This is a genomic window from Enterobacter sp. E12 (assembly GCF_014596715.2).
Taxonomy (GTDB): Bacteria; Pseudomonadota; Gammaproteobacteria; order Enterobacterales; family Enterobacteriaceae; genus Enterobacter; species Enterobacter bugandensis.
The window spans coordinates 1,148,669-2,071,414 of sequence record NZ_CP115601.1; the positions used below are offsets into that span (position 1 = coordinate 1,148,669).

Annotated in this window: 866 protein-coding genes, 19 tRNA genes, 2 other RNA genes, 9 pseudogenes, 2 riboswitches and 1 other annotated feature (1 of these 899 running past the window's edge); of the genes and pseudogenes, 481 read left to right on the plus strand and 415 right to left on the minus strand. The window is 56.4% G+C overall.

The genetic code is table 11. The annotated features are described in order from the left end of the window. Window positions 1-70 precede the first annotated feature (70 nt). Both fetA and fetB read left to right on the plus strand, forming a co-directional pair. Window positions 71-742: an iron efflux ABC transporter ATP-binding subunit FetA gene (fetA, locus tag IB212_RS05420; protein ID WP_041911047.1), complete on the plus strand. Its 672-nt coding sequence runs from the start codon at window positions 71-73 to the stop codon at window positions 740-742. Next, a complete protein-coding gene (gene fetB, locus IB212_RS05425) occupies window positions 735-1,517 on the plus strand; it encodes an iron efflux ABC transporter permease subunit FetB (protein ID WP_041911046.1) in 783 nt (260 codons plus the stop codon). Before fetA ends, fetB begins: the two co-directional genes overlap by 8 nt. A gap of 51 nt (window positions 1,518-1,568) precedes the next feature. Here fetB and IB212_RS05430 read toward each other — a convergent pair whose 3' ends face one another. Genes IB212_RS05430 through tesA form a run of 3 tightly spaced genes read right to left on the minus strand, consistent with a single transcriptional unit; the run spans window position 1,569 to window position 3,904 of the window. Continuing rightward, complete coding sequence (locus IB212_RS05430) at window positions 1,569-2,423, minus strand: co-chaperone YbbN (protein ID WP_041911045.1); 855 nt, start codon at window positions 2,421-2,423, stop codon at window positions 1,569-1,571. 58 nt (window positions 2,424-2,481) lie between these two features. Further along, complete coding sequence (locus tag IB212_RS05435) at window positions 2,482-3,291, minus strand: SDR family oxidoreductase (RefSeq protein WP_102863616.1); 810 nt, start codon at window positions 3,289-3,291, stop codon at window positions 2,482-2,484. Then, window positions 3,281-3,904, minus strand: coding sequence for a multifunctional acyl-CoA thioesterase I/protease I/lysophospholipase L1 (gene tesA, locus IB212_RS05440; protein ID WP_041911043.1), 624 nt, complete (start codon window positions 3,902-3,904; stop codon window positions 3,281-3,283). The genes IB212_RS05435 and tesA overlap by 11 nt, the downstream gene beginning before the upstream one ends. Here tesA and ybbA point away from each other — a divergent pair. The 3 genes from ybbA (at window position 3,875) to IB212_RS05455 (ending at window position 8,300) form a co-directional block, all read left to right on the plus strand. Continuing rightward, window positions 3,875-4,561 carry a putative ABC transporter ATP-binding protein YbbA gene (ybbA, locus tag IB212_RS05445; RefSeq protein WP_041912055.1) on the plus strand — a complete coding sequence of 229 codons (687 nt, stop codon included), beginning with the start codon at window positions 3,875-3,877 and terminating at the stop codon, window positions 4,559-4,561. The two genes, tesA and ybbA, sit on opposite strands and share 30 nt — an antisense overlap. After that, the gene (ybbP, locus tag IB212_RS05450) at window positions 4,558-6,972 is read left to right on the plus strand and encodes a putative ABC transporter permease subunit YbbP (RefSeq protein ID WP_041911042.1); all 2,415 of its coding nucleotides are present in this window, start codon (window positions 4,558-4,560) and stop codon (window positions 6,970-6,972) included. The genes ybbA and ybbP overlap by 4 nt, the downstream gene beginning before the upstream one ends. 182 nt (window positions 6,973-7,154) lie before the next feature. Next, entirely contained in the window at window positions 7,155-8,300 is a 1,146-nt protein-coding gene (locus tag IB212_RS05455; protein ID WP_041911041.1) for a porin, read from the plus strand. Between the two features lie 122 nt (window positions 8,301-8,422). Here IB212_RS05455 and mnmH read toward each other — a convergent pair whose 3' ends face one another. From mnmH to ppiB, 5 genes are all read right to left on the minus strand, one after another. Then, window positions 8,423-9,493: a tRNA 2-selenouridine(34) synthase MnmH gene (gene mnmH, locus IB212_RS05460; RefSeq protein WP_041911040.1), complete on the minus strand. Its 1,071-nt coding sequence runs from the start codon at window positions 9,491-9,493 to the stop codon at window positions 8,423-8,425. Window positions 9,494-9,577: 84 nt separating this feature from the next. Next, complete coding sequence (purK, locus tag IB212_RS05465; RefSeq protein WP_041911039.1) at window positions 9,578-10,645, minus strand: 5-(carboxyamino)imidazole ribonucleotide synthase; 1,068 nt, start codon at window positions 10,643-10,645, stop codon at window positions 9,578-9,580. Further along, window positions 10,642-11,151 carry a 5-(carboxyamino)imidazole ribonucleotide mutase gene (gene purE, locus IB212_RS05470; RefSeq protein WP_006809824.1) on the minus strand — a complete coding sequence of 170 codons (510 nt, stop codon included), beginning with the start codon at window positions 11,149-11,151 and terminating at the stop codon, window positions 10,642-10,644. The genes purK and purE overlap by 4 nt, the downstream gene beginning before the upstream one ends. A 119-nt stretch (window positions 11,152-11,270) precedes the next feature. Further along, window positions 11,271-11,993 carry a UDP-2,3-diacylglucosamine diphosphatase gene (gene lpxH / locus IB212_RS05475; protein WP_041911038.1) on the minus strand — a complete coding sequence of 241 codons (723 nt, stop codon included), beginning with the start codon at window positions 11,991-11,993 and terminating at the stop codon, window positions 11,271-11,273. A gap of 3 nt (window positions 11,994-11,996) precedes the next feature. After that, a complete protein-coding gene (ppiB, locus tag IB212_RS05480) occupies window positions 11,997-12,491 on the minus strand; it encodes a peptidylprolyl isomerase B (protein ID WP_000256009.1) in 495 nt (164 codons plus the stop codon). A 175-nt stretch (window positions 12,492-12,666) separates the two neighbouring features. On the opposite strand from ppiB, the gene cysS reads away from it, so the two are divergent. Further along, window positions 12,667-14,052, plus strand: a complete 1,386-nt coding sequence (gene cysS / locus IB212_RS05485; protein ID WP_041911037.1) for a cysteine--tRNA ligase — start codon at window positions 12,667-12,669, stop codon at window positions 14,050-14,052. Between the two features lie 85 nt (window positions 14,053-14,137). On the opposite strand, the gene IB212_RS05490 is transcribed toward cysS, so the two are convergent. From IB212_RS05490 to folD, 5 genes are all read right to left on the minus strand, one after another. Beyond that, a complete protein-coding gene (locus tag IB212_RS05490; RefSeq protein ID WP_041911036.1) occupies window positions 14,138-14,659 on the minus strand; it encodes a metal-dependent hydrolase in 522 nt (173 codons plus the stop codon). Window positions 14,660-14,732: 73 nt separating this feature from the next. Then, window positions 14,733-15,749, minus strand: coding sequence for a Mal regulon transcriptional regulator MalI (gene malI / locus IB212_RS05495; protein ID WP_041911035.1), 1,017 nt, complete (start codon window positions 15,747-15,749; stop codon window positions 14,733-14,735). Between the two features lie 83 nt (window positions 15,750-15,832). Continuing rightward, entirely contained in the window at window positions 15,833-17,332 is a 1,500-nt protein-coding gene (locus IB212_RS05500; RefSeq protein WP_028012223.1) for a PTS transporter subunit EIIC, read from the minus strand. Between the two features lie 282 nt (window positions 17,333-17,614). Next, entirely contained in the window at window positions 17,615-17,827 is a 213-nt protein-coding gene (ybcJ, locus tag IB212_RS05505; RefSeq protein ID WP_028012224.1) for a ribosome-associated protein YbcJ, read from the minus strand. Between the two features lies 1 nt (window position 17,828). Then, window positions 17,829-18,695: a bifunctional methylenetetrahydrofolate dehydrogenase/methenyltetrahydrofolate cyclohydrolase FolD gene (gene folD, locus IB212_RS05510; RefSeq protein ID WP_028012225.1), complete on the minus strand. Its 867-nt coding sequence runs from the start codon at window positions 18,693-18,695 to the stop codon at window positions 17,829-17,831. 309 nt (window positions 18,696-19,004) lie between these two features. Here folD and fimA point away from each other — a divergent pair, with 309 nt between their 5' ends. From fimA to sfmF, 6 genes are all read left to right on the plus strand, one after another. Continuing rightward, entirely contained in the window at window positions 19,005-19,568 is a 564-nt protein-coding gene (fimA, locus tag IB212_RS05515) for a type 1 fimbrial major subunit FimA (RefSeq protein ID WP_028012226.1), read from the plus strand. A 68-nt stretch (window positions 19,569-19,636) separates the two neighbouring features. Next, window positions 19,637-20,182, plus strand: coding sequence for a type 1 fimbrial protein subunit FimI (gene fimI, locus IB212_RS05520; RefSeq protein ID WP_028012227.1), 546 nt, complete (start codon window positions 19,637-19,639; stop codon window positions 20,180-20,182). Between the two features lie 34 nt (window positions 20,183-20,216). Continuing rightward, window positions 20,217-20,909, plus strand: coding sequence for a type 1 fimbria chaperone FimC (fimC, locus tag IB212_RS05525; protein ID WP_028012228.1), 693 nt, complete (start codon window positions 20,217-20,219; stop codon window positions 20,907-20,909). Window positions 20,910-20,923: 14 nt separating this feature from the next. Further along, a complete protein-coding gene (locus IB212_RS05530; RefSeq protein ID WP_041911034.1) occupies window positions 20,924-23,485 on the plus strand; it encodes a fimbrial biogenesis usher protein in 2,562 nt (853 codons plus the stop codon). Beyond that, the gene (gene fimH / locus IB212_RS05535; protein WP_041911033.1) at window positions 23,478-24,485 is read left to right on the plus strand and encodes a type 1 fimbria D-mannose specific adhesin FimH; all 1,008 of its coding nucleotides are present in this window, start codon (window positions 23,478-23,480) and stop codon (window positions 24,483-24,485) included. The genes IB212_RS05530 and fimH overlap by 8 nt, the downstream gene beginning before the upstream one ends. A 9-nt stretch (window positions 24,486-24,494) precedes the next feature. Then, entirely contained in the window at window positions 24,495-25,016 is a 522-nt protein-coding gene (sfmF, locus tag IB212_RS05540; RefSeq protein WP_041911032.1) for a fimbria assembly protein, read from the plus strand. Window positions 25,017-25,067: 51 nt separating this feature from the next. Here the strand turns inward: sfmF and fimZ are convergent, their stop codons facing one another. The 3 genes from fimZ to IB212_RS05555 all read right to left on the minus strand — a co-directional run bounded on the left by fimZ (window position 25,068) and on the right by IB212_RS05555 (window position 27,952). Next, window positions 25,068-25,700, minus strand: a complete 633-nt coding sequence (gene fimZ / locus IB212_RS05545; protein ID WP_028012232.1) for a fimbria biosynthesis transcriptional regulator FimZ — start codon at window positions 25,698-25,700, stop codon at window positions 25,068-25,070. Window positions 25,701-26,512: 812 nt separating this feature from the next. Beyond that, entirely contained in the window at window positions 26,513-27,229 is a 717-nt protein-coding gene (locus tag IB212_RS05550) for a response regulator transcription factor (protein WP_041911031.1), read from the minus strand. Between the two features lie 24 nt (window positions 27,230-27,253). Beyond that, window positions 27,254-27,952: an EAL domain-containing protein gene (locus IB212_RS05555; RefSeq protein ID WP_041911030.1), complete on the minus strand. Its 699-nt coding sequence runs from the start codon at window positions 27,950-27,952 to the stop codon at window positions 27,254-27,256. A 278-nt stretch (window positions 27,953-28,230) separates the two neighbouring features. On the opposite strand from IB212_RS05555, the gene IB212_RS05560 reads away from it, so the two are divergent. After that, window positions 28,231-28,307 (plus strand) — tRNA-Arg (locus IB212_RS05560). A gap of 247 nt (window positions 28,308-28,554) precedes the next feature. Then, a protein-coding gene (locus tag IB212_RS05565; protein WP_155963358.1) for an IS3 family transposase occupies window positions 28,555-29,675 on the plus strand; the annotation gives its coding sequence in 2 pieces (ribosomal slippage) (window positions 28,555-28,813 and window positions 28,813-29,675; 1,122 coding nt in all). 121 nt (window positions 29,676-29,796) lie between these two features. Here the strand turns inward: IB212_RS05565 and IB212_RS05570 are convergent. Further along, complete coding sequence (locus IB212_RS05570) at window positions 29,797-30,279, minus strand: FidL-like protein (RefSeq protein WP_041911027.1); 483 nt, start codon at window positions 30,277-30,279, stop codon at window positions 29,797-29,799. After that, window positions 30,260-31,183 (minus strand): transcriptional regulator, encoded by a 924-nt coding sequence (locus IB212_RS05575; RefSeq protein ID WP_409033782.1) that lies wholly within the window; start codon window positions 31,181-31,183, stop codon window positions 30,260-30,262. The genes IB212_RS05570 and IB212_RS05575 overlap by 20 nt, the downstream gene beginning before the upstream one ends. 497 nt (window positions 31,184-31,680) lie before the next feature. On the opposite strand from IB212_RS05575, the gene IB212_RS05580 reads away from it, so the two are divergent. The 20 genes and pseudogenes from IB212_RS05580 to IB212_RS05675 form a co-directional block, all read left to right on the plus strand. Further along, a complete protein-coding gene (locus IB212_RS05580; protein ID WP_041911025.1) occupies window positions 31,681-32,229 on the plus strand; it encodes a fimbrial protein in 549 nt (182 codons plus the stop codon). A gap of 80 nt (window positions 32,230-32,309) precedes the next feature. Next, a complete protein-coding gene (locus IB212_RS05585; RefSeq protein ID WP_041911024.1) occupies window positions 32,310-32,855 on the plus strand; it encodes a fimbrial protein in 546 nt (181 codons plus the stop codon). 64 nt (window positions 32,856-32,919) lie between these two features. Further along, on the plus strand, window positions 32,920-35,610 hold the full coding sequence (locus tag IB212_RS05590) for an outer membrane usher protein (protein WP_081752981.1): 2,691 nt from the start codon (window positions 32,920-32,922) through the stop codon (window positions 35,608-35,610). Window positions 35,611-35,689: 79 nt separating this feature from the next. Continuing rightward, window positions 35,690-36,412, plus strand: a complete 723-nt coding sequence (locus IB212_RS05595; protein WP_223239745.1) for a fimbria/pilus periplasmic chaperone — start codon at window positions 35,690-35,692, stop codon at window positions 36,410-36,412. A gap of 63 nt (window positions 36,413-36,475) precedes the next feature. Next, window positions 36,476-37,135, plus strand: coding sequence for a fimbrial protein (locus tag IB212_RS05600; protein WP_041911023.1), 660 nt, complete (start codon window positions 36,476-36,478; stop codon window positions 37,133-37,135). Between the two features lie 10 nt (window positions 37,136-37,145). Next, entirely contained in the window at window positions 37,146-37,649 is a 504-nt protein-coding gene (locus tag IB212_RS05605; protein WP_051486219.1) for a fimbrial protein, read from the plus strand. 13 nt (window positions 37,650-37,662) lie between these two features. Then, window positions 37,663-38,163, plus strand: a complete 501-nt coding sequence (locus IB212_RS05610; protein WP_081752979.1) for a fimbrial protein — start codon at window positions 37,663-37,665, stop codon at window positions 38,161-38,163. 10 nt (window positions 38,164-38,173) lie between these two features. Further along, complete coding sequence (locus tag IB212_RS05615; RefSeq protein ID WP_051486132.1) at window positions 38,174-38,746, plus strand: fimbrial protein; 573 nt, start codon at window positions 38,174-38,176, stop codon at window positions 38,744-38,746. Beyond that, entirely contained in the window at window positions 38,739-39,761 is a 1,023-nt protein-coding gene (locus IB212_RS05620; RefSeq protein ID WP_051486131.1) for an RNA-directed DNA polymerase, read from the plus strand. The genes IB212_RS05615 and IB212_RS05620 overlap by 8 nt, the downstream gene beginning before the upstream one ends. A gap of 2,006 nt (window positions 39,762-41,767) precedes the next feature. Continuing rightward, window positions 41,768-41,995 carry a LuxR C-terminal-related transcriptional regulator gene (locus tag IB212_RS05625; protein ID WP_223239746.1) on the plus strand — a complete coding sequence of 76 codons (228 nt, stop codon included), beginning with the start codon at window positions 41,768-41,770 and terminating at the stop codon, window positions 41,993-41,995. Between the two features lie 228 nt (window positions 41,996-42,223). Then, window positions 42,224-42,496: a hypothetical protein gene (locus IB212_RS05630; protein ID WP_041911020.1), complete on the plus strand. Its 273-nt coding sequence runs from the start codon at window positions 42,224-42,226 to the stop codon at window positions 42,494-42,496. Window positions 42,497-42,646: 150 nt separating this feature from the next. Continuing rightward, window positions 42,647-43,249, plus strand: coding sequence for a hypothetical protein (locus IB212_RS05635; RefSeq protein ID WP_041911019.1), 603 nt, complete (start codon window positions 42,647-42,649; stop codon window positions 43,247-43,249). Window positions 43,250-43,595: 346 nt separating this feature from the next. Then, complete coding sequence (locus tag IB212_RS05640; RefSeq protein ID WP_041911018.1) at window positions 43,596-44,111, plus strand: fimbria/pilus periplasmic chaperone; 516 nt, start codon at window positions 43,596-43,598, stop codon at window positions 44,109-44,111. 79 nt (window positions 44,112-44,190) lie between these two features. Continuing rightward, window positions 44,191-45,315, plus strand: a complete 1,125-nt coding sequence (locus tag IB212_RS05645; RefSeq protein ID WP_041911017.1) for a P1 family peptidase — start codon at window positions 44,191-44,193, stop codon at window positions 45,313-45,315. Between the two features lie 250 nt (window positions 45,316-45,565). Next, window positions 45,566-46,712, plus strand: a pseudogene (locus tag IB212_RS05650) (IS3 family transposase). A gap of 16 nt (window positions 46,713-46,728) precedes the next feature. Beyond that, a pseudogene (locus tag IB212_RS05655) lies at window positions 46,729-46,824 on the plus strand (DUF1471 domain-containing protein); the annotation flags it as partial. A gap of 216 nt (window positions 46,825-47,040) precedes the next feature. Continuing rightward, window positions 47,041-49,224 carry a TonB-dependent siderophore receptor gene (locus IB212_RS05660; RefSeq protein WP_041911014.1) on the plus strand — a complete coding sequence of 728 codons (2,184 nt, stop codon included), beginning with the start codon at window positions 47,041-47,043 and terminating at the stop codon, window positions 49,222-49,224. Window positions 49,225-49,352: 128 nt separating this feature from the next. Further along, window positions 49,353-51,326 (plus strand): PhoX family phosphatase, encoded by a 1,974-nt coding sequence (locus IB212_RS05665; protein WP_028012236.1) that lies wholly within the window; start codon window positions 49,353-49,355, stop codon window positions 51,324-51,326. A 102-nt stretch (window positions 51,327-51,428) separates the two neighbouring features. Next, window positions 51,429-52,817: a phenylalanine transporter gene (pheP, locus tag IB212_RS05670; RefSeq protein ID WP_041911013.1), complete on the plus strand. Its 1,389-nt coding sequence runs from the start codon at window positions 51,429-51,431 to the stop codon at window positions 52,815-52,817. 158 nt (window positions 52,818-52,975) lie between these two features. Further along, window positions 52,976-53,707: pseudogene (locus IB212_RS05675) on the plus strand (DDE-type integrase/transposase/recombinase); the annotation flags it as partial. 435 nt (window positions 53,708-54,142) lie between these two features. Here the strand turns inward: IB212_RS05675 and IB212_RS05680 are convergent. Then, window positions 54,143-54,367 carry a hypothetical protein gene (locus IB212_RS05680; protein ID WP_051486129.1) on the minus strand — a complete coding sequence of 75 codons (225 nt, stop codon included), beginning with the start codon at window positions 54,365-54,367 and terminating at the stop codon, window positions 54,143-54,145. Then, window positions 54,355-54,549, minus strand: coding sequence for a hypothetical protein (locus tag IB212_RS05685; protein WP_051486127.1), 195 nt, complete (start codon window positions 54,547-54,549; stop codon window positions 54,355-54,357). Before IB212_RS05685 ends, IB212_RS05680 begins: the two co-directional genes overlap by 13 nt. On the opposite strand from IB212_RS05685, the pseudogene IB212_RS05690 reads away from it, so the two are divergent. After that, window positions 54,524-54,709 (plus strand): annotated as a pseudogene (locus IB212_RS05690) (serine hydrolase); the annotation flags it as partial. The gene IB212_RS05685 and the pseudogene IB212_RS05690 sit on opposite strands and share 26 nt — an antisense overlap. 89 nt (window positions 54,710-54,798) lie before the next feature. Here IB212_RS05690 and IB212_RS05695 read toward each other — a convergent pair. The 5 genes and pseudogenes from IB212_RS05695 to IB212_RS05715 all read right to left on the minus strand — a co-directional run bounded on the left by IB212_RS05695 (window position 54,799) and on the right by IB212_RS05715 (window position 57,542). Then, window positions 54,799-55,278: a type VI secretion system tube protein TssD gene (locus IB212_RS05695; protein ID WP_051486125.1), complete on the minus strand. Its 480-nt coding sequence runs from the start codon at window positions 55,276-55,278 to the stop codon at window positions 54,799-54,801. Between the two features lie 203 nt (window positions 55,279-55,481). Next, a complete protein-coding gene (locus tag IB212_RS05700; protein WP_041911011.1) occupies window positions 55,482-56,189 on the minus strand; it encodes a hypothetical protein in 708 nt (235 codons plus the stop codon). 179 nt (window positions 56,190-56,368) lie between these two features. Continuing rightward, window positions 56,369-56,554, minus strand: a pseudogene (locus IB212_RS05705) (hypothetical protein); the annotation flags it as partial. A gap of 217 nt (window positions 56,555-56,771) precedes the next feature. After that, on the minus strand, window positions 56,772-57,074 hold the full coding sequence (locus tag IB212_RS05710; RefSeq protein ID WP_041911009.1) for a hypothetical protein: 303 nt from the start codon (window positions 57,072-57,074) through the stop codon (window positions 56,772-56,774). Between the two features lie 9 nt (window positions 57,075-57,083). Continuing rightward, entirely contained in the window at window positions 57,084-57,542 is a 459-nt protein-coding gene (locus IB212_RS05715) for an Arm DNA-binding domain-containing protein (RefSeq protein ID WP_071993735.1), read from the minus strand. 555 nt (window positions 57,543-58,097) lie between these two features. On the opposite strand from IB212_RS05715, the gene IB212_RS05720 reads away from it, so the two are divergent. The 4 genes from IB212_RS05720 to IB212_RS05735 all read left to right on the plus strand — a co-directional run bounded on the left by IB212_RS05720 (window position 58,098) and on the right by IB212_RS05735 (window position 62,556). Further along, entirely contained in the window at window positions 58,098-59,333 is a 1,236-nt protein-coding gene (locus tag IB212_RS05720; RefSeq protein WP_041912046.1) for an MFS transporter, read from the plus strand. 15 nt (window positions 59,334-59,348) lie between these two features. Continuing rightward, on the plus strand, window positions 59,349-60,374 hold the full coding sequence (locus IB212_RS05725; protein ID WP_041911008.1) for a sugar phosphate isomerase/epimerase: 1,026 nt from the start codon (window positions 59,349-59,351) through the stop codon (window positions 60,372-60,374). Continuing rightward, window positions 60,367-61,509 carry a Gfo/Idh/MocA family protein gene (locus IB212_RS05730; RefSeq protein ID WP_041911007.1) on the plus strand — a complete coding sequence of 381 codons (1,143 nt, stop codon included), beginning with the start codon at window positions 60,367-60,369 and terminating at the stop codon, window positions 61,507-61,509. The genes IB212_RS05725 and IB212_RS05730 overlap by 8 nt, the downstream gene beginning before the upstream one ends. A 75-nt stretch (window positions 61,510-61,584) precedes the next feature. Continuing rightward, complete coding sequence (locus IB212_RS05735; RefSeq protein WP_041911006.1) at window positions 61,585-62,556, plus strand: LacI family DNA-binding transcriptional regulator; 972 nt, start codon at window positions 61,585-61,587, stop codon at window positions 62,554-62,556. Here the strand turns inward: IB212_RS05735 and IB212_RS05740 are convergent, their stop codons facing one another. Further along, entirely contained in the window at window positions 62,557-63,801 is a 1,245-nt protein-coding gene (locus tag IB212_RS05740; protein WP_041911005.1) for a mechanosensitive ion channel family protein, read from the minus strand. A 65-nt stretch (window positions 63,802-63,866) separates the two neighbouring features. Continuing rightward, window positions 63,867-65,303 carry an MFS transporter gene (locus IB212_RS05745; protein WP_041911004.1) on the minus strand — a complete coding sequence of 479 codons (1,437 nt, stop codon included), beginning with the start codon at window positions 65,301-65,303 and terminating at the stop codon, window positions 63,867-63,869. 107 nt (window positions 65,304-65,410) lie between these two features. On the opposite strand from IB212_RS05745, the gene IB212_RS05750 reads away from it, so the two are divergent. The 4 genes from IB212_RS05750 to IB212_RS05765 all read left to right on the plus strand — a co-directional run bounded on the left by IB212_RS05750 (window position 65,411) and on the right by IB212_RS05765 (window position 67,698). Then, window positions 65,411-66,280, plus strand: coding sequence for a helix-turn-helix transcriptional regulator (locus IB212_RS05750; protein WP_041911003.1), 870 nt, complete (start codon window positions 65,411-65,413; stop codon window positions 66,278-66,280). A 139-nt stretch (window positions 66,281-66,419) separates the two neighbouring features. Then, window positions 66,420-66,749: a type II toxin-antitoxin system RelE/ParE family toxin gene (locus IB212_RS05755; RefSeq protein WP_028012246.1), complete on the plus strand. Its 330-nt coding sequence runs from the start codon at window positions 66,420-66,422 to the stop codon at window positions 66,747-66,749. Beyond that, window positions 66,730-67,017 (plus strand): helix-turn-helix domain-containing protein, encoded by a 288-nt coding sequence (locus tag IB212_RS05760; protein WP_028012247.1) that lies wholly within the window; start codon window positions 66,730-66,732, stop codon window positions 67,015-67,017. The genes IB212_RS05755 and IB212_RS05760 overlap by 20 nt, the downstream gene beginning before the upstream one ends. A 78-nt stretch (window positions 67,018-67,095) precedes the next feature. Beyond that, the gene (locus tag IB212_RS05765; RefSeq protein ID WP_041911002.1) at window positions 67,096-67,698 is read left to right on the plus strand and encodes a hypothetical protein; all 603 of its coding nucleotides are present in this window, start codon (window positions 67,096-67,098) and stop codon (window positions 67,696-67,698) included. Window positions 67,699-67,725: 27 nt separating this feature from the next. On the opposite strand, the gene nfsB is transcribed toward IB212_RS05765, so the two are convergent. From nfsB to IB212_RS05780, 3 genes are all read right to left on the minus strand, one after another. After that, window positions 67,726-68,379, minus strand: a complete 654-nt coding sequence (gene nfsB / locus IB212_RS05770; RefSeq protein ID WP_041911001.1) for an oxygen-insensitive NAD(P)H nitroreductase — start codon at window positions 68,377-68,379, stop codon at window positions 67,726-67,728. Between the two features lie 120 nt (window positions 68,380-68,499). Beyond that, a complete protein-coding gene (locus IB212_RS05775) occupies window positions 68,500-68,868 on the minus strand; it encodes an MmcQ/YjbR family DNA-binding protein (protein ID WP_041911000.1) in 369 nt (122 codons plus the stop codon). Then, a complete protein-coding gene (locus tag IB212_RS05780; protein ID WP_028012251.1) occupies window positions 68,858-69,448 on the minus strand; it encodes a TetR/AcrR family transcriptional regulator in 591 nt (196 codons plus the stop codon). Before IB212_RS05780 ends, IB212_RS05775 begins: the two co-directional genes overlap by 11 nt. Window positions 69,449-69,637: 189 nt before the next feature. On the opposite strand from IB212_RS05780, the gene IB212_RS05785 reads away from it, so the two are divergent. Together IB212_RS05785 and IB212_RS05790 are read left to right on the plus strand one after the other, a co-directional pair. Then, on the plus strand, window positions 69,638-70,741 hold the full coding sequence (locus IB212_RS05785; protein ID WP_041910999.1) for a RomA family MBL fold metallo-hydrolase: 1,104 nt from the start codon (window positions 69,638-69,640) through the stop codon (window positions 70,739-70,741). Window positions 70,742-70,773: 32 nt separating this feature from the next. Next, the gene (locus IB212_RS05790; RefSeq protein WP_028012253.1) at window positions 70,774-71,115 is read left to right on the plus strand and encodes a RamA family antibiotic efflux transcriptional regulator; all 342 of its coding nucleotides are present in this window, start codon (window positions 70,774-70,776) and stop codon (window positions 71,113-71,115) included. A gap of 56 nt (window positions 71,116-71,171) precedes the next feature. Here IB212_RS05790 and IB212_RS05795 read toward each other — a convergent pair whose 3' ends face one another. After that, window positions 71,172-71,420 carry a DUF1158 domain-containing protein gene (locus IB212_RS05795; protein WP_041910998.1) on the minus strand — a complete coding sequence of 83 codons (249 nt, stop codon included), beginning with the start codon at window positions 71,418-71,420 and terminating at the stop codon, window positions 71,172-71,174. A 488-nt stretch (window positions 71,421-71,908) separates the two neighbouring features. Between IB212_RS05795 and IB212_RS05800 the strand changes: the two genes are divergently transcribed. The 3 genes from IB212_RS05800 to IB212_RS05810 all read left to right on the plus strand — a co-directional run bounded on the left by IB212_RS05800 (window position 71,909) and on the right by IB212_RS05810 (window position 78,930). Beyond that, entirely contained in the window at window positions 71,909-74,617 is a 2,709-nt protein-coding gene (locus IB212_RS05800) for a cation-transporting P-type ATPase (RefSeq protein WP_041910997.1), read from the plus strand. An 83-nt stretch (window positions 74,618-74,700) separates the two neighbouring features. After that, window positions 74,701-75,765: an efflux RND transporter periplasmic adaptor subunit gene (locus tag IB212_RS05805; protein ID WP_041910996.1), complete on the plus strand. Its 1,065-nt coding sequence runs from the start codon at window positions 74,701-74,703 to the stop codon at window positions 75,763-75,765. Window positions 75,766-75,774: 9 nt separating this feature from the next. Further along, the gene (locus IB212_RS05810; protein ID WP_041910995.1) at window positions 75,775-78,930 is read left to right on the plus strand and encodes an efflux RND transporter permease subunit; all 3,156 of its coding nucleotides are present in this window, start codon (window positions 75,775-75,777) and stop codon (window positions 78,928-78,930) included. Here IB212_RS05810 and IB212_RS05815 read toward each other — a convergent pair. Next, the gene (locus IB212_RS05815) at window positions 78,860-79,981 is read right to left on the minus strand and encodes a YbdK family carboxylate-amine ligase (protein WP_041910994.1); all 1,122 of its coding nucleotides are present in this window, start codon (window positions 79,979-79,981) and stop codon (window positions 78,860-78,862) included. The genes IB212_RS05810 and IB212_RS05815 overlap by 71 nt on opposite strands. A gap of 104 nt (window positions 79,982-80,085) precedes the next feature. On the opposite strand from IB212_RS05815, the gene IB212_RS05820 reads away from it, so the two are divergent. The 5 genes from IB212_RS05820 (at window position 80,086) to IB212_RS05840 (ending at window position 86,695) form a co-directional block, all read left to right on the plus strand. Next, the gene (locus tag IB212_RS05820) at window positions 80,086-80,976 is read left to right on the plus strand and encodes an oxidoreductase (RefSeq protein ID WP_188245966.1); all 891 of its coding nucleotides are present in this window, start codon (window positions 80,086-80,088) and stop codon (window positions 80,974-80,976) included. A gap of 117 nt (window positions 80,977-81,093) precedes the next feature. Beyond that, window positions 81,094-81,531, plus strand: coding sequence for a DcrB-related protein (locus tag IB212_RS05825; RefSeq protein WP_041910992.1), 438 nt, complete (start codon window positions 81,094-81,096; stop codon window positions 81,529-81,531). A 17-nt stretch (window positions 81,532-81,548) separates the two neighbouring features. Next, window positions 81,549-85,760, plus strand: coding sequence for an RHS repeat-associated core domain-containing protein (locus IB212_RS05830; protein ID WP_041910991.1), 4,212 nt, complete (start codon window positions 81,549-81,551; stop codon window positions 85,758-85,760). After that, the gene (locus IB212_RS05835) at window positions 85,753-86,085 is read left to right on the plus strand and encodes a hypothetical protein (RefSeq protein ID WP_041910990.1); all 333 of its coding nucleotides are present in this window, start codon (window positions 85,753-85,755) and stop codon (window positions 86,083-86,085) included. The genes IB212_RS05830 and IB212_RS05835 overlap by 8 nt, the downstream gene beginning before the upstream one ends. Before the next feature lie 223 nt (window positions 86,086-86,308). Continuing rightward, window positions 86,309-86,695 carry a hypothetical protein gene (locus IB212_RS05840; protein WP_041910989.1) on the plus strand — a complete coding sequence of 129 codons (387 nt, stop codon included), beginning with the start codon at window positions 86,309-86,311 and terminating at the stop codon, window positions 86,693-86,695. 653 nt (window positions 86,696-87,348) lie between these two features. On the opposite strand, the gene IB212_RS05845 is transcribed toward IB212_RS05840, so the two are convergent. Next, window positions 87,349-87,618, minus strand: coding sequence for a hypothetical protein (locus IB212_RS05845; protein WP_041910988.1), 270 nt, complete (start codon window positions 87,616-87,618; stop codon window positions 87,349-87,351). A 233-nt stretch (window positions 87,619-87,851) separates the two neighbouring features. Here IB212_RS05845 and IB212_RS05850 point away from each other — a divergent pair, with 233 nt between their 5' ends. Next, entirely contained in the window at window positions 87,852-88,910 is a 1,059-nt protein-coding gene (locus IB212_RS05850) for an HNH endonuclease (protein ID WP_071993734.1), read from the plus strand. A 126-nt stretch (window positions 88,911-89,036) separates the two neighbouring features. On the opposite strand, the gene IB212_RS05855 is transcribed toward IB212_RS05850, so the two are convergent. The 4 genes from IB212_RS05855 to IB212_RS05870 form a co-directional block, all read right to left on the minus strand. After that, on the minus strand, window positions 89,037-90,014 hold the full coding sequence (locus IB212_RS05855; protein WP_041910987.1) for an HNH endonuclease: 978 nt from the start codon (window positions 90,012-90,014) through the stop codon (window positions 89,037-89,039). Between the two features lie 224 nt (window positions 90,015-90,238). Next, entirely contained in the window at window positions 90,239-90,694 is a 456-nt protein-coding gene (locus tag IB212_RS05860) for a hypothetical protein (protein WP_041910986.1), read from the minus strand. A gap of 26 nt (window positions 90,695-90,720) precedes the next feature. Then, window positions 90,721-90,786, minus strand: coding sequence for a hypothetical protein (locus IB212_RS05865; protein WP_230122858.1), 66 nt, complete (start codon window positions 90,784-90,786; stop codon window positions 90,721-90,723). A 285-nt stretch (window positions 90,787-91,071) separates the two neighbouring features. After that, entirely contained in the window at window positions 91,072-91,953 is an 882-nt protein-coding gene (locus tag IB212_RS05870) for a LysR family transcriptional regulator (RefSeq protein WP_041910985.1), read from the minus strand. A 105-nt stretch (window positions 91,954-92,058) separates the two neighbouring features. Between IB212_RS05870 and budA the strand changes: the two genes are divergently transcribed. The 4 genes from budA (at window position 92,059) to IB212_RS05890 (ending at window position 95,927) form a co-directional block, all read left to right on the plus strand. Next, complete coding sequence (gene budA, locus IB212_RS05875; RefSeq protein ID WP_107534869.1) at window positions 92,059-92,838, plus strand: acetolactate decarboxylase; 780 nt, start codon at window positions 92,059-92,061, stop codon at window positions 92,836-92,838. A gap of 58 nt (window positions 92,839-92,896) precedes the next feature. Next, window positions 92,897-94,531: an acetolactate synthase AlsS gene (gene alsS / locus IB212_RS05880; protein ID WP_409033785.1), complete on the plus strand. Its 1,635-nt coding sequence runs from the start codon at window positions 92,897-92,899 to the stop codon at window positions 94,529-94,531. Between the two features lie 20 nt (window positions 94,532-94,551). Further along, complete coding sequence (locus tag IB212_RS05885) at window positions 94,552-95,322, plus strand: (S)-acetoin forming diacetyl reductase (RefSeq protein ID WP_041910982.1); 771 nt, start codon at window positions 94,552-94,554, stop codon at window positions 95,320-95,322. A 131-nt stretch (window positions 95,323-95,453) separates the two neighbouring features. Continuing rightward, window positions 95,454-95,927: a cold-shock protein gene (locus IB212_RS05890; protein WP_041910981.1), complete on the plus strand. Its 474-nt coding sequence runs from the start codon at window positions 95,454-95,456 to the stop codon at window positions 95,925-95,927. A gap of 108 nt (window positions 95,928-96,035) precedes the next feature. Here the strand turns inward: IB212_RS05890 and IB212_RS05895 are convergent, their stop codons facing one another. The 5 genes from IB212_RS05895 to IB212_RS05915 all read right to left on the minus strand — a co-directional run bounded on the left by IB212_RS05895 (window position 96,036) and on the right by IB212_RS05915 (window position 101,069). Continuing rightward, a complete protein-coding gene (locus tag IB212_RS05895) occupies window positions 96,036-96,740 on the minus strand; it encodes an ABC transporter ATP-binding protein (protein WP_041910980.1) in 705 nt (234 codons plus the stop codon). A 13-nt stretch (window positions 96,741-96,753) separates the two neighbouring features. Continuing rightward, window positions 96,754-97,563: an ABC transporter ATP-binding protein gene (locus IB212_RS05900; protein WP_041910979.1), complete on the minus strand. Its 810-nt coding sequence runs from the start codon at window positions 97,561-97,563 to the stop codon at window positions 96,754-96,756. After that, window positions 97,556-98,389 carry an ABC transporter permease gene (locus IB212_RS05905; RefSeq protein ID WP_041910978.1) on the minus strand — a complete coding sequence of 278 codons (834 nt, stop codon included), beginning with the start codon at window positions 98,387-98,389 and terminating at the stop codon, window positions 97,556-97,558. The genes IB212_RS05900 and IB212_RS05905 overlap by 8 nt, the downstream gene beginning before the upstream one ends. Continuing rightward, window positions 98,389-99,402, minus strand: a complete 1,014-nt coding sequence (locus tag IB212_RS05910; protein WP_041910977.1) for an ABC transporter permease — start codon at window positions 99,400-99,402, stop codon at window positions 98,389-98,391. The genes IB212_RS05905 and IB212_RS05910 overlap by 1 nt, the downstream gene beginning before the upstream one ends. 98 nt (window positions 99,403-99,500) lie before the next feature. Continuing rightward, on the minus strand, window positions 99,501-101,069 hold the full coding sequence (locus tag IB212_RS05915) for an ABC transporter substrate-binding protein (RefSeq protein WP_041910976.1): 1,569 nt from the start codon (window positions 101,067-101,069) through the stop codon (window positions 99,501-99,503). A 158-nt stretch (window positions 101,070-101,227) separates the two neighbouring features. Between IB212_RS05915 and IB212_RS05920 the strand changes: the two genes are divergently transcribed. Further along, window positions 101,228-101,926, plus strand: coding sequence for a GNAT family N-acetyltransferase (locus tag IB212_RS05920; RefSeq protein ID WP_041910975.1), 699 nt, complete (start codon window positions 101,228-101,230; stop codon window positions 101,924-101,926). A 33-nt stretch (window positions 101,927-101,959) separates the two neighbouring features. Here IB212_RS05920 and IB212_RS05925 read toward each other — a convergent pair whose 3' ends face one another. The 5 genes and pseudogenes from IB212_RS05925 to IB212_RS05945 all read right to left on the minus strand — a co-directional run bounded on the left by IB212_RS05925 (window position 101,960) and on the right by IB212_RS05945 (window position 106,500). Further along, on the minus strand, window positions 101,960-103,654 hold the full coding sequence (locus IB212_RS05925; RefSeq protein ID WP_041910974.1) for a thiamine pyrophosphate-binding protein: 1,695 nt from the start codon (window positions 103,652-103,654) through the stop codon (window positions 101,960-101,962). A gap of 33 nt (window positions 103,655-103,687) precedes the next feature. After that, window positions 103,688-104,420, minus strand: a pseudogene (locus IB212_RS05930) (SDR family oxidoreductase). Window positions 104,421-104,694: 274 nt separating this feature from the next. Then, window positions 104,695-105,342, minus strand: a complete 648-nt coding sequence (locus tag IB212_RS05935; protein WP_041910972.1) for an anti-sigma factor domain-containing protein — start codon at window positions 105,340-105,342, stop codon at window positions 104,695-104,697. Beyond that, window positions 105,339-105,893, minus strand: a complete 555-nt coding sequence (locus tag IB212_RS05940) for an RNA polymerase sigma factor (protein ID WP_041910971.1) — start codon at window positions 105,891-105,893, stop codon at window positions 105,339-105,341. Before IB212_RS05940 ends, IB212_RS05935 begins: the two co-directional genes overlap by 4 nt. A 43-nt stretch (window positions 105,894-105,936) precedes the next feature. Further along, window positions 105,937-106,500 (minus strand): fasciclin domain-containing protein, encoded by a 564-nt coding sequence (locus IB212_RS05945; RefSeq protein ID WP_041910970.1) that lies wholly within the window; start codon window positions 106,498-106,500, stop codon window positions 105,937-105,939. A gap of 198 nt (window positions 106,501-106,698) precedes the next feature. Here IB212_RS05945 and IB212_RS05950 point away from each other — a divergent pair, with 198 nt between their 5' ends. Together IB212_RS05950 and IB212_RS05955 are read left to right on the plus strand one after the other, a co-directional pair. Next, window positions 106,699-108,228, plus strand: coding sequence for a triacylglycerol lipase (locus IB212_RS05950; RefSeq protein WP_041910969.1), 1,530 nt, complete (start codon window positions 106,699-106,701; stop codon window positions 108,226-108,228). A gap of 122 nt (window positions 108,229-108,350) precedes the next feature. Continuing rightward, window positions 108,351-109,283: pseudogene (locus IB212_RS05955) on the plus strand (T6SS immunity protein Tli4 family protein); the annotation flags it as partial. Between the two features lie 154 nt (window positions 109,284-109,437). Here the strand turns inward: IB212_RS05955 and betA are convergent. The 3 genes from betA to betI are packed head-to-tail and all read right to left on the minus strand — an operon-like array spanning window position 109,438 to window position 113,189. Then, window positions 109,438-111,102 (minus strand): choline dehydrogenase, encoded by a 1,665-nt coding sequence (betA, locus tag IB212_RS05960; protein WP_041910968.1) that lies wholly within the window; start codon window positions 111,100-111,102, stop codon window positions 109,438-109,440. Between the two features lie 13 nt (window positions 111,103-111,115). Beyond that, window positions 111,116-112,588 carry a betaine-aldehyde dehydrogenase gene (gene betB / locus IB212_RS05965; protein WP_041910967.1) on the minus strand — a complete coding sequence of 491 codons (1,473 nt, stop codon included), beginning with the start codon at window positions 112,586-112,588 and terminating at the stop codon, window positions 111,116-111,118. A gap of 13 nt (window positions 112,589-112,601) precedes the next feature. Continuing rightward, window positions 112,602-113,189, minus strand: a complete 588-nt coding sequence (betI, locus tag IB212_RS05970; protein WP_041910966.1) for a transcriptional regulator BetI — start codon at window positions 113,187-113,189, stop codon at window positions 112,602-112,604. A 128-nt stretch (window positions 113,190-113,317) separates the two neighbouring features. On the opposite strand from betI, the gene betT reads away from it, so the two are divergent. The 7 genes from betT (at window position 113,318) to IB212_RS06005 (ending at window position 119,768) form a co-directional block, all read left to right on the plus strand. Beyond that, the gene (gene betT, locus IB212_RS05975; protein ID WP_041910965.1) at window positions 113,318-115,351 is read left to right on the plus strand and encodes a choline BCCT transporter BetT; all 2,034 of its coding nucleotides are present in this window, start codon (window positions 113,318-113,320) and stop codon (window positions 115,349-115,351) included. A gap of 138 nt (window positions 115,352-115,489) precedes the next feature. After that, window positions 115,490-115,876 carry a type II toxin-antitoxin system RelE/ParE family toxin gene (locus tag IB212_RS05980; RefSeq protein ID WP_041912044.1) on the plus strand — a complete coding sequence of 129 codons (387 nt, stop codon included), beginning with the start codon at window positions 115,490-115,492 and terminating at the stop codon, window positions 115,874-115,876. 2 nt (window positions 115,877-115,878) lie between these two features. After that, complete coding sequence (gene nadS, locus IB212_RS05985; RefSeq protein WP_041910964.1) at window positions 115,879-116,163, plus strand: NadS family protein; 285 nt, start codon at window positions 115,879-115,881, stop codon at window positions 116,161-116,163. A gap of 203 nt (window positions 116,164-116,366) precedes the next feature. Beyond that, on the plus strand, window positions 116,367-117,278 hold the full coding sequence (locus tag IB212_RS05990; protein ID WP_041910963.1) for a metal ABC transporter substrate-binding protein: 912 nt from the start codon (window positions 116,367-116,369) through the stop codon (window positions 117,276-117,278). 2 nt (window positions 117,279-117,280) lie between these two features. Next, complete coding sequence (sitB, locus tag IB212_RS05995; RefSeq protein WP_047362701.1) at window positions 117,281-118,087, plus strand: iron/manganese ABC transporter ATP-binding protein SitB; 807 nt, start codon at window positions 117,281-117,283, stop codon at window positions 118,085-118,087. Beyond that, window positions 118,084-118,932, plus strand: a complete 849-nt coding sequence (sitC, locus tag IB212_RS06000) for an iron/manganese ABC transporter permease subunit SitC (protein WP_188245967.1) — start codon at window positions 118,084-118,086, stop codon at window positions 118,930-118,932. The genes sitB and sitC overlap by 4 nt, the downstream gene beginning before the upstream one ends. Beyond that, window positions 118,929-119,768, plus strand: a complete 840-nt coding sequence (locus tag IB212_RS06005) for a metal ABC transporter permease (RefSeq protein ID WP_188245968.1) — start codon at window positions 118,929-118,931, stop codon at window positions 119,766-119,768. Before sitC ends, IB212_RS06005 begins: the two co-directional genes overlap by 4 nt. Here IB212_RS06005 and entD read toward each other — a convergent pair. Together entD and IB212_RS06015 are read right to left on the minus strand one after the other, a co-directional pair. Next, window positions 119,704-120,396, minus strand: a complete 693-nt coding sequence (entD, locus tag IB212_RS06010; protein ID WP_188245969.1) for an enterobactin synthase subunit EntD — start codon at window positions 120,394-120,396, stop codon at window positions 119,704-119,706. The two genes, IB212_RS06005 and entD, sit on opposite strands and share 65 nt — an antisense overlap. Before the next feature lie 81 nt (window positions 120,397-120,477). Beyond that, the gene (locus IB212_RS06015; protein WP_060573696.1) at window positions 120,478-122,718 is read right to left on the minus strand and encodes a TonB-dependent siderophore receptor; all 2,241 of its coding nucleotides are present in this window, start codon (window positions 122,716-122,718) and stop codon (window positions 120,478-120,480) included. 145 nt (window positions 122,719-122,863) lie between these two features. Between IB212_RS06015 and fes the strand changes: the two genes are divergently transcribed. The 3 genes from fes to entF are packed head-to-tail and all read left to right on the plus strand — an operon-like array spanning window position 122,864 to window position 128,140. After that, on the plus strand, window positions 122,864-124,063 hold the full coding sequence (gene fes / locus IB212_RS06020; RefSeq protein WP_188245970.1) for an enterochelin esterase: 1,200 nt from the start codon (window positions 122,864-122,866) through the stop codon (window positions 124,061-124,063). A gap of 10 nt (window positions 124,064-124,073) precedes the next feature. Further along, complete coding sequence (locus IB212_RS06025; RefSeq protein ID WP_047362706.1) at window positions 124,074-124,286, plus strand: MbtH family NRPS accessory protein; 213 nt, start codon at window positions 124,074-124,076, stop codon at window positions 124,284-124,286. Further along, a complete protein-coding gene (gene entF, locus IB212_RS06030) occupies window positions 124,283-128,140 on the plus strand; it encodes an enterobactin non-ribosomal peptide synthetase EntF (protein WP_188245971.1) in 3,858 nt (1,285 codons plus the stop codon). Before IB212_RS06025 ends, entF begins: the two co-directional genes overlap by 4 nt. An 82-nt stretch (window positions 128,141-128,222) precedes the next feature. Here entF and fepC read toward each other — a convergent pair whose 3' ends face one another. From fepC to fepD, 3 genes are read right to left on the minus strand one after another with little or no spacing between them, the layout of a single operon-like run. Further along, complete coding sequence (gene fepC / locus IB212_RS06035; protein ID WP_163333351.1) at window positions 128,223-129,017, minus strand: iron-enterobactin ABC transporter ATP-binding protein; 795 nt, start codon at window positions 129,015-129,017, stop codon at window positions 128,223-128,225. Further along, window positions 129,014-130,006 carry an iron-enterobactin ABC transporter permease gene (gene fepG / locus IB212_RS06040; protein ID WP_374208901.1) on the minus strand — a complete coding sequence of 331 codons (993 nt, stop codon included), beginning with the start codon at window positions 130,004-130,006 and terminating at the stop codon, window positions 129,014-129,016. Before fepG ends, fepC begins: the two co-directional genes overlap by 4 nt. Beyond that, a complete protein-coding gene (gene fepD / locus IB212_RS06045) occupies window positions 130,003-131,007 on the minus strand; it encodes a Fe(3+)-siderophore ABC transporter permease (protein ID WP_059357481.1) in 1,005 nt (334 codons plus the stop codon). Before fepD ends, fepG begins: the two co-directional genes overlap by 4 nt. A gap of 108 nt (window positions 131,008-131,115) precedes the next feature. Here fepD and entS point away from each other — a divergent pair, with 108 nt between their 5' ends. Beyond that, window positions 131,116-132,363 carry an enterobactin transporter EntS gene (gene entS / locus IB212_RS06050; protein WP_188245972.1) on the plus strand — a complete coding sequence of 416 codons (1,248 nt, stop codon included), beginning with the start codon at window positions 131,116-131,118 and terminating at the stop codon, window positions 132,361-132,363. A 46-nt stretch (window positions 132,364-132,409) separates the two neighbouring features. Here the strand turns inward: entS and fepB are convergent, their stop codons facing one another. Continuing rightward, window positions 132,410-133,369, minus strand: a complete 960-nt coding sequence (gene fepB, locus IB212_RS06055) for a Fe2+-enterobactin ABC transporter substrate-binding protein (RefSeq protein WP_041910948.1) — start codon at window positions 133,367-133,369, stop codon at window positions 132,410-132,412. Window positions 133,370-133,557: 188 nt separating this feature from the next. Here fepB and entC point away from each other — a divergent pair, with 188 nt between their 5' ends. From entC to IB212_RS06090, 7 genes are all read left to right on the plus strand, one after another. Next, window positions 133,558-134,733: an isochorismate synthase EntC gene (entC, locus tag IB212_RS06060; protein ID WP_041910947.1), complete on the plus strand. Its 1,176-nt coding sequence runs from the start codon at window positions 133,558-133,560 to the stop codon at window positions 134,731-134,733. Between the two features lie 9 nt (window positions 134,734-134,742). After that, a complete protein-coding gene (gene entE, locus IB212_RS06065; RefSeq protein ID WP_041910946.1) occupies window positions 134,743-136,353 on the plus strand; it encodes a (2,3-dihydroxybenzoyl)adenylate synthase EntE in 1,611 nt (536 codons plus the stop codon). 10 nt (window positions 136,354-136,363) lie between these two features. Next, window positions 136,364-137,218 carry an isochorismatase gene (locus tag IB212_RS06070; RefSeq protein ID WP_041910945.1) on the plus strand — a complete coding sequence of 285 codons (855 nt, stop codon included), beginning with the start codon at window positions 136,364-136,366 and terminating at the stop codon, window positions 137,216-137,218. Next, on the plus strand, window positions 137,218-137,973 hold the full coding sequence (entA, locus tag IB212_RS06075; RefSeq protein ID WP_041910944.1) for a 2,3-dihydro-2,3-dihydroxybenzoate dehydrogenase EntA: 756 nt from the start codon (window positions 137,218-137,220) through the stop codon (window positions 137,971-137,973). The genes IB212_RS06070 and entA overlap by 1 nt, the downstream gene beginning before the upstream one ends. Then, complete coding sequence (gene entH / locus IB212_RS06080) at window positions 137,973-138,386, plus strand: proofreading thioesterase EntH (protein ID WP_028012300.1); 414 nt, start codon at window positions 137,973-137,975, stop codon at window positions 138,384-138,386. The genes entA and entH overlap by 1 nt, the downstream gene beginning before the upstream one ends. Before the next feature lie 149 nt (window positions 138,387-138,535). Beyond that, the gene (cstA, locus tag IB212_RS06085; protein WP_017694336.1) at window positions 138,536-140,641 is read left to right on the plus strand and encodes a pyruvate/proton symporter CstA; all 2,106 of its coding nucleotides are present in this window, start codon (window positions 138,536-138,538) and stop codon (window positions 140,639-140,641) included. Between the two features lie 59 nt (window positions 140,642-140,700). Further along, complete coding sequence (locus IB212_RS06090; RefSeq protein WP_006809671.1) at window positions 140,701-140,898, plus strand: YbdD/YjiX family protein; 198 nt, start codon at window positions 140,701-140,703, stop codon at window positions 140,896-140,898. Here IB212_RS06090 and IB212_RS06095 read toward each other — a convergent pair. From IB212_RS06095 to IB212_RS06110, 4 genes are all read right to left on the minus strand, one after another. Next, entirely contained in the window at window positions 140,895-141,299 is a 405-nt protein-coding gene (locus IB212_RS06095) for a helix-turn-helix domain-containing protein (protein WP_041910943.1), read from the minus strand. The two genes, IB212_RS06090 and IB212_RS06095, sit on opposite strands and share 4 nt — an antisense overlap. Then, entirely contained in the window at window positions 141,280-141,576 is a 297-nt protein-coding gene (locus tag IB212_RS06100) for a type II toxin-antitoxin system RelE/ParE family toxin (RefSeq protein WP_023303272.1), read from the minus strand. Before IB212_RS06100 ends, IB212_RS06095 begins: the two co-directional genes overlap by 20 nt. 183 nt (window positions 141,577-141,759) lie before the next feature. Then, the gene (locus IB212_RS06105) at window positions 141,760-142,503 is read right to left on the minus strand and encodes an SDR family NAD(P)-dependent oxidoreductase (RefSeq protein ID WP_028012303.1); all 744 of its coding nucleotides are present in this window, start codon (window positions 142,501-142,503) and stop codon (window positions 141,760-141,762) included. Window positions 142,504-142,560: 57 nt separating this feature from the next. Beyond that, complete coding sequence (locus tag IB212_RS06110) at window positions 142,561-143,649, minus strand: oxidoreductase (protein ID WP_041910942.1); 1,089 nt, start codon at window positions 143,647-143,649, stop codon at window positions 142,561-142,563. A 159-nt stretch (window positions 143,650-143,808) separates the two neighbouring features. On the opposite strand from IB212_RS06110, the gene IB212_RS06115 reads away from it, so the two are divergent. Genes IB212_RS06115 through IB212_RS06130 form a run of 4 tightly spaced genes read left to right on the plus strand, consistent with a single transcriptional unit; the run spans window position 143,809 to window position 148,625 of the window. Further along, window positions 143,809-145,311, plus strand: coding sequence for a sugar ABC transporter ATP-binding protein (locus IB212_RS06115; RefSeq protein WP_041910941.1), 1,503 nt, complete (start codon window positions 143,809-143,811; stop codon window positions 145,309-145,311). Then, entirely contained in the window at window positions 145,308-146,303 is a 996-nt protein-coding gene (locus IB212_RS06120) for an ABC transporter permease (protein WP_041910940.1), read from the plus strand. Before IB212_RS06115 ends, IB212_RS06120 begins: the two co-directional genes overlap by 4 nt. A 19-nt stretch (window positions 146,304-146,322) precedes the next feature. Then, complete coding sequence (locus tag IB212_RS06125) at window positions 146,323-147,387, plus strand: sugar ABC transporter substrate-binding protein (protein WP_041910939.1); 1,065 nt, start codon at window positions 146,323-146,325, stop codon at window positions 147,385-147,387. Then, the gene (locus IB212_RS06130; protein ID WP_041910938.1) at window positions 147,384-148,625 is read left to right on the plus strand and encodes an LVIVD repeat-containing protein; all 1,242 of its coding nucleotides are present in this window, start codon (window positions 147,384-147,386) and stop codon (window positions 148,623-148,625) included. Before IB212_RS06125 ends, IB212_RS06130 begins: the two co-directional genes overlap by 4 nt. A gap of 40 nt (window positions 148,626-148,665) precedes the next feature. Here IB212_RS06130 and mtnK read toward each other — a convergent pair whose 3' ends face one another. After that, a complete protein-coding gene (gene mtnK / locus IB212_RS06135) occupies window positions 148,666-149,865 on the minus strand; it encodes an S-methyl-5-thioribose kinase (RefSeq protein WP_041910937.1) in 1,200 nt (399 codons plus the stop codon). Window positions 149,866-149,969: 104 nt separating this feature from the next. Between mtnK and mtnA the strand changes: the two genes are divergently transcribed. Further along, complete coding sequence (mtnA, locus tag IB212_RS06140) at window positions 149,970-150,986, plus strand: S-methyl-5-thioribose-1-phosphate isomerase (RefSeq protein WP_041910936.1); 1,017 nt, start codon at window positions 149,970-149,972, stop codon at window positions 150,984-150,986. A 42-nt stretch (window positions 150,987-151,028) separates the two neighbouring features. Further along, window positions 151,029-151,499: an SRPBCC family protein gene (locus IB212_RS06145; protein WP_041910935.1), complete on the plus strand. Its 471-nt coding sequence runs from the start codon at window positions 151,029-151,031 to the stop codon at window positions 151,497-151,499. A 53-nt stretch (window positions 151,500-151,552) separates the two neighbouring features. Here IB212_RS06145 and IB212_RS06150 read toward each other — a convergent pair whose 3' ends face one another. The 3 genes from IB212_RS06150 to IB212_RS06160 are packed head-to-tail and all read right to left on the minus strand — an operon-like array spanning window position 151,553 to window position 153,392. Beyond that, window positions 151,553-152,095: an acireductone dioxygenase gene (locus IB212_RS06150; RefSeq protein ID WP_047363753.1), complete on the minus strand. Its 543-nt coding sequence runs from the start codon at window positions 152,093-152,095 to the stop codon at window positions 151,553-151,555. Further along, window positions 152,092-152,781 (minus strand): acireductone synthase, encoded by a 690-nt coding sequence (mtnC, locus tag IB212_RS06155; RefSeq protein WP_024906997.1) that lies wholly within the window; start codon window positions 152,779-152,781, stop codon window positions 152,092-152,094. Before mtnC ends, IB212_RS06150 begins: the two co-directional genes overlap by 4 nt. Then, window positions 152,778-153,392, minus strand: coding sequence for a methylthioribulose 1-phosphate dehydratase (locus IB212_RS06160; protein ID WP_047363749.1), 615 nt, complete (start codon window positions 153,390-153,392; stop codon window positions 152,778-152,780). The genes mtnC and IB212_RS06160 overlap by 4 nt, the downstream gene beginning before the upstream one ends. 121 nt (window positions 153,393-153,513) lie before the next feature. On the opposite strand from IB212_RS06160, the gene IB212_RS06165 reads away from it, so the two are divergent. Continuing rightward, window positions 153,514-154,674 (plus strand): pyridoxal phosphate-dependent aminotransferase, encoded by a 1,161-nt coding sequence (locus tag IB212_RS06165; RefSeq protein ID WP_188245973.1) that lies wholly within the window; start codon window positions 153,514-153,516, stop codon window positions 154,672-154,674. On the opposite strand, the gene IB212_RS06170 is transcribed toward IB212_RS06165, so the two are convergent. The 3 genes from IB212_RS06170 to citR form a co-directional block, all read right to left on the minus strand. Next, window positions 154,675-155,301: a ParB/RepB/Spo0J family partition protein gene (locus IB212_RS06170; protein ID WP_041910931.1), complete on the minus strand. Its 627-nt coding sequence runs from the start codon at window positions 155,299-155,301 to the stop codon at window positions 154,675-154,677. Continuing rightward, a complete protein-coding gene (locus tag IB212_RS06175) occupies window positions 155,286-156,509 on the minus strand; it encodes a phosphoadenosine phosphosulfate reductase (protein WP_188245974.1) in 1,224 nt (407 codons plus the stop codon). Before IB212_RS06175 ends, IB212_RS06170 begins: the two co-directional genes overlap by 16 nt. A gap of 173 nt (window positions 156,510-156,682) precedes the next feature. Beyond that, a complete protein-coding gene (citR, locus tag IB212_RS06180; RefSeq protein WP_047363743.1) occupies window positions 156,683-157,582 on the minus strand; it encodes a DNA-binding transcriptional repressor CitR in 900 nt (299 codons plus the stop codon). Window positions 157,583-158,223: 641 nt separating this feature from the next. On the opposite strand from citR, the gene ahpC reads away from it, so the two are divergent. From ahpC to IB212_RS06210, 6 genes are all read left to right on the plus strand, one after another. Continuing rightward, entirely contained in the window at window positions 158,224-158,787 is a 564-nt protein-coding gene (gene ahpC / locus IB212_RS06185) for an alkyl hydroperoxide reductase subunit C (RefSeq protein ID WP_008501015.1), read from the plus strand. A gap of 126 nt (window positions 158,788-158,913) precedes the next feature. Beyond that, window positions 158,914-160,479, plus strand: a complete 1,566-nt coding sequence (ahpF, locus tag IB212_RS06190) for an alkyl hydroperoxide reductase subunit F (RefSeq protein WP_028012318.1) — start codon at window positions 158,914-158,916, stop codon at window positions 160,477-160,479. 258 nt (window positions 160,480-160,737) lie between these two features. Then, window positions 160,738-161,244 carry a molecular chaperone gene (locus IB212_RS06195; protein WP_188245975.1) on the plus strand — a complete coding sequence of 169 codons (507 nt, stop codon included), beginning with the start codon at window positions 160,738-160,740 and terminating at the stop codon, window positions 161,242-161,244. Next, window positions 161,241-163,517 carry a molybdopterin-dependent oxidoreductase gene (locus tag IB212_RS06200; protein ID WP_048956869.1) on the plus strand — a complete coding sequence of 759 codons (2,277 nt, stop codon included), beginning with the start codon at window positions 161,241-161,243 and terminating at the stop codon, window positions 163,515-163,517. The genes IB212_RS06195 and IB212_RS06200 overlap by 4 nt, the downstream gene beginning before the upstream one ends. Beyond that, window positions 163,514-164,071 (plus strand): 4Fe-4S dicluster domain-containing protein, encoded by a 558-nt coding sequence (locus tag IB212_RS06205; protein WP_041910927.1) that lies wholly within the window; start codon window positions 163,514-163,516, stop codon window positions 164,069-164,071. Before IB212_RS06200 ends, IB212_RS06205 begins: the two co-directional genes overlap by 4 nt. Beyond that, the gene (locus IB212_RS06210) at window positions 164,071-164,838 is read left to right on the plus strand and encodes a DmsC/YnfH family molybdoenzyme membrane anchor subunit (protein ID WP_041910926.1); all 768 of its coding nucleotides are present in this window, start codon (window positions 164,071-164,073) and stop codon (window positions 164,836-164,838) included. The genes IB212_RS06205 and IB212_RS06210 overlap by 1 nt, the downstream gene beginning before the upstream one ends. 39 nt (window positions 164,839-164,877) lie before the next feature. On the opposite strand, the gene uspG is transcribed toward IB212_RS06210, so the two are convergent. Then, a complete protein-coding gene (gene uspG / locus IB212_RS06215) occupies window positions 164,878-165,306 on the minus strand; it encodes a universal stress protein UspG (RefSeq protein WP_028012323.1) in 429 nt (142 codons plus the stop codon). A gap of 181 nt (window positions 165,307-165,487) precedes the next feature. Here uspG and IB212_RS06220 point away from each other — a divergent pair, with 181 nt between their 5' ends. Further along, a complete protein-coding gene (locus IB212_RS06220; RefSeq protein WP_041910925.1) occupies window positions 165,488-166,726 on the plus strand; it encodes a zinc-dependent alcohol dehydrogenase in 1,239 nt (412 codons plus the stop codon). A 123-nt stretch (window positions 166,727-166,849) separates the two neighbouring features. Here IB212_RS06220 and rnk read toward each other — a convergent pair whose 3' ends face one another. After that, a complete protein-coding gene (rnk, locus tag IB212_RS06225) occupies window positions 166,850-167,260 on the minus strand; it encodes a nucleoside diphosphate kinase regulator (RefSeq protein WP_028012325.1) in 411 nt (136 codons plus the stop codon). Between the two features lie 270 nt (window positions 167,261-167,530). Between rnk and IB212_RS06230 the strand changes: the two genes are divergently transcribed. Next, the gene (locus tag IB212_RS06230) at window positions 167,531-168,151 is read left to right on the plus strand and encodes a flavin reductase family protein (RefSeq protein WP_041910924.1); all 621 of its coding nucleotides are present in this window, start codon (window positions 167,531-167,533) and stop codon (window positions 168,149-168,151) included. On the opposite strand, the gene rna is transcribed toward IB212_RS06230, so the two are convergent. Beyond that, on the minus strand, window positions 168,145-168,954 hold the full coding sequence (gene rna, locus IB212_RS06235; protein WP_041910923.1) for a ribonuclease I: 810 nt from the start codon (window positions 168,952-168,954) through the stop codon (window positions 168,145-168,147). The genes IB212_RS06230 and rna overlap by 7 nt on opposite strands. A 94-nt stretch (window positions 168,955-169,048) precedes the next feature. Continuing rightward, window positions 169,049-170,416 carry an anaerobic C4-dicarboxylate transporter DcuC gene (gene dcuC / locus IB212_RS06240; RefSeq protein WP_028012328.1) on the minus strand — a complete coding sequence of 456 codons (1,368 nt, stop codon included), beginning with the start codon at window positions 170,414-170,416 and terminating at the stop codon, window positions 169,049-169,051. A 393-nt stretch (window positions 170,417-170,809) separates the two neighbouring features. On the opposite strand from dcuC, the gene pagP reads away from it, so the two are divergent. Beyond that, window positions 170,810-171,427, plus strand: a complete 618-nt coding sequence (pagP, locus tag IB212_RS06245; protein ID WP_080339189.1) for a lipid IV(A) palmitoyltransferase PagP — start codon at window positions 170,810-170,812, stop codon at window positions 171,425-171,427. Window positions 171,428-171,617: 190 nt separating this feature from the next. Next, a complete protein-coding gene (gene cspE / locus IB212_RS06250) occupies window positions 171,618-171,827 on the plus strand; it encodes a transcription antiterminator/RNA stability regulator CspE (RefSeq protein WP_002439184.1) in 210 nt (69 codons plus the stop codon). Window positions 171,828-172,045: 218 nt separating this feature from the next. Here the strand turns inward: cspE and crcB are convergent, their stop codons facing one another. Continuing rightward, on the minus strand, window positions 172,046-172,429 hold the full coding sequence (crcB, locus tag IB212_RS06255) for a fluoride efflux transporter CrcB (protein WP_041910922.1): 384 nt from the start codon (window positions 172,427-172,429) through the stop codon (window positions 172,046-172,048). 67 nt (window positions 172,430-172,496) lie between these two features. Here crcB and IB212_RS06260 point away from each other — a divergent pair, with 67 nt between their 5' ends. Both IB212_RS06260 and tatE read left to right on the plus strand, forming a co-directional pair. Beyond that, window positions 172,497-173,285 (plus strand): deaminated glutathione amidase, encoded by a 789-nt coding sequence (locus IB212_RS06260; RefSeq protein ID WP_041910921.1) that lies wholly within the window; start codon window positions 172,497-172,499, stop codon window positions 173,283-173,285. A 125-nt stretch (window positions 173,286-173,410) separates the two neighbouring features. Beyond that, complete coding sequence (gene tatE, locus IB212_RS06265; protein WP_028012332.1) at window positions 173,411-173,611, plus strand: twin-arginine translocase subunit TatE; 201 nt, start codon at window positions 173,411-173,413, stop codon at window positions 173,609-173,611. Between the two features lie 81 nt (window positions 173,612-173,692). On the opposite strand, the gene lipA is transcribed toward tatE, so the two are convergent. The 14 genes from lipA to leuS form a co-directional block, all read right to left on the minus strand. Then, entirely contained in the window at window positions 173,693-174,658 is a 966-nt protein-coding gene (gene lipA, locus IB212_RS06270) for a lipoyl synthase (RefSeq protein WP_028012333.1), read from the minus strand. 207 nt (window positions 174,659-174,865) lie between these two features. Beyond that, window positions 174,866-175,819, minus strand: coding sequence for a YbeF family transcriptional regulator (locus IB212_RS06275; RefSeq protein ID WP_041910920.1), 954 nt, complete (start codon window positions 175,817-175,819; stop codon window positions 174,866-174,868). Window positions 175,820-176,110: 291 nt separating this feature from the next. After that, window positions 176,111-176,752: a lipoyl(octanoyl) transferase LipB gene (lipB, locus tag IB212_RS06280; RefSeq protein WP_028012335.1), complete on the minus strand. Its 642-nt coding sequence runs from the start codon at window positions 176,750-176,752 to the stop codon at window positions 176,111-176,113. Window positions 176,753-176,846: 94 nt separating this feature from the next. Then, complete coding sequence (gene ybeD, locus IB212_RS06285) at window positions 176,847-177,110, minus strand: DUF493 family protein YbeD (protein WP_003858718.1); 264 nt, start codon at window positions 177,108-177,110, stop codon at window positions 176,847-176,849. Between the two features lie 105 nt (window positions 177,111-177,215). Then, window positions 177,216-178,427: a D-alanyl-D-alanine carboxypeptidase DacA gene (gene dacA, locus IB212_RS06290; RefSeq protein ID WP_028012336.1), complete on the minus strand. Its 1,212-nt coding sequence runs from the start codon at window positions 178,425-178,427 to the stop codon at window positions 177,216-177,218. Window positions 178,428-178,566: 139 nt separating this feature from the next. Further along, entirely contained in the window at window positions 178,567-179,676 is a 1,110-nt protein-coding gene (gene rlpA, locus IB212_RS06295) for an endolytic peptidoglycan transglycosylase RlpA (protein ID WP_041910800.1), read from the minus strand. Window positions 179,677-179,692: 16 nt separating this feature from the next. Continuing rightward, entirely contained in the window at window positions 179,693-180,805 is a 1,113-nt protein-coding gene (gene mrdB / locus IB212_RS06300) for a peptidoglycan glycosyltransferase MrdB (protein ID WP_013097590.1), read from the minus strand. A 2-nt stretch (window positions 180,806-180,807) separates the two neighbouring features. Continuing rightward, the gene (gene mrdA / locus IB212_RS06305) at window positions 180,808-182,709 is read right to left on the minus strand and encodes a peptidoglycan DD-transpeptidase MrdA (RefSeq protein ID WP_028012338.1); all 1,902 of its coding nucleotides are present in this window, start codon (window positions 182,707-182,709) and stop codon (window positions 180,808-180,810) included. Between the two features lie 28 nt (window positions 182,710-182,737). Next, window positions 182,738-183,205, minus strand: a complete 468-nt coding sequence (gene rlmH, locus IB212_RS06310; protein ID WP_003858701.1) for a 23S rRNA (pseudouridine(1915)-N(3))-methyltransferase RlmH — start codon at window positions 183,203-183,205, stop codon at window positions 182,738-182,740. A gap of 3 nt (window positions 183,206-183,208) precedes the next feature. Further along, window positions 183,209-183,526: a ribosome silencing factor gene (gene rsfS / locus IB212_RS06315; protein WP_003858696.1), complete on the minus strand. Its 318-nt coding sequence runs from the start codon at window positions 183,524-183,526 to the stop codon at window positions 183,209-183,211. Window positions 183,527-183,794: 268 nt separating this feature from the next. Further along, window positions 183,795-184,460 (minus strand): nicotinate-nucleotide adenylyltransferase, encoded by a 666-nt coding sequence (gene nadD / locus IB212_RS06320; protein WP_041910798.1) that lies wholly within the window; start codon window positions 184,458-184,460, stop codon window positions 183,795-183,797. Next, window positions 184,453-185,484, minus strand: a complete 1,032-nt coding sequence (gene holA, locus IB212_RS06325) for a DNA polymerase III subunit delta (protein WP_028012340.1) — start codon at window positions 185,482-185,484, stop codon at window positions 184,453-184,455. The genes nadD and holA overlap by 8 nt, the downstream gene beginning before the upstream one ends. Then, the gene (gene lptE / locus IB212_RS06330; RefSeq protein ID WP_041910796.1) at window positions 185,484-186,053 is read right to left on the minus strand and encodes an LPS assembly lipoprotein LptE; all 570 of its coding nucleotides are present in this window, start codon (window positions 186,051-186,053) and stop codon (window positions 185,484-185,486) included. Before lptE ends, holA begins: the two co-directional genes overlap by 1 nt. A gap of 14 nt (window positions 186,054-186,067) precedes the next feature. Next, window positions 186,068-188,650 (minus strand): leucine--tRNA ligase, encoded by a 2,583-nt coding sequence (leuS, locus tag IB212_RS06335; RefSeq protein ID WP_045630866.1) that lies wholly within the window; start codon window positions 188,648-188,650, stop codon window positions 186,068-186,070. A gap of 216 nt (window positions 188,651-188,866) precedes the next feature. Here leuS and IB212_RS06340 point away from each other — a divergent pair, with 216 nt between their 5' ends. Next, window positions 188,867-189,349 (plus strand): zinc ribbon-containing protein, encoded by a 483-nt coding sequence (locus IB212_RS06340; protein WP_041912041.1) that lies wholly within the window; start codon window positions 188,867-188,869, stop codon window positions 189,347-189,349. 54 nt (window positions 189,350-189,403) lie between these two features. On the opposite strand, the gene rihA is transcribed toward IB212_RS06340, so the two are convergent. From rihA to miaB, 10 genes are all read right to left on the minus strand, one after another. Beyond that, entirely contained in the window at window positions 189,404-190,345 is a 942-nt protein-coding gene (rihA, locus tag IB212_RS06345; RefSeq protein WP_041910792.1) for a pyrimidine-specific ribonucleoside hydrolase RihA, read from the minus strand. 120 nt (window positions 190,346-190,465) lie between these two features. Next, a complete protein-coding gene (locus IB212_RS06350) occupies window positions 190,466-191,191 on the minus strand; it encodes an amino acid ABC transporter ATP-binding protein (RefSeq protein ID WP_014883001.1) in 726 nt (241 codons plus the stop codon). After that, a complete protein-coding gene (gene gltK, locus IB212_RS06355) occupies window positions 191,191-191,865 on the minus strand; it encodes a glutamate/aspartate ABC transporter permease GltK (protein WP_028012346.1) in 675 nt (224 codons plus the stop codon). The genes IB212_RS06350 and gltK overlap by 1 nt, the downstream gene beginning before the upstream one ends. After that, a complete protein-coding gene (locus tag IB212_RS06360) occupies window positions 191,865-192,605 on the minus strand; it encodes an amino acid ABC transporter permease (protein WP_028012347.1) in 741 nt (246 codons plus the stop codon). Before IB212_RS06360 ends, gltK begins: the two co-directional genes overlap by 1 nt. A gap of 156 nt (window positions 192,606-192,761) precedes the next feature. Further along, the gene (locus IB212_RS06365; protein WP_014831086.1) at window positions 192,762-193,667 is read right to left on the minus strand and encodes an amino acid ABC transporter substrate-binding protein; all 906 of its coding nucleotides are present in this window, start codon (window positions 193,665-193,667) and stop codon (window positions 192,762-192,764) included. Window positions 193,668-194,022: 355 nt separating this feature from the next. After that, entirely contained in the window at window positions 194,023-195,561 is a 1,539-nt protein-coding gene (gene lnt / locus IB212_RS06370; RefSeq protein ID WP_188245976.1) for an apolipoprotein N-acyltransferase, read from the minus strand. 5 nt (window positions 195,562-195,566) lie between these two features. Next, window positions 195,567-196,445 carry a CNNM family magnesium/cobalt transport protein CorC gene (gene corC / locus IB212_RS06375; protein WP_021242574.1) on the minus strand — a complete coding sequence of 293 codons (879 nt, stop codon included), beginning with the start codon at window positions 196,443-196,445 and terminating at the stop codon, window positions 195,567-195,569. 84 nt (window positions 196,446-196,529) lie between these two features. Then, window positions 196,530-196,997 (minus strand): rRNA maturation RNase YbeY, encoded by a 468-nt coding sequence (gene ybeY / locus IB212_RS06380; protein WP_041910787.1) that lies wholly within the window; start codon window positions 196,995-196,997, stop codon window positions 196,530-196,532. After that, window positions 196,994-198,040 carry a PhoH family protein gene (locus IB212_RS06385; protein WP_028012349.1) on the minus strand — a complete coding sequence of 349 codons (1,047 nt, stop codon included), beginning with the start codon at window positions 198,038-198,040 and terminating at the stop codon, window positions 196,994-196,996. The genes ybeY and IB212_RS06385 overlap by 4 nt, the downstream gene beginning before the upstream one ends. A 163-nt stretch (window positions 198,041-198,203) precedes the next feature. Next, on the minus strand, window positions 198,204-199,628 hold the full coding sequence (gene miaB, locus IB212_RS06390; RefSeq protein WP_028012350.1) for a tRNA (N6-isopentenyl adenosine(37)-C2)-methylthiotransferase MiaB: 1,425 nt from the start codon (window positions 199,626-199,628) through the stop codon (window positions 198,204-198,206). Between the two features lie 135 nt (window positions 199,629-199,763). On the opposite strand from miaB, the gene ubiF reads away from it, so the two are divergent. Next, window positions 199,764-200,939 (plus strand): 3-demethoxyubiquinol 3-hydroxylase, encoded by a 1,176-nt coding sequence (gene ubiF, locus IB212_RS06395; RefSeq protein ID WP_041910785.1) that lies wholly within the window; start codon window positions 199,764-199,766, stop codon window positions 200,937-200,939. Window positions 200,940-201,040: 101 nt separating this feature from the next. Beyond that, window positions 201,041-202,195: an IS481 family transposase gene (locus tag IB212_RS06400; protein ID WP_081752978.1), complete on the plus strand. Its 1,155-nt coding sequence runs from the start codon at window positions 201,041-201,043 to the stop codon at window positions 202,193-202,195. A gap of 140 nt (window positions 202,196-202,335) precedes the next feature. Here IB212_RS06400 and IB212_RS06405 read toward each other — a convergent pair. From IB212_RS06405 to nagB, 12 genes are all read right to left on the minus strand, one after another. Further along, window positions 202,336-202,410 (minus strand) — tRNA-Gln (locus tag IB212_RS06405). Window positions 202,411-202,445: 35 nt separating this feature from the next. Continuing rightward, a tRNA-Gln gene (locus tag IB212_RS06410) sits at window positions 202,446-202,520 on the minus strand. A gap of 39 nt (window positions 202,521-202,559) precedes the next feature. Beyond that, window positions 202,560-202,636: transfer RNA gene (locus tag IB212_RS06415), tRNA-Met, on the minus strand. Window positions 202,637-202,653: 17 nt separating this feature from the next. Continuing rightward, a tRNA-Gln gene (locus IB212_RS06420) sits at window positions 202,654-202,728 on the minus strand. Window positions 202,729-202,760: 32 nt separating this feature from the next. After that, window positions 202,761-202,835 (minus strand) — tRNA-Gln (locus IB212_RS06425). A gap of 23 nt (window positions 202,836-202,858) precedes the next feature. After that, window positions 202,859-202,943, minus strand: a tRNA-Leu gene (locus tag IB212_RS06430). Window positions 202,944-202,950: 7 nt separating this feature from the next. Continuing rightward, window positions 202,951-203,027: transfer RNA gene (locus IB212_RS06435), tRNA-Met, on the minus strand. Window positions 203,028-203,254: 227 nt separating this feature from the next. Further along, window positions 203,255-204,919, minus strand: coding sequence for an asparagine synthase B (asnB, locus tag IB212_RS06440; protein ID WP_041910781.1), 1,665 nt, complete (start codon window positions 204,917-204,919; stop codon window positions 203,255-203,257). A gap of 250 nt (window positions 204,920-205,169) precedes the next feature. Beyond that, a complete protein-coding gene (gene nagD / locus IB212_RS06445; protein WP_028012353.1) occupies window positions 205,170-205,922 on the minus strand; it encodes a ribonucleotide monophosphatase NagD in 753 nt (250 codons plus the stop codon). Window positions 205,923-205,967: 45 nt separating this feature from the next. After that, window positions 205,968-207,188 carry an N-acetylglucosamine repressor gene (locus IB212_RS06450; protein ID WP_028012354.1) on the minus strand — a complete coding sequence of 407 codons (1,221 nt, stop codon included), beginning with the start codon at window positions 207,186-207,188 and terminating at the stop codon, window positions 205,968-205,970. A gap of 8 nt (window positions 207,189-207,196) precedes the next feature. Further along, window positions 207,197-208,345 (minus strand): N-acetylglucosamine-6-phosphate deacetylase, encoded by a 1,149-nt coding sequence (gene nagA / locus IB212_RS06455; protein ID WP_028012355.1) that lies wholly within the window; start codon window positions 208,343-208,345, stop codon window positions 207,197-207,199. A gap of 55 nt (window positions 208,346-208,400) precedes the next feature. Then, a complete protein-coding gene (nagB, locus tag IB212_RS06460) occupies window positions 208,401-209,201 on the minus strand; it encodes a glucosamine-6-phosphate deaminase (RefSeq protein WP_028012356.1) in 801 nt (266 codons plus the stop codon). A gap of 328 nt (window positions 209,202-209,529) precedes the next feature. Here nagB and nagE point away from each other — a divergent pair, with 328 nt between their 5' ends. The 4 genes from nagE (at window position 209,530) to chiQ (ending at window position 215,548) form a co-directional block, all read left to right on the plus strand. Continuing rightward, complete coding sequence (gene nagE / locus IB212_RS06465; protein ID WP_041910780.1) at window positions 209,530-211,482, plus strand: PTS N-acetyl glucosamine transporter subunit IIABC; 1,953 nt, start codon at window positions 209,530-209,532, stop codon at window positions 211,480-211,482. Between the two features lie 179 nt (window positions 211,483-211,661). Beyond that, a complete protein-coding gene (glnS, locus tag IB212_RS06470; RefSeq protein WP_041910779.1) occupies window positions 211,662-213,329 on the plus strand; it encodes a glutamine--tRNA ligase in 1,668 nt (555 codons plus the stop codon). A 447-nt stretch (window positions 213,330-213,776) separates the two neighbouring features. Continuing rightward, a complete protein-coding gene (gene chiP, locus IB212_RS06475; RefSeq protein ID WP_041910778.1) occupies window positions 213,777-215,174 on the plus strand; it encodes a chitoporin ChiP in 1,398 nt (465 codons plus the stop codon). Window positions 215,175-215,221: 47 nt separating this feature from the next. Continuing rightward, window positions 215,222-215,548: a ChiQ/YbfN family lipoprotein gene (gene chiQ / locus IB212_RS06480; protein ID WP_041912040.1), complete on the plus strand. Its 327-nt coding sequence runs from the start codon at window positions 215,222-215,224 to the stop codon at window positions 215,546-215,548. A 91-nt stretch (window positions 215,549-215,639) separates the two neighbouring features. On the opposite strand, the gene fur is transcribed toward chiQ, so the two are convergent. From fur to ybfF, 4 genes are all read right to left on the minus strand, one after another. Beyond that, window positions 215,640-216,086, minus strand: a complete 447-nt coding sequence (gene fur, locus IB212_RS06485) for a ferric iron uptake transcriptional regulator (RefSeq protein ID WP_028012361.1) — start codon at window positions 216,084-216,086, stop codon at window positions 215,640-215,642. A 288-nt stretch (window positions 216,087-216,374) separates the two neighbouring features. Continuing rightward, the gene (fldA, locus tag IB212_RS06490) at window positions 216,375-216,905 is read right to left on the minus strand and encodes a flavodoxin FldA (protein ID WP_008501067.1); all 531 of its coding nucleotides are present in this window, start codon (window positions 216,903-216,905) and stop codon (window positions 216,375-216,377) included. A 155-nt stretch (window positions 216,906-217,060) separates the two neighbouring features. Beyond that, window positions 217,061-217,348 (minus strand): LexA regulated protein, encoded by a 288-nt coding sequence (gene ybfE / locus IB212_RS06495; RefSeq protein ID WP_014883017.1) that lies wholly within the window; start codon window positions 217,346-217,348, stop codon window positions 217,061-217,063. 128 nt (window positions 217,349-217,476) lie between these two features. Then, the gene (ybfF, locus tag IB212_RS06500) at window positions 217,477-218,250 is read right to left on the minus strand and encodes an esterase (RefSeq protein WP_041910776.1); all 774 of its coding nucleotides are present in this window, start codon (window positions 218,248-218,250) and stop codon (window positions 217,477-217,479) included. A gap of 183 nt (window positions 218,251-218,433) precedes the next feature. Here ybfF and seqA point away from each other — a divergent pair, with 183 nt between their 5' ends. Together seqA and pgm are read left to right on the plus strand one after the other, a co-directional pair. Then, the gene (gene seqA / locus IB212_RS06505; RefSeq protein WP_041910775.1) at window positions 218,434-218,982 is read left to right on the plus strand and encodes a replication initiation negative regulator SeqA; all 549 of its coding nucleotides are present in this window, start codon (window positions 218,434-218,436) and stop codon (window positions 218,980-218,982) included. A 24-nt stretch (window positions 218,983-219,006) separates the two neighbouring features. Continuing rightward, window positions 219,007-220,647: a phosphoglucomutase (alpha-D-glucose-1,6-bisphosphate-dependent) gene (gene pgm, locus IB212_RS06510; protein WP_028012364.1), complete on the plus strand. Its 1,641-nt coding sequence runs from the start codon at window positions 219,007-219,009 to the stop codon at window positions 220,645-220,647. Window positions 220,648-220,751: 104 nt separating this feature from the next. Here pgm and potE read toward each other — a convergent pair whose 3' ends face one another. The 9 genes from potE to kdpF form a co-directional block, all read right to left on the minus strand. Continuing rightward, the gene (gene potE, locus IB212_RS06515) at window positions 220,752-222,065 is read right to left on the minus strand and encodes a putrescine-ornithine antiporter (protein WP_041910774.1); all 1,314 of its coding nucleotides are present in this window, start codon (window positions 222,063-222,065) and stop codon (window positions 220,752-220,754) included. Then, window positions 222,062-224,260 (minus strand): ornithine decarboxylase SpeF, encoded by a 2,199-nt coding sequence (gene speF, locus IB212_RS06520; RefSeq protein WP_041910773.1) that lies wholly within the window; start codon window positions 224,258-224,260, stop codon window positions 222,062-222,064. Before speF ends, potE begins: the two co-directional genes overlap by 4 nt. A 254-nt stretch (window positions 224,261-224,514) precedes the next feature. Continuing rightward, window positions 224,515-224,619 carry a leader peptide SpeFL gene (gene speFL / locus IB212_RS06525; RefSeq protein ID WP_003858645.1) on the minus strand — a complete coding sequence of 35 codons (105 nt, stop codon included), beginning with the start codon at window positions 224,617-224,619 and terminating at the stop codon, window positions 224,515-224,517. A gap of 279 nt (window positions 224,620-224,898) precedes the next feature. Continuing rightward, window positions 224,899-225,576, minus strand: a complete 678-nt coding sequence (gene kdpE / locus IB212_RS06530; RefSeq protein ID WP_008501074.1) for a two-component system response regulator KdpE — start codon at window positions 225,574-225,576, stop codon at window positions 224,899-224,901. Further along, a complete protein-coding gene (gene kdpD / locus IB212_RS06535) occupies window positions 225,573-228,260 on the minus strand; it encodes a two-component system sensor histidine kinase KdpD (RefSeq protein WP_041910772.1) in 2,688 nt (895 codons plus the stop codon). The genes kdpE and kdpD overlap by 4 nt, the downstream gene beginning before the upstream one ends. After that, the gene (gene kdpC, locus IB212_RS06540) at window positions 228,261-228,836 is read right to left on the minus strand and encodes a potassium-transporting ATPase subunit KdpC (RefSeq protein WP_041910771.1); all 576 of its coding nucleotides are present in this window, start codon (window positions 228,834-228,836) and stop codon (window positions 228,261-228,263) included. Between the two features lie 12 nt (window positions 228,837-228,848). Then, entirely contained in the window at window positions 228,849-230,897 is a 2,049-nt protein-coding gene (gene kdpB / locus IB212_RS06545; RefSeq protein WP_041910770.1) for a potassium-transporting ATPase subunit KdpB, read from the minus strand. 18 nt (window positions 230,898-230,915) lie between these two features. Continuing rightward, a complete protein-coding gene (gene kdpA / locus IB212_RS06550) occupies window positions 230,916-232,595 on the minus strand; it encodes a potassium-transporting ATPase subunit KdpA (protein ID WP_041910769.1) in 1,680 nt (559 codons plus the stop codon). Then, the gene (gene kdpF, locus IB212_RS06555) at window positions 232,595-232,684 is read right to left on the minus strand and encodes a K(+)-transporting ATPase subunit F (protein WP_014069365.1); all 90 of its coding nucleotides are present in this window, start codon (window positions 232,682-232,684) and stop codon (window positions 232,595-232,597) included. The genes kdpA and kdpF overlap by 1 nt, the downstream gene beginning before the upstream one ends. A 309-nt stretch (window positions 232,685-232,993) precedes the next feature. Between kdpF and IB212_RS06560 the strand changes: the two genes are divergently transcribed. Continuing rightward, window positions 232,994-233,200, plus strand: a complete 207-nt coding sequence (locus IB212_RS06560) for a YbfA family protein (RefSeq protein WP_014069366.1) — start codon at window positions 232,994-232,996, stop codon at window positions 233,198-233,200. A 60-nt stretch (window positions 233,201-233,260) separates the two neighbouring features. Here the strand turns inward: IB212_RS06560 and IB212_RS06565 are convergent, their stop codons facing one another. Continuing rightward, window positions 233,261-234,589 carry an IS4 family transposase gene (locus tag IB212_RS06565; RefSeq protein ID WP_409033779.1) on the minus strand — a complete coding sequence of 443 codons (1,329 nt, stop codon included), beginning with the start codon at window positions 234,587-234,589 and terminating at the stop codon, window positions 233,261-233,263. Between the two features lie 650 nt (window positions 234,590-235,239). On the opposite strand from IB212_RS06565, the gene phrB reads away from it, so the two are divergent. From phrB to nei, 6 genes are read left to right on the plus strand one after another with little or no spacing between them, the layout of a single operon-like run. Further along, the gene (gene phrB, locus IB212_RS06570) at window positions 235,240-236,652 is read left to right on the plus strand and encodes a deoxyribodipyrimidine photo-lyase (protein WP_041910768.1); all 1,413 of its coding nucleotides are present in this window, start codon (window positions 235,240-235,242) and stop codon (window positions 236,650-236,652) included. Between the two features lie 10 nt (window positions 236,653-236,662). Beyond that, the gene (locus IB212_RS06575) at window positions 236,663-237,406 is read left to right on the plus strand and encodes a type 2 GTP cyclohydrolase I (protein ID WP_028012373.1); all 744 of its coding nucleotides are present in this window, start codon (window positions 236,663-236,665) and stop codon (window positions 237,404-237,406) included. Window positions 237,407-237,420: 14 nt separating this feature from the next. After that, window positions 237,421-238,077: a 5-oxoprolinase subunit PxpB gene (gene pxpB, locus IB212_RS06580; protein ID WP_041910767.1), complete on the plus strand. Its 657-nt coding sequence runs from the start codon at window positions 237,421-237,423 to the stop codon at window positions 238,075-238,077. Next, window positions 238,071-239,003 (plus strand): 5-oxoprolinase subunit PxpC, encoded by a 933-nt coding sequence (pxpC, locus tag IB212_RS06585; RefSeq protein WP_028012375.1) that lies wholly within the window; start codon window positions 238,071-238,073, stop codon window positions 239,001-239,003. Before pxpB ends, pxpC begins: the two co-directional genes overlap by 7 nt. Continuing rightward, window positions 238,990-239,730 carry a 5-oxoprolinase subunit PxpA gene (gene pxpA, locus IB212_RS06590; RefSeq protein WP_041910766.1) on the plus strand — a complete coding sequence of 247 codons (741 nt, stop codon included), beginning with the start codon at window positions 238,990-238,992 and terminating at the stop codon, window positions 239,728-239,730. Before pxpC ends, pxpA begins: the two co-directional genes overlap by 14 nt. Before the next feature lie 18 nt (window positions 239,731-239,748). Then, entirely contained in the window at window positions 239,749-240,540 is a 792-nt protein-coding gene (nei, locus tag IB212_RS06595) for an endonuclease VIII (protein WP_041910765.1), read from the plus strand. Window positions 240,541-240,639: 99 nt separating this feature from the next. On the opposite strand, the gene IB212_RS06600 is transcribed toward nei, so the two are convergent. Next, window positions 240,640-241,923 (minus strand): citrate synthase, encoded by a 1,284-nt coding sequence (locus IB212_RS06600; RefSeq protein ID WP_028012378.1) that lies wholly within the window; start codon window positions 241,921-241,923, stop codon window positions 240,640-240,642. A 638-nt stretch (window positions 241,924-242,561) separates the two neighbouring features. Here IB212_RS06600 and sdhC point away from each other — a divergent pair. The 8 genes from sdhC to sucD all read left to right on the plus strand — a co-directional run bounded on the left by sdhC (window position 242,562) and on the right by sucD (window position 252,203). Next, window positions 242,562-242,966 (plus strand): succinate dehydrogenase cytochrome b556 subunit, encoded by a 405-nt coding sequence (gene sdhC, locus IB212_RS06605; protein WP_026080740.1) that lies wholly within the window; start codon window positions 242,562-242,564, stop codon window positions 242,964-242,966. Further along, complete coding sequence (gene sdhD / locus IB212_RS06610; protein ID WP_003858621.1) at window positions 242,960-243,307, plus strand: succinate dehydrogenase membrane anchor subunit; 348 nt, start codon at window positions 242,960-242,962, stop codon at window positions 243,305-243,307. The genes sdhC and sdhD overlap by 7 nt, the downstream gene beginning before the upstream one ends. Beyond that, on the plus strand, window positions 243,307-245,073 hold the full coding sequence (gene sdhA, locus IB212_RS06615) for a succinate dehydrogenase flavoprotein subunit (RefSeq protein ID WP_041910764.1): 1,767 nt from the start codon (window positions 243,307-243,309) through the stop codon (window positions 245,071-245,073). The genes sdhD and sdhA overlap by 1 nt, the downstream gene beginning before the upstream one ends. Window positions 245,074-245,088: 15 nt before the next feature. After that, window positions 245,089-245,805 carry a succinate dehydrogenase iron-sulfur subunit SdhB gene (gene sdhB, locus IB212_RS06620; RefSeq protein ID WP_008501090.1) on the plus strand — a complete coding sequence of 239 codons (717 nt, stop codon included), beginning with the start codon at window positions 245,089-245,091 and terminating at the stop codon, window positions 245,803-245,805. 223 nt (window positions 245,806-246,028) lie between these two features. Continuing rightward, window positions 246,029-248,836 carry a 2-oxoglutarate dehydrogenase E1 component gene (sucA, locus tag IB212_RS06625; RefSeq protein WP_041910763.1) on the plus strand — a complete coding sequence of 936 codons (2,808 nt, stop codon included), beginning with the start codon at window positions 246,029-246,031 and terminating at the stop codon, window positions 248,834-248,836. 14 nt (window positions 248,837-248,850) lie between these two features. Further along, window positions 248,851-250,071 (plus strand): 2-oxoglutarate dehydrogenase complex dihydrolipoyllysine-residue succinyltransferase, encoded by a 1,221-nt coding sequence (gene odhB, locus IB212_RS06630; protein WP_041910762.1) that lies wholly within the window; start codon window positions 248,851-248,853, stop codon window positions 250,069-250,071. Window positions 250,072-250,167: 96 nt separating this feature from the next. Next, the gene (gene sucC, locus IB212_RS06635) at window positions 250,168-251,334 is read left to right on the plus strand and encodes an ADP-forming succinate--CoA ligase subunit beta (protein ID WP_006809579.1); all 1,167 of its coding nucleotides are present in this window, start codon (window positions 250,168-250,170) and stop codon (window positions 251,332-251,334) included. After that, the gene (gene sucD, locus IB212_RS06640) at window positions 251,334-252,203 is read left to right on the plus strand and encodes a succinate--CoA ligase subunit alpha (protein WP_008501094.1); all 870 of its coding nucleotides are present in this window, start codon (window positions 251,334-251,336) and stop codon (window positions 252,201-252,203) included. Before sucC ends, sucD begins: the two co-directional genes overlap by 1 nt. 83 nt (window positions 252,204-252,286) lie before the next feature. On the opposite strand, the gene IB212_RS06645 is transcribed toward sucD, so the two are convergent. Next, entirely contained in the window at window positions 252,287-253,006 is a 720-nt protein-coding gene (locus IB212_RS06645) for a GntR family transcriptional regulator (protein ID WP_028012382.1), read from the minus strand. 171 nt (window positions 253,007-253,177) lie between these two features. On the opposite strand from IB212_RS06645, the gene mngA reads away from it, so the two are divergent. The 21 genes from mngA to pnuC all read left to right on the plus strand — a co-directional run bounded on the left by mngA (window position 253,178) and on the right by pnuC (window position 270,191). Beyond that, entirely contained in the window at window positions 253,178-255,094 is a 1,917-nt protein-coding gene (gene mngA, locus IB212_RS06650) for a PTS 2-O-a-mannosyl-D-glycerate transporter subunit IIABC (protein WP_041910761.1), read from the plus strand. A gap of 24 nt (window positions 255,095-255,118) precedes the next feature. Beyond that, window positions 255,119-257,749, plus strand: coding sequence for a mannosylglycerate hydrolase (mngB, locus tag IB212_RS06655; RefSeq protein ID WP_041910760.1), 2,631 nt, complete (start codon window positions 255,119-255,121; stop codon window positions 257,747-257,749). 680 nt (window positions 257,750-258,429) lie between these two features. Further along, complete coding sequence (cydA, locus tag IB212_RS06660) at window positions 258,430-259,998, plus strand: cytochrome ubiquinol oxidase subunit I (protein ID WP_028012385.1); 1,569 nt, start codon at window positions 258,430-258,432, stop codon at window positions 259,996-259,998. A gap of 15 nt (window positions 259,999-260,013) precedes the next feature. Further along, window positions 260,014-261,153 carry a cytochrome d ubiquinol oxidase subunit II gene (cydB, locus tag IB212_RS06665; protein ID WP_028012386.1) on the plus strand — a complete coding sequence of 380 codons (1,140 nt, stop codon included), beginning with the start codon at window positions 260,014-260,016 and terminating at the stop codon, window positions 261,151-261,153. Between the two features lie 14 nt (window positions 261,154-261,167). After that, window positions 261,168-261,281 (plus strand): cytochrome bd-I oxidase subunit CydX, encoded by a 114-nt coding sequence (cydX, locus tag IB212_RS06670; protein WP_003858598.1) that lies wholly within the window; start codon window positions 261,168-261,170, stop codon window positions 261,279-261,281. After that, window positions 261,281-261,571 (plus strand): cyd operon protein YbgE, encoded by a 291-nt coding sequence (gene ybgE / locus IB212_RS06675; protein WP_008501100.1) that lies wholly within the window; start codon window positions 261,281-261,283, stop codon window positions 261,569-261,571. The genes cydX and ybgE overlap by 1 nt, the downstream gene beginning before the upstream one ends. Before the next feature lie 148 nt (window positions 261,572-261,719). Then, window positions 261,720-262,124, plus strand: coding sequence for a tol-pal system-associated acyl-CoA thioesterase (gene ybgC / locus IB212_RS06680; protein WP_003858593.1), 405 nt, complete (start codon window positions 261,720-261,722; stop codon window positions 262,122-262,124). Next, the gene (gene tolQ / locus IB212_RS06685; protein WP_008501101.1) at window positions 262,121-262,813 is read left to right on the plus strand and encodes a Tol-Pal system protein TolQ; all 693 of its coding nucleotides are present in this window, start codon (window positions 262,121-262,123) and stop codon (window positions 262,811-262,813) included. Before ybgC ends, tolQ begins: the two co-directional genes overlap by 4 nt. A 3-nt stretch (window positions 262,814-262,816) precedes the next feature. Then, a complete protein-coding gene (gene tolR, locus IB212_RS06690) occupies window positions 262,817-263,245 on the plus strand; it encodes a colicin uptake protein TolR (protein WP_003858589.1) in 429 nt (142 codons plus the stop codon). Between the two features lie 28 nt (window positions 263,246-263,273). Beyond that, complete coding sequence (tolA, locus tag IB212_RS06695) at window positions 263,274-264,527, plus strand: cell envelope integrity protein TolA (protein WP_028012388.1); 1,254 nt, start codon at window positions 263,274-263,276, stop codon at window positions 264,525-264,527. A gap of 134 nt (window positions 264,528-264,661) precedes the next feature. Continuing rightward, window positions 264,662-265,954 (plus strand): Tol-Pal system beta propeller repeat protein TolB, encoded by a 1,293-nt coding sequence (gene tolB / locus IB212_RS06700; RefSeq protein ID WP_013097529.1) that lies wholly within the window; start codon window positions 264,662-264,664, stop codon window positions 265,952-265,954. Window positions 265,955-265,989: 35 nt separating this feature from the next. Next, window positions 265,990-266,511 carry a peptidoglycan-associated lipoprotein Pal gene (gene pal, locus IB212_RS06705; protein WP_003858578.1) on the plus strand — a complete coding sequence of 174 codons (522 nt, stop codon included), beginning with the start codon at window positions 265,990-265,992 and terminating at the stop codon, window positions 266,509-266,511. A gap of 9 nt (window positions 266,512-266,520) precedes the next feature. Then, window positions 266,521-267,315 (plus strand): cell division protein CpoB, encoded by a 795-nt coding sequence (gene cpoB / locus IB212_RS06710; RefSeq protein WP_028012389.1) that lies wholly within the window; start codon window positions 266,521-266,523, stop codon window positions 267,313-267,315. 161 nt (window positions 267,316-267,476) lie between these two features. Beyond that, window positions 267,477-267,552, plus strand: a tRNA-Lys gene (locus IB212_RS06715). A 127-nt stretch (window positions 267,553-267,679) separates the two neighbouring features. Further along, window positions 267,680-267,755: transfer RNA gene (locus IB212_RS06720), tRNA-Val, on the plus strand. Between the two features lie 3 nt (window positions 267,756-267,758). Continuing rightward, a tRNA-Lys gene (locus IB212_RS06725) sits at window positions 267,759-267,834 on the plus strand. A gap of 41 nt (window positions 267,835-267,875) precedes the next feature. Then, window positions 267,876-267,951 (plus strand) — tRNA-Lys (locus tag IB212_RS06730). 31 nt (window positions 267,952-267,982) lie between these two features. Then, a tRNA-Lys gene (locus IB212_RS06735) sits at window positions 267,983-268,058 on the plus strand. Window positions 268,059-268,084: 26 nt separating this feature from the next. Next, window positions 268,085-268,213: non-coding RNA, RtT sRNA (locus tag IB212_RS06740), on the plus strand. Between the two features lie 191 nt (window positions 268,214-268,404). Further along, entirely contained in the window at window positions 268,405-269,448 is a 1,044-nt protein-coding gene (gene nadA / locus IB212_RS06745) for a quinolinate synthase NadA (RefSeq protein ID WP_041910759.1), read from the plus strand. 23 nt (window positions 269,449-269,471) lie between these two features. Continuing rightward, window positions 269,472-270,191, plus strand: coding sequence for a nicotinamide riboside transporter PnuC (gene pnuC / locus IB212_RS06750; protein WP_028012391.1), 720 nt, complete (start codon window positions 269,472-269,474; stop codon window positions 270,189-270,191). Here the strand turns inward: pnuC and zitB are convergent. Together zitB and IB212_RS06760 are read right to left on the minus strand one after the other, a co-directional pair. Next, window positions 270,188-271,123 carry a CDF family zinc transporter ZitB gene (gene zitB, locus IB212_RS06755; RefSeq protein WP_188245780.1) on the minus strand — a complete coding sequence of 312 codons (936 nt, stop codon included), beginning with the start codon at window positions 271,121-271,123 and terminating at the stop codon, window positions 270,188-270,190. The two genes, pnuC and zitB, sit on opposite strands and share 4 nt — an antisense overlap. 105 nt (window positions 271,124-271,228) lie before the next feature. Next, on the minus strand, window positions 271,229-271,609 hold the full coding sequence (locus tag IB212_RS06760) for a protein YbgS (protein WP_041910758.1): 381 nt from the start codon (window positions 271,607-271,609) through the stop codon (window positions 271,229-271,231). 303 nt (window positions 271,610-271,912) lie between these two features. Between IB212_RS06760 and aroG the strand changes: the two genes are divergently transcribed. Further along, complete coding sequence (gene aroG, locus IB212_RS06765) at window positions 271,913-272,965, plus strand: 3-deoxy-7-phosphoheptulonate synthase AroG (RefSeq protein WP_028012394.1); 1,053 nt, start codon at window positions 271,913-271,915, stop codon at window positions 272,963-272,965. A gap of 61 nt (window positions 272,966-273,026) precedes the next feature. On the opposite strand, the gene gpmA is transcribed toward aroG, so the two are convergent. The 7 genes from gpmA to modE all read right to left on the minus strand — a co-directional run bounded on the left by gpmA (window position 273,027) and on the right by modE (window position 280,772). Continuing rightward, window positions 273,027-273,779, minus strand: a complete 753-nt coding sequence (gpmA, locus tag IB212_RS06770; RefSeq protein ID WP_008501111.1) for a 2,3-diphosphoglycerate-dependent phosphoglycerate mutase — start codon at window positions 273,777-273,779, stop codon at window positions 273,027-273,029. 206 nt (window positions 273,780-273,985) lie between these two features. Beyond that, a complete protein-coding gene (gene galM, locus IB212_RS06775; RefSeq protein ID WP_188245779.1) occupies window positions 273,986-275,026 on the minus strand; it encodes a galactose-1-epimerase in 1,041 nt (346 codons plus the stop codon). Further along, window positions 275,020-276,168 carry a galactokinase gene (gene galK / locus IB212_RS06780; RefSeq protein ID WP_060573578.1) on the minus strand — a complete coding sequence of 383 codons (1,149 nt, stop codon included), beginning with the start codon at window positions 276,166-276,168 and terminating at the stop codon, window positions 275,020-275,022. The genes galM and galK overlap by 7 nt, the downstream gene beginning before the upstream one ends. Before the next feature lie 2 nt (window positions 276,169-276,170). After that, complete coding sequence (gene galT, locus IB212_RS06785; RefSeq protein WP_041910755.1) at window positions 276,171-277,217, minus strand: galactose-1-phosphate uridylyltransferase; 1,047 nt, start codon at window positions 277,215-277,217, stop codon at window positions 276,171-276,173. Between the two features lie 9 nt (window positions 277,218-277,226). Beyond that, the gene (galE, locus tag IB212_RS06790) at window positions 277,227-278,243 is read right to left on the minus strand and encodes a UDP-glucose 4-epimerase GalE (protein ID WP_041910754.1); all 1,017 of its coding nucleotides are present in this window, start codon (window positions 278,241-278,243) and stop codon (window positions 277,227-277,229) included. A 200-nt stretch (window positions 278,244-278,443) separates the two neighbouring features. After that, window positions 278,444-279,916, minus strand: coding sequence for a molybdate ABC transporter ATP-binding protein ModF (gene modF / locus IB212_RS06795; RefSeq protein ID WP_188245778.1), 1,473 nt, complete (start codon window positions 279,914-279,916; stop codon window positions 278,444-278,446). Between the two features lie 67 nt (window positions 279,917-279,983). Next, complete coding sequence (gene modE / locus IB212_RS06800; protein WP_153656201.1) at window positions 279,984-280,772, minus strand: molybdenum-dependent transcriptional regulator; 789 nt, start codon at window positions 280,770-280,772, stop codon at window positions 279,984-279,986. A gap of 127 nt (window positions 280,773-280,899) precedes the next feature. Here modE and IB212_RS06805 point away from each other — a divergent pair, with 127 nt between their 5' ends. The 4 genes from IB212_RS06805 to modC all read left to right on the plus strand — a co-directional run bounded on the left by IB212_RS06805 (window position 280,900) and on the right by modC (window position 283,751). Then, window positions 280,900-281,049 carry an AcrZ family multidrug efflux pump-associated protein gene (locus IB212_RS06805; protein ID WP_013097516.1) on the plus strand — a complete coding sequence of 50 codons (150 nt, stop codon included), beginning with the start codon at window positions 280,900-280,902 and terminating at the stop codon, window positions 281,047-281,049. A 178-nt stretch (window positions 281,050-281,227) separates the two neighbouring features. Then, on the plus strand, window positions 281,228-282,001 hold the full coding sequence (modA, locus tag IB212_RS06810; protein ID WP_188245777.1) for a molybdate ABC transporter substrate-binding protein: 774 nt from the start codon (window positions 281,228-281,230) through the stop codon (window positions 281,999-282,001). Continuing rightward, complete coding sequence (gene modB / locus IB212_RS06815; RefSeq protein ID WP_041910749.1) at window positions 282,001-282,690, plus strand: molybdate ABC transporter permease subunit; 690 nt, start codon at window positions 282,001-282,003, stop codon at window positions 282,688-282,690. Before modA ends, modB begins: the two co-directional genes overlap by 1 nt. A 2-nt stretch (window positions 282,691-282,692) precedes the next feature. Further along, complete coding sequence (gene modC, locus IB212_RS06820) at window positions 282,693-283,751, plus strand: molybdenum ABC transporter ATP-binding protein ModC (RefSeq protein WP_060573568.1); 1,059 nt, start codon at window positions 282,693-282,695, stop codon at window positions 283,749-283,751. Here the strand turns inward: modC and IB212_RS06825 are convergent, their stop codons facing one another. Further along, window positions 283,752-284,570 (minus strand): pyridoxal phosphatase, encoded by an 819-nt coding sequence (locus IB212_RS06825; protein WP_045259940.1) that lies wholly within the window; start codon window positions 284,568-284,570, stop codon window positions 283,752-283,754. A 140-nt stretch (window positions 284,571-284,710) separates the two neighbouring features. On the opposite strand from IB212_RS06825, the gene pgl reads away from it, so the two are divergent. Further along, complete coding sequence (gene pgl / locus IB212_RS06830; RefSeq protein WP_188245776.1) at window positions 284,711-285,706, plus strand: 6-phosphogluconolactonase; 996 nt, start codon at window positions 284,711-284,713, stop codon at window positions 285,704-285,706. Window positions 285,707-286,149: 443 nt separating this feature from the next. Beyond that, window positions 286,150-286,239 (plus strand): type I toxin-antitoxin system toxin TisB, encoded by a 90-nt coding sequence (gene tisB / locus IB212_RS06835; RefSeq protein WP_023332440.1) that lies wholly within the window; start codon window positions 286,150-286,152, stop codon window positions 286,237-286,239. Window positions 286,240-286,294: 55 nt separating this feature from the next. On the opposite strand, the gene IB212_RS06840 is transcribed toward tisB, so the two are convergent. Then, window positions 286,295-287,578, minus strand: coding sequence for a putative acyl-CoA thioester hydrolase (locus tag IB212_RS06840; protein WP_188245775.1), 1,284 nt, complete (start codon window positions 287,576-287,578; stop codon window positions 286,295-286,297). 224 nt (window positions 287,579-287,802) lie between these two features. Between IB212_RS06840 and hutI the strand changes: the two genes are divergently transcribed. The 5 genes from hutI (at window position 287,803) to hutH (ending at window position 294,044) form a co-directional block, all read left to right on the plus strand. After that, the gene (gene hutI, locus IB212_RS06845; RefSeq protein ID WP_045630838.1) at window positions 287,803-289,023 is read left to right on the plus strand and encodes an imidazolonepropionase; all 1,221 of its coding nucleotides are present in this window, start codon (window positions 287,803-287,805) and stop codon (window positions 289,021-289,023) included. Continuing rightward, window positions 289,020-289,958: a formimidoylglutamase gene (gene hutG, locus IB212_RS06850; RefSeq protein ID WP_045630837.1), complete on the plus strand. Its 939-nt coding sequence runs from the start codon at window positions 289,020-289,022 to the stop codon at window positions 289,956-289,958. Before hutI ends, hutG begins: the two co-directional genes overlap by 4 nt. Before the next feature lie 19 nt (window positions 289,959-289,977). Beyond that, window positions 289,978-290,712, plus strand: a complete 735-nt coding sequence (locus tag IB212_RS06855) for a histidine utilization repressor (protein ID WP_041910742.1) — start codon at window positions 289,978-289,980, stop codon at window positions 290,710-290,712. Between the two features lie 126 nt (window positions 290,713-290,838). After that, the gene (hutU, locus tag IB212_RS06860; RefSeq protein ID WP_045630836.1) at window positions 290,839-292,527 is read left to right on the plus strand and encodes a urocanate hydratase; all 1,689 of its coding nucleotides are present in this window, start codon (window positions 290,839-290,841) and stop codon (window positions 292,525-292,527) included. Then, window positions 292,524-294,044: a histidine ammonia-lyase gene (gene hutH, locus IB212_RS06865; RefSeq protein WP_188245773.1), complete on the plus strand. Its 1,521-nt coding sequence runs from the start codon at window positions 292,524-292,526 to the stop codon at window positions 294,042-294,044. Before hutU ends, hutH begins: the two co-directional genes overlap by 4 nt. Window positions 294,045-294,129: 85 nt before the next feature. Here hutH and IB212_RS06870 read toward each other — a convergent pair whose 3' ends face one another. Together IB212_RS06870 and bioA are read right to left on the minus strand one after the other, a co-directional pair. Beyond that, entirely contained in the window at window positions 294,130-294,606 is a 477-nt protein-coding gene (locus IB212_RS06870; RefSeq protein WP_047363793.1) for a kinase inhibitor, read from the minus strand. Window positions 294,607-294,654: 48 nt separating this feature from the next. Further along, on the minus strand, window positions 294,655-295,944 hold the full coding sequence (bioA, locus tag IB212_RS06875; protein WP_409033783.1) for an adenosylmethionine--8-amino-7-oxononanoate transaminase: 1,290 nt from the start codon (window positions 295,942-295,944) through the stop codon (window positions 294,655-294,657). Between the two features lie 86 nt (window positions 295,945-296,030). On the opposite strand from bioA, the gene bioB reads away from it, so the two are divergent. The 4 genes from bioB to bioD are packed head-to-tail and all read left to right on the plus strand — an operon-like array spanning window position 296,031 to window position 299,658. Next, window positions 296,031-297,071 carry a biotin synthase BioB gene (gene bioB, locus IB212_RS06880; protein ID WP_045259947.1) on the plus strand — a complete coding sequence of 347 codons (1,041 nt, stop codon included), beginning with the start codon at window positions 296,031-296,033 and terminating at the stop codon, window positions 297,069-297,071. After that, the gene (bioF, locus tag IB212_RS06885; RefSeq protein WP_047363790.1) at window positions 297,068-298,225 is read left to right on the plus strand and encodes an 8-amino-7-oxononanoate synthase; all 1,158 of its coding nucleotides are present in this window, start codon (window positions 297,068-297,070) and stop codon (window positions 298,223-298,225) included. Before bioB ends, bioF begins: the two co-directional genes overlap by 4 nt. After that, window positions 298,209-298,964 carry a malonyl-ACP O-methyltransferase BioC gene (gene bioC, locus IB212_RS06890; protein ID WP_188245771.1) on the plus strand — a complete coding sequence of 252 codons (756 nt, stop codon included), beginning with the start codon at window positions 298,209-298,211 and terminating at the stop codon, window positions 298,962-298,964. Before bioF ends, bioC begins: the two co-directional genes overlap by 17 nt. Then, window positions 298,957-299,658: a dethiobiotin synthase gene (gene bioD, locus IB212_RS06895; protein WP_060573558.1), complete on the plus strand. Its 702-nt coding sequence runs from the start codon at window positions 298,957-298,959 to the stop codon at window positions 299,656-299,658. The genes bioC and bioD overlap by 8 nt, the downstream gene beginning before the upstream one ends. Here bioD and IB212_RS06900 read toward each other — a convergent pair. Next, a complete protein-coding gene (locus IB212_RS06900; RefSeq protein ID WP_188245770.1) occupies window positions 299,621-300,343 on the minus strand; it encodes an ABC transporter ATP-binding protein in 723 nt (240 codons plus the stop codon). The genes bioD and IB212_RS06900 overlap by 38 nt on opposite strands. A gap of 750 nt (window positions 300,344-301,093) precedes the next feature. On the opposite strand from IB212_RS06900, the gene uvrB reads away from it, so the two are divergent. After that, window positions 301,094-303,109: an excinuclease ABC subunit UvrB gene (gene uvrB, locus IB212_RS06905; RefSeq protein ID WP_028012419.1), complete on the plus strand. Its 2,016-nt coding sequence runs from the start codon at window positions 301,094-301,096 to the stop codon at window positions 303,107-303,109. Between the two features lie 74 nt (window positions 303,110-303,183). Here uvrB and yvcK read toward each other — a convergent pair whose 3' ends face one another. Beyond that, a complete protein-coding gene (gene yvcK / locus IB212_RS06910) occupies window positions 303,184-304,092 on the minus strand; it encodes a uridine diphosphate-N-acetylglucosamine-binding protein YvcK (protein ID WP_028012420.1) in 909 nt (302 codons plus the stop codon). A gap of 225 nt (window positions 304,093-304,317) precedes the next feature. Next, a riboswitch (molybdenum cofactor riboswitch) is annotated at window positions 304,318-304,451 on the plus strand. On the opposite strand from yvcK, the gene moaA reads away from it, so the two are divergent. The 6 genes from moaA to IB212_RS06940 all read left to right on the plus strand — a co-directional run bounded on the left by moaA (window position 304,439) and on the right by IB212_RS06940 (window position 307,918). Continuing rightward, window positions 304,439-305,428, plus strand: coding sequence for a GTP 3',8-cyclase MoaA (gene moaA / locus IB212_RS06915; protein WP_041910732.1), 990 nt, complete (start codon window positions 304,439-304,441; stop codon window positions 305,426-305,428). (Overlaps the previous riboswitch by 13 nt.) A gap of 24 nt (window positions 305,429-305,452) precedes the next feature. Continuing rightward, window positions 305,453-305,965, plus strand: coding sequence for a molybdenum cofactor biosynthesis protein B (moaB, locus tag IB212_RS06920; RefSeq protein WP_028012422.1), 513 nt, complete (start codon window positions 305,453-305,455; stop codon window positions 305,963-305,965). Window positions 305,966-305,968: 3 nt separating this feature from the next. Continuing rightward, window positions 305,969-306,454: a cyclic pyranopterin monophosphate synthase MoaC gene (gene moaC, locus IB212_RS06925; protein WP_008501142.1), complete on the plus strand. Its 486-nt coding sequence runs from the start codon at window positions 305,969-305,971 to the stop codon at window positions 306,452-306,454. Then, complete coding sequence (gene moaD, locus IB212_RS06930; RefSeq protein ID WP_045259953.1) at window positions 306,447-306,692, plus strand: molybdopterin synthase sulfur carrier subunit; 246 nt, start codon at window positions 306,447-306,449, stop codon at window positions 306,690-306,692. Before moaC ends, moaD begins: the two co-directional genes overlap by 8 nt. A 1-nt stretch (window position 306,693) precedes the next feature. Next, the gene (gene moaE, locus IB212_RS06935; protein WP_041910729.1) at window positions 306,694-307,146 is read left to right on the plus strand and encodes a molybdopterin synthase catalytic subunit MoaE; all 453 of its coding nucleotides are present in this window, start codon (window positions 306,694-306,696) and stop codon (window positions 307,144-307,146) included. 64 nt (window positions 307,147-307,210) lie between these two features. Then, window positions 307,211-307,918 carry a Bax inhibitor-1/YccA family protein gene (locus IB212_RS06940; RefSeq protein ID WP_010428846.1) on the plus strand — a complete coding sequence of 236 codons (708 nt, stop codon included), beginning with the start codon at window positions 307,211-307,213 and terminating at the stop codon, window positions 307,916-307,918. Window positions 307,919-308,023: 105 nt separating this feature from the next. Here the strand turns inward: IB212_RS06940 and IB212_RS06945 are convergent, their stop codons facing one another. The 3 genes from IB212_RS06945 to IB212_RS06955 are packed head-to-tail and all read right to left on the minus strand — an operon-like array spanning window position 308,024 to window position 310,982. Next, a complete protein-coding gene (locus IB212_RS06945; protein ID WP_188245769.1) occupies window positions 308,024-308,986 on the minus strand; it encodes a YbhN family protein in 963 nt (320 codons plus the stop codon). Further along, window positions 308,986-310,224: a cardiolipin synthase ClsB gene (gene clsB / locus IB212_RS06950; RefSeq protein ID WP_045259955.1), complete on the minus strand. Its 1,239-nt coding sequence runs from the start codon at window positions 310,222-310,224 to the stop codon at window positions 308,986-308,988. Before clsB ends, IB212_RS06945 begins: the two co-directional genes overlap by 1 nt. After that, entirely contained in the window at window positions 310,221-310,982 is a 762-nt protein-coding gene (locus IB212_RS06955) for an endonuclease/exonuclease/phosphatase family protein (RefSeq protein ID WP_041910727.1), read from the minus strand. The genes clsB and IB212_RS06955 overlap by 4 nt, the downstream gene beginning before the upstream one ends. Window positions 310,983-311,115: 133 nt before the next feature. Here IB212_RS06955 and IB212_RS06960 point away from each other — a divergent pair, with 133 nt between their 5' ends. Next, window positions 311,116-311,526, plus strand: coding sequence for a YbhQ family protein (locus IB212_RS06960; protein WP_028012428.1), 411 nt, complete (start codon window positions 311,116-311,118; stop codon window positions 311,524-311,526). Here IB212_RS06960 and IB212_RS06965 read toward each other — a convergent pair. Genes IB212_RS06965 through cecR form a run of 5 tightly spaced genes read right to left on the minus strand, consistent with a single transcriptional unit; the run spans window position 311,488 to window position 317,128 of the window. Continuing rightward, window positions 311,488-312,594: an ABC transporter permease gene (locus IB212_RS06965; protein ID WP_041910726.1), complete on the minus strand. Its 1,107-nt coding sequence runs from the start codon at window positions 312,592-312,594 to the stop codon at window positions 311,488-311,490. The genes IB212_RS06960 and IB212_RS06965 overlap by 39 nt on opposite strands. Before the next feature lie 9 nt (window positions 312,595-312,603). Continuing rightward, window positions 312,604-313,737 (minus strand): ABC transporter permease, encoded by a 1,134-nt coding sequence (locus IB212_RS06970; protein ID WP_188245768.1) that lies wholly within the window; start codon window positions 313,735-313,737, stop codon window positions 312,604-312,606. Then, window positions 313,727-315,466 (minus strand): ATP-binding cassette domain-containing protein, encoded by a 1,740-nt coding sequence (locus IB212_RS06975; protein ID WP_041910725.1) that lies wholly within the window; start codon window positions 315,464-315,466, stop codon window positions 313,727-313,729. The genes IB212_RS06970 and IB212_RS06975 overlap by 11 nt, the downstream gene beginning before the upstream one ends. Continuing rightward, window positions 315,459-316,454, minus strand: a complete 996-nt coding sequence (hlyD, locus tag IB212_RS06980) for a secretion protein HlyD (RefSeq protein ID WP_188245782.1) — start codon at window positions 316,452-316,454, stop codon at window positions 315,459-315,461. The genes IB212_RS06975 and hlyD overlap by 8 nt, the downstream gene beginning before the upstream one ends. After that, on the minus strand, window positions 316,454-317,128 hold the full coding sequence (gene cecR, locus IB212_RS06985; protein ID WP_060572562.1) for a transcriptional regulator CecR: 675 nt from the start codon (window positions 317,126-317,128) through the stop codon (window positions 316,454-316,456). The genes hlyD and cecR overlap by 1 nt, the downstream gene beginning before the upstream one ends. 205 nt (window positions 317,129-317,333) lie before the next feature. Here cecR and rhlE point away from each other — a divergent pair, with 205 nt between their 5' ends. Further along, the gene (gene rhlE / locus IB212_RS06990) at window positions 317,334-318,716 is read left to right on the plus strand and encodes an ATP-dependent RNA helicase RhlE (protein ID WP_028012434.1); all 1,383 of its coding nucleotides are present in this window, start codon (window positions 317,334-317,336) and stop codon (window positions 318,714-318,716) included. Between the two features lie 97 nt (window positions 318,717-318,813). Next, a complete protein-coding gene (gene dinG / locus IB212_RS06995) occupies window positions 318,814-320,991 on the plus strand; it encodes an ATP-dependent DNA helicase DinG (protein WP_188245767.1) in 2,178 nt (725 codons plus the stop codon). Here dinG and IB212_RS07000 read toward each other — a convergent pair. From IB212_RS07000 to IB212_RS07020, 5 genes are all read right to left on the minus strand, one after another. Next, window positions 320,978-321,481: a fimbrial protein gene (locus IB212_RS07000; protein ID WP_188245766.1), complete on the minus strand. Its 504-nt coding sequence runs from the start codon at window positions 321,479-321,481 to the stop codon at window positions 320,978-320,980. The two genes, dinG and IB212_RS07000, sit on opposite strands and share 14 nt — an antisense overlap. Before the next feature lie 5 nt (window positions 321,482-321,486). After that, window positions 321,487-322,476 carry a fimbrial protein gene (locus IB212_RS07005; protein WP_188245765.1) on the minus strand — a complete coding sequence of 330 codons (990 nt, stop codon included), beginning with the start codon at window positions 322,474-322,476 and terminating at the stop codon, window positions 321,487-321,489. Between the two features lie 22 nt (window positions 322,477-322,498). Then, window positions 322,499-325,042 (minus strand): fimbria/pilus outer membrane usher protein, encoded by a 2,544-nt coding sequence (locus IB212_RS07010; RefSeq protein ID WP_188245764.1) that lies wholly within the window; start codon window positions 325,040-325,042, stop codon window positions 322,499-322,501. A 24-nt stretch (window positions 325,043-325,066) separates the two neighbouring features. After that, a complete protein-coding gene (locus tag IB212_RS07015) occupies window positions 325,067-325,741 on the minus strand; it encodes a molecular chaperone (protein WP_041910720.1) in 675 nt (224 codons plus the stop codon). Window positions 325,742-325,810: 69 nt separating this feature from the next. Next, window positions 325,811-326,347, minus strand: a complete 537-nt coding sequence (locus IB212_RS07020; RefSeq protein ID WP_028012440.1) for a fimbrial protein — start codon at window positions 326,345-326,347, stop codon at window positions 325,811-325,813. A 255-nt stretch (window positions 326,348-326,602) separates the two neighbouring features. On the opposite strand from IB212_RS07020, the gene ybiB reads away from it, so the two are divergent. Beyond that, window positions 326,603-327,565 (plus strand): DNA-binding protein YbiB, encoded by a 963-nt coding sequence (ybiB, locus tag IB212_RS07025; RefSeq protein ID WP_047368145.1) that lies wholly within the window; start codon window positions 326,603-326,605, stop codon window positions 327,563-327,565. Window positions 327,566-327,684: 119 nt separating this feature from the next. On the opposite strand, the gene ybiJ is transcribed toward ybiB, so the two are convergent. The 3 genes from ybiJ to mcbA form a co-directional block, all read right to left on the minus strand. Next, a complete protein-coding gene (gene ybiJ / locus IB212_RS07030; protein ID WP_014883102.1) occupies window positions 327,685-327,945 on the minus strand; it encodes a DUF1471 family protein YbiJ in 261 nt (86 codons plus the stop codon). Between the two features lie 286 nt (window positions 327,946-328,231). Continuing rightward, a complete protein-coding gene (locus IB212_RS07035; RefSeq protein WP_028012442.1) occupies window positions 328,232-328,498 on the minus strand; it encodes a DksA/TraR family C4-type zinc finger protein in 267 nt (88 codons plus the stop codon). Between the two features lie 124 nt (window positions 328,499-328,622). After that, a complete protein-coding gene (gene mcbA, locus IB212_RS07040) occupies window positions 328,623-328,889 on the minus strand; it encodes a DUF1471 family periplasmic protein McbA (protein WP_028012443.1) in 267 nt (88 codons plus the stop codon). Window positions 328,890-329,132: 243 nt separating this feature from the next. Between mcbA and rlmF the strand changes: the two genes are divergently transcribed. Next, on the plus strand, window positions 329,133-330,044 hold the full coding sequence (rlmF, locus tag IB212_RS07045) for a 23S rRNA (adenine(1618)-N(6))-methyltransferase RlmF (RefSeq protein ID WP_041910718.1): 912 nt from the start codon (window positions 329,133-329,135) through the stop codon (window positions 330,042-330,044). Between the two features lie 45 nt (window positions 330,045-330,089). On the opposite strand, the gene ybiO is transcribed toward rlmF, so the two are convergent. The 6 genes from ybiO to rhtA form a co-directional block, all read right to left on the minus strand. Next, a complete protein-coding gene (gene ybiO / locus IB212_RS07050; RefSeq protein WP_188245781.1) occupies window positions 330,090-332,303 on the minus strand; it encodes a mechanosensitive channel protein in 2,214 nt (737 codons plus the stop codon). A gap of 124 nt (window positions 332,304-332,427) precedes the next feature. Then, window positions 332,428-333,150 (minus strand): glutamine ABC transporter ATP-binding protein GlnQ, encoded by a 723-nt coding sequence (gene glnQ, locus IB212_RS07055; protein WP_028012446.1) that lies wholly within the window; start codon window positions 333,148-333,150, stop codon window positions 332,428-332,430. Beyond that, window positions 333,147-333,806, minus strand: coding sequence for a glutamine ABC transporter permease GlnP (gene glnP, locus IB212_RS07060; RefSeq protein ID WP_003858462.1), 660 nt, complete (start codon window positions 333,804-333,806; stop codon window positions 333,147-333,149). Before glnP ends, glnQ begins: the two co-directional genes overlap by 4 nt. A 93-nt stretch (window positions 333,807-333,899) precedes the next feature. Next, a complete protein-coding gene (glnH, locus tag IB212_RS07065) occupies window positions 333,900-334,643 on the minus strand; it encodes a glutamine ABC transporter substrate-binding protein GlnH (RefSeq protein ID WP_014831177.1) in 744 nt (247 codons plus the stop codon). Between the two features lie 361 nt (window positions 334,644-335,004). Continuing rightward, on the minus strand, window positions 335,005-335,508 hold the full coding sequence (gene dps, locus IB212_RS07070; RefSeq protein ID WP_008501171.1) for a DNA starvation/stationary phase protection protein Dps: 504 nt from the start codon (window positions 335,506-335,508) through the stop codon (window positions 335,005-335,007). A gap of 299 nt (window positions 335,509-335,807) precedes the next feature. Then, a complete protein-coding gene (rhtA, locus tag IB212_RS07075) occupies window positions 335,808-336,695 on the minus strand; it encodes a threonine/homoserine exporter RhtA (RefSeq protein WP_041910716.1) in 888 nt (295 codons plus the stop codon). Window positions 336,696-337,050: 355 nt separating this feature from the next. Here rhtA and ompX point away from each other — a divergent pair, with 355 nt between their 5' ends. Continuing rightward, window positions 337,051-337,569, plus strand: a complete 519-nt coding sequence (ompX, locus tag IB212_RS07080; RefSeq protein ID WP_028012448.1) for an outer membrane protein OmpX — start codon at window positions 337,051-337,053, stop codon at window positions 337,567-337,569. Between the two features lie 118 nt (window positions 337,570-337,687). Here the strand turns inward: ompX and IB212_RS07085 are convergent, their stop codons facing one another. Beyond that, window positions 337,688-339,271: a phosphoethanolamine transferase gene (locus IB212_RS07085; protein ID WP_041910715.1), complete on the minus strand. Its 1,584-nt coding sequence runs from the start codon at window positions 339,269-339,271 to the stop codon at window positions 337,688-337,690. Window positions 339,272-339,540: 269 nt separating this feature from the next. Next, complete coding sequence (gene mntS / locus IB212_RS07090; protein ID WP_014831181.1) at window positions 339,541-339,669, minus strand: manganase accumulation protein MntS; 129 nt, start codon at window positions 339,667-339,669, stop codon at window positions 339,541-339,543. Between the two features lie 183 nt (window positions 339,670-339,852). Here mntS and mntR point away from each other — a divergent pair, with 183 nt between their 5' ends. The 7 genes from mntR to iroN all read left to right on the plus strand — a co-directional run bounded on the left by mntR (window position 339,853) and on the right by iroN (window position 349,383). Further along, window positions 339,853-340,326: a manganese-binding transcriptional regulator MntR gene (gene mntR, locus IB212_RS07095; RefSeq protein ID WP_008501176.1), complete on the plus strand. Its 474-nt coding sequence runs from the start codon at window positions 339,853-339,855 to the stop codon at window positions 340,324-340,326. Then, window positions 340,323-341,432 (plus strand): anion transporter, encoded by a 1,110-nt coding sequence (locus tag IB212_RS07100; protein WP_028012451.1) that lies wholly within the window; start codon window positions 340,323-340,325, stop codon window positions 341,430-341,432. The genes mntR and IB212_RS07100 overlap by 4 nt, the downstream gene beginning before the upstream one ends. Window positions 341,433-341,533: 101 nt before the next feature. Then, a complete protein-coding gene (locus tag IB212_RS07105; RefSeq protein ID WP_041910714.1) occupies window positions 341,534-342,628 on the plus strand; it encodes an HlyD family secretion protein in 1,095 nt (364 codons plus the stop codon). Then, window positions 342,625-344,196 carry a DHA2 family efflux MFS transporter permease subunit gene (locus IB212_RS07110; protein ID WP_028012453.1) on the plus strand — a complete coding sequence of 524 codons (1,572 nt, stop codon included), beginning with the start codon at window positions 342,625-342,627 and terminating at the stop codon, window positions 344,194-344,196. Before IB212_RS07105 ends, IB212_RS07110 begins: the two co-directional genes overlap by 4 nt. Next, on the plus strand, window positions 344,196-345,719 hold the full coding sequence (locus IB212_RS07115; protein WP_041910713.1) for an efflux transporter outer membrane subunit: 1,524 nt from the start codon (window positions 344,196-344,198) through the stop codon (window positions 345,717-345,719). Before IB212_RS07110 ends, IB212_RS07115 begins: the two co-directional genes overlap by 1 nt. 102 nt (window positions 345,720-345,821) lie before the next feature. Then, a complete protein-coding gene (locus IB212_RS07120) occupies window positions 345,822-346,862 on the plus strand; it encodes an aldo/keto reductase (protein ID WP_041910712.1) in 1,041 nt (346 codons plus the stop codon). Between the two features lie 346 nt (window positions 346,863-347,208). Then, complete coding sequence (iroN, locus tag IB212_RS07125) at window positions 347,209-349,383, plus strand: siderophore salmochelin receptor IroN (protein WP_120787296.1); 2,175 nt, start codon at window positions 347,209-347,211, stop codon at window positions 349,381-349,383. 44 nt (window positions 349,384-349,427) lie between these two features. Here the strand turns inward: iroN and IB212_RS07130 are convergent, their stop codons facing one another. The 4 genes from IB212_RS07130 to iroB form a co-directional block, all read right to left on the minus strand. Then, window positions 349,428-350,384 (minus strand): alpha/beta hydrolase, encoded by a 957-nt coding sequence (locus IB212_RS07130; protein WP_032647796.1) that lies wholly within the window; start codon window positions 350,382-350,384, stop codon window positions 349,428-349,430. Between the two features lie 83 nt (window positions 350,385-350,467). Next, window positions 350,468-351,697, minus strand: coding sequence for an esterase family protein (locus IB212_RS07135; RefSeq protein WP_032102662.1), 1,230 nt, complete (start codon window positions 351,695-351,697; stop codon window positions 350,468-350,470). Between the two features lie 101 nt (window positions 351,698-351,798). Beyond that, window positions 351,799-355,458: a salmochelin/enterobactin export ABC transporter IroC gene (gene iroC, locus IB212_RS07140; RefSeq protein ID WP_051486110.1), complete on the minus strand. Its 3,660-nt coding sequence runs from the start codon at window positions 355,456-355,458 to the stop codon at window positions 351,799-351,801. Between the two features lie 141 nt (window positions 355,459-355,599). After that, complete coding sequence (gene iroB, locus IB212_RS07145; protein WP_017384908.1) at window positions 355,600-356,715, minus strand: salmochelin biosynthesis C-glycosyltransferase IroB; 1,116 nt, start codon at window positions 356,713-356,715, stop codon at window positions 355,600-355,602. A gap of 670 nt (window positions 356,716-357,385) precedes the next feature. Between iroB and IB212_RS07150 the strand changes: the two genes are divergently transcribed. The 6 genes from IB212_RS07150 (at window position 357,386) to IB212_RS07175 (ending at window position 365,551) form a co-directional block, all read left to right on the plus strand. Further along, entirely contained in the window at window positions 357,386-358,573 is a 1,188-nt protein-coding gene (locus IB212_RS07150) for an efflux RND transporter periplasmic adaptor subunit (protein ID WP_023303343.1), read from the plus strand. Further along, a complete protein-coding gene (locus tag IB212_RS07155) occupies window positions 358,570-360,510 on the plus strand; it encodes a MacB family efflux pump subunit (RefSeq protein ID WP_023296167.1) in 1,941 nt (646 codons plus the stop codon). The genes IB212_RS07150 and IB212_RS07155 overlap by 4 nt, the downstream gene beginning before the upstream one ends. 3 nt (window positions 360,511-360,513) lie before the next feature. Then, window positions 360,514-361,884: a TolC family protein gene (locus IB212_RS07160; protein ID WP_041910708.1), complete on the plus strand. Its 1,371-nt coding sequence runs from the start codon at window positions 360,514-360,516 to the stop codon at window positions 361,882-361,884. 184 nt (window positions 361,885-362,068) lie between these two features. Continuing rightward, window positions 362,069-363,445: a glycoside hydrolase family 1 protein gene (locus IB212_RS07165; RefSeq protein ID WP_041910707.1), complete on the plus strand. Its 1,377-nt coding sequence runs from the start codon at window positions 362,069-362,071 to the stop codon at window positions 363,443-363,445. Between the two features lie 51 nt (window positions 363,446-363,496). Continuing rightward, window positions 363,497-364,819, plus strand: a complete 1,323-nt coding sequence (locus IB212_RS07170) for a PTS sugar transporter subunit IIC (RefSeq protein ID WP_188245763.1) — start codon at window positions 363,497-363,499, stop codon at window positions 364,817-364,819. 15 nt (window positions 364,820-364,834) lie between these two features. Next, the gene (locus IB212_RS07175; RefSeq protein WP_025912880.1) at window positions 364,835-365,551 is read left to right on the plus strand and encodes a GntR family transcriptional regulator; all 717 of its coding nucleotides are present in this window, start codon (window positions 364,835-364,837) and stop codon (window positions 365,549-365,551) included. A gap of 41 nt (window positions 365,552-365,592) precedes the next feature. Here the strand turns inward: IB212_RS07175 and ldtB are convergent, their stop codons facing one another. After that, window positions 365,593-366,513, minus strand: a complete 921-nt coding sequence (gene ldtB, locus IB212_RS07180; protein ID WP_008501186.1) for a L,D-transpeptidase — start codon at window positions 366,511-366,513, stop codon at window positions 365,593-365,595. A gap of 222 nt (window positions 366,514-366,735) precedes the next feature. On the opposite strand from ldtB, the gene IB212_RS07185 reads away from it, so the two are divergent. After that, window positions 366,736-368,331 (plus strand): ABC-F family ATPase, encoded by a 1,596-nt coding sequence (locus tag IB212_RS07185; RefSeq protein WP_041910703.1) that lies wholly within the window; start codon window positions 366,736-366,738, stop codon window positions 368,329-368,331. A 187-nt stretch (window positions 368,332-368,518) separates the two neighbouring features. Here the strand turns inward: IB212_RS07185 and IB212_RS07190 are convergent, their stop codons facing one another. Together IB212_RS07190 and IB212_RS07195 are read right to left on the minus strand one after the other, a co-directional pair. Continuing rightward, complete coding sequence (locus IB212_RS07190) at window positions 368,519-370,882, minus strand: TIM-barrel domain-containing protein (RefSeq protein ID WP_188245762.1); 2,364 nt, start codon at window positions 370,880-370,882, stop codon at window positions 368,519-368,521. A gap of 17 nt (window positions 370,883-370,899) precedes the next feature. Continuing rightward, complete coding sequence (locus IB212_RS07195; RefSeq protein WP_059357997.1) at window positions 370,900-372,201, minus strand: MFS transporter; 1,302 nt, start codon at window positions 372,199-372,201, stop codon at window positions 370,900-370,902. Between the two features lie 288 nt (window positions 372,202-372,489). On the opposite strand from IB212_RS07195, the gene IB212_RS07200 reads away from it, so the two are divergent. Then, on the plus strand, window positions 372,490-373,563 hold the full coding sequence (locus IB212_RS07200; RefSeq protein WP_060572581.1) for a LacI family DNA-binding transcriptional regulator: 1,074 nt from the start codon (window positions 372,490-372,492) through the stop codon (window positions 373,561-373,563). On the opposite strand, the gene IB212_RS07205 is transcribed toward IB212_RS07200, so the two are convergent. From IB212_RS07205 to IB212_RS07220, 4 genes are all read right to left on the minus strand, one after another. Beyond that, on the minus strand, window positions 373,560-374,816 hold the full coding sequence (locus IB212_RS07205) for a DUF1479 domain-containing protein (RefSeq protein ID WP_188245761.1): 1,257 nt from the start codon (window positions 374,814-374,816) through the stop codon (window positions 373,560-373,562). The two genes, IB212_RS07200 and IB212_RS07205, sit on opposite strands and share 4 nt — an antisense overlap. A gap of 149 nt (window positions 374,817-374,965) precedes the next feature. Beyond that, on the minus strand, window positions 374,966-375,781 hold the full coding sequence (locus IB212_RS07210; protein WP_041910699.1) for a Cof-type HAD-IIB family hydrolase: 816 nt from the start codon (window positions 375,779-375,781) through the stop codon (window positions 374,966-374,968). A gap of 166 nt (window positions 375,782-375,947) precedes the next feature. After that, window positions 375,948-378,380 (minus strand): formate C-acetyltransferase/glycerol dehydratase family glycyl radical enzyme, encoded by a 2,433-nt coding sequence (locus IB212_RS07215; protein ID WP_188245760.1) that lies wholly within the window; start codon window positions 378,378-378,380, stop codon window positions 375,948-375,950. A 4-nt stretch (window positions 378,381-378,384) separates the two neighbouring features. Continuing rightward, on the minus strand, window positions 378,385-379,284 hold the full coding sequence (locus IB212_RS07220; protein WP_047368162.1) for a glycyl-radical enzyme activating protein: 900 nt from the start codon (window positions 379,282-379,284) through the stop codon (window positions 378,385-378,387). Between the two features lie 128 nt (window positions 379,285-379,412). Between IB212_RS07220 and fsa the strand changes: the two genes are divergently transcribed. Continuing rightward, window positions 379,413-380,075, plus strand: a complete 663-nt coding sequence (gene fsa / locus IB212_RS07225; RefSeq protein WP_188245759.1) for a fructose-6-phosphate aldolase — start codon at window positions 379,413-379,415, stop codon at window positions 380,073-380,075. An 89-nt stretch (window positions 380,076-380,164) separates the two neighbouring features. Here the strand turns inward: fsa and moeB are convergent, their stop codons facing one another. Both moeB and moeA read right to left on the minus strand, forming a co-directional pair. Continuing rightward, window positions 380,165-380,917, minus strand: a complete 753-nt coding sequence (moeB, locus tag IB212_RS07230) for a molybdopterin-synthase adenylyltransferase MoeB (RefSeq protein WP_188245758.1) — start codon at window positions 380,915-380,917, stop codon at window positions 380,165-380,167. Window position 380,918: 1 nt separating this feature from the next. Next, the gene (moeA, locus tag IB212_RS07235; RefSeq protein ID WP_045630940.1) at window positions 380,919-382,151 is read right to left on the minus strand and encodes a molybdopterin molybdotransferase MoeA; all 1,233 of its coding nucleotides are present in this window, start codon (window positions 382,149-382,151) and stop codon (window positions 380,919-380,921) included. A gap of 188 nt (window positions 382,152-382,339) precedes the next feature. Between moeA and iaaA the strand changes: the two genes are divergently transcribed. From iaaA to gsiD, 5 genes are read left to right on the plus strand one after another with little or no spacing between them, the layout of a single operon-like run. Beyond that, entirely contained in the window at window positions 382,340-383,278 is a 939-nt protein-coding gene (gene iaaA, locus IB212_RS07240) for a beta-aspartyl-peptidase (protein ID WP_188245757.1), read from the plus strand. Window positions 383,279-383,289: 11 nt separating this feature from the next. Then, window positions 383,290-385,161, plus strand: a complete 1,872-nt coding sequence (gsiA, locus tag IB212_RS07245; RefSeq protein WP_041910692.1) for a glutathione ABC transporter ATP-binding protein GsiA — start codon at window positions 383,290-383,292, stop codon at window positions 385,159-385,161. 23 nt (window positions 385,162-385,184) lie between these two features. Then, window positions 385,185-386,723, plus strand: a complete 1,539-nt coding sequence (gene gsiB, locus IB212_RS07250; RefSeq protein ID WP_047362754.1) for a glutathione ABC transporter substrate-binding protein GsiB — start codon at window positions 385,185-385,187, stop codon at window positions 386,721-386,723. 5 nt (window positions 386,724-386,728) lie between these two features. Then, complete coding sequence (gene gsiC, locus IB212_RS07255; RefSeq protein WP_041910690.1) at window positions 386,729-387,649, plus strand: glutathione ABC transporter permease GsiC; 921 nt, start codon at window positions 386,729-386,731, stop codon at window positions 387,647-387,649. Window position 387,650: 1 nt separating this feature from the next. Continuing rightward, on the plus strand, window positions 387,651-388,562 hold the full coding sequence (gene gsiD, locus IB212_RS07260) for a glutathione ABC transporter permease GsiD (RefSeq protein WP_188245756.1): 912 nt from the start codon (window positions 387,651-387,653) through the stop codon (window positions 388,560-388,562). A gap of 63 nt (window positions 388,563-388,625) precedes the next feature. Here gsiD and rimO read toward each other — a convergent pair whose 3' ends face one another. Next, window positions 388,626-389,951 (minus strand): 30S ribosomal protein S12 methylthiotransferase RimO, encoded by a 1,326-nt coding sequence (gene rimO, locus IB212_RS07265; protein ID WP_041910688.1) that lies wholly within the window; start codon window positions 389,949-389,951, stop codon window positions 388,626-388,628. A gap of 216 nt (window positions 389,952-390,167) precedes the next feature. Here rimO and bssR point away from each other — a divergent pair, with 216 nt between their 5' ends. Beyond that, complete coding sequence (gene bssR, locus IB212_RS07270) at window positions 390,168-390,551, plus strand: biofilm formation regulator BssR (RefSeq protein WP_163332973.1); 384 nt, start codon at window positions 390,168-390,170, stop codon at window positions 390,549-390,551. A gap of 107 nt (window positions 390,552-390,658) precedes the next feature. Then, on the plus strand, window positions 390,659-391,777 hold the full coding sequence (locus IB212_RS07275; protein WP_048957049.1) for a PQQ-dependent sugar dehydrogenase: 1,119 nt from the start codon (window positions 390,659-390,661) through the stop codon (window positions 391,775-391,777). On the opposite strand, the gene IB212_RS07280 is transcribed toward IB212_RS07275, so the two are convergent. Then, a complete protein-coding gene (locus tag IB212_RS07280) occupies window positions 391,778-392,404 on the minus strand; it encodes a glutathione S-transferase family protein (protein ID WP_028012484.1) in 627 nt (208 codons plus the stop codon). A 240-nt stretch (window positions 392,405-392,644) separates the two neighbouring features. Between IB212_RS07280 and dacC the strand changes: the two genes are divergently transcribed. After that, window positions 392,645-393,850, plus strand: coding sequence for a serine-type D-Ala-D-Ala carboxypeptidase (dacC, locus tag IB212_RS07285; RefSeq protein ID WP_032644979.1), 1,206 nt, complete (start codon window positions 392,645-392,647; stop codon window positions 393,848-393,850). 39 nt (window positions 393,851-393,889) lie between these two features. Here the strand turns inward: dacC and deoR are convergent, their stop codons facing one another. The 3 genes from deoR to IB212_RS07300 form a co-directional block, all read right to left on the minus strand. Next, on the minus strand, window positions 393,890-394,648 hold the full coding sequence (gene deoR, locus IB212_RS07290) for a DNA-binding transcriptional repressor DeoR (RefSeq protein ID WP_047368171.1): 759 nt from the start codon (window positions 394,646-394,648) through the stop codon (window positions 393,890-393,892). A 66-nt stretch (window positions 394,649-394,714) separates the two neighbouring features. Continuing rightward, window positions 394,715-395,323 (minus strand): undecaprenyl-diphosphate phosphatase, encoded by a 609-nt coding sequence (gene ybjG / locus IB212_RS07295; RefSeq protein ID WP_188245755.1) that lies wholly within the window; start codon window positions 395,321-395,323, stop codon window positions 394,715-394,717. A gap of 7 nt (window positions 395,324-395,330) precedes the next feature. Then, the gene (locus IB212_RS07300; protein ID WP_188245754.1) at window positions 395,331-396,059 is read right to left on the minus strand and encodes a phosphatase PAP2 family protein; all 729 of its coding nucleotides are present in this window, start codon (window positions 396,057-396,059) and stop codon (window positions 395,331-395,333) included. Window positions 396,060-396,227: 168 nt separating this feature from the next. Between IB212_RS07300 and IB212_RS07305 the strand changes: the two genes are divergently transcribed. Next, window positions 396,228-397,460: an MFS transporter gene (locus IB212_RS07305; protein WP_048960865.1), complete on the plus strand. Its 1,233-nt coding sequence runs from the start codon at window positions 396,228-396,230 to the stop codon at window positions 397,458-397,460. 68 nt (window positions 397,461-397,528) lie between these two features. On the opposite strand, the gene IB212_RS07310 is transcribed toward IB212_RS07305, so the two are convergent. Beyond that, entirely contained in the window at window positions 397,529-398,341 is an 813-nt protein-coding gene (locus IB212_RS07310; protein WP_059355492.1) for a Cof-type HAD-IIB family hydrolase, read from the minus strand. Then, the gene (locus IB212_RS07315) at window positions 398,331-399,545 is read right to left on the minus strand and encodes an MFS transporter (protein ID WP_041910681.1); all 1,215 of its coding nucleotides are present in this window, start codon (window positions 399,543-399,545) and stop codon (window positions 398,331-398,333) included. The genes IB212_RS07310 and IB212_RS07315 overlap by 11 nt, the downstream gene beginning before the upstream one ends. Before the next feature lie 81 nt (window positions 399,546-399,626). On the opposite strand from IB212_RS07315, the gene IB212_RS07320 reads away from it, so the two are divergent. Beyond that, window positions 399,627-400,178: a TetR/AcrR family transcriptional regulator gene (locus IB212_RS07320; RefSeq protein ID WP_028012492.1), complete on the plus strand. Its 552-nt coding sequence runs from the start codon at window positions 399,627-399,629 to the stop codon at window positions 400,176-400,178. Between the two features lie 21 nt (window positions 400,179-400,199). Here the strand turns inward: IB212_RS07320 and arsC are convergent, their stop codons facing one another. The 4 genes from arsC to IB212_RS07340 form a co-directional block, all read right to left on the minus strand. After that, window positions 400,200-400,631 carry a glutaredoxin-dependent arsenate reductase gene (arsC, locus tag IB212_RS07325; RefSeq protein ID WP_041910680.1) on the minus strand — a complete coding sequence of 144 codons (432 nt, stop codon included), beginning with the start codon at window positions 400,629-400,631 and terminating at the stop codon, window positions 400,200-400,202. 12 nt (window positions 400,632-400,643) lie between these two features. Further along, entirely contained in the window at window positions 400,644-401,933 is a 1,290-nt protein-coding gene (locus tag IB212_RS07330; RefSeq protein WP_163332975.1) for an arsenic transporter, read from the minus strand. Between the two features lie 40 nt (window positions 401,934-401,973). Further along, window positions 401,974-402,294: a metalloregulator ArsR/SmtB family transcription factor gene (locus tag IB212_RS07335; protein ID WP_041910678.1), complete on the minus strand. Its 321-nt coding sequence runs from the start codon at window positions 402,292-402,294 to the stop codon at window positions 401,974-401,976. Window positions 402,295-402,547: 253 nt separating this feature from the next. Next, the gene (locus IB212_RS07340; protein WP_014169303.1) at window positions 402,548-404,233 is read right to left on the minus strand and encodes an aspartate:alanine antiporter; all 1,686 of its coding nucleotides are present in this window, start codon (window positions 404,231-404,233) and stop codon (window positions 402,548-402,550) included. A 279-nt stretch (window positions 404,234-404,512) separates the two neighbouring features. On the opposite strand from IB212_RS07340, the gene IB212_RS07345 reads away from it, so the two are divergent. Next, window positions 404,513-404,881, plus strand: a complete 369-nt coding sequence (locus tag IB212_RS07345; protein ID WP_080339193.1) for an inner membrane protein YbjM — start codon at window positions 404,513-404,515, stop codon at window positions 404,879-404,881. 30 nt (window positions 404,882-404,911) lie between these two features. Here the strand turns inward: IB212_RS07345 and IB212_RS07350 are convergent, their stop codons facing one another. Then, entirely contained in the window at window positions 404,912-405,181 is a 270-nt protein-coding gene (locus IB212_RS07350; RefSeq protein ID WP_028012502.1) for a GrxA family glutaredoxin, read from the minus strand. Window positions 405,182-405,366: 185 nt separating this feature from the next. On the opposite strand from IB212_RS07350, the gene nfsA reads away from it, so the two are divergent. The 11 genes from nfsA (at window position 405,367) to IB212_RS07405 (ending at window position 416,047) form a co-directional block, all read left to right on the plus strand. Next, window positions 405,367-406,089 carry a nitroreductase NfsA gene (nfsA, locus tag IB212_RS07355; protein ID WP_028012503.1) on the plus strand — a complete coding sequence of 241 codons (723 nt, stop codon included), beginning with the start codon at window positions 405,367-405,369 and terminating at the stop codon, window positions 406,087-406,089. Window positions 406,090-406,158: 69 nt separating this feature from the next. Continuing rightward, on the plus strand, window positions 406,159-407,061 hold the full coding sequence (rimK, locus tag IB212_RS07360; protein ID WP_028012504.1) for a 30S ribosomal protein S6--L-glutamate ligase: 903 nt from the start codon (window positions 406,159-406,161) through the stop codon (window positions 407,059-407,061). A 63-nt stretch (window positions 407,062-407,124) separates the two neighbouring features. Beyond that, window positions 407,125-407,601: a YbjN domain-containing protein gene (locus IB212_RS07365; protein ID WP_003858385.1), complete on the plus strand. Its 477-nt coding sequence runs from the start codon at window positions 407,125-407,127 to the stop codon at window positions 407,599-407,601. A 351-nt stretch (window positions 407,602-407,952) separates the two neighbouring features. Then, window positions 407,953-409,065, plus strand: coding sequence for a spermidine/putrescine ABC transporter substrate-binding protein PotF (potF, locus tag IB212_RS07370; RefSeq protein ID WP_041910676.1), 1,113 nt, complete (start codon window positions 407,953-407,955; stop codon window positions 409,063-409,065). 103 nt (window positions 409,066-409,168) lie between these two features. Next, on the plus strand, window positions 409,169-410,302 hold the full coding sequence (potG, locus tag IB212_RS07375) for a putrescine ABC transporter ATP-binding subunit PotG (protein WP_045630953.1): 1,134 nt from the start codon (window positions 409,169-409,171) through the stop codon (window positions 410,300-410,302). Window positions 410,303-410,311: 9 nt separating this feature from the next. Beyond that, complete coding sequence (potH, locus tag IB212_RS07380; protein WP_041910674.1) at window positions 410,312-411,265, plus strand: putrescine ABC transporter permease PotH; 954 nt, start codon at window positions 410,312-410,314, stop codon at window positions 411,263-411,265. Then, window positions 411,262-412,107: a putrescine ABC transporter permease PotI gene (potI, locus tag IB212_RS07385; protein WP_028012508.1), complete on the plus strand. Its 846-nt coding sequence runs from the start codon at window positions 411,262-411,264 to the stop codon at window positions 412,105-412,107. Before potH ends, potI begins: the two co-directional genes overlap by 4 nt. A 65-nt stretch (window positions 412,108-412,172) precedes the next feature. Further along, the gene (locus IB212_RS07390; protein ID WP_028012509.1) at window positions 412,173-412,646 is read left to right on the plus strand and encodes a YbjO family protein; all 474 of its coding nucleotides are present in this window, start codon (window positions 412,173-412,175) and stop codon (window positions 412,644-412,646) included. A 40-nt stretch (window positions 412,647-412,686) separates the two neighbouring features. Further along, on the plus strand, window positions 412,687-413,814 hold the full coding sequence (gene rlmC, locus IB212_RS07395; RefSeq protein WP_041910673.1) for a 23S rRNA (uracil(747)-C(5))-methyltransferase RlmC: 1,128 nt from the start codon (window positions 412,687-412,689) through the stop codon (window positions 413,812-413,814). Between the two features lie 72 nt (window positions 413,815-413,886). After that, window positions 413,887-414,594 (plus strand): response regulator transcription factor, encoded by a 708-nt coding sequence (locus IB212_RS07400; RefSeq protein ID WP_041912037.1) that lies wholly within the window; start codon window positions 413,887-413,889, stop codon window positions 414,592-414,594. Then, complete coding sequence (locus tag IB212_RS07405) at window positions 414,578-416,047, plus strand: ATP-binding protein (protein WP_188245753.1); 1,470 nt, start codon at window positions 414,578-414,580, stop codon at window positions 416,045-416,047. Before IB212_RS07400 ends, IB212_RS07405 begins: the two co-directional genes overlap by 17 nt. A gap of 75 nt (window positions 416,048-416,122) precedes the next feature. On the opposite strand, the gene artJ is transcribed toward IB212_RS07405, so the two are convergent. From artJ to IB212_RS07435, 6 genes are all read right to left on the minus strand, one after another. Beyond that, entirely contained in the window at window positions 416,123-416,854 is a 732-nt protein-coding gene (gene artJ / locus IB212_RS07410; RefSeq protein WP_015571008.1) for an arginine ABC transporter substrate-binding protein ArtJ, read from the minus strand. Between the two features lie 179 nt (window positions 416,855-417,033). Further along, on the minus strand, window positions 417,034-417,702 hold the full coding sequence (gene artM / locus IB212_RS07415) for an arginine ABC transporter permease ArtM (protein WP_028012513.1): 669 nt from the start codon (window positions 417,700-417,702) through the stop codon (window positions 417,034-417,036). Continuing rightward, window positions 417,702-418,418, minus strand: a complete 717-nt coding sequence (gene artQ, locus IB212_RS07420) for an arginine ABC transporter permease ArtQ (protein WP_119934913.1) — start codon at window positions 418,416-418,418, stop codon at window positions 417,702-417,704. The genes artM and artQ overlap by 1 nt, the downstream gene beginning before the upstream one ends. A 6-nt stretch (window positions 418,419-418,424) precedes the next feature. After that, window positions 418,425-419,156: an arginine ABC transporter substrate-binding protein ArtI gene (gene artI / locus IB212_RS07425; RefSeq protein ID WP_008500032.1), complete on the minus strand. Its 732-nt coding sequence runs from the start codon at window positions 419,154-419,156 to the stop codon at window positions 418,425-418,427. Between the two features lie 19 nt (window positions 419,157-419,175). Then, a complete protein-coding gene (artP, locus tag IB212_RS07430) occupies window positions 419,176-419,904 on the minus strand; it encodes an arginine ABC transporter ATP-binding protein ArtP (RefSeq protein WP_008500030.1) in 729 nt (242 codons plus the stop codon). A gap of 226 nt (window positions 419,905-420,130) precedes the next feature. Continuing rightward, a complete protein-coding gene (locus IB212_RS07435) occupies window positions 420,131-420,649 on the minus strand; it encodes a lipoprotein (RefSeq protein ID WP_028012515.1) in 519 nt (172 codons plus the stop codon). A gap of 97 nt (window positions 420,650-420,746) precedes the next feature. On the opposite strand from IB212_RS07435, the gene IB212_RS07440 reads away from it, so the two are divergent. The 3 genes from IB212_RS07440 to IB212_RS07450 all read left to right on the plus strand — a co-directional run bounded on the left by IB212_RS07440 (window position 420,747) and on the right by IB212_RS07450 (window position 422,793). Continuing rightward, window positions 420,747-421,070: a heavy metal-binding domain-containing protein gene (locus IB212_RS07440; protein ID WP_028012516.1), complete on the plus strand. Its 324-nt coding sequence runs from the start codon at window positions 420,747-420,749 to the stop codon at window positions 421,068-421,070. Next, on the plus strand, window positions 421,067-421,897 hold the full coding sequence (locus IB212_RS07445; RefSeq protein ID WP_045630959.1) for an N-acetylmuramoyl-L-alanine amidase: 831 nt from the start codon (window positions 421,067-421,069) through the stop codon (window positions 421,895-421,897). Before IB212_RS07440 ends, IB212_RS07445 begins: the two co-directional genes overlap by 4 nt. A gap of 272 nt (window positions 421,898-422,169) precedes the next feature. Continuing rightward, entirely contained in the window at window positions 422,170-422,793 is a 624-nt protein-coding gene (locus IB212_RS07450) for a helix-turn-helix domain-containing protein (RefSeq protein ID WP_028012518.1), read from the plus strand. Here the strand turns inward: IB212_RS07450 and IB212_RS07455 are convergent, their stop codons facing one another. Further along, entirely contained in the window at window positions 422,794-423,432 is a 639-nt protein-coding gene (locus IB212_RS07455) for a hypothetical protein (RefSeq protein WP_188245752.1), read from the minus strand. Then, on the minus strand, window positions 423,432-424,997 hold the full coding sequence (locus IB212_RS07460; RefSeq protein ID WP_188245751.1) for an ExeA family protein: 1,566 nt from the start codon (window positions 424,995-424,997) through the stop codon (window positions 423,432-423,434). Before IB212_RS07460 ends, IB212_RS07455 begins: the two co-directional genes overlap by 1 nt. A 301-nt stretch (window positions 424,998-425,298) precedes the next feature. On the opposite strand from IB212_RS07460, the gene gspC reads away from it, so the two are divergent. From gspC to IB212_RS07535, 15 genes are all read left to right on the plus strand, one after another. Then, window positions 425,299-426,030 (plus strand): type II secretion system protein GspC, encoded by a 732-nt coding sequence (gene gspC, locus IB212_RS07465; RefSeq protein WP_041910664.1) that lies wholly within the window; start codon window positions 425,299-425,301, stop codon window positions 426,028-426,030. Between the two features lie 13 nt (window positions 426,031-426,043). After that, the gene (gspD, locus tag IB212_RS07470) at window positions 426,044-427,978 is read left to right on the plus strand and encodes a type II secretion system secretin GspD (protein WP_041910663.1); all 1,935 of its coding nucleotides are present in this window, start codon (window positions 426,044-426,046) and stop codon (window positions 427,976-427,978) included. Between the two features lie 14 nt (window positions 427,979-427,992). Further along, window positions 427,993-429,471 carry a type II secretion system ATPase GspE gene (gene gspE / locus IB212_RS07475; protein ID WP_006809432.1) on the plus strand — a complete coding sequence of 493 codons (1,479 nt, stop codon included), beginning with the start codon at window positions 427,993-427,995 and terminating at the stop codon, window positions 429,469-429,471. Further along, entirely contained in the window at window positions 429,471-430,679 is a 1,209-nt protein-coding gene (gspF, locus tag IB212_RS07480) for a type II secretion system inner membrane protein GspF (protein ID WP_041910662.1), read from the plus strand. Before gspE ends, gspF begins: the two co-directional genes overlap by 1 nt. A 3-nt stretch (window positions 430,680-430,682) precedes the next feature. Continuing rightward, window positions 430,683-431,132 (plus strand): type II secretion system major pseudopilin GspG, encoded by a 450-nt coding sequence (gene gspG, locus IB212_RS07485; RefSeq protein ID WP_028012525.1) that lies wholly within the window; start codon window positions 430,683-430,685, stop codon window positions 431,130-431,132. Beyond that, a complete protein-coding gene (gene gspH / locus IB212_RS07490) occupies window positions 431,132-431,617 on the plus strand; it encodes a type II secretion system minor pseudopilin GspH (RefSeq protein WP_028012526.1) in 486 nt (161 codons plus the stop codon). The genes gspG and gspH overlap by 1 nt, the downstream gene beginning before the upstream one ends. Next, window positions 431,610-431,987: a type II secretion system minor pseudopilin GspI gene (gspI, locus tag IB212_RS07495; RefSeq protein ID WP_041910661.1), complete on the plus strand. Its 378-nt coding sequence runs from the start codon at window positions 431,610-431,612 to the stop codon at window positions 431,985-431,987. Before gspH ends, gspI begins: the two co-directional genes overlap by 8 nt. Further along, window positions 431,984-432,619 (plus strand): type II secretion system minor pseudopilin GspJ, encoded by a 636-nt coding sequence (gene gspJ, locus IB212_RS07500; RefSeq protein WP_041910660.1) that lies wholly within the window; start codon window positions 431,984-431,986, stop codon window positions 432,617-432,619. The genes gspI and gspJ overlap by 4 nt, the downstream gene beginning before the upstream one ends. Next, window positions 432,616-433,626 carry a type II secretion system minor pseudopilin GspK gene (gene gspK, locus IB212_RS07505; RefSeq protein WP_041910659.1) on the plus strand — a complete coding sequence of 337 codons (1,011 nt, stop codon included), beginning with the start codon at window positions 432,616-432,618 and terminating at the stop codon, window positions 433,624-433,626. Before gspJ ends, gspK begins: the two co-directional genes overlap by 4 nt. A gap of 15 nt (window positions 433,627-433,641) precedes the next feature. Continuing rightward, window positions 433,642-434,775 carry a type II secretion system protein GspL gene (gene gspL / locus IB212_RS07510; protein ID WP_041910658.1) on the plus strand — a complete coding sequence of 378 codons (1,134 nt, stop codon included), beginning with the start codon at window positions 433,642-433,644 and terminating at the stop codon, window positions 434,773-434,775. Next, on the plus strand, window positions 434,772-435,257 hold the full coding sequence (gene gspM, locus IB212_RS07515) for a type II secretion system protein GspM (RefSeq protein ID WP_041910657.1): 486 nt from the start codon (window positions 434,772-434,774) through the stop codon (window positions 435,255-435,257). Before gspL ends, gspM begins: the two co-directional genes overlap by 4 nt. Further along, entirely contained in the window at window positions 435,254-436,051 is a 798-nt protein-coding gene (locus IB212_RS07520) for an A24 family peptidase (protein WP_041910656.1), read from the plus strand. Before gspM ends, IB212_RS07520 begins: the two co-directional genes overlap by 4 nt. Window positions 436,052-436,304: 253 nt before the next feature. Then, window positions 436,305-439,016 carry a glycosyl hydrolase family 18 protein gene (locus IB212_RS07525; RefSeq protein ID WP_041910654.1) on the plus strand — a complete coding sequence of 904 codons (2,712 nt, stop codon included), beginning with the start codon at window positions 436,305-436,307 and terminating at the stop codon, window positions 439,014-439,016. 107 nt (window positions 439,017-439,123) lie between these two features. After that, on the plus strand, window positions 439,124-439,564 hold the full coding sequence (gene iagB / locus IB212_RS07530) for a type III secretion system invasion protein IagB (RefSeq protein ID WP_041910653.1): 441 nt from the start codon (window positions 439,124-439,126) through the stop codon (window positions 439,562-439,564). Window positions 439,565-439,695: 131 nt separating this feature from the next. Then, window positions 439,696-441,528 (plus strand): chitinase, encoded by a 1,833-nt coding sequence (locus IB212_RS07535; RefSeq protein WP_041910652.1) that lies wholly within the window; start codon window positions 439,696-439,698, stop codon window positions 441,526-441,528. Between the two features lie 144 nt (window positions 441,529-441,672). Here IB212_RS07535 and IB212_RS07540 read toward each other — a convergent pair whose 3' ends face one another. From IB212_RS07540 to poxB, 4 genes are all read right to left on the minus strand, one after another. Further along, the gene (locus IB212_RS07540; RefSeq protein WP_051486215.1) at window positions 441,673-442,686 is read right to left on the minus strand and encodes an NAD(P)-dependent oxidoreductase; all 1,014 of its coding nucleotides are present in this window, start codon (window positions 442,684-442,686) and stop codon (window positions 441,673-441,675) included. Between the two features lie 91 nt (window positions 442,687-442,777). Further along, the gene (locus IB212_RS07545; protein WP_041910650.1) at window positions 442,778-444,214 is read right to left on the minus strand and encodes an SDR family oxidoreductase; all 1,437 of its coding nucleotides are present in this window, start codon (window positions 444,212-444,214) and stop codon (window positions 442,778-442,780) included. Between the two features lie 10 nt (window positions 444,215-444,224). Next, the gene (ltaE, locus tag IB212_RS07550) at window positions 444,225-445,226 is read right to left on the minus strand and encodes a low-specificity L-threonine aldolase (protein WP_041910649.1); all 1,002 of its coding nucleotides are present in this window, start codon (window positions 445,224-445,226) and stop codon (window positions 444,225-444,227) included. A gap of 38 nt (window positions 445,227-445,264) precedes the next feature. After that, window positions 445,265-446,983: a ubiquinone-dependent pyruvate dehydrogenase gene (poxB, locus tag IB212_RS07555; protein ID WP_041910648.1), complete on the minus strand. Its 1,719-nt coding sequence runs from the start codon at window positions 446,981-446,983 to the stop codon at window positions 445,265-445,267. Between the two features lie 151 nt (window positions 446,984-447,134). Between poxB and IB212_RS07560 the strand changes: the two genes are divergently transcribed. After that, complete coding sequence (locus IB212_RS07560; protein ID WP_041910647.1) at window positions 447,135-447,569, plus strand: DoxX family protein; 435 nt, start codon at window positions 447,135-447,137, stop codon at window positions 447,567-447,569. A 115-nt stretch (window positions 447,570-447,684) separates the two neighbouring features. Here the strand turns inward: IB212_RS07560 and hcr are convergent, their stop codons facing one another. The 4 genes from hcr to aqpZ all read right to left on the minus strand — a co-directional run bounded on the left by hcr (window position 447,685) and on the right by aqpZ (window position 452,232). Then, on the minus strand, window positions 447,685-448,653 hold the full coding sequence (gene hcr, locus IB212_RS07565; RefSeq protein ID WP_041910646.1) for an NADH oxidoreductase: 969 nt from the start codon (window positions 448,651-448,653) through the stop codon (window positions 447,685-447,687). Window positions 448,654-448,663: 10 nt separating this feature from the next. Next, window positions 448,664-450,316 (minus strand): hydroxylamine reductase, encoded by a 1,653-nt coding sequence (gene hcp, locus IB212_RS07570; protein WP_041910645.1) that lies wholly within the window; start codon window positions 450,314-450,316, stop codon window positions 448,664-448,666. Between the two features lie 144 nt (window positions 450,317-450,460). Further along, window positions 450,461-451,360: a lysine exporter LysO family protein gene (locus tag IB212_RS07575; protein WP_041910644.1), complete on the minus strand. Its 900-nt coding sequence runs from the start codon at window positions 451,358-451,360 to the stop codon at window positions 450,461-450,463. 176 nt (window positions 451,361-451,536) lie between these two features. Beyond that, window positions 451,537-452,232, minus strand: coding sequence for an aquaporin Z (gene aqpZ / locus IB212_RS07580; protein WP_041912036.1), 696 nt, complete (start codon window positions 452,230-452,232; stop codon window positions 451,537-451,539). A gap of 291 nt (window positions 452,233-452,523) precedes the next feature. Here aqpZ and IB212_RS07585 point away from each other — a divergent pair, with 291 nt between their 5' ends. Then, window positions 452,524-454,182 carry an ATP-dependent endonuclease gene (locus IB212_RS07585; protein WP_041910643.1) on the plus strand — a complete coding sequence of 553 codons (1,659 nt, stop codon included), beginning with the start codon at window positions 452,524-452,526 and terminating at the stop codon, window positions 454,180-454,182. Here the strand turns inward: IB212_RS07585 and IB212_RS07590 are convergent. Next, entirely contained in the window at window positions 454,179-455,135 is a 957-nt protein-coding gene (locus IB212_RS07590) for a VirK/YbjX family protein (protein WP_041910642.1), read from the minus strand. The genes IB212_RS07585 and IB212_RS07590 overlap by 4 nt on opposite strands. Window positions 455,136-455,294: 159 nt before the next feature. Between IB212_RS07590 and macA the strand changes: the two genes are divergently transcribed. Together macA and macB are read left to right on the plus strand one after the other, a co-directional pair. After that, window positions 455,295-456,410, plus strand: coding sequence for a macrolide transporter subunit MacA (macA, locus tag IB212_RS07595; RefSeq protein ID WP_041910641.1), 1,116 nt, complete (start codon window positions 455,295-455,297; stop codon window positions 456,408-456,410). Beyond that, the gene (macB, locus tag IB212_RS07600; RefSeq protein ID WP_041910640.1) at window positions 456,407-458,347 is read left to right on the plus strand and encodes a macrolide ABC transporter ATP-binding protein/permease MacB; all 1,941 of its coding nucleotides are present in this window, start codon (window positions 456,407-456,409) and stop codon (window positions 458,345-458,347) included. The genes macA and macB overlap by 4 nt, the downstream gene beginning before the upstream one ends. 70 nt (window positions 458,348-458,417) lie before the next feature. Here the strand turns inward: macB and cspD are convergent, their stop codons facing one another. Then, a complete protein-coding gene (cspD, locus tag IB212_RS07605) occupies window positions 458,418-458,639 on the minus strand; it encodes a cold shock-like protein CspD (protein ID WP_006809408.1) in 222 nt (73 codons plus the stop codon). A gap of 267 nt (window positions 458,640-458,906) precedes the next feature. Between cspD and clpS the strand changes: the two genes are divergently transcribed. After that, a complete protein-coding gene (clpS, locus tag IB212_RS07610; protein ID WP_006174393.1) occupies window positions 458,907-459,227 on the plus strand; it encodes an ATP-dependent Clp protease adapter ClpS in 321 nt (106 codons plus the stop codon). 27 nt (window positions 459,228-459,254) lie between these two features. Next, window positions 459,255-461,534 (plus strand): ATP-dependent Clp protease ATP-binding subunit ClpA, encoded by a 2,280-nt coding sequence (gene clpA / locus IB212_RS07615; RefSeq protein WP_041910639.1) that lies wholly within the window; start codon window positions 459,255-459,257, stop codon window positions 461,532-461,534. Window positions 461,535-462,077: 543 nt separating this feature from the next. On the opposite strand, the gene IB212_RS07620 is transcribed toward clpA, so the two are convergent. Next, the gene (locus IB212_RS07620; protein WP_409033784.1) at window positions 462,078-463,229 is read right to left on the minus strand and encodes an IS481 family transposase; all 1,152 of its coding nucleotides are present in this window, start codon (window positions 463,227-463,229) and stop codon (window positions 462,078-462,080) included. Between the two features lie 484 nt (window positions 463,230-463,713). On the opposite strand from IB212_RS07620, the gene IB212_RS07625 reads away from it, so the two are divergent. Then, window positions 463,714-464,163: a hypothetical protein gene (locus tag IB212_RS07625; protein ID WP_041910637.1), complete on the plus strand. Its 450-nt coding sequence runs from the start codon at window positions 463,714-463,716 to the stop codon at window positions 464,161-464,163. A gap of 70 nt (window positions 464,164-464,233) precedes the next feature. Here the strand turns inward: IB212_RS07625 and infA are convergent, their stop codons facing one another. The 5 genes from infA to trxB all read right to left on the minus strand — a co-directional run bounded on the left by infA (window position 464,234) and on the right by trxB (window position 470,057). Continuing rightward, window positions 464,234-464,452, minus strand: a complete 219-nt coding sequence (gene infA, locus IB212_RS07630; RefSeq protein ID WP_002211347.1) for a translation initiation factor IF-1 — start codon at window positions 464,450-464,452, stop codon at window positions 464,234-464,236. A 284-nt stretch (window positions 464,453-464,736) separates the two neighbouring features. Next, entirely contained in the window at window positions 464,737-465,441 is a 705-nt protein-coding gene (gene aat, locus IB212_RS07635; RefSeq protein ID WP_041910636.1) for a leucyl/phenylalanyl-tRNA--protein transferase, read from the minus strand. Between the two features lie 45 nt (window positions 465,442-465,486). Then, window positions 465,487-467,208: a heme ABC transporter ATP-binding protein/permease CydC gene (cydC, locus tag IB212_RS07640; RefSeq protein ID WP_041910635.1), complete on the minus strand. Its 1,722-nt coding sequence runs from the start codon at window positions 467,206-467,208 to the stop codon at window positions 465,487-465,489. After that, window positions 467,208-468,974 (minus strand): heme ABC transporter permease/ATP-binding protein CydD, encoded by a 1,767-nt coding sequence (gene cydD / locus IB212_RS07645; protein ID WP_041910634.1) that lies wholly within the window; start codon window positions 468,972-468,974, stop codon window positions 467,208-467,210. Before cydD ends, cydC begins: the two co-directional genes overlap by 1 nt. A gap of 114 nt (window positions 468,975-469,088) precedes the next feature. Beyond that, on the minus strand, window positions 469,089-470,057 hold the full coding sequence (trxB, locus tag IB212_RS07650; RefSeq protein ID WP_041910633.1) for a thioredoxin-disulfide reductase: 969 nt from the start codon (window positions 470,055-470,057) through the stop codon (window positions 469,089-469,091). 544 nt (window positions 470,058-470,601) lie between these two features. Here trxB and lrp point away from each other — a divergent pair. The 10 genes from lrp to IB212_RS07700 all read left to right on the plus strand — a co-directional run bounded on the left by lrp (window position 470,602) and on the right by IB212_RS07700 (window position 484,628). Then, window positions 470,602-471,096 (plus strand): leucine-responsive transcriptional regulator Lrp, encoded by a 495-nt coding sequence (lrp, locus tag IB212_RS07655; RefSeq protein WP_000228469.1) that lies wholly within the window; start codon window positions 470,602-470,604, stop codon window positions 471,094-471,096. Window positions 471,097-471,231: 135 nt separating this feature from the next. After that, on the plus strand, window positions 471,232-474,921 hold the full coding sequence (locus tag IB212_RS07660; protein ID WP_041910632.1) for a DNA translocase FtsK 4TM domain-containing protein: 3,690 nt from the start codon (window positions 471,232-471,234) through the stop codon (window positions 474,919-474,921). 128 nt (window positions 474,922-475,049) lie between these two features. Then, window positions 475,050-475,664: an outer membrane lipoprotein chaperone LolA gene (gene lolA, locus IB212_RS07665; protein WP_028012557.1), complete on the plus strand. Its 615-nt coding sequence runs from the start codon at window positions 475,050-475,052 to the stop codon at window positions 475,662-475,664. Window positions 475,665-475,673: 9 nt separating this feature from the next. Next, window positions 475,674-477,017: a replication-associated recombination protein RarA gene (rarA, locus tag IB212_RS07670; protein ID WP_041910631.1), complete on the plus strand. Its 1,344-nt coding sequence runs from the start codon at window positions 475,674-475,676 to the stop codon at window positions 477,015-477,017. Window positions 477,018-477,109: 92 nt separating this feature from the next. Then, complete coding sequence (serS, locus tag IB212_RS07675; protein ID WP_008499983.1) at window positions 477,110-478,402, plus strand: serine--tRNA ligase; 1,293 nt, start codon at window positions 477,110-477,112, stop codon at window positions 478,400-478,402. Between the two features lie 211 nt (window positions 478,403-478,613). Next, on the plus strand, window positions 478,614-481,058 hold the full coding sequence (dmsA, locus tag IB212_RS07680) for a dimethylsulfoxide reductase subunit A (protein WP_188245784.1): 2,445 nt from the start codon (window positions 478,614-478,616) through the stop codon (window positions 481,056-481,058). Window positions 481,059-481,068: 10 nt separating this feature from the next. Next, entirely contained in the window at window positions 481,069-481,686 is a 618-nt protein-coding gene (locus tag IB212_RS07685) for a DMSO/selenate family reductase complex B subunit (protein WP_014883208.1), read from the plus strand. Between the two features lies 1 nt (window position 481,687). Continuing rightward, window positions 481,688-482,551, plus strand: a complete 864-nt coding sequence (locus IB212_RS07690) for a dimethyl sulfoxide reductase anchor subunit family protein (protein ID WP_028012560.1) — start codon at window positions 481,688-481,690, stop codon at window positions 482,549-482,551. A gap of 275 nt (window positions 482,552-482,826) precedes the next feature. Next, the gene (locus tag IB212_RS07695; RefSeq protein WP_060572718.1) at window positions 482,827-483,975 is read left to right on the plus strand and encodes an MFS transporter; all 1,149 of its coding nucleotides are present in this window, start codon (window positions 482,827-482,829) and stop codon (window positions 483,973-483,975) included. Window positions 483,976-484,097: 122 nt separating this feature from the next. After that, entirely contained in the window at window positions 484,098-484,628 is a 531-nt protein-coding gene (locus IB212_RS07700) for an anti-virulence regulator CigR family protein (protein WP_047368209.1), read from the plus strand. Between the two features lie 36 nt (window positions 484,629-484,664). Here the strand turns inward: IB212_RS07700 and pflA are convergent, their stop codons facing one another. The 4 genes from pflA to ycaO all read right to left on the minus strand — a co-directional run bounded on the left by pflA (window position 484,665) and on the right by ycaO (window position 490,967). After that, window positions 484,665-485,405 (minus strand): pyruvate formate lyase 1-activating protein, encoded by a 741-nt coding sequence (gene pflA, locus IB212_RS07705; RefSeq protein ID WP_028012563.1) that lies wholly within the window; start codon window positions 485,403-485,405, stop codon window positions 484,665-484,667. A 203-nt stretch (window positions 485,406-485,608) separates the two neighbouring features. Continuing rightward, window positions 485,609-487,891, minus strand: coding sequence for a formate C-acetyltransferase (pflB, locus tag IB212_RS07710; RefSeq protein ID WP_023338210.1), 2,283 nt, complete (start codon window positions 487,889-487,891; stop codon window positions 485,609-485,611). A gap of 51 nt (window positions 487,892-487,942) precedes the next feature. Beyond that, a complete protein-coding gene (gene focA, locus IB212_RS07715) occupies window positions 487,943-488,800 on the minus strand; it encodes a formate transporter FocA (RefSeq protein ID WP_028012564.1) in 858 nt (285 codons plus the stop codon). A gap of 406 nt (window positions 488,801-489,206) precedes the next feature. Then, window positions 489,207-490,967 (minus strand): 30S ribosomal protein S12 methylthiotransferase accessory factor YcaO, encoded by a 1,761-nt coding sequence (gene ycaO / locus IB212_RS07720; RefSeq protein WP_032644855.1) that lies wholly within the window; start codon window positions 490,965-490,967, stop codon window positions 489,207-489,209. Between the two features lie 127 nt (window positions 490,968-491,094). Here ycaO and IB212_RS07725 point away from each other — a divergent pair, with 127 nt between their 5' ends. From IB212_RS07725 to IB212_RS07785, 13 genes are all read left to right on the plus strand, one after another. Further along, the gene (locus IB212_RS07725) at window positions 491,095-491,787 is read left to right on the plus strand and encodes a DUF421 domain-containing protein (RefSeq protein ID WP_028012566.1); all 693 of its coding nucleotides are present in this window, start codon (window positions 491,095-491,097) and stop codon (window positions 491,785-491,787) included. A 162-nt stretch (window positions 491,788-491,949) separates the two neighbouring features. Then, window positions 491,950-493,038: a 3-phosphoserine/phosphohydroxythreonine transaminase gene (gene serC, locus IB212_RS07730; protein ID WP_041910627.1), complete on the plus strand. Its 1,089-nt coding sequence runs from the start codon at window positions 491,950-491,952 to the stop codon at window positions 493,036-493,038. Between the two features lie 69 nt (window positions 493,039-493,107). Further along, the gene (gene aroA, locus IB212_RS07735; protein ID WP_041910626.1) at window positions 493,108-494,391 is read left to right on the plus strand and encodes a 3-phosphoshikimate 1-carboxyvinyltransferase; all 1,284 of its coding nucleotides are present in this window, start codon (window positions 493,108-493,110) and stop codon (window positions 494,389-494,391) included. 185 nt (window positions 494,392-494,576) lie between these two features. After that, window positions 494,577-495,260, plus strand: a complete 684-nt coding sequence (gene cmk, locus IB212_RS07740) for a (d)CMP kinase (protein ID WP_045327246.1) — start codon at window positions 494,577-494,579, stop codon at window positions 495,258-495,260. A 111-nt stretch (window positions 495,261-495,371) separates the two neighbouring features. Further along, window positions 495,372-497,045, plus strand: coding sequence for a 30S ribosomal protein S1 (gene rpsA, locus IB212_RS07745; protein ID WP_008499966.1), 1,674 nt, complete (start codon window positions 495,372-495,374; stop codon window positions 497,043-497,045). Between the two features lie 170 nt (window positions 497,046-497,215). Further along, window positions 497,216-497,503, plus strand: coding sequence for an integration host factor subunit beta (gene ihfB, locus IB212_RS07750; RefSeq protein ID WP_008499965.1), 288 nt, complete (start codon window positions 497,216-497,218; stop codon window positions 497,501-497,503). 214 nt (window positions 497,504-497,717) lie between these two features. Continuing rightward, a complete protein-coding gene (locus tag IB212_RS07755; protein WP_041910624.1) occupies window positions 497,718-499,982 on the plus strand; it encodes a ComEC family protein in 2,265 nt (754 codons plus the stop codon). 36 nt (window positions 499,983-500,018) lie between these two features. Continuing rightward, window positions 500,019-501,767: a lipid A ABC transporter ATP-binding protein/permease MsbA gene (gene msbA / locus IB212_RS07760; RefSeq protein ID WP_028012570.1), complete on the plus strand. Its 1,749-nt coding sequence runs from the start codon at window positions 500,019-500,021 to the stop codon at window positions 501,765-501,767. After that, on the plus strand, window positions 501,764-502,741 hold the full coding sequence (lpxK, locus tag IB212_RS07765) for a tetraacyldisaccharide 4'-kinase (protein WP_041910623.1): 978 nt from the start codon (window positions 501,764-501,766) through the stop codon (window positions 502,739-502,741). Before msbA ends, lpxK begins: the two co-directional genes overlap by 4 nt. 44 nt (window positions 502,742-502,785) lie before the next feature. After that, on the plus strand, window positions 502,786-504,015 hold the full coding sequence (locus IB212_RS07770) for a winged helix-turn-helix domain-containing protein (RefSeq protein ID WP_041910622.1): 1,230 nt from the start codon (window positions 502,786-502,788) through the stop codon (window positions 504,013-504,015). Between the two features lie 45 nt (window positions 504,016-504,060). Next, complete coding sequence (gene ycaR / locus IB212_RS07775; protein ID WP_006174474.1) at window positions 504,061-504,243, plus strand: protein YcaR; 183 nt, start codon at window positions 504,061-504,063, stop codon at window positions 504,241-504,243. Further along, complete coding sequence (gene kdsB, locus IB212_RS07780) at window positions 504,240-504,986, plus strand: 3-deoxy-manno-octulosonate cytidylyltransferase (RefSeq protein ID WP_028012573.1); 747 nt, start codon at window positions 504,240-504,242, stop codon at window positions 504,984-504,986. The genes ycaR and kdsB overlap by 4 nt, the downstream gene beginning before the upstream one ends. Before the next feature lie 141 nt (window positions 504,987-505,127). Then, a complete protein-coding gene (locus tag IB212_RS07785; protein ID WP_028012574.1) occupies window positions 505,128-506,021 on the plus strand; it encodes a YcbJ family phosphotransferase in 894 nt (297 codons plus the stop codon). Here the strand turns inward: IB212_RS07785 and elyC are convergent. Then, on the minus strand, window positions 505,998-506,777 hold the full coding sequence (elyC, locus tag IB212_RS07790; protein WP_028012575.1) for an envelope biogenesis factor ElyC: 780 nt from the start codon (window positions 506,775-506,777) through the stop codon (window positions 505,998-506,000). The two genes, IB212_RS07785 and elyC, sit on opposite strands and share 24 nt — an antisense overlap. A 124-nt stretch (window positions 506,778-506,901) precedes the next feature. On the opposite strand from elyC, the gene cmoM reads away from it, so the two are divergent. The 7 genes from cmoM (at window position 506,902) to IB212_RS07825 (ending at window position 517,539) form a co-directional block, all read left to right on the plus strand. Further along, a complete protein-coding gene (gene cmoM / locus IB212_RS07795; RefSeq protein WP_028012576.1) occupies window positions 506,902-507,681 on the plus strand; it encodes a tRNA uridine 5-oxyacetic acid(34) methyltransferase CmoM in 780 nt (259 codons plus the stop codon). Window positions 507,682-507,684: 3 nt separating this feature from the next. Then, the gene (gene mukF, locus IB212_RS07800) at window positions 507,685-509,007 is read left to right on the plus strand and encodes a chromosome partition protein MukF (RefSeq protein WP_041910621.1); all 1,323 of its coding nucleotides are present in this window, start codon (window positions 507,685-507,687) and stop codon (window positions 509,005-509,007) included. Continuing rightward, window positions 508,988-509,692 carry a chromosome partition protein MukE gene (gene mukE, locus IB212_RS07805; protein ID WP_008499954.1) on the plus strand — a complete coding sequence of 235 codons (705 nt, stop codon included), beginning with the start codon at window positions 508,988-508,990 and terminating at the stop codon, window positions 509,690-509,692. Before mukF ends, mukE begins: the two co-directional genes overlap by 20 nt. Further along, complete coding sequence (mukB, locus tag IB212_RS07810; protein WP_041910620.1) at window positions 509,692-514,143, plus strand: chromosome partition protein MukB; 4,452 nt, start codon at window positions 509,692-509,694, stop codon at window positions 514,141-514,143. Before mukE ends, mukB begins: the two co-directional genes overlap by 1 nt. Window positions 514,144-514,321: 178 nt before the next feature. Further along, on the plus strand, window positions 514,322-516,145 hold the full coding sequence (gene ldtD / locus IB212_RS07815) for a L,D-transpeptidase (protein WP_041910619.1): 1,824 nt from the start codon (window positions 514,322-514,324) through the stop codon (window positions 516,143-516,145). A 174-nt stretch (window positions 516,146-516,319) separates the two neighbouring features. Then, entirely contained in the window at window positions 516,320-516,871 is a 552-nt protein-coding gene (locus IB212_RS07820) for a YcbK family protein (protein ID WP_028012580.1), read from the plus strand. Between the two features lie 20 nt (window positions 516,872-516,891). Beyond that, window positions 516,892-517,539: an MBL fold metallo-hydrolase gene (locus IB212_RS07825; protein ID WP_041910618.1), complete on the plus strand. Its 648-nt coding sequence runs from the start codon at window positions 516,892-516,894 to the stop codon at window positions 517,537-517,539. A 47-nt stretch (window positions 517,540-517,586) separates the two neighbouring features. Here the strand turns inward: IB212_RS07825 and aspC are convergent, their stop codons facing one another. From aspC to pncB, 4 genes are all read right to left on the minus strand, one after another. After that, window positions 517,587-518,777, minus strand: a complete 1,191-nt coding sequence (gene aspC / locus IB212_RS07830) for an aspartate transaminase (protein WP_041910617.1) — start codon at window positions 518,775-518,777, stop codon at window positions 517,587-517,589. Between the two features lie 184 nt (window positions 518,778-518,961). Beyond that, a complete protein-coding gene (locus tag IB212_RS07835; protein ID WP_041910616.1) occupies window positions 518,962-520,068 on the minus strand; it encodes a porin in 1,107 nt (368 codons plus the stop codon). A gap of 606 nt (window positions 520,069-520,674) precedes the next feature. Then, on the minus strand, window positions 520,675-522,075 hold the full coding sequence (gene asnS, locus IB212_RS07840; protein ID WP_028012584.1) for an asparagine--tRNA ligase: 1,401 nt from the start codon (window positions 522,073-522,075) through the stop codon (window positions 520,675-520,677). Window positions 522,076-522,242: 167 nt separating this feature from the next. Then, window positions 522,243-523,445 (minus strand): nicotinate phosphoribosyltransferase, encoded by a 1,203-nt coding sequence (gene pncB, locus IB212_RS07845; RefSeq protein ID WP_045630030.1) that lies wholly within the window; start codon window positions 523,443-523,445, stop codon window positions 522,243-522,245. A gap of 254 nt (window positions 523,446-523,699) precedes the next feature. Here pncB and pepN point away from each other — a divergent pair, with 254 nt between their 5' ends. Then, window positions 523,700-526,312: an aminopeptidase N gene (gene pepN / locus IB212_RS07850; protein ID WP_188245785.1), complete on the plus strand. Its 2,613-nt coding sequence runs from the start codon at window positions 523,700-523,702 to the stop codon at window positions 526,310-526,312. Window positions 526,313-526,400: 88 nt separating this feature from the next. On the opposite strand, the gene ssuB is transcribed toward pepN, so the two are convergent. From ssuB to ssuE, 5 genes are read right to left on the minus strand one after another with little or no spacing between them, the layout of a single operon-like run. Then, the gene (gene ssuB / locus IB212_RS07855) at window positions 526,401-527,171 is read right to left on the minus strand and encodes an aliphatic sulfonates ABC transporter ATP-binding protein (RefSeq protein WP_188245786.1); all 771 of its coding nucleotides are present in this window, start codon (window positions 527,169-527,171) and stop codon (window positions 526,401-526,403) included. Next, window positions 527,168-527,959 (minus strand): aliphatic sulfonate ABC transporter permease SsuC, encoded by a 792-nt coding sequence (gene ssuC, locus IB212_RS07860; protein ID WP_028012588.1) that lies wholly within the window; start codon window positions 527,957-527,959, stop codon window positions 527,168-527,170. Before ssuC ends, ssuB begins: the two co-directional genes overlap by 4 nt. Window positions 527,960-527,968: 9 nt before the next feature. Further along, on the minus strand, window positions 527,969-529,114 hold the full coding sequence (ssuD, locus tag IB212_RS07865; RefSeq protein WP_028012589.1) for an FMNH2-dependent alkanesulfonate monooxygenase: 1,146 nt from the start codon (window positions 529,112-529,114) through the stop codon (window positions 527,969-527,971). Further along, the gene (locus IB212_RS07870) at window positions 529,111-530,073 is read right to left on the minus strand and encodes a sulfonate ABC transporter substrate-binding protein (RefSeq protein WP_188245787.1); all 963 of its coding nucleotides are present in this window, start codon (window positions 530,071-530,073) and stop codon (window positions 529,111-529,113) included. The genes ssuD and IB212_RS07870 overlap by 4 nt, the downstream gene beginning before the upstream one ends. Beyond that, a complete protein-coding gene (gene ssuE / locus IB212_RS07875) occupies window positions 530,066-530,641 on the minus strand; it encodes an NADPH-dependent FMN reductase (protein WP_028012591.1) in 576 nt (191 codons plus the stop codon). Before ssuE ends, IB212_RS07870 begins: the two co-directional genes overlap by 8 nt. A 248-nt stretch (window positions 530,642-530,889) precedes the next feature. On the opposite strand from ssuE, the gene pyrD reads away from it, so the two are divergent. Continuing rightward, a complete protein-coding gene (pyrD, locus tag IB212_RS07880; protein WP_045261711.1) occupies window positions 530,890-531,900 on the plus strand; it encodes a quinone-dependent dihydroorotate dehydrogenase in 1,011 nt (336 codons plus the stop codon). A gap of 165 nt (window positions 531,901-532,065) precedes the next feature. Further along, a complete protein-coding gene (zapC, locus tag IB212_RS07885) occupies window positions 532,066-532,608 on the plus strand; it encodes a cell division protein ZapC (RefSeq protein WP_028012593.1) in 543 nt (180 codons plus the stop codon). Here the strand turns inward: zapC and IB212_RS07890 are convergent. After that, a complete protein-coding gene (locus IB212_RS07890) occupies window positions 532,605-533,714 on the minus strand; it encodes a YcbX family protein (protein ID WP_047364230.1) in 1,110 nt (369 codons plus the stop codon). The two genes, zapC and IB212_RS07890, sit on opposite strands and share 4 nt — an antisense overlap. A gap of 98 nt (window positions 533,715-533,812) precedes the next feature. Here IB212_RS07890 and rlmKL point away from each other — a divergent pair, with 98 nt between their 5' ends. From rlmKL to rmf, 6 genes are all read left to right on the plus strand, one after another. Next, on the plus strand, window positions 533,813-535,921 hold the full coding sequence (gene rlmKL, locus IB212_RS07895; protein WP_188245788.1) for a bifunctional 23S rRNA (guanine(2069)-N(7))-methyltransferase RlmK/23S rRNA (guanine(2445)-N(2))-methyltransferase RlmL: 2,109 nt from the start codon (window positions 533,813-533,815) through the stop codon (window positions 535,919-535,921). A 12-nt stretch (window positions 535,922-535,933) separates the two neighbouring features. Continuing rightward, the gene (locus tag IB212_RS07900) at window positions 535,934-537,841 is read left to right on the plus strand and encodes an ABC transporter ATP-binding protein (protein WP_028012596.1); all 1,908 of its coding nucleotides are present in this window, start codon (window positions 535,934-535,936) and stop codon (window positions 537,839-537,841) included. 12 nt (window positions 537,842-537,853) lie between these two features. Further along, window positions 537,854-539,107, plus strand: a complete 1,254-nt coding sequence (gene pqiA / locus IB212_RS07905; RefSeq protein ID WP_045630037.1) for a membrane integrity-associated transporter subunit PqiA — start codon at window positions 537,854-537,856, stop codon at window positions 539,105-539,107. A gap of 4 nt (window positions 539,108-539,111) precedes the next feature. Next, a complete protein-coding gene (pqiB, locus tag IB212_RS07910; protein ID WP_047364232.1) occupies window positions 539,112-540,752 on the plus strand; it encodes an intermembrane transport protein PqiB in 1,641 nt (546 codons plus the stop codon). After that, window positions 540,749-541,315 carry a membrane integrity-associated transporter subunit PqiC gene (gene pqiC / locus IB212_RS07915; protein ID WP_028012599.1) on the plus strand — a complete coding sequence of 189 codons (567 nt, stop codon included), beginning with the start codon at window positions 540,749-540,751 and terminating at the stop codon, window positions 541,313-541,315. Before pqiB ends, pqiC begins: the two co-directional genes overlap by 4 nt. A gap of 256 nt (window positions 541,316-541,571) precedes the next feature. Then, complete coding sequence (gene rmf, locus IB212_RS07920) at window positions 541,572-541,739, plus strand: ribosome modulation factor (RefSeq protein ID WP_013097261.1); 168 nt, start codon at window positions 541,572-541,574, stop codon at window positions 541,737-541,739. A gap of 71 nt (window positions 541,740-541,810) precedes the next feature. Here the strand turns inward: rmf and fabA are convergent, their stop codons facing one another. Together fabA and IB212_RS07930 are read right to left on the minus strand one after the other, a co-directional pair. Then, entirely contained in the window at window positions 541,811-542,329 is a 519-nt protein-coding gene (gene fabA / locus IB212_RS07925) for a bifunctional 3-hydroxydecanoyl-ACP dehydratase/trans-2-decenoyl-ACP isomerase (RefSeq protein WP_000227926.1), read from the minus strand. A gap of 68 nt (window positions 542,330-542,397) precedes the next feature. Next, entirely contained in the window at window positions 542,398-544,158 is a 1,761-nt protein-coding gene (locus tag IB212_RS07930; RefSeq protein WP_188245789.1) for a Lon protease family protein, read from the minus strand. Between the two features lie 185 nt (window positions 544,159-544,343). Here IB212_RS07930 and matP point away from each other — a divergent pair, with 185 nt between their 5' ends. After that, window positions 544,344-544,796 (plus strand): macrodomain Ter protein MatP, encoded by a 453-nt coding sequence (gene matP, locus IB212_RS07935; protein WP_023332611.1) that lies wholly within the window; start codon window positions 544,344-544,346, stop codon window positions 544,794-544,796. A 63-nt stretch (window positions 544,797-544,859) separates the two neighbouring features. On the opposite strand, the gene ompA is transcribed toward matP, so the two are convergent. Together ompA and sulA are read right to left on the minus strand one after the other, a co-directional pair. Then, the gene (gene ompA / locus IB212_RS07940; RefSeq protein ID WP_108780329.1) at window positions 544,860-545,915 is read right to left on the minus strand and encodes a porin OmpA; all 1,056 of its coding nucleotides are present in this window, start codon (window positions 545,913-545,915) and stop codon (window positions 544,860-544,862) included. A 354-nt stretch (window positions 545,916-546,269) separates the two neighbouring features. Then, window positions 546,270-546,779 (minus strand): SOS-induced cell division inhibitor SulA, encoded by a 510-nt coding sequence (gene sulA / locus IB212_RS07945; protein WP_041910604.1) that lies wholly within the window; start codon window positions 546,777-546,779, stop codon window positions 546,270-546,272. A 217-nt stretch (window positions 546,780-546,996) separates the two neighbouring features. Here sulA and IB212_RS07950 point away from each other — a divergent pair, with 217 nt between their 5' ends. Then, window positions 546,997-547,623 (plus strand): TfoX/Sxy family DNA transformation protein, encoded by a 627-nt coding sequence (locus IB212_RS07950; RefSeq protein ID WP_188245790.1) that lies wholly within the window; start codon window positions 546,997-546,999, stop codon window positions 547,621-547,623. Here IB212_RS07950 and yccS read toward each other — a convergent pair. Then, complete coding sequence (gene yccS, locus IB212_RS07955) at window positions 547,580-549,742, minus strand: YccS family putative transporter (protein ID WP_041910602.1); 2,163 nt, start codon at window positions 549,740-549,742, stop codon at window positions 547,580-547,582. The genes IB212_RS07950 and yccS overlap by 44 nt on opposite strands. A gap of 19 nt (window positions 549,743-549,761) precedes the next feature. After that, complete coding sequence (locus IB212_RS07960; protein ID WP_188245791.1) at window positions 549,762-550,208, minus strand: YccF domain-containing protein; 447 nt, start codon at window positions 550,206-550,208, stop codon at window positions 549,762-549,764. 123 nt (window positions 550,209-550,331) lie between these two features. On the opposite strand from IB212_RS07960, the gene helD reads away from it, so the two are divergent. After that, window positions 550,332-552,386: a DNA helicase IV gene (gene helD / locus IB212_RS07965; protein ID WP_045261704.1), complete on the plus strand. Its 2,055-nt coding sequence runs from the start codon at window positions 550,332-550,334 to the stop codon at window positions 552,384-552,386. Window positions 552,387-552,442: 56 nt separating this feature from the next. Here the strand turns inward: helD and mgsA are convergent, their stop codons facing one another. Both mgsA and csgI read right to left on the minus strand, forming a co-directional pair. Continuing rightward, window positions 552,443-552,901, minus strand: coding sequence for a methylglyoxal synthase (gene mgsA, locus IB212_RS07970; protein WP_041912035.1), 459 nt, complete (start codon window positions 552,899-552,901; stop codon window positions 552,443-552,445). An 80-nt stretch (window positions 552,902-552,981) separates the two neighbouring features. Further along, entirely contained in the window at window positions 552,982-553,644 is a 663-nt protein-coding gene (gene csgI / locus IB212_RS07975; protein WP_041910599.1) for a curli synthesis inhibitor, read from the minus strand. Between the two features lie 173 nt (window positions 553,645-553,817). Here csgI and IB212_RS07980 point away from each other — a divergent pair, with 173 nt between their 5' ends. Continuing rightward, window positions 553,818-554,231, plus strand: a complete 414-nt coding sequence (locus IB212_RS07980) for a CoA-binding protein (RefSeq protein ID WP_028012609.1) — start codon at window positions 553,818-553,820, stop codon at window positions 554,229-554,231. A 37-nt stretch (window positions 554,232-554,268) separates the two neighbouring features. Here IB212_RS07980 and hspQ read toward each other — a convergent pair whose 3' ends face one another. Together hspQ and rlmI are read right to left on the minus strand one after the other, a co-directional pair. Beyond that, on the minus strand, window positions 554,269-554,586 hold the full coding sequence (gene hspQ, locus IB212_RS07985) for a heat shock protein HspQ (protein ID WP_008499919.1): 318 nt from the start codon (window positions 554,584-554,586) through the stop codon (window positions 554,269-554,271). 60 nt (window positions 554,587-554,646) lie between these two features. Beyond that, window positions 554,647-555,837 (minus strand): 23S rRNA (cytosine(1962)-C(5))-methyltransferase RlmI, encoded by a 1,191-nt coding sequence (rlmI, locus tag IB212_RS07990; RefSeq protein WP_047364236.1) that lies wholly within the window; start codon window positions 555,835-555,837, stop codon window positions 554,647-554,649. A 92-nt stretch (window positions 555,838-555,929) separates the two neighbouring features. On the opposite strand from rlmI, the gene yccX reads away from it, so the two are divergent. Then, window positions 555,930-556,211 (plus strand): acylphosphatase, encoded by a 282-nt coding sequence (gene yccX / locus IB212_RS07995; RefSeq protein ID WP_048999181.1) that lies wholly within the window; start codon window positions 555,930-555,932, stop codon window positions 556,209-556,211. Here the strand turns inward: yccX and tusE are convergent. Next, window positions 556,208-556,537, minus strand: a complete 330-nt coding sequence (gene tusE / locus IB212_RS08000; RefSeq protein ID WP_028012611.1) for a sulfurtransferase TusE — start codon at window positions 556,535-556,537, stop codon at window positions 556,208-556,210. The genes yccX and tusE overlap by 4 nt on opposite strands. A gap of 69 nt (window positions 556,538-556,606) precedes the next feature. Next, window positions 556,607-556,750: a LuxR C-terminal-related transcriptional regulator gene (locus IB212_RS08005; protein WP_223239634.1), complete on the minus strand. Its 144-nt coding sequence runs from the start codon at window positions 556,748-556,750 to the stop codon at window positions 556,607-556,609. 24 nt (window positions 556,751-556,774) lie between these two features. Here IB212_RS08005 and IB212_RS08010 point away from each other — a divergent pair, with 24 nt between their 5' ends. Then, on the plus strand, window positions 556,775-556,954 hold the full coding sequence (locus tag IB212_RS08010; protein ID WP_041910596.1) for a hypothetical protein: 180 nt from the start codon (window positions 556,775-556,777) through the stop codon (window positions 556,952-556,954). 49 nt (window positions 556,955-557,003) lie between these two features. Here the strand turns inward: IB212_RS08010 and yccA are convergent, their stop codons facing one another. After that, complete coding sequence (yccA, locus tag IB212_RS08015; protein ID WP_013097244.1) at window positions 557,004-557,663, minus strand: FtsH protease modulator YccA; 660 nt, start codon at window positions 557,661-557,663, stop codon at window positions 557,004-557,006. Window positions 557,664-557,932: 269 nt separating this feature from the next. Here yccA and IB212_RS08020 point away from each other — a divergent pair, with 269 nt between their 5' ends. Both IB212_RS08020 and IB212_RS08025 read left to right on the plus strand, forming a co-directional pair. After that, window positions 557,933-559,561 (plus strand): ABC transporter substrate-binding protein, encoded by a 1,629-nt coding sequence (locus tag IB212_RS08020; protein WP_028012619.1) that lies wholly within the window; start codon window positions 557,933-557,935, stop codon window positions 559,559-559,561. Window positions 559,562-559,705: 144 nt separating this feature from the next. Then, window positions 559,706-559,793 (plus strand) — tRNA-Ser (locus IB212_RS08025). A gap of 66 nt (window positions 559,794-559,859) precedes the next feature. On the opposite strand, the gene IB212_RS08030 is transcribed toward IB212_RS08025, so the two are convergent. From IB212_RS08030 to IB212_RS08050, 5 genes are all read right to left on the minus strand, one after another. Then, a complete protein-coding gene (locus IB212_RS08030; protein WP_041910594.1) occupies window positions 559,860-560,696 on the minus strand; it encodes an alpha/beta fold hydrolase in 837 nt (278 codons plus the stop codon). Window positions 560,697-560,921: 225 nt separating this feature from the next. Beyond that, on the minus strand, window positions 560,922-561,140 hold the full coding sequence (locus IB212_RS08035) for an acyl carrier protein (RefSeq protein WP_028012621.1): 219 nt from the start codon (window positions 561,138-561,140) through the stop codon (window positions 560,922-560,924). Window positions 561,141-561,157: 17 nt separating this feature from the next. Next, window positions 561,158-562,591: an AMP-binding protein gene (locus IB212_RS08040; RefSeq protein ID WP_188245792.1), complete on the minus strand. Its 1,434-nt coding sequence runs from the start codon at window positions 562,589-562,591 to the stop codon at window positions 561,158-561,160. Then, window positions 562,588-563,706, minus strand: a complete 1,119-nt coding sequence (locus IB212_RS08045; RefSeq protein ID WP_163333287.1) for an MBOAT family O-acyltransferase — start codon at window positions 563,704-563,706, stop codon at window positions 562,588-562,590. The genes IB212_RS08040 and IB212_RS08045 overlap by 4 nt, the downstream gene beginning before the upstream one ends. 128 nt (window positions 563,707-563,834) lie before the next feature. Beyond that, window positions 563,835-564,971 carry a D-alanyl-lipoteichoic acid biosynthesis protein DltD gene (locus tag IB212_RS08050; protein ID WP_188245811.1) on the minus strand — a complete coding sequence of 379 codons (1,137 nt, stop codon included), beginning with the start codon at window positions 564,969-564,971 and terminating at the stop codon, window positions 563,835-563,837. 279 nt (window positions 564,972-565,250) lie between these two features. Between IB212_RS08050 and IB212_RS08055 the strand changes: the two genes are divergently transcribed. After that, window positions 565,251-565,338: transfer RNA gene (locus IB212_RS08055), tRNA-Ser, on the plus strand. A 44-nt stretch (window positions 565,339-565,382) separates the two neighbouring features. Here the strand turns inward: IB212_RS08055 and IB212_RS08060 are convergent. From IB212_RS08060 to hpxO, 3 genes are read right to left on the minus strand one after another with little or no spacing between them, the layout of a single operon-like run. Next, on the minus strand, window positions 565,383-566,318 hold the full coding sequence (locus IB212_RS08060; RefSeq protein WP_047364239.1) for a PDR/VanB family oxidoreductase: 936 nt from the start codon (window positions 566,316-566,318) through the stop codon (window positions 565,383-565,385). An 11-nt stretch (window positions 566,319-566,329) separates the two neighbouring features. Next, entirely contained in the window at window positions 566,330-567,364 is a 1,035-nt protein-coding gene (gene hpxD, locus IB212_RS08065; protein ID WP_041910590.1) for a molybdenum cofactor-independent xanthine hydroxylase subunit HpxD, read from the minus strand. Window positions 567,365-567,379: 15 nt separating this feature from the next. Beyond that, window positions 567,380-568,534 (minus strand): FAD-dependent urate hydroxylase HpxO, encoded by a 1,155-nt coding sequence (gene hpxO / locus IB212_RS08070; protein WP_188245793.1) that lies wholly within the window; start codon window positions 568,532-568,534, stop codon window positions 567,380-567,382. A gap of 239 nt (window positions 568,535-568,773) precedes the next feature. Between hpxO and uraD the strand changes: the two genes are divergently transcribed. Continuing rightward, window positions 568,774-569,274, plus strand: a complete 501-nt coding sequence (gene uraD / locus IB212_RS08075) for a 2-oxo-4-hydroxy-4-carboxy-5-ureidoimidazoline decarboxylase (RefSeq protein ID WP_188245794.1) — start codon at window positions 568,774-568,776, stop codon at window positions 569,272-569,274. Beyond that, complete coding sequence (uraH, locus tag IB212_RS08080; protein ID WP_041910587.1) at window positions 569,271-569,594, plus strand: hydroxyisourate hydrolase; 324 nt, start codon at window positions 569,271-569,273, stop codon at window positions 569,592-569,594. Before uraD ends, uraH begins: the two co-directional genes overlap by 4 nt. Here uraH and guaD read toward each other — a convergent pair. Both guaD and IB212_RS08090 read right to left on the minus strand, forming a co-directional pair. After that, window positions 569,574-570,890, minus strand: coding sequence for a guanine deaminase (gene guaD, locus IB212_RS08085; protein ID WP_188245795.1), 1,317 nt, complete (start codon window positions 570,888-570,890; stop codon window positions 569,574-569,576). The two genes, uraH and guaD, sit on opposite strands and share 21 nt — an antisense overlap. Window positions 570,891-570,993: 103 nt before the next feature. After that, on the minus strand, window positions 570,994-572,490 hold the full coding sequence (locus IB212_RS08090; protein WP_188245796.1) for an NCS1 family nucleobase:cation symporter-1: 1,497 nt from the start codon (window positions 572,488-572,490) through the stop codon (window positions 570,994-570,996). Between the two features lie 144 nt (window positions 572,491-572,634). Between IB212_RS08090 and IB212_RS08095 the strand changes: the two genes are divergently transcribed. From IB212_RS08095 to puuE, 3 genes and pseudogenes are all read left to right on the plus strand, one after another. Beyond that, window positions 572,635-573,351 carry a GntR family transcriptional regulator gene (locus IB212_RS08095; protein WP_188245797.1) on the plus strand — a complete coding sequence of 239 codons (717 nt, stop codon included), beginning with the start codon at window positions 572,635-572,637 and terminating at the stop codon, window positions 573,349-573,351. Further along, window positions 573,351-574,221, plus strand: a pseudogene (gene hpxA, locus IB212_RS08100) (allantoin racemase). The gene IB212_RS08095 and the pseudogene hpxA overlap by 1 nt, the downstream one beginning before the upstream one ends. Beyond that, entirely contained in the window at window positions 574,139-575,038 is a 900-nt protein-coding gene (gene puuE / locus IB212_RS08105; protein ID WP_369797292.1) for an allantoinase PuuE, read from the plus strand. Before hpxA ends, puuE begins: the two are co-directional and overlap by 83 nt. A 48-nt stretch (window positions 575,039-575,086) precedes the next feature. Here puuE and hpxZ read toward each other — a convergent pair whose 3' ends face one another. From hpxZ to hpxW, 4 genes are read right to left on the minus strand one after another with little or no spacing between them, the layout of a single operon-like run. Beyond that, window positions 575,087-575,473: an oxalurate catabolism protein HpxZ gene (gene hpxZ / locus IB212_RS08110; RefSeq protein WP_041910581.1), complete on the minus strand. Its 387-nt coding sequence runs from the start codon at window positions 575,471-575,473 to the stop codon at window positions 575,087-575,089. After that, window positions 575,470-576,867: an AtzE family amidohydrolase gene (locus tag IB212_RS08115; protein WP_188245798.1), complete on the minus strand. Its 1,398-nt coding sequence runs from the start codon at window positions 576,865-576,867 to the stop codon at window positions 575,470-575,472. The genes hpxZ and IB212_RS08115 overlap by 4 nt, the downstream gene beginning before the upstream one ends. Beyond that, a complete protein-coding gene (hpxX, locus tag IB212_RS08120; protein WP_028012637.1) occupies window positions 576,864-577,052 on the minus strand; it encodes an oxalurate catabolism protein HpxX in 189 nt (62 codons plus the stop codon). The genes IB212_RS08115 and hpxX overlap by 4 nt, the downstream gene beginning before the upstream one ends. 10 nt (window positions 577,053-577,062) lie before the next feature. Next, window positions 577,063-578,646, minus strand: a complete 1,584-nt coding sequence (gene hpxW, locus IB212_RS08125; protein ID WP_041910579.1) for an oxamate amidohydrolase — start codon at window positions 578,644-578,646, stop codon at window positions 577,063-577,065. A gap of 143 nt (window positions 578,647-578,789) precedes the next feature. Here hpxW and hpxU point away from each other — a divergent pair, with 143 nt between their 5' ends. The 7 genes from hpxU (at window position 578,790) to hpxK (ending at window position 585,125) form a co-directional block, all read left to right on the plus strand. Further along, entirely contained in the window at window positions 578,790-579,629 is an 840-nt protein-coding gene (hpxU, locus tag IB212_RS08130; RefSeq protein WP_041910578.1) for a MurR/RpiR family transcriptional regulator HpxU, read from the plus strand. Between the two features lie 191 nt (window positions 579,630-579,820). Further along, window positions 579,821-580,603, plus strand: a complete 783-nt coding sequence (locus IB212_RS08135; protein ID WP_041910577.1) for a transporter substrate-binding domain-containing protein — start codon at window positions 579,821-579,823, stop codon at window positions 580,601-580,603. Between the two features lie 4 nt (window positions 580,604-580,607). Next, entirely contained in the window at window positions 580,608-581,273 is a 666-nt protein-coding gene (locus IB212_RS08140; protein ID WP_041912033.1) for an amino acid ABC transporter permease, read from the plus strand. Then, on the plus strand, window positions 581,273-581,929 hold the full coding sequence (locus IB212_RS08145) for an amino acid ABC transporter permease (RefSeq protein WP_014883296.1): 657 nt from the start codon (window positions 581,273-581,275) through the stop codon (window positions 581,927-581,929). Before IB212_RS08140 ends, IB212_RS08145 begins: the two co-directional genes overlap by 1 nt. Next, window positions 581,910-582,647 carry an amino acid ABC transporter ATP-binding protein gene (locus tag IB212_RS08150; RefSeq protein ID WP_008499843.1) on the plus strand — a complete coding sequence of 246 codons (738 nt, stop codon included), beginning with the start codon at window positions 581,910-581,912 and terminating at the stop codon, window positions 582,645-582,647. The genes IB212_RS08145 and IB212_RS08150 overlap by 20 nt, the downstream gene beginning before the upstream one ends. Before the next feature lie 13 nt (window positions 582,648-582,660). Continuing rightward, a complete protein-coding gene (locus tag IB212_RS08155; protein ID WP_041910576.1) occupies window positions 582,661-583,902 on the plus strand; it encodes an alanine--glyoxylate aminotransferase family protein in 1,242 nt (413 codons plus the stop codon). After that, a complete protein-coding gene (gene hpxK, locus IB212_RS08160) occupies window positions 583,899-585,125 on the plus strand; it encodes an allantoate amidohydrolase (RefSeq protein ID WP_041910575.1) in 1,227 nt (408 codons plus the stop codon). Before IB212_RS08155 ends, hpxK begins: the two co-directional genes overlap by 4 nt. Here hpxK and IB212_RS08165 read toward each other — a convergent pair. Further along, entirely contained in the window at window positions 585,122-586,237 is a 1,116-nt protein-coding gene (locus IB212_RS08165; protein ID WP_041910574.1) for an ABC transporter ATP-binding protein, read from the minus strand. The genes hpxK and IB212_RS08165 overlap by 4 nt on opposite strands. Before the next feature lie 321 nt (window positions 586,238-586,558). Here IB212_RS08165 and IB212_RS08170 point away from each other — a divergent pair, with 321 nt between their 5' ends. From IB212_RS08170 to IB212_RS08195, 6 genes are all read left to right on the plus strand, one after another. After that, window positions 586,559-587,773 carry an extracellular solute-binding protein gene (locus tag IB212_RS08170; protein WP_041910573.1) on the plus strand — a complete coding sequence of 405 codons (1,215 nt, stop codon included), beginning with the start codon at window positions 586,559-586,561 and terminating at the stop codon, window positions 587,771-587,773. Between the two features lie 57 nt (window positions 587,774-587,830). Next, on the plus strand, window positions 587,831-589,135 hold the full coding sequence (locus IB212_RS08175; protein WP_041910572.1) for a carbohydrate ABC transporter permease: 1,305 nt from the start codon (window positions 587,831-587,833) through the stop codon (window positions 589,133-589,135). Between the two features lie 11 nt (window positions 589,136-589,146). Continuing rightward, a complete protein-coding gene (locus IB212_RS08180) occupies window positions 589,147-589,998 on the plus strand; it encodes a sugar ABC transporter permease (RefSeq protein WP_042715482.1) in 852 nt (283 codons plus the stop codon). 2 nt (window positions 589,999-590,000) lie between these two features. Further along, window positions 590,001-591,203: an arabinogalactan endo-beta-1,4-galactanase gene (locus tag IB212_RS08185; protein ID WP_188245799.1), complete on the plus strand. Its 1,203-nt coding sequence runs from the start codon at window positions 590,001-590,003 to the stop codon at window positions 591,201-591,203. 29 nt (window positions 591,204-591,232) lie between these two features. After that, the gene (locus IB212_RS08190; protein WP_041910569.1) at window positions 591,233-593,290 is read left to right on the plus strand and encodes a beta-galactosidase; all 2,058 of its coding nucleotides are present in this window, start codon (window positions 591,233-591,235) and stop codon (window positions 593,288-593,290) included. Window positions 593,291-593,421: 131 nt separating this feature from the next. Next, window positions 593,422-593,664: a glucose PTS transporter subunit EIIB gene (locus IB212_RS08195; RefSeq protein ID WP_072250618.1), complete on the plus strand. Its 243-nt coding sequence runs from the start codon at window positions 593,422-593,424 to the stop codon at window positions 593,662-593,664. A gap of 104 nt (window positions 593,665-593,768) precedes the next feature. On the opposite strand, the gene IB212_RS08200 is transcribed toward IB212_RS08195, so the two are convergent. After that, window positions 593,769-595,034 carry a maltoporin gene (locus tag IB212_RS08200; RefSeq protein WP_041910568.1) on the minus strand — a complete coding sequence of 422 codons (1,266 nt, stop codon included), beginning with the start codon at window positions 595,032-595,034 and terminating at the stop codon, window positions 593,769-593,771. Between the two features lie 269 nt (window positions 595,035-595,303). Here IB212_RS08200 and IB212_RS08205 point away from each other — a divergent pair, with 269 nt between their 5' ends. Beyond that, on the plus strand, window positions 595,304-596,380 hold the full coding sequence (locus tag IB212_RS08205) for a LacI family DNA-binding transcriptional regulator (RefSeq protein WP_041910567.1): 1,077 nt from the start codon (window positions 595,304-595,306) through the stop codon (window positions 596,378-596,380). 42 nt (window positions 596,381-596,422) lie between these two features. Here the strand turns inward: IB212_RS08205 and IB212_RS08210 are convergent, their stop codons facing one another. Further along, a complete protein-coding gene (locus IB212_RS08210) occupies window positions 596,423-597,424 on the minus strand; it encodes a magnesium transporter (RefSeq protein WP_041910566.1) in 1,002 nt (333 codons plus the stop codon). A gap of 60 nt (window positions 597,425-597,484) precedes the next feature. Further along, window positions 597,485-597,654: riboswitch (M-box (ykoK) riboswitch) on the minus strand. Window positions 597,655-597,792: 138 nt separating this feature from the next. After that, window positions 597,793-599,250, minus strand: a complete 1,458-nt coding sequence (locus tag IB212_RS08215; RefSeq protein WP_041910565.1) for a UbiD family decarboxylase — start codon at window positions 599,248-599,250, stop codon at window positions 597,793-597,795. 130 nt (window positions 599,251-599,380) lie between these two features. On the opposite strand from IB212_RS08215, the gene IB212_RS08220 reads away from it, so the two are divergent. Continuing rightward, window positions 599,381-599,854, plus strand: coding sequence for a MarR family winged helix-turn-helix transcriptional regulator (locus IB212_RS08220; protein ID WP_041910564.1), 474 nt, complete (start codon window positions 599,381-599,383; stop codon window positions 599,852-599,854). Further along, window positions 599,845-600,858 carry a GlxA family transcriptional regulator gene (locus IB212_RS08225; RefSeq protein ID WP_041910563.1) on the plus strand — a complete coding sequence of 338 codons (1,014 nt, stop codon included), beginning with the start codon at window positions 599,845-599,847 and terminating at the stop codon, window positions 600,856-600,858. Before IB212_RS08220 ends, IB212_RS08225 begins: the two co-directional genes overlap by 10 nt. Before the next feature lie 45 nt (window positions 600,859-600,903). On the opposite strand, the gene IB212_RS08230 is transcribed toward IB212_RS08225, so the two are convergent. Next, window positions 600,904-602,289 (minus strand): MFS transporter, encoded by a 1,386-nt coding sequence (locus IB212_RS08230; RefSeq protein ID WP_041910562.1) that lies wholly within the window; start codon window positions 602,287-602,289, stop codon window positions 600,904-600,906. Between the two features lie 217 nt (window positions 602,290-602,506). Continuing rightward, complete coding sequence (gene yddG / locus IB212_RS08235) at window positions 602,507-603,424, minus strand: aromatic amino acid DMT transporter YddG (protein WP_041910561.1); 918 nt, start codon at window positions 603,422-603,424, stop codon at window positions 602,507-602,509. A 383-nt stretch (window positions 603,425-603,807) separates the two neighbouring features. Here yddG and IB212_RS08240 point away from each other — a divergent pair, with 383 nt between their 5' ends. From IB212_RS08240 to IB212_RS08265, 6 genes are all read left to right on the plus strand, one after another. After that, window positions 603,808-604,710, plus strand: coding sequence for a dihydrodipicolinate synthase family protein (locus IB212_RS08240; RefSeq protein ID WP_041910560.1), 903 nt, complete (start codon window positions 603,808-603,810; stop codon window positions 604,708-604,710). A gap of 9 nt (window positions 604,711-604,719) precedes the next feature. Then, window positions 604,720-606,219 carry an aldehyde dehydrogenase gene (locus IB212_RS08245; protein ID WP_041910559.1) on the plus strand — a complete coding sequence of 500 codons (1,500 nt, stop codon included), beginning with the start codon at window positions 604,720-604,722 and terminating at the stop codon, window positions 606,217-606,219. Further along, window positions 606,197-606,502, plus strand: a complete 306-nt coding sequence (locus IB212_RS08250; RefSeq protein WP_071993726.1) for a hypothetical protein — start codon at window positions 606,197-606,199, stop codon at window positions 606,500-606,502. Before IB212_RS08245 ends, IB212_RS08250 begins: the two co-directional genes overlap by 23 nt. Before the next feature lie 83 nt (window positions 606,503-606,585). After that, a complete protein-coding gene (locus IB212_RS08255) occupies window positions 606,586-607,275 on the plus strand; it encodes a GntR family transcriptional regulator (RefSeq protein WP_041910558.1) in 690 nt (229 codons plus the stop codon). A gap of 248 nt (window positions 607,276-607,523) precedes the next feature. Further along, a complete protein-coding gene (locus IB212_RS08260; RefSeq protein WP_041910557.1) occupies window positions 607,524-608,843 on the plus strand; it encodes an FAD-binding oxidoreductase in 1,320 nt (439 codons plus the stop codon). 72 nt (window positions 608,844-608,915) lie between these two features. Further along, window positions 608,916-609,419, plus strand: a complete 504-nt coding sequence (locus tag IB212_RS08265; protein WP_188245800.1) for a DedA family protein — start codon at window positions 608,916-608,918, stop codon at window positions 609,417-609,419. A gap of 1 nt (window position 609,420) precedes the next feature. Here IB212_RS08265 and IB212_RS08270 read toward each other — a convergent pair whose 3' ends face one another. Then, complete coding sequence (locus IB212_RS08270) at window positions 609,421-610,170, minus strand: SDR family oxidoreductase (protein ID WP_188245801.1); 750 nt, start codon at window positions 610,168-610,170, stop codon at window positions 609,421-609,423. Window positions 610,171-610,270: 100 nt separating this feature from the next. Between IB212_RS08270 and IB212_RS08275 the strand changes: the two genes are divergently transcribed. After that, window positions 610,271-610,630 carry a helix-turn-helix domain-containing protein gene (locus IB212_RS08275; protein WP_188245802.1) on the plus strand — a complete coding sequence of 120 codons (360 nt, stop codon included), beginning with the start codon at window positions 610,271-610,273 and terminating at the stop codon, window positions 610,628-610,630. 1 nt (window position 610,631) lies between these two features. On the opposite strand, the gene IB212_RS08280 is transcribed toward IB212_RS08275, so the two are convergent. After that, window positions 610,632-611,426, minus strand: a complete 795-nt coding sequence (locus IB212_RS08280; protein WP_028012646.1) for an SDR family oxidoreductase — start codon at window positions 611,424-611,426, stop codon at window positions 610,632-610,634. 125 nt (window positions 611,427-611,551) lie between these two features. Then, complete coding sequence (locus tag IB212_RS08285; protein WP_028012647.1) at window positions 611,552-611,995, minus strand: helix-turn-helix domain-containing protein; 444 nt, start codon at window positions 611,993-611,995, stop codon at window positions 611,552-611,554. Between the two features lie 152 nt (window positions 611,996-612,147). Here IB212_RS08285 and agp point away from each other — a divergent pair, with 152 nt between their 5' ends. Then, window positions 612,148-613,389, plus strand: coding sequence for a bifunctional glucose-1-phosphatase/inositol phosphatase (agp, locus tag IB212_RS08290; protein WP_047364258.1), 1,242 nt, complete (start codon window positions 612,148-612,150; stop codon window positions 613,387-613,389). Between the two features lie 32 nt (window positions 613,390-613,421). Here the strand turns inward: agp and IB212_RS08295 are convergent, their stop codons facing one another. Both IB212_RS08295 and wrbA read right to left on the minus strand, forming a co-directional pair. Further along, window positions 613,422-613,649: a YccJ family protein gene (locus tag IB212_RS08295; protein ID WP_048958427.1), complete on the minus strand. Its 228-nt coding sequence runs from the start codon at window positions 613,647-613,649 to the stop codon at window positions 613,422-613,424. Between the two features lie 18 nt (window positions 613,650-613,667). After that, the gene (gene wrbA / locus IB212_RS08300; protein WP_041910554.1) at window positions 613,668-614,264 is read right to left on the minus strand and encodes an NAD(P)H:quinone oxidoreductase; all 597 of its coding nucleotides are present in this window, start codon (window positions 614,262-614,264) and stop codon (window positions 613,668-613,670) included. Window positions 614,265-614,654: 390 nt separating this feature from the next. Between wrbA and IB212_RS08305 the strand changes: the two genes are divergently transcribed. Continuing rightward, the gene (locus IB212_RS08305) at window positions 614,655-614,825 is read left to right on the plus strand and encodes a general stress protein (protein WP_001273664.1); all 171 of its coding nucleotides are present in this window, start codon (window positions 614,655-614,657) and stop codon (window positions 614,823-614,825) included. Between the two features lie 116 nt (window positions 614,826-614,941). Continuing rightward, entirely contained in the window at window positions 614,942-615,862 is a 921-nt protein-coding gene (locus IB212_RS08310) for a DMT family transporter (RefSeq protein WP_041910553.1), read from the plus strand. Window positions 615,863-615,971: 109 nt separating this feature from the next. Here the strand turns inward: IB212_RS08310 and rutG are convergent, their stop codons facing one another. Genes rutG through rutA form a run of 7 tightly spaced genes read right to left on the minus strand, consistent with a single transcriptional unit; the run spans window position 615,972 to window position 621,406 of the window. Beyond that, window positions 615,972-617,294, minus strand: a complete 1,323-nt coding sequence (rutG, locus tag IB212_RS08315) for a pyrimidine utilization transport protein G (RefSeq protein ID WP_041910552.1) — start codon at window positions 617,292-617,294, stop codon at window positions 615,972-615,974. Between the two features lie 21 nt (window positions 617,295-617,315). Beyond that, on the minus strand, window positions 617,316-617,807 hold the full coding sequence (rutF, locus tag IB212_RS08320) for an NADH-dependent FMN reductase RutF (RefSeq protein ID WP_032644856.1): 492 nt from the start codon (window positions 617,805-617,807) through the stop codon (window positions 617,316-617,318). A 12-nt stretch (window positions 617,808-617,819) separates the two neighbouring features. Then, window positions 617,820-618,410, minus strand: coding sequence for a malonic semialdehyde reductase (locus IB212_RS08325; RefSeq protein WP_041910551.1), 591 nt, complete (start codon window positions 618,408-618,410; stop codon window positions 617,820-617,822). A 9-nt stretch (window positions 618,411-618,419) separates the two neighbouring features. Beyond that, on the minus strand, window positions 618,420-619,220 hold the full coding sequence (gene rutD, locus IB212_RS08330) for a pyrimidine utilization protein D (protein WP_028012656.1): 801 nt from the start codon (window positions 619,218-619,220) through the stop codon (window positions 618,420-618,422). A gap of 7 nt (window positions 619,221-619,227) precedes the next feature. After that, entirely contained in the window at window positions 619,228-619,614 is a 387-nt protein-coding gene (gene rutC, locus IB212_RS08335) for a pyrimidine utilization protein C (protein WP_041910550.1), read from the minus strand. An 11-nt stretch (window positions 619,615-619,625) separates the two neighbouring features. Continuing rightward, window positions 619,626-620,315: a pyrimidine utilization protein B gene (gene rutB / locus IB212_RS08340; RefSeq protein WP_028012657.1), complete on the minus strand. Its 690-nt coding sequence runs from the start codon at window positions 620,313-620,315 to the stop codon at window positions 619,626-619,628. Further along, entirely contained in the window at window positions 620,315-621,406 is a 1,092-nt protein-coding gene (rutA, locus tag IB212_RS08345) for a pyrimidine utilization protein A (protein ID WP_041910549.1), read from the minus strand. The genes rutB and rutA overlap by 1 nt, the downstream gene beginning before the upstream one ends. Window positions 621,407-621,651: 245 nt before the next feature. Between rutA and rutR the strand changes: the two genes are divergently transcribed. Next, window positions 621,652-622,290 carry an HTH-type transcriptional regulator RutR gene (gene rutR, locus IB212_RS08350; RefSeq protein ID WP_028012659.1) on the plus strand — a complete coding sequence of 213 codons (639 nt, stop codon included), beginning with the start codon at window positions 621,652-621,654 and terminating at the stop codon, window positions 622,288-622,290. On the opposite strand, the gene IB212_RS08355 is transcribed toward rutR, so the two are convergent. Then, window positions 622,287-622,682 (minus strand): lysozyme inhibitor LprI family protein, encoded by a 396-nt coding sequence (locus IB212_RS08355; protein WP_041910548.1) that lies wholly within the window; start codon window positions 622,680-622,682, stop codon window positions 622,287-622,289. The genes rutR and IB212_RS08355 overlap by 4 nt on opposite strands. A gap of 51 nt (window positions 622,683-622,733) precedes the next feature. Further along, entirely contained in the window at window positions 622,734-626,696 is a 3,963-nt protein-coding gene (putA, locus tag IB212_RS08360) for a trifunctional transcriptional regulator/proline dehydrogenase/L-glutamate gamma-semialdehyde dehydrogenase (protein ID WP_041910547.1), read from the minus strand. Between the two features lie 422 nt (window positions 626,697-627,118). Here putA and putP point away from each other — a divergent pair, with 422 nt between their 5' ends. Both putP and IB212_RS08370 read left to right on the plus strand, forming a co-directional pair. Then, window positions 627,119-628,627, plus strand: a complete 1,509-nt coding sequence (gene putP, locus IB212_RS08365) for a sodium/proline symporter PutP (RefSeq protein ID WP_041910546.1) — start codon at window positions 627,119-627,121, stop codon at window positions 628,625-628,627. 115 nt (window positions 628,628-628,742) lie between these two features. After that, window positions 628,743-629,162 (plus strand): DUF3574 domain-containing protein, encoded by a 420-nt coding sequence (locus IB212_RS08370; protein ID WP_041910545.1) that lies wholly within the window; start codon window positions 628,743-628,745, stop codon window positions 629,160-629,162. 48 nt (window positions 629,163-629,210) lie between these two features. Here IB212_RS08370 and IB212_RS08375 read toward each other — a convergent pair whose 3' ends face one another. Continuing rightward, window positions 629,211-630,395 carry a NupC/NupG family nucleoside CNT transporter gene (locus tag IB212_RS08375; protein WP_041910544.1) on the minus strand — a complete coding sequence of 395 codons (1,185 nt, stop codon included), beginning with the start codon at window positions 630,393-630,395 and terminating at the stop codon, window positions 629,211-629,213. A 251-nt stretch (window positions 630,396-630,646) separates the two neighbouring features. On the opposite strand from IB212_RS08375, the gene efeU reads away from it, so the two are divergent. The 4 genes from efeU to phoH all read left to right on the plus strand — a co-directional run bounded on the left by efeU (window position 630,647) and on the right by phoH (window position 635,225). After that, on the plus strand, window positions 630,647-631,480 hold the full coding sequence (efeU, locus tag IB212_RS08380) for an iron uptake transporter permease EfeU (RefSeq protein WP_028012665.1): 834 nt from the start codon (window positions 630,647-630,649) through the stop codon (window positions 631,478-631,480). A 40-nt stretch (window positions 631,481-631,520) separates the two neighbouring features. After that, window positions 631,521-632,648: an iron uptake system protein EfeO gene (gene efeO / locus IB212_RS08385; protein ID WP_028012666.1), complete on the plus strand. Its 1,128-nt coding sequence runs from the start codon at window positions 631,521-631,523 to the stop codon at window positions 632,646-632,648. A gap of 5 nt (window positions 632,649-632,653) precedes the next feature. Beyond that, complete coding sequence (efeB, locus tag IB212_RS08390) at window positions 632,654-633,937, plus strand: iron uptake transporter deferrochelatase/peroxidase subunit (RefSeq protein WP_188245803.1); 1,284 nt, start codon at window positions 632,654-632,656, stop codon at window positions 633,935-633,937. A 499-nt stretch (window positions 633,938-634,436) separates the two neighbouring features. Next, window positions 634,437-635,225 carry a phosphate starvation-inducible protein PhoH gene (phoH, locus tag IB212_RS08395; protein WP_024908976.1) on the plus strand — a complete coding sequence of 263 codons (789 nt, stop codon included), beginning with the start codon at window positions 634,437-634,439 and terminating at the stop codon, window positions 635,223-635,225. A gap of 723 nt (window positions 635,226-635,948) precedes the next feature. Here the strand turns inward: phoH and IB212_RS08400 are convergent. The 3 genes from IB212_RS08400 to IB212_RS08410 form a co-directional block, all read right to left on the minus strand. Beyond that, window positions 635,949-636,036: transfer RNA gene (locus IB212_RS08400), tRNA-Ser, on the minus strand. Between the two features lie 137 nt (window positions 636,037-636,173). Beyond that, a complete protein-coding gene (locus IB212_RS08405; RefSeq protein WP_025755865.1) occupies window positions 636,174-636,851 on the minus strand; it encodes an isochorismatase family protein in 678 nt (225 codons plus the stop codon). A 20-nt stretch (window positions 636,852-636,871) separates the two neighbouring features. Beyond that, window positions 636,872-637,732, minus strand: coding sequence for a pirin family protein (locus IB212_RS08410; protein ID WP_041910542.1), 861 nt, complete (start codon window positions 637,730-637,732; stop codon window positions 636,872-636,874). A 109-nt stretch (window positions 637,733-637,841) separates the two neighbouring features. Here IB212_RS08410 and IB212_RS08415 point away from each other — a divergent pair, with 109 nt between their 5' ends. Next, window positions 637,842-638,747 carry a LysR family transcriptional regulator gene (locus IB212_RS08415; RefSeq protein ID WP_028012669.1) on the plus strand — a complete coding sequence of 302 codons (906 nt, stop codon included), beginning with the start codon at window positions 637,842-637,844 and terminating at the stop codon, window positions 638,745-638,747. Between the two features lie 243 nt (window positions 638,748-638,990). On the opposite strand, the gene IB212_RS08420 is transcribed toward IB212_RS08415, so the two are convergent. Then, window positions 638,991-639,078, minus strand: a tRNA-Ser gene (locus IB212_RS08420). Between the two features lie 232 nt (window positions 639,079-639,310). On the opposite strand from IB212_RS08420, the gene ghrA reads away from it, so the two are divergent. The 4 genes from ghrA to IB212_RS08440 all read left to right on the plus strand — a co-directional run bounded on the left by ghrA (window position 639,311) and on the right by IB212_RS08440 (window position 642,225). Beyond that, the gene (gene ghrA / locus IB212_RS08425) at window positions 639,311-640,249 is read left to right on the plus strand and encodes a glyoxylate/hydroxypyruvate reductase GhrA (protein ID WP_041910541.1); all 939 of its coding nucleotides are present in this window, start codon (window positions 639,311-639,313) and stop codon (window positions 640,247-640,249) included. An 84-nt stretch (window positions 640,250-640,333) separates the two neighbouring features. Beyond that, window positions 640,334-641,071 (plus strand): phosphatase, encoded by a 738-nt coding sequence (locus IB212_RS08430; RefSeq protein ID WP_028012671.1) that lies wholly within the window; start codon window positions 640,334-640,336, stop codon window positions 641,069-641,071. A gap of 20 nt (window positions 641,072-641,091) precedes the next feature. Further along, on the plus strand, window positions 641,092-641,646 hold the full coding sequence (locus IB212_RS08435; RefSeq protein WP_028012672.1) for a molecular chaperone: 555 nt from the start codon (window positions 641,092-641,094) through the stop codon (window positions 641,644-641,646). A 96-nt stretch (window positions 641,647-641,742) separates the two neighbouring features. After that, a complete protein-coding gene (locus IB212_RS08440) occupies window positions 641,743-642,225 on the plus strand; it encodes a DUF1097 domain-containing protein (protein WP_136486151.1) in 483 nt (160 codons plus the stop codon). A gap of 45 nt (window positions 642,226-642,270) precedes the next feature. On the opposite strand, the gene csgG is transcribed toward IB212_RS08440, so the two are convergent. The 4 genes from csgG to csgD are packed head-to-tail and all read right to left on the minus strand — an operon-like array spanning window position 642,271 to window position 644,612. Continuing rightward, window positions 642,271-643,104 carry a curli production assembly/transport protein CsgG gene (gene csgG / locus IB212_RS08445; RefSeq protein ID WP_028012674.1) on the minus strand — a complete coding sequence of 278 codons (834 nt, stop codon included), beginning with the start codon at window positions 643,102-643,104 and terminating at the stop codon, window positions 642,271-642,273. A 26-nt stretch (window positions 643,105-643,130) separates the two neighbouring features. Next, on the minus strand, window positions 643,131-643,544 hold the full coding sequence (gene csgF / locus IB212_RS08450; RefSeq protein ID WP_028012675.1) for a curli production assembly/transport protein CsgF: 414 nt from the start codon (window positions 643,542-643,544) through the stop codon (window positions 643,131-643,133). A 23-nt stretch (window positions 643,545-643,567) separates the two neighbouring features. Then, window positions 643,568-643,957: a curli production assembly/transport protein CsgE gene (gene csgE / locus IB212_RS08455; RefSeq protein WP_028012676.1), complete on the minus strand. Its 390-nt coding sequence runs from the start codon at window positions 643,955-643,957 to the stop codon at window positions 643,568-643,570. 4 nt (window positions 643,958-643,961) lie between these two features. Continuing rightward, window positions 643,962-644,612, minus strand: a complete 651-nt coding sequence (csgD, locus tag IB212_RS08460; RefSeq protein WP_041910539.1) for a biofilm master transcriptional regulator CsgD — start codon at window positions 644,610-644,612, stop codon at window positions 643,962-643,964. Between the two features lie 754 nt (window positions 644,613-645,366). Here csgD and csgB point away from each other — a divergent pair. The 5 genes from csgB (at window position 645,367) to ymdB (ending at window position 647,833) form a co-directional block, all read left to right on the plus strand. Then, window positions 645,367-645,822 carry a curli minor subunit CsgB gene (csgB, locus tag IB212_RS08465; RefSeq protein ID WP_028012679.1) on the plus strand — a complete coding sequence of 152 codons (456 nt, stop codon included), beginning with the start codon at window positions 645,367-645,369 and terminating at the stop codon, window positions 645,820-645,822. 41 nt (window positions 645,823-645,863) lie between these two features. After that, window positions 645,864-646,322, plus strand: a complete 459-nt coding sequence (gene csgA, locus IB212_RS08470; RefSeq protein WP_041910537.1) for a curli major subunit CsgA — start codon at window positions 645,864-645,866, stop codon at window positions 646,320-646,322. A gap of 61 nt (window positions 646,323-646,383) precedes the next feature. Next, window positions 646,384-646,716, plus strand: coding sequence for a curli assembly chaperone CsgC (gene csgC, locus IB212_RS08475; RefSeq protein WP_041910536.1), 333 nt, complete (start codon window positions 646,384-646,386; stop codon window positions 646,714-646,716). 150 nt (window positions 646,717-646,866) lie between these two features. Beyond that, entirely contained in the window at window positions 646,867-647,187 is a 321-nt protein-coding gene (locus IB212_RS08480; protein WP_028012682.1) for a type 1 fimbrial protein, read from the plus strand. A gap of 103 nt (window positions 647,188-647,290) precedes the next feature. Then, on the plus strand, window positions 647,291-647,833 hold the full coding sequence (gene ymdB, locus IB212_RS08485; RefSeq protein ID WP_041910535.1) for an O-acetyl-ADP-ribose deacetylase: 543 nt from the start codon (window positions 647,291-647,293) through the stop codon (window positions 647,831-647,833). A 35-nt stretch (window positions 647,834-647,868) separates the two neighbouring features. Here ymdB and mdoC read toward each other — a convergent pair whose 3' ends face one another. Beyond that, complete coding sequence (gene mdoC, locus IB212_RS08490; RefSeq protein WP_041910534.1) at window positions 647,869-649,008, minus strand: glucans biosynthesis protein MdoC; 1,140 nt, start codon at window positions 649,006-649,008, stop codon at window positions 647,869-647,871. Window positions 649,009-649,262: 254 nt separating this feature from the next. On the opposite strand from mdoC, the gene mdoG reads away from it, so the two are divergent. From mdoG to IB212_RS08505, 3 genes are all read left to right on the plus strand, one after another. Beyond that, window positions 649,263-650,816, plus strand: coding sequence for a glucans biosynthesis protein MdoG (gene mdoG, locus IB212_RS08495; RefSeq protein ID WP_028012685.1), 1,554 nt, complete (start codon window positions 649,263-649,265; stop codon window positions 650,814-650,816). Continuing rightward, complete coding sequence (gene mdoH / locus IB212_RS08500) at window positions 650,809-653,337, plus strand: glucans biosynthesis glucosyltransferase MdoH (protein ID WP_041910533.1); 2,529 nt, start codon at window positions 650,809-650,811, stop codon at window positions 653,335-653,337. Before mdoG ends, mdoH begins: the two co-directional genes overlap by 8 nt. Window positions 653,338-653,421: 84 nt before the next feature. Continuing rightward, window positions 653,422-653,649 (plus strand): YceK/YidQ family lipoprotein, encoded by a 228-nt coding sequence (locus IB212_RS08505; protein ID WP_013097162.1) that lies wholly within the window; start codon window positions 653,422-653,424, stop codon window positions 653,647-653,649. Between the two features lie 6 nt (window positions 653,650-653,655). On the opposite strand, the gene IB212_RS08510 is transcribed toward IB212_RS08505, so the two are convergent. From IB212_RS08510 to IB212_RS08520, 3 genes are all read right to left on the minus strand, one after another. Continuing rightward, window positions 653,656-654,030, minus strand: a complete 375-nt coding sequence (locus tag IB212_RS08510) for a MysB family protein (RefSeq protein ID WP_028012687.1) — start codon at window positions 654,028-654,030, stop codon at window positions 653,656-653,658. Between the two features lie 97 nt (window positions 654,031-654,127). Next, complete coding sequence (gene mdtG / locus IB212_RS08515; RefSeq protein ID WP_041910532.1) at window positions 654,128-655,345, minus strand: multidrug efflux MFS transporter MdtG; 1,218 nt, start codon at window positions 655,343-655,345, stop codon at window positions 654,128-654,130. 140 nt (window positions 655,346-655,485) lie between these two features. Next, a complete protein-coding gene (locus IB212_RS08520) occupies window positions 655,486-656,412 on the minus strand; it encodes a Kdo(2)-lipid IV(A) acyltransferase (RefSeq protein WP_028012689.1) in 927 nt (308 codons plus the stop codon). A gap of 221 nt (window positions 656,413-656,633) precedes the next feature. Between IB212_RS08520 and IB212_RS08525 the strand changes: the two genes are divergently transcribed. After that, a complete protein-coding gene (locus IB212_RS08525) occupies window positions 656,634-657,683 on the plus strand; it encodes a rhodanese-related sulfurtransferase (protein WP_028012690.1) in 1,050 nt (349 codons plus the stop codon). Between the two features lie 41 nt (window positions 657,684-657,724). On the opposite strand, the gene IB212_RS08530 is transcribed toward IB212_RS08525, so the two are convergent. From IB212_RS08530 to mdtH, 9 genes are all read right to left on the minus strand, one after another. After that, window positions 657,725-658,303 (minus strand): YceI family protein, encoded by a 579-nt coding sequence (locus IB212_RS08530; RefSeq protein WP_028012691.1) that lies wholly within the window; start codon window positions 658,301-658,303, stop codon window positions 657,725-657,727. Window position 658,304: 1 nt separating this feature from the next. Then, window positions 658,305-658,871, minus strand: coding sequence for a cytochrome b (locus IB212_RS08535; RefSeq protein ID WP_041910531.1), 567 nt, complete (start codon window positions 658,869-658,871; stop codon window positions 658,305-658,307). Window positions 658,872-659,089: 218 nt separating this feature from the next. Then, window positions 659,090-659,203 carry a YceO family protein gene (locus tag IB212_RS08540; RefSeq protein ID WP_032644857.1) on the minus strand — a complete coding sequence of 38 codons (114 nt, stop codon included), beginning with the start codon at window positions 659,201-659,203 and terminating at the stop codon, window positions 659,090-659,092. A gap of 60 nt (window positions 659,204-659,263) precedes the next feature. Continuing rightward, window positions 659,264-660,382 carry an N-methyl-L-tryptophan oxidase gene (solA, locus tag IB212_RS08545; protein ID WP_041910530.1) on the minus strand — a complete coding sequence of 373 codons (1,119 nt, stop codon included), beginning with the start codon at window positions 660,380-660,382 and terminating at the stop codon, window positions 659,264-659,266. Window positions 660,383-660,498: 116 nt separating this feature from the next. Further along, window positions 660,499-660,753 carry a biofilm formation regulator BssS gene (gene bssS, locus IB212_RS08550; protein WP_023299782.1) on the minus strand — a complete coding sequence of 85 codons (255 nt, stop codon included), beginning with the start codon at window positions 660,751-660,753 and terminating at the stop codon, window positions 660,499-660,501. Between the two features lie 272 nt (window positions 660,754-661,025). Continuing rightward, window positions 661,026-661,271, minus strand: a complete 246-nt coding sequence (gene dinI / locus IB212_RS08555; RefSeq protein WP_028012694.1) for a DNA damage-inducible protein I — start codon at window positions 661,269-661,271, stop codon at window positions 661,026-661,028. 74 nt (window positions 661,272-661,345) lie between these two features. After that, window positions 661,346-662,392: a dihydroorotase gene (gene pyrC, locus IB212_RS08560; RefSeq protein ID WP_028012695.1), complete on the minus strand. Its 1,047-nt coding sequence runs from the start codon at window positions 662,390-662,392 to the stop codon at window positions 661,346-661,348. Window positions 662,393-662,518: 126 nt separating this feature from the next. Further along, complete coding sequence (locus tag IB212_RS08565) at window positions 662,519-663,079, minus strand: lipoprotein (protein WP_028012696.1); 561 nt, start codon at window positions 663,077-663,079, stop codon at window positions 662,519-662,521. A 123-nt stretch (window positions 663,080-663,202) separates the two neighbouring features. Beyond that, window positions 663,203-664,411: a multidrug efflux MFS transporter MdtH gene (gene mdtH, locus IB212_RS08570; protein ID WP_047364272.1), complete on the minus strand. Its 1,209-nt coding sequence runs from the start codon at window positions 664,409-664,411 to the stop codon at window positions 663,203-663,205. A gap of 236 nt (window positions 664,412-664,647) precedes the next feature. Between mdtH and rimJ the strand changes: the two genes are divergently transcribed. The 4 genes from rimJ to murJ all read left to right on the plus strand — a co-directional run bounded on the left by rimJ (window position 664,648) and on the right by murJ (window position 668,480). Continuing rightward, window positions 664,648-665,232 carry a ribosomal protein S5-alanine N-acetyltransferase gene (gene rimJ, locus IB212_RS08575; protein WP_013097146.1) on the plus strand — a complete coding sequence of 195 codons (585 nt, stop codon included), beginning with the start codon at window positions 664,648-664,650 and terminating at the stop codon, window positions 665,230-665,232. A gap of 9 nt (window positions 665,233-665,241) precedes the next feature. Next, entirely contained in the window at window positions 665,242-665,889 is a 648-nt protein-coding gene (locus IB212_RS08580) for a YceH family protein (protein ID WP_041910528.1), read from the plus strand. Window positions 665,890-665,891: 2 nt separating this feature from the next. Further along, complete coding sequence (locus IB212_RS08585) at window positions 665,892-666,815, plus strand: Gfo/Idh/MocA family protein (protein ID WP_041910527.1); 924 nt, start codon at window positions 665,892-665,894, stop codon at window positions 666,813-666,815. Window positions 666,816-666,944: 129 nt separating this feature from the next. After that, window positions 666,945-668,480, plus strand: coding sequence for a murein biosynthesis integral membrane protein MurJ (murJ, locus tag IB212_RS08590; RefSeq protein ID WP_028012700.1), 1,536 nt, complete (start codon window positions 666,945-666,947; stop codon window positions 668,478-668,480). 59 nt (window positions 668,481-668,539) lie between these two features. Here murJ and flgN read toward each other — a convergent pair whose 3' ends face one another. The 3 genes from flgN to flgA all read right to left on the minus strand — a co-directional run bounded on the left by flgN (window position 668,540) and on the right by flgA (window position 670,016). Then, entirely contained in the window at window positions 668,540-668,965 is a 426-nt protein-coding gene (flgN, locus tag IB212_RS08595; RefSeq protein WP_028012701.1) for a flagella biosynthesis chaperone FlgN, read from the minus strand. A gap of 4 nt (window positions 668,966-668,969) precedes the next feature. Then, on the minus strand, window positions 668,970-669,263 hold the full coding sequence (flgM, locus tag IB212_RS08600; RefSeq protein WP_014883360.1) for a flagellar biosynthesis anti-sigma factor FlgM: 294 nt from the start codon (window positions 669,261-669,263) through the stop codon (window positions 668,970-668,972). Window positions 669,264-669,356: 93 nt separating this feature from the next. Then, window positions 669,357-670,016 (minus strand): flagellar basal body P-ring formation chaperone FlgA, encoded by a 660-nt coding sequence (gene flgA / locus IB212_RS08605; protein ID WP_041910526.1) that lies wholly within the window; start codon window positions 670,014-670,016, stop codon window positions 669,357-669,359. Between the two features lie 157 nt (window positions 670,017-670,173). Between flgA and flgB the strand changes: the two genes are divergently transcribed. The 11 genes from flgB (at window position 670,174) to flgL (ending at window position 680,022) form a co-directional block, all read left to right on the plus strand. Continuing rightward, a complete protein-coding gene (gene flgB / locus IB212_RS08610) occupies window positions 670,174-670,590 on the plus strand; it encodes a flagellar basal body rod protein FlgB (RefSeq protein WP_041910525.1) in 417 nt (138 codons plus the stop codon). 3 nt (window positions 670,591-670,593) lie between these two features. Further along, window positions 670,594-670,998, plus strand: a complete 405-nt coding sequence (flgC, locus tag IB212_RS08615) for a flagellar basal body rod protein FlgC (RefSeq protein ID WP_013097138.1) — start codon at window positions 670,594-670,596, stop codon at window positions 670,996-670,998. An 11-nt stretch (window positions 670,999-671,009) separates the two neighbouring features. Then, on the plus strand, window positions 671,010-671,720 hold the full coding sequence (gene flgD / locus IB212_RS08620; protein ID WP_041910524.1) for a flagellar hook assembly protein FlgD: 711 nt from the start codon (window positions 671,010-671,012) through the stop codon (window positions 671,718-671,720). A gap of 26 nt (window positions 671,721-671,746) precedes the next feature. Further along, on the plus strand, window positions 671,747-672,955 hold the full coding sequence (flgE, locus tag IB212_RS08625; RefSeq protein WP_041910523.1) for a flagellar hook protein FlgE: 1,209 nt from the start codon (window positions 671,747-671,749) through the stop codon (window positions 672,953-672,955). A gap of 20 nt (window positions 672,956-672,975) precedes the next feature. Continuing rightward, window positions 672,976-673,731 (plus strand): flagellar basal body rod protein FlgF, encoded by a 756-nt coding sequence (locus tag IB212_RS08630; protein ID WP_028012705.1) that lies wholly within the window; start codon window positions 672,976-672,978, stop codon window positions 673,729-673,731. 11 nt (window positions 673,732-673,742) lie between these two features. Continuing rightward, window positions 673,743-674,525 carry a flagellar basal-body rod protein FlgG gene (gene flgG / locus IB212_RS08635; protein WP_000625853.1) on the plus strand — a complete coding sequence of 261 codons (783 nt, stop codon included), beginning with the start codon at window positions 673,743-673,745 and terminating at the stop codon, window positions 674,523-674,525. Window positions 674,526-674,582: 57 nt separating this feature from the next. Then, window positions 674,583-675,281, plus strand: coding sequence for a flagellar basal body L-ring protein FlgH (gene flgH / locus IB212_RS08640; protein ID WP_023311139.1), 699 nt, complete (start codon window positions 674,583-674,585; stop codon window positions 675,279-675,281). Window positions 675,282-675,293: 12 nt separating this feature from the next. Next, the gene (locus tag IB212_RS08645) at window positions 675,294-676,385 is read left to right on the plus strand and encodes a flagellar basal body P-ring protein FlgI (protein WP_028012706.1); all 1,092 of its coding nucleotides are present in this window, start codon (window positions 675,294-675,296) and stop codon (window positions 676,383-676,385) included. Beyond that, the gene (flgJ, locus tag IB212_RS08650) at window positions 676,385-677,338 is read left to right on the plus strand and encodes a flagellar assembly peptidoglycan hydrolase FlgJ (RefSeq protein ID WP_041910522.1); all 954 of its coding nucleotides are present in this window, start codon (window positions 676,385-676,387) and stop codon (window positions 677,336-677,338) included. Before IB212_RS08645 ends, flgJ begins: the two co-directional genes overlap by 1 nt. Before the next feature lie 75 nt (window positions 677,339-677,413). Further along, complete coding sequence (gene flgK, locus IB212_RS08655; RefSeq protein ID WP_041910521.1) at window positions 677,414-679,054, plus strand: flagellar hook-associated protein FlgK; 1,641 nt, start codon at window positions 677,414-677,416, stop codon at window positions 679,052-679,054. 14 nt (window positions 679,055-679,068) lie between these two features. Then, window positions 679,069-680,022: a flagellar hook-associated protein FlgL gene (flgL, locus tag IB212_RS08660; RefSeq protein ID WP_041910520.1), complete on the plus strand. Its 954-nt coding sequence runs from the start codon at window positions 679,069-679,071 to the stop codon at window positions 680,020-680,022. Window positions 680,023-680,097: 75 nt separating this feature from the next. Here the strand turns inward: flgL and IB212_RS08665 are convergent, their stop codons facing one another. Then, complete coding sequence (locus IB212_RS08665; RefSeq protein WP_041910519.1) at window positions 680,098-681,312, minus strand: MFS transporter; 1,215 nt, start codon at window positions 681,310-681,312, stop codon at window positions 680,098-680,100. Window positions 681,313-681,421: 109 nt separating this feature from the next. Here IB212_RS08665 and IB212_RS08670 point away from each other — a divergent pair, with 109 nt between their 5' ends. Continuing rightward, window positions 681,422-682,360 (plus strand): LysR family transcriptional regulator, encoded by a 939-nt coding sequence (locus IB212_RS08670; RefSeq protein WP_028012711.1) that lies wholly within the window; start codon window positions 681,422-681,424, stop codon window positions 682,358-682,360. Window positions 682,361-682,401: 41 nt separating this feature from the next. Here the strand turns inward: IB212_RS08670 and rne are convergent, their stop codons facing one another. After that, window positions 682,402-685,509, minus strand: a complete 3,108-nt coding sequence (rne, locus tag IB212_RS08675) for a ribonuclease E (RefSeq protein WP_041910517.1) — start codon at window positions 685,507-685,509, stop codon at window positions 682,402-682,404. Window positions 685,510-686,081: 572 nt separating this feature from the next. Here rne and rluC point away from each other — a divergent pair. Then, the gene (gene rluC / locus IB212_RS08680; RefSeq protein ID WP_028012713.1) at window positions 686,082-687,029 is read left to right on the plus strand and encodes a 23S rRNA pseudouridine(955/2504/2580) synthase RluC; all 948 of its coding nucleotides are present in this window, start codon (window positions 686,082-686,084) and stop codon (window positions 687,027-687,029) included. A gap of 79 nt (window positions 687,030-687,108) precedes the next feature. Here the strand turns inward: rluC and IB212_RS08685 are convergent, their stop codons facing one another. Further along, a complete protein-coding gene (locus IB212_RS08685; RefSeq protein ID WP_041910516.1) occupies window positions 687,109-687,693 on the minus strand; it encodes a nucleoside triphosphate pyrophosphatase in 585 nt (194 codons plus the stop codon). 140 nt (window positions 687,694-687,833) lie between these two features. On the opposite strand from IB212_RS08685, the gene yceD reads away from it, so the two are divergent. The 14 genes from yceD (at window position 687,834) to ptsG (ending at window position 700,160) form a co-directional block, all read left to right on the plus strand. Continuing rightward, window positions 687,834-688,355: a 23S rRNA accumulation protein YceD gene (yceD, locus tag IB212_RS08690; protein WP_021240759.1), complete on the plus strand. Its 522-nt coding sequence runs from the start codon at window positions 687,834-687,836 to the stop codon at window positions 688,353-688,355. 16 nt (window positions 688,356-688,371) lie between these two features. After that, window positions 688,372-688,545 (plus strand): 50S ribosomal protein L32, encoded by a 174-nt coding sequence (gene rpmF / locus IB212_RS08695; protein WP_003857964.1) that lies wholly within the window; start codon window positions 688,372-688,374, stop codon window positions 688,543-688,545. Between the two features lie 80 nt (window positions 688,546-688,625). After that, the gene (plsX, locus tag IB212_RS08700; RefSeq protein WP_028012715.1) at window positions 688,626-689,660 is read left to right on the plus strand and encodes a phosphate acyltransferase PlsX; all 1,035 of its coding nucleotides are present in this window, start codon (window positions 688,626-688,628) and stop codon (window positions 689,658-689,660) included. A 6-nt stretch (window positions 689,661-689,666) separates the two neighbouring features. Next, window positions 689,667-690,620, plus strand: coding sequence for a beta-ketoacyl-ACP synthase III (locus IB212_RS08705; RefSeq protein ID WP_041910515.1), 954 nt, complete (start codon window positions 689,667-689,669; stop codon window positions 690,618-690,620). A gap of 15 nt (window positions 690,621-690,635) precedes the next feature. Then, window positions 690,636-691,565, plus strand: coding sequence for an ACP S-malonyltransferase (gene fabD, locus IB212_RS08710; RefSeq protein ID WP_028012717.1), 930 nt, complete (start codon window positions 690,636-690,638; stop codon window positions 691,563-691,565). 12 nt (window positions 691,566-691,577) lie between these two features. Further along, window positions 691,578-692,312, plus strand: coding sequence for a 3-oxoacyl-ACP reductase FabG (gene fabG / locus IB212_RS08715; RefSeq protein WP_188245804.1), 735 nt, complete (start codon window positions 691,578-691,580; stop codon window positions 692,310-692,312). A gap of 154 nt (window positions 692,313-692,466) precedes the next feature. Continuing rightward, window positions 692,467-692,703: an acyl carrier protein gene (acpP, locus tag IB212_RS08720; RefSeq protein ID WP_003857954.1), complete on the plus strand. Its 237-nt coding sequence runs from the start codon at window positions 692,467-692,469 to the stop codon at window positions 692,701-692,703. Window positions 692,704-692,794: 91 nt separating this feature from the next. Continuing rightward, on the plus strand, window positions 692,795-694,036 hold the full coding sequence (gene fabF / locus IB212_RS08725) for a beta-ketoacyl-ACP synthase II (RefSeq protein ID WP_051486106.1): 1,242 nt from the start codon (window positions 692,795-692,797) through the stop codon (window positions 694,034-694,036). Window positions 694,037-694,157: 121 nt separating this feature from the next. After that, the gene (pabC, locus tag IB212_RS08730) at window positions 694,158-694,973 is read left to right on the plus strand and encodes an aminodeoxychorismate lyase (protein ID WP_041910513.1); all 816 of its coding nucleotides are present in this window, start codon (window positions 694,158-694,160) and stop codon (window positions 694,971-694,973) included. Continuing rightward, the gene (yceG, locus tag IB212_RS08735; RefSeq protein WP_041910512.1) at window positions 694,970-695,992 is read left to right on the plus strand and encodes a cell division protein YceG; all 1,023 of its coding nucleotides are present in this window, start codon (window positions 694,970-694,972) and stop codon (window positions 695,990-695,992) included. The genes pabC and yceG overlap by 4 nt, the downstream gene beginning before the upstream one ends. Next, the gene (gene tmk / locus IB212_RS08740; RefSeq protein ID WP_041910511.1) at window positions 695,982-696,623 is read left to right on the plus strand and encodes a dTMP kinase; all 642 of its coding nucleotides are present in this window, start codon (window positions 695,982-695,984) and stop codon (window positions 696,621-696,623) included. The genes yceG and tmk overlap by 11 nt, the downstream gene beginning before the upstream one ends. Further along, window positions 696,620-697,624: a DNA polymerase III subunit delta' gene (holB, locus tag IB212_RS08745; RefSeq protein WP_041910510.1), complete on the plus strand. Its 1,005-nt coding sequence runs from the start codon at window positions 696,620-696,622 to the stop codon at window positions 697,622-697,624. Before tmk ends, holB begins: the two co-directional genes overlap by 4 nt. 10 nt (window positions 697,625-697,634) lie before the next feature. Next, on the plus strand, window positions 697,635-698,429 hold the full coding sequence (locus tag IB212_RS08750) for a metal-dependent hydrolase (protein WP_028012723.1): 795 nt from the start codon (window positions 697,635-697,637) through the stop codon (window positions 698,427-698,429). A 297-nt stretch (window positions 698,430-698,726) separates the two neighbouring features. Next, window positions 698,727-700,160, plus strand: a complete 1,434-nt coding sequence (ptsG, locus tag IB212_RS08755) for a PTS glucose transporter subunit IIBC (protein WP_028012724.1) — start codon at window positions 698,727-698,729, stop codon at window positions 700,158-700,160. A 71-nt stretch (window positions 700,161-700,231) separates the two neighbouring features. Here ptsG and fhuE read toward each other — a convergent pair whose 3' ends face one another. After that, a complete protein-coding gene (gene fhuE / locus IB212_RS08760; RefSeq protein ID WP_041910508.1) occupies window positions 700,232-702,421 on the minus strand; it encodes a ferric-rhodotorulic acid/ferric-coprogen receptor FhuE in 2,190 nt (729 codons plus the stop codon). 340 nt (window positions 702,422-702,761) lie between these two features. Here fhuE and hinT point away from each other — a divergent pair, with 340 nt between their 5' ends. The 8 genes from hinT to IB212_RS08800 all read left to right on the plus strand — a co-directional run bounded on the left by hinT (window position 702,762) and on the right by IB212_RS08800 (window position 708,849). Further along, window positions 702,762-703,121 carry a purine nucleoside phosphoramidase gene (gene hinT / locus IB212_RS08765; protein ID WP_006809243.1) on the plus strand — a complete coding sequence of 120 codons (360 nt, stop codon included), beginning with the start codon at window positions 702,762-702,764 and terminating at the stop codon, window positions 703,119-703,121. A 1-nt stretch (window position 703,122) separates the two neighbouring features. After that, window positions 703,123-703,497 (plus strand): YcfL family protein, encoded by a 375-nt coding sequence (locus tag IB212_RS08770; protein WP_041910507.1) that lies wholly within the window; start codon window positions 703,123-703,125, stop codon window positions 703,495-703,497. A gap of 13 nt (window positions 703,498-703,510) precedes the next feature. After that, window positions 703,511-704,155: a penicillin-binding protein activator LpoB gene (gene lpoB / locus IB212_RS08775; protein WP_088205017.1), complete on the plus strand. Its 645-nt coding sequence runs from the start codon at window positions 703,511-703,513 to the stop codon at window positions 704,153-704,155. Then, window positions 704,136-704,960: a thiamine kinase gene (thiK, locus tag IB212_RS08780; protein ID WP_041910506.1), complete on the plus strand. Its 825-nt coding sequence runs from the start codon at window positions 704,136-704,138 to the stop codon at window positions 704,958-704,960. Before lpoB ends, thiK begins: the two co-directional genes overlap by 20 nt. Before the next feature lie 11 nt (window positions 704,961-704,971). Continuing rightward, a complete protein-coding gene (gene nagZ / locus IB212_RS08785) occupies window positions 704,972-705,997 on the plus strand; it encodes a beta-N-acetylhexosaminidase (RefSeq protein ID WP_041912030.1) in 1,026 nt (341 codons plus the stop codon). A gap of 34 nt (window positions 705,998-706,031) precedes the next feature. Then, window positions 706,032-706,574, plus strand: a complete 543-nt coding sequence (gene ycfP, locus IB212_RS08790) for an alpha/beta hydrolase YcfP (RefSeq protein ID WP_008500781.1) — start codon at window positions 706,032-706,034, stop codon at window positions 706,572-706,574. 237 nt (window positions 706,575-706,811) lie between these two features. Continuing rightward, a complete protein-coding gene (locus tag IB212_RS08795; protein ID WP_041910505.1) occupies window positions 706,812-708,116 on the plus strand; it encodes an NAD(P)/FAD-dependent oxidoreductase in 1,305 nt (434 codons plus the stop codon). Between the two features lie 193 nt (window positions 708,117-708,309). Further along, the gene (locus tag IB212_RS08800; RefSeq protein ID WP_028012731.1) at window positions 708,310-708,849 is read left to right on the plus strand and encodes a glycine zipper 2TM domain-containing protein; all 540 of its coding nucleotides are present in this window, start codon (window positions 708,310-708,312) and stop codon (window positions 708,847-708,849) included. Window positions 708,850-708,908: 59 nt separating this feature from the next. Here the strand turns inward: IB212_RS08800 and comR are convergent, their stop codons facing one another. Continuing rightward, window positions 708,909-709,544, minus strand: a complete 636-nt coding sequence (gene comR, locus IB212_RS08805; protein ID WP_028012732.1) for a TetR family copper-responsive transcriptional repressor ComR — start codon at window positions 709,542-709,544, stop codon at window positions 708,909-708,911. A 244-nt stretch (window positions 709,545-709,788) separates the two neighbouring features. Between comR and bhsA the strand changes: the two genes are divergently transcribed. Further along, window positions 709,789-710,046, plus strand: a complete 258-nt coding sequence (bhsA, locus tag IB212_RS08810; RefSeq protein ID WP_023332711.1) for a multiple stress resistance protein BhsA — start codon at window positions 709,789-709,791, stop codon at window positions 710,044-710,046. Window positions 710,047-710,119: 73 nt separating this feature from the next. Here the strand turns inward: bhsA and IB212_RS08815 are convergent, their stop codons facing one another. From IB212_RS08815 to IB212_RS08825, 3 genes are all read right to left on the minus strand, one after another. Then, on the minus strand, window positions 710,120-711,085 hold the full coding sequence (locus IB212_RS08815) for a L,D-transpeptidase family protein (RefSeq protein ID WP_041910504.1): 966 nt from the start codon (window positions 711,083-711,085) through the stop codon (window positions 710,120-710,122). 150 nt (window positions 711,086-711,235) lie between these two features. Further along, window positions 711,236-714,682, minus strand: a complete 3,447-nt coding sequence (gene mfd / locus IB212_RS08820) for a transcription-repair coupling factor (protein ID WP_041910503.1) — start codon at window positions 714,680-714,682, stop codon at window positions 711,236-711,238. A 149-nt stretch (window positions 714,683-714,831) separates the two neighbouring features. Further along, window positions 714,832-715,905 carry an acyltransferase family protein gene (locus IB212_RS08825; RefSeq protein WP_041910502.1) on the minus strand — a complete coding sequence of 358 codons (1,074 nt, stop codon included), beginning with the start codon at window positions 715,903-715,905 and terminating at the stop codon, window positions 714,832-714,834. A 257-nt stretch (window positions 715,906-716,162) separates the two neighbouring features. Between IB212_RS08825 and lolC the strand changes: the two genes are divergently transcribed. Genes lolC through cobB form a run of 5 tightly spaced genes read left to right on the plus strand, consistent with a single transcriptional unit; the run spans window position 716,163 to window position 721,101 of the window. After that, a complete protein-coding gene (gene lolC / locus IB212_RS08830) occupies window positions 716,163-717,362 on the plus strand; it encodes a lipoprotein-releasing ABC transporter permease subunit LolC (protein ID WP_028012739.1) in 1,200 nt (399 codons plus the stop codon). Then, on the plus strand, window positions 717,355-718,056 hold the full coding sequence (lolD, locus tag IB212_RS08835; protein ID WP_188245805.1) for a lipoprotein-releasing ABC transporter ATP-binding protein LolD: 702 nt from the start codon (window positions 717,355-717,357) through the stop codon (window positions 718,054-718,056). Before lolC ends, lolD begins: the two co-directional genes overlap by 8 nt. Then, window positions 718,056-719,300 carry a lipoprotein-releasing ABC transporter permease subunit LolE gene (lolE, locus tag IB212_RS08840; RefSeq protein WP_188245806.1) on the plus strand — a complete coding sequence of 415 codons (1,245 nt, stop codon included), beginning with the start codon at window positions 718,056-718,058 and terminating at the stop codon, window positions 719,298-719,300. Before lolD ends, lolE begins: the two co-directional genes overlap by 1 nt. 53 nt (window positions 719,301-719,353) lie before the next feature. Further along, window positions 719,354-720,265 carry an N-acetylglucosamine kinase gene (gene nagK / locus IB212_RS08845; protein ID WP_028012741.1) on the plus strand — a complete coding sequence of 304 codons (912 nt, stop codon included), beginning with the start codon at window positions 719,354-719,356 and terminating at the stop codon, window positions 720,263-720,265. 14 nt (window positions 720,266-720,279) lie between these two features. Beyond that, window positions 720,280-721,101: a Sir2 family NAD+-dependent deacetylase gene (gene cobB, locus IB212_RS08850; RefSeq protein ID WP_041910499.1), complete on the plus strand. Its 822-nt coding sequence runs from the start codon at window positions 720,280-720,282 to the stop codon at window positions 721,099-721,101. Window positions 721,102-721,140: 39 nt separating this feature from the next. On the opposite strand, the gene potD is transcribed toward cobB, so the two are convergent. The 4 genes from potD to potA are packed head-to-tail and all read right to left on the minus strand — an operon-like array spanning window position 721,141 to window position 724,949. Further along, the gene (gene potD, locus IB212_RS08855) at window positions 721,141-722,175 is read right to left on the minus strand and encodes a spermidine/putrescine ABC transporter substrate-binding protein PotD (protein ID WP_028012743.1); all 1,035 of its coding nucleotides are present in this window, start codon (window positions 722,173-722,175) and stop codon (window positions 721,141-721,143) included. Then, window positions 722,172-722,963, minus strand: coding sequence for a spermidine/putrescine ABC transporter permease PotC (gene potC / locus IB212_RS08860; RefSeq protein ID WP_041910498.1), 792 nt, complete (start codon window positions 722,961-722,963; stop codon window positions 722,172-722,174). Before potC ends, potD begins: the two co-directional genes overlap by 4 nt. Continuing rightward, a complete protein-coding gene (gene potB / locus IB212_RS08865; protein ID WP_188245807.1) occupies window positions 722,960-723,817 on the minus strand; it encodes a spermidine/putrescine ABC transporter permease PotB in 858 nt (285 codons plus the stop codon). The genes potC and potB overlap by 4 nt, the downstream gene beginning before the upstream one ends. Next, window positions 723,801-724,949 (minus strand): spermidine/putrescine ABC transporter ATP-binding protein PotA, encoded by a 1,149-nt coding sequence (gene potA, locus IB212_RS08870; RefSeq protein ID WP_167401640.1) that lies wholly within the window; start codon window positions 724,947-724,949, stop codon window positions 723,801-723,803. The genes potB and potA overlap by 17 nt, the downstream gene beginning before the upstream one ends. Window positions 724,950-725,186: 237 nt before the next feature. Here potA and pepT point away from each other — a divergent pair, with 237 nt between their 5' ends. After that, window positions 725,187-726,410, plus strand: coding sequence for a peptidase T (gene pepT / locus IB212_RS08875; RefSeq protein WP_188245808.1), 1,224 nt, complete (start codon window positions 725,187-725,189; stop codon window positions 726,408-726,410). Between the two features lie 42 nt (window positions 726,411-726,452). Here the strand turns inward: pepT and IB212_RS08880 are convergent, their stop codons facing one another. The 4 genes from IB212_RS08880 to IB212_RS08895 form a co-directional block, all read right to left on the minus strand. Then, a complete protein-coding gene (locus IB212_RS08880) occupies window positions 726,453-727,574 on the minus strand; it encodes a cupin domain-containing protein (RefSeq protein WP_188245809.1) in 1,122 nt (373 codons plus the stop codon). A 90-nt stretch (window positions 727,575-727,664) separates the two neighbouring features. Continuing rightward, window positions 727,665-729,128, minus strand: a complete 1,464-nt coding sequence (gene phoQ, locus IB212_RS08885) for a two-component system sensor histidine kinase PhoQ (RefSeq protein WP_041910493.1) — start codon at window positions 729,126-729,128, stop codon at window positions 727,665-727,667. After that, complete coding sequence (gene phoP / locus IB212_RS08890; RefSeq protein ID WP_025911763.1) at window positions 729,129-729,800, minus strand: two-component system response regulator PhoP; 672 nt, start codon at window positions 729,798-729,800, stop codon at window positions 729,129-729,131. 73 nt (window positions 729,801-729,873) lie between these two features. Then, window positions 729,874-731,160 carry a site-specific integrase gene (locus tag IB212_RS08895; protein WP_041910492.1) on the minus strand — a complete coding sequence of 429 codons (1,287 nt, stop codon included), beginning with the start codon at window positions 731,158-731,160 and terminating at the stop codon, window positions 729,874-729,876. A gap of 77 nt (window positions 731,161-731,237) precedes the next feature. Here IB212_RS08895 and IB212_RS08900 point away from each other — a divergent pair. The 4 genes and pseudogenes from IB212_RS08900 to IB212_RS08915 all read left to right on the plus strand — a co-directional run. Further along, a pseudogene (locus tag IB212_RS08900) lies at window positions 731,238-732,089 on the plus strand (baseplate J/gp47 family protein); the annotation flags it as partial. Continuing rightward, complete coding sequence (locus tag IB212_RS08905) at window positions 732,089-732,676, plus strand: YmfQ family protein (RefSeq protein WP_041910491.1); 588 nt, start codon at window positions 732,089-732,091, stop codon at window positions 732,674-732,676. The pseudogene IB212_RS08900 and the gene IB212_RS08905, both read left to right, overlap by 1 nt. Beyond that, complete coding sequence (locus tag IB212_RS08910) at window positions 732,663-733,976, plus strand: hypothetical protein (RefSeq protein WP_051486103.1); 1,314 nt, start codon at window positions 732,663-732,665, stop codon at window positions 733,974-733,976. Before IB212_RS08905 ends, IB212_RS08910 begins: the two co-directional genes overlap by 14 nt. After that, entirely contained in the window at window positions 733,976-734,587 is a 612-nt protein-coding gene (locus IB212_RS08915; RefSeq protein ID WP_051486102.1) for a tail fiber assembly protein, read from the plus strand. Before IB212_RS08910 ends, IB212_RS08915 begins: the two co-directional genes overlap by 1 nt. Before the next feature lie 49 nt (window positions 734,588-734,636). On the opposite strand, the gene IB212_RS08920 is transcribed toward IB212_RS08915, so the two are convergent. From IB212_RS08920 to rluE, 8 genes are all read right to left on the minus strand, one after another. Continuing rightward, window positions 734,637-735,389: a glycosyltransferase family 25 protein gene (locus tag IB212_RS08920; RefSeq protein ID WP_041910490.1), complete on the minus strand. Its 753-nt coding sequence runs from the start codon at window positions 735,387-735,389 to the stop codon at window positions 734,637-734,639. Continuing rightward, window positions 735,389-736,639, minus strand: coding sequence for an O-antigen ligase (locus tag IB212_RS08925; protein WP_051486100.1), 1,251 nt, complete (start codon window positions 736,637-736,639; stop codon window positions 735,389-735,391). Before IB212_RS08925 ends, IB212_RS08920 begins: the two co-directional genes overlap by 1 nt. 138 nt (window positions 736,640-736,777) lie before the next feature. Then, entirely contained in the window at window positions 736,778-737,359 is a 582-nt protein-coding gene (locus IB212_RS08930; RefSeq protein WP_081752972.1) for a BRO family protein, read from the minus strand. 574 nt (window positions 737,360-737,933) lie between these two features. After that, complete coding sequence (purB, locus tag IB212_RS08935; RefSeq protein WP_041910489.1) at window positions 737,934-739,304, minus strand: adenylosuccinate lyase; 1,371 nt, start codon at window positions 739,302-739,304, stop codon at window positions 737,934-737,936. A 19-nt stretch (window positions 739,305-739,323) separates the two neighbouring features. Continuing rightward, the gene (hflD, locus tag IB212_RS08940; protein ID WP_013097081.1) at window positions 739,324-739,953 is read right to left on the minus strand and encodes a high frequency lysogenization protein HflD; all 630 of its coding nucleotides are present in this window, start codon (window positions 739,951-739,953) and stop codon (window positions 739,324-739,326) included. Window positions 739,954-739,979: 26 nt separating this feature from the next. Then, complete coding sequence (gene mnmA, locus IB212_RS08945; protein ID WP_028012751.1) at window positions 739,980-741,092, minus strand: tRNA 2-thiouridine(34) synthase MnmA; 1,113 nt, start codon at window positions 741,090-741,092, stop codon at window positions 739,980-739,982. A gap of 40 nt (window positions 741,093-741,132) precedes the next feature. Beyond that, on the minus strand, window positions 741,133-741,606 hold the full coding sequence (locus IB212_RS08950) for an NUDIX hydrolase (protein ID WP_041910488.1): 474 nt from the start codon (window positions 741,604-741,606) through the stop codon (window positions 741,133-741,135). Window positions 741,607-741,615: 9 nt separating this feature from the next. Further along, complete coding sequence (rluE, locus tag IB212_RS08955; protein ID WP_041910487.1) at window positions 741,616-742,269, minus strand: 23S rRNA pseudouridine(2457) synthase RluE; 654 nt, start codon at window positions 742,267-742,269, stop codon at window positions 741,616-741,618. Between the two features lie 117 nt (window positions 742,270-742,386). On the opposite strand from rluE, the gene icd reads away from it, so the two are divergent. The 3 genes from icd (at window position 742,387) to IB212_RS08970 (ending at window position 744,377) form a co-directional block, all read left to right on the plus strand. After that, window positions 742,387-743,637, plus strand: coding sequence for an NADP-dependent isocitrate dehydrogenase (icd, locus tag IB212_RS08960; RefSeq protein ID WP_003857898.1), 1,251 nt, complete (start codon window positions 742,387-742,389; stop codon window positions 743,635-743,637). A 77-nt stretch (window positions 743,638-743,714) separates the two neighbouring features. Next, window positions 743,715-744,062: a DUF1304 domain-containing protein gene (locus IB212_RS08965; protein WP_163333106.1), complete on the plus strand. Its 348-nt coding sequence runs from the start codon at window positions 743,715-743,717 to the stop codon at window positions 744,060-744,062. Between the two features lie 69 nt (window positions 744,063-744,131). Then, complete coding sequence (locus IB212_RS08970) at window positions 744,132-744,377, plus strand: DUF2543 family protein (RefSeq protein WP_028012755.1); 246 nt, start codon at window positions 744,132-744,134, stop codon at window positions 744,375-744,377. A gap of 1 nt (window position 744,378) precedes the next feature. On the opposite strand, the gene IB212_RS08975 is transcribed toward IB212_RS08970, so the two are convergent. Continuing rightward, window positions 744,379-745,878, minus strand: a complete 1,500-nt coding sequence (locus tag IB212_RS08975; RefSeq protein WP_188245810.1) for an EAL domain-containing protein — start codon at window positions 745,876-745,878, stop codon at window positions 744,379-744,381. Window positions 745,879-746,050: 172 nt separating this feature from the next. Between IB212_RS08975 and IB212_RS08980 the strand changes: the two genes are divergently transcribed. Together IB212_RS08980 and IB212_RS08985 are read left to right on the plus strand one after the other, a co-directional pair. Beyond that, the gene (locus IB212_RS08980; protein WP_239689087.1) at window positions 746,051-747,535 is read left to right on the plus strand and encodes a sensor domain-containing diguanylate cyclase; all 1,485 of its coding nucleotides are present in this window, start codon (window positions 746,051-746,053) and stop codon (window positions 747,533-747,535) included. A 278-nt stretch (window positions 747,536-747,813) separates the two neighbouring features. Next, window positions 747,814-748,062: a GlsB/YeaQ/YmgE family stress response membrane protein gene (locus IB212_RS08985; RefSeq protein ID WP_028012758.1), complete on the plus strand. Its 249-nt coding sequence runs from the start codon at window positions 747,814-747,816 to the stop codon at window positions 748,060-748,062. Between the two features lie 45 nt (window positions 748,063-748,107). Here the strand turns inward: IB212_RS08985 and IB212_RS08990 are convergent, their stop codons facing one another. The 3 genes from IB212_RS08990 to IB212_RS09000 form a co-directional block, all read right to left on the minus strand. Then, a complete protein-coding gene (locus tag IB212_RS08990; protein ID WP_409033779.1) occupies window positions 748,108-749,436 on the minus strand; it encodes an IS4 family transposase in 1,329 nt (442 codons plus the stop codon). 190 nt (window positions 749,437-749,626) lie between these two features. Next, window positions 749,627-749,725, minus strand: coding sequence for a YoaK family small membrane protein (locus IB212_RS08995; RefSeq protein WP_049003319.1), 99 nt, complete (start codon window positions 749,723-749,725; stop codon window positions 749,627-749,629). Between the two features lie 45 nt (window positions 749,726-749,770). Continuing rightward, entirely contained in the window at window positions 749,771-750,790 is a 1,020-nt protein-coding gene (locus tag IB212_RS09000; RefSeq protein WP_059355539.1) for a sensor domain-containing diguanylate cyclase, read from the minus strand. A gap of 308 nt (window positions 750,791-751,098) precedes the next feature. On the opposite strand from IB212_RS09000, the gene IB212_RS09005 reads away from it, so the two are divergent. Both IB212_RS09005 and IB212_RS09010 read left to right on the plus strand, forming a co-directional pair. Further along, window positions 751,099-751,353, plus strand: a complete 255-nt coding sequence (locus IB212_RS09005; RefSeq protein ID WP_041910485.1) for a DUF333 domain-containing protein — start codon at window positions 751,099-751,101, stop codon at window positions 751,351-751,353. 80 nt (window positions 751,354-751,433) lie between these two features. After that, window positions 751,434-751,739: a hypothetical protein gene (locus tag IB212_RS09010; RefSeq protein ID WP_028012761.1), complete on the plus strand. Its 306-nt coding sequence runs from the start codon at window positions 751,434-751,436 to the stop codon at window positions 751,737-751,739. On the opposite strand, the gene IB212_RS09015 is transcribed toward IB212_RS09010, so the two are convergent. Further along, the gene (locus IB212_RS09015; protein WP_041910484.1) at window positions 751,740-752,084 is read right to left on the minus strand and encodes a DUF488 domain-containing protein; all 345 of its coding nucleotides are present in this window, start codon (window positions 752,082-752,084) and stop codon (window positions 751,740-751,742) included. Between the two features lie 101 nt (window positions 752,085-752,185). Between IB212_RS09015 and IB212_RS09020 the strand changes: the two genes are divergently transcribed. Further along, the gene (locus IB212_RS09020; RefSeq protein WP_028012763.1) at window positions 752,186-752,893 is read left to right on the plus strand and encodes a CTP synthase; all 708 of its coding nucleotides are present in this window, start codon (window positions 752,186-752,188) and stop codon (window positions 752,891-752,893) included. Window positions 752,894-752,924: 31 nt separating this feature from the next. On the opposite strand, the gene IB212_RS09025 is transcribed toward IB212_RS09020, so the two are convergent. Then, window positions 752,925-754,112, minus strand: a complete 1,188-nt coding sequence (locus tag IB212_RS09025; RefSeq protein ID WP_047364330.1) for a CynX/NimT family MFS transporter — start codon at window positions 754,110-754,112, stop codon at window positions 752,925-752,927. A gap of 99 nt (window positions 754,113-754,211) precedes the next feature. Between IB212_RS09025 and IB212_RS09030 the strand changes: the two genes are divergently transcribed. Continuing rightward, the gene (locus tag IB212_RS09030) at window positions 754,212-755,003 is read left to right on the plus strand and encodes a helix-turn-helix transcriptional regulator (RefSeq protein WP_041910482.1); all 792 of its coding nucleotides are present in this window, start codon (window positions 754,212-754,214) and stop codon (window positions 755,001-755,003) included. On the opposite strand, the gene IB212_RS09035 is transcribed toward IB212_RS09030, so the two are convergent. Further along, window positions 754,987-755,433: a DUF441 domain-containing protein gene (locus IB212_RS09035; protein ID WP_041910481.1), complete on the minus strand. Its 447-nt coding sequence runs from the start codon at window positions 755,431-755,433 to the stop codon at window positions 754,987-754,989. The genes IB212_RS09030 and IB212_RS09035 overlap by 17 nt on opposite strands. Window positions 755,434-755,577: 144 nt before the next feature. Between IB212_RS09035 and yoaI the strand changes: the two genes are divergently transcribed. Then, on the plus strand, window positions 755,578-755,682 hold the full coding sequence (yoaI, locus tag IB212_RS09040) for a small membrane protein YoaI (protein WP_088205013.1): 105 nt from the start codon (window positions 755,578-755,580) through the stop codon (window positions 755,680-755,682). Between the two features lie 5 nt (window positions 755,683-755,687). Here yoaI and IB212_RS09045 read toward each other — a convergent pair whose 3' ends face one another. The 3 genes from IB212_RS09045 to yeaG all read right to left on the minus strand — a co-directional run bounded on the left by IB212_RS09045 (window position 755,688) and on the right by yeaG (window position 759,586). Continuing rightward, window positions 755,688-756,194, minus strand: coding sequence for a YbaK/prolyl-tRNA synthetase associated domain-containing protein (locus tag IB212_RS09045; RefSeq protein WP_028012766.1), 507 nt, complete (start codon window positions 756,192-756,194; stop codon window positions 755,688-755,690). Between the two features lie 99 nt (window positions 756,195-756,293). Beyond that, window positions 756,294-757,577, minus strand: coding sequence for a YeaH/YhbH family protein (locus tag IB212_RS09050; protein WP_028012767.1), 1,284 nt, complete (start codon window positions 757,575-757,577; stop codon window positions 756,294-756,296). Window positions 757,578-757,651: 74 nt separating this feature from the next. Beyond that, window positions 757,652-759,586, minus strand: coding sequence for a protein kinase YeaG (yeaG, locus tag IB212_RS09055; protein WP_014883443.1), 1,935 nt, complete (start codon window positions 759,584-759,586; stop codon window positions 757,652-757,654). A gap of 430 nt (window positions 759,587-760,016) precedes the next feature. Here yeaG and IB212_RS09060 point away from each other — a divergent pair, with 430 nt between their 5' ends. Continuing rightward, complete coding sequence (locus IB212_RS09060) at window positions 760,017-760,763, plus strand: MipA/OmpV family protein (RefSeq protein WP_041910477.1); 747 nt, start codon at window positions 760,017-760,019, stop codon at window positions 760,761-760,763. Between the two features lie 78 nt (window positions 760,764-760,841). On the opposite strand, the gene IB212_RS09065 is transcribed toward IB212_RS09060, so the two are convergent. Continuing rightward, window positions 760,842-761,726 (minus strand): D-hexose-6-phosphate mutarotase, encoded by an 885-nt coding sequence (locus tag IB212_RS09065; RefSeq protein ID WP_041910476.1) that lies wholly within the window; start codon window positions 761,724-761,726, stop codon window positions 760,842-760,844. A gap of 75 nt (window positions 761,727-761,801) precedes the next feature. After that, entirely contained in the window at window positions 761,802-762,797 is a 996-nt protein-coding gene (gapA, locus tag IB212_RS09070) for a glyceraldehyde-3-phosphate dehydrogenase (protein ID WP_006809136.1), read from the minus strand. Between the two features lie 341 nt (window positions 762,798-763,138). Here gapA and msrB point away from each other — a divergent pair, with 341 nt between their 5' ends. Together msrB and IB212_RS09080 are read left to right on the plus strand one after the other, a co-directional pair. Next, on the plus strand, window positions 763,139-763,552 hold the full coding sequence (gene msrB / locus IB212_RS09075) for a peptide-methionine (R)-S-oxide reductase MsrB (RefSeq protein WP_028012770.1): 414 nt from the start codon (window positions 763,139-763,141) through the stop codon (window positions 763,550-763,552). A 41-nt stretch (window positions 763,553-763,593) separates the two neighbouring features. Continuing rightward, window positions 763,594-763,872: a YeaC family protein gene (locus tag IB212_RS09080; RefSeq protein WP_028012771.1), complete on the plus strand. Its 279-nt coding sequence runs from the start codon at window positions 763,594-763,596 to the stop codon at window positions 763,870-763,872. 59 nt (window positions 763,873-763,931) lie between these two features. Here IB212_RS09080 and IB212_RS09085 read toward each other — a convergent pair whose 3' ends face one another. From IB212_RS09085 to sppA, 4 genes are all read right to left on the minus strand, one after another. Next, on the minus strand, window positions 763,932-765,188 hold the full coding sequence (locus tag IB212_RS09085) for a glycoside hydrolase family 18 protein (RefSeq protein ID WP_041910475.1): 1,257 nt from the start codon (window positions 765,186-765,188) through the stop codon (window positions 763,932-763,934). Between the two features lie 217 nt (window positions 765,189-765,405). Next, window positions 765,406-766,047 (minus strand): bifunctional nicotinamidase/pyrazinamidase, encoded by a 642-nt coding sequence (pncA, locus tag IB212_RS09090; RefSeq protein WP_041910474.1) that lies wholly within the window; start codon window positions 766,045-766,047, stop codon window positions 765,406-765,408. A 9-nt stretch (window positions 766,048-766,056) separates the two neighbouring features. Beyond that, window positions 766,057-767,073 carry an asparaginase gene (ansA, locus tag IB212_RS09095; RefSeq protein ID WP_028012774.1) on the minus strand — a complete coding sequence of 339 codons (1,017 nt, stop codon included), beginning with the start codon at window positions 767,071-767,073 and terminating at the stop codon, window positions 766,057-766,059. 63 nt (window positions 767,074-767,136) lie between these two features. Continuing rightward, window positions 767,137-768,993 (minus strand): signal peptide peptidase SppA, encoded by a 1,857-nt coding sequence (gene sppA, locus IB212_RS09100; RefSeq protein ID WP_028012775.1) that lies wholly within the window; start codon window positions 768,991-768,993, stop codon window positions 767,137-767,139. Window positions 768,994-769,160: 167 nt separating this feature from the next. On the opposite strand from sppA, the gene IB212_RS09105 reads away from it, so the two are divergent. The 3 genes from IB212_RS09105 (at window position 769,161) to IB212_RS09115 (ending at window position 772,784) form a co-directional block, all read left to right on the plus strand. Continuing rightward, on the plus strand, window positions 769,161-769,712 hold the full coding sequence (locus tag IB212_RS09105) for an NAD(P)H nitroreductase (RefSeq protein WP_041910473.1): 552 nt from the start codon (window positions 769,161-769,163) through the stop codon (window positions 769,710-769,712). Window positions 769,713-769,828: 116 nt separating this feature from the next. Continuing rightward, window positions 769,829-770,872, plus strand: a complete 1,044-nt coding sequence (gene selD / locus IB212_RS09110) for a selenide, water dikinase SelD (RefSeq protein WP_028012777.1) — start codon at window positions 769,829-769,831, stop codon at window positions 770,870-770,872. A 4-nt stretch (window positions 770,873-770,876) separates the two neighbouring features. Then, window positions 770,877-772,784 (plus strand): DNA topoisomerase III, encoded by a 1,908-nt coding sequence (locus IB212_RS09115; RefSeq protein ID WP_188245665.1) that lies wholly within the window; start codon window positions 770,877-770,879, stop codon window positions 772,782-772,784. Window positions 772,785-772,843: 59 nt separating this feature from the next. Here IB212_RS09115 and gdhA read toward each other — a convergent pair whose 3' ends face one another. Further along, window positions 772,844-774,187, minus strand: coding sequence for an NADP-specific glutamate dehydrogenase (gene gdhA, locus IB212_RS09120; protein ID WP_028012779.1), 1,344 nt, complete (start codon window positions 774,185-774,187; stop codon window positions 772,844-772,846). 227 nt (window positions 774,188-774,414) lie between these two features. On the opposite strand from gdhA, the gene IB212_RS09125 reads away from it, so the two are divergent. Continuing rightward, on the plus strand, window positions 774,415-774,687 hold the full coding sequence (locus tag IB212_RS09125) for a YnjH family protein (RefSeq protein ID WP_028012780.1): 273 nt from the start codon (window positions 774,415-774,417) through the stop codon (window positions 774,685-774,687). Here IB212_RS09125 and IB212_RS09130 read toward each other — a convergent pair. Beyond that, complete coding sequence (locus tag IB212_RS09130; protein ID WP_041910471.1) at window positions 774,647-775,063, minus strand: pyrimidine (deoxy)nucleoside triphosphate diphosphatase; 417 nt, start codon at window positions 775,061-775,063, stop codon at window positions 774,647-774,649. The genes IB212_RS09125 and IB212_RS09130 overlap by 41 nt on opposite strands. A gap of 75 nt (window positions 775,064-775,138) precedes the next feature. Between IB212_RS09130 and IB212_RS09135 the strand changes: the two genes are divergently transcribed. Both IB212_RS09135 and IB212_RS09140 read left to right on the plus strand, forming a co-directional pair. Beyond that, window positions 775,139-775,708 (plus strand): carboxymuconolactone decarboxylase family protein, encoded by a 570-nt coding sequence (locus IB212_RS09135; RefSeq protein ID WP_041910470.1) that lies wholly within the window; start codon window positions 775,139-775,141, stop codon window positions 775,706-775,708. Further along, window positions 775,701-776,318 carry a CDP-alcohol phosphatidyltransferase family protein gene (locus IB212_RS09140; RefSeq protein WP_041910469.1) on the plus strand — a complete coding sequence of 206 codons (618 nt, stop codon included), beginning with the start codon at window positions 775,701-775,703 and terminating at the stop codon, window positions 776,316-776,318. Before IB212_RS09135 ends, IB212_RS09140 begins: the two co-directional genes overlap by 8 nt. Here the strand turns inward: IB212_RS09140 and IB212_RS09145 are convergent. The 6 genes from IB212_RS09145 to xthA form a co-directional block, all read right to left on the minus strand. Then, entirely contained in the window at window positions 776,315-777,622 is a 1,308-nt protein-coding gene (locus IB212_RS09145) for a sulfurtransferase (RefSeq protein ID WP_041910468.1), read from the minus strand. The genes IB212_RS09140 and IB212_RS09145 overlap by 4 nt on opposite strands. A 73-nt stretch (window positions 777,623-777,695) precedes the next feature. After that, complete coding sequence (locus IB212_RS09150) at window positions 777,696-778,316, minus strand: ATP-binding cassette domain-containing protein (protein WP_041910467.1); 621 nt, start codon at window positions 778,314-778,316, stop codon at window positions 777,696-777,698. Next, window positions 778,316-779,845, minus strand: a complete 1,530-nt coding sequence (locus tag IB212_RS09155) for a thiamine ABC transporter permease (RefSeq protein ID WP_041910466.1) — start codon at window positions 779,843-779,845, stop codon at window positions 778,316-778,318. The genes IB212_RS09150 and IB212_RS09155 overlap by 1 nt, the downstream gene beginning before the upstream one ends. Beyond that, window positions 779,818-780,978, minus strand: a complete 1,161-nt coding sequence (locus IB212_RS09160; RefSeq protein WP_409033786.1) for an ABC transporter substrate-binding protein — start codon at window positions 780,976-780,978, stop codon at window positions 779,818-779,820. The genes IB212_RS09155 and IB212_RS09160 overlap by 28 nt, the downstream gene beginning before the upstream one ends. A 15-nt stretch (window positions 780,979-780,993) precedes the next feature. Further along, window positions 780,994-781,677 carry a TVP38/TMEM64 family protein gene (locus tag IB212_RS09165; RefSeq protein ID WP_041910464.1) on the minus strand — a complete coding sequence of 228 codons (684 nt, stop codon included), beginning with the start codon at window positions 781,675-781,677 and terminating at the stop codon, window positions 780,994-780,996. Window positions 781,678-781,683: 6 nt separating this feature from the next. Beyond that, a complete protein-coding gene (xthA, locus tag IB212_RS09170; RefSeq protein ID WP_032644863.1) occupies window positions 781,684-782,490 on the minus strand; it encodes an exodeoxyribonuclease III in 807 nt (268 codons plus the stop codon). 433 nt (window positions 782,491-782,923) lie between these two features. On the opposite strand from xthA, the gene IB212_RS09175 reads away from it, so the two are divergent. From IB212_RS09175 to ves, 7 genes are all read left to right on the plus strand, one after another. Then, window positions 782,924-784,144 (plus strand): aspartate aminotransferase family protein, encoded by a 1,221-nt coding sequence (locus IB212_RS09175; protein WP_028012790.1) that lies wholly within the window; start codon window positions 782,924-782,926, stop codon window positions 784,142-784,144. After that, entirely contained in the window at window positions 784,141-785,175 is a 1,035-nt protein-coding gene (gene astA / locus IB212_RS09180; protein ID WP_041910463.1) for an arginine N-succinyltransferase, read from the plus strand. Before IB212_RS09175 ends, astA begins: the two co-directional genes overlap by 4 nt. Continuing rightward, the gene (gene astD, locus IB212_RS09185) at window positions 785,172-786,659 is read left to right on the plus strand and encodes a succinylglutamate-semialdehyde dehydrogenase (protein ID WP_041910462.1); all 1,488 of its coding nucleotides are present in this window, start codon (window positions 785,172-785,174) and stop codon (window positions 786,657-786,659) included. The genes astA and astD overlap by 4 nt, the downstream gene beginning before the upstream one ends. Beyond that, window positions 786,646-787,971 carry an N-succinylarginine dihydrolase gene (astB, locus tag IB212_RS09190; protein ID WP_041910461.1) on the plus strand — a complete coding sequence of 442 codons (1,326 nt, stop codon included), beginning with the start codon at window positions 786,646-786,648 and terminating at the stop codon, window positions 787,969-787,971. Before astD ends, astB begins: the two co-directional genes overlap by 14 nt. 10 nt (window positions 787,972-787,981) lie before the next feature. Beyond that, window positions 787,982-788,947: a succinylglutamate desuccinylase gene (gene astE, locus IB212_RS09195; protein ID WP_041910460.1), complete on the plus strand. Its 966-nt coding sequence runs from the start codon at window positions 787,982-787,984 to the stop codon at window positions 788,945-788,947. A gap of 337 nt (window positions 788,948-789,284) precedes the next feature. Further along, a complete protein-coding gene (gene spy, locus IB212_RS09200; protein WP_028012795.1) occupies window positions 789,285-789,779 on the plus strand; it encodes an ATP-independent periplasmic protein-refolding chaperone Spy in 495 nt (164 codons plus the stop codon). Between the two features lie 297 nt (window positions 789,780-790,076). Next, window positions 790,077-790,634 carry an environmental stress-induced protein Ves gene (gene ves / locus IB212_RS09205; protein WP_041910459.1) on the plus strand — a complete coding sequence of 186 codons (558 nt, stop codon included), beginning with the start codon at window positions 790,077-790,079 and terminating at the stop codon, window positions 790,632-790,634. Here the strand turns inward: ves and cho are convergent. Beyond that, a complete protein-coding gene (gene cho, locus IB212_RS09210; protein WP_032644984.1) occupies window positions 790,612-791,490 on the minus strand; it encodes an excinuclease Cho in 879 nt (292 codons plus the stop codon). The genes ves and cho overlap by 23 nt on opposite strands. A 180-nt stretch (window positions 791,491-791,670) precedes the next feature. Beyond that, the gene (gene nadE / locus IB212_RS09215) at window positions 791,671-792,495 is read right to left on the minus strand and encodes an ammonia-dependent NAD(+) synthetase (protein ID WP_028012798.1); all 825 of its coding nucleotides are present in this window, start codon (window positions 792,493-792,495) and stop codon (window positions 791,671-791,673) included. Between the two features lie 232 nt (window positions 792,496-792,727). Between nadE and osmE the strand changes: the two genes are divergently transcribed. The 7 genes from osmE to chbG all read left to right on the plus strand — a co-directional run bounded on the left by osmE (window position 792,728) and on the right by chbG (window position 798,579). Further along, window positions 792,728-793,072: an osmotically-inducible lipoprotein OsmE gene (gene osmE / locus IB212_RS09220; protein ID WP_003857836.1), complete on the plus strand. Its 345-nt coding sequence runs from the start codon at window positions 792,728-792,730 to the stop codon at window positions 793,070-793,072. Window positions 793,073-793,353: 281 nt separating this feature from the next. Continuing rightward, window positions 793,354-793,671, plus strand: a complete 318-nt coding sequence (gene chbB / locus IB212_RS09225; protein ID WP_014883474.1) for a PTS N,N'-diacetylchitobiose transporter subunit IIB — start codon at window positions 793,354-793,356, stop codon at window positions 793,669-793,671. A gap of 80 nt (window positions 793,672-793,751) precedes the next feature. Continuing rightward, window positions 793,752-795,110 (plus strand): PTS N,N'-diacetylchitobiose transporter subunit IIC, encoded by a 1,359-nt coding sequence (gene chbC, locus IB212_RS09230; protein WP_028012799.1) that lies wholly within the window; start codon window positions 793,752-793,754, stop codon window positions 795,108-795,110. A gap of 47 nt (window positions 795,111-795,157) precedes the next feature. Further along, entirely contained in the window at window positions 795,158-795,505 is a 348-nt protein-coding gene (chbA, locus tag IB212_RS09235) for a PTS N,N'-diacetylchitobiose transporter subunit IIA (RefSeq protein ID WP_028012800.1), read from the plus strand. A gap of 29 nt (window positions 795,506-795,534) precedes the next feature. Beyond that, the gene (gene chbR, locus IB212_RS09240; RefSeq protein ID WP_032644864.1) at window positions 795,535-796,353 is read left to right on the plus strand and encodes a transcriptional regulator ChbR; all 819 of its coding nucleotides are present in this window, start codon (window positions 795,535-795,537) and stop codon (window positions 796,351-796,353) included. Window positions 796,354-796,462: 109 nt separating this feature from the next. Next, on the plus strand, window positions 796,463-797,818 hold the full coding sequence (locus tag IB212_RS09245; protein ID WP_028012802.1) for a 6-phospho-beta-glucosidase: 1,356 nt from the start codon (window positions 796,463-796,465) through the stop codon (window positions 797,816-797,818). A gap of 11 nt (window positions 797,819-797,829) precedes the next feature. Then, window positions 797,830-798,579, plus strand: coding sequence for a chitin disaccharide deacetylase (gene chbG, locus IB212_RS09250; protein ID WP_188245663.1), 750 nt, complete (start codon window positions 797,830-797,832; stop codon window positions 798,577-798,579). 122 nt (window positions 798,580-798,701) lie between these two features. Here the strand turns inward: chbG and katE are convergent, their stop codons facing one another. Continuing rightward, window positions 798,702-800,951: a catalase HPII gene (gene katE, locus IB212_RS09255; protein WP_063153856.1), complete on the minus strand. Its 2,250-nt coding sequence runs from the start codon at window positions 800,949-800,951 to the stop codon at window positions 798,702-798,704. Between the two features lie 203 nt (window positions 800,952-801,154). Here katE and cedA point away from each other — a divergent pair, with 203 nt between their 5' ends. After that, window positions 801,155-801,394, plus strand: coding sequence for a cell division activator CedA (gene cedA, locus IB212_RS09260; protein ID WP_028012805.1), 240 nt, complete (start codon window positions 801,155-801,157; stop codon window positions 801,392-801,394). A 48-nt stretch (window positions 801,395-801,442) separates the two neighbouring features. Here the strand turns inward: cedA and tcyP are convergent, their stop codons facing one another. The 4 genes from tcyP to hxpB form a co-directional block, all read right to left on the minus strand. After that, window positions 801,443-802,834 (minus strand): cystine/sulfocysteine:cation symporter, encoded by a 1,392-nt coding sequence (tcyP, locus tag IB212_RS09265; protein ID WP_041910456.1) that lies wholly within the window; start codon window positions 802,832-802,834, stop codon window positions 801,443-801,445. Window positions 802,835-802,963: 129 nt separating this feature from the next. Then, window positions 802,964-803,554 carry a metal-dependent hydrolase gene (locus IB212_RS09270; RefSeq protein WP_032644865.1) on the minus strand — a complete coding sequence of 197 codons (591 nt, stop codon included), beginning with the start codon at window positions 803,552-803,554 and terminating at the stop codon, window positions 802,964-802,966. Window positions 803,555-803,648: 94 nt separating this feature from the next. Further along, a complete protein-coding gene (gene kduD / locus IB212_RS09275; RefSeq protein WP_041910455.1) occupies window positions 803,649-804,410 on the minus strand; it encodes a 2-dehydro-3-deoxy-D-gluconate 5-dehydrogenase KduD in 762 nt (253 codons plus the stop codon). A gap of 125 nt (window positions 804,411-804,535) precedes the next feature. After that, window positions 804,536-805,207 carry a hexitol phosphatase HxpB gene (gene hxpB, locus IB212_RS09280; protein WP_028012808.1) on the minus strand — a complete coding sequence of 224 codons (672 nt, stop codon included), beginning with the start codon at window positions 805,205-805,207 and terminating at the stop codon, window positions 804,536-804,538. A gap of 147 nt (window positions 805,208-805,354) precedes the next feature. Here hxpB and IB212_RS09285 point away from each other — a divergent pair, with 147 nt between their 5' ends. After that, window positions 805,355-805,891, plus strand: coding sequence for a YniB family protein (locus tag IB212_RS09285; protein ID WP_045261585.1), 537 nt, complete (start codon window positions 805,355-805,357; stop codon window positions 805,889-805,891). 36 nt (window positions 805,892-805,927) lie between these two features. Here IB212_RS09285 and IB212_RS09290 read toward each other — a convergent pair whose 3' ends face one another. The 3 genes from IB212_RS09290 to pfkB all read right to left on the minus strand — a co-directional run bounded on the left by IB212_RS09290 (window position 805,928) and on the right by pfkB (window position 808,221). After that, window positions 805,928-806,788 carry a fructosamine kinase family protein gene (locus tag IB212_RS09290; RefSeq protein ID WP_188245662.1) on the minus strand — a complete coding sequence of 287 codons (861 nt, stop codon included), beginning with the start codon at window positions 806,786-806,788 and terminating at the stop codon, window positions 805,928-805,930. 105 nt (window positions 806,789-806,893) lie between these two features. Next, window positions 806,894-807,184 carry a type V toxin-antitoxin system endoribonuclease antitoxin GhoS gene (ghoS, locus tag IB212_RS09295; protein WP_028012811.1) on the minus strand — a complete coding sequence of 97 codons (291 nt, stop codon included), beginning with the start codon at window positions 807,182-807,184 and terminating at the stop codon, window positions 806,894-806,896. Between the two features lie 104 nt (window positions 807,185-807,288). After that, a complete protein-coding gene (gene pfkB, locus IB212_RS09300; protein WP_041910452.1) occupies window positions 807,289-808,221 on the minus strand; it encodes a 6-phosphofructokinase II in 933 nt (310 codons plus the stop codon). A 296-nt stretch (window positions 808,222-808,517) separates the two neighbouring features. Here pfkB and IB212_RS09305 point away from each other — a divergent pair, with 296 nt between their 5' ends. Beyond that, on the plus strand, window positions 808,518-809,276 hold the full coding sequence (locus tag IB212_RS09305) for a YdiY family protein (protein WP_028012813.1): 759 nt from the start codon (window positions 808,518-808,520) through the stop codon (window positions 809,274-809,276). A 101-nt stretch (window positions 809,277-809,377) separates the two neighbouring features. Here the strand turns inward: IB212_RS09305 and yniD are convergent, their stop codons facing one another. Both yniD and yncL read right to left on the minus strand, forming a co-directional pair. Further along, the gene (yniD, locus tag IB212_RS09310) at window positions 809,378-809,485 is read right to left on the minus strand and encodes a small membrane protein YniD (RefSeq protein WP_088205299.1); all 108 of its coding nucleotides are present in this window, start codon (window positions 809,483-809,485) and stop codon (window positions 809,378-809,380) included. Between the two features lie 97 nt (window positions 809,486-809,582). Beyond that, a complete protein-coding gene (yncL, locus tag IB212_RS09315; RefSeq protein WP_071787459.1) occupies window positions 809,583-809,675 on the minus strand; it encodes a stress response membrane protein YncL in 93 nt (30 codons plus the stop codon). 322 nt (window positions 809,676-809,997) lie between these two features. Between yncL and thrS the strand changes: the two genes are divergently transcribed. The 14 genes from thrS (at window position 809,998) to selO (ending at window position 822,632) form a co-directional block, all read left to right on the plus strand. Then, window positions 809,998-811,926 carry a threonine--tRNA ligase gene (gene thrS / locus IB212_RS09320; protein ID WP_028012814.1) on the plus strand — a complete coding sequence of 643 codons (1,929 nt, stop codon included), beginning with the start codon at window positions 809,998-810,000 and terminating at the stop codon, window positions 811,924-811,926. A gap of 3 nt (window positions 811,927-811,929) precedes the next feature. Continuing rightward, on the plus strand, window positions 811,930-812,472 hold the full coding sequence (gene infC, locus IB212_RS09325; RefSeq protein ID WP_023616141.1) for a translation initiation factor IF-3: 543 nt from the start codon (window positions 811,930-811,932) through the stop codon (window positions 812,470-812,472). Window positions 812,473-812,569: 97 nt separating this feature from the next. After that, window positions 812,570-812,767 (plus strand): 50S ribosomal protein L35, encoded by a 198-nt coding sequence (rpmI, locus tag IB212_RS09330; protein WP_003030583.1) that lies wholly within the window; start codon window positions 812,570-812,572, stop codon window positions 812,765-812,767. Between the two features lie 50 nt (window positions 812,768-812,817). After that, window positions 812,818-813,174 (plus strand): 50S ribosomal protein L20, encoded by a 357-nt coding sequence (gene rplT / locus IB212_RS09335; protein ID WP_000124850.1) that lies wholly within the window; start codon window positions 812,818-812,820, stop codon window positions 813,172-813,174. Window positions 813,175-813,291: 117 nt separating this feature from the next. Further along, window positions 813,292-813,416 (plus strand) — a sequence feature (Phe leader region). Beyond that, window positions 813,297-813,341, plus strand: a complete 45-nt coding sequence (pheM, locus tag IB212_RS09340) for a pheST operon leader peptide PheM (RefSeq protein WP_001386830.1) — start codon at window positions 813,297-813,299, stop codon at window positions 813,339-813,341. Its footprint overlaps the feature before it by 45 nt. A 62-nt stretch (window positions 813,417-813,478) precedes the next feature. Beyond that, window positions 813,479-814,462: a phenylalanine--tRNA ligase subunit alpha gene (gene pheS, locus IB212_RS09345; protein ID WP_010426091.1), complete on the plus strand. Its 984-nt coding sequence runs from the start codon at window positions 813,479-813,481 to the stop codon at window positions 814,460-814,462. Window positions 814,463-814,477: 15 nt separating this feature from the next. Next, window positions 814,478-816,865: a phenylalanine--tRNA ligase subunit beta gene (gene pheT, locus IB212_RS09350; RefSeq protein WP_041910449.1), complete on the plus strand. Its 2,388-nt coding sequence runs from the start codon at window positions 814,478-814,480 to the stop codon at window positions 816,863-816,865. A gap of 4 nt (window positions 816,866-816,869) precedes the next feature. Beyond that, window positions 816,870-817,169 carry an integration host factor subunit alpha gene (gene ihfA, locus IB212_RS09355; RefSeq protein WP_003857805.1) on the plus strand — a complete coding sequence of 100 codons (300 nt, stop codon included), beginning with the start codon at window positions 816,870-816,872 and terminating at the stop codon, window positions 817,167-817,169. Between the two features lie 102 nt (window positions 817,170-817,271). After that, on the plus strand, window positions 817,272-818,252 hold the full coding sequence (btuC, locus tag IB212_RS09360; protein WP_041910447.1) for a vitamin B12 ABC transporter permease BtuC: 981 nt from the start codon (window positions 817,272-817,274) through the stop codon (window positions 818,250-818,252). 22 nt (window positions 818,253-818,274) lie between these two features. Beyond that, window positions 818,275-818,826 (plus strand): glutathione peroxidase, encoded by a 552-nt coding sequence (locus IB212_RS09365; protein ID WP_041910445.1) that lies wholly within the window; start codon window positions 818,275-818,277, stop codon window positions 818,824-818,826. Continuing rightward, complete coding sequence (gene btuD, locus IB212_RS09370; protein WP_041910443.1) at window positions 818,826-819,581, plus strand: vitamin B12 ABC transporter ATP-binding protein BtuD; 756 nt, start codon at window positions 818,826-818,828, stop codon at window positions 819,579-819,581. Before IB212_RS09365 ends, btuD begins: the two co-directional genes overlap by 1 nt. 74 nt (window positions 819,582-819,655) lie before the next feature. Next, window positions 819,656-820,120, plus strand: a complete 465-nt coding sequence (locus IB212_RS09375) for a C40 family peptidase (protein ID WP_028012820.1) — start codon at window positions 819,656-819,658, stop codon at window positions 820,118-820,120. 291 nt (window positions 820,121-820,411) lie between these two features. Then, window positions 820,412-821,128 (plus strand): EAL domain-containing protein, encoded by a 717-nt coding sequence (locus IB212_RS09380; protein WP_041910441.1) that lies wholly within the window; start codon window positions 820,412-820,414, stop codon window positions 821,126-821,128. 61 nt (window positions 821,129-821,189) lie between these two features. Then, window positions 821,190-822,632 (plus strand): protein adenylyltransferase SelO, encoded by a 1,443-nt coding sequence (gene selO, locus IB212_RS09385; RefSeq protein WP_041910440.1) that lies wholly within the window; start codon window positions 821,190-821,192, stop codon window positions 822,630-822,632. Between the two features lie 43 nt (window positions 822,633-822,675). On the opposite strand, the gene IB212_RS09390 is transcribed toward selO, so the two are convergent. Genes IB212_RS09390 through IB212_RS09410 form a run of 5 tightly spaced genes read right to left on the minus strand, consistent with a single transcriptional unit; the run spans window position 822,676 to window position 827,450 of the window. Next, a complete protein-coding gene (locus tag IB212_RS09390) occupies window positions 822,676-823,446 on the minus strand; it encodes a 3-hydroxybutyrate dehydrogenase (protein ID WP_041910438.1) in 771 nt (256 codons plus the stop codon). Between the two features lie 10 nt (window positions 823,447-823,456). Then, window positions 823,457-824,851 (minus strand): GntP family permease, encoded by a 1,395-nt coding sequence (locus IB212_RS09395; protein WP_202815537.1) that lies wholly within the window; start codon window positions 824,849-824,851, stop codon window positions 823,457-823,459. Between the two features lie 41 nt (window positions 824,852-824,892). Further along, window positions 824,893-826,074 (minus strand): acetyl-CoA C-acetyltransferase, encoded by a 1,182-nt coding sequence (locus IB212_RS09400; protein WP_041910434.1) that lies wholly within the window; start codon window positions 826,072-826,074, stop codon window positions 824,893-824,895. Window positions 826,075-826,083: 9 nt separating this feature from the next. Then, window positions 826,084-826,740, minus strand: a complete 657-nt coding sequence (locus tag IB212_RS09405) for a CoA transferase subunit B (RefSeq protein ID WP_041910432.1) — start codon at window positions 826,738-826,740, stop codon at window positions 826,084-826,086. A gap of 2 nt (window positions 826,741-826,742) precedes the next feature. Beyond that, window positions 826,743-827,450, minus strand: coding sequence for a CoA transferase subunit A (locus IB212_RS09410; RefSeq protein WP_028012827.1), 708 nt, complete (start codon window positions 827,448-827,450; stop codon window positions 826,743-826,745). A gap of 140 nt (window positions 827,451-827,590) precedes the next feature. Here IB212_RS09410 and IB212_RS09415 point away from each other — a divergent pair, with 140 nt between their 5' ends. Then, complete coding sequence (locus tag IB212_RS09415; RefSeq protein WP_041910429.1) at window positions 827,591-828,514, plus strand: LysR family transcriptional regulator; 924 nt, start codon at window positions 827,591-827,593, stop codon at window positions 828,512-828,514. Here the strand turns inward: IB212_RS09415 and IB212_RS09420 are convergent. From IB212_RS09420 to IB212_RS09455, 8 genes are all read right to left on the minus strand, one after another. After that, window positions 828,481-829,260 (minus strand): heme ABC transporter ATP-binding protein, encoded by a 780-nt coding sequence (locus IB212_RS09420; protein WP_041910427.1) that lies wholly within the window; start codon window positions 829,258-829,260, stop codon window positions 828,481-828,483. The genes IB212_RS09415 and IB212_RS09420 overlap by 34 nt on opposite strands. Beyond that, window positions 829,253-830,245, minus strand: a complete 993-nt coding sequence (locus IB212_RS09425) for an iron ABC transporter permease (protein WP_041910425.1) — start codon at window positions 830,243-830,245, stop codon at window positions 829,253-829,255. Before IB212_RS09425 ends, IB212_RS09420 begins: the two co-directional genes overlap by 8 nt. After that, window positions 830,245-831,066, minus strand: a complete 822-nt coding sequence (locus IB212_RS09430) for a hemin ABC transporter substrate-binding protein (RefSeq protein WP_041910423.1) — start codon at window positions 831,064-831,066, stop codon at window positions 830,245-830,247. The genes IB212_RS09425 and IB212_RS09430 overlap by 1 nt, the downstream gene beginning before the upstream one ends. Beyond that, window positions 831,063-832,091, minus strand: a complete 1,029-nt coding sequence (gene chuS, locus IB212_RS09435; protein ID WP_041910420.1) for a hematinate-forming heme oxygenase ChuS — start codon at window positions 832,089-832,091, stop codon at window positions 831,063-831,065. The genes IB212_RS09430 and chuS overlap by 4 nt, the downstream gene beginning before the upstream one ends. 35 nt (window positions 832,092-832,126) lie before the next feature. Further along, window positions 832,127-834,109, minus strand: a complete 1,983-nt coding sequence (locus IB212_RS09440; protein ID WP_041910419.1) for a TonB-dependent hemoglobin/transferrin/lactoferrin family receptor — start codon at window positions 834,107-834,109, stop codon at window positions 832,127-832,129. Window positions 834,110-834,181: 72 nt separating this feature from the next. After that, window positions 834,182-834,370 carry a hemin uptake protein HemP gene (gene hemP / locus IB212_RS09445; protein ID WP_041910417.1) on the minus strand — a complete coding sequence of 63 codons (189 nt, stop codon included), beginning with the start codon at window positions 834,368-834,370 and terminating at the stop codon, window positions 834,182-834,184. 212 nt (window positions 834,371-834,582) lie between these two features. Continuing rightward, window positions 834,583-835,629, minus strand: coding sequence for a 3-deoxy-7-phosphoheptulonate synthase AroH (gene aroH, locus IB212_RS09450; protein ID WP_041910415.1), 1,047 nt, complete (start codon window positions 835,627-835,629; stop codon window positions 834,583-834,585). A gap of 152 nt (window positions 835,630-835,781) precedes the next feature. Further along, window positions 835,782-836,615: a pyruvate, water dikinase regulatory protein gene (locus tag IB212_RS09455; protein ID WP_028012835.1), complete on the minus strand. Its 834-nt coding sequence runs from the start codon at window positions 836,613-836,615 to the stop codon at window positions 835,782-835,784. Window positions 836,616-836,949: 334 nt separating this feature from the next. On the opposite strand from IB212_RS09455, the gene ppsA reads away from it, so the two are divergent. The 3 genes from ppsA to IB212_RS09470 all read left to right on the plus strand — a co-directional run bounded on the left by ppsA (window position 836,950) and on the right by IB212_RS09470 (window position 843,342). Next, on the plus strand, window positions 836,950-839,328 hold the full coding sequence (gene ppsA, locus IB212_RS09460; protein WP_041910413.1) for a phosphoenolpyruvate synthase: 2,379 nt from the start codon (window positions 836,950-836,952) through the stop codon (window positions 839,326-839,328). A 234-nt stretch (window positions 839,329-839,562) separates the two neighbouring features. Continuing rightward, on the plus strand, window positions 839,563-840,963 hold the full coding sequence (locus IB212_RS09465; RefSeq protein WP_188245661.1) for an MFS transporter: 1,401 nt from the start codon (window positions 839,563-839,565) through the stop codon (window positions 840,961-840,963). Between the two features lie 3 nt (window positions 840,964-840,966). Continuing rightward, window positions 840,967-843,342, plus strand: coding sequence for a glycoside hydrolase family 3 N-terminal domain-containing protein (locus tag IB212_RS09470; protein WP_041910409.1), 2,376 nt, complete (start codon window positions 840,967-840,969; stop codon window positions 843,340-843,342). Window positions 843,343-843,347: 5 nt separating this feature from the next. Here the strand turns inward: IB212_RS09470 and rprA are convergent. Together rprA and ydiK are read right to left on the minus strand one after the other, a co-directional pair. Further along, window positions 843,348-843,455: antisense sRNA RprA (gene rprA, locus IB212_RS09475), an RNA gene on the minus strand. 209 nt (window positions 843,456-843,664) lie between these two features. After that, window positions 843,665-844,780 (minus strand): AI-2E family transporter YdiK, encoded by a 1,116-nt coding sequence (ydiK, locus tag IB212_RS09480; protein ID WP_041910407.1) that lies wholly within the window; start codon window positions 844,778-844,780, stop codon window positions 843,665-843,667. Window positions 844,781-844,978: 198 nt separating this feature from the next. Here ydiK and IB212_RS09485 point away from each other — a divergent pair, with 198 nt between their 5' ends. From IB212_RS09485 to IB212_RS09495, 3 genes are all read left to right on the plus strand, one after another. Continuing rightward, on the plus strand, window positions 844,979-848,035 hold the full coding sequence (locus tag IB212_RS09485) for an FAD-binding and (Fe-S)-binding domain-containing protein (protein WP_041910405.1): 3,057 nt from the start codon (window positions 844,979-844,981) through the stop codon (window positions 848,033-848,035). Then, window positions 848,032-848,442 (plus strand): 1,4-dihydroxy-2-naphthoyl-CoA hydrolase, encoded by a 411-nt coding sequence (gene menI, locus IB212_RS09490; protein WP_028012841.1) that lies wholly within the window; start codon window positions 848,032-848,034, stop codon window positions 848,440-848,442. The genes IB212_RS09485 and menI overlap by 4 nt, the downstream gene beginning before the upstream one ends. An 85-nt stretch (window positions 848,443-848,527) precedes the next feature. Next, window positions 848,528-848,722 carry a YdiH family protein gene (locus IB212_RS09495; protein WP_003857766.1) on the plus strand — a complete coding sequence of 65 codons (195 nt, stop codon included), beginning with the start codon at window positions 848,528-848,530 and terminating at the stop codon, window positions 848,720-848,722. Between the two features lie 50 nt (window positions 848,723-848,772). On the opposite strand, the gene IB212_RS09500 is transcribed toward IB212_RS09495, so the two are convergent. Together IB212_RS09500 and IB212_RS09505 are read right to left on the minus strand one after the other, a co-directional pair. Beyond that, on the minus strand, window positions 848,773-849,402 hold the full coding sequence (locus IB212_RS09500) for a helix-turn-helix domain-containing protein (protein WP_041910401.1): 630 nt from the start codon (window positions 849,400-849,402) through the stop codon (window positions 848,773-848,775). Window positions 849,403-849,471: 69 nt separating this feature from the next. Next, window positions 849,472-850,131 (minus strand): helix-turn-helix domain-containing protein, encoded by a 660-nt coding sequence (locus IB212_RS09505; RefSeq protein ID WP_041910400.1) that lies wholly within the window; start codon window positions 850,129-850,131, stop codon window positions 849,472-849,474. Window positions 850,132-850,550: 419 nt separating this feature from the next. Here IB212_RS09505 and IB212_RS09510 point away from each other — a divergent pair, with 419 nt between their 5' ends. The 7 genes from IB212_RS09510 to fliB all read left to right on the plus strand — a co-directional run bounded on the left by IB212_RS09510 (window position 850,551) and on the right by fliB (window position 857,911). Then, the gene (locus IB212_RS09510) at window positions 850,551-851,081 is read left to right on the plus strand and encodes a fimbrial protein (protein WP_041912021.1); all 531 of its coding nucleotides are present in this window, start codon (window positions 850,551-850,553) and stop codon (window positions 851,079-851,081) included. A gap of 79 nt (window positions 851,082-851,160) precedes the next feature. Further along, window positions 851,161-851,838, plus strand: a complete 678-nt coding sequence (locus tag IB212_RS09515) for a molecular chaperone (RefSeq protein WP_041910399.1) — start codon at window positions 851,161-851,163, stop codon at window positions 851,836-851,838. 46 nt (window positions 851,839-851,884) lie between these two features. Beyond that, window positions 851,885-854,413 (plus strand): fimbria/pilus outer membrane usher protein, encoded by a 2,529-nt coding sequence (locus IB212_RS09520; RefSeq protein WP_188245668.1) that lies wholly within the window; start codon window positions 851,885-851,887, stop codon window positions 854,411-854,413. 10 nt (window positions 854,414-854,423) lie between these two features. Beyond that, complete coding sequence (locus IB212_RS09525; protein WP_041910398.1) at window positions 854,424-855,371, plus strand: fimbrial protein; 948 nt, start codon at window positions 854,424-854,426, stop codon at window positions 855,369-855,371. A gap of 10 nt (window positions 855,372-855,381) precedes the next feature. Beyond that, a complete protein-coding gene (locus IB212_RS09530) occupies window positions 855,382-855,894 on the plus strand; it encodes a fimbrial protein (RefSeq protein ID WP_075202918.1) in 513 nt (170 codons plus the stop codon). 1 nt (window position 855,895) lies between these two features. Then, window positions 855,896-856,537 (plus strand): LuxR C-terminal-related transcriptional regulator, encoded by a 642-nt coding sequence (locus IB212_RS09535; RefSeq protein WP_041910396.1) that lies wholly within the window; start codon window positions 855,896-855,898, stop codon window positions 856,535-856,537. Window positions 856,538-856,693: 156 nt separating this feature from the next. Next, window positions 856,694-857,911 (plus strand): flagellin lysine-N-methylase, encoded by a 1,218-nt coding sequence (gene fliB, locus IB212_RS09540; protein ID WP_041910394.1) that lies wholly within the window; start codon window positions 856,694-856,696, stop codon window positions 857,909-857,911. A 54-nt stretch (window positions 857,912-857,965) separates the two neighbouring features. Here the strand turns inward: fliB and fdhF are convergent, their stop codons facing one another. From fdhF to ycgZ, 4 genes are all read right to left on the minus strand, one after another. Then, window positions 857,966-860,116, minus strand: a complete 2,151-nt coding sequence (gene fdhF, locus IB212_RS09545) for a formate dehydrogenase subunit alpha (RefSeq protein WP_188245660.1) — start codon at window positions 860,114-860,116, stop codon at window positions 857,966-857,968. A gap of 183 nt (window positions 860,117-860,299) precedes the next feature. Continuing rightward, complete coding sequence (locus tag IB212_RS09550; protein WP_028012859.1) at window positions 860,300-860,578, minus strand: biofilm/acid-resistance regulator YmgB/AriR; 279 nt, start codon at window positions 860,576-860,578, stop codon at window positions 860,300-860,302. Between the two features lie 29 nt (window positions 860,579-860,607). After that, window positions 860,608-860,928, minus strand: coding sequence for a hypothetical protein (locus IB212_RS09555; protein WP_047365422.1), 321 nt, complete (start codon window positions 860,926-860,928; stop codon window positions 860,608-860,610). A gap of 4 nt (window positions 860,929-860,932) precedes the next feature. Beyond that, complete coding sequence (gene ycgZ, locus IB212_RS09560) at window positions 860,933-861,172, minus strand: regulatory protein YcgZ (RefSeq protein ID WP_028012861.1); 240 nt, start codon at window positions 861,170-861,172, stop codon at window positions 860,933-860,935. Between the two features lie 340 nt (window positions 861,173-861,512). Here ycgZ and IB212_RS09565 point away from each other — a divergent pair, with 340 nt between their 5' ends. The 9 genes from IB212_RS09565 (at window position 861,513) to IB212_RS09605 (ending at window position 870,591) form a co-directional block, all read left to right on the plus strand. Next, window positions 861,513-862,733, plus strand: coding sequence for a diguanylate phosphodiesterase (locus tag IB212_RS09565; protein WP_041910390.1), 1,221 nt, complete (start codon window positions 861,513-861,515; stop codon window positions 862,731-862,733). A 188-nt stretch (window positions 862,734-862,921) separates the two neighbouring features. After that, a complete protein-coding gene (locus tag IB212_RS09570; protein ID WP_041910388.1) occupies window positions 862,922-863,650 on the plus strand; it encodes a MerR family transcriptional regulator in 729 nt (242 codons plus the stop codon). 313 nt (window positions 863,651-863,963) lie between these two features. Further along, the gene (gene sufA / locus IB212_RS09575) at window positions 863,964-864,332 is read left to right on the plus strand and encodes a Fe-S cluster assembly scaffold SufA (RefSeq protein WP_041910386.1); all 369 of its coding nucleotides are present in this window, start codon (window positions 863,964-863,966) and stop codon (window positions 864,330-864,332) included. Between the two features lie 8 nt (window positions 864,333-864,340). Continuing rightward, window positions 864,341-865,831, plus strand: a complete 1,491-nt coding sequence (gene sufB, locus IB212_RS09580; RefSeq protein ID WP_028012865.1) for a Fe-S cluster assembly protein SufB — start codon at window positions 864,341-864,343, stop codon at window positions 865,829-865,831. 9 nt (window positions 865,832-865,840) lie between these two features. After that, a complete protein-coding gene (gene sufC / locus IB212_RS09585; RefSeq protein ID WP_041910384.1) occupies window positions 865,841-866,587 on the plus strand; it encodes a Fe-S cluster assembly ATPase SufC in 747 nt (248 codons plus the stop codon). After that, on the plus strand, window positions 866,562-867,833 hold the full coding sequence (sufD, locus tag IB212_RS09590) for a Fe-S cluster assembly protein SufD (RefSeq protein WP_041910382.1): 1,272 nt from the start codon (window positions 866,562-866,564) through the stop codon (window positions 867,831-867,833). The genes sufC and sufD overlap by 26 nt, the downstream gene beginning before the upstream one ends. Further along, on the plus strand, window positions 867,830-869,050 hold the full coding sequence (gene sufS / locus IB212_RS09595) for a cysteine desulfurase SufS (RefSeq protein WP_045630164.1): 1,221 nt from the start codon (window positions 867,830-867,832) through the stop codon (window positions 869,048-869,050). Before sufD ends, sufS begins: the two co-directional genes overlap by 4 nt. Window positions 869,051-869,063: 13 nt before the next feature. Next, window positions 869,064-869,480: a cysteine desulfuration protein SufE gene (gene sufE / locus IB212_RS09600; protein ID WP_041910378.1), complete on the plus strand. Its 417-nt coding sequence runs from the start codon at window positions 869,064-869,066 to the stop codon at window positions 869,478-869,480. 97 nt (window positions 869,481-869,577) lie between these two features. Next, window positions 869,578-870,591 (plus strand): L,D-transpeptidase family protein, encoded by a 1,014-nt coding sequence (locus IB212_RS09605; RefSeq protein WP_028012870.1) that lies wholly within the window; start codon window positions 869,578-869,580, stop codon window positions 870,589-870,591. A gap of 60 nt (window positions 870,592-870,651) precedes the next feature. Here the strand turns inward: IB212_RS09605 and lpp are convergent, their stop codons facing one another. The 4 genes from lpp to IB212_RS09625 form a co-directional block, all read right to left on the minus strand. After that, on the minus strand, window positions 870,652-870,888 hold the full coding sequence (gene lpp / locus IB212_RS09610; RefSeq protein WP_001082307.1) for a murein lipoprotein Lpp: 237 nt from the start codon (window positions 870,886-870,888) through the stop codon (window positions 870,652-870,654). 309 nt (window positions 870,889-871,197) lie between these two features. Then, window positions 871,198-872,610, minus strand: coding sequence for a pyruvate kinase PykF (gene pykF, locus IB212_RS09615; RefSeq protein WP_014883536.1), 1,413 nt, complete (start codon window positions 872,608-872,610; stop codon window positions 871,198-871,200). Between the two features lie 377 nt (window positions 872,611-872,987). Beyond that, window positions 872,988-874,133 (minus strand): PLP-dependent aspartate aminotransferase family protein, encoded by a 1,146-nt coding sequence (locus IB212_RS09620; RefSeq protein WP_041910375.1) that lies wholly within the window; start codon window positions 874,131-874,133, stop codon window positions 872,988-872,990. Between the two features lie 11 nt (window positions 874,134-874,144). Then, window positions 874,145-875,515 (minus strand): cystathionine beta-synthase, encoded by a 1,371-nt coding sequence (locus IB212_RS09625; protein WP_041910373.1) that lies wholly within the window; start codon window positions 875,513-875,515, stop codon window positions 874,145-874,147. Window positions 875,516-875,914: 399 nt separating this feature from the next. Here IB212_RS09625 and IB212_RS09630 point away from each other — a divergent pair, with 399 nt between their 5' ends. The 4 genes from IB212_RS09630 to fumD all read left to right on the plus strand — a co-directional run bounded on the left by IB212_RS09630 (window position 875,915) and on the right by fumD (window position 878,754). After that, on the plus strand, window positions 875,915-876,937 hold the full coding sequence (locus tag IB212_RS09630; protein WP_188245659.1) for a methionine ABC transporter ATP-binding protein: 1,023 nt from the start codon (window positions 875,915-875,917) through the stop codon (window positions 876,935-876,937). Next, complete coding sequence (locus tag IB212_RS09635; protein ID WP_028012874.1) at window positions 876,930-877,598, plus strand: methionine ABC transporter permease; 669 nt, start codon at window positions 876,930-876,932, stop codon at window positions 877,596-877,598. The genes IB212_RS09630 and IB212_RS09635 overlap by 8 nt, the downstream gene beginning before the upstream one ends. Before the next feature lie 23 nt (window positions 877,599-877,621). Next, window positions 877,622-878,434, plus strand: coding sequence for a MetQ/NlpA family ABC transporter substrate-binding protein (locus IB212_RS09640; RefSeq protein WP_028012875.1), 813 nt, complete (start codon window positions 877,622-877,624; stop codon window positions 878,432-878,434). A gap of 110 nt (window positions 878,435-878,544) precedes the next feature. After that, window positions 878,545-878,754 carry a fumarate hydratase FumD gene (gene fumD / locus IB212_RS09645; protein ID WP_028012876.1) on the plus strand — a complete coding sequence of 70 codons (210 nt, stop codon included), beginning with the start codon at window positions 878,545-878,547 and terminating at the stop codon, window positions 878,752-878,754. Here fumD and IB212_RS09650 read toward each other — a convergent pair. Genes IB212_RS09650 through IB212_RS09665 form a run of 4 tightly spaced genes read right to left on the minus strand, consistent with a single transcriptional unit; the run spans window position 878,735 to window position 881,799 of the window. Next, window positions 878,735-879,421: an amino acid ABC transporter permease gene (locus tag IB212_RS09650; protein WP_041910365.1), complete on the minus strand. Its 687-nt coding sequence runs from the start codon at window positions 879,419-879,421 to the stop codon at window positions 878,735-878,737. The two genes, fumD and IB212_RS09650, sit on opposite strands and share 20 nt — an antisense overlap. Further along, window positions 879,405-880,151 (minus strand): amino acid ABC transporter permease, encoded by a 747-nt coding sequence (locus IB212_RS09655; RefSeq protein WP_041910363.1) that lies wholly within the window; start codon window positions 880,149-880,151, stop codon window positions 879,405-879,407. The genes IB212_RS09650 and IB212_RS09655 overlap by 17 nt, the downstream gene beginning before the upstream one ends. Further along, a complete protein-coding gene (locus tag IB212_RS09660; RefSeq protein ID WP_041910361.1) occupies window positions 880,151-880,966 on the minus strand; it encodes an amino acid ABC transporter ATP-binding protein in 816 nt (271 codons plus the stop codon). The genes IB212_RS09655 and IB212_RS09660 overlap by 1 nt, the downstream gene beginning before the upstream one ends. 2 nt (window positions 880,967-880,968) lie before the next feature. Further along, window positions 880,969-881,799 (minus strand): ABC transporter substrate-binding protein, encoded by an 831-nt coding sequence (locus IB212_RS09665; RefSeq protein WP_071993779.1) that lies wholly within the window; start codon window positions 881,797-881,799, stop codon window positions 880,969-880,971. A gap of 241 nt (window positions 881,800-882,040) precedes the next feature. Between IB212_RS09665 and IB212_RS09670 the strand changes: the two genes are divergently transcribed. The 3 genes from IB212_RS09670 (at window position 882,041) to IB212_RS09680 (ending at window position 883,954) form a co-directional block, all read left to right on the plus strand. Continuing rightward, window positions 882,041-882,208 (plus strand): hypothetical protein, encoded by a 168-nt coding sequence (locus IB212_RS09670; RefSeq protein WP_032644868.1) that lies wholly within the window; start codon window positions 882,041-882,043, stop codon window positions 882,206-882,208. 144 nt (window positions 882,209-882,352) lie between these two features. Then, entirely contained in the window at window positions 882,353-883,759 is a 1,407-nt protein-coding gene (locus tag IB212_RS09675) for a DUF1996 domain-containing protein (RefSeq protein ID WP_041910359.1), read from the plus strand. A gap of 117 nt (window positions 883,760-883,876) precedes the next feature. Beyond that, the gene (locus IB212_RS09680) at window positions 883,877-883,954 is read left to right on the plus strand and encodes a hypothetical protein (RefSeq protein WP_232927035.1); all 78 of its coding nucleotides are present in this window, start codon (window positions 883,877-883,879) and stop codon (window positions 883,952-883,954) included. 35 nt (window positions 883,955-883,989) lie between these two features. Here the strand turns inward: IB212_RS09680 and IB212_RS09685 are convergent, their stop codons facing one another. Continuing rightward, the gene (locus tag IB212_RS09685; RefSeq protein WP_003857665.1) at window positions 883,990-884,130 is read right to left on the minus strand and encodes a hypothetical protein; all 141 of its coding nucleotides are present in this window, start codon (window positions 884,128-884,130) and stop codon (window positions 883,990-883,992) included. A gap of 125 nt (window positions 884,131-884,255) precedes the next feature. On the opposite strand from IB212_RS09685, the gene IB212_RS09690 reads away from it, so the two are divergent. Together IB212_RS09690 and IB212_RS09695 are read left to right on the plus strand one after the other, a co-directional pair. Beyond that, entirely contained in the window at window positions 884,256-885,038 is a 783-nt protein-coding gene (locus IB212_RS09690) for an MBL fold metallo-hydrolase (RefSeq protein WP_041910357.1), read from the plus strand. A 72-nt stretch (window positions 885,039-885,110) separates the two neighbouring features. Next, window positions 885,111-885,746, plus strand: a complete 636-nt coding sequence (locus tag IB212_RS09695) for a carbonic anhydrase (protein ID WP_028012884.1) — start codon at window positions 885,111-885,113, stop codon at window positions 885,744-885,746. 28 nt (window positions 885,747-885,774) lie between these two features. On the opposite strand, the gene IB212_RS09700 is transcribed toward IB212_RS09695, so the two are convergent. From IB212_RS09700 to mdtK, 4 genes are all read right to left on the minus strand, one after another. Beyond that, the gene (locus IB212_RS09700) at window positions 885,775-887,370 is read right to left on the minus strand and encodes an FAD-NAD(P)-binding protein (RefSeq protein WP_041910356.1); all 1,596 of its coding nucleotides are present in this window, start codon (window positions 887,368-887,370) and stop codon (window positions 885,775-885,777) included. A 118-nt stretch (window positions 887,371-887,488) separates the two neighbouring features. After that, a tRNA-Val gene (locus IB212_RS09705) sits at window positions 887,489-887,565 on the minus strand. A 4-nt stretch (window positions 887,566-887,569) separates the two neighbouring features. Continuing rightward, window positions 887,570-887,646: transfer RNA gene (locus tag IB212_RS09710), tRNA-Val, on the minus strand. 153 nt (window positions 887,647-887,799) lie between these two features. Beyond that, window positions 887,800-889,173: an MdtK family multidrug efflux MATE transporter gene (gene mdtK, locus IB212_RS09715; protein ID WP_041910354.1), complete on the minus strand. Its 1,374-nt coding sequence runs from the start codon at window positions 889,171-889,173 to the stop codon at window positions 887,800-887,802. 225 nt (window positions 889,174-889,398) lie between these two features. Here mdtK and IB212_RS09720 point away from each other — a divergent pair, with 225 nt between their 5' ends. Beyond that, a complete protein-coding gene (locus tag IB212_RS09720) occupies window positions 889,399-890,040 on the plus strand; it encodes a riboflavin synthase (RefSeq protein ID WP_041910352.1) in 642 nt (213 codons plus the stop codon). A 31-nt stretch (window positions 890,041-890,071) separates the two neighbouring features. On the opposite strand, the gene cfa is transcribed toward IB212_RS09720, so the two are convergent. Further along, window positions 890,072-891,220 (minus strand): cyclopropane fatty acyl phospholipid synthase, encoded by a 1,149-nt coding sequence (gene cfa, locus IB212_RS09725; protein WP_028012888.1) that lies wholly within the window; start codon window positions 891,218-891,220, stop codon window positions 890,072-890,074. 297 nt (window positions 891,221-891,517) lie between these two features. Further along, window positions 891,518-892,708 carry a purine nucleoside transporter PunC gene (punC, locus tag IB212_RS09730; RefSeq protein WP_041910350.1) on the minus strand — a complete coding sequence of 397 codons (1,191 nt, stop codon included), beginning with the start codon at window positions 892,706-892,708 and terminating at the stop codon, window positions 891,518-891,520. Window positions 892,709-892,822: 114 nt separating this feature from the next. On the opposite strand from punC, the gene punR reads away from it, so the two are divergent. Continuing rightward, the gene (gene punR, locus IB212_RS09735) at window positions 892,823-893,734 is read left to right on the plus strand and encodes a DNA-binding transcriptional activator PunR (RefSeq protein WP_041910348.1); all 912 of its coding nucleotides are present in this window, start codon (window positions 892,823-892,825) and stop codon (window positions 893,732-893,734) included. Between the two features lie 17 nt (window positions 893,735-893,751). Here the strand turns inward: punR and purR are convergent, their stop codons facing one another. Beyond that, window positions 893,752-894,777, minus strand: coding sequence for an HTH-type transcriptional repressor PurR (gene purR / locus IB212_RS09740; protein WP_008500597.1), 1,026 nt, complete (start codon window positions 894,775-894,777; stop codon window positions 893,752-893,754). 297 nt (window positions 894,778-895,074) lie between these two features. On the opposite strand from purR, the gene IB212_RS09745 reads away from it, so the two are divergent. Both IB212_RS09745 and IB212_RS09750 read left to right on the plus strand, forming a co-directional pair. Beyond that, window positions 895,075-895,164 carry a YnhF family membrane protein gene (locus tag IB212_RS09745; protein WP_020688313.1) on the plus strand — a complete coding sequence of 30 codons (90 nt, stop codon included), beginning with the start codon at window positions 895,075-895,077 and terminating at the stop codon, window positions 895,162-895,164. 163 nt (window positions 895,165-895,327) lie between these two features. Then, entirely contained in the window at window positions 895,328-896,494 is a 1,167-nt protein-coding gene (locus IB212_RS09750) for an MFS transporter (RefSeq protein ID WP_041910346.1), read from the plus strand. A gap of 37 nt (window positions 896,495-896,531) precedes the next feature. On the opposite strand, the gene sodB is transcribed toward IB212_RS09750, so the two are convergent. Together sodB and IB212_RS09760 are read right to left on the minus strand one after the other, a co-directional pair. Then, window positions 896,532-897,113 (minus strand): superoxide dismutase [Fe], encoded by a 582-nt coding sequence (gene sodB, locus IB212_RS09755; protein WP_028012892.1) that lies wholly within the window; start codon window positions 897,111-897,113, stop codon window positions 896,532-896,534. Window positions 897,114-897,235: 122 nt separating this feature from the next. Beyond that, a complete protein-coding gene (locus IB212_RS09760; protein ID WP_028012893.1) occupies window positions 897,236-898,009 on the minus strand; it encodes a C40 family peptidase in 774 nt (257 codons plus the stop codon). 338 nt (window positions 898,010-898,347) lie between these two features. On the opposite strand from IB212_RS09760, the gene grxD reads away from it, so the two are divergent. After that, a complete protein-coding gene (gene grxD, locus IB212_RS09765; RefSeq protein WP_003832760.1) occupies window positions 898,348-898,695 on the plus strand; it encodes a monothiol glutaredoxin 4 in 348 nt (115 codons plus the stop codon). Between the two features lie 44 nt (window positions 898,696-898,739). Here the strand turns inward: grxD and rnt are convergent, their stop codons facing one another. The 5 genes from rnt to eptA form a co-directional block, all read right to left on the minus strand. Next, window positions 898,740-899,390: a ribonuclease T gene (gene rnt, locus IB212_RS09770; protein WP_028012894.1), complete on the minus strand. Its 651-nt coding sequence runs from the start codon at window positions 899,388-899,390 to the stop codon at window positions 898,740-898,742. A gap of 95 nt (window positions 899,391-899,485) precedes the next feature. Further along, window positions 899,486-899,893, minus strand: coding sequence for a lactoylglutathione lyase (gene gloA, locus IB212_RS09775; RefSeq protein WP_013096923.1), 408 nt, complete (start codon window positions 899,891-899,893; stop codon window positions 899,486-899,488). Window positions 899,894-899,993: 100 nt separating this feature from the next. Next, complete coding sequence (locus IB212_RS09780) at window positions 899,994-901,091, minus strand: alkene reductase (RefSeq protein WP_028012895.1); 1,098 nt, start codon at window positions 901,089-901,091, stop codon at window positions 899,994-899,996. A 53-nt stretch (window positions 901,092-901,144) separates the two neighbouring features. Beyond that, a complete protein-coding gene (locus IB212_RS09785) occupies window positions 901,145-901,744 on the minus strand; it encodes a TetR/AcrR family transcriptional regulator (RefSeq protein WP_041910343.1) in 600 nt (199 codons plus the stop codon). 41 nt (window positions 901,745-901,785) lie between these two features. Then, a complete protein-coding gene (gene eptA, locus IB212_RS09790) occupies window positions 901,786-903,411 on the minus strand; it encodes a phosphoethanolamine transferase EptA (RefSeq protein WP_041910341.1) in 1,626 nt (541 codons plus the stop codon). A gap of 149 nt (window positions 903,412-903,560) precedes the next feature. On the opposite strand from eptA, the gene IB212_RS09795 reads away from it, so the two are divergent. From IB212_RS09795 to sodC, 3 genes are all read left to right on the plus strand, one after another. Next, window positions 903,561-903,800: a DUF1289 domain-containing protein gene (locus IB212_RS09795; RefSeq protein WP_041910339.1), complete on the plus strand. Its 240-nt coding sequence runs from the start codon at window positions 903,561-903,563 to the stop codon at window positions 903,798-903,800. 48 nt (window positions 903,801-903,848) lie between these two features. After that, complete coding sequence (locus IB212_RS09800) at window positions 903,849-904,745, plus strand: aldo/keto reductase family oxidoreductase (protein ID WP_028012899.1); 897 nt, start codon at window positions 903,849-903,851, stop codon at window positions 904,743-904,745. An 80-nt stretch (window positions 904,746-904,825) separates the two neighbouring features. Beyond that, window positions 904,826-905,344, plus strand: a complete 519-nt coding sequence (gene sodC, locus IB212_RS09805; protein ID WP_028012900.1) for a superoxide dismutase [Cu-Zn] SodC — start codon at window positions 904,826-904,828, stop codon at window positions 905,342-905,344. Here sodC and IB212_RS09810 read toward each other — a convergent pair. From IB212_RS09810 to IB212_RS09820, 3 genes are read right to left on the minus strand one after another with little or no spacing between them, the layout of a single operon-like run. Continuing rightward, window positions 905,323-907,356, minus strand: coding sequence for an FUSC family protein (locus tag IB212_RS09810; RefSeq protein ID WP_041910337.1), 2,034 nt, complete (start codon window positions 907,354-907,356; stop codon window positions 905,323-905,325). The genes sodC and IB212_RS09810 overlap by 22 nt on opposite strands. Continuing rightward, window positions 907,356-908,216, minus strand: a complete 861-nt coding sequence (locus IB212_RS09815) for an HlyD family secretion protein (RefSeq protein ID WP_041910335.1) — start codon at window positions 908,214-908,216, stop codon at window positions 907,356-907,358. Before IB212_RS09815 ends, IB212_RS09810 begins: the two co-directional genes overlap by 1 nt. A 2-nt stretch (window positions 908,217-908,218) precedes the next feature. Beyond that, a complete protein-coding gene (locus IB212_RS09820; protein ID WP_041910333.1) occupies window positions 908,219-908,455 on the minus strand; it encodes a DUF1656 domain-containing protein in 237 nt (78 codons plus the stop codon). 186 nt (window positions 908,456-908,641) lie between these two features. On the opposite strand from IB212_RS09820, the gene slyA reads away from it, so the two are divergent. Further along, window positions 908,642-909,082 carry a transcriptional regulator SlyA gene (gene slyA, locus IB212_RS09825; protein ID WP_028012904.1) on the plus strand — a complete coding sequence of 147 codons (441 nt, stop codon included), beginning with the start codon at window positions 908,642-908,644 and terminating at the stop codon, window positions 909,080-909,082. Window positions 909,083-909,119: 37 nt separating this feature from the next. Here the strand turns inward: slyA and IB212_RS09830 are convergent, their stop codons facing one another. Further along, entirely contained in the window at window positions 909,120-910,481 is a 1,362-nt protein-coding gene (locus IB212_RS09830; protein WP_188245658.1) for a GGDEF domain-containing protein, read from the minus strand. A gap of 196 nt (window positions 910,482-910,677) precedes the next feature. Then, window positions 910,678-911,145 (minus strand): outer membrane lipoprotein SlyB, encoded by a 468-nt coding sequence (slyB, locus tag IB212_RS09835; RefSeq protein ID WP_028012906.1) that lies wholly within the window; start codon window positions 911,143-911,145, stop codon window positions 910,678-910,680. A 255-nt stretch (window positions 911,146-911,400) separates the two neighbouring features. Here slyB and anmK point away from each other — a divergent pair, with 255 nt between their 5' ends. The 5 genes from anmK to pdxY all read left to right on the plus strand — a co-directional run bounded on the left by anmK (window position 911,401) and on the right by pdxY (window position 915,983). Beyond that, window positions 911,401-912,525, plus strand: a complete 1,125-nt coding sequence (gene anmK, locus IB212_RS09840) for an anhydro-N-acetylmuramic acid kinase (RefSeq protein WP_041910329.1) — start codon at window positions 911,401-911,403, stop codon at window positions 912,523-912,525. A 93-nt stretch (window positions 912,526-912,618) separates the two neighbouring features. Beyond that, on the plus strand, window positions 912,619-912,942 hold the full coding sequence (mliC, locus tag IB212_RS09845) for a C-type lysozyme inhibitor (RefSeq protein WP_028012908.1): 324 nt from the start codon (window positions 912,619-912,621) through the stop codon (window positions 912,940-912,942). Window positions 912,943-912,999: 57 nt separating this feature from the next. Next, entirely contained in the window at window positions 913,000-913,656 is a 657-nt protein-coding gene (gene pdxH, locus IB212_RS09850; RefSeq protein WP_028012909.1) for a pyridoxamine 5'-phosphate oxidase, read from the plus strand. A gap of 125 nt (window positions 913,657-913,781) precedes the next feature. Continuing rightward, window positions 913,782-915,056: a tyrosine--tRNA ligase gene (tyrS, locus tag IB212_RS09855; RefSeq protein WP_028012910.1), complete on the plus strand. Its 1,275-nt coding sequence runs from the start codon at window positions 913,782-913,784 to the stop codon at window positions 915,054-915,056. A 66-nt stretch (window positions 915,057-915,122) separates the two neighbouring features. Beyond that, complete coding sequence (gene pdxY, locus IB212_RS09860) at window positions 915,123-915,983, plus strand: pyridoxal kinase PdxY (protein WP_041910326.1); 861 nt, start codon at window positions 915,123-915,125, stop codon at window positions 915,981-915,983. Between the two features lie 60 nt (window positions 915,984-916,043). On the opposite strand, the gene gstA is transcribed toward pdxY, so the two are convergent. The 7 genes from gstA to rsxC form a co-directional block, all read right to left on the minus strand. Continuing rightward, window positions 916,044-916,649, minus strand: a complete 606-nt coding sequence (gene gstA / locus IB212_RS09865) for a glutathione transferase GstA (RefSeq protein WP_028012912.1) — start codon at window positions 916,647-916,649, stop codon at window positions 916,044-916,046. 105 nt (window positions 916,650-916,754) lie between these two features. Continuing rightward, window positions 916,755-918,263 carry a dipeptide/tripeptide permease DtpA gene (dtpA, locus tag IB212_RS09870; protein ID WP_041910324.1) on the minus strand — a complete coding sequence of 503 codons (1,509 nt, stop codon included), beginning with the start codon at window positions 918,261-918,263 and terminating at the stop codon, window positions 916,755-916,757. A gap of 592 nt (window positions 918,264-918,855) precedes the next feature. Continuing rightward, on the minus strand, window positions 918,856-919,491 hold the full coding sequence (gene nth, locus IB212_RS09875; RefSeq protein WP_028012914.1) for an endonuclease III: 636 nt from the start codon (window positions 919,489-919,491) through the stop codon (window positions 918,856-918,858). After that, the gene (locus IB212_RS09880) at window positions 919,488-920,174 is read right to left on the minus strand and encodes an electron transport complex subunit E (RefSeq protein ID WP_023617347.1); all 687 of its coding nucleotides are present in this window, start codon (window positions 920,172-920,174) and stop codon (window positions 919,488-919,490) included. Before IB212_RS09880 ends, nth begins: the two co-directional genes overlap by 4 nt. 2 nt (window positions 920,175-920,176) lie before the next feature. Then, window positions 920,177-920,797: an electron transport complex subunit RsxG gene (gene rsxG / locus IB212_RS09885; protein WP_041910323.1), complete on the minus strand. Its 621-nt coding sequence runs from the start codon at window positions 920,795-920,797 to the stop codon at window positions 920,177-920,179. A 10-nt stretch (window positions 920,798-920,807) separates the two neighbouring features. After that, the gene (gene rsxD / locus IB212_RS09890; RefSeq protein ID WP_028012916.1) at window positions 920,808-921,860 is read right to left on the minus strand and encodes an electron transport complex subunit RsxD; all 1,053 of its coding nucleotides are present in this window, start codon (window positions 921,858-921,860) and stop codon (window positions 920,808-920,810) included. Next, window positions 921,861-922,746: the final stretch of an electron transport complex subunit RsxC gene (gene rsxC, locus IB212_RS09895; protein WP_337282679.1), read on the minus strand. 1,232 nt of this gene lie beyond the right edge of the window; only the last 886 of its 2,118 coding nucleotides appear in the window; its start codon lies beyond the right edge, outside the window — the gene reads right to left on this strand; it ends in the stop codon at window positions 921,861-921,863.

Genomic DNA, 922,746 nt, shown 5'->3' on the forward strand with positions numbered 1-922,746 from the left:
GCTAAAACGCGTTGTGACGAACGTGCGGCACGGATTATGCTAATAACGCTCAGGAGTTACTGGAAAAAATATGAACAACGAAAATGCAGTTTTGCAGATAAAGGACGTCGGCTTTCGTGTCGCAAATAACACGATCCTTCAGCATGTCGGGTTTAACCTTTCCCCCGGTGAGTTCAAGCTGATAACGGGGCCGTCAGGCTGCGGTAAAAGCACCTTACTGAAGATCGTGGCCTCATTGCTGAGCCCAACGGAGGGAACCATTCTGTTTGAAGGGCAGGATATTGCGTCACTTTCCCCGGAAAGCTATCGCCAGCAGGTCTCCTATTGCGTACAAACGCCCGTGCTTTTTGGCGACACGGTTTTTGATAACCTGATTTTTCCGTGGCAAATCCGCAATAAAACGCCGGAGCCGGAAAAATTCATCGACGATCTGGCCCGTTTTGGCCTGGCGAAGGAGACGCTGACCAAATCCATCGGTGAGCTCTCGGGCGGCGAAAAGCAGCGCGTCTCGCTGATCCGTAATCTGCAGTTCTTACCGAAGGTATTGCTGCTGGATGAGATCACCAGCGCGCTCGATGATGCCAACAAACGCAACGTCAACGAGATTATTCATCGTTACGCCCGCGAGCAGAATATTGCCGTGCTGTGGGTTACGCACGACTCAAACGAAATTACCCATGCCGATGACGTGATTACGCTCCAGCCGCACGGCGGGAAAATGCAGGAGGCCAATCGTGGGTGAGCATAACATTACCAATGAATCTCTGGCGTTTTCGATGGTGCTGGTGCTGATTGCTATCGTCGTCAGCTACCGGGAAAAGCTGGGCCTGGAAAAAGATATTGTCTGGAGTATCTGCCGCGCGGTGGTTCAGCTCATCATCGTCGGCTATGTGCTGAAGTATATTTTCAACGTCAACCACGCGGTGCTGACGCTGCTGATGGTGCTCTTCATCTGCTTTAACGCGGCGTGGAACGCGCAGAAACGCAGTAAATATATTGATAAGGCGTTTATCTCGTCATTTATCGCGATTACCACCGGGACGGCGCTCACCCTGGCGGTGCTGGTACTCTCTGGCTCGATTGAGTTTACGCCGATGCAGGTGATACCTATCTCCGGGATGATTGCGGGAAACGCCATGGTGGCCGTTGGCCTGTGCTACAACAACCTTGGCCAGCGTTTCAGCAGTGAACAGCAGCAGCTGCAGGAGAAGTTAAGCCTGGGGGCGACGCCAAAAGTGGCTTCAGCGCGGCTGATTCGTGAGAGCATTCGCTCATCGCTGATCCCGACCGTGGATTCTGCCAAAACGGTGGGGCTTGTGAGCCTGCCGGGCATGATGTCGGGGCTGATCTTTGCCGGTATCGATCCGGTAAAAGCGATTAAGTATCAGATCATGGTGACGTTTATGCTGCTTTCCACGGCGAGCCTGTCAACCATCATTGCTTGCTATCTGACCTATCGGAAGTTCTATAACCCGCGCCACCAGCTGGTGGTGACGCCGTTGAAAAAGACGGGGTAATATCGGTTTTTTGTAGGCCCGGTAAGCGTTAGCGCCACCGGGCATTTTTTGTTAGTAGAGCAGCGCGTACAACTGACGACGATACTTCGACGCCAGCGCGTCTCCGGTGCCCAGCGCGGCCAGGATCTCCTGGAACATCTTGCGCGCCTGACCGTCTGCGGCAGCCAGATCTTTCTGCAGGTGGCTGAACAGCAGCTCCAGCGCCTCTTCGTTACGTCCCACCTGATGCAGCTGGAGCGCCAGCTGGCTTGCCAGCGCGGCATCCGCCGGGTTGTCGGCCACCTGCTGCTGCAGCTGCTGAATTTCCGGAGTGTCCGCCGCCTGCTTTAGCAGCTCAATCTGCGCCACCAGCCCCTGATAGCGAGTATCCTGATCCTGCATTGGTACCGTCTTGAGCACGGCTTCCGCGTCTTCTGAACGGTGCAGGGCGATCTGCGTTTCCGCCAGCAGCAGGCCGATCTGGCTGTCCTGGTTCGACAGCTGCCACGCCTCTTTCAGCAGCGGCAGCGCCTCGTCGTATTTGCCTTCCTGCATCAACACCATCGCTTCCTGCGCTTTCAGCTCTTCTTCGCGCGGCAGCACTTTATCCAGCAGGGCGCGAATCGCCTCTTCCGGCTGGGGGCCCTGGAAGCCATCGACAGGCTGGCCGTTCTGGAACAGATAAACGGTTGGAATGGCGCGCAGACCAAACTGCGACGCCACCATCGGCTCGGCGTCACAGTCCAGTTTCGCCAGAATGAACTGACCGTTGTACTGCGCGGCAAGGCTTTCCAGCACCGGCGTCAGCTGCAGACAGTGCTGGCTGCGCTCAGACCAGAAGTAGAACAGCACCGGTTTAGCCATCGACTGTTCGAGGACCTGTTGCAGGTTTGCTTCTGTAATATTGACGATATTCTGTACGGACATGCGGCTTTCTCTTTTGTCGGTTTACTCTTTACATGGGGATGAGCGTCGTCGCTTCAACTCAGCCGTGCAAAATTTTGTCCATTATCCTGCCCGGCAGCAGGCGCTTTAACCAGCCGACGGCATGGGTGACCAGCGTCACCGGATAGCGCATTTTGGGATGCTCGCTCTCAAAAGCATGGCGCACTTTGGCAACCACCGCCTCTGGCCCGAGGGTAAAACGTGCGGCGATGCCGGGGTTTTCGACCGGCTTGTCCGCCTGGGTCTGGTTCACGTTTTCGGTAAAGCGGGTGCGGATCGGGCCGGGTTCAATCAGGCTGACCTTGATGCCGCTGTGGCGCAGCTCCATGCGCAGGGCGTCGGACCAGGCTTCCAGCGCATATTTGCTGGCGGCGTAGGCGCCGCGGCCCGGGGTGGAAATCAGCCCCATCACTGACGATGTCATCACGATGCGCCCTTCGCCGTGCGGCAGCATGGCCGGGAGCAGACGCATGGTGAGCTGATGGACGCCAAAGAAATTGGTTGAAAACTGCTTCTCCAGCGTTTCGCGCGAGAGCGTATCCAGCGGGCCATACACGCCGTAACCGGCATTATTAAAGAGACCGTACAGACGGCCTTCGGTCAGGGCTATCACCTCGTCGGCGGCGCGTTCAACGCTCTCCGGCGAGTCCATATCCAGCTGTATGCCGGTAAAGCCCAGCCCGTTCATGCGCTCGACATCGTCAGGCTTGCGGCACGCTGCCAGCACCCTAAATCCCTGGCGCTTTAGTTCAAGCGCGCTTTCAAGGCCGATTCCGCTGGAACATCCTGTAATTAAGACCGATTTTTGCATAACTTTACCTGTCAGGAACTCCGCTGAATTACGAGTCATGTTTAACTAAAGGAGCCAGCCGCGTTGCCATCCAGTCGGCAATAAACGGCTGCGCATCGCGATTGGGGTGGATACCGTCGTCCTGCATCCACTGAGGTTTGAGATAGACCTCTTCCATGAAAAATGGCAGGAGCGGAATATCAAACTCTTTGGCAAGCTTAGGGTAGATCGCGCTAAAGGCCTCATTATACCGACGACCGTAGTTGGCGGGCAGGCGAATTTGCATCAGCAGCGGCTGGGCGTTTGCCGCCTTGATGTCCTGCAAAATGGTGCGCAGCGTTTGCTCGGTTTGCTGCGGCTGGAAGCCACGCAGGCCGTCATTACCGCCAAGCTCAACCAGCACCCAGCGCGGTTGATGCTGCTTAAGCAGCGCAGGCAGGCGCGACAGACCCTGCTGCGAGGTATCGCCGCTGATGCTGCCGTTGATAACGGTCGTCTTGCTTTGCCATTTGTCATTGAGCAGAGCCGGCCAGGCCGCGCTGGCCGCCATGCGGTAGCCCGCGCTCAGGCTGTCGCCAAGAATCAGTAACGTGTCCGCTGCCGCCGCGCGGAAGGTCATCAGCATCAAAAACAGGAAGGGCAAATGCCAGCGGAAAACAGTGTTGAAGTTCATCGTCTTAAGAAGTCCGTCGGTCAGGGGGAGCAGGAGCTTTCAATCCTTACCGGAGTTGAACTCGTTGTCAAACGCGCCGAAACCATCGCGCTGATTGGCGAATCCGGTTCCGGCAAGTCTACGCTGCTGGCGATTCTGGCCGGTCTGGACGACGGCAGCAGCGGCGAAGTCCACCTGGTCGGGCAACCGCTGCACCAGCTTGATGAAGAGGCGCGAGCCGCGCTGCGCGCGCGGCATATCGGTTTTGTCTTTCAGTCTTTTATGCTGATCCCGACCCTGAACGCGCTGGAAAACGTCGAGCTCCCGGCGCTGCTGCGCGGCGAAAAGAGTCGCGAAAGCCGCACGCATGCGAAGGCGCTGCTGGAACAGCTCGGCCTGGGCAAGCGCCTCGACCATCTTCCGGCACAGCTTTCCGGCGGCGAGCAGCAGCGCGTGGCGCTGGCGCGGGCGTTTAATGGCCGCCCGGAAGTGCTGTTTGCCGATGAACCCACCGGCAACCTTGACCGTAAAACCGGCGACAAAATTGCTGATCTGCTGTTTTCGCTTAACCGCGAACATGGCACCACGCTGATCCTCGTGACCCACGATCCGCAGCTGGCCGCCCGCTGCGACCGCCGCCTGCGGCTGGTGAACGGTATTCTTCAGGAGGAAGCATGATCGCCCGCTGGTTCTGGCGCGAATGGCGCTCGCCCTCGCTGCTGATTGTCTGGCTGGCGTTAAGCCTGGCGGTGGCCTGCGTGCTGGCGCTCGGCAGCGTCAGCGACCGTATGGAAAAAGGGCTCAGCCAGCAGAGCCGCGAATTTATGGCCGGGGACCGGACGCTGCAAAGCTCGCGTCCTGTGCCGCCTGGCTGGATTGAGGAAGCGCGCAAGGAAGGGCTAAAGGTGGGGGAGCAGCTCACCTTCCAGACCATGACCTTCGCGGGGGACACCCCGCAGCTCGCCAGCGTGAAGGCCGTGGATGACATCTACCCGATGTACGGGGAATTACAAACCAGCCCGCCGGGGCTAAAGCCGACGCCCGGCACGGTGCTGCTGGCATCGCGCCTGATGGCACTTCTCAACCTGAAACCCGGCGACAGTATTGACGTTGGCGATGCCACTCTGAAAATCGCCGGGGAAGTGGTGCAGGAGCCCGACTCCGGCTTTAACCCGTTCCAGCTCGCGCCGCGCCTGCTGATGAACACCGCCGATGTCGCGAAAACCAACGCCGTCCAGCCGGGAAGTCGCGTCACCTGGCGCTACAAGTTTGGCGGCACGCCCGCGCAGCTGGAGGCGTATGAAAAATGGCTTCTGCCGCAGCTCAAGCCGGAACATCGCTGGTACGGGCTGGAGCAGGACGAAGGAGCGCTCGGCAAATCCCTCGAACGTTCCCAACAGTTCCTGCTGCTGTCGGCGATGTTAACCCTGCTGCTGGCGGTGGCGGCGGTTGCCGTGGCGATGGGGCACTACTGCCGCAGCCGCTACGACCTGGTGGCGATCCTTAAAACCCTCGGCGCGGGGCGGGCGCAGCTGCGCAAGCTGATCGTCGGTCAGTGGCTGATGCTGCTGGCCCTCTCTGCGCTCACCGGCGGAATAATAGGCCTGCTGTTTGAAAAACTGCTGATGGTGATGCTGAAACCGGTGCTGCCGGCCGCTTTGCCCCCGGCAAGCCTCTGGCCGTGGCTGTGGGCGATGGGCGCGATGACGGTGATCTCGGTGCTGGTGGGGCTGCGCCCGTACCGCCTGCTGCTCGCGACGCAGCCGCTGCGGGTGTTGCGCAATGATGTGGTGGCGAACGTCTGGCCGCTGAAGTTCTATCTTCCGGCGATTATTGCTGTTGCGGTCGGGCTGCTGGCCTGGCTGATGGGCGGCAGCACCCTGCTGTGGGCCGTGCTGGCTGGCGCGGTGGTACTGGCGCTGCTGTGCGGCGTGCTGGGCTGGATACTGCTCAACGTCCTGAAAAGGCTGACGGTAAAATCCCTGCCTGTGCGGCTGGCGGTCAACCGCCTGCTGCATCAGCCCTGGTCAACGCTCAGCCAGCTGTCGGCCTTTTCGCTGTCGTTTATGCTGCTGGCGCTGCTTCTCGTGCTTCGCGGGGATCTGCTGGATCGCTGGCAGCAGCAGCTTCCGCCGGAAAGCCCGAACTATTTCCTGATCAACATCGCACCGGAACAGGTGACGCCGCTGAAGGGCTTCCTGTCGGAGCATCACATTATTCCCGAGTCGTTCTATCCCATCGTCCGCGCGCGTCTGACGCAGATCAACGGCCAGTCAACCGAGGGGAACAAGGATGAGTCGCTTAACCGCGAACTCAACCTGACCTGGCAGGAGAAACGTCCCGACCATAACCCGATTACCGCCGGTAGCTGGCCGCCGAAAGCGGGAGAGGTGTCGATGGAAGAGGGACTGGCGACGCGCCTGAACGTGAAGCTCGGGGACAGCGTGACCTTCACCGGAGATACCCAGGATTTTACCGCCAAAGTCACCAGCCTCCGTAAAGTGGACTGGGAAAGCCTGCGGCCAAACTTCTTCTTCATCTTCCCGCCGGGCGCGCTGGACGGGCAGCCGCAGAGCTGGCTGACCAGCTTCCGCTGGGAAAACGGCAACGGCATGCTGACGCAGCTTAACCGGGAGTTCCCGACGGTGAGCCTGCTGGATATTGGCGCGATCCTCAAACAGGTCGGGCAGGTGCTGGAGCAGGTGAGCCGCGCGCTGGAGGTGATGGTGGTGCTGGTGACAATCTGCGGCATATTGCTGCTGCTGGCTCAGGTGCAGGTGGGCATGCGCCAGCGTCATCAGGAACTGATAGTCTACCGCACGCTCGGCGCGGGTAAGCGGCTGCTGCGGGCGACGCTCTGGAGCGAGTTTGCGCTGCTTGGGCTGGTGGCGGGTCTGGTCGCGGCGATTGGCGCGGAGACGGCGCTGGCGGTGCTGCAGACAAAGGTCTTCGACTTCCCGTGGGAGCCTGACTGGCGTCTCTGGCTAGTACTCCCTCTCTGCGGCGCGGTGCTGCTCTCCCTCTGCGGGGGCTGGCTCGGGGCGCGATTGTTAAAGGGCAAGGCCCTGTTCCGGCAGTTTGTGAATTGATTTGGCATGGTAATCATTACGCACCGGTTTTTATGCCGGTGCGTAATGCTTAAATAGCACAAAGTGATAATGCCAACGCATTTAGTAGCACAAAACATTAAAAACCCGCCCACACAGCCCGAAAATTTCCGGTTAATATTCACCAGCTAAATATTTAGCAGCGTGTCTATTAAGGAAAAATAATGACTATAAATAAATCAGCGCTGGCGGCAACGATCGGCGCGGCAGTGGCATTGACTACTTTTGCATCTCAGGCAGAAATCACCGTACTTAAGCAGGATCCTCAGGCGGGTAACCCGCTGAGCCGCCTGAACTTCACCGTTGGCGGCAGCATTCGTCCGCAATTCCAGAACATGACCGGCGATGACGGCAAAAACGGCTACAAGCGTAACGGCTTTGACGGCGGTACCCGCTTCCGTTTCGCGGCAGACTACTACCTGTTCGATGACATCAGCTGGATCAGCTACTACGAGCTTGGTGTGAACATTCCGGCGCAGTTTAACTGGGATAACCACTACGCCGACGGCGCGCACGACACCTCACGCCGTATGCTCTACACCGGCCTGAAGAGCGATACCTGGGGTACGCTGACCTTCGGCCAGCAGAACAGCGTGTACTACGATGTGGTGGGCGCGAAAACCGATATCTGGGACTACGACATGATCGGCCAGGCGCCGGGTAACGGGATCAACGGCGACTACGACGGCTCTTACCGTTCACGCCAGATGCTGAAATATAAGAAAACCGTGGGCGATGCGGACATCTATGCATCCTACCTGTTTGAAGACAGCGAATACCTGCCGGGCAACGGCCTGCGCTACAAGCGTAAAGGCGGCGGCTCACTGGGTATCGATTACCACCTGACCACCGATCTGACCTGGGGCGCTGCGTGGAACTACACCCGCGCGGATATGCGTAACCCGGACAACGGCGACAGCAAATCCTACGACCAGAATATTGTCGGTACTGCGCTGAGCTGGACGCCGGACAACTGGACCTTCTCCGCTGGCGGCGGCTGGTACCAGAACTTCCTGACCACCAAAAAAGTGTCTGTTAACGACTACTTTGCGGGCGACGCGTGGGGTATTGAATACTTCGCAGGGTACAAATTCCCAATCGGTCAGTACGCGGTGAAATCCATCCAGCCTTACTTCATGGGTGACCGCATCGAGTACGTGAACGGCCGTAACTACCAGCGCATCGACAACGGCGTGGGTATCAGCTTCCAGCTGGATTACGGTTTCCGCGTGGATTACGAACACGTGTTCACCTCCAGCACCGACAACCTGGGCGACATGAACCTGGTGCGTCTGCGTTACGACTTCTAAGCGGTCTTGTAGGTTGCGGGCTGATGCCCTCACCCTGACCCTCTCCCACCGGGAGAGGGAACAAACATTAAAAACGGCAACCAGGTTGCCGTTTTGCTTTTACCTCGCCACCCGGCTTTCTTTTAGCGGTTAAGCCAGTCAGCGACCTCGCCGTACGTCCCGCGATAGACAATCTTCTCCGCCTTTTTCTCCAGCTGATAGCCGTACATCGGGTCGTAATAGTCCTTCAGCAGCGGTACAAGCCAGCTGAAGTGCGCGTCGGTGCTGCCCGTTCGCTGTTGTTCGGCAAGGGCCGCGTCCAGCAGCGCCGTAAATTCTGCAAAACGCTGTAGCCCAAGCCGACGGCGAATGGCAAACAGGCCGTGGTGCAGGTACTCGCTGTACTCCTTCCAGCCCGCCTCCTCACCGTACGCGGCAGTAAAATCCGCCCACATGTGGTCAAAATACTCTTCGCGCAGGCGCTCAAGACGGGTTTCAAACGGGTCTTCGACGACAACGATAGGGGCGTCAACCATGCGGTCGCGCAGGCACTCCGGCAGGTGGTTGGAGCCAATCATCCGGCCCTCGTCCTCCAGCACCCAGCGCGCGGCGTCTTTTTTCAAAAGCTCAACCGCAAGGTGATTCTCAAAGCTCGCCTGGGAAAGCTGCGGCGTAAGCGTGCGGCCAAACGACGAGCCGCGATGGTGCGCCAGCCCTTCCAGATCGATGCCCTGCGCGTGCTGCTTCACCAGCAGCGTTTTACCGTTGCCGGTACAGCCGCCAATAAGCACCATCGGCTTTTGCGACTGCTCAATGGTGACCTGAATTGCCGTCTGGCGCAGGGCCTTATAGCCGCCGCGGATCAGCGGGTAGTCGATGCCAGCCTCTTTCAGCCAGGCCTGAGAGATATGCGAGCGCTGACCGCCGCGCGCGCAGCAGAGATAGCCCTCGGGGTGCGCAAGGCTGGCTTCACGCCAGGCGTTAATGCGCGACTCCCGCGTCTCGCCGCTCACCAGGCTATGGCCGAGCGCCAGCGCGGCGTCGGGTCCCTGGCGCTTATAGCAGGTACCGACGGCGGCACGCTCGTCATCGTTCATTAAGGGCAGGTTGAGTGCGGCGGGCATCGCACCCTGGGCAAATTCGATCGGCGCGCGAACGTCGATTAAAGGGGTATCAGACGCGAGGATCGCGCGATAGTCCGTTCCATCGTTCATGGTGATTCCAGAAGAAAACTCAGCAGCAATGGGCGGGGATTGTACGCCGGGGAAGGGGAAGGTCAACTCCCCGGCGCAGATGTCTTACTTGAGCTTTGACTGTGCCCAGACAATTCCGCTCGCGTATTCTGGCGGCAGGAGAGGAACGATCGCCTCCAGGGTGGCGCTCAGGCGGTCGGTATCGCTGTCGTTCAGGTTGAGATGACCCACTTTACGACCCGCGCGAACCTCTTTGTCATACCAGTGCAGATGCACCAGCGGCAGCTTCAGCCAGTCGTAGTTCAGATCGGTCCCGATCAGGTTGATCATCACCGACGGGCTGTTAACGACGGGCTGTGGCAGCGGCAGGTCGGTGATGGCACGCAGGTGCAGTTCGAACTGGCTGATGGAGGCGCCGTTTTGCGTCCAGTGGCCGCTGTTGTGCACGCGCGGCGCCAGCTCGTTGATCAGCAGGCCCGACGGCGTGACGAAGCACTCCATCGCCATCACGCCCACGTAGTCCAGCTCGTGCATGATGGCAGAAAGCATCTCTTCCGCCTGCGCCTGCTGGTCGGCATTGGCGTGCGGGAAGGCGACGCTGGTGCGCAGAATGCCGTCCTGGTGCAGGTTATGCGTCAGCGGGTAAAACACCGTGCGGCCATCGTGCCCGCGTGCGCCAACCAGCGACACTTCGCCGCTGAAGTTGATGCCCTGCTCAACGATGCACTCGCCGTAGCAGTCGTCCGGCAGCTCGGCGGTGTCGCCTGCGCGCAGGCGCCACTGGCCGCGGCCGTCGTAGCCACCCACGCGGCGCTTCACGATCGCCAGTTCGCCCAGCATGGCGAAGACGTCATTCCACTCGCTTTTATCAGACAACAGCTGCCACGGGGCGGTTGCGAGGCCCAGCTTGTCGAACAGCTGCTTCTGCGTCAGACGGTCGGCAATTATCGGGAACACGTCGCGGTTCACAAAGGCGTTATGGCGCGCCAGCTCGCGGGTCAGGGCGGTTTCCGGCCAGCGTTCAATTTCGGCGGTGATTACGCTCTGATGGAACGGCACCGCTTCCGGCTCGGCGTCCAGCCCGACGGGCCAGACGGCAATCCCCAACGGTTCGCCAGCCTGACGCAGCATGCGGCCCAGCTGGCCGTTGCCGAGGACGCAAACCTGCTTCATGCCGCACCCCGCGGGTCCGGATTATCCAGCACCTCGTCGGTCTGGGCTTTACGCCACTCCGCCAGGCGTTGGTGTAAATCTTTGTCGTGCGTTGCAAGAATTTGCGCGGCCAGCAGGGCGGCGTTCGCCGCGCCCGCTTTGCCAATTGCCAGCGTACCGACAGGAATACCGCGCGGCATCTGGACGATGGAGTAGAGGCTATCGACACCGCTTAACGCGGCGCTTTGAACAGGGACGCCCAGAACCGGCACCAGCGTTTTGGCGGCAATCATGCCCGGCAGATGTGCTGCGCCGCCCGCACCGGCAATAATCACCTCATACCCGTTCTCTTCGGCGCTTTCGGCGAAGCTGAACAGTTTGTCCGGCGTACGGTGTGCGGAAACCACTTCAACGTGGTGCGGAACATTCAGGATTTCAAAGATTTCGGCGGCGAACTGCATGGTAGCCCAGTCGCTTTTGGACCCCATCACGATGGCGACACGCGCCGGATTATTGCGGGAAGACATGCGTCTTAAAACTCCTGTGGTGCGAAACACACTGCTTTCGAGGGCACAGAGAATAGCATGTTATACGGGCAAGGAAAACGGTTGCGTGGCTGAGAAACAAGCGAAACGACGAGAAAACGTTAAAACGGAAAAGCGATCAGTTCGACACCGTCGGGAGTGACTTTGACCATCGAACCCTCAGTATGCCATGCGCCCAATACCACGCGATGGGCCGGTTCACCGTTGGCGCTCAGAGAATGCACGTCAGGGCGATGGGTATGACCGTGGATCAGCCACTGAACGCCATGCTTTTCCATCACGCTCACCACTGCTTGCGGGTTGACGTCCATGATGGTCAGGGATTTGCTGCTGTTGGCGGCTTTGCTGCCCGCACGCATTCTGGCGGCGATGCGGTTGCGGATAAACAGCGGCAGGGCAAGGAACACCTTCTGGATCCACGGGGTGTGGACCTTAGCGCGAAACGCCAGGTAGCCGGTATCGTCGGTGCAGAGTGTGTCGCCGTGCATGATCAGTACCTTGCGGCCATAGAGATCGAGCACCTGTTCTTCCGGCAGCAGCGTCATACCGCTTTCGCGGGCGTAGCGCTTGCCGAGCAAGAAATCACGGTTGCCGTGAATGAAGTAGCAGGGGACGCCGGAATCTACCAGCGTTTTAATGGCGGCAGCCATTTCACGATGCAGCGGGTTAGGATCGTCGTCGCCAATCCAGGCTTCAAACAGATCGCCCAGGATGTACAGCGCATCGGCGCTTTTCGCTTCACCGCGTAAAAAACGCAGAAAACCGGCGGTTATCGCCGGTTCTTCTGTTTGCAGATGCAGATCCGCAATAAAGAGTGTCGCCACGAATTACTCGCTGACGGTCACGCTTGTAATCACAACGTCTTCTTTAGGAACATCCTGGTGCATGCCGCTGCGGCCGGTAGAGACGGCTTTGATCTTATCGACCACGTCCATACCTTCAACCACTTCTGCGAACACGCAGTAGCCCCAGCCCTGCAGGCTTTCGCCGGAGAAGTTCAGGAAGTCGTTGTCCGCTACGTTGATGAAGAACTGCGCGGTGGCAGAGTGTGGTGCCTGAGTACGGGCCATTGCCAGCGTACCGCGGGTGTTTTTCAGGCCGTTGTTCGCTTCGTTTTTGATCGCCTCTTTGGTCTCTTTCTGGCGCATGCCAGGCTCGAAACCGCCGCCCTGGATCATAAAGCCGTTGATCACGCGGTGGAAAATAGTGTTGTTGTAGAAACCTTCGCGGCAGTAGTCCAGGAAGTTTTTAACTGTTTCAGGCGCTTTGTCATCAAAGGTCTTGATTACGATATCGCCATGATTAGTGTGGAAAGTAACCATTTTTGCATCCTGTTCCGTTATTGTGGTACGTCGACCCGCCTTCGGGTCATATATAGGGGCTTGTTATAGCATAACCACAGGACGCGATCACCTTGCATTGTGTGCTGATCCTATTCCGAATTATGGGTATTATATGGAACAAACAACTCACACACGTGTTTACATGGAATCTTCGATGTTAAAAATCTTTAATACAATGACGCGCCAGAAAGAGGAATTTAAACCTATCCATGCCGGGGAAGTCGGCATGTACGTGTGTGGTATTACGGTTTACGATCTCTGTCATATCGGCCATGGCCGCACCTTTGTCGCGTTCGACGTGGTCTCTCGCTACCTGCGCTTCCTGGGCTATAACCTGAAGTACGTGCGTAACATCACCGACATCGACGACAAAATCATCAAGCGCGCTAATGAAAACGGCGAAAGCTTTGTTGCGCTGGTGGATCGCATGATTGTTGAGATGCACAAAGATTTTGACGCCTTAAATATTCTGCGTCCGGACAGCGAGCCGCGTGCGACCCACCATATCCACGAAATTATCGAGATCACCGAAAAGCTGATCGAACGCGGTCATGCGTACGTAGCGGAAAACGGCGACGTGATGTTCTCCGTGCCGACGGACCCAACCTACGGCGCGCTTTCCCGTCAGGATCTGGACCAGCTGCAGGCCGGCGCGCGCGTGGACGTGGTGGACGTGAAGCGTAACCCGATGGACTTCGTGCTATGGAAGATGTCCAAAGAGGGTGAACCAAGCTGGCCATCCCCGTGGGGCGAAGGCCGTCCGGGCTGGCACATTGAATGTTCCGCGATGAACTGCAAGCAGCTGGGCAATCACTTCGACATTCACGGCGGCGGTTCGGATCTGATGTTCCCGCACCACGAAAACGAAATTGCGCAGTCCACCTGCGCCCACGGCGGCGAGTACGTTAACTACTGGATGCACTCCGGGATGGTGATGGTTGACCGCGAGAAGATGTCGAAATCGCTGGGCAACTTCTTCACCGTGCGCGACGTGCTGAAGTATTACGATGCGGAAACCGTGCGCTACTTCCTGATGTCTGGCCACTATCGTAGCCAGCTGAACTACAGCGAAGAGAACCTGAAGCAGGCGCGCTCGGCGCTGGAGCGTCTGTACACCGCGCTGCGTGGCACCGATAAATCTGTGCCTGCGGCGGGCGGCGAAGCGTTCGAAGCGCGCTTCGTTGAGGTGATGAACGATGACTTCAACACCCCGGAAGCCTACTCCGTACTGTTCGACATGGCGCGCGAAGTGAACCGCCTGAAGTCAGAGGACATGGCGGCGGCGAATGCGCTGGCATCTCATCTGCGTAAGCTCTCTTCCGTGCTCGGCCTGCTGGAGCAGGAGCCGGACGCGTTCCTGCAGAGCGGTGCGCAGGCGGACGACGGTGAAGTGGCGGAGATTGAAGCGCTGATTAAAGCGCGTCTGGAAGCGCGTCAGGCCAAAGACTGGGCGGCGGCGGATGCGGCGCGTAACCGTCTGACCGAGATGGGCATCATTCTAGAAGACGGCCCGCAGGGGACGACCTGGCGTCGTAAGTAAGTCTGTAACGCCCGGTGGCGCTAACGCTTACCGGGCCTACGGGTAAAAGTAGGCCGGGTAAGGCGCAGCCGCCACCCGGCTTTTTTTACCTTCTTTTCCACCACAACATCCCCATCAGCACCACCCCCGGCAGCCACACCCACAGCAGTTCCGAGGTAATGACCTCATGCCCGTACGGCGTGGCGTAGCGCGACAGCGCAAACGGCGCGACCTTAATCACCTGCCACGGCGCAAAGAAGCGCTCGTCTGACCACGGCCACAGCCAGCCGACGCCTTTTCCGCCGGTGGTAACGGAATCCAGCAGGCTGTGCGACAGCAGTGAAACGGTTAAGAACAGCCAGCAGCGCGTCAGGCTGGCCCGGAACCATCGTCGGCCAATCAGCACGCAGAGTATCGGTACCGCAAAGGCAAACAGCAGCGAATGGGTAAAGCCGCGGTGGCCGAAAATATTCCCGTAGGCGACGCCGAATTTGAACGCCAGCACGTCGGCGTCCGGCAGCATGGCGAGCACGATCCCGGCAAACAGAAGGCGGGGAGGGATGACTTTCGTTCCCAGACCTAAGCCCAGGCAAAGGGGAACAGCAGCGTGAGTGATAACGGTAGGCATTGCAATTATCCATGGCAAATCACAGCAATATAGCAGCGAATCCGCTGCAGCAAACCTGTGTCAAATTCTGATTTTACGCCGACTCGCGGGCGATAAGCTGCCCGGACAGCGTAATGCGCTGGGTTTGCAGATCCGGCTCCTTCAGCTTGCGGATAATCAGCCCCGCCGCCTGTCGTCCGGTTTCATCGCTGGCCGAGGAGACGTAGGTGAAGGAAGGGGAGGTGAGGTTGACGTGAAGCATATCTTCAAAACCGATCAGCGCCACCTGCTGGGTCAGGAACACGTCTTTCCCCACGGTGCGGCCCACCTGATGAATGCCGGAAATGGAGCCGATCATCGCATCCGGGGAGTGGCAAAGCAGGGCGGTGATGGAGCTGTTTTTCTCCAGCAGCTGGCGCGTTGCCATCGCGGCGGCCTGGGTGTCGTCGCTGCAGGCCGGTGAATAATCATCGCGCCAGACCAGCCCGTTTTGCGTCATCGCGCTGAGAAAGCCGAGCAGGCGCTGCTCGCGGATAAGACAGCCCTCGCGCCCGCCAATGTAGGCGATCGTGCGGTGTCCACGTTCGATAAGATAGCGTGCGGCCAGGTTCGCCGCCTGGCGATTATCGCGCATGACCAGATTGCATTTTTCGTCCAGCAGAGACTGCGAGACCGCCACCAGCGGCAGCGGGCACTGGCGGATCTGCTCCGGTAAAGCGGCGCTACGGGTGTCAGACGCCAGATAAATAACGCCCGCGACGCCCTGCTGCTTAAACGACAGCAGGGTCCGTTCCAGATGTTCCTGGTCGTTCAGCGGCTGGCCGAGAAACACCATATAACCCTGCTTCCCCAGCTCCTGAACGATGCTCGCCATCACCTTGATGGAAAAGCTGTCGCTGAAGTCGCGCAGGATCAGGCCGATAAGATTGGAGGTGTTGGCGCGGAGGTTGGCAGCGGCAACGTTATGAACATAGCCCAGCGTCGTGATGGCGGCATTGACCTTCTCGATCGTCGCCTCTGAGATTTTCCCTTTCTGACGTAGCACCAGCGACACGGTAGAGACCGAGACGCCCGCGTGCTTTGCGACATCAATGATGCTGACTTTCTTCAAAACCGCTCCCTGAAATTTACCGATTATCAGCCGGATAAGACACGTCTCCCAGCGTACAGGAGACGTGTCGTTCAGGCATCTTATTATTTGCCGATCATGGTGGACATGGTCTGGGCGATAAACTGTGCTCTGGCACCGAAAATCACCTGGATCCCGTTGTCGCCGACGAAGACCACGCCGCGCGCGCCAAGCCCGTTCAGTCCGTCCCTGTCCACCGCATCGCTCTTCGCGACTTCCAGACGCAGGCGGGTGATGCAGGAGCCGACGGAGTCAATGTTCTGCGCGCCGCCCAGCAGGCCGATGATTTCGGTGGCAAGTTCGGAATCGGACTTGTCATTCGCGCTGGCGGTCACCTCCGTACGGCCCGGCGTTTTCACGTCGAAGCGACGGATCACGAAGCGGAACGTGAAGTAGTAAATCAGCGCCATCGGAATGCCGATGATAATGGCACTCAGGAAGTTGGTCTGATAGCCGTTAAACGACGGCAGGATCCCGAACGACAGGTAGTCGATAAAGCCCGCCGAGAACGATTTGGCGATATGCGCGTGCAGCAGGTACATAGTCATGTACGCCAGGCCCGCCATGATGGCGTTGAAGACGTACAGAATCGGCGCCACGAAGATAAAGGTGAACTCTACCGGCTCGGTGATCCCCGTCAGGAAGCAGGTGAGGGCTGCGGAGAAGAGAATACCGGCCGCGATTTTCTTATTCTTCGTATGCGCTTCGTGATACATCGCCAGGCATGCCGCAGGCAGCGCGAACAGCATCAGCGGGAACTCGCCCTGCATGAACTTACCGGCGTTCTGGTAGGTGTCGCTGCTGAAGGATTTCACCCCCTCTTCGAGCATTTTGAACCAGATGGTCTGGTCACCGTGGATCACCTGGCCCGCCTGGGTGGTGTAATCCCCGAACGAATACCAGAAGGACGGATACCAGATGTGGTGCAGGCCGAGCGGGATCAGCGCGCGCTCCACCAGCCCGAAGATAAAGGTTGATGCCGCCTGGTTATCACCGTTTACGATCACGGAGAGCGCGTCGATACCGGCCTGAATATGCTGCCAGACGTACGGTAGCAGCAGCCCCATCAGGAAAGAGAGGAACGCCGTGGCGATCGCCACAAAGCGCTTCCCGGAGAAGAAGCCGAGGAACTCCGGCAGCTGCATGGTGTGGAAGCGGTTGTAGCACCAGGCTGCGAGAATGCCGCAGATAAGCCCGCCGAAGACGCCCATCTGCAGCGTCGGGATGCCGACCACCATGGCATATTTTCCGCCCTGAGAGGCCATTTCCGGCGTAATGCTTAATACGGTACTGATGGTGATGTTGGTGACAAACACCGACACCGCCGCCGAGAGTGCTGCAATGCCGGATTCCGAGGCCAGACCGACAGCAGAGCCGATGGCAAACAGCATCGGCAGGTTATCAAAGATAACCCCGCCGGCGTTCATCATCAGCGGCAGGTGGAACTTATCGCCGAAGGCCAGCAGGAGGCCCGCAGCGGGAAGCAGTGAAATTGGCAGCATTAAGGCGCGACCAATCATCGATAACTTAGACAGCGATTTAACAAATCCTGATATCAGACTCATGCTGATTTCCCCCGAGTAGCGCTTTTTAAGCGCTGTTATTGTAAGTAGAACGTTTTAGTAGAACGTTCTACTTATCGTGGGGAAAGAGTGAAAAACGCGCAACTGAAATCTCACCTTTCAACAGATGAAATAGTGATTATTTGAAGTTGATCGATAAATAACCGTGATGGGTGTGAGGGGATAGAGATAGAAATTGCCGGGTGGCGGCTTCGCCTTACCCGGCCTACAAACGGAGACAGTACGTAGGCCCGGTAAGCGCAGCGCCACCGGGCAACAAACGGCTTACGCCGTCACGGTCACGCTCTGCCCTTCAAAACTCACGGTCTGGCCGGCGACAATCTTGCAGCGCTTGCGGGTTTCCACCACGCCGTCTACTTTCACCTGCCCGTCGGCGATAACGATTTTCGCCTGCGCGCCGCTTTCGCTCCAGCCTTCGAGCTTGAGCAGATCGCACAACTCAACGTGCGGGTGTTTGCCTAATGAAAATGTGGCCATCTTATGCTTCCTCTACATCGTGGTACTCTTCGCATGCCTGCAAAGTATTCTGAATCAGCGTTGCTACAGTCATCGGGCCAACGCCGCCCGGCACTGGCGTAATGTAAGAGGCGCGAGCCGCCGCATCTTCGTACACCACGTCGCCGACCACTTTGCCATTTTCCAGACGGTTAATCCCGACGTCCACGACAATCGCGCCCTCTTTGATCCACTCGCCCGGAATAAAGCCCGGCTTGCCGACCGCGACGATCAGCAGATCGGCGTTTTCAACGTGGTGACGCAGGTTTTTGGTAAAGCGGTGGGTCACGGTGGTGGTGCAGCCGGCCAGCAGCAGCTCCATGCTCATCGGACGGCCCACGATATTGGACGCGCCGATGACCACGGCGTTCAGGCCGTAGGTGTCGATGTTATAACGCTCCAGCAGCGTCACGATGCCGCGCGGGGTGCACGGGCGCAGACGCGGCGCGCGCTGGCACAGGCGGCCCACGTTGTACGGATGGAAACCGTCGACGTCTTTATCTGGCGCGATACGCTCCAGCACCTTCACGTTGTCGATGCCCGCAGGCAGCGGCAGCTGAACCAGAATGCCGTCGATCTCTTTATCGGCATTCAGGGTGTCAATAAGTTCCAGCAGTTCCGCTTCGCTGGTGGTTTCCGGCAAATCGTAAGAGCGGGAGACGAACCCCACCTCTTCACACGCTTTGCGTTTGCTGCCGACATAAATCTGCGATGCCGGGTTGCTGCCAACCAGCACAACGGCCAGCCCGGGAGCGCGTTTTCCGGCGGCTTTACGCGCCTTCACTTTTTCCGCGACCTCAGAGCGCACCTGCTGCGCAATCGTTTTACCGTCAATAATCTTTGCTGCCATCAGAGAGAAGATTCCGTCTGTAACGTTTGAAGGGGGGATTGCCTGTATTTTGTCAGAAGCGAGCGCCGCTGTCAGTCACCCTTTACGAGTTTTCATCCGTGAGGCGTAAAAACCCTTCTTAAGGGATGGTCAATTTCTTAGACGGGATTAGGATGTGACCTGGCGAAATGGCAGTGTTTTGACATATTTAAAAATTACATCCTGAGCTACTTTGTCTCCTCCGAAATAAGTTTTCAATTATGCAATTGAACGTATTTCTTATTCCCGATTTTTCGCGGGAAGGGTTATTTACATTTTAAAGGAATAGACATGAAACTCAGCAACATTGCTTCTTCTGTTATTGCAACACTGGCCCTGGTCGCGGGTGCCGCTAATGCAGCCGATCCCGTTACGCCGGTTACCGTAAATGGCGGTACCGTGCATTTTAAAGGTGAACTGGTTAATGCTGCTTGTTCAGTAAATACCGATTCTTCCGAGCAGACGGTTAATCTCGGTCAGTATCGTACCGCGAAATTCACCAAAGTGGGCGACACCACCTCTAATATTCCGTTCAACATTGAACTGAATGACTGCGATCCGCTGGTTGCGAAAACCGCTGCCGTTGCTTTCACCGGCCAGATCGACGCGACCGACAAAACCCTGCTGGCCGTAACGTCCGGTAACAACGACAACACCGCGAAAGGCGTGGGTATCGAGATCCTCGACAGCAAATCCAGCGTGCTGACCCCGGACGGTGCCACCTTCTCTGCCGCGAAAGACCTGATTAAAGGGACTAACACCCTGCAATTCACCGCGCGCTACAAATCAACGGCTGCAACCACCGAGCCAGGCCAGGCGAACGCTGACGCCACCTTCGTAATGAAATACGAATAATACCCTCGCACAGGGATGTTCAGGCCTCAGGGACGAGGCCCGTCATACGCTACTGCCAGGAACGAAGGATGACAAGGACTGGAACACTACTGCTGTTAACCCTTGCGATGGCCTGCCCGGCATCGGCGCATACCGTGGTGATCGAAGGCGGCAAGGTGCATCTTCGTGGGGAGCTGGTAAACGGCGGCTGCGCCGTGGCGCCCGACAGCCAGAATATGCGCATCGACATGGGGCAGTACCGAACCAATTCATTTTCCGGTGTGGGCAGCTTTTCAACGGTTAATGTGCCGTTCACCGTGCGGCTGCTGGACTGCAGCGTGGATGTCTCCCGCATCGTGGGGATCCAGTTTCAGGGCGTGACGCCCGCGGAAGATCCGCAGGTTTTTCTGGCGACATCGCGGCCAGGTGAAACGCCTGTCAGCAGCGGCGTGGGGCTGGCGCTTTTTGATGAGCAGCAGCGTCAGATTATCCCGAATGCGACGGCCGTCAGCTGGTTGCCCGTGAATACCAGCGAGCTCGCATTTCATTTTAGCGCCCGCTATCGCGCTATTTCCGAACACCTCGTGCCAGGCAATATTCAGTCGGATGTCTGGTTTACGTTGATTTATCCATAACACCTGCGAACACATTATTAAAGGTACGGTTTTGATGAATATGCTAATTAAACCAGGACTGCTTTTATCGTTTATTTTAATGATGGTTTCTGCTTGCGCGAATGCTTCCGGCGGTATTGCGCTGGGGGCCACGCGCGTTATTTATCCGGCGGATGCGAAGCAAACGTCGCTGGCGATCACCAACAGCAATAAACAAGAACGCTACTTAATTAACGCGTGGATCGAAAATGCCAGCGGGCAAAAGGAAAAAACCTTTGCCGTCACGCCGCCGCTGTTCGTTAGCGAGCCGGACAGCGAAAACACGCTGCGTATTATTTACGCCGGGCCAGCGCTGCCCGCCGATCGCGAATCGCTCTTTTACATGAACGTGAAGGCGATCCCGTCAGTGAACAAAGCGAAAACGGAAAATAATAACGTGCTGCAGCTGGCGATCCTTTCGCGCATCAAGCTGTTTGTGCGCCCGAATAACCTGGCGATGCAGCCGGATGAGGCGCTTTCCCAACTGCGCTTTGAGCGCGTGGGGAACCATCTCAAAGTCAGCAACGCCTCGCCCTATTACATCACTCTGGTCAACCTGAAGCTGGGCGGTCAGACGCTGGAAAACCTGATGGTCGCGCCGAAAAACTCGGCTCAGCAGGTGCTGCCCGCCGGGGCCGGCGGTACGCTCTCCTGGCAGAGCGTGAATGACTACGGCGCCATTACACCGGCGCGCAGCGTCAACCTGTGAGCAGAGTCAGGGCGATGAAAAACCACCAGGGACGTTACTGCCCGGTTGCACTGGCGCTGATGGCCGCGCTCTGGCCGCAGGCTGGCTGGAGCGAAAGCTACTTCAACCCGGCCTTCTTATCCGACGACACCGCCAGCGTGGCGGATTTGTCGCGTTTTGAACAGGGGCACCAGCAGGCACCCGGCATCTATCGCGTGGATATCTGGCGTAACGATGAGTTTATCGGCACCCAGGACGTGCGTTTTGAACAGGCCGAGAACACGCCGCCGGTGGCGGGCGGCCTGTCGCCGTGCATTACGCGCGCGATGCTCGATCGCTTTGGCGTCAACGTTGCCGCATTTCCCGAGCTGGCGAAGGTGCAGGGTGAAACGTGCGTTCCATTGACCACGGCCATTCCCGGCAGCGAAACGGTATTTAACTTTGCTTCACAGCGCCTGAACGTCAGCCTGCCGCAGGTGGCAATGCAAAACAGCGCGCGCGGCTATATTCCGCCTGAACAGTGGGATGAAGGCATTCCCGCCGCGCTGGTGAACTACAGCTTTACGGGCAACCGGGGAAGCGAAGACGACAGCTATTACCTGAACCTGCAGAGCGGGCTGAACTATGGCGCCTGGCGTTTACGCAACAACGGCGCATGGCGCTACACGCAAAATAACGGGAAGCGGCGCAGCGAGTGGCAGAATATTGGCACCTGGGCGCAGCGCACCGTTATCCCACTGAAAAGTGAGCTGGTGCTGGGCGACAGCAACACCGGGAATGACGTTTTCGACAGCGTCGGTTTTCGCGGCGGGCGGCTCTATTCGTCTGACAGCATGTACCCCGACAGCCTGCAGGGTTACGCGCCGACCGTGCGCGGTATTGCCCGTACGCCTGCCAAAGTGGTGGTTCGCCAGAACGGCTACGTTATCTATCAAAGCTACGTCCAGCCCGGCGCGTTCGCCATTACCGATCTTAACCCGACCTCCTCCAGCGGTGACCTTGACGTCACGGTGGAAGAGAAAGACGGCAGCCAGCAGCGCTACACCGTGCCGTACTCCACCGTGCCGCTCCTGCAGCGTGAAGGGCGCTGGAAATATGACCTCGTGGCGGGGGATTACCGCAGCGGTAACAGCGACCAGGATACACCGTTCTTCGCCCAGGGCACCCTGATTACCGGCCTTGCTAACGGCTTTACGCTCTATGGCGGTACCCAGCTGGCGTCACGCTATACCGCAGTGGCCGTCGGTGCCGGGAAAAACCTCGGTGACTGGGGCGCAGTTTCCGTCGATATCACCCACGCCCGCAGCCAACTCGCGGACGACAGCAAACATGAAGGTCAGTCCCTGCGTTTTCTGTATGCAAAATCGCTGAACGGGTTTGGCACCAACTTCCAGCTGCTGGGCTACCGCTACTCAACGAAGGGGTTTTACACCCTGGACGACGTGGCCTGGCGCTCAATGGAGGGCTACCAGTATGCCGATAGCCAGGACGATAACGATGTGCCGGACGTGCAGAGCTATCACAACCTGACGTGGAATAAAAAAGGCCGCTTCCAGCTCAATATTTCCCAGTCGCTGGGGGATTACGGCTCGGTCTATATCTCCGGGAGTGAGCAAACCTACTGGGGGACGGACGAAACGAACCTCTGGTATCAGCTGGGCTACGCGGGGGGCGTTAAGGGGATCAACTACTCCCTGTCATGGTCGTGGAACAAATCCGTCGGGATCGACGGTACCGACCGGATCGCGTCGTTTAACGTCTCCGTGCCGTTTAGCCTCTTTACCCGCCAGGGCTATCGCCGGGACAGCGCGATCGATCGCGCCTATGCCACCGCATCCGCCAGCCGAAACAGCGATGGCGACACGAGCTGGCAAACCGGCGTCAGCGGCACGCTGCTTGAGGACCGCAACCTGAACTACAGCGTGACCCAGGGACACGCCAGCACCAACGGCTCAAGCGGAAGCGCCAGCGCCAACTGGCAGGCAACCTACGGCACGCTGGGCGTGGGCTACAACTATTCCCGCGATCAGCACGATCTCAACTGGCAGCTCTCCGGTGGGGTAGTTGGCCATTCAGACGGCGTGACCTTCAGCCAGCCGCTGGGCGATACCAACGTGCTGATTAAGGCGCCGGGGGCATCAGGCGTCAGCGTGGAAAACCAGACCGGCGTGAAGACCGACTGGCGAGGCTACGCGGTCATGCCGTATGCCACCGTCTACCGCTACAACCGCGTGGCGCTGGATACCAATACCATGAGCAACAACACCGACATCGAAAACAACGTGAGCAGCGTGGTGCCGACCAAAGGCGCGCTGGTCCGCGCCAGCTTTGATACCCGCATTGGCGTGCGCGCCCTGCTGACGGTAACGCGCGGCAACCAGCCGGTGCCGTTCGGCGCCGTGGTGCGCGAAACCCAGAGCGGCGTGACCAGCATGGTGGGGGATGACGGGCAAATTTACCTGAGTGGGCTGCCGCTGGAAGGCGAACTGCTGGTCCAGTGGGGTAACGGGGCGCAGTCCCAGTGCCGTGCGCCTTACAGCTTGCCTGAAAAGAGCCTGCAACAGGCGATCACACTTAAGGGGATCCGCTGTGATTAAAATCCATATCTTTGCCTTGTCGCTTCTGGCACTCCTGCCCGCGACAAACGCGTTAGCCACCGTGTGCGTCAATGAAAAGGGCGTGCCGACGGAGGTGCATTACGACCTGACGGATAAATTCAACAGCTCGAATAACCAGGTTGGGCAGGTTGTCACCCTCAGCGAGAAATCGCAGTGGGTGGGGGTAAACGCCGTCTGCCCGAAGGGCACCGTCGGGAATACCACCAAGCGCAGCTACGTGACGGATTACCCGATCACCGGGACCAGCGATGGCTATCAGTATCTGAAGCTTAACGACTATCTGGACGGGGCGATGAAAATCACGGACAGCTATGCTGGCGCGTTTTATCCACCCAAAAACTATATCCAGATGGGGAGCCATCCGAACGTTTCAAAAAACAAACCGTTTGGCGTGCAGGATTCCAGCCTTATTTTCCGTCTTAAGGTGACCCGACGCTTTATCAATATGGTGGTGATCCCGCGTGCCACCATGTTCCGCGTTTACGTCACCACCACCTCCTCCGATCCGTTGACCACGCCGGTCTACACCATCAGCTACAGCGGAACCATTCAGGTGCCGCAGAGCTGCGCCATCAACGCCGGCAATGTGGTTGAATTTGATTTCGGCGACATTGGCGCCTCCCTGTTCAGCAAGGCGGGCGTGGGTAACAAGCCGGAGGGCGTCTCATCGCAAAGTAAAACCATCGCGATTAAATGCACCAACGTGGAGGCAAACGCCATGCTGACGATGCGCGTCGAGGCTGAAAAGGTCTCCAATAATGTGGTGGTGTCGGATAACCCGGATGTGGGGTTTATCATTGCCAACGAGAGCGGTGCGCCGCTCACGCCTAACAACCTGACGAGCAAAATTCCGTTCCGCCTGGACGACAGCGCGCAGGCGCAGGTGGGGATCCGGGTCTGGCCGGTGAGCGTGACGGGCAACAAGCCAGCGGAAGGACGCTTTACCTCGCGCGGATATTTGCGTGTGGATTACGACTAAGGAGCAGACATGCGAAACGGGATCCGTTTTATCACCGTGGCGCTCTTTGCGCTTTGCACCCAGGCTCAGGCGGAAACCGCATTGGGCGAAATTAATATTCGGCTCTACGGCAATATCGTCGATTTTACCTGCGTGGCAGAGGGTAACGATAGCGACAAAACGGTCACGCTGGGCACCTGGCCCACGAAGCAGCTCAACACCACGGGGAGCCGCACGCAGCCTATGCCCTTCACGCTGAAGCTGACCGGCTGTCCGCCCGGGGCGGCGTCCATTACGTTCTCGGGTAAGGCAGACGGGAGCAATAGCGGGTTGCTGGCGCTGAATGATGCCAGTACAGCGAGCAACGTCGCCGTCGAGATCAGGGATGCGGATAAAACGCGTCTGGCGCTTCAGCAGGCCAGCCAGCCGGTCACGGTTGATGCACAGGGGAATGCGACCCTATCATTTTATGCCAATTATATTGCCACGGCCGATAACCCTCAGCCCGGACGGGCTGATGCGGATGCTACCTTCATGATTAATTATAATTAGCGCTGACCGCACTCCCTGCAGCTCGGATAAACTGCAGGGAGTGAATTCAGGTTATAGCAGCTCGTGCGCTTTGGCGTAATCTATTAATTCCACGATGCTTTGTACGCCAAGCTTGGAATAAATATTGGATTTGTGCGCACTGATGGTCTTATTGCTCAACAGTAACTGTTCAGCAATCTCCTTATTGGATAATCCATTCGCCAGATAACGTAATACCGTGACCTCGCGATTCGATAATGGCATATCCGCTGCCATCCCTTTTCCCGAACCCATATGGTTTATAAAATTCAGCGTTTCCGACGGGAAAAAAGAATAACCCATCAGAATCATCTCTACGGCGTTGTAGATCTCACCCAAATCTTTTCGTTTACTGACGAAGCCGTTGGCCCCGGCGCGAATCGCACGACCCGCGTAAAATAACTCTGATTTAGAGGAGAGGAACAGAATCTTGATGTCTTTGTTTAAGTTTCTGATTCTCTTCAGTAAAGCGAAGGCGTCTGTGCCCGTAAGTTCGATGTCAAGGATCACCAAATCGATAGGATGATTACGAATACAGTCAAGAACTTCATGGCTATCGCCAGACTTAAGCTTGACTGTGATATTTTTATTTTTCTGTAGCAGGACCTCTATCGACATTCTGACGATAGGATGTTCGTCCATAATGATAACGGATGCCGGTTTCATTTTTAATGCCTCAGATTGTTAAAAGCGTTATGCAGAGTTTTGTAAAACTCTCGAAATGCCGGAAGGATATAAAGTGCAGATCCCTATACCGTAGTATTTCCCTGGAAAGAGCGAAAGCATCCTTGTTTACGTAATGAAAAGAACAGTGCCTCAGCGCGGTCATCTCATTTGGCTGGTGTTGGCAAAAAGATTTTTCTTATTCAGATTTGGTACGCATCTTATTATACAGAGTAAGTTTTTTCCGAAAACCCTGTAAATTAGTCTCCGCTTATTGGTTTGTATTATCTTCTGGATCTTAATGGCTATGTTTTTAAATTTAGCGGAAATATCCTGTTATCCCATTTACCGCATCTTTTCATCTTTATGTAATAACAAAAAATAACAGATGTCTCTTTATGTTGCGTAATTGTTAATAAAAAAGACCGTCGATTCGGCGGGCGACCCAGGGTCAAAGAGGCGAAAAAGTGCCCTCGCAAGGTGTCAAACCTTCATCTGAAAGTGCTTAAGGCGCATCAACGTCACGCCATCATCGCGCAGGAGAACATGCTATTCACTTTGCTTTCCGCTCCTGGAGAGTGAAGCGAAGCTGCTTGTTTTTACATCATTATCATCTTATTAACGCCTTCTGCATTCACTTAACGGATGGAGGAAAGTGCTGCCTTTGGTTCATTCTGTGACATTTCACATGGTTCCGAACCATAAATTAGGAATAGTTATAAAATCGAATACATTGTTAAAATTTAACCGTTTCATAACATGCGTGGTAAGTAAATTCCTAAAGCGCTTTAGGAAATAAGAAGTTAGTGCGTAAGTTAAAACGTGCAGTCAGAGAGGTTATTAAGAAGGTGTAACAATTCCTGGCGATGGCTCAGCCCCAGCTTAAGCAGGATGCAGCTGAGACGATAGATAATGCGGCTATAGGGGCGATTCTGCAGAAGGGCAATCTGACGCAGCGTCTTACCGCGGGCAAGCTCCTGCAAAATGGGCCATTCATTGCGGGAAAACCAGTCTTTATCGGACCCCTGCGGTGGGCGGGCATCCATCAGGCTGTGTTGAAGCCCTGCCGCGTTCATCTGACGTTCCAGCACGTGAAAAGGCCCCGCCGCTTTGCAGAAGAGGCGGGTATCATAATTATCTGCCCGGACCAGTAGCCACGGCGTCAGGAAGGGGGGATACAGGCTATGCCTTCTTAACTGATCCAGTTGATCAATCAGCCCGGTGGAACGGCTTTCTACATCCACCACCAGACGCGCTGAAGGCCATTGTGCCTGAGCGCCGAGCGCATCATCCAGCGAGATATAGTCGCAACAGCTGCTCAGGGGAAACTGTCCATTGAGAAAACCGGTGCGCAGAAAATGATCCTCCGTGACCAGAATGATAAACGGAGCGTCGGTTTTTCGGGGCTGGCTGATGGACTGGCTCAAAAACTCGAGCCGGTCGAAAAAGGGGGGAGCAAAAGGTGAGTGCGTAAATCCCAGTGCATCACTTCCTGTACGCCGCCGCCGGTAACGGCGCACTGTCATTCGCATGGTCTCCCTCCTGGAAATGGCTCTTTAATCCTCCGGCCATGTCCAGGACGGCCAGTAATATCCCTGGCCGAGATCTGCGCCTGCCTGCAGTGCCCAGGTGCGATCGCGTTCAGTCTCAATACCTTCGATGAGCACGCTCCCGGCCAGCTGAAAGCAACGTGAAACCAGCTGCCTCAGCGCGGGTGTAGCGCGTAAACGCCAGAATGCGCCCTTATCAATTTTGATGCCGTTCAACGGTAATCGACAAAATAAAAACGGCTGAATGACCGTTTCGTCGATGTCATCCAGCCAGATGCGGTGACCCTTCATGGTGAGCTGCTTCAGGCGCTGGGCGACGCCTTGCCGCTGTGTATCGGAGAGTGTGAAAAAGTCGACAGGGTCGACAATCTCTATATTCAGCGGCGGGCTTCGCAGTTGCAGCAGGCGCTGAAAAAGTTCTGGCACCATGAGTACGGTTATCGGCAGATTGATGAAAATATTGTTACAGGCGAGCGCATTTTTTAGCACACCGAGCTGCACTTCCAGCAGCATAAGCGACTGCTCTGCCGATTGTTCGCGGAAAAAATCTTCACTTTGCAGCGCGGGTGACAGAATGCTGAGCACCTCTACGCCGATCCTGTGCGAAGAGGCGAGGGCAACAATGGGCTCAAGTTTGATGCCGGTGATATCATGAGAAATATGCTTTAGCCGGGGAGGCGTATAGGTCAGGTTTTGCGCTGTCACTCCATTGTCCTGTTGTCTGTCAGCCTCCAGGCGGCCGGGATACCTTGCACCAGTGTGACGAGGTGGCCTACAGGAAAACAGCAGGCGTTACTTAAAAGCAGCTAAGCTTTTTCGCAGCGATAAATTCTACGTGGGATGTATTGAAAATGTTGAAAAAATAGCCGTATTTACAATCGGCTAGCCGTTATCGATTCTGATCGGGGAAAAGGCATTGACTCACCTGCCATTGACCGTATAATTCCACGCGTTTCACCACCGCGAAGTTCACGTTTCTCCGTGCGCCCTTAGCTCAGTTGGATAGAGCAACGGCCTTCTAAGCCGTAGGTCGTAGGTTCGAATCCTACAGGGCGTGCCATTTTGAAGTCAACTCGCCTCTACTGAATTCGCTTTTTATCCCTTATACTCCCTGAAATTACTGAATTTTTCTGTTACGAGTTCTACCGAGGTCAACTCAGTTATACCCAAATCAAGTGGTTGGGGGCCTTTGAGGGGGCTCATCTCGTTCAATGGAAATTAGGGGCCCCTTTATGCTGACCTGCTCCCCGTTGATTAATACACCGCAATGTTAGTAATGTCTTCATAAGCCACATGAGGACATCCCCATGAAGAAGCGTTTTTCCGACGAACAGATCATCAGTATCCTCCGCGAAGCTGAAGCCGGGGTTTCTGCCCGTGAGCTCTGCCGCAAGCACGCCATTTCCGACGCCACCTTTTATACCTGGCGTAAGAAGTATGCTGGTATGGAGGTGCCCGAGGTTAAGCGCCTGAAGTCGCTTGAGGAAGAGAACGCCAGGCTCAAGAAGCTGCTTGCCGAAGCCATGCTGGATAAGGAGGCACTCCAGGTGGCTCTGGGGCGAAAGTACTGACGACAGACCAGAAGCGGGAAGCCGTTGAGTTTATGTGTGATGCGACCGGTCTGTCGCAACGTCGTGCCTGCAGGCTTACAGGTTTGTCCCTGTCGACCTGCCGCTATGAGGCTCAGCGTCCGGCGGCTGATGCGCATTTATCAGGGCGCATCACTGAGCTGGCACTGGAGCGCAGGCGTTTTGGCTACCGCCGCATCTGGCAGTTACTGCGCCGTGAAGGCCTTCATGTTAATCACAAGCGCGTGTACCGCCTTTATCATCTGAGAGGGCTGGGCGTAAAACGCAGACGACGTCGTAAAGGGCTGGCAACAGAACGTCTGCCGCTGCTCCGCCCGGCGGCGCCCAACCTGACCTGGTCGATGGATTTTGTCATGGACGCGCTCGCCACCGGTCGCAGGATCAAGTGCCTGACCTGTGTGGACGACTTCACGAAGGAATGCCTGACGGTCACTGTTGCCTTTGGGATTTCAGGCGTGCAGGTGACACACATTCTGGACAGCATTGCGCTGTTTCGGGGCTATCCGGCGACGATAAGAACTGACCAGGGGCCGGAGTTCACCTGCCGCGCACTGGATCAATGGGCTTTTGAGCATGGTGTTGAGTTGCGCTTAATCCAGCCGGGCAAGCCAACGCAGAACGGATTTATTGAGAGCTTTAACGGACGATTTCGCGATGAATGTCTGAATGAGCACTGGTTCAGCGATATCGTTCACGCCAGGAAAGTCATTAATGACTGGCGGCAGGATTATAACGAGTGTCGTCCACATTCAGCACTGAATTATCAGACGCCATCAGAGTTTGCAGCACGGTGGCGGAATGGAAAATGTGAAGGTAAACAAACCGACATTACTAACTGATGGCTGTATCTAATAATGGGGGCAGGTCAATTTATTTTAGATATCATATAATTAGCTAAGACGGCAGACCACTAGGTACGGTCTGCTGTCAAGATAACCTGCTGTGAATTTACGGAGGTATTTAATACCGATAGCAAAGCGCTATGGGTTGAGATATTCCGTTAATCAAGTAGGTATTTCCCTTGATTTTGTTAATTCGGATATGGCTGTTGGAACCATCAAATTGTGAGCTCATCAAAAGATGGCTGATGTCTTTAGGTGTATTATCACTGGGATGTATTTGTTCTAAGGTGTATCTTATATTGTAGATATCCTTGCTATCAGAAAGATCGAGCATGAAATGTAGTGTTCTCAGATAGCGATATCTGTTGTTATTGTGGATGACATACCCGGTCATGTTAACCACACTCTCCTTTTGAGCATTAAATATGTAATTCATTCTCATTTCATAGGAAAGCATATCCCTGTCATTTAGCATATCAGTAACGATAGTATCTACCTGGCAGCGTACAGCTTCATCCGCACTGTTAGATTGCTTATATATGATAATGGATAATATCAGAATTAATATTACCAACGCTGCTCTAATTATTTTCTTTGCCATTATTGTCTGTCCGGGTTTTACAATATGTCTGCTTGCCTTTTTCATTTTTCAAACAGATGCCTAAGAACGAAAAAAGGGAGTTTTCCTTGTTAAGTAACATCTTGGCAAAGTAAAGGTCATAAGAGGTGTTATTACAGTTGATTTTTTCCTTTTCTATCTCATTCAATGCGAGTTTAATAGTTCTTTCTTTAGGATAGATATCGTAATCTTCAATGGTGAAGATATTACACTTTTTGATACGGAACAAAGGTTCAATATCGGCTGGTTGGACATTGATGGCAAGATTCTGCTGTTGCTTCACTAATGCGATAATACAACCTATTAAGAGCAGGGCAATCAGAACACTATCAATTGCGTTGATATAACGCCTCTTTTTTCCTTTGTCTATTGACTTCAGAGCGCTTTGCGAAAGAACTACCTCATTAGCCTCATTAGCCTCATTAGCCTCATTAGCCTCATTAGCCTCATTAGCCTCATTAGCCTCATTAGCCTCATTAGCCTCATTAGCCTCATTAACTTCACCTGCTGGCACCCACTCCGAAAGTGCTGAAGCACAGGCTAATGGCGGTTGCTTTACTAGCGTTTCTATATTTGCTTCGAGTTTTACCCCTTGCTTGGGAATCGTGATGATAATTTTTTCACTGTACCCAAGTTGAATGAATGCCTTTCTTATTTCGCTGATATAAGAGTTGAGATTGCTGTTAGAGCCGGAAAAGCCATAGTCTTCCCAGACGTTTTTCAACAGTGCTTCTCTGGTCACTGTTGTTCCTTTGTACTTTATTAGTTCCAACAAAAGGCGTGTCGCAGGCGCAGACAGAGAAATCTCAATTTCCTTATTGTTAAGTATTGATAGAGATCTTTCCGCAGGGAGAAAGACCATGCTGAAATTAAATATATATTTCATGTTCAACAACGCTCCTCAATAGCTGTGTAAATTATTACATGTGATTAGGATGTTGTAAAATTTTTATGGATTTACGATTCACTGTATGAAATTTCTTTGCTTACTCCCGTCATTTTTTACTTTTCTGCGTTTTGTTAAAAAATAAAAACCTTTGGTATCGGTGTGTTTTTAGCTCGTTTTGGTATAAAAAACATAAATAGAAAATTTTTTGGAGTAAAAATCTATATTTTATGCTTTGTGTAGCATGTTTTGCTGGTGTGGTTTTGGGGGTGTATCATTGGTCTCGTTGTCGCAGTGATGCGTTCCGTTATTGTCTCTCGAGAACCTAAAGAGCGATATGCGAATGTAGATGATGAGTCAACGTGACCACAAACCCGGGCACGTACATGAAAGAATTATGAAAGCCATCATTATCCAGCTTTCACTTTCGTACTGTCTAATCAAATTATTAATAGTCTTTAACCTGTAGTTTGAAGCACTAGATAAGGAAATTTTGAATGAAACTAAACAAAGTAATGATGGCAACTGTGCTGGCACTTGGTGTTTCTTCCACTGCATTTGCTGCAGAACAAGGGCACGGTAAAGTAACCTTCACGGGTTCTATCATCGATGCACCATGCTCTATTAATCCTGAGTCTGCGGATCAAACCGTTGAGCTGGGTCAGATTTCTAATGTTGCTCTGAAAAATGGCGGAAAATCGAACCCGCGCCAATTCTCTATCGATCTGGAAAACTGCTCTTTTGAAGCTGATGATAAAGGCGTTCTGCAAAAAAATAAAGTGACTGCTACTTTTACCGGTATGGAGTCCTCTGTAGTTAATGGCGCACTCTCGATCAACGGCACTGCACAAGGAGCAGGAGTAGTCATTGCCGAAGCTGACGGTAATGCTGTTAAGCTTGGTCAACCTACTAAGGCACAGGTGTTGCAGGATAATAATAACAGCCTGAACTTCTCTGCCTACCTGCAGGGCGCTAGCGCATCAGACACCGCTATCGTACCGGGTGATTTCAAGGCTGTAGCAGATTTTACTCTGGCTTATAACTAAGAGCCATTCTCTTTGTGGAATTAATTGCATGCGGGTATCCGCATGCAATTTTCACTAAGTCTTATTTTCGGGTGAGTCTTATGTGGGTAAGTAAACATTATTTTGTGTTTTCTTTCATATTTATCCTAGCGTACTTTCCGCTGCAAGCAATGGCTACTGTGTCGTCACAGGGATGGGGTAGGGTAAATATGCAAGGCGCCATTATTGATACCGCCTGCGCTATCGCTATTGAGAGCCGTGACCAGACTATTGATATGGAGGTGGTGCCGCTGGCGGATATTATTCGCGATGGACAGGGGCGCAGTAAACCTTTTTCCATTGAACTGGTCAACTGTACTCTTGAACGCCCGGACCCCACATTACCCGACTGGAAGCAATTTCAGGTGACGTTCGACGGGGATAGTGAGGGGGAATTATTTGGTGTGCGGGGTGATGCGTCTGGGGTGGCGCTGCGTATTACCGACGAGAATGGGAATATTGCCACGCCGGGTGTGCCACTGCTGGCTCAGGACATTATTACCGGTACCATGCATCTTAATTATCACCTGCGGCTGGTCGCCAATCAACATGCGCTGAAGGCCGGTGATTATTTTTCAGCGATACGTTTCAAGCTGGATTATTTCTGAATGGCGTCAGCCGTAATTATCACGGTCGCCTGCAACGTAAATATAACGAGAAAGGGTTAGGGATATGAGAGTGTCATCTGCTGGGAAGCTGATGCGCCTCCAGACTTTGGGGCTCTGCATTTCGCTGGCGCTGGGCGTGCTGTCGGCGGCGGTATTTGCCGCAGGCGATATTCAGTTCAACACGGATGTGCTGGATGTGCACGACCGTGAAAACATCGATCTGAGCCAGTTCTCTCGTGGCGGTTACATTATGCCGGGCACCTACGGCATGGTAGTGCACGTCAATAAAAATGATTTGCCGGAGCAGCAGGTGCCGTTTTATGCGCCTGAGGATGACCCGAACGGCAGCCGGGCCTGCGTCACGCAGGCGTTGATCGGGCAACTGGGGCTGAAAGAGGATGCCCTGAAAGGGGTGACCTGGTGGCACCAGGGTGAATGCCTGGATGAGGCCAGCATACCTGGCATGGAGGTGCGTGGCGACCTTGCGACCTCGGCGCTGTATCTGAGTATTCCTCAAGCGTTTCTGGAGTACACCGCAGAGAACTGGGACCCGCCCTCCCGTTGGGACGAAGGGATTCCGGGGCTGCTGTTTGATTACAACGTCAACGCCCGCACTCAGAAACAGCATCAGGTCAACGGCAGTAGTTACAGCCTGAGCGGCAACGGTACTACCGGCCTCAATCTCGGCGCCTGGCGCCTGCGTGCGGACTGGCAGGGCAATGTCGATCACACTGCCGGATCGGGCCAGTCTACCACGCAAAAGCTGGACTGGAGTCGTTATTACGCTTATCGCGCCATTCCGGCGCTGCGCTCGAAGCTAACTGTCGGGGAGAACTACCTGGACTCCGGCATGTTCGACAGCTTCCGCTTTACCGGGGCGAGCCTGATGTCGGACGACAACATGTTGCCGCCTAACCTGCGTGGTTACGCGCCGGAAGTGGTTGGGATAGCGAAGACTAATGCCAAGGTGGTCATTAGCCAGCAGGGGCGAGTGTTGTACGAGACCCAGGTAGCAGCGGGGCCGTTTCGCATTCAGGACATCAACGATGCGGTCAGCGGTGAGATGAACGTACGGGTGGAAGAGCAAGACGGCAGCGTGCAGGAGTTCACGATGAATACGGCTACCATCCCGTACCTGACGCGCCCCGGGTTGGTGCGTTTCAAGCTGGCGAGCGGCAAACCCTCCGATTTTCAGCACCACTCCCGCGGGCCGGTGTTTGGTACCGGCGAGTTTTCCTGGGGGGTCAGCAACGGTTGGTCACTGTACGGCGGCGCCCTGGTGGGTGGTGACTACAACGCATTGTCGTTGGGGCTTGGCCGTGACCTGATGGCGCTCGGGGCGTTGTCTTTTGACGCCACCGAGTCGCGGGCGCGGTTGCCGCAGGCAGACGGCACGCTGAGCGGCGGCTCGTACCGCCTGAGTTATTCGAAGAACTTTGATGAGTACGACAGCCAGGTGACCTTCGCCGGCTACCGTTTCTCGCAAGAAGACTTCATGAGCATGAGCGAGTACCTGGATGCGCGCTATTACGGCACACGCACCGGCAACGGCAAGGAGATGTACACCGTTACCTTCAACAAGCACTTCCGTGACTGGGGACTGAGTACCTACCTCAACTACAGCCACGAGACGTTCTGGGACCGGCCGGCGAACGACCGCTACAACCTGACGTTGTCGCGCTATTTCGATGTTGGTTCATTCCGCAACGTGAGCTTGTCACTATTAGCGTACCGGAACCAATACAACGGCGTAAATGATGACGGCGGATATCTGTCGCTCTCGTTGCCGTGGGGCAACAGCGGTTCAGTGGGTTACAGCGCCACGGTCAACCGCAGCGATGTAACGCACCAGGCAAACTATTACGACCGTCTGGATGAACACAATAACTACAGCATGAGCGCCGGCAGTTCGCGCAGCGGCGCCAGCTTAAGTGGTTACTACAACCACGAAGGTGATATGGCGCGTATGAGCGCCAACGCCAGCTATCAGGAAGGGCGCCACAGTGCGATGGGGTTGTCGCTGCAGGGCGGGGCGACGCTGACGATGGAAGGCGGTGCGCTGCACCGCGCCGGGATGCCGGGCGGCACTCGCATGCTGATTGATACCAACGGTGTGGCGGATGTGCCGGTGCGTGGCTACGGCCGCACCAGCAACACCAACGCCTGGGGTAAGGCGGTGATAGGCGATGTGAACAGCTATTACCGCAACAAGGCGAGCATCGATCTGAACAAGCTCGGCGACAACGCCGAAGCCACCACATCGGTGGTGCAGGCAACGCTGACGGAAGGTGCCATCGGCTATCGCCAGTTCGATGTGATTGCCGGCGAGAAGGCGATGGCGGTCATCAAGCTGGCGGACGGCAGCCAGCCGCCGTTCGGTGCCACGATTATGAACGCCCGCAAACAGGAGACCGGCATCGTCAACGACGGCGGCAGTGTCTATCTGAGCGGCATCAATGCCGGCGATACCATGACGGTGCACTGGGCAGGCAGCGCGCAGTGTGAAGTTCGGATGCCAACGCCGCTGCCGGCGGAGATGCTGATGAATAACCTGTTGTTGCCGTGCCACCCATTGCGTGCACAGGCGCCGACCCATGACGGCCAGACAACAGCCGAGGATGCACCAGGAGCGGTGACGTCGACAGTGCCAGGGCGGACAGTGCAACCGCCATCTCTGAGCGATGAAAACCGCGAAGTTGTTTTAACCACCAGTTTGAGAGGCCGCGAGGGCCGGGAAGAGAAAGATGATGCGTAAGAATACAGTGATGATGTGGCGCCGGCATGATGGCCGAGTGGCCGCGTGGATGAAGAACAACACTCTGAGCTCGGTGGCGATGGCCGTTGCCCTGCTGAGTGCACTGGCGGCCCAGCAGGCTCAGGCGGCGATTGCCCTGGACCGCACGCGGGTGATTTTTGACGGCGACCAGAAATCGGTCAGCCTGAGCGTCACCAACCAAAACAAGCAGCTGCCGTACCTGGCGCAGGGCTGGATTGAGGATGAGCAGGGTAACAAAATCCAGAGTCCGCTGACCGTGCTGCCGCCGGTGCAGCGTATCGAGCCGGGCAAGCCGAGCCAGGTGAAAATCCAGGCGTTGCCGGCGGCAAAATTGCTCAAGCAAGACCGTGAGACGGTCTACTACTTCAACCTGCGGGAAATTCCGCCGAAGAGCAGCAAACCAAATACCCTGCAGATTGCGCTGCAGACGCGTATCAAACTGTTCTACCGCCCAGCCGCCGTCGCAATGGACAAGAACGCGCCGCCGCCGCAGGAGCAGTTGACCCTGACGAAACAGGGCAACAGCTACATAGTGAACAACCCGACGCCGTACTACGTGACCATCGTGGATGCGGCTACTAAAAAAGGAGTTGAAGGGGTGAAAGGGTTCGAACCGGTGATGGTGCCGCCGATGGATAAGCTACCGCTGACGGTCAACGCGTCGAGCCTGGGCAACAGCCCGGTGTTGACCTACGTCAATGACTACGGCGGCCGTCCATCGCTGAGCTTCAGCTGCAACGGCACCGCCTGCAGCGTGGTGCCGGACAAGAAGGCAGGCTGACGGGCGGCATGCCGTCCGCCGGGATGAGCGACGGGATTTTGGCGCTGCGGCGCGGAGGGGTATATGGCAGGGAAATACGACATCAATACGGCGCGTGCCTGCTGGTTAAGCGAGCTGCGCTATTACGGCGCGTTGGGTGGGCTGGCGCTGATGGTGCCGCTGACGCTGGGCACGATGCTGTGGCTGTTGCCTGATGCCCAAGCGAAGGTGGACAACTGGGATGTTGAGGGGACAAACGGCACGTTGTATGTGCACGGCGCGTTGACCGAGAGTGCCTGCCGGCTGGAGATGGAAAGTGCTCGTCAGGATATCGCGCTGGGTGACATCGGCACGGGGCGACTGCAGAGCATTGGTGCGCGTGGTGAGCCTGTACGGTTCGAATTGCGGCTGGCCGACTGCCTGCGTAGTCCGGGGGGGCACCGCGACAGTCGTACCGGCAACCTGACCTGGGCGGACATGCAGCCGGCGGTGACGGTGAGTTTCCGGGCAAACCGAGATGCGGACAACCCGCAGTTGGTAAAGGCGCAGGGCGTCTCCGGGTTGGGGCTGCGTCTGGAAGATGGCCGGGGCGAGGACGTGCGCCTGGGCAGTAGTGGCAAAGCATTGCTGCTGACGCCGGGGCAGAACACCTTGAGCTACACGGTGACGCCGGAGCGTACGCCGGCCAGCCTGGTGGCAGGCAGCTATCGGGCCGTGGTGAATTTCCATCTGAGCTATGACTGAGGCGGTGGGTATGGATAACGAAAATTACCGCCTGCGCCATCCTGCCCGTGTACTGGTTGCGTTGCTGGCGGCGGTGCCGTTGATGGCCCTTGCCTCAAATATGGCCACCGTGACCGTGAAGGTGACCGTCGTCAAGCCGCCGCCGTGCACCATCAATGACGATCGGCCGATAGAGGTGGATTTTGGTGATGTGATGACGACCCGAGTTGACGGCAATAACTATAAGATGCCGGTGAATTACGCCTTGTCGTGTTCCGATGCTTCGTCCAATGCGATGAAACTGCAGGTGAACGGTAACGGTGCAAGCTTTGACGGTACGGTGTTGCAAACCAATAAAACCGGATTGGGTATTGAGCTGCGTCAGGGAGATAACAAACTGGCGGTGAACAGCTGGTTGAACTTTACCTACCCGCAGAAGCCGGAGCTTTGGGCTGTTCCTGTGAAGCAAAGTGGTACCACCCTGACGGGAGGTGAGTTTACGGCGGGGGCCACCATGAAAGTGGCCTATCAGTAACGGGGAGCAGCGGATGACAACGCAGACGATGATGAACACTCTACTGCTGGCCGTAGTATGGGGGGCGGCAGGTGTTGCGCTGGCGGACGGGGATGTCGATATGACGTTCCGCGGCACGCTGATAGAACCGCCACCGTGCACTATCAATGACGGCAACCGTGTGGATGTCAATTTCGGTGAGCGGGTGGGCATTAACAAGGTGGATGGCGTGAATTATCGACAGATGATGAACTATCAAATCACCTGTGATAACGCCGGCAGTGGCAGTTGGGCACTGACGCTGAGTTTAACCGGCGCAGCGGCGGGGTTTGATGAACAGGCATTGCAGACTAACAAGACGGACCTGGGGATCCGGGTTTATCAAAACGATAAACCGTTCACGCCGGGCAGTACGCTGGCCATTGATATAAGCAATCCACCACGGCTGGAAGCGGTGCCGGTCAAGCGGGAAGGGGCAATCCTGACCGAAGGGGCATTCGAGTCCTTGGCGACACTGCGTGCCGATTACCAATAAGGAGTCCGTGATGAAACGCAAATCAGGAAAGCGAGTCTATCAGGGGCTGTGGCGTAAAAAAGTAGCTGGCCTGTTACTGACGCAGGCACTGATTACGTTTGCTGTGCCGCCGGTGACGGCAGCCGACAACGTGCACCTGTATGGCGCGCTGGTCGCAGAGCCCTGCGTCATTCCTCCGGGTGACGAAGAAATCCAGCTGGATTTTGGCACCATCGTCGACAAGTACCTGTACCAGAACACCCGTACACTGGGGCAGCCGTTCGAGATACGGCTGGCGGAGTGTGACATTAGCCTGGGCAAGACGGTGAGGGTGACCATTACGGGCATGGAAAATACGGCGTTACCCGGCCTGCTGGCCATCGATGCCGGCAGTGGGGCGAAAGGCATTGCCATCGGGCTTGAGACGCTGGAGGGCAAACCGTTGCCGTTTAACAAATCGAGCGACGATTATGTGTTGCAGGCGGGCAACAATATGATTGCGCTAAAGGCCTATGTGCAGGGGGAGCCGCAGGCGATTGCCAATCGAACCATCGGTTACGGCCCGTTCAACGCGGTGGCGACGTTCAGCCTGGAATATGAGTAAGCGCCCTTGCCAGGCACTGAACAGGCAGCAAAACACGCAAATTATCGAGAACTGGGAGCGGGCTTACCATTGGTTATGCCGGCGGCGCCGGCATGCACCGGTCAATGCGGATATATGGGACCTGCGGTTCTGGTGGTTCTGTGAAAAGCGGGCGTTGCTGACCCGGGTGCTGTCTGGCGACTATCGGCTGTCGCCGATGCAGGCATATCACCGGCAGGGCAAAAGCTGGGTGCAATGGCCGGCACAGGATGCCCTGGTCCTTAAATGGGTCGCGCTGCAGGTTGAACCTCTACTGCCCCGCCACACGCGTTGCCATCACCTGAAAGGGCACGGTGGTGTCAGTGGGTCAGTAAAAGCGGTCAGTGCCGCATGGCGCAGCGGAAACTGGCGTTATGTCTATCGGACGGACATTCGCGGTTTTTACCGCCATATATTGAAGCATCAGGTTGAAAGCCAACTGCACAGATATATAGATGATGAAGTCTGCAGAGGTTTATGCCTGCAATGGCTCAATTACAGCGTCGACGATGGCGGTGATATTTACACGCCGGAAAAAGGAATATGCCGCGGCAGTGCGCTCAGTCCGTTAATTGGTGGCAGTCTGTTGCGACATATAGACGGTTATTTTGCATCGCGAGAGGAATTATTTTATGCCAGGTATATGGATGACTTTATTGTGTTCACCCGGACACGCTGGCATTTACGCAAGGCAATTAAATCACTGCATGAGTTTTTTGATTTGGGCGGGTTTGAAACTCACCCGGATAAAACGCAACTTGGCAATATTGAAAGAGGCTTTGACTGGCTGGGCATATGGTACTCCCCGCTGGGGCCCCAAATAGCGCCGAGAGCATTAGAGAACCACCGGGAACGTTGCGCGCGGCTTTATGAGCAAGCCAGGTATCGGAGACTGCCGAAGGCAGAAACTGAGGCGTTGGTGCGTGGGTATGAAGCCCGGTGGAGTGTGTGGGCAATCCGTCAATTAGCTCTTGCGCGGGTGAGGATTGCTCGTTAGTAAAAAAAAGGTTACGTATGAGACTACGCTATCTACTGATCATGGGGGGCCTCATTAGTTGGAGCGCCATGGGAGTACAATACCCGCATATGACAAGCGTTCGAGTTACGTCGTGCGGGAACAGCACCTGCGAATACCGTGTAACGTTCGAAAGTGGTGGGACCCTGAAGACCAACATCGAACCAAGGACGGTCCGCCCAAATCCGTATATGGGTACTGAATTAATACCAGTGGGGACCAACTGCCAGTATGGTGACCGGTCGGCCGGCATCCCGTATAAGAACTGTCAGTGGGACAGTCGATATGCTCCACCGATGACGGGAAGGTGCCACCTGCGGAATAGTGGGACTTGGGAGGTGAACGAGACTGATACTTGCTCAACGGCTATGTCCTGGACCTTACAGAACGTGAAACCTGAGGGACTATGTATCGTATTCGCCCAGCGTCACCCCACCGACCCCCAAACGTACAAGCTGTGGACACCGTGGGGCGAGCTGTCTGCTGAAGTGGCCGCAAACTCTGGGGGGGAGTACTGTATTAAACCGCTGCCTCCGACGGTCCAGTGCAAGATGAACCTACCCCCATCTGTCGATCATGGCGTCGTGGCGCCAGGCACGTCGTCAGAAGTAGCCGCGTACGGTGACATAGATTGCGGCGGGAGTCCGAAGCTCGATGTCATGGGGGCTGGGATTGTGCAACGGGATGGCGTTGAATATACAGTCGTACCTACCTTAGAGTCCATCAACCGGGTGCGGATAGCTACCTCGGTAAAGGTCGGACAGAACACGAGCGGGGGGGGCTATGAGACCTCTTTCGTGATCGTCGCTGCTCCTTATTGACCACTGCCCTGACCAGGTGGCCCTAGGTGCGAAGTACCATTTGGATACCAGCTGGGATGAGCAGTGGGCCAGTGTATCGTCGCCGAGCGAATGGATCCGGCGTCGCCGCTGTATTAAATGACATCCTGACTCAACACCGGGCGTCGACCGTGGTGGTGATATATCCGTCGGAAAAAATACCTCGATGCGGGCGCTCAGTCCGTTATTGCGGATATATGCTGCGACACATAGATGGTTATTTTGATCTACGCCCTAGGGAAAAAGTCGGTACGTGAGAGTGTTATGTACCACACCGAAGGTACTTGGGTCTAGGAGTGATACACGGTGTCACCACGGGGGGCAGCCCGGGTCTGAGTGTGCGGAGTATATGTATCCGGGGAACCCATGGTAATGCCCTCTGGGATCCCTCCCGTTTCGGTACTGCTGTTGAATGCCTGACACGGTGCATCGTCGCGCGCTGCGGGGACTCATCGCAAAGAGACGAATATGATCAGAATTGTGGTCGTATACCTAAAACCGAAGTGCTCGTGAACGGGGACCACGACGTGGGAGTGGGATATCCGCAGCCGTGCTCGTAGTGAACCCGTCGACTGTACGTAAACTTTTAGAAGTGAGGGGGAGCAGGAGTGGCGATCCGGGAGAACTTTCCACCCGATCGTGTCCGTAGCGAGCCTGTATAACTGCGCCAACACATCACCGATGAAGCCTGCCGTTGTGCAATGGGCATCGATCTTTTTAGTGGCGTAATCAATGCTGGAGGTAAGCGGGGTGATAGGCGATCTGGCAACACGTGGTGAGATCTCGTGGGCCTATGGGAAGCTGTATATAGTCGACCGAGACCAGTACTGGGTCCAGGGGGTGCTCAAGGCGGTGTCACACTACCAGGACACGACTTATCGGTGGCGGCGTGGGACCAAAGCATTCCCTGCAGATGTGACTGGGGTCACGATCATGGCCTCGGACAGATTGTTCAAAATGCAGCATGGTAGCCGCCTTGGCAACGTACTGTGGCTTCCTGTCCGGGATAAAGGCAGGAATGGGACGACAGTCCAGCCCCTCGGTGGGTGTAATACCCGTACGATTTATAGGTGTGACCGTGTGGATACCGTTATTGAAAAGCTGGTGATAGCGTCTCGGGACCGTGAACATGGGATAGAAGGGCGAGAAATGTACCGACCACCCCAACACACTGCGTTTACCTCACAGGAACAGTGTGTCATTCGCCTAATTGGCTGTGGCCTCGCTCCTAAGGCGATCGCCCGTGCTTTGGGCATCCATCCGAAAACCGTCAGCGCCCATAAATGTAACGTGATGCGTAAATTGGGCCTGCGCAGGACTCAGGATGTATATCGCTGGCTGCAGCTTAGCGGCTTAGTGGGACTAACGAGTAAATAACATGATTAAACCATTGCCCGTTGCCGTTCATGGTCTGTTGTTGCTGGCGCTGGCCGAGTCAGAAACAGTGGTTAACCTGGTGCGTGATAAAACAGGGGTTGCGCAGCAATAGTTGGGCGAGAAATTCATGTCTGCTTTCAAGCAAAACAGGGTTTAGCTCAGTCTGCACCCGGCTTCTGGTATCAAATTAATTATGCCGGCGACGATCCCATCGCCGCCGACGCCGTTGTGGCGTTGGTGGTAACGGAATCGCTGGCGGACGGTATGGTGATCCACGACATGGATAGCGTGGGCAATGTGCTTTCCCTGCTGCTCAGTACTTATCCGCCACTGTTTAGAGCGGCGCTGGGGCATTTTCGTAACCACGGGACGCTGACCATGGTGGTGCCGGCTGAACTGGCTTACGGCGAAGCGGGATACCTGCCAAAATCCCGCCCTATGCCACTACGGTATATGAACTCTGTGTGGTTGATATCAAGCTGTAAACATGTTGATTTATGACTGGCGTAATTTAACCTCCTGCAGGTTTTAAATAATTAATGAGGGAACGATTTATTATAAATGGGGGGTAATGGTGGCAGGAGTGGATGAGTGTGGGAAATAGCATGGTTTGTTATTTATTTAAATAAATAAAAGCGAAAGGGATATCTGATGAAGCAGATTTTATGGCGCCTGTATGGAATATTTATGTGTGTATCTATTGCCCATGCCTCCCCTCCATTATCAGAATTTTCTGTCAAGGGTGAATTTAAATCATCGCAGTGCACTATACAGCCTCCTAAGAATGGAGATTACGATATGGGGAAAGTGTCAGACAAGGCTAATCTAGATGGCCGAAATTTGTCTGGCATGAAGCAAACCTGGCGTGTCATTTGTGAAGCAGACATGATGATGCATGTCACTCCGAAAGATAATCGTGTGGGAAAAGGCCGTGGCGCAAACCCAGAGCGGTTTGGATTATGGACGGGAGACGGCATCGGCACTGTGGGGTTTTACTATCTGGAGTTTACGGACGCCAGTGTGGATAGTGCTCCAGCGAAAATGCAAATGGCGGATAGTACGATGTGGCGTGCGCAGACTGGCAGAAGCCTGACCTGGATAAAAGAGAATGGTGAACCGGCAAATGGAAAGATGTTTTCTGTAAATATTACTGTTCTTCCACAAATATCAGGCTTTAATGTGATGAAAGAGGAACGTACCGAGAAAGTCAATTTTGGCGACTCGGTAACGCTAAGTTTTAACTATGGGGTTTGAATGTGTGAGGTAACAAGGTAGTAAAGGTGATGATATTGGGTTCGGAGTGGATGTTATAACGGAAAAAACGCACAGAGTTTTCGAACAATCTTCAGACGACCACCCCGTATAGCTGGGTGAGCGGTGGGCTAACGCAAAATAGCCAGGGGGCCGTTCGTTTAGCCTTGGATCATTCGGTGTGCTGGCCTATGCGAATGGAGCGGCAGTGATGTCGCCAGTACATGCTGGGGAAACGTTTGGAGTGTTACATACGATGGGCGCATAGGCATGCAACTATACGCGCCCGGTAGCTGGATCATTACCACGGATTTTCAGGGGAATGCATTGCATCACTCATAGCCAGAGTATGAACAGACCAACGTTCTGGTTAATATCCAGGCTTTTACCACTCAAGCGTATATTGATCTATCCCCCGATTACCCGTATCGATGCCGGGCAAAGCCAGCAGGTCAATTTTGTCTTAAGAAAAGGTAAGCCGCTAACGCATGAAGTGATGCTGAAAGCATCCTTCGAGGGAATCATGCAGACGACAGAAAATAGTACACAGATGCCTGTAAGGCAAAGCATCGGCTTTATCGTGCAGCCGGCCGCTGTGGCGGTGAGTAAAACGCCTTGGGATGCACTGACTTTTCAGATGGAAAGTGGGGAGCTGGTGATGCGCAATACAGGACAAAGGGTTGTCCGAATGGTACCGACTTTGCAATTGAACCCAACCAATACGCAGCTTGCTCAGGATGAATACTACCTGATGGCGGGTGAGACGCGCAGATTTAAGGTTGCGAACGCGCCAATTTCGGTCACTTTTACACCGCTAAGCAGATATGGTTTTAAGCTTGATGATGTCACTATACTGGTGAAGTAAATCCGAATAGCCATATAGCAGAAAAGTTGCGGCCCTGATAAAAGAGCACTGTCATTTTACATGAAGAAGGAACATCACTATGCCGCGTGTGCAAGATTTAGGAATCACTATTGGACTTGGCGAACGAGGCCCGCTTAATGCCATCACCGATGTACCGGGTGTGCGTGTCGGCCATGCCACGATTAATGCAAATTTAGCTGACGGCCGTGGGGTGCATACCGGCGTGACGGTGATCGAACCTCGACCAGGGCTGGCCCGCCAATCCCCTTGTTTTGCCGGGGTGCACGTGCTGAATGGCAACGGCGATGCAACGGGATTGGAGTGGATCCGCGAAGCAGGGCTGTTAACCAGCCCCATCGCTTTTACCAATACCCATAGCGTTGGCGTGGTGCGTGACAGCCTAATCGCACTGGAGCGAGAAATGCTGCCGCCGGACGATAAGGCCGTTTACTGGAGTATGCCAGTGGTACTGGAAACATTCGACGGCTTATTGAATGATATTAATGGGTTTCATGTAAAACCCGAACATGTGCGGCAAGCTCTGCTTGCTGCCAGTTCAGGTTTGCCGCAAGAAGGGGCTGTCGGCGGCGGTTGCGGCATGATTTGTCATGAGTTCAAGGGCGGCATTGGCACGGCATCGCGCCGCTTGCCAGTCGAACAGGGAGGCTGGACCGTCGGCACTATCGTACAGGCTAACCACGGCAAACGTGATGCCCTGTTGGTCGGCGGATATCCTGTGGGGCGGAAGCTGACGGACGAGCATTCGCCTTTTAACACCATGTTGCCCTATCCTGGTATGGGCTCCATCGCCGTAGCGCTGGCAACCGACGCGCCATTGTTGCCGCATCAGTGCGCGCGGTTGGCTCAGCGTGCTGGTATTGGCATTGCGCGTACGGGAGGGGGAACGGAAGATTCCAGCGGTGACATTTTTATCGCTTTCTCTACCGGCAACGAAGGTCTGCCTCCGGCAGATTACGGCAGCAAAGGTAGCCTGACCACACCAGTGGAAATGGTTAACAATAGTGCTATCTCTGAATTATTTGTGGCTGCGGCAGAGGCTGTTGAGGAAGCTATCATCAACGCTTTGCTCGCTGCGGAGTCGATGGTCGGCAATCGGGGCTATCATGCTGAGGGGCTAAGTGCGGAAACATTACTGGCGGCGCTTAAGGCTAGCGGCTGGCAAGGCACTGCGGCAAACACATAACTGCTGAGTATCTGGTCATCGATTGGAGTGCGCCACAGACGTAGACGTGCTCACTTGGTGGCAACTTAGGGCTCTGCGTATAATCGTGTGTGCCTCCCCAACCCTATAGACAGATAGACAGGTTGAGAACGTCTGGTTGGGGGGACCGTCGGGCTGGTGCGTCTATCTGGGCGAAGGCATTCCATGTTGAATCGCCACGGGTTTAATAGACACCCCGGAGTCATTTAAGATGGCTTAAAGAGAGGTGCCCATGAGCGGTAAGCGTTATCCCGAAGAATTTAAAATTGAAGCAGTCAAACAGGCTGTTGATCGTGGTCATTCTGTTTCCAGCGTTGCAACACGTCTCGATATCACCACCCACAGCCTTTACGCCTGGATAAAGAAGTACGGTCCGGAATCTTCCACTAATAAAGAACAGTCAGATACTCTGGCCGAGATCCGCCGTCTCCAGAAAGAGCTGAAGCGGGTTACCGACGAACGGGACATATTAAAAAAAGCCGCGGCGTACTTCGCAAAGCTGTCCGACTGAGGTACGCCTTTATCCGTGACAACACCTGTTGCTGGCCTGTTCGCCTGCTCTGTCGGGTGCTGGATGTTCATCCCAGTGGCTTTTACTCCTGGCTTCAGCAGCCGCATTCACAACGCCATCAGGCAGACCTGAGACTGACAGGACAGATCAAACAGTTCTGGCTTGAGTCTGGCTGCGTTTATGGTTATCGCAAGATCCATCTGGACCTGCGGGATAGCGGGCAACGGTGCGGAGTGAACAGAGTCTGGCGACTGATGAAGCGTGCCGGGATAAAGGCTCAAGTCGGATACCGGAGGCCGCGGGCACGCAAAGGCGAGGCCAGTATCGTGTCGCCCAACAGGCTCCAGCGACAGTTCAATCCGGATGCTCCGGATGAGCGTTGGGTAACGGACATAACCTACATCAGGACCTACGAAGGCTGGCTGTATCTTGCCGTGGTTGTTGATCTGTTCTCACGCAAAATTATCGGCTGGTCCATGCAATCCCGGATGACAAAGGACATTGTCCTGAACGCACTGCTGATGGCTGTATGGCGGCGTAATCCCCAAAAACAAGTGCTGGTTCACTCGGATCAGGGCAGTCAGTACACAAGTCATGAGTGGCAGTCGTTCCTGAAATCACACGGCCTGGAGGGCAGCATGAGCCGTCGCGGTAACTGCCACGATAATGCGGTTGCAGAAAGTTTTTCCAGTTATTGAAACGCGAGCGGATAAAGAAAAAGATCTACGTAACGCGGGAAAAAGCCCGCAGCGATATTTTTGATTACATCGAAATGTTTTATAACAGTAAGCGTCGGCATGGTTCTAGCGATCAGATGTCACCGACAGAATATGAAAACCAATATTATCAACGGCTCAGAAGTGTCTAGATTATCCGTGGCGATTCAAGCAGACAAACAAGGCGTTGATGTGCTGGTACTGACTTCCGGTAATACCAACAACAAAATTCACGGCACAGTCGATATCTACAAGAAAAAATAATGTTATTGCAGCCACCCCTAATGCGGGGTGGCTGTTCTCGTCCTGCTCCTCGCCATCTTCCTCCCATTCTGATTAACCTCTTTTCGCGACCAGAAATGTGCGGTTACACTTGATAACGCATGTATAATGCGTATAGTTCTCATTTGCATTGCATTTAACACCATTCTAAGGCCCGTCCACGGGCTATTTTTGCGCGCACTTTCAAACGAGTTAACGATGAACAACACCAAAATGCACAAAACGCTGCTGGCGCTCGCCATTGGCGCGGTTACACATTCCGCCTGGGCGGCAGAGGATAAAAAAGAAGACACCATCGTTGTGCAGTCTGCACCTGCCGGCGACTTTAAACCCGGTGGCGACCAGCTGGTGCCGGCCTTCCTTGACGGACAGGTGGCGAACGGCGGGCGAATGGGGATGCTCGGGCAGCAGAACGCCATGGACGTGCCGTTCAATATCATCAGCTACACCTCAAAACTGGTGGAAGATCAGCAGGCGAAAACCATTGCTGACGTGGTCGCCAACGACGCGGGCGTTCAGTTTGTGCAGGGTTACGGCAACAGCGCGGAAACCTTCCGCATTCGCGGCCTGAAGTTTGACGGCGACGACATGACCTTCGGTGGCCTCTCCGGCGTGCTGCCGCGTCAGGTGGTGGATGCCCAGATGGTTGACCGCATTGAGATCTTCAAAGGGGCCAACTCCCTGATGAACGGCGCGGCAAGCTCGGGCGTGGGCGGGATGATTAACCTTGAGCCAAAGCATGCCGGGGAAACGCCGCAGGCGAAAGTGGGCGTGGACTACACCTCGGATTCCCAGATTGGCACCACGCTGGATGCGGGGCGTCGCTTTGGCGATAACGACCAGTTCGGCGCGCGCGTGAACCTCGTGCATCGTGAAGGCGAAACCGGCGTACCGAACGACCGCCGCCGCACCACGCTGCTCTCCACCGGCCTGGACTACAAAGGCGACCGCTTCCGCACCTCGCTGGATCTGGGCTATCAGAAGAAAACCTTCCACGGCAGCCCGACCAGCGTCAACATCTCGGCGGTGGACTTCGTGCCTGAACCGCCGAAGAACGATCGTAACTTCTCGCAGAAGTGGGCCTACAGCGATATCGAAAACGAGTTCGGGATGTGGCGCAGCGAGTACGACATCACCGACAGCTGGACCGCCTATACCGGCCTCGGCGCGCAGCACGCGCACGAAGAGGGGATCTACAGCGCGCCGAAGCTGGTGGACAAGAGCGGTAACGCAACGGTCAGCCGTCTGGATACCAACCGCATCAGCGATTCCGTCAGCGGGATGGCGGGCATTCGCGGCAACTTCAACACCGGCTTCGTCTCGCACAAGGTCAACGTCGGGTACTCCGCAATGACCAAAAACGAAAAAATCGCGTGGAAAATGTCGGCGGCGAAGGATAACCCGACCACCAACATCTACCACAACACCGGCGTGGATATGCCGGACAGCACCAACTTCAACGGCTCCGGCGGTAAATACAGCGATCCGCTGACCAGCGGGCGCACCCGCACCCAGGGCTGGCTGCTGAGCGATACCCTGGGCGTGCTTGATGACAAGCTGCTGTTCACCGCAGGCGCGCGCCATCAGAAAGTGGTCGTTCGCGGGTATAACAAAATTACCGGCGCAGAGAACGACGCGGACGGCTTCGACGGCAGCCGCTGGATGCCAACCTACGGCGTGGTTTACAAACCGTGGGAAGAAATTTCCCTCTACGCCAACCACACCGAAGCGCTGCAGCCGGGCAAAACCGCACCTAACACCGCCACCAACTACGGCCAGAGCACCGGCATCGTTCACTCTAAGCAGAACGAAGTGGGCGTGAAGGCGGACTTCGGGCGCGTGGGCGGTTCTCTGGCGCTGTTTGAGATTAAAATGCCCTCGGCGATCCTCGATGCTAACAACCACTACGGCCTGGATGCGGAGCAGCGTAACCGTGGCGTGGAGCTGAACGTCTTCGGCGAGCCGATGCTCGGGATGCGTCTGAACGCCAGCGCCACCTGGCTGCAGGCGGAGCTAACCAAAACCAAAAACGGCGTGAACCAGGGCGTCGATGCGATCGGTATTCCGAACTTCTACGCCGTGCTGGGCGCGGAGTACGACATCAAGCCGGTTGACGGCCTGACAGCGACCGCGCGCGTGAACCACTCCGGCACGCAGTATGCCGATCTCGCGAACAACAAAAAGCTGGATAGCTACACCACGCTGGATCTGGGCATGCGCTATCGCTTCGCGGTGAACCACAACGCAAACCAGATGACCGTGCGCGCGGGCATCGACAACGTGACCAATGAGAACTACTGGGCCAGCGTGGACGATTCCGGTACCTACATCACTCAGGGCGAACCGCGAACCTTTAAGGTCTCGGTGGGCTACGAGTTCTAAGCGTTCCAACTCGTTATCCGGGGCACGGATGCCCCCATCCTTCCGTCATCGTGTTATAAAATTGTAATAAAAGCTTCTTACACTGGTCGCCAACTCTTTTACCTCTTGGCCAATGACAGGAAGCCGCTATGGGCAGACCCCTCAAATCCGTTTTTAAAAAAGAACATCGCGACGACATCGCTAACCGCAGCGCAAACCCGGTATTCTCCGAGGTGGCAGAGGTGTTTCTCTCCCGCCGCCGTTTTCTCCAGATGGGGGCCGTTGCGGGGGCCGCCGTATCATTCCCGTTTCTGATCAAACCTGAGAACGCCATTGCCGCGGTATCGAAGCCTTCCGCGCTGGCAAAAGCGGTTTCCCTGGGCTTTACCAGCATCGACGTCTCCACCGAAGATACGGTCAGGGTGCCGGAAGGCTATATTGCCCGCCCGTTCTATCGCTGGGGTGACCCGACGGGGATCAAAAACAACATGCCGGCCTTTAAGCCGGACGCCAGCAACACCACGGACGAACAGGCCGTGCAGGCGGGCATGCACCACGACGGCATGGCGTGGTTTAGCCTGCCGCAGGGAGAGCAAAACCCGGAGCATGGCCTGCTGGCGATGAACCATGAATACATCGACAACGGGATGCTGTTTACCGACGGTACGGCGAACTGGAGCCTCGACAAGGCCCGCAAGGGGCAGAACGCGATGGGCGTCTCGGTGGTGGAAGTGAAAAAAGCGGGCAGCGACTGGCAGGTGGTACGCCCGTCTTCATATGCCCGCCGCATCACCGTCAATACGCCGATGCAGCTTACCGGCCCGGCGCGGCATCAGGACTTAATGAAAACCGCCGCCGACCCGCAGGGGGAGCGCGTGCTGGGCACCATGCAAAACTGCGCCAACGGCCACACGCCGTGGGGCACCTATCTCACCTGCGAGGAAAACTGGTCGGATATTTTTGTCAAAAAAGCCGATCTCAATCCGCTGGAAAAACGCTACGGCATCAGCGACAGCGATGAATCCTACCGCTGGAACGAGGTGGACGAGCGGTTCAGCGTCGATAAAACTCCTAACGAACCCAACCGTTTCGGCTGGGTCGTGGAGATCGATCCCTACAACCCCACCTCCACACCGCGCAAGCACACCGCGCTCGGTCGCTTCAAGCATGAGGGGGCAGCCGTCACGCTCGCCGCCGATAACCGCGTGGTGGTCTACATGGGGGACGATCAGAAGTTTGAGTACATCTATAAGTTTGTCTCGGACAAAAAATACGATCCCGCGAACCGTGAAGCCAATATGCAGCTGCTGACCTCCGGCACGCTGTACGTCGCCAGGTTCAACGAGGACGGGAGCGGAGACTGGCTGCCGCTGATCTTCGGGCAAAATGGCCTGGATAAGAGTAAAGGGTTTGAAAGCCAGGGCGATCTGCTGATTAAAACTCGCCTGGCGGCCGACGCGGTGGGGGCGACCAAAATGGATCGCCCCGAATGGATAGCCGTCGATCCGCACGCCAGCGGCAGCGTCTACTGTACGCTCACCAACAACAGCGATCGCGGGAAAGAGGGGAAAGCGCCGGTGGATGCCGCCAACCCGCGCGCCAACAACGTGTTTGGGCATATCATGCACTGGCACGAAGACGGCGCGGACCCTGCTGCCGCACGCTTTAAGTGGGATATTCTGGTCATGGCCGGACGCACCGACGGCGACGATCCGAAGGCCAAAGGCTCCATGCAGGGCGCGGCATTCGGCAGTCCGGACGGACTCTCTTTCGATCATCAGGGCGTCCTGTGGATCCAGACCGACGTCTCCTCCAGCACCATCAATAAGAAAGCGTACGAGGGGATGGGCAATAACCAGATGGTGGCGACCATTCCGGGCACCAACGAGTATCGCCGTTTCCTGACCGGGCCGCGCGGGTGTGAGATCACCGGCATTGCGTTTACGCCGGACAACCGCACGCTGTTTATCAACATTCAGCACCCAGGGGAGGGCGGGGATGATATTACCGATCCGGCCAATCCGCGCGCCGTCTCCAACTGGCCGGACGCCAGTCCGAACGGACGCCCGCGATCGTCCACGGTGGTGATCGTGAAAGCGGACGGCGGAATTATCGGGTCGTGACGTTTATCCGCCGGGCGCACGCGCTGGCCCGGCGTTAAGCTTGCTACCACCAGCATGAAGTGTTAAAACGTGCCCCTTCTAAAAAAGAGACAGGGGTAGGGCGTGAAAGACGCGTCATCCGCTTCAGGCCATGGTCGCGCTGAAGCCTCGTCGGATCAGAATCCGACGCTGCAACGTGGTTTGCAAAATCGACATATTCAGTTAATTGCCCTCGGTGGCGCAATCGGTACTGGGCTGTTTCTCGGCATCGGCCCCGCCATTCAGATGGCCGGTCCGGCGGTTCTGCTGGGTTACGCTATCGCCGGGATTATCGCCTTCCTGATCATGCGCCAGCTCGGCGAGATGGTCGTTGAAGAGCCGGTGTCAGGCTCCTTCGCGCACTTTGCCTATAAATACTGGGGCCCGTTCGCAGGCTTCCTCTCCGGCTGGAACTACTGGGTGATGTTCGTGCTGGTGGGGATGGCGGAGCTGACCGCTGCAGGCATCTACATGCAGTACTGGCTGCCGGACGTGCCCACATGGATCTGGGCGGCGGCCTTCTTCATCATCATTAACGCCGTTAACCTCGTCAACGTGCGCCTGTATGGTGAAACCGAGTTCTGGTTTGCGCTGATTAAGGTGCTGGCGATTATCGGCATGATCGGCTTTGGCCTGTGGCTGCTGTTCTCCGGCCACGGCGGCGAGCGGGCCACTATCGACAACCTTTGGCAGCACGGCGGCTTCCTGGCGACTGGCTGGAAAGGGCTTATCCTCTCGTTGGCGGTGATTATGTTCTCCTTCGGCGGTCTGGAGCTGATTGGCATTACCGCGGCCGAAGCGCGCGACCCGCACAAAAGCATTCCGAAAGCGGTCAACCAGGTGGTGTACCGTATTCTGCTGTTCTATATCGGCTCGCTGGTGGTGCTGCTGGCGCTTTACCCGTGGGTGGAAGTGAAGTCCGACAGCAGCCCGTTCGTGATGATTTTCCACGATCTCAACAGCAACGTGGTGGCTTCGGCACTGAACTTTGTCATTCTGGTGGCCTCTTTGTCGGTGTACAACAGCGGGGTCTACTCCAACAGCCGTATGCTGTTTGGCCTCTCCGTACAGGGCAACGCACCGAAGTTCCTTACCCGCGTCAGCCGCCGCGGCGTGCCGGTGAATTCGCTGTTCCTTTCCGGCGCGATTACGTCTCTGGTAGTGCTAATTAACTACCTGCTGCCGAAACAGGCCTTCGGCCTGCTGATGGCGCTGGTTGTCGCCACGCTGCTGCTGAACTGGATCATGATCTGCCTGGCGCACCTGCGCTTTCGCGCGGCGATGCGCCGCAAAGGGCGCGAAACGCAGTTTAAGGCGCTGCTCTACCCGGCGGGGAACTACCTCTGTATCGCCTTCCTTGGGCTGATTCTGATGCTGATGTGCACCATGGATGAGATGCGACTTTCAGCAATGCTGCTGCCGGTATGGGTGGTGTTCCTGTTTATCGCGTTTAAGCTTTCACGCAAAAAGTAGCGCGGTTTTCTCCCTCTCCCTGTGTGCTGAGGGATCCCCAGTAAATAATGCCAGCACGGACGACCCCCTCTCCCTTGAGGGGGTACGGTCCGGGGACATAGTGAACACTTGTTCGGGGACATGGTAGACACTTACAACTAAGGCATAAGAACCCGTTTATGGAGTCGCTTATGCCCTGGGATGAGAGAGATACCATGTCATTACGTACCGAGTTTGTACTGTTCGCCTCGCAGGACGGGGCGAACATCCGTTTCCTCTGCCGTCAGTTCGGCATTTCTCCTGCCACCGGCTACAAGTGGCTTCAGCGCTGGGCTGAGGAAGGTGCCTCCGGTCTTCAGGACCGCTCCCGCGCACCTCATCATTCCCCGAACCGCTCATCTGACGACATCACGGCCCTGCTGCGCATGGCGCATGACCGTCATCAACGCTGGGGCGCCCGCAAGATTAAGCGCTGGCTCGAAGACCAGGGGCACCGTATGCCCGCCTTCAGCACCGTCCATAATCTGATGGCCCGTCACGGTCTGCTGCCGGGCGCATCACCGGGCGTTCCGGCTACGGGACGCTTCGAACATGACGCGCCGAACCGGCTCTGGCAGATGGATTTTAAGGGCCACTTTCCCTTTGGCGGTGGCCGCTGCCATCCGCTCACCCTGCTGGACGACCACTCCCGTTTTTCCCTGTGCCTGGCGCACTGTACCGATGAACGGCGCGAGACCGTGCAGCAGCAGCTGGTCAGCGTGTTTGAACGCTACGGCCTGCCGGACAGGATGACGATGGACAACGGCTCACCGTGGGGCGACACCACCGGCACCTGGACGGCGCTGGAGCTGTGGCTGATGCGCCACGGTATCCGGGTGGGGCACTCCCGGCCTTATCATCCGCAGACGCAGAGATTAACCCGCCCCTCTCCCACTGGTCGCGAAAAGGTATCTTTTCTGACCCGATATCAGGCAACCGGATTTTTTCCTCTATAGGCCCTCTCAAAGGGTTGTCTCAGTTGTCTCAAAAAGCATCTTTGCATTTTAAATCAGCCTGTTACGGGAACTTTCTGAGACAACACAGCCCGGTTTTGAGACAACACGTTAACATTTCTGAGACAGCTGCGGTGTGGGGGACCTTGTTGCTTAAAAAAAAAGCCAGCCAGAAACAGAAAAACGGAAAACAGATTTTTATGTTGGTTCAGAATAGCCCTTTGTTGTCTCAAAAACACCTGATGTTGTCTCAGTGTTGTCTCAATAAAAAAGATAAATAATTAATAATAAGGAATTATTTATTTTATCTCTTCTCTGAACCAACATAAAAACGGGGCTGCTAATGTGAATGCGCTATTCTGGCTTGCTGTCATCCACCAGCAGCACGGCATAGGCCCGTAGCTGTCGGTTGTTCATATGCTGGATGCGGGGCGTACGGCTCTGCCAGCTTCTGCCGCTGGCGGGCATTTTGAGCATCCCGGCTTCATACAGCACACGGGCGGCCTGGTTCACGTCAAACCCGTTCGCCAGTTCATCCTTAAACGGCGCGGGGAGCACGTAGAACGTTACAGGCTCCACGGTCTGGCGCCCTTGTCCTTATATCCGGCAAGGCTGTGAACGTTAAGCTGGCTCAGTTCGTCAAAATCAACGGGAATAAAGCGGCTGATGCTGTTTACCATCAAAAAGGCGGTGGCCTGTTCAATAATCTGTTCATGCTCCTTGTTGCCTGTGCCAAATGCATCCACGACACCGACATTCAATGTCTTAGCCAGCAAAGAAACGTATGGGCACACAGGATGGACAGGAACGCTAACGGCTATCGATCCTGTAAATCATATGGCTATCGTTATTCTTGGCAATAGACCGCATTCCCCGGTAGCTGACCCCACAAAAAATCCTAATGTATTTGTAAGTGGATGATTATCCGCAGCCACATACGGCTGGATAGTTGATCAGATATACGGCGCACTGAAGTAAATAAGAAAAGGGACTCTAATGAGTCCCTTATTTTATGCTATAGCCCGTTCATTCCATGAATCTTTAAACATTATATTCCCATCACAATATTTCCATTCGATAGATTCATAGCGAATCTCAACTTCTTCCATATGTTTACCTGCTACACCAAGTGGAAATAATACTGGAGAAATCCTTGTTATCTTTACATTTTCCAATATTATATTAAAATATTCTACCTCTATTCCTGCCTCATTAATCTTGTACATTTTAATCAGGGCTGACTTAAATATTCTACCCTGGCATACTCCTCTGAATAAGTAGGGGGTGAGTCGGTCAATTTCTTTTTCAAAAGTAATCGGGACATGTAGACGTGTTCCTGTAAGTTTTCCAGTGTTATGATCTGTGGGAATCCATATAGAATGATTGAAAGATTTGAGTTCTGTGGAACCCAATCGTGTAGGCATTAAACATTCACCGATTAAAGGTGAATCATTTTCATCGGTAAGCCAAATATGTGCTGGTATAGACATTTATTTTTTTCTCTCATAAAAAAATGAAAAATATAGGACAATAACAATTATAATCCCGACTACGGAAGTTGTAATAGCAGGATTATCAATATACTTTACAGGAATATATGATAATAAAATTATAACTAAAATAGTTAAGTACGTTTTCAATTGGAGGGTTAAATCATCAAAGATAAGCCTAAATATTTCTTTTAATATCTTTTTCATAGGCCAGCCATTCGTTTTAATGCATTAATTATATCAGCATTAGATGCTGTGCTTATATTTAAATAACCAACATCTAAAACTACTGGCTCTATTAGAAAGTACATCATTTCAAGGTTTTCCGAGTAAAGAGCATTATAGTACAGTGGCAGAAAATATTTTAAATTGTGTGCACTATCAGCAGCATGTTGAACCGTACCGTATGTACTTAATGCTATTAATCCCCCTGATGTAAGGCCTCCAATTTTTTTCATCATTGCACTTTGTATAACTCCATTGATTTTACTCCCGTAGCAAATGTATTTAACAACTGAATAGACTAGTGCAAACCTTGAAGCTTGCATAACTGAATAGTGTGTTGTAGGCGGCACAACTTTTCTAAGAATAATGTCTTTTTCACTTTCATTTTTACTTTTAAGCAACGTTTGCACATAAATTAATATCATCCTAAAAATTATATTTCTATGCTTAACAAGTTCATACAAACCTAGTAAAAAACGCTTATCCTCATTTCCAAGCTGTTTACAAACATCTTTATAATTTTCTGTAAAGCAGGAAGTGTAATAAAGTGCTCTTGTTGCACCATCACCGAGATTATTTACATATTCGATAAAACCATCTTTCACACCAGCCATAGCCTTATCTAATCTCACGGCTAATTCTTTGTTGGTTCCTATTTTGTTTATAATATCTTCACTGTAATACATAGTATGCCCCTTGGATTCGATACGTTGATCATCTTATACATAACGCATTGCTTATAGTGATCACGATCTCAATTCCAGGATGTATATAAAAAAAGCCACCTTTATATTGCCAGGGTAAATAGGTGGCTTGAAATAATTAACCTGATGAATGTAATGCTTAATTAATTGTTGTTCATTATCTATTTTAGCTTATATTCCCATTTCACAAGAGCTTCCAACTTTTCTTCACTATAATCATATCTATCATAATGGACTGATGATACGTCATGTAAAGCATGATGCTGTATTCTATCACGAATCTCTTTTGTAATTTTAATTTGCCCGGCCAAAGTTTTGAACGTCCTTCTAAAATCGCGGGGACTGAATCCATCAATATTATTATTTATACAGTATCGCTTAATGTTATCTAACAGCAAGTCACTGGACATAAACATTGTATATCCGTTTGAAAACTTACCCTGTTTTCCAAGAGTTACTTTCCTCTCCAGGTTAGCTAATTTCTTTTCATGGTTATGATTGGGGAAAATATACTCATGTTCTGGATAACGTGAAATCATTATATCGAGTAACTTAATTGCCGTATCACAAAGGATAAAATGATACCATTTTTTGTTTTGGAAAATGAAGGTGGAATAGATAAAACCATGTTTGTTTTGTCGTGATATTTATTCGGTAAAGCCATAATCTCATACGGGCGCTGGCCTCCACAGAAAAAATTAACTGTATGAGAACAGTAATATCGGGATTAAAGAAATCAACCTGTGTTTGTTTAAGCAACAAAGAAAGTTCATCAAAGCTAAGGAATATTTCACCGATATATGATTCATCTTCTGAAACTTCGAGCACTGGTATAGCAGAAACCGGATTGAAGGGAATATCAAACATAACGTTCGGTTAATCCAGTAAATGTAATTTTCCGCACTTCACTCCCCATGAAAAGAGAGTGTGCATGTAAGAACGAATCTGGTTTACCCAGGGACGCTTTTGAGTGCGTTTATGAACGTAATTTAGGATCGCGCGTATATCATTTGTTGTGATTTTCTTTGCAATAGTGGTCTCCGGTAGCATTCCGCTGTCAGAAATCACAGATCGCAGGGTTTCATAGTGATGATAGCTACGTTTGCCTGAAGCAATAAAATCTGTTTTATGCGCTTCGAAGAGATCAGCAAGCGTCCCGTATTTTGAAGAGACTTTGATAACGTCCTGACATGAAGAAAGGCTTTCGAACTTCTCAACAGCGCTACTGATTGACATAGCCGGGTAGTCACCCAGTGTCTGAAATTTTGCTGCTTTGCCCACAAAATGACGGTACACGAAAGTCTTGCGTCCAGAAGGGTAAACACGTACATCCACACGACCCGTCCCGCGCTCGCCGCTTGCTTGATAAGCTATGTAAGCGGCGGCTTTTGGGGGAAGGCTATCAAGAGCTTTAGCAGTAAAGTTTATTTGCTTTATTCATATCCTTTGCATAATGAGCGCATACATATTCGCAGTTCAAGCTCATAAACTAGTGCAAAATAAACTGTTTCTTAAACTATGCGGTAATAAGCAAGGCTACCTCAAGCTACGGATAAAAAATCAATAAAATCAATGTATTTTAACTTGAATTACCACGCTTTTTTATCAATTATTTTGACATTTTTTTATGTGAGAGAGGGCCGAGGTGAGGGCACCAGACCGCACCCGCCTTCACGCCCGGTGGCGCTGCGCTTACCGGGCCTACATGTTCGGGGCCGTTATTATTTCGCAGGTCGGGTAAGGCGCAGCCGTCACCCGGCACCTCCCCTTCACCTTTATCGTGACTCCCCTCCCAATTCTGTTTCGATCCACAGGATCTTTTATTTGTAATCGATTACTTTTCATTTGAACTTTTTTGTAATCGATTACTTTTTCCGGGTGAGGCTTATCATGGTGTCAACTGAAAGTAGTGAAAAGGCGATAACACAGCACCGGCTACTGGTGCCGCGGCTGTCGCTGATGATGTTTCTGCAATTTTTTATCTGGGGTAGCTGGTCGGTCACGCTTGGCCTGGTGATGACCCAGCACAACATGTCTCTGCTGATTGGCGATGCGTTCTCCGCCGGGCCAATCGCCTCGATTCTCTCGCCGTTCGTGCTCGGGATGCTGGTGGACCGCTTCTTCGCCTCGCAGAAGGTGATGGCGGTGATGCACCTCGCGGGCGCGGCGATCCTCTGGTTCGTGCCGGGGGCGCTGATTGCCGAGAACGGCGCGCTGCTGATTGGCCTGCTGTTTGGCTACACGCTCTGCTACATGCCGACGCTGGCGCTGACCAACAACATCGCGTTCCATAGCCTGGCGAACGTGGATAAAACCTTCCCGGTGGTGCGCGTGTTCGGCACCATCGGCTGGATCGTGGCGGGCATTTTCATCGGCGTCACCGGCGTGGCGTCCAGCGTTACCATCTTTCAGGTGGCGGCGGCCAGCTCCGTGCTGCTGGCGCTTTACAGCCTGACGCTGCCGCACACTCCAGCCCCGGCGAAAGGCCTGCCGGTTAAGGTGCGGGATCTCTTCTGCGCGGATGCGTTTGCGCTGCTCAAAACTCGCCACTTTTTCGTCTTCTCCGTCTGCGCGATGCTGATCTCCGTCCCGCTCGGCACCTATTACGCCTACACCGCCTCGTATCTGGCGGATGCAGGAATTGCCGACGTCAGCACCGCCATGTCCTTCGGGCAGATGTCCGAGATCTTCTTCATGCTGGTCATTCCGCTGCTGTTCCGCCGCACGGGGGTGAAAATCATGCTGCTGATCGGCATGCTGGCGTGGTTTGTGCGCTACGCCATGTTCGCGCTGGGCGTCAGCGAGGAGGGGCGCATTCTGCTGTATCTCGGCATTCTGCTCCACGGCGTCTGCTACGATTTCTTCTTTGTCGTCGGCTTTATCTACACCGACCAGGTGGCAGGCGAAAAGGTCAAAGGCCAGGCCCAGAGCATGATCGTGATGTTCACCTACGGCATCGGCATGCTCCTCGGCTCGCAGATTTCCGGCGCGCTCTATAACCGCCTGGTGGCAGGGCAGACCGTGCCGCAGGCGTGGGTGACATTCTGGTGGATCCCGGCGGTGGCGGCCGCGGCGATCGCGCTGATTTTCCTTCTCACGTTTAAGTATGACGATGACAAGGCGTAACGTTCAGGAGGTGGTATGAGGACGATGAAAGGACCCGGCATTTTTCTGTCGCAGTTTATTGGCGCAGAAGCGCCGTTTAATTCGCTCGACGGGCTGGCTGAATGGGCGGCAGGTAAAGGTTATAAGGCGGTGCAGATCCCCTGCAACCATCCGCACATCTTTGACGTCGAGAAAGCCGCAGAGAGCCAGGCCTACTGCGATGACATCGCCGCTACGCTGGCCGCGCACGGGCTGGTTATCAGCGAGCTGTCTACCCATCTGGAAGGGCAGCTCGTGGCGGTGAACCCCGCCTACAGCGACGCGTTTGACCACTTCGCGCCCGCATCAGTGCGCGGTAACGATGCTGCCCGTCGGGCGTGGGCCACGGAGAAGCTGAAGCAGGCGGCGGTCGCCTCGGCAAGATTAGGTCTGAAAGCGCACGCCACCTTCTCCGGCTCGCTGGCGTGGCCGTTTTTCTATCCGTGGCCGCCGCATAACGAGCAGCGTTTTCAGGAAGCGTTCGAGGAGCTGGCAACCCGCTGGCGGCCAATTCTGGATACCTTTGGCGAGCAGGGGGTGGACGTCTGCTTTGAACTGCATCCCGGGGAAGATCTGCACGACGGCGTGACCTTCGAGCGTTTTCTGGCGCTCGTGGATAATCATCCGCGCTGCAACATCCTCTTTGATCCGAGCCATATGCTGCTCCAGCAGATGGACTATCTGGCCTTTATCGACATCTTCCATGCGCGTATTAAAGCGTTCCACGTGAAGGATGCCGAGTTTCGCCCCGGCGGGCGCAGCGGCGTGTACGGCGGCTACCAGCCGTGGATCAACCGCGCCGGTCGCTTCCGTTCGCCCGGTGACGGGCAGATCGACTTTAAGGGCATTTTCAGCAAGCTGACCCAGTACGACTATGACGGCTGGGCTGTGCTGGAGTGGGAGTGCTGCCTGAAGGATGGCGATACCGGGGCGAGTGAAGGCAGCGAATTTATTCGCCGCCATATCATTCCCGTTTCCGGACGGGCGTTTGACGATTTCGCCGCAGGGGGCAGCCATGATTAACGTCGGGATCGTCGGCAGCGGGTTTATTGGCCCGGCACATATCGAGGCGCTCAGGCGCCTCGGGTTTGTTCAGGTGGTCGCGCTGTGCGACGGCTCGCTCGTTAAGGCGCAGGAAAAGGCGCGCCTGCTAAACGTACCGCACGCGTACGGCAGCGTTGAGGAGCTTCTCGCGCACCCTGATTTGCACGTGGTGCACAACTGCACGCCGAACCACCTGCACGCACAGATTAACCGCCAGATCCTGCGCGCGGGCAAACACGTGTTTTCCGAAAAGCCGTTGTGCATGACGCCTGAGGAGGCGCGCGAGCTGGTGGCGCTGGCGGAGCAGGCGGGCGTGGTGCATGGCGTGAGCTTCGTCTATCGCCAGTTTGCGATGGTGCGTCAGGCGGCGAGCATGCTGCGCGCAAGCAGCCTCGGGCGGATTTTTGCCTCACACGGCAGCTACCTACAGGACTGGATGCTGCTGGAAACCGACTACAACTGGCGGGTGGATGCCGCGCTCGGCGGCGCATCGCGCGCGGTGGCGGATATCGGCTCCCACTGGTGCGACACGGTGCAGTTCGTCACCGGGCGGCGCATTACCGAGGTGATGGCTGATTTATCCATCGTCTGGCCGACGCGCAGGGCCAGCAAGGGCGGGAATCAAACCTTCTCCCATGACGAACAGGCGGAGTATGAAGACAAACCAGTCACGACCGAAGACTTTGGCTCGGTGCTGTTCCGCTTTGACGACGGCAGCAAAGGCAGCTTTAGCGTCTCGCAGGTAAGCGCCGGGCGAAAAAACCGTCTGACCTTTGAGATCAACGGCAGCGAGCGGTCGGTGGCATGGGATCAGGAGATCCCGCAGCAGCTGTGGATCGGCCATCGCGCGCAGGCCAACCAGACGCTCACTGACGATCCGGGGCTGATGAACCCTGACGTGGCCGACAGCGCCCATTTCCCTGGCGGGCATATTGAAGGCTGGCCGGATGCCTTCAAAAATATGATGGCGCAGTTCTACCGCGCCGTGCAGGCGGGCGCAATGCCAGAGACGCCGCAGTTTGCGACGTTTCACGATGGCGCAAACGTGATGTATATCATTGATGCCATAGTGAAAAGCCATCAGCAGCAGCGCTGGGTGCGCGTGGAATGCTGACGCATTGCCCGGTTCGCCGGGCAACAAATTTATGGTAGCCTGCACAAAACGCTAACCGCAGGATGTATCGTCGCTATGTCAATTCAGAAAATCGCTCAGCTGGCCGGGGTTTCCGTGGCGACGGTCTCCCGCGTGCTGAATAACAGCGACACCGTGAAGGCGAAAAACCGCGAGCGCGTTCTGCAGGCGATTCAGGAGAGCAACTACCAGCCAAACCTGCTCGCCCGTCAGCTGCGCACCGCCCGCAGCTATATGATCCTGGTGATGGTGTCCAACATCGCCAACCCGTTCTGCGCCGAAGTGGTGAAGGGCATCGAAGCCGAGGCGGAGAAAAACGGCTACCGCATTCTGCTGTGCAACTCCGGCTCGGACATCGAGCGCTCCCGCTCGGGCTTGAGCCTGCTCTCCGGCAAAATCGTCGACGGCATTATCACCATGGACGCCTTCTCGAAGCTGCCGGAACTTGCCGCGCTGATTGGTTCTGCACCGTGGGTGCAGTGCGCCGAATATGCCGATGCGGGCGCGGTCTCCTGCGTCGGCATCAATGATGTGGACGCTTCACAGCATGCCGTCAGCCAGCTGGCCGACGGCGGCCGCAAGCGTATCGCGATGATCAACCACGATCTCAGCTACAAATATGCCCGCCTGCGCGAACGCGGCTACAAGAGCGTGATCCACCTGCGGGATCTGGACTATCAGGTGGTGGAGTATGCCAGCGATCTCAGCTCCGGGGCGGGCATGGCGGCGATGCAAAACCTGTTAAAAGATAATCCGCCGGATGCGGTATTTGCCGTTTCCGATACGCTGGCGGCGGGCGCGTTGCGCGCCATTCAACAGGCAGGTCTGCGGGTACCAGAGGATATTGCCGTGGTCGGCTTTGACGGTACGGAGCTGGCGGACATGATTTCACTCACCACCATCGAACAGCCGTCGCGGGATATCGGGCGCAAGGCGGTCAATCTTCTCTTAAACAAAATCGACAACCCGGATGCGCCCACGGAAAGGGTGATGATGGACTGGCGCTTTATTTCCCGCGCCAGCACCTGATTATCTGGCAATAACGCCTGCCAGGGAGCGAATATCGTTCCCGGTCGGCGACTGGTGAATACGCAGGCCAAACTCATCCACTACCGCGAAAATATGGTCGAAGATATCGGCCTGAATATCTTCGTATTCCGCCCAGATTACCGTATTGGTAAAGGCATATATTTCAATCGGCAGCCCGTTGGCATCCGGCGCCAGCTGACGCACCATCAGCGTCATATCTTTACGAATACGCGGATGGTTACGCAGATATTCATTCAGGTAGGCGCGGAAGGTGCCGATATTGGTCATCTTGCGCAGGTTTAATACCGATTCCCCTTCGCCGTTCTGCTGATTCCACAGGCTGATTTCCTCATGGCGCGCGGCCAGATAAGGCTTCAGCAGTTTTGCCTGAATTAGCTTCTGCTGCTCCTGCTCGTCGAGAAAATGAATGCTGGTGGTATCGATATTCAGGCTGCGCTTGATGCGTCGCCCGCCGGAGGCGGACATCCCGCTCCAGTTGATAAAGGCGTCGGAGACCAGCGCCCACGTCGGAATGGTGGTGATGGTGTTATCGAAGTTGCGTACTTTAACGGTCGTCAGGCCGATGTCCGTCACCGTACCATTAGCGCCGTACTTCGGCATCTCCAGCCAGTCGCCGAGCTTGAGCATGTCGTTGGCGGAAAGCTGAATACCCGCCACAAGGCCGAGTATCGGGTCTTTAAACACCAGCATCAGGACGGCGGCCATCGCACCCAGACCGCTGATCAGAATCGCCGGGGACTGGCCGATCAGCAGGGAGATAATCAATATCCCCACCAGGATAGCGCTCACCAGCTTGATGCCCTGGAAGATCCCCTTCAGCGGCAGCTGCGAGGCGGTCGCCATCTTTTGCGACAGATTAAATATCACGTCCAGCAGCGAGAAGAAGGAGAGCAGGGCATACACCATCACCCACAGCTTCGCGCAGGTGGTGAGTATTTCCGCCGCTTCGCTGCCTTTTTGCAGCCACAGTACCGCCTGAACGTTGACGATTATCCCCTGCAGGGTAAAGGCCAGACGGTGAAATAATTTATTCTGGGTAATGATTTGCAGCCATAAATGGCTACTGGCCTGCGCGCGTTTCTCGAATGCGCGCAGCACCAGTTTGTGCAAAATAAAATGAACAATGATGGCGGTGAGAAAAATAATACCAAAGATAATCACTAAAGAGGTGGTGTGATTAATTTCAATCCCTAACTCTTCAACCTGAGCAATTAATTCCTGCATAACGTCTCCTGTATTGTTGCAGCCCCATAATGGCGGCTGCGGATCTATTATGCAAATTCACAGGGTTATTTGGCGGCCTCACAGACCTTCACTACCGGCAGGCAGAGACGATGACGCATGCGCAGCGTCGCCAGCGCCAGGATAACCATCAGGCCGGTTTCCACCGCCAGGAAAAGGTTAATCGCCTGCGCGTAATCCCCGTAGTAATGCTGCAGCCCGTGCAGCAAAATCGCCCCGAAAATGGCCGGTCCCAGACCCAGCGCGGCCTGCTGCAGCGTGCTGAGAATGGCGCTTGCGGCCCCTGCGTCGTCAGGCTGGATGTCGCGCATCCCGATGCGGTAGAAGCTGTTTACAATCAGCGCCTGACCGTAGCCCACCAGCCCGGTGGCAGGGGCCAGCGTCAGCGCGGTATTGTTCACGCCCCAAAGCCGGAACGTCGCGATGAGCGCCAGCAGGCCGATTATCTGAATTGCCAGACCCGTCAGCAGAATCGTGCTGGTACTGTAGCGGGCAATTAACCGTGGCGCGAACCAGGCAGAGATAAAATAGGTCACGCCCAGGGCGATAAAGCTGTTCCCGGACTGCCACGGCGCCATCCCCAGACCGGTCTGCATGGTCAGCGCCATACAGAACATAAACCCGGACCAGACGCTGAAAAAGAGCAGCGCAATCACGATGCCAAAGCGAACGCTGCGAAGCTGAAGCAGGCGTGGCGGGATCAGCGGATGGGCATTCTCTCGCTCCTTTTTGCGTGCGTTCTGCGCCATCAGCCAGGCCAGCGGAATAATGGCAAGAAGCATAACCTTCAGCGACCACGGCCAGTGCCACTGCGGACCGAGCGCCATCGGGAACAGCAGGCAGCAAAGAATGAGGGCCAGCAGCACGGTGCCTGTCCAGTCGATGCGCGACGGCGTTTCACGTCGGGTTTCCGGCACGTAGCGGCGGCTTAACGCCAGCACCACCAGACAAATCGGCACGTTGATAAAGAAGGCGTTACGCCAGCCCAGCCCGGCGATATCCGCCGACACCAGCCAGCCGCCGCCCATCTGCCCGACGATAAACGCAATCCCGCCAATGCCGCCAAACAGGCTAATGGCTTTCGCGTGGGCGCTCTCTTTTAGCGTGACGTGCAGCGTGGCGAGGATCTGCGGCATGATGAGCGCTGCCCCCGCGCCCTGAACGATGCGTGCGGCCAGCAGTAGTTCAATATTTCCCGCCATCCCGCACAGCAGCGAGGCCAGCCCAAAAACTGCCACGCCCCACATAAACAGGCGACGGCGGCCACGGTTATCCCCCAGCTTGCTGCCGAGCGCAAGGCAGACGGCAAAGGCCACGCCGTAGAGAGCGACAATGAGCTCCAGCTCGGTGGCGGTGGCGTGCAGCGAGTGGGTGATGGCGTCCAGCGCCACGTTGGTGATTGAGGTATCAATCATCGGCAGCATCTGGCCGGTTAACAGCAATATCAGGCCTGCGCGACCCGGTGAAACAACTGACGTATTCATGGTAACTCCATTGCGTCATTCATCAGATGGTCGTAGCATCAACCATCTGATAAACGGGTACCAGTTCTTGCTTATACTGGTACTGGCACTACCATGCAGGGGGATTTATGGCCTTGATGTCTGAACCCGTCACCTCACTTCAGGATGACACCCGAAAACAGCTGGGGGCATTTTTACGCGCCCGGCGGGAAAGCCTCGATCCCCAGCGTCTCGGCCTGCCGCGCAGCGGTCGGCGGCGCACGCCGGGCCTGCGCCGGGAAGAGGTGGCGATGCTCGCTGACGTGGGCGTGACCTGGTACACCTGGCTTGAGCAGGGCAGGGACGTCAACCCCTCCAGCGCAGTGATGGCCGCCATCGCAAAAGCGCTGCAATGCACCCCGACCGAGGCCCGGCATCTTTTCGTGCTCGCCGGCTTGCCGCCGGGTGAAGCCCCGCAGGCGGTCTGCTGCGAGGGCATCAGCGAAGGCACGCGCCGACTGCTCGATACCCTGATGCCTAAACCCGCCAGCATTCAGAAGCCCAACTTCGACATCGTCGCGTGGAATGACAGCTTCGGGCATCTCATGGGCGTCGATTTCAACGCCATACCGCCGGAAGACCGCAACTGTATTTACCTGTTCCTTACCCATCCGGCGTGGCGTGCGCGTCTCGGCAGACGCGACGACGTGCTGCCGATTTTCGTCTCCTATTTCCGCGCGGCGATGGCCGAGCACCGGGGCGACCCGCGGTGGGAAGCCAAACTGGCGCGCTTCTTCGCGGTGTCCGAAGAGTTCAAAACCCTGTGGCACCAGCGCAACGACGTGCGCGGCGTAGAGAACCAGCTCAAGCTGTTTACCCATCCAGAACTGGGAGATTTTACGATGCAGCAGATGTACTGGTACTCCGCGCCGCGAAACGGATCGCGGCTACTGGTGTATCTCCCGGTGGATGAGGCGGGGGAAAGGGCGATGGAATGGCTGGCGGCGCAGGGGAAGTAAGTTTTTTGCGAGGCGCTTTCAGGTAATCAAAGCGGCTCCGGTTCTTCCTGTTAAAAATGGGTAAGGTGGGACACGAAAAGCTAAATTAGCCTTTAATGCAAATTGCCTTATATGCTAATATCATCAGGGATGAAATATCGTGTTCAGACTTATCGTTCATGAGGCGGTAAGGGAAGAGATTCTCTTACTACCTGCTGGGGTGAAGGCGAAGCTGATTCGCCAGCTTGATAAATTGCGTTTAAACCCGACGGCTCTTCGGGAACCTGACAGCAAACCATTGCCGCATGGCCTGTTTGAAATAAGGACCGTTGGGCTGATCCATACCCGAGGTATCTATGTTTACCAGCGGGAAAAGACGATTTTTCTTTTGCGCGTGTTTGTTAAGAAGACGCAAAAAACGCCCTCTGCTGAACTTCGTCTGGCACTGAAGCGACAACAGGAGATGTTGGATGAGCAAGAAGATTATTGACTGGGATGAACTCAGGGCTGAACTGTTAAGCGATTCAGAGGTTCAGGCTTCCTTTGATGCAGAAGAGCGCAAGGAGCGTTTGCGGGAGATGCTGGCGCAATGGCGCAATCATGCTGGCCTGACGCGCGCCCAGGTGGCGGAGCGGATGGGCGTCAGCGCACCAACGGTATCAAGAATGGAAGCGAATATTACCCGGGCGAGTCTCGATACATTAACGCGTTATGCGCTGGTGTGCGGGATAAAGCATCCGCAGATTACGCTCTATTGACGCTTAATCAACTTACTGAATTTACGCGATTTCTATTGGAAGTTAAGTTGACTATACTTATGCGATGAGAAACAACTAATGTCGCCACTGATGATTGATTCCGCAGACTTCAGCCAAAAACTCGGCCTTATCTCCCGAAACGTCGAACACACCGAAGCTTTCCTGGCACGAGGTACGGCGGATTTTCATCTGCCGGGGTTTCTGCTGCCTGTGGGATACCGGCTCCTGAAATCGCGTTATGGTGATGAATATCGTCTTGTGACCACCGATGACGGCAAACCTTATACGGCGTATGCCGTAAAGCTTACATTTCATAAAGAAATTACCTTTCCCCACGGTGCCGCCACGCAGGTGATGGTGTGGCGTACACCGCGTGCCGTTCATCAACGCGTGATAAGCGGGTTGCCACAACTCTTTTTTCAGTGGGTGCTCAGCGAAGACGACATCGTTGTCTCTGACAGCGAACAAACAGGAGACGCGCAACGGTTCTGGCTGCGCATGATCGACTGGGCGTTTACCATGAACTATCGCATTAGCGTGGCGGACGGTACAGTGGGAGAAGAATGGACGTTAACGCCCGTAAACTCTTACGCCGAGCTGGAAGAGCGCTGGATTGCCTTTGCCTGGGGAAGCGATCGCGATGTACATCCACACCGCAGGCTGGTCATCAGTAAAACGTAACGGGCCGCGTGCAGCGACCCGTTTGAATCAGCACTCAGTCACAATCGTGCTCAGCGGCAGACGAGACTTCGGCAGCGTGGCGTTAAAATCTTCCACGCTGTGATGCCCGACCGGGACCACCACCAGGCTGGTGAAGCCTTTCTCTTTCAGACCAAACTCTTCATCCAGAATCGCCGCGTCAAAGCCTTCAATCGGCACCGCGTCCAGACCCATCGCGGCCACGCCCAGCAGGAAGTTACCGACGTTCAGGTAAACCTGTTTCGCCATCCACTGGTCGTCATCTTTCAGATCCACGCGGTGCATATCGGCGAAGTAGGTGCGGCCCTTATGGTTCGCGGCTTTAGCTTCCGGCGTGTTGAAACGGCCATCGGCCTCTTCCTGGTCGACAACGCGTTCCAGCCAGGCGTCGTCCATCGCGGTTTTCGCGCAGAACACCACCACGTGAGAGGCGTCCAGCATTTTGCGTTCGTTGAACACGTAAGTGCCCGCCGCGGATTTCGCCACGCGGGCTTTACCTTCCTCGGTGCTGGCCACAATGAAGTGCCACGGCTGGGAGTTGGTGCTGGACGGGCTGTACTGCAGCAGGGTTTTGATTTTCTCTGCTTCTTCAGCGGTCAGTTTTTTGGTTGGGTCGAACGCCTTGGTAGAGTGGCGTTTCAGGGCGACAGAAATGATATCCATAACTACTCCTGGTAATGAAATTCGCCCGTGCGCGGGCGCGAAAGGAGAGCAGATTACCGCGCGAAGCGGCAAAAGATAAGTGCGATTCGAGCGGTTATACTGTTCGGCGCAGACGAACAATCAGGCAGGGCGTATCCATTTCTGGTCTTTTTTCGGCAGCTTATCGACGACCAGGTTCCACGAATCCGCGATCAGGTCGGCGACCAGTTCTGGCGTGATGTCCTCGGTGCCGTAGAGCGAAATCCAGTGTTTTTTATTGAGGTGGTAACCCGGCTCAACGCCACGGTAAATCTGCTGATTTAACAAGGATTTTTCCGGGTCGGATTTCAGGCTAACGTGGGGGCGTCCGTGCGCGGTGGCCATCAGCATAAAAATTTTCCCGCCCACCTTAAACACGTCGTATTCGGGGCCAAACGGCCAGCAGTGTTCGGTGAAAGGCATCTCCAGCGCGACGCGTTGTGCGTGCGCCTGCAGGGATTTACTGTCCATCGTTATCCTCCTGAGCCAGCCCGCGCCACATGGCTTCGAAACCCAGCGCTTTAAAATCGGTGGCGCGGGACGGATCGCGGGTGGCAAACTCCATGGTGGTTTCCGCCAGCGATAAGAAAAGCGCATCGCCAAACGTTTTGAATTCATCGGACATAAACACCGGGCGCACCGAACGACGGCATAGCTCGTGAAGTTCCGGAAACATCTCTTTCACCGCCTGTTCCGTTTCAGCGCTTAGCTTTTCACTCACGCCAATCTGGCGGATCGCCGCATGCGCCACGGGGTTACGAATCCCCCAGTCCACGTAGCTGTTCCAGATATTGCGGGTATGCTCTTTAGGAAGCGTGAGGGTGCGATCGAGGTTCGCCAGCATGGTCTGGCAGAGATCCTGCTTGAGGTGCAGGTAAAGGGCATTCAGCAGATCGTCTTTTGTAGCAAAGTAGCGAAACAGCGTGCCTTCAGCGACGCCCGCATTACGGGCAATTAACGCCGTTGAGGCGGCAATACCTGACTGTGCAAATGCCACCGTCGCGGCTTCCAGTAAGGCCTGTTTTTTATCTTCACTCTTCGGACGTGCCACTAAATTTTTCCCCCTTTCAATTATAAAAACCCTGATTGAAACACGTGCTTTGACACGCTGCAACGCGGAATGTCAAAGATCGAAAACGTCTTGACGACTTTATCATCATATCTATAATGAGTGCTTACTCACTCATAATCAAGTTTCCCCGCGTAAACCATCGGATGGCGCGCGTTTTCGGGTCAGGATATGAAAAAGCCTCTCTTCATCTGCGTGGTGTTCCTCATGATTATTGCTTCAGCTGCGAGTTTACCGTTTGTTCTGAATGCCGGATTTGGCCAGCCGCCGCAGGGTGCGCAGCTTACGGAAGTGGAGGCTTCTCCGCACTATCGCGACGGGAAGTTCCACAACGCGCTCCCGACGCCTGGCTTTACCGGGCAGCAAAACATGCTGGTGGCGTGGTGGCAGTTCCTGACCCGTAAAACCGAAAACGCTCGTCCGGCGCAGCCGCTGCCGCTGGTGAAAACCGATCTGGCGAGCCTGCCTCTGGAGCAGGATACGCTGGTGTGGCTCGGCCACTCCTCGTGGTATATGCAACTGGCGGGAAAACGCATTCTGATCGACCCGGTCCTCGGCAACTACGCCGCGCCGTTCTCGTTCCTCAATAAAGCGTTTGCGGGAGAGTATCCGTGGCGCGCGGAGAGCATGCCGGAAATCGACCTGCTGATTATCTCGCACGATCACTACGACCATCTGGACTACGCCACCATCCGGGCGCTACTGCCGAAGGTGAAGCGCGTCGTCACGCCGCTCGGCGTGGGATCCCACCTGCGCTACTGGGGAATGAAGCCTGAGATTATCGACGAACGGGACTGGAACCAGTCGGTGCACATCAGCGATGCGCTGACGGTTCACGTCCTGCCCGCGCGCCACTTCTCGGGGCGCGGCATTAAGCGTGACCAGACCCTGTGGGGCAGCTTCATGTTTGTCACGCGAGAGCAGAAGGTCTACTACAGCGGCGATTCCGGTTATGGCCCGCACTTTAAGGCCATCGGCGAGCAGTTTGGCGAAGTGGATTTAGCCATCATGGAAAACGGCCAGTACGACCAGGACTGGAAGTACATCCACATGCTGCCGGTTGAAACGGCGCAGGCCTCGGCGGACCTCAATGCGAAAGCGGTGGTGCCGGGGCATAACGGACGCTTCGTGCTGGCGAAACACACCTGGAACGATCCGCTGATCCAGCTGGCGCGGGCCAGCAAGGACAAAAATTATCGGCTGCTGACGCCGGAGCTGGGTGAGCCGGTCCGGGTGAGCGATAGCACGCAACAATTTCGTGAGTGGTGGGAATAATGTTGAACCAAGAAACAGAGGGGGAGAGCAGCATGACGATTTCCGCTCAGGTCATTGATACGATTGTCGAATGGATCGATGACAACCTACACCAGCCGCTACGCATCGAAGAGATCGCCCGCCACGCGGGTTACTCCAAGTGGCATTTACAGCGGCTGTTTATGCAGTACAAAGGCGAAAGCCTGGGGCGCTACATCCGCGAGCGCAAGCTGCTGCTGGCGGCGCGGGATCTGCGTGAATCTGACGAGCGCGTGTACGAAATCTGCCTGCGCTACGGCTTTGAATCGCAGCAGACCTTTACACGCATCTTTACCCGCACCTTCCATCAGCCGCCCGGGGCTTACCGCAAAGAGAACCATAGTCGGGCGCATTGAAATTGACGAAACAAAGGCCGGGTAAGGCATCGCTGCTACCCGGCTTTTTTATTGGCCTACGACGCCAGTGAAAACCAGCGGCGCCAGACGAAACGCAGGATGAAGAATTCGATAGCGCCGAGCAGTAAAAACCATACGCAGAACAAAATGGTGTAGAGCTGGTTCAGATCGACCATATGAAAGGTTTGAACCAGCTTCTGCGCCAGCACCAGACCCAGCGACGGCGCGGGTAGCAGTAAGCAAGAGATCAGGGCCATCAATAAAATGCCCCCCGCAGTCAGCAGCGATTCCAACGGGTGTTTCATCGTAATGTTAATCGTCAGTTAAAAATGTCATTGTCCGGCATCCTTTAACGTAAAGCAATATCAACCCGTCGGCCCTTTTTAAATTAAATAATTCCTTCCCCCGAAGAATAATGCGCGGAAGGAGAATAATTTAATCCTGATGATTAAATTAATATCGCGCTATGTAAATAAATGTCTGCATCACGAAAATAATTTTACAAACATATAGGTGCTATATCCAATTAACGTCGCAATAACAATGGCTGCGACAATGTATAACGCCAGGCGCCGTCCGCGATAAATACCAAACATGGTTCCCCCTCGTTTAGGATTGGTTTAGAAATATTTTGTAAAAATCAGCTCATCGAAATAATTTTAATCAATTCTGAATAACCCAGTGGTAAATATATTGCGGTAGATCAATTTTACCCGCAAGACTTTAAAATCAATTTATTTAAGCCAGAAAGGAATTCAGGCTTCTGTTCACCGGAAATTGAAGGAAAAATATGATGACTGAAAAAAAATACTCCCCAAACGTGCCGCCTTCCGGCGGGCTGGCATACCAGCAGACCGCAGAGCAGGTGCTTACCCACGTGCAGAGCCAGGCCAGCGGTCTGGATCGTGCAGAGGCGCAGGCGCGTCTGCAAAAAACAGGGCCGAACGCGCTGCCGGAGAAAAAAGGTAAACCCGCCTGGCTGCGTTTTTTGGCCCATTTTAACGATGTGCTGATTTACGTTCTGCTGGCCGCCGCGGTATTAACGGCGGTAATGGGTCACTGGGTCGATACGCTGGTAATTTTGGGCGTGGCGGTCATCAATGCGCTAATTGGCCATATTCAGGAAAGCAACGCAGAAAAATCGCTGAAGAGTATTCGCAATATGCTTTCCAGTGAGGCGCGCGTTATTCGCAACGGCAACCATGAAACCATACCAACGACGGAAATAGTTCCGGGCGATATTATTGTATTGCGCGCGGGGGATCGTATTCCGGCGGATATGCGTTTAATCGAAGCGCATAATTTACGCGTGGAGGAGGCGATTCTGACCGGTGAGTCCACCGTGGTGGATAAACACACGAATTCGCTGAGCGGCGAATTACCGCTGGGCGACCGCACCAATATGGTCTTCTCAGGAACGACCGTGAGCGCGGGCGGCGGCGTCGGCGTGGTCACCGCGACCGGTAAGGATACGGAACTCGGCCACATCAACCAGATGATGGCGGGCATTGAAAAGCACCGTACCCCGCTGCTGGTGCAGATGGACAAGCTCGGTAAAGCCATCTTCGTCATTATTCTGGCGATGATGGCCGCGCTGTTCGTCTTCAGCCTGATGTTCCGCGAGATCCCGATGGGCGAGCTGCTGCTCTCCCTGATCAGCCTGGCGGTCGCCTCCGTACCGGAAGGTCTGCCGGCGATTATCTCCATCATCCTCTCCCTGGGCGTACAGGCGATGGCACGCAAGCGGGCGATTATCCGCAAGCTGCCGACGGTTGAAACGCTGGGCGCGATGACCGTGGTCTGCTCGGATAAAACCGGGACCCTGACCATGAACGAGATGACGGTAAAAGCCATCATCACCGCCGACGTCTGCTACCGCGTGGACGGTAACAGCTACGAGCCGGTAGGCAATATCTACCTGGAAGGCAGCGACGAGCCGGTGCAGATCCAGCCGGGCACTGTCCTGGAGCAGTACCTGCGCACCGTTGACCTGTGCAACGACAGCCAGCTGATTCAGGACGAGCGCGGCCTGTGGGGCATTACCGGTGGGCCGACCGAGGGCGCGCTGAAGGTGCTGGCGGCGAAGGCCAGCCTTGAGCCGGTGGCGACCACGCTGGTTAACAAGATCCCGTTCGATTCTCAGTACAAGTACATGAGCACCCACTACCAGATTGGTGGTGAGGAGCAGATTTTGATTACCGGCGCGCCGGACGTCATTTTCGCCCTGTGCAACCAGCAGCAGACGCGCAACGGTGCGGAAGCCTTCAACCGCGCGTACTGGGAAACGGAGATGGAGCGCTATGCGCGTCAGGGGCTGCGCATGGTTGCCGCGGCGTTCAAGCCGGCGAACGGCGAGCAGGCGTTAACGCACGACGACCTGAGCCACGGCCTGATTTTCCTCGGCATTGCCGGAATGATGGATCCGCCGCGCCCGGAAGCGATTGATGCGATTAACGCCTGCCAGCAGGCGGGGATCCGCGTCAAGATGATCACCGGCGATCACCCGCAGACGGCGATGAGCATCGGCCAGATGCTGGGGATCAGCAACAGCGAGCAGGCGGTCACCGGCTATCAGCTGGAGAAAATGGACGACGCCGAGCTGGCGGAAGCGGCGGTGAAGTATGACATCTTCGCCCGTACCAGCCCGGAGCATAAGCTGCGCCTGGTGAAAGCGCTACAGGACAAAGGTGAAATCGTCGGCATGACCGGTGACGGCGTAAACGATGCCCCGGCGCTGCGCCAGGCGGACGTCGGCATCGCGATGGGCATTAAGGGCACGGAAGTCACCAAAGAGGCGGCGGACATGGTCCTGACGGATGATAACTTCGCCACCATCGCCAGCGCGGTGAAAGAGGGGCGTCGCGTTTACGACAACCTGAAGAAAACCATCCTGTTCATCATGCCGACCAACCTGGCGCAGGGGCTGCTGATTGTGATTGCGCTGCTGGCGGGGAACATCATTCCGCTAACGCCAGTGCTGATTCTGTGGATGAACATGGCGACCTCCGCCACGCTCTCCTTCGGCCTGGCCTTTGAGGCCGCCGAGCGCAACATCATGCGCCGCCCGCCGCGCCAGACCGGGCAGCACGTGATGGATGCCTACGCCGTATGGCGCGTGGCCTTCGTCGGCACCATGATTGCCATCGCCGCCTTTGCGCTTGAAGCCTGGCTGGCCCCGCGCGGGCACAGCGCGGAGTTCATCCGCACCGTGCTGCTGCAGATGCTGGTCTGCGCCCAGTGGGTGTACATGATTAACTGCCGCAACACCGAAGGGTTCTCCCTCAACCGCGGCCTGCTGGCGAACAAAGGGATCTGGCTGGTGACGGGCGTACTGTTCCTGCTCCAGGCGGCCATTATCTACCTGCCGTTTATGCAGATGCTGTTCGGCACCGAAGCGCTGCCGCTGCGCTACTGGTTCGTGACGCTGGCGGTGGCTGGGGTGATGTTCTTCGTCGTCGAAATCGAGAAGCGACTGACCCGCAGGTTCCGTAAGGCTGCATAACGAAAATCTTACCCCTCACCCTAACCCTCGCCCCTTTGGGGAGAGGGCCGGGGTGAGGGGAGAAACAACGCTGAGGTACTCCCATGAAACTTCCACTCCTGTTCGCCCTTCTTGTCAGTACCCTGCAACCCGTCTTCGCCGCCGCGATCCCCGTTCGCGTCGCCACCGTGGAGCAGACCGCCCATGCCGCCGAGCGCCAGATCCCGGGCCGCATCGAAGCCATTCACACCGTCGAGCTGCGCGCGCGTACGGAAGGCGTGATAACGAAAATCAACTTCCGCGACGGGCAATACGTGAAAAAAGGCGACGTGCTGTTCGAGCTGGACGACGCCGAGCCGCGCGCTGCCCTGCGTCTGGCGCAGGCTGAAGTGAGAAGCGCTGAAGCCACGCTGCGTCAGGCGCAGCAGCAGCTTTCCCGCTTCGAAAGCCTGGGCAGCAGCAACGCCATCAGCCGTCACGACGTGGATAATGCCCGCATGCAGCGCGATGTGGCGAGCGCCGCGCTGGAGCAGGCGAAAGCCCGGCTCGACACCCGCAGCGTCACCCTGAACTACACCCGCATCACCTCGCCGATTGCCGGTCGCGTGGGCCACAGCCAGTTCCACGTGGGCAGCCTGGTGAATCCTGCCAGCGGCGTGCTGGTGGAGGTGGTGCAGCTCGATCCCATCCGCATCGCCTTTGCGCTGGAAGAGGGGGCGTTTGCCACCAAAGTCGGACAGCACGCGGATATCAGCGCCATGAAGCAGGCCTGGCAGGCGCTGATCGACAGCAACGGCCAGCGCGTCGGCGGGGAACTTACCTCCGTGGACAACCGGATCGACCCGCGCACCGCCAGCGTGATGCTGCGCGCCGAGTTTGCTAACCCGCGCCACCAGCTGCTGCCCGGCGGCAACGTGAATGTCTATTTGCGTCCGGCGAGCGAGCAGCCGGTGCTGACGCTGCCTGCCGCCGCGGTCCAGCAGAACGGCGACGGGTTCTTCGCCTGGGTGGTTAACGCCGACGGCAAAGCCGAAAGGCGCCCGCTAAACGTGGCCGGCCAGATCGGCCAGCAGTTTCAGATTGCCTCCGGCGTGAAGCCCGGTGAGCGAGCGATTACCGACGGCGCGCAGCGCGTGCAGCCCGGCGCTGCCGTCCAGATACTCAATTAAGGAGCCATCATGCTGACGTTTTTCATCAAACGCCCGCGCTTCGCGATGGTGATTGCGCTGGTCATCACCCTGCTGGGGGCCATCGCGCTGAGGATCATTCCGGTGGAGCAGTACCCGCAGATCACCCCGCCGGTGGTGAATGTGTCTGCCAGCTGGCCGGGCGCCAGCTCGGCTGACGTGGCGGAGGCCATCGCCACGCCGCTGGAGACCCAGCTGAACGGCGTGGATCACATGCTCTATATGGAGTCCACCAGTTCGGACGAAGGCACCTACAGCCTGAACATCACCTTTGCGGCGGGCACCGATCCGGATCTCGCCGCCATCGACGTGCAGAACCGCGTGGCGCAGGCCGTGGCGCAGCTGCCCACCGAGGCGCAGCAAAACGGCGTGCAGGTGCACAAGCGCGCCACCAACCTGATGATGGGGGTAAGTCTTTACTCACCGAATAACAGCCACACGCCACTGTTCGTCAGCAACTACGCCAGCACTCAGGTGCGCGAGGCGCTGTCGCGTCTGCCGGGCGTTGGGCAGGTGCAGATGTTCGGCGCGCGCGACTACAGCATGCGCATCTGGCTGCGTCCGGACCGCATGAACGCCCTGAACGTCACCACCGATGACGTGGCGCAGGCGCTGCGCGAGCAGAACGTACAGGGCGCGGCGGGTCAGGTGGGCACGCCGCCGGTGTTTAACGGCCAGCAGCAGACCCTGACCATCAACGGGCTGGGGCGCTTAAGCCAGGCCGAAGAGTTTGCCGACATTATCATCCGCGCGGGTGAGATGGGCCAGCTGGTGCGCCTGAAGGACGTCGCCACCATCGAGCTCGGTTCGCGCAGCTACAGCTCGGGCGCCCAGCTGAACGGGCATGACTCTGCTTACCTTGGCATCTACCCAACGCCGTCCGCCAACGCCCTGCGCGTGGCCGACGCGGTGCGCGCGGAGCTGGAGCGTCTCTCGACGCGCTTCCCGGACGACCTGGTCTACGAGGTAAAATTCGACACCACTACCTTCGTTGCCGCCACCATTAAAGAGATTGGCGTCTCGCTGGCGCTGACCATGCTGGCGGTTGTGGTGGTCGTTTCCCTGTTCCTGCAAAGCTGGCGCGCGACGCTGATTGTCGCCCTCGCCATTCCGGTGTCGTTGGTGGGCACCTTTGCGATGCTCTACGCGCTCGGCTACTCCGCCAACACGCTGAGCCTGTTCGCCCTTATTCTGGCGCTGACCATGGTGGTGGATGATGCCATCGTGGTGGTGGAAAGCGTCGAAACCCTGATGGCGGAAGGGCAGAGCCGCACGGCGGCGACCGCGCTGGCGCTGCGCCAGATTGCCGGGCCGGTGATTGCTACCACGCTGGTGCTGCTGGCGGTGTTTGTGCCGGTGGCGCTCCTGCCGGGAATTGTGGGCGAGCTGTACCGCCAGTTCGCGGTGACGCTTTCGACCGCCGTCACGCTCTCAAGCCTGGTGGCGCTGACCCTGACGCCCGCGCTCTGTGCCATGCTGCTGCGCCCGCGTCCGGCGAAGCCTGCCGCCATTTTCCGTGGGTTCAACCGTGGGCTGGACGCCACGCGCACGCTTTACACCCGGATAGTGAGCGTGTTCAACCGACGTCCGTGGCTGGCGCTGCTGGCCACCGCAGGCGCGGCGGCGGTGGTGGCGTTCAGCTTTATGTCGATGCCAAAGGGCTTCCTGCCCCAGGAAGATCAGGGCTACTTCTTCGCCAGCGTCCAGCTGCCGGAGGCGGCCTCGCTGGAGCGCACCGAAGCGGTAATGACCACAGCGCGCGCGCTGATCGCTAAAAACCCGGCGGTGGAAGACGTCATTCAGGTCTCCGGGTTTAACATCCTCAACGGCACCAGCGCCTCCAACGGCGGGTTTATCTCCATCATGCTGAAGGACTGGAGCGAGCGCCCGCCGCTGGACGAGGTGATGGGCACCCTTCAGCGCCAGCTGCTGGCCCTGCCGGAAGCGACCATCATGACCTTCGCGCCGCCGACGCTGCCGGGGCTGGGCAACGCCTCTGGCTTCGACCTGCGCATTCAGGCGCAGGCGGGGCAGAGCCCGGCGGAGCTGGAGCGCGTCACGCGTGAGGTGCTGGCGAAAGCCAACCAGCATCCGCAGCTGAGCCGCGTGTTCACCACCTGGAGCAGCAACGTGCCGCAGCTGACGCTGACCGTTGACCGCGAGCGTGCGGCCCGGCTCGACGTGCCGGTGTCGCGCATCTTCAGCAGCCTGCAAACCGCCTTCGGCGGCACGCGCGCCGGGGATTTCAGCGTCAACAACCGCGTTTACCACGTGGTGATGCAGAACGAGATGCAGTGGCGCGAGCGCGCGGAGCAAATCAGCGAGCTGTTCGTGCGCAGCAACAGCGGCGAACGGGTGCGTCTGAGCAACCTCGTCACCATCACGCCGACCGTCGGCGCGCCATTTATTCAGCAGTACAACCAGTTCCCGTCGGTATCGGTAAGCGGTTCGGCAGCGGAAGGGGTAAGCAGCAGCACCGCGATGGCGGCGATGGGCGAAATTCTGGCGCAGAGCCTGCCTGCCGGGTACGACTACGCCTGGAGCGGCATGTCGTATCAGGAGCAGCAGACCGGCAACCAGGCGGTATGGATTGTGCTGGCGGCGGTGGTGATGGCGTGGCTGTTCCTCGTCGCCCAGTACGAGAGCTGGACGCTCCCGGCGAGCGTGATGCTCTCGGTGCTGTTCGCCATCGGCGGGGCGCTGGTGTGGCTATGGCTGGCGGGCTACGCCAACGACGTGTACGTGCAGATCGGTCTGGTCTTGCTGATCGCGTTAGCGGCGAAAAACGCGATTCTTATCGTGGAGTTCGCCCGCGCGCGGCGGATGGACGGGATGGCGATTGTCGATGCCGCGCGGGAAGGGGCATCGCGCCGCTTCCGCGCGGTGATGATGACCGCCGTGTCGTTCATCATCGGCGTCCTGCCGATGATGCTGGCGACCGGGGCGGGTGCTCAGAGCCGCCGCATCATTGGCACCACGGTGTTCAGCGGCATGCTGGTGGCAACCGTGGTAGGGATTGTGTTTATCCCCGCGCTGTTCGTGCTGTTCCAGCGCCTGCGCGAGTGGGGCCACGGCCTTACGGACTCGTCGCCCACAGCTCGCAGTGCTTCTGAACCAGAGAAATCAGCGAGCCGCCGTCGGCGATGAAGTCCCGCATGCGCTGCGCCTCGCTCTTGCCCTGCTTTAACAGCAGGGCAATTTCCTTGATGGCGCTCGTTGCGCCGAGCTTCTCGGCCGACGGCGCCACCTGCTCCAGCAGCCAGGCGATATCCTCCGCCACGGTTTTGTGCTCGCCGGTATGCACGTCCGTCAGAACCCCCTCCAGCCCGTAGCGACACGCCTGAAAACGGTTAAAGCGGTACAGCAGAAAATCCCGCTCCTGATGCTTATACGGCCGCGTGGTCAGCAGCCAGTGCGACGTCGCCTGAATCAGTCCGGCGATGTTAATCGCGTGGCCGAGCGTCAGCGGGGTATCCATCACCCGTACCTCGACGGTACCAAAGTGCGGGCTGGGGCGGATGTCCCAGTGCAGATCTTTAATGCTGTCGATCATGCTGGTAGCGCTCAGGCGGCGAAACAGCCCTTCGAACTCCTGCCAGCTGTTAACCCACGGCATCTGGCCGTTATCCGGGAACCCGGAGAAGATGTTGAGCCGCGACGAGGAGAACTTCGTATCGGTGCCCTGCATGTACGGCGAGGCGGCCGCCAGGGCGATAAAGTGCGGCACGAAGCGCGACAGGCCATGCAGGAGGTAAATGGCGTCATCCCCGGTCCGGCAGCCGACGTGCACGTGCTGTCCGAACACCGTTGCCTGCAAAATCAGGTAGCCAAAGCGCTCCAGCGTGACGTTATAGCGCTCGTCGTCGCACACCTCCTGACGCTGCCACTTCTGGAACGGGTGCGTCCCGCCGCCGCAGATCTGGATGTGCTGCTCCGCCGCCGCGCGCAGGATGCTCTGCTGCATCACCGAGAACTGCGCCGCCGCCTGGTCAATGTTCTGGCACACGCCGGTGGCGATTTCGAGCATGCTTTCGGTGATGTCGTGTTTGACTTCGCCGCCTTTGATGTCGTCTTTGACGGCGGCGATGAGGGCAGAGGAGTCCTGGCTCAGATCGTAGCCCGGCGGGTTAACCACCTGCAGTTCGAGTTCGATGCCGAGGGTGAACGGTTCAGAGGATTTGAAATCAGGTAAAGGCATGGCGCACTCCGTTGTCTGTTAATGTTGAGTATAGACAACGGGTGTGGCGCGCTCGTCTCAGGGTGGTATAACTGATAGCAGGCTTAGCAAAAGGGGAGTGACTCATGTCTGACCATCCAACCATTGCGCTGATTGGTCCCGGTGCGATAGGGACCACTATTGCCGCGGTGTTGCATGACGCGGGCCGCACGCCGCTGCTCTGCGGACGCACCGCGCATCCGGAATTACGCCTGCGTTACGACGAGGGGGAAACGGTTGTGCCTGGTCCGGTATTAACCGACCCGACGGCCATCACGCGCCCCGTTGACCTCGTGTTTATCGCGGTAAAAACGACGCAAAATGCCGACAGCGCCGGGTGGCTGCGCGCGCTGTGCGATGAAAAGACCGTGGTCTGCGCGCTGCAAAACGGCGTAGAGCAGAAGGCGCAGCTTGAGCCATTGGTCAGTGGCGCAACGGTGCTGCCGTCGGTGGTCTGGTTCCCGGCGCAGCGCGAGCCGGATGCCTCCGTCTGGCTCCGGGCGAAGCCGCGCCTGACGCTGCCGGACCTGCCCCAGGCGCAGCGGGTGGTCGAAGCGCTTCGTGATACGCGCTGCGCGGTTGAGCTCTCGGAAGATTTCGCCACCGTCGCCTGGCGCAAGCTGCTGCAAAACGCGGTCGCCGGGCTGATGGTGCTGGCCAACCGCCGCGCCGGGATGTTCAGGCGCGAGGATGTCAGCGAGCTGGCGCTGGCCTACCTGCGCGAAGGGCTGACCGTCGCCCGCGCTGAAGGGGCGAAGCTGAACGATGACGTGGCGCAGGAGATCCTGGCGAACTTCCAGCAAGCGCCTGAGAACCTGGGTACGTCGATTCTCGCTGACCGTCAGGCGGATCGCCCGATGGAGTGGGATATCCGCAACGGCGTTATCCAGCGCTACGGCCGCAGGCACGGGATTGCGGTGCCCATCAGCGACGTGGTGGTGCCGCTGCTGGCGACGGGGAGCGAGGGGCCGGGCTAACGGCCGCTGTTTTTCCGTTCGGCGAGGGTGTCCGCGGAGCAATAATCTGGGGATAGTCAGCCTTAAACACATATGCGAAACTTACCGCTTCTGAAAAAATGTGGTGGGACCCGCTCAATGTCAGAACCAACTTCGCAGTGCCTTTTCAGTGAAGGACTGATCGCTTTTCCTGAAGGTTATCAGGATCGTACCGTCAACGTATTCGCGCCGCCCGCTGCGGATGCGCCAGCGTTCAATATCTCCCGCGATGCCCTCAACCCCGGCGAAGCGCTTGCCGCGTATATCGATCGCCAGCTCGCCCTGATGGCAAAACACATCAAGGGCTGGAAGCAGGATGAGCGCAGCGCCGCGACGCTGGGCGACGGCCTTTTGCAGGGTGAAACCGTCCATGCAAGCTACCTGCGCGACGGGAAACGCATCTGGCAGCAGCAGGCCGTATTTAACGTCAAGAACGATAAAATTCTGGTGTTCACCATGACCTGCACTCGCGCGCCGGGCGATGCCGACGGCGCGCTGTTTGGCGATCTTCTCAGGAGCTTCCGCTTCCACCATTAACACCAGGGACCGTTGTTATGTTTGAAGCTGCACGCGTAGGTGATGATATCGGCCACTCCGGTGCGCTGGCCGGGATGATTGCCGGAACGATTGTCGGTGGCCTGATTGCCGCCGCCGGGGGCATTCTGGCGGGGGCCATGTTTATTGCCGGACTCGGCGCATCCTGCCTTGGCGTGGGCGTCCTGCTCGTCGGCGCCAGCCTGGCCGTGGGGTACTACACCGGGGAGCTGGCGACCGCCGCCCGGGACAGCATCGCGGACGCCGGGGCATCCAGCATGACGAAGAAAGGCGTCATCACCTCCGGCTCGCCCAATGTGTTTATCAACGGTAAACCCGCCGCCATGGCCACGGACAGCGCGGTAAAGTGCTCTGACGACGGCTCGCAGCAGATGGCCGAAGGCTCCTCGCGTGTTTCCATTAACGGCCTGCCTGCGGCCCGCATCGGGGATCGCACCACCTGCGACGCCAAGGTGATGACCGGTTCGGACAACGTCATTATCGGCGGCGATCCGCAGCAAACCCTGCCCATTCAGTCTGAAGTCCCCGAGTGGCTGTATAAAGTCTCCGATCTTACCCTGCTGTTCGCCGGGCTGATTGGCGGGTGGGGCGGTGCCGCCGGCAAAGTCGGGGCGCTCTCTAAGCTGCTGGGGAAAATTCCCGGGATCAACAAGCTGGCCCGTATCGCCTGCCGCGCCGGCACGCTGATGACCGGCGTGGCCGCCGCGGGGATCATCGCCCGCCCGGTGGATATCGTCAGCGGACAGAAGTTTCTCAGCGGGGATGATGAGCTGGACTTCATCCTGCCTTCCCGTCTTCCTGTGCGCTGGCAGCGCTACTGGCGCAGCGGCAACCCCGGCGACAGCGTGCTGGGCCGCGGATGGAGCCTGTTCTGGGAAAGCCGCCTGGAGCCTTATCAGGACGGCCTGGTGTGGCGCGCGCCGTCCGGCGATTACGTCGCCTTCCCGAAGGTCCCGAAAGGGATGCGCACCTACTGTGAAAGCGAAAAGAACTGGCTTGAACACCACCAGGACGACAGCTGGTCGGTGTATGACGTCAGCGGCGAGCGCTGGCACTATGCGCCGCTGCGGGATGATGCTCCGTCGCTGCTTCAGCGCATCTCTGAACCCTGCGGCAACGCTATCCTCTTCGAGTGGAATGCGGATAATACCCTGCATGCCCTGACCGACAGCGCGGGCCAGCGCGTGGTCTGCCGCTACGACCGCGACAGGCTCGTCGGCGCCTGGCTGGATGACGAGATCTGCCTGGTCAGTTACGCTTATGATGAACAGCGCCAGCTGGTCAGTGTGACCGGCCGGGGCGGTAGCGTGCGCCGACGCTTCCGCTGGCAGGACGGGCTGATGAGTGCCCATGAGGATGCCAACGGCCTGCTGAGCGAATACCGCTGGCGGGAGATTGACGGCCTGCCGCGCGTGGTCGGCTTCCGCCACAGCGGCGGCGAACAGCTGACGTTCGAATACGATTTTGATAACGGCACCCGCCGTGCGACCCGCGAAGACGGCGCGCAGGCGCACTGGCTGGTGGATGACGATGACAACGTCGCGCGCTTCACGGATTACGACGGTCGCCAGACGACCTTTGTCTACCGCGACGGCGAGCTCTGCGACGTCATCCTGCCCGGCGGGGCGATGCGCCGCAGCACGTGGGACAAATACGGCCGCATGACCAGCGAGACGGACCCGGCGGGCCGTCGCACGGAGTATCACTGGTATCGTCTGACCGACCGCATCACCCGCACGGTGTACCCGGACGGCACCTCATCGCAGGCCAGGTACGACCTTCGCGGTCGCCTGCTCTCGGAGACGGATCCGGCCGGTAGCGCCACCGCGTATCGCTATCCCGATGATGAAGAAAACCTGCCGGAGAGCATCACCGACGCCACGGGCGGCGTGGTGCGCCTGGTCTGGAACCACCAGGGGCTGCTGACGCAGCGCACCGACTGCTCCGGCAGCGTGACCCGCTTCACCTACGACCGCTTCGGGCAGCTGATTACCAGCGAGGATGCGGAAGGGAACATCACGCGCCGGGAGTGGAACAACGCCGGGCTGCTGAGCGCCGTGATCCACCCGGACGGCAGCCGCGAGTCGCTGGTGTGGAACGAACGCGGCCAGCTCACGGGCTGGCGCGACCCGCTGGAAAGCGAGGTGAGCTGGACCTATAACGCGCTCGGCCTCCCGGTCAGCCTTACTGACCGTATTGGCCGCGTGCGCCAGTGGCGCTACGACCCGCGCGGTAACCTTCTGCGACTCGATAACGGCAACGGGGCGGAATACCGCTTCACCTACGACGCCGTGGGCCGCCCGCTCAGCGAAACGCGCCCGGACGAGACCGTGCGCCATATGGAATGGGACGCGCGAGGGTTCCTCTGCGCGCTCGAAGAAAACGGCAGGCCTGCCGCCGACGGCGGTATCGCCCGTCGCGTCCAGCAGTTCAGCTATGACGACAGCGGGCTGCTGATCGGGCGCACTCAGCGCCACGCGGAGTACCGCTACTTCCGCGACCTGAGCGGCCAGATCATCCGCATCCGCCGCACGCCAACCGCTGAAGGCGTTGCCCTGGGTATCGAAAGCGATGAGATCGCTTACCGCCACGACGCCGCCGGGCGCGTGCTGAGCGAGTCCGGTATTAACGGTGAGGTAAGCTATGAATGGGATGCCCTGAGCAACCTGACCGGCCTGACGCTGCCCGGCGAGCAAAAGCTGGCCTGGCTGCACTACGGCTCCGGCCACGTCAGCGCCATCCGCTTCGGGCAGCAGCTGGTGACCGAGTTCACCCGCGACCGCCTGCACCGGGAAGTGCGCCGCACCCAGGGCGCGCGCGAGCAGCTCCGCCAGTATGACAGCCTCGGCAGACGCACCCTTCAGCGCAGCGAGCTGAGCACGGACGTGATCCTGCCGGAGCAGGCGATACTTGAACGCCTGTATCGCTACACCGCGCGCGGTGAGCTTTCCGGCGTCAGCGACACCCTGCGCGGTGAAGTTGACTACGGCTACGACGCCGAGGGGCGCCTGCTGAAGCACTACGAGGCCCGACAGGGGCACAGCCGCGCGCAGTTCAGCTACGACGCCGCGGATAACCTCGCCGCCAGTGACGATGCGGTAGCGGTCACGGATAACCGCCTGCACCACTGGCAGGCGCTGTTTATGAAATACGACCACTGGGGCAACCTGGTCAGCCGCCGCAACGGGCTGTATGAACAGCATTATGCCTATGACGCCGAGAACCGTCTGGTGTCCGCCCGGGGAACCGGACCGGAAGGGAGGTTTGAGGCGCGCTATCACTACGACGCGCTGGGCCGCCGCACGCGCAAAATCGTTACCACGACGCACGGCACCACCGACACCCGCTTCCTGTGGCAGGGCTACCGCCTGTTGCAGGAGCAGCAGGAGACCGGGTTGTGCAGCACCTATGTATATGACCCGAATGAAGCCTGGAGCCCGCTGGCGCGGGTGGATCATCTTCGTGATCAGAGCAGCGGTGAGATTTACTGGTTCAACACCGATCTGAACGGTGCGCCGCTTGAAGTGACCGACGAGCGCGGCGCGGTGCGCTGGAGCGGCCAGTACGGCAGCTTTGGCGAGGTGCGCCATCAGAGCGAAGGGTTCTCACGGGTTGTGAATCGCACGGCGATGGCACACCAGCCGCTTCGCTATGCCGGGCAGTACGCTGACGGTGAAACGGGGCTGCATTATAACCTGTTACGCTACTACGACCCGCAGGTCGGGCGGTTTATTGTGCAGGATCCGATTGGGCTGAATGGTGGGTGGAACCTTTATCAGTATGCGCCGAATCCGCTATCTTGGATCGATCCTTGGGGCTTAAGCGGGGAAGATGTATTTATCCATTATACGGATAAGGCTGGCTTAGATCGCATCATGAATACCGGAGTTATTGAACCTAACTCAAAAGGTAAGGTTTATGTTACTGATATATTAATGTCACCTCAGGATGCAATGAGAGATATTTTCATTAACGATCCATTACATGCAGGACGTGGCGACTATTCAATTATATTCAAAGCTGATAATTCCCAAATGGGTAACATTATCCAGAGTTCCGAATTAGAATACATTCATTCAGGCCGGTTGAAATTAGGTGAGGTACTTCATGCAGGTAAAAATCCTTATGATATTGTATCCCATTTACCTTATGAGCAACGACTGAAGATGAATCAGGAACAAATAAAGTCTAGAGGAGGTAGATGTGGCTGATAACCGAGAAAAAAAATTGACTTTAAGTCAAAGTGAAGTAGTCGCCTTAAAAAAAGCGATAATGTATTTAAAATTTTCATGTGAGGAAACCGAGTCTGTAATGTATGCAGGTAGTCCTCTGATTAACTCTATTTTTTCTAAACTAATAGAGATTGATGATTTAGGGCAGCAATCTATTGATTTTTATAATAAAGGTCATGCTGAGAACGAAAGGTTTGTTTTGGCTAAATTAGATAAATTAGAACTTGAAAATGGTCGAGAATTTCAAAGTGAAGTGAAGGAAGCTTCTTTTAGGGAATGTCTTTTCCCGTTCTCAAGAAAGTAACTTATGTATTGTAAATGGTCGGTTGGGAAATAATCCTTACCGGCTCTTTTTTTATCCCCTGATGGTTAATGTTTCATTAGAGAAAAAATTACTGTACTTCGTTGTGTCTTTCTCGCATTGAGGTTCTATAGGTCAATTTGAAAATATCACGGGGTTAAGTACGAGTCTTTTGAAACTAAGAAAACAGCCAACTCATTGAGTTGCAAATAAAATAGGGGGCGCAATGTCACTTGAACTGGATTTTTATGAAGACGATGAAGGTATTTCAGTAGATTTAGTATTATCGGTATTTGGTCCTTCTCTCGTCCAGTGCATAAACCTTGAATCTGATTCGGTCGATGAAAAAATGAAAAAAGACATCGATTTTCTTATTAAGAAACAGAAAGATTTTTTCGAGAAAATCGCAACTGAAACCCAAGCATATAGCAAGCGTATTTATGGTGCGGATGCAAAAGACTTGATTTTGCTGAAAGTTTATCTATCCCCAGATGAGGACAATGAATTTGGGTTCATGTTCTCGACCAACTTAGATGAGGAACATGGGATTGGCATCAAATTTAAAGGGCTTGAAGTGAAGAAAATTGGTAGTGGCGAAACAGCATTTTTATAAAATTTAATTATGTCTATCCGATCGGTTAGACCCATTCCTGTGGCAGGATTACCGCCTGCTGCAGGATGCTGGCCTATGTCGTACTTACATTTACGACCTGAATGAAACCTGGATCCCGCTGGCGCAGGGGAACATCTTGGTGACCAGAACAGCTGTAACATTTACTGGTTCAACACCGACCTGAACTGTGCGCCGCGGTAGGTGACCGACAAGCACGTTGCATTACCGTAAGGTTATAGCCGCTATATATTTATCCTCGTTACTACTCTGATAATGTAGGCGAGCCATTTCGAGCAGATGGCGCAAATGTTGAGCCAACGTTTAACGTCAAATAGGATGGCTGCGTCACTTTTTTCTTAATACCTAGTAGAATTCCATCCAAATCAATTCCCCATAAATGCACCCACCGGCACGCCAAAACGCTTCGCCAGCGCGCGCATATGATCCAGCGTTAGCGTGCGCTTTCCGTTAAGGACCCGACTTACCAGAGACTTCTTGCCTTGACCTGCTCCGCGTTGATTCACACAGAACGCTGTTAGTAGTGTCCGCAGATCGCTCAGAGCGGACCTCCAACCCAGTTACCCTGTCCGCTCCGTGCCAGGAGCGGACAGGGCCAATACCACTGGATATTAATCAATGGGGGCAGGCCTGCATTACAAACCAAGAATCTGGGATAGCGCTGTTGCAGCCGCAGACAATGCCGCAAATGAATTGTACTTAGATTGAAGCCGCGCAGTGGCGAAGAAATCATGGAGGTTTACATTAAGTTCGGGCTCTTCATATGTGACCATGACAATTTTTTTGCCTAGCTCTACTTTTGCTGTGGCAGATTTAATCCATAAAATTGCAGATAAGACTCCAAAAGTTAATGACACCACATGATGATCCTTAATCCAGCTCATCACAAAAAGTATATCTTCCACTCATCACCTCCCTGATAAAGAACAATAGCATTACTGACAAACAAGAAATCTCTTGTCGCGAGTACCTCGTCGATTTAAACCACTACACTAGTGATTGGCTATTCGAACAGGATACAGCGGCAAGACTGCGAACTTCCGCTTATCGCTCATAAAAGCCTGATGAATTATGGCGCATTTTATGCCAGAGTTGCATATCACTCATCTCAGGATAAGCTCGTTGACGGAGAATACTTATGAATCTGCGCAAAGATGGATATCCACAAGGGCCGTTGGTACGGGCTGTATGGGAGTGTTGTGATGAACTTTATGATAAACTAGGCCGAGCCCCCTCCCGACAGGAATTTAATGACGAAATTGGTAAACGCGAACCACATCGTATAGGTATTAGTACACATTCTCGCCAATGGGGAGAGTGGATGCGTCATCATAATTTCTCAACATATGTTGCTAGTGAGCCAGGTATCATCCCTGAAGAAATGCATTATCCACAATACCTACGTGTATGGTATGCCGTTACACAACTCGGTTCCGCCTCTGCTGCAAATATTGTTAAGTGGATCCGTAACAGCAACGCCACCCTGAAAGAAAGCGAGATTCGCATACAACTGGATGCATTAACTGTTAATAGCAATTCACGGTATCGATATCTTGGTAGCCGTAAAAGCGCTCGTACTGACCAGGGCAACCCATACGACGTGTTGTTTCGTACAGGAAACCTACGAAATACACGGTATGAACTGTATGTTCAAGAACTGCACGGTATATGGGATATTGGCGACGATGGGAGAACGCCAGTTCAAATTGCTATCCCAAGGCCATATGATCGGTTAGTACTTGAAGCAAGGGATGAATTATTCACGGAATCCCCGGAGGATGGAGGTGACATCCGTCTAAAAGCTCTACGTGAAGTTATTGTTCGGGAAGGGCAACCCGTATTTAGACGAAAACTCATCGAAGCTTATGACGGCAGATGTGCGGTAACAGGTTGTTCTATCCAGGTGTTACTAGAGGCTGCTCATATAATACCTTATGCCGGTTCCTGGCATACCCGCGCCCAGCATGGTTTACTATTGAAAACAGATATTCATACTTTATTTGATCGTGGTTTGCTCTGGATTGATGTCGAACTGAAAATAAGGATATCTGAACAGCTAGCTGGGACAGAATATGCAGAGTTAGATGGTAGAAACCTAAGGTTACCAAAAAATAAGAAAGATTGGCCGTTAATCACTCATTTGCTAAATCATCGGCAATATTGGAGTGATAAACATGATGACGGTTCATGCACTTAATTCACCTACCTCCCTTCCTCGCTCCTAGCGGAATTGATAAAATTAAATCACGTCCACTCTTGGTTAAGAGTGGACTATAAACATGTTAATCGCTAAATTAATTCTAAGCTTTATTGAGAGTATTGATTAACTATGCATGATAAGATTTAGCGAGTTAACTTCATCCAAATTATATTTTTTAGTAAACCTTTTCCATCTTTCGACAAGTGCACCGTGGTTAACTTTATACGTTACATGCAGCTTTTTACCATGATATCTTACGTACTCTTTGTCTTTGATCTGTGGAGAGAAGTAAATTATCAATGAATCCGGTTCGATTGCAAATAGGTCTAGATCGTAAAGGGTATGCATATCACAACGCAATAAAACTCCATTGCTTATATGATTATGTGTATCGTTTTTGTATGCAGTGATATGTGCCGCTTCGAGGATATCAATGATTTCACAGCCACTAACTGCACATTTAGCTTCTTGAGATAACAAAGTGTCACGGAAAGTTTTTTGCCCACGCCTTTGCTTAATTTGCCGTAAAACCGCCTTACGCTGATCATCTGCATCGAGAGGAGTATGATCAATGTCAGCTTCAGAAGGCTTCAGCTGATGGTGGCTAATAAATAGGCTACTTGCCCATTCAAAATCAATTTCTTGAATTGAACTTTGAACGTTGTAACGCGGGGTATGAGATATTAGATCCATCATGGAGATAGAGTTAATGGGTATATAGTTTTGCTTATACTCAGCTTTAAATTTGAGTGCCGGCACGTTTTCTACTTTGGGCTGCTCAAATTCATGATTATTGCTACATCGCCACTTTGGGTTTCTTGATTTTCGAAGGGTCAATTTTGCTGGTGTGCAATTCTCATATGGGCATCGGTTACGAGCTTTTAAATATGGGGAAGATGATAAATTATCTATAACTGATATACCCAGAACGTTATTCCTATCAGTTATTATGACAATATCTCCTTTTTTGACTTGCTTATGGTTTGGTACAAAATTGTCATATTGGTAAAAACTAGTTGAGTCATCGTGATAACCATTATTCCCAAAGTAACGGAGATCATCATTACCTACTGCTTTAAAAGACCATGCTTTCTGATTCATCCGTTTGATTCCATCATAAAAAATTACAATTGATCATAAAGCAATAATGGGATGTTGAGAACAAAGTGTACAATTTATGATCTTCTGTAGCACTTCGACTATAGATGATAGCTTCTAATGTCTGCTCCTCGCTCCTAATGAACATTCAACAAACACCGTTGCATTTTGCATAAGGCCGAAATCCCGCTTTTTATCCAGCAGAACCCCGGCCCCAATCACCCGCCTCAGTGCGCCGTTATATACGGCTCCTTCACATACTCCGCTAACAGCCAAACCATATCATGCAGTAGCCCGACGAGTTCTTTCGCCACGCTCGCAGGCAGTGTCCCGTCCATCACCGCCAGCGTTAACGCCACGGCATAGTCCACTTGCAGCGTCGTCTCCTGCCAGCAGTCCGGCACGCAGGAGGTAATCTTTTCCCCTGCGATCAATTGTTCAACCAGATACGAAGGCAGTTCGGCATCGCAGCACTCACGCAGCCGCTTCAGCACAGCCAGCAATCGCTTGCAGAGCGTGGCAAACGTCACCGCGTCGTCAGTTTCCACCAGCACGCTAACATACGCGGTGCAGGCATCGGCCAGCTCGAAGAGATCCGCAGAATCGGGAAGTTGCAGGTGGAGAAGGTGATAAACAGCGCTTTCTTCAGTAAGCGCGTAAGTAAATCCAGGGATAGTAGCCATAAGGCATCCTCTTTATGCAAAAAATATTAACCGCCCGATGAGTTCCTACGCTCAGAGGGGGTAGCGCTGACGGAGGTAGGAATACCGTGCATAAAGAAAAACGGCCAGCCTTTCGACTGCTCCGTCAGCGCCACCGTGATTCTAACGGGATATGCGCTGTCGCGACAAAAAATATCGCTTTATGCTAACGGGTTCCTACGCCCGGTTACGGATGTGCCGCAACGCAGGCACTTTACGTCCGCGAAGAAGGGATGAAAAGAGATAACCCTGGATTACATAAGGTTGCTTGCAGGTTTGCGAGGCGGCTTCCAGAACGGCATTGCCGGGTGGCGGCTACGCCTTACCCGGCCTACAAAAACCACCAACCAAACTGGCCGCTACCCCTCGCTCATCATTGCCAGAAACCGCTTCACCGTCCGCGAACGTTCAAAGCGCCGCCAGCAGAGCGCGATATCGGTATAGAGCGCCGGTGAACTCAGCGCGTGGTAGGTCACATTCGGCGGAGAAATGGCCGCCATCGATTTCGGCACCAGCGCGAAGCCACCGCCCGCGGAAACCATGCTCAGGGAGGATGAAAGCTGCGACGACTGTAGCGCGCGCTGCACGTCAATCCCGGCCCGCTCGCAGCAGCCGTAAACGCGATCAAACAGGCCCGGCGCGACCTCCTGCGGGAACAGCACCACCGGCGTATCCCGCAGTTGTTCTAACGCCAGCGAATCGCACGCCGCCAGCGGATGATCGCGATGCAGCGCCACCACCATCGGCTCCCGGTCAAGGATTTTTAACTCAAACACCTTGCTGCTCTCGCACGGCAGGCGCACGAAGGCAATATCCAGTTCACCCTCCGCCAGCATCGTCGTCAGCGACGACATATTGGCTTCCACCTGGTGAACCTGCACCGCCATGTTCTGCACCTGAAACTGGCGGATCAGCGCGAAAATTTTGGGATGAAAAGCATCGGAGCTGGTGATGCCAATCGACAGATTGCCGTTCAGCCCGCGCGCAATACCGCGGGCTTTCTCCAGCGCGGCGTCGCTCAGCGCCAGGATCTTGCAGGCATCCTCATAGAACGCTTCTCCCGCCTCGGTCAGCTCCACGCCCCGCGTCAGGCGTCTGAACAGCGGCGTGCCCACTTCCTCCTCAAGCCGTTTGATCTGCTGGCTCAGAGGAGGCTGTGAAATACCCAGCGCGTTGGCCGCCCTGGTGAAGTGTCGCTCGCGTGCTACCGCGACAAAATAGCGCAGATAACGAAGTTCCATATCAAAAACGTCTCAAACCAGCATGGTTTCTATATTGGAACTCTCTGCTGAATCGGGTCAACATTTATTTAACCTTTATAAATAAAGTTGAAGAGGACGAGCATGATGATGCATTCATCTGCATGCGACTGTGAGGCGAGTTTATGCGAGACCCTGCGCGGGTTCTCGGCTCAACATCCTGACAGCGTGATCTATCAGACATCGCTAATGAGCGCCCTGCTAAGCGGCGTCTACGAAGGGGAGACCACCATCGCCGACCTGCTGGCACACGGCGATTTTGGCCTCGGCACCTTTAACGAGCTGGACGGCGAAATGATTGCCTTCAGCAGCCAGGTGTACCAGCTGCGCGCCGACGGCAGCGCCCGCGCCGCGAAGCCGGAGCAAAAGACGCCGTTCGCGGTGATGACCTGGTTCCAGCCGCAGTACCGCAAAACCTTCGACGAGCCGGTCAGCCGTCAGCAGATCCACGACGTGATCGACCAGCAAATCCCCTCCGACAACCTGTTCTGCGCGCTGCGCATCGACGGCAATTTCCGCCACGCGCACACCCGCACCGTACCGCGCCAGACGCCGCCGTACCGGGCGATGACCGACGTGCTGGACGACCAGCCGGTGTTCCGCTTTAACCAGCGCGAGGGCGTGCTGGTCGGGTTCCGCACCCCGCAGCACATGCAGGGTATCAACGTGGCGGGCTATCACGAGCATTTCATCACCGACGACCGACAGGGCGGCGGCCATCTGCTCGATTACCAACTGGAGAGCGGCGTGCTCACCTTCGGTGAAATTCACAAGCTGATGATCGACCTGCCCGCCGACAGCGCATTTTTACAGGCCAACCTTCATCCCAGCAACCTTGATGCGGCTATCCGCGCCGTCGAAAACTAACAGGAGAACTACCGTGAACAGTGAGAAACAGTCACGTCAGTGGGCGCACGGCGCAGATATGGTTGTCGGCCAGCTGGAAGCGCAGGGCGTTAAGCAGGTGTTCGGGATCCCGGGCGCAAAAATCGACAAGGTCTTTGACTCCCTGCTGGACTCCTCCATTGAGATCATTCCCGTACGCCACGAGGCCAACGCGGCGTTTATGGCGGCGGCAGTGGGGCGTCTGACCGGCAAAGCCGGGGTGGCGCTGGTCACCTCCGGACCGGGCTGTTCAAACCTGATCACCGGTATTGCCACCGCCAACAGCGAAGGCGACCCGGTGGTAGCGCTGGGTGGGGCGGTGAAGCGGGCAGACAAAGCGAAGCTGGTGCATCAGAGCATGGACACCGTCGCGATGTTCAGCCCGGTGACGAAATACGCCGTGGAAGTGAACTCCCCGGACGCGATTGCCGAGGTGGTGTCCAACGCGTTTCGCGCCGCCGAGCACGGCAGGCCGGGGGGCGCGTTCGTCAGCCTGCCGCAGGATATTGTCGACCAGCCCGCGACGGGCGCCATTTTGCCTGCCAGCGGTCCCGCGCTGATGGGGCCGGCACCGGAATCCGCCATTAAAGACGTGGCGAAGCTTATCGAAAAGGCCAAAAACCCGGTCATCCTGCTGGGGCTGATGGCGAGCCAGCCGGCCAACAGCGACGCGCTGCGCAAGCTGCTGGAGAAAAGCCGCATTCCGGTCACCAGCACCTATCAGGCCGCCGGGGCGGTGAACCAGGAACACTTCACCCGCTTCGCCGGGCGCGTCGGCCTGTTCAATAACCAGGCGGGTGACCGGCTGCTCCATCTGGCGGATCTGATTATCTGCATCGGCTACAGCCCGGTGGAATACGAGCCGTCCATGTGGAACAGCGGCGACGCCACGCTGGTGCACATTGATGTGCTGCCCGCCTATGAAGAGCGTAACTACGTGCCGGATCTGGAGCTGGTGGGGGACATCGCCGAAACGCTGAACCTGCTCGCTAACCGTATCGACCACAAGCTTGAGCTAAGCCAGCGGGCCTCCGAAATTCTGGTCGATCGCCAGCATCAGCGGGACCTTCTCGACCGCCGCGGCGCATCGCTTAACCAGTTTGCCCTGCATCCGCTGCGCATCGTGCGCGCCATGCAGGACATCGTGAATAACGACGTGACGCTTACCGTCGATATGGGCAGCTTCCACATCTGGATCGCCCGCTACCTCTACAGCTTCCGCGCGCGTCAGGTGATGATCTCCAACGGTCAGCAGACCATGGGCGTGGCGCTGCCGTGGGCGATTGGCGCGTGGCTGGTCAACCCGGGCCGCAAAGTGGTGTCGGTCTCCGGGGACGGGGGCTTTTTGCAGTCGAGCATGGAGCTGGAAACCGCCGTGCGCCTCAACGCCAACGTGCTGCATATCATCTGGGTGGATAACGCCTACAACATGGTTGCCATTCAGGAAGAGAAAAAATACCAGCGTCTTTCCGGCGTCGAGTTCGGCCCGGTCGATTTCAAAGCCTATGCCGACGCGTTCGGCGCTAAGGGCTTCGCCGTCGAGAGCGCCGACGCGCTCGAACCGACGCTGCGTGCCGCAATGGATGTCGATGGCCCGGCCGTGGTGGCCATTCCCGTCGACTACAGCGATAACCCGCTGCTGATGGGCCAGCTCCATCTCAGCCAGATTTTGTGAATCAATATAAGGACAGAGAAATGCAAAAAGTGGCTCTCGTAACCGGCTCAGGCCAGGGGATTGGCAAAGCGATCGCGCTTCGTCTGGTGAAGGATGGTTTTGCCGTCGCTATCGCCGATTACAACGAAGAGACGGCGAAAGCGGTTGCCGATGAAATCATCCGCAGCGGCGGGAAGGCCGTCGCCGTCAAGGTGGACGTCTCTGACCGCGAGCAGGTGTTTGCGGCTGTGGAGAAAGCCCGCACCGAACTGGGCGGCTTCAACGTTATCGTCAATAACGCCGGGGTGGCGCCGTCCACGCCGATCGAATCCATCACGCCGGAGATTGTCGACAAGGTCTACAACATCAATGTGAAAGGGGTGATCTGGGGGATCCAGGCCGCGATTGACGCGTTCCGCAAAGAGGGGCACGGCGGCAAGATCATCAACGCCTGCTCCCAGGCGGGCCACACCGGCAACCCGGAGCTGGCGGTCTACAGTTCCAGCAAGTTCGCGGTTCGCGGCTTAACCCAGACCGCCGCGCGGGATCTTGCGCCGCTGGGGATCACCGTTAACGCCTACTGCCCGGGCATCGTCAAAACGCCGATGTGGGCGGAGATCGACCGTCAGGTCTCCGAGGCGGCGGGTAAACCGCTCGGCTACGGCACCGAGACCTTTGCCAAACGCATTACGCTTGGCCGCCTGTCCGAACCGGAAGATGTTGCCGCCTGCGTTTCATATCTTGCGGGGCCAGACTCTGACTATATGACCGGACAGTCTCTCCTCATCGATGGTGGGATGGTGTTCAACTAAATTCTAATAAGCTCTGACATGAGTTTTCCCCTGCCCCCGTGCAGGGGCTTTTTTTTGTCTCCTCCGCCATTGTGCATTACACTGCGCGCTGCAAAACTTTAGTCATTACGATCTGACAGGCGGTAACAGCGATGAACGGTACAATCACAACGTGGTTTAAAGATAAAGGCTTTGGATTTATCAAAGATGAAAACGGCGACAACCGCTATTTTCATGTGATTAAGGTCGCCAACCCCGATCTGATTAAGAAAGATGCCGCGGTGACCTTCGAGCCAACCACCAACAGCAAAGGCCTTTCCGCGTACGCGGTGAAGGTGATCCCCGAAAGCAAACATCTCTATATCGCAGGCGAGCGCGTAAAGCTCACCTCGATCAAATCCTTCGTTGTGTTCAGCGAAGACGAGCCCGTTGAGACCAAAATCGATAAAGAGAACGCGGTGCTGTCGGTAGGGCTGCTGATGAACAGCATCAAGCCGAAATCCGAGAAAAAGCCGGGCGAAATGCGCACGGTGAAGAAGCTGGCGATCACCACCTTCCAGAACACGACGCTGATCTTCACCGAAGATGAAATCGACATCGATGCCACGGTGAAGCTGCTGAAGTAATTGTTTGCCGGGTGGCGGCGATGCCTTACCCGGCCTACGAAAAACACTCAACGCGATACGAAACGTAGGCCCGGTAAGCGCAGCGCCACCGGGAACCGCCGCGCGCACTTAACCCATCCTGTGCTCGCCCCGCAACATCGCCTCCCGGTCAAACACCCGCTGGATCTCCCCGTGCGCCATAAACGCTGCCCGGTCGGACATATGGGCAATCACGTCCGCATCATGGCTCACCAGCAGATAGGTCATGCCGTGCTCGGCTTTCAGGCGGTTCAAAAGATTGAGAATTTCCGCCTGCACCGACATATCCAGCGCCGAAGTCGGCTCGTCCAGCAGCAGAAGCTGAGGCCGCAGCAGCAGCGCGCGGGCAATGGCCACACGCTGGCGCTGGCCGCCGGAAAGCTGGTGCGGATAACGTTTACCCGCGTCGGCTGAAAGCCCTACCTGCTGTAGCGCATCCGCCACCTTTTCGGCAACCTGGGTTTCGCCGCGAATGTTTAACGGCTCCGACAGGGTGCGCGCAATGGTGTGGTTTGGGTGCAGCGACGCCCACGGATCCTGAAACACCATCTGCACGTTGCGGCGAAGCTCGCCTTCAAAACGCCGTCCTGGCCGTAGCGCGTCTCCCAGGATCGAAATGCGGCCGTTCCACTCGCGCTGCAGCCCCGCCAGCACGCGCAGAATAGTCGATTTCCCGCAGCCGGATTCACCGATCAGGCTGAAGGTTTCGCCTTTTTCGATGGCAAAGCTGGCGGCGGACACCGCCGTTTTCTCCCCGAAGCTCACCTGGAGATCCTTAACTTCAACGAGCGTCATTATCGGTCTCCTTCTAAGGCTGCGAGCGGTCAAGCGTCGGCAGCAACTGGCCATAGGTACTGGCATTCGGACGGCAGGTCCACAGGGTTCGCGTGTACGGATGCGTCGCCTGCGGGAGCCGGTTCGCCGCCATCTCATCGACCTTTTCGCCCTGATACATCACCAGCACGCGGTCGCAGTGTTCCGCGACGAGCGGCAAATCGTGGCTGATTAACAGCATCGCCATCTGGCGTTCTTCGCTCTGCTGCACCAGCAGCTCAAGGATCTGGTTACGCAGGCGGGCGTCCAGCGCGGAGGTCGGTTCGTCGGCAATCAGCACCTGCGGGTTGTTGATCAGCGCAATGGCGATCATCACCCGCTGGCCCATGCCTCCGGAGAGTTCGCCGGGATAGCGTGACAGCACGTTCTCGCCCAGCCCGACGGCGCGGATGATGTCGTGAATGCGCGCCAGGCGTTCAGCGCGGGGCAGGCGCTGATGCAGGGTCAGCGCCTCATCAAGCTGAGCGGCGACGTTTTTCGCCGGATTCAGCGCGTAGCGCGGGTCCTGCAGGACCATCGCAATTCCGTTGCCGCGCAGCGCCTGCCAGCGTCGGCTGTTCAGGGTCAGCAGGTCGTTGCCGAGCACGTTAAGCCGGTTCGCGCTTACGATGCCGGGCTTGCGCACCAGCCCCATAAGCGCGCGGGCGGACATCGACTTGCCCGAGCCGGATTCCCCCACCAGCGCCAGCCGCTCGTTGCCAAGCGAGAAGCTCAGGTTGTTGACCACGCGCGCGGCGGGGTAGTCGATATTCAGCGCATCGACGATAACGCGTTGTTCAGTCATGCTGTGGCTCCAGTACGTCGCGCAGGCCGTCGCCCAGCAGGTTAAAGGCCAGGCTGGCAAACAGAATCGCTCCGCCCGGAATGGCGGCAATCCACCACTGGTCGAAAATGACCTGCATACCGTCGGCGATCATTGCGCCCCATTCGGCCATCGGCGGACGCGCGCCAAGACCGAGGAAGCCCAGCCCGGCGGCCGCCAGAATAATCCCCGCCAGATCCAGCGCCAGCCGCACAATCGCGGACGGCAGGCACAGGGGCAGAATATGGCCGACCAGCAGGCGCAGCCCGCGAATGCCCATCATCTCGGCGGCGGCGAGATAGTCGCTGTGGCGCAGACGCTGAATTTCACTCCGCGCCTGACGCGCGTAGGCAGGCCAGGTGGTTAAGGCCAGCGCCAGCGCGCCGTTGACCAGCCCGGGGCCGAGCATCGCCACAAACGCGAAGGCGAGGATCAGGCGCGGCATCGACATCACCACGTCGGTAAAACGCATCAGGATGCGCTCCATCCAGCCGCCGTAGTAGCCGGACAAAATCCCCACCAGCAGCCCGGCGGGCAGGGTGATAACGGTGACTAACGCCACCAGCCCGAGCGCCGGACGCGTGCCGTAAATCAGGCGCGAAAGCAGGTCGCGCCCGTAGCTGTCGGTACCCAGCCAGTGCTGGATATTGGGTGCCTGTAAGCGCGCGGCGGCGTCCTGCCAGTTCGGGTCAAGCGGCGCAAGCCACGGCGCGAACAGGGCGATAACGACCAGCAGCGCGATGGCAACCAGCCCGCAAAATGCGGCAGGAGAGCGGCGCAGTCGGTGTAAGAAAAGATAAAACGGCATCAGCGCACCCTGGGATCGGTCGCCCGCACAAGCAGGTCGGTAAGGTTATTGATCAGTACAAAGCTCACGCCAATCAGCAGCGTGCCGCCCATGATGGCGGTAGTGTCTCCGGCGAACAGGGCGGTGGTGAGGTAGCGCCCGATCCCCGGCCAGGAGAAGACGGTTTCGGTCAGTACCGCGCCTTCCAGCATGCTGGTGTAGGCGAGGGCAATCACCGTCAGCAGGGTGCCGCGAATGTTCGGCAGCACGTGGCGCAGCAGAATGGCCATCTCCCCGGCACCCTTGGCGCGGGCAAGCAGGATGTACTCCTTGTTCATTTCGCTGAGGCAGGCGGAGCGGGTCAGGCGGGTTATGCTCGCCAGCGAGTAATAGGCCAGCAGCACCACCGGCAGCACCAGGTGGCTGATGGCGTTGCGGAATGCCTCGCGATCGCCGGAAAGCCAGGTATCTATCAGCGCAAAGCCGGTGCGCGGCTCGACGGTGAACTGCCAGATGTCATCCAGCCTGCCGGGGCCCGCGCTCCACTGCAGCTTCGCGTAGAACAGGGCCAGCATCAGCAGGCCAAGCCAGAAAATCGGCACCGAGTTGCCGAGCAGGGTAAGCGTTCTGATCGCTAAATCGAGCGGCGAACCGGCGTAGCGGGCGCACAGCACCCCGGCCGTCATGCCGAGCACGGACCCGATGATTAACGCCAGGGTCGCCAGCTCCAGCGTGGCGGGGAAGGCGTGCAGCAGATCCTGCAGCACCGGCTGTCCCGTGGCGCTGGCGGTGCCTAAATCACCGTGGGCGAGGCTCAGCAGATAGTGCCAGAACTGCACGGGCAGCGGTCGATCCAGCCCGAGCTGGTGGCGAACCTGATCGTAGGTGGACTGGCTGGCGTGATCGCCGACGATCTGCAGCACGCGATCGACCGGTGAAAACGCCGAGAGCGCAAACGTGACGAGAAGCAGCCCGAAAAGCGTCAGCAGCAGGGTCAGCAGACCCTGAAGCACGCGGGTGGAAAGATGTGGCATGGAAAATCTCTTCATGCCGGGTGGCGGCTTCGCCTTACCCGGCCTACAAAAACCGAGAACACAGGCCGGGTAAGCGCAGCGCCACCCGGCAACAAGGGCTACTTCGTGACGCGATCGTACCAGACCATATCCGCGTTCAGCCCCTGCTGATACCCCTTCACGTTATCGCGCACCACGATCTGGGTTTTGCCCTGATCGACGAACACGTACGGCGAGCTCTGCTGCAGCTGTTCCTGCATCTTCTTGTACAGATCCAGACGTTTCGCCGCATCCGGTTCGGCAACCGCCGCCAGCGTGGCCTTGTTCAGCTCCGGGATTTTCCAGCCGTTCAGACCGGCTACGGTGCTGGACTTCCCGTCGTTCCACGCGAAGGCGCTGGCGTTGGAGTGCGCGTCGAAGTAGTCCGGGATCCACAGACGAATCGCCGCCTGATGCTGCTTCGCGCGCACGCGGGCATAGACCTGGCTCCCGGCGGCAGGCAGCAGATCCACCTTCACGCCACCCTGCGCAAAGCTCGCCTGCATCGACTGGGCGATAGTGATAAACGGCGGCTTGTTCTCCACGTCCAGCGTGAAGTGCGCGTCCTTAATGCCCGCTTTGGCGAGAATGGCTTTCGCTTTTGCCGGGTCAAATTTAAACGGATTATCTTCCAGCGCGCCCGGCAGGCCGACCGGCAGGAAGCTCTGGTGAACAAAATACTGGCCTTTCAGCAGGTCTTTGGTGATGCCGTCATAATCGACCAGCCAGCGTGAGGCTTCCCAGAACGCCGGGTTGTTCAGCAGCGGGTTAGCGCTGTTGCCGGTGTTAAACACCAGGTAATTCTGCTCGGCGGACGGAATGCTCAGCACCTTCACGCCCGGCTTGCCGTCCAGGGCGCTAATCTGGTCTGCGCCCAGATCGCGCGCCACGTCCGCATCCCCCTGCTGGATCAGCAGGCGGCGTGAAGCGGGGTCGGGAACGTTTTTAATGATGATGCTTTTGAGCTTCGGCGCGCCGCCGGGCGCGGCGTCGTTAGCTTCCAGCACGATGGCCTGATGCGGCTGGTAGACGCGCATTTTGAACGCGCCGCTGCCCGCCGAGTGCATTTTCAGCCAGGCGTTACCGAAGTCATTATCCTTGACGTTCGCGGCGACCTCTTTTTCATCGACGATAGAGGCAATCGGCGTGGAGAGAATATTCAACGCCACCGACGGGCTGACGTCCGCCGTCCAGTGAAGCTGGAGGGTATGATCGTCCACCTTTTTCAGCTGGCTGGCGATGTTGCTCGCGTCCCAGCCCAGCACGTTGAGGATAAAGGCCGGGGATTTATTCAGCGTCACGGCGCGGGTATAAGAGAAAATCACGTCTTCCGGGCGCAGCGGGTTGCCGGAGGCGAATTTCGCATCCGGCTTAAGTTTAATCGTCAGGGTTTTTGCTGCCGCGTCGGCCTCCCAGCTTTCCGCCAGAATCGGGGTGATTTTTTCCGGGTTATCGCGGTCCGGCTGTACCAGACGCTGGTACAGGCTCGGCACGGTCTGGATGCTGGAAAGCTCGTTGGCTTCGGCCGGGTCAAGGCTCACGATATCATCAAGACCCTGGGCGACAACCAGCGTGTTGGGCGGAGTAGCAGCGTGGGCAACGCTTGAGAGCGCAGCCAGCACCAGTAACGGCAGCAGTTTTTTAGTCATAGCGATCCCTGAAAAAATATATTGTGATTGTTATATGCTTCGTTACGTTAGGCTGACTGAGGATTTCCTCAAAGTCGAAATTCTGCTTTGCTTATACCATCCGGATATAACGCATACAGGCTGGTTATTAGGCGCTTATCTTCCTGGGAGTCACCGTCGTGCCCGAAATCAATCAACATGGTCAAACCGTTAACGATATCGTCCCGGACTGGAAATGCGCCCGGGTCTTAACCCGCACGCCGCTGTTCGGCCAGTACTGCCGTCTGGAGCCGCTGGATGCTGACCGCCATTCGGCTGATTTGTTTGAAGCCTATGCGCTGGGTGACGACAGCGACTGGACGTGGCTTGCCAGTACTCAGCCCATGAGCGTTGAGGCCACGGCGCACTGGGTGCTCGGAAAGGTGCTGGATGACGACCTGGTGCCCTTTGCCGTCATCGATCTGCGTACCGAAAAGGCGGTCGGGCTGGTGAGTTATATGGCGATTGAACGTTTTCAGGGCTCGGTGGAAATTGGTCACGTCACCTGGTCGCGTAAAATGAAAGGCACTCGTTTGGGTACCGAAGCGGTGTGGCTGTTGCTGAAAAATGCCTTTGAGCATAAGTACCGTCGACTGGAATGGAAATGCGATTCGATGAACACCGCCTCACGAAATGCGGCGGAGCGGCTGGGGTTTATCTGGGAGGGACGCCTACGCCAGAAGCTGGTGCGCAAAGGGCGTAACCGCGACAGCGATATGCTTTCTATTATTGACGGCGAGTGGCCGCAAAGAGACGCGGAGCTGCGCGCCTGGCTGGCGGCAGAGAATTTTGACGAGGAAGGGCGGCAGATAAAGCGGCTTGAGGCGTTTCGGTTATAAGTTTTTTATGTAGGGTACAGCGTAAACGCGCGGTTAATCCGCGGAAATCGCGATTTCAATCAGGTTGGTTTTTCCTGACTGCAGGCCGCGCGTTACCGCTTCGGCGATATCCGCAGCCTCGGTCACCCGGCAGCAGTGGACGCCCATGGCGGTGGCCAGCGACTGAAAATCGATATGCGGGTTCACCAGGTCCATCCCGATAAAACGCCCCAGCCGCGTTGAGCTGTAGTCAGCCTGGCTCTTCATAAAGTTTTTCAGGATGTTGTACTCCCTGTTATTCATGACGATAAAGGTGACCGGCAGATTTTCGTGTGCCGCCGTCCAGAGCGCCTGCGGCGAGTAGAAGGAGGCTCCGTCTCCAACTAAACACACTACCGGCTCGCGGCCCAGCCCCAGCGAGTGACCTACTGCTGCGGGCATCCCCCAGCCCAGTCCGCCGCCGCGCATAAAGTAGTAGCGCTGGTGCTGCTGGTCAGAGATGAACCGGCGGACATGCCTGGCGGTCGCTATCGCCTCATCAACGATGGTGGTACCCGCCGGAATGGATCGGATGACTTCCCAGGCTGCGACCATCGGCGAAAGGGCCGGGCGTAGCCGCTCGGCGGCGAGACGTTCTTCCTGCTGCTGCCACTCCTTCTCTCGTTCGTCGCGGGCCGTAACCAGCAGCCGCTTGTGGACCAGCCTGCTGGCGATCAGGCGCTGATCAAGCTTCGGCAACAGTTCGTGCAGGGAGAGCTTGATATCCCCCATCACCGAAAGGCGAGTGGCATAGGTGCGGCCAAGCTCGTGCATATCCGCCGAGAGCTGATACACCGCGCAGGTCGCCGGAATAGCCTCCCCCTCGCTGTACAAAATGGTGATCAGGCTTCTGCCGCCGATGATAAATACGGCATCGTAGGCATTGATGACGCTGGCGATTTCGCTGGCGGTGGTGGGCATATTGCCCCGCCAGAGCGCGTGCTGAGTGGGAAAAGGCAAATTCAGCGGCCAGGAGGAGCCGTAGACGTGGGCGCTGAGCGCTTCCGCCAGCTCGACAATCTCCTGCGTCGAGCCGCTGGAGTGCACCTCATCGCCCGCCACAATCATGATCCTGCCCGGCGCGATCTCGCTGAGCGCCTCCGCCAGCTCGTCCAGCGAGCCCGCCACGGTGTGGTAGTTCACTCTCGACGCCGTCTGTATCCCGGCATCGCTCAGCTCTTCCATCACGTTCATCGGCAGGGAGAGCAGCACCGGACCGGCCGGAGGATAGCTGGCAGCGTGAAACGCGCGGCGCACCAGCACCGGGAGCTGGTCGGCGCTGGTAACCTCCTGCGCCCACTTCATGACCGGAGAGCCGATGGACACAATATCGTCATACAGCAGCGGGTCGCGGACGTAGTGTCGCGTATCCTGCTGTCCAACGGTCACCACCAGCGGGGTTTTCATGATCCGCGAATTAATCAGATTCCCCATGCCGTGCCCCAGGCCGCTCGCGGTATGCAAATTGATAAAGCCCGTTTTGCCGGAGGCTTTCGCGTAGCCGTCGGCAATCGCCACCACGGTGCTCTCCTGAAGCGCCAGAATATAGTGAATATTTTCATGGCGAAGCAGGGCATCAATCAGAGGAAGCTCGGTGGTACCGGGGTTGCCAAAAATATATTCCACGCCTTCACTCTCTAGCACTTCAAGAAGAATATCGGCACCCGTTCGCATATTGAGATCTGATAAGGACGTTAATGATTTAATCATACTGACACCTCATTCAGTATTATTTAACCCAGGCTAAAATTCTTCCTGCGTTGGACGCACAACAATTTCATTAATATCAACGTCGCCAGGCTGTTCAATAGCAAATAAAACCGCGCGGGCAATTGCGTCAGCCGGAATAGCCTGCTTATAAAACTCATGGAGAAATTTTTTGCTCTCTTCGTCAGAGCTACCGAATTGCAGCTCGCTTTCGACGGCACCGGGCGAAATAAGCGTCGTGCGGAGGGTTTTACCCGCCTCCTGACGTAAGCCTTCACTCAGCGCGCGGACGGCGAATTTTGTGGCGCTGTACACCACGCCGCCAGGTGCCAGCACCTTGATGCCCGCGACGGAGGCAACGTTAATAAAATGCCCGCTGCCCTGACGCTGGAACACCGGCCACGCGGCCGTACAGCACCCCTTTCAGATTGGTGTCAATCATCTTGTCCCATTCGTCGGTTTTCAGCTCGCTCAAGGGAGCGATAGCCATAAAGCCCGCGTTGTTGATTAGCACATCCACGCGCTGGTAGGCGGCAACGGCAGCGTCAATGGCGCGCTGAATCTCTTCCTGACGAGTCACGTCGGCCTTCACGGCTATCGCCTTGCCGCCTTGCTGAATAATCTGATCCACCAGGGCATTAATTCTGTCCAGACGGCGCGCCACCAGCACCAGCGAAAACGCGTTATTCGCTAAATGGAGGGCAATCGCCTGACCAATACCGCTGCTGGCACCGGTAATGACAACAACCTTGTTTGCACTATTATTCATGATCTTATCTCGCTATTGAGTGATGCAAAAAATAAAAGGCAGAGAAGCATTAATGAATAATGACAAATTCATTAATGCGGTTTTTTGATATATTGTGTATCGGAAATAAAATGATGTTCGTTTAAAACTTAATGGAGTACGCAAGAGTCTGTCAATGTCGTTTTCTAATAATTAAATTATTTACAGGCTTAATATTTAATTCTTATAGGTAACCGAGAATAGTATATAAATGAAATGGGGTCACGATAGCGGCCCTGCGAACAGGGCCTGAGAATTACAATTTGCCACTGTAAAGCACCGGGCCTGTGGGGAGTCCAGTGGGCGATCCGCCCTCTGGTTCAAGGCTTATGGCTATCGTGGCGTCAGGAGGGAGCGTTGTGTTCCTGAGGGTGACGCGTGTCGGTATGTCGTTATGCAGCAGCCCCATGGAGACTGGCGCCTGCCCGCCAGGGATCAGCCAAAGCTGGAGGCTGTGTTGCGCCGCGACGGCCGTCGGCCGAAGAGGGGCAATGCTCAGGTGCTGGCGGCTGGCATCCGCGCTGACGACCCATTCCCCGTGCTGTTGGGCATCGTTGAGGACCATCAGCGGAACGAGTTCCGGTGTACGGGTGGCATACCAGGCAACGACCGACAGGGCGGCGAGGGAGGCCGCAACCATCCAGCCGACATAAGGCCGACTTTTGCGTAAAGGCTTTTTGGGCGGCAGGTCGAGGGCGATTCTTTTCCACACCGTCTCGGGTGGAGGGACGGGCACAAGATGACTATCCAGCGTGCTGAACATGTCCTGCCAGTACGCCACGCGGGCGGCCAGAGCCGGTTCACGGAGGACCCTTTTCTGGAACTGAAGCCGTGCTCCTCCCCGCAGCGTGCCGAGGGCATACTCTGCTGCCAGCATGTCGTCGCGTTTTTCTGCGTCATTCATAGCCCCACGCACTCCCGAAGATGATCCATTGCCCGACGTATCCAGCTTTTCACCGAGCCTACAGGCTGCTGGAGCCAGTCGGCAATGTCGCTGTGAGACATTCCCTGATAGTAGGCGAGCGTAATGCTCTGGCGCTGCTCGCTGCTCAAATGTTCGAGACAATGCCTGAGCCGCTCAGCCTGCGCATCGTCGTGCCAGTTATTCTGCTCATCGCTTTCGCTCAGCAGAATATCTTCCGAATACGCCTCTTCACGGGCTGCAGCCCGGGTTTGCCCGCTGCGCAGCCAGTCAATACAGCGGTTGCGAACAATATGCGTAAGCCAGGTCATCGGGGAGCTCAGGGTAGCGTTATAGGTTTCGGCTTTACTCCAGACGGTGACAAAACAGTCGTGAAGGATCTCTTCTGCCCAGGCGCGGTCGCGCAGCATGCGCAGCGCAACGGCAAACAGGTGAGGCGATGTGAGTCGGTAAAGTTGTTCAAATGCGCGGCGATCGCCGTTTGCGACCGCCTGCATTAATTTCATTTGCTGTTCAGCCAGCGCGTTATCCATGTTTTTCCCGGAAGGCAACGTCACACTTCCGAAGTATAGACAACTACTTAGGCATCAGGACGGTATCAATCACATCGATCACACCGTTTTTTTGATGAACATCATAGGTGCTAATGTTCGCCACATTGCCTTTACCGTCCTTAAGCTGAATATTGTGCGGGCCGTTGCTCATGATCCACAGCGGCTGACCGTTAACGGTCTTCAGCTCCGCGTGGCCGCCGCCCTGTTTAATTTTCTGCTCCAACGCTTTCATATCGTAATTACCGGCGACCACGTGATAGGTCAGGATGCTGGTGAGCGTGGCTTTGTTTTCGGGTTTGACCAGGTTCTCGACCGTGTCGGCAGGCAATTTCGCAAACGCCGCATTGGTTGGGGCAAACACGGTGAATGGCCCTTTGCTCTGGAGCGTATCCACCAGCCCGGCCGCTTTGACGGCGGCCACCAGCGTAGTGTGATCTTTCGAGTTCACGGCGTTTTCAACAATATTTTTGCTCGGGAACATCGCCGCTCCGCCCACCATCACGGTGTCTGACGTCATGGCTGCTGATGCGCCTGCACAGAAGAGTATCGCGCTGGATACGAATGCAACACGGGTTAGCTTTTTCATCATCTTTCCTCGGATTGGGGAGCAAAGGGGTTGCTCACAGACTGATATACGAGGGGCGGGTGGAAACTGGATGCAGGAGGATGAAAATATTTTTGGAAGGGGGGGAAGTGAATTTGAAAGTTGATTTTGGTTAAGTTCTGTTCGCGGGTTTTATGCGCTAATGCCCTTCTGGATCTCCAATATCAGGAACTTAAACTCATGGATGACTCTGAAAATCGTGCTTATCATCGGCCCATCTGGGACGACAATGGACGGTTTCATTATGAATTGATCTCCCAGCCAAAAGAAAATAATTACGTGGCGGTTTGCCTTATGCCGCCGCATAAAATCATTCCGGTTATTTTTATTCCTGGAGTCATGGGGTCAAATTTAAAAAATAAAGACAACAAAGTCTGGCAGTTCAGCGTCGAATCGCTTAAAAAATGGCCGTTAGCAGGCCCGGAGAAAAGAAAACAGCTTCTGGACCCAAAAACCACATCCGTTGATGACAGCGGGAATATCTTCAATGAAGGGGCAGATGGCAAAAAATTCCCGTCCCGCCGTGCACGGGGGTGGGGAAGTGCGTTTTATATGAGCTACGGCGAGGCGCTTGACCGGTTGCAGTACCTACTCAGTGACGACGATATCCTGTTAAATAATTATTTCCGTGAAGCGCAATTACAAACGGCGCGGCAGCGTTTTACCGGTGTAAGGATCGGTGACGAACCTGCAGAGCAAGTGCTGACGGAAGAAGAAACTGCGCACGGCCACCACTTTTTATACCCGCTTCACGTTTTTGGCTATAACTGGCTACAGTCGAATGCTGATTCGGCGGCGTTGCTTGGCCAATATATCAGCAAGGTTCTGGGGTTATATCACGGTCGTCTCGCGGTGGATAAAGTCATTCTGGTTACCCATTCGATGGGAGGCCTGGTTGCCCGGCATTATTCAGAAAACATGAACGGTCAGGGCAATATTCTGGGGATTGTCCACGGGGTGATGCCGGACCTTGGCTCGCCAGCGGCTTATCGACGTATGAAAACCGGCGAACGGGGAATTACCGGGATAATTATCGGGGACAGTGCCGAGAAATTGGTGCCTGTCCTGGCCCAGTCTCCCGGTCCGTTACAGTTGCTGCCGGGCAAGGCTTACGGTCCTGGCTGGCTGAAAATCGAGAGCGGTGGTACGCAACAATCTCTGCCAAAAAGCGATCCATACACGGAAATATACCTGAACAAAACTGACTGGTGGCGGCTGTGTGAGAAGGATTTGCTGCTGGGGGATACGAATAGTGAGTGGCAAGATTTTGTTTACCGGATAAAGAATCCAGTTAAAGAATTCATTGAAAAACTGAATGGAAAATACCACCCGCAGACCTGGCTGTTTTATGGCGCGAGTGCAGACAATAAGTCTGATGCTTTTCTGACGTGGAAAGAACGGCCTGTTCTGCGGCCTGTACCGGTGATGGGCTATCCAGAGCCATCGTCACCGACATATCGGTATGATGCAGGAACAACCTTTGAGTTGATTTCCGCAGGAACGCCCGGCGATGGCACGGTGCCAGTAAAGGCGATCCGGACCAGGTCCCCCAGAATTCTTGGGGTGCTGGCGACCAATGTTGACCATGAAGGGGCCTATGCCGTTGATCCTGTAGATCGCTCCCGTTCAGTTTACAGCGATCTGTCCGACGCCCTGATGTTCACAGTCCGCTCGGTGGTAAAAATCGTGCAGCAGGTGCCGGCACCATGAAAAAATTCCCGTTTCCCCTGCTTATTCCGCTGGCGATGCTGTTGCTGGCGGCAGGATTCTATATTCACAACTTTGTGACGTTTGTTCATACGCCACCAGAATTGACTGCTAAGGAAAAACGTATGGTTGATACCCTGTTTGCCTCCACAAAAGCCCAGTGCGTGGGGCGCTATGTGTTTGAGGTTCCAACCTCTTTTGAAAACACCCGGACCGAAGATGCCAAAATCAATGAGATCAGCATCAGCAGCAAGCGACTTTATCGCCCGGCATTTGAACAACGTATCCGGCTACGAGAGCAGGAGTTGCTGAACGGGCATACAGTGAGGACAGTGGATCAGCCTTTCTTAAAGCAGGTGTACCGGATCAATGAGAATGCGGTGATATTTGACCGGAATAGAAATGGGAGTGAAGGAGGATATGGCCGCACTCTGGAAGGGCACCTGTATATAGATGGGGTAGCGTTTATCCTCAGTCAGGATATTATCGATTTATCAGATCCTAAATATCAACAAGATAAGGAGGATTTTATCAATGCTGGTGTTAGTCCTGGCCATATTAATAACAAACCTCAGAAACTAGCAGAGCTACAGGACTTAATGTCCCGTCTGAGCGGGCGAAAAGATGATGAAATCCCGACACACCCGGGCACCTGTATTTCAGAAGGGTTTATCCGTGACGGGAACGGAAAACCAAAGGAAGACATCACCTTTATTTATCCGCACAGTTCGGCATTTTCTTTTATCGTCTGGAGCAATAATGCTCTGAAAGAAAGCACAACCATGCTGGAGCGAACCGGGGAAATTCAGTCTTATATCAACAGCATTAATGGACGCACGCTGCGTAGGGGGGAAACGCAGATTGCCGATTTCACGGCCAGTGAATGGCTGATTACGGCCCCGCCGACAAGCTTATCCGATAATCCCTCAGCACAACTCATGTTTACCGCCGTAGCGAATGAGACAAATGCAGACTTCATGCATCCCAGTCTTGATCTGACGTTAAGCAACGAAATCCCACCCGAAGGCAGCGACACTGCTCCCCCATCAGCCTATAGCGACGCTGAGCTTGTGGCGATTTGGGATCGCATTACCCGTTCTTTTCATCTCAGGGACAATGCGTTTTGATTGGTACAAATCCCCGGTGGCGACGTCCGGGGAATTTAATCTATGAAACTGAGTTCCTAACCATTGTTGAAAGTAGTCAGGCAACTCAGCGCCTGACCGGTGCCCCGTTCGCCACATAATACGCCGCCGTGCTCTTCGCCAGCGGCTCGCGCCCGCGAATCGCATCAGCAATTTTCTCACCGATCATAATCGTGGTGGCGTTCAGGTTGCCGGTAATAATCTGCGGCATGATCGACGCATCCACCACGCGTAATCCTTCCAGCCCGTGAACGCGGCCTTCACCGTCAACCACCGCCATCTCGTCATAGCCCATTTTGCAGGTGCCGCACGGATGGAACGCGGTTTCGGCGTGGTTACGCACGAACTCGTCCAGCTGTTCGTCGGTCTGGCATTCGACGCCCGGGCTGATTTCACGACCGCGGTATTTGTCCAGCGCCGGCTGGTGCATGATCTCGCGGGTGATGCGGATCGCGTCGCGGAACTCCTGCCAGTCCTGCTCGTGAGACATATAGTTGAACAGGATCGCCGGATGCTGGTGCGGATCGCGCGACTGAATGCGCACGTGTCCACGGCTCGGGGAGCGCATGGAGCCGACGTGGCACTGGAAGCCGTGTTCCTTCACCGCGTTTGAGCCGTTGTAGTTAATCGCTACCGGCAGGAAGTGGTACTGAATGTTCGGCCACTCGAACTCCTCGCGGCTGCGGATAAATCCGCCCGCTTCGAAGTGGTTGCTCGCACCCACGCCGGTGCCGCCAAACAGCCACTCCGCGCCAATCTTCGGCTGGTTCCACCACTGCAGGGCAGGGTAGAGGGAAACCGGCTCTTTGCATTCGTACTGGAGGTACATCTCCAGGTGATCCTGCAGGTTTTCGCCCACGCCGGGTAAATCATGCACCAGCGGGATATCGAACTGCTTCAGCAGCTCAGCGTTGCCTACGCCGGAACGCTGGAGGATCTGCGGTGACGCAATGGCGCCTGCGCACAGGAGGACTTCTTTATTCGCCGTCGCTTTTGACGGAATGGTGCTTTCGCCTTCCAACCACTCAACGCCCGCCGCGCGCTTGCCGTCAAAAATAATGCGATCGGTCATGGCGTGGGTGCGGATGGTCAGGTTAGGACGCGGTTTTGCCTGGTCCAGATAGCCGCGCGCGGTGCTGGCGCGTCGGCCCTGCGGCGTAACCGTGCGGTCCATCGGGCCGAAGCCTTCCTGCTGGTAGCCGTTGAGATCGTCGGTGCGCGGATAGCCCGCCTGCACGCCCGCCTCCACCATTGCCTCAAACAGCGGGTTCACGCCCGGCTTAGAGGTGGTGACGCTCACCGGACCGTCGCCGCCGTGGTAGTCGTTCGGCCCCACGTCGCGGGTCTCTGCCTTGCGGTAGTAGGGCAGGCAGTTGAGGTAGCTCCAGTGCTCCAGACCCGGTTCTTTCGCCCAGTTGTCCAGATCCATCGCGTTGCCGCGCACGTAGCACATGCCGTTGATCAGCGACGAGCCGCCCAGCCCTTTGCCGCGTCCGCACTCCATGCGGCGGTTGTTCATGAAGGGCTCTGGCTCGGTTTCATACGCCCAGTTGTAGCGCTTGCCCTGGAGCGGGAAGGCCAGCGCGGCAGGCATCTGGGTGCGGAAATCAAAACGGTAGTCCGGCCCGCCCGCCTCAAGCAGCAGGACGGTGGTGTTCGGATCTTCAGTCAGTCGTGTAGCCAGTACGTTGCCGGCAGAGCCGGCCCCGATAATGATGTAGTCAAATTGCAAATAAACCTCCCGGTTAAAATATGGACTGGAATTTACCCATCTCAACCTGGATGGACTTCACCTGGGTGTAGCTCTGCAGCGTCATCACGCCGTTCTCGCGGCCAATGCCGGAGTGCTTGTAGCCGCCAACCGGCATCTCCGCAGCGGATTCACCCCAGGTGTTGATCCAGCAGATGCCCGCTTCAAGCTGATGAATGGCGCCGTGGGCGCGGTTCAGATCGGCGGTGACGATGCCCGCCGCCAGACCGTAGTCGGTGTCGTTGGCGCGGCGAATGGCTTCTTCATCGCTTTCATAGGTGAGGATGGACATCACCGGGCCGAAGATCTCTTCGCGCACGATGGTCATCTCGTCGGTGCAGTCGGTGAACACGGTCGGGGCCACCCACGCGCCGTTATCAAACCCGTCGCCCTTCAGCACGTCGCCGCCGCACAGCACCCGCGCGCCTTCTTCTTTGCCTTTGGCGATGTAGCGCATCACGCTGTCGCGGTGCGGGAAGCTGACCATCGGGCCAAAGTTGGTGCGTTCATCGAACAGATCGCCCGCGCGGATGCGGCCCACGCGCTCGACGATTTTCTGCTCAAACGCGGTTTTAAATTTCGCGGGTACGAACACGCGGGTGCCGTTGGTGCACACCTGGCCGGAGCTGAAGAAGTTCGCCATCATCGCGATGTCCGCCGCGAGATCGAGATCCGCATCGTCAAACACAATCAGCGGCGATTTGCCGCCCAGCTCCATCGTCACCTCTTTCAGGGACGAGGCCGCCGAGTTGGCCATCACTTTTTTGCCGCTGGCGACGCCGCCGGTAAAGGAGACTTTCGCGATGCCCGGGTGCTCGGTCAGGTACTGGCCGGTCTCCGCGCCTACGCCCGGCAGGACGTTAAACACGCCGTCCGGAACGCCCGCTTCGGTGTAGATCTCCGCAAGCTTCAGGGCGGTAAGCGGCGTGACTTCGCTCGGCTTGAAGATCATCGCGTTGCCCGCCGCCAGCGCCGGGGCCGATTTCCACAGGGCTATCTGGATCGGGTAGTTCCACGCGCCGATACCCGCCACAACCCCCAGCGGCTCGCGGCGGGTGTAGACGAACGAGGTATCGCGCAGCGGGATCTGGCTGCCTTCCAGCGCCGGGATCAGCCCCGCGTAGTACTCCAGCACGTCCGCGCCGGTGACGATGTCGACGGTTGAGGTTTCGGAATACGCTTTACCGGTGTCGAGGGTTTCAAGCTTCGCGAGCTCGTCGTTGCGCTCGCGCAGGATGTCGACGGCACGACGCAGGATGCGCGAGCGCTCCATGGCGGTCATCGCCGCCCAGATTTTTTGCCCGCGCGTTGCGCTTTCCACGGCGCGATTGACGTCTTCGCGCCCGGCGGCCTGCACGCTCGCCAGGACTTCACCGTTGGCCGGGTTGATGGTCTCGAAGGTGCGACCGCTGGTGGCCGATGTATAACCACCATTGATATAAAGCTGCTGTTCTGCCATTCGGGACATAAATTCTCCTCGGTTAGTCGGTCGGTAAATGCTGGCTGATAAAGTGGCTGGTGAGCGACTGGGCCAGGGTTTTATCCAGCGGTTTGCCGCTCAGCGCAGCGCGTAGCCACAGCCCGTCAATCAGCGCGGCGAGCCCGTAGCCCGCCTCCTGCGCCTGTTCGCGCGGCAACACACGGCGGAACTCGTACACCAGGTTCGACAGCAGGCGGCGGCTGCTCACCTGCTGTAAACGGTAGAGCATCGGCTGGTGCATGCTGCTCGCCCAGAAGGCCAGCCAGGCCTTCATCGCCGCGCTGCTGATTTGCGTTTCATCAAAGTTGCCGCCGACAATCGCCTGCAAACGCTGCTCTGCGCTGCCGTCCGGCAGGGCGTGCAGGCGGCTTAATACCGCATCGCGCAGCTGGCCGGTGATGTCGCGCATGGTCGCTTCCAGCAGACCGTTTTTGTCTTTGAAATAGTGGCTGATGATCCCCGTGGACACACCCGCCCGACGGGCGATCTGCGCGATGGTCGCGTCATGCATTCCCACTTCATTTATTGCTTCCAGCGTGGCGTCGATTAGCTGCCTGCGCCGGATCGGCTGCATCCCCACTTTGGGCATTGTTGCCACTCCATTCATCAGCGTTGGTTATACATTAAAGCGGTTTTTGATTGGACGTTCAATATAAAATGTGTCTTAATTGTTGCGGATTTGGATTTTAATAGTTACAAAAACAGTGGGGATACTGGATGACAGACCTTTCACAGGACAGAGAAAAAGACAAAATCAACCCGGTCGTTTTTTATACGTCCGCCGGGCTGATTTTGTTGTTTTCCCTGACGACCATCTTCTTTCGTGATTTTTCTGCCGAGTGGATTGGCCGCACCCTGAACTGGGTATCGAAGACCTTCGGCTGGTACTACCTGCTGGCGGCGACACTCTATATCGTCTTCGTGGTCTGCATTGCCTGCTCGCGCTTCGGCTCCGTGAAGCTCGGTCCCGAGCAGTCGAAGCCCGAGTTCAGCCTGCTGAGCTGGGCCGCGATGTTGTTTGCCGCGGGCATCGGCATCGACCTGATGTTCTTCTCCGTGGCGGAACCGGTCACGCAGTATATGCAGCCGCCGGAAGGGACAGGGCAGACGATGGAGGCCGCGCGCCAGGCGATGGTCTGGACGCTGTTCCACTACGGGCTGACGGGCTGGTCAATGTACGCCCTGATGGGCATGGCGCTCGGATACTTTAGCTATCGTTATAATTTGCCCCTCACCATTCGCTCCGCGCTGTATCCGATTTTCGGTAAAAAAATTAACGGACCGATTGGCCACAGCGTCGACATTGCGGCGGTAATCGGCACCATCTTTGGTATCGCGACAACGCTCGGGATTGGCGTGGTGCAGCTCAACTACGGGCTGAGCGTGCTGTTTGATATTCCGGATTCAATGGCGGCGAAAGCGGCGCTGATTGCGCTCTCCGTCATTATCGCCACCATTTCGGTGACGTCGGGCGTCGATAAAGGCATCCGCGTGCTCTCCGAGCTTAACGTCGCGCTGGCGCTGGGGCTGATCCTGTTCGTGCTGTTTATGGGCGACACCTCGTTCCTGCTCAATGCCTTAGTGCTGAACGTGGGTGATTACGTGAATCGCTTTATGGGCATGACGCTGAACAGCTTCGCCTTTGACCGTCCGACAGAGTGGATGAACAACTGGACGCTGTTCTTCTGGGCGTGGTGGGTGGCGTGGTCGCCGTTTGTCGGCCTGTTCCTGGCGCGTATTTCACGTGGCCGCACCATTCGTCAGTTTGTGATGGGCACCCTGATCATCCCGTTTACCTTTACCCTGCTGTGGCTGTCGATTTTCGGCAACAGCGCGCTGCATGAGATCATCCACGGCAATGCGACCTTCGCGCAGGAAGCGATGGCGCATCCGGAGCGCGGCTTCTACAGCCTGCTGGCGCAGTACCCGGCGTTTACCTTTAGCGCCTCGGTAGCGACTATTACCGGCCTGCTGTTCTACGTCACCTCGGCGGATTCCGGCGCGCTGGTGCTGGGGAACTTCACCTCGAAGCTGAAAGACATCAACAGCGACGCGCCGAACTGGCTGCGCATCTTCTGGTCCGTCGCCATCGGCCTGCTGACGCTCGGCATGCTGATGACCAACGGCATTTCGGCGCTGCAGAACACCACGGTGATCATGGGCCTGCCGTTCAGCTTTGTGATCTTCTTCGTGATGGCCGGGCTGTATAAATCGCTCAAAGTGGAAGACTACCGCCGCGTCAGCGCCAGCCGCGACACCGCGCCGCGGCCAATGGGCGCTCAGGACAGGCTGAGCTGGAAGAAACGCCTGTCGCGCCTGATGAACTACCCGGGCACGCGCTACACTAAACAGATGATGGAGACGATCTGCTACCCGGCGATGGAAGAGGTGGCGCAGGAGCTGAGGCTGCGCGGCGCCTACGTGGAGCTGAAAAACCTGCCGCCGGAAGAGGGCGAAAATCTGGGACATCTGGATCTGCTGGTGCACATGGGCGACGAGCAGAACTTTGTTTACCAGATCTGGCCGCAGCAGTATTCGGTACCTGGCTTTACCTACCGGGCGCGCAGCGGGAAATCAACCTACTACCGGCTGGAGACGTTCCTGCTGGAAGGTAGCCAGGGGAATGACCTGATGGATTACAGCAAGGAGCAGGTGATTACGGATATTCTGGACCAGTATGAACGGCACCTGAACTTTATCCATCTGCACAGGGAAGCGCCGGGGAATAGCGTGATGTTCCCGGATGTCTAAACGGATTCTTAAAATACCTTTAAGCTGTATATAAATACAGTTATTTGGCGCAGCATTACTCAAGGAAGAGTAACCATGCAGCATGAGCCTGGTGTTGAAGCATTCGGGCTTTTGCTGCGTTTAGGGAAGGAACTATGGATGAGTCATGCGATAGAGTTTATCGAAACATCACTCTTTACCCGACAGATTAAAAGCATTGCTACGGATGATGAATTAAAGGATCTGCAAAAGGAACTTATTGCGTGGCCTGATAAAGGTGACCTGATCCAGCAGACGGGTGGTTTACGTAAAATAAGGATGGCGGCAGCCTCAAAGGGAAAGAGAGGGGGTATCAGAGTGATTTACTTTCTGGCCACGGAGGAGGTGATCTATTTCATTATGGCCTATCCAAAATGCATAAAGGACAGCCTGACAGAGGCAGAGAAAGCAGAACTTAAAAAGCTGACTTCCATTCTGAAAAATACTGCTTCCAGTGCCGTAAATGAGAGGTGTACTATGTACCCTAATCAGGCAGGTGGAGGCTAATAATGAGTATTTTTAATGAATTAAAATCTTCGCTTGAAGAGGCCGTTGAGATCCATAACGGAAGAAAAGCCGCTTCCCGAGTAACCCGCTATGAAGTTGCTGATGTGCGTGCCATCAGAGAGCAGCTCAATATCACGCAAAGCGAAATGGCGAAGGCGCTTGGCACGAGCGTCGATACGATAAAGAGCTGGGAGTCCAAACGCCGCAATCCAACCGGGCTGGCGGCGAAGGTACTAAATGTGATTCGGGAGAATCCTGCATTTTACAAGGCACTTGCCGGGCTGTGAGTCGCCCTTATGCCGGGTGGCGCTGCGCTTACCCGGCCTTCAAAACTGCTTTTCCGTAGGCCTGATAAGCGAAGCGCCGTCAGGCCCACCCTTCATTGACATAACTTTAATGATAACCATTTTCATTTAAATATAGCCTGTGCTATACCTTATAGCACGGGCTAATTTTGCTTTGAATTTCACCACCTCAGGAGACTTCTGCGATGCACCCACTGCAAGGATTAAAGCGTCTGTTGCTCGGCGCGCTGCTCACGGCTACGACCAGCACGGGCGCGCTGGCGGCTGAAAAGTTCCAGGTCATCACCACCTTTACCGTCATCGCGGATATGGCGAAAAACGTGGCGGGGGATGCCGCAGAAGTCACCTCCATCACCAAACCGGGCGCTGAAATCCACGAGTACCAGCCAACGCCGGGCGATATCAAGCGCGCGCAAAAGGCGCAGCTGATCCTTGCGAACGGCATGAACCTGGAGCTGTGGTTCCTGCGTTTTTATCAGCACCTGAACGGCGTGCCGGAGGTGATTGTCACCCAGGGCATCACCCCGATGGGCATCAGCGAGGGGCCGTACGACGGCAAGCCTAACCCGCACGCGTGGATGTCGCCGGACAACGCGCTGATTTACGTTGATAACATCCGCGACGCGCTGGTGAAGTACGACCCGGCCAACGCGCAGGTCTACCAACGCAACGCTGACGCCTACAAGCAGAAGATCGTCGCGACCCTCGAACCGCTGCGCAAGCAGGTGGCGGCCATCCCGGAAGACAAACGCTGGATGGTGACCAGCGAGGGCGCCTTCTCCTATCTTGCGCGGGATCTGGGCATGAAGGAACTTTACCTGTGGCCGATCAACGCCGATCGGCAGGGGACGCCGCAGCAGGTGCGCAAGGTGATCGATCTGGTGAAGAAACATCGCATCCCGGCGGTATTCAGCGAAAGCACGGTCTCCGATAAGCCGGCGCGTCAGGTGGCGCGCGAAACCGGCGCCCACTACGGCGGCGTGCTGTACGTTGACTCCCTGAGCGCGGAAAACGGCCCGGTGCCGACCTATATCGACCTGCTGAACGTCACCACCCGCACGCTGGTGCAGGGCATTCGCGACGGCATGAAGGAGTGACCATGCAAAAGGGGATTGTCGTCACGGACGTGACCGTGACCTACCGCAACGGCCACACGGCGCTGCGCAATGCGTCGTTCAGCGTGCCCGGCGGATCGATTGCTGCGCTGGTGGGGGTGAACGGCTCCGGCAAGTCCACGCTGTTTAAGGCGGTGATGGGCTTTGTGCGGGCGGCGAGCGGCACTATCACCCTCCATGGGCTGCCGCCTCACCGGGCGCTGCGCCAGAACCTGGTCGCCTACGTGCCGCAGTCGGAAGAGGTCGACTGGTCGTTTCCGGTGCTGGTCGAGGACGTGGTGATGATGGGCCGCTACGGGCATATGGGATTTCTGCGGCGGCCTAAAGCGCAGGATCGGCAGATCGTGACCGACGCCCTGAAGCGCGTGGATATGCTCGAGCTGCGCCATCGGCAGATTGGCGAGCTGTCCGGCGGGCAAAAGAAGCGCGTCTTCCTGGCGCGGGCGATTGCCCAGCAGGGCGAGGTGATCCTGCTCGACGAGCCGTTTACCGGCGTGGACGTTAAAACCGAAGCCAGAATCATCAGCCTGCTGCGCGAGTTGCGCGACGAGGGCAAAACCATGCTGGTCTCGACCCACAATTTGGGCTCGGTCACGGAGTTTTGCGATTACACGGTGATGGTCAAAGGCACCGTGCTGGCGAGCGGTCCGACGGAAACCACTTTCACCGCTGAGAATCTCGAGCGCGCCTTCAGCGGCGTGCTGCGCCACGTGGTGCTCAGCGGTTCTGAAGAGCGCATTATCACCGACGACGAGCGGCCCTTCGTGACGCACCGGCAGGAGGCCAAATGAACGCGCTTCTCGAACCCTTCAGCTATGAGTACATGCTTAACGCGATGTGGGTCTCGGCGATGGTGGGTGGGCTCTGCGCGTTTCTCTCCTGCTACCTGATGCTCAAAGGCTGGTCGCTGATCGGCGATGCGCTCTCGCACTCCATCGTGCCGGGCGTGGCGGGGGCTTACATGCTCGGGCTGCCGTTCTCGCTGGGGGCGTTTTTATCGGGCGGGCTGGCGGCGGGTAGTATGCTGTTTCTCAACCAGCGCAGCCGCCTGAAGGAGGACGCCATCATCGGGCTGATCTTCTCCTCCTTTTTCGGGCTGGGGCTGTTTATGGTCTCGCTCAACCCAACCTCGGTGAATATTCAGACCATCGTGCTCGGCAATATTCTGGCTATCGCCCCGGAGGATATCGTCCAGCTGGCGATTATCGGCGTGGTGTCGATGGTTATCCTGCTGTTCAAATGGAAAGATCTGATGGTGACCTTTTTTGATGAGAACCACGCCCGCGCCATCGGCCTGCGCCCTGAGCGCCTGAAGGTACTGTTCTTCACGCTGCTGGCGGTCTCCACCGTGGCGGCGCTGCAAACCGTCGGCGCGTTTCTGGTGATTTGCCTGGTGGTTACGCCCGGCGCAACCGCGTGGCTGCTCACCGACCGCTTCCCGCGTCTGCTGATGATTGCCGTCGCCATTGGCAGCCTCACCAGCTTCCTCGGCGCGTGGGCCAGCTATTATCTGGACGGCGCCACCGGCGGCATTATTGTTGTCGCCCAGACGCTGCTGTTCCTGCTGGCGTTCGTCTTTGCGCCGAAGTACGGGCTGCTCGCCAGCCGTCGTCGCGCGAAGGAGGCACACCCATGATGGCGCTGCTCCTTGAACCCTTTCAGTTTGCGTTCATGAACAACGCGCTGCTGATTTCACTTCTGGTAGCCGTGCCCTGCGCGCTGCTGTCGGTTTTTCTGGTGCTCAAAGGCTGGGCACTGATGGGCGACGCCATGAGCCACGCGGTGTTTCCCGGCGTGGTGCTGGCGTGGGTGATGGGCCTGCCGCTGGCGGTGGGCGCATTCGTTGCCGGTCTGTTTTGCGCGGTCGCCACCGGCTACCTCAAGGACAACAGCCGGATCAAGCAGGATACGGTGATGGGGATCGTCTTTTCCGGGATGTTCGGCGCGGGGCTGATCCTCTATATCGCCGTCAAACCTGAGGTGCATCTCGACCACATTCTGTTCGGCGATATGCTGGGCATTAACGGGATGGACATTCTGCAAAGCGGTCTCGTCGCGGGGCTGATTGCGCTGGTGATTGGCCTGAAATGGCGCGATTTCCTGCTGTTCTGCTTTGACTATCAGCAGGCGCAGGCGAGCGGCCTGCGCGCCCGCTGGCTGCACTATGGCTTACTGTGCATGGTGTCGCTGACCATCGTGGCGACGCTGAAGGCGGTGGGGATTATTCTGTCGATTTCGCTGCTGATTGCCCCCGGCGCGGTGGCGGTGCTGATCGCCCGACGCTTCCACATGGCGCTGCTCGTGGCAGTGGCGGTATCAGTGCTGGTGTCGGTCAGCGGCGTGTATGCCTCGTTTTATCTCGACAGCGCGCCCGCGCCGACCATAGTGGTCCTGTTCGCGGTGGTGTTTATCGTGACGTTTTTGATGACCAGCGTGAAGGCGCGTCGGCAGGAACGTGTGACAGCAGGGTGATCGCCTGCTCGCCGTGCTGCTGCCAGTGCAGGGCGAAGGCGGTGCCTTCGTTAAAGCCTGACAGTTGACGGGTCAACGCCAGCGTAAGCGTCTTATCGTCGAGCAGGGTGACGCGCGCGCTGTCAAACCCCATGTAAGCCTGCACCTTCGGAAAGAGGGCCTTAAACAGGCTCTCTTTGGCGCTGAAAACCAGCGTCAGGGCGAGGGCGAACGGGTAACCCGAGTGGGAAAGCACGCGCTCTTCCTGGGCATCAATAATGCCGTCCTTAATTTCTCTGGCTTCATTTTCGGGCAGGATAGTTTCGCAGTCGATGCCGATAAGCGCGTGTCGATCGCGAACCACTACCGCCATGGCATGGGTACCGCTGTGGGTGATGCTGCCGGAAATTCCGTCCGGCCAGAGCGGTTCCCCGCTGGGGCCGATGGCGGGAACGGTGTGGTCAGGTAAGGCGTGCGCGGCGGCGATGCGTCCTGCCAGATGGTCAGCCTTGCGTTTACGTCCGGCGTCAACAAGCTGGGCGTGATGGGGGAGCCAGAGGAGATCGGCGTCGGTGAAGGTGGCGGGGGCGAAGGTGATGCGGTGGAGGGTGAGGCCGGCGAGAGAAAATGTGCTGTGGGTGGTGTGCATGGTTTTTCCCTCTGAATTGTGCGGACTGATGCCCTCACCCCAACCCTCTCCCACAGGGAGAGGGGGAATTCACTGCCTGTATCAGAATCTTGTGTTTACGCTCATGTACCAGGTGCGACCCGGTTCATTATACGTATACGCACCCGCACCGTACATATACGCGCCGGTTGTCGCGTTCCCCGTGGTCTGGGCATTACCCGCGCGCCACTGGCGCTTGTCGAAGACGTTGTCCACGCCGCCGGTCAGGCTGACGTTTTTCGTCACGTCCCAGGTGGCGCTCAGGCCAACGATGCTGTACGGGCTGACCTCGTCTTTTTCAGACCCGGTCACCGGCTGGCCTTTGTAGTTGTACTTCTTCGGCTGCTGCTTGCCGTACCAGGTGAAGGTCGACTGCAATGACACATCCTGGTGCACCTGCCAGCTCAGGGTTGAGTTCAGCGTGTACTCCGGGATGATCGACAGACGGTCGCCGGTCTCCTTGTTCTTGCTCTGCAGCATATAGGTGATGTTGTTGGTCCAGTTGATCGTGTCGCTGACCGGCACGTTCAGGGAGCCTTCCAGACCTTCCACCACCGCCTTCGGCACGTTTTCCCACTGGTAGATATCGGTGGTGACTTTACCGGTGGAGGTCTGGCCAATCGGCGCGTAGCCCGCCTCAATCTTGTTGCGGTAGTCGTTGCGGAACCAGGTCACGCCCGCCAGCCAGCCGTCGCGTTTCCACTCGAGGCCAATCTCTTTGTTGATGCTGGTTTCCGCTTTCAGATCGTCATTACCCATCATGTAGCAGCCCACGCCGTCGGAACTGGCGTAGCAGCCCTGGCCTTTACTGTACAACAGGTAGTTCGGGTTAGTCTGGTACAGGCTTGGCGCTTTGTAGGCACGCGCGATGCCCATCTTCAGGGTGAAGTCATCCCCCAGACCCTGCGACAGGTTCAGGGACGGGCTCCAGTTATTGCCCACGATGGTGTGGTGGTCGAAGCGCAGGGCAGGGGTCAGCATGGTGCTGTCGGTCAGCTCCATGTTGTTCTCAGCGAACAGGGAGAAGATCTCCGCTGACGTGTACGGGCTACGGTCTTCGCTCATGCCCGGGATGGTGCCACCCTGTTGGGTTTGCGAGAAGGAGGTCGAATCCTTCATCCGCTGCTGGTTCCACTCGGTGCCGAGCGTCAGGTTCTGGTTCACAATGAAATCAATCGGCAGGTTGATTTCGCTGTGCAGCATCACGTCGGCCAGGTCGGTATCGGTGAATTTATTGCTGTTGAACAGGCCTTCCAGACCGCCCGCCAGGCCTTCGCCCAGACGCGAGTTGCGGGTGTGCTCGTACTGCGCCCAGTTGCTGGTGGTAATGCCGTTATCCCAGCCGCCGTTCCAGGTCACGGCGAAGTTCTGACGATAGATACGGTTAGTCTCTTTACCGTAGTTCTTCTTCACCAGCGCGTTGTCGTTGTTGGTGTTTTGCGTGTCACCCGCATAGAGGTTGTTCTGGCGGCTGTAGCCCGCTTCAAACTCCAGCGACTGCATCGGCGCGAAGTCCCAGCGCACCACGCCGTTGATGTCTTTGTTCTCTACACCCTCGCGGCCCGCGGGCAGGGTGTTGGCGTAGGCTCCGGTACGCTCAGACTGGTGGCCCTGGTTGATGTCCCACGCGTCGGCCTGAGTCTTATCCAGGTTACCAAACATGCGGAAGCTGAAGTCGCCGCCCAGCGGGCCGCTCAGGCTGAAGTTGGTGCGTTTGGTGGAACCTTCATCCTTGTGTTCAGGCGCATTCAGGTAGGTGTTCCAGGAACCGTGCCACTGGTCGTCGAATTTTTTGGTGATGATGTTCACCACGCCGCCCGCCGCGCCGTTACCGTAGCGTGCGGCGGCCGGGCCTCGAATGACCTCGATGCGCTCGATCATCTCCGGCGGTACCCAGCCGGTATCGCCGCGGGTGTCACGCTCGCCGCGCCAGCCCAGGCGGATGGAGTTGCGGCTGGTGACGGGTTTGCCGTCGATCAGGATCAGGGTGTTTTCCGGGCCCATGCCGCGAATGTCGATCTGACGGTTGTTCCCGCGCTGGCCGCTGGTGGAGTTCCCGGTCAGGTTAACGCCCGGCATGGTGCGGATGATTTCCGCCACGTCCCGCGCGGGCGGGTTTTTGCGGATCTCATCGGCGGTGATGGTCGACACGCCTGGCGCCTGCAAATTCTGCTCGGCGGCGGTGATCACCATGGTGTCTTCGTGCTGCGCAGAGGCGGCGTTGTCGTCTGCCATGGCGGGCAGCGCGACGCCATAAATCCCTAAATTGACCAGCAAGGCCAGAGAGTGAATCTTCTTATTCATTGTACGTCCCGCTTTTATGGTTATTTATGAACGCGCTTCCCACAGCGCGGGCAATACGCTATTGCAAATGCAAATAGTTATCAATAATATTATCAATAAAATTTGCTCTGAAACAAAAAATATTGTTAAACATGGGGTTATAAGGGTGACGGCGTTAACAACCGGAAGTGAAGCGTGGTGGCAGTCGAAAAACGGGCCGGAATGGCAACGTCATGAGGAAAACTATCGCGTCACATTCTGGTGGCGGGACTCGGCAGGAACCCAGCAGACCTCAACGGTTAAACGCGTCTGGCTCTACGTTACCGGCGTGACCGACCACCATCAGAATGCCCGCCCGCAATCGCTTGAACGCATTCCCGATACCGACGTCTGGCAGTGGCAGGGGGAGTTCAGCCCCGAATGGCGCGGCAGCTACTGTTTTATCCCCTCCGATAACGAAAACGATTTTGCCGATGCAGTATTTGAAGGCGAGCAGCCGGACCGCATGGCGCTGCGCGAAGGCTGGCGCAAGCTGCTGCCGCACGCGGTTTCAGACCCGCTGAATGCGCAGAGCTGGCGCGGCGGGCGCGGGCACGCCATCTCGGCGCTGGAAATGCCGGAGGCGCCCGTACAGCCGGGCTGGAACCATCCTGATACGCCTTACAAAAAGCCCGTCTGCATTACGTGGGACAGCGCGCGCATGAAGAACCGTCGCCGCGTGTGGATTTTTACTACCGGGGATGAAAGCCCCGAGCGCCCGCTGGCGGTGCTGCTTGACGGGCAGTTCTGGGCCGAAAGCATGCCCGTCTGGCCTGCGCTGGCGTCGCTCACCGCCGGGCGCAACCTGCCGCCTGCGGTCTACGTCTTAATCGATGTTATCGATATGGAGCATCGCAATCGCGAGCTGCCGTGCAATCCCGGCTTCTGGCTGGCGGTGCAGGAAGAACTTCTCCCCCTTGTCCAACAACGCGCGCCGTTCAGCGACCGTGCCGATCGTACGGTGGTCGCAGGGCAAAGCTTTGGCGGTCTCTCTTCCCTTTATGCCGCACTGCACTGGCCGCAGCGTTTTGGCTGCGTGCTCAGCCAGTCCGGCTCCTACTGGTGGCCGCACCGCGGCGGGCAGCAGGACGGGCTGTTAATCGAACAACTTAAAACCGGCGAAATATCCCCTCGCGGGCTACGCATCCTTCTTGAAGCCGGGCGCAACGAGCCGCTTATCTTGCGCGCAAACCAGGCGATCCTCGCCGAACTACACACTCAGCAACCGGTTATCTGGCGTCAGGTTGACGGCGGACACGATGCGCTTTGCTGGCGCGGTGGGCTGACGCAGGGGCTGATGACCCTCTGGCAGCCGCTCATTCACTAACGGAGTCTGTATGGAATTCAGCAATCCTTTCGATAATCCGCAGGGACAGTTCGCCATTTTGCAAAATGACCAGGGGCAGTACAGCCTGTGGCCGCAGCAGTGCGAATTGCCTGCGGGCTGGCGCGTGGTCTGCGAGCCGCACTCTCAGGAGGCGTGCCAGCAGTGGCTGGCGCAACGCTGGCAGACGCTTGAGCCGTCCTCTTTTACGGGGGAGCGCGCATGAACCGTCTTCCTCTCGTCGCCGCCCAACCGGGTATCTGGATGGCAGAGCAGCTTTCCTCGCTGCCAAACGCCTGGAGCGTGGCCCATTACACCGAGCTGAAAGGGAATATCGACGCGCCGTTGTTGGCTAAAGCCATCGCTGAGGGCATGATGCAGGCCGATACCCTGCGCACGCGTTTCGCTGAAGATAACGGCGAGGTCTGGCAGTGGGTCGATGAGACCCTGATCCTGCCGGAGCCGTCCATCGTTCGCGTTGATTCTCACGACGCTGCCGTGGCGCTGATGGAGGCCGATCTCAGCCAGGATCTGCGCGTGGACAGCGGTCAGCCGCTCGCTTTCCATCAGCTGATTCAGGTCGGTGACAACCGCTGGTACTGGTATCAGCGCTATCACCATCTGGTGGTGGATGGCTTCAGTTTCCCGGCGATTACCCGCCAGATCGCCGCAATTTACGCTGCCTGGAAGAAAGGGGAACCCACCCCAGCCTCACCGTTTACCCCATTCGCTGATGTCGTTGACGAGTATCAGCGCTATCGCGACAGCGAGGCGTATCAGCGCGACGGTGCCTTCTGGGAGGAGGAGCGCAAACAGCTTCCTCCTCCGGTCTCGCTCTCCTCCGCGCCGCTGCCGGGACGCGCCGCCACTACCGACATCCTGCGCCTGAAAATTGCAATGGAGGCTCGCGCCTTTAGCCAGCTGGCGCAGGCAGCCGGGCAGGCACAGCGCACCGATCTGGCGCTTGCGCTGGTGGCGCTGTGGCTGGGCCGCCTCACCGGACGGCTGGACTACGCCGCCGGGTTTATCTTTATGCGCCGCATGGGGTCCGCCGCGCTGACCGCAACCGGCCCGGTGCTTAACGTCCTGCCGCTGGCGGTGAATATTAATCCGCTTGAGAGCCTGCCGGAGTTGGCGCTGCGCCTGGCGAACCAGCTGAAAAAGATGCGACGCCATCAGCGCTACGACGCCGAGCAGATCGTGCGCGACAGCGGGCGGGCCGCAGGGGACGAACCCTTGTTTGGGCCGGTGCTGAACGTGAAGGTGTTTGATTATCAGCTGGATATCGACGGCGTGGAGGCCATCACCCACACGCTGGCGACCGGCCCGGTGAACGATCTCGAGCTGGCGCTGTTCCCGGACGAGCAGGGCGGATTAAGCATTGAGATCCTCGCCAACAGGCAGCGTTACGACGACGCGACGCTGAAGCGCCACGTTTCGCGCCTGAACGCGATGCTGGCGCAGTTTGCCGCGAACCCGGACCTGCGCTGTGGCGACGTGGAAACCGTATCCGAGCAGGAATACGCCCGGCTGGCGCGCATCAACGATACCGGCCTGGCGCTGCCCTCCACCACGCTGGCGGATCTGGTGGCGGAGCAGGCGAGCAAAACGCCGGACGCCCCCGCGCTGGCGGATGCCCATATTGAGCTGAACTACCGCCAGATGCGCGAGCAGGTGGTCGCGCTGGCAACCCTGCTGCGCGCGCGCGGCGTGAAGCCGGGCGACAGCGTGGCGGTGGCGCTTCCGCGCTCAGTGTTCCTGACCCTGGCGCTGCACGGGATTGTTGAAGCCGGCGCCGCCTGGCTGCCGCTGGACACCGGCTACCCGGACGATCGTCTGCGGATGATGCTGGAGGACGCGAAACCGTCGCTCCTCATTACCACCGACGCGCAGCTTCCGCGCTTTAACGATCTGCCGATACCTTCAATTAGTTACAACATGCTATTGCCAACCACTGGCGCTGAACCTCTGCGTCTGGCGAAGCCGGAGCAGACCGCGTACATCATCTTTACCTCGGGTTCAACGGGACGCCCGAAAGGGGTGATGGTAGGCCATACCGCCATCGTTAACCGCCTGAAGTGGATGCAGGATCATTATCCACTGGCGGCGCATGACGTCGTGGCGCAGAAAACGCCGTGCAGCTTTGACGTGTCGGTGTGGGAGTTCTGGTGGCCGTTTATCGCCGGGGCAAAGCTGGTGATGGCCGAGCCGGACGCGCACCGCGATCCGCAGGCGATGCAGAGCTTCTTCGCAGAATATGGCGTAACCACCACCCACTTCGTGCCCTCGATGTTGGCGGCATTTGTTGCCTCGCTGACGCCGGAAAACGTCGACTGTTGCAGGACGCTGAAGCAGGTGTTCTGTAGCGGCGAGGCGCTGCCAACGGCACTGTGCCGCGAGTGGGAGCAGCTCACTCATGTACCGCTGCACAACCTCTACGGCCCAACCGAAGCGGCGGTGGACGTGAGCTGGTATCCGGCGTACGGCCCGGAGCTGGCGGCGGTGGAGGGCAACAGCGTGCCGATCGGCTTCCCGGTGTGGAATACGGGGCTGCGCATTCTGGACGCGATGATGCGCCCGGTGCCGTTCGGTGTGGCGGGCGATCTGTATCTCACCGGCATTCAGCTGGCACAGGGGTATCTGGGACGTCCCGACCTCACCGCCAGCCGCTTTATTGCCGATCCGTTTGCCCCAGGCGAGCGGATGTATCGCACCGGAGACGTCGCCCGCTGGCTGGACAACGGGGCGGTGGAATATCTGGGCCGCAGCGACGATCAGCTGAAAATTCGTGGCCAGCGCATCGAGCTGGGCGAGATCGACCGGGCGATGCTGTCGCTGCCGGACGTAGCCCAGGCCGTGGCACATGCCTGCGTATTCAACCAGGCGGCGGCAACGGGCGGTGATGCTCGCCAGCTGGTGGGGTATGTGGTTTCCGAATCCGGCTTACCGCTGGATCGCGATGCGCTGCTTGCATCACTCAAAGCCCAGCTGCCGCCGCATATGGTGCCGGTAGTGCTGCTGCAAATCAGCGCGCTGCCGTTAAGCGCGAACGGCAAGCTGGATCGCAAGGCGCTGCCACTGCCGGAGCTGACCAGCAAAACCTCCGGTCGCGCACCCGAGACGCAAACCGAAGCCGCCGTGGCGCAGGCGTTTTCTGCGCTGCTGGGCTGCGAAGTGAACGATATCGACGCCGACTTCTTTGCCCTCGGCGGCCATTCACTGCTGGCGATGCGCCTCGCGGCTCAGCTCGGCCGTGCGTTCAGCCGCAAGGTCACGCCGGGGCAGATTATGGTCGCCTCGACGGTCGGCAAGCTCAGCGCGCTGCTGGACTCGCAGATGAGCGACGAACAGGCGCAGCGTCTGGGGTATGAAACCCTTTTGCCGCTGCGTGAAAGCAACGGCCCGACGCTGTTCTGCTTCCATCCGGCGTCCGGCTTTGCCTGGCAGTTCAGCGTCCTGGCGCGCTACCTCAGCCCGCGCTGGTCCATCATCGGCATTCAGTCGCCGCGGCCAAACGGCCCGATGCAGCAGTGCGCGGATCTCGATGGGGTGATCGAACATCACCTTAAAACGCTGCGTAAGCAGCAGCCGCACGGGCCGTATTACCTGTTCGGCTATTCGCTCGGCGGCACGCTGGCGCAGGGTATTGCGGCCCGCCTGCGCGAGCAGGGTGAAGAGGTGGCCTTCCTCGGCCTGCTGGATACCTGGCCGCCGGAAACGCAAAACTGGGCGGAGAAAGAGGCAAACGGCCTTGACCCGGAAGTGCTGGCGGAGATCGAGCGCGAGCGTCAGGCGTTTATCGCCGCCCAGCAGGGGCAGGGCTCCAGCGAGTTATTTAACGCCATTGAAGGCAACTATGCGGACGCGGTGCGGCTGCTCACCACGGCACATAGCGCGCGGTTTGACGGTAAAGCGACGCTGTTTGTTGCCGAACGCACGCGAACGATGGATCCGCATACGGCCTGGGCGCCGTGGGTGGGCGAGCTGGAGGTCTACAGCCAGGACTGCGCCCACGTGGATATCATTTCACCGCAGGCGTTTGAAAAGATTGGGCCGGTACTGAAGGAAATTTTAGGATAGTGCAAATGCCCGGTGGCGCTGTGCTTACCGGGCCTACGGGAGCTGAATGTAGGCCGGGTAAGGCGTAGCCGCCACCCGGCAATTACCGCCGACCTAACGGCACCACCAGCGGCGTACCCGCCACCGGATCGTCAATAATCATGCAGCGCATGCCGTAGATCCGCGCGATCAGATCCGGCGTCACAATCTCTTTCGGCGCGCCCTGCGCCACAATCTCACCGTCTCGTAAGGCAATCAGGTGCGTGGCGTAGCGGCAGGCCTGATTTAAATCATGCAGCACCGCCGCCAGGGTGTACCCTTGCGTGCGGTTCAGCTCGCTCAGCAGCTCCAGCAGGTCAATCTGATGGCTGATATCCAGCCAGGTTGTCGGCTCGTCCAGCAGCATAATGGACGTTTCCTGCGCCAGCACCATCGCAATCCACGCCCGCTGGCGCTGTCCGCCGGAAAGGGTATCGACGCTTTGCTGGGCCAGATCGGTGATGCCCGTTGCCTGCATCGCGCGCTTCACGGCCTCGTCGTCCTCTTTGCGCCAGCGGGTAAACAGCGGCTGGTGTGGGTAGCGTCCGCGCGAGACCAGCTCCTGCACCGTGATATCTCCCGGCGTGGTGGCGTTTTGCGCCAGCAGCCCGATGCGCCTGGCCACCTCTTTGCTGGCGAAGCGCTGGATCTGCTCTCCATCGAGGAATACGCTGCCCTCTGTCGGCGACATCAGGCGGCTCAGGGTGCGCAGCAGGGTTGATTTGCCGCAGCCGTTCGGACCGATAATCGCGGTGAAGTGGCCGTCCGGAATGGCGACGGTTAAATCACGGGCAATGATTTTTTTGCCATAGCCGAGGGTCAAGTTTTCGCCGCGCAAGCGGGTTGTTGAATCTGTCATTTCTTGCGTGACTCCTGAACGAGCAAGACGATGAGGTAAATCCCGCCGAGGCTGACGGTCACCACGCCCACCGGAAGTTGATAAGGCATAAACAGCCGCTGGGCGCAGAGATCGGCGGCCAGCAGCAGCATCGCACCGCACAGGGCAGCCTGGGTCAAGCCCCAGCGCGCGGTGCCGCTAAGACGCCGCGCGATGTGCGGCGCGACAAGGGCAATAAACGAGATCGGCCCGGCAATCGCGGTGGACGCAGCGGTCAGCAATACCGCCACCAGCATCAGCATCAGGCGCGAGCGCTCAACGCTCACGCCCAGCGCGCAGGCGCTGTCGTCGCCCATCTCCAGCAGGCGCATCCGGCGTACCAGCAGCAGGGCGCCGATAAACATCAGCAAAATCAGCGGCGCGGCGGGCCAGGTTTTGCCCCACGTCAGGCCGTTAAGTGAGCCGGCGTACCACAGCCCGGCGGAGAGCGCGGTTTCCAGTGACGCCTGCAACAAAAGCCAGGTGTTAAAGGCCATCAGCATCGCGCGGATGCCGATCCCGATAATGATCAGCCGGAAGGTGTCAATGCCATTGCGCCAGGCCAGGGCCCAGATAAGCAGCGAGGTCAGAATGCCGCCCGCCATCGCCGTAAAGGTAATGGCCGTCAGATGCTGCCCGAACAGCACCATCGCCACCAGCACGCCGCTCCACGCGCCGGTATTCAGGCCCATCACGTCCGGGCTGCCGAGGGGGTTACGCATCAGCGACTGGAAAATCGCGCCGCTGACGCCGAGCGCCGCGCCCACCAGGATCGCCATCGCCACGCGCGGCAGTCGCCATTCGGTGACCACCATGGTGATGTTACGCGGCGCGCTGCCGGTGAGGGCGTGAAAGACCTGCGCGAAATCAAGCGTTACGGCACCGCTTTGCAGGCTCCAGACCGCCAGCAGAGTAATGGCGATAGCCAGCAGGAAGACGCTGGTGAGTAAACGACGGGAAGGATCCATCATGCGCCACCTCCGCGTCTGCGACGTACCAGGAAGATCAGCACCGGCGCGCCGATAAACGCGCTCACCACCGAGACGCGCAGCTCGCCGGGCACCAGCAGGCGGCCCAGCACGTCGGCAAACAGCAGCAGGGCAGGGGTCGCCAGCAGCGTGACCGGCAGCGACCAGCGGTGGTCCGACCCCACCAGCCAGCGCGCCATGTGCGGCATCATCAGGCCGATAAAGGCGATCGGACCGACCACGGCGGTTGCGCTGCCGCTTAGCACGGTGATAGCGAGCAGGCCAGTCAGCTGCGTGCGCGCGACGCGGTTGCCGAGGGCGGTCGCGGTGTCGCTGCCGAGACTCAGGCTGTTCAGCGACCGGCTTAAACACAGCGCCACGACGGCGGCGATAATGACCGGGATTGCCACCACGTTTAAGGTTTCAAGGGTGCGGATATCCAGCGAGCCGGCCTGCCAGAAGCGCAGCTGGTCATACACGTCCGGGTTGAGCAGGGCGATGCCGCTGGACATGCCTTCCAGCACCGCCGCGAGCGCTACGCCCGCAAGCGTCAGGCGAACCGGGCTCAGTTGCCCGCCGCCCTGGCTGCCGGTAAACGCGACCACCAGCGAGGCGGCCAGCGCGCCGCAGAAAGCCATCGCCAACTGTTCAGAGGGTGACGTCAACCCGAACAGCGCCGCGCCGAGCACGATGGCAAAGCTGGCCCCGGAGTTGACGCCAAGAATGCCGGGGTCCGCCAGCGGGTTACGGGTAAGGGTTTGCATCAGGGCACCCGCAAGGCCGAGCGCGCCACCGGCCAGCAGTCCGGCAAGAGTGCGGGGAAGGCGGGCGTCGAGCACGATGGTGCAGTCCGCGCTCTGACAGGTTCCGGAGAGCGCATCAACGATAACGTAGGCGGGTAGCGGCTTCGCGCCGACCAGCAGGCTGAGTGCAATCGCAAGGATTAGCAGTAGCAATAATACGGGCACGGCAATGGCGCGCACCGCAGAAGAGGAAAACGACATAGCAACATCCATGATTTGATAATGATAGTGATTATCGTTATCTATCTTATTTGGCTATGTTAGCATGTGCGCCCATGGAATGGGTAGAAATAGACTCAAGGCTTTGTCATGAATCAAAAATCCTGGCTGCTTAACCTCAGCCTGTTGAAAACGCACCCGGCGTATCGCGCCGTTTTTATCGCTCGCTTTATCTCCATTTTGTCCCTCGGCCTGCTCGGCGTCGCCGTACCGGTACAGATCCAGACCATGACGCACTCCAGCTGGCTGGTGGGGTTATCCGTCACCTTAACCGGCGGGGCGATGTTTATCGGCCTGATGGTCGGCGGCGTGCTGGCGGACCGCTACGAGCGTAAGAAGCTGATCCTGCTGGCGCGCGGCACCTGCGGCGTGGGCTTTATCGGGCTGTGTCTGAACGCCATGCTGCCGGAACCGTCGCTGATCGCCATTTATGCGCTGGGGCTGTGGGACGGCTTTTTTGCTTCGTTAGGCGTGACGGCGCTGCTGGCGGCGACGCCCGCGCTGGTGGGGCGCGAGAACCTGATGCAGGCGGGGGCGATCACCATGCTCACCGTTCGCCTGGGCTCGGTGATTTCGCCGATGGTCGGCGGCCTGCTGCTGACTACCGGCAGCGTGGCGTGGAACTACGGCCTTGCCGCGGCGGGCACCTTTATCACCACCCTGACGTTACTGCGTCTGCCGCTCCTGCCCCCGCCGCCGCAGCCGCGCGAGCACCCGCTGAAGTCCCTGATGGCCGCGATTCGTTTTCTGTTCAGCAACCCGCTGATTGGCGGCATTGCGCTGCTCGGCGGCCTGCTGACGATGGCGAGCGCCGTGCGCGTGCTTTACCCGGCGCTGGCGGGCGAGTGGCAGATGAGCGCCTCAGAGATTGGCGTGCTGTACGCCGCCATTCCGCTCGGTGCGGCCTGCGGGGCGCTGACCAGCGGTAACCTGGCCCAAAGCGCGCGTCCGGGCTTGATTATGCTGGTGGCGACGCTGGCCTCGTTTATTGCCATCGGCTTCTTCAGCCTGATGCCGGTGTGGGCGCTCGGAGTGATGTGTCTGGTGATCTTCGGCTGGCTGAGCGCCATCAGTTCGCTGTTGCAGTACACCCTGATCCAGACCCAGACGCCGGAAGGCATGCTCGGGCGCATTAACGGCCTGTGGACCGCGCAGAACGTCACGGGCGATGCCATCGGCGCGGCGATCCTCGGCGGGCTGGGGGCGATAATGAGCCCGGTGGCGTCGGCGAGCAGCAGCGGGTTTGTGTTAGCGATGGTTGGCGCGATCTTACTGGTGGCGCTGGTGGAATTGCGGCGATTCAGGCAGGAGGTCGTGTTGAACGACGGTGCGGCCTGATGCCCTCACCCCGGCCCTCTCCCACGGGGAGAGGGAGGGAAAATGCCTACTTAAACAACGCATTCAATCTCTTTAACACCAACATCGCGCTGTAATAATCCAGGCGGAACGTCTCGGTTCCCAACGCCCACACGCGCTTGTTTTTCACCGACGTCAGGTGCGCCAGCAGCGGGTTGGCGTAAATCGCATTCACGTCTTTCTCGTCACCGGCAAACACGAACAGCCCTTCGCCGTTCAGCCCCGTCGCCAGATTTTCTCCACCCAGCTGAATAATATCGTGACGCTTGCCCTGGCTTTTTGAGGTGTGCAGCCCATCGGGTAACGCCGCCAGCGTAAAGCCCAACTGGTGTAACAGCTTGCCCTGCGCCGATTCTGTCGTCCACAGGTTCGCCGTGTGCGCGGCGGCGGTGTAGACGATGGCATTCACCGGCTGCGGCGGCAGTTTCATCTGCTGTTTCACCTGCGCGAGCTGTTTATCGAACGCGGCGATGCGTTCAGCGGCCTGTTTCTCGTGCCCGGTCATCGTGCCCAGCTGGGTCAGCAGTTCCTGCCAGCTTTTGTCGTCGTAATTGATGATAAGCGTCGGGGCGATGGCGGAGAGCTGATCGTACAGCGCCAGCGCGGAATCCCCGCCGGTGGCGCTGATCAAAATCAGGTCCGGCATCTGGGCGGCCACCGCTTCGGCGCTTGGCTCGCCGATGTACAGCCGTGCAACCTTACGCTGTTTTGCAATATCCCCCCACTGACGCAGGAAACCCTGCGCGTCCGCCACGCGGTTGTTCGGCGTGGTTGCGCCGCTGGCAATGACCGGCGCGTCAATCGCCAGCAGGGAGCCGGTTAAGGTCACGCTGGTGGAGACTATGCGCGTCGGTTTGCTCTCAAGCGTATGCACGCCGCGGCTGTCGTTGACCTGGCGCGGCCAGTCGGCGGCGGTGGCTGAGGTTAGTCCTAAAACAAAAAGTCCTGTCAGAAGAAGGGCATTGCGGCAAACGGCAGCGATTTTCACAGAGCGGCATCCTGTTTTTATTGAAGATAATGCTTCTCATTTTCATGGTTGCCGGGAAGGGATGCAAGCGTTTGTCGCAGAAGTTAATGGCCCGACGGTTGACAGCGGGGCGCTGTGGGATTAGGTTAGCCGACGAAAATATAAATGATAATCATTATTGCTTCTTTTATCATTTTAAGGAGGATGATATGGACACGTCCCTGGCTGAGGAAGTTCAGCACACCGCGACCACGCTGCAATCAGACAGCTTTTTCTTTATGTCGCCTTACCGCAGTTTTACCACCTCAGGCTGTTTTGCCCGATTCTCTGAACCTGCCGTCGGCGGCGACGATCCGGCGGGGCAGTTCCAGCAGAAATTAGCCCAGGCTTTCCGGGATGCGAAAGCCAGCGGCATCGCCCATCCCGTCATGGTAGGGGCCATCCCGTTCGATACCCGCAAGCCGTCTTCGCTGTTTATTCCGCAACGCTGGGAGACGTTTTCCCGTCCCGCGCGTCAGCAGTCCGCACGCTATTTCTCCGGCGCGCAGGCGCTGAAGGTGGAACAGCGCACCGAGATCCCCGCTCAGCCCGTTTTTGAAGAGATGGTCGCGCGCGCCGCGTCGCTCACCGCCACGCCGCAGGTGAATAAGGTAGTGCTGTCGCGCCTGATTGATATCGCCACCGACAAAAAAATGGACAGCGGCGCGCTGATGGAGCGTCTGATCGCTCAGAACCCGGCGAGCTTCAACTTCCACGTGCCGCTGGAAGACGGCGGCGTGCTGCTCGGCGCCAGCCCGGAACTGCTGCTGCGCAAAGAGGGCAGGCACTTTAGCTCGCTGCCGCTGGCAGGCTCCGCGCGCCGCCAGCCGGACGATGTGCTGGATCGCGAGGCGGGCAATAAGCTGCTGGCCTCCGAAAAGGACCGCCACGAACACGACCTGGTGACCCAGGCGATGAAGGCCATTCTGGAACCGCGCAGCCATCACCTGAGCATGCCGTCTTCCCCGCAGCTCATCACCACGCCGACGCTGTGGCATCTGGCGACGCCGGTTGAAGGTGACGCGCGCGAGAACGAAAACGCCCTGACGCTGGCCTGCCTGCTGCACCCGACCCCGGCCCTGAGCGGCTTCCCGCATGAGGCGGCTAAAGAACTGATTGCAGAGCTGGAGCCGTTCGACCGCGAGCTGTTCGGCGGCATCGTCGGCTGGTGCGACAGCGAAGGCAACGGCGAGTGGGTGGTGACCATCCGCTGCGCGCGTCTTCGCGAAAATACCGTTCGCCTGTTTGCCGGCGCGGGCATTGTGCCTGCTTCCTCCCCGGTGGGCGAGTGGCGCGAGACGGGTGTGAAGCTCTCCACCATGCTTAACGTGTTTGGTTTGCACTAAGGAATACCCATGACCATCCCTTTTACCCGCTGGCCTGAGGATTTTGCCCGCCGCTACCGTGAAAAAGGCTACTGGCAGGATCTGCCGCTGACCCACATCCTGACGGACCATGCGCAAAGCGATGCGGTCGCGATTATTGACGGCGATCGCCACATCACCTACCGCGCGTTTCATCAGGCGGTGACGAATCTGGCGTCTGCCCTCCAGGCGCAGGGGCTGCACCGCGGCGAGACCGCGCTGGTGCAGCTCGGCAACGTGGCCGAGTTTTACATCACCTTTTTCGCGCTGCTGCAGATCGGCGTCGCGCCGGTTAACGCGCTCTTTAGCCATCAGCGCAGCGAGCTGAACGCCTACGCCGCCCAGATCAAACCCGCCGTGCTGATCGCCGATCGCCAACATGCCCTGTTCGCGGGGGATGATTTTCTCAATACCTTTGTGGATGAACACCGCTCGGTTCGCGCCGTGCTGCTGCGCGGCGATAAGGGTGAACATGCGCTGGAAGCGGCGATTGCGCGCCCGGCGGACAACTTCATCCCGAACCCGACGCCCGCAGACGAGGTGGCGTTCTTCCAGCTCTCCGGCGGCAGCACCGGCACGCCGAAGCTGATCCCGCGTACGCACAACGACTACGACTACAGCATCCGCCGCAGCAACGAAATCTGCGGTATCACTGCGCACACCCGCTATCTGAACGCGCTTCCCGCGGCGCATAACTACGCCATGAGCTCGCCGGGATCGTTAGGCGTGTTCACGGCGGGCGGCTGCGTGGTGCTGGCGAACGATCCGAGCGCCACGCTCTGCTTCCCGCTGATTGAGCAGCATCAGATCAACGTGACGTCGCTGGTCCCTCCGGCGGTGAGCCTCTGGCTGCAGGCGATTGCCGACGGCGCGGGGAACGCGCAGCTGAAATCCCTCAAGCTGCTCCAGGTGGGCGGCGCACGCCTCTCCGCCACGCTCGCGGCGCGTATCCCGGCGGAAATCGGCTGCCAGCTGCAACAGGTGTTTGGCATGGCGGAAGGGCTGGTGAACTACACCGCCCTCGACGACGCACCGGAACGCATCATCAACACTCAGGGCCGTCCAATGTGCCCTGATGACGAGGTGTGGGTGGCGGACGAGGACGGCAATCCGCTCCCGCGCGGGGAAGTCGGACGCCTGATGACGCGCGGCCCGTACACCTTCCGCGGCTATTTCAACAGCCCGGAGCACAACGCCAGCGCCTTTGATGCCAACGGTTTCTACTGCTCCGGCGATCTGATCGCCATCGATGAGCAGGGCTACATCACCGTGCAGGGGCGCGAGAAAGATCAGATCAACCGCGGTGGCGAAAAGATTGCCGCCGAAGAGATCGAAAACCTGCTGCTGCGCCACGAAGCGGTGATCCACGCCGCGCTGGTGAGCATGGAGGACAGCCTGCTGGGCGAAAAAAGCTGTGCGTATCTGGTGGTGAAACAGCCCCTGCGCGCGGTTGAGGTGCGTCGCTTCCTGCGCGAGCAGGGCGTTGCCGAATTTAAGCTGCCGGACCGCGTGGAGAGCGTAGATGCGCTTCCGCTCACGCCGGTCGGCAAAGTTGATAAGAAACAGTTGCGCCTGTGGCTTGCTGAACGCGCCCGGGGCTGAGGAACAGAGTATGGCCATTCCAAAATTAACCGCTTACGCGCTGCCAACCGCCGCAGAGCTGCCGACCAACAAGGTCAACTGGGCGTTTGAGCCAGAGCGCGCCGCGCTGCTGATCCACGATATGCAGGAGTATTTCCTGAACTTCTGGGGCGAAAATAGCGACATGATGCAGCAGGTGGTGGCGAACATCGCTAAACTGCGCGCGTACTGCAAAGAACACAATATCCCGGTGTACTACACCGCGCAGCCGAAAGAGCAGAGCGATGAAGACCGCGCCCTGCTGAACGACATGTGGGGGCCGGGCCTGACCCGCTCGCCGGAGCAGCAGCGTATCGTGGCTGAACTGGCACCGGACGAAGCGGACACCGTGTTGGTGAAGTGGCGCTACAGCGCGTTTCACCGCTCGCCGCTGGAGCAGATGCTGAAAGAGACGGGCCGAAACCAGCTGCTGATTACCGGCGTTTATGCCCATATCGGCTGCATGACCACCGCCACAGATGCCTTTATGCGCGACATCAAGCCGTTCTTTATCGCAGATGCGCTGGCGGACTTCACCCGCGACGAGCACCTGATGTCGCTGAAATACGTGGCAGGACGTTCTGGCCGCGTGGTGATGACCGATGAGCTGCTGCCGTCCGTTCCGGCAACGAAAGCCGCGCTGCGCGCGCTGATCCTGCCGCTGCTGGACGAGTCCGACGAGCCGATGGATGACGAAAACCTGATCGACTACGGTCTGGACTCGGTGCGCATGATGGCGCTGGCCGCCCGCTGGCGGAAGGTGCACGGCGACATCGACTTCGTGATGCTGGCGAAAAATCCGACCCTTGACGCCTGGTGGGCGCTGCTCTCCCGTGAGGTGAAGTGATGGCGGAGCTCGATTTTACCGGTAAAACGGTTTGGGTAACGGGCGCGGGTAAAGGTATTGGCTATGCGACCGCGCTGGCCTTTGTGGAGGCGGGCGCGCGGGTGACCGGGTTCGATCTGGCCTTCCCGCAGGACGATTATCCGTTTGCCACCGAAACGCTGGACGTGGCGGACGCGGCGCAGGTGGGCGACGTCTGCGGGCGTTTACTCGGCACCCTTGAGCGCCTCGACGTGCTGGTTAACGCGGCGGGCATTCTGCGCATGGGCGCGACGGACGAGCTTTCGCAGGAGGACTGGCAGCAAACCTTTACGGTTAACGTCGGCGGCGCGTTCAACCTGTTCCAGCAGACGATGGGCCAGTTCCGCCGTCAGCAGGGCGGGGCGATAGTGACCGTAGCTTCCGACGCGGCGCATACCCCGCGCATCGGGATGAGCGCCTACGGCGCGTCGAAGGCGGCGCTGAAAAGCCTGGCGCTGACCGTCGGGCTGGAGCTGGCGGGCAGCGGCGTGCGCTGTAACCTGGTGTCGCCGGGCTCAACGGACACCGACATGCAGCGCACCCTGTGGAAAAGCGACGATGCGGAGCAGCAGCGCATTCGCGGCTTTGGCGAGCAGTTCAAGCTCGGCATTCCGCTCGGCAAAATTGCCCGTCCGCGGGAAATTGCCGCCACCGTGCTGTTCCTTGCGTCCGATGCCGCCAGCCATATTACCCTGCAGGATATCGTGGTGGACGGCGGCTCCACGCTGGGGGCGTAATGATCTGGAAACGTCATTTATCGCTTGAAGAATTGAACGCCACCAGCGTGAACACCCTGGTGGCGCATCTGGGCATCGTCTATACCCGCCTCGGGGACGACACGCTGGAAGCGGAGATGCCGGTGGATGCCCGTACCCATCAGCCGTTTGGCCTGCTGCACGGCGGCGCCTCGGCGGCGCTGGCGGAAACGCTGGGCTCAATGGCCGGTTTTCTGATGACCCGCGACGGGCAGAGCGTGGTCGGCACTGAGCTGAACGCCACGCACCACCGCGCGGTCTCTCACGGTAAGGTGCGCGGCGTGTGTCAGCCGCTGCATCTGGGGCGTTCGAGCCAGAGCTGGGAGATCGTGGTATTCGACGAGCAGGGGCGGCGGTGCTGTACCTGTCGGTTGAGCACGATGGTGCTGGGGTAGGCCATTCAGCTGAAAGTGATCGGCTTAACACTGTGGTGTAAATCTCTGGTTTGACCACGCATTATTGCGTTTCAAAGTTGTTAAATTTTATCCGTTGTTCTAGAAACAAAATGTAACATCTCACTGTTTCACAACAACGGACAACAACTATGAACAACTCAGGGAAATACCTTACGTGGGCGGTGCTCTCCGTTGTGGGAGCCTTTGCCCTGGGCTATATCGCCCTCAACCGGGGGGAGCAGATCAATGCGCTCTGGATCGTCGTCGCCTCCGTCTGCATTTATCTCATTGCGTACCGTTTTTATGGCCGCTATATCGCAAAGACGGTACTGGGCGTAGACGGCACACGCATGACGCCTGCCGTGCGCCACAACGACGGGCTGGACTACGTGCCGACCGACAAAAAAGTGCTGTTCGGTCACCATTTCGCGGCGATTGCCGGTGCAGGCCCGCTGGTGGGGCCGGTGCTGGCGGCGCAGATGGGCTACCTGCCGGGGATGATCTGGATCCTCGCGGGGGTGGTGCTGGCAGGCGCGGTGCAGGACTTTATGGTGCTGTTCGTCTCCACCCGTCGCGACGGCCGTTCTCTGGGTGAGCTGGTGAAAGAGGAGATGGGGGCAACCGCCGGGGTGATTGCGCTGGTGGCGACCTTTATGATCATGGTGATCATCCTCGCGGTGCTTGCGATGATCGTGGTGAAAGCGCTGACCCACAGCCCGTGGGGGACGTATACCGTTGCCTTTACCATTCCGCTGGCGCTGTTTATGGGGATTTACATTCGCTACCTGCGCCCGGGGCGCATCGGTGAAGTGTCGGTGATTGGCCTGGTGTTTCTGGTGTTCGCGATTATCTCCGGCGGCTGGGTGGCGGAAAGCCCGACCTGGGCACCATTCTTCGACTTTACCGGCGTGCAGCTGACCTGGATGCTGGTGGGCTACGGCTTTGTGGCGGCGGTGCTGCCGGTGTGGCTCCTGCTGGCCCCGCGCGATTATCTCTCAACCTTCCTGAAAATCGGCACCATCGTCGGGCTGGCCATCGGCATTCTGATTATGCGCCCAACGCTGACCATGCCTGCGCTGACCAAATTCATCGACGGTACCGGCCCGGTCTGGACTGGTAACCTGTTCCCGTTCCTGTTTATTACCATCGCCTGCGGTGCGGTGTCGGGCTTCCACGCGCTGATTGCCTCCGGGACCACGCCGAAGATGCTGGCCAACGAGAATCAGGCCTGCCTGATTGGCTACGGCGGCATGCTGATGGAGTCCTTCGTGGCGATTATGGCGCTGGTCTCCGCCTGCATTATCGACCCGGGCGTTTACTTTGCGATGAACAGCCCGATGGCGGTACTGGCCCCGGCTGGCACCGTTGACGTGGTAGCGTCCGCCGCGCAGGTGGTGAGCGGCTGGGGTTTTGCCATTACCCCGGAAACGCTGACGCATATCGCTAATGAGGTGGGCGAGCAGTCAATTATCTCCCGCGCGGGCGGGGCGCCGACGCTGGCGGTGGGCATGGCCTACATTCTCCACGGCGCGCTGGGCGGGCTGATGGACGTGTCGTTCTGGTATCACTTCGCCATCCTGTTCGAGGCGCTGTTTATTTTGACGGCGGTGGATGCGGGAACCCGTGCGGCGCGCTTTATGCTGCAGGATCTGCTGGGGGTGATCTCCCCGAACCTGAAGCGGACCGATTCGCTCCCGGCTAACCTGCTGGCGACGGCGCTATGCGTGCTGGCGTGGGGCTACTTCCTGCATCAGGGCGTGGTCGATCCGCTGGGCGGGATCAACACCTTGTGGCCGCTGTTCGGTATCGCCAACCAGATGCTGGCGGGCATGGCGCTGATGCTCTGCGCGGTGGTGCTCTTCAAGATGAAGCGCCAGCGTTACGCGTGGGTGGCGCTGGTGCCAACCGCCTGGCTGCTAATCTGTACCCTGACGGCGGGCTGGCAAAAAGCCTTCAGCCCGGACAATAAGGTGGGCTTCCTGGCGATCGCCAACAAGTTCCAGGCGATGATCGACAGCGGCAAGATCCCGGCGCAGTACACCGAATCGCAGTTGTCTCAGTTGGTGTTCAACAACCGTCTGGATGCCGGACTGACCATCTTCTTTATGGTGGTGGTTGTGGTGCTGGCGTTGTATTCTCTGAAAACCGCGCTGGCGGCGCTGAAGGTCGACACGCCGACGGCGAAAGAGACGCCGTACGAGCCGATGCCTGAAAACCTGGACGAGATTGTGACCCAGGCGAAAGGGGCGCATTAACCTGTGTGCCGGGTGGCGCTAGCGCTTACCCGGCCTACATTTCCAGTGAGACCAGAATGATGTTCGACACCCTCTCCAAAGCAGGTAAGTACCTGGGCCAGGCCGCCAAAATGATGATTGGCGTGCCGGATTACGATAACTACGTCGAGCATATGCGCGTCAACCACCCGGACCAGACGCCGATGACCTACGAAGAGTTTTTCCGCGACCGCCAGGACGCCCGTTACGGCGGCAAGGGCGGGGCGAAGTGCTGTTAACCCTCTTTCGGTAAATAGAGGCTGATTTGCTCCTGCTTGCAGCCATAAATTGCCGCCAGCTTTTCGCGGGTGCGCTTTTGCGGACGGGAGTCCAGCGCTTCCAGCTGTGATACGGCGGACTGGCTGATGCCGAGTTTTTCCGCCACCTCCTGCTGGGATAGCCCGCGCAGGATACGCCACGCGGCCTGCAGGCTGACATTCTCGCTATGCATGATGTCGCACACTTCACCAGGTAATCCTACGTCATCATAACAATCGTGTTCGACTTCAATATCCTCTAGATCATCATCGTTTTCGTCGTCAATTTCTGCCATCTGTAAGCACATACGAAAGTATTCATCATAGGGAATAACGACGTACTGCGCTTTTCCCTCATCGTCCTTAATTAGCTGAACAGCCATAGGGGGCTTTCTCCTCGTGAAGGTAGGTCGTTGATGTTCTGCGCTTGACGGCCAAAACATAACAATGGTTATCGGGATCGTCCCGAAGTGTAATCAGAATGCGGTAATCGCCAACGCGTAGCCGAAAATGATTTTCTGTTGCCGATATTTTTTTGATATCGGGCCGGGGAGCTGAGCGATCGTCCAGCTCAGCAAGTTTTGCTTTGATTCTTCGCTGATATCGGCCATCGATTTTGGAAAACTCTTTCTTTGCATTCTTTGACCAGACAATCTTCATCCGTACCTCCACTGTACGCCCACACAAATTATAAGGAAATAATAAGACTATTAGATAAATTCCGAATTTCTTATGGGGTACTGTAAAGCGGAAAAAAAGCGCAGGTAAGAGGCAAAACGCAAACCGTCGAGGCGGCTCGAAAAGGCCTCTGCCCGGCGACAGAGGCTTGCAGGAATATTGCGATCAGGCGTTCAAACCGCCGTCCACGTCCAGACCGGTACCTGAGATCTGCCCGGCTGCCGGGCTGGCGAGGAAGGTGACCGCCGCCGCGACGTCTTCCGGCTGGCCGTAATGGCCCAGGGCAATAAGCTGACGCTGTGAGTCAGCCTGTTCACCGTCCTCCGGGTTCATATCGCTGTTGGTCGGGCCGGGGTGCACCAGGTTAACGGTAATACCGCGCGGGCCAAGATCGCGGGCCAGACCACGGGTGAGGGAGTTCAGTGCAGATTTGGTCATTGAGTAGACGGCAATCCCCGGCTGTGCCACGCGGTTCGCCAGGCAGCTGCCGATGTTGATAATGCGCCCGCCGTCGGACATGTGTACCAGCGCTTCCTGAATGGCGATCACCACGCCGCGGATGTTGACGTTGATCAGTGCGTCGATGTCCGCCAGCGTCATGGACTCCAGCGGGCCGCCGCGCGCGATACCGGCGTTATTGACCAGGATGTCCAGCCCACCGAGAGAGCGTGCCGCATGGGTGACGGCATCCTGAATCGCCTGCGCGCTGGCGCTGTCGGCCTGAATGGCCTCGCCGTGCCGCCCCAGCGCCTTAATTTCATCGGCGACCGCCTGGGCTTTATCGGCGGATTTTTCATAGGTGATGACCACATCGGCACCGGCGCGCGCCAGCGACAGGGCAATCGCACGACCCAGCCCGCGGCTGGCGCCGGTAACCAGCGCCTTTTTACCTGTTAAATCGATCTGCATGATGACCTCGTTACGAGAGTGGTGAGAACCATCATTAGGTATAGCCCGTCGGCGCAATTAACGGCGGAAGGATTCTACTTTCTCAAACGCGGCGCGCAGAGCCTCAGGCGTTAACGTCACCGGCAGATAGTGAATCGACTCCACCGGGCGCAGCGTGTGGGCGATGACCTTGTCGAGATCGTCGCGGTTATTGATGTCGACGTCCAGCTCGCGAAGCGTGGTCGGCAGATTAAAGCGCCGGTATGCCGCCACCAGCTGCGCCAGCACGTCGTCCTGGCCGAGCAGGGCGCTCTGCACCAGAATGCCGTAGGCCACCTTGGTGCCGTGCAGGTATTTTTCCGTCTGCGGCAGCACGGTTAAGCCGTTGTGCACCGCATGCGCCGCCGCCACGCGCGTATAGCGTTCGCCCAGGCCGCCGACCATCCCGCCACCGGCGATAATCGCATCCACCACGTCCCGGAACGCCTGGGTCTGTTCGCCGCGCTGCTGGTCGGCCAGCGCTTCCTCACTGTGTTCCAGCAGCACGTCGCGGATCGCCAGCGCGCCGTTAATGCCCAGCCGCACGGTCAGCGGCAGGGTTTCCGGCTCAGGTGCCAGCACCACCGCTTCGTACCACTTCGCCAGCGTATCGCCGATGCCCGCCAGCAGATACTCCGCCGGGGCGTTAAGAATGATTTGTGGCTCCACCAGCACCAGGAAGTTGGCGTCATCGAAGATCTCAAAATGCAGCGCCTGACCGGCGTCGTTGTACCAGACGGAGAGCGGGGTCCACGCCGCGCAGGTGGCGGCAATGGTGGGGACGCCCACGAACGGAACGCCTAAGCGGCGCGCCACGGCCTTGACGGTATCCATCACCGCGCCGCCGCCGACGCCAATCACCACGCTGGCATCGCTGCCGGATTCGTTCACCAGACGGGTGACGTCGCGCTCGCTGCAGTGGCCCTTAAACAGCAGATGTTTTGCCCCCGTCGCATTAAAACTCTCCGGCAGGAACGGGCGTGCGCCCTCTATTGCGCGCTCGCCGTAAATCCATACCGCATGGGAAAGCTGTTCCGGGGTAAAGAAATCATCCAGGCGCGCAAGGCTTCCGGAATGGGAGAAGTAGTTCGCCGGGCCGGGCACGACGCGGATGTCGGTGTTGCTCATGGTGTTGTCCTTTTTTCGCAAGCGCTAACCCGATGTTATGTCTGGACATCCGGATGGCTAATAATATTTCGCTTTATCTTATGCCTTTTCCGTCGTTGTCAGTCAACCGGAGCTGTGAAAAATTCGCTAAATCAGAAGAGTAATGAAGGATTTACGCGGATGGTTTCCAGTCGTCTTGAAATGCGCGGTATCAGCCTGGCCTTTTCCGGCTTTCAGGCGCTGACGCGCGTGGACTTCACGCTGAACGGCGGGTCGGTGCATGCGCTGACCGGGGCCAACGGCGCGGGGAAATCAACGCTGATGGCGGTGCTGTGCGGGACGCACGACCACTATGAAGGCGAAATCTCCATTAACAACCAGCCGGTAAACATTCGCGAGCCGTTGGACGCCAAACGGCTGGGCATCCACCTCGTGCAGCAGGAGGTGGACGTGGCGCTGATCCCGGGGTTAAGCATTGCTGAAAACATCATGCTCGACCAGTTGGCGCAGCCGGGGCATCGCTACCGCTGGCGCACCGTTCGTCAGCAGGCGCGGCAGGCGCTGGCGCAGCTCGACGTTACGCTGGACGTTCGCCGCTCCATCGACGGCTGCACGCTTGCCGAAAAGCAGCAGATTTTGCTGGCACGCGCTTTGTCCCACCACTGCCGTTTTTTGATTCTTGACGAGCCCACCGCGCCGCTGGACGCGCACGAGAGCGAGCGTCTGTTTGCGGTGGTAAGACGTCTGCAACAGCAGGGCATCGGCGTGGTGTTTATCTCCCACCGCATTCACGAGCTGAAGGCCATCTGCGACACCCTGACGGTGCTTCGCGACGGCAAGCTGATCGAGTCCGGCCCGATGGCCGATCTTAGCGGCGAAGCGATCGTCGAGAAGATGCTCGGCCACGTGCTGAGCGATATCTATCCGCCCGCGCGGCCGCCGCACGGCGAAGAGACGCTGCTGCGGGTGGAAGGGCTGCACGACGACGCGCTGCTGAAAGATATCTCCCTGCACCTGCGCAAAGGCGAAATTCTCGGGATTGCCGGGCTGGCGGGCGCGGGGAAAACCGAACTCTGCAAGGCGCTGTTTGGCGCTACCAAAAGCCGCGTGGCAAACGGCGAGTTGAATCATCAATCCTGGCAGCCGCGCGACCCGGCCGACTCGGTGCTGCGCGGCCTGGCGCTGGTGCCGGAAGAGCGGCGTAAAGAGGGCATTTTTATCGACGAGCCGGTGAGCATGAATCTAGCCGTGTGCGCCGATAACAGCTTCTCGCGCTGGAGCCTGTTTGGCCATCGTCAGGCGTGGCGCTGGGCGGAAGAGGTGATTGCTCGCGTCGGCGTGCGCGCCCGAGGGCCGGGGCAGGTGCTGCGCCGCTTATCCGGCGGCAACCAGCAGAAGATCGCCATCGGTAAATGGCTGCGTAATGACGCCAGCGTGCTGATTTTCGACGAGCCGACCAAAGGCGTGGACGTGAAGGCCAAAACCGATCTGTTCCAGTTGATTGACGGCCTGGCTCGCGAGGGCAAAGGGGTGATCTACGCCTCCGGCGAGTTTGCCGAGCTGGTGGGACTGTGCGACCGCATCTGCGTCCTGTGGGACGGGCGCATCGTGGCAGAAATCGCCGGGGCCGAGGCCCGTGAAGAGACACTACTTTATTATTCAACCGGAGGAACGGCGTCGTGAGCAAGGCCCTTTCAGTAAACGCGACGGCGTCTGGCCGTCAGCAACTTTTTGATTTTCTCTACAAGTGGGGCATGTTGCTGACCGTCGTCGCGCTGGTGGCCGTCTTTGGCCTGGCGTCGGACAGCTTCCTCGACCCGAACAACATCATTAACATTCTGCGCTCGATTGCCATCGTGACGGTGATTGCCGTTGGCGTGTCGATTTCGCTGACCGTCGGCGGGTTCGATCTCTCCGTGGGCTCCACGGCGTCGCTGGCGAACGCGCTGGTCATTTCGCTTTTCGTCTGGCACGGCTTCGGCACCACCGAGTCGATTGTAATCACTCTCGCGCTCTGCACGCTGGTCGGCCTGTTTAACGCTTTCCTGATCGTCATCCTGCGTATTCCGGACATGCTCGCCACCCTCGCCAGCTTGTTTGTCATCCAGGGCGTGGCGATGACCTACAGCTACGGCGGGTCGATTACCGAGAACATGGTGCTGCCGAGCGGCGACATGGCGGAAGGGACCATTCCGGCGGCGTTCAGCCTGCTGGGGCAGGTGCCGACCATCGTCATCATCATGCTGTCGGTGACCCTTCTGGCGCAGCTGGGGCTGTCGCTGACCACTCACGGACGCCGGATGTATGCCATTGGCGGCAACCCGGAAGCGGCGCGCCTCTCGGGCATTCGCACCACGCGCTACAAGGTGGCGGCCTACGTGATTGCCTCGCTGCTGGCGGGGCTGGGCGGTATTCTGCTGGCCTCCCGCATCGGATCGTCGCAGGTCAATGCGGGCGGCGGTTATCTGATGGATGCGGTGGCCGCGGCGTGGATTGGCTTCTCGCTGGCCGGGTCCGGCAAGCCGAACGCGCTGGGCACGCTGGTGGGGGCGGTGATCCTCGGCGTGCTGTCGAACGGGCTGGTGATGCTCTCCGTGCCGTATTACGCCATGGACATAATAAAAGGGCTGGTGCTCGCGGTAGCACTGGCGATTACCTACATACAAAAACGCTGACAACACAACGGGATAAAAAATGAAAAAGATTGCGCTCTCTTTGGTGGCACTGGGGTTACTCACTTCTCTGCCGGGATTCGCGGCCACGCCCGCGCCGGTTCCGGCCGCCATTGCGAACCACGACGGACCGATCCGCATCGCGGTGATCCGTAACCTCGGCTCGGACGACAACACCACGCAGTTTGTTGCCGGGGCCATTCAGGAAGGGAAAAAGCTCGGCTTTAAGGTCAGCACCTTTTTGAGCAACGGGGATGACGCTAAATTCCAGGACTTCGTTAACCAGGCCATCAGCCAGAAATATGACGGGATCATCCTGTCGCAGGGCCGCGATCCGTACTCCACCGCGCTGGTGAAGAAGGCGGTGGATGCCGGGATCAAGGTCGCCGTTTTTGATACCGCCGTTAACGGCGAGATCCCGGGCGTGACCGTCACCCAGCAGGACGACGCCTCCCTGACGAATCTCTCCTTCGGCCAACTGGCGAAAGATTTCAATGGCAAGGCCAACATCGTCAAGCTGTGGGTGGCGGGCTTCCCGCCGATGGAGCGCCGTCAGGCAGCCTATAAAGAATTGCAAAAGCAGTACCCGGAGATTAAAGAGCTGGAGTCCATCGGCGCGGTCTCTTCTGACGTGCAGGGCGACACCGCCAACAAGGTGGGCGCGATCCTGGCGAAATACCCGAAAGGCAAAATCGACGCCATCTGGGGGACCTGGGACGCCTTCAGCCAGGGGGCGTATAAAGCGCTGAAGGAGAATGGACGCACCGAGATCAAGCTCTATAGCATTGACATCTCCAACCAGGATCTGCAGCTGATGCGCGAGCCGGGCAGCCCGTGGAAGGTGAGCGTGGCGGTGGATCCGAAGCTAATTGGGGCGACCAACGTGCGTCTGGTCGCCAACAAGATTGCCGGAGAAGCCACGCCTGCCACCTACGACTTCAAAGCCGCTGCGATCCCGCAGGCGCTGCTGACCGCGCAGCCGGGGGCGGTGAACGTAGCGTCGCTGGGCAAAATCATTCCGGGCTGGGGCCAGACGGAAGATTTTATCGCGCCGTGGTTTGCGACGCTGGAAGCGAAAAATAAATGAGTATCCTCCCTACGCCAGAATACAGCCGCAATATGCGGCTGATCGGCCATAGCGATCAGGGCGGTCGCCCGGACGGCGTGCAGCTGATGGTGCACCGCGGTTTCGCCTATATCGGCCATATGGTGTCGCAGGGCTTTTCGATAGTAGACGTGCGCGACCCGAAAAACCCGAAACCCGCGGGCTATTTTCCTGCGCCGCCGGGCACCTGGAACGTGCACCTCCAGGCGCATGACGACCTGCTGCTGGTGATCAACGCCCGGGATCTGTTTGCCGATGCCCGCTTCGCCGACGAGAAGGTCTACTACACCCGTCAGGTAGGAGAGACCGTCAGCGACGTGCAGGACAGGGGCTGGAGCGCCGGGCTTCGCGTTTTTGATATCTCCACGCCGGACGCGCCGCGCGAAATCAGCTTTCTCTCGCTGAGCGGCATCGGCATTCACCGCATCTGGTACGTCGGTGGCCGCTGGGCGTACGTGTCGGCGCTGATCGACGGTTTTACCGACTACATCTTTCTGACGATCGACCTGGCCGACCCGCGTAAGCCTGAGGTGGCAGGGCGCTGGTGGCTGCCGGGCATGAACCAGGCCGAAGGCGAACAGCCGAACTGGCCGGAGGGAAAGCGCTACGCGCTGCATCACGCGATTATTGCCGGCGATACGGCGTACGGCAGTTGGCGCGACGGCGGCTTAACGCTGCTTGACGTGAAGGACCGCAGTCAGCCGACGCTGATTAGCCACCGTAACTGGAGCCCGCCGTTTGGCGGCGGGACGCACACCGCGCTGCCGCTGCCGGACCGGGATCTGCTGGTGGTGCTGGACGAAGCGGTGCTCGATAACCAGCAGGACGGCGAGAAGCTGATCTGGCTGTTTGATATTCGCGAGCCGTCGAACCCGGTGAGCATCTCGACCTTCCCGCAGCCGAATGAAACCGACTACGTGGCAAAAGGGGCGCATTTCGGCCCGCACAATCTGCACGAGAACCGTCCCGAAAGCTTCGTCAGCTCGACGCTGATTTTCGCGACGTATCAGAACGCGGGCGTGCGCGCGTATGACATTTCTAATCCGTATCGCCCAGTGGAAACCGGCGCGCTGGTGCCCGCGGCACCGGAGAGGATGATGGACACGCGGCCGAATCGCCCGCAGGTGATCCAGTCCTGTGACGTGTTTGTGGATGCGCAGGGAATTATCTACAGCACGGACTATAACGCCGGGCTGTCGGTGATTGAGTATCTGGGGTAAGTGCGGTTTGATGCCCTCTCCGACAGGGAGAGGGAGAAAATCAACTGTATTGCCGCACCCGCGCCACCAGATCTTCCGCGCTGTCGATGCGGTCGGCAATCAGAATCAGCGCTTTGCCGAGCGCGATCGCGTGGCGCAGGCATTCGTGGCGCATGGCCTCGTCCTGGATGCTGTCGATATCCGCGACGTGGGAAAGCCCGACGCTGCGGCGAATGAGTTCGGTGCCGCAGAACCCGATGGCATCATGCCAGACCTTTTTCAGAAAGGCGGAGGCATAGCCCGGCGCACTGAGCGCGGCGTCGCGCGTTTTCTCGTGTGCCAGCGCCTGGAAGCGCTCCGCGAAGGTGTTCCACAGCTCCAGAATATCGGTCAGGCGCTGCTCGCGCGCGGCGGCGGCATCACGAATGCCCAGATGCCCCGGCAGGCCGCAGAAGTTGAGCAGCAGGTTGCCGATGGCGGTGCCGACGTCAAAGCCAATCGGCCCGAAATAGCCGAACTCGGCGTCGATGGCCTTCAGGCTGCCGTCGGCCACAAAAATCGAGCCGCTGTGAATATCCCCGTGCAGCAGCGCTTCGGCATGCGAGAAGAAGCGGTGCTTCAGGGAGGCCACGGCAATTTTTAGCGGGGCGTCGTCGCGCAGGGCGGCGACGTCATTTTCCAGCTCGGCAGGGTAGTTATTGCGCTCATGAACCTGGTACGGATCGTTGAAGAACAGATCTTCGGTGATCTCGCACATCTCCGGGTTGATGAATTTCGCCACCTGCGCTTTTTTCTCGTGCGGGTGCAGGTAGAAATCGCTGGTGTGGAACAGCGCCTGCGCGAGGTATTCACCCAGCTGGCGCGCCGCCTGCGAGTAGTAAATGTTTTTGATCAGCTCGCCGCGCCAGATGCGATGGCTGGAGAGATCTTCCATCACCATCACCGCCAGTTCCGGGTCAAAGTGGTGGATTTTCACGGTGTGCTGCGGGCTGTGCTGGTAATGCTCGACCAGGGTTTGCGCCTCGAGGCGGGCGCGATCCAGCGTCAGCGGCCAGGACTCGCCGACGCAGCGCACGTAGGGCAGTGCCTGTTTGACGATGATGCGGCTGACGCCCGCGCTGTCGTAAATTTTAAAAACCAGATTGAGGTTGCCGTCGCCCACTTCCTGCGCCTCTACCAGCGATGACGGATCGTCAAGCCCACCAAACTGCCTGGCATACTCCACGGCGTCCTGAGCGGTAAAGGTACGGTATTGCGACATGGCCTGTTCCTCACGAGTTAACTAATTAAGACATGTAGACGTCTATACATCTGGATTTCATCCTGACACAATGTGCCACAACAACGCAACAGGGAATTAACGACATGCAGACATTACAGACGACCAGCCTGCGGGTGGCGAATAATCAGCTCTTTATTCTCGACCAGCAGGCGCTTCCGCAGGAGAAACGCTGGCTGGATGCCTCAACGGTGGAGGCGCTGGTTGGGCATATCCACGCTCTGCGCGTGCGTGGCGCGCCGTTGATTGGTCTCTCTGCAAGCCTGCTGCTGGCGCTGCTGGCGGAAAACGGCAAAAGCCGCGATGAGCTGGCGGTGGCGCTGGAAACGCTTCGCGCATCCCGCCCGACGGCGGTAAACCTGATGAACAACCTCGACCGCATGAAGCTTGCGCTGTGGGAAGAGGATTTCGTTCCGGCGCTGGTGGCTGAGGCGCTGCGCCTGATTGACGAAGACAAACGGCTTTGCGACGCGATTGCAAAAGCGGGCAGCGCGCTGGTGAAGCCCGGCAGCCGTCTGCTGACCCACTGCAACACCGGCGGGCTGGCAACCGCGGGCGTCGGTACGGCGCTGGGCGTGATTGCACGGGCGCATCAGGAAGGCAACGTCAGCAACGTCTGGGTGGATGAGACTCGCCCGCTGCTGCAGGGCGGTAGATTGACCGCGTGGGAGCTTGGCGAGCTGGGCGTGCCGTATCAGCTGATTACCGATTCCATGGCCGCCAGCCTGATGGCGAAAGGGCAGGTGGACGCCGTGTGGGTGGGGGCCGATCGCATCGCCGCTAACGGTGATGTGGCGAACAAGATCGGCACTTATTCGCTGGCGGTGCTGGCGAAATTCCACGGTATTCCATTTTACGTCGCCGCCCCACAAACGACGCTCGACCCGGCCTGCCCGAACGGGGATGCGATCCCCATCGAGCAGCGCGCCGCCAGCGAAGTGACGGGCGTTGCCGGAAGCTTTGGCGCGGTGCAGTGGGCGCCGGAAAACGCGGTGGTCTATAACCCGGCATTCGACGTCACGCCTGCCTCGCTGATTAGCGGCTGGGTGCTGGATACGGGTGTGGTCACGCCGGATGAGGTGGCGGAAGGGAAATTTGCCTGAGTCCGGCTATCCTTTAAGGGGGTTCCCTGAGAGGACAACATCGTGACGCTCGATCCTGAAACAGACTTAAAACTGGAGCGCGTGGTGGACGCACCGCGCGACCTGCTCTGGCTCTGCTGGACCACGCCCGAGCACATCAAAAACTTCTTCATTCCTGCTCCGCACAAGGTGACCGAATGCGACCTCGACCTGCGCGTGGGCGGGCGGTTCAACACCGTGTTTGAGGTGGACGGGCAGCGGATGGATAACCGGGGTGTCTTCCTGGAAATCGACCCGGGGAAAAAGCTGGTGTTTACCGACGGCTATACCGAAGGCTGGAAACCGGCCGAGAAGCCGTTTATGACGGCAATTTTGTTGCTGGAAGACGTCGGGGAGGGGAAAACCCGCTATACGGCGATAGCGCGCCATCCGACGAAGGAAATCCGCGAGCAGCATGAACAGATGGGCTTCCACGAAGGGTGGGGGATAGTGCTGGATCAGCTGGTGGAGTATGTGAAAGGGCTTAACGCTTAGTGCGCGCTGGTGCCCTCACCCCGCCCCTCTCCCACAGGGAGAGGGAGAAAAGATCAGGCCAGGCGTGGATACGCATCCGCGATTGCATCGCCCGTAAACTGGGCAACCCAGCCTTCCGGATTGTCGAAAATACGAATGGCGGTAAAGTTCGGCTCTGAGCCCATATCAAACCAGTGCGGTGTGCCTGCGGGTACGGAGATCAGGTCGTTTTTCTCGCAGAGCACCTGATACACCTCATCGCCAATGTGCAGGCAGAACAAGCCCGCGCCTTCCACGAAAAAGCGTACTTCGTCCTCGCCGTGGGTGTGTTCGTTGAGGAACTTCGCGCGCAGCGCCTCTTTCTGCGGATTGTCGGCGCGCAGGCTGATGACATCCCAGCTCTGATAGCCTTTCTCTGCCACCAGCTTGTCGATCGCATGTTGATACGCCGCGATCACGGCTTCGGGCGCAGGATCCTGCCCTAAATCACGGTCTGCCGCCCAGCGCTCAAAGCGCACGCCTTTAGCGTTGAGCTGTTGAGCGATCTCGGCGGCGTCGGTGCTGTGCCACTGATGCTTACTGGCGTCTTTATCGGAATAAATGGTCAATGCGCTCATGAAGGGATCTGCTCCGGATTTATCTCGTCAAACTGGTGGACCTGATGGTGATGGCTTGCGCCGTCATCATCACCGCGAATCAGCTGCAGGGTGCGAAAACCTGCCTGTTCAGCCGCGTCCAGCTCCTGATGGATATCGGAGAGGAACAGGATCTGCGACGGGGCGATGCCCGTTTGCGCCGCGATGTTCTGATAAGACTGAACCTCGCGCTTGGCGCCGATGTGGGTATCAAAATAGCCGCTGAACAGATGAGTAATATCACCTTCATCGCTGTAGCCAAATAACAGTTTCTGCGCGGCGACAGAGCCCGAGGAATAAACATAGAGATCAATCCCTTGCGCTTTCCATTTTTCCAGCGCAGGCAGTACGTCCGGGTAGAGGTGACCGGTAAAGTCGCCGTTGACGTAGCCGTCGTGCCAGATGATCCCCTGCAGCGCTTTGAGCGCAGTGGACTTGCGGTCTTCATCCATAAAGGCAAACAGGGCGTCGATAAGCTCGCTGACGCTGGCGTGCGGGTTACCGATTTCATCACGCAGGTTGTCCAGAATGGATGTGACCGGCTCGGCGTACTGCTGCGCGGTCACGAAGGCCGCCAGCCGCTCGCGCGCGTAGGGGAACAAAACATCATGGACAAAACGAATATCGCTGGTGGTGCCTTCAATATCCGTCACAATTGCGCGAATCATACTCTCTCCAGTTGTCGTAAACGCATTTCACATTCAAACAGGAATTCCAGTCCTTCCAGATGACGGCGGGCTTCGGCCACGTCGCGTCCCCAGCAGGTTAAGCCATGACCGCGCAGAAGAAAACCATAATTAAGCGGGCGTTCCTGCGCGTAATGGGCGATGCGCGAGGCGAGGGCGTCGATGTCCTGGTCGTTATCAAATACCGGGATGGAAACCGTATCCAGATGCGTGGACTGTCCGGCGAGGGATTTTTGCATCTCAAAGCCGCTAATATTCAGTTCAGCCTCTTTCACCAGGCGCGACAGCACCGTGGCGTTAACGGTGTGAACGTGCAGGACGGCGTTAGCCTCCGGGAACAGGCGATAAATAAGGGTGTGTAGCCCGGTCTCCGCCGACGGTTTTCGACAGGACGGCACCCGGTTGGTGGCGATCTCCACCTGTAGAAAATCGTCGGTGGTCAGGCTGCCTTTGTCCTTGCCGGATTCGCTGAGCCAGCAGAGGTGCTCGTCCTGACGCACCGACATATTACCGCCGGTGGCGGGTGCCCAGCCTTTGGCGCCTATCCAGCGGCAGGCGTCGACCAGGTGTGTGAGCAGCAGGTTGTCTGTCATTTCCTTTTACCCCTCGGCCAGGAATATTGATATGGTTTAGACGTCTAAGCGTCTTGATTGCCAAAGACTAACATCGTGTTATAGTGGCAGCAACATAAGTATTACAAGCAGGCACGACAACATGAGCAATAACGTATTGATCCCGCAGAGTAAACTTCCTGATCTCGGTACCACCATCTTTACGCAGATGAGCGCCCTGGCGCAGCAGCACAATGCCATTAACCTCTCGCAGGGGTTCCCCGATTTTGACGGTCCGAAATATTTGCAGGAACGTCTGGCGCACCACGTGGCGCAGGGTGCGAATCAGTATGCGCCGATGACCGGCGTGCAGGCGCTGCGGGAAGTCATTGCCGACAAAACGGCGGCGCTGTATGGCCATAAGCCCGATGCGAACAGCGATATCACGGTGACGGCAGGAGCGACCGAAGCGCTGTATGCTGCCATCACCGCGCTGGTGCGCGCGGGGGATGAAGTCATCTGCTTTGACCCGAGCTACGACAGCTATGCGCCTGCGGTTGAACTTTCCGGCGGCGTGGTGAAACGCGTGGCGCTGCAGCCGCCGCATTTCCGTCCTGACTGGCAGGCATTCGCGGCACTGTTGAGTGATAAAACCCGCCTGGTGATCCTGAATACGCCGCACAATCCATCCGCAACGGTGTGGCAGAAAGCCGATTTCGCGGCGCTGTGGCAGGCGATTGCAGAACGTGAGATCTACGTGCTGAGTGATGAAGTGTACGAGCACATCTGTTTTGCAGAAGAAGGACACGCCAGCGTGCTGGCCCATCCGCAGCTGCGCGAGCGCGCCGTCGCCGTCTCGTCGTTCGGCAAGACCTATCATATGACCGGCTGGAAAGTGGGCTACTGCGTGGCACCGGCCGCCATCAGCGCCGAGCTGCGTAAAGTGCACCAGTATCTGACCTTTGCGGTGAACACGCCCGCCCAGCTGGCGCTGGCGGATATGCTGCGCGCCGAGCCGGAGCACTACCGCGAGCTGCCGGACTTTTACCGCGCGCGCCGGGATCTGTTTGTGAATGCGCTCAGCGAAAGCCGTCTGGAGATTTTACCGTGCGAAGGAACGTATTTTCTGCTGGCCGACTACAGCGCAATCTCCGATCTGGATGACGTCAGTTTCTGCCAGTGGCTGACCAAAGAGGCAGGCGTGGCCGCCATACCGCTGTCGGTCTTCTGTGCCGATCCCTTCCCGCATAAACTGATCCGTCTCTGTTTTGCGAAGCAAGAATCGACACTGCTGTTGGCGGCCGAACGCCTGAATGCGCTCTGATTATTTCACCGTCCAGGCTTCTGAATAACGACGGTCTGCGAACAGTTCCAGCAGGCCGTTGATTTGCTTGAGGCGCAATACCTCATCGCTGTCCATACCGAGCTCTTTGCCAATTTTTTGCTCGTTCCAGCCAAGCTGCGCCAGTTCACGGACGATTTCTGCCATCGCGTTGATCTGGTGTCGTCCACGCGCCCGGTTGTGGCGAATGGTTGCGGCCATTCGATCGTGTTTATCCTGGCGCTCGCGGCGCAGGCAGGTGACGGGGAGATACCCTTTCAGCTGTCGCTTTAGCGCTGCCCGCGTGCTGCCGATTTCATGACGATGAAAGCCGTCCACGATTTCGTAGTGCTGAGGGGTATTTTCAGTCACAACGATAGGTTGAGTGAATCCATCCAGTTCCAGCGACTTCGTGAGTAGCCGCTTTTCCGGTGGGGCAACGTTATTGGGATTGTAATCATTGGCCGTAAGACGATCCTGTTTAACCCAGAGCACGCAGTCGACAGGCTGCTCGCGAAAAGGGCTGTGCTGATGTATGACCTGGCGAAACGCATTGATGGCGTTAATGCGATCCTCTTCAGGAAGGGACTGAAGGTACGTTTCGATCTCTGAGATTATTCTTTGTCGCATAAAATTCCCCACTCCTTGCGTTTTGCCTTCACTCTTTCGCTGTAGCGTTGATAGTGTTTGGGTTTGTTAGGGCTGAAAGAGAGCGCCCGGCACCAGTAGTCGTTATTGAGTAAAACCTTACAAATTCGGCGCCAGGAGGGGATATCTTTTGAGCCAATGTCCCCTTCCTGCGTATCGGGAATATCGTCCATGCCCCGCTTTTGATACCAGTGCAAATACACCGCGATTTTGTTGCGGTAATGCTCTGCCGTCGTTTGCGGCATGCTGTCGAGCAGCAGCATGGCATACGCGTACCAGCTCAGGTGGTCGGGTTTCAGGATCTTCCTGTGGCCGTAGAAATGGTTATCGTGCCCGGCGTAAATTCCGCCGCTGCTCGCACCGCTGACGCGTTCACACATAACGGCCCAGCGTTCAGGCTCGACAACGTGATACAACCACAAACCCTGGCGTTGTTCTGGGCCAAAGGGCTCGCAGATGCGCATATAGCGTGGCGGGACCCCAGCCTGAAACATGAGATTGTACAGCGGGTTATAGCATTCTCCCGTTTTGGCGAACCACGTCCAGATATCCGCGGTTTTCCAGTCGTAAAGCGGGTAGATGTACCACGCGTGCCCGCCCGGGGCGATGGTTGTCCAGGGTTTATCATCGGCGAAACGTTGCTTGCGGGCGTTGGCGATGGTTAAAAAGCGGTTGTAGGATTCATCGGCGCGTATGCCCACCAGCATCGCGGCAGGGCGATGCTGTGCAAACCAGTCAGAAAACGCACGGACAAAGGCTTCAAACGTCATGCCCGGCTGGTAGAAATCGAAGTAATCAGGGGCGGTTATCGCCTCTTCGGGCGGCTGGCGAACCCACGGTTTGCCCGGCTCCCAGCATTGCCATTCGGGCTGGTATTGCGACAGGGCGTTTTGCGTCGTGAGTGGCAGGGCGACCCACCAGTATTTTTCAATCACATCGCCATACTGCTGGAGCATTCTATTCACGTGATCAATGGTGTAAGTGAACTGCGCTTCCCAGTCGATAAAGAGCAGATGAATTTTCTTGCCCATTTTTCGGGCTTGTTGAGCCGTCAAATGTAGCATGATGGTCGAATCTTTCCCGCCTGAAAATGAAACACAAACCATCGGGAGATTCTCAAGCGTCCATGCGATACGGTCTACCGCGGCCTCAAGGACATTTTGGTTTAGTGGATACTTATACATTGACAAGGTAAATGCCTCCCTGCAAATAAATACTGGATGGGTGTCAATAATCAAGAGAGAGTAATATTAGGTAAAAAAAGTGGCAGGTAAATGAAAAAGAAAAATGTTTTTCTAAATTATAAATGAGGTTTATGTATTACAAGGATGTAAAGGGCTGTGATAAGCGCAGCCCTTTACCGTTAATTCTCGATGATTTGTTCAACAAACGTTGAGAACACCGCGCTGTTCAACGCCGAGCGGTTATAAAGCATGAAAATATCGAGAGGGGGAAGCGTGAACGGCGCATCTAATTTTTTGAGCCGTAGCACATCTTTATATTTATCAAATAAAGGTTCTGGTACATATCCCAGGAGATGGGATGCGCTGATCATAGTAATGATGGTGAACACGGAGTCACAGCGAAACGCGATGGTTTTATCCGCATGAACTTTCTGCACCAGGGATTGATAGTTTTTGACGCCTATATCATCGCTGAGAAAGAAGGTGAATTTCTCTTCCTGAAGCGCCTCCAGGGTGACGGCCTCTTTCATTCGCGGATGGTCCTGGCTGCACACCAGTATCATGGGGTAACTTGCGTAGGATACGCAGACGATTGAGCGGTTATTGACGGGCGCCATGGAAAAAATGAGGTCCGCTTTACGGTACGCCAACAGGTCTTCTGCGGAATCAGCTGCCAGCAGCATATCGTGAAGCTCTATTTCATAATTGTGATTTCTCATCAAGAACTTAAGCGGGTTGAGCAAATTTTCAGTCGTCAGGATCTGGGGGCAGTAAACAATAAAATTCTTTTTCAGCACGGAGCCATGCATGATGTTTATCGTCTGCTCAAGCTGATTAAGATTTTGCTCAAGATGATGGTGGAGATTGATGCCCACCGTGGTTGGCGTGATCCCCTTACCGGAACGAATGAACAGCGGATCGTTGAGTTGGTTACGCAGGCGCTGGAGTGACTGACTGACCGCCGAGGGGGTAATGTAGAGTGTTTCTGCTGCCTTGCTGATGCTCAAGTGTTGAAAGATACATTCAAAAATGACCAGCAGGTTAAGGTCGAATTTTTTTAGATCGTAGAGGTTTGCCATGTTTCATCCTGATTACGTTGTGTTTGCGTTATCACATAACTGATAACTATAGGAGTAAGTTAACCATTTATCATCCATGAGAATAACTTACTTAATTAACGATTTATTTTCGCTTAATATATCACGAAGGTAGATTAATGAAATAGATCTTCAATGAGTATTAAGATACTTTTATCTTTAAAAGTGCGATTCCTTTCGTTGAAATAGTTTTCATTTATATATAGAAAACAATCATCATTCTTATCTATTTCTCCCTGCTTGGGTACCAAAGGAAATAAACGACAGCATTTATTCGTTAAAACCTATCACAGCCATAGATAGGATTGCCGCTCAGGTGCATTGCTCTTACGCTGGACGGGTGTTGTAATCATTCGGCTGTTATTGCCTTGATATAAGGTTGTAGAGCGCAACGCAACGCAACGCCAGCTTCGGCTGGCACTGAATGTACCTGCGGGGAGTTCAGGTATCAGGGCCGCCCGTTGAGGCGGCCTTTATACTTTCTGGGGTACCGCAGCAGGTTCACCTTGCTGTCTTGTTGACGTTGTAAGGTTTGGCTGATTGATTTGATAAAGCATACGCATTAGCCCCGATGAGCAAAGTTGGTTACCTTACATCTCAACGAAAACACGGAGGAAGTACAGATGTCTTTGATTAACACTAAAATTAAACCTTTCAAAAACCAGGCGTTCAAAAACGGTGAGTTCATTGAAGTAACCGAGAAAGATACCGAAGGTCGCTGGAGCGTCTTCTTCTTCTATCCGGCTGACTTCACCTTCGTTTGCCCGACCGAACTGGGCGACGTGGCTGACCATTACGACGAACTGCAGAAGCTGGGCGTAGACGTTTACTCTGTGTCTACCGATACCCACTTCACCCACAAAGCGTGGCACAGCAGCTCTGAAACCATCGCGAAAATCAAATATGCGATGATCGGCGACCCGACTGGCGCCCTGACCCGTAACTTCGACAACATGCGTGAAGATGAAGGCCTGGCCGACCGTGCAACCTTCGTGGTTGACCCGCAGGGCATTATCCAGGCTATCGAAGTTACCGCTGAAGGTATCGGCCGTGATGCTTCTGACCTGCTGCGTAAAGTGAAAGCGGCTCAGTACGTGGCTTCTCACCCAGGTGAAGTGTGCCCGGCTAAATGGAAAGAAGGCGAAGCGACCCTGGCTCCATCCCTGGACCTGGTCGGTAAAATCTAAGTTTTCACCATCCGGCAATCAATGGGCGCCCCCGCGCCCATTTCATTCCAGCACCATGATGCAAGTTGCATTCAGGCCGCCCGCAAAGGCAGCTTGCATGATGACGTCTTAAGAGAGGGAAGAACTATGCTCGACACCAATATGAAAACCCAGCTCAAGGCCTACCTTGAGAAACTGACTAAACCCGTTGAGCTGATTGCCACGCTGGACGACAGCGCGAAATCGGCAGAAATCAAAGAGCTGCTGGCAGAGATCGCTGAACTGTCGCCGAAAGTGACCTTCAAAGAAGACAATTCGCTTGCGGTTCGTAAACCCTCTTTCCTGATTACTAACCCGGGCTCGGACAAGGGACCGCGTTTTGCCGGCTCTCCGCTGGGGCATGAATTTACCTCACTGGTGCTGGCGCTGCTGTGGACCGGCGGTCATCCGTCAAAAGAAGCGCAGGCGCTGCTGGAGCAGATCCGCGATATCGACGGTGATTTTGAGTTTGAAACCTATTATTCGCTCTCCTGCCACAACTGCCCGGACGTGGTGCAGGCGCTGAACCTGATGTCGGTTCTGAACCCGCGCATCAAGCATACGGCGATTGACGGCGGTACGTTCCAGAATGAGATCACCGATCGCAACGTGATGGGTGTTCCGGCGGTGTATCTGAACGGTCAGGAGTTCGGCCAGGGCCGCATGACGCTGACGGAAATCGTTGCCAAAGTGGATACCGGCGCGGAAAAACGCGCGGCGGAAGAACTGAACAAACGCGATGCGTACGATGTGCTGATTGTCGGTTCCGGCCCTGCGGGCGCGGCGGCAGCGGTTTACTCTGCACGTAAAGGTATTCGTACCGGTCTTATGGGCGAACGCTTTGGCGGACAGGTGCTGGATACCGTGGACATTGAAAACTACATTTCCGTACCAAAAACCGAAGGTCAGAAGCTGGCCGGTGCGCTGAAGGCTCATGTCAGCGATTACGAGGTAGATGTAATCGACAGCCAGAGCGCCAGCAAGCTGATTCCGGCGGCGGTGGAAGGGGGCTTACACCAGATTGAAACCGCCTCTGGCGCGGTGCTGAAAGCTCGCAGCGTGATCGTTGCCACCGGGGCAAAATGGCGCAACATGAATGTGCCGGGCGAAGATCAATACCGTACCAAAGGCGTGACCTATTGCCCGCACTGTGACGGCCCGCTGTTTAAAGGCAAACGGGTGGCGGTGATCGGCGGCGGTAACTCCGGCGTGGAAGCGGCTATCGACCTGGCGGGGATTGTTGAACACGTGACGCTGCTGGAGTTCGCGCCAGAAATGAAGGCCGACCAGGTGCTGCAGGATAAAGTTCGCAGCCTGAAAAACGTCGACATCGTGCTGAACGCGCAGACCACGGAAGTGAAGGGCGACGGCAGCAAAGTGACCGGTCTGGAGTACCGTGACCGCGTAAGCGGCGACGTTCATAGCGTTCAGCTTTCGGGGATCTTCGTACAAATTGGCCTGCTGCCGAACACCACCTGGCTGGAAGGCGCGATTGAGCGCAACCGCATGGGCGAGATTATCATCGATGCGAAATGTGAAACCAGCGTGAAGGGCGTGTTTGCCGCGGGCGACTGCACCACCGTGCCGTACAAGCAGATCATCATCGCGACTGGCGAAGGTGCAAAAGCGTCCCTGAGCGCGTTTGACTACCTGATCCGCACCAAAACCGCATAATAAAAGAAAGTAAGACATACCTGCAGTAGCCACCTCTTTATGAGGTGGCTTTTTTTTAGATTTTTTTACCCTCAATTATCCTCGTTATTAACCCCTTCATGCGTTAATTACCTGCTTCGATCAAAGAAAATAATAAGCCTGCTGATAATATCTTGTCGTTTTTTATAGCGGTAAATATTTATATTTAATATGAATGACAAAGATACATCCACTTCTTCAATATATGAGACGTTAACCCCCTTTGAAATAAAGGGATTGATGTTTCGTGATTTCTTTAACGCGGCGGACATGACATCGCGATGCGCTTCGTTACATCCTTTATTCCCGGAAAGTGAAACCTGGCAGCAGGATGAGGCGTTAAAGGTTGAGTATGATTTCAACGCCCTGTTTGTCGGCCCTGCAACGCTATTGGCGCCGCCTTATGCCTCGGTGTATCTGGACGAAGAGCCTCTGCTGATGGGCGCTACAACGCTGAGCGTACGCGAATTCCTGCGCAGCATCGGGCTTTTTGTAACCGGGGAAAATAGCGTTCCCGACGATCACGTCAGCTATGAAATGGAGCTGGTGGTGATGCTCTCCGCACATGCCAGACATTCGCCGCAATATCATGACGCACTCGCCCGCTTTGTGCAGGGGCATCTTGAATTATGGCTCCCCGCATTTATCGCAAAAATAAAGGATTGCGCGAAAACAACCGCAATTAAATGTCTCGCGTTGCAGATGACTAATTGGTTTGATGAATTAAAGACGAGAGTAATATTATGAGTATTGATAAAGGGCAGCTAAACCGGCGCTCCTTTTTAAAAGGACTGATTGCGCTGGGTACCGTTGCCGCATTACCCGGCGGACTATTATCATCCCGATGTGCCATGGCACAGCCCCCCATTCCGTTTAACCCAAAAACCTACAAAATTTTCCGTAACGCTTGCCCGCGTAACTGCTACGACACCTGCAGCTTAAAAACCTGGGTCAAAGATGACGTCATCACCTTCGTTGATGGGGCAAGCGAGTCCACGTTTACACACGGTGCCCCGTGTGTGAAAGGGCTGACCTACCCGCGCCGGGTCTACTCCCCGGACCGTATTAAATACCCGATGATCCAGGATGGGCGCGGCAGCGGTAAATGGCGTCGCATCTCCTGGGATGAGGCCATGCAGCGCATTGCCAGCAAAATGCTGGAGATTAAAAAGAAAGACGGGTCTATGCTCGGCCTGGCGCTGTCGAAATACTCCGGCAACCTGGGCGTGATGAGTTATGCCGTGGAGGGGATGATGTCTTCTCTCGGTTACACCACGCGGTTCGCCGGTACGCCATGCTGGCCAGCAGGGATCGATGCCCAGCACTATGACATGGGCGACATGTGGTGTAACGACCCGGAAGATCTGGTGAAAGCCAAATACATCATTATCTGGGGCGCAAACCCGGCCTGGTGCTCCATGCATACCATGAAGTACATCTATCAGGCGCGTGAGAAAGGGGCGAAAGTGGTGGTCATTGATCCGCTGTTCTCGCAAACCGCCGCGAAAGCCGATTTGTATCTGCGCGTGCGCCCGGGATCGGACGGCGCATTGGCGCTGGGAATGGCGCGGCACCTGCTGGATACTGGCCGCGTCGACCAGGAGTTTGTGAACAACTTCGCGCACGGCTTCCCGGAATTTGAACAGTATCTGCGCAGCAATATCACCGTGGAGTGGGCATCTGAAATCTGTGGCCTGTCGGCAGAGGTGATTCGCCAGCTGGCGGAAGAGTTCACCGCGGTAAAACCTGCCACCGTCTGGATCGGCTATGGGATGCAGCGCCACGTCAACGGTGGGGCGAACGTGCGCGCCATTGACGCTTTTGTTGCCATGACAGGCAACATCGGTGTGGAAGGCGGCGGTGCCCGCTACGGCCATCTGCAGACCTGGGGCTACAACTATCATGCGATGACGCAGAAGCCACCGGTCGGATCTGTTGGCATGGTGGGGAAAAGCGGCCCGGTAGGGGAGTTCGTCAGCGACAGCGGCGAAAAGAGCCACTATTCCGACCGCGCGCTGAACCTGAACCAGACCGCGCAGAGCATTCTTGATGCCAACGATCCGCCCATTCGTATGCTGTGGGTGGCGTGCAAGAACCCGTTCGCGCAGGACTTTGACCGCAACAAAATGGAAAAAGCCTTCAGCAAGCTGGAGATGGTGGTCTGCGTCGATCAGTTCTTCAACGAGACGGTGCAGCATGCCGATATTGTGCTGCCGGTGACCACCACCTTTGAGCACTGGAACCTGTCGTCGTCTTACTGGCATTACTGGCTTTCGGTGAATGAACCAGCCATTAAACCGATGTACGAGTGCAAGAGCGATTTGGATATTGCCGTGCTGCTCTCGCGTACCATCAACAAAATGGAGCCGGGCTCCTGTACCTTCCCGCAGGACATTGACCAGAAAAAATGGCTCGACCTTGAGTTCAATGAGGGCATGGCGAAGCAGTTCGGTATCCGCTCCTGGGACGATCTGCTGGATGGGCCGGTGAAAGCCAAAATGGTCAGCTCGGCGGCCTGGCACGACCGCAAGTTTAAAACGCCATCGGGCAAGTATGAGTTCCTCTCCGAGCTGTGTGAAAAGAACGGCCATAAAGCGCTGCCGGAGTATCTGCCTGCCGCGGAGGGCAAGCTGCCGTTCCATCTGTTTACTCCGCATTTGCAGTACGGCCTTCACTCTCAGTTCGTCAACCTCGACTGGATGCAGGTCTTCTGGCCGGAGCCGTTTGTCTATATCCACCCAGCCGCCGCGCACAAGAAGGGTATTCGCGAGCTGGCGAAAGTCCGCGTGTTTAACGACGTTGGCGAAGTGGAGCTGCGGGCGAAGATCACCACCAACGTGCCGGAAGATTTCCTGGTGATGTATGAGTCCTGGTTTAACAAGCTTAAGTACAACGTGCAGAACGTCGTGAAAGATACGCCAGCCGATATGGGCAAGATGGCAACCGGCGCGCCTGGCGCGGCGATCCACAGCCAGTTTGTCGACATTGCCCTTATCGCGAATGAAGGAGCAGACGCATGAGACGCGCATTTTTAGTGAACAGTGATAAATGTATTGGCTGCCGCGGATGCGCCATGGCCTGCAAGAGCTTTAACCAGCTTGAGCCGGATCGCTTCTGGCGCTATGTCTATCCGCTGGATAAAGAAATTTATCCGCATGAGGAGCGTGCGTTTTTCTCGCTGGCCTGTAACCACTGTGAAAACCCGGCCTGTCTGGCGGCGTGCCCGGTGGAAGCCTACACCAAACGTGATGACGGCGTGGTGGTCCATAACCCTGAACGCTGTATCGGCTGTAAAAACTGCATCCGTAACTGCCCGTACGGCGCGCCGCGCTTCAATGAAGAGACGCAAAAGGCGGAGAAGTGCAGCATGTGCTATGAACGTCTGGATATCGGTATGGCCCCGGCCTGCGTGAACGCGTGTCCGGTCGGTGCCCTGTCGATTATCGATCTGGATGCCGATCCGCTGCCGAACAATGCCGTGCAGTATCCGCCGGGCTTCGCGAAGATGCCTCAGCTTAATCCGGGTACGCGCTTCATTCTGGCCCGTCAGCCAAAACAGCCGGGGGATAAATAATGGAAAAGTACGAACTGCCGTTGGTGATTTTTACCGTGCTGAGCCAGATGTCCGTCGGGATGACGCTGCTCCTGACCTGGCGCACGCTCCGTGGTGAAGTGCATGGCACCCGCCTTCACTGGCTGATTACCGGGCTGATTCTGGGCGTAGCCTCCATTGCCGCGGTGCTGCATCTGGCGCACCCGGAACACGCATACAACGCGTTGATTAACCTGAAACATGCCTGGCTGAGCCGCGAAATTCTGGGCGCGACCCTGTACGGCGCCATGATTGGGCTGGCCTTCCTGAGTAAGGGAAACAAAGGCGCAGCGCTGCTGGCGTCCCTGTTCGGGATCCTGCTGGTGGTGGTGCAGGGAATGACCTACGCGGCACCGGCGATGCAGGCCATTGCCAACGGCATCACCATGATGCTGTTCTTTGCGACGGTCTGGGTGATGGGCTGTGCCGCAACGCCGCTGCTCGGGCTGAAAGGATCAAACGCCGCGCTGCGCCAGGGGATTATCGCACTGATGGCGCTGCTGATTGCCGCGCCGGTGATGTGGCTCAGCGGCGGTACCATCATGAAAATGACCGCTCACGCCTGGTTAAGCTCGCCGCTCTATCTGGGCAGCCTGCTGTGCTGCGTTGTGGGTGGCGCGTTATCGCTGAAGCGCCAGCCGATGCAGAAAGCGGTGTTTGCGCTCCTGCTGGTGGGCGTGGTGCTCAGCCGCCTGACCTTCTTCGGCGATACCGTCAGCACCATCGTCAATATTGGTCACCTGTACTGATAAACAAAACCCCGCGAAAGCGGGGTTTTTTGTTGGTATTTACCGGACCACCATCACCGGAATATGGGTGTGGCGGATCACGCTGGAGGCGTTCGACCCCAGCAGGTGAGTGGTAATGGAAGGATTACGTGAACCGATCACCACCACGTCAGCATTCAGCTCCGCGGCCAGTTCATTGACGGCATCGCGCACGCTACCGAACCGGACGTGGGTTTTGATGCGGGAAGGGTCGATGCTGAAATGCCCGACCATGGTCTGCAGCCGCGTTTCGGCTTCGTGCTGTAAGTGCTCCTCAAAGCGACGCACGTCGGCGGCAAAGCGGTGCAGGCTCAGGCTGGCAGAGCCCGGTAAAACGTGTAAAAGATGAATAATTCCGTCCTGCTGCGCGAGGAATTCCGCGTGGCGAACAGCTTTGTCGCTCAGTTCCATTTCGAAAACATCAACCGGCATAATGATTGTCTTATACATAACCGTTTCTCCTTGTTTATAAACGCTAGATACATTCAACCACAAAACATGAATGGTTTCTGTAAGCGCTTCGGCACTTTTCCTCTCTCGCCAGGATAAATCTCAAAAGGCGCGTATTTCCCGGCAGACTTTCAGGGATAGCTACCCTTTATAAACTTACCTGAAACCTTTCGGAGGTCGCATGAAAGCACTCACGTACCACGGTCCGCACCATGTTCGCGTTGAGAATGTCCCCGATCCCATCATTGAACAGCCCGACGATATCATCCTGCGCGTCACGGCCACGGCGATTTGCGGCTCCGACCTGCATCTCTATCGTGGAAAGATCCCAAAGGTGCAGCACGGCGACATTTTTGGACATGAATTTATGGGCGAGATCGTCGAGTGCGGTCGAGAGGTGAAGGACCTGCAAAAAGGCGATCGCGTGGTGATCCCCTTTGTCATCGCCTGCGGTGACTGCTTCTTTTGCCGTCTGCAGCAGTACGCTGCCTGTGAGAAGTCCAATGCCGGGCAGGGCGCTGCGTTGAACAAAAAGCAAATTCCCGCGCCGGCAGCGCTGTTTGGCTATAGCCATCTCTACGGCGGCGTGCCGGGAGGACAGGCGGAATATGTACGCGTGCCGAAAGGCAACGTCGGACCGTTTAAGGTGCCGCAGATGCTCTCCGATGATAAGGCCCTGTTTCTGTCTGATATTTTACCCACCGCCTGGCAGGCGGCAAAAAATGCGCAGATTGAAAAAGGCTCCAGCGTCGCCGTTTTCGGTGCCGGTCCGGTGGGGTTGTTGACGATTGCCTGCGCACGGCTGTTAGGGGCTGAGCAGATTTTTGTTATCGACCATCACCCCTATCGGCTGCGGTTTGCCGAGGCGCGCTACGGTGCTATCCCCATCAATTTTGATGATGATAACGACGCGGCGGAAAAGATAATCGAGCAAACCGCCGGGCAGCGGGGAGTCGATGCCGTCATTGATGCCGTCGGGTTCGAAGCCAAGGGCAGCACCACAGAGACGATCCTCAGCAACCTTAAAATTGAGGGCAGCAGCGGCAAAGCGCTGCGTCAGTGTATCGCTGCCGTCCGGCGCGGCGGGGTGGTCAGCGTACCCGGTGTGTATGCCGGGTTTATTCATGGCTTCCTGTTTGGGGATGCCTTCGATAAAGGGCTGACGTTTAAGATGGGCCAGACGCACGTCCACGCCTGGCTGGGCGAACTGTTACCGCTGATCGAAAAAGGGCTGCTGACGCCGGAAGAGATTGTGACGCATTATCTCCCCCTGACGGATGCGGAACGTGCCTATAAGATTTTCGAAAAACGGGAGGAGGAGTGCCGGAAGGTGATTCTGGTGCCCGGCGCGGAAACGCCTGAGGCCGCTGAGCAAAAAGTGAAGGGCCTGGTAAATGCGTTCCCGGGCGGCGTGGTGTGAGATCACTCGCCGGTGGCGCTCAAGGTACTGTCCTGCGATGTAACGCAATCGGGTGAAGATGTTCGGAAAGAGGATGCAGGCGCATCCTCTGTGCAACGCGGGTCGCGTTTGTTCAGAATGACATTAACGCAGGTAATCGCCCGCGGCTTCTGGCTGGTAGAGCAGCTCCAGCACTTCCAGATGGGTGGAGGCACCGCCCGGCAAGTCCCAGTGGATGGTATCTCCTGTGCGCAGCCCCAGCAGTGCGGCCCCCACCGGCGCAAGAACCGAAAGTTGCGCACTGCTGTCGGTCATCTGAGCCGGGTAAACCAGCGTGCGTGTCAGCTCTTCACCGGTGGTCAGGTTGCGGAATTTCACCTGGCTGTTCATGGTGACCACGTTATGCGGCATCGTCTCAGGCGTGCACATCTGCGCCCGGTCGAGTTCCTCATTCAGGGCATCGGCCACCGGAAGTGAGGCGAATTCTGCTTTTTCCAGCAGCCTGTCGATACGTTCTGCGTCGAGCTCGTTGATGATGATTGTAGGTCTGGACATTTTTTACTCCATGTCGTTAATGCTGCGTCTAACGCAGAAACCATTCCAAAAGAAAACCCTCGCCGTCTGGCAGCGAGGGTTTAACTCTCCCGATGATACTGGCTGAACGCGCAAGTTTGAAGTGATGAAGGTCACATTCATGTGCCATATGAATTTTCACTGAAATTTATTCAATCTTCATTCCTGGCGGATTGCGTTACGCTGTATGTTCTGAACCCGGGCGTTGCGCGAAACATCATTCGCAGCAGCCCTTACCAACGAGAGAGCGCTATGTACTTCTACCAACCGTCTCAGGGGCATGGCCTGCCGCATGACCCGCTGAACGCCATTGTCGGCCCCCGTCCGATTGGCTGGATCTCCTCTTGCGACCAGGCCGGTCAGCTCAACCTTGCGCCGTATAGCTTCTTCAACTGCTTTAACTATCGCCCGCCGATCATTGGCTTTTCCAGCAACGGCTGGAAGGACAGCGTGCGTAATATTGTTGAAACAAAGGAGTTTGTCTGGAATCTGGCAACGCGCGATCTTGCGGAAGCGATGAATCAGACCTCTGCCACGCTGCCTCACGACCAGGACGAATTTACCTTTTCCGGATTAACGCCTGCGGCAAGCAAGCTGGTGAGCGCCCCTCGCGTGGCGGAAAGCCCGGTCAACTTTGAGTGCCGCCTGTCTCAGTGTATTCAGCTTACCGGCGCCGACGGTACGCCGGTGGATACCTGGCTGGTGCTGGGAGAAGTGGTCGGGATCCATATTGCCGAAACGCTGCTGGAAGAGGGGATATACCAGACGGCGAAAGCGCAGCCCATCCTGCGTGCGGGTGGGCCGACGGCTTACTATGGCATCAGTGACGAACACCGGTTTGACATGGTGCGACCGGTGGTGGGCGATCAGTAACCGGCCTTATCAATGACAAATTGTTTTCCGCAGTTGCCTGGATGCGGCTGCGGAGCAAAGGATGTCGCAGAAAGCGGGGCGTTAATGGTGTCTGCTTTGAGTGAAATTTGCATTTCGGTCAGATACGCCGGATTACCGTTGCAGGTCAGCTTGAAGGCTTTGATATTTTCCTTGCCCCAGCTTTTGGTAACGGCGTTGTCAAAATCACTCCGGCTGACGGTTTTACCGTAATTTTCCGCAAGGAAATGACCGACGGCGCTGTTTTTCATTTCCTGATTCATTCTCACCATGGTGCCGAAATAGGCATCGGGATCAAAACCAAAGCAGACGCCATGTTTGGCATATTCGTAACGTTCCAGACAGGAGTTTCCACCCGCGCCCGGCATGACCTCGTTCAGCTTAGCCGCGCCGGAAAGCGACAGCCCGGTTTCGGCTGCTGCGCATTTGCGGCTGGCCTTCACTTCCGGCATGTTCGGGATAGGGCGCGTGGCGCAGCCAAACCGCATCCATCGACGTTCATCCACGCCGCGTGCGGCAATGGATTTCGGCAGGCCGGGCCATAGCCCGTGAACGGTCAGAAAATCGGTTTTATTGTCGCGCTCTTTTTGCAGACGACATTCATCCGGTTCATTGCGGTTACGCTCGACCATGCTTTGACAAAATCCCGTTTGCCAGGATAAAGCCAGCACATAGCGATCGAAATCGCCGTACTGCGTGGCCTTGAGGGGTTCGGCCTGTGCTGAGAAGAGACTGAGTGCAAGCGCTACTGCGCCAGACGGGATAACGATATCCTTCCTGAACATGTGATTTCCTGATTGGTTGTGCGCAATTCATTTTTGTGGGTTATTAAAGCACAAAAAGCGCCCGCAGGCGCTTTTAGGTAATCAGGAATTTCACTTAGGCGGCGCCGGGAACCAGCACTTCGGTAGCAATAATGACGATGATCAGCCCAACCAGCACCGGCACTGACGTGCGTTTCACCACTTCAAACGGCGAGATTTTGGCCATCCCGGCAACCGCCACCACCACACCTGAGACAGGCGAGATGGTACGACCCAGGTTTGAGGCCTGGAGCATGGGAATGGAAAGATAAGCCGGGTTGATACCGGACGAGTGAGCCAGCTTAGGGATCATCTCAACGAAGGCGTAAAATGGCGCATTCCCGGAACCGGTGGTCATTGCCGCCAGCATGGTCAGTACCACCAGGACCAGCATCAGGATAATACTGGCCGAGCCAAACGAGGTGGCGATGGAGATCAGGCTCTGGATAAAGCCGATCGTGCTCAGACCCTGGGCAAAGACACCTGCTGCAACCAACAGCATCACCACGCCAGCAAACGCATCTGCCATACCGCGATACGCGACCTCAAGGCCGGAGAAGACTTTTTGGGTGTTGAAACCGCGCACGAACTCCAGCACAGCGGCTAACAGCATACAGATAACCAGAATAGTAATAATGTGCAGCTGCGGGCCCCATTTCCCGTCAAAAATGAGCACGCCGATAATCGGCGTGAACGGCAAAATGGCATAGAACGCCGGCGCGGTGGTGGTGATTTCGCTTACATCCATCATTTCATGGCTGATGTTCTCTTTCTTATCGAGATAGCGCTGCCAGAAGAAATGCGCGATACCCATTCCCACAATGGCGACAATCGAGATCGGCAGCGTGGTTTTAAAGGCGAAGTCGATAAGCGACATTTCGGCTGCTTTCGCCGCCAGCACAACGTCACCTGACGTCGGGGAGAGAATAATGGCCGCCGGGGAGGCGCAAATTGCCGCCGCTGCCCCACGGCTGATGCCCACGTTCACCATCACCGGGAACAGCGTGGCCATTAACAGTACGCCAAGCCCGGTTGCCGATGAAACGGCCAGCGACATCAGGCAGGCGAGGAAATAGGCGGCAACCATCAACAGATACGGCGAGTTAATGTACTGCAGGGGTTTCGAGGCAAGCTTCACAACCATGTCGTTCGCGCCGATATGGGTCATATAGGCTGCAAAACCGCACAGCATCATGATCATCATACCCAGATCGCCACCGCGGCTCATGAGCAGGATTTTAATATATTCAACAATATCCGTAGCGGTGTAGCCCGTGCTGGCTGCGCTGGCAGGTAAAACCTGATGACCCATTACTGCACTGATTATCAGCAGCGTTAGACCACCGACAAATAAAACGCCCGTGGCTGAGTATCCTTTAATGATGTAGCGAGCTACACCCACAATGACGACGACCCCAATTAGGAGTTCGATAAACGTAAGCATGATTTCCCCTGTGTCTTTCTGCCCTGAGATATAAAAATTAATATAAAAAAAGAAGGATGAAAATGTGCCGAATTAATGGCCCGCCCTTGCTGATTAAAATCAATAAACAGACGACTAACGAACAGCATAACAGCGTTTTTGCCATGGCTAAGGCATTTATGTCATAAGGATCTTGACCGGCAAAGACAGCGTAACATGTCTATGTAATGATAACAAAATGTTAAACTTTTGTGTGGTCTGGCCTGTTAGTACTGGAGACCGTTAACAGACATTAGGCGTACATGATGTGGGTTTATTCGGGATAAGCAGAACGCCGCTTTAAGAATATTCCCGAAAAGCGGCCTGATATTTAAGAGTAGGGGTGATGCCGTTAAGGCTTGGTTCAATTATTCTATGTTAAACTTTGCCTCGAATATCAAGAATGGTAATTGCATTGTGATTGTACGTAATACTTTTTTCTCTATTTTATTGTTTATTATTGGCCAGTTAACGTTTTCTTCTGTTGCACAGGCAGAGAACAACGCGACGGATAAAGGTTGGTTCTCTACTTTTACGGATAATGTTTCGCAGACCTGGTCAGCGCCTGAACATTATGATCTCTATGTCCCGGCAATAACGTGGCATGCGCGCTTTGCTTACGACAAAGAGAAAACGGATAAATACAACGAGCGTCCCTGGGGAGCGGGTTTTGGTCAGTCGCGCTGGGATGATAAAGGAAACTGGCATGGCATCTATCTGATGGCCTTCAAAGACTCCTTTAACAAGTGGGAACCGATTGGCGGGTACGGCTGGGAAAAGACCTGGCGCCCGCTGGCGGATGAGAACTTCCACGTTGGTCTGGGCTATACCGCCGGGGTGACCGCGCGCGACAACTGGAAGTACATTCCGATCCCCGTATTGCTGCCTCTGGCCTCTGTTGGATACGGCCCTGCAACGTTCCAGATGACCTACATTCCGGGAACGTATAACAACGGTAACGTTTACTTCGCCTGGATGCGTTTTCAGTTTTAACTGACAAAACATTACCTGGTGGTGAAAAAACGTGCAGCCGTTGATTCGTAAGCGATAAAAATCTGTCAGTGAAAATTAACGCGACTTTAGTCACTTTTTGTCAAAGATCCGCTGGACAAAAGGTCCCACAATTGTTGTACTGGTAACCGACACAGCATTTGTGTCGTTTTTTAATGTAAAGGTAATTTTGATGTCTAAGATTAAAGGTAACGTTAAGTGGTTTAATGAGTCCAAAGGATTCGGTTTCATTACTCCTGAAGATGGCAGCAAAGACGTGTTCGTACACTTCTCTGCAATCCAGTCTAATGGTTTCAAAACTCTGGCTGAAGGTCAGCGTGTAGAGTTCGAAATCACTAACGGTGCCAAAGGCCCTTCTGCTGCTAACGTAATCGCTCTGTAATTCAGACGCGTCAGCAAGAATTTCAAAACCCGCTCATTGAGCGGGTTTTTTTCGTTATGAATCAGCCAAGCAGGTAAATTTTCAGGAAGCTGGCCACGATCAGTACGCTCAACAACACCATGCCTGCGCTCATCAGACTCTGTTTCATTTGTCACCCTCGTTCAGTATTGCCTTCAGAGTGACAGAGAAAAATTAAGCCAACATTAACGCTCCGGCAGTTAATGCGTGCTTACAGAGGAAAAAAGCCAAAATGCGATCCCCGTCATCGCGAAAGATCCGATCATGTTGATCGCGATATTCACCAGCGCCCAGCCGATACGTCCTTCCTGAAAGAGAAAAACCGTTTCCGCGGAAAAGGTTGAAAAGGTGGTCAAACCGCCGCAGAAGCCGGTGGTAATCAAGACTTTCCACATGGGATCGATGTGCGTCATCCGGTTAAACCAGGCCAGCCCCATACCAATAATAAAAGCACCAATCAGGTTGGCGGCCAGCGTTCCTAATGGAATCGCCTGGTGCAGGGGATTAAACCGCATACTCAGTAACCACCTCGCAACGCTCCCCGTGCCTCCACCAATAAAAACAGCTAAAAGGAGTTGTAACACGCTAAATACCTGCTATTTGATGTGTAAGAGTAGCGAGTTTAACGCTGTTTATAATGAGGGGACAAATATGTATGTTGCGGTAGGGCAGTTTGCGGTCACGCCTGACTGGCGGGTTAACGCAGTGCAGTGCGTTAACCTGATGATACAGGCCCGACAGAAAGGCGCGTCGCTGCTGGTGCTTCCTGAGGCGTTGCTGGCAAGGGATGATAACGACCCGGATTTGTCCGTGAAGTCTGCACAGGCCCTTGACGGCGAATTTTTACAACAGCTGCTCGCCCAGAGCGTAGGCAGTACGATGACCACCGTCTTAACCGTGCACGTTCCCTCAACGCCGGGTCGCGCAATGAATACGCTGGTGGCTATCCGTGACGGTGCCATTGTTGCGCGCTACGCCAAGCTTCATCTCTATGATGCGTTCAGCATCCAGGAGTCGCGACGCGTTGATCCGGGAGATGTCGTCCCACCGCTCATTGATATCGACGGGTTTAAGGTGGGGTTGATGACCTGCTATGACCTGCGTTTCCCGGAGCTGGCGGTGCATCTGGCGCTGCAGGGGGCGGAGGTGCTGGTATTGCCTGCCGCATGGGTTAAGGGGCCGCTAAAAGAGCAACACTGGGCTACGCTGCTTGCTGCACGCGCGCTGGACACGACCTGTTATGTTGTTGCCGCCGGGGAGTGCGGCAATAAAAACATCGGGCAGAGCAGGGTGGTTGATCCCCTGGGAGTGACGATTGCCGCCGCAGCGGAAGCGCCGGTTCTGCTGATGGCGGAGATAATTTTAGAAAGAGTTGCGCTTGCGCGTCAGCAATTACCTGTTCTTCGCAACCGTCGCTTTGCGCCACCGCAATTATTGTGATGTTTTTTTCAACAATGCTTGATTCACCTTGTTACAGATTGCTATTGTGTGCACGCGCCAAATGACCGTTAATACGATCGGGTTTTGGCGCTGAATGCAGCCTGTTTTAAGTAAAGAAGGTATCTATGGGTGAGATTAGTATTACCAAACTGCTGGTGGTTGCCGCACTGGTCGTCCTGCTGTTTGGTACCAAGAAGTTACGCACGCTGGGTGGTGACCTGGGGGCTGCCATCAAAGGCTTCAAGAAAGCGATGAACGACGATGACGCAGCCGCGAAGAAAAGCGCTGACGACATCCCGGCAGAGAAGCTTTCCCACAAAGAGTAACGGCAATGCCTGAGGGCTTGCGAAAAAAAACCGGCTCATGAGGCCGGTTTTTTTGCATTACTGTAAATGAATATTACGGTGTTATTTGACTTCTTCGCCTTTCGCCTGCATATCCGCATGGTAAGAAGAACGAACAAACGGACCACAAGCCGCGTGGGTAAAGCCCATCGCCAGCGCTTCGGCTTTCATCTCGTCAAATTCATCCGGGCTCACGTAGCGCTGTACCGGCAGGTGGTGACGGCTTGGCTGCAGATACTGGCCGAGCGTCAACATGGTCACACCGTGGCGGCGCAGATCGCGCATGACGTCGATGATTTCGTCATTGGTTTCACCCAGACCAACCATCAGACCTGACTTGGTCGGGATATGCGGATGTGCTTCTTTAAAGCGCTCCAGCAGCTTCAGAGACCAGTTATAGTCGGCTCCCGGACGCACCTGACGGTAAAGACGCGGAACGTTCTCCAGGTTGTGGTTAAACACATCTGGCGGCGTCGCGGTCAGGATATCCAGCGCGCGGTCCATACGGCCGCGGAAGTCAGGAACCAGCGTTTCGATTTTGATGTTCGGGCTTTTTTCGCGAATGGCAGTAATGCAGTCAGCGAAGTGCTGAGCCCCGCCATCACGCAGATCGTCGCGGTCAACGGAGGTGATAACCACATAACGCAGCGCCATGTCGGCGATGGTTTGCGCCAGTTTTTGCGGCTCGTTGGCATCGGGGGCCACCGGGCGGCCATGCGCCACGTCGCAGAATGGGCAGCGGCGGGTACAGATGGCACCCAGAATCATAAACGTCGCGGTGCCGTGATTGAAACATTCAGCAAGGTTCGGGCAAGAGGCTTCTTCACAAACAGAGTGAAGGCCATTCTTACGCATCGCCGCTTTGATCCCCTGGATACGCGAAGAGTCTGCCGGAAGTTTGATTTTCATCCATTCCGGTTTTCTTAACAGCGCCTCGCGCTCTGTAGCCACGTTTTTAACCGGGATAAGGGCCATTTTATCGGCATCGCGGTATTTAACACCGCGTTCCATCACAATGGGTTTACTCATAGCGTGCGTGTTCCAGTTGCGAATATCGAAGGAAAGCGTTTCAATTCAAGGGAATGTTGTATTTATCAACTATTTTTGAACGAACGACAGGCAGTATATCATTTATAGGGGCGTTAAAGCAGCCTGCCAGGTCGCCAATTTGTAAAATAGTTGTTGTTTTGTGCCTTTTGCCCTGCGAGCGGCAGGGACGTGCACGGGTACGCTCTGTCAGAAGGCCTGACGGATAATGCGGATGACGTTTTCCAGTACCGGATCGCGCAAGCTGAGCTTGTTGTAATGCAGTGAAATCTCGATAGATTCTGCATTGAGCTGGCTTAGCGGAATACTCTCCAGCGGCCAGCATTTCCGCAGCAGGTTATACAGGCGTGAAGGCATGATGCACAGCATATCGCTGCTGCCAATCAGGGATGCGGTGGTGAACATATTGTAACTGCTGAAACTGATCTGACGTTCCGGGAAAATTTCGTCAATACGCTGACGCAGAGCGTGATTAGATTGCCCTTCGGTCATGAAAGACGAGTGGTCGTAGTTGCGCAGGTTTTCAATGGATAACGGCTCGCTGAGGACGGGGTGCTGCTTGCGGCAAACCAGCACCAGGTTATCGGCGTAAAGCACATTTTGCCCCAGCGCTCGGGCGCTAAAGCTGCCGCTTTCGATGACCAGGTCCGTCTGGAACTGAGCAAGCTGAACGTCAGGTTCGTTAAGAGGCACATTGCGAAGCAGAAGCTGAGGCGCATGCTCTTTCACTGCCTGAAAGATCGCGGGCATCACCAGCACGCCGACAGAAGGGGAGCAGCCGATGGTGATGGTTCTCTGTTTGTCATAGCTTCCGGTTAAATCCAGCGCACCCAGAATCGACTCCAGCCCCTGGCTGATGTATTCGTGGAGATGTGTCGCATAGGCCGTTGGCGTGACGCCCTGGCCCTTACGGATAAATAAGGGGTCGGGAAATATAGCCCGTAGCTTTTGAATTGACTGACTTATTGCCGATGGCGTGAGATTAAGAATTTTCGCAGCATTAACGATACCCTTATGGACATATACTGCCTCAAAAATAGTCAGTAAATTGAGATCAATATTACGTAAAGTCCGAAAAATTTGCGGCTTATCTTCGCCACCAGGGTCATTCAGGCGTTTGGCTGGTAAATTATTATACTCCACGCTTTCACTCCGTATACATTCACAACATGAATGATAGTTCAATTTATTTATTATGCTTGTAGAGATTCGTAAAGTGTTGCTTTTGTTCCACTTGTTTATCAAAAACAAACAGTTGTGTGATTATCACTCAAGTTACTTAGCCTGTGTATGCCGTGCTGTCCGGAGGCTAAATAATATGTAAGGGCAATATTCGGGCGCTTCGAAAATATAGAATCTGCGGATTATTGTAAAGCGTAAAAGCGGTAAATAAACAGTGGCCCGTCAAATTATCGAGCCATTCTGGATGATATATTAAGCAGGGATATATTCGTGCGGGGGATTGTTAAGTAGTGCTAACACATTCTTCAGAAGCACGGGACGTATATTTTCTGGCGTAGCGGTATCGACCCACTGGCGCATTTGCGTCATTTCCATGCCGGCGTAGCCGCAGGGGTTTATGCGCTGGAAAGGCGTAAGATCCATATTAATATTCAATGCCAGACCGTGGAAGGAACAACCTTTACGAATACGTAGCCCCAGAGAGCAGATCTTCATTTCGCCAACGTAGACGCCCGGCGCATCGGCACGCGGATGCGCGTCAATCCCATACTCCGCCAGCGTGTTGACGACGGTCTGTTCCAGTAACGTCACCAGTTCACGTACGCCAAGCTTTCTGCGCTTCAGATTAAGCAGGACGTACATGACCTGCTGACCCGGACCGTGGTAAGTCACCTGTCCGCCACGATCGCTCTGGATCACCGGGATATCGCCCGTCATTAATAAGTGTTCCGCTTTTCCCGCCTGGCCCTGCGTAAATACCGGCAGATGTTCGACCAGCCAAATCTCATCAGGGGTTGTGTCATCGCGTGAATCGGTGAACTCGTGCATAGCCTGAGAGACAGGCTCATAAGGTTGCAGCCCGAGATGACGGACCAGAATTTTATCCTGATACAAAACGCGTCTCCGAAGACGAGAAACAAAAGATGAGGGGGAGTATATCACAGCGGGGAAGAGGGGTTACCCGGTAAACCGGGTAACCGCAAAGGGACTACAGCACCATACGAACGATTTCGATATTGCCGAGCTCTTCGTACAGCGTCTCAACCTGCTCGATATGTGTGGCAGTGATGGTAATAGAAACCGAGTGGTAGTTGCCCTTGCTGCTTGGTTTTACTGACGGAGAGTAGTCACCCGGCGCATGGCGCTGTACCACTTCAACCACCTGATCAACCAGCTCAGGTTTCGCCAGACCCATTACTTTGTAGGTAAACGGGGTAGGGAATTCAAGCAGTTCGTTAAGTTTGGTTTTCATGTCAGCTCCGGCGTAACGTCAAAATGAATAACTCCCACGTCAGGTGGGAGTTATCAGGATACTTAGTATATGGGGATCAAAATCACACTTTCAAGTGTTCGATTTTTAGCCAAACCAGTGATGGAACATCAGTTTAATGTAATCAATGATTTTGCCGAAGAAATTGCCTTCAGGAATTTCTTCCAATACCACGAGTGGACGCTGGTCGATCGTTTTACCGTCCAGCTGGAAGTTGATGGTACCCACCACCTGGTTTTTATGCAGCGGGGCATGCAGTTCGGTGGTGTTGAGCACATAGCTTGCTTTCAGATCCTTCATACGACCGCGTGGAATGGTCAGGTAGAGGTCTTTATCCACGCCCAGAGAAGCACGATCGTTATCGCCGAACCAGACGGGTTCAGAAGCAAATTCTTTGCCTGCTTTCAGCGGGTTCACGGTTTCGAAGAAACGGAAGCCCCAGGTCAGCAGCTTCTTACTCTCGGTTTCGCGACCTTTAAAGGTGCGACCACCCATCACGGCAGAGATCAGGCGCATCTGGCCTTCAGTGGCAGAGGCCACCAGGTTGTAACCGGCTTTGTCGGTGTGGCCGGTTTTGATGCCGTCAACGTTCAGGCTGTTATCCCACAGCAGGCCGTTACGGTTGGTCTGACGAATGCCGTTGAAGGTGAACTCTTTCTCTTTGTAGATAGAGTACTCGTTAGGTACGTCGCGGATCAGCGCCTGACCAATCAGCGCCATATCACGTGCGGAGCTGTACTGACCGTCTGCATCGAGACCGTGTACGGTCTGGAAATGGCTGTTCTTCAGACCCAGGGCATTTACGTAGCTGTTCATCAGGCCCACGAACGCATCCTGACTACCGGCGGCGAAATCGGCCATGGCCACGCAGGCATCGTTACCGGACTGCAGGTTAATGCCACGAATTAACTGAGAAACCGGAACCTGCATTCCCGGTTTCAGGAACATCAGCGAGGAACCTTTGAAAACAGGGTTCCCGGTAGCCCACGCATCGTTGCCGATGGTGACCAGATCCGTCTCTTTGAACTTACCGGCTTTCATTGCCTGGCCGATGACGTAGCTGGTCATCATTTTGGTCAGGCTGGCCGGGTCACGGCGGGCATCGGCATTCTGTTCTGCCAGCACTTTGCCAGAGTTGTAATCGATCAGGATGTAGGATTCCGCGTCGATTTGCGGAACGCCAGGGATCATGGTCTTGATATTCAGGTCATCAGCATGAGCTGCAGAGAGTGCAGCCGCGCAAAGGGCCGTGGTCAGCGCCATGCGCTGCACAAAACGAGCAGAAAAAGTGGTCTTCATGGTCAGAACTACGACATCCGTGATGGAATTAAAAAAAGTGCCTTACTATAGCAAATGCTATTCAGGCAGGCATCCGACTTTAAGCATGAGTTTGTGAATGTGTTTTACACAAACTGACATTTCGGATACCGCCGATTAATTACTTCGTAACAGCGATAAAGGACTGCAGCTGTGCCTCGCTCTGCAAACGCTGCTGCAGGGATGCCGCCTGCGACTTGCTGGCAAACGGCCCCATCTGAATACGCCAGACCGCGCCGTTTTGCTCAACGCGTCCTGGCACGCCAAACTGCTGGCTCAGACGCTGCTGATACTGCTGGGCACGGGCCCGATCGCTCACTGCGCCCACCTGGACGACAAAGCCGCCGCTGGCTGCTGCGGGAGCGGCAACGGCTGCGCTCTGGGTCGTGACCGGAGCCGTTACCGGGGCAGGCTGCTGCACGACGGGGGCGGCAACAGGGGCTGGCGTCGGCTCACTGCCCTCCAGCACGCCCGAGGCTAAGTTCGTTGGTGCGCCAAGGAAGCCGCTGCTTTTTACCGGTGCGCCAGTGGCATCATCGCTTTGCAGGGTGTCATTGCTGATTGGGCGTATTTCTCCCGCCGGCTGAGAAGGCTCTGCCGGCGAGGAGACGCTTCCCATGCCGCCGTCCAGATTTGGTCGGTCGGGGAGGGCATAGGTCTGTTTCGCCACCGTGGTACACGCGGTTCCCGGCCCGGAGAGCGAACCATCCTGCGCCACGATAATTGGGTCAATGCGAACTTTGGTGTTGTTCGAGGTATTCAGGCGATCGGCAGACGCGCGGGACAGGGAAATCACCCGGTCATTACCGTACGGGCCGCGGTCGTTAATACGAACGACGATCATACGGCCGTTAGCCAGATTGGTGATACGGGCGTAGCTAGGGATAGGTAGCGTCGGGTGCGCCGCAGTCAACTGCATTGGGTCAAATGTTTCACCCGATGCCGTCAGGTTACTGCCCGGCTCAGCATCATAAATGGCGGCAAAGCCAGCCTGGCTAAAGCGGGACGGATCCTGCACAATTTTGTAGCTTTTGCCGTCGCGCTCGTAATCCTGATTCGCGCTGGCATTCAGCGGTTCATAAACGGGATCGGCACCGCTGATTTCAACGATTGGGCCATTACACACCGCAGGCTGCGGCGGCGCGACGGTTGCCTGTTGCTGACCATCATCACTTGTACAGGCCGCAAGTAAACTTGCCGCAATGCAGATACCCAGCCACTGCTTACGCATTCCGATCCCCTTATTTTTATACGCTTTTTGACAACATTTTTCTGTGGGTGTGGATCGACATCACGATACCAAACCCGGCCATCAACACGATCAGTGCCGAGCCTCCGTAACTCACCAGCGGCAGCGGTACGCCTACCACCGGCAGAATACCACTCACCATACCAATATTTACGAAGACATAAACGAATAAAATCAACATCAGTCCGCCTGCCATGACGCGGCCGAAGGTGGTCTGCGCGCGGGCCGCAATCCACAAACCTCGCATGATGAGCAGCACGTAGAGCGCCAGCAGGATCAGGATGCCAACCAGTCCCAGCTCTTCCGCCAGTACCGCAAAGATAAAGTCGGTGTGGCGCTCGGGTAAAAACTCCAGCTGCGACTGGGTACCGTGCAGCCAGCCTTTACCGCGCAGGCCGCCGGAGCCAATCGCAATCTTGGACTGAATAATATGATAGCCCGCACCGAGCGGATCGGTTTCCGGATCGAGAAGCATCATGACGCGCTGGCGCTGGTAGTCATGCATCAGGAAGAACCACAGGATAGGGATAAACGCTGCAACCAGCACTACCGCGATACCAATCAGACGCCAGCTTAAGCCCGACAGGAACAGGACAAACAGGCCGGAGAGGGCGATAAGTATCGAGGTGCCGAGGTCAGGCTGCGCCGCAACCAGCAGTGTCGGCAGGAATATCAGCACCAGGGCGATAGCGGTATTTTTCAGCGACGGCGGACAGACGTCGCGGTTGATAAAGCGCGCCACCATCAGCGGGACTGCGATTTTGGCAATCTCCGAGGGCTGGAAACGGACTACGCCCAGATCCAGCCAGCGCTGTGCCCCTTTTGAGATGGCACCGAACGCATCTACCGCCACCAGCAAAATAATACAGAAAATGTAGAGATACGGCGCCCAGCCTTCATAGACGCGCGGCGGGATCTGCGCCATCACCACCATAATGACCAGACCCATCGCGATCTGGCCGATCTTGCGTTCCATCATGCCGATGTCCTGGCCGCTGGCGCTCCAGATAACCAGGGCGCTGTAAACCAGCAGGGCCAGCAGGATCAGCAGCATGGCTGGGTCGATGTGAATTTTATCCCACAGCGATTTTTTATTTGGATTATCCGTCATGATTATTGGTCCTCCGCCGCAGCGGCGGCCGGATTTTCAGCCGGCAGTTCGGTGTTGTTATCACCCAGCATAATGTGGTCCAGGATCTGGCGCATGATGGTCCCTACCGCCGGGCCAGCGCCGCCGTTCTCCAGAATCATTGCCACCGCCACCTGCGGGTTATCATAAGGGGCAAACGCCGTCATCAGCTTATGGTCACGCAGACGTTCGGCAATGCGGTGTGCGTTATAGGTTTCATTGGCTTTCAGGCCAAAGACCTGCGCCGTACCGGATTTCGCGGCCACTTTATATGGCGTACCGGCGAAATACTTGTGCGCGGTTCCGTTTGGACGGTTTGCCACACCGTACATACCGTCTTTCGCTATTTCCCAGAAGCCGGAATGGATGTCGCCTACCGGCGCTTCATGGGGCTGCACCCACGGCACTTTTTTGCCATCTTCAACGGTGCTTTGCAGCAGATGCGGAACTTTCACCACGCCGTCGTTAATGAGGATCATCATCGCTTTGTTCATCTGAAGCGGGGTGGCCGTCCAGTAGCCCTGACCGATACCCACCGGTATGGTGTCACCCTGATACCACGGCTTCTTGAAGCGCTTTAGTTTCCACTCGCGGGTTGGCATGTTGCCTGACCGTTCCTCAGCCAGATCCACGCCGGTGTAGTGTCCGTAGCCGAATTTGCTCATCCACTCAGACAGGCGGTCAATGCCCATGTCATACGCCACCTGGTAGAAGAAGGTATCCGCAGATTCTTCCAGAGATTTCGTAACGTTCAGATGGCCGTGGCCCCATTTCTTCCAGTCGCGATAGCGTTTTTCAGAGCCCGGTAGCTGCCACCAGCCCGGGTCAAACAGGCTGGTATTGCGGTTGATGACGCCCGCGCTCAGCGCCGAGACCGCCACGTACGGTTTAACCGTTGATGCCGGCGGGTAAACGCCTTGCGTGGCGCGGTTCACCAGCGGGGTGTTAGGGTCATTCAGCAGGCCGGAGTAGTCTTTGCTGGAGATGCCGTCAACAAAGAGGTTCGGGTCATAGCTTGGCATAGAAACCATCGCCAGAATGCCGCCGGTGCGCGGGTCGGTGACCACCACGGCGGCGCGGCTACCCGCCAGCAGGGTTTCAATATACTGCTGCAGTTTGAGATCGAGCGTCAGATAGACGTCGTGCCCCGCCTGAGGCGGCACTTCCTTAAGCTGGCGGATGACGCGGCCACGGTTGTTAACCTCAACTTCTTCATAGCCGGTCTGCCCGTGCAGGACATCTTCGTAGTAGCGTTCAATCCCCAGCTTGCCGATATCGTGCGTCGCGGCGTAGTTCGCCAGCTTGCCGTCTTTATCGAGGCGCTCGACGTCTTTATCGTTAATCTTGGAAACGTAGCCAATCACATGCGTCAGCGCGGATCCGTAAGGATAGTAGCGACGCTTGTAACCCTTCACTTCCACACCGGGGAAGCGGTACTGGTTCACCGCAAAACGGGCGACCTGGACTTCCGTCAGATTGGTTTTAACCGGAATGGAGGTGAAACGGTGAGAGCGGGCGCGCTCTTTTTTGAAGGCCGCGATATCATCATCGTTAAGATCGACAACGCTCCTTAGGGCTTCCAGCGTATTCTGCACGTTATCGACCTTCTCCGGCATCATCTCGACTTGATAGATGGTGCGGTTTAACGCCAGAGGGGTGCCGTTACGGTCGTAGATAATGCCGCGGCTGGGTGCGATAGGCACCAGCTTAATGCGGTTTTCGTTAGAACGCGTCTGGTAATCGGTAAAGCGGACAATTTGCAGATTATAAAGGTTGGCGATCAGCACGCCGGTAAGCAGCAAAATCCCCGTAAAGGCGACCAGCGCCCGGCGCACAAACAGCGCGGACTCAGCCGTATAGTCGCGAAAAGAATTCTGTAGTTTCATCCGCTGCTTAATCTACCCTGGTCAGTCATTACTCGCGGTGATAGGGGTGGTTGGTAGTAATGCTCCACGCGCGATACAAGCTTTCCGCCACCAGGACCCGCACGAGCGGGTGGGGCAGCGTCAGCGCAGAGAGAGACCAACTTTGTTCTGCTGCCGCTTTGCAGGCGGGGGATAACCCTTCAGGTCCGCCAATCAACAGACTGACGTCGCGGCCATCCTGCTTCCAGCGCTCCAGTTCATGCGCCAGCTGCGGCGTATCCCAGGGTTTACCTGGAATATCAAGGGTGACGATGCGGTTCTTGCCTGCGGCAGCAAGCATCAGTTCACCCTCTTTGTCGAGAATACGTTTGATATCCGCGTTCTTACCGCGCTTCCCGGCGGGGATCTCCACCAGTTCGAACGGCATGTCTTTGGGAAAACGACGCAGATATTCAGTAAAACCGGTTTGTACCCAGTCCGGCATTTTGGTGCCGACGGCGACCAGCTGCAACTTCACGCATTAACCCCAGAGTTTTTCCAGCTCATACAGGCGACGGCTCTCTTCCTGCATGACGTGGACAATCACATCGCCGAGGTCAACAACCACCCAGTCAGCGGTCGCTTCACCTTCAACGCCAAGCGGTAAGAGTCCTGCTGCGCGCGATTCCTGAACCACATGGTCGGCAATCGAAACAACATGACGCGTAGAGGTACCGGTGCAGATAATCATGCAGTCGGTAATACTGGATTTACCCTTAACGTCGATAGCGATGATGTCCTGACCTTTCAGGTCATCAATTTTGTCGATAACAAAATCCTGGAGTGCTTTACCCTGCAAGTTTTCCCCCTGGGTGAATGAGATTGTACAACTATGAATTCGTGGCCAGACAGTATACCTGAACTGACGCCCCTGTCGGGACAAATGTCACCGTCCGGGCTTTTGAAGGCGGGTATCATCCCACCCTCCGCCTGAGATTGCATCGCCATTTTTGTAAAACAATTTCTGTAAAGCAACGATCGGCGGGAAAGTCTGGCAGCGGAGGATAACAGTATGGCTTAACCTGTCAAGGCAGGATAATCAATATGCTGCTTTTTATGCCCTCCGGCTATTTATCTGCGGTTTTCTGATACAACCCGTGCGTATGAATATACGCCAGCACCGGGGCAGGCAGCAGATCGTCACAGGCTAAACCCTGCTGTAAACGTTCGCGAATAACGGTCGCAGAGATGTCGAACCACGGCGTCTCCGCCAGATAAATCTTCCCGGCGGGCTGGTTGTGAAGATGTTCAACATTATCGGTGAGATGGTCTTCAAGCCACTGCTGATATTGCGCTTCGCGCATGGTCAGCGGGTAGCCCGGACGGCGGCAGACGAGCAGGTGGCTGTTTCCCAGAATGGTTTCATACTTGTGCCACGTGGGGAAGTTGAGCAGGGAGTCCTGACCGATGATAAAGGCGAGCGGCTGGTCAGGCCCTTGCTCGGCCCGCCACTCCTGCAGCGTTTGCGACGTCCATGAGGGGGTGTCGCGACGCAATTCCCGTTCATCCAGCCTGAAGAGCGGCTTATCCGCGATAGCCAGAGCGAGCATCTCTTTGCGCTGCTCGCTGGTTGCTTCAGGCTGGGGGCGGTGCGGCGGAACATTATTGGGCATGATGGTAACGCGCTGCAGGCCGATCAGATTTGCCAGAATTTCTACCGGCTTCAGATGCCCGTAGTGTACCGGGTCAAAGGTGCCGCCATACAGGGCCTGTAAAGAGTGCATACTATCCATCAATAAATACGTCAGCCAGTGCCTTGTGGCAGAGCAGCAGGGAAAGGCTTTCCAGCTCCGCCCACACCGACTGGCCGTAATCTTGTTTTAGGGTAAGCTCGGCGCGCATCAGAAGCTGCACCGCCTGGCGCAGCTGTTCATGGCTCAGGCGGTTGATGGCCTCGGTGGTCATTGCCCGCCGGTTTTGCCACACCCGGTGTTTATCAAACAGGGAGCGTAACGGCGTATGGGCCGACTGGCGCTTGAGCGTTATCAGCAGCAACAGTTCGCGCTGCAGCGTGCGCAGCAGGATGACGGGTTCACTGCCCTCCAGGCGCAGCTGCTGGAGAATATGCAGGGCGCGTTTGCTTTTCGCCGACAACAGAGCATCCACCCAGTGGAACGGCGTGAAGTGTGCGGCATCGTTAACGGCCTGCTCAACGCGCGGTAAGGTCAGCTTGCCGTCCGGCCAGAGCAGGGAGAGCCTGTCCAGCGCCTGTGCCAGGGCCAGCAGGTTGCCTTCATAGCAGTAGCAGAGCAGTTGGTTCGCCGCATCGTCCAGTTGAAGGTTGTGCTGCTTCGCTCTCGCGGCGACCCATTTAGGCAGGTGCGCCTGCTCAGGCGTCTGGCACGTGACCAGCACCGCGTGGGTCGCGAGCTGGGTGAACCATGCCGCGTTTTCCTGCGCTTTGGTGAGCTTGCTGCCGCGCACAATTAACAGCAGATCGCTGTGTAACAGGCTGACCAGCGTGGCGAGTTGCTCATTGATGGCAGCGTTAGGGCCGTTCTCCGGCAGCAGGATCTGGATTGTCTGGCGCGACGCAAAAAGGCTCATCGCCTGACAGAGTGAGAAGAGGGCGTTCCAGTCGGTGGCGTTATCCACCTGAACGGTATGGTGTTCATCAAAGCCCTGAGCCGCGGCCGCATGACGCACAGCATCCAGGCTTTCCTGAAGTAGTAACGGGTCGTTTCCGAGCAGCAGATACGCCGCGCGCAGCCCTTCATTGAGCTGCGCGCGGAGTTGTTCAGGATACAGCCTGATCATCATTTACCCAGAGAGGTAGAAACAGGAGGCGTACTGGCATCCGGTTTTTCAATAATGTCAGAGCCTTCTCGGTTAGACGCTGCAATACCCGGCAGTTTGCGGATCAGCTGTTCCGCCGCCTTGTCGTACATTTCGTTGATGATAATCTGCTGTTCGGCATCTTTTGCCAGCGCGGTTTGCGGGTTATCAAAGAACGAACGATACACTTTTGCGCTGATCGGATAGATGTCTTTACCCGGGATCAGTACAGCCGCGTTGACCGACAGCACCATCTGATATTCAGCCGTGCGGCCGTCCTGGAAGATGGACGCCGTATCCTGGCCCAGCGTCATTCCCAGTACGCGCAGAGACGGTACATCCTGGCGCAGCGTACCTTTCTCAACAAGCTCAACGCCGTTCAGGCGCAGCTGATTACGAATGGCCCGGCTGAGCGGTCCGTTTGGATCCCCGGAATCAAAGATCATTGTTTTCATCTCAGCAGGCACCGCCGTGGTGTTGCGCAGATGCCAGCCACAGCCAGCGGTGACAAGCACCGCCAAAGATAAGAGTATTGTTGCCAGTTGTCGCACGTTTCCTCCCGCGCTTAGCCAACGACCAGATTGAGCAGTTTACCCGGTACGTAGATCGCTTTACGTAAGGTAACGCCCTCAAGATATTTCGCAACCAGAGGTTCCTGGCCCGCGCGCTCGCGAACCTGATCTTCAGTTGCATCGACCGCCACGGTAATTTTACCACGGACTTTGCCGTTGACCTGGACCACCACCAGCGTGGTGTTTTCCACCATCGCTGCTTCGTCAGCCACCGGCCACGGCGCGTTGTCGATATCGCCTTCGCCTTTCAGCTCCTGCCACAGGGTGAAGCTGACGTGTGGCGTGAACGGGTTAAGCATGCGAACCACGGCCAGCAGCGCTTCACGCATGATGGCACGATCCTGCTCGCCGTCCTGCGGGGCTTTCGCCAGCTTGTTCATCAGTTCCATAATAGCCGCAATTGCGGTATTGAAGGTCTGACGACGACCAATATCATCGGTCACTTTCGCGATCGTTTTATGAACATCACGACGCAGCGCCTGCTGGTCTTCGCTCAGCGCATCGGCGTTCAGTGCCGGAGCATCACCCTGTGCGGTATGTTCGTACACCAGCTTCCAGACGCGTTTCAGGAAGCGGTTCGCGCCTTCTACGCCGGATTCCTGCCACTCAAGGGTCATATCAGCCGGAGAAGCAAACATCATGAACAGACGTACGGTGTCCGCGCCGTAACGCTCAACCATCACCTGCGGGTCGATACCATTGTTTTTAGACTTGGACATCTTGCTCATGCCGGTATAAACCAGTTCATGGCCTTCAGCGTCTGTCGCCTTCACGATACGGCCTTTCTCGTCGCGCTCAACGATCGCATCAACCGGAGAAACCCAGTTACGCTCTCCGTTCGCGCCAACGTAGTAGAAGGCGTCTGCCAGCACCATACCCTGGCACAGCAGCTGTTTAGCGGGCTCGTCAGAGTTCACCATGCCGGCATCGCGCATCAGCTTATGGAAAAAGCGGAAGTAGAGCAGGTGCATGATGGCGTGTTCGATACCACCAATATAGATATCTACCGGCAGCCAGTAGTTGGCGGCGTCAGAATCCAGCATGCCTTCTTTGTACTGCGGGCAGGTGTAGCGCGCGTAGTACCAGGAGGACTCCATAAAGGTATCGAAGGTGTCGGTTTCACGCAGCGCAGGCTGGCCGTTGACGGTGGTTTTAGCCCACTCAGGATCGGCTTTGATCGGGCTGGTGATGCCGTCCATAACCACGTCTTCCGGCAGGATCACGGGCAGCTGATCTTCAGGCGTTGGCATGACGGTGCCGTCTTCCAGGGTCACCATTGGAATTGGCGCACCCCAGTAACGCTGACGGGAGACGCCCCAGTCGCGCAGACGGAAGTTCACTTTACGCTCGCCCACGCCCAGTGAGGCCAGCTTATCGGCGATGGCGTTGAAGCCCTCTTCGAAGCTGAGGCCGCTGAACTCACCGGAGTTGAAGAGGGTGCCTTTTTCGGTCAACGCCTGCTCGGACAGGTCAGGTTCAGAACCATCGGCGGCCAGAATAACGGCTTTAATCGGCAGGTTGTATTTGGTGGCAAACTCGTAGTCGCGCTGATCGTGGCCCGGAACGGCCATGACTGCACCTGTACCGTACTCCATCAGAACGAAGTTTGCAGCCCAGACCGGGATCGCTTCGCCCGTCAGCGGGTGCTTAGCATAGAAGCCCGTCGCAACGCCTTTTTTCTCCATCGTCGCCATGTCGGCTTCGGCCACTTTCGTGTTGCGGCATTCGTCGATGAAGGTCGCCAGTTCCGGGTTGTTCTCTGCTGCTTTCTGCGCCAGCGGGTGACCTGCGGCCACGGCCAGATAGGTCGCACCCATGAAGGTATCCGGACGGGTGGTGTAGACGGTCAGGGTCTGGTCGTAGTTCTCAACGTTGAAGGTAATTTCCACGCCTTCAGAACGGCCGATCCAGTTGCGCTGCATGGTCTTAACGGTGTCAGGCCAGTGATCCAGCGTATCCAGATCGTTCAGCAGTTCGTCAGCGTAAGCGGTGATTTTGATAAACCACTGCGGGATCTCTTTACGCTCAACTTTGGTGTCGCAGCGCCAGCAGCAGCCGTCGATAACCTGCTCGTTCGCCAGAACGGTCTGGTCATTCGGGCACCAGTTAACGGCAGAGGTCTTCTTATACACCAGGCCTTTTTTGTACAGCTCGGTGAAGAACTTCTGCTCCCAGCGGTAGTATTCCGGGGTACAGGTCGCCAGCTCGCGGCTCCAGTCATAGCCGAAGCCCAGCATTTTGAGCTGGTTTTTCATGTACGCGATGTTGTCGTACGTCCACGGTGCCGGAGCGGTATTGTTTTTCACCGCTGCGCCTTCTGCAGGCAGGCCGAACGCATCCCAGCCGATTGGCTGCAGAACGTTTTTGCCCAGCATGCGCTGGTAACGGGCGATCACATCACCGATGGTGTAGTTACGCACGTGGCCCATGTGTAGTCGACCAGAAGGATAGGGAAGCATCGACAGGCAGTAATACTTCTCTTTGCTCTCGTCTTCGGTTACTTCAAAGGTGCGCTTCTCGTCCCAGTGTTGCTGGACTTTTGATTCTATCTCTTCCGGGCGGTATTGCTCTTGCATGGCAGCCAGTGGTCCTGTGTTCAATACAGCTACAAAAATGTAGCCAATGGATGTGGTAATTCAGATCCGCATAGCATAGCCCAAACGCCCGCGTCAAAACAGCCTTTCGCGCAATTGCACTTTGCAGGAATTTACCGGGTCTGTGCTTCACCTGACAAAGCGGCGGCGAAATAAGGTCTATTATTAGAAATAGTTACTTACCCGGGAGGCAAAATGATGAACAAGGTTGCTCAATTTTACCGCGAACTGGTGGCGATACTGACGGAACGGCTGCGTAACGGCGAGCGCGATATTGACGCGCTGGTCGAACAGGCGCGTGAACGGGTGACGCAAACGGGTGAGTTAACGCGAACCGAAGTGGAAGAGGTGACGCGCGCCGTACGCCGCGATCTGGAAGAGTTCGCGCGCAGCTACGAAGAGAACCAGGATGAGATCGCCGACAGCGTCTTTATGCGGGTGATCAAAGAGAGCCTGTGGCAGGAGCTGGCGGATATTACCGATAAAACCCAGCTGGAGTGGCGCGAGGTGTTCCAGGATTTAAATCATCACGGCGTGTACCAGAGCGGTGAAGTGGTGGGGCTGGGGAATCTGGTGTGCGAGAAGTGCCATCACCATATTGCGGTATATACGCCGGATGTGTTGCCGCTGTGCCCGAAGTGCGGGCACGATCAGTTCCAGCGTCGCCCGTTTGAGCCATAGGTAAAAGCGCAGTTTAGTTCCCTCTCCCCGTGGGAGAGGGCCAGGGTGAGGGCGTCAGGCCGCACAATAGTAAGCAAGTCTTTCCGCCAGCAAATCCACAAACGCCTCCCGGTCGATATCCACCATCAGCGTCGTATTCGGTTTATTTCCCGTCAGCGAATAGTAATCCACCACCGTCATCCCCTGGGTATATTTCCCCTGCGTCTCCACGCCAACCCATCTGTCCACCGAGGTAAACATTTCAGGCTTCAGCAGCCAGGCGATGGTGCACGGGTCATGCAGCGGCGCGCCGTGAAAGCCCCATTTCTCGGCTTTGTGATACTCCATAAAGAAGTCGAGCAGCTCGGCTACGGTTGTCGCAACCGGGTTGCCCACGGCGCGGAAGCGCTCAATATCGTCTGCCATAATCTGTGCCCGATGCGTCACGTCCAGCCCCGCCATCACAATCGGCAGGCCCGACTGGAAGACGATCTCCGCCGCTTCCGGATCAACAAAGATGTTGAATTCGGCCGCAGGCGTCCAGTTCCCCAGCCCCATTGATCCGCCCATGATGACGATACGGGCGATGTTGCTGTGCAGTTCAGGATGGCTGTTCAGCAGGAGCGCAACGTTAGTCTGGGGGCCGGTCGCCACCAGGGTGACGGGTTCTGCACTTTCACGTAGCACCTTCGCCATCAGCTCCACCGCGGTGCAGTTTTGCGGTGTGAAACCTGGCTCCGGCAGCGCCGGGCCATCCAGCCCGCTTTCACCGTGAACGTTGTCGGCAATGATCAGCTCGCGCATCAGCGGCTTAACGGCGCCGCCTGCGACAGGAATATCGGTGCGTTTCAGCAGCGTCAGCATTCGTAAAACGTTGCGCAGGGTTTTGTCCGGCGTCTGATTTCCCGCGGACGAGGTGACCGCTTTCACGTCCAGTTCAGGGGAGGCAAGCGCGAGGACGAGCGCGATCGCGTCATCATGACCCGGATCGCAGTCGAGAATTATAGGGTGTGCCATAGCGTTCTCCATTCTTAGCATTATTTTGTGACAAGGTTAACGCTGCGATGTGACGCCGAATAGAAAAAGAGATCTAAAGCGTGAAGCAGTGCGCAATCCGCAGATTGCGCACCGAGAAGATTAGTGCAGAATTTTCGCGAGGAAATCTTTGGCGCGTTCGGATTTCGGGTTGGCGAAGAACTCTTCTTTCGGTGAGTCTTCGACAATTTTCCCTTCGTCCATGAAGATCACGCGGTTGGCCACTTTACGGGCGAAGCCCATTTCGTGCGTCACCACCATCATGGTCATCCCTTCGTGCGCCAGCTCGACCATCACGTCCAGCACTTCGTTGATCATTTCTGGATCGAGCGCTGACGTGGGCTCATCGAACAGCATCGCCACCGGATCCATGCACAGTGCGCGCGCAATCGCCACACGCTGCTGCTGGCCGCCGGAAAGCTGTGCCGGGAACTTATCGGCATGTGCAGAAAGCCCCACGCGCTCCAGAAGCTTGAGCCCCTTTTCGCGCGACGCTTTTTTATCACGCTTGAGCACTTTGACCTGAGCCAGCGTCAGGTTCTCAATTATGGACAGATGAGGGAACAGCTCAAAATGCTGGAACACCATGCCGACGTGAGAGCGAAGCTGGGCCAGGTTGGTTTTCTTGTCGTTCACTTTCGTGCCGTTAACAACAATTTCGCCCTGCTGCACAGGCTCCAGACCATTAACCGTTTTGATCAGCGTAGACTTACCGGAACCGGACGGCCCGCACACCACCACCACATCGCCTTTTTTGACTTCGGTGGAGCAGTCGGTCAGCACCTGAAAGTGCCCATACCATTTAGAAACATTTTTCAGGGAAATCATTATACCGTCCTTTTCTTCAGCCAGCTGACCAACAGCGACGCGCTTAAACTAATCACAAAATAGACCGCACCCGCGAAGAGCACCATCTCGACCTGCGTACCATCACGTTCACCTATGGTCGACGCGGTACGGAAGAAGTCCGCCAGACTCAGAACGTAAACCAGAGAGGTATCCTGGAACAGCACGATACCCTGGGTCAGCAGGAGCGGAACCATGGCGCGAAACGCCTGAGGCAGAATGATGAGCTGCATGGACTGCCAGTGCGTCATTCCCAGCGCCAGCGCGGCGCTGGACTGCCCACGGGAGATACTCTGGATACCCGCACGGATAATCTCTGAATAGTAAGCGGCCTCAAACATCGAGAACGCCACCATCGCAGAGATCAGGCGGATGTCGGTTTTCGGCGACAGTCCCAGCACATTCTGTAAGAAGCCTGGAACAATCAGGTAAAACCACAGCAGCACCATCACCAGCGGGATGGAGCGGAAGACGTTAACGTAGGCAGTCGCAAACCAGGCGAGCGGCTTAAAGCTCGACAGGCGCATGACGGCCAGCAGGGTGCCCCAGACGATACCCACGACGATAGCGATCGCGGTGATCTTTAGGGTAATCACCAGGCCATCGAGCAGGTAAGGCATGGATGGAACAATAGAACTCCAGTCAAATTCGTACATTATTTGCCTCCCAGATTGCCCGGCAGGCGTACTTTGCGTTCAACCAGGTTCATCACCAGCATGATGAAAGCGTTAATCAGAACATACGCGAGCGTGATCGCGGTGAAGGATTCCCACGCGTGAGCGGAGTAATCCAGCAGCTTGCCCGCCTGTGCAGCCATATCCACCAGGCCGATGGTTGAGGCGATGGCCGAGTTTTTCACCAGGTTCATCATCTCAGAGGTCATCGGTGGAACGATAACGCGGTAGGCGTTAGGCAGCAGCACGTAGCGGTAGGTTTGTGGCAGGGTCAGGCCCATCGCCAGGCCCGCATTTTTTTGTCCGCGTGGCAATGACTGAATGGCGGCTCGCACCTGCTCGCAAACGCGCGCAGCGGTAAACAGCCCCAGACACATCATGGAGGAGACAAAGAACTGCACGTTCGGATCCAGCTCCGACTTGAACCACATGCCAATATTTTCCGGCAGCAGTTCCGGGATGACCAGATACCAGGTAAAGAACTGCACGATGAGCGGAACGTTACGGAACAGTTCCACATACAGTGTGCCAATTGTTGAAAGAAAACGGTTAGGGACGGTTCGCAGAATACCGAACAGCGAACCGACAAGAAACGCGATGATCCACGCCGTTATCGATAATGCCACGGTAACCTGAAAGCCGCTCCACAGCCAGCCAAGATAGGTGGTGTTGCCGAACGGGGCTTGTTGCAGGAAGATGCCCCAGTTCCAGTCTATTGACATAATAAACTCCAGAAAAAAGAGGGTAGCAGCGCTACCCTCGAAGATTGGTGAGAAGCTCTTTTTTCGCGCTGAGTGGGGAACGACCACTCAGCGTATATGTCTGTCCATGCTTCCCGACAATCGAGAGGGCAGGAGATCCCGCCCCTGTTGTTCTAATTAGTTAAGAGCCTTGTCATTTGGAGATTTGAACAGCGCTTTCATATCGTCAGACAGTTCAAAGTTCATATTGAGATTTTTTGGTGGAATCGGGTTCTTAAACCACTTGTCGAACCATTTTTCCGCTTCGCCGGAGGTCTGCACCTGGGCGATAGTGTCATCGATCAGCTTTTTGAACTGCGGATCGTCTTTACGCAGCATGCAGCCGTAGGCTTCTTTGGACTGCGCGGTACCGACGATATCCCAGTTGTCTGGTTTCTTCGCCTTCGCACGTTCGCCCGCCAGCAGGGCGTCATCCATCATAAACGCGACGGCACGACCGCTTTCAAGCGTACGGAAGGAGTCGCCATGGTCTTTCGCGCTGATGATGCGCATATCCATTTTCTTCTCGTCGTTCAGCTTGTGCAGCAGGACTTCAGAAGTGGTACCGGAGGTCACAACGACCGCCTTGCCTTTCAGGTCCGCAAAATCTTTGATTGCTCCGCCCTTCTTGGTCAGCAGACGGGTGCCCACGACAAAGATGGTGTCAGAGAAGGCCGCCTGTTTTTGACGCTCGAGGTTGTTAGTGGTGGAACCACACTCGAAGTCAAAGGTGCCGTTTTGCAGCAGTGGAATACGGTTCTGTGAAGTGATTGGGATCAGCTTCACCTGCAGGTCAGGTTTGTTCAGCTTTTTCTTCACAGCTTCAACGATAGCGTTGGAGTAATCCTGTGAATAGCCCACGACTTTTTGAGTGTTGTCGTAGTAAGAGAACGGGACGGAAGATTCACGGTGGCCGACCACGATGACGCCGTTTTTGGCAATCTTGTCGAGAGTGCTGCCTGCTGCCGGAGCGTCTTCAGCGTGAACCACGCCTGCGGACATTCCCATAACCAGCATTGCTGTGGCCAGTTTACGTAATTGCATACCCAACTCCTTTCTTATCAGCGCCAGTGACGCATAGATACCCATTGTGATGTTGTTATATCTCGCGCAATGCGAGTGCAGTGTTATGCAAGCTTGTTAACATTTAGTCTGGCTTAATGTAAAGATTTTGCTGCGTTATTGTTTATTTTTGCGAAGCGCGCCGCACCATGCAGAGGCAATAATCTCCCGTTGCACCGTTTCGGTGCTAGCGACGATCTACACTGGTGCGACAAGGTTGCACGTTAAGCCAGACAGCGTTTACGTGAATAAATAAAGCAACAGGCGTGCCAGAATTGAAGATTGGGAGGAAATTGCCGGGTAAGGCGCAGCCGCCACCCGGCATCAGAAGGCAAGATTATTTATGACGCTGACGCAGGCTCATCAGCACGGCGCCAAAGCCGAACAGCGCGGTCAGGATCCACAGCGGCCAGTTGCCGGTGCGGGCGTACGGCGTCAGGCCCGTGGTTGGCGTGACTTTGGTTGTCAGCACTTCACGGGTGAACTGCGGGATCATGGCCTGGATTTCGCCCTTCGGGCCAATCACGGCGGTGATGCCGTTATTGGTGCTACGCAGCAGCGGACGCGCCAGCTCCAGAGAACGCATGCGCGCCATCTGGAAGTGCTGCCACGGGCCGATTGATTTACCGAACCACGCATCGTTGGAGATGGTCAGCAGATAGTCGGTGTCCGGGCGGAAGTTATCGCGTACCTGCTCGCCGAGGATGATTTCGTAGCAGATGGCGGCCGTCAGGGCCAGACCGTGCGCGTGGAGCTGGGGCTGAACGTACGGACCGCGGCTGAAGGAGGACATCGGCAGGTCAAAGAACGGTGCCAGCGGACGCAAAATAGACTCCAGCGGCACAAATTCACCGAACGGCACGAGGTGGTTCTTGTTGTACCGGTCGGTGGAGTGGTAGCTATATTCGCTGTCTTTGCCGAGCGTAATAATGGTGTTGTAGGTGTCGTAGCGGTTCTGCTGATTCAGGCGCGCATCAACAATGCCGGTAATCAGGGTGCTGCCGCGCGCCACCAGCAGATCGTTCATCATGTTGAGGAACGGCTGCTGGTTAATTTCCAGATCGGGAATAGCGGATTCTGGCCAGATAATCAGCTGTGATTTGCCCATCACCTCTTCGGTGGCGTTGGCGTAGATCTTCAGCGTGTTCAGCAGCTCTTTTTCGTCCCACTTCATGGACTGCGGGATATTCCCCTGCACCATGGAAACCTGCATGGCGCGTTCGGGCTCGGGCGTGAACCACTGGATATAGCGCAGCGGGAAGGGCAGGGCGAACAGCACCAGGGCCACAGCCAGCGGCTTCCAGCCGCGCGTGACCAGCGCCAGTACCAGCAGGCCGCTCACCACCATCAGCAGGAAGTTAATGGCTTCAACGCCCATTACCGGTGCCAGACCTTTCAGCGGGCCGTCAATCTGGCTGTAGCCGAACTGCAGCCACGGGAAGCCGGTCAGCACCCAGCCGCGCAGGAACTCGGTAATCTGCCAGACCACTGGCGCGGCAATGGCGACACGCAGCCAGGTGGTTTTAGGCCACAGGCGAGAGAGAATTCCGGCGAACAGACCGGTATAGAGCGAGAGATAGGCGGCTAGCAGGACGACCAGGAAGACGTTAACCGGCCCCGGCATCCCGCCAAACTGTGCGATGCTGACGTAGACCCAGTTAATGCCGGAGCCAAATAGCCCCAGCCCCCAGAAGTAGCCGATCGCAGCGGCCTGTACCGGACGACGATTCAGGGTTAACCCCTGAAGCCCCATCAGGGAGAGAATGGCCGCGGGCCAGATATCGTAAGGAGAAAAAGCCAGCGTACCGCTGGCTCCGAGTAACGGCGCCAGCAGCAAACGGACGCGCTGGCGTTCAAGCAATGGGGCAAATGCCATTTACATTAATCTTCCAGTTTTGGCACCGGTGAATCGTCCGGCGTTCTGACGTGAACCTGTATAATACGTCGGCTGTCGGCCATTGCCACTTTGAACTGGTAACCGTCGATGTCAACGGTCTCACCGCGCGCCGGAAGATGGCCAAAGGCCTGCATCACCAGCCCGCCAATGGTATCGACCTCTTCATCGCTGAAGTGGGTACCGAAGGCGTCGTTGAAATCTTCAATCGAGGCCAGCGCGCGCACGGTCCAGGTGTGGCGACTAAGCTGACGGAAGTCGATATCTTCTTCTTCGTCGTACTCGTCTTCGATTTCGCCCACGATCAGCTCAAGAATATCTTCGATCGTGACAAGACCTGAGACACCGCCGAATTCATCAATAACAATCGCCATGTGGTAACGCTGAGAGCGAAACTCTTTCAGCATCCGATCCACACGTTTACTTTCCGGCACGACCACGGCCTGGCGTAACACTTTTTCCATGCTGAAGGCTTCGGCATCGCTGCGCATAAACGGCAGCAGATCTTTGGCCATCAAAATCCCTTCGATGTGATCTTTATCTTCGCTGATGACCGGGAAACGCGAGTGGGCGGATTCGATGATCACATCGAGGCACTCGTCCAGCGTCTGGTTACGTTTCAGGGTGATCATCTGCGAGCGGGGGATCATGATGTCGCGGACGCGCTGGTCGGCAATGTCCATGACCCCTTCGAGCATTTCGCGCGTATCTTCGTCGATAAGGTCGTTCTGCCCGGAATCACGAATCAGCTCCAGCAGTTCATCACGGTTTTTCGGCTCGCCGTGGAAAAGCTGGTTCAGAATGAGGGAGAAAAATCCCTTTTTACTGGTTGTCGTGTCGCTACTGTGTGAATTGTCGTCGCTCATGGCGTTTGTTAAGGGTTCTCTTGTTAGTTCAATGTTAACCGCCGCGCTATGTCCCTGCGCGGCGGCATGGTAGTCAGTAACTGACTATTCTTTCTCGGCAATGTACGGATCCTCATAGCCCAGAGCAAGCATTATCTCTGTCTCGAGGGATTCCATCTCTTCCGCTTCGTCATCTTCAATATGGTCGTAACCCAGAAGATGCAGGCTACCGTGCACCACCATATGTGCCCAGTGCGCTTCCAGCGGCTTTTGCTGCTCTTTGGCCTCCTGCTCAACCACCTGACGGCAGATGATCAGATCCCCCAGCAGCGGCATCTCAATGCCAGGAGGGGCTTCGAACGGGAAAGAGAGCACGTTGGTTGGCTTATCTTTCCCGCGGTAGGTCAGGTTGAGCTCATGGCTTTCTGCTTCATCCACCAGGCGAATCGTGACCTCTGATTCTTCCTGAAACTGGGGGATAACGGCATCCAGCCATTTATGAAACTGTGCCTCTTCTGGCATGCCGGAATTATCTTCACAGGCCAGCTGTAAATCGAGGATCACCTGACTCATTTCTGTTCTTGCTCCTGCGCTTCGCGCTTACGTTCTGCGGCCTGTTCGGCCCTGCGTTTTTGATCCGCCTCTTCCCAGGCTTCATAGGCGTTAACGATGCGCGCGACCACCGGGTGGCGAACGACGTCTTCACTGTGGAAGAAGTTAAAGCTAATTTCGTCTACCTCTGACAGCACCTCAATGGCGTGGCGCAGGCCTGATTTAGTGCTGCGCGGCAGGTCGATCTGGGTAACGTCACCGGTGATCACCGCTTTCGAGTTGAAGCCGATACGCGTCAGGAACATTTTCATCTGTTCGATGGTGGTGTTCTGGCTTTCATCGAGAATGATGAACGCGTCGTTGAGCGTGCGGCCGCGCATGTAGGCGAGCGGGGCCACTTCGATCACGTTACGTTCGATCAGCTTCTCCACTTTCTCGAAGCCGAGCATTTCAAACAGCGCGTCGTACAGCGGGCGCAAATAGGGGTCCACTTTCTGACTCAAATCGCCCGGCAGGAAGCCGAGTTTTTCACCCGCTTCAACGGCAGGACGGGTCAGCAGGATGCGACGGATCTCCTGACGCTCCAGCGCATCCACCGCAGCGGCAACCGCCAGATAGGTTTTACCCGTCCCCGCCGGACCCACGCCGAAGGTGATGTCATGGTCAAGAATGTTGGCGATGTACTGTGCCTGGTTAGGCGTACGCGGCTTGATGACGCCACGCTTGGTCTTGATATTGATTGCCTTGCCGTAGTCCGGCACGCTTTCCGCGCTCTGCTCAAGCACGCGCGCCTCTTTAATGGCGAGGTGGATCTGTTCCGGCTCGATATCCTGAATTTCGCCGCGCATCGGGGCGGTATCGACATACAGGCTGCGCAGAATATCTGCTGCCGCGTTGACGCAGATAGGGCGTCCGGTGAGTTTGAAATGGTTATCGCGACGATTGATTTCGATACCCAGACGTCGCTCCAGTTGTTTGATGTTGTCATCAAACGGCCCGCACAGGCTCAGCAGGCGAGCGTTGTCTGCGGGCTCAAGGCTAATTTCACGCGTATCTATGTTCAAACTGTTCCTCTTTAAATGGTTAACTGACCCGCTGCCATACGGCGCAATAGAACGGTCATTACCGAAATTATTCACGCCACAGAATAAAGGCGCAAGCGTTGCGGTAGATATTGGGGGTGATGAGAGGAAATACAAGGCCTGCCGAAGAGGCAGGCCTGAAGGATCAAGGCTGGTAAATCCCAACGCCAGAATCGTTTTCTTTGCGGGTACGAGAAATAACGGATTCCGGTGACTCGGCAATACGCAGGCCCATTTCGTCCTCGGTGCGTACCACCTTCGCGCGCAGCGAGTTGGTCAGCACTTCGACAATTTCGACATCCACAAATTTACCGATCATGTCCGGGGTGCCTTCGAAGTTCACAACGCGGTTGTTCTCGGTACGACCGGACAGCTCCATGATGCTCTTGCGGGAGGTGCCTTCCACCAGAATGCGCTGGACGGTGCCGAGCATGCGGCGGCTCCAGGCGTTGGCCTGCTGGTTGATGCGTTCCTGAAGAATATACAGACGCTGCTTTTTCTCTTCTTCCGGCACGTCGTCAACCATGTCGGCCGCAGGCGTGCCAGGACGCGCTGAGAAGATGAAACTGTAGCTGACGTCAAAGTTCACTTCACCGATGAGCTTCATGGTGCGCTCGAAGTCATCAGCGGTTTCGCCTGGGAAGCCGACGATAAAGTCAGAGCTAATCTGGATATCCGGGCGCGCTTCGCGCAGCTTGCGGATGGTGGATTTGTACTCCAGCACCGTATGCGGGCGGCCCATCAGGTTCAGCACGCGGTCAGAGCCGCACTGAATCGGCAGGTGCAGGAAGCTCACCAGCTCTGGCGTATCGCGATAGACGTCAATAATGTCGTCGGTAAACTCCATCGGATGGCTGGTGGTAAAGCGAATACGGTCAATGCCGTCAATCGCGGCTACCAGGCGCAGCAGTTCGGCAAAGCTGCCGGTGGTGCCGTCGTAGTTCTCGCCGCGCCAGGCGTTAACGTTCTGGCCCAGCAGGTTCACTTCGCGAACGCCCTGTGCGGCAAGCTGCGCAATTTCAAACAGAATGTCGTCCGCAGGGCGGCTGACCTCTTCACCGCGGGTGTAAGGCACCACGCAGTAGGTACAGTATTTGTTGCAGCCTTCCATGATCGAGACGAAGGCGGTCGGGCCATCGGCGCGCGGCTCTGGCAGACGGTCAAATTTCTCGATCTCCGGGAAGCTGACGTCAACGACAGGGCTACGGTTGCCGCGAACCTGATTGATCATCTCCGGCAGGCGGTGCAGGGTCTGAGGACCAAAGACGATATCCACATACGGGGCTCTCTGGCGGATCAGCTTACCTTCCTGCGACGCGACGCAGCCACCGACGCCAATGATCAGGTCCGGATTTTTCCGTTTGAGAAGCTTCCAGCGGCCTAACACATGAAAGACTTTTTCCTGTGCTTTTTCACGAATTGAACAGGTGTTCAGCAGCAGCACATCGGCTTCTTTCGCATTTTCAGTCAGCTGGTATCCGTGGGTGGTATCCAGCAGATCGGCCATCTTGGATGAATCGTATTCGTTCATCTGACAGCCCCAGGTTTTTATATGGAGTTTTTTAGTCATCGACTTGCTCAGCTCAGGATTGCAAGCCGCGTATTGTAATGCTTTGGTGGGGTTGTGACCAGTATGAAGGTTGTGTGTCTCAGGACCGCAAAAATCCGGTAAACTTAAGGGATTCTCCAATAAGGAAAATTGACCATGACACTCCAACACACCGAAGTTGCCGTTGTCGGCGGCGGTATGGTCGGCGGCGCGCTGGCGCTGGGGCTTGCGCAGCAGGGATTTGATGTAACCGTTATTGAACAGGCGGCTCCCCCGGCATTCGTTCCCGCCAGCAAACCGGACGTGCGCATTTCCGCCATCAGCGCGGCGTCCGTCGATCTGCTGCGTGGCCTGGGCGTCTGGGAGGCGGTGCAGGCGATGCGCGCGCACCCTTACAGCCGCCTTGAAACCTGGGAGTGGGAAAATGCCCACGTGTCGTTTGACGCCGCCGAGCTGAAGCTGCCGCGCCTGGGCTATATGGTGGAAAATAACGTGCTCCAGCTGGCGCTCTGGCAGGCGCTGGAGGCACATCCGAAGGTGACGCTGCGTATGCCTGCGTCACTTAAGGCACTGCATCCTCATGAAAGCGGCTATTTGCTGACGCTCGACAGCGGCGATGAACTGGCCGTGAAGCTGGTCGTCGGGGCCGATGGCGCTAACTCGCAGGTCAGGGAGATGGCGGGTATTGGGGTTCATGCCTGGCAATATCAGCAATCCTGCATGTTAATCACCGTTCAGTGTGAGAATGCGCCGGGCGAAAGCACCTGGCAGCACTTTACTCCGAACGGCCCGCATGCATTCTTGCCGCTGTTTGATAACTGGGCTTCTCTGGTGTGGTACGACAAACCGGCGCGCATTCGCCAGCTGCAGGGGCTGTCGATGGAGCAGTTGCAGCGCGAGATCCTGCTTCACTTCCCGAGCCGCCTTGGCAACGTGACGCCAGTCACCGCAGGTGCATTCCCGCTCACGCGCCGTCATGCTTTACAGTATGCCCGAGAAGGGCTGGCGCTGGTGGGCGATGCGGCACACACCATCCACCCGCTGGCGGGGCAGGGAGTCAACCTTGGATACCGTGACGTCGATGCGTTACTGGACGTGCTGGGCAACGCACGCGCTCACGCGGAAGCCTGGGCCAGCCATCAGGTACTGAAGCGCTACCAGACGCGCCGTATGGCGGATAACTTCATCATGCAGTCAGGGATGGATCTGTTCTATGCCGGTTTCAGCAATGACCTGGCCCCGGTGCGCATTCTGCGTAACATTGGCTTAATGGCGGCAGAGCGTGCCGGTGGGCTGAAGCGTCAGGCCCTGAAATACGCCCTCGGACTCTAATCTTAATTCCCTCTCCCGTGGGAGTGTACGGTCCGGGGACATAGTGAACACTTGTTCGGGGACATGGTAGACACTTACAACTGAGGCATAAGAACCCGTTTATGGAGTCGCTTATGCCCTGGGATGCGAGAGATACCATGTCATTACGTACCGAGTTTGTGCTGTTCGCCTCGCAGGACGGGGCGAACATCCGTTTCCTCTGCCGTCAGTTCGGCATTTCTCCTGCCACCGGCTACAAGTGGCTTCAGCGCTGGGCTGAGGAAGGTGCCTCCGGTCTTCGGGACCGCTCCCGCGCACCTCATCATTCCCCGAACCGCTCATCTGACGACATCACCGCCCTGCTGCGCATGGCCCATGAGCGCCATGAACGCTGGGGCGCACGCAAGATTAAGCGCTGGCTCGAAGACCAGGGGCACCGTATGCCCGCCTTCAGCACCGTCCATAATCTGATGGCCCGTCACGGTCTGCTGCCGGGCGCATCACCGGGCGTTCCGGCTACGGGACGGTTCGAACACGACGCGCCGAATCGCCTCTGGCAGATGGATTTTAAGGGCCACTTTCCCTTTGGCGGTGGCCGCTGCCATCCGCTCACCCTGCTGGATGACCACTCCCGTTTTTCCCTGTGCCTGGCGCACTGTACCGATGAACGGCGCGAGACCGTGCAGCAGCAGCTGGTCAGCGTGTTTGAACGCTACGGCCTGCCGGACAGGATGACGATGGACAACGGCTCACCGTGGGGCGACACCACCGGCACCTGGACGGCGCTGGAGCTGTGGCTGATGCGCCACGGTATCCGGGTGGGGCACTCCCGGCCTTATCATCCGCAGACGCAGGGCAAGCTGGAGCGTTTTCACCGCAGCCTGAAGGCGGAAATGCTGCAGGGAAAATGGTTCGCGGACAGCGGAGAGCTGCAGCGCGCTTTCGATCACTGGCGCACGGTGTACAACCTTGAACGCCCGCACGAGGCGCTGGATATGGCGGTACCGGCCTCGCGTTATCAGCCGTCTGCCCGGCAGTACAGCGGCAGCGTAACGCCACCTGAATACGATGAAGGGGTGAAGGTCAGGAAAGTGGATGTCAGCGGAAAGCTGAGCATACAGGGTGTCAGTCTGAGCGCAGGCAAGGCGTTCAGAGGAGAACGGGTCGGGCTGAGGGAGACGCAGGATGACGGCTGCTATGAAGTGTGGTGGTACAGCACGAAAGTGGGGGTGATCGACCTGAAGAAAAAGTCGATCACCATGGGTAAAGGATGTTAAAAAGTGTTCACCATGTCCCCGAACACCTGTCTACCATGTCCCCGGACTGTACAGGAGAGGGGTAGGGTGAGAGCATCAGGCCGCGCTATTCTGAGCAACAAAAACAAAAAAGCCCGCAGAGCGGGCTTGTTTGTTTTAAGTGGCTGGGGTGCAGGGATTCGAACCCCGGAATGCTGGTATCAGAAACCAGAGCCTTACCGCTTGGCGACACCCCAATTGCGTTAAACAGACTGCTTAACGACTTTTAAATTGGCTGGGGTACGAGGATTCGAACCTCGGAATGCCGGAATCAGAATCCGGTGCCTTACCGCTTGGCGATACCCCAACAATTTTTTATTACCGAAACAAATCGATAATCTTAATTTGGTGGCTACGACGGGATTCGAACCTGTGACCCCATCATTATGAGTGATGTGCTCTAACCAACTGAGCTACGTAGCCAGTACTGCAGTCTTCGATGGCTGGGGTACCTGGATTCGAACCAGGGAATGCCGGTATCAAAAACCGGTGCCTTACCGCTTGGCGATACCCCAATACCGCGGAGAACCGCAAAATCGAAGAAATATGGCTGGGGTACCTGGATTCGAACCAGGGAATGCCGGTATCAAAAACCGGTGCCTTACCGCTTGGCGATACCCCATCCGTGCAACGCTTACCCGGGAATGGTGCGGGAGGCGAGACTTGAACTCGCACACCTTGCGGCGCCAGAACCTAAATCTGGTGCGTCTACCAATTTCGCCACTCCCGCAAAAAGATGGTGGCTACGACGGGATTCGAACCTGTGACCCCATCATTATGAGTGATGTGCTCTAACCAACTGAGCTACGTAGCCATCTTTTTTTCGCGTTACCTTATCGGCGTTGCGGGGCGCATTATGCGTATAGACCCTTGCAGCGTCAACACCTTTTTCAACGAAAATAGCCGGAATGTGACTGTTTGGTTAGGTTGCGAACAGCGTGACCGAATATTCGGCAATTATTGGTTATTAATCGATTTTTGGTGGTGAAATGTGAGGCAAAAAAAACAGGCCCCTTAGGAGCCTGTTTGAAATCGTTGTGATTATTTGTAGGCGGACTGGTGAACGCCTACCGCACGCCCCGATGGATCGTTCATCGCCTTGAAAGATTCATCCCATTCAATGGCTTTCGCGGATGAACAGGCCACTGACGGACCGCCAGGAACACACTCGGCAGCGCTCGGCACCGGGAACAGTTCTTCAAAGATCTCACGGTAGAGGTACGCTTCTTTCGAGCCCGGCGTGTTGTACGGGAAGCGGAAGCTTGCGGTTTCCAGTTGCTGGTCAGAAATCTGCTTCGCCGCCACCTCTTTCAGGGTGTCGATCCAGCTGTAGCCAACGCCATCAGAGAACTGCTCTTTCTGACGCCATGCCACGCTCGCCGGCAGGTAAGATTCAAAACATTCACGCAGGATATGTTTTTCCATTTTGCCGTTGCCGCACATTTTATCCTGCGGGTTGATGCGCATCGCCACGTCGAGGAATTTCTTATCCAGGAACGGCACGCGCGCTTCCACGCCCCAGGCCGACATCGCTTTGTTGGCACGGGCACAGTCGAACATATGCAGCGCCTGCAGCTTACGCACGGTCTCTTCATGCAGCTCTTTGGCGTTTGGCGCTTTATGGAAGTACAGGTAGCCGCCAAACACTTCGTCAGAACCTTCGCCGGAGAGCACCATCTTGATGCCCATCGCCTTGATCTTACGCGACATCAGGTACATCGGCGTGGAGGCGCGAATGGTGGTCACGTCATAGGTTTCAATGTGATAGATCACATCGCGGATCGCATCCAGACCTTCCTGCACGGTGAAGTGAATTTCATGGTGCACGGTGCCGAGGTGGTTTGCCACTTCCTGCGCGGCTTTCAGATCCGGTGCCCCTTCCAGGCCCACTGCAAAGGAGTGCAGCTGCGGCCACCAGGCCTCGGAGCGCTCCTGATCTTCCACGCGACGAGCCGCGAATTTCTTGGTGATCGCGGAGATCACGGAGGAGTCCAGACCGCCGGAGAGCAGTACGCCGTAAGGCACGTCTGACATCAGGTGGCTTTTCACGGAATCTTCCAGCGCCTGACGCAGCTCGGCTTTATCCGTCACGTTGTCTTTCACCGCGTCATAGTCAAACCAGTCGCGCTGGTAGTACGAACGGATTTCACCGTCTTTACTCCACAGATAGCTGCCCGCCGGGAACTCTTTGATGGTGCGGCAGACCGGTACCAGGGCTTTCATTTCGGACGCGACATAGAAGTTGCCGTGTTCATCGTGACCCATGTACAGCGGGATAATACCGATATGGTCACGGCCAATCAGGTAAGCGTCTTTTTCGCTGTCGTACAGCGCGAAGGCAAACATGCCCTGCAGGTCGTCGAGAAACTCGGGACCTTTCTCCTGATACAGCGCCAGGATCACTTCACAGTCAGAGCCGGTCTGGAAGGCGTAGCGGTCGCCGTACTCGGCGCGCAGCGCCTGATGGTTATAAATTTCACCGTTGACAGCCAGCGCGTGCGTTTTTTTCTCGTTATACAGCGGCTGTGCACCGGCGTTGACGTCAACAATAGACAGGCGTTCGTGAGCCAGAATCGCTTTGTCGCTGGCGTAAACGCCTGACCAGTCCGGGCCTCGATGGCGCATCAGGCGGGACAATTCGAGTGCTTTTTTACGCAGTTCGCCCGCGTCAGTTTTAATATCCAGTACGCCAAAAATTGAACACATAACCTTCTCCGTTAACCCTGTTGCATTGTGATGTTGCTTGCTTATGAAAATGCCGCAAAAGGGGGGAGGGGCGCAAGGGTTTTACGGGCCAAAACGGAAAAAGTGCAATAGTGATTGCTGAATAGTGAAAAAAGAGTACGTCAAACATCCTTTTATTGATGATTATGCAATGAAAATGGTTTTTTGTTAGATGGTGTTTTGTTTGTATAAGCTGAAAATGAAAAACCACGCCCTGGGACGTGGTTCAGAATCAAATAACGTCGATTTCGTCGACAGAGGGGTAAATCCAGCTTGGTCGGAAGGGCATCGTATCGATGTCATCAAGCTGCGAGACGCCAGAAAGTACCAGGATGGTTTCAAGCCCTGCCTGGAAGCCAGCCAGAATATCGGTGCGCAGGTTGTCGCCAACAATGACGGTTTCTTCTGAGTGTGCCTGCATCGTATTCAACGCGGCGCGGATGATCCACGGGCTCGGTTTGCCGACAACAAAAGGCTTACGGCCCGAGATTTTTTCAATACCGGCGCACAGCGCGCCGCAGGCCGGATAGAAACCACGGCCGTGCGTATCCGGGTTGGTGGCAATAAAACGCGCACCATTGGCGACAAAGTAGGCTGCTTTATGCATCATCTCCCAGTTAAAGGAGCGCGTTTCTCCCACGATCACAAAGTCCGGGTTCACATCGGTAATGGTAAAGCCTGCTTTATACAGCTCGTGGATCAGCGCGCCTTCACCGACCACGTAGGCTTTTTTTCCTTCCTGACGCTTCAGGAAATCCGCCGTTGCCATTGCGGAGGTATAAAACACGCTGTCCGGCACGTCGACGCCTGCGGTGGCAAAGCGATTCGCCAGATCCTGACCGGTTTGGGAAGGGTAGTTCGTGAGTAGAACCAGTGGCATTCCTTTGTCGATGATGCGGTGAAGAAACTCCGCAGCACCCGGCACGGCAACGTTGTCGTGCATCAGCACGCCGTCGATATCACAAATTACATTCTTAATGGTCATGGACATTCCGACATCAAAAAAAGAAGGCGTTACTATAAGGTCCGATCAGGATTCCAGCAAATGCTGGAGCAGGATACCGTTGAGCATGGCGCGCTTGACCAGCGCAAACGCGCCAATCGCCGAGCGATGGTCAAGCTTCGAACGAACCACCGGGAGGTTCTGTCGGAATGCTTTTAGCGCCTGGGTGTTGATACAGCCTTCGATGGCGGGCAGCAGCACCTTTTCCGCTTCAACAATCTCTCCGGCGATCACCACTTTCTGCGGGTTAAACAGGTTAATGGCGATGGCGATGGTTTTCCCCAGATGGCGACCTACCTGCTCGATCACCTCACAGGCCAGCGCGTCGCCTTTATTGGCAGCTTTGCAGATGGTGCCTATCTTGCAATCGTCCAGCGTGACGCGGCTTTGATAACCCTGCTCAAGCAGGTGGCGAACGCGCTGCTCGATGGCCGTGTTGGCGGCGATGGTTTCAAGGCAGCCGAAGTTGCCGCAGTGGCAGCGTTCGCCGAGCGGTTCAACCTGGATGTGGCCGATCTCGCCAACGTTACCGTTACGACCAATAAAAATACGGCCATTGGAGATAATGCCTGCGCCCGTACCGCGGTGTACGCGCACCAGAATAGAGTCTTCACAGTCCTGACTCGCACCAAAGTAGTGCTCAGCCAGCGCTAAAGATCGAATATCATGACCGACAAAGCAGGTCACCTTAAAGCGTTTTTCCAGCGCGTCGACCAGCGCCCAGTTCTCAACCTGAATATGCGGCATGTATCGGATCACACCGCTTTCCGGGTCGACCAGGCCAGGCAGAATGACGGAGATGGCGATCAGTTCGCGGATCTTGCGCTGACAGCTTTCAATAAAGTGCGCGATAGTATTCAGCAGCGCGTGTTCCAGCGTCTCCTGGGTGCGCTCGGGCAGTGGGTAGTGCTCTTCCGCAATGGCTTTGCTGCTCAAATCGTACAGCGTGAGCGTGGTGTCATGACGACCAAGCCGGACGCCAATGGCCTGAAAGTTGCGGGTTTCGGTAATGATGGAGATGGCGCGGCGGCCCCCGGTGGAGGCCTGCTGATCGACTTCTTTGATCAAACCGCGCTCAATGAGCTGGCGGGTAATTTTTGTCACGCTGGCGGGAGCAAGCTGGCTTTGTTCGGCTATCTGGATCCGCGAGATTGGACCATGTTGGTCAATCAGGCGATAAACCGCCGCACTGTTAAGTTGTTTAACGAGATCGACATTACCGATTTGAGCTTGTCCGCCTGGTGTCATACTTTTACTTACTCAGTGACGACCTCGTTACCATTAACGATGGTCTTAATAATTTTATAATCGTGTGTGAATGCCGTCAGGTTTGCAACCATACCTGGTGCAATTCCGCCGAGCTGTTTATCCACGCCGATGGCGCGAGCCGGATAAAGGGTGGCCATACGCAGGACTTCATCAAGCGCAATCCCACAATGCTCCACCAGATTACGCACCCCTTCAATCATGGTCAAAGAGGAGCCACTCAGCGTACCGTTTTCATCCACACACAGTCCATTGCGGTAGTATATTGTTTTACCAGCAAAAATGAACTGCTCAATATTTGCACCTGCTGGCGCGGTGGCATCGGTGACCAGGCAGAGCTTGTCACCTTTCAGCCGTTTGGCGTTGCGAATGTTGGTGTAATCAACGTGCATGCCATCAGCGATAATGCCGCAGTAGACGTCTGGTTCGTCGAGAATCGCCCCGACCAGACCCGGTTCACGGCCGGTAATATACGGCATGGCGTTGTAAAGGTGGGTCGCAAAGGTAATACCGGCACGGAAGCCTGCTTTGGCTTCTTTCAGTGTGGCGTTTGAGTGGCCTGCTGAAACCACAATCCCGGCGGCAGCCAGTTTGCTGATGACCTCAGTACCGGTCATTTCAGGCGCCAGCGTCACTTTAGCGATCACATCAGCATTGGCACACATGTAGTCGACCAGTTCAGCATCCGGCTTGCGCACGTAATCCGGGTTATGCGTGCCTTTTTTCACTATGTTCAGCCATGGCCCTTCCAGATGCAGACCCAGCGCCTGGTTCGGGTGTTTGGCCAGGTATTCGCGCATCACGCGGATACCCTGTTTCATCAGGTCATCACTGCTGGTGATGAGCGTCGGCAGATAGCTGGTGCAGCCTGATTTCTCGTTAGCTTTCTGCATGATTTCCAGCGTTTCAACCGTCACCGCCTCGGCGGTGTCATTGAACTGCACACCGCCGCAGCCGTTAAGCTGTACGTCGATGAAACCGGGGGAGATTACTGCTCCATTGAGTGAGCGCTGTTCTATCTCCGGCGGCAGTTCTGCCAGCGGGCAAACACGTTCAATCAGGCCATTGGCGATAACAATCGCATGGTCATCCAGAATTTCATGGCCGGTATAAATCCGACCGTGGGTTAAAGCGTACATATCGACCCCCGGTTAAAAAAAGCGACCGCCTCTGACAGAAGAGGCGGTTATTCAATTACAGACCTTTGATGTTCTCAGCTTCTAACTCGTTGAAGTATTTCAGCGTTTTCACCTTCAGCTCCATCGTGGACGGTTCGTCGCAGACGATGACTGATTTTGGATGCAGCTGCAGGCAGCTGATGGTCCACATGTGGTTAACGTTGCCTTCAACGGCTGCCTGGAGCGCCTGCGCTTTCACGCCGCCCAGTACCAGAATCATCACCTCTTCGGCATCCAGCAGGGTGCCTACGCCAACGGTCAGGGCGTATTTTGGAACCTGGTTCACGTCACCGTCAAAGAAGCGGGAGTTTGCCACGCGAGTGTCATGGGTCAGCGTTTTAATACGGGTACGGGAAGCCAGAGAAGAGGCTGGTTCGTTAAACGCGATATGACCATCGTTGCCCACGCCACCCATGAACAGGTGGATTTTACCGTAAGAACGGATTTTTTCTTCGTACTGACGGCATTCTGCGTCAATATCAGGCGCATTTCCATTCAGCAGGTTAATATTTTCAGCTGGGATATCAACGTGATCAAAGAAATTGCGGTGCATGAAGCTATGGTAGCTTTCAGGATGCTCCTTTGGCAGGCCGACATATTCGTCCATGTTGAAGGTCACAACGTGTTTAAAGCTAACCTGGCCCGCTTTATGCATTTCAACCAGCGCTTTGTACGCGGTCAGTGGGGTACCACCGGTTGGAAGGCCAAGAACGAAAGGACGATCGGCAGTAGGCTTGAAGGCATTAATACGGTTAACGATATGGCGAGCGGCCCATTTACCGACTTGTTCAGCAGTTGCCAGGGGAATCAGTCTCATTGTTCACCTCAAAGTTTAAGTAGAAGAGTGGGCGGATGGGTATCGGAACCTGATGCTTAAGCGTAACCTGGAACCTTTCAGGCCGGATCAATCCGTCTTGATTTTTTGAATGATAAAATAAGTTTTGGCTGTTAGCCAGTGAAAGGGAGGAGGGAATACGATATTTGGTGACAATAATCACAAAAAATAGGTGTTTAATTTGCGATACGAATTAATTTTTCACACACTCAGACTGCCAGTGAATCATCAACTGTATCTATCGTTCGTGACACAATAAAAACATAGTTTATGCGCGAGTCTTAATAATGGGTCTCGTAGGGGGAATAGGATGAATATTTTAGGTTTTTTCCAGCGCCTCGGTAGGGCTTTGCAGCTCCCTATCGCCGTGCTACCGGTTGCAGCGTTGCTGCTGCGATTCGGGCAACCCGATCTTCTTAACGTGCCGTTTATTGCCCAGGCAGGCGGCGCCATTTTTGACAACCTTGCGCTGATCTTCGCCATCGGCGTGGCGTCAAGCTGGTCAAAAGACAGCGCCGGTGCTGCGGCACTGGCAGGGGCGGTAGGTTACTTCATCCTCACGAAAGCGATGGTAACCATCAACCCGGAAATCAACATGGGTGTACTGGCGGGTATCATTACCGGTCTGGTCGGTGGTGCCGTGTACAACCGCTGGGCGGGTATCAAACTGCCTGACTTCCTGAGCTTCTTCGGCGGTAAACGTTTTGTGCCAATTGCGACGGGCTTTTTCTGTCTGATCCTGGCAGCTATCTTTGGCTACGTCTGGCCGCCGGTGCAGCATGCTATTCATGCGGGCGGCGAGTGGATTGTTTCAGCAGGTGCTGTGGGCTCAGGTATCTTTGGCTTTATCAACCGTCTGCTGATCCCAACCGGTCTGCATCAGGTGCTGAACACCATCGCCTGGTTCCAGATTGGTGAGTTCACCAATGCTGCGGGCACCGTATTCCACGGCGACATCAACCGCTTCTACGCGGGCGACGGCACCGCGGGTATGTTCATGTCTGGCTTCTTCCCAATCATGATGTTTGGTCTGCCGGGCGCTGCACTGGCAATGTACCTGGCTGCGCCAAAAGCGCGTCGCCCAATGGTTGGCGGCATGCTGCTGTCCGTTGCGATTACCGCGTTCCTGACCGGTGTAACCGAGCCGCTGGAATTCCTGTTCATGTTCCTGGCGCCAGTGCTGTACCTCATGCATGCGGTGCTTACCGGTATCAGCCTGTTTGTGGCGACCCTGCTGGGCATCCATGCTGGCTTCTCCTTCTCTGCAGGCGCGATCGACTACGTGTTGATGTACAACCTGCCGGCGGCAAGCAAGAACGTCTGGATGCTGGTGGTAATGGGTCTGGTCTTCTTCGTCATCTACTTCGTGCTGTTCACTGCGGTTATTCGTATGTTTAACCTCAAAACACCAGGCCGCGAAGATACCAAAGACGAAGTGGTCACCAACGAAGCCAACAGCAATACCGAAGAGGGTCTGACTCAGCTGGCGACCAGCTATATCGCTGCCGTCGGTGGGACTGACAACCTGAAAGCGATTGATGCCTGTATCACCCGTCTGCGTCTGACGGTGGGTGACTCGGGGCGCGTAAGCGACGCAATGTGTAAACGCCTTGGTGCATCGGGCGTGGTTAAACTGAACAAACAAACTATCCAGGTTATCGTAGGCGCCAAAGCGGAATCCATTGGCGACGAAATGAAGAAAGTGGTTGCCCGTGGCCCGGTCGCGGCGGCATCAGCCGACAGCGCACCTGCGTCGACGGCTGCGCCGGTTGCGAAGCCGCAGGCCGTGCCGAACGCCGTGACGGTGGCCGCGCTGGTCTCTCCGGTAACGGGTGACGTGGTTGACCTTGAGCAGGTGCCTGATGAAGCCTTCGCCAGCAAAGCGGTTGGTGACGGTGTGGCGGTGAAACCAACGGATAAAACCGTTGTGTCTCCGGCGGCAGGCACCATCGTGAAAATCTTCAACACCAACCACGCGTTCTGCCTCGAAACCGAAAAAGGCGCGGAGATCGTTGTCCATATGGGGATCGATACCGTAGCGCTGAACGGTCAGGGCTTTACTCGCCTGGTGGAAGAGGGGGCTGAAGTGGTGGCAGGTCAGCCGATTCTGGAAATGGATCTGGACTTCCTGAACGCCAACGCGCGCTCGATGATTAGTCCGGTCGTGTGCAGCAACATCGACGACTTTAGCGGTCTGGTACTCCAGGCGAAAGGTCAGGTGGTTGCGGGTCAGACACCGCTGTATGAGATTAAAGGCAAGTAATCGCTCCTGAGTAGAGTCATGCCTTAAGCGGCGGGGGATATCCTCCGCCGCTTTTTTTTGCAGCAAACGCCCCCATTATTTTCATCTGATACGTATTTTCCGTAACTAAGGGTTGTCACTACGTCCGGCTTATAAGATCATACGCCGTTATACGTTGTTTACGCTTTGAGGAATCCACGATGAGTGAGGCAGAAGCCCGCCCGAGTAACTTTATTCGTCAGATCATCGATGAAGATCTGGCCAGTGGTAAGCACACCACGGTACATACGCGTTTCCCGCCGGAGCCGAACGGCTACCTGCACATTGGTCACGCGAAATCGATCTGCCTGAACTTTGGCATTGCGCAAGACTACCAGGGGCAGTGCAACCTGCGTTTCGATGACACCAACCCAGTAAAAGAAGACATCGAATACGTTGAGTCCATTAAAAACGACGTGCAATGGCTGGGCTTCAACTGGTCTGGCGATATCTGCTACTCCTCTGACTATTTTGATCAGCTGTATGCCTACGCGGTGGAGCTGATCAACAAAGGTCTGGCATACGTTGACGAGCTGTCTGCGGACGAAATCCGCGAGTATCGCGGTACGCTGACTGCACCAGGCAAAAACAGCCCGTTCCGCGATCGCAGCGTGGAAGAGAACCTGGCGCTGTTTGAAAAAATGCGTGCCGGTGGCTTCGAAGAAGGTAAAGCTTGCCTGCGTGCCAAAATCGATATGGCGTCGCCGTTTATCGTGATGCGCGATCCGGTGCTGTACCGCATTAAGTTCGCAGAACACCACCAGACCGGCAACAAGTGGTGCATCTACCCGATGTACGACTTTACCCATTGCATCAGCGATGCGCTGGAAGGCATTACCCACTCGCTGTGTACGCTGGAGTTCCAGGATAACCGTCGTCTGTACGACTGGGTGCTGGATAACATCACTATTCCTGTGCATCCGCGTCAGTACGAGTTCTCTCGTCTGAATCTGGAATACACCGTGATGTCCAAGCGTAAGCTGAACCTGCTGGTGACCGACAAGCACGTTGAAGGCTGGGACGACCCGCGCATGCCGACCATCTCCGGCCTGCGTCGTCGTGGTTACACTGCCGCTTCTATTCGTGAGTTCTGCAAACGTATCGGCGTGACCAAGCAGGACAACACCATCGAAATGGCGTCTCTGGAATCCTGCATTCGTGAAGATCTTAACGAAAACGCCCCGCGCGCGATGGCTGTTATCGATCCGGTGAAACTGGTTATTGAAAATTACCCGCAGGGTGGAAGCGAGCTGGTCTCTATGCCTAACCATCCGAATAAACCGGAAATGGGAAGCCGCGACGTGCCGTTCAGCGGTGAGATCTGGATCGACCGTGCTGACTTCCGTGAAGAAGCCAATAAGCAGTACAAGCGTCTGGTGTTGGGTAAAGAAGTTCGTCTGCGTAACGCCTACGTCATCAAAGCCGAGCGCGTAGAGAAAGATGCTGAAGGTAACATTACCACCATCTTCTGTTCGTACGATGCTGAGACGCTGAGCAAAGATCCGGCAGACGGCCGCAAGGTGAAAGGCGTGATCCACTGGGTGAGCGCTTCCCACGCGCTGCCGGTAGAAATTCGTCTGTACGATCGTCTGTTTAGCGTGCCTAACCCGGGTGCGGCTGAAGACTTCCTGGCGACCATCAACCCGGAATCTCTGGTGATCAAGCAAGGTTATGCGGAGCCATCGCTGAAAGCCGCTGAAGCGGGCAAAGCGTTCCAATTCGAGCGTGAAGGTTACTTCTGCCTGGACAGCCGTTATAGCACGGCAGAAAAACCGGTATTTAACCGTACCGTAGGTCTGCGTGATACCTGGACCAAGATCGGCGAATAATAACGCTGCACTGGTCAATGAGAAACAAACGCCGCTTATAGCGGCGTTTTTTTATTTAATGATCATATCGTTAAAGTAGGCCCGTAATTAGGCCAGCTAAAATTTTTGGTCAATGCGGTGCTACTTATTTTTCTAAAAAAAGTTTGTCTGTTTCAGATAAAAGAGAATTAAGACAAATACGGGTTTTATTACGATCTAATACGCCGAAATTACCTGCTCTACTCCCGCCACACCTCGCATTCGGCCAAATGTTACAAAGCACTACCAATTATGTGCACTTCGTCATAATCCTGACTTTTGCCCACTGAAAAGCATTGATAATTCGCGTCGCGAAAAATAACCTAAAGACGGTAGTTAATTCGAGGGTATTTATAACTACCCCTGGCCTTTTGGTCTTTTATATTTTCGCCGTTTAAGGCGTTTTAATTCGTCAAAGAGGAATAATCTATGCGTACGTTCAGTGGCAAACGTAGTGCGCTGGCGCTGGCTATTGCCGGTGTGACAGCAATGTCGGGCCTGGTGGTGACACCAGAGGCAAAAGCAGCAGGTTTCATCGAAGATTCTACCCTCACTGGCGGTATTTATTACTGGCAGCGTGAACGTGACCGTAAAGATGTCACAGAAGATAAATACAAAACCAACCTCTCTCACTCCACCTGGAACGCCAACCTGGACTTCCAGTCAGGCTACGCCGCCGATATGTTCGGTCTGGATATTGCCGCGTTTACGGCGATTGAAATGGCTGAAAATGGCGACAGCGGCCACCCGAACGAAATTGCCTTCTCCTCCAGCAATAAAGCCTATGACGAAGACTGGTCAGGGGATAAAAGCGGTATCAGCCTTTATAAGGCCGCAGCGAAATTCAAATACGGCCCGGTATGGGCGCGTGGGGGCTATATTCAGCCAACCGGCCAGACGCTGTTAGCGCCGCACTGGAGCTTTATGCCTGGTACCTATCAGGGGGCAGAAGCCGGGGCTAATTTTGACTACGGTGATGCAGGTGCGTTGAGCTTCTCCTATATGTGGACCAACGAGTACAAAGCGCCGTGGCACATTGAGATGGACAAGTTCTACCAGAACGATAAGAAAACCAAAGTCGATTACCTCCACTCGCTGGGCGCGAAGTACGATTTTAAAAACGATCTGGTTCTGGAAGCTACATTTGGTCAGGCGGAAGGCTATATCGATCAGTATTTTGCTAAAGCCAGCTACAAATTTGATATCGCCGGTAGTCCGCTGAGCACCAGCTACCAGTTCTACGGTACGCGCGATAAGGTCAGCGATGGCAGCGTAAATGACATTTATAACGGTACCGCGTGGCTGCAGGCGTTAACCTTCGGCTACAAGGTTGGCCAGGTTGATTTGCGCCTGGAAGGGACATGGGTGAAGGCGGAAGGGCAGCAGGGCTACTTCCTGCAGCGTATGACGCCGACCTATGCCTCATCCAACGGTCGTCTGGATATCTGGTGGGATAACCGCTCAGACTTCAACGCCGACGGCGAGAAAGCGGTCTTCTTCGGCGCCATGTATGACCTGAAAAACTGGAACCTGCCGGGCTGGGCGGTGGGCGCTTCTTACGCTTACGCCTGGGATGCAAAACCAGCAGACATGGCGACGCCGGATGCGTACTACGATCCAAACTATCGCCTGAAAGAGTCCTCCTACAGCCTGGATGCTATCTACACCCTGCAGGATGGCCGCGCGAAAGGCACGATGTTTAAGCTGCACTTCACGCAGTATGACAATCACTCCGATATCCCAAGCTATGCGGGCGGTTACGGCAACATCTTCCAGGATGAACGTGACGTCAAATTCATGGTTATCGCCCCATTCACCATCTTCTGATGAGCACACCGGCGGGCTGAGTCCCGCCAGTCTGGAGACTGCATATGATGAAAAAAATCGTAATCGTCGCGCTGATGGCATCAGGGCTGGTGGCGTGTGTTCAGACTCAGGCACCGAAAGAGGACGCCCGTCTGAAGGAGGCGTATAGCGCCTGCATTAATACTGCGGAAGGATCGCCGGAGAAAATTGAAGCCTGTCAGAGCGTGCTGAACGTGCTGAAGAAAGAGAAAGCGCACGAGCAGTTCGCGACGCAGGAGAACGTCCGCGTGATGGATTACCAGGCCTGTATCCAGGCGCGTAAAACCGGTAACGATCAGGAAGTGGCGAAGCGTTGCGATAAGATCTGGAACGAGATACGCAATAACAATAAGTAAGTTGCTTTACGCCCGGTAGCACAGCGCCACCGGGCTTTTTTCTGGCAAAAAAAAGCCAACCTTACGGCTGGCTCAGAGTATAAACGCTAACTTATTTTGTGTCGTGAGCGTGTTCATTCTCGCGGCAATCCCCTTCAGCGCAGTGACCGTAAAGGTACAGGCTGTGGTTGGTCAGGCGAATGCCATGACGAGCTGCGATTTCACGCTGACGCGCTTCGATGGAATCATCGCTAAATTCAATGACCTTGCCGCAATCGAGGCAGATCAGGTGATCGTGGTGATGCTGCTGGGTCAGTTCGAATACAGATTTACCGCCTTCGAAATTATGACGGGTAACAATGCCCGCGTCATCAAACTGGTTCAGCACGCGATATACGGTGGCCAGCCCAATCTCTTCACCCATGTCGATAAGACGTTTATAAAGGTCTTCCGCACTGACATGGTGATTGTCTGGACCCTGAAGCACTTCCAGGATTTTTAACCGAGGAAGCGTTACTTTCAGGCCAGCCTTCTTTAATGCGGTATTGTTGTCAGTCATGCGGAATCTGTCCTGTTGCTAAACGATTCACTTCTCTGGGAAGTGACAGAAAATGCACCTGGGATAATGCGTCTCATTATAGAACTGCCATGCCTAAATGAAAACTGCAAGTCTCAGGCAAAGTATGCTTATAAAAACGTGGTATCACCTACAAACTTGCTCAATGGAAACCACATTTTGCCAGGGAGACATTGTACAGGTCTGGGCGAAAAAGTTAAAAGTTTGTAGCAATTAATTTAATCGGTTTTACCTGGAAAAGGGGCGCAACCCGCGTTGCGCCGTAAAAAATCAGGCGTTGAGAATATCGTCCAGATGCAGTTCTTCGCGGATCTGCTTAACCCACTTCTCTACACGCTCTGCGGTCAGTTCTGGCTGACGGTCTTCGTCAATGGCAAGTCCGACAAAATGATCGTCATCGGCCAGGCCTTTAGAGGCTTCGAAGTGGTAACCGGCAGTCGGCCAGTGGCCCACAATAACCGCGCCATTAGGCTCAATGATGTCGCGAATCGTCCCCAGCGCATCACAGAAGTACTCGGCGTAATCTTCCTGATCGCCACAACCGAACAGGGCAACCAGCTTGCCGTTGAAGTCCACCTCTTCCAGCGTCGGGAAGAAATCGTCCCAGTCGCACTGGGCTTCACCATAGTACCAGGTTGGAATACCCAGCAGCAGAATGTCATAGCCCTCGAGATCTTCTTTGCTGCTCTTGGCGATGTCATGCACATCAGCAACGTCTTTACCGAGCTGTTTCTGAATGTTTTTTGCGATATTTTCGGTATTGCCGGTATCACTGCCGAAGAAAATGCCGATGATTGCCATGAGTAAAATAACCTCTTGAAACTTAATGGTATGGTGGCGCAATTCGGCCACGGATAAGGGCAATAATAGCAGAACTGGCAACCCTGCGGAAACCGCTATCGCGCAGGACTGCACTCTGTGCTACATGAAAAGGGCGATAAAGGGGTTTTTCAGACTTATGCCTGGCTGCGCAGCGTCTCAAGTTGGGCGATGAGCATCTCTTCAATAAGCTCGCTGCGGCTGATATTACGCGCCTCTGCCAGCTCGTTAAGCGCATCGACCGCGTCGGCGTTGAGCTTCAGTTCGACACGCTTAAGCCCACGATTTTTATCGCGTTTAAGCTGATTGCGTTTATTGATACGCAGCTGTTCATCGCGCGAAAGCGGATTCGTTTTCGGTCGTCCCGGTCGACGCTCATTCGCGAACAGATCTAGTGTCGTACGGTCCGTTTGTTCTTTGGCCATGATTATGAGACTTCGGGGGAAACACGCCGCCCTGCTAAAGCCCGGGCGATAAGCGCGCCATCATACATCACCAAAAACGGCACGCCAACGACTGGAAGCCCGTCATCTTCCAGTCGCTCTCTTTTTAATCAATTTGCAGTATCAGCGAGATAGCGGCGAATGGCGCGCAGTACAGCATCCGGTTTTTCCGCATGCACCCAGTGTCCGGCACCGGCAATGACGTGGGCGCGCGCCTGCGGGAATTGTGCCAGCAGCGTGTCCCGGTACGCGTCGGTAATATAAGGAGAGTTACCGCCGCGAATAAAGAGGGCAGGGTGCGGCCAGGCGGGAACGGTTTCCCAGCCCACGATGTGGTTGTACTGGTCCCACAGCACCGGCACGTTAAAACGCCACTGCCCGTCAACAAACGACTTCAAAAGGAACTGCACCACGCCTTCTTCATCAAGATGCTCACGCATAACCGCTGCCGCCTGATGACGAGTGGAAACGCCAGCTTCGGTTACGGCATTGATCGCCGCGAAAATCTCATCGTGACGGCGAACGTCGTAATCCACAGGCGCAACGTCAATCACGACAAGCCCGGAAATTCGCTCTGGCGCCAGCGCGGTGAGCGCCATAACCGCTTTACCGCCCATTGAATGCCCGATGAGGGTCACCTTCTGCAGGTTGTGCGCGTCCAGCGTATCCAGCAGATCCTGCGCCATTGCCGCATAAGTCATTTCGTCTGAGCGGCCGGAAAGCCCGTGGTTGCGCATATCGACCTGCAAAATATCGTGATCGGTAACCAAATCGCGGGCCAGCACGCCCAGGTTATCCAGGCTGCCAAAAAGTCCATGAACCAGCACGATGGGGGAATTATTGTTCGGCGATTGTGCAGTTTGCGCTCGGGTATTCAATTTCATGGCAAAGTTCTTTTTTTACGTATGTCAGGTTAGGGTATCATGTTGACCATTCTGCCGCCCGGCTGCAAGGTTCCAGTTTAATCTGACTTTTGCCGCCAACCTGGTTTGACGCTATCCGCTGTTGGGATTTGACCTTATAATCCCAATGACTTGTATTCAGATAAGATATCGCACTGGATTAAGATGAAAACAATCGAAGTTGATGACGAACTCTATCAGTATATTGCCAGCCAGACGCGGCATATCGGGGAGAGCGCGTCCGACATTTTACGGCGCATGCTTAAAATTTCCGCCGCTTCACAGCCTGCCACCCCAGTTACCAAAGATGTCGTGTCTCAGCCGAGCGTTGCTGTACAAGCAAAACCTGCCGTGACGCCGGTAAAAGATAAAGTGCGCGCGATGCGCGAACTGCTGCTCTCCGACGAATATGCGGAGCAGAAAAAGGCGGTTAACCGTTTTATGCTGGTGCTGTCTACACTTTACTCCCTGGATAACAAAGCGTTTGCTGAAGCGACCGAGTCGCTGCACGGCCGTACCCGCGTCTATTTCGCGGGCGACGAGCAGACGCTGCTGCAAAATGGCAATCAAACCAAACCTAAACATGTCCCTGGCACTCCGTACTGGGTGATCACCAATACCAATACGGGCCGCAAGTGCAGCATGATTGAACACATCATGCAGTCCATGCAGTTCCCGGCGGAATTGATTGAAAAGGTTTGCGGTACAATTTAACCCTTGCATCATAAGGACCCGGTAATGGCAAATCACAGCCGTGCAGGCCAACCTGCACAACAAAGCGATTTGATTAACGTCGCTCAGCTGACCGCGCAGTATTACGTGCTGAAACCGGTCGTGGGCAACGCAGAACACGCAGTGAAGTTTGGTACATCTGGTCACCGCGGCAGCGCGGCGCGCCACAGCTTTAACGAACCGCACATTCTGGCCATTGCTCAGGCCATTGCGGAAGAGCGCGCTAAAAACGGCGTTACCGGTCCGTGCTACGTGGGCAAAGATACCCATGCGCTGTCTGAACCGGCGTTTATTTCCGTGCTGGAAGTGCTGGCGGCGAACGGTGTGGACGTGATTGTTCAGGAGAACAATGGGTTTACTCCAACACCGGCGGTATCAAACGCGATCCTTGTGCACAACAAAAAAGGTGGCGCGCAGGCTGACGGTATCGTCATCACGCCATCCCACAACCCGCCGGAAGACGGTGGTATAAAATACAACCCGCCTAACGGCGGCCCGGCTGACACTAACGTCACCAAAGTGGTGGAAGATCGTGCAAACGCGCTGCTGGCCGACGGTCTGAAAGGCGTTAAACGTATTTCTCTTGATGAGGCGATGGCCTCCGGCCACGTGAAAGAGCAGGATCTGGTTCAGCCGTTTGTGGAAGGGCTGGCGGATATCGTCGATATGGCGGCGATTCAGAAAGCTGGCCTGAAGCTGGGCGTGGATCCGCTGGGCGGCTCCGGTATTGAGTACTGGAAGCGCATCGCCGAGCACTACAAGCTGGATCTGACCATCGTGAACGATCACGTCGATCAGACCTTCCGCTTTATGCACCTGGACAAAGACGGCGCGATCCGTATGGACTGCTCCTCCGAATGCGCGATGGCGGGCCTGCTGGCGCTGCGCGATAAATTCGACCTGGCGTTTGCTAACGACCCGGACTATGACCGTCACGGCATCGTCACCCCTGCCGGGCTGATGAACCCGAACCACTATCTGGCTGTTGCGATCAATTACCTGTTCCAGCACCGTCCGCAGTGGGGCAAAGAGGTGGCTGTCGGTAAAACGCTGGTCTCTTCTGCGATGATCGACCGCGTGGTGGACGCGCTGGGCCGTAAGCTGGTGGAAGTGCCGGTAGGCTTCAAGTGGTTCGTTGACGGTCTGCACGACGGCAGCTTTGGCTTCGGCGGCGAAGAGAGCGCAGGCGCGTCCTTCCTGCGTTTCGACGGCACCCCGTGGTCAACCGATAAAGACGGCATCATCATGTGCCTGCTGGCGGCGGAGATTACCGCGGTTACCGGCAAGAATCCGCAGGAACACTACAACGAGCTGGCTGCACGCTTTGGTGCGCCAAGCTATAACCGTATTCAGGCTGGCGCGACCTCTGCCCAGAAAGCGGCTCTGTCCAAACTCTCTCCGGAGATGGTCAGCGCAAGCACCCTGGCAGGCGATCCGATCACCGCGCGTCTGACGGCGGCACCGGGTAACGGTGCGTCTATCGGCGGCCTGAAAGTGATGACCGAAAATGGCTGGTTCGCCGCGCGTCCGTCCGGTACGGAAGATGCGTACAAGATCTATTGCGAAAGCTTCCTCGGCGCTGAGCATCGCCAGCAGATTGAGAAAGAAGCGGTAGAGATTGTCAGCGAAGTGCTGAAAAACGCATAAGTCGTGTTCTGGTGCGGGCTGATGCCCTCACCCCGGCCCTCTCCCGCGGGGAGAGGGAGAAAACACTAAAAACGGCAACCTCAGGGTTGCCGTTTTGCTTTTACCTAACTGTGTTTGTTCTTCAATTCAAATCTCGGCGACACCAGACCGTACAGCGTCCAGCCCATGAAGGTCACTATCGCCCCGTACAGCATCGCCTCCTGTCCGGACGAGTAGAGCGCATAGAAGCTGTATATCGCCCCAACCAGCGCCACGATATTCGCTACTCGCGCTTTGTGCGGATCCACCTTCGCCACCTTCTGAATGATCGCCAGCGCCGCCATCGACAGAATATACGGGATGATGTTCGTCACCACCGCCAGGTTGACCAGCACGTTGAACTGGCTGTTCAGCGACGGGCTGATGGTCATTAGCGATAATCCGCTCTGGAAGATGACAATTGCCAGCATACCCTGCACCGGCGCATCGGCTTTGGTCACGCGGGAGAAGATTTTCGGGAAATAGCCTTCATCTGCCGAAGATTTAAAAACCTGTGCAATGGTGAACTGCCAGCCAAGCAGCGATCCGCAGCAGGACATCACCATCAACCCCATGATCACTTTCCCGACTTCCGGGGTGAACATCTGCGCAAAGGCCAGTCCGAACGGTGCCGTGGAGTTAGCCAGATCCATGTTTGGCACGATCCCCGCTATCACGTTGGTTGAAACGATATAGATCACCGCCGCGCCCAGCGTCCCGCCGAGAACCGCAATCGGCACGTTCTTCTCCGGATTTTCCACCACTTCCGCATTTGCGCAGGCGGATTCCAGGCCCAGGAAAGCCCAGAGCGTCATGGCGATAGACGAGCCCACGGCGGTGAAGAACGGCACATGGTGCGGGTTCCAGGAGTTGGCGTAAAGCGTCGGGCTAAACCAGAACCAGCCGATGATGCACAGACCGACCACCGGGATGATCACGCCCCAGACGGTGATGCTGCTGAGTTGTCCGGTGATGCGCGCGCCGCCAAAGTTAGCGACGGTACAGATCCACAGCACGCCGATGGTCGCCAGCCCAATTTGCACCGGGCTGAGCGTCGCGCCAACCAGCTCCGTACCGTAGCCCACGGCGGAGATGGCAATCGCCACGTTGGCGATCAGCAGCGACACCCCATAGGTATAGTTCGCCATAAAGTTGCCGGACTTGCCGAAGGCGTACTCGGCATAGCCGCCCATGCCGCCTGACTTGCGGCTGAACATCCCGCACTTGGCAAACGCCCACGCCAGCGCCATCGATCCGACAGCCGTCACCAGCCAGGAGATGATCGAGATGGTCCCCACCTCGGCAAGCTTGGTGGGCAGCATGATAATCCCGGAGCCCATCATGTTAACCATGGTGAGGATAGTCAGCTGCACCACGCCCATCTTATTGGACTTGCTCATAATTTTTCTCCTTTCAGCAGCGATGGCTGAGCAGCGGATTGTTTGATGATGTAGCAGCGAACCTGTTTGCGACCGTCACACTCCTCGACGTACACGCCCTGCAGCTCCGGCGCGAAGCCCGGCAGCAGGTTGATGCCTTCTTCCAGCGCGGCAAAGTAGCGCAGCACGGAACCGCCCCAGACTTCCCCTGGAACCACGCACAGTACCCCCGGTGGGTAAGGGAGCGCACCTTCGGCGGCGATGCGGCCTTCCGCGTCGCGCAGGGAGACCAGCTCGACCTCACCGCGCAGGTAGGCGTAGTTCGCCTCTTGCGGGTTCATCATCACGCGCGGGAAGTGAGACTTGCGGAACATCTCTTTTTGCAGCTGCTTCACGTTATGGCGGGCGTACAGGTCGTGCATCTCCTGGCAGATCTGGCGCAGGGTGTAACCCGCGTAACGTTCCGGATGCTGTTTGTAGAGGGAGGGCAGGACGTCTTTCAGCGGCACATCGCTCTCAAGCAGTTTTTCGAAGCGCACCAGCTGGGCGACCAGCTGCTGCAGCTTGCCCATGTCCTCCGCAGGGGTGAGCAGGAACAGGATCGAGTTGAGATCGCATTTTTCCGGCACGATGCCGTTTTCACGCAGGAAGTTGGCGAGAATGGTGGCGGGCACGCCGAAGTCGTCATACTCCCCGGTGCGGGCGTTAATGCCCGGCGTGGTCAGCAGCAGCTTGCACGGGTCGATAAAATACTGGTGCTCTGCATAACCTTCAAAGGCGTGCCAGCGTTCACCCGGTACGAAATGGAATAAGCGCAGATCGGTTGCAATCTCTGCCGTGTCCCAGCTTTCCCACGCGCGGCCATCCACCGTCTCGGGCACAAATGGACGAATAAATCGGCAGTTTTCCAGGATCAGCTTGCGCGCCTCAATGCCCGTCACCACGCAGTCCATCCACATGTTGCGGCCGCTTTGCCCCTCATGCATGCGGGCGTTAATGTCCAGCGCGGCAAACAGCGGATAAAACGGGCTGGTGGAGGCGTGCATCATAAAGGCATTGTTGAGCCGCTTATGTGGGACATAGCGCTGCTGGCCTTTGATGTGGCTGTCCTTCTTGTGAATTTGCGAGGTCTGCGAGAAGCCAGCCTGCTGTTTATGCACGGACTGGGTGACCAGAATCCCCGGATCGTTTTCGTTCAGCTCCAGCAGCAGCGGCGAGCAGTCGGCCATCATCGGAATAAACTGCTCGTAACCCACCCAGGCCGAGTCAAACAGGATGTAGTCGCACAGGTGCCCAATCTTATCCACCACCTGACGGGCGTTGTAGATGGTGCCATCGTAGGTGCCCAGCTGGATCACCGCCAGGCGGAACGGACGCGCATCGCGTGCACGGCCAGGCGCCACCTCTGCCACCCGTTCACGCAGGTAGCTCTCCTCAAAGCAGTGCGCGTCAATGCCGCCGATAAAGCCGTACGGGTTGCGCGCTGTTTCCAGATAGACCGGCGTTGCCCCAGCCTGAAGGAGGGCACCGTGGTGGTTAGACTTGTGGTTATTACGGTCAAACAGCACCAGGTCGCCTGGGGTGAGCAGGGCGTTCAACACCACTTTGTTGGACGACGAGGTGCCATTCAGCACGAAGTAGGTCTTATCGGCGTTAAAGACTTTTGCCGCATGCTGCTGGGCAATGCACGGTGCGCCTTCGTGGATCAGCAGATCCCCCATCGCCACGTCGGCGTTGCACAGATCGGAGCGGAATAACGTCTCGCCAAAGAAATCGACAAACTGATTGCCGGCAGGATGACGGCGGAAAAACTGCCCGCCCTGATGCCCCGGGCAGTCAAACGCGCTGTTGCCCTGCTTCACGTAGTCGACAAGGGCGCGGAAAAACGGCGGGCGCAGCTGGGTTTCATACTTCTGCGCAGCCGCTTCCAGCTGGCGTCCATAAAAGTCTTTGCTGGTGTCTGAATGCTCAAATACGCCGTGAATGCGCGATAAATAATCTGCCGGGATGATCTCTTCTTTGTGCGTCGCCACAAATACGGGAATGCCAAAACCGGTAGCTTCTATTTCTTCCAGGATACCGCTGGCAATATCCGTGACCGCCAAAACAATGGCGGCAACATCAATATAATCAGAAGCGCGGACATCCACCACTTCACGCTGGGTAGTAAAGCAGTCCGGACATGCACGGCTGGCTGCGATTTTTAAATTTTTCATCTTTCTCTCTTTATTTTAGGTAATAAGCGTCCCTCGATTTCTTGCAAGAAAGAAATCGATAATTTTCCGGAAAAAAAGCAATGGGTAGCCGCTGATTAAAATCAGTGAATTGCTTTTTTGATGATTGAAATTCAGTCCGCCCGGTGCGGATGAGTCTGAATCAAGATGAATGAGCGCACGAGTTTACAGGCAATTGCCTGTAAGCTAAGGTTTTTCAGGATAACCTGTAAGCGAGTGCGCCAGAAGTCGAAGGACTACCGGGCATTAAAGAGATGAAAGTCAAAGCAGTTTCGGTGGGCAAACATCATAATATGCGTTGTCCGCCTTATATGGGGCATTAAGCGATTGTTGTTTTCCATGTTTCATTTTCCTTTCAGTAATTGAAAGCATGGTCATTTTATCCAGGCAAAGGCGATTAACCGTGAAGCAGATCACCATTAACCGATCATTTCAGAAATAATTAGTCGTTTTTGATGAATAATGCAGATCAAAATTCTGAATTGTTAGTGTCGCGTTAATAGATTGTGTTGTGAATGTTTGATGGGAGCGTAAATAATCAAAAAAAATAACGGTTGGGATATTTGTGAAATATTTTCTGAGAGGTTTCGTTTTTATTTAAAAATAAATTGAATAGTTATTCAAAGCATAAACCGATAACCGATACCGGTTTCAGTTAATAAATGACGGGGGCGCGCGGGGTCAACTTCAAGTTTCTGGCGAAGATGTCCCATATATATGCGTAAATAGTGACTATGCTCCACCGCGTTGGGTCCCCACACCTGACTTAACAGCTGGCGCTGGGTGAGTACTTTACCGTGATTATTAAGCAGCACGGCGAGCAGGCGAAACTCGATTGGCGTGAGATGGATTTCTTCTTCACCGCGCACAATACGTCGCGCGGCCAGATCAACCCGGATATCCCCAAACGTGTAGGTTGGGTCAGCAGGCGTGGTTGCGCTGTGGCGGCGCAGGGCCACGCGCAGGCGAGCCTGTAGCTCGCCGATACCAAAAGGTTTTATCAGATAGTCGTCCGCCCCGGCATCCAGCGCGGCGATTTTATCCGTCTCTTCAGTACGGGCGGAGAGCACCAGAATCGGCATCTGGCTCCACTGACGTACCTCGCGGATAAAATCGATGCCGTCACCGTCCGGCAGGCCAAGATCGAGGATAACCAGGTCCGGCTTGCGGGTCGCGGCTTCAATTAACCCCCGCTGAAGCGTACCCGCATCATGAACGCGCAGACCATCGCCTTCCAGCGCTGCGCGCAGAAACCGGCTAATGGCGATCTCATCTTCAACAATCAGAACGTTGATCACAAATCCTCTGGTAATTCATTCAGTTCCGGCGGGGTTTCCAGAGGAAGTGTAACACAAAAACGCGCGCCGCCTTCCGGACGATTCTCCGCGAAAATGGTTCCGCCATGAACATCAATTATTGCCTGACAAATCGCCAGCCCCAGCCCCACGCCCGGGATGGCAGACTCCTTATTGCCGCGTGCGAATTTTTCGAAAATAGCCATCTCCTGTCCGGCAGGAATGCCCGGTCCGGTATCCCAGACGTCAAGACGAAGCGTGTCGTCGTCCACCGTCGCATCCACCCCAATCCGGGCGCTGGCACCTGCATATTTGCCGGCGTTTTCCAGCAGGTTAATCAACACTCGTTCAAACAGCGGACCGTCGACGTGAATTAACGTCAGGGGCTCGGGCATGTTCAGCGCAATATGCCGCCCACCGAGGCCGGGTTCGAGCATTTTCAGCGCGCTGCCCACCACCTCTTCAAGCGTGAGCCACTCTTTTTTGAGGTTAAAACCGCCCGACTGGATCCGCGCCATATCGAGCAGGTTATTCACCAGACGCGTGGTATTGAGCACGTGCTGACGGATTTCGCTGGCCTGCATGGCGTGTTTTGAACCTTCCGCTGCCAGGTCCAGCGTCAGGATTTCCGACTGGCCAAACAGGACGGTAAGAGGTGTGCGCAGGTCGTGAGACAGCGCCGCCAGGAGCGAGTTACGGATGCTTTCGCGCTCGCTTGCCAGCCGGGCCTGCTCTTCGCTGGCGGTGAGGGCCAGCCGTTCCAGCGCGCTGGCAACCAGCAGCGTAAAGGTCTCCAGCAGTCGCTGCTGTTCGGGGATCATCAGCTGGCGCAGATTGGAGGGCTCCACGATAACCAGCCCCAGGTTTTTATCGGCGCTGCGCAGGGGCAGAATTTGATAGGGCACGCCGGGCAGGGTGTCGGTCCCTGCACCCGCCGGTAGCCCTTTATCAAAGCTCCAGCGGGCGATGGCTTCGTCCCAGGGCGTCATGCCCGAGGCCGACGTCAGCGGGCGCAGCTTGCCGTGATCGTTCGGGAGTAAAATCAGGTTGCTGGCATGAAAGGTCGAGCGAATAAACTGCTCGCTGGTCTGCACAATATCCAGCGGCGTGCGGCCTACCGCCAGCGATTTCGACATCTCATAAAGATGCCGCGTGCGCTGTTCGCGATAGCGGGCGATACGCGCCTGGTAGCGCACGCCAGCCGTTAAGTTCCCGATCACCAGCCCGACGGTAAGCATCACGGCGAAGGTGAGGATGTACTGTACGTCCGAGACGGCGAGCGTCCCGCGGGGGGCAATAAAGAACAGATCGAAGCTGATGACGTTAATAACCGTCGCCAGTACTGACGGCCAGCGTCCGTAAAAGAGCGCCACCACTACCACGCCCAGCAGGTAGATCATCACCAGGTTGGCCGCGTCGAAGGCAATCAGCCATTTGCTGGCGATTATAGTGATCAGGGCGCAGAGCACGACGGCGACAAAACAGCCGCGGAGCTGAATGCGCCATTTATCGCTGAAGGCCCGGCTGTCCGGCGCGCGGCTGGGGAGGGGAGCAGGTTTATCATCCAGCGCCACGATCACCAGGTCCAGATCCGGCGCGCGGCGGGCCAGCTTGTCGGCAAAGGATTCGCGGCTAAACCAGCGGCGATGCTGGCGGCGGCCAATGACAATTTTCCCCAGGTTATGCTCCCGCGCGTAGCGCAGAATGGCCTTATCTTCCTGCGGATCGGAAAGGGTAGCGGTTTCGGCACCCAGCTCCTGCGCCAGGCGCAGCGAGCTCAGGATCGCGCGGCGCTGGTTTTCGGGCAGAGCGTGCAGCTGCGGCGTTTCGACATACACCGCATGCCAGACGCTGCCAAATTTGGCCGCCAGGCGCGCAGCGGTGCGGACCAGTTTTTCATTGCCGCTGCCGTGCCCCACGCACAGCAGAATGGCATCCCGCGTGTGCCAGACGCGCTCCTGTCCCTGCAGGTCGCGCCAGGCGCGCATCTGATCGTCAACGCGATCGGCAGTACGCCGCAGGGCCAGCTCGCGCAGGGCAATCAGGTTACCTTTGCGGAAGAAATGTTCGATGGCGCGCTCGGCCTGGCCGGCAATATAAACCTTGCCTTCGTGCAGGCGCTGGCGCAAATCGTCAGGAGGCAGGTCAACCAGCACCACCTCATCGGCAGAATCAAAGAACGGGTCGGGCACCGTCTCGCGCACCTGAATGCCGGTCACGCCGCTGACTACGTCGTTCAGACTTTCAAGATGCTGAACGTTAACCGTCGTGAACACATCAATGCCGGCCTCGAGCAGCTCTTCAACATCCTGCCAGCGTTTGGGATGGCGTGAGCCTGGCGCATTGCTGTGCGCCAGTTCGTCCATCAGGATAAGCGCGGGACGGCGGGCGAGGGCGGCATCGAGATCGAATTCAGTGACTAACCGACCGCGATGGCTGATGCGGCGGGGCGGCTGGGTAGCCAGCCCCTTCAGCAGTGATGCTGTCTCTTTACGTCCGTGGGTTTCAACCACGCCGATCAGAATATCGAGCCCCTGCGCCCGAAGCCGCTGGGCTTCCGTCAGCATGGCGAAGGTTTTCCCGACGCCTGCGCAGGCGCCAAAGAAAATTTTCAGTTTGCCGCGATGGGCTTCAGCCGTCTGTTCAAGCAGCCTGTCCGGATCCGGGCGCATGGGCTCGTCGGTCATTTAGTTTTTCCTTAGCGCGTCCAGCGCCAGATTCAGCTCAACAATATTTACCACGGGCATGCCGATGAAGCTGACCAGCGGCTTTTGCGTGTGCTCTGCCACCAGCTTGCTCACCTGTTCGACGGTCAACTGACGGGCGGCGGCGACGCGCGGGATCTGCCAGGCCACCGCTGCCGGCGTCAGGCTGTAGTCCAGCCCGCTGGCAGAGGCGGTCACCAGCTCTACGGGCACCTCGCGGCTGGCCTGAGGATTGGCGGCACGCAGGGTTGCCACGCGTTCAGCGACGGCTTTGTCCAGCTCCGGGTTGCTGCCCGCCAGGTTACTGCCGCCGGATGCCATCGGATTATACGGGCTTTCGGCAGTGGCGGAAGGGCGTCCCTGGAAGTAGCGGGCATCCGTAAAGTTCTGACCAATCAGGCGAGAACCGCGGTTTTCACCGTTTTGTATAATCAGCGAGCCGTTGGCCTGACCCTTAAACCACCACTGGCCCAGCGAGGTGGTTACCAGCGGGTACAGCCCGCCGGTAATGAGAGACAGCAGAATAAACAGAAGTATAGCGGGACGTAACATGGTCATTTGATTCACCTTTTAAACCAGCCCGAACAGCGTCAACAGCAGGTCGATAACCTTGATACCGACGAAGGGCACCACCAGCCCGCCCAGGCCGTAAATCCACAGGTTGCGGCGCAGCATGGCGGCGGCGGTCAGCGGCTTATAGCTCACGCCCTTCAGCGCCAGCGGAATAAGAAAGACAATGATCAGGGCGTTGAAAATCACCGCGCTCAGAATGGCCGATGCCGGAGAGTGCAGGTGCATCACGTTCAGCGCATTGAGCTGCGGATAGGTGGCCGCAAAGGCCGCCGGGATAATGGCGAAATACTTCGCCACGTCGTTGGCGATACTGAAGGTGGTCAGCGAACCGCGCGTCATCAACATCTGTTTGCCGATGTGCACCACCTCAATCAGCTTGGTCGGGTTAGAGTCGAGGTCGACCATGTTGCCCGCCTCTTTTGCTGCCTGGGTACCGGAGTTCATCGCCACCGCCACGTCGGCCTGCGCCAGGGCAGGGGCATCGTTGGTACCGTCGCCCGTCATCGCCACCAGACGACCTTCCGCCTGATACTGACGAATCAACGCCAGTTTCGCTTCCGGGGTGGCTTCGGAAAGGAAATCATCCACGCCCGCTTCGGCGGCAATCGCCGCGGCGGTAAGACGGTTATCCCCGGTGATCATCACCGTTTTAATGCCCATTTTACGCAGCTGGGCAAAGCGCTCTTTAATGCCACCTTTAACGATATCTTTCAGGGCAATTACGCCCAGCACGTTCGCGCCTTCTGCCACCACCAGCGGCGTGGCCCCCTGACGGGCTACGCTTTCGACCAGGTTGTCCACTTCAGGCGGGAAGTGGCCATTGTTGGCCTCAATGTGGCGACGGATGGCGTCAACAGAGCCTTTACGGATCATGCGATCCTGAATGTTAATCCCGCTCATTCGGGTTTGCGCCGTAAACGGCACGAAGGTGGCATGCAGGCTCTGAACGTCGCGCTGGCGCAGGTTAAAGCGCTGCTTGGCGAGAACAACAATGCTTCGGCCTTCCGGGGTTTCATCGGCAAGCGAGGAGAGCTGTGCCGCATCCGCCAGCGTTTTTTCATCCACGCCCGGGGCGGGTAAGAAATCCGACGCCTGGCGGTTACCGAGGGTAATGGTGCCGGTTTTATCCAGCAGCAACACATCCACGTCACCGGCGGCTTCTACGGCACGCCCGCTGGTGGCGATGACGTTGGCACCGAGCATACGGCTCATGCCAGCCACGCCGATGGCCGACAGCAGGCCGCCAATGGTGGTGGGGATAAGGCAGACCAGCAGCGCCACCAGCACCGTGACGGTGACCGCGGTACCGCCATAGGCGGAGAACGGCCACAGTGTGGCGGTTGCCAGCAGGAAGACAATGGTCAGGGCCACCAGCAGGATGGTCAGGGCAATCTCGTTTGGCGTTTTACGGCGCTGTGCGCCTTCCACCATGGCGATCATCCGGTCGAGGAAGGTTTCACCCGGGTTAACGCTGCATTGGATCACCAGCCAGTCGGAGAGAATGCGCGTCCCGCCCGTCACGGAGGCAAAATCACCGCCGGATTCACGGATCACAGGTGCGGATTCCCCGGTAATGGCGCTTTCATCTACCGATGCGCCACCTTCAATGACTTCTCCGTCGCACGGGATGATGTCGCCAGCTTCCACCAGCACCACATCACCTTTACGTAGTTCATCCGCAGGAACGTGGTCCATCTGCGCGCCGTATTTCGGTTCACGTAATTTCCGCGCAAACGCCGTTTTTTTCACCCCTTTCAGGCTGTTGGCCTGCGCTTTACTCCGGCCTTCCGCCAGCGCTTCGGCAAAGTTGGCGAACAGCACGGTAAACCACAGCCACAGGCTGATGGCGCCGGTAAACATCGCATTTCCCGGCATATGGCCCGTTCCCATGGCAATCGCCAGGGCGGTTGTCAGGACGCTTCCCGCCCAGACAATAAACATCACCGGGTTGTGCCATTGCACGCGCGGGCTCAGCTTTTTGACCGCATCCATAAGCGCCTGACGAACTAACGTCGGTTCGAGCAGGGCCAGTTGTTTACGACTCATGACAAATACTCCGCAAAATCAGCGTAAAGAGAGAGTTTCCGCGACCGGGCCTAACGCGAGGGCGGGGATAAAGGTCAGGGCGCCGACCAGCAACACGGTGCCCGTCAGCAGGCCGATAAACAGCGCGCCGTGGGTCGGTAACGTCCCGGTGGTGGTCGGTTGGATTTTTTTATTCACCAGCGATCCGGCAATCGCCATAACCGGCACAATGATCCCGAAGCGGCCCACGAACATGCAGAACGCCAGCAGACAGTTCCAGAACGGAGAGTTGGCGCTTAAGCCTGCAAAGGCGCTACCGTTGTTGTTGGCGGCCGAGGAGACGGCATACAGCACTTCGCTAAAGCCGTGAATGCCCGGGTTAAAGATGCCGCTGCGTCCGGCCTCGGTCATCAGGGCCAGCGCGGTGCCGAGCAGCACAAGCGCCGGGGTGACCAGAATCGCCAGCGCGGTTAATTTCATCTCGCGAACGTCGATTTTTTTACCGAGGTATTCCGGGGTGCGGCCAATCATCAAGCCGGCAATAAATACCGCCAGCAGTACGAACAGCAGCATGCCGTACAGACCCGAGCCCACGCCGCCAAACACCACCTCGCCAATCTGCATCAGCCACATCGGGATCATGCCACCCAGCGCCGTAAAGGAATCGTGCATGGCGTTGACCGCCCCGCACGAGGCCGCCGTGGTGACCACCGCATACAGGCTGCTGGCGAGAATGCCAAAGCGGCTCTCTTTACCTTCCATGTTGATATTGCTGTCAGCCCCCAGCTGCATGAAATGGGGGTTGCCGCTCCATTCAGCCCACATCACCAGCGCCACGCAGACCACGAAGATCAGCGACATGGTCCAGAGCAGTGTGCGGCCCTGACGGCGATCGTTGACCACATCACCAAAGGCGAAACAGAGCGCGGCGGGGATCAGGAAGATCGCCAGCATCTGCACAAAATTGGTCAGGGCGGTAGGGTTTTCAAACGGATGCGACGAGTTGGCGTTGAAGAATCCGCCGCCGTTGGTGCCGAGCATCTTGATGGCTTCCTGCGACGCCACTGGGCCCATCGGCAGGAGCTGTTTTGCTCCTTCCAGCGAGGTATACGGGGCGTAAGGCAGCAGGTTTTGCAGGGCGCCCTGCTGAATAAAGAACAGCGCGATAAGCAACGCAATCGGCAGCAGGATCCACAGCGTAATGCGCGTCAAATCCACCCAGGCGTTACCCAGGGTACCGATTTTCTGACGCGCAAACGCGCGCGTCAGCGCGAAAATTACCGCGATACCGCTGGCTGCAGAGAGGAAGTTCTGCACGGTTAATCCAGCCATCTGGCTGAAATAGCTCAGCGTGGTTTCACCGGCATAGGACTGCCAGTTGGTGTTGGTAACAAAACTGACCGCCGTGTTCAGCGCAAGATGCCAGGACAGGCCCGGTAACCGTTGCGGATTCAGCGGCAGGATGCCCTGCAGCATCAGCATGGCAAAAAGTGCAAAAAGCCCAACGATGTTCAGCAGCAGAATAGCGAACAGATATTCACGCCAGCTCATCTCCCGATCGTCGATTCCCAGCACGCGCCAGATCCCTTTTTCAACGCTTCCCGTGCCGGGCAGGGGGACGTTGTTGATAAGCCTGGCCAGCCCCGTTCCCAGCGGCCTTGCCAGAACGAACAATACCACTAAGAAGCTGGCAATAAGCAAAAACGCCTGAGCAGCCATCAGAATGCCTCCGCGTTAATCAGGGCATAGACCAGATAACCCAATAACAGGAACACCAGCACGATGCCGGCAATAAGACCTGCACTCACAATCCACCTCCGGGTGACTTTTGTTGTTGTGCTAACGGTAGGATTTATGGCGCAAAGATTTCGCAAAAATCAGAAGGGTGGGTGTAAAAAAAGTATAAAAATGGCAAAGCCCACAATTTAACTATTGATAAGTAAATCGTTAACTTTTTTGTAACTTAATTACGGTGCGAGTGTAGATTTTTGCTAAACGGACGAAAATAAGTGGTCGGATGAGTAGTAAAATTACAAACAAAGCGATATTATTTTATCCAGGTCACAGATTTCACATTTTCCGGAGAAGGTTTCCGGCCAACTACAGGGGAGAAAAATATGGATCTTTATAAAGAGTATCCGGCTCATATCGTGTTCATGCGTCGCACTTTCGCCGTAGTGGCTGGCGTGCTGGCTCTGCCGGTGATGCTGTTCTGGAAAGATCGTGCACGTTTTTACAGCTATCTGCACCGCGTCTGGGCGAAAACCAGCGAGAAGCCGGTGTGGATGGATCAGGCTGAGAAAGCGACCTGCGATTTCTATTGATACAACGCTGACGCGTAGCCATAAAAAAAACCGCCAATAGCAATATGTAATGCCAGTCAGTTAAGCAACTGACTGGCTTTTTTTCGGGGCTGTGGGGTATCTCCAGGGCCTTTCCTTTACCACCCTCGGGAAGGCCCTTTCCCTTCTTGTCGGCAACTTTACCAGTTGCGCCATGCTTTCAAGATCACGCATCAGCTCCGGGATACGCCCTGGTGAAGCGCCCTGCAGCGTCATCAGCATTCTCATGACCATGCCGCATGATTCTGAGAAGCTCAGCTGATTCGGCCAGTATCCTTTCAGATGGCCCGCCATTTTAATCATCTGATATCGCACCAGATTATACGCCAGTAACACGCCCCATAACTCCTGCTCCACAAGCTCCGGCTTTTTACTCCTCAGCGTCAGCCTGCTCAGTTGCATCGTTTGTTTTATCTCCCTGTACCCCAGCTCTATTTCCCAGCGATGGCTGTACAGGTCTGCCATTTCTCCTCCGGGATAGCGCATGGCGTCCGTCATCGACGTCAGCAGATGGCTGGTTTTCCCTTTGCGCGTTACGGTCAGCAGGCGGGCTGTCATCTCATCTCCCAGACCCGGCCATTTTTTTCGTGCCTGTGGGCTGGTTTTCAGCTTCACCAGATAGTCGCCTTTACCCAGCTTTCTGACCTCTTCATACTGTGCTCCCTTTCTGAGCGGGAGCATCCAGTGACGGTGTTCTCCCGCCTGGCTCCACGCATTCAGCAGCCCCAGCGAGTAATAGCCTTTATCCATTAACGTCAGGGTGTTATCGCCGGTCTGCTCTATCAGTTGCTCCGCGAGCTCATTTTCGCTGTTTTTCATCGTGCCGAAGGCCGCTGCCGTCAACAGATGGCTGGTCAGTTCCATCTGGCAGACCATTTTTACCTGCGGGTAGAGTGCCGGGTTTCCGCCATGCGTCTGGCGGGGAAAGGCGCTATCGTTTTCCGGCGTATCCGGTGTGCGCCAGAACACACCATCGATGGCCAGCAGTGTCAGGCCGCACCAGTGCGGATGCGGTGTGGCGTTATGCCAGAGCTGCGCTGTTTGCGTGAACACGCGGCGGATGGCTTCGCTTCCCAGCCGCTGACGGGCCTGGATCACGGCACTGGGGGCAACGAACGGACGGTTGCCGGGTAACATGATATCCAGCCGGTTAACTATCTGATGAACCGGCTCCTTACGCTCAAGGGCCATACCGATAATGCACCAGACCATCATTTCCAGAGGAAGGCGCCGTTTGCGTAACGTGACGGTGCCGGATTCTTCAAGGCAGCGGGAAATCAGTTCCGGGTCAAGATAGTCGCCCAGAGAAGTCAGAGGGTTACGCAGAGAATCGTAACGTGATACCAGATCAAGAGCCTGTCCAATGTGCATAAAAAAATCCGGAAACGGGTAAACATTTCCGGATTCTTACACAGCCACTGGATCGGTCAACCGATCCTTAACTGATCGGCATTACAATAGCAATATGGCGGTTTTTTTGTCCCTCGGGATTCGCGGTCCGTTGGGTGGTCTTCAAGCCCTCGTCAGAGGCTTCCAAGAATATCTCGGGTCCTTAAGTAATCAAACTGCAACTCCCTAAATATATTCTTAAAAACCTTTTCGGTGGATTACGTTTTACACCAGGGCCAACTACTATGCAGCGTCCCTTTCCGCCATCTCGCACATGGGCACCGGTCCCGGGAAAGGCGTCACCACAACCGTAAGTCAGGCTCTCGTCAGGGCTTGTGTCCACCGATTTATCACCGGTGGTGAACGGTGGAGCGGTTAGCAGCAGGGACCGCATAGTGAAACGCTATATATGCATCGCGTTCATTGTCGCCAGCGTACTCGTTGTAAAGAGTGATGAACCTAATGCGTTTGTCGCTTTAACCACGATAGCGCAGGACAAGTAGCGTTAAGGCCGCCCCGGGCGGCCTTTTTTATTTCATCCCGTCTACACTTCATGGCAAAGTAGTTCAATGCATGCTTTTTCCTTGTATGGCATGCCCTTATGGACATAATGGACAATAGCCTGGAGTTTTATGCCCACCCATCTGGTTTGGTTTCGCGCGGATTTGCGCGTACATGACAACATCGCTCTCGCGGCAGCCTGCCGCTCTGATGACGCCAGCGTACTGGCGCTATTTATCGCCACGCCTGAGCAGTGGCAGCAGCATGATATGGCACCACGGCAGGCGGCTTACCTCAAATCACACCTGAACGAACTGCAGCACGCGCTTGCCGAGAAAGGCATACCTCTTATCTACAAAGAGGTCAGCGATTTTACCGCGCAGCTTCATATGCTGCAGGAGATATGCCAGCAGAACGGCGTCACGCATCTTTTTTATAACTACCAGTACGAACTGAACGAACAGCAGCGGGACCGCCAGCTGGAGAAAATGCTGGGAAAGGTGGTTTGTGAGGGATTTGATGACAGCGTGATGCTGGCACCGGGCAGCGTTATGACCGGCGGTCACGAAATGTATAAAGTGTTTACGCCGTTTAAAAATGCTTTTGTTAAGCGCCTGAAAGAGGCGCTGCCGGAGTGCGTACCCGCGCCCGCCGCCAGAGGAGAGGCTATAACCGATCTCCCCGAATTAACGTTCAACTATCCCCAGCGGGCATTTGATGAACTTCTGTTCCCTGTCAGTGAGAAGGCCGCTATTGCGAAGCTGCGCCAGTTTTGCAAGCAGGGCGCGGGAGAATATGACGCGCGCAGGGATTTCCCGGCAATTGAAGGGACAAGCCGGTTATCGGCCTGCCTGGCGCTGGGCGTGCTCTCTCCTCGCCAGTGTTTGCATCGTCTTCTGGCCGAACAGCCGCAGGCGCTGGACGGTGGTGCGGGCTCGGTGTGGCTGAACGAACTTATCTGGCGTGAATTCTACCGCCATCTGATGACGTACCATCCCAATCTCTGTAAGCATCGTCCGTTCATTACGTGGACCGACAGCGTAAAATGGCAGCACGATGAGGCACTTTTACAGGCCTGGCAAAAAGGGGAGACGGGCTATCCGATTGTGGACGCCGCTATGCGCCAGCTAAATGAAACCGGGTGGATGCACAATCGTCTGCGAATGATTACCGCGAGCTTCCTGGTGAAAGATCTGCTTATCGACTGGCGAATCGGAGAGCGCTATTTTATTTCTCAGCTGATCGATGGCGATCTGGCGGCGAATAACGGTGGCTGGCAGTGGGCGGCCTCTACCGGCACCGATGCGGCTCCCTATTTCAGGATTTTTAATCCGACCACGCAGGGGCAAAAATTTGATGCCAACGGCGACTTTATTCGCCGCTGGTTGCCCGCGCTCAGGAACGTTCCTGAAAAAGCGATCCATGACCCGTGGGCATGGGCGGATAAACAGGGCGTAAAGCTCGATTATCCCCGCCCGATTGTCGACCATAAACAGGCGCGCGTCGCCACGCTGGCGGCGTACGAAGCCGCCCGAAAAGTTTGAGAGAATGATGATGAAAAACAGTGAACTGGAACGCCTGATTAACGAAAAACTTAATACCGCCTCCTTTAGCGACTATGGCCCGAATGGCCTGCAGGTCGAAGGGCGCGAAACGGTGCAGAAAATCATCACCGGCGTGACGGCAAGCCAGGCGCTGCTGGATGAGGCGGTGCGTCAGGAAGCCGACGCGGTGATTGTCCATCACGGTTACTTCTGGAAAAACGAATCGCCGATTATCCGCGGCATGAAGCGCAACCGCCTCAAAACGCTGCTGTCGAATGATATCAACCTGTACGGTTACCATCTGCCGCTGGATGCGCATCCTGAACTGGGAAATAACGTCCAGCTGGCACAGCTGTTAGGGATTACCGTGATGGGTGAAATCGAGCCGCTGGTGCCGTGGGGCGAACTGTCGATGCCGGTACCGGGGCTGGAGCTGGCATCGTGGATCGAAGCGCGGCTGGGGCGTCGTCCGCTGTGGTGCGGAGATACCGGGCCGGATACCGTGAAGCGCGTGGCGTGGTGTACGGGCGGCGGCCAGGGCTTTATCGACAGCGCCGCGCGCTTTGGTGTTGATGCGTTTATTACCGGCGAAGTCTCCGAGCAGACGGTTCACTCTGCCCGCGAGCAGGGGCTGCATTTTTACGCGGCAGGCCACCACGCTACCGAGCGCGGCGGTATTCGCGCCCTCAGCGAGTGGCTGACGGAAAATACCGATCTGGATGTGACCTTTATTGATATTCCTAATCCGGCCTGATGAGAGGTAGTTAAGTGCAGCGAGCGCGTTGTTATCTTCTGGGTGAAACCGCGGTAGTTCTGGAGCTTGAGCCTCCCGTGACGCTTGCCACGCAAAAGCGTATCTGGCGCCTGGCTCAGCGGCTGCCCGAGCTACCCGGCGTGGTTGAAGCTATTCCGGGTATGAATAATATCACCGTGGTGCTACGCGATCCGCACACCGGGGCGCTGGATGCCATTGAGCGTCTTCAGCGCTGGTGGGAAGAGAGCGAGGCGCTGGAACCGGAATCGCGGGCGATTGAGATCCCGGTTGTCTATGGCGGCAAAGGTGGCCCTGACCTTGGCGTGGTGGCCGAACACTGTGGATTAACAGTAAAGCAGGTTGTGGAGCTGCACAGCTCGGTGGATTACGTCGTCTGGTTTCTGGGTTTTCAGCCGGGCTTTCCGTATCTGGGCGGATTATCTCCCCGGCTGCATACCCCGCGTCGGGCTGAGCCGCGCCTGAGCGTTCCCGCAGGAACGGTGGCAATTGGCGGTGAGCAAACCGGAATTTATCCGCTTACTTCACCGGGCGGCTGGCAGCTTATCGGGCACACGTCCACGCCGTTATTTGAACCCGGCCATGACGCGCCAATACTCCTGCGTCCGGGTGATACCCTGCGCTTTATCCCGCAGAAGGAGGGGGTATGTTAACGCTTATTCGCGCGGGGCTTTATACCTCCGTTCAGGATGCCGGACGCTTTGGCATGCGCCAGTCCGGCGTGAGCTACTGCGGTGCGCTCGATCGTCCTTCGCTGGAGATTGCCAACCTGCTGGTAGGCAACGCGGGCAGCACGGCGGCGTTAGAAATTACGCTGGGTCAGTGCGTTATTGAATTTGGTGAGGAGACCTGGTTCGCCTTAACCGGCGCGGGCTGTGACGCGACGCTGGACGGCAAAGCGGTGTGGACCGGCTGGCGATTGCGGGCGAAAGCCGGGCAGCGTCTGACGCTTAAGCGTCCTCTGCACGGCGTGCGCAGCTATCTTGCCGTGGCGGGGGGCATCGACGTGCCGGAGGTGTTGGGGTCGTCCAGCACCGACCAGAAAGCGGGAATGGGCGGCCATGAAGGACGGCTGCTGCGCGACGGCGATCGTCTTGCGATTAAGCCATCAGCGCGCCATTTCACCACCACGCAGGGCGTGAAGCAGCTGCTGTGGGGGAACGTGATCCGCGCCTTGCCGGGACCGGAATATCAGGAGTTTGATGAAGCCTCAAAAGAGTCTTTCTGGCGTTCGCCGTGGAAAATCAGCCCGCAGAGTAACCGTATGGGTTACCGGCTTCAGGGGCAGCCGCTGACCCGCACGACTGACCGGGAGCTGCTTTCCCACGGGCTGCTGCCGGGGGTGATTCAGGTGCCGGGCAACGGGCAGCCCATCGTACTGATGAACGATGCGCAAACTACCGGCGGCTATCCGCGTATTGCCTGCATTATCGAAGCGGATCGCTACCATCTGGCGCAAATCCCTCTCGGTCAGCCGATTCATTTCGTGCAGTGTACGCTGGAGGAGGCGCTAAAGGCGCGGCAGGATCGGCAGCGCTATCTCGAACAGCTGGCGTGGAGGCTTGATGGTAAAGATTGATTTAAACGCCGATGTGGGGGAGGGCAGCAGCGCCGATGCGGAACTGATGACCCTGGTCTCCTCGGTCAATATCGCCTGCGGTTTTCACGCGGGCGATGCGCAAACCATGCAGGAGAGCGTGCGTAATGCCATTAAAAACGGCGTGGCGATTGGCGCTCACCCGAGCTTCCCGGACCGGGAGAACTTTGGCCGTACGGCGATGGATCTGCCCCCTGAGACGGTCTACGCTCAGGTGCTCTACCAAATCGGCGCGCTGGAGGCGATAGCGCGCGCTGAGCATGGCGTGCTGCGTCACGTCAAACCGCACGGCATGCTCTATAACCAGGCAGCGAAAGACCCGGCGCTGGCGGAGGCGATTGCCCGCGCGGTGCGGGACTGCAATCCGCAGCTGATTCTGGTTGGCCTGGCGGGTAGCGAGCTTATTCGTGCCGGAGAACGGCTGGGGCTGACGACGCGGCAGGAAGTCTTTGCCGATCGGGGATACATGCCGGACGGCAGCCTGGTGCCGCGCACGCAGGCCGGTGCGCTGATTACTGACGAAAATAAAGCGCTGGCGCAGACGCTGGCGATGGTGCGCTTCGGGCGGGTGACCGCCGTGGATGGAACATCCGCAAATGTTCAGGCCGATACGGTGTGTTTACACGGCGACGGGGAGCATGCGCTCCAGTTTGCGCGACGCCTGCGGGCGGCGTTCTCTGAAGAGGGCATTCTCGTCAGCTCAGATTGATTATAAAAGGACAATGACATGCCTGAAGGTCCGGAGATCCGCCGTGCGGCGGATAGCCTGGAGGCGGCGATAAAGGGCAAACCCCTGACCGATGTCTGGTTTGCCTTTCCTCAACTTAAGCCGTTTGAAACAGAGCTGGTGGGACAGACGGTGACTCATATTGAAACGCGCGGCAAAGCGTTGCTCACGCATTTTTCCCATAACCTGACGTTATATAGCCATAACCAGCTCTACGGTGTGTGGCGCGTAGTCGATGCGGACGAGCAGCCGCAAACGACGCGCGTGCTGCGCGTCCGGTTACAAACGGCGGATAAGGCGACCCTGCTCTACAGCGCCTCTGATATCGAAATGTTAACGCCGGAGCAGCTGCTGACGCATCCGTTCTTACAGCGCGTCGGGCCGGACGTGCTGGACATGCGCCTGACGGCGAGCGACGTGAAGGCCCGACTGTTATCGCCCAAATTCCGCAACCGCCAGTTTTCCGGATTGTTGCTCGATCAGGCTTTTCTGGCGGGATTAGGCAACTATCTGCGGGTGGAAATCCTTTGGCAAGTGGGGCTGGCGCCGCAGCGCAAGGCCTCTCAGCTTAGCGAGGAACAGCTGGACGCGTTGTCTCACGCGCTGCTGGATATTCCGCGGCTGTCGTACAACACGCGCGGCGTGGTGGATGAGAACAAACATCACGGGGCGCTGTTCCGCTTTAAGGTGTTCCATCGGGCGGGGAAAAAGTGCGAGCGGTGCGGCGGGATTATCGACAGGATTATGCTCTCTTCCAGACCTTTTTACTGGTGCCCGCACTGCCAGAGATAAAAGCAAAACGGTAACCCAGGGGTTACCGTTTTTAAGGTTTGTTCCCTCTCCCTGTGGGAGAGGGCCAGGGTGAGGGCATCAGGCCGCACCCAACGTTTTTTAGCGCTTCAGGTCAGACTTAAAATCACGCTGCTCGTAGCCGGTGTACAGCTGACGAGGACGGGCGATTTTCATACCTTCGCTGTGCATTTCGTTCCAGTGCGCAATCCAGCCCACGGTACGCGCCATGGCGAAGATCACGGTGAACATGGAAGACGGAATGCCCATCGCTTTCAGAATAATGCCAGAGTAGAAATCGACGTTCGGGTAGAGTTTCTTCTCGATGAAGTACGGGTCGTTCAGCGCGATGTGTTCCAGCTCCATCGCCACTTCCAGCAGATCGTCTTTGGTGCCCAGCTCTTTCAGCACTTCATGGCAGGTCTCACGCATAACGGTTGCGCGCGGGTCGTAGTTTTTGTAAACACGGTGACCGAAGCCCATCAGGCGGAAGGAGTCATTCTTGTCTTTCGCGCGACGCACGAACTCTGGAATGTGCTCAACGGTGCTGATCTCTTCCAGCATCTTCAGCGCCGCTTCGTTCGCGCCGCCGTGCGCCGGTCCCCACAGGGAGGCGATGCCCGCAGCGATACAGGCGAACGGGTTCGCGCCTGAAGAGCCTGCGGTACGGACAGTAGAGGTAGAGGCGTTCTGCTCGTGGTCAGCGTGCAGGATCAAAATACGGTCCATCGCGCGTTCCAGCACCGGATTCACTTCATACTCTTCGCACGGCGTGGAGAACATCATGCGCAGGAAGTTGCCGGCGTAGGAGAGGTCGTTACGTGGGTACACAAACGGCTGGCCGATGGAGTATTTGTAGCACATCGCCGCCATGGTCGGCATTTTGGACAGCAGGCGGAACGCCGCGATATCACGGTGACGCGGGTTATTCACGTCAAGTGAGTCGTGGTAGAACGCCGCCAGCGCACCGGTAATCCCGCACATCACCGCCATTGGGTGAGAGTCACGACGGAACGCATGGAACAGACGGGTAATCTGCTCATGGATCATGGTGTGACGGGTTACGGTGGTTTTGAATTCATCGTACTGCGCCTGCGTCGGTTTTTCGCCGTTCAGCAGGATGTAGCACACTTCCAGGTAGTTGGATTCGGTGGCTAACTGATCGATGGGGAAGCCGCGATGGAGCAGGATACCTTCGTCACCGTCAATGTAGGTGATTTTGGATTCGCAAGATGCGGTAGAGGTAAATCCAGGGTCAAAGGTAAATACTCCTTTGGAACCCAGCGTACGGATATCAATAACATCCTGACCGAGCGTGCCTTTTAGCACATCCAGTTCAATAGCATCATCACCATTTAGGGTGAGTTTTGCCTTTGTATCAGCCATTTACGGTCTCCTTAGCGCCTTATGCTTAAGACTGCTTTTACCGGATTTGCCTTCAGCTGTTAATCACCGTTACCAGATTGTTATTTGGCTTACCGCTCAGCTCACGAGGAGTAACCAGGGTACAGAGCTATGGCGCCTTGCAGGTAAACGAATGAAATATCAGTGAAACAACAGCAAATCAGCGTTTTTGCAGTCCGAATTATTCAAACCTGTATATCACTAATAACTGTCCTGATAACTTCGGTCAATACCATCACACTGTTACATAACTATTTGTCAGGTGAAAGAGAGACCTCATAACTTTTGCGCATTATATGCCTTTTCTGATGAAGTTTGTAACAATATTGTTTAACATTTGTCAAATCAGATGATTAAAAATTAAAAAGATGTTGTTATCGTGACCCTGATCACTGTTCCAGAGAAAACCCAACAAACTGTATGTAGGTTAATTGTAATGATTTTGTGAACGGCCTATACTGCCGCCAGGTCTCCGGAACACCCTGCAATCCCGAGCCACCCAGCGTTGTAACGTGTCGTTTTAGCATTTGGAAGCAATGTTTTGCATGACGCGCAGTTATAGAAAAGGAACGCTGCTTGACCCGCATCGCAGTCCGGAGGAAGGAAACAATAAGAACAGCATGTGGGCGTTATTCATGATAAGAAATGTGAAAAAACAAAGACCTGTCAATCTGGATCTCAAAACGATCCGGTTCCCCGTAACAGCAATAGCGTCCATTCTGCACCGTGTTTCTGGTGTGATTACGTTTGTGGCGGTCGGTATTTTGCTGTGGTTACTGGGCACCAGCCTCTCTTCCCCTGAAGGATTCCTCCAGGCCTCGGCCATCATGAATAGCTTCTTCGTGAAATTTATCATGTGGGGCATTCTCACCGCGCTGGCCTATCACGTTGTTGGCGGCGTACGCCACATGCTGATGGACTTTGGCTATCTGGAAGAGACGTTCGAGGCCGGGAAACGTACCGCGAACATTTCATTTGTGATCACTGTCGTGCTTTCACTTCTCGCAGGAGTTCTCGTATGGTAAGCAACGCCTCCGCATTAGGACGCAACGGCGTACATGACTTCATTCTGGTCCGCGCTACCGCCATCGTCCTCACGCTTTACATCATCTATATGATCGGTTTCTTCGCGACCAGCGGCACGCTGACGTGGGAAATCTGGAGTGGTTTCTTCGGATCGGCCTTCACCAAAGTGTTCACCCTGCTGGCCCTGTTCTCCATCCTTATCCATGCCTGGATCGGCATGTGGCAGGTGTTGACCGATTACGTTAAACCGCTGGCGATTCGCCTTCCGCTGCAACTGATTATTGTTGTTGCGCTGCTGGTTTACGTCATTTATGGATTTGTTGTGGTGTGGGGTGTGTAATGAAACTGCCAGTCAGAGAATTTGATGCTGTTGTGATTGGTGCGGGTGGCGCAGGTATGCGCGCCGCACTGCAAATTTCCCAGAGCGGCCAGACCTGTGCGCTGCTCTCTAAAGTGTTCCCGACCCGTTCCCACACTGTGTCCGCGCAGGGCGGTATTACCGTTGCGCTGGGTAACTCCCATGAAGATAACTGGGAATGGCACATGTACGACACGGTAAAAGGTTCCGATTATATCGGCGACCAGGATGCCATCGAATATATGTGTAAAACCGGCCCGGAAGCGATTCTGGAGCTGGACCATATGGGTCTGCCGTTCTCCCGTCTGGAAAATGGCACCATCTATCAGCGTCCGTTTGGCGGCCAGTCGAAAAACTTCGGCGGCGAGCAGGCGGCACGTACCGCGGCGGCGGCTGACCGTACCGGTCACGCACTGCTGCACACCCTGTATCAGCAGAACCTGAAAAACCACACCACCATCTTCTCCGAGTGGTATGCGCTGGATCTGGTGAAAAACGCCGATGGCGCAATTGTTGGCTGTACCGCGCTGTGCATCGAAACCGGTGAAGTGGTTTACTTCAAAGCCCGCGCGACCGTGCTGGCGACCGGCGGTGCAGGCCGTATTTATCAGTCCACCACTAACGCCCACATTAACACCGGTGACGGTGTCGGTATGGCTATTCGCGCTGGCGTACCGGTGCAGGACATGGAGATGTGGCAGTTCCACCCAACCGGTATCGCCGGTGCGGGCGTGCTGGTCACCGAAGGCTGCCGCGGTGAAGGTGGCTACCTGCTGAACAAACACGGCGAGCGCTTCATGGAGCGTTATGCCCCGAATGCGAAAGACCTGGCGGGTCGTGACGTGGTGGCGCGTTCCATCATGATCGAAATCCGTGAAGGCCGCGGCTGCGATGGCCCATGGGGTCCACACGCGAAGCTGAAGCTCGACCATCTGGGTAAAGAAGTGCTGGAATCCCGTCTGCCGGGCATTCTGGAACTGTCCCGTACTTTCGCGCACGTCGATCCGGTGAAAGAGCCGATCCCGGTTATCCCAACCTGCCACTATATGATGGGCGGTATTCCGACCAAAGTGACCGGTCAGGCGCTGACCGTGAACGAGCAGGGCGAAGACGTGGTCATTCCTGGCCTGTTCGCGGTAGGCGAAATCGCCTGCGTATCCGTACACGGCGCCAACCGTCTGGGCGGCAACTCCCTGCTGGACCTGGTGGTATTTGGTCGTGCGGTGGGTCTGCATCTGCAGGAGTCCATTGCCGAGCAGGGCGCGCTGCGTGATGCAACCGACGACGAAATCGACGCCTCTCTTGAACGCCTCAACCGCTGGAACGGTAACCGTAACGGCGAAGATCCGGTGGAAATCCGTAAAGCGCTGCAGGAGTGCATGCAGCACAACTTCTCGGTATTCCGTGAAGGCGATGCGATGGCCAAAGGCCTTGAGCAGCTGAAGGCGATCCGCGAGCGTCTGAAAAATGCCCGTCTGGACGACACCTCCAGCGAGTTCAACACCCAGCGCGTTGAGTGCCTGGAGCTGGATAACCTGATGGAAACCGCATTCGCAACCGCGATGTCGGCAAACTTCCGTACCGAAAGCCGTGGCGCCCATAGCCGCTTCGACTTCCCGGATCGTGACGATGAAAACTGGCTGTGCCATTCCCTGTATCTGCCAGAGTCGGAAACCATGACGCGTCGTAACGTCAACATGGAACCGAAACTGCGTCCGGCGTTCCCGCCGAAGATTCGTACTTACTAATGCGGAGACAGGATAATGAAACTCGAATTCTCAGTTTATCGTTATAACCCGGATGTTGATGACGCTCCGCGCATGCAGGACTATACCCTCGAAGCGGAAGAAGGTCGTGACATGATGCTGCTGGATGCCTTAATCCAGCTGAAAGAGAAAGATCCTACGCTGTCGTTCCGCCGCTCCTGCCGTGAAGGGGTATGTGGCTCTGACGGTGTGAACATGAACGGCAAAAACGGCCTGGCCTGCATCACGCCAATTTCAGCGCTGCAGCGTCCTGGTCAGAAAATTGTTATCCGTCCTCTGCCAGGCCTGCCGGTCGTGCGTGATTTGGTGGTAGACATGGGGCAATTCTATGCACAATATGAGAAGATTAAGCCTTACTTATTGAATAATGGGCAAAATCCACCCGCTCGCGAGCACTTACAGTCTCCTGAGCAGCGTGAAAAACTCGATGGTCTGTACGAGTGTATTCTCTGCGCATGCTGTTCAACGTCCTGCCCGTCGTTCTGGTGGAACCCGGACAAGTTTATCGGCCCTGCGGGTCTGCTGGCTGCCTATCGCTTCCTGATCGACAGCCGCGACACCGAAACCGACAGCCGTCTGGAAGGATTAAGTGACGCTTTCAGCGTATTCCGCTGCCATAGCATCATGAACTGCGTCAGTGTGTGTCCGAAGGGGCTGAACCCGACGCGTGCCATCGGCCATATTAAGTCGATGCTGCTGCAGCGCAGTGCGTAAGTAGTGAGAGGGGAGCGCTGTTCCCCTCACCCTAACCCTCTCCCAAAGGGAGAGGGAATAAATTGCAGAAACCTTTAAAAACTGCCCTGAAGTCTAGACAGTTTCTAAAGGTTCCTTCGCGGGCCAAATGAAAAGAGCTCGCAGGTGAACCCCGGCACGTACACGCGGTGTGCGTGGTAGTTTCTACGGCGAAAGTAAGCATAAAAATGCTTAAGGGATCACGATGCAGAACGGCGCAATGAAAGCCTGGCTGGACTCTTCTTACCTCTCTGGTGCCAACCAGAGCTGGATAGAACAGCTCTATGAAGACTTCTTAACCGATCCTGACTCAGTGGACGCAAACTGGCGTTCCATGTTCCAGCAGTTGCCTGGTACAGGGGTCAAACCGGATCAATTCCATTCCAAAACACGTGATTATTTCCGTCGTCTGGCGAAGGATGCCTCACGTTACTCTTCTGCGATTTCCGACCCTGACACCAATGCGAAGCAGGTTAAAGTCCTGCAGCTTATCAACGCTTATCGCTTCCGCGGTCACCAGCATGCGAATCTCGATCCGCTGGGACTGTGGCAGCAGGAACGTGTGGCCGATCTCGATCCGGCGTATCACGATCTGACCGAGGCCGATTTCCAGGAAAGCTTTAACGTAGGTTCCTTTGCTATCGGCAAAGACACGATGAAGCTGGGCGATCTGATTGACGCGCTCAAGCAAACCTACTGCGGCTCCATCGGCGCGGAATATATGCACATTACCTCTACTGAAGAGAAACGCTGGATCCAGCAGCGCATCGAATCCGTAGCGGGCCACGCGACCTTCTCGGCCGACGAGAAGAAACGCTTCCTCAGCGAACTGACCGCAGCGGAAGGGCTTGAGCGCTATCTGGGCGCGAAGTTCCCGGGCGCAAAACGCTTCTCGCTGGAAGGCGGCGACGCGCTGGTGCCGATGCTGAAAGAGCTGATTCGCCACGCAGGCAAGAGCGGCACCCGTGAAGTGGTGCTCGGCATGGCGCACCGTGGTCGTCTGAACGTGCTGGTCAACGTGCTGGGTAAAAAACCGCAGGACCTGTTCGACGAATTCGCGGGCAAACACAAAGAACACCTCGGCACCGGCGACGTGAAGTACCACATGGGCTTCTCGTCAGATATCGAAACCGAAGGCGGTCTGGTTCACCTGGCGCTGGCGTTTAACCCGTCACACCTGGAAATCGTCAGCCCGGTGGTTATCGGTTCCGTGCGCGCGCGTCTGGATCGTCTGGACGAGCCGAGCAGCAATAAAGTGCTGCCAATCACCATCCACGGTGATGCGGCGGTCACAGGGCAGGGCGTGGTTCAGGAAACCCTGAACATGTCGAAAGCGCGTGGTTATGAAGTGGGCGGTACCGTTCGCATCGTGATCAACAACCAGGTGGGCTTCACCACCTCTAACCCGCTGGATGCGCGTTCTACCCCGTACTGCACCGACATCGGTAAGATGGTACAGGCGCCAATCTTCCACGTTAATGCGGATGACCCGGAAGCCGTTGCTTTCGTTACCCGTCTGGCGCTGGACTTCCGTAATACCTTTAAGCGCGATGTGTTCATTGACCTCTTCTGCTACCGCCGTCACGGCCACAACGAAGCGGATGAGCCAAGTGCAACCCAGCCGCTGATGTACCAGAAAATCAAAAAACACCCGACCCCGCGCAAAATCTATGCTGACAAGCTGGAAAGCGACAACGTGGCGACGCTGGAAGATGCGACCGAAATGGTCAACCTCTACCGCGACGCGCTGGACGCGGGTGAATGCGTGGTGAAAGAACTGCGCCCGATGAACATGCACTCCTTTACCTGGTCGCCGTACCTCAACCACGAGTGGGATGAGAGCTACCCGAACAAGGTTGAGATGAAGCGCCTGCAGGAGCTGGCTAAACGCATCAGCACTGTGCCGGACGCTATCGAGATGCAGTCTCGCGTGGCGAAAATCTACGCCGACCGTCAGTCCATGGCGGCAGGCGAGAAGCTGTTCGACTGGGGCGGGGCGGAAACGCTGGCCTACGCAACGCTGGTTGACGAAGGGATCCCTGTTCGTCTGTCCGGTGAAGATGCGGGCCGTGGGACCTTCTTCCACCGTCACGCAGTGGTTCACAACCAGTCTAACGGTTCAACCTACACTCCGCTGCAGCACGTGCATAACGGTCAGGGCCAGTTCAAGGTCTGGGACTCCGTGCTGTCTGAAGAAGCGGTCCTGGCATTCGAATACGGCTACGCCACTGCGGAACCGCGCACCCTGACCATCTGGGAAGCGCAGTTCGGTGACTTCGCCAACGGTGCGCAGGTCGTTATCGACCAGTTCATCTCCTCCGGCGAGCAGAAGTGGGGCCGCATGTGTGGCCTGGTGATGCTCCTGCCGCACGGTTATGAAGGCCAGGGTCCGGAGCACTCCTCCGCGCGTCTGGAGCGTTATCTGCAGCTCTGCGCCGAGCAGAACATGCAGGTCTGCGTGCCGTCCACCCCGGCTCAGGTGTACCACATGCTGCGTCGTCAGGCGCTGCGCGGTATGCGCCGTCCGCTGGTGGTGATGTCACCGAAATCCCTGCTGCGTCATCCGCTGGCGGTTTCCAGCCTGGAAGAGCTGGCGAACGGCACTTTCCTGCCGGCCATCGGTGAAATTGACGAGCTGGATCCGCAGGCCGTGAAGCGTGTGGTGATGTGTTCTGGTAAGGTTTATTACGACCTGCTGGAACAGCGCCGTAAGAACGATCAGAAAGATGTCGCCATCGTGCGTATCGAACAGCTTTATCCGTTCCCGCATCAGGCGATGCAGGAAGTGCTGAAACAGTACGCTCACGTACATGATTTTGTCTGGTGCCAGGAAGAGCCGCTCAACCAGGGCGCATGGTACTGCAGCCAGCATCATTTCCGTGAAGTGATTCCATTTGGGTCAGCCCTGCGCTATGCAGGTCGCCCGGCCTCCGCCTCTCCGGCGGTAGGGTATATGTCCGTTCACCAGAAGCAGCAACAAGATCTGGTCAATGACGCGCTGAACGTCGATTAATTAAAGGATACATAATGAGTAGCGTAGATATTCTTGTTCCCGACCTGCCTGAATCCGTAGCAGATGCGACCGTCGCTACCTGGCACAAAAAACCAGGCGATGCCGTTAAGCGCGATGAAGTGCTGGTAGAAATCGAAACTGACAAAGTGGTACTGGAAGTACCGGCTTCGGCGGATGGCGTTCTGGACGCGGTGCTGGAAGATGAAGGCACCACCGTCACCTCTCGTCAGATCCTGGGGCGCCTGCGTGAAGGCAACAGCGCGGGCAAAGAGTCCAGCGCGAAGTCTGAAGAGAAAGCCTCTACGCCGGCTCAGCGCCAGCAGGCTTCTCTGGAAGAACAGTCTAACGACGCCCTCAGCCCGGCGATCCGTCGCCTGCTGGCTGAACACAGCCTTGACCCGGCAGCCATTAAAGGCACCGGTGTGGGCGGTCGTCTGACCCGCGAAGACATTGACAAGCACCTGGCGAAAGCGCCTGCTCAGGCGGAAGCGAAAGCCCCTGTGGCCGCGCCGGCAGCTCAGCCTGCTCTGGGTGCCCGCAGCGAAAAACGCGTACCGATGACGCGCCTGCGTAAGCGCGTGGCCGAGCGTCTGCTGGAAGCGAAAAACTCCACCGCGATGCTGACCACCTTCAACGAAGTGAACATGAAGCCAATCATGGATCTGCGTAAGCAGTACGGTGACGCGTTTGAAAAACGTCACGGTATCCGTCTGGGCTTTATGTCCTTCTACGTGAAGGCGGTGGTTGAAGCGCTGAAACGCTACCCGGAAGTGAACGCGTCTATCGATGGCGATGACGTGGTTTACCACAACTACTTCGACGTCAGCATGGCGGTTTCTACCCCACGCGGCCTGGTGACCCCGGTTCTGCGTGATGTGGATACCCTGGGTATGGCTGACATCGAGAAGAACATTAAAGAGCTGGCCGTGAAAGGCCGCGACGGCAAGCTGACCGTAGACGATCTGACCGGCGGTAACTTCACCATTACCAACGGCGGCGTATTCGGCTCGCTGATGTCTACCCCGATCATTAACCCGCCGCAGAGCGCGATCCTGGGTATGCATGCCATTAAAGATCGCCCGATGGCGGTAGACGGTAAAGTTGAGATCCTGCCGATGATGTACCTGGCGCTCTCTTACGACCACCGCCTGATCGACGGCCGCGAGTCCGTGGGCTTCCTGGTAGCCATTAAAGAGCTGCTGGAAGATCCAACGCGTCTGCTGCTGGACGTATAGTAACGATTTAGCATCACCTGCCCCGTGGACCGGCACACGCTGCGCCGGTCTACAGGTTTGAAGATAACGATTACCCCTGAAGGATGGATAGAACACATGAACTTACATGAATATCAGGCCAAACAGCTGTTTGCCCGGTATGGCTTACCGGCTCCGGTGGGTTATGCCTGTACTACCCCGCGTGAAGCAGAAGAAGCCGCATCTAAAATCGGTTCCGGCCCGTGGGTAGTTAAATGTCAGGTTCACGCTGGTGGCCGTGGTAAAGCGGGCGGTGTGAAGGTTGTTAAGAGCAAAGAAGAGATTCGTGCGTTTGCTGAACATTGGCTCGGCAAGCGTCTGGTGACCTACCAGACAGATGCGAACGGCCAGCCGGTTAACCAGATCCTGGTCGAAGCGGCGACCGACATCGCGAAAGAGCTGTACCTGGGCGCGGTGGTTGACCGTAGCTCCCGTCGCGTGGTGTTCATGGCGTCTACCGAAGGCGGCGTGGAAATTGAAAAAGTGGCGGAAGAGACCCCGCACCTGATCCACAAAGTGGCTATCGATCCGCTGGCGGGCCCAATGCCTTATCAGGGTCGCGAGCTGGCGTTCAAGCTGGGTCTGGAAGGCAAGCTGGTTCAGCAGTTCACCAAGATCTTCATGGGCCTGGCGACTATCTTCCTTGAGCGCGATCTGGCGCTGATCGAGATCAACCCGCTGGTGATCACCACCCAGGGCGACCTGATCTGCCTCGACGGCAAGCTGGGCGCTGACGGCAACGCGCTGTTCCGCCAGCCGGATCTGCGCGAAATGCGCGACCAGTCTCAGGAAGATCCACGTGAAGCACAGGCTGCTCAGTGGGAGCTGAACTACGTGGCGCTGGATGGCAACATCGGCTGCATGGTTAACGGTGCGGGCCTGGCGATGGGCACCATGGACATCGTTAAGCTGCACGGCGGTGAGCCGGCGAACTTCCTTGACGTGGGCGGTGGCGCAACCAAAGAGCGCGTAACCGAAGCGTTCAAAATCATCCTCTCTGACGACAACGTTAAAGCGGTACTGGTTAACATCTTCGGCGGCATCGTCCGTTGCGACCTGATTGCTGACGGCATCATCGGTGCGGTAGAAGAAGTGGGTGTTAACGTTCCGGTGGTTGTGCGTCTGGAAGGTAACAACGCTGAACTCGGCGCGAAAAAACTGGCTGACAGCGGCCTGAATATTATTGCAGCGAAAAGTCTGACGGATGCAGCTCAGCAGGTTGTTGCCGCAGTGGAGGGGAAATAATGTCAGTTTTAATTAATAAAGATACCAAGGTTATCTGCCAGGGCTTCACCGGTAGCCAGGGGACTTTCCACTCCGAACAGGCGATTGCCTACGGCACGCAGATGGTTGGCGGCGTAACGCCAGGTAAAGGCGGCACCACGCACCTGGGCCTGCCGGTGTTCAACACCGTGCGTGAAGCGGTAGAAGCGACGGGCGCAACCGCGACCGTGATCTACGTTCCGGCACCGTTCTGCAAAGACTCCATTCTGGAAGCGATCGACGCAGGCATCAAGCTGATCATCACCATCACCGAAGGCATCCCGACCCTGGATATGCTGACCGTGAAGGTGAAGCTGGACGAAGCAGGCGTGCGCATGATCGGCCCGAACTGCCCAGGCGTGATCACTCCGGGCGAATGCAAAATCGGCATCATGCCTGGCCACATTCACAAGCCGGGCAAAGTGGGCATCGTTTCCCGTTCCGGTACCCTGACCTATGAAGCGGTTAAGCAGACCACCGACTACGGCTTTGGCCAGTCCACCTGCGTGGGCATCGGCGGTGACCCAATCCCGGGATCTAACTTCATCGACATCCTGAAGCTGTTCCAGGAAGATCCGCAGACCGAAGCGATCGTGATGATCGGCGAGATCGGCGGTAGCGCGGAAGAAGAAGCGGCTGCTTATATCAAAGAGCACGTAACCAAGCCTGTTGTCGGTTACATCGCGGGCGTGACCGCGCCGAAAGGCAAGCGTATGGGCCACGCGGGCGCGATCATCGCCGGCGGTAAAGGTACGGCTGATGAGAAGTTTGCTGCGCTGGAAGCCGCAGGCGTGAAGACCGTTCGCAGCCTGGCGGATATCGGCGAAGCACTGAAATCCATCATTAAGTAAGTCCTCTCTGCTCCCCGAACGGGGAGCGATGAAGTATAAAAATGTCCGTTTCGACATGGTTGGCCGCTGTAAAGCGGCCTTTTTTATTGCCTGCGTCTGGCGACGAGAGTGAACTTGTAGTCGTCGGTATTGAACACGTTGCGGCTGTATTCAAACACCCGTCCGTCCTTCAGGAACCCACGGGAGACTTTTTCCAGGATCGGCTTTGCCGGATCGAGCGACAGCGCGGCGATCGCCTCCTCTGACGGCATGATCGGCATCAACTCCTGCTCGCTGCGATCGATAACCAGCTTTTTGATCTGCTCAACGTAGTGATATTTCGAATTCTCCATCACTTCCCAGGTGAGGTCGGGAAACATGGCCAGCGGCATCCATGTCTCCTCCAGGTTCACCGGCTTCTGCTTGATGAAACGCACGCGCTTAACGTGCCAGACCTTATCTTCCACGCCAACCGCTAATGTTGCCGCCAGCCGCGCATCGGCTTTCACCACTTCAAAGATTTTGACATCACTGTGCGTATCGACATGACGATCCGCCAGCTTTTCGTAAAAGCCGGTGAGCTGATAAATATCGTAATTGACGCGCTCCTCTTTTTTTACATAAGAGCCGCTGCCCTGAATACTTTCGATGATCTGCTCATCGGCGAGCAGTTTCAGGGCCTGCCGCACGGTGACGCGGCTGACGCGAAACGCCTCCTGAAGACTGGACTCCGTCGGCAGTGCGTCTCCGGGTTTTAATTCCCCGGCGTTGATTTTCTCGCGGAACGCATCGGCTATCTGCCGGTACATCGGTTTGTTGCCCATTTTATCGCGCCTGCTTAATACCTTTTCAGGGAATTATGCATTCAACTGATGATTTGTAAATAATACAATTAAAATACAAATTTGGCATTTAGTGAAAGTGATCACATAAATGTATTATTGGGTCTGCCAGAATCCTCCCCAGACAATAACTCTGTATAGGTGAGGATCTTTATGAACCTGACGACTCTGACCGATCCGCGTGCTGTTTGCGTTCAGGCGCAGTTTACCCGCCGGGATGAGGCAATCCGTCAGCTTACGGCGCGGCTGGTGGCGCTGGGCAAAATCGCTGATGCCGATGCGTTTCTGGAGGAGGTGTTTCATCGGGAATCGCTTGGGCCGACCGCGCTGGGTGAAGGACTGGCCGTTCCTCACGGTAAATCAGCCGTCGTGAAGGAGGCGGCTTTTGCCGTGGCAACTCTGCGAGAACCGCTTGCATGGGAAGGCGTGGACGGGCCGGAAGAGGTTGAGCTGGTTTTTCTGCTCGCCATTCCGCCAGCAGAAGCGGGTTCAACCCATATTCAGGTGCTGACGGAGCTGACGTCTCGCCTGGCGGATGACGATCTCAGGGCGCGCGTGATGGCTGCTACCACGGCGGAAGACGTGCTTGCTGCGCTTGAAGCTGCCCCTGACACGGAAGAGGCAGCCGTCGCGCTGAATGCCCCGACAATCGTCTGCGTGACCGCCTGTCCGGCCGGGATCGCGCATACCTATATGGCCGCAGAGTACCTGGAAAAAGCGGGACGCAAGCTTGGCGTCAACGTGGTGGTCGAAAAGCAGGGGGCGAACGGTATTGAGGGGCGCATCACCGCGCAGCAGCTTCGTGAGGCCAAAGCGTGCATTTTTGCCGCAGAAGTGGCGATCAAAGAGAGCGAGCGTTTTCAGGGGATTCCCGCCATCTCTGTGCCCGTCGCGGAGCCTCTGCGCCATGCTGAAGCGCTGATTGAGCGCGCGCTGGCGCTGCAGCCTGCATCCGATGCGCGTCCTGCGCATGTCGATACCGAAACGAAAAAGAGCGTTAAAACTGTACTCAAGCAGGCACTTCTCAGCGGTATCTCTTTTGCGGTGCCGCTGATCGTCGCTGGCGGTACGGTGCTGGCCGTGTCGGTACTGCTGGCGCAAATCCTGGGTCTGCAGCACCTGTTTGACCAGGAAAACTCGTGGCTGTGGATGTACCGCAAGCTTGGCGGCGGCATGCTCGGCATTCTGATGGTACCTGTTCTGGCGGCCTATACCGCGTATTCGCTGGCGGATAAACCTGCGCTGACGCCGGGTTTTGCGGCCGGTCTTGCTGCCAATATGATCGGCTCCGGTTTTCTGGGCGCTATCGTCGGTGGGCTGATCGCGGGCTATCTGATGCGCTGGGTGAAAAACCACATTCGGCTCAGTAGCCGCTATAACGGCTTTCTGACCTTTTATCTCTATCCGGTGATTGGCGTGCTGGGCGCGGGCAGCCTGATGCTGTTTGTGATTGGCGAACCGGTGGCCTGGCTCAATAACACGCTCACCGTCTGGCTTAACGGTCTCTCCGGCGCGAATGCGCTGCTTCTGGGGGCAATCCTCGGGTTTATGTGCTCATTCGATTTGGGTGGCCCGGTCAACAAAGCCTCTTACGCGTTTTGCCTGGGGGCGATGGCGAACGGCGTTTATGGTCCTTACGCAATCTTTGCCTCCGTCAAAATGGTCTCAGCCTTCACCGTCACGGCGTCGACGATGCTGGCGCCGAAGCTGTTTAAACCGTTTGAAATTGAAACCGGTAAATCAACGTGGCTGCTCGGCCTGGCGGGCATTACCGAAGGGGCGATCCCGATGGCGATTGAAGATCCGCTTCGCGTCATTGGCTCATTTGTACTTGGATCCATGGTGACAGGCGCGGCTGTCGGTGCGATGGGGATCGGGTTGTCTACCCCGGGGGCCGGGATTTTCTCTCTCTTTTTACTTCACGATGCCGGGTTGGGCGGTGTGGTTGCGGCGGCGGGCTGGTTTGGCGCGGCGCTGGCGGGGACCGCTGTCTCCACGTTTGTTCTGCTGCTCTGGCGACGTCAGGCGGTAAAAAAGGGCAAGTACCTCACAGAAGACGCCATACCGTAAAAACTCACAAAACAGGAAACGAAGATGAAAGCTGTATCTCGCGTTCATATCACGCCGCATATGCACTGGGACCGTGAGTGGTACTTCACCACTGAAGAGTCGCGCATTCTTCTGGTCAATAATATGGAAGAGATCCTGACCCGCCTGGAGCAGGACGACGAGTATAAATATTACGTCCTTGATGGCCAGACGGCGGTGCTGGAAGATTATTTTGCCGTCGTGCCCGAAAACCGCGCGCGGGTAAAGGCGCTTGTGGAGCGCGGAAAATTGATTATCGGCCCCTGGTATACCCAGACCGATACCACGATTGTCAGCGGCGAGTCGATTGTCCGCAACCTGATGTACGGCATCCGGGACTGTATGGTGTTCGGCGAGCCGATGAAGATCGGCTATCTGCCGGATTCGTTTGGTATGTCCGGCCAGCTTCCGCATATCTATAACGGATTTGGCATTACCCGGACGATGTTCTGGCGCGGCTGCTCGGAACGACACGGGACCGATAAAACCGAATTTCTCTGGCAGAGCCAGGACGGCAGTGAAGTCACGGCGCAGGTGCTGCCGCTGGGCTACGCGATTGGTAAGTACTTACCGGAGGACGAAGCCGGGCTGCGAAAACGGCTCGACAGCTATTTCGACGTTCTGGAAAAGGCCTCCGTCACCAAAGAGATTTTGCTGCCCAACGGTCACGATCAGATGCCGCTGCAGCAGAACATTTTTTCCGTGATGGATAAGCTGCGTGAAATCTATCCGCAGCGTCAATTTGTAATGAGCCGCTTTGAAGAGGTGTTTGACCACATTGAGGCACGCCGCGATGAACTGGCGACTCTGAAAGGGGAGTTTATCGACGGGAAATACATGCGCGTGCACCGGACAATCGGCTCCACGCGCATGGATATCAAAATTGCCCATGCGCGTATTGAGAACAAAATTGTCAACATCCTCGAACCGCTGGCGACGCTTGCATGGACGCTGGGCTTCGATTATCACCACGGCCTGCTGGAGAAGATGTGGAAAGAGATCCTTAAAAACCACGCTCACGACAGCATCGGCTGCTGCTGCAGCGACAAGGTGCATCGTGAGATTGTCTCTCGTTTTGAACTGGCTGAAGACATGGCAGATAACCTGGTGCGTTTCTATATGCGCAAGATTGTCGACAACATGCCGCAAAGCGACGCCGACAAACTGGTGATGTTCAACCTGATGCCCTGGCCGCGTGAAGAGGTGATGAACACCACGATTCGACTGCGCGCCAGCCAGTTCCGTCTGCGGGATGACAAAGGCAACGAGATCCCGTATTTCATCCGCAGCGCGCGCGAACTGGATCCGGGCCTCATTGACCGGCAGATTGTTCACTACGGCAATTACGAACTGTTTATGGAGTTTGATATTCAGCTCAGCCAGATGCTGCCGGCGATGGGCTACCGTACGCTGTTTATCGAACCTAACGTGGCAGGGAAGGTACTCTCTCCGGGGGAAAACACCGCATCCTTACTTGAAAACGCCTTCTGGCAGATTGATTTAAATAACGACGGTACGCTGCGCCTGCGCGACAAAGAAACCGGGCTGATTTATGACCGGGTGCTGGAAATCGAAGAGAGTTCGGATGATGGCGATGAGTACGACTACTCGCCTTCGCGGGAAGAGTGGAGACTCACTTCAGCGCAGGGCGAGCATCAGGTCGAGGTTATACACGAAGGCTGGCAGAGCAGGGCGGTGATTCGCCATCAGATCGCGGTACCGGCTAATCTGGCCGAACGCGCGGCGGGTCAGCGAAGCGGGTCTCTCGGCGCTGAGGTTGAAATCACGCTTAGCCACCACAGCAGACGTATTGATGTGGCGGTGCGTCTGGATAATCAGGCTGACGACCACCGCGTCCGCGTGCTGATCCCTACGCCGTTTACAACCCAGGGCGTGTTAGCGGATACGCAGTTTGGCACCCTCACTCGTCCGGTGCAGGACGCGGCGATGGAAAACTGGCAGGAGGAGGGGTGGAAAGAAGCGCCGGTTCCCGTCTGGAATTTACTCAACTATGCCGTCCTGCAGGAAAAACGAAACGGGCTTGCGCTGTTCACCGAAGGACTACGCGAGTTTGAAGTAGTAGGCGAGGATAAAAAAGCCTTTGCCCTGACCCTGCTGCGCGGCGTGGGGTTACTCGGCAAAGAAGATTTGCTGTTGCGCCCCGGTAGGCCTTCAGGAATCAAAATGCCTGTTCCTGACTCCCAGGTGCGCGGTTCGTTAAGCTGTCGCTTTAGCCTTTTCAGCTTCAGTGGAACGCCGGAAAACGCGGGCGTCGCGCAGCAGGCTAAATCGTGGTTAACGCCGGTGCAGTGCTATAACAAAATTCCCTGGGACGCGATGAAGCTCAATCGCTCGTCGTTTACCACGCCGGAAAGTTACAGCCTGCTGGCGCTTTCGCCCACGGGATGCGTGCTCAGTACGCTCAAAAAGGCTGAAGATCGAGACGAGCTCATTCTTCGTCTGTTCAACCCTTCCGAGTCCAGCGCATGTGACGCGACGTTATCCGTGGATCCGACCATGAAACGGTGCTGCGAAACGGACATGAATGAACGGATAATAGACAATCGTGAAGAAGAGGGCATCGTCGGGGCGTTCAGACCGGGACAGTCACGAACCTTCAGCATTCTTCTTGCCTGAAAACCGCTGACACGATCAAAAGGCCGCAGAGTTCGCGGCCTTTTTTCATTAAATAGTCACGCTTCGGTGTTAATTTCCGGGATAATAAAAGTAAATCAAATGTAATTTCTAAGGGTTGCAAAAACAGAATGGAAAAATAAACTGGCCCAGCTACGCTTATTGTTTGTCCCGCTTCGACAGGGCATTTTTCTCTCACGTTAATTAAAATCACTTCTGTTTATATTTTTTTTGGTCTTCGATAACCAATCGCATCTTTGCATGCACATATCATTAACATGGTTTTTACCATTCTCACCGCAGCTAAACATGATTAACATCAAGACCGGTTTTTGATTTAAATCAAAGTTTAATGCTTGGAAAAAGATGCCGAAAAGCGCTAAATTGTCCCCGATCAAAATGGCCGAAAAGTGGTAATTTTGCTATAAATTGATCGCCGTCGAAAAACGTAAATGTGATTCAATAAAAACCTGTTTATTGTAAGGGTTTTGCAGCGTATTATATTTGCGGGATCAATTTGAGTTTTTTATTAACCTATTTGTAACCTGTCGTCATCGTTTTTATCCTTCTCCAGGGTAATAACGACGACCAAGATGCGAATAATTTGTATTGGGGCATGCGTGTGAATCTCTTTCTAACGGGGTTCACTCTCGGAGTCTTCATGCGATGAGCAAGGAGTCATAATGTTAGACGTAGTCGAACTGTCGCGCTTACAGTTTGCCTTGACCGCGATGTACCACTTCCTGTTTGTGCCGCTGACGCTCGGTATGGCGTTCCTGCTGGCAATTATGGAAACGGTTTACGTCCTCTCCGGCAAACAGATTTATAAAGATATGACCAAGTTCTGGGGCAAGTTGTTCGGTATCAACTTCGCGCTGGGCGTGGCAACCGGTTTGACCATGGAGTTTCAGTTCGGGACTAACTGGTCTTACTATTCCCACTATGTAGGGGATATCTTCGGTGCGCCGCTGGCCATTGAAGGCCTGATGGCCTTCTTCCTCGAATCCACCTTTGTAGGTCTGTTCTTCTTCGGTTGGGACCGTCTGGGTAAAGTCCAGCACATGGCCGTAACCTGGCTGGTGGCATTAGGTTCGAACCTGTCCGCGCTGTGGATCCTGGTGGCGAACGGCTGGATGCAGAACCCGATCGCGTCTGACTTCAACTTCGAAACCATGCGTATGGAGATGGTCAGCTTTGCCGAGCTGGTCCTGAACCCGGTTGCTCAGGTTAAATTTGTTCACACCGTGGCATCTGGCTACGTGTGCGGCGCGATGTTCGTGTTGGGTATCAGCTCCTACTATATGCTGCGCGGTCGTGACTTCGCGTTTGCCAAGCGCTCCTTTGCTATCGCTGCAAGCTTCGGTATGGCTGCAATCCTCTCCGTTATCGTTCTGGGTGATGAATCCGGTTACGAAATGGGTGACGTGCAGAAAACCAAACTGGCCGCTATCGAAGCCGAATGGGAAACCCAGCCGGCACCTGCTGCCTTTACGCTGTTCGGTATTCCCGATCAGGACGCGCAGGAAAACCGCTTCGCCATCCAAATTCCTTACGCGCTGGGTATCATCGCAACCCGTTCTGTCGATAAGCAGGTAACGGGTCTGAAGGAGCTGATGGTTCAGCACGAAGAGCGTATCCGTAACGGTATGAAGGCTTACTCGCTGCTGGAACAGCTGCGTGCCGGCTCTACCGATCAGGCCGTTCGCGATCAATTTAACGACGTGAAGAAAGACCTGGGCTACGGTTTGTTGCTGAAACGTTATACCCCGAACGTTTCTGATGCGACGGAAGCACAGATTCAGATGGCGACCAAAGACTCGATTCCACGCGTTGCGCCACTGTACTTCGCATTCCGTATCATGGTGGGCTGCGGCATCATCATGCTGCTGATCATTGCGGCGTCCTTCTGGTCCGTGATTCGTAACCGCATCGGCGAGAAAAAATGGCTGCTGCGCACCGCGCTGTACGGTATTCCACTGCCGTGGATCGCGATTGAATCCGGCTGGTTTGTAGCGGAGTATGGCCGTCAGCCATGGGCGATTGGTGAGGTACTGCCAACGGCGGTAGCGAACTCTTCCCTGACGGCAGGCGACCTGATCTTCTCCATGCTGCTGATCTGTGGTCTGTACACCCTGTTCCTGGTGGCTGAACTGTTCCTGATGTTCAAGTTCGCGCGCCTTGGCCCAAGCAGCCTGAAAACCGGTCGCTATCACTACGAGCAGTCCACTGTGACTACTCAGCCGGCACGCTAAGACAGGAGTCATCAAATGATCGATTATGAAGTATTGCGTTTTATCTGGTGGCTGCTGGTTGGCGTTCTGCTGATCGGTTTCGCCGTCACGGATGGTTTCGACATGGGGGTGGGGATGCTCACCCGTTTCCTCGGTCGTAATGACACCGAGCGTCGAATCATGATTAACTCCATCGCCCCTCACTGGGACGGTAACCAGGTGTGGCTGATCACCGCAGGCGGCGCGCTGTTCGCTGCCTGGCCGATGGTCTACGCGGCTGCGTTCTCCGGCTTCTATGTGGCGATGATTCTGGTGCTGGCCTCTTTATTCTTCCGTCCGGTCGGTTTCGACTACCGTTCCAAGATTGAAGATACCCGCTGGCGCAACATGTGGGACTGGGGCATCTTCATTGGTAGCTTCGTTCCACCGCTGGTGATTGGCGTGGCATTCGGTAACCTGCTGCAGGGCGTACCGTTCCACCTCGATGAATACATGCGTCTTTACTACACCGGTAACTTCTTCCAGTTGCTGAATCCGTTTGGCCTGCTGGCCGGTGTGGTGAGCGTGGCGATGATCATCACTCAGGGCGCAACTTACCTGCAGATGCGTACTGTGGGTGAACTGCACCTGCGTTCCCGTGCTACTGCTCAGGTGGCGGCACTGGTGACGCTGGTTTGCTTCGCTCTGGCAGGCGTGTGGGTGGTGTACGGTATTGATGGCTACGTGGTGACGTCTGCGATTAACCACTCGGCACCGTCTAACCCTCTGACCAAAGAAGTGGCGCGTCAGGCTGGTGCATGGCTGGTGAACTTCAACAATACCCCTGCGCTGTGGGCGATCCCGGCTCTGGGCGTGCTGCTGCCGCTGCTGACCGTGCTGACGTCTCGTCTGGAGAAAGGTGCTCTGGCGTTCGTGTTCTCTTCACTGACGCTGGCGTGCATCATCCTGACGGCGGGTATTGCCATGTTCCCATTCGTCATGCCATCCAGCACCATGCTGAATGCTAGCCTGACCATGTGGGATGCAACCTCCAGCCATATGACGCTGAACTTAATGACTTACGTTGCTTGCGTGTTCGTTCCGATTGTTCTGGCCTACACCATCTGGTGTTACTGGAAAATGTTCGGTCGTATCACCAAAGAACATATCGAAAGCAACACCCACTCTATGTACTAAGTAAGGAGCTGAATATGTGGTATTTCGCATGGATTTTAGGGACGCTTCTTGCCTGTGCTTTTGGTGTCATCACTGCCCTGGCGCTTGAGCACGTCGAAGCGACCAAAGCGGGTGAAGAAAAACACTGATGAATATTATCGCGAAGCTTTACGCGGTAATGGATAAGCGCCCGTTACGGGCGCTTTCTTTAGTGATGGCATTACTGCTGGCAGGCTGTATCTTCTGGGACCCGTCGCGCTTTGCGGCAAAGACCAGCGAGCTTGAGATCTGGCACGGCTTCCTCATCATGTGGGCGGTGTGCGCAGGTGTGATCCACGGCGTGGGCTTTCGTCCGAAAGCCGTTCACTGGCAGGGAATTTTTTGCCCGCTGATTGCCGATCTGGTGCTTCTCGCCGGTTTGATTTTCTTCTTCTTCTGAATAAGAAATGTCCGTTAACGTTATGGGCTTACCCGAGCCCATAAAAATTTACTCTCCGTTTACTTTCCCCCATTCCAAACCATCTTTCCCGCGCGTATAGTAGCGAAGTTTAAAAGCTCTAACTTTTGTTGCATTACTGGGATGTAAAGTGAATACAACGCTGTTTCGATGGCCGGTTCGTGTCTATTACGAAGATACCGATGCCGGTGGTGTGGTTTACCACGCCAGCTACGTTGCTTTTTATGAACGGGCACGCACAGAGATGCTGCGCCATCATCACTTTAGTCAACAGGTGCTGTTGGCTGAGCGAGTTGCCTTCGTGGTACGCAAGATGACGCTTGAGTATTTTGCGCCTGCCAGACTCGACGATATGCTCGAAGTCCAAACTGAAATTACATCAATGCGCGGGACCTCACTGGTTTTCACGCAGCGGATAGTCAACGCAGAGAACACCGTACTGAACTCAGCTGAAGTACTGATTGTTTGTGTTGATCCAACCATAATGAAGCCTCGTGCGCTTCCTAAGTCTATTGTCGCGGAGTTTAAGCAGTGACTGACATGAATATCCTTGATTTGTTCCTGAAGGCAAGCCTTCTGGTTAAACTTATCATGTTGATTTTGATTGGTTTTTCAATCGCATCCTGGGCCATCATCATCCAGAGAACGCGTATCCTCAATGCTGCTGGCCGTGAAGCGGAAGCATTTGAAGATAAGTTCTGGTCGGGTATTGAACTTTCTCGCCTGTATCAGGAAAGCCAGGGACGCCGTGAAAACCTGACCGGCTCCGAACAAATTTTCTACAGCGGATTCAAAGAGTTCGCTCGTCTGCATCGGGCAAACAATCATGCGCCGGAAGCCGTCGTGGAAGGGGCATCGCGTGCGATGCGTATCTCCATGAACCGCGAGCTGGAAAATCTTGAAACGCACATTCCTTTCCTCGGTACCGTGGGTTCTATCAGCCCGTATATCGGTCTGTTTGGTACCGTGTGGGGGATCATGCACGCCTTTATCGCGCTGGGCGCGGTGAAGCAGGCGACGTTGCAGATGGTTGCACCGGGTATCGCTGAAGCACTGATTGCGACCGCTATCGGTCTGTTTGCGGCAATTCCGGCGGTAATGGCTTACAACCGTCTGAACCAGCGCGTGAACAAACTGGAACTGAACTACGACAACTTTATGGAAGAGTTCACCGCGATTCTGCACCGTCAGGCGTTTACCAGCACCGAGAGCAACAAGGGGTAAACCATGGCCAGATCGCGTGGACGAGGTCGTCGCGAGCTCAAGTCCGAAATCAATATCGTGCCACTGCTGGACGTTCTGCTGGTACTGCTGCTGATCTTCATGGCAACAGCGCCCATCATTACCCAGAGTGTGGAAGTCGATCTGCCGGATGCGACAGAATCACAGGCGGTGAGCACCAATGACGATCCTCCGGTCATCATTGAAGTTTCCGGCGTAGGGCAGTACAGCGTAGTGGTAGAGAAAGATCGTATGGATCAACTGCCACCTGAGCAGGTTATTGCCGAAGCGCAGCGTCGCCTGGAGTCAAATCCGAAAACGGTCTTCTTAATCGGTGGCGCGAAAGACGTACCCTACGATGAAATTATTAAAGCGCTGAACTTGCTACATAGTGCGGGTGTTAAGTCAGTTGGCTTAATGACTCAACCTATTTGATCATCCGCGTAGTTTTTGGGAACCGATAGTGTCAAAGGCAACCGAACAGAACGACAAGCTTAAGCGAGCGATAATCGTCTCCGCAGTGCTGCACGTTATTCTTTTTGCAGCGCTGATCTGGAGTTCGTTCGACGAGCATATTGATGCATCAGCAGGCGGCGGTGGAGGGTCTTCCATTGACGCCGTAATGGTGGATCCCGGTGCGGTAGTGCAAAACTATAATCGCGAACAACAGCAGAAGGCGAGTGCCAAACGGGCTGAAGAGCAGCGTGAAAAACAGGCGCAACAGCAGGCGGAAGAGCTGCGTGAGAAGCAGGCCGCCGAGCAGGAGCGTTTGAAGCAGCTTGAGAAAGAACGTTTGCAGGCGCAGGAAGCCGCGAAAGCGCAGGCGGAACAGCAGAAGCAAGCCGAAGAGGCCGCGAAGAAAGCGCAGGAACAGCAAAAGCAGGCGGAAGAGGCGGCAGCAAAAGCCGCAGCGGATGCCAAAGCGCAGGCTGATGCCCAGGCAAAATTAGCGGCAGAAGCGGCGAAGAAAGCGGCTGCCGATGCCCAGAAGAAAGCTGAGGCCGAAGCCGCGAAGAAAGCCGCTGCGGATGCCCAGAAGAAAGCCGAAGCGGAAGCCGCGAAGAAAGCCGCTGCTGACGCACAGAAGAAAGCTGAAGCCGAAGCCGCGAAGAAAGCCGCTCAGGACGCAGAGAAGAAAGCGGCTGCCGAGGCTGCGAAGAAAGCCGCTGCGGCTGAGAAGGCTGCTGCCGAAAAAGCTGCCGCCGCTGAAAAAGCCGCTGCTGATAAAAAAGCTGCAGCTGAGAAGGCCGCTGCCGATAAGAAAGCAGCTGCTGAAAAAGCGGCTGCTAAAAAGGCTGCTGCCGCTGAAAAAGCCGCGGCCGCCGCAGGGGTTGACGATCTGCTGGGGGATTTAAGCTCCGGTAAGAATGCACCGAAAACGGGCGGTGGCGCGAAAGGAAACAACGCAGCGCCGACCGGAAGTGGTAACACTAAGAGTAACGGTGCGACAGGGGCTGAAATCAACGGCTATGCCGCGCAGATTAAATCGGCGATTGAAAGCCGGTTCTATGATGCGTCTTCCTATGCCGGTAAAACGTGTACGCTGCGTATAAAACTGGCTCCGGACGGCATGCTGCTTGATATTAAGTCTGAAGGTGGCGACCCGGCTTTATGTACTGCGGCTCTGGCTGCAGCGCGTCAGGCGAAGATGCCTAAACCGCCTTCTCAGGCAGTCTACGAAGTCTTCAAAAATGCGCCGCTGGACTTCAAACCTTAAGTTACATTTTCCCCGTGCAAACGGGGAAAAATAGACCAGGTTTAGTCACAGGGTTCGGGTAGTTTTGTCTATTTGAGTTTGTTAACATTCTGCTAAATTATCGTGGGTAAGGTTACCCGGATAAGGGAGATATGATGAAGCAGGCATTACGTGTAGCATTTAGTTTTTTAATGCTGTGGGCAGCAGTCCTGCACGCAGAAGTACGTATCGAGATCACCCAGGGGGTGGACTCGGCACGCCCAATCGGTGTTGTTCCGTTCCAGTGGGCCGGTCCTGGCGCTGCACCTGAAGATGCCGGTGGTATCGTGGCGGCTGACCTGCGTAACAGCGGTAAATTCAACCCGTTAGATCGTTCTCGTCTGCCGCAGCAGCCGGGCAGTGCGCAGGAAGTCCAGCCTGCTGCATGGTCTGCGCTGGGTATCGATGCCGTGGTGGTGGGGCAGGTTACGCCTAACCCGGACGGTTCTTACAACGTGGCCTGGCAGCTGGTAGATACCGGCGGTGCACCGGGTACCGTTCTGGCACAGAACTCTTACAAGGTCACTAAACAGTACCTGCGCTACGCGGCACACGCGGCCAGCGACGCGGTATTCGAAAAGCTGACCGGTATTAAAGGTGCGTTCCGTACCCGTATCGCATATGTGGTACAGACCAACGGCGGTCAGTTCCCGTACGAGCTGCGCGTATCTGACTACGACGGTTACAACCAGTTCCTGGTGAAACGCTCTTCACAGCCGCTAATGTCTCCAGCCTGGTCTCCGGACGGGTCCAAACTGGCGTATGTGACCTTCGAAAGTGGTCGTTCTGCGCTGGTTATCCAGACGCTGGCTAACGGTGCGGTGCGTCAGGTAGCGTCGTTCCCACGTCACAACGGTGCGCCTTCCTTCTCACCAGATGGGTCTAAACTGGCGTTTGCGCTTTCTAAAACCGGTAGCCTGAACCTGTACGTGATGGACATTGGCTCCGGCCAGATCCGTCAGGTGACCGACGGTCGCAGCAACAATACTGAACCATCATGGTTCCCGGACAGCCAAAACCTGGCGTTTACCTCTGACCAGGCAGGCCGTCCACAAATCTATAAAGTGAACATTAACGGCGGTGCTCCGCAGCGTATCACCTGGGAAGGCTCTCAGAACCAGAACGCAGACGTGAGCAGCGACGGTAAATTCATGGTAATGGTCAGCTCCAACGGTGGGCAGCAGCACATTGCCAAACAAGATCTGGTAGCGGGTGGCGTTCAAGTTCTGTCGTCAACGTTCCTGGATGAAACGCCAAGTCTGGCACCTAACGGCACTATGGTAATCTACAGCTCTTCTCAGGGGATGGGATCTGTGCTGAATCTGGTTTCTACAGATGGGCGTTTCAAAGCGCGTATTCCGGCCACTGATGGACAGGTAAAATCACCTGCCTGGTCGCCGTATCTGTAAATAATAATTAATTGATTACTAAAGGAATCATAGAAATGCAACTGAACAAAGTGCTGAAGGGGCTGATGATCGCTCTGCCTGTAATGGCAATCGCAGCGTGTTCTTCTAACAAGAACGCCAGCAATGACCAGAGCGGCGAAGGCATGATGGGTGCCGGTACCGGTATGGACGCGAACGGCAATGGCAACATGTCTTCTGAAGAGCAAGCGCGTCTTCAGATGCAGCAGCTGCAGCAGAACAACATCGTTTACTTCGATCTGGATAAATACGACATCCGTTCTGACTTCGCTGCGATGCTGGATGCTCACGCTAACTTCCTGCGTAGCAACCCATCTTACAAAGTCACCGTAGAAGGTCACGCGGACGAACGTGGTACTCCAGAGTACAACATCTCCCTGGGCGAACGTCGTGCTAACGCCGTTAAGATGTACCTGCAGGGTAAAGGCGTTTCTGCTGACCAGATCTCCATCGTTTCTTACGGTAAAGAAAAACCTGCAGTACTGGGTCACGACGAAGCGGCTTACTCCAAAAACCGTCGTGCCGTACTGGTTTACTAAGAGAATTGCATGAGCAGTAACTTCAGACATCATCTGTTGAGTCTGTCGTTACTGGTTGGAATAGCGGCCCCCTGGGCCGCTTTTGCTCAGGCACCAATCAGTAGTGTCGGCTCAGGCTCGGTAGAAGACCGGGTCACTCAGCTCGAGCGTATTTCTAACGCTCACAGTCAGCTTTTAACCCAACTCCAGCAGCAACTTTCCGATAACCAAAACGATATTGACTCTCTCCGCGGTCAGATTCAGGAAAGTCAGTATCAGCTTAACCAGGTTGTGGAACGTCAGAAGCAAATTTTATTGCAGATAGATAGCCTCAGCAGCGGCGGTGCAGCAGCACAACCCGCAGCGGGCGATCAAAGCGGCGCGGCAACCTCAGCGCCTGCGCCGTCTGCTGATGCTTCAGCCTCAACAGGAGCGCCTGTACAGAGCGGTGACGCGAATACGGATTACAATGCGGCCATTGCCCTGGTGCAGGATAAATCTCGTCAGGATGACGCGCTCGCTGCGTTTCAGAACTTTATCAAGAAATACCCTGACTCAACCTATCAGCCAAATGCGAATTACTGGCTCGGTCAGTTGAATTACAACAAGGGTAAAAAGGACGATGCGGCGTTTTATTTTGCCTCCGTGGTAAAAAATTACCCGAAATCGCCGAAAGCGCCAGATGCGATGTTTAAGGTTGGCGTGATCATGCAGGACAAAGGCGACACGGCGAAAGCCAAAGCGGTTTATCAGCAGGTGGTCGCAAAATTCCCGGGCACCGAAGGTGCTAAGCAGGCGCAAAAACGCCTGAATTCGATGGGATGATTATCGCATGACCAGAAATCGCGTTATTTCTGGTCGTGCAGCATGATTACTAAGCAGTTAAGTGATCTTCATCGAAATTTTTGTTGCGCAGAATTCTTAAATCAGTAATATATGCCGCCGTTGCCACGGGATATCAAACAACGTGAAAGCAGCATAAAAGTGGGTCGTTAGCTCAGTTGGTAGAGCAGTTGACTTTTAATCAATTGGTCGCAGGTTCGAATCCTGCACGACCCACCACTAAGTCAGGTGGAATTAGTAGTAAAACGTGAAGGATAACGTTGCGTCAGCAACGGCCCGTAGGGCGAGGCGAAGCCGAGTCATCCTGCACGACCCACCACTTAACGCAGTTCCGGCAGTACAGAGTGGGTGATTAGCTCAGTTGGTAGAGCATCTCCTTTACACGGAGGGGGTCGGCGGTTCGAGCCCGTCATCACCCACCACTCGGGTCGTTAGCTCAGTTGGTAGAGCAGTTGACTTTTAATCAATTGGTCGCAGGTTCGAATCCTGCACGACCCACCAATTTTATTGGTGCCGAGTGATAATTCAGGCAACACCCGAATGGGTCGTTAGCTCAGTTGGTAGAGCAGTTGACTTTTAATCAATTGGTCGCAGGTTCGAATCCTGCACGACCCACCAGCCTGAATAAATTTGCAGTACATCCCGCAAGGGGTCGTTAGCTCAGTTGGTAGAGCAGTTGACTTTTAATCAATTGGTCGCAGGTTCGAATCCTGCACGACCCACCAATGTAAAAAAGCGCCCTAAAGGCGCTTTTTTGCTATCTGCGATTTGGATGATTCGAACCTGCAGCAGGTTCGAGCCGAACGTAGTGAGGCACCGGAGCCGTTTACGGCGACGGCCCGAAGGGCGAGCGAAGCGAGTCATCCTGCACGACCCACCAGTGTAGAAAGGCGCCCTAAAGGCGCCTTTTTGCTATCTGCCGTACAACAAATGCTCCGCCCATCTATTCCCGGTGACTTTTCACTCCAGATTCGCTATCTTGTTTAGTATATAAAACACAATTGCCCTGCGTTTTGCTTTGTCAGGCAAAAGAAAGGCAATATTGTTAAGCCAGTAAAACGAGAAGCCATAATGAGCGTGATGTTCGATCCTGAAGCCGCAATCTATCCGTTTCCGCCAAAGCCTGTGCCATTAAGCCAGGATGAAAAACAATTCTACCGCGAGAAGATCAAACGGCTTCTCAAAGAGCGCGATGCGGTGATGGTGGCCCATTACTACACCGATCCGGAAATCCAGCAGCTGGCGGAAGAGACCGGGGGCTGTATTTCTGATTCACTGGAGATGGCCCGCTTCGGTGCAAAACATCCCGCTTCCACGCTGCTGGTTGCAGGCGTGCGTTTTATGGGCGAAACGGCAAAGATCCTCAGCCCGGAAAAAACCATTTTGATGCCGACGCTCAATGCGGAGTGTTCGCTCGATCTCGGCTGCCCGATTGACGAATTCACCGCCTTCTGCGACGCCCATCCTGACCGGACCGTGGTTGTTTACGCCAACACCTCTGCGGCGGTAAAAGCGCGCGCAGACTGGGTGGTTACGTCGAGCATCGCCGTTGAGCTGATTGAGCATCTGGACAGCCTGGGTGAGAAAATTATCTGGGCCCCTGACCGCCATCTTGGCAATTACGTTCAGAAGCAGACCGGCGCTGACGTTCTCTGCTGGCAGGGCGCCTGCATTGTGCACGACGAATTCAAGACCCAGGCGCTGTCTCGTATGAAGGCGCTTTATCCTGACGCGGCCATTCTTGTTCATCCTGAATCACCGCAGTCGATTGTTGATATGGCCGATGCGGTTGGCTCAACCAGCCAGCTTATCAACGCGGCCAGGACGCTGCCGCACAAGCAGCTCATCGTCGCGACCGATCGCGGTATCTTCTATAAGATGCAGCAGGCCGTACCGGAGAAAGAGCTGCTGGAAGCACCAACGGCAGGTGAGGGTGCGACGTGCCGCAGCTGCGCGCATTGCCCGTGGATGGCGATGAACGGCCTGAAGGCCATTGCCGAAGGGCTCGAGACAGGCGGTGCAGCGCATGAAATTCATGTGGACGCCGCTCTGCGTGACGGTGCGTTAATTCCGCTTAACCGCATGCTGGATTTTGCGGCTACACTACGTACTTAATTCAAAAACGCACTGGGGAAAAGATGGATTTTTTTAGCACGCAAAACATTCTGGTTCATATACCGATTGGTGCAGGTGGCTATGACCTGTCATGGATTGAAGCCGTAGGCACGCTGGCGGGGTTGCTGTGTATCTGGCTGGCAAGCCTGGAGAAGATCAGCAACTACGCGTTCGGGCTGATTAACGTCACGCTGTTTGCGATTATCTTCTTCCAGATCCAGCTGTACGCCAGCCTGCTTTTACAGCTGTTTTTCTTCGCCGCCAATATTTACGGCTGGTACGCCTGGTCCCGGCAGAACAGCCAGCAGGAGGCGGAGCTGCAGATCCGCTGGCTGCCCTTACCGAAAGCCATCGCCTGGTTTGTCGCCTGCGTCGTCGCCATTGGTTTGATGACCGTCTACATCAACCCGGTGTTTGCGTTCCTGACCCGCGTTGCCGTTTCGGTCATGTCCGCGATTGGCCTCAACGTGACGATGCCGGAGCTTCAGCCGGATGCCTTCCCGTTCTGGGATTCCTGCATGATGGTGCTGTCGATCGCGGCGATGGTCCTGATGACCCGTAAATACGTTGAGAACTGGCTGCTGTGGGTCATCATCAACGTCATCAGCGTGGTGATTTTTGCCCTTCAGGGCGTCTATGCCATGTCGCTGGAGTATCTGCTGCTGACCTTCATTGCCCTGAACGGCAGCCGGATGTGGATCAAGAGCGCGCGTGAGCGTGGCTCACACGCGCTTTCAAGCTAGTGGTGATGATGTGAATGGTCGGGCTGCGCCTCGTTAAGGTGGCAGTCCGGCCCGCTACAGGGCTGATACTCCATCTGGATGGTGGCGTGACCTATCTCATAGTGATGTTCAAGAAAGTGCTGGATGCGTTCAAGCAGCGCGTCGTGGTCATGGGGCGGGATGACCTGGACGTGCAGCGTCATGACCGGCTTCTCGCCTACCAGCCAGACGTGCACGTGATGAACGTTACGCACTTCCGGGACAGTACGGCGCAGGTTTCGTTTCAGCTCGTCAATGTCCATTGATGCCGGCGCCCCTTCCAGCAGTTCATTGACGCTCTCCTTCAGTAGCCGCCAGGCGCTGCGCAAGACCAGACACGATACCAGCACGGAGAGAATGGAGTCGACAGGCGTCCAGCCGGTATAGAGGATCACCAGCGCGGCGACAATCGCCCCTACTGAGCCGAGCAAATCCCCCAGCACATGCAGAGCCGCAGCGCGAACGTTGAGGTTCTTTTCCCCGCTGCCGCGATGCAAAATCCAGAACGCCAGAATATTTGCCAGCAACCCCGCCACGGCAATCACCATCATTGTCGTCCCGGCGATGGGCTGCGGGTGCCTGAAACGCTGTACGGCCTCCCAGACGATAAGAACAGTAATAACCACCAGCGCGATGGCGTTAACAAACGCGGCAAGGGTGGTCAGCCTCAGCCAGCCGAAGGTATGACGCGCGTTGGGTGGGCGGCGAGCAAACTGCACCGCCAGCAGGGCGAAAAGCAGCGCTGCGGCATCGGTCAGCATATGTCCGGCATCAGCCAGCAGCGCCAGCGAGCCGGAAACCAGGCCGCCAATGACCTCGATAACCATAAACGTGGCCGTAACGCCAAAGGCCAGCATAAGTCGTTTTGCATTGTCGTTGCCGGGAGAAGATGGGTGTGAGTGGGTGTGCGCCATGTCTGCTTTCCTGATTCGTTATTATTTTAGTGTAGCGTTTTTAACAGGTTACTCCAAAAAGAAAGGAGAGCCTGGGCTCTCCTTTCACATTTGAAGCATCAGGAATTACTGGGTTGTGCCATCAGTTTTGGTATTGGCGTCGTTACCCACTTTGTCGTTCGGATCGGGACATTTGCCGTCCTTGCACATCGAGTTCTTATGAACCTCATTCGAGCTCATGTTGTCATGATTCATGGTGTCGGAAGCACTACCGTTCGGATGCAGCATAGTACCGCCGGTGTTGGTATTGCCGGTATTGATCTGGCTGTTATCGACATTATTCGGGGCGATATTCTGTTTCGCATCAGGCGCAACCTGGCCTGCCGCTGCTGCCGCATTGGCATCACCGTTGCTGTCTGAAGCCCCCGTTTCTGCGGCCAGGACGCTGCCGCTGGCAAGGGTGAGTGTGGCAGTCAGGAAGAGGGTGGTCAGTTTTGTCATTTTCATGATGGTGCTCCTGTTCTTGTCGTTACGCTGGATAACATTCTCCAACAGTGCATCTTTTTAGAGGCGAAAGATTCCGCCTTACGGACTTACGTCAGTAGGGAATCGCGTTTAAGCGTTTAAAAATGGTTGTTACAGTTAAAAAGCTTAGGTTAGATCTCATTTTTCGCTATTTTGTGGCGATTTTTAGGCGAATTCCAGGAATTATCTGCGTGAAGTGTAAAACCGTGTTTACACTTCCTGGTCGACAAGATAGATTGAAAGGATTGCTTTCATTACTAAAGATATGGCAGAGCTGGAAAGAAGATGAATTATCAGAACGACGATTTACGCATCAAAGAGATCAATGAGTTATTACCTCCTGTAGCACTCCTTGAGAAATTCCCCGCCACTGAAAATGCCGCAAATACGGTTTCTCATGCTCGTAAAGCGATCCACAAGATCCTGAAAGGTAATGACGATCGTCTTCTGGTGGTGATTGGCCCGTGCTCCATTCACGATCCTGCCGCTGCGAAAGAGTATGCGGCGCGTCTGCTCACCCTGCGTGAAGAGTTAAAGGATGAGCTGGAAATCGTCATGCGCGTCTATTTTGAAAAACCGCGCACGACCGTGGGCTGGAAAGGGCTGATTAACGATCCGCACATGGATAACAGCTTCCAGATCAACGACGGCCTGCGCATTGCGCGCAAGCTGCTGCTGGAGATCAACGACAGCGGCCTGCCTGCTGCCGGCGAGTTCCTGGATATGATTACGCCACAATACCTGGCAGACCTGATGAGCTGGGGTGCCATTGGTGCCCGTACCACTGAATCTCAGGTTCACCGCGAGCTGGCTTCCGGTCTCTCATGTCCGGTGGGCTTCAAAAACGGTACTGATGGCACCATCAAAGTGGCTATCGATGCCATCAACGCCGCGGGTGCGCCGCACTGCTTCCTGTCCGTGACCAAATGGGGTCACTCCGCCATCGTCAACACCAGCGGTAACGGTGATTGCCACATCATTCTGCGCGGCGGTAAAGAGCCAAACTACAGTGCAAAACACGTGGCAGAGGTGAAGGCCGGGCTGGAAAAAGCCGGGCTGCCACCGCAGGTGATGATCGACTTCAGCCACGCCAACTCCAGCAAGCAGTTCAAAAAGCAGATGGAAGTGGGGGCAGACGTCTGTCAGCAGATCGCCAACGGTGAGAAGGCGGTAATTGGGGTGATGATCGAAAGCCATCTGGTTGAAGGTAACCAGAACCTGGAAGGCAGCGAGCCGCTGGTGTATGGCAAAAGCGTCACCGATGCCTGCATTGGCTGGGACGATACCGATGCCATCCTGCGTCAGCTGGCGAATGCGGTAAAAGCGCGCCGCGGCTGAGTCCTCATGCACAAATAAAAAAGCGCGGAAGGCTCCGCGCTTTTTTTACGTCTGGCGAAAATTACTTCGCTTTACCCTGGTTCGCGACAGCCGCTGCTTTCGCTGCGATCTCGTCCGCGTTACCCAGGTAGTAATGTTTGATTGGCTTGAAGTTTTCGTCGAACTCATATACCAGCGGTACGCCAGTTGGGATGTTCAGTTCGAGGATCTCGTCTTCGCCCATGTTGTCCAGGTATTTCACCAGCGCGCGCAGGGAGTTACCGTGAGCAGCGATGATCACGCGCTCACCGCTTTTCAGGCGTGGCAGAATGGTTTCGTTCCAGTAAGGCACAACGCGGTCGATGGTCAGCGCCAGGCTCTCGGTAGTTGGCAGCTCAGCGTCGGTCAGTTTCGCGTAGCGCGGGTCGTGGCCCGGATAGCGCTCGTCATCTTTGGTCAGCTCTGGTGGGGTGACCGCGAAGCCGCGACGCCACTGTTTAACCTGCTCGTCGCCGTATTTCTCAGCGGTTTCCGCTTTGTTCAGACCCTGCAGCGCACCGTAGTGACGCTCGTTCAGTTTCCAGGATTTCTCAACCGGCAGCCAGGCCTGATCCAGTTCGTCCAGCACGTTCCACAGAGTGTGGATGGCACGTTTCAGCACAGAGGTGTAAGCAAAATCAAAGCTGAAGCCTTCTTCCTTCAGCAGTTTACCTGCTGCTTTTGCTTCGCTTACGCCTTTCTCGGACAGATCAACGTCGTACCAACCGGTAAAGCGGTTTTCGTTGTTCCACTGGCTTTCGCCGTGACGCACCAGGACCAGCTTAGTAATAGCCATCTCTTACTCCTCAAGCATTTTTAGAATGATAACAATTCTCATTATATTGCTGTGGCCGTGCCAGCAGCAACGCTTAACCCTAACCATAGCGAAAATAGTCTCTGAGTGTAAGATGCTTGTGAATCCAGGGTTAGGATTTTGTCAGCGATCGGCGCTATTTTCAGCAAGACGCGCAGAAAAAAGCCCTCCGATGGGAGGGCTGGAAATCATTCCGGAATAAAATGGTATTCCGTCACGCTAATGTACTCTTCACCGGGGCGCAGCACGCAGTCCGGCTGCGGCCATTCCTGATGATTGGGGCTGTCCGGCAGGAACTCGCTCTCAAGCGCAAGTCCTTGCCAGTCGCTGTACTCATTGTGTTCGCGCGCCGTCGTGCCGCCGAGGTAGTTGCCCGAGTAGAATTGCAGGGCAGGGGCGGTGGTATACACCGTCATCTGCAGTTTCTCATCGCTGGACCAGACCTGCGCGGCAGGCTGCTTCACATCACCTTTGGCGTGCAGCAGGAACGCGTGATCGTAGCCTTTCACCTTGCGCTGATCGTCATCGCTCAGGAAATCCTGGGCGATAACTTTCGCGCTGCGGAAATCAAAGCTGGTCCCGCTCACGTCTTTCAGGCCCTGATACGGAATGCCCATCTCGTCAACCGGCAGATACGCGTCCGCCAGGATCTGCAGCTTGTGGTTACGCACGTCGCACTGGTTGCCGTCGAGATTGAAGTAGGCATGGTTAGTCAGGTTAACCGGACACGGCTTATCGACCGTCGCACGGTATTCAATAGCGATACGGTTGTCGTCCGTCAGTGTAAAGCGCGCGGACGCGGTAAGGTTCCCCGGGAAGCCCTGATCGCCATCAAGCGAATCCAGCGAGAACAGCACTTCGCCGTCGTTTTGACGAACTATTTTCCAGCGGCGTTTATCAAACCCGTCCGGACCGCCGTGAAGCTGGTTCTCGCCCTGGCTTGGCAGCAGCGGGTACTGCACGCCGTCGAGCTCAAAACGGCTCTTCGCGATGCGGTTGGCATAGCGCCCGACGGACGCGCCCAGATAGGCAGACTGATTAACGTACTGCTCGGGTGAGGCGCAGCCCAGCAGGGTTTCGCGCACGCTGCCGTCCGGCATCGGTACGCGGGCAGAAAGCAGGGTCGCACCCCAGTCCATCAGCGTAACCACCATCCCCGCGCTGTTGCGCAGGGTTAACAGGCGATACGGCAGACCATCCGGTGCGAGGGTAGGTGTTTCGTTTAGCACTGTCCGGCTCCTTGTGATGCTTTACATACATAGAACGTTTCTTTGATGCCCGTTTGCGCTTCGTACTGCTTCGCCACGGCGTCCTGGACGGCAGGGACCAGCTCTTCCGGCACCAGCGCGACGATGCAGCCGCCAAAGCCGCCGCCCGTCATGCGCACGCCGCCTTTATCGCCAATAACCGCTTTGACGATGTCCACCAGGGTGTCGATCTGCGGCACGGTGATTTCAAAATCATCGCGCATGGAGGCGTGAGATTCCGCCATCAGCTCACCCATGCGCTTCAGGTCACCTTTCGCCAGCGCGGAGGCGGCTTCAACGGTACGGGCATTTTCGGTCAGCACGTGACGCACGCGTCTGGCGACGACAGGATCCAGCTCGTGCGCCACTTTGTTAAATTCATCGAGCGTCACGTCGCGCAGGGCAGGCTGCTGGAAGAAGCGCGCGCCGGTTTCGCACTGTTCGCGGCGGGTGTTGTACTCGCTGCCCACCAGCGTGCGTTTAAAGTTACTGTTGATAATCACGACGGCCGCGCTTTTTGGCAGGGGAACGGCTTTGGTGCCAAGCGAGCGGCAGTCGATCAGTAAAGCATGCTCTTTTTTGCCTAGCGCGGAGATCAGCTGGTCCATGATGCCGCAGTTGCAGCCCACGAACTGGTTTTCCGCTTCCTGACCGTTCAGGGCAATTTGCGCCCCGTCCAGCGGCAGATGATACAGCTGCTGGAAGACGGTTCCCACGGCCACTTCGAGCGAGGCCGACGAGCTTAAGCCCGCACCCTGCGGCACGTTGCCGCTGATGACTAAATCGGCGCCGCCGAAGTTCTTGTTGCGCTTCTGCAGATGCTTCACCACGCCGCGCACGTAGTTAGACCACTGCTGGCTGTCGTGCGTCACAATCGGGGCATCAAGGGAAAACTCGTCCGTCTCATTACCGTAATCCGCCGCAATCACGCGAACCTGGCGGTCATCGCGCTTCGCACAGCTGATAACCGTCTGGTAATCGATGGCGCACGGCAGCACGAAGCCGTCGTTGTAGTCGGTGTGTTCACCGATCAGGTTGACGCGACCAGGCGCCTGAATTACGTGGGTGGCAGGGTAGCCAAATTTCTCAGCAAACAGGGATTGTGTTTTATCTTTCAGACTCATTTTTAGACTCCTGATTCGCGATAGTGGACGTCGCTGACGGCACGCAGACGCTCTGCCGCCTGTTCCGCCGTCAGGTCACGCTGGGTTTCCGCCAGCATTTCATAGCCCACCATAAATTTACGCACCGTTGCAGAGCGCAGCAGCGGCGGATAGAAATGGGCGTGCAGCTGCCAGTGCTGATTATCTTCGCCGTTAAACGGCGCGCCGTGCCAGCCCATGGAGTACGGGAAGGAGCACTGGAACAGGTTGTCGTAACGGCTGGTCAGCTTTTTCAGCGCCAGCGCCAGGTCGTCGCGCTGCGCGTCGCTGAGATCGGTAATGCGCTGAACGTGCGCTTTCGGCAGCAGCAGCGTCTCAAACGGCCAGGCGGCCCAGTAAGGCACGACCGCCAGCCAGTGTTCGGTTTCCACTACGGTACGGCTGCCGTCGGCCAGCTCGCGCTGGGTGTAGTCCACCAGCATGGGTGAGCCGTTTTCTACGAAATAGTCCTTCTGCAGACGGTCTTCACGCTCGGCTTCGTTGGGCAGGAAGCTGTTCGCCCAGATCTGGCCGTGCGGATGCGGGTTAGAGCAGCCCATCGCCGCGCCTTTGTTTTCGAACACCTGCACCCACGGATAGCTCTGCCCCAGCTCAGCGGTTTGCGCCTGCCAGGTGCTGACCACCTCTTTCAGCGCGTCCACGCTCAGCTCCGGCAGCGTTTTGCTGTGATCGGGCGAGAAGCAGATCACGCGGCTGGTACCGCGCGCGCTTTCGCAGCGCATCAGCGGGTCGTGGCTCGCGGGGGCATCCGGGGTGTCGGTCATCAGGGCGGCAAAATCGTTGGTAAACACGAAGGTGCCTTTGTAGTCCGGGTTTTTATCCCCGGTCACGCGCGTGTTGCCCGGACAGAGGAAGCAATCCGGGTCGTGCTGCGGCAGGGTCTGTTTTGCAGGCGTCTCCTGCGCCCCCTGCCAGGGACGCTTGGCGCGATGCGGAGAGACCAAAATCCATTGCCCGCTTAGCGGGTTAAAACGACGATGCGGATGATCGACGGGATTAAACGAAGTCATGACGGATCCTTAGTCCGGATAACCCTGCGGGTGGCGTGACTGCCAGTGCCAGGTATCCTGTGCCATTTCATCAAGCGTGCGGGTGACACGCCAGTTAAGTTCTTTATCGGCTTTGGTGGCATCGGCCCAGTAAGCAGGCAGGTCGCCATCACGACGCGGAGCGAAGTGGTAGTTCACCGGCTTACCGCAGGCTTTGCTGAAGGCGTTAACCACGTCCAGCACGCTGCTGCCGACCCCGGCACCGAGGTTATAAATATGCACGCCCGGTTTGTCAGCCAGCTGCTGCATGGCTGCAACGTGGCCGTCTGCTAAATCCATCACGTGGATATAGTCACGCACGCCGGTGCCGTCTTCGGTAGGGTAGTCATTGCCAAAAATGGCCAGCGACTCGCGACGGCCTACCGCCACCTGGGCGATGTACGGCATCAGGTTGTTCGGAATGCCCTGCGGATCTTCACCCATATCGCCAGACGGATGGGCGCCGACCGGGTTGAAGTAGCGCAGCAATGCGATGCTCCACTCCGGCTGGGCTTTTTGCAGGTCGGTCAGGATCTGCTCTACCATCAGCTTGCTTTTACCGTACGGGCTTTGCGGCGTACCGGTCGGGAAGCTTTCAACGTAAGGAATTTTTGGCTGATCGCCATAGACGGTGGCGGAGGAGCTAAAGATAAAGTTTTTGACGTTTGCCGCGCGCATGGCGGAGATCAGACGCAGGGTACCGTTGACGTTGTTGTCGTAATACTCAAGCGGTTTCGCAACGGACTCACCGACCGCTTTCAGCCCCGCGAAGTGGATCACCGCTTCGATGGCGTGGTCGTGAAGGATCTCGGTCATCAGCGCTTCGTTGCGGATGTCGCCTTCAACGAAAGTCGGCTGTTTACCGCCAAGACGTTCAATCACCGGCAGCACGCTGCGCTTACTATTGCACAGGTTGTCGAGGATGATCACATCGTGACCATTTTGCAGCAGCTGCACACAGGTATGACTTCCGATGTAACCGCTACCACCTGTTACCAGAACTCGCATAATTCGCTCCATTGGGCCTATGGTATGTAATAACCATAGCATAACAGAGACGCGAAAAGTGTGACATGGGATAAAATAGTGGAATCGTTTACACTCGTTTTCACACCCGCTTTTTCGATGACGTAGAGCATTCTAGATCAAAGAGATAGCGATGTATTGATGCAAGTTATCTGAAAAGAGGAGGGCGGTGCCCTCCGCGGTTAATCTACGTTGCTGAGAAGGTAGCGATAACCCTCGCCGTCCGCGACAAACTCGAGGCGGTGGGTGATGCAGGAGGGGGCATCTTCGGCATGGTGTGAAACGAACAGCAGCTGCGTTTCACCTTCGCTAATCAGCACGTCCACAAAGCGGCGGACCAGCTGTCGGTTAAGCGGATCCAGCCCCTGCAGCGGCTCGTCGAGGATCAGGAGCGTAGGGTGTTTTACCAGCGCGCGAACGATCAGTGCCAGGCGCTGCTGCCCCCACGACAGGCTATGAAACGGCGCGTCAGCCACCCGGTTATCCATCCCCAGAATATCCAGCCACTGCTGGGCCAGCTTGTGCTGTTTATCTGACACCGCCTGATAAATGCCGATGGAATCAAAATACCCGGAAAGGATCGCGTTGCGTACCGTGGTACTGACCCGGTAATCCAGATGCAGGCTGCTGCTAACGTAGCCAATGTGCTTTTTGATATCCCAGATGGTTTCGCCGCTGCCGCGACGGCGGCCAAACAGCGTCAGATCGTTACTGTAGCCCTGCGGGTGATCGCCGGTTATCAGGCTCAGCAGCGTGGATTTCCCCGCGCCGTTGGGACCGACAATCTGCCAATGTTCGCCAGGATTAACCGTCCAGCTGAGGTGATTCAGGATCGGTCGTTCGTCATAGGAGACTACGCCATCGCGCAGGACGATAAGCGGCTGCCTGGGGTCGAGACCGTGGCGTGCTGCCGGCGCGTCGGGATCCGGCAGCGCAATGCCCGCCAGCTTTTCGCTGTGCGCAAGCTGGGCAATCAGCGCCTGTCGGAGCAGCGCGGATTTTTCTCCGGTTTCGATCAGGCTACAGTCTGCCAGCACGCCCGCGTTTTGCACGAAGTCAGGAATTTCATCGAAGCGGTTCAGCACCAGTACGATCGTATAGCCTTCCTGATTCAGAGAGTCCAGCATGGCAGCCAGCTGGGCGCGGGAGTGGACATCCAGCCCGTCAAAGGGCTCATCCAGAATCAGCAGCTCCGGCTGGCTCATGAGCGCCTGGCACAGCAGCGTTTTCCGCGTCTCGCCGGTAGAGAGGTACTTAAAGCGCCGGTTCAGCAGCGCGGAAATGCCAAACTGTTCCGCCAGATGCTGACAGCGGGCGGGATCTTTCACCTCATCCTGAATAATTTCCGCCGCCGTGCGGCCGGTATCTTCTTCGCCAGGACTGAGTAAATCGGTATTGTTGCGCTGCCACTCGTCGCTGACCAGCTTCTGCAGCTGTTCAAAGGACAGGCGCGTCAGGCGCGTGAAATCGCTCCGGCATTCGCCTTTGAGAAGGGTAAGCTCTCCGGCCAGCGCGCGGGCCAGCGCGGATTTACCGCTGCCGTTAGTGCCGACAAACGCCCAGCTTTCACCCGCGCGTATTGTCAGATCGGCAATCGTCAGCGTTCGGGTATCGCTAAGACGAAACGTACCTTGCGAAATATGCAATGATGACATGATGTATCCCATTTTTTGCAGCAATAGATATCAGGGATACGCACTGTCGTCACGATTGTCAATGCGCTCAGCACAATGTGGCGATAATCACACGGTCCGCGTTGAAATATGCGGTGACGACAGCACCTTCTTCTAAAGCGTTCGCCTCGCTGAGCGGGACCGTGGCGCAAAGCGCCTGTCCGTCTGCCAGGGGCATCAGCACTTCGCACTGCTCCTTGCCGCGTTCGATATGGCTGATGGTGCCCCGCAGCTGGTTATCAGCCGCCTTTGCCTTGTCCGGGTCGCGTGTGATATTGACCCAGGGTGCTTTCAGCAACACCAGCACCTCTTTACCTTCATCCAGATCAAGGCGCTCTGCGCTCTGGGCCGTTATCGCCGCTTTCAGACGGGTGACACCATCGGCAAGCAGGATCTCAACATGCTGCTGTACCTGGAGATTATCGCGCGCCGTCACCGTACCAAACCACTGGTTGCGGGCGCTGGTCTGCAACGAGAAGCGGGAAATGGCGGCCAGCAAGCTGTCCAGCGGAACGTTGTCGTCGTCACTCAATACATCGAATGCTTTTTGCTGAATCTGGCCCAGGAGATCGTAGAGCTGAATCAGGCGCAGGCCGTAGCGTGTGACAACAGCACCTCCACCCCCTTTGCCCCCTGTGGCTCTGTCCACCAGCGGATGCTCGCTCAGGGTGTTCATGTCATTGATGGCATCCCAGGCGCTTTTATAGCTAATCCCGGCGTTCTTAGCGCCCTGGCTAATTGAGCCGGTTTGTTCTATCTGTTTAAGCAGGGCAATACGTCGGGGATCGGCGAAAAGCTTTTGCTGAAGTCGGAGAGTAAGAAGAATTTCGGCCTGCATAACAGTGTCCTGGCAAAAAGAATATTGTGACCCAAATGGTGCAGGGCGCAAAGGGCACCGCACAAAAGGGGATGTTTTTCTTACTTTTCAGGGTAGAATAGCCCATTCACAAAATCTGGAGAAAACCATGTTAGAGTTGTTGAAAAGTCTGGTATTCGCCGTGATCATGGTACCAGTAGTGATGGCCATCATCCTCGGTGCCATCTACGGCCTGGGTGAAGTGTTCAACGTCTTTTCGAATATCGGTCACCGAGACCGTGCGAAAAAGCAGCATTAATTTCCCACAAAACGCCCGGCTTGCCCGGGCGTTTTGCTCTCAAGCTTTTCTTACTTTCGCCGATATTATTTAACGTAACACACCGTGTTACCCCTTGAGCGGTACGAATTACCGCTGGGATCTCCCTGACGATACCGTTATATTAATATGTATATAACGCTACTCACAGGAGTTACAGATGGCACGTTCATGGGTACGCCTTTTCGCAGGGGCAACGCTGACGCTTTCACTTACCGGACACGCGCTGGCGAACGAAGGTAAAATTACGGTCTTTGCGGCGGCGTCGTTGACCAACGCGCTGCAGGATATTGCGGCGGCGTATAAAAAAGAGAAAAACGTCGAGGTAGTCTCCTCTTTTGCCTCTTCCTCTACGCTGGCACGGCAGATAGAAGCGGGCGCTCCGGCAGATCTGTTTATCTCTGCTGACCAGAAGTGGATGGACTACGCGGTGGAGAAGAAATCGATTGATGCGGCGACCCGCGAAACGCTGCTGGGCAATAGCCTGGTTGTGGTTGCACCGAAGGCCAGCGCGCAAGGTGAAATCACCATCAATAAAGAGACAAACTGGACCCGCCTGCTGAACGGTGGCCGTCTGGCGGTGGGTGACCCGGAACACGTTCCGGCCGGGATTTACGCCAAAGAAGCGCTGCAAAAGCTGGGCGCGTGGGAGACCCTGTCACCAAAACTGGCCCCGGCGGAAGATGTGCGCGGCGCGCTGGCGCTGGTGGAGCGTAACGAAGCTCCGCTGGGCATTGTGTATGGTTCCGATGCCGTTGCCAGCAAGGGCGTAAAAGTGGTTGGCACCTTCCCGGAAGACTCCCACAAGAAAGTGGAATATCCTGTGGCGATTGTTGATGGACATAAAAATGCGACCGTAACGGCCTTCCGCGATTATCTGAAGGGGCCGGAGGCGTCCGCAATCTTTAAACGTTATGGATTTACGACTCACTGATGATACTGACCGATCCTGAATGGCAGGCTGTTCTGCTGAGCCTTAAAGTCTCTTCCCTGGCGGTTGCGCTGAGTTTGCCCTTTGGGATCTTTTTTGCCTGGCTACTGGTTCGCTGTCGGTTCCCCGGCAAAGCGCTGCTCGACAGCGTCCTTCATCTTCCCCTGGTTTTACCGCCCGTGGTGGTCGGTTATCTGCTGCTGATTTCGATGGGGCGACGCGGTTTTATCGGCGAAAAGCTCTACGACTGGTTCGGAATCACCTTTGCCTTTAGCTGGCGCGGTGCGGTACTGGCGGCGGCGGTGATGTCATTCCCGCTGATGGTCAGAGCGATCCGCCTCGCGCTGGAAGGCGTGGATATGAAGCTCGAACAGGCAGCCCGCACGCTCGGTGCCGGGCGCTGGCGCGTCTTTTTTACCATCACGCTTCCGCTTACGCTGCCGGGCATCATTGTCGGGACGGTGCTGGCGTTCGCCCGCTCGCTGGGCGAGTTTGGTGCGACCATCACCTTTGTGTCGAACATTCCCGGCGAGACGCGGACCATCCCATCGGCCATGTATACCCTGATTCAGACGCCAGGGGGAGAGAGTGCCGCAGCGCGGCTGTGCATCATCTCTATCGTATTAGCCCTGGTTTCGCTGCTGGTTTCTGAATGGCTGGCACGGCTAAGCCGCGAACGGATGGGGAAATAACGATGCTGGAACTGAATTTCACCCAGACGCTGGGAAACCATACTCTGACGCTTAACGAGACGCTGCCTGCAAGCGGCATCACCGCCATCTTCGGCGTGTCGGGCGCGGGTAAAACGTCTCTGATTAACGCCATCAGCGGCCTGACGCGCCCGCATTCAGGGCGCATTGTCCTGAACAACCGCGTCCTGAATGACGTGGAGAACAAGATTTACCTTTCGCCGGATAAACGCCGCATCGGCTATGTTTTTCAGGACGCGCGCTTATTCCCGCACTACAGCGTGCGCGGCAACCTGCGCTACGGCATGGCGAAAAGCATGGCCGGGCAGTTTGATAAGCTGGTGACGCTTTTAGGCATTGAACCCCTGCTCGACAGGCTGCCGTCCTCGCTCTCCGGCGGGGAGAAACAGCGTGTGGCTATAGGCCGCGCGTTGCTGACCGCCCCCGAACTGCTGCTGCTCGACGAGCCGCTGGCCTCGCTGGATATACCTCGCAAGCGCGAGCTTTTGCCTTACCTGCAGCGTCTGACCCGCGAAATTAATATTCCGATGCTCTACGTCAGCCATTCGCTGGATGAGATCCTGCATCTGGCCGACAAAGTGCTGGTGCTGGAAGAGGGCAGCGTGAAGGCCTTCGGCAACCTGGAAGAGGTGTGGGGCAGTAGCGTGATGCACCCCTGGTTACCCAGGGAGCAGCAGAGCAGCATCCTGAAGGTGAGCGTTCTGGAGCATCATCCGCACTACGCGATGACCGCCCTGGCGCTGGGCGACCAGCATCTTTGGGTCAATAAGATCGACAAACCATTGCAGTCCGCGCTGCGGATCCGCATCCAGGCGTCGGACGTCTCGCTGGTGCTGCAGCCGCCGCTGCAAACCAGTATTCGAAATATTCTGCGCGCCAAAGTGGCGGAGTGTTTTGATGATAACGGGCAGGTAGAGGTGAAGCTCGACGTGGGCAGCAGGACGCTCTGGGCGCGCATCAGCCCGTGGGCCAGGGATGAGTTAGCAATCAAGCCCGGCCTGTGGCTTTACGCGCAAATCAAGAGCGTTTCGATCACCGCCTGATTACAGCAGGTGGGTATAGATGTACTGCGCGATGCTGTCGGTGGTGTTGTCGCCAATCACCACGTTAGCGCGCGCTTTTACCGCGTCGTCGGCATTGCCCATCGCCACGCCCGTACCGACGGCTTCCAGCATGCTGATGTCGTTGTAGTTGTCGCCGAAGGCGATCGCGTCCTGCATTGACCAGCCCTGCGACTCCACGTACTGCGTCAGACGCTTGCCTTTGCTGTTGCCTTTGCGGGCAATATCCACCTGATCGTGCCAGGACCATTCGCACTCCAGCCCCAGCGTGTCCTCGACGTGTTTCGCGAAGGTATTCAGTTTGGTGGTGTCTTCATCCGTCAGGGCAAACTTCCAGATAGCCTCAACGTCCTGGGCCGCCTGACGCAGAGAGGAAACCTGGGTAAAGACCGGACGCTGCGCTTCTGGCAGGGACAACGCCCAGTTGCTGGTGCGTACCACATGGCCGGTTGGGCGCTCGTACACCATCGCGTTATCCACATACATCAGGCCGTGAACATTATGCTCATCCAGCAGATCGATCAGCTGCAGCGCCTGGGGAACCGGCAGCGGGTCGGAGGCTAAAACCTTTTTTGCCTGATAATCATACAAATAAGTGCCATTACAACAAATTGCAGGTGTATCCAGCGCCAGTGCCTGATAAAAAGGGTGAATGGCTACGTGATGTCGACCCGTTACGATAAGGAGTTGATATCCCACTTCCTGCGCGCGTTTAAGCGCTTCAAGGGAGGAGGGGAGCAGGGTTTTCTGAGGGGTAAGTAATGTTCCGTCTAAATCCAGTGCAATCACACGCGAGGTCATTTGTTCTTCCGGGTTAATGTTGAATTTTAGGTTTCAGGGGATGTTACACCGAGAGTAAATCGCTGCAAAATTCCTGGCTAAAATTCAGCATTCACCGTTAAAAATAATCACTTTCACGTGCAGTGAGGAAAGGAGTATTCATGAAACAAACCGTTTATACCGCCAGTCCTGAAAGTCAGCAGATCCACGTCTGGCGCTTGAATGCAGAAGGTTCGCTCACGCTGGTTCAGGTTGTTGATGTGCCGGGCCAGGTGCAACCGATGGTCGTCAGCCCGGATAAACGTTTCTTATACGTGGGTGTGCGCCCGGAGTTTCGCGTGCTGGCCTACCGCATCTCTCCTGACGACGGCGCGCTGACCTACACCGCTGAAGCGCCACTGCCGGGCAGCCCAACCCACATCTCGACCGATCATAAAGGCCGCTTCATTTTTAGCGGTTCTTACAATGCCGGTTGCGTCAGCGTGACCCGTCTTGACGATGGTATTCCGGTAGAAACTGTCGACGTGGTGGAAGGGCTGGAAGGCTGCCATTCGGCGAATATCTCCCCGGACAACCGCACGCTGTGGGTGCCTGCGCTGAAGCAGGATCGAATCTGCCTGTTCACCCTGAGCGACGATGGTCACCTGGTGGCGCAGAATCCGGCTGAAGTCACCACCGTTGAGGGCGCGGGTCCGCGTCATATGGTCTTCCACCCGAACCAGCAATATGCTTACGTCGTTAACGAACTGAACAGCTCGGTGGACGTATGGGAGCTGAAAGATCCAAACGGTCAGATTGAGTGCGTACAGACGCTGGACATGATGCCGTCTGACTTCTCTGACACTCGCTGGGCGGCAGATATTCACATCACGCCGGATGGTCGCCATCTGTACGCCTGCGACCGCACCTCCAGCCTGATTACCGTCTTCAGCGTCTCCGAAGATGGCAGCGTGCTGGCTATTGAGGGCTTCCAGCCAACGGAAACCCAGCCGCGCGGCTTTAATATCGATCACAGCGGTAAATACCTGATTGCGGCGGGGCAGAAATCCCACCACATCGCGCTGTATGAAATCAAAGGCGAGCAGGGGCTGCTGGAAGAGAAAGGACGCTATGCGGTAGGCCAGGGGCCAATGTGGGTGGTGGTTAACGCGCACTAAGCGGCTTAAAACAAAAAACCTCGCGAATGCGAGGTTTTTTTATGCCCGGTGGTAGCCGGGTGAGCACATCAAAACGTAACCAACAGGATCATCATAATGTCGACTCAAGGCGATGTAAATTCATCGTCAACGAACAAAGGAGAACACGGAATGATCAGTGAATAGTATATAAATAATAATCAGTCACTTAAGTGCTTTTGCTTTATAAATTTCTAAATTGGTTTTAACTGTTTTTATGTACAGTGGTGATTTGATATCATTCTGTGCGTTGGTTCGATGTGTTGCAGTTCCGCAATTCAGGATCCTTTTTAAGTCCTGGCTGTCGGGTGGTGCCGACGGTGCCTAAACTGCGGAGCACATCAAAACATAACCAACACACCTCTGGTGACAGGCAGCGGAAAGGTAAACCAGAGGAGAAGTGCTCTATACCAAAGGAGTGGCGTATGAGCGGTGTGGAATGGGCAATTCTGTTCCTGCAACTCATGGTTGCGATTATGCAACTATTGGATGCGTATCTTAAGTTTGGAGCCTGACGCATTCAGTCGCAGTAAAAAGGGGGATTAAACTCCCCCTTTTACTCTCATCTCGTTACTGCTTCGGCTCAGCAACCACGTTGCTGCCCAGACCGCGGTTGTTGTATTCCCACATGCGGTTGAAGTTCGCGTCGTTCAGGTTGCGCTGCACGTTTCCTTTCTCGTCCACCGCACCGGTGTTGCCGGAGAACGGACGTTTGGAGACAGCCGCATCAGCCCACGGCTTCGCCACGTTAAAGCCTTCGTTGATCACGCTGTCGCGGATAACGACCTGGCCGTTGGTCGCAGAGTCCACGTCCAGGGAGCGTCCCAGCTGCGCCACGCCGTCACCGGCCGCGTTAAAGCGGCTGTTCACGGCCAGGAAGCCGTAAAACAGGTTAGACTGGGTTGCCGGAGCAAACACATAGCCTTCCTGCTGGGTACGGGAATTCACCACGCGGAAATCGGTGTTATCAAACACTACCGCGCCGCGACCGGACACCAGATCAACGTCACCTTCAACGTAGCTGTTGGTCACCAGCGTACGGGTCAGACGGTTGTTCTGCAGCGTGTTCTGTACGCCGCTGTTGGTCACGAAGAAGGTGTTCTGACGGCCCAGAATATTGACGTTGTTAATCTGCACCTTATCGCCGTCGCTACGCAGCGCAACGGCCTGGTGGTTACCGGCATCCACGCTGTCACCCAGGGTATTCTGAATGGTCAGGTTCTGCAGTTGCAGGCCATTATTCTGCGACCAGAACACCGCCGAGCACATCACGCCAATGGTGGCGGAACGCTTGCTCTGGCAGTTATCAAACATATACCACGCCGGTTTGCCCGGCATATATTTGCCTGCCGGGTTCACCAGGTGACGCCAGGCGGTGCTGTCGATTTCGGAATCAATCGCCAGGCCGATTTTTACGTCGATGGCTTTTTCACCCAGACCGTAAATCGTAATGCTGCCAGGAGCCGCCGGAACATACACGGTGCCTTCGTATTCACCCGGCAGGATCGCGATGTACTGGCGAGACGCGCTGTGTTTAGTGATTGCCGCGTCAACCGCTGCCTGGATAGTGGTATGCGTTACGCCCTGCGCGCCAGCCGGGCCAACAACGAAGTCAGGCTGTTTAGGCAGGTTAATAGAAGACGGTGTCCACGGCGCGGCGTTAGGATCCATCGCCGAGAAGTAATGGGCGCGGTCGAAATTCTTCGCTTCATCCGCGGACAAAATCGGGCGGGAGGCGGTACCGGGCGCTACCTGCTCAGAAGGACGCTGATCCGGTGGTGTAGAACTGCATGCGGATAATGTCACGCCAAAGGCGAGCGCTAACGCCAGACGGGAAATCCTGGAAATGTTCAAGGTGAAGCTCCTGGGTATGCAAGTCTTTACGGGATAGACGAAATAGCCTGCTTTTTTATACTAAGTTGAGCGAAACGGGAAGATAAAAAGGGTAAAAGTTGCATTTTTTGCCCGGAGGTGACGGGAAAGTCATCACAAATAAATAACATTTTCCCTCAAGGCGGTTGACAGCAGACGATGGATGCAAATAAATGTCTATACAACCCATGACAAGTGGAATGCCCATGCAGCTTCAACCTGACGATGTTATATGGCGAAATGCGCGCCTGGCAACAATGGTTCCCGATACATCCGCGCCTTATGGCCTGAAAGAGCAGCACGCGCTGGTCGTGCGCGGCCAAACTATCCTTGCCGTGCTCCCTGAATCTGACCTTCCTTCCGGGCACCGTCACGTCATCGATCTTGAGGGACGTCTGGTCACGCCTGGCCTGATTGACTGCCATACCCATCTTGTATTTGGCGGCGACCGCGCGGCGGAGTGGGAGCAGCGTCTGAACGGCGTCTCTTACCAGACCATCAGCGCTCAGGGGGGCGGGATTAACGCCACCGTGACGGCAACGCGCAGCAGTTCCCTGGAAACCCTGCTGAAACTGGCGCAGCAGCGGCTCCAGCGTCTGATCAATGAAGGCGTCACCACGGTTGAAATCAAATCGGGATACGGTCTCAACGCCGAGGCCGAAGAGAAGATGCTGCAGGTTGCCCGCCAGCTGAGCCTCAATAACCCGGTTGATATCAGCCCAACGCTGCTGGCGGCCCATGCGGTTCCGCCGGAATACCGACAGGATCCGGATGCGTACCTCGCGCTGGTCTGTGAGCAGATCCTGCCCACGCTGTGGCAAAAAGAGTTATATGAAGCAGTAGACGTGTTTTGTGAAAACGTCGGCTTTACCCCGTCGCAAACCGAGCGCCTCTTCCAGGCCGCCGCCGCGCTCGGTATTCCGGTGAAAGGGCATGTTGAACAGCTGTCGAATCAGGGCGGAGCGGCGCTGGTCAGCCAATATAACGGACTGTCGGCCGATCATATCGAATATCTCGACGACGCAGGCGTTCAGGCGATGGCGCAAAGCGGTACGGTTGCGGTACTGCTCCCCGGCGCGTTCTATTTTCTGCAGGAGCGCCAGCGTCCGCCGGTTGATCAGCTCCGAAAACATGGTGTGCCGATGGCCGTCGCCACCGACTATAACCCCGGCACCAGCCCGTTTGCCAGCCTGCACCTGGCGATGAATATGGCCTGCGTCCAGTTTGGCCTGACGCCCGAAGAAGCCTGGGCTGGCGTCACGCGGCATGCGGCGCAGGCGCTGGGCCGCAGCGCAACGCACGGGCAGCTGCAGCCGGGGTTTGTCGCTGATTTTATCGTCTGGGACGCTCACCATCCGGTAGAGATGGTCTACGAGCCGGGACGCAATCCGCTGTATCAACGTATTTTCCGTGGGGAGGCAGTATGAAGTTATGGCGGCCCGTCGCCGAAACGGTCTGGCAGGGGCGAGACGACAGCGCCGAAGCCAGCAATGCAACGCGCATTTTCCAGACGATACAACAGCAGGCGCAGTTCACGCCGCTTTCATCCGGCATCGCGCTGATAGGCTTTGAATGCGATGCAGGGGTTAAACGCAATCAGGGCAGGCCCGGCGCCGCTCAGGCCCCTGATATTCTGCGCAAAGCGCTGGCGAATATGGCAAGCCATCAGGGACACGAACGGCTGGCGGATATGGGCTCGGTGTACGTTGAAGGCGATGAGCTTGAACCCGCGCAGCGGGCGTTAAGCGATGCCGTGACGGCCTGCCAGCAGTCCGGGATGCGCACGCTGGTGTTTGGCGGCGGGCATGAAACTGCCTGGGCGCATGGACGGGGTGTTCTGGATGCATTCCCCGGCGAGCGCGTGGCGGTGATAAACCTGGATGCGCATCTCGACCTGCGCAAGGCCGACCGGGCGACGTCCGGTACGCCGTTTCGTCAGCTGGCTCAATACTGCGATGAATGCGGGCGCGAGTTTCGCTACGCCTGCTTTGGCGTCAGCCGCGCGGCGAACACCCAGGCACTGTGGGATGAGGCCGAACGCCTGAACGTCACGCTGGTGGAGGATCTTCATTTTAGACGCGAGGCATTATCGGCGCTGGAAAAGGTGCTGGCGCAGGCCGATCGTGTCTATCTGACGATCGATCTGGATGTCCTGCCCGCGGGCGAAATGCCTGCCGTTTCCGCTCCTGCGGCGTTAGGCGTCCCGGCAATGGATCTAATGCCGGTTATTGAACAAATCTGCCGCAGCGGTAAGCTGCAGGCCGCCGATCTGGTAGAGTTTAACCCGCAGTACGATCGGGACGGACAGGGCGCAAAGCTCGCCGCCCGTCTGGCCTGGCAAATTGCTCACTGGTGGGCATAACACTATTAAAGGAGTCACGATGTTTTCACGCTCGCCCCTGCCGCAACCGAGCCCGCCCGCGCCTTTCTATGAAAAGGTGAAGCAGGCGATCAGCGAAAAGATTGCTACCGGCGTCTGGCGCCCGCACGATCGCATTCCGTCGGAGGCCGAGCTGGTGGCGCAGTTCGGTTTTAGCCGGATGACCGTCAACCGGGCGCTGCGCGAGCTCACCGACGAAGGGCTTCTGGTGCGCCTGCAGGGCGTGGGGACGTTCGTGGCGGAACCGAAAGGGCAATCCGCCCTGTTTGAAATCCGCAGTATTGCGGACGAAATTGCCGCGCGTAATCATCAGCACCGCTGCGAAGTGCTGGTGCTGGAAGAGACCCAGGCCAGCGCCGAGCAGGCGGTAGAGCTGAATGTCAAAGAGGGAAGCCGCATCTTCCACTCCGTGATGGTGCATTTCGAAAACGATATTCCGGTGCAGATTGAAGATCGCTGCGTGAACGCCGAACGGATACCGGACTATCTGAACCAGGATTACACCCAGACCACCCCGCACGCCTATCTGTCGCTTGTCGCACCGCTGACGGAAGGGGAGCACATTGTGGAGGCCGTGCGCGCCACGCCGCAGGAGTGCGAGCGGCTGCGCATTAAAGAGCACGACCCGTGCCTGCTGATCCGCCGTCGAACCTGGTCCTCGTCGCACATTGTGTCGCATGCCCGGCTGCTTTTCCCGGGGAACCGTTACCGGCTGCAGGGCCACTTTATGTCATAAGTTTTATAAGCGTGATCGCTAACGCAATATAACAAAATTGTATCTTTTTTGTTAAATCTGACCTTGTGTGTGCTTGTCTATACAAGTATATCTAAATGCATCATCTGTCCCGTATAGGAGCACACAATGTCGTCAGGTAAATACCGCCAGCAGGATGTCCGCGCCGCGCGTGGCACCACCCTTACCGCCAAAAGCTGGCTCACCGAAGCCCCGCTGCGCATGTTGATGAACAACCTCGATCCTGAAGTGGCGGAAAACCCCCACGAGCTGGTGGTCTACGGCGGCATTGGCCGCGCCGCGCGCAACTGGGAATGCTATGACGCAATTGTAAAATCTCTGACCGAACTCGAACATGACGAAACCCTGCTGGTGCAGTCCGGCAAGCCGGTTGGCGTATTTAAAACCCATAAGAACGCGCCGCGCGTGCTGATCGCCAACTCTAACCTCGTGCCGCACTGGGCCACCTGGGAACACTTCAACGAGCTGGACGCGAAAGGGCTGGCGATGTATGGCCAGATGACCGCCGGGAGCTGGATCTACATCGGCAGCCAGGGGATTGTGCAGGGCACCTACGAAACTTTCGTGGAAGCGGGGCGTCAGCACTATAACGGCTCGCTGAAGGGCCGCTGGGTGCTTACCGCCGGTCTGGGCGGGATGGGCGGCGCGCAGCCGCTGGCCGCCACGCTGGCCGGCGCGTGCTCGCTGAACATTGAATGCCAACAGAGCCGCATTGATTTCCGTCTGCGTACCCGTTACGTCGATGAACAGGCCGAGAATCTCGATGACGCGCTGGCGCGCATCAAAAAGTACACCGCTGAAGGCAAAGCGGTGTCGATTGCCCTGTGCGGCAACGCGGCGGATATTCTGCCGGAGCTGGTTGCCCGCGGCGTGCGTCCGGATCTCGTTACCGACCAGACCAGCGCCCATGACCCGCTGCACGGTTACCTGCCAAAAGGCTGGACGTGGGAAGACTACCAGCAAAAAGCGGAAACCGACCCTGAAGGCACGGTACTGGAGGCTAAGCGTTCGATGGCGGAACACGTCTCCGCGATGCTGGCCTTCAGCCAGTTGGGCATTCCAACCTTTGACTACGGCAACAACATCCGCCAGATGGCGAAAGAGATGGGCGTAAATAACGCCTTCGACTTCCCCGGCTTCGTGCCTGCCTATATCCGTCCACTGTTCTGCCGCGGTATCGGTCCGTTCCGCTGGGTTGCCCTGTCCGGTGACCCGGAAGATATCTACAAAACCGACGCCAAAGTGAAGGAGATCGTCGCCGATGACGAACACCTGCACCACTGGCTGGACATGGCTCGCGAACGCATCAGCTTCCAGGGCTTGCCGGCGCGCATCTGCTGGGTAGGACTGGAGTGGCGGCAAAAGCTGGGTCTGGCCTTCAACGAAATGGTGCGCAGCGGTGAAGTCTCCGCGCCTATCGTCATTGGTCGCGACCATCTGGACTCCGGCTCCGTCGCCAGCCCAAACCGTGAAACCGAAGCCATGCGCGACGGATCTGACGCGGTCTCCGACTGGCCATTGCTTAATGCCCTGCTGAATACCGCCAGTGGCGCCACCTGGGTCTCTCTGCACCACGGCGGCGGCGTCGGGATGGGCTTCTCCCAGCACTCAGGGATGGTCATCGTCTGTGATGGAACCGATGAAGCGGCCGCGCGCATCGCCCGTGTGCTGCACAACGACCCGGCAACCGGCGTGATGCGTCACGCGGATGCGGGTTACGAGATTGCCATTGACTGTGCCAAAGAGCAGGGGCTGAACCTGCCGATGATCCCTGCCACACAAGGAAAGCATGCATGAACGCGTTAACACTCACTCCCGGCTCGCTGACGCTCAAACAGCTGCGTAAAGTCTGGCGCCAGCCGGTCACCCTTTCACTTGATGAAAGCGCCCACGCCGCGATAAACGACAGCGTCGCCTGCGTAGAAGCGATTGTTGCCGAAGGTCGCACCGCCTACGGGATTAACACCGGCTTTGGCCTGCTGGCGCAGACCCGCATCGCCACGCACGATCTGGAAAACTTACAGCGTTCGCTGGTGTTGTCGCACGCGGCAGGCGTCGGCCAGCCGCTTGACGATGAGATTGTCCGTCTGATGATGGTGCTCAAAATCAACAGCCTGGCGCGCGGTTTCTCGGGCATTCGCCTGAGCGTGATCCAGGCGCTGATGGCCCTGGTGAATGCAGAAGTCTATCCGTGGATCCCGGCAAAAGGTTCCGTCGGCGCCTCCGGCGATCTCGCCCCGCTGGCGCACATGTCGCTGCTGCTGCTGGGTGAGGGCAAAGCGCGCTGGCAGGGCGAGTGGCTCCCTGCGAAAGAAGCGCTGGCAAAAGCCGGCTTAACGCCAGTCACCCTCGCGGCAAAAGAGGGGCTGGCGCTGCTCAACGGCACGCAGGCGTCGACGGCCTTTGCGCTGCGCGGCCTGTTTGAAGCTGAAGATCTCTTCGCCTCCGCGGTGGTGTGCGGTGCGCTGACCACCGAGGCGGTGCTCGGCTCGCGTCGTCCGTTTGACGCGCGTATTCACGCGGTGCGCGGCCAGCGCGGGCAGATTGATGCCGCCGACATGTACCGCCACGTGCTTACCGACACGAGTGAGATTGCGGATTCACACCATAACTGCGAGAAGGTACAGGATCCGTATTCCCTGCGCTGTCAGCCGCAGGTGATGGGCGCGTGCCTGACGCAGCTGCGTCAGGCGGCAGAGGTGCTGCTGGTGGAGGCCAATGCGGTCTCCGACAACCCGCTGGTATTCGCCGAGGAAAACGAGGTGGTCTCCGGGGGCAATTTCCACGCCGAGCCGGTGGCAATGGCGGCGGATAATATCGCGCTGGCGATTGCCGAAGTTGGGGCGTTGTCCGAGCGCCGCATCGCGCTGATGATGGATAAACACATGTCCCAGCTGCCACCGTTCCTGGTGCGTAACGGTGGGGTCAACTCGGGCTTTATGATCGCTCAGGTGACGGCCGCAGCGCTGGCAAGCGAGAACAAAGCCCTGTCGCACCCGCACAGCGTGGACAGCCTGCCAACTTCGGCGAATCAGGAAGATCACGTTTCGATGGCACCCGCTGCCGGGCGTCGTCTCTGGGAGATGGCCTCCAACACCCGCGGCGTGCTGGCGGTGGAGTGGCTGGCGGCGTGTCAGGGTATCGATCTGCGCGAAGGGCTTAAATCCAGCCCGCTGCTGGAGCAGGCGCGCCATGTGCTGCGCGAGCACGTCACGCATTACGATGACGACCGCTTCTTTGCGCCGGATATTGATAAGGCGATGCAGCTTCTGGAAGAGGGACGCCTTGTAGGACTGCTACCTTCGGTGCTGTGATTTTTTTGCCCGGTGGCGCTGCGCTTACCGGGCCTACGAGTGCGAAATCCAGGCCGGGTAAGGCGTAGCCGCCACCCGGCTTTTTTCAGGAATACATCGCCGTAATCGACGCGCTCCCCAGGGAATGGAAATGCACGTTAAACCCGACCATCGCGCCGCTCGCCCCTTCATCGACCTCAATCTTCTCCACATCCAGCGCGTACACCGTGAAGATATAGCGGTGGGTTTCCCCTTTTGGTGGCGCCGCGCCGCCGTAGCCCGCTTTACCAAAGTCAGTGCGCGTCTGAATGGCACCTTCAGGCAGGGCAACAAGGTCTGAACCGGAACCCTGCGGCAGCACGCGCGTGTCGGCGGGCAGGTTCGCCACAACCCAGTGCCACCAGCCCGAGCCGGTCGGCGCGTCCGGGTCGTAGCAGGTCACGACAAAGCTTTTGGTTCCTGCAGGAACGTCGTCCCACGCCAGGTGCGGGGAGATATTATCCCCCTGATAGCCCATGCCGTTGAAAACGTGGCGTTCGGGGAGTTTTTCACCGTCGCGCAGATCTTTACTGATGATTTTCATACGGTTTACCCTCGTTATTCACTCGTTCAGGAAGTGTAACGCATGGGATTAAATCGCGAAATGCGCGGGAATGTTAACGGCTGTTACGACCGCGTCGGTTAATTTACGCAGCTGCTCCGGCGTGATGCTGTACGGCGGCATCAGGTAGATAAGCTTGCCGAAAGGCCGCACCCAGACGCCCTGCTCAACGAAGAAGCGCTGCAGCGCCGCCATGTTCACCGGGCGGGTGGTTTCAATCACCCCGATGGCACCCAGCACGCGCACGTCCGCCACAAAATTCGCCCCCGAGGCGGCGCTCAGCTCTCCTTTCAGCTGTGCCTCAATCGCCGCGACCTGCGTCTGCCACTCGCCGCTCTCCAGAATGGCGAGGCTTTCGCTTGCCACGGCGCACGCCAGCGGGTTGCCCATAAACGTCGGGCCGTGCATAAAGCAGCCCGCCTCGCCGTCGCTGATGGTATCGGCAACGTGACGGGTCGTGAGCGTGGCGGAGAGCGTCATGGTGCCGCCGGTCAGCGCTTTACCCAGACACAGAATATCCGGCGCAATGCCCGCGTGTTCGCAGGCAAACAGCTTGCCGGTGCGGCCAAAGCCGGTGGCGATCTCATCGGCAATCAGCAGAATGCCCTCGCGGTCGCACATCTTGCGAATACGCTTCAGCCATTCCGGATGGTACATCCGCATTCCGCCCGCGCCCTGCACAATCGGCTCAAGGATCACGGCGGCGATGTCATGACGATGCGCCGCCATCAGCCGCGCGAATCCGACCATGTCCATCTCGTTCCACTCGCCGTCGAAGCGGCTCTGCGGCGCAGGGGCGAACAGGTTTTCCGGCAGATACCCCTTCCACAGGCTGTGCATGGAGTTATCCGGATCGCAGACCGACATCGCCCCGAAGGTATCCCCGTGATAGCCGTTGCGGAAGGTGAGGAACCGCTGGCGCGTTTCGCCCTTCGCATGCCAGTACTGCAGCGCCATCTTCATCGCCACTTCCACCGCCACCGAGCCGGAATCGGCCAGGAAAACGCACTCCAGTGAGTCAGGCGTCATCGCCACCAGGCGACGGCATAAATCCACCGCGGGCTGATGGGTGATTCCGCCAAACATCACGTGCGACATCTGGTCAATCTGGGCCCTCATCGCCGCGTTCAGGCGCGGGTGGTTGTATCCGTGAATCGCCGCCCACCAGGAGGACATCCCGTCAACCAGCCGCTCGCCGCTGGCGAGATGCAGCTCGCAGCCGTGGGCGGAGGCCACCGGATAGACGGGAAGGGGGCGGGTGGTGGAGGTGTAAGGGTGCCAGATATGCTGCTTGTCGAAGGCGAGATCGTCCTGGGTCATAATCGACTTGTAAACCATTTTGAAAAGTTTTAGGTTTACGAGTATAAACCGAACCGAAAATTAACAAAACCCTTTGGAGAAGCCCCATGGCTCACCACGCACGCTGGACGATGTCGCAAGTTACTGAATTATTCAACAAACCTTTCCTTGAGCTGATGTTTGAAGCCCAACAGGTGCATCGTCAGCACTTCGATCCGCGTCATGTTCAGGTCAGCACGCTGCTGTCGATCAAGACCGGCGCCTGCCCCGAAGACTGCAAATATTGCCCGCAGAGCGCGCGCTACAAAACCGGTCTCGAATCCGAGCGTCTGATGGAAGTCGAGCAGGTCCTCGACTCCGCGCGCAAGGCGAAAAACGCCGGTTCAACCCGCTTCTGCATGGGCGCCGCGTGGAAGAATCCACATGACCGCGACATGCCCTATCTGGAGCAGATGGTGAAGGGCGTGAAGGAGATGGGCCTCGAAGCCTGCATGACCCTCGGTACGCTCAACGAGGAGCAGGCGCAGCGCCTCTCGGCGGCGGGGCTGGACTACTACAACCACAACCTGGACACCTCCCCGGAATTTTACGGCAACATCATCACCACGCGCACCTATCAGGAGCGCCTGGACACGCTGGACAAAGTGCGTGATGCAGGGATCAAGGTCTGCTCCGGCGGCATCGTGGGCTTAGGCGAAACGGTGAAAGACCGCGCGGGTCTGCTGCTGCAGCTGGCGAACCTGCCGACCCCGCCGGAAAGCGTGCCCATCAATATGCTGGTGAAGGTCAAGGGCACGCCGCTGGCGGATAACGAGGACGTGGATGCGTTTGATTTTATTCGCACCATCGCGGTGGCGCGCATCATGATGCCGACCTCTTACGTTCGCCTCTCTGCGGGCCGCGAGCAGATGAACGAGCAGACCCAGGCGATGTGCTTTATGGCCGGCGCCAACTCCATCTTCTACGGCTGCAAGCTGCTGACCACGCCGAACCCGGAAGAGGACAAAGACGTTCAGCTGTTCCGCAAGCTGGGGCTGAACCCGCACCAGACCGAGGTGCTGACGGGCGATAACGAGCAACAGCAGCAGCTGGAGCAGCAGATTCTCAACGCCGACACCGACCAGTTCTACAACGCGGCAGCCGTATGACCTGGCAGGTACGGATTAATGCCGCGCTGGAAGAACGCCGGGCGGCAGAGGCGTTTCGCGTTCGCAGGGTGGTGGAAAACGGCGCGGGCCGTTTTCTGACCCGCGAGGGACGGCAGTTTTGTAATTTCTCCAGCAATGACTATCTCGGACTGAGCCAGCATCCGGCCATCGTCCGCGCCTGGCAGCAGGGCGCGGAGCGGTTTGGCGTGGGCAGCGGTGGCTCGGGGCACGTCAGCGGATACACCACGGCGCATCAGGCGCTGGAGAAAGAGCTGGCCGACTGGCTGGGCTATCCGCGCGCGCTGCTGTTTATCTCCGGATTTGCCGCCAACCAGGCGGTCATCACGGCCCTGATGGGCAAGGACGATCGCATTGTCGCCGACCGCTTAAGCCACGCCTCGCTGCTGGAGGCGGCAAACTTAAGTCCGGCGCAGCTGCGCCGCTTTGCCCATAACGATGCGTCACAGCTCGCCTCGCTGCTGGACAAACCCTGCGATGGGCAACAGCTGGCAGTCACGGAAGGGGTGTTCAGCATGGACGGCGACAGTGCGCCGCTTGCCGCGCTTCACGAGGCCGCAAAGCGGCAAAACGCCTGGCTGCTGGTCGATGATGCTCACGGTACTGGGGTGATGGGCGATGAAGGACGCGGCAGCGCCCATCAACAAAACGTGAAGCCGGAACTGCTTGTGGTTACCTTCGGCAAAGGCTTTGGCGTCAGCGGCGCCGCCGTGCTGTGCAGCGAATCTGTCGCCGACTATCTGCTGCAGTTTGCCCGACACCTCATCTACAGCACCAGCATGCCCCCGGCGCAGGCCGTGGCGCTGTCGGCGTCGCTGGCGGTGATCCGCAGCGCAGAAGGGGATGAACGCCGTCAGCAGCTGGCAGAGCATATCTCCTGCTTCCGTCAGGGACTGGCGGCGCTTCCCTTCCAGAGTCCCGATTCGCAGAGCGCCATCCAGCCCGTGATTGTCGGCGAAAACGGCCGCGCGCTGGCGCTGGCCCAGGCGCTGCGCGAGCGGGGGATGTGGGTAACGGCCATTCGTCCGCCAACCGTGCCGCCAGGCACCGCGCGTCTGCGCTTAACCCTGACGGCGGCGCATGAGGCGCAGGATATCCAGACGCTGCTGGAGGCGCTTCATGATGCCGGTGAATAAGCAGGCCGTTGCGGCGGCGTTTGGCCGGGCCGCGCGGAGCTATTCGCAGCACGATGAACTCCAGCGCCAGAGCGCGCAGGGGCTTCTGGCCGCGCTTGGCGAGAACCGCTTCCCGCAGGTGCTGGACGCCGGCTGTGGTCCCGGCAGCAACAGCCGCTACTGGCGCGAGGCGGGGAGCGAGGTGACGGCCATCGACCTGTCGCCCGCCATGCTGGACGAGGCGCGCCAGCAGCAGGCTGCGCACCACTATGTAGTGGCCGATATCGAGGCGATCCCGCTGGCGGACGCGCAGTTTGATCTGGTCTGGAGCCATCTGGCGGTTCAGTGGTGCAGCAGCCTGCCGCAGGCCCTGCGCGAGCTTTATCGCGTGGCGCGGCCGGGCGGGAAGGTGGCCTTTACCACCTTGCTGGAAAGTTCGCTGCCGGAGCTGAATCAGGCCTGGAAAGCGGTGGATGAACAGCCGCACGCTAACCGATTTTTATCGCATGAGCAGGTGACGCAGGCGCTGGCAGGCTGGCGCTATCGCAGCACGGTGCAGACCATCACGCTCAATTTTAGCGATGCGTTCAGCGCCATGCGTTCGCTGAAGGGCATCGGCGCCACGCACCTGCATACCGGACGCGAGAAAAAACCGCTTACCCGGGGGCAACTGCAGCGCCTTGAGCTGGCCTGGCCGCAGCAGCGGGGCCTTTTCCCGCTCTCTTATCAACTTTTTCATGGGATTATCGAACGTGACTGAACGTTATTTTGTTACCGGCACGGATACGGAAGTGGGCAAAACGGTTGCCAGCGCTGCGCTGCTGCAGGCGGCACGACTGCTCGGAAAAAACACCGCCGGATATAAGCCCGTGGCTTCCGGCAGCGAGATGACGGCGGAAGGGTTACGCAACACCGACGCGCTGGCGCTCCAGCGTAACAGTAGCCTTGAGCTTGCCTATTCGGCGGTGAATCCCTATACCTTTGCCGAGCCGACGTCGCCGCACATTATCAGCGCTGAGGAAGGCCGTCCGATTGATTTCGCCGTGCTGTCTGCCGGGTTACGGACGCTGGAAAGCCAGGCCGACTGGGTGCTGGTGGAAGGCGCGGGAGGCTGGTTTACGCCACTTTCGGACACGCAGACCTTTGCTGACTGGGTGCAGGCCGAGCGGCTTCCGGTCATTCTGGTCGTCGGCGTGAAGCTGGGCTGCATCAATCACGCCATGCTGACGGCGCAGGCCGTTCAGCAGGCAGGGCTGACGCTGGCAGGCTGGATAGCCAACGACGTGGTTGCGCCGGGCAGGCGGCATCAGGAGTATCTGGCGACCCTCAAGCGCGTGCTCCCGGCACCGTTCCTCGGGGAAATCCCCTGGATTGCTGGCGATGCTGAGCAGGCCGAAACCGGGCGTTATCTCGACCTCAGCGTCTTGCTTCCCGCGACATCCAGTGGGCGATAAGCTCATCGTTCAGCTCGCTAACGTGGCCCTGAGCCACGTTACGCCCGCGATAAAGCATGCAAAACCGATCCGCCACCCGGCGGATAAACGACAGCTGCTGCTCTGCCAGCAGCACCGTCATGCCTAACTCCCGGTTTAAGCGCACCAGCAGCTGCGCCAGTTTCTGGGCAAATCCGTGTCCTGCCCCATGCGTAGGCTCATCCAGAATCAGCATCCGCGGGCGGTTGACCAGTGCATTCGCCAGGGCAAGCTGATACTGATCCTCTGGCGAAAGGGCATTGCCCCGCGTCTGACGTCGCGCGTAGAGTTCCGGGAACAGATCGTATACGTCGCTTTTCGCCGCCGGGTCGGGTTTCCCCATCGCCCGCATGGCAATATGCAGATTCTCCTCAATCGTCAGTTGAGAGAAAATACGCCTGTCCTGCGGCACATAGCCTATTCCCGGCTCTGAACGTTGTTCCGGTGCCGGGCTGAGCAAATCACGCGGCGGTGCGCCCGCTTCATGCCAGATAATCGTGCCGCTTTCGACGGGGATGTTTCCGGTAATGCAGTTCATCAGGGTGGTTTTGCCCATCCCCGGCAGGCCTATGATGCCTGTACACATCCCTTGCGGAAAATCCAAATCCACGTTCCATAGCGTATGTTGGCTTCCGTAAAACTGATTCACTGCACGCAGACTCAACATCTTTCTCTCCTTAAAAATGCGTAGGGATAGGCCTGACGTGAAGCTGCAAAACGCTTGCCAGAAACCTGAAATCGATTAAAAAAACGACTTTTTTAGGAATAAGCCACAGGAGAGCAGGGTAAAAACGCGTGGCTTGCACATCGACGGTGCCGGGAATGGTGAGTTGTGGTGCAGGACGAAAAATGGCTGAAATGTGAGCAGGATCGCATCTGTTGGTTATGAATGACTCAACTGTTTATCGTCAAAAAAGAGCTATAAAAATTTTTTGTTGCCGCCTCGTGGGAAAATCCGGGAATTTGCTGAGCGGCGGTCTACACGGGCTGGAAGCAGTTATCCACTATTCCTGTGGATAACCATGTGCATTAGAGTTAGAAAACACGCGATAAGCGAGAGAAGACGCGGCTTTCGCCCAAATTGACGCGAAACGCGGCTTTAGAAAATATCGTTTAAAATTTAATTGCTTAGATAAAAGCAATTACCGTAATGAAAGTGTCACTCGTTGCCATAAAACTATCATTACCTGGCTTGACAAATGTTAAAAAAGAAAAAGTTCTGGGGATAACCCAACCTGGCTGGTTTTTTATCTCGTCAGAGCCTAAATTTTGTCCGCTAACGCGCTAATCACTCCGCCGCTACGCTAAATATCCTGACACGCTACTGGTTTTTCATCCAGTGTTTTTTACTGGCATTCCTGGCAACAACGAGTAAAATTACTCACCTGCCGCTTATAACGTCATCAGGTCGTCGCCCATGAGTAAACCGTTCAAACTGAATTCTGCTTTCCGCCCCTCTGGCGATCAGCCTGAGGCGATCCGTCGTCTTAAAGAGGGGCTGGAAGACGGGCTGGCGCACCAGACGCTGCTGGGGGTAACCGGCTCGGGCAAAACGTTTACTGTCGCCAACGTGATCGCTGACCTGCAGCGCCCCACGATGGTGCTTGCACCCAATAAAACTCTCGCGGCACAGCTTTACGGCGAGATGAAAGAGTTCTTCCCGGAAAACGCGGTGGAGTATTTTGTCTCCTACTACGATTACTACCAGCCGGAAGCCTATGTGCCGAGCTCTGATACCTTCATCGAGAAAGATGCTTCGGTGAACGAACACATCGAACAGATGCGACTGTCGGCGACCAAGGCGCTGCTTGAGCGACGCGATGTGGTTGTGGTCGCGTCTGTTTCGGCGATTTACGGCCTGGGCGATCCGGATCTCTATCTGAAGATGATGCTGCACCTGACGCAGGGGATGATCATCGATCAGCGCGCAATTTTGCGCCGTCTGGCCGAGCTGCAGTACACCCGAAATGACCAGGCCTTCCAGCGCGGGACGTTCCGCGTGCGCGGTGAGGTGATCGACATCTTCCCGGCGGAATCGGACGATATGGCGCTGCGCGTCGAGCTGTTTGACGAAGAGGTCGAGCGTTTGTCACTGTTCGACCCGCTGACCGGCCACGTTGAGTCGGTGATACAGCGTTTTACCATCTACCCTAAAACGCACTACGTGACGCCACGAGAGCGTATCGTGCAGGCGATGGAAGAGATCAAAGAGGAGCTTGCAGAGCGCCGTAAGGTGCTTCTGGCTAACAATAAGCTGCTGGAAGAGCAGCGCCTGAGCCAGCGCACCCAGTTCGATCTGGAGATGATGAACGAGCTGGGCTACTGCTCGGGTATCGAAAACTACTCGCGCTTCCTCTCCGGGCGCGGGCCGGGCGAGCCACCGCCGACGCTGTTTGACTACCTTCCGGCCGACGGTCTGCTGGTGATCGACGAATCCCACGTCACGATCCCGCAGATCGGCGGGATGTACCGCGGTGACCGCGCGCGTAAAGAGACGCTGGTGGAGTATGGCTTCCGCCTGCCGTCTGCGCTGGATAACCGTCCGATGAAGTTTGAAGAGTTTGAGGCGCTGGCGCCGCAGACCATCTACGTGTCGGCTACGCCGGGCAACTACGAGCTGGAAAAATCGGGCGATGAGGTGATCGACCAGGTGGTCCGTCCGACCGGGCTGCTGGACCCGATTATCGAAGTGCGCCCGGTGGCGACCCAGGTGGACGATCTGCTCTCTGAGATCCGCGCCCGTTCAGCCATCAACGAGCGCGTGCTGGTAACGACGCTCACCAAGCGCATGGCGGAAGACCTGACTGAGTATCTTGAAGAACACGGTGAGAAGGTGCGCTATCTGCACTCGGATATCGACACCGTGGAGCGCATGGAGATTATCCGCGATCTGCGTCTGGGCGAGTTTGACGTGCTGGTGGGGATCAACCTGTTGCGAGAAGGTCTGGATATGCCGGAAGTCTCGCTGGTGGCGATTCTGGACGCCGATAAAGAGGGCTTCCTGCGCTCTGAACGCTCCCTGATCCAGACCATTGGCCGCGCCGCGCGTAACGTCAACGGGAAAGCGATTCTGTACGGCGACAAAATCACCCCGTCGATGGCGAAAGCGATTGGCGAAACGGAACGCCGACGCGAGAAGCAGCAGCGCTACAACGAAGAGCACGGCATTACGCCGCAGGGGCTGAACAAGAAGGTGGTGGATATTCTGGCGCTGGGTCAGAACATTGCGAAGACCAAAGCGAAAGGCCGCGGCAAGGCACGTTCAGTGGTGGAAGAAGATACCGTCGTACTGACGCCGAAGGCGCTGCAGCAGAAGATCCACGAGCTGGAAGGGCAGATGATGCAGCATGCCCAGAACCTGGAGTTCGAAGAGGCGGCACAGATCCGCGACCAGCTTCATCAGCTGCGGGATCTGTTTATTGCGGCATCATAGGTAAAGCGGCGTGTATTCCCCCTCTCCCTGTGGGAGAGGGCTGGGGTGAGGGCATCAGGCCGCACAAAGCGAACCTAACCCAACGCCTGAATCGCTTTCTCCAGCGCCTCGCGCAGCAGGTGGCGGTCGTGACGATATTTAATATCGCTGGCTTCCAGCGGCTCCTGCACCACCACGCGATCGCCAATCCCTGTCACATCCACTTTTGGCCCAACCACGACACCGTCGATAATTTTCTTACCGACGTACTGCTCCATCAGGTCCAGCTTGTCCGCCAGCGACAGGCTCGCCGCTGCCGGACTCAGCTCACGGCCCAGGTTACCGATATAGACCATCGGGGCAGGGGTGCGACGCAGCGCCTGCGCCAGCTCTTTTACCAGCAGAATGGGCATCAGGCTGGTATAAAAACTGCCTGGACCGATCAGGATAAGATCCGCTTCACCAATGGCCTCCACCGCTTCCCGCGTGGCGGGCACGCTCGGATAGGTCATCAACTCCGTTGGCGGCAGGAGGAGCTGGTCAATATTCACCTCGCCGTAAACTTCATGCCCTTCGGCATCGATTGCCATCAAGTCAACCGGTTGTTCAGACATGGGGATCAGGAATGCATCCACCTTGAGTAGATTACGGATTAAGTTGATGGCTTCCAGAGGCCGTACACTCAGGTGATCCAGCGCCTTTAACATCAGATTTCCGAGGTTATGCCCGGAAAGTTCGCCATTGCCGCCAAAACGGTACTCAAACATCGCCGACGCGACGCTCGGCTCGGTAATTAACTGGTTCAGGCAGTTGCGCATATCTCCCCAGGCAATGCCGCCTTCAGCCCGCCTGATCCGCCCGGTTGAGCCGCCGTTGTCGGTGGTTGTCACTATCCCTGTCAGCCGTGAGCCCAGTGACGACAAAGAGGACATGACGCGGCCCAGGCCGTGGCCTCCGCCAAGAGCGACCACTCGGTCAAGATCCGCAAAAGTGCGATTGCGCATACGTATTCCTTATCACGTTCGATCGCGTAACAGTAACCTAACTACCCCCAAAAGACGATGCCTCACCCAATGCAAAATGACGTATATCAATGCGAAAATGCGGTTTTTAGGTATTCTGTAGCGAAAATGCAGGACTGAATCGCTATATACATAATTATATAGCGAAAAGCGACAATGGCGGAGTGTCGATTTCCACGCTACTATCGCCATAACCACGTTTTCAAAACTGAAAACATACACTCTAGCCCTGGCGCCTGTGTCGAATGATATGGCGCCCTGGCCGTGGCGGATTTGCCACCAGGGTACAGAAAGAAATGACTGTGCCTCCCGATCTGGAAAGGTGTACATGGCTTCACAACTTACTGATGCTTTCGCGCGTAAGTTTTACTACTTGCGTCTGTCGATTACCGATGTGTGCAACTTCCGTTGCACCTACTGCCTGCCCGATGGCTACAAGCCGGGCAGTGTCACCAATAATGGCTTTCTCTCCGTGGATGAAGTGCGCCGCGTCACGCGTGCGTTCTCTGAGCTCGGTACCGAAAAAGTCCGTCTGACCGGTGGCGAACCCTCCCTGCGCCGCGATTTCCCCGACATCATTGCCGCCGTTCGCGAAAACGAACGCATCCGCCAGATCGCGGTGACCACCAACGGTTATCGCATGGCGCGTGACGTGGCCAACTGGCGCGACGCTGGCCTAACCGCGATCAACGTCAGCGTGGACAGCCTTGATGCCCGGCAGTTTCACGCCATTACCGGTCAGGACAAGTTCCGCCAGGTGATGGACGGCATCGATGCGGCGTTTACCGCCGGGTTCGAAAAGGTCAAAGTCAACACGGTGCTGATGCGCGACGTAAACCACCATCAGCTGGACACCTTCCTGGCGTGGATTAAATCCCGTCCCATTCAACTGCGTTTTATCGAGCTGATGGAAACGGGCGAGGGCAGCGAGCTGTTCCGCCGTCACCATATTTCCGGCATGGTGTTGCGCGACGCGCTGCTGAAACGCGGCTGGATCCACCAGATCCGCCAGCGCAGCGACGGCCCGGCACAGGTCTTTTGTCACCCGGATTACGAAGGCGAAATTGGGCTTATCATGCCCTATGAAAAAGACTTCTGCGCCAGCTGTAACCGCCTGCGCGTATCGTCGGTGGGCAAGCTTCATCTCTGCCTGTTTGGCGACGGTGGCGTGGATCTTCGCGATCTGCTGGAAGACGATGCCCAACAGGCCGCACTTCAAGCACGCATTTCTGAAGCGCTGACGCACAAAAAGCAGACCCATTTCCTGCATCAGGGCAATACCGGCATTACTCAGAACCTGTCTTACATCGGCGGGTAATCAGTCTTTAGAAGGAATCAGAAGATGAGTCAGGTCAGCGCAGAATTTATCCCGACACGCATTGCTATTCTTACCGTTTCCGACCGCCGTGGAGAAGAGGATGATACCTCCGGCCACTGGCTGCGTGAGGCGGCCCATGACGCGGGGCATACCATCGTCGATAAAGCGATTGTGAAAGAGAACCGCTACGCCATTCGCGCGCAGGTTTCGCAGTGGATCGCCAGTGCTGAGGTGCAGGTGGTGCTGATCACCGGCGGCACCGGCTTTACCGCGGGCGATCAGGCCCCCGAGGCGCTGATCCCGCTGTTTGACCGCGAGGTGGAAGGCTTCGGCGAGGTGTTCCGCATGCTCTCCTTTGAAGAGATTGGCACCTCCACGCTGCAGTCGCGCGCGGTGGCCGGCGTGGCAAACAACACGCTGATTTTCGCCATGCCGGGTTCGACCAAAGCCTGTCGCACCGCATGGGAAAATATTATTGCCCCGCAGCTGGATGCCCGTACCCGTCCGTGTAATTTTCATCCCCATTTGAAGAAGTAAACTATGTCACAACTGACCCACATTAACGCCGCTGGCGAAGCGCATATGGTGGATGTCTCCGCCAAGGCCGAAACGGTGCGCGAGGCGCGTGCTGAGGCATTCGTCACCATGCTGCCTGAGACGCTGGCGATGATTATCGACGGCAGCCACCATAAGGGCGACGTCTTTGCCACCGCCCGCATCGCCGGTATTCAGGCTGCAAAACGGACCTGGGACCTCATCCCGCTCTGCCATCCGCTGATGCTGAGCAAGGTGGAAGTGAACCTGCAGGCGCAGCCGGAGCACAACCGCGTGCGTATTGAGTCCCTCTGCCGCTTAACCGGCAAAACCGGCGTGGAGATGGAAGCCCTGACGGCGGCCTCCGTCGCCGCGCTGACCATCTACGACATGTGCAAAGCGGTGCAGAAAGATATGGTGATTGGCCCGGTTCGTCTGCTGGCAAAAAGCGGCGGCAAATCCGGTGATTTTAAGGTGGACAGCCATGATTAAGGTGCTCTTTTTCGCCCAGGTGCGTGAGCTGGTCAATACCGACAGCCTGACGCTGGACGCCTCTTTTGAAAACGTCGCCGCCCTGCGCGCGCACCTGGCGGCACAAAGCGACCGCTGGGCGCTGGCGCTCGACGAAGGCAAGCTGCTGGCGGCCGTTAACCAGACGCTGGTGGAGTTCACCCACCCGCTGACTGAAGGGGATGAAGTGGCCTTCTTCCCGCCGGTCACAGGGGGCTAAGATGGCTGAAACCCGAATTCTGGTCGGTCCCGAGCGCTTTAACGTCGGTACAGAATATGACTGGCTGGCGGAGCGCGATGAAGACGGCGCGGTCGTTACGTTCACCGGTAAAGTGCGTAACCACAATCTCGGCGACAGCGTAAAAGCGCTGACGCTGGAGCACTATCCGGGCATGACGGAGAAATCGCTGGCGGCAATTGTGGATGAAGCGCGAGGCCGCTGGCCGCTCGGGCGGGTCACGGTGATCCACCGCATCGGCGAGATGTGGCCCGGCGAAGAGATTGTCTTTGTCGGCGTGACCAGCGCGCACCGCGGTAGCGCCTTTGCGGCAGGGGAGTTCATTATGGATTACCTCAAAACCAAAGCGCCGTTCTGGAAGCGCGAAGCCACGCCGGAAGGCGAGCGCTGGGTGGAATCTCGCGACAGCGATAAACAGGCCGCCAGCCGTTGGTAGTCGGTTTACGTGGATGTGTTACTCTTAACGTGTGTGTCTTCTTAACCTTAATCAGGAGTGAATCATGGACCGATTTCCGCGTTCCGATTCAATAGTACAGCAGACCCGTAGCGGCCTGCAGACGTATATGGCGCAGGTGTACGGCTGGATGACGGTCGGCCTGCTGCTTACCGCGTTTATCGCGTGGTATGCGGCGAACACGCCTGAGCTGATGATGTTTATCTTCTCCAGCAAAATCACCTTCTTTGGGCTGATTATCGCACAGCTGGCGCTGGTGTTTGTGCTTTCCGGCCTGGTGCAGAAACTCAGTGCCGGAATGGCGACCACGCTGTTTATGCTCTATTCGGCGCTGACCGGTTTGACGCTCTCCAGCATTTTCATCGTCTACACCTACTCCTCCATCGCCAGCACCTTCGTGGTGACCGGCGGGATGTTCGGCGTGATGAGCCTGTACGGTTACACCACCAAACGTGACCTGAGCGGCTTAGGTAATATGCTGTTTATGGGGCTGATCGGGATTGTGCTGGCATCGCTGGTGAACCTGTGGCTCAAGAGCGACGCGCTGATGTGGGCCGTGACCTATATCGGGGTGGTGGTCTTTGTCGGGCTGACGGCCTATGACACTCAGAAGCTGAAAAACATCGGCGAGCAGATTGACGTGCGCGACAGTTCCAACCTGCGCAAATACTCGATTCTGGGCGCGCTGACGCTGTATCTGGACTTCATCAACCTGTTCCTGATGCTGCTGCGGATTTTCGGCAACCGTCGCTAGGGTTGTTTTGCCGGGTGGCGGTGCGGTCTGGTGCCCTCACCCTGACCCTCTCCCACGGGAGAGGGAACAAACACTAAAAACGGCAACAAAGTTGCCGTTTTGCTTTTATTTCGCCATTGCCTTTTCATTTTTCGCCCGTAACTTTTTCGCCCGGCTCTCCAGCACCAGATAACAGACCGTTGCCAGCGCCAGCGGCAGGAAGTAATAGAGCATGCGGTAGGCGAGCAGGGCGGCAATAATCGTCCCCTGTGAAACATGTTCTCCGGCCAGCAGCGCGATAAACACCGCCTCCAGTACACCAATTCCCGCCGGAATATGCACGATAACCCCGGCGATACTGCTCACCAGCAGCACGCCCAGCACGAAGAAGTAGTTCACGTCCTCGCCAATCAACAGCCAGATGATCGCCCCCATCGCCATCCAGTTGGCGCTGGATACCGCCATCTGCAGCACCGCGAACTTCCACGACGGCAGTACCAGTTTCTGCCCTTTAATGGTCATATGGCGGCGTTTGGCAAAGGCGCAGGCCCACAGATACACGGCGATGATCAGCAGCAGCACGATGCCGAGAATGCGCAGCGTGGCCTCGTCGATATACCAGTGCGCGGGCAGCTGCACCACGCCGATGGTGAAAATCACCCCGCCCAGCAGAATGTACCCCAGCCAGTTGGTGGTGATACTCAGTGAGAAAATGCGGGTGATGGTGCCACCCGGTAATCCGAGACGCGAGTACAGGCGATAGCGCATGCCGATGCCGCCCACCCAGGTGCTCAGCGTCAGGTTGAAGGCGTAGCAGATAAACGACACCAGCATCACCTGACGTTTAGCCAGCTTGTGGCCGCAGTAGGCGCGACCGAGCAGATCATAGCAGCCGTACATCAGGTAGCTGACGATAACCAGCCCTACGGCGCCCAGCAGCACCAGCAGGTTATAGTTGCGGATGACCTTCCACACCTCTTCCCAGTCCACTTTCTGCGCGTAGACCACCAGCAGTACCGCGACCGCAATAAAGAATACCCAGGTGAGGATTTTTTTCGCCAGCCGCCAGCGAGGATGAGATTTTGACATCAGGGTTTGCCTCCATCTTCCGCTTCAACGCGGTCCTGGGTTTCCATTTCGGGTTGTACCGGCGGATCAACCTGCGCCAGCTTCGGCGTATGCGCCGGCAGCCAGCCGACCATCGCCGGGAAGTGGCGCAGGAAGTGGAACACCACCACGCCGATGCCAACGTTCCACCAGCTCCGTTTCGGCACCATGGACTCATCCACCCGTACGCAGTCCTTATGGATAAGTCCCTGAAGGTTATCCCGCAGGGTCTGGTTAAACTGACGGTCGTGGATGATCAGGTTCGCTTCCAGGTTCAGCGACAGGCTCAGCGGATCGAGGTTACTGGATCCGACGGTTGCCCAGTGGTCATCCATGACGGCCACTTTGCCGTGCAGCGGGCGGCGGCGGTATTCATATATCTGCACGCCGCTTTTCACCAGGTAGCGGTAGAGCAGGCGCGCGCCCACCTTCACAATCGGCATATCCGGCTCGCCCTGCACAATCAGTTTAACGCTCACGCCGCGTCGGGCCGCGTTGCGCATGGCGTGCAGAATACGGTAGCCGGGGAAGAAATAGGCGTTGGCGATAATCACTTCGCGCTTCGCATTGGCCAGCATCTTCAGGTAATGACGTTCAATATCGTCCCGATGCTCCTCGTTGTCCCGCCAGACAAACAGCGCCTGCGCTTCGCCGGGCTTGCGGTTCTCTTCCGGGCGATGACGGCGTCGCCACCAGCGGCGAGCGGCCTCTTTACCGGGCAAGTTTTCCAGCACGAACAGCTGGATGTCCTGAACCACCGGTCCCTCAATGCGGATCGCGTAGTCCTGCTTGGCCTCCGGGCCGTAATCCGACATATGTTCGGCGGAGTAGTTAATGCCGCCCACGAACGCCACCGTTTCGTCCACTACGACGATTTTGCGGTGCATGCGGCGGAACAGGTTGGTGCGCATGCCGAACAGACGCGGACCGGGATCGTAATAGCGGAACACCACGCCGGCGGCGGTGAGCTCGTTAACAAATTCATCGCTAAGATCCGGCGAGCCATATCCATCGAGCAGGGCCTCGATTTTTATCCCGCGCCGGGCGGCATGCAGCAGTACGCTGTGCAGCTGCCTGCCAACGTCGTCTTCAAACCAGATAAACGTTTCAAGGTAGACTTTCTGCTGTGCGTGGCTAATCGCCTCAAAGACCGCCGGATAAAAGTTATCGCCGTTTTCCAGCAGCGTAATACGGTTACCTTCCTGCCAGGTGCATTTCATAAGTGGATCTCCGCGCTCAGCGGGGCATGGTCGGAAAGATGTCGCCAGTTCAGTAACGCCAGCGCCGTCGGGCTGCTGGCATGCGCATTTTTCACGTAGATGCGGTCCAGGCGCAGCAGGGGGAAGCGCACCGGAAATGTCCGTGCGGGACGACCATGGGCCCGGGTGAAAATTTCCTCCAGTCCCGCTTTGACCTTCAGCGGATGGTTGGCGCGCTGCCGCCAGTCGTTAAAATCCCCGGCGACCACCACGGGTTCGCCTTCCGGCAGCGCATTGGTCCAGTCCGCCAGCATCTGCAGCTGCGCCTGGCGGTGGGCTTCACGCAGTCCGAGGTGAACGCAGCCCACGTGAACCGGAACGTCAAGTTCCGGCGGCGTGATGCGGCAGTAAAGCAGCCCGCGCTTTTCGCTCTCCCCGACGGAAACGTCCCGGTTCTCATAATGTTCTATAGGAAAACGCGACAGCACCGCATTACCGTGATGGCCTTCCGGATAGACCGCGTTGCGGCCGTAAGCGTAATCGCTCCACATGGTGTCGGCCAGGAATTCATAGTGCGGCGTATCGGGCCAGTTTTCGAAATGCATGGGGTGTACCTCGTGCGCGCCCATCACCTCCTGCAGGCAGACAATGTCCGCGCTGACGGTGCGTACCGCGTCGCGCAGCTCCGGTAAAATGAAGCGGCGGTTAAATGCTGTGAAGCCCTTATGAATGTTTATCGTCAGCACCTTAAGCGAGAAATGCTGCGTTTTTTTGCTCATAAACACCTTCCTGGGTGACTATCCCGATGAAAATAAAGTGTAGTCGGCGTCACAAAAAGATGCGGCGTTACGGAATTTTCCGTAAAGTGCGGTAGTCTGATTAAGCAGAGAAAAATCCTTCAGGAGAGAAGCCATGAAGTGGCAACAACGTGTTCGTGTCGCAACGGGTTTGAGTTGCTGGCAGATAATGTTGCATTTACTGGTCGTGGCCGTACTGGTGATGGGCTTGATGAGCGGCACGCTGGTGCGTGTTGGCTTAGGGCTATGCGTCCTCTATGGCGTCACCGTGCTGTCGATGCTGTTCTTACAGCGCCACCATGACGCGCGCTGGCGCGAGGTGGGTGATGTGCTCGAAGAGCTCACCACCACCTGGTACTTTGGTGCCGCGATGATCGTGCTGTGGCTGCTGTCACGCGTGCTGCAAAACAACCTGCTGCTGGCCCTGGCGGGTCTGGCAATCCTTGCAGGGCCAGCGGTAGTGTCGCTGCTCACTAAAGAGAAAAAGCTACGCAATGTTGCGTCTAAACATCGCATAGGCCACTGACCCCGTCGTGGCCGCTATGACCAGTAGCGGCCACAAACTTCCCCAGACAATGTCCAGACTCGCATCCTTCAGATAGATCTGCTTGGTGATATCCGTAAAGTGTCGAATCGGGTTTATCCACGTTAAATCCTGCAGCCACACCGGCATGTTCTCGACGGGCGACACGTACCCGGAGAGCAGAATCGCCGGCATCATAAAGACGAATACCCCGATAAATGCCTGCTGCTGCGTGGAGCAGAGCGCTGAAATCAGCAGCCCAAACCCCACCAGCGACAGCCCGTAAATCACCATCGTGAAGTAAAACAGCGCCAGCGATCCGGCGAACGGGATCTCGTAGGCCCAAATTCCCACTCCCAGCACGATGGTGGCCTGGAAGGTGGCGACGATCAGCGCCGGTACCGCTTTGCCGACGAAAATCTGCCAGGTGGCGAGCGGGGAAACCAGCAGCTGATCCAGCGTGCCCTGTTCGCGCTCGCGGGCCACGGACAGGGAGGTCACGATCATCACCCCGATGGTGGTGATCATGGCGATCAGCGACGGCACCACAAACCACTTGTAGTCCAGATTCGGGTTGTACCAGTTGCGCACCACCAGCTCGCTGTTATTGGGCTTCGGTTTGCCCTCCATCAGCTCCTGCTGATACTCCTTCACTATCTGCTGCAGGTAGTTGGCCGCTATCTGGGCGCTGTTGGAGTTGCGCCCGTCGAGGATCAGCTGCATTGGCGCGGTCTGGAAGGTATCCAGATTGCGGGAGAAATCCGCCGGAAAACGCACCAGCAGCAGCGCTTTTTGCGTGTCGATAGTGGGCTGGATCTCCTGCGGGCTTTTCAGCAACAGGATGTGGGTAAAGGCCTTCGCCCGGGCAAAACGCTGCGTCAGCTCGACGGCGTGTTTGCCGTTGTCTTCATTATAAATGGCAATGGTGGCGTTAGTTACCTCAAGGGTGGCGGCAAACGGGAACAATAAAACCTGAAGCAGCACCGGCAGCACCAGAATGGCGCGGGTTTGCGGCTCGCGCAGCAGGGACTGCAGCTCTTTGCGGATCAATGTCCATAAGCGGTGAAACATGTGCGCTCCTTAATCCAGTCGCCGTTTGGTTTTCAGCCACGTCAACCCGATAAACATCACCGCCGACGCCAGCAAAAACAGGGTATTGATAATCAGCACCACCGGAATATTCCCCGCCAGGAACAGGCTTTGCAGCGTGCTCACGAAGTAGCGCGCCGGAATGATGTAGGTCACAGCGCGGATCACCGCAGGCATGCTGTCTATCTGGAAGATAAACCCGGAGAGCATAATCGATGGCAGGAAAGCGGCGTTGAGCGCCACCTGCGCGGCGTTAAACTGGTTGCGGGTGATGGTGGAAATTAACAGCCCCATCCCCAGCGTGCTGAGTAAAAACAGGCTGGTGATAAAGAACAGTACCACCAGCGAGCCGCGATACGGCACGCCAAGAATAAAGACCGCGACCAGCATGCAGAGCAGCATCGCCAGCATGCCGAGGAAGTAGTAGGGGATGAGCTTGCACAGCAGCAGCTCAACCCGCGTCACCTCGGTGGAGAGCAGCGCCTCCATAGTGCCGCGTTCCCACTCGCGGGCGATGACCAGCGAGGTGAGGATCGCGCCAATCACCGTCATAATGATGGTCACCGCCCCCGGAATAATAAAGTGCTGGCTGATGGCGGCGGGGTTAAACCAGTAGCGCGTCTGCACATCGATGAGCGGTTCAAACGTCTCGCCCCGGTCTTCGGCGCGCTGCATCTGCCAGAGCTGCCAGATCCCCTCCGCATAGCCCTGCACGAAGTTGGCGGTGTTCGGCTCGCTGCCGTCGGTAATCACCTGAATCGGCGCATCGGCGCCCGGGCGCGCCATGTTGGCGGCGAAATTCACCGGGATGACGATCAGGCCGCGAATTTTCCCGGCCTGCATTTTCTGGAGCAGTTCCTGCCGGTTGTCGCTGACGGTGGCGTCAATGTAGGGTGAGCCGGTCATGGCATGGGTGAAGTCCAGCGCCTCTTCGCTCTGCTGCTCCAGCAAAATCCCGACCCGCAGCTTGCTGGAGTCGAGGTTAATGCCGTAGCCAAAGATAAACAGCAGCAGCAGGGGAATCACCACCGCAATCAGCCAGCTGCTGGGATCGCGCACGATCTGCCGCGTCTCTTTGATGCACAGGGCACGCACCCGGCGCCAGGAAAGGGCGTTACTGCGCATGAGCATTCTCCTTATCCCAGTCGTGGATGAGGGTGATAAACGCCTGCTCCATGGTCGGGTCTGGCTGTGCGTCGTCGGCGGCCTGCGCTTTCAGGTCGTCCGGCGTGCCGTGGGCAATCAGCTTGCCGCGATAGACCAGCCCGATGCGGTCGCAGTATTCCGCCTCATCCATAAAGTGGGTGGTGACCATCACGGTCACGCCTTTTTCCACCATGCTGTTGATATGCAGCCAGAACTCGCGGCGGGTGAGGGGATCGACGCCTGACGTAGGTTCATCAAGAAACAGGATATCCGGCTCGTGCATCAGCGAGCAGGCCAGCGCCAGCCGCTGCTTAAAGCCGAGCGGCAGCTCGTCGGTGGCGTGGGACGCAATATTCGTTAACCCGAAGGCGTCGCTCATGCGGCGGATTTTTTCATTCTGCGCCCGCCCGCGCAGGCCGTACACCCCAGAGAAAAAGCGCAGATTCTGCTCGACCGTCAGGTTGCCGTACAGCGAGAACTTCTGCGCCATATAGCCGAGATGCTGGCGTGCTTTGCCGGAACTGACCTTGAGATCCATGTCCAGCACCAGCGCCTTGCCGGACGTCGGCACCAGCAGGCCGCACATCATTTTAAAGGTGGTGGATTTTCCCGCCCCGTTCGGCCCGAGCAGGCCAAATATCTCGCCGCGCTTCACCGCAAAGTTGACGTTGTCGGTGGCGGCGAAGTCCCCGAATTTTTTGGTCAGCGATTTCGCTTCAATAACCGTTTCGCCCGGCGTGCCTTCCACCGTGTGCAGGATTGCGCCAAGGGGCGATTCCGATGTGCCTGCACCGCCCAGAAGATCGATAAACGCATCTTCAAAGCGCGGGGCGGTCTCGTCCATTTCAATCTCAGGCATGCCCGGCGCACGGCGAATATCGTCGACGGTGGCCTCTTTTTTGAGGATCACGCGCACCGAGCGGCCCTGAATCATCCCGTCGCTCACCTGCGGCAGCTTCAGCACCCGCTGCAGCAGCCTGCGGTTGGACTCCTGCGGGCTGTGCAGCAGAAAACTGCGCCCGGCCATGGTGTGCGTAAGCTCGGTCGGTTCGCCCTGATAGAGCAGTTCGCCCTCGTTCATCAGCAGCACGTCCCGGCACTGCTCCGCTTCGTCGAGGTAGGAGGTGCTCCAGAGGATCAGCATCCCGTCGCCCGCCAGCTCGTGCACCATCTGCCACAGCTCGCGGCGGGAGATCGGGTCCACGCCGACGCCGGGCTCATCGAGCAACAGCACCTTCGGCTCGCCCACCAGCGTACAGGCCAGCCCCAGCTTCTGCTTCATCCCGCCGGAAAGCTTGCCCGCCAGCCGGTCGGTGAACGGGCCGAGGGAGGTAAATTCGAGCAGTCGGGCAAAGGTTTTCTGCCGGGTTTCACCGGTGACGCTGCGCAGGTCGGCGTACAGATTGAGGTTCTCCATCACCGTTAAATCTTCGTACAGGCCAAACTTCTGCGGCATATAGCCGAGCATGGCGTGGAGCGCGCCGTCGTCTTTTATCGGGTCAAGGCCAAGCACGCTGGCCGAGCCTTCATCCGGCTTCAGCAGCCCCGCCAGCATCCGCATCAGCGTGGTTTTGCCCGCGCCGTCCGGGCCCACCAGTCCGGTCACGTAGCCTTTCTGAATGGTGCAGTTCAGCGGCGCGACCGCCGGTTTATCCATTCCGGGGAAGCGTTTGACCAGATTGTTGAGCTGGATAACCGCATCATTCATGTCGTTCCCCGTCGTTTAAGGTCACGGTAACAGGCATGCCCTGACGCAGCGCGTCGTCCGCGTCGGTGACGATGATGCGCAGACGGTACACGAGGTCGGTACGCAGATCCGGCGTTTCAACGGTTTTCGGCGTGAATTCGGCGGTAGGGGAGACAAAGCCCACTTTGCCGTGATACGGCTTGTCCGGGCGACCGTCGGTATAGAGCAGCAGCTCGCGGCCCGGCTGCATCTGGCCGAGATTCGGCTCATCAATGTAGGCCCGCACCCATACCGGACGGGTTAAGGACAGCGTCAAGACGGTGCTGCCCGCGCTGAGCATGCTGCCCGGCTCTACCGCGCGGGTCATCAGCGTGCCGTCAGACGGGGCGGTTAAGATAGTGTCGCGCAGATCCAGCTCCGCCTGGGCAAGCTGCGCCTGCGCCTGCTCGAGGCTGGCCTTCGCCTGGGCGATGTCCTGCTCGCGGTTACCGGAGCGGTACTGGCTTAATTTATCCTGCGCGGATTTCAGCGTCGCCTGCGCCTGGTCGCGGGATGACCGCGCGTTTTCCAGATCGTTGGCGGAAATGGTGCGGCTTTTCCACAGCCCTTGCTGGCGGTTATAGAAGTTCTGCGCGTAGTCGTAGGCGGCTTTGGCCTGCTTAACGGCGGCAGCGGCCTGGGCAATCTCCTCATCGCGATAGCCTGCCAGCATCAGGTCATACTGCGCCTGGGCGACGGAGACGCCGGCTTTTGCCTGCATCAGCGCGTTCTCAAAGGGGGCTTTATCCAGCACGCCCAGCGTCTGCCCGGCTTTGATGGCATCGCCTTCGTCAACGCTCAGCGAGGCGAGACGTCCGCCGACGCGGAAGCTCATATTCACCGTGCGAATATCCACGTTACCGTACAGCGTCAGGCCCCGATCCTGCTGGCTCTGATACCACAGCCAGCCACCGATTCCCGCGGCAAGCAAAACAACAACCACCAGAACGATGGCGACAGGTTTTTTCATCACTTCAGACTCCTTTGCGTTAAGCCTTGCAGGATCAGATCGAGATGACAGGTGATGACCTGGCTAATCTGCGCGGCTTTATCCTCATCGAATTGTGCCCAGCCCGTGCGTAACAGGATGGTTTCACGCCCCAGACGGAAGGCGAGAATTTCGCCCAGCAGGGCGTGGGTATGCAAAATGGTGTCGGTATCGCTGGCGTCCCGCCCGGTGAAGGCGGCAATCAGCCGGGTCAGATGGGTGTGCATCGGGGCAATCACCTGATCGTGTACCAGCTGATAAGCGGCAGTGGGGGAGAGCTGCTCGCGGGAGATAAATTTGCTCAGGTTGAGCGTATCGTCGTGCGTCAGCAGGCGGATCATATTGTGGCAGGCATTGAGAATAAGTTGCCTGATAGCGGTACGATCCGGCGTCGGCTGGCTCAGCAGCGCGGTGGCCTCCTCAACGTGCGGGCGAAAATTGTTGCCAATAAAATCGGCAATCCACTGGGCGCAGGCGAGGTATAAATCCTCTTTTGAGCCAAAATAGTAGGTAATGGCCGCAATGTTTTGCCCGGCCTGGGCGGCGATATCCCGCGTGGTGGCATGCAGGCCATACTCGCCAAACTGCGCCAGCGCGGCGGCGATAAGCTGGCTTTTGGCCTGTTCACCTTTGGTTGTCGTCGGTGTCGTATTCATGTCGGCATTAAAAATTAATCAATCGATTGATTAAAATTATACCTGAATCGCTAAATCGTCGAGGGATACGACAGGGATATTTTATGCGCCACGTCACAAAAGCTGCTACACTCCGCACCTTCGCGACATTGTGGTTTTTGTCCTTCTATTCGTGATATCTCCCTGAAAACTACACCTGTGATGGTCGGGGCGGTTCGGAGTTTTTATGTCTTTTGATTCCCTTGGCCTGAACCCGGAAATTCTGCGCGCGATCGCAGAGCAGGGCTACGTTGAGCCAACCCCTATCCAGCAGCAGGCTATTCCGGCCGTGCTTCAGGGCCGTGACCTGATGGCCAGCGCCCAGACCGGCACCGGTAAAACCGCGGGCTTTACCCTGCCGCTGTTAGAGCTGCTGGTAAAAAACCAGCCGCACGCCAAAGGCCGTCGTCCGGTGCGCGCGCTGATCCTCACCCCAACCCGCGAGCTGGCAGCCCAGATTGGCGAGAACGTGCGTGAGTACAGCCGCTATCTCAACATTCGCTCGCTGGTGGTTTTCGGTGGCGTGAGCATTAACCCGCAGATGATGAAGCTGCGCGGCGGCGTGGACGTGCTGGTGGCAACGCCGGGCCGTCTGCTGGATCTGGAACACCAGAACGCGGTTAAGCTCGACAGCATTGAAATTCTGGTGCTGGACGAAGCCGACCGCATGCTCGATATGGGCTTCATTCATGATATTCGTCGCGTGCTGGCGAAGCTGCCGCCGCGTCGCCAGAACCTGCTCTTCTCCGCGACCTTCTCCGATGAGATCAAGGCGCTGGCGGAAAAGCTGCTGCATAACCCGCTGGAAGTGGAAGTGGCGCGCCGCAACACCGCTTCCGAGCAGGTGACGCAGCACGTTCACTTTGTGGATAAAAAGCGCAAGCGGGAGCTGCTCTCCCAGATGATCGGTCAGGGCAACTGGCAGCAGGTGCTGGTCTTTACCCGCACCAAGCACGGCGCGAACCACCTGGCGGAACAGCTGAATAAAGACGGCATCCGCAGCGCGGCGATCCACGGTAACAAGAGCCAGGGGGCGCGTACCCGTGCGCTGGCGGACTTCAAATCCGGCGACATCCGCGTGCTGGTGGCGACCGACATCGCTGCCCGTGGCCTCGATATTGAAGAGCTGCCGCACGTGGTGAATTACGAGCTGCCAAACGTCCCGGAAGACTACGTTCACCGTATCGGCCGTACCGGTCGTGCGGCGGCAACAGGTGAGGCGCTCTCTCTGGTCTGCGTGGACGAGCACAAGCTGCTGCGCGACATCGAACGCCTGCTGAAGAAAGAGATCCCGCGCATCGAAACCCCGGGCTATGAAGTGGACCCGTCCATCAAAGCGGAGCCGATTCAGAACGGTCGTCAGGGTGGTGGTCGCGGTCAGGGCGGCGGTGGTCGCGGCCAGCAGCCGCGTCGTGCTGAAGGTGGCGCGCCGAAGTCATCCGGCAAACCGCCGCGTCGTAATAACGACGGCAAGCCGGCGGGTGAAAGCCCGTGGCGCAGCGGCGAAGGGAAACCGGCAGGCGAGGGGCAGCGCCGACGCCGCCCGCGCAAGCCTGCTAACCCGCAGTAATCTGGAAGCCCGGTCGTAAAGCCGGGCTTTTCTTTTTGCGACGGCGAAGAGAAAGTGCCACAATAGTGGCTGTTTATACAGTATTTCAGGTTTTCCAATGGCTTTAACCGCGGCGCTGAAAGCGCAAATAGGCGCCTGGTATAAGGCGCTTCAGCAGCAGATCCCCGATTTTATCCCCCGAGCGCCGCAGCGGCAGATGATTGCCGACGTGGCAAAAACGCTCGCCGGGGACGACGGGCGACATCTGGCGATTGAAGCCCCGACCGGCGTCGGGAAAACCCTGTCGTATCTCATTCCCGGCATCGCCATCGCGCGGGAAGAGGACAAAACGCTGGTGGTCAGCACTGCGAACGTGGCCTTGCAGGATCAGATCTTCAGCAAAGATTTGCCGCTGCTGCGCAAAATCATCCCCGATCTCCGCTTCACCGCCGCCTTTGGGCGCGGGCGCTACGTCTGTCCGCGTAACCTGGCGGCGCTGGCCAGCAGCGAGCCCTCGCAGCAGGATCTGCTCGCCTTTCTGGATGACGAGCTGACGCCAAACAACAAAGCCGAGCAGGAGCAGTGCGCAAAGCTGAAAGCCGAGCTCGACGGCTATAAGTGGGACGGCCTGCGGGATCACACCAGCCTGGCGATTAGCGACGACCTGTGGCGCAGGCTCAGTACCGATAAAGCAAGCTGCCTGAACCGCAACTGTCACTACTACCGGGAATGCCCGTTCTTCGTCGCCCGGCGCGAGATCCAGGAGGCGGAGGTGGTTGTCGCCAACCACGCGCTGGTGATGGCGGCGCTTGAGAGTGAAGCGGTGCTGCCGGAGCCTAAAAACCTGCTGCTGGTGCTCGACGAAGGCCACCACTTGCCTGACGTGGCGCGCGACGCGCTGGAGATGAGTGCGGAAATCACCGCGCCCTGGTTCCGACTTCAGCTGGATCTGTTCTGCAAACTGGTGGCGACCTGCATGGAGCAGTTTCGCCCGAAAACCACGCCGCCGCTGGCGGTACCCGAGCGTCTGAGCGTCCACTGCGAAGAGGTTTACAGCCTTATCTCGTCTCTGAACAACATCCTCAATCTTTATCTTCCGGCAGCCCAGGAGGCAGAACACCGCTTCGCGATGGGCGAGTTGCCGGAAGAGGTGATGGAGATCTGCCAGCAGCTGGCGAAGCATCTCGAAAAGCTGCGCGGGCTGGCGGAGATGTTCCTGAACGACCTCAGCGAGAAAACTGGCTCGCACGACGTGGTGCGGCTGCACCGCATCCTGCTGCAAATGAACCGCGCGCTGGGGATGTTTGAGGCGCAGAGCAAGCTCTGGCGGCTGGCCTCGATGGCGCAGGCGTCGGGCGCGCCGGTCACCAAATGGGCCACCCGCGAGGTGCGCGACGGGCAGGTTCACCTCTTTTTCCACTGCGTGGGCATCCGCGTGGCCGATCAGCTGGAAAAGCTGATCTGGCGCAGCGTGCCGCACGTGGTCGTTACCTCTGCGACGCTGCGCTCTCTGAACAGCTTTTCACGGTTGCAGGAGATGAGCGGCCTGAAGGAGAAAGCGGGCGATCGTTTTGTGGCGCTGGACTCGCCGTTCAACCACTGCGAGCAGGGCAAGCTGGTCATTCCACGCATGAAATACGAGCCGCTTATCGACAACGAAGAGCAGCACATTGCGGAGATGGCGGCCTACTTCCGCGAGCAGGTCGAAAGTAAAAAATATCCCGGCATGCTGGTGCTGTTTGCCAGCGGGCGGGCGATGCAGCGCTTCCTGGAGCACGTCACCGACCTGCGTTTACTCCTGCTGGTGCAGGGCGACCAGCCCCGTTACCGGTTGGTGGAAACGCACCGCAAACGTATTGATAACGGCGAGCGCAGCGTGCTGGTGGGGCTACAGTCCTTTGCCGAAGGGCTGGATTTGAAGGGGGATTACCTGACGCAGGTGCATATCCATAAGATCGCCTTTCCGCCTATCGACAGCCCGGTGGTGATCACCGAGGGCGAGTGGCTGAAAAGCCTCAACCGCTATCCGTTTGAGGTGCAGAGCCTGCCTGCGGCGTCGTTTAACCTGATTCAGCAGGTGGGGCGCTTGATCCGTAGCCACGGCTGCTGGGGTGAGGTAGTGATTTACGACAAGCGTTTGCTCACCAAAAACTACGGTCAGCGGCTGCTGAACGCGCTGCCGATCTTTCCGATTGAGCAGCCGGAGGTGCCTGAAGTAAAAAAACGCCCGGCAAAACTGGCCGCCGGGCGCAGGAAAAGCATCCGTGCTAAGGGGCGCGGTCCTACTGGTAAGTAAAGGTCACCTGAATCACGCTGCTGAACGTGCCTGCGGAGACGGGCATAGACGTGGCGTAATAGCGGGCGGAGAGCGGAAACGTGGCCGTGTGGTCAGCCGGGTTAATCGGCACGTTAAACGCCGCCTGCGGGGCGATCAGGATCTTGTCCTGTCGGTCGGCCAGCTCCAGCGCCAGCCCCTTCGCGCTGCCGGTGTTGGCGAATTTGGTCGGGTGCACGCTGTCTGCCTGGCCGTAGAAATAGGCCGTGGCAAGCGCCAGCGTGGCGGGACAGTGCGATACCGAGAGCGAAAAATCTTTCCATTCGCCGGTATCCCCTACATCTTTAAAATTACCTGATACTGCCTGGCCTAAATCTACAGTCAGGTTGCGGCTGGCGCTGTCAATGACGCAGGTGTTGGCGTAAATATTCCCCGTCATCTGGATCTGGATATCATCCGCGTTAGCGTACGATGTCAGACCCAACAGCAGAATTATCAGTATTTTTTTCATGGCAGTTATTTATAGGCGAGAGTGAGGGTGGCGACCGTGTTCGCCGGGCCAGGGAGAACCTCCGGTTGCGTTTGCATGTAACGAACCTGGAACGGGATCTCCAGCGTTTCATTGGCTTCTGCCGGGCGCTGGGTGCTGACGTAGTTGTCGAAGGTGGCGATGTTGCCGTCAAACAGCATCCTGACGCCCACCCCTTTTGCCGCTCCGCTCTCGGGGGTCAGTTTTATCACCCCTTCAAATCCCTCTTCGTACCCGTTCGCACTGGTGATCTTCACTTCCGGCTGTACGGTAGTATTACAGTTCACGCTAACGTTGAATTCCTGAGCAGGTTGTGAGAGCGTGCCCACGCCAATAAAGTCGCTCACCGGGAAATCGCCCAGGTCGATGGTGAGGTTTTTTGGCAGCACAGTACATGTGACGGTTTGCAGGTTGATGTTTCCGGCGTAAGCGATATGGTTTGGCGAGCCGATCCCTTCATGACCGAAGACGCCGATGCCAAATTCAGTTTGTGATTGCACCAGCGTACCGGACGTCACTTCGCTACTGGTTTTAACCAGTTCCAGCGTCACATCAAAATTGAAGGACAGTTGCCCGTCATCTGAGACATAACCAATGGGCATGGCGCGCGAGTCGCACTGAATGCCACCTGCACCGCTGATTCGCTGCCCTTTGTCATTCATCAGCGCGATACCGATGCCTGGTACGCCGGAATCATAGACACCCTTCATGCCGGGGATTTCAGCGCCGGTACCGTAATAGCAGGCGACGATTTCCAGCCCGCTGTCGATGGATTGATCGCAGTGCCCCGCAACATGCGCCGTCTGTTCAGTTCCGGGAATGGTTTCGCCCACCGCAAGCGTGGTCGGAACTGAAATCGAGGCGACGTTAATCATCTTCGGCATATCCGGCGTGGAACAGGTGGCCTTTGCGTGCGGCATAAATAACGCGGCGGTGCCGAGAATCAGTAAGAAAAAGCACTGTTTAATCATTTGCATAATCGTTAGCCTGAACGGTGGATCAGTGACACTGCGCGGCAGCGTTAATGATGCTGGTTTTCTCTTTCTCATCCGTTAGCGCATAGTCAGCGATGCAGTGCTCGCTCGCGTCCTGTCCCCAGGAAACGGCGAGATGCCCCTGCTGCGGCAGACCCGAGAGATAGGTCTGGCCGTCATTACCGACAATAAATTCGCTGTCCTTATCCTCTGTGGTGACCGTCGCGCCGAACGGCAGCGGTTTGCCGTTGTGCGTCAGCGTCATCAGCACGCGGTTGCCCACGCGGGTGTTAAAGCTGGCGCGCACCACGGCCCCGCGAGTTGGGGTGACGACTTGCGCGGCGTGGGTGACGTCGGCATTGTCCGGCAGCGTTTCGGTATCCAGCGCAATGGTGTTGTGGCGATACGCGGTCACAAACGGGACAACGGTGTAGCCGCGGAAGTCGGTTTCAACGCCGGTCTGATTAGTGATATGCGTCCCGTGCGTGCCCGGCGCTTTCACCAGCGCGATGGTCTCACCGAGCGGCTGGCTCAGGGTGATGCCGTTCGCATGGGCAACCACGCCGCCCTGCAGGCCGACGTTCACGGTCTGCTGATATTTGTCCTGGCTGACGCCGCCGCTCAGTTCGCCGTACGTTGCTTTGTAATCGGCATTGAGGCTGGTGGAGTTGCCGCTGCCGGTACTGCTCACCCCCTCCTGAATATTCCAGTTGAGGTTATCTTCTTTCAGCGCCGTACCGTTCAGACCGATATTCTGCGTGGTGCCATCTTTGGTGTTGTTCAGGTTGTAGGTGGCCCAGGTGTTATGCATCCAGTGGTCCAGCGGCACCGAGACGCTCAGCGCGAACTGGTTGTCGTTCGTCACCTCATTGCCGTCTTCATCGCTGTCCTGGGTGTTTTTGTTCATGCTGTAGCTGAGGCTGTAGCTCACGCCGTGCCAGCTGTTGTTGTAGCTGACGCTCACCGAGGTCATGTCCTGGCTCTGGGTCCAGTAGGTCTCTTTCACCAGGCTCAGGGTTACGGAACCCCAGCCTTCCGGCAGCGTCTGGTCGACGGTGGCTTCGGTTCGGGCGCGGCGCTGCTGCGGTTCAGACCAGTCGTCAGAGCGGGTATACGACTCCATGGTGTCTTCCAGGGTGTAAAACCCTTTGCTGTTATAGCGGTAGCCGGCCAGCGAGAAGTTAGTGCCTGACCGGGCGATGTCTTTGCTATAGCGCACGCGCCACGACTGACCTTTGCTGGCCTGCTGTTTTTTCAACAGGGCCTTCGCGCGGGTCACGTCAATGGAGAAGGCGCCTAAATCGCCCATGTTTTTCCCGACGCCCACCGCCTGAGACTGATAATGGCTGCTCTGCTGGATGCCACCGTAGGCGGTGAAACCGTAGGGTAAACCGTAGATGGCGCTGCCCTGGGCAAACGGGGTCTTCTCGACGTCGTTGTCATAAGAACGGTAGCGTCCGGCAGTCACGCTGTAGCGCAGATTTTTTTCACGCTGCAATACCGGCACGGAGGCAAACGGCACGACGAAATGGCTTTCGCTGCCGTCGGTTTCTTTCACGGTGACCTGGAGATCGCCGCTGCTGCCGGTGGGGTAGAGATCGTTAATTTCGAACGCGCCGGGGGCGACCGTGTTCTGATAAATGATGTAACCGTTCTGGCGTACCACCACCTGCGCGTTACTGTGGGCGGTGCCGCGAATAATGGGGGCGTAGCCTTTTTCACTGTCCGGCAGCATGTCGTTATCGGATTTCAGCTCCACGCCGGTGTAGGGTACGCTGTCAAAAACGTCGGAAGGCGAGGAACTCTGGCCGACGGTGAGGTCGCTTTTCATCGCCACAATATCGCGTTGCGCGTAGGTATATACGGAGGTGAATTTTTGGTCCTCCTCGTTACCCGTGGTGCTGCGATTCCAGGTGGAATAGTTGCGAATGCGCCATGCGCCAACGTTCAGGCCTGGGCGCAGGTTTACGTACTGGCTGCTGTTATCCTGCTCACCGTGCTGTCGCGCGCGGCTGTGGCTGGCATTGGCGCTGTAATTAAGCAGGCCCGCAGTGATCCCTTCGTCAAACTCTTTCGGGTCAATGTAACCGCGAGGCACCTGGCCCAGCGCCGTTTGAGGGATGCTCATCAGCAGCTGCTGGTTGCGAACGCGAAAGGTGGCGGATGCCGCAGGAATGACATGTAAATCAGCACACTGGCCTTTGGCCATTAGCTGCGGAAATCTTTTGGTTTTGATGCCGAGGCTTTTTAATTCCTCAAGGCTAAAGCAAGGCTGCAGCGTGCTGTTGCCCTGCGAATCTTTCTGAAGCGTAAAGGTCACGTTGCGGGTATCAATTTTATTATTATTGATAAATACCGCGACCTCATATTTCCCCGGCGCCTGACCTGGCCCTTTTTCATAGATGGACAGATCGGTTTTACCCTGCCGGGGATTATCAATATCCAGCAGGGCAGGGTTAAAATAATCATCAGCCATAACCTGCTGCGCAAAGATCGCCATTGCCAGGCCACAGAGAATGACCAGCAATGAAGAAAATCGGCAGGTGAACGGCTTTTTATGGCTGTACATAATTATTTTATTAACGGGAAAAAATTAATGAACGGATTTCGACCAGGTATGGCTGATGCTGCCGTAGTCGGTAATAATGGAATACGTCACGTCCGCGCCCCCGACATTACCCGGTAAGATAAAATGTGTTTCCGTTTTCGGAACAGCCCAGGTTGCTTTCGCGATTTTATGACCGTTCAGCGTGACGGTCTGGAAATTCATATAAAACGGCGTGGGGTTATTCACCACGAGGTCGTTCCCTTCGCGACGCCATTCAAGTTTATCCGCCACATCTTCTGGTCTGCCTTTTACCGCAGACGGGCGATAGAGTAATTTGATTCGAGTATTAATGGCGATTTGCAGCGTATTTACCCCCTCAACGTGTTTTGAGGAAGGGATTGCTTTAATGTTCAACCAGTACAGGGATTCCCTGTCTTCCGGTAAATTTCCGCCCGTACGCACCACGCGCAGAACGTTATCTTCGTGCGCATCCAGACGGAAAAGCGGCGGGGTGATCAGGAACGGGGCTTTGGCCAGGTTTTTACCGCCGGAATCAACCCAGGACTGCACCAGATAATCCGTCGCATCTGGATTTGAAAGACCAAGAGAAGATTCCTTTTTATCTCCCTGATAGACCAGTCGGGTGCCGTTAATAATGACCCCAGCATGTGAAGCAGTTGCTACCAGTAAAAGCGTGCTCAGTAAATAACCGTGGCGCATAAAGATTTCTCAATGAATAGAGAAGATATTAATGCTCGCGAAAGCATTAATATCCCCGGATTGATAAGATCAGTTATAAATAACGGTGAAGGTTGAAACGGAGTTAGCGGGGCCTGCGGTAATTGCCGGGCCGGTTTGGATATAGCGTGCGCCGAACTCCAGATCGTTAACCGCCGTGCCGGAGGTTAACTGATACTGCTGAGACGGCGTATACAGGCTGACAGGCTGCTGCGAGGCATCCACCAGCTGAATCGCCACCCCTGTCGCCGCATCGGTATCTGGCGTTAAGGCAAGCGTCGAATTGTTATTCGCATCCGGTGTTCCGCCAAAGTTAATGGCGGCGGAGGTGACCGTGTCAGGACAATTCGTTAACTGAATATCAAACTTCGTTAAGGTGCTGGTAGAGCCTGCACCGGTAAATACCGTTTTAGACACTTTCCCCAGCTGTACATTTAATGGATTACTTAATCCATTTACGACCTGACAAGCAGAATCGATAATTTCGCCGGTGAAGTTTATTTGCCCTTCACCGTTCGTTGCCGCAAACGTGGATGCAGAACATCCCACCGCTGCGGCGATGATTAAACCTAAAGCAACCTTGTTCATAGCAAATCCTGATATGTTTCGGGTGAGAGCGTTGCCTGGACGTTTTCACCGTTGACCCTTAATGACTTTCCGCTGGTTATTTAATCAAAAAATGTATGAATACGAATCTGCTATAGAAATCACAAATAATTGAAAAAAAGCTTGTGTTTATTTTTTGCTATTAAAACAGAAGGTTGTCTTAAGGGATAAAAAACTAACGGATAGCCATTCATCAGGGCTATAGTGTTAACAAGATAGGCTGTCAGGAGGAATGTCGTGGATTATCGCAAAATTATCAAAGAGGTAGGACGTGGGAAAAACCACGCCCGCGACCTGGACCATGAAACCGCTCGCGCGCTTTACACCCGTATGCTCAACGGCGAGGTACCGGACCTGGAAATGGGCGGCATCCTGATTGCGCTGCGTATCAAAGGCGAAGGCGAAGCGGAGATGCGTGGTTTCTACGAGGCGATGCAGGCGCAAACGCTGCGCTTAACACCGCCAGTGGCAAAACCGATGCCGATTGTGATCCCGAGCTATAACGGGGCGCGCAAGCAGGCAAACCTGACGCCGCTGCTGGCGATATTGTTACATAAGCTGGGGTTCCCTGTGGTGGTACATGGGGTCAGCGAAGATCCCACGCGCGTACTGACAGAAACCATCTTTGAACTGCTGGGCATTGAACCGACCCTCCATGCCGGCCAGGCGCAGGCAAAGCTGGAGGGGAACCAGCCGGTCTATATTCCCGTTCGTGCGCTCTGCCCGCCTTTGGAAAAGCAGCTGGACATGCGCTGGCGCATGGGCGTGCGTAACAGTGCGCACACCCTGGCGAAGCTGGCAACGCCGTTTGCTGAGGATGCCGCACTGCGCCTTTCCAGTGTTTCTCATCCGGAGTACGTGACGCGCGTCGGTCAGTTCTTTGCCGAAATCGGTGGACGCGCACTGCTGATGCACGGAACAGAAGGGGAGGTGTACGCCAACCCGCAGCGTTGCCCACAGCTGATGCTGATCGATTCTGTCGGTACGCGCGTTGTGCTTGAGCGCGGGGAAGAAAACAGCGATGTGATTCTGCCGGAGTCAAAAGATCCGCAGGTTACCGCGCACTGGATTACGCAGTGCCTGGCCGGAAATGTGCCGGTCCCACAGTCGATCAAACTGCAAATGGCCTGCTGCTTGCTGGCGACAGGGGAGGTAGAGACGGTGGAAGCGGGGTTACAGCGGGTGGCACAGTCGTTTTAAGCAAAAAAAAGCCCGTCCAGTGGCGGACGGGCAAGCAAGGGTAACAAACAACAGGGTCAATGAGGGTTGGAGCAGCTCACCAGAGGGTTTGGCGAGGGTACAGCATTCATTTCAGGCGATTATTTGTAGATAACCGCAGTACCGCTCAGCTTGTTATTGGTGTTAGCGGAGGTGATGGTGTATCCGCTTGCACCGGCAGCAGCGGCTTTCTCAGCCAGCTTGGCTTCCAGGCCGTCCAGCGTGGTCGCGCCTTCTGCACTTACCACACCGATTTTATTCATGCTCTGGGCCTGAGTGGATGAAACAGGCTCTACGGCGAATGCGCCGAAAGACAGAGCGGACAGGGCAACAGCAGCTACAGCATATTTGATGGTTTTCATAATTAATCTCTCGCAGGTGTTTTCTGTTAAGGGGACGATGTTCCGTCGATGTGATAAGTATCACGTTTTTTCCTGAGGGATAAAATCGAAGAGAATTGACGTGGTCAGTCAAAAAAATTGAATGACAAATAACTTATTGAATATTAATAAATTCAAACCAGCGCTTTACACTTCTTGTGGATGCGCTTTACAGAAGAAAGATGAAGGGCACATTTTGCTACGCGGTTCGCTAAAAACCGTGAGCGTAAAGGTAAGTGCAGGCAGGGTTAACTTAGGTAAAGGAGAGTCAGCGTAACTGGCTATCTTTCGATCCTCTGCGATTATAACCTGAATGTGACGCATTTTTTGAATCTTTATCCTGCTGGCAGGTAATACATAACCTTACGCCCGGAATGGCTTTACGCCGCGCCTCCGGGATCGGCTCTCCGCATTCTTCGCACTCCTTCAAACTTTCGCCGCGCGGAATCTCACCGCGAGCGCGCGCAACCGCATCTTCAATGGTACTGTTGATCTGTTCGTTAACGGCGTCGTCATTCGCCCAACCGGAAGCCATGGCATCCTCCTGAAATCGGTTTATACCCTGCTTTAAATATGGGGTTAAAAAATGAACAATCAAGATAAAGCGGAAATGAACTGCATCCGGCGGGCAGATGCAGTCTTGTTGTGGAGGAAAAAAATTATTTATAGATGGTTGCTGTGCCGTACATATGGTTATCTCCGCCAGCGGAATTCACCACGAAGCCTTTCGCACCTTCCTGGCGGGCTTTTTCGGCCAGTTTATTCTGCAGATCGTCCAGGTTACTTGCGCGACTTACCGAGACGGTGCCCGCCGGACGCAGCTGGCTAGTATCGGTACTTTCATTCAGTGACTGAACGGCCATCGCAGAAAATGAAGCCGTTGCCAGGGCGCCGGCGATAACAGCAAGGGTCAGGTACTTTTTCATAATCACATCCTCATGAGGAAACAACAGGTGATTCCCTTTAAGTTTAGAAGCCTGACGAGTGTGACTTAGCGCAAATATTTGATGATGATCTGCTTATTTTTTGAACGATAAAAACTGACAATTCGCTGACAGATCATAGACGTAGAGGTGTTTGATTTACGGTGTTTTTTTAAGCGCCGCAGAGAAAGATTTACCGCTGGGCCAGCACAGGGTATCTTACGCCGCTGTTTAAAGGAGAACGCCATGACTTCCCAAAAGCCGGGATTGCACCCACGAAATCGCCACCGCAGCCGCTACGACATGAACGCCCTGTGCCAGAGCTGCCCTGCGCTGCAGGACTATATTGTCCAGACCCCAGCGGGTGAGCCGACCGTCAATTTTGCCGATCCGCAGGCGGTGAAAACGCTGAACAAAGCCCTGCTGGCGCATTTTTACGGTGTGGCTCACTGGGATATTCCGGAAGGCTTTCTCTGCCCCCCTGTGCCGGGCCGCGCTGATTACGTTCATCACCTTGCCGATCTGCTTGCCGAAGATCGTGACGGCGCTGTACCGCAGCAGGCTTCCATCCTGGATATAGGCACCGGGGCAAACCTGATTTACCCGCTGATTGGCGTACATGAATATCACTGGCGCTTTACCGGGAGCGAAATCGGCGCCGAGGCCTTTGCCAGCGCGCAGGCGATTATCAGCGCGAACCCTGGCCTGAGCCGTTCCATTCGTCTGCGTCGTCAGAAAGAGGCGGCTTCCATCTTCAACGGCATAATTCATAAAAACGAAAGCTATGACGCTACGATGTGCAACCCGCCGTTTCATGATTCGGCGGCAGCGGCTCGCGCGGGCAGCGAACGTAAACGCCGCAACCTCGGTCAGGCGGAAGACGCCGCGCTGAACTTCGGCGGGCAGCAGCAGGAGCTGTGGTGCGAGGGCGGTGAAGTTGCCTTCATCCTGCGCATGATTGCGGAAAGCCAACAGTTTGGCCGTCAGGTGAAGTGGTTTACGACGCTGGTTTCCCGCGGGGATAACCTGCCGCCGCTCTACCGCGCGCTGAGCGAAGCGGGTGCCGTAAAAGTGGTGAAAAAAGAGATGGCGCAGGGCCAGAAGCAGAGCCGCTTTATCGCCTGGTCGTTTATGGACGATAACAAACGTCGCAAATAGTATCCCGCCGTAGGCCGGTTAGGGCAAAGCCGCCACCCGGCTCGGTTACAGCGTCGGCTCCTGCGGAGGGAGCGGCGAGGCGGGCGGCGACAATACCTGATACGTCTGCACCGGCGTTCGCACGTTCGCCAGATCGAAGTGCTTTTTCACCATGCTGTCGAGGGCAAAGCGCACCGTCCATTGCTTCAGCGGCTGGGTGGTGAACGACACACGCAGGGTGAACGCCGTGTTGGTCAGCCCAACGATGCCGGCAAACGACGGCTCGCCAATCACCAGCCCGCGAATATCCTCCATTTCCATCAGTTCACTGACCGCATCCCGCAGCGCCTGCTTCGCTTTGTCGTCATCTTCATGACGATCCACATCGTAGTTGGCCACAACGGAGCCAATGCCGCGCACAAAGTTGGCGAAGGTAGTGATCGATGACCAGGGAATGATGTGATATGCCCCGGTATCCTGACGCACGCCTACCGAGCGAATCGACATCCTCTCCACGGTACCGGTCAGCGGCCCGATGGTCACCAGATCCCCTGTGTTCATCCCGTTCTCAAACTGGATAAAGATGCCGGTAATAATATCCTTCACCAGCGTTTGCGAGCCGAAAGAGATCGCCAGCCCCAGCGCGCCTGCACCTGCCAGCAGCGGGGCGATATTCACGCCGATTTCCGATAGCACAATCATGATGGTGATGGTGCTGATGATCACCGCCAGCGCGTTGCGGAACAGCGTCAGCAATGTGCGGGCCCGTGCGCTGGGGAGCGGTCTACCGTGAATATCCGATACCAGACGGTTCTCGATAAGGCTCGCCAGCAGCGTCCAGCCGACGGCGGAGAAGAACAGAATCAGCGCGATACGAATTAAAATATCGACGGTCTTCTCGCCTGCGCCGTTATGCAGCCAGTTCCAGAAATCAAACAGGCTCCACGCATTCAGCAGCAGCATGATCGCCACGCAGACGGTCAGAATGCGCGCCACCTTAAGCGATACCGACATCCAGCCGTTCACCCGTTTTTGCAGTTCCGGGTAATTACGCTGCACCTGCGGCGACAGGGTGATGGTTTTCGAGATCCAGCGGGACAACAGCCCGGACACAAACGCCGCGATGCCGATAATCGCCAGGCTTTTAAACGTCGCCCCCATCATAAATTTCAGGCTGTTTCCCGGGTCGAACAGCGAGAAGAAGCACAGCACAATAAAATACGCGCTTGCCAGCCAGTGCCACACCAGCGCGAAGGCGCGGATAAACAGACTGAAGAAAGAGAGGGAACGGTCGGCCAGATGCAGCAGACTCTCGGTGATCGTCCTTTTATTGTGAAAGATAAGGTACAGAGACCAGACGGTAATACAGAGCATAATCAGCACGTTCGCCAGCGCGCCAAACTGCACGTTGACCTGGTTGGAGATAATCGGCACGGCAACCAGCAGGCCGTATCCTATCAGCCCGCTGAGCACGCTTAGCCGCACGGCCCAGTATTTCGCGCTGTCGTCGTTGATGTTGAAAGGGCGAAGTTCAGGCACGCGCGGGCAAAAGATGACGCGCAGCACCGCTTTAAAAAATTCGATGAGCGCAAACGCATTCAGGAAGAGCGCCTGCTGGAAGGCAATGGTTTTGTTGCCCGTATTGAGGCGGTCCGCCAGCACCTGACCGACAAACAGCGTCAGGGCCAGCAGCAGTAAATCGATGATAAACGCTCCGGTAATCATGGCCGGGAGGTGCAGCCAGCTGCTTTTATGCTGATTTTTTTTCCGTCCCCAGTGGCCCATCTTCCGGTAGAGCGGCCAGGCGCACAGGCGCAGCAGCCAGTAAAAAATGAACACGGCACCCGCCAGAATCGCAAACTGCGTGGCGGCTGCGGTGAAGGTGTGGGGATTAAAAGGTTTATGCGAGGTGCCAACAAGATTTCGATAGAGCTGGGCAAAACGTGACGACAGGGCTTCCCCGTAGCGACGGCTGATGTCGGTGACGTTTTCCAGTACCGTCTTTTCCTCTTCGATCTGCGGTGGCGTAATGGTCGGAACCGGATCCTGAGGCGGCGTGGCGGCCACCTTCCTCAACTGATCGATCAGCTCCTGCCGGGAGGTGTCATTCTCAAGGACGTCGGCAAGTGCGCTATAGGCCGCTTTTTTTTGTTCTGCATCCGGCTCCGGAGGCGGCGTATTTTGCTGAGTAGCAGTTGCTCCGGTGGTGACGCCGGGGATTGCCACGGCGAGCGATGGCGTACTAAACAGGCTTATCAACAGCAGCAGGATCCACGGCACGGCGTCCTCCGACAAAAATATCGTGCAAAATGATAAGTATAGAGGGCGAGAGGCGGAGGGGAGTTTTTGGGAACAATCTGGCGTAAAAAAGCCGGGCAAGCCCGGCTCGGTATGTAGCGAGGGATCAGGAGACGTGCTGCAGGAACTCCTGCAGACGCTGGCTAGGCGGATTCGCGATCAATTCCTGCGGGTTACCGTCTTCGGCGATGCGGCCTTTATCAATAAAGATCAGGCGGGAAGCCACTTTCTCAGCAAAGCCGATTTCGTGGGTCACGATCACCATCGTCATCCCTTCTTCCGCCAGATCCTGCATGACTTTCAGCACCTCGTGGCGCAGCTCCGGGTCGAGTGCGGACGTCGGCTCATCAAACAGCATCATCTTCGGTTTCACCGCCAGCGCGCGGGCAATCGCCACGCGCTGCTGCTGGCCACCGGAGAGCTCGGAAGGGTAGTGGTGCGCACGCTCCGCCAGGCCAACCTTCGCCAGCAGATCTTTTGCCAGCGCTTCCGCCGCCGCTTTGTTGGCACCGCGCACGCGCAGTGGGCCAAACATCACGTTTTCCAGCGCCGTCAGGTGAGGGAACAGGTAGAACTGCTGGAACACCATGCCCGCTTCCTGACGAATCAGACGCTCGTCCACTTTCGGGTCGTTTACCTTCAGACCGTCAACGATCAGATCGCCGCTGGTGATCTCTTCCAGCTTGTTGATGCAGCGCAGCAGGGTCGATTTACCGGAACCGGAAGGCCCGATAATCACCACCACTTCACCCTGCTTGATATTCAGATCGATATTGTGCAGCACCTGGGTTGGGCCAAAGTGCTTGGAGACGTTTTTAAATTCAATCACAGGATTTTCATCCTTCTTTCAAGACGGCGCAGAACGAAGCTCAGTACCAGCGTAATGATCAGATAAACGACGGCGACCGCACTCCAGATTTCCAGCGCGCGGAAGTTGCCTGCAATAATTTCCTGGCCCTGACGGGTCAGTTCGGCCACGCCGATAACGATGAACAGCGATGTATCTTTAATGCTGATGATCCACTGGTTACCCAGCGGCGGCAGCATGCGGCGCAGCGCCAGCGGGAGAATAACGTGACGGATCGTTTCGCGACGAGAAAGACCTAATGCCAGACCGGCTTCGCTGAAACCTTTATGAATCGACAGCACCGCCCCGCGGGTGATTTCCGCGATGTAGGCGCCCGAGTTGATCATAATGGTCACGACGGCCGCGCTGAACGGATCGATGCGCAGGTCGGTAAAGGCCATTGGCAGGGCGAAGTAGATAAACATGACCTGCACGACAATCGGGGTGCCGCGGATCACTTCGATGAAAACCAGTGCGATGTGGTTTGCAATCCAGCCACCGTAGGTGCGGGCGAAACCGGCGACAAGACCGATAATCAACCCACCTACCAGACCCAGGACCGAAATCCACAGGGTCATTTTAGCGCCTTCAAGCAAGAGTGGAATGGCAGGCCAGATGGCGCTCCAGTCAAACTGCATGATGTATTCCTGTATACCGTGGTGAAAAACGAAAAATGTAGGCCCAGCCAGCGTGAGCGCCGCCGGGCGCTATAAACCTGAATTCAGGTAAAATTATTTAGGCTCAGTACCGAACCATTTTTTATAGATTTCGTTGTAAGTGCCGTTCTCTTTCAGCGTTTTCAGTGCGCCGTTAACTTTCGTGCGCAGATCGTCGCTGCCTTTCGGGAACGCGATACCGTACTGCTGAGCTTCCAGAGAGTCGCCCACGGCTTTGAACTTGCCGTTACCAGCCGTTTTAATGAAGTACAGGATGTTCGGCGTGTCGTGCAGAACAGCGTCAGCACGGTTGGTGCCGAGTTCCATATACGCGTTGTCAATGTTCGGGAACTGGCGCAGGTCTTTGGTTTTGATGTTCGCTTTCGCGTAATCCACGGAACCGGTGCCGCTTTTCACTGCCACCACTTTACCGTCGAGGTCTTTCACGCTTTTTACGTCGTTATTATCCGCTTTGACCATCACCAGCAGGCCGCTTTTGTAGTAGCCGTCAGAGAAGTCGATCGCTTTTTTACGTTCTTCGGTAATGGTGATGCCCGCCAGCGCCAGATCGACGTTTTTGGTTTGCAGCGCCGGGATGATGCCGCTGAAGTCCATCGGCTTCAGGGTGTAGTCCAGTTTGAGTTCTTTGGCGATAGCGGCCCACAGATCAACATCAAAACCAACGTATTTGTCACCCTGTTTGAATTCAAACGGAACGAACGCCGTGTCGGTCGCCACAACCAGTTTGTCGGCAGCCTGAGAGGACACCGCAAAAGCCAGGGTAAGTGCAGCCAGTGAAACTTTTAATACAGACTTCATAGCATTTCCTTTTATATCCACGGGGCGATCCCCTGCGAGAACGACTGGCACAATGAAAAAATCGTGCCAACTTTACAAGCTGTTGTTTTACAAAGGGGATGAAATCATACATTGCACAAAAAGCGTGGCAATGATGTCGTGTTGCACCAGCATGGAGCACCATTTTGGTGCGCTTCGTTTGGGTCAACTGACGGGGAGATATTAAGCGTAAATTCTGACGAAAAAACAATCTTCCATTAACGGTTGTGTGAGGTGATTATTACAATTTATTCACTTTTGCACCGTCTCAGGCAAAAACTGTGCACCATAAATGTGCAAAACCCTCACCAGAGGCGAGGGTTTGACAGGAAAGTCTTATGGATTACTCGATGTTAGATTCGATAAACCACAGGAACTGATCCAGGTCGCGGGATGCGGCGGTGAAGATGTCTGCGGTATCTTCATCCTTGGCTTCGCTAATCGCTTTGCGCACGTCATTGGCCACAATCGCGTAGCGGTCCGCCAGCTCTTTCAGGTGATCCTGAACAGTGTGGATATCCAGCGGGTAGCTTTTCAGCGGCGTTTTGCTGTTGATCACCTGCGTGGTCCCAAGCGCGACACCACCCAGCTGAACGGCACGTTCAGCCATCGTATCGAGGTGTGTCACCAGTGCTGTGCGGAAGCCATCCAGCATTTCATGGACGGCAATAAAGTTTGCACCGCGCATATTCCAGTGGGCCTGTTTGGTGATCAGCGAAAGATCGATGAACTGGATCACCTGGCGATTCAGCAACTCAATGGTCGCTTTTTTGTCGCTATCCGATACATCGTTACGGGTATAAAGCAGATTAGACGCTTTCGTTTTCACCAGTTTAGCGGTACTCATAATCTCATATCCTCTTGATGTTTATGTCCCAGGTAATTACGGAACTAAGTATAGCACCGGATTTTTTCTCTGCGGTCTGGCTGTGCCTATCGGTTTAATAGCAAGAAGGAGGTTGATAATTTAATTCATTGAAATTAATAGATAATTTTAAAATTGATACAGATCAATCTTAATTCGCCTGGAGGGGAATGGGTGGGGAAGGATATTTCGGTTATATGACAAACTATGTAAGAAATTATAACGGATGGCATTCTGGCCTTTATTCTGCATGGCCGTGAAGCCATGCAGAATATATGGCATTAGCCGATGTCGATTTTCTCAACTTTAGGTTCAGGGCGCATGGTGAGCGTTGACCCCATTGACGCCGCGATAATTGAGCAGAGCGCCAGCGTCTGGGTAAACGTCAGCGTTTCGCCCAGGAACACCATCCCGGAGATCGCCGCAAGGGCGGGCTCCATGCTCATCAGAGTGCCAAATATGCGCGTCGGCAGACGCGTCAGGGCAATCATCTCCAGAGAATAGGGGAGTGCCGTTGAAAGAATAGCGACCGCCAGCCCGATGGGCATGACTGACCATTGCCAGATAGACTCCGTGGCCTGCGCCATACCGATCGGCACAAAAACGATAGCCGCAATCACGGAACCCAGGGCGACCGTTGCCGGGCCATGCTCTTCACCCGCTCGCTGCCCGGTGAGTATATAGACAGCCCAGCAGGCTCCTGCTCCCAGCGCCAGCGCTGCGCCCGTGAGATCAATCTCAGAGACATTCTGGCCGAGCGGCAGCAGGAACCATAAGCCCAGAACGGCCAGCACGACCCAGATAAAATCCACCGGACGACGTGATGAGAAAAGCGCGACCGCCAGCGGGCCGGTAAACTCCAGCGCGACGGCAATCCCCAGCGGGATGGTCTGGATGGAGAGGTAGAACATATAGTTCATTGCCCCGAGGGACAGACCATAAAAAAGCAGAGGAAGACGTTGCTCTTTTTTGAAGCGCAGACGCCAGGGTTTGAAGATGACGACCAGTATCGCCGTTCCCAGCACGATACGCAGGGCTGTTACCCCGGGCGCACCCACCAGTGGAAAAAGCGATTTTGCCAGCGAAGCACCGCTTTGGATGGACAACATGGCAATAAGTATGACGGCTACCGGCAACCAGACCGACGACGTGCGGGATAACCCAGGCATCCTTTCTCCTGTCAGCTAATGTCAAGTGGAGTAAAGGTTGCAGTGTAAAGGAAATATACAGCTACGGTTGAGACTACGTTGAAAAAAAAGACCTGTGAAATCCGTAAAATGGTCAAGCGCTGGTGGATTTATCACCTGAAAGATTAGGAATAATCTGGATGAATGTAACGGCGCAGACGCGCAATATGGGCGTTTAGTAGGAAAAATCGCATGTGATTTGAAAGAGTTAGCTGAGGTTGGAAACGTTCTGTTACAGGAAAGGCCTCATTAGACATCACGAATCACAAAGAGTTTCGCAAATTTTTTTGATATATTTAAAACTTACGGACTTACTTGAAGCACATTTGAGGTGGTTATGAAAAAAATTGCATGTCTTTCAGCACTGGCCGCTGTACTGGCTGTTTCCGCAGGTACCGCTGTAGCTGCTACTTCTACTGTAACTGGTGGTTACGCTCAGAGCGATATGCAGGGCGTGATGAACAAAACCAACGGTTTCAACCTGAAGTATCGTTACGAGCAGGATAACAACCCGCTGGGCGTGATCGGTTCTTTCACCTACACCGAGAAAGATCGTACTGAAAACGGCGCATACAACAAAGGCCAGTACTACGGTATCACTGCTGGTCCAGCTTACCGTCTGAACGACTGGGCGAGCATCTACGGTGTTGTAGGTGTTGGCTACGGTAAATTCCAGCAGACCGAAAACCAGGGTCTGAACCGCACTGCAAGCAACAGCGACTACGGCTTCTCCTATGGCGCAGGCCTGCAGTTCAACCCAATCCAGGACGTGGCTCTGGACTTCTCCTATGAGCAGAGCCGTATCCGCAACGTTGACGTTGGCACCTGGATCGCGGGCGTAGGTTACCGCTTCTAATCACTTCGGTGAGCTAATAAAAAATCCGCCCAATGTGGCGGATTTTTTTTTTAGCTTTTCCCTCTCCTTGTGGGAGAGGATCAGGGTGAGGGCATCAGACCGCACGAGACCGCACAGCTTACTTATTCTTAATATCAAAAATATCGGTACCCAGATGGTTATAGTCAACTTTCTGTAATTTGAAGTTGGTAACGTACACTGGGGGCGCTTTCTTGTTGGAGATAAACGGGTAATCATTTTTTATCTCTTTGGCCTTAATCCCCGTCCACTGCGAGAAGAACTGCAGGAAATCATTCGCCGAGCGCCGCGCTTTGATAACGCGATGCGTTTTATCATCACTCGACAGCACCATAAACGGCACCTGGAAATTTTGCTGGAACTGGTCGTCGTGCGCCAGATACTGCACTTCTTTGCCACGCTCTTTAAACGCCAGCCCGTGATCAGAGAAATAGACCACAGAGAAGCTTTCGCCCGTGTTGCGCAGCTGATCGTAAAGCTTGCTGAGCAGCTCGTCGGTTTGCGTCATGGTATAGAGATAGCAAGAGGTCTCTTTCGACTGCACAAACTCCGCGTATTTACCGCCAGTGCGATCGCAGGCCTGCGGGTGCGATCCCATCAGGTGCAGAACAATCAGCTGCGGCTGGGTGCGCGGGGTAGCAAAGACCTGCGCCGTCATCTTCAGCAGCGCCTCGTCTTTGGTGTTTTTGTCGGCTTCAAAATCGCCGCTCTTCAGGAACTGCACTTCGTCAGCACGCTTAGCAATACTGGCGATGGCGGTGTCGTATTCGCCAATTTGCCCCTGATTGGAGAACCACCAGGTCTGAAAACCGGCGCGGTTGGCCAGCGTGACAAAATTATCCTGAAACTGAGGTTTGCCATCCACCACGCGGTTCAGCGTCAGGCCGAGCGATTTCTGCGTCGAGCCGCTGGCCGCCACATAATCGGTAAACAGGGTGCCGTTGACAGAGCTGGCAAACGGTGTGTTATTCCAGTGCCCGCCAAATGCGCCCAGCGCGTCGCGACGTGCGCTCTCGCCAATCACCACCACATAGGTATGGTATTTCGGCTTAACCGCCAGCACGTTCCAGGTGTCTTTCATATTGGAAAGTTCAGCCATGCGCGCCTGCTCGTCGAGAACCTCTTTATTGTTCACGACGACGTCTTTAACGAAACGGAACACCGGATAGCCCGTATCTTTCAGCTTGAACACGCCGCCCCAGGCCAGGTTTTGCACCGGCGCAACGAAAAACGTCCCCACGCTAAACGCCAGGCACAGAGACTCCATTTTTCCCCATGATCTCTTCGCGTCTGCTTTGCGACGAACCGCGATGACGCCAAGCGCAAAGATAAAGAGGCCGACGACGTAGCTGTACCAGGGGAAGATCGTCAGGATCTCCGTCGACTCTTCCATATTGGTGGAGTGCAGCGCCAGCAGGGTGTTGAAGTTTGGCGCGCCGTAGGCCTGGCCAAACGGGAAATACATCGCAGCAATCAGCGAACAGACCCCTACCAACGCTTTCTGCACGCGCGGGGCCGCTCGCCACAGCACATGCAGGATGCAGGTGAAAGCCACTGCATAAAGCAGGCTGAAGGGATAGCCGAGCGCAAAGTTAATCAGCAGCGACTGCAAAAAGTAAAATCCCGTCCACGGGCTTAAGGCCCGGCTGCGGGTAACGATGGTATCTATCAGGGTTACATTCATAGGTCACTATCACAAAAACGCCATGTGCTCACCCTGGCGCCAAGGGTCAAAGCCTGCCGGACAGTGCGTGGAAAGGGAATGAGAGGTCCGCTTCAGCGAGCCGCAAATTGTGCAGGGCTGCAAGAAGATAGTGCGAGCGTGAATTAAGGTCAACAGTTGCTAAACAGATGTTTTGCGAAGGGGGCTGCAAATCCGCAAAAATTATCGGGAATTGGTCAGTTTACAGCGGAAGTGTGACAGAAAAATGAAGCGGCGTACCGCAACGCCGCTTAGTGGGAAGGTTTGTCGTCCTGATGCGGTTTGTTGTTAAACATATCGCACAGCATGTTCAACAGCATTAAGCGCACTTTAAAAGGAGAGTGGGTAAACACGGTCATGCACCTCTTGAATTCGTTCATGAGACCTCCTGATGTTTGATCCCTTCGATCCGTGAAGGGTGACTGCATTACATACAGATATAGCACAGGCTATATTGTATAGCTATGGCTATTTCGTTAATTTTTTGTGCTTGTGGAGGGATGGTTTACAATGTGCGCTCTCGATACCGGGCGCTGGAAGCGTCACCCCAATGAGGAAGTACAATGAACCGTCGCGCAGGTAAGCCAACCATTAAAAAAACGACGCAACTGGTGAATGTTGAAGAACATGTCGAAGGTTTTCGCCAGGTCCGTGAAGCGCACCGGCGTGAACTGATTGATGATTATGTTGAACTGATTTCCGATCTGATCCGCGAGGTTGGGGAAGCGCGTCAGGTCGATATGGCCGCCAGGCTCGGGGTTTCGCAGCCAACGGTCGCTAAAATGTTAAAACGTCTGGCCTCGGTAGGCCTGATCGAAATGATCCCCTGGCGCGGCGTGTTTCTGACGCCGGAAGGGGAGAAGCTTGCGCAGGAGAGCCGCGAGCGCCATCAGCTCGTCGAGAACTTTTTGCTGGTGCTGGGCGTCAGCCCGGAAATTGCCCGTCGGGATGCGGAAGGAATGGAGCACCACGTTAGCGAAGAGACGCTGGTGAAGTTTCGCGAATTTACCCTTAAATATGGTCCCTCCGCTGAATGAAAATCCCTGGACTGCAGGCCCTGTCACGCGATCGTTTCTTCCATCTCTTATTAATCATTGGCGCCGGGTTAAGCCTGTTTGTGCCGTTTGCGCCACAGGCCTGGTCTGCGGCGATTGACTGGCGCACCATCATCACCCTGAGCGGGTTAATGATGCTGACCAAAGGGGTCGAGCTGAGCGGCTATTTTGACGTCCTGGGGCGTAAAATGGTGCGCCGTTTTGCCACCGAGCGCAGGCTGGCCCTGTTTATGGTGTTCTCCGCCGCGGTGCTGTCGACGTTTCTGACCAACGATGTGGCGCTGTTTATCATCGTACCCCTCACGCTCACCCTGCGTAAGCTTTGCGAGATCCCGGTCAGCAGACTGATCATCTTTGAAGCGCTCGCCGTTAACGCCGGTTCTCTGTTGACGCCCATCGGCAACCCGCAAAATATTCTTCTCTGGGGACGTTCCGGTCTGTCATTCGCCGCCTTTACCTGGCAGATGGCGCCTCTGGCGCTGGTGATGATGTTGTCGCTGCTGGCGGTCTGCTGGTTCGCGTTTCCGGATAAAAAGCTGCAATACCATAGCGGGACCACGGGCCCGCAGTGGCAGCCGCGGCTGGTCTGGAGCTGCCTCGGGCTGTATATCGTCTTTCTGTTCGCCCTGGAGCTGAGGTATGAGCTGGCGGGCGTCCTGCTCGTCGCCGCGGGCTTTGTCGTGCTGGCGCGGCGCGTGCTGGTGAGCGTGGACTGGACGCTGCTGCTGGTCTTTATGGCGATGTTCATCGACGTGCATCTGCTTATTCAGCTTCCGGTGCTGCAAAACGTTCTGCACAGCGTCAGCACGCTGTCGCAGCCGGGGCTGTGGCTGACGGCGATTGGCCTGTCGCAGTTTATCAGCAACGTGCCTGCCACCATTCTGCTGCTTAACTACGTTCCGCCGGACACGCTACTGGCCTGGGCGGTGAACATCGGTGGGTTTGGGCTGCTGCCCGGCTCCCTGGCAAACCTGATCGCCCTGCGCATGGCCAATGACCGTCGCATCTGGTGGCGCTTCCACCTCTGGTCGATCCCGATGCTGCTCTGGGCTGCGGCGATCGGTTTCGGACTATTCCTTCTCATATAGTGCGCAATTTGTCAGTTTTTCCTGGCAAATGTATAGCAACGTCCTAGCTTTAGTGAACGGCATAGTGTGATGCCGCTCACTGACAGGACCGTTGCTGAATTATGGCAGAAGAACAAAATCCACCTGCTGACGAGCAGGATAAAAACAATAACGAGCGTAAACGCCCGGGCAAAAAACCGTTAATTATCCTTGGCATCGTGGTCATCGTGATGGTGATCGTGGCGCTGGTCTGGTGGTTTTTAACCCGCAACGAAGAGACCACCGACGACGCCTTTACCGACGGCGACGTGGTGACCATTGCCCCCAAAACGGCGGGCTACGTTACCGAGCTTCGCGTGCGGGATAACCAGCGCGTGAAGAAAGGGGATGTGCTGGTGGTGATCGATCCTCGCGATACCACCGCCCAGCGCGATCAGGCTCAGGCTCAGCTTGGGCTGGCTATCGCGCAGCTGCATCAGGCCCAGGCGCAGCTGGCGCTCTCAAAAGTGCAGTATCCCGCCCAGCGTGACGAAGCCAAAGCGCAGGTGTTGAAAGCGCAGGCCGATCTGGCGAACGCGCAGGCAGAGTACCGGCGCCAGCGCGGCGTCGACCCGCGCGCGACCACCCAGCAAAGTATTGATTCTGCGAACGCTCAGCTGCGCAGCGCCCAGGCTGGCCTTGCCAGCGCACAGGCGCAGCTGGAAGTGGCGGAGCAGGTACAGCTGCAAATCCGCCAGCAGGAGACCAACGTCGAAGCCCGCGAGCGTCAGGTCGAACAGGCGAAAGCACAGCTGGAAACGGCCAATCTGAACCTCTCTTACACCGAAGTCCGCGCCCCGTTCGACGGCTTTGTCACCAAACGCAACGTGCAGCCCGGCACGCTGGTTCAGGCGGGCACCGCGCTGTTCTCGCTGGTCTCCCCGAACGTGTGGGTGGTGGCGAACTTTAAAGAGTCCCAGCTTGAGCGCATGAAGCCCGGCGATAAGGTTAGCGTCTCCGTGGATGCCTGGCCGGATATGGAGCTTGAAGGCCATATCGACAGCATCCAGCAGGGCAGCGGCTCGCGCTTCTCCGCCTTCCCGTCGGAAAACGCCACCGGTAACTTTGTGAAGATTGTTCAGCGCGTACCGGTAAAAATCGTCATTGATAAAGGTCTGGATCCGAACAAGCCGCTGCCGCTGGGGCTGTCGGTTGAACCGAAGGTCACCGTGGAATGACGGATCATAGCCACGATAACTGGAAGCCCGCCAGTAACCCGTGGGCGGTGGCGATTGTCGTCACCCTGGCGGTGTTCATGGAAATTCTGGACACCACCATCGTCAACGTCGCGCTGCCGCACGTGGCGGGGTCGCTCTCGGCCAGCTACGACGAATCCACCTGGGTACTGACAAGCTACCTGGTGGCGAACGGCATCGTGCTGCCCATCTCGGCGTTCCTGAGCCGGCTCTTTGGCCGCAAGCAGTTCTTCCTCATTTGCATCGTGATGTTCACCATCTGCTCGTTCCTGTGCGGCATCGCCACCGAGCTGTGGCAAATCATCCTGTTCCGCGTGATGCAGGGCTTCTTTGGCGGCGGGTTGCAGCCCACCCAGCAGTCGGTGCTGCTTGACTACTTCAAGCCGGAGGACAGGGGCAAAGCGTTTGGGCTTTCCTCCATTGCGATTATCGTCGCGCCGGTGCTCGGCCCGACGCTGGGAGGCTGGATCACCGACAACTACTCCTGGCGCTGGGTGTTCTTTATCAACATCCCGGTGGGGATTGTGACGGTGCTGGCGATCTACCAGCTGCTGGAAGATCCGCCGTGGGAGAGCAAATCAAAAGAGAAGCTGACCATCGACTGGACGGGGATCGGCCTGATCGCCCTCGGTCTGGGTTGTTTGCAGGTGATGCTCGACCGGGGCGAGGATGACGACTGGTTCTACTCGAACTTTATCCGCACCTTCGCGGTGCTGACGCTGGTCGGCATTATCGGCGCAATCTACTGGCTGATGTATGCCAAAAAGCCGGTGGTGGATCTGCACTGCATGAAGGACCGCAACTTCGCGATCTCCAGCCTGCTGATGGCGGGGATGGCGATGATCCTCTACGGCAGCTCGGTGGTGATCCCGCAGCTGGCGCAGCAGGATCTGGGCTATACCGCCACCTGGTCCGGGCTGGTGCTCTCGCCCGGCGCGGTGCTGATCGTGCTGACCATCCCGCTGGTACTGAAGCTGATGCCGGTGGTGCAGACGCGCTGGATCATTGCCTTTGGCTTTACCTGCCTGGCGGTGTCGTTCTTCTGGTCGCGCACGCTGACGCCGGATATTGACTTCGAAACCCTGGTGCTGTTCCGCAGCGCCCAGTCGATTGGTCTGGGGTTCCTGTTTGTGCCGCTCACCACCATCGCCTTCATCTCGATACCGAGACGGCTCAACGCCGATGCGGCGGCGCTGTTTACCATGTTCCGCAACGTGGCGGGGTCCATCGGGATTTCACTCTCGACGGCGGCCATCACCGAGCGCGCGCAGGCGCACAGCGCGCATCTTGCCTACCACGCCTCGCCGTTTAACGAGCAGTTCCAACTGGCGATTCGCGAAAGCGCCCAGGCGATCCAGAACTTCACCACCCAGGTGGGCGATCCGACCGGGATTGCCACCGGGCGGATGTACCAGACGATGATCGAGCAGTCCCGCTTCCTGGCCTACATCGACGTCTTCACTATCCTGAGCGCGGTGGCCTTGTTACTGATTCCGTTTTGTTTGTTGCTCTCGCCGGTTAAGAGCGAGGGGAGTGCAGGAGCACACTGATGATACACAGACGTTTACACCCCCTGATGATAATGATGCTGCTGGTGGGCTGCGCCGTCGGGCCGGACTACCAGCAGCCTGCGCCACCCGCCGTTACGCACTGGAACGATAAGGGCGACAGCGCGGTAAAATCGCAAACCACCTCCGCCGCGACCAATCCGCGCTGGTGGAAAACCTTCGGCTCGCCGCAGCTCGACAGTCTGGTTGAACGCGCCATCGCCGGAAACCTGACGCTGCAGCAAACGGTACTGCGCATTGCCGGGGCGCGTGAACAGATTAACCAGGCGGGCGGGGCATTTTTCCCGTCGGTGAACGGCAATCTGCAGGCGACGCGCCAGCAGCTCGGGCTGGAAGGGGAGCTAAAATCCCACGGCGTGTACGACCAGCTGGATAATGTCGACCCTGAACTCAGAGGCGCGCTGGGACCGCTGACGCAGCCGATTAACCTTTATCAGGGCAGCTTCGACGCCCAGTGGGAAATCGACCTCTGGGGCAAGGTGCGCCGTCAGGTGGAAGCCGCCGAGGCGCAGCAGAAGGCCGCCATCGAACAGCGTAACGATGCGCTGGTGTCGCTGGAAGCGGAAGTGGCGCGCGCGTGGCTCCAGCTGCGCGGGGCGCAGAGCATTATCGCTACCCTGAACACCCAGATTAAAAGCGCGCAGCAGACGCTGGACCTGACCGAAAGCCGCCAGCGCGGCGGGCTGTCACCGCAGATGGACGTGGAAAACGCCCGGGCGCAGCTGGGCAATCTTGAAGCCCAGCTGCCGCAGTATCAGGCCCAGGAACGCCAGGCGATGAACGGGCTGGCTATTCTGCTCGGCAAGCCGCCGGGGGCGCTGGATAGCGAGCTGCAATCAGCGCAGCCAATGCCCGCGCTGCCGGATATCGTGCAGACTGGTATACCGTCCACGCTGGCGCGCCGCCGTCCGGACGTGCGCGAAGCGGAGGCCAACCTTCATGCCGCCACGGCGCAGATTGGCGTCTCGGTGGCCGAGCTGTTCCCGAGCTTTACCCTCTCCGGACAGTTTGGCCTGCGCAACAGCGAATCCGGCTGGCTGACCGACTGGAGCAGCCACTTCTACAGTTTCGGCCCGCAGGTCTCCATCCCCATCTTCCAGGGCGGTCGACTCGTCTCCAGCGTGAAGCTGGCGCGCGCGCAGCAGGGCGCTGCGGTACTGGACTATCGCCAGACGGTGCTGACCGCGCTCGGCGATGTCGAAAATGCGCTGGTGAGCTATCGCACCGACCAGCAGCGTGAAGCGGGCCTGGCGAAAACCATTGATGCCCTGCAAAACGCCTTTGACCTGGCGAGCGACAGCTATCGCCAGGGGATCGCCAGCTTTATTGACGTGCTGGACGCCCAGCGGCAGCAGGCGCAGGCCGAGCAGCAGCGCGCGCAGGCGCAGGTACAAAGCGCTCTCGATCTGGTGGCGCTCTACAAGGCGCTCGGCGGCGGCTGGGAGCCGTATCAGCAGGTGCAGCTCCCGGACTACAGCGTCTTTGGCGACGCCCCGCGCGGATAGATTCAGAGGATTGGGCAAGAAACGGACAGGAACGCCACATTCGCGATGGCTGAGGGGCGGGTATAACTATCGGGTACCCAATCGACATGCGAGGATTATCTTATGCGTTATCAAAAACTGGGCAACACCGGTCTGTTCGTTTCTGAACTGTGCCTCGGCACCATGACCTTCGGCGGAGAAGGCGGCATGTGGGGCAAGATTGGTCAGCTCCAGCAGAGCGAAGCAGAACAGCTGGTGGGCCGCGCGCTGGACGCGGGTATCAACTTTATCGATACCGCGGACGTTTACTCGGAAGGGCGCTCGGAGGCGATCCTCGGCCAGGCGCTGAAAAACCTGAAAATCCCGCGCGAGAACGTGGTGGTTGCGACTAAAGTATTTGGCGAAACCGGGACGGCAGGAGTGAACTCGCGCGGCAGCTCGCGCTATCACATCATCAGCAGCGTGAAGGAGAGCCTGCGCCGCCTGCAGCTCGATCATATCGATCTCTATCAGCTTCACGGTTTCGATCCGGCCACGCCGATTGAGGAGACGCTGTATGCGCTGGATAACCTGGTGCAGCACGGCCACGTGCGCTACATCGGCGTCTCGAACTGGGCGGCGTGGCAGATTGCCAAAGCGCTGGGCATTTCCGAGCGACTCGGGCTGGCGCGTTTTGCGTCATTGCAGGCGTACTACACTATTGCCGGACGCGATCTTGAGCGCGAGCTGGTACCGATGATGCAGAGCGAAGGCGTCGGGCTGATGGTCTGGAGCCCGCTGGCGGGCGGCCTGCTGAGTGGAAAATATGGTCGCGACGGGCAGAGCGAAGCCGGTAGCCGCCGTCTGGCGTTCGACTTCCCGCCGGTGGACAAAGATCGCGCCTTTGACTGCGTGGACGTGATGCGCGTGATTGCCGAAAGTAAGGGCGTATCCGTGGCGCAAATCGCGCTGGCGTGGCTGCTGCACCAGAAGGCGGTGACCAGCGTCATCATTGGCGCGAAGCGCGTTGAACAGCTGGACGACAACATTGCCGCCACCGGGATCCGTCTCAGCGAAGACGAGCTTCAGCAGCTTGATGCGGTGAGCGCGCTGCCGCGGGAATATCCTGGCTGGATGCTGGAGCGGCAGGGGGAGTATCGCCGCAATCAGCTCGCGCAGCAGTAACCTTTCTTTCCCCGGTGGCGCTTGCGCTTACCGGGGCTGCGTTCCCTTGTAATGACATATTAACGTTATGTCACTACACGAAATACCAATGGGCTGTTCTCTTCTTCCGCTGTTTCAGTATGCCAGCTTTACGAACGCACAGGGTGGTACCCGGGAAGAATCACTCCGGGCCAATGCGTGCGTTTCATTAATGCGCGCATCCGTGTATTAAGGATTGCCTTAATTCTCTCCAAATGATATTAATTATCATTCTTATTATAAAAATAATGGCAGTTTAAAATATCTGGCAAGGATGTGAGCTTAACGATCGATCACTTTTACGTTAGGCATGTATTAGGGAATGGGTATGAGAATTATCAAGATCTTCTGGCCGCTCACTGCGCTCCTGGCAGGGTTGAACAGTCAGGTATCACTGGCAAAATCCTCCGATGATAACGACGAGACCCTGGTGGTGGAAGCCACCGCTGAGCAGGTACTCAAACAGCAGCCGGGCGTGTCGATTATTACCAGCGAAGATATTAAAAAGAACCCTCCGGTCAACGATCTCTCCGATATTATTCGCAAAATGCCCGGTGTCAATCTGACCGGCAACAGCGCCTCGGGTACACGTGGTAATAACCGCCAGATCGACATTCGCGGCATGGGGCCGGAGAACACCTTAATTTTAATTGATGGTGTGCCGGTGACGTCGCGCAACGCCGTGCGTTATAGCTGGCGTGGAGAGCGTGATACCCGCGGCGACACCAACTGGGTGCCACCGGAACAGGTTGAGCGTATTGAAGTGATCCGCGGCCCTGCGGCGGCACGCTACGGTTCGGGCGCAGCGGGCGGGGTGGTGAACATCATTACCAAACGCCCTACCAACGACTGGCACGGTTCGCTGTCGTTATACACCAACCAGCCGGAAAGCAGCGACGAAGGCGCTACGCGTCGCGCCAACTTCAGCCTTAGCGGGCCGCTGGCTGGCGATGCGCTGACCATGCGCCTGTACGGAAACCTGAATAAAACCGATGCCGACAGCTGGGATATTAACTCCTCGGCCGGTACGAAAAACGCGGCCGGGCATGAAGGGGTGCGCAACAAAGATATTAACGGCGTTGTCTCGTGGAAATTAAATCCGCAGCAAATTATCGATTTCGAAGCCGGATATAGCCGTCAGGGGAATATCTATGCGGGCGATACGCAAAATAGTTCTTCCAGTGCCGTCACTGAAAGCCTGGCGAAATCCGGCGAGGAGACGAACCGCCTTTACCGGCAGAATTATGGCGTTACGCACAATGGTATCTGGGACTGGGGTCAAAGCCATTTTGGTGTCTATTATGAGAAAACCAATAACACCCGCATGAATGAAGGATTATCCGGTGGCGGTGAAGGGCGTATTTCGGCGGATGAAAAGTTCACGACCAATCGCCTGAGCTCCTGGCGAACCAGCGGCGAGCTTAATATTCCGCTGAATGCGCTGGTCGATCAAACGCTGACCGTGGGTGCGGAGTGGAGCCGCGATGAGCTCGACGATCCTTCCTCTACCAGCCTGACCGTGGATGACAGTGATATCGGCGGCATTTCTGGCTCGGCTGCGGATCGCAGCAGTAAAAACCATTCCCAAATCAGTGCGCTGTATATTGAAGATAATATTGAGCCGGTTCCCGGCACGAATATCATTCCCGGCCTGCGCTTTGATTATCTCAACGAGTCCGGCGGTAACTTCAGCCCCAGCCTGAACCTCTCGCAGGAATTGGGCGATTACTTCAAAGTCAAAGCGGGGATTGCCCGAACCTTTAAAGCACCAAACCTGTATCAATCCAGCGAAGGTTATCTGCTCTACTCGAAAGGCAACGGTTGTCCAAAAGATATTACATCGGGCGGCTGCTACCTGATCGGTAATAAAGATCTCGATCCGGAAATTAGCATCAATAAAGAAATTGGGCTGGAGTTCGCCTGGGAAGATTACCATGCCAGCGTGACCTACTTCCGCAATGACTACCAGAATAAGATCGTGGCCGGCGATAATGTTATCGGGCAAACCGCTTCCGGCGCATATATTCTCCAGTGGCAGAACGGCGGGAAAGCGCTGGTGGACGGTATCGAAGCCAGCATGGCGTTCCCGCTGGTGAAAGATCGTCTGAACTGGAATACCAATGCCACCTGGATGATCACCTCGGAGCAAAAAGACACCGGTAACCCGCTGTCGATCATCCCGAAATACACCATTAATAACTCGCTTGACTGGACCATCACCCAGGCGTTCTCTGCCAGCGTCAACTGGACGTTATACGGCAGACAAAAACCGCGTACTCATTCGGAAACTCGTAGTGAAGATACTGGCGGTCTGTCAGGTAAAGAGCTGGGCGCTTATTCGCTGGTGGGGACGAACTTCAATTACGATATTAATAAAAATCTGCGTCTTAACGTTGGTGTCAGCAATATCTTAGATAAACAGATTTACCGATCTTCCGAAGGGGCGAATACCTATAACGAGCCTGGCCGGGCTTATTATGCCGGTGTTACCGCGTCATTTTGATCGTAGTGTTACAGGTGTACTGCCCGCGTCAAGGCGGGCAGTGTTTAGCGGCTTAATGAATGACAGCCTGCTGTGTTACCTGCGTTTTCACCACTGATATCTAACAGCGCTCCGCGGAAGGAGGCGTTGAACATCGGCCCGTGTCCCAGGTTTGGGAAATCCCAAAAGGCGGCATTGACGCCTTTATCTTCCAGCGTGGCGAGGGTGGCATGAATTTTCGTCAGCACTCCGGCAGCATGCGTTTCCCGGTTATCGCCCGGCGTCGCCGAACCTTCCATTATCATCAGGCGCCTGGCGCAGTATTGCGACGGCTCAACCGCCGTGATGCGGCTCAGTAGCGCATCATGGCCTCTGCCCAACGACGGGCTGGCGCTGTAATACGTCCGGAAATAAGGGGAAGACAGCCATGCATCCAGCACGAACAGGCCGCCGTAGGAGTGCCCCCACAGGCCGCGACGCTGCCGATCGATATTTAATCCCTGTTCCACCTTTGGCGCTATACGCGTTTCCAGTAACTGGCGAAAGTCGTTGCTACCCCCACTCTTACGGCTAAAACGCCCGTTGCGGGTATCCGTTTTGCCGCTTTCTGCTGCTGGCGTATAGTCGTAGGCCCTGCCGTTGAGATCGAAGGGGAGGTTGGTCTGATACCCGACAGCCACAATCACCGGCGGTGATTTTTCTGCCAGCTGTTTGAGCAGGTCGTCGTTCAGGCGGTCCATAACTGCGTTGCCGTCGAGCATATATAAAATCGGGTAGCCCGACGCCGGTGCGGCTTTATTTGGCACGGCCGTCCATACCCGATAATGGCGGCTGCCATCGGCGGAGTCGAACGAGTTGACGCTGAAATGGTAAAACGCAGAGCCTTTATCGGCGATATTCGGCCCCAGTGGCTGCATATCCGGCTTTGCGAAAGCGTGCGCATTCCAGATAAGGGTGAGACCAGAAAGAAGAGTGACAAGCGCCTTGCGTGAGCGTGTTGGGCGATACTCGCGGGCATACATCTGATGTTTATTCCTTTTCCGCAGGTGACATTTTCTTTATTCAGGAAGCCTGTACAGTTGCCTGAAAGTGTTCGCGGGTCAAGTCAACCCTGGAGTAAACCAAGCCCGTCAATCAGTGCGCCGCGCCACCATGCGTAATCGTGACCCCCGGTATACATTGCGCAATGGCTGTCGACGCCAGCGGTAAGCAACTGCTGATGCAGCCGCTGAACGTGGGGTACCGTCGAACCTTCCAGCGATCCCACGCACAGGCGGATGCGCACGCCCTGCGGCGGGGCAGAAAGCAGATGTTCGCTCACCCATGACGAATCGGTTTCGCTGAACACGTTTGGCCGGCTGGCACCCTCTGGCGTCCACCACATCGAAGGGGAGTGGCTGAGCGCCAGCCCGAACGTTTCCGGTGCGTAACGAGCGGCCATGAGCGCGCTGACCCCGCCGAGGCTCTGTCCGGCCAGCACGGTGCGCGAACGGTCTGCCCACCGCCGCTGCGGGTGTTCGGCGCGGATCGTCGGCAACAACTGGCCGGCGATATCCTTTATCAGCTCGCTGCGCCCGCCGAGTATCGCAGTTCGCTCGTGTTCATCGATATTATCGATGCCAAGTACAGCCACAGGCACGATGCGTCCGTTGTTTATGGCGGCGTCAATTGCCGCGCATACGCCAAGGTGATCGAACCAGGTTTCACCATCGGGCAGTACCACCAGGCCGAGGGGCTGCGAAACATCAACGTCCGGCAGATAGAGCCGAACCCGGCGCGATTCCCCGGCGAGAGTGCGCGCCGAGGTAAGCAATTGCCCGCTGGGTGACCCGCCGCGCCATTCGGACTGGGCGGGGGCTTTATCAAGCGCCAGCACCGACTCCTGTGTGCTTCCCCGAACGTTGATCCCCGGCGTTTTGTTTAGCGGATCGGCGTGCCCGACGAGGGTAGCAAAGCGGCCTCCGGACTGTGCAATCGTCTCGGCCGGGGTGCCGGGGGGGATTTCCACCAGCGAATAGGAGCCGCAGTAGCTTGCGGGTAAACGCAGTGTCAGAGTCCAGATATCCGTCGCGGGAAGGGCGGTCATCATCCCTTTCGCCACGTGCTCTTTATCCGTCACCCGATTCAGACGCAGGTAAACGCCCTGTAGAGGGTGCCTGGCGCGCCACAGAAATGTCACATCACGCTCGTCTTTCGCTCCGTCGACTGGCGTCACCAGCGGTACATTTAGCGACTCAGCGTCTCGCCAGAAGTCAGAAAGGTTAGCAATGTGGCCTGCTGCCAGCTGGCTGCGCAGCCTGGCGATAGCAGAGGGATGTTGTTGCATGTTCAGCATTCACTCTCTTTGAATATGAAGGGTGTCAGTATAAATAGCTAAAGCGGCTATTCCGGGAACAGCCGCTTTAGCGCGTGTTTTGTAATGTCTTACGTGCGCAATTACTCTTCCACGATTTCCCCCGTGATGTCGTGCTGGCGATGGGGAACAGAGCTGCCGACGCTGTCATGCCACAAGCGGGTGTAGAGGCCGCCGGCCGCTAACAGCTGTTCGTGGGTGCCGTATTCCGCAAGCTGCCCCTTATCGATAACGGCAATCAGATCGCAGCGCTGCGCGGTGGTCAGACGGTGCGCCACAATCAGCGCCAGGTGCTTCCCGGCGTGCGCGACGTCTGTTAACGATGACATCAATCGCTCTTCGGATGTGCGATCCAGGCGTGACGTGGCTTCATCGAGCAGCAGGATGTGAGCATTCGCCAGTTGTGCGCGGGCCAGCGCAATCAGCTGGCGCTGACCTGCGGACAGATCGGCACCGCCGTTATTCACCGGTGTGCGGAATCCCTGCGGCAGATTGCGCACCGTCTCATACAGCCCTGCCTGTTGAGAGGCAATCTCAACGTCGTCATTGGTACTGGATGGCCGTGAATAACGAATGTTTTCCGCGATATCACCACTAAACAACGCCACATCCTGATCGACCAGCCCAATCTGGCGACGGTAATCGGCAAGCGAGGCATCATCAATTATCCGATCGCCAATGCTGATCCTGCCGTGGGTGGGGGAATACAATCCGGCGATCAGCTTAATCAGCGTTGACTTACCCGCACCGCTGCGACCAACGACCGCGACGACCCTTCCCTCAGGGATTGTCAGGGTAAGTTTGTTCAGCGCGGGTTGAGGACTGTCGGGATAACTGAACGTGACCTCATCAAGATGCAGCGCGCCGGTGGCGGGCGGTGCGGAAGAGGGCTCGATGTTCTCTGTGCCTTCGGTCGCCAGCAGTTCATTGATATGTTTGCCGCTGGCCGTCGCCTGCTGCCAGGCGTCGACAATTCCTGATAACTGCTGCACTGGCCCATAGAATTGCCCCAGCAGCAGGAAGAAAGCCGCCAGCACCCCGGCGGTCATTTCGCCTTCGGCGACTCGCGATGCACCCACCAGAAGAACGGCGGCATAGGAGGCCTCGGTGCAGAAGGTCAGGAACGGGAAATAGACGGCAAGGTATTTTTGCGCACGTACGCGGGTCGCACGGAACCGATCCGATAACGCGCGCAGCCGGGCGGCTTCCTGTTCCTGCTGGCCATGCGATTGCACAACGCGCAAGCCGGAGACTTTCTCCTGCAGGGTGCTGTTGACTTTGCCTATTTCCAGCCGCGCCTGCGCATAAGCAGGGGAGCTGAGGCGGCGATAAATCCAGGTTGCCAGTGCGACCACTGGCACCGCGCTTAATGCCGTCAGCGCCAGGAGCGGGTCGAGCCAGAACATGGCGGCGGCGATGGCGAACATTGTCACCAGGCTGGTGGCTGCACCGGCAAGGCCGTTTTGCAGAAAGCGGGCGAGAGAGTCCACATCTACGGTCATGCGGGTCAGACGCGAATCGACATGCTTTTCATGCCATGGGAGACCAAGACGCAGCATATGGCCGAAGCTGCGCAAGCGCACCGTATGCTGGACTGACTCTGCCGCTCTGGCGGCGAAGACAGTCTGTAGTGAATAACAGCACCAGCTCACGGCCACCAGGCACAGGGCGAATAGGGCACAGAGGCCGATAGTCGACATATCGCCTGTGGCAACGCCGGAGTCAATGCCGCGCTGGAGCAGTATAAGTACCCCGACGCCTGCCGCCGAATCGAGGGCGATCAGCAGGGCGGCGATGACGAACATCCACGCCACGGGCTTCAGCAGCGACGTGACTTTGCGGCCTTTACCGGCCAGCGCCTGCTGTACTGCATTTTCCGGCACGCGCGTCATACGGGCGACAAAGCCTTTATCCCCCGTCTGCGCCGCATCGTCTTGTGGCGCTGGTACGGCCGGCCACAATCCGTTAGGCCCACTGTGGGAAGGCGCGAGGAAATCGCCGTCGCCGGTCATCAGCGCGCGGAACGCCGGACAGCGCGCTTCAAGTTCTGCCTGGGTTCCGGTGTCCACCACCCGGCCCTTATCCAGCACCACAATCCGGCTGGCTAACTGAAGCGTCGAACGGCGTCGGGCAATCACCAGCAGCATATGCTTTTCGTCAGCATAGCGACTCAGCGCGGTGTTGATCTCCGCTTCAGTACCGGCATCGACCGCCGAGGTGGTGTCATCGAGGATCAACACTTCCGGCGCGGTAATGAGCGCCCGTGCCAGCGCGATTCGCTGCCTCTGTCCGCCGGAAAGATTCGTACCGCGTTCGGTTAATTGGGTATCGAAACCTTTCGGCAGGGCGTTGATAAAATCGCTGGCTCCTGCTGCCCTCGCCGCGAGGCGAATGTCGTCCGCCGTTGCCTGAGGGTGCCCGTAGGCGATATTTTCCGCCACCGTACCGGCAAACAGAAAAGCATCCTCAAACACAACGCCTACCCGACGACGAAGCGCCTCCAGCCTGAGATCGCGGAGGTTCTGTCGGCCTGCGCTGGTGTTGAGCCATATCTCTCCGGCGCTGGGATCGTAAAAACGCGCCAGCAGCATCAGCAGCGTGGATTTCCCGGAACCCGATGCGCCCACTACCGCCACCGTTTCACCGGCGTGCAGGGAAAAGGAGACATCGCTGAGGATGCGTCTGCCGCCACGGTACTCGAAGCTCATATTCTCCAGTTGCAGCCCGATAACCTGACCGTTAACCGTCTCCGTCCCGTCTTCCATCTGCGAACGGGTGTCGATCAGAGCAAACACGCGCTCCACGGACGCCTGGGTGCGCTGGGCGATAACCAGAAACGATGCCAGTACACGGGTTGGCCCGGTCAGCATCGCGAGGAAGCTGGCAAACGCCACGAAGGTGCCGAGATCGATGCGCCCGTGCATAACCGACCAGCCGCCGTAGCACAGCAGGACGATTTGCCCGAGTACCGGGAGCGCCAGCATGGTGGCACCTGGCATCGCCTGCGAGATGGCCGCGCCGATGCGTACCCGCACCATCTGCCGCGACTGGCGATCCAGCCAGCGCGTTTCACGCAGCTCCGCCACGCAGGATTTTACCACTGAGATCTGCGCCAGCACCTCGCGCATATGTTCGGTGAGATTTGCCAGTCGGTCCGAGGCCAGCCCGGTTTGCGCAAAGACCCGGCGACGCGCGCGCAGCGCAGTGATAGCCAGGCATGCCAGTACGCACACGACGATGAGCGTCATGGCGGGTGACATCCACAGCATCACGGCAATGCCGGCAATGTAATAAGTGAACACCGCCAGCGGCACCGGGCACATCTGTAGCAGGGTATGCACCTGCTGCAGATCGCTGTTGGTCCGTGAAATCACCTGCCCGGTGCGCAGTGCGTCCTGGCCTGCGCCGTCAAGTTTTTGAATACTGTCGAATGCCCGTCCTCGCAGGGTGTGCTGCACCCAGAGCGAGAGCTCCCCGGCATAACCGCGGCGCACGTAGTTACCGATGAAATCAAAAAAGGCAATCAGCAATAGCCCGCAGGCCAGCCACGGCAGACGAGTCGGATTGCCCGCCAGCGCGTCGTTCACCGCTTGCCTTGTCAGCAACGGCGTCAGCGCGGCCAGCAGAATGGTCGAGACCGACGCTACCACTACGATGATGCTAAGTTTCTTACGTTCCCAGCACACGCGTGCCAGGCGAACTATCCAGGACCGCGCAGGAGTGGGAGAGTGAGTCGCAGGCATTAAGCCTCCTCCGTCTGTAAACAATAGGATCCAAGTCGGATCGCTGTGCAAAAAAAAGCGCCAGCCCGATCCGGTCCCGCATTGTTACGGGCGTATCTCCTGGATGCGTGCTGGCGTATGATCGTCATGACGGCGTAGTGGCTACCCTTTCTGTACCCTCGCGATCAGGCTTTTCGCCACCTCGCTCGGACAGGGTTGCGCTGCCATTTCCGCCGCTACCTCTTCAGAGGCGTCGCGAAGCGCGCGATTGTCGAGGAAAGCATTGATCATGCTGCTCGACAGGCCGTCGTCGCCGGGGATGATCCCGCAGCCGCGTTCGACAACAGCGCGGGCATTTACCGGGCGATCGGCACCCTGGCCGAAGACGATCTGTGGAATACCGGCGTGCAGTGCCGTCAGGGTATTGCCCGCGCCACCATGATGAATGAAGCCATCTGCGCCGTTCAGGAAGGCTCCCATGGGTATCCAGTCGACCAGGCGAACATTTGAGGGCAGTGAGCGCAGATCCGACCGCGCATTGGCCGAAAGATGCAGGATGATCTCGGCATCGACTTCACTGGCGGAATCCATCACCCAGGCGATCAGGTCAAGGCCGTCGACCATCGGTTTGACGGTACCGAGACTCACCAGCAGACGTTTACGGTCGGGCGTCCTCTCCCACCACGGTTCCCACACCGCGCCGCCGTTGTACGGGACGTACTGCATGGGAATAATGGGTTCTCCGTCGTTTTCAAGAATGCTCATGCTCGGTGGTGTTACGTCGATCCAGGCCATATCGCGCGGTGCGGCCCCAACGCCGTGGCGATGATAGGCGTCCGCGAGCGAACGCGTTACGCCTTTGATATGCCAGGGCGTATGGCCGAAGCCGACGGTTTGCATTACGACCGGTATATCGTATTTGGCGGCAATCAGAGGCCCGATGACGCCGAGCGGCGGGTAGATGATGAGATCGGGCCGCCAGTGTCCGGCAAACTCCACCAGGTGGTCGGCCATCTCTTCGCTGAAGAATGAGAAGTTGCCCATTTTTGTGCCGATGTTGCTTTCTTTTCGCTGTGCCTCGCGGCGGCGATAGTCAGCTTCAGAATCAAAACCGGGTGCGGCGTCAAATACCACCAGCCCTGCTTCTGCCGCTTTTTGGGCGAATTTTCCTCCGCTGGCGATCAGCACTTCATGGCCGTTAACGCGAAACGCCTGTGCCAGAGACAGCACAGGATACAGCAGCCCATAGAGAGGCGGGCCTACAAACAAAATACGCATGAGAAAATCCCTCTCCGCTTGACGAACTAAATCAGGAAGTCGACGCAGTCATATGCCAGCAGCAGGACGTTAATTTTCGTTAAGCCTGCTTTGACAGACGCTGCGTCCTTTTTGAGTTTCATCAGCCTTACGAACGGTCCTGTCGCTGACTATTCCGTGACGTAGGCTGGTGAATCGGGAATTCCTTGTCCCGGCTTCCATTAACGCTTACGCGCCGTTGTCCTTTTGAACAGCCCAGGCGGCGTCGTGCTGCCACGCCGCGGTGTTCAGATGCATTTGTTGAGTGTGAGACCGTTTAACAAACCTGGAGAGGCTTGTTTCCTGATACCTCTGTATACCTTGCCAGATAAACCATCAGTGCAAATGCTAATGATAATAATTACTATTATCATACGTGAGCTGCAACTATAATTAAGCACTTAATGCACAATGAATCGATTATGGGAAAAATCGCAGGTTGGGCTCAGCAAAAGGGGACTCTGTGGATTTAGGCACAAAATCCCACGCTTGCGGCGGTTTACAGGCGGACCTGGTGATTCTGTGTAATTGATGGCGGGGGTCTACGATGACGCTACTTCACCAAATAGCGCGGGTTTACCTCCCGTAAATACTGGCGATGTTACTATGATGCCTGATTCACTGCTGTTTATCGTTATGGAAAACCTGCGTAATGTTAACAAAATTCCCTCCCCGACGCGTAATGACCTGTGCTGCGGCTCTGCTAATTATTTTTAGCATCGCCTTGTTCTTCTTCCTGAGAAGCCCCGAGGTTCCTGAGTATGTTACCGCTCCAGTACGCATCGGCGATATTGAAAACGCCGTACTTGCTACCGGTCGAATTGATGCGATTGAGCGGGTCAACGTTGGGGCACAGGTTTCTGGCCAGGTTAAGTCGCTGAAGGTGAAGTTAGGCGATCGTGTCACTAAAGGGCAGCTCATCGCTGAAATTGATGACGTGCCGCAGCGGAATGATTTACGCAACGCAGAAGCTGCTCTCAACGTGGTAAAAGCGGACCTTCAGGCTAAGCAGGCGCAGTTGAAGCAAGCCTCATTGCGTTTTAAGCGCCAGCGCCAGATGTTAAATGAGGATGCCAGCTCGAGAGAAGATTTCGAAACGGCTGAAACCACGCTGGCCAGTACCCGCGCTGAGCTATCGGCACTGAATGCCAAACTCGTCCAGGCGCAAATTGATGTCGACAAGAAAAAGGTCGATTTGGGTTATACAAAAGTTGTTGCTCCCATGGACGGCATTGTTATTGCCGTTGTCACCCAACAGGGCCAAACGGTTAACTCCAGCCAAAGTGCGCCGACCATTATCAAACTCGCACGTCTGGACGTGATGACAATTAAAGCCCAGATCTCTGAGGCGGATATCACGCGAATTTCACCGGGACAGAAAGCCAGATTCACCATTTTCTCTGAGCCGGATAAGCATTATGACGCCACGTTACGTACCGTTGAACTGGCACCTGAGTCGGTTATGAAAGATGATAGCCTTGCCAGCAGTAGCTCAGCCTCAGGGTCAGGCACGTCAAATGCTTCGGTGTACTACAACGCGCTGCTGGATGTCCCCAATCCAGAAAATCGGCTGCGAATTGCCATGACAGCACAGGTGACCTTGCTGGCTGGAGAAGCTAAAAATACGTTACTGGTGCCGATTCAGGCTGTGCACAAGGTGAGTGGCAACAAACAGCAGGTGCAGATATTGACCAGTGATAACCGGCTGGAAACCCGTGAGGTCAAAACCGGCATTACTAACAGTGTGGATATCCAGATCCTGGACGGTGTAAAAGTCGGGGAACATGTTGTGTTATCGCAGCCGGGTGAAAAAGCGCCCGGGGAAGGGTTTGTATCTTGAGTAATATCATAGAACTCAAGGGCATCAGCCGCACCTACAGGAACGGTGGACAGGATCTCACCGTGCTTAAAGGGATTGATTTGACTATCGCTGCTGGGGAGATGGTCGCGATCATCGGCGCCTCCGGTTCCGGTAAGTCAACCCTGATGAATATTATGGGCTGTCTCGATGTCCCTGATTGTGGCGATTACTTTATCAGCGGTCAAAATGCCGCCCAGCTTTCACCTGACGATCTGGCAAGGATCCGCCGTGAGCACATCGGTTTTATCTTCCAGCGTTATCATTTAATGCCCGACCTGAGCGCGTTAAGTAACGTTGAAATTCCGGCGATTTATGCCAACAGTGAGCGCGAAAAGCGCCGTCTGCGCGCGGCGACATTGCTTGGAAGACTCGGGCTGGAAGGTCGTGAACATCATAAGCCGGGAGAGCTTTCAGGCGGCCAGCAGCAGCGTGTGAGTATTGCCCGCTCGCTGATTAACGGCGGTGAAATCATTCTGGCGGATGAACCCACCGGCGCGCTGGATACGCAGTCCGGTCAGGAGGTACTGTCAATACTCAGTGAACTGAATCAGCGTGGCCATACCGTGGTTATGGTTACACATGATATGAAGGTAGCGCAGCATGCTAACCGTATTATTGAGCTGCGTGACGGTGAAATTATTTCTGATACCGGCAGTCGTGTTACCTCCGGGGTTGCCCTTAAACGACCTGACAGCGTTCAGCAAAGCTGGTGGCAAAGTATTGTTGACCGTACCCGTGAATCCCTGCACATGGCGTTAAAAGCGATGAATGCGCATCGCCTGCGCACGACGTTAACCATGACGGGCATTATTTTTGGTATCGCCGCGGTTGTTACGGTGGTGGCACTGGGAGAAGGCGCGAAACAGCGAACCCTTGATAATATCAAGGAGCTTGGAACCAACGTGGTGAGCATCTACCCGGGAAGGGATTTCTTTGACGACAGCACTGAAGCCATTCGTACACTGGTCCCGGCAGACGCCGAAGCATTAGCAAAGCAGGGGTTTGTTGACAGCGTCAGCCCCGAAGTTAACGCTTCCGACAACATTCGCTTTCTGGGTAAATCCGCTACCGCCACGATCAATGGCGTTGGGCGCGATCATTTTCGCGTAAACGGTATTGAACTGTTGCAGGGATCAACTTTCCAGGACGATCGAAATGCCTCGCAGGAAGTCATCATTGATGAAAACGCCCGCAAGGCGTTATTTGACGATGCGGGACTCAAGGCACTTGGGCAAATCGTTTTTCTGGGTTCCGTGCCTGCACGGGTTGTCGGCATCGCCAAAGGGAACAGCCGAAGCTATGCGCCTAATCGCATTAACGTCTGGATGCCTTACAGCACGGTGATGTATCGAATGACAGGAAAACCGGTGTTGACCAGCATCAGCGTAAGGCTTAAGGATGATGTTGCCAACGAGGCAGCGGTCAGCGCTATTTCTCAGCTTCTCACTCAACGCCACGGCGTGAAAGACTTCCAGCTTTATAATTTCGAGCAGATTCGACAATCAATCGAACGGACCTCAATGACCTTTAGCATCCTGATTCTGATGGTGGCCTGCATCTCGCTGATGATCGGCAGCATTGGGGTGATGAATATCATGCTGGTGTCGGTCACGGAACGGACCCATGAGATTGGCGTACGAATGGCGGTCGGTGCGCGTCAGGGCGATATCATGCAGCAGTTTATGATTGAGGCTGTGCTGGTATGTCTAATAGGCGGAGTGTTAGGTATTGCACTGTCGTATGCCGCCGGAGCGCTGTTCACCGCGCTGGCAGGGGGCATTTTCACCGCCATTTATTCGTGGCAGGCCGCTGCTGCCGCATTCTTCTGCTCAACTTTAATCGGCATGATCTTTGGTTATCTCCCTGCCCGCAAGGCAGCAAGGATGGATCCGGTCGTTTCACTGGCCAGCGAGTAACCCATGAAAATATTATCCCCTTTAACGGTATGCCTTGCTGTCCTGCTTAGTGCTGGCTGCGCCGACTCTCTGAAAAGCGACTATCAGCCTCCTGAGGTGAAATACCCTGCCAACTGGTATCAGGCGGATGCTGCGGAGGAGAGGATGCCGTTCGACTGGCAGGCCTTTAACGATCCAGACCTCGACGGCTGGCTGCGGCAGGTGATGGTGCGCAATAACGATGTCGCTGGAGCAGTATTGCGTGTTTATCGCGCCCGCCTGGAAGAAGAGCGGATTGGCATCACAAACGATCCGGGACTAAAAGGTTCGCTCGCGCTTGACGGTAAAAAACAGCTGAACAGCTCAGCCCACTGGAGCAGGGGCAGCGTTGCCAGTATTAATACCAGCTATGAGCTGGATCTGTGGGGCAAAATAGCGCGGCAGCGCGATGCGAAGGCGTGGGCACGTTTTGCCTCGGAAGAGGATCTGCGTTCTGCACGCCTGACGCTGCTTTCAAATGCCAGTAATAATTACTGGCGCTTAGGCTTTATTAACCAGCAGCTGTCTGTCCTGCAACAAAGCATCGACTATGCAAAAGAGACGCTGCGCCTGGCTAACGCGCGCTATGCCGCGGGCGGTGCCTCCTCTCTGGATGTTGTGGATGCTCAGCAGGGCGTGCTTTCGCAGGAAAACAGGCTGGCGGCGTTGAAGAATGAACGTTTACAGGCGCTCAATCAGCAAGCCGTTTTGCTTGGAACCGCGCCGGGCAGCGCGATAGTCGAACCGAAAACGTTACCAATGGGACCACTGCCGCAGGTCAGTGGAAAGATCCCGGTCAACGTGCTGCGGCATCGACCCGATATCAGCGCTAAAGAGTGGCGGGTACGGGAAGCATTGGCCACCGTTGATGTCCAGCGTACTGCATTTTATCCAGCGTTTAGTCTGACCGGCTCGCTTGGCACCAGCAGCAGCAGCCTTATGGCCTTCCTGGAAAATCCTGTAGGCTCTGTTGGAGCAAACCTGACCCTGCCGTTCCTGGAATGGAGAGAAAGGGGCATGGACGTGAAGATTGCCCGCAACGACTACGAGCAACGGGTTCTGGAGTTTAAACAGGAACTTTACAAGGCGATGAGTAGCATAGAAGATGCGCTTGCTTTGCGTCATCAACTCCTGGAACAGGAGACGCTTCTACGTGAAGGCCTGGAACTGGCGAAAAAATCAGAGAGGTTAAACGAAGTTCGCTATCGCCAGGGCGCGGTGCGAATTTCTTTCTGGCTTGATGCTCAGGAGAAACGCCGTCAGGCCGAACTGGCACTGTATGAAAATCGCTTTAACCAGTTAAATAATCTGGCAAAAATCTATATGGAGTTCGGCGGTTCGGTATCTTTCCCCTGAATTGCGCAGACTCATTTACGTCTGGCAGCAATATGACTTGCTGCCAGGGCGCAGTTCGCAAGACATCCCTCGTCATTATTCAAACCCATCTCACAAAAATCGTTCCTCCCCTTTGATCGAAATTTCATCTCCGGCTATATGACTAGTCATATTATTTAAATGACTAGTCATATAGGAGGCAACCATGAATCAATCACTGCCAGCCAACTTCTTATGGGGCAACTCGGTGTCCAGCATGCAGACGGAAGGGGCCTGGAACGAGGGTGGGAAGGGGATGTCGGTGTACGACATTCGTGAAGCCGGAGAAAACGTCTCCGACTGGAAGGTGGCGACCGACTCCTACCACCGCTACCGGGAAGATTTCGACCTGATGCAGGATCTGGGCATGAACTGCTACCGCTTCCAGATCTCCTGGAGCCGCGTCTGCCCGCAGGGCGACGGCGCGTTCAACGACGAGGGAATCGCCTTTTACGACCGCTTTATTGACGATCTCATCGCCCGCGGCATCGAGCCGATGGTCTGCCTCTACCACTTCGACATGCCGCTGGCGCTGGCGCAGGAGTATAACGGCTTCAACGATCGCCGCGTGGTGGAGGCTTTTATCCGCTACGGCAAAAAGATGATCGACTGCTTCGGCGACCGGGTAAAGTACTGGCTGACCTTTAACGAGCAGAACATCTTCCATATGCCGGAAGCGTTCCGCATTTCCGGCTATATGAAAGGCGAGAAAACCCTGCGCGAGCTGTATGAGCTTCAGCACCATGCGATGGTGGCGCACATGTCGCTGACCGAATACCTGCACCAGACAAAACCGGGTCAGCTAATGGGCGGCATGCTGGCGCACCAGCTGATTTATCCGGCCACCTGCAAGCCGCGCGATATCTTCTGCGCCCAGCAGTACGACGAATTCCTCAACCAGAACCTGCTGCGCGTCTTTGCAGGCCAGGGCTACAGCCCGGCGGTGATGGCGGTGGTAGAGCAGGAGGGCTTCGGCGATATCTACCGCGCAGACGATCTCGCGCTGTTTGCCCGCACGAAAAACGACTTTATGGCCTTCAGCTACTACGCCAGCAAAACGCTGGATAGCGATGCGATCCCGGAAGGCACGCCGGTCAACTATTACCTGCTGCACGGTGAGAAAAATAACCCCTACCTGAAAGCCACCGAGTGGAACTGGCAGATCGACCCGCTCGGTTTTCGCACCATCATCACGCGTTATGCCAACGACTGGCGCATGCCGGTCTTCCCGATTGAAAACGGTATTGGGGTGATTGAGTCCTGGGACGGGGTTAACCCGATTGAGGACACCTACCGCATCGACTACCACCGGGCGCATATCGAGGCCATGAAGGAAGCCATATTCGAGGATGGCGCAGAGGTCATTGGCTATCTCGGCTGGGGGTTAATTGACATTCTCAGCTCGCAGGGTGACATGCGTAAGCGCTACGGCGTGGTCTATGTCAACCGCGAGAATCACGACCTGAAAGACCTTAAGCGCGTGCCGAAGAAGAGCTACGCGTGGTTAAAACAGGTTATCCATACCAACGGACGCGAGATGTAAGCCGTACGCTGCCGGGCCGTTTTTGTGACTGATTGATGGGAACACTCCGCTATGTCTGAAGCAAAAATAACACCGCACATGCAGTCTTTTGTCGACAAATTTGTTGAGTTCTCGGCGCGCCTGGCAAACCAGGTGCACCTGCGATCCCTGCGCGACGCCTTCGCCACGGTGATGCCGATTTTCATCCTCGCTGGTCTGGCGGTGCTGGTGAATAACGTGGTGTTTCCGTGGATTTTTCACGGCGATACGCTCGCGCAGTTTAAGGTATGGGGCGAGGGGATTATTAACGGCACGCTGAACATCGCCGCGCTGCTGCTGGCGCCGATGATTGCCTGGTCGCTGGCGCGCAACAAAGATTTCGACAATCCGGTCTCGGCAGTGGTTATCGCCGTCAGCAGCTTTATCATCATGATGCCGATGCGCTTACAGGTTACGCCCGTTGGCAGCGACGCTGCGGTCAGCGTGACGCAGGTGCTGACGTTCGCCAATATCGGCTCCACCGGGATTTTCGCCGGGGTGCTGATTGGGCTGCTCTCCACCGAGCTGTTCATCGCCATTTCGCGGCTGAAGGCGCTGCACATTTCGCTGGGGGAAAACGTGCCCCCGGCGGTGAGCAAATCCTTTACCGCGCTGATCCCGACGATCCTCACGCTCTCCCTGTTCGCGGTGCTGGCGGCGATCCTGGCAAACGTGCTGCATACGGATCTGATCCATCTCATTACGACCTTTATCCAGCAGCCGCTGCGGCTGATCAATACCAGCCTGCCGGGGACGATTTTCATCTACAGCTTCGGCAACTTCCTGTTCACGCTCGGCATTCATCAGTCGGTGGTCAACAGCGTGGTGCTGGAGCCGTTTCTGCTGATTAACACCAACGAGAACATGCTGGCCTTCGCCAACGGACAGCCGATCCCGCACATCATCAACAATATTTTCGTGCCGACGTTTGGCATGGTGGGCGGCACGGGCAGCACGATCTCGCTGCTGATCGCCATCTTTATCTTCTCGCGGCAACAATCGGCGAAGCAGGTGGCGCGTCTGTCGCTGGCACCTGGCTTATTCAACATCAACGAGCCGGTGATTTTCGGCCTGCCGATCGTCTTTAACCTGCCGCTGATGATCCCGTTTGTGCTGCTGCCCGCCATCAGCATTTACTTCGCCTGGCTCTGCACCACGCTGGGGTTAATGTCCCGCTGCGTGGTGATGATCCCGTGGACCACGCCGCCGATCCTCAGCGCCTGGCTGGCGACGGCGGGGGACTGGCGTGCCGTGGTGGTCCAGTTGGCAATCATCGTATTTGGTGTATTCTTCTACCTGCCTTTCCTCAAAATTGCCGAGCGAGTGGCCTTGAAAAACAGCGGGATAGAAAACTAACAGAAAGGAAGGACGATGGCGGCGAAGTACATCACCATAGCGCGGGAAATTAAGAAACGCATTATCAGCCAGCAGTACGCCGCCAACGAACCCCTGCCGGATCAGTTTGCACTGGCGGCGGAGTTCAGTACCAGCCGGATGACTATTCAGCAGGCGATGCGCCAGCTGATCGTCGAAGGGCTGGTCTACACCCGTCAGGGGCAGGGGACGTTCATCCGCAAAAACTTCCTCCAGCTCTCGCAGTGGGATCTCTCCGGCAGCGACTACTTTGGCGCGACCAAAACCTGGGCGCATCTGGGTACGGTGACGAGCCAGGTGGTGCATTTCGAACTGCGCTTCCCGAACGAAAAAGAGCAGGCGTCGCTGATGATTAACGCCGATGCGCCGATCTACGACTTCATTCGCCTGCGTCTACTGAACGGCGAACCGATGTCGCTGGATTCCACGGTGATGCCGATGAATCTGGTGCCGGGCCTGACGAAAAACCACCTTGAAGGGTCAGTGTTTCAGTACGTTCAGGAAACCCTGGGGCTGAAAATTATGGGGTCATACCGGGTCGTGCGGGCGCTAAAGCCCAGCGCGCTGGACAGAGAGCATCTGGTCTGTGAGGAAACCGATCCGGTGCTGGAGGTGGAGCAGGTCATTTATCTGGAAGATGGCACGCCGCTGGAGTATGCCCACTGCCACTATCGCTACGACCACGGCGGGATTGTTATCGTGAATAACGGATAAAAAAAAGCGGGCCTCGAAGCCCGCTTTTTTAATACGCGTGATTAATTCAGACGCACCGGCATACCCGAACGGTTCTGAATCGCCTGGTCGACGATGGTGGTTTCCACGTCTGGCTGAGAGGTCACTGACTGCACCGCGCTGTTCAGCGTAATCGGCACGATCTCGTTGTTGTTGATCTGGTCTTCGCTGGTGGAGAGCGGGTTGTGCACTTCGATGTAGCGGCTGCCGTCTGGCTCAGACGTCGCTTTCACCGGTTCGTTGATGAACTGTACGCGCGTACCAACCGGCACGTTCTCGAACAGGAACTTGATGTCGTCGTTACGCAGGCGTACGCAGCCGTGGCTCACGCGCAGGCCGATACCGAAGTTGGCGTTGGTGCCGTGGATGGCGTACAGACGACCAATGTACAGCGCGTACAGGCCCATCGGGTTATCCGGGCCGGCCGGCACAACGGCGGGCAGCGGTTCGCCCGCAGCGATGTATTCCGCGTGCATTTTAGCCGTCGGCGTCCAGGTTGGGCCCGCTTTCTTACGCTCTACTTTGGTGGTCCAGTTCAGCGGGGTGTCTTTGCCCAGCTGGCCGATACCGATTGGCAGCACGATAACGGTGTTGGTGCCTTTCGGGTAGTAATACAGACGCATTTCGGCGCTGTTAATCACGATGCCTTCATGAACGGTATCCGGCAGGATCAGCTGCTGAGGAATATTCAGCACGGTACCTGCTTTTGGCAGATACGGGTCAACGCCCGGGTTCGCTTCCAGCATGTTGGACAGGCCCAGCTGGTACTGCGCGGCGAAATACTCCAGCGGCTGAGAGTTACCCTCAGGCACCGTCACCACCTGGTTTTGACCCACCAGACGGCTTCCGTCTGTCGGCAGGGGATACGTCACCGCAGACGCGGTCTTACAAAAACCTACTACGGCTAACGCCGCCGCAAAAAGCGTTGTTAATTTCATGTTCATGTTGTGCGAGGTATCTAAGCCATTCAGGCGATGAGTTGATAAGTCTGAATCTGTGATGGGAGCGCATTATATGTGCATTCCCGCTAACAGGGAATTCAGATGTGTACGAAATCACATTTTTTTCGATTTTGTTAAAGTTTAGTGGATTGCCGCAACACGGGATCTCAATTCGGAATTGTGGCATAATGCCGTGTTTATCACACTTTTCGCAGGAATCTCTCCGTGTTAGTTACCAGCAACGTCACTATGCAGTTTGGCAGTAAGCCGCTGTTCGAAAACATTTCCGTCAAATTTGGCGGCGGCAACCGTTACGGCCTGATTGGTGCCAACGGTAGCGGAAAATCCACCTTTATGAAGATCCTCGGCGGCGATTTAGAGCCGACGCTGGGCAACGTGTCGCTCGATCCGAACGAGCGTATCGGTAAGCTGCGTCAGGATCAGTTCGCCTTCGAAGAGTTCACCGTGCTCGACACCGTGATCATGGGGCACGCGGAGCTGTGGGAAGTGAAGCAAGAGCGCGATCGTATCTACGGTCTCGCCGAAATGAGCGAAGAAGACGGCTATAAAGTGGCCGACCTGGAAACCCAGTACGGCGAAATGGACGGCTACTCCGCGGAAGCGCGTGCGGGCGAGTTGCTGCTGGGCGTCGGCATTCCGGTTGAACAGCATTACGGCCCGATGAGCGAAGTCGCGCCAGGCTGGAAGCTGCGCGTGCTGCTGGCGCAGGCGCTGTTCTCTAACCCGGACATCCTGCTGCTCGACGAACCAACGAACAACCTGGACATCGATACCATCCGCTGGCTGGAGCAGACGCTGAACGACCGCGACAGCACCATGATCATCATCTCGCACGACCGTCACTTCCTGAACATGGTCTGTACGCACATGGCGGATCTGGACTACGGTGAGCTGCGCGTATATCCGGGCAACTACGACGAGTACATGACGGCAGCCACCCAGGCGCGTGAACGTCTGCTTGCCGACAACGCCAAGAAGAAAGCGCAGATTGCGGACCTGCAATCCTTCGTGAGCCGCTTCAGCGCCAACGCCTCTAAATCCCGTCAGGCAACATCGCGTGCCCGTCAGATCGACAAAATTAAGTTGGAAGAAGTGAAGGCCTCCAGCCGTCAGAACCCGTTCATTCGCTTTGAGCAGGACAAGAAGCTGTTCCGTAACGCGCTGGAAGTTGAGGCGCTTACCAAAGGCTTTGATGAAGGCCCGCTGTTTAAAAACTTCAACCTGCTGCTGGAAGTGGGTGAGAAGATTGCCATTCTGGGCGCTAACGGCGTGGGTAAATCTACCCTGCTGAAAACCCTGGTGGGTGAACTGCAGCCGGACAACGGCACCGTGAAGTGGTCCGAGAACGCGCAGATTGGCTACTACGCGCAGGATCATGAGTACGAGTTCGAAAATGACCTGACCGTCTTCGACTGGATGAGCCAGTGGAAGCAGGAAGGCGACGACGAGCAGGCGGTGCGCAGCATTCTGGGGCGTCTGCTGTTCAGCCAGGACGACATCAAAAAGCCGGCCAAAGTGCTCTCCGGTGGTGAAAAAGGCCGCATGCTCTTCGGCAAGCTGATGATGGAAAAACCGAACATTCTGGTGATGGACGAACCGACCAACCACCTGGACATGGAATCGATCGAATCGCTGAACATGGCGCTGGAGATGTATCAGGGCACCCTGATCTTCGTCTCTCACGACCGTGAGTTCGTCAGCTCGCTGGCGACCCGCGTGATCGAAATTACGCCAGAGCGCGTGGTGGACTTCACCGGTAACTACGAAGATTATCTGCGCAGTAAAGGTATCGACGGCTAATTTCCCGTCGTCTTTCACGCTGCAGATGCGTTGGCTTCACCTGTTCACCCCGGTCACTTACTTATGTAAGCTCCCGGGGATTCACAGGTTTGCCGCCTTCCTGCAGCGCGAAATACTTAGGGAAAGGCGTCGTGCCTTTATTCCCTCTCCCAGTGGGAGAGGGTTAGGGTGAGGGCATCAGGCCGCACTACATCACCCACTCGCTCCCTTCAACCCCATTCACCCGCAGCGTACGTTTTTCCCCCGCCGGTAACGACACCTTCAGCGCCTTCCACGCAGGACGATAATCCCCGCGCGCGTTGACCTTCAGGTTGATGGTTGCGCCATCACACTCCATTTCCCATTCCACCCACAGCGCATTGCCCTTCTGATAGCCCCAGCTTTCACCGTCGTCCTCAAACAGCAGCCCCGTGGTTGTGCCGACGCCTTTAACCGGGAACAGCTTCAGCTCGCGGGTCGTATCTTTTTCAGCACTCACATGCGTGATGCGCTCGCTAAGCGGCAGACCGGCCCCGGCGCGCACCAGCAACGGCAGTTTTTCCAGCGGCGCATCAAGGACGATGGATTGCCCGCCCGCATACCACGCGTGGGTGTAAAAATCGTACCAGCCCGTTTCGTTATCCGGCAGCCAGACGCGGCGCTCGCGCTGCCCGGCTTCGACGACGCTGGCGACCAGCAGGTCGCGGCCCAGCAGGAAGTCATCGCACTCTTCGAAGGTCTGCGCGTCGTGCTCGTGGTCGAGGAAGGTAGGGCGCAGCATCGGCTCGTCGTCGGCGTGCGCCTGCCAGAGCAGGGTGTAGAGATACGGCAGCAGGCGGTAGCGCAGCTCAATCGCGCCGCGAATGGCAGGCGTGACGCCCGGATACATCCACGACTCGTTCACCGTGTGGTCATCGTTCCACGAGTGAATGGTAAAGCGCGGATGCATCACCCCGTTCTGCACCCAGCGCACGAACAGCTCGGCGTCCGGCTTGTCGCCGGAGAAACCGCCGACGTCGTGACCGACGTTGAATAATCCGGACAGGCTCATGCCCAGCCCCATGCGGATGTTATAGCGCAGGGTGTCCCAGTTAGTGCGGTTGTCGCCGCTCCAGGTCTGAACGTAGCGCTGCATCCCGGCGCAGCCGGAGCGGGAGATCAGATACGGGCGTTTTTCCGGCGCAAAGCGCTGCTGCGCTTCCAGCGAGGCGCGCATCATCAGCAGCGGCATCACCGGGCGAATGTGCTTGATGGCGATCTCCTTGCCGAAGCCAAAGCAGCGGGCTTCCCCGTCCCACACTTCATACTCGTTGTTGTCGTTCCAGGTGGAGTCGATACCCATCTCCAGCAGCTGCGTGGTCACGCCGTTCTGCCACCACTGCACCGTCTGCGGGTTGGTAAAGTCGAGGTGCGAGCCTTCGTCATCCCAGAAGCTGGAACGTTCCGGTGCATCGGTTTCTGAATCACGAATGAACAGGCCGCTCTCCGCCACTTCGTTATAGCGGGGATGATCCTGCAGCAGGCACGGCTTGATGTTGGCCGCAAGCTTCAGTCCCGCGTCGTGGAAGGCCTGGCTCATCGCCTTCGGCTGCGGCACCTTGTCGTAGTTCCAGTTGAAGACGTAGCGCTTGCCGTTGATGGAGGTATAGCCGGACGAGAGCTGGAACGAATCGCACGGAATGGCGTGCTCTTCGCACAGGCGGATGAAGTTCATCAGCTGGTTTTGCGCGTCCGGTGCGTCGGTGTAGTGCATGGTCGAGCCGCTGTAGCCCAGGCTCCACTTCGGCCCAAACAGCGTTTTCCCGGTCAGGCGCACAAAGGCTTTGGTGACGTCCAGCGCGCGCGCGCCGGTAAAGAGGTAGTAGTCGATGTCGCCCGCTTCTGCCTGCCAGCGGCGATAGGCGGTGTGATAGTTGTCGATCTCGTTGCCCAGATCCAGCCAGCAGCTGCTCAGGTTGTCGTAGAACAGGCCGTAGCTCACGTCATCGCGGCGGGTGAGGGTAAACGGAATGTGCTTATAAAGCGGATCGGTGCTGGCGGCGTTATAGCCCATGGCGTCCAGGTTGCGCATCTCGTAGCGCTTGCCGTTGCGCTGCAGATCGCCCGCTTTCTCGCCCAGGCCGTAAAAACGCTCGTCCTTGCGGCGGCTGAGATAGTGCGCCACGCCATCGCCGTGGGCGTTCAGCAGGTAGGCGCTGGTCGGGCGATCCTGGACCAGCGGCTGCCATTCGCCCGCATCATTACGGTAGTGCCACTCCAGCCACAGGGGCTGGTGGACGGTCACGCGCAGCTGCTCGGTTGCCACCGTCACTGCGTCATCCTGCTGCGTCAGGGTCCAGGCCGGGCAGGAGAAACCGCTCAAGTCGTCACGATGGCGGCCTTCCCACGGCACGTCCTGTTCCGGCGCGATGCTCCAGGTGCGGTCCAGCGCCAGCTCGCCTTTGCGCTTAATCAGCACGCGGAACAGGTTTTGTTCCAGCACATACAGGCACAGGCGGTGCTGATTATCCACCAGCAGCTCCAGATGATTCGCAGACTGCTTATCGACGGTCCAGTTTTTCAGGGTTTTCATATGCAATACATCCACTATCAGGCGCGCTTGGCGCGACGTTCAGCAATAAATGCTACCAGGAAGAGAGCGCCAATCAGGTCAAAGAAGCCCATGGCAATAAAGAGCGGGTTGAAGCCGATTTTGTCGGCGGTCACCCCGATTAATAGCGAGAACAGGAAGCTGGCGATCCACGCCGCCGAGCCGCGCATGCCGTTGACGGTTGCCATCTGGCCTTTGTCAAACGACTCCACGACCAGGGCACTCAGCATGCAGGAGATAATCTGGTGCCCGAAGCCGCCGATGGAGATCAGTACGATGGTGATATACGGGTCGCGGGTCACGGCGACGATGGCCAGAGAAATCATCAGAAACGCGCCGGTGACGGAGCTTGCCACCACCGAGTTCACGCGGGAGCAGCCGAACCAGCGGGTGTACAGGCGCGTCAGGTAGCCGCTTGCCACGCTGCCGAGGTCGGCGGCGAGGAAGGGCAGCCAGGCAAACATCGCAATCTGCTTCAGGTCCATGCCGTGCTCTTTAGCGAGGTACAGCGGCACCCAGAAGCTCAGCACCGCCCAGGCGGGTTCTGCCATAAAGGCCGGGATGGCGATACCGTAGAAGCGTTTGTTTTTCGAGACGGTTTTCAGCGCGGTCAGGAAGGGCAGCTTGACCGGTGCGGGTTCGTTATCCTGTTTGATAAACGCCAGCTCGTCGCGGCTCAGGTTCGGGTGCTGTTCCGGGTTGTGGTAGAACGCCCACCAGAGGAGCACCCACAGCAGCGCCAGCACGCCGGTAAACATAAACGCGCCCTGCCAGCCGAACGACGCGTGAGCAAAGTAGATGATAGGCGGAGCCAGCATCGCGCCGATGGAGAAGCCCACGCCTGCCCAGCCGGCGGCAACGGGACGTTCTGATTTCGGGAACCATTCGCCGATGGTTTTGGCATTCGCTGGCGTGGCGGCAGCTTCGGAAGCGCCCATAAAGAAGCGCAGAATCGCCAGGTGCAGCCAGCTTCCGGCGCCCGCGTGGAAGATACACATCAACGCCCAGATCCCGGCGCAGACCATAAAGCCAATCTTCAGGCCGATAACGTCAATCAGCCAGCCGCACAGGGGCTGGAAAATGGTGTAGGCGATCTGAAACGCGCCGACTATCCAGGAGTACTGCTCGGTGGTGATCCCGAGGCTCTCTTTCAGTTCCGGGGCGAGGATCCCCAGTGAGTTACGGGTGATGTAGTTAACGGTGACGCCAAGTAAAAACAGCACCAGCACGTACCAGCGCAAATTCTTAATGACGCGACGTGTTTTGCTTGTCGCAACGGTGTTATTGATGTCCTGACTCATTTTACTCTCCACAAGACGGACGGTAAGGGGACGGAGGTTCAGGTGTCACACAGATTGTTATGCCTTTGATTTCTATCCGCTTAGAATGCTTAAGTTGCTATACAACTAGTATGGAAGCTGTGTGACAAGTTCACCTTAGGGAAGAAAATGAGAGGGCAAAAGTGGATTTTGTGCAAAATTTCTCATAACTGACGTAAACCCTCTGGCATGATGGTCTTTATGTCAGTTATTGCCTGATGAATACGCTATGAAAATTTTTTCATTTCGCAAATGGAGCCAGATCACAAAATGGACAAAAGGCTAAAAATCACCGAAATCGCCGCCCGTACCCAGCTCTCCATCAGTACGGTTTCCCGTGTGCTGGCAGGCAAAGCGAATACCAGCGAAAAGGCGCGGGCTAAGGTGCTGGCGTGCGCGCGGGAGCTGGGGGTGATGGACGGCATGGCGGCGGGGCGTCTGCTGCTTAACAGCCTGGTGGTTTTTGCCCCTCAGCGTGCCTTCGACGAGCGGTCCGACATCTTTTACTACCGCGTGATCCAGAGCGTGAGCAAAGGGCTTGCCTCGCACGAGGTTCGGCTGCGCTACTGCGCGCTGGAGGAGAACGACAGCGACGCCCAAATTTTTCTGGCACGCATGAACGAGCCGGATACCCAGGCGGCCATTCTTCTCGGTATTGACGATCCGCATATCCACGATCTGGCGGTGGATGTGGGGAAACCCTGCATGCTGATTAACTGTCGGGACCGCCGCATGCGCCTGCCTGCCGTTGCCCCGGATCACCGTGCGATTGGCGAGCGGGCGGCGGAGTACCTGTTCGAGATGGGGCACCGCGAGGTGATGAACGTGCTGTGCCTGCGTCGCTACACCATGGAGCTGCGCCTGGCGGGGATCCGCGACGCGTGGCACGCCCATAATCTCAGGTTTAACGACAGGCGCGACCTGCTGGTGGTGCCAAGCTTCAGCGCCAGAGAGACGGAGCAACTGGTGAGCGAGTGGCTTAACCAACAGAAGGGAAAAGACCTGCCGACGGCGTTCCTGGTAGGCGGGGACTTTATGGCGGCAGGCACCATCAGCGCGCTGCAAAATCACGGTCTGCGCGTGCCGCAGGACGTCTCGGTGATGAGCATTGACGGCTTTAATCTGGCGGCGATTCAGGATGTGCCCTTAACGGCGGTGCATGTTCCCCGCGACGAGCTGGGAACGGAAGCGGTGCATATGCTCCAGCAGCGGCTGATGCGCCCGGACGCGCCGTCAGGAACATTGCTGCTGAACGGCACGCTGGCCGTGCGGGAATCGGTACGGCGGATACGTCAGGGGAAACGACGCACCGCCGTGGAGCGGGAAGGGCTGTACGACAGTTAAGCCATGCCCAGCGCGTGCTTGCCGTGGATATTGAGATCGTTCACGGTAAAGCGGCCCTGCCAGCTTTTTTCATAATCCTCGCGCGGGAAGTCTCCCGGCGACGCGCCGGTTTCCAGCGCTTCCTTGACCTTTTTCGCATAGGCGAGGTTTTTCTCGCACATTGGCGCGGCGGGGATGTACATCACGTTGCCCCAGCCCTGCTGATTTTCCACCGGCGCGACGGAGTGGATCACGTCGCAGTGCCACCACACGGAATCACCGGCTTCCAGCGCCGGAATGCTGGTCAATGCTTCGACAAGCAGCGGGTGCCACTTCTCGGAAATCGGCAGCACGCGCCCCGGCGCCACGCCGCAGAGTTCGTCTTCCGGCACGTCGTCCAGCAGCGGACGCAGCAGAATGTAGGCCATTGCTTCCGGGATCGGCACCACGTGCAGCAGCCCCTGGCCGGGGATCATGTCCGACAGCGCCGTCCAGCCCTGGAAGGTGCGGAACACCGAGCACTTGGTGGTGTTATCCACGGTGTATTCTTCCACTTCAGTACGGTGCGCGGCGTTCCACGGATCGTATTTCTCGACGTTGCCGTCAAACACGCGGGCAAACACCTGCTGGTAAGCCGGCAGCAGCCAGCGCTCCAGCGCGCCGGAATCGGTATGCGCCCCCAGCCCTTTTGAAGTGGTTCCCGGCGGACGACGGCGGATGCGGTCCGGGTAAATCACGCTCACGTCAGGGTTAAACCACTGCTTGCCGTTGCTCTCGAATGTCCATAAACGGTTCAGGAACGACTGCACCTGCGCCATCGCTTCACTCTGGCGCGCCTGCATTTGCGCCTGGGACCAGTAGATCGGGTAAATCTCCGGACGGGAGGCGGTTAAGGTGCCGAAGAAGTTGTCGCCCGGCCCTTTGTATACCTCGTCAAACTTGTTCAGATCGAGGTAGTCGAGCATCGACCGATCCCACGCCAGCGCCTGCTCGCGGGGGAAGTGACCTTTAATCACCGCGCAGCCGCGGCGCTTAACGGCCTCGCGCTGAGCGTCGGTAATCGTGCCGTTTTTCACATCGGCAAACGGAATCACCGGCCAGACGGATTCGCCTTTATTTTTCAGGGCGTTGATCTCCGCCACGCGGGTGGCGATTTTATCGCTGAGCTTGTCGAACACCGCCTGCACGTCGCCGATCTGCGCGCGTAACTCACGTTTTAACTGACGGATTGCCGCTTTGTGGTCCGCTGGCAAGGTTTCACTGGTAAAGGTCATAACTGCCTCGCATCTTTCATTCGAAAGTAAAAATGTCTACAAGTGATACTTTAAGTTAAAAATAAGTTAATGCAAGTTTAAAAACTTGACGCAAGCCACAGGACGGAAAAAGAGTGAGAGGCCGGAGCGGGGCTCCGGCGAGGAAAGGATCAGACGTCGAAAGGAGAGTGGTTGTCGAGCACGGCCTGAATCACGTTCAGCGCGCCCTGATGGTTGTTATCGTCGGTGCTGTAGCGGCTAATGTCTTTAATGCTCTGCGCCGCGTTGCCCATCGCAAAAGAGTATTTTACCAGCTTCAGCATCTCGGCATCGTTGCCGCTGTCGCCAATGCCGACGCACTCCTGCGGGGAGATTTTCCAGCGTTTCAGCAGGCGGCTGATGCCGTTGGCTTTGTGCAGGCCGGGGATAATCAAATCGACAAAACCGAAACCGCTGGTGACCGGCTTCATGATGCCTTCCAGGGAGACGTGCAGTTTATCGACCAGGTTCGGGATATCGCTGTCCGGCAGGTTCAGGGAGAACTTAAACAGCACGTCGTCGATTTCGCGGTAATCGCTGATGCGTTTTAAGCGGTGATAGTGCTTTGACATCAGCGCCACGAAGGCGTCCGGGGCTTTGTCGCTGACGTAGGCGCTCTCCAGACCGCAGGCTACAAAGTTCAGCCCTTCGTCTTTCAGCAGTTCGCCAATAACGATCTGCGACTCATGGCGGGTCAGCTCGCCGTGGAAAACCTGTTCGCCGTGGTCAAACACCAGCGCGCCGTTCTCCGCCACGAAGGAGATCTGCTCTTTCAGCTCGGGGAAGAAGGAGATGAGCTGGTAATACTGGTTGCCGCTGGCGACAACGAATTCAATATCGCGGGCTTTAAGCTGCTCAAACTGTGCCTGGAAGCGGTCACGATCGTACTGCTTGGCATCATCAAGGAAAGTTCCGTCCATATCGGTGACGATAACTTTAACGGTCATACTGTGCTCCTGGGTCACTGCGTTTTGAAACATTCTAATAACAAGGTGACGGGGAGCACAAATTTAATTTCGAATGAAAGTCAGAAAGCCGGGTGGCGGCTTCGCCTTACCCGGCCTACGGGGAGACTCTGTAGGCCCGGTAAGCGCAGCGCCACCGGGCGTTTTCTTACAGCGTATGCTCAGTACGGGCGATAATATCGTCCTGCGCATCCGGCGACAGGGCGGTGAAGAACGCCGAGTAACCCGCAACGCGTACCACCAGGTCACGATACTGGTCAGGGTGTTTCTTCGCCTCCAGCAGCGTTTCGCGGGAGACAATGTTGTACTGAATATGCCAGCCCTTATGCACCTCGAAGAAGGTGCGCAGCAGCACCATCAGCTTCTGACGATCGCTGTCGTTTTCCAGCGTCGACGGATTCAGCTTCTGGTTAAGCAGCACGCCGCCGAGAATCGCCTCGGTAGGCAGTTTACCCACGGAACCGATGACCGCCGTTGGACCAAGGTGGTCGGTACCGGAAGCTGGGCTTGCCCCTTCCGCCAGTGGGGTGTGGGCCTTACGTCCGTCCGGCGTGGCCATCGTTGCCGCGCCGAAAGGCACGTTAGCGGAGATAGACGACGTGCCCGCGTAGTAGTTACCGCCAATCGGGCCGCGGCCGTAGCGCGGGTTGTGGTACTGCTTCAGCTCTTCAATGTAGGTCTGATAGGCGCGGGTCAGCAGCATGTCCACGCTATCGTCATCGTTGCCGTACTTCGGCGCGCCGTTGATCAGGCGCTGGCGCAGCTGCTCGTGAGTCAGCCCGTCGAAGTCATCCGCCAGCGCCGCCGCCAGCTGCTGCTGACCGATAGCACCCTGCTCAAAGACCAGCTTTTTCACCGCTGCCAGGCTGTTGCCGAGGTTGGCGATACCCACCTGCAGGCCGGAGACCCAGTCATACTTCGCGCCGCCCTGCTTGATGCTTTTCGCGCGTTCGATGCAGTCGTCCACCAGCGCCGAGCAGAGAATATCGTGGACGTTCTCTTCCAGCATGGTATCCACCACGTACTCAATTTCGATAGATTTGCGGGTGTAGTAGCGGATCTGGGTATCCCACGCCGCCATCACCTCCTCGAAATTGTCGAAGTTACCGGCGGAGAGCGCTTTCTCCTGCGGCAGGAACACCTTGCCGCTGGTGGCGTCGCGGCCGCCTTCCAGCGCGGCGAGCATCACGCGGGCAAAGTTGATAAAGCTCATGCCGGTGCAGCGGTAGCCCCACTTGCCGCCCACCGCGGTTTCGATACAGCCGATGGCCGCGTAGTCGTAGGCATCATCGCGCTCAACGCCAAGCTTGATAAATTCCGGGATCACGATTTCATCGTTGTTAAATGCCGGCATCCCGAAGCCGCAGCGGATCACCTGCACGCAGGCGTCGAGGAAGTCGTTGCTCATGCCCGCGTGATAGCGCACGCTCAGGTTTGGCTGGGTAGAGCGCAGGCGACCGCAGGATTCCAGAATCGCGTAGGAGAGCGGGTTCACCGCGTCCATCGGCTCGCCGTTAACCAGCTTCTGACCACCAATGGTGACGTTCTGGTACAGCGGGCTACCGGCGGAGGCCTTGGAGTGCGAGCCGGAGCGGATCTTGTTCACTTCCAGCAGCTTCAGCCAGCAGCTGTGCAGCAGCTCGATGGCGTGCTCGCGGTCCAGACTCTGGTCCAGCTCCACGTCGCGGCGGTAGTACGGATAGAGATACTGGTCCATCCGCGCGAAGGAGACGGAGTGGCCGTTGGACTCAATCTGCAGGATCAGTTGAATGAAGTAGCACAGCTGCAGCGCCTGCCAGAATGTTTTTGGCGGCTCGTGGGCAATCACGTCGCAGTTTTCCGCCATCGCCAGCAGCTCGTCGCGGCGGCTTTCGCGGGTTTCCGTAGACGCCATCTCACGCGCCAGGTCGGCGAAGCGTTTGATGTGCAGGCTGACGGCTTCCAGCACGATATCAATTGCCTTCAGGAACTGATCGCCGTGCAGGTCTTCCAGCACCGTCAGGTTGATGCGCGAGCGGCGCTCGTCCACTTTGGCGCGCAGGCCGTCGAGACCTTTCTCCAGCACCAGCGGGAAGTTTACCGCCAGGTGCGCGTCGCCGGAGGTCATGTTGCCTTCGGCTTTGATGATGCCGGTTTCCAGCAGGCCTTTCTGCTCGTCGGTGAACATGCCATAGCAGCGGTCCTGCACCGTCTGGCCGCGCCACCACGGGCAGATTTCATGCAGCACACGCTTGTTCTCTTCGCTCACCGCGAAGCCCGCACCCGGACGGTCCGCCAGATCGTCAATCTCTTTCTCAATCCAGGAGACGGTATATTCCGGGAAGATCGGCGCGGCGCGCACTTCGCTTGCCTGGTTGCCGATAATCAGCTCGTCGTGCTTGATCCAGATGGTGCGTTCCGCCAGGTGATGTGCCAGCGCCAGGGCGCGGCGCACCGGGATCGGCTTGTCCATGTGCTGCTGGTACATTTCGGTGTAATGCTGCGCGCGCTCGGTACAGACCGGCGGCTTGACGATATGCAACAGCGCCATTTTATGCGCTTTAATACGTTCGCTGAGGGTGTTGAGATTCAGGGTGGTCATAGGTTTATCCTCGTAAGGTCGCGGTTAACCCTTTCTGGCAGGCATACTGCTGCGCGAAGTCCAGCAGGGCAGGGTTATCCAGCGGTTTGTCAGGGGCAGAGTAAGGTTGGCTGAGCAGGGTGTATTTGTTCATGCCCAGCGTGTGATACGGCAAAAAATGAATATCATCGACGCCGAGTTCGTCGGCGGCGAAGTTGGTAATGGCTGTGATGGACGCTTCATCGGCGTTAAAGCCCTGGATCAGCGGCACGCGGATGGTGATCTTTTTCCCGGCAGCGGCGAGGCGCTTCAGGTTGTCCAGGATCCGTTTGGCCGAACCGTCGGTCCACTGTTTGAACACCGCTCCGTCGACGTGCTTAAGGTCGGCAAGGAACAGATCGACGTACGGTAATGACGGCTCGATATAATGCCACGGCACGTGAAGGCAGGTTTCGACGGCGGTGTGGATACCCTGTTCGTGGCTGGCCTTGAACAGGGCGTGCGCCAGCTCCGGGTTCATAAACGGCTCGCCGCCGGAGAGGGTGATCCCGCCGCCGCTGCGGTCATAAAAGGGTTTGTCGCGCAGTACGGTGGCCATGATCTCGTCCACCTGCTTCTCTTCACCGCAGACGGTAAGCGCCTGCGTTGGACAGCAGTCGGTGAGGGCATTAAGCGTCTCTTCACTCAGCTTTTCGCGGTGGATGACCAGGCCATTGAGCGCGCGTTCGATACAGCCCGGTGCCGCCAGCTGACACAGGTCGCAGCCTTCCAGACACAGGCGCGCGTCAAACAGCACGTCCCGGCTGCGCGAGCGGCTTTCCGGGTTCTGGCACCAGCGACAGCCCAGCGAGCAGCCTTTCAGGAACACCACGGTTCGAATACCGGGGCCGTCGTGGGTGGAATAACGCTGAATATTGAAGATCATATTTTTGCCCTCAAGTTGCATATGAAGATTAAATGACTTTCGAATGAAAGTTATCTTGATGCGGGTCAACTCTTGAGCAGGTTTTATCGTGATAGGGTAAGTGCAGGCTAATTTTTGAGGGTGACATCATGGAACTTTATCTCGATACATCTGACGTTGCGGCAGTCAAAAAGCTGGCGCGTATCTTCCCGCTGGCGGGCGTGACCACCAACCCAAGCATTGTGGCGGCAGGAAAAACGCCGCTAGATGAGCTGCTGCCCGCGCTGCACAACGCGTTGGGCGGTAAGGGCCGTCTGTTTGCGCAGGTAATGGCAACCACCGCCGAAGGGATGGTGGAAGACGCGCGCAAGTTGCGCGCTATCATTAACGACCTGGTGGTGAAGGTGCCGGTGACCGCGGAAGGGCTGGCGGCGATCAAAATGCTGAAAGCAGAAGGGATCCCGACGCTGGGGACGGCGGTGTATGGCGCCGCGCAGGGGATGCTGTCCGCCCTGGCCGGAGCAGAGTATGTGGCCCCTTACGTTAACCGCGTGGACGCGCAGGGCGGGGACGGGATCCAGACCGTGATTGAACTGCAGCACCTGTTGGCGCTGCACGCGCCGCAGTCAAAGGTGCTGGCCGCGAGCTTTAAAACCCCGCGTCAGGCGCTGGACTGCCTGCTGGCAGGGTGCGAGTCCATCACGCTACCGCTGGACGTCGCGCAGCAGTTTATTACTTCCCCTGCGGTGGATGCGGCGATCGTGAAGTTTGAGCAGGACTGGCAGGGAGCGTTTGGACGGACGTCTATCTGACGGGGGCGGCCTGATGCCCTCGCCCCAACCCTCTCCCACAGGGAGAGGGAGCAAACACTAAAACGGCAACCTGAAGGTTGCCGTTTGCTTTAACCACCGCACACCTCACACCCCGGATTGCGCATCAGCTTCATCTCGCGGAACTGGCAGGTCATCGCGTCATACATCACGATTTTCCCCGCGGCAGGCGTGCCGTAGTGTGCCAGCACTTTGATCGCTTCCATTGCCTGCAATGAGCCAATCACGCCGACGAGTGGTGCCATCACGCCCGCCTCGACGCAGGTCAGCGCATTCTCGCCAAACAGACGGCTCAGGCAGCGGTAGCAGGGTTCAACATCCGCGTACGTGAAGACGCTGATTTGCCCCTCCATGCGGATCGCCGCGCCGGAGACCAGCGGGGTTTTGTGGGCAAAACAGCCCGCGTTCAGCTGGTTACGGACCGCGACGTTATCGGTGCAGTCGAGCACCAGATCGTGCTGCGCAATCTGCGCGAACAGCGCGTCGTCATCCAGCATCGCGTCAATCAGGGTGAACTGAACGTTGGGGTTGATGCGCGCCAGCGCCGTGCGGGCAGAGTCCACTTTCGGCTGGCCAACCGTCGCGTCGCTGTGCAGCGTCTGGCGCTGCAGGTTGGACACCGAGACGGTATCGAAATCCAACAGCGTCATCCTGCCCACGCCCGCCGCCGAAAGATACTGCGCGGCGGCGCAGCCCAGCCCGCCGAGACCGACGACCAGCACATTGGCTGCCTTAAGCGCTTCCTGGCCCTCAAAGTCAAACCCGCGCAGCACGATCTGGCGGTTGTAGCGCATCATCTCCTGGTCGCTCAGCTCCACCGTCATGTCAGCCTCCGAACAGGTGGTTAAAGCTTTCTACCTCAACCCATTCGCCGGCTTCCACGTTGCCGCGCTCGCGCTCCAGCACGATAAAGCAGTTGCCCTGGCTGAAGGAGCTGAAAATGTGCGAGCCCTGATGTCCGGTGGTGCTCACTTCGAGCTCACCGTCCGCGCCGCGTGCCAGAATGCCGCGCTGGAAATCGAGACGACCCGGTGATTTTTTCAGGCGCGTAGCGGCACGCACGCGCAGGCGTTCCGGCAGCGGGCTGGCTTTGTTGCCGGAAAGCTTCGCCAGGAGCGGGATCGCCAGCTGGTAGAAGGTGAGTGCCGCAGAGACCGGGTTACCCGGCAGGCCGCAGAACCAGCTGTGCGGAAGCTTGCCAAACGCGAACGGTTTGCCCGGCTTAATCGCCAGCTTCCAGAAGGCGATTTCGCCCAGCTCTTCAAGAAGGGTTTTGGTGTAATCCGCTTCGCCCACGGAGACGCCGCCGGAGCTGATGACCACGTCGGCGGATTTGTCCGCCTCGATAAACGCCGCGCGCAGTTTTTCCGGGTCGTCTGGAATAATCCCGAGGTTAATCACCTCGCAGCCCAGCTGCTCGAGCATCAGGTGTACCGCCAGGCGGTTGGTGTCATAAATCTGGCCGTCCTGCAGCGGCTGGCCCGGAAGCTGCAGCTCGTCGCCGGTGGAGAAGACCGCCACGCGCACCTTGCGGACAACGTCAACTTCGGCGATGCCGAGCGACGCCAGCACCGGCAGTTCACCTACCGTCAATTTCTGCCCGGCGGCAAAAACGGTCGCGCCGAGGGTGATGTCTTCGCCCGTGCGGCGGATGTTCTGGCCCGCTTTAACGTTCGCGGTAAAACGCACCCCGTCGTCGGTCTGCTCGGTCTCTTCCTGCATCACCACGGCGTCGCAGCCCTGCGGAACCGGCGCGCCGGTCATGATGCGCACGCAGGTGCCCGCTGGCCATTCGCCGCCAAACGGCTGGCCCGCAAAGGCTTTACCCGCCACCGGCAGGGCGTTACCCGTCTGGAGATCCGCCAGGCGCACCGCGTAACCGTCCATCGCGGAGTTATCGAACCCCGGCACGTTCATCGGCGAGACGATATCGCGCGCGGCAATACGACCAAAACAGCGCACAAGCGGCAGCGTCTCAACGTCATGCAGCGGAGAAATACGGTCAAGCATCTGCGAGAGTGCCGTCTCAAGCGGCATCAGTCCGGCGGTAAAATCCATGGTGGGCTCCTGCGGAGTAACAACGAAAGCGCCCATTATGGCAGAAAAGTGCGGCTAACTGTATGACCCGATGGGTGTACGCTTTACATCACTGTTGCGTCTTTCTATATTCAAAAATCATCTGAAGTTTCATCGACGATAATGATATTTATAGAAAAAGCCGCGAATCAGGCTAACGGGTGATGCGAATGGTTAATGCGGTAATCGCAATTCATGGCGGCGCAGGGGCAATCACCCGTGCACAGCTCAGTCCCGAGCAGGAAAAGCGCTACATTGACGCGCTGTACGCCATTGTGGAAACGGGCCAGAAAATGCTGGAAGCGGGCGAGAGCGCGCTTGATGTGGTCACCGAGGCGGTGCGCCTGCTGGAAGAGTGTCCGCTCTTTAATGCCGGAATAGGTTCGGTCTTTACCCGGGATGAAACCCACGAGCTGGACGCCTGCGTGATGGACGGCGTCACCCTGAAGGCGGGCGCCGTGGCGGGCGTGAGTCATCTGCGAAATCCGGTGCTGGCGGCGCGTCTGGTGATGGAGGAGAGCCCGCACGTTCTGCTGGCGGGCGCCGGGGCTGAAAAATTTGCCTTTGAGCACGGATTGGAACCGGTATCGCCGGATCTGTTTTCCACGGAAGAACGCTATCAGCAGCTGCTGGAAGCCCGTACGGCGGGCATAACGCAGCTTGACCATACTGCGCCGCTGGATGAAACCACCAAAATGGGCACGGTCGGCGCGGTGGCGCTCGATAAAGCCGGTAACCTCGCGGCGGCGACGTCAACGGGCGGCATGACCAACAAGCTGCCGGGACGCGTCGGCGACAGCCCGCTGCCCGGCGCGGGCTGCTATGCCAATAACGCCACGGCAGCGGTGTCGTGTACCGGCACCGGGGAAGTGTTTATTCGCGCCCTCGCGGCCTACGACATCACCGCGCTGATGGATTACGGCGGTTTAAGCCTGAGCGAGGCCTGCGAGCGCGTGGTGATGGAAAAATTACCTGCCCTGGGCGGCGTCGGCGGGCTGATTGCGGTCGATCGTGAGGGCAACGTGGCCCTGCCGTTCAACAGCGAAGGCATGTACCGCGCCTGGGGTTATGCCGGTGATGAGCCGAGCACGGGCATCTATCGTGAATAAGGGGGCAGCGCGTGCCGCACACTGAAGAACTGGACAACCGCGAGGTGCTGGCTGTCCATCAGCTGAATATTGCGTTTCAGGAAGAGCGGCAGTTCATCCCCGCAGTACAGAATTTATCGTTCTCGCTCAGGCGCGGCGAGACGCTGGCTATTGTTGGCGAGTCCGGCTCCGGTAAATCGGTCACCGCGCTGGCGCTGATGCGCCTGCTGGAACAGACGGGCGGGCAAATCAGCAGCGAGAAAATGCTCCTGCGCCGCCGTAACCGTCAGGTCATCGATTTAAACGAGCTGAGCGGCGCGCAGATGCAGGGCGTGCGCGGGGCGGATATCGCGATGATCTTCCAGGAGCCGATGACCTCGCTCAACCCGGTGTTCCCGGTCGGGGAACAAATTGCCGAGTCCATCCGGCTGCATCAGGGGCTGAGCGGCGATGAGGCGCTCAAAGAGGCCCGACGGATGCTGGAGCTGGTACGCATTCCGGAGGCGCAGGCCATTCTGGGACGCTACCCGCATCAGCTTTCCGGCGGCATGCGTCAGCGGGTGATGATTGCCATGGCGCTCTCCTGCCGTCCGGCGGTGCTGATCGCCGATGAGCCGACGACGGCGCTGGACGTGACGATTCAGGCGCAGATCCTGCAGCTCATCAAAGTGCTGCAGCAGGAGATGGAGATGGGGGTTATTTTCATCACCCACGATATGGGCGTAGTGGCTGACATCGCCGATCGGGTGCTGGTGATGCATAAGGGCAATGCTGTGGAAACCGGTGCGGTCGAGCAGATTTTCCATGCCCCCGAGCATCCTTACACCAAAGCGCTGCTGGCGGCGGTGCCGCGGCTTGGGGCGATGAACGGCAGCGATTTGCCGCGCCGTTTTCCGCTGATTTCCCTGGAGGCGACAGAGCCGCAGGAGAATGAAGGCGAGCAGGACACCGTGGTGTCGGGCAAACCGATACTCGAAGTGCGCAATCTGGTGACCCGCTTTCCGCTGCGCAGCGGAATTTTCAACCGCCTGAAGCGCGAAGTGCATGCGGTGGAAAACGTCAGTTTTGATCTCTGGCCGGGTGAAACGCTGGCGCTGGTAGGAGAGTCCGGCTGCGGGAAATCCACCACCGGGCGGGCGCTGCTCAGGCTTGTGGAGACCCAGGAGGGGACGATAACCTTTAACGGTGAACGTATCGACACTCTGCCAGATAATAAATTACAGGCGATACGGCGAGATATTCAGTTTATCTTCCAGGATCCGTATGCCTCTCTCGACCCGCGCCATACGGTAGGGTACTCAATTATGGAGCCGCTGCGGGTGCATAACCTGCTCGACGGCGAGGCGGCGCAGCGTCGCGTGGCCTGGCTGCTGGAGCGCGTTGGCCTGAAGCCGGAACACGCCTGGCGTTATCCGCACGAGTTTTCCGGCGGGCAGCGGCAGCGTATCTGCATCGCCCGCGCGCTGGCGCTGAACCCGAAGGTGGTGATTGCGGATGAGTCCGTCTCGGCGCTGGATGTCTCGATCCGGGCGCAAATTATCAACTTACTGCTGGATTTACAGCGGGATATGGGGATTGCCTTCCTGTTTATCTCGCACGATATGGCGGTGGTAGAGCGCATCAGCCATCGCGTGGCGGTGATGTTTATGGGGCAGATCGTGGAGATTGGCCCGCGAAGGGCGGTGTTTGAGAATCCGCAGCACCCCTACACCCGCAAGCTTATTGCGGCGGTCCCGGTTGCCGATCCCGCGCACCGCCACGGCCAGCGCGTGCTGCTGCAGGATGAGATGCCGAGCAACATTCGTAAACGCGGCGAAGCCGTGGAGCGCGTCACGCTGCGTGAGGTTGGTCCGGGCCACTTCGTGGCTCCGCCGCGCCAGGACAATGCCTTCTCACGGTTATAACTTACAACAGGCAGGAGAACACAATGGTTACATTTGTAGCGCGTAAATGGTTGTTAGCCGCGAGCGTGACGGCAGCCCTGGCCGCTGCCCCCGCGTTCGCCGCCAAAGACGTGGTGGTTGCCGTCGGCTCCAACTTCACCACGCTCGATCCGTACGACGCCAACGACACGCTCTCCCAGGCGGTGGCGAAATCGTTCTATCAGGGGCTGTTTGGTCTCGACAGAGAGATGAAGCTGAAAAATGTGCTGGCGGAGGGGTACACCGTATCCGACGACGGGCTGGTCTATACCATCAAGCTCCGTTCCGGCGTGAAATTCCAGGACGGGACTGATTTCAATGCGGAGGCGGTAAAGGTCAACCTCGACCGTGCCAGCAATCCTCAAAACAGCCTCAAGCGCTATAACCTGTATAAAAATATCGCCAGCACCGAGGTAGTCGACCCGGCAACGGTAAAAATCACCCTGAAAGAGCCATTCTCCGCGTTTATCAATATTCTGGCGCATCCGGCGACGGCGATGATCTCGCCCGCCGCGCTGAAAAAGTACGGTAAAGAGATCGGCTTCCACCCGGTGGGAACCGGGCCGTACGAGCTGCTCACCTGGAACCAGACCGATTTTGTGAAGGTGAAAAAATTCGCGGGATACTGGCAGCAGGGTCTGCCGAAGCTGGACACCATCACCTGGCGTCCGGTGGTGGATAACAACACCCGCGCGGCAATGCTGCAAACCGGCGAAGCGCAGTTTGCCTTCCCCATCCCGTATGAGCAGGCCGCCATTCTGCAGAAAAACAGCAAGCTGGAGCTGGTTGCCAGCCCGTCTATCATGCAGCGCTACATCAGCATGAACGTCACGCAGAAGCCGTTCGATAACCCGAAGGTGCGTGAAGCCATCAACTATGCCATTAACCGTCAGGCGCTGGTGAAGGTCGCTTTTGCGGGTTATGCCACCCCGGCCACCGGCGTGCTGCCGCCGTCTATTGCGTATGCGCAAAGTTATCAGCCGTGGCCGTACGATCCGGCCAAAGCGCGCGAGCTGCTGAAAGAGGCGGGTTTCCCGAACGGCTTCAGCACCACGCTGTGGTCGTCGCATAATCACAGCACCGCCCAGAAGGTGCTGCAGTTCACCCAGCAGCAGCTGGCGCAGGTGGGGATTAAGGCGCAGGTGACCGCGATGGATGCCGGGCAGCGTGCGGCAGAAGTGGAGGGGAAAGGGCAGAAAGAGAGCGGCGTGCGGATGTTCTACACAGGCTGGACGGCCTCGACCGGTGAAGCCGACTGGGCGCTGTCGCCGCTGTTCGCCTCGCAGAACTGGCCGCCAACCCTGTTCAACACCGCGTTTTACAGCAATCCGCAGGTGGACAAAGACCTGGCCGATGCCCTGAAAACCACCAAACCGGAAGAGAAAGCCCGCCTCTACAAGGACGCGCAGGACATTATCTGGAAAGAGTCGCCATGGGTACCGCTGGTGGTGGAGAAACTGGTCTCAGCCCATAACAAAGCGCTGACCGGGTTCTACATCATGCCGGACACCGGCTTTAGCTTTGACGATGCGGATTTAAAATAAACCTCATGCTGAATTATGTTTGTAAACGTCTGCTGGGGCTTATCCCGACGCTGCTGATAGTGGCGGTGCTGGTGTTTTTGTTTGTCCACATGCTGCCGGGCGATCCGGCGCGCCTGGTAGCCGGGCCCGAAGCGGATGCCACCGTCATTGAGCTGGTGCGTAAACAGCTGGGCCTCGACCAGCCGCTGTATATGCAGTTTCTGCACTATATGTGCAACGTTCTGCAGGGCGACTTTGGTATTTCAATGGTGTCGCGGCGTCCGGTGTCGGAGGAGATTGCCAGCCGCTTTATGCCCACGTTCTGGTTAACGATTGCCAGCATGGGCTGGGCGGTGGCGTTCGGACTTGGCGCCGGGATTGTGGCGGCCGTCTGGCGTAACCGTTGGCCGGACAAGCTCGGCATGGCCCTGGCGGTGACCGGCATCTCCTTCCCGGCGTTCGCGCTGGGGATGCTGCTGATGCAGATCTTCTCCGTTGAACTGGGCTGGCTGCCGACCGTCGGGGCCGATACCTGGAAGCATTATATTCTGCCCTCCATGACGCTGGGCGCTGCCGTGTCGGCGGTGATGGCCCGCTTTACCCGCGCCTCGTTCGTGGACGTGCTGAGCGAAGATTATATTCGCACCGCGCGGGCGAAAGGGGTCAGCGAGAAGTGGGTCATTCTCAAGCACGGGTTCCGCAATGCGATGATCCCGGTGGTGACGATGATGGGGCTACAGTTTGGTTTCCTGCTGGGTGGCTCTATCGTCGTGGAAAAGGTCTTCAACTGGCCGGGGCTGGGGCGTCTGCTGGTCGATTCCGTCGAGATGCGCGACTACCCGGTGATTCAGGCAGAAGTCCTGCTTTTCTCGCTGGAGTTTATTCTTATCAACTTAGTGGTGGACGTGCTCTACGCCGCCATTAACCCGGCCATCAGGTATAAGTAAGATGCGATTGTTGAACTGGCGGCGTCAGGCCGTTTTGAACGCGATGCCGGGGCTGAAACCGGAGCATGTCCGCACCCCGTGGTCCGAATTCTGGAGACGTTTTCGCCGTCAGCCGGTCGCAATGGCGGCGGGGCTGTTCGTGCTGGTGCTGATTGCGGTGGCGATCGTTGCGCCGTGGGTAGCGCCGTTTGATGCGGAAAACTACTTTGACTACGACCGCCTGAACGACGGCCCCTCAATGCTGCACTGGTTCGGCGTGGACTCGCTTGGCCGCGATATCTTCAGCCGCGTGCTGGTGGGGGCGCAAATTTCTCTCGCCGCCGGGGTACTCGCGGTGCTGATCGGCGCGGCTATCGGTACCGTGCTGGGGCTCGTCGCCGGGTATTATGAAGGCTGGTGGGACCGCATCATCATGCGCATCTGCGACGTGCTGTTTGCTTTCCCCGGCATTCTGCTGGCGATTGCCGTGGTGGCGATCATGGGCAGCGGCATGGCCAACGTTATTATCGCGGTGGCGGTCTTTTCGATTCCGGCCTTTGCCCGCCTGGTGCGCGGCAACACGCTGGTGCTGAAACAGCAGACGTTTATTGAATCCGCCCGCAGCATGGGGGCCAGCGATACCACCATTCTGTTCAGCCATATTCTGCCCGGGACGGTGTCGTCCATCGTGGTCTATTTCACCATGCGTATAGGCGTGTCGATTATTTCGGCGGCCAGCCTGTCGTTTCTGGGGTTAGGGGCACAGCCGCCGACGCCGGAGTGGGGCGCGATGCTGAACGAGGCGAGGGCCGATATGGTGATTGCGCCGCACGTGGCGATTTTCCCGAGCCTGGCGATTTTCCTGACCGTGCTGGCGTTTAACCTGCTGGGGGATGGGCTGCGCGACGCGCTGGATCCGAGGATTAAGGGGTAGTGCAGTGAAATGTGCCGGGTGGCGGCTACGCCTTACCCGGCCTGTAAAAGATGTGCAGTGAGATTAAACCCGGCTACCCCACAGGTCATACTCGTCGGCGTTTTCAACTTTGACGCGAATAATATCACCCGGCTTAACGTTGGTTTCGCCGTTCAGGTACACCGCGCCGTCGATTTCAGGGGCGTCCGCCATGCTGCGACCAATCGCGCCTTCTTCGTCCACTTCGTCGATGATAACCATGATCTCACGGCCCACTTTCTCCTGCAGACGTTCAGCAGAGATCTGCTGCTGCAGTTGCATGAAGCGGTTCCAGCGCTCTTCCTTAACCTCTTCCGGCACCTGATCCGCCAGCTCGTTGGCGGTTGCGCCTTCCACCGGGCTGTACTTGAAGCAGCCGACGCGGTCCAGACGGGCTTCTTTCAGGAAGTCGAGCAGCATCTGGAAGTCTTCTTCGGTTTCACCCGGGAAGCCGACGATAAAGGTGGAGCGCAGGGTCAGATCCGGACAGATTTCACGCCACTGCTTGATGCGCGCCAGCTGGCGGTCAACGGAGCCAGGGCGTTTCATCAGCTTGAGGATACGCGGGCTGGCGTGCTGCAGCGGGATATCCAGGTACGGCAGGATTTTGCCTTCCGCCATCAGCGGGATCACATCGTCAACGTGCGGGTACGGGTAGACGTAGTGCAGACGTGTCCAGATACCGAGCTTAGCCAGCTGCTCGCACAGGCCCACCATGCTGGTTTTCACCGGCTCGCCGTTGTGGAAACCGGAGCGGTGTTTGACGTCTACGCCGTAAGCCGAGGTGTCCTGGGAGATGACCAGCAGCTCCTTCACGCCCGCGTCGGCCAGACGTTTCGCTTCCGCCAGCACTTCGCCAATCGGACGGCTCACCAGATCGCCACGCATGGACGGGATGATGCAGAAGGTGCAGCGATGGTTGCAGCCTTCAGAAATTTTCAGGTAGGCGTAGTGACGCGGCGTCAGCTTCACGCCCTGTTCCGGCACCAGGCTCAGGAACGGGTTGTGCTTTGGTTTTGGCACGTAGTGATGAACATGTTCCAGCACCTGCTCGTAGCTGTGCGGGCCGGTGATCTCCAGCACCTTCGGGTGCACTTCGCGGATTTGGTCCACTTTCGCGCCCAGGCAGCCGGTAACAATCACTTTGCCGTTTTCGGTCAGCGCTTCACCGATGGCTTCCAGTGACTCCTGGACCGCGCTGTCGATAAACCCGCAGGTGTTAACGATCACCATATCGGCGTTGTCGTAGCTTGGCACCACGTCATAGCCTTCGGTGCGCAGTTCGGTCAGGATGCGTTCGGAATCCACCAGGTTTTTCGGGCAGCCCAGGGAGACGAAGCCGATTTTCGGCTGGTGCGTAACATTGCTCATAGGTTAAAAATTCATCAATTATGGAGTTATCAGGGCGGGATTTTACAGCGTATCGCGGGGGATTTATACACTCTTTGCAAGGCGGATGCGCCAGGCCGAGGTTGTAACATTGTAAATAATGTTAATCAGTTAAGAATAATTGATCTCAGGCATTAAACTGTACAAAAAATGACCTTATTCTGAATGTGCAACATGGCTGACAGAGGAGGAAATAGCATGTCCGTTGACAGACTGAAACGCGATCTGCTTAACAAGCTGATCAACGCCCGAATCGACCTGGCCGCCTATCTGCAGCTCAGGAAGGCAAAGGGCTATATGTCAGTCAGCGAAAGCGAACATCTGCGTGATAATCTGTTTGAACTGTGTAATTTCATGCGTGAAAAAGCACCGACCCTGAAGACGGAATACGATGAATGCGAGCTGATGGCGCTGCGTCGCGCCGCTGAGGTGCTCTCCATTGCAGGGGTATGTTTGATGAACGGACGCCACGACTGCCCAAATTTTATCGCTGTTAACGCGGAGAAGCTTGAAAACTGCCTGACAACGCTCTCTCTTTGCATCATGTGTCTTAACAAGTACGAGACGCTTGCACAGCACTGAGTTCGGGGGGAGGCAACTCCCCCCTCTGATTAAGCTTTTGTAAAAGTGGTAACGCGCCCGGAGGTAATGGCTAATCTTTATGCCATATGCCGAAAAAGGAGCGCTTTATGCCTCGATCCTCGTTGATTTTCCTGCCTGCATTGTTTATTCCGTTTTCGCTTCTTGCTGCGCCAGAGGCGGTAAAGGTTGAGGTGCTGCAAAACCGACTCGATCACCCCTGGTCGATGGCGTTCCTGCCGGGTAATGACGGTTTACTGGTCACTCTTAAGGGCGGGCAGCTCAAGCGCTGGCAGGCCGGGAAAGGACTTTCCGATCCCATTGTCGGCGTGCCGAAGGTGTGGGCGAACGGCCAGGGAGGACTGCTGGACGTGGTGCTGGCGCCTGATTTTGAAAAGTCGCGCCGCGTCTGGCTGAGCTACGCCGAAGCCGGGCGTGACGGCAAGGCCGGAACGGCGGTGGGCTATGGTCGCCTGAGCGACGATCTTTCCCGCATCGAGGGATTCCAGGTGGTGTTCCGCCAGATGCCGAAACTCTCTACCGGTAACCATTTTGGTGGGCGACTGGTGTTCGACGGCAAAGGGTATCTCTTTATTGGACTCGGCGAGAACAACCAGCGCCCGACGGCGCAGGATCTGGACAAGCTGCAGGGTAAAGTGGTGCGCCTCACCGAAGACGGTAAAGTGCCGCCGGATAACCCCTTTGTGAACACCTCCGGCGCGCGGCCGGAAATTTGGTCGTACGGCATTCGTAACCCGCAGGGGATGGCGATGAACCCGTGGAGCGACACGCTGTGGCTGAACGAGCACGGCCCGCGCGGCGGGGATGAAATCAACATCCCGGAGAAGGGCAAAAATTACGGCTGGCCGCTGGCGACGCACGGCATTAACTACAGCGGGCTGAAAATCCCGGAAGCCAAAGGTGAGCACGTTGAGGGAGCCGAAAAGCCGCTGTTTGTCTGGAAAGTGTCGCCCGCGGTCAGCGGCATGGCGTTCTATAATAGCGACGTGTTCCCGCAGTGGAAAAACAAGCTGTTTATCGGGGCGCTAAAGGAAAAGGACGTTATCGTGCTGAGCGTGGACGGCAATAAGGTGACGGAGGACGGGCGGATCCTGGGCGACCGGGAGCAGCGTATTCGCGATGTGCGGGTGGGGCCGGATGGCTATCTGTATGTCCTGACCGACGAAACGGACGGGCAGCTGTTAAAAGTCAGCCCGTCCGGTGCGTAATCAGGTGACCGGGATCATAACCACGTTACGGTACGCCGGGCGCTCGCCAAGCTGCTTAAGCCAGCGGTCAAGGTTCGGGCGCGGCGTCCATTTCAGACCGAGGTTAGTCAGGTTCCAGACGAACGGCGCTACGGCAATGTCCCCCACGCCGAACGTATCGCCGGAGAACCAGGCGTGCTTCGCCAGCTCATCGTCCATCATCGCAAACAGGTTTTCGCAGGCATCCTGCGCGGCATGAATGGCGGGGTAGTCGCGCTCGGCTTCAGGGGTTCTCACCAGCCCCATCAGGATCACGCGGTGAACGGGAGAGAGCGTCTGATTTGCCCAGTCCATCCACTTCTCACCCTGCGCGCGCTGCGCCGGGTTTTCAACCCACAGGCGGCCAAGACCGTACTGGGCGGCGAGGTAACGCACAATGGTGTTGGACTCCCAAAGCGTTGCGTCTGTTTCGTCATCCCGCAGCAGCGGCACCAGGCCGTTCGGGTTCATCGCCAGATAGTCGGCCTCTTTGTTCACGCCGAACGACATGCCAGCCATGATTTGGTTAAACGGTAAATCCAGTTCCTCCAGCGTCCAGAGCACTTTCTTAACGTTGGTCGAATTATTCCTGCCCCACAGCGTAATCATATTTACTCCTGATGAGTGTGAATCCGGGTCGGCTTTTTGCCATGGTGAGATAAACCTAACAATTACGCAACAGAAGACAAAAAAATCGCCTGAATCAAAGCGTAAATGAATGTTATTGCATAAACTTTAATAACTTTACCCTCGTTGGGTTTCTTTAACCGTTTTAGTGCGCTATTACTCATCGCTTCTTGCGACACGGTGATGTGACGTAATTTTTGAATGGACACTCGGGTGGCATTTATGACGCGAAAAATGACTTCTCTGCGCAGCCTGGCGGCAGGCTCTGCGCTCCTTTTCCTGTTTGCACCAACACTCTACGCGGCTGAACAGGCTGCGCCCGAAGCGCCGCCTGTGGACGCGCGCGCCTGGATCCTGATGGACTATTCCAGCGGTAAGGTGCTGGCGGAAGGCAATGCGGATGAGAAACTCGATCCGGCCAGCCTGACCAAAATCATGACCAGCTATGTGGTCGGGCAGGCGTTAAAAGCGGGCAAGATCAAGCTGGACGATATGGTCACCATCGGGAAGGATGCCTGGGCGACAGGCAACCCGGCGCTGCGGGGCTCGTCGGTGATGTTCCTGAAGCCTGGCGATCAGGTCTCCGTCTCCGATCTGAACAAAGGGGTAATCATTCAGTCGGGAAATGATGCGTGTATCGCGCTGGCCGACTACGTTGCCGGCAGTCAGGATTCTTTCATTGGTTTGATGAATGGCTATGCGCAAAAGCTCGGCTTAACCAACACCACCTTCAAAACGGTCCACGGCCTGGATGCGCCGGGACAGTTCAGTACCGCGCGCGACATGGCGCTGCTGGGAAAAGCGCTGATCCACGACGTGCCGGATGAATACGCCATCCACAAAGAGAAAGAGTTTACCTTCAACAAAATTCGCCAGCCGAACCGCAACCGCCTGCTGTGGAGCAGCAACGTTAACGTGGACGGAATGAAGACCGGCACCACGGCCGGCGCGGGCTACAACCTGGTGGCCTCCGCGACGCAGGGCGACATGCGCCTGATCTCGGTGGTGCTGGGCACCAAAACCGACCGCATCCGCTTTAACGAGTCAGAAAAACTGCTGACCTGGGGCTTCCGCTTCTATGAAACCGTGACGCCGATTAAACCGGATGCCACGTTCGTCAGCCAGCGCGTCTGGTTTGGTGACAAGAGCGAGGTGAATCTGGGGGCGGGTGAGGCCGGTTCCGTGACCATTCCACGCGGTCAGCTGAAAAACCTGAAAGCAAGCTATACCCTGACCGAACCGCAGCTCACCGCGCCGCTGAAAAAAGGCCAGGTGGTCGGGACGATTGATTTCCAGCTAAACGGCAAGTCGATTGAACAGCGTCCGCTGATTGTGATGGAAGCGGTGGAAGAGGGCGGCTTCTTCAGCCGGATGTGGGATTTCGTGTTGATGAAATTCCATAGCTGGTTTGGCAGCTGGTTTAGTTAAGTTTTATGCCGGGTGGCGCTGCGCTTACCCGGCATAACCTCAATACATCAACTTCACCTGCTGTGCCTTTGCATGGGCCACAATCTCGTCATCGGGGCGGCAATCGCTGACGATGGCGTCAAACTGCGCCAGCTCGCCCATTCTTGCCGAACGCACCTTGCCAAACTTGCTGTGATCGACCACCAGCACATGATACTGCGCGGCATTTAACGCCCAGTGCTTGACCGGCAGCTCCTCCAGATTAAAGCAGGTTGCACCCTGGCGCACATTGACGCCCGCGGCGGAATAAAACGCGATGTCCGGGCAGAGGTTGCTGAGCGTGTCCTGCAGGTTAAGCGGCTTAAAGATGGCGTTGCTGGCGTGAAACTCGCCGCCGCAGAGGATCACCCGGCACTCGGGTTTCTCCTGAAGCGCCAGAAAGGTGTTCAGGGAGTAGCACACGGCGGTAAAGGGAATGCTGCTGTCGATGGCTTCGATAATCCACGGCGTGGTGGTGCCGCAGTCAAAAAACAGCGTCTGGTGCGGCTGAACCAGCGTGGCCGCAAGACGCGCGGCTTTGCGCTTCTCTTCAACCAGACGCGTCTTCTGGTCGCTGATCAGATAATGGCTGGCGCTGCGCGGCTCAAGGACGATGTACCCGCCCAGCAGTACCACGGGGGCGCTGTCGCTGTTCAGATCGCGACGAATGGTCATCTCTGAGACGCCGAGGAGGTTGGCGGCTTCCTTCAGATGCAGCTTATCGCTGCGCTTCAGCGCCTGCAGCAGCTGAGCAATGCGGTCATCGCGTCGTGTTTCCATAGTTCCTCGGGATAAAAAAGTGAGCCCCCGCAGGGCGGGGGCTCAGTGTAACCTGTCCGGTTGGGATTAGTCACGTATCCAGCCCTTACGGATCGGGATGGCAAAAATGGCGCGATAGAGCGAAGAGAGCCCGCGGTAGAGCGCTTCACCGAAGAGATTCCACAGGATAGCCGCGCTCACGCAGCCAATCAGCCCCACCAGGAAACCGCCCACCATATCCAGCGGCCAGTGGACGCCAAGATAGACGCGCGACCAGGCGATAGCCACAGCGACCACCATCAGCACCGCACCCGACCACAGGCGATGCCAGAACAGGAAAGCCAGCGCGAAGGTGAAGATAACCGTACCGTGATCGCTCGGGAAAGAGTCATCCGGCGCGTGGTGCAGGAAGGTGTAGCCAACGCGATCGACAAAAGGACGATCGTGCGGGAACGCGTGGCCGAGAAGATAGCTGACCAGCACGCTTACCCCGAGCGCCATCGCGACTTTGATCACCAGCTGGCGCTGAGCCTTAACCTGGCTGCGCGGCCCCCACAGCCAGAGAATGGCAGCCAGCGCAGGCACGATGCTGATAAGGTCTTTCGCCAGAAAGGTGGCAAAATCAATCATCCACTCTGGCGAGGCCGGGGTGGCGTTGATCAGATAAAACAGCTGATAATTCAGATTCTCTAGCATAGCGTAATCACTCTTTTGCAAACCGGGTGGAAACCAGCCCGTAGACCGCCACCTGGGAAAACCAGACCCACCACCCGGCCCACAGGTTGTGAGAGAAAAAATGTGCCCCGCGCATCACCTGGCCGAAGCCCATCGCCAGACCCAGAACCGCGCCAAGGACCACAAAGCTCCAGGCGAGACGCGGACGCTCGCGCCAGAAGGCAAAAAACAGCCCCATCACCATAAAGCCGCTGGAAGAATGGCCACCCGGGAAGCAGCGGCCCGGACCGCTGTCTGCCGGAACGGCGCTGAACAGGGGGTAAGACACGGCCTTACCGCCATATTCCACCAGATCCCACGGGCAGCTGTGGTGGCTGATGCTTTTCAGCACGCCAACCACCAGCGCGCCAAGCCCCATCAGCAGCGCGGCTGTGACAAGCCTTGCGTTACGTTTGTAAGCGCCGTAAAGCAGCGCCACGGCGCCTAAGGCAATCGCAATGTACTTCGCCAGACGATGGTTCAGCAGATCCAGCAGGTGGTCTTTTTGCAGCGGGAAAGTCTGTGTCGCCGCGTCATACCAAAAACCGGTGATCCATCTGTCGAGCGCTTCATCGCGCGATAGCCACGTAAACACCACGGCAAGCGCTACTAGCACCAAAAGCTGATAACCATAAAAGCGGAACGGTAAGCGGTAAAGCTGTTTTGTCTTATTAGTCTGTAAGTTAGACAATTCTGAACGGCTGGAAGTGAGTGCCATAATTAGGGATCATTGACGAGTAATCGCGCTATCATAAATCTGTCAACTTAAGGAAACCTTAAACGAAGACGATATGTGCTTTATTTCTGTTTCTCCTCGATAAATCACTATCTCGGATTACGGCATTTCATTAAACTCGTCGCGATTTTGTCATTATAAAGAGATTGCATGTTAAACCGTTCTTCTTCTGGTTCACGTCTGGGTCGTCAGGCGTTGCTTTTCCCTCTGTGTCTGGTGCTCTACGAATTCTCTACCTATATCGGCAACGATATGATCCAGCCCGGTATGCTGGCCGTTGTGGAGCAGTACAACGCGGGAATCGAGTGGGTGCCGACCTCCATGACCGCCTATCTGGCTGGCGGCATGTTTTTGCAGTGGCTGTTAGGCCCGCTGTCGGATCGTATTGGGCGCCGTCCGGTGATGCTGACGGGCGTGGTGTGGTTTATCGTTACCTGCCTCGCCACGCTGCTGGCGCAAAACATTGAACAATTTACCCTGCTGCGTTTCCTGCAGGGGGTGAGCCTGTGCTTTATCGGCGCCGTGGGGTATGCCGCCATCCAGGAGTCGTTTGAGGAGGCGGTGTGTATCAAAATTACCGCGCTGATGGCTAACGTGGCGCTGATCGCCCCCTTACTCGGGCCGCTGGTGGGGGCCGCGTGGGTGCACGTTGCGCCGTGGGAAGGGATGTTTGTGCTCTTTGCTGTTCTCGCCGCCATCGCGTTCTTCGGCCTGCACCGCGCGATGCCGGAAACGGCTACCCGTCTGGGCGAAAAACTCTCGCTGAAAGAGCTGGGCCGGGATTACAAAGCAGTGTTGCAAAATGGCCGCTTTGTGGCGGGGGCGCTGGCGACCGGATTCGTTAGCCTGCCTCTGCTGGCGTGGATCGCGCAGTCACCGGTTATTATCATCAGCGGTGAAAAGCTCAGCAGCTACGAGTACGGCCTGCTGCAGGTGCCGATCTTTGGCGCGTTGATTATTGGTAACCTGGTGCTGGCCCGTCTGACGTCTCGCCGCACCGTGCGTTCACTGATTATCATGGGCGGCTGGCCGATTGCGGCAGGGCTGATTCTGGCTGCGGTAGCGACCGTCGCGTCATCCCACGCCTACCTGTGGATGACGGCGGGGCTGAGCATTTATGCCTTCGGAATTGGCGTGGCGAACGCTGGTCTGGTGCGCCTGACCCTGTTTGCGAGCGAGATGAGTAAAGGTACGGTCTCTGCGGCGATGGGCATGCTGCAGATGCTGATTTTTACCGTCGGTATCGAGGTGAGCAAGCACGCCTACGCGCTGGGCGGCAATGGGTTGTTCAGCCTGTTTAACCTCGCCAACGGCGTGCTGTGGGTTGGCCTGATGGTGGTATTCCTGAAGGACAAACGCGTCGGAAACGCCCTGCAACCATAATCTTTTTTTCCCTCTCCCCTTTGGGGAGAGGGCCTGGGTGAGGGGCGAGGCCGCCAGACCGCACGCGGTCAATTAAACGGTGCCTCCCCGTTCAACACCTTCTCAATCACGTTTAAAACGCCTTCCTCGTTATTATGCGGAGCTTCAAAGCGCGCCTCCGCTTTAATATGCGGTTTGGCATTTGCCATCGCAAAGCTGAACCCGGACTGACGCAGCATCTCCACGTCGTTGCCGCTGTCACCAAAGGCCACCACTTCGCTGTCCTCGATGCCCCAGCGCGTTTGCAGGATCCGCAGGCCGTTGGCTTTATGCACGCCGGGGATAATCAGGTCAATGCTGCCGTGACCGGTGGTGACGGGCACCATAATGTCACTTAGCTTTTCATGCAGCAGCGCCTGAATGCGCGGAATTTCGTCATCGGAAACGTTGAGCCCGAACTTGAAGAAGATGTCGTTCAGGCTGTTGAAATCCTGCACCCTTTCGAGGCGGTGATAATATTTTGACGCGATATCAATGAAGGCATCGTCATAGGCCTTAAGCGTGTAGGCGCTGCCTTTCCCGCAGGCGATAATCTCAATGCCGGGGACGTCGTTTAAGACGGTGGCCACGGTGCTGAAATGCGCTTTTGTCAGCTCGCCGTTGAACACATCTTCCCCGGCATCGACCACCCAGCCGCCGTTTTCGGCAACAAAGGCAATTTCATGCGCGATCTCCGGGAAGAACGAGATCAGCTGGTAATACTGGTTGCCGCTGGCGACCACAAAGCGAATGCCTTGCTCCTTCATGCGCGCATACTGCGCCAGAAAGCGCGGGCGGTTATAGGTCTTGGCATCACTCAGGAATGTGCCATCCATGTCGACGGCGATCAGTTTAACGCTCATATCCCTTCTCCATTGACGTTTGTTCCGTTTCCGGCTTTGCCACCGCGCGCGCCACCAGCGCCGCGATAATCACCAACCCTAACACCACCAGCATGGCGCTGCGCAACCCGTAGTGCTCACCGAGGAAACCGAGCAGCGGCGGCCCGACCAGGAAGGCGAGGTAGCCCGTGGTCGCCACCACGCTGACGCGGGTCGGGGCATCCGGGCCGGTGTCGCTGGCGGCCGAAATAGTCAGCGGGAAGCCGAGCGACGCGCCCAGACCCCAGAGGATCACCGAGACCCCGGCAATCCAGTCCACGTCCACAAAGACGATCATCGCGATACCCAGGCCGCCGAGCAGGGCGCTGGCGCGCACTACCGCGACGCGGCTGTAGCGGTCGATAAACCAGCCGCCGGTGAAGCGCCCGACGGTCATCCCCAGCGTAAACCCGGCGTAGATCAGCGAGCCGGAGGTCGGACTAAAGCCGTGGCCGTCCACCATCAGCAGCGGCAGCCAGTCGTTGGCAGAACCTTCCGCGAAGGCCATCGCCAGCACCACCACGCCGATGAGCATCAGCTGGAAATCGCGGTAGAAGGGCAGCCCTTTTTCCGTCGAATGCTGTTCTTCAGCGGAATTCTTGCCGGTACCGTTCGGGATCGCCCGAATGCCGGTCAGGATCGGAATGATGCATACCAGCGCCGCCAGCAGGATATGCAGATTCGCGCTCATGCCAAAGGCCGTCAGCGCCATGCCGACGCCCGCGCCGGCGAGCGTGCCGAGGCTGTAAAAGCCGTGCATCATGGGCAGCACGGTTTTGTTCATCTCGCGCTCGACCGCCGCCCCTTCAACGTTAATCGCAACCTCTGCCGAGCCGAAGCTGCCGCCAAATACCGTCAGCCCCAGGGCAAACAGCACCGGCGAGGCAAACCACAGCGCGACGCTTAGCACGATCATCCCAATTACCGCGAAGCACATGGTGGTGCGGATCACCGCCCGCGTGCCAAAGCGCTTCACCAGCCACGCGGAGCAGAGAATGCCGCTCATGGAGCCTATCGACAGGCCGAACAGCACGATGCCCATCTCCGCGGTAGAGACGGACAAAATGTCGCGTATGGCGGGCGTGCGTGTGGCCCAGGAGGCCATCAGCAGACCGGGAATAAAGAAGAACATAAACAATGCCCACATGCGTAGTCGCAGGGCGTTGCGGGAAGAGGTCAGCGTCATTGGGGTAGCACCAGAAGTACAACAGTAGCGACAACACTAGCAAGTTTGTGTACATTTGTACACAAACCAGGTGAGGGATTTATGAGCAGACCACCGAACGATCCGCATCGACGTGAAAAAATTCTCCAGGCGACGCTGGACACCATTGCCGAACACGGTATTCACGCCGTCACGCACCGCAAAATCGCCACCTGCGCGGGCGTGCCGCTGGGGTCAATGACCTACTATTTCGACGGCATGGAGCCGCTGCTGGAGGAGGCCTTCACGTGGTTTACCCGCCAGATGTCGCAGCAGTACCGGGATTTCTTCGCGGGCGTCACCGGGCCGGAAATGGCGTGTGAATCCATCACCACCTTGATCCACAGCTCGCAGGTGACCACGCCGCACAACATGGCGCTGATGTACCAGCTTTACGCCTTTATGCACCGCAGCGCGGCGCTCAAAACGGTGATGCAGGACTGGATGAAGATGAGCCAGACCACGCTGGAGCAGTGGTTCGACCCGGTCACCACCCGCGCGCTGGATGCCTTCATCGAAGGGATGACGCTGCACTATGTGACTGACCGAGAGCCATTAAGCCGGGAGGAAATTCGGGCGATGGTGGGGAGAATTGCGGGCGAGGGAAACCCTTAGGCATCACTCGCCCTGCCTGTTTTACCTGTGTTCGATTTTTTTCCCGCTGGCGTCCACGACGGCTTCGCCATCCTCTTTCGTAAACGCTCCTTTCTGCGCGTCCGGCAGAATGTCGAGGACAACTTCAGACGGGCGGCACAGGCGGGTGCCCAGCGGCGTGACCACAATCGGACGGTTAATCAGGATCGGGTGTTGCAGCATAAAGTCGATAAGCTGGTCGTCGCTGAAGATATCTTCGGCCAGGCCGAGCTGTTCATAGGGCTCCACGTTTTTGCGCAGCAGATCCCGCACCGAAATCCCCATATCGGCAATCAGGGTGGTCAGCTTATCGCGCGACGGCGGGGTTTCCAGATAGAGGATAATCTCCGGCTCCGTGCCGCTGTTGCGGATCATCTCCAGCGTATTGCGCGAGGTGCCGCAGGCTGGGTTGTGGTAAATGGTGATGTGGCTCATATCAGTGGCTCATTACAGTGTGAAGGAGAGACGTAGCGCCAGCGCGGCGAGCGTCACAAACAGGACCGGCAGCGTCATGATGATGCCCGTCCGGAAATAGTAGCCCCAGGTAATCGTCATGTTTTTCTGCGCCAGCACGTGGAGCCAGAGCAGGGTGGCGAGGCTACCGATAGGCGTGATTTTCGGCCCCAGATCGCAGCCAATCACGTTGGCGTAAATCATCGCGTCCTTGAGCAATCCCGTCGCCGTACTGCCCTCAATGGAGAGCGCGCCAATCAGCACCGTGGGCATATTGTTCATTATGGATGACAGGAACGCGGTGATGAACCCGGTTCCCAGCGTGGTGGCCCACAGTCCGTGTCCGGCCAGGCTATTCAGCACGCCAGTAAGATAATCCGTCAGCCCGGCATTGCGCAGGCCATACACCACCAGATACATCCCGAGCGAGAAAATAACAATTTGCCAGGGTGCGCCGCGCAGCACTTTTCCGGTGTTTATTGCATGTCCCCGTTTTGCAACAGCGAATAAAATCAGCGCGCCGACGGTGGCGATGGCGCTGACCGGAATGCCGAGAGGTTCAAGCACAAAGAAGCCAACGAGCAGAAGCAGTAGCACGATCCAGCCCGTTCTGAACGTCGGGAGATCGTGAATGGCCCGCGCGGGCTCCTGAAGTTTCGCCAGGTCATATTCTGGGGGAATTTCCTTGCGGAAGAAAAGATGCAGCATCACCAGCGTTGCAACAATCGCGGCGATATCAACGGGGATCATCACCGAGGCGTATTCGCTGAACCCCAGCTTAAAGAAGTCTGCCGACACGATGTTGACCAGGTTGGACACAATCAGCGGCAGGCTGGCGGTATCGGCGATAAAACCTGCCGCCATCACAAACGCCAGCGTGGCCTGCTTGCTGAACCCCAACGCCAGCAGCATGGCGATGACGATAGGGGTCAGGATCAGTGCCGCACCGTCATTGGCAAACAGCGCCGCCACGGCTGCGCCCAGCAGCACGATATAAGTAAACAGCAATCGCCCGCGACCGTTTCCCCAGCGGGCAACGTGCAGCGCCGCCCACTCGAAAAAGCCGGACTCATCCAGCAGCAGGCTGATAATGATGACGGCGATAAACGTCGCCGTGGCGTTCCAGACGATATTCCAGACCACAGGTATATCGTTAATGTGAATTACCCCGCTGGCCAGCGCCAGCACGGCGCCAATGGTCGCGCTCCAGCCGATACTGAGCCCTTTGGGCTGCCAGATAACCAGTACCAGCGTAAACAGAAAAATTGCCCCTGCCAGAAACATTGCTTACTCCGTTATATCTGATTTCATGAATATGTTTTGATTAGCATGAGCCCGGGAGTCGGTTTTTCAGCTTCATGCGCGTCTCTTCCCGCAGGCAGTTCCAGCTGGTGTCGATAACGGCTGCCGCCCATGCCGGCATGTTGGGAGAGAGACGGTAATGGACCCATTTGCCCTCGCGACGATCGATAACCAGCGCGGACTCGCGCAGCAAGGCCATGTGGCGGGAGACTTTCGGCTGCGGTTCGCTGGTGGCGGAGCAGAGATCGCAGACACACAGCTCGCCCGCTTCACGGAGCAGCATGACGATGGCGAGTCGCGTTTCGTCGGAGAGGATTTTGAAGATCTGGAGCGGGTGGATCATGGGTGTTCCTGAGGGTAGATTAAATCATATTCGTTTAATCATATATGTTTTGGTGGGAAGAGAGAAGGTCAGATTACAGGAAGGGGAATTTCAGGCAACAAAAAACCCATCAACCTTGAACCAAAACGGCGGGGTTGATGGGCTCCACAAATTGGGGACATCAAAGAAAAGCAGTGGCACTAGTTATGACTGCCCCCTGCTAAAAAAGTTCTGCGCGTTACAAAAATTTTTTCATTACGCGCAAACTTAGGAGTTATCCGAGTCCCGGCCAGATGATGATAATCAGCGTACCCGCCAGCGTCAGCAGTACGTTCGCGATAGCATAGGTGCCTGCATACCCCAGCGCTGGGATGTTGCTGCGCGCTGTATCGCTGATGATTTCCATCGCCGGGGCACAGGTACGCGCCCCCATCATTGCCCCGAACAGCAGGGCGCGGTTCATACGCAGCACGTAGGCGCCGAACAGGAAGCAGATCACCACCGGCACCAGGCTGACGATAAGGCCGGAAACCAGCATCTGCCAGCCGACGGCGCCCAGGCTGTGGCCGATGCCGCTGCCTGCGCTCAGGCCGACGCCCGCCATAAACACCATCAGACCGAACTCTTTCACCATGTTCAGCGCGCCCTGCGGAATGTAGCCGAAGGTCGGATGGTTGGCTCGCAGGAAGCCCAGCATGATCCCGGCGAACAGCAGACCGGCAGCGTTACCGATGCCGAAGCTGAAGTTGCTGAACTGGAAGGTAATCATCCCGATCATCAGGCCAACGATGAAGAAGGCGCAGAAGGCCAGCAGGTCGGTGACCTGGCTGTGAATGGAGATAAAGCCGATGCGGTCGGCAACGGTTTTTACGCGTCGCGCGTCGCCGCTGACCTGCAGCACGTCGCCTTTGTTGAGCACGACGTTATCGTCGATGGGCATCTCAATCTGGCTGCGGATCACCCGGTTGAGGAAGCAGCCGTGGTCGGTCAGCTTCAGCTGCGCCAGGCGGCGGCCCACGGCGTTATGGTTTTTCACCACGATCTCTTCGGTGACGATGCGCATGTCGAGCAGGTCGCGGTCGAACACCTCTTTGCCGTTACGGAAGCTCGGGTCGAGACGGGCGTGGGCGTCCGGGTAACCCACCAGCGCGATGTCGTCGCCCATCTGCAGCACCGCGTCGCCGTCCGGGTTCGCCAGAATGCCGTTGCGGCGGATACGTTCGATGTAGCAGCCGGTCTGGCGGTAAATCCCCAGTTCGCGAAGATTTTTGCCGTCTGCCCATGCCACCAGCTCCGGCCCGACGCGGTAGGCGCGGATAACCGGGAGATAGACTTTACGTTTGGAGTCGGTATCCAGACCGCGCTCGCGGGCGATTTGCTGGGCGCTGGTCTGCAGATCCTGGTGCTGCAGTTTTGGCAGGTAGCGTGCGCCAACGATCAGGCTCACCAGACCAATCAGATAGGTCAGGGCGTAGCCCAGGCTCAGATGGTCGAGGGCGGTAGAGAGCTGCGCGCCCGCCATGCCGGAATGCCGCAGCGTATCACCGGCGCCCACGAGCACGGGGGTGGAGGTCATGGAGCCGGCCAGCATACCGGCCGTAAGCCCGATATCCCAGCCAAACAGTTTGCCCAGTCCTAACGCGATCAGCAGCGCGCTGCCGACCATCACCAGCGCCAGCATCAGATAATTTTTGCCGTCGCGGAAGAAAATTGAAAAAAAGTTAGGTCCCGCTTCTACGCCAACGCAAAAAATAAACAGCATAAAACCTAAGTTCAGCGCGTCCGTGTTAATGCTGAAGTGCTGCTGGCCTAATAATAAGGAGACGACTAAAACGCCAATGGAATTACCGAGTTGAACCGAACCCAGACGCAATTTACCCAGGCAAAGACCCAGCGCCAGTACCACAAATAATAACAGGATGTAATTCCCATTTAACAAGTCTGCGACGTTTATATTCACGGAGGCTAACTTCTTGTTTACCAGTAAGTTGTTGAATGAAAGGACTTTTTGGGCTACTGTTTTCTGGATCAGGGAAAAGCGCTAACGCTCCCTGTTTCCTGCTTTATTCCCTAAAACATTAGCTGGCGTGTAGTTTAATCGCATTAGCTACTGACAGCTACTGATTATCGCATCACCCTGTGCGTACTTTGGCATGGATTGCCGCACTGCTTTATCTGACTGGGCGTCTACCCGACGAATGTGTATTTGATAGAGATAAGTCAGGAGGATAGTTTGAATATGAAACGAAACTGGGCGGGGGTGATCAGCTGTTTTTTGCTGTTCACGGTCGTGTGCATGTCGCTCGCATTTAATGTAAAGGGCGCGTTCAGGGCGTCCGGGCATCCTGAGCTGGGGTTGCTCTTCTTCACGTTGCCTGGGGCTGCCGCCAGTTTTCTCTCCCGTCAAGGGGAGGTGGTGAAACCGCTGCTCGGCGCCATGCTCGCTGCACCGCTGTGTCTGCTGATGATGCGCCTGATGTATATTTCAACGCGGAGTTTCTGGCAGGAGCTGGCGTGGTTGCTGAGCGGCGTATTCTGGTGCGCGCTTGGCGCGCTGTGCTACCTGTTTGTGCGCAGCCTGGTTCAGCACCGACGGCACCGCAAATAAAAACGCCCTCAGGGTGAGGGCGTCTCTTCATTACTGCTCGGCAAACAGGCCCAGATGCTCTTTGGCGTAGGCCTCAAAGTCGGTGCAACCGCCGATGTGTTTCTGATCGAGGAAGATCTGCGGCACGGTTTCAACCGGCTTACCGACGGTTTTTTCCAGGTCGGCCTTGGTGATGCCTTCCGCGTGGATGTCCACATAGCGGAAGTTGAAGTCATCGCGCTCTTCGGTCAGTTTCTCAGCCAGCTCTTTCGCGCGCACACAGTAAGGGCACCCTGGACGACCAAAAATTACTGCAAACATTTCTCTCTCCTCAAAAAACAAGCCTGACGGCGAATGACACGTATAGTGCCCCATAACCCGCCGTCATTAAAGAAGGTTTCGCCTGTCGTTATAATACCTATGAGCTATGTTTCGCCAATTACACCGCGCACATCATTGCCTATACTGGCTGCCATACGTATTAAGCAAGACTAAAGAGAGACAAGATGACGCCAACCATAGACCTGCTCCAGTCCCACCGCTCCATTCGCCACTTTACCGATGAGCCGATTACCGAGGCGCAGCGTAATGCGATTATCGACAGCGCAAGAGCCACCTCCAGCTCCAGCTTTTTGCAGTGCAGCTCAATTATCCGCATTACCGATAAAGCCATGCGTGAACAGCTGGTGACGCTCACCGGCGGGCAGAAGCATGTGGCTCAGGCAGCCGAGTTCTGGGTGTTCTGCGCCGACTTTAACCGCCACCTGCAGATCTGCCCTGAGGCGGAACTTGGGCTGGCCGAACAGCTGCTGCTGGGCGTGGTGGATACCGCGCTGATGGCGCAAAACGCCTTTACGGCCGCGGAATCGCTGGGGTTAGGCGGTGTCTATATCGGCGGGCTGCGTAACAACATTCAAAGCGTGACCGACCTGCTGAAGCTGCCAAAACACGTGCTGCCGCTGTTTGGCCTGTGCCTCGGCTGGCCGGCGGACAACCCGGATCTCAAGCCGCGCATTCCTGCCGCGATGCTGGTGCATGAAAACCATTACCAGCCGGTCGATCAGGATGTCCTGAATCAATACGACGAAGAGCTGGCGAACTACTACATGACGCGCGGCAGCAATAACCGTCGCGACACCTGGACGGACCATATTCGCCGCACCATCATCAAAGAAAACCGCCCGTTTATTCTTGAGTATCTGCACAAGCAGGGCTGGGCAACGCGATAGTCCATTCCTCCTGCGCCTGCCTGCGTATATGATATGCAGGCTTTTTCCATGTCTTCAGAGAGGTGCAGGGTGAAAATTGCCATATTGTCCCGGGACGGAACGCTCTATTCATGTAAGCGCCTGCGAGAAGCGGCGGCGAAACGCGGGCATCAGGTTGAGATCCTCGACCCGATGTCCTGCTATATGAACATCGACCCCGCCGCCTCGTCGATTCACTACAAAGGCCGCAAGCTGCCGCACTTCGATGCTGTCATCCCCCGCATCGGCTCCCAGATTACCTACTACGGCACCGCCGCGCTGCGCCAGTTCGAGATGCTGGGCAGCTATCCGCTCAACGAATCCGTCGCCATTTCCCGCGCCCGCGACAAGCTGCGCTCCCTGCAGCTGCTCGCCCGACAGGGGATCGATCTTCCCGTCACGGGCATTGCCCATTCACCGGACGACACCAGCGATCTCATCGATATGGTGGGCGGCGCGCCTTTGGTGATCAAGCTGGTGGAAGGCACGCAGGGCATTGGCGTGGTGTTAGCGGAAACGCGTCAGGCGGCGGAGAGCGTGATCGACGCCTTTCGCGGGCTGAATGCGCACATTCTGGTGCAGGAGTACATTGAAGAGGCGAAAGGGCGCGACATTCGCTGTTTCGTGGTGGGGAACGAGGTCGTGGCGGCCATCGAGCGCCAGGCCAAAGAGGGCGACTTCCGCTCTAACCTTCACCGCGGCGGCGTTGCGCGGGTAGCCGATATTAGCGAACGCGAACGGGAAATAGCCGTGAAAGCGGCGCAAACCCTGGGGCTGGACGTAGCGGGCGTGGACCTTCTTCGGGCGACGCGCGGGCCGCTGGTGATGGAGGTGAACGCCTCCCCGGGGCTGGAAGGTGTGGAAAAAACCACAGGGGTCGATATTGCAGGTAAAATGATCTCATGGATCGAGCGTCATGCCACTCCGGGTTACTGTCTGAAAACGGGCGGTTAAATGGATTACCGGGCGCTTTTTGAGTACCCTATGCGAAGTTTTTACTAAAGAGGCTGCACAGCGATGGATTTACAGGTCGTACCTACACTGGATACGTTACGTCAATGGCTTGATGATGCCGGGATCACCTTCTTCGAATGTGATTCCTGCCAGGCGCTGCATCTGCCTCATATGCAGAATTTCGACGGCATTTTCGATGCCAAAATCGATCTGATTAACGACGTGATCCTTTTTTCCGCGCTGGCCGAAGTGAAGCCCTCCGCGCTGCTGGCGCTGGCCTCCGATCTCTCGGCTATCAACGCCAGTTCTTTGACGGTGAAAGCATTTCTCGATATACAGGACGATAATCTGCCAAAACTGGTCGTTTGCCAGTCTTTATTCTCCGGGGCGGGGCTGTCGTTCAAGCAGTTCGCCTGGTTTATGCGCCTGAGCGAAGAGCAAATTTCCATGGTTATGATGGAAGCCAATGCACATCATCTGCTGTATAGCGCGGAAGACGATGCTGAGAATAATGATGCATCTCCCAATTTTCTTCACTAAGCCTGTCTGACTTTTGCGCAGTCGCTGCCATAGCGGCTGCAGAAGGCCATTTTTTCTGCTGCCTTTAACCTTTCTTTAAAGAATTTTTCACCTCCCTCGAGGCCATTTCGGCTTATCACGTAGACTTAACCTGCATAAAAAATTGATAAAAGGCGTTTTTTCGTCTGGGCTATAGCCGGAGACACGGGCTACAGTTATTCTTGCGATGCTTAAAAAAGCGAGCGGAAGCTGCCGGGTAAAGAGGTTTCTTTTTATTTTGAGCAGAGCGACAAACTATGCATGATTTTTGCATATATCCTGATTGCACAGTTTTAGTTCGTTTGTTAACGAGCTTTCAGAAGGAATAACACTATGATCGCCTTGAATAAAAAATGGTTATCGGGTCTGGTTGCGGGTGCTCTGATGGCCGTCTCTGCCGGCACGCTCGCTGCGGAACAAAAAACGCTGCACGTATACAACTGGTCTGACTATATTGCGCCGGACACGGTCGCTAATTTTGAAAAAGAGACCGGCATTAAAGTGGTCTATGACGTTTTCGATTCCAACGAAGTGCTGGAAGGAAAGCTGATGGCAGGCAGCACCGGTTTTGACCTGGTCGTACCTTCCGCAAGCTTCCTTGAGCGTCAGCTGACGGCGGGCGTCTTCCAGCCGCTGGACAAGAGCAAGTTATCGAACTGGAAAAACCTCGATCCGGAAGTGCTGAAGCTGGTGGCGAAGCACGACCCAGACAACAAATACGCCATGCCTTACCTGTGGGCGACCACCGGTATCGGCTACAACGTGGATAAAGTCAAAGCCGCGCTGGGCCCGGACGTTAAGCTGGACAGCTGGGACGTGGTGCTGAAGCCGGAAAACCTTGAGAAGCTGAAAAGCTGCGGCGTCTCCTTCCTCGATGCGCCGGAAGAGATTTTCGCCACCGTGCTGAACTACCTGGGCAAAGACCCGAACAGCAATAAAGCCGATGATTACACCGGCCCGGCGACCGATCTGCTGCTGAAGCTGCGTCCAAACATTCGCTACTTCCACTCGTCACAGTACATCAACGACCTGGCGAACGGCGACATCTGCGTGGCAATCGGCTGGGCTGGGGACGTGTGGCAGGCGGCGAACCGCGCGAAAGAGGCGAAAAACGGCGTGAATGTGTCCTACTTCATTCCGAAAGAGGGGGCGCTGGCCTTCTTTGACGTCTTCGCCATGCCGGCTGACGCGAAAAACAAAGACGAAGCCTACCAGTTCCTTAACTACCTGATGCGTCCTGAGGTGATCGCCCACATCAGCGACCACGTTTACTACGCCAATGGTAACAAGGCCTCCGTGCCGCTGGTGAGCGAAGCGATCCGCAGTAACCCGGCAATCTATCCGCCAGCGGACGTGTTCGCCAAGCTGTTCACCCTGAAGGTTCAGGATCCAAAAATTGACCGCGTACGTACCCGCGCGTGGACCAAGGTGAAGAGCGGTAAATAAGTTACCGTGAGTCGTAGGCCGGGCAAGCGTTAGCGCCCCCGGCAACAGGCGCACCGTTCTGGTGCGCCTGCACCATGATTTGATCTCTACCGGAGAGCACCCCGTGAATGACGCGATCCCCCGCCCGCAGGCGAAAGTCCGTAAAGCGCTGACCCCGCTTCTTGAAATTCGTAACCTCACCAAATCTTTCGATGGCCAGCATGCCGTGGACGACGTCAGCCTGACTATCTATAAAGGCGAAATATTCGCGCTACTGGGCGCATCGGGCTGCGGTAAATCGACCCTGCTGCGTATGCTGGCCGGTTTTGAACAGCCTACCGCCGGGCAAATTATGCTCGATGGCGTGGATCTCTCCAGCGTGCCGCCGTATCAGCGCCCGATTAACATGATGTTCCAGTCCTACGCGCTGTTTCCGCACATGACGGTGGAGCAAAACATCGCCTTTGGCCTGAAGCAGGACAAGCTGCCGAAAGCCGAAATCACCGCGCGCGTGGCCGAAATGCTGAGCCTGGTGCATATGCAGGAGTTCGCGAAGCGTAAGCCGCACCAGCTTTCCGGCGGTCAGCGTCAGCGCGTGGCGCTGGCGAGAAGCCTGGCGAAACGCCCGAAACTGCTGCTGCTCGACGAGCCGATGGGCGCCCTGGACAAAAAGCTGCGCGACCGTATGCAGCTCGAAGTGGTCGATATCCTCGAGCGCGTGGGGGTGACCTGCGTGATGGTCACCCATGACCAGGAAGAGGCCATGACCATGGCCGGGCGTATCGCGATCATGAACCGCGGGAAGTTCGTGCAGATTGGCGAGCCGGAAGAGATTTACGAGCATCCGACCACCCGCTACAGCGCGGAGTTCATCGGATCGGTCAACGTTTTTGAAGGGCTGCTGAAGGATCGTCAGGAGGATGGTCTGGTCATCGAATCACCGGGGCTGCAGCATCCGCTTAAGGTCGATCCTGACAGCTCGGTGGTGGATAACGTGCCGGTCTACGTGGCGCTGCGCCCGGAGAAGATCATGCTCTGTGACGATCCGCCTGCCGATGGCTATAACTTTGCCGTCGGGGAAGTGGTGCACATTGCCTATCTGGGCGATCTCTCCATTTACCACGTGCGCCTGAAAAGCGGACAGATGCTCAGCGCGCAGCTACAGAACGAACATCGCTACCGCAAGGGGCAGCCGACCTGGGGCGACGAAGTGCGCCTGTGCTGGGACGCGGACAGCTGCGTCGTGCTGACGGTATAAGGAGCGATCATGAGCACACTTGAACCTCCAGCCCGCGTCAAAAAACCGGGCGGCTTTGCCCACTGGCTGACGCGCCTTAAGATGAACCACGGGCGCAAGCTGGTAATCGCCATGCCTTACGTGTGGCTGATCCTGCTGTTCCTGCTGCCTTTCCTGATCGTCTTTAAGATCAGCCTGGCGGAGATGGCGCGGGCGATCCCGCCATATACCGATCTGTGGGAGTGGGCCGACGGGCAGCTGACGCTGACGCTGAATCTGGGCAACTTCCTCCAGCTCACCGAGGATCCGCTCTATTTCGAAGCCTATCTGCAGTCTCTGCAGGTGGCGGCGATCTCGACGCTCTGCTGTCTGGTGATGGGCTACCCGCTGGCGTGGGCCGTGGCGCACAGCAAGCCGTCAACGCGCAACATCCTGCTGCTGCTGGTGATCCTGCCGTCGTGGACATCGTTTCTGATACGCGTTTACGCGTGGATGGGGATCCTGAAAAACAACGGGGTGCTGAATAATTTTCTGATGTGGCTTGGGGTCATCGATCAGCCGCTGACCATCCTGCACACCAACCTTGCGGTCTATATCGGCATTGTGTATGCCTATCTGCCGTTTATGGTGCTGCCGATTTACACCGCCCTGACGCGGATTGACTACTCGCTGGTGGAAGCCTCGCTCGATCTCGGCGCGCGTCCGCTGAAGACCTTCTTCAGCGTGATTGTCCCGCTGACCAAAGGCGGAATCATTGCCGGGTCGATGCTGGTGTTTATTCCGGCGGTCGGGGAGTTTGTGATCCCGGAACTGCTCGGCGGGCCGGACAGCATCATGATTGGCCGCGTGCTGTGGCAGGAGTTCTTCAATAACCGCGACTGGCCGGTGGCCTCGGCGGTGGCGATTATCATGCTCCTTCTGCTGATCGTCCCGATCATGTGGTTCCATAAGCATCAGCAGAAACAGATGGGAGATCGCGGATGAACAACTTACCGGTAGTACGCTCCCCGTGGCGCATTCTGATCCTCGTTATCGGCTTCACCTTCCTGTATGCGCCGATGCTGATGCTGGTGATCTACTCGTTCAACAGTTCCAAACTGGTGACGGTCTGGGCGGGCTGGTCGACGCGCTGGTACAGCGAGCTGTTCCACGACGACGCAATGATGAGCGCGGTGGGGCTGAGCCTGACCATTGCCGCGCTGGCGGCCACGATGGCCTGCGTTCTGGGCACCATCGCCGCGCTGGTGATGGTGCGCTTCGGGCGTTTTCGCGGCTCAAACGGTTTCGCCTTTATGATCACTGCCCCGCTGGTGATGCCGGACGTCATTACCGGCCTGTCGCTGCTGCTGCTGTTCGTGGCCCTGGCGCACGCCATCGGCTGGCCAGCGGATCGCGGCATGCTCACCATCTGGCTGGCGCACGTCACCTTCTGTACCGCGTATGTGGCGGTGGTGATCTCCTCGCGCCTGCGCGAGCTGGACCGCTCCATTGAAGAGGCGGCGATGGATCTCGGCGCCACGCCACTAAAGGTCTTTTTCATCATTACCCTGCCAATGATTATGCCGGCGGTGATCTCCGGCTGGCTGCTGGCGTTCACGCTCTCCCTCGACGATCTGGTTATTGCCAGCTTTGTCTCAGGGCCGGGCGCGACGACGCTGCCGATGCTGGTCTTCTCCAGCGTGCGCATGGGGGTGAACCCGGAGATCAATGCTCTGGCCTCTATCATCCTCGGCGTGGTCGGAATTGTCGGATTTATCGCCTGGTATTTGATGGCGCGCGCGGAAAAACAGCGCGTGCGCGATATCCAGCGTGCAAGACGCGGCTGAAGGATTTAATATTTCCGGTGATGTGCCGCGCATGACGCGGCACTGTTTTTCAGGGAAGTAAAACATTGGGATTAGTAAAAAAATCACGTATTACGCACGCTCGTCCTAACGTTCCTGCGCTGGTTCAGGTGGCGGCGCTCGCCATTATTATGATCCGCTGCCTGGACGTGCTGATGATTTTGAATACGCTGGGCGTGCGCGGCATCGGGGAATTCATTCACCGCAGCGTGCAGACGTGGAATCTGACGCTGGTCTTTTTAAGCAGCCTGGTGCTGGTGTTTATCGAGATCTACTGCGCGTTTTCGCTGGTCAAAGGGCGAAACTGGGCGCGCTGGGTCTATCTGCTCACCCAGGTGACCGCCGCAAGCTATCTGTGGGCCGCCTCGCTGGGCTATGGCTATCCTGAGCTGTTCAGCATTCCGGGTGAGTCGCGACGTGAGATTTTCCATGCGCTGGTCATGCAAAAACTGCCGGATATGCTGGTGCTCTGCCTGCTTTTCGTTCCGGCGTCCAGTCGACGGTTCTTCCGACTGCAATAATGTGTATAATCGCAGCCCTCGTTTTCCTTAAGGTTTTCATATGCAGTGCGCACTCTATGACGCCGGACGCTGCCGCTCCTGTCAGTGGATAGAACAACCGGTTTCTCAACAACTCACCGCCAAAATGGCCGACCTGCAACAGCTGCTGGCAGCGCACGCGGTGGGCGAGTGGTGCGCACCCGTCAGCGGCCCGGAGCAGGGCTTTCGCAACAAAGCCAAAATGGTGGTCAGCGGCAGCGTTGAAAAACCGCTGCTGGGGATGCTGCACCGCGACGGCACGCCGGAAGACTTAACCGACTGCCCGCTGTATCCCGACTCCTTTGCACCGGTCTTTGCCGCACTGAAACCGTTTATCGCTCGCGCGGGGTTAACGCCTTACAACGTTGCCCGCAGGCGTGGCGAGCTGAAGTACCTTCTCCTGACGGAAAGCCAGATCGACGGCGGCATGATGCTGCGCTTCGTGCTGCGTTCGGAAGCCAAGCTGGAGCAGCTGCGCGCGGCGCTGCCGTGGCTGCAGGAACAGCTTCCTCAGTTAAAGGTGATTACCGCAAACATTCAGCCGGTGCATATGGCGATCATGGAAGGGGAGAAAGAGGTTTTCTTCACCGACCAGCACGCGCTGGCGGAGAGCTTCAACGACGTGCCGCTGTGGATCCGCCCGCAAAGCTTCTTCCAGACCAACCCGACCGTGGCAAGCAGCCTGTACGCCACCGCCCGCGACTGGGTGCGCGCGTTAAACATCCATCATATGTGGGACCTGTTCTGCGGCGTGGGCGGTTTTGGCCTGCACTGCGCCACGCCTGAGATGCAGCTCACCGGGATTGAGATCTCTGCCGAAGCGATTGCCTGCGCAAAGCAGTCCGCCGCCGAGTTGGGGTTAACCAATCTGCACTTCCAGGCGCTGGACTCCACGCAGTTCGCGACCGGTCAGGGCAACGTGCCGGAGCTGGTGCTGGTTAATCCGCCGCGTCGTGGGATTGGCAAATCCCTGTGCGACTACCTGAGCCAGATGGCGCCGGAATACATCGTCTATTCAAGCTGTAACGCACAGACCATGGCGAAAGACATCGCTCAACTGCCGGGCTATCGCATTGCACGCGTGCAGCTTTTCGATATGTTCCCGCATACCGCGCATTATGAAGTCCTGACGTTGCTCGTGAAATCTTAAACAAAATGTGAACTCTGCCCGCCCATAAAATCAGGTAAGCTTACGTCATAAGAGATGAATAAAGGCTTACTCATGAAGCAAATCCTGCTGGTGGAAGACGACCACGATATCGCGGCGCTTCTGCGGCTCAACTTAGAAGACGAAGGCTACGCCATCACCCACGAGCCCGACGGGGGCAACGCCCTGCAGCGCCTTGAAAAACAGCCGTGGGATGCGGTGATCCTCGACCTGATGCTGCCCAACGTTGACGGCCTGGAGATCTGCCGCCGCATCCGCCAGATGACCCGCTACCTGCCGGTGATCATCATCAGCGCCCGCAGCAGCGAAACCGATCGGATCACCGGGCTGGAAACCGGCGCCGATGACTATCTGGCAAAACCGTTCTCCGTGCAGGAGTTGATTGCGCGCATCAAAGCGCTGTTCCGCCGCCAGCAGGCAATGGGGCAGGCGCAGGCTGACGGGCAAATTCAGGCCCACGGCCTGACGATCGATCCTCTGGCGCGCAGCGTGCTGCTTCACGGCCAGGTGGTGGATCTCACCCCGCGCGAATTCGAACTGCTGTACTTCTTCGCCCGCCATCCCGGCGAGGTGTTTTCCCGTCTGGCGCTGCTGGAGCAGGTGTGGGGCTATCAGCACGAAGGCTACGAGCACACCGTCAACACCCATATCAACCGCCTGCGCATCAAGATTGAGAAGGACGCCGCCGAGCCGGAGATAATTCGCACCGTCTGGGGCAAGGGTTACAAATTTGCGGAGCCAAACCATGATGCGCCGCTTTAGCCTGAGCCAGCGCCTGACGCTGCTGTTTGTCCTGCTGATGATGCTCTGCGCGACCGTCGCCTGCGCGGTACAGCTCTACAGCAGTATGCAGTACGGCAACGCGATGGTGCAGCGGTTGTCGGGCGGCCTGGCGCAGCAGATCGTCCAGCGGGAACCGATTCTGGACGCGCAGGGCAGGGTTGACCGCACCGCGCTGAAGCCGCTGTTCGACCGGCTGATGACCTTCAACCCGAGCGTTGAACTGTACGTTATCTCGCCGGACGGCGAAATCCTGGCCGATGCCGCACCGCCGGGCCATATTCAGCGGCAAAAAATCGACCTGGCACCGGTTCAGACCTTCCTGAGCGGTACCGCCATACCGGTACTGGGCGACGACCCGCGCAGTCAAAATAAAAAAGTGTTCAGCGCCACGCCGCTGCGGCAGGACGGCGAGCTTAAGGGCTACCTGTACATCATTTTGCAGGGCGAGGAGTCGAACGCGCTGGCGGAAATGGCCTGGCATAAGGCGCTCTGGAGCACGGTGCTCTGGTCATTGCTGTGGGTCGCGCTGTTTGGGCTGCTGGCAGGGCTGCTGGTCTGGTACTGGGTCACGCGCCCGGTCAAACAGCTGACGGTGGAGGTCGCCGGGCTGGAGCAGGACAGCATAAGCGCCATCAGGCTGCTGGCGGCACAGACGCCGGACGCGGCGGCAAAAGATGAAGTGGCGATCCTGCGCAACAGCTTTATCGAGCTGGCGCGCAAAATCACCCAACAGTGGGATCGGCTGGCCGACAGCGATCGCCAGCGCCGGGAGTTTATTGCCAATATTTCGCACGATCTCCGCACGCCGCTCACCTCGTTGCTGGGCTATCTCGAAACCCTGTCGCTCAAATCCGCCACCCTGACGCCGCAGGAGCACCAGCAGTATCTCGCCACCGCGCTGCGTCAGGGACAAAAGGTACGACATCTTTCCCAGCAGCTTTTCGAACTGGCGCGCCTCGAGCACGGCGGCATCAAACCCCAGCGCGAACGGTTCGCGATGGGAGAGCTGATTTCCGACGTGGCGCAGAAGTTTGAGCTTACCGCCCGCACGCGCGAGGTGAATCTGCATATTGACGTGCCGGGGCCGCTGCCCCTGATAAACGCCGATGTGTCGATGATCGAGCGCGTGGTGACCAACCTGCTCGATAACGCGATGCGTCATACGCCCACTGGCGGGGAAATTCGTCTGGCGGTCTGGCAGGAGAATGAACAGCTTCAGGTCGAAGTGGCAGACTCCGGAACGGGCGTGGATGCCTCGCTGCGCGACGATCTGTTCCAGCGGCCTTCGGCGCTGAATACCCAGGCATCGCGGGAGAACCGCGGCGGGTTAGGGCTGTTAATCGTTAAGCGAATGCTGGAGCTGCACGGCGGCGGGATCAGGCTGATGGAGTCCGTGAGCGGGGCGAGGTTCAGGTTCTTTGTGCCGCTGTGAGAAATTGCCGGGTGGCGCTGCGCTTACCCGGCCTACAGACCACCCCCGTAGGCCAGACCACCCGGCAAAAAGAGATTACTGCGGGAACCACTGCTCGCTGATTTTCTGGTACGTGCCGTCTGCTTTAATCGCCTTCAGCGCGCCGTTCAGTTTTTCCAGCAGGGCTTTGTTATCCGGGCGTACCGCGATGCCGAGGCCCGTGCCGAAGTACTGCGGATCGGTCACTTTCTCGGTCGCCGTACCCAGTTGCGGGTTGGTTTTCAGCCATTCGTTCACTACCGCGGTGTCGCCGAATACGCCATCGATACGGCCATTTTTCAGGTCGATAATCGCGTTCTGGTAGCTGTCATAGGCCACGGTTTTCACTTCAGGATGTTTGTCCTGCAGGTATTTCTGGTGCGTGGTGCCATTTTCCATCCCGATGCGTTTGCCTTTCAGCTCGTCAAAGGACTTGTAAGCCCCTTTCTTCGCAATCACCACCGCCGAGTTGGCGTAGTACGGGTCGGTGAATGCAACCTGCTTGCTGCGCTCCGGCGTGATGTCCATCCCGGAGATCACCGCATCGTATTTCTTGAATTTCAGCGACGGGATCAGGCTGTCGAAGGCATGGTTGGTAAAGGTGCAGTCGGCCTGCATCTGCTTGCACAGGGCTTTCGCCAGGTCGATATCGAAACCGACGATCTGATTGCTGGCGTCCAGCGATTCAAACGGCGGATAGGTGGCCGAAACGCCAAAATTGATTTTATCAGCAGCGGATGCGCCAGCGGCGAAGGTGGCGAGTAGTGCGGCCAGAACTAACTTTTTCATTGTAATGCTCCCGTCTGTCTATCTTGTCATTATGCGCCGTGTCTGCGGCATGGATGTACAATGCCAGTTAATGAATTTATATGCAATAAATATGATTAAATATTGTGTGTGGTATAAAAAAAAGCGGATAAGCCATCGGGTTATCCGCTCTGGTAATTACGTTTTATGCACTCGCGTGATTAATTTCTGCGCTCAAACGCTAACGCTTTACGCTCAATCAGTCGCATCATCAGCGTCAGCAGACCGTTCACCACCAGATAGACCACGCCGGCCGCGCCGAACACCATCACGTCATAGGTGCGCCCGTACAGCAGCTGCCCGTGACCCATCACTTCCATCAGGGTGATGGTGTAGGCCAGTGAGGTACTTTTGAACACCAGCACCACTTCGTTGGAGTAAGAGGAGAGCGCGCGCTTGAAGGCGTACGGCAGCAGGATCGCCAGCGTGTCTTTTTTGCTCATGCCCAGCGCCCCGCAGGACTGCCATTGTCCTTCCGGGATGGCACGGATCGCCCCGTAAAACAGCTGGGTGGTATAGGCCGCGCTGTTCAGCGAAAGGGCAATCAGAGCGCAGAGCCACGGCTCAGAGAGCAGGTGCCAGATAACCGGATACGCCTGCAGTGACGGGAACTGGCCCGGACCGTAGTATATCAGGAAGATCTGCACCAGCAGCGGCGTACCGGTAAACAGGGTGATGTAGCCGCGCACGATCCACACCAGCACCGGCGTTTTCAGCGTCAGGATGATGGTGAAGATGAGCGCCAGGATCAGCGCCACAATGATGGACGCCACGGTCAGCGTCAGGCTGGTGTGCAGCCCTTTCATCAACTCCGGGAAATATTCAAGCATCAGCCTGGTCTCCGTTCAAAGCGCGTCGCACGCAGGTCAATACGCTTGAGGATGTACTGACTGAGCAGCGTGATTACCAGGTAGATAGCCGCCGCCACGATGTACCAGGTAAATGGCTCCTGAGTACGGGTGGCGATGCTTTTGGTTTGCAGCATCAAATCGTTCACGCTGATCAGGCTCACCAGCGCGGTATCTTTCAGCAATACCAGCCACTGGTTACCCAGGCCCGGCAGGGCGTGGCGCCACATCTGCGGCATCACCAGACGGAAGAAGATCGCTGCTTTCGACATGCCCAGCGCCTGACCGGATTCCCACTGCCCCTGAGGTACCGCTTTCAGCGCACCGCGCAGGGTTTGCGACGCGTACGCGGAGTAGAGCAGGGAGAGGGCAATCACGCCGCACAGGAACGGACTGACGTCGAAGTTTTCAATCTGCATCTGCACCGGGATCTGCGCAAAGCCAAGATTGATCGTGAAGCCGTCAGACAGCGTGAGCAGCAGCTGTGAGGAACCGAAATAGATAAACAGGACCACCAGAATTTCCGGTAGCCCACGCAGCACGGTGACCAGCGCGGAGCCTGTCCAGGCGACGGGGAACCATTTGGCGGATTCCCACACCGCAAAGAACATCGCCAGCACGAGGCCGATAATCAGTGCGCAAACGGCAAGGCCGACGGTCATCCCGGCGGCGCTTGCTAAAGGAAAAATTTCATTCATCAGGAATTACTTCTGGAACCATTTTTTGTAGATGGTTTCGTAGGTGCCGTCTTTCTTCACTTTTTCCAGCGCAGCGTTGAATTTCTGCTGCAGCTCGGTGTTGCCCTGACGAACGGCAATCCCCAGACCGGTACCGAAGTAATCTTTATCGGTCACTTTGTCGCCCACTGGCGCCAGTTTGTCGTTGGCTTTCAGCCACTCGGTCACGACAGCGGTATCACCAAATACGCCGTCGATACGGCCATTCTGCAGATCCAGCTTCGCGTTCTGGTAGCTGTCGTACGGAACGGTGGTGATTTCCGGATGTTTATCCATGATGAATTTCTGGTGCGTGGTGCCGTTCTGCACGCCCACTTTTTTGCCTTTCAGCTGATCGACAGAGGTGAATTTACCTTTCTGACCAATGAACAGGGCGGAGTTGTCGTAGTAAGGGGTGGTGAACAGCACCTGCTTTTCGCGCTCGGGGGTGATGTCCATACCGGCCATCACGGCGTCAATACGGCGGAACTTCAGGCTTGGGATCAGGCTGTCGAACGCCTGATTGCTGAAGGTACAGGTTGCGTCGATCTCTTTACACAGGGCGTTTGCCAGGTCTACGTCGAAGCCAACAATTTTGTTGTTCGCATCGATGGACTCAAACGGAGGGTAGGAGGCTTCCGTGGCAAAACGAATGGTCTGGGCTGCGGTAGCGGAAAGGGTAACGCCAGCAAGCAGCACGGCAAGTAATACTTTTTTCATTATATTTCCCCTGACACAATCAATGAGATAAATAGTTTTTGAAGGCATCGGTTTGCGGGTTCGCGAAGCAGCTCGCGTCACCTTGCTCAACGATATACCCGTTTTCCATGTAGACCACACGGCTGGCGGTTTTACGCGCCACTTCCACTTCGTGGGTAACAATGACCTGCGTAATATTGGTTTCCGCCAGCTCGCGAATGATGCTGACGATCTGGGCGGTGATTTCCGGGTCCAGCGCCGCGGTCGGCTCATCAAACAGCAGTACCGCGGGCTCCATCATCAGCGCGCGGGCAATCGCCACACGCTGCTGCTGACCCCCAGAGAGGTGCAGCGGATAGCGGTCGCTGTAGGGCTTAAGGCGCAGACGCTCCAGCAGCTTTTCAGCACGCGCGATGGCCTGATCTTTGCTTAACCCCAGCACGCGGCACGGGGCTTCAATCAGGTTTTGCAGCACGGTCAGGTGCGGCCAGAGATTGTATTGCTGGAAGACCATGCCGACGTTTTGACGCAGTTCGCGTATAGCTTTATCTGACGGGGTTTTCGCGAAATCAAAATGGTTACCGGCGATAGCCAGCGTACCGGAACGGGGCATTTCAAGCAGATTAAGGACGCGCAGAAGGGAGCTTTTGCCTGCACCGCTTGGGCCAAGTAAAACCAGCGTTTCGCCTTCCGGGCAGTTCAGCGTGATGTCAAACAGCGCCTGGTGTGCGCCGTAGAAGCAGTTAATGCCGTTTAGTTTAATACTCATCGGGGCAGTCTTTACTCATCCAGGCAATCTATAGCAATTGAGGCCGCAGATAGTACCGTTGACAGAATAGTTATGCAATATTTCTGCGTTAAAAGTTAAATATAACCCGCATTTCCTCTTAAACATAGCACAAAATAGCGAACGGCAAGGTCGGCGAGTATAAATGTCGGCATTCCGCGTGAAATGCCGGACATTTTACGGGGGTAACATTTTTATCACTAATGATCTAGCGGTTCTCAATTGACTGGCGCAGCGTGCCGGCCGGGGCATGAACGCTGCCGCCGATATAGCGCACATCGTCCACCGCCCAGCACTGGCCTTCACGGATCATCAGCACTTCGTCCTGCCAGGTTTGGGTTCCCTGGGTCAGCTTCACGCGCAGCGGAATGTTCCGCGCATCGGTGTTCGGGATGGTTGACGCGCTGGCCACCTCGGCGCTGTCCGGCAGCGTGGTGCGGCTGGAGAACGGATCGGATTTCAGCAGGGCGTTATGCTGTGGATCGCGGGTGGCGTCGTTAAGCAGTTTTGCAAGATTATCGCTCAGGTACGGGCGCAGGGCGGTGAGATCATTTCCGCGATGCTGAATGCGGTAATCATAGAACTGTTGCGCCACGGTATCCGGGCCGCCGTCTATGCAGGGGCCGCTGCGGGTACCTATATCCTTAAAGGCTGGCGTGACCGTGGTAGTACAGGCGCTGAGCACCAGCGCACAGGGCACTAAAAGTGTTAAAGCAGAGTAGCGCATGTTGATTTCCTTATTTATTAACTATCCTTTCAATCATAGCGTAACGAACCGATAATGCTGTTGCTAACGCATTGAACGCTAAAGAAGGAGAGAAAGTATGCAGTTTTCAACAACGCCGACCCTGGAAGGACAGACCATTACCGAGTATTGCGGCGTGGTCACCGGCGAAGCGATTCTGGGCGCGAACATTTTCCGGGATTTCTTTGCCGGGATTCGTGACATCGTCGGTGGACGCTCCGGCGCGTACGAAAAAGAGCTGCGTAAAGCGCGCGAAATTGCGTTTAAGGAGCTGGGCGAGCAGGCCAAAGCGCTGGGCGCAGATGCCGTTGTAGGGATCGATATTGATTATGAAACCGTCGGCAAAGATTCGAGCATGCTGATGGTGAGCGTAAGCGGCACGGCGGTGAAAACCCGTCGATGAAGCGCTCGCTTTCAACGCTCCTGCTGGCGATGTTGCTGGCAGGATGCGCCCAGGAAAAAGGCATTGTTGATAAAGGTGCCTACGAACTGGATACCCGCCATCAGGCGCAGGCGGCCTACCCGCGCATAAAGGTGCTGGTGATCCACTACACCGCCGACGACTTCGACACCTCGCTTGCGACCTTAACCGACAAAAACGTCAGCTCGCATTATCTCATCCCTGCGAAGCCGCCGACGCCGGACGGGAAGCCGCGCATCTGGCAGCTGGTGCCGGAGAGCGAGCTGGCCTGGCATGCGGGCATCAGCTTCTGGCGCGGCACCAACCGCATCAACGACACGTCTGTCGGCATTGAGCTGGAGAACCGCGGCTGGCAGAAGCGCGACGGTGTGAAAGTTTTCGCGCCGTTTGAGCCCGCGCAAATCGCGGCGCTTATCCCGCTTGCGAAAGACATTATCGCCCGGTACGACATTAAACCGCAGAACGTGGTGGCGCATGCTGATATCGCGCCCCAGCGTAAGGACGATCCCGGCCCGCTGTTTCCCTGGCAGGCGCTGGCGAAGCAGGGGATTGGGGCCTGGCCCGATGCCGGGCGCGTGAACTTCTATATCAATGGTCGTCCGCGCTATCAGGAGGTAGATCGTGCAGCCCTGCTCGATCTGCTGATGCGCTATGGCTATGAGGTGCCGGACAACGCCACGGATCAGCAGCAGCAACGCGTTATCACCGCCTTCCAGATGCACTATCGCCCGCAGGTATGGAACGGCGTCGCGGATGTGGAAACGATGGCCATTGCAGAAGCCCTTTTAGAGAAATACGGGCAGGGGTAAACCTTCGGTTTTCGCCCGAATGCGCGTTTTCCCCTTATTTGTGCTTGAGATTAATCTTAAGTACAAACTCAATTCATTTTTAGTAAATTGACTTAAAATTATCCGGATTTAAGATAGACACATAGCTTGCTAAGTAAATCAAAAAAATATTGCTGGCGGCAGGCGTTCTTATTTTCTCCTTGAGCCTTTCATCAGGAAAAGATTGTTGGTTTTCGGTTTTAATGCCGCGGCCATGCTATGTCTAATAAATCTAATCTTAAATGGGTATAACAATGTTAAGCATTTACGGTAAAAAATTACGTCCACAACCTGAAATGGAAGCCATTATTTCTGCCACGGAAGGTTTTGAAGAGAAAACCTTAAAGAAATGGCAGAAAATTTCCACGGCTGACTCTCAGTATATTCATATTATCGTCAGCGGCGAAGTCGAATTCCGTCGTGAATCAGACGAACTCTGCATGTTTACCGTCACCGGACAGTGCGTGTTTGGCCTCTCCGCTATTTTCTATCAGTCAGCCCATATGTACGGCCTGGTCCGCGCAAACACCGTGGTACGCAGCATCAAAAAAGAGGCCTTCGCGCAGCTTATGACCGAGAAAAATCTGTGGCCTGAATTGACCAAAGTGCTCTCCTGGTACATCTGCCTGCTGAGCAAACGCGATGATGTTCTGGTCGCCCGTAGCGCCTATTCTGTGGTCCGCGAATTCCTCTACGAAATTAATGAGCTGATTGTTCACCAACAGCGCGATATTAATATCTATGACTATATTCAGGAATATACCAACCTGGCCCGCAGTACCATTATTAAAATCCTCTCCGACCTGAAAAAAGGTCAATATATTGTGGTGGAGAAAGGTCGTCTGCTTAACCTCACCACGCTGCCTGAAAAATATTAACTACTCCAGACGGTCTCCTTTTTTACTCAAAGGAGACTGGACGTGATCGTTATGCAACAAACTGCTTTGCGATTGATCCTGCGTTTCGTCAACCGGCGGCGCGGGAATTTTGCCTTGAGAATAATCCTGCTCTTGTTCTTTTAACGCCTGCTTAAACAATTCGGCTAACGAAGCATCTTCACTTCCCGACGACGCGGTGGTGTTTTCGTGCGCCTCGGTTCCCGGCAGGGTATCGCGCGAGGTATCGTGCCCGGCATCCTGCGGCACGGTGCTGTCAGGGGCCTGCTGCCAGTCAGCATCATCTGTGCTTATCGGCAGATCCTGCATGGGCGGCATCTCTTCCCGTACCGGCGCCGGTTTAGGATGCGGATGCGGGAACGGTTTACTCACGTACACATAATGCATATCGGAAAGCTGCGTTTCCGGTTTAGCGACGCTCGCTTTTACCGGTTCAGGGGCCGGGTGGCGCAAATTCCAGTAAATATGCGCGTACAGCCCTGCCATGACCAGGGCGCACAAACCCAATACCCATAAAAAGGTATGACCGCAAATTTTTCTCAGGCTGGGGAGGCGGTACGAAAACCAGACCGCCTCTCCGGTGGTGTAGCTGCGCTGAGCCGCAAGACAGATGGTAGACATTAGGAATGCTTCTCCTGCGTGTTGGCGTCCGGTGTGGCATGCGTGGCCTGAAGCAACACGCTCGGCGTGGTATGGGTTTCACGCATTAACTGCATCAGCGTATCTTCCCCTGGAATGCCATCCACATGCAGATGCATTTTTTGCTGGAACTCGCGGGTGCGTTTCATCATCTCAGCCGTCCAGGTCTGAGCATGGGTTTCAGGCTGGCCAAGAGCCAGACTCAGCGCCTGATCCAGCCAGCCCATGTCTTTCGCATCGCTGGCGGCGCTGATGGCATCTTTGCCTTCCGGCGTCAGGCGATGCAGCTGGGTAAAGTTACCGGTGGCATGCTGGTTAAACCAGCTGCGGCTCACCTGCCAGGTGCGGTTATTCATCAGCAGATCCATCGAGTCATCGCCTACGCGGGCGACAACAGCGTAGTTAAGGTGGTTACCGGTTTTGAGTTCACTGACCCACGGATAACCCTCCTGTGCCAGCGCATCCGGTGACGCGTTGCCCTGTTTACACATCAGATTGACCTTCCCGGCGTTCTGACACAGCGCATCATCCGCGGAGGCGTCATACCCCCACATCAGGTACAGCTGGTGCATCGCATCCGGCTGATTAACCACTTCATTGTCGATAACCGGCACGACAGGCGCGTCGGCTTTTGACTTCTGCTGTTTCCAGCTCGCTGGTACGGGAAGCTGAATCGGCAGTTTTGCATTGATTGAGGCGGTTAAATACCATCCGCAGGCGGCGAACAGAACCGAGGCGAACAATCCCACGGTCGCCAGGCGCTTACCGTGTTTTTTCGCCGGGAGGATCTCGCCTGCCGCCAGGCGTAAATGACGCGGGCTGACCTGCGCTGCACGTTCGGTCCAGGCCGCGAGCATTGACAGGTGCGCCAGTTCATTCAGTTTGCTGATGTTGCCTTTGGTCAGCGCGTGCATCTTGCGCACGCGCGCCGGGGTTAGCGGCGAATTCTCGCACCCGTGTTCTTCACACTGCGCCTGCACATAGCTGAGAAATTCCCGGCAGGTCAGGGGACGCAATGTATGACGGGTATGGGCATATTCGCAAAGTTCAGATGGGTGTAAGAGGGCGGCTTCCTGCTCCGCGCTGCCCATCAGCACGATGGACAGACGGAACTCCAGCTCCTGAGCACGCGTAAGCAACATCCCCAGCACTTCACGGCAGGTCTCCTTCATCGCTTCCGCGTGACGGATGACGAGGGTTTTGCTGCGGTTTTTTCCGCCCTGCCACTGATGCAGCACGGCATCCACCGCCTGAATGCGGCTCTTGCTCTCTTTCGTTCCCGGGTTGAGCTTGTACAGCAGGCTACTGGCACTCAGCTTAGGAAACGCGTTGATGGCAATGGCGCCAGGAAGGCTGGCCTTCAGCGCATCGCTGAAGTGGCCCAGCAGCGATGCGTCGTTGCAAAAGAGCCCGATAATTCCCGCCACCTGGCTTTTCTCTTTCAGCAGGTTGAATACGTCCTGATGATAAGGCACCAGAAAATCGCCGGAGAAACCCGTGATTGTTCTGAATGGCGGTTGTTTAAATTTAAAGTGGCTCTGATACATAACGACTTACCGTCTCTGATTAGGAATAGCAACAGGACGAGAAAGTAAAGCAACGCCACAGGGTGGTCAATTTGCGCACAGGGTAAAAATATCCAGTTGCAATGACCTAACATCCCGATTTTATTTGGTCAATAGTTTTTTTTATTAAAGTTAATGGCGAAGTCGATGGTCGTATTTACGGCAGTTAATTACTATTTTTCACACATATTGGCGCAGCCCGACGCTGCTTATTTCCGCTTTGCTAAAGGCCAGATGAAAAATGAGGTTCTCATTTCTGTCACGGTGGATAACGCCTTGTATTATGTTTGTGCTGTTAATTTTTTGCGGCCAGCAAGGCTATCTGACGTTTAAAGATTATAAAAAAGTTACGAATAAGTTGGCTAAGTCTGATGAACAGCCGCTGAAAAATCGTCGTGAAGAAAAGACATTTACTCTGTTCACGGCTGCGGTGCGTCAGGATAACTTACCGGCTGCCGCGAAAGCCCCGCTGGCAGCGGAAATTGAAGGAATTGTCAGCAGTGACGATGCCTGGCTCTCCTTTGCGGTGATTAAAACCCCGGCAGGCCAGCGCAGCTATCGTGAAGGCGAGCCGCTGACCGGTTTTAACGATGCTTTTATTCAGGAAATTAACAAAGACAATGTGGTGGTTAATTACGAAGGTGCTACGCAGGTACTGGCGTTAAATAAGCCTGACTATTTTAAGGGCGGCGTTGATAGCGGCCCGGTAACCAAATCGACGAAAGATGCAGGCGCGGAAAGCGTGCATCTGGATGATTATCTGGTGTTAAAACCGGTAATCGAAAAAGGCCAACTGGAAGGCTACAACATCAATCCAAGGAATGCCTCAGCGTTCTTCAGCCATTCCGGGCTGGAAAAAGGCGACGTGGCTGTGAAAGTCAACTCTGTCGATATGACCGATGAAGCAAAGGCAAAAAGTATTATTGCCAACTGGTCGAAAATGAAAGAAGCGGAGGTCGTCGTCAGACGTCACGCTCACCTTGAAAATATTCGGGTTAATGTTCTAAACAACTAACAAGTGTACAGACATGAAGAAATTTCCTTGGGCGTGCGTGGCGCTGACCGCATTGTCGTTATATTCCAGTTCGCTGCTTGCAGCCAACTTTAGCGCGAGCTTTAAAAATACCGATATCCGCGAGTTTATCGATACGGTAGGCCGCAATCTTAACAAAACCATTCTCGTCGACCCGTCCGTTCAGGGTACGGTGTCGGTCAGAACCTATAACGTGCTGACGGAAGATGAGTATTACCAGTTCTTCCTGAGCGTGCTGGACCTGTACGGTCTGTCGGTGATCCCGATGGACAACGGCATGGTCAAAGTGGTGCGCTCAAGCGTAGCCCGCACCGCCGGGGCCCCGCTGGCAGACAGCAAAAATCCGGGCAAAGGCGATGAGATCATCACCCGCGTCGTGCGCATGGAAAACGTGCCGGTGCGTGAGCTGGCGCCGCTGCTGCGCCAGCTGAACGATGCCACCGGTATCGGTAACGTGGTGCATTTTGAGCCGTCGAACGTCCTGCTGTTAACCGGGAAAGCCTCGGTGGTGAATCGCCTGGTGGATCTGGTGCAGCGCGTCGACAGAGACGGCATTCAGCGTCGCGAAATCGTGCCGCTGCGCTTTGCGTCCGCCAAAGAGCTCTCCGACATGTTGAACAACCTCAACAACGAAGAGCAGAAGGGGCAGAACGCGCCGCAGCTCGCCACCAAGGTGGTAGCGGATGACGAGACCAACAGCCTGGTGATCAGCGGTTCGGAAGATGCGCGCATGCGTACCCGCTCTCTGATCCATCAGCTGGATCGCGAGCAGAACAACGAGGGGAATACCCGCGTCTTCTACCTCAAATATGCCAGCGCCACGAAGGTGGTGCCGGTGCTGACCGGGATTGGCGAACAGCTGAAGGACAAGCCGGGTGTCGCAAAAGCGAAAACCGCGAGCGCCTCGACGGATCTGAATATTACCGCCGACGAATCAACCAACTCGCTGGTGATCACCGCGCAGCCTAACGTGATGAACTCGCTTGAGAAAGTGATCGACAAGCTCGACATCCGCCGTCCGCAGGTGCTGGTGGAAGCGATCATTGCTGAAGTGCAGGACGGTAACGGCCTGGATCTCGGCGTGCAGTGGACCAGCAAGCACGGCGGCGTGCAGTTCGGCTCAACCGGCCTGCCTATCAGCCAGATTAAAAACGGCACCATGAAGGGGGCAAGCTTTACCGGCCTGGCGACCGGTTTCTTCAACGGCGACTTCGGCGCCCTGATGACCGCGCTCTCCACCGACGGTAAAAACGACATTCTCTCCACGCCGAGCGTAGTCACGCTGGATAACAAAGAAGCGTCGTTTAACGTGGGCCAGGACGTGCCGGTCCTTGCCGGTTCGCAGACCACCAGCGGCGACAACGTCTTCAATTCCGTTGAGCGTAAGACCGTCGGTACCAAGCTGAAAATTGTGCCGCAGATTAACGACGGTGACATGATCCACCTGAAGATTGAGCAGGAAGTCTCCAGCGTAGACAACAGCGCGACGGAAGACGCCAGCCTCGGCCCGACCTTCAACACTCGCACCATTAATAACGAAGTGATGGTCCACAGTGGCCAGACGGTGGTGCTCGGCGGCCTGATGGAAAACGTCACCAAGCAGTCGGTTTCCAAAGTGCCGCTGCTCGGCGATATCCCGCTGGTGGGCCAGCTGTTCCGCTACACCTCGCAGGACACGTCGAAACGCAACCTGATGGTGTTTATCCATACCACCGTCCTGCGTGACGACGACAACTACAGTGCCGCGTCGAAAGAGAAATATGACCAGATCCGCGTTCGCCAGATGCAGCGCGTGGAGGAGAAAAAGCTCGGCATTATTGAGCCAGCGGATAACGCCATTCTGCCCGCGTTTCCGTCTGCCGACACTAAGACGGCCACCCATGCCGCACCGGTGAAAACCAGCGCGACACGCAATCCGTTTAAAGAGTAAGGCGGAGGGGCAACGTGGACGAACTGAGTAAAACACTGTGTAGCAGCAGCTACGCAAAAGATAACGGCGTTTTATTTTATAACAATGACGTCTATATCCGTGATGACACCCCGGCATTTGCACTGCTGGAAGTGCGCCGGGTGCTGGGACGCGCGTTCGTCCCGGTCACCCTCACGCCGGAAGCGTTTGACGAGATGCTGGCCAAAATCTGGCAGCAGAGCAGCGGCGTCTCGCAGCAGCTGGTGGACGATATGGACGCCGATATCGACCTGATGGCGTTAACCGAGGAGATCCCGGATAACGAAGATCTGCTCGATAACGACGAAAACTCGCCGGTAATCCGCCTGATCAACGCCATTCTCGGCGAGGCGGTGAAGGACGGCGCGTCGGATATTCATATCGAAACCTTCGAGCGCACGCTGAGCATTCGCTTCCGCGTTGACGGCGTGCTGCGCCCGGTGCTGCAGCCTGCGCGCAAGCTCGCGCCGCTGCTGGTATCGCGCATCAAGGTCATGTCAAAACTCGACATCGCCGAGAAGCGCCTGCCGCAGGATGGCCGTATCTCCCTGCGCATTGGTCGCAAGGCGATCGACGTGCGCGTCTCGACCATTCCGTCCCAGTACGGCGAGCGCGTGGTGATGCGTCTGCTCGATAAAAGCAATCTTAAGCCTGACATCAACAAGCTGGGCCTGATTGATGAAGAGCTGGAGAAGCTGAAAGGGCTGATTGACCGTCCGCACGGCATTATCCTGGTCACCGGGCCGACAGGCTCCGGTAAAAGTACCACCCTGTACGCCATTCTTTCGGCGCTGAACGGTCACGAACGCAACATTCTGACCGTTGAAGACCCGATTGAATACGAGCTGGAAGGGGTGGGGCAGACGCAGGTTAACCCGCGCGTGGACATGACCTTTGCCCGCGGGCTGCGCGCCATTCTGCGTCAGGACCCGGACGTGGTGATGATCGGGGAAATTCGTGACGGTGAGACCGCGCAAATTGCGGTGCAGGCGTCGCTTACCGGTCACCTGGTCATGTCTACGCTGCACACCAACAGCGCCGCAGGGGCGATAACTCGCCTGCGGGATATGGGGCTGGAATCCTTTTTAATCGGTTCATCGTTGCTCGGTGTCATTGCCCAGCGTCTGGTGCGTCGGCTGTGTACGCACTGCCGGACCACCAGTCCGCTGGATGCCAATGAAAAAGCGCTGTTCAGCTTTATGGACGCGCCGCCAAAAGCAATCTACCGCGCGGTGGGCTGTGAACACTGCCGCCAGAGCGGCTATCAGGGCCGGGCCGGTATTCATGAGTTCCTGGTGGTGGACAGCACCATGCGCCGCGCCATTCATGAAGATAAGGACGAAATGTCTATCGAGACGCAGCTCTTTAAGCAGGCTTACAGCCTGCGTGAAAACGGGCTGCTGAAGGTGATTAGCGGCGTGACCTCGCTGGAAGAGGTGATGCGCGTCACCGCCGAGCGTGGGGGGGATGCGTAATGGCCTTCTACGCCTGGACCGCAACGGACGGCGCGGGGAAAACCCAGCGCGGCACGCTGCAGGCCGAGGGGAAAAAGCAGGTTCGCCAGTGGCTTCGCGAGCAAAAGCTGATGCCCGTCAGCATCAACGAAACCCGTGAGGCGGCGGCGTCCGGTAAAGCGAAAACCGGCGCAAAGCTCTCCACGCCGGTGCTGTCGATGTTTACCCGCCAGCTTTCGACGCTGGTCAACGCCGCGCTGCCGCTGGAAAGCGCCCTGAAGGCTATCTCGAAGCAGACGGAGGACAAAAAGCTGGCGGCGATGGTGGTGGAGATCCGCGAGAAAGTAGTGGAAGGCCACACGCTGTTCGACGCGTTTAGCCAGTTCCCGCGCACCTTCGACAAGCTCTACTGCACCCTGGTGATGGCCGGCGAAAAAACCGGCCACCTGGGCGACGTGCTGGAGAAGCTGGCGGAGTACAACGAGCAGCGCCAGAAGATGAAAAGCAAGCTGACGCAGGCGATGGTCTACCCGATTACCCTGACCGTGGTCGCCATCGCGGTCATCAGCATTCTGCTGGTGGCGGTGGTGCCGCAGGTGATCGAGCAGTTCACCCACATGAAGCAGCAGCTGCCGATCACCACCAGCACGCTGATTGCGGTGAGTGATTTTCTGCAGGCGTACGGGATCTACATCGTAGGGATCCTCGGCGGCGGGTTTGTCGGCTTTAAGACCTGGCTGAGAAACGCCAAAAACCGTTTTCGCTGGCACAGCTGGCTGGTGAACGGCTCGCCGATTAAAAAGCTGGTGTGCGCTATCAACAGCGCCCGCTACATCCGTACCCTGAGCATTTTGCAGGCCAGCAGCGTGCCGCTGCTGGAGGGGATGTATATCGCGATGGACGGTATCGAAAACCTCTATGCCCGGCAGGTGCTGGAGCAGGCGGCGGATACCGTGCGCCAGGGGGCATCGCTCTATGCCGCGCTGGAACAGGCGAAATTATTCCCGCCAACCATGCTGTATATGATTGCCTCCGGCGAAGAGAGCGGAGAATTAGGCAATTTAATGGACCGCGCGGCGGAAAACCAGGAATCGGCATTGCAGCATCGAATTACATTAACGCTGTCGGTATTTGAACCGGCGCTGGTGGTATCCATGGCGACGATTGTTTTATTCATCGTGCTGTCAATATTACAACCGCTTCTGCAACTTAATAATATGGTAGGTTAAATCATGGCTTTAAAACGTAAAAACCTGGCGCGTCAGGCGGGTTTCACCTTGCTCGAATTAATGGTGGTCATTGTTATTCTCGGCGTACTGGCGAGCATGGTGGTGCCAAACTTAATGGGCAATAAAGAAAAAGCAGATACGCAAAAAGCAACCAGCGATATTGTCGCGCTCGAAGGTTCGCTGGATATGTATAAGCTGGATAACCACCGCTACCCGACAACCGAGCAGGGTTTACAGGCGCTGGTAACCAAGCCTGAAATCGCGCCAATCCCGAACGGCTACCGTGCTGATGGCTATATCCGTCGCCTGCCGCAGGACCCGTGGGGCGGAGATTATATTCTGGTTAGCCCGGGCGAACACGGCGCGGTCGACGTCTTCTCCGCCGGTCCGGACGGTGAAGCCAATACCGCCGATGATATTACGAACTGGTCTCTGGATAAGAAAGAGAAATAATGAATAAACAACGCGGCTTTACGTTGCTGGAAATTATTCTGGCGCTGGTGATATTTGCCAGCTGCGCCATGATGGTGGTGTCAACAATACCTTCACGCAGCGGTGCGGATATATTTGGCCAGCAATTAAAAGCCCTCGTTGATTATGGTTCAGACCGTGCGGTGATGGACGGAAATATCGTCGGGCTGGTCATCACGACGGATAATTATCAGCTGGTGACGCTCGAGGATAAAAACGGCGAACGTCACTGGGTGCCGTTATCCGCCGGGCGTATTACCACCAAAGGCGATTTCCCGGAAGAGATGCACGTTTCGCTTTCGCCCCAGCGCCTTGCCGCCACGGTAAGCGCCGATCCGCAGGTGCTCTTTTTACCGGACGGCGAAATCAGCCGCTTCACGCTGACGCTGCAAAGCTATGACAAACAGCACCATTTCCGCGTGGTGTCGCAAGGCGCTGCGCCTGTATCGGTAGAGAACGATGGCTAACGGCAAAAAGCAAAAGGGGATGACGCTGCTGGAGGTGATGGTCGCGCTGGTGATCTTCTCCACCGCCGCGCTGGCGCTGATGAATTCGGTCTCCCTGAACGTGCGTTTCACTCACGGCCTGGCCGACACGCTGCAGGCCAGCTGGGTGGCGGAAAATCAGCTGGCGGAAGCGCAGCTCACGAAAACCGACTTCCCGGACGCCGAGACGCAGGGGACGGAAATCATGGGCGGGCGCAGCTGGAACTGGCGCAAGCAGCGGGTGAAAACCGCCGACAACGGCTGGGCGAACGCCATTCGCGTCTACGCGGAAGGGGACGACAGCCAGCCGGTTATCGCTTTGCAAATCGTTCCGCCGGGAGAGAGCAAGTGAAAAAAACGCGACGCCAGCGCGGGTTTACCCTGCTGGAGATCATGATTGCCCTGACCATTTTCGCGGTGATCAGCACCCTGGCCTGGCAAATTCTGGACGGCGCAATGCGCACCAGTTCGGCAACCGACGCCAGCGCCGCGAAGCTCAATCAGCTGCAGCGGGCCTGGAATCTGATGGAGCGCGATTTCTACCAGCTGCAGGCGCGCGCCCCGCGTAACGAGCCGGATCTGTTTCGTCAGGTGGATGATGCGCTTGAGCTGACCATGCTGAATGGCGTGAGCGGAACGATCCAGCTGGAGCGTGTGCGCTGGCGCCTGGAAGAGGGGCGTCTGTATCGCGACGTCTGGCCGGTGATTGATGGCCCGGTGGACGCGAAGCCCGATGAAGTGCCGATTGTCAGTGAGGTGAAATCGCTGCAGTGGCGTTTTTACCGTCAGGGCTGGCAGAAAAGCTGGAGCGACCCGGCGCATCTGCCGGACGGCGTGGAGCTGACGCTGACCATGGAAAACGGCGATACCTGGCGCTGGGTCTTTACGACCCCGGGCGATATGCCTGAAGCGGCGGCGCAAGCGCCCGCCGCTGCGCCAGAGACCGCGCCTGCGCCGTTGCCGGCACCGGAAGCAAAATCATGAGTGCATTACGTAAACAGAAAGGGGTAGCGCTGCTGGTGGTGCTGATCCTGCTGGTCATGATGTCGGCGCTGGCCGCCAAAATTAGCCAGCAGTTCTGTCGCAATCTGCAGAAAACCCATTATCAGGTCAGCCAGCAGCAGTTGCGCTGGGCGATGCAGGCGCAGGAGAAGGTGGTGAAGGACCGCCTGCAGACCGACGCCACCGGTGAAAACAAGGCTCTGAACCTGGACGGCGACTGGCACCAGCCGCTGGAGACGCGGGGCGAAGATTACACGGTGGTCAGCCAGGTGGAAGACGCGCAGGACTGCTTTAACGTCAATAACCTGCTGGCCGCAGAGAAAATACCACAGGGGCAAAACGCGCCCGCCGTGCCGGAAAAACCGCGCAACGAGCAGATTGTCGAACAGATCCTGACGGAAAGCGGCATCAGCCACACTACGGCAGAAGAGGTGTATCAACAGCTGGTGGACTATCTCGATGGCGACGCGACGACGGCCAAAGACGGTGCAGAGAGCGATGCCTGGGCGGGCGTCTTGCCCGCCCGACAGCCCGCGAACCAGATGATGCGCACCATTGCGGAGATCAAACAGCTGCCCGCGTTCCCGGTAGCGGCATACCCGAAGGTGAGCAAGCTGCTCTGCGCGCTGCCGGACTCTGCCAGCAAGGTGGATGTGAACACCCTGAAACCGGAACAGGCCGCCTTACTGGCCGCGCTGTTCCCCGGAAAATTAACGGAAGATGATGCCGTTCGCCTGATTGATTCGCGTCCAGAAACCGGCTGGGAAAATATGGAAACCTTCAGCAAAGCGCTGGAGCAGACCTTCCCGCAGTTGAAAGACGATCTCCCACAGGTGGCTGAGCTTCTCTCCATCAGCAGCCGGTATTTCCGCGTGAACTATACCGGCAATACCGATGAATTAACGCTTCGCGTGGTTAGCCAGCTTCAGGTCAATAACGAGGCCGGTGAGATCGTGACGTGGCAACGTCGTTACCGAATGATTGAATAAGAAAAGTAGATCGCTATGAAACAGGTACTTTTTGTTCGTCCCGATAACCGCGAGGGCGGGAAAATAATGGGGTGTGTCTCCGGCAGCCAGCAGGTTGAGACGCTGGAGAGCCTGGACGCGCTGGCGGACCATCCACTGGCGGCCCGTGTTTGTCTGCTGCTGCCCGCCAGCAGCATGATCTTCCGCCATTTTACGCTGCCGAAGAAAGTCGCCTCTCAGGCGACGGCATTCTCGTGGATGGCCGAGGAGACGCTGATTGGCGAGGTGGATAATCTTCACTGGACGGTGCTTCACAAAAAGGGTGCCGAAGTCGATGCGGTGGCGATTGATGCCGAACTGCTGCGCGTGTGGTTAAACCGCTGTCAGGAGGCGGGGTTAAAAGTGATCCAGGTGCTGCCGGATGCCTGGCTGCTGCCGGTGACGGCTGGCGGAAGTACTCTTGTCGCTCAGGACGACGGCTACTGGCTACGTTTATCACCGCATGTTGCCAGCGAAATGGAAGCGAGCCTGCTGCCGCTTCTGATGCAGAAGGCCGGAGAGGGGGAGGTGTGCTGTTACGGCGAAGCGCCTGCTGGTGTGGACGTCGACATTGCCCAGCCCTGGCAGCATCCGCTGGTGCTGATCCAGACGCAGTGGCAGGCCTGTCGCGTGAATCTGCTTCACGGTGAATTCAGCCTTAAGGCCGGTAACGGGCGCGTCGCGAAAAGCATGAAAGCCGCAGTAGCGATTGCGGGCCTGCTGTCCGTTGGCCTGCTGCTGGGGCCGCGCATTGCAATGGCCTGGATGCTGGTGCAGCAGGAAAACCAGATACAGGAGGAGATCCTCCAGGTGTATAAGCACCATTTCCCCAGCATGCGTCACCAGACCAATATCAAATATCACTTTGGTCAGAACGTCAAAAAACAGAGTAAGGGGATCTTCCTTCAGCTGGACGAGCTGGCGGCCGCCCGGCAGTCAGTGCCTGCGATGGAAATCGATCTGCTGGAATACGATGCGCAGCAAAACACGCTGACGCTGAGCGTCAGCGCGCAAAACCAGCCCGCGTTGCAGGCGTTTGTTAATCAGACCCGTGAGAATTTCGATTTTACCTTACAGCCTGTTTCAACCACCGAACCCTATACCGCCATGATCGCAGGGAAACATAAATGAAAGAGCGAATCGCGCAGCTGAAAACACGCTACCAGAACTACAGCGCCCGGGAGAAAGTTATTTTAAAACTCTGCATCGTTGCCCTGCTTGGGGCCGCGGTGTATTACGCAGGAGTCATCCCTTTGGATAATATGATTCAAAATAGTAAATCGACGCTTAAAAGACAAAAAGAGACGCTTAACTGGATGCGTAATGAAATTGATAAAAATCATCTTCAGGTTCAGTTAGTCAAAACGGATAATCCACGCACGGTGGTCGAGAAAAGCGCCCATGAAATTAACCTGTCGCTGGCGGACGTGCGCCAGGAGGGACAAACTTTATCGTTTGTGGTTAATCGGGTAAATGTTTATGAATTAAAAAACTGGCTGCGCGAAATTAATCAAACCTCCGGCGTCAGATTGCAAAAAATAAACCTCACGCCGGTTGACCATCTCAGCGATGTAAAAGCGCAGGTGCAGCTCACCTGGGCAAAAAACGCATGAATACCTTCTCGCTGATCCGGGAGGCCTGCCCGGTTAGTTTTCCGATAATGAGTGCGATCCTGGGCGGGATTATGGGCAGTTTTCTTGGCGTTGTTGCCGAGCGCCTGCCGGGGATCGTGATGGATGAAGAGGGAAGCGGCAATCTGCTCTTTCCTGCCTCGCACTGTCCGGTGTGCCAGCACACGCTTGCTGCATGGGAAAATATCCCCCTGGTCAGCTGGCTGTTATTACGGGGACGCTGCCACCAGTGCGGCACGACCATCCCGCTGCGGTTATTTTTGATCGAATTTTTCTCGGCGCTGTTTTTTGGCGTTACGGCCTGGTGCATGCCGGACGTTCAGGGGTTGTTTTCGCTGTGGTTATTCGCGCTGTTTTTACTGCCTCTGGCGATGATCGACTGGCAGCATCAGCTTCTCCCGGACTGCCTGACCCAACCGCTGTTGTGGGCAGGTCTCTTACTCCATGCATTTGACCACAGATTGCCGTTGCAGGACGCGCTGTTCGGTGCGGTAGCGGGCTATCTGTCGCTCTGGCTGCTCTACTGGGCCTTTCGCCTGCTGACCGGGCGGGAAGGGCTGGGCTACGGCGATTTTAAGCTGCTGGCGGCCTTAGGCGCCTGGTGCGGCTGGCAGGCGCTGCCTTCAATTGAACTTGCCGCAGCGTTGAGCGGTATCGCGGGCTATTTCGCGTTAAATAATTTAAATAAAAATAACCTCACTATTTCTTTCGGACCCTATCTGTCATTTGCTGGAATAGTCGTGTTTATTGGACAGCAGTTTGCTTTCATATTTTAAATATACAGGTCAAGTTTTTTTATAAGTTTTTTTGACGGTGGAAGAGAAGGATGTCTCTTTGCGCTCAGTGTATCGTAAAAGATATAAGCTACACGGAATTTGGGCTTGTATCTTTTTATGGAGGAATACAACGCAGCAAAACTTTTTTTCACGGTTGTCAGGTTGGTTTAATACGCATTATGCAAAACAAATCCATGTTCTCAAGGAAGGCATGGTTTATTAACGTTACGAATAAATTTATCAGGAAATAAAAATGAAATTTATGAAGCCTAAATATCTGGCGCTCTTTATTGCAGCGGCTACCAGCTCTGCATTTGCAGCGGCGCCAGGCACTCCGTCTATTAGCAGCGGCAATGATAAATTTGCGCTTGTAGAAGTCGATCAGGCGGCACAGGACTATAACAGCCTCGTTAAAGTTCACCCTGACGGTGTGGATGTGAAGGTTGAGTGGAACGTCTGGAGCGGCGACGCGCCAACCTCTGCCAAAGTCTTGCTGGACGGCCAGACCGTCTGGTCCGGCGCGGGCAGCGCATCTGGCTCTGCGACCTTCAAAGTGAAAAAAGGCGGACGCTACCAGGAGCAAGTGGAACTCTGTAATGCCAGCGGCTGCACCAAAAGCGCCAGCAAGCTGATTATCGTTGCGGACACCGACGGTAGCCACCTGCTGCCGCTGAACGCGCCGATGCAGGAAAACAACAAAACCTTCGCGCAGCATACCGATAAAGTGGTCGGCGCCTACTTCCCTGAGTGGGGCGTGTATGGCCGCAACTTCCCGGTGGATAAAATCCCTGCGGCTAACCTGAACCACATTCTGTACGGCTTCATTCCCATCTGCGGCGGCGACGGTATCAACGACAGCCTGAAATCCATTGAGGGCGGCAACAGCTTTGAAGCCCTGAAACGCGCCTGTAACGGCCGTCAGGACTACACTGTGGCTATCCACGACCCCTGGGCTGCTCTGCAAAAACCGCAGGCCGGTGTCTCCGGATGGGATGACCCGTACAAAGGTAACTTTGGTCAACTGATGGCGCTGAAAAAAGCCCACCCGGGCCTGAAGGTACTGCCGTCTATCGGCGGCTGGACCCTGTCAGACCCGTTCTATCAGATGAACGATCCGGCCATTCGCGCACGCTTCGTCTCCTCCGTGAAAGAGTTCCTGCAGACCTGGAAGTTCTTTGACGGCGTGGATATCGACTGGGAATTCCCGGGCGGCGGCGGTGAGAACGCAGCATTGGGTAACCCGCAGCAGGATAAGGCAACCTACACTGCGCTGATGCACGACCTGCGCGCAATGATGGATGAGCTTTCTGCACAAACCGGCCGTACCTACGAACTGACCACGGCGATTGGTTCCGGTAAAGATAAGATTGAAGATGTGGACTACACCACGGCACAGCAGTATCTCGATCATATCTTCCTGATGAGCTACGACTTCTACGGCGCGTGGAGCAACACGGTTCTGGGCCATCAGGCGGCGCTGCACGCGCCGGCATGGCGTCCTGACACGGACTACACCACCGAAAACGGCGTGAACGCGCTGCTGCAGCAGGGCGTACAGCCTGGCAAAATTGTGGTGGGTGCGGGCATGTACGGTCGCGGCTGGACCGGCGTACACGGCCAGACGGGCAACAATCCGTTCACCGGTACCGCAACGGGTCCGGTGAAAGGTACCTGGGAACCGGGCGTGGTGGATTACCGTCAAATTGTGAACGAGTACAAAGGCAAGCCAGGCTGGGAATACGGTTATGACGCTGACGCAGAAGCGCCTTACGTCTTCAACAAGTCAACCGGCGACCTGATCTCTTACGAGGATGCGCGCTCCGCTGCGGCAAAAGGCAAATACGTTCTGGCCAACCACCTGGGCGGTCTGTTCTCCTGGTCTATTGACTCTGACAACGGCGACATTCTGAATGCGATGAACGAAAGCCTGCTGGGCGGCTCGACTCCGGTTGAACCGGTGGTCACTAACCACGCGCCAATCGCGTCATCTGCCGATCAGAACGTCTCTGGCCCGGCAACCGTCACGCTTGATGGCTCTGCTTCCAGCGATCCAGACGGCGATGCGATCACCTACAAATGGACCCAGATCTCTGGTCCATCGGTGGCCCTCACCAACAGCACCAAAGCGAAAGCAACCTTCAACGTTGCGGCAGCGACCAGCGACCAGACCATGGCGTTCCGCCTGACGGTAACGGATGCAAAAGGGCTTAGCAACGCGATTGACGTGCAGGTTGTGAACAAAGCGCCGAAAGCGAACCAGGCACCCGTGGTGAACGCCATGGAAGCGGTGACGCTGCAGGCCGGTGAAACCTACGCTCTGCACGCGCAGGCTGCCGATCCAGACGGTGATGCTCTGACTTACGCCTGGAGCGTTCCGGCGGATATGCACGCGACCGGTACTGATACCGCGAACGTGACCATCACTGCGCCAGAAGTGACCGCAACCTCTACCTACACCCTGAGCGTAGTGGTAGGCGACGGTAAAACCAGCGTGCAGTCTAACGTACAGGTGACAGTGAATCCGAAACCGGCTGACGTTACGCCACCGGCTGATGAGGTTACCCCACCTTCTGACGAGGTTACCCCTCCGGCTGATGACGTGACTCCGCCATCCGAGGAAGGCACTGCAACCGGTAGCTGCGACGCGCCTGTCGATGCTAACGCCAGCAAATATGCCGCGTGGGATGCCAGCAAAATCTACAACAATGGCGATACCGTAAGCTTCGATCATCTGGTGTGGAAAGCGAAGTACTGGACCCAGGGCAACCAGCCTGGCTTCGGTGTGGATGCGTGGGAGCTGGTCAGCAACGTGAAGATGAACTGGCGTTCTGACCTCGTTTATAACGGCGGCGAAACCACCACCTACCAGGGCAACGTATACCGTGCCAAATGGTGGACACGTGGTGATAACCCGGCTAACAGCGATGTCTGGGTGAAAGAAGGTCCATCAACCGACTGCAAATAATCTGGTCCGGTAAACACTCACCATCCCCGACGGGGTGGTGAGTGATTCAAAATTCATTTTACAGGATGTTGCTAAGGAGAAATAACCGACGCTTACAGCAGGTGAAAATGAAAAAGTTAATGTTGTTGTTATTGATAATAAGCCAAAGCGCACTGGCAAACTGTTGGGACAGAGCCGCACATTATTATCATGTCGATCCTTATTTATTGTATGCCATAGCCAACGTTGAATCCGGTATGAATCCGTATGCGGTTGGGCAAAATCATGACGGCACGCGTGATGTCGGGCTAATGCAAATTAATAGCACTCACTTTACTGCGCTGGAAAGGCAAGGAATTGACGAATACCGGCTGATGACCGAGCCCTGCACCTCCATTATGGTCGGCGCTTCCATCTTGTCCGGGATGATTAAGGTGTACGGATATAACTGGGAAGCGGTAGGTGCCTATAACGCCGGATTGAAAAAAGAGAACTATCCGCAGCGGATGAAATATGCCCATAAAGTTTGGGCGAAATATCAGCAGTTGAAATTAGCTGCACGCTATTAAAGTTTTTTATTTTTGAAGAGTTCCTCAGGGTGTTCTTCGAAAAGTGAAAACAGCTGTCTATGGTTTATTTATTAATGGATTAATACATAAGCCGGGATTTAACTTTAACTTTAATTAACAGGAATACTGAAATGAATAAAAGGACGTTACTGAGTGTACTCGTTGCCGGCGCATGCGTAGCACCTTTTATGGCGCAGGCTGCCTCTTTGCAGGCGACCACCGGCGAGCCGTACACCATGAAAGCCAGCGATCTGGCGAAGAAAGAGCAGGAGCTCACTAACTTCCCGCTGATGACCTCCGTTAAAGAGACGATTCAGACCCTTGATAACGCGCAGGTCGAAATGATTGAGCCAGGCCGTGCGGCGAACCCGGACAACGTTAAGCGCGTGGAAGGGATCGTGAAGGCCAGCGACTGGGATTATCTCTTCCCGCTGCGCGCTCAGGCCTATACCTACAGCAACTTCCTGAAAGCCGTAGGTAAATTCCCGGCGCTGTGTAAGACCTATAACGACGGTCGCGACAGCGATGCGATCTGCCGCAAAGAGCTGGCCACCATGTTTGCCCACTTTGCCCAGGAAACCGGCGGTCACGAAAGCTGGCGTCCGGAAGCCGAGTGGCGTCAGGCGCTGGTCCACGTGCGTGAAATGGGCTGGAGCGAAGGGCAGAAGGGCGGCTATAACGGCGAATGTGACCCGAAAGTATGGCAGGGCCAGACCTGGCCGTGCGGTAAGGATAAAGACGGCGACTTCCTGAGCTACTTCGGTCGCGGCGCGAAGCAGCTGTCCTACAACTACAACTACGGTCCGTTCTCCGAAGCAATGTACGGCGACGTGCGTACCCTGCTGGATAAACCTGAGCTGGTGGCGGATACCTGGCTGAACCTGGCGAGCGCGATCTTCTTCTTCGCCTACCCGCAGCCGCCAAAACCAAGCATGCTGCAGGTTATCGACGGCACGTGGCAGCCGAACGATCATGATAAAGCCAACGGTCTGGTACCGGGCTTCGGCGTGACCACCCAGATCATCAACGGCGGCGTAGAGTGCGGCGGCCCGACTGAAATTGCTCAGTCTCAGAACCGTATCAAGTACTACAAAGAGTTCGCGAACTACCTGAAAGTGCCTGTTCCGGCCAATGAAGTGCTGGGCTGCGCCAACATGAAGCAGTTCGACGAATACGGTGCCGGCGCCCTGAAGATCTACTGGGAGCAGGACTGGGGATGGAGCGCGGATACGCCAGACGGTAAGACCTACTCGTGCCAGCTGGTGGGCTACCAGACGCCGTTCAGCGCGTTCAAAGACGGCGACTATACCAAGTGCGTGCAGAAGTTCTATAACGTCAATATCGTGAACGATGACGGCTCTGCCGTAACGCCGGACGAAACCCCGGTAACGCCAGCGCCAACGCCAACGCCTTCAGAAGATGAAACGCCGGCACCAGCTCCAGCGCCAACGCCGGATGAAACCCCGGCTGAACCTGTTGCGGTGAACCACGCGCCGGTTGCGCAGATTGCGGGTCCAATCGGTGCCGTTGAAGCGGGCGCGCAGGTGTCCCTGAGCGCGGAAGGCTCTACCGACGCGGACGGCAACAAGCTGACCTACACCTGGCGTTCTCAGGATGGTCAGACCGTGACCGGTGAAGACAAAGCGGTGGTGACCTTCAAGGCGCCTGAGTCCGCAACGGCGCAGCAGATTGAAATCAGCCTGACCGTCAGCGATGGCGAGCTGACCAATACCACCACTTACCTGCTGAACGTGAAAGCGAAAGCGGCAACGCCATCAGGTGACGAAGGTGCTTACCAGGCGTGGAGCGCGAACAGCAAGTACAACGCAGGTGATATCGTGAACAACCACGGTAAACTGTTCCAGTGCAAACCGTTCCCGTACAGCGGCTGGTGTAACAACTCCCCGGCATACTATGAACCAGGCGCAGGTCTGGCATGGGCTGATGCCTGGACGGCATTATAAACAGCAAACGGCAACCCTCGGGTTGCCGTTTTAGTGTCTGCACCCTCTCCCCGTGGGAGAGGGTCGGGGTGAGGGCATCAGGCCGCACACTCTGTCTTTTGCCGGGTGGCGCTGCGCTTACCCGGCCTACATGAGGCTGGAGGCTTACCGGTGCAACTTCCCGTGATCCCGTAACCACGCCGCCGTGCGCACAATGCCTTCATCCAGCGTCACAATCGGCTTATACCCCAGCTCAGTCTCCGCGCGCGTGATATCCAGCGTAAAATCAAAGTTAAGCTTCGATACGCCGTAGTGCGTCAGCGCGGGCTCTTTGGCGGATTTACTGCCAAAACGCTCCATGCTGCGGGCGATCATGTCCAGCATCGGGTAGGGCACGGAACGGATACGGCAGTCGATCTGCAGTTCATCAATCAGCCGCTGCACAACGCTGCGCAACGTGCACGGTTCACCGTTGGTGATGTTATAGGCGCGACCGGAGATAAGCTTATCGCAGTCCGGCTGGCTTGCCAGCCACATGGCGTGGACGGCATTTTCGTAATAGGTCATGTCCACCAGCGCATCGCCGCCGCGCGGCAGCAGCACGCTGCCGTAGTGGTGCATCATCTGCGCCAGACGCGGAATAAACACTTTGTCGTGCGGTCCGAAGAGGCTCTGCGGGCGCAGGACGGTAAAACGGGTATGCGGGTTTGACTGCGCCAGCAGGTCGATGACCTCTTCGCTGGCCGCCTTGCTGCGGGCAAACTCGCAGGCAAAGCGAGCAGGGCGGAAATCTTCCTGCACGTCACGATGGTGGTGGTAGTCGAAATAGAGTGACGGTGACGAGATATGGATAAAGTTACGCACGCCCCAGGCTACGGCCCATTCGCCCAGACGACGCGTGGCGCGCACGTTGGCGAGATCGAAGGCTTCCTGGGTTCCCCACGGGGAGGTAAAACTGGAGCAGTGCCACAGCGTGTCGATACCGGCGAGCATCACCTTCGCCTGCGAGGAGACCAGCTCCGTCAGGTCGGCATGGACGAACTCCGCGCCCATTTTTTGCAGCAGTTTCCCCATCGCTTCGTTGCGACCGGTGGCCCTGACGCTGATGCCCTTGTTGCGCAGAAATTCGACCGCATTTCGGCCTAAGCCGCTGGTCGCCCCGGTAACCAGTACCTTCATATCAATCCACTGTGTTGAAAAGAATTTCGTGCGCATTCTTTCGTGAATTACGATGTGTTGCAATGGGAAAGGTGAAAGAAAGAGGGTTTTATTAACTTATTTTCGTCTTTTGTTCTGCCAGTTGCGCAATGCGTTTTGCCATTCCCCGGAAGATAAACAGATGGGCGGGGATCATAAACAGCCAGTAGAACAGACCCGGCATCCCGTGTGGGTGCCACCAGGCGCGAACGTCCAGTTCCCGATGATCGCCTTTGTCCTTGAGCGTAAAGCAGAGCCGCCCCAGCCCCGGCGCCTTCATGCCGAACAGTAGCGCCAGCTGTTTTTCCGGCTCGACGACGATCACCTTCCAGCTGTCGACCGCATCGCCTGGCGCAAGATACGGATGCGCCGGGCGGCCTTTCGCCAGCCGGTGGCCCACCAGCAGATCCATCGCACCGCGCGTCTGCCAGAGGATATTGCCGAAGAAATAGCGCTCTTTGCCGCCGATCTGGTTCACCACCTCCCACAGCGCGTGAAGGCTGGCAGAGGTTTTTACCGTGCAGCCCGCCTGCTTCGGGTAATAGCCGTACTCGGGGCGCCAGCGGGCAAAGGCCTGCGCGTCGTAGCCCCAGTCGCTGGAGTTCACCAGCTTCTCTTCTTCTTTCAGCGTATGGCGCACCGCGTCGTCAAAGCGGATCAACGCCTGGGGGATCAATGCGCGCAGCGCGCGATCGTCCGCCAGCAAATCGTGTTTTAGCCCCTGGATCAGTGCTTTGGCAGTCGTCGGGGGAACCGAGGTGATCACATTCAAAAACCACACTGAAATCCAGCGGGTCGGGAAGGGGATGGGGATCAGCCAGCGGCGGCGTCCGCTGACGCGCATGAAATGTTCGAACTGCTCCTGATAGCTCAGCACTTCAGGGCCTGCCGCCTCCAGCACGCGGTGTTGCTCTGCCGGGTGATCCAGCAGGGCCACCAGATAGTGGAGCAAATTCTCCAGCGCAATCGGCGTGGTGCGCGAGCGCACCCAGCGCGGCGGGGTCAGCACCGGCAGGTTGTAGACCATATCGCGCATTACTTCGAAGGCGGCGGAACCCGCGCCGACGATGATCCCGGCGCGCAGTTCGGTGACGGGAATATTCGCCCCGCGCAGCGTGTCTGCCGTCAGCTGGCGGGCGCGCAGATGGTCGGACTGCTCGTGTTCGGGTGCCTGGAGCGAGCTTAAAAAAATCACCTGCTTCACCGGCGTTTGCAGCAGGGCATCGCGGACGTTCATCGCCACCTGACGCTCGTGGGCGATAAAATCCCCGCCTTCGCCCATGCTGTGGACCAGGTAGTAAAGCGTGTCGACCCCTTCCAGCAGCGCGGGGAATTCCTTCGGCCAGTTGAGATCGACGTTGTGACAGGTCACGCCAGGCAAACCAAGCTTTTGCAGGCGCTCGGTATTGCGTGCCGCTGCCTGCACCTGATGCCCCTGCTGGCTTAATGCAGTCGTGAGGTGCTGACCGATATATCCGCTGGCGCCAAGCACCAGAATACGTTGCGGCACGTGATGCTCCTTAACGCTGTAAAAACGCCTGCCAGTGTTTTACCACGTCGGCCAGCTGTTCGCGGCTCACGTCGAGATGCATCACCAGGCGCACGACCGGGGAGGCGTTGATCAGCACGCCACGCGCTTTCATAAATTCACCCAGCGCAGGGGCGTGCTCGTCGCCCACGCGCACAAAAAGCATGTTGGTGTCGTGACGCATCACGTCCGCGCCGATCTCGCGCAGCTGCGTTGCCATCCACGCGGCGTTGTCATGATCGTCCTTGAGGCGCGCCACGTTATTTTTTAATGCGTACAGTCCGGCAGCCGCCAGAATGCCCGCCTGACGCATGCCGCCGCCGGTCATTTTACGCCAGCGGTTGGCGCGCTTGATGTAGTCTGTGCTGCCGACCAGCAGCGAACCCACCGGCGTGCCCAGCCCTTTCGAGAGGCAAATGGTGAACGAGTCGCAATATTGGGTGATGTCCTTCAGCTCGCAGCCGTACTCCACCACGGCGTTAAAGATACGCGCGCCATCGACGTGCAGGCCGAGCCTGCGCTCGCGAGTGAATTCCCACGCTGCTTTCAGGTATTCGCGCGGCAGCACTTTACCGTTGTGGGTGTTTTCGAGGCTGAGCAGCCGGGTGCGGGCGAAGTGAATATCGTCAGCTTTGATTTTTGCCGCGACTTTATCCAGCGGCAGGGAGCCGTCCGGCGCGGCGTCAATCGGCTGCGGCTGGATGCTGCCAAGCACCGCCGCACCGCCAGCTTCGTACAGGTAGTTATGCGCACCCTGGCCGACGATATACTCTTCGCCGCGCTCGCAGTGGCTGAGCAGCGCCACCAGGTTAGCCTGCGTGCCGGTCGGCAGGAACAGCGCGGCCTCCTTGCCGCTCAGCTCTGCCGCATAGCGCTGCAGTTCGTTGACCGTCGGGTCATCGCCGTAGACGTCGTCCCCGACCGGGGCGGCCATCATCTCTTCGAGCATGGCGCGGCTCGGGCGGGTAACGGTATCACTACGCAAATCAATCATTTCACATCCCTTTATTTTAAGAGGTCATGCGAAACGTTTTACCTGAGCCAGTTGGTTTTTGCCAGTTCGATCACTTCGTCACCGCGCCCGCTGATGATGGCGCGCAGCATGTAGAGGCTAAAACCTTTGGCCTGTTCCAGCTTGATCTGCGGCGGGATCGCCAGCTCTTCTTTGGCGACGACGACGTCAACCAGTACCGGACCGTCGATGGAGAAGGCGCGCTGCAGGGCTTCATCCACCTCTGAGGCTTTCTCCACGCGAATACCGGTGATGCCGCACGCTTCGGCGATGCGGGCAAAGTTGGTGTCGTGCAGTTCGGTGCCATCCGTGAGATAGCCTCCTGCCTTCATCTCCATCGCCACGAAGCCCAGCACGCTATTGTTAAAGACCACGATTTTCAGCGGAAGCTTCATCTGCACCACCGACAGGAAATCCCCCATCAGCATGCTGAACCCGCCGTCGCCGCACATCGCCACGACCTGACGCTCCGGTGCCGTCGCTTTTGCCCCCAGCGCCTGCGGCATGGCGTTGGCCATTGAGCCGTGGTTGAACGAGCCGAGCAGGCGACGTTTGCCGTTCATCTTCAGGTAGCGCGCCGCCCAGACGGTGGGCGTGCCGACGTCGCAGGTAAAAATGGCGTCGTCGTCCGCAAAATGGCTGATCTGCTGCGCCAGATACTGCGGATGAATGGCTTTGTCGCTCGGTTTGGCGAGGTCGTCCAGCCCCTTGCGCGCGTCGCGGTAGTCGCTCAACGCTTTATCGAGGAATTTGCGGTCGGTTTTCTCTTCCAGCAGCGGCAGCAGGGCGGCAAGGGTGGATTTGATGTCGCCCACCAGCGCCATATCGACCTTGCTGTGCGCGCCGATGCTGGCCGGGTTGATATCAATCTGAATGATTTTGGCATCCGTCGGATAGAACGCGCGGTACGGGAACTGGGTGCCGAGCAGGATCAGCGTGTCGGCGTTCATCATGGTGTGGAAGCCGGAAGAAAAACCGATCAGCCCGGTCATGCCCACATCGTACGGGTTATCGTATTCGACGTGCTCTTTGCCGCGCAGGGCGTGGACGATGGGCGCTTTGAGCTTACCGGCAAATTCCAGCAGCTCTTTATGTGCGCCCGCACAGCCGCTGCCGCACATCAGGGCGATATTGCTGGAGTAGCGCAGCAGCTGCGCCAGCTTTTTCAGCTCCTCTTCGGCTGGCGTTACCACCGGCTGCGGGGCGTGATACCAGTGGGTGCTGGCCCCTTCAGGTGCAGCCTTAAGCGCCACGTCTCCCGGGATAACGACCACGGAAACGCCACGGTTTAGTACGGCTTTGCGCATGGCGATCGCCAGCACCTGCGGGATCTGCTCCGGGGATGAAACCAGCTCACAGTAGTGGCTGCATTCACGGAACAGCTCCTGCGGATGCGTCTCCTGAAAATAGCCGCTGCCGATTTCGGAAGAGGGGATATGGGCGGCAATCGCCAGCACCGGCACGTGGTTACGATGGCAGTCGAACAGGCCGTTGATCAGATGCAGGTTGCCAGGCCCGCACGAGCCTGCACACACGGCCAGTTCTCCTGTGAGCTGCGCTTCGGCACCGGCGGCGAAGGCAGCGACCTCCTCATGACGGGTCGGCATCCATTCGATGGTTTTCATCTTGTTCAGGCTGTCGCTGAGCCCGTTCAGGGAATCGCCGGTCACGCCCCAGATACGTTTTACGCCAGCCTGTTCGAGCGTTTTCGCTATATATGCAGCCACGGTTTGTTTCATGGTTGTCCGTCTCCTTTTTGTGATATCGCTTACAAGCTTAGAAGAAAGTCACTGTATTGCCCGTCAAATCCCCCCATTTAAAAGGTGCTTTTCACGCGCCACGCTTCGGCATAATCTGGTGATGTCTCAGTGAAAACAGGAATAATTTCAAATGGTTAAATCATTGTTAATTGCTGTTAATGAAAAGCTATCGTACGACGATCTCGGCAAACTCTTGTTACGACTTGCCGTCGGTGGGCTGATGCTTTTTCACGGTTTGCATAAGCTGTTTGGTGGCGTGGGATTTATCAGCGGCATGCTGGTAGAGAAAGGGCTGCCGGGATTTATTGCCTACGGCGTGTTGATTGGCGAAGTGGTGGCACCGATCCTGATTATTGTCGGGCTCTTTACGCGCCCGGCCGCGCTGGTGCTGGCGTTTACGATGATCGTGGCATGGCTGATGGTGGGAACGAGTGAAACGTTCGCTCTCGATAAGGTTGGGGCATGGGCGATTGAAAGCCTGGTGTACTTCTTTATTGGCTCGCTGGCAGTCGCGTTTTTAGGGGCAGGGCGGTTTGCGGTAGGGAAAGCTCCAGCGTGGCGGTGAGGATAACAAAAGCCCGGTGGCGCTAGCGCTTACCGGGCCTGTGAAGAGCAAACCTGTACAAAGTAGGCTGGGTAAACGCAGTGCCACCCGGCAAAGAAGGGGGCACCGCAGCGGATTACGCCAGCACCAGATCCCCCTGCGGATGACAGGAACATGCCAGCACATAGCCCTCGGCAATTTCCGCGTCGGTCAGCGTCATGGTACTGGTGACGCTGTACTCCCCGGAAACCACCTTCGTCTTACAGCAGCCGCACACGCCCGCACGGCAGGCCGCGACTACCGGCACCTTGTTGCTTTCCAGCGCTTCCAGCAGCGTGGTGCCCACGCGGCCAAAGAAGGTCTGTGCGGGCTGCAGTTTGGTGAACTGAATCCCGCTGGTTGCCGCTTCCGCCACCGGCGTGAAGAACTGCTCTTTGAAGAAGCGGGTCACGCCAAGCGCTCTAACTTCTTTCTCCACGATATCCATGTACGGCGCCGGGCCGCAGGTCATCACGGTACGGTTCGCAATGTCCGGCACGCTTTGCAGCAGCTCGCGGCTCAGGCGACCGGGCACAAAACCGTGGGTCGCGTTGTGTTCCGCCACCAGCGTCACCGGATAGTTACGCCACTCCTCGGCAAAAATCACATCTTCCGGAGAGCGCACGCTGAAGATTGTCTGCACGTCGGCCTGCGGGCGGTTCTTCGCCAGCCAGCGGCGCATCGACATGATCGGCGTTACGCCACAGCCCGCCGCCAGCAGCAGGAATTTATCGTCTGCCTTGTCGTCACAGGTGAAATCCCCCTGCGCGTCAGACAGCCAGATGTAATCTCCGCGCTTCACGTCACGGGTCAGCCACTGAGAGCCTGCACCGTCATCAATGCGGCGGATAGTGAGCGTAATGTACTCGCTCACGCCCGGCGTGGAGGAGATCGTATAGGCGCGAAGCGTGTCCGCCGAGTTGCGAACGCTGACCAGCGCATACTGGCCCGCACGGTACGGATAGTAGTCGTGGCAGAGCAGCGACAGCGTCCACACATCCGGCGTCTCCTGATGGATGTGATGAACCTGCATCCGCCACGGACATTGTGAGGTTGGCATGGTCATGAATCGCTCCTTACGCGCTCAGCAGTTGCTTCATATCATCTTCAACGTTGGTCACGGAACGCAGACCGAATTTCTCGTTCAGCACCGCCAGCAGGTCCGGCGTCAGGAAGCCTGGCGCCGTCGGGCCGGTTACGATGTTGGTCACGCCGAGAGAGAGCAGGGTGAGCAGGATGACAATCGCTTTCTGCTCAAACCAGGAGAGCACCAGGGACAGGGGCAGGTCGTTGACGCCGCAGCCGAGTTTTTCTGCCAGCGTGACCGCCAGAATGATGGCCGAGTAAGCATCGTTGCACTGGCCTGCATCAATCAGGCGCGGCAGGCCTTCGATGTTGCCGAAGTCCAGCTTGTTGAAACGGTATTTACCGCACGCCAGGGTCAGGATCAGGCAATCATCCGGCACGCTGGTGGCGAAATCGGTGAAGTAGTTACGCTCGCCGCGCGCGCCGTCGCATCCCCCAACGAGGAAGATGTGGCGCAGCTTTTCACGGCTGACGAGGTCAATCAGAGAATCTGCCGCACCCAGCAGCGTTTCGCGACCGAAGCCGACGGTGATCAGATGTTCGATTTCGCTGTACGGGAAGCCCGCCATCTGCTGCGCTTGCTCGATAACCGGACCGAAATCGTCGCCTTCAAGGTGGCTCACGCCCGGCCAGCCGACGATGCTGCGGGTCCAGATGCGGTCGTCATACGCGCCCACGGTAGGGTCGATGATGCAGTTGGAGGTCATCACGATAGGGCCAGGGAAGCGGGCGAACTCTACCTGCTGATTCTGCCAGCCGCTGCCGTAGTTACCCACCAGATGCTTGAACTTGCGCAGTTCCGGGTAGCCGTGGGCGGGCAGCATTTCGCCGTGGGTATAGACGTTAACGCCGGTGCCTTCGGTCTGCTTCAGCAGGTTGTAGAGATCTTTCAGGTCGTGCCCGGAGATCAGGATGCATTTGCCTTCGGTCGCTTTGACGTTGACCTGCGTCGGGGTCGGATGACCGTAGGTGCTGGTTTCACCGGCATCCAGAATGCTCATGACCCTGAAGTTCATCTGGCCGATTTCCATTGCGCACTCGAGCAGGGCATTCATGTCGGAAGGCCAGGTGCCGAGCCACGCCATAATTTTGTGGTACTGGGCGTAAATGTCGTTATCTGACTTCCCGAGAACGTGCGCGTGTTCCATATAGGCCGCTGCACCTTTCAGGCCGTACAGGCACAGCAGACGCAGGCCGAGGATGTTCTCGCCAATCGCCGCTTTGTCCTTATTAGGGGTAAATTCTGCGGCCTGGCGCTGTAGCTCGCCCAGGTCGTCGCTCACCAGCTGAAGCTCCGCCATTGGGTTGTCCACGCGGGCACTGGTATCGGCATTCAGGCACTGCGCTTTCAAAGCTTCGCGCAGGGCAATCGCTTCGCGGGCATAGCCGACGATGCGCGGAGAATCGAAGTTGACGTTAGTCAGGGTGGAGAAAAACGCGCGCGGCGCGAAGCTGTCGACGTAATGGTCGACGATGCCGTATTCACGGGCTTTGAAGGCCCAGGCGGAAAGACCATGCAGGGCGGCTATCAGCAGATCCTGCAGGTCTGATGTTTCTGCGGTTTTACCGCACATACCCTGCGCGTAAGAGCAGCCGTTGCCTGCCGGGGTACGGATGGTTTGTTCACATTGCACACAAAACATAATCACACCTGTAAAAGTTATATTTAATATACATGTTTAAGGGTATGCCTGTGCCAGAACGGTGAAAAGAGCTTTCTGCGACAAAATAGAGGGAGATTGATTTAGCGCAATTTTGGCGGCAGGAGCCCTACCGCCACAGAGGTATCAGGCAGAGAAAAACGCCATCAGGACGGGAACCAGCAGGCTCAAAATAAAGCCGTGAACGATGGCTGCGGGCACCATCTCCAGCCCGCCCGAACGCTGGAGGACCGGCAGGGTAAAGTCCATCGACGTGGCGCCGCACAGGCCCAGTGCCGTCGAGCGGCTGCGGCGAACCAGACCCGGGATCAGCATGATGGCAATCAGCTCTCGCGCCAGATCGTTAAAGAAGGCGGCGCTGCCGATCACCGGGCCGAAGGATTCGGTCAGCAGAATACCGGAGAGGGAGTACCAGCCAAACCCGGAGGCCATCGCCAGGCCGGTTTTTAGCGGCAGATCGAGAATAAAGGCATTAATCACGCCCGCGACCATTGAGCTGACGACAACCATAACGGCAACGATCATTCCCCGACGGTTCAGGACAATCTGTTTCAGCGTCATGCCGTTATTTCGCAGCTGAATACCAATCAGGAACAGCAGGAAGATCAGGGTATATTCGCTGGCGTCCGTCGCGTGCTGCAAAAATGTCCATCCGGCAAGGCCCAGAAGAAATCCAAGCACCACGACGCCGCAGAGCTTTAATGATTCCAGCGCCATTGCAATTCGGGAGGGAAGCTTTTCCTGGTGGTGATTATTTTTCCACGGAATAGTGCGTTCCAGCCACAGCAGGGCGGCAATATTGCACAGCAAAATAACCACCACGGTGACCGCAGAATAATGCAGGATGGAAAGTAAATTTGTCGCCAGATTATCCAGGAAGGCCAGGCTGATCCCCATAAAGAACAGAATGACGTAAACAATCCAGCTGAGAAAACGGTTAATAAGCTTTAAGGCCGATTCATGACGCAGCGGAATAAGATAGCCCACAATCAGGGGCAGCAGAATAATGAGGAGTCCTGAAAACATGAACAGCCGGTCCTTTTGAGTTTCTGTTAAGCGCCAGAGACACTACCCAATAAAGGCTGCTCAGTAAAGCGGCAAAGAAAGCCGGGCGGCGGCTACGCCTTACCCGGCCGACAAAGTGCACACTCACGTAGGTCGGGTAAGCGTTAGCGCCACCCGACATTACAGGCCGCAATTAATTAATCGCGTTTTTCCAGCAGAGAGCGGTACAGCACGCCGCCCAGAATACCGCCGACGATCGGCATCACCCAGAACAGCCACAGCTGCTCAAGCGCCCAGCCGCCCTGGAAAATGGCGACGGCGGTGCTGCGCGCCGGGTTAACGGAGGTGTTGGTCACCGGAATGGAGATCAGGTGGATCAGCGTCAGCGCCAGACCAATGGCGATAGGCGCGAAGCCTGCAGGCGCGTGTTTGTCGGTTGCACCGTGGATCACCAGCAGGAAGCCTGCGGTCAGTACAATTTCAATTACAATGGCAGAAAGCATGGAATAACCGCCCGGAGAGTGTTCGCCAAAGCCGTTAGAGGCGAAGCCGCTGGCCGCCGCGTCAAAGCCTGCTTTACCGCTGGCAATGACGTACAGCACGCCCGCCGCAATAATACCGCCAACCACCTGCGCCACGATGTAGCCAATAACCTCTTTCGCCGGGAAACGCCCGCCCGCCCATAAGCCTAATGTCACCGCCGGGTTAAAATGACCGCCGGAAATATGCCCCACGGCGAAAGCCATGGTTAATACGGTTAAGCCAAATGCCAGCGCGACGCCGACAAAACCAATACCTAATTCCGGGAATGCTGCTGCCAGAACGGCGCTACCGCAGCCACCAAATACCAGCCAGAATGTACCAAAGCATTCTGCTGCCAATTTTCTAAACATAACCACCTCAAAATAATTTTCCACGCGTTTTCCCGCGCGCGGGATATATCGCCATAAAGGGATGACGACTCAAAGAGCCCGTATTTTAAAAACCAACAACATCCCTTCGCCACTTAAATAAATTCGGTTAATTTGATTTAAGGCAATGTGATGTTAATCCTTGTTCAAATCAGCGGTAAATAGAGCATAGTTCAAATCCCGCAAGGGTGAATGTTCTGCTGTCGTGCCAGGGTTCCTGCCGCTATACTGCTGATAACTTAAAGGAAAAAGTGATCATTTCGCGGGGGATTTATGCTTCTCGAACGTGTGGAAATTGTCGGGTTTCGCGGTATTAACCGCCTGTCGCTGCAGCTGGAGCAGAACAACGTCCTGATCGGCGAGAACGCGTGGGGTAAGTCCAGCCTGCTGGATGCGCTGACGCTGCTGCTTTCACCCGAAGACAAGCTGTATCACTTCGTCCACGATGATTTCTGGTTCCCGCCCGGCGATATCGCGGGCCGCGAGAAGCACCTGCATATCATCCTGACGTTCCGTGAATCTGAACCCGGCCGTCACCGCGTGCGTCGCTTCCGCCCGCTGTCGCCCTGCTGGGTGCCCTGCGACGACGGTTTCCACCGGATTTTCTATCGGCTGGAAGGTGAAATGGCGGAAAACGAGGGGGTACTGACCCTGCGTGAATTCCTCGATGAGAAAGCCAACCCGATTCCGCTGGAGAATATCGACGATCTGGCGCGTCACCTTATCCGCCTGACGCCGGTGTTACGCCTGCGCGATGCGCGCTTTATGCGCCGTATTCGTAACGGCACCGTACCGAATATGCCGGAGGTGGAAGTCACCGCCCGCGAGCTGGATTTCCTGGCGCGAGAGCTAGTGTCGCGTCCGCAAAACCTCACCGATGGTCAAATTCGTCAGGGGCTGTCGGCGATGGTGCAACTGCTGGAGCACTATTTTTCCGAGCAGGGCACCTCGGAGTCGCGCCATCGTTTGATGCGCCGCCGTTCTCATGATGAACAGCGCAGCTGGCGCTATCTCGACATCATCAACCGGATGATCGACCGGCCCGGCGGGCGTACCCATCGGGTGATTTTGCTGGGGCTGTTTTCAACGCTTCTGCAGGCGAAGGGCACCGTGCGTCTTGACCGGGATGCCCGCCCGCTGCTGCTGGTGGAAGATCCGGAAACGCGCCTGCACCCCATCATGCTCTCCGTGGCGTGGCACCTGTTGAATCTGCTGCCGCTCCAGCGGATTACCACCACCAACTCCGGTGAGCTGCTATCGCTGACGCCGGTGGAGCACATTTGCCGTCTGGTGCGCGAGTCCTCCCGCGTATCCGCGTACCGCCTCGGGCCCGGCGGGATGAACGCCGAAGACGGGCGGCGAATCGCGTTTCATATACGCTTTAATCGCGCCTCGTCGCTCTTCGCCCGCTGCTGGCTGCTGGTGGAAGGGGAAACGGAGACCTGGGTCATCAACGAACTGGCGCGCCAGTGCGGCCACCATTTTGATGCGGAAGGCATCAAGGTGATTGAATTCGCCCAGTCGGGATTAAAACCGCTGATAAAATTTGCCCGCCGAATGGGAATTGAATGGCATGTGCTGGTGGACGGCGACGAAGCGGGGAAAAAATATGCCTCAACCGTGCGCAGCCTGCTGAACAACGAGCGGGAAGAAGAACGGGACCATTTAACGATGCTGCCCGCGATGGACATGGAGCATTTTATGTACCGTCAGGGCTTTGACGACGTATTCCACCGCATTGCGATGGTGCCGGTCGACGTCCCGATGAACATGCGCCGCGTGATCGCCAAAGCTATTCACCGTTCGTCGAAACCGGACTTAGCCATTGAAGTGGCGACGGAAGCGGGAAGGCGGGGCGTAGAGGCGGTTCCGACCCTGCTGCGGAAAATGTTCTCCCGCGTGCTGTGGCTGGCACGCGGAAGGGCGGATTAACGTTCGGTCGCCTGTTTCACCTGCTGAATCAGGCTATCCAGCAGCGCGTAGCGGCGACGGTATTCGGCGCGTTTTTTGCTCGCGATCTCTTCTACGGGTTTACGCGGCATGGCAAGCGGCAGCATAAAGTGGCCGCTCTCCTGTTTTTCCCCACCGAGGGAACTCCAGAAGCCGTCGTAATCGGCCAGCAGTTTTCCCTCTTTTTTCTTGCGGTAGCGCCAGCTGCGATAAATATGGGTGGCATTACTGACGGCAACAATCTGCGCGACCGGGAATGCGGCACCGAACGTCATGGCGGCTTCAACCAGCAGGCGTTTCGGGAACAGACCGTGGCAGGCCTTCGTCGCTTTCTGGATCAGCTCATGGGGAACATGCGCTTTCGCGCCCTGCAAACCGCCGATGAACAGCGTAGATTTTCCTTCAAACTGGCAGAGCGTAAAGGTTAGCTCCGCCAGCACCGTATTCTGAACGTCGCAGAAGGTGAGGGTGGCCTCTCCCTCTTTATCCAGAAACGCATCGGCACACAGGCGGACGGTAAATTGCTGTTCATCTTTCCCGGTTAAGGTCAGCAGCGTAGTCCCCTGCGTCGAAAGATAGCCCTTCAGGAGCGTGGCCGGGAGCTGGCGGCTCATGGCCTGATAGTGCCAGTTCAGGGATTCCAGCGCGTGCTGGCGATCCATCTTCACCGTCAGCCAGGGACGATGCAGCCGACACGGCAGACCGGGCTGCACCTGCAGCATCTGCATCAGACGCGGCTGCTTAGCGAGGTTTGTTAACAGGCGAGACGTGCTCACGGGCGTCGCCAGAGAACGCAGCATGAACTTACGGCGATAGGCGGGGTTCTGCCATGCAAGGCCGGGCGCGATCTTGCCGAACGCCAGATTTTTGAAGAGCTGCCAGCCGGATGTCGGCTGCGTCAGGTTTGCAAGAGGTGTATCGACGATAGAAGACATGATAAATCCTGAGTCTTTTGGAATACCGCTATTTCAGCAGGGGAAATATCAACGTCTTGTAAACAAATTAAGGTGATTTCGGAGAACAGGGGTTTCGTTAAGGAGTCGTTTAGATAGAATCAACGTTTATTATTGCCAGAACATTTATTTGGAATATTTATGAACCTCAAGGGAAAACGCAGAACGCTGTTTCTGCTGCTGGCGCTGGTGATTGTAGCCGGTGGATTCTGGTTATGGCAGGTGCTTAACGCGCCTGTGCCGCAGTACCAGACGCTGATCGTCCGTCCGGGTGAACTGCAGCAAAATGTCCTTGCGACGGGCAAACTTGATGCGCTGCGCAAAGTTGACGTCGGCGCTCAGGTCAGCGGCCAGCTGAAAACGCTGTCGGTAGAGATTGGCGACAAGGTGAAAAAAGGCCAGCTGCTTGGCGTTATCGATCCCGAGCAGGCTGAGAACCAGATCCGCGAAGTGGAAGCGACGCTGATGGAGCTGCGCGCGCAGCGCGCGCAGGCGCAGGCAGAGCGTAACCTGGCGCAGGTGACGCTGACCCGCCAGCAGGCGCTGGCGAAAACCCAGGCTATCTCGAAACAGGATTTAGACACCGCCGCGACTGAACTGGCGGTGAAACAGGCGCAGATTGGCACGATCGACGCGCAAATCAAGCGTAATCAGGCCTCGCTGGATACGGCGAAAACCAATCTTGATTACACAAAGATCGTCGCGCCGATGGCCGGGGAAGTGACGCAAATTACCACGCTGCAGGGCCAGACGGTGATTGCCGCCCAGCAGGCGCCAAACATTCTGACGCTGGCGGACATGAGCACCATGCTGGTGAAGGCCCAGGTCTCCGAGGCGGACGTGATCCATCTTAAGCCGGGGCAGAATGCCTGGTTTACCGTACTCGGCGATCCGCAGACCCGCTACGAGGGCGTGCTGAAAGACATTCTGCCGACGCCGGAAAAGGTTAACGACGCCATTTTCTACTATGCGCGTTTTGAAGTGCCAAACCCGAAGGGCGTGCTGCGCCTGGACATGACCGCGCAGGTGCACATCCAGCTGACCGGCGTGAAGAACGTGCTGACCGTTCCGCTCTCCGCGCTGGGTGAATCCGCCGGGGACAATCGCTACAAGGTGAAAGTGCTGCGCAACGGTGAAACGCGCGAGCGCGAGGTGGTGATTGGCGCGCGCAACGACACCGACGTGGTGGTGGAGAAAGGGCTGGAAGAGGGCGAGGAGGTTGTTGTCAGCGAAAGCCTGCCCGGAGCCGCTAAATGACCGCGCTGCTTGAGCTGAAGGACATTCGTCGCAGCTATCCGTCCGGCGACGGCCCGGTGGAGGTGCTGAAAGGCATCTCCCTGAGCGTGGAGGCGGGCGAGATGGTGGCGATTGTAGGCGCGTCGGGTTCCGGTAAATCGACGCTGATGAACATTCTCGGCTGTCTGGATAAACCCACCAGCGGTACGTACCGCGTGGCCGGGACGGACGTCTCGACGCTCGACGGCGACGCGCTGGCGAAGCTGCGCCGGGAACACTTTGGCTTTATCTTCCAGCGTTACCACTTGCTCTCTCACCTGAGCGCGGCGCAGAACGTGGAGGTTCCCGCGGTGTATGCGGGCGTTGAGCGGAAGAAACGCCTCGAGCGCGCGAAGGCGCTGTTAACGCGTCTGGGGCTGGCGGAGCGGGTGGAGTACCAGCCGTCGCAGCTGTCCGGCGGCCAGCAGCAGCGCGTGAGTATTGCCCGCGCGCTGATGAACGGCGGGCAGGTGATCCTCGCGGATGAACCGACCGGGGCGCTCGACAGCCACTCCGGCGAAGAGGTGATGGCGATCCTGCACCAGCTGCGCGATCAGGGCCACACGGTGATTATCGTTACCCACGATCCGCAGGTAGCGGCGCAGGCCGAACGGATTATAGAGATCCACGACGGCGAGCTGGTGAGCAACCCGCCGCCGCGTGAGTCCCGCGCGGCGGCACCGAAGGAAGCGCTGCCTGCGTCTACCGGCTGGGCGCAGTTCTCCAGCGGCTTTCGTGAAGCGCTGACCATGGCCTGGCTGGCGATGGCGGCCAACAAAATGCGCACCCTGCTGACCATGCTCGGCATCATTATCGGTATTGCCTCGGTGGTGTCGATTGTGGTGGTGGGCGACGCGGCCAAGCAGCTGGTGCTGGCGGATATCCGCGCCATCGGGACCAACACCATTGACGTTTATCCCGGCAAAGACTTCGGCGACGACGAGCCGCAGTATCAGCAGGCGCTGAAGTATGACGATCTGGCGGCGATTCAGAAGCAGCCGTGGGTGAATTCCGCCACGCCTGCGGTCTCGCAAAACCTGCGTCTGCGCTACGGCAACATCGACGTAGCGGCCAGCGCCAACGGCGTGAGCGGCGACTACTTCAACGTCTACGGCATGACCTTCAGCGAAGGCGCCACCTTCAACGCCGAGCAGCTGGCGGGGAGGGCGCAGGTGGTGGTGCTGGACGCCAACTCGCGCAGGCAGCTTTTCCCCAATAAAGCGAACGTGGTGGGCGAAGTGATCCTCGTCGGCAACATGCCTGCCACGGTCATTGGCGTGGCGGAAGAGAAGCAGTCGATGTTCGGCAGCAGCAAGATCCTGCGCGTCTGGCTACCGTATACCACCATCTCCGGGCGGATTATGGGCCAGTCGTGGCTTAACTCCATCACCGTGCGCGTGAAGGAGGGCTACGACAGCGCGCTGGCGGAACAGCAGCTGGAACGGCTGTTAACGTTGCGCCACGGGAAGAAGGATTTCTTCACCTGGAATATGGACGGCCTCTTGAAAACGGCGGAAAAGACCACACGTACTCTTCAGCTGTTCCTGACGCTGGTGGCGGTGATCTCGCTGGTTGTTGGCGGTATCGGGGTGATGAATATCATGCTGGTGTCGGTAACTGAACGCACCCGGGAGATTGGCATCCGCATGGCGGTTGGGGCCAGGGCCAGCGACGTGCTTCAGCAGTTTTTAATTGAAGCGGTGCTGGTATGCCTGGTGGGCGGCGCGATGGGCATTGCGCTCTCGATGATGATTGCCTTTGCGCTCCAGCTCTTTTTACCCGGCTGGGAGATTGGCTTCTCGCCGATGGCGATACTCACCGCGTTTTTGTGTTCCACCTTTACCGGGATTTTGTTTGGCTGGCTGCCTGCGCGCAACGCGGCGCGGCTGGATCCGGTGGACGCGCTGGCTCGGGAATAACCCGAAAATAAAAATGCCAGCCGATCGGGCTGGCATTTTGACTGCGTGATGTACACAATAAAACAGAGAGCTATGCAACCGTTTCTGCTTCAACGGGTACGATTAGGCTTGCATGATTGCCTTTTGGTCCCTGGTGTACATCGAACCGGACGGACTGCCCGGCTTTGAGCGTCCTGTAACCATCCATCTGAATGGTGGAATAGTGAGCGAAGATATCTTCGCCGCCGCCTTCGGGGCAGATGAAGCCAAACCCCTTGGCGTTGTTGAACCACTTAACAGTACCCATTTCCATGCTTCGACATCCTTCGTAAATCTTATAAATTAAGATGGAATGAACCGGTGGTGGAGTGGGGGCTGTTCAAAACCTCGCCATCTCACGCTTGTACAATTTAGATAAACGAAAGACGTCGTCAAGCGTTTGGCGCTGGAGTTGGGACAATAATCAACCAAAGTTTGAAGCAGTTAACGCTATTGCAACAGTTTGTGACAGACATCGCGGATGACAGTAATAGATGATTGTTATCTAACATCTGAGGTAGATTCAAAGTGGTTATGCAAAATGGGTAAGACCAACGACTGGCTGGATTTTGACCAGCTGGCGGAAGATAAAGTGCGCGACGCGCTAAAACCGCCATCTATGTATAAAGTTATGTTAATGAACGATGATTACACGCCGATGGAATTTGTTATTGACGTGCTACAAAAGTTCTTTTCTTATGATGTAGAACGTGCAACGCAACTGATGCTTACCGTTCATTATCGTGGCAAAGCTATCTGCGGCATTTTTACCGCCGAAGTGGCGGAAACCAAAGTGGCGATGGTGAACGACTATGCGAGGGAGAACGAGCATCCGTTGCTGTGTACGCTGGAAAAGGCCTGATAAGGCATAAAATTGGGGGAGGTGCCTATGCTCAATCAAGAACTGGAACTCAGTTTAAACATGGCTTTCGCCAGAGCGCGTGAGCACCGACATGAGTTTATGACCGTCGAGCATTTACTGCTCGCACTGCTTAGCAACCCATCTGCCCGCGAAGCGCTGGAAGCCTGCTCCGTGGATCTGGTGGCGCTACGTCAGGAACTCGAAGCCTTCATCGAACAAACCACACCGGTGCTGCCAGCCAGTGAAGAGGAGCGCGACACGCAGCCGACGCTCAGCTTCCAGCGCGTGCTGCAGCGAGCGGTATTCCACGTCCAGTCTTCCGGACGTAGCGAAGTGACTGGCGCAAACGTCTTAGTCGCCATCTTCAGCGAGCAGGAGTCACAGGCTGCCTATCTGCTGCGCAAACACGAAGTCAGCCGCCTCGACGTGGTTAACTTTATTTCTCACGGAACGCGCAAAGACGAGCCTAACCAGGCATCGGATCCCAGCAATCAGGTCAATAACAATGAAGAGCAAGCAGGCGGGGAGGATCGTATGGAAAACTTCACCACCAACCTTAATCAGCTTGCTCGCGTTGGCGGCATCGACCCGCTGATTGGCCGCGATAAAGAGCTGGAGCGCGCGATTCAGGTGCTGTGCCGTCGCCGCAAGAACAACCCGCTGCTGGTGGGCGAGTCAGGCGTGGGTAAAACGGCGATTGCCGAAGGTCTTGCCTGGCGCATTGTGCAGGGCGACGTGCCGGAAGTGATTGCCGACTGCACCATCTACTCGCTGGATATTGGCTCGCTGCTGGCGGGCACTAAATACCGCGGTGATTTTGAAAAACGCTTCAAGGCGCTGTTAAAACAGCTGGAGCAGGACACCAACAGCATCCTGTTCATTGATGAGATCCACACCATTATCGGCGCGGGTGCGGCCTCCGGTGGCCAGGTGGATGCGGCTAACCTGATCAAACCACTGCTCTCCAGCGGCAAGATCCGCGTGATGGGCTCCACGACCTACCAGGAGTTCAGCAACATCTTTGAGAAAGACCGTGCGCTGGCGCGTCGCTTCCAGAAAATCGACGTTACCGAGCCGTCTGTTGACGAAACGGTGCAGATCATCAACGGCCTGAAAACCAAGTACGAAGCGCACCACGACGTGCGTTACACCGCGAAAGCGGTACGTGCGGCGGTGGAGCTGGCGGTGAAATACATCAACGACCGTCATCTGCCGGATAAGGCGATTGACGTGATTGATGAAGCAGGGGCGCGTGCGCGCCTGATGCCAGCCAGCAAGCGTAAGAAAACCGTTAACGTGGCGGATATTGAGTCCGTGGTGGCCCGCATCGCGCGTATCCCTGAGAAGAGCGTTTCTCAGAGCGACCGCGACACTCTGCGCACCCTCGGCAATCGCCTGAAAATGCTGGTCTTTGGTCAGGATAAAGCCATTGAGGCCTTAACCGAAGCGATCAAGATGGCCCGTGCCGGACTGGGGCATGACCACAAGCCTGTCGGTTCCTTCCTGTTCGCTGGCCCGACCGGCGTGGGGAAAACCGAGGTGACGGTTCAGCTCTCCAAAGCGCTGGGCATTGAGTTGCTGCGCTTTGATATGTCCGAATATATGGAGCGTCACACCGTCAGCCGTTTGATTGGTGCGCCTCCGGGCTACGTGGGCTTTGACCAGGGCGGCCTGCTCACCGACGCGGTGATCAAGCATCCGCACGCGGTTCTGCTGCTTGATGAAATCGAGAAAGCGCACCCGGACGTGTTCAACATCCTGCTGCAGGTGATGGATAACGGGACGCTGACCGACAACAACGGGCGCAAGGCGGACTTCCGCAACGTGGTGCTGGTGATGACCACCAACGCCGGGGTGCGTGAAACCGAGCGCAAATCCATCGGCCTGATCCACCAGGACAACAGCACCGATGCGATGGAGGAGATCAAGAAGATCTTCACACCGGAGTTCCGTAACCGTCTGGACAACATTATCTGGTTCGATCACCTGTCTACCGAGGTGATCCATCAGGTGGTGGACAAGTTCATCGTCGAGCTGCAGGTTCAGTTGGATCAGAAAGGCGTGTCGCTGGAAGTGAGCCAGGAGGCCCGCAACTGGCTGGCCGAGAAAGGTTACGACCGTGCGATGGGTGCCCGTCCGATGGCGCGCGTGATTCAGGACAACCTGAAGAAACCGCTGGCGAACGAGCTGCTGTTTGGCTCGCTGGTGGACGGCGGCCAGGTGACCGTGGCGCTGGATCAGGCGAAGAACGAGCTGACGTACGATTTCCAGAGTGCGGCGAAGCACAAGCCGGAAGCGGCTCACTGAGTTAAACGTTAAACGTAAAAACCGGGCGAATGCCCGGTTTTTTTATGCCTGCCAGGGTAAAAGCAAAACGACAACAGTGTTGTCGTTTTTAGTGTTTTCTCCCTCTCCCTGTGGGCTGAGGAATCCCCAGTAATTTTTTCCTGAAGCGATGAACATTGCTTCAGAGAAATGAATAACTTACAGCGATGTCCTGGTCCGGCTGTAAATCGCTGAGGCGTTTCCTGTAGGCCGGGGCGAGGCGCATGGATGCGCCGAGAGGGCGGGCTTTACAGGGACGTTACCTCCGCCCGTCCCCGACAAGCCGGAAGGAATAAGCCGAAGGCACCGCGAAGCGGCGATTTACCGCCGGGAGCCCGGGTCGCCAGGGCGGCGGCGATTGAGCCGCCCTGGCACGTTCACAGGTCATGTCCTTACAGAGTAGCAAGGAACATAAAGTGAACGGAATGACCACTTCAGCCGTATGTTCCCCCTCACCCCAGCCCTCTCCCTCTGTACAGTCCGGGGACATGGTAGACAGGTGTTCGGGGACATGGTGAACACTTTTTAACATCCTTTACCCATGGTGATCGACTTTTTCTTCAGGTCGATCACCCCCACTTTCGTGCTGTACCACCACACTTCATAGCAGCCGTCATCCTGTGTCTCCCTCAGCCCGACCCGTTCTCCCCTGAACGCCTTGCCTGCGCTCAGACTGACACCCTGTATGCTCAGCTTTCCGCTGACATCCACTTTCCTGACCTTCACCCCTTCATCGTATTCAGGTGGCGTTACGCTGCCGCTGTACTGCCGGGCAGACGGCTGATAACGCGAGGCCGGTACCGCCATATCCAGCGCCTCGTGCGGGCGTTCAAGGTTGTACACCGTGCGCCAGTGATCGAAAGCGCGCTGCAGCTCTCCGCTGTCCGCGAACCATTTTCCCTGCAGCACTTCCGCCTTCAGGCTGCGGTGAAAACGCTCCAGCTTGCCCTGCGTCTGCGGATGATAAGGCCGGGAGTGCCCCACCCGGATACCGTGGCGCATCAGCCACAGCTCCAGCACTGTCCAGGTGCCGGTGGTGTCTCCCCACGGTGAGCCGTTGTCCATCGTCATCCTGTCCGGCAGGCCGTAGCGTTCAAACGCGCTGACCAGCTGCTGCACGGTCTCGCGCCGTTCATCGGTACAGTGCGCCAGGCACAGGGAAAAACGGGAGTGGTCGTCCAGCAGGGTGAGCGGATGGCAGCGGCCACCGCCAAAGGGAAAGTGGCCCTTAAAATCCATCTGCCAGAGCCGGTTCGGCGCGTCATGTTCGAAGCGTCCCGTAGCCGGAACGCCCGGTGATGCGCCCGGCAGCAGACCGTGACGGGCCATCAGGCTATGGACGGTGCTGAAGGCGGGCATACGGTGCCCCTGGTCTTCGAGCCAGCGTTTAATCTTGCGTGCGCCCCAGCGTTCATGGCGCTCATGGGCCATGCGCAGCAGGGCGGTGATGTCGTCAGATGAGCGGTTCGGGGAATGGTGCGGTATGCGCGGGCGGTCCTGAAGGCCGGCGGCACCTTCCTGAGCCCAGCGGCGAAGCCACTTGTAGGCGGTGGCAGGAGAAATGCCGAACTGACGGCAGAGGGAACGGATGTTCGCCCCGTCCTGCGAGGCGAACAAAACAAACTCGGTACGTAATGACATGGTATCTCTCGCATCCCAGGGCATAAGCGACTCCATAGACGGGTTCTTATGCCTTAGTTGTAAGTGTCTACCATGTCCCCGAACAAGTGTTCACTATGTCCCCGGACTGTACACCCTCAAGGGAGAGGGGGTCGTCCGTGCTGGTATTATTTTGTGGGGATCCCTCAGCCCACAGGGAGAGGGTTGGAGTGAGGGCAACAGGCCGCAGAGGAATTTTGCGAGGCGCTTTCCAGTTTCTTTCGAAGTTAGTTGCTGGATAAATCCACAGTAATAAAATGGCGGCGCACCTGCAAAATCAGGTGCCAGGATTGGCGTCCTGAAAGTGTGTGAGCAGCAGTAATGCTGCAGGCTTCGTTCGCTCTAAGGAAAAGGGTATAATTCTGCATCTGGCGGGCGAATCGGAAGCTTCTTTTGAAGCGCCAGTAGCACACACACTGGTACGCCAATTCCTTTTCGTCCGCCGCCAGCAAATTGGCGTTTCCTGCGGTGGTAAATTCAAAGTGTGTGAAGGAATTACCCAATGAATACAGAAAACAATTTCGCCCATTTATACAGCGAACTCTCCCTCAACCCCGATCTCCCCACCCTGGCCGAGCGCTGCAAACTGCTCACCGAAATCCTCCTCGACTGCAAATCACTCCCGCAAACGCAGCCCGTTTGCCGCTGTCTCGGAGCCTGGCTGGAAGAGGTAAAAACCGGCCTCACAGAATCAATGCGTGATTTTCAGATAGTGGAATTTGAGAAAGAAGCGGAACAACCGCGACAAAAGGAGTGGCTGCTGGAAGATACAGATACAAAGTGTGATTACTGCCGGGCGTTGAATCATGTGCTGCTGGTGTCGCATTTTGACCGCGATATGCTGCCGCACCTGACGGGATTACTCCATGACATGGCTCATTCTATGGCGGGGGATTTAATCGCTCCTGTACAACCATGGATGACAATACATCTTCCGATGCAACAACACTAACGCCATAAATAAAAAAGGCCGGGATTAACCCGACCTTTTATATATTCATCTGCCATTACAGGCGAAAAAATTAGCGACTACGGAAGACAATGCGGCCTTTGCTCAGGTCGTACGGGGTCAGTTCAACAGTCACTTTGTCGCCCGTCAAAATGCGGATGTAGTTTTTGCGCATTTTACCGGAGATGTGCGCAGTTACCACGTGACCGTTTTCCAGCTCTACGCGAAACATGGTATTAGGCAACGTATCAAGTACGGTACCCTGCATTTCAATATTGTCTTCTTTGGCCATCTAATCCTCTGGGGTATCACTACCAAGTTTTGAACCGGCAAGATAATGCCGAAATTCATCAATTAAGTAAAGAATTGCGCGATTAAAACGCAGCAAAACAGTTTCGGCGCATTGCCCAAGCGTCACGGTACAACCGAACAGGAAGCGCATTCGTAAAGGGGAGACGACAGGATAAACGTCAGGACGTTATCTGAAGCGAGGGTCCCAAACGGCGGCGGGGCAACAGGCAGAAGCTACTCTGCGGCATAATTATAACACCCTCACAAAAAATATGCGGAAAACATTTAAGCATTGGGCATAAAGAGCGTTCTGGGGATCCAGAAGTCGCGCGGTAGCTTCTCCTGACGGCAGGCGTCCAGATGCTCGATATACTGTCGTCGCGGGATGTCAACTGCACCGAGAGAGGCCGTGTGCTCGTTGAGCACCTGACAATCGATCAGGCGTCCGCCGCGCTGGGCAAAGGCCTCGCAGAAGACCAGTAGCGCGGTTTTCGAGGCGTTAACCGCACGGGAGAACATCGATTCGCCGCAAAACAGCGTCCCTTGCGCCACACCGTACATGCCGCCAACCAGTTCCCCCTTTTCCCAAACCTCAATGGAGTGGGCGTAGCCAAGCTCATGGAGCTGGTGGTAGGCGTTGACGATATCGCGGGTGATCCACGTCCCTTCATGGCGATCTTCGGCACAGCCTTCGATCACCTGCCCAAAGGCGTGATTCAGCGTGACGCGATATGGGGATTTAGCATGGAAACGCTTCATGCTGCGGCTCAGATGGAACTGCGCTGGCCACAGCACGGCGCGCGGGTCGGGAGACCACCATAAAATCGGGTCGCCGGGAGAAAACCACGGGAAGATGCCGCGCTGGTAGGCCATTAATAGCCGCGCAGGGCTAAGGTCACCGCCAAGGGCCAGCAGCCCGTTGGGCTCACGCAGCGCTCCCTCCGGCGAAGGAAACGCGATGTTATGACGAGAAAGCTGGACCAGGCGCATGACAGCAAAACTCCAGTACGCGAGTGAGGACGCTACAAATATAGTCTACAGACGCTGTTTGAACTGGTAGTAGCGACCCTGTTTCGCCAACAGCTCTGCGTGACTACCTTGCTCAATAATGTGTCCGTTGTCCATCACAATTATCCGATCAAAACTTGCCAGCCCGCGCAGGCGGTGCGTCACCATCAGGACGGTTTTTCCTGCCATAACGTTTGCCAGTAAATCAAGGATTTGACTCTCGGTTGTCGCATCAAGCCCTTCTGTAGGTTCGTCGAGCAGCATCAGAGGTGCATCATGCAGCAGCGCGCGCGCAATGGCCAGACGGCGCAGCTCTCCGCCGGAAAGCTGACGACCACCTTCTCCCAGCCAGCTATTCAGTCCTTCGTCCTCAAGCAGCTTTTGCAGCCCGACCTGCTCCAGTACGGCGCGAAGATCATCGTCTGAAGCCTCTGGCGCGGCCAGCAGCAGGTTATCGCGCAGGGTGGCGCTAAACAGATGCACGCGCTGTGGAACAACGCTCACGGTCTTGCGCAGGGCCTGCTCGCTGAAATCAGTCAGCAACGTGTTATTAAAACGAATCTGACCGTGCTGTGGATCCCAGGCGCGCGTCAGCAGCTGCAGCAGCGTCGACTTACCGCAGCCGGTACGGCCGAGAATCGCAATCCGCTGCCCTGCATTAACGGAAAGGTTGATACCCTCCAGCGCGTTCTGCGCCTGTTTGTCATAGGCGAAGGTCACGTTATCAAGCGTCAGCGCCACCTGCTCAGGCACGGTGGTTTGCCCGGCACTGAACGTGACTTCAGGCTGCTGTTCGGCAATCTGAGTGATGCGCAGGGCAGAGGCGATCACCTGTCCAAGATGCTGGAAAGCGCCCGTCACCGGGGCCAGTGCCTCAAATGCGGCCAGCGCGCAGAAAACAAAGAGGGCAATAAGAGGGCCTGGCTGGGTATTACCGCCAATGCCGCCGGAAGCCAGCCACAGCATGGCGATCACCGCCACGCCGCCGATTAACACCATCAGCGCCTGCGAGAAGGCCGTCAGTTCCGACTGGCGGCGCTGGGCTTCATGCCAGTTCAGCTCCGTACTTTCCATTCGGGCACGGTAGCGCTTGCTGGCACCAAAAATGGTCAGCTCCGCCTGGCCCTGAAGCCAGGAGGTCAGCTGCTGGCGGTAATCCCCGCGCAGCCGCGTCAGGTTTTCCCCGGTGGATTTCCCGGCGCGATAAAACAGCGGCGGCAGAATAATGAGCGTCAGCAGCATAATTCCACCCAGCGTCAGCGCAACGGGAACATCCAGAACGGACAGCCCCAGCGTAACTACCACAATCACCACAAACGCGCCCACTATCGGGGAGATCACCCGCAGGTAAAGGTGGTCCAGCGTGTCGACATCCGCAACGACACGGTTCAGTAATTCGCCCTGGCGAAAACGCGCCAGCCCGGCAGGGGAGAGGGGAAGCAGTTTGCTGAAGGTGTAAATGCGCAGGTGCTGCAGGACGCGGAACGTCGCGTCGTGGCTGACCAGCCGCTCGAAATAGCGTCCGGCAGTACGGGTAATGGCGGTACCCCGCACGCCTGCCGCCGGCAGCATATAGTTGAAGCTGTATAATCCGGCGAACCCGGCTACGGCGGAGGCCGACAGGAACCAGCCGGAAAGCGTGAGCAGGCCGATGCTGGCAAGCAGCGTGACAATCGCCAGCACGATCCCCAGCGTCAGCATCCACTTGTGGCGTTTATAGAGCGCAAGATAAGGCAGCAGATCACGCATCAGATGTCCTCCTGACGGTTCGCCAGCAGGGCGGCGAACGGCCCCTGAGCGGCAACAAGAGCGGCGTAATCGCCTTGCTCAACAATATGACCGTTTTCCATCACCCAGATCTCATCCCAGTCAGCAATGCCTTCCAGCTGATGGGTAACCATCAGGGTGGTTTGCTGCAGGGAAGCGGCGCTCAGGGCCGCCATGACGCGCTGCTCGCTGTGTGAATCCAGGCTGGCAGCAGGCTCATCCAGCAGCATCAGCTGGCACGGGTTCAGCAGCGCACGGGCGACGGCCACGCGCTGTGCCTGGCCGACAGACAGCCCGGCAGACTGATCGCCTACCACGGTATCGACACCCTGCGGGAGCAGCGGCAGAAATTCACTGACCCACGCGCGGTCGAGAACGGACTGGAGTTCATCTTCACGAGCATCCGGGCGTGCCAGGAGCACGTTTTCGCGCAGCGTGGAAGCAGGTAGCTGAGGGTTTTGTCCGACCCAACTGAGCTGCTTACGCCAGGCGTCGGGATCGAGGTTACGCAGTTCAGTTTTGTTTATCCGCAGCGAACCGGTGTAGGCCATAAAACCGGATAACGCATTCAGCAGAGAACTCTTCCCTGAACCGCTGGTGCCGACCAGCACCACGCGTTTTCCGGCGGGCAGGCTAAAGTCCAGCGGGCCAGCCAGCACTTTTCCTTCCGGCGAGAGAATGCAGAAGTCGCTCGCGTCGATGGTTACCGGCTCTTTAGCGTTCAGCGCCACGTCACCGCGCTCCGGGTGCGCCAGCGGCGTCTCCAGGAAGGTTTTCAGGCTGTCGGCCGCGCCAACGGCCTGCGCTTTGGCATGATAGAAGGTCCCCAGGTCGCGAAGCGGCTGGAAAAACTCCGGAGCCAGGATGAGCGCGAGGAAACCGGCAGAGAGGGTCACCGCCGTGCCGTAGTGGCCGAAATCCAGCGCGCCGAGATAGGAGAAACCGAAATAAACCGCCACGAGGGCAATCGACAGCGAGGTAAAGAATTCCAGCACGCCGGACGAGAGGAACGCCAGGCGTAACACTTCCATCGTGCGCTGGCGGAAGTCCTGTGATGCCAGGCGAATGTTCTCGGTTTCCGCTTCACCGCGACCAAAAATACGCAGGGTTTCCATCCCGCGCAGACGATCGAGGAAATGTCCGCTCAGCCGGCCCAGCGCCAGGAAGTTGCGGCGGTTGGCATCAGCCGCCCCCATGCCGACCATCGCCATAAACAGCGGGATTAGCGGGGCGGTCCCCAGCAGGATCAGCGCCGCCACCCAGTTAACCGGGAAGATGGCAATAACAATCAACAGCGGCACAAAAACCGCCAGCGCCATCTGCGGAAGATAGCGCGCGTAGTAATCGTGCATATCGTCGATCTGCTCAAGGATCAGCGTCGCCCAGCTTCCGGCCGGTTTACCCTGGATCCACGCGGGCCCGGCTTCCTGCAGGCGGTCGAGCACCTGACGACGGATCTCGTAGCGGATATGCTGTCCGGCGTGGAAGCCGACACGTTCACGCAGCCACACCACCCAGGCGCGCAGGACAAAAACCAGGATCAGAACAATAAAGGGCAGCAGGAGCGCTTCGCGGGGAATGTTCTCCATGATCATGTGATTAAGAATGCGGGCCAGCAGCCATGCCTGGGCAACAATCAACAGACCGCTAACGAACCCCAGAAGACGGGAGATCGTAAGCCAGCGGCGGGAAATAACGCTTTGCTGTTTCAGCCAGCGTGTTAACTCTTGTTGACGGGTTTTTTCCATTGCGTATTTTGCAGGTGACGTTATAAGAAATTAGACATCTGCATGTTACACGCGAGCAAAAATAAAGGCGACCTGTGGCCGCCTTTATTTACGTTTGTTACTGACTTGTAAAGATTATTTACCTTGTTCAGCCAGTCCATCGAGGTAGCGTTCAGCGTCCAGCGCGGCCATACAGCCGGTGCCCGCAGAGGTGATCGCCTGACGATAAATATGGTCCATCACGTCACCGGCAGCGAACACGCCCGGGATGCTGGTCTGGGTCGCGTTACCGTGAATGCCGGACTGCACTTTGATATAGCCGTTTTCCAGCTCCAGCTGGCCTTCGAAGATCCCGGTGTTCGGGCTGTGGCCGATTGCCACAAACAGGCCCGCCACTTCCAGCGTTTCGACGTTATCGGTGTTCTGGGTATCACGAATGCGCAGACCCGCAACGCCCATCTGATCGCCGGTGACTTCTTCCAGGGTACGGTTGGTGTGCAGCACGATGTTGCCGCTCGCCACTTTATCCATCAGGCGCTTAATAAGGATCTTCTCGGCGCGGAAGGTGTCACGACGGTGGATCAGATGCACCTCAGAGGCAATGTTCGCCAGGTACAGCGCTTCTTCCACCGCGGTGTTACCGCCGCCGATAACCGCGACTTTCTGGTTACGGTAGAAGAAACCGTCGCAGGTCGCACAGGCAGAGACGCCGCGGCCTTTGAACGCTTCTTCAGACGGCAGGCCGAGATAACGGGCAGAGGCGCCGGTGGCAATGATTAGCGCATCGCAGGTGTATTCACCGCTGTCACCCGTCAGGCGGAACGGACGGTTCTGCAAATCCACTTTATTAATGTGGTCGAACAGGATTTCGGTTTCGAATTTGGCGGCATGCTCGTGCATGCGTTCCATCAGCAGCGGCCCGGTCAGATCGTTCGGGTCGCCCGGCCAGTTTTCCACTTCCGTGGTGGTGGTCAACTGACCGCCTTTTTCCATGCCGGTGATCAGAACCGGCTGCAGGTTTGCGCGTGCAGCATAGACCGCCGCGGTATATCCCGCAGGTCCAGAACCAAGGATTAACAACTTACTGTGTTTGGTCGTGCCCATGAGATCCCCATTGTTGTTGGCAGGCAATGGGCTGGATTGTAGGGAATTTGTTGCCGTAAAAAAAGAGCACTGGGATTTTGCTTTCGATATATGTAATAGCTGCGCCCGATGAATACAGTGCCGTTACGTCACGTTTTCTACTGAAAACCGCTCGTTTATAAAGCAGTAAAATGAGGATTAATACCCCCCCGTAATGAATATCCGGCATCTTGTACTAAAAAACGATGTTTTGCTTTGACAATCCCCTGCGCATTTGCGAAAACATTCAAGGAAGAAAAAAAACCGCGTTAACCGTATGCCGCATAGGCATGCACGTAAATGCCATTTTTACCGTGTCAGTGAAATCTACGCATGGCGTGGACAGACGCCATACGTGATGTCGGTGACAGCCTTCGGGCAGCGGTCTTCTTACCAACAGAACCCGAATCCGCATCGCGTCTAATACATAACCAGGCGATGTGATGACTAACGGGTACAGGCTCTGAACAGTGATGTGCACAGGGTCCAGGCAGGAGTAGGGAAGGAATACAGAGAGACAATAATAATGGTAGATAGCAAGAAGCGCCCTGGCAAAGATCTCGACCGTATCGATCGTAACATTCTTAATGAATTGCAAAAGGATGGGCGTATTTCCAACGTCGAGCTTTCAAAACGTGTGGGACTTTCCCCGACGCCGTGCCTTGAGCGTGTGCGCCGACTGGAAAGACAGGGTTTTATTCAGGGCTATACGGCTCTGCTGAACCCGCATTATCTGGATGCCTCACTTCTGGTATTTGTTGAGATTACTCTGAATCGTGGTGCGCCGGATGTGTTTGAGCAATTTAACGCCGCTGTACAAAAACTTGAAGAAATTCAAGAGTGTCATCTGGTGTCCGGTGATTTCGACTACCTGTTGAAAACCCGTGTGCCTGATATGTCCGCCTACCGTAAGCTGCTGGGGGAAACCCTGCTGCGTCTGCCAGGCGTGAACGACACCCGTACCTATGTGGTGATGGAAGAGGTCAAACAGAGCAATCGTCTGGTTATTAAGACGCGCTAACACGGAACAGGTGCAAAATCAGCGTAGTTTGATTACACTCCTGTTAATCCATACAGCAACAGTGCCGGGGAGCCCCGGCGCTGTTGTCCGTTTTAGCAAACAGGCAGGATATGCCTGATACCTGGAGAGCCTTTCTTGAGCCAGGAATACACTGAAGACAAAGAAGTCACACTATCGAAGCTAAGCAGCGGACGTCGTCTCCTCGAGGCTTTGCTGATCGTTATTGCCCTTTTTGCCGTCTGGCTGATGGCAGCCTTACTCAGTTTCAACCCCTCCGATCCCAGCTGGTCGCAAACCGCGTGGCATGAGCCTATCCATAATTTAGGCGGCGTACCCGGAGCCTGGCTTGCGGACACGCTCTTTTTCATTTTCGGTGTGATGGCCTACACCATTCCCGTCATAATCATTGGCGGATGCTGGTTTGCATGGCGTCATCGTCAGAACGATGATTACATCGACTATTTTGCGGTTTCCCTGCGCCTGATTGGCGCCCTGGCGCTGATCCTCACCTCCTGCGGGCTGGCGGCGATTAATGCCGATGATATCTGGTACTTCGCCTCCGGTGGGGTGATTGGCAGCCTGCTGAGCTCTGCGCTACAGCCGATGCTTCACAGCAGCGGCGGTACGCTGGCGCTGCTCTGCATCTGGGCGGCCGGGCTGACGCTGTTTACCGGCTGGTCATGGGTGAGCATTGCCGAAAAGATCGGCAGCTTTATTCTTACGATCCTGACCTTCGCGAGCAACCGTACCCGCCGCGACGACACCTGGGTCGATGAAGAAGAATATGAAGATGAGTACGAAGAGGAAGACGATGCGCCGGTGCAACGTCGTGAATCTCGTCGTGCCCGTATTCTGCGCGGTGCCCTGGCGCGTCGCCAGCGCGTTGCTGAAAAATTTTCCAACCCGCTTGGACGTAAAACCGACGCGGCGCTCTTCTCCGGTAAGCGTATGGATGAAGACGAGCAGGTGGAGTACCGCGCAGCGGGTAGTACAGTCGATCCTGATGATGTGCTTTTCTCCGGCAACCGGGCGATGCCGGGTGATTTCGATGAATACGATCCGCTGCTTAACGGCCATACCGTTACCGCGCCGGTTGCCGCGGCCGCAGCCGCAACGACAGCATCACAGGCGTATGCCGCGCCTGTCGAAGCCGTGATGCCATCCGCGCCGGTTCCGCCTCCGGAATCCGCTATTCAGCAGCCTCAGGTTGCCTGGCAGACCGCGCCGGGTGTCCACACGCCGGAGCCTGTTATCGCGCCGGAACCAGAGAGCTATATCCCCGTGCAGCAGGAGCACTGGCAGCAGCCTTATCAGCCGCCGCAACCTGAGTATGAACAGCCGCACTATGAGCAGCCTGTGGCCCAGCCTTATCAGGAGTACGTGCCTGAACCGGTTGAACCTGTGCAGCCTTATGTTGAGCCTCAGCCTGAACCTGAGGTGGTGGAAGAGGTGAAACCGTCTCGTCCGCCAATGTACTATTTTGAAGAAGTTGAAGAACGCCGTGCTCGTGAGCGCGAACAGCTGGCGGCATGGTATCAGCCTGTGCCTGAACCGGTGCAGGAACCTGCGCCAAAAGCCCCGTTGGTTTCGGTTCCACCGGTCGACCCGACGCCTGCTGTTGCCCCCGTAGCGGAAAGCGTGAAGCAGGCTACCGCAGCCGCAGCGGCACCAGTCTTTAGCCTGGCAACGGGCGGTGCGCCGCGTCCGCAGGTGAAAGAGGGAATTGGTCCGCAACTGCCTCGCCCTAACCGCGTCCGCGTTCCAACCCGTCGTGAGCTTGCCTCCTATGGGATCAAGCTGCCTTCCCAGCGGATGGCCGAAGAGAAAGCGCGTGGGACGGACTACGAAGATGATGCTGATGAAATGCAGCAGGACGAGCTGGCGCGCCAGTTCGCCGCGCAGCAGAATCAGCGCTACGGTGAAGACTATCAGCATGATGAACCGATGCTGGAAGACGACGATGACGCGGCAGAAGCCGAATTAGCGCGTCAGTTTGCGGCAACCCAGCAGCAGCGTTACTCAGGTGAACAGCCAGCGGGTGCGAACCCGTTCTCATTATCGGATTTCGAGTTCTCGCCGATGAAAGATCTGGTGGATGATGGCCCGAGCGAGCCACTGTTCACCCCGAGCGTGATGCCTGAAGCAGAGCCTGTGCGCCAGCAGCCAGCGCCGCAGGCACAGACTTACGCGCAGCCGCAGCAACCTGTTCAGCAGCCGTATTCGCAACCGCAGCAGCCACAACAGCAGCCGCCGCAGTACCAGCAGCCAGCACCGCAGCCGCAGGAGAGCCTGATTCACCCGCTGCTGATGCGTAACGGTGATAGCCGTCCGCTGCAGCGTCCGAGCACGCCGCTGCCGTCGCTGGATTTGTTGACGCCGCCACCGGCTGAAGTCGAGCCGGTTGATACGTTTGCCCTGGAGCAGATGGCCCGTCTGGTGGAAGCCCGTCTGGCAGACTTTCGCATTAAGGCGGATGTGGTGAACTACTCGCCGGGTCCGGTGATCACCCGTTTCGAACTGAACCTGGCGCCGGGCGTCAAAGCCGCGCGTATTTCTAACCTCTCCCGCGACCTGGCGCGTTCTCTGTCGACCGTGGCGGTACGTGTGGTGGAAGTGATTCCGGGTAAACCGTACGTTGGCCTTGAGCTGCCAAACAAGAAACGTCAGACCGTTTACCTGCGTGAAGTGCTGGATAACACCAAGTTTCGCGATAACCCATCTCCGCTGACCGTGGTGTTGGGTAAAGATATCGCCGGCGACCCGGTAGTGGCAGACCTCGCGAAAATGCCTCACCTGCTGGTAGCGGGTACCACCGGTTCCGGTAAATCGGTCGGCGTGAACGCCATGATCCTGAGCATGCTCTACAAAGCGCAACCTGAAGACGTGCGTTTCATCATGATCGACCCGAAAATGCTCGAACTGTCGGTCTATGAAGGCATTCCGCACCTGCTGACGGAAGTGGTCACCGACATGAAGGACGCCGCCAACGCCCTGCGCTGGAGCGTCAATGAAATGGAGCGTCGCTACAAGCTGATGTCGGCGCTGGGCGTGCGTAACCTGGCCGGTTATAACGAGAAGATCGCCGAGGCGGCGCGCATGGGTCGTCCGATTCCGGACCCATACTGGAAGCCGGGTGACAGCATGGATGCCCAGCATCCTGTGCTGGAGAAACTGCCTTATATCGTCGTGCTGGTGGATGAATTCGCCGACCTGATGATGACCGTCGGGAAGAAAGTGGAAGAGCTGATCGCGCGTCTGGCACAGAAAGCGCGTGCGGCAGGTATTCACCTGGTGCTGGCGACCCAGCGTCCGTCCGTGGACGTTATCACCGGTCTGATTAAGGCGAATATTCCGACCCGTATTGCGTTTACCGTTTCGAGCAAAATCGACTCCCGTACCATTCTTGACCAGGGCGGCGCTGAGTCGCTGCTGGGAATGGGTGACATGCTGTACTCCGGCCCGAACTCCACCTCTCCGGTGCGCGTACACGGCGCGTTTGTTCGCGACCAGGAAGTACACGCCGTGGTGCAGGACTGGAAGGCGCGCGGACGTCCGCAGTACGTTGACGGCATTACCTCCGACAGCGAAAGCGAAGGCGGCGGTGGTGGCTTTGACGGCGGCGAAGAGCTGGATCCGTTATTCGACCAGGCGGTTAATTTCGTTACTGAAAAACGCAAAGCGTCCATCTCTGGCGTGCAGCGTCAGTTCCGCATCGGCTATAACCGCGCGGCGCGCATCATCGAGCAGATGGAAGCGCAGGGCATTGTGAGCGAGCAGGGGCACAACGGTAACCGTGAGGTGCTGGCTCCGCCGCCGTTTGATTAACCTTCAGCGATTGCAAAGAAGGGTAAATCAGCAAAAATTAAGCATATTCTTCTGTCGCCTGCCTTCGGGCAGGTCCAGAATAGAAACGGAAACCCCATTTTCGGGAAGACGTATTTTAAGGAATAACAATGAAAAAAATCGCCATCGCCTGTGCATTACTCACCAGTTTTGTAGCCAGCAGCGTCTGGGCTGATGCAGCCAGCGACCTTAAAAGCCGACTGGATAAAGTAAGCAGCTTCCACGCCAGCTTCACGCAAAAAGTGACGGACGGCAGCGGCAACGCGGTGCAGGAAGGACAGGGTGATTTGTGGGTGAAACGCCCCAATCTGTTTAACTGGCATATGACCCAGCCGGATGAGAGCATCCTGGTTTCTGACGGTAAAACCCTGTGGTTCTTCAACCCGTTTGTTGAGCAGGCCACTGCGACCTGGCTGAAAGACGCGACCAGCAATACGCCGTTTATGCTGATCGCCCGCAACCAGACCAGCGACTGGCAGCAGTACAACATTAAACAGAACGGTGATGAGTTTGTCCTGACGCCGAAAGGCAGCAACGGCAATCTGAAGCAGTTCACCATCAACGTAAGCACCAACGGTACCATTAATCAGTTCGGCGCGGTTGAGCAGGACGATCAGCGCAGCAGCTACCAGCTTAAGTCTCAGCAAAACGGCGCCGTTGACGCATCGAAATTCACCTTTACCCCGCCGCAGGGCGTAACGGTGGACGACCAACGCAATAAGTAAGAGGCGTGAGTGAGCAACCTGTCGCTCGATTTTTCAGATAATGCGTTTCAACCTCTGGCCGCCCGTATGCGGCCAGAAAATTTAGCGCAGTACATCGGTCAGCAGCATCTGCTGGCTGCGGGGAAACCCTTGCCGCGCGCTATTGAGGCGGGGCATCTGCACTCCATGATCCTCTGGGGGCCGCCCGGCACCGGAAAAACCACGCTCGCTGAAGTGATCGCCCGCTATGCCAACGCGGACGTTGAGCGTATCTCGGCGGTAACGTCTGGCGTGAAGGAGATCCGCGAGGCGATCGAGCGCGCGCGTCAGAACCGTAATGCCGGACGCCGCACCATTCTCTTTGTCGATGAAGTCCACCGCTTCAACAAGAGCCAGCAGGATGCTTTCCTGCCGCACATTGAGGACGGGACGATCTTCTTCATCGGCGCCACCACCGAAAACCCGTCGTTTGAACTCAACTCGGCGCTGCTGTCCCGAGCCCGCGTCTACCTGCTTAAATCCCTGACCACGGAAGATATCGAAAAGGTTCTGACCCAGGCAATGGACGACAAAGCGCGGGGTTACGGCGGGCAGGATATCGTTCTGCCTGACGACACGCGACGTGCGATTGCGGAGCTGGTCAACGGCGATGCGCGCCGCGCGCTGAACACGCTCGAAATGATGGCCGATATGGCAGAAATGGACGATGCGGGCAAGCGCGTATTGAAGCCTGAACTGCTCACCGAAATTGCCGGCGAGCGCAGCGCGCGTTTCGATAATAAAGGCGACCGTTTCTACGACCTGATCTCGGCGCTGCATAAGTCGGTGCGCGGCAGTGCGCCGGATGCGGCGCTCTACTGGTACGCACGTATCATTACCGCAGGTGGCGATCCGCTATACGTTGCGCGCCGCTGTCTGGCGATTGCGTCAGAAGATGTTGGCAATGCCGACCCGCGCGCCATGCAGGTTGCGCTTTCAGCCTGGGACTGCTTCACCCGCGTAGGCCCGGCGGAAGGCGAACGCGCCATTGCGCAGGCAATTGTCTATCTGGCCTGCGCGCCGAAAAGCAATGCGGTCTATACCGCGTTCAAAGCGGCGATGTCGGATGCGCGCGAGCGCCCGGACTATGATGTGCCGGTTCATCTGCGCAATGCGCCAACCAAACTGATGAAAGAGATGGGTTACGGGCAGGAGTATCGCTACGCCCATGATGAGCCTAACGCCTACGCCGCTGGAGAGGAATATTTCCCACAGGAGATGGCACAAACGCGCTATTATCATCCCACAAACAGAGGTCTTGAAGGCAAGATTGGTGAAAAGCTCACCTGGCTCGCCGGACAGGATCAAAATAGCCCTATAAAACGCTACCGTTAGTTCAATCGTTGCGGTAATGTTGGCAATTGTATCCTTGTGACCGCAGGCTGTGGTCACATTTCCTATTTTAATTCGATAAGCACAGGATAAGCATGCTCGATCCCAATCTGCTGCGTAATGAGCCAGACGCAGTCGCTGAAAAACTGGCACGCCGGGGCTTTAAGCTGGATGTAGATAAGCTGCGCGCTCTTGAAGAGCGTCGTAAAGTACTGCAGGTACAAACTGAAAATCTGCAGGCAGAGCGTAACTCTCGATCGAAATCCATTGGCCAGGCGAAAGCGCGCGGGGAAGATATTGAGCCATTACGCCTGGAAGTGAACAAGCTGGGTGAAGAGCTGGATCAGGCGAAAGCGGAGCTGGACGTTCTTCAGGCCGAAATTCGTGACATCGCTCTGGCTATCCCGAACATTCCTGACGACAGCGTGCCTGTCGGCAAAGACGAGAACGACAACGTTGAAGTGAAGCGCTGGGGTACGCCTCGCGAGTTTGACTTCGAAGTGCGCGATCACGTGACGCTGGGCGAAATGCACGCGGGCCTGGACTTTGCCGCTGCGGTTAAGCTGACCGGCTCTCGCTTCGTAGTAATGAAAGGTCAGATTGCCCATCTGCACCGCGCCCTGGCGCAGTTCATGCTGGATCTGCACACCGAGCAGCACGGCTACAGCGAAACCTATGTTCCGTATCTGGTTAACCACGATACGCTGTACGGTACGGGCCAGCTGCCGAAATTTGCCGGCGATCTGTTCCATACTCGTCCGCTGGATGAAGAAGCAGACAGCAGCAACTATGCGCTGATCCCAACCGCGGAAGTGCCGCTGACCAACCTCGTGCGTGATGAGATCATTGACGAAGACGATCTGCCAATCAAGCTGACGGCACACTCTCCGTGCTTCCGTTCAGAAGCCGGTTCTTACGGTCGCGACACCCGTGGTCTGATCCGTATGCACCAGTTCGACAAAGTCGAGATGGTGCAGATTGTCCGTCCGGAAGAATCCATGGACGCGCTGGAAGAGATGACTGGCCATGCGGAAAAAGTGCTGGAGCTGCTGGGCCTGCCGTATCGCCGCATGGCGCTGTGCACCGGTGACATGGGCTTTGGTGCCTGCAAAACCTTCGACCTGGAAGTCTGGGTGCCCGCACAGAACACCTACCGTGAAATCTCCTCCTGCTCTAACGTCTGGGATTTCCAGGCGCGCCGCATGCAGGCACGCTGCCGCAGCAAATCTGACAAGAAAACCCGTCTGGTGCATACCCTGAACGGTTCTGGTCTGGCTGTTGGCCGTACGCTGGTTGCTGTGCTGGAAAACTACCAGCAGGCAGATGGCCGCATCGAGATCCCTGAAGTGCTGCGTCCATACATGAAAGGCCAGCAGTACATCGGCTAATTCTTTGCCTCACAACAAAAAAGCGCCTTCGGGCGCTTTTTTTATGCCTCTGAATTGACACGACGCAATACCCCCTCCCTCTAAAGTAGTAATACTCCTCCGAATGAAAGTCAGCATAAGACGCTGATAACGAAGAAATTCGTTATTTACAAAACTATATAGCGGTTCGTGCCGCCTCTTTTTTCTTTGTGAGCAACCAAAGTGAGTCTCTATGAAAATCAAAGCGCCTGAAGCGTTAATGGCTGCCGAGGTCACTCGCCGTGGGTTGATGAAAACCACGGCAATAGGCGGCCTGGCTGTAGCCAGCAGCGCCTTCACGCTCCCTTTTACCCGGCTGGCGTCGGCGGCGGACGCACTATCCGCAGCCGCAGCTCCGGAAAAAGTGGTGTGGAGTGCGTGTACCGTAAACTGCGGTAGCCGTTGTCCGCTGCGTATGCACGTGGTGGATGGCGAAATTAAGTATGTCGAAACCGACAACACCGGGGACGATAACTACGAAGGGTTACACCAGGTTCGCGCCTGCCTGCGGGGTCGCTCCATGCGTCGCCGCGTCTACAACCCGGATCGTCTGAAATACCCAATGAAGCGTGTCGGTAAGCGTGGGGAAGGGAAGTTTGAGCGCATTAGCTGGGACGAAGCCTACGACATTATCGCCACCAACATGCAGCGCCTGATCAAAGAGTACGGCAACGAGTCCATCTACCTGAACTATGGCACCGGGACGCTGGGTGGCACGATGACCCGCTCCTGGCCACCGGGTAAAACGCTGGTCGCGCGTCTGATGAACTGCTGCGGCGGTTATCTCAACCACTACGGCGACTACTCTTCTGCACAGATTGCCGCAGGTCTGAACTATACCTACGGCGGCTGGGCCGACGGCAACAGCCCGTCCGATATCGAAAACAGTAAGCTGGTCGTCCTGTTCGGTAACAACCCGGGCGAAACCCGCATGAGCGGCGGCGGGGTGACGTACTACCTCGAACAGGCCCGCGCCAAATCTAATGCCCGCATGATCATTATCGATCCGCGCTATACCGACACCGGTGCCGGGCGTGAAGATGAGTGGATCCCCATTCGTCCTGGTACCGATGCGGCACTGGTTTCCGCGCTGGCGTGGGTGATGATTACTGAAAACCTCGTCGATCAGCCGTTCCTTGATAAATACTGCGTCGGTTATGACGAGAAAACGCTGCCAGCCAGTGCCCCTGCCAATGGTCACTACAAGGCATATATTCTCGGCCAGGGCAGCGACGGCGTAGCGAAAACGCCGGAGTGGGCCTCCACCATCACCGGTATTCCGGTCGAGCGCATTGTTCAGCTGGCGCGTGAGATTGGTTCAGCTAAACCGGCCTACATCAGCCAGGGCTGGGGACCGCAGCGTCATGCGAACGGTGAAATCGCCACCCGCGCTATCTCCATGCTTTCAATTCTGACCGGCAACGTCGGCGTTCATGGCGGTAACACCGGCGCGCGCGAAGGTTCTTATGAAGTGCCGTTTGAGCGGATGCCGACGCTGGATAACCCGATTCAGACCAGCATCTCCATGTTTATGTGGACTGACGCGATCGAGCGCGGCCCGGAAATGACCGCGCTGCGCGACGGCGTTCGGGGCAAAGACAAGCTGGATGTGCCGATCAAGATGATCTGGAACTACGCCGGCAACTGCCTTATCAACCAGCACTCGGAAATCAACCGCACCCATGAAATTCTGCAGGACGACAAGAAGTGCGAGATGATTGTGGTGATCGACTGCCACATGACCTCCTCGGCAAAATATGCCGATATTCTGCTGCCGGACTGCACCGCGTCTGAGCAGATGGATTTCGCGCTGGACGCTTCCTGCGGCAACATGTCCTACGTGATCTTTACCGACCAGGCCATCAAGCCGCGCTTCGAGTGCAAAACCATCTATGAGATGACCTCCGAACTGGCGAAGCGATTGGGCGTCGAACAGCAGTTTACCGAAGGGCGTACTCAGGAAGGATGGATGCGCCATCTGCATGAGCTCTCCCGCAAAGCCATTCCAGACCTGCCGGACTTCGACACCTTCCGCAAGCAGGGCATGTACAAGCAGCGTGACCCGGAAGGGCATCACGTGGCGTATAAAGCGTTCCGTGAAGATCCGCAGGCGAATCCGCTGACCACGCCGTCGGGCAAAATCGAAATCTACTCCGAAGCGCTGGCAAAAATCGCCTCTACCTGGGAGCTGCCGGAAGGAGATGTTATCGATCCGCTGCCGATCTACACGCCGGGGTTCGAAAACTATAACGATCCGCTGACGGCGAAATTCCCTCTGCAGCTGACCGGTTTCCACTACAAGGCGCGCGTGCACTCCACCTACGGTAACGTTGACGTACTGAAGGCCGCCTGCCGCCAGGAGATGTGGATCAACCCGATGGATGCCAAAGCACGTGGTATCCGTAACGGGGATCGCGTGCGTATCTTTAACGGTCGCGGCGAGGTACACATTGAAGCCAAAGTGACACCGCGCATGATGCCTGGCGTAGTGGCACTGGGGGAAGGGGCCTGGTACAGCCCGGATGCCAACCGCATCGACCAGGCAGGCAGTATTAACGTCCTGACCACGCAGCGTCCGTCGCCGCTGGCGAAAGGCAACCCCTCTCACACAAACCTTGTCCAGGTTGAAAAGGTTTAAGGAGTAACCGATGACAACCCAGTATGGATTTTTCATTGATTCCAGCCGTTGCACCGGGTGCAAAACCTGCGAGCTGGCCTGTAAAGATTATAAAGATCTCACCCCGGACGTGAGCTTCCGCCGCATTTACGAATACGCCGGGGGCGACTGGCAGGAAGATAACGGCGTCTGGCATCAGAACGTCTTTGCCTATTACCTGTCGATTGCCTGTAACCACTGTGAAGATCCGGCCTGCACCAAGGTGTGCCCAAGCGGGGCGATGCACAAGCGGGAGGACGGTTTTGTGGTGGTGGATGAAGATGTCTGCATTGGCTGTCGCTACTGCCATATGGCGTGCCCGTACGGCGCGCCGCAGTACAACGCCGCCAAAGGACATATGACCAAGTGCGACGGCTGCCACAGCCGCGTAGCGGACGGCAAAAAGCCAATCTGCGTCGAGTCCTGCCCGCTGCGCGCGCTGGATTTTGGTCCGATAGAAGAGCTGCGTCAGAAACACGGTCAGCTTGCCGCAGTGGCACCGCTGCCGTCCGCGCACTTCACCAAGCCGAGTATTGTCATTAAACCTAACGCCAACAGCCGTCCGACGGGTGACACCACCGGCTACCTGGCAAATCCGAAGGAGGTGTGAGATGGGAAGTGGATGGCATGAATGGCCGCTGATGATCTTCACGGTCTTTGGGCAGTGCGTAGTGGGCGGCTTTATTGTTCTGGCGCTGGCGCTGTTAAAAGGGAACCTCAATGCCGAACAGCAGCAGCGTTTGGTGTTGAGCATGTTTGGCCTGTGGGTGCTGATGGGGATTGGATTTATCGCCTCTACGCTGCACCTGGGCTCACCGATGCGCGCGTTCAACTCCCTGAACCGCGTGGGGGCGTCGTCGCTCAGTAACGAAATTGCCAGCGGGGCAATCTTCTTTGCCGTCGGCGGGCTGGGGTGGCTGCTGGCTGCGTTGAAGAAATTGCCTGCGGGCCTGCGCAGCCTGTGGCTGATCGTCACCATGGTACTGGGCGTGGTGTTCGTGTGGATGATGGTGCGCGTCTATAACACCATCGATACCGTTCCTACCTGGTACAGCGTCTGGACGCCGATGAGCTTCTTCCTGACGATGTTTATCGGCGGGCCGCTGCTGGGCTACCTGCTGCTGCGTGTGGCGGGGGTAAACGGTTGGGCAATGCGTCTGCTGCCAGCCGTTTCGCTGCTGGCGCTGGTGGTGAGCGCGATGGTCGCCCTGATGCAGGGGGCCGAGCTGGCAACCATTCACAGCTCTATCCAGCAGGCTTCTGCGCTGGTGCCGGACTACGGTTCGCTGATGGCCTGGCGTGTGGTGTTGCTGGCAGCTGCGCTGGTGTGCTGGATCGGCCCTCAGCTTAAAGGTTATCAGCCTGCACTGCCACTCCTGTCACTGGCTTTTGTGCTGGTGCTGGCAGGGGAGTTAATTGGTCGCGGTGTGTTTTACGGCCTGCATATGACGGTCGGTATGGCTATCGCCAGCTAATTTCATTTTTCGTTATAAAAAGCCGGGACATAGCGCCCGGCTTTTCTTTTTTTCATTCATGAAATTTTTCGACTGTCGTTTTGTTTTAATTTCGGTCATTAATAAATAAAAACAGATACATAATTAATATCTATAGCAGGCGCTGCATTAGCAGGATAAGTTTTTTAAATCGACAGGGAACATATTGTGCGAGCCGGTTAAATCTGTGGATTGACTTTGTTTTTGCCAGTGGCATGATGCGCACGAAATCTGAACTTCCTCACGGTTTTTAATCCATGACCACCTATACCCGGCCAGTGCTCCTGTTGCTCTGTGGCCTGCTTCTGTTGACCCTGGCGATCGCCGTGTTAAACACGCTCGTCCCGCTGTGGCTCGCCCATGAAAACTTACCGACCTGGCAGGTGGGTATGGTCAGCTCGTCCTTTTTCACCGGGAACCTGTTGGGCACATTATTAACCGGTAGCCTGATTAAGCGTTTTGGCTTTAATCGCAGCTATTATCTGGCTTCGCTGATTTTTGCCGCCGGCTGTGCCGGACTGGGCCTGATGGTTGGTTTCTGGAGCTGGATGGCATGGCGCTTTATCGCTGGCGTTGGCTGCGCAATGATTTGGGTGGTGGTTGAAAGTGCGCTGATGTGCAGCGGTACCTCCCGCAACCGCGGACGCCTGCTGGCAGCCTATATGATGGTTTACTACATTGGTACCGTGCTGGGTCAACTGATGGTCAGCAAGCTGCCAACCGATCTGATGAGCGTTCTGCCGTGGGTAACGGGCATGGTGCTGGCCGCGATCCTGCCGCTGCTCTTTACGCGCATTGTGAACCAGAACAGTGAACATCAGGAAGCAACGCACGTCTGGCCGATGCTGAGACTGCGTCAGGCGCGTCTGGGGGTTAACGGCTGTATTATCTCAGGGATTGTACTCGGCTCGCTCTATGGCCTGATGCCGCTCTATTTGAACCATCAGGGCGTGAGCGATTCCGGGATTGGTTTCTGGATGGCGGTAATGGTCAGCGCCGGTATTGTCGGGCAGTGGCCAATTGGTCGCCTGGCGGATCGTTTTGGACGCCTGCTGGTGCTGCGCGTTCAGGTCTTCGTGGTGATCATGGGATGCCTTGCGATGCTCAGCAACGCCGCGATGGCGCCTGCACTGTTTATTCTCGGGGCCGCAGGATTCACGCTTTACCCGGTCGCAATGGCGTGGGCCTGTGAGAAAGTAGAACATCACCAGCTTGTGGCAATGAACCAGGCGCTATTATTAAGCTATACCATCGGTAGCCTGCTGGGACCGACATTTACCGCGATGCTGATGCAGAATTATTCCGACAATTTGCTGTTTATTATGATTGCCAGCGTGTCGTTTATTTATCTCCTGATGCTGCTGCGCAAAGCGGGCGAGCATCCAACCCCTGTGGCGCACGCCTGATTAAATAAAAGCCTGTCGATGACAGGCTTTTTTGTCCCTGTCACATATAAGACTTTTACGCATTGTTTGTTTTCTCCGCCTGGCGATAATTCAAATGAGTTCTACCACAAAAGGCAACAATCATGTCTATACGTCGTTTTTCCACTACCGCACTTGCCGTAGTGTTGTCTTTAACGTTTGCAACGGCTCCGGTCATGGCTAATCCTGGAAACGGGAATGGCGGTGGTCATGGAAACAGTGGCGGACAAGGTAATGGCGGCAATCATGGTAACGGGAATTCTGGTAATTCCGGTAACCATGGTAATAAGCAAAATAGCGGAAAGGAAAACCCTGGAAAATCGGATAAGAGCTTCAAAAACAGCAAAGATGTCGGTAATGACGTCGACGCTCGCGTGAGCTTCGATCATGCCCGCCACCTGGCCCTGAATTATGGCTTAACGGGCTATGAGTCTCTGCCTCCGGGGATTGCGAAAAACCTCGCACGCGGTAAACCGCTTCCTCCGGGCATTGCGAAGAAGACCGTACCAGCCTCTATGCTCGGCCAGCTTCCTTCCTACCCGGGCTATGAATGGCGTGTGGTCGGGGACGACCTGGTCTTAATTGCGCTGAGTACGGCGATTGTGACCTCCGTAATTAACGGCGTCTTTAAATAGAATATAAAAAGGCCCGGTTCTTACCGGGCCTTCTCTTTAATACATGACCTTGTGGCCGTACTGCTCAAGAATACCTTTCACGCGTTCCATCGTCTCTTTTTTCGGCGGCTTCACGCCATCAAGCTTGTACTCTTCGCCCATCGCCACCCATTTATGTTTACCCAGTTCGTGATAGGGCAGAAGCTCAATTTTCTCGACGTTGCCCATGTCGCGGGTAAATTCACCCAGGCGATGCGCGGAGTCATCGTCATCTGACCAGCCGGGAACAACAACGTAGCGGATCCAGGTTTTGATGCCTTTATCGGCGATGTATTTGGCAAACTCCAGCGTACGGTGGTTAGAAACGCCAACCAGATTCTGGTGGATCTCATCGTTCATCTGTTTGAGATCGAGCATCACCAGATCGGTCACGTCGAGCAGTTCATCAATGACCGGATCGTAGCGGCGCACAAAGCCGTTGGTGTCGAGACAGGTATGAATGCCTTCTTTATGGCAGGCGCGGAACCAGTCGCGGACAAACTCAGCCTGAAGAATAGCTTCACCGCCGGACGCGGTCACGCCACCGCCGGATGCGTTCATAAAGTGGCGGTAGGTCACCACCTCTTTCATCAGATCTTCCACGGTGACTTCTTTACCGCCGTGCGTGTCCCAGGTGTCGCGGTTATGGCAGTACAGGCAGCGCATCAGGCAGCCCTGGAAAAAGGTAATAAAGCGGATCCCCGGGCCATCGACGGTGCCACAGGATTCAAAGGAGTGAATGCGACCAATAGTTGACATTGCGGTGATATCTCCGAATTTGGCCCATCCGGGGGCCTGTGTAGTTGCACAGCTCAAAGGCTATGTCGAGTCTGTTTTGGCTGTTATCCATAAAGTATAGATAGCGGACAAAAGAGACTGGTGAAGCGAGGGTGTTAAAAAGGCCCCACTTGCGTGGAGCCTTTATTGTACGCTTTTTAACGCGTGATTTCAGTCAATTCCACTTACATGGACTGAGTGAAAGTACGGGTGATAACGTCCTGCTGCTGTTCTTTCGTCAGGGAGTTAAAACGTACTGCGTAGCCAGATACGCGGATGGTCAGCTGAGGATATTTCTCAGGATGTTCCATCGCGTCGAGCAGCATTTCACGGTTCATTACGTTCACGTTCAGGTGCTGACCACCTTCGATGGACGCTTCGTGGTGGAAGTAACCATCCATCAGACCCGCGAGGTTAGTTTTACGCACTTCGTCGTCTTTACCCAGGGCGTTTGGCACGATAGAGAAGGTGTAAGAGATACCATCTTTCGCGTAAGCAAACGGCAGTTTAGCAACGGAGGTCAGAGAAGCTACAGCACCTTTCTGGTCACGACCGTGCATTGGGTTAGCACCTGGGCCAAATGGCGCGCCAGCACGACGACCGTCTGGAGTGTTACCGGTTTTCTTACCATACACAACGTTAGAGGTGATGGTCAGAACAGACTGAGTCGGGATAGCGTTACGGTAGGTAGTGAGTTTCTGAATTTTCTTCATGAAACGTTCTACCAGGTCAACCGCCATGTCATCAACGCGAGCGTCGTTGTTACCAAACTGCGGGTATTCGCCTTCGATTTCGAAGTCTACGGCCAGGCCGTCTTCGTCACGAATTGGTTTAACTTTCGCGTATTTGATTGCAGACAGGGAGTCAGCCGCAACGGACAGACCTGCGATACCACACGCCATGGTGCGGATAACGTCACGGTCGTGCAGCGCCATCAGAGAGGCTTCGTAGCTGTACTTGTCGTGCATGTAGTGGATAACGTTCAGCGCGGTCACGTACTGCTTAGCCAGCCAGTCCATGAAGTGGTCCATGCGCTCCATGACTTCGTCATAGTTCAGCACGTCGCCTTTGATTGGCTCAGACTTAGGACCAACCTGCATTTTCAGTTTTTCATCAACGCCGCCGTTGATAGCGTATAGCATGGTTTTCGCCAGGTTTGCACGCGCACCGAAGAACTGCATTTGTTTACCAACAACCATTGGGCTCACGCAGCAAGCGATAGCGTAGTCGTCGTTGTTGAAGTCCGGACGCATCAGGTCATCGTTCTCGTACTGCAGAGAAGAGGTGTCGATGGACACTTTAGCGGCGAATTTCTTGAAGTTCAGAGGCAGTTTTTCAGACCACAGAACGGTGATGTTCGGCTCCGGAGAAGGACCCATGGTGTACAGGGTATTCAGGAAGCGGAAGCTGTTTTTGGTAACCAGCGTACGGCCGTCAACGCCCATACCGCCGATTGATTCGGTTGCCCAGATTGGGTCACCAGAGAACAGTTCATCATATTCTGGGGTACGCAGGAAGCGAACCATACGCAGTTTCATGACCAGGTGGTCAATCATTTCCTGAGCGTCTTGCTCGGTGATTTTACCTGCTTTCAGGTCACGTTCGATGTACGCATCCAGGAAGGTGGATACACGGCCGAAGGACATTGCTGCACCGTTCTGAGACTTAACAGCGGCCAGGTAGCCGAAGTAGGTCCACTGAATAGCTTCCTGAGCGTTGGTCGCAGGACCAGAGATATCGCAGCCGTATTTAGCCGCCATCTCTTTGATCTGACCCAGCGCGCGGTGCTGTTCAGCAATTTCTTCACGCAGACGGATAGTCGCTTCCAGGTTTACGCCGTTTTCCAGGTCAGACTGCAGGGAAACGAACTGCGCGTATTTGTCTTTCATCAGGAAGTCGATACCGTACAGCGCAACGCGACGGTAGTCACCGATGATACGGCCACGGCCATAGGCATCTGGCAGACCAGTCAGAACGCCAGATTTACGGCAGTTCAGAATGTCTTTGGTATAGACATCGAATACGCCCTGGTTATGGGTTTTGCGGTATTCGGTGAAGATTTTTTTCAGCATTGGGTCCAGCTCGCGGTTATACGCTTTGCAGGAACCTTCAACCATTTTGATACCACCGAACGGGATGATGGCGCGTTTCAGTGGTGCTTCAGTCTGCAGACCAACAATTTTCTCAAGGGCTTTGTTGATGTAGCCAGCATCGTGAGAAGTGATGGTGGATGCAACGGAGGTGTCAAAATCAACTGGCGCGTGAGTGCGGTTTTCCAGTTTAACGCCTTCCATTACGCTGTCCCACAGCTTGGTGGTCGCGTCAGTTGCGCCAGCCAGGAAGGATTCGTCACCTTCATACGGGGTATAGTTTTTCTGAATGAAGTCACGGACGTTGACTTCATTCTGCCAGTCACCTTTCGCAAAACCTTCCCAGGCTGTGGCTAACTTTTCATTAAGCTCGGACATGTAACACCTACCTTCTTAAGTGGATTTTTTATTTACTGCCTGAGACAACCATTAATGATGGTCGCCGCCACGCAGGTAAATGACCCAGTATGTCAACCCAACTAACAGACCCCCACCGATAATGTTCCCGATAGTGACGGGGATCAGGTTATCAGTAATGAAATTCATAATAGTCAGGTGAGAGAAACTTTCCGGGGATGAACCAACTGCGGTCCAGAACTCCGGGCTTGCAAAGTTGCGGATAACAATCCCCATCGGGATCATGAACATATTCGCAATACTGTGCTCGAAGCCGCTGGCAACAAACATCGCAACCGGCAGAACCATAATCATGGCTTTATCCATCAGGCTACGGCCAGAGTAGCTCATCCAGACCGCCAGGCAGACCATCAGGTTTGCGAGGATGCCGAGAGCAACGGCTTCGATAAATGTGTGATGCATTTTGTGGTCAGCGGTTTGCAGGACATTAAGCCCCCAGCCACCGTTGGCGGTCATATACTCGCCAGAGAGCCACATCAACAGAACAAAGAGCAGACAGCCAATCAGGTTACCAACGTAGACGTTAAGCCAGTTGCGCGCCAGTTGACCCCAGGTAATTCTTCCGCTGGCTTTCGCCACAACAATCAGCACCGTTGAGGTGAAGAGGTCGGCGCCGCAAATGACGCAGAGAATCAGACCCAGTGAGAAGCAAATGCCGCCAATCAGTTTGGCCATGCCGAAAGGCATTCCGGCAGTACCGGTGGTGGCGGTGATGTAGAAGACGAAAGCGATAGAGATGAACACACCTGCAGTGATCGCCAGATAGAACGTCTTCATCGGGTGTTTCGTTGCTTTATAGACACCCGCTTCTTCGGCAACTTTTGCCATCGCGGCGGGGAGTAAAAGATCAAAAGGGTTGTCAGCTTTCACACTAACTCTCTCTTTATTAAGTCGGCGACGAGATACTAACAAAGCATTATAGAAGAGAAATTGATATAGATCATATCTCGCCTGGCTTATAGGCCCGCAGTATGTATGGTTTCACAGCAAATGCGGAGTAAGTATTTGATTATCCGTATAAAAATAAATTTTAAAAGTTATGAAAAGAGTTGAATTTTTTCGTTCGGCCCCCTTCGAAACAGTTAATTAATATGGAGTAATTACCATAAAAAGTAACAATAAAGCCCAGGCAAATATTATTATATTTACCCGTGTTTAACTTTATTATTACAATCAACAATCATTGCCGAAGAGAATAAAAAACGGGGCAATGAAATTGCCCCGTAATATAGCCCAGACGATTGAATACGCCTACTGCCGTTAATGTTATATGCGCTTATTTTGACCAGTAAGCGGCTTTTGCTTTCTGCAGTTTTTCATAGGCCTTCAGCAGAGACTGATGCGCCGGGAAGGCTTTCAGATCGCTGTCAACCGCCTGCAGACCGTAGAACGGCTCTTCACCGCTCAGCGCCGCGCTGGCGGCTTCAACCGCTTCAGCACCGTACATACGTACGAAAGCGTTCAGGTACTGCAGTGGCTCGCGATCGTCTTCCTGCGCAAGCAGCAGCAGGGTTTGCAGGCAGCGGTAATAGTTGGTGCGCTCGGCGGAGAAGACCGACTGGTTAAACTCCATGGTCCATTCTGTCCAGGCCAGAGCCTGATCCAGATCGCCGCCCGCGAGGGCCAGCATCGCTTTCAGTTCACCGATGCGCAGCGTGTACCAGCCGTTGTCTTTCCCGGTCGCCAGACCCAGCAGCTCGCGCACGCGGGTAAAGTCATCGTGGCCTTCATCGTCCAGCTGGGCTATCAGGTTGAGATAATCTTCTTTTTCCCACTCGCTGCCCGGCAGGGAGAGTAGGGTTTCACGCAGGTGCGCGCCCATGCTGTTGTTTGCGAGCCACAGATCTTCCGCCGGATAGATATCAGACATGCCAGGCACGATGATGCGGCACGCGTAAACGCCCAGGTGCTCGTAATCGGCAATGTACACTTCCTGGTCTTCCGCGTTAAAGATCGCCATCAGCGTCGCGAACTCTTCTTCCGTGGTACCGGCAAAGCTCCAGTCCACGAACGGATAGTCCGCGTCCTGCTTGAACATATCCCAGGAGATCAAACCGCTGGAGTCGATGAAGTGGGTTTCGAGGTTGGTGTGCTCGGCCACTTCTTCATCGTCAAACGTTGGCGGGGTGAATACGTCGAGATCTTTCAGGCTACGGCCCTGCAGCAGCTCGGTCACGGTACGCTCCAGCGCCACGCCGAAGTCAGGATGCGCGCCGAAGGAGGCGAAGCAGGTTCCGTTAGTCGGGTTAAACAGCACGACGCAGATAACCGGATATTTACCACCCAGCGAGCCGTCATACGCAAAGATTGGGAAACCTTCGGCTTCCAGTTTGGCGATGGATTCCACCACCCCCGGGTATCGCGCCAGCACGTCTGCCGGAATTTCAGGCAGGCTGATGGATTCGGCGATAATGCGGTTTTTGATATGACGCTCGAAGACTTCAGAGAGACCCTGCACGCGCGCTTCATTGCGGGTGTTACCGGCGGACATACCGTTAGACACATACAGGTTGCCGACGATGTTCATCGGGATATAGACGGTCTGCTCGTCAGACTGACGGGTGAACGGCAGGGCGCAGATCCCACGCTCTTCATTACCAGACTGCAGATCGATCAGCATGCTGGCGGTCAGTTCGTTTTCCGGATCGTAGAAGGCACGCAGACGGGCATCCAGAATGCCTTCCGGCAGTTCATCGTCTTCGGTCAGCGGGAACCATTTTTCGTTCGGATAGTGAACGAACGGGCCGTTGGCGATGGTTTCACCCAGCCAGAAGTCAGCGAAGAAGTAGTTGGTGGACAGACGCTCAAAATACTCACCCAGCGCAGAGGCCAGTGCCGCTTTTTTCGTCGCACCTTTACCGTTGGTAAAGCAGAGCGCGCAGTCTTTGTCGCGAATGTGCACGGACCAGACGTGAGGCACCGGGTTCAGCCAGGAGGCTTCTTCGATGTTAAAGCCCAGGTCGGTCAGTTTCTGCTGGAAGCGAGCGATGGAATCTTCCAGAGCGGCGTCTTTGCCGGGGATAAACGTTTGAGTCATGGCGTTCACTTTTATCATACGTAAAGCGCGCAATGATACGGGTTTTGCGTGACGGGTGCTATCTCCGGCGAAAATAAATGGCTGAGCTATGCTTAGTAGCAGTAACTGACTGTAAAGGCATAGAAAAATGAAAGCATTTGATCTCCAGCGGATGGCGTTTGATAAAGTTCCACCTGAATTTCTGGGCGAAGTGGCGCTGCGCAGCCTGTATACCTTCGTACTCGTCTTCCTGTTTCTCAAAATTACCGGCCGTCGTGGCGTTCGTCAGATGTCGCTGTTTGAAGTGCTGATCATCCTGACGCTGGGCTCGGCGGCGGGGGACGTCGCGTTTTATGACGACGTGCCGATGGTGCCGGTGTTTATCGTTTTTGTTTCCCTCGCCTTGCTTTACCGGCTGGTGATGTGGCTGATGTCAAAAAGTGAAAAGCTGGAAGATCTGCTTGAAGGGAAACCGGTCGTTATTGTCGAGGACGGTCAGCTGGCCTGGGAAAATGTGCAAAGCGCCAATATGACCGAGTTTGAGTTCTTTATGGAGCTGCGCCTGAATAGCGTTGAACAGCTCGGACAGGTGCGGCTGGCGATCATGGAAACCAATGGGCAAATCAGCGTCTATTACTATGCTGATGACGACGTTAAGCCCGGCCTGTGTATCCTGCCGGATATGTTAGTAGAACGGTTCAGGGTGATACCTGAAACCGGGGAGTATGCATGTATAAAATGTAGTCATGTTGTGGGGATGCATGCGGGCGATCATCAATTATGCCCTCGTTGTGCAAATCCGGAATGGACAAAGGTTAGCCGGGCTAAACGCCTCGTCTGACAGCGATTTTGTCGGTTTTGTGACGACGAGGCGGCAGATTGTTTTGTGTGACGAAGGGCACATTTCCCCGGCCAAAAGTTTTAGACATTGCGGCGCGTGTCACTGAATGATAAAACCGATATCCACAGTTATAACTTATGGCTTTTAGCGTGGTGAGGGGAAATGGCTCAAGTCTTTAATTTCAGTTCAGGTCCGGCAATGTTACCGGCAGACGTGCTCAAACAGGCTCAACAGGAGCTGTGTGACTGGAACGGTCTGGGTACGTCGGTGATGGAAATCAGCCACCGTGGTAAAGCGTTTATTCAGGTGGCGGAAGAGGCAGAAAAGGATTTTCGCGATCTGCTGAACATTCCCTCGAACTACAAAGTATTGTTCTGTCACGGCGGTGGACGCGGCCAGTTTGCGGGCATCCCGCTCAATCTGCTGGGCGACAAAACCACCGCTGATTACGTCGATGCCGGCTACTGGGCAGCCAGTGCGGTAAAAGAAGCGCACAAATACTGCACGCCGAACGTTATCGACGCCAAAGTGACCGTTGACGGTCTGCGCGCCGTGAAGCCGATGAGCGAGTGGCAGCTGTCTGACAACGCCGCGTATCTCCACTACTGCCCGAACGAAACCATCGACGGCATCGCCATTCACGAAGAGCCAGACTTTGGCGACAATGTCATTGTGACGGCGGACTTCTCTTCAACCATTCTGTCCACTCCGCTGGACGTCAGTCGCTACGGCGTCATTTACGCAGGTGCTCAGAAAAACATCGGTCCTGCTGGGCTGACTATTGTCATCGTCCGTGAAGACCTGCTGGGGAAAGCCCATAAGTCCTGCCCGTCAATCCTGGATTACACCGTCCTGAATGACAACGACTCCATGTTCAACACCCCACCTACGTTTGCCTGGTATCTCTCCGGCCTGGTCTTCAAATGGCTGAAGCAAAACGGCGGCGTGGCGCAGATGGACAAGATCAATCAGCAGAAAGCCGAACTGCTGTATGGCGTGATCGACAAGAGTGATTTCTACCGCAACGATGTGGCGAAAGCTAACCGTTCCCGCATGAACGTGCCGTTCCAGCTGGCGGACAGCAACCTGGACAAAGTGTTCCTGGAAGAGTCCTTCGCCGCAGGTCTGCATGCGCTCAAAGGTCACCGTGTCGTGGGCGGCATGCGTGCCTCCATTTATAACGCCATGCCGCTGGAAGGCGTTAAAGCCCTGACCGATTTCATGATCGACTTCGAACGTCGTCACGGTTAATTTGCTGTTTTTCACCCCCGCAGCGTCCCTGCGGGGTTTTTATTATGTTGAGTTGAGAGTTTAGTTTTCATGGAATCCCTGACGTTACAACCTATCGCGCGGGTAGATGGCACCATCAATCTGCCTGGTTCAAAAAGTGTCTCGAACCGCGCTCTGCTGCTGGCAGCTCTGGCAAACGGCACCACCGTCCTCACCAACCTGCTGGACAGCGATGACGTGCGCCATATGCTCAATGCGCTGAAAGCGTTGGGCGTTCATTACACACTCTCTGACGATCGCACCCGCTGCGAAGTGACCGGCAACGGCGGCGCGCTGCGGGCGAGTGAAGAGCTTGAGCTGTTTCTGGGTAACGCGGGTACCGCGATGCGTCCGCTGGCGGCGGCCCTGTGCCTCGGGAGCAATAACATCGTGCTGACCGGCGAGCCGCGCATGAAGGAGCGTCCGATCGGCCATCTGGTAGATGCCCTGCGTCAGGGCGGCGCGCAGATTGAGTATCTGGAGCAGGAAAATTACCCGCCACTGCGTCTGCGCGGGGGCTTTACCGGCGGTACCGTCGAGGTTGACGGCAGCGTCTCCAGCCAGTTCCTGACGGCGCTACTGATGACCGCGCCGCTGGCCCCGCAGGATACGGTTATCACGATTAAAGGTGAGCTGGTCTCCAAACCGTATATTGATATTACGCTGCATCTGATGAAAACCTTCGGCGTTGAGGTTGAAAACCAGTCTTATCAGCGCTTTGTCGTGCGTGGGGCGCAGCAGTACCAGTCGCCGGGCAACTACCTGGTTGAAGGCGATGCTTCATCCGCGTCCTATTTCCTTGCCGCTGGCGCGATTAAAGGCGGTACGGTAAAAGTGACCGGCATTGGCCGCAACAGCGTGCAGGGCGATATTCGTTTTGCTGACGTGCTGGAAAAAATGGGCGCGGTTGTCACCTGGGGGGATGATTTCATCTCCTGTACCCACGGTGAGCTGAACGCCATCGACATGGACATGAACCATATCCCGGATGCGGCGATGACCATTGCCACGGCGGCGCTGTTTGCCAAAGGCACCACCACGCTGCGCAACATCTATAACTGGCGCGTAAAAGAGACGGACCGCCTGTTCGCGATGGCAACCGAGTTGCGTAAAGTCGGCGCTGAGGTAGAAGAGGGCGAAGATTACATTCGCGTCACGCCGCCGGCAAAACTGAACTTTGCTGAAATCGGGACCTATAACGATCACCGTATGGCGATGTGTTTTTCGCTGGTGGCGCTGTCCGATACCCCTGTGACCATTCTCGATCCGAAATGTACGGCGAAAACCTTCCCGGACTATTTCGAACAGCTGGCGCGCATTAGCACCCTGGCATGATGAAGTCTTGCCGCATCACCTGATGCGGCATTTCCTTACGCTTCCTGACGATCTTTCCCGCTCATTTCTTCTACACTCTGCTTCTATCATTCCGTAATTTGCACGCAAAGGTAACAGTTGCGCACGTTGGCGCGTATAATGCGCGGCGTTCATGTTAACGGTATGCCTTATTTAAGGAGAAAAAGATGACGGCAGTTGCCCCGGTAATCACCATTGATGGGCCGAGTGGCGCAGGGAAAGGTACTCTGTGCAAAGCGATGGCGGAAGCATTGCAATGGCATCTTTTAGATTCGGGAGCAATCTATCGCGTGCTGGCGCTGGCTGCGCTGCATCATCACGTGGATGTCGCCTCTGAAGAAGCGCTGGTACCGCTGGCTGCGCATCTGGATGTGCGTTTTGTTTCTACCAATGGCAACCTGGAAGTGATCCTGGAAGGGGAAGACGTGAGCGGCGAAATCCGTACGCAGGAAGTTGCTAATGCGGCCTCCCAGGTGGCGGCTTTCCCACGCGTTCGCGAGGCGCTGCTGCGTCGCCAGCGAGCGTTTCGTGAAGCCCCGGGTCTGATCGCTGATGGACGCGACATGGGAACCGTGGTCTTCCCTGATGCGCCAGTAAAAATCTTCCTTGACGCCTCTTCGGAAGAACGTGCTCAACGCCGTATGCTTCAGTTGCAGGAAAAGGGGTTTAGTGTTAACTTTGATCGCCTTTTATCCGAGATAAAAGAGCGCGATGACCGCGATCGTAACCGCGCCGTCGCACCGCTTGTTCCTGCAGAAGATGCATTAGTTCTGGATTCAACCAGTTTAACTATTGAGCAAGTGATTGAAAAAGCGCTACAATATGCGCGCCAAAAACTGGCACTCGCGTAATCGCGACCGATTTAGCAGTACCCCCGCTGCAATGGATTGACGGCGGGTATGTGAAACAACCCCATCCGGCACGGAGCCAGGTGGACGTTAATATTAACCTGAAGATTAAACATGACTGAATCTTTTGCTCAACTGTTTGAAGAATCCTTAAAAGAAATCGAAACCCGTCCGGGTTCCATCGTTCGCGGTGTTGTTGTTGCTATCGACAAAGACGTAGTACTGGTTGACGCCGGTCTGAAATCTGAGTCCGCCATTCCGGCTGAGCAGTTCAAAAACGCCCAGGGCGAGCTGGAAATCCAGGTTGGTGACGAAGTTGACGTTGCTCTGGACGCAGTAGAAGACGGCTTCGGCGAAACCCTGCTGTCTCGTGAGAAAGCTAAACGTCACGAAGCATGGATCACGCTGGAGAAAGCTTACGAAGAAGCTGAAACTGTGGTCGGTGTTATCAACGGCAAAGTTAAAGGTGGCTTCACTGTTGAGCTGAATGGTATTCGTGCGTTCCTGCCAGGTTCACTGGTAGACGTTCGTCCAGTCCGTGACACCCTGCACCTCGAAGGCAAAGAGCTTGAGTTCAAAGTAATCAAGCTGGACCAGAAGCGTAACAACGTTGTTGTTTCCCGTCGTGCCGTTATCGAATCCGAAAACAGCGCAGAACGCGATCAGCTGCTGGAAAACCTGCAGGAAGGCATGGAAGTCAAAGGTATCGTTAAGAACCTCACTGACTACGGCGCATTCGTTGACCTGGGCGGCGTTGATGGCCTGCTGCACATCACCGACATGGCGTGGAAACGCGTTAAGCACCCAAGCGAAATCGTGAACGTGGGCGACGAAATCACTGTTAAAGTGCTGAAGTTCGACCGCGAGCGTACTCGTGTATCCCTCGGCCTGAAACAGCTGGGCGAAGATCCATGGGTAGCTATCGCTAAGCGTTACCCAGAAGGTACTAAACTGACTGGTCGCGTAACCAACCTGACCGACTACGGCTGCTTCGTTGAAATCGAAGAAGGCGTTGAAGGCCTGGTGCACGTTTCCGAAATGGACTGGACCAACAAAAACATCCACCCATCCAAAGTTGTTAACGTTGGTGATGTAGTGGAAGTGATGGTTCTGGATATCGACGAAGAACGTCGTCGTATCTCCCTGGGCCTGAAGCAGTGCAAAAACAACCCATGGCAGCAGTTCGCGGAAACCCACAACAAGGGCGACCGTGTTGAAGGTAAAATCAAGTCTATCACTGACTTCGGTATCTTCATCGGCCTGGACGGCGGCATCGATGGCCTGGTTCACCTGTCTGACATCTCCTGGAACGTTGCAGGCGAAGAAGCAGTTCGTGAATACAAAAAAGGCGACGAAATCGCTGCAGTTGTTCTGCAGGTTGACGCAGAGCGTGAGCGTATCTCCCTGGGCGTTAAACAGCTCGCAGAAGATCCGTTCAACAACTGGGTTGCACTGAACAAGAAAGGCGCAATCGTAAACGGTAAAGTGACTGCAGTTGACGCTAAAGGCGCAACCGTAGAACTGGCTGACGGCGTTGAAGGTTACCTGCGCGCTTCTGAAGCTTCACGTGACCGCGTTGAAGATGCCACTCTGGTTCTGAACGTAGGCGACGACGTTGAAGCTAAGTTCACCGGTGTTGACCGTAAGAACCGTGCAATCAGCCTGTCTGTTCGTGCTAAAGACGAAGCTGATGAGAAAGATGCAATCGCAACTGTTAACAAACAGGAAGATGCAAACTTCTCTAACAACGCAATGGCTGAAGCTTTCAAAGCAGCTAAAGGCGAGTAATATCAGGTTCTCAGCATCATTTGAGCTGTAACGCATTTACAGCGCGAAGGATGAGGAGCAGACTTGACAGATTGCAGGATTCGTCCTGTAATCAATAACAAAGGGCGGCTACGGCCGCCCTTGTTTAATGAGCTGTTCAGCTAATTGGTTTGAAAGGAACCGGAGGAATCATGACCAAGTCAGAATTGATTGAAAGACTTGCCAGTCAGCAACCGCATATCCCTGCCAAGGCAGTGGAAGATGCCGTAAAAGAGATGCTGGAGCATATGGCCTCCACTCTTGCCCAGGGCGAGCGCATTGAAATCCGCGGTTTCGGTAGTTTTTCTCTGCACTATCGTGCTCCACGTACCGGGCGTAACCCGAAAACTGGTGATAAAGTCGAGCTGGAAGGGAAGTACGTTCCACACTTTAAGCCGGGTAAAGAACTGCGCGATCGCGCCAATATTTACGGCAACTGAGTTTAGCCAGCCGGTTAAACTGGGTTCGAAAGAAAGCACCTGCGGGTGCTTTTTTTGTCTCCGTCACTTTCATTCTGAAGGTGTCTCGCATTTTAAGTTGCGTTTTCTGCAACGCGCTAAAAACCTTGCAGCGCTTGCTGTAGATTGCATTTTTCACGCCTGACACCCCGCTCGATCTGCCCGCATACTGCCACCCAGAAACAGGGAGGTAGCAATGGGAATTCCCGCTTTAGGTATCTGCGCCATTCTGGCGATAGCCCCGTTACTCTGGTTACCTGAACTGCCATCGCGTTATACCATCTGGATAATGATGGCTGGCGCAGTTGCACTGGCCGCACGCCAAAACGTACGGCTGAAGTATGTGGGGTTGACGCTGTTATTTTGCGTGTGGGGCATTCTGGCCGCGCAAGAGAGCGTCTGGCCGATGCAGCATTTAACCGCAGGTGCCGTACAGGCCGAGGTGGAGATCGCCGCGACTGATGGTGCCACTGTGCATCAGGGAAAAATACTCACCGTTGATGGCCATCGCTGGTGGGCGTCAACAGGCGTAACGCTTTATGGTCATTATCTGCCGCAGAAAGCGTGTGCCGGTCAGCGCTGGGCGATGACGCTCCGGCTCAGGCCTGTACACGGCGAACTGAACGACGGAGGGTATGACCCCCAGCGCAGCGCTATTGCCCGCCATCAAACGCTAAGTGGGCGTTTTACCCATGCAGAACTCATCGATGGACGCTGCAGCCTGCGAGCGCAATACCTGACATCGCTGCAAAACCGACTTTCAGTTTATCGCTGGGGCGCGGTTATCCTCGGGCTGGGCATGGGAGAACGTCTGGATGTCCCCAGGGAAATAAAAGACCTGATGCGTGAAACCGGCACGCTGCATCTGATGGCGATTTCGGGTCTGCATATCGCGCTGGCGGCCTCCATCGTCTGGTTTCTTGTGCGCGGGCTTCAGTTTTTATTACCTTGCCATCGGGTCAACTGGCAAATGCCTCTGCTGGCAGGGTTATTCTTTGCTGCTTTCTACGCCTGGCTGACCGGTCTGCAACCGCCCGCGCTACGCACGGTCATCGCACTTGCTGTACTGGCGGCGCTGCGGATCGGGTCCCGGCAATGGTCTCCATGGCAGGTGTGGATCTGCTGTGTCGCGGCGATCCTGATAAGCGATCCCTTAGCCATACTTTCGCAGAGTCTGCTTTTGTCTGCATTTGCCGTCGCCGCGCTGATTTTCTGGTTTCAGTGGTTGCCGCTTCCTCACTGGCAGTGGGCTCGCCGGATACGTCCGCTGCTGAACCTTGTCTATCTGCAGGTCGGCATGCTGTTACTTCTCATGCCGCTACAGGTTCTGATTTTCCATGGCTTTAGCATTTCATCGTTGATCGCCAACTTCTTTGCCGTGCCGTTGGTGACGTTTGTCTGCGTACCGCTGATTTTACTTGGCATGCTGCTCCATCTGCTGCCGCTGGCGGGGCTGGAAAGCGGCATCTGGTATGCAGCCGATAAGACGCTTGCCGGGTTGTTCTGGTTGCTGATGCGCCTGCCAGACGGCTGGCAGAGTGTGGACCAGCGCTGGCAGTACATGACGTTACTGCCGTGGCTTATCCTCATCGGCTGGCGTTTCCGCGCCTGGAAAACCGTTCCTGCCGTTTGTCTGGCGGGAAGTGTCTTGCTGGCTTCTCCCCTCTGGCGAACGGCGAAAAGCGACGCCTGGACGCTCCATATGCTGGACGTGGGGCAGGGGCTGGCAATGGTTATTGAACGACAGGGAAAAGCCATTCTTTACGATACCGGGCTTGCCTGGCCGGGCGGGGATAGTGCACAGCGGTTAATTATTCCATGGCTGCGCTGGCATCATCTGCAGCCGGAAGGCGTTATTCTCAGCCATGAGCATCTCGACCATGCGGGAGGTCTTGTATCGCTGCAAAAAACATGGCCCGAAATGTGGGTAAGAAGTCCGTTGCACCAGACTGGGCATCGTCCCTGCTTTCGCGGGCAAAGATGGCAATGGCAGGGGTTAACGTTCACCGTCCACTGGCCCACTGAAAATTATCCGGCTCAGGGTAACAATCACTCCTGCGTGGTAAAAATTGACGACGGCGAGCAGAGCGTTCTGCTGACGGGAGACATTGAAGCACAGGCAGAACAGGCTATGCTTAGCCATTACTGGCAGCATCTGACGTCCACCCTCATACAGGTACCTCATCACGGCAGCAATACCTCGTCTTCATTGCCGCTGGTACAGCGCCTGGAAGGGGAGATTGCGCTGGATTCAGCGGCCCGCTATAACGCATGGCGATTCCCGTCGGCTAAAGTAGTCCGGCGCTATCGAAAAGAGGGATATATCTGGCACGATACCCCCCATTCCGGGCAAATATCGGTGACATTTTCGCACCATCGCTGGCAAATCCGGCGCGTGCGGGATCAATTTTTACCCCCCTGGTATCATCAGTGGTTTGGCGCGCCCGTAGATAACGGGTAGAATATGCGGCTATTTCAACAAATGCTGGTTTTTTGAATGCATAACGACAAAGATCTCTCCACGTGGCAAACCTTCCGCCGACTCTGGCCGATGATTGCTCCCTTTAAAGCAGGCCTGATCGTGGCGGGTGTAGCGTTAATCCTCAACGCAGCCAGCGATACTTTTATGTTATCGCTCCTCAAACCGTTACTGGACGACGGTTTTGGTAAAACGGATCGCTCAGTGTTGCTATGGATGCCTCTGGTGGTTATCGGGCTGATGATCTTACGTGGTATCACCAGCTATATCTCCAGCTACTGTATCTCCTGGGTTTCCGGGAAAGTGGTTATGACCATGCGCCGTCGTCTGTTCAGCCACATGATGGGCATGCCGGTCTCATTCTTTGACAAGCAATCCACCGGGACGCTGCTGTCTCGTATTACCTACGATTCAGAGCAGGTTGCCTCCTCCTCTTCAAGCGCGCTGATTACCGTCGTGCGCGAAGGAGCGTCGATCATCGGTCTGTTTGCAATGATGTTCTATTACAGCTGGCAGCTGTCGCTGATCCTTATCGTGCTGGCACCGGTCGTGTCCATTGCTATCCGCGTCGTCTCAAAGCGCTTCCGCAATATCAGTAAGAATATGCAGAACACCATGGGGCAGGTGACGACCAGCGCAGAACAGATGCTGAAAGGGCACAAAGAAGTGTTGATCTTCGGCGGTCAGGAAGTTGAAACCAAACGCTTTGACAAAGTCAGCAACAAAATGCGTCTGCAGGGGATGAAGATGGTCTCGGCCTCTTCCATCTCTGACCCGATCATTCAGCTGATTGCCTCACTGGCGTTGGCGTTCGTTCTTTATGCGGCAAGCTTCCCGAGCGTAATGGAGACGCTGACGGCGGGTACTATCACCGTAGTCTTCTCCTCGATGATTGCCCTGATGCGCCCGCTGAAATCCCTGACCAACGTGAACGCCCAGTTCCAGCGCGGGATGGCCGCCTGCCAGACGCTGTTCAGCATTCTGGATTCTGAACAGGAAAAAGACGAAGGTACACGCGAGGTAGAGCGCGCGCGTGGCGACGTGGAGTTCCGCAACGTGACCTTCACCTATCCAGGCCGCGAAACGCCGGCTCTGCGCAATATCAACCTGACGATTCCGGCAGGTAAAACCGTTGCGCTGGTAGGCCGCTCCGGCTCCGGTAAATCCACCATTGCGAGCCTCATCACTCGTTTCTACGATATTAACGAAGGTGAGATCCTGCTGGATGGTCACGACCTGCGGGAGTACACCCTGCAGTCGCTGCGTAACCAGGTTGCGCTGGTTTCTCAGAACGTGCATCTCTTCAACGATACGGTTGCCAACAACATTGCTTATGCGCGCACTGACGAGTACAGCCGCGAGCAGATTGAGAACGCCGCGCGTATGGCGTATGCAATGGACTTTATCAACAAGATGGATAACGGTCTGGATACGATCATCGGTGAAAACGGGGTACTGCTCTCCGGCGGTCAGCGCCAGCGTATTGCCATTGCGCGCGCGCTGCTGCGCGATAGCCCGATACTGATCCTGGACGAAGCAACATCTGCACTGGATACGGAATCTGAACGCGCGATTCAGTCGGCGCTGGATGAACTGCAAAAGAACCGTACGTCGCTGGTGATTGCGCACCGTCTGTCCACTATTGAGCAGGCAGATGAGATCGTCGTGGTTGAGGACGGCATCATTGTTGAACGCGGAAGCCATGCCGATCTGCTGGAACATCGTGGCGTTTACGCCCAGCTTCATAAGATGCAGTTCGGCGAATGATTGCACGCATCTGGTCCGGTGAATCCCCGCTGTGGCTGCTGCTTTTGCCGCTCTCCTGGCTGTACGGCCTGGTGAGCGGCATTATTCGCCTGTTTTACCGTCTGGGTATCAAGCGTGCCTGGCGCGCGCCGGTTCCGGTAGTCGTGGTGGGTAACCTCACGGCGGGCGGCAACGGCAAAACGCCAGTGGTGATCTGGCTGGTGGAGCAGTTGCAAAAACGCGGCATCCGCCCCGGCGTGGTATCGCGTGGGTATGGTGGTAAAGCGGCGCGCTACCCATTGCTGCTGTCGGCGGAAACCACGACCGCAGAAGCAGGTGATGAGCCAGTATTGATTTTCCAGCGTACCGGTGCGCCGGTTGCGGTCTCCCCGGTGCGCAGCGACGCCGTGCAGGCCCTGCTTGCTGAACACGCGGCACAAATCATCATCACTGACGACGGCCTGCAGCATTACGCTCTGGCGCGTGATAAAGAGATTGTAGTTATCGACGGCGTTCGTCGTTTCGGCAACGGCTGGTGGCTGCCCGCTGGCCCCATGCGTGAACGGGCTTCGCGTCTGAAGTCCGTTGATGCGGTGATTGTTAACGGCGGTGAAGCCGAGGCGGGTGAAATTCCTATGCGTCTGTTACCGGGAATGGCGGTCAACCTGGTGACGGGTGAACGCCGGGCGGTTGCAGAACTGCCTTCGCTGGTGGCAATGGCGGGTATTGGTCATCCGCCGCGCTTCTTCGCGACGCTGGAACAGTGTGGCGCCCGGCTGGAAAAACGCGTTCCGCTGGCTGACCATCAGGCGATGGTGGCAGAGCAGGTTGAGGCGTTTACCGCGCCTGGCCAGACGCTCATTATGACCGAAAAAGATGCGGTGAAATGCCGTGCCTTTGCGAAAGAAAACTGGTGGTATCTGCCCGTTGACGCTGAACTCAGCGGCGAACAGCCGGAACAATTGCTTAAGGAACTGATTGCGTTGGTGCAGTAGAGGCTTACGCGGTTCTGGTGGCGCTTTGACTGACAGGAAAACGCATGTCTTTACCGCAACTCTCGCTTTCAGCCGCACGTCATTTACACCTTGCCGCGCAGGGGCTGCTCAAAAAGCCCCGTCGCCGCGCGCAGCCTGCCGATATCCTCTCTACCGTCCAGCGCATGTCGCTGCTCCAAATCGACACCATTAACATTGTCGCCCGTAGCCCTTACCTGGTGCTGTTTAGCCGCCTGGGGAGTTATCCTCCGCAGTGGCTGGATGAGGCGCTCTCCAAAGGGGAGCTGATGGAGTACTGGGCTCACGAAGCCTGCTTCCTGCCCCGTAGTGATTTCGCCCTGGTACGTCACCGTATGCTTGCTCCGGAAAAGATGGGATGGAAATACCGGCAGGCGTGGATGGAGGAACATGAGGCCGAAATAGAGCAGCTTATCAGCCATATTCAGGAAAACGGCCCCGTTCGATCCGCCGATTTTGAACATCCGCGCAAAGGTGCAGGCGGATGGTGGGAGTGGAAGCCGCACAAGCGTCATCTTGAAGGGTTGTTCACGTCAGGCAAAGTCATGGTCATTGAACGGCGTAATTTTCAGCGCGTTTATGATCTGACGCATCGCGTAATGCCTCACTGGGACGACGAGCGGGATCTGCTTACTCAGGAGGCGGCCGAGGCCATCATGCTGGAGAACAGCGCCCGCAGCCTGGGCATTTTCCGTCCGCAATGGCTGGCAGACTATTACCGTCTCCGTCAGCCTGCGCTGAAGCCTCTGCTGGGGATGTGGCAGCGTGAACAGCGAGTTATTCCCGTTATGGTGGAAACGCTGGGAGAAATGTGGCTGCATGCGGATCTTGTCCCTCTGCTGCCCGAGGCTCTGGAGGGGAAACTCCGGGCGACCCACAGCGCGGTATTGTCGCCGTTCGACCCGGTTGTCTGGGACAGAAAACGCGCCGAGCAGCTGTTTGACTTCAGCTACCGGCTGGAATGCTATACCCCGGCGCCAAAGCGGCAATACGGCTACTTTGTTTTACCGCTGCTGCACAAGGGACAACTGGTCGGACGCATGGATGCCAAAATGCACCGCAAGACCGGCACGCTTGAAGTCATTGCCCTTTATCTGCAAGAGGGCATCAGGGTCACGGCGAGCCTGGAAAAAGGGTTAACGTCCGCCATTAGCGAGTTCGCGCGCTGGCAGGAGGCTCGCGACGTAACGCTTGGCCGGGTACCTGACGGGTTATTCACATCCTGTCGAAGTGGCTGGGAAACAGGCACGCCCTGAAAAGGGAATGTGTTAAGCTTTAGCGATTACCCATACGGAGGAACTATGGATCACCGTTTACTTGAAATTATTGCCTGCCCGGTATGCAACGGCAAACTTTACTACAGCCAGGACAAACAGGAGCTGATCTGCAAGCTGGACAGTCTGGCCTTCCCGCTGCGTGACGGCATTCCGGTACTGCTGGAAAATGAAGCCCGTTCCCTGGTGGCAGAAGAGAGCAAACCATGAGTTTTGTTGTCATTATTCCTGCACGTTATGCCTCAACGCGTCTGCCGGGTAAACCGCTGGTAGATATCAACGGCAAGCCGATGATTGTGCATGTCCTTGAGCGGGCGCGTGAGTCCGGTGCCGACCGCATTATCGTTGCAACCGATCATCCTGATGTCGCCCGTGCGGTTGAGGCCGCAGGCGGTGAGGTGTGCATGACCCGCGCCGATCACCAGTCCGGCACCGAGCGTCTGGCTGAAGTGGTTGAGAAATGTGGTTTCAGTGACGATACGGTCATCGTAAACGTGCAGGGCGACGAGCCGATGATCCCGGCCGTTATTATCCGTCAGGTGGCGGAAAACCTGGCGCAGCGTCAGGTCGGTATGGCGACGCTCGCGGTGCCTATTCACCACGCTGAAGAGGCATTCAATCCGAATGCGGTGAAGGTGGTGATGGATGCCGAAGGCTATGCGCTCTATTTCTCCCGCGCTACGATTCCGTGGGATCGCGATCGCTTTGCGCTCTCTAAAGAGACCATCGGTGATTCTTTCCTGCGTCATATTGGGATCTACGGCTATCGCGCCGGCTTTATTCGCCGCTATGTAGCCTGGGCACCGAGCCCGCTGGAGCATATCGAAATGCTGGAGCAGCTTCGCGTGCTCTGGTATGGCGAAAAAATCCACGTTGCCGTTGCCCGCGAAGTACCGGGAACGGGCGTTGATACGCCGGAAGATCTTGAGCGCGTCCGCGCCGAGTTGCGCTAATCCCGCCTGCATCCCTCCTTTCGGAGGGATGTCCTCTCCCCGCAAATTCCCCTTTCTTTACCCTAATTGATCTCTTCCGGGTGACATCTTCACGCTGTGCGCTCATTATAAAAGCAGTAGTCTTAATGGGGGTAATCTCATATGGAACAGCTGCGTGCCGAACTTAGCCATCTGCTGGGTGAGAAGTTAAGCCGGGTCGAATGCGTGAGTGAAAAGGTCGATACCGCGCTCTGGTCGTTGTATGACGGCCAGGGCAACCCGATGCCGCTGATGGCACGAAGCTTCTCGTCGCCGGGCGTGGCCAGGCAGCTTGCCTGGAAAATGTCGATGCTGGCACGGGAGGGAACCGTCCGTATGCCGACCGTGTACGGCGTGATGACCCACGAGGAACATCCCGGCCCGGACGTACTGCTGATTGAGCGTTTACGCGGTGTGCCGGTAGAAGCGCCCGCGCGTACGCCGGAACGCTGGGAACAGCTGAAAGATCAGATTGTTGAGGCGCTGCTGGCCTGGCACCGACAGGATAGCCGAGGGCTTGTTGGTCCGGTTGACAGCACCCAGGAAAACCTGTGGCCGCTGTGGTATCGCCAGCGGGTGGAAGTGCTGTGGGGGACGCTTAACCAGTTCAACAATACCGGCTTGACCATGCAGGACAAACGTATTCTGTTTCGCACCCGCGAGTGCTTACCGGCGCTGTTCGACGGCTTTAACGACAACTGCGTGCTGATCCACGGCAATTTTACTCTGCGCAGTATGCTCAAAGACTCCCGCAGCGATCAGCTCCTGGCGATGCTAGGGCCGGGGATCATGCTCTGGGCACCGCGGGAATATGAGCTGTTCAGGCTCAGCGACAGCGGGGCGGCGGAAGGTTTACTGTGGCACTACCTTCAACGCGCGCCCGTTGCAGAGGCGTTTCTCTGGCGTCGCTGGCTTTATCTGCTCTGGGACGAAGTGGCGCAACTGGTCAACACCGGACGTTTCAATCGCGCCAACTTCGATCTGGCGGCTAAATCACTCTTGCCCTGGCTCGCCTGACGAGCCTTTCAGCCACTGCCAGAGGCGTCCGAGCGTCTCGTAGCCAACGCGATCGCTATGCATCAACCACATCGGAGAGGGGATCACCCGTTCCCATGGGTTGAGCGGCGCGCTGATGGCCATCTGGTTTGCCGGTGCGGGAAGCGGGTGCAAACCTTGCTTCTCGAAGAAAATCATCGCTCTTGGCAGGTGCGAGGCGGAGGTCACCAGTAAGAACGGAACATCGCCAATCGCCTGCTTCACCGCGGCAGCCTCTTCCTCGGTATCCTTTGGGCTGTCCAGCGTGATGATAGAGGAACGCGGTACGCCGAGCGATTCCGCGATTCTGGCCCCCGCTTCAGCCGTACTCACCGGGTTGGTTTTGGCCGCTGCGCCGGTGAAGATCATTTTTGATCCCGGATTCGCCAGCCACAGGCGAATACCTTCGTTTAGCCGCGGCAGGCTGTTGTTGATCAGGTTCGAACTGGGGGCCCAGTCAGGGTCCCAGGTATACCCGCCGCCCAGCACAACGATGTAATCAACTTTCTGGTTTCCCTGCCACGTAGGGTACCTGTTTTCGATGGGGCGCAGCAGTCCATCCGCCACCGGCTGCAGGCTCAGCAGCAGCAGGACCAGCCAGCCGAACGTAATAAGCGTTTTGCCACTCTTCTGAAAGCGACTAAACCACACCAGCGCCAGCCCCAGCGCGATGATGATAAGCAGCAGCGGAAGGGGAAGCATCATCCCTCCAACGTATTTCTTAAGGGTAAAAAGCATCCTTTTTGGTTCCTTTTTTGACCATACAGCAGATGATTACCGGTGATATTACACCAGAGAGGTTCATTCTCCGCGCGGGTGTGACAAAATAGCGGTTTTGCAGTTAGCGAGTGGAACTCTCCCAATGCGGGATCGCAATTTTGATGACATCGCGGAAAAGTTTTCGCGCAACATTTATGGCACCACGAAAGGGCAGCTCCGTCAGACGATCCTCTGGCAGGATCTGGACACTATTCTGGCGACGTTCGGTGGTCAAACGTTGCGCGTGCTGGACGCCGGTGGTGGTGAAGGGCAGACGGCGATAAAAATGGCTGAACGCGGTCATCACGTCACGCTTTGCGATCTTTCTGCTGAAATGGTCGCCCGCGCGACGCGTGCGGCAGAAGAGAAAGGTGTGAGCGACAACATGCATTTTATACAATGCGCCGCTCAGGACATCGCGCAGCATTTGGAAACCCAGGTTGATCTGATATTGTTTCATGCGGTGCTGGAGTGGGTTGCCGATCCGCAAAGCGTGTTACAAACCCTGTGGTCAATGTTACGTCCGGGCGGTACGCTGTCGCTGATGTTCTACAATGCTAACGGCTTCCTGATGCACAACATGGTGGCAGGGAACTTCGACTATGTTCAGGTCGGGATGCCGAAAAAGAAAAAACGCACGCTTTCCCCGGACTATCCGCGCGATCCGCAGCAGGTTTACGGCTGGCTGGAAGAGATTGGCTGGCAGATCGTCGGGAAGACGGGCGTCAGGGTGTTTCATGATTATCTGCGTGAAAAACACAAACAGCGTGACTGTTTTGACACCTTAACAGAATTAGAAACGCGGTATTGCCGCCAGGAGCCGTTCGTCAGCCTTGGCCGCTATATTCACGTCACCGCGCACAAGCCGCAGATGCAAGGATAACCTATGAGTGAATTTTCCCAGACAGTCCCCGAACTGGTTGCCTGGGCCAGGAAAAACGATTTCTCCATCTCGCTGCCGGTAGACAGACTCTCTTTCCTGCTGGCGGTTGCCACGCTGAACGGCGAACGGCTGGATGGTGAAATGAGCGAGGGTGAATTGGTGGATGCGTTCCGCCACGTCAGTGATGCGTTTGAGCAAACCAGCGAAACCATTAGCGTGCGTGCCAATAACGCAATCAACGATATGGTGCGTCAACGTCTGCTGAACCGCTTTACCAGCGAGCAGGCGGAAGGAAACGCCATCTATCGCCTGACGCCGCTGGGCATCGGCATCACCGACTACTACATTCGCCAGCGCGAATTTTCCACGCTGCGTCTCTCCATGCAGCTCTCGATCGTGGCGGGTGAGCTTAAACGTGCCGCTGACGCGGCCGATGAAAACGGTGACGAATTCCACTGGCACCGCAACGTTTACGCGCCGCTGAAATACTCGGTGGCCGAGATTTTCGACAGTATCGATCTCACTCAGCGTCTGATGGACGAGCAGCAGCAGCAGGTGAAAGATGATATCGCGCAGCTGCTGAACAAAGACTGGCGTGCGGCCATTTCCAGCTGTGAACTTTTATTGTCAGAAACCTCCGGTACGCTGCGTGAGCTGCAGGATACGCTGGAGGCCGCAGGGGACAAGCTGCAGGCCAACCTGCTGCGCATCCAGGATGCGACCCTGGCGCACGACGATCTGCATTTTATCGACCGTCTGGTGTTTGATCTGCAGAGCAAACTTGACCGCATTATCAGCTGGGGCCAGCAGTCGATCGATCTGTGGATCGGCTATGACCGCCACGTGCATAAATTTATCCGTACCGCGATTGATATGGATAAAAACCGCGTCTTTGCTCAGCGTCTTCGTCAGTCGGTACAGACCTACTTTGATGCACCGTGGGCGCTGACCTATGCCAATGCCGATCGTCTGTTGGATATGCGCGACGAAGAGATGGCGCTGCGCGATGAAGAGGTCACCGGTGAACTGCCGCCGGATCTGGAGTACGAAGAATTCAACGAAATTCGTGAGCAACTTGCGGCGATGATCGAAGAACAGCTCGCCGTCTACAAAACCAGACAAGCGCCGCTGGATCTTGGGCTCGTGGTGCGCGACTATCTGGCGCAATATCCGCGCGCGCGCCACTTCGACGTTGCCCGCATTGTGGTAGACCAGGCGGTGCGCCTGGGTATCGCGCAAGCAGACTTCACCGGACTGCCGCCGAAGTGGCAGCCAATTAACGATTACGGAGCCAAGGTACAGGCGCATGTCATTGACAAATATTGAACAAGTGATGCCAGTTAAGCTGGCACAGGCGCTGGCGAATCCGTTATTTCCGGCGCTGGACAGCCAGCTGCGTGCCGGTCGTCACATTGGCCTGGACGAGCTGGATAATCACGCCTTTTTGATGGACTTCCAGGAGTACCTGGAAGAGTTTTACGCCCGCTATAACGTGGAGCTTATCCGCGCGCCGGAAGGCTTTTTCTATCTGCGCCCGCGTTCCACGACCCTGATCCCGCGCTCCGTGCTCTCCGAGCTGGACATGATGGTTGGCAAAATTCTTTGCTATCTCTACCTCAGCCCGGAACGCCTGGCAAATGAAGGCATCTTCACCCAGCAGGAGCTGTACGATGAACTGCTGACGCTGGCGGATGAGAGCAAGCTGCTTAAGCTGGTGAATAACCGTTCGACGGGGTCGGATCTTGACCGTCAAAAATTACAGGAAAAGGTTCGCTCTTCCCTGAACCGTCTGCGCCGTCTGGGGATGGTCTGGTTTATGGGCCACGACAGCAGCAAATTCCGCATCACGGAATCGGTCTTCCGCTTCGGCGCCGACGTGCGTGCGGGCGATGATGCGCGTGAAGCGCAGCTTCGCATGATCCGCGACGGTGAAGCGATGCCGGTGGAAAACCATTTGCAGCTCAATGATGAGCATGAAGAGAATCTGCCGGATAGCGGGGAGGAAGAGTAATGATTGAACGCGGTAAATTTCGCTCACTGACGCTGATTAACTGGAACGGCTTCTTTGCCCGAACCTTCGATCTGGATGAGCTGGTCACGACGCTCTCAGGTGGTAACGGGGCGGGTAAATCCACCACCATGGCGGCGTTTGTAACGGCGCTAATCCCCGACCTGACGCTGCTTCACTTCCGTAACACCACCGAAGCGGGCGCGACAAGCGGCTCCCGCGATAAAGGCCTGCACGGTAAGCTGAAAGCGGGCGTCTGTTATTCCGTGCTGGACGTCATCAACTCCCGTCACCAGCGCGTGGTGGTGGGCGTACGTCTGCAACAGGTTGCCGGCCGCGACCGTAAAGTGGATATCAAACCGTTCGCCATTCAGGGGCTGCCAACCTCCGTACAGCCGACCGCGCTGCTGACGGAAACGCTGAATGAACGCCAGGCGCGCGTCCTGACGCTGCAGGAGCTGAAGGACAAGCTTGAAGCCATCGAAGGGGTGCAGTTTAAGCAGTTCAACTCGATTACTGACTATCACTCACTGATGTTCGATCTGGGCGTGGTGGCGCGCCGTCTGCGCACCGCTTCAGACCGTAGTAAATACTACCGTCTGATCGAAGCGTCCCTGTACGGCGGTATCTCCAGCGCCATTACCCGTTCCCTGCGTGACTATCTGCTGCCGGAAAACAGCGGCGTGCGTAAGGCCTTCCAGGACATGGAGGCGGCACTGCGTGAAAACCGCATGACGCTGGAAGCGATTCGCGTTACCCAGTCTGACCGCGACCTGTTTAAACACCTGATCAGTGAAGCGACCAACTACGTTGCGGCGGACTACATGCGCCACGCCAACGAGCGCCGCGTCCATCTCGATCAGGCATTAGAATATCGCCGCGAGCTGTTTACCTCCCGTAAACAGCTGGTGGCCGAGCAGTACAAGCACGTCGAAATGGCGCGCGAGCTGGGTGAGCACAACGGTGCCGAGGGCGACCTGGAAGCCGACTATCAGGCCGCCAGCGATCACCTGAACCTGGTGCAGACCGCGCTGCGTCAGCAGGAAAAGATCGAACGCTACGAAGCGGACCTCGATGAGCTGCAAATTCGTCTCGAAGAGCAAAATGAAGTAGTGGCCGAAGCCGCCGAGATGCAGGAAGAGAATGAAGCCCGCGCCGAAGCCGCCGAGCTGGAAGTGGACGAGCTGAAAAGCCAGCTTGCGGACTACCAGCAGGCGCTGGACGTGCAGCAGACGCGTGCGATTCAATACAACCAGGCGCTGCAGGCGCTACAGCGTGCGAAAGAGCTGTGTCATCTGCCGGATCTGACGCCGGAAAGTGCCGACGAGTGGCTGGACACCTTCCAGGCCAAAGAGCAGGAAGCCACCGAGAAACTGCTCTCGCTTGAACAGAAAATGAGCGTCGCGCAAACGGCGCACAGCCAGTTTGAACAGGCTTATCAGCTGGTAGTTGCCATTAACGGCCCGCTGGCGCGTAGCGAAGCCTGGGACGTTGCCCGTGAACTGCTGCGCGACGGCGTCAACCAGCGCCATCTGGCCGAGCAGGTGCAGCCGCTGCGTATGCGCCTGAACGAGCTGGAACAGCGCCTGCGCGAGCAGCAGGAAGCCGAACGTCTGCTGGCCGAGTTCTGCAAGCGTCAGGGTAAACATTACGATTTCGACGAGCTCGAGGTGCTGCATCAGGAACTGGAAGCGCGTATTGCGGCCCTGTCCGATACCGTATCAAATGCCAGCGAACAGCGTATGACGCTGCGTCAGGAGCTGGAGCAGCTTCAGTCCCGTTCGAAGGCGCTCCTGCAACGTGCGCCGGTCTGGCTGGCAGCGCAAAGCAGCCTGAACCAGCTCAGCGAACAGTGCGGCGAGCAGTTCGAGTCCAGCCAGGAAGTGACCGAATACCTGCAACAGCTGCTAGAGCGCGAGCGCGAAGCCATTGTTGAACGTGACGAAGTGGGTGCCCGCAAGCGTGACGTCGATGAAGAAATCGAGCGCTTAAGCCAGCCGGGCGGGTCAGAAGATCCGCGTCTGAACACGTTAGCCGAGCGTTTTGGCGGCGTACTGCTGTCTGAGATTTACGATGACGTTGGCCTGGACGATGCGCCGTACTTCTCCGCGCTGTACGGTCCATCCCGCAACGCAATTGTGGTGCCGGATCTGTCGCTGATTTCTGAGCAGCTCGCAGGGCTGGAAGATTGCCCGGAAGATCTCTACCTGATCGAAGGGGATCCGCAGTCGTTCGATGACAGCGTTTTCAGCGTTGACGAGCTGGAAAAAGCGGTGGTGGTGAAAATCGCCGATCGCCAGTGGCGTTACTCCCGCTTCCCGGAGCTGCCGCTGTTTGGCCGCGCCGCGCGCGAAAGCCGCATCGAGAGTCTCCACGCCGAGCGTGAAACGCTGTCTGAACGCTTTGCCACTCTGTCGTTTGACGTACAGAAAACCCAGCGTCTGCACCAGGCGTTCAGCCGCTTTATCGGCAGCCATCTGGGCGTGGCGTTTGAAGCCGACCCGGAAGCGGAAATCCGCAAGCTCAACACCCGCCGTGGCGAGCTGGAGCGCGCGATTGCCAGTCATGAAAGTGACAACCAGCAGAGCCGCGTCCAGTTCGAACAGGCGAAAGAGGGCGTCGCTGCCCTTAACCGCATTCTGCCGCGCCTGAACCTGCTGGCGGATGACACGCTGGCCGACCGCGTGGATGAGATCCAGGAACGTCTGGATGAAGCCCAGGAAGCCGCGCGCTTCGTGCAGCAGCACGGCAACCAGCTGGCGAAGCTGGAGCCCGTCGTGTCTGTACTGCAGAGCGACCCGGAACAGTTCGAGCAGTTAAAAGAAGATTACGCCTGGTCGCAGCAGGTGCAGCGTGAAGCGCGTCAGCAGGCGTTTGCCCTGACGGAAGTGGTGCAGCGTCGTGCGCACTTCGGCTACTCCGATTCGGCTGAAATGCTGAGCGGTAACAGCGACCTGAATGAAAAACTGCGCCAGCGCCTTGAGCAGGCGGAAGCGGAACGTACCCGCGCTCGCGAAGCGATGCGCAGCCACTCCGCTCAGCTGAACCAGTACAACCAGGTGCTGGCTTCGCTGAAAAGCTCCTTCGACACCAAGAAAGAGCTGTTAAACGACCTGCAGAAAGAGCTGCAGGACATTGGCGTTCGTGCCGACAGCGGGGCGGAAGAGCGCGCGCGCATTCGTCGTGATGAGCTGCATAGCCAGCTCAGCAATAACCGCGCGCGTCGTAATCAGCTGGAAAAAGCGCTGACCTTCTGCGAAGCGGAAATGGATAACCTGACCCGCCGCCTGCGCAAGCTGGAGCGCGACTATCATGAGATGCGCGAGCAGGTCGTGACGGCGAAAGCGGGCTGGTGCGCCGTGATGCGGATGGTGAAAGACAACAACGTTGAACGTCGCCTGCACCGTCGCGAGCTGGCATACCTTTCTGCCGATGAGCTGCGTTCGATGTCGGATAAGGCGCTGGGTGCGCTGCGTCTGGCGGTGGCGGATAACGAACACCTGCGCGATGTGCTGCGTATGTCGGAAGATCCAAAACGTCCGGAACGTAAAATCCAGTTCTTCGTGGCGGTTTACCAGCACCTGCGCGAACGTATTCGTCAGGACATCATTCGTACCGACGATCCGGTCGAAGCCATCGAACAGATGGAAATCGAGCTGGGCCGCCTGACGGAAGAGCTGACCTCCCGCGAGCAGAAGCTGGCGATCAGCTCCCGCAGCGTGGCGAATATCATTCGCAAAACCATTCAGCGCGAGCAGAACCGTATCCGCCAGCTGAACCAGGGGCTGCAGAGCGTCTCGTTTGGTCAGGTCAACAGCGTGCGTCTTAACGTCAACGTGCGCGAAGCCCACGCGACGCTGCTGGAAGTGCTCTCTGAGCAGCACGAGCAGCATCAGGATCTGTTCAACAGCAACCGTCTGACCTTCTCCGAAGCGCTGGCGAAGCTGTATCAGCGCCTGAATCCGCAGATTGATATGGGCCAGCGTACTCCGCAAACCATCGGTGAAGAGCTGCTGGACTATCGTAACTACCTGGAAATGGAAGTTGAGGTAAACCGTGGTTCAGACGGCTGGCTGCGTGCGGAATCCGGAGCGCTGTCGACCGGTGAAGCCATTGGTACCGGGATGTCGATTCTGGTGATGGTGGTACAGAGCTGGGAAGATGAAGCGCGCCGCCTGCGCGGGAAAGACATCTCCCCATGCCGACTGCTGTTCCTCGATGAAGCGGCGCGTCTTGATGCCCGCTCGATTGCCACGCTGTTTGAGCTTTGCGAACGTCTCGATATGCAGCTCATCATTGCGGCACCGGAAAACATCAGCCCTGAAAAAGGCACCACCTATAAGCTGGTGCGTAAAGTGTTCCAGAACAGCGAACACGTGCATGTTGTCGGGCTGCGTGGCTTTGCGCCGCAGCCGCCGGAATCATTGCCGGAAACCACGGCAGACGCTTCCTGAGGCGTTTTGTTACAAAGAGCGGCGCAGAAGCGCCGCTTTTTTTATTCTCTTAACTTGTGTTCAGGGCTGCGTTATCTTTAAACTTCTTTACATAAGGTAAGGCAACAGAGTTGTCGTCTACCTATAATAAAAGAAAGCCCCACCGTGATGGGCATGTCGTGAAAACAGGGGGCAAGGGATGTTGCTAAAGAAAGAATGTGGTCGTCAACTGTCAGCGCTGAGTTTATGTCTGGCAGTGATGTTTGCTCCACTGTTAACCGCCCAGGCCGACGAGCCTGAAATTGTGCCGACTGACAGCACCGCAACGACAGGCGCGCAGCCGACGTCATTGTCTCAGCCGCTGGAACAGTCTACGGCAACGGCCATCATGGCCGGGATTAAGCCGCTGCCGGAAGGCATCGACGTTGAATCGCTCAGCCAGCAGCTCCAGACAGGCCTGCCTTCAGGCTACACGCCTGCCTATATCAATCAGCTCACGCTGCTATATGCTGCCCGCGATATGAAACCCATGTGGGAAAATCGTGAAGCCGTGCGCGCCTTCCAGCAACAGCTGGCGGAAGTGGCGATTGCGGGATTCCAGCCGCAGTTTACGAAGTGGGTTGAGCTGCTAACCGATCCTGCCGTCACCGGTCAGGCGCGGGACGTGGTCCTTTCCGATGCCATGATGGGTTACCTGCAGTTTGTGGCGGGTATTCCGGTCAATGGCAACCGCTGGCTGTACAGCGATAGGCCCTATAAGCTGGCGACGCCAGCCCTGTCGGTGATTAACCAGTGGCAATTAGCGCTGGATAACGGCGACCTGCCGCACTTCATTACCAGCCTCGCGCCGGCGCATCCACAGTATGCCACGATGCACCAGTCGCTCCTCGCGCTGGTGGGGGACTCGCGTCCATGGCCGCAAATGCGGGGGACCGCAACGCTGCGTCCGGGTCAGTGGAGCAGCGATGTGCCAGCCCTGCGCGAGATCCTTAAACGCTCCGGTATTCTTGATGGCGGGCCGAAGATTGCCCTGCCGGGCGACGATCCGCAAAGCGCGGTGGTCAGCCCGTCAGCGCCCATAAAAGAGAACAAGGCCACTACCCTGAGCAATAAGCCCGAGGCTTACGATCGCGAGCTGGTCGCCGCGGTTAAACAGTTCCAGGCCGCTCAGGGGCTGGGAGCCGATGGCGTCATTGGACCCTCAACGCGTGACTGGCTTAACGTATCGCCTGCGCAGCGGGCCGGGGTGCTGGCGCTTAATATTCAGCGTTTGCGTTTGCTGCCGGGCACGCTGTCTACCGGCATTATGGTCAATATCCCGGCCTATTCACTGGTTTATTATCAGGACGGTAGCGAGAAGCTGGCCTCGCGCGTGATTGTCGGGCGTCCGGATCGCAAAACGCCGATGATGAGCAGCGCGTTAAATAACGTGGTGGTTAACCCGCCGTGGAACGTGCCGCCGACGCTGGCGCGTAAGGACATTCTGCCTAAGGTCTGGAACGATCCGGGTTATCTGGAACGTCACGGCTATACGGTCATGCGTGGCTGGAACAGTAAAGAGGCGATCGATCCTTACATGGTCGACTGGTCGACGATCACGGCCTCCAACCTGCCGTTCCGCTTCCAGCAGGCTCCCGGAGCCCATAACTCGCTGGGGCGCTACAAATTCAACATGCCAAGTTCAGATGCTATCTATCTGCACGATACGCCGAACCACAATCTGTTCCAGAAAGATACCCGGGCACTGAGTTCAGGCTGCGTGCGGGTGAATAAAGCCTCGGAGTTGGCCAACATGCTGCTGCAGGATGCGGGCTGGAACGATACGCGTATTTCTGACGCCCTGAAGCAGGGTGATACGCGCTACGTGAATATTCGCCACAACATTCCGGTTAATCTTTATTATCTGACAGCGTTTGTGGGTGAAGACGGTCGCACGCAGTACCGTACAGATATTTACAATTATGATCTCACCGCGCGATCCGGCGCACAAATTTTGCCAAAAGCGGAACAATTAATCAGGTAAATGAAGTAGTTCGGGAAAAATGATTGTCGTAAGTTATGGTGAATCGGGGCCAATATCGCTGTAAGCCGCGTATTCACTGGGGTTGGGCGCCTTGACGTACCCTGTTTTGCCAGTTAAGGTGCCCTTCGTGCGCTAAGCATATTACGATTTCATTGACCTGTAGACCTGATTATCATGGACAAATTTGACGCTAATCGCCGCAAGCTGCTGGCGTTAGGTGGTGTTGCGCTTGGTGCAGCGGCCATCTTACCGACGCCAGCATTTGCCACCCTCTCGACACCTCGTCCGCGCGTTTTAACGCTCAGCAATCTTCACACCGGTGAGTCGCTAAAAGCGGAGTTTTTCGATGGCAGAGGCTATATTCAGGATGAATTAGCAAGACTCAACCATTTTTTCCGTGATTTCCGCGCGAATAAAGTAAAAGCCATCGACCCAGGACTGTTTGATCAGCTTTTCCGCCTTCAGGGCCTGCTGGGCACCAGCAAGCCGGTGCAGCTTATTTCTGGTTATCGCTCAATTGATACCAACAATGAACTGCGCGCCCATAGCCGTGGGGTAGCGAAAAAAAGCTACCACACGAAGGGACAGGCAATGGATTTCCACATTGAAGGCGTTTCTTTAGCCAATATTCGCAAAGCCGCGTTATCTATGCGCGCTGGTGGTGTAGGATATTACCCACGTAGCAACTTTGTGCATATTGATACCGGGCCGGTTCGGCACTGGTAATAACGAAACACAGGAGCAGTATGAACTATCGTATTATTCCGGTTACCGCGTTCTCCCAGAACTGTTCATTAATCTGGTGCGAGCAAACCAAACTGGCCGCGCTTGTCGATCCCGGCGGTGACGCTGAGAAAATCAAGCAGGACGTTGCCGACAGCGGCGTGACGCTGATGCAGATTTTACTGACGCATGGTCACCTCGACCATGTAGGCGCAGCGGCTGAACTGGCTAAACACTACGGTGTGCCGATTATTGGCCCGGAAAAAGAAGATGAGTTCTGGCTGCAGGGGTTACCCGCCCAAAGCCGCATGTTTGGCCTTGATGAGTGTCTGACATTGACGCCCGATCGCTGGTTGAACGAAGGAGAGCGCGTTAACGTAGGGAATGTGACTTTACAGGTGTTGCATTGTCCTGGGCATACGCCAGGCCATATCGTCTTCTTTGACGACCAGTCCCGTCTGCTGATTTCCGGCGATGTGATTTTCAAAGGTGGCGTAGGACGCAGCGATTTTCCGCGCGGCGATCACGGGCAGCTGATTCAGTCGATTAAACAGAAGTTATTGCCGCTGGGTGATGACGTAACGTTTATCCCTGGACACGGTCCGATGTCGACGCTGGGCTATGAACGGCTCCATAACCCGTTCCTTCAGGATGAAATGCCTGTCTGGTAACCAGCACAAAAAAGCCTGCTTAACGCAGGCTTTTTTGTGGGCGCAAATTACAGGACGGCGACAATCGCTTCGCACAGTGGTGCCATGTTGTCAGGGGTCATGCCTGCAACGTTTACGCGGCCAGAGGCTACGGCGTAAACGCCAAACTCTTCACGCAGACGCAGAACCTGCTCTTTGGTCAGGCCGCTGAACGAGAACATACCGTTCTGTTTGATGATGAAGCTGAAGTCGCGGTCAGCGCCTTTCTCCGCCAGGGTGTTCACAAACAGCAGGCGCATGCGCTGGATACGCTGACGCATATCGTTCAGCTCTTGTTCCCAAATCGCGCGCAGCGCATCGTTGCTCAGAATGGTCGCAACAACAGACGCACCGTGTGCCGGCGGGTTAGAGTAGTTTGCGCGGATAACGGATTTCATCTGGCTAAACGCGCGATCGACAGTCTCATCGTTAGCCGCAACCAGCGTACAGGCGCCTACACGCTCATTGTACAGACCAAAGTTCTTGGAGTAGGAACTGGCAACGATCAGTTCCTGATGCATGGCTGCGAACGCGCGCAGGCCTTCAGCATCTTCTTCCAGACCGCGGGCGAAGCCCTGGTAAGCAAAGTCAAACAGCGGCAGCCAGCCTTTCTCAACGGAGAGCTTTGCCAGGTGTTCCCACTGCTCAAGCGTTGGATCGATACCGGTTGGGTTGTGGCAGCAGCCGTGGAACAGCACCACGTCACCCGCCTGCGCTTCGCTCAGGCTTGCCAGCAGGCCGTCAAAGTCCAGAGAGTGATTGGCCGCGTCGTAGTAAGCATATTCACGCACTTCCAGGCCGGCAGAGTTAAAGACGCTCTTATGGTTCGGCCAGCTTGGATTGCTCACCCATACGCGCTTCACAGAGGTGTTTTTCGCAAGGAAATCCGCCGCCACGCGCAGCGCGCCGGTACCGCCAGGGGTCTGCGCCGTGCGCGCACGTTTGTCACTCACAATTGCGCTGCCTTTACCGAACAGCAGCTCCTGGGTGCAGCGACCAAATTCAGGGATACCATCAATACCGAGGTAGTTTTTGGTGGTTTCATTTTCCAGCAGATACTGCTCAGCTTTCTTAACGCTGGTCAGTACCGGAGTTTTGCCGGTTTCATCTTTATATACACCAATACCCAGGTTGATTTTGCCAGGGCGGTCGTCGGCACGAAACAGATCGGCCAGGCCCAGAATAGGGTCGGCAGGAGCGGCGGTAATGTTCTCAAACATGACGAAGTTCCATTGTGATTACAGAAGTGAAATCCGCTATCAGGTTAACGGTAGATTTACAAAATGCCAACCGTTTGCGACGAAAAGCGTGCGGCTTTTCAAAAGTCGCCATTATTTTCTGTCAGGCATAAAAAAACAGGGCCGAAGCCCTGTTCATTATGCATATAACAAAGTGGTGTTCTGATTAGAACTGGTAGGTTACACCCACAGCAGCCATATCGTCGTTGCCGTTCAGACCGCCAACAGCTTTCGCGTAGTCGGTGTCTTTATCCAGCAGGTTGATGTAGTAGTCAGCCCACACGTTGAAGTTTTTGTTGAAGTAGTAAGTGGTACCAACCTGGATGAATTTAGCCAGGTCTGCATCGCCACCGCTGAAGCCGCCGACGGCAGCCAGGTCTTTACCTTTGGTCTGCACGTAGGAGATTGCTGGACGCAGGCCGAAGTCGAACTGGTACTGAGCAACCACTTCGAAGTTCTGAGTTTTGTTAGCAAAACCTGCATCACCGCTAGAACCGGTACGGGTGGTGTTACGGGTTTCTGCATAGGTAGTTGCCAGGTAGAGGTTGTTAGCGTCGTATTTCAGACCCACGCCCCATGCTTCAGCTTTATCACCCTGGCCATCAGCTTTCTGGTTCAGAGTACGGTTAGCGTTGCTGTAAGATGCGATTGCACCGAAGCCTTCGCCGAAGTCGTAACCCAGTGAGTAACCTACGCCGTCACCGTTAGAGGTTTTAACGTCAGCACGGTCGTTTTTACCCTGGTACTGTACGCCCAGGCTCAGACCGTCAACCAGACCGAAGAAATCGCTGTTACGGTAGGTCAGCAGGCCGGTGCTGCGGCTGGTCATAAAGTTATCAACGTAGTTACCGCCCCAGGTCATACCGGAGAAGGACGGCGCCATATCGGTGTATGACTCAACGTCGTATACGATACCGTAGTTACGACCGTAGTCGATGCTGCCAGCGTCGCCCGCTTTCAGACCAGCAAAGGCCAGACGGTTTTTGTTAGACTGAGCGGTGTTCTCAGCCTGGTTAGCCATGAAGCGGTATTCCCACTGGCCGTAACCGGTCAGCTGGTCGTTGATCTGAGTTTCGCCTTTGAAACCGATCTGCGCGTAGGTAGCGTCGTTATTGTTAGTGTCATCGCCGGAGGTCACGAAATCGTGCTCGGCGTTAACTTTACCGTAGAAGTCCAGTTTGTTGCCGTTCTTGTTATAGATTTCTGCAGCGTTAGCTGCACCGGCTACCAGCAGGGCAGGGATTACCACTGCCAGAATATTGCGCTTCATCATTATTTATTACCCTCATTGGTTTTTTTATGACACTCGCCACTGCCGTCAATAAATTCTGTCAATAAATATTTCCGGAACTATTGATGAGAGTTTGGTGTCTTTATGTATCTGACAGGCATCTTTCCATTCACCGAAGCGTTTCGCTAGCCTGAAAGTGCTACAATTCTCAAGATTGAGTTACAGAAAGAAAATATGTGTAACTAAATGTGTATTTTTGGGAACTTTGTGAACCATCTCAAATTTCAGAACCCCCCTGGCGAATTAAGCATCGGTTTGTTTCCTATATATATGAATTCCTTATGTTTAATTTGGATAAAGGCAATTCCTATAAACGAATGTTAAACGACTCGTTTTTTCTTATGACCCAATAAAGACTTCTGGATGGCTGAAAGATTGGTTGAAATTTGTGCTATTGCTTCAGAATGTAATAATCGCAATAAGAATGAGGTTAATTTTTTGTGGCTAGATATTTCGCGGAAACAAAACGTAACAGGTAGCGGTTGTGACGGTGTAGTGGTTTAAAAACGCTGACTTTACGCTGACAAAAACTGACAGGGCAGAATAAAATAATGGCCAGCAAATGCTGGCCATTGTCTGTTGCGTTGCTTAGAAGCTGGCGTTGCGTGGTGTACGCGGGAACGGAATTACGTCACGCACGTTCTGAACGCCGGTAACGTAGGCGATCAGACGCTCGAAGCCCAGACCGAACCCAGCGTGCGGAACGGTGCCATAACGGCGCAGGTCGCGATACCAGCTGTAGTCCGCAGGGTTGAGCCCCATCTCTGCCATGCGCGCGTCAAGCACGTCCAGACGCTCTTCACGCTGAGAACCACCAATGATCTCACCGATGCCCGGCGCCAGTACGTCCATCGCTGCCACGGTTTTCCCGTCTTCGTTAAGGCGCATATAGAAGGCCTTAATGTCTTTCGGGTAGTTTTTAACGACAACCGGCGCTTTGAAATGTTTCTCGGCGAGATAGCGTTCGTGCTCAGACGCCAGATCGACGCCCCAGTAAACCGGGTTCTCGAACTTCTCACCGCATTTCTCGAGGATCGCCACCGCATCGGTGTAGTCCACCTGCGCAAAGTCGGCAGAGACGAAACGCTCCAGACGCGCTACAGCATCGCTGTCTACGCGTTCGGCGAAGAACTTCATGTCGTCAGGACGCTCTTCCAGCACCGCTTTGAAGACGTACTTCAGCATCGCTTCTGCGAGACCTGCAACATCATTCAGATCGGCAAACGCCACTTCCGGCTCCAGCATCCAGAACTCCGCCAGGTGGCGGCTGGTGTTGGAGTTTTCGGCGCGGAAGGTTGGGCCGAAGGTATAGATCTTAGACAGCGCACAGGCGTAGGTTTCGCCGTTGAGCTGGCCGGATACCGTCAGGAAGGCTTCTTTGCCAAAGAAGTCTTTGTCGTAGTCGACTTTACCTTCCGGCGTGCGCGGCAGGTTTTCCATGTCCAGCGTCGAGACGCGGAACATTTCGCCTGCGCCTTCTGTATCGGACGCGGTGATCAGCGGGGTAGACACCCAGAAATACCCCTGCTCATCGAAGAAGCGATGCAGCGCCTGGGCCAGCGTATGACGCACGCGAGCCACCGCACCAATCAGGTTGGTACGCGGACGCAGGTGTGCGACTTCACGCAGGTATTCAATGCTGTGACGTTTTGCCGCCATCGGGTAGGTGTCCGGATCTTCAACCCAGCCGGTCACTTCAATGGCAGAAGCCTGGATCTCGAAACTCTGGCCCTGGCCCGGGGATGCCACAACCACACCGGTGACGATAACGGAACAACCCGTCGTCAGGCGCAGAACGTCATCATTGTAATTGGGCAGAGAATTATTAATGACGGCCTGTACAGGATCAAAGCAGGAACCGTCATAGACGGCAAGGAAGGAGATGCCAGCTTTAGAATCTCGGCGAGTACGCACCCATCCGCGCACGGTGACCTCCTGGTCAACGGCGACACGGCCCTGGAGTACGTCGGCTACAGGCACAACGCTCATAATATTCTCTCTGTTAATAGTCGGAAAAAATAAACACTTGTCCACCCCAAGACGGGGGGATATCTATGTTACCTGCCAACCGCTATCAGACAAGTAAATTTCGCAGTCAAAAGAGAAGAATTGAGAAATAAATAAGGGAAGGGAGCCCTGAAGGCTCCCGTAAGCGCTTAACTGGCTTTTTTGATCTGGGGGAGATCGAACGCTTTGCGCAATGCGCGAACAAACGCTTTGTCATGGCAGATGGTTTTACCCGGGCTGTCAGAGAGCTTAGCCACCGGCTTGCCGTTACATTCCACCAGCTTTATCACAATATTCAGAGGTTTTACCTGAGGAATGTCGCAGGTCAACCGGGTACCGATCCCGAAGCCCAGATTAATTCTGGCATTGAAATGACGATACAGTTCGACGGCTTTTGCCAGGTCGAGATTATCGGAGAAGACCAGCACCTTGCTCATCGGGTCAATGCCGAGTTTTTGGTAATGAGCAATCGCCTTTTCGCCCCATTCAACCGGATCCCCTGAGTCGTGGCGTAACCCCTGGTAACGCTCAGCGAACTCGGGACCAAAGTCGCGCAGGAAGGCATCCATCGTAATACAGTCGGTCAGGGCGATCCCGAGTTGATTCGGGTACTCTTCAAGCCACGCAGCCAGCGCCGCACGCTGGCTGTTAGCCAGGTCCGGGCTAATTTGCTGATGCGCCTGGAACCACTCGTGCGCCTGGGTGCCCATTGGCGTCAGGTTGAGGCGACGCGCCAAATCGTAGTTGCTGGTACCCACGAACCACGGCTCCTGCTGCAAACGTTCAACGATAGCTTGCTGAACCTCGCGAGAGAAGCGGCGACGGGTGCCGAAATCCATCAGGCGGAAGCGGGACATATCCAGCCCTTCGGTCAGCGTTGAGAATGCCTCAAGTTTGTTCTCCAGCGAGGCGACCGCCTGTTCGACGCCCGTTTCAGGCGAACGGTAGCGGTGAGCCAGCTCGCTGATGACGGCCAGAAGCGGCACTTCCCACATGATCACTTCCCGCCACGGACCTTCAAGACGAATATCCAGCTTGCCGTTCTCGTTGGTCACGGTGACCTGTTCAGGCTTATAGCGGAAGTCGCGCAGCCAGTTCAGATAGTCCGCTTTAAAGAAAGGCAGGCCAGAAAGCCACTGATATTCGTCATCGGTGAGCGCCAGATGCTGCATCGCATCGACCTGTTCACGAATGGAGTCTGCGTAGATACCGAGCAAGTCGTCACCACGGCAGCGGAATTCCGCCGCGACGTGAACGTCATAGTAATGGTGGAAAACGGCTTGCTGCATATGCAGTTTATACGCGTCGGTATCCAGCAACGTATGCAGAACCGGAGAAGCGAATTGAGTCATAGGTGCGCTGTAGCATCCTCTCACGGGAGCGTTTAGTACAATAAACAACTCCGGAGTATACCTTGTTTAGTGATTTATTGAACCCCGATCACAACATAAGCACACTTTATGGTCGAGAGCATTTCGTGCCCCGTGTTATACAAATGTAGCGAAAAAGGTGTTTAAGTCTGAAAAGATGAACATTCTGCATAGCGCGTTTTACGCAACAGGAATATATTGAAACGTTACTCGACAAACGATGCATAAGGTTTTCTATGACACAACAGCCACAAGCCAAATACCGCCACGACTACCGTGCGCCGGAATACCTGATTAGCGATATCGACCTGACTTTTGACCTGGATGCCACAAAAACCGTTGTGACGGCGGTAAGCCAGGTGACGCGCCACAGCGCGACTGCCGTACCGCTGCGTCTGGATGGCGAAGACCTGACGCTGGTCTCCCTGCACATTAACGATGAAGCCTGGTCAGATTATAAAGAAGAAGGCAACCAGCTGGTCATCGACAACCTGCCGGAACGCTTTACGCTGCGCATCGTGAATGAAATCAGCCCTGCCGCCAACACGGCGCTGGAAGGGCTCTACCAGTCAGGCGTGGCCCTGTGTACCCAGTGTGAAGCCGAAGGTTTCCGCCACATTACCTGGTACCTGGACCGCCCGGACGTGCTGGCGCGCTTTACCACCAAAATCATTGCCGATAAAACCCTCTATCCGTTCCTGCTCTCCAACGGTAACCGCGTGGGTGAGGGCGAGCTGGAAAATGGCCGTCACTGGGTGCAGTGGCAGGATCCGTTCCCGAAACCGTGCTACCTGTTTGCGCTGGTGGCGGGTGATTTCGACGTGCTGCGCGATACCTTCAAAACCCGCTCTGGCCGCGAAGTGGCGCTGGAGCTGTTCGTTGACCGCGGCAACCTTGATCGCGCGCCGTGGGCGATGACTTCACTCATTAACTCCATGAAGTGGGATGAAGAGCGTTTCGGCCTCGAATACGATCTCGACATCTATATGATCGTCGCCGTCGACTTCTTCAACATGGGCGCGATGGAGAATAAAGGCCTTAACATCTTTAACTCCAAGTACGTGCTGGCGCGTACCGATACCGCCACCGATAAAGACTACCTCGATATCGAACGCGTTATCGGCCACGAGTATTTCCATAACTGGACCGGTAACCGCGTCACCTGCCGCGACTGGTTCCAGCTGAGCCTGAAAGAGGGGCTGACCGTCTTCCGCGATCAGGAGTTCAGCTCCGATCTGGGCTCGCGGGCGGTCAACCGCATCAACAACGTGCGCACCATGCGCGGCCTGCAGTTTGCGGAAGATGCCAGCCCAATGGCGCACCCGATCCGTCCGGATAAAGTCATTGAGATGAATAACTTTTACACCCTGACGGTGTACGAGAAGGGCGCTGAAATTATCCGCATGATCCACACCCTGCTGGGTGAAGAGAATTTCCAGAAAGGGATGCAGCTTTACTTCGAACGTCACGACGGCAGCGCGGCTACCTGCGACGACTTCGTGCAGGCGATGGAAGACGCGTCCAACGTTGATCTTTCTCACTTCCGCCGCTGGTACAGCCAGGCCGGGACCCCGATTGTCACCGTTAAGGACGACTACAACCCGGAAACCGAGCAGTACACTCTGACCATCAGCCAGCGCACGCCGCCAACCGCCGAGCAGGAAGAAAAATATCCGCTGCACATTCCGTTCAGCATTGAGCTGTACGACAACGAAGGCAACGTCATCCCGCTGCAGAAGGGCGGCCACCCGGTGCACCACGTGCTGAACGTGACCCAGGCAGAGCAGACCTTTATCTTCGATAACGTCTACTTCCAGCCGGTGCCTGCGCTGCTGTGCGAGTTCTCCGCGCCGGTGAAGCTGGAGTACAAGTGGAGCGACCAGCAGCTGACGTTCCTGATGCGTCACGCCCGCAACGATTTCTCCCGCTGGGACGCGGCGCAGAGCCTGCTGGCAACCTACATCAAGCTTAACGTGAACCGCTACCAGCAGGGCCAGCCGCTGACGCTGCCGGTGCATGTGGCAGACGCGTTCCGCGCCATCCTGCTGGACGAGAAGATTGACCCGGCGCTGGCGGCTGAAATTCTGACCCTGCCGTCCGCGACTGAAATTGCGGAGCTGTTCGACATTATCGACCCGATTGCCATCGTGGCGGTGCGCGAAGCGCTGACCCGCACGCTGGCGACCGAACTGGCGGATGAATTCCTGGCGCTCTACAACGCTAACAAGCTTGACGCGTATCGCGTGGAGCATGCGGATATCGGCAAGCGTAGCCTGCGCAATACCTGCCTGCGCTATCTTGCGTTTGGTGAGGCCGAACTGGCGAACACGCTGGTGAGCAAGCAGTATCACGAAGCGGATAACATGACTGATGCGCTCGCGGCCCTGGCGGCAAGCGTTGCCGCTGAACTGCCGTGCCGCGATGCGCTGATGCAGGAATATGACGACAAGTGGCACCAGGATGGCCTGGTGATGGACAAGTGGTTTATTCTGCAGGCGACCAGCCCGGCGGCTGATGCGCTTAGTAAGGTTCGCAGCCTGCTGAAGCACCGTTCGTTCACCATGAGCAACCCGAACCGCGTTCGCTCGCTGATTGGCGCATTTGCCAGCAGTAACCCGGCCGCGTTCCACGCCGAAGACGGCAGCGGATACCAGTTTATGGTGGAAATGCTGACCGAGCTGAACAGCCGTAACCCGCAGGTTGCATCACGTCTGATTGAGCCGCTGATCCGCCTGAAACGCTATGATGCGCAGCGCCAGGCGAAGATGCGCGCCGCGCTTGAGCAGCTGAAAGGGCTGGAAAATCTGTCTGGCGATCTGTACGAGAAGATTGCTAAGGCGCTGGCCTGATGTAAAAAAGCCCGGTGGCGCTACGCTTACCGGGCCTACGTGGGGGCGCGGGGCATCGGTTTTCTCCCTCTCCCTGTGGGAGAGGGCATCAGGCATTGGCCTTTATCCGCTGAATCTCCGCTTCCCCACGTTTCATCACCCGATCCAGCACTTCGGCTTCCAGCTCCGCCAGTCTCGCCGAGCCCACGCGACGAGGGCGCGGGATGTCCACCGTCAGATCCAAACCGATTTTCCCGTTTTCTATAAGCAATACCCGGTCCGCCATCGCCACGGCTTCGCTCACGTCATGCGTCACCAGCAGTACCGTAAAGCCGTGCGCCTGCCAGAGGGATTCAATCAGATCCTGCATTTCTATCCGCGTCAGGGCATCAAGAGCGCCGAGCGGCTCATCAAGCAGCAGCAGGCCGGGACGGTGAATCAACGCTCGCGCCAGCGCCACGCGCTGCTTCTGGCCGCCCGACAGCGCCGCAGGCCATTCACCTGCACGGTTTTCCAGCCCGACGGCGGCCAGCGCCTGACGGGCTTCATCCCGCCAGTTGCCTTTGAGCCCCAGCCCGACGTTATCAATCACCGTTTTCCACGGCAGCAGGCGCGCGTCCTGAAACATCATGCGCGTATCGTCCTGAATATTGGCCAGCGGCGTGGTTCCTGCCAGAATCTGTCCACCGTTGGGGGCTTCCAGCCCGGCTAAAAGACGCAGGAGTGTGCTTTTTCCGCCGCCGCTGCGCCCGACTACAGCCACAAACTGGCCGGCGGGAATGTGCAGATCCAGCCCGTTAAGAATGGTGTTTTCGCCGTAGCGTTTGGTTACGCCGTTCAGCAGCAGCGGCGTGCCCTGATTTAGTCGTGCGGTATTCATGCTTTCGCCTCCTGAAGGGTATAGGCCGGGTTCCAGCGCAGCCAGCTGCGCTCCAGCCACTGTGCGCTGACGTCGGCGAGTTTGCCGAGCAGTGCATACAGAATGATGGCGACCACCACCACGTCCGTTTGCAGGAATTCGCGGGCGTTCATCGCCAGGTAGCCAATACCGGAATTGGCTGAGATGGTTTCCGCCACAATCAGCGTCAGCCACATCAAGCCGAGCGCAAAGCGCACCCCGACCATAATGGAGGGCAGGGCGCCCGGCAGAATCACGTGAGCAAAGAGGGAAAAACCGGATAAGCCGTAGCTGCGCGCCATCTCCACCAGACCGCGATCGATATTGCGGATGCCGTGCCAGGTGTTGATGTATATCGGGAACAGCGTGCCCAGCGCCACGAGGAAGATTTTGGCGCTCTCATCGATCCCAAACCACAAAATGACCAGCGGGATCAGCGCCAGATGCGGCACGTTGCGCAGCATCTGGATGGAGGTATCCAGCAGCCTTTCCCCCCAGCGTGAAAGGCCGCTGATCAGACCCAGCACCAGACCGATGCTGCCGCCGATGGAAAACCCAATTACCGCGCGCCAGGAGCTGATCGCCAGATGTTGCCACAGCTCTCCGCTGACGCTCAGCGACCAGAACGCTTCGATAACGCCCTCCGGAGAGGGCAAAATGCGGCTCGACAGCCAGCCGGTGGTCGACGCGAGCTGCCAGAGCGCCACGATGCCGACGGGCAAAAACCACGGGGCGGCGCGCAGCAGCCATTTTTGTGAGGTGGCAGACATGGTCACTCCTTAGCTCTGTGCGGCTTTGCGCGGAATAAACTCGTTTGCCACGGCTTCGCCCTGCAGCTGGAGCCGCTGCGGCTGCGGAATTTCCGGAACGGCGACATCCAGATGCGGGAATAACAGCTCGCCTACCCTGTAGGCCTCTTCCAGGTGCGGATAGCCGGAGAGAATAAAGCTGTCGATGCCCAGGTCAGCGTATTCATTAATACGTGCAGCCACGGTTGGCCCGTCGCCGACCAGCGCCGTGCCCGCGCCGCCGCGTACCAGACCCACGCCCGCCCACAGGTTCGGGCTGATTTCCAGATTCTCGCGCTTGCCGTTGTGCAGAGAGGCCATGCGGTGCTGCCCGACGGAGTCGGTTTTGGCAAACGCAGCCTGCGCCTTCGCAATGGTCTCATCGTCCAGATGGGAGATCAGACGGTCTGCCGCCTGCCAGGCTTCTTCATTGGTTTCGCGCACAATCACGTGCAGGCGAATTCCGAAGCGCACCTTGCGGCCATGGGCGGCGGCTTTGGCGCGGACCTGGGCAATTTTCTCTTTCACCAGCTCGGGCGGCTCGCCCCAGGTCAGATAGAGATCGACCTGCTCGGCGGCCAGATCCTGGGCCACATCCGACGAACCGCCAAAATAGAGCGGAGGGCGCGGCTGCTGCACCGGCGGGAAGTAGAGCTTCGCGTCGCGAACGTGAATATGCTTACCTTCAAAGGTGACGGTTTCGCCTTCAAGCAGGCGTCGCCAGACGCGGGTAAATTCGGCGGAGGCTTCATAGCGCTCGGTATGGTCGAGGAACACGCCGTCACCCGCCAGCTCCTGCGGATCGCTGCCCGTCACCAGGTTAAACAGAGCGCGGCCGTTGGAGAGCCTGTCCAGCGTTGCTGCCTGACGCGCCGCCACGGTGGGTGAAACGACGCTCGGGCGCAATGCAACCAGGAATTTAAGGCGCTGGGTGACCGGGATCATCGACGCGGCCACCAGCCAGGCATCCTCGCACGAGCGTCCGGTCGGGATCAGCACGCCGGTAAAACCGATTCGGTCCGCCGCCTGGGCAATCTGCTGAAGATAGCCATGGTCAACCGGGCGCGAGCCCTCTTCTGTACCAAGATAGTGTCCATCACCGTGGGTGGGTAAAAACCAGAAAAGATTCAGACTCATGATTTAGCTCCTTCTTTGCCAGCGGGCTGCCAGATGCGTTCGCGAATATCGACCTGTTTTGGTACCAGGCGGTTTTGATAGAAGAGGTCAGCGGTCTGTTGCTGAAGCGCGGCGACGTGCGCGTCGACAGGCGCAATGGTGGTGGGCGGACGGTGACTGAGGTAGCTCGCGATCACCGGCTCAGGTAAGCCCATGGTTTTTGCCAGCAGGGTGATGCTCGCCTGACGCTGGCTCTGGGTCAGGGCATCTGCCTGCGTAAAGGTATCCAGTACGCCCTGAATAAACGCGCCGTTTTTTTCGGCGTAAGGGCGTGAGGCGAGGTAGAACGAACCGGTTTGCTTCAGCGTAGTACCGTCTTTCAGCACCCGTACGCCACCCTGCAGTAATGCCGCGGAGTAGTACGGATCCCAGATAGCCCAGGCATCAACGTTCTTCTGCTGGAACGCGGCGCGCGCGTCGGCGGGCGTCAGGTAAACGGGCTGAATGTCGGTGAACTTGAGGCCGGCTTCCTGTAAGGCGCGCAGCAGCAGGTTGTGCGAACTGGAACCTTTCTGGAAAGCGACCTTACGCCCTTTAAGGTCGGAGACGCTTTTAATGTCACTGTTTTCAGGTACCAGGATGACTTCGGCTTTCGGCTTAGCGGGTTCTACACCGACGTATACCAGGTCTGCCCCGGCAGCCTGAGCGAAAATAGGCGGGATGTCGCCCGTACTGCCCAGATCGATACTGCCGACGTTCAGGGCTTCAAGCATCTGCGGCCCTGCCGGGAACTCCACCCATGAGAATTTGGTGTCCGGGAAGCGTTTTTCCAGCAGCTGGTGGCTTTTTGCCAGCACCATACTGACGCTGCCTTTTTGGTAGCCAATCCGTAAACTGTCCGGTGCGGTTTCTGCGGCATGTGCCAGCGCGCTAAACGCCATCAGGCCAGCCAGTCCGAGGCGGGTTAAGGTTTTAAACATGTGCGACTCCCTGCGGCGGATTAAAAGAAGGAACCTGGATATCCCGGCGATGCAGCGCGTGCCAGAAAGTTTCCAGCGAGGCATCAAGGCGCGTTTGCAGATTCGGCGTGAAGTGCGGCTTATGCTGGTAGTCAATGACCTGCGAATCATCCGCGAAAACGCCGTGAAGGATCTCCTGCGCCTTCAGGGCGTTTAGCACCGGCTTCAGGGCGTAATCCACCGCCAGTAAATGGGCCACCGTGCCGCCCGTTGCCAGCGGCAGAACCACTTTGCCGTCCAGTGCGCGCTCGGGGAGAAGATCGAGCAGCGTTTTCAGCGCGCCCGAAAAAGAGGCTTTATAAATCGGGGTCGCAACGATGAGGCCGTCCGCTTCCTTGAGCTGCTCAGTGAGGGTTTTCAGCGCGGGGCTGTCGAAGCGGGCATACAGCAAATCTTCAGGTTCGAAGTTATGCAGATTCCAGTGGCACACTTCCACGTCCAGGGCATTGAGCTTGTCGCGGGCATATTCCAGCAGGGCGCTGGAACGCGAAGGGAATCGTGGACTTCCGGCCAGGGTAATGACGCGCATACTTCCTCCTTATAACTAATTGTTTGCTTTTGTCTAACATTCATAACAATTTTCAGGAGTGTGACACCGCGCGGTTATTCCACTAAATGATTTATCCGCAATTAAACTGCGAAAAACTGCATAAGAAAGAGAGTGGTAGGTAAACGATTGCGTTTTACGCCGATTTTTTGCCGCAGGTCAATTCCCTTTCGTGACGGGATCGCCCATAATCCCCTCCCGGTTTGCACACCGGGAATCCAGGAGAGTTCATGTACTACCCCTTCGTTCGTAAAGCCCTTTTCCAGCTCGACCCCGAGCGCGCTCATGAATTTACATTCCAGCAATTACGTCGCATTACAGGAACGCCTCTGGCGGCCCTGGTGCGTCAAAACGTGCCGGAAAAGCCTGTGCAGTGCATGGGGCTGACCTTTAAAAATCCGCTGGGTCTGGCGGCCGGTCTGGACAAAAATGGCGAGTGCATTGATGCCCTGGGCGCGATGGGCTTTGGCTCCATCGAAATTGGTACCGTCACGCCGCGCCCGCAGCCGGGAAATGACAAGCCGCGCCTGTTCCGCCTGGTCGAAGCCGAAGGGTTAATCAACCGCATGGGCTTTAATAACCTCGGCGTTGATCATCTGGTAGAGAACGTGAAGAAAGCCCATTTTGATGGGGTGTTAGGCATCAATATTGGCAAAAATAAAGATACGCCGGTTGAGCAGGGTAAAGATGACTACCTGATTTGTATGGAAAAAGTCTACGCCTATGCCGGGTATATCGCGGTGAATATTTCCTCACCCAATACCCCGGGGCTGCGCTCCTTACAATATGGCGAAGCGCTGGACGATCTTCTGAGTGCCATTAAAAATAAACAAAATGAACTCCAGGCGATCCACCATAAATATGTTCCGGTCGCGGTGAAGATCGCGCCGGATCTTTCTGTCGAAGAATTGATCCAGGTTGCCGACAGTTTGGTTCGCCATAATATTGACGGGGTGATTGCAACGAATACCACGCTCGATCGTTCGCTCGTTCAGGGAATGAAAAACTGTGACGAAGCGGGTGGGTTAAGTGGCCGTCCGGTACAATTAAAAAGCACCGAAATTATTCGCGCGCTGTCTGCGGAATTAAAAGGCCGTTTACCGATTATTGGCGTCGGCGGTATCGACTCGGTGATTGCTGCGCGCGAGAAGATGGCGGCCGGTGCGTCACTGGTGCAAATCTATTCCGGCTTTATTTTTAAAGGCCCGCCTTTGATTAAAGAAATCGTTACGCATATCTAATCTTTTTTCTTAATCAGACAACCAGGGCTTTATTTCCAGCCCTGGTTGTTTTATATTCCGTCACTGTTGCTTATTTAGACATTATCGTCTTTTATTACTAGTGTTATAAACGAAGCGGCGAACAGGACATTTTTAGTACAGGACGTTTGGGGACGGGAGAGACACATGCGAATTAAACCTGACGATAACTGGCGCTGGTATTTTTGCGACGAGCATGACCGTATGATGCTCGATTTAGCCAATGGCATGTTGTTTCGTTCTCGTTTTGCCCGCCGAATGTTAACCCCGGACGCGTTTTCTCCATCGGGCTTTTGCGTTGACGATGCGGCGCTTTATTTCTCCTTTGAAGAAAAATGCCGCGACCTGATGCTCTCTAAAGAGCAGCGTGCCGAACTGGTATTAAATGCGCTGGTGGCTATCCGTTTCCTGAAACCGCAAATGCCGAAAAGCTGGCATTTCCTGCCTCACGGCATGGACTGGACGCCAGCAACGGGCGATGCGGCCAGCGTTAACCTGAGCGATACCGCCGAAGAGGTGAGTTTGTTAGTGGTTGAGCCGGGCGAAAACGCCGCACTCTGTCTGCTGGCGCAGCCCGGCGTGACGATTGCCGGGCGCGTAATGCAGTTAGGTGATGCGATCAAAGTCATGAATGACAGGTTGAAACCACAGCTGCGCGTCGATGCCTTCAGCCTCGAACAAGCGGTTTAAGCTTCCAGTTGTACCGACGTTTTCGGTACGCAGCTACAGCACAGGATTGTGCCGTCATTTCCAATTGCAGATTTTTTCAGCGCACTCACTTCTCCCTCCAGCAGCTTGATGCGGCAGCATCCGCAAATTCCCGCGCGGCAGGAATACGGTACGCGAATACCGGCTTGCTCCAGCTGCTCCAGTAAAACCTGCTGATTGTTGCCACGAATAACCTTGCCCTGCCAGTGAATATCCACCCCAGTGGCGACATTCGTCTCAACCTCGACCATTTCTTCTTCCTGGCCTGAGCCGTACACTCGCGCCGGCCCGCGGGCGAGAATTTCAACCTCATCGCCTACGCGGATTGCGCCGCTGGATCGCGGGATCAGGTTCTGGCCGAAATCGACATCGCCGATGTCCTTCGCGGTACGGAACGATTGCAGCGTTTTCAGCGGCTCGCCGGAAGGATGCTTTTGGCCTTTCTCAGGACTTACCGTGGTGAAAATGCAGCGGCTGCAGGGTTTGACGACATCAAAGATGACGCTGCCAATGCGGATGACTTTCCAGGTGTCTTCATCCCAGGCGTCCGCTCCGGTCACGACCAGATTCGGGCGGAACTGTTCCATCTGTACGCTGGCTTTACAGCGATTCTGTAAATCACGCAGAGACGCTTCGTTGGTGAGCAGGAACGGGAAGCCATCCGCGAAGGAGAGGGGAACGGCGTCGTGGCGCTTTACGCGACGCGTCAGTTCCGGCCCAACCCACCGCAGCTGCACGTCGCGGGAGAAGAAGCCGCTCAGCCAGCGGTTAATTTCATCCGGGGCGATGCGCGCGGTGAAATGGTTGCCCCATACTTCCGTTGGCGCGTCGACAGCCGCAAAATCCGCAAAGCGAATCACCGCGCTGGAACCGTCCGGCGCGGTCAGATGCAAACCGTCATGAAGCGGAGAAGGGGTAAAACGAACCATCTGAGGGAACTGGCGTGCGGTGATAAACGTACCGTCAGGCTCGGTGACCATAAAAATACGATCGAAGGCGAACCCGCTCATGTCTGCCAGCGCGTGAGTGACGCCGATGCCGCGCATGGATTTCACCGGATGAATAAAAAGCCTGGATAACGTCGCCACTGCACACTCCCTCGAATGAAAATAAGCCTTCAACTTTATGACATACACGCCATATTAGCTATAATGCGCGACAATTTTCTAAGAGTAAAAGTGACGATATGAATTCTCTGTTTGCCAGTACGGCCCGTGGGCTGGAAGAGCTGTTAAAAACTGAACTGGAAAGCCTGGGCGCGCAAGAGTGTCAGGTGGTTCAGGGTGGTGTCCATTTTGAGGGCGACACGCGGCTTATTTACCAGAGCCTGATGTGGAGCCGTCTGGCGTCGCGCATCATGCTGCCGATGAAGGAATGCAAGGTCTATAGCGACCTGGATCTCTACACCGGCGTACAGATGATCGACTGGACAGAGATCTTCACGCCTAACGCCACCTTCGCGGTGCATTTCAACGGCGTGAACGACGAGATCCGCAACAGCCAGTACGGCGCCCTGCGCGTAAAAGACGCCATTGTGGACTGCTTCACGCGTAAAAATAAGGAACGTCCGAACGTTGATCGCGAAAACCCGGACCTGCGTATCAACGTCTGGCTGAACGGCGACACGGCGAGCATCTCCCTCGATCTGAGCGGCGCGGGTCTGCACCTGCGCGGCTACCGCGATCGCACCGGTATGGCGCCGATCAAAGAAACCCTGGCCGCCGCCATCGTGATGCGCTCCGGCTGGCAGCCGGGCACGCCGCTGCTTGACCCAATGTGTGGCTCCGGTACGCTGCTGATTGAGGCCGCAATGCTGGCAACCGACCGTGCGCCGGGGCTGCACCGCGGCCACTGGGGCTTCAAAGGCTGGGCGCAGCACGACGAAGCGCTCTGGAAAGAGGTTAAAGACGACGCGCAGACCCGCGCGCGTAAGGGGCTGGCGGAGTATACCTCTCACTTTTACGGTTCGGATAGCGACCCGCGCGTAATAGAACGCGCGCGCAGCAACGCCCGTCGCGCCGGTATCGGCGAGCTGGTCACCTTCGAGGTGAAAGACGTGGCGAACCTGACCAACCCGCTGCCGAAGGGCCCGTACGGGACCGTAATCAGCAACCCGCCATACGGCGAGCGTCTGGACAGCGAGCCTGCGCTGATTGCCCTGCACAGCCTGCTGGGCCGCAATATGAAGGACCACTTCGGCGGCTGGAATCTGTCTCTGTTCAGCGCCTCGCCGGAGCTGCTGAGTTGCCTGCAGCTGCGTGCCGATCGCCAGTTTAAAGCGAAAAACGGCCCGCTGGACTGCCTGCAGAAAAACTACCATCTGGCAGAGAAAGCGGCGGACAGCAAGCCAACCGGCGTGGCAGAGGATTACGCCAACCGCCTGCGCAAGAACCTGAAGAAATTTGAAAAATGGGCGAAGCAGGAAGGGATCGAGTGTTATCGCCTGTACGATGCCGACCTGCCGGAGTACAACGTAGCGGTTGACCGCTATGCGGACTGGGTGGTGATTCAGGAATATGCTCCGCCGAAAACCATCGATGCGCAAAAAGCGCGCCAGCGCATGCTGGACGTCATTGCGGCCACCATTGCCGTGCTGGGGATTGCGCCGAACAAGCTGGTGCTGAAAACCCGCGAGCGTCAGAAGGGTAAAAACCAGTACCAGAAGATGGGCGAAAAGGGCGACTTTATCGAAGTGGGCGAATACAACGCTCGCCTGTGGGTGAACCTGACCGACTATCTTGATACCGGCCTATTCCTCGACCACCGCATCGCCCGCCGTATGCTCGGCCAGATGAGCAAGGGCAAAGATTTCCTCAACCTGTTTTCCTACACCGGCAGCGCCAGCGTGCATGCCGGTCTCGGCGGCGCGCGCAGCACTACCACGGTGGATATGTCCCGCACCTATCTCGAGTGGGCCGAGCGTAACCTGCGTCTGAACGGCTTAACCGGACGTCAGCATCGCCTGATGCAGGCCGACGTGCTGGGCTGGCTGCGCGATACCGACGAGCAGTTCGACCTGATCTTTATCGATCCGCCGACCTTTTCTAACTCCAAGCGCATGGAGGATAGCTTTGACGTTCAACGCGATCACCTGCGCCTGATGACCGACCTGAAGCGCCTGCTGCGCAAAGGCGGCACCATTATGTTCTCGAATAACAAACGCGGCTTCCGTATGGATCATGACGGCCTGGCAGCCCTGGGACTGAAAGCACAAGAAATCAGTCAAAAAACGCTGTCTCAGGACTTCGCCCGTAACCGTCAAATTCATAACTGCTGGTTGATTACCGCGGTCTGAAAGGAAAAATAAATGTCATTAATTAGTATGCACGGCGCGTGGCTCTCTTTCAGCGACTCACCGCTTCTCGATAATGCAGAGCTGCATATCGAAGATAACGAGCGCGTCTGTCTGGTGGGCCGTAACGGCGCGGGTAAATCCACGCTGATGAAAATCCTCAACCGCGAGCAGGGGCTGGATGATGGCCGCATCGTATACGAGCAGGATCTGATCGTCTCCCGCCTCCAGCAGGATCCGCCGCGTCATGTGACCGGCAGCGTGTACGATTTCGTGGCAGAAGGCATCTCCGAGCAGGCGGAGTACCTGAAGCGCTATCACGAGATTTCGCATCTGGTGATGACCGACCCGAGCGACAAGAATCTCAACGAACTGGCGAAAGTGCAGGAGATGCTCGATCACCACGGTTTGTGGCAGCTGGAAAACCGCATTAACGAGGTGCTGGCGCAGCTCGGGCTGGAACCCGACATGGAGCTGTCGGCGCTCTCCGGCGGCTGGCTGCGTAAAGCGGCGCTGGGGCGCGCGCTGGTCAGCGGCCCTAAGGTACTGCTGCTGGACGAACCAACCAACCACCTGGATATCGAAGCAATTGACTGGCTGGAAGGTTTCCTGAAAACCTTCAGCGGCACCATCATCTTCATCTCGCACGACCGTTCGTTTATTCGCAATATGGCGACGCGCATTGTTGACCTCGACCGCGGCAAGCTGGTCACCTATCCTGGCGATTACGACACCTATCTGCTGGAGAAAGAAGAAAACCTGCGCGTGGAAGAGCTGCAGAATGCGGAGTTCGACCGCAAGCTGGCGCAGGAGGAGGTCTGGATCCGCCAGGGCATCAAAGCCCGCCGTACCCGTAACGAAGGCCGCGTGCGTGCCCTGAAGGCGATGCGTCGCGAGCGCAGCGAGCGCCGCGAAGTCATGGGCAGCGCCAAAATGCAGGTGGAAGAGGCGTCCCGCTCCGGCAAGATAGTCTTCGAAATGGAAAACGTTAACTACCAGGTTGACGGCAAGGTGCTGGTGAAAGATTTCTCTGCGCAGGTTCAGCGCGGGGACAAAATTGCGCTCATCGGCCCGAACGGCTGCGGCAAAACCACGCTGCTGAAGCTGATGCTGGGCCAGCTGCAGGCCGACAGCGGTCGCATTCACTGTGGCACCAAGCTGGAAGTGGCCTACTTCGATCAGCACCGCGCGGAGCTGGATCCGGACCGCACGGTGATGGACAACCTCGCCGAAGGTAAACAGGAAGTGATGGTAAACGGCAAGCCGCGTCACGTTCTGGGCTACCTGCAGGACTTCCTGTTCCACCCGAAACGCGCCATGACACCGGTGCGCGCGCTGTCCGGCGGGGAGCGTAACCGTCTTCTGCTGGCCCGTCTGTTCCTGAAGCCAAGTAATCTGTTGATCCTCGATGAACCGACGAACGATTTGGATGTCGAAACGCTGGAATTACTCGAAGAGCTGATCGATGGGTATCAGGGAACCGTGATGCTGGTTAGCCACGATCGTCAGTTCGTGGATAACACCGTGACCGAGTGCTGGATCTTCGAAGGTGAAGGGCGAATTGGCCAGTACGTGGGCGGTTATCACGACGCAAAAGGGCAGCAGTCGCAGTCTCTGGCGCAGAAACAGTCGAAGTCCAGAACAAGTTCTGAACCTGCTGTAACAAAAGCAGAAACTGTCAAGAAAACCTCGGCTAAACTAAGCTATAACCTGCAGCGCGAACTGGAGGGGCTACCTCAGCGTCTTGAAGAGCTGGAGGCCGCGCTTGAGGAGCTGCAAGCGCAGGTTGCTGATGCCTCATTCTTTACCCAATCGCATGACTATACTCAGAAAGTACTGGCTGAAATGTCCGCGGCTGAAAAAGCCCTGGAAGAAGCATTTGAGCGCTGGGAGTACCTTGAGTCTCTGAAAAACGGCGCATAACAGGGATTAAATATGTGTGACCAGCACCATGCCGACAGGCATATATTATGCTCGCAATGCGATATGCTCGTGGCGTTGCCAGAGCTTGGTCACGGACATAAAGCCCAGTGTCCACGCTGTGGCGCGACGTTGACAACCGAGTGGGACGCGCCGCGGCAGCGTCCCACCGCTTACGCGCTGGCAGCACTGTTCATGCTGCTGCTCTCCAATCTCTTCCCCTTCGTCTATATGAAGGTAGGCGGGATGACAAGCCAGGTGGATCTGCTTGAAATCCCGGGCGTGATGTTCTCGGAAGATTACGCCAGCCTCGGCACCTTTTTTCTGCTATTCGTCCAGATAGTCCCGGCGTGCTGCCTGGTCATCATCCTGCTGCTGGTTAACCGCGTCAGGATGCCGTCACCGCTGAAAATCCGGCTCGCGCGCATCCTTTTTCAGCTCAAAAGCTGGGGGATGGCCGAGATCTTTCTCGCAGGGATACTGGTCAGTTTCGTGAAGCTGATGGCGTACGGCGACGTGGGGATAGGCAGCAGTTTTATTCCCTGGTGTCTGTACTGTGTCCTGCAGTTGCGTGCTTTCCAGTGCGTGGACAGGCGCTGGGCCTGGGACGATATCGCCCCGGCACCGACGCTCGCGCAGACGGTGAAGGTCGGCGTGCCGGGTATCCGCCAGGGGCTCCGTTCTTGTCCGTGCTGTACCGCCGTGCTGCCCGCCGATCTTGAGGTTTGTCCGCGCTGCGAAACGAAGGGCCATGTTCGCCGTAAAAATAGCCTGCAGTGGACGATGGCACTGCTGGTCACGTCCGTCATGCTGTATCTGCCCGCTAATATTCTGCCGATTATGATCACCGATTTGCTCGGCGATAAAATGCCCTCGACGATCCTCGCCGGGGTCATACTGCTGTGGAGCGAAGGATCCTATCCTGTCGCCGGCGTGATTTTCATCGCCAGTATCATGGTGCCCACTTTAAAAATGATCGCCATTGCCTGGCTCTGTTGGGATGCAAAAGGCCACGGAAAACGCGACAGTGAACGCATGCATCTGATTTACGAAGTGGTCGAATTTGTCGGTCGTTGGTCAATGATCGACGTGTTTGTGATTGCCGTTCTCTCTGCGCTGGTGCGGATGGGCGGTTTGATGAGTATTTATCCCGCGATGGGGGCTTTAATGTTTGCACTGGTGGTAATTATGACCATGTTTGCGGCCATGACCTTCGACCCTCGTTTATCGTGGGATCGTGAGCCTGAATCAAGCCATGAGGAAGAGTAAGAGCATGGAAAATAAGAGTGGAGAGGCGAAAGTGCAGAAGGTCAAAAACTGGTCGCCGGTGTGGATTTTCCCCATCGTGACCGCGCTGATCGGTGCATGGATCCTGTTTTATCACTACAGCCATCAGGGACCGGAAGTGACGCTGATTACCACCAATGCCGAAGGAATTGAGGGCGGTAAAACGACCATCAAAAGCCGTAGCGTGGATGTGGGCGTGGTGGAAAGCGCAACCCTGACCGACGATTTAACCCATGTGGAGATTAAGGCGCGTCTTAATGCCGGCATGGAAAAACTCCTGCACGGCGATTCTGTTTTCTGGGTGGTTAAACCGCAGGTGGGACGTGAAGGGATCAGCGGCTTAGGAACGCTGCTCTCAGGTGCCTACATCGAACTGCAGCCGGGTGCAAAAGGCAGCCAGCCGGCGCAGTACCAGCTTCTGGATTCACCGCCGCTAGCACCGCCTGATGCAAAAGGTATCCGCGTGATCCTCGACAGTAAAAAAGCGGGCCAGCTCACGGCGGGCGACCCGGTACTTTTCCGCGGCTATCGCGTGGGTTCGGTGGAGAAGAGCACCTTCGATCCTCAGAAAAGAGCCATTAGCTATCAGCTGTTCATCAATGCGCCTAACGATCGTCTGGTTACCAGCAACGTCCGTTTCTGGAAAGACAGCGGCATCGCGGTGGATCTGACCTCGGCAGGCATGCGTGTAGAAATGGGCTCGCTGACAACACTGTTTGGCGGCGGCGTGAGTTTTGACGTACCCGAAGGTCTGGACCTGGGACAGCCGGTTGCGGAGAACACCGCTTTTCGCCTGTTCGACGATCAAAAAAGCATTCAGGATGCACTCTATACCGATCACATCGACTACCTGATGTTCTTTAAGGATTCTGTTCGCGGCCTGCAGCCTGGGGCGCCCGTTGAGTTCCGCGGTATTCGTCTGGGGACGGTGGGACAAGTGCCTTACTTTGTTCCAGGCCTTAAGCAGATGCTTGATGATGATTACCGTATTCCGGTGCTGATCCGCATTGAGCCTGAGCGCCTGATCAACCAGATTGGTGAGAATCAGGATATCGGCGAGCACATCACCGACCTGATGAATCGCGGTCTGCGCGGCTCGCTGAAAACCGGTAACCTGGTGACCGGCGCACTGTATGTCGATATGGACTTCTATCCAAAAGCGCCGCCGATTACCGGTATGCGTGAGTTTGGTGGTTACAAGATCATCCCAACGGTAAGCAGCGGTCTGGCCCAGATCCAGCAGCGTCTCATGGAAACGCTGGATAAAATTAACAATCTGCCTCTGAACCCAATGATTGAGGCGGCGACAGGTTCGTTACATCAAAGCCAGGCGACAATGCAGCGCCTGCAGACCACGCTGGATAACATCAACAAGATAACTGCAAATCAGAGTATGCAGCAGCTGCCGCAGGATATGCAGAAAACGCTGCGCGAGCTGAACCGCAGTATGCAGGGCTTCCAGCCTGGCTCGGCGGCGTACAACAAGATGGTGGCAGATATGCAGCGTCTCGATCAGGTCTTGCGTGAACTGCAGCCGGTTCTGAAAACGCTCAACGAGAAGAGCAACGCGCTGGTGTTCGAAGCGAAAGATAAAAAGGATCCTGAGCCGAAGAGGGCGAAACAATGAAAAAATGGCTAGCGATTGCAGGAGCGATGGTACTCACGGCCTGTAGCTCCGGGAGCGAAACGAAAAGCTACTACCAGCTGCCTCTGGTGACGCAGGCGGTTACGCAAAGTTCCGCCTCGCAGGGCAACCGTCTGCTGTGGGTTGAGCAGGTCGCCGTGCCGGATTATCTGGCCGGCAACGGGGTGGTCTATCAGACCAGCGATGTACAGTACGTTATCGCCAACAACAACCTGTGGGCCAGCCCGCTGGACCAGCAGTTACGCAATACGCTGGTGGCGAATCTGGGCAGCCAGCTTCCGGGCTGGGTTGTTGCCTCCCAGCCTTTGGGAAGCGATCAGGACACGCTGAACGTCACGGTAACGGGCTTCCACGGCCGTTATGACGGTGCCGTTGTCATCAGCGGCGAGTGGCTGTTGAATCATCAGGGACAGCTGATTAAGCGTCCTTTCCATCTGGAGCTGAAGCAGCAGAAGGATGGCTATGATGAAATGGTGAAAGTGCTGGCTCAGGGTTGGGCGCAGGAGTCAGCCAGTATCGCCAGGGAAATTTCCCGGCTGCCATAAGTAAAATTCATCGTCAAAAACCGCAATCGGCCTGGTGCTGATTGCGGTTTTTTTTTCGTTTTTGCGTCAGGTTGTTACTTGTGCCGGGTCACAATTTTTGTACAAATGATCTTCTGGCTAGCTCACAAATATGACACCCGTATGAATTTTGAACATTGACGCTGGGACTAATTCAGGGTATTCGTTATCTGTGCCTGCGCATCTGGCGCGGACACTGTTTTCTTTCCACCAGACAAAAGAATGAGGGAAACGAGGCATGAAGAGACAGAAACGAGATCGCCTGGAACGGGCTCATCAACGTGGTTATCAGGCCGGCATCGCTGGACGTTCGAAAGAAATGTGTCCTTATCAGACGATAAATCAAAGGTCACAATGGCTTGGAGGCTGGCGAGAAGCCATCGGCGACAGGGCACTTATAGCCTGATAACGTCTCTTTAAAAAAAGAAACCTCCGCACTGCGGAGGTTTCGCCTTTCCGGGGTCGCTTAAAGCGATATCAGAACGCGGAAGTGTCCTGGAACAGACCCACTTTCAGGTCGTTCGCGGTATAGATCAGACGACCGTCTACCAGCACTTCGCCATCCGCCAGGCCCATAATCAGGCGACGGTTAACGATGCGCTTGAAGTGAATACGATAGGTGACTTTCTTCGCCGTAGGCAGAACCTGACCAGTGAATTTCACTTCGCCCACGCCCAGCGCGCGGCCTTTACCTTCACCACCCAGCCAGCCCAGATAGAAGCCAACCAGCTGCCACATGGCATCCAGGCCCAGGCAGCCAGGCATTACCGGATCGCCAATAAAGTGGCAACCGAAGAACCACAGGTCCGGGTTGATATCAAGTTCTGCTTCTACGTAACCCTTATCGAAGTTGCCGCCGGTTTCGGTCATTTTCACGACACGGTCCATCATCAGCATGTTCGGGGCCGGTAACTGTGGGCCTTTCGCGCCAAACAGTTCTCCGCGACCAGAGGCAAGAAGATCTTCTTTTGTATAGGATTCGCGTTTATCTACCATGTTCTCAGTAAGCCTTATTTTAGTGAAGGACGCAGGATAGCTAACACGTGTACGCTGAACAAGTCCGATCAGTTCGAACTGAACCAGCCCAGCCAGCGTAACGGCCATGGATAACGATGGCGAGCATCCTGCTGCGTCGCCTGAGCAATGCGCTCCTGGATAGTCTGCATCAAAGTTGTCTGACCTTCGCCATCCCAAACCAGGTTTGTCAGTAAGGGTAGTGCATCCTCAATCCCTTCGATGGCCCAGATGGCGAATTGTTCCTGTTCAACCGCGTCCAGAATATCCTGGCACAGGCTGAGATGGCGTACGTTAGGCGCCGGAATAATCACACCCTGTTTGCCGTTTAAACCGCGCTGCTGACAGACAGAGAAGAAGCCTTCAATTTTTTCGTTCAGACCGCCAACGGGCTGAGCACGACCAAATTGATCGACCGAACCGGTAATAGCAATGTTCTGGTTGATCGGCACGTCCGCCAGGGCGCTGATTAAGGCGCACAGCTCCGCCATTGAGGCACTATCGCCATCCACTTCGCTGTAGGACTGCTCAAACGTCAGCGAGGCGGAGAAGGGGATTTGCTGCTCAAGCTGCAGCTCAGACATCAAAAATGCCTGCATGATCATCATGCCTTTGGCGTGAATGTTGCCGCCCAGTTCGGCCTTGCGTTCAATATCGGTAAACTCGCCGTCGCCAATATGCACAACGCAGCTGATTCGCGAGGGTTCACCGAACGCGCGCGGATGGCCAGGAAACTCGATCACCGAGAGGGCGTTGATCTGCCCAACGCGTTCGCCTTCTGTCTCGACCAGAATTTGTTCCAGCAGAATTTCATCCTGCATGCGGTCAGCAAGATAGCCTTCGCGCCACTCTCGCTGCGCCAGCATCTGCGTGAGCTGTTCGCCAGTAAACGCACCGTTACCGCTGATCGTACCGACTTCACGCAGCTGCTTGCCGATCCAGAGCGGGCAGAGCGGCAAGGTTTCCTGGTCACCGGTATAGCGAACGGCTTCGCGGATTAAACCCGGCCACGCGTCGGCGGCAGGCGCTGGCAATGCGAAACGTTCCGCCACGGCCATCACCCACTGACACCACTGCGCCATGTCGTCCGCATCGGCAATCTGAATGTTGTCTTCGTATTCGCTGTAAACTGCCTGTTCGGCCAGTTCCGGCTCCATCTCCTGGAAGTCCGCCAGCGATTCGCGGTCACCCATCAGCACGACGGTCAGCGACAGCGGCATTGACGGCACGGAGACAGGAAGAGGACGAGACTCGTCGTAACCGACCCAGTCAAAGCGCTGTTGGGTCACAACGGTTTTCAGACGCATCCACAGCAGCGGCTGCGCGAGCAAAGTGCGCAGAGAGATGATGAGCACGCCTCCGTTTGCACGATGCACCAGCCCCGGCTGCAGGGAAAGCTCGCCGTTAAACTGGCGCAGACAGCCAAACAGCTGTTCAGCCTCGACCCAATTAGCGGTAATTACCTCGCCGTTAGTAGCAAAACGACCGTCGGCCTGGTCCGCCGGTCCGAAGGTAATATTATGCCCCGCGATACGATACTGGCCGCCAAATACCGCGGTGGTGTCTGGCCGCAGCTGGCGCGTGGCATCCCCAAGCAGCGACAGATATTCCGCTTCTTCCGGGGCTTTCAGCAGCATGAAGGGCGATGTCGCCCACGGGCTTAACGTCTGCTCCAGCGCATAATGTAAGCGTGGTTGCGTATCGCTAAGGATGAATTCGTGTTCTTTTGCGAGATCGGGCTGTGCAAACAGTTCCTGATAGCTCTCGGCATCCGGAACAAGGTCACGCCATGCTAGTTTCGTAATGGTCAAAGTTGATGTTTTTTAGTCAGATGTAAAAGCGTGGAGTATACCGTAAGCGGGGGGCTCTACCCAAGCAGGATTGGTGTTTCAGCAGGCGGATTGGCTGCAGTCACTCACAGGATATGATTTCTTTTCAGCAGATTGCTAAAAAACTGATATTCTGAACAGAGTTACGTGGTAACACTGAGATCGCAATGAAATATCAACAACTGGAAAATCTCGAAAGCGGCTGGAAATGGAAGTACCTGGTCAAAAAGCACCGTGAAGGGGAGCTGATCACCTGCTACATCGAAGCCAGCGCTGCGCAAGAAGCCGTGGATATTTTGCTGACCCTCGAAAATGAACCGGTACAGGTCAATGGCTGGATTGAGAAGCACATTAATCCTGCATTGTTAAACCGGATGAAGCAAACTATCCGCGCGCGACGTAAACGGCATTTTAATGCTGAGCATCAGCATACCCGGAAAAAATCCATCGATCTGGAGTTCGTGGTCTGGCAGCGTCTGGCCGGGCTGGCACAACGGCGTGGTAAGACCCTGTCGGAAACCATCGTGCAGTTGATTGAGGATGCCGAACATAAAGAGAAGTACGCCAACCAGATGTCGTCGCTGAAAAACGACCTTCAGGCGTTGTTGGGCAAAAAATAGATTTTTGTTTTCTTCAGACAATAAAAAACCCCGCATGGCGGGGTTTTTTTATAAGACGATAACTTATGCCGCTGGCTGAGTTACAACGTCTTTAACGCCTTTAACTTCGATCTCTACGCGACGATCTGGTGCCAGGCAGTCGATCAGTGCAGCGCGAGCTTTAACGTTGTCACAGGTGTTGCCAGTAACTGGGTTAGATTCGCCCATACCACGTGGGGAGATCTTGTTAGCTGGGATACCTTTAGAGATCAGGTAATCAACAACAGACTGAGCACGTTTCTCAGACAGTTTCTGGTTGTAAGCGTCAGAACCGATGCGGTCGGTGAAGCCCAGAACCACTACAGAACCGTCTTTAGGATCCAGGTTGCTCAGCTGGGTGTACAGCTGATCCAGTGCCTGCTGACCTTCTGGTTTCAGGGTCGCTTTGTTGAAGTTGAACAGAACGTCAGACTTCAGAGTGAAGTGCTTGGTCTGTACTTCTGGAGCTGGAGCCGGCGCTGGAGCAACAACTGGTGCTGCATCTTCCTGCTGGCCGAAACGGTAGGAAACACCTACGCTCAGCATGCCGTTGTCTGGACGAACGCCAACGGTAGCACCGTCACCGATGTTGTTAACCCACTGGTATTCCAGACGGGTAGCGATGTCACGGGTCATAGCCCACTCAACGCCACCAGCGAATACTGGGGAAACGCCAGTGTCATGGTCGTCGCCAGCGATGTTGTTGCTGGAGTCTGCACGCCATACCATGCCGCCCAGACGGGTGTACACGTCCAGATCGTCAGTTACTGGGTAACCCAGTTTAGCGGTCAGCTGAACGCCCTGAGCTTTGAAAGCGCCATTGATGGTGTCGCCTTTGTATGGCATACGACCTAACCAGTCGTAACCCATTTCAAAGCCAACATACGGGTTAACCTGATAGCCACCGAACGCACCTGCACCAAGCTGGCTCTCGTGAGTAGGGCCATCGTTGTTCAGGCTGCTGTTGTACCAGCCAGTGTCATGGAACTGAGACCAGCCCAGTTTACCACCTGCATACCAGGTATTATCTTTCGGAGCGGCCTGCGCTACGGTAGCGAAGCCAGCCAGTGCCACTGCAATCGCGATAGCTGTCTTTTTCATTTTTTGCGCCTCGTTATCATCCAAAATTCGCCATGAAGGTCTCAAGAGAGAATCACGGTTAAATCCTTCACCGGGGGGCGTGGTCAAATATAAATCTACCGATATCTTCGGCTTAGGCCGAGCACCCCTGGCGATGTAAAGTCTACAACGTAGCTGAAAACTTACAAGTGTGAAGTCTGTCAGGCATATGAAAAAAAAAGTTCCGTATACCTATTATTTAACATTTTTAGAACGAATTTTGTGCAATAAAATTAAGGAGAACCGCACCAGACAAGCCTTGCCGCAATTTTGAGGCCGGGAACTAAAACCGCATCCTGCGGTCAAAAAAAATTCCAGGAAAAATCTTAATTTCACTCAATGATACAAATTTGAGTGAATTTTTAGCCCAGAAAGTTGTCCTCTGCGATAAGAATCTGGACGAACCGGGCGCATGATAAACCCGATCGCATTCCCTTCTTCAGCCGCTTCGGTCAGACGAAAATGTTCCTCTTCCGTCAATTCTTCCGGTAACCACCCGATCACCACGCTGTAATTTCCGGTGCGTAGCGCGCGAATCATCGATTCGACGGTATCGCAGGGAGAAAGCTGGTTGATCTGCATAACCTTTGCCAGCGGCAGGCCCGCAGACTGCACCCATTGGCGGCTCAGTTTTTGCTGCGGCGTCAGCCAGAGCTGCCAGCGTGATTGCTGACCAAGCTGCTGTAATAACGGAAGCAGCAGGAGTTGGGTCAACAGAGGCTGGTCTTCACGGTAAACCACTTCACTAATAAGCCCCGTCGAAGCACCCCCAACGGTGTTCTGCGCGACAGTGCCCGCGGTAGAGGAGAGAGAAGTTGAGCGATTTGCATAGCCTGAAGTGTACATATTCATTCCAGCCCTGTAGTTACTGTATGGATATACAGTAACCCCTGTATGCATAAAGATCAACCTCATTTTCGGAAAGCGACTCGCAAAATTCATTCAATGTTGATGTCCTTCGAAAAATCATCTTGCTCAACGACGCTAAGTTGCCTATTTTCCTGCTAACGGATCCGCTAGTAAGAAATTTCGTTGTTACTTTATGATTTTGAAGGGAAATATCATGAAAAAGATATCTTATGAACGGATTTATAAATCCCAGGAATACCTGTCACCACTGGGTGAAATTCATCATCGCGCGCTGTTCGGCGGCTATACCCTGGCAGTGGATGATGCGGTTTTTGCCATGGTGTCAGAAGGTGAGCTCTACCTCCGCGCCTGTGAAGAAAGTGCGAAATACTGTGTGAAAAATGCCGCGTCTTTTTTGACCCTTATGAAGCGGGGCCGTCCGGTGCTTCTCAACTATTACCGGGTGGATGACGGGCTATGGCAGGACAGGGAGCGTCTGCTTCAGCTCTCCACTTTCGCACTTAATGCGGCAAGAAAAGAGCGTTACCAGCGGCATCAGCGCAATCGACTTAAGGACCTGCCAAACCTGACCTTTCAGCTGGAAGTGTTGCTCTTTGAAGCGGGCATCACCAACGAAGAAACACTGCGGGCGCTTGGCGCTAGGGAGAGCTGGCTGAAGATGCGGGAGAAAAATAAAGCGCTGAGTATCAAAGTGCTATTCGCGCTGGAAGGGGCGATCGAGGGGCTGCATGAGGCGGCACTCCCGGCCGGCATTCGCCGGGAGTTGACGGAGTGGTTTAATGCGCTGCCTGAGCCACTGGAGAATCACTCCTCCAGGTAGCGATTTGTTGTTGCAGCCGGCAAATTTCTGGCAGCAGGGCGATGAGCAGGCCAATCTGCTGTAACACCAGAGGCGCTTTGCTGTCGTTTCCGGGCTCAAGATGCGCAATACGTTGGGTAAGTTCATCCAGCGCCTGTCTCACGCGCGGTTCATCGGCTGGCCGGTGATGCAGTGCATCATCGACATAACAGACCGCGTCATCCAGCAGATTGAGGATGCCCGGGTTGGTGAGTTTTTCGCGATGGGCGCCCAGCGTGGAAATATAGCTGGTGAAGGTATGGTTCAGGCAGAGCAGCCGGAAAGCCGTCTCACGAATCTCGGCCGTGGCGCGAGGCTCCGTTGACATGTTAGATACCACCGAGGCCAGTTCCGCATCGCTGTTGTGCGCATCGCGGCGCGCTATCCGGTAAGCCAGGCGGTTATCGCGGCCCTGATGATACTGCTCAAGGATGGCGTCCAGGTATCGGCAGTTGGCGTTCATAGCCCTGTCTAACACGCGCGGTAGATTACGGAAACGCCAGTCCGGCCAGATAAAGCTGACGGCGGCCCAGGCGATAGCGCAGCCAATCAGGGTATCGAGTACGCGGGGCAGGGCGACCTCGAACCCTTCACCCAGCAGGTTAAAGCAGAGCAGAACCAGCAGCGTGATGAACATTGTGGCATGGGCGTACTGCACGTTGCGAAACGCGAAGAACAGCACGCCGGTGATCACGATCAGGATCAGCTGTCCTTCAATGGACGGCACGAAATAGAGCACCGGAAGGCCGATCGCGACGCCGACCAGGGTGCCGATAATACGCAATGCCAGGCGGTGTCGGGTGGCGTTATAGTTCGGCTGACAGACAAACAGGCTGGTCAGCAGGATCCAGTAGCCGTGGTGCAAACCGGTTATCTGGATAAAAGCATACCCCACGCATAAGACCAGGGACATTCGCACCGCGTGACGAAACAGCGCCGACTCCGGCGTGAAGTTGCGGCTCAGCCTTAGCCACATATCGCTCACGCTGTGCACGCTGTCATCTGCAAGCTGGTTATCCACCTCGCTGCCCGGCAGTGCCATCGCCTGCTCGGACTCAATCGTCGCCAACTGAGCATCAATCGCCCGCAGGTTGTTGAGCAGAAAACCCAGCGCTTTGATCTGTTCCGGTGACGTTCCGCTGGCCTGCACGCGGTCGAGCGCCGCATCAAGATGGCTAAACACGCGTTCGAAGCGGGAGTCGTGCTGATAGGGCGTGCGCAAAAGAATGGAGCGCGCGAGCTGCTGGCATGCCTGTGACTGCATGGACAGCAGGCGCTGAAAGCGGAACATGACGTCGCTGTAGCGGAACTTCTCGCGCAGGGCGGCATACTGAACGTGTGAGGAGCTGGCGCGCTCATGAATGTCCTGAGCGGCAAAATAGTAGTGCAAGGTTCTGCGCGTGCCGCGCTGGCCGCGATCCCCGCGCAGACGGGTAAGCAGCGAGGCTTTCGTCTGGTTAAGGGTGGCGACCAGCTGGCCGTTTGCCAGCGCCAGATCGTAAAGCGGCGCCTGGCTTTCTTCCTCAATATCCGGGTCGAACAGCCGGGATTTCAGTTCCAGATAATGGGCTAGCTGCTCATAGCTGCGCGCAAGGTTATCCTGCAGAGGACGAACCGGGAAGATTAGGTGGCCGGTTAACGTCAGCAGGTTATACCAGATGGCGCCCAACAGCAGCAGCACAGGCTGCTGATACCACTGGTCGTACAGGGAAACGCCCAGCATGGTGTAGATGGCGATCAGCAGGGCCCCAAAGGCGATAGTGGCATAGCGCTGCCCCAGACCGCCCAGCAAAATAAACCCGCTGGTGGAAAGCGTCAGGCCAAGGGCAAACAGCCACGGCCAGGGGAAAAGTAACTCAACGGACGCGGAGGCGATAAAAAAACAGACGAGCGTAATGACCAGATTCCGCAAACGCCCGGCCAGGCGATCGTCCAGATCCGCCAGCGCTCCGGCCACCACCCCCAGCGTGAGGGGGATGGTGAGCTTGACATCATTCAGCCACCATGGCAGGGCAGCCGTGCCGCAAAGCGCGATAAATATCCTGACGTTGTAGAGCCAGGCGCTGTTCCAGGTATAACGGCGAAGCAGTGGACTTAGCATAAACGCGGCCAGTCCTTATTTACTGAAAACGACGACGTGCGTTCGCTTCACGCGCCGCCTGGGCCACTTCGACCGGAACCACCCTGCGCCCGACGGGCCAAAGGGCGATGGCGGCGATTTTAAAGTTCGCGAGCCCGACCGGAATACCAATTATTGAGATGCACTGCGCAATACCGGCAAAAATATGCATGATGCACAGCCACCAGCCGAAGAAAATCAGCCACAGAATGTTCAGCAAAGTTCCCCCCGTATTCATCAGGGCGCTTTTGCTCTCCGGGTTCAGCTCGTTAATGTGGATAGCTTCGTTACCGTAGGGGATGAACGAGAGTTTCGTGATTTCCCAGCAGGAACGGGTCAGGGGAAGGGTGAAGATCAGGACGATGCTCACCAGCGTGGCAAAAAGCCAGGAAAGGGTGGTGGCAAAACCGCCCAGCACAAAATTCAACACATTCAGAACGGTACGCATAAACCCTCACTTCCTTTCGATAAAATTAACGCCCAATGATTGTAACGTTTTTTTAGGCTGGAGCACCTTAAAACTGGCAGTTAAACTGTCAGGTAAATTATCTCTTCGTGGATTTGGCGGGACATGGAACTGAAAGCAACTTCTTTAGGCAAACGCTTGGCGCAACACCCCTATGACAGAGTTGTTCTGCTCAACGCCGGGGTTAAAGTCTCCGGAGAACGCCACGAATACCTTATTCCGTTTAATCAGCTTCTGGCTATTCACTGCAAGCGCGGGCTGGTGTGGGGCGAGCTCGAGTTCGTTCTGCCTGACGACAAAGTCGTGCGCCTTCACGGTACCGAGTGGGCGGAAACCCAGCGTTTCCACCATCACCTGAACGCGCTCTGGCAGCAGTGGAGCCACGACATGAGCGTGATTGCCGCTCAGGTGCTGCAGCAGGTGCTGGACGATATCGCGCAAAGCAACGCGCAGCAAACGTGGCTGACGCGCCAGCAGACCGCCGGTCTGCAGCAAAAGATTCGACAGGCACTTTCGGCGCTGCCGCTCTCCGTGACGCGTCTTGATGAGTTCGACAATTGTCGCGATGCCTGGCGTCAGTGCCAGGCCTGGCTGAACGATATGGATAAAAGCCGGCTGGCGCATAACCAGGCCTGGACGGACGCCATGCTCACCCAATACGCCGACTTTTTCAGTACGGTGGAGTCTTCACCGCTCAACCCTGCTCAGGCGCGCGCGGTGGTGAACGGCGAGCAGTCGCTGCTGGTGCTGGCGGGGGCCGGAAGCGGTAAAACGTCGGTGCTGGTGGCGCGTGCGGGCTGGCTTCTCACCACCGGGGAGGCCGTTGCCGATCAGATCCTGCTTCTGGCTTTTGGCCGTAAGGCGGCACAGGAGATGGACGAACGCATCCAGGAACGGCTGCACACCCGGGATATTACCGCCAGAACCTTCCATGCCCTCGCGCTGCATATCATTCAGCAGGGCAGTAAAAAAGTGCCTGCCATCAGTAAACTGGAAAACGACGCGCAGGCGCGACAGGCGTTGTTTATTAAAACGTGGCGTCAGCAGTGCAGTGAGAAAAAGGCGCAGGCGAAAGGGTGGCGTCAATGGCTGGAAGAGGAACTCAACTGGGAGGTGCCGGAGGGCAGCTTCTGGCAGGATGAAAAACTGGCGCGTCGGCTCGGCTCGCGTCTTGACCGCTGGGTCAGCCTGATGCGGATGCACGGCGGCTCGCAGGCAGAGATGATTGAAAGCGCGCCGGAGGCGATCCGCGATCTGTTTTCAAAACGGGTCAAGCTGATGGCTCCGCTATTGAAAGCCTGGAAAACCGCGCTGAAAGAGGAAAATGCCGTTGATTTCTCCGGTCTTATCCATCAGGCGATCGTCATTCTGGAGAAGGGGCGCTTTGTCAGCCCGTGGAAGCATATTCTGGTGGATGAGTTCCAGGATATCTCACCCCAGCGTGCGGCACTGCTCTCGGCGCTGCGGGCGCAAAATAAACATACCTCGCTGTTCGCAGTGGGGGACGACTGGCAGGCCATCTACCGCTTCAGCGGGGCGCAGCTTTCACTGACGACCGCCTTCCACCATTATTTTGGCGAAGGCGACCGCAGCGATCTGGACACGACATACCGCTTCAATTCACGGATTGGTGAGATCGCCAACCGCTTTATCCAGCAGAACCCGCATCAGCTGGCCAAGCCGCTAAACAGCCTGCGGGCAGGGGATAAAAAAGCGGTCACCCTGCTGGCGGATGACCAGCTGGAGCCGCTGCTGGACAAGCTCAGCGGCTATGCGAAACCCGATGAACGTATCCTGGTGCTGGCGCGTTATCATCACCTTAAGCCTGCTGCGCTGGAAAAAGCCGCTACCCGCTGGCCGAAACTGCAGCTTGAATTTATGACCATTCACGCCAGCAAAGGGCAGCAGGCCGATTATGTGATTGTGGTGGGGCTGAAGGAGGGCAGCGACGGATTCCCGGCTCCGGCCCGCGAGTCGGTCATGGAAGAGGCCCTGCTGCCGGTGCCGGAAGACTTCCCGGATGCCGAAGAACGGCGTTTGCTGTACGTGGCCATCACCCGCGCGCGTCATCGCGTGTGGCTGCTGTTCAATAAAGAGGAGCCATCCGTGTTTGTCGATATATTGAAGAGTATTGATGTGCCGGTGGCGCGGAAGCCATAACGGCGTCAGGCAAGATTTCCAGGCCGGGTAGACGTAGCCGCTACCCGGCAAAAAAGCTACTTCAGTCTCTCGGAAAGATAGCGCTGATAGTCCGGAATAAGGATCTCAACCGGCGAGTTAAACTGCGGTGATTCAATGATGAAATCCGCCGTTGACAGGTTCGTCGCCACCGGAATATTCCACACCGTTGCCAGACGCAGCAGCGCTTTGACATCCGGATCGTGCGGAACCGCATTCAGCGGATCCCAGAAGAAGATCAGCACATCAATTTTCCCTTCGGAAATCTGCGCCCCGACCTGCTGATCGCCGCCCATCGGGCCGCTCAGCATCGCATTCACCTCCAGACCCGTTTCGCGCTGGATCAGGTTACCGGTAGTGCCGGTCGCCGACAGGGCGTGCTTTTCCAGCAGCGGCTGATGGCGGCGAACCCAGTTAAGCAGCATTTGTTTACAGTGATCGTGCGCCACCAGCGCAATATGTTTGCGTTCAGGCAGCGTGCGTGTTGTCAGTTCCATAATCATATCCATCAGGTTAACTGACTACACGATGACGGGAACCGTCTGACGCTGCAAGAGAAAGGCGTAAAAAATGTGGCTTAAGATGAAGGTTGTTGCTTTGCCCACTGTAAAAACCGGGCCCGCGTGTCGGGATCGGCCTGCTGGAACCAGAATTTAAGGCGCTGTTCCGTCAGGCTCTGGGACTGCGGCGGAATGACGTCCAGTTCCGAGACGCCGGATAGCAGCGTACTGTCGTCCGCCATCATGGTGGCAAACTGCGGAAGGGAGGCGCGTTTGCCGGCTTTGTTATAGACCTGCGTTGCGGCCTCGTAGTCCGGGCTTTTTGTGGCGCTGGTCAACGCCAGAATATCCAGCTTGACCGGGATCGGCATTGCATTCCCGTCCAGCAGCTCAACGCGCGGCGAGGCGTCGAAGGCCGCTGATTCCTTCTCCGTTTCAAGGCGAGGCAGGGTAATGTTCACCTGGCTGATTTGCCGGGTATTAAAGCTGACAATCAGCGGCGGAGAGATGTACATCCGCTGCTCATGGTTAGTCAGGCCGATCGCTTTTTCGACCCGGAACACCAGCTGATGCGGCCCGTTATCTAACTCAATGCTGTCAGCCCCGCGCAATAACGAGCTGGAAACCTTTTTCCCGTCCAAAACCAGAAGATCAATGTCGCCAGAGAGCCGAAGCGTGGTGGCAAAAACGCAAACCGGCATCGCTAACGCAATCAGAGCAGTGGCAAAACCGGTTTTCATAGAAGGCTCCCGTCAGAGATACTGTCGCCGCATTAATGTATCTAAATCTTTCGATAATCACGTTTACTAACATATAGACATATTTTGCCGTTTTGCCCTCATACATCTGTATGGGATGGATGGTTGAGATGTGCGCTTTGGCGTACACTTTTAAAAAAGCCAGGAGAAAAACCATGAAAGAGAACGATATTGCCGAGATTCTGACATCCACGCGTACCATTGCGCTGGTGGGCGCGAGCGATAAACCCGACCGTCCCAGCTATCGGGTGATGAAATACCTTCTCGATCAGGGCTATCACGTCATCCCGGTGTCGCCAAAAGTGGCGGGGAAAACCTTACTGGGCCAGCAGGGTTATGCCACGCTCGCTGACGTGCCGGAAAAAATTGATATGGTCGATGTCTTCCGTAATTCCGAGGCGGCGTGGGAAGTGGCGCAGGACGCGATTGCCGTCGGGGCGAAAACGCTGTGGATGCAGCTGGGCGTGATTAACGAGCAGGCTGCCGTGCTGGCGCGGGATGCGGGATTGAAGGTGGTTATGGATCGCTGTCCGGCAATCGATATCCCCCGTCTGGGGCTGGCGAAGTAATAAAAAAAAGCCCGTTCATCGGGCTTTTTTTACACGCTTAGTTCCGCAGGCGCGGAGCCTGTAACTGTTTGCGGATAGTCTGAGCAAGTTCATCCATCGTGGGTTGTTCCGGATGCTCTTCCTGCAGCTCGCTACTCAGCTGCGCTTCGGCAAGGTAGGTATGTACGGGTTGTCCGTCGTCACCTTCCATCACCACATGGTACCAGGGTGCAGCGCGAAGCTCTGCGTTCACCGCCAGTTCGTCCGCTGACGGTTCATCAAGGGAATACTCCGGGTCGATATCCACGACCACACCCAAATACCCAAGCAAAGTGTGGCGGACCTGCTGGCCGATACCGAATTTGCTGGCAATCATAGTCACCTCCCGGGAAATACGACTTACACATTAAGTGCGGGCAATATTTCTCTTTTCAAGTTACATGACGCGACAGGCAAACCCTTTCAGATACAGCCCTTCCGGGTAGGTAGCAATCACGGGGTGATCGGCTGCCTGACGGAACTGCTCTATAAATTGTACATCACGACCAGCATCTATTGCGGCATCGGCGATGATTTTTTGGAATAAATCGGTGGTCATCAGCCCGGAGCAGGAGAAGGTGAGCAGCACCCCGCCCGGGTTCAGCAGCTGGATGGCCAGCATGTTGATATCCTTATACCCACGGCAGGCGCCCATCAGCTGGCTTTTGTTTTCCACAAACTTTGGCGGATCCATCACGATGACGTCGAACTTCTCGCCCTGATCGCGATATTTACGCAGCAACTTGAAGACGTCGTCGCGTATAAATTCGGCTTTGCTCAAGTCCAGTTTGTTCAGCTCGACGTTCTGTTTTGCCACGTCCAGCGCTTCCTGCGAGGTATCCACGCTGACCACCTGGGCACAACCGCCCATCAGCGCCGAAACGGCAAAACCGCCGGTGTAGGAGAAGCAGTTCAGCACGCGTTTGTCGGCAACGTACTGACGCGTAGCCAGGCGGCTGTCGCGCTGGTCAAGGTAGTAACCCGTTTTATGCCCGCCCTGAATATCCACCAGCAGCTTCATACCGTGCTCTTCAATTGGCAGCAGGGCAGGCGGCAGCTCACCCGTGACCGGGCCCTGCGTCAGCTCCATGCCCTCTTTTTTGCGCACCGCCACGTCGCTGCGGTCGTAAATGGCGCATTCCGGGAACAGGGTTTGCAGGGCGCTAATCAGCGCGGCACGCTGGTATTCCGCCCCGGCGCTCAGCAGCTGCAGCACCAGGAAGTTGCCGAAGCGATCGATGGTCACGCCCGGCAGACCGTCGGATTCACCGGCAATCAGGCGATAGCTGTCCAGCCCGTCGCGCTTTGCCAGCCAGTCACGCCACTGCTGCGCCTGCTGCAGGCGGCGGACGAAGAAGTCGATGTCGATAGTTTCGTCTTTATCGAAGGTCCAGACGCGCGCGCGGATCTGGGAGGCTGGCGAGTAAGCGCCTCGCGCTAACCATTTCCCCTGATGGTCAACAATATCAATGGTTTCACCGAGGCTGGCTTTGCCTTCCATACGGGCAACCGCGCCGGAAAAGACCCAGGGATGACGGCGCAGTAATGACTTCTCGCGCCCTTTGGCTAACACTAAACGTACACTCATAATTTGCTGTTCTGTCGATTCAAGAAAATGGCCGCCATTTTCCCGAGTTCGCTGGGGAAATGCAACGCGCCAGACGGATAAGGAGAAGGAAGATGTCAAAAGTCTGCACCATTGCCTGGGTCCACGGCCTTGTTCAGGGCGTCGGGTTCCGCTACAGCACCCAGCGCGAAGCGATGACGCTTGGGCTAACGGGATACGCGCGAAATATGGACGACGGCAGCGTTGAGGTGGTCGCCTGCGGCGACGCGGAGCAGGTTGAAAAACTGATGGCGTGGCTGAAAGCAGGCGGGCCGCGCAGCGCCCGGGTTGATAAGGTCTTAACGGAACCGCATCAACCCGGCAGGGAATATGTGAACTTCGGTATTCGGTATTAAATACACTTCACCGGTTTAGGCAGGCCGGCAATTTTGGTGGCCTGTTTTGCCGGGCCCTTCGGGAACAGGCGATACAGATAGCGGCTGTTGCCTTTTTCTTCGCCAAATTTGTTGGCCATTGCTTTAACCAGCATGCGGATCGCCGGAGAGGTGTTGAACTCGAGATAAAACTCGCGCACAAAACGGACCACCTCCCAGTGTTCGGGGGAGAGGGCGATACCTTCGTTTTCGGCGATTTTCTCCGCCAGCGGCTCGCTCCATAGCGTGGTGTCTTTCAGATAGCCTTCGCTATCGGTCTCAATTTCCTGGCCTGCAAAAATGAACATAGTGCTCTGTCGATAAAGTAAAAACCGCCCCTAGTCTAGCAAATAAGGGGCGGCGTGAGAAACCTCGACCTACAGAAGAAGCTGGAGCAGATTGTTGGCATTAAGCTTTTTCAGCGCGTTGCATTTATACGTCGACACCTGTTTTTCACTCATCTGCGTCATATGCGCGACATGCCGTACCGATTGTCCGTTCACCAGCCTGTGCAAAGCCATTCGCTACAAAAGCGGAGCAGAAAAATGAAAATGAGACTTCTGTTCGCCGCAGGCGGTGCGCTGGCCTGCAGTACGGAATTTAACTTTACGCGCAACGAGGGAAAAGCGAATGAGGTCCAGGTCAATACCGTGGCTCAGTTCTATTTTCATCGGGACGGGACCGGCTCTATCCCACCTATATTTGCCGCGGTGACCAGGGCATAAAAAAAGGAGAATGCCTGAGGCATTCTCCTTTTTGTTTCAGCAGATCTGCTTAATCGCGGCTGGCGAAGCCCAGGATGCTCAGCAGGCTGACGAAGATGTTGTACAGCGACACATACAGGCTCACGGTCGCGCGGATGTAGTTGGTCTCACCGCCGTGAATAATGTTGCTGGTTTCATACAGAATCGCGCCGGATGACAGCAGGATAAACACCGCGCTAATCGCCAGGTGCAGAGCAGGCAACTGCAGGAAGATGTTTGCCACCATACCAATCAGCACCACCACGATACCCGCCATCAGCATACCGCCGAGGAAGGACATATCCTTGCGCGTGGTCAGCACGTAGGCCGAGCAGCAGAAAAACACCAGCGCGGTACCGCCCAGCGCCATGCCAATCACGTCACCCATACCGGCAGACAGGTACGCATTCAGGATCGGCCCCAGGATATACCCCAGGAAGCCGGTGAAGGCGAACGCGGAAAGAATACCGACCGGTTTATCAGCAGTTTTGTAGGTCAGGAACATCAGACCGTACATCCCCACCAGCGTCAGGATCAGGCCCGGAGACGGCAGCATCAGCACGGTGCTGGCGGTAGCGGTGATCGCCGAAAACGCCAGCGTCAGGCTGAGCATGAAATAGGTATTGCGCAGCACCTTGTGGGTGCTGAGTAGCGATGTGCGGTCGCGTGAGGAAGTAATTATACGATCCATGAGTCACTCTCTTATGACAGATGTAATTAACGGAAAGAATAGGAAACGGCGCGCCAGTCTCAAAGTGGTTTTACCCATCTTTACTCAGCACGTTAGCGCTGAAGGTGGTCGTTTCTTCTGCAAAAGCATGTGTAACCAGTATGAACGGCGGTTTAAAAGTATTTACCAGATCAACCTCTTATAGGTTACTGAAAAATATTGCGTTATTGCCTTTCGGGCGCTAAGAGTTATCTCCGGATCGTCATAAAACAGACAATAAGGCGAAGGAAATGAAACCACAAACACGCACGCGCTTTACGCTCTCTTTACTCACCGCCGGGATCCTGTGCGCCAGCACGGCGACCTGGGCGGCTAACGTGCCGGCAGGAACAGCGCTGGCCGAAAAACAGGAACTGGTCAGAAACAATGGCAGCGAACCGGCTTCGCTCGACCCGCACAAAGTCGAAAGCGATGTCGAATTCAATATTATCAGCGATTTATTCGAAGGGCTGGTGAGCGTCTCCCCGTCAGGGGAAATCCAACCCCGGCTGGCTGAAAAATGGGAGAACAAGGACAACACCGTCTGGACGTTCCACTTACGTCCGGGCATCACCTGGAGCGACGGGACGGCCATTACCGCAGAGGATGTGGTCTGGAGCTGGCAGCGCCTGGTTGATCCAAAAACCGTTTCACCGTACGCCAGCTATCCCGGCAACATGCATATCGTCAACGCGGCCGATATCGCTCAGGGGAAAAAATCCCCCGACACGCTGGGCGTAAAAGCAATTAACGACACCACGCTGGAAGTGACGCTCACCCAGCCCAACGCGGCGTTCCTGGCGATGCTGGCGCACCCGTCGCTGGTGCCGGTGGATAAAGTGCTGATTGGCCGCTTCGGTGAAAAGTGGACCAAACCGGAGCATTTCGTCAGCAGCGGAGCGTATAAGCTGTCCCAGTGGGTGGTCAACGAACGCATTGTGGCGGAGCGTAACCCGCGCTACTGGGATAACGCGCATACCGTTATTAACAAAGTCACCTATCTGCCGATCACCTCCGAGGCCTCGGATGTGAACCGCTATAAAGCGGGCGAAATTGATATTGTGTATACGGTACCCATTAACCAGTTTGCTCAGTTGAAGAAAACGCTGGGCAGCCAGCTGGACGTCTCCCCGCAGCTGGCGACCTATTACTACGAATTCAACACCACCCGTCCGCCGTTCAACGATGCCCGCGTGCGCAAGGCGCTGAACATGGCGCTGGATAAAGACATCATCGCTGAGAAGGTGATGGGGCAGGGGCAGCGTCCCGCGTGGCTGATTAGCCAGCCGGACATTGGCGGGGTCAAGCTGCAGAATCCGGATTACGCCAGCTGGCCGCTGGACAAGCGTATTGCTGAGGCGAAAAAACTGCTCAACGAGGCCGGGTATAACGAAAGCCATCCTCTGAGCTTCAACCTGCTCTATAACACCTCTGAATCGCACCAGCGCATCGCGATTGCGGCCAGCTCTATGTGGAAGAAAAACCTCGGCGTAGACGCGAAGCTGCAAAATCAGGAGTGGAAAACCATGCTGGATACCATGCACACCCACAACTTTGACGCGGTGCGCTACGCCTGGATTGCCGACTACGACGACGCGGCGACCTTCCTGAACAACTTCCGTACCGGCGACAGTGAAAACACCAGCCAGTACAGCAACCCGGACTACGATCAAGCCTTGATCAACGCCGCAAAGGCCAAAACGCCGGCAGAGCGGGGTAAGTTCTACCAGCAGGCAGAGGATCTGCTTGGGCGTGATGTGCCTGCCATTCCGGTTTATCACTACGTCCGTACGCACCTGGTGAAACCATGGGTGGGTGGCTTTACGCCGGATAAGCTGGGGTACTATTTCACAAAAGATATGTACATCAAAAAGCACTAAGCGAGAGGGCTGGATTTTATGCTGAGAAAATCGCCGATGTGTTGTCAGTTCAACCGATTAAGCACATTTTGGCTAATTTTAAAGCGAACGATTGCAGCCACTCTTTACAGCATGCGGTGAGGTGTTTATAGTTCGCCTCACTCAGGAAGTGTGGCCGAGCGGTTGAAGGCACCGGTCTTGAAAACCGGCGACCCGAAAGGGTTCCAGAGTTCGAATCTCTGCGCTTCCGCCAGATATAAACCCCAGCTTACTCGTTAAGCTGGGGTTTTTCTTTTTGCGCGTATCAGAAACCTGACGTCTATGAGCGGATAAAGGCCAGAATATCCGCGTTAATGGTATCGGCGTGGGTGGTATGCATCCCGTGCGGGAAGCCCGGATAGATTTTCAGCACGCTATTCGCCAGCAGTTGGTCCTGCAGAAGGGCGGCATTCTTATAAGGCACGACCTGATCGTCATCCCCCTGCATCACCAGAACGGGAACCGTAATGGTTTTCAAATCCTCTGTCTGATCGGTTTCTGAAAACGCCTTAATTCCCTCATAGTGGGCCCTGGCGCTACCGATCATGCCCTGACGCCACCAGTTCTGAATGGTGCCCTGTGAAACCTCGGCCCCCGCCCGGTTAAACCCATAAAAAGGACCGCTGGCGACGTCGAGGTAAAACTGGGCGCGATTCGCGGCCAGCGCTTTACGGAAGCCGTCGAAAACCTCTACAGGTGTCCCGCCAGGGTTGTTTTCTGTTTTCACCATCAACGGTGGAACGGCGCTCACGAGCACCGCTTTGGCAACGCGCCCCTGCGGCTGGCCGTACTTCGCAACATAGCGGGCCACCTGGCCACCGCCGGTAGAGTGGCCGACGTGCACCGCATTGTGCAGATCCAGGCTTTCAACCACGGCCGACGCGTCAGCCGCATAATGATCCATATCGTGCCCTTCGCTGACCTGGTCCGAACGCCCGTGACCACGACGATCGATAGCGATAACGCGATAGCCTTCCGCAAGGAAGAAGAGCATCTGGTTATCCCAGTCATCGGCACTCAATGGCCAGCCGTGATGGAAAACAATGGGCTGAGCCTCTTTCGGACCCCAGTCTTTGTAGTAAATATTGACGCCGTCTTTCGTTGTTACGAATGCCATACCGCAGACTCCTCTGTTAAAGACGCAACGATCGCTGGCTGAGCGCAGAGCGAACCATTATTGTCTTCATGATGTTGGCTTGTTTTGTTTCCCGTACCGACAGTACCCCTAAAGTGTAGGAGAAATAGTAAAACCGGTGGGTTTCATTCTTGTGAATGGTATCCAGAAGGGGAAAGCGAATGATGGGCTCTGGAGTGAGTTCCAGAGCCATCAGAGGAGGGGGCGTTAACGGTTCTCTTCAATATAACGGGCGAGATCGGCCGGGGTTTTCAGCACCGTCGCCACGTCGGTAGGCGGGATCATACAGCCGTAAACGTCCTGCACCTCCAGCACCATGTCGACTGCCAGAATGGAGTCGAGAATGTCGGATTCAATCAGCTCATCGTGAAAGCCAACCTTGCGGGATAACACTTTTTCAAACAGGGCGAGAATATCGTGTTCCATCATTTTTCCTGGGATAATTAATGTGTGCGGGCGTAAGCGTCCAGCAGCTTGCGGTCAATTTTGCCGTTAGGATTCAGCGGCAAAGCGTCTTTTACGATAATTTGTGAAGGCACCATGTAGTGGGGCACCACGTTTGCCAGCGAGGTTTTGATCGCCTCCGGTGCCAGCTCCGTCACGCAGAACGCGGCGATGCGCAGCACGCTGCCGCAGGGTTTCATCAGCGGCATCACCACCGCTTCGCTGATGCCGGACATGGCCAGCAGGCGGTTTTCAATCTCGCCGATCTCGATGCGGTAGCCATTCAGCTTGACCTGGCTGTCGTTGCGGCCCTGGCAGTAGATGAGCCCGTCTTCATAACCCAGATCGCCGGTCCGGTAGCCGCGGAACGCATCATTTTCCCGACGCAGCAGTTTTGCCGCGTTCTCCTGCGGCAGGCCTAAATAGCCGCGCATGACGTTTTTGCCCCAGATAATCAGCTCGCCCTCGGCGGAAATTTCCATTCTGCTGTCCGGCATCATCACGCCCACCGGCAGCACCGCGCTGTCGCTGTTAAGGATCTCATCCGTGATCTCAACCACGGTTGTCGCAATGGTCGCTTCCGTTGGGCCATAGGAGTTGATGATTTTGGCCTGCGGGAAGCGGCGGCGGAGCTGTTTCACAAGCGCTTTATTGAGCACTTCGCCAATGAAGATAAAGACGCTGAGTGCAGGCAAATACTCGCTGTTAAAGTGCGGAGAAAGCAGCTGCTGGTAGGCAAAAGAGGGGGTGGAAACCCAGGCGGAGACCGCGTTGCTTTGCAGTCGCTCGAGCCAGTTCTCTTTCTGGATATCCTCTTTGGCATTCAGCACGATGTGGCCTCCCATCGCCAGGTTCGCCAGCAGAGGGATCAGGGAGAGGTCAAAGCTAAACACCGCGTGGTTCATCAGCACCGGTTTTTCCGGCAGTGAAAAGTCCTGGCTGACCCACTTCATGAAGTGCCATACGCTTTCACGTCCAATCTGCACGCCTTTCGGTTTTCCGGTGCTGCCTGAGGTAAACATGATATAGGCCAGATCCTGCTCCTCCAGCACCTTGCCCGCCTCGCCGGTGGCGATGAACTGCCGCGTCGCCACGTCGTAGTAGTAAGGGGCGCCGGTCAGGTTGCAGATCTCGCGAAGCCGCTCCTGCGGGTAGATGCAGTCCACCGGGATGTACGGAATGTTGTGCAGCAGGCAGCTATAGATTGCCACGGCGAACTCGGCCTGCTGATGGCCGTACAGCACGATCGGCGTACCGTCTGCGGGCTGGCAGCGTCGATAACGCTCTGCCCAGTTCGTCACGGCAGAGGAAAGCTGGAGCCAGCTTAAGGTTTCGTCGCTGCCGCTGATGGCCAGCTGCTGCGGGGAGGCGGGATCGCACAGTGCCGCACGCAAGAAATCCTGCAGTTCCTGAAGATCGGAGTAATTTTTCATAGAGGTGACATTCCACTGAAGATGTAAAGGGATCCTGCGGCGCTTCCCAGCGTCAGAATTCGTCCCAAAAACGCAACGGCCGGATACTGCAATCCGCGGTGTAACGTTGGGCTGCGTTTGGCTGACCACAGCAGCATATTGTGCGCGACGGAAATCGCGCCAAACAGCGCGCCGCTGATGACGTAATGGCGTTCCAGGCCATTCCACGCCCCCATGCAGAACAGGGTGCAAAAAATACCGATATTTTGCGCCAGCGTTTTGTTCTGGCGGAAAAAGTTAAACTTCATGAGGTTCATATAGACGGGCATAAAGACCACGTCGCGCAGCCATTCGGACAGGCTGATGTGGAAGCGGCGCCAGAAATCCTGCGGGTTCTTCGCAAGGAGCGGCATGTTGAAGTTTGCCGGAATATTCAGCCCAAACAGCCGACCCGCGCCGATGGCCATATTGCTGTAGCCCGCAAAATCGAAGTACAGATAGGCGCTGTAGGCAATCGACATCACCACGCCCACGGTCAGGGTAAACGGCTTATGGCTCCAGGGCTGCACGACGAGCGAATCGATCAGCATGGCAAACAGGAACTTCTGAATGATGCCGGTAATAATTTGCTCCAGCGCCGTTAAAAACTGTTCGCGGTTAAGGACAAATGCCGGCTTATTCACATCGCTCATCCATGTCCGCCAGCGATACATCGGGCCGGCCAGAATAATAAAGGGCATAAAGAGATAGCAGAAATAGTGCAGGAAATTCTGGCCCTCTTTTTTACTGCGATACAGCAGTACATCCACAGCACGGAAGGTCATAAAAGAGAGACCGATTGTGCCGAGGTGATAATTAAAATGTAATTTCACCAGAACCAGGGGCAGCAGCGTTAAAACGACCGCCTGCCAGGTTTTTAATCTGCCTTTTTCTTTTAACGTGGCGACAAGATAAAACCAGCAAAATACGGCCACGGGAACACTGTAATTGCCCTGAAAAATATAACCCCAGCCTAATGCTGTCACCACGGTTAAGGAAACTAGCCAGGTCAGACGGTGGCGTAAAACACGATTAACCATCGCAAACGCCAGCGCGGATGAAAATAAACAGACAAAAAACATTCCTGAGCTGTACATCATTTCGCCTCAGAATTTTTGATATTCAAAATGCAGCTGCATACTCATGCTGTCATCGACAGCGGTCCATGCAACGACGGTGATCGCCAGCAGTAAATAAAGGCAAAAAAGACGGATCGCGATTTTCATTATTTAAAACTCTGTGCAATAAAGCGAAGCATTGGCACCCAGGCCAGTTCGGTAGGGTGCAGACGATCCCAGTTCCAGCCGTTCTGATACGGCATGGCGTACATATCCAAATACGGGATCTGGTTCTCTTTCAGAATGGTTTGAATCTGCTTATCGAACGGGCGGAAGGTGTCGGTATTGTAAAGCGCCCAGGGGTTAACCGGGTCGACGATAGCAATCACCTGCACGTGATGCGCTTTCAAAAGCTGAACGGTTTTCCTGAACGCGGCGAACTGCCCCGGCACCACCGGCGTGTCATCCCACTGCTGCGGCTTACCGTCCTCGTCGTAAATCGTTTTGTCCATCCACAGCGTTGCCGCGCTCTGATGGCGCTTTTTATTCAACTCGCGGGCATTCGCCAGCGCTTTATCCCAGTCAGGGGAAAGACGGGCGGTTGGCTGCTGAGGCCAGTGCTGCGCCGTCTGTGGTCTGATGTTGAGCAGCGACAGCCAGTCGTTTTTAATCAGGGTGCAGAAGTTTGCAAACTGAAAACTCAGCTCGTCCCACATCAGCGCCGGATGCCAGCCATACACACGCATTTGCCCGAAGGTTAAATGGCTTATCTCTTTCGCATCAATATGCTTCAGGTAATTAACCAGGAACGGGCGCGCCTGCGGATCCTTCATCAGAGGATTAAAAATCGAGCCCGGAAAATTATCCGCATAGATAGCGGGCGGCAGGCCTTTTGAATAAAAGCCGTCAGGCGCCAGAAGCAGCACCACTTTGCTGTTTGCATTAAGGCTATCTTTAAAACGCGAGAGAAGTAAAAATTGCGTTTCGTCATCGACAAACGCATCGCCATAGGCCACGACGGGCTGGTGCAATTGCTTATTAAAATAATTAAATACGGCGTAATGTTCCTCTTCTGAGGTGGCGACCTCAGACGCACCAAGGAAGAAAATAGCATTCCCTTCTAAAGCATGGGAAATAGTGGCTATTTTTTCCGCCTGTTCTTTTGTCGTCCCTGCCATGGACTTGATCAGCGGCTGGAATTTAAGCGGCGGATCAAAGCTTGTCACCAGCGGGTGAAAACTCAGGACTAAAATGGCCAAAACGGCCATCAGGATATGTAAGCAAAACGTATTTTTGATTTTCATCATCAACCAGTAAGGCGCTATGACAGTAATGCGTTAAAACCCGCATTACCCGGATTTATTACCATTACAAAACACATGGCCGTCTATTTTTTTTGGCATTCTATACCACGGTGATTTAAAAGGATGAGCGTTGCTGTGTAACGGTATGTACAAGGGGTGAAGGGGGGAGGGCAGGAAAGCGTCCGGGTGACTTTTTGCGCAGTCAAACGCCTGCAGGCAAAAATAGAAAAATTCCTGCTTTACAAGGCGCTAATAGATGTTTATAGTGCGCCTCACTTTGGAAGCGTGGCCGAGCGGTTGAAGGCACCGGTCTTGAAAACCGGCGACCCGAAAGGGTTCTAGAGTTCGAATCTCTACGCTTCCGCCAAATTCGAAAACCCTGCGATAGCAATATCGCAGGGTTTTTTCGTTTTACAGCGCAATCACCAGCTCCCCGGAGTGACTCCGCGAACAGCAGAGCGCCACCTGCTGGTCAGCCGCGCTTTTTTCTGCCTCCGACTGCACGCTATCTCTGTGGTCCACCACGCCGTCAATCACCGGCGTCAGGCAGGCGCCGCAGATCCCCATTTCGCAGGACAGCGGCACGTCCACCCCGTTTTCCTGTAATACCTGAGCGATGGTCTTATCCGCAGGCACCGGCCAGCGCTCGCCGGTAGAAGCAAGTTTGACCGTAAAGATCTCGCCTGCGACGCCGCTTGTGACAGGGGGTGCGGGCTGAAACGCCTCGCTGTGGATATGGGCGTCATTCCATCCCTTCGCCGCCGCCACATCGCGCGCTTTCTCCATAAACCCCGCAGGTCCGCACACCCACGCGTGCAGCCCCGCTTCAGGCGCGGGGAAATACTCCGCCAGCGTGGTTCGTGGGGTGGTGGTATGAATAATGCAGTCACCGCACTGCGAGAGCTCGCGCGCAAACGCCGCGTTTTCCCGGTTTCTGACGTAATAGTGCAGCGTAAACGGCGTTCCGGTCGCTTTCAGCTGCAATGCCATCGCATACAGCGGCGTAATGCCAATCCCTGCCGCCAGCAGCAATACCCGCTCAGCCTGATGCAGCGGAAACAGATTGCGCGGGGTCGAGATCGAAAGCCTTTGGCCCGGACGCAGCGTTTCGTGAACGTAGCGCGACCCGCCGCGCGAGGCGGCTTCTCGCCCCACGCAGATAAGATAGCTCTCGTCGCCACATGCCCCGGTCAGAGAGTACTGGCGGACCACGCCGCAGGGCAGGTGGACATCAATGTGCGCGCCGGGTTGCCACGCAGGTAGCGCGTCGCCGTTTTCGGCCACCAGCCTGACGGCGAGGCTTTTATCCCCTTCGCGCCACAGCCCGTCAACGATCACGTTCAGCATATTGGCCTCCGTCATACCAGGAAAAATTCGCCAAAGCCCATCTTCTTCAGTCCCCGACGGTAGGCAATCGAACTCTTATCTGCCGGAATATGGGCTTCCAGAGTGAGATCCAGCGGCAGACTTTCCGGGCGCTGGGTTTCGACCATCAGGCGATCCTCTTCAAAAATGCGCAGGTTAAAGGCATGCACGTCCTCCACCGGAATATGCAGATCAAAGTTGCGCGCGATGGGCGCGAACATGCGGGTCACCCGTGACGAGACGGGCGAGGCGGCGTTCATAATCACCAGCCGCGATTCACCCGGAAAATGAATCGTCAGGGTGGCGGTAAACGGCAGATGCATTTCAAAATGGCGCAGCCACTGGAATCCTTCTGGCGCCTGCACGGGTGAACTGGCGGGATAGTTGCTCACGGAACTCCAGTAATCGGCCACGAAACCGAAGGGCGTCTCCTGCGGCTGATAGATAGGGACAAGCTGATTATTGGGATCGGCAAAGGTATCGGTATGGATCCACGCAAAGTGGGCAACATCCAGAAACCCTTCCACCTGGCGCCCGGCGAAGCCGTTCACCTCAAACGCCGGGCAGTTGATCTGCTGAAATCCGTCGTCGCTCCAGTGCGGCATGGTAGGCAGCGGCACGGGATTGTCCGGGTCAAACGCCAGGCAGGTCCAGATCAGGCCGAAGCGCTCTTCCACCGCGTAGTTAATCAGGTTCAGCTTCGCCGGAACGGGCTGGTCGGGGCTGGACGGAATGCGGTTGCAGCGGCCATCTTCACCAAAGCGTAAGCCGTGGTAGGGGCAGATAATCCCGTGATCGTCGTGAAAGCCGAGCGTCAGCGGCACGCCGCGGTGCGGACACACGTCACGGGCAACCACGACCTGGTCGTTAATTCGGTAAATCACCAGCTGTTCATCCAGCAGGGTGGCCTTGACGGGGGCCGGGCCGACGTCGCAGGCGCGCGCAACCGGATGCCAGCATTTCGCCAGGCGCAGCCAGTCCTCTGGCTCAAACGTGCAGTGGGCGGGTGGTGTCGGTTCTCTTTTCATCGTTGTCCCTCTTGTTCAGCCTAACGGGCCGCCCTGAATGGTCTCGCACAGACCGTTGATAATGCGTTCCCCGGTCTCCTCTTTGAGTTCCTGATACCAGGCCTGCGTCAACGCCATATCTTTCCCGTGGGTGACGTCGCAGCGTTTACGCGCTTTCAGCACCAGGTCACGCACCCGGTCACAGCGCAGGGCTTCGTACTGCCGCAGCGCCAGCGTAATGTTGTGGTTTTCACGCAGGCATTCGCCCAGCACCACGGCGTCCTCCATGGCCGCGCAGCCGCCCTGGCCGATATCCGGCGTGGTGCTGTGCCCGGCATCGCCGAGCAGCGCGACGTTACCGCGCACCAGGCTGTCGAACGGCTCGATGTCATGGATTTCAATGCGGTTGGTGGTATCGGGATCCAGAGCGGCGATAAGCTTCTGCACCGGCGGCGCCCAGCCGCGGAAGTAGCCCGTGAGATCGGCGCGCAGGGTGGTGCGATCCTCCGCCAGGCCCGCGGGCAGCGGCACGTCAAAAAAGAAATAGAAGCGTCCGTTGGAGACGGGCATCAGCGACACGCGTTTACCCTCGCCAACGAAGGTGGTCCACTGGTGCGCCGGAGCAATCTCTTCATCAATCTTCACCAGCCCGTTCCAGTTCACGTACCCGGCGTAGCGGCGCTCGGGGGTATAGCCCAGCACGTACGGACGAACCACCGAGTGGCTGCCGTCGGCGGCAATCAGAAAATCGCCTGTTGCCGTGGTGCCATCGGTAAAGGTCACGCTTACGCCCGCGTCGTCTTCATGAACGTGTTCCACACGCTTGCCGAACTGCACCTTGTCGCGCCCCCAGAAGTCCAGCATTTCGCGCTGGAGTTCAGCGCGCGAGACGGGGCAGGGGCGCCCGCCGGTACGCTCAACCAGCGGAGCGAGGCTGAAGCGGGTCAGGGTCTCGCCGCGCCGGTAATCCTTGTAGGCCATAAAACGCATTGGACCGCCGTAGGTTTCGATAATGTCGCCCATGCCGAGGTGCTGCATACACTTCACGCCGTTAGGCCAGATGGAGATGGCCGCCCCGACGGGCCGGATCTCTTTTACGGCTTCGAACACGGTACAGTCGATTCCCGCTTTCTTTAGCGCGACGGCAGCGCTCAGGCCGCCAATGCCCGCGCCAATGACGATTGCTTTCATGCTTCTCTCCTTTTGCAGGGTGTAAAAACCTTCAGCAATTTGCGTACCAGGCTGCAGAGTGGCGAAAACGGCGTTGTGGGAGGTGAGTTTGCACTGCTAAGGTGCGCAAACACGGTGAATATGCCTTTTTATGAATCAATAATTTCCTGTCCAGCCATACAGAATCGACTGTTTCACATCGGCGACAAGAGTGGCGTGGTTTGTGCAACAACCCGGAGGAGGACAATAAAGGAGACACTATGATCGCACTGCACGACTTCAATCATCTTCCTGAGAAAGAGGCTCTCGCGCTGCTCACCCCATGCGTGGCGCTCCCCGGCTGGGCTGAGGCGCTGGTTTGTGGACGGCCTTACCCGAGCCGGAGTGAACTGACGATCGCGGCGCAGGCGCTGATGCAGCGCTGGGACGAAGCGGCGTTAGCGCAAGCCCTGAGCGCGCACCCGCGCATCGGCGAAAAGCCCGCGGGTGAAGAGGTGGAGGCGGCGCTGTCGCGTCAGGAGCAGGGCGCGGTGAATGACCGTGACGCGGCGCTTGCGCAGGCGCTGCGCGAGGGTAACGCCCGCTACGAGGCCCGCTTTGGGCGCGTCTTTCTGATCCGCGCGAAGGGCCGCAGCGGCGAGGACATTTTACAGGCGTTGCATGCGCGGCTTGAGAACAGCGATGCGCAGGAAATCCGTGCCGCGCTGGAACAGCTGCGGGAAATTACGTTACTCCGTCTGGAAGGAGTCATTAGCGAATGAGCACACTCAGCACCCATATTCTGGATATCTCGACGGGCAAACCCGCAGCGGGCGTGACGGTTCATCTCGAACGGGAGGGCGAAATCATGGCGACGGACGTGACCAACGCTAATGGTCGCATCACCGAATTTGTCCCTTTCCTGCCAAAAGGCCGCTATCGGCTGGTGGCGGAGATCGGCGGGTGGTTTCGCGCAACCGGCCGGGAGACGATCTACCCCTGCGCGCAAATTGAGTTCGTGACGGGAGAAGCGGCAGACGAGCACTTCCATCTGCCGTTTGTGATTGCGCCAGGCGGGTGGTCAACCTACCGGGGCAGTTGACCACACCCGCTCGCCGTTGACCCAGGTCTCACTGATGTTGCGCTCGTCGCCCAGGGTCATCAGCACAAATAGCTGCTCGTAGATATCCTGACAGCGGCGATTGCGCAGGCGCTGCAGCGGCGTCACGTCAGGATCGATAACCACGAAATCAGCCTCTTTGCCGGGGGCGAAGTTGCCAATCTTATCGTCCAGCCTGAGGGCGTGCGCGCCGCCCAGCGTGGCGTGATAAAACGCCTCGCTGGCGCGCAGGCGGTAGCTCTGAAGCTGGCCGACCTTGTAGGCTTCTCCCAGGGTGCGCAGCATACTGAAGGTGGTGCCCGCGCCGACGTCGGTGCCGATGCCCATCCGCACCTTGTGCTGCCAGCAGGCGGGCAGGCGAAACAGCCCGCTGCCGAGAAACAGGTTCGAGGTGGGGCAAAACGCCACCGCCGAACCAGTGTCGTGCAGGCACTGCCACTCGCTGTGGTGCAGATGAATCGCGTGGGCAAACACGCTGCGCTCGCCGGTCAGGCCGTAGTGGTGATACACGTCCAGATAGCGCTCGTGCTCCGGCCAGAGATCGTTCACCCAGGCCACTTCGTTTGGGTTTTCGCTGAGATGGGTCTGCAGCCAGGTATCCGGAAACTCCTCTCTGAGCAGGCTGACCGCGGCGAGCAGCTCGGGTGAGGACGTTGGGGCAAAGCGCGGCGTAATGGCATACCCCAGCCGACCCCGTTGATGCCAGCGCTGGATCAGCTCCCGCGTCTGCCGGTAGCTCTGCTTTGCATCTTCGCTCAGGTAGTCCGGTGCGTGCCGGTCCATCATCACCTTTCCGGCGATAAGGCGCATGTTGAGGCGCAGGGCTTCGGTAAACAGCGCTTCGACCGATTGCGGATGCAGCGTGCAAAACACCAGCGCGGTGGTGGTGCCGTTGCTCACCAGTTGGTTAATGAAAAATTCGGCGATCTCTTTCGCGTAGGCTTCATCGGCAAACTGGCTCTCCACCGGGAAGGTGTAGGTGGTTAGCCACTCCAGCAGCTGTTCGCCAAAGGCGCCGATCATCTCCGTTTGTGGATAATGAACGTGGGTGTCGACAAAACCGGGCAGCAGCAGCCTGCCGCGCAGGTCCGTGTAGCCTTTGTGGGGGTCGAGATACTGCTCGCCCTCCTGCCACGCCATGTGCGCCAGAATTTTTCCGTTCTGGATAAACAGCAGCCCGTCCTCAAGGTAGCGGGCGTGTTGGGCAATCGCGTCTGCGCTGTCGCAGACCTGCGCGATATCGAAAAATGCACCGCGTATCGCAGTCTGGTATTCCATCGTGGGTCCTGCCTTCGTGTTTGCGTAGCGGGGTGAAAAAAGCTCAGCAAGAACGGTGCCAGAATGAACGGGCCGCAGATAAACTGCGGCCGGAGGGAGGGGGTTACTCTTTTTGCGTCGCCACGCGGGAGCTGAACGAGGCCGCGCCTGCCGTCTCGCGCTCTTCCCGCGCCAGCCAGCGGTAGGTCACGCCGCCGAGGAAGACGCCGATAAACCAGCTGAAGTTTGCCACTTCATGCAGGGCCGGGATAAAGCCAATCACCAGACCTACGGCAACGGATGGGATCAGCGCGCCAATGGCCTTCGGGTTAAAGCCGTTGCGGTACCAGTATTTGCCCTTTGGCGTGTCGTCGAACAGATCGTCTACCGACACCTTGCCGCGCTTAATCAGGTAGAAATCGGCAATCAGAATGCCGAACAGCGGGCCGATAAACGCCCCGAGCACGTCCAGGGTGTAATGGATGAGCTCCGGCGAGTTGAACAGGTTCCACGGGGTGAGCAGGATCGAGCCGACGGCGGCAATCATGCCCCCGGTGCGGAAGCTGATCTTCTGCGGCGAGCAGTTAGAGAAATCAAACGCCGGTGAGACAAAGTTCGCGACGATGTTGATCCCGATGGTGGCAGTGATCATCGTCAGCAGGCCAATTGCCACGGCCAGATCGTTACCTACGCGGCTGACGGTTTCGATCGGGTCGGTGATCATGCGGCCAAACAGCGACTGGGTGCCGGAGACAATCACCACGGTGACGATGGAGAACAGCAGGAAGTTAAACGGCAGCCCCCAGCGGTTGCCGCGGCGGATCTCCCCCATGCTTTTGCCGTAGCGGGAGAAATCGCCAAAATTGAGCAGCGGACCGGAGAAGTAGGAGACCACCAGCGCGGTCGCGGTGATCATCTGCCAGGTCTGCTCGCCCGCGCTCAGGGATTTGCTAGCGAGAGTGAAAGAGATCCCGTCAAAACCGGTCTTGTATACAATCCAGCCCGCGAGGGCCAGCATCACCACATAGACCGCCGGACCGGCGATATCAATAAAGCGCTTAATGGCGTTCATGCCGTGCCAGAAGACCATCGCCTGGAGAACCCACATGATGGCAAAGCAGATCCAGCCCAGCGGCGACAGGCCCAGGAAGGCACCGGTGGTAAGGCTCGCCAGAGAAGGCCAGAACTTCAGCACCACCAGCATCAGCGCGTTGGCGGCAAGCCAGGTCTGGATGCCGTACCACGCAAAGGCGATAAGCCCGCGGATCACCGCCGGAATATTGGCCCCGAAGACGCCAAACGCCTGACGGCTGATCACCGCATAGGGCACGCCCGCCATCTGGCTCGGTTTGGCCACCAGGTTGGCGCACAGCTGCACAATGCAGATCCCCACCAGCAGGCAGAGCAGCACCTGCCAGCTTGCCAGCCCGAGCGTAAAGAAGCTCGCGGCAACAACGTAACCCCCCATGCTGTGAACGTCGGACATCCAGAAAGAAAAGATGTTGTACCAGCTCCAGTACTGGTCACGCGTCGGTGCCAGATCCTCATTGCAAAGACGTGGGCTGTAAACCGTACCGGAATCAGCGGCCGTACTCTGCTGTGCGTTTTGACTGTTTGGCATGAAACCTGCTCCTGTGAATGAAAACCCGTTGAGTGGGAGTGCAAACGGTGTTGCAGGATCCAGGCCAAAATAATAAATCTTGTATGCAATATTTTATTTTTATGTATACGATTCGATAACGGAAAGTAAAATTCGGAGTGGTGAATGAACAACATAAACGCCCTGCAGACCGCGCCAGACCTGCATGACAAAGACGAAACCATCTTCCAGGCGCTGATGACCGCGATTGTGGAACATCAGCTGCTGCCGGGGAGCAAATTGCCGGAAGAGGCGCTGGCCGAGGTGTTTGGCGTGAGCCGCACGGGCATCCGCAAGGTGCTTCAACGACTCGCCGCTGTGCAAATGGTCACCCTGACGCCCAAGCGTGGTGCACACGTCGCCAGCCCCACGGTGGAAGAGGCGCGGTGCATCTTCCGCACCCGCGCGCTGCTGGAGGTCGCCAACCTGCCGGATGTGCTGGCGCACTGTCAGCCGCCGCACCTTGCCGCGCTGGAGGCCATTATTCGTCAGGAGCAGCAGGCGCACGAGGCGTACGACGGCCCGGCGGCAATCCGACATTCCGCCAGTTTCCACATACAACTGCAGGCCATCTCCGGCAACCAGGTGCTGACGGAGATGGTGACAAGCCTGAGCCAGCGCTCCTCGCTGGTGATTGCCACCTGGGGCGCGCCGTGGCGTCAGGGCTGTCGCTGCAACGACCACGAACAGCTTGTAGATCTGCTGCGCCAGAAGGCGCTGCAGCCGCTAAGCGATGCCCTCATGCACCATTTTGAACATATCGTCGCCAGCCTCTGCTTCGAGCGGGCGGGCGAGTGCCTGCCTGATTTTGCCCGGCTGTTTGCCGGCCACAAGGAGTCGTAATGTCTGTCTGTATACAAGTGATCAACCCCAACACCAGCCTCGCCATGACGGAAACCATCGGCGCGGCGGCCCGCGCGGTGGCGGCACCGGGGACGGAGATCCTCGCGGTTTGCCCGGGCGCGGGCGTGCCGTCCATAGAAGGCCACTTTGATGAGGCCATCGCCGCCGTCGGTGTCCTGGAGCAGATCAAAAAAGGCAGGGAGCAGGGCGTGGACGGTCACGTGATCGCCTGCTTTGGCGATCCGGGACTGCTGGCGGCGCGCGAACTGGCGCAGGGGCCGGTAGTCGGCATTGCTGAAGCCGCCATGCATATGGCGACGCTGGTCGCTACGCGCTTTTCGGTGGTCACCACGCTGCCGCGCACCCTGATTATTGCCCGCCATCTGTTGCACCAGTATGGCTTTCAGGACCACTGCGCAGCGCTGCACGCCATCGACCTTCCGGTGCTGGCGCTGGAAGACGGCAGCGGTCTGGCGCAGGAGAAGGTGCGCGCGCGCTGTATACAGGCGCTGAAAAAGGATGGCTGCGGCGCCATCGTGCTCGGCTGCGGCGGCATGGCGACCCTTGCGCAGGAGCTGACCCGCGAGCTGCGCGTGCCGGTGATCGACGGCGTCAGCGCGGCGGTGAAGATGGTGGAATCGCTGGTGGCGCTGGGGCTCACGACCAGCAAGCATGGGGATCTGGCCTTCCCGGAGAACAAACCGTTAAGCGGGCATTTTCAGGTATTGAATCCATTTTAACTTTTGGGGGTGGTATGGGGCTTTTCGAACAGGATTATCCGCGGGATCTGCGCGGCTACGCGGGCAACCCGCCGCACGCGCGGTGGCCGAATCAGGCGCGTATCGCGGTGCAGTTTGTGCTCAATTATGAAGAAGGGGCGGAAAACCACGTTCTGCACGGCGATGCCGGGTCCGAGCAGTTCCTGTCGGACATCATCGGCGCGGCCAGCTACCCGGACAAACATATGTCGATGGACTCCCTTTACGAATACGGCAGTCGCGCCGGGTTCTGGCGGATCCACAATGAATTTCAAAAACGCGGCCTGCCGCTGACGGTCTTTGGCGTGGCGATGGCGCTGGCGCGTCACCCGGAGATTGTTGAGGCGATCAAAGCCGCGGATTACGACGTGGTCAGCCACGGCTGGCGCTGGATCCACTATCAGAACATGGACATCAGCCAGGAGCGCGAACATCTGCATAAGGCGGTGCAGGTTCTTACCGACCTGTTCGGCAAGCCGCCAACCGGCTGGTACACCGGGCGCGACAGCCCCAACACCCGCCAGCTGGTGGTTGAGCACGGCGGCTTCGACTACGACAGTGACTACTACGGCGACGACCTGCCCTTCTGGACGGAAGTGGCCTGCGGCGACGGCACCCGCAAACCGCACCTGATCGTGCCCTATACGCTGGATGCGAACGACATGCGCTTCGCGACCGCGCAGGGGTTTAACACCGCCGAGCAGTTTTATACGTACCTGAAGGATAGCTTTGACGTGCTGTACGAGGAGGGGGAGAGCGCGCCAAAGATGATGTCCATCGGCATGCACTGCCGCCTGCTGGGAAGGCCGGGACGTTTTCGCGCGCTGCAACGGTTTCTGGATTACGTGCAGCAGCACGATCGGGTGTGGGTCTGTACCCGCCAGCAGATTGCTGACCACTGGCGGGAAGTGCATCCGTTTCAGAAGTAATTGCGCGATGTTTTGCCGGGTGGCGGTTGCGCCTTACCCGGCCTACGGCTACGACATCAAACTCACCTGCGCCGCAACAATGCGCCACCCGTAGGCAAACCGCACCCACGTCTGCTGCTGGCGGCCAATCCGCTCCGTACCTTCACGGGTAAACTCGGTGCTGCACACGGCATAATCCTCCCCGAAGGTGGTAATCACGGTGTGGCGCAGCGTCCGCTGAAGCCCGGCAGACGGGCGCGCTGCCCTAAAGCCGCGGATTTCATCGATACCGTACAGGTTTTCACCCGCCCCCAGACGCACCGTGTTTTTGTCGTGCCAGAACAGCTCGTCCAGCACGGCAATGTTGTTACTCACCAGCGCGTCTTCATAGCGATAAAACGCGGCGGTCACCTCGGCAACCACCCACGGCAGGTTAATGTCATCGTGATTGATCATGCTGCAACCTCCGCCGGGCGGGCATCGGTGATGCCGCTCTCTTCCAGCACGCGCGCGACGCGCAGGCAGGCCTGCTCGTTAAACGGCGCGGCAATCAGCTGCAGGCCAATCGGCGCGCCATGTGCGGTGCGCAGCGGAACGGTGGTCACGGGCAGGCCCAAAAATGAAATTGGCTGGGTCAGCATCCCCATGCTGGCGCGGATGGGGAGCGACTGACCGTTAATCTCCATGGTTTGCTCGCCGATCCGCGTGGCGCTGCGCGGCGTCGCGGGGGCGATCAGCACGTCGGCCTGGGCAAACAGTGCGTGAAACGCCTGCCGCGCCTGCGCGCGGAACCGCTGGGCCTGAATATACCAGGCGGAGGGGATCATCGCGCCTGCCAGCAGTCGCTCCCGGGAGTGCGGCTCAAAGCGCTCGGGCTCGCGGCGAAGCGCGGGCAGGTACTGATTTCCCCCTTCGGAGGCGCTGATGATAAACGCCGCGGAGCGCGCCAGCTCGGCGTCCGGAAATTGCAGCTCATCCTGCACGTCGAGCGCCTTCGCCACCCGCGCCACGGCGTCTCTGGCCTGTGCGTCGCACCAGGTGATGAAGTAGCCGCCGAGCACCGCGCAGCGCAGGCCGTCAAGCCCGCGGTCTAGCAGGGGGCGCGTCTGCTCGCGCGAGCTCTCTGCCTGAAAACGGTCGCTGCTGTCCCGGCCCTGCAGCGCGTCGTACACGGACGCCAGGTCGCACATGCGGCGGGCGAAGGGGCCGATATGATCCAGGCTCGCGACAAACGGATGGCTGCCGGATCGTGACAGGCGGCCAAAGGTGGGCTTGAGGCCATAGATGCCGCACAGGGAGGCTGGAACGCGAATCGACCCGTTGGTGTCGGTGCCGAGCGAAAAGTGCACCAGCCCGGCGGCCACGGCGGCGGCTGAACCGCCAGAGGACCCGCCCGCAATGCGCGTCAGGTCGTGCGGGTTACGCGTCGCGCCGTAGTGGCTGTTCTCGGTGGTAAAGCCGTAGGCGTAGGCGTCCATATTCACCATCCCGGACAGCAGCCCGCCCGCGCTGCGCAGCTGGCGCACGGCGAAGCTGTCAGCGGCCGCAGCGGGACGCTGGCTGAACAGCTCGGCGCCCGCGAGGGTGGTGTGTCCGGCAACGTCGAACAGGTTTTTCACCGCGTAGGGCACGCCCGCCAGCGGCGGCAGGGGGCGCTTCTCGCGGCGCAGGGTGTCGATGTTCTCGGCCTCGGCGAGCATGCGTGCTTCCGTCACGGTGGTCCAGGCATTGATCTGCGGATTAACGCACCCAATCGCCTCCAGCGTCTGGCGGGCAATCTCATGGGCGCTCAGCTCGCCCGCGCTCAGCGCCTGTTGAATGTCGCTGATACTCATCTCGTGTAGCGTCATGCTTTATACACTCCTGCGATCTCCAGACGGTCGTCTAGCGGCAGCGCCATCAGCGGGGCGGCCATGCTGGCAATGCGGCTGAACTGCAACTGCAGCTCGGCGCGGCGGGCATCGTCCAGCGTCACGCCGAGTACGGACTCCATTTGCGCAAGATACGCCTGCCAGTCGGGTTGTTGTGTCGTCATTGTTTTCTCCTCAGTATCCGGCGGCCGCGCCGTTGCTGCGCGGGTCAAACGCCCCTTCAAACAGCCCGTTGGGGTGCCGGACAATCGCGCCCGCGTGGCCCATCGCTTCACTGAAGTCAGGGAATATTTCTACCTCATGTCCGAGTACCTGAAGCCGTGAGACCGTCTCAGCGCTAAAGCGTCCTTCCAGCTTTAACGTGTCTGAGGTTTGTCCCCAGGTGCGCCCCAGCAGCCAGCGCGGGCGGGAAATGCTTTCCTGCAAGGGCACGCCCTGAACCACGTAGCGGGTAAAGAGCGCGGCCTGGGTTTGCGGCTGTCCGTCACCGCCCATCGATCCGTAGACCATTACGCGCCCGTCCTTAAGACGCGCCGCCGCCGGGTTCAGGGTATGGAAAGGCTGTTTGCCCGGTGCGAGGGCCAGAAGATGAGCGGGGTCGAGGCTGAACGACGCCCCCCGGTTCTGCCAGACGATGCCGGTATCGGGCAGCACCACGCCGCTGCCGAACTCGTGATAAATACTCTGGATAAACGACACGGCAAGCCCGCTGTTATCCATCACCCCCATCCACACGGTATCGCCAGGCCCTTTTCCTGTTCCCCACGGCGCGGCGTGGCCGTCGTCAACCCTGTCGGCAAGCGCCTGCAGGGCGGCGGGATCCAGCAGTTCCTGAATCTCGGTTTTCAGCTCACGCGGGTCGGTAATGTGGGCATCGCGCAGGCCAAAGGCCAGCTTGGTGGCTTCAACGATGCGGTGAATGGTGTCCGCGTCGTCGGCCTCCGCCATATTCAGGCGGTCGGTGATGCCGAGTATCGCCAGCGAGACCAGCCCCTGCGTCGGCGGGGCGTGGTTAAAGATCTCCCCCTGCTGATGCTGCAGCTTCAGCGGCGCGGTGCGCCGGGCAACGTGCGCGTTAAGATCGGCCAGCGTCACGGGCATGCCCAGCGTCTCCATACCGTGCGCCAGCACGTCCGCCAGCGGGCCGCGATAGAAGCTGTCCAGACCGTCCTCTACGAGGCGCGTCAGGGTTGAGGCCATGGCGGGCTGGTAAAAACGGCTCCCGACCTGCGGCGGCTTACCGTTCACCAGCCACGTTTCCGCGAAGCCGGGGATGGCCTTAAGCTCGTCGAATTTACTGGCCGTGGCATGGGCCTGTGAGGCCGTGACCGGGGTGCCGTTTTGCGCATAGTCAATGGCGTCGGCCAGCAGGCGGGCCAGCGGCAGCGACTTGCCGGTCATCTCGCGGGAGACCTCCAGCGCCTCGTCCCAGCCGCTCACTGTGCCGGCGACGGTCAGCGCCGCCTGCGGTCCGCGATGGGGAATGTGCGTGTACCCGTCGTAGGCGGCAAACGTCGCGCGCGATCCCGCCGCGCCGCTGGCATCAATGGCGATGGGGTCGCCTTCTGGCGGCATGATAAGCCAGAAGCCATCGCCGCCCAGCCCGTTCATGTGGGGGTAAACCACGGCGATGGTGGCCGCCGCCGCGACCATCGCTTCAATCGCGCTGCCGCCTTCGCGCAGCACCGCCAGCGCGCTCTGGCTGGCAAGATGGTGGGGCGCAACGGCCATGCCGTGCGTGGAGACGTTGCTTTGCATGAGAAGTCCTCGTAACACTGAAAGTCACAAGGCGCTGCAAAAGCTGTTCCAGTTCTGAAAGAAAAGTTTCAGTAAGCTGGCACGTATAATGAATACGTATAAAGAAAGGTATAATGTGATGAAACAAAAGTTACAGAGGCGCTATGGAACAACTGGATGAACGTCTGAAAGCACAATACCCGTCGCTGTCGCCGCAGGAGCAACGGGTGGCAGACTTTATATTCGACCATTTTGACGACCTGATCAGCTACAACAGCGCCGAGCTGGCGCAGCTGAGCGGGGTGTCGAAAGCCACGGTCAGCCGCCTGTTTAAGCGTCTGGGCTATGAGAAATATAAGGATATGCGCGACGAGCTGCGCACCCTGCGCCAGAGCGGGATGCCGCTCACCGATAATCGCGATGCGGTGCAGGGCAACACGCTGCTGGCGCGCCACTACAAGCAGGAGATGGCGAACCTGACCCAGTGGGTCAATGCCCTTGACGCGCAGCAGTTTGCCGACGCCATGGCCTGCATGGTCAAGGCGCGGCGCATTGTGATTATCGGCATGCGTAACGCCTATCCGGCGGCGCTCCACCTGCGCCAGCAGCTGCTGCAGGCGCGCGGTCAGGTGCTGGTCCTGCCGCAGCCGGGGCAGAGCCTGAGCGAGGAGCTGGTGGACTTAACGCCGGACGATCTGGTGGTGATGATGGCCTTCCGCCGCCGCCCGCGCATCATTCGTCCGCTGATGCAGCAGCTTCAGGGTAGCGGTGTTCCGGTGCTGCTGATGTGCGAGCCGCAGGCCCACAGCCTGTTTCCGCTGGCGAGCTGGCAGCTCTGCGCCCCGCTGGACAGCGTCTCCGCCTATGACAGTTATTCCTCGGTCAACAGCCTGATCAACCTGCTGGCAAACGCCTTCCTGCATGACATTCTCGATAAAGGCCGTCCGCGCATTCACGAGATTGCCTCCCTCTACCAGCAGCTGGACGAACTCGAACAACGATAATGGGGCATCAGACTGGTGCTTTGCATTGGAATGGTGCAATTGAACGGGGCGAAAATAGAGAGTATTTTCGCCCCGTCCGCGTTTTATCAGGCTTTAAGAGAAAATTCCCCGCTTCGCCTTATCTGGCACATTAGTTGCAAAATCACATTCAAAGAATCTTTTGTTTCATGTTAACGTTACGGGGAAGCACCATGAAAAAACTGTTAATTGCACTGGCCGGGGCCGCCTGTCTCTTCACTCAGCTGCCCGCAAAGGCTGACCAGCTTCAGGATATCGAGAAGCGCGGCACCATTCGCATTGCCGTTCCGCAGGACTTCCCGCCGTTTGGCTCGGTGGGGACCGATCTGCAGCCGCAGGGCTACGACATCGATATGGCGCGCTATCTGGCGAAACAGATGAAGCTCAAGCTGCAGCTGGTGCCGGTGACCAGCGCCAACCGCGTGCCGTACCTGCAAACCGATAAGGTGGACCTGGTCATTTCCAGCCTCGGTAAAAACCCGGAGCGCGAGAAGGTGATCGACTTCAGCCGCGCCTACGCGCCGTTCTTCCTCGGCGTGTTTGGCCCGAAAGGGGCCGAGCTGAAGGACGCCGCCGCGCTGAGCGGAAAAACCATCGGCGTGACGCGCGGGGCGGTGGAGGACATGGTGCTGACCGGCCTGGCACCGAAAGACGCCAACGTGAAACGCTACGAAGACAACAACACCACGCTTTCGGCCTACCTCTCCGGCCAGGTGCAGTACGTGGCGACCGGCAACCTCGTGGTGGCGGCCATTTCGCGCCAGAACGCGGATAAAGCCCCGGTGCCGAGCTTTATGCTGAAAGACTCACCGTGCTTTATCGGCCTGAAGAAGAACGAACCGGCCCTGAAGGCAAAAGTGGATGCGCTGATTGAGCAGGGCATCAAGGACGGCACGCTGAACGGCCTGTCCGAGCAATGGCTGAAGGCCCCGCTGCCGGCAAACCTTGGCGCCTGAGCCGATGACGGAGCAACTTGATTTTTCAGCCCTCTGGCCGCACTGGCCGGAGCTGCTGGCCGGGCTGTGGGTCACCATTCAACTGACGGTAATGGCAACCGTCGGCGGGCTGGCAATCGGGATTTTCGGTGCGGCGATCCGCAGCGGACGCACCACCTGGTACAGCCGGATCTGGGGCGGCTACGTGGAGATCATCCGCAACACGCCGTTTGTGGTGCAGCTGTTTTTCATCGTCTTCGGCCTGCCGAATCTTGGCCTGAAGATGACGGCGGGGGAGGCGGCGCTATTGGCAATGGTGGTGAACCTGGGCGCGTACAGCACCGAAATTATCCGCGCGGGCATTCAGGTCACGCCGAAAGGACAGTGGGAGGCCGGGCGCGTGCTGGGGCTAACCCGTCTGCAGACGTTTATTCGCGTGGTGCTGCCGCCCGCGCTGCAGCGCATTTATCCGGCGCTGGTGAGCCAGTGCATCATCGTGATGCTCGGCTCGTCGGTGGTGTCGCAGGTCTCGTATGAAGAGCTGACCTTCGCCGCTAACCTGATCCAGTCCAGAACGTTTTTGAGCTTTGAGGTCTATCTGGTGACAACCGGGATTTACTTAGCGCTGTCGATTACCCTGCGCCAGCTGATGATGGCGGCAGGACGCAAATGGCTGGGGGTGCAGGCATGATGACCACCTTTACCGACTGGGACATTATTCGCAACCTGCTGCTGGCCGGACGCTGGACGGTACTGCTGTCGCTGGTGGCGTTTGTCGGCGGGGCGGTGGTAACGCTGCCGCTCCTGCTGCTGCGCCTGACGGGCGGACGCACGGTGAAGCGCATTATCCGCGGCTATATCGAGCTGTTTCAGGGCACGCCGCTGCTGATGCAGCTGTTCCTGGCCTTCTTCGGCGTGGCGCTGTTCGGTATCGACGTTTCGCCGTGGACCGCCGCCTCGCTGGCGTTAACCTTCTACACCAGCGCATTTCTGCTCGATATCTGGTACGGCAGCATTCGCGCCCTGCCGAAGGGGCAGTGGGAAGCCTCGCGCTGCCTGGGCCTGACCTTCGGCCAGACCCTGTTTCGCGTGGTCGCTCCGCAGGCGCTGCGCATCGGCATCGCCCCGACGGTGGGCTTTGCGGTGCAGGTGATCAAAGGCACCGCGCTGGCGTCGATTATCGGCTTCATCGAGCTGACCAAGGCTGGCACCATGCTGACCAACGTGACCTATCAGCCGTTTAAGGTCTTTGCGCTGGTGGCGCTGGGCTACTTTATTCTGTGTTATCCGCTGTCGCGCTACAGCCGCTATCTGGAGACCAAATTCAATGCCTCTCATCACCATTAATCAGGTGCAGAAGTACTACGGCGATAACCACGTGCTCAAGGGCGTCGATCTGGATATCGATATGGGCCAGGTGATCTCCATTATCGGGCGCAGCGGATCGGGCAAAAGCACGCTGCTGCGCTGCATCAACGGCCTGGAAGGGTATCAGGACGGGAGCATCAAGCTGGGCGGCATGACCATTACCGACCGGGATTCTCAGGCGCGTGAAATCAGCCGCTCGGTCGGGATGGTGTTTCAGAGCTTCAACCTGTTCCCGCACATGACGGCGCTGGAGAACGTGATGCTCGCCCCGCGTCGGGTGCTGAAGAAAAGCGCCGCCGAATGCCGCGAACTGGCCCAGCGCATGCTGGAGAAAGTGGGGCTTGGCGATCGTCTGGATTACTACCCGTCGAGCCTCTCCGGCGGCCAGCAGCAGCGCGTGGCGATTGCCCGCGCGCTGGCGATGTCGCCGAAAGTTTTACTCTGCGACGAGATCACCTCCGCGCTCGACCCGGAGCTGGTGGGCGAAGTGCTCAAGGTGCTGGAGCAGCTGGCGGCCGAGGGGATGACCCTGATTCTCGTGACCCATGAAATGAATTTTGCCCGCGAAGTGGGCGACCGCGTGGTGTTTATGCACCAGGGGAAAGTCTGGGAGCAGGGCGACAGCAAAACGCTGTTCGCCAACCCGCAGACCACGGAACTGAAGCAGTTCATCTCCTCCGTGCGCGGCCTCAACTGATAAGGACTTAACAATGGATATCGCACACTTTCCGCAAATCAACCCGCCCCAGCGCCTGCTGATGGGGCCGGGGCCGATCAACGCCGACCCGCGCGTGCTGCGCGCCATGTCGAGCCAGCTGATCGGCCAGTACGATCCGGCCATGACCCACTACATGAACGAGGTGATGGCGCTCTATCGCGGCGTGTTTCGCACCGAGAACCGCTGGACGATGCTGGTGGACGGCACCTCCCGCGCGGGGATTGAAGCCATTCTGGTCTCCGCCATCCGCCCCGGAGATAAAGTGCTGGTGCCGGTCTTTGGCCGCTTTGGCCACCTGCTGTGCGAAATTGCCCGCCGCTGCCGCGCGGAGGTGCATACCATCGAGGTGCCGTGGGGCGAGGTGTTCACCCCGGACCAGGTGGAGGATGCGATTAAGCGTATTCGTCCGCGCCTGCTGCTGACCGTGCAGGGCGACACCTCCACCACCATGCTGCAGCCGCTCGCGGAGCTCGGCGCCATCTGCCGCCGCTACGACGTGCTGTTTTACACCGATGCCACCGCATCCCTCGGAGGTAACGTGCTGGAGACCGATGCCTGGGGGCTGGATGCCGTTTCGGCCGGGATGCAGAAGTGCCTCGGGGGCCCGTCGGGGACGTCGCCGATCACCCTGAGCGCGCGGATGGAAGAGGCAATACGCCGCCGCAAGTGCGTCGAGGAAGGCATTCGCACCGACGCCCACCGAGACGGCGATGAGGAGATGATCTACTCCAACTACTTCGATCTCGGCATGGTGATGGACTACTGGGGGCCGGAGCGCCTCAACCACCACACCGAAGCGACCACCGCGCTGTTTGGCGCCCGCGAGTGCGCGCGTCTGATCCTGCAGGAAGGGCTGGATAACGGCATCGCCCGCCACAGGCTGCACGGCGATGCGCTGCTGAAGGGCATTCAGGCGATGGGGCTGGAGACCTTTGGCGATCTGAAGCACAAGATGAACAACGTGCTGGGCGTGGTCATTCCGCAGGGCGTCAACGGCGACCAGGTGCGTAAGCTGATGCTGGAGGATTTCGGGATTGAAATCGGCACCTCGTTTGGCCCGCTCCACGGCAAGGTGTGGCGCATTGGCACCATGGGCTATAACGCGCGCAAGGACTGCGTGATGACCACCCTGAGCGCGCTGGAGTCGGTGCTGAACTACCTGAAATTCACCACCACCCAGGGTGCGGCCATGCAGGCCGCGTGGGACCACTATCGCCGCGAGACGCCGCAATGAGCCCGGCGGCAGAACGGGTGATGGCCCGCGCCGACGCGCTGGCCGCCATCAGCGAAACCCCGGATGCGCTGACCCGGGTCTATCTCTCGGTGCAGCATCAGCAGGCCAACCAGCTGGTGGGGCAGTGGATGAGCCAGGCGGGCATGACCGTCTGGCAGGACAGCGTGGGCAACATCTGTGGACGCTATGAGGGGGCGCAGGAAGGGGCACAGGCGGTGCTTCTCGGCTCGCATCTTGATACCGTACGCAATGCGGGGCGCTACGACGGCATGCTTGGGGTGCTCACCGCCATCGAAGTGGTGGACAGCCTGCACCAGCAGGGGCTGCATCTGGCGCAGGCCATTGAGATTGTCGGCTTTGGTGACGAAGAGGGAACCCGTTTTGGGATCACCCTGTTAGGCAGCCGGGGCATAACGGGCACCTGGCCGCAGGGCTGGCTGGAGACGTGTGATGCCAGCGGCATCAGCGTGGCGCAGGCGATGGTGCAGGCGGGGCTCGATCCCGCCCGCGTGGCGCTTGCGGCACGCCGTCAGGCTGATTTCAGCGCCTGTCTGGAACTGCATATCGAACAGGGCCCGTGTCTGGAGCAGGAAGGCCTGGCGCTGGGCGTGGTGGAAGCCATCAACGGCGCGCGCCGCCTAAACTGCCGCTTCACCGGCGAGGCCGGGCACGCGGGTACCGTACCGATGGCTCACCGTAAGGATGCCCTGGCCGCCGCCGCCGAATGGATGGTGCTGATCGAAAACACCACGCGACAGCAGGGCGGTCATCGGGTGGCGACGGTCGGGGAACTGCGCTGCCTGCCCGGTGCGGTCAACGTTATTCCGGGCGACGTTGCGCTCTCTCTGGATATTCGCGGCCCGCAGGATGCCCCGCTGGACGCGCTGCTCGCGGAACTGCTGGCGCAGGCGGAAACCATTGCCGCTCGTCGCGGGCTGAGTTTCAGCGCCGAGGAGTTTTACCGTATCGCCGCCACGCCGTGCGATGCGCGTTTGCAGGCGCTGCTGGGACAGGCCGTTGAATCGGTGCAGGGGCGCTCATTATCGCTGCCGAGCGGTGCCGGGCACGACACCATCGCACTGGCAGAACGCTGGCCGGTGGGCATGTTGTTTGTGCGCTGCAAAGGGGGCATCAGCCACCATCCGGCGGAATCGGTGATGGCTGAAGATGTCGCGCTGGCGATTGAGGCATTTAAGGGAGCGGTTGAGAGGCTGGCGAGCTAGGCCACCGAACGCACCGCATCTTCGATATCTGCACTGACGCGGACATCCTGTTCGTCAAAGACCATGCAGTGGCGATCGTCGAAGGCCACATCAATCTTCTGCCACGGGGCGAACTGCACGTCTCCTGGCAGCAAGATTTTAACGTTGTCGTGACCGTAGCACTGACCAAACAGGTAGGTGTTGTTCCCGAGGCGTTCCACCACTTCACAGTTAAATTCCAGTCCCGTACCCTGGCGAGTGTCGGTGGTCAAATGTTCCGGACGAATGCCCAGCGTCACCTGGCTTCCCGGCGTCAGCGGCGTGGTGGTCAGGGCAAGCGTCAGCGACTTCTGCTGCGACAGCCGCACCGTCAGCGCGCCAGGCTGCCATGCTTCAACCGTGGCGGGCAGGAAGTTCATCTTCGGCGAGCCGATAAACCCGGCAACGAACTTGTTCACAGGCTTATAGTAGAGCTCCATCGGCGCGCCTATCTGCTCGACCTTGCCGTAGTTCATCACCACAATTTTATCCGCCAGCGTCATGGCCTCAATCTGATCGTGGGTGACATACACCATGGTGGTTTTCAGCTCCTGGTGCAGACGGGCGAGGTGCAGGCGCATCTCCACGCGCAGTTCGGCATCCAGGTTGGACAGCGGTTCATCGAACATAAAGACGCGCGGGTTACGGACGATAGCGCGGCCAATCGCGACGCGCTGGCGCTGGCCGCCGGAGAGCTGTTTGGGTTTGCGGTCCAGCAGGTGGGAAAGCTGCAGCGTTTTGGCGACCATCTCGACCTGATGTCTAATCTGATCTTTCGGTACTTTATTCACCTTCAGCCCGTAGCCCATGTTTTCGGCCACCGTCATATGCGGATAGAGCGCGTAGGACTGAAAGACCATCGCCACACCCCGATGGGAAGGGGCGACGTCGTTCATCACCTCGTTACCGATCAGCACTTCACCGTCGCTTATCTCCTCCAGCCCGGCAATCATGCGCAGCATAGTGGATTTGCCACAGCCGGAAGGCCCGACGAATACGGCAAACTCACCGTCCTCAATATCAAGATTAACGTTGTGGAGCGTGACGGTGTCGCCAAAGCGCTTGGTGACATTCCTCAATTGTATGTTCGACATCAGTGTTCCCCAGGTAAACCGCCGAGTATGTTTTACGTATAACAATTGTGTTCAACGTGGCCGGACGGTGCAATTTGTCTGCCTTGACTATAACTTCCAGCATTCATGCGCCCTATAAAGATATTCCATTAATGTTATGACGATCACACAACTTACAGTTTTATGTAGAGTTATCATGATGTGAAGGGTAGCGTATAACCAACCAAAGGCATTTGGTGTCAGACGTACAGCGCCAGTTTTATCGGGATATATAGCGGGGTTTGTAGGGCGTCAGATGCCATAACAACCATAAAATTGTTATACCTTCACATGAGGTTGATAATGAAAAAGAACATACTCGCTGCTCTGATCCTCTCTACGCTCGCGGTACAGGCTCACGCCACCGCGCAGCTTAACGTCTGGGAAGACATCAAGAAGTCGTCCGGTATTAAAGATGCGGTCGCGGACTTTGAAAAACAGTACGACGTGAAGGTCAACGTGCAGGAAACCCCTTACGCACAGCAGCTCGAAAAACTGCGTCTGGACGGCCCGGCAGGGATTGGCCCGGATGTGCTGGTCATCCCTAACGATCAGCTGGGCGGCGCCGTCGTGCAAGGGTTATTGACCCCCCTGAATCTGGAGGCTAAGCAGACCGAACAGTACACCCCGGCCTCGATTAACGCCTTCAAAATGGATAACGCCCTCTACGGTGTGCCGAAAGCGGTTGAGACGCTGGTGCTGATCTACAACAAAGATCTCATCGACAAGCCGCTCAACTCGCTGCAGGACTGGTATGACTTTTCTAAACAGCAGCGCGCAAAAAACCAGTACGGTCTGCTCGCCAAGTTCGATCAGATTTACTACAGCTGGGGCGCAATCTCCCCGATGGGAGGCTACATCTTCGGTCAAAACGGCAAAGGCGGCTATAACGCCAGCGACGTCGGCCTGAACAAGCCGGGCGCGGTAGAAGCCGTGACGTACCTGAAAAAATTCTACGCTGACGATATTTTCCCGGCCGGGATAGTCGGTGACAACGGCCTGAACGCTATCGACTCCCTGTTTACCGAGAAGAAAGCGGCAGCCGTCATCAATGGCCCGTGGGCGTTCCAGCCGTATGAAGCGGCAGGCATCAACTACGGCGTGGCGCCGCTACCCACGCTGCCGGACGGCAAGCCCATGAGCTCCTTCCTCGGCGTGAAAGGCTACGTCGTTTCCACCTGGAGCAAGGACAAAGCGCTGGCGCAGAAATTTATCGAATTCATCAACCAGCCGCAGTACGTGAAAACCCGCTACGTGGCCACGCGGGAGATCCCGCCGCTGACCGCAATGATTGACGACCCGGTTATCAAGAACGACGAGAAGGCGAGTGCCGTTGCGGTACAGGCCGCGCGAGCCACCGCCATGCCGGGCATCCCTGAAATGGGCGAAGTCTGGGGGCCGGCCAACGCCGCGCTGGAGCTGAGCCTGACCGGCAAACAGGATCCCAAAGCCGCGCTGGACAGCGCAGAGAAACAGGTCCAGATGCAAATCGAAGCCATGCAGGCCAGCAACCAGTAATTTTCTGACGTCGCAGAACGGGAGGCCACTCTCCCGTTTTATTGAAAGGAGTTGTCTGTGAGTATCATCCCGGAAAATTTTGCCAGACCGCACGGGGCCGGGCGTCACGCCTGGACCGGCCTGCTGCTGGCGGTCATCCCCGGCTTCGGCCAGTTCTATCATCGCCAGTGGCTGAAGGGCGTTATCTTCCTGGTGCTGCTGGCCAGTTTTATCGGCGTTTTTGCCGATTTCCTGCGCGAAGGGCTTTGGGGGCTGGTGACGCTGGGGGAGGAAGTGCCGCGGGATAACTCCATATTCCTGCTGGCAGAAGGGATCATCAGCGTACTGATCGCCGCATTTGGCGTGATGGTGTATTACCTGTCGATGCGCGATGCGTGGGTGAATGGCAGAAAACGCGATGAAGGGCTGGCGCTAAACAGCGTGCGTAAACAGTATCAGATGCTGCTGAGCGACGGCTTTCCGTATCTGATGATCACGCCGGGCTTTATTCTGCTGGTGTTTGTGGTGGTCTTCCCGATCCTCTTCGGTTTTGCCATCGCCTTTACTAACTATAATCTTTACCACACGCCGCCGGCTAAGCTGGTGGACTGGGTTGGGTTTAAGAATTTCATCAATATCTTCACGCTCTCCATCTGGCGCTCAACCTTCTTTGACGTCCTGCAGTGGACGGTGGTATGGACGCTGCTCGCCACCACGCTGCAATGTACCGTGGGCGTGCTGCTGGCTATCCTGGTGAACCAGAAAGACCTGCGCTTTAAGCCGCTTATCCGTACCATCTTCATTCTGCCGTGGGCGGTGCCGGGTTTTGTCACCATTCTGGTGTTTGCCGGAATGTTCAACGACTCCTTCGGTGTGATAAACAACGCCATTCTGGCCTTCTTCGGCATTGCGCCAAAAGCCTGGATGACGGATCCGTTCTGGACCAAAACGGCGCTGATCCTGATGCAGACCTGGCTCGGCTTCCCGTTTGTTTTTGCCATGACTACCGGCGTGCTGCAGGCGATCCCTGACGATCTGTACGAAGCCGCCACGATGGACGGGGCCAGCAGTGCGACCAAGCTGCGCACCATCACGCTGCCGCTGGTGCTTTACGCCATTGCGCCAATACTGATTACCCAATACACCTTCAACTTCAATAACTTCAACATCATCTACCTGTTCAACAACGGCGGGCCAGCGGTGGTGGGGTCTAATGCGGGTGGGACAGATATCCTGGTGTCGTGGATCTACAAGCTCACCATGTCGTCGTCGCAGTACGCGATTGCGGCGACCATCACTATCCTGCTGTCGATCTTTGTCGTCGGCCTGGCGCTGTGGCAGTTCCGCGCCACCAAATCTTTCAAAAACGACGACATGGCGTAAGGGAGGTAACAATGGCTCAATCACAAAGTATTAAACGTGAGAAGTGGGTACGCCTCTCGCTCTCCTGGCTGGTTATCGTGCTGGTGTCGACGATTATTATTTACCCGCTGGTGTGGACGGTCGGCGCGTCGTTCAACGCGGGTAATAGCCTCCTCAGCTCCTCAATTATTCCTGAGAACTTTTCGGTGCAGCACTACGCCGACCTGTTTAACGGCCAGGTAAACTACATGACCTGGTACTGGAACTCGATGAAGATCAGCTTCCTGACCATGGTGCTGACCTTAATCAGCGTCAGCTTTACCGCCTATGCCTTTTCGCGATTTCGCTTTAAGGGACGCCAGAACGGGCTGATGCTGTTCCTGCTCCTGCAGATGATCCCCCAGTTCTCGGCGCTGATTGCCATCTTCGTGCTGTCGCAGCTTTTGGGCCTCATCAACAGCCATCTGGCGCTGGTGCTGATCTACGTGGGCGGCATGATCCCGATGAATACCTACCTGATGAAAGGCTACCTCGACGCCATCCCGAAAGACCTGGATGAATCCGCGCGCATGGACGGGGCCAGTAATTTCCGGATTTTCATCGAAATTATCATGCCGCTTTCGAAGCCGATTGTGGCGGTGGTGGCGCTGTTCTCCTTCACCGGGCCGCTGGGGGATTTCATCCTCTCCAGCACTATTTTGCGCACCCCGGACAAATACACCTTACCCATCGGGCTCTATAACCTGGTGGCGCAAAAAATGGGTGCCAGCTACACCACCTACGCGGCAGGTGCGGTATTGATTGCGGTGCCGGTCGCGATCCTCTACCTGGCCCTGCAAAAATACTTCGTCTCCGGCCTGACCTCCGGGAGTACCAAAGGATAATCATGAAAAGACTCAAACCTGTTTTACTTGCCGTTTGCCTCTCATGTGGCCTTGCCGCGAGCGCGTTTGCTGCGGACGGGGTGAAAACCCGTCCATTTAACGCTATGCCGGCGGATTTTATTAAGGGCGCGGATATTTCGACCCTGCTGGAAGCAGAACAACACGGCGCGAAATTCTATAACCAGAGCGGCCAGCAGCAGGACGCGATTGCGATCCTGAAAGCTAACGGGGTGAACACCGTGCGCCTGCGCCTGTGGGTTGACCCTAAGGATGCCGACGGCAACACCTACGGCGGCGGCAGTAATAATCTCGAAAACACGATTGCGCTGGCGAAGCGCGTGAAAGCGCAGGGCATGAAGCTGCTGCTCGATTTCCACTACAGCGATTTCTGGACCGACCCGGGCAAACAGTTCAAGCCAAAAGCCTGGGAGAAGATGGACTACCCGCAGCTCAAAACGGCGAACCATGACTACACTCGCGACACCATTGCCCGCTTTAAGAAAGAGGGCGTGCTGCCCGACATGGTGCAGATAGGTAACGAAATCAACGGCGGAATGTTGTGGCCAGAGGGAAAAAGTTGGGGGCAGGGTGGCGGCGAATTTGATCGCTTAGCCGGTCTACTTAACGCCGCCATTGGCGGGATGAAAGAGAACCTGACCGGCGGCGAGCAGGTGAAAATCATGCTGCATCTGGCCGAAGGCACCAAAAATGACACATTCCGCTGGTGGTTTGATGAAATTACGAAGCGGAACGTGCCGTTCGATATCATCGGCCTGTCGATGTATACCTACTGGAACGGCCCGATTAGCGCGCTGAAGTCCAATATGGATGACATCAGCAGGCGCTACAACAAAGACGTGATTGTGGTGGAAGCGGCCTACGGCTACACGCTGGAGAACTGCGATAATGCCGAGAACAGCTTCCAGGCCAAAGAAGAAAAGGACGGCGGCTATCCCGGCACCGTTCAGGGTCAGTACGATTATATTCACGATTTAATGCAGTCCGTTATTGATGTGCCTGACCGTCGCGGCAAGGGCATCTTTTATTGGGAACCGACCTGGATAGCCGTTCCGGGCACCACGTGGGCCACCAAAACCGGCATGAAATATATCCATGACGAGTGGAAAGAGGGTAACGCCCGCGAGAATCAGGCGTTATTTGATTGTCAGGGGAAAGTGCTGCCGTCAATAACGGTATTTAACTAGTTTTTATCTCCATTCAGGACGTTTTAAATATGAATAAATTTGCGCCTTTAAGTCCAAAGGTCGCGGCGTTATTGCATGGCGCCGACTACAACCCGGAGCAATGGGAGAATTACCCCGGTATTATTGAAAAAGATATCGCCATGATGCAGCAGGCGAAATGTAATGTCATGTCGGTGGGGATATTTAGCTGGGCGAAACTCGAGCCGCAGGAAGGAGAATATGATTTTGCCTGGCTGGACAGCATTATTGAAAAACTCTATGCGGCGGGCATTCATATATTTCTCGCTACGCCGAGCGGCGCGCGTCCGGCATGGATGTCGCAAAAATATCCGGAAGTGCTGCGCGTCGGGCGCAACCGCGTCCCCGCGCTGCACGGCGGGCGTCATAACCACTGCATGTCGTCTCCGGTCTACCGCGAAAAGACGATGAACATTAACAGCCTGCTGGCGGCGCGCTATTCGCATCATCCGGCGGTGCTGGGCTGGCATATCTCCAACGAGTACGGCGGCGAATGCCACTGTAGCCTGTGTCAGGAACGCTTCCGCGACTGGCTAAAGGCGCGCTACAAAAGCCTCGACGCGCTGAACCATGCGTGGTGGAGCACCTTCTGGAGCCATACCTATACCGACTGGTCGCAGATTGAGTCCCCCGCGCCGCAGGGGGAAGTGTCGATTCACGGCCTGAATCTCGACTGGCGCCGCTTCAATACCGCGCAGGTCACCGATTTTTGCCAGCATGAGGTGGCGCCGCTGAAGGCCGCCAATGCCGAGCTGCCGGTGACGACCAACTTCATGGAGTATTTCTACGATTACGACTACTGGCAGCTGGCGAAAGCGATCGACTTTATCTCCTGGGACAGCTACCCGATGTGGCACAAGGAGAAAGACGAAACGCAGCTGGCCTGCTATACCGCCATGTACCACGACATGATGCGCAGCCTGAAGGGCGGTAAACCCTTTGTGCTGATGGAGTCCACGCCGAGCACCACTAACTGGCAGCCGACCAGCAAGCTGAAAAAACCGGGGATGCACATTCTCTCGTCGATTCAGGCGGTGGCGCACGGGGCGGATTCGGTGCAGTACTTCCAGTGGCGTAAGAGCCGCGGGTCGGTGGAGAAATTCCACGGGGCGGTTATCGATCACGTGGGGCATCTTGATACCCGCGTCGGGCGCGAAGTGACGCGTCTGGGGGAGATGCTGGCGCGTCTGCCTGATGTGGTGGGGTGCCGCACCGACGCGCGCGTGGCCATTATCTTTGACCAGCAAAACCGCTGGGCGCTGGACGATGCCGAAGGCCCGCGCAACATGGGGATGGAGTACGAAAAAACCGTCAACGAACACTATCGTCCGTTCTGGGAAAAGGGCATCGCGGTTGACGTCATCGACGCTGACGGCGATCTGAGCCGCTACGCGCTGGTGATTGCCCCCATGCTCTACATGGTGCGCGAAGGTTTCGCCGAGCGGGCAGAAGCCTTTGTGGCCGCGGGCGGGCATCTGGTGACGACCTACTGGAGCGGGGTAGTGGATGAGACCGACCTCTGCCACCTCGGCGGTTTCCCGGGCCCGCTGCGCAAGCTCCTCGGCATCTGGGCGGAAGAGATTGACTGCCTGGGTGACGGAGAGCGCAACCTGGTTCAGGGGCTTGCGGGCAATGCGGCGGGCCTGCAGGGGCCGTATCAGGTCAGGCATCTGTGCGAGCTGATCCATACCGAATCCGCACAGGCGCTGGCAACCTACCGGGATGATTTCTACGCCGGTCGCCCTGCGGTGACGGTCAACCGCTTCGGCAAAGGCAAGGCGTGGCACGTGGCCTCGCGCAACGACCTGCCGTTCCAGCGCGATTTCTTCGCCGGGCTTATCGACGAGCTGGCGCTGCCGCGCGCGGTCGAGGGGGATTTCCCACCGGGCGTGGTCGCGACGGCGCGTACGGATGGCGAAACCACCTGGGTGTTTGTGCAGAACTACACGGCCCAGCAGCAGCTCATCACGCTGCCGCAGGGGTACACCGACTGCATGAACGATGCCGCCGCTGCGGGCGATACCGTGCTGCTCCCCTGGGACTGCCGGGTGCTCAGGCGTAAAGCGTAGTTGATTTTCTCCCTCTCCCTGTGGGAGAGGGTTGGGGTGAGAGCATCAGACCGCACCGTCCCGGCAACAAGGCACAAAACGCCTGCTCCCCGAGCAGGCATTTTTTTATCTGCATAACAGAGAGGCGTATTATGGACAGTCAAATTACCCAGCGTTTAATTCCGGCATTTGGCGGCGACGATAATATCGAGCACGTCGAAGCCTGTATTACCCGCCTGCGCGTGACGGTAAAAGATTTAAATAAGGTCGATTCACAGGCGTTACAGAATGAGGGGGCGCTGGGGGTGATTATTATCGGCCAGCAGGTGCACGCTATATTCGGCAGGCAGTCTGATACATTACGGAAATTATTAGACGAACATTTTAATCAGTAAATATAAAAAAGGGATAGCCAACGTAATGGCTATCCCTGAGCAGAGATATAGGCTGCAAATAGCTGGAGATAAAATAATGATTAACGCTTTTTAAAAATGAAAACTTACCACCAGGCTTCGACCTGTACCCCAAAGTTCCAGGTATTATTCGCGGTGCCATCTTCGAAGGATTGCCCTTTTTCGGAATCATTCAGGTAAGAGGCAAAGACGCGCAGTTCAGGACGCGACATAAAATCAGGTCCATCTGCCAGCCCCAGCGCGATGGTGTACTTCTCGCCGCTCTGCTTGTACTTAGAGCCGTCGGTGTAGGTATCTTGCTGGTAGAATCCGCCCACTTCGCCAATCAAACGCACGTATTCGGTGAACTGATACTGCGCGCGCCCCACCAGCGATACCAGGCGGGATTTGTCCGTGTACTGCGTGGTGTCGTCCGCCGAGCCCCAGGTCAACACGTGGTTGAAGGAGAATTTGTCGGTAATCGGAATTAAGCCGGTGTTAATCACGCGGTAGCCGGTGGCGTCGTTGACGTAGTTCCACATGTCGTACCAGCCCCCACCCTGTGAAACCATGTTCTGGGCCAGACCTTTATTGGCGTACTGCAGCACCAGCTTGTTATAGCCGCCAAACATATCCTGGCTGATCTCACCGGTGACCATCACACCGTTATCGGCTTCGTACAGCCCGCCGTACTCTTTCTGCTTGTTGGTCGGGTTTGGCATGGCGTAATCAATGCCCACTTCCGTCCACGCGCCCGCCCACGGCTTCCAGCCCGCATAGCGAAGGTCGATGTAGTTGATGTTAACGTCGCTGTCGCCATCCACACGGTAGTCCACGTCGTTGGCATCGCCGCGGATCCACGCAACTGAGACTGCGCCCGGGCCAAGCGTGTAGTTCTCGATACCCGCACCGGAGCCGGAAATATTCCAGTATTTGGTATCAATGATGTGCAGGTCATGGCGCTGGTAGTAGCGCTTACCGCCCCAAATTACCGCATTGGGATCCCCGGGGATCAGCCCCTGGATCTGCAGGTTAAGCTGGCGCAGGCCGAACTGGGCATCGTCATCTAAGGTGGTTTCATTGTCGTTGGAGCCGTCTGAGACCATGCTCACCATGCTGTCGAGATAGAAACTGACGTCGTTCTTTTTGTACACCTCGGAGCCCAGCTCCAGCTCGCCGTAGGTGTCGGCCTCGTTACCCAGACGGCCAATTTTGTTCTTTTGCCACTCCTCCATCCCACCATCCCGTGAGACGCCCACGCCGGAGCGAAGATATCCATGAAAATCAATCGGTACTGAAGACGCTGCAAACAGCGAAGGAGATGCCAGTGCGGCAGCCAACGCAACAGATACAGAGCGGATCGTCGTGTTCATTGTAACCCTCTTATTGTTTTGTAATACGTTCACAAATCCGCTGTCATAAAATGCCTAAACCCGTTAACTGGCAATTACGCGATCCTAAATGTGTGATTAACTGCAAATAAAATAGACAATTTTGTGACGAGTAATGAGATTGGATACAAATTATGGCATTGTGAGCGTCGTACTTATTGATGGCGTTATGCCCACGGCGAGAGGGTGGTGAGCGTTTTTTTTCAGCACCCCTGTTACAATCAGCGCATAACAACATAAGGAACCGGACCATGAAGTCGAAAAGCGCAACGTTAGAGGACGTGGCACGCCATGCGGGCGTCTCCTATCAGACCGTGTCCAGGGTACTGAATAAATCTGCCAATGTATCCGACGCCACGCGCAGCAAGGTGGAGAAATCCATAGAGTTATTGCGGTATGTACCCAACCGACTGGCTCAGCAGCTGGTGGGCAAGCAGAGCCAGACCGTTGGGCTGGTGACGATTTCGCTGGCGCTGCACGCGCCTTCGCAGGTTGCGGCGGCGGTGAAACGCTATGCCAATGTGGAAGGCTACCAGGTTCTGATCTCCATGATTGATGAGAACGTCAACCACAGTATTCAGGATTCTATCAACGAGCTGAAATCCCAGCTGGTGAGCAAGGTGATCATCAACGTGCCGCTGGAGGCTGAAGCGGCGCAGAAAATCGCCACCGACAACGACGATATCGTCTGCCTGTTTCTTGATGTAGACCCGTACAGTTCCGTGTTTAACGTTTCGTTTAACCCGGCGGATGGCACCCGCGCCAGCGTCAAATATCTTTACGAACTGGGGCATCGGGATATTGCCCTGCTGGCGGGTCCGGCATCCTCCGTATCGGCACAGCTGAGGCTAAAAAGCTGGCTCGAAACCCTCAAGGGTTACGGCCTGGAGCCTGCGGCGGTGATCCGCGGAAACTGGGACGCTCAGAGCGGTTACGCCGGTGCCTTGCAGATGCTGCGTGAAGCGGGGCAATTTACCGCCGTGCTGGTGGCTAACGACCAGATGGCGCTCGGCGTGCTGAGCGCGTTCCATCAGCAGCAGATTTCAATTCCAGGCGAAAAGTCGGTGATTGGCTACGATGACACCTATGAAAGCGCGTTCTTCTACCCGGCGCTGACGACGGTATCGCTGGATTTAGATCTGCAGGGTAAAGAGGCGGTACGCCGCATACTGGACAGCGGTGAAGATAATGCCCAGCGTATGTCCTCGATTTTACCTGCCCGTCTGGTGGTGCGGCAGTCCACCGGGCCAAAAGGGGAGAAGGGGAAAAACCTGCAGGCGCTGGCCCAGCAGCTACGCGAGATCGCGCATCAGCTCGGCGATGGTTAGCTGAGTGAGCACCTCATTCGAATGAATGAGGTGCTCACATGATCACTCCAGCCCCAACGTGTACTGGGCGATTTTGAAGTAGATAATCAGCCCCGTTCCGTCGATGAGCGTCGCGATAAACGGCGCGGAGACGACCGCCGGGTCAATGCCACAGCGCTTGAGCACCATCGGGATCACCGACGACACAATCGCACTCCAGAGCGTAATGCACACCAGCGTCAGGCTGACGATAAGCGTGATTTCCAGCCCAATCCCCATCATCCAGGCGCGGATACATCCGGCGATACCGAGCGTGGCGGCAATCATCAGCGAGGTGGTCATCTCTTTACGCAGCACGCGGCCAACGTCGCGCAGACGCACTTCCCCCAGCGCCATGGCGCGCACCAGCGTGGAGGTGATCTGCGTCCCGCTGTTGCCGCCTGTGCCGATCAGTAGTGGAATAAAGAACGCCAGTGCGATGGCGGACTCCAGCGCCTCTTCAAAATGCTGGATCACCGAGCTGGTGTAGGCTTCCGCGACAAACAGCAGCAGCAGCCAGACGGAGCGTTTTTTCCAAAGGCTGAAAGCGCTGGTTTCCAGATACGGCTTCTCCAGCGGCAGCGTCGCCCCCTGAAGCTGAGCATCTTCGGTGACGTCATCTTCCAGCAGATGGGCGATTTCGCGCTCGGTCAGGCAGCCGACGAGCTTGCCGTGGGTAACTACGGGCACCACATCCGCGTCGCCGTGCGCCAGCAGTCCGGCAACGTCGGCTCGTTCATCCTCCGGTTTGACCTGCAAAAACTGCGAAATCATCAGCGATTTCACCGGCTGTACCGTATCGGGAGTCTGCAGCAATTTACGCACGGCAATCATGCCCGCCAGGCGGCCATTGTCTTCAATAAAAATATGAGACGGAATATCGTCGTCTTTCAATTTTTCGAAGAATTGCTCGCGCGCCAGCGCCACGCATAATGAAATATCGAGGACAATAAAATCGGTATTCATATATTGCGCGATCGCGCTGTCATTGAATGCCAGGTTTTGGTTGTGAATAGCGTAAGACATAGTGAATTCCCTTTGAATAATAACATCTCTCAGGGGCGAGCAAGACAGGGCATGTCGAAGAGGAGATCCCCACGTCCTGGGTTCAGCACTGTACACCGTATCCCGTGAGGGAAGTTATACTGACAAAGCCTTGATTCGACAGTGCCTGTTTTACCCTGTGCCGGTTCTCTCGAACCCACCAGAGCGATAACGTGTATTTGTACAGGAGCCTCGCCATAACGAGATCGTTGTAAAACGTGAGGGATAATACGCCACTTTTTAAACTCTGCTCTGGAATTTAATTAGCGTTTATGAAATGTTTAGAAGAATAATTATTTCCACAGCGTTGACGGGCCGTTTAATAACGCCTCCACAGAGGCGTCTATTATTTATTCCCAGTTATCCAGCACGCGCTGGCGAATCTCTTCAGGATATCCCTGGTCAAATGAGGCATGCAGATGGCGTTTGGTTTGCAGGGTATCAAAGACCACTTTCGGCCCTTTACCCGCCACGTATTCCTCTTCGTCGTAGCACTGCGGCAGACGGATTACGCGCTGGTCATTAAACACAGCCCGGCGGCCAACCGGGTGGACGCGGGTTGACAGCACCCACACCACTTCGCGCAGGTTGGTCGGGTCGAAATCGTCATCCACCACGTACACTTTTGGAATAAAGACCATCGAGTCGGTGTTGAAAAGAACTTCGCCGATGCGCTGAGTCAGCGCCTCACTGGTGACTCCTGGCATTCGTTCGCGCCAGTTCTGCGGGATGACAACCAGCAGCCAATGCACGGTGGAATCCTCCGGGATCCATGCGGTTTTAACCGGTAGATTAGCTTCACGCAGGTGCGTTAACGCATCGGCCGCCAGCCCCATCGCCCATAGCGTATGGGACTCGTCCGTCGGGCGTCCGGTGATTGACATTGGCCAGATAGGATCGTCGCGATGGGTGATGGTCTCTACGTGGAAGGTGGGCTGGGCCGAAGAGCCCTCGCCCAGATATCCGCCGTATTCACCATACGGGCCTTCCTGACAGTCGCGGGTAATGGACACGTGCCCCTCGATGACTATTTCTGCCGTTGCGGGCACTTCAAGGTCGATACTCACAGCCTTGACGACCGGTACCGGCGCGCCTGCGAGCGTGCCGATGTAATCCGCTTCATCCGCATGTGCCGGGATCGGGATGCCGGAGACGCAGGAGATGGCGGGAGCCGGCCCCTGCACCAGGGCGTAAGGCATGGGCTGACCGATATTGACCCACTCGGTCCAGATCTGTCCGATGTGCTGGCTTGGCACAATCAGCCCCACCATTCGTTTGCCGTCAACTTTCATGACGCGGGCAATCGACCAGTTCACCCACTTGCCGTCGGGCGTTTTGACAATCAGCGTGCCCCAGGTGTTGGCGTAGCGCCCACCGTCTTTATCGTGAGCAAACGGGATGGGAAAACGGTCCAGGCTGGCGTCATCTCCGCGCAAAATGTTCTGCTGGCAGGCGGCATCGGCAGCGTTAACCCGAACGGGAGGAATACCGGGTTTACTGCGCGCCGCAGAGAGCGCTTCAATGATCTCAGGCCCGGTAGATTCGGGGGCCAGTCCCAGTGACATCGCCACGCGGGCGTAAGGCATATCGGCCCGTGAGGAGAGGCTGGCTGGCGCGCCAAACAATCTAAAGCCTGGCGCAACGCCTGCAACCTTATGGAACAGCGGCGCAGGCGACGGGAGCTCATAGCTGCGGCGGGTTATGGCGCTGGGTTCAAAATCGCCGTCGACTTCCCGGGTCACATGCATGATGTCGCCCATCTCATCCAGCGCATCGATAAAACTTCTCAAATCATCGTAATATTTCATGCGGCACTCCTCAGGCCTGCCATGGAAACATCCTGTAGAATGCGATAAAGTCCTTTTATGGCTATAGTTTGTTATCAAACAGTTTGAGTTCGAACTATATGTTTCTCGTTTTCAGGAGTCAACACAACTGATGTCAGAAAATCTCGATCTCATTCATGCCGCGCCGCTCTGGCCCCACGGAGACAGTTCGTTAATGCATCTGGTGCGTCGGGCAGGGCAGCACTCAACGATGTGCTGGACGCAGTGCGTGGATACCGGGCTTTCGGCGGTACAGTACGCCATACTGGTGGTATTAGCCGAAGAAACCACCTGCGATCAGCAAACGTTGGGCAACCGCGCCGGATTTGATAAAGCGACGGGGACTTATGTGATCGACCGCATGACCAAAAGTGGCTTGTTGAATGTTGAGACCGACCCGAAAAACCGCCGCCGCAAACGGGTGACGATGACCGCAGACGGCGAAGCGATGCTCACACAGATGATTGAGCAGGCGAAAAGCGCCGAAAAGATGATCGCGGCGGGGTTGGATGCGCAGGATATAACCGATCTAAAACGCCTGCTGAGCAAGCTGGGTGGATTGCAGGAGCCAGAGTCATGCCCTTAGCCGACGATGAGCCGAAACCCGATTTGACCATCGGTTTTTTGCTGATGCGCCAGTTCACCCTGGCCTCGGTTGCCGGGCTGGTGGAGTCGTTGCGTTTTGCGGCGGATGAATCCTTCTCCAGCCGGCAGATCTTTTGCCGCTGGGAGTGGATGACCTGTGACGACCAGCCGGTCACGGCCAGCTGTGGGCTGCCGGTTTCGCCTACGGCAAAGCTGGATTTCAGCAAGGCGTGGGATTACTTCGTGGTGGCGGGCGGGTTGCTCGAAGAGACGCGCAATCCGCCAGAGTGGCTGCTGCAGGCGCTACGCGAGCTGCATGCGCGCAATATCCCGATCATCACGCTGTGCAGCGGTGCATTTGTCGCGGGTAACGCCGGGCTGCTGGACGGGCGCCACTGCGCGATCCATTTCACCACCCGTGACGAATTCCGGCAGCGCTTTCCGAAAGCGATTCCGGTGATCGACAAAACCTATATCAAAGACGGCGGCATTATCTCGTGCCCGGGCGGCACGGCGATTGATCTCGCGGCGGATCTGATCCGTCGCCATTGCGGTCTGGTACGCTCCCAAAAAGTGCTGAAGTATCTGTTGGTGGATGACACCCCTCAGCCTGCCAGCAAAGGGAGGCAGAAGGCCTCGCTCACTGCGCCGGAGGTGTATGAAAACGAACTGGTCAGCAAGGTGATTGGGTTTATGAAGCATCATCTTGATTCGCCGATCCCGCTGGCGGACGTGGCGGATTTTGCCGGCGTCACCTTCCGTCAGTTAAACCTGATTTTTACCAAATGCACCGGCCACTCGGCGGCCGTTTACTGGCGCAGCATGCGTCTTGAGCAGGCGCGTAAGCTGATGGCGGATTCAAGCAACAGCATTAATGCGATAGCCGCTGCGACCGGGTTTTCGGACGCGTCGCACCTGATTTCGTGGTTTCGCAAACAGTACGGTGAAACGCCGAGTTCTTTCCGCAAACGTCGCAGGGAAGTGGAAAAGTTGGTCAAAGAGTAGAGTATCGGTAGGCCGGGCAAGCGCAGCGCCACCCGGCAACAGGTTTTACAAGCTTTGACGCTTCGGCATCACCGCCTGCATCAGGGACTTTTCACGCGAGGGCGTTTCCTCAAGCGAGGAGGCATCCTCCAGGCTGCGTGCATTCGTTTCCGGTGCGAGGAACCACGACACCGCCAGACCGAAGAAGGTGATTGCCGCGGCGATATACATCGTCGGGCCAATGCCGAGGCTCTGCAGCGACACCGGTACCAGCCAGGTGCCGACTGCCGCGCCGATACGCGACAGCGATGTGCCAACGCCCACGGCCCCCGCGCGGATTTCCGTCGGGAAGATCTCGTTCGGGTAGACCAACTGCAGAACCTGCGCCCCGCCAATAAACAGCGCGTACAGGCCAAACATCAGCAGGATCACCGCAGACGGCCCGTCACGCAGAAAACCTAACAGCAGCAGCGCCAGCCCGGACCACAGGAAGCTGTGTAGCAGCAGCTTGCGACGCCCCAGGATATTGACCAGGCGGGTGGCGATAACGCAGCCGACCACGAACAGCAGGGTGATCGCCACCGAGCCGTAAGAGGCCCAGTTGCCGCTTAGATGTAGCGCGTCCAGCACCTTCGGCGCAAAGGCATAGACGGCAAACACCGGGATCACCGAGCAGGTCCAGAAGACCGTCACAAACGCCATGCGCTTGCCGTAGCCAGAATGAAGCAGGTTGGCAAACGAGAGGTTTTTACTTTCAGCCTGCACCGGTAAGTTATCCAGACCAAACTCAGGGCCGTAAACGCGGCGGATAATCGCTTCGGCCTCGACATGGCGGCCTTTGCTCATTAACCAGCGCGGCGATTCCGGGGTGCCCAGACGCACAATGAACAGCAGAGCGCCAATGACGGCGGTACTGGCCAGCGTCAGGCGCCAGGCGTCGGGGCCACCAAAATTAAGAATGGCTTCGCCGGTCAGGTACGCCACGGCTGCGCCCGCAAACCAGAGGATGGTCAGCGTCGCGAGGCACGGGCCACGATTTTTCTTCGGCAGAAACTCCACCAGGAAAGCGGTCGCGACCGGGTATTCAATCCCGACGGCAACGCCATTCATAAAGCGCAGCGCAAACAGCATTTCGCCGCTTTGCACCCAGTATTGTGCGACAGAGCAGACGACGAACAGGGTTGGGCCCACGAAATAGAGAACGCGTCGGCCAAGACGGTCCGTTAGCGCACCGCCGATAAAGCCGCCGAAGAAGATACCGATCAGCGCCGAGGCGGCAATCAATCCTTCCCAGAATGCGCTCAGGCCGAGGGCGGGGGAGACTTTCATCATGGCGATGCCGATAATACTGAGCACGTAGCCATCGACAAAGGAGCCGCCGCCTGAACGCACGGTCAGCAACCGGTGGAAGCGGTTAAGAGGGACGTCTTCTACAGAAATGGTATTTGACATGGTAACTCCAGTCTTTCCCCGATGTCGTCGGATTAACGGCCTGCAACGGGTACACGAAGCCATTGCCGCTCATCCGTCGATCGCGGTTTAAATGTAGTTCAGGTAATAGTGTTAAAGCGAACGTAATAAATATTTTTTCTGTTAAATCTGGCAGTTCATTATAAATACTCCTCTGGTGCAGGATGGTCGGGTAAGATGTTTTATTGTTATTAGGGTCTTACTTGCTTTCTCTTATAACAGGTACGGCTTTCGGTGCAGTGCTGCGAGTAGACCACCAGCAGATCAGCGAGCCCAGACTCACCATGGCAGTGCCTTGCCAGAACGCGATCGTCAGGTGTGAATTCAACATAACCGCGGCCAGTACCGCTGAGATAACAGGGATAAAATACGAGGCGGCCGCCAGCATCGTCACGTTGCCGTGCAGAATGCCGACGTTCCAGGCGGCATAACCAAAGCCCATGGCGATGGCGGCCAGCAATAAACTTATCCATGCATGCCAGGAAAGAATAAATTCTGGCTGAGGGGAGATAAGGTATTTAACCCATAATGTCATCGCGGTCAAAATAAAGAACAACGTGATCCCGTTATTGCCTTTAGCGATAATTTTGGTGACCACACAATATATTGCCCAAATAATGGCACCGCTAAAGGCCAGGCCATAACTGAGAGGATTTTCCATGACGTTATGGCTCATCCCGGTGAAAGAGAACCCCTTATCGCCGCCTAATACCCGGCAAATTCCGGCGACGGCTAAAATGATGCCGGGAATAATCAGCGGGCTGGTCTTTTGTCGGTTCACGATAACCGACAGTAGTATGGTCATACTCGGCCAGAGATAGTTCACCATCCCGACTTCAATGGCCTGGCGGCCGGAATGGGTGAAGCCCAGGGACAGAGACAGGCAGAGTTCGTAGCAGACAAACAGAATACTGCCGAAGATGAGGTAGCTGCGGGGAAATCGACTTAGTTTCGGAAAGCCCACGGTGAACAGCAGAAGAATGGCACTGCAGGTGTAGATCAGCGCCGCGCCGCCAACCGGGCCGAAGCCTTCGCTCACGCTTTTGATCAACCCAACGATGGCGCTCCACAGCAGGATGGCAATCAGTCCGATGAGTGTCGCTTTCTTCTGGGGCATACCCTGTACCTCTGTTTACATTCTCATTACAACCAAAGCGGCTGGCTGTTAAATTCTGGTTAAATATTGCTGTAAAGCTATGCCGCCGTGTTGACGCTGTAAATACGTCTCCAGGAGCAATAATTCCAGAATGTGATCGTTATCTGAAAACATGTAGAAAATTACTACGCCTGAATAATGTTTTTAATTTATTGAATATTAATGAGTAATTTTTTGTCACGGGTAGAAATTTACTATCTGTGTGTATTTATGTTGTATTTATCATGTATACAAAAAATATTCACGCATTGACCTCTTTCGCTCCTCTGTGCAAATTTTTAACAAACGCAGCCTGTTTGGCTGTTGCACATGCAGTCCCATAAAGATTTTCCCTGGAGGTTATCGTGTTCACATTTGAAGGTATCTACACCCCGGCAATTACCCCCTATGCCGCCGATGGCAGCATTGATTTTGCGCGGTTTGCGGATGTGCTGGAGTCGCTGATCGAGGGGCGCGTGCACGGCATTATCATTGGTGGTTCAACGGGGGAATACTATGCCCAGAGCGCAGAGGAGCGTAAGGCGCTGGCCGGGCATGCGCGTCAGGTGATAGGCAACCGACTGCCGCTGATTGTCGGTACCGGCGCTATCCGTACGGAAGATGCCGTGGACTATGCGAAGCACGCCCGCGAAATAAAGGCTGACGCCATTCTGGTCACGTCGCCGCCGTACGCGCTGCCTACCGAGCTGGAAAATGCGCACCACGCGCTGACGGTGGATAAAGCCGCACAGCTGCCGATCATGCTCTACAACTACCCGGGCCGAATGGGGATCACCATGGGTGAAACCTACTTCCGCGAGGTGAGCCGCTCGTCCAACGTGGTCGCCATTAAAGAAAGCTCCGGTGATTTTAATAACCTGCACCTGCTGGCCTGCAAATTCCCGAATATCGCACTCTCCTGCGGCTGGGACGATCAGGCGCTGGAGTTCTTCGCCTGGGGGGCACGCAGCTGGGTATGTGCCGGGTCTAACTTCATTCCGCGTGAACACGTTGCGCTGTATGAGGCTTGCGTGGTCGAAAAAGACTTTGAGAAAGGCCGCAAGATCATGGCGGCGATGATGCCACTCATGAACTTCCTCGACGGCGGAAAGTTTGTGCAGTCTATCCGCTACGGCTGCGAGCTGAACGGTCTGACCTCGGGTCAGGTGCGTGCGCCGCTGCAAAGCCTCAACGAAGAAGAGAAAGCACAGCTGAAAGCGGTGATTACCGGGGTGAAACGCAACGTGGCAGCGGTTACGGCGGCGTAAGGGGGCAGGATGAAACAGCTTCAGACACTCAACGATGTCACGCGCCTGGCGCATGAACTTACGCTTCCGGACAAGGCGTTTATCGATGGCCGTTTCGCCCCGGCGCGTTCCGGTAAAACCCTGACGACGCACAATCCGGCGACCGGTGAAGCCATCGGAACGCTTGCTGCCTGCGATGAGTCTGACGTTAACGCGGCGGTGAGTGCGGCGCGCGCCGCCTTTGAAGCCGGAAGCTGGCGCAAGCGGGCACCAGGCGAGCGCAAGGCGATCCTGCTCAAACTGGCGGCGCTGATGGAGCAGGAGACAGAATCCCTCGCCGTGCTGGAAAGCCTCGACAGCGGCAAGCCGGTCAGCGAGTGCCTGACGGTAGACGTGCCGGAAACCATCCATGTGCTGAAGTGGCATGCGGAAGCCATCGACAAACTTTACGACCACACGGCACCGGCGGGCAACGCGCTGGCGCTGGTGGTTCGGGAGCCGATTGGCGTGGTGGGCTGCGTTCTGCCGTGGAACTTCCCGCTGCTGATGCTGGCCTGGAAAATTGGCCCGGCGCTGGCGGCCGGCTGTTCGGTTATTGTGAAACCGGCTGAGCAGACCTCACTCACGGCGCTGCGTATTGCGGAACTGGCGTTTGAAGCCGGCGTACCGGCAGGGGTGCTCAACATCGTTACCGGCACCGGGAAAGAAGTGGGTGAGCCGATAGGCCTGCATCCGGATATCGATATGGTGAGCTTTACCGGTTCCACTGCGACCGGACGTCGCTTCCTGCACTATGCCGCAGAGTCAAACCTGAAAAAGGTGGTACTGGAGTGCGGCGGGAAAAACCCGGCGCTGGTGTTTAACGATGCCGACGATATTGCTGCGGTGGCAGGACACGTGCTTAACGGCGCGTTCTGGAACATGGGCGAGAACTGCTCGGCCACCTCGCGCCTGCTGGTGCAGGAAGAGGTGAAAGAGGCGCTGCTGGCAGAGATGGCGAAGCAGATCGGTAGCTGGAAAATGGGCAACCCGCTCGACCCCAACAACCGTCTGGGTTCGATGGTCTCTCCCGAGCATTTCAGCAAGGTGAGCAGCTACCTCGATACGGCGCGTCAGGAAGGTCTGCGCGTGCTGCATGGCGGTCATACCGAGCTGGGGGCTTACGTCCAGCCGACGGTGATTGACGGCGTCACGCCGGAAAGCGCGCTGTTCCGCGAAGAGATCTTCGGCCCGGTGCTGTGCGTCACTACCTTTAAAACCGAAGACGAGGCCATCGCGCTGGCGAACGACACCCCGTATGGACTGGCGGCGTCGGTCTATACCGGCACGCTTAATCGCGCCATCCGCGTATCGCGTGCCGTTCGCGCCGGGACGGTGACCGTGAACTGCTTCGGGGAAGGTGACGCCACCACGCCGTTTGGGGGATATAAGCAGTCCGGTTTCGGTGGGCGTGATAAATCCGTGTTCGCGCTCGATCAGTACACCGAACTGAAGACCATCTGGATTGATGTTGCAGAAGACCACGCCTGAAGCCGTGTTTAACGGCCTGGAAGAGAGAATTCATTTCTATTTCTGTCTTCTGGTGGCGGTAGGGCTGTCGAGGAAGCAGGGACGCATCGCCTCTAACCGGCAGAAAAATGCCTTTATTATGAAGTGGCTAAAAAATGCCGGGCAGGTCGCCTCGTTTCGCCAGCGCGCCAGCAGCGAAATTGTCTGGCTGCGTGGGGAGATCCTGCGCCATCCGCCTGACCGGGATCCGGAGCCGATTCTGATGTTGATCTACCAGACGGCCAGCGAGATGCGCAGAACGTGATCGCGGCTATGGATAATTTTTGCCGTCGCGCGCCTTTATCTGTAGGTTAAGCAGCATCACAGGTCGATTTTAAGGAGGCGGTAATGAGAACGGGGAAGGCTGCGCTGTATGAGGATCTCAAGCGCCTGATCTTAACCATGGAACTGGACCCGGACGCGCTGCTGGATGAAGCGAGCCTGACTGCGCAATACGGCCTGTCACGCACGCCGGTGCGCGAAGTTTTCCAGCGTCTGGCCGGGGAAGGGTATCTGGAGATTGTTGAAAAGCGGGGCGTGCGGGTGATCCCCATGAGCCATGCCACGCTGCGTAACTTCTTTCTGGTGGCACCGATGATCTATGCGGCCATTGGACGTCTTGCGGTCCAGCATTACAAGCCCGCGCAGCTAAAGGCGCTGAAGGAGACGCAGAAACGCTTTCGTAAAGCGGTCCAGAGCCATGATGCCGAAGCGTTGGCCCTGGAGAACAATCGCTTTCACGAGATCATGGGTGAGATGGCGGCAAATCCCTATCTGCAACCGAGCCTCGGTCGTTTGCTGATAGATCATTGCCGCATCGGCCACACCTTTTTCCGCCCGCAAAATGATGACATGGAGCGGCGTTTGCAACTGTCCGCCGATCACCACGATGCGTTTATCGCCGCGCTGGAAGCACGGGATGAGCAGACCGTGGTGGATCTGGTGTTCGAACACTGGGAGCTATCCCGGGAAAACATGGAGATCTTTATCGCGCCGCAGGGGCTAAAAGCCGACGAGCGCGTCCAGTCTACGGAATAAACCTGCCTGACACGACGCCTGCCGGACGTGCTGGCGGGCAAATATCATCGAATCCATCCCCTCTGTCGCCGAATCGTCGGGGGCATTGTTACGCCTGAATTAACATTAAATTAACTATTTTTATACTTGTTGTATACATGAGATATACATCACGTATTCATTTTGTTTGCCTGGCTACCATGACGTCAGCAGCGCTTACTGATGCCTGTAAGCGAAAGAAAAAAAGACAGCGTACCGGAGTAATCAACGTGCAAAAGATCACCTCTCTTCCTGCTGATGACGCCCTGCCAGGGTGGTATCACACCAGTCCATCGCGCACCCCGCGTCCTGCCCACGTGGGGCAAAAACATGCCCGCTGGGCCATTGTGGGGGCCGGGTTAACGGGGCTTGCCGCTGCCCGCCAGATGGCACTCAATTTTCCAGACGACGAAATCGTACTGATTGAGGCGCAGGAGGTAGGATACGGCCCGGCCGGACGCAATGCGGGCTTTGCCATTGACGTGCCGCACGACATCGGCGCCAGGGACTATATTGGCGATGTCACCACCGCCAGACTGATCCTCAAGCTGAACACCCTGGGACAGAACGTCCTGCGCGGCATCGTGGAGGAGCACGGCATTGCGTGCCAGATGTCCGAATCCGGTAAATATCAGGCGGCGGTAGGTGAGCAGGGCGTGGCGATCCTCGAAGCCTACCGCCGCGGTCTGGAGAAGATTGGCCGTGAAACGCAGATGATTGCGGGCAACGATCTGCCCGATCATATCGGCACCTCCTACTACAAACAGGCGCTCTATATTCCGGGGACGATCCTTCTTCAGCCGTCGGCGCTGGTGAAGGGACTGGCTGACAGCCTGCCGTCGAATGTGACGCTTTATGAATACACGCCGATCACCGCCATTAACTACGGCGACAGGGTGACGCTGGTGCATGACAAAGGCAGCATCACGGCGGATAAGCTGATTCTGGCGAATAATGCCTTTGCCTCGCACTTTGGCTTTCTGCGCGGACGTCTGCTGCCGACCTTCCTGTACGGCAGCCTGACACGCCCGCTGACGGCGGATGAGCAGGCTCTTCTCGGCGGCAAACCGGTCTGGGGGGTGATCCCGGCGCATCCGTTTGGCAGCACCGTACGCCGGACGGTAGATAACCGTATTCTGGTGCGCAACAGCTTTAGCTTCCACCCGGACGGTCGCCCACGCGAGCAGCATCTTAAAAGTTTCATTGCTAACCACCGTAAGTCGTTTGAGCGCCGCTTCCCGATGCTCGATAAGGTCGATTTCGAATATTCGTGGAGCGGGGCGATTTGTCTGTCTGAGAACCATGAGGGTTTCTTCGGCCAGCTGGCACCGAACGTCTACGGTGCGCTGTGCTGTAACGGGCTGGGGATAACCCGGGGCACCGCAACCGGCAAACTGCTGGCGGATATGATCGCGGGCGAACGCAACGAGCTGATCGACTTCCTGACTGCCTCGCCGGGCCCGAACAAAACCCCACCGGAGCCGTTCCTCTCTATTGGCGTCAACTCGGTGCTGAAATGGGGCCAATACCGGGCGGGGCTGGAAGTCTGACCGGTTGATACGCCATTTAGGGATCCGCGTTTCTAATAGCGTTTATGAAGAAACAACGTTCCGGAGTGGGGTATGGCGTGGTTTGATAATCTGCTGAATCATTTTGCGCTTTATCCGGCACATCTGTTCGCGCTGTTATTCGTAATGGCGCTGAGCAAGTCCACGGTGCTGATCTCCTCCGTGCTGCCGCCCGCCTCGGTGATGCTGCTGGCGGGCATCGGCGTCAGCCAGGGGAGCATGCACTTGGCGCTGGCGTGGCTCGCCGTGGTGCTGGGGGCAACGGCGGGATCGGTGCTGAACTACCATATCGGCCAGCTGATGGGGCACACCCGGCTTGTCGCGCGCTTTACGGCGAAGCATGCCGCTACGTTTTTACGGGTTCAGCATCAGCTGCAAAAAAACGGTGTCATCGTACTGTTTACGTCGCGCTTTCTGGCGGTGTTGCGTTATGTCGTGCCGCTGGCGGCGGGGATGCTCAGGCTGAACGCCGTCAAAGTTTACGCCGTCAGCCTGCTTTCCGCCTGTGCATGGGCGGCGCTGTATGTCGGCGCGGTCACCGGCATCAGCGCCTTTTGAGTTACAGACTCCCCATTCCGCCGTCCACCAGTAGCTCCGTTCCTACCGTGTAGCTCGACTCGTCGGACGCCAGATAGAGCGCGGCTTTTGCCAGCTCCGTCGTCGAGCCCATTCTGCCGAGCGGCACCAGCTTGATGATCTCCGCCATCATCGCGTTAAGCGTCTCTTCGCTTAAGCCCGTCTTCGTAAATGCCGGCGTTTCCACCGGACCGGGGCTCAACCCGTTGACGCGGATCCCGCGCGGCAGCAGCTCCGCCGACAGCGTACGCGCCAGCGACAGGAGGGCGGCCTTGCTCGCGGCATACACGCTGCTGGTGGGCAGGCCGATGCGTGCGCTCACGGAGCCGCAGAGGATCACCGACGACGGGTTATTCAGCAGCGGCAGCAGCGCCTGAATTAAAAAGAACGGTCCCTTCAGGTTGATGCCCATCAGGCGGTCCCACGCATCCTCCTGCCACGCTTCCAGCGGCGCGTGCGTCACGTCGCCGGCGTTGAGAAACAACGCGTCCAGGCGTGGCCAGCGGGCGGCGAGGGTTTCCGCCAGCGCTTTTTGCGACGCGATATCGCCTGCGTCGGTTGGGATCACCCAGGCCTTATCGCCCAGAATGCGCTCTGCTTCGGCGAGGGTGTCCGGGTTGCGTCCGGTCACGGCGACGCGCGCCCCTTCGGCGATAAACGCCTGCGCGGTGGCGAGACCTATACCGCTGGTGCCGCCGGTAATCAGCGTATATTTATCGGTTAAACGACCCATGTTCTTCTCCTGAAATGTCACTGGAGAAAGCACTATAGAAACGTTAGTATCGAAAGGAAACCAGGTACCAAATGGATACTAACGAGGCAAGAGGTGTGCTATGGCAGAAATGCTGGAGGTGTGCTGCGAAAAAAAATCTGAGGCGTATACCTGCCCGATGACGCAGTTTGTCAACCTGATATCCGGTAAGTGGGCGATCCCCATTCTCTATCGCCTGATTGTGTTCAACACGCCCGTACGCTTTGGCGATCTGCTGCGTGCCGCTGCCCCCATCACGCAGAAAGAGCTGACGAAGCAGCTCCGCCTGTTTGAGCAGCGCGGGCTGGTGACGCGGACGGTCTACCCGGAAATCCCCCCGCGCGTGGAGTATCAAATTAACGAGCTGGGGTTAACCCTCCAGGATGCGCTCTCGCCGCTGGCCGCCTGGATGAGCGAGTACGGCGACCAGCTTGAGCGTTAGGCTACTGTTTCACGTAGCGCGGTGCCGGAACCCCGGTGCGCGCGCTGTTAAACAGCTCAAGGCGCGCCGCTTCGTAGCGATCCCACAGGGCGGCGTCATGCATCGGCGGAATAGTGATCTGTTCGCCCTGATCCAGACCCGCCAGTGAAGCATCGACCATATCATCGGTGGTCATCACCGACCCTTCCGGCAGATCGTTCACCGTAACCCCTGAATGGCTCCAGATCTCCGTCGCCGTCGCGGCGGGCAGCACGGCCTGAATGCGCACGCTGCTATCGGCAAATTCTTCCTGCAGTCCGCGGGTAAAGCTCAGTACCCAGGCTTTGGTGGCGCTGTACAACGCGCTGCCCGCACGGACATGGAGAGATAACACCGAGGCGATATTGATCAGCGTCCCGCGATTGTTCTGCGCCAGGCGGGGCAGGATGGCGTAGGTCAGACGCATCAGCGCCGTGGTGTTGAGGGTGTTGATGGCCTGATGCTGCGCCACATCGCCCGCGAGGAACGGGGCCATCTGCGCGGTGCCCGCGTTGTTTACCAGCGTATCGATGGCGGTATTGTGGCGCAGTTCATTTTCCACGGCGCGGATCCCGGCTTCATCGCTGAGATCGGCCACCAGTATAGCGACGGCCACGCCATAGCGCGCGCGCAGGTCGGCGGCGAGGGTTTTCAGGCGATCCTCGCGGCGGGCGACCAGGACCAGGTTAGCGCCGCGCGCGGCAAGGCGATCGGCATAGACGGCCCCGATCCCGGAAGAGGCGCCGGTAATTAAGGCGGTGGTGATTTGCGTAGTCATTGTGTGTTACCTCAAAGCAAAGTGGGTTATTTGGTTTCAATATGAAACTTAATTAACTCTCTGCTATTTGGTTTTATAATGCAACTATTTTGCAGGGCATTTTGTGCTTTTGCCGTTGGGAACGATCAGGAGGGGAGTTTAGCCACGATCTCTTCAGGCGTCAGCTCGCGCCCATCGTCGGCGATAAGCGCGAGTTTACGCAGGGGTTTGCGCTGTTCGCTATCGACGAGAACGGTGCCGCATTCGTTTTCCGCGAACAAAAATTCATTGCCCCACTGGGAGAGAGCAACCAGCACCGTCTGGAGTGCGCGTCCCTTGTCGGTCAGAACGTATTCCTGCCAGGCGCTGCCGTCGGAGGCGGGCTGAAGCCGGAGGATGCCTTCATCGACCAGCAGCTTCAGCCGCGAGGTGAGCATGTTTTTTGCGATACCGAGGCTTTTCTGAAACTCACCGAAGCGTTTAATTCCGCGCAGCGCGTCGCGAACGATCAGCAGCGACCACCAGTCGCCAATGATATCCAGCGAACGAGCGACGGGGCAGGTGCTCTCTTCAAGGCGGGTGCGTTTCACGGTCAGGTCTCCGGTGGGGTATGGTTTTATTATAAAACTAATTAGCGCCCACCGTAAGCACGTTAATCATCAGTTTGAGAAATGCTTCCCGAAAAAACTGTCACGAATCTGTCACACTCACTGGAATATTAAAAAAACGTGAGGAACGAGGGATGAGAAAAGCACTACTCGCAGTGGCCGTGGCAGGTACCCTTTCAATGACCTTTGGCGCACAGGCGCAGGAGACGCCGAAAGGCTATCAGCTGGAGCAGGTGTTAATCATGAGCCGTCACAACCTGCGCGCGCCGCTCGCTAACAACGGCAGCGTGCTGGAGCAGTCCACGCCGAAGCAGTGGCCGGAGTGGGACGTGCCGGGCGGTCAGCTCACCACCAAAGGCGGCGTGCTGGAAGTCTATATGGGCCATTACATGCGCGAGTGGCTGGCAGAGCAGGGGATGGTGAAGACGGGAGAGTGTCCGCCAGCGGATAGCGTTTATGCTTACGCCAACAGCCTGCAGCGTACTGTCGCCACCGCGCAGTTCTTCATTACCGGCGCGTTCCCGGGCTGCGATGTTCCCGTGCATCATCAGGAAAAAATGGGCACCATGGACCCGACCTTCAATCCGGTGATTACCGACAACTCGCCGGAGTTCCGCGAAAAAGCGCTCAAGGCGATGGAGTCCGAGCGGCAGAAAATGCAGCTTGGTGAAAGCTATAAGCTGCTGGAGCAGTTGACGAACTACGCCGATTCCCCGTCCTGCAAAGAGAAAAAAGTCTGCTCGCTGGCAGACGCGAAAGATACCTTCAGCGCCGACTATGAAAAAGAGCCTGGCGTATCCGGGCCGCTGAAGGTGGGTAACTCGCTGGTGGACGCGTTCACGCTGCAGTATTACGAAGGGTTCCCGGCCGACCAGGTGGCCTGGGGTGAAATCAAGACCGACCAGCAGTGGCGCGTGCTGTCGAAGCTGAAGAACGGCTATCAGGACTCGCTGTTTACCTCCACCGAGGTGGCGCAAAACGTGGCGAAGCCGCTGGTGAAATATATCGATAAAACGCTGGTCACCGAACAGGCGAAAGCGCCTAAGATTACTCTGCTGGTAGGGCACGATTCGAACATCGCTTCACTGCTCACCGCGCTGGATTTCAAGCCGTATCAGCTGCATGACCAGCAGGAACGGACCCCGATCGGCGGCAAGATTGTCTTCCAGCGTTGGCACGACAAAAACAGCAATCAGGAGCTGATGAAAATTGAGTATGTCTACCAGAGCGCGGAGCAGCTACGCAACGCCAGCGTGCTGTCATTGCAGTCGCCCGCGCAGCGCGTGACGCTGGAGCTGAAGGGCTGTCCGGTGGACGCGAACGGCTTCTGTCCGGTTGATAAATTCAATGCGGTGATGAATAACGCGGCGAAGTAAGAGAGAACCCCCCGCATGGCGGGGGGAAACGCTTAGACGTTTTTACGTTCGATGGTTTGCTCGCCCCAGAAGAGCGAGTCTTTGTCCGTTTTTTTGAAGGCGCGAATCAGCACTTCATCATTGCCTTCTTCCCAAATCTGCTCGGCCAGCTTTTCGTCGTAGTTCGCGACTTCAAAGATGGCTTCGGCAATCTCCGGAGAGGTGTTGCGTAAACTTGCCCATTCGCCCACGTGGTGAGCTTTGGATTCCTGTGTTGGCATACTTTTCCTCCTGTTGGGTTAGCCGTTCAGTTTTTTAGCGAGACCCGCGACGTATTCACCCTGATAGCGGGCGATGGAGAGTTCTTCATTGCTTGGCTGACGTGAGCCATCCCCACCGGCAATGGTGGTTGCGCCGTACGGCGTCCCGCCGCGCACCTGGGAAACGTCAAACAGCTCCTGCGCGCCGTAGCCAATTGGCACAATCACCATCCCATGATGAGCAAGGGTAGTCCAGGTTGAGGTAATCGTCTGCTCCTGGCCGCCGCCGGTACCGGTAGAGCTGAATACGCTGGCGAGTTTGCCGTACAGCGCCCCGGATGCCCAGAGCCCGCCGGTTTGATCGAGGAAGGTACGCATCTGGCCTGACATATTGCCGAAACGGGTCGGGGTGCCGAAGATAATGGCATCATACTCCGCCAGCTCCTGCGGGGTCGCGACCGGGGCATTTTGTGTTTTTCCCCCGGCTTTGGCGAACGCTTCCGCCTGCATGGTTTCCGGTACGCGTTTTACCACAACCTCAACGCCGTCCACTCTGTTTGCACCTTCTGCTACCGCGTGAGCCATGGTTTCAATGTGTCCATACATGGAATAATAGAGCACCAGAACTTTTGCCATTTTGCATCACTCCTCGTTGGTTTTTCTGACAGCGGATCGCTGCGTTCATTTAAAGATATGACATCATGGCCAGACTGCAAAAATGAACGGCATTTCTTTGATTTATAACAACATGGTTACTATAAGGTGCTGTAGCAAAATGAAACAACTTTCTGGGCGTCGAATTTTAAAATGATAAGAAAGGCTTATAGATTTCCGTCGCGTTATCTGACCCGAAAGGCGGATATCATGTTGCAGAATATTACCCGTGGCTTGCCGGATAGCCTCAGTCCACTAAGCTTAATTTCACGCGGCACAGATAAAGGCCCTGTCCTTTAGCCGCGAGGTGAAAGAATCCTCTTTTACTGAATGCAATATGATGTCTAATGTTTCACACTCTGGAGGTTAGAGATGGCAAACCATCGTGGTGGTTCAGGTAATTTCGCTGAAGACCGTGAAAGAGCATCAGAAGCAGGTCGTAAAGGTGGCCAGTCTAGCGGGGGTAACTTCAAGAACGACCCTCAGCGCGCATCAGAGGCTGGTAAAAAAGGGGGTAAAAATAGCCACGGCAGCAATAAGTAGTACGCCGGGTTGACTCCCTGCCGCCGGGTTTCCCGGCGGTTTTTTTATGTCTGCAACATTGAACTGTAACCAAAGGCAACGCACACTACAGAATTGATCTCACTTGTTGGTGTCGCATGTCCGTCTCACGCTTTAAATTCTCCATAAAACCGCAGGAAGCCATCCTTATTCTCATCACCATGTTCTGGGGCGGGACCTTTCTTGCCGTCCAGTACGCGGTGACCCTCAGCGATCCGTTCTTTTTTGTCGGCCTGCGCTTTGCGACAGCGGCGATAGCCGTGGGGCTGATCTCCCTTAAAACGCTGCGGGGTCTGACGCTGAAGGAACTCAAGGCCGGCGTGGCGATTGGGATTGCGATAGCGATGGGCTACAGCCTGCAGACGTGGGGATTGCAGACCATCTCCAGCAGCAAATCCGCTTTTATTACCGCCATGTACGTGCCGCTGGTGCCGCTGCTGCAATGGTTATGCCTCGGGCGGCTACCGGGAGTGATGTCCTGCATTGGCATCGTGCTGGCGTTTATCGGCCTGATTTTATTAGCCGGGCCGGAAAATAACCTGCTGGCGCTGGGGCCGGGCGAGATCATTACCCTCGTCGGGGCCATTGCCATCGCGGCGGAAATTATTCTCATCAGCGCGTGGGCGGGCAAAGTCGACGTCAAGCGCGTGACGGTGGTGCAGCTCGCGACGGCGTCGCTGGTGGCGTTTGCGACGATGGTGCCGGCAGGGGAGTCCGTGCCGCCGATGTCCACGGGGCTGGTGGTGGTCGCGCTGGGGCTTGGCATCTTCAGCGCCATTATCCAGGTGACCATGAACTGGGCACAGCGCAGCGTATCGCCAACGCGGGCGACGGTGATCTACACCGGTGAACCGGTCTGGGCGGGGATTTTCGGACGACTGGCCGGCGAGCGTTTACCGCTGCTGGCGCTGGTGGGCGCGGCGTTTATTGTCGCCGGGGTGCTGGTGAGCGAGTTGAAGTTAAAAAAACGACGTAAGGCGATTGCCGGGGTAGGTGCTGAACAAGGTGCAGATAGCTAACAACGCGCACGCTACCGTTTTGCCCGGCGGCGCTACGCTTGCGCGGGCCTACATCCCAACTGTAGGCCGGGTAAGCATAGCGTCACCCGGCAAGAAAGTGACACACATATCAGGTGGACGGGGTGATGGCTTCCCCCTGCGCCACATCCCCTTTCCGGCGGCTCAGCAGGGCGTTAAGCAGGATCGCGCCGAAGGTCGCCGTACCAATCCCGCCAATCGTAAACCCGCCCAGCGTCAGGGCAAAATCGCCCGCGCCCAGCACCAGCGTGACGGCCACCATGATCAGGTTGCTGTTCTGGCTGAGGTCAACCCGATGCTGCACCCAAATGCGCGCCCCGGCCACGGCGATCAGCCCGAACACCACAATCGACGCGCCGCCGATGACCGGTGACGGAATGGTGTGGATCAGTGCGCCGAACTTCGGTGAGAAACCAAGAAGGATCGCCATTACCGCCGCCGCCACGAAGACCAGCGTTGAGTAGACCTTGGTCACCGCCATCATGCCGATGTTTTCCGCATAGGTGGTCACGCCGCTGCCGCCCACGGAGCCTGAGAGCATGGTCGCCAGCCCGTCGCCGACGAACGCGCGGCCCATGTACGGATCCATGCTGCGCCCGGTCATTCCCGCGACCGCTTTCAGGTGCCCTAAGTTTTCCGCCACCAGGATCACCGCCACCGGGGCGATAAGCATCATCGCCTGCGTGTTAAAGGTGGGCGAGGTCACCTGCGGCAGACCGAACCAGGTTGCCTGATGAAGCAGGGTAAAATCGACCGGCTTGCCCATGCCGAACACGTTCGCCAGCAGGGCGTAGATCAGACAGGCGACAATCAGCCCGACCAGGATCAGCAGACGCTGGATCATCCCGCGCGTAAAGACTGCCACCAGGCCGATGCATAGCACCGTGATCACCGCCATCCAGCTTTCAAACGGCGAGCCTGAGACGCTTTTCACCGCAATCGGCGCGAGGTTCAGGCCTATCGCCATCACCACCGCGCCGGTGACGACGGGGGGCATCATCCGTTCGATCCAGCGCGTGCCGATCTTCATCACAACGAGACCAATCAGGGTATAGACCAGCCCGCAGGCGATGATGCCGCCGAGGGCCACGCTCAGGTTGGGGTTGATCCCCTGGCCGTTAAAACCGGTAGTGGCGATCACCACGCCGACAAAGGCGGCGCTGGAGCCCAGGTAGCTGGGCACGCGCCCGCCGGTAACAAAAAAGAACAGCAGGGTGCCGATTCCCGACATCAGAATAGACAGGTTGGGATCGAGCCCCATCAGCATCGGCATCAATACCGTCGCGCCAAACATCGCGACCGCATGCTGGACGCCCATCACCATGGTTTGCCCGAGCGGGAGGCGTTCATCCGGCGCGACCACGCCTGCTTCAGTGGAGGTCGATTTCAACTGCCAGTGGGGAAATCCGAACATGGTCTGTCTCCTTAAAGCGCCTTAGCAGGCGGGTCGCATAAGCGCGTGGTAGCTGCGGTCAAACCACACCAGACCTTGCGGGGCGGGGTGGCGAATAATCGATACGATGTCGCAAAACAGAATGTCGTGAGTACCGACGCTGACCACCTGGCTGATGCGGCAGTCAAACGAGGCCAGCGCATCCTCCAGACGCGGGCAGCCCGTGTCGCCCGTCTGCCAGCGGGCGGCGGTAAAGCGTTCCGCCATCGGCGTTTTGCCGCCAAACAGATTGGATAAAGGCTCCTGTCCGGCGCTCAGGGTATTCACACACAGGGTGCGGTTTTCGCTGAACGTGGGCCAGACCGACGCGCCGCGGTTCAGGCACACCAGCAGGGTGGGAGGGGAATCCGTGACGCTGCATACCGCGCTGGCGGTGAAGCCCGCCATCCCCGCCGGGCCGTCGGTAGTGATGATGTTGACCGCCGCGCCGACGCAGGCCATGGCGTCGCGAAAGGTTTGTTTATCGGGTGTCATCACGATCGCTCCTTACGCCAGTCCGCAGGCATCGTCGAAGGTCAGGCGCGGCAGGCGCCCGTAAAGTTTGCGCGTATCGCCATAGCCAATGTTGATCAGCAGGTTGCTTTTAAGCGTTGTGCCGGTGAAAAAGGCCTCGTCGACCTTTTGTCGGTCAAAGCCCGACATCGGGCCGGTGTCCAGGCCCAGGGCGCGACATGCGAAAATCAGATACGCGGCCTGCATTGAGCTGTTGCGAAAGGCCGTCTCTTCCGCCAGCGCGGGGCTTGCGGTAAACCAGCTTCTGGCATCGCCGTGCGGGAACAGCTCGGGCAGGCGCTCGTAGAATTCCCCGTCCCAGGCGACAATCGCTGTCACCGGGGCGGTAAGCGTTTTCTCGAGGTTGCCGCTGGAGAGCGCCGGGCGCAGCTTCTCTTTTCCCTCTGCGCTTCGCACAAAGACAATGCGCGCCGGTGAGCAGTTGGCAGACGTCGGGCCCCATTTCATCAGGTCATACATCTCGCGCAGCGTCTCGTCGCTGACCGGCATATCCAGCCAGCCGTTGTGGGTGCGAGCACCGGTGAACAGCGTTTCCAGCGCGGCGGGGGTAATGGCTTCGCTCATCAAAGCTCCTTATAAAGCGGGTTCAGGGCTGTGCAGCAGGCTGGCAAGCCCGTTCAGCAGCAGGGTGTTAAAGGTGTCCGGTTCGGTGACGTTGCAGGCATGTCCGCCCTGGCGCATGACCGTTTTGTGGGCGTGCGGGAGGGCGGCGTGCAGTTCAGCGGAACAGACGGACGGCACCAGCACGTCGTCGGCGGAACAGATAATGTGAACCGGGCAGCGAATGCGTGCGGACTGGCGGCGGAAGTCGGCTTTTTTCAGGGCGCTGAGCCTGCGCAGCAGGTTGGTTTTACCCTGGAAATGGGCCAGCGCCAGCGCTTCTTCGGCCTCCAGACGCGGCGCGCGGGCGGCCATCCAGTCTGCCGGGTAGAGAAACAGCGGCTGCGCCTCGACCCACGCCTGCGCGCCGCCGGAATGCAGCAGCCGCTCGCGAACGTCAAAACAGCGGCGGGTGTGGGCATTGAGGGTCAGCCAGCCGTTGACGCACACCAGCGCGGTGAGGGCGTCGGGCCTGTCGAGGGCCAGCTGCAGGCCGACCAGCGCGCCGAGCGCGTGCCCGACGACGCTGTAGCGCGCAATGCCTGCGTCAGCCAGCGCCTGGGCGAGCTCGTCTGCCATCTGCGCAAGGCTGTAACCCTCCGGCAGGGTGTCGGGGTTATTGCCCGTTCCCCGCTGGTCATAGCACACCACCTGATACTCCGGCTCCAGCGCGGCCTGCTGGGGCAGCCAGTAGCTGCCGCTGCCGCCGAGACCGGAAATAAAGACCACCACGGGCGCACCCTCGTATGGCGGCGGCGAGACGGAAAGTTTCATGCCTGCCTCACTTCGCGATGTGCGCAACGGTGGCGATCTCAACCAGCGCGTCCTGTTTTACCAGCCCGCACTGAATGCAGAACCGCGCCGGTTTATCGCCGGGGAAGAACTCGGCGTAGATTTCGTTAATCGCGGCGTAGTTTTTCCAGTCGGTGATAAAGATGCTGTTGAAGGTCACGTCCTCCATGGTGCCACCCGCCGTTTCGATCACGGTTTTGATCGTCTCCAGCACGTGGCGGGTTTGCGCCTTTGGGTCGTTGATAAATACCACGTTGTTGTCTTTATCAAACGGCAGCGTGCCGGAGACATACACCACGCCGTCGGCGAGGGTGCCGGGGACGAACGGGGCGATGGGCGTGCTGGTGCCCGGCGGGATGATTACGGATTTCGGCATCGTGTGTCTCCTCAGGCGATACGGGCGAGCGGAGGATTCAGGGCGTCGCAGAAATCCGCAACGTTACTGACCCAGCCAAAAAAGGTTTCGATATTGAACAAAGCTGCCTTTTGGGCGAATTCCGGCCCGGCCTGATGGGTCGCGTCTTCCAGCACCACGCCGAAATACTCGAGGAAAAAGCCGTCGCGCAGGGTCGATTCCACGCAGACGTTGGTGGCAATGCCGGTGAACACCAGGTGGCGAATGCCCCGGCTGCGCAGCAGGCTGTCGAGCGGGGTGTTGAAAAAGCCGCTGTAGCGCGGTTTCGGCAGGACGATATCGCCCGCCTGCGGGACCAGCTCATCCACCAGCTGATAATCCCAGCCGCCTTTGGCCAGCAGCTTGCCCTGCAGTTCGGGCCGTTTACGCATGGTTTTCAGGGCGTTGGATTTGTGGAAGTTGGGTGAGCCGGGGCCACCGGCTTCGACGTACTGGTCGTCCCAGCCGTTCTGGAACCAGATGATGAGCATTCCCGCCGCGCGCGCGGCGGCGACGGCGGTTTTGATGTTCTCGATCACCGGCCGCGTGGCGGAGACGTCGAACCCCGCCAGATCCAGATAACCGCCCTGGCTGGCATAGGCGTTTTGCATGTCTACCACAATCAGCGCGCTCTGCTGCGGCGCAAAGGTGATGGCTTCCGGGCGAGCGTTTAAGGTCGTCATTACGCCACCTCCTTCGTGACGGCAGGAATGTGGGCGCGGCACTGCATCAGCGGCTGGATGCGCTCGCCGAAGGTTTCCACGCCGGTGAGGAAATCATCGAAGGTCAGCAGGACACCCTCCGCGCCGGGTACGGCCGCCACTTCGTCGAGCATCCTGGCGACGCTGGCATACGAGCCCACCAGCGTGCCCATGTTGATATTGACGGCGGAGGTCGGGTCGGCCATCTGACGCACGTTGGTGTCTGCGCCGGAACGGGTGTCTTTCTGGCTCTGCTCGGTAAGCCAGCTCAGGGCTTCGTCGTCAGCGCCGTCCTTATACCGTTCCCATTTGGCGCGTGCGGCGTCGTCGGTTTCGTCGGCAATCACCATAAACAGCACGTACGAGCCCACATCGCGCCCGGTTTTGTCGGCGGCCTCCTTCATGCGCGCGGCAGTCGGGGCGAAGGCGGCAGGGGTGTTAACGCCTTTGCCGAAGCAGAAGTTAAAGTCGGCGTATTTCGCCGAGAATTCCATCCCGGCGTCGCTCTGCCCGGCGCAAATCACCTTCATCGGCACCGACGGCTGCGGGCTGACGCGGCAGTCGTTCATGGTAAAGAAGTCGCCTTTGAAGTCGCTTTTGCCGGTGCCCCACAGGTCGCGCAGCACCTGCACGTATTCGGTCAGGTAGTCGTAGCGACGGGAGAAGTAATCGTCGCCCGGCCAGAGTCCCATCTGCTCGTACTCCGGTTTTTGCCAGCCGGTGACCAGGTTAACGCCAAAGCGCCCGCCGGAGATGGAGTCGATGGTGGAGGCCATGCGTGCCACGATCGCGGGCGGAAGGGTGAGGGTGGCCGCGGTGGCGTAGATCTGGATCCGCGAGGTAACCGCTGCCAGCCCGGCCATCAGTGTGAAGGACTCCAGGTTGTGATCCCAGAATTCCGTTTTGCCGCCAAAGCCGCGCAGCTTGATCATCGAAAGCGCAAAGTCGAAATGGTAGTGCTCCGCTTTCTGCACGATGGCTTTGTTCAGCTCAAAGGTCGGCATGTACTGCGGTGCAGTGGTCGAGATAAGCCAGCCGTTGTTGCCGATGGGTACAAATACGCCAATTTTCATCACGAACCTCTCTTCATTACGTCGCAGGTGTAACGGTGGTTTTGCAAAGGCAATGCCAGTTTTGAAAACGCTTGTGTTATTAATGTGTTAATAAGAGGTTGGAGGATTGATGCCGCTAAATGTGGACTAAATGGTCAAAAACATTGCACAGAAAACAGGCACTCATGCGCGATGGGAGTGCAGAAGGTCGTGGCGAGGCGGGGGTTTTGCTATGCTGAGCGCAGGAAAGAAAATGGAGAGCGGAAATGACACAAGGCGCAGTGAAAACACCCGGAAAACGTTCGCAGGCGGTGAGCGCCAAAAAGCAGGCGATCCTCAGCGCCGCGCTGGAGACCTTTTCACAGTTTGGCATTCACGGCACGCGCCTGGAGCAGGTGGCGGAGCAGTCCGGGGTGTCTAAAACCAATCTGCTCTACTATTACCCGTCGAAAGAGGCGCTGTATGTGGCGGTGATGCAGCAGATCCTCGATATCTGGCTGGCGCCGCTCAAGGCATTTCGCGAAGAGCTGGCCCCGCTGGTGGCTATCGAGGAGTACATTCGCCTGAAGCTCGAGGTGTCGCGCGATTACCCGCAGGCGTCAAGGCTGTTTTGTCTTGAGATGCTGCAGGGCGCGCCGCTGCTACAGGCGGAGCTGACGGGGGATTTAAAGCAGCTGGTGGACGATAAGTCGGCGATTATCGCCGGATGGGTTGCCAGCGGAAAACTGGCCCCGGTCGACCCGCAGCACCTGATCTTTATGATCTGGGCCGCAACCCAGCACTACGCTGACTTTGCGGCCCAGGTTGAGGCGGTGACCGGTAAAACGCTCCAGGACGAGGCGTTTTTCCAGAGCACCCTCGAAAATGTGCAGCGGATGATTATCGAAGGGATCCGCGTGCGTTAATTGCCCGGCGGGAGAGGGCAGCTTAAGTCGCCTTCTTCACACTGCATCAGCGAGGCCAGAAACGCCTCGCGCTCCACGGTTTTTTCCGCCAGGCACTGGTTAACGATCATTGGCTGGACGCTCCCTCCTTCCGTCCCCGAACCGATAAACGCGCAGTCCGCGTCGCGCAGGGTAATCCACGCCTGTTGCGCTTTTTTCAGCAGGTCGCGCTGGGGGGCCGCCGCGCGTTTGATGGCGGCCTGGTAGGTCTGGTTGAGTTTTTTATCGGCTGCCTGGTACTGCTGCGCGCTACAGGTATTCAGTTCAAGCTGCGTAGTGGCGTTGTCGCACTCGTTGGCCAGCGCGCTGGTGCTGAGCAGCAGTGCCGCACCGGCGATAAGATATCGTTTCATATACTCCCCAATAAAATAAGGCTCCGTCTCCGGAGCCTTATTAGCACAGCGTTAGCCGATTGTCATCAGGCTGGCGTTACCGCCCGCCGCCGCGGTGTTGACGCTGAGCGAGCGCTCCACGTACAGACGCTCCAGCAGCAGGTTGGTTTCCCCGCGGGCGAAGCCCTGCACGGAAACAATCGCCCCGCTGCGGGCCGCCACCTGCTCGCACAGCTCGCGCAGCTGGTCGGAATCACCGTGGTAGATCACCGCGTCAAACGGCTGGGTCAGCAGGGCATCGGCCTTCGCAAAGCGAATGCGGGCCGAGACCGCTTTCGGCAGCTGTTTGGCGAGATCGCGATGCAGCGCATCGTCCGGCCACAGCACTTCACACCCGGTGGCCATCGCGGCGGCCAGCTGTACCAGCGCGTCCTGCTCGTTATCCGCCACGCACAGTACGCGTTCGCGCGGCATCAGCGTCCAGGTGTTGCGCTCGCCGGTTGGCCCCGGCAGCAGACGCTGGGTACCGGCCTGCGCCAGCTCGCCGTACTGCTGCGCAATCGCACGCAGTTCAGGACGTTTTTCCGCCCAGGCGATCAGCGCCTCCAGCGGCTGGGTCAGCACGGTTTTCAGCTGCGCATCCACCGGATACTCCGCATCCTGACGCGCCAGGGTGACTCCCAGTGCGTTCTCAGGACGGTTCGCCAGCAGACGGTACAGGTAGAGCGGACCGCCCGCTTTCGGACCGGTACCGGAGAGGCCTTCGCCGCCGAACGGCTGCACGCCCACGACCGCGCCAACCATGTTGCGGTTGACGTACAGGTTGCCGACTTTGGCCGTGCCGGTGACCTGCGCAATGGTCTCGTCGATACGGGTATGCACGCCGAGCGTCAGGCCGTAGCCGGAGGCGTTGATCTGGTCGATAAGCGCGTTGAGGTTGTTACGGTTGTAACGCACCACGTGAAGCACCGGGCCGAAGACCTCTTTTTTCAGCTCGTCGAAGCTCGCCAGCTCGATCAGCGTTGGCGGCACAAAGGTGCCCGTACGCCACTCGCGGGCATCTTCGCTGTTCTCGCGCACCGCCTGGAACACCGGACGGCCTTTGGCGCGCATGGCCTGAATGTGGTTTTCAATGTTGGCTTTGGCTTCCGCGTCGATCACCGGCCCGATGTCGGTGGTGAGACGGCCCGGGTTGCCCATGCGGCATTCCGCCATCGCGCCGCGCAGCATCTTCAGCGTGTGGTCAGCCACGTCATCCTGTAAGCACAGCACGCGCAGGGCGGAGCAGCGCTGACCGGCGCTGTCGAAGGCGGAGGCCAGCACGTCAACCACCACCTGCTCGGTGAGGGCGGAGGAGTCAACAATCATGGCGTTCATGCCGCCGGTTTCGGCGATAAGCGGGGTAGGACGACCCTGCGCATCCAGACGGGTGGCGATGTTGCGTTGCAGCAGGGAGGCCACTTCGGTCGAACCGGTAAACATCACGCCGCGCACGCGGTTATCGGAGGTGAGTTTGGCGCCCACCGTTTCACCGCGCCCTGGCAGCAGTTGCACCACGCCCGCCGGAACGCCTGCTTCCAGAAGAATGTTGATGCCCTGGGCGGCAATCAGCGGGGTTTGCTCTGCCGGTTTCGCCAGCACGCTGTTGCCTGCGGCAAGGGCGGCGGCAATCTGGCCGGTGAAGATCGCCAGCGGGAAGTTCCACGGGCTGATACAGACCACCGGACCGAGCGGACGGTGCGTTTCGTTGTCGAAATCATCGCGCACCTGACCGGCGTAGTAGTGCAGGAAGTCGACCGCCTCACGCACTTCGGCGATGGCGTTGCTGAAGGTTTTACCCGCTTCGCGCACCAGAATGCCGATGAGCTGCTGCATCTGATCTTCCATCAGCACCGCGGCACGTTCCAGAATGGCGGCACGCTCCTGCGGCGGGGTGGCAAACCAGATTGGCGCGTTATTCACCGCGCTCTCCAGCGCCTGTTCCACTTCCGCTTCGGTTGCTTCACGCGCGTAGCCGACGATGTCCTTCGGCTCTGCCGGGTTGATCACCGGCTGCATTTCACCGTCCTCAACGGACTGCTCAAGGATCGGTTTGGCCTGCCATTTCTGCAATGCGCTGTTGAGCAGGGCAGAGGAGAGCGACGCCAGACGGTGTTCGTTCGCCAGATCCAGGCCCGCCGAGTTGACGCGGCCCGCGCCGTACAGCTCGCGCGGCAGGGCAATTTTCGGATGCGGCAGACCAATCTGGCCTTCCTGCGCCGCCAGCTTCTCTACGGCCTGCACCGGATCGGCCACCAGTTCGTCGAGCGGCAGCGTGGTGTCGGCGATGCGGTTAACGAAGGAGGTGTTCGCCCCGTTCTCCAGCAGACGACGCACCAGGTACGCCAGCAGGGTTTCATGGGTGCCCACCGGGGCATAGATGCGGCACGGGCGGTTCAGCTTGCCGTCCGCCACTTTCCCGGTGACCTGCTCGTACAGCGGTTCGCCCATGCCGTGCAGGCACTGGAACTCGTACTGGCCCGGATAGTAGTTCTGCCCGGCCAGGCTGTAGATCGCCGCCAGGGTATGGGCGTTGTGGGTCGCGAACTGCGGGTAAATCAGGTTCGGCACGCCGAGCAGTTTTTTCGCGCACGCGAGGTAAGAGACGTCGGTGTAGACCTTGCGGGTATAGACCGGATAGCCTTCCAGACCTTCCATCTGGGCGCGTTTGATTTCGCTGTCCCAGTAGGCGCCTTTCACCAGGCGGATCATCAGGCGGCGACGGCTGCGGCTGGCCAGGTCAATCAGGTAATCAATGACGAACGGACAGCGTTTCTGGTAGGCCTGAATAACGAAACCAATCCCGTTCCAGCCTGCCAGTTCCGGCTCGAAGCACAATTTTTCCAGCAGATCGAGGGAGATCTCCAGACGGTCAGCCTCTTCGGCGTCGATATTAATGCCGATGTCATACTGGCGCGCCAGCAGGGTCAGGGACTTCAGGCGCGGATAGAGCTCTTCCATCACCCGGTCGTACTGCGCGCGGCTATAGCGCGGGTGCAGGGCGGAAAGCTTAATAGAGATGCCCGGACCTTCATAAATACCGCGACCGTTGGACGCTTTACCGATGGCGTGGATCGCCTGCTGGTAAGAGACCATGTAGGCCTGCGCATCGGCGGCGGTGAGCGCCGCTTCGCCCAGCATGTCATAGGAGTAGCGGAAACCTTTGTCCTCCAGCTTGCGGGCGTTCGCCAGCGCTTCGGCAATGGTTTCCCCGGTGACGAACTGCTCGCCCATCAGGCGCATCGCCATGTCCACGCCTTTGCGGATCAGCGGCTCGCCGCTCTTGCCGATAATGCGGTTCAGAGAGCGTGACAGGTTAGCTTCGTTATGGGTGGAGACCAGCTTGCCGGTAAACAGCAGACCCCAGGTGGCGGCGTTGACGAACAGCGACGGGCTGCGGCCAATGTGGGAGTGCCAGTTGCCGTTGCTGATCTTGTCGCGGATGAGCGCGTCGCGGGTAGCTTTATCCGGAATACGCAGCAGCGCTTCCGCCAGGCACATCAGCGCCACGCCTTCCTGTGAGGAGAGGGAGAACTCCTGCAACAGGCCCTGCACCATCCCGGCGCGGCCGGTGGCGGTTTTCTGGTTGCGCAGCTTGTCGGCTAACTGATACGCCAGGCTGTGCGCCTGGGCGGCAATGGCTTCCGGCAGGCGGGCCTGCTCCAGCAGCATCGGCACGGCGTCGGTTTCGGCGCGGCGGTAAGCCCCGGTAATGGCGGCGCGGCTGACGGACTGCGGCAGGATCTGCTCGGCAAATTCGAGGAACGGCTGGTGGTTCTCTTCCACCGCCGTCGCGGCGTCTTCGCTTTCGTTCGCTGCGCCCGCCAGCAGGGCAGGCAGCTCAGGCAGGCCATCTTCACTCTCCAGCCTTTCCAGATAGTTAAAAATCGCCTGCTTGATTAACCAGTGCGGTGTGCGGTCAATGCGGGTTGCTGCGGTCTTAATCCGTTCGCGGGTCGCGTCATCCAGCTTAACCCCCATGGTGGTCATCCCCATGCCAAAACTCCTGTTGTTCTGTAATAGCGTTCTGTTGATAGCGTGAAATATCCACCATGTTGCAACTTTGTGCAACCGTGTTAAATGTGACCTGGTTTGCAAGCTGGAAAATGAATGGATTGTTAACGAATGGTTAGCTGGAAAAAAGCGCTGGCTTCTGCATGCGAAGCCTGTTTTTATGCGGTGCTTAACACTTTTCAAAGGTGCAACCCGTATAAATGTGAGCGAGTGCAACCTATAGGAAAGACGTATAAAACCAGGGATGAAATTCATGTAAATGCAGTGTTAAATCGTTTGTCAGTGGGGAGCGTATACGGCAGGATAGCGCGCCCAACGGAAACACATACACACATCACTACGTTCCGGTGATGACATAACAAGGCAACCCGGACGGTTGTCGCTCGACATTTTGGAGAATTTGAATGGCTATTAGCACACCGATGCTGGTGACATTTCTCGTTTATATTTTTGGCATGATCCTGATAGGGTTTTTGGCATGGCGTTCCACTAAAAACTTTGACGACTACATCCTTGGCGGGCGCAGCTTAGGCCCAATGGTCACCGCGCTCTCTGCGGGCGCATCCGACATGAGCGGCTGGCTGCTGATGGGGCTGCCGGGCGCGATTTTCATCTCTGGTATTTCCGAAAGCTGGATCGCCATCGGCCTGACCGTCGGCGCGTGGATCAACTGGAAGCTGGTGGCAGGCCGTCTGCGCGTGCATACCGAAGCCAACAACAACGCCCTGACGCTGCCGGACTACTTCACCGGACGCTTTGAAGATAACAGCCGCATTCTGCGCATTATCTCCGCGGTGGTGATCCTGCTGTTCTTCACCATCTACTGCGCCTCCGGCATCGTGGCGGGTGCGCGCCTGTTCGAAAGCACCTTCGGCATGAGCTATGAAACCGCCCTGTGGGCCGGTGCCGCGGCAACCATCCTCTATACCTTCGTGGGCGGCTTCCTGGCCGTCAGCTGGACCGACACCGTGCAGGCGAGCCTGATGATTTTCGCCCTGATCCTGACCCCGGTGATTGTGATTTTCACCGTCGGCGGCTTTGGCGAATCGCTGGAAGTGATCAAGCAGAAGAGCATTGAAAACGTCGACATGCTGAAAGGGCTGAACTTCGTTGCCATCGTTTCCCTGATGGGCTGGGGCCTGGGCTACTTCGGTCAGCCGCACATTCTGGCGCGCTTTATGGCGGCGGATTCTCACCACACCATCGTTCACGCGCGTCGCATCAGCATGACGTGGATGATCCTGTGTCTGGCGGGCGCGTGTGCGGTCGGCTTCTTCGGTATCGCCTACTTCAGCAATAACCCGGCGCAGGCGGGCGCGGTGAACCAGAACGCCGAGCGCGTGTTCATCGAGCTGGCGCAGATTCTGTTTAACCCGTGGATTGCCGGTATTTTGCTCTCCGCGATCCTGGCGGCGGTGATGTCCACCCTGAGCTGTCAGCTGCTGGTTTGCTCCAGTGCAATCACCGAAGATCTCTACAAGGCCTTCCTGCGTAAAAATGCGAGCCAGAAAGAGCTGGTGTGGGTAGGGCGCTTTATGGTGCTGGTGGTGGCGCTGGTAGCCATTGCGCTGGCAGCCAACCCGGAAAACCGCGTGCTGGGTCTCGTGAGCTACGCGTGGGCGGGCTTCGGTGCCGCGTTTGGGCCGGTGGTGCTGTTCTCCGTCATGTGGTCACGCATGACCCGCAACGGCGCGCTGGCGGGGATGATCATCGGTGCGGTGACCGTCATCGTCTGGAAGCAGTTCGCGTGGCTGGGCCTGTACGAAATCATTCCGGGCTTCATCTTCGGCAGCATCGGTATTGTGGTGTTCAGCCTGCTGGGTAAAGCCCCGTCTGCCTCTATGCAGAAGCGCTTTGCGGAAGCGGATGCGCACTACCACACTGCGCCGCCGACTAAGCTTCAGGCAGAATAATTTTCCCACGTAACACCGTAGGCCGGGTAAGCGCAAGCGCACCCGGCTTTTTTCTTGCCAAAATTCGTATTTTCCTGTGATATCCATGTGCTTATAACAATGAGGATAGCGATACATGACCATCAAAACAGGGGTAATGGCAGCGGCATTATTGATGCTGGCGGGCTGCAACGCGCCATCGCAACATGCGGCGGTAGAGACCTGCAAAGCGGATAACCAGATGCAGCAGACCACGCTCTATTTTGGCTTGAATCGCCCGGCAGGGGCGCAGATTACCAGCAGCGAGTGGCAGCAGTTTGTTGACCAGGACGTGACGCCGCGTTTTCGCGATGGCTTAACGGTGTTTGATGCGCGCGGGCAGTGGCTGGGCAACGACGGAAAAGTGGCGCGTGAACCGAGCAAGGCGCTAATGCTCATCCACGGTAAAGACGCGCAGAGCGAGAAGAACATCGAAGCGTTGCGCGGGATCTATAAGTCTCGTTTCGCGCAGGAATCGGTGATGCGAGTCGACCAGCCGGTGTGCGTACAGTTTTAATAAAAAACGGCGGGATAACCCGCCGTTGTTGTTTTGTAGCAAAGCTATTTACAGCACTAATCCCGCAAAGCTCGCCGACAGCAGGCTCACCAGCGTCGCACCGTATACCAGGCGCAGACCAAACCGCGACACCACGTTGCCCTGCTGCTCGTTCAGCCCCTTAATCGCCCCGGCGACGATGCCGATGGAGGCGAAGTTAGCGAACGACACCAGGAAGACGGACAAAATACCCAGCCCGCGCGGTGACATTTCATGAGCAATTTTTTGCAGTTCAATCATCGCCACAAATTCATTCGCCACCAGCTTGGTTGCCATAATGCTGCCCGCGTTTAACGCATCGCTGAGTGGAATCCCGATAAGCCACGCCAGCGGATAAAACACATAGCCCAGGATCTGCTGGAAGCTCATGCCGAATACGCTGGAGAAGAGGGCGTTAACGGCGCTGATGAGGGCGATAAAGCCAATCAGCATCGCCAGAATAATCATCGCCACCTTAAAACCGGCCAGAATATACTCGCCCAGCATTTCAAAGAAGCTCTGGGATTCATGCAGTTTTTCCAGCTTGATATCCGGCTCGGCTTCCGGACGTATCGGGTTAATGACCGAGAGAATAATAAAGGTGCTGAACATGTTCAGGATCAGCGCGGCAACGACAAATTTGGCGTCGAGCATGGTCATATAGGCACCGACAATCGACAGGGAGACCGTCGACATGGCCGTGGCCGCCATGGTGAACAGACGACGCGAGGAGAGATCCCCCAGCACGCCTTTATAGGCAATGAAGTTTTCCGACTGGCCAAGGATCAGCGAGCTCACCGCGTTGAACGATTCCAGCTTGCCCATGCCGTTCAGCTTTGACAGCAGCGTCCCGATGATTCGAATAAAAATCGGCAGGATCCGCCAGTGCTGGAGAATACCAATCAGTGCGGAAATAAAAATAATCGGACACAGCACGCCGAGGAAAATAAACGCCAGCCCTTTTTCTCCCATTCCTCCAAAGACGAAATTCGTCCCTTCCGAGGCAAATTTCAGCAGTGACTCAAAGAAGCCGGAAACGTATTTAATCAGGAATAGCCCGCTTTCGGCGTGCAGGAAAAAGAACGCCAGGGCAATTTCAATAACAATCAGCTGTAAAACATAACGAATGCGAATTTTTCGGCGGTCGAAACTCACCAGCCAGGCAAGCGCAAGAATAATCACCAGCGCCAGCAGGAAATGGACAATCTTAAACATGGGATATTTTCGGTTGGTTTTTGAGGCGGATATTTAGCCACAGCACTGGTTAACCGTAAATGGGCATTTTTATTATAACTTTTAAACTTATCGGTAACGGCGGCAACTATTAACAGGCTTTGCGTTTACAACTCGTCATCAAATCACCACACATTTCGCTTGTGTTTCCTTTCGCCGTAATGATAATCACTATCACAAGAATTTACCTTTCTTTGCATCAGTTGACCGCGATAAACATTTAAGGTGTCGGCATGTTTGTTCCATTTCTCATTATGTTACGTGAAGGCCTTGAAGCGGCCCTGATTGTCAGCCTTATCGCCAGCTATCTGAAGCGCACCCAGCGTGGGCGCTGGATTGGCGTGATGTGGGTTGGCGTCTTCCTTGCCGCGGCGCTCTGCCTGGGCTTAGGTATCCTCATCAATGAAACCACCGGCGAATTCCCGCAGAAAGAGCAGGAGCTGTTTGAAGGTATCGTCGCCGTGATTGCGGTGTTCATCCTGACGTGGATGGTCTTCTGGATGCGCAAAGTTTCCCGCAACGTGAAGGTGCAACTGGAGCAGGCGGTGGATAATGCCCTGCAGAAGGGGAATCACCACGGCTGGGCGCTGATCATGATGGTCTTTTTCGCCGTGGCGCGCGAGGGTCTGGAATCGGTTTTCTTCCTGCTGGCGGCATTCCAGCAGGACGTGGGCATCTGGCCGCCGCTGGGCGCTATGCTCGGTCTGGCAACGGCGGTGGTGCTGGGCTTTCTGCTCTACTGGGGCGGCATTCGCCTCAACCTGGGCGCCTTCTTTAAGTGGACCAGCCTGTTCATTCTGCTGGTGGCCGCGGGGCTGGCGGCAGGAGCGATCCGCGCCTTCCACGAGGCGGGCCTGTGGAACCACTTCCAGGACGTGGCGTTCGATCTTAGCAACGTTCTCTCCACCCATTCACTGACCGGCACCCTGCTCGAAGGCATCTTCGGCTACCAGGAAACGCCGAGCGTCAGCGAAGTGGCGATGTACTTTATCTATCTGGTTCCGGCGCTGGTGCTGTTCGCGATGCCGCCGCGTACCGGCTCGCAGGCGTCGCGCGTTGCGCCATAATTATTGTTTTAGTTACAACATACTTTTTAAGGGAAGAGTCATGGCAATTCAGTTTCGTCGTAGTGCATTGTGCGCAGGCATTGCCGCGCTGTTCGCTTCTGCATTCGCTGCGCAGGCTGCGGATATTCCGCAGGTAAAAGTCACCGTTAACGATAAGCAGTGTGAGCCGATGACCATCACGGTTAACAGCGGTAAAACCCAGTTTATCATTCAGAACCACAGCCAGAAGGCGCTGGAGTGGGAGATCCTCAAAGGCGTGATGGTGGTGGAAGAGCGCGAGAACATCGCGCCGGGCTTCAGCCAGAAGATGACCGCCAACCTGCAGCCGGGTGAATACGACATGACCTGCGGCCTGCTGACCAACCCTAAAGGCAAGCTGATCGTCAAAGGTGCAGCGACGGCGGACGCGGCCAAAGGCACGGCCCTGCTGAGCCTGGGCGACGCTATCACCGCCTATAAAGCCTACGTCACCAAAGAGACGGCGGACCTGGTCACGGGCACCAAAGCCTTCACCGACGCCGTGAAAGCGGGCGATATCGAAAAAGCGAAATCCCTGTACGCGCCAACCCGTCAGCACTACGAGCGCATCGAGCCGATTGCCGAGCTGTTCTCTGACCTCGACGGCAGCATTGATGCCCGCGAAGATGACTACGAGCAGAAGGCCGCCGATCCGAAATTCACCGGCTTCCACCGTCTGGAAAAAGCCCTGTTTGGCGATAACTCCACCAAAGGAATGGAGAAATACGCCGGGCAGCTGAACACCGACGTGCTGGAGCTGCAAAAGCGCATCAGCGAGCTTGCCTTCCCGCCGTCGAAGGTGGTGGGCGGCGCGGCCGGTCTGATTGAAGAAGTGGCCGCGAGCAAAATCAGCGGTGAAGAAGATCGCTACAGCCATACCGACCTGTGGGACTTCCAGGCCAACGTCGACGGTGCGCAGAAGATTGTCGAGCTGCTGCGTCCTCAGCTGCAGAAAGAGAACGGCGAACTGCTGGCGAAAGTAGATGCCAACTTCAAAAAGGTCGATACCATCCTGGCGAAGTACCGTACCAAAGACGGGTTCGAAACCTACGACAAGCTGACCGACGCCGACCGTAACGCGCTGAAAGGCCCGATTACGACGCTGGCGGAAGATCTCTCCTTGCTGCGCGGCGTACTGGGTCTGGACTAAGCACGATGAACAAGCACGAAGAATTCGACGTGGCGGAACCTTCCCGACGTCGTTTGTTAAAAGGGGTAGGGGCGCTGGGCGGCGCGTTTGCCCTAGCGGGAGGTTGCCCGGTGGCGCATGCGGCGAAACCGCAGAGCGCGCCCGGTACGCTCTCGCCGGATGCCCGGATGGAGACCCAGCCGTTTTATGGCGCGCACCAGGCGGGTATTCTCACGCCGCAGCAGGCTTCCATGATGCTGGTGGCCTTTGATTCGCTGGCCAGCGATAAGGCGGATCTGGAGCGTCTGTTCCGCCTGCTGACGGCGCGCATCGCGTTTCTTACCGCGGGCGGGCCGGCACCGGATACGCCGAACCCGCGCCTGCCGCCGATGGATTCCGGTATCCTCGGGGCGTTTATCGCGCCGGATAACCTGACCATTACCGTGTCGGTAGGGGAGTCGCTGTTTGACGGCCGCTACGGCCTGGCAAAACAGAAGCCGAACGCGCTGCAGAAGATGACGCGCTTCCCGAATGACTCCCTCGACGCTGCGCTGTGCCACGGCGATCTGCTCCTGCAGATTTGTGCCAATACTCAGGACACGGTGATCCACGCCCTGCGCGATATCATCAAGCACACGCCGGATCTGCTGAGCGTGCGCTGGAAGCGGGAAGGGTTTATCTCTGACCACGCCGCCCTCAGCAAAGGCAAAGAGACGCCGGTTAACCTGCTGGGCTTTAAGGACGGCACGGCCAACCCGGACAGCAGCGATGCGGCGCTGATGAAAGACGTGGTGTGGGTGACGGCAGATCAGCGGGAACCCGCATGGGCGGTGGGCGGCAGCTACCAGGCTGTGCGCATTATTCAGTTCCACGTGGAGTTCTGGGACCGCACGCCGTTGAAAGAGCAGCAGACGATTTTTGGCCGCGACAAGCAGAGCGGGGCGCCGCTGGGCATGAAGCACGAGCATGATGTGCCGGACTACGCGAACGACCCGGATGGCGACGTTATCGCGCTCGACAGCCATATTCGCCTTGCCAACCCGCGCACCAAAGAGACGCAGTCCAGCCTGATGATGCGCCGTGGCTACAGCTATTCGCTGGGCGTGACCAATTCCGGCCAGCTTGATATGGGGCTGCTGTTCGTCTGCTATCAGCACGATCTGGAGAAAGGCTTCCTGACCGTGCAGAAGCGGTTAAACGGCGAAGCGCTGGAAGAGTACATTAAGCCCATCGGCGGCGGCTATTTCTTTGCCCTGCCCGGCGCGCGCGATGCTGGCGCGTATCTCGCACAAGGTCTGATGGAAGCCTGATAATCGTCCCTGCGATAGTTCGCGGGGACATTATTTTTTCATATGACTATCTTATTGTTATATTTCTGTAATATTCATATATAAGACTGATTCCGCTGCAGGAACAGTCTTAAAAGTTGCATTCAGGTAAAATAAATGTTGCATTTATGATAACTCCTGATGTACTTAAGATAAGACAGCGGTAGTTCCCGGCAGTGATGCTGAATCACTATGGAGATCGCGAATGGTTGCGTCCTGTACTGGACAAGGTAAACATAACAACCGCAGCACCCGGCGCGGAGGCTCAGACTCCGGCAGCGATTTCCTCACCACTAAATTCTCCCCCACACCTCAAGAATCTGATTCGACCGACGTGCAGACCGGTGCGCGTAGCCGTTCTGTATCGTCATCTGATAAAGCAAGCAATGGCTTACAAGGAAGCCAACCCTCTGATGTTCGTGCGCATAATCGTGCCGAAGCTGGCGCGTGTGATGAATACCAACAACTCAAGGTGCTATCCATGGGAAGACAAAAAGCAGTGATCAAAGCTCGTCGCGAAGCAAAACGTGTGCTGAGACGGGACTCACGTAGCCATAAACAGCGTGAAGAAGAATCGGTCACCTCGCTTGTGCAGATGAGTGGCGTAGAAGCAATTGGCATGGCCAGAGACAGCCGTGATAATTCTCCAATTGTGGCGCGCAATGAGGCTCAGGCGCACTACCTGAATGCTATCGAGAGTAAACAGCTCATCTTTGCAACCGGTGAAGCCGGATGCGGGAAAACCTGGATCAGTGCAGCCAAAGCAGCGGAAGCGCTGATCCATAAGGACGTGGAGCGCATTATTGTTACCCGTCCTGTACTGCAAGCTGATGAAGATCTCGGCTTCCTGCCCGGCGATATTTCGGAGAAGTTTGCTCCGTACTTCAGACCCGTCTATGACGTGCTGGTGAAGCGACTGGGTGCATCCTTTATGCAGTACTGCCTGCGACCAGAGATTGGCAAGGTGGAAATCGCGCCGTTCGCCTATATGCGCGGACGTACATTTGAAAATGCGGTCGTTATTCTTGACGAGGCTCAGAACGTGACCGCTGCGCAAATGAAGATGTTTTTAACGCGCCTCGGGGAGAACGTGACGGTTATCGTCAACGGCGATATTACCCAGTGTGACCTGCCGTCGGGCGTGAAGTCCGGACTGAGCGACGCCATGTCACGTTTTGAGGAAGATGAGATGATTGGGGTGGTTCGTTTCACCAAAGAGGACTGCGTGCGTTCGGCGCTCTGTCAGCGCACGCTGCAAGCGTATTACTGAGTTTGCTGTTGTGTTCAAGGCCCGGGAAACCGGGCTTTGTTTTATGTGCATTTTATTCCCTCTCGCCTGGGGGTGAGAGATCCCCAGTAATTTTTAAGCAGAAGCATTAACGTTGTTTCAGAACGATTTAAGGCTTTCAGCGATGCTCTGGTCCGGCTGTAAATCGCTGAGGCGTTTGCCTTCCGGCCGGGGCGAGGCGCAGGGATGCGCCGAGAGGGCGGGCTTTACAGGGACGTTACCTCCGCCCGTACCCGATAAGCCGGAAGGAATAAGCCGAGGGCACCGCGAAGCGGCGATTTACCGCCGGGAGCCCGGGTCGCCAGGGTGGTGGCGACTGAGCCACCCTGGCACGTTCACCGGTCATGTCGTTACAGAGTAGCAGGGAACATAAAGTGAACGGAATGACCACCACAGCCGTATGTTTCCCTCACCCTAACCCTCTCCCCAAAGGGGCGAGGGGATTGTTCAGTGCTAGCATTAATTTGTGGGGAACCCTCAGCTCCTGGGGAGAAGGTTAGGGTCTCAGGCCGCACCGAGTTGCATATGGCTACGGGGGGGATTGACTCGCTTCGCTCGCCCTGCGGGCAGCCTGTTCGCTTTGCTCACAGTCTGTCCAACTGGCTGCGCCAGTTGTCGAACCCCAGTCGGGGGTTCTCATCCCCCCACAGGCGTGCAATATGCGAAAAAAAAGCCCGCATTTTCATGCGAGCTCTTCTTCAAATATGGCGGTGAGGGGGGGATTCGAACCCCCGATACGTTGCCGTATACACACTTTCCAGGCGTGCTCCTTCAGCCACTCGGACACCTCACCATATTGTTTTGCTGCCTGACCGCTTGGGGGGCAACGGGGCGCTACTATAGGGAGTTGCGCGAAAGCGGTCAAGCAGATTTTCTGCATTCGTGCTTGTTCGGTTAAGCCTTAATCAGCTTATGTCGTACAGCGCAGGATTAACGCTGCGAATCGAGAACTTCGCTGTTTTTCACCACCTCCTGCGCTTTGCCGTAGCTTTCGATCAGCAGCTGGTAGGCCGGGAAGATGTGGGTGTATACCTCAGCCCATTCAGCCGCATCTTCACGGTTCCAGGTTCGCTGGATCTCAGAGGCCACAGCGGCGGTATCCATCGGCACCACGCCTGCCTGGACCACGCGGGCCAGGGTGATCTCCTGCGCCATTTTGCTGTAGGTGCCGGAGGCATCAATCACCGCAAACACTTTATATCCGTCCGCCACCGCACTGATGGACGGGAAGGCCATGCAGACGCTGGTGATCGTGCCTGCAATAATTAACGTCTTGCGACCGGTAGCTTTTACCGCCGCCACGAATTCCGGGTTATCCCAGGCGTTGATCTCACCTTTGCGGGCCACATACTGCGCATGCGGCGCGTTGGCGTGGATCTCCGGGATAAGCGGGCCGTTCGGTCCCTGTGGAACGGAGGCGGTGGTGATCACCGGGATCTTCGCCAGCGTGGCGATCTTTGCCAGCGCCGCCGCACGGGCGCGCAGCTCCGGCATGGGCATGTCGCCGACGGTCTGGAACAGCCCGCTCTGGTGGTCGATAAGCAGCATGACGGCATCATTTACGTCAATGACGGGACGTGCACCGTTGAAGTTTGCAGGGGTAGACATATTGCGCTCCTTAATTACGTTCAGATCTGGCCAAAGCGGCCGGAGTTGAAATCACGAATGGCTTCCGCGATCTCGGTTTTACTGTTCATCACAAACGGGCCGTAGCCCACTATCGGTTCATTCAGCGGCTCACCGGCCATCAGCAGCAATTTCGCGTCGCTGTTCGCTTCCAGATGCAGCTTTTCACCGCTCTGACTTAGCACAACCAGCTGCGCTTCACCCGCTGGCGTGGTGCCGTTCACCGTTACGCTGCCCTCAAGTACCACCAGCGCCGTGCTCCAGCCTTCGGGCTGGTTGAGCGTCAGATGGCTGCCCTGGTTAAGCGCGATGTCCCAGACGTTCAGCGGTGAGAAGGTATGGGCCGGGCCCGTCACGTCCTCATGGCGACCGGCGATGACCCGCAGCGTGCCGCTGTTATCCGGCAGCGTGACCACCGGGATATCCGCTTTGGTGATGCTCTGGTAGCCGGGCGTCGCCATTTTGTCTTTGGCGGGCAGGTTGACCCACAGCTGCATCATTTTTAGTTCACCGCCTTTCTGCGCGAAGGCGCTGGAGTGGAACTCCTCGTGCAGGATGCCTGCGCCCGCCGTCATCCACTGCACGTCGCCGGGGCCAATAACGCCGCCTCTGCCGGTGGAGTCGCGATGCTCTACTTCGCCGGCGTAAACGATGGTCACCGTTTCAAAGCCGCGATGAGGATGCTCGCCCACGCCGCGTTTCGCGCCGTCCGCCGGGAAGGTGTACGGTCCGGCATAGTCCAGCAGCAGAAACGGGCTCAGCGGCTCGCCGTGCGTCTGGTAAGAAAACATTGAACGAACCGGGAAACCGTCACCGACCCAGTGCGGACGAGGTGCGGTATAAACGCCTGTTACGTTTTTCATGATGAACTCCTGATGTTCTGTTGATGTAATTAGCTTATATTCAGGGTTAATATCCCGGTAGATAGTGAAAATGACATTCACTGTTCTGAATATGGAACGATGAGGGCGTATGCAGGATCTCAATGATTTCGCGTGGTTTGTGAAGGTGGTGGACCATGGTGGATTTGCGGCGGCGGGTCGGGCGCTCGATCAGCCCAAGTCAAAACTGAGCCGCCGGATTGCCCAACTGGAAGAGCGCCTTGGCGTGCGTTTGATCCAGCGTACCACCCGGCAGTTTACCGTGACAGAAGTGGGGCAGACGTTCTATCAGCACTGTAAAGCCATGCTGGTAGAGGCCGAAGCTGCGGAAGAGGCGGTGGCGGCGTTGCAGGCCGAGCCACGCGGCGTGGTCAGGATCACTTGTCCGGTCACCTTGCTGCACGTGCACGTGGGGCCCATGCTGGCGCGGTTTATGGCGCGCTATCCGGGGATCAATCTTCAGCTTGAGGCCACAAACCGAAGGGTTGATCTGGTAGGTGAGGGCATCGACGTGGCGATCCGCGTTCGTCCACGTCCGTTTGATGACAGCGACCTGGTGTTAAGAGTGCTGGCAGACAGGGGACACTGCCTGGTGGCGAGCCCTGCGCTGATTGAGCGGATGGGTCACCCTGCCGTGCCCTCTGAGCTTAGCGAGTGGCCGGGTTTGAGCATGGGGGTGGGAAAACAGCTGCACAGATGGGAGCTGAGCGGGCCGGAGGGAGCGAAAGCCGCGATTCATTACACGCCGCGCTTTATTACCACCGACATGCTGGCGCTGCGTGAAGCGGCGATGGCGGGGGTGGGCGTGGTGCAGCTGCCGATTTTGATGGTCAAGGATCAGCTGGCATCCGGGGAACTGGTAAGGGTGCTTGACGCATGGGAACCCCGACGGGAAGTGATTCACGCTGTTTATCCTTCCAGGCGAGGTTTGCTGCCGTCCGTCAGAACGCTGGTGGATTTTCTTACCGAAGAGTATGCGCGGATGGTGGAGGAGTAACGATCCCCTCGCCCCTTTGGGGAGAGGGTTAGGGTGAGGGTCTCAGGCCGCACCGAGCTGAATATAGCACCGGGGGGGATTGACTCGCTTCGCTCGCCCTGCGGGCAGCCTGTTCGCTTTGCTCACAGTCTGTCCAACTGGCTGCGCCAGTTGTCGAACCCCGGTCGGGGGTTCTCATCCCCCCGCAGGCGTGCAACATGCGAAAAAAAAGCCCGCATTTTCATGCGAGCTCTTCTTAAAATATGGCGGTGAGGGGGGGATTCGAACCCCCGATACGTTGCCGTATACACACTTTCCAGGCGTGCTCCTTCAGCCACTCGGACACCTCACCATATTGTCATCCCGTTGTTGCTGGGACGGGCGCTAATGTAAGGAAAAGCCGAACTGCCGTCAACCCACTTTTTCAGTAATTTAGCGCGTTTAGACAAACTTCAGGCAACATGATTCTTAAATGTGCTGAAAGCGTCTTTTTTATCAACAACACGGTCGCGCAAGAAATTTGCTATGCTGACCGTCCAGTTAAAAAGCAAAATAAATCAGCGCAATAAAAGGCAGGATTGACTATGGATATACTCTTCTATCACCCCACTTTTGATACGGCTTACTGGATTAAGGCACTTTCTGCGGCACTGCCGGGCGCTCGCGTTCGTGAGTGGAAGCGGGGCGATAACGAACATGCTGACTACGCGCTGGTCTGGCATCCGCCGGTAGAAATGCTCCAGGGCCGTAAGCTGAAGGCCGTGTTCGCGCTCGGGGCCGGGGTGGATTCCATTCTGAGCAAGCTGAAAGCACACCCTGAAATGCTGCCGGAAGATATTCCTCTGTTCCGCCTGGAAGATACCGGTATGGGCCAGCAAATGCAGGAATATGCAGTCAGCCAGGTGCTGCACTGGTTCCGCCGTTTTGATGACTATCAGGCGCTTAAGCAGCAATCCCGCTGGGAGCCGCTGCCTGAATATCCGCGCGAAGCGTTTACCGTTGGTATCCTCGGCGCAGGCGTGCTGGGTTCGAAAGTGGCTGAAGCGCTCGCGCCGTGGGGCTTCCCGCTGCGCTGCTGGAGCCGCAGCCGTAAAGACTATCCGGGCGTTGAGAGCTTTGCCGGAACGGATGAGCTTCCGGTCTTCCTGAACGGCACGCGTGTGCTGATTAACCTGCTGCCCAATACGGCGGAAACGGTGGGGATTATCAATGAAGGCCTGCTCAACCAGCTGAACGACCAGAGCTACCTGATGAACCTGGCGCGCGGCGTGCATCTGGTCGAGCCGGATCTGCTGAAGGCGCTGGATAGCGGGAAGCTTAAAGGCGCCATGCTGGATGTCTACAGCCGTGAGCCGCTGCCGGAGGAAAGCCCGCTGTGGCGACACCCGCGCGTGGCAATGACTCCGCACGTTGCCGCCGTGACGCGACCTGCCGAGGCGGTGGCCTATATCTCGCACACGATCGGTGAAATAGAGAAGGGTAACCCGGTCACCGGACAGGTCGACCGACAGCGCGGCTACTGAGAGAAACCCGGCGTTCGCCGGGTTTTTGCTAATATTCGCCGCTGATAACTGCTATCCTTTGGAAAAAACGCAGAGGAGAGAAAGATGTATCCCGTTGACCTGCATATGCACACCGTCGCCAGCACCCACGCGTATAGCAACCTCCATGATTATATTGCCCAGGCGAAGCTTAAGGGCATCAAGCTGTTCGCGATAACCGATCACGGCCCGGATATGGCGGATGCGCCGCACTACTGGCATTTTGTGAATATGCGTATCTGGCCACGTCTGGTGGACGGCATTGGGATACTGCGCGGCATTGAGGCGAACATCAAAAACACCGACGGTGAAATTGACTGTACCGGCCCGATGCTGACCTCCTTAGATCTGATTCTTGCCGGTTTCCATGAGCCGGTTTTCCCGCCGCAGGATAAAGAGACCAATACCGCGGCGATGATTGCCACTATTGCCAGCGGCAATGTGCACATCATCAGCCATCCGGGCAATCCGAAATACCCGATTGATATTCAGGCCGTGGCGCAGGCCGCGGCGAAACACCGCGTGGCGCTGGAGATTAATAACTCCTCGTTCGTGCACTCGCGTAAAGGCAGTGAAGCCAACTGTCGCGAAGTGGCTGCCGCCGTGCGTGATGCGGGTGGCATGGTGGCGCTGGGCTCTGATTCGCACACGGCCTTCACGCTGGGGGATTTTAGCGAGTGCCTGAAAATATTGCAGGATGTGGATTTCCCGGAAGAACGCATCCTGAACGTCACGCCGCGTCGTATGCTTGATTTCCTCGAGTCGCGCGGCATGGCGCCGATTGATGAATTTGCCGATCTTTAATTGAATAACGGAATAAAACAATGAATGAATTTTCCATCCTTTGCCGCGTGCTGGGCTCCCTGTATTACCGCCAGCCGCAGGACCCGCTGCTGGTGCCGCTGTTTACGCTGATTCGCGAAGGTAAACTGGCGCAGAACTGGCCGCTGGAACAGGATGAGTTACTGGAGCGCCTGCAGAAAAGCTGCGATATGCAGCAGATCTCGACGGACTACAATGCTCTGTTCGTGGGCGAAGAGTGCCGCGTGTCGCCGTATCGTTCCGCCTGGCAGGAAGGCGCGACCGAAGCGGAAGTGCGGGCATTCCTTTCAGAACGCGGGATGCCGCTGAGCGATACCCCAGCCGATCATATCGGTACGCTGCTGCTGGCCGCGTCCTGGATCGAAGACAACGCTGGCGACGATGAAAATGAGGCCATCGGGATCCTCTTCGAAACATATCTGCTGCCGTGGGTGGGGACCTTCCTGGGTAAAGTGGAAGCTCATGCCACCTCTCCGTTCTGGCGAACGCTGGCCCCGCTGACGCGTGACGCCATCGCAGCAATGTGGGACGAGCTGGAAGAAGAGAGCGAGGAGTGATGTAAATCACAAAAATCCTGCAACGATACATTTCAACTTGCACGTAATGTGCTTCTGATCTCATTTCTATGGCGCGCTTCTGCTAAGATGCGCGCCATGAACATATTACTTTGTATTGCAATCACGACGGGCATCCTCTCCGGTATTTGGGGATGGCTAGCGGTGTCTCTCGGTCTGTTAAGCTGGGCTGGCTTCCTGGGTTGCACGGCCTATTTCGCCTGTCCTCAGGGCGGGCTGAAAGGGCTCTTTATCTCAGGCTGCACGCTTATGAGCGGCGTTATCTGGGCTCTGGTCATCATGAAAGGCAGCGCGCTGGCGCCGCATCTGGAGATGCTGGGGTACGTCATGACGGGTGTCGTCGCCTTCCTGATGTGCATCCAGGCGAAGCATCTGCTGCTGTCGTTTGTGCCGGGAACCTTTATGGGGGCCTGCGCAACCTTTGCCGGGCAGGGGGACTGGAAGCTGGTGGTTCCTTCCCTGGCGCTGGGGCTGCTGTTTGGCTACGCCATGAAGAACAGCGGTCTTTGGCTGGCGGCGCGACGGGAAAAAACGCAAAACATCACCGCGGTGAGTGAATAAAAAAAAGGCGAGATAATCATCTCGCCTTTTTTTATGCGCTGCCCGTCAGGATTCCGGAGGCACCGACATATCACGGTATTTCACCAGGATCGGGTTCTGCACGTCCGCTTTGTTTTGCAGATCCCACAGCCCGCGATCGATACCATCGTTGATTAAGAAGATCACGCCGGTTTCAATGGCTGACATCAGACACATCATGACCGGTTCGTTAGAGGTGTAGCCAATTTCTCCTTCCAGCAGGCGCTGGTAATCGATGAAGCGGAATACCCCAGCCTGAACTTCATAAGACAAAATCGTTTTGCTGGTGTTGACCGAAGAGAGCACTTCACCGGTACTGACGTTTACGACGCGCAGGTTAACCGCAATTTGGTCGAGCTGGTACTGGGTATCTGCGCCGATACCGAAGTAGCGCGCGCCCACGCCACCCGATTTCACGTTGCTCTCGTAACCGATAATCGACCCTTCAATCATCACGTTTGCGGCGGCCAGAGACTGCAGAGGCATCCGGTTATTGTCCGCAACGGTGCCATTCTCCTGCGCGGCACGAATGATTTTTCGTTCATTTAACAGGTTCTGAAGCCCTTGGCGTTCCAGCGGAATAAACCAGTGCGAATCTTTAAGTGCAGTTACCAGCATGGCGGTGGCGCTTTGCGGCACCGCGGTGGAGAAGTTACTTGCCGGATAAGGTTTAAATTGTCCGGTTTCATCCTGAATGTTGTATACCGAGACAAATATCTTGCCCGTAGGTGAAGGCAAATGGGTTAAATCACGGTAACTTTGAGCCCGCGGCATTAATGTGGGTTTTGCAGCTTCTTTAGGCGGAGCAGTTAAACAACCGCTCAATAAGCACACTGCAACAAATATCAGGAAGCGCTGCATGGTCGTTGTCCTTATTTAGCTATTGTTTAAAAGTCAGTTGAATTATTTTGCAGGCCGGAAACCTCTATGGTGGAAGTTTTTCCGGTTTTACGATCGGTCACATTCAACTGGAGCTGTCCGTCCCTGTTGGCGATGTCGACGATAAAGTCGTTGGTCATCATTCGGCCGGGTTTGCCGGTATTAATGTTGGTCAGCAATCCCCCTAAAATCTGCGACTGGATAGCCTGGGTGAAGTTATCCAGTGCGGAAGGGGTATCAACGGTAAAATCCTGAAAACTCGGATCTTTATAGGAGTTTTGTGCCTGAGCTTGATTCAGCAGAAAGGCACCGTTATTGGGGTTACCGCCAAAGTTAGGGTTACGGAACTGGAAGGTCATATTTCCGGCCCAGCTCAGGGGAGCAATAAGCATGATCGAAACAACTGCATATGCAATACGCATGACAGCCTCCGCATATCGGTTCGCTAGAACTCATCTTTTGCTAAATCGCTGGTGCTTAATAGGGCTTTATCTATTTGCAGGCGATTAATAGCGTCTTCAGTTTGAGCCAGTGCTAAGGCTACGTTTTTTTCGAAGTCTGTTTTCGAGGGGAATAAAAACGTTTGATAAATAACGTCCTGATTGGCCGTTATGGTTATCCAGCTTCCCCATCGTGCACTGGGCCGCTCGTTGATTGTTAAATTACCCGTGTAGGGACTGTCCCATTTATCGCTGAAGGCCCGGTAAAAACTGTGCCCGATCGATGAGACAGTGTGGTCAGTTAACAATCCGGGAACTTCGACCTCAACGGCCTGCAGGTTCCCTGCAGCGAGCAGGAGACTCGCTGCGGCGATCCAACTCAACGTGCGCTTCATGTGATTAACGCCTGAGGTTATCGTTTGCCCATGAAACCGCCTGAGTTCGGTTTTTAACAGCTATCTTCTTGAAAAGATTATAAAGGTGCGTCTTTACCGTATTTTCGCTGATAAATAACGAACGGGCGATTTCAATATTTGAAGCACCAATGCGTAATTTGTTCAGGATCTCTTTCTCACGGTGGGTGAGCAGCGCTGATTCCGAACTGTTATAGCGGTAATTTCCGGAGTGCGTGATGAGGTAGCTGGCCAGCTTTTGCGAGAAATAGCATTCGCCGCGCAATATGCCTTGCAGACCATCTACCACCCGAACCTCTTCTTCAGTGACGTAGAACACGCCATTGATATGCGGCCAGCTTTCAATATCTCTGAAAGGATATTCATCAGGCGTATTCAATAATAACACGCGGATATTATTGTTTTTCCTGCTTAAGTTATCTTGCCAGTAATGGATAAGCTTTTTATCGGCTTCCATCATATCAAACAGAATGATGCTGCCAGGCACAATATCATCAAAAGAACGTTGAATATTATGCAATTTCCCGTTCATTGATAGAGATTGCTTTAAATGTTGTAATAAAGCTGTCGCTTGCAGAGAAGGTTTTGTGATCAACAGTAATGTATGACCATGTAAACTATGGACTTCATTATACATGATGAAACCCCACTTATTTTTGGCACCTGACAGCCGCCCTCTCTGTAAAGAAGAGGGCACCAGAAGTACTGACAGATGTTGCACTGCTGTGTGTAGAATCAGAACATAACCTCCACAGGGAGGTAAATATAAAACCAATTTCGTACATCTAATTTCAATCTAGCTTTTACGAATTTTAAAGCAAGTGTTAATCATGTAACAAGATGTAAAAATCAATATTAATTTGTGAAAATTGCAGATTTTGAATGTTGCTATTTGATATGAAAGTTGTACATGGAAATAGTAGTGCATAGATTTTAAAAATCATACAAATATAATTAACCAGTTAATATTTATAAGTATTTATTATTTTTTTTAGTTTGTACCCAGGTATGAGTAACTGATACTTTCTAAGTCATGCCGTTCTGGTTTTTCTGGCTTAAGAAAACTCGCCTTGTGTCACGCCCTGAAGAAAATCTCATCCTGGCGTTACGCTTAAACAACGCGGGAAGGGACATGGACGGCTGTCTCGCCGTTGTACAACATGTCGCGCATAAATATTTCATAAAAAATAAAAGCGCCCTGTGTCATGCCTTTTATGGTGCAAATTACAACTTTGTGGTGACCTGAAAAATAAAAATAAGCCGCGCGGGTGAGATATTTAAAATGTTTCAGCGGACATACTCTTCACCGTAACGACGCGTTAACAAAAACGAGTCGTTTAATACGAAATACGATCAGGGTGTTTTCAGGTAGCCGGGTCCAGGGTGACAACATGAAAAACACATCGTTATTTTTGATGTTTACATTACTGGGTGCGCCTGGATTTGTAACCGCCGCGAATTCAGATTTAGCAAACGCTGAATATAATTTTGCGGTTAATGAATTAAGTTATTCATCATTAAATCAGGCAGCCATTATTGGTCAACAGGGTGTATTTAATGACGCTCAGCTTCGCCAGGAAGGTTCGAAACTCTTGTCCGTCATTTCTCAGGATGGGGCAGGCAACAGAGCGAGAGTTGATCAATCAGGGACTTACAATATTGCCTGGATCGATCAGAGCGGTAACGGGAACGATGCAGGTATTACGCAGGATGGATATGGTAATAGTGCGAAAATTATCCAGAAAGGGTCGGGTAATAGAGCAAATATTACGCAGTACGGTACGCAGAAAACCGCAGTTGTAGTGCAGAAACAGTCGCAGATGGCAATTCGCGTTATTCAGCGCTAGCTATTTCGCGACGACGTTAATCAATCCGATGGGGGTTTACCATGAAATTTATCAAAGTGGCAGCACTTGCAGCAATCGTCGTTTCTGGTAGTGCTATGGCTGGTATCATTAATCAGGGCGGATGGGGTCATGGACACGGTCATGGCCAGGGCGGAAACAGTGGTCCAAATTCAACCCTGAATATTTATCAGAACGGTGGCGGTAACTCCGCGCTGGCGTTGCAGACAGATGCCAGAAATTCCGTTCTTAATATTAGCCAGACCGGTGGCGGTAACGGGGCTGATGTCGGTCAGGGTTCTGACGACAGCAAAATCAACCTGACCCAGAACGGCTTTGGCAACAGTGCGACACTCGATCAGTGGAACAGCAAAAAATCCGTTATGAATGTTAGCCAGTACGGCGGCCTTAACGGTGCGCTCGTAGACCAGACGGCGTCTAACTCCACCGTCAACGTTACCCAGATCGGCTTTGGTAACCACGCGACAGCGCATCAGTACTGATACTGAAATCTGTACTACAAAAAAACAGGGCCGATGCCCTGTTTTTTTTCGGGAGTTCCTCATGAATACCTTCATTCTCCTTGCCGCGCTTTCCGGCCAGATAACCTTTCAAACGTCACAGCAGGGAAATATGACGACCATTATTCCGCAGGTCATTTTGACGGAACCGTGTGATTGTCAGGTCCAGATCCTCTCTTTGAAGGAAGGGCAGAGTGGGCAAAGTGCTTCGCGACAGCAAAATACCCTTTTTATTCCCGCTAATCAGCCGATTGATTTAACGCGGTTGAGTTTAACTATTTCTGCGGAAGACACGATCAACATCGTTGTCACCGTCACGGATGGAAAAGCGCTTCATTTATCACAGCAGTGGTCGCCAGCCGGGGGTGCGCTGTAAATATTCATGAAATCAATGCATTGTGAATATTTGCCGTTGAACTAAGCTGTTATCAGGAACTGCGTTGTTAGGTTCCGTAACGTCAGCCTTCGTTTGCATAATGAAGCGCGTTTGCCCCTCATGGACGATTTTCATTGAGGAGTACATATCGTGACCCACTCTTTTGCACATCTTATTTCAGGTCTGGGCCTGCTTGTTTCGGCATTTATCGCTCCAGCTTATTCGGCCACGCTCGCGCAGGGCGGCGTTATTCACTTTCGCGGCGCAATCGTTGCTGACCCTTGCGAAGTTACCCAGCAGCAGCGGCAGCTGGCGGTGTCGTGTCCGGAAAAAAATCGTATGCAAACGCGTATGGTGAGTTACGGCGACGCGCTGGACGGCAAGGCGACGGCTTCCGGCCTGGCGACAGTGAATATGACGTACCTGAATCCTGAAAAAACGCTCGCGGTTGTTCAGATCCAGTACCGTTAATACCCGTGAGCGCCCGCCGGTGGGCGCGGTTTTATGCCTATCGTTTTTCTCAATAACCCCTCTGCGATACACTTATAAAAAAGGCGGGCAGCAGAGGGGCTTTATGAAACCGCAAATTGAAGTTATTCATGGCGATATTACGACAGTTCATGTCGATGTCACCGTCAATGCGGCCAATCCTTCCCTGATGGGGGGAGGAGGCGTAGACGGCGCTATTCACCGGGCTGCCGGACCGCAGTTACTGGAAGCCTGTAAAATGGTGCGTCAGCAACAGGGTGAATGCCCACCGGGCCATGCGGTGATTACGCTGGCGGGCAACCTTCCTGCCAAAGCGGTGATTCATGCTGTCGGGCCCGTGTGGCACGGCGGAGACCAGCATGAAGCGAGCCTTCTGGAGGAGGCATACCGAAACTGTCTGCGGCTTGCCGCCGACAACGGCTATAAAACGATGGCGTTCCCGGCCATCAGCACCGGCGTGTATGGATATCCTAAGGCGGCAGCGGCGACCATCGCCGTCGAAACGGTTTACCGCTATTTGTCGCTTAAACCGCTGCCAGAGAAGGTGATTTTTGTCTGCTTCGATGAAGACACCACGCATCTTTATCAGCGGCTTTTGACTCAGCGCAGACAAGAGCTGGAGAGCTGAAGCGAAGGCGGCGCACCGTGAGTGCGCCGCGCTGCTCAGGCGGCTTTCGGCTGAGGTTTTCCTGAAAACAGGAAGCGCAGAAGAGGGATCCGCAGATGGATCTCGTAGAGTACCACGGCAATCCCCACCACAAACACCAGCCCGGTAAAAAAGCCCAGCGTGTTGGATGCGATATGCGGCGTGATGTATGCCCCGAAGAACAGCGTCAACGGGTGGTGCACCAGATAGATAAACAGTGAGGCATTGACGAAGTAGGTCACGCGGCTGGACTTAAAGTTCAGCAAACGGTGGCCGAGCGCGAACACCACGTTCACCATCCATAAGCCCAACAGCATGGTGATCACGCTTTCCGTTTCATACATCCAGGCGTCGCCACTCCCGTAGCGCTGGTTCAGCAGGTAGGCCGCAAACGCGATGGCCGCACCCACCGCGCACCACGGTGACGGGGTGGTAAACAGCGCTTTAAGCCTCGGATGAATAAAGGCCAGCGCGCCAATTAAAAAGAACGGAATGTAGAACAGCGACTGCATCACCACAAAATTGAACAGGCCGTCGCTCAGTATTGGTGGATAGACGATAAACAACGTGCGTCTCACCGCGGCATAAGCGATCCCCAGCAGTAAGAAGAGCACCGACAGTTTGCCCAGCGTGACGTTAGCGAAGAAAGAGTCTGCTGTCGTGCTGAGATGACGGCGCAGGCGGCTGAAAATCACCAGACTGACCGTGGTCAGCACCACCAGAACCAGCAGGAACCAGAGGTGAGACACCAGCTCCCAGACCAGCGTGTTGTACTTTTCATACAGCGACAGATTCGGCCAGTTCTCCGCCTTGCCTTTAACGTATTGCAGCATAATGAACTGCGGCAGCGTCAGGAGCGGTATGGCGGTTAACATGGGAATACCTACGCGCTCCACGCGCACTTTCCACCAGCGCTTAAGCGGATAGCGTAAAAAAAGCATGTACGAGAAATAGCCGGAGATGACAAAAAAAACCTGCATGCGGAAGGCGTGAATAAAGTCATTAAACAGCGTCAGCCACCAGGAGGGCATCTGGCTATTAACATGCCACGTGTGGCTGGAGTAAATCAGTGAAATATGAAAGGGGATCCCCAATAGCATCAGCCATGCCCGGATCGAGTCGAGGAAATATTCCCGTTGTATCGGTGTTGTGCTCATATAACGTTGCGCATTCTCAGACTTTTCGCCTTATCCCTAAGGCTCATAATGGTTACATTCGACGCCAACCCTACACCAAGACCGACACACTGTCTCCAGGATAAGCACGCAAAGTGAATAACGGGTTCTTTCATTTGCTTAATCCATGAGCCAGCAGCTGAACAAAGCAGTGATTATGTTGTCGGATTGCCTGAGTTTCCATTAAAATGGATCGGATCGATATAAGCACACAAAGGGGGAAGTGCTTACTTATTATGAAACATAAACCACAGATGATGAAAATGCGTTGGTTGGGTGTTGCGGTGGTGTTATCACTGTATACCTCATCGGCACTGGCCTTTAACATCGACGATGTCGCAAAACAGGCAAAATCGATGGCAGGCAAGAGCTACGAAGCGCCGAAAAGTAACCTGCCCTCCGTTTTCCGCGACATGAAGTATGCGGACTATCAGCAGATCCAGTTCAACCACGATAAAGCGTACTGGAACAACGTTAAAACCCCGTTCAAGCTTGAATTTTATCATCAGGGTATGTACTTCGACACGCCTGTTGCCATCAATGAAGTGACGGCGACCGCGGTACGTAAGATCAAGTACAGCCCGGATTACTTCAATTTTGGCAATGTGCAGCACGACAAAGATACGGTGAAAGACCTGGGCTTCGCAGGCTTCAAGGTGCTTTACCCGATCAACAGCAAAGATAAAAACGACGAAATCGTTAGCATGCTTGGCGCCAGCTACTTCCGCGTGATTGGCGCGGGGCAGGTGTACGGGCTTTCTGCGCGCGGTCTGGCTATTGATACCGCGCTGCCATCAGGTGAAGAGTTCCCGCGTTTCCGCGAGTTCTGGATTGAGCGTCCAAAACCAACGGACAAACGTCTGACTATTTATGCGCTGCTGGATTCCCCACGCGCAACCGGTGCCTATCGCTTTGTGATTATGCCTGGTCGTGACACGGTTGTTGACGTGCAGTCTAAGGTTTACCTGCGTGACAAAGTGGGCAAACTGGGCGTCGCTCCGCTGACCAGTATGTTCCTGTTTGGGCCGAACCAGCCGTCACCGGCAACCAACTTCCGCCCGGAACTGCATGACTCCAACGGTCTGTCTATTCATGCCGGTAACGGTGAGTGGATCTGGCGTCCGCTGAATAACCCGAAACATCTGGCAGTCAGCAGCTTTGCGATGGAAAACCCGCAGGGCTTTGGCCTGCTGCAACGTGGCCGTCAGTTCTCTCGCTTTGAAGATCTCGACGACCGCTATGACCTGCGTCCAAGCGCCTGGGTTACGCCGAAAGGCGACTGGGGTAAAGGCAAGGTAGAGCTGGTTGAAATTCCAACCAACGACGAAACCAACGACAACATCGTCGCATACTGGACGCCGGATCAGCTGCCGGAAGCCGGTAAAGAGATGAACTTCAAGTACACCATTACCTTCAGCCGCGATGAAGATAAGCTGCATGCGCCGGATAACGCGTATGTGACGCAGACTCGCCGCTCTACGGGTGACGTGAAGCAGTCTAACCTGATCCGTCAGCCTGACGGTACGGTAGCGTTTGTCGTGGACTTCACCGGCCAGGATATGAAGAAACTGTCTCCTGATACTGCGGTGTCGGCCCAGGCCAGCATCGGTGACAACGGTGAAATCGTAGAGAACACCGTGCGTTACAACCCGGTAACCAAAGGCTGGCGTCTGACCCTGCGCGTGAAAGTGAAAGATCCGAAACAGACCACTGAAATGCGTGCTGCGCTGGTCAGTGAAGATCAGCCGCTGAGTGAAACCTGGAGCTACCAGCTACCTGCCAATGAATAATACATCTGAATATATTGATGCCATGCCGCTGACGGATATCGAAAAAGCGGCGCTGCCTAAGAGCGACATCCGCGCGGTTCATACCGCGCTGGATGGCGAACATCGTCAGTTTTCCCGTGATGATGATACGCCGCTGGGGTCAGTCAAGGCGCGTCTGGAGCAGGCCTGGCCGGACTCGCTGGCAGAAGGGCAGTTGATTAAAGACGACGAAGGACGCGATCAGCTTCAGGCGATGCCGAAAGCGACGCGTTCCTCAATGTTCCCCGATCCGTGGCGCACCAACCCGGTTGGCCGCTTCTGGGATCGCCTGCGCGGGCGTGACGTCACGCCGCGCTATCTGTCGCGCCTGACGAAAGAAGAGCAGGCCTCCGAACAGAAATGGCGTACCGTGGGGACAATTCGCCGTTATATCCTGTTGCTTCTGACGCTGGCGCAGACGGTTGTCGCGACCTGGTATATGAAAACCATTCTGCCTTACCAGGGCTGGGCGTTTATCAACCCGACGGACATGATGGGCCAGGATCTCTGGGTCTCCTTCATGCAGCTGCTGCCGTATATCCTGCAGAGCGGCATTCTCCTGCTGTTCGCGGTCCTCTTCTGCTGGGTCTCGGCCGGTTTCTGGACCGCGCTGATGGGCTTCCTGCAGCTGCTGATGGGACGGGACAAGTACAGCATTTCGGCGTCAACGGTCGGGGATGAACCCCTCAATCCCGAGCACCGTACCGCACTGATTATGCCTATTTGTAACGAAGACGTTGACCGCGTATTTGCGGGGCTGCGTGCAACCTGGGAGTCCGTAAAGGCAACCGGTAATGCGGCGCATTTCGACGTTTACATCCTGAGCGACAGTTACAACCCGGATATCTGCGTGGCAGAGCAAAAAGCCTGGATGGAGCTGATTGCAGAAGTGCAGGGCGAAGGACAGATCTTCTACCGCCGCCGCCGCCGTCGCGTGAAGCGTAAAAGCGGCAACATCGATGACTTCTGCCGCCGCTGGGGTAACCAGTACAGCTACATGGTCGTGCTGGATGCTGACTCCGTCATGAGCGGTGACTGCCTGAGCGGTCTGGTGCGTCTGATGGAAGCCAACCCGAACGCGGGGATCATTCAGTCTTCGCCAAAAGCATCCGGCATGGACACCCTGTACGCGCGCTGCCAGCAGTTCGCCACCCGTGTTTACGGCCCGCTGTTTACCGCCGGTCTGCACTTCTGGCAGTTGGGTGAGTCACACTACTGGGGCCACAACGCCATTATCCGCGTGAAGCCGTTCATCGAACACTGTGCGCTGGCGCCGCTGCCGGGCGAGGGTTCGTTTGCCGGTTCGATTCTGTCGCATGACTTCGTGGAAGCGGCGCTGATGCGTCGTGCGGGCTGGGGCGTCTGGATTGCTTACGACCTGCCGGGATCGTACGAAGAGCTGCCGCCGAACCTGCTGGACGAGCTCAAGCGCGACCGCCGCTGGTGTCACGGTAACCTGATGAACTTCCGCCTGTTCCTCGTAAAAGGGATGCACCCGGTTCACCGTGCGGTGTTCCTGACGGGCGTAATGTCTTATCTCTCCGCACCGCTGTGGTTTATGTTCCTCGCGCTCTCCACTGCGCTGCAGGTCGTCCATGCCCTGACGGAGCCGCAATACTTCCTGCAACCGCGCCAGCTGTTCCCGGTGTGGCCGCAGTGGCGTCCGGAGCTGGCGATTGCGCTGTTTGCTTCCACCATGGTGCTGCTGTTCCTGCCTAAGCTGCTCAGTATCATCCTGATCTGGTGCAAAGGCTCGAAAGAGTACGGCGGATTCTTCCGCGTCACCCTTTCGCTGCTGCTGGAAGTGCTGTTCTCCGTGCTGCTGGCGCCGGTGCGTATGCTGTTCCACACCGTGTTTGTGGTCAGCGCGTTCCTGGGCTGGGAAGTGGTCTGGAACTCACCGCAGCGTGATGACGACTCCACGCCGTGGAGTGAAGCCTTCATGCGCCACGGCTCTCAGCTGCTGCTGGGCCTGGTGTGGGCGGCCGGAATGGCCTGGCTGGATCTGCGCTTCCTGTTCTGGCTGGCGCCGATTGTCTTCTCGCTTATCCTGTCGCCGTTTGTGTCCGTGATCTCCAGCCGTTCAACGGTAGGGCTGCGTACCAAACGCTGGAAACTGTTCCTGATCCCGGAAGAGTATTCTCCGCCGCAGGTGCTGGTGGATACCGATACCTATCTGGAGCAGAACCGTAACCGCACGCTGGACGATGGCTTTATGCACGCCGTGTTTAATCCGTCATTCAACGCTCTGGCGACGGCAATGGCCACCGCGCGCCACCGCGCAAGCCAGGTGCTGGAGATTGCCCGCGATCGTCACGTTGAGCAGGCGCTTAACGAGACCCCGGAAAAACTCAATCGCGACCGTCGTCTGGTGCTGCTGAGCGATCCGGTCACGATGGCAAGACTTCACTATCGCGTATGGTCCGCTCCGGAGAAGTACTCTTCGTGGGTGAACTACTACAAAGAGCTGAAGCTGAACCCGCTGGCGCTGAAGGCGAAGTAAGCGGTTAAGCAAGGCGGGTAAGCAAAGCGCCACCCGCCAGATAAAATACCGGCTGTGAGGCCGGTATTTTTTTAGAGGTTACTGATGAAAATAATCATCGTCGTCATGATGGCATGCCTGCTGAGCGGCTGCGGCAGCATCATCAGCCGCACTATTCCAGGTCAGGGCCATGGCAACCAGTACTACCCGGGCGTAAAATGGGATGTCCGTGATTCCGCATGGCGCTACCTGACGGTGCTCGATCTGCCGTTCTCGCTGATTTTCGACACGCTGTTGCTGCCCATCGATGCCAGCCACGGCCCGTACGAGTAGCGTAAATTAACGCTCGTCCCATTCATCGGCTGCGGTTTGACCTTCTTCCGTATCCAGCGGTGGCTCGAGCTGAAATTCGCCCTCATCCCACTCGTGCAGCGTATTCTCCTCCAGCCATTCCTGGCGTAACTCGATTTCGTCATAGTCGCCATCAAACACGGCCTGCGCACCTGCACCGCTCAGGACCGGCAAACATTCTCCTTCTTCACCTTCGTCGGCAAAGAATTCGGCCTGCCACATAATATCCCCATCCTGCAGAACATATTTTTGGATATTAAGTTGTTGCACGTCAGCATCTTCTTCCTCAACGCCGGGATTATCGGCAAGGAACTCTTCACGAGCGGCATCAATAGCTTCTTCCAGCGTGGCGTACATGGTCATTGGTGTCTCCCTGTTTTCCAGAAGGTTTCAGGGAAAGAATAGCTGAATATGAGATTCTGCAAGTATGAATGCGAAAATAAGCCGTCAGGCGTTCTTCTTATTCCGTCACTGGCCGTAACGCGCGGGATAAACTGAACCACGAGTAAATCGCGTTGAACAGCACCACGCCTGCCGTCACGATAAAGACGGCGCGAAAACCGAAGCTGGCGGAAATACCCGCCCCGAGAAGCGGCCCGGTGACGTTACCGATATCGCGAAACGACTGGTTATAGCTAAAGATACGCCCGGCAATCTGGTTCGTGGAGTTGTAGACCAGCAGGGTCTGTACGGCGGGCAGCAACGCTCCGTCGGCGGCGCCCAGCAAAAAGCGAAGCACGCCCAGCTGCCATGGAGAGTGCACCATCGACATGGGGATAAGCAGCAGGACGGAAATGATCAGTGCGCAGATCAGGATCTTTTCCGGGCCGACCCGGTCACCCAATTTCCCCAGTCTCGGTGCGCTAACCAGCGCCGCCACGCCGGGCACAGAGGCAATCAGTCCGCTGATAAACGCAATATTGCTGACGTTACCCGCCAGGTCGCGAACGTATAGGGTGAGAATAGGAGCGATCGATCCGGTTGCCACCTGAATGATCAATGTCGTTACGAACAGGCTCAGCACCAGTCTGGGATTTTTAAGCGAGGTCAGCACGTCTCTGGCGTGAAGCATCTCTTTTTTGGCGACGGGCGTAAATTTTTCACGGATGCAGACCAGGGTGACGATGAAGCACAGGAACAACACGCTGGCGGTGATGAAAAAGACCGGGCGCAGGCCGTAGTTATCCGCCAGTAATCCCCCCGCCAGCGGCCCAAGCAGGGCGCCGCTCACGCCACCGGTTGAGAGCGTGCCAAGCGCCCAGCCGCTCTTATGGCGAGGAATTTGCGTGGCGATCAGGGCGTTCGCGTTGGGAATAAATCCGCCCAATAAGCCCAGCAAAGCGCGCAATATCAGGAACTGCCAGACGTTCTGCGCCACGCCCATCAGCGCCATGATTATCGCCATCCCCAGCGCCGAACGCAGCAGCATGATTTTACGTCCCTTGCGGTCGGCAAGGCCGCCCCAGAAGGGCGAGGCAATGGCGGAAAAGAGAAACGTGATGCTGAATACCAGGCCAGACCACATGTTGAGCGCGCTATGGCCCGTCACGCCCAGTTGTTCGACGTAGAGCGGCAGGAAAGGCATGACCAGGCTAAACGCCGCGCCGGTAAGAAAACAGCCAAGCCACGCAACCGTGAGGTTACGCTTCCAGTTTATGGGGGCATCTGAGAGTGTCATAACAATCCGCATAGTGAGGTGCAGAGAACCTGAGGCATGAAGTAATAAGCCTGCTAATTATGCGCCTGGGTTATGATTGCCGCAATGAGGGGGAGCTTTTAGAGCTAAAATAGCATGCGGCCCTGAGGGCCGCATGAGGATCAATAGCGGGAAGGCGTGCCTTCTGGCCGCGTTTTAAAGCGTCGATGCAGCCACATGTACTGCTCGGGTGCCAGCATGATGCACTTCTCCACAACGCCGTTCATCCAGCGTGCGGTGGTTTCCGCATCTTCCAGCGGCGGCGCGAGTTCCGGCTCAAGCATCATCAGCTCGTAGCCTGAGCCATCCGGCATACGGCGGGGAACAAAGGGAACGATGGCGGCTTTGGACATCCGCGCCAGCATCCAGGTGCCGGTCGTGGTGGCGGCCTCATCAACGGCGAAGAAGGGGACAAAGACGCTGGCCTGGGGGCCATAGTCGTGATCGGGGGCATACCAGACCACTTCACCGGACTTCAGCGCGCGGATCATGCCCTTCAGATCCTTACGGTCGATCATGCTTTTGTTGGAGCGCATGCGGCCGTTGGTCTGGATGAGATCGATAACCGGGTTGTCGTTAGGACGGTAAACCCCGATGCCGGGCGCTTGCATGCCAAACATACGCGCCCCGATTTCGAGCGTCAGGAAATGGACGCCGATCAGCAACACGCCGGTCTGATTGGCCTGAAGCGTATGCACCGGCTCCATGCCGGTGCCTGTAACCTTGCTCCAGCGGGCCATACGTTTGTCCGACCAGAACCACGCCATGCCGGTCTCCATGAGACCCATGCCGACGGATTCGAAATTCTTCGAGACCATATCATGGCGCTCCGCCTCGCTCATCTGCGGAAAGCACAGCTCAAGGTTACGATACGCGATGCGGGCGCGGCGCTTCATAAGCGTTTGCGCGAGTCGGCCTAATGATGTACCTAACCGGAAGATAACAGGGTAGGGAAGCTGTACCAGTAGCCATAAAAAGCCAATGCCAAGCCAGGTCATCCAATAGCGGGGATGCAAAAGGGCGACGGTAAATTTTGGTAACTGGGTCATGTCTTTCCTGTGTTCAAACGTCCTGTTTCGCTATTGTCGCATTTTTTGAGACGTAGCCAAAATATCTGCCGTCGAAACCTGCACGACGACGGCAATTGTTAAGCCTGATTCATCAGGGTGTGTGAAATGTAGCGTAAATTGTGTGGATGTAAATTGGTTTTGTTTGCTATATGATGCCGACCGATTTTGATTCTCTCTGACGATTGCAGGACTTGTACACCATGCCAGTGTTACACAACCGCGTTTCGAATGAGATGTTAAAGGCGCGCATGTTGGCTGAAACCGAACCGCGCACGACCATCTCCTTCTACAAATACTTCACCATCGACGATCCGCAGGCGACCCGCGATGCGCTTTATCAGGCCTTCACGGCGCTGAACGTATTCGGCCGCGTCTACCTTGCCCGCGAAGGCATTAACGCGCAGATTAGCGTGCCGGAAAGCAAAGTGAATGCGTTCCGCGACGCGCTTTATAGCTTCGATCCGGCCCTCAACGGCTTACGCCTGAACATTGCCCTGGATGACGATGGAAAATCGTTCTGGGTGCTGCGCATGAAGGTGCGTGAACGCATCGTGGCGGACGGTATTGACGATCCTGAGTTTAACCCGGCGGACGTCGGCGAATATCTGAAGGCCGCGGAAGTGAATGCGATGCTGGACGATCCGGATGCCGTGTTCATTGATATGCGTAACCACTACGAGTACGAAGTGGGGCATTTCGAAAACGCGATGGAGATTCCGGCCGATACCTTCCGCGAGCAGCTGCCTAAAGCGGTGGAGATGATGCAGGAGCATAAGGATAAAAAAATCGTTATGTACTGCACCGGCGGTATCCGCTGCGAGAAGGCCAGCGCGTGGATGAAGCACAATGGGTTCAACAAGGTCTGGCACATTGAAGGCGGTATTATTGAGTACGCCCGCCGCGCCCGTGAGCAGGGCTTACCGGTACGCTTTATCGGTAAAAACTTCGTCTTTGACGAGCGCATGGGCGAGCGCATTTCAGAAGATGTGATTGCCCAGTGCCACCAGTGCGGCGCGCCGTGCGATACCCACACCAACTGCAAAAACGACGGTTGCCACCTGCTGTTTATTCAGTGCCCGGCCTGTGCCGAGAAGTTTAACGGCTGCTGTAGCGAGCTGTGCAGCGAAGAGAGCGTCCTGCCGGAAGAAGAGCAGCGTCGTCGTCGCGCGGGGCGTGAAAACGGTAATAAGATTTTTAATAAATCACGCGGCCGTCTGAATACCAAACTGGGTATTCCTGACCCGGAATGATAATAACGCCCGGCACGGCGAAAGCCTGCCGGGCGAATCTATTACGACTTCTGCTGCACACCTTCAACGGAAATAACCAGCTCAACGTCCTGCGACGCCGGGCCTAAATCCGTTGTGATATTAAAATCTTTCAGGTGAATTTTACCCGCCGCTTCAAAACCTGCGCGTTTTCCGCCCCACGGATCGTCGCCCTGACCGATCAATTTCGCATCCAGAGTAACGGGTTTGGTTACGCCATTCAGCGTCAGATTCCCGGTAATAGCCAATTTATCACCGTCTTTCTTAACTTCCGTGGAGGTGAAGGTGGCCTGTGGGAATTTTGTGACGTTGAGGAACTCTGCGCTGCGCAGGTGTTTATCGCGCTCAGCATGGTTCGTGTCGACGCTGTTCGTATTAATGGTCACATTGACTTTATCTGCCGCAGGATTTTTCTCGTCAAAAGTAAATGTGCCGTCGAAATCTTTAAAGGTGCCGTACAGCCAGCTGTATCCCAGGTGCTGAATGCGGAAATTGACGAAAGCGTGCTGGCCCTCTTTATCAATTTTATAGTCAGCCGCTACGGCAGAACCGGTGGTGAATAACAGAGAACCGAGGGCAATACCCAGCAGGTGTTTTTTCATTTTATGCTCCAGAGTCAACTGACGAGCGGCCAAGCATGCGCTTAAGCGTATCGTCTTTATCAATAAAATGGTGTTTAAGGGCGGCGAGCCCGTGCAGTACGGACAGGATCACCACGCTCCAGGCAAGCCAGAGGTGAGCGACGCCTGCCGTATCGGCCTGAGCCCCGGCATCGCTGAGCGTTGCCGGAACCTCGAACAGGCCAAAAACGCTAATCGGTTTGCCGTCTGCCGTTGAAATGAGATAGCCGCTGATCAGAATGGCGAAGAGCAGCGCGTAGAGCGCAATATGCGCGGCAACGGCGCTGACGCGGGTTATTTTTCCATATGTCTTTAGTGGCGCGGGCGGTGGGGAAATATGTCGCCAGATGACGCGAAATACCAGCCCCAGCATCAGCAGAACCCCGATGCTTTTATGCAGCTCGGGTGCCTGATGATACCAGCCATCGTAATAGCTGAGCGTGACCATCCAGAGTCCAAGTCCGAACATACCGTAGACGGCAATGGCAAATATCCAGTGCAAACTTATGGATATTATTCCGTAGCGCCGGGAGGAGTTACGCAATTGCATCAGAATGTCCATTTTCAAATTAACCGAAAGGTAAAAATGAACGGGAAGACGCGATATTGCAACTGAAATAATTGACTATTGATTTTTATTTTATTTATTTCAGCGATTTTGAAAAGAAACAGCAAGATTAATTCAATGGCTTCGTGCAAGACGTATTTAGCAGAAGAAAAAACCTTAAATAAACATAAAGTAACGTCAGTTAACGTCAATTTTCACTTTCAATAAAACACAATGTATATAACATCAACGATAGCGAGCAGCGCCCACAATAAGATATAGAGCATAAAGTGTTCGCGAATGTTATTGATGAGGAAATCCACTATCCTGCGCATAACGCCCCACAATTGAGTACGAAGAAAACGGGCCCCGATGCCGCCGGAGCCCGTGGCCGATTATCCGTTAAAACGCGAGAGTGAGAACGGCGTCAGATCAAACTGCGGCGTGATACCCTGGGCAAACTGCGCGGCGATTTCACCCAACACCGAAGCGAACTTAAAGCCGTGGCCACTCAGCCCGGTAATCAGCAGGGTGTTGTCATGTCCCGGCAGCGTATCAATGATAAAGTCTTCATCCGGCGTGTTGTCATAGGTGCAGGCCGCGCCATAAAGCAGGCCGCCGACGCCCGGGAGAATATTGCGCAGGAACGAGAAGGCTTCTGAGCCGTCCTGCGGGCAGGCGCCAAACGGCTTGCGCTCCTCAGGTGATGAGATGACCTGCCCGCCGTTGTGTTTTCCAATCTTGAGAGCGTCCTTCTCGGAAGGGAAACCGTAGAACTGATCGCCGTTGGGTAACTCGCCGGTAAACGCCGGGAATTTATTTTGCGCGCTGTAACGCCCGTCCGACTGGAACCAGGAGAAGACCTTGCGTACCGGCTGGATCGGCAGGTCCGGAAGCAGGCGGGTAACCCAGGTTCCTGCGCTAATAAGCAGGCGGGAAGCCGAATATTCCCCGTCTACGGTTTTCACCGTAACGCCGTTTGCATCATGCGTGATGGCCTCTACGGGGCAATTGAACAGCTGCGCACAGCCCGCTTTGGCGGCAAGATCGACCCAGGTTTTGATCGCCGTTTCACAGTGCAGCACACCGGAGTTGGCTTCAAAGAGGCCGATATAATCCTCCGGGACGGTAATTTCAGGCCAGCGCGAGGTAATGGCCGCCGCGTCCAGCTTCTCAACGTCAAGATTAAAGGCTTTCGCGCTGCGTTCGACGCCGGCGAGAAATCCAGAGTGGGCCGGGCCCAGATTGATAACGCCGGTACGTTCGAAAATGCGATCTTCAGTCTGTTTCGCCAGTTCATCCCACAGCGTCTGGGCGCGAAGCACCAGCGGGACATAGCGCTCGCCTTCGCCATACGCATGGCGGATAAGGCGGGTATCGCCATGATGGCTGCCCTCCGCATGAGGCGGAAGATGGCTATCGATCATCAGGACCTTCAGGCCTGCCTGCGTTGCGTAATAACCGGCGGCCGATCCAACGGAGCCGCTACCAATAATGATTAAGTCGTATCTCATATGCATCTCGTAAACTTACGGTTTGTTAGCAGAGTAATTAACAACGCGGGCGTAAACAAGCGGGAAATAAATAAGGCACCGCGAGGGTGCCTGTTGAGTGAAAAGTGGGCATAAGGTTAGTGCCGTTTATACTCATTTTCCTGATAGTCGCCAGATTCTATTTTTGCAATGCCTGCCTCTAAAATAGAAATAAACTGACGGGCGACGTCTGTTGTTAGCCACAGCGTCTGTCCCACTTCCGCTTCGTCACGGTTGAGTTGATTTGGGGTCTGGTAGTGCAAACGCAGCATCAGTGCATCGTAGCTATCTACGGTACTGATATCCCAGCCTACAAGCGGATGGGTCTGGATGACTTCGTTATTCTTTTCCATTATAACCCCCTTAATGCGTGTTAGAAGACAACGGCTCTGAGGTTCAATGCATGTTTTTCTGAAAGCTTCTTCAGTATACCAAGTAATAAGGGTTCCAAAGGGAAAAATAAACAGGTAGCAACACATTTTTCTGCTTTTTAGGATTGTTCGAACAATAAAACACCATCTCGTTCACGATTTTTTAAGAACACGCTGAATTAATTTGAACTTTCGAAATTACAGGCAAAAAAAAGCCGGGGCGACCCGGCAAAAAACACAATGAGGGAGCAGTGTTAATCGGTAATGAACCAGTCATCTGCGCTTTCCCACGTTTCCTGCAGGATTTCGCTGATGCGATCTTTATCTTCTTTTGCGGCACCCATGACGGAGAGGTTGTTCGCTGCGGCGTAACGCACCGTTACGGCGCCCGCGTTGTCGGGAAAGGTGTTGTTAATACGACGGGATAATTCGCCTGCCAGAGCGTCAAGCGCGCCGGCAGGCAGAACGGTAGTTTTGGCTATGGTGACTTCAATACGCATAAATGCCCCCTGTGTAATATACTGTTTATTTATACAGGCATATTATCGGTTTGACAACAAGGGGCGTTGATTTTTTAGCGTTTTACCGTCCAGCTTACGGTTTCACCTGCCAGGAAGGGGATCAGCGTGTCATCCGTCAGCGCGATAGACTCCTCAACCTGGCTCGCTTTGCGCTCCAGCTCAATGAAGGTGTCATTGACCGGCAGGCCGTAGAAGCGCGGGCCGTTGAGGGAGCAGAACGCTTCGAAATGTTCCAGCGCGTTCATCTCTTCAAATACGGTTGCGTAGCTGGCAAGCGCCGTTGGGGCGTTGAAACAGCCCGCGCAGCCGCAGCTTGCCTCTTTGCGATGGCGGGCGTGAGGCGCGGAGTCTGTGCCCAGGAACGCACGCGTGAATCCGCTGGCGACCAGTTCGCGCAGCGCCTGCTGGTGAACGTTGCGCTTGAGGATCGGCAGGCAGTACAGGTGAGGGCGCACCCCGCCCACCAGCATATGGTTACGGTTAAACATCAGATGCTGGGGGGTAATGGTCGCAGCGATCAGCTCGTTACCGTCGCGAACATACTCTGCCGCGTCTTTGGTGGTGATATGCTCAAAGACCACCTTAAGCGCCGGCAGGCGCTGGCGCAGGGGCTCCATCACGGTTTCGATAAAACGGGCTTCACGGTCGAAGATGTCAATCTCCGCATGCGTTACTTCACCGTGTACCAGCAGCGGCATGCCCAGTTTCTGCATGCGCTCCAGCACCGGCATGATGGCATCAATACTGGTGACGCCGTGGCTGGAGTTGGTGGTGGCGTTCGCCGGGTAGAGTTTCGCCGCCGTAAATACGCCTTCGTTAAACCCGCGTTCCACTTCGTTCGGATCCAGTGAATCGGTCAGGTAGCAGGTCATCAACGGGGTGAAATCATGTCCCGCCGGAACGGCATCCAGAATGCGCTGACGGTAGGCAATGGCGGCATCGACGGTGGTGACTGGCGGAACCAGGTTTGGCATGACAATCGCGCGGCCATAAATTTCACTGGTATAGGGCACGACGGTTTTCAGCATATCGCCATCGCGCAGATGGATATGCCAGTCGTCTGGGCGGCGGATTTTAAGAACCTGGGGTTGTGCAGTCATGGAAGCTCCGGCTTGTCAGGAATCAGTCATAAGGATGGCTGTTTTTGCCGGACACAAATCATAAGCGGAAACGTTTTCGTTTGCACACTTTTCCGTAAAAAAAAGGGCGCCGCAGCGCCCTTCAGGTTAATCGGTGAAAGGAATAACGATCTCTCCCGGTTTCACCTCTATCCCTTTTGCGTATTTCTTCGCGAGGGCTTCACCCTTGCTGTTGTCTTCGCTTAAGACGTACGCCGGCTGCTGGTTAAAGTAGTTTCGCAGCGACTGGTTCAGATAGGGCATCAGGGTTTGCAGTACCGGCGCCATTTTGTCCGGCGAAACCTGCGCATCGACCACTTCCATCTCCTGCAGGAATATCGCCCCTTTCTCTTTGTTGAAAACGGGGAGCGCCTTCAGCTTGAGCTTGATGTTGGCTTTCTGATTGCCAAAAAGGGACGTCATATCAAGCGCGGCATCGCCTGCGAGAGTGACTTTATTCGGCTCTTCGCGACCAATCTGGCTGGTGAGATTGGTGAGCACGATGTGGGCATCGGCCAGCCCCGGCACGCCAATGTCTTTAGAGAAATTGTTATGTTTTTCCAGCGCCTGATTAATTTCCTGCTCACTGACGGTATATTGCGTAAGCTGGTTACAGCCGACCAGCAGACCGCTGACAACGAATGCCGCGGCTAAGACAATTTTCTTCATAGTGCTCCTCAACGAAAAATCGGCGCTTCTGTCCTGTTACGCCAGTATGTCAGCGTGAATGGGCAGAAACCAGCAGAAAAAACTGAGAAGTGGGGCGGGAGAGGCTCCCGCCCGAGGGAAAGGCTACGCGCCAGGCTCGAGCATGCCGCTCGCGCTGCGCTTCTGGCTGAACTGCCACCACAGGGCGAGAAGCGTCATGATGCCTACCACGCCGAGCATCATCCAGGGGAGTTCCGGCTGGTTCAGCGCTTTGCCGGCATCGAACAGCCAGCCGCCGCCGGCGTAACCCAGCGCACCGCCAAAGGCCAGACCCAGGCGGCTGAAGCCCATATAGCTGCCGCGCGCACGCGCATCCGCAAGCGAGGCGCTCAGCGTTTCGCGGGCGGGCTCGGCGATGATGGAGCCGATATAGAAGGTGCAGATCAGCGTAAAAAGCTGCTGAAGCGTGTTTACCAGACCGATCGGCATCATGCTCAGCGTCATCAGAAACAGGCCTGCCATCAGGCGATGCTCCAGGCGAAAACGCCGTTCACTCCAGCGGGCAATCGGATAAAGCAGCGTTAATGACAGGCAGGCTTCGATGGCGTACATCCATTTTACGGCAGCAGGCGTGCCCGCAATATCGTTCACCATGATTGGCAGCATCAGCATCACCTGTACGGCGAGCATGTAATAGCCGGTCAGGGTCAACACGTAGGTGACAAAACGCCTGTCGCGCAGGACGCGTCCTAGCCCCTCGCGCACCGGGGCTTTTACCGTCGACAGCTTCCAGGCCGGAAGGTAGAGGCCGTTAAACAGGGCGCACAGAATAAACAGCACCGCCCCGGCCGCGCAAACCAGACGGAAATCGTACTGCAGCAGCCAACTGCCCAGCAGGGCGCCAACAACCGCCCCGGCGCTGTCCTGCATCATCAGAATGGAGAAGAAACGTCCGCGGTGCTGAGGACGAATCAGCTTTACCACCAGCGCGGTGCGCGGCGGGTCAAACAGGGTGCCCCCGATACCGGAGAGAAAGCAGGAGAACCACAGCAGCCACGGCTCCTGGGCGACCGCCATCGTGGCAAAGCCTGCCGCGCGGAGCAGCATCCCGGTAACGATCATCGGTTTAGCGCCAAAGCGGTCAGCGATCGCGCCGCCAAAGACGCCCAGCCCCTGCTGGACAAACTGACGTAGCCCCAGGGCAATCCCAACCATTAATGCCGCCCAGCCCATTTGATCGACAAAGCGGATAGAGATGAGGGGGAACACGACAAAAAAGCCGAGCACGACCAGCATGTTATCGACGAGCAGGAAATATTTACCCAGGCTCCTGGCCTGTGATACGCGGGACATTTTCCCTCCAGGGAAAATAAGAAGGTGAGCACGCTAACATTCTGCGGTGTCGCCGCGTTTTTTCCCACCCCCGGGCGCGACAATATTTTTTTATCAAAACGGTGCTTTGATAGAGAGTTCTCATCGAAAAATGTGAAAAGAGGTCAAAATGGTATGTCACTGTTTTCACAGACGGCACGGGCGCAGGTATAGTAAAGCTAATGGGTAAGCTGAAGTGACGGGAAGGAGTGGTATTGATGTTTGGCTATCGCAGTAATGTGCCAAAAGTGCGTCTGACAACGGACAGGCTGGTCGTTCGTCTTGTGCATGAGCGTGATGCCTGGCGTCTGGCGGATTATTACGCCGAGAATCGCCAGTTTTTAAAACCCTGGGAACCCGTTCGGGATGAGAGCCATTGTTACCCCTCCGGCTGGCAGGCACGCCTCAGCATGATCGCTGAATTTCATAAGCAGGGCAGCGCGTTTTATTTCGCGCTGCTGGATCCAGAAGAGAAAGAGATTATCGGGATCGCCAATTTTTCAAACGTGGTGCGGGGATCGTTTCACGCCTGCTACCTTGGCTATTCCATCGGCCAGAAATGGCAGGGGCAGGGACTGATGTACGAGGCGTTAACGGTAGCCATCCGCTATATGCAACGCACGCAGCATATCCATCGCATTATGGCGAACTACATGCCGCATAATCAGCGCAGCGGGAATTTGCTGGCGCGTTTAGGGTTTGAGAAAGAGGGTTATGCCAAAGACTATCTGCTGATAGACGGAGAGTGGCGCGACCACGTTCTGACGGCATTAACCACCCGTGACTGGACCGCAGGTCGTTAAGGAGAAAAGATGAAGTATCAGCTAAACGGTACGGAAGCGCGCGTGATTGGGTGCTTACTCGAAAAACAGGTCACCACGCCGGAGCAGTATCCGCTCTCTGTTAACGCCGTGACCATGGCCTGCAACCAGAAGACCAACCGCGAGCCGGTGATGAATCTCAGCGAGCATGAGGTTCAGGACGTGCTGGATGCGCTGGTGAAGCGCCACTATCTGCGCACCGTCAGCGGCTTCGGCAACCGCGTGACCAAATACGAGCAGCGCTTCTGTAACTCCGAATTTGGCGATCTGAAACTGAGCAGCGCGGAAGTGGCGGTTATTACCACACTGCTGCTGCGCGGGGCGCAAACGCCGGGGGAACTGCGAACGCGCGCTTCCCGAATGCATGAGTTCAGCGACATGCAGGAAGTCGAGCAGACCCTGGAAGGGCTGGCCGCGCGTGAGGATGGCCCTTACGTGGTGCGCCTGGCGCGCGAGCCGGGTAAACGTGAGAGCCGCTACATGCATCTCTTCAGCGGCGACGTTGACGCCGCAAGCGCGGCGACGGAATCGAGCCCTGCAACCCGTGACGACCTTGCCGCGCGCGTAGAGGCGCTGGAAGACGAGGTGGCCGGGCTGAAACAGCGTCTGGATGCACTGCTGGCACATTTGGGAGACTAACGGTGAAAAAATTACGCATTGGCGTGGTGGGGCTGGGCGGTATTGCGCAGAAAGCCTGGCTGCCCGTATTGGGCGCTGCGTCAGACTGGACGCTGCAAGGGGCATGGTCACCCACCCGAGAAAAGGCAGAACGTATCTGTGAAACCTGGCGTATCCCGTATGCGGCATCGCTCCAGGATCTGGCCCGCGAGTGCGATGCGGTCTTTGTGCATACCTCAACGGCAACCCACTATCAGGTGGTGAGCGAGTTGCTCAATGCGGGGGTTCACGTCTGCGTGGATAAACCGCTGGCGGAAAATGTTCAGGACGCTGAACGGCTGATTGAGCTGGCGGCACGTAAAAAACTGACGCTGATGGTCGGTTTCAACCGCCGCTTCGCGCCGCTTTACCAGCAGCTGAAGGCGCAGTCCGGCAATATGGCCTCGCTGCGCATGGATAAGCACCGCACCGACAGCGTGGGGCCGAACGATCTGCGCTTTACCCTTCTCGATGACTACCTCCACGTGGTGGACACCGCGCTGTGGCTGACTAACGGCGAGGCGCTGCTGAAAAGCGGCACTCTTGTCACCAACGAACAGGGGCAGATGGTCTATGCGGAACACCATTTTGCCGTTGAGCATCTTCAGGTCACCACCAGCATGCACCGCCGCGCGGGCAGCCAGCGGGAATCCGTGCAGGCGGTAGCCGACGGCGCGCTGTACGACGTTACCGACATGCGTGAATGGCGTGAAGAGAAGGGCAGCGGCGTGGTGATGCAGCCGGTCCCCGGCTGGCAAAGCACTCTGGAGCAACGAGGTTTCGCAGGATGTGCCCGCCACTTTATCACCTGCGTGCAAAATCAGACGGTTCCTGAAACGTCCGGCGAGCAGGCCATTCTGGCTCAGCGCATTGTGGAACGGCTCTGGCGCGAGGCCATGAGTGAATAACTCGCTGTAACATCTGCGGATAGTAATTCGTTGAAATCGGGTTAGACTAAGCGCCGCTTGTTGGCTTTGCCGGGTGGCGCTTGTGCGTTCCCGGTCTATAAATCCGTATGGTTCTGGAAATTCACGTTAATGAACTTATTAAAATCGCTGGCGGCCGTCAGCTCGATGACCATGTTCTCTCGCGTTCTCGGTTTTGCGCGCGATGCCATTGTGGCAAGGGTCTTTGGTGCAGGGATGGCAACGGACGCCTTTTTCGTGGCGTTCAAACTGCCGAACCTGCTGCGTCGCATTTTTGCTGAAGGAGCGTTCTCCCAGGCGTTTGTGCCCATTCTGGCGGAATATAAAAGCAAGCAGGGTGAAGACGCGACGCGCGTGTTTGTCTCTTATGTCTCCGGGTTGCTGACGCTGGCGCTGGCCGTGGTGACGGTAGTCGGTATGCTGGCCGCGCCCTGGGTCATTATGGTGACCGCGCCCGGCTTTGCCGACACGGCGGATAAATTTGCCCTGACCTCGCAGCTTCTGCGCATTACCTTCCCCTATATTCTGCTGATCTCGCTGGCCTCGCTGGTGGGGGCGATCCTGAACACCTGGAACCGTTTCTCCGTTCCGGCGTTTGCGCCGACGTTTCTCAACGTCAGCATGATCGGTTTTGCGCTGTTCGCCGCGCCGCACTTCAACCCGCCGGTGCTGGCCCTGGCCTGGGCGGTCACCGTGGGCGGCGTGCTGCAGCTGGCTTATCAACTGCCGCATCTGAAGAAAATCGGCATGCTGGTGCTGCCGCGCATCAACCTGAAAGATGCCGGGGCGATGCGCGTTATCAAGCAGATGGGGCCCGCCATTCTTGGCGTCTCCGTCAGCCAGATCTCGCTTATCATCAACACCATCTTTGCCTCTTTCCTGGTGTCGGGTTCCGTCTCGTGGATGTACTACGCTGACCGCCTGATGGAGTTCCCGTCCGGCGTGCTGGGCGTGGCGCTGGGGACCATCCTGCTGCCGTCGCTGTCGAAAAGCTTTGCCAGCGGCAACCATGACGAATACTGCCGCCTGATGGACTGGGGCCTGCGTCTTTGCTTCCTGCTGGCCCTGCCAAGCGCGGTAGCGCTGGGGATCCTCGCCAAGCCGCTGACGGTGTCGCTGTTCCAGTACGGGAAATTCACTGCGTTTGACGCCGCGATGACCCAGCGCGCGCTGGTCGCTTACTCGGTGGGATTGATGGGGCTGATTGTCGTCAAAGTGCTGGCGCCGGGCTTTTACTCGCGTCAGGACATCAAAACGCCGGTGAAAATTGCCATTGTAACGCTGATTATGACGCAGCTGATGAACCTGGCATTTATCGGCCCGCTGAAGCATGCCGGCCTGTCGCTGTCTATTGGTCTGGCGGCCTGTCTGAATGCCGGGCTGCTTTACTGGCAGCTGCGCAAGCAGGATATCTTTACGCCGCAGCCGGGGTGGGCAAGTTTCCTCGTGCGTTTGGTCGTGGCGGTGCTGGTGATGTCTGCGGCACTCATCGGGATGATGTACGTCATGCCGGAGTGGTCTCTGGGCACGATGCCTTATCGTCTGATGCGGCTGATGGCCGTGGTGGGCGTTGGGGTGGTAGCGTATTTTGCCACGCTCGCCGTGCTGGGCTTCAAAGTGAAAGAGTTTACCCGCCGGACGGCATAAACGCCAAAAGGGGAGTTCACCTCAGGGTGCTCCCCACTGCAAGATTTGTCGCTTACGCGTCAAATCGAAATCTTTTTTACACCCGCAATACGTGCCGTCGCCGTCTGACCATCCGCGCCGTACAGTCCGGTTTCTTTATGCGGCTTCAGCACCTCAAGCGCCTGCTGATTACGCTCTATCTGGCCTTCAAGCAGCCAGCCGTTATGCTGGTTGAGATCGCGCAGATGCTGGGTTTTTTCGGTAATGGTCTGCCAGCGCTCGGCAATATCGTCATTGGCGCTGCGCTTCGAGTCCTGCTCGGCGCGGCGCTGCTGCTCCAGATAATCCAGCGTGGCCAGCAGCGAACTCTTATCTTCAGTAATACGCTGCAGCGCGCTGCCGTTAATGTGACCGGAAGAGAGATGTTGTTGTTCAGCATCCATTACCGTTTTCAGGTCGTTCAGGACAACCGTCATTTGATCCAGTATTTCTGACAGTCGACTCATACGGTTAGTTACTCTGTAAGAAACTCTGTGCTTCCTGAATCAGGGCATCAGCAATTTTGCTGGTGTCCATTTTCAGCTCACCGTTGCGAATAGCCGTTTTCAGCGCTTCAACACGTTCCATATTGATATCGTTGCTGCCTGGCTGCATCAGTTTTGCCTGGGCATCGCTCAGGGTCACGCTGGTGCTGTTAGACGTTGACGGTTTTTCCAGACGCGTTTTCTGAGGGGTAGCGTCGTTCGTTTCGCGAGGCTGTACAGCGCTTACCGGCTTCAGGGCTGATGTACGATCAATGCTCATAGTGTTGTCCTCATCGAGGGTTCGCGGCGTTTGCGCCTGACATCATCATTAGTGGAATATTTATCGGCACGCGCCGCGAAATCTTTAAAAAGATTATAGGTTAATCAGAATATTCCCATCAGAATCGACGGTTCCGCTCACCACCTGGCCTGAGGACATTCTGACGCGGGCGTTTTGCGCTACCGCGGCATTGTTTAACGCTTTCCCTTCACTGTTGATGCTAAAGCCGTCTCCGTTGGCAACGACCATCACCTGCTGTCCCGCTTTGACACGCCACGCCTGGCGCAGCATGGAGAGCTGAATCGGTTGGCCCGGCGCGACATCGCGCAGGCTGACGGCGTTCTGTGCCTGGTTAATGTCCAGCATTGTCCGCGGCGGGAGCTGATCCAGACGCCCGCGCTTTAACGTCACGCTGTTTGCCTGCAGCGCGCTGCCACGCACAATGGGGACGGCGGCGACAACATAATTGCCCGTCGCCTGAACTGCAACCTGTAAATAGCGTTTTTCGTTGGCGCAGCGTGCCAGGACGTTCACATTGCCCCACAGCTTCGTGGTCCCCGTCACGCTGAATGACGGTTGCTCGCAGGTCGGATACAGATTCGGCGGCGTGCGGATGGTCACGTTAACGTCATCGCTAAAGCCCGCCAGCTTCTGGGCAAAAAAATTCGTCAGCGCATCCTGTAAATCCCCGGCATTCACCAGAGGGCTAAACAGCAAGAAAGTTGCCATCAGGCCACGTTTTAACGTTTGCATCGCAAGTTCCACCGTTTCCAGAGTTGGATGAATTCTACCTGCAGTGGTTTTGCATCAACGGAATAAATAGCGACGCATTTTGTGCTTATTCCGTCGATAGGGGAGACCGGGTGAGATTTAAGCTGTGAACTGAAATTTTGCCATCAGCGGAGGAGACATGCTCGATAAACTCGACGCCGCGTTACGTTTTCAGCAGGAAGCGCTCAATTTACGCGCCCAGCGGCAGGAGATTTTAGCCGCCAACATCGCTAACGCCGATACGCCCGGTTATCAGGCGCGCGATATTGATTTTTCCAGTGAGCTCAAAAAGGTGATGGAGCGTGGACGTGCCGAAGGGACCGGTGTTGCACTCGCCATGACATCCTCTCGCCATATTCCCGCTCAGGCGATGACCGCGCCAGTGACCGATTTACTTTATCGCATCCCTGACCAGCCTTCACTCGACGGTAACACCGTGGATATGGACCGGGAGCGTACGCAGTTTGCCGATAACAGCCTGAAATACCAGACGGGCCTGACCGTACTCGGCGGACAAATCAAAGGCATGATGAACGTCCTGCAGGGGGGCAACTGATAAATGGCCTTGCTGAATATTTTTGATATCGCCGGCTCGGCGTTAACCGCCCAGTCCAAACGTCTGAACGTGGCCGCCAGTAACCTGGCGAACGCCGACAGCGTGACCGGACCTGACGGACAGCCTTATCGTGCCAAACAGGTTGTGTTTCAGGTCGACGCTGCGCCAGGCGCGGCAACGGGCGGCGTGAAGGTGTCTGACGTGGTTGAGAGCCAGGCGCCGGACAAGCTGGTGTATGAGCCAGGTAACCCGCTCGCGGACGCTAACGGATACGTGAAGATGCCAAACGTGGATGTGGTAGGCGAGATGGTGAACTCCATGTCGGCGTCCCGTAGCTACCAGGCGAACGTCGAAGTGCTTAATACCGTGAAGAGCATGATGCTCAAAACACTCACTCTCGGCCAGTAAAGGAGACATGCATGTCCATCGCCGTAAATGTGAATGATCCGACGAACACGGGTGTTAACAACACCAAAAGTTCGACAAGCTCCAGCTCCCTGACGGGAAGCAATGCCTCCGATTTGCAGAGCAGTTTTCTGACGCTGCTGGTGGCGCAGCTTAAGAACCAGGATCCGACTAACCCAATGCAGAACAACGAACTGACCACGCAGCTTGCGCAGATCAGTACCGTGAGCGGCATTGAGAAACTGAACACCACCCTCGGTTCCGTCTCCGGTCAGATTAACAGCGCTCAGTCCCTGCAGGCGGCAAGCCTGATTGGTCACGGCGTGATGATCCCGGGGACCACGATCCTGGCGGGCACCAGCACCACCGACGGTACATCGACCACCACCACGACGCCGTTCGGCGTTGAATTGCAGCAGGCGGCTGACAAAGTGACGGCGACGATCACCGACTCAACCGGCGCCGTGGTTCGCACCATCGACATCGGCGAGCTGAAAGCGGGCGTTCACACCTTTACCTGGGATGGCAGCCTGACCGACGGCACGAAAGCACCAAATGGCTCCTACAAAGTCGCGATTAGCGCCAGCAACGGGACGACCCAACTGGTGGCGCAGCCGCTGCAGTTCGCGCTGGTTCAGGGCGTGATTAAAGGGGGCGACGGCAACAAACTGGATTTGGGTACTTCCGGTACCACCACACTCGACGAAGTTCGGCAGATTATCTAAGCCTTAACACTTATCAGGAGTAAGTCATGGCCTTTTCTCAAGCGGTCAGCGGCCTGAATGCTGCGGCCACCAACCTGGACGTCATTGGCAACAACATCGCCAACTCCGCGACCTATGGTTTCAAATCCGGTTCTGCGTCTTTTGCAGATATGTTTGCCGGTTCCAAAGTGGGTCTGGGCGTAAAAGTTGCGGGCATCACTCAGGACTTTACTGACGGTACCACCACCAACACCGGTCGTGGCCTGGACGTTGCCATCAGCCAGAACGGTTTCTTCCGTATGGTCGATGCAAACGGCTCGGTGTTCTACAGCCGTAACGGCCAGTTCAAGCTGGACGAAAACCGTAACCTGGTGAACATGCAGGGGATGCAATTAACGGGGTATCCGGTTGCCGGAACGCCATCAACGGTTCAGACCGGTGCGAATCCACAGGCGATTAATATCCCGACCACGCTGATGGCCGCGAAGTCCACCACCACGGCTTCCCAGCAGATTAACCTCAACTCCACCGATGCTGCACCAACCGCCGCCTTCGATCCGGCCAACCCGGATACCTACAACAAAAAAGGTACCGTAACCGTCTTTGATAGCCAGGGTAATGCGCACAACATGAACCTGTTTTACGTCAAAGATGCAACCCCTGCTAACTCCTGGAAAGTGTATGCCCAGGACGGCAGCGTGGCAGGCAGCGCGGCGGCAGTGGCCACGACCTTGACCTTCGATAATAACGGTACGTTGATCGGGGGTGGAAACATCAACATCACTACCGCGACTATCCCAGGTGCGGACCCGGCGACCTTCGCGATGAGTTTTGCTAACTCCATGCAGCAGAACACCGGTGCGAACAATATCGTGGCGACCAACCAGAACGGCTTCAAGCCGGGCGATCTGGTCAGCTATCAGATTAATGATGACGGCACCGTCGTCGGGAACTACTCCAACGAGCAGACTCAGGTGCTGGGCCAGATCGTGCTGGCAAACTTCGCCAACAACGAAGGCCTGAAGTCCGAAGGGGATAACGTCTGGTCTGCCACGCAGTCTTCCGGTGTTGCCCTGCTGGGCACCGCGGGCTCCGGTAACTTCGGCACGCTGACCAACGGCGCGCTGGAAGCCTCTAACGTGGACCTGAGTAAAGAACTGGTGAACATGATTGTCGCGCAGCGTAACTATCAGTCGAACGCGCAGACCATCAAGACCCAGGATCAGATCCTCAACACGCTGGTTAACCTGCGTTAAGCGGCTAACAGGAAAGCGCAATGGATCACGCAATATATACCGCGATGGGCGCGGCAAGTCAGACGCTCAGCCAGCAGGCCGTTACCGCCAGCAACCTGGCAAACGCCTCTACGCCGGGCTTCCGCGCGCAGCTGAATGCGCTGCGCGCGGTGCCGGTGGAGGGGCTCTCCCTGCCGACCCGTACGCTGGTGGCGGCATCCACCCCGGGCGCAGACATGACGCCAGGGCAGATGGATTACACCTCACGCCCGCTGGACGTTGCTCTGCAGCAGGACGGCTGGCTGGCGGTGCAAACGGCGGACGGTGGTGAAGGCTATACCCGTAACGGGAATATCCAGGTCAGCGCGACCGGCCAGCTGACGATTCAGGGGCATCCGGTGATGGGTGAAGCGGGCCCGCTGACCGTGCCGGAAGGCTCTGAGCTGACCATCGCCGCGGACGGCACCATCTCGGCGCTGAACCCGGGCGATCCGGCCAACACCGTTGCCCCCGTCGGGCGTCTGAAGCTGGTCAAAGCGGAAGGCAAAGAGGTGCAGCGCGGCGACGACGGCATGTTCCGTCTGACCCAGGCAGCTCAGGCTACCCGTGGTGCCACATTACAGGCCGATCCGAGCATCCGCGTGATGTCCGGCGTTCTGGAAGGCAGCAACGTTAAGCCGGTAGCCGCCATGAGCGACATGATCGCCAGCGCCCGTCGTTTTGAAATGCAGATGAAAATTATCAGCAGCGTGGACGAAAACGCGGGCAAGGCTAACCAACTTCTGTCGATGAGTTAACAGGACTCTTTATGATCAGTTCTTTATGGATCGCGAAAACTGGCCTGGACGCGCAGCAAACCAACATGGATGTGATTGCCAACAACCTGGCAAACGTGAGCACCAATGGTTTCAAGCGTCAGCGCGCCGTTTTCGAAGATTTGCTTTATCAAACCATCCGCCAGCCGGGCGCGCAGTCTTCTGAACAGACGACGCTGCCGTCAGGCCTGCAGATCGGTACCGGCGTTCGCCCGGTGGCGACCGAGCGTCTGCACAGCCAGGGCAACCTGTCTCAGACCAACAACAGCAAAGACGTGGCGATCAAAGGCCAGGGCTTCTTCCAGGTGCAGCTGCCTGACGGGACCTCTGCCTACACCCGTGACGGTTCCTTCCAGGTCGATCAGAACGGTCAGCTGGTGACGGCGGGCGGTTTCCAGGTTCAGCCTGCGATCACCATTCCGGCGAACGCCCTGAGCATTACCATCGGCCGCGACGGCATCGTGAGCGTGACCCAGCAGGGGCAGGCCGCGCCGGTCCAGGTCGGCCAGCTCAACCTGACCACCTTCATGAACGATACCGGTCTGGAAAGCATTGGTGAGAACCTCTACACCGAAACGCAATCCTCCGGTACGCCAAATGAAAGTACGCCAGGCCTGAACGGTGCCGGTCTGCTGTATCAGGGGTATGTTGAAACCTCCAACGTGAACGTGGCGGAAGAGCTGGTGAATATGATCCAGGTCCAGCGCGCGTATGAAATTAACAGTAAAGCAGTCTCGACGACCGATCAGATGCTGCAGAAACTGACGCAACTCTAAGGTGTAGCCCGGTGCGGTAAACCCCGCACCGGCTCCCTGTTTTCGAAGATGAAGGCAATGCAAAAAAACGCGGCGTTTCGTTATCCGATACTGACTGTTCTGGCCGTCACCCTCAGCGGGTGCGCTTTGATCCCGTCTAAACCATTGGTCCAGGGTGCGACGACTGCCCAACCCGTTCCTGGCCCTGCGCCAGTTGTAAACGGCTCCATTTTCCAGACCGCGCAGCCGATTAACTACGGCTACCAGCCGCTGTTTGAAGATCGCCGCCCGCGTAATGTCGGCGATACATTGACCATTGTGCTGCAGGAAAACGTCAGCGCGAGCAAGAGCTCGTCGGCGAACGCCAGCCGCGATGGCAAAACCAATTTTGGCTTTGACACCGTTCCACGCTATCTGCAGGGCCTGTTCGGCAATGCCCGTGCGGATGTTGAGGCCTCCGGCGGCAATACCTTTAACGGTAAAGGTGGCGCGAACGCCAGCAACACCTTCAGCGGTACGCTGACGGTCACGGTTGACCAGGTGCTGGTTAACGGCAATTTACACGTCGTGGGTGAAAAACAGATCGCCATTAACCAGGGCACTGAATTCATTCGCTTCTCGGGCGTGGTGAATCCACGCACCATCAGCGGCACTAACACCGTTCCGTCCACCCAGGTGGCGGATGCGCGCATTGAGTACGTCGGCAACGGCTACATTAATGAAGCGCAGAATATGGGTTGGCTGCAGCGCTTCTTCCTTAATTTATCGCCGATGTAAGCGAGGTGACCCATGTTTAAATCGATCTTCGCCGCGGCGCTGGTTCTTGTCGCAACGTTTGCCCAGGCCGACCGCATTCGCGATCTCACCAGCGTTCAGGGCGTCCGCGGGAACTCGCTGATTGGCTATGGCCTGGTGGTGGGGCTGGACGGTACCGGTGACCAGACCACCCAGACGCCGTTTACCACCCAAAGCTTAAACAACATGCTTTCCCAGCTCGGCATTACCGTGCCGGCGGGAACCAACATGCAGCTAAAAAACGTGGCCGCGGTTATGGTCACTGCCTCCTACCCGGCGTTTGCGCGCCAGGGGCAGACCATTGACGTGGTGGTCTCCTCAATGGGTAACGCCAAAAGCCTGCGCGGCGGTACGCTGCTGATGACCCCGCTGAAAGGCGTCGACAGCCAGGTCTACGCGCTGGCGCAGGGGAACATCCTGGTCGGCGGGGCAGGCGCATCCGCTGGTGGAAGCAGCGTACAGGTGAACCAGCTGAACGGCGGGCGCATCACCAACGGTGCGATCATCGAGCGTGAACTGCCGACCCAGTTTGGCGCGGGCAACACCATCAACCTGCAGCTGAATAATGAAGACTTCACGATGGCGCAGCAGATTGCCGACACCATCAACCGCAGCTATGGCAATGCCACGGCACTGGATGCGCGTACCGTGCAGATCCGCACCTCCACCGGCAGCAGCAACCAGGTGCGCATGCTGGCGGATATCCAGAATCTGGAAGTGAACGTGCCGGTGCAGGATGCCAAAGTGATCATCAACTCCCGTACGGGCTCCGTGGTGATGAATCGGGAAGTGTCGCTGGATAGCTGTGCCGTGGCGCAGGGTAACCTGTCGGTGACGGTTAACCGTTCCGCCAACGTCAGCCAGCCGGATACACCATTTGGTGGCGGCCAGACGGTAGTGACGCCGCAAACGCAGATTGATTTACGCCAGAGCGGCGGTTCCCTGCAGAGCGTGCGCTCCAGCGCCAACCTGAACAGCGTGGTGCGTGCCCTGAACGCCCTGGGCGCGACGCCGATGGATCTTATGTCCATTCTGCAATCCATGCAAAGCGCGGGCTGCCTGCGCGCCAAACTGGAAATCATCTGATGCTGACCGATAGCAAACTGTTGACCAGTGCCGCCTGGGACGCCCAGTCGCTCAACGAACTGAAAGCCAAAGCAGGTAAAGACCCGGCGGCGAATATCCGCCCGGTTGCCCGCCAGGTGGAAGGGATGTTTGTACAGATGATGCTGAAAAGCATGCGCGAAACCCTGCCGAAAGACGGGATGTTCAGCAGCGATTCAACGCGTCTCTACACCAGCATGTATGACCAGCAGATTGCGCAGCAGATGACCGCCGGTAAAGGCCTCGGTCTGGCTGACATGATTGTCAAACAGACCGCCGCCGCACAGGGTGTTCAGCCAGAAGAGCAGCCGCCGCAGGTGCCGATGAAGTTCGACCTCGAAACGGTGACCAGTTATCAGAACCAGGCGCTGACGCAGATGGTGCGTAAAGCGATACCGAAGGCAACGGGCAGCGGCGACGAGGCGCTCTCCGGTGACAGCAAAGACTTCCTGGCGCAGCTTTCTCTGCCAGCACGGCTTGCCAGTGAACAGAGCGGCGTGCCTCACCACCTGATTCTGGCCCAGGCCGCGCTGGAGTCGGGCTGGGGCCAGCGCCAGATCCGCAAGGAAAACGGCGACCCGAGCTTCAACATCTTCGGCGTGAAGGCCACCTCCAGCTGGAAGGGGCCGACCACCGAGATCACGACTACGGAATACGAGAACGGCGCGGCGGTGAAGGTGAAAGCCAAATTCCGCGTTTACAGCTCGTATCTGGAAGCCTTATCCGATTATGTAGGCCTGCTGAGCCGAAATCCGCGTTATACCGCCGTTACGCAGGCGGCAACGGCGGAGCAGGGCGCTCAGGCCCTGCAAAACGCGGGATACGCGACCGACCCGAACTACGCGCGCAAGCTTACCAGCATGATCCAGCAGCTGAAATCCATGGGCGAGAAGGTCAGCAAAGCCTATAGCACAGATATCGAAAATCTGTTCTGAAAGTTCTCAAGTCCCGGTGGAGGTTGCCGATAACCTTCATCAGGACTCGTGTCTGAACGTATAAAAGGAACCCCCATGTCCAGTTTGATTAACAGCGCCATGAGTGGCCTCAGTGCCGCGCAGTCGGCACTCAATACCGTCAGTAATAATATTTCAAGCTATAACGTGGCAGGTTACACCCGCCAGACGACGGTGCTGGGTGCATCTAACAGCACGCTGACCGGCGGTGGCTGGGTGGGTAACGGGGTGTATGTCTCCGGTGTCCAGCGTGAATATGACGCTTTCATCACCAACCAGCTGCGCGCCGCGCAGACCCAAAGCAGCGGCCTGACCACGCGCTATCAGCAGATGTCAAAAATTGACGATGTGCTCTCCGATACCACCAACTCGCTTTCCACCACTCTGCAGGATTTCTTTAAGAGCCTGCAAACGCTGGTGAGCAACGCGGAAGACCCGGCTGCGCGTCAGACGGTGCTGGGAAAAGCGAGCGGCCTGGTCAATCAGTTCAAAACCAACGATCAGTATCTCCGCGATCAGGATTCGCAGGTGAATACCGCGATTTCAACCAGCGTGTCGCAGATCAACAACTACGCCAAACAGATTGCCAACCTGAACGATCAGATCTCCCGTCTGACCGGCGTTGGCGCGGGCGCATCCCCGAATGATTTGCTCGACCAGCGCGATCAGCTCGTCACTGAGCTGAACAAAATCGTGGGCGTGGAAGTCTCTGTGCAGGATAGCGGCACGTATAACATCTCTTTCGGCAATGGTTACAGCCTGGTGCAGGGCAGCAAAGCTAACCAGCTGGCGGCCGTGAAGTCCAGCGCCGATCCGTCCCGTACCACTATCGCCTACGTTGATGACGTGGTGGGTAATGTCGAGATCCCGGAAAAGACGATCACGACCGGTTCGTTAGGCGGTTTGCTGACGTTCCGTGCTGAAGATCTGGATAAAGCTCGTAACACCCTGAACCAGATGGCGCTGGCCTTTGCTGATGCGATGAACAAACAGCATGAGGCCGGTTTTGATGCCAATGGCGATGCGGGCGGTAAGCTGTTCGACTTTGGTTCTCCGGCCGTGCTTTCCAACAGCAAGAATAGCGGCACGGCGGCGATCACTGCCACCGTTGCGGACAGCACCAAAGTTCAGGCAACGGACTATACGCTGCAGTTTAACGGCACCGACTGGACCATCACCCGTGCCTCGGACAAGACCAGCTTTACAATGAGCCCGGATGCCAGCGGTAATCTGTCGTTTGATGGCCTCAACGTGAACGTCAGCGGTTCGGCAAATACCAAAGACAGCTTTACCGTGAAGCCCGTGGCCGATGTCATCATGAATATGGAATTGTCCATCAGCGACGAGTCCAAACTGGCCATGGCTGCGGTGCAGAACGGCGGTGAGAGTGACAACCGCAACGGGCAGAAAATGCTCGATCTGCAAAACAGCAAAGTGGTTGGCGGAAACAAAACCTTCAACGATGCGTACGCTTCGCTCGTCAGCACCGTCGGGAGCACCACTGCCTCACTGAAGGTGAGCAGCCAGACAAAAGCCAACGTGGAAACGCAGTTAACCAAGCAGCAGCAGAGCATCTCTGGGGTCAACCTCGACGAAGAGTATGGCAACCTGCAGCGTTATCAGCAGTATTACCTCGCCAACGCGCAGGTGCTTCAGACTGCCAGTACGCTCTTCGATGCAATTATCAACATTCGTTAAGGTTGAGGTGAAAAATGCGTATTAGCACCCAGATGATGTACGAACAGAACATGCGTGGGATCACCGATTCCCAGAGCAGATGGCTGAGCTACGGTGAACAAATGTCCACCGGTAAGCGCGTTAACCGTCCGTCGGACGATCCTATCGCGGCTTCACAGTCTATTGTGCTGTCACAGTCTCAGTCTCAAAACAGCCAGTTCGCGTTAGCGCGCACCTTTGCCACGCAAAAAGTGTCGCTGGAAGATAACGTGCTGACCCAGGTGAACACCGCGTTATCAAGCGTGCGTGAGAAGCTGGTCTACGCGTCAAACGGCACCTTAAGCGATGACGACCGTCTCTCTCTGGCGACCGATATCCAGGGGATCCGTGACCAGCTGATGAACCTGGCTAACACGACGGATGGCAATGGTCGCTTTATCTTTGCGGGATACAAAACCGAGAGTGCACCGTTTGATGCCGCAACCGGCACCTACAATGGTGGTACTGAGGCGATCACTCAGCAGGTCGATACGGCGCGCAACATGGCGATCAGCCATACCGGCCAGCAGATCTTTGAGAGCATTACCAGCAATGCACAAGAGCTGCCGGGCGGTGGGTATGGCGATACCAACATGTTTAAAATCCTTGATTCCGCCATTGCTTCGCTGAAGACGCCGATTGAGAACGATCCGGCCGCGGCCGCCGCGCAAGGCCAGGTGATTTCCAACGCGCAGATCGGTATTAAAAACGCTCAGAACAACGTCCTGACGGTCGTTGCGGATGTGGGTACTAAGCTGAACGAACTGGAAAAACTCGATACCCTGGGTGACGACCGCGCGCTGGGTCAGACTAAGCAGATGAGCGACCTGGTGGACGTGGACTGGAACGAAGCGATTTCCTCTTACACCATGCAGCAGGCGGCCCTGCAGGCCTCTTATAAAGCGTTTAGCGATATGCAGGGCATGTCTCTGTTCCAACTGAACAAATAACATCTTGACCTCTTGGAACATGTCTTGAAACTGGGCATGTTTTACTGCCCAATCCGTCTGGATTGGGCATTTTTTTTATGCCATTTCTGCTGGTGCCGAGGCGACCCGCGCGCTTTCAATCATACGGATTGCCAGCGCAATGATGCCGCAAACCGTTGCCAGCGCAACCACGCCCGTCCAGCCAGCCAGCGTGTAAATATTGCTGCCTAACGCGGAACCCAACGCCATGCCGATAAAGATCACGGTAAAGAGCAGGGCGTTCAGACGACCCCGCGCCTGTGGCTCAAGGCTGTAAACCAGATTCTGGTGCGCGACCAGGCTGGACTGCAGGCCCAGATCGAACCCGATAGCAGAGACGGCAATCAGAATCAGCTGTCCGTGAACTCCCAGGGCGGGCATCAGGAACATCAGGGCAAACGAGACGGTCACAAGGACGGCACCAAGTTGCGTGACTTTCCCGGCACCCAGTTTATCCGCCAGGCCGCCCGCCAGCGGGGCTGCCAACGCACCGGCTGCCCCTGCGATACCAAAACCACCGGCGACGGCACTCCCGAGGTGATAGCGTTCCAGCAGCATGACCGCAAGCGTAGACCAGAAGGCGCTAAAGGCTATCGACAGAAAACCCTGGGCCAGCGCGGCACGGCGCAGAGCGGGATAGCGACGCCACAGATGTTCCATCGAGCGCAGCAGAGCGGGATAGCTCAGCGTGGAGTGAACGGCGAAACGAGGGAGTACGGCCCACATCACCACGCCGATAAACGCAATACTTCCCGCAGCCAGTTGATACATCACGCGCCAGCCAAACGCTTCGCCCACCACGCCGCTGACGATTCGGGAGAGCAAAATGCCCAGCAGCAGACCGGTCATCACCGTACCCACGGTTTTCCCCTGTTTGCCTTCCGGGGCAAGGATTGCCGCAGCCGGGACAATATCCTGCGCCATGGTGGCGGCCATGCCGATGAGCAGGCTTGCCAGCAGCAGGGAGTGGATCTGTCCGGTCAGGCTACAGCCCAGCAGGAACAGCGCCAGGGCTGCGCTCTTTATCAGGATTAACGTTCTGCGGTCGTGGCGATCGCCGAGCGGCAGCAGGAACAGGATCCCTAAGGCATATCCCGCCTGGGTGAGGGTCGGGACCAGGCCCATTCCTTCGATACTCAGGTGAAGGTCGGCGCCCATCAGAGGCAGCAGAGGCTGGGCATAATAGATGGATGCCACGCTGAAGCCTGCACCGAGCGCCAGCATTAAGATTACCCAGCGGCTTACGGCATGGGCGGCGGTTGTTGTGTTCATAAGACGTTCCTCATTCATCGTGTGAGGCTATTTTTCATCAGTAGGCCTTGCGGCGGTAGCGGGCGCGGTGGTAAAACGCTTATACGTTGAACGTATAGATGAAAAGTAAATGAAAAGAGCTGAGCGTATAGACAGGGTAGAGCTAATGCGGACGTTTGTCCGCATTGTGGAGGCGGGTTCCCTTTCTGCGGCGGCACGGCAGCTGGACACCACCCAGGCCACGGTGAGCCGGCGGCTGCAGTCGCTTGAGACAATGCTGGGCGTGCGTCTGATGTTGCGCACCACCCACACGACGCGGCTGACGGATGACGGGGAGCGCTGCTATCAGCATGCCCGTCGGGTAATTGACAGCTGGCTGGCGCTGGAAGATGAGGTGGGGCAGACGGAAGATGAACCTGTAGGCGTGCTGCGGGTGCGGGCACCGCATGCGTTTGGTCAGGATCAGCTCCTGAAACCACTAACCGAATTTCTACAGCGTTATCCGCAGCTTTCTATTGAGTGGATGCTCAACGATCGGTCGGCTGATTTTCTGGGCGACAACCTTGACTGCGCTATTCGGGTGGGAATGGAAGTCGACCCGGCGACCGTGTCCGTGCTGCTGGCCGAAGTGCCGCGCTCGGTGGTGGCTTCTCCGGCATTGCTGGACCGCTTTCCGACGGTTAACACCCCGGAGGATCTGCAGCAGCTGCCCTGGATTGCCATCAGCTCTTTCTACCAGCGCCATGTGGAGCTTTTTCACGAGGCATCATCCGCCACCGCGCGCGTGATAATTACCCCACGCCTGAGCACCGACAGTCTGTATGTCGCACGCAATACGGCACTCACCGGTCTTGGCGTGGCGGTAGTATCCAGCTGGACGGTACAGGATGATATCCGGGAAGGTCGGCTGGTACATTTGCTGCCAGAGTGGCAGCCGGCGGCGTTACCGGTGCATCTGGTTTACCCCTGGTCCCGCTATTATCCGGCGCGCTTGCGGCGATTTCTGGAGCTAATGCGGCAGATCATGCCGGAGGTCACCGGGATGAGAAAGCCCGTGCAGCAGCCATAAAAAAAGCCGACCCGAAGGTCGGCTTTTTACTTTCTGCGTCGTTATTCGACAGACTGCGGACGCGTCGCTGGTGCAGTCGCGTGATGTGTTGCACTGTGGCCGCCTGCAGCGCCTTTACCGTCAAAGCTGAACGCCGGGCGAACCCAGTCGCTGTGACGCGGTGCTTCAGGCACATACTCTGGTGCCGGAGCGCGCGTCATCGGCGCTGTCGCAACGTGAGCAGGCGCAGGAGCGGCAACAACCTTAACCGGCTCTGGCTCCACTTCAGGCGCTTTCGCTTCTTCAACAACCGGTTCAACCTGAATCTCAACGTCCTGAACGATTTCTTCAGTGGTGGTTTCGACGAGGGTTTCAGCGGCTTCTTCCACTGCGGCTACAGGTTCAGCCTCTTCAGCGACTTCCTCAGCCACCACGACATCTTCTTCGGCGATAATCTGCGGTGCGGCATCAACCGGCGCGGCAATCACTTCAGGATGGGTGGTTTCGACGTCCACTGCGTGTGGTTCTGCTGCTTCAACAACCTGAGGTTCAACCACGGTTGCTGCTTCGGTCACCGCATCTTCAACCGCTGCTACAGAAGCAATCACCTCTTCGGTCACTGCCTGCTCTTCAACAGCCTGCTCCAGGCGAGCGACCGGATAACGGATCCAGACTTTGCCGGATGCCATTTCTGGTGACGCGCACGCCACGGTCAACGGCATTGGAGACTGAGTCGGATAACGCTCGTCACGGTAGCGACGACGACGCTGGCCACTCACGCGCAGATGACGCGGAGAACGGCGGGAGCGACGCGGCATACCTGCGTTGTCACGGTTTTCACCGTTTTCATCCTGCTCAACGTTATTGTCCACGACGGCTGGCAGGTCAACTTTTGCAACCTGCGTTCCTGTTGCGGTTTCTGCCGCTTCAGCCGCAACAACGGTGGTTTCTTCTACCGGAGCCGCACCAACGCGCACTTTCTGTGACAGCTGGCGCTGCTTACGACGAGGCATCACCTGAGTACGTTCTTCCTGCTCGCCGTCCTGCTGCTCAGCGGGCTCTTCGCGGTTCAGGTTTTTAACTTCCTGCTGCGCCTGACGCTTCTCGTCGTTACGACGACGGTTGCGTTCGCGGCGTGGCTGCTGCTCGTCGCGCTGTTTGCTCTTCTCAGACTCATCGCCCGCCTGCTGGCGAATTTCACGATCTTCAACATTCTGCTGCTGTTTCTCGCGACGGTTGCGACGGTTGTCTTCGCGCTGCTCACGGCCTTCGTTACTGTCTGAACGGCTGTCACGACGCTCGTTACGGTCGCTGCGGTCGTTACGATCGCGGCGGTTGTTCTGACGCTTGCGACGGTCCTGCTGACGTTCAGGTTTGGCTGCTTTAGGTTCTTCTTTCGGCTGCTCTGGCTGAACTTCTTCACCCGCAAACATCTTCTTCAGCGCGCCGAAGAAGCGGCTCAGCAGACCCGGTTGCGCCGGCTGGACTTTCGCGGCCGTTGCTTCTGGTTTCTGCGCCGCCGGTTTGGCTGCAGGTTTTTCCAGCGCCGCTTCCGGTGGTGCTTCAGGCATAATGAAGGTCGCTAACGCAGGCTGCTCTGGCAGTTTGCGCTCGGCAGGTTCTTCATCGGAAGGCAGCGCCATCTCTTCTTCATGCAGCTTCGGCAACAGGTAGCTGAGGGTGCTGGTCTCTTCGCCCTTACGGACACGCAGCACGTGATAGTGCGGGGTTTCCATCTGGTCGTTTGGCACGATGATGCAGCGAACGCCGCCCTGACGCGCTTCGATTGCGCTGACCGCTGCACGTTTTTCGTTCAGCAGGTAGGAGGCAATCGGTACAGGCACAATGGCGTGAACCTCTTTGGTGTTCTCTTTCAGCGCTTCTTCTTCAATCAGACGCAGGATAGAGAGAGACAGAGATTCGTTATCACGCACGGTACCGGTGCCGGAGCAGCGCGGGCAGACGTGATGGCTGGACTCACCCAGCGACGGGCTCAGACGCTGGCGGGACATCTCCAGCAGGCCGAAGCGCGAGATGTGGCTAATCTGGATACGCGCGCGATCCTGACGCACCGCTTCACGCAGGCGGTTTTCAACCGCGCGCTGGTGGCGAACAGGGGTCATGTCGATGAAGTCGATAACAATCAGACCGCCCAGGTCGCGCAGGCGGAGCTGGCGGGCGATTTCATCAGCGGCTTCAAGGTTGGTGTTGAAGGCCGTCTCTTCGATGTCCCCGCCACGGGTTGCACGCGCGGAGTTAATGTCGATAGCGGTCAGCGCTTCGGTGGTATCGATAACGATAGAACCGCCGGACGGCAGGCGCACTTCACGCTGGAAGGCGGACTCGATCTGGGATTCGATCTGATAATGGCTGAACAGCGGGATTTCACCGGTGTACAGTTTAATTTTGCTGGTGAAATCCGGACGACCCAGCGCGGCGATGTGCTGGCGAGCCAGCTCAAGCACTTTCGGGTTATCGATCAGAATCTCACCGATGTCCTGACGCAGGTAATCACGGAAGGCACGCACGATAACGTTGCTTTCCTGATGGATCAGGAACGGAGCAGGGCGGCTTTCTGCGGCTTTCTGGATAGCTTCCCAGTGCTTCAGACGGAAGCTCAGGTCCCACTGCAGCGCTTCGGCAGATTTGCCCACGCCCGCGGTACGCACGATAAGCCCCATGCCATCCGGCAGCTCAAGGCTGGCCAGCGCTTCTTTCAGCTCGGTACGGTCATCACCTTCGATACGGCGAGAGATGCCCCCCGCGCGCGGGTTGTTTGGCATCAGCACCAGATAGCTCCCCGCCAGGCTGATAAAGGTGGTCAGTGCGGCACCCTTGTTGCCGCGCTCTTCTTTATCAATCTGAACGATAACTTCCTGACCTTCACGCAGAACATCTTTGATGTTTGGGCGGCCATGGGCGTTGTAGTTTGCAGGGAAATATTCGCGGGCGATTTCTTTCAGAGGGAGGAAACCATGACGCTCAGCACCGTAATCGACAAATGCAGCTTCAAGACTTGGTTCAATGCGGGTGATTTTACCTTTGTAAATGTTCGCTTTTTTCTGTTCGTGTCCAGGACTTTCGATATCCAGATCGTACAGGCGCTGCCCATCCACAAGGGCGACACGCAACTCTTCTTGCTGAGTTGCGTTGATTAACATTCTTTTCATCGTAACTTACTCGTTATTCTTACATTGACGACAAAGCTGCGGGCAAGGTGACGCTTTCCGGGGTATGAACCGATGGCCTCGTGTCTGTTCACGTCGCCAACCTCACGGTTGTCGCTCGCTTAAGAGGCGCAGAGTGTCGGTTGCCTGTATTTCATACGGAAACACAGCGCAATTATCAGGGGAATTGCCTGGGTAGAACTCTCCAGAGAACAATCCTTATACCGGGAAGTACTGCAACCCGCAGCCCGCTAACTGCCTGAAAGATCAATACGTCTTACGCCATTGCTGCGTGGATGATCGGTCAGACAAAATTGGTCATTCCGTCGACATCCTTACAAAACCCGGATTTAACGCGGAAAACAGCCCCATTATTCCACTGCTCGCCGGGTTATAGCAAGATGACTTTTACCAATTATCACCCGGTTACTCACAGTTTCTTCACCTCAAGGTGGTGATTGGTTTAATAACCACCAAATCGATTGCGTGAAACGGGGCGCAGGCCGGATAAAAGTAAATATAAGCATAGAAAAATGAGTGGCGCTAATGGCTGACGATATTTAGAATCGCCAACCATGAAAACAGAGACTCCAGCCGTAAAAATGGTTGCTATCGCGGATGACTACGCGGGGCAACGCATCGATAACTTCTTGCGCACCCAACTGAAGGGCGTGCCAAAGAGTATGATTTACCGCATCCTGCGTAAGGGCGAGGTGCGGGTGAATAAAAAACGCGTGAAGCCTGAGTATAAGCTCGAAGCCGGTGATGAAGTGCGTATTCCACCGGTTCGCGTGGCTGAACGTGAAGAAGAGGTGGTTTCGCCGAAGCTGCAAAAAGTCGCGGCCCTGAGCGATGTCATCCTTTATGAGGACGATCATATTCTGGTGCTGAATAAGCCATCGGGTACCGCGGTCCACGGTGGTAGCGGTCTGAGCTTCGGCGTGATTGAAGGGTTACGTGCGCTGCGTCCGGAAGCCCGTTTCCTCGAACTGGTTCACCGCCTGGACCGTGATACCTCAGGCGTGCTGCTGGTAGCGAAAAAGCGTTCAGCGCTGCGTTCCCTGCACGAGCAGCTGCGTGAGAAGGGCATGCAGAAAGATTATCTGGCGCTGGTGCGCGGTCAGTGGCAGTCCCACGTGAAGGTGGTGCAGGCCCCGCTGCTGAAGAACATTCTGCAAAGCGGCGAGCGCATTGTGCGCGTGAGCCAGGAAGGGAAACCGTCGGAGACGCGCTTTAAGGTTGAAGAGCGCTACGAGTTTGCCACGCTGGTGCGCTGCAGCCCGGTGACGGGGCGTACCCACCAGATTCGCGTGCATACCCAGTTTGCGGGACATCCGATTGCGTTTGATGACCGCTACGGCGACCGGGAATTTGATAAACAGCTGGCGGGCACGGGCCTGTCGCGTCTGTTCCTGCATGCGGCAGCGCTGAAGTTTACCCATCCTAATACCGGGGAAGTTATCCGTATTGAAGCGCCGCTGGACGAGCAGTTGAAACGCTGCCTGAAGGTTCTGCGCGGCTGATTAGGTGCCGGGTGGCGCTGCGCTTACCCGGCCTACGAAACCCGTAGGCCCATGCAAGCGAAGCGCCGCTGGGCATAACTTACACGATCAGCGGATTACACTCTTCTCGCCGTAACATCTGGCACAAGGCAATCAGCGGCAATCCCACCAGTGTGTTCGGATCCCGACCGTCCAGCTTGTCGAACAGCGCAATTCCCAGCCCCTCACTTTTGAAGCTTCCTGCGCAGTTCAGCGGACGTTCCCGGCGCACGTAGTCCATAATCTCCTGCTCGCTAAGATGGCGGAAGTGCACGTCGAACGGCTCGCATTCGGTTTGCAGATGGCCGGAGGCGGAGTTATAGAGTGCCAGGCCCGTGTAAAAGGTCACGATAGTGCCCCGCGCACGCAGAAGCTGCTGGCAGGCATTCTCCTCCGTATGGGGCTTGCCGGTGATTTCGCCGTCCAGCACGCAAACCTGATCGGAGCCTATAATCAAATGTGCAGGATAACGTGCGGCCAGCGATTGCGCTTTCTCCTTAGCGAGACGCGTTACCAGATGACGCGGTGATTCACCCGGCTGCGGCGTCTCATCAACGTCCGGCGCGGCGCATTCAAACGGGATCCCGAGCTTTTCCAGCAGCGTTCGACGGTAGGGAGAAGTGGAAGCAAGGACGAGATTTGGCATATTTTTATCACCAGATATAGCGTATCGATGCCAGCCATTTTAAACTACAGGCCGCAATGTGTGCGAATAATTGGCAAAAGGCAGCTCTGGTTGCCTTTTTCTTTGACTCTATGACGTTACAAAGTTAATATGCGCGCCCTATGCAAAAGGTAAAATTACCCCTGACTCTTGATCCGGTTCGTACGGCTCAAAAACGCCTCGATTACGAAGGTATCTATACTTCCGATCAGGCCGAGCGTATTGCCGAATCTGTAGTCAGTGTGGACAGTGATGTAGAATGCTCCATGTCGTTCGCTATCGACAACCAGCGTCTCGCCGTTTTAACCGGTGATGCAAAGGTAACGGTAACGCTCGAGTGTCAGCGTTGCGGGAAACCGTTTGTACAGCATGTTCACACAACGTATTGTTTCAGTCCGGTTCGTTCTGACGAACAGGCTGAAGCACTCCCGGAAGCGTATGAGCCGATTGAGGTTAACGAATTCGGTGAAATCGATCTTCTGGCTCTGGTTGAAGATGAAATCATCCTCTCCTTGCCAGTCGTTCCGGTGCATGATTCTGAACACTGTGAAGTGTCCGAGGCGGACATGGTCTTTGGGGAACTGCCTGATGAAGCGCAAAAACCAAACCCATTTGCCGTATTAGCCAGCTTAAAGCGTAAGTAATTGAGGAGTAAGGTCCATGGCCGTACAACAGAATAAACCAACCCGTTCCAAACGTGGCATGCGTCGTTCCCATGACGCGCTGACTGCAGTTACCAGCCTGTCTGTAGACAAGACTTCTGGTGAGAAACACCTGCGTCACCACATCACCGCTGACGGTTTCTACCGCGGCCGCAAGGTTATCACTAAGTAATCGCGCGAAAGCGTGATTAGGCTTAGTGAGGATTTCCCCGTGCAAACGGGGAAGTTACCGAACCAGGCTGCGACGATACCTTGACACGTCTAACCCTGGCGTTAGATGTCATGGGGGGAGATTTTGGCCCTTCCGTGACAGTGCCTGCAGCATTGCAGGCACTGAATTCTAATTCGCAACTCACACTTCTTTTAGTCGGCAATCCCGACACAATCACGCCATTACTTGCAAAAGCTGACTTTGAACAACGTTCGCGTCTGCAGATTATTCCTGCGCAGTCAGTTATTGCCAGTGATGCACGCCCCTCACAGGCGATTCGTAATAGCCGTGGCAGCTCTATGCGCATGGCGCTGGAGCTGGTAAAAGAAGGGCGAGCGCAGGCTTGCGTCAGCGCCGGCAATACCGGCGCGCTGATGGGGCTGTCGAAATTACTGCTCAAGCCGATTGAGGGCATTGAGCGCCCGGCGCTGGTGACGGTGTTACCGCATCAGCAGAAGGGGAAAACGGTGGTGCTCGATTTGGGCGCTAACGTGGATTGTGATAGTACCATGCTGGCTCAGTTCGCCGTGATGGGGTCGGTGCTGGCAGAAGACGTGGTCGGGATCAACAATCCCCGCGTTGCGTTATTGAATATTGGTGAAGAAGAGACCAAAGGCCTGGACAGCATTCGCGACGCTGCTGAAATGCTCAAACAGGTTCCCTCCATCAACTATATTGGTTATCTCGAAGCCAATGAGTTGCTGACGGGAAAAACGGATGTTCTGGTGTGCGATGGCTTCACCGGAAACGTAACGTTGAAGACCATGGAAGGGGTCGTGCGCATGTTCCTTTCTCTGCTGAAATCTCAGGGAGAAGGCAAAAAAAGCGCCTGGTGGTTGATTTTATTGAAGCGTTGGTTACAAAAGAGCCTGACGCGGCGATTCAGTCACCTCAACCCCGACCAGTATAATGGCGCCTGTCTGTTAGGATTGCGCGGCATCGTGATTAAGAGTCATGGCGCCGCCAATCAGCGAGCATTTTCTGTCGCCATTGAACAGGCAGTGCAGGCGGTGCAGCGACAAGTCCCTCAGCGGATTGCCGCTCGCCTGGAATCTGTATTAGCTAAAAGTGACTGAGCGTACATGTATACGAAGATTTTAGGTACCGGCAGCTACCTGCCAAAACAAGTGCGTACCAACGCCGATCTGGAAAAAATGGTAGATACGTCTGACGAGTGGATTGTCACGCGCACAGGTATCCGTGAACGTCGTATCGCCGCGCCAGACGAAACCGTGTCCACCATGGGTTACGAAGCCGCACAGCGCGCTATCGAAATGGCGGGTATCGATAAAGAAGAGATTGGCTTGATCGTGGTTGCCACGACGTCTGCCACGCATGCTTTCCCAAGCGCGGCGTGTCAGGTGCAGAACATGCTCGGTATTAAAGGCTGCCCGGCGTTTGATGTTGCCGCCGCGTGCGCAGGTTTCACCTACGCGCTGAGCATTGCCGATCAGTATGTTAAATCTGGCTCCGTCAAATATGCGCTGGTTATCGGTGCTGACGTTTTGGCGCGTACCTGCGATCCAACCGATCGCGGAACGATCATTATTTTCGGTGATGGTGCCGGTGCGGTGCTGCTGGGGCAGTCCGAAGAGCCGGGTATCATCTCCACGCATCTGCATGCCGATGGCCGCTACGGCGAGCTGTTAACGCTGCCTAACGCCGATCGCGTTAATCCGGACAGCTCCATCTACCTGACCATGGCGGGTAACGAGGTGTTCAAAGTGGCGGTGACCGAGCTTGCGCACATTGTCGATGAGACGCTGGAAGCAAATAACCTTGAACGCACCGCGCTCGACTGGCTGGTGCCGCATCAGGCGAACCTGCGTATCATCAGCGCCACCGCTAAAAAGCTGGGTATGTCGATGGATAACGTTGTGGTGACGCTGGATCGTCACGGCAACACCTCTGCGGCGTCGGTACCGTGCGCATTTGATGAAGCGGTACGCGACGGACGAATCAAACGGGGCCAGCTGGTCTTGCTTGAAGCCTTCGGTGGCGGGTTCACCTGGGGTTCCGCGCTGGTTCGTTTCTAGTATAAGGAATAAAAAATGACGCAATTTGCTTTTGTGTTCCCGGGCCAGGGTTCTCAAACCGTTGGGATGTTGTCTGAAATGGCAGCAAACTACCCGGTCATTGAAGAGACTTTTCGTGAAGCTTCTGATGCGCTGGGTTATGATCTGTGGGCGCTGACCCAACAGGGTCCGGCCGAAGAGCTGAACAAAACCTGGCAAACTCAGCCAGCGTTGCTGACTGCGTCCGTTGCGCTGTGGCGCGTATGGCAGCAGCAGGGCGGTAAAGCGCCAGCGCTGCTCGCGGGCCATAGCCTGGGTGAATACTCTGCGCTGGTGTGCGCCGGTGTGATTGCGTTTGCTGACGCGGTGCGCCTGGTAGAACTGCGCGGTAAATTCATGCAGGAAGCGGTGCCAGAAGGAACGGGTGGCATGTCTGCCATTATTGGTCTGGATGATGCCGCGATTGCAAAAGCGTGTGAAGAATCTGCTGAAGGGCAGGTGGTTTCTCCGGTTAACTTCAACTCGCCGGGCCAGGTTGTTATTGCTGGTCATAAAGAGGCCGTTGAACGTGCCGGTGCTGCCTGTAAAGCCGCAGGCGCCAAACGCGCACTGCCGCTGCCGGTCAGCGTACCATCTCACTGCGCACTGATGAAGCCCGCAGCCGAGAAACTGGCGGCTGAACTGGAAAAAATTACCTTTAACGCACCGACGATTTCCGTTGTGAACAACGTTGATGTGAAATGCGAAACCGCGCCGGAGGCTATCCGTGACGCACTGGTTCGCCAGCTCTATAGCCCGGTACAGTGGACCAAAACCGTTGAGTTTATGGCCTCTCAGGGCGTTGAGCACCTTTATGAAGTCGGTCCTGGTAAAGTCCTCACCGGTCTGACGAAACGTATTGTTGACACCCTGACTGCCTCGGCGATTAACGAGCCGGAAGCAATGTCAGCGGCACTCTCGCAATAAAAGAGGAATACCATGAGTTTTGAAGGAAAAATTGCCCTGGTGACTGGCGCAAGCCGCGGTATCGGGCGTGCAATTGCTGAAACACTGGTCGCGCGCGGCGCGAAGGTGATTGGTACAGCAACCAGCGAGAATGGCGCTCAGGCCATCAGCGAGTATCTGGGTGCGAACGGTAAAGGTCTGGTACTGAATGTGACCGAACCTGCATCTATCGAATATGTTCTGGAAAATATTCGCGCAGAGTTTGGTGAAGTGGATATTCTGGTCAATAATGCCGGGATCACTCGCGACAACCTGCTGATGCGAATGAAAGATGATGAGTGGAACGATATTATCGAAACCAACCTGTCATCTGTATTCCGTCTGTCAAAAGCGGTAATGCGCGCTATGATGAAAAAGCGTCATGGTCGTATTATCACTGTTGGTTCTGTGGTTGGTACCATGGGAAATGCTGGTCAGGCTAACTACGCTGCGGCGAAAGCAGGTCTGATCGGTTTCAGTAAGTCGCTGGCGCGTGAAGTCGCGTCCCGCGGGATTACTGTAAACGTTGTTGCTCCGGGCTTTATTGAAACGGACATGACGCGTGCGCTGACTGATGATCAGCGTGCGGGTACGCTGGCGGCAGTTCCGGCGGGTCGTCTTGGCGACCCTAAAGAAATCGCCAGTGCGGTTGCATTTTTAGCCTCTGACGAAGCGGGTTACATCACTGGTGAGACCCTCCACGTCAACGGCGGGATGTACATGGTTTAATCACGATCGAAAATATTTGCGTTATTAGGGCAAATGGCCTCAAAATAACGTAAAATCGTGGTAAGACCTGCCGGGATTTAGTTGCAAATTTTTCAACATTTTATACACTACGAAAACCATCGCGAAAGCGAGTTTTGATAGGAAATTTAAGAGTATGAGCACTATCGAAGAACGCGTTAAGAAAATTATCGGCGAACAGCTGGGCGTTAAGCAGGAAGAAGTTGTGAACTCCGCTTCCTTCGTTGAAGACCTGGGCGCAGATTCTCTTGACACCGTTGAGCTGGTAATGGCTCTGGAAGAAGAGTTTGATACTGAGATTCCGGACGAAGAAGCTGAGAAAATCACCACCGTTCAGGCTGCCATTGATTACATCAACGGCCACCAGGCGTAAGTGAACATCTCCAGGCGGTCATTCGACCGCCTGAGTTTTATCTTTTTTAGTCCCACGTATCTCTTTTTTTATCCCTCCCTGGAGGACAAACGTGTCTAAGCGTCGTGTAGTTGTGACCGGACTTGGCATGTTGTCTCCTGTCGGCAATACCGTAGAGTCCACCTGGAAAGCTCTCCTTGCCGGTCAGAGCGGCATCAGCCTAATCGACCATTTCGATACTAGCGCCTATGCAACGAAATTTGCTGGCTTAGTAAAGGATTTTAACTGTGAAGAGATCATCTCGCGCAAAGAACAGCGCAAGATGGATGCCTTCATTCAATATGGAATTGTCGCTGGCGTTCAGGCCATGCAGGATTCTGGCCTTGTGATTACGGAAGAGAACGCAACCCGTATCGGCGCTGCTATCGGCTCCGGGATTGGCGGTCTTGGCCTGATCGAGGAAAACCATACATCGCTGATGAATGGCGGACCGCGTAAGATCAGCCCGTTCTTCGTTCCGTCCACGATTGTTAACATGGTGGCAGGTCACCTGACCATTATGTTCGGCCTGCGTGGTCCAAGCATTTCTATCGCTACCGCGTGTACGTCTGGCGTGCATAACATCGGCCAGGCCGCGCGTATCATTGCGTACGGCGATGCAGATGCTATGGTTGCGGGCGGTGCTGAAAAAGCCAGTACCCCATTGGGTGTCGGTGGCTTTGGTGCAGCGCGTGCGCTCTCTACCCGTAACGATAATCCTCAGGCGGCGAGCCGTCCGTGGGATAAAGACCGCGATGGTTTCGTGTTGGGTGACGGCGCAGGTATGCTCGTGCTGGAAGAGTACGAACATGCGAAAAAACGCGGTGCGAAAATTTATGCTGAAGTCGTTGGCTTTGGTATGAGCAGCGATGCTTATCACATGACCTCTCCTCCGGAGAACGGTGCAGGTGCTGCGCTGGCGATGGAAAACGCGATCCGTGATGCGGGTATTACCCCAGCGCAGATTGGCTACGTTAACGCTCACGGTACCTCTACGCCAGCAGGCGACAAAGCTGAAGCGCAGGCTGTGAAGTCTATCTTCGGCGAGTCTGCCAGCCGCGTACTGGTTAGCTCCACGAAATCCATGACCGGTCACCTGCTGGGCGCGGCGGGTGCAGTAGAGTCCATCTACTCTATCCTTGCGCTGCGCGATCAGGCTGTGCCGCCAACCATCAACCTGGATAACCCGGATGAAGGTTGCGATCTGGACTTCGTTCCGCACGAAGCGCGTCAGGTTAGCGGTATGGAGTACACCCTGTGTAACTCCTTCGGCTTTGGCGGTACGAATGGTTCTCTGATCTTCAAAAAGGTCTGAGCCTGACTGCCTGAAAGCTATAAAAAAAGGTCCGCTTGGCGGGCCTTTTTTATTAGGGAAAATCCCCTTGTCCGGCTTTTAACATCCTGCCAGACTGAGCCTCCACGCATAAGGAGCCACCATGTTTTTAATTAATGGCCTTGAGCAAGAAACGCTGCCGGCAAGCGACAGGGCAATCCAGTTTGGCGATGGTTGTTTCACCACTGCGCGTATTCTTGACGGTGAGGTGAGCCTGCTTAACGCCCATATCCGTCGTTTACAAAAAGCCTGCGAGAAATTGCTGATTCCCTTCATGCAGTGGGACATTCTAGAGCGCGAGATGCGCCGGCTGGCGTCAGGTAATACAAACGGCGTTTTAAAAGTTATTCTTAGCCGCGGCAGCGGCGGGCGAGGGTACAGCGGTTCCGCCTGTCAGCATCCCACGCGTATTCTTTCCGTATCAGCGTATCCTGCTCACTATGCGCGCTGGCGTGAGGAGGGGGTAACGCTGACGCTGAGCCCGGTACGGCTGGGGCGAAACCCTATGCTCGCCGGAATAAAACATCTTAACCGCCTTGAACAGGTGCTTATTCGTACTCATCTTGAACAGACGGACGCCGATGAGGCGCTAGTCCTTGACAGCGAAGGGTTCATTACGGAATGCTGTGCGGCTAATTTACTCTGGCGGAAGGGCCGTGAGGTCTTCACCCCTTCGCTGGAGCAGGCTGGGGTTAACGGCATCATGCGCCAGTTTTGTTTGCAACAGCTGGCACATGCAGGCTTTCGCGTTGTCGAAGTAAACGCGAAGGAAGAGGCGCTGCTGTCCGCCGATGAAGTTGTGATCTGCAATGCGCTGATGCCTGTTATACCCGTTCGGGCGTATGGTCAACAGCGCTGGTCTTCGCGAGAGCTCTTTACGTTTTTAGCCCCGATATGTGAGCAAATCAAAAAGTCATGAAGAAAATGTTGCGCTTTGTCCTTCTCCTGATCGTTGCGCTGGGTATTGCCGGCGGAGCGGGAGTATGGAAGGTTCGCCAGCTGGCGGACAGTAAAATCCTGATTAAAGACGAGACGATTTTTACCCTGAAAGCCGGTACCGGGCGGATGGCGCTGGGCGAGCAGCTTTACGGGGATAAAATCATCAACCGTCCACGCGTGTTCCAGTGGTTATTGCGTATCGAGCCTGAACTGTCTCACTTCAAGGCTGGTACCTATCGCTTTACGCCCGGCATGACCGTCAGAGAGATGCTGCAGCTGCTGGAAAGCGGTAAAGAGGCACAGTTCCCGCTGCGCTTTGTTGAAGGGATGCGCTTAAGCGATTACCTCAAGCAGCTGCGTGATGCGCCTTACATCAAGCACACGCTAAAAGATGATCGCTATGAGACGGTCGCCGAGGTGCTGAAATTTGAACATCCTGAGTGGGTGGAAGGCTGGTTCTGGCCAGACACCTGGATGTATACGGCGGGCACGACCGATGTGGCGATTCTTAAACGGGCACACAAAAAGATGGTCGAGGCAGTTGATTCCGCCTGGGAAGGGCGCATGGACGGGCTGCCTTATCAAGATCAAAACCAGTTTGTGACAATGGCCTCGATCATTGAGAAAGAGACGGCCGTGGCGGCTGAGCGCGACCGGGTCGCGTCGGTATTTATCAACCGCCTGCGCATCGGCATGCGTCTGCAAACTGACCCGACTGTTATCTACGGCATGGGCGAGAGCTATGCCGGTAAGATCTCCAGAAAAGATCTGGAGACGCCAACGGCGTATAATACCTACGTGATTAACGGCTTGCCGCCGGGCCCGATAGCCACGCCGAGCGAGGCTTCGCTCAAAGCCGCCGCGCACCCGGCCAAAACACCGTACCTCTATTTTGTGGCTGATGGGAAAGGGGGGCATACCTTTAACACCAACCTTGCCAGCCATAATCGCTCTGTTCAGGACTATCTGAAGGCACTTAAGGAAAAAAATGCGCAGTAAATACATTGTCATTGAGGGACTAGAAGGGGCGGGTAAAACCACCGCCCGTAACGTGGTAGTGGATACGCTGAAATCGCTTGGCGTCGCTGACATGGTCTTTACCCGCGAGCCGGGCGGTACTCAGCTGGCGGAGAAACTGCGCAGCCTGGTGCTGGATATTAAATCCGTTGGCGACGAGGTTATTACTGACAAAGCCGAAGTGCTGATGTTCTATGCGGCGCGCGTCCAGCTGGTTGAGACCGTGATTAAACCTGCGCTGGCCGACGGCAAGTGGGTGATCGGTGACCGTCACGATCTGTCGACTCAGGCCTATCAGGGCGGCGGACGCGGTATTGACCAGGCGATGCTGGCAACCCTTCGCGATGCCGTACTGGGGGATTTTCGCCCGGACCTGACCCTCTACCTGGATGTGACCCCGGAAGTGGGCCTCAGGCGCGCCCGCGCGCGCGGCGAACTGGACCGCATTGAGCAAGAGTCTTTCGATTTCTTTAACCGCACGCGCGCACGCTATCTTGAGCTGGCCGCACGGGACAGCGCAATTCGTACCATTGACGCCACGCAATCTCTGGACGACGTCACGCGCGATATTCAACAGACCGTTACGCAGTGGCTACAGGAGCAGCAGGCATGAAATGGTATCCATGGTTGCGCCCGCACTTTGAACAGCTGATCGCCAGCTATCAGGCCGGTCGGGGGCATCATGCGTTACTGATTCAGGCGTTGCCGGGAATGGGCGATGATGCGTTGATCTACGCCATCACTCGTTTTCTGATGTGCCAGCAGCCGGAAGGGCATAAAAGCTGCGGTAAATGCCGCGGCTGCCAGCTGATGCAGGCCGGCTCGCATCCTGACTACTACACGCTTGAGCCTGAGAAGGGCAAAAGCGCGCTCGGCATTGATGCCGTGCGTGAAGTCAGCGAGAAACTGTACGAACATGCGCGTCTGGGCGGGGCAAAAGTGGTCTGGCTCAACGACGCTGCGTTGCTTACCGAGGCGGCGGCGAACGCGCTGCTTAAAACCCTGGAAGAGCCGCCGGAAAAGACGTGGTTTTTCCTTTCCTGCCGGGACCCGGGACGTTTACTGGCGACGCTGCGCAGCCGTTGTCGTCTCCATCATCTGGCGGTGCCTCAGGAATCGTGGGCGTTAAGCTGGCTTGAGCGAGAGGTGACAACGTCACAGGAGAGTGCGTTGTCTGCGCTGCGCCTCAGCAGCGGCGCCCCCGCGGCGGCGCTGGCATTACTACAGCCTGACGTCTGGTCGCAGCGAGAAGGGCTCTGCAGGGCCGTTGAGGCTTCACTTAACAACCAGGACTGGCTGAGTTTACTGCCTGCGCTGAATAGCGATCGGGCCGTTGAGCGTCTGCACTGGCTGGCCTCCTTATTGCTCGATGCGCTAAAAATCCAGCAAGGAGCTACGCTGCTGACTAACCCGGACGCGTGGCCCCTGGTGAACATGCTGGCGAGCCGCCTTACAGGCGCGTCTCTGCACGCTATCCTTCATGATGTTTGCGAGAGCCGCGAACAGCTTTTAACCGTGACGGGTCTTAATCGCGAGCTTTTGCTGACCGACCAGTTACTGCGTATTGAACACTACCTGCAACCGGGCGTTACGCCGCCTGTTTCCCATCTCTGAGAGAGACATTATGTTTTTAGTCGACTCACACTGCCATCTTGATGGCCTGGATTATCAATCCCTGCACAACGACGTGGATGACGTGCTGGCGAAAGCCGCTGCCCGCGATGTGAAATTTTGTCTTGCGGTGGCGACGACGCTGCCAGGGTATCGCTCAATGCGTGAGCTGGTGGGCGATCGCGATAACGTGGTGTTCTCCTGCGGCGTTCATCCGCTGAACCAGGATGAAGAGTATGACGTAGAAGAGCTGCGCCGACTGGCAGCAGAAGCGGGCGTCGTGGCGATGGGTGAAACCGGGCTGGACTATTTTTACACGCCGGAAACGAAAGCGCGCCAGCAGGCGTCTTTCCGCAACCATATTCGCATCGGCCGCGAACTGAATAAACCGGTCATCGTACATACACGCGATGCGCGCGCCGATACGCTGGCGATCCTCCGGGAAGAAAACGTGACGGATTGCGGTGGCGTACTACACTGTTTCACAGAAGACAGAGAAACGGCGGGTAAACTGCTTGATTTGGGGTTTTATATTTCGTTTTCCGGGATCGTGACGTTCCGTAACGCTGAGCAGCTCCGTGATGCTGCGCGCTATGTCCCGCTCGATCGCATTCTGGTGGAAACAGACTCTCCGTATCTGGCGCCGGTACCGCATCGCGGTAAAGAGAACCAGCCGGCCATGACGCGAGACGTCGCAGAGTACATGGCCGTGCTTAAAGGCGTCAGTATCGAAGAGCTGGCCCGCGTCACGACGCAAAACTTCTCTGCGCTGTTCCATATCGACCCCGCCCGCCTGCAATCCGTCTGATAAGCCTGTTTTTTTTAGGCTCGTAATTAATAAATAAAACGAGTAAAGTTCACCGCCTCATTTGGGGCGGTGATGGCGTTCTTAGAAACATCCAGACATGCTTTTTGTAAATTACTGAAAGTTTTTCGACCGTCTTAAGCTGAAACGTGATAGCCGTCAAACAAACTCAGAGGGAATTATTTTACTCTGTGTAATAAATAAAGGGCGCTTAGATGTCCTGTCCACGGCACGGTACTCCCCCCGGGCCAATGCGTGAAAGCGTAAAAAAAGCACAAATACTCAGGAGCACTCTCAATTATGTTTAAGAATGCATTTGCTAACCTGCAAAAGGTCGGTAAATCGCTGATGCTGCCAGTATCCGTACTGCCTATCGCAGGTATCCTGCTGGGTGTCGGTTCTGCTAACTTCAGCTGGCTGCCAGCCGTAGTTTCCCATGTGATGGCTGAAGCAGGCGGTTCCGTCTTTGCTAACATGCCTCTGATCTTCGCTATCGGTGTGGCGCTGGGCTTCACCAATAACGACGGCGTTTCTGCGCTGGCTGCAGTGGTTGCTTACGGCATCATGGTGAAAACCATGGCTGTGGTTGCGCCGCTGGTTCTGCATTTACCTGCAGAAGAGATTGCCGCGAAACACCTGGCGGATACCGGTGTTCTGGGCGGTATCATCTCCGGTGCGATTGCAGCGTATATGTTCAACCGCTTCTATCGCATCAAGCTGCCTGAGTATCTGGGCTTCTTCGCGGGCAAGCGTTTTGTTCCGATCATCTCTGGTCTGGCAGCGATTTTCACTGGCGTGATCCTGTCCTTCATCTGGCCACCAATCGGTTCCGCTATCCAGACCTTCTCTCAGTGGGCTGCTTACCAGAACCCGGTTGTCGCGTTCGGTATCTACGGCTTCATCGAGCGTTGCCTGGTGCCATTCGGTCTGCACCACATCTGGAACGTTCCATTCCAGATGCAGATTGGTGAATTCACCAACGCAGCAGGTCAGGTGTTCCACGGCGATATCCCACGTTACATGGCGGGTGACCCAACTGCAGGTAAACTGTCTGGTGGCTTCCTGTTCAAAATGTACGGCCTGCCGGCTGCTGCGATTGCAATCTGGCACTCTGCTAAGCCAGAAAACCGTGCAAAAGTGGGCGGTATCATGATCTCCGCAGCGCTGACCTCGTTCCTGACCGGTATTACCGAGCCGATCGAGTTCTCCTTCATGTTCGTTGCGCCAATCCTGTACATCATCCACGCTGTACTGGCTGGCCTGGCGTTCCCAATCTGTATCCTGCTGGGTATGCGTGACGGTACGTCCTTCTCTCACGGCCTGATCGACTTTATCGTTCTGTCCGGTAACAGCAGCAAGCTGTGGCTGTTCCCAATTGTGGGTGCGTGCTACGCCGTTGTTTACTACACCATCTTCCGCGTGCTGATCAAAGCACTGGACCTGAAAACTCCGGGTCGTGAAGATGCAACTGAAGACAGCAAAGCAGGCGCGACCAGCGAAATGGCTCCGGCACTGGTAGCTGCGTTCGGCGGTAAAGAGAACATCACTAACCTGGACGCGTGCATCACTCGTCTGCGTGTGAGCGTTGCCGACGTTGCGAAAGTGGACCAGCCGGGTCTGAAAAAACTGGGTGCAGCGGGCGTGGTTGTTGCAGGTTCGGGCGTTCAGGCTATCTTCGGTACTAAATCCGATAACCTGAAAACCGAAATGGATGAGTACATCCGCAACAGCTAAGCTGTGACCTGGGGAGACTAAGGCAGCCGAATGGCTGCCTTTTTTATTGCTGTGGTTTGTTGTGCCAACACTCAGAAGTCGTAGCTTGCGCTCACCGAGACGTTCAGCGGTGCGCCATAAACCACGTAAGAGCCGACGTAATCGTAATACTCTTTGTCGAACAGGTTGTTGACGTTCGCCTGAATAGCAAAATCTTTGGTGACCTGATAGCGGCTGAACAGATTAACCAGTCCGTAGCTGCCTTGCTCTGCGCGGAATTGTCCCGCCGGGCCACCGTCCACATCCGTCCACACTTTGTTCTGCCAGTTTACGCCACCGCCCACCGTCAGCGCCGGCAGCATTGGCAGTTGATAACGGGTAAACAGCTTCATTGTCGTGCGCGGCTGATCGGAACTGACAGCGCTGCCGTTCTTATCTTCCGCAATGTAGCGGATCGCGCCGAACGTCAGTTGCCAGTTATCGGTCAGGGCGCCGTTCAGCTCGAACTCAATCCCTTTGCTGACCACGCCGTCCAGCGATTCATAAATCGACTCACCGCTCGGCATGTAGGTATAGGTGTTGCTCGCCACGTTATCCTGCTCGATGCGGAAAATCGCCAGCGAGGTGGTCAGACGGGTATTAAACCAGTCTGCTTTAACACCGGCTTCGTAGCTTTTGCCCGTGGTTGGATCGAGATAACGTCCGCTGGCGTCGCGCTTGTCCTGCGGCTGGAAGATGGAGGTATAGCTGACGTAGGTCGACCAGTCTTCGTTGATATCGTAGACCAGGCCCGCGTAAGGCGTTACGTCATCATCAGTGCTTTCCAGACGGGTGTCAGGAGAGCCCGCCGGGTTATAGCGAATGTTGTAGTTGGTGTAGCGCGCCCCGAGGATCAGGTGCAGCGGGTCGGCCAGCGAGAAGCGGGCGGAGGTGTACGCTGAGGACTGGCGAATGTCATCCTGGCTGTAGAGCTTCCACGGCGTCCACTGCGGATCGGCGATATTTCCGTTCCAGTTTTTGAAATTCCCCACGTCCACCATGCCGTACAGCGCATCCGGCATTCTGTTGTCATAGTGGTTGCGCTGTCGGCTGAAGCTGCCGCCAAACATCATCTCATGCTGGCGGCCGAAAAGATCGAAGCCGCCGCGCAGGAAGGCATCAACCGCATCCTGTTTGCGTTCACCTCTGTTCCAGCCGCCGTAGCCAACCATGCCCGCCCCGGTCTCTTTTTCCGGATAGCCGGACATATACATCAGCTTGCTGTCGAAGTTGGTCTCCGCGTGCATGCCGTTGACGTGCGCTTCCCAGCCGTTGTCGAAACGCTGGGTCAGGTTAGCGAAAATGCGGGTGCTATCCTTGTCCGAGTAGGCCCAGTCAGGCGCGACGGTCTGGCTGCGATTGTAGTCGGTTTTACTCCCGTCGCTGTACCAGGTCGGCAATCCGCCCCAGGTCGGATCGGCGGTGTGGCTTTCCTGATATTCATACCCTACAGAGAGGGTGGTGCTGTCGGTGACCTCCGCATCCACCACGCCGTAGAGGAACTTCTTCCGGTAGTGGTAGTTATCCACGAAGCTGTCGTTGTCCTGATAGCCCGTAATCAGGCGTCCCCGTACCTTCCCGGACTCTACCAGCGGTGCCTGGAGATCCAGCACGTAGCGCTGTTTGTCCCAGCTGCCGTAGCTGACGGAGACATTGCCTTTGAACTCATTGCTGTCCGCATGCTTACGCACCATATTGACGTACGCCGCCGGGTTACCGGTGCCGGACATCAGCCCGGTCGCGCCGCGAACCACTTCGATACGGTCGTAAATCGCGGTATCGGCGGCGGTGTCGCCGAAGTTCCACACTTCGCTGATGGAGGTTGGCAGGTCGTCAAAGGCGTAGTTACTGACGAAAAATCCGCGCGAGTAAAATACGGTACGATCGCTGTCCTGCACCTGCGCTGTTACGCCCGTGGTGTTAGTCAACACCTGGCCGATAGACTGAAGGTTCTGATCCGCCATGCGCTGTTGGCTAATGACGCTAACGGACTGTGGGATATCACGGGGAACCAGCAACAGCTTTGTGCCGGTGGTGGTGGTTTTTACGCTGTAATCCTGGTCCTGACTTGCGGAAGGATCCTGCGTATTGTCAAAACCTCCATCCACGACGACGGTGTCTTCGGTTGCTGATGCAGCGAAAGCGGCGGCTGGCGTCAATGCCATAGCAATACAGGCTGTCAGCAACGAAGGCGTTGCGACAGGCTGACGTTGCCCATCCCTGGTGTGATCAATGAAAGACATTCTCAAACCCTTATGAACGGTGAAGAGTGTTTGCGTCAGTCCCACAAATACGGTCTGACGTCGTTTTCTATGTTAAAAATGCGCATGAAAATGCAAATGCGAAATATACGCATTGCCATTAATGCTGTAAACAGATGTGTCGTGCGAAACTGAAATAATGTTTCAGCCCGTTAAGGCACGCGAGCGGTCACTCTTCAGTCAGCTGATGAATATTCAGCAAAGAATTCGGGGGAGAAGGTTGAAAGGACAGGAGAAACTCGCTCATACTCTTGAATTGTGTCACACAGTCCTCCAGAGAGTGTGTTAACAGCGGACGCACCTAACAAAAAAGGAAAAGGTCATGGCTGAAGAAACGATTTTCAGTAAAATTATTCGCCGCGAAATCCCGTCGGACATCGTCTATCAGGATGAACTGGTAACGGCTTTCCGGGACATTTCCCCTCAGGCACCGACACACATCCTTATCATTCCTAATATTCTGATTCCGACCGTAAACGACGTAAAAACCGAGCACGAAGTGGCGTTAGGTCGTATGCTGACGGTGGCGGCGAAAATTGCCGAGCAGGAAGGCATAGCGGAAGACGGTTATCGTCTGATCATGAACTGTAATCGTCATGGCGGCCAGGAAGTTTATCATATTCACATGCATCTGCTGGGTGGACGTCCGCTGGGACCGATGCTGGCTCACAAAGGTCTGTAACATGTTTAAAGGGCGTATTGCAGCGCTGGTAATGACGATGATGGTTGTGGGGTGCAGCACGCGTCCGGCGATCCCCGTCAGCGATGAACAGACGCTGGTGATGGAATCCTCCGTGCTGGCTGCGGGCATCACGGCGCAACAGCCCGCACTGACCATCAGTGAAATTAAATCTTCTGCCTCCTCTACGCTCTATAACGAAAGAAATGAACCGGTGACGGTCCACTACCGTTTTTTCTGGTATGACGTAAGAGGTCTTGAGATGCACCCGCTGGAGGCGCCGCGCAGCGTCACTCTTCCGGCAAGGTCGTCGGTAACGCTCTATGACAGCGCCAGCTATCTGGGTGCGCATAAGGTGAGACTTTATCTTTATCTCTAAGGGGTGAACCTTGATTAAAAATATGAGCCGTTATGCGCTCGTGACCGCATTCGCGCTGTTCCTCGCAGGGTGTGTGACCCGTACAGAACAGCCAGCACCTGTGGAAGAGGCAAAGCCGGGTACCGAGCAGCCGACACCGCCAACGCAGACCCAGCCAACCGTGCCGTCTGTACCGTCTATTCCGTCACAGCCTGGCCCGATTGAACATCAGGACCAGACGTCACAACCTGCGCCGCGCGTGCGCCATTACGACTGGAACGGTGCGATGCAGCCGATGGTCGGTAAAATGCTGCAGGCTCAGGGCGTGACGGCAGGCAGCGTGCTGCTGGTCGATAGCGTGAACAACCGTACCAACGGTTCGCTGAACGCGGGCGAAGCGACAGAAACGCTGCGCAATGCGCTGGCAAACAACGGTAAGTTTACGCTGGTCTCTGCTCAGCAGCTCGCGTTAGCCAAACAGCAGCTGGGCCTGTCGCCGCAGGATAGCCTCGGTACCCGCAGCAAGGCGATTGGCATTGCCCGCAACGTTGGCGCCCAGTATGTGCTGTACTCTAATGCGACCGGTAACGTGAATACCCCAGCCCTGCAGATGCAGCTGATGCTGGTTCAGACAGGCGAAATTATCTGGTCAGGTAAAGGTGCGGTTACGCAACAATGACACCACGCGTGAAGAGATTCTGACGCGTTATTTTCCACAGTACCGCCTTATCGCGCCGCAGGCCCACTCCGGGCTTAGCGGCGCGAGTTGCATTATAGCGCGGGGCGCGCACCGTCTGGTCTTGCGGCAGAACCACGATCCCTTCGCCCCGGCTTTCCAGTTTCGCCGTCAGTTTCGCGCCCTCAAACGCCTTCCGTCGGATCTCGTGCCTGAACCCCGATTTTTTAGCAAGGGCTGGATGGCCGTCGACTATCTGGAGGGGGAGGTGAAAAGCGCGCTGCCGGACACCCCAGCGCTTGCGGCGATGCTGTATCATCTGCACCAGCAACAGCGTCTGGGGTGGCGAATCGCCTTACTTCCACTGCTGGAAAACTACTGGCAACAAGCCTCTCCAGCAAGACGTACCCCAGTGTGGCTTGCGCATCTCAAACGGCTGCGTAAAGCGGGCGAGCCGCAACCGATTCGGCTCTCGCCGTTACATATGGATGTGCACGCCGGGAACATCGTGCATACGCCACAGGGCGCCAGGCTTATCGACTGGGAATATGCCGGAGACGGCGATGTGGCGCTGGAGCTGGCCGCGGTCTGGACGGAAAGTGAAGCCGCGCGGCAGAAACTCATCAGAGAGTATGCCAGCGTTGCGCACTTTAACGCCGATGCGCTGGCACACCAGGTGAGACGCTGGCGGCCCTGGGTCATCATGCTGATGGCGGGCTGGTTTGAGATGCGTTTGCAGCAGTCCAGAGATAAACAATTTATTGCGCTGGCAGACGATGCCTGGCGCCAGTTACAAACGAAAGGATAAGAGAGGTGAGTGTGGGTCCAGTCATGTTGGATGTAGAAGGGTTTGAGCTGGATGCGGAGGAGCGTGAAATTCTGGCGCATCCGCTGGTGGGCGGCCTGATCCTGTTTACCCGCAACTATCACGATCCGGCGCAACTGCGTGAACTGGTGCGCCAGATCCGCGCCGCGTCGCGCAATCATCTGGTGGTGGCCGTCGATCAGGAAGGCGGCCGCGTACAGCGCTTTCGCGACGGTTTTACCCGCCTGCCGGCAGCCCAGTCTTTCGCCGCGCTGCTCGGCACGGAAGAGGGTGGGAAACTGGCGCAGGAAGCCGGCTGGCTGATGGCCAGCGAAATGATTGCCATGGATATCGACATCAGCTTTGCCCCGGTGCTGGATGTGGGCCATATCAGCGCCGCGATTGGCGAGCGCTCCTACCATGAAGATCCGCGTATTGCGCTGGCAATGGCGACCCGGTTTATCGACGGGATGCACGATGCGGGAATGAAAACCACCGGGAAACACTTCCCGGGCCACGGGGCGGTGACGGCAGATTCCCACAAAGAGACCCCGCGCGACCCGCGTCCGGAAGCAGAAATTCGCGCCAAAGATATGTCGGTGTTCCGCTCGCTTATCACCGATAACAAGCTGGACGCCATTATGCCCGCGCACGTGATTTACAGCGACGTTGATCCGCGTCCTGCCAGCGGCTCCCCGCACTGGCTGAAAACCGTTCTGCGCCAGGAGCTGGGTTTCAACGGCGTCATTTTCTCCGACGATCTGTCGATGGAAGGGGCGGCAATCATGGGCAGCTATGCTGAGCGCGGCCAGGCCTCGCTGGATGCAGGTTGCGATATGATCCTTGTCTGCAATAATCGTAAAGGTGCCGTTAGCGTGTTGGATAACCTGTCACCGATCAATGCAGAGCGTGTTACGCATTTGTATCATAAAGGTTCATTTAGCCGTCAGGAGCTGATGGATTCGGCGCGCTGGAAGTCGGTCAACGCCCGGCTTGAAGACCTGAATGAGCGCTGGCAGGCACATAAAGCCAGCCTGTAAACCCTCCCGGAAGGCGTAGAGTGGTGAGAAGACAATGATCATCTATTTACACGGTTTTGACTCAAACAGTCCTGGTAATCATGAGAAGGTGCTACAGCTGCAGTTTATCGATCCCGATGTACGGCTGATTAGCTACAGTACGCGCCATCCGAAGCATGATATGCAGCATCTGCTCAAAGAGGTGGACAAGATGCTGCAGCTTAACGTCGACGATCGCCCGTTGATTTGCGGCGTGGGGCTGGGCGGCTATTGGGCGGAGCGGATTGGCTTCCTGTGCGACATCCGCCAGGTGGTCTTCAATCCTAACCTTTTCCCGAATGAGAACATGGAAGGCAAAATTGACCGCCCGGAAGAGTATGTCGATATTGCGACCAAGTGCGTGAGCAACTTCCGTGAGAAAAACCGCGATCGCTGTCTGGTGATCCTCTCGCGTAATGATGAAGCACTGAACAGCCATCGGGCCGCAGAGCTGCTGCATCACTATTACGAGATCGTCTGGGACGAAGAGCAGACCCACAAGTTCAAGAACATTTCCCCGCACCTCCAGCGCATCAAAGCCTTTAAAACGCTGGGCTAAACCACAGCCTGCCACTTCAGAAACCCGGTCGCGAACGCGCACCGGGTTTCTTTTTGTCCAGAATTGTCTACTTTTAAGCCATCAAAACTTGATGCATATCAATTTTGGTATGACCAATGCGCCTGACGTGTTATTCTCAATGCACTTGAATGGTTTCAGTGCTGTAACCTGTTGTTAATTAAGGGTTATTTTCATAACTTTTAATTAACAATTGGTTAATAATTTGAGGGGGTCACGTTGACTACGCCATTGAAAAAGATAGTGATTGTAGGCGGTGGTGCTGGCGGGCTGGAGCTGGCCACACAGTTGGGCAAGAAGCTGGGGCGCGGTAAAAAAGCCAAAATCACGCTGGTGGATCGTAACCACAGCCACCTGTGGAAACCGCTGCTGCACGAAGTGGCGACCGGCTCACTGGATGAGGGCGTGGACGCGCTGAGCTATCTGGCGCACGCGCGCAACCATCATTTCCAGTTCCAGCTGGGCTCGGTGGTTGACATCAACCGTGAGAACAAAACCATTACCCTGGCCGAGCTGCGTGATGAAAAAGGCGAGCTGCTGGTCCCCGAGCGCAAGCTGGCGTATGACACGCTGGTGATGGCGCTCGGCAGTACCTCCAACGACTTCAACACGCCGGGCGTTAAAGAGCACTGTATCTTCCTCGATAACCCGCACCAGGCGCGTCGTTTCCATCAGGAAATGCTGAACCTGTTCCTGAAGTACACCAGCAATCTGGGTGCGAATGGCAAGGTTAACATTGCCATTGTCGGCGGCGGCGCGACAGGCGTTGAGCTGTCCGCAGAGCTGCACAATGCGGTTAAACAGCTGCACAGCTACGGTTACAAAGGGTTAACTAACGAAGCGCTGAACGTGACGCTGGTTGAAGCGGGTGAGCGTATTCTGCCTGCGCTGCCTCCGCGCATTTCCGGCGCAGCGCACAATGAACTGACGAAACTGGGCGTGCGCGTCCTGACGCAGACCATGGTGACCAGCGCTGACGAAGGTGGACTGCACACCAAAGACGGCGAGTACATTAAAGCGGATCTGATGGTCTGGGCGGCAGGTATCAAAGCGCCTGACTTTATGAAAGATATCGGTGGTCTGGAGACGAACCGCATTAACCAACTGGTCACCGAGCCGACGCTGCAAACCACGCGCGACCCTGAAATCTTCGCTATTGGTGACTGTGCTTCCTGCGCGCGTCCTGAAGGGGGCTTCGTGCCGCCGCGCGCTCAGGCCGCTCACCAGATGGCAAGCCTGGTGCTGCACAACATCCTCGCGCAGTACAAAGGCAAGCCAATGAAGGCGTATGTCTATAAAGACCACGGTTCTCTGGTATCGCTGTCAAACTTCTCTACCGTCGGTAGCCTGATGGGTAACCTGATGCGTGGCTCGATGATGGTGGAAGGGCGCATTGCACGCTTCGTGTATATCTCCCTGTACCGTATGCACCAGATCGCGCTGCACGGCTACTTTAAAACGGGCCTGATGATGCTGGTGGGCAGAATCAACCGCGTCATTCGTCCACGTCTGAAGCTGCACTAATCTTTCACTCCCTCCGGGCCCTCCGGAGGGATTTTTTAGCATATCATGCTGCTCGTCGTGGATTAGGTGCCTAAGAGTTCTCCTAAACGCGATATATCTCTCCCCGATGTCCACTTTTTGATCCTTTGTCTTATTGGCGAAGCCGCGCCTCCATAGCAGAATTGTTACCAATAGCAACAAAGGAGGAAGTCCCGTGAATAAATCAATGTTGGCGGGTATAGGGATCGGCGTCGCAGCTGCGTTAGGTGTGGCTGCTGTTGCCAGTCTCAACGTTTTAGATCGCGGCCCGCAGTATGCGCAGGTGGTTTCTGCAACGCCTATTAAAGAAACCGTAAAAACCCCACGTCAGGAGTGCCGTAACGTCTCCGTAACCCACCGTCGTCCGGTACAGGATGAAAACCGTATTGCCGGCTCTGTTCTGGGTGCGGTAGCGGGTGGGGTGATTGGTCACCAGTTTGGCGGTGGTCGGGGTAAAGATGTCGCGACCGTGGTCGGCGCGCTGGGTGGCGGCTATGCCGGTAACCAGGTGCAGGGCGCAATGCAGGATAACGATACCTACACCACGACCCAGCAGCGCTGTAAAACCGTCTATGACAAGTCGGAAAAAATGCTGGGCTATGACGTGACCTACAAAATTGGCGATCAGCAGGGCAAAATCCGCATGGATAAAGACCCGGGCACCCAAATTCCACTGGATGGAAACGGCCAGCTGGTACTGAATAACAAAGCGTAAAAAAGATGTTCTCTGAACTTAGCTCCTCAAGCGCTCAGGCTGAGGAGCTTTTTTTTGCGTCAGATTTTGAGCAGTTCAGGCCACAGGCGCAGCGTGGTGTCGGAAATGTTCTGCAGTTTTTCCAGCGTCGCCCCTTCACGGGCGCTGATCGACATTCCCTGTAAAATACAGCTCAGGTATTGCGCCAGCATCTGAGGCTGGCAGTGCGCGGGAATTTCACCGCGCTGCTGGCGCTGAGCCAGAAATGCGCTGAGCGTCTCCTCCTGCATCGCATGACGCGATTTCACCGTATTGGCGATCTCTTTTGATGCTGCCGCCAGGGTGGCAGAGGTGTTAATCATAAAGCAGCCCGCGGGCGTCTCTTTACTGGTGAAGCAGGTGGCAACGGCGGTGAAGTAATCCCGTAGCGCCTGTTCAACGCTTTTCTCTTCACAAAATAGCTGGGCTTCGTGTTTCGCCGCAAAGCGCGAAATGTACCTGTCCAGCACCGCCCTGAACAGCCCCTCTTTATTGGTAAATTCAGCATAAAGCGTCGGCGCTTTAGCTCCGGTGGCTTCTACCAGATCGGAAAGCGAGGTCGCTTCATACCCATGTTGCCAGAAGAGAGTCATGGCCTTATCAAGCGCTGCATCCCTGTCAAACACTTTTGGTCGGCCACGGCTTTTCTTCACACAACTCGTGACGTCGGTTGTCATTTGCCGTTGGTCCTCTGTTGGTTTGTTGAATGACCATTATAAAAATAAACGCAACCCACCACCAGTGCAGAATGCTTAAAAATAAATTAATCATATATGTATGAAAAATAACAATTTTAAAATTTAATTAATGCTCGTTATAAAAATGTGTTGACGCGTGAGCTGGATCACATTTATGATTTACCTATCGATCGTTAACTAAATAGCTAACGACCAAAAAATTCATCTGCCAAAGGTAAACATTATGAAAAACGTAAAAACCCTCATCGCTGCTGCTGTACTGAGTTCACTCTCTTTCGCAAGCTTTGCTGCTGTACAGGTACAATCCACTCCAGCCGATCAGCATAAAGTCGGGACGATCTCTGCGTCTGCCGGGACTAACCTGGGCTCTCTGGAAGATCAGCTGGCACAAAAAGCGGAAGCAATGGGTGCAAAATCTTACCGCATCACCTCTGTGACCGGTCCTAACACCCTGCACGGCACCGCTGTCATCTACAAATAAGCCGGGCATAAACCCTCATTTATGCCACTGCAATAAAAAACGCCCTGCTTAGCAGGGCGTTTTACTTTCCGTCTTACATGGACTGCTGGATAACATCGTGATGCCGGGTGACGTCGGTCGGCATGCCTGACCGCGCTTCCATCGCGCGCTCCATCACCAGGCTATCGGTATTCGCATTCGTTTTGAAGCTCACCATCGTGGCATTCAGGTTAATGGGTAACGTCTGGGGATCGTCGCCGATATTTTTTGATAGCGGCTGGTGAATCTCAACCAGCCGCACGCCGCCTGGCTCTTCAGAGACCTTAATCGGCGTATTGATAATATTCACCTTCGTTCCCGGCGTAACGACGTTAAACAGCGTTTTGATATCGTCATCGCGCAGACGAATGCAGCCGGAACTGACGCGCATGCCGATGCCAAAATCCGCGTTCGTACCGTGCAGCAGGTAAACACCGCCGTATGCGGCAAGGCGGATCGCGTGATGACCCATCGGGTTATCCGGGCCTGCCGGAATCACGGCAGGAAGATCGATGCCCTGAGCCTTATAGCGGGCGCGAATGTTGGCCGTCGGCGTCCAGGTTGGGTTGGCGCGTTTATCCGAGACGGTGGTGACCATCGTCGGCGTCAGCGTATCGCCGCCCAGTTGACCAATACCGATAGGGTAGACGGTAACCTCATTTTTACCCGGCGGGTAATAGTACAAACGCAACTCCGCCAGGTTGATCACGATCCCCTCCCGCGGGGCATCCGGCAGGATAGTCTGTAACGGAATGGTCAGTACGCTGCCCGCGCGCGGGACGTACGGATCGACGCCGGGGTTCGCCTGCAGCAGGGCCAGAAAACCGACGTTATATTTTTTGGCTATCGCTTCAAGAGAGCCACCATTGTTTTCAACCACATGAAAACGGTTTTCGCCCACCACCTTGCTGCCGGGCGGGGGAAGGGGCCAGGTGTTTGCCCGCGCAGGAAGCGCAACCGCGACGGTGGCTGCCAGCGCAAACAGGGTTATCCAGCGGGTAAAACGCGAAGAGGTCATCATCACCATAATCCATGTAAATGATAAGCTTATTGTTTTATAAGGGGTTAAAGATAATTATGGCGAATGGGTGTGTCGGGAAGATCGGGTGAAGTGCAAAGAGTTTGTAAATTGTCCCCCCGCCAGCACTGCGCTAACGGGGGGAAGGGCGAGTTACGCGACAGCGTTCTCTTCCAGCTGACGCATAAAGTTACGCACCCAGTCCATGCGCGTTTTGCGCTCCGTCAGCTCCTGGGTAAATTTCAGTCGCGTCGGGCCATCAAGACGGAAGTGCTGCGGCTGTTTTTGCAGCAGGCCGATCAGCCACATCGGGTTGACGTGGTTCTTCTCGGCAAATTCAATGACGCCGCCTTTTTCGTTGCCCTCAAGCTTGCGAATGCCCAGCTTCTGCGCCTGCTGGCGCAGGCGCGCGATATCCAGCAGGTTACGCGCAGCATCTGGCAGCAGGCCGAAGCGGTCGATCAGCTCCACTTTAATCTCTTCCAGCTCGTTCTCATTCTTCGCGCTGGCGATGCGCTTGTAGAACGACAGGCGGGTATTCACGTCCGGAATGAAATCGTCCGGCAGCAAGGAAGGCATTCGCAGCTCGACCTCAGTTTGCTGGCTGGTCAAATCTTCCAGAGACGGCTCGCGCCCGGCCTTCAGGGCATCCACCGCGTTTTCCAGCAGCTCCATATAGAGCGAGAAGCCGATGGTCTCCATGGAGCCGCTCTGGTCCTCACCCAGTAGTTCACCCGCGCCGCGGATCTCCAGGTCGTGCGTGGCCAGCGCGAAGCCTGCGCCGAGGTCTTCCAGAGAGGCGATGGCTTCCAGACGCTTTTGCGCGTCGGTGGTCATCGCTTTCGGATGCGGTGTCAGCAGCCAGGCGTAAGCCTGATGGTGCGAACGTCCGACGCGGCCGCGCAGCTGGTGAAGCTGCGCCAGACCAAAGTGATCCGCACGTTCAATGATGATGGTGTTCGCCGTCGGAATGTCGATCCCGGTTTCGATGATGGTGGTGCACACCAGCACGTTAAAGCGCTGGTGGTGGAAGTCGTTCATCACCCGTTCCAGCTCGCGCTCGCGCATCTGTCCGTGACCGATAGCAACACGCGCCTCCGGCACCAGCTCCGCCAGCCTGTCGGCCGCTTTCTGGATGTTTTCCACGTCGTTATACAGATAATAGACCTGACCCCCGCGCAGTACTTCACGCAGAATGGCCTCACGCACCACCAGATTATCGTATTCGCGGACGAAGGTTTTCACCGCCAGACGGCGCGCCGGCGGCGTGGCGATAATCGACAGATCGCGCATGCCGCTCATCGCCATGTTCAGCGTGCGCGGGATCGGCGTGGCGGTCAGGGTCAGGATGTCGACGTCCGCGCGCATCGCTTTGATGCGCTCTTTATGGCGAACCCCGAAGCGGTGCTCTTCGTCGACGATCAGCAGCCCCAAATCTTTCCACTTCACGTCGCTTTGCAGCAGCTTATGGGTGCCGATCAGAATATCGATCTTGCCTTCGCTTGCCTGCTCCAGGATCTGCGTCTGCTCTTTGGTGCTGCGAAAACGCGACAGCATTTCGATGCGTACCGGCCAGTTGGCGAAGCGGTCGCGGAAGTTGTCGAAGTGCTGCTGAGCGAGCAGGGTGGTTGGCACCAGCACCGCCACCTGCTTGTTGTTTTCAACCGCAAGGAAGGCGGCGCGCATCGCCACTTCGGTTTTACCGAAGCCGACGTCGCCGCAGACTAAGCGGTCCATTGCCAGCGGCTGGCACATGTCGCTCAGCACGGCATTGATCGCCTGGGCCTGATCCGGCGTGGTTTCAAACGGGAAGCTGTCGCAGAACAGCTGGTACTGTTCTTTGTCGTGCTTAAAGGCGAAGCCCTCTTTGGCCGCGCGCTGGGCGTAGATATCCAGCAGCTCGGCCGCCACGTCGCGCACTTTTTCCGCCGCTTTCTGGCGTGCACGCGCCCAGGCGTCGCCGCCCAGCTTGTGCAGCGGCGCATTTTCCTCCGCGCCGCCCGCATAGCGGCTGATCAGGTGCAGCGACGAGACCGGTACATAGAGTTTGGCGTCGTTGGCGTAGGTCAGCATCAGGTATTCACCTTTGATACCGCCCGCTTCCAGCGTGGTCATCCCCTGATAGCGGCCAACGCCGTGCTCCAGGTGAACAATCGGCTGGCCTGGATGCAGCTCGGCCAGGTTGCGGATCAGCGTGTCCGGGTTGATGGTCCGACGGCTGTCCTGACGGCGGCGCGCGACGCGCTCGCCCAGCAGGTCGCTTTCGCAAATCAGCGCCAGGTTGTTGAGCGTGTCGATGAACCCGTGCTCGGCGGCGCCGATCATCAGATAACGACCGTTTCCGGTCGCTTCGCTCAGACGCAGGATGCGCTTCGGCGCCACCTTAATGCGTCCCAGCAGCTCACCCAAAGCTTCGCGTCGGCCTTCACTCTCAACGGAGAACACCACCGGGCCGGTAAAGGACTCCAGGAACTTGCGCAGATTATCCAGCGGCGATTTCTGCTGAGCCTGAACGGCCAGCTCCGGCAGCGTGCGGAAGGCGAGGTTGGTGTTGGCGGCCTTATCGGCAAGCGAATCGGTTTTCAGCTGCATGCGCGGCCAGCGCTTCAGCTCGGCGTTGAGTTCGTCGGTGCGCAGCCACAGCGCTTCCGGCGGCAGAAGCGGACGCATCGGGTCAACGCCCCGGTTTTCGAAGCGCGCGCGGGTTTCGCTTTCAAAGCGGCTGGCGCTGGCGTCGATATCGCCGGTGTTCACAATCAGCGTATTCGCCGGGAAGTAGCTGAACAGGGCGGGCAGCGGCTCGCTGAAGAACAGTGGCTGCCAGTATTCGATTCCGGCCGGGAGCGTACCTTTGCTGACCTGCTGATAGATATGTTCTGCATCACGCTTTACGTCGAACCTGTCGCGCCACTGGCTGCGGAACAGCTCGATGGCGGTTTTGTCCGTCGGGAACTCGTGGGCAGGCAGTAAATTGATGGATTCCACCTCTTCCAGCGTGCGCTGGGTGTCGGCATCGAACACGCGCAGGCTGTCGATTTCATCATCAAAGAAATCCAGACGATACGGCTGGTCGCTGCCCATCGGGTAAAGGTCGAGCAGCGCGCCGCGGGTGGCATATTCCCCGTGCTCCATGACCTGATCGACATGGCGATATCCGGCACCGTCAAGCTGGTCTCGCAGGGTGTCGCGAGACAGGCGCTGGCCTTTTTTCATCACCAGCGCGTGGCCGTGCAGATAGCTGTGCGGGCAGACGCGCTGCATCAGGGTATTCACCGGCACAATCAGCACGCCGCGCTGCATGGTCGGGAGTTGATATAGCGTCGACAGGCGCGAGGAGATGATCTCCTGATGCGGGGAGAAACTGTCATACGGCAGCGTTTCCCAGTCGGCCAGGCTGAACACCAGGCTATCGGTGAACTGGCGGATTTCATCGTGCAGGCGCAGGGCGTTTTGCATATCCGGGGCAACCAGCACCACCGGGCCAGGGTGCCGCTCAGCGATTTCTGCCACCAGCGTGGCGCAGGCCGCGCCCGTGAGTTCACCCAGCTGGCGCTGGTCGCCCGCTTTGACGGGCAAGGAATAACGATAGTGTTCAGGCATGGCTATGTCAGAGTCTCTTATGGATATACCAACAGTATTGGGGCATATCACTGATACGCAATGTCTTTATTATCCTCGATCGTTTTACATAAGCAAATTGTAACCGCACGGCAGGGCTAAACGCCCCCAAAACGGGGGCGGAGAGGGCATTAACGGGTGGCAGGTGACAGGCTCCGCGTAGACGGAGGAGAGAAGAAAAGGTCCCCGAACAGCGAGGTGGAAATTTTACGCACCCCAAGCCCGGCAAGGGTACAGATCAGCAGGCTGGCAAACGGGTAGATCAGAATTAAGCACAGCTCTGCCCAGACCGGCCAGTAAGCGGCATTCATCTCGCCAATCAGGATCAGGCTGAAGGCCTCAATTAAGATGCGGTGGGTGGTATAGATCGCAATGGTGTTTGAGCCAATCACGTTCAGCAGGTTGTTGGGATGTACGGCATAACGCTGCTCAAGGCTGTAGAACAGCTTCATGATCAACACGATCGATAGCAGAGAAAGCAGGAGAGGAACGTTAGCAAACCACAGCACCACGGAGACGGCCGCGAAAGCGCCAGTAGCCAGCCAGGTGCGGCGAAGGTTGAAGCTTTTCATCCACGCCATCAGCTCGGCGCCATACCACGCCCCCAGGCTGTAGTAGATCATGTTGCGTACCACGCTGTTCATTCCCCACCACGGCAGCGGCAGGAAGTTGATCGCGATGCTCGCCAGCGCAAGCAGTCCGAGTACCGGCAGCTTCCAGCGGCTCAGCAGTTTACACAGCGTGAAGTAGACCACCAGAGCATACAGATACCACAGGCTGGTGCTGGCGGTGAGCATGCCCCGCACAAATCCTGCCAGGGAATCGGCGTAGGCCGCGTTCGACGAGGTGGCAAGCTCGCGTTCGGGCGCCAGCCAGGCGTTCAGGTGGGTCAGCGCCTGCCATTGCAGGATCCCCCACAGCGCCAGAACCCAGACAATGCTCCAGATCCGCTTGTCGAGGCTGGTGCGCCAGTCTACCTCATCAATATAACGACGGATCAGATAGCCGGAGATAAAGAAGAAAACCGGCATCCGGAACGGGGCGAGATAGAGGTTAAAATAGACCCAGCATTTGGCGAGGAGACCGGAGAGCGGATGCTGTACCCCGCTGAGATGAGGATAAAAGGTGATGACCGAGTGGTAAATCACCACCAGACAGATGCACAGCCCTTTTATCTGATTAATCCATAATGCTTTTTGTTTCATTGGTAACCCATACCAGTTTTGCCATAAACGTAGGGGCAATTGTTCTAAAACGACAGAGAGATGTAACGGGTAACTGTCTGTATCGGGACGTTTTTCGGAAAAGGTGGAGACTATCCAGAGGGGAAATGGAAAGTACCACCCTGATTTATCTGAGTTTTTCGGAAAAATGATTACCAAAGCTTACGGTTTCAGTCATTTACGCTTAACGGATTCGCTTATATACTCGTGGGTCTGCTATCAGCAAACAGACGGATTTCATGTATCAACCTGTCGCACTCTTCATCGGCTTACGTTACATGCGTGGGCGCGCCGCGGACCGCTTCGGTCGCTTTGTCTCCTGGCTTTCGACTATTGGCATTACGCTCGGCGTGATGGCTCTGGTGACGGTGCTTTCCGTCATGAATGGCTTCGAGCGCGAGCTGCAAAACAACATCCTGGGGCTGATGCCGCAGGCCGTTCTCTCATCGAATAACGGTTCCGTTAACCCGCAACAGCTGCCGGAAAGCGCGGCGAAGTTACAGGGCGTCACGCGCGTTGCGCCCTTAACCACTGGCGATGTGGTGCTGCAAAGCGCCCGCAGCGTGGCGGTCGGCGTGATGCTGGGGATTGACCCGGCGCAAAAAGACCCGCTGACGCCGTTCCTGGTTAACGTGAAGCAAACCGATCTGGAAGCCGGAAAATACAACGTGATTCTGGGTGAGCAGCTTGCCGGGCAGCTTGGCGTCAACCGCGGCGATCAGCTGCGCGTGATGGTGCCGTCCGCCAGCCAGTTTACGCCAATGGGTCGCCTGCCGAGCCAGCGCCTGTTTAACGTGATTGGTACTTTTGCCGCCAACAGCGAAGTTGACGGCTATCAGATGCTGGTGAACATTCAGGATGCGTCACGCCTGATGCGTTACCCGGCGGGAAATATCACCGGCTGGCGCCTGTGGCTCGATCAGCCGCTGAAGGTCGATACCCTCAGCCAGCAAAAACTGCCGGACGGCACCAAATGGCAGGACTGGCGCGAGCGTAAAGGCGAGCTGTTCCAGGCCGTGCGCATGGAAAAAAACATGATGGGGCTGCTGCTGAGCCTGATCGTCGCCGTGGCTGCATTTAACATCATCACCTCGCTGGGCCTGATGGTGATGGAGAAGCAGGGCGAAGTCGCCATCCTGCAAACCCAGGGTTTGACGCCGCGCCAGATCATGGCGGTCTTTATGGTGCAGGGGGCCAGTGCAGGCATTATCGGCGCGCTGTTGGGCGCCGTGCTCGGCGCACTGCTTGCCAGCCAGCTTAATAATTTAATGCCGATCATCGGCGCGCTCCTTGACGGCGCGGCGCTGCCGGTGGCTATCGAGCCGCTGCAGGTGGTCGGAATTGCGCTGGCCGCGATGGCCATTGCGCTGCTTTCTACGCTTTATCCTTCCTGGCGCGCTGCCGCCACTCAACCCGCTGAGGCTTTACGTTATGAATAAGATCCTGTTGCAATGCGACAACCTGTCCAAACGCTATCAGGAAGGCACTGTGCAGACTGACGTGCTGCACAATGTGAGCTTCAGCGTGGGCGAGGGCGAGATGATGGCGATTGTCGGCAGCTCCGGCTCGGGCAAAAGTACGCTGCTGCACCTGCTGGGCGGGCTGGACACGCCAACCAACGGCGACGTGATCTTCTCCGGTCAGCCGATGAGCAAAATGTCCTCTGCGGCGAAGGCCGAGCTGCGTAACCGCGAGCTGGGCTTTATCTACCAGTTCCACCACCTGCTGCCGGACTTTACGGCGCTGGAAAACGTGGCGATGCCGCTGCTGATTGGCAAAAAGAAACCGTCAGAAATCAACGCCCGCGCCAGCGATATGCTGAAAGCGGTAGGGCTGGGCCACCGGGGAAATCACCGCCCGTCGGAGCTGTCCGGCGGCGAGCGCCAGCGCGTGGCGATTGCCCGCGCGCTGGTCAATAATCCGCGCCTGGTGCTGGCGGATGAACCGACCGGTAACCTGGACGCGCGCAATGCGGACAGTATCTTCCAGCTACTCGGCGAGCTGAACGCCTCGCAGGGAACCGCGTTTCTGGTGGTGACCCACGACCTGCAGCTGGCAAAACGCATGGGTCGCCAGCTTGAGATGCGCGACGGCCATCTGAATGCGGAACTGACCCTGATGGGGGCAGAGTAATGGCGTCACCGTTATCGTTACTCATCGGGTTACGCTTTAGCCGCGGCCGCCGTCGCGGCGGTATGGTGTCGCTGATCTCCGTTATCTCCACCATCGGTATTGCGCTGGGCGTGGCGGTCCTGATTGTCGGCTTAAGCGCCATGAACGGCTTTGAGCGCGAGCTGAATAACCGCATTCTGGCGGTGGTGCCGCACGGGGAGATTGAGCCGGTTAACCAGCCGTGGACGAACTGGAGCGATGCGCTCACCAAAGTTGAAAAAGTGCCGGGCATTGCCGCGGCCGCGCCCTACATTAACTTTACCGGGCTGGTGGAGAGCGGGGTAAACCTGCGCGCCATTCAGGTGAAAGGGGTCAACCCGGCCCAGGAAGCGCGACTCAGCGCGCTGCCGAAATATGTGCAGAACGGCGCGTGGGCGAACTTTAAGGCCGGCGAGCAGCAGATCATTATGGGTAAAGGCGTTGCCGATGCCCTGAAGGTGAAGCAGGGCGACTGGGTGTCAATCATGATCCCGAACGCCAGCGCCGATCACAAACTGCAGCAGCCAAAACGCGTGCGCCTGCACGTTACCGGTATTCTTCAGCTGAGCGGTCAGCTTGACCACAGCTTTGCGATGGTGCCGATGGAGGATGCACGCCAGTATCTCGACATGGGCGACAGCGTGACGGGCATTGCCATTAAGGTGAACGACGTCTTTAACGCCAACAAACTGGTGCGTGATGCCGGCAGCGTGACCAATAACTATGTCTACATCAAAAGCTGGATCGGCACTTACGGCTATATGTACCGTGATATCCAGATGATCCGTGCGATCATGTATCTGGCGATGGTGCTGGTGATTGGCGTGGCGTGCTTTAATATCGTCTCGACGCTGGTCATGGCGGTTAAGGACAAGAGCGGCGACATCGCCGTGTTGCGTACCCTCGGGGCAAAAGACGGTCTTATTCGCGCCATCTTCGTCTGGTACGGTTTGCTGGCAGGGCTGTTCGGCAGCCTTTGCGGCGTGGTGATTGGCGTGGTGGTTTCTCTGCAGCTGACGCCGATTATCAACGGCATTGAAAAGCTTATTGGTCACCAGTTCCTGTCCGGTGACATCTATTTTATTGACTTCCTGCCGTCTGAACTGCACTGGCTGGACGTTTTTTATGTGCTGGTTACAGCACTTTTACTGAGTCTGCTGGCAAGCTGGTATCCGGCGCGTCGCGCAAGCCGAATTGATCCGGCGAGGGTATTAAGTGGCCAGTAATTACGTCATGATCTAGCGGCTCTCGGGTCGCCAGATCGAAAGAGGAATGCGTTATGTATTATGGATTTGATATTGGCGGCACCAAGATTGCGCTCGGCGTGTTTGATAAAGACCTCAAACTGCAGTGGGAAACCCGCGTTCCCACGCCGCGTGAAAGCTACGATGAATTTTTAACCGCTATTACTGCGCTGGTGGCGCAGGCGGATGAACGCTTTGGCGTGAAAGGCAGCGTCGGCATTGGTATTCCGGGGATGCCGGAAACCGATGATGGCACGCTGTATGCCGCCAACGTGCCTGCCGCCAGCGGTAAACCGCTCCGCGCCGACCTCTCGGCCCTCCTTGAACGCGACGTGCGTTTAGATAACGATGCCAACTGCTTTGCCCTCTCTGAAGCCTGGGACGATGAATTCCGCCGCTATCCGCTGGTGATGGGGCTGATCCTCGGTACCGGCGTAGGCGGGGGGATTGTCATCAACGGCAAGCCGATTACCGGGCGCAGCTACATCACCGGGGAGTTTGGTCATATCCGTCTCCCGGTGGATGCGCTGGAGGTGGTGGGGCGTGATTTCCCGCTGACCCGCTGCGGCTGCGGCCAGCACGGCTGTATCGAGAACTATCTCTCAGGACGCGGGTTTGCATGGCTTTACGAACACTTCTATCATCAGAAACTTGAGGCCCCTCAAATCATTACCCTGTGGGAGCAGGGGGATGCGCAGGCGCGTGAGCACGTCGAGCGCTATCTGGATCTGCTGGCGGTGTGTCTGGGAAATATTCTCACCATCGTCGACCCGGATCTGCTGGTGATCGGGGGAGGGCTGTCAAACTTTACTGCGATTACGGAACGGTTGTCCGGGCGTCTGCCCCGACATTTATTGCCGGTCGCCCGCGTGCCGCGCATTGAACGCGCGCGACACGGGGACGCGGGAGGCATGCGCGGAGCCGCATTCCTTCATCTCACCGATTAGTTTACGAGGTCTTTATGCTGTCGCGTCGCCAGGGTCGACTCAGCCGTTTTCGCAAAAACAAACGCCGCTTACGAGAGCGCTTGCGCCAGCGGATCTTTTTCAGAGACAGAATCATGCCAGAAGCGATGGATAAACCCAGAGTGGTGGTACTGACCGGGGCGGGGATCTCCGCCGAGTCAGGAATTCAAACCTTCCGTGCGGCAGACGGGCTGTGGGAAGAGCACCGCGTCGAGGACGTGGCGACGCCGGAAGGCTTTGCCCGCGATCCGGATCTCGTGCAGGCGTTTTACAACGCTCGCCGTCGACAGCTTCAGCAGCCTGAGATTGCGCCGAACGCGGCGCATCTGGCGCTGGCGAAGCTGGAAGAGGCGCTCGGGGATCGTTTTCTGCTGGTGACGCAGAATATCGACAACCTGCACGAGCGGGCCGGTAACAAGAACATCATCCACATGCATGGCGAGCTGCTTAAAGTTCGCTGCGCCTGGAGCGGCCAGGTGCTGGACTGGAAAGAGGACGTGCTGCCAGAGGACAAGTGCCACTGCTGCCAGTTCCCGTCGCGCCTGCGTCCGCACGTGGTCTGGTTTGGCGAAATGCCGCTGGGGATGGATGAGATCTACAGCGCGCTGGCGATGGCGGACGTGTTTATCGCTATTGGCACATCAGGGCACGTTTACCCGGCGGCGGGGTTTGTTCACGAAGCGCGACTGCACGGGGCGCATACGGTGGAGCTCAATCTGGAGCCGAGCCAGGTGGGCAGCGAGTTTGAAGAGAAGCAATATGGTCTGGCGAGCGAGGTGGTGCCAGCGTTTGTAGATAAGCTTCTGAAGGGGCTGTAAGAGTAACGGGCGACGTTGCGTCGCCCGTTATGTATTGCATTAACGACCTGCTTTTAACTTCTGATAATACTCTTCGTAAAGGCGGCTCGCGTCGCCTACATCGTTCTGCCATTCTCCTTTGCTGATGGTTTCGGCATCCGGATAGAGTGACTTATCGTTAGCCACGTCAGGCTTCAGCAGCTTGCGGGCGGCCAGGTTTGGCGTCGGGTAGCCAATCGTCTCAGCAACCTGTTTCGCCACGTCCGGACGCAGCAGGAAATTAATCAGCTTCAGCGCACCGTCCACGTTCTTCGCGTTGGCTGGGATCGCGAGGCTATCCATCCAGAAGATCCCGCCTTCCTTCGGCCAGACCACCTCCAGCGGCGTCCCGGCCTGACGGGCAACATACGCAGAGCCGTTCCACACCATCCCCAGGTTTACTTCGCCTTCCATATACGGGTTTGCCGGGTTATCAGAGTTGAATGCCGCCACGTTAGGCATCAGCTTTTTCAGCTCGTTGTAAGCCGCGTCGATCTCTTTCGGATCGGTGGTGTTACCGGAATAGCCAAGTTTACGCAGCGCGATCTGGAACACTTCACGCGCGTCGTCGGTTAACAGCAGGCTGCCTTTGTATTCCGGTTTCCACAGATCGGCCCAGCCGGTGACCGTTTTCGGATCGATTGCCTCGCTGTTCACGCCAATCGCCGTCGCCCCCCAGATATACGGAATGGAGTAGTCGTTATTCGGGTCGAACGGCTTGTTGAGCATCTCAGGATCGAGGTTTGAAAAATTAGTTAGCTTCGTTTTGTCGATCTTCTGGATCATGCCCTCTTTGCGCATTTTGTCGACAAAGTAGGTGGAAGGAACCACCAGATCGTAGGCGCCGTCCTTGTAGGTTTTGAGCTTGGCATACATGGTTTCATTCGACTCATAGGTCGAATAGATAACCTTGATGCCCGTCTCTTTGGTGAACTGCTCCAGCAGGCCCGGCGGCACGTATTCCGTCCAGTTGTAGAAGTAGAGCGTTTTGCTGTCATCAGCGTGCGCGGCACCCATGCCAAGCACCAGCGCCGCAGCGGCGAGCATTTTTTTCATTTCATTGTCCCCTGAGATTTTGTTTTATCACGAGCAATAACCTGGCTGGCGATCACCAGAACCAGCGAAAACAGCAGCAGTATGGTTGCCAGCGCGTTCACCTCCGGTGAGACGCCAACTTTTACCATCGAATAGATCTTCAACGGCAGAATTTCGTAGCTCGGCCCGGTCACGAAGGAGGAAACCACGACGTCATCCATCGACAGGGTAAAGCTGAGCAGCCATCCGGCGGCGACGGCAGGCATCGCCAGCGGCAGGATGATTTTGCGCAGGATGATCATCTCGCTCGCACCCAGATCTTTCGCCGCTTCCAGCATGCGCACGTCGAACCCTTTCAGACGCGCGTAGACGGTGACCACCACAAACGGCAGGCAGAAGGTGATATGGGAAAACAGCAGTGACCAGAAACCAAGCTGTACGCCCAGCAGCATAAACAGCACCAGCAGCGAAATCGCCATCACGATGTCCGGCGACATCATCACTACAAACAGCATGCCGCTGACGAACGGCTTGCCGCGAAAACGGTAGCGATACAGCGCCACGGCGGTCAGCGAGCCAATCAGCGTGGCGAAGGTGGCGGAGACGATCGCCATCGTCAGCGAGTGCTGTGCGGCCTGCAGCAGGCTGTCATTGTTCATCAGCAGGCTGTACCAGTTGGTGGTAAACCCCTGCCAGCTGATCCCGAACCGCGAGCTGTTAAACGAGTTCACGATCAAAATGATAATCGGGATATAAAGGTAAGCGTAAATGGCGGTCATAAAACCGCCGCGAAGCAGTCGACCGATCATTCGAGTTCCACCTTCCTGTTGAGCAGGCGAGAAGCGCGCCAGTAGACCAGCAGCATCAGCCCCATCACCACCGTGAGCGTAATGCTGGTCGCGGAGCCGAACGGCCAGTCGCGGATGTTCAGGAACTGACTCTTGATCACGTTCCCAATCAGCAGGTTTTTCGCCCCGCCCATCAGGTCAGAAACGTAGAACAGGCCCATCGCCGGGAGCATCACCAGCAGACAGCCCGCAATAATACCGGGCATGGTCAGCGGAATGATAATGCGGATAAAGGTCTGCAGCTTGCTGGCCCCCAGATCTTTTGCCGCTTCCAGCAGCGGTTTATCGAGCTTCTCAATGCTGGAGTAGAGCGGCATCACCATAAACGGCAGCAGGATATAGACCAGGCCAATGATTACCGCACCTGGGGTAAACATGATGCGCACTGGCGTATCAATCACGCCCAGCCACAGCAGAAACGCGTTGAGGTAGCCTTTGGTGCTGAGGAAGATTTTCAGCCCGTAGATGCGAATCAGCGAGTTGGTCCAGAACGGCACAATCAGCAGAAACAGCAGCAGCGGGCGCACCTTTTGCGGCAGTCCCGCCAGGAACCATGCGAAAGGGTACCCCAGCAGCAGGCAGGCCACGGTGGCAATCAGCGCCATATTGAGCGAGTGCAGCAGCACGTCGAAATAGAGCGGATCGAGCAGGCGCGCGTAGTTGTCCAGCGTAAAGACCAGCGAAACGAAGTTTACATCGTCGCGGGTCAGGAAGCTGGTGGCGATGATCATCAGGTTGGGTAAAAAGACAAATAACACAAGCCAACCGACGATAGTGGCAATGACCACCTTCTGGAACTTACTTGTGTTCTTCATCAGCCAGCACAACCTCCCAGCTTTCTACCCAGTTGATAACCATTTTCTGGTCAAGAGAGTGGTCAAAGTCAGGATCGTCCTCGTTAAAGAATTCGCTGACCATCACCATTTTGCCGTTCTCCAGTTCCACAACGGACTCGAGGGTCATCCCTTTATAGTTACGTTCGCGAACGTAACCGATCAGACCTTCGACGTCGGCCGTGTCGTGGATCTCATCAACGCGGAGATCTTCCGGGCGCAGCAGGACGTTGAGTTTTTGTCCTTTCTCGACGGCAAAGTTCACGGTGATAATGCAGTCGCGTCCCTCGACGTTCGCGCGAACGCGCTGTGCATCCAGACGCTCAAGCACGGTGGCGTTGAAGATATTGATCTCGCCAATAAAGCTGGCGACAAACAGGTTTTTCGGCTCTTCGTAAATTTCACGCGGCGTACCGTCCTGTTCAATCTTACCGTCACGCATTACCACGATACGGTCTGACATGGTCAGCGCCTCTTCCTGATCGTGGGTGACGAAGACAAAGGTGATACCGAGCTTGCGCTGTAGCGCTTTCAACTCGTTCTGCATCTGCTTGCGCAGCTTGTAATCCAGCGCGGAGAGGGATTCATCCAGCAGAAGCAGGCGCGGTTTATTGACGACCGCGCGGGCAATGGCCACGCGCTGCTGCTGACCGCCGGAGAGCTGGTGGGGCTTTCGCTGGGCAAACGTCTCCAGCTGAACCATGCGCAGGGCTTCGGTGACGCGCGGTTCGATCTCATTAGCCGGGGTTTTTTGCATCCGCAGGCCAAACGCCACGTTCTCAAACACGGTCATGTGCGGGAACAGGGCGTAGCTCTGAAAAACGGTATTGACGTGGCGATCTTCGGCAGGAACCTGAGTTATGTCCTGGTTCTCAAGATGGATGCGGCCATTATCTACGCTTTCCAGCCCGGCGATAAGGCGCAGTACGGTGGTTTTGCCGCAGCCGGAAGGGCCAAGCAGCGTAAGAAACTCACCATCATTGATGGTCAGGTTGAGGTCGGAAATGACGTCTTTGCCATCAAAGCTTTTACGAATTCGTTCCAGTTGCACCAGCGGTGAACGAGAACGGGATTGTGTATTCAATTTTTGCGCTGTCCCATATAGACGCCTCAGGCAGCAGACTGAAGCGGGGTTTGTGTGTAACCACCTTGGTGACTCGTAATGAGGGCGGACATTCTACGGCAATCCCCCGTAATCGCCAATCCTTGTTACTGATTCATAAGCTACATTTATTAACGCATAAAGATATAAACGTAAAAAGTTCTCGTTTGCGGGATAAAAGTGACCTGACGCAATATTTGCGTTTTGATGCTTACTGATAATGTTGTCACAAAAAGTGAGGGTGACTGCATGGATAAATTACTTGAGCGTTTTTTACAGTATGTTTCGCTGGATACCCAATCTAAGCCGGGTGTCCGCCAGGTGCCAAGCACCGAAGGCCAGTGGAAGTTGTTAAACCTGCTTAAAGAGCAGCTTGAGGCCATGGGGCTGGTCAACGTCACGTTAAGCGAAAAAGGCACTGTGATGGGAACGCTGCCGGCGAATGTGCCGGGTGATATTCCGGCGATTGGCTTTATTTCTCATGTCGATACCTCACCTGATTTTAGCGGCAAACACGTGAACCCGCAGATCGTGGAAAACTACCGCGGCGGTGATATCGCGCTGGGGATTGGCGACGAAGTGCTCTCTCCGGTGATGTTCCCGGTGCTGCACCAGCTGCTCGGCCAGACGCTGATCACCACCGACGGCAAAACGCTGCTGGGGGCGGATGACAAGGCGGGCATCGCGGAAATCATGACGGCGCTGGCGGTGCTGAAATGTAAAAACATCCCGCACGGGGACATCCGCGTTGCTTTTACCCCAGATGAAGAGGTTGGTAAGGGCGCGAAGCACTTCGACGTGGACGCTTTTAACGCGCAGTGGGCGTATACCGTCGACGGCGGTGGCGTGGGCGAGCTGGAGTATGAAAACTTCAACGCGGCGTCGGTGACCATAAAAATTGTCGGAAACAACGTTCATCCCGGGTCTGCCAAAGGGGTGATGGTGAACGCGCTGTCGCTGGCGTCGCGTATTCATGCGGAAGTCCCGGCGGAAGAGAGCCCTGAACAGACAGAGGGGTACGAGGGCTTTTATCACCTCACCAGCATCAAAGGCACCGTGGACAGCGCGCAGATGCACTACATCATCCGCGATTTTGACCGTAAAGCTTTTGAGGCGCGCAAGCGCAAAATGATGGAGATCGCCAAGAAGGTTGGGAAGGGATTGCATCCTGACTGCTATATTGAGCTGATCATTGAAGACAGCTATTACAATATGCGCGACAAGGTGATGGCCCATCCGCACATTCTGGATATCGCCCAGCAGGCGATGCGAGACTGCGATATTGAACCGGTCTTAAAACCGATTCGCGGCGGTACTGACGGCTCGCAGCTGTCGTTTATGGGGCTACCGTGCCCAAACCTGTTTACCGGGGGCTATAACTACCACGGCAAGCATGAGTTTGTGACGCTGGAAGGGATGGAGAAGGCGGTGAAGGTGATAGTGCGCATAGCCGAGTTAACCGCTAAACGCTAAAAAAATGCCCGGTGGCGCTGCGCCACCGGGCATTGTCACAACTCAGTCCTCAAAGAACCAGTGCCCGCTGTTGACCAGCGCGGCCAGCATCGCGAGGAAGGATGGGTCTTCCAGCGCGTCGCCAAAGGTTTCTGCAGTCAGTACCATATGGCTGGCAATGGCTTCCAGCGCCGGGCGGTGCGGAGAGTCGAGCTTCTCACCGTTGACGAAGACCTCTTCACCAATGCGCAGCACGCGTAATCCTCCCAGACGAACCAGCTTGTCACCCTGCTGCAGCGCATCATAGATCTCATCTGCCTGATACGGCGGCTCCGGCGGTGCAACGTCCAGCTCGTGGCGTGACTGGCTGATAAATTCGCCAAACCACTGCCTGAAATGTTCCGGCTCGTTGATCAGATCCAGCATCATGCCGCGCAGCTTATCCAGCTCTTCTGGCACGATGTCTGCCGGATGCTCGCGCGCAGGCACATCCGGATCGCTGTAGCGATAGCTTCCCAGCTCGCGCTGCAGGACATAGTCGGCAAAGCCGCTGATCATCTCGCGGCCGCTCGGCGCGCGGAACCCGACAGAGTAGTTCAGCGAGTTCTCCAGGGAGTAACCTTCGTGAGGGAATCCTGGCGGAATGTAGAGAATATCGCCTGGCTCCAGCTCTTCGTCGATAATGCCTTCGAACGGATCCACCTGAAGCAGATCCGGGTGCGGGCAGTGCTGCTTCATCGGCACTTTTTCGCCCACGCGCCAGCGGCGGCGGCCCGTGCCCTGAATGATAAACACGTCGTACTGGTCCAGATGCGGACCCACGCCGCCGCCAGGTACGGAGAAGGAGATCATCAGATCGTCCATTCGCCAGTCGGGCAGGGCGCGGAACGGGCGCATTAGCGCGGCAGTCGGCTCGTGCCAGTGGTTAACCGCCTGCACCAGCAGCGACCAGTTGCTTTCGCCGAGATGATCGTAGCTTTCGAAAGGACCGTGGCTGACCTGCCATTTCCCGTCCTGGTGGCTGACCAGACGGCTGTCGACTTCGTTTTCCATGGCCAGACCGGCCAGCTCGTCAGGTGAGATAGGGTCGACAAAGTTGCTGAACCCGCGTTTCAGAACCACCGGGCGCTTTTGCCAGTAACGTTCAATAAACTTGGGCCAGTTAAGTGTTAAATGATAATCCATATTTTTTTATCCGCAGGCTCTTACTGACTCGGATTATAACGGAAGCTCAGCCCCCCGGCTGCGAGATCCTCGCATTTTTCACATAACGGGTTAACTATCGTCCGATGTGGGCTGCTGACGACCAAAAATCACTTCCATTCTGGCCCCGCCGAGCAAGCTTTCGCTGGTTTCGATTTTTCCGTCATACTGGTCGACAATCTCGCGGGCGACGGCTAAACCCACGCCCTGACCGGGGCGCAGCGTATCCGCTCGCTGACCGCGATCGAACACCACATCACGTTTATTAAGCGGGATCCCGGGGCCATCATCCTCAACGATAATGTGTAACTCGTTATCCGTCTGGCGCGCCGATACTTCAACAAACTCCAGGCAGTATTTACAGGCGTTATCCAGCAGGTTCCCCATCACTTCCATAAAGTCATTTTTTTCGCCTACAAAGCTAATCTCAGGCGAAATATCGAGACTGATGTTGACCCCTTTACGCTGATACACCTTGTTAAGGGCGGACGTGAGATTATCCAGCAGCGGGGCCACCGGGTGCAGCTCGCGGCTCAGGAGCGCGCTGCCGGAACGCATGCTGGCGCGGTGCAGATAGTAGCCAATTTGCTGCGAGATTCGGCTGATTTGTTCCAGCATCACCGGCTCGGCATCGTCGACGCTCAGCCTTGAGCTGCGCATGGAACGCAGGGTGCTTTGCATTACGGCCAGCGGCGTTTTCAGGCTGTGGGTGAGGTCGGTCAGGGTCGTACGGTACTTATCATAGCGTTCACGCTCGCTTTTCAGCAGGCGATTGAGGTTACGCACCAGACTGGTCAGCTCACGGGTGGTTTCCGGATTGAGCTTTTCACGATGATGTTCCTCAAGCTCGCGCACCTCTCGCGCCAGGGACTCAATAGGGCGCAAGCTCCACCACGCCGCCACCCAAAGCAGCGGGATCACCAGCAGCAGGTTTGCGGCCAGAACATAAACGAACCAGCCCCAGACCTTATAGGAACGTTTTAGCTCAACCGGAATGGTGTCGATCACCACAATGGTTAACTGCGGCATGTTCATGGTCGCCGGGTAGATATTGATCGCCACCGAGTGCGTCATTTCCGTCTCGGCATCGTCAGCCCGGATTTCATTGAGCTTTTGTTGCATCGAGCGATCTTCGCGAATCAGCGTGCTGGTGGTATTGAGATCGGCTTCTATCTCATGAAACCCGTTGGTTTTGAGCCACTCCGGACGAATGCTTTTCGCCAGCCACGGAATATCGCGTTGCGCCCAAAGCAACTTTCCCTTTTCATTGTAAATCAGGGCTAAAGTAGGACTCTGTTGATCCAGGTTCTCCGGCATTTCAACGGTGATGTGGTTGTCTTCCCATTTGGCCAGGGTATAAAAAAGATTACTTTCGCCGCGTAACAGTCGAAAGGTCGTTTTATCGAAGCTGACGCTGTAGCCCACCAGGGCGACCAGACCGTAGGAGAGCGACAGCACCAGCACCACCGCGGCCGTTGCCAGTAAAAAACGAACCCGCAGCGAGAGGGGCAGAATGTGGCGCAAAATCCGTCTCATTTAGCGTAATTCGAACAGGTAGCCCTGGCCGCGGACGGTCGTAATCACGTCCTGCGGATACTGCGCCTGAATTTTCTTACGCAAACGGCCCATCAGCACGTCTATGGTGTGACTCTCGCGCAGCTCAGCGTCAGGGTAGAGCTGGAGCATTAAGGAGTCTTTGCTCACTACTTTTCCGCTGTTACGGATCAGCGTTTCCATAATGGTGTATTCGAACGCGGTGAGCTTGATCACTTCATCGTTAATCGACAGCTCGCGACGGGAGAGATCCACCTGGAAAGGCGGAATGGAGATAACCTGTGAAGCCAGCCCGCTGTTGCGGCGTAACAGCGCCTGCATGCGCGCCGCCACTTCTTCAATGTGAAACGGTTTGGTGACGTAATCATCCGCACCGGCGCTGAGCACTTCAACTTTGTCCTGCCAGCCTTCGCGGGCGGTGAGAACCAGAACCGGCAGGGAAACGTCATGGCTGCGCCAGCGACGAATTAACGACAGGCCGTCTTCATCAGGCAGGCCTAAATCGACAATGGCGATGTCCGGCAGGTGTTCATTGAGATAATAATCGGCTTCTTTTGCATCTTCCGCATCATCCACCTGATGTCCCATCTCCTGAAGCTGAACCTTCAGGTGGTGGCGTAGCAATGCGTTATCCTCAACAACCAGTACGCGCATCATCTTTTCTCCCAGAATAAATAGTATGAATAGTTTAACGCTGATTATGGAGTTTGAAACCAGCGCTATGAAATTAAATGACTTTTTTCATGCTCCCTATGCCTTGGGGGCGTCCTGGGGGCAAAGCTGTCGGCATCTGATTGTTCAGCATGTTGACCTGATCCTGGTTCATATCGCCAATCCACTTCGAATAAACCTCATACACCATACGCGCATCCTCATGGCCCATCTGGCTGGCGATAAAGGATGGGTTCGCGCCGGCCATAAGCGTCCAGCAGGCGTAAGTGTGCCGGGACTGATAAGGGTTTCTCTCACGAATACCTGAAAGTTTAGTTCCCTGTCGGCAGCCATACGAAATCGAATTTTTAGAAAAGTAACTCTCATTCACTGAAGATTTCTTTTCCGGCGAAAAAACGAAACGCAGATTTTGTTGTTCGGTCTTGCCGATTTCGCGATGATGAAAAATAATCTGCTGGCGCGGGTTGTTGCCGGTGATTTCGTACTGCTCCAGCAGCGCATCATGCGCGGGCTTGAGCAACGTGATCGTTCTGATTCCCGCATCTGTTTTCGGCGGCACAAATACCCGTTTGTTTGTCAGACTCCTGGACATGTGAATCTCACCTTTTTTCAAATCAATGTCATCCCACGCCAGGGCGCAAATTTCGCCGGGCCTCATTCCCGTATGCACGGCAACGATGATGATCAAAGCCAGTTTGCGGGGAAGGGCTGCAATTAGCGCCTGGTACTCATGAAGTAGAAGCGGATCGGGGTCTGCCTTAGATAGCTTGAGCCTGGATACGCCCTCATAAGGAGCGTGTAATATAAACTGACTTCGATTCGCAAGCTTCAGCATTTCTGATAAAACAGCCATCTGTTTATTGACCGTTGAGGGCGCGCGCCCCTTTTTAACCAGGTTAGGCATAGAAGGGTTTAACACGCAGCCCGTCAGCGGCTCTTTGCGATAATGCAGTATGTCGGCGTGTTGAATATCAGCCAGGGGGGTATTTGCTCCCACTACACGCTTCAGGGTGTTAACTGCAGATGTGAGTGAATGCAGAGTAGCTCCTGACACCTCCAGTGCTTTTGTCTCGATGAAAAAATCGCTCAGCTCACTGAACGTCGCGATCCGCTTTGCTGATGAGAATTTTTTAAGGGCCTTTGACTCAGGGAAGCGCGCCGCATAGTCGAACTGGCCGAACTGGATCTCACTTACGATGACGGCGCGAAGGTTTCCCGCCTTCTTGATGCTGCTGTTGTTAACCACCCAGCCACGGAGAACTTCGCGGCAGCGAATGCCGCGATAGGTAAACGAGATCCTGATTTTTCCGTTATGAAGTTCAACGCCGGTTGGAAAGTTCATCATGCTTCCTGAATAAATCTATTAATCAGCGGAAAGTTGTACCAGACCAAAGAGCGTTTGCTTTCCCCACCGGGTACCGCGGGAAGCGTTGTCCCCGTAAGGATGCCGTTGCCGCATCGGGCTATGTGCGCTGGGATGGAATAAGCGGAACGCCGACGCTTCCCGCCGGTACGCAAATCCAGCGTGATGATCAGGTGACCTTTACCACCACGCAAACTGTGAAAGCAGCAGGTGGCGTGTTGCGCGTGCCGCTGGTGGCGGATAACCCCGGATCTGCAGGAAACACCGATGACGGCATTGCCTTACGCCTGGGCACGCCAGTTAGTGGCATCCCGTCAACGGGGTACGCCGACACGGTGGCAGGCGGCGATGACATTGAAGAGCTGGAGACCTGGCGCGCCCGCGTGATGGAACGCTATTACTGGATCCCCCAGGGCGGTGCTGATCCGGATTATGTCATCTGGGCAAAAGAGATTGCGGGTATCACCCGGGCGTGGACTCTCCGACACTATAAGGGGACCGGAACCGTAGGCGTCATGGTGGCAACCGGCGACCCGACGCACCCGGCACCGGGCGATGACCTGGTTCAGGCCGTCCGTAACCATATCCTGCCGTTGGCACCCATTGCAGGCGCAGGCCTTTTCGTTTTCGCGGCCACGGAAAAAGTAATTCCGATGACGATCGCGCTGGCGAAAGATACCGCAGAAATCCGCGCAGCCGTATCCGCGGAGCTGAATTCACTGATGCTGCGCGACGGTGTTCCTGACGGAAAAGTTTACCTGTCACGCATCAGCGAAGCGATAATCCTGGCAACAGGGGAGGTTGCTCACCAGCTGCGTGCGCCGGTTGCAGACGTTGCGCTGGGAACTACCGAATTGCCCGTTGTTGGAACCATCACCTGGGCAACCTATACGGAGGTGAGCAGCTGATGGCAATGCAGGATGAATATGAGCAGCTGCTCTACAGGTTGCTTCCGCCGGGTCCGGCATGGGAGGGGGAGATCCCGTTAATTGAAGGCCTGGCCCCGTCGCTTACGCGCGTGCACCAGCGTGCCGATGCGCTGATGAAGGAAATTGACCCGGCGCAGACAACAGAGTTGATTGACCGCTATGAAACCGTCTACGGCCTGCCGGACTCCTGTACCCCTGACGGGGTGCAATCGCTGGTCCAGCGTCAGCAACGTCTGGATGCAAAGGCCAACGTGGCGGGCGGTATCAACGAACAGTTCTACCGTAACCAGCTGGACGCGCTGGGTTATACCACCGCAACGATCGAACAGTTTCAGAACCTCGACAGCAGCCCTAACCCGGAATGGGGGGAATTCTGGCGCTATTACTGGCGTGTGAATATCCCGGCTGACGCCAACGTTAACTGGCAGACCTGCACCAGTGCGTGCAACTCCGCAATCAGAACCTGGGGCGACACGGTCGCTGAGTGCGTTATAGAAAAACTTGCGCCGTCACATACCGTCGTCGTTTTTGCTTACCCGGAAGGAACAGACAATGCATCGAATTGATACACCCACGGCTCAGGCCGATAAATTTGGTCAGGGCAAAAATGGTTTTACAAATGGTGAGCCGGCCACCGGCCGCCGTGCTACTGATCTGAACAGTGATATGTGGGATGCCGTTCAGGAAGAAATTTGTAACGCTATCGAGAAATCAGGCGCGGTGCTTAATAAAGGGCAACATGATCAGCTGTATCAGGCTATCGTTACGCTCATCACTGACCGTGTGCCGGATGCGCTTTTACGCAGCCAGAATCTTGCTGACGTGGTAGATAAAGCACTGGCACGCACTAATCTGGAGCTTGGAACGGCGGCAACACGTAACACAGCTGATAACAGCAACAATAATGCTCTGGTACCGGTTGGTTACAAGGGGAATTTTACAGCCGACTCGAATCACGGCGCGATTGATTTTGCGACTTACCCCTTTGTCGTCGGTGAATCACTGTTTATAGATACCCGTGGATGTACCAACACCCCGCCATTCCTGACGCAGGATTTTTACTATATCGATGTCGTATGTGCTACCGGCCCCGCTCAGGGGGGAAGGGTAAACCGGCCGTTAGTCCAGTTCGTGAGTTACACGAATTCGAAGTTGATCCTCGCCATTCGTGAGGATGATGGCAACAATATCGGCTGGCGGTATTTCAGGGCGGTGCAATACGATACTGATAATAATACTGTTACCATCCCTGGGGCGCTTAAGGCTGTCAATGGAGGTACAGAGCTTTCACAAAATGCGATAAATATTCGAGGTGCAGGTAATAAACACCTCTGGTTTTTTAATGCTTCCGGTGCAGAAATGGGGCTCGTTTATGCCTCAGATGATAAAGTGCTTCATCTTCGCGCAGCGCAGGGACCTTCAGTAGATGTTCAATCAAACGGAAACGTTGTTGCCCCAAATTATCTTGAGGCTAGGGATGATATTCACTCAGGGAGGAATATCAGCAGCGTAGGGCTGATTCAGGCGGGGGCGGGCCTGTACGACACACCGGGCGTTCGAGCATTCTCCCCAAACTATATGCCCACATTTCCTGTTACCAGCGTTAACGGGATGCAAGGGGCGGTCGTTATTGATACAAGTCCATATGCTCAATCGGCATGGGTTTCTGCAAATTTCTTGCAGGGTGGTGTCAGGTTAGCTTCACCTGGAACGGCAGATAACGGAAATAATGATGGTAACTTTGCATATGCTCCAGATGGGGCTGTAGTTACTGCTGTGATGCAAAAGACAAACTATACGGCAGTACAATTTCGATATATTCAATATAACATCAACGGCAACTGGTATACTGCACGGGTATCTTAATGGAAATGCAATCAGGCGTGTTTAAAAAATACAACCCATTAGAAATCTGGGGAAACTATACAGCGGAGCAGGTCGCTACGTTTTCACAATGTGAACTTGAATTATATTACATTGCAAAAGCTCCAGATATGAATGTCGTCTTTCTAAGGGATGAGTATGGAAATGATTGGTGTCAGTGGTTAAAGACGCTCTCCAAAAAGACTCTAAAAATATCATACAATCCTGAAACCAAGAAAATAATTCATTTTTCATATGATGCTAGTTCGATATTCCCTATTGATCAGATTGTAGTGGAAGTCTTACCTGAAAATGTACCAGATAGATTTGTTGATGCTGGAAATAATGCGTTTGGGGATTCTTTCATCTTTGATAAAGGGAAAATCATCACTGCACCAGTGGATTATGAGCTAAAAGCTCAACGCAAAAAACAGGAGTTATTAGCCTATGCAAATAATATAATTGAGCTTCTTAAAGATGCTATTGATTTAGGGATGGCAACAGAAGAAGAGAAAAATACTTTATTAGCGTGGAGGAAGTATCGAGTGTTTTTATTGCGCGTTGATACATCGCATATATCTAATATAATCTGGCCGATAACACCTTCATCATAGTTGCACGTATATATTAAGAAGCGCTGATTTTTAATCAGCGCTTGGAAAATCACTGCTTGATTATTTTCTGAAATGGACGATGAAAAAGAAGGGTGCAAGCTTTAGCTATTTTGATTTTAAAGGAACGGCTTGAATAAATATCCTTCCATGCTTCATTCTTTTTTTTCATGGTTATATCGTCATTCCGATTGCCGATGGTGGTTACACTCTCATAAACTGGATTGGTGTTGATGTATTCAGGTATAACTCCACGTAAATTAATAAAGCCGAATTCTTTAAATGTCTGCCACTGATCGGCTACGCACCAAACAGGGAATAATTTTTTGTAAAGAATGCGAGCGGCAGCTTTATTTATAATATAAGCATGAGAAAAGGCTGCATTATAAACATCATGAACAGAATGTCCGTTAGATAATTTTAAAATGCTTTTATTGTTGTAATGGTTAACTCTAGAAAGCAAATAAACATATGGAATGTTTTTTGGGATTGATAACTCAATTTCATCAAGGAAAAGAGAAATATCATTAGGTAAGAAAATGTCATCCTCAAGCACTAGCGCGCAATCATCTTTGGAAGCATCCAGCGCTTTATAAACTGTCAAATGGCTCAGGGAACATCCAATTTCCCCAGGAGTCACCGCGTAGCTATGTTCTCTTTTCAAAAGAGAAAACACATTTTCTGGAATACATTTTCCGTTTACAGCTGGAATTAACTCGTAATCAAGCATTAGACGCTTTGCTTGGGATTCCATTGATTCCCTTCGCTCAGTATCGCCTTCGAGATTAATAATATATATTTTCATTATTTAGAAGCTCCTTGCCAATAATTACTTGCCATACTTGCAAGAATAATTGTAGTGGAAAAAATAACTATCAATTCTATTGATGTCAACAATACATCTGTGGAACCATAGAATAAAACTGCTAAGGTAGGTATGCCAATTGGCCCAATTATAGCCGGATGGCTACTTTTAAAAATCAACATAAAGAAAAAAACAAACAACACAAGTATGCCGAAAATACCAAAAATTGATGCGTACTGAATAAATTCATTATGTAAATGCACTGTTAGATAACCTGCGGCTTCTGATTTTTCGTTAGCATTTTTCAAAAAATTAATTATTTCATTATTTCGATGAGTCTCACTTTGTCCAAAAGGGGATTTAGCAAAAGCCATGGTTCCAAGTTTCCACATGCTGAATCTGGCTCCCAGAGATGTATGGTCATTTCCAAGATTGTACTCCCTTATTTCAATCATTGTGGAATCGAGACGATTAATTATTATTTTGGAATTTAAGGAAGCAACAACTAATAATGACAAAACTGAAAGAATCAGCGTCTTGAAATTAAGTAACTTATCTCGCCACATCCATGACAGAAGCAACAGCAAGCCGAGCAAAGGATGGATAAGCATGGCCGCTCTTGTTTGAGTTAAGAAAATGATATAAGTGGAAATTATAAGAACGATTAATTGAAATAGATACTTCTTTTTAGTTGTAATAGTAGCTGCTATGATCGCTGAAAAAGCTAATGAAAATGCACTGAAAGCATATGCCGTAAGAGTTGCTCTATTAATGCCAAGAAGAATGCGCGTATCGCTGTTTATTCCTTGCAAGATCCCATAAGTGCTTGCAACAATGAAAGCTAAAGTCATCACTGATACTATGATCGTAGCGCTGGGGAATTTCTTTAGCTTATCCTTACCGTTTAAGATAAAGAGAGAAATTATTGCTGCTATAAGCCATCTTTTTCCTGGTGTATATAACAATTCAGAAGATTTTTCTCCTGATAAAAATCCAGATAACAATGACCATCCCAAGAAAAGAACAGATAGCATCAAAAAAGAAAAAGTAATCCTGTTGCAATTTATTTTCTCTTCTTTTTTGAATAAGTTGAGTAATAAACCTGCTAGCGATAAATACCCGCACCAATAAAATATTACGCGTGAAGTTTTTTCATGGATAAATGCACAAGGCAGTACCACCAATAAAAGCGTAAATGTTGTTATGTAAAGTGCTTTACTAATGAACTGCACTTGTTGTGAATTAATCATTTTTTGCATATCCTTTGATCATTAACTCTTCTTGATATGTTGTTGTTAACAGTAGTCTCAAATTCTAGAGAAGCCCCTTACTCATTTTATGCTAACTGAGCAGCCTGACTATATGCAATAGCGGGCTGCCCTGTGTAGTTAAGGTTGCATCCACCGATCACGTGCTCGCCGTGCTATGGTGATCATTTTGTGTATCTCTCCGAGAGTGAATTTTTCTACTTCATCGCACGGCATCACCACGTAGCCGGAGCGAATCACATGCTCTAGGCATGAATCGGGGTTCATAACTACTTCACCAGGCATAAGAGGGTGGCAGGCCACGGGCAAGCCGTTTTCGAAGTAGGTTATTACTGCGTAATTTTGTCGAGCAGATACCTCATTTACTTGCGGAGTTGCCTCCAAAACCTCTTTATCGAGGACGTCTAATACCCATCTGCGGAATTCTTTTGCGACTGGCGTTCTGGCGAACATGGCGATCAGATGGGCTCCGCGAAGGGAGAAGATGCGGACCTTTTTTCGATAATTTCCTGCGGTCACTGATTCAGTGACCTGAGTCATTTCAGGTGTGAACTCGTCTTCATTTTGGTTGTATAGGTTGGTTATTGATTTAGTGCTTGAGTATTCGAGAGCTTCTGCAATCTGGGAAGACGTTAACCAGAATTTGTTGTCGCAGATAGCTGGTGTGAAAGTATGACTACGGAAAGTTAACTCAGTATTCATGGGATAATCCTTTGCTGCTTAAGTTATCACCACTACTGACGCCAATCAGTGAGGTGGTGAGACGTACAGGGTTGGCGTAACCGGCAGCAAAGACCCGGCGCGGATTTCTCCGCCCCCGCACGCCCCACCATAATTCGAAAGTGGCCGTGCTCAACGCATAAAAAAACCGCTTAGCGCGGTTATGCGCTCTGCTGATTCCGGGACGCCAATCCCGACACCAGATTTTGCTGGTGTAAGGCGAGTATGGGAAAAAATCATTATTATGTCAACGGTGGTTAAAAAAGTTCTCAATATGCAGTGAAAAATTGCCGCGAAAAAGAGTCGATTCTGGGGGCAAATTTGGGGGCAAAATCGTGCTGGGGGCATGATCTGGGGCGATAAAATGCCCATTATTGTCCGATAAAGTCCGCATCATGATTAACGTAAGTTACTGAATGATAAGTAAGTTATTGTTTATGTGGTGTTTGTGATTTTTGCTGTGCAGTCTAACGCTGATTATGTTGCTGTGGGGATAAACATTCAGTAAACCGGGGAAAAGCAACCCCCTTTCCGGGCGGAAAGGGGGGAAGGAACATTACTTCAGCTCATCAACCATGGTGATGGCGCGGCCAATGTAATTCGCCGGAGTCATGGCCTTCAGGCGGATTTTCTCTTCTTCCGGCAGTGCCAGACCGTCGATAAACTGTTTCATGCCTTCGGCATCGACGCGTTTACCGCGTGTCAGCTCTTTCAGCTTCTCGTACGGTTTTTCGATACCGTAGCGGCGCATCACGGTCTGAATCGGCTCTGCCAATACTTCCCAGTTGTGATCCAGCTCGTCCAGAAGACGGTCACGGTTCACTTCGAGCTTGCTCACGCCCTTCAGGGTGGACTGATACGCGATCAGCGCGTAGCCAATGCCCACGCCCAGGTTACGCAGCACGGTGGAGTCGGTCAGGTCGCGCTGCCAGCGGGAAACCGGCAGCTTGCTCGCCATATGCTGCAGCACGGCATTCGCCAGGCCCAGGTTGCCTTCGGAGTTTTCAAAGTCGATTGGGTTCACTTTGTGCGGCATGGTGGAGGAGCCAATTTCCCCGGCGATGGTCTTCTGCTTGAAGTGGTTCAGCGCGATGTAGCCCCACACGTCGCGATCGAAGTCGATCAGGATGGTGTTGAAGCGCGCGATGCAGTCAAACAACTCTGCAATGTAGTCGTGCGGCTCAATCTGGGTGGTGTACGGGTTCCACTGGATCCCCAGAGAGGTCACGAACTCTTCGCTGAACTGATGCCAGTCCACTTCCGGGTACGCGGCAATGTGGGCATTGTAGTTACCGACCGCGCCGTTGATTTTACCCAGAATTTCAACCTGCTCCAGCTGACGGTATTGGCGCTCCATCCGGTACGCCACGTTCGCCATCTCTTTACCCATCGTGGATGGGGTGGCTGGCTGGCCGTGGGTACGGGAAAGCAGCGGAATGTCGCGGTATTCCACGGACAGCGCTTTCACCGCGTCGATGATTTTACGCCAGTAAGGCAGCACCACTTCTTTACGCGCGGTGGAGAGCATCAGCGCGTGAGACAGGTTGTTGATATCTTCGGACGTACAGGCGAAGTGAATGAACTCGGATACCGCATGCAGAGCCGGGACGCTTTCCACTTTCTCTTTCAGGAAATACTCAACCGCTTTCACGTCGTGGTTGGTGGTGCGTTCAATGGTCTTAATGCGCGCGGCATCTTCTTCGCTAAACTCAGCAACGATTTTATCAAGGTAATCGTTTGCCTTTTCGTCAAAAGCAGGAACTTCCTTGATTGCTGCCTGGGCGGCCAGCTTCTGCAGCCAGCGTACTTCAACCTGAACACGGAACTTCAGCAAACCATATTCGCTGAAGATCCCGCGCAGCGCGCTGACTTTATCGCCGTAGCGTCCATCGACAGGGGATACGGCGGTCAGTGAGGATAATTCCATAATTCGCAACTCCGGGAGGTTAACAATGAGCAAGAATTTGTTTTGCCTGAGTAGTCAGGCGATTACGAGAAAACATTAACTGCAGGCGGCCACCGCCAACCTGATGCCACAGCACGGCGGCGCGGATCCCAGCCAGCAGGGAAGCGCGGACCTTCGCCTGCACCTGCGGGCTTTGCAGTACGGCAGGGGAGCCGGTGACCTGAATGCGCGGGCCCAGCGGGCTGATGACGTCAACGTAAATGCCCGCCATGGCGCTCAGCAGCGTTTCAGATTGCAGGTCAAAATGGTCGAGCTGACGCTGTAGCCCGGCGATGCGATCGCCCAGGGTATTGAGCGCGCCTTTCGCCGCGCTCAGCTTACGCTCAAGCACCATCAGGCTTAAGGTGTAGCGGGTCAGTTCCGCGTTTAACCCCTGACGGCTACTGGCGTTAAGCACGCCAAGCAGGGTTTCAAGACCGAGACGAAGATTGGTTTCGCTGCCGCCGAACACGCCCAGGGTTGAACCGGGGTTGAGGTCGATAACGCTGTTGAGCGAAACGTGCAGGGCATCAGCGTCACAGTGACCCTGATGCGCCAGCTGTTGCACCAGACGAGCAGACTGGCAAATTCCTGCCAGCGCAAGGGTGATGTCATAATAATTCTTCGCCACACGGTCTCCTTTATGTGTGCAATCGGTTAAACAGCGGGCAGCGGCAGGCGCTGTTCAATGATCCCGCCGCCCAGGCAGATTTCGCCGCTGTAGAAGACAGCAGACTGCCCCGGGGTAACGGCGGCGACCGGCTCGTCGAAACGGACGTCAATACGGTCGTCATCAAGCGCGGTGATGGTGCAAGGAATATCGGTCTGGCGGTAGCGCGTTTTCACCGTGCAGCGCAGCGTGCCTTTCAGGGGCTCGCGATCGACCCAGTGCAACTGCTGTGCGATAAGGCCAACGGACATCAGACGCGGGTGGTCGTGACCCTGAGCCACCACCAGAATATTGTTTTCGACGTCTTTGTCGACCACGTACCACGGATCTTCGCTGCCTTCTTTCGTCCCACCAATACCCAGGCCTTTACGCTGGCCTAAGGTGTGGTACATCAGCCCCTGATGCTGACCAATCTCGTCGCCATCAACGGTGACAATTTTACCTGGCTGTGCAGGCAGGTAGCGGCCCAGAAAATCACGGAATTTGCGCTCACCGATAAAGCAGATACCGGTGGAGTCTTTTTTCTTCGCGGTAATCAGGTCCAGCTCTTCGGCAATTTTACGCACTTCCGGCTTTTCCAGTTCGCCGACCGGGAACAGGCTTTGCGCAATCTGTTCGTGGCTCAGCGTATAAAGGAAGTAGCTCTGGTCTTTATTGCCGTCGAGGCCGCGCAGCAGCTGGCTTTTGCCATTCACGTCCGCACGACGCACGTAGTGACCGGTCGCAATGTAGTCAGCGCCCAGATCTTCCGCGGCGAATTCCAGGAAGGCTTTAAATTTGATCTCTTTGTTGCACAGAATATCCGGGTTCGGGGTACGGCCCGCTTTGTACTCTTCCAGGAACAGTTCAAAGACGTTGTCCCAGTATTCTGCGGCAAAGTTAACGGTGTGCAGTTCAATGCCGAGCTTGTCGCATACGGCCTGCGCGTCGGCGAGATCCGCTGCGGCAGTGCAGTATTCCTCGCCATCGTCTTCCTCCCAGTTCTTCATGAACAGGCCCTCCACCTTATAGCCCTGTTGCTGCAACAGGTAGGCGGAAACGGAGGAATCGACACCGCCGGACATGCCGACGATCACTTTTTTCTGGCTGTTATCTGACATGGAATACTCACGACATTGAACTTCAAGGCGGCGTATTCTATCACGCCCCCCCACCGTTGACACCCTCTGTAAACGGCCAGTTAAATTCTCCGATGACACCCAGCGGCAGGCGTGCGCCTGACTGCCAGCAGCGGATGCTTTCCGCAACCAGCGGCGAGCGCAGGTTTGGCGCGTTCAGGATCTCCTCGGCGGTGACCCACAGGCAGCGATCGATATCGTCATCGTGCGGTTCAGTGGCGCACGTTTCGCTAAGCTCAACGGCGAATAAAAAGCGCAGGAATGGGGTGCTGTCGGGCGCAATCCACTGGTGCATGCGAATGAAGTGCTGGGGCTTAGCGCGAATGCCGGTCTCTTCCCAGAGCTCGCGCTTCGCGGCCTGCAGCAACGTTTCATTGGCTTCAAGATGCCCTGCAGGCTGATTCCACAGCGCCCTGCCGTTGATGCTCTCTTCCACAACGAGGAATTTTCCCTGCGCGTGCACCACGCAGGCGACCGTAACATGAGGTTTAAACATCGTTTCTCCTTAAGGGGCAGCGTCGCGCCATTCGCCGTTTGCCAGCGTATCCAGCGTGTACCTGCCCATGGCGTAGCGAATCAGACGTAGGGTAGGGAAGCCGACGTGCGCGGTCATTCGCCTCACCTGGCGGTTGCGGCCTTCATACAGGGTGATTTTGAGCCAGCTTGTCGGGATAGATTTGCGCTCGCGAATGGGCGGGTTACGCGGCCACAGCCACTCCGGCTCATTCACGCGTTCAATACCGGCGGGCAGGGTGGGACCGTCGTTCAGCGTCACCCCGCTGCGCAGTTTCGCCAGCGTCTCTTCGTCCGGCTCACCTTCAACCTGCACAAAGTAAATTTTGCCGCTGCGTTTGCCCGGTTGTGTAAGCTTTGCCTGTAGGGCGCCGTCGTTGGTCAGGACCAAAAGTCCTTCGCTGTCCCGGTCCAGGCGACCGGCGGCGTAGACGCCCTGAACAGGGATGTAATCCTTCAGCGTGCTGCGTCCGGCCTCATCGGTAAACTGCGGCAAAACATCGTAGGGTTTATTGAACAGAATAACCCGCTTTGGCTGGGTTTCTTGCGGTCGTCTGGCGGCTTGTCGCGAGCTGAATCGCTCAACCCGGTGTTTTGTAAAAGAAGTTTTCTTCATGGTATTTTCAGGCGTTATCAATTGCCGCATTATAGCCTAATAACGAAGACCTTTCATGGCGCAGGACAATCAGGTACTATCGAAGGGCTCATTACAATTTATTAACATAAGATCAGTAACAACCAGAAGCGCTCGAAGGAGAGGTTAATGGAAAGCAAAGTAGTTGTTCCGGCGGAAGGTAAAAAGATCACCCTGCAAAACGGCAAGATTAACGTTCCTCACAATCCGATTATTCCGTTCATCGAAGGCGACGGTATCGGTGTAGACGTTACCCCGGCAATGCTGAAAGTGGTTGATGCCGCTGTTGAGAAAGCCTACAAAGGCGAGCGTAAAATTTCCTGGATGGAAATTTACACCGGTGAGAAATCAACGCAAGTTTATGGCCAGGACGTATGGCTGCCAGCAGAAACGCTGGACCTGATCCGCGACTACCGCGTTGCTATTAAAGGCCCACTGACCACTCCGGTCGGCGGCGGCATCCGTTCCCTGAACGTGGCGCTGCGTCAGGAGCTGGACCTGTACGTGTGTCTGCGTCCGGTTCGTTACTATCAGGGCACCCCAAGCCCGGTTAAGCACCCTGAACTGACCGACATGGTTATCTTCCGCGAAAACTCAGAAGACATCTACGCGGGCATCGAGTGGAAAGCGGACTCTGCTGATGCAGAAAAAGTGATTAAATTCCTGCGCGAAGAGATGGGCGTGAAGAAAATTCGCTTCCCTGAGCACTGCGGTATCGGCATTAAGCCGTGCTCTGAAGAAGGCACCAAGCGCCTGGTGCGTGCGGCCATCGAATACGCGATCACCAACGACCGTGATTCTGTGACCCTGGTTCACAAGGGCAACATCATGAAGTTCACCGAAGGCGCGTTCAAAGACTGGGGCTACCAGCTGGCGACCGAAGAGTTCGGCGGTGAGCTGATCGACGGCGGCCCGTGGCAGAAGATCAAGAACCCGAACACCGGCAAAGAGATCATCATTAAAGATGTGATCGCCGATGCGTTCCTGCAGCAGATCCTGCTGCGTCCTGCTGAATACGACGTGATCGCCTGTATGAACCTGAACGGTGACTACATTTCTGACGCCCTGGCGGCACAGGTTGGCGGTATCGGTATCGCCCCTGGCGCGAACATCGGCGACGAGTGCGCCCTGTTCGAAGCAACCCACGGTACTGCACCAAAATACGCAGGCCAGGACAAAGTGAACCCAGGCTCTATCATCCTCTCCGCAGAGATGATGCTGCGTCATATGGAATGGTTCGAAGCCGCAGACCTGATAGTCAAAGGTATGGAAGGCGCGATCAACGCGAAAACCGTAACTTACGATTTCGAACGTCTGATGGAAGGCGCTAAGCTGCTGAAATGCTCAGAGTTTGGCGACGCGATTATCGCGAACATGTAATCCAGATTCTGGGTTAAACAAGAGCGGGGGCCTGAGGGTTCCCGTTTTTTTTGCCTCTGCCTGCGGGAAATAACACGATGCTCGCTACTGTTCTTATCGCTGTCGTTGCATTCATCCATATCTACATTCTTGTGCTGGAAATGTTCCTGTGGAACACCAGAACAGGGCACAAGGCCTTTAATCTGCGTCCCGATTTTGCGCGCGACACCCGCGTGCTGGCCGCGAATCAGGGGCTGTATAATGGTTTTCTGGCTGCGGGTCTGCTCTGGAGCCTCTGGCTTGGTGAAAAGGGTATATCTGTGGCCATCTTCTTCCTGACCTGCGTGTTGATTGCCGGACTCTTTGGCGCAGTGACCGCCAGCCGAAAGATACTGTACGTCCAGGCCATACCTGCTCTTGCAGCCCTGCTTGCCCTGCTTATCTGACGCAACGCGTTGGTTAACCGTACGTCGTCGGATATACTTGTGGCTTCACCCTCAGAGATTAACGCTGTTATGAATAACGAAATCCCACTGAAGTATTATGACATCGTCGAAGAGTACGCGACGGAAGCCACAAAGCCCGTGAGTGAGTCAGAGCAGGATTCGCTGGCGCATTATTTCCAGCTGCTTCTCACGCGTTTGTCGAATAATGAGGAGATCGATGAGGAAGCTCAGCAGGAGATGGCGCGTGAAGCCGGGGTTCGTGCCGAACGTATTGATGATATTGCGAACTTTCTCAATCAGTGGGGAAACGAGTAACCTACCGCGCGATCCCAGCGAGTCGCTTCGCAAGCTCGCTTCGGGTGACGGATTTTGAGAAATACCATCCCTGAATCAGCGCCTCGGGGTATCTTTCAGCAATAAAGCGATACTGTATTTCGCTCTCTACGCCTTCGAAAACAAGCGTTTTATTCAGTTTTGCGAGGGCGTCGCTAAAAATGACAAAAATGTTCTGCTTGTAATGTTCACTGATGCCATCGACCAGCGACTTGTCGATTTTGATCTCATCATATTCAAGCAGCGAAAGCCTTGCCAGGTTTGAGTTTTGCACCCCGAAGTCATCAATGGATATTCTCACGCCAAGGTTTTTTAAATCCTTGCAGAAATCTTCCAGAATATTCCCCGTTGAAATGGCTTTTTCAGAAAGCTCGATTTTGATCAGAGAGAGCGGAATGTTATTAGCTAAACAGCTACGGCGCAAAATGCTGATAAACTGTCCGTCTTCAATTTCCGTTCGGTCAACATTGAGCGAAACAACCAGATGATATTTAATAATAAGTGGCGCGATATCCGAAAGGGATTTTTGGAGAATATTAATATAGTAATTTTTATACAGGCCAATTTTTTTTATTAATGGAATAAACAGTTCCGGGGAGACGTCTCCGTAACTTGCGTCACGCCACCTCGACAAGACCTCCACGCCTACAATTTTTTTATCCTCAATCCGAACAATGGGCTGGTAATGAACGCCGATGGTATTAGTGATAACTGCTTTGACCAGCGTCCGCTCCAGGGAAAACCGGTCCTCGTTGAGTCGAAAGAAAAAGAGCGTTATCGCAATCCAGATAAAACATAAAATGACCGCGAGAACGATAAATAGAACGGGAGATAACGAGGCCAGTCCCGCATTGTGATGCTTCACAATGACGCACAAATCCCACGTGGTGCTGCACCGGGTGAGGGTCAGGGTAAACAAGGAGGAATTCAGTTCGCTCTGTTGGTTTAATTCAGGCGTAGCCGAAAAAAACGTTCTGCTTAAGTCCCTGGTGGTGGTGCTCAGAGAATAGCTCTCCGTAACCGGGGTGAATTTATCGTAAGCATAGCGGGAGGTGAAGATGATGTGATTATTATAGATGGCCGCATTGCCGGTAAAAAAATCCTTTCTCGAAAATTGCGCGAGGAGAAATCCTCTGGGCGTTTCATGGAGCTCTTCAGGAAGCGGGACAGGATTAACGAGTTTACCCCAAAAAGCGGTACAGACTATTTTTCCCTTTTCAATAAAACCGACGTCAGCGACATAGCGGCTTTCGAGCTTGACCTGCCGGTAGCGATCGAGGCTGTCTCTGTCGCATCCCTGTGTGGTCAGGTTTTTGAGCGTCTGCGCCATGCTCTGGGTCAGACTTTCTGAATGCTGTAAAAGGGTTCGGGAAATCTCAAGCTGTTTGCTTTTCTGCTGGCTCCCGATAACTGCATTAACCGCAAAAAGAGACAGGAAGACCAGAAACGCTGAAACGATAGTAACGGCAATGATCTTTTTCATTTTCCAGATACCCTGTCCGCTCCCTCATCTCTCAAATCTTATCACAGGCAGTGCAAGCTACAAGCCTGATAATAACGGCAGCCGTTATGCTTAAGTGCAATTTGTTTTCCTCTTAACCTGAGCTTTGTTACAGTGACAAGAGTTGTCAGCCAGGGATGCCAGGCGTGATAAGGTGGAAAAGCTCGTGCATGTGAAAAATACTTTTTACACAACAACCATTACCGTCATCATTGTCTCATTGATTGTTTCATTGTCGCTTGCCGTCCAGATTGCCACGTCACGACAGCAGTCAATCCAGCAAATCAATACCAGCGTTGCCAACCTGAGCCATACCCTTAACGTCTACACGGAAGGGATCATTCGCCAAAGTGAAATGTTAATTACCACCGTTTCCGACACAATCGAAATTTATGGTATGACCCCCCAACAGGCGATCAATATTCAGCGAATGATAAGCAATCAGGATAATCTTCTTACTCAGATTAATAATGTGGTTGTCTATGATGCGCATGGGGATATCTTCACTGCATTGCACAAAAATTTTGCGGGCCCCCATAATGGCGCGGACAGAGCATTTTTTGTCTATCACAAGGAAAATAAAAGTCAGCAGATTTATATTGGTGAGCCGGTGATAAGCAGAACCAATGGTAAATGGGTTATTACTCTTAGCCGACGCCTTGAAACCCACACCGGTGCATTTAACGGTGTTGTGGTGGTGACGCTGGGTATCGAAAATTTTCTGGCACTTTATGGACAAATTAATATTGGTCACGCGGGCGTTATTGGTTTAACGACGCAAGCAGGCGTTTTACTGATTCGTTATCCCTTTAAAAATAACTATATCGGTACGATTTTTTCTGACTCACCTCTCTTCAGAAAATACCTCAAGGTACAAAATACAGGGATAGCCAGCTCAGTCTCCAGGTTTGATAAAATCGAACGCATTTATGCCTATGAGAAAAACAGGCGCTACGGACTGGTTACGACGGTAGCGGTAAGCATTGATGAAGCCCTTTCACCGTGGCGCAAGCAGGCGATTCAGCTTGCCGCACTTATTTTGGTGTTTACCGCGACGCTCATCGTGGCGTCCTGTTTCCTCTATTCCGACTTATCCAGAAAAGCACGGGATAACAAAGCGCTAAAGATTATTGCCTCGGAGGATGCGCTGACAGGGCTTTATAACAGGCGCATCTTTGATGAAAAAATCCTCTCGGAAATTGCGGCGTGTGCGGCAAAGGACGAGCCGGTTTCGCTGCTCCTTGTGGATGTGGACTACTTCAAAAAGTACAACGATAACTACGGTCATCCGGAAGGGGACAGATGCCTGGCGTTGCTGGGAAACTGCCTCAGGGAAAGTCTCACCCGCGACAACCAGATTGTGGCGCGCTATGGCGGGGAGGAGTTTGCGCTGATTTTGCCTGAAACGGATATCCAGGAGGCGCTCCGCCTTGCGCAGACGATTATTCGCTATGTTTTCTCTCAGCAAATTGAACACGCGTTTAGCCCCTTCGGGCGGGTCACGGTAAGCGTAGGGGTCTCCAGTGCGCGTGCTGTCAACATCGCGGGTAGCCAGCAGAATATTATTAATGCTGCCGACCAGGCGCTCTATCAGGCAAAACGCGGCGGGCGCAACCGGCACGCTTTCGTTGGGGCTTGATCAAAAAAAAGCCCACTCATGAGTGGGCAAGAAATACTGGAAGCAATGTGAGCAATGTCGTACTGAATACCTGAGTGTTTTTCTCAACTATTCAGTGTTGAGAAAGATAATCTTTCTCAATAAAAGATGCAACCCCACAGTTCTTGTGGAAGGGCATGTTGATGAAGAAATGCGCAGACTCTCTCTGTGAGGCTTATCACAAATTTCCTTTCTCAGATCCTGTGCTATCCTTTTTGTGTCGTTGATTTAATGACAAAAACCATACAGAGAGGAAAGTTATGGGAATTTTATCCTGGATTATCTTTGGGCTTATTGCGGGTATTCTGGCGAAGTGGATCATGCCGGGCAAAGATGGCGGTGGGTTTATCGTCACCATAATACTGGGTATTGTCGGCGCGGTAGTCGGCGGTTGGATCAGTACGCTGTTCGGTTTTGGTAAAGTCGATGGCTTTAACTTCGGCAGTTTCGCGGTCGCGGTGATCGGCGCGCTGGTTGTGCTGTTTATCTACAGAAAGATCAAAAGCTAATACTGAAGCGTTAAAAAGGCTGCCATATGGCGTAATGCCAGTCAGTTAAGCAACTGACTGGCTTTTTTTCGGGGCTGTGGGGTATCTCCAGGGCCTTTCCTTTACCACCCTCGGGAAGGCCCTTTCCCTTCTTGTCGGCAACTTTACCAGTTGCGCCATGCTTTCAAGATCACGCATCAGCTCCGGGATACGCCCTGGTGAAGCGCCCTGCAGCGTCATCAGCATTCTCATGACCATGCCGCATGATTCTGAGAAGCTCAGCTGATTCGGCCAGTATCCTTTCAGATGGCCCGCCATTTTAATCATCTGATATCGCACCAGATTATACGCCAGTAACACGCCCCATAACTCCTGCTCCACAAGCTCCGGCTTTTTACTCCTCAGCGTCAGCCTGCTCAGTTGCATCGTTTGTTTTATCTCCCTGTACCCCAGCTCTATTTCCCAGCGATGGCTGTACAGGTCTGCCATTTCTCCTCCGGGATAGCGCATGGCGTCCGTCATCGACGTCAGCAGATGGCTGGTTTTCCCTTTGCGCGTTACGGTCAGCAGGCGGGCTGTCATCTCATCTCCCAGACCCGGCCATTTTTTTCGTGCCTGTGGGCTGGTTTTCAGCTTCACCAGATAGTCGCCTTTACCCAGCTTTCTGACCTCTTCATACTGTGCTCCCTTTCTGAGCGGGAGCATCCAGTGACGGTGTTCTCCCGCCTGGCTCCACGCATTCAGCAGCCCCAGCGAGTAATAGCCTTTATCCATTAACGTCAGGGTGTTATCGCCGGTCTGCTCTATCAGTTGCTCCGCGAGCTCATTTTCGCTGTTTTTCATCGTGCCGAAGGCCGCTGCCGTCAACAGATGGCTGGTCAGTTCCATCTGGCAGACCATTTTTACCTGCGGGTAGAGTGCCGGGTTTCCGCCATGCGTCTGGCGGGGAAAGGCGCTATCGTTTTCCGGCGTATCCGGTGTGCGCCAGAACACACCATCGATGGCCAGCAGTGTCAGGCCGCACCAGTGCGGATGCGGTGTGGCGTTATGCCAGAGCTGCGCTGTTTGCGTGAACACGCGGCGGATGGCTTCGCTTCCCAGCCGCTGACGGGCCTGGATCACGGCACTGGGGGCAACGAACGGACGGTTGCCGGGTAACATGATATCCAGCCGGTTAACTATCTGATGAACCGGCTCCTTACGCTCAAGGGCCATACCGATAATGCACCAGACCATCATTTCCAGAGGAAGGCGCCGTTTGCGTAACGTGACGGTGCCGGATTCTTCAAGGCAGCGGGAAATCAGTTCCGGGTCAAGATAGTCGCCCAGAGAAGTCAGAGGGTTACGCAGAGAATCGTAACGTGATACCAGATCAAGAGCCTGTCCAATGTGCATAAAAAAATCCGGAAACGGGTAAACATTTCCGGATTCTTACACAGCCACTGGATCGGTCAACCGATCCTTAACTGATCGGTATTATGCCATATGGCGGCCTTTTTACGTAACGGGTTTACCACCAGCCAAACTGCGTGCCGGCAAACGCCACGACGGCAACGATCAACATAATGAGGGTGGTTTTTCTCATTTATGCCCCCGGAGCAGCGTAACCACCGACAAAAAACCACGTCAGAAATACTACCGCCGTTATAAAAATAACGACCGGGAAGAGGATCCCTATTCTCATATCATCACCTGTTTCGGTTTTTATAACGCCGTAGAGTGTACGGGGTTAATCCATCGCGAGAAAGCCTGTTTTGCTTTTTCCTTTTTTATCCTGATACATCGCGATATCCGCGGCACGTAACGCACTGTCCGGATCGGTTACGCCGGGATCCACTTCGATAACGCCGAGGCTGGCGCCAGGATAAATGATGCTGATGCTACCCAGCCAGTATTCCCCCGCAATTCGGGCGCTGAGGCGCGTTCTGAGAAGGTGGATTTGCTCCTCATTCTCGACGTTGCTCAGAGTGGCCACCAGAAACTCATCGCCGCCCAGCCGGCCGATGATATCGTCCTGCTGTTTTACTGCAGTCAAACGCTTGCCCACTTCAATCAGGAACTGGTCGCCTGCTTCATGCCCGTATCGATCGTTAATCAGTTTAAAATCATCCAGATCGATAAAGGCAATGATGGCGTTACGTTTCAGATGCCGCGCCAGCGAAAACAGGGTGGTCAGATCCTCAAAAATGGCGCGACGGTTGGGTAACCCTGTAAGAGCATCTGTGTAGGAGTGGGCGATAAGCGCCGCGTTGGCTTCACGGAGCTGGGTCACCAGAGACTCTTTCTGAATGTACTGACTAATCAACCCGGCGAAGAGTTTTAGCATCTGCTCGCCGCGCGCGCTGAGCGGTTTTTTTGCCGTGCTGGTGGCGCAGAGCGTACCGTAAAGCGAGCCATCGGCAAGATGAACGGGGATGCTCATGTAAGTGGTAATGCCGAGTGCTTTCGCCGCTTCACACTCCGGCCAGCGCTCGGGGACATCGTTACTGAATAATGTGTCGCTATCCAGCGCGCGCTTACACAGCGTTTCATCCCATGGCACGCTTAACCCTTCCGGGATAGTCATCTGCTTGCTGTTTCGGGCATAGAGGATATGCTGCAGCCGGGCTGTTATATCCACCTTCGTCAGATACGTCGACTCCATGTCGGTGACGATTTCCAGCATCTCCAGCAGCTGACGAACGAGGCTTTCAAGGGATTGCTCGGTGGCAAGGGTTTCTGAAACGCGAGCGAGGATAAGATCCGACATGACGTAGAATGACTCCCAGGCAGAAGACGTCTGCATCTGCATGTTATGCTGAATTTTTAGGCTTCCGGCATAGTAAAACATGAATATAGAAAATTTAATATATGCAGAGGTAGGCAGCAGGCGGGAAAAAAAGCCCCGTTGTTGAGAACGGGGCAAAGACATCTTGATTACGGAATGATGTTCTCTGGTCAAAGTGAGAACATGCCAGACTGTAGCGTTGAAAAGTGCAGTTAGAATGGAGAAATCATGGAGAAAGCGGCGACAAGCCGTTACCCTTAGCCAATGATGATGTCAAAAGGATCAACAAGATGAGATTTCTGCTAATGGCGCTGGCGCTTCCCCTGGTTGCCTGCACCGCAAAAACAACCCCACCCGACGCCCCGAAACCGCCGCACGCCGTGGGCATGGCGAACCCGGCTTCCGTTTACTGCCTGGAAAAGGGCGGGGAACAGGTCCCAATTCAAAGCCCGCAGGGAGTCCGCACCGAGTGCAAGCTGCCCGGTGGCGAAGTGATCGACGAATGGACGCTCTATCGTCGCGATCATCCGCAACCTGCCAGGTGACAGAGGGACAGTAGCTGCGATACACTTCTCTTTAGGATTATTCTTAGCCAATTTCTGGCTACCGTTACCGCGAGAGAAGTATGTTTCAGCTTAAACCGGGCAGCGTGGCGATGATCGTCGGTGCCCGCACGGCGTCAGGCCGTCGCAATATTGGTAAATCTGTGGAGCTATTTGGTCTCTGCCAGCCCGGCCAGCGTTTCGTTAACCCGGTCAACGGCGTGATGACGCAGTTACCCGCAAGCGCGGACCGCGCGCTCTGGCTGGTGACGGGAGACGTCTACGCCTTTGATAATCAGCACGGCTTTGCGTTTGTTCGCGCCGAACACCTGATGCCGCTCACCCCGGACGAAGCTCCGCAAATTCAGGATGAGCTGACGGTCGGCTGATCACAGATGGCGCAGCCAGTCGGCTAAGACCAGAGCGTGATTCTGCTTGGTGTCCTTCGCGCCGTAGAGCAGGGTTACGGTCTGCTTTTTCGCCAGCGCCGCCAGACGCTCTCCTTCGTCCTTATGCTGCGCGAGCTCTTCCTTGTAGGCTTTAGTGAAGGCCGCGAAATCAATCGCTTCGCTATGAAAGTCCTTGCGTAACGCGCTGGACGGTGTGAGCGTTTTACACCATTCGTCATACGCGAGGTCCGTTTTTTTCACCCCGCGGGGCCAGAGCCTGTCCACCAGAACCCGATAGCCATCGCCCGGGCTCGCCTGTTCATAGACGCGTTTGCACTGAATCATAATTCCACCCTCCCAATTTAAGGTATTGTGATAATTGCAGAAGATCGGTAGTCTGAGGTTCCTTATGTTATCTGATAATACTCTGGCATAAGGAACCTTTCATGGAACACCTCCCGGTTAAAACGACGCTGCGCATTGCGCTGGTTGGCGATTACAATCCTGATGTTATTGCACACAAGGCGATCCCGCTGGCCATTGACGACGCCGCCGCGGTCCTTGACCTCACCGCCGATTACGACTGGCTTGCCACCACGGAATTAACCAGTTCTGAGGATCTGGTGGGCTACGATGCCATCTGGCTGGTTCCCGCAAGCCCCTATAAAAATACCGAGGCGGCCTTTATTGCCGCACGCTACGCGCGTGAAAACAGCATTCCGTTCCTGGGCACCTGCGGTGGGTTCCAGCATGCGTTAATTGAGTATGCCCGTAACGTGCTGGGCTGGAGCGACGCGGCACATGCTGAGACGGATACCGAAGGCACGATGGTGATTGCGCCGCTGACCTGCTCGCTGGTGGAGAAAACCGATGCCATTGAGCTGCGCAATAATACGTTGATCGCGAAGGCTTACGGAAAGCCGGAAATCGTAGAGGGTTATCACTGTAACTATGGCGTATCGGCGGCGTTTGCTCAGGAACTGGAGAGCGGTGATATGCGCGTGACGGGCTGGGACGAGCAGGGGGAAATCCGCGCTGCGGAGCTGGTGACCCATCCGTTCTTTGTGATCACCTTATTCCAGCACGAGCGTGCTGCGCTGGAAGGGCGTCCGGTGGTGCTGGTGCAGGCAATGCTGCGCGCGGCGCGCGGGTAAAAAAGGCAGACCCGATGGTCTGCCACCGTGTTTATCGGGGCGCGATTTCCCGGTCGCGCCCGGCAAGTACGCCGCAGATGGCCATGACGACAGCGGCCAGCGCGCAGGCGAGAAGCGGGATCCGCCAGTCTCCAGCCGAATCGTGAATTTTACCCATCAGCGGCGGACCGCAGGCGGCGAGCAGATAACCAATAGACTGTGCCATACCGGACAACGCTGCCGCCTGGTGTGCGGAGCTGGCGCGCAGGCCGATGAACGTCAGGCCGAGGATCATCGTTGCCCCTGTACCAAAGCCAAACACCAGCGTCCACATCACCGCCATCTCAGGCATAAACCACAAACCCGCCGCGCTTACCGCGCACATCAGCCCAACCGCTCCGGCAATGGTTCGCTGATCCTTCATACGCTGCAGGACGAGCGGAACGGCAAGCCCCGGCACGGCCGTGGCAAGCTGTAAAAGGCCGTGCACCGAGCCGGCCTGCGCTTCGCTAAAGCCGTGGCTGAGTAATATGGCCGGCAGCCAGCCGATGATGACGTAATAAATCAGCGAATTTATCCCCAGAAAGAGCGTCACCTGCCAGGCGAGTGCCGAGCGCCAGATCGCGCGGTTATGCAGCGCGCCTGCGCCCGTTACTGTTGCGACGTGTTTTTGACGCCACTGCGGCAGCCAGAGCAGCAGCGCGATCAGAGGAAACGCCATCAGCGTCAGCAGCGCGCCGTGCCAGCCCGCATTACCCTGCGCCAAAGGTACGATCAGCGCCGAGCCTAACGCGGCAGAGACACCCATCGTCAGGGAATAGGCGCCGGTGAGTCGGGCAACCTGGCCCGGGAAATCACGCTTAATTAAGCCGGGCAACAGCACATTCCCCAGCGCGATCCCGCAACCAATCACCGCCGTTCCGATGAAAAGCAGGGTAGCGGAAGGCAGGGAGCGAACCGCAATCCCGATGCAAATCAGCATCAGGGCGATAAACAGGCTGCGCTCCATGCCGATACGCCGGGCAACGCCCGCCGCGAGCGGGGAGACAAGAGCAAAGGCCAGCAGGGGCAGGGTGGTCAGCAGACCGGTTTGCGCCGTGCTTAAGCCATAATCAAGGCGAATGGTATCGAGCAGCGGCGCTGCGCCGGTAAAGGTGACGCGAAGCGTGGTGGCAATCATCAGGATGCCTGCGATCAACAGCGCGCCCTGTTTTCCTGAGGTGCGAAGAGCAGTAGTCATTGTGTTCTCATACGTTCAAGCGAGCGCACACAATACCGATTTTCTCAGCGGTTGAAATCAGGCTAAAATGACAGTTTATCGCTAATATCGGACAACCTGATGATTGGTCTTGGACTGGACGGCTACGATCCTGATAGCCAGCACGATGCGGCCGTCGCGTTTCGTATCCGCGTGGTGACGGAAGAACAATATATTCCGCAGCATCAACACCGTAAGGGGCAGCTGATTCTGGCCCTTGGCGGCGCGATCACCTGCGAAGTGGAAAATGCGATGCTGATGGTACCGCCCCAGTATGCCGTCTGGATCCCAGGCCAAATGCCGCACAGCAACAGGGCCACGCCGGGGGCGCAGCTCTGCTTTTTGTTTATTGAGCCTGGTGCCGCCAGCCTGCCCGACCGCTGCTGCACCCTGAAAATCTCTCCTCTGGTGCGGGAGCTGATTTTATCCCTGGCGGAGAAATCACGTGAACAGCTGCATCTTGCGGCCACATCGCGTCTGGTGGACGTCCTGTTTGACGAGCTGCCGCTCCAGCGCCAGGAGCATCTGCAGCTGCCCGTCTCTCCCCATCCTAAAATTCGGCTGATGAGCGAGAAGATGGCGGAAGAGCCCGCCGCCTGGCAGACGCTGGCGCAGTGGGCAAGCCATTTCGCGATGAGTGAACGCAACCTGGCGCGGCTGGTGGTCAAAGAGACCGGTTTAAGCTTTCGCCGCTGGCGTCACCAGCTTCAGCTGATCGTGGCGTTACAGCATTTGATTAGCGGGAAATCGGTGCAGCAGGTGGCACAGTCTCTGGGCTATGACTCTACCACCGCGTTTATCACCATGTTCAAAAAGGGGCTGGGCCAGACGCCGGCGCGTTACATGGCCAGCCTGACTATGACTTCCCGATAAACAGGGACACCAGCCCTGCCGCAATCAGCGGGCCTACCGGCACGCCGCGGAAGAGCGCCACGCCGAGTACCGTGCCCACCAGCAGGCCCGCCACCAGCGAGGGCTGGCTGCTCATCAGCGTCACGCCGCGTCCGCCCAGCCACGAAACAAAAATCCCCACCGCGATCGCCACCAGAGATTTCCAGTTCATAAACGAGTGCAGCAGCGTTGAGGCGGGAAGGGTGCCGCTGGCGATGGGAGCCATCACCCCGATGGTTAAAATGATGATCCCGAGGGTGAGGCCTTGTTTTTCTATCCACGGGAAAAAGGTATTTAACGGGGTCACGCGCACAATAATCAGCACCAGAATCGAGATGGCAACGGTGGTGTTATGGCTGATAAAGCCGAGCGCGGCGAGCGCCAGAAGAATGAGCAGAGTCGGGTCAAACATGGGGGATCCTTGCCAGAATAATTATCCTGCTTACTGTACGCGTAAACGCGGCGGAGGACAGCGTTAAAAAGATTTTATCGCTGTCATTACCCTGTCATTTACGCGGATTAAAACGAAGGCAGGTATCGCAAAGGGATCGCCATCATGAACGATCACATGTTTGTTGAAACGCTCATTATCTCCTCATCGTTTTTCGCTATTGCCGTGATTCTCGTCGCCTCCGTGCTGTTTCTGGAAAGAAGAGGCTAGCGCCGTCACGACGACGCCTTATGGAAGTTTACAAGCTCAGGACGGGCGATGCGCAGGTAATCCTGGGTGTCCATGATCACGGATTTCTCCAGTAAACCGGCGTTAAAGGCAATTTCGTCGAAACGCTCGAATAGCAGCGGGTCGGCCACTAGCGCCAAATCAGGATGGAAGCTGAAGGGCGGGATCGCGCCAAAAACGCAGGCGGTAAGGGTATCGACCTCGGCCGGGCTGGCGAGGGAGGCTTTAAGCCCGCCAAAATGGCTGGCAAGCTGGCTCAGATCGGCCTGCAGGTCGGCGGCCAGAATCGCCAGTACGTGTTTTTTAACGCCGTTGCCCTTCACCTTGCAGACCAGGGCTTTTGCCCCCTGGCGCAGATCGGTCCCGCGAATTTCACTCACCGCTTCGCATTTCCCCACCGCCTCGTGCTCCATGACGCGAAAACGCGCGCCCTGCTCGGTGAGTAAGGTAATCAGCTGATGGTGGGTACTTGTCCCCATAACGTCGTCAGTCATCATCATTTTCCCGGTGATAATCCAGTATGCAGCTTGCTACATTAGCACGGGATAAACGGGGTCGAAAGAAAACAGCCAGCGGATTCGCTGGCTGTTGGGTTATGCGTTGCTGGTAGCAGATTGCTTGTGGAACAGCTCCCTGAACACAGGATAAATATCATCCTGATCGCGGATATGCTGCATGGCAAAGTTATCGAACATGGACTGCAGATGTTCATATTCCCGCCACAGGGTCTGGTGGGCGCGACGGGTGATTTCGATATAACTGTAGTAACGCACCACCGGCAGAATTTTCTTCGCCAGGATCTCGTGACACAGCGGTGAGTCGTCGGCCCAGTTGTCGCCATCCGACGCCTGCGCGGCATAAATGTTCCACTGCGCCGGGTCGTAACGCTCTTTCACTACTTCATCCATTAGCTTCAGGGCGCTTGATACGATGGTCCCCCCCGTCTCCTGGGAGTAGAAGAACTCATGTTCATCCACCTCCTTCGCCTGGGTGTGATGGCGGATATAGACCACTTCCACGTTCTTATAGGTTCTGCTCAGGAACAGATAGAGCAGGATGTAAAAACGCTTCGCCATATCCTTGGTGGCCTGGTCCATCGAGCCGGAGACGTCCATCAGACAGAACATGACCGCCTGGCTGGAGGGTTCAGGACGTTTTTCGTAGTTCTTGTAGCGCAGGTCGAAGGTATCGATAAACGGCACGCGGTCGATCTTCGCTCTTAGTTCGGCAATCTCTTTACGCAGGCGCTCCTCTTCCAGCAGCTGCGCCGGCTCCGTGTTTTCCACGACCTTCAGGCTGCTCTCCAGCTCGCGCAGTTCGCGACGTTTGCCCGCCGTCATGGCCGTGCGGCGCGCCAGAGAATTCTGCAACGAACGCACAACGCTGATATTGGCGGGCACGCCATTAGCGGTATAGCCCGCGCGATGGGTTTTATACTCGTTAAGCTGACGATGCTGATTCTTTTTCAGGTTCGGCAGCGCAAGGTCCTCAAACAGCAGGTCGAGATATTCATCTTTCGAAATCTGGAAAACGAACTCATCCTGGCCTTCACCGTCCTGGCTGGCCTGCCCCTGACCGCTTCCTGAACCACCGCCGCCGCCCTGAGGGCGCTCAATTCTGTCGTTCTGAACGAAGTGGTCGTTACCTGGATGAACGCGATGGCGCAGGCCGCCGCGCCCCTGATGAAACATCGGTTCGCTGATGTCATCGGTAGGGATGGAGACAGACTCGCCGCTGTCGACGTCGGTCACCGAGCGTTTGTTGATGGCCTCGGAGATCGACTGTTTAATTTGCGCTTTATAACGGCGCAAGAAGCGCTGGCGGTTCACCGTGCTCTTGTTTTTGCCGTTAAGACGCCGGTCAATAAACCAGGTCATATACCCCCCGTACTGCATTTGCCAACTTGCGTTTTTGTTGGCCCGGCAGGCGCAGGCGCTACCGGGCACTTGTTTTAGGACGATTTACGCACGCGCAGATACCATTCGCAGAGCAGGCGAACCTGTTTGCGGGTGTAGCCTTTTTCCATCATACGGTCGACAAAATCGTCGTGTTTCTTCTGCTCGTCGGTTGAGGTTTTGGTGTTAAACGAGATCACCGGCAGCAGCTCTTCGGTATTGGAGAACATTTTCTTCTCAATAACCGTGCGCAGCTTCTCGTAGCTGGTCCAGTTCGGATTGCGCCCGTTATTATGCGCTCTGGCGCGCAGGACGAAGTTCACAATCTCATTCCGGAAGTCTTTCGGGTTGCTGATCCCGGCAGGCTTCTCGATTTTTTCCAGCTCCGCGTTCAGGGATTCACGATCAAACAGCTGGCCGGTATCCGGGTCGCGGTACTCCTGATCCTGGATCCAGAAGTCAGCATAGGTGACATAGCGGTCGAAAATGTTCTGCCCGTATTCTGAATAGGATTCCAGATAGGCCGTCTGGATCTCTTTGCCAATGAACTCGGCGTATTTCGGGATCAGGTAGCCTTTCAGGAACTCAAGGTAGCGTTCAGCCTGCTCCTGCGGGAACTGCTCGCGCTCGATTTGCTGCTCCAGGACGTAGAACAGATGAACCGGGTTGGCCGCCACTTCCGCGTGGTCGAAGTTAAAGACCCGGGAGAGGATCTTAAACGCGAAACGCGTGGAGAGGCCGTTCATCCCTTCATCAACCCCGGCGTAATCGCGGTATTCCTGGTACGATTTCGCTTTCGGGTCGGTATCTTTCAGGCTTTCACCGTCGTAGACGCGCATTTTCGAATAGATGCTGGAGTTTTCCGGCTCTTTCAGACGCGACAGGATGGAGAAGCGCGAGAGCGTTTCCAGCGTGCCCGGAGCGCATGGCGCATGCACCAGTTCACTGTGGTTAAGCAGTTTTTCGTAAATTTTGATCTCTTCGGAGATTCGCAGGCAATAAGGCACCTTGACGATGTACACGCGGTCAAGGAAGGCCTCATTGTTTTTGTTATTACGGAAGGTTACCCATTCCGATTCGTTCGAGTGGGCGAGAATAATCCCGTTAAACGGCAGGGCGGAGATACCTTCCGTCCCGTTGTAGTTCCCTTCCTGGGTCGCCGTCAGCAGAGGATGCAGCACTTTGATCGGTGCTTTAAACATCTCGACGAATTCCATAATCCCCTGGTTGGCGCGGCACAGCGCACCGGAATAGCCATAGGCATCCGGGTCGTTTTGTGCGAAGTTTTCCAGCTTACGGATATCGACTTTACCCACCAGCGCCGAGATATCCTGGTTGTTCTCATCACCCGGTTCGGTTTTGGCGATAGCGATCTGCTCCAGTATGGATGGCCACACTTTCACGACGCGGAATTTGGTGATATCACCGCCAAATTCGTGCAGGCGTTTTGCTGCCCACGGCGACATAATGGTGCCGAGGTAGCGACGCGGGATGCCAAACTCTTTATCCAGAATTTGCGCATCTTCCTGCGGGTTAAACAGGCACAGCGGATGGTCGTTCACCGGGCTGCGTTCGCCGTTGGCGCTTAGCACGTAAATCGGTACGCGCTGCATCAGCGACTTCAGGCGTTCAGCCAGCGAGGATTTACCGCCGCCGACGGGGCCGAGTAAATAGAGGATCTGTTTCTTCTCTTCCAGACCCTGGGCGGCATGCTTCAGATAGGAGACAATCTGTTCAATGGCATCTTCCATACCATAGAACTCTTCGAACGCCGGATATCGGGCGACCACCCGATTCGAAAATAGACGGGAAAGCCGTGGCTCCAGGGCAGTATCAACCATGTTTGGCTCACCGATAGCCATCAATAGCCGTTCTGCCGCATTGGCATAGGCACTGCGATCTTGCCGACAAATGGTAAGAAACTCCTGCAGTGTGAACTCTTCGTCCTTGGCAGCTTCGTAGCGCTGGCGATAGTGATCGAATATATTCATGGCATGCCGTCCTTTCGTTTTTTAGCACAGGATAAGAGCCGTTCGTATGAGTAGTGGAGGCTCCCGGAAGAGAATCTCTCGCACCCCACTGCCAGAGCAGCAACCTGTGTGCCAGGTCAGACGCTAAGAACCGCAGGTGTTCAGGAAAACTCTTCTTAAATTTAAGCGTAGATGGCATTTGCCAAACTTGCATGCTGAGAAAAACTAATTTCAATGACATATCAATAACTCATCCAAAAATTTCCACCCTGGTTATAAGGCTTAAGCACGTTTTTCATGCATCGGTCATATAAATGAAAGCGGGTTGTCATCTGAAAAGTTAAAAATAATGGGTTAATCAGACTGATTAGCAGGCAAAAAATTTTGGGATGTACGGGAATGGCGGTTACACTTCACCCGCTGATTATTTGACTACAGGAAAGAATGGATTGTGACCAAACTCAAACTTCTGGCATTGGGCATCCTTGCCGCGACCGCAGTTAGCACCGCTCAGGCGGAAAGTCAGTGGACGGTGGGTGCGGGCGTTGGCGTCATTAACAGCCCATACAAACAGTATGACCGCGATGTTTATCCTGTACCCGTTATCACCTATGAAGGCGATAACTTCTGGTTCCGCGGTCTCGGCGGCGGCTACTATCTGTGGAACGATACGGCCGATAAGCTCTCTATCATGGCCTACTACGATCCAACGCACTTCAAGCCAGGCGACAGCGACAGCCACGCGCTTCGCCAGCTCGACAAGCGCAAAAGCTCCATGATGGCCGGGCTTTCATACGTGCATAACACCCAGTATGGCTTCCTCCGTACGGCCCTGGCGGGTGATACGCTGGATAACAGCAACGGCTTTATCTGGGATCTGGCGTGGTTGTATCGCTATACCAACGGTGGGCTCACCCTGACGCCGGGTATCGGCGTGCAGTACAACAGTGAAAACTACAACGACTATTACTACGGCGTCTCTAAAAACGAGTCCCGTCGCAGTGGGCTGAAAAGCTACAGCGCCGATGATGGCTGGGATCCTTACCTGGAGCTGACCGCGAGCTATAACTTCCTTGGCGACTGGAACGTATACGGTACCGGCCGTTACGAGCGTCTGAGCGACGAAGTGAAGGATAGCCCGATGGTTGATAAGTCCTGGGCTGGCATCTTCTCGGTGGGTGTGACCTACAAGTTCTGATTGTGCATTATCGCGGTGCAATCATTGCATCAAAACGGGGCGCTTGCGCCCCGTTTGCTTTGGTGTGGTGCAGCGACCTTATCGCTTAACGATGCGAATTGTCTGCCCTAAACGAGACGGCTTTTCCTCGCTCGCTTTCTGCGGGGTGGTTACGCAGGCCGTTTCCACGCAGACGAACGTTTTGTAACCGTCATCAGGGATGTCGGCCATGCTGATGGAGAGTGCAGGCCCCGGGTTCCAGCCCACCACGTTGCTGTGATGGTGATGAACCACCTCAATGCCGCGGTTCAGAGCACCGTCGTGGATCACGCTGCACGCTTCCGGATGCAGATAGACGCGGTCAGTACGGTCAGGGAACGCCTGAACGCCGTCGCTCAGCTTACCTTCCTTCGCGTTATCAACTTTGTCGATAAAGGTATCGCCCAGGCCGCTCACCTTCACTGCATTGATGTCACCCACGTTGAAGTAGGTATGCAGGGCAGAGGTGGTCTCGAACTCGCCGTGGGCTTCCAGCTCAATCTCGCAGCTCTGACCCAGTTTGAAGCGGGCATACAGGGTGAAATCATGCGGCCACAGGGCGCGGGTTTCATCATTAGCCTGCAGCTCAAAGGTCAGTACTGCGCCGTTGTCATCTTCGTTATGCGCTTTCAGCGTCCACTGCTGGTTACGGGCGAAACCGTGAGAAGGCAAACCCGGCTGTGCGGACGGGCCAAACCACGGCCAGCAGATCGGTACGCCGCCGCGAATCGCATCCCCTTTTTTGAACGAGGTGGCGTCACTCAGCCACAGCGCTTCCGCTTCGCCTTCCGGTTTCCAGGAGAGCAGGTGCGCGCCGTTCAGCGCCACGGAGGCTTTAACGCGCGGGTGGTCAACGACGATAACGTCGGCACCGTCAATCTGACGGCGGGAGAGCACAGGGGTAAGTTGTTCGACTACCGGAAGTGCAAAAATTTTATTTATCATTAAGCAATCCTCTGTCTAAAAAACAATAAAAAAGGCGACCGAAGTCGCCTTTTTGGATCAATCACTCATCTCAACTTATTTGGAGATGTGAGCGATCAGGTCCAGTACTTTGTTAGAGTAGCCGGTTTCGTTGTCGTACCAGGAAACCAGTTTCACGAAGTTGTCGTTCAGTGCGATACCTGCTTTAGCATCGAACACGGAAGTGCACACTTCGCCGTTGAAATCGGTAGATACAACGTCGTCTTCGGTGTAACCCAGAACGCCTTTCATTGGGCCTTCGGAAGCAGCTTTGATTGCTTTCTTAATTTCTTCATAAGAAGCAGCTTTTTCCAGACGAACGGTCAGGTCAACAACGGATACGTTAGGAGTTGGAACGCGGAACGCCATACCAGTCAGTTTGCCATTCAGTTCTGGCAGTACTTTACCTACAGCTTTAGCAGCACCGGTAGAGGATGGGATGATGTTCTGAGCCGCGCCACGGCCGCCGCGCCAATCTTTGTGAGACGGGCCGTCAACGGTTTTCTGAGTAGCGGTGGTCGCGTGAACGGTAGTCATCAGACCTTCGATGATGCCGAAGTTGTCGTTGATCACTTTAGCCAGCGGTGCCAGGCAGTTGGTGGTGCAGGATGCGTTAGAAACGATGTCCTGGCCAGCGTAAGTTTCGAAGTTTGCACCGCGAACGAACATTGGGGTGTTGTCTTTGGAAGGACCAGTCAGAACAACTTTTTTCGCACCCGCAGTGATGTGTTTACGTGCAGTTTCGTCGGTCAGGAAGATACCGGTTGCTTCAGCAACAACGTCAACACCGATTTCGTTCCATTTCAGGTTAGCTGGGTCTTTCTCAGCAGTAACGCGGATGGTTTTGCCGTTAACAACCAGGTGGCCGTCTTTCACTTCAACGGTGCCGTCGAAACGACCGTGAGTTGAGTCGTACTTCAGCATGTACGCCATGTATTCAGCGTCCAGGAGATCGTTGATACCAACGATTTCGATGTCAGAACGTTTCTGAGCAGCACGGAAAACAATACGGCCGATACGGCCAAAACCGTTGATACCTACTTTGATAGTCATATATTCCACCAGCTATTTGTTAGTGAATAAAAGGTTGCCTGTAAAATTACAAAAACCTTACGCAGCGTCAAGCGGAATCGTGTCAATCATTGCGACAAATCAATCCTGTGACTAACGTTTGTGCGACTGACTCGCCTCACTTTCCCTTTGAGCTTGCAACCACATGGGGGCTGCGCCCGGAATTTTAAAGTCCTCGCAGGATAAAAATGTGAACGTGATCACAATTGCCTGACCGCCTTTTCGCGACACATAAGTTTAGAACAAAAGTGCACGCAAGGGTGTTAATGTTTTGTTAGAATCCGGGTTAAAAGATGTCTGTTTCTACAGCGAGATGTAAGCATATGTCGAACCAACATAACCCTGACGATCTGAAAAAAAACCTCACCGAAATGCAGTTTTACGTGACCCAGAATCACGGCACGGAGCCGCCATTTACCGGGCGATTACTGCACAACAAGCGAGACGGTGTCTATCACTGTCTGGTCTGCGATGCCCCGCTGTTCAATTCACAAACGAAATACGACTCCGGCTGCGGCTGGCCGAGCTTTTACGAGCCGGTGAGCGATGACGCAATCCGCTATCTGACCGACTCGTCGCACGGTATGGTGCGCACGGAAATTCGCTGCGGTAACTGCGACGCGCACCTGGGGCACGTCTTCCCGGATGGTCCTCAGCCAACGGGTGAGCGTTTCTGCGTGAATTCAGCCTCAATGAGCTTCACCGATGATGAAAACGGCGACCAGATTAAGGGTTGAAAAAACGATTCAGCAAATTATTCCTTTGAAAGGGAGAGATCGTGAATATTGAGGACATGATTAACGGGATGACCCCGGAAGTTTATCAGCGTCTGGTAACCGCCGTTGAGCTGGGAAAATGGCCGGACGGTGTAGCGCTCACGCCTGAGCAAAAAGAGAACAGTTTGCAGTTGGTGATGCTGTGGCAGGCGCGCAATAACACTGATGCGCAACACATGACTATCGACACTAACGGTCAGATGGTGATGAAGAGCAAGCGCGAGCTGAAGGAAGATTTTGGCATCACGCCGAAGCCGATTGCGACGATCAAAATGCAATAACGGTGCGGGTTGATGCCCTCACCAGGCCCTCTCTCTGTGGGAGAGGGCCTGGTGTCTTACTACTTATGCGGGATCCCGAGCGACTCCGCCAGCTGTTTCGCTAACTGATTATTGTCGTCCGCTCCGTACTCCCAGAACATCGCCCCGGCGAGGCCTTTCTCTTTGATGTAGTCCGCCTTGATCTCGACAGAACGCGGATTCTCATACGAAATCGCAAACAGCGCGTTGCCATCGGCACCCTTTACCGAGAGCCACGGTACCTTCGCCCGGTCGTCCCAGTGCTCGGTAAAACGTTTCTGCGGATCGTTCAGCAGCTTCTTCACGATATCGTTGTACTTCACGTAGGTATCTTTAGTCAGGTCATAGCCGAGCGACTTAAACAGGGCGATCTCCTGCGGTCCAAAGTAGGGCTGGGTGACCGGATTTTTTTGCGCGTCCGGCTTGCTCCAGTCAATGCCCGGTTCAACCGCACGTTTCGGTACGCGGCCGTAAAAACCGATCCCGAGGTTCATCTGCTTCGGCTTAAGTCCGGCGGCCAGATAGTTGTTCACCACAAAATCGACGCTGTATTTGTCGGCGGCAGCCACCGTTGGCCAGGCGCTGGAGTCATACAGGTTCGCGTTGAAGTACTGTGTCCCGTACGCCATGTCGTAGGTCATCAGGTTGATGTAGTCGAGGAGCGGGGCGATGGCTTTGACATCCACCCAGCTTTTCGGACTTTCCGCATTCGCGCCCACCGCAATGGTCACCAGCTTTTTCTGCCCGAACGCGTCGCGCATCTCTTTCAGCAGGGCGGTGAAGTTATCCCTGTCGGCGGGCTGGCTTGCAACCAGCCCCCACGCGCCGTTGACCGGATATTCCCAGTCGAGATCGATCCCGTCCAGACCGTATTTCTCAACAATTTCCTTCGCGGAGCGGATAAACACCGCGCGACTCTCCTGGGTTGCCGCTGCGCCAGAGAAACCGCGTGCCCCCCAGCCGCCAACGGAGAGCAGGACTTTCAGGTTAGGGTTTTGCTTACGCAGAGTGGGGATAAGGGCCAGATCGGACGCCACTTTTGGCGACAGCCAGATTTGATGCAGCTTCGCCGGATCTTTCAGCGCGGGGTTGGTCTCGTCTTTCTCGTTGTTATAAACAAGCCCAAACGAGTAGTTCAGGTGGGTGATCTGACGAACGTCCAGTTTATTGATATCGCCACCCGGTCCGGCGGTGACATCGCCACCCCCGTTAAAGTAGCCCACGGACATCAGAGGCGCGGCGGAAGCAAGCGACGCGCAAAGCAAGGGTAATGCTGCCAGCAGGGGCAAACGTTTCATACAAGTTCCTCTTTGACTTAATAAAAATAACCACGCCACAGAAAAGGCGTGGCGAAAAAACAGCCTGAAGAGAATAGCATTGCCGCTTCGCTGAGGATGCGAGGGAGTTCACTTTATGGGGATCGGAGGGGGTGTTTTGCCGGGTGGCGGCTGCGCCTTACCCGGCCTACGGGGAAAGGTAGGCCGGGTAAGCATCAGCGCCACCCGGCTTAAAAGGCTACGCCTGCGTTTCCTGCCAGTCTGCCAGCGTATACAGCGTGGCACCTTCGGCGGCCATATCCATAAATGCCTGAGCGCTGTCCTGTGGTTGAATGTTCACCCCGCGACAGCCGTCGGTGATGACGCTAACGGTATAACCCAGCTGGAGCGCGTCCAGCACGGTAAACTTCACGCAGTAATCCGTCGCCAGACCCAGCACGATCAGCTCCGTGATTTCATGGTGACGTAACCACGCGTCCAGCGCCGTCTTCTGGCGATGCCCGTTATCGAAAAACGCGCTGTAGCTGTCGATAACCGGGTTTTCACCTTTATGGAACACCGCGTCGATGGCCTTCTGATTCAGAAGCGGGTGCAGCTCCGCTCCTTCGGTCTGCTGCACGCAGTGATCCGGCCAGAAGGTTTGCGCCAGACCGTCGAGTTCACCCTGGGTGAAAGGCTCAACGTTGTGCTGGCTGGCAAAGCTGCCGTGGTTCGCCGGGTGCCAGTCCTGGCTGGCCACAACCGCTTCACCGCGGGCTTTGCACCAGTCAACCAGGGTATTTGCCACGTCAACGGTGCTGTCACCTTCGGCGACGGCCAGCGCGCCGCCCGCGCAGAAATCATTTTGCAAATCGACCAGTAGCAGGGCGCGTTGCTTCATGAGAGCTCCTTATTCGTCCGGGGTCAGCTCGCCGCGAAGGTTTTGCATCATTGCGCGGCGAATGGACTGAATGTCCAGATCCTGACTCAGTAAATAATGAAGTTTAGTCAGCGTCGCCTCAACGGTCATATCGAAGCCGCTGATCACCCCCGCGTGCGCCAGCGCGTTGCCGGTGGCATAACCGCCCATATTCACTTTGCCAGACATGCACTGGGTCAGGTTTACCACCACAATTCCGCGCTCGCTGGCTTCCTGAAGCTCCTTCAGAAATTCGCCGTTCTGCGGAGCGTTGCCGACGCCATAGGAACGGAGGATCAGCGCTTTCACCGGCTGGCGCAGGAAGTTGCGCACCACGTCCGCGGAGATGCCCGGATAAATGGTGACCACGCCAATCGGCTGCGGGGTAATCGGATGCACAATCAGCTCGCCGGCGGTGTTCGGTGCCGGAGGCGTTCCCAGACGACGGATATGAATACCCGCTTCCAGCAGCGGCTGCAGGTTAGGGGAGGCAAAGGCATCAAAACCGTCGGCATGGGCTTTGGTGGTGCGGTTGCCGCGATACAGGCGATTGTTAAAGAACAGCGACACTTCGTTGATCGGGTAATTCGCCGCCACGTACAGGGAATTCAGCAGGTTGATCTGCCCGTCCGAGCGCAGCTCCGCCAGCGGTATTTGCGACCCGGTGACGATCACCGGCTTGCTCAGGTTCTCCAGCATGAAGGAGAGCGCCGAAGCGGTGAACGCCATGGTGTCGGTGCCGTGCAGGATCACGAAGCCGTCGTACTGGTCGTAATGGGCTTTAATGTCATCCGCGATGTGCTGCCAGTCTTCCGGCGTCATGTCGGAGGAATCCATCAGCGGCTCGTATTCGTGGATGGTGAAGTCAGGCATTTCCGGACGGTGGAATTCAGGCATCAGCGCAAGCTGACGCTGCAGATGGCCGGAGACGGGGATATAGCCATTTTCAGAGCGCTGCATACCGATGGTACCGCCAGTGTAGGCTACATAAATCGATTTCTTCTGCATGGTAGTGAGTTCTTGTTCTTCAAAAGAAAAAAATCCCCTCTTCACGGGAAGAGGGGACGGTTTTTAACGGACGTTCGCGCAGGTCAGGCAAAACGCGTAACGACTTTGTGGATCGTTAAAGGCCGCGAGCTTATCGCTTTCCGCCTTCATCGCTTTCGCAGCCGTGGTCACCGGGGCCGGCAGGTACGCCTGCAGCGCCTCCGGCAGCATGGCGCGTACGGAGACGGACATGCTGTCCATCACCATATCGAAGAACGACGGTTCGTCCTGATAATACTCAACGTGCCACTGCTTGAGCTTCGCCAGTTCGGCGGCTTTCTTCACCGCGTCGTCGAAGTCGCCCAGGCTGTCGACCAGACCGTTACTCTTCGCATCCTGTCCGGTCCAGACGTGGCCCTGTGCAATCTGGTCGATCTGTTCCGGCGTCTTCTTACGCGAGTCGGCAACCAGCGTGATAAAGCGTTTATAGCCGTTCTCAATGCTCAGCTGCATCATCTCTGAAACTTCCGGCGGCAGAGATTTGGTCATCGACACATCCGCCAGCGGCGACGTGGAAACACCATCGGTATGCACACCCAGATAATCCAGGCTGTTTTCCACGGTGTTAATCACCCCGAAGATGCCAATCGAGCCGGTCAGCGTGCTTGGGTTCGCCACAATATAGTTGGCAGGCGTGGAGATCCAGTACCCACCAGACGCGGCCATGCCGCCCATGGATACGACGATCGGCTTGCCAGCGGCACGCGCTGCGGCCAGCTCGGCGCGGATCACTTCGGAAGCGCTAACGCTGCCGCCAGGGCTGTTCACCCGCAGGACAATCGCTTTCACTTTCGGATCAAGGCGTGCATCGCGGATTTGCGACGCGGTAGTATCACCGCCGACGTTCCCCGGGGTTTCCTGACCGTCCATGATAGCGCCGTTAGCAAACACCACGGCTACGCTGTCGCCGCTGTCGTCCGGCTTTTTCGCAGCATAGTCATACATGCTGATGGCGCTGTAGTTTTTGTCCTCTTTGCTCCAGCCAAACTGTTTGGTCAGGGCTTTTTCGATATCTGCACTGGTGCCCAGCGCGTCAACCAGCTTGTTGTCGAGCGCATATTTCGCGGTATCACCGTCGACCTTGCGCAGTCCATCCAGCACGCCGCGAGCGCCAGGGAACACCTGCTCAGCGGTAATTTGACGGTTAGCGGCAACGGTACCCAGATAGTTCTGCCACAGCTCGCCAATCCAGCGGCTGTCCGCTTCACGGGCGGCAGGGGACATATCGTCGCGGATAAACGGCTCCACGGCAGATTTATAGGTGCCGACGCGGAAGACGTGGGTGGTGACCTTCAGCTTGTCGAGCAGCGATTTGTAGTACAGGCCGTTGGTGGCAAAACCGTGCAGATCGACCGTTCCCTGTGGCGAAAGCCAGATCTTATTGGCGAAGCTTGCCAGATAATATTGCCCCTGGCTGTAGCTGTCGCCCACGGCAATCACCGGCTTGCCGCTGTCGCGGAACTCGCGCAGCGCTTTACCGATGTACTGCATAGAAGGCTGGTCGCCGCCGGCAAAATCTTTCAGATCCAGCACGATCCCGGTGATGTTTCGGTCGTCTTTGGCCTGACGGATAGTATCGACGATATCGAACAGGGAGTTCTCCTGCAGGCGGTCTGACGTCGCGCCAAACAGCTGGCGGCCGATCACCCCCAGACGATTGCTGGTGGACGGTTTATCAACGATCACGCCGGTGATATCGAGTAACAGGGCCCCACGAGTCGAATGCTGCGCCTGATTCGCGTTGCTGATATGCATCCAGATGCCCGCGCAAACCAGAACCAGAAGGATGAAGAAGATGTTCATCACCAGGTTGCGGACGAAGTTGAGCAGTCGCCACGTCCATTTAAAGAAACCGGCAAAGATTCGCCAAAGGGTTCGCATGTATTCTCCCTAACCAGAAAATGACTGTTTCCGTCGCCACTGGACGGTAATGTTGGGTTATCGTAATGACCCAACCGCCACTTGTCAGCAGGAATCGCCTGCCAGGCTGTAACAAAATCTGCCGTCGTGTTAATTTTGTGAGTAAATTTCAAGAAAGGAGTTAACCAATGGATGCACTCGAACTGCTTGTTAACCGTCGTAGCGCGTCACGTCTGGCTGAACCCGCCCCTGCGGGCGAGCAGCTGGAACACATTCTGCGTGCCGGTATGCGTGCGCCGGATCATGGCACGCTGCAGCCGTGGCACTTCTTTGTGATTGAAGGCGAAGGCCGCGATCGCTTCAGTCAGCTGCTGGAGCAGGGGGCAGTTGCCGCCGGGCAGGATGAGAAAGGTATCGACAAGGCGCGTAACGCGCCGTTCCGCGCCCCGATGATTATCGCTGTCGTGGCGAAATGCCAGGCCGACCATAAGGTGCCGGTCTGGGAGCAGGAAATGTCTGCCGGCTGTGCGGTGATGGCGATGCAGATGGCCGCCGTTGCGCAGGGCTTTAACGGTATCTGGCGCACCGGGCCGCTGACCGAGAGCGCCGCAGTGCGGGCAGGATTCTCCTGCGGTGAGCACGACAAAATTGTCGGTTTCCTTTACCTCGGCACCCCGCAGCTTAAAGCCTCCAGCACCATTAGCGTGCCGGACACCACGCCTTTCGTCAGCCGTTTTTAATTACACGCGCTAAACTGTCTGGATTCTGAGCATCCGCCGCAGAATTCAGACAGTCATACTTACCTCTTTATGGAATGAGCGCTACCATAGCGCGATTGAGATGACAGGAGACGTCCATGAGCGAGCAAACCATTCGTTTAACGCAGTACAGCCACGGAGCCGGTTGCGGTTGTAAAATTTCCCCGAAAGTGCTGGAGACCATTCTGCACAGTGAACAGGCGAAGTTTGTCGACCCGAACCTGCTTGTCGGCAACGAAACGCGTGACGATGCGGCGGTTTATGACTTAGGTAACGGCACCAGCATTATCAGCACCACTGACTTCTTCATGCCGATTGTTGATAACCCGTTCGACTTCGGGCGCATCGCGGCCACCAACGCCATCAGCGATATCTTCGCCATGGGCGGTAAGCCGATCATGGCCATCGCCATTCTGGGCTGGCCGATCAACACCATTCCACCGGAAATCGCCCGCGAGGTGATTGATGGCGGGCGTTTCGCCTGCCAGCAGGCGGGGATTGCGCTGGCCGGCGGCCACTCGATTGATGCGCCGGAGCCGATCTTCGGCCTGGCCGTTACCGGCGTGGTGCCGACCGAGCGCGTGAAGCGCAACAGCACCGCGCAGGCGGGCTGCAAGCTGTTCCTCACCAAGCCGCTGGGCATTGGTGTGCTCACCACCGCAGAGAAAAAATCCCTGCTCAAACCGGAGCACAAAGGTCTGGCGACGGAAGTCATGTGCCAGATGAACCTCGCCGGCGCGGCGTTCGCCAATATCGACGGCGTAAAGGCGATGACCGACGTCACCGGTTTTGGCCTGCTGGGGCACCTCTCTGAAGTCTGTCAGGGCGCGGGCGTGCAGGCGCAGGTCTGGTATCAGGACGTGCCGAAGCTGCCTGGCGTGGAAGAGTACATTGCCCAGGGCGCGGTTCCGGGCGGTACCCAGCGCAACTTCGCCAGCTACGGTCACCTGATGGGCGAAATGCCTGAGGCGTGGCGCAACCTGCTGTGCGATCCACAAACCTCCGGCGGCCTGCTGCTGGCCGTCACGCCGGAATCCGAAGCCGAGGTTCAGGCAACCGCCGCCGAGTTTGGCATCACCCTGACGGCGATCGGCGAACTGGTGACCGCCCGCGGCGGCCGACCGATGATTGAGATCCGTTAATTCGATGCGGTTGTTTATTGCCGAAAAGCCGAGCCTGGCCCGTGCCATCGCCGACGTGCTGCCTAAACCGCATCGCAAAGGCGACGGCTTTATCGAATGCGGTAACGGGCAGGTGGTCACCTGGTGTATTGGCCACCTGCTTGAACAGGCGCAGCCGGACGTCTACGACAGCCGCTACGCCCGCTGGAACCTCAACGATCTGCCCATCGTGCCGGAAAAGTGGCGTTTTCAGCCTCGTCCGTCCGTCACCAAACAGCTCAACGTCATTAAGCGCTTCCTGCATGAGGCGACGGAAGTGGTCCACGCAGGTGACCCGGACAGAGAAGGGCAGCTGCTGGTGGACGAAGTGCTGGACTATCTTGAGCTGGCGCCGGAAAAGCGCCAGCAGGTGCAGCGTTGCCTGATCAACGACCTCAACCCGCAGGCCGTTGAGCGGGCGATCTCGCGCCTGCGTTCCAACAGCGAGTTTATTCCGCTGTGCGTCTCTGCTTTAGCGCGCGCCCGCGCCGACTGGCTGTACGGCATCAACATGACCCGCGCCTACACCATCCTCGGGCGTAACGCGGGCTATCAGGGCGTACTCTCCGTGGGCCGCGTGCAGACGCCGGTGCTGGGGCTGGTGGTGCGTCGCGACGAAGAGATCGAGAACTTCGTCGCCAAAGATTTCTTTGAAGTGAAAGCGCATATCGTCACCCCGAAAGACGAGCGCTTTACCGCCGTCTGGCAGCCGAGCGACGCTTGCGAGTCGTACCAGGATGAAGAGGGGCGTTTGCTGCACCGTCCGCTGGCGGAGCATGTGGTTAACCGTATTACCGGCCAGCCGGCCATCGTTACCAGCTATAACGATAAACGGGAATCAGAACCCGCGCCGCTGCCGTTCTCCCTTTCTGCTCTGCAGATTGAGGCCGCGAAGCGCTTTGGCCTCAGCGCGCAGAACGTGCTGGATATCTGCCAGAAACTCTACGAAACCCATAAGCTCATCACCTATCCACGTTCGGACAGCCGCTATCTGCCGGAAGAGCACTTTGCCGGACGCCATTCTGTGATGAATGCCATCGGCGTCCACGCGCCGGATCTGCTCCCGCAGTCCGTCGTTAACCCGGACACCCATAACCGCTGCTGGGACGACAAAAAGGTCGATGCCCACCACGCGATTATCCCGACGGCGCGCGCCAGTAAGGTCAATCTTACCGATAACGAAGCGAAGGTCTATAACCTGATCGCCCGTCAGTACCTGATGCAGTTCTGCCCGGACGCGGTGTTCCGCAAGTGCGTCATCGAACTGGAAATTGCCAAAGGCAAGTTTATCGCTAAAGCGCGTTTCCTGGCGGAAGCGGGCTGGCGCACGCTCCTCGGCAACAAAGAGCGCGATGAGGAGAACGACGGCACGCCGCTGCCGGTGGTCGCTAAAGACGACGAACTGCTGTGCGAGAAGGGTGAAGTGGTTGAACGTCAGACCCAGCCGCCGCGCCACTTCACCGATGCAACGCTGCTGTCAGCCATGACCGGGATCGCCCGCTTTGTGCAGGATAAAGATCTCAAGAAGATCCTGCGCGCCACCGATGGACTGGGTACGGAAGCAACCCGCGCGGGGATCATCGAGCTGCTCTTTAAGCGAGGTTTTCTTGAGAAAAAGGGGCGCTACATCCACTCAACGGAACCGGGCCGGGCGCTCATACACTCCCTGCCGGAGCTGGCCGCACGGCCGGACATGACCGCGCACTGGGAATCCGTGCTGACGCAAATCAGCGAAAAGCAGTGCCGCTATCAGGACTTTATGCAGCCGCTGGTGGGGACGCTTTACCAGCTGATCGATCAGGCGCGCAGCACGCCGGTGAAGCGGTTCAGAGGGATGGTTGCACCCGGTGGTGGGGCGAAGAAACCGTTCAAAAAGAAAAAGAGCGCAGCCTGATACGCCCGGTTTTCTCCCTCTCCCTGTGGGAGAGGGCACCCGGCCGCACGATATAAACCTTAAATCACACCCTGCCCAATCATCGCATCCGCCACCTTCACGAACCCGGCGATATTTGCCCCGCGCACGTAGTTGGTTTGCGATGCCTCGCCGCCGTACTCGACGCAGGCATGGTGAATATCCAGCATGATGTGGTGCAAACGGGCATCCACTTTCTCCGCCTTCCAGCCGAGCCGCGCCGCGTTTTGCGCCATCTCCAGGCCGGAGGTTGCCACGCCGCCCGCGTTCGCCGCCTTGCCTGGCGCAAACAGCACGCCCGCCTCCAGGAACAGATCCGTTGCCTCGATAGTGGTCGGCATATTCGCCCCTTCCGCTACCGCCTTCACGCCGTTGCTAATTAGCGTGCGCGCGGCGTCCGCGTCCAGTTCGTTTTGCGTGGCGCACGGCAGGGCGATATCCACCGGCACGCCCCACGGCTGTTTGCCTTCCAGATACGTCAGGCCAAACTCCGCGGCATAATCGGCAAGTCGGCCATCGCGGCTGGCTTTGATTTCGCACAGGCGCGCCAGCTTCTCCGCCGTAAAGCCCGCTTCGTCCACTACCGTGCCTTTAGAGTCGGAGGCCGTTACCACGCGGGCACCAAACTGCATCGCTTTTTCGATAGCGTACTGCGCCACGTTACCGGAGCCGGAGACCGCCACGCGCATCCCCTCGAAACCTAAACCGTGACGCTTGAGCATTGCCTCGGTGAAGTAAACCAGGCCGTAGCCGGTCGCCTCCGGGCGGATCAGGCTGCCGCCAAACGATAATCCTTTGCCGGTAAAGACGCAGGCGCTGTTGTTGGAGAGCTTTTTCATCATCCCGGCCATAAAGCCCACTTCGCGGGCCCCCACGCCGATATCCCCCGCCGGTACGTCGGTGTCCGGGCCGAGGTGGCGGTAGAGCTCGGTCATTAGCGCCTGACAGAAACGCATCACTTCGCCTTCGCTTTTGCCTTTCGGGTCGAAATCGCTCCCGCCTTTACCGCCGCCCATTGGCAGGGTGGTGAGCGCGTTTTTAAACGTCTGTTCAAAGCCAAGGAATTTCAGAATCGACAGGTTCACGGAAGGGTGGAAGCGCATGCCGCCCTTAAACGGACCGATGGCGGAGTTAAACTGCACGCGCCAGGCGCGGTTGACCTGTACCTGGTTGCGGTCATCCACCCAGGTCACGCGGAACTGGATCACACGCTCAGGTTCAACCAGACGTTCCAGCAGCGACAGTTGACGATAGCGCGGGTTTTCTTCAAGGAACGGCCAGAGGGTAGTCATTACTTCACGAACGGCCTGAGCAAATTCGCTTTGGTGCGGGTCGCGCTGCTGAACATAGGCAAGGAAACTTTCCAGAGAGCGTGTCTGATCCATAGATATAAGAACCTCTTATAGTCATTAATGTATGTTGCTTATGCGATTTGTGTTGTTTTTTTGACTATACCACCCGTACCGCTTTGTGAAGCAAGCAGAAATGTGGACCGAAAGGGAAATTAATGACCCGGGCCGCGTCATAACAAAAAGCGATGGCGCGCTAAATTAAAGATTCTGCCCGATTTACCGTTATAGTCATTATCAGGACACAACAGGAAGAGAAGTCTATGAACCGTTACGTGATGGCCGCGTTATCATTGATGTTGACCGCAGGCGCGCAGGCTGACCGCATTCGCCCGGATGTAGAAGTGAATGTGCCGCCGGAGGTGTTTAGCTCCAGCGGCCAGCGCGCGCAGCCGTGTAACCAGTGCTGCATCTACCAGGATCAAAACTATTCTGAAGGGGCCGTCGTGAAGGCGGATGGCGTGCTGCTGCAGTGCCAGCGCGATGAACGTACCATCAGCACGAATCCGCTGGTCTGGCGTCGCGTAAAAGAATAAACGCCTCCAGCAGCGGAATATCCGCCGGAGCTAACTCATAACTAAAAGCCTCTTCCGGCGTACACCACGCCAGCGCGCTGTGGTAGTGCGCCGTTAACTCTCCGCTGAAGCGGGGTACGTGCCAGGCGTGCAGGTTGATTAACCGCTGTGATACCTCGCGCTGTTGGCTCGCCACGTACTGCTCAGGCTGAGCCTCGATACCCAGCTCTTCACGCAGCTCGCGGATAAGCGCCTCAGGCTGGGTTTCTCCGGCCTCCACTTTGCCGCCAGCGAACTCCCACATTCCCGGCTGGTCGGCGTGAGCAGGGCGCTGTGCCAGTAAAATTTTGTCGTCTTTTTCGATGATGGCCGCAACGACATCGACTGTTTTTAGCATGGTCGTCAATACTTGATAGCGAAAAACGCCATATTATCGTGCCCTTTCAAAGAGTCCAGCCATCAGGAGAATCAGGTGAAAGAGACGTCCACCTGGGTAGAGCCCATCCCAACCCTTCCGGCGAGCGTAAAACCCATTGCCGCCATGCAGCAAAAACACTTCGGCGCCGTGCTGAACCCCACGCGCTGGTGGGGACGCATGCCGCGTCTGTTCTGGCTGGTCGCTTTGTTTGTGGGGTTTCTGGAGCGCAGAAAAGCGCGCCTGACGCCAGTGCTGCGCTCGCTGCTTATGACGCGCGTATCGCAGCTGTGCCACTGTGCGTTCTGTATTGACGCCAACAGCCTGCGCCTGGCCGAGCGCTGCGGCGCGCTGGATAAAGTCCAGGCCGTAAGCGGCTGGGCTGATTCTGACGTGTTCAGTGAACAGGAACGCGCGGCGCTGGCCTATGCGGAGGCGGTGACCGCCACGCCGCCCCGGGTGGATGAAGCAATCAAAACGGCGATGAAACGCCACTTTACGGATGATGCCATCACTGAAATGACGGCGCTCATTGCCTTTCAGAATCTCTCGGCCCGGTTTAATGCCGCGCTGGATATACCGGCACAGGGGCTGTGCGCCACGTTTAAAGGGAGGCCTGATGCTTGACCGTCACCTGCACCCGCGGGTAAAACCCGCTCTGGACCGTCTGGTATCCGTGCTGGATAAGCCGGGCGTTACGCCCGACGGATTAACGCTTGCCGGGTTTGCCATCGGCCTGCTGGCGTTGCCGTTTCTGGCACTCGGCTGGTATCCGGCGGCGCTGGCCGCCATCGTCCTGAACCGCCTGCTGGATGGTCTGGACGGCGCGCTGGCGCGTCGGAGAGGGCTGACGGATGCGGGAGGGTTTCTCGATATCGCCCTCGATTTTCTGTTCTATGCGCTGGTGCCGTTTGGCTTTGCGCTGGCTGCACCCGTAGAGAATGCGCTGGCGGCGGCCTGGCTGTTGTTTGCGTTTATCGGCACCGGCAGCAGTTTTCTCGCCTTTGCCGCGTTGGCGGCGAAGCACGATATCGACAACCCCGGCTATGCGCATAAGTCGTTTTACTATATCGGCGGGTTAACGGAAGGGACGGAGACCATCGCGCTGTTCGTGCTGTGCTGCCTGTTTCCGGCACAGTTTACGCTGTTCGCGTGGATATTCGGCGCGCTGTGCTGGTTGACCACCACAACGCGCATCTGGAGCGGCTACGTGACGCTGAAGTCACTCACCCGTTAGAGAGCACTCTCTGGTCCGCGCTCTCCGGCGGTGACCGGGTTCTGCGGGTGGCTGCTCCATTCGTACCAGCCGCCGTCATAGACGGCGATATTTTTCCAGCCCATCGCCCGGGCGTACATAAAGGTTTCGGACGCCCGCCAGCCGGTGCCGCAGTAAAACGCGACCTGCTGTTCCGGCAGAATATTCCAGCGCTTCCACTGGGCGGCGATGTCGTCAGCGCTGCGCATGGTGCCATCCGGGTTATGGAAATCCTCCATATGGGTGGCATCGCTGCCCGCGTGACCCCAGCGGGCACCGGCAATTTCACCTTTTGGCTTGATGTAGCTGTAGCCGCTGGTTTCGCCGATAAACTCCGGCCATGAACGAATGCTGACCAGGGAGGCATCCTGACGGTGCAGCATGCCGCGCGCCTGTTCCATATCCACCATCAGCTGCGGCTGGCCGGGGATCGGCGCGCCAAAATCAGGGGCAGGAGCCACTTTGCCGGGCGTACCGCGCTCAACCGGCAGACCGGCATCTGACCACGCCTTCCAGCCGCCATCGAGAAGGCGCACATCCTTCACGCCCGCGTAGAGCATGATCTGCGCCACGCGCGCGGCGGCGTAAACGTCGCGCCCGTACAGAATGACGGTGGTATCGTGACGGATCCCGTGCTTTGCCAGCATTGCTTTCAGCCTGTCGTCGGAGACTTTGTTCCACAGCGGCTCGCTTTCCACCTCGTTGGTGTCAATGTAGCCCGCGCCGGGAATGTGGTTAAGCAGGTAAAACTTCGGCGCGCCCCAGGCCGCTTCTATGACTTTCCATTCGCCCGCCGGCGCGGCGGTCACCGGTTTGCCCTGCTGAAGCCGGTGGATCCACTGCGGGTAGACCAGCTGTTCAAAGTGGGGCAGGCGCTGAAGGCGGTCGGGCGTCCGCAGAGCATCGCTGAGCAGCGAAACGTGGCGGTAACCAGCTTTCTCCAGACGGGCTTTCACCGCCTGGTTATCGTTCTCCTCGCCATACAGCGCGATGGACGTCGCAGGGGTAAGCTGATGCTGTTTTGCCCAAAGTGCAATCTGCTCGTCGCTCATGGCGCTAAGCCAGGCGGCTGCCAGGTTGAGCGCAGCGGGTTCGTGCCCGGAAGGACCGCTGAGGGTCTGCGGCCAGCCGTTATAGAAGGCGCTGGGGCGGGTGTCGATTGCCGCGCCGTGCTGCGCCTGAAGCTGAGACAGCGTCATCGCGTTGGCCATATCAGCAGCCTGAGAGGAAAAAGAGGCGAGGCCGCAGATCAGGGCCAGCGCGGTCAGTTGAGAAACACGTTTCATCGAATAACCTGACGTCAGTAAAAGAGGGGGGCATTGTCGTCTCTCCCGAAACGGAAAACATTGCGTTAGCACATTATTGCCAGCGAGAAATCTCCATCACCTCGCCGCCGGGCGGAATATCGTCCTCGTCATGGGTGACCAGCACCACCGGAATATTGCGCGCGCGGACGGCGTCAAATACCCATGTCCGGAACGTCGTGCGTAACGCTTTATCAAGGCGGCTGAACGGTTCGTCCAGCAGCAGCGCCTGCGGCTCTGCGAGCAGGGCGCGCAGCAGGCTCACCCGGGCGCGCTCTCCGCCGGAAAGGGTGGCCGGATCGCTGTCGTAATGACCGCCAAGCCCGGCGGAATCCAGCGCCTGCTCGACCGCTTCTCGCCGTGCGCGTCCCGCGATCCGCTCAGGCAAGGCCAGCAGCAAATTTTGCCCAACGCTGAAAGGGTCAAACAGCAGCGCGTCCTGAAAAAGAATCCCCAGACCGCGGGATTTGACGGGCAAACCGTCGCAGCGGCGTTCGCCGATCCACAGTTCGCCCTGCGCCTGAAAATCCTCTGACAGCGCGCCGACCATCCAGGCAAAGAGGGTCGATTTGCCGCTGCCGGATGGCCCCATCAGGGTGACAATCTTCCCGCGGGGTACGCAAAAATTGACCTCGCGGAAAAGCGGTTCGATGGTGAGATCGTTGACCTTGAGCATTAGCGTAATCCTTGACGGTAGCGGCCCGCGAGCCGGGATAACAGCGCAGCAAGACCGAATACGACGCCCGTGACCAGCAGTAATCCCAGGGCACGGTTAGCGAGAAGCGGGATGCTGCCTCCGCTGCTGAGCGCGACGGTCTCGGTGGTCAGCGTGGCGAAACGTCCCGCGCCCAGCCACAGGGTCGGCATATATTGGGCCATGCTGACGGAAAAGCCGGTGGCAAAGGCCAGCAGCGCAGGACGCACCAGCAGGGGACATTTCAGCAGGCAGAAAATTTTTGCCCGCCGCCAGCCGAGCGTTCTGGCGGTAAGGATAAGCCGGGGATCGATCCGCCGCCAGGCGGGCTGCAGCACCAGCAGCATCCACGGTAGCACCCACAGCAGATGGCTCCAGAGGACGGCGATAAAGTCTCCGTCGAGACCCAGATGCAAAGCAATCGCGTATTGCCCGGTGACGAGCGGCAGTGCCGGAAGGGCGAGCGGTAGCCACACCCACGCCGCGCCGCGCTGCGGCCCCCATTCCAGCCAGAGAAAAATGACGATCAGGGCGATAAGGCTCGAAAGCAGTCCGAAGGAGAGGCTGGTCCCCACGGGACCTACGTCGTCCCGCTGCGCCAGCATCAACAGCACGGCGGCGCAAAGGAGGCCGCATGCGGGCAAAAAGCCGCTGAATGCGCGTTCAGGCAGGACGAGATGCAACCTGCGGCGCGTCCCGCTCAAGTCCGGAATCGCGCGACGCCAGACTTTCCACAGGCCGTACCCCAGCGCGGCAAGCGCGGCCAGCAAAAGAAGGAGCACCAGGCACAGCAGTGTCCCTTTCACCTGCTGCTGCGCGTCGCCCTGGCTCAGCCACTGCCAGGCCAGCACGGCCAGCGTGGGCGGGTTGCCGGGCCCGAGAACGATCGCTACGTCCACAACCGACAGCGACCACGCCAGCACCGCCAGCATCACCGCCCCGAGGACGGGCGCGATCGCCGGAAGGATCAGCCAGCTGAGCGTCTGAAAACGCCCGTAGCCAAAGGTTTGCAGGACGATCTTCTGCTGCGCGAGCCCTTTTTCCGGCAGCACGGCGTAAATGGCCCACAGCACGAATGCGCTCTCTTTGACCGCGAGCGTCAGGCCCAGCCCTACGCCGTAGCGGTCAAACGGCGGCGAACAGACGGTACAAACCTGATAAAACAGTCCGCCCTCGGCAAACAGCAGTAGCGCGCTGGTGGCGAAGGCCACGTGGGGGATCGCCAGCAGCCACGGCAGGCGCGTGCTGAGGCGCCGCCAGCGGGTGCCGGGCCAGAAAAGAGCCAGGAGGGAAAGGGCGATAAACAAGGCCCCCAGCGTAGCGATAAGCGTTGAGACCAGCGTGGCAACGGCTGCCTGCGGCAGCTGAGGATCGTTTAGCAGCCGCTGCCAGTTCGTCACGGAAAAGGCCGGCGCGAACAGCACGGTGCCAGCGGGCAGGATCGGCAGATAAATCACCGTCATCGCCAGCCAGACAAGCCAGCCTAACGGGTGCCGTAACGACGCAGCCATTCCTGCTCCAGCGCGTTCACCCACGCGGACTGCGGCTCCGGGAGCACCTTCGGCTGCCCCTGAGGCGTATGGGCCTGCAGCTGTTTCGCTTCACCTTCGGGCAGCGTTTTCGCATCCAGCACGCTCGGATCCCCCCAAATGGCCGGGTCGGCCTTGCGGATCTGCGCCTGCGGCGACAGCAGGAAATTGGCGACCATTTTCGCCCCCGCGCTCGCGCTGGCATTAGCCGGAATAGCCACAAAATGCACGTTGCCGAGCATCCCGTCGCGAAAACCAAAGCTGTAGCTGTCGGCAGGCAGTTCGCCGCTCGCCACTTTTTGCTGCGCATGCGCCGGGTTAAAGGTCAGCGACAGGTTCAGACTTCCGCTGGCGAGCAGGGCATCCATCCGGGCGGGTGAGGGAGGGAAGTCTTTTCCTTCACGCCACAGTAGCGGGTGCAGTTTATCGAGGTAGGCCCAGAGCGGCGCCGTAACCTGGGCAAACGTATCATCAGGCGCTTTTTGTAACGCCTCGGGATGCGCCGTAAGCGTCAGCAGCAACTGCTCAAGAAAGGCCGTGCCGGTAAAATCGGGTGGGCGAGGATAGCTCACCTTGCCCGGGTGCTGCTGCGCGTACGCCAGCAACGCCTGCGGATCCTCCGGCGGCATTGGCATGCTGGCTTTTCGGGCGATAAAAATCAGCTGCGCGCCGCCCCACGGCGATTCCGCCCCGTCGGTTGGAATCGCAAAATCTTCCGTAACGGGTTTACGGGTATCGACATAGCGCCAGTTGGGCAGACTCTGCGCCCACCCGGTTTGCAGCAGGTTCGCCTCTTTTAGCGTGCGGAAGTTCTCGCCGTTCACCCACAGGAGGTCGACCGAGCCGTTGGTCTTACGCCCTGCGGCGGCTTCCGTCTGAATACGTTTGACCGCATCGGCGGCATCCGCCAGCGGGACGATTTTTAGGGTGATGGCATAGTGCGTTTGCATCTCACCGCTGACCCACTCAAGGTAGCGGTTAACCGCCGGATCGCCGCCCCAGGCGTTAAACCAGACGGTCTGGCCTTTGGCCTGCTGTTGGATAGCTTGCCAGCCGTCGGCGGCATAGAGGGGGGCTGCCAGCAGCAGACCGGTCAGAAACGTGCAAAAACGCACACGGCGCATAATGCCTCACTTTTTATCAGCAGGGAGATAGCGGGAAAACAGCCGGCGCGTAACCAGCGGTAATAACCCCAGTAGTGTAAAGGCGAATACCGCGCCCGGCGACAAAATATCGCGCAGCGATGCCACTTTTCCCAGCTCCCGCCCGGCGTTGAGAAAGATAACCGTCGCCGGCAGCATGGCGAGCTGGCTGACCCACCAGTAGCGCCGGACCGTGATGCGGGTCAGCCCCATCAGTAAATTCACCAGGAAAAACGGGAACAGCGGCATCAGGCGCAGGGCAAAAAGATAGCCCGCGCCGTCGCGCGCCATGCCCGCATTTACCGTTGCCATCTGTCGGGCAAACCGCCGCTGCACCCAGTCGCGCAGCAGGTAACGGCTGGCGAGCATCGCCAGCGTGGCCCCGAGCGTGGAGGCAAACGAAACCAGCACGGTGCCTTCCCACAGCGTAAATAACGCCCCGCCCAGCAGGGTCAGAACCGCCGCGCCGGGTATCGAGAGAGCGGAAACCGCCACGTAAAGCGCAAAGAAGATCAGCGCGCTACGCAGCGGCGCGTGGTCGACATGGGAGAGTAGCGTCTGCTGGTGGGTTTTAATTCCTGCCAGAGAAAGCGTGTCAGGCGGCAGAATGACAAATGTCATAAGAAATGCGCCCAGAAGGGCGCACAGGAAGAGTGTTTTTCGTATGTTCACGCGCGATTACAGCTTGAATTTAGCCCATACTGGTGCGTGGTCCGACGGTTTTTCCATGCTGCGGATGTCGTAGTCGATCCCGGTTTCAATGCAGCGCTCCGCCAGCGGCGTACTCGCCAGCAGCAGATCGATACGCAGGCCGCGGTTGTCGTCAAAGCCCTTCGAGCGGTAGTCAAACCACGAGAAGCGGTCCTGCGTTTCCGGGTTGGCATTGCGGAAGGTATCCACCAGGCCCCAGCCCAGCAGGCGCTCCATCCACTCACGCTCTTCCGGCAGGAAAGAACATTTGCCGGTGCGCAGCCAGCGCTTGCGGTTCTCTTCGCCGATGCCGATATCCAGATCCGTTGGGCTGATGTTCATGTCGCCCATGATCAGCACCGGATTCTCTTTTTTCAGTTCGGTCGTCAGATAGTTCTGCAGATCCTGATAAAACTTCGCTTTGGCCGGGAATTTTGTCTCGTGATCGCGGCTCTCACCCTGCGGGAAATAGCCGTTAATGACCGTAATATTCCCGAGCGCGGAAGGCACTTCCGCCATGATGATGCGGCGCTGGGCTTCTTCACCGTCGCCGGGGAAGCCGCGGCGCACGGAAACCGGCGTGTCTTTGGTGAGCAGCGCGACGCCATAGTGACCTTTCTGACCGTGGTAAAAGACGTTGTAGCCGAGTTTCGCCACCTCTTCGAGGGGGAACATGTCGTCGTGAACCTTGGTCTCCTGCAGGCCGATCACATCTGGCTGATGTTGCTCAACAATGGCTTCTAGCTGATGAGGGCGGGCGCGCAGGCCGTTGATATTAAAAGAGACAAATTTCATAGTCGCTGCCAGTGCAAGGTGAATAGTGCATGGATGGTAGCAGAATTTGCGTCAACTGTTACCGGGTTCGACCAATAACTGCGACAGATAATGCCGGTGGTGCAATATTTGCACCATTCTGACGCGCTTCGCCCTCAAACAGGGCGTAAAGGGCCGATAAATTTCGCGAGCGATCACAATTCCAGAATTATATTTGGCCTGTGCATACTCTTTCTGATTTTCATGCGGCAAAGCGCCGCTTGTCGTAAAAATATTCACTTTTTATGCACTAACAGTGAATAACTCCATATTGTAACCTATTGATATTCTGTTACCTCACCCCGTTTATGCATTTTTATCGCTGGCTGGCACGAAGGCTGCAATCTACATTCACAGTGCAAACACTCAATTATTTAACATTCAAATAACTTTTTATTTACCGGATGAGGTCGCTATGTCTCTGTCAATTACGCGTGAAAATTTCGATGAATGGATGATGCCGGTTTACGCTCCGGCGGCTTTTATTCCGGTTCGCGGGGAAGGCTCACGCCTGTGGGATCAGCAGGGTAAAGAGTATATCGACTTTGCCGGGGGGATTGCGGTGAATGCGTTGGGTCATGCCCATCCGGCGCTGCGTCAGGCGCTGAATGACCAGGCGGCGAAGTTCTGGCATACCGGCAACGGCTTTACCAACGAGCCCGCACTGCGCCTGGCGAAAAAGCTGATTGACGCGACCTTCGCTGAAAAAGTCTTTTTCTGTAACTCCGGCGCGGAAGCCAACGAAGCGGCGCTGAAGCTGGCGCGCAAATATGCCCACGACAAATTTGGGACGCACAAGAGCGGGATTGTGGCGTTTAAAAATGCGTTCCACGGGCGCACGCTCTTTACCGTGAGCGCGGGTGGCCAGCCTTCTTATTCGCAGGATTTCGCTCCGCTGCCGCCGGATATCCGCCACGGCATTTATAACGATCTTCAGTCCGCCAGCGAGCTGATTAACGACACCACCTGCGCGGTGATTGTCGAACCGATGCAGGGGGAGGGCGGCGTGCTTCCGGCGCAAAAGGCATTCCTGCAGGGGCTGCGCGAGCTGTGCGATCGTCATGACGCGGTCCTGATTTTCGACGAAGTGCAGACCGGCGTGGGCCGCACCGGCGAGCTGTATGCCTATATGCACTACGGCGTGACGCCGGACGTTCTCTCTACCGCCAAAGCGCTGGGCGGCGGCTTCCCGATTGGCGCGACGCTGACCACCGATAAATTCGCCAGCGTAATGACCGTGGGCACCCACGGCACCACCTACGGCGGTAACCCGCTGGCGACCGCCGTCGCCGGACAGGTTCTCGACATCATTAACACCCCTGAGGTGCTGAAGGGCGTTAAGCAGCGTCACGAGTGGTTCGTTGAGCGCCTGAACGCCATCAACGGCAAGCTTGGCCTGTTTAAAGAAATTCGCGGCCTGGGGCTGTTGATCGGCTGCGAGCTCACGGCTGAGTTTGCCGGAAAAGCGAAGCTTATTTCACAGGAAGCGGCAAAAGCGGGCGTGATGGTGCTGATTGCCGGTGCCAACGTGGTGCGTTTTGCCCCTGCGCTGATTGTCAGCGAGGAAGAGGTGCAAACCGGTCTGGATCGTTTTGCGCTGGCGTGTGAGAAGGTGAAATCCGGGGTGTCATCATGATGGTCATCCGTCCCGTTGAGCGCGGCGATATTGCCGGGCTCATGCAGCTTGCCGGTAAGACGGGAGGTGGGCTGACCTCGCTTCCTGCCGATGAAAAAACGCTGTCGGCGCGCATTGAGCGCGCCCTGCAAACCTGGCAGGGGACGTTGCCAAAAAGCGAACAGGGTTACGTGTTCGTGCTGGAAGACACCGAAACGGGGAGCGTGGCCGGGATCTGCGCCATTGAAGTGGCCGTCGGGCTTAACGACCCGTGGTATAACTACCGCGTCGGCACGATGGTTCACGCCTCGAAAGAGCTGAACGTCTATAACGCGCTGCCCACGCTGTTTCTCTGCAATGACCACACGGGCGCCAGCGAGCTCTGTACGCTGTTCCTCGACCCGGCGTGGCGCAAAGAGGGCAACGGCTATCTGCTCTCCAAATCGCGCTTTATGTTTATGGCCGCTTTCCGCGATCGCTTTAACGAAAAAGTGGTGGCAGAGATGCGCGGCGTGATCGACGACAAAGGCTACTCGCCCTTCTGGGAGAGCCTGGGCGAGCGCTTCTTCTCGATGGAGTTCAGCCGGGCGGACTATCTCTGCGGCACCGGCCAGAAGGCGTTTATCGCGGAGCTGATGCCTAAACATCCTATCTATACCCATTTCTTAACGCCTGAAGCGCAGGCGGTAATTGGCGAAGTGCATCCGCAAACCGCGCCTGCCCGCGCGGTGCTGGAGAAAGAGGGCTTCCGCTACCGTAACTATGTCGACATCTTTGACGGCGGGCCAACGCTTGAGTGCGATATCGACCGCGTGCGCGCCATCCGCAAAAGCCGACTGGTTGAGGTATCCGAAGGCCAGCCCGCGCCGGGTGACTGGCCGGCATGCCTGGTGGCGAACGAAAATTACGCCAACTTCCGCGCCATGCTGGTGCGGACCAACCCGAAATGTGAACGTCTGGTGCTGACAGCTGCAGAGCTGGATGCCCTGAAATGTAACGCCGGCGATACGGTTCGCCTGGTGCGTCTCTGCCCTGAGGAGAAAACAGCATGACATTATGGATTAACGGTGACTGGGTAACGGGCGAAGGCGAACAGCGCGTAAAAACCAATCCAGTTGAAAAAGAGGTGCTGTGGAAGGGAAATGACGCCAGCGTCGCGCAGGTCGAGCAGGCCTGCCGTTCCGCACGACACGCGTTTCCCGCGTGGGCAAAACGGCCATTCGCCGAGCGCCAGGCGCTTATTGAAAAATTTGCCGGACTGCTGGAGGCCAACAAGGCCGAGCTGACGCGCATCATCGCGTCCGAAACCAGCAAACCGCGCTGGGAAGCGGCGACCGAAGTGACGGCGATGATCAATAAAATCGCTATTTCGGTTAAGGCGTACCACACCCGCACCGGCGAGCAGCATACTGAGATGCCGGACGGCGCGGCCACGCTGCGCCACCGTCCGCACGGCGTGCTGGCGGTGTTTGGCCCGTATAACTTCCCGGGGCATCTGCCGAATGGTCACATTGTGCCCGCGCTGCTGGCGGGCAATACCGTCATCTTCAAACCGAGCGAGCTTACGCCGTTAACCGGCGAGGCGGTGGTGAAGCTTTGGGAGCAGGCCGGGCTGCCGCCGGGCGTGCTGAACCTCGTGCAGGGCGGGAGGGAAACCGGCCAGGCGCTGAGCGCGCTGAGCGATATCGACGGCCTGCTGTTTACCGGCAGCGCCGGAACGGGCTATCAGCTGCACCGCCAGCTGGCGGGGCAGCCGGAGAAAATTCTGGCGCTGGAGATGGGCGGCAACAACCCGCTGATTGTCGAAGATCCTGACGATATCGATGCCGCGGTGCACCTGACGATCCAGTCCGCCTTTATTACCGCCGGACAGCGCTGCACCTGCGCCCGCCGCCTGCTGGTCAAGCGCGGCGCGCAGGGGGATACCTTCCTGAAGCGTCTGGTAGAGGTGAGCGCGCGGCTGGTGCCTGCCGCGTGGGATGCCGATCCGCAGCCGTTTATCGGCGGGCTGATCTCCGAACAGGCCGCGCTGAACGTGCTCAACGCCTGGCAGGACCACGTAGCGCGCGGGGCGAAAACCCTGCTGGAGCCGAAGCAGGTTCAGCCGGGTACCTCGCTGCTGACGCCGGGCATCGTAGAGATGAGCGGTGCGAGCAGCGTGCCGGATGAAGAGGTGTTTGGCCCGCTGCTGTGCGTCTGGCGTTACGACGATTTTGATGCGGCCATTGCGATGGCGAATAACACCCGCTACGGCCTGTCGAGCGGGCTGATATCGCCGCATCGCGAGAAGTTTGAACAACTGCTGCTGGAAGCGCGTGCCGGGATCGTGAACTGGAATAAACCGCTGACCGGGGCGGCGAGCACCGCGCCGTTCGGCGGCGTGGGCGCCTCGGGCAACCATCGCGCCAGCGCCTGGTATGCCGCCGATTACTGCGCGTGGCCGATGGCGAGTCTGGAAACCCCGGCGCTGACGCTGCCGGAGACGCTTAACCCGGGGCTCGATTTTACGAAGGGAGAAGGCCATGAAAGCGCGTGAAGTCAACTTTGACGGGCTGGTGGGGCTGACGCACCACTATGCCGGTCTCTCCTTTGGTAATGAAGCCTCGACGAAGCACCGCTTTCAGGTCTCCAACCCGAAGCTGGCGGCGAAGCAGGGGCTGCTAAAAATGAAGGCGCTGGCGGATGCCGGCTTCCCGCAGGCGGTGATCCCGCCGCAGGAACGTCCTAACGTGGCGGTGCTGCGCCAGCTAGGATTTAGCGGTACGGACGAGCAGGTCGTCGAAAAAGCGGGTACGCAGACGCCGCATTTGCTCTCTGCGGCAAGCTCTGCCTCTTCAATGTGGGTGGCAAACGCGGCCACCGTCGCGCCGTCAGCCGATACGCTGGATGGTAAAGTCCATCTGACGGTGGCGAACCTGAATAATAAGTTTCATCGCGCCACCGAAGCGGACACCACCGAGCGCGTGCTGCGCGCTATTTTCAAGCATGACGCCCATTTTGAGATCCATCAGGCCCTGCCGCAGGTGGCGATGTTTGGCGACGAAGGCGCGGCCAACCATAACCGGCTGGGTGGCGATTACGGCGATCCCGCCGTGCAGCTGTTTATCTACGGGCGGGAAGAGGGCGGCCACGCCGCGCCGACCCGTTATCCAGCGCGTCAGACGCTCGCGGCCAGCCAGGCGGTTGCGCGCCTGAACCAGGTCAATCCTTCCCAGGTGATTTTTGCCCAGCAGAACCCGCACGTGATCGACCAAGGCGTGTTCCATAACGACGTGATTGCCGTGTCCAACCGCCAGGTGCTGTTCTGCCATGAGCAGGCCTTTGCCCATCAGGATAAGCTGCTCGCCACGCTGCGCGAACGCGTGCCGGGCTTTATGCCGATCCAGGTGCCAACGCAGGCGGTCAGCGTGCAGGACGCGGTCGAAACCTATCTGTTCAACAGCCAGCTGCTGAGCCACGATGACGGCAGCATGATGCTGGTGCTGCCGCAGGAGTCCCGGGATCATCGGGGCGTGTGGCGCTACCTCACCGAACTGGTGAAGGCTGATAACCCGATTGACGAGCTGCGCGTGTTTGACCTGCGCGAAAGCATGGCTAACGGCGGTGGCCCCGCCTGTCTGCGCCTGCGGGTCGTGTTAACGCCAAATGAAATACAGGCCGTTAACCCGGCAGTCATGATGAATGAGACGCTCTTTAACACCCTGAACGACTGGGTGGACCGCTACTATCGTGACCGGTTAACGCAGGCCGATCTGGTTGACCCGCAACTGCTGCGCGAAGGGCGCGAGGCGCTGGACGCGTTATCGTCAATCCTGCAGCTGGGCTCGGTTTACCCGTTCCAGCGCTAAAGGAGTGGATATGGAAAATTTACTGGCGCTGACCCTGGCCGATGAAACGCCGGACCAGAGTGAGGGGGAAGGCCCCTCATTCCGCTGGCGGTGGCTGGGGCGCGGGGTGCTTGAGCTGACACCGAAGGCCAGCAGCGCGTTATCGCTGCTGCTTTCCACGGGGATCCACGGGAATGAAACCGCACCCGTTGAGATCGTTGATGGGCTGCTGCGCGCGCTGTATCGCGGCGAGATCGCCCTTGCGTGCCGCGTGCTGGTGGTGCTTGGCAATCCGCCTGCGCTGGCGCAAAACAAACGGTACCTGGTTAGCGACATTAACCGCATGTTCGGCGGTCGCTGGTCGCAGTTTCCGCAGAGTGACGAAACGGCGCGCGCGCTGTGGCTGGAGAACGTCGTGACAACGTTTTTTGCCGCGGCGGGACCGGCGCGCTGGCATCTGGATCTGCATACGGCGATCCGCGCCTCTTACCATGTCAGATTCGGCGTTCTGCCGCAGCGCAATCAGCCGTGGGATGAAGCGTTTCTGAGCTGGCTGGGGGATGCCGGGCTGGAGGCGCTGGTGTTTCATCAGTCGCCGGGCGGGACCTTTACTCACTTCACTTGCGAACGGTTTGGCGCGCTGTCCTGTACGCTGGAGCTGGGAAAAGCGCTACCGTTCGGACAGAACGATCTCACGCGCTTTGCGCCTACGGAGCTCGCGCTTCGGGCGCTGCTCGGTGGGACGGCTACCGAGCACGCACATCAGCCCGTTGAGCGGTACCGGGTCGTACAGCAGATCACCCGCCGCAGCGAGGCTTTCCAGCTTCACATGGCCGCGCACACTCTGAACTTCACGCCGTTTCGCAAAGGGGCTCTGCTGGCGGAAGATGGCGAAGAGCGTTACGAGGTGCAGAAAACCACCGAATATGTGCTGTTCCCCAACCCCTCCGTAGCGTTTGGCCTGCGGGCCGGTCTGATGCTGGAAAAACTCACCTGAACCTTTTCCCTCTCACCATCCGGGAGGGAAAGTAAAAATGTTTTCTTAGCGATTAAAGCGCTCTGATTTCTTTTACGGAATATTCCTGGCGAATTGCTTTATTATTCACCGTCACTTCGTTATACTTCTGCTAAATAACTTTAAAATCATCATATTGAATATTTCTTGTTGCAACTCTCCACGCTTTATCCTTATTTCCTCCACATTTGGCGAAAAAATGTTTTTTACACTTTCATTGTTTTACCGTTGCTCTGATTAATTGACGATAAACCCCGTAAAGTTAATCTCGTCAACACGGCATAGCGCCGAAGAATAACTGAAAGAAAGGAAATAAATTATGCGTAAGTTTACTGCACTGTTTGTTGCTTCTACCCTGGCTCTGGGCGCTACCAGCATGGCGTTCGCCGCAGATACCGCAACCACCACCGCCGCGCCAGCTGAAGGCAAAATGATGATGCATCATAAAGGCAAGCCGGGTATGCACCACGAGATGATGATGTTCAAAGATTTGAACCTGACGGACGCGCAGAAGCAGCAGATCCGCGACATCATGAAAAGCCAGCGTGACCAGATGAAGCGTCCTCCGCTGGAAGAGCGCCGCGCAATGCATGACATTATTGCCAGTGACAGCTTCGATAAGGCGAAAGCCGAAGCGCAGATCGACAAAATGGCCGAGCAGCACAAAGCCCGCATGCTGGCCCACATGGAAACCCAGAACAAGATCTACAACATTCTGACCCCGGAACAGAAAAAACAGTTTAATGCCAATTTTGAGAAGCGTCTGACAGAACGTCCGGCGATGGAAGGTAAAATGCCAGCACCAACCGAATAATCGGTTCACTCTCTTAAGACCGCCGGGATCCTGTCCACAAAAGCGAAATCGCTGTGGACAGGACCGGCGGTTTTTCTATTCTGCCCTCTTGCCTGCCGCCGCCAGCGCGGTATTCTCCTGTAGTCGCTTCAGAGAATGTCTGTAGAGTCATGGCGTTAGCATTTTTATTAACGTTCCGCTAAGGCCTGCCCGCTCTGCTGCCGATACTGTGTCTGTGAATACCTAACGATAACAAACAAGACTGCAGGGGTAGCGATATCCTTGCCCTGGCACGGGTTGTGCCATTCAGGAGTGGTGATGGAGTTCTTTGATATTCGTAAGATGCCGGTCAGCCTCTGGCGCAATGGTGCTGGCGAAACGCGAGAAATTTGCTGTATCCCTCCCGCGACGCGCGATTTTTACTGGCGTGCCAGTATCGCGACCATCGCCAGCAACGGCGAATTCTCCTCGTTTCCCGGTGTCGACCGGGTCATTACCCTGCTGGAAGGCGGGGAGGTGACGCTGGATGCCGGTCAGGCGTTCTGCCATACCCTTAAACAGCATCAGCCTTACAGTTTTGCCGGCGATTTGCCGGTGAAGGCGCTGCTTTCCGATGGCAGGATGGCGATGGATTTCAACATCATGACCCGGCGCGACTGCTGTCAGGCGAAGGTGCGGGTTGCCGATCGTACTTTTACCACCTTTGGTTCGCGCGGGGGCGTGGTGTTTGTATTAAGCGGGGCGTGGCAGCTGGGTGATAAATTGCTCACGGCCGATCAGGGCGCCAGCTGGCAGGAGGGGACCCATACTCTGCGTCTGCTGGAGTCTCAGGGCACCCTGCTGTTCAGTGAAATTAACTGGCTGCCGGGTCACTGAGCGCGATGATCTCGAACTTGCCCGCTAATACAGGCTTGCAGAGGATTTTGTAGCCGTCGTGGTCGAATCCCGCGGGGGTGCGCAGCAGGGTTGCCGCGTCGCTTAAATCATCGACAGCCCCCAGCCAGAGCCAGTTATTGACGATGTGATACTGCGTCATGGTTTCACCCACTTCTTTTAGCGCAACGGCGCCGTCCCACGGCCAGCAGTTGACGCTGATCCCGGCCAGTCCCGCGAGGAGCCGGGCGTGATGCGCCTCAACGCTCTCTTTTCCGCAGCAGGCGCCTGCGCAGCGCTTCAGAGCGGAGCGGAAACAGGCACGGCCCCGCGTGGTGCCCTCTAGCCCTAAAAGGCTATAGCAAAGCTGCAGCTCGTCCGCGAGCGCCTGCAGAGACTGTAGGGCGGCACGCTTGTTTGCGAACAGCCCGAAGAGATTCGGGGCGTGGGAGAAATCGACCTCGCGGGCGTAGACGACCTGCGGCTTGCCGTCGGCGATCTGCAGGGAGCAGAGCTGGCGATTGCGGCGCAGGCGCTTATTGAAGAGCGGCTGCTGCTCTTTTATCAGCCGGGCTTCCAGCAACAGCGCGCCCATTTCTCCCGCCGTCTGGAACCAGGTAATGCGTCGCGACTGGCGCAGCATGGCGGCCTCGTCCGGGGTGCGCAGGTGGGATAACACCCGGCTGCGAATGTTAACGCTTTTGCCGATGTAGAGCGGCAGGGTCTCGCTTTCACCGTGAAAGATGTACACACCCGGCTGTTTGGGCAGCGCCTCAAGCCAGGGGCGAAGATGTTCGGGATATTCATAGATAGCCGCCGCTTCAAACTCAAGACGCGGGGCTGATTGACGCCTGCTCACATACTGCTCCATATACTGTTCAGGTATACAGTGTAGCAGGTGTGCTGTGGTTAAAAAAGAGCCGGGTGGCGGCTACGCCTCACCCGGCCATGACGTGCGGCCTGATGCCCTCACCCCAACCCTCTCCCACGGGAGAGGGCGCAAACACAAAAAACGGTAACCTGGGTTACCGTTTTGCGTTTATTTCCAGAAATCGTCAAACACCGTTATTGGCGTGTGGCGCTTGTGCTCGGTTTTCAGGTACCAGCCCTCGATAATTTTCGCGGTACCTTCATCCAGCGTTTTGCCTTCCAGATAATCATCAATGTTGTCATAAGTAACGCCAAGGGCCGCTTCATCCGGCAGGGAAGGGCGATCGTCTTCCAGATCCGCTGTTGGCGCTTTCTTGTACAGGTGCTCAGGGCAGCCCAGCGCGGCGAGCAGCTGCTTGCCCTGACGCTTGTTGAGACGGAAAATCGGGTTGATGTCGGTGCCGCCATCGCCGTATTTGGTGAAGAAACCGGTGATCGCTTCTGCCGCATGGTCGGTGCCTACCACAACGCCTTTGGTCATCCCGGCGATGCTGTACTGCGCTTTCATGCGCTCGCGCGCTTTCTCGTTGCCGCGCACAAAATCACTCAATTCAATGCCCGCTTCGCGCAGCGCCTGCTCGCTTGCCAGCACCGAGGCTTTGATATTGACGGTAAGCACGCGATCGGGCTGGATGAACGCGATGGCGTCCTGGCAATCCTGTTCGTCCGCCTGAACCCCGTAAGGCAGACGCACGGCGATAAACTGCAGCGCTTCGTCGCCCGTCTCTTCACGAAGCTCTGAAATCGCCATCTGGCAGAGTTTACCCGTCAGGGTAGAGTCCTGCCCGCCGCTGATGCCCAGCACCAGGGATTTCAGGAAAGCGTTCTTTTTTAAGTACGACTTTAAAAAATCCACGCTGCGGCGGATCTCTTCCTGTGCATCTATCGCAGGCTTAGCGCCCAGCGCCTGAATAATCTCTTGTTGCAGAGCCATCATGCCCTCCGTATGCAGAACATAAACAGAATGTGTTAACTGTTAAAACTAACCCTTTGGGCGGAAAACGACAAGGATCACAGTTTCGAGTGCGTTAATTTGCGGCGATTTAGCAGCTTATCGTTGTTTTATTAGAATTTTCCGAAATTCGTCTGGCGTAAATCACAAAGTTGAACAATAGTACTTTTTATCCCATGCTTAGATAACACGCTGATAAACAAGAGGACGGAATATGAACAAGAACGTAGCAGGAATTCTTAGCGCAGCGGCGGTACTGACGATGCTGGCAGGGTGTACGGCTTACGATCGCACCAAGGATCAGTTTACCCAGCCCGTGGTTAAAGACGTTAAAAAAGGGATGACACGTTCGCAGGTGGCTGCGATCGCCGGCAAGCCTTCTTCTGAAGTGACCATGATTCACGCGCGCGGTACGTGTCAGACTTATATCCTGGGTCAACGTGATGGTAAGGCAGAAACCTACTTCGTCGCGCTGGATGATACCGGACATGTGATTAACTCCGGCTATCAGACCTGTGCTGAATACGACACCGATCCGCAGGCACCTAAGGCGCAGTAACCCTGCTTGCCTGAAGATGTTAACAAACCGGCCTCTGGGCCGGTTTTTTTATTCATACGTTAATCTTATTTCTTTGCGCGAATTATTTGCCTGAAATGTGAAGGTAGTCAACAAGCCAGGTCAATGAGAGACAATTTAGGCCTATCCAGAATTATCTCCCCTCTGTACCATTGCGTATACTCACTTCAACGATAAACAACAGTACGCAAGCTACCTGTCTGCCGGGACAGCGAGTCGAGTGATAGCGCGACGGCAGGTAGTCATACAAGAGGGAAATTATTATGGAAAAGAAACATATCTACCTGTTCTGCTCAGCGGGCATGTCAACCTCGCTTCTGGTGTCAAAGATGCGCGCGCAGGCTGAAAAGTATGAAGTTCCTGTGGTGATTGAAGCGTTTCCGGAAACGCTGGCGGGCGAAAAAGGCCAGAAAGCCGATGTTGTGTTACTGGGGCCGCAAATTGCCTATATGTTGCCCGAAATTCAACGACTGCTACCGAATAAACCGGTCGAAGTGATCGACTCGGGGCTGTACGGCAAGATCGATGGTTTAGGTGTACTTAAAGCTGCTGTGGCAGCCATTAAAAAAGCTGCTAATTAATTTTTATTTTTCCCGTCAAAGAGTTATTTCACACACAATTACGCCGTAACATGCGTTACGGCATTTAAGGGTATTTTCCTATGAGTAAAGTCATCGCTTCACTTGAAAAGGTACTCCTTCCTTTTGCTGTTAAAATAGGAAAGCAGCCTCACGTTAATGCCATCAAAAACGGTTTTATTAAATTAATGCCGTTGACGCTGGCCGGGGCCATGTTCGTTTTAATTAACAACGTTTTTCTGAGCTTTGGTGAAGGTTCCTTCTTTTATTCATTAGGAATTCGGTTAGACGCTTCCACTATTGAAACCCTTAACGGTTTTAAAGCCATCGGCGGCAACGTATATAACGGTACGTTGGGTATTATGTCGCTGATGGCGCCTTTCTTTATTGGGATGGCGCTGGCTGAAGAGCGGAAAGTGGATCCGCTGGCCGCCGGATTATTATCCGTTGCCGCGTTTATGACCGTCACGCCTTACAGCGTGGGTGAAGCCTACGCCGTTGGCGCAAACTGGCTGGGCGGAGCCAACATCATCTCCGGTATTGTTATCGGCCTGGTGGTGGCAGAAATGTTCACCTTTATTATCCGTCGCAACTGGGTTATCCGCCTGCCGGATAGCGTGCCAGCCTCCGTTTCTCGTTCATTTTCCGCGTTGATCCCAGGCTTCATTATCCTCTCCATCATGGGGATTATCGCCTGGGCGCTCTCTCACTGGGGCACGAACTTCCACCAGATCATCATGGACTCTATCTCTACGCCGCTGGCGTCGATGGGTGGCGTGGTCGGTTGGGCGTATGTGATTTTCACCTCTCTGCTGTGGTTCTTCGGCGTGCATGGTTCACTGGCACTGGCCGCGCTGGACAGCGGAATTATGACCCCATGGGCACTGGAAAACGTTGCGCTTTACCAGCAGTACGGCTCCGTTGACGCGGCGCTGGCGGCAGGTAAAACCTTCCATGTGTGGGCGAAGCCGATGCTTGACTCCTATATCTTCCTGGGTGGTACCGGGGCGACCCTGGGTCTGATCATCGCGGTCTTTATTGTCTCTCGTCGCGCTGACTATCGTCAGGTGGCGAAACTGGCCCTGCCATCAGGCATCTTCCAGATTAACGAGCCGATTCTGTTCGGTCTGCCAATCATCATGAACCCGGTAATGTTTATCCCGTTCATCCTGGTGCAGCCGCTGCTGGCAGCGATCACCCTGACGGCCTACTACATGGGTATTATTCCACCGATCACCAACATTGCTCCGTGGACCATGCCGGCAGGTCTGGGTGCCTTCTTTAACACCAACGGTAGCGTCGCGGCCTTCCTGCTGGCGATATTCAACCTCGGGATTGCCACCCTGCTGTACATGCCGTTCGTGGCGATTGCGAACAAAGCTGCCACCATCATTGATGAAGAAGAGAGCGAAGAGGAAATTGCCCTCTCACTGAAATTCTAATATTGACCGGCGCAGGGAAGCCCGCGCCAGCCACAAGGAGCTAAAACATGTTAGATTTGGATAGTATCGTCGCAGACGAAGCCGCAGAGAACGATCTCGAAGAAGTGGTGATGGGCCTCATCATCAACTCCGGGCAGGCGCGCAGCCTGGCGTATGCCGCACTGAAGCAGGCCAAGCAGGGCGATTTCGCCGCCGCGAAAACCATGATGGAGCAGTCCCGCACGGCGCTGAACGAAGCGCACCTGGTGCAGACAAAGCTGATTGAAAGCGACCAGGGCGAAGGGAAGATGAAGGTCAGCCTGGTGCTGGTACACGCTCAGGATCACCTGATGACGTCCATGCTGGCGCGTGAGCTGGTGGCGGAGTTGATTGAGCTTCACGAGAAAATGCACTAGGTCGGATTGAGCAGCAGGAGGTCAGCACGATGGAAATCAAAACCGCATTTGAACAGCAACTGTTTAATGGCAAAAATTTTCACGTGGTTATCTACAACAAGACGGAGAGCGCCAGCGGTCTGCACCAGCATGACTACTATGAGTTCACGATTGTTCTGACCGGCCGCTACTACCAGGAGATCAACGGTAAGCGCGTCCTGCTGGAGCGAGGGGATTTTGTCTTCCTGCCGATGGGTTCCTATCATCAGAGCTTTTACGAATTTGGCGCGACCCGCATTCTGAACGTGGGCGTCAGCAGACGCTTCTTTGAGAAGCACTATCTGCCGCTGGTGCCGTTCTGCTTTGTGGCGTCCCAGGTATATCGTGTGAAAAACGAGTTCATGACCTGGATTGAAACGGTCATCGCCTCGCTTAACTTCCGCGACAATGAGTTTGATGAATTTATTGAAACGGTGACCTTCTACGTGATGAACCGGTTGCGGCATCACCGTGAAGAGCAGCAGGTGACGGATGACGTTCCACAGTGGCTGCGCAGCACCGTGGAACTGATGCACGATAAAGGCCAGTTCAGCGAAAATGCGCTGGAAAATATGGTATCCCTCTCGGGGAAATCCCAGGAATATCTGACCCGCGCGACGCAGCGTTATTATCGTAAAACGCCGGTGCAAATAATTAATGAAATCCGCATTAATTTTGCCAAAAAACAGCTGGAGATTACCAACTATTCTGTCACCGATATTGCCTATGAGTCAGGATATAGCAGTCCCAGCCTGTTTATTAAAACTTTTAAGAAGTTGACCTCATTCACACCGAACAGCTACCGGAAGAATTTAACGGTAATTAATTAACTTTCGGCGGATTACCCGCCATAAATATTGCTTTAATGGCTTGCCCAAATAGCGGGAAGAGTACGCTATACCTTGCAGGCGATTAACCTGATACGCTAAGGGAGATATTATGCAAAAGAAATTAAAAGTCGTAACCATTGGTGGCGGCAGCAGCTATACCCCGGAATTACTCGAAGGTTTTCTGAAACGTTATCATGAATTACCGGTCAGCGAATTATGGCTGGTGGACGTTGAGGAAGGTCAGGAGAAGCTGGATATTATTTTCGACCTGTGCAAGCGCATGGTTGAGAAAGCGGGCGTGCCTATGACCGTGCATAAATCCCTCGATCGTCGCCTGGCGCTGAAAGATGCGGATTTCGTTACCACTCAGCTGCGCGTCGGCCAGCTAAAAGCGCGCGAGCTGGACGAGCGTATTCCGCTGAGCCACGGCTACCTGGGGCAGGAGACCAACGGCGCGGGCGGCCTGTTCAAAGGCCTGCGTACCATTCCGGTGATTTTCGACATCGTCAAAGATGTGCAAGAGATCTGCCCGAACGCGTGGGTGATTAACTTCACTAACCCGGCCGGAATGGTGACCGAGGCGGTATATCGTCATACCAATTTCAAACGCTTTATCGGCGTCTGTAATATCCCGATCGGCATGAAGATGTTTATCCGCGACGTGCTGGAGCTGACCGACAGTGACGATCTCTCAATCGATCTGTTCGGCCTGAACCACATGGTGTTCATTAAAGACGTCATCGTGAACGGAAAATCGCGCTTTGCCGAACTGCTCGACGGCGTGGCTTCCGGTCGCCTGACCGCGGCCTCCGTGAAGAACATCTTTGACCTGCCGTTCAGCGAAGGGCTGATCCGCTCGCTGAATCTGCTGCCGTGCTCATACCTGCTTTACTACTTCAAGCAGAAAGAGATGCTGGCTATCGAAATGGGCGAGTACTATAAGGGCGGCGCGCGTGCGCAAATCGTTCAGAAAGTTGAGAAGCAGCTGTTCGATTTATATAAAGATCCGAACCTGAACGTCAAACCGAAAGCGCTTGAGCAGCGCGGTGGGGCCTATTACTCCGATGCAGCGTGTGAAGTGATCAACGCCATCTACAACGACAAGCAGGCGGAGCACTATGTTAACGTGCCGCATCACGGCCATATCGACAATATCCCGGCGGACTGGGCCGTCGAGATGACCTGCATTCTCGGGCGCGAGGGGGCTAAACCGCATCCACGTATCACCCACTTCGACGACAAAGTTATGGGCCTGATCCACACCATCAAAGGCTTTGAAGTGGCGGCGAGCAACGCGGCGCTAAGCGGTGAACTCAATGACGTGCTTCTGGCGCTGAACCTCAGCCCGCTGGTGCATTCCGACCGCGATGCGGAGCAGCTGGCCAGCGAGATGATCCTGGCGCATGAAAAATGGTTGCCGAACTTTGCCGCCACGATTGAGAAGCTGAAGTTCAAACAACACTGAGAGGACGCACAATGGAAAACCTGCTGATCGTTAATGCTGATGACTTTGGCCTTTCGAAAGGCCAGAACTACGGCATTATTGAAGCCTGTCGCCGCGGGGTAGTGACCTCTACAACGGCACTGGTGAACGGTGAAGCGGTTGAACACGCGGCGCAGTTGAGCCGCGAGGTGCCAGAGCTGGGTGTCGGCATGCATTTTGTGCTGACGCTCGGGATGCCGCTTTCACCCATGCCGGGCCTGACGCGTGACGGTCTGCTGGGCAAATGGATTTGGGAACTGGCGGAGCAGGACGCTCTGCCGCTCGAAGAGATTGCCCGTGAGCTGGACTGCCAGTACAACCGCTTTGTTGATCTTTTTGGCAAGGCGCCGACGCACATCGACAGCCACCATCATGTGCACATGATCCCGGCAATTTTCCCGATTGTTGCGGCGTTTGCCCAACGCAAAGGCGTGGCGATGCGCGTGGATCGTGAGGTGCAGGGCGTGCCGGACTGTGCCGTGACAACAACTGAGGGGTTCAGCAGCGCCTTTTACGGCGACGAGATCGACGAAGCGCTGTTCCTGAAGGTGCTGGATGATTCCGCCGCGCGGGGGGATCGGTCGCTGGAGGTCATGGCGCATCCTGCCTTTGTCGATAACACCGTGCGTAAGAGCGCCTACTGCTGGCCGCGCCTGGCGGAGCTGGATGTCCTGACGTCGCCGTCGCTGAAATACACCATTGCCGAGCGTGGGTATCGGTTGGGGACGTTTGGGGATCTGTAAGAAGTGCCGGGTGGCGAGGTAAAAGCAAAACGGTAACCTGGGTTACCGTTTTTATTGTTTTCTCCCTCACCCGTGGGAGAGGGGCGGGTGAGGGCATCAGGCCGCACAACCGGGAATGGCTTTTACGCAGGAATCTGATCGATCTTACTGCTGCGCGACCAGACGCGGTGCGCGGCGAGCAAATCAAACAGCTTCGTCATAAACGCATCGTCAACGCTATCGCCCTCGACAATGCCGTCCTCACCCTGATCGGCCACCTTCAGCTGTGCTTTAAACTGTCGTGCGTCGCCGGACAGCGCAATGGGCTTCAGGTGCTTATAGGCTTCCAGCAGATAATAGACGGCGTCGCCGTTGGTCAGCAGGCTGGCAATATCCCCGCACGGCACAATCACCGCATCGACGGTCAGCGACGGCGCGCCGGCAAAGGTCGCCGCGACCGGCAGCACGGAACCATCGTCGGCGGTCACTTCACCCATGCGGGAATAGAGCAGTTTGGCGTGTACGCCCTGGGTTTTTAGCGCCTGCATAATCCCCAGCACGTCGCTGGCGCGGGTTTTGTCGTTCAGCAGGATGGCGACCACGCGGCCCTTAATTGAACCACCCGGCACCGCATACAGGCTCAGCGATGGATCTTTCTTCACGCCGTTAACCTCTTTCGGTGGCGCAAGGTTGCGCTGTTCGTCCGTTAGTGTGATACCAAGGTTATCCGCCACGCTCTGGGCAAGCTGAATATCAATGTGCGCCAGCTGATCGACCACGCGCTCGCGGATGTAGGTGCGCACCACTTTGCTCAGTTCGAAGCTAAAGCCGCCGATGATGTGCTGTTGCTCAATCGGCGTCTGGCTGTTCCAGAACAGGCGAGGGTGGGCGTAATACTCACCGAACGAGGGGCTGCGCTCGCGAATTTTGTTGCCGTCGATACGCTCCTGGTACGATTCGAATCCGCCGCGTTTCGGCCCCGGCGGGGTTTCTCGCGGCCAGTTGTCGTTGATGGAGTTCGGCTCATAGTTTGCCGGGTTGGTATCAATATCCTGACGGTGCATCCCGTCGCGCTGGAAGTTATGGTACGGGCAGGTTGGGCGGTTAATCGGGATCTCGTGGAAGTTCGGCCCGCCAAGACGGCTAATCTGCGTATCGGTATACGAGAACAGACGTCCCTGTAAGAGCGGATCGTTGGTGAAATCCAGTCCGGGGACGATATGGCCCGGGTGGAACGCGGCCTGCTCGTTTTCGGCAAAGAAATTATCCGGGTTGCGGTTAAGCACCATTTTCCCCACCAGCTGAACGGGCACCAGCTCCTCAGGAATGAGTTTTGTCGGGTCAAGCAGGTCAAAATCGAACTTAAACTCGTCTTCTTCCGGGATCAGCTGTAAGCCCAGTTCATATTCCGGGAAGTCACCCGCTTCAATGGATTCCCACAGTTCGCGGCGATGGAAGTCCGGATCGCGCCCGGTGAGCTTCTGCGCCTCATCCCATACCAGCGAGGCTTTGCCCGCTACCGGCTTCCAGTGGAAGCGCACAAACGTGGCTTTTCCTTCCGCGTTGATCATGCGGAAGGTATGAATACCGAACCCTTCCATCGTGCGATAGCTGCGCGGGATCCCACGGTCGGACATCGCCCACATCACGTTGTGTAAGGTTTCAGGCTGCAGGGAGACATAGTCCCAGAAGGTATCGTGCGCACTTTGTCCCTGGGGTATGGCCCAGTGGGGCTCCGGTTTTACCGCATGGACAAAGTCAGGAAACTTATGCGCATCCTGAATGAAAAACACCGGGGTGTTATTACCCACCAGATCGAAAATACCCTCTTCGGTATAAAACTTGGTGGCAAAGCCGCGGATATCACGCACCGTGTCTGCCGAACCTGCGCCACCCTGCACGGTGGAGAAACGCACAAAGACCGGCGTGATTTTATCCGGGTCGGAGAGGAAATCCGCTTTGGTGATCGCTTTCAGGCTTTTATAGGGCTGGAAGTAGCCGTGCGCCGCAGAACCGCGCGCGTGAACGATGCGTTCCGGAATTCGCTCGTGGTCAAAATGGGTAATTTTTTCCCGCAGGATGAAATCTTCCAGCAGGGTCGGCCCGCGCGCGCCTGCGCGAAGGGAGTTTTGATCGTCAGCAATGCGCACGCCCTGATTGGTGGTGAGTGCAAAACCTTCGCCGCCTTTACGGTGTGGCTCAAGCGATTTCAGCTTCTCGTTTCCGGTGTCCGGTGATTTCATGCTTCCCGGCGCGGTTGGTTGTTCGCCAGGGGCTGATGGGCCCGGCGAGGGGCGGTGAGAGCCGTCAGCAGGGGCGAGAGAGTCCATACCCGGTTGAGATTCTTCAGTGCCATGAATCGGTGATTGATGTGATTTATCTTTGTTCGACATTGCACGCTTCTCCTTTATCCATTGCTAAAAACCCTATTAAGGATAGAACAATGTCGTGAGATAGCTCGCTAACTAAGAGTTTTCACATGACGTTATTAACGAAAGGAGCCATCTCACCCACTCGGAGCGCGACGTAAGGCAGCAGGATCGGCTATCATAGAATTTTCCTGCTTCAAGAATTTGCTTTAGTGAATCCGTCGCTTATGAAACCTCTTCGTCAACAAAATCGCCAGGTTATTAGCTATGTGCCCCGCGTTGAGCCCGCGCCGCCTGACCATGCCCTGAAAGTGGATGGTTTTCGTGATGTCTGGCTGCTTCGCGGTAAATATGTGGCTTTTGTCCTGATGGGGGAACATTTCCGCCGGTCGCCGGCGTTTTCCGTGCCGGAGTCAGCCCAGCGATGGGCGACGCAAATCCGCCAGGATGAAGAGGTTGAAGAATAACAGCCATAAAAAAACCGCCATCAGGCGGTTTTTTTATTTCTATCGAGATTAACGGTGCGCCAGCTCGGCGTCGTCTTCACTTTCCAGAATGGCTTTGTCGGTCTGCTTCAGCCACTGGCTGGTCAGCGTACCGGCAGTCATGGAGCCGCTCACGTTCAGCGCGGTACGGCCCATGTCGATCAGCGGTTCAACGGAGATCAGCAGGGCGACCAGCGTGACGGGCAGGCCCAGCGCGGGCAGCACAATCAGCGCGGCGAAGGTTGCACCGCCGCCGACACCTGCAACGCCGGCGGAGCTGATGGTAACAATCCCGACCAGCGTGGCGATCCAGACCGGATCCAGCGGGTTGATACCCACGGTTGGGGCAACCATCACCGCCAGCATCGCCGGGTAGAGCCCAGCACAGCCGTTCTGACCGATGGTAGCACCAAAGGAGGCAGAGAAGCTGGCGATAGATTCCGGCACGCCCAGACGACGAGTCTGTGCTTCAACGTTCAGCGGAATAGATGCTGCGCTGGAACGGCTGGTGAAGGCAAAGGTCAGTACCGGCCATACTTTGCGGAAGTATTTCAGCGGGCTGACGCCGTTCACGCCCAGCAGGATACCGTGCACCACGAACATAATGCCCAGGCCCAGATAAGAGGCGACAACGAAGCTGCCCAGCTTAATGATGTCCTGCAGGTTAGAGCCGGCTACCACTTTGGTCATCAGTGCCAGAACGCCGTATGGCGTCAGCTGCATGACCAGACGGACCAGCTTCATCACCCAGCTTTGCAGGGTATCAATCGCCGTCAGCACGCGTTCGCCTTTCGGCGCGTCGTCTTTCAGCAGCTTAAGCGCAGCCACGCCCAGGAATGCCGCGAAGATCACCACGCTGATGATAGAGGTTGGGCTTGCACCGGTCAGGTCAGCAAACGGGTTCTTCGGAATGAAGGAGAGGACCATCTGCGGAACCGTCAGATCAGCCACTTTACCCACGTAGTTGGTTTGAATTGCGGTCAGACGCGCCGTTTCAGCGGTACCCTGAACCAGACCTTCGGCCGTCAGGCCAAACAGGTTGGTAACCAGCACCCCCACCAGCGCGGCAATCAGCGTGGTAAAGAGCAGCGTACCAATGGTCAGAAAGCTGATTTTACCCAGCTGAGTTGCGTTGTGCAGACGGGCTACGGCGCTCAGAATAGAGGCAAACACCAGCGGCATAACGATCATCTGCAGCAGTTGGACGTAGCCGTTACCGACAATGTTGAACCACTGAATGGACTCTTTCAGTACCGGACTATCGGAGCCGTAGACGGCGTGTAAGGCCAGACCAAACGCCACACCCATGACCAGACCGACCAGTACTTTTTTCGCCAGGCTCCACTGTTTGTGGCGCGCCTGCGCGAGAAGCAATAGTAATACGACGAACACGACTATGTTCGCGATGAGTGGAAAATTCATCCCCGTTCTCCTGATTTATTATGTGGGATCGGTTTTTCCCGATCCTGTTGGCGGAAGGTTAGCAGAAGTGTGATGTGGCGCTTATATCCAAATGGAATGGTTTATGACAAATGGAATGATTTTGTTGGTTTACTGTTCAATCTGGTGATGAATAAAGCGATTGAACTGAAATTGCAGCGAATTGATCATCTGGGAAGACCAGCGCACTGCACTGTTTTCGGGCAAGGTTTGCGGCATCCAGACGGCGTAGGCGAACAGCGCCATGCACAGCACGCGTTCAAGCTGATTCCCTTTCTGCGGCGCAAGGATCGGAAAACGGAAACGCCAGCGGCAGGGCCACAACAGCGGCACGCCCGCGGGCGTCAGCATATCGGCGAGGATATGGCTTAAATAACCCAGCACCATGCCCTGAATGGCATCGCCCGGCACTATCCAGCTTTCAGGGACTTTTAAATAGAAAAGCGTGAGCAGGCCAAAAACGGCCAGGAGGCTGTGGGTAAACCCGCGGTGGCCGAACGCGCGGGCGATGGGCTTCGACACCCACTTCAGGCGCTGTCCGAGGAAGGATTTTGGGTGGTCAATATCGGGCAGCAGACAGGTTAAAACGGCGGAAGGGACAATATGCCACCAGTCTCCCTGTGCAAGCACGGGAGTAAGTTCTGCGTTTTTGGCAAATACTGCGCACGCAATTGAAAAAAGCAGGTGGCCTTCCGCCGTCATGATAAAACCCACGAAACTGTCAATTTATACAGTATAGGGTTTTTATACAGTGGGCGAAAGAGGTGACGGTGTAACTGTTTGTCACAAACGCGCCTCAGCGCGCCAGCCAGCCGCCGTCGACGGCTAAGGTGTGACCATTCACGTAATCTGATGCGGGGGAGGCTAAAAAGACGACCGGCCCCTGAAGGTCATCCGGTACTCCCCATCGACCCGCCGGGATGCGGTCAAGGATCTCCGCGTTACGCTGTTCGTTATCGCGAAGCTGCTGCGTGTTGTTCGTCGCCATGTAGCCCGGCGCGATGGCATTCACGTTGATGCCATGTAGCGCCCACTCATTTGCCAGCAGGCGCGTGATCCCCAGCACGCCGCTTTTCGAGGCGGTATACGACGGCACGCGAATGCCGCCCTGAAAGGAGAGCATAGAGGCAATATTGATAATTTTGCCGCCCTGGCCCTGGGTGATAAATCGCTTAGCGACCGCCTGAGAGAGGAAAAAGAGCGACTTGAGATTCAGGTTCATAACGTCATCCCAGTCTTTTTCGCTGAAAGTCAGAGCCTCCTCCCGGCGAATCGTCCCGGCATTGTTCACCAGAATATCAATTCGTCCCATCTCCGCCACGGCGGTGTCCACGACGTACTGAAGATTTTCCTGCTGGCTCAGATCGGCCCGAATAGCCACAAAACGTCTTCCCAGGGCGGTGACGGCGCTGGCCGTTTTCTCTGGAGCTTTGCGATTTACCCCAACGATATCGCAACCTGCCTGCGCCAGCGCAATAGCCATGCCTTGCCCCAGCCCGGTATCGCACCCGGTGATGAGGGCTACTTTGCCTGAAAGAGTAAAGGTGTCCAGTATCATACGCGCCTCAGAAGCTGGTTATCGTCGTGTTGACGTTAAAGATAGGAGGCAGGGATGAGAAAAGCAAACAAAATGAAACTGTGTTTTGTTTTTATCAGGCAGCATGACGCTGCCTGTAGGAGGGGCTATTCGCCGCGCAGGTGTTGTACCGTCAGTTCAGCCAGCGAATTCAGCTTAACGTCGGCAAGAGCATACCTCGGATCGTGGCGGTTTTCTTCATCGGGAACCACAATGGAGCGCATACGCGCGGCTTTGGAGGCCACCATGCCGTTTACTGAGTCTTCCAGCGCGACGCAGGTAAGCGGATCAAGACCCAGCTTCGCGGCGCAGTCCATATAGACCTGCGGATGCGGCTTGCTGTAGGGCAGTTTTTCCGCAGACGCCAGGGCGTCAAAACTGTCGCGCAGCTCAAACATGATCAGCACTTTTTCCAGCATATGCAGCGGTGAAGCGGAAGCCAGGCCAACCTTCAGCCCCTGAGATTTGCACAGCGCGACAGCCTCATGTACGCCCGGCAAGAGCGGCTTGTTCTCCTCCACCAGCGCGATGGCGCGGCTGATAATACGCGAGGTGACTTCGTCGCGATCGGGCCCAACCCACGGCTGTTGGGCGTACCACAGGTCAACGACCATATCAATACGCAGGCCCAGCGTGTCGGGAAGTTCATTACGGCGACTGATATCAACGCCCAGGCTGGCCATCACGTCCAGCTCGGCGCGATCCCACAACGGCTCGGAATCAATCAGTAATCCATCCATGTCAAAAATAGCGGCAAGTATCTGGCGCGGTGTCGACATCACAACGTCTCCTTATCCAGGTGTTCGACAGACGATAAGTGCTAAGCACAGTCTGCAATTTAGCATATTGCTTTTAAAGAGCGGGCGAAATTGATGTCCAGCAGGTAGACTTAGGCTCAAATAACGCGTCTTTATGAAGAGGAACTGATGACGTATCAACAAGCTGGACGCATTGCTGTCTTAAAACGTATTGCAGGCTGGGTGATTTTTATTCCCGCCGTCATTTCTACGCTGATATCCGTGCTGAAGTTTATGTACGATCACAGCGAAAAACAGCCGGGCATTAATGCGGTAATGCTTGATTTTGCGCATGTCATGATTGAGATGGTGCGGTTTAACACCCCGTTCCTGAACGTCTTCTGGTTCAACTCGCCAACGCCGGACTTTCACCAGCAGCTGAATGTCGGGTTCTGGATTATCTATGCGCTGATTTTTATTGCGATGGCGCTGCAGGCATCGGGCGCACGAATGAGTCGCCAGACCCGTTTTTTACGCGAAGGGGTGGAAGATCAGCTTATCCTTGAGAAGGCGAAAGGTCCTGAAGGAATGAGCCGGGAGCAGATTGAATCCCGCATTGTGGTGCCTCGTCACACCATTTTCCTGCAAATTTTCCCGCTCTATATCCTGCCGGTTATCATCATCGTGGCGGGATATTTCTTCTTCTCACTGCTCGGTTTTCTGTAACGAATTAGGGTGGCGGCAAGGCCACCCGTTTTGTCTTTAAGCCGCAAGCACGCGTTCAAGCGCGCGCTGGGCGTTGACCAGATGTTGCCCGCCAAAAAGAATGGCTCGGTTCATCAGCGTATAGAGCTGATACACGGGCTGGCGCTCAAGGAAGTCCGGCGGCAGGGGGGAGACAGACTGATAGCCATCGTATATTTGCGGCGGTTGTTCAGGATGCAGGGGCAACATGGCCAAATCGCACTCTCTGTCGCCCCAGTAGCAGGCCGGGTCGAAGATATACGGGCCGTTGGGGCCCAGCGCGCAGTTATCGGACCATAAATCACCGTGCAGCAAAGACGCCTGAGGCTGGTGGGAGGCCAGGCGCTGTTGCACATGCTCGACGATGGCATCAATGTTGCCAAATTCCAGCCCTTTCTCTGCGGCCAGTTCAAGCTGCCATCCGATGCGCTGCTCGGCAAAGAACGTCGACCAGCGGCGCTGCCAGGCATTGGGCTGCGGCGTGGTGGAAAGGTCGTTGTCGAAGTCGAGACCAAACTGGGGCTGGTCGCTCCACTGGTGCAGGCGCGCTAACTGTTGCCCGAGAATAAAGGCATTATGGGCGTCCAACGGGCGGGCAGAGAGATAGTCCATCACCAGAAAGCTGTAGTCCCGGTCACTGCCCACGGCCAGCACCTCTGGTACCGTCACCGTTTTACTACGGGACAACAGTTCAAGCTGATCGGCTTCAGCGGTAAAAATCGGGAGCAGCTCTCGCTCGTCGCATTTAACGAACAAATCGCGTCCTGCGTAGCGTAAATGCCACGCGGCGTGAATTTCCCCGCCCGGCAGCTCGTTACGCAGTTCAATTTCACCTTCACCCAATTGCTCATGTAAAAGATGACTAATTGCCTGCCACATGTTGACTCTCCCATGTTGTCTGCCAGATCATAAAGTTAGCGCATAACTGCGGTAAAAAAATACGAACTAACGCACACCTGAGCGGATTAATTTCATGCAGGGCACTTATTGTTCTTTTTTCTGCCAGCGTTCCCACGTCTCCACGGTGATGTCGGCAGGCTTGTCGGTCACGCTTTCCACCAGGCTGGCGGCCAGCGCATGCACCTCTTCTTCACTCAGGGCTGCGATCAGGCCAAACGCCAGGGTGCCTAAATCATGAATATGACCTTCGTCATCCGTTAGCGTGAGCAGGAAATTCGCCCGTGTAAAGGCATTGTTGAGCTCGTTAAGCTCGGTCAGCGATGCTTCATGAAGGCTGATGGTCACGACGTAGCGGGTGATATCACCACTGCTCATAATTCACCTCGTTGTTATCCTGAAAGTTTTTTTAGCATAGTCGATACGCCATATTTGGCGACTTCCACAGATATTCCCCCTCCGTCAGGAGGGGGATATATCGGTTAGCTTCGTGACAGGTAATCGACGATTTTCTGCGTATCGGCAAGCGAACACAGGCGCGTTCCCTGATTGATGGTGGCGGCACTCCCCGCCGCGACGCCATAGCGCGTCATCTCCAGAAGTGATGCGCCCTGCGCCAGCTTCAGCGCCATCGCGCCGACCATACTGTCGCCTGCGCCGACGGTGCTCTGGCTCTTCATTGGGGGCGGAACAACCTGCACAAAGCCCGTCTTGTCGACGGCCAGCGCACCCTGAGGACCGAGAGAGACGACAACGCGGTGCGCTTTGCCGCTGCGAACCAGTTCTTCTGCGGCAGTACGCACGTCATCCGGCTGGCTAAGTTCGCGATTAACAAGCGCACTCAGCTCTTTCTGGTTAGGCTTAACCAGCTCAAGCTGTCCGGGTTCTAATGCCGCCTGCAGGGCTTCGCCTGAACTGTCGACAATGCAGCGAATTCCGCGCTGAAGTACGGCATCAACCAGTGCTGTCAGCTTTTCTGTTTTGACACCTGGCGGCAGGCTACCGCTGATGACCAGCAGCGAGCCGCTTTCAATGGTTAGCACCTTTTCTTCCAGCTGACGAAACTCATCATCGCTCAGCCTGGCGCCTGGCATAACGAAACGATACTGTTCCCCGCTGGACTCAACGTGGACATGCAGGTTCTGCCGGGTCCAGTCTTTGGCGTCAACGGTATCCACGGCAACCTGTTCATCGGCCAGCAAGGCAACAAGATGCTCCCCCGTGGCACCACCGGCCGGAAAGATGGCAGTCGCTTTACCACCGAGGTGGGTAATCGCGCGCGCAACGTTAATCCCGCCGCCGCCCGGCTCAAATACGGGTGCGCTACAGCGTAGTTTACCTTCCGGATAAATCTGCGGCGTTATGGTCGCGGAGTCGAGGGAAGGGGAGAGCGTCAGCGTATAAATAGAAGCCATCATAACCTCCTTTTAGCATGGGTTCTTTTAAGCCTGGCACCGATCGACAGGAAGGCAATGTAAATAACAGTATGATTTTAAAAATGAATGCTGACATAAATGCGATGAGGGATATATAAAATAAAACGCGTTTTGAGATCGTTCTTATTCAAAAAATGAAATAAGAAAATATTGCTATGTTATTTGCGCCTTTTTATAATTTGTTACCTTTCTCTGGACGCCTTGTCATTGATCCTCAAGAAAGTTTCCGAGACCGTGGTGGTCTCTTTTTTTGTTGTACGGACTCCTTAAATAAAATGAAGCTTTTGAAGACAGTACCCGCAGCACTGATGCTGGCGGGTGGCGTTTTTGCATCACTGAATGCAGCCGCCGATGACACCGTTTTTACTGTCATGGACGATCCCTCCACTGCCAAAAAACCGTTTGAAGGTAACCTGAACGCAGGGTATCTCGCGCAATCGGGTAACACGAAAAGCTCTTCTCTGACGGCGGACAGCACCCTGACCTGGTACGGCAATACCACTGCATGGTCGCTGTGGGGAAATGCCAGCAACACGTCCGCTAACGATGAACGCTCATCCGAGAAATACGCGGTCGGTGGACGTAGCCGTTACAACATGACCGACTATGACTACATCTTTGGTCAGGCAAGTTGGTTAACCGACCGCTTCAACGGCTATCGCCAGCGCGATGTGTTCACCGCCGGTTATGGTCGTCAGTTCCTGAATGGTCCGGTACACAGCCTCCGTTTCGAATTCGGTCCTGGTGTCCGCTATGACGAGTACACCAATGGCGAAAATGAAACCCAGCCGCTGGGCTATGCTTCCGGCACGTATGCCTGGCAGATGACCGACAACACCAAATTTACGCAGGGTGTTTCTGTGTTTGGTGCCGAGGATACGACGCTGAACTCCGAAAGCGCTTTGAACGTGGCTATCAATGAACACTTCGGTTTGAAATTGGCCTACAACGTGACCTGGAACTCTTCACCGCCAGAAACGGCACCGGATCATACCGATCGCAGAACCACGATTTCGCTGGGCTATAAAATGTAATCATAGCGGGCCGATGAAAGTGTCGGCCCGTTTTCATTATTATGGTTAACCCGCGCCAATAAATTCTCATCACGCGCAACGGCATTTATTTTTATTTGTACTTAGCCCCAAATCATTGCCGCCCACCGAAATAACAGCATTGCACCGCAGATGGCAACCAGCACCAGCACCATTTTCCAGTGTTTTACGGCAAATCGTTTTGTTGGCATAACCTAATCCTTGTTCGTTGATACGCATAGTCTATCAAACGGGGCCAAAAGATGCGCCTTCCCGGGAGCGATCGAGTTATGCCAACAAGGGGTCGGCTCAGAACCAGTGGAATCGTTCGGCGAGGATCAACACTAGACCTGTTGCGGAAAGAATGTTCAAAATCACAACCGTTCTACTGGATACATTCATGGTATGCACCTGTTGATATAAAAGGCATGTTCAAGAGTAGCCCAGCATGTCTGAAATGCGAGCGCCGGAGAGATGCAATCTGCAAATTTACGCTACGTGCCAGCCCATCATTCTGGCTGCAGAGGGTGCAATCTCCTTGCTGATAGTGTTAACATTACGCCGCTTGCCGTAAATCCGCATTAATCTGAATTCGGCAGGTGCATGATGACGAACCAATTTGACGATTGTTGGTCAGATGGTGTCGTAATCTATTGTCAAATCACGATTATTTTCTTTGTATATGCTCTTATGTGTGGGGCATCACTGCAAATAAGGATATAAAATGCCTGTAATTACTCTTCCTGATGGCAGCCAACGCCATTTCGACCACGCTGTTAGCCCTATGGATGTCGCCCTGGACATCGGTCCTGGCCTCGCGAAAGCGACCATCGCCGGCCGTGTGAACGGTGAGCTGGTTGATGCGTCCGATCTGATTGAAAACGATGCGACGCTTGCAATCATCACCGCGAAAGACGAAGAAGGTCTGGAGATCATTCGTCACTCCTGCGCACACCTGTTGGGTCATGCTATCAAGCAGCTGTGGCCAAACACCAAAATGGCGATCGGTCCGGTTATCGACAACGGTTTCTACTACGACGTTGATCTTGACCACACCCTGACCCAGGAAGATATCGACGCGCTCGAAAAACGTATGCACGAGCTCGCCGAGACCAACTATGACGTCATCAAGAAGAAAGTCAGCTGGCACGAAGCGCGTGAAACCTTCGTCAAGCGTGGCGAGAGCTATAAAGTCTCTATTCTCGATGAAAACATTGCTCATGATGACAAGCCTGGCTTGTACCATCACGAAGAATACGTCGACATGTGCCGTGGACCGCACGTGCCGAACATGCGCTTCTGTCATCATTTCAAACTGATGAAGATCGCTGGCGCCTACTGGCGTGGCGACAGCAACAACAAGATGTTGCAGCGTATCTATGGTACCGCGTGGGCGGATAAGAAAGCCCTGAACGCGTACCTGCAGCGCCTGGAAGAGGCCGCGAAGCGTGACCACCGTAAAATCGGTAAGCAGCTTGACCTGTACCACATGCAGGAAGAAGCGCCGGGTATGGTGTTCTGGCATAACGATGGCTGGACTATCTTCCGTGAACTGGAAACGTTCGTACGTTCCAAGCTGAAAGAGTACCAGTATCAGGAAGTGAAAGGCCCGTTCATGATGGACCGTGTGCTGTGGGAAAAAACCGGCCACTGGGACAACTACAAAGATGCGATGTTCACCACCTCGTCCGAGAACCGTGAATACTGCATCAAGCCAATGAACTGCCCGGGGCACGTTCAGATCTTCAACCAGGGTCTGAAATCCTATCGCGACCTGCCGCTGCGTATGGCGGAGTTCGGTAGCTGCCATCGCAACGAGCCATCGGGTGCGCTGCACGGTCTGATGCGCGTGCGTGGCTTTACGCAGGATGATGCGCATATCTTCTGTACTGAAGATCAGGTTCGTGATGAAGTTAACGCCTGTATTCGTATGGTCTACGATATGTACAGCACCTTTGGCTTCGAGAAGATCGTGGTCAAACTCTCAACGCGTCCGGAAAAACGTATCGGTAGCGATGAGACCTGGGATCGCGCAGAAGCGGATCTCGCCGTAGCGCTGGAAGAGAACGGTATTCCGTTCGAATACCAGCTGGGCGAGGGCGCATTCTACGGTCCGAAAATTGAATTTACCCTGTATGACTGCCTCGATCGCGCATGGCAGTGCGGTACTGTACAGCTGGACTTCTCCCTGCCGCAGCGTTTAAGCGCCTCTTATGTTGGCGAAGACAACGAGCGTCAGGTACCGGTCATGATTCACCGTGCTATTCTCGGTTCTCTGGAGCGCTTCATCGGCATCCTGACCGAAGAGTTCGCGGGCTTCTTCCCAACCTGGCTTGCGCCAGTGCAGGTCGTGGTGATGAACATTACCGATTCTCAGGCAGATTACGTTAAAGAATTGACGCAGAAACTACAAAATGCGGGCATTCGCGTAAAAGCAGACTTGAGAAATGAGAAGATTGGCTTTAAAATCCGCGAGCACACTTTACGTCGTGTCCCGTATATGTTGGTCTGTGGTGATAAAGAGGTGGAAGCAGGCAAAGTTGCCGTTCGCACCCGCCGTGGTAAAGACCTGGGCAGCCTGGACGTAAGTGAAGTGATTGAGAAGCTGCAACAAGAGATTCGCAGCCGCAGTCTTCAACAACTGGAGGAATAAGGTATTAAAGGCGGAAAACGAGTTCAAACGGCACGTCCGAATCGTATCAATGGCGAGATTCGCGCCCAGGAAGTTCGCTTAACAGGTCTGGAAGGCGAGCAGCTGGGGATTGTGAGTCTGAGAGAAGCGATCGAAAAGGCTGAAGAAGCTGGAGTAGATTTAGTTGAAATCAGCCCTAACGCCGAACCGCCAGTTTGTCGTATCATGGACTACGGCAAGTTCCTTTATGAAAAGAGTAAGTCTTCTAAGGAACAGAAGAAGAAGCAAAAAGTTATCCAGGTTAAGGAAATCAAATTCCGTCCTGGTACCGACGATGGCGATTATCAGGTAAAACTCCGCAGCCTGATTCGCTTTCTGGAAGATGGCGATAAGGCCAAGATCACGCTGCGTTTCCGCGGTCGTGAGATGGCCCACCAACAGATTGGTATGGAAGTGCTTAACCGCGTCCGTGACGATCTGAGTGAACTGGCAGTAGTCGAATCCTTCCCTACGAAGATCGAAGGCCGCCAGATGATCATGGTGCTCGCTCCTAAGAAGAAACAGTAAGGCCTTCAAGCAGCAAAATCTGTGGAGCCTTCGGGTTTCATAGGTTTTGTTCGCCTATGTTTCGTTTATTTAACAATGCGAAGTGGAAGTTATTAAGATGCCAAAAATTAAGACCGTACGCGGTGCTGCTAAGCGCTTCAAAAAAACCGGTGGTGGTGGATTTAAGCGTAAGCACGCAAACCTGCGTCATATTCTGACCAAAAAATCTACTAAGCGTAAACGTCACCTGCGTCCAAAAGGCCTTGTTTCTAAAGGCGATCTGGGTCTGGTTATCGCGTGCCTGCCGTACGCATAAGCCGTTAACGTTTAATTTTTTACTAAGAATATAGATACAGGAGAGCACATATGGCTCGCGTAAAACGTGGTGTAATTGCACGTGCACGTCACAAGAAAATTTTGAAACAAGCTAAAGGCTACTACGGTGCGCGTTCACGCGTATACCGCGTTGCCTTCCAGGCTGTTATCAAAGCAGGTCAGTACGCTTACCGTGACCGTCGTCAGCGTAAGCGTCAGTTCCGTCAACTGTGGATTGCGCGTATCAACGCAGCAGCACGTCAGAACGGTATTTCTTACAGCAAATTCATCAACGGCCTGAAAAAAGCCTCTGTTGAAATCGACCGTAAGATCCTGGCTGACATCGCAGTATTCGATAAAGTAGCGTTCACCGCTCTGGTCGAAAAAGCGAAAGCAGCACTGGCATAAGCCAGTTGAGAGAGGGGGCCTGGCTCCCTCTTTTCATTTAACACCATCAGAAGATTGACATTTATCCGTGCAGGCTTTTCAATAAGGTCTTACCGGTTTTTACCCAACAAGGTAACGCAAGCATGAATGCTGCTATTTTCCGCTTCTTCTTTTACTTTAGCACCTGACTCCAGGAGGCTAGCGCGTGAAAGATGAAACGAAAAACAGCGCCAGATAAGCCTCCCGATGGAGGCTTTTTTTGTGCCTGAATTTGAGAGAATAACTCCACCAAATCGGTGTCTGCACCGACATAATGAGGAAAATCATGTCACATCTCGCAGAGCTGGTTGCCAGTGCAACAGCCGCCATTAATCAGGCCTCAGATGTTGCCGCGTTAGACAATGTCCGCGTCGAATATCTTGGGAAGAAAGGGCACCTGACCCTTCAAATGACAACCCTGCGTGAACTGCCGCCAGAAGAACGCCCGGCAGCGGGTGCGGTGATTAACGAAGCCAAAGAGCAGGTTCAGCAGGCGCTGAACGCGCGTAAGGCCGAGCTGGAGAGCGCGGTACTAAACGCGCGTCTTGCGGCAGAAACCATCGACGTTTCTCTGCCGGGTCGCCGTATTGAAAACGGTGGTCTGCATCCGGTTACTCGTACTATCGATCGTATTGAAAGTTTCTTCGGTGAGCTCGGCTTTACCGTGGCGACTGGCCCGGAAATCGAAGATGATTACCACAACTTCGACGCCCTGAACATTCCTGGCCATCATCCGGCACGCGCTGACCACGACACTTTCTGGTTTGACGCGACGCGTCTGCTGCGTACCCAGACCTCTGGCGTTCAGATCCGTACCATGAAGGATCAGGAACCACCAATCCGCATCATCGCGCCGGGCCGCGTGTATCGTAACGACTACGATCAGACCCACACCCCAATGTTCCACCAGATGGAAGGTCTGATTGTTGATAAAAACATCAGCTTCACCAACCTGAAGGGCACGCTGCACGATTTCCTGAACAACTTCTTTGAGGAAGATTTGCAGGTTCGTTTCCGTCCGTCCTACTTCCCGTTCACCGAACCGTCTGCGGAAGTTGACGTGATGGGTAAAAACGGCAAATGGCTGGAAGTGCTGGGCTGCGGCATGGTGCATCCAAACGTGCTGCGCAACGTGGGCATTGATCCGGAAGTTTATTCCGGCTTTGCCTTCGGCATGGGCATGGAGCGTTTGACCATGCTGCGCTACGGCGTGACCGACTTACGTGCATTCTTCGAAAACGATCTGCGTTTCCTCAAACAGTTTAAATAAGGGCAGGACAGAACAATGAAATTCAGTGAACTGTGGTTACGCGAATGGGTTAACACCACGCTGGACAGCGAAGCGCTTTCCAACCAGATCACCATGGCGGGCCTGGAAGTTGACGGCGTTGAGCCGGTTTCCGGTGCCTTCAACGGCGTCGTGGTGGGTGAAGTGGTCGAGTGCGGCCAGCACCCTAACGCTGACAAACTGCGCGTGACAAAAGTGAACGTAGGCGGCGACCGTCTGCTGGACATCGTCTGCGGTGCGCCAAACTGCCGCCAGGGCCTGAAGGTGGCCGTGGCGACCGTCGGTGCCGTGCTGCCGGGTGATTTCAAAATCAAAGCGGCCAAGCTGCGCGGTGAGCCGTCTGAAGGCATGCTGTGCTCCTTCTCTGAGCTGGGTATTTCCGACGACCACAACGGCATCATTGAGCTGCCGCTGGATGCGCCAGTTGGCACCGATATCCGTGAATACCTGAAGCTTGATGACAATACTATCGAAATCAGCGTCACGCCAAACCGTGCCGACTGCTTAGGTATTATCGGCGTGGCGCGCGACGTGGCCGTACTGAACCAGACCGAACTCAACGCGCCGGAGATTGTGCCGGTTGAAGCGACCATCAGTGACGTGCTGCCGATTCAGGTTGACGCTGCTGATGCCTGCCCGCGCTACCTCGGTCGCGTGGTAAAAGGCATTAACGTTAAAGTGCCAACCCCGCTTTGGATGAAAGAGAAGCTGCGCCGCTGCGGTATCCGCTCAATCGACGCCGTGGTTGACGTGACTAACTACGTTCTGCTGGAGCTGGGCCAGCCGATGCACGCGTTCGATAAAGATCGTATCGACGGCGGCATCGTTGTGCGCATGGCGAAAGAGGGGGAAACCCTGGTGCTGCTGGACGGCACAGAAGCCAAACTGAACGCCGACACCCTGGTGATTGCTGACCACAGCAAAGCGCTGGCGATGGGCGGTATTTTTGGTGGCGAACAATCTGGCGTCAACGACGAAACGCAAAACGTCCTGCTGGAATGTGCATTCTTCAGCCCGCTCTCCATCACCGGCCGCGCGCGCCGTCACGGCCTGCACACCGATGCCTCTCACCGCTACGAGCGCGGCGTTGACCCGGCGCTGCAGTACAAAGCGATGGAGCGTGCAACCCGCCTGCTAATCGACATCTGCGGCGGCGAAGCGGGCCCGGTTATTGACGTCACCAACGAAGCGACCCTGCCGAAGCGTGCGACCATTACCCTGCGCCGCAGCAAGCTGGATCGCCTGATTGGTCACCACGTTGCCGACGCGCAGGTGACCGACATCCTGACGCGCCTGGGCTGCGAAGTGACCGAAGGTCAGGACGAGTGGAAGGCCGTTGCGCCATCCTGGCGTTTCGACATGGAAATTGAAGAAGATCTGGTGGAAGAAGTGGCCCGTGTTTACGGCTACAACAACATCCCTGACGAGCCTGTGCAGGCGGGTCTGGTGATGGGCGCCCACCGTGAAGCCGACCTGTCCCTGAAGCGTGTGAAAACCATGCTGAACGACAAAGGCTACCAGGAAGTGATCACTTACAGCTTCGTTGATCCTAAGCTGCAGCAGCTGATCCATCCGGGTCAGGAAGCGCTGATCCTGCCAAGCCCAATCTCCAGCGAAATGTCCGCGATGCGTCTGTCCCTGTGGACGGGCCTGCTGGGGACTATCGTTTACAACCAGAACCGCCAGCAAAACCGCGTGCGCATTTTCGAAAGCGGTTTACGCTTTGTGCCGGATAATCAGGCAAATTTAGGCATCCGTCAGGATCTCATGCTGGCTGGGGCCATCAGCGGTAACCGCTACGAAGAGCACTGGGACCTGGCAAAAGGCACGGTTGATTTCTACGATATGAAGGGCGATCTGGAAGCGATTCTGGATCTGACCGGTAAATTATCTGAAATTGAATTCCGCGCGGAAGCGATTCCTGCGCTCCATCCGGGCCAGAGCGCGGCGATTTATTTAGACGGCAAACGCGTTGGTTTCATTGGCGTTGTCCACCCGGAGCTGGAGCGTAAGCTGGACCTGAACGGCCGTACCATCGTGTTCGAGCTGGAGTGGAGCCCGGTTGCAGACCGCGTCATTCCTCAGGCGCAGGACGTCTCCCGCTTCCCGGCGAACCGCCGTGATATCGCGGTTGTGGTCGCTGAAAACGTGCCTGCAGCAGATATTTTGGCCGAATGTAAGAAAGTTGGCGTAAATCAGGTAGTTGGCGTAAACTTATTTGACGTGTACCGCGGCAAGGGCGTAGCAGAAGGTTTCAAGAGCCTCGCTATCAGCCTTATCCTTCAGGATACCAGCCGTACACTCGAAGAAGAGGAGATTGCCGCTACCGTCGCCAAATGTGTAGAGGCATTAAAAGAGCGATTCCAGGCATCATTGAGGGATTGAACCTATGGCGCTTACAAAAGCTGAAATGTCAGAATATCTGTTTGATAAGCTTGGGCTTAGCAAACGGGATGCCAAAGAGCTGGTAGAGCTGTTTTTCGAAGAGATCCGTCGTGCTCTGGAAAATGGTGAGCAGGTAAAACTCTCCGGTTTTGGCAATTTTGATTTGCGAGACAAAAACCAACGTCCGGGCCGTAACCCGAAGACGGGGGAAGATATTCCCATTACAGCCCGCCGCGTGGTGACCTTCAGACCCGGCCAGAAGTTAAAGAGCCGCGTCGAAAACGCAACGCCTAAAGCAGAGTAATATGAACTAACCAAAAAGGCCGCTCACGCGGCCTTTTTTCTTTGCGCTCACCGGCAAACACGCCGTAAAATCAATTACATCACTCGCTAACAAACCGTACACATGCTTGATTATGCTCATCGCCAGCACCGTTCCGATCGGCGTCGCCTGCTTCTGCTGGCGCTGCTGCTTATTCTTGCCGCGGGTATTAGCCTCTGCGCAGGCGACAGCTGGATCGGGCCTGAAAGCTGGCTGGGGCCTGACGGGCAGCTCTTCGTCTGGCAAATTCGCCTGCCGCGCACCGTCGCGGTGATCCTGGTCGGCGCCGCGCTGGCGCTGTCTGGCACCATTATGCAGGCGCTGTTCGAAAACCCACTGGCGGAGCCCGGCCTGCTGGGGGTGTCGAACGGTGCAGGCGTCGGGCTGATTGCGGCGGTGATGCTGGGCGGGGGAGAACTCTCCGGCTGGAGCATTAGCCTGAGCGCCATTCTCGGCGCACTGCTAATCACAGTCATTCTTCTTCGCTTTGCCAGACGGCACCTGTCGACCAGCCGGCTGCTGCTTGCCGGCGTGGCGCTGGGGATCATCTGTAGCGCGCTGATGACCTGGGCGGTCTACTTCTCGACCTCCTTTGACCTGCGGCAGCTCATGTACTGGATGATGGGCGGCTTTGGCGGCGTCGACTGGCACCAGGGCTGGCTAATGGCGCTGCTGGTGCCGGTCATCGCGTGGGCTGCGCTGCAGGCCCAGCCGCTGAATATGCTCGCGCTGGGTGAAACCTCAGCCCGCCAGCTCGGCATGCCGATTGGTTTCTGGCGTAACGTACTGGTCATTGCCATTGGCTGGCTGGTAGGCGTGAGCGTGGCCCTGGCGGGGGCGATTGGCTTTATTGGGCTGGTCATTCCGCACATGCTGCGTCTTTGCGGCTTCACGGATCATCGAACCTTGCTTCCGGCCTCGGCGGTTGCCGGGGCAGCCACGCTGCTGGTGGCCGACATCATCGCCCGTCTCGCCCTGACGGCCGCAGAATTGCCTGTTGGCGTGGTGACCGCAACGCTGGGCGCGCCAGTCTTTATCTGGCTACTATTAAAAGCTGGACGTTAAATCGACAACCTGAGGAAATGCTATGCAGTCAGATATCCTGAATACCGAAGTGACCACCATTGATGGGGATAACACCACGCTGGAAAGCTACAAAGGCAAGGTGTTGCTCATCGTCAACGTGGCATCGAAATGCGGCCTGACGCCGCAGTACGAGCAGCTGGAGAATATTCAGAAGGCCTGGGAGAAAGACGGTTTTACCGTGCTGGGCTTCCCGTGCAACCAGTTCCTGGGCCAGGAGCCGGGCAGCGAAGAAGAGATCAAAACCTTCTGCAGCACCACTTATGGCGTGACGTTCCCGATGTTCAGCAAAATTGACGTCAACGGTGAAGAGCGCCATCCGCTGTATGCGAAGCTGATTGCCGCCGCGCCGAAAGCCGTTGCGCCGGAAGAGAGCGGTTTTTACGAGCGCATGGCCAGCAAAGGCCGCGCGCCGCTCTATCCGGACGATATTCTGTGGAACTTCGAAAAATTCCTGATTGGCCGTGACGGCCAGGTCGTTCAGCGTTTTTCGCCGGATATGACGCCTGAGGACCCGATCGTCATGGAATCTATTAAGCTGGCGCTGGCGAAATAATGTCGCTGCTGATGCAGCTCACGGACGTCGCCGAGAAGGGGCGTCTGGAGTCGGTAACCTGCGACATCAATTCGGGTGAAATCCTGCATCTCGTCGGGCCAAACGGCGCGGGTAAAAGCACGCTGCTGGCGCGGATGGCGGGGCTGACCACCGGGCCAGGGCAGATTACGCTGCTGGAACATGCTTTGGTCGACTGGTCACCCGCCTCGCTGGCCCACCGGCGCAGCTACCTGGTGCAGCAGCAGGTACCGCCTTTTGCGATGCCGGTCTGGCATTATCTGATGCTGCATCTGCACGACAAACAGCATACGGCACTGCTGGAGGAAGTGGCTGCGTCGTTAGGGCTGGAAGATAAACTGTCCCGGCATGCCAGCCAGCTTTCCGGGGGGGAGTGGCAGCGGGTGCGTCTGGCGGCGGTCATTCTGCAGATCCATCCCGCGGGCAATCCTCACGGGAGGATGCTGCTGCTGGATGAACCGATGAGCGGTCTGGATGTTGCCCAGCAGGCGGCGCTGGATAGCCTGCTAAGCGCTCTGAGCAGAAAAGGTATCGCCGTAGTGATGAGCAGCCACGATCTTAACCATACGTTACGTCACGCCCATCGCGTGTGGCTCCTGTCGCGCGGCAGGATGATCGCCAGCGGTACGCGGGATCGGGTCCTTACGCCGCCAAATCTTGCCCGCGCCTACAACATGTCGTTCCGCAGGCTGGATATAGAGGGACATAAGATGCTGATTTCTACCGGGCAGGAGTAACCGTTTCTTGCCTGTGAACACAATTGCACGCTAAATTACCAAAAGAACAATAAAAGCAGAGGATTCGTCTGAAAATGCGATTCTGGTTTCTCTTCGTGGCGGCACTCTTTCTTGCGGGATGCAGCAGCCATCGTGCACCGCCGCCTAATCCGCGGCTATCGGATTCTATCACCGTTATTGCCAGCCTTAACGATCAGCTGAGCAACTGGCGCGGCACGCCTTACCGCTACGGCGGCATGAGCCGCGGCGGGGTGGACTGCTCTGGCTTTGTCCTGATGACGTTTCGTGACAAGTTTGATTTACAGCTTCCGCGAGACACGCGCAAGCAGGCGGAAATAGGCACTGAAATTGATAAAGACGATCTCCTTCCCGGTGACCTGGTCTTTTTCAAAACCGGCTCGGGAGAAAGCGGACTGCATGTTGGGATATATGATACAGACAACCAGTTTATTCATGCTTCTACCAGCCGCGGCGTGATGCGCTCTTCTCTCGATAACGTGTACTGGCGTAAAAATTTCTGGCAGGCGCGACGTATTTAGACTGCCCGAACACGTTTCTTATGTCGGCATGGTAACTATTAAACCATGCCGTTTTTCTCAAATAAGCTGATTAAAGTTAAATTTACCTAAATTAGCAACATCCTTATGTGTCTGTTTTATCTAAAACTGGCTATTATTCAGTAACCAGGATAAGATTATTTTAGATTCAGGGATAAATCTGAAAATTAATACGGAACTAATGAAATTAAACTTATTAAAATCAAGACAGTGGAATTGTGTCAGCAATTGCTCCAGGATGTCCTCTCTCATCTTTAATGCGGGGCGAGTGCAATGATTATTACGCTAGATAATGCTTACCAGTCTGAACTGATGCTTCTGCCTGCCCGTAATAGCGCAGGTGAGCTAAAAGGTTTAGAAATACTGGTTAACTTTACTGGCGTCGGCACCGATGTGAGGATCCCCACTGAGCTCGTTATCCCTCGGCTTTCAGCGGCAGAGGAGTTAGTGCTGTTTAACGAAAAACTGCAATTGCTTGATACCTGTAAACTGTTTTTTATTCAGCATCAGTTAATTGCATGGATCAATATTACACCAGCAATTGTTGAGTTTTTATTAAGTAATGGGAATGCTGTTTCAATTCTCGAGCGTTATCCGTTTCTTGAGTTTACTGTTAATGAGAACTATCCAGGTTTAAATAACGGAAAGGACGATCTGCAGCTGGCAAGAATGGCGATCCATTTTCCGCTGGTGCTGGCAAACTTTGGAGCCGGTGCTGCATCGCTCAAGGCCGTCTATGATGGATTATTTAAACGGGTTATTCTTGATAAAGGATTCATCCAGCAGCGTGCTTCTGAGCTTTCTTTCGAGCCTTTTATGCGCGCGATCCTCTGGCAAATAACGCCGCACTGCCAGTCGGTGATCGTCTCCGGCATTGACGACCACGGTTTGCTGCAGCGCGTTCTGTCCTTCAATTTTGGTGCCATGCAGGGTGCGCTCTGGCCAGCCGTCTCGGCGGAGCATGTCACGACGCTCGTTCAGCAGCGATAACCCTGCCTTTCGCCCGTGTTTAAGTCCGGGTAAACCCTCTACACTAAAGGCAGGAGGACTTATGACCCTGTCTTTTACTGCTCACTGGCATGACGAGTTGCCTGGCTTTTACACCGCACTCAAACCAACACCGTTACATAATTCACGTCTTATCTGGCATAACGATCGGCTGGCCGATGAGCTGGCCATTCCGCCCGATCTGTTTCAGCGTTCAGACAGTGCTGGCGTCTGGGGAGGCGAGACGCTTCTCCCCGGTATGCAGCCTCTGGCTCAGGTCTATAGCGGACACCAGTTTGGCGTCTGGGCGGGGCAGCTGGGTGACGGCAGGGGGATCCTGCTCGGCGAACAACGGCTTCCCAACGGGGAGACGGTTGACTGGCATCTGAAAGGCGCAGGTCTTACCCCTTACTCACGAATGGGCGACGGGCGCGCGGTATTGCGGTCAACGATACGCGAAAGTCTGGCATCCGAAGCGATGCATGCGCTGGGGATTCCCACCACCCGCGCGCTGTCGATCGTCACCAGCGACACGCCGGTGACGCGCGAAACGGTGGAAAAGGGGGCGATGCTGATGCGCATAGCGCAAAGCCATCTCCGCTTTGGTCATTTTGAGCACTTTTACTATCGCCGCGAGCCGGACAAGATTCGCCAGCTCGCGGACTTCGCCATTTGCCGCCACTGGGCGCATCTGCAGGATGAGGCGGATAAATACGTTCTCTGGTTCCGGGACGTGGTTGCCCGTACCGCCACGATGATTGCGCGCTGGCAAACGGTGGGCTTTGCTCACGGGGTCATGAACACGGACAATATGTCGATTCTCGGCCTGACCTTTGATTACGGTCCGTTTGGTTTCCTGGACGATTATCAGCCGGGGTATATCTGCAACCATTCCGACTATCAGGGGCGTTACAGCTTTGATAATCAGCCGGCGGTTGGGCTGTGGAACCTCCAGCGGCTTGCACAAACCTTATCGCCGTTTATCGACGTTGATGCCCTGAACGATGCGCTCGACAGCTATCAGGACCTTTTGCTGCGGGAATACGGCACGCTGATGCGTAACAAGCTGGGGCTGATGACCCAGGAGAAGGGCGACAACGACATCCTCAACGGCCTGTTTGCCCTGATGGCGCGTGAAGGGAGCGATTACACCCGCACCTTCCGAATGCTGAGCCAGACGGAGCAGCACAGCGCCGCCTCGCCGCTGCGCGACGAGTTTATTGACCGTCAGGCGTTTGACGACTGGTTTGCACAGTACCGCACGCGGCTGCAGCAGGAGCAGGTAGACGACGCTACCCGTCAGGCGCAGATGAACGCAGCGAATCCCGCGATGGTATTACGCAACTGGCTGGCGCAGCGGGCGATTGAGCAGGCAGAGCAGGGTGAGTACGACGAGTTACACCGGCTACATCTGGCGTTGCGCACGCCGTTTGCCGACCGGGATGATGACTACGTCAGCCGCCCGCCCGACTGGGGCAAGCGGCTGGAGGTCAGCTGCTCAAGCTAGCGATTTTAGCCGGGCGGCGACGTTGCCTTACCCGGCCTGTTCATCACTGAGCAACCCAGCCGCCATCCATATTCCACGCAGCGCCGCGAACGTTCACGGCGCCGTCGCTGCACAAAAATAGCGCCAGTTCGCCCAGCTGTTCCGGGGTAACAAACTCCCCTGAAGGCTGTTTCTCCGCCAGAAGCTGTTCGCGAGCCTGCTCCGGCGGTACGCCGTCCGCGATACGTTTGTCGATTTGCTGCTGCACCAGCGGGGTCAGTACCCAGCCGGGGCAAATAGTATTGGCGGTAATACCCGTGCGGGCGGTTTCCAGCGCCAGGGATTTGGTAAAGCCCACCACGCCGTGCTTGGCCGCAACGTAGGCCGATTTCTCTTTCGACGCGACCAGCCCGTGAACGGAGGCGATATTGATGACGCGCCCCCAGTTTTTATCCCGCATGGCCGGCAGCGCCAGCCGGCTGGTGTGAAACACCGCGGAAAGATTAATGGCGATAATGTCGTTCCATTTCTCTACCGGGAAGGCGTCAACCGGAGCCACGTGCTGGATCCCGGCGTTGTTCACAAGAATGTCCACGCCGCCAAACTGCGATTCGGCGTAGCGCATCATGGCCTCAATCTGCAATACGTCCCGCAGATCCGCATCGTGATAGCCCGGCTTTTTGCCCAGTTGCGCAATCTCTTCCCGTGCCGATGCGCTGTCGCCGAAGCCGTTGAGGATCAGCTGCGCGCCTGCCTTCGTCAGCACGCGGGCGATCCCCAGACCAATGCCGCTGGTTGAGCCGGTGACCAGGGCGGTTTTACCGTTCAGATTCATTTTTCTCTCCTTACACAATGCCGGTCAGATAGAACACGGCAATGACAAAAAGTACTGCCAGACTTTTAATGATGGTGATAGCGAAAATGCCGCCGTAGGCCTGGCGATGGCTCAGGCCGGTGATTGCCAGCAGGGTAATCACCGCGCCGTTATGGGGAAGGGTATCCATCCCGCCGCTCGCCATCGAGGCCACGCGGTGCAGCACCTCAAGCGGGATATTGGCCGCATGGGCGGCGGCGACAAACGAGTCGGACATGGCGGCAAGGGCGATGCTCATCCCGCCGGACGCCGAACCGGTGATCCCCGCGAGCACGGTCACGCTGATGGCCTCATTTAGCAGCGGATTCGGAATGGCCGCCAGCGCTTTGGATAACACCAGGAACCCAGGCAGCGCCGCGATAACCGCGCCGAAACCGTATTCCGAGGCGGTATTCATCGCCGCCAGAATGGCTCCGCTCACCGCCGTTCGGCTGCCTTCAGCCAGACGCCCCCGGATATTGCGAAAGCCAAAAATCAGCACCAGCACGATACCGGCGATCAGCGCCGCCTCCACGGCCCAGATGGCGGTGATCTTGCCCACCTCGGTCACAATCGGTTTCGCCAGGCCGGGCAGGGTAAGCTCGTGACTCACGCCGTACCAGCCGGGGATCCAGCGGGTAAACAGCAGGTTCAGTATGCCCACCACCAGCAGCGGGGAGATAGCAATCAGCGGATGCGGGAGATTAATGTTATCCGGCGTCTCGGGTTCATTTTTCAGATCCGTGCCGTAACCCTCGTTGTTGCTGAGCGCCTTACGCCGCTGGCGCTCCAGCCAGAGCAGGCCAAAGACGATAATAAACAGAGAGCCGATAAGCCCCAGCCACGGGGCCGCCCAGGCGTTCGTGCCGAAGAAGCTGGTGGGGATGATATTCTGGATCTGCGGCGTGCCGGGCAGGGCGTCCATGGTAAACGAGAATGCCCCCAGCGCCACGGTGGCCGGGATCAGCCGTTTAGGGATACCGCTCTGGCGAAACAGCTCGGCAGCAAACGGGTACACCGCAAACGCCACCACGAACAGCGAAACGCCGCCGTAGGTTAACAGCGCGCACACCAGGACAATCACCGGGATGGCGTGTCGACGCCCGAGGATCTGGATTGCGGCGGCGACGATGGAGCGTGAGAAGCCGGAAAGCTCAATCAGCTTGCCAAACACCGCACCCAGCAGGAACACCGGGAAGTAGAGCTTGACGAAGCCCACCATCTTTTCCATAAACAGGCCGGTAAACGTCGGGCCGACGGCACCCGGATCGGTCAGCAGCACGGCACCGAGCGCCGCGATCGGCGCAAACAAAATAACGCTGTATCCGCGGTAGGCCGCCAGCATCAGCAGTGCCAGCGCCGCCAGGGCTATTAACACACTCATTATGACTCCTCACTTTACTTATTATTCGGGTACCAACGAGAGGTTTAACGCTCGACGGTCAGGGCAATGCCTTGTCCGCCGCCTACGCACAGGGTGACGAGCCCTTTTTTAACGTCACGGCGCTGCATTTCGTACAGCAGGGTCACGAGGATTCGGCAGCCGGAAGCACCAATCGGATGGCCCAGGGCGATGGCACCGCCGTTAACGTTGACCTTGTGCTCATCCCAGCCGAGCTGCTGGCCCACCGCCAGCGCCTGGGCGGCAAAGGCTTCATTGGCTTCAATGAGGTCCACCTCGTCGAGCGTCCAGCCCGCCCGCGCCAGCGCCGTCCGGCAGGCGCTGACCGGGCCCATGCCCATTACTGACGGGTCAACGCCCGTCACGGCGTAACTCACGATGCGGCCAAGGACAGGCAATCCGCTCTCCCGCGCCTTTTCCTCGCTCATCAGCAGCACCGCGGCGGCACCGTCGTTGAGCGTGGAGGCATTCCCCGCCGTGACGGTGCCTTCCTCGTGCAAAAAGGCGGGACGCAACTGCGCAAGCTGCTCTGCGGTAGTGCCTGGTCGGGGCTGTTCGTCACGATCAATAACCAGCGGCGGCTTTTTACCCTGTTTCACCGTCACCGGGGCTATCTCGGCGTCAAGCCGGCCGGACTCAATGGCGGACGCCGCTTTTTGCTGCGAGCGGGCGGCGAAGGCGTCCTGCTGCTCGCGGGAAATGTCATACTCGCGGGCGACGTTTTCAGCGGTGATCCCCATGTGGTAATCGTTGAATGCGTCCCACAGGCCGTCGGTAATCATGCTGTCCTTGAGGCCCGCATGCCCGAAACGCAGCCCGGCACGTGCGCCGTCCAGCAGATATGGGGCGTTGCTCATGCTCTCCTGACCGCCGGCGATAACCACCTCCGCGTCGCCGCAGCGGATCGCCTGGGCGGCGAGCTGGACCGCTTTTAAGCCCGCGCCGCACACCTGGTTGACGGTGGTCGCCGGCGTGCTGACGGGCAACCCGGCGCCGATGGCCGTCTGGCGGGCGGGGTTTTGCCCGCATCCGGCCGTCAGCACCTGGCCGAAAATCATTTCATCTACCTGTTCGGCGCTGAGACCACTGTTCTCCAGCAGGTGCCGTACCGTGACGGCCCCAAGCTCAACCGTAGAAAGGGACGAGAGCGATCCGCGAAAACTGCCAATGGGGGTTCGCGTTGCCCCGACAATCATGACCTTTTTCATGCTGACCCCTCAGGTGAAGCGCATCTCGCGCACGTCGTCCGCCACAATGATTTTCCCTGCCGTTTTACGCACGATCTCGTCAATACTGACGCCCGGGGCGTATTCCCGCAGGATGAACGCGCCGTCCTGAATTTCCAGCAGCGCGAGATCGGTCAGGACCCGACGGATACAGCCCGCGCCCGTGAGCGGCAGCGTGCAGCGCGGCAGCAGCTTCGACTCACCGCTCTTTGAGGCGTGGGTCATCACCACAATGATGTTCTGCGCCCCGGCAACGAGATCCATCGCGCCGCCCATGCCCTTCACCATCTTCCCGGGGATCATCCACGAGGCGATGTTGCCCTCCACGTCCACTTCAAATGCGCCCAGCACGGTCAGGTCCACGTGGCCGCCGCGGATCATGGCAAACGACTGGGCCGAGTCGAAAATGGCCGCGCCGGTCCGCGCGGTCACGGTCTGTTTACCGGCGTTGATCATGTCAGGATCAAGGGTCTGCTCGTCGGGAAAAGCCCCCATCCCCAGCAGGCCGTTTTCCGACTGCAGCATCACGTCCATCCCGTCCGGAATGTAGTTCGCCACCAGGGTAGGGATGCCGATCCCCAGGTTGACGTAATAACCGTCACGCAGCTCGCGGGCGACGCGCATGGCCATCTGTTCACGGGTTAACATCGTCACACTCCTTGCGCGCGCAGAGTGCGCTGCTCAATGCGTTTTTCAAACTGGCCGACAATCAGCCTGTCGACGTAAATTCCCGGGGTGTGAATGGCCGACGGGGGCAGTTCACCCGGCGGAACAATCTCTTCCACCTCCACCACCGTGATCCGGCCCGCCGTTGCCATCAGCGGATTAAAGTTTTGCGCGGTATGGCGATAGATGACGTTGCCGTACCAGTCCGCTTTCCAGCCCTTGATCAGCGCGAAGTCGCCGACGATCGCCTCCTCGAGGATGTAGTGCTTCCCCGCGAACTGGCGCACGTCCTTGCCGGTCGCCACGGGCGTGCCGTAGCCGGTGGCCGTATAAAACGCCGGAATACCGGCCCCGCCCGCGCGCACCTTTTCCGCCAGCGTGCCCTGCGGCGTAAGCTCAATTTCCAGCTCGCCGCTCAGCACCTGCTGCTCAAACAGCGCGTTCTCGCCGACGTAAGAGGCCACCACTTTACGAACCTGCCGCGTTTCGAGCAGTATCCCCAGGCCGAATCCATCCACGCCGCAGTTGTTTGACACCACGGTCAAATCTCTCACCTGACGGCGTCGGACCTCCGCAATCAGGTTCTCCGGAATGCCGCACAGGCCGAAGCCGCCCGCCAGCAAGGTCATTCCGTCCGTCAGCCCGTCCAGCGCCTGCGCATAGCTGCCGACGCGCTTATCCAGTCCTGCCATACTCATCCCTCCCGTTAACCGTGCCGGTATCATTAGGGGCGGCGACTCATTTGTTAATTTTGAATTTGTGACCCACTCATTTGGTTTTCTTATTAATTTCCTGTTAACTAATTCTTTTCAATTAGTTAACAGGATGAAAAATGAGAATGAGTGTCAAACAGTTACGCGCGTTTTTAGCGGTAGCTCACACTCTCAATTTCGTGCACGCCAGCGAACGCTTAAATCTCTCCCAGCCGGCCCTGAGCCTGACGATTAAAAGTCTGGAAGACGCGCTCGGCGGCCCGCTCTTGCAGCGGAGCACGCGCAAGGTTGCCCTTACGCAGGAAGGGGAGACGTTTCTGCCGATGGCGCGGCAGCTGCTTGCCGACTGGGATAATGTGGAGGAGGCGATGCACCAGTGCTTTACCCTGCAGCGCGGCAAAATCTCGGTCGCGGCGATGCCGTCATTTGCCGCCAACGTTTTACCGGAGGTGCTCAAGGCGTTTCGCGATCGCCACGCCGGGATCAACGTCACCGTGCATGACGTCATTAACGAGCAGGTGATTGAGATGGTGCGGGAAGGGCGGGTTGAGATGGGGATCGCCTTTGAGCCGGCCCCCACGCACAACCTGCTGTTTACGCCGCTGGGGCTCGACAGGTTTGTCGCCATTGTGCCGAAGGACTCCGCGCTGGCGGGCAAAAAGCGGCTGGCCTGGGAAGAGCTACTGACGCTGGATTTTATTACCCTGCAGCGCCCGTCGGCGGTACGTCTGATGATGGAGGAGGAGCTGGCCCGAAGCGGCAGAAAGCTGGACGTGGCGCTGGAGAGTCATCAGCTGGTGACGGTAGGTCGCATGGTCGCCAGCGGGCTGGGCGGCAGTGCCGTACCGGCGCTCTGCGAAGCGCAGATGACGGCGCTGGGCGCGGTCTGTATACCGCTGGATAATCCGCCCATTGAAAAGTGCATCGGAGCAATCCATCCGGGGCACACGCAGCTCTCTAAAGCGGCGCATGCCCTGCTTGAAACGCTGAAGGATTTTTACCAGCCCGCTCACGGGGCGAGAAATACCTGCGGTACGGGGTGATCCGGATGGCTGCCGACGCGCACCTGCGCGCCGTACCAGCGCGCCAGCGTCCCGGCCTGCAGCACGTCCTCCGGTGTGCCACTGGAGACCAGCCTGCCGTTGTGCAACAGCAGAATGCGATCCGCCCACAGCGCCGCCAGATTGAGATCGTGCAGCACCACGCACACGTGGAGATGACCCCGACGGGTCAGGGATCTCATCAGGCGCAGCAGATGCTGCTGGTGGTAGAGATCCAGCGCGGAGGTGGGCTCATCAAGAAACAGCCAGCCGCGCGGGGCTCCGTCGCACCAGAGCTGGGCCAGCGCGCGGGCGAGCTGGATCCGCTGCTGCTCGCCGCCGGAGAGCGTCGAATAGCGTCTGCCCGCCAGCGGTAGACAGCCCGTTATCGCCATCACTTCCTCAACTACCGACGCTTCAGGGGAGCGAGTCCAGGGCGCGCGTCCCATACCGACCACCGCGTCCACCGGCCAGTCGAATCCGGGCTGAGTATTCTGGCGCATCACCGCCCGGTAGCGCGCGAGGGTATCCGGCGGCCAGTCCGCAAGCGGCGTTCCGGCCAGAGTGCAGCGTCCGCTTGCGGGTTTGAGATAGCCGGTAAGCAGCCGCAATAACGTCGATTTCCCGGCACCGTTGGGGCCAATCAGGGCGACCAGCTCACCCTGAGAGAGGGTAAGCGACACATCGTCGATCAGCGTCCGCTGCCCGGCGTGAAAGAAAATCTTCTCTGCACAATAGCGTTCAGCCATGCGTACCTCCGCGACGAAAGATAAGCCACAGGAACCACGGCGCGCCGAGAAGGCTGGTCAATAACCCGACGGGCATCTCCGCCGGAGAGACCAGGGTGCGCGCCAGCGTGTCGGCAACCAGCAGCAGCAGCGCACCGGCCAGCACCGAGCCGGGTACGACGGCCCGGTGGTCGGCCCCCAGCCACATGCGCATCAGGTGCGGCACCACAAGGCCAATAAAGCCGATCACGCCGCTGACGGCTACCGCCGCGGCAACCAGCAGGGCGCTGCACAGCAGCAGGATCCGCTGTACCATCGCGACATCCACCCCGAGATAGTGCGCCTCTTCATCGCCCAGCTGCAGCAGGTTGAGCGGGGCGGCCAGCCGCCAGATAATCATCACCGCGGGCACCATCAGCGACGTTACCGCCAGCAGGGTGGACCACTGCGCCTGCCCGAGGCTGCCCATTCCCCAGAGGGAAAGCTGGCGAAGCTGGGCATCGTTGCTGAGCCATGAGAGCACCCCGACGGCCGCGCCGCACAGGGCGTTGATGGCGATCCCCACCAGCAGCAGGCGGGACAGGGAGCCGTGACGCTGCTGGCTAAGCAGGAAGATAATGACGGTTGCGGCCAGCGCACCGAGGAACGCCGCGAGCATCGGGGCATACAGCATCAGCAGGGCAGGTAACGCGGCGGGAATGACCACCCACAGCGCCACCGCCAGCGCCGCGCCGCTGCTGATCCCCAGCAGACCCGGGTCTGCCAGCGGGTTGCGGAACAGCCCCTGCATCACACAGCCGGCCAGCGCCAGCGCTCCGCCAATCACCAGCGCCAGCAGTACGCGGGGCAGGCGAATGGTAAGCCAGATCTGACGCATGGCCTCATCGCTGCCGCTCCACAGCAGGCTGACCGGCAGGTGCAGTGCCCCAAACCCGGTCGCGGTGAGCGTCATGATGCTCAGGATCGCGGCCAGCATCCACAACGACAAGGCGATCCGCCGGGACATCAGGGCAGTTGCTCCGCTTTGGCGCGCAGCTGCTGGATGGCATCCGGCGTTCTCACGCTGAAGCCCAGCAGCGCCATATCATCAATCGCCAGCACCTGCCTGTTCCGTCCCGCCGGGGTTTGCGCCAGACCGGGCAGCTTCCACAGGTTTTCTTCGCCGCCCAGCGCGTTCACGCCGTCCTGCGAAATCACCACCAGGTCGGGCTGGCTGGCAATAACCCCTTCCTGAGACAGCGGCTGATAGCGGGTGAATCCCTGCATCGCGTTCTGCAGCCCGGCGGCACGGATGGCGGCGTCTGCACCGGTCTGCTGCCCGGCGGCCATTGCGGTCATTCCCCCGTGGTTGAGGATAAACAGCACCCGCTTGTTGAGGGGCGCGGAGGGCAGGGCCGCCAGCGCCTGACGCAGCGTGTGGCGCAGGGCTTCCCCCTCGGCTTCATGGTGCGTAGCGTTGGCAATCACCCGAACCTTTTCGTCAATGACGCTCAGGTCGTTGCGGCCGGGAACGGTTACTACCCTGACGTGACTTTGTTCGACCTGCTTCAACGCCAGAGACGGCTGCGCCTGGTCGCTGGCCAGCACCAGCGTGGGGCGCATGGACAAAATGCCTTCGGCGTTAAGCTGGCGTAAATATCCCACGTCAGGCAGATCGTTTGCTGCCTGCGGCCACTGGCTGGTACTGTCGCGCGCGACCAGCGAAGACTGCGCGCCAAGCGCGTAGACAATCTCCGTCACGTCGCCGCCAAGGGCGACAATTTTCTCCTGCGCGGCGGCAAACGCCACCAGAGGCAGGGCGCTCAGCAGGGCTAACCACGTTTTCATGCGGCCAGCCCTTTTGGCGTCAGGGCGTCAATCTGGCTGCGCCACTGGCTCTGCTCCGGCTCACCTTCGGTACGCTGGCCGTAAAGCTGGGCGATTTGCGTGCCGTCGGCGGCAAACAGCTCCAGGCTGGTGACGTGGCCGTCAGCCGTGGGCTTGCGCGTCACCCAGCTCTCTGCGATCGTCTCCTCCAGCAGATGCAGGGTAAAGGCAGGGTTAAAGACGTTCAGCCAGCCTTTCATCGGCACGACTTTTTCCACCGCGCCGGTGAAGATCTGCACGCAGCCGCGGTTGCCGACGAAGACCATGATTTCGTTGCCGTCCCGGCGTGCCGCTTCCAGCAGCTGTGCCAGCGCGCTGTTCTCCACCTTACAGGCCAGGTCGTCGCCCACCAGGCGAAACGCCTGCTGACGGCTGAGATTGTGGCGCTTGAGCAGCCTGAAGAACTGATGCACGTCGGTCATGGCGCGCCACTCCTTGTCCACCAGAGCGGCATCCGCGTTTTCGGCGTGAGCCGGGACATCCCCAGCGCTCAGCTCAAGCGGCGGGTTATCGGCAAAGATAAAGCGGGTCAGCACGTCGCCCCAGGCGGCGAGGTCGGTGTTGTCCGTGGTGTAGACCTTCAGCACCGCATCGCCCTGACGATCGAAGAACTGAATGCTCTGTCGCTCGCCGCGGGCGGTGGTTTCGCTGAGGTGAAACGCGCTCGCCCATTGGTTGAGGAACAGGCGCAGATCCAGCGCGCGAGGGTTCAGCACCAGCCCGGCGTGGCCGTTCAGGTGTTGGTTGGTGAAGCTGCCCACCTGCTCGTGAACGGCATACTCGTTGCGGCAGATGCACTTGGTTTCACCCACGGCTTCCAGCGCGCCCAGAATATCGCGGATTTCGCCGCGCAGTCGCCAGGCGTCATGGCCCACTCGGGAAAAGGTCAGCTCCGCTTCGCTGATGTTCATTAACCCTGCGATGTCTCGCGCATACTTACCCGGATTTTCTTCTTTTAGCTCAAGCCAGCGTGCGTAGTGATGCATTGTCTTATCCTTCTGAAGAGTGGCCCCGAAGGGAATTACCACTGATAGCTTACGAAAATCTTGCCGTTACGACCGTCCTGCGGAATACCCTGTGGAGACCAGTACTCCTTATCAAAGGCGTTGCCGAGCACCAGCGTGGTGGTGACGCCCTTGAGCTGCTCCTGGCCCTTATAGCTGACGTAGAAATCGTTAACCGCATAGCCCGGTTGCTTGCTGTAGCTGCTGCTGACGTGGGTTGAGCGATCGGCAAAGGTGCCGATCCAGCCCACGGAGAAACCGCTTTGCGCCACCGGAACGTCCAGCTTGCTGGTAACGGTATCCGGGTTAATGCTGGAGATGTACTCGCCCGTATCGGTATCTTTCCCGCGGGTGCGGTTATAGGCCACGTCGAGGCTAAACAGATCGGCCGAGTATTTTGCCATCACGTCCCAGCCCCAGATTTTGGCGTTCGGAACGTTGTACGACATGGTGGTCGCGGCGGCAAAATCGACGGTTGTGGAGATATAGTCTTTGGCTTTGGTATCGAAATAGCTGGCCTTAAACTCCAGCGCGTCGTTGGCGAGCATCAGATCGTCAAAGCGCAGGCCAAAACCAAACTCCTGCGTTTCGTTGGTTTCCGGGCGCAGGTTCGGGTTCGGCACCCAGTAGTTGGTGTAGAAGCGGCCAATGGAGAAATGTTTGGCGTCGTTATACATTTCTCCCATGGTCGGCGCGCGGAAGGCCTGCGCGTAAGATCCGAACAGCATCAGCCAGTCGGTGGGGCTGACGGTTAACCCGGCGCGGGAGGACCATTTATCGGCATCGACATCGTCGTAGCCATTGCTGCTGCCGCGGTAGTTGTCATAGCGCGTGCCACCCAGAAGGGTGACGGGCAGATCGCGCAGGGTGATTTCATCCTGCAGCCAGCCGGAGCTGAAGTCGATTTTCGCCTCCGGGAAGCCGGTCGTGGCACCGCCCGGACGCTGCTCCTGACGATAATATTCTCCGCCGTAGGTCAGCAGGTGAGAGGCAAAAGAGTCGCTGAACAGGCGGGTACGGTTTTCCACCTTGCCGCCTTTGGTGGTTTGCTTGCGGAACTCGCCGGTGTTGTCGATGTTCTGGGCATTAATGCGCGCTTCGGACCAGTAAACCTTCGCATCGGCGTTCAGCCAGTCGTATCCTTCCGGCGCAATGTGGTAGCCAACCTGCGCATCGCGCTGGATGGTGGAGCGGTCGGTCATCGGGTTGCTGCTATTGGCATCAGAGGTTTGCGGGTTTTTCGGCTCCTGCGCGGCGTTGTTGTAGTAGCGCAGAGCGCCGCTGAGCGTCTGGGCCTGGTCGATTTTCCAGCTGCCTTTCGCCAGCATGTTATTGATGGATTCGTCGTTCGGCGCCGTCGCACCGTCGCTCTGGCGGATATCGCCGCGGTCGCGGCTGGACCACGATACCAGGCCGTCCAGGGTATCGGTACGGCCATAGGCGCTGGCCCCCAGGCCGAGGCTGTGGTCCCCCGTTGCGCCGGTACCAAACACGCGATAACCGCTGTTTTTGCCCGGTTCCAGCAGCTCTTTGGCGTCGACGGTGTCATAGGAGATGACGCCACCCAGCGCGCCGCTGCCGTAGAGCAGCGCAGACGGACCACGCACCACTTCAATACGTTTAATCAGCGCCGGATCGAGGAACGTGCTGTTGAGGTGCCCGGTGTCGGTACCCTGGCGCACGCCGTCGACCAGCACCAGAACGCCGCGGCGGTCGTAGCCGCGCAGGTTAACGTCCTGACCGTTAGTGCGGCCGGTGCCGTCCAGCGTCAGACCGGGCACGTTGCGCAGCAGGTCGGCGGCAGAGCTGGCGGTCTGTTTTTCCGGGGCGGTGGCGTCAACCACGCTCACCATCATCGGGGCTTCGAAGGCGCTACGGGCGTTGCCTGTGGCGGTGACGGTTATTTCATCTGCGGCAGCAAACGCGGCGCCAGGCAGGGTGCTGACAATCGCCAGCGCCAGAAGGGACGGGCGTAAACGTGCGTTATGCAGGTGTAGCATAGCAACTCTCCATAAAGTATCGAAAGCGCTGGCTGCCTGGGGATCACCTGGGTGGCTGGCGAAAGTTTTGGTTTATTTTGTGAGGATCAGTTTTCCGGCATTCGTCTGGCGCAGCAGATACTGCTGGCCGTCATGCTCGATAATCACCCGGCCTTCCTCACCCAACAGGCTTTTGCTGTCGATGCGGCGATCGGTGGAAGCAGGGGATGGCGCTGTGAGTGTTTTTACTGGCGTTGCCGCGCTGTTATCGGTCGGTGACATAATGTTTATAAATAACAATCAATGTAACAATGATAATCATTATCAATAAACTGCAAATTCACGGCAAGCGTTTTTGTGAAAATTGTGTGACGGGATCAAATTCAGGGGGAGGCGATGCGGCCTGATGCCCTCACCCCAACCCTCTCCCACGGGGAGAGGAAGAAGGGCGCGAACCGTAGGTCGGGTAAGCGCAGCGCCACCCGACAATAACATCAGAAGCGAGAATCAACCGCCGCTGCCAGCTTCTCCAGCAGCAGCTCGCTGTCTTCCCAGCTCAGGCACGGGTCGGTGATCGACTGACCGTATACCATCTGCTGTCCGGCAACGATTTTCTGCGTGCCTTCTTTGATAAAGCTTTCGGCCATGATCCCGGCAACGGCGGTCGAGCCGCTGCGGATCTGCTGACAGACCTCATCGCAGACGTCAAGCTGGCGGCGATGCTGCTTCTGGCAGTTGCCGTGGCTGAAATCTACCACCAGATGTTCCGGCAGGTCGAATTCGGCCAGCGTTTCACAGGCGGCAGCGATGTCTTGTGCATGGTAATTAGGCTTCTTCCCGCCGCGCATAATGATATGCCCATACGGGTTACCGCTGGTCTGGTAGATGGTCATATGGCCGTTCTTGTCCGGCGACAGGAACATATGGCTGGCACGCGAGGCGCGGATCGCATCGACCGCAATCCGGGTGTTGCCGTCGGTCCCGTTTTTGAAGCCGACCGGACAGGAGAGGGCTGAGGCCATCTCGCGGTGGATTTGGCTTTCGGTAGTGCGCGCGCCAATCGCGCCCCAGCTGATCAGATCGGCGATAAACTGCCCGGTCACCATGTCGAGAAACTCGGTGGCCGTCGGCACGCCCAGCTCGTTGACCTGCAACAGCAGCTTGCGCGCCAGCTCGATGCCGTGGTTCACGCGATAGCTGCCGTTAAGGTCAGGGTCGGAAATCAGCCCCTTCCAGCCCACCACGGTACGCGGTTTTTCAAAGTAGGTGCGCATCACAATCTCAAGGCGATGCTGGTATTTTTCCCGCAGCACCTGAAGTCGTTTTGCATAATCCATCGCGGCATCCAGATCGTGGATGGAGCAGGGCCCAATCACCACCAGAAGACGCTTGTCTTCACCATTGAGGATTTTTTCAATGCGGCGGCGGGAGGCCGTCACATGTTCCGCGACCGCGGCGGAAACGGGGTGCCGCTCGGCCAGTTCAGCCGGGGTGACCAGGCTGTCTATGCGCGCCGTGCGGAGTTCATCGGTTTTATTCATGACTTGTCTCAGAAAATTTTTGCTTCATCGGCAGACTACCGGGAAGTGATGGGCATCACATTAAACCAATCCCTGCTGATTTCAAGTTCGGGGCGACACCGCCCCGCTGTTGAAAAGGATGATACATGAATCTGAGCTAATGTACTAGCTTATTAGTACATGCGGCGGTTAAGCCCCATGATGTCGAGAATTTTGGTGGCGATCTCTTCTACCGAATAGTTCGTGCTGTTCAGCCACGGGATCTGGTTTTTGCGGTACAGGGCTTCCACTTCGGAGACCTCCATCCGGCACTGGCGCATCGAGGCGTAGCGGCTGTTCTCGCGGCGCTCTTCGCGGATCGCCGCGAGACGTTCCGGGTTAATCGTCAGGCCGAACAGCTTGTGCTGCAGCGGCTTAAGGGCGGCGGGCAGCACCAGGTTATCCATATCGTCAGCAATAAACGGGTAGTTGGCGGCGCGAATGCCGAACTGCATCGCCAGGTAGAGGCTGGTTGGCGTTTTGCCGCAGCGCGACACGCCGAGCAAAATCACCTGCGCCTGGTCGAGGTTGCGCAGCGAGATCCCGTCGTCGTGCGCCAGGGTGTAGTCGATGGCGGCAATACGCGCGTCATATTTGGTCAGGTTGCCGGGGTTCAGCCCGTGAGTGCGGTGGGCGATAGGCGTCGGGTCAAGCTTCAGTTCGCTCTGGAGCGGGGCCACCAGCGCCTGCACGATATCCTGGCAAAAGCCTTCACTTTGCAAAATGATGTGGCGAATCTCAGGAATAACGATGGAGTAGAACACCAGCGGGCGCACGCCGGTCTGCTGGAAGATGGCGTCAATCTGGTCCTTCACCGCTTTGGCACGGCTCTCATTTTCCACAAACGGCAGCGTGATGCTGTTAATCGAAACGGGGAATTGCGACATCACCGCGTGGCCCAGCACCTCGGCGGTGATCGCCGTACCATCAGAAATATAAAAAACGTGACGATCGACAGCATTATCCATTTTACCCACCCTGAATATCGGACCTAATTGTCTGAAAGCATAAATTAAAAAAGTTAATTGCACAGCAAAGAAGTTATCTGAATTTAAAATGAAATGATGTTTTTGATTTTCCTGAAAAGCGGATTTCATTTTTCAAATAGCGACTTTATTTTTGTGGTTTCTGGCTGAATATAGAGGAATCATCAGCTTATTGGCTGGTGGGAAACTATCCGAAAAGTTAAAATTTAAATTGCTTACACGATTCACCGTTTTTTTAGCGCAAATAATTATGCCAGTATAAATACGTAGTCAGGTGTTACTTACTCCGATCAAATATCACAAAAGGATTGTTTCGATGTCCAACAATGGCTCGTCACCGCTGGTGCTTTGGTATAACCAACTCGGCATGAATGATGTAGACAGAGTTGGGGGCAAAAATGCCTCCCTGGGTGAAATGATTACAAATCTGTCCGGTATGGGTGTCTCCGTACCAAACGGGTTTGCCACGACCGCCGACGCGTTTAACCTGTTTTTAGACCAGAGCGGTGTAAACCAGCGCATTTACGACCTGCTGGATAAAACGGATATTGATGACGTCACCGAGCTTGCCAAAGCCGGGGCACAGATCCGCCAGTGGATCATCGACACACCTTTCCAGCCGGAACTGGAAAAAGCTATCCATGACGCGTACAACCAGCTCTCCGCTGACGACGCGCAGGCCTCCTTTGCCGTACGTTCTTCTGCGACCGCAGAAGACATGCCGGACGCGTCGTTTGCCGGACAGCAGGAAACCTTCCTGAACGTTCAGGGCTACGATGCGGTGCTGGTGGCGGTGAAGCACGTATTTGCTTCCCTGTTCAACGACCGCGCCATCTCCTATCGCGTGCACCAGGGCTATGACCATCGCGGCGTGGCGCTCTCCGCGGGCGTGCAGCGCATGGTGCGCTCGGACGTGGGTTCCTCCGGCGTGATGTTCTCCATTGATACCGAATCCGGCTTCGACCAGGTGGTGTTCATCACCTCCGCGTGGGGCCTGGGTGAGATGGTCGTGCAGGGCGCGGTGAACCCTGACGAATTCTACGTACACAAGCCTACGCTTGCCGCGGGCCGTCCGGCGGTGGTGCGCCGCACCATGGGCTCGAAAAAAATCCGCATGATTTATGCCCCAACCCAGGAGCATGGCAAGCAGGTTAAGATTGAAGATGTGCCGCAGGAGCAGCGCGACCGCTTCTCCCTGACCGACGCCGAAGTGCAGGAGCTGGCGAAGCAGGCGGTGCAGATTGAGAAACACTATGGCCGTCCGATGGATATCGAATGGGCGAAAGACGGGAACACCGGCAAGCTGTTTATCGTTCAGGCGCGCCCGGAAACCGTCCGCTCACGCGGTCAGGTAATGGAGCGTTATACGCTGCACGCGCAGGGTAAAATCGTGGCGGAAGGCCGCGCCATCGGTCACCGCATCGGTGCCGGTCCGGTCAAAGTGATCCACGACATCAGCGAGATGAACCGTATTGAGCCAGGCGACGTGCTGGTGACCGACATGACCGACCCGGACTGGGAACCGATCATGAAGAAAGCGTCGGCTATCGTCACCAACCGCGGCGGCCGTACCTGTCACGCGGCGATCATTGCCCGCGAACTGGGTATTCCTGCGGTTGTCGGTTGCGGTGATGCTACCGAGCGCATGAAGGACGGACAGAACGTGACCGTCTCCTGTGCCGAAGGCGACACCGGCTACGTCTACGCAGATATCCTCGACTTCAGCGTGAAGAGCTCCAGCGTGGATACCATGCCGGATCTGCCGCTGAAGATCATGATGAACGTCGGTAACCCGGACCGCGCGTTTGACTTCGCCTGCCTGCCGAACGAAGGCGTTGGTCTGGCACGTCTGGAATTCATCATTAACCGCATGATCGGCGTTCACCCGCGCGCGCTGCTGGAGTTTGACGACCAGGACACGAAGCTGCAGAACGAAATCCGCGAGATGATGAAAGGCTACGACTCGCCGAAAGAGTTCTACGTCGGTCGTCTGACCGAAGGGATCGCCACGCTGGGTGCCGCCTTCTATCCGAAACGGGTGATAGTGCGTCTGTCTGACTTTAAGTCTAACGAATACGCCAACCTGGTCGGCGGCGAGCGCTACGAGCCGGAAGAAGAGAACCCGATGCTGGGCTTCCGCGGGGCCGGACGCTACGTGTCCGACAGCTTCCGCGACTGCTTCGCGCTGGAGTGCGAGGCGGTGAAACGCGTGCGCAACGACATGGGGCTGACCAACGTCGAAATTATGATCCCGTTCGTGCGTACCGTGGATCAGGCGAAAGCGGTGGTGGACGAGCTGGCGCGTCAGGGCCTGAAGCGCGGCGAAAATGGGCTGAAGATCATCATGATGTGTGAGATCCCGTCCAACGCCCTGCTGGCCGAGCAGTTCCTGGAGCACTTCGACGGCTTCTCTATCGGCTCGAACGACATGACTCAGCTGACGCTGGGCCTGGACCGCGACTCCGGCGTGGTTTCTGAGCTCTTCGACGAGCGTAACGAGGCGGTGAAAGCGCTGCTTTCCATGTCCATCCGCGCGGCGAAGAAGCAGGGTAAATACGTCGGGATTTGCGGTCAGGGTCCATCCGACCATGAAGACTTTGCCGCCTGGCTGATGGAAGAGGGGATTGACAGCCTCTCCCTGAACCCGGACACGGTAGTGCAAACCTGGCTGAGCCTGGCGGAACTGAACAAGTAACGGCAACACGATCGCAAAAAGGCGAGGATTTTATTCCTCGCCTTTTTTATTTCACCTCAAATTTGCTCACCATCACAAATAATCTAAAAAACCAAATATCATAATTTGTCTGTTAATTAAGACAATTGTTAGTGCGCAACGCGTTGCTAATACTTGAGCCTTACTGCGCATTTCCCTTCAGATGATGCGCAACTGGTTGAAATACGTTTTAACCTGATAAAAAGGCAAATAACAATGACACTCTCCTCTGTATTGCGTACCAAAGATAAAATAGGTTATGGCTTAGGTGATATGGCCAGCGCGCTGGTCTGGCAAACGGCCACATTATTTCTTGCTTATTTCTATACCGACGTTTTTGGTTTGCCTGCCGCGATCATGGGTACCATGTTTTTAGTGGTGCGTGTGGTCGATGCGTTTGTCGACCCGTGTATTGGCGCGCTGGTTGACCGCACGCAGACGCGTCACGGCCGTTTCCGTCCCTGGCTGCTGTGGTTTGCTATTCCCTTTGGCGTAAGCTGCCTTATTACCTTCTACGTACCGGACGTCGGGCCGACGGCAAAAATCGTTTATGCCTGCGTGACCTACGCGATTTTAAGTCTGATTTACTCCGCCATTAACGTGCCTTACTGCGCCATGCCGGGCGCGCTGACGCTGGATCCGCGCGAGCGTCACTCCCTGCAGTCCTGGCGTTTTGGCCTGTCATTTATTGGCGGGTTGATCGTAACGGTTATCGCTCTGCCGCTGGTCTCATTGTTGGGCCAGGGCAACGTGCAGAAAGGCTATTTCTTTGCTATGAGCCTGATGGGGCTGCTGGGAATTGTGCTGTTCTTTTGCTGTTTCCTGATGACCCGCGAACGTTATTCCCCGCGCAATGATACCTCCGGTTCCATGCTCACCGATTTAAAACTGCTGGCCGGTAACAGCCAGTGGCGCATTGTGTTTGTGTTTAATATTTTGCTGTTAACGGCGGTGGTGACGCGCGGCTCTGCCACCATGTATTACGTCAACTATGTACTGTTGCGCCCGGAGCTGGTTTTTGCCTTTATTGTTTCTGGCATGGTGGCCTCGCTAAGCGGCGCGTTATTATCTGAACGCCTGCTGGGGAAATTTGACCGCGTACGCGCTTATCAGTGGACGATAATGTCCTTCGTCATTTTCGGCGCGCTGATTTTCTTCCTGCCGCCTTCGCAGGTGTGGCTAATCTTTGGCCTTAACATTATCTTTAGCTTTATTCAAAACCTCACCACGCCGCTCCAGTGGACCATGTTCTCTGATGTGGTCGACTACGAAGAGCATCGCAGCGGCCGCCGTCTGGACGGGCTGGTCTTCTCTACCGCACTGTTCGCCATCAAGTTTGGCCTGGCGCTGGGCGGGGCGGTGGTCGGCTGGGTGCTCGGCATGGTGGATTACGCCCCGGGCCAGGCAGCCCAGGCGCCACACGTGCTCTCCACCATCAACGCGCTGTTCACCCTTATTCCGTGCGCGCTGTTCCTCTGCATGGTAGCACTGCTTTCCATCTACAAGCTCAACAGCCGGCTGGTGGATTCCATCGCCCGGGAGCTGGCCAGCAAGCGTGAGGTAAGACCCGACGCGGAGCAGCTCAGCCCGGCAACCCCTTCCGCACTACAGGAGTAAAATATGACTGCTATCTATAAGGACGCGGGACGTCCCGTGCACGAGCGCGTCGCTGATTTACTGGCATGCATGACCCCGGAAGAGAAGTTCGCCCAGATGCACGCCTACTGGCTGATCCTCGATGAAAACGGTAACCACCGGGAGCGCAGCGATTTGAGCGACGAATTCGCCGGCGTCAGCGAGCAGGCGGCGCTGAGCGAACGGCTAAAACTGGGCGTCGGGCAGATCACCCGTCCGCTCGGCACCCACATCGTTGACGCGAAAACCGGGGTGCGCGCGGCTAACCGCCTGCAGCGCATGATGATGGAAGAGACGCGTCTCGGCATTCCGGCGCTGTTCCACGAGGAGTGCCTGGTGGGGCTGCTGTGCAAAGACGCCACGCTGTTCCCGTCCTCGCTCAACTACGGCTCGACCTGGGACCCGGAGCTGGTGCAGCGCGCGGCAGAGCAGATCGGTAAAGAGGCGCGTTCCGTCGGCTGTCAGCAGGGGCTGGCCCCGGTGCTGGACGTTTCCCGCGACGTCCGGTGGGGGCGAACCGAAGAGACCTTCGGGGAAGATCCCTGGCTGGTGGGGGTGATGGCGACCGCCTACGTCAGAGGATTACAGGGTGATAAACGCGATCTGCTGGCGACCCTGAAACATTACGTTGGCCACTCGTTTAGCGAAGGGGCACGCAACCATGCGCCGGTGCACCTCGGGTTTAGCGAGCTGAACGATACCTTCCTGCTGCCGTTTGAAATGGCGGTGAAACTGGCCAATGCCGGGTCGGTGATGCCCGCCTACCACGATATCGACAATCAGCCGGGGCACAGCGACAGCTTCCTGCTGACCACCGTCCTGCGCGAACAGTGGGGCTTCGACGGAATTATTGTCGCGGATTACGGCGGCGTCAGCCTGCTGCACCAGCATCACGGTGTGTCCCACGATGCGGCCGAATCCGCCGCGCTGGCCTTTAACGCCGGGCTGGACGTCGAGCTGCCGAAAGATGACTGCGCACGCCATCTGGCGGACGCCGTTGAGCGCGGGCTGATCTCTATGGCCAAAGTGGATGAGATCGTGGCGCGCGTGCTGACGGAGAAATTCCGTCTGGGCCTGTTTGAAAACCCGTACGCAGATGAAAACGGTATCGATCTGCAAAATGATTTGACCCGACAGATCGCGCGAGAGGTGGCGACAAAATCGGTCACGCTGCTGGAAAACAACGGCATTTTACCGCTCGGCGGTAAGCCCCGCGTGGCGCTTGTGGGGCCGACGGCAGACGATCCGCTGGCGTTACTGAGCGGCTACAGCTTCCCGGTACATCTGATCATCAGCGATATGGTGGAAGAGACCTCGCAGGTCACCACCCCGCGCGCGGCGCTAGAGCAGTATCTCGGGGCATCGAACGTCCGCTATGCCAAAGGGTGTCACATCATCGAGAAACGGATGGCGGGTGCGCCGGTCTTCCCGGGCGATAGCGGCGGTAAGCCGATGCAGCAATCGCCGGTCTCGCACAGTACTGCATTGATCCCCGAGGCCGTGAACGCGGCGCAGGAGAGTGACGTGGTGGTGGCCTGCGTGGGCGATCTTGCCGGGCTGTTCCAGAGCGGAACCGTGGGGGAAGGTTCCGACACCGACTCCCTGAATCTGCCGGGCGTGCAGCAACAGCTGCTGGACGCGCTGGTGGCGACGGGCAAACCGGTGATTGTCGTGATGACCGGCGGCCGTCCGTACAACCTACAGGGGCTGGAGGATAAGATTGCAGCGCTGATCGTGGCGTGGGCGCCCGGGCAGGAAGGGGGCTGGGCGATCGCGGACGTGCTAACGGGACGCGCTGAGCCGCAGGGGCGTCTGGTGGTGAGCGTGCCGAAAAGCGCCGGGGCCATGCCGTATTACTACAATCACAAGCTCAAAAGCGGCGGCACGCCGTTTGCGTTCCACTTCGGTTCACGTTATCCGTTTGGCTTCGGCCTCGGCTGGACGACGTTTAGCTGGGGGGCTGCCCGCGTAGCTGAAACCAGCGCGCCGGTTGACGGCGAGGTGACGCTAAGCGTGGCTATCACCAATACCGGCGAGCGCAGCGGCAGCGAGGTGGTGCAGGTCTACGTGCGGGACAAGGTCGCCACCCAGGTGCGCCCGCTTCAGGAGCTTAAGGCCTTCCAGCGCGTCATGCTCTCGCCGGGCGAAACCGCCACGCTCACCTTCACGCTGCCGGTTGAGATGTTCAACTTCACCCGCCGTGACGGCAAGCGCATCGTTGAGCCGGGCGAGTTTGAACTGCAGATTGGCGCATCGTCGGCGGATATCCGCCAGGCGGTGACGGTCAATGTGACGGGGGAAACGCGGGTGCTGCCTGCTGAGTGGCGGATGCTTAGTACCTGTGAGGTTAAGCGCGCGTAGTCAGGATAAAAAAAAGCCCATCGTGGGAGATGGGCAAAGACTACACACAGCAATTCGTTGTTTCACTCAGGGGATTTCCATGCTTATAAATCAAGGTGTTGATTTATAACCGTGAGCTAATAGTAGGCATTGTAATTTTTAGCGTCGATCAGATTCGTCTCAATAGTTAAAGAGACGTAAAGATTTCTTGAGAATAATAGCGGACTTAATGCTGAAATGGCGGGTCTGACCAGTGTGCAACGAATAAATACTTTAGCAGTGTTAAAGTATTGTGCGGGATAATGTAGGCCGGGTAAGCGTAAGCGTCACCCGGCAACAAGGCTTAATGGGTATTCTTTTCTTCCAGCTCTTCCAGCTCGCTCAGAATCACGTCCGGGTCGGTTCCAGGCGGCGGCACTTCATGAACCCAGGCGGAGAACAGACGCCAGGTAACGGCAAGCAGCACCGGGCCAATGAACAGACCGATCATCCCGAAAGCAATTAACCCGCCGATAACCCCGGAGAGGATTAGGATCAGCGGCAGGTCCGCACCCATGCGGATGAGAATGGGGCGAATCACGTTATCCATGGTGCCAACCACGCAGCTCCAGACCAGCAGAACCGTTCCCCACGTGGTATCACCCGTCCAGTAAAGCCAGATAATGCTCGGAACCAGTACCAGCAGCGGCCCCAGTTGTGCAAGGCAGGTCATCAGCATGACTACGGTAAAGACGGTGGCGTACGGTACGCCGGAAATCGCCAGGCCGATACCGCCCAGCACCGCCTGCACCAGCGCCGTCACCACGACGCCCAGGGCGACCGCGCGCACGGCCTGCGCGGCCAGCAGCACCGCGGCGTCACCGCGTTTTCCCGCCAGGCGGGTGGCAAAGTGACGAACGCCTAAAGCCACCTGCTCACCGCGCCAGTAAAGCAGGGCGCTGAAGACCAGCATCAGGGTACAGTGCATCATAAAGCGGCCGATATGTGCGGCCTGACCGACAAACCAGGTGGTGGTGGTGCCAATATACGGACGCACTTTCGCCATCAGCGCGCTGCCGCCCATCTCCAGCAGGCTATGCCAGCCGCTGTAAAGTTTAGCGCCCACGACCGGAATGCTGTTCAGCCAGCCGAGGTCCGGCAGCGTCAGGTCGCCGCTTGTCACGGCGCGGATCACCGGGCCGCTGGAGTCGACAAGGCTGTTTACCAGCAACGCAATCGGAATAATAAACAGCAGGAACAGCAGGAGCGTCATGACCAGCACCGCTAACCCGCGGCGGCCGAACAGCAGCTTCTGCAAACGCAGCAGCAGAGGCCACGTGGCAACGACAACGGTCGCGGCCCATGCGAAGCCAAGAATAAAGGGTTGAACAATCCACAGACACGCAATAATCATGAGGGCCAGGAACAGCACCGACAGCAAAATTTGCGCAACATCCCTGGGCTGGCGAAGATTGACCATAAATGAAACTTTCCTTAAAAGAACGCCAGTACCACTGGCGGGAACGGAAAACCGCGTCTCTCTAATCATTAGCGATCGCAGCGGTTTTTGACAGGCGAATTCTGCCTGTAATTCAGCAGAGATTATAAGAAAAAAATGTGATAAAACTTTTAAGATACACGCAAACGATTCCCACAACTCTAATTAGGGTCGACAGTAATGATCCCACAGATTTCTCAGGCACCTGGCGTCGTTCAGCTGGTGCTTAATTTTTTGCAGGCACTGGAGCAACAGGGTTTTACAGGTGATACCGCCACGAACTATGCCGACAGGCTGACGATGGCAACCGATAACAGTATCTACCAGCTTCTTCCCGATGCGGTCGTTTTCCCTCGTTCCACGGCCGACGTGGCGCTTATCGCCCGGCTGGCAACGCAGGAGCGGTTTGCCTCTCTGGTCTTCACACCGCGCGGCGGTGGCACCGGAACCAACGGTCAGGCGCTGAACCAGGGCATCATTATTGATATGTCGCGCTATATGAACCGCATCATTGAGATCAACCCCGAAGAGGGATGGGTGCGGGTTGAGGCGGGCGTTATCAAAGATCAGCTTAACCAGTACCTCAAGCCTTACGGTTACTTTTTTGCCCCTGAACTCTCCACCAGCAACCGAGCAACCATCGGGGGGATGATCAACACCGATGCCTCCGGGCAGGGGTCGCTGGTCTACGGTAAAACCTCCGATCACGTGCTGGGCGTGCGGGCAGTATTGTTAGGCGGCGATATCCTTGATACCCAGCCGATGCCGGTCGAACTGGCGGAAACGCTGGGTAAAGATAACACCACCAGCGGGCGCATCTACCGCACCGTGCTGGAGCGCTGCCGTGACAACCGCCAGCTTATTCTCGACAAATTCCCCAAACTGAACCGCTTCTTAACGGGCTACGACCTGCGCCACGTGTTTAACGACGACCTGACGCAGTTTGATTTAACCCGCGTGCTAACCGGCTCCGAAGGAACGCTGGCGTTTATTACCGAGGCGCGGCTGGATATCACCCGCCTGCCGAAGGTGCGTCGCCTGGTGAACGTCAAATATGACTCCTTCGACTCCGCGCTGCGCAATGCGCCGTTTATGGTGGAAGCGCAGGCGCTGTCGGTGGAAACCGTCGACTCTAAGGTGCTGAATCTGGCGCGGGAAGATATCGTCTGGCACTCCGTGCGCGAGCTGATTACCGACGTGCCGGACAAAGAGATGCTTGGCCTCAACATCGTGGAATTTGCCGGTGATGACGCGGAGCTGATTGAAAGCCAGGTGACGACGCTCTGCCAGCGCCTGGATGAGCTGATTGCTCATGGCGAAGGCGGCGTGATTGGCTGGCAGCTTTGTCACGATCTGGCCGGTATCGAGCGTATTTACGCCATGCGTAAAAAAGCCGTGGGCCTGCTTGGCAATGCGAAAGGAGCGGCGAAGCCGATTCCCTTTGCCGAAGATACCTGCGTGCCGCCTGAGCATCTGGCGGATTATATCGTCGAGTTTCGCGCCCTGCTGGACAGCCACGGTCTGAGCTACGGCATGTTCGGCCACGTCGATGCCGGGGTGCTTCACGTGCGTCCGGCGCTGGACATGTGCGACCCGCAGCAGGAGATCCTGATGAAGCAGATCTCCGACGACGTCGTTGCCTTGACCGCCAAATACGGCGGTCTGCTGTGGGGGGAGCACGGGAAAGGGTTCCGCGCGGAATACAGCCCGGCGTTCTTCGGGGAGCAGCTTTACGCGGAGCTGCGCAAGGTTAAAGCGGCGTTCGACCCGGATAACCGCCTCAATCCGGGGAAAATCTGCCCGCCTGAAGGGGTGGACGCGCCGATGCTCCAGGTGGATGCCGTTAAGCGCGGTACGTATGACAGACAGATCCCGATTGCGGTGCGCTCGTCCTGGCGCGGCGCGATGGAGTGTAACGGCAACGGCCTGTGCTTTAACTTTGACGTGAAAAGCCCGATGTGCCCGTCAATGAAAATCACCAGCAACCGCATTCACTCGCCGAAAGGGCGTGCGACGCTGGTGCGAGAGTGGCTGCGTCTGCTGGCGGACCGCGGCGTCGATCCCCTGAAGCTGGAGCAGGAGCTGCCGGAAAAACGGGCCAGCCTGCGCTCGCTGATTGAGCGCACCCGCAACAGCTGGCATGCCAATAAGGGCGAGTATGATTTCTCCCATGAGGTGAAAGAGGCGATGTCCGGCTGTCTGGCCTGTAAAGCCTGCTCTACCCAGTGCCCGATTAAAATCGACGTGCCGGAATTCCGCTCGCGCTTCCTGCAGCTCTACCACACCCGCTATCTGCGCCCGGTGCGCGATCATCTGGTGGCGACGGTGGAAAGCTACGCGCCGCTGATGGCGCGCGCGCCGAAGACCTTTAACTTCTTTATCAATCAGCCGCTGGTGCGCAAGCTTTCCGAAAAGCATATCGGCATGGTCGATCTGCCGTTGCTGTCGGTGCCGTCGCTGCAGCGCCAGCTCGTCGGCCACCGCTCGGCGAACATGACCCTGGAACAGCTCGAAGCGCTTACTCCTGAGCAAAAAGCGAAGGTGGTTTTGGTGGTCCAGGATCCGTTCACCAGCTACTACGACGCGCAGGTGGTCGCTGACTTCATCCGCCTGGTTGAAAAACTGGGCTACCAGCCGGTAGTGCTGCCGTTCTCGCCAAACGGCAAGGCGCAGCACATTAAAGGCTTCCTGAACCGCTTTGCGAAAACGGCGCAAAAAACCGCTGATTTTCTCAACCGGATCGCCGAACTTGGGATGCCGATGGTCGGCGTCGATCCGGCGCTGGTGCTTTGCTATCGCGATGAATACAAGCAGACGCTGGGTGATAAGCGCGGCGATTTCCACGTCATGCTGGTGCACGAGTGGCTGCCGGCAGCCCTGGAAGAGAAGGCCATTCAGGAGGCTGGCGGTGAACCGTGGTATCTGTTCGGACACTGTACGGAAGTGACGGCGCTGCCCGGCGCCCCGGCGCAATGGGCGTCTATTTTTGCGCGTTTCGGCGCGAAGCTGGAGAGCGTCAGTGTGGGCTGTTGCGGCATGGCGGGCACCTACGGCCACGAGGTGAAAAACCACGCCAACTCGCTCGGCATCTATGAGCTGTCGTGGCATCAGGCGATGCAGCGATTGCCAAGAAACCGCTGCCTGGCGACGGGCTACTCCTGCCGCAGCCAGGTGAAACGGGTTGAGGGTAACGGCGTACGCCACCCATTACAGGCTTTACTGGAGATAATTGGATGATCTGGAAACGTGCCGTCACGCTGCAGGCGCTAAACGCCATGGGCGAGGGGAATATGGTGGGGCTGCTGGATATCCAGTTCACCCGCATTGGGGAAGACGATCTGGAGGCGACGATGCCTGTCGATAGTCGCACCCATCAACCGTTTGGCCTGTTGCACGGCGGGGCTTCCGTCGTGCTGGCGGAAACTCTGGGCTCCGTCGCGGGATATCTCTGCACCGAAGGCGAACAGAAGGTGGTCGGGCTTGAGGTGAATGCCAACCACATTCGCTCGGTGCGCAGCGGGCGCGTGCGCGGTATCTGCCGCGCGCTGCACGCTGGTAGCCGCCACCAGGTGTGGCAGATTGATATTCTCGACGAGCAGGATCGCCTGTGCTGCTCGTCGCGTCTGACGACGGCGGTCGTGTAAAGTTTTCAGATGAATTGCCTTTGGTCAAAAACTAGCCAGCGCGTTGTGATATACTGGCCAGGATTTGTACATAAGCGAGGACATCATGGATACTGAAATAACCCCAACACAGCTGGCAATTGAATATTTACGTCGCGATAAGAGCAACCTGTCTCCGGCGCAGTACCTGAAAAAGCTGAAACAGCTTGAGCTGGAGTTCACGGATCTGCTGGCGCTCTCTTCGAATGAACTGAAAGAAGAGATCTACTTTGCCTGGCGGTTGGGCGTTCACGTCCATTGAGTGAGTGTTGTTGAACAGGCCGCGAGTGCGGCCTTTTTTGTGCCTGGAATTCAGTATCGGGCGGGAAGCTTGTTGATCCTGATGAGTCGGCCTTCTTCTATTTCAATAAAGCCGCCGGTTTTTAAATCCGCCAGAATACGCATTACGCCGCTGCGGGAGAGCTGGGTTTTCTCCCGAATATACCTTTCCGCCGTTACGCTGCTGCGATAACTTTCATCTTCCTCCATCAGCTTTATGAGCTGCTGGCGAATCATCTCATACGCCGTCGGTGCGCCCTGCGGCATCACGTTGTTATAAAGCCGGCTATAGACAAACATCAGTTGTTTCGAGAGCAGCCCCCATAGCGCCTTTTCCTTGATAATCTCATTCACCCGTTCGGTGGTGAGTGTTCCTATCAGGCACGGGCTAACGGTCTTCAAGTAATCATTGAAATAGATATCTGTCAGATTAGCGAGACCGAAAAGGGCGGGGCTGCGGGCCGTGGAGAGCATCATGTCGTCGCTTCTTCTGTAGATAGCGACCGTCCCCTCAAGAATTAAATAGCACATTCCCTGACCGTTGATCTGAAGATCGAGCCGCTCACCGCGAGCGGTGCGTCGCGTTGTGCAATCAGGCAGTAAGTGAGAAATAAGCTCTTGTGCGTAGGGCGAGCCACGGTGAGACTTTTCTGGAAGGGACATGGTAGCCGGTAACCTTAAAAATAACCTGGCTAATTATAGCGTTTCTCGCCGGGACAGGCACGGTGGCAATCAATATTTGCGTGGCAGATGGTGAATTTCAAGCAGCACGCCGCGCTCCATGGTGATGTACTTGCCGGTCCGCAGTTCCGACAGAATACGCATAATTCCGCTACGTGAAAGATACGTCCGGCTTTTGATGTAGGCTGCCGCCGTTGTATTTTGCCGTACGGCGTCCGGCTCCTGCATCAGTTCAACAAGCTGAAAGCGGATGATATCGTAAGCGGACATTTGCGATATTTGTGCGCAATGTTCGTACACACGCGAGGCGGTATAAATAAGCAGCCTGGAGAAGTGTTCCCATAAATCGTGCTGCGACACAATTTGATTGAAACTCTCCAGCGACACGCGTGCGATCTCGGCGGTCTCCAGCGCCCGGACGTACAGGTGCTCAGAGGAAAACTGGCTGCTGACGCCCAGAATAAACGGCGCAGATTCAGAATTTAACACAATGCCGTCGCCGCGACGATGAAGCGCTACGCTGCCCTGAATAAGCAAAAAGCACTGTCGGACATCATCTTTATAATAATGCACCGTCTCCCCCCGGCTGATGATCATTCTGCTGGCCGCGGGCAACACGTGCTTAATCAGCGCGTCTATGTGGGCGAAAGGCTTTAAATCCAGAACGGAGAGCTGGTAATTATTCAGTGGGGTGGACAAGCGTGTATTCATTAAGATACCTCACATCGACTTCGTATGTGATCAAATTTTGATCTGCGCAAAGAATTATCTTAAAAATGAAGAGCTCAGGGAATATTCTGACGAGGTCTAAAAGTAGACCCTCTTATCCTTGAGGACTAACCTGCTGAATAAAAACAAAAAGCCGGCCGAGTCTAATAATAGACCTTCATTATAAAAGATGAGATTTTCCTGTAGTAGATGTTGATTTTTCGTTAAATCAGAGTCTACAGCTAGACCATCTAAAAGTTGTATTCATTAAAATGATTATATAAATTTTAACCAGTCAGTCAGGAAGGCCTTAAGCCATTCAGCGAAAAATAAAAGAACCCTTAGCGATTCTTTTATCGGTCTTCTGCTGCTTGAATTTCAATAATAAATAAAGTTATCCCGTGAACAGGAAAATGAACATTATGAAAAAGAGTATTATTTTAGCGATGGTTGCGACGGGTTCAGCCTTAATGATGGGCAATGTTCTCGCCGCCGCAGGAACCGTTAATTTTAATGGTAACATCCTGGATTCAGCCTGCGACGTGGCTGTTGCTTCTCAAAACCAGGTGGTCGTATTAGGCGATTATTATAAAACAGAATTCCCGACAACGGGTTCCAGAACGGCGGCAACGAAATTCGATATTATTCTGAAGAACTGCCCGGTTACGGTCACCAGTGCCAAAGTTCGTTTTGACGGTACGCCTGACCTGACCAACGCCGATCTGCTGGCGATTGATACCTCTGTCGCCGGGGCGGCAACGGGTGTCGCCATTAATTTGATGACCGCTGATAAAGCCGATCTGCCATTGCACGGCAGCAACGGCTACAACTATGTACTGAGCAGCACCGCAGACAATACGCTGAATTTCTATGCACAGTATATTTCAACGGCGGCATCGGTAACGGCGGGTCCTGCCAACTCCGTCGCTAACTTCTCCGTTGTTTACAACTAGTCATTAAGCAGAACAAGAGTCAGCTCCGCGAGGCGCTGCGCGGGGGCATAAACTGCCCCCTTGTTTTAAGAGGTCCAAAATGAATTTTATTAGCAAAACCCTGCTGAGTGCGGCGGTTATTACTGTATCTGTTTCGCATGCTTATGCCGGGGTTATTATTGGTGGTACCCGCGTAATTTTTGATGGCGGGAAAAAAGAGGCATCCATAAGTGTAAACAATGCGGATGACGCCCCTTATTTAATCCAGTCCTGGGTCGACATGCCAGAGGGTAATGCTAATAAAGCACCTTTTATCGTCACGCCACCTTTGTACAGACTGAACGGCAGCCAGCAAAATATTGAACGAATTTTACTCTCCGGCTCACTGCCGCAGGATAAAGAAAGCCTCTTCTGGTTAAATATTAAAGCGATACCTTCAGCGAGCAGACAGGAAAACTCGTTACAAATTGCCGTTAAAACACGTATTAAGCTTATTTATCGCCCGACAAGCCTGAAGGCGTCAACACCGGAAGAACAGGCGAATAAATTAACCTGGTCCCGGAGCGGAAACAACCTTCAGGTCACAAATCCTACACCGTATGTGATCAACTTTAATGAAATAAGCGTCGGCGGTAAAAGGCTGGAGGATGTTTCCTGGGTTGCACCTGGCGCAGTGGCAGCATTTCGCTTACCGCCAGGCGTTAATGGCAATCAGATCGTATTTAAAGTGATTAACGATTATGGCAGCCCGGGAATAATACATCAGGCCAGCTTTTAGTTCCTGAGAAAAGTGGCATCCGCAATATCGAGTCAGATTTATGATGATGGCAACAAGCAATATAAAAATGCAGCCCGCGCGTCTGGCAATGTGTATTGCCTTTGCGCTGGCGAATGCAGTCCCCGTGGTTAATGCCCGTGATTCCTTTAACGCCGAACTGGTGGAGCTGGATAATCCAGGAATGGCTAAAGCCGATTTATCTGCATTTGAATCAGGTTCGCAGGCACCTGGGAAATATCATGTTGACATCATCCTCGACGACCAGCTTATTGAGACCAGCGATATTGATTTTGTTGCCGGGAAAGATTGGCAGGAAAACGATAGCCTGCAGCCCTGCCTGAGCATGGATCAGCTAAAAAAATGGGGCGTTAAAACGGCGCTGTTCCCCAACCTGGTGGTTGAAAGCACCTCCTGCGTCAACCTCCAGGCAATTCCTCAAGCCACTGCGGATTTTCAGTTTGGCGCACAGCGGCTTGTTATCAGCATTCCCCAGGCCGCGATCGACCTGCCTGCGAGAGGGTATGTCCCGCCAGAACAGTGGGACGAGGGGATCGCCGCTGCGATGCTCAACTACAGCCTGAGCGGAGCCAACAGCTGGGCGAAACAGAGCGAGAGTAAAAACAGCAGCAGTCAGTATGCCAACTTACGTCCAGGCCTCAACGTTGGGCCATGGCGACTGCGCAACTACACCACCTGGTCGCGTGATGAGAACGGTCAGGACAAATGGGATACCGTCTACACCTATGCACAGCGGGCCATTATTCCGCTTAAGGCGGAGCTCACGCTGGGCGATAGCTCCGCGCCCGCCGACGTGTTCGACAGTATGCCGTTTCGCGGCGGACAGCTGGCTTCCGATGACGACATGCTCCCGGATTCGCTCAAAGGTTACGCACCCGTCGTGCGTGGGATTGCGCGTACGAATGCTCAGGTCATTGTTCGCCAGAATGGCTATCAGATTTACCAGACCTATGTCGCGCCCGGCGCCTTTGAAATTACCGATATGTATCCCACCGGCGGGGCAGGCGATCTGGACGTCACCATTAAGGAAGCTGACGGCAGCGAGCAGCATTTCACCCAGCCTTATGCCTCATTACCGGTTTTGCAGCGCGAAGGGCGCCTGAAGTATGCGGTGACCGGAGGGCAGTATCGTTCTTACAGCAGCAGCGTGGATAAGACCCCGTTTGGCCAAATCACGGGGATTTATGGTCTGCCATATGGCCTCACGCTCTATGGCGGGCTGCAGGAGTCGAGCAAATATCAGTCGATAGCCACCGGGATCGGGAAAAACATGGGGGATTTCGGCGCGATATCGGCGGACATGACCCAGGCCTGGTCAACCCCGCAGGGGGACGAAAAATCCAACGGGCAGTCCTGGCGTGCGCGTTACAGCAAGAACTTTGTCGGGACAGGTACCCAATTTTCGATTGCGGGCTACCGCTATTCGACCAGCGGTTACTACGGCATGCAGGAGATCCTTGATTCCTGGGGCGACAGCTCTGCGCTCCAGGACCGTCGTCGTAACCGTGCCGAGCTCACGATGAGCCAGACGTTGGGCAGCAATCTTGGCTCGCTGACGCTGAGCGCGGTCCGTGAAGATTACTGGAATTCGGGCAAAAGGATGGCGTCTTACAGCCTGGGTTACAACAACTACTGGCACAACATTAGCTACGGACTCACCTGGACTTACAGTAAAAACGGCAGCGCGGGTACATATGACGGCAATAAACGCGACGACAACGATCAGCTGCTGGCCTTTAACGTCAGCATTCCGCTTGAAAAATTCCTGCCGCAGACCTGGGCTAACTATAGCGTGAGCGCCAGCAAGAATAACGGCACCACGCAGAACATTGGTCTGAACGGCGTGGCGCTGGAAAACCATGGGCTGAACTGGAACGTGCAGCAAGGGTATGGGTCGGACGGCGTTGGCTATACGGGCAACATGAACGGGGATTACAGGGGCACGTACGGCGAAGTGACGGCGGGCTATAGCTACGACAAAAACAGCGAGCGTCTTAACTATGGTTTGCAGGGGGGCATTCTTGCTCACAGAGAAGGGATTACGCTTTCTCAGCCTCTGGGGGAGACCAATGTTCTGATTAGCGCACCGGGCGCGCATGACGTAGATATCCGTAATCAGCCGGGGGCAAAAACAGATTTCCGGGGATATACGGTGGTCAGTAACCTTTCCGCGTACCGTAAAAATGACATCACGCTTGCCCCGGAAAGTATGCCGGATGACGTTGAGCTGGATATTAATACCCGCACGGTAACGCCGACGCGCGGTGCGATCGTCCTGGCCGACTATAAGGCGAAAGTGGGAAGGCGGGCATTATTCACGTTAATGCATAACGGCCATTTTGTTCCTTTTGGTGCAATCGTGAGCCTGAAAGGCAGCGACAACAGCAGCTTTATTGTTGGCGACAAAGGGCAAGTCTATCTCACTGGCCTGGATTCGCAGGGGACAGTATTCGTTACGTGGGGAGTGGAAAGCGATCGGCAGTGCCGCGCGCCGTTCCGGCTTTCGCCGCAATCTTCGGCAGGCGGAATTACTGAAATTAACGTCACTTGTATTTAGGGTTTTTAAAATGCGCATACTTAACATCCTGTTCCTGCTGTGTATCACCGCAGCCTGGAATAGTGCTCATGCAGGAACCTGCACAACGATTACGCCACAGGAATCCACTTTGTCCATCGGCACAATTACGGTGCAGCGTGATGTCGCGGTTGGCACGGTATTATTTTCAAAAAATGCGTCGGTCACCGGGTCCTATTTAAGCGGCTGTACCAATCCGTTAATGCTCGGGTTTAGCATGCGGTACCTTAATGCAACGCCGAGTAGTTACGGTAATCACGTTTATAACACCAATGTAAGCGGTATTGGCGTGCGCTTTTCATCAGGTAATTATTTTGAAAACCCGACCTATACCTTTTCTTATAACGCGCAGACAAGTTATGTCGAATGGTGGGGCGGTAAAATAGAACTTGTCGTTACCGGACCCGTTGCCTCTGGCTCGCTGACGCCCGGCGTACTGGGTGTCGTTATGCTGCAGGGGAGCGATGGTGTGTATCGCGATGGCCTTACGACGACGCTTCTGGACGGGACCATCAACGTGCTGGCCTGCAGCATAACGACGCCGCAGCTGACGTTTCCCATCGGCGATATTTCTGCCGCGACGTTTGGCTCAACGGTCGGCACCACACCGACGGGCGCTCAGAATACGCAAAACCTGGGTCTGAACTGCGACCCGGGGGCAAACGTCAACGTTTCGCTCAGCGGCATTCAGAACCCGGACGTAGCAACAACGAGCGTGCTCGCGCTGACGGGGCAGGGTAATACCGGCACGGCGAAAGGGGTTGGCGTTCAGCTCCTCTATAACGGTACGCCTCTCTCGTTAAATACCCGTTTGCCGTTAAATGCCGCCGCGGGTGGGCAGCAGGCATTTCCATTAACAGCGCGTTATTACCAGACCCAAACGACGGTTGAACCCGGTACTGCCAATGCGTCTGCAACCTTAAATTTGACGTATCAGTAAAGGATAAATGATGAATATTCTGCGCACGGCAGCGCTTGCCGCCATATTAGTAAGCTGCAATACCTTTGCGACGGACAGCGTTAGCGTCAGCGTTACCGGAAATATTGTGGCCTCTCCCTGTATCTTTAATGGGGGAAATAACAGTCTGGATATCAACCTTGGCAATATTCAGGCATCCAATATGGCTACGCCGGGGTCATCGTCCGATCCTGTGCCGTTTAACCTGCTGTTTACCCAGTGTCCGACAGGGACGCGCAGCGTGACGGTCTCCTTTACCGGAAACCCCGATCCGGTCGCCGGGGCGGATTACTACATGAACAGCGGTTCGGCCACGAACGTCGCGATTGCGATGAGTGAGGCCGCAACGGGTGCAATGAAGGGAACCGGAACAAGTATTACACAAACTATTGCAGCAGACAGAACCGCAACGATGGCCATGCTGGCATCGGTCAGGTCTTCCACGGGCGGCGCAACGCCGGGGAGCATTAGTGCCGTCGTGGTCATGACGATGCAGTACAACTGATATGCTGAATATTGTGATTAAAGAGACCGACGCATTTTTCAGAGCGGGATTGCAGTGTTTTCTTGAGGATTTCTTCTTTCATAATTTCAAACATCTGCTTCACTTTGACTGCGAACTTTCTCATGAAAATGTCAGTGCCGCTGATATTATTTTTCTCTCTTTATGTCAGGGGGAAACCCTGACCTGTTATCCCGAATTACAGGCGCGGAAAAAAGGAATTGTGGTTGGGCTGGTGGATGATGAACACCGTTTCTCGACATATCCGTCCTGTTTTCAGGATATGATTTTTATCTCCCGCCGCGCTTCGCTGGACAGGATCACCGAGGCGCTGTTTATCGCATGGTACCGCACACAGCTCTCAAGCTTTCACTGGAGGAAGAGAACCTGCAGCGAATGCCAGCATAAAATATTATCGCCACAGCAAATTCGCGTTATGGTGAGTTTTTACAAAGGATTATCGGTAGGGCAGATCGCGAATGAGCTTAAAACAAGTGATAAAACTATTTTTACCCATAAATATTTGCTGATGCAAAAATTCAACCTGCGCAGTGATTTTGAGCTGGTGGCCTTGATTCACAGGATGGTGGAGAAGAATACCCCTGCAAACCGCTTGCGAGACTATCTGACTCATCATCATGGTTAACAAGTATTAGCCAATAACCTAACAGGGGCGCAATATTCTCATTCGTTATCGCGCCCCTGATTCTGTGAATTACAAAACATAGTGTGCGGTTATGCCTCTATAGAATAGCGTGTGCGGCATGGTATTTTTTATGCTTTATAAAATGACGCCTTAGCTATGCAAATTCATAAAACCATCAAACCGATTTTCGTCAGTAAGTTTCAGTGCGTGGGGTCAGCATGTTTAATCTCATGTTGTCGTGGCTGGACGATCGCTATTGATAAGAAAACCCACCAAAAGTACGTCCAGTCCACGCACGCAGAAATTGCCGCCATTGCAAAAGAGAATCTGATCCTTCAGCGCAAGGGCAAGAACAACTACTCCAGAGTGAAGCTAAACGAAAAAGGGGAGTGTCCTTTTATCGATGAAAACAAACTCTGCATGGTGCACCGTGATTTAGGGGAAGAGGCGCTCTCACATACTTGCAGTACGTATCCCAGAAGCGCAAGCCGTTATCAGGATGAAACACGGCATACGATGACGCTCTCCTGCCCTGAAGTGGTCAGACGCGTCCTGTTTGACCCGGAGGCCATGCTGTTTCAGGAGCAGGATGAGTTAGTGGCAACCTACAAAACTAACCTGATTGGGCAACGTCAATCCGCCTCACAGACGCAGCAGGTGATCCATCTTTTTGCCTGGAACCTTATTCAGTCGCCTTCCCGCAATGTTGAAGAAAATTTGATGGCGCTGGCGCAGTTTATTCTCTGTCTTCAGCACGTTAATTTTGATTTACATAATAAATTTGCCGAAGTAGAACAATTTTACGATGCGTTACGCAATGACCTGCAAAACGGGAAATCGCTGATCGATGCCTGTCACCTCACGCATTCAAATGCGATGAAATATCTGGCACTGTCCGTGATGGGAACGAACGTGGCGAAAGATTCGGTGCGGGACGGTTTTATTCTTCAGGGGCACCAGCAAATTGCCTCGTATCTGGACATGGCCGGCCTGAACGACGCTTCTGAACTGGAAGCTAAATTCGACGGGATTAATCAGCAGTGGCACAAGCTGTGCGAGTCATCCTGCTTGTCAGAACCCTACGTGTTACGCAATTACCTGCTGTATAAACTCTATAGCAGCTATTTCCCTGGTAAAAATACGGCAAACATCATGCGCCAGTTTTACCGTATTGTACTGGATTTTTTCTATATCAAATTCATTCTCAGCGTGCGGTCGATGCAGGAAGACATTGACCAGCAGGTCGTGATGAAAACCATCGCCAGCCTCTCTGAAAAGACCATGCACAATCAGACCATAGATGCGCGCATGGACTTTGCTATTGATAAAATCAACGGTGGGGATGATTTATCCTGCCTGCTGTTGATTGGATAAACGCGCAGACTCAGAGGCTCACGCGGTGAGCCTCCTCTCCTTATACGTTATACGTTATACGTTCACGGCATTGATCAACCGCGTTTTCATCGTCTGGTAAGACGACGCCGCAAAATCCTCCGCCCAGCGCTGGTCCTCAATGGCTTCCAGCTTTACCGCGCAGTACTTGGTTTCCGGCGTTTTGGAGACAGGGTCAAGGTTATCCTGCGTTAACTCGTTGCAGGCGCCAATCCACCACTGGTAGGTCATATAGACCGCACCGGCGTTGATACGCTCACTGATGCTGGCGCGGGTGATGACCTTGCCCCTGCGTGAACGAACCCACACCAGCTGGCCGTCACTGATTCCCAACTTATCCGCATCGGCAGGATTCATCTGCACCCGTCCCGGCTCATCGGCCAGGCTTTGCAGCGCGGCGCAGTTCCCGGTCATTGATCGGCACGAATAATGTCCCACTTCACGCACCGTGCAGAGCACAAGAGGGTAGTCATCATCAGGGGTTTCTGCCGGTGCGCGCCACGGTGCAGCAAAGAGCTGCCCCTTGCCGGTTGGGGTGTCGAACTGATTGTCTTTGTACAGGTATGGCGTTCCCGGATGATCCAGCGTCGGGCACGGCCACTGCACGTGGCCCATCTCGCCCATTTTTTCATACGTCACGCCGTAGAAGAGCGGGCACAGCTCGCGCATTTCATCCCAGATCTGCTGATTATCGTCGTAATGCATCGGATAGCCCATCTCGGTGGCGAGCAGGCTGACGATCTCCCAGTCGCGCTTCACGTTGCCTTTGGCCTCAACAGCCTGGCCAAAACGCTGGAAACCCCGGTCTGCGCAGGTAAAGACGCCGCCGTGTTCGCCCCATGAGGTGGCAGGGAGCAGAACGTCCGCCACTTCCGCCGTTTTGGTCATAAAGATGTCCTGAACCACCACGAAGTCAAGCGCCTCGAAACCGCTGCGGACCAGGCCGAGATCGGCTTCCGTCTGCAGCGGATCTTCCCCCATGATGTAATAGGCTTTGACCTTGCCTTCCAGCGCAAGGTGAGGCACCTCGGTAATGCGCGTCCCGACGCGATCGTCCATGTTATTCACGTCGATCCCCCAGGCATCGGCGAACTTCTGCCGGACAGCCGGATCGGTCACATCCTGATAGCCGGGGAACATATTCGGCAGAACGCCCATATCGCAGGCGCCCTGAACATTGTTTTGTCCGCGCACGGGACCGACACCGACGGCAGGGCGGCCGAGGTTGCCGGTCAGCAGTGCCAGGCTGGAAAGTCCTTTGACAACATCGACGGCCTGGCCAAACTGGGTCACGCCCATTCCCCACATTACGGTGGCGGAAGGGGCCGCCGCGAAGGTGCGCATTGCCTGACGAACATCGCGGGCGGGGATGCCGGTGAGGTATTCTACGCGCTCAGGGGCATACTCTTTCACCGTCTGCCGATAGGCCTCAAGTCCTTCGGTAAACCGCGCGACGTAGTTCTTGTCGTACAGCTCCTCTTCCAGAAGTACATAGCCAAAGGCGTTTACCAGCGCCATGTTGCTACCGTTCTTCAATTGCAGATGCTGATCGGCAATGCGCGCCGTTTCGATGCGGCGCGGGTCGCAGACGATGATTTTCGCGCCGTTTTCACGGGCCTTCAGCACGCGCCGGGCGACGATAGGGTGGGAGTCTGCGCAGTTATAGCCAAATACCAGCAGGCATTTGGAGTGTTCAATATCGTTGATAGAGTTGCTCATTGCACCGTTGCCGAGGGTCTCCTGAAGTCCGGCGACGGAAGGACCGTGACAAACGCGCGCGCAGCAGTCGACGTTATTGGTGTGCAGCACCGCGCGGGCAAATTTTTGCATCACGTAATTGGTTTCATTGCCGGTTCCGCGCGATGAACCGGTGGTCATGATCGCCCGCGGGCCGAACTGCTGTTTAATGCTGCTGAGCCTGTGGGCGGTGTAGCGGATCGCCTCTTCCCAGGTCACGGGGGTGAATGCTTCGCCTTTGCGGTAGCGGATCATCGGCTGGGTGAGGCGGGGAGTGAGGAGGCGGGTATCATTGAGGAAGTCCCAACCGTAAAATCCTTTCAGACATAAGGTGCCCTGGTTTGTGACTCCCTCTGCCGCTTCGGCACGGATGATACGGTTATTTTCAACGACAAGGTTCAATTTACAGCCTGCACCGCAGTAAGGGCAGACGCTGGCGATCTTTTTCATCAATAACAGACCTGTTAAGAAATGAAGCGAAATGACTGGTAAGCCCAGTCCCGTAACAGGGAGTAAGCAGAAACCATGCCATCTTTATAACGCTTCTTTACAGGGGGTTATGAAGAGAGGGAGGTGTCATCGTCAGCCTGTTCGACAATTCTGACGATGACACGATCGCTGAATGCAGGGCGTTTAAACGTCATCCATGGTGTAGCCCACAACGATCTCAAGCGTCTTGCGAATCACATCCGCCTGAACCACGTCGTGAGTGGCTTCCAGCGTCTGAATGAGCCACAGGATGATCGCTTTATTGGAAATATGACCTTCAGAGGCCAGAACACAGCGTACTGCAGTAGAAAAAATAGCGGACTCTTCAGCAAAACGATCGCCTGCGTGACGGAAATATTCCGCCAGCGCACTGTCTAAAAAAGCAGAGTGGTATTCGGGTTGAAGCTGAATATTTTGTCTCATTTGTTCTCACCGTAGCTGTTAAAATGCAGTCAATGTATTTTTTTGGGATCGGACGGCTTTCCCTTTCCAAACAACGACACTACATTGCCTCTGTTATCATTGAGAGGTCCCTCTCTGCTCATTCGTCCTTGCGCGGTTCTGCGACGTTTTAATCCGAGGCTTTTTGATCCGATATCGGCAATCGCCTTCGCCAGTGTCTCCCGCCGCCGGGGATTCTTTTCATGTGTTTTCATCTGCCGCAGACGCTGAACCAGAGCTTCAGTTGTAACGGGGCCACGCTCTCTCAAAAGAGAAAGAACGGCTTCGCCAATCAGCTGATCGGTCAGTTTGTCTGCGTCACTGCGGTTCATCACGTTATCGTTCGAAGAGCAAGCCAAGCAGCATATGGTAATGCTGTTCCTCTTCGGGGCCCTCGGCCCTTTCAAGGCGACTTAACAGTTTGGTACAGAGCGATTTGCGATTGAGATTTCGCCCGTCGCTAAGGATCTCAACAACGACCTGACCCAGCGTTTCCTGTTGGGTTGGAAGTGTGGCTTTTTCGAAGTACTGTGCGATCGCTGCTGCGGAATCTGCGACGTAACCTTTCTGCTGCATGTTTCGCTCCTGTAAAATTTTGTAATCAGTAACGTTACATTTAAGGTATACACTTTTTCTAAATCTGTACATTAAAAATGTACAGATTTTTAATAAAATCAGGATATATTTAATAAATGCTATATTTCTCAATCGCTTGCTTGTTTATCATGAAACGGTAATGCTACAGAATATATTGTACAAATCGCACGGCCGCTGTTAAGTTGTACAACACTTGTGAGAGTGCCATTAACGGGCGTAAATGATTGAGATGTAAATTATTTGTGAGGCAATTAATGTGCTATAAGAGAAGTCTCTCCACATGTTTTTGTGGTCAAAACCCTTAACCCCCAGGAATCGCATGCTTACAACCATCATTTACCGCAGTCATATCTGCGAGGACGTTCCAGTGAAAGCACTGGAAGCTATGGTCGCTGCTGCAAATAATAAAAACCGGCAAGCCAACGTCACGGGGATATTGCTGTTTAACGGCACACATTTTTTTCAGTTGCTTGAGGGGCCAGTGGAGCATGTTTCTGCTATTTATGAGGAGATCTGCAACGACCCGCGACACCATAACGTAGTCGAGCTGATGCGCGATCACGGCCCCGTCCGGCGTTTTGGCAATGTGGGGATGGAGCTTTTTGATTTGCGCCAGTTCGACAGGAACGAGGTGCTGCAACAGGTGCTGAACAAGGGAACAACACGCTATCAGCTGACTTACAATGACCGTCCGCTGCAGTTTTTCCGTACCTTTGTCGAGGCCACGGAAAAAGCTAACTATTTTGAACTGCCGCCTGCGGATTCCTGGGAGTTCGTTCGCGAAGAAACACGCTTGTCAGCGCAACCCGAGGTGGTCGCGAAAGGAGCGGATTGCAGCTTTGCTTTCCAGCCGATAGTCGATCCGTTTATGCAGCAGGTCGTCTCCTGGGAGGCACTTCTCCGCACGCCTGACGGCGGCGCACCGGGGATCTACTTTGCCAATCTGCCGCGTGACGACGTGTATACCTCTGATTTGCACAGCAAGCAGGTGGCCCTCTCAATGGCCAGCGCACTCGGGTTGCAGAACCAGACGTTATCCCTCAACCTGCTGCCTATGACGCTGGTTAACATTCCTAACGCCGTTGATTTCCTGCTCACCGCGATTGGAGCAAACGGTTTTGTTCCTGAGCAAATTGTGGTGGAGTTTACCGAAAGTGAAGCCATTTCCCGTTTTGACGAGTTCACGGATTCAGTCAGACAGCTAAAAAGTGCAGGCATCAGCGTGACGATCGATCACTTTGGTGCCGGCTTTGCGGGACTACAGCTACTGGCCCAATTCCAGCCCGACAGAATTAAGATTAATCGCGATCTCGTCGCGAACGTGCATAAAAGTGGCCCTCGACAGGCCATCATTCAGGCGATTATCAAATGCTGTTCCTCGCTTGAAATTCAGTTCTGCGCGGTCGGCGTGGAGAAGGCAGAAGAGTGGATGTGGCTGGAATCTGCGGGGATTTCCCAGTTCCAGGGGCATCTTTTTGCCAGCCCCCGGCATGGCGGAATTCCGGCGATTGCATGGCCGGAGAAGAAATTCGATTTTTGATAAAGCTGTACAAAATTCGGCAGACTTAGCTGTACGAGAAGCAAATTTTAGACAACAATGTATTAACAGGTGAAGGGAGAACGACCCCTTTCACCTGTGCAAAATGCGGTCTTAGTTATACAAATGGTTTGTACAATCTGATAAGGTTGGTGTAGTTAGGTATGGAAGTTCTGAGCGTGAGGGAGTTAATGGCCTATTACAGTATCGGCGAAGTGGCCGAACGATGCGGTATCAACCCCGTTACGCTGCGTGCCTGGCAGCGACGTTATGGATTGTTGAAGCCGCAGCGCAGCGAAGGGGGTCATCGTCAGTTTGACGATGAAGATATCCTGCGTATTGAAGAGATCAAACGCCTGATGAAAAGCGGCGTTTCGGTCGGAAAAGTAAAAGCCTTGCTGGAAAATAAAGAAGTCCTGACTCAGGGTAATTGGGTCTCGTTCCAGGAAGAGATGATGACCGTTTTGCGTTATGCCAGCCCGGCAAAGCTGCGTGCCAAAATCGGCGAATTCCGCCGCAATCACGCCATGGATGCGATGATTGATAACATCATTTCCCCCGTCCGCCAGCGAATGAATCAGGATCAAAATACTGTACGCCACATGGCGAGCATGCTTGACGGCGTCCTGATTGAATTCGCGGTTCTAAGCCTGGCGGAGTCGCGCAAGAAAGCGGGTAAAGATGCGTTGCTTATCGGCTGGGAATGCGATGACCGCACCCATCTTTGGCTTGAAGCCGCGCGGCTGGCGCAGCAAGGCTGGCACATTGACGTGCTGGCGGACCCGATTGATTCTCCGCGTCCTGAACTTTTCCCGGGGCAAAAAATCTTCGTCTGGACGGGAAAAACGCCAACACCGCGTCAGCAGGAACAGCTGGATCACTGGCGTGAGCAGGGTTTTAGCGTTTCATTTCACCAATAATAATCAGAGGCCTTGAGGGCCTTTTATTGTTTTAGACACTTCCAGAACAAAAGCTATCTCAAAAATAGGCATTTCCGATACATATTTTACTTTTCCTCTCTTCACTGTTTTCTCCAACAGATAATCCATTAATTTTCAAAGTACTGAACAATTAAATCCATCCCGCCCGCATCTTCTGACAGGGTCTATGCTTAATAAAAGTAGACAAAAAGGGCGGTTTAGCCGAATGCCCCTGCTGACAGAGGGTTGAAGTGATAATCGTTATCACTAACATGGTGTTATGCCCTGATGGCTAATCAGATGAGGTGGACCTATGGAACTGCATTCAGAAACCTTCAATCCTGCCGATTTCGCCTGGCGAGGATTAACGCTCACGCCTGCGGCGGCGGCGCATATCCACGAGCTGGTGGCAAAAAATCCCGACATTCTCGGCGTGCGCTTAGGCGTTAAGCAGACCGGCTGCGCGGGCTTTGGCTACGTGCTGGATACCGTCACCGCACCGGAAAAGGATGACCTGGTGTTTGAAACCGATGGCGCAAAGCTGTACGTCGCGCTGCAGGCTATGCCGTTTATCGATGGAACCGAAGTGGATTACGTGCGGGAAGGTTTAAACCAGTTATTCAAATTTCATAACCCGAAAGCCCAGAACGAATGCGGCTGCGGCGAAAGCTTTGGGGTATAGGCGGTACTATGTCTCGTAATACTGAAGCAACGAGTGATGTAAACACCTGGAGCGGCGGACACCTCAACTATAAAGAGGGTTTTTTCACGCAACTGCAGACCGACGAGCTGGCGAAAGGCATTAATGAAGATGTGGTGCGCGCCATTTCGGCCAAACGTAACGAGCCCGAGTGGATGCTCGAATTTCGCCTGAGCGCATTCCGCGCCTGGCTGGAGATGGAAGAGCCGCACTGGCTGAAAGCCCACTACGACAAGCTGAACTACCAGGATTACAGCTACTACTCCGCCCCCTCCTGCGGCAGCTGTGACGATACCTGCGCCTCGCAGCCCGGCGCGGTCCAGCAAACCGGTGCCGAGAACAGCTTCCTGAGCAAAGAGGTTGAAGAGGCGTTTAATCAGCTGGGCGTGCCCGTGCGCGAGGGGAGAGAGGTGGCGGTAGACGCCATTTTCGACTCCGTCTCGGTGGCGACCACCTACCGTGAAAAGCTGGCCGAGCAGGGGATCATTTTCTGCTCCTTTGGCGAAGCCATTCATGACCATCCCGATCTGGTGAAAAAGTACATCGGCACCGTGGTACCGAGCAACGATAACTTCTTCGCCGCGCTGAATGCCGCGGTAGCCTCTGACGGCACCTTTATCTACGTGCCGAAAGGCGTGCGCTGCCCGATGGAGCTCTCCACCTATTTCCGCATCAACGCCGAAAAAACCGGACAGTTTGAACGCACCATTCTGGTAGCGGACGAAGGCAGCTACGTCAGCTATATCGAAGGGTGCTCCGCCCCGGTGCGCGACAGCTACCAGCTGCACGCGGCGGTGGTAGAGGTCATCATTCACAAAGACGCCGAGGTGAAGTACTCCACGGTGCAGAACTGGTTCCCCGGCGACGGCAATACCGGCGGTATCCTGAACTTCGTCACCAAGCGTGCGCTGTGCGAAGGCGAAAACAGCAAAATGTCCTGGACGCAGTCGGAAACCGGCTCCGCTATTACCTGGAAATACCCGAGCTGTATTCTGCGCGGGGATAACTCCATCGGTGAGTTTTACTCGGTGGCGCTGACCAGCGGGCATCAGCAGGCCGATACCGGCACCAAGATGATCCACATTGGGAAAAACACCAAATCGACGATTATCTCGAAGGGGATCTCCGCCGGGCATAGCCAGAACAGCTATCGCGGGCTGGTGAAAATCATGCCGACGGCCACCAACGCGCGTAACTTCACCCAGTGTGATTCAATGCTGATCGGTGCCGACTGCGGGGCGCATACCTTCCCGTACGTCGAGTGTCGCAACAACACGGCTCAGCTAGAGCACGAGGCGACCACGTCGCGCATTGGGGAAGATCAGCTCTTCTACTGCCTGCAACGCGGCATCAGCGAAGAAGATGCCATTTCGATGATTGTGAACGGCTTCTGTAAGGACGTGTTCTCTGAACTGCCGCTGGAATTCGCCGTTGAAGCACAAAAACTCCTCGCCATTAGTCTTGAACACAGCGTCGGTTAAGGAAAGCACATGTTAAGCATTAAAGATTTACAGGTTAGCGTGGAAGAGAAAGCGATCCTGCGCGGTCTCAATTTTGACGTCAAGCCGGGTGAAGTTCACGCCATCATGGGGCCGAACGGCTCCGGAAAAAGTACGCTTTCAGCGACGCTGGCGGGACGTGAAGATTACGAAGTAACAGGCGGCTCGGTCGAATTTAACGGCAAAGATCTGCTGGAGATGTCGCCGGAAGACCGTGCGGGTGAGGGCATCTTTATGGCCTTCCAGTACCCGGTGGAAATTCCGGGCGTCAGCAACCAGTTTTTCCTCCAGACGGCGCTGAATGCGGTGCGCAAGTATCGCGGCCAGGAGGCGCTGGATCGCTTCGACTTCCAGGATCTAATGGAAGAGAAGATCAAACTGCTGAAAATGCCAGAAGACCTGCTGACCCGCTCGGTCAACGTCGGCTTTTCCGGCGGCGAGAAAAAGCGTAACGATATCCTGCAGATGGCGGTGCTGGAGCCCGAGCTGTGCATTCTGGATGAGACCGACTCCGGTCTGGATATCGACGCCCTGAAGATTGTCGCCGACGGGGTGAATTCCCTGCGCGACGGCAAGCGCTCGTTCATTATTGTCACCCACTACCAGCGCATTCTGGACTACATCAAGCCGGACTACGTCCACGTGCTTTACCAGGGACGTATTGTGAAATCCGGTGATTTTACGCTGGTTAAACAACTGGAGGAGCAGGGTTATGGCTGGCTTACCGAACAGCAGTAATGCGCTCCAGCAGTGGCACCGGCTGTTTGAGGAGCAGGGTAATACGCGCTCCGAGCAGGCGCAGCAGCACCTGCAGCAGATGCTGCGCCTCGGCCTGCCGACGCGTAAGCATGAGAACTGGAAATACACCCCACTCGACGGCCTGCTGAACGGCGAGTTTGTGACGCGTCTGGCGGAGATTGACCCGGCCCGGCGCGACGCTCTGGCGCTGACGGTGGATGCGGTGCGTCTGGTCTTTGTCGACGGCGTCTGGCGTCCAGAACTGAGTGATGACGCCCGGGATAGCGGGTTCGATATCGTCATTAACGACGACCGCCAGAGCCTGAGCGCCCCGGTTCAGCCGGAAGTCTTCCTCCACCTGACCGAGAGCCTGGCCCGCAGCGTGACGCATATTCAGGTCAAGCGTAACCAGCGTCCGGCAAAACCGCTGCTGCTGATGCACATCACACAGGGCGTAGAGGGCGATGAGATCAACACCGCGCACTATCGCCATCACCTTGAGCTGGCGGAGGGGGCGGAGGCCACGGTAATCGAACATTACGTCAGCCTCAACGAGACCCGCCATTTTACCGGGTCGCGGCTGACGATGAACGTTGCCGCCAATGCGCAGCTTCACCATATTAAGCTGGCGTTTGAGAATCCGCAGAGCCACCATTTTGCCCATAACGATCTCCTGCTGGGCCAGGATGCCGCGGCGTACAGCCACAGCTTCCTGCTCGGCGGCGCGGTGCTGCGCCACAACACCAGCACGCAGCTTAACGGTGAAAACACTACGCTGCGCATCAATAGCCTGGCGATGCCGGTGAAGGCAGAAGTGTGCGACACGCGTACCTGGCTTGAGCATAACAAAGGCTACTGCAACAGCCGCCAGCTGCACAAAACCATCGTCAGCGATAAAGGGCGGGCGGTGTTTAACGGCCTGATTAACGTGGCCCAGCACGCCATCAAAACCGACGGGCAGATGACCAACAACAATCTGCTGCTGGGGCGCCTGGCGGAAGTGGACACCAAGCCGCAGCTGGAGATCTACGCCGACGACGTAAAATGCAGTCACGGCGCGACGGTCGGTCGGATCGACGACGAGCAGATGTTCTACCTGCGCTCGCGCGGCATCGACCAGCAGGCGGCGCAGAAAATGATCATCTACGCCTTTGCGGCGGAGCTTACGGAAGCGCTGCACGATGGCGTATTGAAGCAGCAGGTGCTGGCCCGCATTGGTCAGCGTCTGCCCGGAGGCGAAGCATGAGTTTTCCCGTAGAGAAAGTGCGGGCCGATTTCCCGGTTCTGACCCGTGAAGTGAACGGCCTGCCGCTGGCCTATCTCGACAGCGCGGCCAGCGCGCAGAAGCCGAATCAGGTGGTGGATGCGGAAGCCGAGTTCTACCGCCACGGCTACGCCGCCGTGCATCGCGGTATTCATACCCTGAGCGCCGAGGCGACCCAGCGCATGGAAAACGTGCGCACGCAAATTGCATCCTTCCTCAATGCACGCCTGCCGGAAGAGCTGGTATTTGTGCGCGGCACAACCGAGGGGATTAACCTTGTCGCCAACAGCTGGGGCAACGCCCAGGTGCGCGCGGGGGATAACATCATCATCACCCAGATGGAGCACCACGCCAATATTGTGCCGTGGCAGATGCTCTGCGAGCGTGTCGGCGCGCAGCTGCGGGTCGTTCCGTTGAACGACGATGGCACGCTGCAGCTGGAGCAGCTTGACGCCCTGCTGGACGCTAAAACGCGGCTGGTGGCGGTCACCCAGGTCTCTAACGTGCTGGGCACCGAAAATCCGGTGACAGAGATTATCGCAAAAGCCCATCAGGCCGGCGCGAAGGTGCTGATTGACGGCGCGCAGGCGGTGATGCACCACGCGGTGGACGTGCAGGCGCTGGACTGCGATTTCTACGTATTCTCCGGGCATAAGCTCTATGGCCCGACCGGGATTGGCGTGCTGTATGTGAAAGAGGACATCCTGCAGGCGATGCCGCCGTGGGAAGGGGGCGGATCGATGATCGCCACCGTCAGCCTGACGGAAGGGACGACCTACGCCCGCGCGCCCTGGCGTTTCGAGGCGGGCACCCCCAACACTGGCGGGATTATCGGCCTGGGGGCAGCGGTGTCTTATGTCTCCGCAATCGGCCTCGACGCCATTCAGGAGTACGAGCAGCTGCTGATGCACTACGCGCTGCAGGAGCTTGCCAGCGTGCCGGACCTTACCCTGTATGGCCCGGCTGACAGACAGGGCGTGATTGCCTTTAACCTGGGGAAACACCACGCCTATGACGTGGGCAGCTTCCTCGATAATTACGGCGTGGCCGTCCGTACCGGCCACCACTGCGCCATGCCGCTGATGGCTTTTTACCAGGTGCCGGCAATGTGCCGCGCATCGCTGGTGATGTATAACACAATGGAAGAGGTCGACAGGCTGGTGGCGGGGCTTAAGCGCATTCACCAGCTGCTGGGCTAAGAAGAGGCAAAAGATGGCAGAACTGCCGGACAGAGACAAATTGCTGCGCAACTTTGGACGCTGTGCTAACTGGGAAGAGAAGTACCTTTATATCATCGAGCTGGGGCAGCGTCTGCCGCCGCTCGGAGAAGACGCGCATAACCCGGAAAACATTATTCAGGGCTGCCAGAGCCAGGTGTGGATTGTGATGGAGCAGTCTGACGACGGCACTATCGCCCTGCACGGCGACAGCGATGCGGCCATTGTAAAAGGGCTGATTGCGGTCGTCTTTATTCTTTACCACCGGATGTCGGCGCAGGATATCGTCGCGTTCGATGTCCGCCCGTGGTTTGAAAAAATGGCCCTGACCCAACACCTCACCCCGTCCCGCTCCCAGGGGCTGGAAGCGATGATTCGCGCCATTCGCGCCAAAGCTGCAATCCTTAGCTAGACTTACAGAACAGCATTCATTCTGTTTCGCGAGGTGGTTCCCGCCTCGCTGGTTTTTCAGCTTTCTGGCATCCTGCCAGTGAATAAGGAATCTCAGCATGAAGCGCGCGTCTCTAATAACTCTATTACTCCTCAGTTCGCTCGGTACGTTTAATTCGGCCCGCGCGATGGACTATCCGTTGCCGCCCGCAGGCAGCCGTCTGATTGGGCAAAATCAAACCTACACGATACAGGAAGGGGATAATAAGCTTCAGACTATCGCCCGTCGGTTTAATACGGCGGCGCAGGTGATCCTTGAAACGAACAATACCATTGCGCCAGTAAACCCGGCGCCGGGTACCGTTATCACGATCCCGTCGCAGATGTTGCTGCCGGATACCCCGCGCGAAGGCATTGTGGTTAACCTGGCCGAGCTTCGGCTCTACTACTTCCCGCCGGGAGAAAATATTGTCCAGGTATTCCCGCTCGGCATCGGACAGCTGGGGCTGGAAACGCCGGTGAGCACCACCCGCGTCAGCCAAAAAATCCCTAATCCAACCTGGACGCCAACGGCGGGCATCAGAGCGCGTTCCCTGGCCCAGGGAATTAAATTGCCACCCGTTGTCCCGGCGGGGCCAAATAACCCGCTGGGGCGCTATGCGCTGCGTCTGGGAATTGGTAATGGGGAATATCTTATTCACGGCACCAGCGCGCCGGACAGCGTAGGTCTGCGCGTCAGTTCCGGCTGCATGCGAATGAACGCCCCGGATATTAAAGCCCTGTTTGAACAGGTGCGGGTCGGCACGCGGGTACAGATCATCAACGAGCCGGTGAAATTCTCGGTTGAGCCGGACGGTAAGCGCTATATTGAGGTCCACCGTCCGCTGGCGCAGGTGGAGGGCGAGAACCCGCAGATTTCGCCCATTACCCACTCGGCAGACTTTGCCACCTTTGTTTCTCAGGCCGGAAGCGATAAGGCGTTAATTGATAAAGCCCTGGCCCGCCGTGCCGGGATCCCGGTTGTCGTATCCGCAGGTAGCGGCCCGTCGGCCAGCAATAGCGTGTTGTCAGTGCAGAACAGCCGGGTGTCTGCTGCGGTAGCAGAAGAGGAAGGGGAAAAGGTAACGCAGTAGCAGTTTGACGCAGGCAAAAAAAATGGCGCACAATGTGCGCCATTTTATTAACAGGTACTATTACTTACGGTATTTAGTAGCCTGGTTGTCCAGACGCTGGTTAGCGCGAGCTGCGTCGTCTTTAGCAGCCTGAACGTCGGAACGCATTGCGTTCACGTCGTTGCTCAGCTGGTCAACTTTAGCGTTCAGAGTCTGAACGTCAGAAGACAGCTGATCGATTTTAGCGTTGCTGGAGCAACCAGCCAGCAGAGTAGAACCCAGGATTACCGCGCCCAGTACCAGTTTAGTACGATTCATTATTAATACCCTCTAGATTGAGTTAATCTCCATGTAGCGTTACAAGTATTACACAAACTTTTTTGGGTTGAGAATATTTTTTTGATGGGAATACGCCTATTTTTGATCGTTCGCTCAAAGAAGCATCGAATCAGTGCGTTTTGAGTAAAAAGCTATGTAAAAAAAGGCATTTTTCATCGGATTCATCTTAGATAAATCGCATTTAAATAGAAAAACCCGATTTGCTTTTTGAATGAATTTGGCTAATGCCGGGAATAAAAAAAGCGCCCATTGGGCGCTTTTTATCAAATTTAATTCGTTCGTGAATTATTACAGCACGTGAACGGAGGCAGTATTGGTTGTTCCGCTTGGTACCAGTGCACCAGAAACCATTACAACCACGTCGCCCTTCTGCGCCAGACCGCTTTCCAGAGCCATTGCTTTACCCTGAATGTAGAAATCGTCAGTAGAGGCGATCTCTTTGACCAGGTGCGCAACCACGCCTTTGCTCAGCACCAGCTGACGTGCGGTGGTTTCGTTGGTGGTCAGGGCCAGGATGGTGGCATCCGGGAAGTATTTACGCACTGCGCGCGCAGATTTACCGCCCTGGGTCGCAACAACAATCAGTGGCGCTTCCAGTTTCTCAGCGGTTTCTACCGCACCGCGGCACACTGCTTCAGTGATGCGCAGCTTACGGCTGTCGTTGTTGAAGTCCAGACGGCTGGTCATCACGCGGTCAGTACGTTCGCAGATGGTCGCCATGATGCCAACCGCTTCCAGAGGGTATTTCCCTTTCGCGGATTCACCGGACAGCATGACTGCATCGGTACCGTCGAGGATGGCGTTCGCCACGTCGCCTGCTTCAGCGCGGGTAGGGCGTGGGTTTTTGATCATGGAATCCAGCATCTGCGTGGCGGTGATAACCACTTTACGCGCGCGAACACATTTCTCGATCATCATCTTCTGCGCGAAGATCACTTCTTCAACCGGGATTTCAACGCCCAGGTCGCCACGAGCAACCATGATGCCGTCAGACGCTTCGAGGATTTCGTCGAAGTTGTTCAGGCCTTCCTGGTTTTCGATTTTGGAGATGATCTGGATCTTCTCGCCGCCGTGGGCTTTCAGGTGCTCACGAATTTCAACCACGTCGGAACGCTTACGGATGAAAGATGCCGCAACGAAATCAACGCCTTGTTCGCAGCCGAAGATCAGGTCCTGTTTGTCTTTCTCCGCCAGTGCTGGCAGCGCGATAGAAACGCCCGGCAGGTTAACGCCTTTGTTTTCGCCCAGGTCGCCGTTGTTCAGCACTTTACAGATAACTTTGTTGCCTTCGATAGCGGTGACTTCCATACCGATCAGACCATCGTCGACCAGCACGGTGTTACCCACGGACAGATCGCTGGTGAAGCCTTCATAGGTGACCGCAACGATTTCGCTGTTACCAACAACGGATTTGTCGGTAGTGAAGGTGAAGGTCTGGCCCGCTTTCAGAGAGACGTCGTTACCGCCTTCCAGTTTGATGGTACGGATTTCCGGACCTTTGGTGTCGAGCAGGATCGCCGCTTTTTTACCGGTCTTGCTCATCACGTTGCGCAAGTTCTGGATACGCTGACCGTGTTCTGCGTAGTCACCGTGGGAAAAGTTCAGACGCATCACATTCATGCCGGCGTCCAGCATTTTGCTCAGCATCTCTTCGGATTCGGTTTTCGGGCCGATAGTACAAACAATTTTCGTCTTTTTCATGACAGTCTTAGTCTTTAAGTTGGGAAGGATATGGAAATCTCGCTCCGGGGGCGCACCGCCGCGGAGTCAAACCTGTGTTGCAAAAGAGTATATGACACGCACTAAGGATAGGAGACATCAAATGAGCGTGCAGAAGAAAGTGTGCCTGAGTGACAGCCCAACGAAGGAGAGGAGAAGTTGTACGTTGTTTTTTGTATTCCAAGCGCTGAAACCATTCACCAGGGATTTGGCGCGCATTATACGCTAATTTTAAGATAAAAGGAAAATGGAAACGGTGTTTCAGAATTAATCAATGCCGTTTCACATAATATTGTTATCAAGGCGTTAAGCCATGATGACAACTTTTGGCGGCAGGTGAGCGACCTGCCGCCGTTTGCTTATTTTTGCAGCGCCTGGCTGAGGTCGGCAATCAGGTCTTTTGGATCTTCAATGCCTACCGAGAGGCGGATCAGCTGCGGCACAATGCCGTTTGCCAGCCGTTGCTCCAGCGGAATCGAGGCGTGCGTCATGCTGTAAGGCTGACTCACGAGACTCTCCACCCCGCCCAGGCTTTCCGCAAGAGTGAACAGCTTCAGGTTGCGAATCACCTCGGTGGCGCGTTGCGCATCGCCTTTTACCACGACGGAAATCATCCCGCCCGGCAGGGCCATCTGGGTGCGGGCAAGCTGGTACTGCGGATGCGATTCCAGGCCGGGATAGAACACTTTTTCGACAAGAGGATGCTGCGCCAGCCATTGCGCAATCTCCAGCGCGTTGGTGCTGTGCTTTTCGACCCTCAGCGCAAGCGTGCGGATACCGCGCAGGGTCAGGAAGCTGCTAAACGGATCCAGGACGCCACCGACCGCATTTTGCAGATAGCCAAGCTGGTCCGCCAGCGCCGGATTATCTCCCACCACTGCCAGCCCGGCCACCACGTCAGAGTGCCCGTTAAGGTATTTGGTGGCGGAGTGCACCACGATATCGAAACCGGACGCCAGCGGGCGGTGGATCACCGGCGATGCGAACGTGTTATCCGCCACGCTGATGACGTTATGACGACGGGCGATCGCCGCAATGGCCGTCAGATCCGCCAGCTTCAGCAGCGGGTTGGTCGGCGTTTCGACCCACACCATGCGGGTCTCCGGGCGAATGGCGGCCTCAAGCCCGGCTAAGTCGTCCGGCTTAACCCAGCTGACCTGCAGGCCCGTACTGCGTTTGCGCACGTTTTCAATCAGGCGATACGTCCCGCCGTAAACGTCATCAATGGCGACGATATGGCTGTCTTTATCCAGCAGTTCGAGCACCGTGGAGATGGCCGCCAGACCGGAAGCAAAGGCGTAGCCGCGCGTGCCGCCCTCCAGTTCGGCGATGGCGGTTTCCAGCGCATGGCGCGTTGGGTTGCCGCTGCGGGAATACTCATAGCCGGTATGCTCGCCGGGTGACGGTTGCGCAAACGTCGACGTGGCGTAAATCGGCGGCATGACGGCGCCGTGCGGGTCGTTGAATGCGCCGCTGTGGACGCTCAGGGTTGCCAGGTTTTTCATCGTTTCATCCTTTATTGCTGTAGACGATTGCGCCACGCGGTCAGGACGTCGCTGCGCGTAATCAGACCGAGAAAACGGTCATTGTCGTTAATGACGGCTACCAGACCGCGGTCGAAGATGGCGTGCAGGGCGCTCTCCGGGGCACGTTTATCGAGAAATTCCACCTGACGGGTCATGGCCGCCGTGACCGGCAGGGCAAAGCGGTCGCCGTCGCCGCCGATATGCCGCAGCAGATCCCACTCGTCGATAATGCCCACCACCTTGCCGTTCTCCAGGACCGGCAGCTGAGAGATGTCATACAGGCGCATGCGTGCCAGCACGGTGGAAAGCGTATCGTCCGGCGCGGCGGTGACGGTAGCGCCTTCATCATGGCGCAGGGCAATGTAGTCGGAGAGATCGCCCGCCTGAGGGCGCGTGATAAGCCCCTGCTGGCGCATCCAGTCGTCGTTAAACATCTTCGAGAGATACTTATTGCCACTGTCGCAGGCGAAGGTCACCACGCGCTTCGGCGTGGTTTGCGCCTGGCAATACTTCAGCGCCGCCGCCAACAGCGTGCCGCTGGAGGAGCCAGCCAGAATGCCTTCCGTCTTCAGCAGCTCGCGCGCGGTGGCGAAGGCTTCGCGGTCGGAGATGCGCCAGGCACGATTCACCCCTTCGATGTGAGCCAGCGGGGGAATAAAGTCTTCGCCAATGCCCTCTACCAGCCAGGAGCCCGCGTCGTGGTAGCGTCCGGTTTCCACCTGGTCGGCCAGCACCGACCCGGCGGGGTCAGCCAGGACAAACTCCGTGTGCGGAGAGTGCTCGGCGAACCACGCCTGCAGGCCACCGAGCGTACCACCTGAGCCGACGCCGACCACGATGGCGTCAATTCTGCCGTCAAGCTGCTCGTACAGCTCCGGTGCCGTGGTGGTGCGGTGCGCCAGCGGGTTGGCCACGTTATTAAACTGGTCGATGTAAAACGCGCCGGGCAGCTCGTTAGCCAGACGCCGGGCGTAATCCTGGTAATAGGCGGGGTGGCCCTTATTCACGTCCGAGCGGGTCAGCACCACCTGAGCACCCAGCGCGCGCAGGTGGAAAATCTTTTCGCGGCTCATTTTGTCGGGCACTACGAGGATCAGCGAGTAGCCTTTCTGGGCGGCGATCAGCGCCAGGCCGAGGCCGGTATTGCCCGCCGTGGCCTCAATAATCGTGCCGCCCGGCTGCAGCTGGCCGGTGCGCTCCGCTTCGTTAATCATCGACAGCGCAACGCGGTCTTTAATCGAGCCGCCAGGGTTCTGGTTCTCCAGCTTCAGAAACAGCGAGCAGGGACCGGTATCAAGCTTATGCAGCTGGATCAGCGGCGTGCGGCCAATCAGTTCGGTGACGGAGTGGTAAATCGTCATGATGTTTTCCTTTCGGTATGTCATGACGGGATGATAGGGCTGTGAAATTTTCTCAATAAAGAACCATTCACTGCCGTTTAGAACGGAAAGGAATATAAATGCCATTTTTGGATGGCAGGACAGCAAGACGTAAAGTTGTCTGGATGTGGGGATGGCTATATCGGGATAAAGTGCTGCAAAAATGACCGTTTTTTGCGCGCGTCCGCCAGCAGATATGCATCCGGCAGATAATCATTGCTGAAATTGGTCTAAATGCTTCCCACCCGGTAAATCCGCTGTTTATTTCCGAAAGTTATACCACATTCTTTTTTATTCATTTAAAAGCTGATAACGCCTGATTACTATCTTTTGGACATCCATACTGCTAAACCGCTATATGCGAACGGATAACGTATAAGAATGATCGTACTCAGGAATATTTCGAAGATTTTTGACAACGGAAAGGTCGCGCTGACCGCCGTTGATAACGTCAATTTGACGATAGAGCAGGGACAGATTTACGGCATTATCGGTTACAGCGGCGCCGGGAAAAGCACGCTGATTCGCCTGCTGAACGGTCTGGAGAAACCCAGCGCCGGGAGCGTCACCATCAACGGGCAGGATATCTCCGCCGCAAAAGGTGAAGCACTGCGCCAGGCGCGTCTGAAGATCAGCATGGTGTTTCAGCACTTCAACCTGCTGTGGTCGCGCACGGTGAGTGAGAACATTGCTTTCTCTATGCAAATTGCCGGTGTGCCAAAAGCGAAGATTAAGGCGCGCGTCGCCGAACTGGTGGAGCTGGTTGGCCTGAAGGGACGCGAAAATGCGTACCCGTCGCAGCTGAGCGGCGGGCAAAAGCAGCGCGTGGGGATTGCGCGCGCGCTGGCCAACAACCCCGACGTGCTGCTCTGCGATGAGGCTACGTCCGCGCTTGACCCGCAGACCACCGATCAGATCCTCGATCTGCTGCTGGATATTAACCGCCGCTTCAGGCTGACCATCGTGCTGATCACGCACGAGATGCACGTGGTGCGCAAAATCTGCGACCGCGTGGCGGTGATGGAGAACGGCAAAGTGGTGGAAGAGGGCGACGTGCTGAGCGTCTTTACCCATCCACAGCAGCCGATTACGCAGCAGTTTGTCCGCCAGGTGAGCCAGTACGCCGAGGAAGAGACCTTCAATACCGAACTGGCAAACGATCTGGAAGGCACGGTGATCAGGCTGACCTTTACCGGACACAGCACGCACAAGCCGATTGTCGGGGAACTCACCCTGCGCTACGGCCTGCCGTTTAACATCCTGCACGGAAAAATGACGCAGACCGCCCACGGTGTTTTCGGGCAGCTCTGGGTCCACGTGGCGGCATCCGATGAACAACTGAACAATATCCTCGCCGACCTGCAGCACAGCGATATTGAAGGCGAGGTAATTAAACATGTCTGAGAATCTCTTTCCGCATCTCAAGTGGGATCAGCTCTGGGCGGCAACGCTGGAGACGCTGTACATGACCGCGCTGTCCGGCGTGGCGACCTTTGTTCTGGGCATCGTGCTGGGCCTGGCGCTGTTTTTAACCGCGCGCGGTGGCTTGTTCCACAACCGCACGGTCTACAGCGTCATTTCGATAGTGGTGAACGTGTTCCGCTCTATTCCGTTCATCATTCTCATCGTTCTGCTGATCCCGTTCACCAAGACCGTCGTCGGCACCATCCTTGGCGCTAACGCGGCGCTGCCGGCCCTGATTGTCGGCGCCGCGCCGTTTTATGCGCGTCTGGTGGAGATCGCCCTGCGCGAAGTGGACAAAGGGGTCATTGAAGCAACGCGCTCGATGGGCGCACGACTGAGCACGCTCGTGTTTCGGGTTTTACTGCCGGAATCATCACCTGCACTGGTATCAGGTATTACGGTGACGCTGATTGCGCTGGTGAGCTACAGCGCCATGGCGGGGGTGATTGGCGCCGGTGGTTTGGGAAATCTGGCTTATCTGGAAGGATTCCAGCGCAACCATGGTGACGTCACGCTGGTGGCAACGGTGACCATTTTAATCATCGTTTTCATTATCCAGTTCTGCGGCGATGTCATTACTTCACTGTTAGATAAACGCTAATAAATACACACAGGAACCACATCATGAAAAAGACACTGACACTGATCGCCGCCGCAACCCTGAGCGCCCTGAGCTTCGCCTCATGGGCCGACACCCTGACCGTGGGCGCATCCAACACGCCGCACGCCGAAATTCTGGAGCAGGCCAAGCCGATTCTGGCGAAGCAGGGTATCGACCTGGAGATTAAACCGTTCCAGGACTACATTCTGCCGAACACTGCGCTCGCGGGTCATGACATCGACGCGAACTATTTCCAGCACATTCCTTACCTGAACAGCGTGCTGAAAGATCATGCGGGCGATAAAGACTACGATTTTGTCAGTGCGGGCGCGATCCACATTGAGCCAATCGGCATCTACTCAAAAAAATATAAATCCCTGAAGGACCTGCCGGAAGGCGGCAAGATCATCATGCGTGATGCGGTTTCCGAGGAAGGCCGTATTCTCTCCATCTTCGAAAAAGAGGGCGTGATCAAGCTGAAGCCGGGCATCGACAAAGTGACGGCGCGCATCAGCGATATCGTTGAGAACCCGAAAAAACTGAAGTTCACGCCAAACGTGGAAGCGTCCCTGCTGCCGCAGATGTACAACAACGACGAAGGCGACGCGGTGGTGATTAACGCCAACTATGCGATAGACGCCGGTCTGGATCCGGTTCACGACCCGATTGCTGTCGAGAGCGGTGAAAACAACCCGTACGCTAACATCATTACCGTGCATCGCGGCGATGAGAAAAAGAAAGACATCGTCGCGCTGGTGAACGTGCTGCACTCCAAAGAGATTCAGGACTGGATCCGCACCAAATACAAAGGCGCGGTCATTCCCGTGAACAACTAATTATTTGATTTTCCAGATGAAGCCCGGCGAGATCCTCGCCGGGCTTCTTTTTTGTATCCGGCGGGAGAATCATTTAAGCTCAACGTTTAACAGGCAATGGAGTGATGACGATGGGTAACGTGACCAAAGATGAAGCGCTGTACCAGGAGATGTGCCGGGTGGTCGGAAAGGTGGTGCTGGAGATGCGTGATTTAGGGCAGGAGCCGAAGCATATTGTCATTGCGGGCGTGCTGCGCACGGCGCTGGCGAACCAGCGCATCAAGCGCAGCGCACTGACAACCGAAGCGATGGAAACGGTGGTTAAGGCGCTGGCCGGCTAACGCGCCAGCGTTTCGCGACCTGTTCAAGCGAGCAGCAGAGCAGGTAATAGACCGCACCCGTAAAGATAAAGATGGCCGCCGGGTAGATTTGCACCCGGTTGTTGACCTGTCCCGCCACCGTGGTTAGCTCCGGGACGTTGACGATGAATGCCAGCGACGTATCCTTCAGCAGGCTGATAAAAATTCCCACCAGCGACGGCAAAATATTTCTCAGCGTCTGCGGCAGCAGCACGCGCCACAGGGTTTGCTGCGTGCTGAACCCCTGAGACAGCGCGGCCTCGTGTTGACCCACAGGGAGCGCCCTGAGCCCGGCAAAAACCGAATGCATCACCGATGCCGCCGTAAACCAGGCCAGCGCCAGCGTCACGGTCAGCGCCCCCGGCAGATCCCCGCCGGTGATCAGCGGCAGCAGGTACCACATCCAGAAAATCACAAAAATCAGGGGAATACCGCGAATCAACTCCGCCCACAGAAAAAGCCCCCTGCGCACCAGCCCAGGATAGCGCCAGGCGAGGCACGCCAGCGCCACGCCGCCGGGAAGCGCAAGCAGGGCGGCCCCTGCGGCCATCAGCAGCGAAAGCAGTACGCCGCCGGGTTCACCCGCTGCCGTTCGTCCCCACAGCAGATAATCCAGGTTTTCGACAATAACGTTAAATCCTGCCATCATCTTTTTTCCTCCCTGAATGCGGACCGACGCGCACCAGCACCATCCCCATGACAATGCCGGTAAGCAAATAGAGCACCGTACCGACGATAAACGCCTCCATGGCGTGAGCGTTGTAACTTTCAATCTGCCGGACCTGGTAGGTTAGCTCAGCGAAGCCAATCCCGCTGGCGAGCGAGGAGAGCTTCATCAAGTTGAGGTACTGGCCGACAACGGGCTGCCAGGCGTTGGCGAGCCCCTGCGGCAGAAGGATGTAGCGAAATAAACGCCACGAGGAGAACCCTTGCGCCAGCGCCGCTTCATGCTGTCCGGCAGGAACAGAACGCAGTCCCGATGCCGCTTCCTCAATTAAAAACGCCGAGGTAAAAACGCCCAACCCCCAGGCAGAACATAAAAACTCAGGGGTAAACCACCAGACGTCGCCGGGCAGAATTGACCAGCTGTGATCCGCATTCACCGCGTCTCGAAAGCCCTGCGGTAACCCGTTCCAGGCGGCGAAATACCAGAACAGCAGCTGCACCAACAGCGGCGTATTGCGAAACAGCGATACCCAGCCGTTGACGATCGCATTCCCGATGCGTCCACCGGAAAGACGCAGGAGCAAAAAGGTCGGTGCAAGCAGGCTGGCGATCAGGCCCCCCGCCAGCGTCACCCACAGGGTGGTGAGAAATCCGGAGAGTATCCATTGCAGAGGCTGTCCGGCCAGCACGCCCTGCCAGTCGAGGGCGGGCATCAGAGGTGCTCCTGGTGCAGCGGGTTCAGCACTTTTTGCAGGAAACGCTGCGCCCGGGGATGCGACGGTTGACTGAAAAATTGCACCGGCGGCGCGGTTTCAAGAATCTGCCCGCCGTCGATAAAGACAATCCGGTCGGCAATTTCCCGGGCGAACTGCATCTCATGAGTCACGACAATCATGGTGATCCCGCTATGGGCAAGGGCTTTCATGACGAATAATACTTCGCCAATCATCTCCGGATCGAGCGCCGACGTCGGCTCGTCGAAGAGGATGATCTGCGGCGACGAGGCCAGGGCGCGGGCAATCGCCACGCGCTGCTGCTGGCCGCCGGAAAGCTCAGCGGGGAGGTGGTGAGCCTTTTCCTGCATTCCGACCTTCTCCAGCAGCGCCAGCGCGCGCTCCTGAGCTGGCTGTGGCTTCCAGCCGTGCACATGCTCCAGCGCCAGGGTGATGTTCTGGCTGGCGGTGAGGTGGGCATACAGATTGAACTGCTGAAACACAAATCCAACGCGGCTGCGCAGCTGACGCAGCCTGCTGCCGGAAAGCTGCCCGGTCGGCTTGCTGTCGACCAGGATTTCCCCGCCGCTCAGGGTTTCAAGCTGATTGATAAGACGGATCAGCGTTGATTTACCCGAACCGGAAGGGCCGAGAATAGCAACCACTTCACCGGGCGTGATGGTGAGGTTAATGTCGCGTAAAACCTGATGGTCGCCGTAGCGTTTGTCCACGTGACGAAACTCAACGCTGGCCTGTTCCAGATGTGAAAAATCCGCGGCACCGTCCGCGGAATGGGAAAATAAACCTGAGAGCATAATTACCTGGCTTCTATTTTAAAGGCGCGAGGCTGTGGAGCGGGCGTGTTTGGGCCAAACCAGACGTCATAGATTTTTGCCGCCTGACCGTTCTTCTCGAGATTAACCAGCTCATCGTTGACGGCTTTCAGCAGCGCCGTTTCACCTTTCTTCACCCCGACGCCAATTTCTTCTTTACTGAGCAGATCGGGCAGGATTTTGAAGTTCGCTTTATCCGGAGCCTGTGCCAGCAGGCCTGCAAGAATTGTGCTGTCCTGGGTAATGGCCTGTACGTTGCCGTTGCGCAGCGCCGTCAGCGCCAGAGGAATGTCGTCATAAGCCAGCACGCGGGACTGCGGGAAACGCTGGTGGAGCGCCTGTTCACCCGTGGTGCCTTTGACCGCGCCAATGCGCGCCCGGCTGTATTCATCCAGCTTATCGGGCGATTTGGCGGGAACCAGGAACTGTTGTCCGGTCACGAAATAGGGGGTGGAGAAATCAATCACCTGCGCGCGTTCCGGGGTGATGGTGATATCCGCTACGATCAGATCTGCTTTACCGGACTGAAGCAGCGGAATTCGGTTGGCCGGATTGGTGGCAACCAGTTCAAGCTTCACGCCGAGTGATTTTGCCAGTGCTTTGGCAAAGTCCACGTCGTAACCCACGATCTCGTGCGTTTTTGCATCAATTGAGCCAAACGGTGGGTTGGCGTCAAACGTGGCGACTTTCACCACCCCTGCGGCCTTAATATCTTCCAGCCGATCGGCCAGCGCCTGCGCTGAAAACAGGCTCCCGGCGGCCAGTAATCCCAGAACTGCCGTCCCTTTTTTAAACCTTTTCATCTTTGCTGCCATAGTCATCGTTCGTCCCGTTGTTTTTGTTTTGCACCGTTACGCTCCCATAAGCAAAAGCTATCGCCAAATAAGAAAATGTTCTTTGCTCTATACAAAAAAGCATTAGTGAACAGTGTGTTACCGGCAGGTAAATGTAAGGAGCTATTTGCACGTCCTGCACATCGACTGCCGGAATTGATATTTCCGCGGCCAGGAAACGCGTGCTTAACTCAAGGCTGGTGAAGCGAGAGGGGTAAAGGCAATGAAAAAATGGATCGGCACGCTACGGCGGTTTTTTGCGACCCGGCCAGCGAATGCGGAGAACAGCGCGCAGCGTGTTCTGGAGTCAATACTGCCTGTTGCCAGCCTGTATGGCGTGGACGTCGCTAACATCGACCCGGAGTGGTTCCATGATAAAACGTCACGCTGAACTTCGCCGCACGCGCGAAACGTACTGGAATGAGCTGTGCGTGATGCCTGTAAAGCAGGGATGAACGGAAAAATACGCGGGCAAATCCTCGGTAAACCCTGGCCGTTTTGATACCAATATCTCCTTTCTCAGAAGGAGATGATAATGAAACGGACAGTATTAACCCCGGCACTTTCTGCCACCGCACTACTGATTGCCATGCAGACGGCGCACGCTGCGCCACAGGCGCACGTCGTCTGCGGTTACTCCCACACGCTCGGCGACGATGCCATTATGATGCACGGCATGCCCAACGAGGCCATGCTGCACGATTTTTTTGGCAACGTGCAAACGGATGCCTTCTCCAGCCGTGAATCGCTGCGTAAAGATGAAAAGACCACCTGCGATAACAAAGCAGACAGCTCGGCCTACTGGGCACCCTCTCTGAAATTGCCTGACGGAACGGTGGTCAAACCCGCCTATCAAAAAACCTATTATCAGGCATCGAACGTCGACGCCTGGCCGCTGCACCCGTTCCCGGCGGGGCTGTCGCTGCTGGCGGGCGATCATCACGGCACCGCGCCGAATCCACATATCACCTTCCTGTGCGCTAACGGCAAGGGCTACACCACCAAAACGGGTGAGGTCTGCGGCTTACGCAAGGCGAACGATGCCGTGCAGTTTAATATTGGCATTCAGTTTCCGAACTGCTGGGACGGGGTAAATCTTAAGCCCGCTCACGGTCTTGCCAATGCCACCTACGACACCAAAGGGCAGTGCCCGTCCGACTTCCCGGTGAAAATTCCCACCGTGAACATGAACATTGCGTACGTGCTCCCGACGATTAGCTCGCTCGATACCAGTAAAGCGCAGCTTTCTCTCGATCCCATCATGCACGGCAACAAGCGTGAAGAGCGGTGGGGGAGCCTGTATACGGCGCATGCTGATTTTATGAACGGCTGGACGGAAGACGCCGCGCGCTTTATGACCGACCTGTGCATGAACCGCGGTCTGGACTGCGGCACCACCGTTCCGTATGGTTATTCAAAAGCGAAGGCCAACGTCTGGCTCAGCAGCCTGGAGCCCGCGCTTACCCAGCCAGAGCCCCAGGTCCTGCTGGTGCAGGATAACTGGCAGAACGGCGGGCGCACCAAAAACAGCGAAACGCTGTCGCTGGTGAAGTTTCACATTCCCCCGCTGCCTGCCGGACAGGATCCTTCGCAGTTTAAATACCGCGTGCGGATTTATGGCGGGAAAGTGGAAACCAACGGCGCGGATCAAATTTTCTTCTATCCGGCAAGCAACGACTGGGATCCGGCCAGCGTGAGCTGGCAGTCGCGGCCAGCCTGTAACTACCGCTCGGATGCGGTGCTTTACCTTAACCACTCCCGCGAATACCGGATGGTGGACGTGGATAAGGCGGTGCGCAAGGCGCTGGCAGAAGGGAAAACCGAGATTTCGTGGTACATCGGCGGCGATCGTCAGGGAAATCACTACCAGTTTGAGACGGCGTCTTCCCCGCAAAGCCTGATCCTGATGCTGACCGGCTTTAGCAAAACGCCTGAGATCTGATTACGCCCGCGTTTTTTTGTTCTCATCAACGTTAACTGGTAATGTCGACAGCCTGAAAAATGAGAAGGGCATTCTGGTTACCCTGGGGTACTGCTGGAAGGGTGCAGTAATAAAGAGGTGGCTGCACGCCTGAATCTTTCCCCGAGAACCGTGGAAGCGCACCGTGCGGCGGCCATTGACTGGCTGAAAAAGTAAAATAAAAAAGCACCGGTTTACCGGTGCTTTTTTTATCAAATCTTGCAGGCATCACCGCAGTCGTCGTCGGCAACAATCGCCTGCGCTTTTTTATCCGCGTCGTCCAGACGTTCCGCGTTACGCTCTTCCGCTTCATCCAGACCGTTAAAAACTAAGTTATCGAGATCAATTTCCATGTTGCACCTGCTCTGTTCGGTTTTTGATACTGGCACAGTATAGGGTAAAAAACGTCGGCAATGTACCTCGCAGCACATAAGGATAATCCCTGCCATACTCAGTGCTTTATCACCGAGGAGCGCTCATGATTACACTCTGTAAAACCTGCGGTACCTCCTATGATGGAAAGCCGGAGAGATGTCCGATTTGCGAGGATGAACGCCAGTATGTCCCGGTCAGCGGTCAGGCGTGGATTGATTACGCGACGGTGACGGCCACGCACGTGAATAAATGGCAGCAGCTGGAGCCCGCGCTGTTCAGTATCAAAACGGTTCCCGCTTTTGCGATTAACCAGAGGGCGCTGCTTCTGCGCACCCCGCACGGCAATATTCTTTGGGACTGCATTGCCAACCTTGATCCGGCAACCCAAACGCTCATCACCGCGCTCGGTGGCCTTCACGCCATTGCGATTTCGCATCCGCACTATTACACCACGATGCAGGAGTGGGCCGCGGCTTTCGATGCGCCAGTGTACCTGCACGCCAGCGACCGCGAATGGGTGATGCGCAACAGCCCGGCGATTCATTTCTGGGAGGGGGAGGCGCTGGAGATTTGGCCGTCCGTCACGTTGCTACGTCTCGGCGGCCATTTTGCGGGCGGAACGGTGCTGCACTGGCAGGAGGGAGAGGGCGTTTTGCTGGCGGGGGATATTTTGCAGGTCACCCCGGGGAAAGATGCGGTGTCGTTTATGTGGAGCTACCCGAATATGCTCCCGCTGCCTGCCCGTACGGTTGAGGTCGTTACCCGGCGCCTGGCGGGAAAATCGTTCGCTCGTCTTTACGGCGCGTTCGAAGGGCAAAACATCCCGGCGAACGCCGACTACATCGTGCAGCGGTCGGGCCAGAAATATATTGCTTGTCTCAGGTAAAGTACGGTGGGTAAACTTTACGAGTGTGATCGCGATCATACCTAAACGAAAACAGATAAAAGAGAAATTGCTATGCAACATATCATTGAAGGTTTTCTCAGCTTTCAAAAAGAGATTTTCCCGCAACGTAAAGAGCTCTTTCGCAGTTTAGCGTCCAGCCAGAATCCCAAAGCGCTGTTCATCTCCTGCTCCGACAGCCGTCTGGTTCCTGAACTGGTCACCCAGCAAGAGCCGGGACAGCTTTTTGTCATTCGTAATGCTGGCAACATTGTCCCGCCTTTCGGGCCGGAGCCGGGCGGCGTATCTGCAACTATCGAGTACGCGGTGGTGGCGCTGGGCGTGACGGATATCGTGATCTGCGGCCACTCCAACTGCGGCGCGATGAAGGCGATTGCCGATAACGCCAACCTGGAGCCAATGCCAGCCGTATCGCACTGGCTGCGCTATTCCGACGCGGCGAAAGCCGTGGTAGAGAAGAAAAGCTGGGACAAGCCGATCGATAAAGTGAATGCGATGGTGCAGGAGAACGTGTTTGCGCAACTGAGCAACATCAAGACCCATCCGTCCGTCGCGGTGGGCCTGCGTAATAATTCGCTTCGTCTGCACGGTTGGGTGTATGACATTGAAAGCGGCAAAATCCTTGCCCTGGATAAGAACACCAAAACGTTCGTATCGCTGTCGGAAAACCCAGAGGTCTTCTTCGAGTAATTACCGATAGCAGGGCATGGAAGCCCTGTCAGTTCTCCACGTACGGTAACCGACGCCGTCTCCCCGAGGCAGGTTTTTCAGCCGCCTTCGCCATCGCCTCTGCAATTTCCGCACACTCCGCCAGCCCCTGAACGAAGGGACTATCGTGCATCAGCCACGGTATCGCACCGAAAGCAATGCGCCCGCGAACCGTTTCAGGCGCTTTAAGCGTGTAATCCTCGCCAATATCGGGTATCTCGTCGCCCGTCTCTGCCAGCTGTTTACGCAGCGTCGGGAAAGGCAAGTCCTTTGTTTTGAGCGGCTTTTGTCCGCGCGCGTCAATAAACACGTCGAAACGATAAACGCTCTCTTTGGTGGTAATTACCGTCCGATCGCTGCCAGCGTCGAGCGTGTAATCATCGCCAAGCGCCGCCACGCTAATGATGCCGGCCTCGCGAAGCGCAAGCAGCCTGCGGATAGACTGCGGCGGGATGGCGGCATAGTTGTCGATAAACACGCGGGCGAGGCCCTGCTTAAAGCGCTCTCTGTCGTCGTCGTTGAGGTGGGGCACAATCTCCTGAACCACCTCATGCAGTCGAAGGACGGTATAGCGCCAGGCCACGGTGCGCCGTTCGCGTTTGTTGCGTTCTACCTCGCTGAGGTTCTCTTCCGCCCAGGTAAAGGGGCCGTGCCGTTTACGGTCCTCAAACCATGCCTCACGAAGGCTGTCGGCATCCTGGTTACGCAGAGAAATTTTCTCGCACCACGCCGGGTCAGCGAGCTCGAGCTCTTTCACCATCAGGGAAAATATGCGGTCAAGCAGGCCGTCCGATCCTTTGGCTATCTCGCGTTCAACCACGAATTCGGTCAATACCGACAGCGGTTCGTAAGGGATTGGACAGTAAAAATCGGCTTCCGGCAGAATGCCCGTGCGGGACATCAGCGTAATGTTTAACCCTTCGCTGCCCTTGTCGAGGAGGAATTTACCGTCACGAAACTCACCGTGCTGCATTACCACCGCCATAGCCGCGTCCAGACCGCTCAACGACGTTCCCATAATGCCCACGCGGCAAGGGGGAATGCTGGCGTCCATCAATCCCGACCACGGGCTGGGGAAGAACGTGCGCGTGGCTTCCTCCTCATCTGGCCAGACGTGGCCGGTGGCGATAACCGCCAGGTCGAACCGATCGGGCAAAGTGGTGTCGTTGACGGAAAGCGTTACGCCGGTTGTCGAGGGGATGATGTCCGTTACCTTCGCGGATTCATGGACCGCAACCTGGAACCCCAGCTTTTTTGCCTCTTTCACGATTGAACGCAAGCTGTCGCGAAAATACTCTCCCAACAGGAGTCTGGGCAGGAACTGCCGGTCATGCAGGCTGGCTTTATCAACCATAAAGCGCGCCAGATGGGCGTCGCTCTGTTCCTTGAGCCAGTCGAGGTAGGTCATAAAAATGGGCGGGATTTCTATGCTCGCAATGTTCGCCAGCATCAGCCGGGAATTATTGTCGTCGTTATAGGGCATGCCCACGCCGGCTTGCTCGGCCTGTTCGAAGACGGATACGGAGAGCGGGGTGCTGTTATTAAGCAGATGATAAAAGGTGTAAATCCCTGTAGGGCCGGAGCCGATAATCGCGATATTCTTCATTGACGCGCTTCCTGTATTTATTCCATAAGAAAAGCGTAGCAGGAGAATAATGATGAAAATAAGCGATTAAGAAAATTCAGGGTAAAAGGAGAGAATTTGCACCATTTCAGGACTGAAATGGTGCGTCCGAGTGGACTCGAACCACCGACCCCCACCATGTCAAGGTGGTGCTCTAACCAACTGAGCTACGGACGCAGAATGGTGCGTTCAATTGGACTCGAACCAACGACCCCCACCATGTCAAGGTGGTGCTCTAACCAACTGAGCTATGAACGCAACGTGTTGTCGGTGACAACGGGGACGAATATTAGCGGCACAGCATCAAGGAGGCAAGAGGGAAAACGCATTTTTCTCTCTGATTTCACGCGATTGCTTCATTACCGCGCAAAGTGAAGAGAAAGTAGCCGCCAGCTGGCGGCTACTGCGTAGTTAACGCGCAGCGCGCTGCAAAATTACCGTTGACGGCTGGCGCTGCAGGAAGCGCATGCGCATCATCATCATGATCGCCGCCGACGTCAGTCCGATGATAAAGCCCATCCAGAATCCGGCTGGTCCCATGCGATCAACGACCAGATCGGTCAGCGCCAACACGTAGCCAGTAGGCAGACCCAGCATCCAGTAGGCGATAAAGGTAATAAAGAAGATAGAACGCGTGTCTTTATATCCGCGCAATACGCCGCTGCCAATCACCTGAATGGAGTCAGAAATCTGGTAAATCGCGGCCAGCAGCATCAGGTGCGATGCCAGCGTGACGACCTCCGGATTATCGTTATAGAGCAGGGCAATTTGCTCGCGCAGCGCCACCGTAAAAAGCGCCGTGCAAATGGCCATGCAGACGCCAACGCCTAATCCGGTGCGCGCGGCGGTTTGCGCATCAAGCGTCGAGCCTTGCCCCAGGCGGAAGCCCACGCGGATCGTCACTGCCGCGGCCAGCGACATGGGCAGAACAAACATCAGAGAGCTGAAGTTCAGCGCGATCTGGTGCCCGGCGACGTCCACAATGCCCAGCGGGGAGACCAGCAGGGCGACCACGGCAAACAGGGTCACCTCAAAGAACAGCGCAAGGGCAATCGGCAGCCCCAGCTGCACCAGGCGCGTCATGATGTTCCAGTCCGGCGTGCTGAATCTGTTCTCGTTACGAATATCGCGCATTGAACGGGCGCGTTTCACATAAGCGATCATACTGAAGAACATTACCCAGTAAACCGCAGCCGTCGCCACGCCACAGCCGACGCCGCCCAGCTCCGGCATGCCGAAATGGCCGTAAATAAAGATATAGTTCACCGGAATATTCACCAGCAGGCCGATAAAGCCCATCACCATGCCGGGCTTGGTTTTCGCCAGCCCTTCACACTGGTTACGGGCGACCTGGAAAAAGAGGTAGCCGGGCGCACCCCAGAGCAGGGCGCGCAGATAGCCCACCGCTTTGTCTGCCAGCGCCGGGTCAATATTGTGCATGGCGCGGATGATATGACCCGCGTTCCAGAGCACGACCATAATCAGCACGGAGACAAACCCTGCCAGCCAGAAACCCTGGCGGACCTGATGGGCAATACGCTCGCGACGACCCGAGCCATTAAGCTGAGCGATAACAGGGGTGAGGGCGAGCAGCAGACCGTGGCCGAACAGGATGGCCGGCAGCCAGATTGACGTGCCGATGGCAACGGCCGCCATATCGGTGGCGCTGTAGCCACCCGCCATTACCGTATCCACAAAACCCATTGCGGTCTGGGCCACCTGCGCGACGATCACTGGTATAGCCAGTGCCAATAGCTGGCGCGCTTCATTCATGTACTTCTGCACGTGAACACCTTTATTTTGTAGTTATATGAGAGACTAAAAAAGCCGCCGAAACGGGCAGCAAGAAGAAAATGCAGGGGGGTGCCAGCTATTGTAGCGGGCTTTAGCTATTTATCTAGTGAAAAAATCGCCAGAAAATGCGCTCCGCTGGCAACCTGTTTTTCCAACTGTTATTGTGGTGGGATTAAACGGTGTCACCACCGTCCGGAAAAAACAGGAGTTGTAAGCATGTTTACTGGTATTGTGCAGGGCACCGCCAAAGTGGTGTCCATTGATGAAAAACCTAATTTTCGTACTCATGTTGTAGAGCTGCCGGAATATATGCTCGACGGCATAGAGACCGGCGCCTCGATTGCCCATAACGGCTGCTGCCTGACGGTGACCGAAATTAACGGTAACCAGATTAGCTTTGATTTAATGAAAGAGACGCTGCGTATTACCAACCTGGGTGAACTGGTGGTGGGGGATACCGTCAACGTTGAGCGCGCGGCGAAGTTCAGCGACGAGATTGGCGGCCATCTGATGTCCGGGCATATCATGACCACCGCCGAAGTGGCGAAAATCGTCACATCAGAAAATAACCGTCAAATCTGGTTTAAAGTGCAGGACCCGTCATTAATGAAATACATCCTCTATAAAGGGTTTATTGGCATTGATGGGATTAGTCTGACGGTGGGAGAAGTGACTCCGACGCGTTTTTGCGTGCATTTAATTCCCGAGACGCTGCAGCGCACCACGCTGGGTTCGAAAAAACTGGGGCATCGCGTGAATATCGAAATCGATCCGCAAACCCAGGCGGTTGTAGATACCGTTGAGCGCGTGCTGGCCGCAAAAGAAGCCGCAATAATTAAAGCTGTAGAAGACGAATAAAAAATAACCCCGGCTGACCGGGGTTATTTTTCTAGCGTGCGACACGCAAGCCGTGTTCAATCCCACGGCTAAAAACAACCTGCCAGAGCTGAATATCTCGCGCGCGAAACGCCCCCGCGCAGGCATTCAGATAATAGCTAAACATCCGCTTGAATCGTTCAGAATAGTTGTCCGCAATTTCAGGCCAGGCTTCCTGAAAACGTGCATGCCACGCCATTAACGTGGTGTCGTAATCCGCGCCGAAGTTATGCCAGTCTTCCATTACGAAATGGGATTCGCTGGCGTTGGCAATCTGGCGTACGGACGGTAAACAGCCATTCGGAAAGATGTATTTGTTGATCCACGGGTCAACGTTATTGTCGGTCCGCTTAGAGCCGATGGTGTGCAGCAGGAAAATACCGTCCGGTTTCAGATTACGGTCCACCACCTCGAAATAGGTGTCGTAATTTTTCGGCCCGACGTGCTCGAACATGCCCACGGAAACGACCCGGTCAAACTGTTCGTTCAGGTCCCGGTAATCCTGCAGGCGGATATCCACATCAAGCCCCAGGCACCGCTCCTGCGCCATTTTTTGCTGTTCAGCGGAAATGGTGACGCCGACCACGCTGACGCCGTAGTGCTTCGCCATAAAATACGCCAGCCCGCCCCAGCCGCAGCCAATATCCAGCACGCGCATACCGGGCTGCAACTGCAATTTCTCGCTAATCAGGCGCAGCTTGGCCTGCTGAGCCTCTTCAAGCGTCGACGCCTCTTTCCAGTAGGCGCAGGAGTATTGCATGAAGGGGTCCAGCATGCGGCTGAACAGATCGTTGCCGAGATCGTAATGCTCTTTGCCGACGATCCAGGCACGCTTTTTACTTTGCAGGTTAAAGAGACGGGCAGAGGCGACACGCAGGGTGTCTTTAAGATTACGGGGGAGCTGTTTTTCCAGACCAGCACGCAGCACGCTGGCGAAAAAAGTATCCAGCCGTTCGCATTCCCACCAGCCGTCCATATAGCTTTCCCCCAGGCCTAGCGACCCCTCGCGCAACACGCGTTTAAAAAAATCGGGATGTTTAACCTGAGGATCCGATGGGGATGATCCGTTGATAGTGATGCCTGCACGACCTAACAGTTCACTGACGATCCGGGACCAGTTATCGTCCGGAACGCTGACTTCTTCTATACACGATGAACTCATAGCTTCTCCATCACCCTACTGTGATCAGAACCTTAAAACAGCGTAGACGCTTTTTTGGTTTGTGAGAAATCTCACGGTAAATACCGCGAGGCTAGTATCCGACGTAGAACAGAGGAAGGGAGATAACCCTTGCCGAAATGCCTTCCATGGTAAAACGGGAGCACTCCGGCTCCCGTTAACACATAATAATTATCGTATTTAATCGAACCAAATTTAGTATAGGCCTCAAAATTTGGTGATTCAATAGAAAATTCTTAGCAACCTAATCACTGAAAATTAACATAGTTTCTGGCGCGATTAGGCATGCGAGGTTTCTACCTGCGTGCTCTCATCCTGCGCGGAAGCCTGCATGCGATAGCCTATGACGGCCAGCGCAACGGTAGCCAGCATCACGCTGGTCGTCGTCAGCAGCGGCGTGGCAATCAGCGCGGAGACCACCAGGCTTGCCAGGAAGCACAGCCCCAGCTGCAGGGTGTTCTGCAGCGCAGCCGCGCGGCCTGTCGCCTGCGGGAACGGACGCAGCGCCTGCGCCACAACGATAGGGTAGATCGCTCCGTTCGCGATGGCCATCACACAGAATGGAATCAATATTTCGGCCAGACCCGCGCCCGGAATAAAGCCAACGGCCCAGGTGCCAATGACGCTCAGCGCATAGAGCACCAGCAGCCACGGCAGCATCTGCTCGCCTTCCCATTTTTGCAGCGCCGCGCGGCAGCCGTACCCGCCCACCAGGAACGCGATGGTCTGCGGAACGTAGCTCAGGCCAATGGCCGCCGGGCTATAGCCCATATCGTGCAGAATAAACGGCGAACCGGTCAGCCACGCGAAGAAGCTCGCCGAGCAGGCGGCATAGATCAGAACGTTGCCGCGATACGCTTTCGCGCTCAGCAGGGAGATGAAGGTAATCGGCTTCGCGTCTGCGTGCGCCTCTTTCTTATGCGCGGGCTTGAGGGTGAACGCCGGCAGCATCAGCACCAGCGTGATGGCAAACAGCGTGGCAAAGATGGCCTGCCAGTCAAAGTGCGCGAGGATCCAGCTTCCCAGCAGCGGGGCGAGGGCCGGTGAGAGCCCTACCAGCGGCATGATGGTGGCGAAAATACGGTTAGTGCGGTTCGCCGGATAGTAGTCGGTGACCAGCGCCTGCCAGGTCACGGCCGCGGCACAGACGCCGACCGCCTGAACAAACCGCAGCACCAGCAGCCAGGTGGCATCGCGCACCCATAGCATCCCCAGGCAGCCCACGGCAAAAATGGCCAGCCCCAGCAGCAGCACCGGTTTACGCCCAAAGCGATCCGAAAGCGGTCCCCAGAGCAGCTGCGCGAAGGCAAAACCGGCCAGGAACAGGCTCAGGCTAGCGCTGATGGCGGCAGCAGGGGTTTGCAAATCTTCCTGCATGGCGGCAAACGCCGGCAGGTACATATCGGTGGCCAAAAAGCCCAGCACGCTTAAGCCGCCGAGCCAGACTAAAAAACCTTTCCTGGGTTGCACTGTTTTATTCTCCTGAGGAGGCAGGTATACGTTGGCGCTGAGTGTAGGGAGTGCAAAGCCGCTTGTGAAACGCTAATATTTGGCGGGTGCATTCAAATTTTTTGCAGGCAGAAAATGTGGTCAGATTATTCTCTTGAAGTGGTCGATGCTGTCGCGCGTAACGGCAGCTTTAGCGGAGCGGCGCAGGAGTTGCACCGCGTCCCTTCAGCCATAAGCTATACGGTGCGACAGCTTGAGGAGTGGCTGGCGGTACCGCTGTTTGAACGGCGGCATCGTGATGTTGAATTAACGCCCGCAGGGGCGTGGTTTTTGAAGGAAGGGCGTTCTGTTATCAAAAAAATGCAGATCACCCGCGAGCAGTGCCAGCAGATCGCGAACGGCTGGCGGGGTCACCTTTCCATTGCGGTGGATAACATCGTTAAGCCCGAGCGCACCCGGCAGATGATTGTCGATTTTTATCGGCATTTCTCTGACGTAGAACTGCGGGTCTCGCAGGAGGTGTTCAACGGCGTCTGGGATGCGCTGGCGGACGGCAGGGTAGAGATGGCGATTGGCGCAACCCAGGCGATCCCGGTCGGGGGACGTTACGCCTTTCGCGATATGGGGATGCTGAGCTGGAAATGCGTGGTGGCAAGCGATCATCCCCTGGCGGCGACGGAAGGGCCGCTGAGCGACGATACGCTGCGCAGTTGGCCGTCGCTGGTGCTGGAAGATACCTCCCGCTCGCTGCCGAAGCGAATTACCTGGCTGCTGGACAACCAGCGGCGGGTTGTCGCCCCTGACTGGGGATCGTCGGCGACGTGCCTCAGTGCCGGGCTCTGCGTAGGCATGGTGCCCGCCCATTTTGCACGTCCGCGAATCTACACCGGTGAGTGGGTTGAGCTAACGCTGGAGAATCCGTTCCCGGATGCGGCCTGCTGCCTCACCTGGCAACAAAATGATGTCTCGCCGGCGATGGCCTGGCTGCTGGACTATCTGGGGGACAGCGAAACGCTTAACCGGGAGTGGCTGCGGGAGCCAGACTGACTGGCTCCGCAATGAGATTAACGACGGTAGTCGCGGAACGGGCCATCCGCAACGGAACGGCGTTCGATGAGGCGAGGGTGAACTTCAATGGACTGCGACTCTTCACGCTTGTTGACGATCCTGTCCAGCAGCATATTGAAGGCGGTTTCACCCAGTGAATCTTTCGGCTGGTGAATGGTGGTTAACGCTGGCGTGAAGAAGCGCGCGTTGCGCACGTTGTCATACCCGATCACGGAGATGTCCTGCGGTACGCGCAGACCCAGCTCGTCGGCCGCACAGAGGGCGCCCATCGCCATGATATCGCCCCCGCAGAAGACGGCGGTTGGACGGTGAGGCTGGGATACGATCTGCTGCATCGCGCGGTAGCCTGATTCCGGCTCAAAGTCGCCCTGCACGATCCAGTTTTCCGGCACGGTGATTAGCGCTTCTTCCATCGCTTTCATAAAACCGGCCAGGCGGCCCGCGCCGGTGTTGCGTTCCAGCGGACCCGGGATCACGCCAATCTCGCGGTGGCCGCGTTCGATCAGATAACGGCCCGCCATGTAACCGCCTTCAAAGGCGTTATCGATAACGGAGTCGGTGAAGTCGGCGCGCGCTTCGCCCCAGTCCATCACCACCATAGGGATATGGCGATACTCTTCCAGCATCGACAGCACGGATTCCGGGTACTCTGAACACATCACCAGCAGGCCGTCCACGCGCTTTTGCGCCATCATCGACAGGTAGGCGCGCTGTTTTTCAATGCTGTTCCAGGCGTTGCCGAGAATCAGGGTATAGCCTTTCTGGAAGCAGTTTTTTTCTACCGCTTCAATGATCTCGGCAAAATAGGCCGCTTCGCTGCTGGTCGCCAGCAGACCAATTGACTTGGTGTGATTAACCTTGAGGCTGCGCGCAACCGCGCTCGGTGAGTAGTGCAGCTCTTTGATCGCTGCCCAGACGGCGTTGCGCGTCTCTTCCGCCACAAAACGGGTTTTGTTAATTACATGTGATACGGTTGTAGTGGAAACGTTTGCGCGTTTTGCTACGTCTTTAATTGTTGCCATTAAATGTCACTCCAGACCATATCCTAAACTCCTGAAAAACTTGAAGGTAAACGTTTGCCTTCTCTCACCCTTATCACGCAATTTTGAATTGCGGCACGCCGGGAAAACGACACGGGACGTCAGGAGGGGGTCAATGGCCGGTACGCTAATAAATTTAGCGTGGAATTTTGGCCTATCTTGATGAAAAGGGGAAGAGGTAAAGTGTTTATCAGCTTAAATCCAGGAAGATTTTTGACGTAAACTGTGCAAAAATGAGCAAGCTCACTTTTCGTGGGGGGATTAAAAGGAGAAAAATTGATGAGTTCCGATCTGAAGTTTTCGCTGTTCACCACCGTTATTGTGCTGGCGCTGATTGTGGCGGCTGGCCTGACGGCTGCGCTGCATTGATTTACGCGGGGGGAGAGTCTTCTCCCTCCCGAACGCTCCGATTGTTACTTCTCTGGCAAAAATCTTTTGCCATTTTGTTAACTTCTCATTTTTTGTGATTGATGTCATGCTTTCCGCTTCTTTGTTCTGTGTCACCACATGACACGGCATCCGGAGTTGACGCATGAAAATCAATTTTCCCCTGCTGGCCCTGGCGATTGGCGCTTTTGGGATTGGCACCACTGAATTCTCCCCGATGGGGTTACTGCCCGTTATCGCCCGTGGCGTGGACGTCTCGATCCCGGCCGCCGGGATGTTAATCAGCGCCTACGCCATCGGCGTGATGGTGGGAGCGCCGCTGATGACGCTTCTGCTTTCGCACCGTGCGCGCCGCAATGCGCTGATTTTCCTGATGGCGATTTTCACCCTGGGCAACGTGCTTTCGGCCATTTCGCCGGATTACACCACTCTGATGCTGTCGCGCATTCTGACCAGCCTCAACCACGGTGCTTTCTTTGGTCTGGGCTCGGTCGTGGCCGCAAGCGTGGTGCCAAAACACAAGCAGGCCAGCGCCGTGGCCACCATGTTTATGGGGCTGACCATCGCTAACATCGGCGGTGTTCCCGCGGCAACCTGGCTGGGCGAGGTCATTGGCTGGCGGATGTCCTTCCTGGCGACGGCCGGACTGGGCGTGGTCGCGATGGCGGCGTTGTTCTTCTCCCTTCCAAAAGGCAGTGCGGGTGAACGCCCTGATGTACGCAGAGAGCTGTCGGTGCTGATGCGCCCGCAGGTACTTTCCGCGCTGCTGACCACCGTGCTGGGGGCAGGAGCGATGTTTACCCTCTACACCTACATTTCGCCGGTCTTACACGACATTACCCACGCAACGCCACTCTTTGTTACCGCGATGCTGGTGCTGATTGGCGTGGGCTTCTCGATTGGCAACTATCTCGGCGGGAAATTTGCTGACCGTTCCGTGAGCGGCACGCTGAAGGGCTTTTTAACCCTGCTGATTGTCATTATGGTCGCGATCCCGTGGCTGGCGCAGAATGAATTCGGTGCGGCGATTGCGATGGTTGTCTGGGGCGCTGCCACCTTTGCCGTGGTGCCGCCGCTGCAGATGCGCGTGATGCGTGTTGCCCATGAGGCGCCGGGTCTCTCGTCTTCCGTAAATATCGGGGCGTTCAACCTCGGCAATGCGCTGGGCGCCGCAGCCGGAGGCGCCGTGATTTCAGGCGGTCTGGGGTACAGTTTTGTGCCGGTGATGGGGGCGATTATTGCCGCGCTCGGCCTGCTGCTGGTGATGATGTCCGGCCGTAAACAGCCTGAAGCGGTTTGCACGGCTGAATAAGCAAAAACGCAGAAGGGTTACCCCTTCTGCGTGTCTCTTACGCGGCGAAGTTCTTCGCGACAAAGTCCCAGTTAACCAGAGCCCAGAAGTGCTCCAGGTAGTTCGGGCGCGCGTTGCGGTAATCAATGTAGTAAGCATGTTCCCACACGTCCACGGTCATCAGCGGCGTAGCGCTGGTGGTCAGCGGGGTGCCCGCGTTAGACGTGGACACGATAGCCAGTTTGCCATCCGCCTCTTTTACCAGCCACGTCCAGCCAGAACCGAAGTTCTTGATGGCGGCATCGGTAAACTTCGCTTTAAACTCAGCAAAGCTGCCAAAGGCGGCGTTGATGGCGGCTGCCAGTTCACCGGCAGGTTCGCCACCGGCATTCGGCGCCAGGCAGTGCCAGTAGAAAGTGTGGTTCCACACCTGAGCCGCGTTGTTAAAAACGCCACCCTCTGAGCTGCGAACGATCTCTTCCAGCGTTTTGCCTTCAAAATCGGTGCCCTTGATGAGGTTGTTCAGGTTAGTGACGTACGTCTGATGATGCTTGCCGTAGTGGTATTCCAGGGTTTCCGCAGAAATGTGCGGTGCCAGGGCGTCTTTTGCATACGGTAGTGCAGGTAATTCGAACGACATTGCTTCTCTCCTTATTGTATTTTGTGTTGCCAATAACCCTACAGACAACAAGGACAGGATAGCAAATTGAAAGGGTATGCAAAAGAGGAACTTACCCTGCCGCAGATGCGGCAGGGCAGGGATTAACGAATGGTTTTTGGCGTCATGACGCGACGCGCGCCGACGTAATGACGTACCCAGTAATCTTCGCTGAGCGAGGTGATCTGAATGTCCTGACCGCTGCGCGGAGACTGGATGAATTTCCCGTTGCCGACGTAGACGCCCACGTGGTCAGCCGTACCGCGACCCTGCGTGCGGAAGAAGACCAGGTCGCCGTTTTCCAGCTCACCCCGGTTAACCGGTGACGCATCGCGCAGGTGATACATCTCATTGGCGGTACGTGGAATACGGAATTTAACCAGATCTTTATAGGCGTAATAGACGAGGCCGCTGCAGTCGAAACCGGTACGCGGCGAACTGCCGCCCCAACGATAAGGTTTGCCAATCTGCCCCATCAGTTTATTCATCGCGGTTTTTTGCGCTTTTTGCACACGCACTTTATGCACATCCGCCAGCTTTGTTACCTTCGTGCATTTTGCTTTATGGCCTTTGCGGGTAATGCATTTTTCTGTAACGAGGTTAGCGGCGGTCTGCGAAGCTTTATTTTTGGCGGTGCGGGTAGTGCGGGAAGATTTTGTTTTCGTCTTGCTGGAAGCGGTTTGTTTAGTCTGAGCGGTGGTTTTTTTCTTGTCGTTCTTGCTGCTGGTTTTTTTCTTACGTTCTGTGGCTTTCACCAGATGGCTTTTTTGTACAGCAGATTGCCGCGCCTGCTGAGAGGCGTTTGCCGCTGGCGTTAACGTGAGTGATGTAAACAGTAAAGCACAGAGCGTGATCGAGATTTTAGTTATCCGCGCCACTGGGCAGTCCCCTGATATATGCAGGTCATCAATAATACCCGCGTGTGATTTACAAAGCCCGTCGATTCTAATCCATAAAAACCCGAGAAGTTAATAGCATTTTTCAATCTAAAAACGTGTTTCGTTAGCAAGTGCAAAAAAATTCATCGTTCTGACGCACAATTGTTCACTCCCTAAGCAAAACCCTGACGGGCGAAGGGGTAAACACCATTTGCAATGCAACTTTTGTGGAGTCGGGGTAAAATATATAAACGTGACGAAAATGTTATTTTCCGATGCCAGCCTGACCCGCTACAATGTCAGACTACTGCCGTAACAGAAGTTAAAGGAAGCAAGACATGAGCACCACTATTGAAAAAATCCAGCGCCAGATCGCTGAAAACCCGATTCTGCTGTATATGAAAGGTTCTCCGAAGCTGCCAAGCTGCGGCTTCTCCGCGCAAGCGGTTCAGGCGCTGTCAGCCTGTGGTGAGCGTTTTGCTTACGTTGATATCCTGCAGAACCCGGACATCCGCGCTGAGCTGCCAAAATACGCTAACTGGCCGACCTTCCCGCAGCTGTGGGTAGACGGCGAGCTGGTGGGCGGCTGCGATATCCTGATTGAGATGTATCAGCGCGGCGAACTGCAGCAGCTGATCAAAGAGACGGCGGCGAAGTACAAAACGGAAGAGCCGGACGCTGAATAATTTTCTGCGTTAATAAAAAAGCGACCTGAAGAGGTCGCTTTTTTTTATTCTTCACTGTCGCCCATCGGCAGCGGCCAGCCGCCCAGACGCTTCCAGCGGTTGACGATCTCACAGAACAGCTCTGCGGTGCGCTCCGTATCGTATAAGGCGGAGTGCGCCTGGGTACCGTCAAACGGTATACCCGCCGTAATGCAGGCTTTGGATAAAACCGTTTGACCCAGCGCCAGGCCGCTTAGCGCGGCGGTGTCGAAGGTCACGAACGGGTGGAAAGGGTTGCGTTTGAGCGATGCGCGTTCGGCAGCGGCCATGGTAAAGCTGTGATCGAAGGTGGCGTTATGGGCTACCATGATGGCGCGGCTGCAGTTGCTCTCTTTCATGCCTTTACGCACCATTTTAAAAATGGCGTGCAGCGCATCATATTCACTGACTGCACCACGCAGCGGGTTATGCGGATCGATACCGTTAAACGCCAGCGCCTCCGGCTGTAAGTTTGCCCCTTCGAAAGGTTCAATGTGGAAATGCAGCGTGGTGTCCGGTGTAAGCCAGCCCTGTTCATCCATCTTCAGCGTGATGGCGGCAATTTCGAGCAGCGCATCGGTTTTAGCGTTAAATCCGGCTGTTTCTACATCAATGACAACGGGATAAAAACCACGAAAACGGTCGCACAGACCGCTAAATTGAGCGTTATCGGACATCAGGGTCTCTTACAAGGGGAAAAAGCAGTGCGCATTATGGCAAATTTTGCAGGGTGATGCAGTAAAACTACGGGCGCATGTTGCGCCCTGAGGGATCAGTTGCCCAGACCGCGACCCGCGTCTTTGGCTTCAATCAGCTCGATCTTGTAACCGTCCGGATCTTCTACAAAGGCAATAACGGTGGTGCCGCCTTTTACCGGGCCGGCTTCGCGCGTGACGTTACCGCCGTTGCTGCGAATGCGTTCACACGCCTCGGCCGCGTTGTCCACTTCCAGCGCGATATGGCCGTAGGCGGTGCCCAGCTCATAGCTGTCCACGCCCCAGTTGTAGGTCAGTTCAATGACCGCTTCATCCGTTTCCGGGCCGTAACCCACGAACGCCAGTGAGTATTTGTATTCCGGGTTTTCGCTGGTGCGCAGCAGCTTCATGCCCAGGACGTTAGTGTAGAAATCGATAGAACGTTGCAGATCGCCAACGCGCAGCATGGTGTGAAGTAGGCGCATAATTTCCTCATTAACCAATGGAATAGACTATTTTTTTGAACAGAAACGATGTTTTATTATAGCGGCGAAGTATCGCCGCTATCAATGAACAATGGCGAGATTACAGTGAAGGGTAGTCGGTGTAGCCTTCCGCGCCGCCGCCGTAGAAGCTCTCAGGACGCTGCGGGTTCAGGGCCGCTTTCTGCTGCAGTCGAGCAACCAGATCCGGGTTGGCAATATAGTCGCGGCCAAACGCCACGGCGTCGATCAGCCCTTTATTAATCAGATCCTCGGCTTTCTCAGGGGTATAAGCGCCCGCACCGATGATCACCCCGTGGAAGCGCTCGCGCACTTTCTGACGGAAGGCTTCCGTATAAGGCTTACCGCCGGCCCAGTCCGGCTCGGACATGTGCAGATAGGCAATGCCGCGTTTCGCCAGCTCTTCAATCAGATACAGCGCGTCCGCTTCTTCATTCGGACCGTTGTCGACGTTCTGGAACGTACCGATTGGGGAGACGCGGATACCGATACGGTCCGGGCTCCACTCCTGACAAACGGCGTCAACCACTTCCAGCACCAGGCGGGCGCGGTTTTCGACGCTGCCGCCGTACTGGTCGGTACGATGGTTAGACGACGGTGACAGGAACTGGTGCAGCAGGTAACCGTGCGCGGAGTGCAGCTCAACCAGGTCAAAACCGGCTTCACGGGCGTTGGCAACGGCCTGACGGAAATCGTTCACGATACCCGGGATCTCATCCAGCTCCAGCGCGCGTGGCGTAGAGGTGTCGACGCGGATCGCGTTGCCGTTTTCATCGCGCAGGGAGGTGCGGGTGTTCGCGTTCAGGGCAGACGCTGAAACCGGCGCCTGACCGCCAGGCTGAATGCTGCTGTGGGAGATACGACCGGTATGCCACAGCTGGACCGCAATGCGACCGTCTTCAGCGTGAACGCCCGCGGTGATTTTCTGCCATGCGGCGATCTGCTCCGGGCTGTGCAGCCCCGGCGCACCCGCATATCCCTTGGCCTGAGCAGAAATCTGCGTGGCTTCAGTGATGATCAGGCCAGAGCTGGCGCGCTGACGATAGTATTCACCCATCAGTGGGGTTGGGATATCACCCGGCTCAATGCTGCGCAGACGGGTAAGCGGAGCCATAAACACGCGGTTTGGCGCGGTGACGGCACCCACTTTTAAGGGGGTAAATAATTTTTCAGCTGACATAACGACTCCTGAGTAGACCAGTCGACTAGTAATAACGTAAATAAAAACGCCTGCTAAGCGCCAGGCGCAGTAATCGTATTTTTCACATGTGCCAGCGCGCTTTCGAGCGGCACGGCACTGCGAGAAATTTTAGCCTGCAGGTTGGCGCCTAACCAGAGGGAGTAGAGCACCTGAGCCTGCGTTAAGGGATCCCCGGGGAAGGCGAGCGTATTTTCTTCGCGCCCCTTCGCCAGCGCCTGCGCCAGCAGGGCGATAACGCCGCTGGCGCCTTTATCCATTGCTGTGCGCATATCTTCTGAGAGATCGCACACTTCGGCAGAGAGTTTAACCGTCAGGCATCCGCTGATAATGCCCTGCTGACAGAACTGGTTCAGCGTTTCCTGGTAGTAGTTCAGAACACGATCCCGATAGTTACCTTCCCCCGTGGCGAAGTGGGTCGCGAGGCGCTGGTGGTAAGCAGCATAGTGCCGCTCCAGCATCGCCACGCCAAAGGCCTCTTTGGACCGAAAGTAGTGATAGAACGACCCTTTCGGTACCTCAGCGGTTTTTAATAGCTCGCTCAACCCCATACCGGTGAAGCCGCGGTGCATGCACAGCCGCTCGCCGGTCGCCAGGAGATGTTCGCGCGTGTCGTGTTCAGTATTTCTGCTCATGGATTCACTCTAATAGACCGTTCGGTCTAATGCAAGCGCTGTTACCGGCGACACGCATTCAGAATGTCCAACTGTTGCTGATAAATGCTTGATTTAACGTCCATCATGCCCAGCACCGTCGAGAATAAATTGTCCTGCGAAACCGCATTTTTTGCTGCGTGGTCGCGTAAACACTGCGCGTTGATGCCAAAGTTTTTCGCATAGTCCGGGGACAGCCAGAACATAAATGGAATGTGCGTCTGCTGCTCCGGCGCCAGCATGTACGGCGTGCCGTGCAGATAAATACCGCTTTCACCGAGCGATTCCCCGTGATCCGAGAGGTAAATCAGCGCGGTGTTCATGTTCGCCTGACGGGCTTTCAGCGCATCAATGGTTTTGCTGACCATGCTGTCGGTATACAGGATCGTATTGTCATAGGTGTTCATCAGCGCCTGATGGTCGCAATCCTGAATTTCGTTGGTGTCACAGGTGGGGGTGAATTTACGGAAATTATCCGGGTAACGGCGATAGTACGCCGGGCCGTGGCTGCCCATCAGGTGGATAACCAGCACCGTGTCCTGCTTCAGACCGTCCAGCACGTTGTCCAGGTGGTAGAAATTCACGTCATCAATACAGGACTGGTCTTTGCAGAACTGATCCAGCTTCCACTGCGTCATGTCGGTATGGGGAATACGATCGCAGGCACCTTTACAGCCACCGTCGTTGTCGCGCCACAGGAGGTTGATACCCGCATGGTTGAGTACGTCGAGCAGCCCTTCCTGATGGTGCGCCAGATCGGCATCGTATTTGCTGCGCGTCATACCGGAGAACATGCACGGAACGGATACGGCGGTTTCAGTGCCGCACGAGGAGGCCTGCGGGAAGTTAATCACATCCTGCTTTTTCAGCTCGGGGTTGGTTTCACGCCCGTAGCCATTGAGGGAGTAGTTCGCCGCGCGCGACGCTTCGCCGATGACCAGCACCAGAACGGTTTTCTTCTGCTGACCCGTAATCAGCGCGCCTTTGTGCGCATCTTCGCCAATCCGCACCAGCGTTTGATCGCCGGCAAACCAGCGCATCTTGCTGTATTTCACCACGGCGCTGACGTAGTTCGCCGGAGTGACCATTTTGACGATGCTTTTGTTATTGCGGAACAGCGACGCGTAATCTTTATAAAACACCGCGGCGATAAGAATAATCACCAGCAGGGCACCGAGCATCGCGGCAACACGCGTCAGCAGGGCGTACCACCATTTGCCGGTACGAATACGGGTCAGCGCCAGCACCAGGGATGGAACAAGACCGGCTATGACAATCCACAGAATCATCTGCGGGGTCACCAGCGCGGTGGCTTCCTGGGAGTTAGTTTCGAACACGTTCACAATCATGTTCTGATCGATGACCGCGCCGTAGGTAAACATAAAGTAAGTTGCCGCAGCGCACCCGACAGTTAAGACGATCATCAGCGGCTTACGGATATACGGGATATTGAGCAGGCTAAATACAATGACCCAGCCACAAAACAGCACCACCGGCACGGATGCGGCGAAGAGAATATCGTGCAGATGCGCAGGGGCAATAATGGCCCAGCTGCGCTGGATAAACAGCCCGTTAAGCAGAGTAAAAAAGAGTGCACAGCCCAGAGTAAATTTTATGTCGTTACATTGTAACTTTTTACTTAACCACATCGATCGTAAAACCTGTCATTGTCATGATGTGGCGAGTATAAAGAGGGAAGATTAGTGAAACCTTAATGCCACAAAACTGTGGTAAAGCCCTTGCACGCGGCGCTTTTAGCGTCTTCACTGTAGGTGAGAAAGGTTAACCGGAGGTGAGTGTGGCAGAGCAACTGGAGTTTTTCCCCATCCAGAGCCCGTGCCGGGGGATTTGTCAGTCAGATGAACGTGGTTATTGCCGCGGGTGCATGCGTACCCGTGACGAGCGTTTTAACTGGCAAAACTTCAGCGACACGCAAAAGCAGGATGTGCTGCGCCTCTGCAGACAGCGACTTCTGCGCAAAATCCGCGCAAGCAAAGCCTCTGAGACCGAAGAACCCCAGCAACCTTCACTGTTTTAATGCGGTAATTGCGTATACTCATGACATCACGTCCTTGAGGAAAATGTTATGGTTCAGCGTATTACCCTTGCCCCCCAGGGGCCAGAATTCTCCCGTTTTGTGATGGGCTACTGGCGCCTGATGGACTGGAATATGTCCCCCCTCCAGCTGGCAAGCTTTATTGAAGAGCATATCGATTTAGGGGTAACAACCGTCGATCATGCGGATATTTACGGTGGCTATCAGTGTGAAGCCGCCTTTGGCGAGGCGCTCAAGCTGGTTCCGGCACTCCGGGAACGCATGGAGATCGTTACCAAATGCGGTATTGCCACCACGGCCAAACCGGAGCATGCCCTCGGCCACTACATCACCGACAGCGCCCATATCATCAAGAGCGCCGAGCAGTCGCTGGTCAATCTGGCAACCGATCGTATCGACCTGCTGCTGATTCACCGTCCGGACCCGCTGATGGATGCCGACGAGGTGGCGGAAGCCTTCCTGAGTCTGCATCAGAGCGGGAAGGTGCGTCACTTCGGCGTCTCCAACTTTACCCCGGCCCAGTTTGCGCTGCTTCAGTCTCGTCTGCCGTTTACGCTCGCCACTAACCAGGTTGAGATCTCCCCGGTGCATCAGCCGCTGCTGCTGGATGGTACGCTCGACCAGCTGCAGCAACTGCGCATTCGCCCGATGGCCTGGTCGTGCCTCGGCGGTGGACGCCTGTTTAATGATGATGCGTTCCAGCCGCTGCGCAATGAGCTGGAAACCATCGCCCGCGAGCTGAACGCCCAGAGCATAGAGCAGGTGGTTTACGCCTGGATCCTGCGTCTGCCGTCAAAACCGCTGCCGATTATTGGCTCCGGGAAAATTGAACGCGTCCGTTCCGCGCTGGCCGCCGAAGAGCTGCAGATGACCCGCCAGCAGTGGTTCCGCATCCGCAAGGCCGCGCTGGGTTACGACGTGCCTTAAACCGCAAGAAGGTGACTTTCCGGTGAAATCTGTGCCCCTGGTATACACTTAAGGGGCAAAAAATAACCAGCGGAGGTCATATGAAGCGTTTTACTCTGGCATTGGTCACGCTGGTTGTTTGCGCAGGGGCGCAGGCAGCCAGCGACGAAGTAGAAATGAATCTCGTCACCTCACAGGGTGTGGGTCAGTCCATCGGGACGGTGAAAATCACCGAGACCGATAAAGGGCTGGAATTTGCACCCGATCTTAAAGCGCTCCCGCCGGGCGAACACGGCTTCCATGTTCATGCCAAAGGGAGCTGTCAGCCAGCCATGAAAGAGGGTAAACCGTCGGCAGCGGAAGCAGCAGGGGGCCACCTTGACCCGCAGAATTCAGGTAAACATGAAGGGCCTGAAGGTATGGGACACCTGGGCGACTTGCCGGTGCTGGTGGTAAACAATGACGGTAAAGCCACGGATCCGGTCGTGGCCCCGCGGCTGAAAAAGCTGGATGAGGTTAAAGGCAAAGCGCTGATGATCCATGTGGGCGGCGATAACATGTCCGATCAGCCTAAACCGCTTGGCGGCGGCGGGGCGCGCTATGCCTGCGGCGTAATCTGATCCCCAATCGTTCCCGGCGGGGGCGCCTGTTCCAGCTGCGACAGCGAGCAGTGCAGGCGCCAGATTATCGAGGCCAAATCGCGGGCTGCGGGAAGATGATGCCGGGCAAGGGTGTCGCAGATCCGCTGCAGTTCAGCCAGCGTGGCCTCCAGAGGCCGCTGCTGAACGCCGCGCTCGCTCATCACATCGCGTAGCAGAGAGATACACACATCACGTACCTGCGACAGCGGATCGGAGCGCGTTTCCCATGCGCGAAGCTGCCAGACCACGTGCGAGCAGTTCAACAGCACCACCCCCCAGCGCAACAGCCAGCGTCGGGACAGCGCGTCCTGGCTGTTATTTAACTGGCTGACGTGGTGATAAACCAGCGATTCATACTCGCTTTCTTGCAGATGCGGCTTGCGGCTGAGCTGGTCGACAAACCCTCTGCGCAATTCACGGATATGTCGACGGCTTTTGCGTGCGTCAGAGCCGGGACGCAACACCGCGAAGGCCAGCCACGCCAGCCCGACGCCAAGAATCTTTGCCAGGTTGTCATTCAGAAAAGCGGCGTAATCATAAACCGGCGGATTCGTCACGGAGATAAACGAGCCCATAAAGACAATCAGCTGCCCCCACAGACCCGCCAGTTTCGGCATTTGCAGCTTAAGGAGCTGCATCGTAGTTAACAGCGGAAACAGGAACAGCAGAAACTGCCAGAGATCGCTTATCTGTACCATCAGGCCAAACTTCACCACAAAACTGAACAGTGATAGCAAAACAAGCGTTCGCAGCAGCAGCGTAAGCGAGTTAAACGGCGAGGCCGCGACGGAGTAAAGCACGCAGCTGATAGCGGCAAGCGTTAACGCCGCCGAGCCTGACTCCCACTGCGTGGTAATGCTCCACGCCCCCACCAGCATCAGTGCGCTGAAGGTGCGAAAACCGCTCCACAGCGCTTCCAGATAATCGGTGTGACGTGCGAGAGCCGGGCTGCCGGGAACGGCGAACTCCGTGACCGGGGTAGCATTCTCTACCGCCTTAATCCAGCGGCTGCTGCGCAGGTATAGCCGACAAAAGTAATTCAGCCGCTGCCAGAAAGCGCGATGGCGATAATCAAACTCATCCACCGGGGCGAGCGGGGCGATGATCTTCGCGACGGTATAGATGTCCGCATCCGGTCGCGCGAGCGCCGCGAGCAGGGTTTCGATTACCGCGCGGGTGTTTTCTGGCGGTGTCGGCCAGTTGAGCAGCATTCGGCGCAGGCTGGAGATAGCGCTGGTCATGCGCAACTGCTGGTGCAATAAATAGTTAAGCAGCGTGTTCTGACGGCGAAAACGGTAATGGCTCCAGAACGCCTGAATTCGCAACAGATTCATGGTCAGGATCTGCCCGATAACCTTTTCATGCGCGAGGCGGATGTCATCGCTGGTATCCGGTTGCCACAGCAGGCTCGCATGTTCCAGCAGCCGGGTATGCATGGTTTTCAGCGCAGTGATAAGCGCAGTGCCGTCAGAGGTGCTGGGCAGGATCATCATCATAAATCCGCCGCAGAGGATCCCGACAATAACTTCGCAGACGCGCGCCTGTGCGATATCCCATAGCTCGGTGGTGTCGAGCACGTTGACGACCGGGAAGGCGATAATGGCGGCGGTATAGCCCGCCAGCTGGAAAGCATAGGCCACGTTATTGGTGAAATGGGCGCAGGCCCAGGTACAGCAACCCAGCCATGCCGCCATGCTCAGCAGGAACAGCCACGGATCGTTCAGCGTGTGGCCCGCGATAATTAACGCCGCGGTGGCGCCCAGCAGGCTACCTGCAATACGGCCAAGACTTTTGCTGATCACCCCGCCAACGGTGGGGAAGCTTACCACCGCCGCGGAGGTCATCGCCCAGTAGGGTTCATCCAGGTTCAGATAATAGGCAACAGTCAGCGCCAGGCACATGGCAATGCCGTTACGCAGCGCGTAGCGCCACTGGGGGCGCGTCGCTTTCATCCACGGCGTGTTTTGCCAGGAGAGCGCCTGCAGCTTCATTAACGGGTTCCGATAGAGACAGTGCAGGTGGTGCCGGAAACCAGCGTGATGTCCTCCGGTAAACGGTCAAACTCCACGCGCACAGGCACGCGTTGAGCAAGGCGCACCCACGGTACGTTCGGCTTGACGTCCGGCACCAGCCCGGAATCCGTTTCAACGCTTTGATCGTAAATGGCGCGGCCAATGCTGGAAACGTGACCCTGTAACTTTTGCGGGCCACTATACAGCGTTATGGCGGCGGGTGCGCCTTCATGTATATGCCGAAGCTTGGTCTCTTCGAAATAGCCCACGACGTAGAACGAGTGGCTGTCGACAAGAGCAAAAACTGGCTGACCGGCGGTGGCGTAGTTACCCACTCGGGCAGAAAGGTTAGTCACCCATCCATCTACAGGTGCGGTAATCACGGTTTGGGTTAATTCCCACTGTGCCTGCTTAAGCGTCGCCTGGGCTACGTTGACGCTTGCCTGCATGGCCTTGACGTTAAGGTTGGCGGTATCCAAATCTTCCGCTGAGATGTAGTTTTGCGATAAATGACGGCGGCGATTGGCTTCGTTATTGGCCTTCGCCAGGTCTGACTGGGCTTTTGCCAGCTGCGCCTGGGCATTCAGAACGGCAATATGGTAGGGGGTATCGTCGATACGAAACAGTTCCTCTCCCTTTTTAACATACTGGTTATCCTTCACCAGGAGCGTGGTAATGCTTCCCGACACCTGGGGGGTGATGCTGACCTGCTCGGCGCGAACTTTGCCGTCACGCGTCCAGGGGGACTGCATATAAAAATTCCAGAGCCACCAGCCGGCAATCAGCGCGAGGAAAAGGACAAACAGGGTGGAAAAGTACTTCAGCGTCTTCAGAGGCATATTCACCACACGGTCAAAACAGCAAGGCCCAGACTGACACAGAGGGCGAACAGGGAGAGATCCATCAACATGGGATGCCAGATTTCGCCGGAGTACATCCAGTCGCGAAGCAGGCGATGCGCGATGAGCCAGAGAACAAAGCCCACCAGCACGGCTTTAAACAGGGGAGGAAAGTAGACTGACGCACCGAAGATCAGGTCCTGAAGGGGTAAACCTTCTGAGCGATGAAAAAAGATCACAGGCAGAAATCCTTTGCAGTGAACAGAATGCCGCGTTGGCTTGTCTGAGTATGAAGAAGCATCATAATTCAGTGTAAGTCATACTTTTGAGTCCGATGAATGCAGTATTGCATTTGTTTTGCCAATACAAATGCTGCACACTATTCTAAAATCAGTATAATAACTTAGCAAGCTAATTATAAGGAGATGAAATTGGAATCGCCATTAGGTTCTGATCTGGCAAGGTTGGTACGCGTCTGGCGTGCTCTGATTGACCATCGCCTGAAACCTCTGGAACTGACGCAGACGCATTGGGTCACGTTGCACAACATTCATCAGCTGCCGCCCGACCAGTCGCAAATTCAACTGGCTAAAGCGATAGGCATTGAGCAACCGTCGCTGGTGCGCACGCTTGACCAACTGGAAGAGAAGGGACTGATCTCCCGGCAAACCTGCGCCAGCGATCGTCGCGCCAAGCGCATTAAGCTGACGGAGAAAGCGGCGCCTATCATCACTGAAATGGAAGCGGTGATCACCAAAACGCGCGGTGAAATCCTTTCAGGGGTTTCACCGACGGAGCTGGAAATGCTCATCAGCCTCATTGCGCGCCTTGAGCAAAACATCCACGAGCTACAGTCTCGCGACTGACCAGACAACACGGCCTTGCATCTGCAAGGCCTTGTTTTTACTTAAAGACAACAACGCGGTTACGGCCCGTCTCTTTCGCTTCATACATCGCCTTATCGGCACTTTCCACGCACGCTTCTGCGCTTACCGACGAAGAGGTTGCCGTAAACACCCCCATGCTGATGGTAATCGGCTCTGGTAACTGACCCTCGCTGCTAATTTTATCAAAACCGCTTAGCTTCAACCGAATGCGCTCCGCCACCAGATATGCGTCTTCTGCGGAGGTGTTTGCAAGCATCAGGACAAACTCTTCGCCGCCGATTCGCGCTGCGATATCCTGCGGACGTACGGAGTCCATCAGCAGATTGGCGACAAACTGCAGGACTTTATCTCCCTGCAGGTGACCGTAGTTGTCGTTGATACGCTTGAAACGATCGAGATCGCTGACGATAACCGAAACCGGGCGGCTGGGTTTGGCGATGCCCAGCGCCTGGTTTAACGATTCATAAAAATAGCTGCGGTTATAAAGGCGCGTGAGCGGATCGCGAATCGAATTTTGATACGACTGCTGATACTTCAAATGGGAGTCACGATACAACCTGAAGACATCATAGAGCAGCACAAAAATAATAATCAGCGTCGCGACGGTTTCAAATAATCGGGCGCGATACCAGGATATATCTTCTGCATGTCCGCCTACCAACAGCATAGAGAGCGTGACGACATAGCAGACACACAGAAAATTACCGCCTACCCAGAACATATTACGCACGCGCGTAATAAGCATCAGCGTGGCTAGTGTCACGACCCAGAGAACGATTAATGAAATATTAATGCTGTGGCTCCAGAGAACCATAAACTGCCGCGTTTCATTATCAACCAGATCGAGGGATAAAAACGGGGAATGGCTGGAATACATCCAGGCCAGAATCACCGTACATGCGGTAAAAAGAAATGAACTGCTAACGATGATAATATGCGCCAACCGTGAAAGGGACAGATTGCGCGTGGGATAAAGTAATGCCGAAACCATCATCAGCACCGCCATTAAGAGGTGGCGGAACATATAGTAGATCATCGCATCGTTGTAGTTCACAACGTTGAACTGATAGAGATCCAGCCACGCCGGAAAGCTGGTCAATGTTCCGACCATCAGCAAGGCCGAACCGGCAAAGGCAAATGAGATGGCAATCAGATAGAGCCGCCGCTTATCACACCAGTATTTCATTGCCATAAAGCAGGCAATAAACAGGTGAAACACGAGTAAAAAAATGGTGAGTGTGGGGAACAAAAGAGGCGAAAAGGATGGTACCCAGTCAACCAGTTTTGAAAATAAAACCTGTAATATTTCGATGACAACAAAGCAACCGAAACAGAACGAGATATAACGACCTTTTACAGAACGACTATTCGCAAGCATATAAAATTTTACAAATTAAAATAATTATGAAGAGATGATTGCGAAGAGTTTAATCAATTAGCACGCTAAATACTTTGCGCAGAAACAATATATGGTGCGTTTAATAATGTGTGGGGTGAATGTATTTTATAAATATATTTGTGAGGGTGATATATATTGTAAATGGATGTGGCCTGATGACCACATCCATTTTTAATTAACGCGGAGAAACGGTAACCTGGCTGCCGTTGCTCGCCAGCACGACGCGTTGACCCGCAGAGAAGCGGGTATTGCCCTGCTTCTGAACAACCATAATGGTGCTGCCGTCGTCTTTACGAATTTCCAGCTCTACGCCCTGGGTTTTGTTCATCGCGCCTTGAACGCCCTGACCCGCGACACCACCCGCAACAGCGCCCGCTGCGGTTGCCAGAGAACGGCCCGTGCCGCCTCCAACGGTATTACCCAGGAAACCACCCAGTACAGCACCGCCGATTGCGCCCATCACGTTGTTTTCATCACCACCCTGAATTTGTACAGGACGGGCGTTAACAACGGTACCGTAAGTCACGCTCTGAACCTGTTTTGCTTCAGAAGCGCTGTAAACGTCGCCAGACAGCGAGCTGTCGTTCACACAGCCGGCCAGGGTTAAACCAATCAGCGAAACGCCCAGTACACGTACAATCATTTGAATCTCCTGTTCACCAAAAACGCCCATCTGGAGGCATCCGTTATGGCTAAATTATATGGCATAAAGAGCCATAGTTCATATCTTTGCACTAACAATAAGAAAATTGTACTTGAATTTGACTTAACGAGACATAAACAGGAGCCACTCGTCATACCGGCAAGAGATTGTTAAAAAATATTATCGTCGGATGGCAAAGGAGCGCTGTTTATGGTTGAGTGGATATCCTTAGCCCACGCAACGTAAGGAAAGCGCATGAAATCGGGTCGCTACATTGGTGTGATGTCGGGCACCAGTCTGGATGGGGTAGATGTCGTTCTGGCCGCCATTGACGAACATATGGTGGCACAGCAGGCGAGCCTGACCTGGCCAATCCCCCTTTCGCTTAAAGAGGACATTCTGAGCATCTGTCAGGGGCAGCAGTTAACCCTCTCCCAGCTTGGTCAACTTGATGTTCGGCTGGGGGCGCTGTTTGCGGATGCGGTGCAGGCGTTAATGCAAAAAGAACACCTTCGTCCTCAGGATGTGGTCGCCATCGGGTGTCACGGACAAACCGTCTGGCATGAGCCCACTGGCGACGCGCCGCATACGTTGCAAATCGGCGATAACAACCAGATTGTGGCAAAAACGGGCGTTACGGTGGTCGGCGATTTCCGTCGTCGCGATATTGCGCTTGGCGGACAGGGCGCGCCGCTGGTGCCTGCCTTCCATCAGGCTTTGCTGGCGCACCCTACAGAACGCCGCATGGTGCTCAACATAGGCGGGATTGCTAACCTCTCGATGCTTATTCCAGGGCAGCCCGTTCGCGGCTACGATACCGGCCCGGGAAATATGTTAATGGATGCCTGGATCTGGCGACAGTGCGGTCAACCTTATGATAAAAACGCCGAGTGGGCGAGCGAGGGTAAAGTGGTTCTCCCGCTGCTGCAGTCCATGCTCAGCGACCCTTATTTTGCCTTACCGGCGCCGAAAAGCACGGGACGAGAATACTTCAACTTTGGCTGGCTCGAGCGCCAGCTTGCGCTGTTCCCGGCACTCGCCCCGCAGGATATCCAGGCGACGCTTGCCGAATTAACGGCCGTGTCGATCTCTGAGCAAGTGCTGCTCAGCGGCGGCTGCGAACGCCTGCTGGTGTGCGGCGGGGGAAGCCGAAACCCGCTGGTGATGGCGCGTCTTGCCGGGCTGCTGCCGGGCACTGAGGTGACCACGACGGACGAGGCCGGCATCAGCGGGGATGATATGGAAGCGCTGGCTTTCGCCTGGCTTGCCTGGCGCACCATCGCCGGGCTGCCAGGGAATTTGCCGTCGGTAACCGGCGCGCGTGAGGCCAGCGTCCTCGGGGCGATTTTCCCTGCAAATCCTCGTCATAATCAGAGTTAACTGAAATTCAGCGCGGCGCCTCGTCGTTAGAATGGAATAAAACAGGGGGGCAGCCATGCCCTCCAGGACCAGGAAAGTCTTCGGAATACGCCCATGAAAAAACTTCTTCTTATTGCCGCGCCTTTATTGCTGTCAGGATGCAGCGTCTATAACCAGTTCCTTGAGCGCATGCAGACCGATACGCTGGAGTATCGCTGCGATGAAAAACCGCTGACCGTGAAGCTGAATAACCCGCGTCAGGAAGCCAGCTTCGTTTACGATAACAAGCTGCTAACCCTTAAGCAGGGTATCTCGGCCTCCGGGGCGCGTTATTCGGACGGCATCTATGTCTTCTGGTCGAAAGGCGACAGCGCCACGGTCTACAAACGAGACCGCATTGTGCTGAACAACTGCCAGCTTGAAAATCCGAAGCGTTGAGATTTTTACAGGGGCGGCGCACAATAGCGCCACCCAATCTCAAGATCAGCTAACGCCATGTCAGATAACGACGAACTGCAGCAAATTGCGCATCTGCGCCGTGAATACACCAAAGGCGGCCTGCGTCGCCAGGATCTTCCCGCTGAACCCCTCGTGCTCTTTGAGCGCTGGCTGAAACAGGCCTGCGACGCGAAGCTGGCCGACCCAACGGCCATGGTCGTCGCGACGGTAGATGAAAACGGTCAACCGTATCAGCGCATCGTCTTGCTTAAGCATTACGACGAGAAAGGGCTGGTGTTCTATACCAATCTGGGCAGCCGCAAGGCGCACCACTTAGAAAACAACCCGCGCATCAGCCTGCTGTTCCCGTGGCATATGCTTGAACGTCAGGTGATGGTCACCGGGAAAGCGGAACGTCTCTCGACCCTTGAGGTGGTGAAGTATTTCCACAGCCGCCCGCGCGACAGCCAGATTGGTGCCTGGGTGTCAAAACAGTCCAGCCGGATCTCTGCCCGCGGCGTGCTGGAAAGTAAATTCCTGGAGCTGAAACAGAAGTTCCAGCAGGGGGAAATTCCGCTGCCGAGCTTCTGGGGCGGCTTCCGCATTCCGATTGAGCAGATGGAATTCTGGCAGGGCGGTGAGCATCGCCTGCATGACCGCTTTTTATACCAGCGCGAGAATGGCGGCTGGAAAATCGACAGACTGGCCCCGTAATCCCCGAAATTTGTTGATTTAAGCGCTAGCGCACACCGCGCTTGCGCTTTATTCTATGGTCCTTTCGCATCAGGCGAAAAGTCGTGTACCGGCAAAGGTGCAGTCGTTTATACATGGAGAATTTGATGGCAAGCAGTAACTTGATTAAACAATTGCAAGAGCGGGGCCTCGTGGCCCAGGTGACGGACGAGGAAGCGTTAGCAGAGCGACTGGCGCAAGGCCCGATCGCGCTCTATTGCGGCTTCGATCCCACCGCTGACAGCTTGCATTTGGGGCATCTTGTTCCATTGTTATGCCTGAAACGCTTCCAGATGGCGGGCCATAAGCCTGTTGCCCTGGTGGGCGGCGCGACCGGTCTGATTGGTGACCCGAGCTTTAAAGCCGCGGAGCGTAAGCTGAACACCGAAGATACCGTGCAGGAGTGGGTGGATAAGATCCGCAAACAGGTTGCACCGTTCCTCGACTTCAACTGTGGTGATAACTCTGCCATTGCTGCTAACAACTACGACTGGTTTGGCGGCATGAACGTGCTGACCTTCCTGCGTGACATCGGCAAGCACTTCTCTGTTAACCAGATGATTAACAAAGAAGCGGTTAAGCAGCGTCTGAACCGTGACGATCAGGGTATCTCCTTTACCGAGTTCTCCTACAACCTGCTGCAGGGCTATGACTTTGCCTGCCTGAACAAGCTGCACGGCGTCTCTCTGCAGATCGGCGGCTCTGACCAGTGGGGGAACATCACCTCCGGTATCGACCTGACCCGTCGTCTGCATCAGAACCAGGTCTTCGGCCTGACCGTTCCACTGATCACCAAAGCAGACGGTACCAAATTCGGTAAAACCGAAGGCGGCGCGGTGTGGCTCGATCCGAAGAAAACCAGCCCGTACAAATTCTATCAGTTCTGGATCAACACGGCGGACGCCGATGTTTACCGCTTCCTGAAGTTCTTCACCTTCATGGACATTGCAGAGATCAATGCGCTGGAAGAGGAAGATAAGAACAGCGGTAAAGCGCCGCGTGCCCAGTACGTGCTGGCGGACGAAGTGACCAAACTGGTTCATGGTGAAGAGGGCCTGGCCGCGGCAAAACGCATCACCGCAAGCCTGTTCAACGGTACGCTGAGCGATCTGAGCGAAGCGGACTTCGAACAGCTGGCGCAGGACGGCGTGCCGATGGTCGAGATGGAAAAAGGAGCTGACCTGATGCAGGCGCTGGTGGACTCTGAGCTCCAGCCTTCCCGTGGTCAGGCGCGTAAAACCATCGCCTCCAACGCTATCACCATCAACGGTGAAAAGCAGGCTGATCCGGAATACACCTTCGTTGACGGCGATCGTCTGTATGGCCGCTACACGCTGCTGCGCCGCGGTAAGAAAAACTACTGTCTGGTCTGCTGGAAGTAAGTAAAAGTCTCGAGGGGCGTGGGAAACCACGCCCTTTTTGTTTGTTCAGGGTTTGGTAAGAAAAAGATGAAGAACATCCTCGCCATTCAGTCCCACGTTGTGTTTGGACATGCTGGCAATAGCGCAGCGGAATTCCCGATGCGCCGCCTCGGCGCCAACGTCTGGCCTCTCAATACCGTGCAGTTCTCTAACCACACGCAATACGGCAAATGGACCGGCTGCGTGATGCCGCCTTCGCATCTCACAGAGGTTGTGCAGGGTATTGCGGATATCGACCAGCTCAAGCGCTGCGACGCCGTTCTGAGCGGCTACCTCGGCTCAGCGGAGCAGGGGGAACACATCCTCGGCATCGTCCGTCAGGTGAAAGCGGCAAACCCGGCGGCAAAATATTTCTGCGACCCCGTCATGGGACACCCGGAGAAAGGCTGCATTGTGGCGCCTGGCGTAGCGGAATTTCACGTTCGCCATGCGCTGCCCGCCAGCGATATCATTGCGCCCAACCTGATTGAGCTGGAGATCCTCTGCGAGCATCCGGTTAACAGCGTAGAAGAGGCTGTACGCGCGTCTCGCGAGCTGATAGCCCAGGGGCCGGAGATTGTGCTGGTAAAACATCTCGCCCGCGCAGGGCTGACTCAGGAGCGTTTTGAGATGCTGCTGGTGACGAAAGATGACGCATGGCATATCAGCCGTCCGCTGGTGGATTTCGGCACGCGTCAGCCGGTGGGCGTGGGTGATGTGACCAGCGGACTGCTGCTGGTGAAACTGTTGCAGGGTGCAACGGTGAGAGACGCGCTGGAGCACGTGACGGCAGCAGTGTACGAAATTATGATTGCGACGAAAGAGATGCAGGAATATGAACTGCAGGTGGTCGCGGCACAGGATCGTATCGCGAAGCCGGAGCACTATTTCAGCGCCACACGGCTATAATCGTCCAGAGTTCGTAGGCCGGGTGAGCGTCAGCGCCACCCGGCAACACAGACGCCTCGCTTAATTCAACCCTTCCGCTTTTAGCGCCGCGGCCACCGCTGGACGCTCCGCCACGCGCGCCATATACGATGCGATGTGGTCCAACCCTTCCAGGTTCAGCTTAACCGCACGCGCCCAGCGCAGTACGGTAAACAGGTACGCGTCGGCAATGGTGAAGCGTGAACCACAAATCCACTGATCGTCTTTCAGCGATTCGTTAACATACTGCAGCTTTTTCTCCAGCAGAGCTCGCACGGTCGGCTTGTACTCTTCCGGCGTATCCGGGCGGAAGAGGGGGGTAAAACCTTTGTGCAGCTCGGTGGCGATATAGTTCAACCACTCCAGCGTTTTATAACGTGCGACGCTGCCGGTAGGGGCAAGGAGCTGGCGATCCGGTACGTTGTCCGCCAGGAACTGCATAATCGCCACGCCTTCGGTCAGCAGAGTTCCGTCATCCAACAGCAGGGCTGGAACCTGCCCTTTTGGGTTAATCGCAAAAAAGTCATCCCCGTTTTCCAGGCGCTTTTTCATCAGATCAACGCCATCCAGCGTGAAATCTTTGCCGCTCTCGCGCAGGGTGATATGGGAAGCAAGAGAGCACGCGCCCGGTTTGTAGAACAGTTTCATCGGTAACTCCTTTTTGCTGAGGTTTCAGCTATGTTAGTGCGCGAAGGGACAAAAAAAAAGCCGCTAATCTCTTAGCGGCTTCTGTTCTGTCGTTTCTCTCAGATATCACGCGGTAGCGGTTTTATTCGCTTCCGCCGTCTTGTCGTCGTCCTGAGTCATTCGATTCAGTTTCGGCGCGGTCAGCAGCATCAGCGCCGCGATAACCGCCGTAGCGATACCAATCTGCATAAACACGGTACCGTAGACGTTCAGGGAGAGCAGCGGATCGGTCACGTTTTCTGGCACAGCCATCAGGTTCGCGATCTTACCGGCGATGATCGCCGCACCGGCAGTGGTCAGGAACCAGCTACCCATAATGAAGCCCATCAGACGCTGCGGAACCAGCTGTGCAACCATTGCCAGACCCAGACCAGAGATCATCAGTTCGCCGATAGACTGCAGCGCGTAGCTCAGGATCAGCCAGTTAACGGATACGATACCGGCGTCGGACGCAAACTTAGTCCCCAGCGGCAGCACCAGGAACGCACCAGAACAGAGCACCATACCCACCGCGAACTTGTGCGGCATTGGCAGACGATCGCCCATCTTGTTATAGATTGCGGCCAGAATCGGGGAACCGATCATGATCCAGAAGGGGTTCAGCGCCTGGAACTGCTCGGGTTCGAATGCGATACCCAGGATAGAGTGCTCAACGTTACGAATAGCGAAGAAGTTCAGAGAGGTTGGCATCTGGCTGTACAGCACGAAGAAGATAATCGCTTCCAGCATCAGAATGAACGCCACAATCATCTTACGACGGGCTGCACCCTTCATAGCGAACGCTTCTTTCGCGAAGATGACCACGATGCCCAGCGCAACGACGCCCAGAACGGCACGAGCGATACCCTGGTTGTGCAGCAGCCAGGTGGCGATCGCCGCCAGGACGACAACGCCCACGAGGGTAGCCAGCAGCTTGCCCATGTGGACAGGCTCGAAGTCAGGTTTTGAACCGTAGTCTTTCACCCAGTTGCGGCAGAAAAGGAAGTTTACCACGGTGATCAGCATACCCACGAAGCTCAGCGCAAACGCCACGCTCCAGCCGAATTTCGCGGCCAGCCATGGGGTTGCCAGCATGGAAAAGAAGGAACCGATGTTGATGGACATGTAGTACATGGTAAATGCACCGTCCAGACGTGGGTCATCTTTGCTGTAGCAGGTTGAGAGCAGGGAAGACGGGTTCGCTTTGAACAGACCGTTACCCACGGCGATGGTTGCCATGCCCATGTAGACCACAGCCGCATCATGTCCTGACCATGCAACCAGACCATAGCCAATAGCCAGTACAATGGCACCCAGCATAATGACGCGCTTAGTACCGAGAACTTTATCACCCAGCCAGCCGCCGATAGCAACCAGACCGTAAACGAGGGCACTAAAGGAGGAGAACAGCGTGATGGAATCGGCTTCGGACATACCCAGCTGTTTAACCAGGTAAACCGCCATGATCCCTTGCAGGCCGTAGTAACCAAAACGTTCCCATAACTCGATAGAGAAGATGAGATAAAACGCTTTCGGTTGTTTAAAAGCGTTCAGACTCACGCTTTCATCTGTTGGTTTATTGTTTGCAGTCGACACATATACCTCTTTTTTTACATCCCATATTAACGGGGGTGTTCATCGCGTGATGGCCGTAGCCCATCCGCCTTATAGTTATATTGGGAGGAGAAACGGCGGGTAATGTTCACTATCCTGCCCCGTCTGGCAATACGTTTGTAATAATCTGTTACATATATCTTGAACGGTATAATTGTCGGTTTCTACAAATGTTATTTAGCGTTAAATTTTTTACGATAACTAAAGGTAGTTTTTTCGACTGGTATACACCCAGTGCGATGGGGGTTTGGCGATATGTTCTGCTATTTGCCGCTTGTTGTAGTGATATAGCCCATATTCTGAAAAATAGCTGGTCTTATCTTCCGGGTAAACGCATTTAAATCTTGCCCGGCAAAGGGTTTGCGATGACTTTGACTACAAAAAATCAACATGACGTTATCAGAGTGATCGCGATCACAGATGTATAGAAATTTTTGGCTATGAAAAAAGTATTAACCTGTTTGAGCGTTATAGAGCCGAACAAGTGACAAGTCAGAAGAAAGTAAGAGCGGACAAATAACGGCCAAAAGAAGAACGAACGGTAGTCCTTCTTTTGGTAGGGGATTATGACGGGTCAGGGATAGACTTTTTCTTTATATTCGCAGAGATCTTCAATAACGCAGGAGCCGCAGCGCGGCTTTCGGGCTATGCAGGTATAACGACCGTGCAAAATCAGCCAGTGGTGGCAGTCAACCTTGAATTCGGCAGGAACCACTTTTAACAGCTTCTCTTCTACCTGCTCGACATTTTTCCCTGGGGCGAAGTTGGTCCGGTTTGAGACGCGGAATATATGCGTATCAACGGCGATGGTCGGCCAGCCAAACGCGGTATTGAGCACCACGTTCGCGGTTTTACGCCCCACGCCCGGCAAGGCTTCCAGCGCGGCGCGATCTTCCGGTACTTCGCCTCCGTGCTGTTCCAGCAGGATCCGACAGGTCTTAATTACGTTCTCGGCTTTGCTGTTAAACAGGCCGATGGTTTTGATATAGGACTTCACGCCTTCCACGCCCAGCTCCAGCATGGCCTTCGGCGTATTGGCGACCGGATAGAGCAGGGCAGTGGCTTTATTGACGCTCACGTCGGTCGCCTGCGCAGAGAGCAACACCGCGATCAGCAGCTCAAACGGGGAGGTAAAATTCAGCTCCGTCGTCGGGTGCGGGTTCTCGTCCCGCAGACGGGTCAGGATCGCAATGCGCTTTTCTTTATTCATGAGGCCTTCTCGGGTGTCCCTTCCAGAACGCTGCGCTCAGCCGCGCGGCGCTTACGTTTCTCATCAATCAGGTATTTTATCGCCAGCATCATGCCGAGGCCAATAAACGCGCCGGGCGGCAGCATCGCCAGCAGGAACGGCGTATCGGTGTGAAACACCTCAACGCGCAGCGCTTTAGCCCAGCCGCCCAGCAGCGCATCTGCGCCGTCGAACAGCGTACCGTTGCCGAGGATTTCACGCAGCGAGCCCAGCACGAACATGGCGCACGTGGCGCCCATGCCAATGGAAAAACCATCCAGCGCCGACATGGCCGGGCTGTTTTTTACCGCGAACGCTTCCGCACGCCCGACCACGATACAGTTGGTGACGATAAGAGGAATGAAGATCCCGAGCGACTGGTACAGACCAAACGCGTAGGCGTTAATCAGCATCTGGACAATACTGACCACCGACGCAATGATCATGACGTAAATCGGAATACGAATTTCCGACGGCGTCCAGCGTCGCAGGGCAGAGATGGAGAGGTTGGTCAGGGTCAATACCAGCGTGGTTGCCAGACCCAGACCGAGCGCGTTGGTGGCGGTGGATGTCACCGCCAGCAGGGGGCACATACCCAGAAGCTGTACCAGCGCGGAGTTGTTTTTCCACAATCCCTGGACAATAACCTCTTTAACCTGGCTCATGATTACTCCTCACAGGCCGGAAGATTGTTGATCTGCGCGGGCAGCGTTTCAGCGTACAGCCCGGCTCGTTTTACGGCGTTTACCACCGCCCGCGGGGTGATGGTCGCCCCAGTGAACTGGTCAAACTCGCCGCCGTCTTTCTTCACCGCAAACGCGGTGTCATCTTCACCATGGATCACTTTACCGGCAAAGTGCAAAATCCAGTCGCTCAGACGGGTTTCAATTTTGTCGCCAAGACCCGGCGTTTCATGATGTTCCGTCACGCGGGTGCCCAGGATGGTACCGGAGAAATCGCTGCCCACGAGCAGCTGAATGGCGCCGGAATAGCCGTCAGGCGCGGTTGCTTCCATCACCGCGCCGACCGGTTTATCCCCTTTGCGGGCGATAAAGAGGCGGTGCGGGCCTTTCCCAAGCTGCGGCGCGTCTACCACAAAGCAGCTTTTTTGCAGGTCATTATCGTAGAAATCGGACGGGATCACCTGATCGAACAGCGCCTTTTGCTGCTTCGAGGCCTGTTCTTCGATGGTCGTTTTGGTCAACGCATTAACCAGTGCCGTCAGCCCCGTCAGGACCGCGGCGAAGGCAGCCAGCGTGACGCCGTGTTTTTGCATCGTTTTTAACATGGCGAAACCCTTAGCGATGGCCGTACACGCGCGGACGCGTGTAATAGTCGATGAGCGGAACGGTAATGTTGGCGAGCAGGACGGCAAAGGCCACGCCGTCCGGGTAGCCGCCGAAGCTGCGGATGAGCCAAACCAGCAGGCCAGCCAGCGCGCCGAAGATCAGGCGTCCGCGGTTAGTCGTTGAGGCCGTCACCGGATCCGTCAGGATAAAGAAGGCACCCAGCATGGTCGCGCCGGAGAGCAGGTGCATCTGCGGGCTGGCCAGCGATTCAGGAGAGAATACCCAGCCCAGCGTGGCACAGACCGCCAGCGTCACGAGGAAGCTGACCGGAATATGCCAGCGGATGGCCTTCTGCTGCAACAGGAACAGGCCGCCCAGCAGATACGCCAGGTTGACCCACTGCCAGCCGGCTCCCGCCAGCACGCCGCTGTAGATCGCCGATTTCATAATTTGCTCAACGCTGTGTCCGGCATGCAGGGACGTTTTAAAGGTATCAAGCGGCGTCGCCTGGCTGATACCGTCCACGCCCATACGCAGCGCGTTCATATCAGCACCCAGCGCCGTATGGCCGGTAAAGATCACCTGCAGAGCATCCATAAAGCCGGGCACCGTGGCTGCAATCTCGTGCGGTGGCAGCCAGCTGGTCATCTGTACCGGGAAGGAGATCAGCAGCACCACGTAGCCAATCATTGCCGGATTAAACGGGTTATGACCGAGGCCGCCATAGAGCTGTTTGGCTATAATCACGGCAAACACGGTGCCGAGCACCACCATCCACCACGGGGCAAGCGGGGGAATGCTGATGGCCAGCAGCAGGCCGGTCAGCAGCGCGGAGTTATCGGCCAGGATGCGGGAAACCGCCATCTTGCGCAGCTTCAGCACGAGGGCTTCCGCCGCGACGGCGCTGGCGCATCCAAGAGCTATCTGGAACAGGGTTCCCCAGCCGAAAAACCAGCACTGAACGGCAATGCCCGGCAGCGCCGCCAGGCAGACCAGCATCATGATGCGCGAGGTCTGGCGCTGATTGTGGGTGTAAGGGGAACTTGCGATTCTGAAAACCATTTAATCCTCGTTTACGGCTTGCTGTGCGGCTTTCTTTGCCTGAACGCGCGCAATGGCGGCGGCGACGGCGGCCTTGCGCGGGTCATCGTTGGCGGCCTGCGGCTGCTCTTCCTGCTGTGCTGCTTTGCGCGCTTTGGCGCGGGCTATCGCCGCTTCAACGGCGGCTTTACGTGGGTCGACCGGTGCTTCAGGTTCTGCGGCTGGCGCCTGCTGCGCTGCTTTGCGCGCTTTGGCGCGGGCAATCGCCGCTTCAACGGCGGCTTTACGTGGGTCGACCGGTGCTTCAGGTTCTGCGGCTGGCGCCTGCTGCGCTGCTTTGCGCGCTTTGGCGCGGGCAATCGCCGCTTCAACGGCAGCTTTACGCGGATCGACCGGTTCCTGTTCAACCACCACTGGCTGCTCCCCGGCCTTGCGCGCTTTGGCACGGGCTATTGCCGCCTCAACGGCGGCTTTGCGTGGATCGATTTCAGCTTCCGGCTGCGCCGCTTGCGCTTTTTCCGCCTGACGGGCGCGGGCCGCAGCTTTACGCGCTTCGCGGGCGGCAATCGCTTCGCTGTTATCCGGTTTTTCACCGGGCTGGATCACCAGCGTCTGGGCGGCACTGGCTTTTTTCTCGCGAACGCGCGCCAGTGCGGCGTTGATTGCATCCTGATCTTTCCCGGCAGGCTGAACGGCGGCCTGCTTATGTCGCTCCTGACGAGCCATCTTCTCACGTTCGAGACGCGCCTGACGCGCTTCGAAACGTGCCTTGGCTTCCGCGGCGCGTTTTTCTTCCATGGAGATGGCATAAATCTCGGCCTTCTCCTGGCGGAAGTACTGCACCAGCGGAATGTTGCTTGGGCAGACCCAGGCGCAGGCGCCGCATTCGATGCAGTCGGCCAGGTTA

Coding starts and splice junctions, on each gene's coding strand:
- fetA (WP_041911047.1), top strand. CDS start 71: ATGAACAACGAAAATGCAGTTTTGCAGATAAAGGACGTCGGCTTTCGT.
- IB212_RS05430 (WP_041911045.1), bottom strand. CDS start 2,423: ATGTCCGTACAGAATATCGTCAATATTACAGAAGCAAACCTGCAACAG.
- IB212_RS05435 (WP_102863616.1), bottom strand. CDS start 3,291: ATGACTCGTAATTCAGCGGAGTTCCTGACAGGTAAAGTTATGCAAAAA.
- ybbA (WP_041912055.1), top strand. CDS start 3,875: ATGCCAGCGGAAAACAGTGTTGAAGTTCATCGTCTTAAGAAGTCCGTC.
- tesA (WP_041911043.1), bottom strand. CDS start 3,904: ATGAACTTCAACACTGTTTTCCGCTGGCATTTGCCCTTCCTGTTTTTG.
- ybbP (WP_041911042.1), top strand. CDS start 4,558: ATGATCGCCCGCTGGTTCTGGCGCGAATGGCGCTCGCCCTCGCTGCTG.
- IB212_RS05455 (WP_041911041.1), top strand. CDS start 7,155: ATGACTATAAATAAATCAGCGCTGGCGGCAACGATCGGCGCGGCAGTG.
- mnmH (WP_041911040.1), bottom strand. CDS start 9,493: ATGAACGATGGAACGGACTATCGCGCGATCCTCGCGTCTGATACCCCT.
- purK (WP_041911039.1), bottom strand. CDS start 10,645: ATGAAGCAGGTTTGCGTCCTCGGCAACGGCCAGCTGGGCCGCATGCTG.
- purE (WP_006809824.1), bottom strand. CDS start 11,151: ATGTCTTCCCGCAATAATCCGGCGCGTGTCGCCATCGTGATGGGGTCC.
- ppiB (WP_000256009.1), bottom strand. CDS start 12,491: ATGGTTACTTTCCACACTAATCATGGCGATATCGTAATCAAGACCTTT.
- cysS (WP_041911037.1), top strand. CDS start 12,667: ATGTTAAAAATCTTTAATACAATGACGCGCCAGAAAGAGGAATTTAAA.
- IB212_RS05490 (WP_041911036.1), bottom strand. CDS start 14,659: ATGCCTACCGTTATCACTCACGCTGCTGTTCCCCTTTGCCTGGGCTTA.
- IB212_RS05500 (WP_028012223.1), bottom strand. CDS start 17,332: ATGAGTCTGATATCAGGATTTGTTAAATCGCTGTCTAAGTTATCGATG.
- ybcJ (WP_028012224.1), bottom strand. CDS start 17,827: ATGGCCACATTTTCATTAGGCAAACACCCGCACGTTGAGTTGTGCGAT.
- folD (WP_028012225.1), bottom strand. CDS start 18,695: ATGGCAGCAAAGATTATTGACGGTAAAACGATTGCGCAGCAGGTGCGC.
- fimA (WP_028012226.1), top strand. CDS start 19,005: ATGAAACTCAGCAACATTGCTTCTTCTGTTATTGCAACACTGGCCCTG.
- fimI (WP_028012227.1), top strand. CDS start 19,637: ATGACAAGGACTGGAACACTACTGCTGTTAACCCTTGCGATGGCCTGC.
- fimC (WP_028012228.1), top strand. CDS start 20,217: ATGAATATGCTAATTAAACCAGGACTGCTTTTATCGTTTATTTTAATG.
- IB212_RS05530 (WP_041911034.1), top strand. CDS start 20,924: ATGAAAAACCACCAGGGACGTTACTGCCCGGTTGCACTGGCGCTGATG.
- sfmF (WP_041911032.1), top strand. CDS start 24,495: ATGCGAAACGGGATCCGTTTTATCACCGTGGCGCTCTTTGCGCTTTGC.
- fimZ (WP_028012232.1), bottom strand. CDS start 25,700: ATGAAACCGGCATCCGTTATCATTATGGACGAACATCCTATCGTCAGA.
- IB212_RS05550 (WP_041911031.1), bottom strand. CDS start 27,229: ATGCGAATGACAGTGCGCCGTTACCGGCGGCGGCGTACAGGAAGTGAT.
- IB212_RS05570 (WP_041911027.1), bottom strand. CDS start 30,279: ATGGCAAAGAAAATAATTAGAGCAGCGTTGGTAATATTAATTCTGATA.
- IB212_RS05575 (WP_409033782.1), bottom strand. CDS start 31,183: ATGAAATATATATTTAATTTCAGCATGGTCTTTCTCCCTGCGGAAAGA.
- IB212_RS05580 (WP_041911025.1), top strand. CDS start 31,681: ATGAAACTAAACAAAGTAATGATGGCAACTGTGCTGGCACTTGGTGTT.
- IB212_RS05585 (WP_041911024.1), top strand. CDS start 32,310: ATGTGGGTAAGTAAACATTATTTTGTGTTTTCTTTCATATTTATCCTA.
- IB212_RS05590 (WP_081752981.1), top strand. CDS start 32,920: ATGAGAGTGTCATCTGCTGGGAAGCTGATGCGCCTCCAGACTTTGGGG.
- IB212_RS05595 (WP_223239745.1), top strand. CDS start 35,690: ATGGCCGTTGCCCTGCTGAGTGCACTGGCGGCCCAGCAGGCTCAGGCG.
- IB212_RS05600 (WP_041911023.1), top strand. CDS start 36,476: ATGGCAGGGAAATACGACATCAATACGGCGCGTGCCTGCTGGTTAAGC.
- IB212_RS05605 (WP_051486219.1), top strand. CDS start 37,146: ATGGATAACGAAAATTACCGCCTGCGCCATCCTGCCCGTGTACTGGTT.
- IB212_RS05610 (WP_081752979.1), top strand. CDS start 37,663: ATGACAACGCAGACGATGATGAACACTCTACTGCTGGCCGTAGTATGG.
- IB212_RS05615 (WP_051486132.1), top strand. CDS start 38,174: ATGAAACGCAAATCAGGAAAGCGAGTCTATCAGGGGCTGTGGCGTAAA.
- IB212_RS05620 (WP_051486131.1), top strand. CDS start 38,739: ATGAGTAAGCGCCCTTGCCAGGCACTGAACAGGCAGCAAAACACGCAA.
- IB212_RS05625 (WP_223239746.1), top strand. CDS start 41,768: ATGTACCGACCACCCCAACACACTGCGTTTACCTCACAGGAACAGTGT.
- IB212_RS05635 (WP_041911019.1), top strand. CDS start 42,647: ATGAAGCAGATTTTATGGCGCCTGTATGGAATATTTATGTGTGTATCT.
- IB212_RS05640 (WP_041911018.1), top strand. CDS start 43,596: ATGAACAGACCAACGTTCTGGTTAATATCCAGGCTTTTACCACTCAAG.
- IB212_RS05645 (WP_041911017.1), top strand. CDS start 44,191: ATGCCGCGTGTGCAAGATTTAGGAATCACTATTGGACTTGGCGAACGA.
- IB212_RS05660 (WP_041911014.1), top strand. CDS start 47,041: ATGAACAACACCAAAATGCACAAAACGCTGCTGGCGCTCGCCATTGGC.
- IB212_RS05665 (WP_028012236.1), top strand. CDS start 49,353: ATGGGCAGACCCCTCAAATCCGTTTTTAAAAAAGAACATCGCGACGAC.
- IB212_RS05695 (WP_051486125.1), bottom strand. CDS start 55,278: ATGTCTATACCAGCACATATTTGGCTTACCGATGAAAATGATTCACCT.
- IB212_RS05700 (WP_041911011.1), bottom strand. CDS start 56,189: ATGTATTACAGTGAAGATATTATAAACAAAATAGGAACCAACAAAGAA.
- IB212_RS05710 (WP_041911009.1), bottom strand. CDS start 57,074: ATGTTTGATATTCCCTTCAATCCGGTTTCTGCTATACCAGTGCTCGAA.
- IB212_RS05720 (WP_041912046.1), top strand. CDS start 58,098: ATGGTGTCAACTGAAAGTAGTGAAAAGGCGATAACACAGCACCGGCTA.
- IB212_RS05725 (WP_041911008.1), top strand. CDS start 59,349: ATGAGGACGATGAAAGGACCCGGCATTTTTCTGTCGCAGTTTATTGGC.
- IB212_RS05730 (WP_041911007.1), top strand. CDS start 60,367: ATGATTAACGTCGGGATCGTCGGCAGCGGGTTTATTGGCCCGGCACAT.
- IB212_RS05735 (WP_041911006.1), top strand. CDS start 61,585: ATGTCAATTCAGAAAATCGCTCAGCTGGCCGGGGTTTCCGTGGCGACG.
- IB212_RS05740 (WP_041911005.1), bottom strand. CDS start 63,801: ATGCAGGAATTAATTGCTCAGGTTGAAGAGTTAGGGATTGAAATTAAT.
- IB212_RS05745 (WP_041911004.1), bottom strand. CDS start 65,303: ATGAATACGTCAGTTGTTTCACCGGGTCGCGCAGGCCTGATATTGCTG.
- IB212_RS05750 (WP_041911003.1), top strand. CDS start 65,411: ATGGCCTTGATGTCTGAACCCGTCACCTCACTTCAGGATGACACCCGA.
- IB212_RS05760 (WP_028012247.1), top strand. CDS start 66,730: ATGAGCAAGAAGATTATTGACTGGGATGAACTCAGGGCTGAACTGTTA.
- IB212_RS05765 (WP_041911002.1), top strand. CDS start 67,096: ATGTCGCCACTGATGATTGATTCCGCAGACTTCAGCCAAAAACTCGGC.
- nfsB (WP_041911001.1), bottom strand. CDS start 68,379: ATGGATATCATTTCTGTCGCCCTGAAACGCCACTCTACCAAGGCGTTC.
- IB212_RS05775 (WP_041911000.1), bottom strand. CDS start 68,868: ATGGACAGTAAATCCCTGCAGGCGCACGCACAACGCGTCGCGCTGGAG.
- IB212_RS05785 (WP_041910999.1), top strand. CDS start 69,638: ATGAAAAAGCCTCTCTTCATCTGCGTGGTGTTCCTCATGATTATTGCT.
- IB212_RS05790 (WP_028012253.1), top strand. CDS start 70,774: ATGACGATTTCCGCTCAGGTCATTGATACGATTGTCGAATGGATCGAT.
- IB212_RS05795 (WP_041910998.1), bottom strand. CDS start 71,420: ATGAAACACCCGTTGGAATCGCTGCTGACTGCGGGGGGCATTTTATTG.
- IB212_RS05800 (WP_041910997.1), top strand. CDS start 71,909: ATGACTGAAAAAAAATACTCCCCAAACGTGCCGCCTTCCGGCGGGCTG.
- IB212_RS05805 (WP_041910996.1), top strand. CDS start 74,701: ATGAAACTTCCACTCCTGTTCGCCCTTCTTGTCAGTACCCTGCAACCC.
- IB212_RS05810 (WP_041910995.1), top strand. CDS start 75,775: ATGCTGACGTTTTTCATCAAACGCCCGCGCTTCGCGATGGTGATTGCG.
- IB212_RS05815 (WP_041910994.1), bottom strand. CDS start 79,981: ATGCCTTTACCTGATTTCAAATCCTCTGAACCGTTCACCCTCGGCATC.
- IB212_RS05820 (WP_188245966.1), top strand. CDS start 80,086: ATGTCTGACCATCCAACCATTGCGCTGATTGGTCCCGGTGCGATAGGG.
- IB212_RS05825 (WP_041910992.1), top strand. CDS start 81,094: ATGTCAGAACCAACTTCGCAGTGCCTTTTCAGTGAAGGACTGATCGCT.
- IB212_RS05830 (WP_041910991.1), top strand. CDS start 81,549: ATGTTTGAAGCTGCACGCGTAGGTGATGATATCGGCCACTCCGGTGCG.
- IB212_RS05840 (WP_041910989.1), top strand. CDS start 86,309: ATGTCACTTGAACTGGATTTTTATGAAGACGATGAAGGTATTTCAGTA.
- IB212_RS05850 (WP_071993734.1), top strand. CDS start 87,852: ATGAATCTGCGCAAAGATGGATATCCACAAGGGCCGTTGGTACGGGCT.
- IB212_RS05855 (WP_041910987.1), bottom strand. CDS start 90,014: ATGAATCAGAAAGCATGGTCTTTTAAAGCAGTAGGTAATGATGATCTC.
- IB212_RS05860 (WP_041910986.1), bottom strand. CDS start 90,694: ATGGCTACTATCCCTGGATTTACTTACGCGCTTACTGAAGAAAGCGCT.
- IB212_RS05870 (WP_041910985.1), bottom strand. CDS start 91,953: ATGGAACTTCGTTATCTGCGCTATTTTGTCGCGGTAGCACGCGAGCGA.
- budA (WP_107534869.1), top strand. CDS start 92,059: ATGATGCATTCATCTGCATGCGACTGTGAGGCGAGTTTATGCGAGACC.
- alsS (WP_409033785.1), top strand. CDS start 92,897: ATGGTTGTCGGCCAGCTGGAAGCGCAGGGCGTTAAGCAGGTGTTCGGG.
- IB212_RS05885 (WP_041910982.1), top strand. CDS start 94,552: ATGCAAAAAGTGGCTCTCGTAACCGGCTCAGGCCAGGGGATTGGCAAA.
- IB212_RS05890 (WP_041910981.1), top strand. CDS start 95,454: ATGAACGGTACAATCACAACGTGGTTTAAAGATAAAGGCTTTGGATTT.
- IB212_RS05895 (WP_041910980.1), bottom strand. CDS start 96,740: ATGACGCTCGTTGAAGTTAAGGATCTCCAGGTGAGCTTCGGGGAGAAA.
- IB212_RS05900 (WP_041910979.1), bottom strand. CDS start 97,563: ATGACTGAACAACGCGTTATCGTCGATGCGCTGAATATCGACTACCCC.
- IB212_RS05905 (WP_041910978.1), bottom strand. CDS start 98,389: ATGCCGTTTTATCTTTTCTTACACCGACTGCGCCGCTCTCCTGCCGCA.
- IB212_RS05910 (WP_041910977.1), bottom strand. CDS start 99,402: ATGCCACATCTTTCCACCCGCGTGCTTCAGGGTCTGCTGACCCTGCTG.
- IB212_RS05915 (WP_041910976.1), bottom strand. CDS start 101,069: ATGACTAAAAAACTGCTGCCGTTACTGGTGCTGGCTGCGCTCTCAAGC.
- IB212_RS05925 (WP_041910974.1), bottom strand. CDS start 103,654: ATGATTAAATCATTAACGTCCTTATCAGATCTCAATATGCGAACGGGT.
- IB212_RS05935 (WP_041910972.1), bottom strand. CDS start 105,342: ATGAATGACGCAGAAAAACGCGACGACATGCTGGCAGCAGAGTATGCC.
- IB212_RS05940 (WP_041910971.1), bottom strand. CDS start 105,893: ATGGATAACGCGCTGGCTGAACAGCAAATGAAATTAATGCAGGCGGTC.
- IB212_RS05945 (WP_041910970.1), bottom strand. CDS start 106,500: ATGAAAAAGCTAACCCGTGTTGCATTCGTATCCAGCGCGATACTCTTC.
- IB212_RS05950 (WP_041910969.1), top strand. CDS start 106,699: ATGGATGACTCTGAAAATCGTGCTTATCATCGGCCCATCTGGGACGAC.
- betB (WP_041910967.1), bottom strand. CDS start 112,588: ATGTCCCGAATGGCAGAACAGCAGCTTTATATCAATGGTGGTTATACA.
- betI (WP_041910966.1), bottom strand. CDS start 113,189: ATGCCCAAAGTGGGGATGCAGCCGATCCGGCGCAGGCAGCTAATCGAC.
- betT (WP_041910965.1), top strand. CDS start 113,318: ATGACAGACCTTTCACAGGACAGAGAAAAAGACAAAATCAACCCGGTC.
- IB212_RS05980 (WP_041912044.1), top strand. CDS start 115,490: ATGAGTCATGCGATAGAGTTTATCGAAACATCACTCTTTACCCGACAG.
- nadS (WP_041910964.1), top strand. CDS start 115,879: ATGAGTATTTTTAATGAATTAAAATCTTCGCTTGAAGAGGCCGTTGAG.
- IB212_RS05990 (WP_041910963.1), top strand. CDS start 116,367: ATGCACCCACTGCAAGGATTAAAGCGTCTGTTGCTCGGCGCGCTGCTC.
- sitB (WP_047362701.1), top strand. CDS start 117,281: ATGCAAAAGGGGATTGTCGTCACGGACGTGACCGTGACCTACCGCAAC.
- sitC (WP_188245967.1), top strand. CDS start 118,084: ATGAACGCGCTTCTCGAACCCTTCAGCTATGAGTACATGCTTAACGCG.
- IB212_RS06005 (WP_188245968.1), top strand. CDS start 118,929: ATGATGGCGCTGCTCCTTGAACCCTTTCAGTTTGCGTTCATGAACAAC.
- entD (WP_188245969.1), bottom strand. CDS start 120,396: ATGCACACCACCCACAGCACATTTTCTCTCGCCGGCCTCACCCTCCAC.
- IB212_RS06015 (WP_060573696.1), bottom strand. CDS start 122,718: ATGAATAAGAAGATTCACTCTCTGGCCTTGCTGGTCAATTTAGGGATT.
- IB212_RS06025 (WP_047362706.1), top strand. CDS start 124,074: ATGGAATTCAGCAATCCTTTCGATAATCCGCAGGGACAGTTCGCCATT.
- entF (WP_188245971.1), top strand. CDS start 124,283: ATGAACCGTCTTCCTCTCGTCGCCGCCCAACCGGGTATCTGGATGGCA.
- fepC (WP_163333351.1), bottom strand. CDS start 129,017: ATGACAGATTCAACAACCCGCTTGCGCGGCGAAAACTTGACCCTCGGC.
- fepG (WP_374208901.1), bottom strand. CDS start 130,006: ATGATGGATCCTTCCCGTCGTTTACTCACCAGCGTCTTCCTGCTGGCT.
- fepD (WP_059357481.1), bottom strand. CDS start 131,007: ATGTCGTTTTCCTCTTCTGCGGTGCGCGCCATTGCCGTGCCCGTATTA.
- entS (WP_188245972.1), top strand. CDS start 131,116: ATGAATCAAAAATCCTGGCTGCTTAACCTCAGCCTGTTGAAAACGCAC.
- entC (WP_041910947.1), top strand. CDS start 133,558: ATGGACACGTCCCTGGCTGAGGAAGTTCAGCACACCGCGACCACGCTG.
- entE (WP_041910946.1), top strand. CDS start 134,743: ATGACCATCCCTTTTACCCGCTGGCCTGAGGATTTTGCCCGCCGCTAC.
- IB212_RS06070 (WP_041910945.1), top strand. CDS start 136,364: ATGGCCATTCCAAAATTAACCGCTTACGCGCTGCCAACCGCCGCAGAG.
- entA (WP_041910944.1), top strand. CDS start 137,218: ATGGCGGAGCTCGATTTTACCGGTAAAACGGTTTGGGTAACGGGCGCG.
- entH (WP_028012300.1), top strand. CDS start 137,973: ATGATCTGGAAACGTCATTTATCGCTTGAAGAATTGAACGCCACCAGC.
- cstA (WP_017694336.1), top strand. CDS start 138,536: ATGAACAACTCAGGGAAATACCTTACGTGGGCGGTGCTCTCCGTTGTG.
- IB212_RS06090 (WP_006809671.1), top strand. CDS start 140,701: ATGTTCGACACCCTCTCCAAAGCAGGTAAGTACCTGGGCCAGGCCGCC.
- IB212_RS06095 (WP_041910943.1), bottom strand. CDS start 141,299: ATGGCTGTTCAGCTAATTAAGGACGATGAGGGAAAAGCGCAGTACGTC.
- IB212_RS06100 (WP_023303272.1), bottom strand. CDS start 141,576: ATGAAGATTGTCTGGTCAAAGAATGCAAAGAAAGAGTTTTCCAAAATC.
- IB212_RS06105 (WP_028012303.1), bottom strand. CDS start 142,503: ATGCAGATCGATTTAACAGGTAAAAAGGCGCTGGTTACCGGCGCCAGC.
- IB212_RS06110 (WP_041910942.1), bottom strand. CDS start 143,649: ATGAGCAACACCGACATCCGCGTCGTGCCCGGCCCGGCGAACTACTTC.
- IB212_RS06115 (WP_041910941.1), top strand. CDS start 143,809: ATGGTTTCCAGTCGTCTTGAAATGCGCGGTATCAGCCTGGCCTTTTCC.
- IB212_RS06125 (WP_041910939.1), top strand. CDS start 146,323: ATGAAAAAGATTGCGCTCTCTTTGGTGGCACTGGGGTTACTCACTTCT.
- IB212_RS06130 (WP_041910938.1), top strand. CDS start 147,384: ATGAGTATCCTCCCTACGCCAGAATACAGCCGCAATATGCGGCTGATC.
- mtnK (WP_041910937.1), bottom strand. CDS start 149,865: ATGTCGCAATACCGTACCTTTACCGCTCAGGACGCCGTGGAGTATGCC.
- mtnA (WP_041910936.1), top strand. CDS start 149,970: ATGCAGACATTACAGACGACCAGCCTGCGGGTGGCGAATAATCAGCTC.
- IB212_RS06150 (WP_047363753.1), bottom strand. CDS start 152,095: ATGAGCGCATTGACCATTTATTCCGATAAAGACGCCAGTAAGCATCAG.
- mtnC (WP_024906997.1), bottom strand. CDS start 152,781: ATGATTCGCGCAATTGTGACGGATATTGAAGGCACCACCAGCGATATT.
- IB212_RS06160 (WP_047363749.1), bottom strand. CDS start 153,392: ATGACAGACAACCTGCTGCTCACACACCTGGTCGACGCCTGCCGCTGG.
- IB212_RS06165 (WP_188245973.1), top strand. CDS start 153,514: ATGAGCAATAACGTATTGATCCCGCAGAGTAAACTTCCTGATCTCGGT.
- IB212_RS06170 (WP_041910931.1), bottom strand. CDS start 155,301: ATGCGACAAAGAATAATCTCAGAGATCGAAACGTACCTTCAGTCCCTT.
- citR (WP_047363743.1), bottom strand. CDS start 157,582: ATGGCAAACCTCTACGATCTAAAAAAATTCGACCTTAACCTGCTGGTC.
- ahpC (WP_008501015.1), top strand. CDS start 158,224: ATGTCTTTGATTAACACTAAAATTAAACCTTTCAAAAACCAGGCGTTC.
- ahpF (WP_028012318.1), top strand. CDS start 158,914: ATGCTCGACACCAATATGAAAACCCAGCTCAAGGCCTACCTTGAGAAA.
- IB212_RS06195 (WP_188245975.1), top strand. CDS start 160,738: ATGTTTCGTGATTTCTTTAACGCGGCGGACATGACATCGCGATGCGCT.
- IB212_RS06200 (WP_048956869.1), top strand. CDS start 161,241: ATGAGTATTGATAAAGGGCAGCTAAACCGGCGCTCCTTTTTAAAAGGA.
- IB212_RS06205 (WP_041910927.1), top strand. CDS start 163,514: ATGAGACGCGCATTTTTAGTGAACAGTGATAAATGTATTGGCTGCCGC.
- IB212_RS06210 (WP_041910926.1), top strand. CDS start 164,071: ATGGAAAAGTACGAACTGCCGTTGGTGATTTTTACCGTGCTGAGCCAG.
- uspG (WP_028012323.1), bottom strand. CDS start 165,306: ATGTATAAGACAATCATTATGCCGGTTGATGTTTTCGAAATGGAACTG.
- IB212_RS06220 (WP_041910925.1), top strand. CDS start 165,488: ATGAAAGCACTCACGTACCACGGTCCGCACCATGTTCGCGTTGAGAAT.
- rnk (WP_028012325.1), bottom strand. CDS start 167,260: ATGTCCAGACCTACAATCATCATCAACGAGCTCGACGCAGAACGTATC.
- IB212_RS06230 (WP_041910924.1), top strand. CDS start 167,531: ATGTACTTCTACCAACCGTCTCAGGGGCATGGCCTGCCGCATGACCCG.
- rna (WP_041910923.1), bottom strand. CDS start 168,954: ATGTTCAGGAAGGATATCGTTATCCCGTCTGGCGCAGTAGCGCTTGCA.
- dcuC (WP_028012328.1), bottom strand. CDS start 170,416: ATGCTTACGTTTATCGAACTCCTAATTGGGGTCGTCGTCATTGTGGGT.
- pagP (WP_080339189.1), top strand. CDS start 170,810: ATGTTAAACTTTGCCTCGAATATCAAGAATGGTAATTGCATTGTGATT.
- cspE (WP_002439184.1), top strand. CDS start 171,618: ATGTCTAAGATTAAAGGTAACGTTAAGTGGTTTAATGAGTCCAAAGGA.
- IB212_RS06260 (WP_041910921.1), top strand. CDS start 172,497: ATGTATGTTGCGGTAGGGCAGTTTGCGGTCACGCCTGACTGGCGGGTT.
- tatE (WP_028012332.1), top strand. CDS start 173,411: ATGGGTGAGATTAGTATTACCAAACTGCTGGTGGTTGCCGCACTGGTC.
- lipA (WP_028012333.1), bottom strand. CDS start 174,658: ATGAGTAAACCCATTGTGATGGAACGCGGTGTTAAATACCGCGATGCC.
- ybeD (WP_003858718.1), bottom strand. CDS start 177,110: ATGAAAACCAAACTTAACGAACTGCTTGAATTCCCTACCCCGTTTACC.
- dacA (WP_028012336.1), bottom strand. CDS start 178,427: ATGAAGACCACTTTTTCTGCTCGTTTTGTGCAGCGCATGGCGCTGACC.
- rlpA (WP_041910800.1), bottom strand. CDS start 179,676: ATGCGTAAGCAGTGGCTGGGTATCTGCATTGCGGCAAGTTTACTTGCG.
- mrdB (WP_013097590.1), bottom strand. CDS start 180,805: ATGACGGATAATCCAAATAAAAAATCGCTGTGGGATAAAATTCACATC.
- mrdA (WP_028012338.1), bottom strand. CDS start 182,709: ATGAAACTACAGAATTCTTTTCGCGACTATACGGCTGAGTCCGCGCTG.
- nadD (WP_041910798.1), bottom strand. CDS start 184,460: ATGGATAGTATGCACTCTTTACAGGCCCTGTATGGCGGCACCTTTGAC.
- holA (WP_028012340.1), bottom strand. CDS start 185,484: ATGATCAGGCTGTATCCTGAACAACTCCGCGCGCAGCTCAATGAAGGG.
- leuS (WP_045630866.1), bottom strand. CDS start 188,650: ATGCAAGAGCAATACCGCCCGGAAGAGATAGAATCAAAAGTCCAGCAA.
- IB212_RS06340 (WP_041912041.1), top strand. CDS start 188,867: ATGAACAAGGTTGCTCAATTTTACCGCGAACTGGTGGCGATACTGACG.
- rihA (WP_041910792.1), bottom strand. CDS start 190,345: ATGGCACACCCTATAATTCTCGACTGCGATCCGGGTCATGATGACGCG.
- IB212_RS06350 (WP_014883001.1), bottom strand. CDS start 191,191: ATGATTTCCCTGAAAAATGTTTCTAAATGGTATGGGCACTTTCAGGTG.
- gltK (WP_028012346.1), bottom strand. CDS start 191,865: ATGTACGAATTTGACTGGAGTTCTATTGTTCCATCCATGCCTTACCTG.
- IB212_RS06360 (WP_028012347.1), bottom strand. CDS start 192,605: ATGTCAATAGACTGGAACTGGGGCATCTTCCTGCAACAAGCCCCGTTC.
- IB212_RS06365 (WP_014831086.1), bottom strand. CDS start 193,667: ATGCAATTACGTAAACTGGCCACAGCAATGCTGGTTATGGGAATGTCC.
- lnt (WP_188245976.1), bottom strand. CDS start 195,561: ATGGCATTTGCCCCATTGCTTGAACGCCAGCGCGTCCGTTTGCTGCTG.
- corC (WP_021242574.1), bottom strand. CDS start 196,445: ATGAGCGACGACAATTCACACAGTAGCGACACGACAACCAGTAAAAAG.
- ybeY (WP_041910787.1), bottom strand. CDS start 196,997: ATGAGTCAGGTGATCCTCGATTTACAGCTGGCCTGTGAAGATAATTCC.
- miaB (WP_028012350.1), bottom strand. CDS start 199,628: ATGACTAAAAAACTCCATATAAAAACCTGGGGCTGTCAGATGAACGAA.
- ubiF (WP_041910785.1), top strand. CDS start 199,764: ATGACACTCCAACACACCGAAGTTGCCGTTGTCGGCGGCGGTATGGTC.
- IB212_RS06400 (WP_081752978.1), top strand. CDS start 201,041: ATGGAGTCGCTTATGCCCTGGGATGCGAGAGATACCATGTCATTACGT.
- asnB (WP_041910781.1), bottom strand. CDS start 204,919: ATGTGTTCAATTTTTGGCGTACTGGATATTAAAACTGACGCGGGCGAA.
- nagD (WP_028012353.1), bottom strand. CDS start 205,922: ATGACCATTAAGAATGTAATTTGTGATATCGACGGCGTGCTGATGCAC.
- IB212_RS06450 (WP_028012354.1), bottom strand. CDS start 207,188: ATGACACCAGGCGGACAAGCTCAAATCGGTAATGTCGATCTCGTTAAA.
- nagA (WP_028012355.1), bottom strand. CDS start 208,345: ATGTACGCTTTAACCCACGGTCGGATTTATACCGGCCATGAAATTCTG.
- nagB (WP_028012356.1), bottom strand. CDS start 209,201: ATGAGACTGATTCCCCTGGCAACTGCTGAACAAGTCGGTAAATGGGCC.
- nagE (WP_041910780.1), top strand. CDS start 209,530: ATGAATATTTTAGGTTTTTTCCAGCGCCTCGGTAGGGCTTTGCAGCTC.
- glnS (WP_041910779.1), top strand. CDS start 211,662: ATGAGTGAGGCAGAAGCCCGCCCGAGTAACTTTATTCGTCAGATCATC.
- chiP (WP_041910778.1), top strand. CDS start 213,777: ATGCGTACGTTCAGTGGCAAACGTAGTGCGCTGGCGCTGGCTATTGCC.
- chiQ (WP_041912040.1), top strand. CDS start 215,222: ATGAAAAAAATCGTAATCGTCGCGCTGATGGCATCAGGGCTGGTGGCG.
- fur (WP_028012361.1), bottom strand. CDS start 216,086: ATGACTGACAACAATACCGCATTAAAGAAGGCTGGCCTGAAAGTAACG.
- fldA (WP_008501067.1), bottom strand. CDS start 216,905: ATGGCAATCATCGGCATTTTCTTCGGCAGTGATACCGGCAATACCGAA.
- ybfE (WP_014883017.1), bottom strand. CDS start 217,348: ATGGCCAAAGAACAAACGGACCGTACGACACTAGATCTGTTCGCGAAT.
- ybfF (WP_041910776.1), bottom strand. CDS start 218,250: ATGAAATTGAATACCCGAGCGCAAACTGCACAATCGCCGAACAATAAT.
- seqA (WP_041910775.1), top strand. CDS start 218,434: ATGAAAACAATCGAAGTTGATGACGAACTCTATCAGTATATTGCCAGC.
- pgm (WP_028012364.1), top strand. CDS start 219,007: ATGGCAAATCACAGCCGTGCAGGCCAACCTGCACAACAAAGCGATTTG.
- potE (WP_041910774.1), bottom strand. CDS start 222,065: ATGAGCAAGTCCAATAAGATGGGCGTGGTGCAGCTGACTATCCTCACC.
- speF (WP_041910773.1), bottom strand. CDS start 224,260: ATGAAAAATTTAAAAATCGCAGCCAGCCGTGCATGTCCGGACTGCTTT.
- speFL (WP_003858645.1), bottom strand. CDS start 224,619: ATGGAAAACAACAATCGCTTAATGCCCCATATAAGGCGGACAACGCAT.
- kdpD (WP_041910772.1), bottom strand. CDS start 228,260: ATGACCGACGAGCCCATGCGCCCGGATCCGGACAGGCTGCTTGAACAG.
- kdpC (WP_041910771.1), bottom strand. CDS start 228,836: ATGACCATGTTACGTCCCGCTATACTTCTGTTTATTCTGCTGTCTCTC.
- kdpB (WP_041910770.1), bottom strand. CDS start 230,897: ATGAGTCGTAAACAACTGGCCCTGCTCGAACCGACGTTAGTTCGTCAG.
- kdpA (WP_041910769.1), bottom strand. CDS start 232,595: ATGGCTGCTCAGGCGTTTTTGCTTATTGCCAGCTTCTTAGTGGTATTG.
- IB212_RS06560 (WP_014069366.1), top strand. CDS start 232,994: ATGGATCTTTATAAAGAGTATCCGGCTCATATCGTGTTCATGCGTCGC.
- IB212_RS06565 (WP_409033779.1), bottom strand. CDS start 234,589: ATGCACATTGGACAGGCTCTTGATCTGGTATCACGTTACGATTCTCTG.
- phrB (WP_041910768.1), top strand. CDS start 235,240: ATGCCCACCCATCTGGTTTGGTTTCGCGCGGATTTGCGCGTACATGAC.
- IB212_RS06575 (WP_028012373.1), top strand. CDS start 236,663: ATGAAAAACAGTGAACTGGAACGCCTGATTAACGAAAAACTTAATACC.
- pxpC (WP_028012375.1), top strand. CDS start 238,071: ATGTTAACGCTTATTCGCGCGGGGCTTTATACCTCCGTTCAGGATGCC.
- pxpA (WP_041910766.1), top strand. CDS start 238,990: ATGGTAAAGATTGATTTAAACGCCGATGTGGGGGAGGGCAGCAGCGCC.
- nei (WP_041910765.1), top strand. CDS start 239,749: ATGCCTGAAGGTCCGGAGATCCGCCGTGCGGCGGATAGCCTGGAGGCG.
- IB212_RS06600 (WP_028012378.1), bottom strand. CDS start 241,923: ATGGCTGATACAAAGGCAAAACTCACCCTAAATGGTGATGATGCTATT.
- sdhC (WP_026080740.1), top strand. CDS start 242,562: ATGTGGGCGTTATTCATGATAAGAAATGTGAAAAAACAAAGACCTGTC.
- sdhD (WP_003858621.1), top strand. CDS start 242,960: ATGGTAAGCAACGCCTCCGCATTAGGACGCAACGGCGTACATGACTTC.
- sdhA (WP_041910764.1), top strand. CDS start 243,307: ATGAAACTGCCAGTCAGAGAATTTGATGCTGTTGTGATTGGTGCGGGT.
- sdhB (WP_008501090.1), top strand. CDS start 245,089: ATGAAACTCGAATTCTCAGTTTATCGTTATAACCCGGATGTTGATGAC.
- sucA (WP_041910763.1), top strand. CDS start 246,029: ATGCAGAACGGCGCAATGAAAGCCTGGCTGGACTCTTCTTACCTCTCT.
- odhB (WP_041910762.1), top strand. CDS start 248,851: ATGAGTAGCGTAGATATTCTTGTTCCCGACCTGCCTGAATCCGTAGCA.
- sucC (WP_006809579.1), top strand. CDS start 250,168: ATGAACTTACATGAATATCAGGCCAAACAGCTGTTTGCCCGGTATGGC.
- sucD (WP_008501094.1), top strand. CDS start 251,334: ATGTCAGTTTTAATTAATAAAGATACCAAGGTTATCTGCCAGGGCTTC.
- IB212_RS06645 (WP_028012382.1), bottom strand. CDS start 253,006: ATGGGCAACAAACCGATGTACCGGCAGATAGCCGATGCGTTCCGCGAG.
- mngA (WP_041910761.1), top strand. CDS start 253,178: ATGAACCTGACGACTCTGACCGATCCGCGTGCTGTTTGCGTTCAGGCG.
- mngB (WP_041910760.1), top strand. CDS start 255,119: ATGAAAGCTGTATCTCGCGTTCATATCACGCCGCATATGCACTGGGAC.
- cydA (WP_028012385.1), top strand. CDS start 258,430: ATGTTAGACGTAGTCGAACTGTCGCGCTTACAGTTTGCCTTGACCGCG.
- cydB (WP_028012386.1), top strand. CDS start 260,014: ATGATCGATTATGAAGTATTGCGTTTTATCTGGTGGCTGCTGGTTGGC.
- cydX (WP_003858598.1), top strand. CDS start 261,168: ATGTGGTATTTCGCATGGATTTTAGGGACGCTTCTTGCCTGTGCTTTT.
- ybgE (WP_008501100.1), top strand. CDS start 261,281: ATGAATATTATCGCGAAGCTTTACGCGGTAATGGATAAGCGCCCGTTA.
- tolR (WP_003858589.1), top strand. CDS start 262,817: ATGGCCAGATCGCGTGGACGAGGTCGTCGCGAGCTCAAGTCCGAAATC.
- tolB (WP_013097529.1), top strand. CDS start 264,662: ATGAAGCAGGCATTACGTGTAGCATTTAGTTTTTTAATGCTGTGGGCA.
- pal (WP_003858578.1), top strand. CDS start 265,990: ATGCAACTGAACAAAGTGCTGAAGGGGCTGATGATCGCTCTGCCTGTA.
- cpoB (WP_028012389.1), top strand. CDS start 266,521: ATGAGCAGTAACTTCAGACATCATCTGTTGAGTCTGTCGTTACTGGTT.
- nadA (WP_041910759.1), top strand. CDS start 268,405: ATGAGCGTGATGTTCGATCCTGAAGCCGCAATCTATCCGTTTCCGCCA.
- pnuC (WP_028012391.1), top strand. CDS start 269,472: ATGGATTTTTTTAGCACGCAAAACATTCTGGTTCATATACCGATTGGT.
- zitB (WP_188245780.1), bottom strand. CDS start 271,123: ATGGCGCACACCCACTCACACCCATCTTCTCCCGGCAACGACAATGCA.
- IB212_RS06760 (WP_041910758.1), bottom strand. CDS start 271,609: ATGAAAATGACAAAACTGACCACCCTCTTCCTGACTGCCACACTCACC.
- aroG (WP_028012394.1), top strand. CDS start 271,913: ATGAATTATCAGAACGACGATTTACGCATCAAAGAGATCAATGAGTTA.
- gpmA (WP_008501111.1), bottom strand. CDS start 273,779: ATGGCTATTACTAAGCTGGTCCTGGTGCGTCACGGCGAAAGCCAGTGG.
- galK (WP_060573578.1), bottom strand. CDS start 276,168: ATGAGTCTGAAAGATAAAACACAATCCCTGTTTGCTGAGAAATTTGGC.
- galT (WP_041910755.1), bottom strand. CDS start 277,217: ATGACTTCGTTTAATCCCGTCGATCATCCGCATCGTCGTTTTAACCCG.
- galE (WP_041910754.1), bottom strand. CDS start 278,243: ATGCGAGTTCTGGTAACAGGTGGTAGCGGTTACATCGGAAGTCATACC.
- modF (WP_188245778.1), bottom strand. CDS start 279,916: ATGTCATCATTGCATATTTCGCAAGGTACGTTTCGTCTTAGCGATACC.
- modE (WP_153656201.1), bottom strand. CDS start 280,772: ATGCAGGCCGAAATTCTTCTTACTCTCCGACTTCAGCAAAAGCTTTTC.
- IB212_RS06805 (WP_013097516.1), top strand. CDS start 280,900: ATGTTAGAGTTGTTGAAAAGTCTGGTATTCGCCGTGATCATGGTACCA.
- modA (WP_188245777.1), top strand. CDS start 281,228: ATGGCACGTTCATGGGTACGCCTTTTCGCAGGGGCAACGCTGACGCTT.
- modB (WP_041910749.1), top strand. CDS start 282,001: ATGATACTGACCGATCCTGAATGGCAGGCTGTTCTGCTGAGCCTTAAA.
- modC (WP_060573568.1), top strand. CDS start 282,693: ATGCTGGAACTGAATTTCACCCAGACGCTGGGAAACCATACTCTGACG.
- IB212_RS06825 (WP_045259940.1), bottom strand. CDS start 284,570: ATGACCTCGCGTGTGATTGCACTGGATTTAGACGGAACATTACTTACC.
- pgl (WP_188245776.1), top strand. CDS start 284,711: ATGAAACAAACCGTTTATACCGCCAGTCCTGAAAGTCAGCAGATCCAC.
- tisB (WP_023332440.1), top strand. CDS start 286,150: ATGAGCGGTGTGGAATGGGCAATTCTGTTCCTGCAACTCATGGTTGCG.
- hutI (WP_045630838.1), top strand. CDS start 287,803: ATGCAGCTTCAACCTGACGATGTTATATGGCGAAATGCGCGCCTGGCA.
- hutG (WP_045630837.1), top strand. CDS start 289,020: ATGAAGTTATGGCGGCCCGTCGCCGAAACGGTCTGGCAGGGGCGAGAC.
- IB212_RS06855 (WP_041910742.1), top strand. CDS start 289,978: ATGTTTTCACGCTCGCCCCTGCCGCAACCGAGCCCGCCCGCGCCTTTC.
- hutU (WP_045630836.1), top strand. CDS start 290,839: ATGTCGTCAGGTAAATACCGCCAGCAGGATGTCCGCGCCGCGCGTGGC.
- hutH (WP_188245773.1), top strand. CDS start 292,524: ATGAACGCGTTAACACTCACTCCCGGCTCGCTGACGCTCAAACAGCTG.
- IB212_RS06870 (WP_047363793.1), bottom strand. CDS start 294,606: ATGAAAATCATCAGTAAAGATCTGCGCGACGGTGAAAAACTCCCCGAA.
- bioA (WP_409033783.1), bottom strand. CDS start 295,944: ATGACCCAGGACGATCTCGCCTTCGACAAGCAGCATATCTGGCACCCT.
- bioB (WP_045259947.1), top strand. CDS start 296,031: ATGGCTCACCACGCACGCTGGACGATGTCGCAAGTTACTGAATTATTC.
- bioF (WP_047363790.1), top strand. CDS start 297,068: ATGACCTGGCAGGTACGGATTAATGCCGCGCTGGAAGAACGCCGGGCG.
- bioC (WP_188245771.1), top strand. CDS start 298,209: ATGATGCCGGTGAATAAGCAGGCCGTTGCGGCGGCGTTTGGCCGGGCC.
- IB212_RS06900 (WP_188245770.1), bottom strand. CDS start 300,343: ATGTTGAGTCTGCGTGCAGTGAATCAGTTTTACGGAAGCCAACATACG.
- uvrB (WP_028012419.1), top strand. CDS start 301,094: ATGAGTAAACCGTTCAAACTGAATTCTGCTTTCCGCCCCTCTGGCGAT.
- yvcK (WP_028012420.1), bottom strand. CDS start 304,092: ATGCGCAATCGCACTTTTGCGGATCTTGACCGAGTGGTCGCTCTTGGC.
- moaA (WP_041910732.1), top strand. CDS start 304,439: ATGGCTTCACAACTTACTGATGCTTTCGCGCGTAAGTTTTACTACTTG.
- moaB (WP_028012422.1), top strand. CDS start 305,453: ATGAGTCAGGTCAGCGCAGAATTTATCCCGACACGCATTGCTATTCTT.
- moaC (WP_008501142.1), top strand. CDS start 305,969: ATGTCACAACTGACCCACATTAACGCCGCTGGCGAAGCGCATATGGTG.
- moaD (WP_045259953.1), top strand. CDS start 306,447: ATGATTAAGGTGCTCTTTTTCGCCCAGGTGCGTGAGCTGGTCAATACC.
- moaE (WP_041910729.1), top strand. CDS start 306,694: ATGGCTGAAACCCGAATTCTGGTCGGTCCCGAGCGCTTTAACGTCGGT.
- IB212_RS06940 (WP_010428846.1), top strand. CDS start 307,211: ATGGACCGATTTCCGCGTTCCGATTCAATAGTACAGCAGACCCGTAGC.
- IB212_RS06945 (WP_188245769.1), bottom strand. CDS start 308,986: ATGTCAAAATCTCATCCTCGCTGGCGGCTGGCGAAAAAAATCCTCACC.
- clsB (WP_045259955.1), bottom strand. CDS start 310,224: ATGAAATGCACCTGGCAGGAAGGTAACCGTATTACGCTGCTGGAAAAC.
- IB212_RS06955 (WP_041910727.1), bottom strand. CDS start 310,982: ATGAGCAAAAAAACGCAGCATTTCTCGCTTAAGGTGCTGACGATAAAC.
- IB212_RS06960 (WP_028012428.1), top strand. CDS start 311,116: ATGAAGTGGCAACAACGTGTTCGTGTCGCAACGGGTTTGAGTTGCTGG.
- IB212_RS06965 (WP_041910726.1), bottom strand. CDS start 312,594: ATGTTTCACCGCTTATGGACATTGATCCGCAAAGAGCTGCAGTCCCTG.
- IB212_RS06970 (WP_188245768.1), bottom strand. CDS start 313,737: ATGCGCAGTAACGCCCTTTCCTGGCGCCGGGTGCGTGCCCTGTGCATC.
- IB212_RS06975 (WP_041910725.1), bottom strand. CDS start 315,466: ATGAATGATGCGGTTATCCAGCTCAACAATCTGGTCAAACGCTTCCCC.
- hlyD (WP_188245782.1), bottom strand. CDS start 316,454: ATGAAAAAACCTGTCGCCATCGTTCTGGTGGTTGTTGTTTTGCTTGCC.
- cecR (WP_060572562.1), bottom strand. CDS start 317,128: ATGAATACGACACCGACGACAACCAAAGGTGAACAGGCCAAAAGCCAG.
- rhlE (WP_028012434.1), top strand. CDS start 317,334: ATGTCTTTTGATTCCCTTGGCCTGAACCCGGAAATTCTGCGCGCGATC.
- dinG (WP_188245767.1), top strand. CDS start 318,814: ATGGCTTTAACCGCGGCGCTGAAAGCGCAAATAGGCGCCTGGTATAAG.
- IB212_RS07000 (WP_188245766.1), bottom strand. CDS start 321,481: ATGAAAAAAATACTGATAATTCTGCTGTTGGGTCTGACATCGTACGCT.
- IB212_RS07005 (WP_188245765.1), bottom strand. CDS start 322,476: ATGCAAATGATTAAACAGTGCTTTTTCTTACTGATTCTCGGCACCGCC.
- IB212_RS07010 (WP_188245764.1), bottom strand. CDS start 325,042: ATGTACAGCCATAAAAAGCCGTTCACCTGCCGATTTTCTTCATTGCTG.
- IB212_RS07015 (WP_041910720.1), bottom strand. CDS start 325,741: ATGCGCCACGGTTATTTACTGAGCACGCTTTTACTGGTAGCAACTGCT.
- IB212_RS07020 (WP_028012440.1), bottom strand. CDS start 326,347: ATGAACAAGGTTGCTTTAGGTTTAATCATCGCCGCAGCGGTGGGATGT.
- ybiJ (WP_014883102.1), bottom strand. CDS start 327,945: ATGAAAACCATCAAATATGCTGTAGCTGCTGTTGCCCTGTCCGCTCTG.
- IB212_RS07035 (WP_028012442.1), bottom strand. CDS start 328,498: ATGGCTTCCGGTTGGGCGAATGACGACGCCGTTAACGAACAGATCAAC.
- mcbA (WP_028012443.1), bottom strand. CDS start 328,889: ATGAAAAAGTACCTGACCCTTGCTGTTATCGCCGGCGCCCTGGCAACG.
- rlmF (WP_041910718.1), top strand. CDS start 329,133: ATGACTTCCCAAAAGCCGGGATTGCACCCACGAAATCGCCACCGCAGC.
- glnP (WP_003858462.1), bottom strand. CDS start 333,806: ATGCAGTTTGACTGGAGCGCCATCTGGCCTGCCATTCCACTCTTGCTT.
- glnH (WP_014831177.1), bottom strand. CDS start 334,643: ATGAAGTCTGTATTAAAAGTTTCACTGGCTGCACTTACCCTGGCTTTT.
- dps (WP_008501171.1), bottom strand. CDS start 335,508: ATGAGTACCGCTAAACTGGTGAAAACGAAAGCGTCTAATCTGCTTTAT.
- rhtA (WP_041910716.1), bottom strand. CDS start 336,695: ATGCCTGGGTTATCCCGCACGTCGTCGGTCTGGTTGCCGGTAGCCGTC.
- ompX (WP_028012448.1), top strand. CDS start 337,051: ATGAAAAAAATTGCATGTCTTTCAGCACTGGCCGCTGTACTGGCTGTT.
- IB212_RS07085 (WP_041910715.1), bottom strand. CDS start 339,271: ATGAATGTAACCCTGATAGATACCATCGTTACCCGCAGCCGGGCCTTA.
- mntS (WP_014831181.1), bottom strand. CDS start 339,669: ATGAACGAATTCAAGAGGTGCATGACCGTGTTTACCCACTCTCCTTTT.
- mntR (WP_008501176.1), top strand. CDS start 339,853: ATGAACCGTCGCGCAGGTAAGCCAACCATTAAAAAAACGACGCAACTG.
- IB212_RS07100 (WP_028012451.1), top strand. CDS start 340,323: ATGAAAATCCCTGGACTGCAGGCCCTGTCACGCGATCGTTTCTTCCAT.
- IB212_RS07105 (WP_041910714.1), top strand. CDS start 341,534: ATGGCAGAAGAACAAAATCCACCTGCTGACGAGCAGGATAAAAACAAT.
- IB212_RS07110 (WP_028012453.1), top strand. CDS start 342,625: ATGACGGATCATAGCCACGATAACTGGAAGCCCGCCAGTAACCCGTGG.
- IB212_RS07115 (WP_041910713.1), top strand. CDS start 344,196: ATGATACACAGACGTTTACACCCCCTGATGATAATGATGCTGCTGGTG.
- IB212_RS07120 (WP_041910712.1), top strand. CDS start 345,822: ATGCGTTATCAAAAACTGGGCAACACCGGTCTGTTCGTTTCTGAACTG.
- iroN (WP_120787296.1), top strand. CDS start 347,209: ATGAGAATTATCAAGATCTTCTGGCCGCTCACTGCGCTCCTGGCAGGG.
- IB212_RS07130 (WP_032647796.1), bottom strand. CDS start 350,384: ATGTATGCCCGCGAGTATCGCCCAACACGCTCACGCAAGGCGCTTGTC.
- IB212_RS07135 (WP_032102662.1), bottom strand. CDS start 351,697: ATGCTGAACATGCAACAACATCCCTCTGCTATCGCCAGGCTGCGCAGC.
- iroC (WP_051486110.1), bottom strand. CDS start 355,458: ATGCCTGCGACTCACTCTCCCACTCCTGCGCGGTCCTGGATAGTTCGC.
- iroB (WP_017384908.1), bottom strand. CDS start 356,715: ATGCGTATTTTGTTTGTAGGCCCGCCTCTCTATGGGCTGCTGTATCCT.
- IB212_RS07150 (WP_023303343.1), top strand. CDS start 357,386: ATGTTAACAAAATTCCCTCCCCGACGCGTAATGACCTGTGCTGCGGCT.
- IB212_RS07160 (WP_041910708.1), top strand. CDS start 360,514: ATGAAAATATTATCCCCTTTAACGGTATGCCTTGCTGTCCTGCTTAGT.
- IB212_RS07165 (WP_041910707.1), top strand. CDS start 362,069: ATGAATCAATCACTGCCAGCCAACTTCTTATGGGGCAACTCGGTGTCC.
- IB212_RS07170 (WP_188245763.1), top strand. CDS start 363,497: ATGTCTGAAGCAAAAATAACACCGCACATGCAGTCTTTTGTCGACAAA.
- IB212_RS07175 (WP_025912880.1), top strand. CDS start 364,835: ATGGCGGCGAAGTACATCACCATAGCGCGGGAAATTAAGAAACGCATT.
- ldtB (WP_008501186.1), bottom strand. CDS start 366,513: ATGAACATGAAATTAACAACGCTTTTTGCGGCGGCGTTAGCCGTAGTA.
- IB212_RS07190 (WP_188245762.1), bottom strand. CDS start 370,882: ATGAAAACCCTGAAAAACTGGACCGTCGATAAGCAGTCTGCGAATCAT.
- IB212_RS07195 (WP_059357997.1), bottom strand. CDS start 372,201: ATGAGTCAGGACATCAATAACACCGTTGCGACAAGCAAAACACGTCGC.
- IB212_RS07200 (WP_060572581.1), top strand. CDS start 372,490: ATGGACAAAAGGCTAAAAATCACCGAAATCGCCGCCCGTACCCAGCTC.
- IB212_RS07205 (WP_188245761.1), bottom strand. CDS start 374,816: ATGACCTTTACCAGTGAAACCTTGCCAGCGGACCACAAAGCGGCAATC.
- IB212_RS07210 (WP_041910699.1), bottom strand. CDS start 375,781: ATGACCGTTAAAGTTATCGTCACCGATATGGACGGAACTTTCCTTGAT.
- IB212_RS07215 (WP_188245760.1), bottom strand. CDS start 378,380: ATGACCACCCTGAATCTCAACACCCTCAGCGAACGTATTAAAGCGCAT.
- IB212_RS07220 (WP_047368162.1), bottom strand. CDS start 379,284: ATGATCTTCAATATTCAGCGTTATTCCACCCACGACGGCCCCGGTATT.
- fsa (WP_188245759.1), top strand. CDS start 379,413: ATGGAACTTTATCTCGATACATCTGACGTTGCGGCAGTCAAAAAGCTG.
- moeB (WP_188245758.1), bottom strand. CDS start 380,917: ATGACGGTGGAGCTGAGCGACCAGGAGATGATGCGCTACAACCGCCAG.
- moeA (WP_045630940.1), bottom strand. CDS start 382,151: ATGGATTTTACCGCCGGACTGATGCCGCTTGAGACGGCACTCTCGCAG.
- iaaA (WP_188245757.1), top strand. CDS start 382,340: ATGGTTAATGCGGTAATCGCAATTCATGGCGGCGCAGGGGCAATCACC.
- gsiB (WP_047362754.1), top strand. CDS start 385,185: ATGGTTACATTTGTAGCGCGTAAATGGTTGTTAGCCGCGAGCGTGACG.
- gsiC (WP_041910690.1), top strand. CDS start 386,729: ATGCTGAATTATGTTTGTAAACGTCTGCTGGGGCTTATCCCGACGCTG.
- gsiD (WP_188245756.1), top strand. CDS start 387,651: ATGCGATTGTTGAACTGGCGGCGTCAGGCCGTTTTGAACGCGATGCCG.
- rimO (WP_041910688.1), bottom strand. CDS start 389,951: ATGAGCAATGTTACGCACCAGCCGAAAATCGGCTTCGTCTCCCTGGGC.
- bssR (WP_163332973.1), top strand. CDS start 390,168: ATGTCCGTTGACAGACTGAAACGCGATCTGCTTAACAAGCTGATCAAC.
- IB212_RS07275 (WP_048957049.1), top strand. CDS start 390,659: ATGCCTCGATCCTCGTTGATTTTCCTGCCTGCATTGTTTATTCCGTTT.
- IB212_RS07280 (WP_028012484.1), bottom strand. CDS start 392,404: ATGATTACGCTGTGGGGCAGGAATAATTCGACCAACGTTAAGAAAGTG.
- dacC (WP_032644979.1), top strand. CDS start 392,645: ATGACGCGAAAAATGACTTCTCTGCGCAGCCTGGCGGCAGGCTCTGCG.
- deoR (WP_047368171.1), bottom strand. CDS start 394,648: ATGGAAACACGACGCGATGACCGCATTGCTCAGCTGCTGCAGGCGCTG.
- ybjG (WP_188245755.1), bottom strand. CDS start 395,323: ATGCTAGAGAATCTGAATTATCAGCTGTTTTATCTGATCAACGCCACC.
- IB212_RS07300 (WP_188245754.1), bottom strand. CDS start 396,059: ATGGCACTCACTTCCAGCCGTTCAGAATTGTCTAACTTACAGACTAAT.
- IB212_RS07305 (WP_048960865.1), top strand. CDS start 396,228: ATGTTAAACCGTTCTTCTTCTGGTTCACGTCTGGGTCGTCAGGCGTTG.
- IB212_RS07310 (WP_059355492.1), bottom strand. CDS start 398,341: ATGAGCGTTAAACTGATCGCCGTCGACATGGATGGCACATTCCTGAGT.
- IB212_RS07315 (WP_041910681.1), bottom strand. CDS start 399,545: ATGACGCTGACCTCTTCCCGCAACGCCCTGCGACTACGCATGTGGGCA.
- IB212_RS07320 (WP_028012492.1), top strand. CDS start 399,627: ATGAGCAGACCACCGAACGATCCGCATCGACGTGAAAAAATTCTCCAG.
- arsC (WP_041910680.1), bottom strand. CDS start 400,631: ATGAGCCACATCACCATTTACCACAACCCAGCCTGCGGCACCTCGCGC.
- IB212_RS07330 (WP_163332975.1), bottom strand. CDS start 401,933: ATGTTTCTGGCAGGGGCAATTTTTCTGTTTACGCTGGTACTGGTTATC.
- IB212_RS07335 (WP_041910678.1), bottom strand. CDS start 402,294: ATGATCCACCCGCTCCAGATCTTCAAAATCCTCTCCGACGAAACGCGA.
- IB212_RS07345 (WP_080339193.1), top strand. CDS start 404,513: ATGAAACGAAACTGGGCGGGGGTGATCAGCTGTTTTTTGCTGTTCACG.
- IB212_RS07350 (WP_028012502.1), bottom strand. CDS start 405,181: ATGTTTGCAGTAATTTTTGGTCGTCCAGGGTGCCCTTACTGTGTGCGC.
- nfsA (WP_028012503.1), top strand. CDS start 405,367: ATGACGCCAACCATAGACCTGCTCCAGTCCCACCGCTCCATTCGCCAC.
- IB212_RS07365 (WP_003858385.1), top strand. CDS start 407,125: ATGGATTTACAGGTCGTACCTACACTGGATACGTTACGTCAATGGCTT.
- potF (WP_041910676.1), top strand. CDS start 407,953: ATGATCGCCTTGAATAAAAAATGGTTATCGGGTCTGGTTGCGGGTGCT.
- potH (WP_041910674.1), top strand. CDS start 410,312: ATGAGCACACTTGAACCTCCAGCCCGCGTCAAAAAACCGGGCGGCTTT.
- potI (WP_028012508.1), top strand. CDS start 411,262: ATGAACAACTTACCGGTAGTACGCTCCCCGTGGCGCATTCTGATCCTC.
- rlmC (WP_041910673.1), top strand. CDS start 412,687: ATGCAGTGCGCACTCTATGACGCCGGACGCTGCCGCTCCTGTCAGTGG.
- IB212_RS07400 (WP_041912037.1), top strand. CDS start 413,887: ATGAAGCAAATCCTGCTGGTGGAAGACGACCACGATATCGCGGCGCTT.
- IB212_RS07405 (WP_188245753.1), top strand. CDS start 414,578: ATGATGCGCCGCTTTAGCCTGAGCCAGCGCCTGACGCTGCTGTTTGTC.
- artJ (WP_015571008.1), bottom strand. CDS start 416,854: ATGAAAAAGTTAGTTCTGGCCGCACTACTCGCCACCTTCGCCGCTGGC.
- artM (WP_028012513.1), bottom strand. CDS start 417,702: ATGCTTGAATATTTCCCGGAGTTGATGAAAGGGCTGCACACCAGCCTG.
- artQ (WP_119934913.1), bottom strand. CDS start 418,418: ATGAATGAAATTTTTCCTTTAGCAAGCGCCGCCGGGATGACCGTCGGC.
- artI (WP_008500032.1), bottom strand. CDS start 419,156: ATGAAAAAAGTATTACTTGCCGTGCTGCTTGCTGGCGTTACCCTTTCC.
- artP (WP_008500030.1), bottom strand. CDS start 419,904: ATGAGTATTAAACTAAACGGCATTAACTGCTTCTACGGCGCACACCAG.
- IB212_RS07435 (WP_028012515.1), bottom strand. CDS start 420,649: ATGCGCTACTCTGCTTTAACACTTTTAGTGCCCTGTGCGCTGGTGCTC.
- IB212_RS07440 (WP_028012516.1), top strand. CDS start 420,747: ATGCAGTTTTCAACAACGCCGACCCTGGAAGGACAGACCATTACCGAG.
- IB212_RS07445 (WP_045630959.1), top strand. CDS start 421,067: ATGAAGCGCTCGCTTTCAACGCTCCTGCTGGCGATGTTGCTGGCAGGA.
- IB212_RS07450 (WP_028012518.1), top strand. CDS start 422,170: ATGTTAAGCATTTACGGTAAAAAATTACGTCCACAACCTGAAATGGAA.
- IB212_RS07455 (WP_188245752.1), bottom strand. CDS start 423,432: ATGTCTACCATCTGTCTTGCGGCTCAGCGCAGCTACACCACCGGAGAG.
- IB212_RS07460 (WP_188245751.1), bottom strand. CDS start 424,997: ATGTATCAGAGCCACTTTAAATTTAAACAACCGCCATTCAGAACAATC.
- gspC (WP_041910664.1), top strand. CDS start 425,299: ATGTTTGTGCTGTTAATTTTTTGCGGCCAGCAAGGCTATCTGACGTTT.
- gspD (WP_041910663.1), top strand. CDS start 426,044: ATGAAGAAATTTCCTTGGGCGTGCGTGGCGCTGACCGCATTGTCGTTA.
- gspF (WP_041910662.1), top strand. CDS start 429,471: ATGGCCTTCTACGCCTGGACCGCAACGGACGGCGCGGGGAAAACCCAG.
- gspG (WP_028012525.1), top strand. CDS start 430,683: ATGGCTTTAAAACGTAAAAACCTGGCGCGTCAGGCGGGTTTCACCTTG.
- gspH (WP_028012526.1), top strand. CDS start 431,132: ATGAATAAACAACGCGGCTTTACGTTGCTGGAAATTATTCTGGCGCTG.
- gspI (WP_041910661.1), top strand. CDS start 431,610: ATGGCTAACGGCAAAAAGCAAAAGGGGATGACGCTGCTGGAGGTGATG.
- gspK (WP_041910659.1), top strand. CDS start 432,616: ATGAGTGCATTACGTAAACAGAAAGGGGTAGCGCTGCTGGTGGTGCTG.
- gspL (WP_041910658.1), top strand. CDS start 433,642: ATGAAACAGGTACTTTTTGTTCGTCCCGATAACCGCGAGGGCGGGAAA.
- gspM (WP_041910657.1), top strand. CDS start 434,772: ATGAAAGAGCGAATCGCGCAGCTGAAAACACGCTACCAGAACTACAGC.
- IB212_RS07520 (WP_041910656.1), top strand. CDS start 435,254: ATGAATACCTTCTCGCTGATCCGGGAGGCCTGCCCGGTTAGTTTTCCG.
- IB212_RS07525 (WP_041910654.1), top strand. CDS start 436,305: ATGAAATTTATGAAGCCTAAATATCTGGCGCTCTTTATTGCAGCGGCT.
- iagB (WP_041910653.1), top strand. CDS start 439,124: ATGAAAAAGTTAATGTTGTTGTTATTGATAATAAGCCAAAGCGCACTG.
- IB212_RS07535 (WP_041910652.1), top strand. CDS start 439,696: ATGAATAAAAGGACGTTACTGAGTGTACTCGTTGCCGGCGCATGCGTA.
- IB212_RS07540 (WP_051486215.1), bottom strand. CDS start 442,686: ATGAAGGTACTGGTTACCGGGGCGACCAGCGGCTTAGGCCGAAATGCG.
- ltaE (WP_041910649.1), bottom strand. CDS start 445,226: ATGATTGATTTGCGTAGTGATACCGTTACCCGCCCGAGCCGCGCCATG.
- poxB (WP_041910648.1), bottom strand. CDS start 446,983: ATGAAACAAACCGTGGCTGCATATATAGCGAAAACGCTCGAACAGGCT.
- IB212_RS07560 (WP_041910647.1), top strand. CDS start 447,135: ATGGTTAAATCATTGTTAATTGCTGTTAATGAAAAGCTATCGTACGAC.
- hcr (WP_041910646.1), bottom strand. CDS start 448,653: ATGACCATGCCAACCTCACAATGTCCGTGGCGGATGCAGGTTCATCAC.
- hcp (WP_041910645.1), bottom strand. CDS start 450,316: ATGTTTTGTGTGCAATGTGAACAAACCATCCGTACCCCGGCAGGCAAC.
- IB212_RS07575 (WP_041910644.1), bottom strand. CDS start 451,360: ATGTTTTCAGGACTCCTCATTATTCTGCTGCCCCTGATTGTGGGCTAT.
- aqpZ (WP_041912036.1), bottom strand. CDS start 452,232: ATGTTTAGAAAATTGGCAGCAGAATGCTTTGGTACATTCTGGCTGGTA.
- IB212_RS07585 (WP_041910643.1), top strand. CDS start 452,524: ATGCTTCTCGAACGTGTGGAAATTGTCGGGTTTCGCGGTATTAACCGC.
- IB212_RS07590 (WP_041910642.1), bottom strand. CDS start 455,135: ATGTCTTCTATCGTCGATACACCTCTTGCAAACCTGACGCAGCCGACA.
- macA (WP_041910641.1), top strand. CDS start 455,295: ATGAACCTCAAGGGAAAACGCAGAACGCTGTTTCTGCTGCTGGCGCTG.
- macB (WP_041910640.1), top strand. CDS start 456,407: ATGACCGCGCTGCTTGAGCTGAAGGACATTCGTCGCAGCTATCCGTCC.
- cspD (WP_006809408.1), bottom strand. CDS start 458,639: ATGGAAATGGGTACTGTTAAGTGGTTCAACAACGCCAAGGGGTTTGGC.
- clpS (WP_006174393.1), top strand. CDS start 458,907: ATGGGTAAGACCAACGACTGGCTGGATTTTGACCAGCTGGCGGAAGAT.
- clpA (WP_041910639.1), top strand. CDS start 459,255: ATGCTCAATCAAGAACTGGAACTCAGTTTAAACATGGCTTTCGCCAGA.
- IB212_RS07620 (WP_409033784.1), bottom strand. CDS start 463,229: ATGGAGTCGCTTATGCCCTGGGATGCGAGAGATACCATGTCATTACGT.
- IB212_RS07625 (WP_041910637.1), top strand. CDS start 463,714: ATGAATACAGAAAACAATTTCGCCCATTTATACAGCGAACTCTCCCTC.
- infA (WP_002211347.1), bottom strand. CDS start 464,452: ATGGCCAAAGAAGACAATATTGAAATGCAGGGTACCGTACTTGATACG.
- aat (WP_041910636.1), bottom strand. CDS start 465,441: ATGCGCCTGGTCCAGCTTTCTCGTCATAACATCGCGTTTCCTTCGCCG.
- cydC (WP_041910635.1), bottom strand. CDS start 467,208: ATGCGTGATCTGCTGCCTTATCTTGCGCTCTATAAACGCCACAAGTGG.
- cydD (WP_041910634.1), bottom strand. CDS start 468,974: ATGGAAAAAACCCGTCAACAAGAGTTAACACGCTGGCTGAAACAGCAA.
- trxB (WP_041910633.1), bottom strand. CDS start 470,057: ATGGGCACGACCAAACACAGTAAGTTGTTAATCCTTGGTTCTGGACCT.
- lrp (WP_000228469.1), top strand. CDS start 470,602: ATGGTAGATAGCAAGAAGCGCCCTGGCAAAGATCTCGACCGTATCGAT.
- lolA (WP_028012557.1), top strand. CDS start 475,050: ATGAAAAAAATCGCCATCGCCTGTGCATTACTCACCAGTTTTGTAGCC.
- serS (WP_008499983.1), top strand. CDS start 477,110: ATGCTCGATCCCAATCTGCTGCGTAATGAGCCAGACGCAGTCGCTGAA.
- dmsA (WP_188245784.1), top strand. CDS start 478,614: ATGAAAATCAAAGCGCCTGAAGCGTTAATGGCTGCCGAGGTCACTCGC.
- IB212_RS07685 (WP_014883208.1), top strand. CDS start 481,069: ATGACAACCCAGTATGGATTTTTCATTGATTCCAGCCGTTGCACCGGG.
- IB212_RS07690 (WP_028012560.1), top strand. CDS start 481,688: ATGGGAAGTGGATGGCATGAATGGCCGCTGATGATCTTCACGGTCTTT.
- IB212_RS07695 (WP_060572718.1), top strand. CDS start 482,827: ATGACCACCTATACCCGGCCAGTGCTCCTGTTGCTCTGTGGCCTGCTT.
- IB212_RS07700 (WP_047368209.1), top strand. CDS start 484,098: ATGTCTATACGTCGTTTTTCCACTACCGCACTTGCCGTAGTGTTGTCT.
- pflA (WP_028012563.1), bottom strand. CDS start 485,405: ATGTCAACTATTGGTCGCATTCACTCCTTTGAATCCTGTGGCACCGTC.
- pflB (WP_023338210.1), bottom strand. CDS start 487,891: ATGTCCGAGCTTAATGAAAAGTTAGCCACAGCCTGGGAAGGTTTTGCG.
- ycaO (WP_032644855.1), bottom strand. CDS start 490,967: ATGACTCAAACGTTTATCCCCGGCAAAGACGCCGCTCTGGAAGATTCC.
- IB212_RS07725 (WP_028012566.1), top strand. CDS start 491,095: ATGAAAGCATTTGATCTCCAGCGGATGGCGTTTGATAAAGTTCCACCT.
- serC (WP_041910627.1), top strand. CDS start 491,950: ATGGCTCAAGTCTTTAATTTCAGTTCAGGTCCGGCAATGTTACCGGCA.
- aroA (WP_041910626.1), top strand. CDS start 493,108: ATGGAATCCCTGACGTTACAACCTATCGCGCGGGTAGATGGCACCATC.
- cmk (WP_045327246.1), top strand. CDS start 494,577: ATGACGGCAGTTGCCCCGGTAATCACCATTGATGGGCCGAGTGGCGCA.
- rpsA (WP_008499966.1), top strand. CDS start 495,372: ATGACTGAATCTTTTGCTCAACTGTTTGAAGAATCCTTAAAAGAAATC.
- ihfB (WP_008499965.1), top strand. CDS start 497,216: ATGACCAAGTCAGAATTGATTGAAAGACTTGCCAGTCAGCAACCGCAT.
- IB212_RS07755 (WP_041910624.1), top strand. CDS start 497,718: ATGGGAATTCCCGCTTTAGGTATCTGCGCCATTCTGGCGATAGCCCCG.
- msbA (WP_028012570.1), top strand. CDS start 500,019: ATGCATAACGACAAAGATCTCTCCACGTGGCAAACCTTCCGCCGACTC.
- lpxK (WP_041910623.1), top strand. CDS start 501,764: ATGATTGCACGCATCTGGTCCGGTGAATCCCCGCTGTGGCTGCTGCTT.
- IB212_RS07770 (WP_041910622.1), top strand. CDS start 502,786: ATGTCTTTACCGCAACTCTCGCTTTCAGCCGCACGTCATTTACACCTT.
- ycaR (WP_006174474.1), top strand. CDS start 504,061: ATGGATCACCGTTTACTTGAAATTATTGCCTGCCCGGTATGCAACGGC.
- kdsB (WP_028012573.1), top strand. CDS start 504,240: ATGAGTTTTGTTGTCATTATTCCTGCACGTTATGCCTCAACGCGTCTG.
- IB212_RS07785 (WP_028012574.1), top strand. CDS start 505,128: ATGGAACAGCTGCGTGCCGAACTTAGCCATCTGCTGGGTGAGAAGTTA.
- elyC (WP_028012575.1), bottom strand. CDS start 506,777: ATGCTTTTTACCCTTAAGAAATACGTTGGAGGGATGATGCTTCCCCTT.
- cmoM (WP_028012576.1), top strand. CDS start 506,902: ATGCGGGATCGCAATTTTGATGACATCGCGGAAAAGTTTTCGCGCAAC.
- mukF (WP_041910621.1), top strand. CDS start 507,685: ATGAGTGAATTTTCCCAGACAGTCCCCGAACTGGTTGCCTGGGCCAGG.
- mukE (WP_008499954.1), top strand. CDS start 508,988: ATGTCATTGACAAATATTGAACAAGTGATGCCAGTTAAGCTGGCACAG.
- mukB (WP_041910620.1), top strand. CDS start 509,692: ATGATTGAACGCGGTAAATTTCGCTCACTGACGCTGATTAACTGGAAC.
- ldtD (WP_041910619.1), top strand. CDS start 514,322: ATGTTGCTAAAGAAAGAATGTGGTCGTCAACTGTCAGCGCTGAGTTTA.
- IB212_RS07820 (WP_028012580.1), top strand. CDS start 516,320: ATGGACAAATTTGACGCTAATCGCCGCAAGCTGCTGGCGTTAGGTGGT.
- IB212_RS07825 (WP_041910618.1), top strand. CDS start 516,892: ATGAACTATCGTATTATTCCGGTTACCGCGTTCTCCCAGAACTGTTCA.
- aspC (WP_041910617.1), bottom strand. CDS start 518,777: ATGTTTGAGAACATTACCGCCGCTCCTGCCGACCCTATTCTGGGCCTG.
- IB212_RS07835 (WP_041910616.1), bottom strand. CDS start 520,068: ATGATGAAGCGCAATATTCTGGCAGTGGTAATCCCTGCCCTGCTGGTA.
- asnS (WP_028012584.1), bottom strand. CDS start 522,075: ATGAGCGTTGTGCCTGTAGCCGACGTACTCCAGGGCCGTGTCGCCGTT.
- pncB (WP_045630030.1), bottom strand. CDS start 523,445: ATGACTCAATTCGCTTCTCCGGTTCTGCATACGTTGCTGGATACCGAC.
- pepN (WP_188245785.1), top strand. CDS start 523,700: ATGACACAACAGCCACAAGCCAAATACCGCCACGACTACCGTGCGCCG.
- ssuB (WP_188245786.1), bottom strand. CDS start 527,171: ATGAATACCGCACGACTAAATCAGGGCACGCCGCTGCTGCTGAACGGC.
- ssuC (WP_028012588.1), bottom strand. CDS start 527,959: ATGTCTGCCACCTCACAAAAATGGCTGCTGCGCGCCGCCCCGTGGTTT.
- ssuD (WP_028012589.1), bottom strand. CDS start 529,114: ATGAGTCTGAATCTTTTCTGGTTTTTACCCACCCACGGTGATGGACAC.
- IB212_RS07870 (WP_188245787.1), bottom strand. CDS start 530,073: ATGTTTAAAACCTTAACCCGCCTCGGACTGGCTGGCCTGATGGCGTTT.
- ssuE (WP_028012591.1), bottom strand. CDS start 530,641: ATGCGCGTCATTACCCTGGCCGGAAGTCCACGATTCCCTTCGCGTTCC.
- pyrD (WP_045261711.1), top strand. CDS start 530,890: ATGTACTACCCCTTCGTTCGTAAAGCCCTTTTCCAGCTCGACCCCGAG.
- zapC (WP_028012593.1), top strand. CDS start 532,066: ATGCGAATTAAACCTGACGATAACTGGCGCTGGTATTTTTGCGACGAG.
- rlmKL (WP_188245788.1), top strand. CDS start 533,813: ATGAATTCTCTGTTTGCCAGTACGGCCCGTGGGCTGGAAGAGCTGTTA.
- IB212_RS07900 (WP_028012596.1), top strand. CDS start 535,934: ATGTCATTAATTAGTATGCACGGCGCGTGGCTCTCTTTCAGCGACTCA.
- pqiA (WP_045630037.1), top strand. CDS start 537,854: ATGTGTGACCAGCACCATGCCGACAGGCATATATTATGCTCGCAATGC.
- pqiB (WP_047364232.1), top strand. CDS start 539,112: ATGGAAAATAAGAGTGGAGAGGCGAAAGTGCAGAAGGTCAAAAACTGG.
- pqiC (WP_028012599.1), top strand. CDS start 540,749: ATGAAAAAATGGCTAGCGATTGCAGGAGCGATGGTACTCACGGCCTGT.
- rmf (WP_013097261.1), top strand. CDS start 541,572: ATGAAGAGACAGAAACGAGATCGCCTGGAACGGGCTCATCAACGTGGT.
- fabA (WP_000227926.1), bottom strand. CDS start 542,329: ATGGTAGATAAACGCGAATCCTATACAAAAGAAGATCTTCTTGCCTCT.
- matP (WP_023332611.1), top strand. CDS start 544,344: ATGAAATATCAACAACTGGAAAATCTCGAAAGCGGCTGGAAATGGAAG.
- ompA (WP_108780329.1), bottom strand. CDS start 545,915: ATGAAAAAGACAGCTATCGCGATTGCAGTGGCACTGGCTGGCTTCGCT.
- sulA (WP_041910604.1), bottom strand. CDS start 546,779: ATGTACACTTCAGGCTATGCAAATCGCTCAACTTCTCTCTCCTCTACC.
- IB212_RS07950 (WP_188245790.1), top strand. CDS start 546,997: ATGAAAAAGATATCTTATGAACGGATTTATAAATCCCAGGAATACCTG.
- yccS (WP_041910602.1), bottom strand. CDS start 549,742: ATGCTAAGTCCACTGCTTCGCCGTTATACCTGGAACAGCGCCTGGCTC.
- IB212_RS07960 (WP_188245791.1), bottom strand. CDS start 550,208: ATGCGTACCGTTCTGAATGTGTTGAATTTTGTGCTGGGCGGTTTTGCC.
- helD (WP_045261704.1), top strand. CDS start 550,332: ATGGAACTGAAAGCAACTTCTTTAGGCAAACGCTTGGCGCAACACCCC.
- mgsA (WP_041912035.1), bottom strand. CDS start 552,901: ATGGAACTGACAACACGCACGCTGCCTGAACGCAAACATATTGCGCTG.
- csgI (WP_041910599.1), bottom strand. CDS start 553,644: ATGAAAACCGGTTTTGCCACTGCTCTGATTGCGTTAGCGATGCCGGTT.
- IB212_RS07980 (WP_028012609.1), top strand. CDS start 553,818: ATGAAAGAGAACGATATTGCCGAGATTCTGACATCCACGCGTACCATT.
- hspQ (WP_008499919.1), bottom strand. CDS start 554,586: ATGATTGCCAGCAAATTCGGTATCGGCCAGCAGGTCCGCCACACTTTG.
- rlmI (WP_047364236.1), bottom strand. CDS start 555,837: ATGAGTGTACGTTTAGTGTTAGCCAAAGGGCGCGAGAAGTCATTACTG.
- yccX (WP_048999181.1), top strand. CDS start 555,930: ATGTCAAAAGTCTGCACCATTGCCTGGGTCCACGGCCTTGTTCAGGGC.
- tusE (WP_028012611.1), bottom strand. CDS start 556,537: ATGTTCATTTTTGCAGGCCAGGAAATTGAGACCGATAGCGAAGGCTAT.
- IB212_RS08005 (WP_223239634.1), bottom strand. CDS start 556,750: ATGGCTTTGCACAGGCTGGTGAACGGACAATCGGTACGGCATGTCGCG.
- IB212_RS08010 (WP_041910596.1), top strand. CDS start 556,775: ATGAAAATGAGACTTCTGTTCGCCGCAGGCGGTGCGCTGGCCTGCAGT.
- yccA (WP_013097244.1), bottom strand. CDS start 557,663: ATGGATCGTATAATTACTTCCTCACGCGACCGCACATCGCTACTCAGC.
- IB212_RS08020 (WP_028012619.1), top strand. CDS start 557,933: ATGAAACCACAAACACGCACGCGCTTTACGCTCTCTTTACTCACCGCC.
- IB212_RS08030 (WP_041910594.1), bottom strand. CDS start 560,696: ATGGCATTCGTAACAACGAAAGACGGCGTCAATATTTACTACAAAGAC.
- IB212_RS08035 (WP_028012621.1), bottom strand. CDS start 561,140: ATGGAACACGATATTCTCGCCCTGTTTGAAAAAGTGTTATCCCGCAAG.
- IB212_RS08040 (WP_188245792.1), bottom strand. CDS start 562,591: ATGAAAAATTACTCCGATCTTCAGGAACTGCAGGATTTCTTGCGTGCG.
- IB212_RS08045 (WP_163333287.1), bottom strand. CDS start 563,706: ATGTACAGCTCAGGAATGTTTTTTGTCTGTTTATTTTCATCCGCGCTG.
- IB212_RS08050 (WP_188245811.1), bottom strand. CDS start 564,971: ATGAAAATCAAAAATACGTTTTGCTTACATATCCTGATGGCCGTTTTG.
- IB212_RS08060 (WP_047364239.1), bottom strand. CDS start 566,318: ATGCTGAACGTGATCGTTGACGGGCTGTGGCGCGAAGGGGATAAAAGC.
- hpxD (WP_041910590.1), bottom strand. CDS start 567,364: ATGAAAAGAGAACCGACACCACCCGCCCACTGCACGTTTGAGCCAGAG.
- hpxO (WP_188245793.1), bottom strand. CDS start 568,534: ATGAAAGCAATCGTCATTGGCGCGGGCATTGGCGGCCTGAGCGCTGCC.
- uraD (WP_188245794.1), top strand. CDS start 568,774: ATGATCGCACTGCACGACTTCAATCATCTTCCTGAGAAAGAGGCTCTC.
- uraH (WP_041910587.1), top strand. CDS start 569,271: ATGAGCACACTCAGCACCCATATTCTGGATATCTCGACGGGCAAACCC.
- guaD (WP_188245795.1), bottom strand. CDS start 570,890: ATGGAATACCAGACTGCGATACGCGGTGCATTTTTCGATATCGCGCAG.
- IB212_RS08090 (WP_188245796.1), bottom strand. CDS start 572,490: ATGCCAAACAGTCAAAACGCACAGCAGAGTACGGCCGCTGATTCCGGT.
- IB212_RS08095 (WP_188245797.1), top strand. CDS start 572,635: ATGAACAACATAAACGCCCTGCAGACCGCGCCAGACCTGCATGACAAA.
- hpxZ (WP_041910581.1), bottom strand. CDS start 575,473: ATGATCAATCACGATGACATTAACCTGCCGTGGGTGGTTGCCGAGGTG.
- IB212_RS08115 (WP_188245798.1), bottom strand. CDS start 576,867: ATGACGCTACACGAGATGAGTATCAGCGACATTCAACAGGCGCTGAGC.
- hpxX (WP_028012637.1), bottom strand. CDS start 577,052: ATGACGACACAACAACCCGACTGGCAGGCGTATCTTGCGCAAATGGAG.
- hpxW (WP_041910579.1), bottom strand. CDS start 578,646: ATGCAAAGCAACGTCTCCACGCACGGCATGGCCGTTGCGCCCCACCAT.
- hpxU (WP_041910578.1), top strand. CDS start 578,790: ATGGAACAACTGGATGAACGTCTGAAAGCACAATACCCGTCGCTGTCG.
- IB212_RS08135 (WP_041910577.1), top strand. CDS start 579,821: ATGAAAAAACTGTTAATTGCACTGGCCGGGGCCGCCTGTCTCTTCACT.
- IB212_RS08140 (WP_041912033.1), top strand. CDS start 580,608: ATGACGGAGCAACTTGATTTTTCAGCCCTCTGGCCGCACTGGCCGGAG.
- IB212_RS08145 (WP_014883296.1), top strand. CDS start 581,273: ATGACCACCTTTACCGACTGGGACATTATTCGCAACCTGCTGCTGGCC.
- IB212_RS08150 (WP_008499843.1), top strand. CDS start 581,910: ATGCCTCTCATCACCATTAATCAGGTGCAGAAGTACTACGGCGATAAC.
- IB212_RS08155 (WP_041910576.1), top strand. CDS start 582,661: ATGGATATCGCACACTTTCCGCAAATCAACCCGCCCCAGCGCCTGCTG.
- hpxK (WP_041910575.1), top strand. CDS start 583,899: ATGAGCCCGGCGGCAGAACGGGTGATGGCCCGCGCCGACGCGCTGGCC.
- IB212_RS08165 (WP_041910574.1), bottom strand. CDS start 586,237: ATGTCGAACATACAATTGAGGAATGTCACCAAGCGCTTTGGCGACACC.
- IB212_RS08170 (WP_041910573.1), top strand. CDS start 586,559: ATGAAAAAGAACATACTCGCTGCTCTGATCCTCTCTACGCTCGCGGTA.
- IB212_RS08180 (WP_042715482.1), top strand. CDS start 589,147: ATGGCTCAATCACAAAGTATTAAACGTGAGAAGTGGGTACGCCTCTCG.
- IB212_RS08185 (WP_188245799.1), top strand. CDS start 590,001: ATGAAAAGACTCAAACCTGTTTTACTTGCCGTTTGCCTCTCATGTGGC.
- IB212_RS08190 (WP_041910569.1), top strand. CDS start 591,233: ATGAATAAATTTGCGCCTTTAAGTCCAAAGGTCGCGGCGTTATTGCAT.
- IB212_RS08195 (WP_072250618.1), top strand. CDS start 593,422: ATGGACAGTCAAATTACCCAGCGTTTAATTCCGGCATTTGGCGGCGAC.
- IB212_RS08200 (WP_041910568.1), bottom strand. CDS start 595,034: ATGAACACGACGATCCGCTCTGTATCTGTTGCGTTGGCTGCCGCACTG.
- IB212_RS08205 (WP_041910567.1), top strand. CDS start 595,304: ATGAAGTCGAAAAGCGCAACGTTAGAGGACGTGGCACGCCATGCGGGC.
- IB212_RS08210 (WP_041910566.1), bottom strand. CDS start 597,424: ATGTCTTACGCTATTCACAACCAAAACCTGGCATTCAATGACAGCGCG.
- IB212_RS08215 (WP_041910565.1), bottom strand. CDS start 599,250: ATGAAATATTACGATGATTTGAGAAGTTTTATCGATGCGCTGGATGAG.
- IB212_RS08220 (WP_041910564.1), top strand. CDS start 599,381: ATGTCAGAAAATCTCGATCTCATTCATGCCGCGCCGCTCTGGCCCCAC.
- IB212_RS08225 (WP_041910563.1), top strand. CDS start 599,845: ATGCCCTTAGCCGACGATGAGCCGAAACCCGATTTGACCATCGGTTTT.
- IB212_RS08230 (WP_041910562.1), bottom strand. CDS start 602,289: ATGTCAAATACCATTTCTGTAGAAGACGTCCCTCTTAACCGCTTCCAC.
- yddG (WP_041910561.1), bottom strand. CDS start 603,424: ATGCCCCAGAAGAAAGCGACACTCATCGGACTGATTGCCATCCTGCTG.
- IB212_RS08245 (WP_041910559.1), top strand. CDS start 604,720: ATGAAACAGCTTCAGACACTCAACGATGTCACGCGCCTGGCGCATGAA.
- IB212_RS08250 (WP_071993726.1), top strand. CDS start 606,197: ATGTTGCAGAAGACCACGCCTGAAGCCGTGTTTAACGGCCTGGAAGAG.
- IB212_RS08255 (WP_041910558.1), top strand. CDS start 606,586: ATGAGAACGGGGAAGGCTGCGCTGTATGAGGATCTCAAGCGCCTGATC.
- IB212_RS08265 (WP_188245800.1), top strand. CDS start 608,916: ATGGCGTGGTTTGATAATCTGCTGAATCATTTTGCGCTTTATCCGGCA.
- IB212_RS08270 (WP_188245801.1), bottom strand. CDS start 610,170: ATGGGTCGTTTAACCGATAAATATACGCTGATTACCGGCGGCACCAGC.
- IB212_RS08275 (WP_188245802.1), top strand. CDS start 610,271: ATGGCAGAAATGCTGGAGGTGTGCTGCGAAAAAAAATCTGAGGCGTAT.
- IB212_RS08280 (WP_028012646.1), bottom strand. CDS start 611,426: ATGACTACGCAAATCACCACCGCCTTAATTACCGGCGCCTCTTCCGGG.
- agp (WP_047364258.1), top strand. CDS start 612,148: ATGAGAAAAGCACTACTCGCAGTGGCCGTGGCAGGTACCCTTTCAATG.
- IB212_RS08295 (WP_048958427.1), bottom strand. CDS start 613,649: ATGCCAACACAGGAATCCAAAGCTCACCACGTGGGCGAATGGGCAAGT.
- wrbA (WP_041910554.1), bottom strand. CDS start 614,264: ATGGCAAAAGTTCTGGTGCTCTATTATTCCATGTATGGACACATTGAA.
- IB212_RS08305 (WP_001273664.1), top strand. CDS start 614,655: ATGGCAAACCATCGTGGTGGTTCAGGTAATTTCGCTGAAGACCGTGAA.
- IB212_RS08310 (WP_041910553.1), top strand. CDS start 614,942: ATGTCCGTCTCACGCTTTAAATTCTCCATAAAACCGCAGGAAGCCATC.
- rutG (WP_041910552.1), bottom strand. CDS start 617,294: ATGTTCGGATTTCCCCACTGGCAGTTGAAATCGACCTCCACTGAAGCA.
- rutF (WP_032644856.1), bottom strand. CDS start 617,807: ATGACACCCGATAAACAAACCTTTCGCGACGCCATGGCCTGCGTCGGC.
- IB212_RS08325 (WP_041910551.1), bottom strand. CDS start 618,410: ATGAGCGAAGCCATTACCCCCGCCGCGCTGGAAACGCTGTTCACCGGT.
- rutD (WP_028012656.1), bottom strand. CDS start 619,220: ATGAAACTTTCCGTCTCGCCGCCGCCATACGAGGGTGCGCCCGTGGTG.
- rutC (WP_041910550.1), bottom strand. CDS start 619,614: ATGCCGAAATCCGTAATCATCCCGCCGGGCACCAGCACGCCCATCGCC.
- rutB (WP_028012657.1), bottom strand. CDS start 620,315: ATGACGACCTTAAACGCTCGCCCGGAAGCCATCACCTTTGCGCCGCAG.
- rutA (WP_041910549.1), bottom strand. CDS start 621,406: ATGAAAATTGGCGTATTTGTACCCATCGGCAACAACGGCTGGCTTATC.
- rutR (WP_028012659.1), top strand. CDS start 621,652: ATGACACAAGGCGCAGTGAAAACACCCGGAAAACGTTCGCAGGCGGTG.
- IB212_RS08355 (WP_041910548.1), bottom strand. CDS start 622,682: ATGAAACGATATCTTATCGCCGGTGCGGCACTGCTGCTCAGCACCAGC.
- putA (WP_041910547.1), bottom strand. CDS start 626,696: ATGGGGATGACCACCATGGGGGTTAAGCTGGATGACGCGACCCGCGAA.
- putP (WP_041910546.1), top strand. CDS start 627,119: ATGGCTATTAGCACACCGATGCTGGTGACATTTCTCGTTTATATTTTT.
- IB212_RS08370 (WP_041910545.1), top strand. CDS start 628,743: ATGACCATCAAAACAGGGGTAATGGCAGCGGCATTATTGATGCTGGCG.
- IB212_RS08375 (WP_041910544.1), bottom strand. CDS start 630,395: ATGTTTAAGATTGTCCATTTCCTGCTGGCGCTGGTGATTATTCTTGCG.
- efeU (WP_028012665.1), top strand. CDS start 630,647: ATGTTTGTTCCATTTCTCATTATGTTACGTGAAGGCCTTGAAGCGGCC.
- efeO (WP_028012666.1), top strand. CDS start 631,521: ATGGCAATTCAGTTTCGTCGTAGTGCATTGTGCGCAGGCATTGCCGCG.
- efeB (WP_188245803.1), top strand. CDS start 632,654: ATGAACAAGCACGAAGAATTCGACGTGGCGGAACCTTCCCGACGTCGT.
- phoH (WP_024908976.1), top strand. CDS start 634,437: ATGGGAAGACAAAAAGCAGTGATCAAAGCTCGTCGCGAAGCAAAACGT.
- IB212_RS08405 (WP_025755865.1), bottom strand. CDS start 636,851: ATGTCTACCCCTGCAAACTTCAACGGTGCACGTCCCGTCATTGACGTA.
- IB212_RS08410 (WP_041910542.1), bottom strand. CDS start 637,732: ATGAAAAACGTAACAGGCGTTTATACCGCACCTCGTCCGCACTGGGTC.
- IB212_RS08415 (WP_028012669.1), top strand. CDS start 637,842: ATGCAGGATCTCAATGATTTCGCGTGGTTTGTGAAGGTGGTGGACCAT.
- ghrA (WP_041910541.1), top strand. CDS start 639,311: ATGGATATACTCTTCTATCACCCCACTTTTGATACGGCTTACTGGATT.
- IB212_RS08430 (WP_028012671.1), top strand. CDS start 640,334: ATGTATCCCGTTGACCTGCATATGCACACCGTCGCCAGCACCCACGCG.
- IB212_RS08435 (WP_028012672.1), top strand. CDS start 641,092: ATGAATGAATTTTCCATCCTTTGCCGCGTGCTGGGCTCCCTGTATTAC.
- IB212_RS08440 (WP_136486151.1), top strand. CDS start 641,743: ATGAACATATTACTTTGTATTGCAATCACGACGGGCATCCTCTCCGGT.
- csgG (WP_028012674.1), bottom strand. CDS start 643,104: ATGCAGCGCTTCCTGATATTTGTTGCAGTGTGCTTATTGAGCGGTTGT.
- csgF (WP_028012675.1), bottom strand. CDS start 643,544: ATGCGTATTGCATATGCAGTTGTTTCGATCATGCTTATTGCTCCCCTG.
- csgE (WP_028012676.1), bottom strand. CDS start 643,957: ATGAAGCGCACGTTGAGTTGGATCGCCGCAGCGAGTCTCCTGCTCGCT.
- csgD (WP_041910539.1), bottom strand. CDS start 644,612: ATGTATAATGAAGTCCATAGTTTACATGGTCATACATTACTGTTGATC.
- csgB (WP_028012679.1), top strand. CDS start 645,367: ATGAAAAACACATCGTTATTTTTGATGTTTACATTACTGGGTGCGCCT.
- csgA (WP_041910537.1), top strand. CDS start 645,864: ATGAAATTTATCAAAGTGGCAGCACTTGCAGCAATCGTCGTTTCTGGT.
- csgC (WP_041910536.1), top strand. CDS start 646,384: ATGAATACCTTCATTCTCCTTGCCGCGCTTTCCGGCCAGATAACCTTT.
- ymdB (WP_041910535.1), top strand. CDS start 647,291: ATGAAACCGCAAATTGAAGTTATTCATGGCGATATTACGACAGTTCAT.
- mdoC (WP_041910534.1), bottom strand. CDS start 649,008: ATGAGCACAACACCGATACAACGGGAATATTTCCTCGACTCGATCCGG.
- mdoG (WP_028012685.1), top strand. CDS start 649,263: ATGAAACATAAACCACAGATGATGAAAATGCGTTGGTTGGGTGTTGCG.
- mdoH (WP_041910533.1), top strand. CDS start 650,809: ATGAATAATACATCTGAATATATTGATGCCATGCCGCTGACGGATATC.
- IB212_RS08505 (WP_013097162.1), top strand. CDS start 653,422: ATGAAAATAATCATCGTCGTCATGATGGCATGCCTGCTGAGCGGCTGC.
- IB212_RS08510 (WP_028012687.1), bottom strand. CDS start 654,030: ATGACCATGTACGCCACGCTGGAAGAAGCTATTGATGCCGCTCGTGAA.
- mdtG (WP_041910532.1), bottom strand. CDS start 655,345: ATGACACTCTCAGATGCCCCCATAAACTGGAAGCGTAACCTCACGGTT.
- IB212_RS08520 (WP_028012689.1), bottom strand. CDS start 656,412: ATGACCCAGTTACCAAAATTTACCGTCGCCCTTTTGCATCCCCGCTAT.
- IB212_RS08525 (WP_028012690.1), top strand. CDS start 656,634: ATGCCAGTGTTACACAACCGCGTTTCGAATGAGATGTTAAAGGCGCGC.
- IB212_RS08530 (WP_028012691.1), bottom strand. CDS start 658,303: ATGAAAAAACACCTGCTGGGTATTGCCCTCGGTTCTCTGTTATTCACC.
- IB212_RS08535 (WP_041910531.1), bottom strand. CDS start 658,871: ATGCAATTGCGTAACTCCTCCCGGCGCTACGGAATAATATCCATAAGT.
- IB212_RS08540 (WP_032644857.1), bottom strand. CDS start 659,203: ATGCGCAGGATAGTGGATTTCCTCATCAATAACATTCGCGAACACTTT.
- solA (WP_041910530.1), bottom strand. CDS start 660,382: ATGAGATACGACTTAATCATTATTGGTAGCGGCTCCGTTGGATCGGCC.
- bssS (WP_023299782.1), bottom strand. CDS start 660,753: ATGGAAAAGAATAACGAAGTCATCCAGACCCATCCGCTTGTAGGCTGG.
- dinI (WP_028012694.1), bottom strand. CDS start 661,271: ATGCGTATTGAAGTCACCATAGCCAAAACTACCGTTCTGCCTGCCGGC.
- pyrC (WP_028012695.1), bottom strand. CDS start 662,392: ATGACTGCACAACCCCAGGTTCTTAAAATCCGCCGCCCAGACGACTGG.
- IB212_RS08565 (WP_028012696.1), bottom strand. CDS start 663,079: ATGAAGAAAATTGTCTTAGCCGCGGCATTCGTTGTCAGCGGTCTGCTG.
- mdtH (WP_047364272.1), bottom strand. CDS start 664,411: ATGTCCCGCGTATCACAGGCCAGGAGCCTGGGTAAATATTTCCTGCTC.
- rimJ (WP_013097146.1), top strand. CDS start 664,648: ATGTTTGGCTATCGCAGTAATGTGCCAAAAGTGCGTCTGACAACGGAC.
- IB212_RS08580 (WP_041910528.1), top strand. CDS start 665,242: ATGAAGTATCAGCTAAACGGTACGGAAGCGCGCGTGATTGGGTGCTTA.
- murJ (WP_028012700.1), top strand. CDS start 666,945: ATGAACTTATTAAAATCGCTGGCGGCCGTCAGCTCGATGACCATGTTC.
- flgN (WP_028012701.1), bottom strand. CDS start 668,965: ATGAGTCGACTGTCAGAAATACTGGATCAAATGACGGTTGTCCTGAAC.
- flgM (WP_014883360.1), bottom strand. CDS start 669,263: ATGAGCATTGATCGTACATCAGCCCTGAAGCCGGTAAGCGCTGTACAG.
- flgA (WP_041910526.1), bottom strand. CDS start 670,016: ATGCAAACGTTAAAACGTGGCCTGATGGCAACTTTCTTGCTGTTTAGC.
- flgB (WP_041910525.1), top strand. CDS start 670,174: ATGCTCGATAAACTCGACGCCGCGTTACGTTTTCAGCAGGAAGCGCTC.
- flgC (WP_013097138.1), top strand. CDS start 670,594: ATGGCCTTGCTGAATATTTTTGATATCGCCGGCTCGGCGTTAACCGCC.
- flgD (WP_041910524.1), top strand. CDS start 671,010: ATGTCCATCGCCGTAAATGTGAATGATCCGACGAACACGGGTGTTAAC.
- flgE (WP_041910523.1), top strand. CDS start 671,747: ATGGCCTTTTCTCAAGCGGTCAGCGGCCTGAATGCTGCGGCCACCAAC.
- IB212_RS08630 (WP_028012705.1), top strand. CDS start 672,976: ATGGATCACGCAATATATACCGCGATGGGCGCGGCAAGTCAGACGCTC.
- flgG (WP_000625853.1), top strand. CDS start 673,743: ATGATCAGTTCTTTATGGATCGCGAAAACTGGCCTGGACGCGCAGCAA.
- flgH (WP_023311139.1), top strand. CDS start 674,583: ATGCAAAAAAACGCGGCGTTTCGTTATCCGATACTGACTGTTCTGGCC.
- IB212_RS08645 (WP_028012706.1), top strand. CDS start 675,294: ATGTTTAAATCGATCTTCGCCGCGGCGCTGGTTCTTGTCGCAACGTTT.
- flgJ (WP_041910522.1), top strand. CDS start 676,385: ATGCTGACCGATAGCAAACTGTTGACCAGTGCCGCCTGGGACGCCCAG.
- flgK (WP_041910521.1), top strand. CDS start 677,414: ATGTCCAGTTTGATTAACAGCGCCATGAGTGGCCTCAGTGCCGCGCAG.
- flgL (WP_041910520.1), top strand. CDS start 679,069: ATGCGTATTAGCACCCAGATGATGTACGAACAGAACATGCGTGGGATC.
- IB212_RS08665 (WP_041910519.1), bottom strand. CDS start 681,312: ATGAACACAACAACCGCCGCCCATGCCGTAAGCCGCTGGGTAATCTTA.
- IB212_RS08670 (WP_028012711.1), top strand. CDS start 681,422: ATGAAAAGAGCTGAGCGTATAGACAGGGTAGAGCTAATGCGGACGTTT.
- rne (WP_041910517.1), bottom strand. CDS start 685,509: ATGAAAAGAATGTTAATCAACGCAACTCAGCAAGAAGAGTTGCGTGTC.
- rluC (WP_028012713.1), top strand. CDS start 686,082: ATGAAAACAGAGACTCCAGCCGTAAAAATGGTTGCTATCGCGGATGAC.
- IB212_RS08685 (WP_041910516.1), bottom strand. CDS start 687,693: ATGCCAAATCTCGTCCTTGCTTCCACTTCTCCCTACCGTCGAACGCTG.
- yceD (WP_021240759.1), top strand. CDS start 687,834: ATGCAAAAGGTAAAATTACCCCTGACTCTTGATCCGGTTCGTACGGCT.
- rpmF (WP_003857964.1), top strand. CDS start 688,372: ATGGCCGTACAACAGAATAAACCAACCCGTTCCAAACGTGGCATGCGT.
- IB212_RS08705 (WP_041910515.1), top strand. CDS start 689,667: ATGTATACGAAGATTTTAGGTACCGGCAGCTACCTGCCAAAACAAGTG.
- fabD (WP_028012717.1), top strand. CDS start 690,636: ATGACGCAATTTGCTTTTGTGTTCCCGGGCCAGGGTTCTCAAACCGTT.
- fabG (WP_188245804.1), top strand. CDS start 691,578: ATGAGTTTTGAAGGAAAAATTGCCCTGGTGACTGGCGCAAGCCGCGGT.
- acpP (WP_003857954.1), top strand. CDS start 692,467: ATGAGCACTATCGAAGAACGCGTTAAGAAAATTATCGGCGAACAGCTG.
- pabC (WP_041910513.1), top strand. CDS start 694,158: ATGTTTTTAATTAATGGCCTTGAGCAAGAAACGCTGCCGGCAAGCGAC.
- yceG (WP_041910512.1), top strand. CDS start 694,970: ATGAAGAAAATGTTGCGCTTTGTCCTTCTCCTGATCGTTGCGCTGGGT.
- tmk (WP_041910511.1), top strand. CDS start 695,982: ATGCGCAGTAAATACATTGTCATTGAGGGACTAGAAGGGGCGGGTAAA.
- holB (WP_041910510.1), top strand. CDS start 696,620: ATGAAATGGTATCCATGGTTGCGCCCGCACTTTGAACAGCTGATCGCC.
- IB212_RS08750 (WP_028012723.1), top strand. CDS start 697,635: ATGTTTTTAGTCGACTCACACTGCCATCTTGATGGCCTGGATTATCAA.
- ptsG (WP_028012724.1), top strand. CDS start 698,727: ATGTTTAAGAATGCATTTGCTAACCTGCAAAAGGTCGGTAAATCGCTG.
- fhuE (WP_041910508.1), bottom strand. CDS start 702,421: ATGTCTTTCATTGATCACACCAGGGATGGGCAACGTCAGCCTGTCGCA.
- hinT (WP_006809243.1), top strand. CDS start 702,762: ATGGCTGAAGAAACGATTTTCAGTAAAATTATTCGCCGCGAAATCCCG.
- IB212_RS08770 (WP_041910507.1), top strand. CDS start 703,123: ATGTTTAAAGGGCGTATTGCAGCGCTGGTAATGACGATGATGGTTGTG.
- ycfP (WP_008500781.1), top strand. CDS start 706,032: ATGATCATCTATTTACACGGTTTTGACTCAAACAGTCCTGGTAATCAT.
- comR (WP_028012732.1), bottom strand. CDS start 709,544: ATGACAACCGACGTCACGAGTTGTGTGAAGAAAAGCCGTGGCCGACCA.
- bhsA (WP_023332711.1), top strand. CDS start 709,789: ATGAAAAACGTAAAAACCCTCATCGCTGCTGCTGTACTGAGTTCACTC.
- IB212_RS08815 (WP_041910504.1), bottom strand. CDS start 711,085: ATGATGACCTCTTCGCGTTTTACCCGCTGGATAACCCTGTTTGCGCTG.
- mfd (WP_041910503.1), bottom strand. CDS start 714,682: ATGCCTGAACACTATCGTTATTCCTTGCCCGTCAAAGCGGGCGACCAG.
- IB212_RS08825 (WP_041910502.1), bottom strand. CDS start 715,905: ATGAAACAAAAAGCATTATGGATTAATCAGATAAAAGGGCTGTGCATC.
- lolC (WP_028012739.1), top strand. CDS start 716,163: ATGTATCAACCTGTCGCACTCTTCATCGGCTTACGTTACATGCGTGGG.
- lolD (WP_188245805.1), top strand. CDS start 717,355: ATGAATAAGATCCTGTTGCAATGCGACAACCTGTCCAAACGCTATCAG.
- lolE (WP_188245806.1), top strand. CDS start 718,056: ATGGCGTCACCGTTATCGTTACTCATCGGGTTACGCTTTAGCCGCGGC.
- nagK (WP_028012741.1), top strand. CDS start 719,354: ATGTATTATGGATTTGATATTGGCGGCACCAAGATTGCGCTCGGCGTG.
- cobB (WP_041910499.1), top strand. CDS start 720,280: ATGCTGTCGCGTCGCCAGGGTCGACTCAGCCGTTTTCGCAAAAACAAA.
- potD (WP_028012743.1), bottom strand. CDS start 722,175: ATGAAAAAAATGCTCGCCGCTGCGGCGCTGGTGCTTGGCATGGGTGCC.
- potC (WP_041910498.1), bottom strand. CDS start 722,963: ATGATCGGTCGACTGCTTCGCGGCGGTTTTATGACCGCCATTTACGCT.
- potB (WP_188245807.1), bottom strand. CDS start 723,817: ATGAAGAACACAAGTAAGTTCCAGAAGGTGGTCATTGCCACTATCGTC.
- pepT (WP_188245808.1), top strand. CDS start 725,187: ATGGATAAATTACTTGAGCGTTTTTTACAGTATGTTTCGCTGGATACC.
- IB212_RS08880 (WP_188245809.1), bottom strand. CDS start 727,574: ATGGATTATCATTTAACACTTAACTGGCCCAAGTTTATTGAACGTTAC.
- phoQ (WP_041910493.1), bottom strand. CDS start 729,128: ATGAGACGGATTTTGCGCCACATTCTGCCCCTCTCGCTGCGGGTTCGT.
- phoP (WP_025911763.1), bottom strand. CDS start 729,800: ATGCGCGTACTGGTTGTTGAGGATAACGCATTGCTACGCCACCACCTG.
- IB212_RS08895 (WP_041910492.1), bottom strand. CDS start 731,160: ATGAACTTTCCAACCGGCGTTGAACTTCATAACGGAAAAATCAGGATC.
- IB212_RS08905 (WP_041910491.1), top strand. CDS start 732,089: ATGGCAATGCAGGATGAATATGAGCAGCTGCTCTACAGGTTGCTTCCG.
- IB212_RS08910 (WP_051486103.1), top strand. CDS start 732,663: ATGCATCGAATTGATACACCCACGGCTCAGGCCGATAAATTTGGTCAG.
- IB212_RS08915 (WP_051486102.1), top strand. CDS start 733,976: ATGGAAATGCAATCAGGCGTGTTTAAAAAATACAACCCATTAGAAATC.
- IB212_RS08920 (WP_041910490.1), bottom strand. CDS start 735,389: ATGAAAATATATATTATTAATCTCGAAGGCGATACTGAGCGAAGGGAA.
- IB212_RS08925 (WP_051486100.1), bottom strand. CDS start 736,639: ATGATTAATTCACAACAAGTGCAGTTCATTAGTAAAGCACTTTACATA.
- IB212_RS08930 (WP_081752972.1), bottom strand. CDS start 737,359: ATGAATACTGAGTTAACTTTCCGTAGTCATACTTTCACACCAGCTATC.
- purB (WP_041910489.1), bottom strand. CDS start 739,304: ATGGAATTATCCTCACTGACCGCCGTATCCCCTGTCGATGGACGCTAC.
- mnmA (WP_028012751.1), bottom strand. CDS start 741,092: ATGTCAGATAACAGCCAGAAAAAAGTGATCGTCGGCATGTCCGGCGGT.
- IB212_RS08950 (WP_041910488.1), bottom strand. CDS start 741,606: ATGTTTAAACCTCATGTTACGGTCGCCTGCGTGGTGCACGCGCAGGGA.
- rluE (WP_041910487.1), bottom strand. CDS start 742,269: ATGCGGCAATTGATAACGCCTGAAAATACCATGAAGAAAACTTCTTTT.
- icd (WP_003857898.1), top strand. CDS start 742,387: ATGGAAAGCAAAGTAGTTGTTCCGGCGGAAGGTAAAAAGATCACCCTG.
- IB212_RS08965 (WP_163333106.1), top strand. CDS start 743,715: ATGCTCGCTACTGTTCTTATCGCTGTCGTTGCATTCATCCATATCTAC.
- IB212_RS08970 (WP_028012755.1), top strand. CDS start 744,132: ATGAATAACGAAATCCCACTGAAGTATTATGACATCGTCGAAGAGTAC.
- IB212_RS08975 (WP_188245810.1), bottom strand. CDS start 745,878: ATGAAAAAGATCATTGCCGTTACTATCGTTTCAGCGTTTCTGGTCTTC.
- IB212_RS08985 (WP_028012758.1), top strand. CDS start 747,814: ATGGGAATTTTATCCTGGATTATCTTTGGGCTTATTGCGGGTATTCTG.
- IB212_RS08990 (WP_409033779.1), bottom strand. CDS start 749,436: ATGCACATTGGACAGGCTCTTGATCTGGTATCACGTTACGATTCTCTG.
- IB212_RS08995 (WP_049003319.1), bottom strand. CDS start 749,725: ATGAGAATAGGGATCCTCTTCCCGGTCGTTATTTTTATAACGGCGGTA.
- IB212_RS09000 (WP_059355539.1), bottom strand. CDS start 750,790: ATGTCGGATCTTATCCTCGCTCGCGTTTCAGAAACCCTTGCCACCGAG.
- IB212_RS09005 (WP_041910485.1), top strand. CDS start 751,099: ATGAGATTTCTGCTAATGGCGCTGGCGCTTCCCCTGGTTGCCTGCACC.
- IB212_RS09010 (WP_028012761.1), top strand. CDS start 751,434: ATGTTTCAGCTTAAACCGGGCAGCGTGGCGATGATCGTCGGTGCCCGC.
- IB212_RS09015 (WP_041910484.1), bottom strand. CDS start 752,084: ATGATTCAGTGCAAACGCGTCTATGAACAGGCGAGCCCGGGCGATGGC.
- IB212_RS09020 (WP_028012763.1), top strand. CDS start 752,186: ATGGAACACCTCCCGGTTAAAACGACGCTGCGCATTGCGCTGGTTGGC.
- IB212_RS09025 (WP_047364330.1), bottom strand. CDS start 754,112: ATGACTACTGCTCTTCGCACCTCAGGAAAACAGGGCGCGCTGTTGATC.
- IB212_RS09030 (WP_041910482.1), top strand. CDS start 754,212: ATGATTGGTCTTGGACTGGACGGCTACGATCCTGATAGCCAGCACGAT.
- IB212_RS09035 (WP_041910481.1), bottom strand. CDS start 755,433: ATGTTTGACCCGACTCTGCTCATTCTTCTGGCGCTCGCCGCGCTCGGC.
- yoaI (WP_088205013.1), top strand. CDS start 755,578: ATGAACGATCACATGTTTGTTGAAACGCTCATTATCTCCTCATCGTTT.
- IB212_RS09045 (WP_028012766.1), bottom strand. CDS start 756,194: ATGACTGACGACGTTATGGGGACAAGTACCCACCATCAGCTGATTACC.
- IB212_RS09050 (WP_028012767.1), bottom strand. CDS start 757,577: ATGACCTGGTTTATTGACCGGCGTCTTAACGGCAAAAACAAGAGCACG.
- yeaG (WP_014883443.1), bottom strand. CDS start 759,586: ATGAATATATTCGATCACTATCGCCAGCGCTACGAAGCTGCCAAGGAC.
- IB212_RS09065 (WP_041910476.1), bottom strand. CDS start 761,726: ATGATAAATAAAATTTTTGCACTTCCGGTAGTCGAACAACTTACCCCT.
- gapA (WP_006809136.1), bottom strand. CDS start 762,797: ATGACTATCAAAGTAGGTATCAACGGTTTTGGCCGTATCGGCCGTATT.
- msrB (WP_028012770.1), top strand. CDS start 763,139: ATGTCGAACCAACATAACCCTGACGATCTGAAAAAAAACCTCACCGAA.
- IB212_RS09085 (WP_041910475.1), bottom strand. CDS start 765,188: ATGAAACGTTTGCCCCTGCTGGCAGCATTACCCTTGCTTTGCGCGTCG.
- pncA (WP_041910474.1), bottom strand. CDS start 766,047: ATGAAGCAACGCGCCCTGCTACTGGTCGATTTGCAAAATGATTTCTGC.
- ansA (WP_028012774.1), bottom strand. CDS start 767,073: ATGCAGAAGAAATCGATTTATGTAGCCTACACTGGCGGTACCATCGGT.
- sppA (WP_028012775.1), bottom strand. CDS start 768,993: ATGCGAACCCTTTGGCGAATCTTTGCCGGTTTCTTTAAATGGACGTGG.
- IB212_RS09105 (WP_041910473.1), top strand. CDS start 769,161: ATGGATGCACTCGAACTGCTTGTTAACCGTCGTAGCGCGTCACGTCTG.
- selD (WP_028012777.1), top strand. CDS start 769,829: ATGAGCGAGCAAACCATTCGTTTAACGCAGTACAGCCACGGAGCCGGT.
- IB212_RS09115 (WP_188245665.1), top strand. CDS start 770,877: ATGCGGTTGTTTATTGCCGAAAAGCCGAGCCTGGCCCGTGCCATCGCC.
- gdhA (WP_028012779.1), bottom strand. CDS start 774,187: ATGGATCAGACACGCTCTCTGGAAAGTTTCCTTGCCTATGTTCAGCAG.
- IB212_RS09125 (WP_028012780.1), top strand. CDS start 774,415: ATGAACCGTTACGTGATGGCCGCGTTATCATTGATGTTGACCGCAGGC.
- IB212_RS09130 (WP_041910471.1), bottom strand. CDS start 775,063: ATGCTAAAAACAGTCGATGTCGTTGCGGCCATCATCGAAAAAGACGAC.
- IB212_RS09140 (WP_041910469.1), top strand. CDS start 775,701: ATGCTTGACCGTCACCTGCACCCGCGGGTAAAACCCGCTCTGGACCGT.
- IB212_RS09145 (WP_041910468.1), bottom strand. CDS start 777,622: ATGAAACGTGTTTCTCAACTGACCGCGCTGGCCCTGATCTGCGGCCTC.
- IB212_RS09150 (WP_041910467.1), bottom strand. CDS start 778,316: ATGCTCAAGGTCAACGATCTCACCATCGAACCGCTTTTCCGCGAGGTC.
- IB212_RS09155 (WP_041910466.1), bottom strand. CDS start 779,845: ATGGCTGCGTCGTTACGGCACCCGTTAGGCTGGCTTGTCTGGCTGGCG.
- xthA (WP_032644863.1), bottom strand. CDS start 782,490: ATGAAATTTGTCTCTTTTAATATCAACGGCCTGCGCGCCCGCCCTCAT.
- IB212_RS09175 (WP_028012790.1), top strand. CDS start 782,924: ATGTCTCTGTCAATTACGCGTGAAAATTTCGATGAATGGATGATGCCG.
- astA (WP_041910463.1), top strand. CDS start 784,141: ATGATGGTCATCCGTCCCGTTGAGCGCGGCGATATTGCCGGGCTCATG.
- astD (WP_041910462.1), top strand. CDS start 785,172: ATGACATTATGGATTAACGGTGACTGGGTAACGGGCGAAGGCGAACAG.
- astB (WP_041910461.1), top strand. CDS start 786,646: ATGAAAGCGCGTGAAGTCAACTTTGACGGGCTGGTGGGGCTGACGCAC.
- astE (WP_041910460.1), top strand. CDS start 787,982: ATGGAAAATTTACTGGCGCTGACCCTGGCCGATGAAACGCCGGACCAG.
- spy (WP_028012795.1), top strand. CDS start 789,285: ATGCGTAAGTTTACTGCACTGTTTGTTGCTTCTACCCTGGCTCTGGGC.
- ves (WP_041910459.1), top strand. CDS start 790,077: ATGGAGTTCTTTGATATTCGTAAGATGCCGGTCAGCCTCTGGCGCAAT.
- nadE (WP_028012798.1), bottom strand. CDS start 792,495: ATGGCTCTGCAACAAGAGATTATTCAGGCGCTGGGCGCTAAGCCTGCG.
- osmE (WP_003857836.1), top strand. CDS start 792,728: ATGAACAAGAACGTAGCAGGAATTCTTAGCGCAGCGGCGGTACTGACG.
- chbB (WP_014883474.1), top strand. CDS start 793,354: ATGGAAAAGAAACATATCTACCTGTTCTGCTCAGCGGGCATGTCAACC.
- chbC (WP_028012799.1), top strand. CDS start 793,752: ATGAGTAAAGTCATCGCTTCACTTGAAAAGGTACTCCTTCCTTTTGCT.
- chbA (WP_028012800.1), top strand. CDS start 795,158: ATGTTAGATTTGGATAGTATCGTCGCAGACGAAGCCGCAGAGAACGAT.
- chbR (WP_032644864.1), top strand. CDS start 795,535: ATGGAAATCAAAACCGCATTTGAACAGCAACTGTTTAATGGCAAAAAT.
- IB212_RS09245 (WP_028012802.1), top strand. CDS start 796,463: ATGCAAAAGAAATTAAAAGTCGTAACCATTGGTGGCGGCAGCAGCTAT.
- chbG (WP_188245663.1), top strand. CDS start 797,830: ATGGAAAACCTGCTGATCGTTAATGCTGATGACTTTGGCCTTTCGAAA.
- katE (WP_063153856.1), bottom strand. CDS start 800,951: ATGTCGAACAAAGATAAATCACATCAATCACCGATTCATGGCACTGAA.
- cedA (WP_028012805.1), top strand. CDS start 801,155: ATGAAACCTCTTCGTCAACAAAATCGCCAGGTTATTAGCTATGTGCCC.
- tcyP (WP_041910456.1), bottom strand. CDS start 802,834: ATGAATTTTCCACTCATCGCGAACATAGTCGTGTTCGTCGTATTACTA.
- IB212_RS09270 (WP_032644865.1), bottom strand. CDS start 803,554: ATGACGGCGGAAGGCCACCTGCTTTTTTCAATTGCGTGCGCAGTATTT.
- kduD (WP_041910455.1), bottom strand. CDS start 804,410: ATGATACTGGACACCTTTACTCTTTCAGGCAAAGTAGCCCTCATCACC.
- hxpB (WP_028012808.1), bottom strand. CDS start 805,207: ATGTCGACACCGCGCCAGATACTTGCCGCTATTTTTGACATGGATGGA.
- IB212_RS09285 (WP_045261585.1), top strand. CDS start 805,355: ATGACGTATCAACAAGCTGGACGCATTGCTGTCTTAAAACGTATTGCA.
- IB212_RS09290 (WP_188245662.1), bottom strand. CDS start 806,788: ATGTGGCAGGCAATTAGTCATCTTTTACATGAGCAATTGGGTGAAGGT.
- ghoS (WP_028012811.1), bottom strand. CDS start 807,184: ATGAGCAGTGGTGATATCACCCGCTACGTCGTGACCATCAGCCTTCAT.
- pfkB (WP_041910452.1), bottom strand. CDS start 808,221: ATGGCTTCTATTTATACGCTGACGCTCTCCCCTTCCCTCGACTCCGCG.
- IB212_RS09305 (WP_028012813.1), top strand. CDS start 808,518: ATGAAGCTTTTGAAGACAGTACCCGCAGCACTGATGCTGGCGGGTGGC.
- yniD (WP_088205299.1), bottom strand. CDS start 809,485: ATGCCAACAAAACGATTTGCCGTAAAACACTGGAAAATGGTGCTGGTG.
- yncL (WP_071787459.1), bottom strand. CDS start 809,675: ATGAATGTATCCAGTAGAACGGTTGTGATTTTGAACATTCTTTCCGCA.
- thrS (WP_028012814.1), top strand. CDS start 809,998: ATGCCTGTAATTACTCTTCCTGATGGCAGCCAACGCCATTTCGACCAC.
- rpmI (WP_003030583.1), top strand. CDS start 812,570: ATGCCAAAAATTAAGACCGTACGCGGTGCTGCTAAGCGCTTCAAAAAA.
- rplT (WP_000124850.1), top strand. CDS start 812,818: ATGGCTCGCGTAAAACGTGGTGTAATTGCACGTGCACGTCACAAGAAA.
- pheS (WP_010426091.1), top strand. CDS start 813,479: ATGTCACATCTCGCAGAGCTGGTTGCCAGTGCAACAGCCGCCATTAAT.
- pheT (WP_041910449.1), top strand. CDS start 814,478: ATGAAATTCAGTGAACTGTGGTTACGCGAATGGGTTAACACCACGCTG.
- ihfA (WP_003857805.1), top strand. CDS start 816,870: ATGGCGCTTACAAAAGCTGAAATGTCAGAATATCTGTTTGATAAGCTT.
- btuC (WP_041910447.1), top strand. CDS start 817,272: ATGCTTGATTATGCTCATCGCCAGCACCGTTCCGATCGGCGTCGCCTG.
- IB212_RS09365 (WP_041910445.1), top strand. CDS start 818,275: ATGCAGTCAGATATCCTGAATACCGAAGTGACCACCATTGATGGGGAT.
- btuD (WP_041910443.1), top strand. CDS start 818,826: ATGTCGCTGCTGATGCAGCTCACGGACGTCGCCGAGAAGGGGCGTCTG.
- IB212_RS09375 (WP_028012820.1), top strand. CDS start 819,656: ATGCGATTCTGGTTTCTCTTCGTGGCGGCACTCTTTCTTGCGGGATGC.
- IB212_RS09380 (WP_041910441.1), top strand. CDS start 820,412: ATGATTATTACGCTAGATAATGCTTACCAGTCTGAACTGATGCTTCTG.
- selO (WP_041910440.1), top strand. CDS start 821,190: ATGACCCTGTCTTTTACTGCTCACTGGCATGACGAGTTGCCTGGCTTT.
- IB212_RS09390 (WP_041910438.1), bottom strand. CDS start 823,446: ATGAATCTGAACGGTAAAACCGCCCTGGTCACCGGCTCAACCAGCGGC.
- IB212_RS09400 (WP_041910434.1), bottom strand. CDS start 826,074: ATGAAAAAGGTCATGATTGTCGGGGCAACGCGAACCCCCATTGGCAGT.
- IB212_RS09405 (WP_041910432.1), bottom strand. CDS start 826,740: ATGTTAACCCGTGAACAGATGGCCATGCGCGTCGCCCGCGAGCTGCGT.
- IB212_RS09410 (WP_028012827.1), bottom strand. CDS start 827,450: ATGGCAGGACTGGATAAGCGCGTCGGCAGCTATGCGCAGGCGCTGGAC.
- IB212_RS09415 (WP_041910429.1), top strand. CDS start 827,591: ATGAGAATGAGTGTCAAACAGTTACGCGCGTTTTTAGCGGTAGCTCAC.
- IB212_RS09420 (WP_041910427.1), bottom strand. CDS start 829,260: ATGGCTGAACGCTATTGTGCAGAGAAGATTTTCTTTCACGCCGGGCAG.
- IB212_RS09425 (WP_041910425.1), bottom strand. CDS start 830,245: ATGTCCCGGCGGATCGCCTTGTCGTTGTGGATGCTGGCCGCGATCCTG.
- IB212_RS09430 (WP_041910423.1), bottom strand. CDS start 831,066: ATGAAAACGTGGTTAGCCCTGCTGAGCGCCCTGCCTCTGGTGGCGTTT.
- chuS (WP_041910420.1), bottom strand. CDS start 832,091: ATGCATCACTACGCACGCTGGCTTGAGCTAAAAGAAGAAAATCCGGGT.
- IB212_RS09440 (WP_041910419.1), bottom strand. CDS start 834,109: ATGCTACACCTGCATAACGCACGTTTACGCCCGTCCCTTCTGGCGCTG.
- hemP (WP_041910417.1), bottom strand. CDS start 834,370: ATGTCACCGACCGATAACAGCGCGGCAACGCCAGTAAAAACACTCACA.
- aroH (WP_041910415.1), bottom strand. CDS start 835,629: ATGAATAAAACCGATGAACTCCGCACGGCGCGCATAGACAGCCTGGTC.
- IB212_RS09455 (WP_028012835.1), bottom strand. CDS start 836,615: ATGGATAATGCTGTCGATCGTCACGTTTTTTATATTTCTGATGGTACG.
- ppsA (WP_041910413.1), top strand. CDS start 836,950: ATGTCCAACAATGGCTCGTCACCGCTGGTGCTTTGGTATAACCAACTC.
- IB212_RS09465 (WP_188245661.1), top strand. CDS start 839,563: ATGACACTCTCCTCTGTATTGCGTACCAAAGATAAAATAGGTTATGGC.
- IB212_RS09470 (WP_041910409.1), top strand. CDS start 840,967: ATGACTGCTATCTATAAGGACGCGGGACGTCCCGTGCACGAGCGCGTC.
- ydiK (WP_041910407.1), bottom strand. CDS start 844,780: ATGGTCAATCTTCGCCAGCCCAGGGATGTTGCGCAAATTTTGCTGTCG.
- IB212_RS09485 (WP_041910405.1), top strand. CDS start 844,979: ATGATCCCACAGATTTCTCAGGCACCTGGCGTCGTTCAGCTGGTGCTT.
- menI (WP_028012841.1), top strand. CDS start 848,032: ATGATCTGGAAACGTGCCGTCACGCTGCAGGCGCTAAACGCCATGGGC.
- IB212_RS09495 (WP_003857766.1), top strand. CDS start 848,528: ATGGATACTGAAATAACCCCAACACAGCTGGCAATTGAATATTTACGT.
- IB212_RS09500 (WP_041910401.1), bottom strand. CDS start 849,402: ATGTCCCTTCCAGAAAAGTCTCACCGTGGCTCGCCCTACGCACAAGAG.
- IB212_RS09505 (WP_041910400.1), bottom strand. CDS start 850,131: ATGAATACACGCTTGTCCACCCCACTGAATAATTACCAGCTCTCCGTT.
- IB212_RS09510 (WP_041912021.1), top strand. CDS start 850,551: ATGAAAAAGAGTATTATTTTAGCGATGGTTGCGACGGGTTCAGCCTTA.
- IB212_RS09515 (WP_041910399.1), top strand. CDS start 851,161: ATGAATTTTATTAGCAAAACCCTGCTGAGTGCGGCGGTTATTACTGTA.
- IB212_RS09520 (WP_188245668.1), top strand. CDS start 851,885: ATGGCAACAAGCAATATAAAAATGCAGCCCGCGCGTCTGGCAATGTGT.
- IB212_RS09525 (WP_041910398.1), top strand. CDS start 854,424: ATGCGCATACTTAACATCCTGTTCCTGCTGTGTATCACCGCAGCCTGG.
- IB212_RS09530 (WP_075202918.1), top strand. CDS start 855,382: ATGAATATTCTGCGCACGGCAGCGCTTGCCGCCATATTAGTAAGCTGC.
- IB212_RS09535 (WP_041910396.1), top strand. CDS start 855,896: ATGCTGAATATTGTGATTAAAGAGACCGACGCATTTTTCAGAGCGGGA.
- fliB (WP_041910394.1), top strand. CDS start 856,694: ATGCAAATTCATAAAACCATCAAACCGATTTTCGTCAGTAAGTTTCAG.
- fdhF (WP_188245660.1), bottom strand. CDS start 860,116: ATGAAAAAGATCGCCAGCGTCTGCCCTTACTGCGGTGCAGGCTGTAAA.
- IB212_RS09550 (WP_028012859.1), bottom strand. CDS start 860,578: ATGAGACAAAATATTCAGCTTCAACCCGAATACCACTCTGCTTTTTTA.
- IB212_RS09555 (WP_047365422.1), bottom strand. CDS start 860,928: ATGAACCGCAGTGACGCAGACAAACTGACCGATCAGCTGATTGGCGAA.
- ycgZ (WP_028012861.1), bottom strand. CDS start 861,172: ATGCAGCAGAAAGGTTACGTCGCAGATTCCGCAGCAGCGATCGCACAG.
- IB212_RS09565 (WP_041910390.1), top strand. CDS start 861,513: ATGCTTACAACCATCATTTACCGCAGTCATATCTGCGAGGACGTTCCA.
- IB212_RS09570 (WP_041910388.1), top strand. CDS start 862,922: ATGGCCTATTACAGTATCGGCGAAGTGGCCGAACGATGCGGTATCAAC.
- sufA (WP_041910386.1), top strand. CDS start 863,964: ATGGAACTGCATTCAGAAACCTTCAATCCTGCCGATTTCGCCTGGCGA.
- sufB (WP_028012865.1), top strand. CDS start 864,341: ATGTCTCGTAATACTGAAGCAACGAGTGATGTAAACACCTGGAGCGGC.
- sufC (WP_041910384.1), top strand. CDS start 865,841: ATGTTAAGCATTAAAGATTTACAGGTTAGCGTGGAAGAGAAAGCGATC.
- sufD (WP_041910382.1), top strand. CDS start 866,562: ATGGCTGGCTTACCGAACAGCAGTAATGCGCTCCAGCAGTGGCACCGG.
- sufS (WP_045630164.1), top strand. CDS start 867,830: ATGAGTTTTCCCGTAGAGAAAGTGCGGGCCGATTTCCCGGTTCTGACC.
- sufE (WP_041910378.1), top strand. CDS start 869,064: ATGGCAGAACTGCCGGACAGAGACAAATTGCTGCGCAACTTTGGACGC.
- IB212_RS09605 (WP_028012870.1), top strand. CDS start 869,578: ATGAAGCGCGCGTCTCTAATAACTCTATTACTCCTCAGTTCGCTCGGT.
- lpp (WP_001082307.1), bottom strand. CDS start 870,888: ATGAATCGTACTAAACTGGTACTGGGCGCGGTAATCCTGGGTTCTACT.
- pykF (WP_014883536.1), bottom strand. CDS start 872,610: ATGAAAAAGACGAAAATTGTTTGTACTATCGGCCCGAAAACCGAATCC.
- IB212_RS09620 (WP_041910375.1), bottom strand. CDS start 874,133: ATGAAAAACCTGGCAACCCTGAGCGTCCACAGCGGCGCATTCAACGAC.
- IB212_RS09625 (WP_041910373.1), bottom strand. CDS start 875,515: ATGACGATTTACCACTCCGTCACCGAACTGATTGGCCGCACGCCGCTG.
- IB212_RS09630 (WP_188245659.1), top strand. CDS start 875,915: ATGATCGTACTCAGGAATATTTCGAAGATTTTTGACAACGGAAAGGTC.
- IB212_RS09635 (WP_028012874.1), top strand. CDS start 876,930: ATGTCTGAGAATCTCTTTCCGCATCTCAAGTGGGATCAGCTCTGGGCG.
- IB212_RS09640 (WP_028012875.1), top strand. CDS start 877,622: ATGAAAAAGACACTGACACTGATCGCCGCCGCAACCCTGAGCGCCCTG.
- fumD (WP_028012876.1), top strand. CDS start 878,545: ATGGGTAACGTGACCAAAGATGAAGCGCTGTACCAGGAGATGTGCCGG.
- IB212_RS09650 (WP_041910365.1), bottom strand. CDS start 879,421: ATGATGGCAGGATTTAACGTTATTGTCGAAAACCTGGATTATCTGCTG.
- IB212_RS09655 (WP_041910363.1), bottom strand. CDS start 880,151: ATGCCCGCCCTCGACTGGCAGGGCGTGCTGGCCGGACAGCCTCTGCAA.
- IB212_RS09660 (WP_041910361.1), bottom strand. CDS start 880,966: ATGCTCTCAGGTTTATTTTCCCATTCCGCGGACGGTGCCGCGGATTTT.
- IB212_RS09665 (WP_071993779.1), bottom strand. CDS start 881,799: ATGGCAGCAAAGATGAAAAGGTTTAAAAAAGGGACGGCAGTTCTGGGA.
- IB212_RS09670 (WP_032644868.1), top strand. CDS start 882,041: ATGAAAAAATGGATCGGCACGCTACGGCGGTTTTTTGCGACCCGGCCA.
- IB212_RS09675 (WP_041910359.1), top strand. CDS start 882,353: ATGAAACGGACAGTATTAACCCCGGCACTTTCTGCCACCGCACTACTG.
- IB212_RS09685 (WP_003857665.1), bottom strand. CDS start 884,130: ATGGAAATTGATCTCGATAACTTAGTTTTTAACGGTCTGGATGAAGCG.
- IB212_RS09690 (WP_041910357.1), top strand. CDS start 884,256: ATGATTACACTCTGTAAAACCTGCGGTACCTCCTATGATGGAAAGCCG.
- IB212_RS09695 (WP_028012884.1), top strand. CDS start 885,111: ATGCAACATATCATTGAAGGTTTTCTCAGCTTTCAAAAAGAGATTTTC.
- IB212_RS09700 (WP_041910356.1), bottom strand. CDS start 887,370: ATGAAGAATATCGCGATTATCGGCTCCGGCCCTACAGGGATTTACACC.
- IB212_RS09720 (WP_041910352.1), top strand. CDS start 889,399: ATGTTTACTGGTATTGTGCAGGGCACCGCCAAAGTGGTGTCCATTGAT.
- cfa (WP_028012888.1), bottom strand. CDS start 891,220: ATGAGTTCATCGTGTATAGAAGAAGTCAGCGTTCCGGACGATAACTGG.
- punR (WP_041910348.1), top strand. CDS start 892,823: ATGTGGTCAGATTATTCTCTTGAAGTGGTCGATGCTGTCGCGCGTAAC.
- purR (WP_008500597.1), bottom strand. CDS start 894,777: ATGGCAACAATTAAAGACGTAGCAAAACGCGCAAACGTTTCCACTACA.
- IB212_RS09745 (WP_020688313.1), top strand. CDS start 895,075: ATGAGTTCCGATCTGAAGTTTTCGCTGTTCACCACCGTTATTGTGCTG.
- IB212_RS09750 (WP_041910346.1), top strand. CDS start 895,328: ATGAAAATCAATTTTCCCCTGCTGGCCCTGGCGATTGGCGCTTTTGGG.
- sodB (WP_028012892.1), bottom strand. CDS start 897,113: ATGTCGTTCGAATTACCTGCACTACCGTATGCAAAAGACGCCCTGGCA.
- grxD (WP_003832760.1), top strand. CDS start 898,348: ATGAGCACCACTATTGAAAAAATCCAGCGCCAGATCGCTGAAAACCCG.
- rnt (WP_028012894.1), bottom strand. CDS start 899,390: ATGTCCGATAACGCTCAATTTAGCGGTCTGTGCGACCGTTTTCGTGGT.
- gloA (WP_013096923.1), bottom strand. CDS start 899,893: ATGCGCCTACTTCACACCATGCTGCGCGTTGGCGATCTGCAACGTTCT.
- IB212_RS09780 (WP_028012895.1), bottom strand. CDS start 901,091: ATGTCAGCTGAAAAATTATTTACCCCCTTAAAAGTGGGTGCCGTCACC.
- IB212_RS09785 (WP_041910343.1), bottom strand. CDS start 901,744: ATGAGCAGAAATACTGAACACGACACGCGCGAACATCTCCTGGCGACC.
- eptA (WP_041910341.1), bottom strand. CDS start 903,411: ATGTGGTTAAGTAAAAAGTTACAATGTAACGACATAAAATTTACTCTG.
- IB212_RS09800 (WP_028012899.1), top strand. CDS start 903,849: ATGGTTCAGCGTATTACCCTTGCCCCCCAGGGGCCAGAATTCTCCCGT.
- sodC (WP_028012900.1), top strand. CDS start 904,826: ATGAAGCGTTTTACTCTGGCATTGGTCACGCTGGTTGTTTGCGCAGGG.
- IB212_RS09810 (WP_041910337.1), bottom strand. CDS start 907,356: ATGAAGCTGCAGGCGCTCTCCTGGCAAAACACGCCGTGGATGAAAGCG.
- IB212_RS09815 (WP_041910335.1), bottom strand. CDS start 908,216: ATGCCTCTGAAGACGCTGAAGTACTTTTCCACCCTGTTTGTCCTTTTC.
- slyA (WP_028012904.1), top strand. CDS start 908,642: ATGAAATTGGAATCGCCATTAGGTTCTGATCTGGCAAGGTTGGTACGC.
- IB212_RS09830 (WP_188245658.1), bottom strand. CDS start 910,481: ATGCTTGCGAATAGTCGTTCTGTAAAAGGTCGTTATATCTCGTTCTGT.
- slyB (WP_028012906.1), bottom strand. CDS start 911,145: ATGATTGTACGTGTACTGGGCGTTTCGCTGATTGGTTTAACCCTGGCC.
- anmK (WP_041910329.1), top strand. CDS start 911,401: ATGAAATCGGGTCGCTACATTGGTGTGATGTCGGGCACCAGTCTGGAT.
- mliC (WP_028012908.1), top strand. CDS start 912,619: ATGAAAAAACTTCTTCTTATTGCCGCGCCTTTATTGCTGTCAGGATGC.
- pdxH (WP_028012909.1), top strand. CDS start 913,000: ATGTCAGATAACGACGAACTGCAGCAAATTGCGCATCTGCGCCGTGAA.
- tyrS (WP_028012910.1), top strand. CDS start 913,782: ATGGCAAGCAGTAACTTGATTAAACAATTGCAAGAGCGGGGCCTCGTG.
- pdxY (WP_041910326.1), top strand. CDS start 915,123: ATGAAGAACATCCTCGCCATTCAGTCCCACGTTGTGTTTGGACATGCT.
- gstA (WP_028012912.1), bottom strand. CDS start 916,649: ATGAAACTGTTCTACAAACCGGGCGCGTGCTCTCTTGCTTCCCATATC.
- nth (WP_028012914.1), bottom strand. CDS start 919,491: ATGAATAAAGAAAAGCGCATTGCGATCCTGACCCGTCTGCGGGACGAG.
- IB212_RS09880 (WP_023617347.1), bottom strand. CDS start 920,174: ATGAGCCAGGTTAAAGAGGTTATTGTCCAGGGATTGTGGAAAAACAAC.
- rsxG (WP_041910323.1), bottom strand. CDS start 920,797: ATGTTAAAAACGATGCAAAAACACGGCGTCACGCTGGCTGCCTTCGCC.
- rsxD (WP_028012916.1), bottom strand. CDS start 921,860: ATGGTTTTCAGAATCGCAAGTTCCCCTTACACCCACAATCAGCGCCAG.